773 protein-coding genes, 10 tRNA genes, 3 rRNA genes, 1 other RNA gene, 13 pseudogenes and 1 riboswitch (2 of these 801 running past the window's edge) are annotated in these 922,746 nt (G+C 59.6%); of the genes and pseudogenes, 366 read left to right on the top strand and 434 right to left on the bottom strand.

What is annotated here, in order from left to right:
- From ACA049_RS04745 to ACA049_RS04735, 3 genes are all read right to left on the bottom strand, one after another.
- Window positions 1–455 carry the 5' end (the start) of a LuxR C-terminal-related transcriptional regulator gene (locus tag ACA049_RS04745; protein WP_497333516.1) on the bottom strand. Its footprint begins 2,101 nt before the window's first position, so only the first 455 of its 2,556 coding nucleotides appear in the window; it begins with the start codon at window positions 453–455; its stop codon lies beyond the left edge, outside the window.
- Between the two features lie 140 nt (window positions 456–595).
- Window positions 596–1,963: a DUF1329 domain-containing protein gene (locus ACA049_RS04740; RefSeq protein WP_497333514.1), complete on the bottom strand. Its 1,368-nt coding sequence runs from the start codon at window positions 1,961–1,963 to the stop codon at window positions 596–598.
- Window positions 1,964–1,986: 23 nt separating this feature from the next.
- Window positions 1,987–3,780, bottom strand: a complete 1,794-nt coding sequence (locus ACA049_RS04735) for a DUF1302 domain-containing protein (protein WP_497333512.1) — start codon at window positions 3,778–3,780, stop codon at window positions 1,987–1,989.
- 739 nt (window positions 3,781–4,519) lie between these two features.
- Here ACA049_RS04735 and ACA049_RS04730 point away from each other — a divergent pair.
- Together ACA049_RS04730 and ACA049_RS04725 are read left to right on the top strand one after the other, a co-directional pair.
- Entirely contained in the window at window positions 4,520–6,766 is a 2,247-nt protein-coding gene (locus tag ACA049_RS04730; protein ID WP_497333510.1) for a pyocin-S2/colicin E7-DNase domain-containing protein, read from the top strand.
- A gap of 1 nt (window position 6,767) precedes the next feature.
- Window positions 6,768–7,031 (top strand): bacteriocin immunity protein, encoded by a 264-nt coding sequence (locus ACA049_RS04725; RefSeq protein ID WP_497333508.1) that lies wholly within the window; start codon window positions 6,768–6,770, stop codon window positions 7,029–7,031.
- Between the two features lie 41 nt (window positions 7,032–7,072).
- Here the strand turns inward: ACA049_RS04725 and ACA049_RS04720 are convergent, their stop codons facing one another.
- From ACA049_RS04720 to ACA049_RS04700, 5 genes are all read right to left on the bottom strand, one after another.
- Window positions 7,073–7,984, bottom strand: a complete 912-nt coding sequence (locus ACA049_RS04720) for an SDR family oxidoreductase (protein WP_219095750.1) — start codon at window positions 7,982–7,984, stop codon at window positions 7,073–7,075.
- 109 nt (window positions 7,985–8,093) lie between these two features.
- Entirely contained in the window at window positions 8,094–8,996 is a 903-nt protein-coding gene (locus ACA049_RS04715; protein ID WP_497333506.1) for an alpha/beta fold hydrolase, read from the bottom strand.
- Window positions 8,996–9,778, bottom strand: a complete 783-nt coding sequence (locus tag ACA049_RS04710) for a class II aldolase/adducin family protein (RefSeq protein WP_497333504.1) — start codon at window positions 9,776–9,778, stop codon at window positions 8,996–8,998. Before ACA049_RS04710 ends, ACA049_RS04715 begins: the two co-directional genes overlap by 1 nt.
- A gap of 132 nt (window positions 9,779–9,910) precedes the next feature.
- The gene (locus tag ACA049_RS04705) at window positions 9,911–10,597 is read right to left on the bottom strand and encodes an LrgB family protein (RefSeq protein WP_497333502.1); all 687 of its coding nucleotides are present in this window, start codon (window positions 10,595–10,597) and stop codon (window positions 9,911–9,913) included.
- Window positions 10,587–10,973, bottom strand: a complete 387-nt coding sequence (locus tag ACA049_RS04700) for a CidA/LrgA family protein (RefSeq protein ID WP_497333500.1) — start codon at window positions 10,971–10,973, stop codon at window positions 10,587–10,589. The genes ACA049_RS04705 and ACA049_RS04700 overlap by 11 nt, the downstream gene beginning before the upstream one ends.
- A 96-nt stretch (window positions 10,974–11,069) precedes the next feature.
- Between ACA049_RS04700 and ACA049_RS04695 the strand changes: the two genes are divergently transcribed.
- Window positions 11,070–11,966 (top strand): LysR family transcriptional regulator, encoded by an 897-nt coding sequence (locus tag ACA049_RS04695; protein WP_497333498.1) that lies wholly within the window; start codon window positions 11,070–11,072, stop codon window positions 11,964–11,966.
- Here ACA049_RS04695 and ACA049_RS04690 read toward each other — a convergent pair.
- Window positions 11,947–12,402: a flavodoxin gene (locus tag ACA049_RS04690; protein WP_497333496.1), complete on the bottom strand. Its 456-nt coding sequence runs from the start codon at window positions 12,400–12,402 to the stop codon at window positions 11,947–11,949. The genes ACA049_RS04695 and ACA049_RS04690 overlap by 20 nt on opposite strands.
- A gap of 102 nt (window positions 12,403–12,504) precedes the next feature.
- Here ACA049_RS04690 and ACA049_RS04685 point away from each other — a divergent pair, with 102 nt between their 5' ends.
- The gene (locus ACA049_RS04685) at window positions 12,505–12,981 is read left to right on the top strand and encodes a PAS domain-containing protein (protein WP_497333494.1); all 477 of its coding nucleotides are present in this window, start codon (window positions 12,505–12,507) and stop codon (window positions 12,979–12,981) included.
- 54 nt (window positions 12,982–13,035) lie between these two features.
- Window positions 13,036–13,641 carry a hypothetical protein gene (locus ACA049_RS04680; protein WP_497333492.1) on the top strand — a complete coding sequence of 202 codons (606 nt, stop codon included), beginning with the start codon at window positions 13,036–13,038 and terminating at the stop codon, window positions 13,639–13,641.
- A 1-nt stretch (window position 13,642) separates the two neighbouring features.
- Here the strand turns inward: ACA049_RS04680 and ACA049_RS04675 are convergent, their stop codons facing one another.
- Window positions 13,643–14,602 carry a MerR family transcriptional regulator gene (locus ACA049_RS04675; RefSeq protein ID WP_497333490.1) on the bottom strand — a complete coding sequence of 320 codons (960 nt, stop codon included), beginning with the start codon at window positions 14,600–14,602 and terminating at the stop codon, window positions 13,643–13,645.
- A 210-nt stretch (window positions 14,603–14,812) separates the two neighbouring features.
- Here ACA049_RS04675 and ACA049_RS04670 point away from each other — a divergent pair, with 210 nt between their 5' ends.
- From ACA049_RS04670 to ACA049_RS04640, 7 genes are all read left to right on the top strand, one after another.
- Window positions 14,813–15,382 carry an antibiotic biosynthesis monooxygenase gene (locus tag ACA049_RS04670; protein ID WP_497333488.1) on the top strand — a complete coding sequence of 190 codons (570 nt, stop codon included), beginning with the start codon at window positions 14,813–14,815 and terminating at the stop codon, window positions 15,380–15,382.
- Window positions 15,383–15,536: 154 nt separating this feature from the next.
- Window positions 15,537–16,247, top strand: coding sequence for a dihydromonapterin reductase (gene folM / locus ACA049_RS04665; RefSeq protein WP_497333486.1), 711 nt, complete (start codon window positions 15,537–15,539; stop codon window positions 16,245–16,247).
- A 22-nt stretch (window positions 16,248–16,269) separates the two neighbouring features.
- Window positions 16,270–16,845: a GTP cyclohydrolase I FolE gene (folE, locus tag ACA049_RS04660; RefSeq protein ID WP_497333484.1), complete on the top strand. Its 576-nt coding sequence runs from the start codon at window positions 16,270–16,272 to the stop codon at window positions 16,843–16,845.
- A 2-nt stretch (window positions 16,846–16,847) separates the two neighbouring features.
- Window positions 16,848–17,219, top strand: coding sequence for a dihydroneopterin triphosphate 2'-epimerase (folX, locus tag ACA049_RS04655; RefSeq protein ID WP_008026970.1), 372 nt, complete (start codon window positions 16,848–16,850; stop codon window positions 17,217–17,219).
- A gap of 68 nt (window positions 17,220–17,287) precedes the next feature.
- Window positions 17,288–17,584 carry a DUF1244 domain-containing protein gene (locus tag ACA049_RS04650; protein WP_017336573.1) on the top strand — a complete coding sequence of 99 codons (297 nt, stop codon included), beginning with the start codon at window positions 17,288–17,290 and terminating at the stop codon, window positions 17,582–17,584.
- Entirely contained in the window at window positions 17,577–17,915 is a 339-nt protein-coding gene (locus ACA049_RS04645; RefSeq protein ID WP_497333482.1) for a HopJ type III effector protein, read from the top strand. The genes ACA049_RS04650 and ACA049_RS04645 overlap by 8 nt, the downstream gene beginning before the upstream one ends.
- Before the next feature lie 219 nt (window positions 17,916–18,134).
- The gene (locus ACA049_RS04640; RefSeq protein ID WP_497333480.1) at window positions 18,135–19,385 is read left to right on the top strand and encodes a 2-aminoadipate transaminase; all 1,251 of its coding nucleotides are present in this window, start codon (window positions 18,135–18,137) and stop codon (window positions 19,383–19,385) included.
- A 122-nt stretch (window positions 19,386–19,507) separates the two neighbouring features.
- On the opposite strand, the gene trxB is transcribed toward ACA049_RS04640, so the two are convergent.
- Complete coding sequence (gene trxB / locus ACA049_RS04635; RefSeq protein ID WP_497333478.1) at window positions 19,508–20,470, bottom strand: thioredoxin-disulfide reductase; 963 nt, start codon at window positions 20,468–20,470, stop codon at window positions 19,508–19,510.
- Window positions 20,471–20,785: 315 nt separating this feature from the next.
- Here trxB and cysZ point away from each other — a divergent pair, with 315 nt between their 5' ends.
- Both cysZ and ACA049_RS04625 read left to right on the top strand, forming a co-directional pair.
- Window positions 20,786–21,538 carry a sulfate transporter CysZ gene (gene cysZ / locus ACA049_RS04630; RefSeq protein ID WP_497333476.1) on the top strand — a complete coding sequence of 251 codons (753 nt, stop codon included), beginning with the start codon at window positions 20,786–20,788 and terminating at the stop codon, window positions 21,536–21,538.
- Window positions 21,539–21,578: 40 nt separating this feature from the next.
- The gene (locus ACA049_RS04625) at window positions 21,579–22,778 is read left to right on the top strand and encodes a glycosyltransferase family 4 protein (RefSeq protein WP_497333474.1); all 1,200 of its coding nucleotides are present in this window, start codon (window positions 21,579–21,581) and stop codon (window positions 22,776–22,778) included.
- 114 nt (window positions 22,779–22,892) lie between these two features.
- Here ACA049_RS04625 and ACA049_RS04620 read toward each other — a convergent pair whose 3' ends face one another.
- From ACA049_RS04620 to ACA049_RS04610, 3 genes are all read right to left on the bottom strand, one after another.
- Window positions 22,893–23,996, bottom strand: coding sequence for an NADH:flavin oxidoreductase (locus ACA049_RS04620; protein ID WP_497333472.1), 1,104 nt, complete (start codon window positions 23,994–23,996; stop codon window positions 22,893–22,895).
- 202 nt (window positions 23,997–24,198) lie between these two features.
- Window positions 24,199–24,681 carry a glutathione peroxidase gene (locus tag ACA049_RS04615; RefSeq protein WP_497333470.1) on the bottom strand — a complete coding sequence of 161 codons (483 nt, stop codon included), beginning with the start codon at window positions 24,679–24,681 and terminating at the stop codon, window positions 24,199–24,201.
- A 122-nt stretch (window positions 24,682–24,803) separates the two neighbouring features.
- Window positions 24,804–25,289, bottom strand: a complete 486-nt coding sequence (locus ACA049_RS04610; protein ID WP_007901600.1) for an FKBP-type peptidyl-prolyl cis-trans isomerase — start codon at window positions 25,287–25,289, stop codon at window positions 24,804–24,806.
- Here ACA049_RS04610 and ACA049_RS04605 point away from each other — a divergent pair.
- The 3 genes from ACA049_RS04605 to yihG are packed head-to-tail and all read left to right on the top strand — an operon-like array spanning window position 25,258 to window position 28,659.
- On the top strand, window positions 25,258–25,596 hold the full coding sequence (locus ACA049_RS04605) for a DUF3565 domain-containing protein (protein ID WP_497333468.1): 339 nt from the start codon (window positions 25,258–25,260) through the stop codon (window positions 25,594–25,596). The two genes, ACA049_RS04610 and ACA049_RS04605, sit on opposite strands and share 32 nt — an antisense overlap.
- 60 nt (window positions 25,597–25,656) lie before the next feature.
- Window positions 25,657–27,756, top strand: coding sequence for a phosphate acetyltransferase (gene pta, locus ACA049_RS04600; RefSeq protein ID WP_497333466.1), 2,100 nt, complete (start codon window positions 25,657–25,659; stop codon window positions 27,754–27,756).
- The gene (gene yihG / locus ACA049_RS04595) at window positions 27,757–28,659 is read left to right on the top strand and encodes a 1-acylglycerol-3-phosphate O-acyltransferase, YihG family (protein ID WP_497333464.1); all 903 of its coding nucleotides are present in this window, start codon (window positions 27,757–27,759) and stop codon (window positions 28,657–28,659) included.
- 156 nt (window positions 28,660–28,815) lie between these two features.
- Here yihG and cysN read toward each other — a convergent pair whose 3' ends face one another.
- From cysN to ACA049_RS04580, 3 genes are all read right to left on the bottom strand, one after another.
- Window positions 28,816–30,714 carry a sulfate adenylyltransferase subunit CysN gene (gene cysN / locus ACA049_RS04590; protein WP_497333462.1) on the bottom strand — a complete coding sequence of 633 codons (1,899 nt, stop codon included), beginning with the start codon at window positions 30,712–30,714 and terminating at the stop codon, window positions 28,816–28,818.
- Between the two features lie 9 nt (window positions 30,715–30,723).
- Window positions 30,724–31,641 carry a sulfate adenylyltransferase subunit CysD gene (gene cysD / locus ACA049_RS04585; protein WP_090175435.1) on the bottom strand — a complete coding sequence of 306 codons (918 nt, stop codon included), beginning with the start codon at window positions 31,639–31,641 and terminating at the stop codon, window positions 30,724–30,726.
- Between the two features lie 249 nt (window positions 31,642–31,890).
- Entirely contained in the window at window positions 31,891–32,649 is a 759-nt protein-coding gene (locus tag ACA049_RS04580; protein WP_109628001.1) for a Nif3-like dinuclear metal center hexameric protein, read from the bottom strand.
- Between the two features lie 102 nt (window positions 32,650–32,751).
- On the opposite strand from ACA049_RS04580, the gene algW reads away from it, so the two are divergent.
- The 3 genes from algW to ACA049_RS04565 all read left to right on the top strand — a co-directional run bounded on the left by algW (window position 32,752) and on the right by ACA049_RS04565 (window position 36,836).
- Window positions 32,752–33,912, top strand: a complete 1,161-nt coding sequence (gene algW / locus ACA049_RS04575) for a Do family serine endopeptidase AlgW (RefSeq protein ID WP_497333460.1) — start codon at window positions 32,752–32,754, stop codon at window positions 33,910–33,912.
- A gap of 86 nt (window positions 33,913–33,998) precedes the next feature.
- Entirely contained in the window at window positions 33,999–36,104 is a 2,106-nt protein-coding gene (locus ACA049_RS04570; protein WP_497333458.1) for a TonB-dependent siderophore receptor, read from the top strand.
- A 12-nt stretch (window positions 36,105–36,116) separates the two neighbouring features.
- Window positions 36,117–36,836 (top strand): DUF4198 domain-containing protein, encoded by a 720-nt coding sequence (locus ACA049_RS04565; protein WP_497333456.1) that lies wholly within the window; start codon window positions 36,117–36,119, stop codon window positions 36,834–36,836.
- Between the two features lie 117 nt (window positions 36,837–36,953).
- Here the strand turns inward: ACA049_RS04565 and hisC are convergent, their stop codons facing one another.
- From hisC to ACA049_RS04515, 10 genes are all read right to left on the bottom strand, one after another.
- Window positions 36,954–38,006 (bottom strand): histidinol-phosphate transaminase, encoded by a 1,053-nt coding sequence (gene hisC, locus ACA049_RS04560; protein WP_497333454.1) that lies wholly within the window; start codon window positions 38,004–38,006, stop codon window positions 36,954–36,956.
- Between the two features lie 2 nt (window positions 38,007–38,008).
- Entirely contained in the window at window positions 38,009–39,334 is a 1,326-nt protein-coding gene (gene hisD / locus ACA049_RS04555) for a histidinol dehydrogenase (protein ID WP_497333452.1), read from the bottom strand.
- Between the two features lie 125 nt (window positions 39,335–39,459).
- Window positions 39,460–40,095 (bottom strand): ATP phosphoribosyltransferase, encoded by a 636-nt coding sequence (hisG, locus tag ACA049_RS04550; RefSeq protein ID WP_003188599.1) that lies wholly within the window; start codon window positions 40,093–40,095, stop codon window positions 39,460–39,462.
- A 129-nt stretch (window positions 40,096–40,224) separates the two neighbouring features.
- Entirely contained in the window at window positions 40,225–41,490 is a 1,266-nt protein-coding gene (gene murA, locus ACA049_RS04545; protein WP_109627995.1) for a UDP-N-acetylglucosamine 1-carboxyvinyltransferase, read from the bottom strand.
- 22 nt (window positions 41,491–41,512) lie between these two features.
- Window positions 41,513–41,752, bottom strand: coding sequence for a BolA family protein (locus ACA049_RS04540; protein WP_007912386.1), 240 nt, complete (start codon window positions 41,750–41,752; stop codon window positions 41,513–41,515).
- A 114-nt stretch (window positions 41,753–41,866) separates the two neighbouring features.
- Complete coding sequence (locus ACA049_RS04535; RefSeq protein WP_109627994.1) at window positions 41,867–42,172, bottom strand: STAS domain-containing protein; 306 nt, start codon at window positions 42,170–42,172, stop codon at window positions 41,867–41,869.
- Window positions 42,169–42,822, bottom strand: a complete 654-nt coding sequence (locus ACA049_RS04530) for an MlaC/ttg2D family ABC transporter substrate-binding protein (protein ID WP_497333449.1) — start codon at window positions 42,820–42,822, stop codon at window positions 42,169–42,171. Before ACA049_RS04530 ends, ACA049_RS04535 begins: the two co-directional genes overlap by 4 nt.
- An 11-nt stretch (window positions 42,823–42,833) precedes the next feature.
- Complete coding sequence (gene mlaD / locus ACA049_RS04525) at window positions 42,834–43,301, bottom strand: outer membrane lipid asymmetry maintenance protein MlaD (RefSeq protein ID WP_109627992.1); 468 nt, start codon at window positions 43,299–43,301, stop codon at window positions 42,834–42,836.
- The gene (gene mlaE / locus ACA049_RS04520; RefSeq protein ID WP_109627991.1) at window positions 43,301–44,098 is read right to left on the bottom strand and encodes a lipid asymmetry maintenance ABC transporter permease subunit MlaE; all 798 of its coding nucleotides are present in this window, start codon (window positions 44,096–44,098) and stop codon (window positions 43,301–43,303) included. Before mlaE ends, mlaD begins: the two co-directional genes overlap by 1 nt.
- Window positions 44,098–44,907 carry an ATP-binding cassette domain-containing protein gene (locus ACA049_RS04515; protein WP_497333447.1) on the bottom strand — a complete coding sequence of 270 codons (810 nt, stop codon included), beginning with the start codon at window positions 44,905–44,907 and terminating at the stop codon, window positions 44,098–44,100. The genes mlaE and ACA049_RS04515 overlap by 1 nt, the downstream gene beginning before the upstream one ends.
- 277 nt (window positions 44,908–45,184) lie before the next feature.
- Here ACA049_RS04515 and ACA049_RS04510 point away from each other — a divergent pair, with 277 nt between their 5' ends.
- The 10 genes from ACA049_RS04510 (at window position 45,185) to ACA049_RS04465 (ending at window position 52,212) form a co-directional block, all read left to right on the top strand.
- A complete protein-coding gene (locus tag ACA049_RS04510; protein ID WP_497333445.1) occupies window positions 45,185–46,159 on the top strand; it encodes a KpsF/GutQ family sugar-phosphate isomerase in 975 nt (324 codons plus the stop codon).
- Window positions 46,159–46,683, top strand: a complete 525-nt coding sequence (locus ACA049_RS04505; RefSeq protein WP_109627988.1) for a KdsC family phosphatase — start codon at window positions 46,159–46,161, stop codon at window positions 46,681–46,683. Before ACA049_RS04510 ends, ACA049_RS04505 begins: the two co-directional genes overlap by 1 nt.
- Window positions 46,684–46,690: 7 nt before the next feature.
- Window positions 46,691–47,263, top strand: a complete 573-nt coding sequence (lptC, locus tag ACA049_RS04500) for an LPS export ABC transporter periplasmic protein LptC (protein WP_497333443.1) — start codon at window positions 46,691–46,693, stop codon at window positions 47,261–47,263.
- Entirely contained in the window at window positions 47,250–47,798 is a 549-nt protein-coding gene (gene lptA, locus ACA049_RS04495; protein ID WP_497333441.1) for a lipopolysaccharide transport periplasmic protein LptA, read from the top strand. The genes lptC and lptA overlap by 14 nt, the downstream gene beginning before the upstream one ends.
- Window positions 47,798–48,523 carry an LPS export ABC transporter ATP-binding protein gene (gene lptB, locus ACA049_RS04490; RefSeq protein ID WP_109627985.1) on the top strand — a complete coding sequence of 242 codons (726 nt, stop codon included), beginning with the start codon at window positions 47,798–47,800 and terminating at the stop codon, window positions 48,521–48,523. The genes lptA and lptB overlap by 1 nt, the downstream gene beginning before the upstream one ends.
- 184 nt (window positions 48,524–48,707) lie before the next feature.
- Window positions 48,708–50,201: an RNA polymerase factor sigma-54 gene (locus ACA049_RS04485; RefSeq protein ID WP_131061208.1), complete on the top strand. Its 1,494-nt coding sequence runs from the start codon at window positions 48,708–48,710 to the stop codon at window positions 50,199–50,201.
- A 74-nt stretch (window positions 50,202–50,275) separates the two neighbouring features.
- Complete coding sequence (gene hpf / locus ACA049_RS04480) at window positions 50,276–50,584, top strand: ribosome hibernation-promoting factor, HPF/YfiA family (protein ID WP_047537716.1); 309 nt, start codon at window positions 50,276–50,278, stop codon at window positions 50,582–50,584.
- 12 nt (window positions 50,585–50,596) lie between these two features.
- Window positions 50,597–51,061, top strand: a complete 465-nt coding sequence (gene ptsN, locus ACA049_RS04475) for a PTS IIA-like nitrogen regulatory protein PtsN (RefSeq protein WP_497333439.1) — start codon at window positions 50,597–50,599, stop codon at window positions 51,059–51,061.
- 2 nt (window positions 51,062–51,063) lie between these two features.
- Window positions 51,064–51,921 (top strand): RNase adapter RapZ, encoded by an 858-nt coding sequence (gene rapZ / locus ACA049_RS04470; protein WP_497333438.1) that lies wholly within the window; start codon window positions 51,064–51,066, stop codon window positions 51,919–51,921.
- A gap of 15 nt (window positions 51,922–51,936) precedes the next feature.
- Complete coding sequence (locus tag ACA049_RS04465; RefSeq protein ID WP_497333437.1) at window positions 51,937–52,212, top strand: HPr family phosphocarrier protein; 276 nt, start codon at window positions 51,937–51,939, stop codon at window positions 52,210–52,212.
- A 106-nt stretch (window positions 52,213–52,318) separates the two neighbouring features.
- Here ACA049_RS04465 and ACA049_RS04460 read toward each other — a convergent pair whose 3' ends face one another.
- The 6 genes from ACA049_RS04460 to pmbA all read right to left on the bottom strand — a co-directional run bounded on the left by ACA049_RS04460 (window position 52,319) and on the right by pmbA (window position 57,673).
- Window positions 52,319–53,212: a ZIP family metal transporter gene (locus tag ACA049_RS04460; protein ID WP_497333436.1), complete on the bottom strand. Its 894-nt coding sequence runs from the start codon at window positions 53,210–53,212 to the stop codon at window positions 52,319–52,321.
- A 30-nt stretch (window positions 53,213–53,242) separates the two neighbouring features.
- A complete protein-coding gene (locus tag ACA049_RS04455; protein ID WP_497333434.1) occupies window positions 53,243–53,854 on the bottom strand; it encodes a superoxide dismutase in 612 nt (203 codons plus the stop codon).
- A gap of 1 nt (window position 53,855) precedes the next feature.
- Entirely contained in the window at window positions 53,856–54,284 is a 429-nt protein-coding gene (locus ACA049_RS04450; protein ID WP_497333432.1) for a DUF2753 family protein, read from the bottom strand.
- A 27-nt stretch (window positions 54,285–54,311) separates the two neighbouring features.
- Window positions 54,312–55,688 (bottom strand): class II fumarate hydratase, encoded by a 1,377-nt coding sequence (locus ACA049_RS04445; protein WP_497333430.1) that lies wholly within the window; start codon window positions 55,686–55,688, stop codon window positions 54,312–54,314.
- Entirely contained in the window at window positions 55,669–56,076 is a 408-nt protein-coding gene (locus ACA049_RS04440; protein ID WP_497333428.1) for a FagA protein, read from the bottom strand. The genes ACA049_RS04445 and ACA049_RS04440 overlap by 20 nt, the downstream gene beginning before the upstream one ends.
- 250 nt (window positions 56,077–56,326) lie before the next feature.
- Window positions 56,327–57,673: a metalloprotease PmbA gene (pmbA, locus tag ACA049_RS04435; RefSeq protein ID WP_010463346.1), complete on the bottom strand. Its 1,347-nt coding sequence runs from the start codon at window positions 57,671–57,673 to the stop codon at window positions 56,327–56,329.
- A gap of 108 nt (window positions 57,674–57,781) precedes the next feature.
- Between pmbA and yjgA the strand changes: the two genes are divergently transcribed.
- Complete coding sequence (yjgA, locus tag ACA049_RS04430) at window positions 57,782–58,306, top strand: ribosome biogenesis factor YjgA (RefSeq protein WP_497333426.1); 525 nt, start codon at window positions 57,782–57,784, stop codon at window positions 58,304–58,306.
- Window positions 58,307–58,354: 48 nt separating this feature from the next.
- Here yjgA and tldD read toward each other — a convergent pair whose 3' ends face one another.
- The 8 genes from tldD to mreB all read right to left on the bottom strand — a co-directional run bounded on the left by tldD (window position 58,355) and on the right by mreB (window position 69,710).
- Window positions 58,355–59,797 carry a metalloprotease TldD gene (tldD, locus tag ACA049_RS04425; protein WP_497333424.1) on the bottom strand — a complete coding sequence of 481 codons (1,443 nt, stop codon included), beginning with the start codon at window positions 59,795–59,797 and terminating at the stop codon, window positions 58,355–58,357.
- Window positions 59,798–59,801: 4 nt separating this feature from the next.
- Window positions 59,802–60,662 carry a carbon-nitrogen hydrolase family protein gene (locus ACA049_RS04420; RefSeq protein ID WP_497333422.1) on the bottom strand — a complete coding sequence of 287 codons (861 nt, stop codon included), beginning with the start codon at window positions 60,660–60,662 and terminating at the stop codon, window positions 59,802–59,804.
- Window positions 60,663–60,862: 200 nt separating this feature from the next.
- Window positions 60,863–64,666: a YhdP family protein gene (locus ACA049_RS04415; protein ID WP_497333420.1), complete on the bottom strand. Its 3,804-nt coding sequence runs from the start codon at window positions 64,664–64,666 to the stop codon at window positions 60,863–60,865.
- A gap of 75 nt (window positions 64,667–64,741) precedes the next feature.
- Entirely contained in the window at window positions 64,742–66,199 is a 1,458-nt protein-coding gene (gene rng, locus ACA049_RS04410) for a ribonuclease G (protein ID WP_008008603.1), read from the bottom strand.
- A gap of 57 nt (window positions 66,200–66,256) precedes the next feature.
- On the bottom strand, window positions 66,257–66,853 hold the full coding sequence (locus ACA049_RS04405) for a Maf family protein (protein ID WP_497333418.1): 597 nt from the start codon (window positions 66,851–66,853) through the stop codon (window positions 66,257–66,259).
- A 43-nt stretch (window positions 66,854–66,896) separates the two neighbouring features.
- Window positions 66,897–67,388, bottom strand: coding sequence for a rod shape-determining protein MreD (mreD, locus tag ACA049_RS04400; RefSeq protein ID WP_497333416.1), 492 nt, complete (start codon window positions 67,386–67,388; stop codon window positions 66,897–66,899).
- On the bottom strand, window positions 67,388–68,530 hold the full coding sequence (mreC, locus tag ACA049_RS04395) for a rod shape-determining protein MreC (RefSeq protein WP_497336774.1): 1,143 nt from the start codon (window positions 68,528–68,530) through the stop codon (window positions 67,388–67,390). Before mreC ends, mreD begins: the two co-directional genes overlap by 1 nt.
- Before the next feature lie 142 nt (window positions 68,531–68,672).
- Window positions 68,673–69,710 (bottom strand): rod shape-determining protein MreB, encoded by a 1,038-nt coding sequence (gene mreB, locus ACA049_RS04390; protein WP_002555108.1) that lies wholly within the window; start codon window positions 69,708–69,710, stop codon window positions 68,673–68,675.
- A 210-nt stretch (window positions 69,711–69,920) separates the two neighbouring features.
- On the opposite strand from mreB, the gene gatC reads away from it, so the two are divergent.
- The 6 genes from gatC (at window position 69,921) to ACA049_RS04360 (ending at window position 75,142) form a co-directional block, all read left to right on the top strand.
- Window positions 69,921–70,208, top strand: a complete 288-nt coding sequence (gatC, locus tag ACA049_RS04385) for an Asp-tRNA(Asn)/Glu-tRNA(Gln) amidotransferase subunit GatC (RefSeq protein WP_007901429.1) — start codon at window positions 69,921–69,923, stop codon at window positions 70,206–70,208.
- Window positions 70,209–70,224: 16 nt separating this feature from the next.
- Complete coding sequence (gene gatA / locus ACA049_RS04380; RefSeq protein ID WP_462025504.1) at window positions 70,225–71,676, top strand: Asp-tRNA(Asn)/Glu-tRNA(Gln) amidotransferase subunit GatA; 1,452 nt, start codon at window positions 70,225–70,227, stop codon at window positions 71,674–71,676.
- A gap of 10 nt (window positions 71,677–71,686) precedes the next feature.
- Window positions 71,687–73,132, top strand: a complete 1,446-nt coding sequence (gene gatB, locus ACA049_RS04375) for an Asp-tRNA(Asn)/Glu-tRNA(Gln) amidotransferase subunit GatB (RefSeq protein ID WP_497333414.1) — start codon at window positions 71,687–71,689, stop codon at window positions 73,130–73,132.
- Window positions 73,133–73,281: 149 nt separating this feature from the next.
- Window positions 73,282–73,656: a septal ring lytic transglycosylase RlpA family protein gene (locus ACA049_RS04370; RefSeq protein WP_497333412.1), complete on the top strand. Its 375-nt coding sequence runs from the start codon at window positions 73,282–73,284 to the stop codon at window positions 73,654–73,656.
- 50 nt (window positions 73,657–73,706) lie between these two features.
- Window positions 73,707–74,765, top strand: a complete 1,059-nt coding sequence (locus ACA049_RS04365; protein ID WP_497333410.1) for a calcium/sodium antiporter — start codon at window positions 73,707–73,709, stop codon at window positions 74,763–74,765.
- A 41-nt stretch (window positions 74,766–74,806) separates the two neighbouring features.
- The gene (locus tag ACA049_RS04360) at window positions 74,807–75,142 is read left to right on the top strand and encodes a carboxymuconolactone decarboxylase family protein (protein WP_371922076.1); all 336 of its coding nucleotides are present in this window, start codon (window positions 74,807–74,809) and stop codon (window positions 75,140–75,142) included.
- Between the two features lie 131 nt (window positions 75,143–75,273).
- Here ACA049_RS04360 and ACA049_RS04355 read toward each other — a convergent pair whose 3' ends face one another.
- The 5 genes from ACA049_RS04355 to kdgD all read right to left on the bottom strand — a co-directional run bounded on the left by ACA049_RS04355 (window position 75,274) and on the right by kdgD (window position 81,953).
- Complete coding sequence (locus tag ACA049_RS04355) at window positions 75,274–76,215, bottom strand: AEC family transporter (RefSeq protein WP_497333408.1); 942 nt, start codon at window positions 76,213–76,215, stop codon at window positions 75,274–75,276.
- A 184-nt stretch (window positions 76,216–76,399) separates the two neighbouring features.
- Entirely contained in the window at window positions 76,400–77,953 is a 1,554-nt protein-coding gene (gene garD, locus ACA049_RS04350; RefSeq protein WP_497333406.1) for a galactarate dehydratase, read from the bottom strand.
- Between the two features lie 11 nt (window positions 77,954–77,964).
- Window positions 77,965–79,383 (bottom strand): MFS transporter, encoded by a 1,419-nt coding sequence (locus ACA049_RS04345; protein ID WP_497336772.1) that lies wholly within the window; start codon window positions 79,381–79,383, stop codon window positions 77,965–77,967.
- A gap of 152 nt (window positions 79,384–79,535) precedes the next feature.
- A complete protein-coding gene (locus tag ACA049_RS04340) occupies window positions 79,536–80,981 on the bottom strand; it encodes an aldehyde dehydrogenase family protein (RefSeq protein WP_497333404.1) in 1,446 nt (481 codons plus the stop codon).
- Between the two features lie 60 nt (window positions 80,982–81,041).
- Complete coding sequence (gene kdgD, locus ACA049_RS04335) at window positions 81,042–81,953, bottom strand: 5-dehydro-4-deoxyglucarate dehydratase (RefSeq protein ID WP_109627960.1); 912 nt, start codon at window positions 81,951–81,953, stop codon at window positions 81,042–81,044.
- Between the two features lie 235 nt (window positions 81,954–82,188).
- On the opposite strand from kdgD, the gene ACA049_RS04330 reads away from it, so the two are divergent.
- From ACA049_RS04330 to ACA049_RS04320, 3 genes are all read left to right on the top strand, one after another.
- Window positions 82,189–83,490, top strand: a complete 1,302-nt coding sequence (locus ACA049_RS04330; RefSeq protein ID WP_497333402.1) for a phospholipase — start codon at window positions 82,189–82,191, stop codon at window positions 83,488–83,490.
- Between the two features lie 14 nt (window positions 83,491–83,504).
- A complete protein-coding gene (locus ACA049_RS04325; protein ID WP_497333400.1) occupies window positions 83,505–83,696 on the top strand; it encodes a hypothetical protein in 192 nt (63 codons plus the stop codon).
- Between the two features lie 221 nt (window positions 83,697–83,917).
- Window positions 83,918–84,271 (top strand): hypothetical protein, encoded by a 354-nt coding sequence (locus tag ACA049_RS04320; RefSeq protein WP_497333398.1) that lies wholly within the window; start codon window positions 83,918–83,920, stop codon window positions 84,269–84,271.
- A gap of 7 nt (window positions 84,272–84,278) precedes the next feature.
- Here ACA049_RS04320 and ACA049_RS04315 read toward each other — a convergent pair whose 3' ends face one another.
- The 4 genes from ACA049_RS04315 to ACA049_RS04300 all read right to left on the bottom strand — a co-directional run bounded on the left by ACA049_RS04315 (window position 84,279) and on the right by ACA049_RS04300 (window position 88,847).
- Entirely contained in the window at window positions 84,279–85,025 is a 747-nt protein-coding gene (locus ACA049_RS04315) for a FadR/GntR family transcriptional regulator (RefSeq protein WP_497333396.1), read from the bottom strand.
- Window positions 85,026–85,207: 182 nt separating this feature from the next.
- Window positions 85,208–86,935 (bottom strand): ABC transporter ATP-binding protein/permease, encoded by a 1,728-nt coding sequence (locus tag ACA049_RS04310; protein WP_497333394.1) that lies wholly within the window; start codon window positions 86,933–86,935, stop codon window positions 85,208–85,210.
- A 96-nt stretch (window positions 86,936–87,031) separates the two neighbouring features.
- Entirely contained in the window at window positions 87,032–87,592 is a 561-nt protein-coding gene (locus ACA049_RS04305) for a response regulator transcription factor (RefSeq protein WP_109627955.1), read from the bottom strand.
- Window positions 87,585–88,847, bottom strand: coding sequence for an ATP-binding protein (locus ACA049_RS04300; RefSeq protein WP_497333392.1), 1,263 nt, complete (start codon window positions 88,845–88,847; stop codon window positions 87,585–87,587). Before ACA049_RS04300 ends, ACA049_RS04305 begins: the two co-directional genes overlap by 8 nt.
- A 344-nt stretch (window positions 88,848–89,191) precedes the next feature.
- Here ACA049_RS04300 and ACA049_RS04295 point away from each other — a divergent pair, with 344 nt between their 5' ends.
- Window positions 89,192–89,908, top strand: a complete 717-nt coding sequence (locus tag ACA049_RS04295; protein ID WP_497333390.1) for an SIMPL domain-containing protein — start codon at window positions 89,192–89,194, stop codon at window positions 89,906–89,908.
- A gap of 232 nt (window positions 89,909–90,140) precedes the next feature.
- Here the strand turns inward: ACA049_RS04295 and ACA049_RS04290 are convergent.
- A pseudogene (locus ACA049_RS04290) lies at window positions 90,141–90,511 on the bottom strand (DUF6124 family protein).
- A gap of 1,420 nt (window positions 90,512–91,931) precedes the next feature.
- Between ACA049_RS04290 and ACA049_RS04285 the strand changes: the two are divergent.
- The 8 genes from ACA049_RS04285 to ACA049_RS04250 all read left to right on the top strand — a co-directional run bounded on the left by ACA049_RS04285 (window position 91,932) and on the right by ACA049_RS04250 (window position 102,713).
- Complete coding sequence (locus tag ACA049_RS04285) at window positions 91,932–93,557, top strand: ABC transporter substrate-binding protein (RefSeq protein WP_497333388.1); 1,626 nt, start codon at window positions 91,932–91,934, stop codon at window positions 93,555–93,557.
- Between the two features lie 307 nt (window positions 93,558–93,864).
- Complete coding sequence (locus ACA049_RS04280; protein ID WP_497333386.1) at window positions 93,865–95,466, top strand: ABC transporter substrate-binding protein; 1,602 nt, start codon at window positions 93,865–93,867, stop codon at window positions 95,464–95,466.
- 173 nt (window positions 95,467–95,639) lie between these two features.
- On the top strand, window positions 95,640–97,058 hold the full coding sequence (locus tag ACA049_RS04275; RefSeq protein WP_497333384.1) for an OprD family porin: 1,419 nt from the start codon (window positions 95,640–95,642) through the stop codon (window positions 97,056–97,058).
- Between the two features lie 78 nt (window positions 97,059–97,136).
- Window positions 97,137–98,732, top strand: coding sequence for an ABC transporter substrate-binding protein (locus ACA049_RS04270; RefSeq protein ID WP_497333382.1), 1,596 nt, complete (start codon window positions 97,137–97,139; stop codon window positions 98,730–98,732).
- A 74-nt stretch (window positions 98,733–98,806) separates the two neighbouring features.
- Entirely contained in the window at window positions 98,807–99,817 is a 1,011-nt protein-coding gene (locus ACA049_RS04265) for an ABC transporter permease subunit (RefSeq protein WP_017336505.1), read from the top strand.
- Between the two features lie 13 nt (window positions 99,818–99,830).
- Window positions 99,831–100,754, top strand: coding sequence for an ABC transporter permease subunit (locus ACA049_RS04260; RefSeq protein WP_497336770.1), 924 nt, complete (start codon window positions 99,831–99,833; stop codon window positions 100,752–100,754).
- Window positions 100,755–100,764: 10 nt separating this feature from the next.
- Window positions 100,765–101,733 (top strand): ABC transporter ATP-binding protein, encoded by a 969-nt coding sequence (locus ACA049_RS04255; protein WP_497333380.1) that lies wholly within the window; start codon window positions 100,765–100,767, stop codon window positions 101,731–101,733.
- Window positions 101,733–102,713 carry a peptide ABC transporter ATP-binding protein gene (locus tag ACA049_RS04250; protein WP_219096535.1) on the top strand — a complete coding sequence of 327 codons (981 nt, stop codon included), beginning with the start codon at window positions 101,733–101,735 and terminating at the stop codon, window positions 102,711–102,713. The genes ACA049_RS04255 and ACA049_RS04250 overlap by 1 nt, the downstream gene beginning before the upstream one ends.
- Window positions 102,714–102,890: 177 nt before the next feature.
- Here the strand turns inward: ACA049_RS04250 and ACA049_RS04245 are convergent, their stop codons facing one another.
- Window positions 102,891–103,139, bottom strand: a complete 249-nt coding sequence (locus ACA049_RS04245) for a hypothetical protein (protein WP_497333378.1) — start codon at window positions 103,137–103,139, stop codon at window positions 102,891–102,893.
- A 314-nt stretch (window positions 103,140–103,453) separates the two neighbouring features.
- Complete coding sequence (locus tag ACA049_RS04240; protein WP_007942808.1) at window positions 103,454–105,037, bottom strand: peptide chain release factor 3; 1,584 nt, start codon at window positions 105,035–105,037, stop codon at window positions 103,454–103,456.
- 365 nt (window positions 105,038–105,402) lie between these two features.
- Here ACA049_RS04240 and ACA049_RS04235 point away from each other — a divergent pair, with 365 nt between their 5' ends.
- The 5 genes from ACA049_RS04235 to ACA049_RS04215 all read left to right on the top strand — a co-directional run bounded on the left by ACA049_RS04235 (window position 105,403) and on the right by ACA049_RS04215 (window position 110,494).
- On the top strand, window positions 105,403–106,119 hold the full coding sequence (locus ACA049_RS04235) for an ABC transporter permease (RefSeq protein WP_008148956.1): 717 nt from the start codon (window positions 105,403–105,405) through the stop codon (window positions 106,117–106,119).
- A 20-nt stretch (window positions 106,120–106,139) separates the two neighbouring features.
- On the top strand, window positions 106,140–107,033 hold the full coding sequence (locus ACA049_RS04230; RefSeq protein WP_497333376.1) for a glycine betaine ABC transporter substrate-binding protein: 894 nt from the start codon (window positions 106,140–106,142) through the stop codon (window positions 107,031–107,033).
- 12 nt (window positions 107,034–107,045) lie between these two features.
- Window positions 107,046–107,699 (top strand): ABC transporter permease, encoded by a 654-nt coding sequence (locus ACA049_RS04225; RefSeq protein ID WP_010463438.1) that lies wholly within the window; start codon window positions 107,046–107,048, stop codon window positions 107,697–107,699.
- Window positions 107,696–108,853 (top strand): osmoprotectant ABC transporter ATP-binding protein OsmV, encoded by a 1,158-nt coding sequence (locus tag ACA049_RS04220; RefSeq protein ID WP_010463440.1) that lies wholly within the window; start codon window positions 107,696–107,698, stop codon window positions 108,851–108,853. The genes ACA049_RS04225 and ACA049_RS04220 overlap by 4 nt, the downstream gene beginning before the upstream one ends.
- A 477-nt stretch (window positions 108,854–109,330) precedes the next feature.
- Window positions 109,331–110,494: a type III PLP-dependent enzyme gene (locus ACA049_RS04215; RefSeq protein WP_497333374.1), complete on the top strand. Its 1,164-nt coding sequence runs from the start codon at window positions 109,331–109,333 to the stop codon at window positions 110,492–110,494.
- 214 nt (window positions 110,495–110,708) lie between these two features.
- Here ACA049_RS04215 and ACA049_RS04210 read toward each other — a convergent pair whose 3' ends face one another.
- Window positions 110,709–111,476: a tetratricopeptide repeat protein gene (locus ACA049_RS04210; protein ID WP_497333372.1), complete on the bottom strand. Its 768-nt coding sequence runs from the start codon at window positions 111,474–111,476 to the stop codon at window positions 110,709–110,711.
- Window positions 111,473–112,153: a Fe2+-dependent dioxygenase gene (locus tag ACA049_RS04205; RefSeq protein ID WP_497333370.1), complete on the bottom strand. Its 681-nt coding sequence runs from the start codon at window positions 112,151–112,153 to the stop codon at window positions 111,473–111,475. The genes ACA049_RS04210 and ACA049_RS04205 overlap by 4 nt, the downstream gene beginning before the upstream one ends.
- Window positions 112,154–112,359: 206 nt before the next feature.
- Between ACA049_RS04205 and ACA049_RS04200 the strand changes: the two genes are divergently transcribed.
- Window positions 112,360–114,684, top strand: a complete 2,325-nt coding sequence (locus tag ACA049_RS04200) for a TonB-dependent receptor (protein WP_497333368.1) — start codon at window positions 112,360–112,362, stop codon at window positions 114,682–114,684.
- 167 nt (window positions 114,685–114,851) lie between these two features.
- The gene (locus ACA049_RS04195) at window positions 114,852–117,380 is read left to right on the top strand and encodes a PepSY domain-containing protein (protein WP_497333366.1); all 2,529 of its coding nucleotides are present in this window, start codon (window positions 114,852–114,854) and stop codon (window positions 117,378–117,380) included.
- 134 nt (window positions 117,381–117,514) lie between these two features.
- On the opposite strand, the gene ACA049_RS04190 is transcribed toward ACA049_RS04195, so the two are convergent.
- The 4 genes from ACA049_RS04190 to ptsP all read right to left on the bottom strand — a co-directional run bounded on the left by ACA049_RS04190 (window position 117,515) and on the right by ptsP (window position 124,794).
- Window positions 117,515–119,056 carry an alkaline phosphatase D family protein gene (locus tag ACA049_RS04190; protein WP_497333364.1) on the bottom strand — a complete coding sequence of 514 codons (1,542 nt, stop codon included), beginning with the start codon at window positions 119,054–119,056 and terminating at the stop codon, window positions 117,515–117,517.
- 184 nt (window positions 119,057–119,240) lie between these two features.
- Window positions 119,241–120,980, bottom strand: coding sequence for a PTS fructose-like transporter subunit IIB (locus ACA049_RS04185; RefSeq protein ID WP_497333362.1), 1,740 nt, complete (start codon window positions 120,978–120,980; stop codon window positions 119,241–119,243).
- Between the two features lie 11 nt (window positions 120,981–120,991).
- Window positions 120,992–121,933, bottom strand: coding sequence for a 1-phosphofructokinase (pfkB, locus tag ACA049_RS04180; RefSeq protein WP_497333360.1), 942 nt, complete (start codon window positions 121,931–121,933; stop codon window positions 120,992–120,994).
- On the bottom strand, window positions 121,933–124,794 hold the full coding sequence (gene ptsP, locus ACA049_RS04175; RefSeq protein WP_497333358.1) for a phosphoenolpyruvate--protein phosphotransferase: 2,862 nt from the start codon (window positions 124,792–124,794) through the stop codon (window positions 121,933–121,935). The genes pfkB and ptsP overlap by 1 nt, the downstream gene beginning before the upstream one ends.
- 283 nt (window positions 124,795–125,077) lie before the next feature.
- On the opposite strand from ptsP, the gene cra reads away from it, so the two are divergent.
- Complete coding sequence (gene cra, locus ACA049_RS04170) at window positions 125,078–126,073, top strand: catabolite repressor/activator (RefSeq protein WP_497336768.1); 996 nt, start codon at window positions 125,078–125,080, stop codon at window positions 126,071–126,073.
- A 3-nt stretch (window positions 126,074–126,076) separates the two neighbouring features.
- Entirely contained in the window at window positions 126,077–126,853 is a 777-nt protein-coding gene (locus tag ACA049_RS04165; RefSeq protein ID WP_497333356.1) for a TatD family hydrolase, read from the top strand.
- On the opposite strand, the gene ACA049_RS04160 is transcribed toward ACA049_RS04165, so the two are convergent.
- The 5 genes from ACA049_RS04160 to ACA049_RS04140 all read right to left on the bottom strand — a co-directional run bounded on the left by ACA049_RS04160 (window position 126,854) and on the right by ACA049_RS04140 (window position 133,377).
- Complete coding sequence (locus tag ACA049_RS04160; RefSeq protein WP_497333354.1) at window positions 126,854–127,243, bottom strand: hypothetical protein; 390 nt, start codon at window positions 127,241–127,243, stop codon at window positions 126,854–126,856. It abuts the gene before it with no gap.
- Window positions 127,244–127,481: 238 nt separating this feature from the next.
- On the bottom strand, window positions 127,482–128,186 hold the full coding sequence (locus ACA049_RS04155) for a methyl-accepting chemotaxis protein (RefSeq protein ID WP_462029896.1): 705 nt from the start codon (window positions 128,184–128,186) through the stop codon (window positions 127,482–127,484).
- A gap of 1,510 nt (window positions 128,187–129,696) precedes the next feature.
- Complete coding sequence (gene ampE, locus ACA049_RS04150) at window positions 129,697–130,533, bottom strand: regulatory signaling modulator protein AmpE (protein WP_497333352.1); 837 nt, start codon at window positions 130,531–130,533, stop codon at window positions 129,697–129,699.
- Window positions 130,530–131,105, bottom strand: coding sequence for a 1,6-anhydro-N-acetylmuramyl-L-alanine amidase AmpD (ampD, locus tag ACA049_RS04145; protein WP_497333350.1), 576 nt, complete (start codon window positions 131,103–131,105; stop codon window positions 130,530–130,532). The genes ampE and ampD overlap by 4 nt, the downstream gene beginning before the upstream one ends.
- A gap of 64 nt (window positions 131,106–131,169) precedes the next feature.
- Window positions 131,170–133,377: a DUF1631 domain-containing protein gene (locus ACA049_RS04140; RefSeq protein ID WP_497333348.1), complete on the bottom strand. Its 2,208-nt coding sequence runs from the start codon at window positions 133,375–133,377 to the stop codon at window positions 131,170–131,172.
- A 285-nt stretch (window positions 133,378–133,662) separates the two neighbouring features.
- Between ACA049_RS04140 and nadC the strand changes: the two genes are divergently transcribed.
- Window positions 133,663–134,511 (top strand): carboxylating nicotinate-nucleotide diphosphorylase, encoded by an 849-nt coding sequence (gene nadC / locus ACA049_RS04135; protein WP_497333346.1) that lies wholly within the window; start codon window positions 133,663–133,665, stop codon window positions 134,509–134,511.
- Window positions 134,512–134,637: 126 nt separating this feature from the next.
- Here the strand turns inward: nadC and ACA049_RS04130 are convergent, their stop codons facing one another.
- Complete coding sequence (locus ACA049_RS04130; RefSeq protein ID WP_140664060.1) at window positions 134,638–134,943, bottom strand: DUF6388 family protein; 306 nt, start codon at window positions 134,941–134,943, stop codon at window positions 134,638–134,640.
- Window positions 134,944–135,257: 314 nt separating this feature from the next.
- On the opposite strand from ACA049_RS04130, the gene ACA049_RS04125 reads away from it, so the two are divergent.
- A complete protein-coding gene (locus ACA049_RS04125; protein WP_497333344.1) occupies window positions 135,258–136,166 on the top strand; it encodes a hypothetical protein in 909 nt (302 codons plus the stop codon).
- Between the two features lie 8 nt (window positions 136,167–136,174).
- Here ACA049_RS04125 and ACA049_RS04120 read toward each other — a convergent pair.
- From ACA049_RS04120 to rlmE, 16 genes are all read right to left on the bottom strand, one after another.
- Window positions 136,175–136,250 (bottom strand) — tRNA-Thr (locus ACA049_RS04120).
- Window positions 136,251–136,377: 127 nt separating this feature from the next.
- Window positions 136,378–138,483, bottom strand: a complete 2,106-nt coding sequence (gene pnp / locus ACA049_RS04115; protein ID WP_007942868.1) for a polyribonucleotide nucleotidyltransferase — start codon at window positions 138,481–138,483, stop codon at window positions 136,378–136,380.
- Window positions 138,484–138,678: 195 nt separating this feature from the next.
- Window positions 138,679–138,948, bottom strand: coding sequence for a 30S ribosomal protein S15 (gene rpsO / locus ACA049_RS04110; protein WP_003176135.1), 270 nt, complete (start codon window positions 138,946–138,948; stop codon window positions 138,679–138,681).
- Between the two features lie 115 nt (window positions 138,949–139,063).
- Window positions 139,064–139,981 carry a tRNA pseudouridine(55) synthase TruB gene (truB, locus tag ACA049_RS04105; RefSeq protein WP_497333342.1) on the bottom strand — a complete coding sequence of 306 codons (918 nt, stop codon included), beginning with the start codon at window positions 139,979–139,981 and terminating at the stop codon, window positions 139,064–139,066.
- 3 nt (window positions 139,982–139,984) lie between these two features.
- Entirely contained in the window at window positions 139,985–140,386 is a 402-nt protein-coding gene (rbfA, locus tag ACA049_RS04100; protein ID WP_007942872.1) for a 30S ribosome-binding factor RbfA, read from the bottom strand.
- A 159-nt stretch (window positions 140,387–140,545) separates the two neighbouring features.
- Window positions 140,546–143,077, bottom strand: coding sequence for a translation initiation factor IF-2 (gene infB / locus ACA049_RS04095; RefSeq protein WP_497333340.1), 2,532 nt, complete (start codon window positions 143,075–143,077; stop codon window positions 140,546–140,548).
- Between the two features lie 27 nt (window positions 143,078–143,104).
- Complete coding sequence (nusA, locus tag ACA049_RS04090; protein WP_008024459.1) at window positions 143,105–144,586, bottom strand: transcription termination factor NusA; 1,482 nt, start codon at window positions 144,584–144,586, stop codon at window positions 143,105–143,107.
- A gap of 47 nt (window positions 144,587–144,633) precedes the next feature.
- On the bottom strand, window positions 144,634–145,092 hold the full coding sequence (gene rimP / locus ACA049_RS04085) for a ribosome maturation factor RimP (protein ID WP_010463487.1): 459 nt from the start codon (window positions 145,090–145,092) through the stop codon (window positions 144,634–144,636).
- A 138-nt stretch (window positions 145,093–145,230) separates the two neighbouring features.
- Window positions 145,231–145,307 (bottom strand) — tRNA-Met (locus ACA049_RS04080).
- Window positions 145,308–145,403: 96 nt separating this feature from the next.
- A tRNA-Leu gene (locus ACA049_RS04075) sits at window positions 145,404–145,489 on the bottom strand.
- Window positions 145,490–145,511: 22 nt separating this feature from the next.
- Complete coding sequence (gene secG, locus ACA049_RS04070) at window positions 145,512–145,895, bottom strand: preprotein translocase subunit SecG (RefSeq protein WP_017336473.1); 384 nt, start codon at window positions 145,893–145,895, stop codon at window positions 145,512–145,514.
- Window positions 145,896–145,899: 4 nt separating this feature from the next.
- Window positions 145,900–146,655 carry a triose-phosphate isomerase gene (gene tpiA / locus ACA049_RS04065; protein WP_497333338.1) on the bottom strand — a complete coding sequence of 252 codons (756 nt, stop codon included), beginning with the start codon at window positions 146,653–146,655 and terminating at the stop codon, window positions 145,900–145,902.
- Between the two features lie 66 nt (window positions 146,656–146,721).
- Window positions 146,722–148,059, bottom strand: coding sequence for a phosphoglucosamine mutase (glmM, locus tag ACA049_RS04060; protein WP_497333336.1), 1,338 nt, complete (start codon window positions 148,057–148,059; stop codon window positions 146,722–146,724).
- A gap of 16 nt (window positions 148,060–148,075) precedes the next feature.
- Window positions 148,076–148,927, bottom strand: coding sequence for a dihydropteroate synthase (gene folP / locus ACA049_RS04055; RefSeq protein WP_497333334.1), 852 nt, complete (start codon window positions 148,925–148,927; stop codon window positions 148,076–148,078).
- An 8-nt stretch (window positions 148,928–148,935) separates the two neighbouring features.
- The gene (ftsH, locus tag ACA049_RS04050) at window positions 148,936–150,849 is read right to left on the bottom strand and encodes an ATP-dependent zinc metalloprotease FtsH (RefSeq protein ID WP_219096604.1); all 1,914 of its coding nucleotides are present in this window, start codon (window positions 150,847–150,849) and stop codon (window positions 148,936–148,938) included.
- A 202-nt stretch (window positions 150,850–151,051) separates the two neighbouring features.
- Window positions 151,052–151,681 carry a 23S rRNA (uridine(2552)-2'-O)-methyltransferase RlmE gene (gene rlmE, locus ACA049_RS04045; RefSeq protein WP_008005470.1) on the bottom strand — a complete coding sequence of 210 codons (630 nt, stop codon included), beginning with the start codon at window positions 151,679–151,681 and terminating at the stop codon, window positions 151,052–151,054.
- Between the two features lie 105 nt (window positions 151,682–151,786).
- On the opposite strand from rlmE, the gene ACA049_RS04040 reads away from it, so the two are divergent.
- Window positions 151,787–152,095 carry a YhbY family RNA-binding protein gene (locus tag ACA049_RS04040; RefSeq protein WP_008057408.1) on the top strand — a complete coding sequence of 103 codons (309 nt, stop codon included), beginning with the start codon at window positions 151,787–151,789 and terminating at the stop codon, window positions 152,093–152,095.
- A gap of 9 nt (window positions 152,096–152,104) precedes the next feature.
- Here the strand turns inward: ACA049_RS04040 and ACA049_RS04035 are convergent, their stop codons facing one another.
- The 8 genes from ACA049_RS04035 to grpE all read right to left on the bottom strand — a co-directional run bounded on the left by ACA049_RS04035 (window position 152,105) and on the right by grpE (window position 162,572).
- Window positions 152,105–152,509, bottom strand: coding sequence for an MFS transporter (locus tag ACA049_RS04035; RefSeq protein WP_497333332.1), 405 nt, complete (start codon window positions 152,507–152,509; stop codon window positions 152,105–152,107).
- Window positions 152,510–152,537: 28 nt separating this feature from the next.
- A complete protein-coding gene (greA, locus tag ACA049_RS04030) occupies window positions 152,538–153,014 on the bottom strand; it encodes a transcription elongation factor GreA (RefSeq protein WP_497333330.1) in 477 nt (158 codons plus the stop codon).
- Complete coding sequence (carB, locus tag ACA049_RS04025) at window positions 153,011–156,232, bottom strand: carbamoyl-phosphate synthase large subunit (RefSeq protein ID WP_497333328.1); 3,222 nt, start codon at window positions 156,230–156,232, stop codon at window positions 153,011–153,013. The genes greA and carB overlap by 4 nt, the downstream gene beginning before the upstream one ends.
- A gap of 121 nt (window positions 156,233–156,353) precedes the next feature.
- Complete coding sequence (gene carA / locus ACA049_RS04020; RefSeq protein ID WP_497333326.1) at window positions 156,354–157,490, bottom strand: glutamine-hydrolyzing carbamoyl-phosphate synthase small subunit; 1,137 nt, start codon at window positions 157,488–157,490, stop codon at window positions 156,354–156,356.
- 258 nt (window positions 157,491–157,748) lie between these two features.
- Window positions 157,749–158,552, bottom strand: coding sequence for a 4-hydroxy-tetrahydrodipicolinate reductase (dapB, locus tag ACA049_RS04015; RefSeq protein ID WP_497333324.1), 804 nt, complete (start codon window positions 158,550–158,552; stop codon window positions 157,749–157,751).
- Window positions 158,553–158,562: 10 nt separating this feature from the next.
- Window positions 158,563–159,687, bottom strand: coding sequence for a molecular chaperone DnaJ (dnaJ, locus tag ACA049_RS04010; RefSeq protein WP_109627906.1), 1,125 nt, complete (start codon window positions 159,685–159,687; stop codon window positions 158,563–158,565).
- A 296-nt stretch (window positions 159,688–159,983) separates the two neighbouring features.
- Window positions 159,984–161,900, bottom strand: coding sequence for a molecular chaperone DnaK (gene dnaK / locus ACA049_RS04005; RefSeq protein WP_109627905.1), 1,917 nt, complete (start codon window positions 161,898–161,900; stop codon window positions 159,984–159,986).
- A gap of 105 nt (window positions 161,901–162,005) precedes the next feature.
- Window positions 162,006–162,572 carry a nucleotide exchange factor GrpE gene (gene grpE, locus ACA049_RS04000; protein WP_109627904.1) on the bottom strand — a complete coding sequence of 189 codons (567 nt, stop codon included), beginning with the start codon at window positions 162,570–162,572 and terminating at the stop codon, window positions 162,006–162,008.
- A gap of 240 nt (window positions 162,573–162,812) precedes the next feature.
- Between grpE and recN the strand changes: the two genes are divergently transcribed.
- The gene (recN, locus tag ACA049_RS03995) at window positions 162,813–164,486 is read left to right on the top strand and encodes a DNA repair protein RecN (protein ID WP_497333322.1); all 1,674 of its coding nucleotides are present in this window, start codon (window positions 162,813–162,815) and stop codon (window positions 164,484–164,486) included.
- Window positions 164,487–164,561: 75 nt separating this feature from the next.
- Here recN and fur read toward each other — a convergent pair whose 3' ends face one another.
- On the bottom strand, window positions 164,562–164,966 hold the full coding sequence (gene fur / locus ACA049_RS03990) for a ferric iron uptake transcriptional regulator (protein ID WP_003197684.1): 405 nt from the start codon (window positions 164,964–164,966) through the stop codon (window positions 164,562–164,564).
- 97 nt (window positions 164,967–165,063) lie between these two features.
- Between fur and ACA049_RS03985 the strand changes: the two genes are divergently transcribed.
- Window positions 165,064–165,591: an outer membrane protein assembly factor BamE gene (locus ACA049_RS03985; RefSeq protein ID WP_497333320.1), complete on the top strand. Its 528-nt coding sequence runs from the start codon at window positions 165,064–165,066 to the stop codon at window positions 165,589–165,591.
- Between the two features lie 61 nt (window positions 165,592–165,652).
- Here ACA049_RS03985 and ACA049_RS03980 read toward each other — a convergent pair whose 3' ends face one another.
- Genes ACA049_RS03980 through ACA049_RS03970 form a run of 3 tightly spaced genes read right to left on the bottom strand, consistent with a single transcriptional unit; the run spans window position 165,653 to window position 167,805 of the window.
- A complete protein-coding gene (locus tag ACA049_RS03980; RefSeq protein ID WP_497333318.1) occupies window positions 165,653–165,967 on the bottom strand; it encodes an RnfH family protein in 315 nt (104 codons plus the stop codon).
- On the bottom strand, window positions 165,960–166,394 hold the full coding sequence (locus ACA049_RS03975; protein ID WP_010463538.1) for a type II toxin-antitoxin system RatA family toxin: 435 nt from the start codon (window positions 166,392–166,394) through the stop codon (window positions 165,960–165,962). Before ACA049_RS03975 ends, ACA049_RS03980 begins: the two co-directional genes overlap by 8 nt.
- A 7-nt stretch (window positions 166,395–166,401) precedes the next feature.
- A complete protein-coding gene (locus ACA049_RS03970; RefSeq protein ID WP_497333316.1) occupies window positions 166,402–167,805 on the bottom strand; it encodes a sodium-dependent transporter in 1,404 nt (467 codons plus the stop codon).
- A gap of 118 nt (window positions 167,806–167,923) precedes the next feature.
- Between ACA049_RS03970 and smpB the strand changes: the two genes are divergently transcribed.
- A complete protein-coding gene (gene smpB / locus ACA049_RS03965; protein WP_109627898.1) occupies window positions 167,924–168,406 on the top strand; it encodes an SsrA-binding protein SmpB in 483 nt (160 codons plus the stop codon).
- A 143-nt stretch (window positions 168,407–168,549) separates the two neighbouring features.
- On the opposite strand, the gene ACA049_RS03960 is transcribed toward smpB, so the two are convergent.
- On the bottom strand, window positions 168,550–169,317 hold the full coding sequence (locus ACA049_RS03960) for a GntR family transcriptional regulator (protein WP_497333314.1): 768 nt from the start codon (window positions 169,315–169,317) through the stop codon (window positions 168,550–168,552).
- 262 nt (window positions 169,318–169,579) lie between these two features.
- Between ACA049_RS03960 and ACA049_RS03955 the strand changes: the two genes are divergently transcribed.
- From ACA049_RS03955 to ACA049_RS03915, 9 genes are all read left to right on the top strand, one after another.
- Window positions 169,580–171,274, top strand: a complete 1,695-nt coding sequence (locus ACA049_RS03955) for a lactate permease LctP family transporter (protein WP_497333312.1) — start codon at window positions 169,580–169,582, stop codon at window positions 171,272–171,274.
- A gap of 151 nt (window positions 171,275–171,425) precedes the next feature.
- A complete protein-coding gene (locus ACA049_RS03950) occupies window positions 171,426–172,250 on the top strand; it encodes a (Fe-S)-binding protein (RefSeq protein WP_497333310.1) in 825 nt (274 codons plus the stop codon).
- The gene (locus ACA049_RS03945) at window positions 172,247–173,701 is read left to right on the top strand and encodes a LutB/LldF family L-lactate oxidation iron-sulfur protein (protein ID WP_497333308.1); all 1,455 of its coding nucleotides are present in this window, start codon (window positions 172,247–172,249) and stop codon (window positions 173,699–173,701) included. The genes ACA049_RS03950 and ACA049_RS03945 overlap by 4 nt, the downstream gene beginning before the upstream one ends.
- Window positions 173,701–174,372: a LutC/YkgG family protein gene (locus ACA049_RS03940; RefSeq protein ID WP_497333306.1), complete on the top strand. Its 672-nt coding sequence runs from the start codon at window positions 173,701–173,703 to the stop codon at window positions 174,370–174,372. The genes ACA049_RS03945 and ACA049_RS03940 overlap by 1 nt, the downstream gene beginning before the upstream one ends.
- Window positions 174,369–177,179, top strand: a complete 2,811-nt coding sequence (locus ACA049_RS03935; protein WP_497333304.1) for an FAD-binding and (Fe-S)-binding domain-containing protein — start codon at window positions 174,369–174,371, stop codon at window positions 177,177–177,179. Before ACA049_RS03940 ends, ACA049_RS03935 begins: the two co-directional genes overlap by 4 nt.
- Before the next feature lie 206 nt (window positions 177,180–177,385).
- Complete coding sequence (locus ACA049_RS03930) at window positions 177,386–177,661, top strand: PA2433 domain-containing protein (protein WP_221108250.1); 276 nt, start codon at window positions 177,386–177,388, stop codon at window positions 177,659–177,661.
- 360 nt (window positions 177,662–178,021) lie between these two features.
- Window positions 178,022–178,300, top strand: a complete 279-nt coding sequence (locus tag ACA049_RS03925; protein ID WP_497333302.1) for a PA2433 domain-containing protein — start codon at window positions 178,022–178,024, stop codon at window positions 178,298–178,300.
- A 95-nt stretch (window positions 178,301–178,395) separates the two neighbouring features.
- Window positions 178,396–178,789, top strand: a transfer-messenger RNA (tmRNA) gene (gene ssrA, locus ACA049_RS03920).
- Window positions 178,790–178,976: 187 nt separating this feature from the next.
- Window positions 178,977–180,233, top strand: a complete 1,257-nt coding sequence (locus tag ACA049_RS03915; protein ID WP_497333300.1) for an integrase domain-containing protein — start codon at window positions 178,977–178,979, stop codon at window positions 180,231–180,233.
- A 155-nt stretch (window positions 180,234–180,388) separates the two neighbouring features.
- Here ACA049_RS03915 and ACA049_RS03910 read toward each other — a convergent pair whose 3' ends face one another.
- From ACA049_RS03910 to ACA049_RS03895, 4 genes are all read right to left on the bottom strand, one after another.
- Window positions 180,389–183,865, bottom strand: a complete 3,477-nt coding sequence (locus ACA049_RS03910; RefSeq protein ID WP_497333298.1) for a DEAD/DEAH box helicase family protein — start codon at window positions 183,863–183,865, stop codon at window positions 180,389–180,391.
- A gap of 1 nt (window position 183,866) precedes the next feature.
- Window positions 183,867–184,352 carry a nuclease-related domain-containing protein gene (locus tag ACA049_RS03905; RefSeq protein WP_497333296.1) on the bottom strand — a complete coding sequence of 162 codons (486 nt, stop codon included), beginning with the start codon at window positions 184,350–184,352 and terminating at the stop codon, window positions 183,867–183,869.
- Between the two features lie 43 nt (window positions 184,353–184,395).
- Window positions 184,396–185,439 (bottom strand): restriction endonuclease subunit S, encoded by a 1,044-nt coding sequence (locus ACA049_RS03900; RefSeq protein ID WP_497333294.1) that lies wholly within the window; start codon window positions 185,437–185,439, stop codon window positions 184,396–184,398.
- Window positions 185,440–185,597: 158 nt separating this feature from the next.
- Window positions 185,598–187,004: a type I restriction-modification system subunit M gene (locus ACA049_RS03895; protein WP_458729926.1), complete on the bottom strand. Its 1,407-nt coding sequence runs from the start codon at window positions 187,002–187,004 to the stop codon at window positions 185,598–185,600.
- A gap of 209 nt (window positions 187,005–187,213) precedes the next feature.
- Between ACA049_RS03895 and ACA049_RS03890 the strand changes: the two are divergent.
- From ACA049_RS03890 to ACA049_RS03825, 14 genes and pseudogenes are all read left to right on the top strand, one after another.
- Window positions 187,214–187,354, top strand: a pseudogene (locus ACA049_RS03890) (integrase); the annotation flags it as partial.
- Window positions 187,355–188,375: 1,021 nt separating this feature from the next.
- A complete protein-coding gene (locus ACA049_RS03885) occupies window positions 188,376–189,776 on the top strand; it encodes a YfjI family protein (RefSeq protein ID WP_497333292.1) in 1,401 nt (466 codons plus the stop codon).
- Window positions 189,760–190,119 carry a hypothetical protein gene (locus ACA049_RS03880; RefSeq protein ID WP_497333290.1) on the top strand — a complete coding sequence of 120 codons (360 nt, stop codon included), beginning with the start codon at window positions 189,760–189,762 and terminating at the stop codon, window positions 190,117–190,119. Before ACA049_RS03885 ends, ACA049_RS03880 begins: the two co-directional genes overlap by 17 nt.
- Entirely contained in the window at window positions 190,097–191,077 is a 981-nt protein-coding gene (locus ACA049_RS03875) for an integrase domain-containing protein (RefSeq protein WP_497336766.1), read from the top strand. The genes ACA049_RS03880 and ACA049_RS03875 overlap by 23 nt, the downstream gene beginning before the upstream one ends.
- Window positions 191,074–191,349 (top strand): hypothetical protein, encoded by a 276-nt coding sequence (locus tag ACA049_RS03870; protein ID WP_497333288.1) that lies wholly within the window; start codon window positions 191,074–191,076, stop codon window positions 191,347–191,349. Before ACA049_RS03875 ends, ACA049_RS03870 begins: the two co-directional genes overlap by 4 nt.
- A 559-nt stretch (window positions 191,350–191,908) precedes the next feature.
- A complete protein-coding gene (locus tag ACA049_RS03865; protein WP_497333286.1) occupies window positions 191,909–192,466 on the top strand; it encodes a hypothetical protein in 558 nt (185 codons plus the stop codon).
- A 6-nt stretch (window positions 192,467–192,472) separates the two neighbouring features.
- Window positions 192,473–192,913 carry a type II toxin-antitoxin system YafO family toxin gene (locus ACA049_RS03860; protein ID WP_458379269.1) on the top strand — a complete coding sequence of 147 codons (441 nt, stop codon included), beginning with the start codon at window positions 192,473–192,475 and terminating at the stop codon, window positions 192,911–192,913.
- A 59-nt stretch (window positions 192,914–192,972) separates the two neighbouring features.
- A pseudogene (locus tag ACA049_RS03855) lies at window positions 192,973–193,157 on the top strand (hypothetical protein); the annotation flags it as partial.
- An 889-nt stretch (window positions 193,158–194,046) separates the two neighbouring features.
- A complete protein-coding gene (locus ACA049_RS03850; RefSeq protein ID WP_497333284.1) occupies window positions 194,047–195,519 on the top strand; it encodes a YecA family protein in 1,473 nt (490 codons plus the stop codon).
- A 219-nt stretch (window positions 195,520–195,738) separates the two neighbouring features.
- Complete coding sequence (locus ACA049_RS03845) at window positions 195,739–196,353, top strand: hypothetical protein (RefSeq protein ID WP_497333282.1); 615 nt, start codon at window positions 195,739–195,741, stop codon at window positions 196,351–196,353.
- A gap of 385 nt (window positions 196,354–196,738) precedes the next feature.
- Window positions 196,739–197,062: a Pepco domain-containing protein gene (locus ACA049_RS03840; protein ID WP_497333280.1), complete on the top strand. Its 324-nt coding sequence runs from the start codon at window positions 196,739–196,741 to the stop codon at window positions 197,060–197,062.
- Window positions 197,062–198,354, top strand: a complete 1,293-nt coding sequence (locus tag ACA049_RS03835; protein WP_497333278.1) for a phage exclusion protein Lit family protein — start codon at window positions 197,062–197,064, stop codon at window positions 198,352–198,354. The genes ACA049_RS03840 and ACA049_RS03835 overlap by 1 nt, the downstream gene beginning before the upstream one ends.
- 399 nt (window positions 198,355–198,753) lie before the next feature.
- On the top strand, window positions 198,754–199,962 hold the full coding sequence (locus ACA049_RS03830; protein WP_497333276.1) for an AAA family ATPase: 1,209 nt from the start codon (window positions 198,754–198,756) through the stop codon (window positions 199,960–199,962).
- Complete coding sequence (locus tag ACA049_RS03825; protein ID WP_497333274.1) at window positions 199,959–200,660, top strand: HNH endonuclease; 702 nt, start codon at window positions 199,959–199,961, stop codon at window positions 200,658–200,660. The genes ACA049_RS03830 and ACA049_RS03825 overlap by 4 nt, the downstream gene beginning before the upstream one ends.
- Before the next feature lie 447 nt (window positions 200,661–201,107).
- Here the strand turns inward: ACA049_RS03825 and ACA049_RS03820 are convergent, their stop codons facing one another.
- Window positions 201,108–202,136: a DUF4238 domain-containing protein gene (locus ACA049_RS03820; RefSeq protein ID WP_497333272.1), complete on the bottom strand. Its 1,029-nt coding sequence runs from the start codon at window positions 202,134–202,136 to the stop codon at window positions 201,108–201,110.
- 601 nt (window positions 202,137–202,737) lie between these two features.
- Window positions 202,738–203,814 carry a ParA family protein gene (locus ACA049_RS03815; RefSeq protein WP_497333270.1) on the bottom strand — a complete coding sequence of 359 codons (1,077 nt, stop codon included), beginning with the start codon at window positions 203,812–203,814 and terminating at the stop codon, window positions 202,738–202,740.
- A gap of 252 nt (window positions 203,815–204,066) precedes the next feature.
- Between ACA049_RS03815 and ACA049_RS03810 the strand changes: the two genes are divergently transcribed.
- Entirely contained in the window at window positions 204,067–204,270 is a 204-nt protein-coding gene (locus tag ACA049_RS03810) for a hypothetical protein (RefSeq protein WP_497333268.1), read from the top strand.
- Window positions 204,271–204,657: 387 nt separating this feature from the next.
- On the top strand, window positions 204,658–205,035 hold the full coding sequence (locus ACA049_RS03805) for a DUF6124 family protein (RefSeq protein WP_497333266.1): 378 nt from the start codon (window positions 204,658–204,660) through the stop codon (window positions 205,033–205,035).
- Between the two features lie 113 nt (window positions 205,036–205,148).
- Here the strand turns inward: ACA049_RS03805 and ACA049_RS03800 are convergent, their stop codons facing one another.
- The 10 genes from ACA049_RS03800 to ACA049_RS03755 form a co-directional block, all read right to left on the bottom strand.
- Window positions 205,149–205,571: an organic hydroperoxide resistance protein gene (locus tag ACA049_RS03800; RefSeq protein WP_497315495.1), complete on the bottom strand. Its 423-nt coding sequence runs from the start codon at window positions 205,569–205,571 to the stop codon at window positions 205,149–205,151.
- A gap of 37 nt (window positions 205,572–205,608) precedes the next feature.
- Window positions 205,609–206,568, bottom strand: a complete 960-nt coding sequence (locus tag ACA049_RS03795) for an enoyl-CoA hydratase/isomerase family protein (RefSeq protein ID WP_497333264.1) — start codon at window positions 206,566–206,568, stop codon at window positions 205,609–205,611.
- A gap of 191 nt (window positions 206,569–206,759) precedes the next feature.
- The gene (gene pelG, locus ACA049_RS03790) at window positions 206,760–208,130 is read right to left on the bottom strand and encodes an exopolysaccharide Pel transporter PelG (RefSeq protein ID WP_497333262.1); all 1,371 of its coding nucleotides are present in this window, start codon (window positions 208,128–208,130) and stop codon (window positions 206,760–206,762) included.
- On the bottom strand, window positions 208,131–209,645 hold the full coding sequence (pelF, locus tag ACA049_RS03785; protein ID WP_497333260.1) for a GT4 family glycosyltransferase PelF: 1,515 nt from the start codon (window positions 209,643–209,645) through the stop codon (window positions 208,131–208,133). It abuts the gene before it with no gap.
- Complete coding sequence (locus ACA049_RS03780) at window positions 209,642–210,631, bottom strand: HEAT repeat domain-containing protein (RefSeq protein WP_497333258.1); 990 nt, start codon at window positions 210,629–210,631, stop codon at window positions 209,642–209,644. The genes pelF and ACA049_RS03780 overlap by 4 nt, the downstream gene beginning before the upstream one ends.
- Complete coding sequence (locus ACA049_RS03775; protein WP_497333256.1) at window positions 210,609–211,976, bottom strand: PelD GGDEF domain-containing protein; 1,368 nt, start codon at window positions 211,974–211,976, stop codon at window positions 210,609–210,611. The genes ACA049_RS03780 and ACA049_RS03775 overlap by 23 nt, the downstream gene beginning before the upstream one ends.
- Window positions 211,977–211,981: 5 nt before the next feature.
- Entirely contained in the window at window positions 211,982–212,500 is a 519-nt protein-coding gene (locus tag ACA049_RS03770; RefSeq protein ID WP_497333254.1) for a penicillin-binding protein activator LpoB, read from the bottom strand.
- 28 nt (window positions 212,501–212,528) lie between these two features.
- Window positions 212,529–216,122 carry a tetratricopeptide repeat protein gene (locus tag ACA049_RS03765; protein ID WP_497333252.1) on the bottom strand — a complete coding sequence of 1,198 codons (3,594 nt, stop codon included), beginning with the start codon at window positions 216,120–216,122 and terminating at the stop codon, window positions 212,529–212,531.
- Entirely contained in the window at window positions 216,100–218,913 is a 2,814-nt protein-coding gene (locus ACA049_RS03760; RefSeq protein WP_497333250.1) for a bifunctional glycoside hydrolase/polysaccharide deacetylase family protein, read from the bottom strand. The genes ACA049_RS03765 and ACA049_RS03760 overlap by 23 nt, the downstream gene beginning before the upstream one ends.
- A 63-nt stretch (window positions 218,914–218,976) precedes the next feature.
- On the bottom strand, window positions 218,977–219,909 hold the full coding sequence (locus ACA049_RS03755) for an NAD-dependent epimerase/dehydratase family protein (RefSeq protein WP_497333248.1): 933 nt from the start codon (window positions 219,907–219,909) through the stop codon (window positions 218,977–218,979).
- A gap of 246 nt (window positions 219,910–220,155) precedes the next feature.
- On the opposite strand from ACA049_RS03755, the pseudogene ACA049_RS03750 reads away from it, so the two are divergent.
- The 12 genes and pseudogenes from ACA049_RS03750 to ACA049_RS03695 all read left to right on the top strand — a co-directional run.
- Window positions 220,156–220,374, top strand: a pseudogene (locus tag ACA049_RS03750) (hydrolase); the annotation flags it as partial.
- A gap of 257 nt (window positions 220,375–220,631) precedes the next feature.
- Window positions 220,632–221,075: a Panacea domain-containing protein gene (locus tag ACA049_RS03745; RefSeq protein WP_497333246.1), complete on the top strand. Its 444-nt coding sequence runs from the start codon at window positions 220,632–220,634 to the stop codon at window positions 221,073–221,075.
- 12 nt (window positions 221,076–221,087) lie between these two features.
- Window positions 221,088–221,498, top strand: a complete 411-nt coding sequence (locus ACA049_RS03740; RefSeq protein ID WP_497333244.1) for a hypothetical protein — start codon at window positions 221,088–221,090, stop codon at window positions 221,496–221,498.
- A 62-nt stretch (window positions 221,499–221,560) separates the two neighbouring features.
- Window positions 221,561–222,484 carry a hypothetical protein gene (locus tag ACA049_RS03735; protein ID WP_497333242.1) on the top strand — a complete coding sequence of 308 codons (924 nt, stop codon included), beginning with the start codon at window positions 221,561–221,563 and terminating at the stop codon, window positions 222,482–222,484.
- Window positions 222,485–222,830: 346 nt separating this feature from the next.
- Complete coding sequence (locus ACA049_RS03730; RefSeq protein WP_497333240.1) at window positions 222,831–223,202, top strand: DUF6124 family protein; 372 nt, start codon at window positions 222,831–222,833, stop codon at window positions 223,200–223,202.
- Between the two features lie 35 nt (window positions 223,203–223,237).
- Entirely contained in the window at window positions 223,238–223,495 is a 258-nt protein-coding gene (locus ACA049_RS03725; protein WP_208670081.1) for a hypothetical protein, read from the top strand.
- Window positions 223,496–224,026: 531 nt separating this feature from the next.
- Entirely contained in the window at window positions 224,027–225,433 is a 1,407-nt protein-coding gene (locus tag ACA049_RS03720) for a DUF2252 domain-containing protein (protein WP_497333238.1), read from the top strand.
- 241 nt (window positions 225,434–225,674) lie between these two features.
- Entirely contained in the window at window positions 225,675–226,109 is a 435-nt protein-coding gene (locus tag ACA049_RS03715) for a hypothetical protein (protein WP_497333236.1), read from the top strand.
- Window positions 226,106–227,563 carry an ATPase domain-containing protein gene (locus tag ACA049_RS03710; protein ID WP_497333234.1) on the top strand — a complete coding sequence of 486 codons (1,458 nt, stop codon included), beginning with the start codon at window positions 226,106–226,108 and terminating at the stop codon, window positions 227,561–227,563. Before ACA049_RS03715 ends, ACA049_RS03710 begins: the two co-directional genes overlap by 4 nt.
- Before the next feature lie 9 nt (window positions 227,564–227,572).
- On the top strand, window positions 227,573–228,595 hold the full coding sequence (locus ACA049_RS03705) for a sensor histidine kinase (RefSeq protein WP_497333232.1): 1,023 nt from the start codon (window positions 227,573–227,575) through the stop codon (window positions 228,593–228,595).
- A gap of 57 nt (window positions 228,596–228,652) precedes the next feature.
- The gene (gene rimJ / locus ACA049_RS03700) at window positions 228,653–229,240 is read left to right on the top strand and encodes a ribosomal protein S5-alanine N-acetyltransferase (RefSeq protein ID WP_497333230.1); all 588 of its coding nucleotides are present in this window, start codon (window positions 228,653–228,655) and stop codon (window positions 229,238–229,240) included.
- Between the two features lie 84 nt (window positions 229,241–229,324).
- A complete protein-coding gene (locus ACA049_RS03695; RefSeq protein ID WP_497333228.1) occupies window positions 229,325–230,764 on the top strand; it encodes an ArnT family glycosyltransferase in 1,440 nt (479 codons plus the stop codon).
- Here the strand turns inward: ACA049_RS03695 and ACA049_RS03690 are convergent.
- Window positions 230,715–231,578, bottom strand: coding sequence for a phosphatase PAP2 family protein (locus ACA049_RS03690; RefSeq protein ID WP_497333226.1), 864 nt, complete (start codon window positions 231,576–231,578; stop codon window positions 230,715–230,717). The two genes, ACA049_RS03695 and ACA049_RS03690, sit on opposite strands and share 50 nt — an antisense overlap.
- A gap of 26 nt (window positions 231,579–231,604) precedes the next feature.
- The gene (gene pmrG, locus ACA049_RS03685; RefSeq protein WP_497333224.1) at window positions 231,605–232,276 is read right to left on the bottom strand and encodes a lipopolysaccharide core heptose(II)-phosphate phosphatase PmrG; all 672 of its coding nucleotides are present in this window, start codon (window positions 232,274–232,276) and stop codon (window positions 231,605–231,607) included.
- A 262-nt stretch (window positions 232,277–232,538) separates the two neighbouring features.
- Between pmrG and ACA049_RS03680 the strand changes: the two are divergent.
- Window positions 232,539–233,600 (top strand): annotated as a pseudogene (locus ACA049_RS03680) (methyl-accepting chemotaxis protein); the annotation flags it as partial.
- Window positions 233,595–234,458, top strand: a complete 864-nt coding sequence (locus tag ACA049_RS03675) for a methyl-accepting chemotaxis protein (RefSeq protein WP_497336764.1) — start codon at window positions 233,595–233,597, stop codon at window positions 234,456–234,458. The pseudogene ACA049_RS03680 and the gene ACA049_RS03675, both read left to right, overlap by 6 nt.
- Window positions 234,459–234,591: 133 nt before the next feature.
- On the opposite strand, the gene ACA049_RS03670 is transcribed toward ACA049_RS03675, so the two are convergent.
- The 6 genes from ACA049_RS03670 to ACA049_RS03645 form a co-directional block, all read right to left on the bottom strand.
- Window positions 234,592–235,965, bottom strand: a complete 1,374-nt coding sequence (locus ACA049_RS03670) for a DUF1329 domain-containing protein (protein WP_497333222.1) — start codon at window positions 235,963–235,965, stop codon at window positions 234,592–234,594.
- 162 nt (window positions 235,966–236,127) lie between these two features.
- Window positions 236,128–238,083 (bottom strand): DUF1302 domain-containing protein, encoded by a 1,956-nt coding sequence (locus ACA049_RS03665; RefSeq protein WP_497333220.1) that lies wholly within the window; start codon window positions 238,081–238,083, stop codon window positions 236,128–236,130.
- A gap of 70 nt (window positions 238,084–238,153) precedes the next feature.
- On the bottom strand, window positions 238,154–239,443 hold the full coding sequence (locus ACA049_RS03660; RefSeq protein WP_497333218.1) for a phospholipase: 1,290 nt from the start codon (window positions 239,441–239,443) through the stop codon (window positions 238,154–238,156).
- A 240-nt stretch (window positions 239,444–239,683) separates the two neighbouring features.
- On the bottom strand, window positions 239,684–241,252 hold the full coding sequence (locus ACA049_RS03655) for an FGGY-family carbohydrate kinase (protein WP_497333216.1): 1,569 nt from the start codon (window positions 241,250–241,252) through the stop codon (window positions 239,684–239,686).
- A gap of 20 nt (window positions 241,253–241,272) precedes the next feature.
- Window positions 241,273–242,868: a glycerol-3-phosphate dehydrogenase/oxidase gene (locus ACA049_RS03650; protein ID WP_497333214.1), complete on the bottom strand. Its 1,596-nt coding sequence runs from the start codon at window positions 242,866–242,868 to the stop codon at window positions 241,273–241,275.
- 5 nt (window positions 242,869–242,873) lie between these two features.
- A complete protein-coding gene (locus ACA049_RS03645; protein ID WP_497333212.1) occupies window positions 242,874–244,469 on the bottom strand; it encodes an FAD-binding oxidoreductase in 1,596 nt (531 codons plus the stop codon).
- Between the two features lie 210 nt (window positions 244,470–244,679).
- On the opposite strand from ACA049_RS03645, the gene gliR reads away from it, so the two are divergent.
- Complete coding sequence (gene gliR / locus ACA049_RS03640) at window positions 244,680–245,696, top strand: AraC family transcriptional regulator GliR (protein ID WP_497333210.1); 1,017 nt, start codon at window positions 244,680–244,682, stop codon at window positions 245,694–245,696.
- 484 nt (window positions 245,697–246,180) lie between these two features.
- Window positions 246,181–246,546 carry a DUF6124 family protein gene (locus ACA049_RS03635; RefSeq protein WP_497333208.1) on the top strand — a complete coding sequence of 122 codons (366 nt, stop codon included), beginning with the start codon at window positions 246,181–246,183 and terminating at the stop codon, window positions 246,544–246,546.
- 87 nt (window positions 246,547–246,633) lie between these two features.
- On the opposite strand, the gene ACA049_RS03630 is transcribed toward ACA049_RS03635, so the two are convergent.
- The 8 genes from ACA049_RS03630 to mdaB all read right to left on the bottom strand — a co-directional run bounded on the left by ACA049_RS03630 (window position 246,634) and on the right by mdaB (window position 255,392).
- On the bottom strand, window positions 246,634–247,002 hold the full coding sequence (locus ACA049_RS03630) for a glyoxalase superfamily protein (protein WP_497333206.1): 369 nt from the start codon (window positions 247,000–247,002) through the stop codon (window positions 246,634–246,636).
- A 121-nt stretch (window positions 247,003–247,123) separates the two neighbouring features.
- The gene (locus ACA049_RS03625) at window positions 247,124–248,581 is read right to left on the bottom strand and encodes an N-acyl-D-amino-acid deacylase family protein (protein WP_497333204.1); all 1,458 of its coding nucleotides are present in this window, start codon (window positions 248,579–248,581) and stop codon (window positions 247,124–247,126) included.
- Between the two features lies 1 nt (window position 248,582).
- Window positions 248,583–249,443, bottom strand: a complete 861-nt coding sequence (locus tag ACA049_RS03620; protein WP_497333202.1) for a MurR/RpiR family transcriptional regulator — start codon at window positions 249,441–249,443, stop codon at window positions 248,583–248,585.
- 15 nt (window positions 249,444–249,458) lie between these two features.
- Complete coding sequence (locus ACA049_RS03615) at window positions 249,459–250,808, bottom strand: GntT/GntP/DsdX family permease (RefSeq protein WP_497333200.1); 1,350 nt, start codon at window positions 250,806–250,808, stop codon at window positions 249,459–249,461.
- Between the two features lie 297 nt (window positions 250,809–251,105).
- Complete coding sequence (locus ACA049_RS03610; protein ID WP_497333198.1) at window positions 251,106–252,551, bottom strand: SulP family inorganic anion transporter; 1,446 nt, start codon at window positions 252,549–252,551, stop codon at window positions 251,106–251,108.
- Window positions 252,552–252,756: 205 nt separating this feature from the next.
- Complete coding sequence (locus ACA049_RS03605; protein WP_497333196.1) at window positions 252,757–253,650, bottom strand: NAD-dependent epimerase/dehydratase family protein; 894 nt, start codon at window positions 253,648–253,650, stop codon at window positions 252,757–252,759.
- 103 nt (window positions 253,651–253,753) lie between these two features.
- Complete coding sequence (locus tag ACA049_RS03600) at window positions 253,754–254,665, bottom strand: LysR substrate-binding domain-containing protein (protein WP_497333194.1); 912 nt, start codon at window positions 254,663–254,665, stop codon at window positions 253,754–253,756.
- A 136-nt stretch (window positions 254,666–254,801) separates the two neighbouring features.
- Window positions 254,802–255,392, bottom strand: coding sequence for an NADPH:quinone oxidoreductase MdaB (gene mdaB / locus ACA049_RS03595; protein ID WP_131060844.1), 591 nt, complete (start codon window positions 255,390–255,392; stop codon window positions 254,802–254,804).
- Window positions 255,393–255,553: 161 nt separating this feature from the next.
- Between mdaB and ACA049_RS03590 the strand changes: the two genes are divergently transcribed.
- Complete coding sequence (locus ACA049_RS03590; protein WP_497333192.1) at window positions 255,554–255,868, top strand: putative quinol monooxygenase; 315 nt, start codon at window positions 255,554–255,556, stop codon at window positions 255,866–255,868.
- Here the strand turns inward: ACA049_RS03590 and ACA049_RS03585 are convergent.
- Entirely contained in the window at window positions 255,858–256,622 is a 765-nt protein-coding gene (locus ACA049_RS03585) for a sulfite exporter TauE/SafE family protein (protein ID WP_497333190.1), read from the bottom strand. The genes ACA049_RS03590 and ACA049_RS03585 overlap by 11 nt on opposite strands.
- Window positions 256,623–256,848: 226 nt before the next feature.
- Between ACA049_RS03585 and ACA049_RS03580 the strand changes: the two genes are divergently transcribed.
- The 4 genes from ACA049_RS03580 to ACA049_RS03565 all read left to right on the top strand — a co-directional run bounded on the left by ACA049_RS03580 (window position 256,849) and on the right by ACA049_RS03565 (window position 259,229).
- Window positions 256,849–257,733: a LysR substrate-binding domain-containing protein gene (locus ACA049_RS03580; protein ID WP_497333188.1), complete on the top strand. Its 885-nt coding sequence runs from the start codon at window positions 256,849–256,851 to the stop codon at window positions 257,731–257,733.
- Window positions 257,734–257,778: 45 nt separating this feature from the next.
- Complete coding sequence (locus tag ACA049_RS03575) at window positions 257,779–258,354, top strand: NAD(P)H-dependent oxidoreductase (RefSeq protein ID WP_497333186.1); 576 nt, start codon at window positions 257,779–257,781, stop codon at window positions 258,352–258,354.
- A gap of 49 nt (window positions 258,355–258,403) precedes the next feature.
- Window positions 258,404–258,775, top strand: coding sequence for a MerR family transcriptional regulator (locus ACA049_RS03570; RefSeq protein WP_497333184.1), 372 nt, complete (start codon window positions 258,404–258,406; stop codon window positions 258,773–258,775).
- 109 nt (window positions 258,776–258,884) lie between these two features.
- Complete coding sequence (locus tag ACA049_RS03565; RefSeq protein WP_007946320.1) at window positions 258,885–259,229, top strand: cupin domain-containing protein; 345 nt, start codon at window positions 258,885–258,887, stop codon at window positions 259,227–259,229.
- 147 nt (window positions 259,230–259,376) lie between these two features.
- Here ACA049_RS03565 and mmsB read toward each other — a convergent pair whose 3' ends face one another.
- Window positions 259,377–260,264: a 3-hydroxyisobutyrate dehydrogenase gene (gene mmsB, locus ACA049_RS03560; protein ID WP_497333182.1), complete on the bottom strand. Its 888-nt coding sequence runs from the start codon at window positions 260,262–260,264 to the stop codon at window positions 259,377–259,379.
- A 10-nt stretch (window positions 260,265–260,274) separates the two neighbouring features.
- Window positions 260,275–261,801 carry a CoA-acylating methylmalonate-semialdehyde dehydrogenase gene (locus ACA049_RS03555; RefSeq protein WP_497333180.1) on the bottom strand — a complete coding sequence of 509 codons (1,527 nt, stop codon included), beginning with the start codon at window positions 261,799–261,801 and terminating at the stop codon, window positions 260,275–260,277.
- Window positions 261,802–261,964: 163 nt separating this feature from the next.
- Between ACA049_RS03555 and ACA049_RS03550 the strand changes: the two genes are divergently transcribed.
- A complete protein-coding gene (locus tag ACA049_RS03550) occupies window positions 261,965–262,912 on the top strand; it encodes a LysR family transcriptional regulator (protein WP_497333178.1) in 948 nt (315 codons plus the stop codon).
- Here the strand turns inward: ACA049_RS03550 and yfiB are convergent.
- The 13 genes from yfiB to aptA form a co-directional block, all read right to left on the bottom strand.
- Window positions 262,909–263,412 (bottom strand): outer membrane lipoprotein YfiB, encoded by a 504-nt coding sequence (yfiB, locus tag ACA049_RS03545; protein ID WP_497333176.1) that lies wholly within the window; start codon window positions 263,410–263,412, stop codon window positions 262,909–262,911. The genes ACA049_RS03550 and yfiB overlap by 4 nt on opposite strands.
- Before the next feature lie 5 nt (window positions 263,413–263,417).
- Window positions 263,418–264,686, bottom strand: coding sequence for a diguanylate cyclase DgcN/YfiN (gene dgcN / locus ACA049_RS03540; RefSeq protein WP_497333174.1), 1,269 nt, complete (start codon window positions 264,684–264,686; stop codon window positions 263,418–263,420).
- Window positions 264,683–265,258, bottom strand: coding sequence for a regulatory sequestration protein YfiR (yfiR, locus tag ACA049_RS03535; RefSeq protein ID WP_497333172.1), 576 nt, complete (start codon window positions 265,256–265,258; stop codon window positions 264,683–264,685). Before yfiR ends, dgcN begins: the two co-directional genes overlap by 4 nt.
- A gap of 117 nt (window positions 265,259–265,375) precedes the next feature.
- The gene (recD, locus tag ACA049_RS03530) at window positions 265,376–267,484 is read right to left on the bottom strand and encodes an exodeoxyribonuclease V subunit alpha (protein WP_497333170.1); all 2,109 of its coding nucleotides are present in this window, start codon (window positions 267,482–267,484) and stop codon (window positions 265,376–265,378) included.
- Window positions 267,481–271,170, bottom strand: a complete 3,690-nt coding sequence (gene recB / locus ACA049_RS03525; RefSeq protein ID WP_497333168.1) for an exodeoxyribonuclease V subunit beta — start codon at window positions 271,168–271,170, stop codon at window positions 267,481–267,483. The genes recD and recB overlap by 4 nt, the downstream gene beginning before the upstream one ends.
- On the bottom strand, window positions 271,167–274,619 hold the full coding sequence (gene recC, locus ACA049_RS03520; RefSeq protein ID WP_497333166.1) for an exodeoxyribonuclease V subunit gamma: 3,453 nt from the start codon (window positions 274,617–274,619) through the stop codon (window positions 271,167–271,169). Before recC ends, recB begins: the two co-directional genes overlap by 4 nt.
- A 154-nt stretch (window positions 274,620–274,773) precedes the next feature.
- Window positions 274,774–274,889 (bottom strand): 5S ribosomal RNA (gene rrf, locus ACA049_RS03515).
- Window positions 274,890–275,062: 173 nt separating this feature from the next.
- A 23S ribosomal RNA gene (locus ACA049_RS03510) occupies window positions 275,063–277,954 on the bottom strand.
- Between the two features lie 249 nt (window positions 277,955–278,203).
- Window positions 278,204–278,279: transfer RNA gene (locus tag ACA049_RS03505), tRNA-Ala, on the bottom strand.
- Window positions 278,280–278,307: 28 nt separating this feature from the next.
- Window positions 278,308–278,384 (bottom strand) — tRNA-Ile (locus tag ACA049_RS03500).
- Window positions 278,385–278,466: 82 nt separating this feature from the next.
- Window positions 278,467–280,005 (bottom strand): 16S ribosomal RNA (locus tag ACA049_RS03495).
- The 16S, 23S and 5S rRNA genes sit together here with 2 tRNA genes alongside, the layout of an rRNA operon.
- A gap of 627 nt (window positions 280,006–280,632) precedes the next feature.
- Window positions 280,633–282,126, bottom strand: a complete 1,494-nt coding sequence (locus ACA049_RS03490) for a CoA-acylating methylmalonate-semialdehyde dehydrogenase (protein ID WP_010463762.1) — start codon at window positions 282,124–282,126, stop codon at window positions 280,633–280,635.
- A 63-nt stretch (window positions 282,127–282,189) separates the two neighbouring features.
- Window positions 282,190–283,539 (bottom strand): omega-aminotransferase AptA, encoded by a 1,350-nt coding sequence (gene aptA / locus ACA049_RS03485; RefSeq protein ID WP_497333164.1) that lies wholly within the window; start codon window positions 283,537–283,539, stop codon window positions 282,190–282,192.
- A 139-nt stretch (window positions 283,540–283,678) separates the two neighbouring features.
- Between aptA and ACA049_RS03480 the strand changes: the two genes are divergently transcribed.
- The 6 genes from ACA049_RS03480 to ACA049_RS03455 all read left to right on the top strand — a co-directional run bounded on the left by ACA049_RS03480 (window position 283,679) and on the right by ACA049_RS03455 (window position 290,179).
- Complete coding sequence (locus tag ACA049_RS03480; protein WP_497333162.1) at window positions 283,679–284,599, top strand: LysR family transcriptional regulator; 921 nt, start codon at window positions 283,679–283,681, stop codon at window positions 284,597–284,599.
- Between the two features lie 198 nt (window positions 284,600–284,797).
- Window positions 284,798–285,448 (top strand): TetR/AcrR family transcriptional regulator, encoded by a 651-nt coding sequence (locus tag ACA049_RS03475; RefSeq protein ID WP_497333160.1) that lies wholly within the window; start codon window positions 284,798–284,800, stop codon window positions 285,446–285,448.
- A 7-nt stretch (window positions 285,449–285,455) separates the two neighbouring features.
- On the top strand, window positions 285,456–286,037 hold the full coding sequence (locus ACA049_RS03470; RefSeq protein WP_497333158.1) for an IMPACT family protein: 582 nt from the start codon (window positions 285,456–285,458) through the stop codon (window positions 286,035–286,037).
- Window positions 286,038–286,569: 532 nt separating this feature from the next.
- The gene (locus ACA049_RS03465; protein ID WP_497333156.1) at window positions 286,570–288,135 is read left to right on the top strand and encodes an ABC transporter ATP-binding protein; all 1,566 of its coding nucleotides are present in this window, start codon (window positions 286,570–286,572) and stop codon (window positions 288,133–288,135) included.
- A gap of 11 nt (window positions 288,136–288,146) precedes the next feature.
- The gene (locus tag ACA049_RS03460) at window positions 288,147–289,253 is read left to right on the top strand and encodes an ABC transporter permease (RefSeq protein WP_497333154.1); all 1,107 of its coding nucleotides are present in this window, start codon (window positions 288,147–288,149) and stop codon (window positions 289,251–289,253) included.
- Window positions 289,253–290,179: an ABC transporter permease gene (locus ACA049_RS03455; RefSeq protein ID WP_497333152.1), complete on the top strand. Its 927-nt coding sequence runs from the start codon at window positions 289,253–289,255 to the stop codon at window positions 290,177–290,179. The genes ACA049_RS03460 and ACA049_RS03455 overlap by 1 nt, the downstream gene beginning before the upstream one ends.
- Window positions 290,180–290,219: 40 nt before the next feature.
- Here ACA049_RS03455 and ACA049_RS03450 read toward each other — a convergent pair whose 3' ends face one another.
- Window positions 290,220–290,678, bottom strand: coding sequence for a hypothetical protein (locus tag ACA049_RS03450; protein ID WP_497333150.1), 459 nt, complete (start codon window positions 290,676–290,678; stop codon window positions 290,220–290,222).
- An 83-nt stretch (window positions 290,679–290,761) separates the two neighbouring features.
- On the opposite strand from ACA049_RS03450, the gene ACA049_RS03445 reads away from it, so the two are divergent.
- From ACA049_RS03445 to ACA049_RS03435, 3 genes are all read left to right on the top strand, one after another.
- A complete protein-coding gene (locus tag ACA049_RS03445; RefSeq protein WP_077750226.1) occupies window positions 290,762–291,112 on the top strand; it encodes a MerR family transcriptional regulator in 351 nt (116 codons plus the stop codon).
- 25 nt (window positions 291,113–291,137) lie between these two features.
- Window positions 291,138–291,824: an SDR family oxidoreductase gene (locus ACA049_RS03440; protein ID WP_497333148.1), complete on the top strand. Its 687-nt coding sequence runs from the start codon at window positions 291,138–291,140 to the stop codon at window positions 291,822–291,824.
- 271 nt (window positions 291,825–292,095) lie between these two features.
- Complete coding sequence (locus ACA049_RS03435; protein ID WP_497333146.1) at window positions 292,096–293,454, top strand: 8-oxoguanine deaminase; 1,359 nt, start codon at window positions 292,096–292,098, stop codon at window positions 293,452–293,454.
- A 97-nt stretch (window positions 293,455–293,551) separates the two neighbouring features.
- Here ACA049_RS03435 and ACA049_RS03430 read toward each other — a convergent pair whose 3' ends face one another.
- Window positions 293,552–294,640, bottom strand: a complete 1,089-nt coding sequence (locus ACA049_RS03430; protein ID WP_497333144.1) for a calcium:cation antiporter — start codon at window positions 294,638–294,640, stop codon at window positions 293,552–293,554.
- Between the two features lie 296 nt (window positions 294,641–294,936).
- On the opposite strand from ACA049_RS03430, the gene ACA049_RS03425 reads away from it, so the two are divergent.
- From ACA049_RS03425 to ACA049_RS03415, 3 genes are all read left to right on the top strand, one after another.
- Window positions 294,937–296,019 carry a BMP family ABC transporter substrate-binding protein gene (locus tag ACA049_RS03425; protein ID WP_497333142.1) on the top strand — a complete coding sequence of 361 codons (1,083 nt, stop codon included), beginning with the start codon at window positions 294,937–294,939 and terminating at the stop codon, window positions 296,017–296,019.
- Between the two features lie 142 nt (window positions 296,020–296,161).
- Window positions 296,162–297,127 carry a 2-oxoglutarate and iron-dependent oxygenase domain-containing protein gene (locus ACA049_RS03420; protein ID WP_497333140.1) on the top strand — a complete coding sequence of 322 codons (966 nt, stop codon included), beginning with the start codon at window positions 296,162–296,164 and terminating at the stop codon, window positions 297,125–297,127.
- A gap of 82 nt (window positions 297,128–297,209) precedes the next feature.
- The gene (locus tag ACA049_RS03415; RefSeq protein WP_497333138.1) at window positions 297,210–298,163 is read left to right on the top strand and encodes an adenosine deaminase; all 954 of its coding nucleotides are present in this window, start codon (window positions 297,210–297,212) and stop codon (window positions 298,161–298,163) included.
- A gap of 144 nt (window positions 298,164–298,307) precedes the next feature.
- Here ACA049_RS03415 and ACA049_RS03410 read toward each other — a convergent pair whose 3' ends face one another.
- On the bottom strand, window positions 298,308–299,042 hold the full coding sequence (locus tag ACA049_RS03410) for an ArsR/SmtB family transcription factor (RefSeq protein ID WP_497333136.1): 735 nt from the start codon (window positions 299,040–299,042) through the stop codon (window positions 298,308–298,310).
- Window positions 299,043–299,338: 296 nt separating this feature from the next.
- Complete coding sequence (vimR, locus tag ACA049_RS03405; RefSeq protein WP_497333134.1) at window positions 299,339–300,268, bottom strand: transcription regulator VimR; 930 nt, start codon at window positions 300,266–300,268, stop codon at window positions 299,339–299,341.
- Window positions 300,269–300,386: 118 nt separating this feature from the next.
- On the opposite strand from vimR, the gene ACA049_RS03400 reads away from it, so the two are divergent.
- The 3 genes from ACA049_RS03400 (at window position 300,387) to ACA049_RS03390 (ending at window position 302,115) form a co-directional block, all read left to right on the top strand.
- Entirely contained in the window at window positions 300,387–300,680 is a 294-nt protein-coding gene (locus ACA049_RS03400; RefSeq protein WP_497333132.1) for a putative quinol monooxygenase, read from the top strand.
- 32 nt (window positions 300,681–300,712) lie between these two features.
- Window positions 300,713–301,726 (top strand): zinc-binding alcohol dehydrogenase family protein, encoded by a 1,014-nt coding sequence (locus ACA049_RS03395; RefSeq protein ID WP_497333130.1) that lies wholly within the window; start codon window positions 300,713–300,715, stop codon window positions 301,724–301,726.
- A gap of 218 nt (window positions 301,727–301,944) precedes the next feature.
- Window positions 301,945–302,115 carry a hypothetical protein gene (locus ACA049_RS03390; RefSeq protein ID WP_178082282.1) on the top strand — a complete coding sequence of 57 codons (171 nt, stop codon included), beginning with the start codon at window positions 301,945–301,947 and terminating at the stop codon, window positions 302,113–302,115.
- An 8-nt stretch (window positions 302,116–302,123) separates the two neighbouring features.
- Here ACA049_RS03390 and ACA049_RS03385 read toward each other — a convergent pair whose 3' ends face one another.
- Both ACA049_RS03385 and ACA049_RS03380 read right to left on the bottom strand, forming a co-directional pair.
- The gene (locus ACA049_RS03385) at window positions 302,124–303,320 is read right to left on the bottom strand and encodes a multidrug effflux MFS transporter (protein WP_497333128.1); all 1,197 of its coding nucleotides are present in this window, start codon (window positions 303,318–303,320) and stop codon (window positions 302,124–302,126) included.
- Window positions 303,321–303,537: 217 nt separating this feature from the next.
- Complete coding sequence (locus ACA049_RS03380; RefSeq protein WP_497333126.1) at window positions 303,538–303,735, bottom strand: heavy-metal-associated domain-containing protein; 198 nt, start codon at window positions 303,733–303,735, stop codon at window positions 303,538–303,540.
- Between the two features lie 147 nt (window positions 303,736–303,882).
- On the opposite strand from ACA049_RS03380, the gene ACA049_RS03375 reads away from it, so the two are divergent.
- The 3 genes from ACA049_RS03375 (at window position 303,883) to cueR (ending at window position 307,283) form a co-directional block, all read left to right on the top strand.
- Window positions 303,883–304,266, top strand: a complete 384-nt coding sequence (locus ACA049_RS03375) for a hypothetical protein (RefSeq protein ID WP_074873510.1) — start codon at window positions 303,883–303,885, stop codon at window positions 304,264–304,266.
- A 213-nt stretch (window positions 304,267–304,479) separates the two neighbouring features.
- Entirely contained in the window at window positions 304,480–306,873 is a 2,394-nt protein-coding gene (locus ACA049_RS03370; RefSeq protein WP_497333123.1) for a heavy metal translocating P-type ATPase, read from the top strand.
- A complete protein-coding gene (gene cueR, locus ACA049_RS03365) occupies window positions 306,870–307,283 on the top strand; it encodes a Cu(I)-responsive transcriptional regulator (protein WP_497333121.1) in 414 nt (137 codons plus the stop codon). The genes ACA049_RS03370 and cueR overlap by 4 nt, the downstream gene beginning before the upstream one ends.
- On the opposite strand, the gene ACA049_RS03360 is transcribed toward cueR, so the two are convergent.
- Window positions 307,237–308,454, bottom strand: a complete 1,218-nt coding sequence (locus ACA049_RS03360; protein WP_497333119.1) for an MFS transporter — start codon at window positions 308,452–308,454, stop codon at window positions 307,237–307,239. The two genes, cueR and ACA049_RS03360, sit on opposite strands and share 47 nt — an antisense overlap.
- Window positions 308,455–308,682: 228 nt before the next feature.
- Window positions 308,683–309,576, bottom strand: a complete 894-nt coding sequence (locus ACA049_RS03355) for a PA4780 family RIO1-like protein kinase (protein WP_123369234.1) — start codon at window positions 309,574–309,576, stop codon at window positions 308,683–308,685.
- 447 nt (window positions 309,577–310,023) lie between these two features.
- Here ACA049_RS03355 and ACA049_RS03350 point away from each other — a divergent pair.
- Together ACA049_RS03350 and ACA049_RS03345 are read left to right on the top strand one after the other, a co-directional pair.
- Window positions 310,024–311,112, top strand: a pseudogene (locus ACA049_RS03350) (HAMP domain-containing protein); the annotation flags it as partial.
- 90 nt (window positions 311,113–311,202) lie between these two features.
- Window positions 311,203–311,970: a methyl-accepting chemotaxis protein gene (locus ACA049_RS03345; protein WP_370655161.1), complete on the top strand. Its 768-nt coding sequence runs from the start codon at window positions 311,203–311,205 to the stop codon at window positions 311,968–311,970.
- A gap of 125 nt (window positions 311,971–312,095) precedes the next feature.
- Here ACA049_RS03345 and ACA049_RS03340 read toward each other — a convergent pair whose 3' ends face one another.
- The gene (locus tag ACA049_RS03340; RefSeq protein WP_497333117.1) at window positions 312,096–312,887 is read right to left on the bottom strand and encodes an AraC family transcriptional regulator; all 792 of its coding nucleotides are present in this window, start codon (window positions 312,885–312,887) and stop codon (window positions 312,096–312,098) included.
- An 84-nt stretch (window positions 312,888–312,971) separates the two neighbouring features.
- Here ACA049_RS03340 and ACA049_RS03335 point away from each other — a divergent pair, with 84 nt between their 5' ends.
- Window positions 312,972–314,000, top strand: coding sequence for a bile acid:sodium symporter family protein (locus ACA049_RS03335; protein WP_497333115.1), 1,029 nt, complete (start codon window positions 312,972–312,974; stop codon window positions 313,998–314,000).
- Here ACA049_RS03335 and ACA049_RS03330 read toward each other — a convergent pair.
- Complete coding sequence (locus ACA049_RS03330; protein ID WP_497333113.1) at window positions 313,987–315,264, bottom strand: acetyl-CoA C-acetyltransferase; 1,278 nt, start codon at window positions 315,262–315,264, stop codon at window positions 313,987–313,989. The genes ACA049_RS03335 and ACA049_RS03330 overlap by 14 nt on opposite strands.
- Window positions 315,265–315,486: 222 nt before the next feature.
- Here ACA049_RS03330 and ACA049_RS03325 point away from each other — a divergent pair, with 222 nt between their 5' ends.
- The gene (locus ACA049_RS03325; RefSeq protein WP_497333111.1) at window positions 315,487–316,839 is read left to right on the top strand and encodes a 3-oxoacyl-ACP reductase; all 1,353 of its coding nucleotides are present in this window, start codon (window positions 315,487–315,489) and stop codon (window positions 316,837–316,839) included.
- Between the two features lie 2 nt (window positions 316,840–316,841).
- A complete protein-coding gene (locus ACA049_RS03320) occupies window positions 316,842–317,696 on the top strand; it encodes a MaoC family dehydratase (RefSeq protein WP_497333109.1) in 855 nt (284 codons plus the stop codon).
- A 148-nt stretch (window positions 317,697–317,844) separates the two neighbouring features.
- On the opposite strand, the gene ACA049_RS03315 is transcribed toward ACA049_RS03320, so the two are convergent.
- From ACA049_RS03315 to ACA049_RS03295, 5 genes are all read right to left on the bottom strand, one after another.
- Window positions 317,845–320,232, bottom strand: coding sequence for an autotransporter family protein (locus ACA049_RS03315; protein ID WP_497333107.1), 2,388 nt, complete (start codon window positions 320,230–320,232; stop codon window positions 317,845–317,847).
- A gap of 216 nt (window positions 320,233–320,448) precedes the next feature.
- Window positions 320,449–321,006, bottom strand: a complete 558-nt coding sequence (locus tag ACA049_RS03310; RefSeq protein WP_497297255.1) for a DUF4136 domain-containing protein — start codon at window positions 321,004–321,006, stop codon at window positions 320,449–320,451.
- Between the two features lie 54 nt (window positions 321,007–321,060).
- On the bottom strand, window positions 321,061–321,684 hold the full coding sequence (locus ACA049_RS03305) for a DUF4136 domain-containing protein (RefSeq protein WP_497333105.1): 624 nt from the start codon (window positions 321,682–321,684) through the stop codon (window positions 321,061–321,063).
- A 12-nt stretch (window positions 321,685–321,696) separates the two neighbouring features.
- A complete protein-coding gene (locus ACA049_RS03300) occupies window positions 321,697–322,446 on the bottom strand; it encodes a methyltransferase domain-containing protein (RefSeq protein WP_497333103.1) in 750 nt (249 codons plus the stop codon).
- The gene (locus ACA049_RS03295) at window positions 322,446–322,748 is read right to left on the bottom strand and encodes a MazG-like family protein (RefSeq protein ID WP_462028729.1); all 303 of its coding nucleotides are present in this window, start codon (window positions 322,746–322,748) and stop codon (window positions 322,446–322,448) included. The genes ACA049_RS03300 and ACA049_RS03295 overlap by 1 nt, the downstream gene beginning before the upstream one ends.
- Window positions 322,749–323,024: 276 nt before the next feature.
- Here ACA049_RS03295 and ACA049_RS03290 point away from each other — a divergent pair, with 276 nt between their 5' ends.
- Complete coding sequence (locus ACA049_RS03290; protein WP_109627794.1) at window positions 323,025–323,318, top strand: hypothetical protein; 294 nt, start codon at window positions 323,025–323,027, stop codon at window positions 323,316–323,318.
- A gap of 178 nt (window positions 323,319–323,496) precedes the next feature.
- The gene (locus tag ACA049_RS03285) at window positions 323,497–324,846 is read left to right on the top strand and encodes an MATE family efflux transporter (protein WP_497333101.1); all 1,350 of its coding nucleotides are present in this window, start codon (window positions 323,497–323,499) and stop codon (window positions 324,844–324,846) included.
- Here ACA049_RS03285 and ACA049_RS03280 read toward each other — a convergent pair.
- The 7 genes from ACA049_RS03280 to ACA049_RS03250 all read right to left on the bottom strand — a co-directional run bounded on the left by ACA049_RS03280 (window position 324,840) and on the right by ACA049_RS03250 (window position 332,495).
- Window positions 324,840–325,715, bottom strand: a complete 876-nt coding sequence (locus ACA049_RS03280; RefSeq protein ID WP_497333099.1) for an alpha/beta hydrolase — start codon at window positions 325,713–325,715, stop codon at window positions 324,840–324,842. The genes ACA049_RS03285 and ACA049_RS03280 overlap by 7 nt on opposite strands.
- An 18-nt stretch (window positions 325,716–325,733) precedes the next feature.
- Window positions 325,734–326,531: a DUF4123 domain-containing protein gene (locus tag ACA049_RS03275; RefSeq protein WP_497333097.1), complete on the bottom strand. Its 798-nt coding sequence runs from the start codon at window positions 326,529–326,531 to the stop codon at window positions 325,734–325,736.
- Window positions 326,528–327,850: a contractile injection system protein, VgrG/Pvc8 family gene (locus ACA049_RS03270; RefSeq protein ID WP_497333095.1), complete on the bottom strand. Its 1,323-nt coding sequence runs from the start codon at window positions 327,848–327,850 to the stop codon at window positions 326,528–326,530. Before ACA049_RS03270 ends, ACA049_RS03275 begins: the two co-directional genes overlap by 4 nt.
- 234 nt (window positions 327,851–328,084) lie before the next feature.
- Window positions 328,085–329,998 (bottom strand): arginine decarboxylase, encoded by a 1,914-nt coding sequence (gene speA / locus ACA049_RS03265; protein WP_109627790.1) that lies wholly within the window; start codon window positions 329,996–329,998, stop codon window positions 328,085–328,087.
- Window positions 329,999–330,222: 224 nt separating this feature from the next.
- Window positions 330,223–330,594, bottom strand: coding sequence for a translation initiation factor Sui1 (locus ACA049_RS03260; protein WP_497333093.1), 372 nt, complete (start codon window positions 330,592–330,594; stop codon window positions 330,223–330,225).
- A gap of 272 nt (window positions 330,595–330,866) precedes the next feature.
- The gene (locus ACA049_RS03255; RefSeq protein WP_497333091.1) at window positions 330,867–331,424 is read right to left on the bottom strand and encodes an NUDIX hydrolase; all 558 of its coding nucleotides are present in this window, start codon (window positions 331,422–331,424) and stop codon (window positions 330,867–330,869) included.
- A gap of 3 nt (window positions 331,425–331,427) precedes the next feature.
- Window positions 331,428–332,495 (bottom strand): DUF2333 family protein, encoded by a 1,068-nt coding sequence (locus ACA049_RS03250; protein ID WP_497333089.1) that lies wholly within the window; start codon window positions 332,493–332,495, stop codon window positions 331,428–331,430.
- A 288-nt stretch (window positions 332,496–332,783) separates the two neighbouring features.
- On the opposite strand from ACA049_RS03250, the gene gcbA reads away from it, so the two are divergent.
- The 13 genes from gcbA (at window position 332,784) to ACA049_RS03185 (ending at window position 350,780) form a co-directional block, all read left to right on the top strand.
- Entirely contained in the window at window positions 332,784–334,454 is a 1,671-nt protein-coding gene (gcbA, locus tag ACA049_RS03245) for a diguanylate cyclase GcbA (protein WP_497333087.1), read from the top strand.
- A 52-nt stretch (window positions 334,455–334,506) separates the two neighbouring features.
- Entirely contained in the window at window positions 334,507–336,453 is a 1,947-nt protein-coding gene (locus tag ACA049_RS03240) for a methyl-accepting chemotaxis protein (RefSeq protein ID WP_497333085.1), read from the top strand.
- A gap of 169 nt (window positions 336,454–336,622) precedes the next feature.
- Window positions 336,623–338,374, top strand: a complete 1,752-nt coding sequence (locus ACA049_RS03235; protein WP_497333083.1) for a protein-disulfide reductase DsbD — start codon at window positions 336,623–336,625, stop codon at window positions 338,372–338,374.
- Window positions 338,375–338,505: 131 nt separating this feature from the next.
- The gene (aroQ, locus tag ACA049_RS03230; protein ID WP_497333081.1) at window positions 338,506–338,958 is read left to right on the top strand and encodes a type II 3-dehydroquinate dehydratase; all 453 of its coding nucleotides are present in this window, start codon (window positions 338,506–338,508) and stop codon (window positions 338,956–338,958) included.
- 48 nt (window positions 338,959–339,006) lie between these two features.
- Window positions 339,007–339,468, top strand: coding sequence for an acetyl-CoA carboxylase biotin carboxyl carrier protein (gene accB / locus ACA049_RS03225; RefSeq protein ID WP_054044024.1), 462 nt, complete (start codon window positions 339,007–339,009; stop codon window positions 339,466–339,468).
- A 17-nt stretch (window positions 339,469–339,485) separates the two neighbouring features.
- Window positions 339,486–340,844 carry an acetyl-CoA carboxylase biotin carboxylase subunit gene (gene accC, locus ACA049_RS03220; RefSeq protein ID WP_008153754.1) on the top strand — a complete coding sequence of 453 codons (1,359 nt, stop codon included), beginning with the start codon at window positions 339,486–339,488 and terminating at the stop codon, window positions 340,842–340,844.
- Window positions 340,845–341,111: 267 nt separating this feature from the next.
- Window positions 341,112–341,990: a 50S ribosomal protein L11 methyltransferase gene (gene prmA, locus ACA049_RS03215; protein ID WP_497333079.1), complete on the top strand. Its 879-nt coding sequence runs from the start codon at window positions 341,112–341,114 to the stop codon at window positions 341,988–341,990.
- 30 nt (window positions 341,991–342,020) lie between these two features.
- Window positions 342,021–343,238 (top strand): DUF3426 domain-containing protein, encoded by a 1,218-nt coding sequence (locus ACA049_RS03210; protein WP_497333077.1) that lies wholly within the window; start codon window positions 342,021–342,023, stop codon window positions 343,236–343,238.
- 185 nt (window positions 343,239–343,423) lie between these two features.
- Window positions 343,424–344,434 carry a tRNA dihydrouridine synthase DusB gene (gene dusB, locus ACA049_RS03205; RefSeq protein ID WP_056746229.1) on the top strand — a complete coding sequence of 337 codons (1,011 nt, stop codon included), beginning with the start codon at window positions 343,424–343,426 and terminating at the stop codon, window positions 344,432–344,434.
- The gene (gene fis, locus ACA049_RS03200) at window positions 344,431–344,751 is read left to right on the top strand and encodes a DNA-binding transcriptional regulator Fis (RefSeq protein ID WP_007907419.1); all 321 of its coding nucleotides are present in this window, start codon (window positions 344,431–344,433) and stop codon (window positions 344,749–344,751) included. Before dusB ends, fis begins: the two co-directional genes overlap by 4 nt.
- A gap of 81 nt (window positions 344,752–344,832) precedes the next feature.
- Entirely contained in the window at window positions 344,833–346,440 is a 1,608-nt protein-coding gene (gene purH, locus ACA049_RS03195) for a bifunctional phosphoribosylaminoimidazolecarboxamide formyltransferase/IMP cyclohydrolase (RefSeq protein ID WP_497333075.1), read from the top strand.
- Between the two features lie 167 nt (window positions 346,441–346,607).
- On the top strand, window positions 346,608–347,903 hold the full coding sequence (gene purD, locus ACA049_RS03190) for a phosphoribosylamine--glycine ligase (RefSeq protein WP_497333073.1): 1,296 nt from the start codon (window positions 346,608–346,610) through the stop codon (window positions 347,901–347,903).
- 99 nt (window positions 347,904–348,002) lie between these two features.
- Entirely contained in the window at window positions 348,003–350,780 is a 2,778-nt protein-coding gene (locus tag ACA049_RS03185) for a hybrid sensor histidine kinase/response regulator (protein WP_497333071.1), read from the top strand.
- Here ACA049_RS03185 and ACA049_RS03180 read toward each other — a convergent pair.
- Together ACA049_RS03180 and ACA049_RS03175 are read right to left on the bottom strand one after the other, a co-directional pair.
- Entirely contained in the window at window positions 350,768–351,502 is a 735-nt protein-coding gene (locus ACA049_RS03180) for a hypothetical protein (protein ID WP_497333069.1), read from the bottom strand. The genes ACA049_RS03185 and ACA049_RS03180 overlap by 13 nt on opposite strands.
- A 58-nt stretch (window positions 351,503–351,560) precedes the next feature.
- Window positions 351,561–352,349: a hypothetical protein gene (locus ACA049_RS03175; RefSeq protein WP_497333067.1), complete on the bottom strand. Its 789-nt coding sequence runs from the start codon at window positions 352,347–352,349 to the stop codon at window positions 351,561–351,563.
- Between the two features lie 253 nt (window positions 352,350–352,602).
- Here ACA049_RS03175 and ACA049_RS03170 point away from each other — a divergent pair, with 253 nt between their 5' ends.
- A complete protein-coding gene (locus tag ACA049_RS03170) occupies window positions 352,603–353,199 on the top strand; it encodes a MarC family protein (RefSeq protein WP_007937197.1) in 597 nt (198 codons plus the stop codon).
- 20 nt (window positions 353,200–353,219) lie between these two features.
- Here the strand turns inward: ACA049_RS03170 and ACA049_RS03165 are convergent, their stop codons facing one another.
- From ACA049_RS03165 to ACA049_RS03135, 7 genes are all read right to left on the bottom strand, one after another.
- A complete protein-coding gene (locus ACA049_RS03165) occupies window positions 353,220–360,314 on the bottom strand; it encodes a TcdA/TcdB pore-forming domain-containing protein (RefSeq protein ID WP_497333065.1) in 7,095 nt (2,364 codons plus the stop codon).
- Between the two features lie 136 nt (window positions 360,315–360,450).
- Window positions 360,451–367,491: a TcdA/TcdB pore-forming domain-containing protein gene (locus ACA049_RS03160; RefSeq protein ID WP_497333063.1), complete on the bottom strand. Its 7,041-nt coding sequence runs from the start codon at window positions 367,489–367,491 to the stop codon at window positions 360,451–360,453.
- Between the two features lie 538 nt (window positions 367,492–368,029).
- A complete protein-coding gene (cobJ, locus tag ACA049_RS03155) occupies window positions 368,030–369,733 on the bottom strand; it encodes a precorrin-3B C(17)-methyltransferase (RefSeq protein WP_497333061.1) in 1,704 nt (567 codons plus the stop codon).
- Complete coding sequence (locus ACA049_RS03150) at window positions 369,733–370,467, bottom strand: precorrin-2 C(20)-methyltransferase (RefSeq protein WP_497333059.1); 735 nt, start codon at window positions 370,465–370,467, stop codon at window positions 369,733–369,735. Before ACA049_RS03150 ends, cobJ begins: the two co-directional genes overlap by 1 nt.
- The gene (locus tag ACA049_RS03145; protein ID WP_407014677.1) at window positions 370,464–371,090 is read right to left on the bottom strand and encodes a precorrin-8X methylmutase; all 627 of its coding nucleotides are present in this window, start codon (window positions 371,088–371,090) and stop codon (window positions 370,464–370,466) included. Before ACA049_RS03145 ends, ACA049_RS03150 begins: the two co-directional genes overlap by 4 nt.
- Entirely contained in the window at window positions 371,083–372,390 is a 1,308-nt protein-coding gene (gene cobG / locus ACA049_RS03140) for a precorrin-3B synthase (RefSeq protein WP_497333057.1), read from the bottom strand. Before cobG ends, ACA049_RS03145 begins: the two co-directional genes overlap by 8 nt.
- A gap of 156 nt (window positions 372,391–372,546) precedes the next feature.
- Window positions 372,547–373,200 (bottom strand): hypothetical protein, encoded by a 654-nt coding sequence (locus tag ACA049_RS03135; protein ID WP_497333055.1) that lies wholly within the window; start codon window positions 373,198–373,200, stop codon window positions 372,547–372,549.
- A 242-nt stretch (window positions 373,201–373,442) separates the two neighbouring features.
- On the opposite strand from ACA049_RS03135, the gene cbiE reads away from it, so the two are divergent.
- The 24 genes from cbiE to ureC all read left to right on the top strand — a co-directional run bounded on the left by cbiE (window position 373,443) and on the right by ureC (window position 398,094).
- The gene (cbiE, locus tag ACA049_RS03130) at window positions 373,443–374,654 is read left to right on the top strand and encodes a precorrin-6y C5,15-methyltransferase (decarboxylating) subunit CbiE (RefSeq protein WP_497333053.1); all 1,212 of its coding nucleotides are present in this window, start codon (window positions 373,443–373,445) and stop codon (window positions 374,652–374,654) included.
- The gene (locus ACA049_RS03125) at window positions 374,647–375,744 is read left to right on the top strand and encodes a cobalt-precorrin-5B (C(1))-methyltransferase (protein ID WP_497333051.1); all 1,098 of its coding nucleotides are present in this window, start codon (window positions 374,647–374,649) and stop codon (window positions 375,742–375,744) included. The genes cbiE and ACA049_RS03125 overlap by 8 nt, the downstream gene beginning before the upstream one ends.
- On the top strand, window positions 375,741–376,475 hold the full coding sequence (locus tag ACA049_RS03120) for a cobalt-precorrin-6A reductase (protein WP_497333049.1): 735 nt from the start codon (window positions 375,741–375,743) through the stop codon (window positions 376,473–376,475). The genes ACA049_RS03125 and ACA049_RS03120 overlap by 4 nt, the downstream gene beginning before the upstream one ends.
- Before the next feature lie 254 nt (window positions 376,476–376,729).
- Window positions 376,730–377,020, top strand: a complete 291-nt coding sequence (locus ACA049_RS03115; RefSeq protein ID WP_109627766.1) for an addiction module antidote protein — start codon at window positions 376,730–376,732, stop codon at window positions 377,018–377,020.
- A 98-nt stretch (window positions 377,021–377,118) separates the two neighbouring features.
- A complete protein-coding gene (locus ACA049_RS03110; protein WP_497333047.1) occupies window positions 377,119–377,517 on the top strand; it encodes a DUF2946 domain-containing protein in 399 nt (132 codons plus the stop codon).
- Between the two features lie 48 nt (window positions 377,518–377,565).
- Window positions 377,566–378,045, top strand: a complete 480-nt coding sequence (locus tag ACA049_RS03105) for a copper chaperone PCu(A)C (RefSeq protein ID WP_497333045.1) — start codon at window positions 377,566–377,568, stop codon at window positions 378,043–378,045.
- A gap of 20 nt (window positions 378,046–378,065) precedes the next feature.
- Window positions 378,066–378,515: a DUF2946 domain-containing protein gene (locus ACA049_RS03100; protein ID WP_497333043.1), complete on the top strand. Its 450-nt coding sequence runs from the start codon at window positions 378,066–378,068 to the stop codon at window positions 378,513–378,515.
- Window positions 378,516–378,703: 188 nt separating this feature from the next.
- The gene (locus ACA049_RS03095) at window positions 378,704–380,821 is read left to right on the top strand and encodes a TonB-dependent copper receptor (RefSeq protein ID WP_497333041.1); all 2,118 of its coding nucleotides are present in this window, start codon (window positions 378,704–378,706) and stop codon (window positions 380,819–380,821) included.
- A 154-nt stretch (window positions 380,822–380,975) separates the two neighbouring features.
- Window positions 380,976–382,355 (top strand): PepSY-associated TM helix domain-containing protein, encoded by a 1,380-nt coding sequence (locus tag ACA049_RS03090; RefSeq protein WP_497333039.1) that lies wholly within the window; start codon window positions 380,976–380,978, stop codon window positions 382,353–382,355.
- Between the two features lie 150 nt (window positions 382,356–382,505).
- A complete protein-coding gene (locus ACA049_RS03085; protein WP_497333037.1) occupies window positions 382,506–384,626 on the top strand; it encodes a TonB-dependent receptor in 2,121 nt (706 codons plus the stop codon).
- 141 nt (window positions 384,627–384,767) lie between these two features.
- Entirely contained in the window at window positions 384,768–385,553 is a 786-nt protein-coding gene (locus tag ACA049_RS03080) for an ABC transporter ATP-binding protein (protein ID WP_497333035.1), read from the top strand.
- Entirely contained in the window at window positions 385,553–386,500 is a 948-nt protein-coding gene (locus tag ACA049_RS03075; protein ID WP_497333033.1) for an ABC transporter substrate-binding protein, read from the top strand. Before ACA049_RS03080 ends, ACA049_RS03075 begins: the two co-directional genes overlap by 1 nt.
- Window positions 386,497–387,507, top strand: a complete 1,011-nt coding sequence (locus tag ACA049_RS03070) for a FecCD family ABC transporter permease (protein WP_497333031.1) — start codon at window positions 386,497–386,499, stop codon at window positions 387,505–387,507. The genes ACA049_RS03075 and ACA049_RS03070 overlap by 4 nt, the downstream gene beginning before the upstream one ends.
- Before the next feature lie 340 nt (window positions 387,508–387,847).
- Window positions 387,848–389,113 carry an urea ABC transporter substrate-binding protein gene (urtA, locus tag ACA049_RS03065; RefSeq protein WP_150712331.1) on the top strand — a complete coding sequence of 422 codons (1,266 nt, stop codon included), beginning with the start codon at window positions 387,848–387,850 and terminating at the stop codon, window positions 389,111–389,113.
- A gap of 166 nt (window positions 389,114–389,279) precedes the next feature.
- Entirely contained in the window at window positions 389,280–390,782 is a 1,503-nt protein-coding gene (gene urtB / locus ACA049_RS03060; protein WP_497333028.1) for an urea ABC transporter permease subunit UrtB, read from the top strand.
- Window positions 390,782–391,861, top strand: a complete 1,080-nt coding sequence (gene urtC, locus ACA049_RS03055) for an urea ABC transporter permease subunit UrtC (protein WP_497333026.1) — start codon at window positions 390,782–390,784, stop codon at window positions 391,859–391,861. The genes urtB and urtC overlap by 1 nt, the downstream gene beginning before the upstream one ends.
- On the top strand, window positions 391,858–392,727 hold the full coding sequence (urtD, locus tag ACA049_RS03050; RefSeq protein WP_497333024.1) for an urea ABC transporter ATP-binding protein UrtD: 870 nt from the start codon (window positions 391,858–391,860) through the stop codon (window positions 392,725–392,727). Before urtC ends, urtD begins: the two co-directional genes overlap by 4 nt.
- Window positions 392,728–392,832: 105 nt before the next feature.
- Window positions 392,833–393,531 carry an urea ABC transporter ATP-binding subunit UrtE gene (gene urtE / locus ACA049_RS03045; RefSeq protein ID WP_497333022.1) on the top strand — a complete coding sequence of 233 codons (699 nt, stop codon included), beginning with the start codon at window positions 392,833–392,835 and terminating at the stop codon, window positions 393,529–393,531.
- A gap of 30 nt (window positions 393,532–393,561) precedes the next feature.
- Window positions 393,562–394,401 (top strand): urease accessory protein UreD, encoded by an 840-nt coding sequence (locus ACA049_RS03040; protein WP_497333020.1) that lies wholly within the window; start codon window positions 393,562–393,564, stop codon window positions 394,399–394,401.
- Between the two features lie 138 nt (window positions 394,402–394,539).
- The gene (ureA, locus tag ACA049_RS03035; protein ID WP_007907366.1) at window positions 394,540–394,842 is read left to right on the top strand and encodes an urease subunit gamma; all 303 of its coding nucleotides are present in this window, start codon (window positions 394,540–394,542) and stop codon (window positions 394,840–394,842) included.
- A 9-nt stretch (window positions 394,843–394,851) separates the two neighbouring features.
- Complete coding sequence (locus ACA049_RS03030; RefSeq protein ID WP_497333018.1) at window positions 394,852–395,385, top strand: GNAT family N-acetyltransferase; 534 nt, start codon at window positions 394,852–394,854, stop codon at window positions 395,383–395,385.
- Window positions 395,386–395,391: 6 nt separating this feature from the next.
- The gene (locus ACA049_RS03025) at window positions 395,392–395,925 is read left to right on the top strand and encodes a GNAT family N-acetyltransferase (protein WP_497333016.1); all 534 of its coding nucleotides are present in this window, start codon (window positions 395,392–395,394) and stop codon (window positions 395,923–395,925) included.
- Window positions 395,925–396,233 carry an urease subunit beta gene (locus tag ACA049_RS03020; RefSeq protein ID WP_109627750.1) on the top strand — a complete coding sequence of 103 codons (309 nt, stop codon included), beginning with the start codon at window positions 395,925–395,927 and terminating at the stop codon, window positions 396,231–396,233. Before ACA049_RS03025 ends, ACA049_RS03020 begins: the two co-directional genes overlap by 1 nt.
- 160 nt (window positions 396,234–396,393) lie before the next feature.
- Window positions 396,394–398,094 carry an urease subunit alpha gene (ureC, locus tag ACA049_RS03015; protein ID WP_497333014.1) on the top strand — a complete coding sequence of 567 codons (1,701 nt, stop codon included), beginning with the start codon at window positions 396,394–396,396 and terminating at the stop codon, window positions 398,092–398,094.
- Window positions 398,095–398,169: 75 nt separating this feature from the next.
- On the opposite strand, the gene ACA049_RS03010 is transcribed toward ureC, so the two are convergent.
- Window positions 398,170–403,086 (bottom strand): dermonecrotic toxin domain-containing protein, encoded by a 4,917-nt coding sequence (locus tag ACA049_RS03010; protein ID WP_497333012.1) that lies wholly within the window; start codon window positions 403,084–403,086, stop codon window positions 398,170–398,172.
- A gap of 238 nt (window positions 403,087–403,324) precedes the next feature.
- Between ACA049_RS03010 and ACA049_RS03005 the strand changes: the two genes are divergently transcribed.
- Complete coding sequence (locus ACA049_RS03005; protein ID WP_497333010.1) at window positions 403,325–404,452, top strand: sensor histidine kinase; 1,128 nt, start codon at window positions 403,325–403,327, stop codon at window positions 404,450–404,452.
- 30 nt (window positions 404,453–404,482) lie between these two features.
- Here ACA049_RS03005 and ACA049_RS03000 read toward each other — a convergent pair whose 3' ends face one another.
- On the bottom strand, window positions 404,483–404,788 hold the full coding sequence (locus ACA049_RS03000) for a chaperone modulator CbpM (protein ID WP_497333008.1): 306 nt from the start codon (window positions 404,786–404,788) through the stop codon (window positions 404,483–404,485).
- 23 nt (window positions 404,789–404,811) lie between these two features.
- Window positions 404,812–405,759, bottom strand: coding sequence for a DnaJ C-terminal domain-containing protein (locus ACA049_RS02995; RefSeq protein WP_497333006.1), 948 nt, complete (start codon window positions 405,757–405,759; stop codon window positions 404,812–404,814).
- Between the two features lie 297 nt (window positions 405,760–406,056).
- Here ACA049_RS02995 and ACA049_RS02990 point away from each other — a divergent pair, with 297 nt between their 5' ends.
- Complete coding sequence (locus ACA049_RS02990) at window positions 406,057–407,331, top strand: Hsp70 family protein (RefSeq protein WP_497333004.1); 1,275 nt, start codon at window positions 406,057–406,059, stop codon at window positions 407,329–407,331.
- Between the two features lie 116 nt (window positions 407,332–407,447).
- Here ACA049_RS02990 and ACA049_RS02985 read toward each other — a convergent pair whose 3' ends face one another.
- The 3 genes from ACA049_RS02985 to ACA049_RS02975 all read right to left on the bottom strand — a co-directional run bounded on the left by ACA049_RS02985 (window position 407,448) and on the right by ACA049_RS02975 (window position 409,887).
- A complete protein-coding gene (locus ACA049_RS02985; protein ID WP_109627744.1) occupies window positions 407,448–408,461 on the bottom strand; it encodes an AI-2E family transporter in 1,014 nt (337 codons plus the stop codon).
- 261 nt (window positions 408,462–408,722) lie between these two features.
- Window positions 408,723–409,028, bottom strand: a complete 306-nt coding sequence (locus ACA049_RS02980) for a PsiF family protein (protein WP_497333002.1) — start codon at window positions 409,026–409,028, stop codon at window positions 408,723–408,725.
- A gap of 64 nt (window positions 409,029–409,092) precedes the next feature.
- Entirely contained in the window at window positions 409,093–409,887 is a 795-nt protein-coding gene (locus tag ACA049_RS02975) for an AraC family transcriptional regulator (protein ID WP_497333000.1), read from the bottom strand.
- 96 nt (window positions 409,888–409,983) lie between these two features.
- Here ACA049_RS02975 and ACA049_RS02970 point away from each other — a divergent pair, with 96 nt between their 5' ends.
- Window positions 409,984–410,871, top strand: a complete 888-nt coding sequence (locus ACA049_RS02970; RefSeq protein WP_497332998.1) for a DMT family transporter — start codon at window positions 409,984–409,986, stop codon at window positions 410,869–410,871.
- Between the two features lie 126 nt (window positions 410,872–410,997).
- Here the strand turns inward: ACA049_RS02970 and ACA049_RS02965 are convergent, their stop codons facing one another.
- From ACA049_RS02965 to ACA049_RS02955, 3 genes are all read right to left on the bottom strand, one after another.
- On the bottom strand, window positions 410,998–411,888 hold the full coding sequence (locus ACA049_RS02965) for an alpha/beta fold hydrolase (RefSeq protein WP_497332996.1): 891 nt from the start codon (window positions 411,886–411,888) through the stop codon (window positions 410,998–411,000).
- 108 nt (window positions 411,889–411,996) lie between these two features.
- Window positions 411,997–412,302, bottom strand: coding sequence for a DMT family transporter (locus ACA049_RS02960; RefSeq protein WP_109627739.1), 306 nt, complete (start codon window positions 412,300–412,302; stop codon window positions 411,997–411,999).
- Window positions 412,303–412,941 carry an FMN-dependent NADH-azoreductase gene (locus tag ACA049_RS02955; protein WP_497332994.1) on the bottom strand — a complete coding sequence of 213 codons (639 nt, stop codon included), beginning with the start codon at window positions 412,939–412,941 and terminating at the stop codon, window positions 412,303–412,305.
- Window positions 412,942–413,064: 123 nt separating this feature from the next.
- Here ACA049_RS02955 and ACA049_RS02950 point away from each other — a divergent pair, with 123 nt between their 5' ends.
- Both ACA049_RS02950 and ACA049_RS02945 read left to right on the top strand, forming a co-directional pair.
- On the top strand, window positions 413,065–413,967 hold the full coding sequence (locus tag ACA049_RS02950) for a LysR substrate-binding domain-containing protein (protein WP_497332992.1): 903 nt from the start codon (window positions 413,065–413,067) through the stop codon (window positions 413,965–413,967).
- Window positions 413,968–414,082: 115 nt separating this feature from the next.
- Complete coding sequence (locus ACA049_RS02945) at window positions 414,083–414,613, top strand: ferritin-like domain-containing protein (protein WP_497332990.1); 531 nt, start codon at window positions 414,083–414,085, stop codon at window positions 414,611–414,613.
- A gap of 105 nt (window positions 414,614–414,718) precedes the next feature.
- Here the strand turns inward: ACA049_RS02945 and ACA049_RS02940 are convergent, their stop codons facing one another.
- Complete coding sequence (locus ACA049_RS02940) at window positions 414,719–416,794, bottom strand: AsmA family protein (RefSeq protein ID WP_497332988.1); 2,076 nt, start codon at window positions 416,792–416,794, stop codon at window positions 414,719–414,721.
- A 386-nt stretch (window positions 416,795–417,180) separates the two neighbouring features.
- Here ACA049_RS02940 and ACA049_RS02935 point away from each other — a divergent pair, with 386 nt between their 5' ends.
- The 7 genes from ACA049_RS02935 (at window position 417,181) to ACA049_RS02905 (ending at window position 422,517) form a co-directional block, all read left to right on the top strand.
- On the top strand, window positions 417,181–417,735 hold the full coding sequence (locus tag ACA049_RS02935) for a hypothetical protein (RefSeq protein WP_497332986.1): 555 nt from the start codon (window positions 417,181–417,183) through the stop codon (window positions 417,733–417,735).
- Window positions 417,736–417,908: 173 nt separating this feature from the next.
- Window positions 417,909–418,541 (top strand): TetR family transcriptional regulator, encoded by a 633-nt coding sequence (locus ACA049_RS02930; protein ID WP_497332984.1) that lies wholly within the window; start codon window positions 417,909–417,911, stop codon window positions 418,539–418,541.
- Between the two features lie 270 nt (window positions 418,542–418,811).
- Window positions 418,812–419,312: an urease accessory protein UreE gene (ureE, locus tag ACA049_RS02925; RefSeq protein ID WP_497332982.1), complete on the top strand. Its 501-nt coding sequence runs from the start codon at window positions 418,812–418,814 to the stop codon at window positions 419,310–419,312.
- Window positions 419,309–419,983, top strand: coding sequence for an urease accessory protein UreF (locus ACA049_RS02920; protein WP_497332980.1), 675 nt, complete (start codon window positions 419,309–419,311; stop codon window positions 419,981–419,983). The genes ureE and ACA049_RS02920 overlap by 4 nt, the downstream gene beginning before the upstream one ends.
- A 23-nt stretch (window positions 419,984–420,006) precedes the next feature.
- Window positions 420,007–420,621, top strand: coding sequence for an urease accessory protein UreG (ureG, locus tag ACA049_RS02915; protein WP_059405780.1), 615 nt, complete (start codon window positions 420,007–420,009; stop codon window positions 420,619–420,621).
- Between the two features lie 29 nt (window positions 420,622–420,650).
- A complete protein-coding gene (locus tag ACA049_RS02910) occupies window positions 420,651–421,223 on the top strand; it encodes a HupE/UreJ family protein (protein WP_497332978.1) in 573 nt (190 codons plus the stop codon).
- Between the two features lie 166 nt (window positions 421,224–421,389).
- Window positions 421,390–422,517, top strand: coding sequence for an AGE family epimerase/isomerase (locus ACA049_RS02905; protein WP_497332976.1), 1,128 nt, complete (start codon window positions 421,390–421,392; stop codon window positions 422,515–422,517).
- 94 nt (window positions 422,518–422,611) lie between these two features.
- Here the strand turns inward: ACA049_RS02905 and ACA049_RS02900 are convergent, their stop codons facing one another.
- From ACA049_RS02900 to amaB, 8 genes are all read right to left on the bottom strand, one after another.
- Complete coding sequence (locus ACA049_RS02900) at window positions 422,612–423,379, bottom strand: SDR family oxidoreductase (protein WP_109627729.1); 768 nt, start codon at window positions 423,377–423,379, stop codon at window positions 422,612–422,614.
- A 996-nt stretch (window positions 423,380–424,375) separates the two neighbouring features.
- Window positions 424,376–425,092 (bottom strand): ABC transporter ATP-binding protein, encoded by a 717-nt coding sequence (locus ACA049_RS02895; RefSeq protein WP_497332974.1) that lies wholly within the window; start codon window positions 425,090–425,092, stop codon window positions 424,376–424,378.
- A complete protein-coding gene (locus ACA049_RS02890; protein ID WP_109627727.1) occupies window positions 425,089–425,964 on the bottom strand; it encodes an ABC transporter ATP-binding protein in 876 nt (291 codons plus the stop codon). Before ACA049_RS02890 ends, ACA049_RS02895 begins: the two co-directional genes overlap by 4 nt.
- Window positions 425,961–427,244 (bottom strand): high-affinity branched-chain amino acid ABC transporter permease LivM, encoded by a 1,284-nt coding sequence (gene livM, locus ACA049_RS02885; protein ID WP_497332972.1) that lies wholly within the window; start codon window positions 427,242–427,244, stop codon window positions 425,961–425,963. Before livM ends, ACA049_RS02890 begins: the two co-directional genes overlap by 4 nt.
- A gap of 3 nt (window positions 427,245–427,247) precedes the next feature.
- Window positions 427,248–428,162 carry an ABC transporter permease subunit gene (locus ACA049_RS02880; RefSeq protein WP_253435635.1) on the bottom strand — a complete coding sequence of 305 codons (915 nt, stop codon included), beginning with the start codon at window positions 428,160–428,162 and terminating at the stop codon, window positions 427,248–427,250.
- Window positions 428,163–428,334: 172 nt separating this feature from the next.
- Window positions 428,335–429,468, bottom strand: coding sequence for an ABC transporter substrate-binding protein (locus ACA049_RS02875; RefSeq protein ID WP_010464151.1), 1,134 nt, complete (start codon window positions 429,466–429,468; stop codon window positions 428,335–428,337).
- A gap of 365 nt (window positions 429,469–429,833) precedes the next feature.
- Window positions 429,834–431,117, bottom strand: a complete 1,284-nt coding sequence (amaA, locus tag ACA049_RS02870; protein WP_497332969.1) for an L-pipecolate oxidase — start codon at window positions 431,115–431,117, stop codon at window positions 429,834–429,836.
- A 130-nt stretch (window positions 431,118–431,247) separates the two neighbouring features.
- Window positions 431,248–432,738: an L-piperidine-6-carboxylate dehydrogenase gene (gene amaB, locus ACA049_RS02865; RefSeq protein WP_497332967.1), complete on the bottom strand. Its 1,491-nt coding sequence runs from the start codon at window positions 432,736–432,738 to the stop codon at window positions 431,248–431,250.
- A 175-nt stretch (window positions 432,739–432,913) separates the two neighbouring features.
- On the opposite strand from amaB, the gene ACA049_RS02860 reads away from it, so the two are divergent.
- The 3 genes from ACA049_RS02860 (at window position 432,914) to nadE (ending at window position 436,102) form a co-directional block, all read left to right on the top strand.
- Window positions 432,914–433,822, top strand: coding sequence for a LysR family transcriptional regulator (locus tag ACA049_RS02860; protein ID WP_497332965.1), 909 nt, complete (start codon window positions 432,914–432,916; stop codon window positions 433,820–433,822).
- Between the two features lie 212 nt (window positions 433,823–434,034).
- The gene (gene pncB / locus ACA049_RS02855) at window positions 434,035–435,270 is read left to right on the top strand and encodes a nicotinate phosphoribosyltransferase (RefSeq protein ID WP_497332963.1); all 1,236 of its coding nucleotides are present in this window, start codon (window positions 434,035–434,037) and stop codon (window positions 435,268–435,270) included.
- Window positions 435,271–435,274: 4 nt separating this feature from the next.
- Entirely contained in the window at window positions 435,275–436,102 is an 828-nt protein-coding gene (gene nadE, locus ACA049_RS02850; protein ID WP_497332961.1) for an NAD(+) synthase, read from the top strand.
- Between the two features lie 221 nt (window positions 436,103–436,323).
- On the opposite strand, the gene azu is transcribed toward nadE, so the two are convergent.
- The gene (gene azu / locus ACA049_RS02845; protein WP_010464166.1) at window positions 436,324–436,770 is read right to left on the bottom strand and encodes an azurin; all 447 of its coding nucleotides are present in this window, start codon (window positions 436,768–436,770) and stop codon (window positions 436,324–436,326) included.
- Window positions 436,771–437,113: 343 nt separating this feature from the next.
- On the opposite strand from azu, the gene ACA049_RS02840 reads away from it, so the two are divergent.
- Both ACA049_RS02840 and ACA049_RS02835 read left to right on the top strand, forming a co-directional pair.
- Window positions 437,114–437,701, top strand: a complete 588-nt coding sequence (locus ACA049_RS02840; protein ID WP_253435602.1) for a cytokinin riboside 5'-monophosphate phosphoribohydrolase — start codon at window positions 437,114–437,116, stop codon at window positions 437,699–437,701.
- 68 nt (window positions 437,702–437,769) lie between these two features.
- Complete coding sequence (locus tag ACA049_RS02835; protein WP_007947526.1) at window positions 437,770–437,958, top strand: hypothetical protein; 189 nt, start codon at window positions 437,770–437,772, stop codon at window positions 437,956–437,958.
- A gap of 219 nt (window positions 437,959–438,177) precedes the next feature.
- On the opposite strand, the gene ACA049_RS02830 is transcribed toward ACA049_RS02835, so the two are convergent.
- The 11 genes from ACA049_RS02830 to rnr all read right to left on the bottom strand — a co-directional run bounded on the left by ACA049_RS02830 (window position 438,178) and on the right by rnr (window position 455,139).
- Window positions 438,178–439,068 (bottom strand): transglutaminase family protein, encoded by an 891-nt coding sequence (locus ACA049_RS02830; protein ID WP_497332959.1) that lies wholly within the window; start codon window positions 439,066–439,068, stop codon window positions 438,178–438,180.
- Window positions 439,068–441,554, bottom strand: a complete 2,487-nt coding sequence (locus ACA049_RS02825; protein ID WP_497332957.1) for a circularly permuted type 2 ATP-grasp protein — start codon at window positions 441,552–441,554, stop codon at window positions 439,068–439,070. The genes ACA049_RS02830 and ACA049_RS02825 overlap by 1 nt, the downstream gene beginning before the upstream one ends.
- A gap of 88 nt (window positions 441,555–441,642) precedes the next feature.
- Window positions 441,643–444,918, bottom strand: a complete 3,276-nt coding sequence (locus tag ACA049_RS02820; protein WP_497332955.1) for a transglutaminase family protein — start codon at window positions 444,916–444,918, stop codon at window positions 441,643–441,645.
- A 397-nt stretch (window positions 444,919–445,315) separates the two neighbouring features.
- Window positions 445,316–447,619, bottom strand: a complete 2,304-nt coding sequence (locus ACA049_RS02815; RefSeq protein WP_497332953.1) for a YgiQ family radical SAM protein — start codon at window positions 447,617–447,619, stop codon at window positions 445,316–445,318.
- A 191-nt stretch (window positions 447,620–447,810) separates the two neighbouring features.
- Window positions 447,811–449,205: a replicative DNA helicase gene (gene dnaB / locus ACA049_RS02810; RefSeq protein WP_109627711.1), complete on the bottom strand. Its 1,395-nt coding sequence runs from the start codon at window positions 449,203–449,205 to the stop codon at window positions 447,811–447,813.
- 121 nt (window positions 449,206–449,326) lie between these two features.
- The gene (gene rplI, locus ACA049_RS02805) at window positions 449,327–449,773 is read right to left on the bottom strand and encodes a 50S ribosomal protein L9 (protein ID WP_497332951.1); all 447 of its coding nucleotides are present in this window, start codon (window positions 449,771–449,773) and stop codon (window positions 449,327–449,329) included.
- Window positions 449,774–449,792: 19 nt separating this feature from the next.
- The gene (locus tag ACA049_RS02800; RefSeq protein WP_497332949.1) at window positions 449,793–450,686 is read right to left on the bottom strand and encodes a hypothetical protein; all 894 of its coding nucleotides are present in this window, start codon (window positions 450,684–450,686) and stop codon (window positions 449,793–449,795) included.
- A 36-nt stretch (window positions 450,687–450,722) separates the two neighbouring features.
- Window positions 450,723–450,953 (bottom strand): 30S ribosomal protein S18, encoded by a 231-nt coding sequence (gene rpsR, locus ACA049_RS02795; protein WP_002551829.1) that lies wholly within the window; start codon window positions 450,951–450,953, stop codon window positions 450,723–450,725.
- 28 nt (window positions 450,954–450,981) lie between these two features.
- Complete coding sequence (gene rpsF / locus ACA049_RS02790) at window positions 450,982–451,404, bottom strand: 30S ribosomal protein S6 (protein ID WP_003217491.1); 423 nt, start codon at window positions 451,402–451,404, stop codon at window positions 450,982–450,984.
- Window positions 451,405–451,750: 346 nt separating this feature from the next.
- Window positions 451,751–452,512 (bottom strand): 23S rRNA (guanosine(2251)-2'-O)-methyltransferase RlmB, encoded by a 762-nt coding sequence (gene rlmB, locus ACA049_RS02785; protein WP_497332947.1) that lies wholly within the window; start codon window positions 452,510–452,512, stop codon window positions 451,751–451,753.
- The gene (gene rnr, locus ACA049_RS02780; RefSeq protein WP_497332943.1) at window positions 452,509–455,139 is read right to left on the bottom strand and encodes a ribonuclease R; all 2,631 of its coding nucleotides are present in this window, start codon (window positions 455,137–455,139) and stop codon (window positions 452,509–452,511) included. The genes rlmB and rnr overlap by 4 nt, the downstream gene beginning before the upstream one ends.
- Before the next feature lie 226 nt (window positions 455,140–455,365).
- Here rnr and ACA049_RS02775 point away from each other — a divergent pair.
- The 4 genes from ACA049_RS02775 (at window position 455,366) to ACA049_RS02760 (ending at window position 458,612) form a co-directional block, all read left to right on the top strand.
- Window positions 455,366–455,452 (top strand) — tRNA-Leu (locus ACA049_RS02775).
- 165 nt (window positions 455,453–455,617) lie between these two features.
- A tRNA-Leu gene (locus tag ACA049_RS02770) sits at window positions 455,618–455,704 on the top strand.
- A 332-nt stretch (window positions 455,705–456,036) separates the two neighbouring features.
- The gene (locus tag ACA049_RS02765) at window positions 456,037–457,047 is read left to right on the top strand and encodes an iron ABC transporter substrate-binding protein (protein ID WP_497332941.1); all 1,011 of its coding nucleotides are present in this window, start codon (window positions 456,037–456,039) and stop codon (window positions 457,045–457,047) included.
- A complete protein-coding gene (locus ACA049_RS02760; protein WP_497332939.1) occupies window positions 457,047–458,612 on the top strand; it encodes an ABC transporter permease in 1,566 nt (521 codons plus the stop codon). Before ACA049_RS02765 ends, ACA049_RS02760 begins: the two co-directional genes overlap by 1 nt.
- A 97-nt stretch (window positions 458,613–458,709) precedes the next feature.
- Here the strand turns inward: ACA049_RS02760 and ACA049_RS02755 are convergent, their stop codons facing one another.
- The 12 genes from ACA049_RS02755 to ACA049_RS02700 form a co-directional block, all read right to left on the bottom strand.
- A complete protein-coding gene (locus ACA049_RS02755) occupies window positions 458,710–460,644 on the bottom strand; it encodes a methyl-accepting chemotaxis protein (protein ID WP_497332937.1) in 1,935 nt (644 codons plus the stop codon).
- A 139-nt stretch (window positions 460,645–460,783) separates the two neighbouring features.
- Window positions 460,784–462,073 (bottom strand): adenylosuccinate synthase, encoded by a 1,290-nt coding sequence (locus ACA049_RS02750; protein ID WP_497332935.1) that lies wholly within the window; start codon window positions 462,071–462,073, stop codon window positions 460,784–460,786.
- 54 nt (window positions 462,074–462,127) lie between these two features.
- Window positions 462,128–463,315, bottom strand: a complete 1,188-nt coding sequence (locus ACA049_RS02745) for an ATP phosphoribosyltransferase regulatory subunit (RefSeq protein WP_109627704.1) — start codon at window positions 463,313–463,315, stop codon at window positions 462,128–462,130.
- 315 nt (window positions 463,316–463,630) lie between these two features.
- Window positions 463,631–464,500 (bottom strand): protease modulator HflC, encoded by an 870-nt coding sequence (hflC, locus tag ACA049_RS02740; protein ID WP_438659530.1) that lies wholly within the window; start codon window positions 464,498–464,500, stop codon window positions 463,631–463,633.
- The gene (hflK, locus tag ACA049_RS02735) at window positions 464,500–465,672 is read right to left on the bottom strand and encodes an FtsH protease activity modulator HflK (protein ID WP_497332933.1); all 1,173 of its coding nucleotides are present in this window, start codon (window positions 465,670–465,672) and stop codon (window positions 464,500–464,502) included. The genes hflC and hflK overlap by 1 nt, the downstream gene beginning before the upstream one ends.
- Window positions 465,673–465,768: 96 nt before the next feature.
- Window positions 465,769–467,070, bottom strand: coding sequence for a ribosome rescue GTPase HflX (gene hflX, locus ACA049_RS02730; protein ID WP_497332931.1), 1,302 nt, complete (start codon window positions 467,068–467,070; stop codon window positions 465,769–465,771).
- A 12-nt stretch (window positions 467,071–467,082) separates the two neighbouring features.
- Window positions 467,083–467,343 carry an RNA chaperone Hfq gene (gene hfq / locus ACA049_RS02725; protein WP_007902656.1) on the bottom strand — a complete coding sequence of 87 codons (261 nt, stop codon included), beginning with the start codon at window positions 467,341–467,343 and terminating at the stop codon, window positions 467,083–467,085.
- A 94-nt stretch (window positions 467,344–467,437) separates the two neighbouring features.
- Window positions 467,438–468,409, bottom strand: coding sequence for a tRNA (adenosine(37)-N6)-dimethylallyltransferase MiaA (miaA, locus tag ACA049_RS02720; protein ID WP_497336762.1), 972 nt, complete (start codon window positions 468,407–468,409; stop codon window positions 467,438–467,440).
- Window positions 468,409–470,319 carry a DNA mismatch repair endonuclease MutL gene (gene mutL / locus ACA049_RS02715; RefSeq protein WP_497332929.1) on the bottom strand — a complete coding sequence of 637 codons (1,911 nt, stop codon included), beginning with the start codon at window positions 470,317–470,319 and terminating at the stop codon, window positions 468,409–468,411. Before mutL ends, miaA begins: the two co-directional genes overlap by 1 nt.
- A complete protein-coding gene (locus ACA049_RS02710; protein ID WP_497336760.1) occupies window positions 470,316–471,695 on the bottom strand; it encodes an N-acetylmuramoyl-L-alanine amidase in 1,380 nt (459 codons plus the stop codon). Before ACA049_RS02710 ends, mutL begins: the two co-directional genes overlap by 4 nt.
- A gap of 48 nt (window positions 471,696–471,743) precedes the next feature.
- Window positions 471,744–472,214 carry a tRNA (adenosine(37)-N6)-threonylcarbamoyltransferase complex ATPase subunit type 1 TsaE gene (gene tsaE / locus ACA049_RS02705; RefSeq protein ID WP_403106167.1) on the bottom strand — a complete coding sequence of 157 codons (471 nt, stop codon included), beginning with the start codon at window positions 472,212–472,214 and terminating at the stop codon, window positions 471,744–471,746.
- Window positions 472,202–473,701, bottom strand: a complete 1,500-nt coding sequence (locus ACA049_RS02700) for an NAD(P)H-hydrate dehydratase (protein ID WP_497332927.1) — start codon at window positions 473,699–473,701, stop codon at window positions 472,202–472,204. Before ACA049_RS02700 ends, tsaE begins: the two co-directional genes overlap by 13 nt.
- Window positions 473,702–473,764: 63 nt before the next feature.
- On the opposite strand from ACA049_RS02700, the gene queG reads away from it, so the two are divergent.
- Entirely contained in the window at window positions 473,765–474,829 is a 1,065-nt protein-coding gene (gene queG / locus ACA049_RS02695; protein ID WP_497332925.1) for a tRNA epoxyqueuosine(34) reductase QueG, read from the top strand.
- Window positions 474,830–474,975: 146 nt separating this feature from the next.
- Here queG and ACA049_RS02690 read toward each other — a convergent pair whose 3' ends face one another.
- Complete coding sequence (locus tag ACA049_RS02690) at window positions 474,976–475,587, bottom strand: trimeric intracellular cation channel family protein (protein ID WP_497332923.1); 612 nt, start codon at window positions 475,585–475,587, stop codon at window positions 474,976–474,978.
- A gap of 198 nt (window positions 475,588–475,785) precedes the next feature.
- The gene (gene orn / locus ACA049_RS02685; protein ID WP_056746367.1) at window positions 475,786–476,328 is read right to left on the bottom strand and encodes an oligoribonuclease; all 543 of its coding nucleotides are present in this window, start codon (window positions 476,326–476,328) and stop codon (window positions 475,786–475,788) included.
- A gap of 107 nt (window positions 476,329–476,435) precedes the next feature.
- Between orn and rsgA the strand changes: the two genes are divergently transcribed.
- Window positions 476,436–477,467: a small ribosomal subunit biogenesis GTPase RsgA gene (gene rsgA, locus ACA049_RS02680; RefSeq protein ID WP_010464204.1), complete on the top strand. Its 1,032-nt coding sequence runs from the start codon at window positions 476,436–476,438 to the stop codon at window positions 477,465–477,467.
- Between the two features lie 52 nt (window positions 477,468–477,519).
- On the opposite strand, the gene ACA049_RS02675 is transcribed toward rsgA, so the two are convergent.
- From ACA049_RS02675 to motA, 3 genes are all read right to left on the bottom strand, one after another.
- Complete coding sequence (locus tag ACA049_RS02675; RefSeq protein ID WP_497332921.1) at window positions 477,520–477,789, bottom strand: hypothetical protein; 270 nt, start codon at window positions 477,787–477,789, stop codon at window positions 477,520–477,522.
- Window positions 477,790–478,589: 800 nt separating this feature from the next.
- On the bottom strand, window positions 478,590–479,618 hold the full coding sequence (gene motB / locus ACA049_RS02670) for a flagellar motor protein MotB (RefSeq protein ID WP_497332919.1): 1,029 nt from the start codon (window positions 479,616–479,618) through the stop codon (window positions 478,590–478,592).
- A gap of 3 nt (window positions 479,619–479,621) precedes the next feature.
- Window positions 479,622–480,473 (bottom strand): flagellar motor stator protein MotA, encoded by an 852-nt coding sequence (gene motA, locus ACA049_RS02665; protein ID WP_438659542.1) that lies wholly within the window; start codon window positions 480,471–480,473, stop codon window positions 479,622–479,624.
- Between the two features lie 166 nt (window positions 480,474–480,639).
- On the opposite strand from motA, the gene ACA049_RS02660 reads away from it, so the two are divergent.
- Genes ACA049_RS02660 through asd form a run of 3 tightly spaced genes read left to right on the top strand, consistent with a single transcriptional unit; the run spans window position 480,640 to window position 483,915 of the window.
- The gene (locus tag ACA049_RS02660; RefSeq protein ID WP_497332917.1) at window positions 480,640–482,178 is read left to right on the top strand and encodes an HDOD domain-containing protein; all 1,539 of its coding nucleotides are present in this window, start codon (window positions 480,640–480,642) and stop codon (window positions 482,176–482,178) included.
- A 42-nt stretch (window positions 482,179–482,220) separates the two neighbouring features.
- Window positions 482,221–483,036 (top strand): rhodanese-like domain-containing protein, encoded by an 816-nt coding sequence (locus ACA049_RS02655; protein WP_497332915.1) that lies wholly within the window; start codon window positions 482,221–482,223, stop codon window positions 483,034–483,036.
- Window positions 483,037–483,054: 18 nt separating this feature from the next.
- Window positions 483,055–483,915 carry an archaetidylserine decarboxylase gene (asd, locus tag ACA049_RS02650; RefSeq protein WP_285431772.1) on the top strand — a complete coding sequence of 287 codons (861 nt, stop codon included), beginning with the start codon at window positions 483,055–483,057 and terminating at the stop codon, window positions 483,913–483,915.
- Between the two features lie 57 nt (window positions 483,916–483,972).
- Here asd and ACA049_RS02645 read toward each other — a convergent pair whose 3' ends face one another.
- Window positions 483,973–484,374 (bottom strand): lectin OAA family protein, encoded by a 402-nt coding sequence (locus ACA049_RS02645; RefSeq protein WP_094469425.1) that lies wholly within the window; start codon window positions 484,372–484,374, stop codon window positions 483,973–483,975.
- A gap of 197 nt (window positions 484,375–484,571) precedes the next feature.
- Between ACA049_RS02645 and ACA049_RS02640 the strand changes: the two genes are divergently transcribed.
- Window positions 484,572–486,350, top strand: a complete 1,779-nt coding sequence (locus ACA049_RS02640) for a cyclic-di-GMP receptor FimW-related protein (protein WP_497332913.1) — start codon at window positions 484,572–484,574, stop codon at window positions 486,348–486,350.
- A gap of 91 nt (window positions 486,351–486,441) precedes the next feature.
- Here the strand turns inward: ACA049_RS02640 and serB are convergent, their stop codons facing one another.
- Window positions 486,442–487,656 (bottom strand): phosphoserine phosphatase SerB, encoded by a 1,215-nt coding sequence (gene serB / locus ACA049_RS02635; RefSeq protein ID WP_497332911.1) that lies wholly within the window; start codon window positions 487,654–487,656, stop codon window positions 486,442–486,444.
- A 135-nt stretch (window positions 487,657–487,791) separates the two neighbouring features.
- Here serB and ACA049_RS02630 point away from each other — a divergent pair, with 135 nt between their 5' ends.
- Window positions 487,792–489,324, top strand: coding sequence for an AhpA/YtjB family protein (locus ACA049_RS02630; protein ID WP_497332909.1), 1,533 nt, complete (start codon window positions 487,792–487,794; stop codon window positions 489,322–489,324).
- 252 nt (window positions 489,325–489,576) lie between these two features.
- On the opposite strand, the gene ACA049_RS02625 is transcribed toward ACA049_RS02630, so the two are convergent.
- The 11 genes and pseudogenes from ACA049_RS02625 to ACA049_RS02575 form a co-directional block, all read right to left on the bottom strand.
- On the bottom strand, window positions 489,577–490,290 hold the full coding sequence (locus ACA049_RS02625) for a PqiC family protein (RefSeq protein WP_219093583.1): 714 nt from the start codon (window positions 490,288–490,290) through the stop codon (window positions 489,577–489,579).
- 176 nt (window positions 490,291–490,466) lie between these two features.
- Window positions 490,467–492,734 (bottom strand): DNA topoisomerase IV subunit A, encoded by a 2,268-nt coding sequence (gene parC, locus ACA049_RS02620; protein WP_497332907.1) that lies wholly within the window; start codon window positions 492,732–492,734, stop codon window positions 490,467–490,469.
- 7 nt (window positions 492,735–492,741) lie between these two features.
- On the bottom strand, window positions 492,742–493,266 hold the full coding sequence (locus ACA049_RS02615) for a retropepsin-like aspartic protease family protein (protein WP_497332905.1): 525 nt from the start codon (window positions 493,264–493,266) through the stop codon (window positions 492,742–492,744).
- Complete coding sequence (locus ACA049_RS02610) at window positions 493,263–494,252, bottom strand: esterase-like activity of phytase family protein (RefSeq protein WP_497332904.1); 990 nt, start codon at window positions 494,250–494,252, stop codon at window positions 493,263–493,265. The genes ACA049_RS02615 and ACA049_RS02610 overlap by 4 nt, the downstream gene beginning before the upstream one ends.
- A complete protein-coding gene (parE, locus tag ACA049_RS02605; protein WP_497332903.1) occupies window positions 494,252–496,156 on the bottom strand; it encodes a DNA topoisomerase IV subunit B in 1,905 nt (634 codons plus the stop codon). Before parE ends, ACA049_RS02610 begins: the two co-directional genes overlap by 1 nt.
- A 54-nt stretch (window positions 496,157–496,210) precedes the next feature.
- The gene (locus tag ACA049_RS02600; protein ID WP_497315185.1) at window positions 496,211–496,819 is read right to left on the bottom strand and encodes a YqiA/YcfP family alpha/beta fold hydrolase; all 609 of its coding nucleotides are present in this window, start codon (window positions 496,817–496,819) and stop codon (window positions 496,211–496,213) included.
- A gap of 157 nt (window positions 496,820–496,976) precedes the next feature.
- A complete protein-coding gene (locus ACA049_RS02595; RefSeq protein ID WP_497332902.1) occupies window positions 496,977–497,939 on the bottom strand; it encodes an IS110 family transposase in 963 nt (320 codons plus the stop codon).
- 241 nt (window positions 497,940–498,180) lie between these two features.
- Window positions 498,181–498,399 (bottom strand): annotated as a pseudogene (locus ACA049_RS02590) (DUF6124 family protein); the annotation flags it as partial.
- A 1,543-nt stretch (window positions 498,400–499,942) separates the two neighbouring features.
- Window positions 499,943–500,758, bottom strand: a complete 816-nt coding sequence (cpdA, locus tag ACA049_RS02585; protein WP_497332900.1) for a 3',5'-cyclic-AMP phosphodiesterase — start codon at window positions 500,756–500,758, stop codon at window positions 499,943–499,945.
- 99 nt (window positions 500,759–500,857) lie between these two features.
- Window positions 500,858–501,310: a DUF1249 domain-containing protein gene (locus ACA049_RS02580; RefSeq protein WP_008153350.1), complete on the bottom strand. Its 453-nt coding sequence runs from the start codon at window positions 501,308–501,310 to the stop codon at window positions 500,858–500,860.
- Entirely contained in the window at window positions 501,301–501,918 is a 618-nt protein-coding gene (locus ACA049_RS02575) for an NUDIX domain-containing protein (protein WP_131058782.1), read from the bottom strand. Before ACA049_RS02575 ends, ACA049_RS02580 begins: the two co-directional genes overlap by 10 nt.
- 229 nt (window positions 501,919–502,147) lie before the next feature.
- Here ACA049_RS02575 and ACA049_RS02570 point away from each other — a divergent pair, with 229 nt between their 5' ends.
- Window positions 502,148–502,894, top strand: coding sequence for an RsiV family protein (locus tag ACA049_RS02570; protein ID WP_497332898.1), 747 nt, complete (start codon window positions 502,148–502,150; stop codon window positions 502,892–502,894).
- On the opposite strand, the gene cytX is transcribed toward ACA049_RS02570, so the two are convergent.
- Both cytX and thiC read right to left on the bottom strand, forming a co-directional pair.
- Window positions 502,863–504,155, bottom strand: coding sequence for a putative hydroxymethylpyrimidine transporter CytX (gene cytX / locus ACA049_RS02565; protein ID WP_497332896.1), 1,293 nt, complete (start codon window positions 504,153–504,155; stop codon window positions 502,863–502,865). The genes ACA049_RS02570 and cytX overlap by 32 nt on opposite strands.
- 174 nt (window positions 504,156–504,329) lie before the next feature.
- Window positions 504,330–506,219 (bottom strand): phosphomethylpyrimidine synthase ThiC, encoded by a 1,890-nt coding sequence (gene thiC, locus ACA049_RS02560; protein ID WP_497332894.1) that lies wholly within the window; start codon window positions 506,217–506,219, stop codon window positions 504,330–504,332.
- 164 nt (window positions 506,220–506,383) lie between these two features.
- Window positions 506,384–506,489: riboswitch (TPP riboswitch) on the bottom strand.
- Between the two features lie 193 nt (window positions 506,490–506,682).
- Here thiC and ACA049_RS02555 point away from each other — a divergent pair.
- Window positions 506,683–508,122, top strand: coding sequence for a TolC family outer membrane protein (locus ACA049_RS02555; RefSeq protein ID WP_497332892.1), 1,440 nt, complete (start codon window positions 506,683–506,685; stop codon window positions 508,120–508,122).
- Between the two features lie 118 nt (window positions 508,123–508,240).
- Here the strand turns inward: ACA049_RS02555 and waaA are convergent, their stop codons facing one another.
- Both waaA and ACA049_RS02545 read right to left on the bottom strand, forming a co-directional pair.
- A complete protein-coding gene (gene waaA / locus ACA049_RS02550) occupies window positions 508,241–509,518 on the bottom strand; it encodes a lipid IV(A) 3-deoxy-D-manno-octulosonic acid transferase (protein WP_497332890.1) in 1,278 nt (425 codons plus the stop codon).
- Window positions 509,511–510,431, bottom strand: a complete 921-nt coding sequence (locus ACA049_RS02545; RefSeq protein ID WP_497332888.1) for a LysR family transcriptional regulator — start codon at window positions 510,429–510,431, stop codon at window positions 509,511–509,513. The genes waaA and ACA049_RS02545 overlap by 8 nt, the downstream gene beginning before the upstream one ends.
- A 103-nt stretch (window positions 510,432–510,534) precedes the next feature.
- Between ACA049_RS02545 and ACA049_RS02540 the strand changes: the two genes are divergently transcribed.
- The 4 genes from ACA049_RS02540 (at window position 510,535) to ACA049_RS02525 (ending at window position 514,063) form a co-directional block, all read left to right on the top strand.
- The gene (locus ACA049_RS02540) at window positions 510,535–510,867 is read left to right on the top strand and encodes a DMT family transporter (protein WP_092274228.1); all 333 of its coding nucleotides are present in this window, start codon (window positions 510,535–510,537) and stop codon (window positions 510,865–510,867) included.
- Between the two features lie 210 nt (window positions 510,868–511,077).
- Window positions 511,078–512,253 carry an NAD(P)/FAD-dependent oxidoreductase gene (locus ACA049_RS02535; protein WP_497332886.1) on the top strand — a complete coding sequence of 392 codons (1,176 nt, stop codon included), beginning with the start codon at window positions 511,078–511,080 and terminating at the stop codon, window positions 512,251–512,253.
- Window positions 512,250–513,062 carry an aldo/keto reductase gene (locus ACA049_RS02530; RefSeq protein WP_497332884.1) on the top strand — a complete coding sequence of 271 codons (813 nt, stop codon included), beginning with the start codon at window positions 512,250–512,252 and terminating at the stop codon, window positions 513,060–513,062. Before ACA049_RS02535 ends, ACA049_RS02530 begins: the two co-directional genes overlap by 4 nt.
- A gap of 32 nt (window positions 513,063–513,094) precedes the next feature.
- Complete coding sequence (locus ACA049_RS02525; RefSeq protein WP_497332882.1) at window positions 513,095–514,063, top strand: metal ABC transporter ATPase; 969 nt, start codon at window positions 513,095–513,097, stop codon at window positions 514,061–514,063.
- A gap of 109 nt (window positions 514,064–514,172) precedes the next feature.
- On the opposite strand, the gene hldE is transcribed toward ACA049_RS02525, so the two are convergent.
- The gene (gene hldE, locus ACA049_RS02520; protein ID WP_497332880.1) at window positions 514,173–515,597 is read right to left on the bottom strand and encodes a bifunctional D-glycero-beta-D-manno-heptose-7-phosphate kinase/D-glycero-beta-D-manno-heptose 1-phosphate adenylyltransferase HldE; all 1,425 of its coding nucleotides are present in this window, start codon (window positions 515,595–515,597) and stop codon (window positions 514,173–514,175) included.
- A gap of 171 nt (window positions 515,598–515,768) precedes the next feature.
- Entirely contained in the window at window positions 515,769–517,571 is a 1,803-nt protein-coding gene (msbA, locus tag ACA049_RS02515; RefSeq protein ID WP_497332878.1) for a lipid A export permease/ATP-binding protein MsbA, read from the bottom strand.
- Window positions 517,572–517,727: 156 nt separating this feature from the next.
- On the opposite strand from msbA, the gene ACA049_RS02510 reads away from it, so the two are divergent.
- A complete protein-coding gene (locus tag ACA049_RS02510; protein WP_497332876.1) occupies window positions 517,728–519,590 on the top strand; it encodes an O-antigen ligase family protein in 1,863 nt (620 codons plus the stop codon).
- The gene (locus tag ACA049_RS02505) at window positions 519,590–520,807 is read left to right on the top strand and encodes an acyltransferase family protein (RefSeq protein WP_497332874.1); all 1,218 of its coding nucleotides are present in this window, start codon (window positions 519,590–519,592) and stop codon (window positions 520,805–520,807) included. The genes ACA049_RS02510 and ACA049_RS02505 overlap by 1 nt, the downstream gene beginning before the upstream one ends.
- 82 nt (window positions 520,808–520,889) lie before the next feature.
- Here ACA049_RS02505 and ACA049_RS02500 read toward each other — a convergent pair whose 3' ends face one another.
- From ACA049_RS02500 to glnE, 16 genes are all read right to left on the bottom strand, one after another.
- Complete coding sequence (locus tag ACA049_RS02500) at window positions 520,890–521,774, bottom strand: glycosyltransferase (RefSeq protein ID WP_497332872.1); 885 nt, start codon at window positions 521,772–521,774, stop codon at window positions 520,890–520,892.
- Entirely contained in the window at window positions 521,771–522,925 is a 1,155-nt protein-coding gene (locus ACA049_RS02495) for a glycosyltransferase family 4 protein (RefSeq protein WP_497332870.1), read from the bottom strand. Before ACA049_RS02495 ends, ACA049_RS02500 begins: the two co-directional genes overlap by 4 nt.
- Window positions 522,922–523,806, bottom strand: coding sequence for a DUF6625 family protein (locus ACA049_RS02490; protein WP_497332868.1), 885 nt, complete (start codon window positions 523,804–523,806; stop codon window positions 522,922–522,924). Before ACA049_RS02490 ends, ACA049_RS02495 begins: the two co-directional genes overlap by 4 nt.
- A gap of 53 nt (window positions 523,807–523,859) precedes the next feature.
- Complete coding sequence (locus tag ACA049_RS02485) at window positions 523,860–525,293, bottom strand: PIG-L family deacetylase (RefSeq protein ID WP_497332866.1); 1,434 nt, start codon at window positions 525,291–525,293, stop codon at window positions 523,860–523,862.
- Window positions 525,294–525,301: 8 nt separating this feature from the next.
- Complete coding sequence (locus tag ACA049_RS02480; protein ID WP_497332864.1) at window positions 525,302–526,198, bottom strand: antimicrobial resistance protein Mig-14; 897 nt, start codon at window positions 526,196–526,198, stop codon at window positions 525,302–525,304.
- Complete coding sequence (locus ACA049_RS02475) at window positions 526,198–527,328, bottom strand: glycosyltransferase (protein WP_497332862.1); 1,131 nt, start codon at window positions 527,326–527,328, stop codon at window positions 526,198–526,200. Before ACA049_RS02475 ends, ACA049_RS02480 begins: the two co-directional genes overlap by 1 nt.
- Window positions 527,312–529,069, bottom strand: a complete 1,758-nt coding sequence (locus ACA049_RS02470) for a carbamoyltransferase family protein (RefSeq protein WP_497332860.1) — start codon at window positions 529,067–529,069, stop codon at window positions 527,312–527,314. The genes ACA049_RS02475 and ACA049_RS02470 overlap by 17 nt, the downstream gene beginning before the upstream one ends.
- 164 nt (window positions 529,070–529,233) lie before the next feature.
- On the bottom strand, window positions 529,234–529,569 hold the full coding sequence (locus ACA049_RS02465) for a YceK/YidQ family lipoprotein (protein ID WP_497332858.1): 336 nt from the start codon (window positions 529,567–529,569) through the stop codon (window positions 529,234–529,236).
- 240 nt (window positions 529,570–529,809) lie between these two features.
- Window positions 529,810–531,261, bottom strand: coding sequence for a lipopolysaccharide kinase InaA family protein (locus ACA049_RS02460; protein WP_497332856.1), 1,452 nt, complete (start codon window positions 531,259–531,261; stop codon window positions 529,810–529,812).
- The gene (locus ACA049_RS02455; protein ID WP_497332854.1) at window positions 531,261–532,013 is read right to left on the bottom strand and encodes a lipopolysaccharide kinase InaA family protein; all 753 of its coding nucleotides are present in this window, start codon (window positions 532,011–532,013) and stop codon (window positions 531,261–531,263) included. The genes ACA049_RS02460 and ACA049_RS02455 overlap by 1 nt, the downstream gene beginning before the upstream one ends.
- On the bottom strand, window positions 532,010–532,744 hold the full coding sequence (locus tag ACA049_RS02450; protein WP_497332852.1) for a lipopolysaccharide kinase InaA family protein: 735 nt from the start codon (window positions 532,742–532,744) through the stop codon (window positions 532,010–532,012). The genes ACA049_RS02455 and ACA049_RS02450 overlap by 4 nt, the downstream gene beginning before the upstream one ends.
- Complete coding sequence (rfaP, locus tag ACA049_RS02445) at window positions 532,744–533,550, bottom strand: lipopolysaccharide core heptose(I) kinase RfaP (RefSeq protein ID WP_497332850.1); 807 nt, start codon at window positions 533,548–533,550, stop codon at window positions 532,744–532,746. The genes ACA049_RS02450 and rfaP overlap by 1 nt, the downstream gene beginning before the upstream one ends.
- Window positions 533,550–534,671, bottom strand: a complete 1,122-nt coding sequence (locus tag ACA049_RS02440) for a glycosyltransferase family 4 protein (RefSeq protein ID WP_497332848.1) — start codon at window positions 534,669–534,671, stop codon at window positions 533,550–533,552. Before ACA049_RS02440 ends, rfaP begins: the two co-directional genes overlap by 1 nt.
- The gene (gene waaC, locus ACA049_RS02435; RefSeq protein WP_497332846.1) at window positions 534,671–535,732 is read right to left on the bottom strand and encodes a lipopolysaccharide heptosyltransferase I; all 1,062 of its coding nucleotides are present in this window, start codon (window positions 535,730–535,732) and stop codon (window positions 534,671–534,673) included. Before waaC ends, ACA049_RS02440 begins: the two co-directional genes overlap by 1 nt.
- A 1-nt stretch (window position 535,733) precedes the next feature.
- Window positions 535,734–536,768 carry a lipopolysaccharide heptosyltransferase II gene (gene waaF / locus ACA049_RS02430; protein ID WP_497332844.1) on the bottom strand — a complete coding sequence of 345 codons (1,035 nt, stop codon included), beginning with the start codon at window positions 536,766–536,768 and terminating at the stop codon, window positions 535,734–535,736.
- 296 nt (window positions 536,769–537,064) lie between these two features.
- Window positions 537,065–540,004, bottom strand: a complete 2,940-nt coding sequence (gene glnE / locus ACA049_RS02425; protein WP_497332842.1) for a bifunctional [glutamate--ammonia ligase]-adenylyl-L-tyrosine phosphorylase/[glutamate--ammonia-ligase] adenylyltransferase — start codon at window positions 540,002–540,004, stop codon at window positions 537,065–537,067.
- Window positions 540,005–540,388: 384 nt separating this feature from the next.
- Between glnE and aceE the strand changes: the two genes are divergently transcribed.
- From aceE to msrA, 5 genes are all read left to right on the top strand, one after another.
- A complete protein-coding gene (gene aceE, locus ACA049_RS02420; protein WP_497332840.1) occupies window positions 540,389–543,034 on the top strand; it encodes a pyruvate dehydrogenase (acetyl-transferring), homodimeric type in 2,646 nt (881 codons plus the stop codon).
- A gap of 11 nt (window positions 543,035–543,045) precedes the next feature.
- Entirely contained in the window at window positions 543,046–545,013 is a 1,968-nt protein-coding gene (aceF, locus tag ACA049_RS02415; protein WP_497332838.1) for a dihydrolipoyllysine-residue acetyltransferase, read from the top strand.
- A 271-nt stretch (window positions 545,014–545,284) separates the two neighbouring features.
- Entirely contained in the window at window positions 545,285–546,679 is a 1,395-nt protein-coding gene (locus ACA049_RS02410; RefSeq protein WP_497332836.1) for an alkaline phosphatase D family protein, read from the top strand.
- A gap of 192 nt (window positions 546,680–546,871) precedes the next feature.
- On the top strand, window positions 546,872–549,565 hold the full coding sequence (locus ACA049_RS02405; protein WP_497332834.1) for a sensor domain-containing phosphodiesterase: 2,694 nt from the start codon (window positions 546,872–546,874) through the stop codon (window positions 549,563–549,565).
- A 202-nt stretch (window positions 549,566–549,767) separates the two neighbouring features.
- Window positions 549,768–550,415 carry a peptide-methionine (S)-S-oxide reductase MsrA gene (msrA, locus tag ACA049_RS02400; protein ID WP_497336758.1) on the top strand — a complete coding sequence of 216 codons (648 nt, stop codon included), beginning with the start codon at window positions 549,768–549,770 and terminating at the stop codon, window positions 550,413–550,415.
- A 532-nt stretch (window positions 550,416–550,947) separates the two neighbouring features.
- Here the strand turns inward: msrA and ACA049_RS02395 are convergent.
- From ACA049_RS02395 to putP, 9 genes are all read right to left on the bottom strand, one after another.
- On the bottom strand, window positions 550,948–551,784 hold the full coding sequence (locus ACA049_RS02395) for a 23S rRNA (adenine(2030)-N(6))-methyltransferase RlmJ (protein ID WP_045061897.1): 837 nt from the start codon (window positions 551,782–551,784) through the stop codon (window positions 550,948–550,950).
- Window positions 551,785–552,028: 244 nt separating this feature from the next.
- Window positions 552,029–552,352, bottom strand: a complete 324-nt coding sequence (locus ACA049_RS02390; protein ID WP_123435593.1) for a hypothetical protein — start codon at window positions 552,350–552,352, stop codon at window positions 552,029–552,031.
- Between the two features lie 567 nt (window positions 552,353–552,919).
- Window positions 552,920–553,405: a hypothetical protein gene (locus ACA049_RS02385; protein ID WP_497332832.1), complete on the bottom strand. Its 486-nt coding sequence runs from the start codon at window positions 553,403–553,405 to the stop codon at window positions 552,920–552,922.
- A gap of 6 nt (window positions 553,406–553,411) precedes the next feature.
- A complete protein-coding gene (locus ACA049_RS02380) occupies window positions 553,412–553,828 on the bottom strand; it encodes a hypothetical protein (protein ID WP_497332830.1) in 417 nt (138 codons plus the stop codon).
- A 9-nt stretch (window positions 553,829–553,837) separates the two neighbouring features.
- Entirely contained in the window at window positions 553,838–558,628 is a 4,791-nt protein-coding gene (locus ACA049_RS02375; RefSeq protein ID WP_497332828.1) for an RHS repeat-associated core domain-containing protein, read from the bottom strand.
- On the bottom strand, window positions 558,628–559,365 hold the full coding sequence (locus ACA049_RS02370) for a DUF4123 domain-containing protein (protein WP_497332826.1): 738 nt from the start codon (window positions 559,363–559,365) through the stop codon (window positions 558,628–558,630). The genes ACA049_RS02375 and ACA049_RS02370 overlap by 1 nt, the downstream gene beginning before the upstream one ends.
- A complete protein-coding gene (locus tag ACA049_RS02365; protein ID WP_497332824.1) occupies window positions 559,355–561,373 on the bottom strand; it encodes a type VI secretion system Vgr family protein in 2,019 nt (672 codons plus the stop codon). The genes ACA049_RS02370 and ACA049_RS02365 overlap by 11 nt, the downstream gene beginning before the upstream one ends.
- Window positions 561,374–561,467: 94 nt before the next feature.
- On the bottom strand, window positions 561,468–561,689 hold the full coding sequence (locus ACA049_RS02360; protein ID WP_497332822.1) for a hypothetical protein: 222 nt from the start codon (window positions 561,687–561,689) through the stop codon (window positions 561,468–561,470).
- A 35-nt stretch (window positions 561,690–561,724) separates the two neighbouring features.
- Window positions 561,725–563,209, bottom strand: coding sequence for a sodium/proline symporter PutP (gene putP / locus ACA049_RS02355; protein ID WP_497332820.1), 1,485 nt, complete (start codon window positions 563,207–563,209; stop codon window positions 561,725–561,727).
- Between the two features lie 463 nt (window positions 563,210–563,672).
- On the opposite strand from putP, the gene putA reads away from it, so the two are divergent.
- Window positions 563,673–567,623 carry a trifunctional transcriptional regulator/proline dehydrogenase/L-glutamate gamma-semialdehyde dehydrogenase gene (putA, locus tag ACA049_RS02350; protein ID WP_497332818.1) on the top strand — a complete coding sequence of 1,317 codons (3,951 nt, stop codon included), beginning with the start codon at window positions 563,673–563,675 and terminating at the stop codon, window positions 567,621–567,623.
- Window positions 567,624–567,869: 246 nt separating this feature from the next.
- Window positions 567,870–569,672 carry an acyl-CoA dehydrogenase gene (locus ACA049_RS02345; protein WP_497332816.1) on the top strand — a complete coding sequence of 601 codons (1,803 nt, stop codon included), beginning with the start codon at window positions 567,870–567,872 and terminating at the stop codon, window positions 569,670–569,672.
- Between the two features lie 135 nt (window positions 569,673–569,807).
- Here ACA049_RS02345 and ACA049_RS02340 read toward each other — a convergent pair whose 3' ends face one another.
- From ACA049_RS02340 to ACA049_RS02325, 4 genes and pseudogenes are all read right to left on the bottom strand, one after another.
- Entirely contained in the window at window positions 569,808–570,539 is a 732-nt protein-coding gene (locus ACA049_RS02340) for a methyl-accepting chemotaxis protein (protein ID WP_497336756.1), read from the bottom strand.
- Window positions 570,540–570,671: 132 nt separating this feature from the next.
- A pseudogene (locus tag ACA049_RS02335) lies at window positions 570,672–571,700 on the bottom strand (HAMP domain-containing protein); the annotation flags it as partial.
- Window positions 571,701–571,845: 145 nt separating this feature from the next.
- On the bottom strand, window positions 571,846–572,148 hold the full coding sequence (locus ACA049_RS02330; protein ID WP_010464343.1) for a cell division protein ZapA: 303 nt from the start codon (window positions 572,146–572,148) through the stop codon (window positions 571,846–571,848).
- Window positions 572,145–572,375, bottom strand: coding sequence for a hypothetical protein (locus ACA049_RS02325; RefSeq protein WP_090176480.1), 231 nt, complete (start codon window positions 572,373–572,375; stop codon window positions 572,145–572,147). Before ACA049_RS02325 ends, ACA049_RS02330 begins: the two co-directional genes overlap by 4 nt.
- Before the next feature lie 398 nt (window positions 572,376–572,773).
- Here ACA049_RS02325 and ACA049_RS02320 point away from each other — a divergent pair, with 398 nt between their 5' ends.
- The 4 genes from ACA049_RS02320 (at window position 572,774) to selO (ending at window position 581,235) form a co-directional block, all read left to right on the top strand.
- On the top strand, window positions 572,774–574,399 hold the full coding sequence (locus tag ACA049_RS02320; RefSeq protein ID WP_497332814.1) for a methyl-accepting chemotaxis protein: 1,626 nt from the start codon (window positions 572,774–572,776) through the stop codon (window positions 574,397–574,399).
- Window positions 574,400–574,595: 196 nt separating this feature from the next.
- Window positions 574,596–576,338 carry a potassium/proton antiporter gene (locus ACA049_RS02315; protein WP_497332812.1) on the top strand — a complete coding sequence of 581 codons (1,743 nt, stop codon included), beginning with the start codon at window positions 574,596–574,598 and terminating at the stop codon, window positions 576,336–576,338.
- 34 nt (window positions 576,339–576,372) lie between these two features.
- Window positions 576,373–579,723, top strand: coding sequence for a mechanosensitive channel MscK (mscK, locus tag ACA049_RS02310; protein ID WP_497332810.1), 3,351 nt, complete (start codon window positions 576,373–576,375; stop codon window positions 579,721–579,723).
- Window positions 579,724–579,771: 48 nt separating this feature from the next.
- Window positions 579,772–581,235 carry a protein adenylyltransferase SelO gene (gene selO, locus ACA049_RS02305; protein WP_497332808.1) on the top strand — a complete coding sequence of 488 codons (1,464 nt, stop codon included), beginning with the start codon at window positions 579,772–579,774 and terminating at the stop codon, window positions 581,233–581,235.
- Window positions 581,236–581,241: 6 nt separating this feature from the next.
- Here the strand turns inward: selO and ACA049_RS02300 are convergent, their stop codons facing one another.
- Window positions 581,242–581,643, bottom strand: a complete 402-nt coding sequence (locus tag ACA049_RS02300; protein ID WP_497332806.1) for a helix-turn-helix domain-containing protein — start codon at window positions 581,641–581,643, stop codon at window positions 581,242–581,244.
- Window positions 581,644–581,918: 275 nt separating this feature from the next.
- On the opposite strand from ACA049_RS02300, the gene trxC reads away from it, so the two are divergent.
- On the top strand, window positions 581,919–582,353 hold the full coding sequence (gene trxC, locus ACA049_RS02295; protein ID WP_497332804.1) for a thioredoxin TrxC: 435 nt from the start codon (window positions 581,919–581,921) through the stop codon (window positions 582,351–582,353).
- A gap of 130 nt (window positions 582,354–582,483) precedes the next feature.
- Here the strand turns inward: trxC and ACA049_RS02290 are convergent, their stop codons facing one another.
- Window positions 582,484–583,254: a ParA family protein gene (locus ACA049_RS02290; RefSeq protein ID WP_219093459.1), complete on the bottom strand. Its 771-nt coding sequence runs from the start codon at window positions 583,252–583,254 to the stop codon at window positions 582,484–582,486.
- A gap of 357 nt (window positions 583,255–583,611) precedes the next feature.
- Here ACA049_RS02290 and ACA049_RS02285 point away from each other — a divergent pair, with 357 nt between their 5' ends.
- From ACA049_RS02285 to ACA049_RS02190, 20 genes are read left to right on the top strand one after another with little or no spacing between them, the layout of a single operon-like run.
- Window positions 583,612–584,337, top strand: coding sequence for a beta-ketoacyl synthase chain length factor (locus ACA049_RS02285; RefSeq protein ID WP_497332802.1), 726 nt, complete (start codon window positions 583,612–583,614; stop codon window positions 584,335–584,337).
- Window positions 584,313–585,122 (top strand): lysophospholipid acyltransferase family protein, encoded by an 810-nt coding sequence (locus ACA049_RS02280; RefSeq protein ID WP_497332800.1) that lies wholly within the window; start codon window positions 584,313–584,315, stop codon window positions 585,120–585,122. The genes ACA049_RS02285 and ACA049_RS02280 overlap by 25 nt, the downstream gene beginning before the upstream one ends.
- Complete coding sequence (locus ACA049_RS02275; protein ID WP_497332798.1) at window positions 585,103–585,363, top strand: phosphopantetheine-binding protein; 261 nt, start codon at window positions 585,103–585,105, stop codon at window positions 585,361–585,363. Before ACA049_RS02280 ends, ACA049_RS02275 begins: the two co-directional genes overlap by 20 nt.
- A 9-nt stretch (window positions 585,364–585,372) precedes the next feature.
- Complete coding sequence (locus tag ACA049_RS02270; protein ID WP_007992314.1) at window positions 585,373–585,627, top strand: acyl carrier protein; 255 nt, start codon at window positions 585,373–585,375, stop codon at window positions 585,625–585,627.
- Window positions 585,624–586,169 carry a COG4648 family protein gene (locus tag ACA049_RS02265; RefSeq protein ID WP_497332796.1) on the top strand — a complete coding sequence of 182 codons (546 nt, stop codon included), beginning with the start codon at window positions 585,624–585,626 and terminating at the stop codon, window positions 586,167–586,169. The genes ACA049_RS02270 and ACA049_RS02265 overlap by 4 nt, the downstream gene beginning before the upstream one ends.
- Window positions 586,166–587,848: an ApeI family dehydratase gene (locus ACA049_RS02260; RefSeq protein WP_497332794.1), complete on the top strand. Its 1,683-nt coding sequence runs from the start codon at window positions 586,166–586,168 to the stop codon at window positions 587,846–587,848. Before ACA049_RS02265 ends, ACA049_RS02260 begins: the two co-directional genes overlap by 4 nt.
- A 53-nt stretch (window positions 587,849–587,901) precedes the next feature.
- On the top strand, window positions 587,902–588,636 hold the full coding sequence (locus ACA049_RS02255) for a glycosyltransferase family 2 protein (RefSeq protein WP_497332792.1): 735 nt from the start codon (window positions 587,902–587,904) through the stop codon (window positions 588,634–588,636).
- Window positions 588,633–589,580 (top strand): lysophospholipid acyltransferase family protein, encoded by a 948-nt coding sequence (locus ACA049_RS02250; protein WP_497332790.1) that lies wholly within the window; start codon window positions 588,633–588,635, stop codon window positions 589,578–589,580. The genes ACA049_RS02255 and ACA049_RS02250 overlap by 4 nt, the downstream gene beginning before the upstream one ends.
- Window positions 589,561–591,105, top strand: a complete 1,545-nt coding sequence (locus ACA049_RS02245; RefSeq protein ID WP_077747625.1) for an HAL/PAL/TAL family ammonia-lyase — start codon at window positions 589,561–589,563, stop codon at window positions 591,103–591,105. Before ACA049_RS02250 ends, ACA049_RS02245 begins: the two co-directional genes overlap by 20 nt.
- The gene (locus ACA049_RS02240; protein WP_403103193.1) at window positions 591,098–591,523 is read left to right on the top strand and encodes an acyl-CoA thioesterase; all 426 of its coding nucleotides are present in this window, start codon (window positions 591,098–591,100) and stop codon (window positions 591,521–591,523) included. The genes ACA049_RS02245 and ACA049_RS02240 overlap by 8 nt, the downstream gene beginning before the upstream one ends.
- Window positions 591,520–592,122, top strand: coding sequence for an outer membrane lipoprotein carrier protein LolA (locus tag ACA049_RS02235; RefSeq protein WP_497332788.1), 603 nt, complete (start codon window positions 591,520–591,522; stop codon window positions 592,120–592,122). The genes ACA049_RS02240 and ACA049_RS02235 overlap by 4 nt, the downstream gene beginning before the upstream one ends.
- Entirely contained in the window at window positions 592,106–594,445 is a 2,340-nt protein-coding gene (locus tag ACA049_RS02230; RefSeq protein WP_497332786.1) for an MMPL family transporter, read from the top strand. The genes ACA049_RS02235 and ACA049_RS02230 overlap by 17 nt, the downstream gene beginning before the upstream one ends.
- Window positions 594,442–595,602: a sodium:proton antiporter gene (locus ACA049_RS02225; protein ID WP_497332784.1), complete on the top strand. Its 1,161-nt coding sequence runs from the start codon at window positions 594,442–594,444 to the stop codon at window positions 595,600–595,602. Before ACA049_RS02230 ends, ACA049_RS02225 begins: the two co-directional genes overlap by 4 nt.
- Complete coding sequence (locus ACA049_RS02220) at window positions 595,589–596,836, top strand: NAD(P)/FAD-dependent oxidoreductase (RefSeq protein WP_497332782.1); 1,248 nt, start codon at window positions 595,589–595,591, stop codon at window positions 596,834–596,836. Before ACA049_RS02225 ends, ACA049_RS02220 begins: the two co-directional genes overlap by 14 nt.
- Complete coding sequence (locus ACA049_RS02215; protein ID WP_497332780.1) at window positions 596,833–597,315, top strand: hypothetical protein; 483 nt, start codon at window positions 596,833–596,835, stop codon at window positions 597,313–597,315. Before ACA049_RS02220 ends, ACA049_RS02215 begins: the two co-directional genes overlap by 4 nt.
- On the top strand, window positions 597,312–598,508 hold the full coding sequence (locus ACA049_RS02210) for a beta-ketoacyl-[acyl-carrier-protein] synthase family protein (RefSeq protein WP_497332778.1): 1,197 nt from the start codon (window positions 597,312–597,314) through the stop codon (window positions 598,506–598,508). Before ACA049_RS02215 ends, ACA049_RS02210 begins: the two co-directional genes overlap by 4 nt.
- The gene (locus tag ACA049_RS02205) at window positions 598,505–598,963 is read left to right on the top strand and encodes a hotdog family protein (RefSeq protein WP_497332776.1); all 459 of its coding nucleotides are present in this window, start codon (window positions 598,505–598,507) and stop codon (window positions 598,961–598,963) included. Before ACA049_RS02210 ends, ACA049_RS02205 begins: the two co-directional genes overlap by 4 nt.
- On the top strand, window positions 598,963–599,691 hold the full coding sequence (gene fabG / locus ACA049_RS02200) for a 3-oxoacyl-ACP reductase FabG (protein WP_497332774.1): 729 nt from the start codon (window positions 598,963–598,965) through the stop codon (window positions 599,689–599,691). Before ACA049_RS02205 ends, fabG begins: the two co-directional genes overlap by 1 nt.
- The gene (locus tag ACA049_RS02195; RefSeq protein ID WP_497332772.1) at window positions 599,691–600,917 is read left to right on the top strand and encodes a beta-ketoacyl-ACP synthase; all 1,227 of its coding nucleotides are present in this window, start codon (window positions 599,691–599,693) and stop codon (window positions 600,915–600,917) included. The genes fabG and ACA049_RS02195 overlap by 1 nt, the downstream gene beginning before the upstream one ends.
- A gap of 29 nt (window positions 600,918–600,946) precedes the next feature.
- Entirely contained in the window at window positions 600,947–601,393 is a 447-nt protein-coding gene (locus ACA049_RS02190; protein WP_497332770.1) for an excinuclease, read from the top strand.
- Between the two features lie 250 nt (window positions 601,394–601,643).
- Here ACA049_RS02190 and ACA049_RS02185 read toward each other — a convergent pair whose 3' ends face one another.
- Entirely contained in the window at window positions 601,644–602,540 is an 897-nt protein-coding gene (locus tag ACA049_RS02185) for a LysR family transcriptional regulator (protein ID WP_497332768.1), read from the bottom strand.
- Window positions 602,541–602,706: 166 nt separating this feature from the next.
- Between ACA049_RS02185 and ACA049_RS02180 the strand changes: the two genes are divergently transcribed.
- Window positions 602,707–603,933, top strand: coding sequence for an MFS transporter (locus ACA049_RS02180; RefSeq protein WP_497336754.1), 1,227 nt, complete (start codon window positions 602,707–602,709; stop codon window positions 603,931–603,933).
- 164 nt (window positions 603,934–604,097) lie between these two features.
- On the opposite strand, the gene hemE is transcribed toward ACA049_RS02180, so the two are convergent.
- From hemE to ACA049_RS02125, 11 genes are all read right to left on the bottom strand, one after another.
- Entirely contained in the window at window positions 604,098–605,165 is a 1,068-nt protein-coding gene (gene hemE, locus ACA049_RS02175; RefSeq protein WP_497332766.1) for a uroporphyrinogen decarboxylase, read from the bottom strand.
- Window positions 605,166–605,420: 255 nt separating this feature from the next.
- Window positions 605,421–606,839, bottom strand: coding sequence for an FAD-dependent oxidoreductase (locus ACA049_RS02170; protein WP_497332764.1), 1,419 nt, complete (start codon window positions 606,837–606,839; stop codon window positions 605,421–605,423).
- A gap of 33 nt (window positions 606,840–606,872) precedes the next feature.
- Window positions 606,873–611,318 carry a glutamate synthase large subunit gene (gene gltB, locus ACA049_RS02165; protein ID WP_497332762.1) on the bottom strand — a complete coding sequence of 1,482 codons (4,446 nt, stop codon included), beginning with the start codon at window positions 611,316–611,318 and terminating at the stop codon, window positions 606,873–606,875.
- A gap of 351 nt (window positions 611,319–611,669) precedes the next feature.
- Window positions 611,670–613,268: an AAA family ATPase gene (locus tag ACA049_RS02160; protein WP_497332760.1), complete on the bottom strand. Its 1,599-nt coding sequence runs from the start codon at window positions 613,266–613,268 to the stop codon at window positions 611,670–611,672.
- Between the two features lie 10 nt (window positions 613,269–613,278).
- On the bottom strand, window positions 613,279–614,379 hold the full coding sequence (gene aroB, locus ACA049_RS02155) for a 3-dehydroquinate synthase (RefSeq protein ID WP_102593630.1): 1,101 nt from the start codon (window positions 614,377–614,379) through the stop codon (window positions 613,279–613,281).
- 151 nt (window positions 614,380–614,530) lie between these two features.
- Window positions 614,531–615,049, bottom strand: a complete 519-nt coding sequence (gene aroK / locus ACA049_RS02150) for a shikimate kinase AroK (protein WP_010464421.1) — start codon at window positions 615,047–615,049, stop codon at window positions 614,531–614,533.
- 4 nt (window positions 615,050–615,053) lie between these two features.
- Entirely contained in the window at window positions 615,054–617,135 is a 2,082-nt protein-coding gene (locus ACA049_RS02145; protein WP_497332758.1) for a type IV pilus secretin PilQ, read from the bottom strand.
- Window positions 617,136–617,148: 13 nt separating this feature from the next.
- The gene (locus ACA049_RS02140) at window positions 617,149–617,676 is read right to left on the bottom strand and encodes a pilus assembly protein PilP (RefSeq protein WP_497332756.1); all 528 of its coding nucleotides are present in this window, start codon (window positions 617,674–617,676) and stop codon (window positions 617,149–617,151) included.
- The gene (gene pilO / locus ACA049_RS02135) at window positions 617,673–618,296 is read right to left on the bottom strand and encodes a type 4a pilus biogenesis protein PilO (protein WP_497332754.1); all 624 of its coding nucleotides are present in this window, start codon (window positions 618,294–618,296) and stop codon (window positions 617,673–617,675) included. The genes ACA049_RS02140 and pilO overlap by 4 nt, the downstream gene beginning before the upstream one ends.
- On the bottom strand, window positions 618,293–618,859 hold the full coding sequence (locus ACA049_RS02130) for a PilN domain-containing protein (RefSeq protein ID WP_497332752.1): 567 nt from the start codon (window positions 618,857–618,859) through the stop codon (window positions 618,293–618,295). The genes pilO and ACA049_RS02130 overlap by 4 nt, the downstream gene beginning before the upstream one ends.
- Window positions 618,859–619,923, bottom strand: coding sequence for a pilus assembly protein PilM (locus tag ACA049_RS02125; protein ID WP_497332750.1), 1,065 nt, complete (start codon window positions 619,921–619,923; stop codon window positions 618,859–618,861). The genes ACA049_RS02130 and ACA049_RS02125 overlap by 1 nt, the downstream gene beginning before the upstream one ends.
- Before the next feature lie 217 nt (window positions 619,924–620,140).
- Between ACA049_RS02125 and ACA049_RS02120 the strand changes: the two genes are divergently transcribed.
- A complete protein-coding gene (locus ACA049_RS02120; RefSeq protein WP_497336752.1) occupies window positions 620,141–622,585 on the top strand; it encodes a penicillin-binding protein 1A in 2,445 nt (814 codons plus the stop codon).
- 265 nt (window positions 622,586–622,850) lie between these two features.
- Here ACA049_RS02120 and ACA049_RS02115 read toward each other — a convergent pair whose 3' ends face one another.
- The 3 genes from ACA049_RS02115 to rpmE form a co-directional block, all read right to left on the bottom strand.
- Window positions 622,851–624,119: a malic enzyme-like NAD(P)-binding protein gene (locus ACA049_RS02115; protein WP_497332748.1), complete on the bottom strand. Its 1,269-nt coding sequence runs from the start codon at window positions 624,117–624,119 to the stop codon at window positions 622,851–622,853.
- A 182-nt stretch (window positions 624,120–624,301) separates the two neighbouring features.
- Window positions 624,302–625,102: a thermonuclease family protein gene (locus tag ACA049_RS02110; protein ID WP_497332746.1), complete on the bottom strand. Its 801-nt coding sequence runs from the start codon at window positions 625,100–625,102 to the stop codon at window positions 624,302–624,304.
- Window positions 625,103–625,116: 14 nt separating this feature from the next.
- Window positions 625,117–625,347, bottom strand: coding sequence for a 50S ribosomal protein L31 (gene rpmE, locus ACA049_RS02105; RefSeq protein ID WP_214380297.1), 231 nt, complete (start codon window positions 625,345–625,347; stop codon window positions 625,117–625,119).
- Window positions 625,348–625,637: 290 nt separating this feature from the next.
- Between rpmE and ACA049_RS02100 the strand changes: the two genes are divergently transcribed.
- From ACA049_RS02100 to ACA049_RS02055, 10 genes are all read left to right on the top strand, one after another.
- Window positions 625,638–627,857 (top strand): primosomal protein N', encoded by a 2,220-nt coding sequence (locus ACA049_RS02100; protein WP_497332743.1) that lies wholly within the window; start codon window positions 625,638–625,640, stop codon window positions 627,855–627,857.
- A gap of 222 nt (window positions 627,858–628,079) precedes the next feature.
- Window positions 628,080–629,819 carry an arginine--tRNA ligase gene (gene argS / locus ACA049_RS02095; RefSeq protein ID WP_497332741.1) on the top strand — a complete coding sequence of 580 codons (1,740 nt, stop codon included), beginning with the start codon at window positions 628,080–628,082 and terminating at the stop codon, window positions 629,817–629,819.
- Between the two features lies 1 nt (window position 629,820).
- Window positions 629,821–630,528, top strand: coding sequence for an SPOR domain-containing protein (locus ACA049_RS02090; protein WP_010464446.1), 708 nt, complete (start codon window positions 629,821–629,823; stop codon window positions 630,526–630,528).
- A gap of 231 nt (window positions 630,529–630,759) precedes the next feature.
- Complete coding sequence (hslV, locus tag ACA049_RS02085; protein WP_007899242.1) at window positions 630,760–631,290, top strand: ATP-dependent protease subunit HslV; 531 nt, start codon at window positions 630,760–630,762, stop codon at window positions 631,288–631,290.
- 54 nt (window positions 631,291–631,344) lie between these two features.
- Entirely contained in the window at window positions 631,345–632,682 is a 1,338-nt protein-coding gene (hslU, locus tag ACA049_RS02080; RefSeq protein ID WP_497332739.1) for an ATP-dependent protease ATPase subunit HslU, read from the top strand.
- Between the two features lie 128 nt (window positions 632,683–632,810).
- Window positions 632,811–633,188: a gamma-butyrobetaine hydroxylase family protein gene (locus ACA049_RS02075; protein WP_497332737.1), complete on the top strand. Its 378-nt coding sequence runs from the start codon at window positions 632,811–632,813 to the stop codon at window positions 633,186–633,188.
- A gap of 258 nt (window positions 633,189–633,446) precedes the next feature.
- A complete protein-coding gene (gene phaC, locus ACA049_RS02070; protein ID WP_497332735.1) occupies window positions 633,447–635,126 on the top strand; it encodes a class II poly(R)-hydroxyalkanoic acid synthase in 1,680 nt (559 codons plus the stop codon).
- A 147-nt stretch (window positions 635,127–635,273) separates the two neighbouring features.
- Window positions 635,274–636,128, top strand: coding sequence for a poly(3-hydroxyalkanoate) depolymerase (gene phaZ, locus ACA049_RS02065; RefSeq protein WP_438659104.1), 855 nt, complete (start codon window positions 635,274–635,276; stop codon window positions 636,126–636,128).
- Between the two features lie 114 nt (window positions 636,129–636,242).
- The gene (gene phaC, locus ACA049_RS02060; protein WP_497332733.1) at window positions 636,243–637,925 is read left to right on the top strand and encodes a class II poly(R)-hydroxyalkanoic acid synthase; all 1,683 of its coding nucleotides are present in this window, start codon (window positions 636,243–636,245) and stop codon (window positions 637,923–637,925) included.
- Between the two features lie 59 nt (window positions 637,926–637,984).
- The gene (locus ACA049_RS02055) at window positions 637,985–638,605 is read left to right on the top strand and encodes a TetR/AcrR family transcriptional regulator (RefSeq protein WP_033055348.1); all 621 of its coding nucleotides are present in this window, start codon (window positions 637,985–637,987) and stop codon (window positions 638,603–638,605) included.
- A gap of 176 nt (window positions 638,606–638,781) precedes the next feature.
- Here the strand turns inward: ACA049_RS02055 and ACA049_RS02050 are convergent, their stop codons facing one another.
- The 3 genes from ACA049_RS02050 to ACA049_RS02040 form a co-directional block, all read right to left on the bottom strand.
- On the bottom strand, window positions 638,782–639,687 hold the full coding sequence (locus ACA049_RS02050) for a phasin family protein (RefSeq protein WP_497332731.1): 906 nt from the start codon (window positions 639,685–639,687) through the stop codon (window positions 638,782–638,784).
- Between the two features lie 10 nt (window positions 639,688–639,697).
- Window positions 639,698–640,120, bottom strand: coding sequence for a phasin family protein (locus ACA049_RS02045; RefSeq protein WP_219093384.1), 423 nt, complete (start codon window positions 640,118–640,120; stop codon window positions 639,698–639,700).
- Between the two features lie 225 nt (window positions 640,121–640,345).
- Window positions 640,346–640,621 (bottom strand): polyhydroxyalkanoic acid system family protein, encoded by a 276-nt coding sequence (locus ACA049_RS02040; RefSeq protein ID WP_497332729.1) that lies wholly within the window; start codon window positions 640,619–640,621, stop codon window positions 640,346–640,348.
- 154 nt (window positions 640,622–640,775) lie between these two features.
- On the opposite strand from ACA049_RS02040, the gene ubiE reads away from it, so the two are divergent.
- The 10 genes from ubiE to ACA049_RS01990 all read left to right on the top strand — a co-directional run bounded on the left by ubiE (window position 640,776) and on the right by ACA049_RS01990 (window position 648,987).
- A complete protein-coding gene (gene ubiE / locus ACA049_RS02035) occupies window positions 640,776–641,546 on the top strand; it encodes a bifunctional demethylmenaquinone methyltransferase/2-methoxy-6-polyprenyl-1,4-benzoquinol methylase UbiE (RefSeq protein ID WP_007948968.1) in 771 nt (256 codons plus the stop codon).
- Window positions 641,546–642,169, top strand: a complete 624-nt coding sequence (locus ACA049_RS02030; protein ID WP_497332727.1) for a ubiquinone biosynthesis accessory factor UbiJ — start codon at window positions 641,546–641,548, stop codon at window positions 642,167–642,169. Before ubiE ends, ACA049_RS02030 begins: the two co-directional genes overlap by 1 nt.
- Window positions 642,166–643,770 carry a ubiquinone biosynthesis regulatory protein kinase UbiB gene (gene ubiB / locus ACA049_RS02025; RefSeq protein ID WP_497332725.1) on the top strand — a complete coding sequence of 535 codons (1,605 nt, stop codon included), beginning with the start codon at window positions 642,166–642,168 and terminating at the stop codon, window positions 643,768–643,770. The genes ACA049_RS02030 and ubiB overlap by 4 nt, the downstream gene beginning before the upstream one ends.
- 81 nt (window positions 643,771–643,851) lie before the next feature.
- Window positions 643,852–644,253, top strand: a complete 402-nt coding sequence (gene hisI / locus ACA049_RS02020) for a phosphoribosyl-AMP cyclohydrolase (protein WP_497332723.1) — start codon at window positions 643,852–643,854, stop codon at window positions 644,251–644,253.
- Entirely contained in the window at window positions 644,246–644,578 is a 333-nt protein-coding gene (locus tag ACA049_RS02015; protein WP_008047820.1) for a phosphoribosyl-ATP diphosphatase, read from the top strand. The genes hisI and ACA049_RS02015 overlap by 8 nt, the downstream gene beginning before the upstream one ends.
- A 25-nt stretch (window positions 644,579–644,603) precedes the next feature.
- The gene (locus ACA049_RS02010; protein ID WP_497332721.1) at window positions 644,604–644,882 is read left to right on the top strand and encodes a twin-arginine translocase TatA/TatE family subunit; all 279 of its coding nucleotides are present in this window, start codon (window positions 644,604–644,606) and stop codon (window positions 644,880–644,882) included.
- A 10-nt stretch (window positions 644,883–644,892) separates the two neighbouring features.
- The gene (tatB, locus tag ACA049_RS02005; protein WP_497332719.1) at window positions 644,893–645,342 is read left to right on the top strand and encodes a Sec-independent protein translocase protein TatB; all 450 of its coding nucleotides are present in this window, start codon (window positions 644,893–644,895) and stop codon (window positions 645,340–645,342) included.
- The gene (gene tatC, locus ACA049_RS02000; protein WP_084322536.1) at window positions 645,339–646,133 is read left to right on the top strand and encodes a twin-arginine translocase subunit TatC; all 795 of its coding nucleotides are present in this window, start codon (window positions 645,339–645,341) and stop codon (window positions 646,131–646,133) included. Before tatB ends, tatC begins: the two co-directional genes overlap by 4 nt.
- The gene (locus tag ACA049_RS01995; RefSeq protein WP_497332717.1) at window positions 646,130–646,837 is read left to right on the top strand and encodes a 16S rRNA (uracil(1498)-N(3))-methyltransferase; all 708 of its coding nucleotides are present in this window, start codon (window positions 646,130–646,132) and stop codon (window positions 646,835–646,837) included. The genes tatC and ACA049_RS01995 overlap by 4 nt, the downstream gene beginning before the upstream one ends.
- A gap of 233 nt (window positions 646,838–647,070) precedes the next feature.
- Window positions 647,071–648,987, top strand: a complete 1,917-nt coding sequence (locus ACA049_RS01990; RefSeq protein WP_497332715.1) for a methyl-accepting chemotaxis protein — start codon at window positions 647,071–647,073, stop codon at window positions 648,985–648,987.
- Window positions 648,988–649,143: 156 nt separating this feature from the next.
- Here the strand turns inward: ACA049_RS01990 and ACA049_RS01985 are convergent, their stop codons facing one another.
- From ACA049_RS01985 to hutC, 20 genes are all read right to left on the bottom strand, one after another.
- Window positions 649,144–649,878 carry an amino acid ABC transporter ATP-binding protein gene (locus tag ACA049_RS01985; RefSeq protein WP_059406451.1) on the bottom strand — a complete coding sequence of 245 codons (735 nt, stop codon included), beginning with the start codon at window positions 649,876–649,878 and terminating at the stop codon, window positions 649,144–649,146.
- Window positions 649,871–650,830 carry an amino acid ABC transporter permease gene (locus tag ACA049_RS01980; protein WP_497332712.1) on the bottom strand — a complete coding sequence of 320 codons (960 nt, stop codon included), beginning with the start codon at window positions 650,828–650,830 and terminating at the stop codon, window positions 649,871–649,873. The genes ACA049_RS01985 and ACA049_RS01980 overlap by 8 nt, the downstream gene beginning before the upstream one ends.
- 154 nt (window positions 650,831–650,984) lie before the next feature.
- Complete coding sequence (locus ACA049_RS01975) at window positions 650,985–651,782, bottom strand: transporter substrate-binding domain-containing protein (RefSeq protein WP_109635926.1); 798 nt, start codon at window positions 651,780–651,782, stop codon at window positions 650,985–650,987.
- Between the two features lie 192 nt (window positions 651,783–651,974).
- Window positions 651,975–654,545: a glucans biosynthesis glucosyltransferase MdoH gene (gene mdoH / locus ACA049_RS01970; protein WP_497332710.1), complete on the bottom strand. Its 2,571-nt coding sequence runs from the start codon at window positions 654,543–654,545 to the stop codon at window positions 651,975–651,977.
- Complete coding sequence (locus ACA049_RS01965) at window positions 654,538–656,367, bottom strand: glucan biosynthesis protein G (RefSeq protein WP_497332708.1); 1,830 nt, start codon at window positions 656,365–656,367, stop codon at window positions 654,538–654,540. Before ACA049_RS01965 ends, mdoH begins: the two co-directional genes overlap by 8 nt.
- A 276-nt stretch (window positions 656,368–656,643) precedes the next feature.
- Window positions 656,644–657,081 carry a D-aminoacyl-tRNA deacylase gene (dtd, locus tag ACA049_RS01960; RefSeq protein WP_497332706.1) on the bottom strand — a complete coding sequence of 146 codons (438 nt, stop codon included), beginning with the start codon at window positions 657,079–657,081 and terminating at the stop codon, window positions 656,644–656,646.
- On the bottom strand, window positions 657,078–658,049 hold the full coding sequence (pip, locus tag ACA049_RS01955; RefSeq protein ID WP_109627529.1) for a prolyl aminopeptidase: 972 nt from the start codon (window positions 658,047–658,049) through the stop codon (window positions 657,078–657,080). The genes dtd and pip overlap by 4 nt, the downstream gene beginning before the upstream one ends.
- A 105-nt stretch (window positions 658,050–658,154) precedes the next feature.
- Window positions 658,155–659,072 carry an alpha/beta hydrolase gene (locus ACA049_RS01950; RefSeq protein ID WP_497332704.1) on the bottom strand — a complete coding sequence of 306 codons (918 nt, stop codon included), beginning with the start codon at window positions 659,070–659,072 and terminating at the stop codon, window positions 658,155–658,157.
- Window positions 659,073–659,226: 154 nt separating this feature from the next.
- Window positions 659,227–660,174: a choline ABC transporter substrate-binding protein gene (locus ACA049_RS01945; protein ID WP_497332702.1), complete on the bottom strand. Its 948-nt coding sequence runs from the start codon at window positions 660,172–660,174 to the stop codon at window positions 659,227–659,229.
- A 265-nt stretch (window positions 660,175–660,439) separates the two neighbouring features.
- A complete protein-coding gene (hutG, locus tag ACA049_RS01940; protein ID WP_497332700.1) occupies window positions 660,440–661,243 on the bottom strand; it encodes an N-formylglutamate deformylase in 804 nt (267 codons plus the stop codon).
- A gap of 10 nt (window positions 661,244–661,253) precedes the next feature.
- Window positions 661,254–662,459, bottom strand: coding sequence for an imidazolonepropionase (hutI, locus tag ACA049_RS01935; protein WP_497332698.1), 1,206 nt, complete (start codon window positions 662,457–662,459; stop codon window positions 661,254–661,256).
- Window positions 662,460–662,561: 102 nt separating this feature from the next.
- Entirely contained in the window at window positions 662,562–664,094 is a 1,533-nt protein-coding gene (gene hutH, locus ACA049_RS01930; protein ID WP_497332696.1) for a histidine ammonia-lyase, read from the bottom strand.
- Window positions 664,095–664,213: 119 nt separating this feature from the next.
- Window positions 664,214–665,737 carry a histidine ammonia-lyase gene (hutH, locus tag ACA049_RS01925; protein WP_497332694.1) on the bottom strand — a complete coding sequence of 508 codons (1,524 nt, stop codon included), beginning with the start codon at window positions 665,735–665,737 and terminating at the stop codon, window positions 664,214–664,216.
- 161 nt (window positions 665,738–665,898) lie between these two features.
- Window positions 665,899–666,729, bottom strand: coding sequence for a quaternary amine ABC transporter ATP-binding protein (locus tag ACA049_RS01920; RefSeq protein WP_054616477.1), 831 nt, complete (start codon window positions 666,727–666,729; stop codon window positions 665,899–665,901).
- Complete coding sequence (locus ACA049_RS01915) at window positions 666,726–667,577, bottom strand: ABC transporter permease (RefSeq protein WP_497332692.1); 852 nt, start codon at window positions 667,575–667,577, stop codon at window positions 666,726–666,728. Before ACA049_RS01915 ends, ACA049_RS01920 begins: the two co-directional genes overlap by 4 nt.
- Before the next feature lie 70 nt (window positions 667,578–667,647).
- Entirely contained in the window at window positions 667,648–668,616 is a 969-nt protein-coding gene (locus tag ACA049_RS01910; protein WP_497332690.1) for an ABC transporter substrate-binding protein, read from the bottom strand.
- Window positions 668,617–668,685: 69 nt separating this feature from the next.
- Window positions 668,686–670,158, bottom strand: a complete 1,473-nt coding sequence (locus tag ACA049_RS01905; protein WP_497332688.1) for a purine-cytosine permease family protein — start codon at window positions 670,156–670,158, stop codon at window positions 668,686–668,688.
- 141 nt (window positions 670,159–670,299) lie between these two features.
- Window positions 670,300–672,003, bottom strand: coding sequence for a urocanate hydratase (gene hutU / locus ACA049_RS01900; protein ID WP_497332686.1), 1,704 nt, complete (start codon window positions 672,001–672,003; stop codon window positions 670,300–670,302).
- Between the two features lie 461 nt (window positions 672,004–672,464).
- The gene (locus ACA049_RS01895) at window positions 672,465–673,034 is read right to left on the bottom strand and encodes a HutD/Ves family protein (RefSeq protein WP_497332684.1); all 570 of its coding nucleotides are present in this window, start codon (window positions 673,032–673,034) and stop codon (window positions 672,465–672,467) included.
- Entirely contained in the window at window positions 673,031–673,741 is a 711-nt protein-coding gene (gene hutC, locus ACA049_RS01890; protein ID WP_154505298.1) for a histidine utilization transcriptional repressor HutC, read from the bottom strand. The genes ACA049_RS01895 and hutC overlap by 4 nt, the downstream gene beginning before the upstream one ends.
- Window positions 673,742–673,887: 146 nt before the next feature.
- Between hutC and ACA049_RS01885 the strand changes: the two genes are divergently transcribed.
- Entirely contained in the window at window positions 673,888–675,252 is a 1,365-nt protein-coding gene (locus tag ACA049_RS01885; RefSeq protein WP_497332682.1) for a formimidoylglutamate deiminase, read from the top strand.
- Between the two features lie 121 nt (window positions 675,253–675,373).
- Here the strand turns inward: ACA049_RS01885 and ACA049_RS01880 are convergent, their stop codons facing one another.
- Together ACA049_RS01880 and ACA049_RS01875 are read right to left on the bottom strand one after the other, a co-directional pair.
- Window positions 675,374–675,943, bottom strand: a complete 570-nt coding sequence (locus ACA049_RS01880; protein ID WP_497297025.1) for a lipocalin family protein — start codon at window positions 675,941–675,943, stop codon at window positions 675,374–675,376.
- A gap of 31 nt (window positions 675,944–675,974) precedes the next feature.
- Window positions 675,975–676,229: a hypothetical protein gene (locus tag ACA049_RS01875; RefSeq protein WP_497307168.1), complete on the bottom strand. Its 255-nt coding sequence runs from the start codon at window positions 676,227–676,229 to the stop codon at window positions 675,975–675,977.
- Between the two features lie 285 nt (window positions 676,230–676,514).
- On the opposite strand from ACA049_RS01875, the pseudogene ACA049_RS01870 reads away from it, so the two are divergent.
- A pseudogene (locus ACA049_RS01870) lies at window positions 676,515–677,549 on the top strand (HAMP domain-containing protein); the annotation flags it as partial.
- Window positions 677,550–677,642: 93 nt separating this feature from the next.
- Window positions 677,643–678,407 (top strand): methyl-accepting chemotaxis protein, encoded by a 765-nt coding sequence (locus ACA049_RS01865; RefSeq protein ID WP_370694726.1) that lies wholly within the window; start codon window positions 677,643–677,645, stop codon window positions 678,405–678,407.
- Between the two features lie 125 nt (window positions 678,408–678,532).
- Here the strand turns inward: ACA049_RS01865 and ACA049_RS01860 are convergent, their stop codons facing one another.
- From ACA049_RS01860 to ACA049_RS01840, 5 genes are all read right to left on the bottom strand, one after another.
- Window positions 678,533–679,135 (bottom strand): DUF924 family protein, encoded by a 603-nt coding sequence (locus ACA049_RS01860; protein WP_497332680.1) that lies wholly within the window; start codon window positions 679,133–679,135, stop codon window positions 678,533–678,535.
- A gap of 2 nt (window positions 679,136–679,137) precedes the next feature.
- Window positions 679,138–680,148, bottom strand: coding sequence for a class 1 fructose-bisphosphatase (locus tag ACA049_RS01855; RefSeq protein WP_497332678.1), 1,011 nt, complete (start codon window positions 680,146–680,148; stop codon window positions 679,138–679,140).
- A 292-nt stretch (window positions 680,149–680,440) separates the two neighbouring features.
- Window positions 680,441–681,814 carry a DUF3999 domain-containing protein gene (locus ACA049_RS01850; protein WP_497332676.1) on the bottom strand — a complete coding sequence of 458 codons (1,374 nt, stop codon included), beginning with the start codon at window positions 681,812–681,814 and terminating at the stop codon, window positions 680,441–680,443.
- A complete protein-coding gene (locus ACA049_RS01845; RefSeq protein ID WP_497332674.1) occupies window positions 681,811–685,398 on the bottom strand; it encodes a DUF2339 domain-containing protein in 3,588 nt (1,195 codons plus the stop codon). Before ACA049_RS01845 ends, ACA049_RS01850 begins: the two co-directional genes overlap by 4 nt.
- 253 nt (window positions 685,399–685,651) lie before the next feature.
- The gene (locus ACA049_RS01840; RefSeq protein WP_497332672.1) at window positions 685,652–688,102 is read right to left on the bottom strand and encodes a glycogen/starch/alpha-glucan phosphorylase; all 2,451 of its coding nucleotides are present in this window, start codon (window positions 688,100–688,102) and stop codon (window positions 685,652–685,654) included.
- Between the two features lie 259 nt (window positions 688,103–688,361).
- Between ACA049_RS01840 and ACA049_RS01835 the strand changes: the two genes are divergently transcribed.
- The gene (locus tag ACA049_RS01835) at window positions 688,362–688,802 is read left to right on the top strand and encodes a YkgJ family cysteine cluster protein (protein ID WP_152974909.1); all 441 of its coding nucleotides are present in this window, start codon (window positions 688,362–688,364) and stop codon (window positions 688,800–688,802) included.
- A gap of 216 nt (window positions 688,803–689,018) precedes the next feature.
- On the opposite strand, the gene typA is transcribed toward ACA049_RS01835, so the two are convergent.
- Window positions 689,019–690,839 carry a translational GTPase TypA gene (typA, locus tag ACA049_RS01830; RefSeq protein WP_008149445.1) on the bottom strand — a complete coding sequence of 607 codons (1,821 nt, stop codon included), beginning with the start codon at window positions 690,837–690,839 and terminating at the stop codon, window positions 689,019–689,021.
- 139 nt (window positions 690,840–690,978) lie between these two features.
- Window positions 690,979–692,433 (bottom strand): tRNA uracil 4-sulfurtransferase ThiI, encoded by a 1,455-nt coding sequence (thiI, locus tag ACA049_RS01825; protein WP_438658869.1) that lies wholly within the window; start codon window positions 692,431–692,433, stop codon window positions 690,979–690,981.
- A 330-nt stretch (window positions 692,434–692,763) separates the two neighbouring features.
- On the opposite strand from thiI, the gene glnA reads away from it, so the two are divergent.
- The 5 genes from glnA to ntrC all read left to right on the top strand — a co-directional run bounded on the left by glnA (window position 692,764) and on the right by ntrC (window position 698,346).
- Entirely contained in the window at window positions 692,764–694,170 is a 1,407-nt protein-coding gene (gene glnA / locus ACA049_RS01820) for a glutamate--ammonia ligase (RefSeq protein ID WP_010464555.1), read from the top strand.
- A 300-nt stretch (window positions 694,171–694,470) separates the two neighbouring features.
- Window positions 694,471–694,980 (top strand): DUF4124 domain-containing protein, encoded by a 510-nt coding sequence (locus ACA049_RS01815; protein WP_497332669.1) that lies wholly within the window; start codon window positions 694,471–694,473, stop codon window positions 694,978–694,980.
- Window positions 694,977–695,597, top strand: a complete 621-nt coding sequence (locus tag ACA049_RS01810) for a DUF4124 domain-containing protein (protein ID WP_497332667.1) — start codon at window positions 694,977–694,979, stop codon at window positions 695,595–695,597. Before ACA049_RS01815 ends, ACA049_RS01810 begins: the two co-directional genes overlap by 4 nt.
- 230 nt (window positions 695,598–695,827) lie before the next feature.
- The gene (gene glnL, locus ACA049_RS01805; RefSeq protein ID WP_010464561.1) at window positions 695,828–696,913 is read left to right on the top strand and encodes a nitrogen regulation protein NR(II); all 1,086 of its coding nucleotides are present in this window, start codon (window positions 695,828–695,830) and stop codon (window positions 696,911–696,913) included.
- Complete coding sequence (gene ntrC, locus ACA049_RS01800) at window positions 696,910–698,346, top strand: nitrogen regulation protein NR(I) (protein WP_064675450.1); 1,437 nt, start codon at window positions 696,910–696,912, stop codon at window positions 698,344–698,346. The genes glnL and ntrC overlap by 4 nt, the downstream gene beginning before the upstream one ends.
- Before the next feature lie 539 nt (window positions 698,347–698,885).
- Here ntrC and ACA049_RS01795 read toward each other — a convergent pair.
- A complete protein-coding gene (locus ACA049_RS01795) occupies window positions 698,886–699,326 on the bottom strand; it encodes a hypothetical protein (RefSeq protein ID WP_497332665.1) in 441 nt (146 codons plus the stop codon).
- Between ACA049_RS01795 and ACA049_RS01790 the strand changes: the two genes are divergently transcribed.
- On the top strand, window positions 699,325–699,780 hold the full coding sequence (locus tag ACA049_RS01790) for a tRNA (cytidine(34)-2'-O)-methyltransferase (protein ID WP_007949025.1): 456 nt from the start codon (window positions 699,325–699,327) through the stop codon (window positions 699,778–699,780). The genes ACA049_RS01795 and ACA049_RS01790 overlap by 2 nt on opposite strands.
- A gap of 129 nt (window positions 699,781–699,909) precedes the next feature.
- Here ACA049_RS01790 and secB read toward each other — a convergent pair whose 3' ends face one another.
- From secB to ACA049_RS01775, 3 genes are read right to left on the bottom strand one after another with little or no spacing between them, the layout of a single operon-like run.
- Window positions 699,910–700,395, bottom strand: a complete 486-nt coding sequence (gene secB / locus ACA049_RS01785; RefSeq protein ID WP_131061261.1) for a protein-export chaperone SecB — start codon at window positions 700,393–700,395, stop codon at window positions 699,910–699,912.
- A gap of 41 nt (window positions 700,396–700,436) precedes the next feature.
- Window positions 700,437–700,691: a glutaredoxin 3 gene (grxC, locus tag ACA049_RS01780; RefSeq protein ID WP_010464569.1), complete on the bottom strand. Its 255-nt coding sequence runs from the start codon at window positions 700,689–700,691 to the stop codon at window positions 700,437–700,439.
- Between the two features lies 1 nt (window position 700,692).
- Window positions 700,693–701,106, bottom strand: coding sequence for a rhodanese-like domain-containing protein (locus ACA049_RS01775; RefSeq protein ID WP_462020144.1), 414 nt, complete (start codon window positions 701,104–701,106; stop codon window positions 700,693–700,695).
- Between the two features lie 153 nt (window positions 701,107–701,259).
- Between ACA049_RS01775 and gpmI the strand changes: the two genes are divergently transcribed.
- The 4 genes from gpmI to ACA049_RS01755 all read left to right on the top strand — a co-directional run bounded on the left by gpmI (window position 701,260) and on the right by ACA049_RS01755 (window position 706,441).
- The gene (gene gpmI / locus ACA049_RS01770) at window positions 701,260–702,789 is read left to right on the top strand and encodes a 2,3-bisphosphoglycerate-independent phosphoglycerate mutase (protein ID WP_497332663.1); all 1,530 of its coding nucleotides are present in this window, start codon (window positions 701,260–701,262) and stop codon (window positions 702,787–702,789) included.
- 230 nt (window positions 702,790–703,019) lie between these two features.
- On the top strand, window positions 703,020–704,312 hold the full coding sequence (locus ACA049_RS01765) for a murein hydrolase activator EnvC family protein (protein WP_497332661.1): 1,293 nt from the start codon (window positions 703,020–703,022) through the stop codon (window positions 704,310–704,312).
- A gap of 31 nt (window positions 704,313–704,343) precedes the next feature.
- Window positions 704,344–705,663, top strand: coding sequence for a S41 family peptidase (locus tag ACA049_RS01760; protein ID WP_497332659.1), 1,320 nt, complete (start codon window positions 704,344–704,346; stop codon window positions 705,661–705,663).
- Window position 705,664: 1 nt separating this feature from the next.
- A complete protein-coding gene (locus ACA049_RS01755; protein ID WP_497332657.1) occupies window positions 705,665–706,441 on the top strand; it encodes a divergent polysaccharide deacetylase family protein in 777 nt (258 codons plus the stop codon).
- A gap of 145 nt (window positions 706,442–706,586) precedes the next feature.
- Here the strand turns inward: ACA049_RS01755 and ACA049_RS01750 are convergent, their stop codons facing one another.
- A complete protein-coding gene (locus ACA049_RS01750) occupies window positions 706,587–707,342 on the bottom strand; it encodes a substrate-binding periplasmic protein (RefSeq protein ID WP_497332655.1) in 756 nt (251 codons plus the stop codon).
- Between the two features lie 215 nt (window positions 707,343–707,557).
- Here ACA049_RS01750 and ACA049_RS01745 point away from each other — a divergent pair, with 215 nt between their 5' ends.
- Window positions 707,558–709,072, top strand: a complete 1,515-nt coding sequence (locus ACA049_RS01745; RefSeq protein ID WP_497332653.1) for a trypsin-like serine peptidase — start codon at window positions 707,558–707,560, stop codon at window positions 709,070–709,072.
- A gap of 29 nt (window positions 709,073–709,101) precedes the next feature.
- Here ACA049_RS01745 and hisF read toward each other — a convergent pair whose 3' ends face one another.
- From hisF to ACA049_RS01715, 6 genes are all read right to left on the bottom strand, one after another.
- A complete protein-coding gene (gene hisF, locus ACA049_RS01740; RefSeq protein ID WP_007972752.1) occupies window positions 709,102–709,872 on the bottom strand; it encodes an imidazole glycerol phosphate synthase subunit HisF in 771 nt (256 codons plus the stop codon).
- Between the two features lie 9 nt (window positions 709,873–709,881).
- On the bottom strand, window positions 709,882–710,619 hold the full coding sequence (hisA, locus tag ACA049_RS01735; protein WP_497332651.1) for a 1-(5-phosphoribosyl)-5-[(5-phosphoribosylamino)methylideneamino]imidazole-4-carboxamide isomerase: 738 nt from the start codon (window positions 710,617–710,619) through the stop codon (window positions 709,882–709,884).
- Between the two features lie 42 nt (window positions 710,620–710,661).
- On the bottom strand, window positions 710,662–710,919 hold the full coding sequence (locus ACA049_RS01730) for a DUF2164 domain-containing protein (protein ID WP_008024930.1): 258 nt from the start codon (window positions 710,917–710,919) through the stop codon (window positions 710,662–710,664).
- Window positions 710,920–711,558 (bottom strand): imidazole glycerol phosphate synthase subunit HisH, encoded by a 639-nt coding sequence (gene hisH / locus ACA049_RS01725; protein WP_090176778.1) that lies wholly within the window; start codon window positions 711,556–711,558, stop codon window positions 710,920–710,922. It lies immediately after the preceding gene.
- Complete coding sequence (hisB, locus tag ACA049_RS01720; protein WP_003218037.1) at window positions 711,558–712,151, bottom strand: imidazoleglycerol-phosphate dehydratase HisB; 594 nt, start codon at window positions 712,149–712,151, stop codon at window positions 711,558–711,560. Before hisB ends, hisH begins: the two co-directional genes overlap by 1 nt.
- Window positions 712,152–712,398: 247 nt before the next feature.
- Entirely contained in the window at window positions 712,399–714,063 is a 1,665-nt protein-coding gene (locus ACA049_RS01715) for an OFA family MFS transporter (RefSeq protein ID WP_497332649.1), read from the bottom strand.
- 224 nt (window positions 714,064–714,287) lie between these two features.
- Here ACA049_RS01715 and ACA049_RS01710 point away from each other — a divergent pair, with 224 nt between their 5' ends.
- The 6 genes from ACA049_RS01710 (at window position 714,288) to ACA049_RS01685 (ending at window position 719,308) form a co-directional block, all read left to right on the top strand.
- A complete protein-coding gene (locus tag ACA049_RS01710) occupies window positions 714,288–714,692 on the top strand; it encodes an acetyl-CoA sensor PanZ family protein (protein WP_497332647.1) in 405 nt (134 codons plus the stop codon).
- A gap of 78 nt (window positions 714,693–714,770) precedes the next feature.
- A complete protein-coding gene (locus ACA049_RS01705) occupies window positions 714,771–717,002 on the top strand; it encodes an AsmA family protein (protein WP_497332645.1) in 2,232 nt (743 codons plus the stop codon).
- Complete coding sequence (gene mutY / locus ACA049_RS01700) at window positions 716,999–718,066, top strand: A/G-specific adenine glycosylase (RefSeq protein WP_497332643.1); 1,068 nt, start codon at window positions 716,999–717,001, stop codon at window positions 718,064–718,066. Before ACA049_RS01705 ends, mutY begins: the two co-directional genes overlap by 4 nt.
- Entirely contained in the window at window positions 718,063–718,335 is a 273-nt protein-coding gene (locus ACA049_RS01695; RefSeq protein ID WP_497332641.1) for an oxidative damage protection protein, read from the top strand. Before mutY ends, ACA049_RS01695 begins: the two co-directional genes overlap by 4 nt.
- Before the next feature lie 103 nt (window positions 718,336–718,438).
- Window positions 718,439–718,514, top strand: a tRNA-Phe gene (locus ACA049_RS01690).
- A 332-nt stretch (window positions 718,515–718,846) separates the two neighbouring features.
- Complete coding sequence (locus ACA049_RS01685; RefSeq protein WP_438661569.1) at window positions 718,847–719,308, top strand: DUF4234 domain-containing protein; 462 nt, start codon at window positions 718,847–718,849, stop codon at window positions 719,306–719,308.
- Window positions 719,309–719,346: 38 nt separating this feature from the next.
- Here ACA049_RS01685 and ACA049_RS01680 read toward each other — a convergent pair whose 3' ends face one another.
- The gene (locus ACA049_RS01680; RefSeq protein ID WP_497332639.1) at window positions 719,347–719,796 is read right to left on the bottom strand and encodes a carboxypeptidase regulatory-like domain-containing protein; all 450 of its coding nucleotides are present in this window, start codon (window positions 719,794–719,796) and stop codon (window positions 719,347–719,349) included.
- A 262-nt stretch (window positions 719,797–720,058) separates the two neighbouring features.
- Between ACA049_RS01680 and ACA049_RS01675 the strand changes: the two genes are divergently transcribed.
- The 4 genes from ACA049_RS01675 (at window position 720,059) to ACA049_RS01660 (ending at window position 723,074) form a co-directional block, all read left to right on the top strand.
- A complete protein-coding gene (locus tag ACA049_RS01675) occupies window positions 720,059–721,114 on the top strand; it encodes a PDDEXK nuclease domain-containing protein (RefSeq protein ID WP_497332637.1) in 1,056 nt (351 codons plus the stop codon).
- Between the two features lie 72 nt (window positions 721,115–721,186).
- On the top strand, window positions 721,187–722,161 hold the full coding sequence (locus tag ACA049_RS01670) for an alpha/beta hydrolase family protein (protein ID WP_497332635.1): 975 nt from the start codon (window positions 721,187–721,189) through the stop codon (window positions 722,159–722,161).
- 37 nt (window positions 722,162–722,198) lie between these two features.
- Window positions 722,199–722,615 carry a hypothetical protein gene (locus ACA049_RS01665; protein ID WP_497332633.1) on the top strand — a complete coding sequence of 139 codons (417 nt, stop codon included), beginning with the start codon at window positions 722,199–722,201 and terminating at the stop codon, window positions 722,613–722,615.
- Window positions 722,616–722,621: 6 nt separating this feature from the next.
- Entirely contained in the window at window positions 722,622–723,074 is a 453-nt protein-coding gene (locus ACA049_RS01660; protein ID WP_219093285.1) for a hypothetical protein, read from the top strand.
- 80 nt (window positions 723,075–723,154) lie between these two features.
- Here the strand turns inward: ACA049_RS01660 and ACA049_RS01655 are convergent, their stop codons facing one another.
- Both ACA049_RS01655 and gabP read right to left on the bottom strand, forming a co-directional pair.
- Window positions 723,155–723,481 carry a hypothetical protein gene (locus tag ACA049_RS01655; protein WP_497314988.1) on the bottom strand — a complete coding sequence of 109 codons (327 nt, stop codon included), beginning with the start codon at window positions 723,479–723,481 and terminating at the stop codon, window positions 723,155–723,157.
- Window positions 723,482–723,840: 359 nt separating this feature from the next.
- On the bottom strand, window positions 723,841–725,232 hold the full coding sequence (gabP, locus tag ACA049_RS01650) for a GABA permease (protein WP_497332631.1): 1,392 nt from the start codon (window positions 725,230–725,232) through the stop codon (window positions 723,841–723,843).
- A 553-nt stretch (window positions 725,233–725,785) separates the two neighbouring features.
- Here gabP and ACA049_RS01645 point away from each other — a divergent pair.
- From ACA049_RS01645 to ACA049_RS01610, 8 genes are all read left to right on the top strand, one after another.
- Complete coding sequence (locus tag ACA049_RS01645) at window positions 725,786–726,559, top strand: ABC transporter ATP-binding protein (protein ID WP_150735486.1); 774 nt, start codon at window positions 725,786–725,788, stop codon at window positions 726,557–726,559.
- Window positions 726,560–726,572: 13 nt separating this feature from the next.
- Window positions 726,573–727,319, top strand: coding sequence for an ABC transporter substrate-binding protein (locus tag ACA049_RS01640; protein ID WP_497332628.1), 747 nt, complete (start codon window positions 726,573–726,575; stop codon window positions 727,317–727,319).
- Between the two features lie 78 nt (window positions 727,320–727,397).
- Window positions 727,398–728,093, top strand: a complete 696-nt coding sequence (locus ACA049_RS01635; RefSeq protein WP_059406395.1) for an ABC transporter permease — start codon at window positions 727,398–727,400, stop codon at window positions 728,091–728,093.
- Entirely contained in the window at window positions 728,090–728,779 is a 690-nt protein-coding gene (locus tag ACA049_RS01630; RefSeq protein WP_497332626.1) for an ABC transporter permease, read from the top strand. The genes ACA049_RS01635 and ACA049_RS01630 overlap by 4 nt, the downstream gene beginning before the upstream one ends.
- Window positions 728,760–729,989 (top strand): methyltransferase, encoded by a 1,230-nt coding sequence (locus tag ACA049_RS01625; protein ID WP_497332624.1) that lies wholly within the window; start codon window positions 728,760–728,762, stop codon window positions 729,987–729,989. Before ACA049_RS01630 ends, ACA049_RS01625 begins: the two co-directional genes overlap by 20 nt.
- Before the next feature lie 343 nt (window positions 729,990–730,332).
- Window positions 730,333–731,157 (top strand): FkbM family methyltransferase, encoded by an 825-nt coding sequence (locus tag ACA049_RS01620; protein WP_497332622.1) that lies wholly within the window; start codon window positions 730,333–730,335, stop codon window positions 731,155–731,157.
- 78 nt (window positions 731,158–731,235) lie between these two features.
- Window positions 731,236–731,311: transfer RNA gene (locus ACA049_RS01615), tRNA-Thr, on the top strand.
- Window positions 731,312–731,780: 469 nt separating this feature from the next.
- A complete protein-coding gene (locus ACA049_RS01610; protein ID WP_010457953.1) occupies window positions 731,781–732,569 on the top strand; it encodes a nucleotidyltransferase domain-containing protein in 789 nt (262 codons plus the stop codon).
- A gap of 630 nt (window positions 732,570–733,199) precedes the next feature.
- Here ACA049_RS01610 and ACA049_RS01605 read toward each other — a convergent pair.
- Complete coding sequence (locus ACA049_RS01605; protein WP_497332620.1) at window positions 733,200–737,207, bottom strand: LexA family protein; 4,008 nt, start codon at window positions 737,205–737,207, stop codon at window positions 733,200–733,202.
- A 235-nt stretch (window positions 737,208–737,442) separates the two neighbouring features.
- Here ACA049_RS01605 and ACA049_RS01600 point away from each other — a divergent pair, with 235 nt between their 5' ends.
- Window positions 737,443–737,610 carry a hypothetical protein gene (locus ACA049_RS01600; protein WP_497332618.1) on the top strand — a complete coding sequence of 56 codons (168 nt, stop codon included), beginning with the start codon at window positions 737,443–737,445 and terminating at the stop codon, window positions 737,608–737,610.
- 147 nt (window positions 737,611–737,757) lie between these two features.
- Here the strand turns inward: ACA049_RS01600 and ACA049_RS01595 are convergent, their stop codons facing one another.
- A complete protein-coding gene (locus ACA049_RS01595; protein ID WP_497332616.1) occupies window positions 737,758–738,375 on the bottom strand; it encodes a recombinase family protein in 618 nt (205 codons plus the stop codon).
- A 115-nt stretch (window positions 738,376–738,490) separates the two neighbouring features.
- Window positions 738,491–738,709, bottom strand: a complete 219-nt coding sequence (locus tag ACA049_RS01590) for a hypothetical protein (protein ID WP_497332614.1) — start codon at window positions 738,707–738,709, stop codon at window positions 738,491–738,493.
- A 257-nt stretch (window positions 738,710–738,966) separates the two neighbouring features.
- Here ACA049_RS01590 and ACA049_RS01585 point away from each other — a divergent pair, with 257 nt between their 5' ends.
- Window positions 738,967–739,221: a DUF1652 domain-containing protein gene (locus ACA049_RS01585; protein WP_497332612.1), complete on the top strand. Its 255-nt coding sequence runs from the start codon at window positions 738,967–738,969 to the stop codon at window positions 739,219–739,221.
- Between the two features lie 90 nt (window positions 739,222–739,311).
- Here the strand turns inward: ACA049_RS01585 and ACA049_RS01580 are convergent, their stop codons facing one another.
- Window positions 739,312–739,728 (bottom strand): response regulator, encoded by a 417-nt coding sequence (locus ACA049_RS01580; protein WP_497332610.1) that lies wholly within the window; start codon window positions 739,726–739,728, stop codon window positions 739,312–739,314.
- Between the two features lie 555 nt (window positions 739,729–740,283).
- Here ACA049_RS01580 and ACA049_RS01575 point away from each other — a divergent pair.
- Window positions 740,284–740,487, top strand: coding sequence for a hypothetical protein (locus tag ACA049_RS01575; RefSeq protein WP_497336750.1), 204 nt, complete (start codon window positions 740,284–740,286; stop codon window positions 740,485–740,487).
- A gap of 815 nt (window positions 740,488–741,302) precedes the next feature.
- Here the strand turns inward: ACA049_RS01575 and ACA049_RS01570 are convergent.
- From ACA049_RS01570 to ACA049_RS01545, 6 genes and pseudogenes are all read right to left on the bottom strand, one after another.
- A complete protein-coding gene (locus ACA049_RS01570; RefSeq protein ID WP_497332608.1) occupies window positions 741,303–742,334 on the bottom strand; it encodes a sensor histidine kinase in 1,032 nt (343 codons plus the stop codon).
- A gap of 9 nt (window positions 742,335–742,343) precedes the next feature.
- Entirely contained in the window at window positions 742,344–743,819 is a 1,476-nt protein-coding gene (locus tag ACA049_RS01565; RefSeq protein WP_497332606.1) for an ATPase domain-containing protein, read from the bottom strand.
- Complete coding sequence (locus ACA049_RS01560; protein WP_497332604.1) at window positions 743,816–744,250, bottom strand: hypothetical protein; 435 nt, start codon at window positions 744,248–744,250, stop codon at window positions 743,816–743,818. The genes ACA049_RS01565 and ACA049_RS01560 overlap by 4 nt, the downstream gene beginning before the upstream one ends.
- A 100-nt stretch (window positions 744,251–744,350) precedes the next feature.
- Window positions 744,351–744,887 carry a hypothetical protein gene (locus tag ACA049_RS01555; RefSeq protein ID WP_497336749.1) on the bottom strand — a complete coding sequence of 179 codons (537 nt, stop codon included), beginning with the start codon at window positions 744,885–744,887 and terminating at the stop codon, window positions 744,351–744,353.
- Between the two features lie 185 nt (window positions 744,888–745,072).
- Window positions 745,073–745,201 (bottom strand): annotated as a pseudogene (locus ACA049_RS01550) (transcriptional regulator); the annotation flags it as partial.
- A gap of 1,006 nt (window positions 745,202–746,207) precedes the next feature.
- A complete protein-coding gene (locus ACA049_RS01545; RefSeq protein WP_497332602.1) occupies window positions 746,208–747,140 on the bottom strand; it encodes a GGDEF domain-containing protein in 933 nt (310 codons plus the stop codon).
- Window positions 747,141–747,744: 604 nt separating this feature from the next.
- On the opposite strand from ACA049_RS01545, the gene ACA049_RS01540 reads away from it, so the two are divergent.
- Window positions 747,745–748,431 carry an N-acetyltransferase gene (locus ACA049_RS01540; RefSeq protein WP_497332600.1) on the top strand — a complete coding sequence of 229 codons (687 nt, stop codon included), beginning with the start codon at window positions 747,745–747,747 and terminating at the stop codon, window positions 748,429–748,431.
- Between the two features lie 404 nt (window positions 748,432–748,835).
- Window positions 748,836–750,737, top strand: coding sequence for a potassium transporter Kup (locus ACA049_RS01535; protein ID WP_497332598.1), 1,902 nt, complete (start codon window positions 748,836–748,838; stop codon window positions 750,735–750,737).
- Between the two features lie 49 nt (window positions 750,738–750,786).
- On the opposite strand, the pseudogene ACA049_RS01530 reads toward ACA049_RS01535, so the two are convergent.
- The 6 genes and pseudogenes from ACA049_RS01530 to ACA049_RS01505 all read right to left on the bottom strand — a co-directional run bounded on the left by ACA049_RS01530 (window position 750,787) and on the right by ACA049_RS01505 (window position 758,303).
- Window positions 750,787–751,509: pseudogene (locus ACA049_RS01530) on the bottom strand (anti-sigma factor).
- A gap of 666 nt (window positions 751,510–752,175) precedes the next feature.
- The gene (locus ACA049_RS01525) at window positions 752,176–752,781 is read right to left on the bottom strand and encodes a hypothetical protein (RefSeq protein WP_497332596.1); all 606 of its coding nucleotides are present in this window, start codon (window positions 752,779–752,781) and stop codon (window positions 752,176–752,178) included.
- Complete coding sequence (locus ACA049_RS01520) at window positions 752,778–753,350, bottom strand: hypothetical protein (RefSeq protein WP_497332594.1); 573 nt, start codon at window positions 753,348–753,350, stop codon at window positions 752,778–752,780. The genes ACA049_RS01525 and ACA049_RS01520 overlap by 4 nt, the downstream gene beginning before the upstream one ends.
- Window positions 753,347–755,035, bottom strand: coding sequence for a DUF3987 domain-containing protein (locus ACA049_RS01515; protein ID WP_497332592.1), 1,689 nt, complete (start codon window positions 755,033–755,035; stop codon window positions 753,347–753,349). The genes ACA049_RS01520 and ACA049_RS01515 overlap by 4 nt, the downstream gene beginning before the upstream one ends.
- Complete coding sequence (locus tag ACA049_RS01510; RefSeq protein WP_497332590.1) at window positions 755,032–756,102, bottom strand: toprim domain-containing protein; 1,071 nt, start codon at window positions 756,100–756,102, stop codon at window positions 755,032–755,034. The genes ACA049_RS01515 and ACA049_RS01510 overlap by 4 nt, the downstream gene beginning before the upstream one ends.
- Before the next feature lie 752 nt (window positions 756,103–756,854).
- Window positions 756,855–758,303, bottom strand: coding sequence for a tyrosine-type recombinase/integrase (locus tag ACA049_RS01505; RefSeq protein WP_497332588.1), 1,449 nt, complete (start codon window positions 758,301–758,303; stop codon window positions 756,855–756,857).
- A 525-nt stretch (window positions 758,304–758,828) separates the two neighbouring features.
- Here ACA049_RS01505 and ACA049_RS01500 point away from each other — a divergent pair.
- The gene (locus ACA049_RS01500; RefSeq protein WP_497332586.1) at window positions 758,829–759,041 is read left to right on the top strand and encodes a hypothetical protein; all 213 of its coding nucleotides are present in this window, start codon (window positions 758,829–758,831) and stop codon (window positions 759,039–759,041) included.
- Window positions 759,042–759,200: 159 nt separating this feature from the next.
- Here the strand turns inward: ACA049_RS01500 and ACA049_RS01495 are convergent, their stop codons facing one another.
- The 4 genes from ACA049_RS01495 to ACA049_RS01480 all read right to left on the bottom strand — a co-directional run bounded on the left by ACA049_RS01495 (window position 759,201) and on the right by ACA049_RS01480 (window position 761,739).
- Entirely contained in the window at window positions 759,201–760,043 is an 843-nt protein-coding gene (locus ACA049_RS01495; RefSeq protein WP_497332584.1) for an oxidoreductase, read from the bottom strand.
- 67 nt (window positions 760,044–760,110) lie between these two features.
- Window positions 760,111–760,821: an SDR family NAD(P)-dependent oxidoreductase gene (locus tag ACA049_RS01490; RefSeq protein WP_497332582.1), complete on the bottom strand. Its 711-nt coding sequence runs from the start codon at window positions 760,819–760,821 to the stop codon at window positions 760,111–760,113.
- A gap of 43 nt (window positions 760,822–760,864) precedes the next feature.
- Window positions 760,865–761,521, bottom strand: coding sequence for a DsbA family oxidoreductase (locus ACA049_RS01485; protein ID WP_497332580.1), 657 nt, complete (start codon window positions 761,519–761,521; stop codon window positions 760,865–760,867).
- Window positions 761,518–761,739, bottom strand: a complete 222-nt coding sequence (locus ACA049_RS01480) for a tautomerase family protein (protein WP_094469609.1) — start codon at window positions 761,737–761,739, stop codon at window positions 761,518–761,520. Before ACA049_RS01480 ends, ACA049_RS01485 begins: the two co-directional genes overlap by 4 nt.
- Window positions 761,740–761,961: 222 nt before the next feature.
- Here ACA049_RS01480 and ACA049_RS01475 point away from each other — a divergent pair, with 222 nt between their 5' ends.
- A complete protein-coding gene (locus ACA049_RS01475) occupies window positions 761,962–762,285 on the top strand; it encodes a helix-turn-helix domain-containing protein (protein WP_497332578.1) in 324 nt (107 codons plus the stop codon).
- Between the two features lie 362 nt (window positions 762,286–762,647).
- Here ACA049_RS01475 and ACA049_RS01470 read toward each other — a convergent pair whose 3' ends face one another.
- From ACA049_RS01470 to ACA049_RS01455, 4 genes are read right to left on the bottom strand one after another with little or no spacing between them, the layout of a single operon-like run.
- Window positions 762,648–763,427 (bottom strand): DeoR/GlpR family DNA-binding transcription regulator, encoded by a 780-nt coding sequence (locus ACA049_RS01470; RefSeq protein ID WP_497332576.1) that lies wholly within the window; start codon window positions 763,425–763,427, stop codon window positions 762,648–762,650.
- A 55-nt stretch (window positions 763,428–763,482) separates the two neighbouring features.
- Window positions 763,483–764,484, bottom strand: coding sequence for a 4-hydroxythreonine-4-phosphate dehydrogenase PdxA (pdxA, locus tag ACA049_RS01465; protein WP_497336747.1), 1,002 nt, complete (start codon window positions 764,482–764,484; stop codon window positions 763,483–763,485).
- A gap of 5 nt (window positions 764,485–764,489) precedes the next feature.
- A complete protein-coding gene (locus ACA049_RS01460) occupies window positions 764,490–765,770 on the bottom strand; it encodes a four-carbon acid sugar kinase family protein (RefSeq protein WP_497332574.1) in 1,281 nt (426 codons plus the stop codon).
- Window positions 765,767–766,780, bottom strand: a complete 1,014-nt coding sequence (locus ACA049_RS01455; protein WP_497332572.1) for a 2-keto-3-deoxygluconate permease — start codon at window positions 766,778–766,780, stop codon at window positions 765,767–765,769. The genes ACA049_RS01460 and ACA049_RS01455 overlap by 4 nt, the downstream gene beginning before the upstream one ends.
- Before the next feature lie 604 nt (window positions 766,781–767,384).
- Here ACA049_RS01455 and ACA049_RS01450 point away from each other — a divergent pair.
- Window positions 767,385–768,311 carry a LysR family transcriptional regulator gene (locus ACA049_RS01450; RefSeq protein ID WP_109627420.1) on the top strand — a complete coding sequence of 309 codons (927 nt, stop codon included), beginning with the start codon at window positions 767,385–767,387 and terminating at the stop codon, window positions 768,309–768,311.
- Here ACA049_RS01450 and ACA049_RS01445 read toward each other — a convergent pair.
- From ACA049_RS01445 to ACA049_RS01420, 6 genes are all read right to left on the bottom strand, one after another.
- Complete coding sequence (locus ACA049_RS01445) at window positions 768,228–768,545, bottom strand: AzlD domain-containing protein (protein WP_094469616.1); 318 nt, start codon at window positions 768,543–768,545, stop codon at window positions 768,228–768,230. The two genes, ACA049_RS01450 and ACA049_RS01445, sit on opposite strands and share 84 nt — an antisense overlap.
- Window positions 768,524–769,240, bottom strand: coding sequence for an AzlC family ABC transporter permease (locus ACA049_RS01440; RefSeq protein ID WP_497332570.1), 717 nt, complete (start codon window positions 769,238–769,240; stop codon window positions 768,524–768,526). Before ACA049_RS01440 ends, ACA049_RS01445 begins: the two co-directional genes overlap by 22 nt.
- On the bottom strand, window positions 769,237–769,650 hold the full coding sequence (locus ACA049_RS01435; protein ID WP_178082335.1) for a GNAT family N-acetyltransferase: 414 nt from the start codon (window positions 769,648–769,650) through the stop codon (window positions 769,237–769,239). The genes ACA049_RS01440 and ACA049_RS01435 overlap by 4 nt, the downstream gene beginning before the upstream one ends.
- Window positions 769,651–769,696: 46 nt before the next feature.
- Window positions 769,697–770,446, bottom strand: coding sequence for a 2OG-Fe dioxygenase family protein (locus tag ACA049_RS01430; protein ID WP_497332568.1), 750 nt, complete (start codon window positions 770,444–770,446; stop codon window positions 769,697–769,699).
- A gap of 232 nt (window positions 770,447–770,678) precedes the next feature.
- On the bottom strand, window positions 770,679–771,965 hold the full coding sequence (locus ACA049_RS01425; RefSeq protein ID WP_497332566.1) for an OprD family porin: 1,287 nt from the start codon (window positions 771,963–771,965) through the stop codon (window positions 770,679–770,681).
- 232 nt (window positions 771,966–772,197) lie between these two features.
- On the bottom strand, window positions 772,198–772,812 hold the full coding sequence (locus tag ACA049_RS01420) for a DsbA family protein (protein WP_497332564.1): 615 nt from the start codon (window positions 772,810–772,812) through the stop codon (window positions 772,198–772,200).
- A gap of 255 nt (window positions 772,813–773,067) precedes the next feature.
- Here ACA049_RS01420 and ACA049_RS01415 point away from each other — a divergent pair, with 255 nt between their 5' ends.
- Complete coding sequence (locus tag ACA049_RS01415; RefSeq protein WP_497332562.1) at window positions 773,068–775,161, top strand: TonB-dependent receptor; 2,094 nt, start codon at window positions 773,068–773,070, stop codon at window positions 775,159–775,161.
- A gap of 224 nt (window positions 775,162–775,385) precedes the next feature.
- Here the strand turns inward: ACA049_RS01415 and ACA049_RS01410 are convergent, their stop codons facing one another.
- The 4 genes from ACA049_RS01410 to ACA049_RS01395 all read right to left on the bottom strand — a co-directional run bounded on the left by ACA049_RS01410 (window position 775,386) and on the right by ACA049_RS01395 (window position 781,003).
- Window positions 775,386–775,598, bottom strand: a complete 213-nt coding sequence (locus ACA049_RS01410; protein ID WP_497332560.1) for a hypothetical protein — start codon at window positions 775,596–775,598, stop codon at window positions 775,386–775,388.
- Window positions 775,599–775,843: 245 nt separating this feature from the next.
- Window positions 775,844–776,950, bottom strand: coding sequence for an agmatine deiminase (aguA, locus tag ACA049_RS01405; protein ID WP_497332558.1), 1,107 nt, complete (start codon window positions 776,948–776,950; stop codon window positions 775,844–775,846).
- Window positions 776,951–776,954: 4 nt separating this feature from the next.
- On the bottom strand, window positions 776,955–777,833 hold the full coding sequence (gene aguB, locus ACA049_RS01400; protein ID WP_497332556.1) for an N-carbamoylputrescine amidase: 879 nt from the start codon (window positions 777,831–777,833) through the stop codon (window positions 776,955–776,957).
- A gap of 260 nt (window positions 777,834–778,093) precedes the next feature.
- Complete coding sequence (locus tag ACA049_RS01395; protein WP_497332554.1) at window positions 778,094–781,003, bottom strand: aminotransferase; 2,910 nt, start codon at window positions 781,001–781,003, stop codon at window positions 778,094–778,096.
- 281 nt (window positions 781,004–781,284) lie between these two features.
- Here ACA049_RS01395 and rfbC point away from each other — a divergent pair, with 281 nt between their 5' ends.
- The 4 genes from rfbC (at window position 781,285) to ACA049_RS01375 (ending at window position 785,632) form a co-directional block, all read left to right on the top strand.
- On the top strand, window positions 781,285–781,830 hold the full coding sequence (rfbC, locus tag ACA049_RS01390; protein WP_497332552.1) for a dTDP-4-dehydrorhamnose 3,5-epimerase: 546 nt from the start codon (window positions 781,285–781,287) through the stop codon (window positions 781,828–781,830).
- Window positions 781,831–781,936: 106 nt separating this feature from the next.
- The gene (locus ACA049_RS01385; RefSeq protein WP_497332550.1) at window positions 781,937–783,745 is read left to right on the top strand and encodes a sensor histidine kinase; all 1,809 of its coding nucleotides are present in this window, start codon (window positions 781,937–781,939) and stop codon (window positions 783,743–783,745) included.
- A complete protein-coding gene (locus ACA049_RS01380; protein ID WP_497332548.1) occupies window positions 783,742–785,136 on the top strand; it encodes a sigma-54-dependent transcriptional regulator in 1,395 nt (464 codons plus the stop codon). The genes ACA049_RS01385 and ACA049_RS01380 overlap by 4 nt, the downstream gene beginning before the upstream one ends.
- 40 nt (window positions 785,137–785,176) lie before the next feature.
- A complete protein-coding gene (locus ACA049_RS01375; RefSeq protein ID WP_497332546.1) occupies window positions 785,177–785,632 on the top strand; it encodes a YiiD C-terminal domain-containing protein in 456 nt (151 codons plus the stop codon).
- Window positions 785,633–785,761: 129 nt separating this feature from the next.
- Here ACA049_RS01375 and cysQ read toward each other — a convergent pair whose 3' ends face one another.
- Complete coding sequence (gene cysQ, locus ACA049_RS01370; RefSeq protein ID WP_497332544.1) at window positions 785,762–786,589, bottom strand: 3'(2'),5'-bisphosphate nucleotidase CysQ; 828 nt, start codon at window positions 786,587–786,589, stop codon at window positions 785,762–785,764.
- A complete protein-coding gene (nudE, locus tag ACA049_RS01365; RefSeq protein ID WP_109627374.1) occupies window positions 786,586–787,152 on the bottom strand; it encodes an ADP compounds hydrolase NudE in 567 nt (188 codons plus the stop codon). The genes cysQ and nudE overlap by 4 nt, the downstream gene beginning before the upstream one ends.
- A 90-nt stretch (window positions 787,153–787,242) precedes the next feature.
- On the opposite strand from nudE, the gene yrfG reads away from it, so the two are divergent.
- Window positions 787,243–787,905, top strand: coding sequence for a GMP/IMP nucleotidase (gene yrfG / locus ACA049_RS01360; protein ID WP_403104387.1), 663 nt, complete (start codon window positions 787,243–787,245; stop codon window positions 787,903–787,905).
- 127 nt (window positions 787,906–788,032) lie between these two features.
- On the opposite strand, the gene lysM is transcribed toward yrfG, so the two are convergent.
- Complete coding sequence (gene lysM / locus ACA049_RS01355) at window positions 788,033–788,473, bottom strand: peptidoglycan-binding protein LysM (protein ID WP_090176912.1); 441 nt, start codon at window positions 788,471–788,473, stop codon at window positions 788,033–788,035.
- Window positions 788,474–788,610: 137 nt separating this feature from the next.
- Between lysM and ACA049_RS01350 the strand changes: the two genes are divergently transcribed.
- From ACA049_RS01350 to ACA049_RS01335, 4 genes are all read left to right on the top strand, one after another.
- A complete protein-coding gene (locus ACA049_RS01350; protein ID WP_497332542.1) occupies window positions 788,611–789,498 on the top strand; it encodes a LysR family transcriptional regulator in 888 nt (295 codons plus the stop codon).
- 94 nt (window positions 789,499–789,592) lie between these two features.
- Complete coding sequence (gene fdhD, locus ACA049_RS01345; protein WP_497332540.1) at window positions 789,593–790,432, top strand: formate dehydrogenase accessory sulfurtransferase FdhD; 840 nt, start codon at window positions 789,593–789,595, stop codon at window positions 790,430–790,432.
- Window positions 790,429–792,777 carry an FdhF/YdeP family oxidoreductase gene (locus ACA049_RS01340; RefSeq protein ID WP_497332538.1) on the top strand — a complete coding sequence of 783 codons (2,349 nt, stop codon included), beginning with the start codon at window positions 790,429–790,431 and terminating at the stop codon, window positions 792,775–792,777. The genes fdhD and ACA049_RS01340 overlap by 4 nt, the downstream gene beginning before the upstream one ends.
- A gap of 353 nt (window positions 792,778–793,130) precedes the next feature.
- Window positions 793,131–793,619 (top strand): glycine zipper domain-containing protein, encoded by a 489-nt coding sequence (locus ACA049_RS01335; RefSeq protein WP_109627361.1) that lies wholly within the window; start codon window positions 793,131–793,133, stop codon window positions 793,617–793,619.
- Between the two features lie 69 nt (window positions 793,620–793,688).
- Here the strand turns inward: ACA049_RS01335 and ACA049_RS01330 are convergent, their stop codons facing one another.
- The 3 genes from ACA049_RS01330 to ACA049_RS01320 all read right to left on the bottom strand — a co-directional run bounded on the left by ACA049_RS01330 (window position 793,689) and on the right by ACA049_RS01320 (window position 797,686).
- Window positions 793,689–794,120, bottom strand: a complete 432-nt coding sequence (locus tag ACA049_RS01330) for an acyl-CoA thioesterase (RefSeq protein ID WP_497332536.1) — start codon at window positions 794,118–794,120, stop codon at window positions 793,689–793,691.
- 175 nt (window positions 794,121–794,295) lie between these two features.
- Window positions 794,296–795,522, bottom strand: coding sequence for a 3-hydroxyacyl-CoA dehydrogenase (locus ACA049_RS01325; RefSeq protein ID WP_497332534.1), 1,227 nt, complete (start codon window positions 795,520–795,522; stop codon window positions 794,296–794,298).
- Window positions 795,523–795,751: 229 nt separating this feature from the next.
- Complete coding sequence (locus ACA049_RS01320) at window positions 795,752–797,686, bottom strand: RecQ family ATP-dependent DNA helicase (protein ID WP_497332532.1); 1,935 nt, start codon at window positions 797,684–797,686, stop codon at window positions 795,752–795,754.
- A gap of 234 nt (window positions 797,687–797,920) precedes the next feature.
- Between ACA049_RS01320 and ACA049_RS01315 the strand changes: the two genes are divergently transcribed.
- Complete coding sequence (locus tag ACA049_RS01315) at window positions 797,921–798,097, top strand: hypothetical protein (RefSeq protein ID WP_497332530.1); 177 nt, start codon at window positions 797,921–797,923, stop codon at window positions 798,095–798,097.
- Between the two features lie 18 nt (window positions 798,098–798,115).
- Here ACA049_RS01315 and ACA049_RS01310 read toward each other — a convergent pair.
- Window positions 798,116–798,619 (bottom strand): annotated as a pseudogene (locus ACA049_RS01310) (polysaccharide deacetylase).
- 270 nt (window positions 798,620–798,889) lie between these two features.
- On the opposite strand from ACA049_RS01310, the gene ACA049_RS01305 reads away from it, so the two are divergent.
- The 7 genes from ACA049_RS01305 to ACA049_RS01275 all read left to right on the top strand — a co-directional run bounded on the left by ACA049_RS01305 (window position 798,890) and on the right by ACA049_RS01275 (window position 803,415).
- A complete protein-coding gene (locus ACA049_RS01305) occupies window positions 798,890–799,153 on the top strand; it encodes a hypothetical protein (RefSeq protein ID WP_497332528.1) in 264 nt (87 codons plus the stop codon).
- 88 nt (window positions 799,154–799,241) lie between these two features.
- Entirely contained in the window at window positions 799,242–800,369 is a 1,128-nt protein-coding gene (locus ACA049_RS01300) for a hypothetical protein (protein WP_497332526.1), read from the top strand.
- Between the two features lie 53 nt (window positions 800,370–800,422).
- On the top strand, window positions 800,423–800,605 hold the full coding sequence (locus ACA049_RS01295) for an antitoxin PaaA2 family protein (protein WP_497332524.1): 183 nt from the start codon (window positions 800,423–800,425) through the stop codon (window positions 800,603–800,605).
- 325 nt (window positions 800,606–800,930) lie between these two features.
- Complete coding sequence (locus tag ACA049_RS01290; RefSeq protein ID WP_497332522.1) at window positions 800,931–801,218, top strand: hypothetical protein; 288 nt, start codon at window positions 800,931–800,933, stop codon at window positions 801,216–801,218.
- Window positions 801,219–801,492: 274 nt separating this feature from the next.
- Window positions 801,493–801,846 carry a DUF1493 family protein gene (locus ACA049_RS01285; protein ID WP_497336745.1) on the top strand — a complete coding sequence of 118 codons (354 nt, stop codon included), beginning with the start codon at window positions 801,493–801,495 and terminating at the stop codon, window positions 801,844–801,846.
- Between the two features lie 82 nt (window positions 801,847–801,928).
- A complete protein-coding gene (locus ACA049_RS01280) occupies window positions 801,929–802,417 on the top strand; it encodes a helix-turn-helix domain-containing protein (RefSeq protein WP_497332520.1) in 489 nt (162 codons plus the stop codon).
- Window positions 802,418–802,560: 143 nt separating this feature from the next.
- A complete protein-coding gene (locus tag ACA049_RS01275) occupies window positions 802,561–803,415 on the top strand; it encodes an EamA family transporter (RefSeq protein WP_497336743.1) in 855 nt (284 codons plus the stop codon).
- Window positions 803,416–803,477: 62 nt separating this feature from the next.
- Here ACA049_RS01275 and ACA049_RS01270 read toward each other — a convergent pair whose 3' ends face one another.
- Both ACA049_RS01270 and hslO read right to left on the bottom strand, forming a co-directional pair.
- The gene (locus ACA049_RS01270; protein WP_438661623.1) at window positions 803,478–805,019 is read right to left on the bottom strand and encodes a phosphoenolpyruvate carboxykinase; all 1,542 of its coding nucleotides are present in this window, start codon (window positions 805,017–805,019) and stop codon (window positions 803,478–803,480) included.
- 182 nt (window positions 805,020–805,201) lie between these two features.
- Window positions 805,202–806,104 carry an Hsp33 family molecular chaperone HslO gene (hslO, locus tag ACA049_RS01265; protein ID WP_497332518.1) on the bottom strand — a complete coding sequence of 301 codons (903 nt, stop codon included), beginning with the start codon at window positions 806,102–806,104 and terminating at the stop codon, window positions 805,202–805,204.
- 104 nt (window positions 806,105–806,208) lie between these two features.
- Between hslO and ACA049_RS01260 the strand changes: the two are divergent.
- A pseudogene (locus ACA049_RS01260) lies at window positions 806,209–806,511 on the top strand (phosphatase PAP2 family protein); the annotation flags it as partial.
- A 172-nt stretch (window positions 806,512–806,683) separates the two neighbouring features.
- On the opposite strand, the gene ACA049_RS01255 reads toward ACA049_RS01260, so the two are convergent.
- Window positions 806,684–807,091: an RNA-binding S4 domain-containing protein gene (locus tag ACA049_RS01255; protein ID WP_497332516.1), complete on the bottom strand. Its 408-nt coding sequence runs from the start codon at window positions 807,089–807,091 to the stop codon at window positions 806,684–806,686.
- Window positions 807,092–807,207: 116 nt separating this feature from the next.
- On the opposite strand from ACA049_RS01255, the gene rimA reads away from it, so the two are divergent.
- From rimA to rimK, 3 genes are read left to right on the top strand one after another with little or no spacing between them, the layout of a single operon-like run.
- A complete protein-coding gene (gene rimA, locus ACA049_RS01250) occupies window positions 807,208–807,987 on the top strand; it encodes a S6 modification regulatory phosphodiesterase RimA (RefSeq protein WP_497332514.1) in 780 nt (259 codons plus the stop codon).
- A 17-nt stretch (window positions 807,988–808,004) separates the two neighbouring features.
- Window positions 808,005–808,484: a retropepsin-like aspartic endopeptidase RimB gene (rimB, locus tag ACA049_RS01245; protein WP_010464766.1), complete on the top strand. Its 480-nt coding sequence runs from the start codon at window positions 808,005–808,007 to the stop codon at window positions 808,482–808,484.
- Window positions 808,481–809,386: a 30S ribosomal protein S6--L-glutamate ligase gene (gene rimK, locus ACA049_RS01240; protein WP_007949201.1), complete on the top strand. Its 906-nt coding sequence runs from the start codon at window positions 808,481–808,483 to the stop codon at window positions 809,384–809,386. The genes rimB and rimK overlap by 4 nt, the downstream gene beginning before the upstream one ends.
- Before the next feature lie 155 nt (window positions 809,387–809,541).
- Here rimK and ACA049_RS01235 read toward each other — a convergent pair whose 3' ends face one another.
- Together ACA049_RS01235 and ompR are read right to left on the bottom strand one after the other, a co-directional pair.
- Window positions 809,542–810,855, bottom strand: a complete 1,314-nt coding sequence (locus ACA049_RS01235) for an ATP-binding protein (protein ID WP_497332512.1) — start codon at window positions 810,853–810,855, stop codon at window positions 809,542–809,544.
- Window positions 810,856–810,956: 101 nt separating this feature from the next.
- Window positions 810,957–811,697 (bottom strand): osmolarity response regulator transcription factor OmpR, encoded by a 741-nt coding sequence (gene ompR / locus ACA049_RS01230; protein ID WP_010464774.1) that lies wholly within the window; start codon window positions 811,695–811,697, stop codon window positions 810,957–810,959.
- A gap of 360 nt (window positions 811,698–812,057) precedes the next feature.
- Here ompR and ACA049_RS01225 point away from each other — a divergent pair, with 360 nt between their 5' ends.
- From ACA049_RS01225 to tauD, 7 genes are all read left to right on the top strand, one after another.
- Window positions 812,058–814,382, top strand: a complete 2,325-nt coding sequence (locus ACA049_RS01225; RefSeq protein ID WP_497332510.1) for a Tex family protein — start codon at window positions 812,058–812,060, stop codon at window positions 814,380–814,382.
- Window positions 814,382–814,765 (top strand): PaaI family thioesterase, encoded by a 384-nt coding sequence (locus ACA049_RS01220; protein ID WP_123498192.1) that lies wholly within the window; start codon window positions 814,382–814,384, stop codon window positions 814,763–814,765. Before ACA049_RS01225 ends, ACA049_RS01220 begins: the two co-directional genes overlap by 1 nt.
- A gap of 292 nt (window positions 814,766–815,057) precedes the next feature.
- On the top strand, window positions 815,058–816,641 hold the full coding sequence (gshA, locus tag ACA049_RS01215) for a glutamate--cysteine ligase (protein ID WP_497332507.1): 1,584 nt from the start codon (window positions 815,058–815,060) through the stop codon (window positions 816,639–816,641).
- 221 nt (window positions 816,642–816,862) lie between these two features.
- The gene (gene tauA, locus ACA049_RS01210; RefSeq protein WP_497332505.1) at window positions 816,863–817,840 is read left to right on the top strand and encodes a taurine ABC transporter substrate-binding protein; all 978 of its coding nucleotides are present in this window, start codon (window positions 816,863–816,865) and stop codon (window positions 817,838–817,840) included.
- A gap of 16 nt (window positions 817,841–817,856) precedes the next feature.
- Complete coding sequence (tauB, locus tag ACA049_RS01205) at window positions 817,857–818,651, top strand: taurine ABC transporter ATP-binding subunit (protein ID WP_497332503.1); 795 nt, start codon at window positions 817,857–817,859, stop codon at window positions 818,649–818,651.
- Window positions 818,648–819,481 (top strand): taurine ABC transporter permease TauC, encoded by an 834-nt coding sequence (gene tauC / locus ACA049_RS01200; RefSeq protein WP_497332501.1) that lies wholly within the window; start codon window positions 818,648–818,650, stop codon window positions 819,479–819,481. The genes tauB and tauC overlap by 4 nt, the downstream gene beginning before the upstream one ends.
- Before the next feature lie 207 nt (window positions 819,482–819,688).
- Entirely contained in the window at window positions 819,689–820,531 is an 843-nt protein-coding gene (gene tauD, locus ACA049_RS01195) for a taurine dioxygenase (protein ID WP_497332499.1), read from the top strand.
- 153 nt (window positions 820,532–820,684) lie between these two features.
- Here the strand turns inward: tauD and mgrA are convergent, their stop codons facing one another.
- Window positions 820,685–821,722, bottom strand: a complete 1,038-nt coding sequence (gene mgrA, locus ACA049_RS01190; RefSeq protein WP_497332497.1) for an L-glyceraldehyde 3-phosphate reductase — start codon at window positions 821,720–821,722, stop codon at window positions 820,685–820,687.
- 179 nt (window positions 821,723–821,901) lie between these two features.
- Window positions 821,902–822,792 carry a LysR family transcriptional regulator gene (locus ACA049_RS01185; protein ID WP_497332495.1) on the bottom strand — a complete coding sequence of 297 codons (891 nt, stop codon included), beginning with the start codon at window positions 822,790–822,792 and terminating at the stop codon, window positions 821,902–821,904.
- Between the two features lie 121 nt (window positions 822,793–822,913).
- Here ACA049_RS01185 and ACA049_RS01180 point away from each other — a divergent pair, with 121 nt between their 5' ends.
- A complete protein-coding gene (locus tag ACA049_RS01180; protein ID WP_497332493.1) occupies window positions 822,914–823,648 on the top strand; it encodes an SDR family oxidoreductase in 735 nt (244 codons plus the stop codon).
- A gap of 133 nt (window positions 823,649–823,781) precedes the next feature.
- Window positions 823,782–824,042, top strand: coding sequence for a hypothetical protein (locus tag ACA049_RS01175; RefSeq protein WP_497332491.1), 261 nt, complete (start codon window positions 823,782–823,784; stop codon window positions 824,040–824,042).
- Between the two features lie 18 nt (window positions 824,043–824,060).
- Here ACA049_RS01175 and betT read toward each other — a convergent pair whose 3' ends face one another.
- Window positions 824,061–826,016, bottom strand: coding sequence for a choline transporter BetT (gene betT, locus ACA049_RS01170; protein ID WP_461959415.1), 1,956 nt, complete (start codon window positions 826,014–826,016; stop codon window positions 824,061–824,063).
- 397 nt (window positions 826,017–826,413) lie between these two features.
- Window positions 826,414–827,340 (bottom strand): serine O-acetyltransferase EpsC, encoded by a 927-nt coding sequence (gene epsC / locus ACA049_RS01165; RefSeq protein WP_219093212.1) that lies wholly within the window; start codon window positions 827,338–827,340, stop codon window positions 826,414–826,416.
- A 190-nt stretch (window positions 827,341–827,530) separates the two neighbouring features.
- On the opposite strand from epsC, the gene ACA049_RS01160 reads away from it, so the two are divergent.
- The 12 genes from ACA049_RS01160 to ACA049_RS01105 all read left to right on the top strand — a co-directional run bounded on the left by ACA049_RS01160 (window position 827,531) and on the right by ACA049_RS01105 (window position 840,175).
- Window positions 827,531–828,523 carry a D-cysteine desulfhydrase gene (locus ACA049_RS01160; protein ID WP_497332489.1) on the top strand — a complete coding sequence of 331 codons (993 nt, stop codon included), beginning with the start codon at window positions 827,531–827,533 and terminating at the stop codon, window positions 828,521–828,523.
- A 290-nt stretch (window positions 828,524–828,813) separates the two neighbouring features.
- A complete protein-coding gene (tcyJ, locus tag ACA049_RS01155) occupies window positions 828,814–829,614 on the top strand; it encodes a cystine ABC transporter substrate-binding protein (protein WP_497332487.1) in 801 nt (266 codons plus the stop codon).
- A complete protein-coding gene (gene tcyL, locus ACA049_RS01150) occupies window positions 829,614–830,279 on the top strand; it encodes a cystine ABC transporter permease (RefSeq protein WP_497332485.1) in 666 nt (221 codons plus the stop codon). The genes tcyJ and tcyL overlap by 1 nt, the downstream gene beginning before the upstream one ends.
- Window positions 830,280–830,283: 4 nt before the next feature.
- Window positions 830,284–831,039 carry an L-cystine ABC transporter ATP-binding protein TcyN gene (tcyN, locus tag ACA049_RS01145; RefSeq protein ID WP_497332483.1) on the top strand — a complete coding sequence of 252 codons (756 nt, stop codon included), beginning with the start codon at window positions 830,284–830,286 and terminating at the stop codon, window positions 831,037–831,039.
- 488 nt (window positions 831,040–831,527) lie between these two features.
- Window positions 831,528–832,292, top strand: coding sequence for a hypothetical protein (locus ACA049_RS01140; protein WP_497332481.1), 765 nt, complete (start codon window positions 831,528–831,530; stop codon window positions 832,290–832,292).
- Window positions 832,293–832,669: 377 nt separating this feature from the next.
- Window positions 832,670–833,911 carry an SfnB family sulfur acquisition oxidoreductase gene (locus ACA049_RS01135; RefSeq protein WP_497332479.1) on the top strand — a complete coding sequence of 414 codons (1,242 nt, stop codon included), beginning with the start codon at window positions 832,670–832,672 and terminating at the stop codon, window positions 833,909–833,911.
- Window positions 833,912–833,949: 38 nt separating this feature from the next.
- Window positions 833,950–835,143: an SfnB family sulfur acquisition oxidoreductase gene (locus ACA049_RS01130; protein WP_497332477.1), complete on the top strand. Its 1,194-nt coding sequence runs from the start codon at window positions 833,950–833,952 to the stop codon at window positions 835,141–835,143.
- A complete protein-coding gene (locus tag ACA049_RS01125; protein ID WP_497332475.1) occupies window positions 835,144–836,496 on the top strand; it encodes an LLM class flavin-dependent oxidoreductase in 1,353 nt (450 codons plus the stop codon).
- 144 nt (window positions 836,497–836,640) lie between these two features.
- Entirely contained in the window at window positions 836,641–837,450 is an 810-nt protein-coding gene (locus ACA049_RS01120) for a MetQ/NlpA family ABC transporter substrate-binding protein (protein ID WP_497332473.1), read from the top strand.
- A gap of 2 nt (window positions 837,451–837,452) precedes the next feature.
- Window positions 837,453–838,574, top strand: a complete 1,122-nt coding sequence (locus ACA049_RS01115; RefSeq protein ID WP_497332471.1) for a methionine ABC transporter ATP-binding protein — start codon at window positions 837,453–837,455, stop codon at window positions 838,572–838,574.
- On the top strand, window positions 838,564–839,208 hold the full coding sequence (locus ACA049_RS01110) for a methionine ABC transporter permease (protein WP_497332469.1): 645 nt from the start codon (window positions 838,564–838,566) through the stop codon (window positions 839,206–839,208). Before ACA049_RS01115 ends, ACA049_RS01110 begins: the two co-directional genes overlap by 11 nt.
- A gap of 340 nt (window positions 839,209–839,548) precedes the next feature.
- On the top strand, window positions 839,549–840,175 hold the full coding sequence (locus ACA049_RS01105) for a class I SAM-dependent methyltransferase (protein ID WP_497332467.1): 627 nt from the start codon (window positions 839,549–839,551) through the stop codon (window positions 840,173–840,175).
- 191 nt (window positions 840,176–840,366) lie between these two features.
- On the opposite strand, the gene ACA049_RS01100 is transcribed toward ACA049_RS01105, so the two are convergent.
- From ACA049_RS01100 to ACA049_RS01090, 3 genes are read right to left on the bottom strand one after another with little or no spacing between them, the layout of a single operon-like run.
- Entirely contained in the window at window positions 840,367–843,420 is a 3,054-nt protein-coding gene (locus ACA049_RS01100; protein WP_497332465.1) for an efflux RND transporter permease subunit, read from the bottom strand.
- On the bottom strand, window positions 843,417–844,484 hold the full coding sequence (locus tag ACA049_RS01095; protein WP_497332463.1) for an efflux RND transporter periplasmic adaptor subunit: 1,068 nt from the start codon (window positions 844,482–844,484) through the stop codon (window positions 843,417–843,419). Before ACA049_RS01095 ends, ACA049_RS01100 begins: the two co-directional genes overlap by 4 nt.
- Window positions 844,481–845,584: an efflux RND transporter periplasmic adaptor subunit gene (locus ACA049_RS01090; RefSeq protein ID WP_497332461.1), complete on the bottom strand. Its 1,104-nt coding sequence runs from the start codon at window positions 845,582–845,584 to the stop codon at window positions 844,481–844,483. Before ACA049_RS01090 ends, ACA049_RS01095 begins: the two co-directional genes overlap by 4 nt.
- 304 nt (window positions 845,585–845,888) lie before the next feature.
- Here ACA049_RS01090 and ACA049_RS01085 point away from each other — a divergent pair, with 304 nt between their 5' ends.
- A complete protein-coding gene (locus tag ACA049_RS01085; protein WP_497332459.1) occupies window positions 845,889–847,049 on the top strand; it encodes an AAA family ATPase in 1,161 nt (386 codons plus the stop codon).
- A 145-nt stretch (window positions 847,050–847,194) separates the two neighbouring features.
- Here the strand turns inward: ACA049_RS01085 and ACA049_RS01080 are convergent, their stop codons facing one another.
- The 11 genes from ACA049_RS01080 to ACA049_RS01030 all read right to left on the bottom strand — a co-directional run bounded on the left by ACA049_RS01080 (window position 847,195) and on the right by ACA049_RS01030 (window position 858,223).
- Entirely contained in the window at window positions 847,195–848,058 is an 864-nt protein-coding gene (locus tag ACA049_RS01080) for a transporter substrate-binding domain-containing protein (RefSeq protein WP_497296921.1), read from the bottom strand.
- Window positions 848,055–848,837 carry an amino acid ABC transporter ATP-binding protein gene (locus ACA049_RS01075; protein ID WP_497332457.1) on the bottom strand — a complete coding sequence of 261 codons (783 nt, stop codon included), beginning with the start codon at window positions 848,835–848,837 and terminating at the stop codon, window positions 848,055–848,057. Before ACA049_RS01075 ends, ACA049_RS01080 begins: the two co-directional genes overlap by 4 nt.
- Entirely contained in the window at window positions 848,834–849,493 is a 660-nt protein-coding gene (locus tag ACA049_RS01070; protein ID WP_497332455.1) for an amino acid ABC transporter permease, read from the bottom strand. The genes ACA049_RS01075 and ACA049_RS01070 overlap by 4 nt, the downstream gene beginning before the upstream one ends.
- A complete protein-coding gene (locus tag ACA049_RS01065; protein WP_497332453.1) occupies window positions 849,474–850,139 on the bottom strand; it encodes an amino acid ABC transporter permease in 666 nt (221 codons plus the stop codon). The genes ACA049_RS01070 and ACA049_RS01065 overlap by 20 nt, the downstream gene beginning before the upstream one ends.
- A 559-nt stretch (window positions 850,140–850,698) precedes the next feature.
- The gene (locus ACA049_RS01060; protein ID WP_403107651.1) at window positions 850,699–851,481 is read right to left on the bottom strand and encodes a MetQ/NlpA family ABC transporter substrate-binding protein; all 783 of its coding nucleotides are present in this window, start codon (window positions 851,479–851,481) and stop codon (window positions 850,699–850,701) included.
- A 301-nt stretch (window positions 851,482–851,782) separates the two neighbouring features.
- Window positions 851,783–852,712, bottom strand: a complete 930-nt coding sequence (locus ACA049_RS01055; RefSeq protein WP_497332451.1) for a sigma 54-interacting transcriptional regulator — start codon at window positions 852,710–852,712, stop codon at window positions 851,783–851,785.
- A 58-nt stretch (window positions 852,713–852,770) separates the two neighbouring features.
- The gene (locus ACA049_RS01050) at window positions 852,771–853,352 is read right to left on the bottom strand and encodes an alpha/beta hydrolase (RefSeq protein ID WP_497332449.1); all 582 of its coding nucleotides are present in this window, start codon (window positions 853,350–853,352) and stop codon (window positions 852,771–852,773) included.
- 280 nt (window positions 853,353–853,632) lie between these two features.
- Window positions 853,633–854,034 carry an ExbD/TolR family protein gene (locus tag ACA049_RS01045; RefSeq protein ID WP_124360761.1) on the bottom strand — a complete coding sequence of 134 codons (402 nt, stop codon included), beginning with the start codon at window positions 854,032–854,034 and terminating at the stop codon, window positions 853,633–853,635.
- Between the two features lies 1 nt (window position 854,035).
- The gene (locus ACA049_RS01040; protein ID WP_497332447.1) at window positions 854,036–854,761 is read right to left on the bottom strand and encodes a MotA/TolQ/ExbB proton channel family protein; all 726 of its coding nucleotides are present in this window, start codon (window positions 854,759–854,761) and stop codon (window positions 854,036–854,038) included.
- A 44-nt stretch (window positions 854,762–854,805) separates the two neighbouring features.
- Window positions 854,806–855,606 (bottom strand): energy transducer TonB, encoded by an 801-nt coding sequence (locus tag ACA049_RS01035; RefSeq protein WP_497332445.1) that lies wholly within the window; start codon window positions 855,604–855,606, stop codon window positions 854,806–854,808.
- Between the two features lie 265 nt (window positions 855,607–855,871).
- The gene (locus ACA049_RS01030; protein WP_497332443.1) at window positions 855,872–858,223 is read right to left on the bottom strand and encodes a TonB-dependent receptor; all 2,352 of its coding nucleotides are present in this window, start codon (window positions 858,221–858,223) and stop codon (window positions 855,872–855,874) included.
- 166 nt (window positions 858,224–858,389) lie between these two features.
- Between ACA049_RS01030 and ACA049_RS01025 the strand changes: the two genes are divergently transcribed.
- Complete coding sequence (locus ACA049_RS01025) at window positions 858,390–859,334, top strand: LysR family transcriptional regulator (RefSeq protein WP_497336741.1); 945 nt, start codon at window positions 858,390–858,392, stop codon at window positions 859,332–859,334.
- A 208-nt stretch (window positions 859,335–859,542) separates the two neighbouring features.
- A complete protein-coding gene (locus ACA049_RS01020; protein ID WP_497332441.1) occupies window positions 859,543–861,159 on the top strand; it encodes an alkaline phosphatase family protein in 1,617 nt (538 codons plus the stop codon).
- A gap of 111 nt (window positions 861,160–861,270) precedes the next feature.
- Here the strand turns inward: ACA049_RS01020 and ACA049_RS01015 are convergent, their stop codons facing one another.
- On the bottom strand, window positions 861,271–862,176 hold the full coding sequence (locus tag ACA049_RS01015) for a TauD/TfdA dioxygenase family protein (protein WP_497332439.1): 906 nt from the start codon (window positions 862,174–862,176) through the stop codon (window positions 861,271–861,273).
- Between the two features lie 183 nt (window positions 862,177–862,359).
- Here ACA049_RS01015 and ACA049_RS01010 point away from each other — a divergent pair, with 183 nt between their 5' ends.
- The gene (locus tag ACA049_RS01010; RefSeq protein ID WP_497332437.1) at window positions 862,360–863,280 is read left to right on the top strand and encodes a LysR family transcriptional regulator; all 921 of its coding nucleotides are present in this window, start codon (window positions 862,360–862,362) and stop codon (window positions 863,278–863,280) included.
- Window positions 863,281–863,377: 97 nt separating this feature from the next.
- Here the strand turns inward: ACA049_RS01010 and ACA049_RS01005 are convergent, their stop codons facing one another.
- Window positions 863,378–864,391, bottom strand: a complete 1,014-nt coding sequence (locus tag ACA049_RS01005; protein ID WP_497332435.1) for an ABC transporter substrate-binding protein — start codon at window positions 864,389–864,391, stop codon at window positions 863,378–863,380.
- A 385-nt stretch (window positions 864,392–864,776) separates the two neighbouring features.
- On the opposite strand from ACA049_RS01005, the gene ACA049_RS01000 reads away from it, so the two are divergent.
- From ACA049_RS01000 to ACA049_RS00990, 3 genes are read left to right on the top strand one after another with little or no spacing between them, the layout of a single operon-like run.
- The gene (locus tag ACA049_RS01000; protein ID WP_497332433.1) at window positions 864,777–866,375 is read left to right on the top strand and encodes an ABC transporter permease; all 1,599 of its coding nucleotides are present in this window, start codon (window positions 864,777–864,779) and stop codon (window positions 866,373–866,375) included.
- Window positions 866,372–867,187, top strand: coding sequence for an ABC transporter ATP-binding protein (locus ACA049_RS00995; RefSeq protein WP_497332431.1), 816 nt, complete (start codon window positions 866,372–866,374; stop codon window positions 867,185–867,187). The genes ACA049_RS01000 and ACA049_RS00995 overlap by 4 nt, the downstream gene beginning before the upstream one ends.
- A 14-nt stretch (window positions 867,188–867,201) precedes the next feature.
- Window positions 867,202–868,812 carry an arylsulfatase gene (locus ACA049_RS00990; RefSeq protein ID WP_497332429.1) on the top strand — a complete coding sequence of 537 codons (1,611 nt, stop codon included), beginning with the start codon at window positions 867,202–867,204 and terminating at the stop codon, window positions 868,810–868,812.
- Between the two features lie 132 nt (window positions 868,813–868,944).
- Here the strand turns inward: ACA049_RS00990 and ACA049_RS00985 are convergent, their stop codons facing one another.
- Window positions 868,945–870,018, bottom strand: coding sequence for a fatty acid desaturase (locus ACA049_RS00985; RefSeq protein ID WP_497332427.1), 1,074 nt, complete (start codon window positions 870,016–870,018; stop codon window positions 868,945–868,947).
- Window positions 870,019–870,118: 100 nt separating this feature from the next.
- On the opposite strand from ACA049_RS00985, the gene ACA049_RS00980 reads away from it, so the two are divergent.
- On the top strand, window positions 870,119–871,123 hold the full coding sequence (locus ACA049_RS00980; protein WP_497332425.1) for an AraC family transcriptional regulator: 1,005 nt from the start codon (window positions 870,119–870,121) through the stop codon (window positions 871,121–871,123).
- A gap of 145 nt (window positions 871,124–871,268) precedes the next feature.
- Here the strand turns inward: ACA049_RS00980 and ACA049_RS00975 are convergent, their stop codons facing one another.
- Together ACA049_RS00975 and ACA049_RS00970 are read right to left on the bottom strand one after the other, a co-directional pair.
- Window positions 871,269–871,634 (bottom strand): response regulator, encoded by a 366-nt coding sequence (locus ACA049_RS00975; RefSeq protein WP_497332423.1) that lies wholly within the window; start codon window positions 871,632–871,634, stop codon window positions 871,269–871,271.
- 189 nt (window positions 871,635–871,823) lie between these two features.
- The gene (locus ACA049_RS00970) at window positions 871,824–872,510 is read right to left on the bottom strand and encodes a Crp/Fnr family transcriptional regulator (RefSeq protein ID WP_497332421.1); all 687 of its coding nucleotides are present in this window, start codon (window positions 872,508–872,510) and stop codon (window positions 871,824–871,826) included.
- A gap of 84 nt (window positions 872,511–872,594) precedes the next feature.
- Here ACA049_RS00970 and ACA049_RS00965 point away from each other — a divergent pair, with 84 nt between their 5' ends.
- Window positions 872,595–873,113 carry an Mpo1 family 2-hydroxy fatty acid dioxygenase gene (locus ACA049_RS00965; RefSeq protein WP_497332419.1) on the top strand — a complete coding sequence of 173 codons (519 nt, stop codon included), beginning with the start codon at window positions 872,595–872,597 and terminating at the stop codon, window positions 873,111–873,113.
- A 93-nt stretch (window positions 873,114–873,206) separates the two neighbouring features.
- Here ACA049_RS00965 and ACA049_RS00960 read toward each other — a convergent pair whose 3' ends face one another.
- The 6 genes from ACA049_RS00960 to dibA form a co-directional block, all read right to left on the bottom strand.
- Window positions 873,207–874,196, bottom strand: a complete 990-nt coding sequence (locus ACA049_RS00960) for a sulfate/molybdate ABC transporter ATP-binding protein (protein ID WP_497332417.1) — start codon at window positions 874,194–874,196, stop codon at window positions 873,207–873,209.
- A 3-nt stretch (window positions 874,197–874,199) separates the two neighbouring features.
- Window positions 874,200–875,069, bottom strand: a complete 870-nt coding sequence (gene cysW / locus ACA049_RS00955) for a sulfate ABC transporter permease subunit CysW (protein WP_497332415.1) — start codon at window positions 875,067–875,069, stop codon at window positions 874,200–874,202.
- A 14-nt stretch (window positions 875,070–875,083) separates the two neighbouring features.
- Window positions 875,084–875,902, bottom strand: coding sequence for a sulfate ABC transporter permease subunit CysT (gene cysT, locus ACA049_RS00950; protein WP_497332413.1), 819 nt, complete (start codon window positions 875,900–875,902; stop codon window positions 875,084–875,086).
- 175 nt (window positions 875,903–876,077) lie between these two features.
- Entirely contained in the window at window positions 876,078–877,091 is a 1,014-nt protein-coding gene (locus ACA049_RS00945; RefSeq protein ID WP_131060523.1) for a sulfate ABC transporter substrate-binding protein, read from the bottom strand.
- A gap of 69 nt (window positions 877,092–877,160) precedes the next feature.
- Window positions 877,161–877,343 carry a sulfur starvation response protein OscA gene (oscA, locus tag ACA049_RS00940; RefSeq protein ID WP_007945260.1) on the bottom strand — a complete coding sequence of 61 codons (183 nt, stop codon included), beginning with the start codon at window positions 877,341–877,343 and terminating at the stop codon, window positions 877,161–877,163.
- Window positions 877,344–877,613: 270 nt separating this feature from the next.
- On the bottom strand, window positions 877,614–879,533 hold the full coding sequence (gene dibA, locus ACA049_RS00935; RefSeq protein WP_497332411.1) for a phosphodiesterase DibA: 1,920 nt from the start codon (window positions 879,531–879,533) through the stop codon (window positions 877,614–877,616).
- Window positions 879,534–879,679: 146 nt separating this feature from the next.
- On the opposite strand from dibA, the gene desA reads away from it, so the two are divergent.
- Together desA and ACA049_RS00925 are read left to right on the top strand one after the other, a co-directional pair.
- Window positions 879,680–880,864, top strand: coding sequence for a delta-9 fatty acid desaturase DesA (gene desA, locus ACA049_RS00930; RefSeq protein ID WP_497332409.1), 1,185 nt, complete (start codon window positions 879,680–879,682; stop codon window positions 880,862–880,864).
- A gap of 271 nt (window positions 880,865–881,135) precedes the next feature.
- Entirely contained in the window at window positions 881,136–882,125 is a 990-nt protein-coding gene (locus tag ACA049_RS00925; RefSeq protein WP_497332407.1) for a GGDEF domain-containing protein, read from the top strand.
- 137 nt (window positions 882,126–882,262) lie between these two features.
- On the opposite strand, the gene ACA049_RS00920 is transcribed toward ACA049_RS00925, so the two are convergent.
- The 3 genes from ACA049_RS00920 to gabD form a co-directional block, all read right to left on the bottom strand.
- Complete coding sequence (locus ACA049_RS00920; RefSeq protein ID WP_497332405.1) at window positions 882,263–883,477, bottom strand: HDOD domain-containing protein; 1,215 nt, start codon at window positions 883,475–883,477, stop codon at window positions 882,263–882,265.
- Window positions 883,478–883,616: 139 nt separating this feature from the next.
- Window positions 883,617–884,894: a 4-aminobutyrate--2-oxoglutarate transaminase gene (gene gabT, locus ACA049_RS00915; RefSeq protein ID WP_253434668.1), complete on the bottom strand. Its 1,278-nt coding sequence runs from the start codon at window positions 884,892–884,894 to the stop codon at window positions 883,617–883,619.
- Between the two features lie 185 nt (window positions 884,895–885,079).
- Window positions 885,080–886,522 (bottom strand): NADP-dependent succinate-semialdehyde dehydrogenase, encoded by a 1,443-nt coding sequence (gene gabD, locus ACA049_RS00910; RefSeq protein WP_010464868.1) that lies wholly within the window; start codon window positions 886,520–886,522, stop codon window positions 885,080–885,082.
- Window positions 886,523–886,870: 348 nt separating this feature from the next.
- On the opposite strand from gabD, the gene ACA049_RS00905 reads away from it, so the two are divergent.
- Together ACA049_RS00905 and ACA049_RS00900 are read left to right on the top strand one after the other, a co-directional pair.
- A tRNA-Arg gene (locus tag ACA049_RS00905) sits at window positions 886,871–886,947 on the top strand.
- 95 nt (window positions 886,948–887,042) lie between these two features.
- On the top strand, window positions 887,043–888,038 hold the full coding sequence (locus ACA049_RS00900; protein WP_497332403.1) for a restriction endonuclease: 996 nt from the start codon (window positions 887,043–887,045) through the stop codon (window positions 888,036–888,038).
- Window positions 888,039–888,497: 459 nt separating this feature from the next.
- Here the strand turns inward: ACA049_RS00900 and ACA049_RS00895 are convergent, their stop codons facing one another.
- From ACA049_RS00895 to ACA049_RS00870, 6 genes are all read right to left on the bottom strand, one after another.
- Entirely contained in the window at window positions 888,498–888,710 is a 213-nt protein-coding gene (locus tag ACA049_RS00895) for a hypothetical protein (RefSeq protein ID WP_497332401.1), read from the bottom strand.
- Window positions 888,707–888,973: a hypothetical protein gene (locus tag ACA049_RS00890; protein ID WP_403107686.1), complete on the bottom strand. Its 267-nt coding sequence runs from the start codon at window positions 888,971–888,973 to the stop codon at window positions 888,707–888,709. The genes ACA049_RS00895 and ACA049_RS00890 overlap by 4 nt, the downstream gene beginning before the upstream one ends.
- Before the next feature lie 20 nt (window positions 888,974–888,993).
- Window positions 888,994–889,626 carry a hypothetical protein gene (locus ACA049_RS00885; protein ID WP_497332399.1) on the bottom strand — a complete coding sequence of 211 codons (633 nt, stop codon included), beginning with the start codon at window positions 889,624–889,626 and terminating at the stop codon, window positions 888,994–888,996.
- Window positions 889,623–890,189: an RNA polymerase sigma factor gene (locus ACA049_RS00880; RefSeq protein WP_497332397.1), complete on the bottom strand. Its 567-nt coding sequence runs from the start codon at window positions 890,187–890,189 to the stop codon at window positions 889,623–889,625. Before ACA049_RS00880 ends, ACA049_RS00885 begins: the two co-directional genes overlap by 4 nt.
- A gap of 1 nt (window position 890,190) precedes the next feature.
- A complete protein-coding gene (locus ACA049_RS00875; protein ID WP_497332395.1) occupies window positions 890,191–891,903 on the bottom strand; it encodes a vWA domain-containing protein in 1,713 nt (570 codons plus the stop codon).
- Window positions 891,904–891,991: 88 nt separating this feature from the next.
- Window positions 891,992–892,552 carry a YbhB/YbcL family Raf kinase inhibitor-like protein gene (locus ACA049_RS00870; protein WP_497332393.1) on the bottom strand — a complete coding sequence of 187 codons (561 nt, stop codon included), beginning with the start codon at window positions 892,550–892,552 and terminating at the stop codon, window positions 891,992–891,994.
- Between the two features lie 139 nt (window positions 892,553–892,691).
- On the opposite strand from ACA049_RS00870, the gene ACA049_RS00865 reads away from it, so the two are divergent.
- On the top strand, window positions 892,692–894,221 hold the full coding sequence (locus ACA049_RS00865) for an FAD-dependent oxidoreductase (protein ID WP_497332391.1): 1,530 nt from the start codon (window positions 892,692–892,694) through the stop codon (window positions 894,219–894,221).
- Window positions 894,222–894,284: 63 nt separating this feature from the next.
- Here the strand turns inward: ACA049_RS00865 and ACA049_RS00860 are convergent, their stop codons facing one another.
- The 10 genes from ACA049_RS00860 to ACA049_RS00815 form a co-directional block, all read right to left on the bottom strand.
- Window positions 894,285–895,790 (bottom strand): YdgA family protein, encoded by a 1,506-nt coding sequence (locus ACA049_RS00860; RefSeq protein WP_497332389.1) that lies wholly within the window; start codon window positions 895,788–895,790, stop codon window positions 894,285–894,287.
- Between the two features lie 278 nt (window positions 895,791–896,068).
- On the bottom strand, window positions 896,069–896,704 hold the full coding sequence (locus ACA049_RS00855) for an NADH:ubiquinone oxidoreductase subunit N (protein ID WP_497332387.1): 636 nt from the start codon (window positions 896,702–896,704) through the stop codon (window positions 896,069–896,071).
- An 81-nt stretch (window positions 896,705–896,785) separates the two neighbouring features.
- The gene (locus ACA049_RS00850; RefSeq protein WP_497332385.1) at window positions 896,786–898,234 is read right to left on the bottom strand and encodes an efflux transporter outer membrane subunit; all 1,449 of its coding nucleotides are present in this window, start codon (window positions 898,232–898,234) and stop codon (window positions 896,786–896,788) included.
- On the bottom strand, window positions 898,231–899,118 hold the full coding sequence (locus tag ACA049_RS00845; RefSeq protein WP_077747465.1) for an efflux RND transporter periplasmic adaptor subunit: 888 nt from the start codon (window positions 899,116–899,118) through the stop codon (window positions 898,231–898,233). The genes ACA049_RS00850 and ACA049_RS00845 overlap by 4 nt, the downstream gene beginning before the upstream one ends.
- Complete coding sequence (locus ACA049_RS00840; RefSeq protein WP_008148151.1) at window positions 899,115–899,324, bottom strand: DUF1656 domain-containing protein; 210 nt, start codon at window positions 899,322–899,324, stop codon at window positions 899,115–899,117. Before ACA049_RS00840 ends, ACA049_RS00845 begins: the two co-directional genes overlap by 4 nt.
- Complete coding sequence (locus ACA049_RS00835) at window positions 899,321–901,393, bottom strand: FUSC family protein (RefSeq protein ID WP_497332383.1); 2,073 nt, start codon at window positions 901,391–901,393, stop codon at window positions 899,321–899,323. Before ACA049_RS00835 ends, ACA049_RS00840 begins: the two co-directional genes overlap by 4 nt.
- A complete protein-coding gene (locus ACA049_RS00830; RefSeq protein WP_497332381.1) occupies window positions 901,390–901,818 on the bottom strand; it encodes a MarR family winged helix-turn-helix transcriptional regulator in 429 nt (142 codons plus the stop codon). Before ACA049_RS00830 ends, ACA049_RS00835 begins: the two co-directional genes overlap by 4 nt.
- 131 nt (window positions 901,819–901,949) lie before the next feature.
- A complete protein-coding gene (locus ACA049_RS00825) occupies window positions 901,950–903,425 on the bottom strand; it encodes a Fic family protein (RefSeq protein WP_497332379.1) in 1,476 nt (491 codons plus the stop codon).
- Window positions 903,426–903,605: 180 nt separating this feature from the next.
- The gene (locus ACA049_RS00820; protein ID WP_109627202.1) at window positions 903,606–903,851 is read right to left on the bottom strand and encodes a DUF2789 domain-containing protein; all 246 of its coding nucleotides are present in this window, start codon (window positions 903,849–903,851) and stop codon (window positions 903,606–903,608) included.
- A gap of 140 nt (window positions 903,852–903,991) precedes the next feature.
- Complete coding sequence (locus ACA049_RS00815; RefSeq protein WP_497332377.1) at window positions 903,992–904,453, bottom strand: aminoacyl-tRNA deacylase; 462 nt, start codon at window positions 904,451–904,453, stop codon at window positions 903,992–903,994.
- Window positions 904,454–904,650: 197 nt separating this feature from the next.
- Here ACA049_RS00815 and ACA049_RS00810 point away from each other — a divergent pair, with 197 nt between their 5' ends.
- Window positions 904,651–905,181: an NfeD family protein gene (locus ACA049_RS00810; RefSeq protein ID WP_497332375.1), complete on the top strand. Its 531-nt coding sequence runs from the start codon at window positions 904,651–904,653 to the stop codon at window positions 905,179–905,181.
- A 2-nt stretch (window positions 905,182–905,183) separates the two neighbouring features.
- Window positions 905,184–905,942: a slipin family protein gene (locus ACA049_RS00805; protein ID WP_497332373.1), complete on the top strand. Its 759-nt coding sequence runs from the start codon at window positions 905,184–905,186 to the stop codon at window positions 905,940–905,942.
- Window positions 905,943–906,098: 156 nt separating this feature from the next.
- Here ACA049_RS00805 and ACA049_RS00800 read toward each other — a convergent pair whose 3' ends face one another.
- The 7 genes from ACA049_RS00800 to ACA049_RS00770 all read right to left on the bottom strand — a co-directional run bounded on the left by ACA049_RS00800 (window position 906,099) and on the right by ACA049_RS00770 (window position 919,869).
- Window positions 906,099–907,076: a sulfotransferase family protein gene (locus tag ACA049_RS00800; RefSeq protein ID WP_497332371.1), complete on the bottom strand. Its 978-nt coding sequence runs from the start codon at window positions 907,074–907,076 to the stop codon at window positions 906,099–906,101.
- Window positions 907,064–907,849, bottom strand: a complete 786-nt coding sequence (locus ACA049_RS00795) for an aspartyl/asparaginyl beta-hydroxylase domain-containing protein (RefSeq protein WP_497332369.1) — start codon at window positions 907,847–907,849, stop codon at window positions 907,064–907,066. The genes ACA049_RS00800 and ACA049_RS00795 overlap by 13 nt, the downstream gene beginning before the upstream one ends.
- Window positions 907,846–908,451 (bottom strand): adenylyl-sulfate kinase, encoded by a 606-nt coding sequence (gene cysC, locus ACA049_RS00790; protein WP_497332367.1) that lies wholly within the window; start codon window positions 908,449–908,451, stop codon window positions 907,846–907,848. The genes ACA049_RS00795 and cysC overlap by 4 nt, the downstream gene beginning before the upstream one ends.
- Entirely contained in the window at window positions 908,435–909,949 is a 1,515-nt protein-coding gene (locus tag ACA049_RS00785) for a TolC family protein (protein ID WP_497332365.1), read from the bottom strand. Before ACA049_RS00785 ends, cysC begins: the two co-directional genes overlap by 17 nt.
- 41 nt (window positions 909,950–909,990) lie before the next feature.
- Complete coding sequence (locus ACA049_RS00780) at window positions 909,991–917,283, bottom strand: Ig-like domain-containing protein (RefSeq protein ID WP_497332363.1); 7,293 nt, start codon at window positions 917,281–917,283, stop codon at window positions 909,991–909,993.
- Between the two features lie 51 nt (window positions 917,284–917,334).
- Window positions 917,335–918,171, bottom strand: a complete 837-nt coding sequence (locus ACA049_RS00775; protein WP_497332361.1) for a sulfotransferase family protein — start codon at window positions 918,169–918,171, stop codon at window positions 917,335–917,337.
- 126 nt (window positions 918,172–918,297) lie between these two features.
- Window positions 918,298–919,869 (bottom strand): glycosyltransferase family 39 protein, encoded by a 1,572-nt coding sequence (locus ACA049_RS00770; protein ID WP_497332359.1) that lies wholly within the window; start codon window positions 919,867–919,869, stop codon window positions 918,298–918,300.
- 242 nt (window positions 919,870–920,111) lie between these two features.
- Here ACA049_RS00770 and ACA049_RS00765 point away from each other — a divergent pair, with 242 nt between their 5' ends.
- Window positions 920,112–920,699: a phage tail protein gene (locus tag ACA049_RS00765; protein ID WP_497332357.1), complete on the top strand. Its 588-nt coding sequence runs from the start codon at window positions 920,112–920,114 to the stop codon at window positions 920,697–920,699.
- Window positions 920,700–920,749: 50 nt separating this feature from the next.
- Window positions 920,750–921,061 carry a DUF6916 family protein gene (locus tag ACA049_RS00760; protein ID WP_497332355.1) on the top strand — a complete coding sequence of 104 codons (312 nt, stop codon included), beginning with the start codon at window positions 920,750–920,752 and terminating at the stop codon, window positions 921,059–921,061.
- Between the two features lie 122 nt (window positions 921,062–921,183).
- Here the strand turns inward: ACA049_RS00760 and ACA049_RS00755 are convergent, their stop codons facing one another.
- Together ACA049_RS00755 and ACA049_RS00750 are read right to left on the bottom strand one after the other, a co-directional pair.
- The gene (locus ACA049_RS00755) at window positions 921,184–921,681 is read right to left on the bottom strand and encodes a GNAT family N-acetyltransferase (protein WP_497332353.1); all 498 of its coding nucleotides are present in this window, start codon (window positions 921,679–921,681) and stop codon (window positions 921,184–921,186) included.
- 12 nt (window positions 921,682–921,693) lie between these two features.
- A protein-coding gene (locus ACA049_RS00750) for a site-2 protease family protein (RefSeq protein WP_497332351.1) crosses the window boundary here: on the bottom strand, window positions 921,694–922,746 show its 3' portion. It continues 1,044 nt past the right edge of the window; 1,053 of the gene's 2,097 nt are visible here — the last part of the coding sequence; its start codon lies beyond the right edge, outside the window; it ends in the stop codon at window positions 921,694–921,696.

Below are 922,746 nucleotides of genomic sequence, written 5' to 3'. Positions count from 1 at the left end.
CATTGCGGGCGACGACGGGCGCCCAGCCACCAGGTCAGCATCGGGCTGCTGACGGCCAGCATGCGATCCAGCAGGTGATCGAGTTCCGGGTTCGGAACGCGACAGTAGTCATCAAGAAACAACCAGGTCGGCGCCTGCAATCGAGCCAGCGCGCCGAGCATCGCCGACTCTTCCGACGAAGCCAACCCCAGTGCATCTGCCACACGCTGACGAAAATCCGCCGCGCTCATCGCCACCCCAGACAACGGCAACCAGCCCACCCGGCAATGTGGCGGCGCTTGCAACAGGCAGTCGGCGAGCAGCGCGGTCTTGCCGCTGCCGGCCGGTGCGCAGAGTAATTTCACCCGCGACGTGGAAGCCAGCAAGGGCTCGGTCAATCGATCACGCGACAGGTGATGAGAGGACAGACGGGGCAGGAATCCAGAACGGTCAAGACACGGGGTCATGGCGGTCATTGCGGCGTGCCTATTTATAATTGTCCGGCAACCCTAGCCCTCTCCAACCCGCTTGTTTAGAAGTATTCAGGACGCTGATTGACACCCATAAAAAAGGCGACCAAGCGGTCGCCTTTTGTACTGTCGATGTATCAAAACCCTTACCGAACACCCTCGGCACGCAGCGCCGATGGCGTGTAGTCCGCCGCCTTGGCTTCGAAGCCGAATTCAAAACTGTGCTTCTCCTCGTTCTTCATCCCCAGCGCAATGTAGCGACCGGCAATGATGTCGTAGAGCGCTTCCAGGGTGTATGCCTGGGTCTGGTGATCGTAGTAGTACTGGGCGTGCCCCTCGGCCACTCGCCACAGCTGACCGCGACCGTCGTAGTGATCCGCCAGCGCTACCTGCCAGCTGTCTTCGTCGATGTACATGTGGCGCTTGGCGTAGATGTGCCGCTCGCTCGGCTTGACCGTGCCGATCACTTCCCAGACGCGGTGCAGTTCATAGCGGGTCAGGTCCTGGTTGATGTGGCCGGCCTTGACGATGTCGTCGTATTTGAGGCTCGGCGAGTCGAGTTTGTAGCTGTTGTAGGGGATGTACATTTCCTTCTTGCCGACCAGTTTCCAGTCGTAGCGATCCGGCGCGCCGGAAAACATGTCGAAGTTATCGGACGTGCGCAAGCCATCGGCGGCGGTGCCCGGCCCGTCGTAGGCCACTTGCGGCGCGCGACGCACACGGCGTTGGCCGGCGTTGTAGATCCACGCCAGGCGCGGTTCTTTCACCTGATCGAGGGTTTCGTGCACCAGCAGCACGTTACCCGCCAGACGCGCTGGCGCCGTGACCGACTGCTTGAAAAAGGTCAGCACGTTGGCGGCTTTTTCCGGGTCCAGGTCCTTCATCAATTGCGGGACGGCGATCTCTTCTTCGAAGCGGATCGGCGTGTAGCTGCCGTTGGTCTGCGGCGTCACCTGGGTGATGATGCGGCGCAGGTTGCCACCGTGATAACGGGTGATGTGGTTCCACAACACCTCCACGCCGTTCTTCGGAATCGGGAACGCGTAGTAGCGGTTGCCGGTGAAATTCGCCAGGCCGTTACCCTCGTTGATGCTGTTCACGTTGAGCGCGCTGCGTTTGGCCGATTCGTAGATTTCCGGTGGCACAGCCACGGTGCGGTGAGTCGGGTAGACCGGGATCTTGTAGGTTTCCGGGTAGCGCTTGAACATCGCCACCTGGCCTTCCGAGAGCTTGTCCTTGTACTTGTCGACGTTGGCCGGGGTGATCACGAACAGCGGTTTTTCGCTGGCGAACGGGTCAGCCAGGAAGCCTTTGCTGTCCACCGCGCCGGCGTTTTTCGGGATGCCACCGGTCCACGCAGGAATCGAACCATCCGCGTTACCGGCCTTCTCGGCGCCGAGCGGCGTGAGGCTGGTGCCGAGTTTGTTCGCTTCGTCAGGCGACACCGCCGCCATCACGTTGGCCGCCAGCAGGCTCAGGGCCAGGACGCCGCATTGCAGAATCATATTGCGCATCAAATTCATCCTTCTCAGCCAGATCAGAAGTTCACGCCGAAGCTCAGTGCCAGGAAGTCGCGGTCTTCCAGGGTGTTGTAGTCACCGCCAAAAAAGTCGGTGTAACTGAGGCTCGCGGTATAGGTGTTGCGGTAGTCGGCATCGACGCCGACGCTGACCGCCTTGGCGCCTTCGTTGAACAGCCCGTTGGGACCGTAACCAGCGACGTCATGGGACCAGGACAGGTTGGGTTTGAGGTTGATCCCGCCGATCACGTTGGCGTAATCGAGGATCGCCCGGGCGCGGTAGCCCCAGGAGGTCGAAGTGACGAAACCGTCGGTGTCGCCGCCGAAACCGTACTGGCCGTAGACCGAGTCGCGGCCGTAACGCAGATCGCTGCGCGACTCCAAGCCACCGACATGAACCACCGCCGCCTCGCCGACCAGGGTCAAACGCTGGGCGCCCCACACTTGATCGAAGAACTGCGTGAGGGTGCTCTGGATCTGGGTGATTTCCTTGCGGCGGTAGCCTTTGTTGTCAGCGCCAGGCGTGGTGGCAATCGGCGATGCGGCGCCACCGGCAATCGGGTTGACCATGGCCAGGGTCAGGTCGTTGGTGCTGACCTGTACCGGAGCATTTGGGCGATAGCTGATCTCGCCGCTCCACGCGGTGCCGGTAGGCAAGGTGGTGGAGAAACTCGCGCCGTAGAGACGAATGTCTTCCGGGTATTCGAGGTAATACTGACCGCGTCCGAGCATCACGCTTTGGGCCAGGCCTGCACCGCTGCCCGGCGCCAGTCGGTTGGCCACACTTACCATGCCCGGCAGGCTGGCCAGCGTCGACAGGCCGGCGGTGGTGGTGCCGACCGTCGGTGTGCGGCTGTGGTAATTCATGAAATACAGGCCGTACTCGGTGTCGTCACCGAGCCAGCGCAACGCCGTACCCCACTGCCCGGAATCCCGCGCATCGCGATCGCCGCCACGGGGAACGACCACGCCCTCGCGGGTCACCTGGATCGGTTGACCGAAGGCAGCCGCCAAAGGCGCCAACGGGGCAATCGCGGGACTGCCGACGGTGTAGTTGTTGTTGCAACCATCCGCCACCACGTCGTTGCCGAAGAAGGTGCCGCAGTTGTCGACGACCGTCTGGTCCCACTCCAGTTGATAGAACCCTTCCACCGAGAGCTGATCGGTCAGGCCCTGGGAGGCGAACAGCATGTTCACCGGAATCAGCCCTTCCTTGATCTCGGCGCCCGGACGACGGAACGCCGACACGTCGATCGGGTTGATGCTGTTGATCGAGTTGCCAATGAAAGTACTTTCACCCCAGCTGACCACCTGCTTGCCGGCGCGCACGGTGCCTGGCAAGTCGGCGATGGAATAGTTGTGATAAACGAAGGCATCGAGAATCTGCGCACCGGACGACTTGGCGCCTTCCTTGCGACCACTGTCGCTGATCGGCTTGAACTCGCGATCTTCGTCCTTGAGCTCGAAGTCGTACCAGTACTTGCCACGGACGAACACGCCGGTGTCGCCGTATTTCAATTCGAGGTCGTGCAGGCCCTTGAAGATCTTGGAGAACGTTTCGCCCTTCTTGAAGTTCAGCCGGCCGTCATCACCGGTCGAAGACTGACCGGTCCCGCCGTTGACCGTACCCACCAACGCTCTATCGGCATCGCGCATGCCCCAACTCGCGCCGACGGACAGCGAGGAGTCGAAGGTCCCCTCGATTTCGCCGATGTTGAATGCAACCGCTTGCGCCTGGGCACAGCAGCCCAAGGCAACCGCAGCGGCCAGCGCTTGCGGCGTGAAGATGGCGCGCATTGTTGTTTTTGTCATGCGTCTTCCCCGGTGAGTGACAGAAGGCCCCACCCTACTGCCGCAGGTTGGGAGCGATAAGCGCACCAAGGAGGTATTCGTGGTGTACCTCTAAAGGATGAATGGCCTGACGGGACGGGGGTTTGCGCCGGGCATGGATGGGCTGGATGGGGGGTTATCAGCCAGATGCATGGTGAACGGATGCCACAGAGCGGCTACAGGGGACCTGGCGGGGCGGACTGTTACTCATGCTGCAACAGAGCATGTCGCGAATCGCTGTTTTTCCTTTCGGCTCAACGGCTTATTCTTGCCGGGCTTTCACGGTAAACCGCCAGAAAGCGCGAAGCGATGGCATGTGATCAGCCCACGCCATTGGCGACAGAATCCAGATGAATCGACGCTTTATCGATTGATCGCCCCGTGTTCACTGACGTTGATTTGTAGCTCCTTGATCCAACGTCTTACTTTGGCCGCTGCGTTTGCAGCGGCCTTTTTTATGGGCGACGTTCCTACAGAGTGTTTCCTGTAGCAGCCTAAGAAATATCGTTTTACGCGAAAGAATATCCTGCCTTTATCCCCGTTCCATCGAAATTTCTCACTGCTTTATATGTAAAGACTGACGCCTATCTCGGACCCACACATTCAATTTGCGTTGTAACTTTTAATGGCAGGAAGAAGTAGCGGAAATGTAATTATTTAAAAGATCACCGCCAACACGCTATTTCTCTCAATCCCTATGCACATTCAAAAGGATATGAATATGCAAAAGCCACCGAGACCAGGCTCTCTTGATATTCGCACGCCCATTCATACGATAGGCGTTGCTCCAGATCACATGACGCCAGCGCCTCTCACATCAAATGACAATAGAGCCGGGCCGATCGGCCACGGCCTGAGTGCTTTTAATCAAAATCTGCTCACAGTCCAACGCGAAACCAAAGCGCTGGAACAGGAATATCAGAACAAGTCCGGGCAATTGCCACAGGCCATCGAAGCCGAACTGGCATCGGTCAGAACTGAAGGCCCCACCGATCCACTTCCACCTTCGCAGTCGATCATTCGGGAACTCGGCGTACTCAACACACTGACACAACGAAAAGCCGTGGAGCTGCAAAGTAAAACAGCGACTGCCAATACGTTTTTTGGGGGTGATCCATTTAACCGGCATATCAACGAATTCATGATAAAAGCCACGAAGATGGAACCGCGACCGGGGCCAAATGGCATTGCCATGCAAGCCTGGGCTCAATCCTTGAGGGCGGGACACGACGCCAGACTGTTGTCTCAAACAATCCAGTCGCTCAACCAACGAACCGCAGATGTGCAGAACTTCCTGAGGGTAGTTCAGGCCAATGAAGAAGCACAAAGGGCAGCAGCTGAGTTGGTCCGCAGAAACGAGGAAGCTGCGGCCCGTGCGCGAGAACAAGCGCGACTTGCAGCATTGGAAAACGCGCGGCGAGTGGCGGAGGAACAAGCTCGGGTTGCGGCGCAAGCGGCCGCGCAGCAGGTCGCTGCAGAACGGGCGCTTCTCGAAGCACAAGCAGAGAGTAAACGGCAAGCCGAGCAACTACGCGCTGAAAAGCATGCAGCAGAGATTAAGGCGCAAGATTTTGCCCGCCAGCAAACCCTTCTCGCAGAAAGGGCCGAGGCCGAGAGGCTACGCCTCGAACACCAGAAGAAAGCACAGTCGGAGGAACAAGAACATAAACGGCAACAAGCTCGATTGGAAGCACAGGCAGAAGCGCTGCGGCTAGCAGAGCAAGTTCGCCAGAAGAAGCTGTTACTGGCGCAGAAAAAAACACAAAAACACAGACGGAAACAGGCTCGTCTGGCGGCGCAGGCTGAGGCCCAGCGCCACGCTGATCAATCCCGCCTCCAAGCGCAATGGCGAGAGGAAACAGAGGCTCGGTGGCAAAACCCGACGTTTGCCAATGCCGGTTCGACGGCAGCTTACGGACCAGCGTTTGCCGGCACGACCGGAGCCATCGGCAATAGTCCTGCGATGTCACTGGCGCTAAGGACTGCGCTTCGCACTGCGGTAACTGCTGCCATCGAATCTCTCGCGACATTGGCTGCGCCAGCTCTTGTCGGGTTCGCCGCCCTGGTGGTGCCATCCAGGCTGGGTAACGGTGATCTTTATTCTGTCAGTGTTCCGCTGTCAGAACTCGCTCCGGTCCCAACCGCCAATCTGTACGAACAGGCAGCCGTCGGGGGAGCGGTCGATCTGCCGGTGACACTTGGCTCAAAGACGATAGGTAACAAGGTAGAGATCATCGTCGTTACCACTGACGGCGTAACAATACCCACCCGTGTGCCGGTGAATCTTGCCCACTTCGATACTCGCAAGAATGTTTATGTTTCCGGCGGCACAGTCGCCAACGGTCCTGTCATCACTTGGACGCCATTAGTAGACCCATTAAATCCTTCGACTGATTTTCCGCTGACCGAAACAGATCTGCCGATCTATGAAGGTGCCACTGTCACTCCCAACACCGGACGAGTCGATCCATATCCGGAGTTTGATCGTTATGGATTTGGCGGCTTCATCACCGTCTTTCCAATCGACTCCGGCCTTCCTCCAATCTTCACGCTGCTTAGGGATCGCCGGCAGGATCCCGGTATCGCCAGCGGTGCCGGTCAGTCGGTTTCAGGAAATTGGTTGGGTGCGTCCGCGACACTGGAAGGCGCGCCGATACCCAAGCAGATTGCGGATAAACTCCGTGGGAGGGAGTTTTCGAGTTTCGATGCTTTTCGGAGAGAGTTTTGGAGGAAGGTGGCGAATGACGAGTTTCTGATGGACCAATTCTCCTTATTCAATAAGGTTGATATCAGAAGAGGGCTTTCTCCAAGCGCTCTGCCATCAGAGCAAGTGGGTGGACGGCAAAAGTTTGAAATTCATCACATCATACCAATCAGCGAAGGTGGCTCGGTCTACGATCTAGATAATCTTCGAGTATTAACACCAAAACAACACATCAAAACCCACTCCAAAAAAGGAGATAAATAAGATGACCTTTCAAAAAAAATTCGAAGAATACACAGAATCCGAATATATAAGCCTGATAAACCGATTGATTGAAGGCGACTACTCATCGGAGAAAGAGCACGATGCAATTGTCGACCACATCGTAAGTACTTCAGAACACCCAAACGGAACAGGTATTTTGTATTATCCCGAACCGGGCGTTGAAGACAGCCCTGCCGGTGTACTAAAAGCAATCAAGCAATGGCGAGCCGCCAACGGAAAACCAGGCTTCAAACCCGAAGAATAAACATAAGGGAGCCAGCATTCATGCTTGCTCCCCTTACACTTTTAAATCGAATACTTCTGCAAATTCCCCATCATTTCCTTCAGCGCCTCAATATTGTCCTTCGGATGCGCCGCCCCTTCGAAATCACAAATCTGCTGCCAATGCGCCGCCACATCCTCCGGCGAGAACCCCACACGCGGATCAAACCCGGCGCCCAGGCTGCGTTCCCAGCGCACCTTGCCCATCCAGCCGCCGCCGACTTCAAACAATCCGGAAGTTTCCTGACAATTCTCGCTGGCCAGGTACACCACCAACGGGCTGACCAGTTCCGGTTTGAGTTGCTCGAACACTTGCGGCGGGATCAGGCCTTCGGTCATGCGAGTGCCGCCGGTGGGCGCGATGGCGTTGACCAGGATGTTGTTCTTGCGGCCTTCGATGGCGAGTGTGCGGGTCAGGCCGTAAAGGCCGAGTTTGGCCATGCCGTAGTTGGACTGGCCGAAGTTGCCGTAGATGCCCGAGGTCGAAGCGGTGAAGATCACGCGGCCATAGTTTTGCTCGCGCATGTGCGGCCAGGCGGCGCGGGTGACTTTGTAGGCGCCTTCGACGTGGACGCGATAAACCAGGTCCCAGTCGGCGTCGTCCATTTTGTGGAAGGTCTTGTCGCGCAGGATCCCGGCGTTGTTGACCACAACGTCGATGCGACCGAAAGCGTCGAGGGCGTGCTGGACGATTTTGTCGCCGTCGGTGACGGAGTCGTGGTTGGCTTCGGCAATGCCGCCGGCCTCGCGAATTTCCGCCACCACGCGGTCTGCCGCCGACGCGTTGGCGCCTTCGCCTTGAGCCGAGCCGCCGAGGTCGTTGACCAATACTTTGGCGCCTTGTTTGGCGAACAGCAGCGCGTGCGCCCGGCCCAGGCCGCCGCCTGCACCCGTGACGATCACGACTTTATCTTCGAAGCGCACAGACTCATTCATGGGGAACTCCAGCAGACCAGGGACAATAAGTCCGAGTGTCAGGCACCAGGCTGCTGGTCACAATGAACACGGGTAGGGCTGAATGGTGCCCGATAAGGCTGGGGGATAGTCAGGAACAGGCTACCCTGCGCGACGGTGAAACCAGCCGATCACGAAACTCCTGGTAATGTTTGAGCACCTGCGCCGGCGCTTCGGTCTGGGGGTAATGGCCAATATCAGGCAGCAAGACCGTGTCCGGATCAGGGATCAGTTCCCGATAGCGCTTGACCATGTGCGCGCCGGAAATCGGATCGACTTCTCCATCGATGACCCGCAACGGGACTTCACCGCGCTGCATGGCGTTGACCCAACGGTCGCGCTGGACACGCCGCTCAGGAATATAAGCGATGAGCTTATGCATGATCCGCGGGCCATGGTTGCTATCGATCAGGCCCCAGAAATCATCCATCTCGCTTTCGCTGGGCCGAGTCTGAGGCCCGAATATCTGCCGGAAACTTTTCACCAGACCGTCGCGGGAAAAGGCTCGCCCGATCATCCAGCCCAAGGGGCTGAGCAGCAGCTTTTGCATCAACACCGGGCGATGGGTTTCAGGAAACAGGCCGCCGTTGAGGAACACACAACTGGCGATATTGATGCGGGTTTCGTAATGCCGGGCCAACAATTCCTGAGCCACGCTGTCGCCATAATCGTGGGCCAACACATGCACCGGCTGCTCGACGCTCAGGTGCGCGAGCAAGGCCTGTTGCAGATCGGCCTGCTCCAACAGGCTGTATTCGTGATCGACCGGTTTGGCTGAATCGCCGAAGCCGAGCATGTCGCAGGCGATCACCCGATAGCGCTGCGTCAGCGGTTGCCACAGGTAATGCCAGTCCCAACTGGCGGTCGGGAAGCCATGGATGAGCAGCAGAGGCTCACCCTGCCCCGCCGTCCAGTAACGGATGGTCTGGCCACGAAATACAAACGTCTGGCTGCGTTTGCGCCAGACACACAGGGGGATCTCCGCGAGCGCCATTAGAGTTTATAACCCGGGTCTTGTTGATCGAGTTTGCGCAGCAACGCCGGCCAGGCCAACGCGCCGCCCATCCCTTGAGCACTTTTGGTCACGCCGGCGATCATCGCCTTGGCGCCCGCCAGAATCTGCGGTTCGATGGCAATCAACTCGGCACCACCGTTCTGCGCCAGCACCTGGATATCGCACGCGCGCTGGAAGGTGAACATCATCAGGAACGTGTCGGCGATGGTGTTGCCGCAGGTCAGCAAGCCGTGGTTGTGCAGCATCAGGAAATTGTTGTCACCCAGGTCGGCTTGCAGGCGCGCCTTCTCTTCGTGGTTCAGGGCAACGCCTTCGTAAGCGTGGTAAGCCAGGCTGGACAGAACAAACAATGACTGCTGACTGATTGGCAGAATGCCCTGTTTTTGCGCCGACACCGCCACACCCGCAGCCGTGTGGGTGTGCAGCACGCAGACCACATCGTGACGCACTTCATGCACGGCGCTGTGAATGGTGTAACCCGCCGGGTTGATCTCGTAAGGGCTGCTCATCAGCTTGTTGCCGGCCTGATCGACCTTGACCAGGCTCGACGCGGTGATCTCGTGAAACATCAACCCGAACGGATTGATCAAGAAGTCTTCGGTGCCCGGCACCTTGGCGGAAATGTGCGTGAAGATCAGATCATCCCAGCCATGCGAGGCAACCAGACGATAACAGGCAGCCAGGTCGACGCGGGTCTGCCACTCGGCGGCACTGACCTGGTCTTTGACACTGTGGGGGGATTGGACGGGAGCAACTTTCACGGCAAGGACCTCCTGTTCTTATTGTTTTACTGTCGTTACAGCAGTCTAGTCAGCCCCCGGATTTCGTGTAGTTGCATTGGCAGCCAGCTTGATGGCCTAACGAGTCAGTTCAGTGGAAAGCGTGGATCCATGTCAAAGGACCGCCGCCAACAAGGGAGCGGCAAACAGGTTCAAAAGCCCTGTCAGCACCATGACAAGCCCTGCGACCGAGCCTTCTTCACCGCCCACTTCATGGGCTCGACTGACGCCGGCACCGTGCGCGCCAACGCCAAATAATGCACCGCGCGCGAGGGCACTGCGCAACGGCAGCCACTTCAACAGAATGCCGCCGAGCATTGCCCCAAACACTCCGGTGAACATCACGAACACCGCCGTCAGTTCCGGCACGCCACCCAGGTCATGAGCCAGTGGCATGGCAAACGGCGTGGTGATGGAACGGGGCACCAGCGACATCGTCACCGAACTGTCCAGCGCCAGTGCCTTGGCCAGACCGAACGAGGTGCCGATGGACGCCGCGCTGCCCGCCAGCATTCCGAGCAACAACGCCGACCAATGCCGTATCAGCATTTGCCGCTGTTGCCAGATCGGCACCGCGAACGCCACGGTCACGGGCCCCAGCACCAACATCAGCCAATGGGTGTTGCTTGAATATTCCGAATAGGCGGTGTGCAGTGGCACAGCGAGGGCCAGCAGCAAAACCGGAACCAGAATCAGCGGCGACAGCAGATAACGCCCGGTGCGCCGGTAGATCCAGCGACTGAATAAATAGGCCGAGAGCGTGAAGGCCAGCCAGAACATCGGCATCAGCTCAAGCTTCATGGGGCCTCCTCAACCGCACCACACATTCCACGGTAAACGCGGTGACCAGCATCACCATCAGCGTGCTGACGCCAATCACCAGCAGAATCCGCCAGCCGTCGTCGCGCATCAGGCCGCCGTAATCGAGCAGGCTCATCAGCGCCGGAATAAAAAACAGCAGCATCTCAGCCATCAACAGGCCGGCCCCCATTTGCAACGCCGCCGGCTTGATCGCGCCAACGGCGAACGCCAGCAGCAACAGCGCCATACCGATGACACCGCCCGGGATCGGCCAGGCAAACCATGCAGCGATCTCACAGCCGAGCAGGTAGATGCCGAGCAACACGGCCAGTTCAGCAGTTAATCGAGCCAGGCGTTTCAAGGTGGATGCATTCATGGTTTCGGTCCTCACAGGCGCTCATTTTACGGAGCGAGCTGTTATCCCCGAAACGAATTGTTAGACTCGGCACTATTCCAATCTGGAATCCGGCACATGGAATTCAAACAGCTACGCAGCTTCGTCGAAGTGATGCATCAAGGTGGTTTCACTCAAGCGGCCAAAACGCTGCACATCAGCCAATCAGCGGTGAGCAAACAAGTCGCTCAATTGGAACAGAGCCTGGGCACCCCGCTGCTCGAACGCCTGGGTTCGCAACTGCGCCTGACCGCCGCCGGCAGCGTGGTGCTGCAGCGGGCCGAAGGCATGCTGCGGCTGCGCAACGAATTACTCAGCGAACTGGACGACTTGAGCCAACTGGCTCGCGGGGAATTGCGCCTGGGCCTGCCACTGCTGGGCAGTGATGCGCTGTTCGCCGGGCTGTTTGCCGAGTACCGGCGGCGCTACCCGAATATCAGCATTCAGTTGCTGGAGGGCGGCAGCCTGAACATCGAGCAGGCGGTATTGAGCGGTGAACTCGAACTCGGTGGCAGCCTGTTGCCGAAGGATCCGCAGTTCGCCTTTCAGCCGTTCTGCGATGAGCCGCTGGATGCGCTGCTGCCGGCCGATCATCCGCTGGCAGCCAAGACGGTGATCGGACTGGAGGAACTGGCCGACACACCGTTTCTGCTGTATCAACGCAGCTTCGTGCTCAACGACCGCTTGCTGCAAGCCTGTCATCAGCTGGGCTTTACGCCCAAGGAAGGCGGGCGCAGTGGCCAGGCGGATTTTCTCGCGGCACTGGTGGCCGCCGGCCAGGGCGTGGTGTTGTTGCCCAGCGTGGTGGCGCGCGGGCTGGTGCGCCCAGGGGTGGTACGCCTGACCTTGAATGCCCCGAGCTATTTGCGCTGGGACATTGCCTTTATCTGGCGCCAAGGCGCGTACCTGTCAAAAGCCGCACAAGCCTGGCTCGCCCTGCTGCGCGAGCGCCCGGTCAGCTCCGAAGCGCGCTAATCAACTCGGCCAGCCAAGGTTCGGCGTCGGTTTCCGGGGTCACACTTTCGCTGGCGTCCAGGCGCAGCATCGGCAGCACTTCGCGCAAGCCCAGTTCGCCGAACAATTCACGCATCTGCTCACCGCCACCGCAGAACGTGTCGCCATAACTTGCATCGCCCAAGCCAATGACGGCACCCGGCAGGCCACGCCACGCGGCGGGCAATTGATCGCGGAGGGTCGAATACAACGGTTGCAGGTTGTCCGGCAACTCACCCATGCCGGTGGTCGACGTCACTGCCAGGAATGCTTGCGGGCCAAAGGCCTGGATATCGGCCAGTGTTGCGCGCGGGTTGTGCAAGGTGTCAAAACCCGCATCTTTTAAAAGAGTGGCGGCGTGGCGGGCAACTTCTTCAGCCGTGCCGTACACCGAGCCGGAAATGATGGCAACTTTCATCAAACTGATCCTGAAGCTGAGTAAAAAACACAGATATTAACAGCACAGGCTAATTTGATCTTTTAGAATGCTGCCCTCAACCCACTCGGAAAGGACTCTCCGATGATCAACGCTCAACTGCTGCAAATGGTGATCAACGCTTCCAACGACGGCATCGTGATTGCCGAAAAGGAAGGCGAACAGGACAACATTCTGATTTACGTAAACCCGGCGTTCGAGCGTCTGACGGGTTACACCAGCGAAGAAATCCTCTACCAGGACTGCCGTTTCCTGCAGTCTGGCGACCGCGATCAAGAGGCCCTCGCAACGATTCGCGAGTCGTTGAGCAGTGGCGGCTCCTGCCGGGAAATCCTGAGGAACTACCGCAAGGACGGCACGCCGTTCTGGAATGAACTGTCCCTTTCCACAGTGAAAAACGAGAGTGACGGACAGACTTATTTTGTTGGCGTGCAGAAAGATGTCTCGGTTCAGGTCAAGGCACAGCAGCGAGTTGCGCAGTTGGAAGCCCAATTGGCTGAGGTGCAAGCGGAACTGGCTGCGCTGAAAGCGACGAACGGCAAAAACAAAACTGCGAATTAATTGTCATTAACTACAATCACCGATGACTTTGTAACTTTTTCTTTCGAGTTAGCCATGCAACGCGACGCACTCCTGACACAGGATGAGCTGGATTTTATCCAGACCATGCAACACAACCCGCAACTCAATGTGCGGGATGCGACGTCGAGTCTGCTCGTCAACGGTGGATCGCAGATCCGTGACTTGCTCACGCGCCTGGCGGCACATGAGCAAGTCACCATCCAGGCCAATTTCGAAAACCAGCAAATGACCTTTCCGCTGCACCTGGTGGAAGACGAGTTTCATGCGCTGCATTTGCGCTTGGGCGTGCCGAGTATTTTTGAAGACGGGCCGATGGTACGACCATGGCGCCTGACACTTGAAGAGCCGGTGGCGCTGGAAAATGCCAAGGGCCAACCTGGCACGATGTGGGTGCATGAAATATCGTTCAAAGGGGTATTGCTGGAAGTGCGCAACAAGACCAAACCACCCAAGCACTTCGCGCTGTGGTTCAGCCCGTCAGGCTATGAGCGGATTGCGTTACGCGGCACTTTCGAGCGTGAAACCGAGCATGGTTTCTACGCTTACGAATTGAGCCAGAGCGACAAGGACGAGACCGAGCGTCTGCGTCAGTACATCCTTCAGCAACATCGTCTGACGCATCCCGCCCTGCACATCTGATTCAAGTATCCAGGTTGCCTGCCAGGAACTGTTTCAGACGCTGGCGCATTACCATCCCCTCATTCCCCAGACACCCGATCGACGTACCGACGAGGCTGTCCTGTGCCAGGTCCGAGGCATCGCCGGCCAGCAACAACTGACAGTCCAGGCTCAGGGCCAGTCGATTCAACCGTCGAGGCAATTCGGGAGCCGGCGCGTGATTGGACACCAGCACCAGCGCCGTGGGTTTGATCCGCTCGCAAACCAGCGTCAGCTCGTCAAAGGGCTGACCGATGCTCAGCAATTGAATGGCCGAATCGACACTGCTCAGATACAGCGCCGTGACCAGCACTTCAAGTTCATGGGCCTGATCGGCCAAGGCGCAGACAATTACGCGTCGCGGTTGCATGACGCGCACCAGCAGCATGCGTTGCAACACGCGAGATCGCAGAAAACCATCCAGAAATAGCCATTCGCTGGTCTGACCGAACGCTTCATGGCGCTGCAACATCAGCTTCCAGATCGGCATCAGGATGTCCTGGAACACCACGGCCAGGGGATAACTGGAAAAAATCTGTCCATAGACTTGCTCCAGTTGCACCTCGTCAAAACCCGTCACCGCCAACTGAACCTGCCGCTGCCACTGGGCATAGTCGGCCTGAACGAGTTCCTCGGGAATGATCTTCGCCAGGGCTTTGAGGGGTTCGGTCTTGGCCAGTATCTTGCCGACCTTGCTGACTGCGACGCCGCGATCGATCCAGCCGAGAATGCTGCGAACCTTTTCGATATCGGCCATCGAGTACAACCGATGCCCGCTTTCGGTGCGTGTGGGTTGAATCAGGCCATAACGTCGTTCCCATGCCCGCAAGGTGACGGGGTTGATACCCGTCAAACGCGCCACTTCACGAATGGGAAAAAGCTCCTCTCGTTCCAGCGCAGTCACTTGCTGCAACGCTGGAGCACCTTCAGTCAGGACAGGCATTAGGCAATTGACGTCCGTGTGCGAAATTGGATCCCATTCTAACTCCTCTACCCCATATCTGTTCAAGGCTGAAAAACGACGAATGTCGCTGGTGTATACGTCAGAATCAGGAATAATCCTTGCTTGTCTCAAGACGCAGCCCATCACCCCGGCGCTGCGCCTGGCGAAACTCCTACCCGGAGCGACGCGTTTGTTATACGGAGATTCACCATGTCTACCTCCCCCGTCACGCTGATGGTTGCGCGCCGTGTTGCCGATGGGCGTTATCAGGACCTGATGGTCTGGTTGCGCGAAGGCGAACAACTGGCCACCGACTTTCCCGGTTATCTCGGCTCAGGCGTGCTCGCTCCGCCGCCCGGCGATAACGAATTCCAGATTATTTTCCGCTTTGCCAACGAGCAAACCATGCACGCCTGGGAGCATTCCGCTTCGCGTACCGCCTGGCTGGCACGTGGCAGCGATCTGTTTGCGCATAAAACGGAACACCGTGTGAGCGGCATCGAAGGCTGGTTCGGCGCGGTCGGACAGCGTCCACCCCGCTGGAAACAGGCCGTGGCGATCTGGCTGGCGTTCTTTCCGGTGTCCCTGCTGTTCAACTTTGTATTGGGCCCGTTGCTCGGCGACATGAGTCTGCTGCCGCGCGTACTCATCAGCACCCTGTGCCTGACGCCGTTGATGGTCTACTTCTTCATTCCATTGTCGACCCGTCTGCTGGCCGGCTGGCTGAACAGCACACCGGCGCGTCCGTTGCCCGCCGAGCCCTCCACCCAGAACCACTGATCCTTGTAGGAGCGAGGCTTGCCCGCGAAGAAGACAACTCGGTTCAACAGACAGATCGAGTTATCGTTCTTCGCAGGCAAGCCTCGCTCCTACAATAGCCATCTCACGGCTCGGCGCTGGTATAGTTTTGCTCTCACCGCGACGCGAGCCGTTCATGACCTTCTCCATAGCTCCGATCCTCATCACCGGTGCCGGCCAGCGTGTCGGCCTGCACTGTGCGCAGCGTTTGCTCGAGGACGGCCATCCGGTGATCTTCAGCTACCGCAGCGAACGACCCGGCGTGCAGACTTTGCGCGACCTGGGCGCCATCGCGGTGTGTGCGGACTTCTCCACTGAAGCGGGCATCCTCGCGTTCATCACCGAACTGAAAAACCACACCGACAGCCTGCGAGCCATTGTCCATAACGCTTCCGAATGGCTGGCCGAAACACCGGACACCGACGCCGAGGCCTTCACCCGCATGTTCAGCGTGCACATGCTGGCGCCCTACCTGATCAACCTGCACTGTGCCGACTTGCTCGAACGCTCAAGCCCCGCCGACATCGTGCACATCAGCGATGACGTGACCCGCAAGGGCAGCAGCAAACACATCGGCTACTGCGCCAGCAAAGCCGGGCTCGACAGCCTCACCCTGTCCTTCGCCGCGAAATACGCGCCGACAATCAAGGTCAACGGCATCGCGCCAGCCCTGCTAATGTTCAATCCCGACGACGACGCCGCGTACCGCGCCAAGGCCCTGGCCAAATCCGCGCTGGGCATCGAACCCGGCAGCGAAGTGATCTACCAGAGCCTGCGTTATTTGCTCGACAACCCCTATGTCACCGGCACGACCCTGACCGTCAACGGCGGACGGCACATCAAATAAGCGGCCCCCGCGAGGATGTTCCATGACGTTATCCCTGCCCCAGAATTCACTGTCCCAGAGCTATCGCGAAATCCTCATCGGCCTCGGTGAAAACCCCGACCGCGAAGGACTGCAAGACACCCCGGTCCGCGCGGCCAAGGCCATGCAGTACCTGTGTCACGGTTACGAACAAAGTGTCGAAGAGATCGTCAACGGTGCACTGTTCGCTTCCGACAACGATGAAATGATCATCGTCGACAACATCGAGCTGTACTCGCTCTGCGAACATCACATGCTGCCCTTCATCGGCAAGGCGCATGTGGCTTATATTCCGACGGGCAAGGTGCTGGGCCTGTCGAAGATTGCACGACTGGTGGACATGTTCGCCCGTCGCCTGCAGATCCAGGAAAACCTCACCCGGCAAATCGCCGACGCCGTGCAGCAAGTGACCGGCGCGGCGGGCGTCGCGGTGGTCATCGAAGCCAAGCACATGTGCATGATGATGCGCGGCGTCGAGAAACAGAATTCGACCATGAACACCTCGGTGATGCTCGGCGCCTTCCGCGAGTCGAGCAACACCCGCCAGGAGTTCCTGCAATTGATTGGACGGAGCAAGTAGCAATGCCACAACTTCAACCAGGAATGGCACGCATCCGGGTCAAGGACCTGTGCCTGCGGACCTTCATCGGGATCAACGAGGATGAAATCCTCAACAAGCAGGATGTGCTGATCAACCTGACCATCCTGTATGCCGCTCAGGAAGCGGTGCGTGACAACGACATCGATCACGCGCTCAATTACCGGACCATCACCAAGGCGATCATCGCCCACGTGGAGGGCAATCGCTTTGCCCTGCTCGAACGCCTGACCCAGGAAATCCTCGATCTGGTCATGGCCAACGAATCGGTGCTGTATGCCGAGGTCGAAGTCGACAAGCCACACGCCTTGCGGTTCGCCGAGTCAGTGTCGATTACGCTGGCCGCGAGCCGCTGACCGCGTCTGGCGCATTGTCCGTCAGACTTTTATCATCCGCGCCACGATTGGATAGCACAGAGCCCGCCATGAACGATCAACAACGCCTGGAACTTGAAGCCGCCGCCTTTCGCCGGCTGGTCGCCCACCTGGACAGCCGCAAGGATGTGCAGAACATCGACCTGATGAACCTCTCGGGTTTCTGCCGCAACTGCCTGTCCAAGTGGTACAAGGCCGCCGCCGATGAACGCCAGATCGAGGTCAGCCTCGATGACGCCCGCGAAGTGGTCTACGGCATGCCGTACGCCGAGTGGAAAGCCCAATACCAGCAAGAAGCCAGCGCCGAACAACAAGCGGCGTTCGCCAAAGGAAAACCCAATGAGTGATTTGAATACCCTGCGCGCCAGCCTCAAGAGTGGCGAACACGCTTTCGCCGACACCCTGGCGTTCATCGCCGCGGGTTACGACTACCAGCCTCAGGCGTTCAACAACGGTGGCGTGGAAAACGCCGCCGGGCAGAACGAAGGTTCGTGCAAGACCCTGGGTCTGGCGCTGCTGGAAGGCCTGAGCGATGAAGAAGCGCTGTTGGCGTTTGGCGAGCATTACCGCTCGGTGGTGGCGACGCCTGAGGGCAGCGATCACGGCAATATTCGTGCGTTGATTGCGCATGGCCTTGCGGGCGTGAAATTCACCCGGCAGCCGCTGACTCGCCGCTGATTTAAAATCAAAAGATCGCAGCCTCGTTTCACTCGACAGCTCCTACAGGGATCGTGTTTCTCTGTAGGAGCTGTCGAGTGAAACGAGGCTGCGATCTTTTGATCTTCCACCGCACATCCCGACTTTTAAGATTGACCCGGCCACTTTATTTCGTTTGCCCCACACCACTGCTCACGGCTTAGATAAAAAGAAGCATCCCTTCTTCAGAGTCGGTCATCCATGAGCAGCGAAACCATCAGCCAGTCGATCAACGTCGTTCATCCCGTCACGCTCAGCCACGGCAAAAACGCCGAGGTCTGGGACACAGCCGGCAAACGCTATATCGACTTTGTCGGCGGCATCGGCGTGCTGAACCTCGGCCATTGCCATCCCCGCATCGTCGAGGCCATTCGCGAACAAGCCACCCGGCTGACTCATTACGCGTTCAATGCCGCTCCGCATGTGCCCTACATCGAACTGATGGATCGTCTGACCGCGTTCATGCCAGTGGACTACCCGGTCAGCGGCATGCTCACCAACAGCGGCGCGGAAGCAGCGGAAAACGCCTTGAAGATCGTGCGTGGCGCCACCGGTCGCACAGCGGTCATCGCTTTCGACGGCGCCTTCCACGGCCGCACGCTGGCCACGCTCAATCTCAATGGCAAAGTCGCGCCCTACAAACAGAAAGTCGGCGTGCTGCCGGGGCCGGTGTTTCATTTGCCATACCCGAGCAAGGACAACGGCGTGACCTGCGCCGACGCCTTGAAGGCCATGGATCGACTGTTCAGTGTCGAGATCGACGTTGAAGATGTGGCCTGCTTTATCGTCGAACCGGTGCAAGGTGAAGCGGGATTCCTGGCGATGGACGTCGAGTTCGCTCAAACGCTGCGACGGTTCTGTGATGAAAAAAACATTCTGCTGATTGCCGATGAAATCCAGTCCGGCTTCGGCCGCACCGGCCAGCGTTTTGCGTTTTCGCGGCTGGGCATTGAGCCGGACCTGATCCTGCTGGGCAAAAGTATCGCCGGCGGCGTGCCTTTGGGCGCGGTGGTCGGGCGCAAATCGCTGCTCGACACGTTGCCGAAGGGTGGACTCGGCGGCACCTATTCTGGCAACCCCATCGCCTGCGCCGCCGGGTTGGCGACCCTGGACGAAATGACGGATGCCAACCTGCACACCTGGGGTGCGCAACAGGAAGAAGCGATTGTCAGCCGCTACGAATCCTGGCGCGCCAGCAAACTGTCGCCGTACCTGGGCCGCTTGACCGGCGTCGGCGCGATGCGCGGCATCGAGCTGATCAACGCCGACGGCTCGCCGGCCTCGGCGCAGTTGACGCAACTCCTGAGCCTGGCGCGAGACGCGGGCTTGCTGCTGATGCCCAGCGGCAAATCACGCCACATCATTCGGCTGCTGGCGCCGTTGACCACCGAGGCTGCCGTGCTGGAGGAAGGCCTGGATATTCTCGAGGCGTGCCTGAAGAAACTGATCTGAATATAAAGTCCCTGCAGCCCCTGTGGGAGCTAGCCTGCTAGCTCCCACAGGGGTTTGTGTTGACCACATTTTCTGTGGGCACAAAAAAACCGGCCGAAGCCGGTTTTTTCATTTCAACGATGTCAGAACTTGGCGTTCTGCAGGTCGTCGAGGTAACGCTCGGCATCCAGTGCCGCCATGCAACCGGCGCCGGCCGAGGTGATGGCCTGACGGTAAACGTGGTCAGCCACGTCACCGGCGGCGAAGATGCCTTCGAGGTTGGTCGCGGTGGCGTTGCCTTCACGGCCGCCGTGGACAACCAGGTAACCGTCTTTCAACGTCAGCTGGCCTTCGAACAACGAAGTGTTCGGGGTGTGGCCGATGGCGATGAACACGCCGTCGACTTTCAGCTCGTCAAAGCTGCCGTCATTGTTCTTCAGGCGGGCACCGGTCACACCCATGTTGTCGCCCAGGACTTCGTCCAGGTTCGCGTTCAGCTTCAGGATGATCTTGCCTTCGGCAACGCGGGCATTGAGTTTGTCGATCAGGATCTTCTCGGCGCGGAAGGTTTCGCGACGGTGGACCAGGGTCACGGTGCTGGCGATGTTGGCCAGGTACAGCGCTTCTTCAACAGCGGTGTTACCGCCACCGACCACGGCCACTGGCTTGTTGCGATAGAAGAAACCGTCGCAGGTTGCGCAGGCGGAAACGCCTTTGCCCATGAACGCTTCTTCCGACGGCAGGCCGAGGTAACGAGCGCTGGCACCGGTGGCGATGATCAGGGCGTCGCAGGTGTACGTCGCGCTGTCGCCGATCAGGGTGTACGGCTTGGAAGCGAAGTCCACGGCATTGATGTGATCGAAAACGATCTCGGTTTCAAAGCGCTCGGCGTGCTCTTTCATGCGTTCCATCAGCGCCGGGCCGGTCAGGCCATGGACGTCGCCCGGCCAGTTGTCGACTTCGGTGGTGGTGGTCAGTTGACCGCCGGCCTGCATGCCGGTGATCAGCAATGGCTTGAGGTTGGCACGGGCGGCATAGACCGCGGCGCTGTAACCGGCAGGGCCGGAACCGAGAATAATCACTCGCGAATGACGGACTTCAGACATGACCTGCTCCTATTGACCGGCCCGGAACACCTGGCGCGGAACGCCGGGTTGCCGGCGGGAATAAAAAAGGACCGTTGAAAGCGCTTGGGGAAGGCTTGGGCTCGACAGTCCTGAAAAAAGATTGGGTGCAGCGTATCGAGGGGGCGAAGATTAAGGAAATACGGTTTAACAATCCAGCTCATAGGCGGTCTCTATCCGGTCACGATGGATTTATAGGCGCCTTTGTTACAGTTAATGTCGATGCCGCTGCCGCGCTTTCGCCTATCAGGCAAAGCCGGTAAGGTCGGCGCGTTTACCCTTTGCTCGGAGCACGTTATGCCCGCCCCCGTTCTGTCCGGCCCGCAATACCTGCGCGAAGGCCTCAAATTGGTCTTGAGCCCCAGCCTGCGTTTGTTCGTATTGTTGCCCTTGGTGATCAACCTCGTGCTGTTCGTCGGATTGATCTACCTGGCCAGCCATCAATTCAGTCTGTGGGTCGATACGCTGATGCCATCCCTGCCCGACTGGCTGAGCTTTCTCAGCTACATCCTCTGGCCGATTTTTGTCGTGCTGGTGGTTCTGATGGTGTTTTTCACCTTCACCATGCTCGCCAACGTTATCGCCGCGCCATTCAACGGCTTCCTCGCGGAGAAAGTCGAAGTGGTGGTGCGCGGCACCGATGACTTTCCGTCGTTCAGCTGGGGCGAGCTGATCGCCATGGTGCCCCGCACCCTGTCCCGGGAAATGCGCAAACTCGGCTACTTCCTGCCGCGTGCGATCGGGTTGTTCATTCTCTCGTTCATCCCCGTGGTGAACATCATTGCCGCACCGCTGTGGCTGCTGTTCGGGGTGTGGATGATGGCGATCCAGTACATCGACTACCCGGCGGACAACCACAAACTGGGCTGGAACGAGATGCTCGCCTGGCTGCGGCAGAAGCGCTGGCAGAGCATGAGCTTTGGCGGGATCGTGTATCTGGTGCTGCTGATTCCAGTGGTCAACATCCTGATGATGCCGGCGGCGGTGGCGGGTGCGACGCTGTTCTGGGTGCGTGAGCGCGGTGCAGAGAATCTGGTGACCCAGCGCTGACACCGTCACAAATCCATCATCGAAACGCCACAATGACGACATGGCCTCAGCCGACACTGGGGTCATGACGACAGCTCTGCATATCACCCTGATCACCGAAACCTTCCCACCGGAAATCAACGGCGTGGCCAATACCCTCGGCCGCTTGTGCGATGGCTTGCGCGCGCGCGGGCATCAGGTCGAACTGGTGCGGCCGCGTCAGGGCTGCGATCAGCTGGCGGCCAGCAGCGATGAGTTGCTGCTGTGTCGCGGTTGGCCGTTGCCGGGGTATCCAGGTTTGCAATGGGGTCAGTCGTCGATGCGCAAGCTGCTGCGGCGCTGGAAGCGGCATCGTCCGGACGTGCTCTACATCGCCACCGAAGGGCCGCTGGGATTGTCGGCATTGCGTGCGGCGCGGCGTTTGGGCATTTCCGTGGTCAGCGGCTTTCACACCAATTTCCAGCAGTATTCCAATCAGTACGGGCTCGGATTGCTGTCGCGCTTGCTGACCCATTATCTGCGCTGGTTTCACAATCGTTCGACGTTGACGCTGGTGCCCAGCCTCAGCCAGCGAATGGAACTGGAGCGGCGTCATTTCGAACGTCTGGCGTTGTTGTCCCGAGGGGTCGACAGCCAATTGTTTCATCCAGTCAAACGCCAGCAGTCGCTCCGCGAACAGTGGGGACTGGCCGAGAGGGACATCGCGGTTATCCACGTAGGACGTCTGGCGCAGGAGAAAAATCTTGGCTTGCTCAAGCGCTGTTTCGACGTGCTGAAGACGACTTATCCACAGCGCAATCTGAAACTGATCGTGGTCGGCGACGGGCCGCAGCGTGGTTTTTTGGAGAAGGAGCTGCCTGAAGCGATTTTCTGCGGCTCACAACGCGGCGAAGCCTTGGCCAGCCACTATGCGTCAGCGGATGTATTTCTGTTTCCGAGCCTGACCGAAACCTTCGGCAATGTGGTGCTTGAAGCGCTGGCCTCGGGATTGGGCGTGGTGGCCTACGACCAGGCGGCAGCGGCCCAGCATATTCGCCATGGCTACAACGGCGTGCTGGCGATGCCGGGGGATGAAGAGGCGTTCTGCGATGCGGCAGCGTGGTTACTGGAGCAGCGCGAAACCCTGCGTTGCGTGCGGCTCAATGCGCGCCAGCATGCGAGTCGCCAAGGCTGGGCGGCGATTATCGAGCAGTTTGAGGGGCAATTGCGGGGGGCTTGTTCGCAGGAACAGGTTTTGCCTGATGTGGCGTTGTTGCCTTAAGAGCTTCGCGGGCAAGCCTCGCTCCTACAGGATTTGTGTCGCTCGCGATATTGCGAACGACTCAAATTCTGTAGGAGCGAGGCTTGCCCGCGAAGAGACCCTTCCGAGCGCCGCTTAAACCAGCGTCATCAACGCCTCACGGCTGAACGGCAGGATGTCTTCCTCACGGCCTTCACGCACTTTCTGCGCCCAGTCCGGATCGACCAGCAACGCACGCCCTACCGCCACCAGGTCGAACTCGTCGTTATTCAAACGCTCCAGGAGTTTTTCCAGACTGGCCGGCTGTGCGATCTTGTCAGTGTTGACCATGAACTGCAGGAACTCGCCATCCAGGCCGACGCTGCCCACGGTAATGGTCGGCTTGCCGGTGAGCTTGCGGGTCCAGCCGGCCAGGTTCAGCTCGGAGCCATCGAACTCCGGCTCCCAGAAACGGCGCGTCGAGCAGTGGAAAATATCCACGCCAGCGTCGGACAGCGGCTTGAGGAACTCACCCAGTGCCTCCGGAGTTTGCACCAGGCGCGCGGTGTAATCCTGCTGCTTCCACTGCGAGAAACGGAAGATGATCGGGAAGCCTTCGCCGACCGCTGCACGCACCGCCTGAATCAATTCGATGGCGAAACGCGAACGGTTGGCCAGGCTGCCACCGTATTCGTCGGCGCGCTGGTTGCTGCCTTCCCAGAAAAACTGGTCAACGAGGTAGCCGTGGGCACCGTGAATTTCCACGCCGTCCATGCCGATGCTTTGGGCATCTTTGGCGGCTTGGGCGAATGCGGCGATCACGTCCTGGATATCTTGTTGAGTCATGCCGTGAACCACGACCTGACCGTCCTTCAATTTTTCCGACGGACCGTAACCCGGCACGCTGGCATCCGGCTCGGTGCCGATGCGGCGCACGCTGCCGACATGCCACAACTGAGGAACGATTTTGCCGCCTTCAGCGTGAACCGCATCGACGACTTTCTTCCAGCCGGCCAGCGCGGCTTCACCGTAGAAATGCGGCACGTTCGGGTAGCCGTTGGAGGCCTTGTGCCCGACGGTGGTGCCTTCGGTGATGATCAGGCCGACGCCCGCGGCAGCGCGACGACGGTAGTACTCGATCACTTTGGAATTGGGAACGCCGCCCGGCGAAAACGAGCGGGTCATCGGCGCCATGACGACGCGGGTCGGCAACTCAAGGGTGCCGAGGTGGAACGGTTTGAACAGGGCTTTGACGGGCATGGGACGCTCCACGGGACATAGACTTTATGACGGCGATAATATGGAGAGTCGCAAGCGTTGAACAGCACTATTGATTTGGGTGATTAAGGATAAGAAGACAGAAGCAAAAAGATCGCAGCCTCGTTTCACTCGACAGCTCCTACATTGGAATGCGTCCCTCTGTAGGAGCTGTCGAGTGAAACGAGGCTGCGATCTTTTGATTTCAGCTCAGCGCTTTCTCAATCGCATGAACGACTGAAGGATCATCCGGCGGCGTACGCGGCGAGAACCGCGCCAGCACACGCCCGTCTTTGCCCAGCAGGAATTTCTCGAAATTCCAGGTGATGTCGCCTGGAAACTCCGCGCCCTCGCCCGCCAGCAGACGGTACAGCTGATGACGATCGTGACCGTTGACTTCCAGCTTGCTGGACAACGGAAAGGTCACGCCATAGTTGAGGCTGCAGAACTCCTGGATCTCTTGCTCGGTGCCCGGCTCCTGCCCGGCAAACTGGTTGCACGGCAGACCCAGCACGCTGAAGCCTTTGGCCTTGTATTGCTGATAGAGGTTTTCCAGCGCCGCGTATTGTGGGGTCAAGCCACATTTGGAAGCCACGTTGACCACCAGCACGACTTGCCCCTTAAAGGGCGCCAGCGGAAGCTCCTGACCATCCAGGGCTGTCAAATTAAGGTCGTGAAAAGCACTCATGACGAACTCCAGATTCCCGTGTTCTACTCGAAACAGCCACTTGGCGATGTCGTCAGGGACAGCCGCGGACTAAAAAGGCGCCCTCGGGCGCCTCTCCAGTTCTCTGAGCTTAGCGCAGAAAATCAGTGGTGATGGCCACCTTCGCCATGGACGTGACCATGAGCGATTTCTTCCTGGCTGGCGTCACGGATGTCGATGATCTTGACCTGGAAATTCAGGCGCTGACCGGCCAACGGGTGGTTGCCGTCGACAGTCACGTCGTCGCCGTCCAGATCACGGATGGTGACGATCTGCATCTGGCCGTCCGGAGCGGATGCGTGGAACTGCATGCCCACTTCCAGTTCGTCGACGCCTTCGAACATGCTGCGGCTCAAAGTGCTGACCAGTTCGGCAGCGTATTCGCCGTAAGCATCTTCAGGTTCAACGGCTACGGTCAGCTCGTCGCCGACTGCTTTGCCTTCCAGTGCCTTTTCCAGGCCCGGGATGATGTTACCTGCGCCTTGCAGGTAGACCAGCGGCGCGCCGCCGGCGGAGCTGTCGATGACCTCACCAGCGTCGTTGGTCAGGGTATAGTCGATGGAGACAGCCTTATTGGCGGCGATCAGCATGGGGCGAGACCTTTTGCATAAGAATGAAGAATGGCCAAGTTTAGCGAAGCAATCGCCCGAAAGCGAACACAACCCGGACAGACGGGTGGCGGCGAAAGGCTCAACGGTCACTGGCTTCCATCAGGATGAGGACGGGCATTGGGTGGCCGAGCTTTCCTGCGGTCACACCCAGCACCTGCGTCACCAGCCGCCGTGGCAATTGCGCGCCTGGGTCCTGGACCCCGCGCAACGCATTGAAAAAATAGGCCAGCCCTTTGATTGCGGTTGGTGCGCACAGGGCTCGGTTAGCGATAACCTTGGCGACTGAATTTCGGCAGATCGTCAGATATAGATGATCGCCTTTGCCTGCACCCTTTAGAGAATCCGCATGCAAACTTTTTTTATCGCGCCCACCGATTTTGGTGTGGGTCTGACCTCCATCAGCCTCGGGCTGGTGCGTACCCTTGAGCGGGCCGGCCTCAAAGTCGGCTTTTTCAAACCGATTGCCCAGCCGCATCCGGGTGACACCGGCCCGGAACGCTCCACCGAACTGGTGGCGCGCACCCACGGCTTGAAACCGCCGCAGCCACTCGGCCTGGCCCATGTCGAGCGCATGCTCGGGGACGGTCAGCTGGATGAGTTGCTCGAAGAAATCATCACCCTCTATCAGCAAGCGGCCGTCGGCAAGGACGTGCTGATCGTCGAAGGCATGGTCCCGACCCGCAGCGCCAGTTACGCCGCGCGGGTCAATCTGCATTTGGCCAAGAGCCTGGATGCCGAGGTGATCCTGGTCTCGGCGCCGGAAAACGAAGTGCTGACCGAACTGTCTGGCCGGGTGGAATTGCAGGCGCAGCTGTTTGGCGGTCCGAAAGACCCGAAAGTCCTCGGCGTGATCCTCAACAAGGTCAAGACCGATGAAAGCATGGAAGCCTTCGCCTCGCGCCTGAAGGAACACTCGCCGTTGCTGCGCAGCGGTGATTTCCGCTTGCTCGGCTGCATTCCGTTCCAGCCGGAATTGAACGCCCCGCGCACCCGCGACGTCGCTGACCTGATGGGCGCACAGATTCTCAATGCCGGCGATTACGAAACCCGGCGCATGACCAAAATCATCATCTGTGCCCGCACCATGCGCAACACCGTGGAGCTGCTCAAGCCCGGCGTGCTGGTGGTGACCCCCGGTGATCGCGACGACATCATCCTCGCCGTCAGCCTCGCCGCCATGAACGGCGTGCCGCTGGCCGGCCTGTTGCTGACCAGCGACACCCTGCCCGACCCGCGCATCATGGACCTGTGCCGTGGCGCGTTGCAGGCAGGCTTGCCGGTGTTGTCGGTGAGCACCGGCTCCTACGACACCGCCAACCAGTTGAACGGTTTGAACAAGGAAATCCCGATCGACGACCGCGAGCGCGCGGAGATCATTACCGACTTCGTCGCCAGCCACCTCGACGCCAACTGGCTGCACCAGCGTTGCGGCACCCCGCGTGAGATGCGCCTGTCGCCCGCAGTGTTCCGTTATCAATTGATCCAGCGCGCCCAGGCCGCCAACAAGCGCATCGTCCTGCCCGAGGGCAGCGAGCCGCTGACCGTGCAGGCGGCGGCAATCTGTCAGGCCCGAGGCATCGCCCGTTGCGTGCTGCTGGCGAAACCGGAAGACGTCGAAGCCGTGGCCCGCGCTCAAGGTATCGAGCTGCCGCCGGGGCTGGAGATTCTCGACCCTGACCTGATTCGTGAACGCTACGTCGAACCGATGGTGGCGCTGCGTAAAAGCAAAAGCCTCAACGCGCCGATGGCCGAGCAGCAACTGGAAGACACCGTGGTGATCGGCACCATGATGCTGGCGCTGGATGAGGTCGATGGCCTGGTGTCCGGAGTCATCCACTCCACCGCCAACACCATCCGCCCTGCCCTGCAGCTGATTAAAACCGCACCGGGCTGCACGTTGGTGTCGTCGGTGTTCTTCATGCTGTTTCCGGAGGAAGTGCTGGTCTACGGCGACTGCGTGATGAACCCGCACCCGAGCGCCAGCGAACTGGCCGAGATCGCTCTGCAAAGCGCCGACTCGGCAGCGGCATTCGGCATCATCCCGCGCGTGGCGATGATCAGCTACTCCAGCGGTGAATCGGCCAGCGGCGAAGAAGTCGAAAAGGTTCGCGAAGCCACGTTGCTCGCCCACGAACAGCAGAACTCGCTGCTGATCGACGGCCCGCTGCAGTACGATGCCGCCGCCAACGAAACCGTGGCCAGGCAACTGGCCCCGAACAGCCAGGTCGCCGGTCGCGCCACGGTGTTCGTGTTCCCCGACCTGAACACCGGCAACACCACGCACAAAGCCGTGCAGCGCAGTGCCGATTGCGTCAGCCTCGGGCCGATGCTGCAAGGCCTGCGCAAACCGGTGAACGACCTGCCGCGCGGCGCGCAAGTCGATGACATCGTGTACACCATCGCATTGACCGCGATTCAAGCTGCCAACCGACCTATGGATCTTTAAATGCTGGCTTTTCTACCTGCCGCCGTGCGCGGCGTGATTGCATCGTTGTTGCTGGCGTTGAATACCATACTGCTCTGCTCGTTTCTGTTCTGCGTAGCGATCTTCAAGGTATTGCCCTTTGCCCTCACCCAGCGTTTCACGCTCTGGTTGATGAGCCATACCCATGAAGCCTGGATCAGCAACAACAAGGCCTGGATGAACCTGGTCTGCCGCACCCGCTGGCACCTCAGCGGCCTGCAAGGGCTGGATTATCAGCACTCGTACCTGATCACCAGCAACCACCAGAGCTGGGTCGACATCATGGTGTTGCAGTACGTGCTCAACCGCCGTATCCAGCCGTTGAAGTTCTTCCTCAAGCAGGAATTGATCTGGGTGCCGGTGATTGGCCTGGCCTGGTGGACGCTCGGCTTTCCGTTCATGAAGCGCTACTCCAAGGCCTACCTGGAAAAGTACCCGGAGAAGAAAGGCAAGGACCTGGAAACCACCCGCAAGACCTGCGACAAGTTCCGCAACAACCCGGTGGGGATTTTCAACTTTGTCGAAGGCACGCGCTTCACCGAAGGCAAGCATGCGCAGCAGAAGTCACCGTTCAAGTACCTGCTCAAACCCAAGGCCGGCGGCATTGCGTTTGTGCTGGATGCGATGGGAGAGCAGCTTGAGTCCATTGTGAACGTGACCATTCACTACCCGGCTGGACGTCCTGGGTATTGGGATTTGCTCTGTGGGAACGTTGCGGAGGTGGTGGTGCATTTTCAGGAGTTGAAGATTCCGCCGCAGTTCATTGGCAAGAATTACGACCAGGATGGGGAGTATCGATTGCAGTTTCAGGGCTGGATCAATCAGTTGTGGGAAGACAAGGATGCGTTGCTTGCGCAGATGCATCGGGAGTATCCCGCCCAGTAATCAGGTGAGTGTACCGGCCTATTCGCGGGCAAGCCTCGCTCCTACAGGAGTTGCGCAATCCGTAGGAGCGAGGCTTGCCCGCGAAGGCGTCCGACCAGATACAAAAAAACCCGCCGATGATCACTCATCGGCGGGTTTTTTATGGGCGGCTAACGCTTAGATCGCGCCACGCTGACGCAGCAGATCCAGCACTTGCTTAACGCTTTCTTCTAGCGACAGCGACTGGGTGTCGACCACGAGGTCGGCGTCCAGCGGCACGTCGTACGGGAAGGAATCGCCCGGGATGTTATCCCCGGCCGCCGCGTACAGACCTTGCGGGTCACGCTCGGCACAGACCGTCGGCGAGGCCTGGACGTAAACCGTCAGCAGACGCTCCTTGCCGATCAGTTCCCGGGCTTGCTCACGACCTTCGGCACTCGGCGCAACAAACGCAGCCAGTGTCAGCAGACCCGCTTCGTTGAACTGACGCGCAACGTGCGCCGCACGACGCCAGTTCTCGGTGCGCCCGGCGCGATCCTGTGGCAGACCTTTGTTCAGGTCGTGACGCAGGTTCTGGCCATCGAGTACAAACACCGCGCGGCCCATGTCGAACAACTTGCGTTCAACGGCATAAGCCAAGGTGCTTTTGCCTGCGCCCGACAAGCCGCTGAACAACACGGTGGCCGGTTGCTGACCGAAACGCTGGGCGCGCTCTTCGGTAGCCACGTGCGCCAGTTTGCCGTGGTGCGTGCTGCTGCCATGCGCCAACGGCTGAGCGATGATCATGCCGGCAGCAACGGTGCCGTTGGTCAAACGATCGATGACAATGAACGAACCGGTGGTGCGGTTGCTGGCGTAACCGTCCAGCGCGATCGCCGCGTCGAGGCTGACCTTGACCCGACCAATCTCGTTCAGTTGCAACGCGCTGGCAGGACCTTCTTCCAGCGTGTTCACATCAACGCGGTTGACGATGCTGGTGATCGAACCCGGCACGTAACTGGTGGCGCGCTTGATGTCGTATTTCTTGCCCGGCAGCATCGGCTCTTCGGCCATCCACACCAGCATGGCGTCGAAGGCGTCGGTCACTTGCGGCAGGTTGTCGGCGTGCACCAGCAAGTCGCCGCGAGAGATGTCGATCTCGTCTTCCATGGTCAGCGTCACAGCCTGACCGGGACCTGCGTGTTCCAGCTCACCTTCGAAGGTGACGATGGATTTCACACGGCTGCTCTTGCCCGACGGCAGCACGACGACTTCGTCGCCCTTGTGCACAACGCCGCTGGCGAGGGTGCCGGCGAAACCACGGAAGTTCAGGTTCGGACGGTTGACGTACTGAACCGGGAAACGCAGGTCGGTGTAGTTGCGGTCATTGGCAATCTCGACGGTCTCGAGAATTTCCATCAGCGACTGGCCGGTGTACCACGGCGAGCGCTCGGACTTGTTCACCACGTTGTCGCCTTTCAGAGCGGACATCGGCACGAAGGCCATGGTGGTCGGCTTGAACGCGATGCCTTCGGCGAACTTCAGGTAATCGGCCTTGATCGACTCGAACACGGTTTCGTCGAAGCCGTTGAGGTCCATCTTGTTGATCGCGACCACGATGTGCTTGATGCCCAGCAACGAGGCGATGAAGCTGTGGCGACGGGTCTGGGTCTGCACGCCGTAGCGGGCGTCGACCAGGATGATCGCCAGGTCACAGGTAGACGCACCTGTGGCCATGTTGCGGGTGTACTGCTCATGGCCGGGGGTGTCGGCGATGATGAATTTGCGCTTGGCGGTGGAGAAATAGCGATAAGCGACATCGATGGTGATGCCCTGCTCACGCTCGGCCTGCAGGCCGTCGACCAGCAACGCCAGGTCGATGTCTTCGCCAGTGGTGCCGACTTTTTTCGAGTCGCGGGTTATGGCTTCCAGGTGATCTTCGTAGATCATCTTGGAGTCGTGCAGCAGACGCCCGATCAGGGTGCTCTTGCCGTCGTCGACGTTGCCACAGGTCAGAAAGCGCAGCATTTCCTTGCGTTCGTGCTGGCCCAGGTAGGCGAGGATGTCCTCGCTGATCAAATCAGATACGTGCGACATGACAACCCCTTAGAAATAACCCTGACGTTTCTTTTCTTCCATCGAGCCTGCGCCATCGTGGTCGATGACCCGGCCCTGGCGTTCGGAAGTTCGCGTCAGGAGCATTTCCTGAATGATGTCGGTCAGGCTGGTGGCCTCGGACTCGACCGCACCGGTCAGCGGGTAGTCGCCGAGCGTACGGAAACGGACCTTCTTCTTGACGATGCGCGCCTTGTCTTCATCGCTCAGGTGATTGAGCAGGCGTTCGTCGTCAATCATGATCCAGGTGCCATTCATCTCGATGACGTCGCGCTCGGCGGCGAAATACAGCGGCACGATCGGGATGCCTTCGAGGTAGATGTACTGCCAGATGTCCAGCTCGGTCCAGTTCGACAATGGGAACACACGAATGGATTCGCCCTTGTTGACGTTGCCGTTGTAGACGTTCCACAGTTCCGGGCGCTGGTTTTTCGGGTCCCAGCGGTGCTTGGTGTCGCGGAAGGAATACACGCGCTCTTTGGCACGAGACTTCTCTTCGTCGCGACGGGCACCACCGAAAGCGGCATCGAAACCATACTTGTCGAGGGCTTGTTTCAGGCCTTCGGTTTTCATGATGTCGGTGTGCTTGGCACTGCCGTGGGTCAGCGGGTTGATGCCCTGCGCGACGCCATCGGGGTTGACGTGCACGATCAGGTCCAGGCCGAGTTCTTCGACCATGCGGTCGCGGAACGCGTACATTTCCTTGAACTTCCACCGGGTGTCGACGTGCATCACCGGGAACGGCAGTTTGCCCGGGAAGAATGCCTTGCGCGCAAGGTGCAGCATCACGGCGGAGTCTTTACCGACGGAGTACAGCATCACCGGGTTATCGAACTCGGCGGCGACCTCGCGGATGATGTGGATGCTTTCGGCCTCCAGCTGTTTCAGATGCGTCAGTTTGTCGACCATGGCTACTCACGAAAACGATCTTATGGACGGCCAGCGGGCCGTGTTCGAGCGGGGAATCCTAGCACAGCGACCTCTTCTAATCAGGACGCCGACTAGATCGAAAGGGTATATGAATATACCCCCTCGTTTGGGCCCCGCCCCCTTGTAGGAGCAAGGCTTGCCCGCGAAGAACGATACTCGGTATGCCCGATGCACCGCGTTATCGTGCTTCGCGGGCAAGCCTCGCTCCTACAGGGAATGGTGTGGAAATCAGATCGGGTTCGGGCAATCGATGAAGATGTGCTCCAGCGCAAAGCGCCGGGCCAGGTAATCGCCCAGTGCCTGCACGCCATAACGCTCGGTAGCGTGGTGACCGGCGGCGATGAAGCTGATGTCGTTTTCCCGGGCGCTGTGGAAGGTCTGCTCGGAAGCCTCGCCACTGAGGTACAGATCGACCCCGGCCAGCACCGCCTGATCGATGTAACCCTGGCCGCCACCGGTGCACCAGCCAACGCGGCGAATCATCTCGCTGCCTTCAATCAGCAGCGGTTCGCGGCCCATGACTTCCTGCACGCGGCGAGCGAAATCACGCGGCGTCATCGGTTCGCTCAACGAGCCGACCAGGCCAACCACTTTAAGGTTGTCCGGATCCAGCGGGCCTTCGACCGTGATGTCGAGCTGACGCGCCAGCTGCACGTTGTTGCCGACGTCCGGGTGCAGGTCCAGGGGCAAGTGATAGGACAGCAGGCTGATGTCGTGCTTGAGCAGGGTTTTCAACCGACGCTGCTTCATGCCGGTGATGCACGGGTTCTCGCCCTTCCAGAAATAGCCGTGATGCACCAGCACCAGATCGGCCTGCGCTTCGACGGCGGCGTCCAGCAATGCCTGGCTGGCGGTGACGCCACTGACGATGCGCATCACCTGCGGCCGGCCTTCGACCTGCAAGCCGTTGGGGCAGTAATCGGCAATCCTGGCACTGTTAAGGTAACGGTCGGCTTCTTCGACCAGGGTGCTCAAGGCGACGGCCATAAAAGACTCCTAAATATCCCGTTCAGAGGCGAGCTGCGCCTCGTATAATGCGCGACATTATGGGCGGTCTCATACCGCCTGCAACCTCTCAGGACGTGCTTAATGCTCAAGGCGCTGCGTTTTTCCGGCTGGCCGTTGTTGGCCGGCGTGCTTATCGCTCTGTTGATCATCCAGCGTTACCCGCAGTGGGTCGGGCTTCCGAGCCTCGACGTCAACCTGCAGCAAGCCCCGCAAACCACCACCATGCAACAGGGTCCGGTGTCCTATGCCGACGCGGTGACCACGGCTGCGCCTTCCGTGGTCAACCTGTACACCACCAAAGTCATCAACAAACCGAACCATCCCTTGTTTGAAGATCCGCAGTTCCGCCGCTTCTTCGGCGACAACTCGCCCAAGCAGAAGCGCATGGAATCGAGCCTGGGTTCGGGCGTGATCATGAGCCCGGAAGGTTACTTGCTGACCAACAACCACGTGACCAGCGGCGCCGACCAGATTGTGGTCGCGCTCAAGGATGGTCGCGAAACCCTGGCCCGGGTAATCGGCAGCGACCCGGAAACCGACCTCGCGGTCCTGAAGATCGACCTGAAAAACCTGCCGTCGATCACCGTCGGCCGCTCCGACAACATCCGCATCGGTGACGTCGCGCTGGCCATCGGCAACCCGTTCGGCGTCGGCCAGACGGTGACCATGGGCATCATCAGCGCCACCGGCCGTAACCAGTTGGGCCTGAACAACTACGAAGACTTCATCCAGACCGACGCCGCGATCAACCCCGGCAACTCCGGCGGCGCGCTGGTGGATGCCAACGGCAACCTGACCGGCATCAACACCGCGATTTTCTCCAAGTCCGGCGGCTCGCAAGGCATCGGTTTTGCGATCCCGGTGAAACTGGCGATGGAAGTGATGAAGTCGATCATCGAACACGGCCAGGTGATTCGCGGCTGGCTCGGCATCGAAGTGCAACCGTTGAGTCAGGAACTGGCGGAATCGTTTGGTCTGTCGGGGCGCCCGGGGATTGTGGTCGCGGGGATTTTCCGCGACGGTCCGGCGCAGAAGGCCGGCCTGCAACTGGGTGACGTGATTCTCAGCATCGACGGCGAACCGGCCGGCGACGGTCGTCGTTCGATGAACCAGGTCGCGCGGATCAAACCGACCGACAAGGTCACGATTCAGGTGATGCGCAACGGCAAAGAGCTGAAGCTCACCGCTGAAATCGGCCTGCGTCCGCCACCGGCACCGGTTAAAGAAAAAGAAGAAGACTGACGCTAGCCCGAGGATCTCGGGCTAATAGAAGACATTCTCATTAGACATGTTATATTGTTTCAATATCTCAATTGGAACAACATAACATGTCGTCTCGAACAATGGCTTCAGTGGCAAGTCTTGCCCTTGGCCTGCTGGCGGACCCGGTCTTCGCCGAAGAGCCCGGCACCCTCGAACTGGACGCCATCAGCGTCACCTCCGACTACGAATCACCTACCGGCCCGGTCAAGGGCTACCGCGCCACGCGCTCTTCCAGCGCGACCAAAACCGACACCGCGATCCGCGACATCCCGCAATCCATCAGCGTAATCCCCGTCAGCGTACTCAATGACCTGGGCAGCACCAGTGTCGAACGCGCCCTGGATTTTGCCGGCGGCGTGTCGAAGCAGAACAACTTCGGCGGCCTGACGCTTTACGAATACAGCGTGCGCGGCTTCACCACCTCTGAGTTCTACAAGGACGGCTTCAGCGCCAACCGGGGTTATCCGAGTACGCCGGACGCGGCCAATATCGAGCGCATCGAAGTGCTCAAAGGCCCCGCCGCCAGCCTCTATGGACGCGGCGATCCCGGCGGCACGGTGAACATTGTTACCAAGAAACCACAGCCCGCAGCGTTCACCACCCTGCAAACCAGCGCCGGCAGTTGGGATCGCTATCGCACCGCTCTCGACGTCAACACGCCGCTGGATGACGACGCCAACGTGCTGTCGCGAATCAACCTGGCCGTCGAGGACAACCACAGCTTCCGCGATCACGTCGACAGCCAGCGAGTGTTCGTTGCGCCCTCCTTCAGTTGGCAATTGAACTCTGACACCAGCCTGTTGGTAGAGAGCGAATTCGTCCGTCATAACTCCACGTTCGATCGCGGCATCGTTGCGCCGAACAATAAATGGAGTGGCGTTTCCCGCTCGACATTCCTCGGCGAACCCAATGACGGCAACATCGACAACCACAACAACCTGCTGCAAGCGGCGCTCGAACATCATCTCAATGACAGTTGGAAACTGCGCCTGGCCAGTCATTACAAGGAAGGCAAACTCTGGGGCTACGCCTCCGAAAACCGCCCGCTGAATGCCGACAGCCACACCGTCAACCGACGCTATCGCGAGCGCGATACCAACTGGCACGACAGCATCACCCAACTCGAATTGCGCGGTCTGTTCGACCTCGGTAGCTGGCAGCACGAACTGCTGATTGGCAGCGAGTACGAAAACTTCCGCAAGAACGAACGGGTCACGACCATTGCCGGTGGCCCCTACGCCATCGACATTTACAAGCCCATCTACGGCCAGCCGAAACCCAACGGCACGCGCTCTGGTACGGACTTATTCGAACACGTCGAAAGCCGGGCGCTGAACCTGCAGGATCAGATCGTCTTCACCGACAAGCTGCGCGGCATGCTCGGTGCGCGCGTCGAGCATTTCGAACAAAGCATCGACGATCACAGTCGCGGTGCCACCAGCCGTCAGAGCCACGATGCGCTGACCCAACGGGCCGGCCTGCTCTATCAACTGACGCCTGAAGTCGGGGTGTTCGCCAACGCCTCTACCTCGTTCAAACCGAACAACGGTCTGGACGCTGCGGGGAAATCCTTCGCCCCGGAAGAAGGCGTCGGATACGAAGTCGGGATCAAGAGCGAGCTGTTCGACGACCGCTTGAGCACCACCCTCGCCGCCTTCCATATCGAAAAGGAAAACGTCCTCGCACTCGACCCGGCCACGGACGCCAGCCGCGCCATGGGCAAGGCCCGCAGCCAGGGTTTCGACCTGCAAGTCACCGGGCAAGTGACGGACGCCGTGCGGGTGATCGGCGCCTTCGCCTACATCGACGCCGAAGTCACTCAAGGCGACAAGGTGATTCCCACCGGCAGCCGCATCCTCGGCGTGGCCAAGCGCAGCGGCAGTCTGCTGGGGGTTTATGAATTTCAGGATGGCCATTTGCGTGGCTCAGACGTCGGCGCGGCATTCACGTACGTCGGTGATCGCTCGGGTGAATCCGGCAGCGATTTCGAACTGCCGCCCTACCACACCGTCGACCTGCTCGCCCATTACAAGGCCAGTGAAAACGTCACGGTCGGCCTGAACCTGAACAACGTTTTCGACGAGAAATACTTCGAGCGCTCGTACAGCAATTACTGGGTCAACCCCGGCGAGCCGCGCAATTTCACCGTCAGCCTGACACTCAATCTGTAAAAGGAAGTTCACATGCATCACCTCAAACCTCTGGCGCTGCTCGGCCTGCTGTTCGCGAGCCAGGTCTCGGCCCACGGCCTCTGGACCGAACAACGTCGCGGCAACATCGAAGTGATTTACGGCCACGGCGCCGAAGACAACGCCTTCAAGGCGCAGAAAATCAGCGGCGCCTGGGCCTATGACATCAATGGAAAAATGATCCCGGTGACCGTGCAGCGACTGGCCGATCACGCCCGTTTACAACCATTGAAACCGCCCGCCGTGTTGGCGGTGGCGCTGGACAACGGCATGTGGTCGCAGACGGCGGATAAAAAGTGGATCAACGAAGGACGCAGCAAAGTGCCGGGGGCTATCGAGTCAACGCAGACGTTCAAATACAGCCTGGCGATTTATCAACCGGGAGCGAAGTTGCCGAAGCTTGATCAGATGAAATTGCTGATCCTGCCGGAGGTTGATCCGCTGACGGTCGGGCCGGGCAAGTTGCTGCCCGTGCGAGTGCTACTGGATGGGAAACCGGCGGCGGGGGTGAAGTTGACGGGCGACTATCGCAGTGCGCCGAATACGTTGAGCACCGAGACGGACAAGGACGGCCGCGCGCAGGTGGTGGTGCGTAACGAAGGATTGAATGTGATTTCGGCGCAGATGGAAATTGTGTTGAAGGACAATCGGGATGTGGCAACGCGCGGAGTGTTCAGCTCACTGACGTTCCTCGGCGAACCGCACCACGAATAACCCACAAAACCCTGTAGGAGCGAGGCTTGCCCGCGAAGAACGATAACTCGGTGTAACAGGTAAACCGTGTCATCGTTCTTCGCGGGCAAGCCTCGCTCCTACGGGATCAACGGTGGATCAGAGGTCGCCGAGGCCGTCGATCAACGCATGATTCTGTTCAGGTGTGCCGATGGAGATCCGCAAGAATTGCGCAATCCGCTCCTGCTTGAAGTGCCGGACGATCACGCCCTGCTCACGCAACTTCGCCGCGAGTCCAGCCGCGTCATGCTGCGGATGGCGCGTGAAGATGAAGTTCGCCGCCGACGGCAACACTTCAAAGCCCTTCCCTTCCAGTTGCGCAACCACCCACTCACGATGCTCGATGACCAACCGGCAGGTCTTATCGAAGTACTCACGGTCTTCAAATGCAGCGGCAGCCCCGACATTCGCCAGACGATCCAGCGGATAGGAGTTGAAGCTGTTCTTGATCCGCTCCAGCGCCTCGATCAAATCCGGATGCCCCACCGCCAAGCCAACACGCAAGCCAGCCAGCGAACGGGATTTGGACAAGGTCTGAGTCACCAGCAGGTTCGGATAACGGTCGACCAACGTGATCGCGGTCTCGCCGCCAAAGTCGATGTAAGCCTCATCCACCACAACCACCGAATCCGGGCTGGCCTTGAGGATTTGCTCCACCGCGTCCAGCGCCAACAGGCAACCGGTCGGCGCGTTCGGATTCGGGAAGATGATCCCGCCGTTCGGCCTGGCGTAGTCCGCCGGGTTGATCTGGAACTGTTCGTCCAGCGGCACCGCGTCGAACTGGATGCCGTACAACCCGCAGTAGACCGGATAAAAGCTGTAGCTGATGTCCGGGAACAGCACCGCTTTGTCGTGTTGCAGCAAGCCGTGAAAAATGTGCGCCAGGACTTCGTCCGAGCCGTTGCCGAGGAACACCTGATTGGCCTGCACGCCGTAATACGTGGCCACGGCGTTTTTCAGCAGATCGCTGTTCGGGTCCGGGTACAGACGCAGGTTGTCATTGAGTTCGGTCTGCATCGCCGCCAAGGCTTTGGGCGATGGGCCGTACGGATTCTCGTTGGTGTTGAGCTTCACCAGTTTCGCCAGTTTCGGCTGCTCGCCCGGCACGTAAGGCACCAGATCCTTGACGAACGGGCTCCAGAATTTACTCATCTTCAGTTGTCCTTTTGTTCGTCAACGATGCGGTATTCGGCGCTGCGGGCGTGGGCGGTCAGCGACTCGCCACGGGCCAGCACGGAAGCGGTCTTGCCCAGTTCGGACGCCCCCTGCTCGGAGCAGAAGATGATCGACGAGCGTTTCTGGAAGTCGTACACACCCAGCGGCGAAGAGAACCGCGCGGTGCCGGAGGTCGGCAATACGTGGTTGGGACCTGCGCAGTAATCGCCCAGGGCTTCGGAGGTGTGGCGGCCCATGAAGATCGCACCCGCGTGGCGAATCAGCGGCAACCATGCCTGCGGATCGGCCACCGACAACTCCAGGTGCTCCGGCGCAATGCGGTTGGCCACTTCGATGGCTTGCTCCATGTCGCGAACCTGAATCAGCGCACCACGGCCATTGATCGAGGTTTCGATGATCTCGGCGCGCTCCATGGTCGGCAGCAGTTTGGCGATGCTGGCGGCGACCTTGTCGAGGAACTCGGCGTCCGGGCTGACCAGAATCGCCTGGGCGTCTTCGTCATGTTCGGCCTGGGAAAACAGATCCATGGCGATCCAGTCCGGATCGGTGTGGCCGTCGCACACCACGAGGATTTCCGACGGGCCGGCGATCATGTCGATGCCGACCTGGCCGAACACGTGGCGCTTGGCGGTGGCGACATAGATGTTGCCCGGGCCAACCACCTTGTCGACCTTCGGCACGCTTTCGGTGCCGTAAGCCAATGCGGCCACCGCTTGCGCGCCGCCAATGGTGAAGACGCGGTCGACACCGGCGATGCAGGCCGCGGCCAGCACCAGTTCGTTGATTTCACCGCGAGGAGTCGGCACCACCATGACCACTTCGGTCACGCCGGCGACCTTGGCCGGAATCGCGTTCATCAGCACCGAGGACGGGTACGACGCCTTGCCGCCCGGCACGTAAAGGCCGGCGCGATCCAGCGGCGTGACTTTCTGGCCCAGCACCGTGCCGTCGGCTTCGGTGTAGCTCCAGGAATCCTGCTTCTGTTTTTCGTGGTAGCTGCGCACGCGGGACGCGGCTTTTTCCAGCGCTTCACGCTGAGGCACGGTGATCCGGGTCAGGGCCAGTTCCAGGCGTTCGCGCGGCAGGATCAGGTCCGCCATGGACGCAACGTCCAGGCCGTCAAACTGCCGGGTGAAGTCCACCAGCGCCGCGTCGCCACGCTCGCGCACGGCTTTGATGATGTCCAGCACGCGCTGATTGACCGAGTCGTCAGACACACTTTCCCAGCTCAGCAGATGATCCAGATGATGCGCGAAATCCGGGTCAGCAGCGTTGAGTCGGCGAATTGCAGTCGGTGCGGTCATAGCGAGAGCCTCATAGGATTGGCAAAAAACTCAGGCGCCCGAAGCTAACATTCGATCCGCTTGGGCACCTGAGAATTCTGGCTATGAGGCGGATAGACGGCGCGACTTGACGTCGCGCAGGTGAATCAGCCGCGGTGTCGAGACTCCACTGCCTTGCGCAGGGTGTCGATCAACGCCTGGATACGGGCGTGTTGCATCTTCATCGAAGCTTTGTTGACGATCAGCCGAGAGCTGATGTCGGCAATGAAATCCTGGGGTTCCAGGCCATTGGCACGCAAGGTGTTGCCGGTGTCGACCACGTCGATGATCTTGTCCGCCAGACCGATCAGCGGCGCCAGTTCCATCGAGCCGTAGAGCTTGATGATGTCAACCTGACGACCCTGCTCGGCGTAGTAACGCTTGGCAACGTTGACGAACTTGGTCGCCACACGCAGACGGCCCTTGGGCTCGACGTCGCCGACACGGCCGGCGGTCATCAGCTTGCAGAGGGCAATGCGCAGGTCCAAAGGCTCGTACAGACCCTGGCCGCCGTATTCCATCAGCACATCTTTACCGGCGACGCCCAGGTCCGCGGCACCATGCTCGACGTAGGTCGGCACATCGGTGGCGCGCACGATCAGCAGACGCACGTCGTCCTGGGTCGTGGGGATGATCAGCTTGCGGCTCTTGTCCGGATTCTCGGTCGGCACGATGCCCGCTTCAGCCAGAAGCGGCAGGGTGTCGTCAAGGATGCGGCCCTTGGACAGTGCGATGGTCAACATGGGAAACGTCAGTCCTTATCAAGGTACTCATGCCCGGTCGCAAACGGCGCCGGACACACATCGAGGCCGTCACCAGCCTCGATTCAAAACGAATTCAACGGGCGCGTCCCTGCGCCCATGCAGCAGAAACTAGCCCGGTACGCGGCGGATCTTGGCGCCGAGCATCTGCAGTTTCTCTTCGATGCACTCGTAACCACGGTCGATGTGGTAGATGCGGTCGATCAGGGTGTCGCCTTCGGCGATCAGTGCCGAGATCACCAGGCTGGCCGAAGCACGCAGGTCGGTGGCCATGACTGGCGCGCCCTTGAGCTTTTCGATGCCGGTGACGATGGCGGTGTTGCCTTCGACCTGGATGTGAGCGCCCATGCGGTGCAGTTCGTAAACGTGCATGAAGCGGTTTTCGAAGATCGTCTCGATCACAGCGCCCGTGCCTTCGGCAATGGCGTTGAGGGAGATGAACTGCGCCTGCATGTCAGTCGGGAACGCCGGGTATGGAGCGGTCCGCACGTTAACGGCTTTCGGCCGCTTGCCGTGCATGTTCAGCTCGATCCAGTCTTCGCCGCAGGTGATTTCAGCACCCGACTCGCGGAGTTTTTCCAGAACGGCTTCGAGGATCGTCGGATCAGTGTCCTTGACCTTCACGCGACCGCCGGTCACCGCTGCCGCCACCAGGTAGGTGCCGGTTTCGATACGGTCAGGCATCACTTTGTAGGTGGTCGGGTGCAGACGCTCAACGCCATCAATGGTGATGGTGTCGGTGCCGGCGCCGGTGATCTTCGCACCCATGGCGATCAGGAAGTTCGCCAGGTCGATGACTTCAGGTTCGCGAGCGGCGTTCTGCAACACGCTGCGGCCCTTGGCCAGAGCGGCGGCCATCATGATGTTTTCGGTACCGGTCACGCTGACGGTGTCGAAGAAGAAGTGCGCACCGCGCAAGCCGCCTTCTGGCGCCTTGGCCTTGATGTAGCCGCCTTCGACGTCGATGACTGCGCCCATGGCTTCGAGACCACGGATGTGCAGGTCAACCGGACGCGAACCGATGGCGCAACCGCCAGGCAGGGCGACTTCGGCTTCACCGAAACGGGCAACCATCGGGCCCAGCACGAGGATCGACGCACGCATGGTTTTCACCAGTTCGTACGGGGCGATCAGGGTCTTGATGGTGCGCGGGTCGATTTCGACGCTGAGCTTCTCGTCGATCACCGGCTCGATGCCCATGCGACCGAACAGCTCGATCATGGTGGTGATGTCGTGCAGGTGCGGCAGGTTGGCAACAGTCACCGGGCCATCGCACAGCAGAGTTGCAGCCAGGATCGGCAGGGCAGAGTTCTTCGCCCCGGAGATGCGGATTTCGCCATCAAGACGAACGCCGCCAGTAATAATCAATTTATCCATAAGAATCTCGACGCCCTTGGGCTCAGGTGCGCTCGGCCCAGGCCGCGCTGCTGAAAAATTTCATAGTGACCGCATGGATGCTGCCATCGGTGATCCATGGGTTCAAATGGGCATAGATCTGCTGCTGACGCTTCACCGGGCTTAACGCCGCCAGTTCATCGCTAATCACGTTCAGCTGGAAATTGCAGCCTTCGCCCTCAACTTCTACCAACGTTCCGGGCAGCTTTCCTTCAAGGAAGCTCTTCACTTCTACGGCCTGCATGCTCAACCTCAATCGGCGCCCTGTGCGCGCGGGTCGGACATCATACAAAAAAGCCCCGCGCCTGCGAACCCCGCGAAGCAGGACTCTGACGGGGGGCTTCTTTATAGATGCTGGTTAGGGATGCGCCAACAGCTCGGTCAATTCGCTGACCTGAGCGATTTCACGCATGTCTTCTGGCATCCCGCGAATGCTCAGCGCCTTGCCGGCCGCCTCAGCATCGCGCATGAAACACAGCAGCAGGGACAAGCCCACGCTGCTGGACTTCAACACCGCCGAACAATCGACCACCACTTCGGCAGCCGTGCTGGATTTGATCAACGCCTGCCCCTGCTTGCGCAGACCGGGGCCGGTACGGTAATCCAGCATGCCACTGAGGCGCAGCTCGCCGGTTTCGCTCATGCGAATGGCCGACACACTCATTGGGCAGACTTCTCGGTGGCGTCTGCGGATTTTTCCTTGGCTTTGGCGACTTCCCCGGCCCAACCGTTGATGGTCTTGTCCAGGTCATTGCCATTGCGCTGCATCGCATCAGCGAACTGATCGCGGAACAGCTTGCCGATGTTGATGCCGTTGATGATCACGTTGCGCAGTTTCCACTCGCCGTTGATCTTCTCGAGTGTGTACGACACAGGATAGATCGAGCCGTTGGTGCCCTTGACCGTCATGGCAACGCTGGTGCGGTCCCCGGATTCATCCTTGGCAGGATCGACGGTGATGCCCTGATTGTTGTACTCGAGCAAGGCATTGCCATAGAACTGGAACAGGCCCTTCTTGAAGTTTTCTTCAAAGGTTTTCATCTGCGCCGGCGTGGCTTTGCGCGAGTATTTGACCGTCATGATGCTTTTGGAAATGCCCTCGGCATCCACAACCGGCCCGACGATGGTGTTCAGCGCCGTGTAAAAGTCTTGCGGGTCCTGCTTGTACTTCTCTTTGTTGGCCGACAGATCGGCGAGCAACCGATCAGTGGTGTCTTTCACGATATCGTGCGCTGAAGGCGCTGCCACGGCGTGAGCCATCAACGGCAAGGCCGCGAGTAATACCAACAGGCTACGTCGCAAGGTAGAGATCATTCAAAAGCTCCTCATTTGGCGTCTTTGCTAACGGTATTGAGCAGAAATTTACCGATCAGGTCCTCGAGCACCAGCGACGACTGCGTGTCGTGGATGGTTCCACCATCCTTGAGCAGGGCTTCTTCCCCGCCCACGCTGATACCGATGTACTTCTCGCCCAACAGGCCAGCCGTCAGGATAGATGCAGTGGAGTCAGCCGGCAGGTTATCTACGCGCTTTTCCAGTTGCATGGTCACCCGACCGGTGAAGCTGTCGCGGTCCAGATCGATCGCCGTGACCTTGCCGATGGTCACACCGGCCATGGTCACTTTAGCTCTGACCGTCAAACCGGCGATATTGTCGAAATAGGCATAAAGTTTATAAGTATCGGTGGTGGCGCTCGGCGACAGGCCACTGACCCGCAACGCTAGCAACAGCAAAGCCAGGATGCCAGCCAGCAAGAAAAGGCCGACACCGATTTCCAGGGTGCGGTTTTGCATCAGAAATCTCCAAACATCAAGGCGGTCAAAATAAAGTCCAGGCCGAGTACAGCCAAAGAGGCATACACCACGGTCTTGGTAGTGGCACGACTGATCCCCTCGGAAGTGGGCTCGCAGTCATAGCCTTGGAATACGGCGATCCAGGTCACGACAAAGGCGAAGACGATGCTCTTGATGATGCCGTTGAGCACATCATCGGTGAACGTCACGCTGTTCTGCATGTTGGACCAGTAGGAACCTTCATAGACACCCAGCCAGTCGACGGCCACCCACGAACCGCCCCAGATGCCCACCACGCTGAAGATCATCGCCAGCACCGGCAGGGAAATGAAGCCGGCCCACAGGCGCGGGGCAATGATGTACTTGAGCGGGTCGACGCCAATCATTTCCAGACTGGACAACTGTTCGGTGGACTTCATGTTGCCGATTTCGGCAGTGAGCGCCGAACCTGCGCGCCCGGCGAACAGCAAGGCCGTGACCACGGGACCGAGTTCACGCAACAGCGTCAGCGCAACCATCTGCCCGACCGCCTGCTCCGAACCGTAGCTGGACAGAATGTTGAAGCCCTGCAGCGCCAGCACCATGCCGATGAACACCCCGGAGACCACAATGATCACCAGGGACATCACGCCCACCGAATGCAGCTGCTTGATCAGCAGGCCAAAACCGCCGCCGATACCACCGCGGCCGAGCAAGGCATGAAACAGGAAAATCGCCGAACGGCCGAACACCGACAGCACATCGATGCCGCCGTGGCCGAATCGACGCACGCGTTCTAATAGTGAAATCTTGCGCATCAACGCTTCCCCAGAAGATCTGCGCGGTAATCCGTCGCTGGAAAGTGGTATGCGACCGGACCGTCGGGATCGCCGGACATGAATTGACGAATACGCGGTTCCTGAGAGTTCATCAGCTCCTCGGGTGTGCCTTGCCCCAGGACTTGCCCGTCGCCCACCACATAGATGTAGTCGGCGATGCTGGCGGTCTCGGCCAGATCGTGGGAAACCACGATGCTGGTGATGCCCAACGCATCGTTGAGCAAGCGGATCAGGCGCACCAACACGCCCATGGCGATAGGGTCCTGGCCGACAAAAGGTTCGTCATACATGAGAATCTGCGGATCGAGCGCAATCGCCCGCGCCAGCGCGACACGGCGCTTCATGCCACCGGACAGCTCGTCGGGCATCAGGTCGATGGCGCCACGCAACCCTACGGCCTGCAATTTGAGCAGGACGATGTCACGGATCATTTCTTCAGGCAGCTCGGTATGAACGCGCAGCGGAAAGGCGACGTTCTCGAACACATCGAGGTCGGTAAACAGCGCGCCGCTCTGGAACAGCACGCCCATGTGCTTGCGCGCATCGAACAGATCGCTGCGCGACAGCTTTGGCAGATTCTGGCCATTGACCCAGACTTCGCCCTTGGTAGGACGCAACTGTGCGCCCATCAGACGCAACAGCGTGGTCTTGCCACACCCGGAAGGCCCCATGATGCCGGTGACCTTGCCGCGCGGGATACGGATATCGACGTTATTGAAAATGCTGCGCGCACCGCGCTTGAAGGACAGTCCCTTCAGCTCGACCGCGTAGGCGTTATCGGCACTCATCTAAACTCCTTGCGATGCAGCCTCACACTCGGACGCCTGGCTTCCTGACGAAAGCACATACCTCCCCGGGCAGGCCGAACTGGCGGCGAACTATATCACTGCAAAGGCCAAGCGCCCAAGGCCCACGCCGGCCCATGTTCAGCAAGATGACAGGCAAAAAGCCTCGTCCAGAGCGGATTCGGTAACAGGGAATGACAAAGCGTGACGAACTTGCGTGAGGGTTTTGATCATTACCGCTATAATCGCCGCCTTTTCATCAGGCTATACGATTTCTGACATGAGCCAATCCAGCGACCTGATTCAATCTGCACAACGCACCATCCGCCTCGAACTGGAAGCCGTACAAGGCTTGCTACCCCATATCGACGCAGATTTCGTACGCGCTTGCGAGATGATTCTGGAGAGCAAAGGCCGCGTGGTCGTGGTCGGCATGGGCAAATCGGGGCACATCGGCAACAAGATCGCCGCCACCCTGGCCAGCACCGGCACCACGGCGTTTTTCGTGCACCCGGCCGAAGCCAGCCACGGCGACATGGGCATGATCACGCGGGACGACATCATCCTGGCCCTGTCGAACTCCGGCTCCACCAATGAAATCGTCACCCTGCTGCCCCTGATCAAGCGTCTGGGCATCAAATTGATCAGCGTGACCGGCAACCCGGACTCGGCGCTGGCCAAGGCTGCCGAGGTCAATCTCAATGTTCACGTCGAGCACGAAGCCTGCCCGTTGAACCTGGCGCCGACCTCGTCGACCACCGCCGCACTGGTCATGGGCGATGCCCTGGCCGTTGCGCTGCTGGAAGCCCGGGGCTTTACCGCTGAAGACTTCGCCTTTTCCCACCCGGGTGGCGCGCTGGGCCGACGCCTGTTGCTGAAAGTCGAAAACGTCATGCACGCCGGCCAGGAGCTGCCGCAGGTTCAGCGCGGCACGCTGCTCAAGGACGCGCTGATGGAAATGACCCGCAAGGGCCTGGGCATGACCGTGATCCTGGAAGCCGACGGCAAACTGGCCGGCATCTTCACTGACGGTGACTTGCGCCGTACGCTGGACCGCAGCATTGATATCCACAGCGCCACCATCGATCAGGTCATGACCGCGCACGGCAAGACCGCTCGTGCCGAGATGCTGGCTGCCGAAGCCCTGAAAATCATGGAAGACCACAAGATCAACGCACTGGTCGTGGTCGATAGCGATGACCGCCCGGTCGGCGCCTTGAACATGCACGACTTGCTGCGTGCGGGAGTAATGTAATGAGCACGGACCTGCTGCAACGCGGCAAACAGATCAAACTCGCGGTTTTCGACGTCGACGGCGTACTGACCGACGGACGCCTGTACTTCCTCGAAGACGGCAGTGAATTCAAGACGTTCAACACCCTCGACGGTCAAGGCATCAAGATGTTGATGGCAGCCGGCGTGCAGACCGCTATCATCAGCGGCCGCAAGACCCCGGTGGTCGAACGTCGAGCGAAAAACCTCGGCATTCCTCACGTTTACCAGGGGCGCGAAGACAAACTGGTGGTACTCGACGAGCTTCTGGCTCAACTCAACCTAAGCTATGAGCAGGTCGCCTACCTGGGTGACGACTTGCCGGACCTGCCGGTGATTCGCCGCGTGGGCCTGGGCATGGCGGTAGCAAACGCCGCCAGCTTCGTGCGTGAACACGCCCATGGCATCACCCTGGCCCGTGGTGGCGAAGGTGCCGCTCGCGAATTTTGTGAATTGATCCTGCGCGCCCAGGGCCGCCTCGATGCGGCCAACGCCGCGTACCTGTGAGCCCACTATGCTGAGCAAAAAGATTCGTAACATCCTGCTGTTCGGCTGCATCGCGGCGCTGTTCGCTGCGGTCGGCTACTGGAACATCAGCCCCGAACGCTTCCTCGACAAACCTGTGGTCAAGGTCGATGAAACCGCGATCGACTATTACGCCCTCAACGCTCACAGCGTGCAGTACCTGCCGGACGGCAAATTGCAGTACGAAATGACGTCCGACAAGGTCGAACACCTGAAAGTGAGCGAGGTGACGTTGCTGACCAACCCCGACCTGAACATGTTTCGTGGCACCGAGTTTCCCTGGCACGTCCAGAGCGAGCACGGCGAAGTCAACCCGGACGGTACTCAGGTCGAGCTGATCGACTCGGTCCGCATCACGCGCTTCGACGAGAAAAACCGCAAAACCCTGATTACCACCACCCGTATGACTGTGTTCCCCAAGGAGCAATATGCGCAGACCGATCAACCCGTTAGAATCGACGGCGCTGGCGGTGTATCGACAGGCAACGGAATGAAAGCGTACTTGAAAGAAAGCAGGATACACCTGCTATCGAACGTAAGAGGACAGTATGAGGCTCGTTAAAACTCTCCCTATTTTGCTCAGTCTGGGCGCAGCACTGGGAAGCGTGAGCGCCTGGGCTCTGCCGAACGATCAAGAGCAGCCTATCCGCATTCAGGCCGACGACGCCCAACTGGACGACAAGAATGGCGTTGCCACCTATAAAGGTGACGTGATCATTACTCAGGGTTCGATGAAGGTCACCGGCAATACCGTGACCATCACCCGCACCTCGACCGGCGACATCGACGTGGTGACGTCGGTGGGCAACCTGGCCTACTTCGAGCAACTGCAGACTGCGGGCGACACCAAGCCTGTTCAGGGCTGGGGCGTAACTATCCAGTACCACGCCTCGCAAAACCGCGTTGTGCTGATCGACAAGGCAAAAGTTGTCGACAAGGACAACAACGTTACCCAAGGCGAAAAAATCGTCTACGACACCCAGAAAAAGCTTGCGAGCGCCGGGCGTGCTACGGGCAGCAAGGTCACCGAGGCGCGTCCGCGTATCGACATGGTGATCCAGCCGAAGCCGAAAAACGACGCGAAAAAGGCTCAGTAATGGCAACTCTTAAAGCTCAGCATCTGGCCAAGAGCTACAAGAGCCGCCAGGTCGTGCGTGACGTCAGCCTGTCCATCGACAGCGGTCAAATCGTCGGCCTGCTGGGCCCTAACGGCGCCGGCAAGACCACCTGCTTCTACATGATTGTCGGCCTGGTGCAGGCCGATCAGGGTCGCGTACTGATCGACGATCTGGACGTCAGCCACCAGCCGATGCACGGTCGTGCAAAGGCGGGTATCGGCTATCTTCCGCAAGAAGCGTCGATCTTCCGCAAACTCTCGGTGGCCGATAACATCATGGCCATTCTCGAGACCCGCAAGGAACTCGACAAGGCCGATCGTCGCAAAGAGCTGGAAAGCCTGCTGCAGGAATTCCACATCAGCCACATCCGCGACAACCTCGGCATGAGCCTGTCCGGTGGTGAACGCCGCCGTGTGGAAATCGCCCGGGCACTGGCCACCAACCCGAAATTCATCCTGCTCGACGAACCTTTCGCCGGTGTGGACCCGATTTCGGTGGGCGACATCAAACAGATCATCTACCACCTCAAGGCCAAAGGCATTGGCGTGCTGATCACTGACCACAACGTCCGTGAAACCCTGGATATCTGCGAAACCGCCTACATCGTCAACGATGGACAGCTGATTGCCGAAGGTGACTCCGCCACCATCCTGGCCAACGAACTGGTCAAGGAAGTGTATCTGGGCCACGAGTTCCGCCTGTAAGCGCTGACGTGTCTGGCTGGTTGTCCGAGCGCTTGTCTCGATAAAAAATCAATACTTTTTTATTGTTACAGCGCTCTAGGCAAACGCTGCAGTTTCGGGCATATAATTTGCTTATGTTTGGCGCTCCGGCGCCCTGTAGTGGATGGCGCATGTGCGCCGGCGAATAAGGTGTTAAGCCCCTGCCATGAAACCATCGCTAGTCTTGAGAATGGGCCAGCAGCTGACGATGACACCGCAGCTGCAACAGGCCATCCGCCTGCTCCAATTGTCGACCCTGGACCTGCAACAGGAAATCCAGGAGGCCCTGGAGTCCAATCCGATGCTCGAACGCCAGGAAGAAGGCGACGACTTCGATAACGCCGACCCCTTGGCCGACAAAGCCGAACAGCTCCCCAACGCCGATGTTTCGGAACCCTCCTACCAGGAAACCGCCCCAACGGTGGATAACCTTGAGGAAGGTGACTGGAACGAGCGCATTCCCAACGAATTGCCTGTCGATACCGCCTGGGAAGACGTCTACCAGACCAGCGCCAGCAGCCTGCCGAGCAATGATGACGACGAGTGGGATTTCACCACGCGCACATCGGCCGGCGAGAGCCTGCAAAGCCACCTGTTATGGCAACTGAACCTGGCACCGATGTCCGACACCGATCGCCTGATCGCCGTGACCCTGATCGACTGCATCAACAATCAGGGTTACCTGGACGAAACCCTCGAGGAAATCCTCGAGGCCTTCGATCCGGAGCTGGACATCGAACTGGACGAGATCGAAGCCGTCCTGCACCGCATCCAGCAATTCGAACCGGCCGGCATCGGCGCCCGCAATCTGGGCGAATGCCTGCTGCTGCAACTGCGCCAGCTGCCCGCCAAGACGCCTTGGCTGGCCGAGGCCAAGCGCTTGGTCACCGACTACATCGATTTGCTCGGCAGCCGCGACTACAGCCAGTTGATGCGCCGCATGAAGCTCAAGGAAGATGAACTGCGCCAGGTGATCGAACTGGTCCAGAGCCTCAACCCGCGTCCGGGCTCGCAGATCGAGTCCAGTGAAGCCGAATACGTCGTCCCTGACGTGATCGTGCGCAAGGACAACGAGCGCTGGCTGGTCGAGCTGAACCAGGAATCAGTGCCACGCCTGCGGGTCAACGCCCAATACGCCGGTTTCGTGCGCCGCGCCGACACCAGCGCCGACAACACCTTCATGCGCAATCAGTTGCAAGAGGCCCGCTGGTTCATCAAGAGCCTGCAAAGCCGCAACGAAACACTGATGAAAGTGGCCACCCAGATCGTCGAGCATCAGCGCGGCTTCCTGGAATACGGCGACGAAGCGATGAAGCCCCTGGTGCTGCATGACATCGCCGAAGCGGTGGGCATGCACGAGTCGACGATTTCCCGGGTGACCACGCAGAAATTCATGCATACCCCTCGGGGCATATATGAACTGAAATACTTTTTCTCGAGCCATGTCAGCACCTCCGAAGGCGGTGAATGCTCGTCCACAGCGATCCGCGCGATCATCAAAAAACTGGTTGCCGCGGAAAATCAGAAAAAGCCGTTGAGTGACAGCAAGATCGCTGGTTTACTGGAGGCACAAGGCATTCAGGTGGCTCGCCGCACCGTCGCCAAGTACCGCGAATCCCTCGGGATCGCGCCTTCGAGCGAACGCAAGCGGTTGATGTAGAGCCACGCCACAGCGTTCCAGTGGTAGATCATCTGATCTACCGCTTTATGCACTGGCAACGAAGGAGAAGCTGTATGCAAGTCAACATCAGTGGACACCAACTGGAAGTGACCGAACCTCTTCGCACCTACATCGGCGAAAAACTCCAACGATTAGAGAGGCATTTCGACAAGATCACCAACGTGCAGGTCACGATGACGGTCGAAAAGCTCAAGCAGAAAATCGAAGCCACGCTGCATATTCCCGGCAATGAAGTGGTCGCCAACGCGGAGCATACCGATATGTATGCGGCGATCGACGCGCTGACCGACAAGCTCGATAAACAACTCAAAAAGCATAAGGAAAAGACCCAAAGCCTCCTCCAGGGCGCGACCGGTCGTTAACACTCCCAACCCATGATCCGACTTGAAAGCATCCTGACCCCCGGCCGTTCCCTCGTGAACGTGCCGGGCGGCAGCAAAAAGAAAGCCCTCGAGCAAATTGCCAACCTTATCCATAAAGAAGTCCCGGATCTGGAGATGCAAGATGTCTTCGAGGCTCTGATTGCCCGTGAAAAACTCGGTTCGACCGGTTTTGGTAACGGCATCGCCATTCCCCACTGTCGCCTGAAAGGTTGTACGTCGCCTGTCAGCGCGCTGATGCACCTCGACGCCCCCATCGATTTCGACGCCATCGACGGCGCCCCGGTTGACCTGCTGTTCGTTCTGCTGGTCCCGCAAGCCGCTACCGATGCCCACCTGGAACTGTTGCGCCAGATCGCCAGCATGCTCGATCGCAAGGAAGTGCGCGAAAAACTGCGCAGTGCCCCGAGCAATGAAGCCTTGTATCAGGTTGTCCTGGACGAGCAAAACGGTCAGTAATCATGCGCTTGATCATCGTCAGTGGCCGCTCCGGCTCAGGTAAAAGTACCGCCCTCGATGTTCTCGAGGACAACGGCTACTACTGCATCGACAACCTGCCCGCCGGATTGCTGCCGGAACTGGCCGAGCGCGCGCTGATTCATACCGAACTGGCACAGCCGCTGGTTGCCGTCTCCATCGATGCGCGCAACCTGCCGAGTCACCTGTCACGGTTTCCCGAACTGCTGGAAGAAGTCCGCAGTCGGCATATCAAATGCGATGTGCTGTATCTGGATGCCGACGAAGAAACGCTGCTCAAACGCTTTTCGGAAACCCGTCGACGCCACCCTCTGAGTACTCCCCACCGTTCGTTGGCCGAGGCGATTCAAGACGAGACCCAGTTGCTGGGCCCAATCGCCGACCTGGCCGACCTCAAGGTCAACACCACCAACCTGAACCTGTATCAGCTGCGCGATACCATCAAATTGCGTCTGCTGAACCAGCCGGAAGCCGGCACTGCGTTCCTGGTGGAGTCTTTCGGCTTCAAGCGTGGCATGCCGGTGGACGCCGACCTGGTGTTCGACGTGCGCTGCCTGCCCAACCCTTACTGGAAGCCGGAACTGCGCGACCAATCCGGGCTTGATCAACCGGTGGCGGAATACCTGGCGGCACAACCGGATGTCGAAGAGATGTTCCAGGACATTTCCACATACCTGCTCAAATGGTTGCCGCGCTTTGCCGCCAGCAACCGGGCTTATGTCACCATTGCCATTGGCTGCACCGGCGGGCACCACCGCTCCGTCTACCTGACCGAACGTCTGGGCCAGGTTCTGCAACAATCCCTGAAGAACGTCCAGGTTCGCCACCGCGACCTCAGCTAAAGGATTCACATCGCGATGCCTGCTCGGGAAATAGAAATCATCAACAAGCTGGGCCTGCATGCCCGCGCTTCTGCCAAGTTCGTCGGCGTTGCCGGTGAGTACAAGGATTGCACGATCAGAGTAGGTCGGACGCCGGAATCCACGGTCGACGGCAAAAGCATCATGGCAATGATGATGTTGGCGGCGGGCAAAGGCACAAAAATCCACCTGAGCACCGAAGGTGAAAAGGCTGATGAGGCGCTGCAGGCATTGGTGGATTTGATCAACGACTACTTTGGCGAAGGCGAATAAACGGCAAAAGATCGCAGCCTCGTTTCACTCGACAGCTCCTACAGGGATCCGCGTAGGTTTGTAGGAGCTGTCGAGTGAAACGAGGCTGCGATCTTTTGATCTTGCTTCAAGCCAACGCCGTATCCATCACCATCATCAAACAAAACCCGATCAACAACCCAAGGCTCGCCAGCTTGTCGTGACCGTTGCGCCGCGACTCGGGGATGACTTCATGGGTGACCACCAGCAACATCGCCCCCGCCGCCAGCGCCAATCCCAAAGGCAACAGCAATTCGGCCAGGCTCACCAGCCAGGCGCACAACAGCGCGAAAACCGGCTCGACCAGACCTGATGCCGCACCGATCAGGAACGCCTTGACCCGCGACATCCCCGCCCCGGCCAACACCAACGCAATCACCAGCCCTTCCGGCACATCCTGCAATGCAATGCCCATGGCCAGGCTGTCGGCATCCGGCATTCCACCACCGGCCGAGACACCGACCGCCATGCCTTCAGGAATGTTGTGGGCAATGATGGCAAACACAAACAACCAGATCCGTGGCGGGATGACCGGCCGCTCCAGCGTTCCTACGAGCATTTCCGGCGAGGCGCCCGACACTTTTCGGTCCACCAGAAATAGACCGAACGCGCCGAGCATGATGCCGAAGCTGATCAGTCCGCTGGCTGCCCAAGGTGTCAGCCCCAGGCTTTCAGCGGCGGAGATGCCTGGGACAATCAGCGAAAACGCCGTCGCCGCCAGCATCACCCCGGCTCCGAAACCGAGCAGCGTATCGCTGACCGCTTGCGGCATCCGCCGAATCACCAGCACCGGCACCGCGCCCAACGCCGTACCCAAGGCACAAATCGCCCCGCCCTGCAGCGCGCGCAGCAGTTTGGGTTCGAGATCCAGCCACGCCAGTCCATGGGCGACCAACAACGTCATGCCCGCCAGCAGCAACAGCGATCCGAACGCGTAACGAAACATTCGTCCGCTGCCGATCGCCAGTGTTTCAGTGCCCATAGTCAGCCTTGGAACGTTTTTATAGAGGACTTAAACCAGCGCAGCCTGATAACGCGCAGCGACTTCAGGCCAATTGATGACGTTGTAGAACGCGTTGATGTATTCCGGACGGCGGTTCTGATACTGCAGGTAATACGCGTGTTCCCAGACATCCAGGCCGAGGATCGGCGTGTTGCCATTCATCAACGGGCTGTCCTGGTTACCGCTGCTTTCCACGATCAGGGTCTTTTGCGGCGTGACACTCAGCCAGGCCCAGCCACTGCCAAAGCGGGTCAGCGCGGCTTTGGTGAAGGTTTCCTTGAAACTGTCCAGGCCGCCCAGTTGCTCATCAATCGCTTTGGCCAGCGCACCTTCGGGTTGGCCGCCGCCATGAGGCGCCATCACTTCCCAGAACAGCGAATGGTTGGCATGGCCGCCGCCCTGATTGATCACCGCCGCGCGAAGTTTTTCCGGCAATTGCTGGACGCTGGCCACCAGTTTTTCCACCGACCACTCGGCAAATTCGGTGCCTTCGACTGCGGCGTTGAGATTATTGATGTAGGTCTGGTGGTGCTTGGTGTAGTGGATCTCCATGGTTTGCGCATCGATATGCGGTTCCAGGGCATCGTAGGCGTAAGGCAAGGCAGGCAAGGTAAAAGCCATTTCAATGAACTCCATGATGTAGAGGCGCAGGCGATGCGATATCGGTGCGCAGCAAACGGTGAGTGCGCGGGTATTCGCCGTGTTCGCTGATGAAATTCAGCAGCTCGACATAGGTTTTGCTGCTTTGGCGCAACGCGGCTTCACGCAGGGCAGGCGCCAGACGCGGGTCCTGCATGGTTTGCAGTAACCGCTGATGAATCGCGCACAAATATTCGGCGCTCTCCTCCGGCTGGTTCAGACGCAAATGCAGGTCCGCCAGGTTGTGATGGGAAATCACGCAGGCCGCCACCGCTTCGTCGGCATCCGCCCAACGCTCGAACAACACCTGGGCCAGGGCCAAGGCCTGCAAGTAAGCCTCGCGGGCATCAACAAGTTCGCCCAGCATGAAATGGCGATTAGCCCTTTCGATCGTGCGTTTCCAGTGCTCCATGGTGAGCCTCCAAAGCGGTAGCGGTGATTACACGCCGCCTGCGGTGAGCTTCTCTGGGTTGAGTACCTCTTCCAGTTGGCTGCGCGTCAGGTCGGTGTGTTCCAGGGCGACATCAATCACCGGACGGCCCTGCTGATAGGCCTTCTTGGCGATCTCAGCGGCTTTTTGGTAACCAATGATCGGGTTGAGTGCGGTCACCAGAATCGGATTGCGAGAAAGCGCCTCTTTGATCCGCGCCTCGTTGACCTTGAAGCTGGCGATGGCCTTCTCACCCAGCAGATGGCTGGAGTTGGCCAGCAATTCGATGCTGCTCAGCAGGTTCTGGGCGATGATCGGCAGCATCACATTCAGCTCGAAATTGCCCGACTGACCGGCGATGGTGATGACCGTGTCATTGCCGATCACCTGGGCGGCGACCATGGCGGTGGCTTCCGGGATCACCGGATTGACCTTGCCCGGCATGATCGAAGAACCCGGCTGCAAGGCTTCGAGTTCGATTTCACCGAGACCGGCCAGTGGACCGGAGTTCATCCAGCGCAGGTCGTTGGCGATTTTCATCAGGGAAACCGCTGTCGCCTTGAGCTGGCCCGAGACCGCCACCGCGGTGTCCTGGGAGCCGATCAACACAAACAGATCCTTGCCCGGCGTGAATTGAACGTGAGTCAGCTCACTCAGCTGTTGGCTGAAACGCGCAGCGAATTGCGGATGCGCATTGATCCCGGTGCCTACCGCCGTGCCGCCCTGCGCCAGGGATTGCAGGCTCGGCAGCAGGTCTTGCAAATGGCCGATGTTGGCCTTGAGCTGTTGCGCCCAGCCATTCAGAACCTGGCTCATGCGCACCGGCATCGCGTCCATCAAGTGCGTACGACCGGTTTTGACGTGGTGATGGACCTCTTCAGCCTTGCGCTCGATCACCTGCACCAGACGCACCAGCGCTGGCAGCAGTTGCTCATGCAACGCGAGTGCAGCACTGACGTGGATGGTGGTCGGGATGATGTCGTTGCTGCTTTGGCCGCAATTCACGTGGTCGTTAGGGTTCACCGGCTCACCGAGCAGACGGCTGGCCAGGGTGGCGATCACTTCGTTGGCGTTCATGTTGGAACTGGTGCCGGAACCGGTCTGGAAGATATCCACCGGGAAATGCTGCATGAAGTCGCCCTGAAGCAGACCCAGTGACGCATCGACGATGGCTTTGCCCTGGGATTCGCTGATTTGCTTGAGCTCGACGTTGGCACGGGCAGCGGCGGCTTTGGCCAGAATCAGCGACCGGATGAACTGCACAGGCATCGGTTTGCCGCTGATCGGGAAGTTATCCACCGCGCGTTGAGTCTGCGCGCCATAGAGCGCATCCACCGGGACCTGAAGCTCGCCCATGCTGTCGCGCTCAATACGAGTCTTGTTCATCAGAAAATCCTTGCACCAGTTCTATAAGAGGAATCGAGGGCTGCAACTCGCAGATCGCCAGTTGCCAGGTGTAGCTTTGCCAGCGCTTGAGGCGGCATTTGCACAGAGAGAGGCGTTCGAGTTCGCGCAGCGGGCGCCAGGCCTGGTCCAGGCAGTAAGTCCGCCAATGCCACGGCAGTGCGACATCGGCGGCGGTGTCGAGCAGCAAACGGAAAGAGGTTTCGGCGATGGTCCAGGGAGAAGTGGCCGTGCAACACGCCAGATACCGACCTTCAGCCAGGTAATGTTCGATCAGGCGTGGCTCGTCGGGGGCCATCGCGCAACGGATCTGGCGACTCATCCAGCGCCAGCTTTCGAGGTAAGGCTGCTCGTGCAAGGCAGAACTCATGATCCGGGCTCATTCGGTAATGAGATTTATTATTAGATGATAATGAGAACCAAAACAACCCCGGGCACGCACGACAAATTCCTTGTGGGAGCGGGCTTGCTCGCGAAGGGGCCATCACATTCAGCATCTTTGTTGACTGATACACCGTCTTCGCGAGCAAGCCCGCTCCCACAGGGGGTCGATGTATGGCGCATAAAAAAGGCGCGCCACCCAATCGGTGGCGCGCCTTTTTGTGTAACGGTCGGTGGGTTTAGCTGCCCGCGACGGTCATCCGCTCGATCAACACCGAACCGGTGCGAATGTTGCTGCGCAGTTCCAGGTCATTACCGACGGCAACGATCTGCTTGAACATGTCGCGCATGTTGCCGGCGATTGTCACTTCCTGCACCGCGAACTGGATTTCGCCGTTCTCGACCCAGTAACCCGCCGCACCACGAGAGTAATCGCCGGTGACCATGTTCAGGCCCTGGCCCATCAGCTCGGTGACCAGCAAACCGCGCCCCATGCGGCGCAGCAAGGCGGCCTGGTCTTCATCACCATGGGTGACGAACAGGTTATGCACGCCACCCGCGTTGGCGGTGCTCGGCATGCCCAGTTTGCGGCCCGAATAGGTGCCGAGGATGTAGGACACCAATTCGCCCTTTTCGACGAACGGTTTGGCGTAGGTCGCCAAGCCATCACCGTCGAACGCCGAACTGCCCATGGCGCGCATCAAGTGCGGACGTTCGTCGATGGTCAGCCATTCCGGGAACAGCTTCTGACCCAGCGTGCCTTCAAGGAACGACGACTTGCGATACAGACTGCCGCCGGAAATCGCCGACAGGAAACTGCCGAACAAACCACCCGCCAGCTCAGCGGAAAACAGCACTGGCACTTCGCAGGTTGGCACCGGACGCGCGCCCAGTCGGCTCGCGGCCCGTTGCGCGGCACGCTGGCCGATGCTCACCGGGTCGGCCAGCAAGTTGCCCTGACGGTTCACGTCGTACCAATAATCGCGCTGCATCTGGCCATCGGCCTCGGCGATCATCACGCAGCTCAGGCTGTGACGGGTCGACGCGTAACCGCCGATGAAACCGTGACTGTTGCCGTAGACGCGGCAGCCTTGATGGGTGCTGAGGGTGGTGCCGTCGGCGTTCTTGATCCGGCTGTCGGCAGCAAATGCCGCGGCTTCGCATGTCAGCGCCTGCTCGATGGCTTGTTCCGGGGTGATGTCCCACTCATGGAACAGGTCGAAATCCTGCAGGTCCCTGGCCATCAGTGCGGCATCTGCCAGGCCCGAAGCTTCGTCTTCGGAAGTGTGCTTGGCAATGGCCAATGCGGCGGCAACGGTTTCGCGAATCGCCTCTGGACCACTGGCGGAGGTGCTGGCGGAGCCTTTGCGCTGACCGACGTACAACGTGATGCCAAAGCCCTGGTCGCGGTTGAATTCGACGGTTTCGACTTCACGCTGGCGCACCGAGGTGGACAGGCCCTGCTCCAGGGACACGGCCACTTCACAGGCACTGGCACCCTGACGCTTGGCTTCAGCAATGATCTGCTCGACTTGTTCTTGCAGTGCCGGCAACGCTTGTGGGCCGACGCTTTCAACTGCACTCATGCTGTTCTCCACTCAAATTCTGCTTTCGGCTAGGGCCTTCGAGCGACCGGGCCGGACAAGCGGCCCCCGACTGGTTATCATGGCGGCGTTTCTTTGCGGACGGCCACCATGGTTGATTCTTACGACGACTCCCTCGATACGGGAGAAAAAAGCAAATCCCAGGTTAAACGCGAGCTTCATGCTCTGGTTGACCTCGGCGAGCGCCTTACAACGCTCAAGCCTGACTTGCTGGCAAAACTGCCGTTGACCGACGCTATGCGCCGGGCCTTGGCCGATGCGCCCAAGCACACCGCGAATATCGCGCGTAAACGGCACCTTATGTTCATCGGCAAACTGATGCGCGATCAGGACACTGACGCCATCCTTACTTTGCTCGATCAACTCGATGCCTCCACCCGGCAGTACAACGAACGTTTCCATGGCCTGGAACGCTGGCGCGATCGCTTGATCGCGGGCGACGATGCGATCCTGGAGAAGTTCGTGCTCGACTACCCGGAGGCTGATCGTCAGCAGTTGCGCTCCCTGATCCGTCAGGCCCAGCACGAACTGGCGACCAACAAGCCACCGGCATCGAGCCGTAAAATCTTCAAGTACATCCGTGAGCTGGACGAGACTCAACGCGGTCTGCGTTAAATCTCGAATCGGGTGAGTCGCCACGCGGCCCACCCGAAGCTCCATCCTTTACGATCCTGTGCCACCCACAGTGATCGCATCGATTTTCAGCGTTGGCTGGCCGACACCCACCGGCACCGACTGCCCATCCTTGCCACACGTCCCTACTCCGCTGTCCAGCGCCAGATCGTTACCGACCATCGACACCTTGCTCATGGCTTCCGGGCCGTTGCCGATCAACGTCGCGCCTTTGACCGGGGCGGTGATTTTGCCGTCTTCGATCAGGTACGCCTCGCTGGTGGAGAACACGAACTTGCCGCTGGTGATGTCCACCTGCCCGCCGCCGAGGTTGGCGCAATAGATGCCGCGTTTCACCGAGGCAATGATTTCCGCCGGGTCACTTTCGCCCGCCAGCATGTAGGTATTGGTCATCCGGGGCATCGGCAGGTGCGCGTAGGATTCACGACGACCGTTGCCGGTGCGGGCCACGCCCATCAGGCGCGCGTTGAGCTTGTCCTGCATGTAGCCTTTGAGTACGCCGTTTTCGATCAGCGTGGTGCACTCGGTCGGGGTGCCTTCGTCGTCGACGCTCAGGGAACCGCGACGACCGGCCAGCGTACCGTCATCGACGATGGTGCACAGCTTGGACGCAACCATCTCGCCCATGCGCCCGCTGTAGGCCGAACTGCCCTTGCGGTTGAAATCGCCTTCCAGACCGTGGCCGACCGCTTCGTGCAGCAGCACGCCGGACCAGCCCGAACCCAGCACCACCGGCAACGTACCGGCCGGCGCAGGAATGGCTTCCAGGTTCACCAGCGCCTGACGCAGCGCTTCACGGGCGTAGCTCATGGCGCGATCTTCGGCGAGGAAGTAACGGTAATCGGTACGACCGCCACCGCCATGACCACCGCGCTCGCGGCGACCGTTTTGCTCAACGATCACGCTGACGTTGAAGCGCACCAGCGGCCGCACATCGGCGGCCAGGCTGCCGTCGGTCGAAGCGACAAGAATGCGCTCCCAGACCCCGGCCATGCTCACGGTGACTTGCTGGATTCGCGGGTCGAGGGCGCGAGTCGCGACGTCGATGCGCTTGAGCAATTCGACTTTCTCAGCGCGGCTCATCACTTCAAGCGGGTTGTCCGGCCCGTACAACTGGGCGACGTCCGCAGTAGTGAAGGCCTGCACCGAGCCGTTCTGCCCGGCGCGGGAGATCGAACGTGCTGCGCGGGCGGCTGCGCCGAGGGCTTCAAGGGTGATGGCATTGCTGTAGGCAAAACCGGTTTTTTCACCCGATTGCGCACGCACGCCCACACCCTGGTCGAGGTTGAAGCTGCCTTCCTTGACGATCCCGTCTTCCAGTGCCCAGGACTCGGAAATCTGCCCCTGGAAATACAGGTCCGCGGCATCGATACCCGGGCCGGCCAGATCGCCGAGAACCCCTTGCAGGCTCTCGATCGTTACGCCACCGGGCGCCAGGAGGTGTTCACTGACGGAGGACAACAACTCGCTCATATGTTTACGCCTTAAATTCGTCGTTCTGTGCAGGTCGCTGGGCGCCCTGCGAGAAAAAGCGCCGGTGACTGGACACCGGCATCCGCGCCCTGATGGACGCCTGTTCGCTGCTATCGCGTTCGGCCAACAGCACGGCCTCGCCTTGATCCTGTTGGGCCAGCACACGTCCCCAAGGGTCGACGATTGCGGCGTGCCCCCAGGTTTCTCGCGGCCCCGGATGCGTCCCACCCTGGGCGGCCGCGAGCACATAACATTGAGTCTCGATGGCCCGCGCGCGAATCAGCACATCCCAATGCGCCGCGCCGGTCACCGCGGTAAATGCCGACGGTGCGGTAATCAATTGCGCGCCCGCAGCGCGCAGTTCGCTATACAACTCAGGGAAACGCAGGTCGTAACACACCGTCAGGCCGACTCGACCGACGGGAGTATCCGCCACCACAACCCCACTGCCATAAGCATAGTCATCGGATTCTCGATAACGCCCGCGGTTGTCCGCTACGTCCACGTCGAACAGGTGCAGCTTGTCGTAACGCGCCACCGTTTCGCCCTGATCATTGACCAGCAACGAGCAGGCATGGGCTTTGGACGTCGGATGGCCCAACGGCGGCAACGGCAACGTGCCGGCCACTATCCATAACTTGAGGTCGCGGGCGGTCTGTTTCAACCACGGCAGGATCGGACCTTCACCCAACGCCTCGGCGCGGCCGATGTCGGCAATGTCGCGACGGCCCATCGCAGCGAAATTTTCCGGCAGCACCGCCAGTTGCGCGCCACCGGCCGCGGCCTGTTCAAGCAGACGCCGGGCCTCGGTCAGGTTGGCCAGAACATCGCTCTGGCTGACCATTTGAATCACCGCAAAAGTCATGGCCATTTCCTTATCGGGAATCAACAAACACCTGTAGGAGCTGTCGAGTGAAACGAGGCTGCGATCTTTTGATCTTGCTTCTAAAAAATCAACGTCAAAAGATCGCAGCCTCGTTTCACTCGACAGCTCCTACACAGCTCCTACAGTCCTACACAGCTCCTACAGGCCATGCTACTCCATCGGCCCGAGGCGTGGCGTTGTCAAAAAGGTTTGTCGAAGGTGATTTTCGGCTCTTTCCAAGGGCCCTTGACCGTGTATTTGACGCTGGCGAAACGTGCCACGCGGTCACCGATCAGCTTGTCGATCAGGAACAGCGCGCCGCCAATGGCCGGTGCGCCGACGATCAGCGCGGCAATTGGCAGGTTGTTGGTCACCGGCAAAGTCACCAGCAGTTTCGCGTCAACCTGATCGGCCACCAGGTTCAGGGTCCCGTTCAGTTCAATGTTGCTCGAAGGGCCGGTCAGCAAGATCGGTTCCTTCGTCACATAAACCCCGTTGGTCGCGACCAGCAGACCCTTGACGCGGTCATAACTCAAGCCTTTGCCGAACAGGTCGGAGAAGTCCAGGCGCAGACGGCGACCGATGGAGTTGAAGTTGAGCAGGCCGAAAACTCGCAGGGCCTGGGCGCTGCCCTCGACCTCAACGAACTGGCCTTTATTCAACGAAGCATCGAGGGTGCCGGAGAAACGTTTGGTGGCCAGCCACGCCGGTGAACCCGGCCAGCGACCGTCGACATCCATATGAAATTCTTCACTGGTGACGCTCGGCGCAAAGCCCCAGCCTTTCAGCACGTCAGCGAGATTTTTGCCGCTGATCCGCCCTTTGTACCAACTGCTGGAGCTTCCGGGGATGCCTTCCCAGCCGCCAGTGCCCTGCAACAAAATGCCTTTGAGGCCCAGGTCCAGCGTATTGAGCGCAATGCCCTTGGCGGTCGGACGGACTTTCAGATACCAGGCGCCTACGAGGTCCTGGCCCTGGAACAGCTGATTGATGGTGATGTCCAGCGCCGGGATCTTGGTCGGGTCCACCGAGGCCAGCGGGTCCGGCGAGTTTTCGTCGGCCAGCACGGTCGGGTCTGGTGCCGGCAACCGCACGGTTTGCAGATTGATCGCAATCGGCGCGCCTTTCGCATCAGGGATGCTCGCGCTGCCCTTGACCTGCTGACTGTCGAGTTGCAAGGCCCACGCCGCGGCTTTGCGGTTCAACTGCACCGATGCCTGATCGAGCGTCGTACCGATACCGCTGAGCTTGCCAACCTTGAAGTCCGCACTGCTGAGCAACTGCTTGGCATTGCCTCCCGGATCTTGGCCGGCGTACTTGTCCACCAGCTCTTTCCACGGACCAACGTCCAGCTCCGACAGCACCCCGCGCACTCGCAGGCCTTTGGCGCCGGGCAGGACAGCACTGCCGCCACCCAGGAACAACTCGCCACGACCGTCGGCAAAATTGCCGCTCGGCGCCGCAAACGTGAAGTCTGCCAACTCGCCATAGTTGACCCAGTAGCGCCGTTCCGCCCCTTGCAGGGTCATGCGGAACGTGGTGTTGCGGCCGGCATCGGCGGTCATGCCAAACGGCGCTGGCAAGTCGATTGCCACGCCTTTGAGGCTGGAATTGACCATCAGCTGGCTGTCGGCGCCGTCCAGGCTCAGTTGCAGCTGATACGGGATCAAGCCGGACACCGGCAATGGCTGGGTGACGCTCAGCCAGTCCGTGAGTTTCTTGACCTCGACCTGGCCGGAAGCGGTGACGCGTGTCTTGAGGTTGCCTGCGCTGCCATCGGCAAAGATCTGCGCGGTGACCGGTTGATCAAAGGCGCGCGCGGTGATGTTCTGCCCGCTCAGGCCCTTGGCACTGTCGAAACGGAAATCGCCCTTGAGCTGCGTCAGCTCCAGTGAGGGCTCGGCCAGTTTCAAACGCGCCTTGGCGGTCTTGAAGTCGACGAGAATCTTCGGCTGCTCGCCTTTGACCAGCGGAATATCCAGCTTCAGCTTGCCTTGCAGATCGCCCTCGCCTTCCCATCCGGCAAAGGTTTCTGCGGTACCGATCGGCGCTTGCTGAAGAATCTTCAAGCCATCGCCCAACCCGCCGGAGAACCCGCCGTCGAGGAACAGGTGAACGCTTTGCCCTTCCGGCGCATGGGGAATATTGACGTAAATGTCGCGAACCTGCGTGTCGAGCAATTGGCCCTTGCTGGCCAGGATCCGCACGCCACTGTCTTCAACGAACACATCACCGCTGACCTTGCTGACATGCGGCCAACCCGGCTGGAACGCCAGTTCGGCATCGTGAACCTTGAAGAACAGGCTGATGCTGCGCGCCGTCTCGGCCGCGCCGTGGTTCAGCGAGCCCTGATACTGGAAGAAACCCTGGTCCACGGCGCCTTTGAGAATCGCCGTGCGCAGCCATTCGTCCAGCGCCGGGCTGAGCATGGTCGGCAGGTACTTGGCAGTGTAGCGACCGTCGCCGTCCACCAGACCGACCCGCAGGTCCATGTAATCTTCCTGGGTGTGGTCGAAATGCAGGCGGATCAGGAAGTCACCGGCAATCTTGCCCTCCTCGCCCAGCACCTTCAGGTACGGCGCGATCAGGGTGAAACCTTCTTTGTCGAGCTTCCAGGTCAGACGGGCGTTGGCCTGGATGTATTGCCATGGCTTGGCGAAAATCGGGTCCAGGTGCAAGACGAAATCCTTGCTGTCCATGCGCAGCTCGCCCTGACCGAGGTCACCGCTGATGCTGCCGCTGACATTCCGTGCGGCCGGCGCGCCGTGATAGGCGTCGAAGCCGACCTGATCGAGGTTGGCGGCAAAGCTGAACTTGCTGTCATCGGTGGCATTGGGCCGCAGATCAATCAAGACGTTGCGCAGCCCACCGGTGACCTTGAGGCGCTCGACCGCCGTGGCCACGCCTTCGGGCAGCGGCCCCAAGGCGTTTATCAGCGGGGTCAGCGGGGTGAGGTCGAGGCGGTCGGCTTGCAGGTGCCAGAGCTCTTCCGACTTATCAGTAGCGGCGGTCTGTCGAAGTTGCAGGTGCGATTCCCAACGGGTCTCGCCGAAGTTCATGGCCAGGGAATCCAGGGTCACCAGCATGCCTTCGCTGCTGCGCTGGAAATAACCGTTGAGCGCCAGATTATTGATCTGGATCGGCTTGCGCTCGGCGTAGGCGCCCTTGAGTTGCGGCGCGTTCAAGCGAATGGCGCCGCTTTGCAGCGCGCCCTTGCCCCAATTCACCCAGAGCTCGCCTCCGGCCTTGAGCTCGGAGAAATTCCACTGCCGGGTCACGCGCTCGGGCAGCCATTTCGACCAGTCGCTTTGCGGCAGGCTCAGGTAGGCCTCGGCTTCGCCGTCCTTCCACTGGCTGGCGCGCAGACGGGTGCGCACAGTCATGGCCACAGGCTGGCCGTCGGGCAGGGTCAAACGGGCATCGAGGCGCTGGCGGGAGACGCCGGTTTTCAGATTCAGGCCAACGTAGGTCAGGGTCAGTGGCGGGTGGTCCAGTGGCTGCAAGGTCACCTGGCTGTCGATCACCGACAGCTGCTGGACCATTTGCATGCGATTGAGCAACTGTTCCGGATCCAGCGGCTGCTCTTGTTGCACCGGCAACCCTTCCAGCGCCCAATGACCGTCCGCGCCTTCCTTGAGGCTGATCTTCAGGCCATTGAGTTCGAGGTGGGCGATGCGAACATCGCGTGCCAGCAGGCTTTCCCAAAGATCCGGCACCGCTCGCACCTGATCCAGGTGCAGGGCGTTGGCGCCCTCGCCGACCGTCACGTCATGCGCCAGTAAGATCGGCGCGAAACCGCTCCAGTTACCTTCGAGTTTGCCGATTTGCAGCGGCATGCCCAAGGCGGCGCTGGCTTTGGTTTCGACGTCGGCACGGTATTCGGCCACCAGGGGCGTCAGCTCCCGGCCGAGGCTGACGTACAACGCCATCAACACCAGGACCAACGCGCACAGGCCAAGACCCCAGCGGGTCAGTGCGGCCAAAATGCGTGTCAGACGTTCCATGTCAGTTGGCTCCCATAGCGAAAATACTGCAAAAAGCTGAGGCCAGCCGTTCTAGTAAGGGTGAAACACAGCGATTCAGAGCAGCACCACGTCGTATTGTTCCTGGGAATACATGGTTTCCACCTGGAACCGAATGGTGCGTCCGATAAATCCTTCAAGCTCGGCGACATTACCCGACTCCTCATCGAGCAAACGGTCGACGACTTTCTGGTTCGCCAATACACGATAGCCTTCCGCTTGATAGGCGCGTGCCTCACGGAGGATTTCGCGGAAAATTTCGTAGCAGACCGTTTCCGGCGTCTTCAGCTTGCCGCGGCCCTGACAGCTGCTGCACGGTTCGCACAGCACTTGTTCGAGGCTTTCACGGGTGCGCTTGCGGGTCATCTGCACCAGGCCCAACTCGGTGATGCCGATGATGTTGGTCTTGGCGTGATCGCGTTCCAGCTGCTTCTCGAGGGTACGCAGCACCTGGCGCTGGTGCTCTTCGTCTTCCATGTCGATGAAGTCGATGATGATGATCCCGCCCAGGTTGCGCAGGCGCAGCTGGCGGGCGATGGCGGTCGCAGCTTCGAGGTTGGTCTTGAAGATGGTTTCTTCGAGGTTGCGATGGCCGACGAATGCCCCGGTGTTGACGTCGATGGTGCTCATGGCTTCAGCCGGATCGACCACCAGATAACCACCGGATTTGAGCGGCACTTTGCGCTCGAGGGCTTTCTGGATTTCGTCTTCGACGCCGTACAGGTCGAAAATCGGCCGCTCGCCGGGGTAATGCTCAAGACGATCGGCGATTTCCGGCATCAGTTCGGCGACGAACTGCGTGGTTTTCTGGAAGGTTTCCCGGGAATCGATGCGGATCTTCTCGATCTTCGGGCTCACCAGGTCGCGCAGGGTGCGCAACGCCAGACCGAGGTCTTCGTAGATCACACTGGGTGCGCTGATCGTTTTGATCTGTTCGTTGATCTGGTCCCAGAGGCGGCGCAGGTAGCGGATGTCCATGAGGATTTCATCGGCGCCAGCCCCTTCGGCCGCGGTACGCAGAATGAAACCGCCCGCCTCCTTGATGCCTTCTTTGGCCACGCAATCGGTGACGACTTGCTTGAGACGTTCGCGCTCGGCTTCGTCTTCGATCTTCAGCGAAATGCCAACGTGGGCCGTGCGCGGCATGTAAACCAGATAGCGCGACGGAATCGACAGCTGGGTCGTCAGTCGCGCACCTTTGGAGCCGATCGGGTCCTTTGTGACTTGGACGACCAGGCTCTGGCCTTCGTGAACCAGCGCGCTGATGCTCTCTACCGCAGGGCCTTCGCGCAGGGAAATCTCCGAGGCGTGAATGAACGCGGCGCGGTCCAGGCCGATGTCGACGAAGGCGGCTTGCATGCCCGGCAATACCCGCACGACCTTGCCTTTATAGATGTTGCCGACGATCCCGCGCTTTTGCGTGCGCTCGACGTGGACCTCTTGCAGGACACCGTTTTCGACCACCGCCACGCGCGATTCCATCGGCGTGATGTTGATCAGGATCTCTTCACTCATGGCAGGGTCTCGTTCAGGCATGTTCACGATAATGGCCGCATCTTGTCAGTACGACGCTCAGCGCGCGTTAAGGGTTTGCCAACAGGGTATGCCGAAATGGCCGAGCAGCTCAGCGGTTTCGCACAGCGGCAGTCCGACCACCGCCGAGTAACTGCCATTGAGACCGGCGACAAACACCGCGCCCAGTCCTTGAATGCCATAGCCACCGGCCTTGTCCCGGGGTTCGCCACTGGCCCAGTAGGCCGCCGCTTCATCGCGAGCGATGTTGCGAAAACGCACCAGACTGCGCACCACCCGCGACTCACAACGCTCACCGTCGAGCACCGCGATGGCGGTCAAGACTTCGTGTTCCTGACCGGCCAACATCATAAGCATGGCGCACGCGTCAGCTTCGTCCACCGGTTTGCCGAGAATTTTCCCGTTGAGCACGACAGCGGTGTCAGCGCCCAGCACGCAGAAATCTTCGTCAGACACGACCGTGTCGCGCCCGGCCTCGGCTTTGCCGCGCGCCAAGCGCTCGACATAGGCCGAAGGGGATTCATCTTTTAAAGGGGTTTCATCGATGTCCGCGCTGATGGCGGAGAACGGCACGCCGATCTGCGTGAGCAGTTCACGCCGACGCGGCGAGCCTGAGGCGAGATACAACAGCTTCATCAAGACATCTCCCTGTCGAGGTATGGGCGAATGCCTGACCGAATTAATTGATTTTGTAGCGTCGACGCAACCCGCGCAAACCGTAGCTGATCCATGGCCAGAGCAATGCGCTGACCAGTGCCGGCAGCACCAGCGCCAGGGTTGGCTGACGGTTGCCGGTCAGGGCGCTGAGCCATAGTTGAACAAGCTGCGCGAGGCCGAAGATCACCAGGATCACCAGGCTCTGTTGCCACATCGGGAACATGCGCAGGCGCTGTTGCAGCGACAGCACCAGGAAAGTGATCAACGTGAGGATCAACGCGTTCTGACCCAGCAGCGTGCCATACAGCACGTCTTCGGCCAGGCCCAGGCACCACGCGGTCACCATGCCGACTTTCTGCGGCAAGTACAGCGCCCAGAACGCCAGCAGCAAGGCCAGCCAGAGCGGACGGAGGATTTCCATGAATTGCGGCAGCGGCGAAACGCTGAGCAGCAGGCCAATGGCAAACGTCAGCCAGATCATCCAGCCATTTCGGGATGCGGTAACACCGACCATTATTCTCGTCCCCCAGTGGAAGCCGGCGCGGAGACAGGCGGTTTGGCCGCAGGCTTCACCGCTGCCGGTTGAGTGGCTGGCGGTTTGGTTGCGGCAGGTTGCGATGCAGGCGGCTTGGCGGCTGCGGCAGGCTTGGCCGGGGTTGCCGCCGGTGCCGGAGCCGGTGTCGCAGGAGCGGCAACAGGCGCAGCAGCTGCGGCGGGCACTACCACGGTCGCCGGCACTGGTTTTGGCACGGTCGCCGGAATGATCGGCCCACCACCGTGCTGGTCCAGCGCTTCTTGCGCCTGGGCAGCCTCGTTGGCGCGCTCTTCGGCGGTGCGCCCGTCGGTGAACACCAGCAGCAGGTAACGGCTGCGGTTCAACGCGGCGGTCGGCACGGCACGGACGATGGCAAACGGCTGGCCGGAATCGTGGATCACTTCCTTGACCGTCGCCACCGGGTAACCGGCCGGGAAGCGCTGACCGAGACCGGAACTGACCAATAGATCGCCTTCTTTAATGTCAGCGGTGTCGGCGACGTGACGCAGTTCCAGGCGTTCCGGGTTGCCGGTGCCGCTGGCAATCGCCCGCAGACCGTTGCGGTTCACCTGCACCGGAATGCTGTGAGTGGTGTCGGTCAGCAGCAGCACGCGGGAGGTGTACGGCATCAACTCGACCACCTGGCCCATCAGACCGCGAGCATCGAGCACCGGCTGACCGAGGACCACACCGTCGCGCTCACCTTTATTGATGATGATGCGATGGGTGAAGGGGTTGGGGTCCATGCCGATCAGCTCGGCCACTTCGACCTTCTCATTGACCAGCGCAGAGGAATTGAGCAACTCGCGCAGCCGAACGTTCTGCTCGGTGAGGGCGGCAAGCTTTTGCATGCGGCCTTGCAACAGCAGATTTTCGGTCTTGAGTTTTTCGTTTTCGGCGACGAGCTCGGTACGGCTGCCGAATTGACTGGCCACACCCTGCCATAACCGCTGCGGCAGGTCGGTGATCCAGTAAGACTGCATCAGCACCAGCGACATCTGGCTACGCACTGGCTTGAGCAGTGTGAAGCGGGCATCGACCACCATCAGCGCGACCGATAGCACGACCAGCACCAACAAGCGCACGCCCAGTGAAGGCCCTTTGGTGAAAAGCGGTTTAATAAGCCGCTCCTCCCAGGCAAATGTTTTCTTTATTCATACGGCATCAAACCGGCCTGGATGCAGACTGACAGAAGATAAACGCCAACAGGCAGCACTGCAAAGTGCTGCCTGCGCGCCAACAGCATAGATGCAACCGGCGAGATCACTCGCTCGACAGCAGGTCCATGGTGTGTTTATCCATCATTTCCAGTGCACGGCCACCGCCGCGAGCAACGCAGGTCAGCGGGTCTTCGGCAACAATCACCGGCAGACCTGTTTCCTGGGCCAGCAACTTGTCGAGGTCACGCAGCAAGGCGCCACCACCGGTCAGTACCAGGCCACGCTCGGCGATATCGGAAGCCAGTTCCGGAGGCGATTGCTCCAGCGCACTTTTCACGGCCTGAACGATGGTGGCCAGGGACTCTTGCAGAGCTTCCAGCACTTCATTGGAGTTCAGGGTGAAGGCACGTGGAACGCCTTCGGCCAGGTTACGACCACGAACGTCGACTTCACGCACTTCGCCGCCCGGGTAGGCCGTACCGATTTCCTGCTTGATGCGCTCGGCGGTGGATTCGCCGATCAGGCTGCCGTAGTTGCGACGCACGTAGGTGATGATCGCTTCGTCGAAGCGGTCGCCGCCAACCCGTACGGATTCGGCGTAGACCACACCGTTCAGGGAGATCAGCGCGATTTCAGTGGTACCACCACCGATATCGACGACCATCGAACCGCGTGCTTCTTCAACCGGCAGGCCGGCACCGATCGCAGCAGCCATTGGCTCTTCGATCAGGAACACTTCGCGAGCACCGGCACCAAGGGCCGATTCACGGATGGCGCGACGCTCAACCTGGGTGGATTTGCACGGAACGCAGATCAGCACCCGCGGGCTTGGCTGCAGGAAGCTGTTTTCGTGAACCTTGTTGATAAAGTATTGCAGCATCTTTTCGCAGACGCTGAAGTCGGCGATTACGCCGTCCTTCATCGGACGAATGGCAGCAATGTTGCCCGGCGTACGGCCGAGCATGCGCTTCGCCTCGGTGCCGACAGCTACGACACTTTTCTGGTTACCGTGTGTCCGAATAGCCACAACCGATGGCTCATTCAGGACGATACCGCGCTCGCGCACGTAAATAAGGGTGTTGGCAGTGCCCAGGTCAATGGAAAGATCGCTGGAAAACATGCCACGCAGTTTCTTGAACATGGGAAAGGGACCCTAGGCAACGCGTGGGTAAAAAAGTGCGGCAAACTCTAACAACGACAGGGATTTTGGGCAAGGCGCCAATATGTTAAATTGGCCGCTTTTCTGTGCACCAACCCCCACAATCGCGGCCTTATGACCGTAGAAATGCGGTAGTGTTCCGACAATCTAACACACGGACGCCGTCCGTTCTGTTTTCCACTGGAGATTCCCATGGCGCTTGAACGCTCCGACGTGGAAAAAATCGCTCATCTGGCCTGCCTTGGCCTCAATGATGCCGATCTTCCACACATTACTTCAGCCCTGAACAGCATTCTCGGGCTGGTCGACGAAATGCAGGCGGTCAATACCGACGGTATCGAGCCGCTCGCCCACCCACTGGAAGCCAGCCAGCGCCTGCGTGCAGACGTCGTGACCGAGACCAATCATCGCGAGGCCTACCAGTCCATCGCACCAGCGGTCGAAAACGGCCTGTACCTGGTTCCGAAAGTCATCGACTAAAGGGAAAGAGCCTGCAATGCATCAATTGACTCTGGCCGAGATCGCCCGCGGACTCGCCGATAAAAAGTTTTCTTCCGAAGAGCTGACCAAAACCCTGCTGGCGCGTATCGCCCAGCTCGATCCTCAGCTCAACAGCTTCATCAGCCTCACCGAAGACCTGGCGCTCCAGCAGGCGAAAGCCGCTGACGCACGCCGTGCCAATGGTGAGAGCGGCGCCCTGCTGGGTGCGCCGATCGCCCACAAAGACCTGTTCTGCACCCAAGGCATCCGCACCAGCTGCGGCTCGAAGATGCTCGACAACTTTAAAGCACCGTACGACGCCACCGTGGTCGCCAAGCTTGCCGCTGCCGGCGCCGTGACCCTGGGCAAGACCAACATGGACGAATTCGCCATGGGTTCGGCCAACGAGTCGAGCTACTACGGCCCGGTGAAAAACCCGTGGAACCTGGAACATGTTCCGGGTGGTTCGTCCGGCGGTTCGGCCGCGGCCGTTGCCGCTCGTCTGTTGCCGGCAGCCACCGGCACCGACACCGGCGGCTCGATTCGCCAGCCCGCCGCACTGACCAACCTCACCGGCCTGAAACCGACGTACGGTCGTGTTTCGCGCTGGGGCATGATCGCTTACGCGTCCAGCCTCGATCAGGGCGGCCCTCTGGCTCGCACGGCCGAAGACTGCGCGATCCTGCTGCAAGGCATGGCCGGTTTCGACCCGCAAGACTCCACCAGCATCGACGAGCCTGTGCCTGATTACAGCGCCAGCCTCAACGGTTCGCTGCAAGGCCTGCGCATCGGCGTGCCGAAGGAATATTTCAGCGCCGGTCTCGACCCGCGCATCGCCGAGCTGATCCACAACAGCGTCAAGGAGCTGGAAAAGCTCGGCGCCGTGATCAAGGAAATCAGCCTGCCGAACATGCAGCACGCGATCCCGGCGTACTACGTGATCGCCCCGGCAGAAGCGTCTTCCAACCTGTCGCGTTTCGACGGCGTGCGTTTTGGCCATCGCTGCGAAAACCCGGTCAACCTGATCGACCTGTACAAGCGTTCCCGTGGCGAAGGTTTCGGCCCGGAAGTGCAGCGCCGGATCATGGTCGGCGCCTACGCGCTGTCGGCCGGTTACTACGACGCCTACTACCTGAAGGCGCAGAAGATCCGTCGCTTGATCAAGAACGACTTCATGGCAGCCTTTAATGAGGTCGACATCATCCTCGGCCCAACCACGCCGAACCCGGCCTGGAAGCTTGGCGCCAAGAACAGCGACCCGGTCGCTGCCTATCTGGAAGACGTCTACACCATCACCGCCAACCTCGCGGGCCTGCCGGGCTTGTCCATGCCAGCCGGTTTTGTCGATGGTCTGCCGGTCGGCGTGCAACTGCTCGCCCCGTATTTCCAGGAAGGTCGCCTGTTGAACGTTGCCCATCAGTATCAATTGAACACTGACTGGCACACCCGCACCCCAACCGGCTTCTGAGGAGAAACACATGCAATGGGAAGTCGTGATCGGGCTGGAGATTCATACCCAGCTCACCACCCGGTCGAAAATCTTTTCCGGTAGTTCCACCACATTCGGTTCCGAGCCGAACACCCAGGCCAGCCTGGTTGACCTCGGCATGCCTGGCGTATTGCCGGTGCTGAACCAGGAAGCGGTGCGCATGGCGGTGATGTTCGGCCTGGCCATCGATGCCGAAATCGGCCAGCACAACGTTTTCGCCCGTAAAAACTATTTCTACCCGGACCTGCCGAAGGGCTACCAGATCAGCCAGATGGAATTGCCGATCGTCGGCAAGGGCCACCTGGACATCGCCATGGAAGACGGCACGATCAAACGTGTCGGCGTCACCCGTGCGCACCTGGAAGAAGACGCCGGCAAAAGCCTGCACGAAGAGTTCAACGGCGCCACCGGCATCGACCTGAACCGTGCCGGTACGCCGCTGCTGGAAATCGTCTCCGAGCCGGACATGCGCAGCGCCAAGGAAGCCGTGGCCTACGTCAAGACCATCCACGCGCTGGTGCGTTACCTCGGCATCTGCGACGGCAACATGGCCGAAGGCTCGCTGCGTTGCGACTGCAACGTGTCGATCCGTCCGAAAGGCCAGGTTGAATTCGGTACGCGCTGCGAGATCAAGAACGTCAACTCGTTCCGCTTCATCGAGAAGGCGATCAACAGCGAAGTGCAACGTCAGATCGAGCTGATCGAAGACGGCAGCAAAGTGATCCAGCAGACTCGCCTGTACGATCCGAACAAGGACGAAACCCGTCCGATGCGCAGCAAAGAGGAAGCCAACGATTACCGTTACTTCCCCGATCCGGACCTGCTGCCGGTGGTCATCGAGAACTCGTTCCTCGACGACGTGCGCGCCACGCTGCCGGAATTGCCACCGCAGAAACGCGAGCGTTTCCAGGCGCAATTCGGCCTGTCGGTGTATGACGCCAGCGTCCTCGCTACCAGCCGTGAGCAAGCCGATTACTTCGAAAAAGTCGTGAGCATCAGCGGCGACGCCAAGCTGGCGGCCAACTGGGTGATGGTGGAACTGGGCAGCCTGCTGAACAAGCAAGGCGTGGAAATCGATCAGTCGCCGGTCTCGGCCGAGCAACTGGGCGGCATGCTGCTGCGCATCAAGGACAACACCATCTCCGGCAAGATCGCCAAGGTGGTGTTTGAAGCGATGGCCAACGGCGAAGGCAGTGCGGACGAGATCATCGACAAGCGCGGCCTCAAGCAAGTGACCGACAGCGGCGCGATCTCGGCGGTGCTGGACGAAATGCTCGCGGCCAACGCCGAGCAGGTCGAGCAATACCGCGCGGCAGACGAAGCCAAACGCGGCAAAATGTTCGGCTTCTTCGTCGGCCAGGCCATGAAAGCCTCCAAAGGCAAGGCCAACCCGCAACAGGTCAACGAATTGCTGAAAAGCAAACTCGAAGGCTGATGCGAATGGGGCCAGATTTAACGCCTGGCTCCAATCCCCTGTGGGAGCGGGCTTGCTCGCGAATGCGGTTCGGCACTCAATACAAGGTTGACTGTCAGAATGCATTCGCGAGCAAGCCCGCTCCCACATTTGTTTCAGGGAAACTTTGAATGAAGCGTCTAGTCAGCGCCTGCGCCCTGCTCTCCCTGCTGGCCGGATGCGCCAGCAACGACATCATCGATCCACACGGCTACGACAAGACCGGCATGGCTTCGTATTACGGCGCCAAGCACCAAGGCAAACGCACCGCCAGTGGCGAACGTTTCAACAAGAACTCCCTGACCGCCGCCCATCGCCAGTTGCCGTTCGGCACGCGGGTGAAGGTCACCAATCTGAATAACGACAAGTCCTGCGTGGTCCGTATCAACGACCGCGGGCCGCATACCCGTGGGCGCCTGATTGATCTTTCACACGAGGCGGCCGAACAACTGGGTATGCTCCGAAGCGGCACCGCGAAGGTTCGCGTGCAAGCCCTCGACGATTAACAGACGGAGCCCCGACCATTTTCGGACTTGCCGATTTACCCCTGATCAGCGTGATTGAATTGCTCGGCGGCCTGCTGTTGCTGATCGCCGGCGCTGAACTGATGGTCCGTGCCGCCGTCCGGCTTGCCGCGCGCTTGCAGGTGCGGCCGCTGATCATCGGCCTGACCATCGTCGCCTTGGGCAGCAGCGCGCCGCAAATGGCGGTGAGCCTGCAAGCCACTCTGGCGCAAAACGCCGACATCGCTGTCGGCAGCGTGATCGGCAGCAGCATCTTCAACATCCTCGTCACCCTCGGGCTGTCGGCGCTGATTATTCCGCTGAGGGTGTCGCGGCAATTGGTGCGCCTGGACATCCCGCTGATGATCGGCGCCAGCCTGCTGGTGTTTTTATTGGCGTGGAATGAAGAGCTGAACCGCGTCGACGGCATGATTCTACTCGCTGCCCTGGCGCTGTATCTGGGCTTGTTGCTGCGCCAGTCGCGGCACTCCGTCCGTCCGCCCTCCCATGACGGAACACCCCAGGCACCGTGGTTCAGCAGCGTGTTGATGATCGTCGCCGGACTGGCGATGCTGATCTACGCCGGCCACTTGTTGCTGGGCGCCGCCGTTGCGGTCGCGACCGACCTGGGGCTGTCGGAGCGGGTCATCGGCCTGACCATCGTCGCCATCAGCACGTCCCTGCCGGAACTGGCCACCTCGTTGATCGCTGCGTTGCGCGGTCAGCGGGACATTGCCGTGGGCAACGTGATCGGCAGCAACCTGTTCAACCTCCTGGGCGTGCTCGGCCTGACCGCGCTGGTCGCGCCCTCGCCGCTGTCGGTCTCGCCCAATGCCCTGGATTTCGACTTGCCGGTGATGCTTGGTGTCGCGGTGCTGTGCCTGCCGCTGTTCTACACCGGTTATCGGGTGACCCGCGCCGAAGGTCTGCTGTTTTTGGGCTTGTATCTCGCTTACGGTCTGCACGTGGTGTCGTTCACCACCGGCATGCCGCTGGCCGGCAAGCTTGAACACCTGATGCTGTTTTACGTCCTGCCGGCGCTGGTCGCGTTTCTGCTGTTCACGTCGCTGCGCGCCTGGCGTCGCCAACACCACAAGAGGGAAATGCCGTGACCGATAACAAAAAGCCTGGCGTTGAAGTCCGCCGCCAAGTGATGGGCGATGCGTTCGTCGACCGCGCACTGGGCAATGCCACCGAGTTCACCCAGCCGCTGCAGGATTTCGTCAATGAACACGCGTGGGGCAGCGTGTGGAATCGCGAAGGTCTGCCGCTGAAAACCCGCAGCCTGATTACCCTTGCCGCCCTGACGGCGTTGAAGTGCCCGCAAGAATTGAAAGGCCACGTGCGTGGGGCGCTGAACAACGGTTGCACAGTAGAAGAGATTCGTGAGGCGCTGCTGCATTGCGCGGTGTATGCCGGTGTGCCGGCGGCGATTGATGCGTTTCGCGCGGCGCAGGAAGTGATCGATACCTATCAGAAGCCGGAGTAAGTCTTCAAAGGTTGTGTGGTTACAGGACTGGCGCCTTCGCGGGCAAGCCTCGCTCCTACAGGCTCGGTGAGCTCCTGTAGGAGCGAGGCTTGCCCGCGAAGAGGCCCTGGAAATCAGCGAAAATCCGGAAGCTAGATCCACCCACCCCACTGCAACAAAAAGATCCCGATATTGGTGGTCACCGCCGCCATCAACGTAGTAATGACGATGATCGCCGCCGCCAGTTCATGATTGCCATCGGCCTGACGGGCCATGACAAAACTGGCCGCCGCCGTCGGGCTGCCGAAGTACAGAAACAGAATCCCCAACTCCGCCCCGCGAAATCCCCAAAGCCACGCCCCCAGCGTCGCCAGCACCGGCAGGCCGATCATCTTCACCAGGCTCGAACTGAGCGCCATGTTGCCGCTTTTGCGCAAGGCCGCCAGCGACAACGTGCCGCCGATGCAAATCAGCGCCAACGGCAACGTGGTTTGCGCCAGGTACTGGCCAGACGTTTCCAGCCAGCCCGGCAAACCGATCTTGAAATACGCAAACGGCGCGGCCGCAAACACGCTGATGATCAGCGGGTTGACCATCACGCTTTTGCAGATGCTCCACGGATCGGATTTGATCACCGGGCTGTACACCGCCAGCACGATGGTCGACAGCGTGTTGTAAAACAGGATCACCAACGCCGCGAGAATCGCCCCGAGGGAAATTCCGTAATCGCCGTACATGCTCGCCGCCAGGGCGAGGCCGATGACCCCGTTGTTGCCGCGAAACGCGCCTTGGGTGTAAATCCCCCGGTCTTCACGCGGGCACTTCAAGATCGCCCAGCCCCAGGCGATGGCGAAAGACGCCAGGGTCGCGAGTGAGAAATAGATCAGCAGCGCCGGTTGCAGCGCGGCGTGCAGGTCGGCATGCAGGATGCCCAGGAACAGCAACGCCGGCATGGTGACGTTGAACACCAGGGCCGACGCGGTGTGGATGAAGTTGTCGTTGATCCAGCCGATGCGCTTGAGCACCACCCCCAGAAACAGCATGGCAAACACCGGCGCGGTGATGTTCAGGGTTTCGAGGAAGATAGCCAGCATGCCGGGGGGAACCTTGGATGAGCGTCGTTAGGGGGCTAATGATAAGCCACCAAGTCCTTCGGCGTCTGGTAGACCGCTTTCGCGAGCAAGCCCGCTCCCACACTTGATCGAGTTGCACACAAATTTTGTGTTCACTGTAGATCACTGTGGGAGCGGGCTTGCTCGCGAAGCAGGCGACTCGATCTCAGGTAATCGGCGCCGGGTTAAACAAGGTGATGTCGTTATGCAGCTTGTGCTGCTCGGCCCACGTCTGCTTCTTGCCGCTGGCCACGTCCAGGTAGTAGTGGAACAACTCCCAGCCAAGGTCTTCAATCGAAGCCCGCCCAGTCGCAATCCGCCCGGCATCGATGTCGATCAGGTCCGGCCAGCGCTGCGCCAGTTCGGTCCGGGTCGACACCTTCACCACCGGCGCCATCGCCAAGCCATACGGCGTGCCACGCCCGGTGGTGAACACGTGCAAGTTCATCCCCGCCGCCAACTGCAACGTCCCGCAGACAAAATCACTGGCCGGGGTCGCGCAGAAAATCAGCCCTTTGCGCTTGAACCGCTCGCCAGGGCCAAGCACCCCGTTGATCGCGCTGCTACCGGATTTGACGATTGAGCCCAGGGACTTCTCGACAATGTTCGACAACCCGCCCTTCTTGTTGCCCGGCGTGGTGTTGGCGCTGCGATCCGCTTCGCCCTTGGCCAGGTAACGGTCGTACCAGTCCATTTCCCGCACCAGTTCCTGAGCAACCTCCTCAGTCTCCGCGCGGGAAGTCAGCAGGTAAATCGCATCGCGCACTTCGGTGACTTCGGAAAACATCACCGTCGCGCCAGCACGCAGCAACAGGTCCGAGGCATACCCCAGCGCCGGGTTGGCGGTGATGCCGGAAAACGCATCGCTGCCGCCGCACTGCATGCCCAGAATCAGCTCGGACGCCGGCACGGTTTCCCGGCGACGCTGATCGAGCCTCTTCAAACGGGTCTCGGCCAGCGCCATGATCTGCTCGATCATCTCGGTGAAACCGTGACTCGAATCCTGCAAGCGGTACAGCCACGGATCGCTCAAATCCACCGAGCTGTCGTTCTCGTGCATCACCTGCCCGGCCTGCAATTTCTCGCAGCCCAGGCTGATGACCAAGGCTTCGCCCCCCAGGTTCGGGTTGCGCGCCAGGTTGCGCACGGTGCGGATCGGAATGTAGGCGTCGGTGGCCGTAATGGCCACGCCGCAGCCGTAGCTGTGGGTCAGCGCCACCACGTCATCGACGTTCGGATAAAGCGGCAGCAACTCGTCCTTGATGCGCTTGACCGCATGGTCCAGCACACCGGTCACACACTGAACGGTCGTGGTAATCCCCAGAATGTTGCGCGTGCCGACGGTGCCGTCGGCGTTGCGGTAACCCTCAAACGTATAGCCTTCCAGCGGAGCCTGCGCCGCCGGCACTTCGGTGGACAGCGGCAGGCTGTCCAGCGGTGGCGCGGTGGGCATGCGCAGTTGATCTTCCTTGACCCAGCTGCCGCGCGGAATCGGCTGCAACGCGTAGCCGATGGTCTGGCCGTAACGAATCACCTGGCCGCCCTCGGGAATGTCTTCCAGAGTGACTTTATGACTCTGCGGCACGAAGTCCACCGTCACCAGGCCATCGGGAAACTCGGTGCCGGCCGGTACGCCCTGATCATTGACCACGATCACGACGTTGTCCCGCTCGTGCAGGCGGATGTAGCGCGGCGAGTCGGAATGTTCAATCAACTGCATGACGCCGCTCCTCAGGAATGCGCTTGAGACAATTTGTTGTTGGTTTCAGGACCGCTGACAGGCGGCTCTTTAAGCACCACACGCTTGATCGGACCAACGATCACCAGGTAGCTGAACACTGCGACCAGTGCGTTGCAACCGACAAACACCAGCGCCCATTTGAACGAACCGGTGGAACTGATGATGTAGCCGATGACGATCGGGGTGGTGATCGAAGCGATGTTGCCGAAGGTGTTGAACAAGCCACCGCTCAAACCGGCGATCTGTTTCGGCGAGGTGTCGGACACCACGGCCCAACCCAGCGCACCCACGCCTTTGCCGAAGAATGCGAGGGCCATGAAGCCAACGACCATCCATTCAACATCGACATAGTTGCACGCCACGATGCTGCTGGAGACCAGCAAGCCAGCGATGATCGGCGCCTTGCGGGCGAAGGTCAGGGAATGCCCTTTGCGCAGCAGATAGTCGGAAATCACCCCGCCAAGCACACCGCCAATGAAGCCGCAGATCGCCGGCAACGAGGCGATGAAACCGGCCTTGAGGATGGTCATGCCGCGTTCTTGAACGAGGTACACCGGGAACCAGGTCAGGAAGAAGTAGGTGATGCCGTTGATGCAGTACTGACCCAGATACACGCCGAGCATCATGCGGTTGGTCAGCAACTGGCGGATGTAGTCCCACTTCGGACCGTCGACCTTCTTGCCTTTGCCTTTGTCCTGGTCCATGTCGACCATGCCGCCGTTGTCGGCGATGTGCTTGAACTCGGCGTCGTTGATCATCGGGTGTTGGCGCGGGCTGTGGATAACCTTCAGCCAGATCCCCGAGAAGATAATGCCGATCACGCCCATGACGATGAACACGTGCTGCCAGCCGAAGCTGTAGACGATCCAACCCATCAGCGGTGCAAACAACACGGTGGCAAAGTATTGCGCCGAGTTGAAGATCGCCGAAGCGGTGCCGCGTTCAGCCGTCGGGAACCAGGCCGCCACGATGCGTGCGTTACCTGGGAAGGATGGCGCTTCGGCCAGGCCCACGAGGAAGCGCAGCATGAACAGCGCAACCACTGCCGTGGACATGCCGAACTCACCGACATAACCCTGCAGCACGGTGAACAGCGACCAGGTGAAGATGCTCAATGCGTAGATTTTTTTCGAGCCAAAACGGTCCAGCAGCCAGCCACCGGGAATTTGCCCGGCCACGTAGGCCCAACCGAATGCAGAGAAGATGTAACCGAGGGTGACCGCGTCGATACCAAGGTCTTTTTGCAGGCTGGAGCCCGCGATGGCGATAGTGGCCCGGTCGGCGTAGTTGATTGTGGTCACCAGGAAAAGCATGAGCAGAATCAAATAGCGGACGTGAGTCGGCTTGGTCGCTTGCATGTAGATGTACTCCCACTGATTATTTTTATGCGCGGGTGAAACTGGGTGTATTCCCTTCCGGGCTGTAGGAGCTGTCGAGTGAAACGAGGCTGCGATCTTTTGATCCTGATCTTTAAAAGCAAGATCAAAAGATCGCAGCCTCGTTTCACTCGACAGCTCCTACAGGGGTTGCGGTGTCGATGCCGACACCGCGGTGTTTCCTGTCAGGAGCCGATGTAGCTGGTCTTCACGACCGTGTAGAACTCTTGCGCGTAGCGACCTTGCTCGCGGGAACCATAGGATGAACCTTTACGCCCACCGAATGGAACGTGGTAATCCACGCCCGCCGTCGGCAGGTTGACCATCACCATCCCGGCCTGGGAGTGGCGTTTGAAGTGGTTGGCGTACTTCAGCGACGTGGTGGCGATGCCCGCCGACAGACCGAATTCGGTGTCGTTGGCCATGGCCAGCGCGGCGTCGTAATCGGCGACGCGGACGATGTTCGCGACCGGGCCAAAGATTTCTTCGCGGCTGATACGCATCGCGGCTTCGCTGTCGGCAAACAGGGTTGGCGCGAGGTAGTAGCCTTCGGTGTCGCAGGTCACCAGACCGCCGCCGCTGACCAGACGTGCACCTTCGGACTGGCCGATGTCGATGTACTTCAAGTCTTGTTCAAGCTGGGCTTGCGAGACGACCGGACCGATGTCAGTGCCGGTTTTCAACGCGTGGCCGACCTTGATCGACTTCATGCGCTCGGCCATGGCTTCAACGAACTTGTCGTGAATCCCGGCGGTGACGATGAAGCGGCTCGACGCCGTGCAACGCTGACCGGTGGAGTAGAACGCGCTCTGTACCGACAACTCGACCGCTTGTTTCAGGTCGGCGTCGTCGAGAATGATCTGCGGGTTCTTGCCGCCCATTTCCAGCTGAACCTTGGCCTGACGCGACACGCAGCTGACTGCGATCTGACGACCGACACCGACTGAACCGGTGAAGCTGATGCCGTCGACTTTCGGGCTCTGCACCAACGCATCGCCAACCACACGACCGCTGCCCATCACCAGGTTAAACACGCCGGCCGGGAAGCCTGCGCGGGAGATGATTTCGGCCAACGCCCAGGCGCAACCCGGCACCAGATCGGCCGGTTTCAGCACGACGCAGTTGCCGTAAGCCAGGGCCGGGGCGATTTTCCACGAAGGGATCGCGATCGGGAAGTTCCACGGGGTGATCAGGCCGATCACGCCCAATGCTTCGCGAGTGACTTCGACGTTCACACCCGGGCGAACCGACGGCACGTAGTCGCCGGACAGACGCAGGCATTCACCGGCGAAGAACTTGAAGATGTTGCCGGCGCGGGTCACTTCGCCGATGGCTTCGGGCAGGGTCTTGCCCTCTTCCCGAGCGAGCAAGGTGCCGAGCTCTTCGCGACGGGCGAGGATTTCGGTACCGACTTTATCCAGCGAATCGTGACGAGCCTGAATGCCCGAAGTCGACCAGGCCGGGAACGCGGCGCGCGCGGCGTCGATGGCGGCGTGGACTTGAGCGAGGTCAGCCTTGGCGTAGTCGCCGATGGTATCGGTCAGTTCGGACGGGTTGATGTTGGCGCAGTAATCACTGCCCGCGACCCATTCACCGTTGATGTAGTTATCGAAACGCTTTGTATCTGCCACTGGAAGATCTCCTCACGCAAAAAGCCGCTGATTGCTCAGCGGCCTTGGTTATGTCGGGTGTTACTGCGCACCTTGCTTGTCGATCAGCGCGGCGAGCATCTCGTACTCTTCGCCGGTCAGATCGGTCAGCGGCGCACGCACAGGACCTGCGTCATAGCCGGCAATTTTTGCCCCGGCCTTGACGATGCTCACCGCGTAACCGGCTTTGCGGTTACGGATGTCCAGGTACGGCAGGAAGAAGTCGTCGATGATCTTGCCGACGGTGGCGTGATCTTCGCGGGCAATGGCGTGGTAGAAATCCATCGCGGTTTTCGGGATGAAGTTGAACACCGCCGAGGAGTAAACCGGTACGCCCAGCGCCTTATAAGCAGCCGCGTAGACTTCGGCGGTCGGCAAACCACCCAGGTAGCTGAAACGATCACCGAGGCGGCGACGGATCGACACCATCAACTCGATATCGCCCAGGCCATCCTTGTAGCCGATCAGGTTCGGGCAGCGCTCGGCCAGACGTTCCAGCAGAGGAGCGGTCAGGCGGCAGACGTTGCGGTTGTAAACCACCACGCCGATTTTCACCGATTTGCACACGGCTTCAACGTGGGCGGCAACGCCGTCCTGGCTGGCTTCGGTCAGGTAGTGCGGCAGTAGCAACAAGCCTTTAGCGCCCAGACGCTCAGCTTCCTGTGCGTATTCGATGGCTTGACGGGTCGAACCGCCCACGCCGGCCAGAATCGGCACGCTGGTTTCGCAGGTGTCGACGGCAGTCTTGATGATTTCCGAATATTCGCTGGCCGCCAGAGAGAAGAACTCACCGGTGCCGCCCGCGGCGAACAACGCCGTGGCGCCGTATGGGGCCAGCCATTCGAGACGCTTGATGTAGCCAGCGCGATGGAAATCGCCCTGGGCATTGAAATCGGTGACCGGGAAAGACAGCAGGCCGGAAGAGAGGATGGACTTCAGTTCTTGTGGATTCATTATTCGAACACCCTGGGTAGCGACGTTTGTGTGAGAAAAGCGTTCAGCCTGTGGCCGAGTTGTAGGTCATCGTACAACTTAAATAATAACCGTCAACTGCATTTCATCGCCGCGCCTGGAATTTGTGTCGGAAAGGGATTTTCTTGACGTAGGAAATTTCTCTTCTATGCTTCGAACAACTGTATATGCATACAGTTAAATTGAATCATACCGACGACATATCAAGGAGCCAGAAATGTCAGGTCTACACACTCTTCCGCAGGAAAAACCCGAACCGATCATCGCGAACCTGGAGGATCTTTTTACTGAAGACGGTATTGCCGTCACCGCCAACAGTTCGCTGATGCTGCAGCTCGGCGAACATCACGACGCACCTCAAACAACTAACGCTACGCCTGGCAAAGCCTTGAGGGGCAAGCCACAACTGAGGTTCGAGGGCGGCGAGCACACCGCCATCGGGGACAGCACCCTCCTGCGTTTCATTAAAGACTCGCCCGCGGTCCCGGCCTCACAGGTGGAGCTGCATCTGCCCAATGGACTGGCGCTGACTTACGGTCAGATCGTCGCCCTGGGAGGTGATTTTTATGGCATCCCCGATCAACCGGTCAGCGAAGGCGCCAACGCTGCCGATCGCATTCAGCGATTCATCAATGCCTTCAACTCGCTGGCTGTTCTGCCGGCGTCAAATGCCGAAGCCAAGCTGATCCTCGGCGTCATGCAGAAAGAAATCGCCGCCGTTAAGCAGGCGATCAAGGACGGCAAACAGCCGCACGAGGCGTACGACGCCCTCGGAGATACGTTGTCCGAAGAGTGGAACAAAATCACCGGCGGCGGCAGTTTCGTCTCCGCGCTGTTTCCCCTGGGGCGCTACCTGAAACTGGCCGCCAACAATGCCGATCATTTTGCCGAGTGGGCGCTGCTGGCCTATATCGCCGGGCATACCGCGGCGCTGCAACAAGCCGTTAAAGCTCACGCAAGCGGTGATGAAAAGCAGCTGGAATTAGCCTACGCGATGAACGCGTTCGCCGATCACTATCTGACCGACCTGTTTTCCGCCGGCCATTTGCGCGTGCCGCGTAAACAGCTCGCGGCGGTGGTGACCCCAAGTGATCTGGGCTCGCTGATTACCCGCTTCATGCACGACGAAGACAGCAAGTTCAGCCTCAATGTACGCAATGGCAACGGCGATCAATGGCGCGCGTATGGCGACAAACGCTACTTTGACGCTATCGACAGCGCCAATCGCGTTCAGGTGAATCAGGCGGTCCAGATGTCAGCGGACGAAGTGTTTGCGGCGTATCTCAGCGGCATCGCCCCGTCGCCCGGCAACTTCGGCGCCTTGAAAAAGACGCCGGATCTGCAAGCCGTGCTGAACCTGGCGAACAACTTTTCACCGCTGTTCAGGATGGATGGCAACAAGGTATTGCGACGCAAGGACGTCAATAACTTGAACGACACCGCCACGGTCGATGACTGGTGGGGCTGGAGCACTTACTTGCTGCTCAAGGACTACAAACCAACGGGCAATTTGGCCTGATAAGGAGATCAACGATGACGATTAAATTGAAACTGGAATTGGCTTCGGGGCAATCACTGGAGGGGGCGCCGTTGGAGTTGTTGTCCAAGGGTGTGCCAATTGCTCGGGGGGTTGTGGATAAGCGTGGAAGTGTGACGTTCGATATTAAATCTGCGGTGGCTCAGTTGGCCTTGCGGGTGGATCGTTCGATTCTGAAAACTGGCTGAGGGCACTGCGCCACCGTTCCGGCCTCTTCACGAGCACGCCCGCTCCTACATTGGATCTCCGGTGAACACTGCCACTTGTCGGAACTGTAATTTCTGACAGTAGCCGAGCGATTGCCAACGCAGCCTAAATGGTGCCGGAGTTAACAAACTGGCTCCATCAGCGAAGTATTCCAGTTCGCTGCCTTTAAACGGTTTGATTGATTGCTAAAAGGAATTTGACCATGACTGCACAACTGAAAACTTTGGATAAACCATCGCTTCCAAACGCCGTTGGTGATGTTCTTTACGTTCACAACTTGCCAGACCCGACTCCTGGTGTGGTTCCCTCCTATGGGAATGCAACTCAAGGAGATGTAGTTAAATTTAGGGTAGTCACCTCTACGGGAAATACCTGGCAGGAAAGCTACGTGCTGACAGCTGGGGATGTTGGAAAGCCCATTACTTTCCAGATCAAGAAAGAGACCTTTGAAAAAAATCTGACGTCAGGCGCCACTGCGGATGTGCATTACACATTGACCAGGGGAACCGGTAGCCCGGTCCAGTCCCCGGTACTACAGGTTCGCCTGGAGCGCTAAACCGAAATCAGCGCTGCGCCTCAGCCTCTTCATGAGCATGGCGCAGCCTTTCCCGACTGTTCGTCAGATGCAAACGCATCGCCGCCCGCGCCGCATCCGAATCCTGGCGCGCGATCGCGTCGTAGATCTCTTCGTGCTCACGGCTCAGGCGACTCATGTAGTGCTGCTGGTCGTCATGGGCCAGGCGCGCGGAGTTGAGGCGGGTGCGCGGAATGATGCTGGTGCCCAAGTGGGTCATGATGTCAGTGAAATACCGGTTGCCGGTCGACAGGGCAATTTGCAGGTGGAACTGGAAGTCGGACGCCACCGCATCACTGGCGTGGGAGACACTTTCGTTCAACGCGTCCAGCGCCGCCCTCATCAGACCAAGCTGCTCGGGGCTGCGGCGTTGCGCGGCGAGACCGGCGGATTCCACTTCGAGGCTGATGCGCAGCTCCAGGATCGCCAGTACATCACGCAACGTGACTACGGTCGCCGGGTCGATACGGAAGCCGCTCGGGCTCGGGGTGTCGAGCACGAATGTGCCGATGCCGTGGCGGGTTTCCACCTGGCCAGCCGCCTGCAAACGGGAAATCGCCTCGCGCACCACGGTGCGGCTGACGCCATGGGCATCCATGATCGCCGACTCGGTGGGCAATTTGTCGCCGCGCTTGAGGTGACCGTCGCGGATCTGCTCGGACAGCACCGTCACCAATTCCTGTGCGAGGCTGCGGCGCTTGCGAGGGAGGCGTGGTGCGTCGATCGGGTTTTCCATGGTGAACGTCTGTCTCGAAAATTGCGGCTGAAACCGCATCATAGCTCAACGCGGTTGTACGATCACCATCACCACTCTTGTAGGAGCGAGGCTTGCCCGCGAAGGCCGTCACGCGGTTCCACATGAGGACCGTGTCATCGTTCTTCGCGGGCAAGCCTCGCTCCTACAGGGGGCGGTGGTGCTCAGGCGGTCACGGTTTGGTCCACCAGATGGCCGTTGTCGATGCGGATGTGCCGTGGGTGGAAGCGTTTCAGGCTGCTGCGATGGCCGACGCTGACAATGCTCAAGCCCGGTATTTCATCAATCAACGCCTGATACAGCGATGCTTCATCCTCTTCATCCATCGCCGACGTCGCTTCGTCCATGTACAGCCATTGCGGTGCATAGAGCAGCGCACGGGCGAAGGCCAGGCGTTGTTGTTCACCCGGCGACAGCATGCGTTGCCAGTGATTGGCTTCGTCGAGGCGCGCAACAAGGTGCGGCAAGCGGCAGGTTTCCAGCACGCGAACATAACGCTCGTGCGGATACGTCTCGCCGGCCTGTGGATAACTCAAGGCCTCGCGCAACGTGCCAATGGGCAGATACGGTTTTTGCGGCAGGAACAGATAGCGCGCCGTCGGCAGACGAATGCTGCCGTGGCCCGCCGGCCACAGATGCCCCATCGCCCGAAACAACGTGGACTTGCCACTGCCGGAGCGGCCGCTGATCATTACGCGCTCGCCCTCCTCCACGGTCATGTCGGCGTTGGTCAGCAGGTGACGATCATCTGCGAGGTCGAGGCCCAGGTTCTGCACTTTCAACGCCGAGCCTGAATTCTGCACGTCGATCGCGGGTTCGCGCTCTTCGTTGTCGGTCATGGCCTGACGGAAACTCAGCAGACGATCACAGGTGGCGCGCCACGACGCGAGGTTCTGGTAAGCACTGATAAACCAGCTGAAACTCTCCTGCACATTGCCGAACGCCGAACTGATTTGCATCAGCTCGCCGAGTTCGATCTTGCCGGACAAGTAACGCGGCGAGGCGACGATGAACGGAAAGATGATGGCGGCCTGTTGGTAACCTGCGGTAAAGAACGTCAGACGCTTGGACACCTTCATGATGTCCCAGAAGTTGTGCCAGACCATCCCGAAGCGGTTGCTCAAGCGACGGTTTTCATTGGGCTCGCCGTTGTACAGCGCAATGCTCTCGGCATTTTCGCGAATCCGCACCATGGAGAAACGCAGGTCGGCTTCGAAGCGTTGTTGTTGGTTGTTGAGGCCGATCAAGCGGCGACCGATCAAATGGGTCAGCCAGCTGCCGACTACGGCATACACCAGCACACACCAGAACATGTAGCCGGGAATGGTAAAACCAAACACTTCGATACTGCCCGACACGCCCCACAGAATGATCGAGAACGACACCAGGCTGACAATATTGCGAAGCAAACCGATACCCAACTCCAGGGTATTGGAGGTGAAATTGTTGAGGTCTTCGGAAATCCGCTGGTCCGGGTTATCGGTGTAACCGCCCTGCTCCAGCTGGTAGTAATTCTTGTTGCCGAGCCAACGGGCGAAATGCTTTTCCGTGAGCCAGGCACGCCAGCGAATGGTCAGCATCTGGGTCAGGTAGAGCCGGTACACGGCACCGACAATCGCCACCGCCGCAATCCCGCAGAAATACAGAATCAGCCGCCAGAACGCCGCTTCGTCTTTTTGCTGCAGCGCGTTGTAAAAATCCTTGTACCAGGTGTTGAACCACACCGAGATCCCCACGCTGACCAGCGACAACACAATCACCGCAATCAGCAATGTCCAGGCCTTGCCCTTCTCTTCGCTGCGCCAGTAAGGCGTGATCATCGCCCAGACTTTTCGAAAAAACTGCCCGCGCACAGCATCGTTGACCGCGGAATACTCAGCGTTCTGATTCATGGAAAAGGCTCGATAAAGAAAAGAACACACACGAACCGATCATAGATGATCGGTTCGGGATATCGCGAGGGCTGGCGATAATCGTTCAGCAACCGTTCAGCGGCGGACCGGGCGCTTCTGCAGTTTGCGCTGCAGCGTGCGGCGGTGCATGCCCAACGCGCGGGCAGTGGCGGAGATGTTGCCTTCGTGTTCGGTCAGCACGCGCTGGATGTGTTCCCACTGCAGGCGGTCCACCGACATCGGGTTTTCCGGCACCAGCGTGTCGAGGTCGGCGTGCTCGGAGAGCAGCGCGGCCAGCACGTCGTCGGCGTCCGCCGGTTTGCACAGGTAGTTGCAGGCGCCGCGTTTGATCGCCTCGACGGCGGTGGCGATGCTCGAATAACCGGTGAGGATTACCACGCGCATTTCCGGGTCGAGTTCGAGCAGTTTAGGCAGCAACACCAGGCCCGAGTCGCCGTCCATTTTCAGGTCCAGGGCGGCGTAGTCCGGGATATCCGCCTGGGCGATGACCAGCCCTTCTTCGGCGGAACCTGCGGTGCTGACGCGAAATCCACGACGGGCCATGGCGCGAGCCATCACGCGGGTAAAGGTGGCATCGTCGTCTACCAGCAGCAAATGCGGCAGTTCTTCGCCTTCAACTTGGATCTCGTCACTCATGTTCGTCTCCTCGGGCGACACGGGGCAGGCGCAGCTCGGTGAGCGTGCCGCCTTCCTCATGACTGTAGAGTTTCACTGAGCCGCCGGCGCGTGTCACGCTGGCCTTGCTCAAAAACAGGCCCAGGCCGAAACCTTTGCCCTTGGTGGTAAAAAACGGTTTGCCAATCTGTTCGGCAATGGCCAGCGGCACACCCGCGCCATGGTCGCGAATGCTGATGGTCAGGTCTTCGGCGTTCCAGTCCAGCGTCACCTGCAACCCTTCGGGGCAGGCATCGGCGGCGTTGTTCAGCAAATTCAACAGCGCCTGCGTCAGGTCCGGCGGCGGCGCCATGCGCGGCACAGTGCCTTGGCCCAGGCGCTGGAAGCGATAACTGGCTTCCGGGCGCATCAAGTGCCAGCGGTTCAGCGCTTCGTCGAGCCAGTCGGTGACGTCCTGCATCTCCACCGCCAAACGGCGATTGGCCTCGGCGGCGCGCACCAGTTGCTGCAAGGTCTCTTTGCAGAGTTTGACCTGATCCTGCAGCACGCTCAAATCGTCCTGCAACAACGGGTCCGGATGGTCCTGGCGCATTTCCTTGAGCAGCACGCTCATGGTCGCCAACGGCGTGCCCAGTTCATGGGCGGCGCCGGCAGCCTGGGTTGCAACGGCCAGCAATTGCTGGTCGCGCAGGCCTTCTTCACGGCGGATGGCGCGCAGTTCTTCCTGACGACGCAGCTCTTCGGCCATGCGTGCGGCGAAGAAAGTGATGACCGCGGCGGCAAGGGCAAAACTCAGCCACATGCCGTAGATCTGCAGGTTTTCCCGGGCGATGGGGAAGGTTTCCAACGGATAGAACTGCGCCAGCAACGCCGTATAAAGCGCCAATGCGATCCCGGACAGAATCACCGAATAGCGCCATGGCAGCGTCACAGCCGCAATGGTCAGCGGCACCAGGTAATACGAGACAAACGGGTTGGTCGAGCCGCCCGAGAAATACAGCAAAGCGCTGTGGATAAACAGATCGCAGGCCAGTTGCAGGGCATATTCCAGCTCGGTCACCGGCCACGACGTGCGCAAGCGAACAGCCGTGAACGCGCACAACAGCGTTGAGCAGCCGAGGGTCATTGCCAGTTGCACCCACGGCAACGGCAGCAGATCGAACCAGTAGGCCAGGCCCACGGAGCCGGCCTGAGCGGCGAGCACCAAAGTACGGATGAACGTGAGCCGCCAGAGGTTCTGGCGAGTGGCGGAAGTGATTTGAACGGGGGCGAGCATGAGCTCTCCTGATGAGCGCTCCAGGCGGATCGCACGGAGTATAACCAAGCACGGGGGCTGACAGGCAAAAGTGCGGCAAACAGCCACATGGCAGGAAGTTCTGTTGCGTCTATAAGGACGCCATCGCGGGCAAGCCTCGCTCCTACAGGAATGTGTTGTTCAAAGGATTGGCGTACGACACATTCCTGTAGGAGCGAGGCTTGCCCGCGAATGGCCTCGACACGGTCTCCCCCATTCCATCTGTATGGAAGTTGTAACTGTGCGAACCGGATCATTAAAGCTAGAGTCTGATGGTTTCACGCAGGCTCGAACCTTAACCCCTGCGCACCGTCCAAGGAGTTTTCATGCACAGTTTCCGCCGCAGCGCCGCCCTTCTTGCCTTAAGCGTTGGCACCGTCGCCAGCCTCCCGTCCCTGGCCGCCGATGAGCTTCATTACAACCAGATCGCCCTGCGTGCCGAAGTCAGCCAGGAAGTGGCCCGCGACCTGATGATCGTGACGCTCTACACCGAAGAACAAAACGCCGACCCGGCCAAACTCGCCGCCGACGTCAGCACCACCATGAACAAGGCGCTGGCCCAGGCCAAACAGGTCAAGGAAGTCACCCTGCGCCAGGGCAGCCGCAACAGCTACCCGATCTACGACACCAAGGGCCAGAAAATCACCGGCTGGCGTGAACGCGCCGAACTGCGCCTGGAAAGCTCCGACTTCGCCGCACTGTCGAAGCTGACCGGCGAACTGTTGACCGACCTGAAAATGGGCGGCATGGACTTCGCCATCGCCACACCAACCCGCAAGGCCAGCGAAGACGCGCTGCTTAAAGAAGCCGTCACCGCGTTCAAGGCTCGCGCCCAACTGGCGACCGACGCCTTGGGCGGCAAGGGTTACAAAATCGTCAGCCTGAACCTGAACAGCAACGGCTATCCGCAACCGTACCTGCGCGGGCCGATGATGATGAAAGCGGCGGGCATGGACAGCGCACCAGTGACGCCTGAGGTTGAGGCCGGCACCAGCCAGGTCAGCATGACCGCGGATGGCGCGATTGAAGTGTTGATGCCTTGATTTGATAACCCGTACACAGGAACGGCGGTCACTGAAGTGATCGCCGTTTTTTATTGCCTGCTCTAAACATCACCACGAAGGTTGAGCCTGCAGTTTTTGTGGTGACTGGACCACCGCCTTCGCGAGCAAGCCCGCTCCCACACTGGTTCAAAGTCGTTCACAAATTTCGTGCCTGCCACAAATCAAGTGTGGGAGCGGGCTTGCTCGCGAAGAACGATAACGCGGTCTTGGGTCAGACCTGCGGATCAACGTTATCCAACGCCCGATTCACCGCCAACTCCGCCAGCATGATGATCTGCTGAATCGCCAACACCGTATTGCGCTGCGGGCCGATCAGGTTCGCGGCGAAATCACTGGCCATGACACTCGCCGACGCCAATGACTCGCAAGCTTGCGCCAGGAGACTTTCGCTATCCATGTCCGGGGCGATCATGAACATGGTGCTGGGACGGCGGGGTTTGGGGGCGTATTGGTCGGGGGGATCGAGGTAATAATCGAGGGCGCGTTTTATGGCTTCGCGGTCTTTGAGAAGTGCTTCTACTTCGGGGGGGCGGCGTTGGGGGTTGTGGTGTTGAAGGGTGGATCGGGGACAATTTTGCTCATTTGATTTCCCTGTTCATTTTTGGAGCCATCACTTTTCGTTCTCACACGAAAAGTGGTGGCAGCTATGTGCAGGGTGAGAAAACCGGGAACAGAGAACCGGCCGGACCGAAGTCCGCCCGCACACAGCCGCCATAGAGCACTGCAGGCAGCGTATAGCTGGCGGCAATTATGGTGATGCTGGCGCTAGATTCATACCTATCTGTTTACCGGGTTCTCACACCCGATCGCTGAGTTTTTCAGCGACAGCCAGAGGTTAGAGACACTGCTTCCTACCCGGCAACCTGAAAAATGCGTGGGAAAACGCTGTGTTTTTTACACATCGTTCAACACAAACAGTCGGGGGACAGCAGGAAGTGATTGGTCGACTGGCAGGCCGTCTAGATCAAGATCAAAAGATCGCAGCCTCGTTGCACTCGACAGCTCCTACAGGGGGAAGGTGTACACCCGAGGCTCCTCACCACTCAACAGGCCGAGCGTTAGCTCGCCTGCAGCTCTTGATCTTGATCTGCCCGCCCCTTCGGGAGGCTGAGTGGAGGTGTTCATCCGGGGAGTGGCGCGCAGCGCCGTTCGACGCAGTCGAACACGCTGCATGTAGGTGCAGCGAAGCCAACCGTAGGGCAGTGTCCCCGGATGGATACCGGAGCGAAGGAACGCCGAGCCTTAGCGAGGGGCCGGACGCTTGGGGCGAGCCTTTTTTTGCTTACTTTTTTTTGGCGTTTGAAAAAAAAGTGAGTCGCCGTAAGGGCGAAACCATAAGCAGCCGTTACCGCAGAAATGGATATGCACACAACCAACGAGAACATGTCGGCCCAAAGGCCGCCATCGCGAACAGGCTCGCTCCCACAATTGGATTAAGTAAACCCGAAAAAAAAATGGCCAACTATCAGACCCTCAAAATCCTGAAAAAGGTAAAAAGTGCTACCGCACACAGCAAAAGGTTGCACCCGCGGTACTACCAACACACCAACGCAATACCCAGCCGAATCCCAAAATCCAAAGCCCCCCCCCAGATGTCCCCTGACAAACAGTAACGCAACAATCTGCCCCCACAGCCACAACAACCCTTTAAACAACAATCACCTACCCACCAAACCGGAACTCAATCTCATTCACACCCGCACTCCCCCTTCACCCCCCTCAATGGTAGGTATAAATAAGTAACACCGCGCTCCAATCGAGTGCGCAAGTCGTCCAAATCGCCCCGTGCAGGTGCGCCCCATGCACCGAAAAAACCCCGCGCAAACGGTCAAATGCACATGAATTTATACATATGCGACATTAAGGTACGTTCGTGCCACTGTTTAAGGCCTGTGGTCACTCAGGATCTTGCAATGGGTATGGCCCCTGCATAAGTATCCGCAGGCACGACTCACGAGGTCGTCCTCTAATTCCAAAAATGACAACAAATCATGAGGCCAACATGCTTAAACACGCGGTCATTCCGTTTTTAGTCGGCGCAGGCTTGTTAGCCTCCGCACCTTTCGCATCCGCTGCGACTAACCTGGTGTTCTGCTCCGAAGGCAGCCCGGCCGGTTTCGACCCAGGCCAGTACACCACCGGAACCGACTTCGACGCCTCTGCAGAAACCATGTTCAACCGCCTGACCCAGTTCGAGCGCGGCGGCACCGCCGTGATTCCTGGTCTGGCGACCAAGTGGGACATCTCCGATGATGGCCTGACTTACACCTTCCACCTGCGTGAAGGCGTCAAGTTCCACACCACTCCGTACTTCAAGCCGACTCGTGAGTTCAACGCGGACGACGTGCTGTTCACCTTCAATCGCATGATTAACAAGGATGATCCGTTCCGTAAGGCGTACCCGACCGAATTCCCGTACTTCACCGACATGGCGATGGACACCAACATCACCAAGATCGATAAAGTCGACGACCACACCGTCAAGTTCACCCTCAAGGAAGTTGATGCCGCGTTCATCCAGAACATGGCCATGAGCTTCGCCTCGGTCCAGTCCGCCGAGTACGCCGCCCAGCTGTTGAAAGAAGGCAAAGCCGCCGACATCAACCAGAAGCCGATCGGCACTGGCCCGTTTGTGTTCAAGAGCTACCAGAAAGACTCCAACATCCGCTACACCGGGAACAAGGACTACTGGAAGCCTGAAGACGTCAAGATCGATAACCTGATCTTCGCCATCACTACCGACCCGTCCGTGCGTATCCAGAAGCTGAAGAAGAACGAGTGCCAAGTCACTCTGTTCCCTCGCCCAGCCGACCTGGCCGCACTCAAGGCCGACAAGACCCTGAAGATGCCTGATCAGGCTGGTTTCAACCTGGGCTACATCGCCTACAACGTGATGGACAAGGTCAAGGGCAGCAACGAGCCGAACCCGCTGGCCAACCTTAAAGTCCGTCAAGCACTGGACATGGCCGTCAACAAGCCTGAGATCATCAAGTCGGTGTATCAGGGCGCTGGCCAACTGGCCGTCAACGCCATGCCGCCAACCCAGTGGTCTTACGACACCACCATCAAGGATGCGCCGTACAACCCTGAGAAAGCCAAGGAGCTGCTCAAGGAAGCTGGCGTCAAGGAAGGTACCGAGATCGTTCTGTGGGCAATGCCGGTACAGCGTCCGTACAACCCGAACGCCAAACTGATGGCTGAAATGCTGCAGTCCGACTGGAAGAAGATCGGCCTGAACGTCAAGATCACCAGCTACGAATGGGGCGAGTACATCAAGCGTTCCAAGGGTGGCGAGAACCAGGCGATGATCATTGGCTGGAGCGGTGACAATGGTGATCCGGACAACTGGCTCAACGTACTGTTCGGCTGCGACTCGCTGAGCGGCAACAACTTCTCCAAATGGTGCGACAAGAAGTTCGACGGTCTCGTCAAAGAAGCCAAGCGCACAACCGATCAGGGCAAGCGCACCGAACTGTACAAACAGGCGCAACACGTCCTCAAAGACGCTGTTCCGATGACACCTATCGCTCACTCGACGGTGTTCCAACCCATGCGCGACAACGTGCAGGACTTCAAGATCAGCCCGTTTGGCTTGAACTCCTTCTACGGCGTCAGCGTCAGCAAGTAAGGTTTTGCAACGGCGACGTTTTTAACGTCGCCGTTGCTTTATCTGCCGAGAAAGTAGGAAACCGCCTACATCCAATTCCGTCGCGGATGACCGCCGTGGCGTCGGATGCGTTGCCTTTTCCCACAAGTCTTTCGGACTCTACGCATTTACTGCCAGACCCACGGCTCATACCGTCGGGATCTGACCAGTGCATGCGTGGGTTCTCGGTTTTGCTGCACGTCATGGTTTGAACTCAGTGATGCCTCCACGCCCGCGGACGGGACGGCGGCTCATTGAAAACACTTAGCGAACGAGAAAAGGGAGCGTCATGCGCCATACCTTGGTTTTATCCGCATTGCTGGGCACCGGCCTGCTGGCCGCCACTTCCATCAGCCAGGCCGCCAATAACAGCCTGGTGTTCTGCTCCGAAGGCAGCCCGGCTGGCTTCGACACTGCGCAGTACACGACCTCGACGGATAACGACGCCGCCGAACCGCTGTACAACCGATTGGCAGAGTTCGAAAAAGGCGCCACCAACGTCGTACCAGGCCTGGCAACGAGCTGGGATATTTCCGAGGACGGCCTCAAGTACACCTTTCACTTGCGCGAAGGGGTGAAATTTCACACGACCAAGTACTTCACACCGACCCGTGATTTCAACGCCGATGACGTGCTGTTCACGTTCAATCGCATGCTCGATCCGCAACAACCTTTTCGTAAGGCTTATCCGACCGAGTTCCCGTATTTCAACGGGATGAGCCTGAACAAGAACATCGCCAAGGTCGAGAAGACCGGGCCGCTGACCGTGGTCATGACGCTCAACAGCGTCGACGCCGCGTTCATCCAGAACATCGCCATGAGCTTCGCCGCCATCCTGTCCGCCGAATACGCTGACAAACTGCTGGCCGAAGGCAAGCCGAGCGACATCAACCAGAAGCCGATCGGCACTGGCCCGTTCGCGTTCAAGAGCTACCAGAAAGATTCCAACATCCGCTACACCGGCAACAAGCAGTACTGGGACCCGAGCCGGGTCAAGCTCGACAACCTGATTTTCTCGATCAACACCGACGCGTCGGTGCGTGTACAGAAGCTCAAGGCCAATGAGTGCCAGATCACCCTGAGCCCGCGCCCCGCCGACGTACCCGCGCTGAAGAACGACCCGGCACTCAAGCTCATCGAGAAGCCCGGTTTCAACCTGGGCTACATCGCCTACAACGTCCGGCACAAACCGTTCGACCAGCTCGAAGTGCGTCAAGCGCTGGACATGGCGGTGAACAAGCAAGGCATTCTCAACGCGGTGTACCAAGGCGCCGGGCAACTCGCGCAAAACGCTATGCCGCCGACCCAATGGTCCTACGACGACACCATCAAGGATGTCGCCTACAACCCGGAAAAAGCCAAGGAATTGCTCAAGGCTGCCGGCGTGAAAGAAGGCACCGAAATCACCTTGTGGGCGATGCCCGTGCAGCGCCCATACAACCCGAACGCCAAGTTGATGGCCGAAATGCTCCAGGCTGACTGGGCAAAAATCGGTCTCAAAGTGAAGATCGTCAGCTATGAATGGGGCGAGTACATCAAGCGCACCAAGAATGGCGAGCATGACGTCAGCCTGATTGGCTGGACCGGGGACAATGGGGACCCGGACAACTGGCTCGGCACGCTTTACAGCTGCGACGCCATTGGTGGCAACAACTACTCCATGTGGTGCGATCCGGCTTATGACAAGTTCATCAAGCAGGCCAAGGTCGTCACCGACCGCGACCAGCGCACCGTGCTCTACAAACAGGCGCAGCACTACCTCAAGCAACAAGTGCCGATCACGCCTATCGCCCATTCGACGGTTAACCAGCCGTTGAGCGCCAAAATCGAAGGATTCAAGGTGAGTCCATTCGGTCGTAACGTGTTCTCGGGCGTCAGTATCGACCAATAACCGATTAGCCAGAACGCTGGGGGCGGATTTTCGCCCTCACGCAAGCGTATTGCCTTAATTCGCCAATCCGGCCTACAGCAAACGTTTGCGAAGCCTTGTATGAGTTCTAAACCAAATAGCCGGATCACCAAAAAAGACCGGCATTAAAAAAAAGAAAGTAAGGAGCTTCACCCATGAAACTGAGCAGCACCGCGTTATTGGCCCTGGCCATCAGCAGCGTAACCGCCACGGCTTACGCAGAAACCCAAAGCCAGGCGTTCACCCCGGTTACCGTGAAAGAGAAAAGCGCCCAAAGCGAAGCCACCGGCTTCGTTGAAGGCCAATCGGTCACCGGCTCCACGCGTAACTGGTATGCGAACGAGTCGTTCAAGCGGGGCGCTACGCTCAACTATCGTAAAAACGGTGAGACGCGCACGACTGACCGTCGCATCAACTGGGTGCAAGGCACGATCATCAAGTACAACTCGGGCTTCACCGAGGGTACTGTAGGTTTCAGCACTGAAGTGGCTGCCTACAACGCAATTGCTCTGGACCGCGATCGCAAGGACCTTGCATCCGGTAACGGTGGTGCTCCTGAGCCAGGCCGTAGCGGCCGTGGCAACAACCGTACGTTGACTGAAAATGGCGGTGACGCGGTTGATCAGTGGAGCAAACTGGGCCTGGCCAACGTCAAGGCTCGTTTCTCCAACACCACGCTGACTGCCGGTCGCCAGAACTTCAGCAGCCCGCAAGTGGATGTCATCGGTAACCGTCCACTGCCTTCGAGCTTCGAGGGCGTGACCCTGCACAGCGAAGAGCTGGAAAACCTGTCCTTCGACCTCGGCACCTTCGACCGTAACTCGCCGCGTACCGAACAGAGCCAGCGCAAATTCCGTTCCGAATACGGCGACGGCACGGCCGAAGCGGATCACGTCAACACCGCCGGTATCACCTACACGCCGTTCGCCAGCCTGACCACCAGCCTGTGGGGCACCCAGGCCGAAGACCTGTGGAATCAGTACTACTTCGGCGCCACCCACGTGCTGGGTGACAGCTCGGTACTGAGCCTGACCACCGGCCTGAACTACTACAAGACCGTCGACGAAGGCAAAAAGCTGCTGGGCGAAATCGACAACGACACCTACTCCCTGTCGTTCGGCCTGACCCACCAGGCTCACAGCCTGACCTTCTCGTACCAGGAAGTGAACGGTAACGAGTACTTCGACTACCTGCACGAAACCAACGGCATCTACCTGGCCAACTCCCTGCTGTCGGACTTCAACGGCCCGAACGAGAAATCGTTCCAGATCGCCTACGGTCTGAACATGGCTGAATACGGTATTCCAGGCCTGAAGTTCAACATCTACCAGGCTCGCGGTTGGGGCATCGACGGTACTCACTATGCCGGCGGTGGTTACGACGGCGTACAGACTCAAGATGGCGAACACCATTACGAATACGGCATCGGTACTTCGTACGCTGTGCAGAGCGGCCCGCTCAAGGCCACCACTGTTCGCGCGACCTACACTGCTCACCGCGCCAGCGAAAACCAGGCGGATGGCAGCCTGAACGAGTTCCGTCTCGTGACCACCATCCCGTTCAATATTCTGTAATACACCTGCCGAACGGCTGATTCAGTGATGAATCGGCCGTTCGGCTTTTGTCCTTTAACCGATTGCAGAGGGTTCTTGATGAAAATGCTTCCCCTACGTGCGGCCATTGCAGCCGCGTTGCTGAGTGTCGCTGTTGGCGTCTCGGCCAAACCCCTGGTGGTCTGCACCGAAGCCAGTCCGGAAGGCTTCGACATGGTCCAGTACACGACTGCAGTCACAGCCGATGCGGTGGCCGAAACCATCTTCAATCGCCTGGCGGACTTCAAGCCCGGCACCACTGAAGTGATTCCGGCACTGGCCGACTCCTGGGACATCAGCGAGGACGGTCTGAGCTACACGTTCCACCTGCGTAAAGGCGTCAAGTTTCACACCACCGAATACTTCAAGCCGACCCGCGACATGAACGCCGACGACGTGGTCTGGAGCTTCCAGCGCCAGCTGGACCCGAACCACCCGTGGCACAAACTGTCGAGCGTGGGCTTCCCGTACTTTGAAAGCATGGGCTTCAAGGAGCTGCTGAAAAGCGTCGAGAAAGTTGACGACAACACCGTCAAATTCACCCTGACCCGTCGCGAAGCGCCGTTCCTGGCTGACATCGCCATGGCTTTCTCCTCGATCTACTCCGCCGAGTACGCCGATCAGCTGCTCAAGGCCAACAAGACCGGCGACCTGAACAACAAGCCAGTCGGTACCGGCCCGTTCGTGTTCCAGCGCTACAACAAAGACGCCCAGGTTCGCTTCAAGGCCAACCCGGACTACTTCCGTGGCAAGCCGCCGGCTGAAGCGTTGATCCTGGCGATTGCCACCGATAACAACGTGCGCCTGCAAAAGCTCAAGGCCAACGAGTGCCAGGTTGCGCTGTATCCGAAGCCGGACGACATCCCGAGCATCAAGAAAGACGAGAAACTGAAGGTCGATGAACTGAACGCGATGACCGTTTCGTACATCGCCATGAACACCACGCACAAATACATGAGTGATGTGCGTGTGCGTAAAGCCATCGACATCGCCTTCGACAAGGCCGCTTATGTCAATGCGCTGTTCGGCAAAGGCAATGCGACGGTGGCGGTCAACCCGTTCCCGGACACGCTGCTGGGCTACAACCACGACCTGAAGAACCCGCCTCGTGACCTGGACAAGGCTCGCGCCCTGCTCAAGGAAGCCGGCGTACCGGAAGGCACCACGTTCACCCTGTTCACTCGCAACGGTGGCGGTCCGACCAACCCGAACCCGATGCTCGGCGCACAGATGATGCAGGCGGATCTGGCCAAGGTCGGGATCAAGATCGACATCCGCGTCATGGAATGGGGCGAAATGCTCAAACGCGCGAAAAACGGCGAGCACGATATGGTTTCCGCCGGATGGGCGGGCGATAACGGCGACCCGGATAACTTCCTGACGCCTATGCTCAGTTGCGAAGCCGCGAAGAACGGCGAAAACTATGCGCGCTGGTGCAATGACAAGTTCCAGACGCTGATCGACCAGGCCCGGGAAAAAACCGATCCGGCCGAGCGGGCAGCGCTGTACGAACAGGCTCAGGTTATTTTTAACCAGGACCAGCCATGGATCAGCATGGCGCACACTAGAATGTTCACCGCAATGCGCAACAACGTAGAGGGCTATCACATTAGCCCCCTCACCACTAATAACTTCGCCACCACCCAGGTGAAGTAGATAAGAAAACTCCCGGTGTCCCTGACTCCAGGGACACCAGGCACGCCTAACCGGCTGATGAGGTACACCAGAAGATGTTTAGTTTTATTGCCCGCCGATTGGGGTTATTGATCCCCACGTTCTTCGGCATCACCTTGCTGACTTTCGCGTTGATTCGCATGATTCCAGGCGACCCCGTGGAAGTAATGATGGGCGAACGTCGAGTCGACCCCGAAATGCATGCTCAGGCAATGGAACGCCTAGGTCTGAACAAACCGCTGTATGCCCAATACCTGGATTACATCGGCAAGTTGGCCCACGGCGACCTTGGTGAATCCCTGCGTACCCGTGAAAGTGTCTGGAGCGAATTCACCTCTCTATTCCCTGCGACCCTGGAACTGTCCATGGCCGCCCTGTTGTTCGCCGGCATCCTGGGCCTCCTGGCCGGGGTGATTGCGGCACTCAAGCGAGGATCCCTGTTCGACCATGGGGTGATGGGCATCTCCCTGGCGGGATATTCGATGCCGATCTTCTGGTGGGGCCTGATCCTGATCATGTTCTTCTCGGTGTCCCTGGGCTGGACCCCGGTGTCCGGGCGGATCGACCTGCTCTACGACATCGAGCCGCGCACCGGTTTCATGCTCATCGACACGCTGCTGGCCGATGACGTCGGTGCGTTCTTCGATGCCCTGCATCACCTGATCCTGCCGGCCATCGTGCTCGGCACCATCCCGCTGGCGGTGATTGCGCGGATGACCCGTTCTTCGATGCTCGAAGTGCTGCGCGAAGACTACATCCGTACCGCCCGCGCCAAAGGCCTGTCGCCGTCGCGCGTGGTATTCGTGCACGGCCTGCGCAACGCACTGATTCCGGTCCTGACCGTGGTCGGCCTGCAAGTCGGCACATTGCTGGCCGGTGCGGTTCTGACCGAAACCATCTTCTCCTGGCCCGGCATCGGCAAATGGCTGATCGAAGCCATTGGCGCACGGGACTATCCCGTGGTGCAGAACGGCATCCTGTTAATCGCCTGCCTGGTGATTCTGGTCAACTTCGTAGTGGACATCCTCTACGGCTTTGCCAACCCACGCATTCGTCACCAGCGCTGAGATCATCATGACCATGACCACTCCAGCTTCAACTCAAAATCAAGCGGTAACAGTCGATCAAAGCCTGCTGTACCCGTCTCCGTACAAAGAATTCTGGCAAGCGTTTTCCAAGAACAAAGGCGCCGTTGCCGGCCTGATGTTCATGCTGCTGGTGATTTTTTGCGCAATCTTCGCGCCGTGGGTTGCACCGCATGACCCGAGCGAGCAATACCGTGAGTTCCTGCTGACCCCGCCAGCCTGGCTGGAAGGTGGGCAACTCCAGTTCCTGCTCGGCACCGATGAACTGGGTCGCGACTTGCTGTCGCGCCTGATCAACGGTTCGCGCCTGTCCCTGCTGATCGGCTTGTCGTCGGTGGTGATGTCGCTGATCCCGGGCATCCTGCTGGGTCTGTTCGCCGGGTTCTTCCCGCGCATGCTTGGCCCGACCATCATGCGTCTGATGGACATCATGCTGGCCCTGCCTTCCCTGCTGCTGGCCGTGGCGATTGTCGCCATCCTCGGCCCTGGCCTGATCAACACCATTATTGCCATCGCCGTGGTTTCGTTGCCGTCCTATGTTCGTCTGACCCGCGCCGCGGTGATGGGCGAATTGAACCGCGACTACGTGACCGCCGCGCGCCTGGCCGGTGCCGGTCTGCCACGCCTGATGTTCGTCACCGTGCTGCCTAACTGCATGGCGCCGCTGATCGTTCAGGCCACCCTGAGCTTCTCCTCGGCGATTCTCGATGCCGCGGCACTGGGCTTCCTCGGCCTTGGCGTACAACCGCCAACCCCTGAGTGGGGCACCATGCTGGCTTCGGCTCGCGACTACATCGAACGCGCCTGGTGGGTGGTAAGTCTACCTGGTTTGACCATTTTGCTCAGCGTGCTGGCAATCAACTTGATGGGCGACGGCCTGCGCGATGCGCTGGACCCGAAACTCAAGAACGCCGCCTGAGGAGATTCAAATGTCACTGTTAGAAATCAAGAATCTCAACGTTCGCTTCGGCGACAAAAACGCCGTTCCGGTGGTCGACGGCCTCGACATTTCCGTGGACAAGGGCGAAGTCCTGGCCATCGTCGGCGAATCGGGTTCCGGCAAGTCCGTGACCATGATGGCGCTGATGGGCCTGATCGAGCATCCGGGGATCGTCACCGCCGACGCCCTGAATTTCGATGGCAAGAACATGCTCAAGCTGAGCAACCGTCAGCGTCGGCAAATCGTCGGCAAAGACCTGGCCATGGTCTTCCAGGACCCGATGACCGCACTGAACCCGAGCTACACCGTCGGCTTCCAGATCGAAGAAGTGCTGCGCCTGCACCTGAAGATGTCCGGCAAGCAAGCCCGCGCACGCGCCATCGAACTGCTGGAAAAAGTTGAAATCCCGGGCGCCGCCAGCCGTATGGATGCTTACCCGCATCAACTGTCCGGTGGTATGAGCCAGCGTGTTGCGATCGCCATGGCGATTGCCGGCGAACCGAAACTGCTGATCGCCGACGAACCGACCACCGCACTGGACGTGACGATTCAGGCGCAGATCATGGACCTGCTGCTGGCGTTGCAGAAAGAGCAGAACATGGGCCTGGTGCTGATCACTCACGACCTCGCGGTCGTGGCCGAAACCGCTCAGCGCGTGTGCGTGATGTATGCCGGCCAGGCGGTTGAAGTCGGTCAGGTGCCACAACTGTTCGACATCCCGGCGCACCCGTACAGCGAAGCGCTGCTCAAGGCGATTCCGGAACACAGCCTGGGCGCCACGCGTCTGGCCACCCTGCCGGGTATCGTTCCCGGTCGTTATGACCGTCCGCAGGGTTGCCTGCTGTCGCCGCGTTGCCCGTATGTGCAAGAAAGCTGCCGCGCACAACGTCCGTCCCTTGACCCGAAAAGCAACAGCCTCGCCCGCTGCTTCTACCCGCTGAATCAGGAGGTGGCGTAATGGCCGTCGTACTTACCGCCCGCGACCTGACCCGTCACTACGAAGTGTCCCGAGGCCTGTTCAAGGGCCATGCGACCGTGCGCGCCCTGAACGGTGTGTCGTTCGAACTGGAAGCCGGCAAGACCCTCGCCGTCGTCGGCGAATCGGGCTGTGGCAAATCCACCCTGGCCCGTGCCCTGACGCTGATCGAAGAACCGTCCTCCGGTTCCTTGAAAATCGCCGGCCAGGAAGTCGCCGGTGCCGACAAGGCTCAGCGCAAGCAATTGCGCAAAGACGTGCAGATGGTGTTCCAGAGCCCGTACGCGTCGTTGAACCCACGGCAGAAAGTCGGTGATCAACTGGCCGAGCCATTGCTGATCAACACCAGCCTGAGCGCGGCCGAACGTCGCGAGAAAGTCCAGGCAATGATGAAGCAGGTGGGCTTGCGTCCTGAGCACTACCAGCGTTATCCGCACATGTTCTCCGGCGGTCAGCGCCAGCGGATCGCCCTGGCCCGGGCGATGATGCTGCAACCGAAAGTGCTGGTCGCGGACGAACCGACCTCGGCGCTGGACGTGTCGATTCAGGCGCAGGTATTGAACCTGTTCATGGATTTGCAGCAAGAGTTCAACACCGCTTACGTGTTCATCTCCCACAACCTGGCGGTCGTCCAGCATGTGGCTGATGACGTGATGGTGATGTACCTCGGCCGCCCGGTGGAAATGGGCCCGAAGAACGACATCTACGAGCGTCCTCTGCACCCGTACACCCAGGCGCTGCTGTCGGCCACCCCGACCATTCACCCGGACCCGAACAAGCCGAAAATCAAGATCGTCGGCGAACTGCCCAACCCGCTGAACCCGCCGTCCGGCTGCGCTTTCCACAAGCGTTGCCCGTACGCGACCGAGCGCTGCAGCACTGAAGAGCCGGCCCTGCGCCTGCTCGACAGCCGCCAGGTGGCTTGCCACTACGCCGAGCAGTTCCTCGACGGCGCGGCGTAACAAAATGTGGGAGCTAGCCTGCTAGCGATAGCGCTTTCTCAGTCGACATAGATGTTGACTGGAATATCGCCTTCGCGAGCAAGCTCGCTCCCACAGGGATTTGCGACACGTTCAATAACCTCTTCTGCCCTGGCTGCGCATCAGTCGGGGGAGAAGGGGTTTTCTTTTGCCTGCGGTTTACGTCTGGGTGTCGGCATCATCAGTGTCTGGCTCTTCAGTGGTCGAATCGTCATCGCCTTTGCTTCCACCCTGATCCTGGTCACCGGGCTCGGATTCGGATTTGGCAATCATCAACTCGCCCTGCCCACCCTGCCCGCTCGACGCTTGCGTATCGTGATCCTCGCACTCGGCCCAGACCGCCGAACTGCCGAGGGACAACATCACCACCACCTTCAACAGCAGTAAAACCCGTAGAAATCTGTTCATAGCCGATTCCATCCTTTCGCAGGTGAACACAAGTGCCTGGCTGGCGCTGAGTGAAATCTAGTTCCGATCAGCCGGGATCTCCAGATAGGACGCTAACGAATGGGCAGAAATGCCATTGGCAGGAAGATTGGTTTTGCATAAGGGTTATGCCGAAAAGATCAAAAGATCGCAGCCTCGTTTCACTCGACAGCTCCTACCTTGAAATGCGGTTCCTGTAGGAGCTGTCGAGTGAAACGAGGCTGCGATCTTTTGATCTTCCATAAAAAAGGCGAAGCCCGAGAGCTTCGCCTTTGCAGTGACCGAACATCTAACGCTTAGTGATGCTCACGCGTCGCACGGAATTTAACATCCGGCCAACGCTCTTCCATCAACGCCAGGTTGACCCGTGTCGGGGCCAGGTAGGTCAGGTGACCGCCGCCGTCGACTGCAAGGTTTTCCACGGCCTTGACCCGGAATTCCTCGAGCTTCTTCTTATCGTCGCAATCGATCCAGCGCGCGGAGTACACGGTGATCGGCTCGTAAGAACACTCGACCTTGTATTCCTCTTTCAAGCGGCTGGCGACCACATCGAACTGCAGCACACCGACGGCGCCGAGGATGATGTCGTTGCTGCGCTCGGGGAAGAACACCTGGGTGGCGCCCTCTTCCGCCAGTTGCTGCAAGCCTTGACGCAATTGCTTGGATTTCAGCGGATCACGCAGGCGTACACGACGGAACAGCTCCGGGGCGAAGTGCGGGATGCCGGTGAAGCCCAGGACTTCGCCTTCGGTGAAGGTGTCGCCAATCTGGATGGTGCCGTGGTTGTGCAGGCCGATGATGTCGCCGGCAAACGCTTCTTCCAGTTGCTCACGCTCGGAGGAGAAGAACGTCAGCGCATCGCCGATCCGCACGTCTTTGCCGGTGCGCACGTGGCGCATCTTCATGCCTTTTTCGTATTTGCCGGAGCAGATACGCATGAAGGCGATACGGTCACGGTGTTTCGGGTCCATGTTCGCCTGGATCTTGAACACGAAACCGGCGAATTTTTCTTCGACCGGTTCAACGGTGCGCTCGTTGGCAACACGGGCCAGCGGTTTCGGCGCCCAGTTGACCACGGCGTCGAGCACGTGATCGACACCGAAGTTGCCCAGTGCGGTACCGAAGAACACCGGGGTCAGTTGGCCGTCGAGGAATTCCTGTTGATTGAATTCGTGGCAGGCGCCCTGGACCAGTTCCAGCTGATCGACGAAACGGTCGTACTCGTCGCCCAAATGCGCGCGAGCTTCATCGGAATCGAGTTTCTCGATGATTTTCACATCGGTGCGCTCGTGGCCGTGGCCGGCGGTGTACACGATGATGTAGTCGTCGGCGAGGTGATATACGCCCTTGAAGTCGCGGTAGCAACCGATCGGCCAGGTGATCGGCGCTGCCTTGATCTTCAGGACCGCTTCGATTTCGTCGAGCAGTTCGATCGGGTCGCGGATGTCACGGTCGAGTTTGTTGATGAAGCTGACGATCGGCGTATCTCGCAGACGGCAGACGTCCATCAGCGCGATGGTCCGTGGTTCTACACCCTTACCGCCGTCGAGGACCATCAAGGCCGAGTCAACCGCGGTCAGGGTGCGGTAGGTGTCTTCGGAGAAGTCTTCGTGGCCCGGGGTGTCGAGCAGGTTGATCATGTGATCGCGATACGGGAACTGCATGACCGACGTGGTAATCGAGATACCACGCTGCTTTTCCATTTCCATCCAGTCGGAGGTGGCATGGCGGTCGGACTTGCGTGACTTCACCGTGCCCGCAATCGCAATCGCCTTGCCCATCAGCAAGAGCTTCTCGGTGATGGTGGTTTTACCGGCATCGGGGTGGGAAATAATGGCGAAAGTGCGGCGTTTCGCGACTTCGGCGGCCTGTTTGGTCATGGGAAATCGCCTGGCAGGTGATTCAAAAAAGGGCGGCGAGTATAGCGCAAACCGAGTCTTACGGACCACCGTTCGCCCTGTCGCCCATGGCGATTGACGGGCTCAACGGGAGATCAAGGGTGGCTAATTGCTGCTAAATATGGAACCTTTTAAAAGGTGGAGGCGTCCACTCCCCTGTTACAGCTCTCGTAGCAGGGTTTGCAAAACCTGCAAGTTAGCCTGACGAGGCTGCGCTTATGGCTCGATCTCATGCGGTTGCATCAGCATGAAGAGCTGCTTCTCGCGAACGTTGATAATCCCGGCAACCAGGAATGGCGTTGCCACTCGGGACTGCGTTCGCCGACAAAGAAAAAAGGAGTCCGCCTGTGGCTATTCGCTATGGCAAGGGGCTGATAGGAGGTGCGGTTGTCGTCGCACTCCTGGCCCTGCTGGTCCACTGGATTGGCATCAACACGATCGAACATTACCGCGACGATTTGTTGTTTTACCTGCAAGCTCACCTGATTCTCGTCCTCGCTTCCATGCTGGCCGCCCTCGTTGTGGGCATCCCCGCCGGTATTTTCCTCAGCCGCCCGACCATGGTGGGCCGCGCTGAGCGCTTCATGCAGATCTTCAACATCGGCAACACCGTGCCGCCTCTTGCCGTACTGGCCATCGCCCTGGGGATCCTCGGCATCGGCAGCGGCCCCGCGATCTTCGCCCTGTTCCTCGCCTCGCTGTTGCCGATCGTGCGCAACACCTATGAAGGCCTGAAAAACGTTCAGGGTTCACTCAAGGAAGCAGCCGTCGGCATCGGCATGACACCGACCCAGGTGCTGTGGCGGGTCGAACTGCCGAACGCCGTGCCGATCATCATCGGCGGTGTGCGCGTGGCGCTGGCGATCAACGTCGGGACGGCACCGCTGGCGTTCCTGATCGGCGCCAACAGCCTGGGCAGCCTGATTTTCCCTGGCATCGCCCTGAACAATCAGCCGCAACTGCTGCTCGGCGCGGCCTGCACCGCCCTGCTGGCCTTGCTGCTCGACGGTCTGGTGACACTCGCCAGCCGCCTCTGGCTCGAACGCGGCTTGCGCCCGTCTTAAGCCTCGGCAAAGGAATAAACATGAAGAAATTAAGCTTTCTAATAGGCTGCGTCCTGCTGTTCTCGGGAATCGCCCAAGCCGCTGAAAAACCGGTGATCCGCATCGGCGCCCGGGTGTTCACTGAACAAACCCTGCTCGCGGAAATCACTTCCCAATACCTGCGCACCAAGGGTTACGACACCCAGGTGACCGGCGGTCTGGGCAGCAACCTGGCCCGCAGCGCCCACGAAAGTGGCCAGCTGGATTTGATGTGGGAATACACCGGCGTATCGCTGGTGGCTTACAACCACATCACCGAGAAACTCGACAGCGCCCAGTCCTACGCCAAGGTGAAAGAACTCGACGCGAAAAAAGGCCTGATCTGGCTGACCCCGTCGAAGTTCAGCAACACCTACGCCCTGGCGCTGCCGGAAAGCACCGCGAAGGCTTATCCGCAGATCAACACCATCAGCGAGCTGAACACGGTGATGCAGGCTGAGGCGAAGACCAATCACCTCGTCGCCCTGGACACCGAGTTCGCCAACCGTTCCGACGGTCTGGACGGCATGGTCGACCTCTACGGCATGAACCTGACCCGCAAAAACATCCGGCAGATGGATGCCGGGCTGGTCTACACCGCCCTGCGCAATGGCCAGGTGTTTGCCGGCCTGGTCTATACCACCGACGGTCGTTTGAATGCCTTCAAGCTCAAACTGCTGGAAGACGACAAGCACTACTTCCCGGACTACACCGCCGCGCCTGTGGTGCGTCAGGACTACCTCGACGCCCATCCAAAACTGGCGGAAGAAATAAAGCCGCTGGCCGAACTGTTCGACGACGCCACCATGCGCCAGCTCAACGCGCGGGTCGATGTCGATCACGAAAGCCCTTCATCCGTTGCCGCCGATTTCCTGCGCCAGCACCCATTGAACTAAGGAGGAAAAGACATGGAATTTCTGAACGCCTTTTCCCATCTCGACTGGCCGCTGGTGCTGCACCTGACCTGGCAGCACATCACCCTGGTCGGCATCGCCGTGACATTGGCGATCCTCGTTGGCGTGCCGTTGGGCGTGCTGATGACCCGCTTCCCGACGCTCGCCGGCCCGTTGCAAGCCAGCGCGACGGTGCTGCTGACCGTGCCGTCGATTGCGCTGTTCGGCCTGCTGCTGCCGTTCTACTCGAAATTTGGCCAGGGCCTGGGGCCGATGCCGGCGATCACCGCCGTGTTTCTGTACTCGCTGCTGCCAATCATGCGTAACACCTACCTCGCCCTGACCGGCGTCGAACCCGGCATTCGCGAAGCCGCCCGCGGCATCGGCATGACCTTCGGCCAGCGCCTGCGCATGGTCGAACTGCCGATCGCCGTGCCGGTGATCCTCGCCGGTGTGCGCACCGCCGTGGTCATGAACATCGGTGTCATGACCATCGCCGCGACCATCGGCGCCGGTGGCCTCGGTGTACTTATTCTCGCTTCAATCAGCCGCAGCGATATGTCGATGCTGATCGTCGGCGCCGTGCTGGTCAGTCTCCTGGCCATCTTCGCCGACCTGCTTCTGCAATGGCTGCAACGCACGCTGACTCCAAAAGGACTGCTCAAATGATCGAACTTCAAAACCTCAGCAAGACCTTCCAAAGCAACGGCAAAGATGTGAAAGCCGTGGACTCCGTCAGCCTGACCGTCAATGAAGGCGAAATCTGTGTGTTCCTCGGGCCATCGGGCTGCGGCAAAAGCACCACGCTGAAAATGATCAACCGCCTGATCAAGCCGACCTCCGGCAAGATCCTGATCAACGGCGAAGACACCACCGACCTCGACGCCGTGACCTTGCGCCGCAACATCGGTTATGTGATCCAGCAGATCGGCCTGTTCCCGAACATGACCATCGAGGAAAACATCACCATCGTTCCGCGTCTGCTGGGCTGGGACAAACAGAAATGCCACGACCGCGCCCGCGAGTTGATGAGCATGATCAAGCTCGAACCCAAGCAGTACCTGAATCGCTACCCGCGTGAATTGTCCGGTGGGCAGCAGCAGCGGATCGGCGTGATTCGTGCGCTGGCGGCGGATGCACCGCTGTTGCTGATGGATGAGCCGTTCGGCGCGGTCGACCCGATCAACCGCGAGATGATCCAGAACGAGTTCTTCGAGATGCAACGCGCGCTGAACAAGACCGTGATCATGGTCAGCCACGACATCGACGAAGCCATCAAGCTGGGCGACAAGATTGCGATCTTCCGCGCCGGCAAGCTGCTGCAGATCGATCACCCGGACACCTTGCTCGCGCACCCGGCGGATGACTTCGTCAGCAACTTCGTCGGCCAGGACAGCACCCTCAAGCGTCTGTTGCTGGTGAAAGCCGAAGACGCAGCGGACAACGCGCCGTCGGTCAGCCCGGAAACCCCGGTGGCGGAAGCCTTGGAGTTGATGGACGAACTGGACCGTCGTTATGTGGTGGTCACGGACGGTGAGAACAAGGCGCTGGGTTATGTACGACGTCGTGACTTGCATCGTCAGACCGGGACTTGCGCGCAATACCTGCGTGAATTCAACGCCACGGCGGCGTTTGACGAGCATTTGCGCATCCTGTTGTCGCGGATGTACGAGTTCAACCGTTCGTGGCTGCCAGTGATGGATGCCGAGCGGGTGTTCCTGGGGGAAGTGACACAGGAATCGATTGCCGAGTACCTGAGCTCCGGTAAGTCTCGTGGGGGCAAGACCAGCATTGTTTCGCCAGCCGAGACTGCGTTGGCCTGACCGACGTTTTCGCGGGCAAGCCTCGCTCCTACAGGTGCAGTGTCGTACGCAACATCACGGCACGCCGCAACCCTGTAGGAGCGAGGCTTGCCCGCGAATGGGCCACCGCTAATCCCTTGCCGATCGTTCCCACGCTCTGCGTGGGAACGATCATTTGAGGGAACATCACACTGTCATGCAGGTCGGTTACACCAGTACCCGTCGGGGACCGCACGACGGAAGCGTGCAAAAACGCGACATTTTTTGTTGATCTCGAGCCCCTCACGCCCTAAAGTTCGCGCCGAACGTCCATGCTGGAAACGATCCATCCGGCTCAAGTACTGACGACGAGACAGCAAGGCCAAGGGAAGCACCGCCTCCCGTGGCCTTTTTGCTTTCGGCGACATGCCTTGGGAAGTAGGCGAACCAAAGTGGGGATACGGAGGACGTTCATTTGCACCCATTGATTAATCTAGTTTGCCAGTAGGAGATCCCAGCATGTCGATCAACGTCGAAGACTATTACGCGCGCGAAACCTTCCAGAGATTGAAGACCTTCGCCGACACCCAAGAAACCCCGTTCGTGGTGATCGACACCGCGATGATCAGCCAGGCCTATGACGACCTGCGCGCCGGTTTCGAATTCGCCAAAGTCTATTACGCAGTCAAGGCCAACCCGGCCGTTGAAATCATCGACCTGCTCAAAGAGAAAGGCTCGAGCTTCGACATCGCGTCGATCTATGAGCTGGACAAAGTGATGGACCGCGGCGTCAGCCCGGACCGCATCAGCTACGGCAACACCATCAAGAAATCCAAGGACATCCGCTACTTCTACGACAAGGGCGTGCGCCTGTTCTCCACCGACTCCGAAGCCGACCTGCGCAACATCGCCAAGGCTGCACCGGGTTCGAAAGTCTACGTGCGCATCCTCACCGAAGGCTCGACCACTGCCGATTGGCCTTTGTCGCGCAAATTCGGCTGCCAGACCGACATGGCCATGGACCTGCTGATCCTCGCCCGTGACCTGGGCCTGGTGCCTTACGGCATCTCGTTCCACGTTGGCTCGCAACAGCGCGACATCAGCGTCTGGGACGCGGCGATCGCCAAGGTCAAAGTGATCTTCGAACGCCTGAAAGAAGAAGACGGCATCCACCTCAAGCTGATCAACATGGGCGGTGGCTTCCCGGCCAACTACATCACCCGCACCAACAGCCTGGAAACCTACGCTGAAGAAATCATCCGTTTCCTCAAGGAAGACTTCGGTGACGAACTGCCGGAAATCATCCTGGAACCGGGCCGTTCGTTGATCGCCAACGCCGGCATCCTGGTCAGCGAAGTGGTGCTGGTTGCGCGTAAATCCCGTACCGCTGTAGAGCGATGGGTATACACGGATGTGGGCAAATTCTCCGGCCTGATCGAAACCATGGACGAAGCGATCAAGTTCCCGATCTGGACCGAGAAGAAAGGCGAGATGGAAGAAGTGGTCATCGCCGGCCCGACCTGCGACAGCGCCGACATCATGTATGAAAACTACAAGTACGGTTTGCCGCTGAACCTGGCGATTGGTGATCGTTTGTACTGGTTGTCGACCGGTGCCTACACCACCAGTTACAGCGCGGTAGAGTTCAATGGCTTTCCGCCGCTGAAATCCTTCTACGTGTAAGCGCTACCCGCTGAAAACAAAAAGCCCATGACACGTCATGGGCTTTTTTGTACCTGAAATCCGCCCCGAAACACTCCCCTCACCTGTAGGAGCTGTCGAGTGAAACGAGGCTGCGATCTTTTGATCTTGCTTCTTAAAAAACAAAGTCAAAAGATCGCAGCCTCGTTTCACTCGACAGCTCCTACACAGCTCCTACACAGCTCCTACACAGCTCCTACAGGGGTTTGAGGTCGTGTTCCAGTTCGGCGCAGCGGTGGGCATAATCCGCCGCCAACGCTCGAATGTTCGGATCCGTTGCGCTCGCCAATGCCTTACTCGCCACCCGCAGGAAATTCAGATTCCCGCCGACCAATGCCTTGCGTAACCAATCCAGCGCCACTTCGATACTTCCCTCATCAGCCAGCACAGCGGCATAACTGAACTGCCCGCGAAAATCCCCGCCCGCCGCCGAACGTCGATACCAGTCGCGCGCAGCTTGCGAATCGGCCGGACAAACCCGTCCTTCTTCCAGATAACGGCCGAACAGATTCATCGACTTTGCATGGCCCAGTTCCGCGGCGCGGCGATAAAGATTCAGCGCTTGCGCCTGATCCTCCAGTACACCCCGCCCGGTCGCCAGCAGATTGGCATAGTTGTACATCGCCCAATCCAGCCCGGATTCTGCCGCGATTCGATAATGCTGCGCGGCAACCGAAGCGTCCGCCACACACCCCCAGCCATGTTCATGACAACGACCGAGCATGTTGCGCGCCATCAGATGTCCGCGCTGGGCGGCGATCTCGAACCAGCGCAGCGCCAGCGGTTGATCCTGCGCGATGCCCTGCCCGTCCAGCAGAATCTGCCCGAGCAAGGCCTGGGCATCGAGAATGTTTTCACGAGCGGCGAGCAGAATCGCCTGGGCCGCGCGGGCCGGGCTTTCGTCGAGCATGGCCTTGAGCGCATCACCGTCGAGGACTTCCTCGCGGCGTAATTGAAAACTCATACCTCGACCCAGCGGCGCAACAGGTTGTGATAAGTGCCCGTGAGGCGGATCAGCGACGGGTGATCCGGCATGTCCTGGGACAGTTGCTGGATCGCCCCGTCCATCTCGAACAGCAGCGCACGCTGGCTGTCTTCACGCACCAGACTTTGTGTCCAGAAGAACGAGGCGTAACGGGTGCCGCGGGTGACGGCGTTGACCTTGTGCAGACTGGTGCCGGGGTACAGGACCATGTCACCGGCCGGTAGCTTCACACGCTGAGTACCGAAGGTGTCCTGGATTTCCAGTTCGCCGCCGTCGTAGTCGTCCGGTTCGCTGAAAAACAACGTCGCTGACAGATCGGTGCGAACCCGCTCGATACCGCCCTTGGGCTGGCGCACGGCGTTGTCGATGTGGAAGTCGAAACTGCCGCCCGCCGTGTAACAGTTCAGCAACGGAGGAAAGACTTTGTGCGGCAGCGCCGCAGACATGAACAGCGGATTTTTCCACAGCCGCTCCAGCATCGCCGCGCCGACTTCCTTGGCCAGCGGATGACCTTCGGGCAGCTGCAGATTGTGCTTGGCTTTGGCCGACTGGTAGCCGGCGGTGATTTTGCCATCGGCCCAATCGGCTTGTTCCAGAGCCTCGCGGATGCGCTGCACTTCTTCTTTCGCGAACACGCCGGGAATGTGCAGCAGCATGGGAGGACACCTGAGGGTAAAGAGGCGGCAATGGTATTGATTCTTATTGACTGTGTAAAACCCCCACGACGAACGAATCAGCAAAAACCGTAAGGTTAAATTGTAAAGAATGTAAATTCCTCGCGAATAGTAACGTTTCGCAATTGATACAAATACGCGTCTACCCTATATTCCGCGGCCTCAAATCCTTGGGGAGGGGAATTCACATGTCACGCCAACACTCACAATTACCGGTCAGTTCACCGCGCTTGCTCGCGTCTGCAATTGGCGTGGCGATCACTGCAGGCTCTGCCGGCCACATGGTTTTCGCGGCTGAAAAGACCGACGTAAAAGCGCCGGGCAATGCGATTTCCCTGGGTGCTACTGCCATCACCGGCGAGGCTCAGGACGAGACTTCCTACAACGTCGAAAAAGCCTCCTCTCCCAAGTACACCGCGCCGCTGGTGGACACGCCGCGTTCGGTCACCGTGATCCCGCAGCAAGTGCTCAAGGACACCGGCGCCCTCAACATGCAGGACGCGCTGCGCACCGTTCCGGGCATCACCTTCGGTGCCGGTGAAGGTGGCAACCCACAAGGCGATCGTCCGTTCATTCGGGGTTTTGATGCTCAGGGCGATACGTACCTGGACGGCGTGCGCGACACCGGTTCGCAGAGCCGCGAGATCTTCGCCGTCGAGTCGATCGAAGTCAGCAAAGGCCCGAACTCGGCCATTGGCGGCCGTGGCGCTGCGGGCGGCAGCATTAACCTGGTGAGCAAAAAGGCGCACTTGGGCGACTCGTTTGACGGTGGTTTCACCTGGGGTTCGGACCAGACCCAGCGTTACACCCTGGACGGCAACTACCAGTTCACCGACACCGCCGCTGGCCGTCTGAACCTGATGAGCCACGAAAGCAACGTCGCCGGCCGTGACAGCGTCGATTACGATCGCTGGGGCATCGCGCCGTCGCTGGCGTTCGGCCTGGGCACCGACACCCGGGTCAACCTCGACTACTACCATCTCGAAAGCAACGACACCCCGGATTCGGGCATTCCTTACTCCATCCCGACCGGTCTCGCAGCGGCTCGCACCAAAGCCAATCCGGACAAACCGAACGACGGCGGCGACAGCAGCAACTTCTACGGTTTGAACGATCGCGACTTCCGCAAGGGCCGCACCGACACGGCCACCTTCGCCATCGAGCACGACCTGACCGACGCGCTGACCGTCAAGAACACCTTGCGCCACGGCAGCAGCATGCAGGATTACATCCTGACCCAGCCGGACGACAGCAAGGGCAACGTCAATAACGGCAGCGTCTGGCGCCGGGCCAACACCCGCGTCAGCAACACTGAGACCACCACTAACCAGACCGATCTGTTTGGTGACGTCTACATCGCCGGCTTCAAGAACAGCTTCGCCACCGGCATCGAGTTGAGCCGCGAGGAGAGCCAGAAATCCTCGTACAACGTCAACGTCGACACCACTCCGAGAACGGCGGCTTCGACCACCAACTGCTCCCCGGCATTGATCGGCGCGCCAAGCGGTTACAACTGCACCTCGCTGGCCAACCCGAACCCGAACGATCCGTGGAATGGCGCGATCTCGCGTAACTACGCCGGCACCGACACCCAGGCCAACACCTACGCGCTGTACGTGTTTGACACCCTGGAGTTGTCCGAGCAATGGCTGGTGAACATGGGCCTGCGTTACGACCATTTCGACACCAAGTACAAAACCTACAACGCGTCCAGCGTGACCACGTCCAAGGGCGATGACGTCAGCGAGTTCGTGACCGGCCAGTTCGGCGTGGTCTACAAACCGGCGGAAAACGGCAGCATCTATGCGTCGTTCGCCACCTCCGCCACTCCGCCAGGCAACACCTTGGGCGAAGGCCAGGAAGGCAACCCGTTGGGCGGCACTCCAGATCGCAGCGGCAATCTGTTGAGCAGCGACATGGAGCCGGAAACCACCAAGAACTACGAAATCGGCACCAAGTGGGACTTGCTGAACGATCGTCTGTCCCTGACCGCCGATATCTTCCGCACCGAGAAAGACAACGCCCGCGTTCAGGTCGACACCACGTCCTATGAAAACGCCGGCAAAACCCGCGTTCAAGGTATCGAGTTGTCGGCCAGCGGCAAGATCACCGAGAAATGGCAGGTCTTCGCCGGTTACGCCTACATGGACAGCGAGCAAGTCGATGGCGGTGATCTGCCGGCCAACAAAGCCAACAACGGCAACGAACTGCCGAACACGCCGAAAAACAGTGCCAGCCTGTGGACGACCTATCAGGTCACGCCGAAGCTGACCATCGGTGGCGGTGCGTTCTATGTCGACGACGTATTCGGCAGCGTGGCCAACACCACCATGGTCGATTCTTACGTTCGCTACGACGCAATGGCCGCGTACAAGTTGAGCAAGAACGTGGACCTGCAACTGAACGTGCAGAACCTGACCGACGAAACCTACTACGACAAAGCCTTCTCGACCCACTTCGCCAACCAGGCGGCGGGCCGTACGGCATTGCTGAGCACCAACTTCCACTTCTGATTGCCAGCCACACCGCTCCCACAGAGGGGTGGGTGAAGGCTGAAATCAGAGTCAGGCCCCGTTCATCCACATGAACGGGGCTTTTGTGCGTAAAAAAGAATGTTTCTCAGCAGCCCACGGCATAATGCGCGCCGTGATGATTATTTCGAACGAACAAGGCGAGCGACGTGTTGAAGAAAACCCTGTTCCAGTTGCACTGGTTTTTCGGCATCAGTGCCGGGCTGGTCCTGGCCCTGATGGGCATCACCGGGGCGATGGTCTCGTTTGAGGACGAAATCCTCAGCGTGCTCAATCCTTCCGTGCTGCAGGTCGAGAAGCAGGTTGCCGGCGTTTTGCCGCCCGCCGAACTGGTGGAAAAAATCGAGGGCGCTTCCGGCAAGAAAGTCGCGATGCTCTGGGTCGATACCGACAGCGGCAACGCCGCACGGGTGAGTTTCACGCCGCCACCGGGCGAACGCCGTGGCGAGATGCGCTACTTCGACCCGTACACCGCCGAGTTCATGGGTGAGGCCACCGGTGAGGATTTCTTCGGCCTGATGCTGCAACTGCACCGCTTCCTCGCCATGGGCGATACCGGTCGGCAGATCACCGGGGCCTGCACGTTGATCCTGGTGTTTTTCTGCCTGTCCGGCCTATACCTGCGCTGGCCGCGCCAATGGAAAAACTGGCGCGCCTGGCTGACCCTCGACTGGAAGAAAAAGGGCCGCAGCTTCAACTGGGATCTGCACTCGGTGGCCGGCACCTGGTGCATGGTGTTTTACCTCCTGTCAGCGCTGACCGGGTTGTCCTGGTCCTATGAGTGGTACAACAAGGGCCTGACCCAACTGCTTTCCGACTCACCGCAAAACGAGCGCGTTCGTGGCGGTCGTGGTCCTGCGCCGAGCGGTCCGGCGCCCACCGCCGATTACGCCGCCATGTGGAGCAGCATCTACAGCGCCGCAGGTCCGGCACTCAGCGCTTACAACATCCGTATGCCGCCAGTGGCCGGGCAACCGGCGACTGTTTTCTACCTGTTGAATACCTCGCCCCATGACCGGGCGCTGAACCAGATCACGCTCGACCCGGCCACCGGTCTCGTCAAACGGCATGACCGTTACAGCGACAAGAGCCTCAAGGCGCAGCTGCTGACCAGCATCTATGCGCTGCACGTCGGCAGTTACTTCGGCATCGTCGGTCGGATCATTCTGACCCTTACCGCGCTGACCATGCCGCTGTTCTTCATCACAGGCTGGTTGTTGTACCTGGATCGTCGCCGCAAGAAAAAGCAGATCAGGGACGCCCGCAAAGACTTCGCGCAAACGGGCAACAATGCCCCCGCGTGGTTGATCGGTTTCGCCAGCCAGAGCGGGTTTGCCGAGCAACTGGCGTGGCAGACCGCCGGGCAATTGCAGGCGGCCGGCCTGCCGGTGAAGGTTCAGCCGCTGGCGAATGTCAGCGAACAGGATTTGCGGGAATCCAGCAACGCGTTGTTCGTGGTCAGCACCTTTGGCGACGGCGAAGCGCCGGACAGCGCCCGGGGTTTCGAACGCAAGGTGCTGGGCCAGGCGTCGAACCTGCAAAGCCTGAACTACGCGGTTCTGGGTCTCGGTGATCGCCAGTATCAACACTTCTGCGGCTTCGCCCGACGCTTGCACACCTGGCTCGGCCAGCATGGCGGCACGACCTTGTTCGCCCCGGTGGAAGTGGACAGTGGCGACCCTTACGCCTTGCGTCACTGGCAGCAGCAACTAGGTCTGTTGACCGGGCAAGCGCCGGTCGACACCTGGCAAGCGCCAAGCTACGACAACTGGACCCTGTCCCGTCGCGAGCTGATGAACCCGGACAGCAGCGGCTCGCCGGTGTACTTGCTGGGCCTCACCGCCCCGACCACCAGCAGCTGGCTGGCCGGGGATCTGGTGGAAGTGTTGCCACGCAATTGCCCGTGGGCGATTGAGCATTTCCTTGATGGCCTGGGTATTGAAGGCCGGGCGATGGTGACCTTCGATGGCCTGTCGCAACCGTTGGAGCAAGCCCTCGCCAGTCGCCAACTGCCCGAGAACAGAGCGCATCTGGTTGGGCTGCACGCGCAAGCGCTGGTCGACGCCTTGGTGCCCTTGGCCATGCGTGAATACTCCATCGCCTCGATTGCCGCCGACGGCATGCTGGAACTGATCGTGCGTCAGGAACTGCACCCCGACGGCAGCCTCGGCATCGGCTCCGGCTGGTTGACCGAACACGCGCCGGTAGGCGGCACCATCAGCCTGCGGGTGCGGCGCAACAGTGGTTTCCACCTGCCGACCGAGCCGGTGCCGATGATCCTGCTGGGCAACGGCACCGGGCTCGCCGGGCTACGCAGTTTGCTCAAGGCGCGCATTGCCGATGGGCAGCAACGGCAATGGCTGCTGTTCGGCGAGCGCAATCGCGAATTCGACTACCTGTGTCGCGATGAGCTTGAAGAGTGGCTGACATCAGGCGATCTGGAGCGACTGGACCTGGCGTTCTCGCGGGACCAGGCCGAGAAGATTTATGTGCAGGATCGACTGCGCGAGTCGGCCGATCTCCTGAAGCAATGGTTGGCCGACGGTGCCGTGATTTACATCTGCGGCAGCTTGCAGGGAATGGCTTCAGGCGTGGATCACGCGCTCAACGAAGTACTCGGGATTGAAGAAGTCGACCGCCTGATCGAACAGGGCCGCTACCGCCGCGACGTTTACTGACCCTACCACTTGTTAAATGTGGGAGCGGGCTTGCTCGCGAATGCGTTGTGTCATTCAACGACGATGTTGACTGATCCACCGCTTTCGCGAGCAAGCCCGCTCCCACATTGGTTTTGTGTCGTTCGTCAAAACGGTCAGGCAGGCTGCAACTTCTGCTCAAACACTGCCACCCCATCCAGATCCCGCAACACCACCCCCATCTCCCCCGTCTGCCCATCAATATTCACCTCGCCAAAAAACTGAAACCCGGCAAACGGCGAGGTGTTTTGCGCCGGGGGTGCCTTCTCGAAAACCACCTCAAGCCCGAACGTCTTGTCCAGCGGATTCGGCCCGAAGCTCCCCGCATTCAACGGTCCGGCCACAAACTCCCAGAACGGTTCGAAATCCTGAAACGCCGCGCGATCCGGGTGGTAATGATGCGCGGCGCAGTAATGCACATCCGCAGTCAGGAACACGTAGTTGCGCACTTGCTGGGCACGCAGAAAACCCAACAATTCAGCGATTTCCAGTTCACGTCCCTGGGCCGGACCGGGATCACCATTGGCCACGGCTTCCCAACGCGCCACACCCGGGCTGACCTCTCCGTCGGGGACGCCGAGACCGATCGGCATGTCGGCGGCGATGACTTTCCATTGGGCAGTGGACGCTTTCAGCGAAGCCTTGAGCCAGTCGAGTTGCTCGCGACCGAGAAACGGTTTGGCGGCGCCGAGGTTGTCGTCATTGGCTTCGCGATAGCTGCGCATGTCCAGCACGAACACATCGAGCATCGGCCCATAACCGAGCTGGCGATAAATCCGCCCGCCGCCGTCCGCACTCTGCAAACGCATGGGCGCATATTCGAGCCACGCCTGCCGGGCACGCCCGACCAGGCTGTGGATATCTTTGTTCTTGTAGCGCTCATCGAGTTGCTTGCCTGGCGACCAGTTGTTCACCACTTCGTGGTCGTCCCACTGCCAGATCTGCGGGACTTCGGCGTTGAAGCGGCGGACGTTCTCGTCCATCAGGTTGTAGCGGTAGTTGCCGCGATAATCGTCCAGTGTCTCGGCGACTTTGCTCTTGGCTTCGCTGGTGATATTGCGCCACACCCGGCCGCTTTCGGTGGTCAGTTGCGCGGGCACCGGGCCGTCGGCGTAGATGGTGTCGCCGCTGTGGATAAAGAAGTCCGGCAGGCGCAAACGCATGGCTTCGTAGATGCGCATGCCGCCGATGTCCGGGTTGATGCCGAAGCCCTGACCGACGGTGTCGCCGCTCCAGACGAAACGAATGTCGCGCCGGGTTTGCGGCACGCTGCGCAAGTGGCCGAACCAAGGCTCGCTGGCGACACCGCTCTGGGCGTCTTCGAAATACACGCGATAGAAAATCGCCTGATTGGCCGGCAGACCGGTGAGTTCGACTCGCGCAGTGAAATCGGTGCGCGCATCGGCCAATGGCGAGACGAATCGACGAGGGTTGCCGAACAGGCTGCGGGTGTCCCACTCCACCACCATCCGCGCCGGTCGGTCGCTGCGACTCCAGATCATCGCCCGGTCGCCCAGCAGATCGCCGGACTGCACACCGTCGGTGAGTTGCGGGCGGTCCTTGACCGAGGCGATGACGGCCGGCGCCAGGCCTGGAAGCAAAAGCCCGGCGCCGACGGCTTGCATGACACGGCGGCGGCCGAGGTCAAATTCGCTCATGGTGTTCTCCCTGAAAAGGAAAACTAAAGCACGTGCGCATGAAACCGGTGTGACACCAAAATCTGCCAACACCACTGATCCCTTGTGGGAGCGGGCTTGCTCGCGAAGGCGGTGTGTCATTCAACGATGATGTTGACTGATCCACCGCCTTCGCGGGCAAGCCTCGCTCCTACAGGGGTTGGTGTCAGGCCTTGGCGGGTTCGAGTGCCATCTCAACGACTTCAGGTCGTTTGAGCAGCGCGTACGCCACCGCCGTCAACAAACTCCCCGCCACAATCGCCAGCAGGTACAACAGCGCATGGTTGATCGCATTCGGGATCGCCAGCACAAACAACCCACCGTGCGGCGCCATCAGTTTGCAGCCGAAATACATCGACAGCGCACCGGTCAGCGCGCCCCCGGCAATACTCGCCGGAATCACCCGCAGCGGGTCTTTGGCGGCAAACGGAATCGCGCCTTCGGAGATGAAACACAACCCCAACACCAGCGCCGCTTTACCCGCCTCGCGCTCGGTCTGGGCAAACTTGCGCCGTGCGATAAACGTGGCGATACCCAAGCCAATCGGCGGCACCATACCGGCGGCCATCGTCGCGGCCATCGGCGCATAACTTTGCGACGCCAGCAGCCCGACCGAGAACGCGTACGCAGCCTTGTTGATCGGCCCGCCAAGGTCGACGCACATCATCCCGCCGAGCAGCACACCGAGCAGAATCGCGTTGGTGGTGCCCATGCTGTCGAGGAAGTGCGTAAGCCCTTCGAGCATCCCGGCCACCGGTTTGCCGACGATGTAAATCATCACCAGGCCCGTGAACAGGCTCGCCAGCAACGGGATGATCAGGATCGGTTTCAGCGCCTCAAGACTTTGCGGCAAACGCGCATAACGATTGATCGCCTGCGCCGCATAACCGGCGATGAAACCGGCAATGATCCCGCCGATAAAACCGGCGCCCAGGGTGCTCGCCAGCAGGCCACCGATCATCCCCGGTGCCAGACCCGGACGGTCGGCGATCGAGTAGGCGATGTACCCCGCCAGCAACGGCACCATCAACTTGAACGCGGTCTCGCCGCCGATCTGCATCAGGGCGGCGGCGAGTGTGCCTTCCTCCTTGAACGCGGTGATGCCGAACACGAACGACAAGGCAATCATCAGACCGCCCGCCACCACCATCGGCAGCATGAACGACACGCCCGTCAGCAAGTGTTTATAGACGCCGGTTTTCTCTTGTTTGGCCGGGCCTTTGGCACCGGTCGCAGCGGTTTCCTGTTTGCCTTCGGCTAGCGCCTTGTTCAGCGTCGCTTCGGCTTGCTTCAACGCAATACCCGTACCGCAACGGTAGATTTTCTTGCCGGCGAAACGCTCGGTGGCGACTTCGATATCGCAGGCCAGCAGCACCACATCGGCATCGGCAATCGCTGCGGCGCTGAGTGGATTGCGCGCACCGACGGAGCCCTGGGTTTCCACTTGCAGGTCGTAGCCCAACCGTTTGGCCGCTTGCTGCAAGGCTTCGGCAGCCATGAACGTGTGAGCTACGCCGGTCGGGCACGCCGTGATCGCCACCAGACGTGGCGCGTTTTGAACGGCAGCAGCAGGTTGCGCGACGACTTCGGGCGCGACATACACCTGAGCTTCTTCAGCACCTCGGCGCAGCACCGCTTCGACATCCTGCAACGCCTGGGCCGGCGTACTCTGGAACACGCGTTTGCCGATGAACCGCGACATATCCACCGGCGTGCTGGTGACCAGCAACACCCACTCGGCGGTTTCAATCGTGGCCGCCGACAGCTGACGTTCCGGATGCGCGGCATCCACCACTTCGACGCTGGTGCTCCAACCCTGACGCTGAGCCGCTGCGTCAAGCAAACGGGCGCACAGCACACTGGTGACCATGCCGTTCGGGCAGGCCGTAACAATGGCTAACTTCATGACAAACCCTCTTATTGTTCTGTCAGGGTGCGGATGCGCACGCCCTGTTCGAGCCGCGCCAATTGCGCGACATCGCCAATACCGAAACCGATCTGCGTGACCGCCATCGCGGCAATCGCCGTGGCGGTGCGCAAAGTCTGTTCAGGCGTGTCGGCACTGAGCAAACCGTGAAGCATGCCGGCCAGCAACGAATCGCCCGCGCCCACGGTGCTGACGACGCTGACCTTGGGTGGCGTGGCGTGCATCGCCGCGCCGACACTGAACCAGTTCACGCCGTCGGCACCGTGGGAGATCACCACATGCTCGATGCCTTGAGCGTGCAAACGGCTCGCCGCTTCGGCTTGTGCGGCCACCGATATCACCTCGCAACCCAGCGCGTCGGCCAGCTCTTCGGTGTTCGGTTTGATCAGCCACGGGCCGGCCTTGAGTGCAGCGCGCAACGCTTCGCCGCTGCTGTCGAGGGCGACATTCAGACCGAGGCTTTTCAAACGCTCAATCAACGCCTGCAGCCACTGCGGGCTGATTCCTTGCGGCAGGCTGCCGGCCACGACGACCGCGTCATGACCCGGGGCAATCTGATCGAGTCGATCCAGCAACGCCTGCTGCGCCGCCTCATTGACCATCGGCCCCGGCCCGTTGATGTCGCTGATGCGCCCATCGGTTTCCGCCAGTTTGATGTTGCTGCGCGTCTCGCCGGGCACCCGGATGAACGCATCGACAAAACCGCGTTTGGCGAACAGGGTTTCGAACGCTTGAAGGTTGTCCTCACCGAGGAAACCGCTGACCGTCAGCTGATGCCCAAGGTCAGCCAGTACCTGCGCGACGTTCACGCCTTTACCGGCGGCGTGGGTGTGCATCTCGTCGCTGCGATTGACTTGGCCGGGCTCAAGACGCGGCAACTGCACCGTCAGGTCCAGCGCCGGGTTGAGCGTCAGGGTCAGAATCCTGGCCATTACAGGGCCTCCACTAGTGCGCGCACTTCATTAGCGCTGCCCACGGCCAAGGCCTGTTGGGCGAGAATTTTGGTTTGGCTGAGGCTGAGTTCGCGGATGCGCGCCTTGACCTCGGCAATGCTGCGTCCCGACACGCTGAGTTCGTCTACACCCAGCCCGACCAGCACCGGCACTGCCAGCGGATCGGCCGCCAGCTCACCGCACACGCCGACCCACTTGCCGTTGGCATGGGCCGCGCGCACGGTAATGTCGATCAGTTGCAGCACCGCCGGGTGCAAGCCGTCAGCCTGGGCCGACAAGGTCGGGTGACCGCGGTCGATGGCCAGGGTGTATTGGGTCAGGTCGTTGGTGCCGACACTGAAGAAGTCGACTTCCTTGGCCAGCACTGGCGCCAGCAGGGCTGCCGATGGCACCTCGATCATGATCCCCAGTTGCAGGTCCGCAACCGGGATTTCCAGGCGCAGGCGTTCAGTCATGTCCCGCGCCTGACGCCATTCATCAACGCTGCCGACCATGGGGAACATGATCCGCAGCGGACGGTTGTCGGCAGCACGGAGCAAGGCGCGCAATTGCGCTTCCATGATCTGCGGACGCTGCAAGGTCAGGCGAATGCCACGCACGCCGAGGAACGGGTTTTCTTCTTTCGCGATCGGCCAGTACGGCAGCGGTTTGTCGCCACCGACGTCGAGGGTGCGAACCACCAAAGGACGACCGGCGAGGCCATCGAGGACGCGTCGGTATTCGACTTCCTGGGTGGCCTCGTCCGGTGCCTGGGAATGGGCCATGAAAATCAGTTCGGTGCGCAGCAAGCCGATGCCTTCGGCGCCCTGCTCCACCGCGCTGGTCACGCCTGCACTTTCGCCGATGTTGGCGAACACTTCGACCGCATGACCGTCGGTGGTCAGCGCGGGTTGATGGCGTTGCTCGGCGGCGGCTTTGAGGCGTTGCTCGCGGGTGTCGCGTTCTTCGGTGGCGCGTTGCAGGGTCGCCGCGTCGGCGTCCACGTGCAGGCGACCGCGCTGGCCATCAATCAGCAACGGCGTGCCCGGCGCCAGCAGCAACACCGCCGCCCCGGCGCCGACCAAGGCCGGAATGCCCAGCGCACGGGCGACAATCGCGCTGTGCGCGGTTGCGCCGCCGCGGGCCGTGAGAATGCCGGCCACGCGGGTCGGGTCGAGACGGGCGACGTCGGACGGACCGACTTCGTCCATCACCAGAATGTATGGCTGATCGGGTTCACTCGGGGTTTCGACGCCACAGAGTTGCGCCAGCACCCGACGGCCGATGTCGCGCAAGTCAGCGGCACGTTCGGCGAGCAAGGCGTCCTGCAACGATTCCTGCTGTTTGGCCGCCGCTTCGATCACCGCCATCCACGCCGCTTCGGCGCTTTCGCCTTGCTTGAGGCGGGTGTCGACTTCATCGGTCAGTTCCGGGTCGTCGAGCATTTCCTGGTGGGTGATGAAAATCTCGCGAATGGCCTTGGACTTGCTGCGCTCGATCAGGCCTTCGATGTCGCTACGCACATGCGCCAACGCTTGCTTGAGACGCTCGCGCTCGATCGCCGCAGATTCGCCTCGCAGCGGGTAATCGATGGTTTGCAGTACTTGAATATGCGCCGGGCCAACGGCGATGCCCGGTGCGGCGGCGATTGCCTGGACCAGGCTGCCGGACGCCGGGGCGAGAAGCACTTCGGCGACATCGGCAAACACTTCGCGCTGCTGGCTCACGGCGGGCAACGGTTCGACTTCTTCACCGAGGCCTTCTTCGATGGCCGCCAGCAAGGCCGGCAACGCGTCGGCGGCGATGCTTGGTTCGGCGACGAACTCCAGCACCTGACCGCGACGGGCGCCGAGGCTGAGCAGTTTGCTCAAGCTCTTCACCGACACGGCGCTGTCCTGGCCATCAACGATGCGCACGCGGATTTCGCCTTCAAAACTTTTCGCCAACTGCGCGAGGATCTTCGCCGGACGAGCGTGCAAACCGTGGGCATTGGCCAATGCAATGCGTGCGCTCGGCCAGTCTGCCGGCAGCTCACCGCCCAGCACTTCGAGGACTTTACGGCTGCTGGTGGCGCGGCCCAATTCGTGGCCACGGCCTTCGATCAGTAACGCACACAGGCGTTCGAGCAGAGCCTGATGCGCCTCGCCGAGGCTGGCCAGACAGAACAGGCCACTGAGGGGCTGGCCGAGGTAACGCATGGGTTTGTCTGGCGTGACGAAGGCCAGGCCCGGACGTTTCACGGTTTGCTCGCTGTGCAGCCACCACAAACCGTCGCCCAACGGCAGCGCTTCGACCTGCTGCAAAACGGCGGAGAACCCGTTGCTCACGCAATCGGCCTGACGCAGCAAACGTGCACCACGCCAGACCAGTTCTTCGAAGTCGTCGGCGGAAACACCGAGCCCGATCATCTGTGCATCCAGCGCCAGTTCCTGCGGTGCGCCTTGCAGCAGTTTCAACAAGGCTTCGGCGGAACCGGCGCGACGCAGGGCCTGGCCCAGGTCGGTTTCACCGAGGGCACGGGTCAGCAGTTGCAGCAGTCGCAAGTGTTCATCGGATTTGGCGGCGATACCGATCGCCAGGTAGACGATCTGGCCGTCGCCCCAGTCCACGCCTTCGGGGAATTGCATCAGCCGCACGCCTGTGGAAAACACCTGATCGCGGGTTTCCGGCGTACCGTGGGGGATGGCAATACCTTGACCGAGAAAGGTCGAGCCCTGAGCTTCACGCGCCTGCAAACCGGCGAGATAACCCTCTGCGACCAGGCCATCGGTGACCAGATGCCGGGCCAGCAGTTGCAACGCTTCGGACTTATCCACAGCCGACTGGCCCATGGATATCTGCTCTATGGTGAGCTCGAGCATGCTTTCTCCTTTTTGGCGTCTGTTGGCGCCAGGTATTGTTTTGAATGATTCCAGCTTAGGCGCTTAGTCATGACTTTTGGCGGTTTCGCGGCAGAACCGGCCAAATGCGCTTATAACGTAGAAAATACGCTTGCTGAAACGTTTAATCTAGAATGATTGGCACGTTACTCGATTATGTCCCATCCTTGAAGTCCAACTTGTCGGAAGCGTTGCAACAATGGTCGTCTACCGGAATCGGGTAGGATTGGTGAAAATGTCGGCCGAAAAACAAGGAAAGCCCGCGTTGAAACTCAGTGATATCGCACAATTGGCCGGTGTGTCCGTTACCACCGCCAGTTATGTCATTAATGGCAAGGCCGAGCAGCAACGTATCAGCAGTGCCACCGTCGAGCGTGTTCGCGCGGTCGTCGAACAACATGGCTTCACACCCAACCCCCAGGCGGCCGGGCTGCGCAGTCGGCACACCCGCACGTTGGGCTTCATTCTGCCGGACCTGGAAAACCCCAGTTACGCGCGCATTGCCAAACTGCTGGAGCAAGGTGCCCGGGCGCGCGGTTATCAATTGCTGATCGCCAGCTCCGACGATGCGCCGGACAGCGAACGGCAATTGCTGCAACTGTTCCGCGCGCGGCGCTGTGATGCGTTGATCGTCGCCAGTTGCCTGCCGGCCGGTGACGACAGCTACCGTCAGTTGCAAGCCAAGGGCATTCCTATCATCGCCATCGACCGGGTGATGGAACCTGAGCATTTCTGTTCGGTGATCAGCGATGATCGTGAGGCCAGCCTGCAACTGACCCGCAGCCTGCTCGATCCGCTGCCCAAACAAATCGCGCTGATTGGCGCCCGTCCCGAACTGAGCATCAGCCAGGAACGTGCCGCCGGGTTCAAGGAAGCGTTGGCCGGGTTCAAAGGCGAAGTGCTGATCGAGCATGGCGAATCGTTCAGCCGCGAGTGCGGCAAGCAACTGATGGAAGAGCTGCTTCAGCGTCTGGGGCATTTGCCGGATGCGCTGGTGACCACGTCCTATGTGCTGCTTCAGGGCGTGTTCGATGCCTTGCACGACTTCCCGCTGAAAAACCGCCCGCTGCGCCTCGGCACCTTCGGCGACACGCAGTTGCTGGACTTCCTGCCGCTGCCGGTCAACGCCATGGCCCAGCAGCATCAGTTGATTGCCGACAAGGCCCTGGCACTGGCCCTGGCCGCCATCGAACAGTCCGATTACCAACCCGGCGTGCAGGCCATCGCGCGGACTTTCAAGCAGCGTATTCGCCAGGACTGAACCGTGGAGCTGATCGACAGCCACACTCATCTGGATTTTCCGGACTTCGACGAGGACCGTACGGCGCTGCTCGCCGAAAGCCGCGCCCTCGGGGTGCGGCGGATGGTGGTGCTGGGGGTGTATCAGGGGAATTGGCAGCGGGTCTGGGACCTGGTGCAAAGCGATCCCGACCTGCATGCGGCATTCGGGTTACACCCGGTGTATCTGGATCAGCATCGTCCTGAAGACTTATCCGGACTCGGTGACTGGCTGACCCGCCTGGCGGGTCATCGGCAATTGTGTGCCGTGGGCGAGATCGGCCTGGATTACTTCATCGAAACCCTCGACCGCGAACGCCAGCAGGCCTTGTTCGACGCGCAACTGCAACTGGCGGTGGACTTCAATCTTCCGGCGTTGATTCATGTGCGGCGCAGCCATGCGGCGGTGATTGCCACGCTCAAGCGGTTTCGATTGAAACGCGCGGGCATCATTCATGCCTTTGCCGGCAGCAAGGAAGAGGCCCGCGAGTACATCAAGCTCGGTTTCAAACTGGGCCTGGGCGGTGCCGCGACCTGGCCGCAGGCGTTGCGCATGCACCGCGTACTCGCCGAGCTGCCCCTTGAGTCGGTGGTGTTGGAAACCGATTCACCGGACATGGCGCCCGCCATGTTTCCCGGTCAACGCAACAGCCCGGCGCACCTGCCGGCGATCTGCTCGGCACTGGCCGCAATCATGGCAATCAGCCCTGAGCAATTGGCTGCCGCGAGCACGACCAATGCCTGTGAGCTGTTCAACTGGTAGTCAGTCGCCGTGGGCCTTGGCAGCCTCCAGAATCAGCGTCATGTGTTGCCAGTGTCGAGCGATCTGCACAACGACGAAGTAGACCAGAATCGCCAACAGCGAAAAATTCAGCTGTTCAACCATGCTTAGCATCCCGACCCACTCCATCACCAACGCCACCAATAACGCGGTGCACACCATCACCAGCGTACTCGCCTGCAGCATTGCCAGGGAGTCGACGGACTTCAAGCGCCTGATCTGTTTCGGGTCGCTCAATTGCAAGGCTTTGTGGCAGTGGGAACAGGCGAAGGATTCGTTGATGGCAATGGCATTGAGTTGCCAGGGTTCGAGCCGGAGCGTTCTCCCGCAATGCGCGCAATGCCCTTGGATTCCGGTTGTTGCGACAGACATATCCGCACCTCCTCAGGGCTGGTCGGGTGATTGATCTTCCTTCATTGAAGACCAAAAACCAGAGCGCCAAGGAAAACAGGAAAATGCTGACCCCATGAGGGAACAAGTACTACAGATTGTGCGCAAAAACCTGTGGGAGTGAGCCTGCTCGCGATAGCGTTTTTTCAGTCGATATCAACGTCGACTGAAAGAATGCTATCGCGAGCAGGCTCACTCCCACATGTACTGCGGTGCGTTTTTAGACCCGGAACGCGCTGATCAGCTGTTTGAGTTCCACTACCTGGGCCGACAATGCACGGCTGGCATCCTCGGTCTGGTGTGCACCTTCGGCGGTGCGTTCACCCGCGCGGTTGATCTCGACGATGTTCTGGTCGATGTCGTGGGCCACTGCAGTTTGCTGCTCCACCGCCGCGGCGATCTGCTGGTTCTGGTCGACGATCATGCCGACGGCGCCGAGGATGTTTTCCAGCGCCTGCTGGACCTTTTCCGACTGCCCGACGGTGCCATCGGCCACTTGATGGCTGACGCCCATGGCTTTCACCGCCGCACCGACACCAGTTTGGAGCTTGGTGATCATCTGCTCGATTTCTTCGGTCGATTGCTGGGTGCGCTTGGCCAGGGTCCGGACCTCATCGGCCACCACCGCAAAACCACGCCCCTGCTCACCGGCCCGAGCGGCTTCGATCGCGGCGTTGAGCGCCAGCAGGTTGGTCTGCTCGGCGATGCTCTTGATCACTTCCAGCACGCGGCTGATGGATTGGCTGTCACTGGCCAGTTGGTTGATCACCCGTACCGACTGATCGATCTCACTGGCCAGTTGCGCGATGCTGCCCTGCTGTGACGCCACCAGGCCGCGACCGCTGATGGTCTCGTCGTTGACGCTGTGAGCGCTGCTGACCGCCGCGGCGGCACTGCGCGCCACCTCAAGCGAGGTGGCCGACATCTGGTTCATGGCCGTGGCGACTTGCTCGATCTGCGAGCGTTGTCCTGCCACCGCCTGGTTGCTTTGCGCAGACACACTTTCGACCTGACCCGCCTGGCGCTCGACCTCATTTACGGTTTGGCCCACGCGCTCGATAAGGTCGTGGATTTTCTTCACGGTGCCGTTGAACACCTCGCCCAGCTCGCCCAATTCGTCGCGGCTTTCAGCACGGAACGTGACGGTCATGTCACCCGCCGCGACTTTATCCAGCGTCGCGCCCAGGCGCTTGAGGGTGGTGCGGGTCGAGGCGTAGAAGCCGCCGTAGAGGTAGAAAATCAACACAAACACCACGGACAGCGCCACAGCCTGCAGGACCATGTGGGTGCGGTTCTGCTCCAGTCGCTGCTGCAACTGGGTGCCGAGGAATGTCAGGGTGGCTTCGTTGAGTTGGTAGGTCTGGTCCATCAAGCCGGTGACCTGGTCGTAAAAGGCCTGCCACGGCGCATCGAGGGTGTCGGCCATCACCACCTGTTCTTCGAACAGTTCACTGGCTTTTTTCAGGGACGCCTTGCTGCTATCGGCCTGCGCCGCCAGGGTTTCACGCGCCGCTTTGCTGGAGCCCAATGCGTCATTGAGTTTGAGACCGTATTCACCCTGGAGCTTTTCGATCTGCGCCAGCAGCTCATCGAAACGGGTGCTCGACGCCGAATTCAGAAACCCTTGCCCCAGCGAATAAGAACCCATCGCCCGGCCGTCGCCCAGGATCTGCGTCACTGGTGGCGTGACGTTGGTAATGAGTTCGCTGAGCTGACGCATGTCGCTTTGACTGTCGCGACTCAGGCCGGCTTGAGTGGCGATGATCTGGCTGAAAATCTGCGCATTGCCGAGCAGTTTGCCGATCAGCGCACTTTTACTTTGCAGGGAGGTTTCAGCTTGCTGGGCCTTGAAGCCGGCGATCATTTCATCGCGCTTGCCATCGAATACCGCGATCTGCTCCGGGTCCGTGGTCATCGCCGTCATGCCCTGCAAACGGGTCAATACACTTTGCCCCAAGGTGCTGATCTGCGACTCGACGTTGCCGGCCTTGCCGGACTGGCCGAGGGTGACGTTGATCTGCACCAGGTTGTTCAGGGTTTCCAGATCACGCCGCAGGGTCAGGCTGCTGCCGAGCAGGTCGAGGCTTTGCAGCTCGACTTGGGTGCCCTGGAATTCACGATAGGAGTCGCGGACCAGATAGAAGTTGGTCACCAGCATCGGCACGAGGAACAGCACGCTGATCAGGCTGAACTTCATGCCGAAGCTCAGGCGATTCATCAACGCGACGGCGGGATAGAGCAAGCTCTTCACTGGAAGTCTCCCTTTTGATTCTTATTTTTATTGGCAGGCGCGGGTCGACGGCAGATAGCCACTATTTAGCGCTGACTCTGTATAGCTTAAATCGGCAGGGGGTTTTGTAACTTAAGGTTAACGAGGTACGCGCGTACCTGTAGCCGCTGGCGCATGCTGCGCCAGCGGCTAGTGGGGAAGGTGTTTAAGGGAGGACCGTCCACAACGCAAAACCGGCGTACCAGAGCACCGCCGCACGTAGCAGCAATTCCCAGATCCGGTCCAGGCTGTTGATGCCATCCGGTCCGACGACCGGTGCAGGAATTTCGCCGGCCACCAGCCCGACTTTCTCGATCAGTTGGGCGGCGCTGATGTTCCAGTTCAGCAGTTCATGCAACATCACCCGGCTGACCGCGACAAAGTTTCCGACCAGCGCGAAACTGGCCGCCAACAGACGCACCGGCACCCAATCAAAGGCGTGACGCAACTGTGCAGCGCGTTCGACCACGGCCGGGTTCTGCCCGTGTTCTTCGGCCAACGCCAGCAGCCGGTAGCTCAGGGCGGCGACCGGGCCCAGCACGAAGTACCAGAAAATCACCGCAAAAAAGCTCTGGTAAGCCTCCCACAGCAAATGGCCTTCGACCCGCTCAAGCAGTTGCTCGCCGCTATCGGCGCAAATGTCCAGGTCGCGCTTGGCCACATGGGCAGCCGCTTGCAGGTCTTCCCGACGCCAGGCATCGCGAAAGGGCCCCAGGCCAGCGAGCAAATCGCCACGACCCAGACTGTAAATCACTACCAGCAAGTGCACCGGCAACGCCAGCAACCCGTAGGCCACCGGTTCCAGCACCACCAACAACAAACCCAGCAGCGCCACCGGCAGCAACACCAGCACCACCAATATCAGCCATGGCCGACCGATCAGGCGCGGGCTGACTTCAAGCTTGTTCAGCTCACGCACCCAACCGCCATCACGTTGAATCCGATGGCGCAGGGCCGAGAACTTCTCGATCCAGACGGCCAACAGCAACACCAGAAAACTCATTGTTGTTCCTCTTGTTCCAAAGCGGCTTTTGCCAGGGCAGCGCGATAGCGTGCCCAGTCGAACGCGGGTCCCGGATCCGTCTTGCGCCCCGGGGCGATGTCGCTGTGCCCGCAAATGCGCTGCGCGGTGATCGCCGTAAACGTGCTTTGCAGCTGTCGGGTCAGTGTCGTTAGCGTTTGATACTGGGCGTCGGTGAACGGCAGATCATCCGTGCCTTCAAGCTCGATGCCCACGGAAAAATCGTTACAGGTGTCACGCCCCTCGAAACTCGAGACGCCGGCGTGCCAGGCGCGCTCAAGACAAGAGACAAACTGAGTGACGGTGCCGTCACGCTCAATCAGAAAGTGTGCAGACACCCGCAGGTCAGCAATCCCTGCAAAGTAGGGATGCTCCGTGACATCCAGACGATTCTGGAAAAATTCCTGCACCTTGCCGGTGGCGAACTGCGCTGGCGGCAGGCTGATGTTGTGGATCACCAGCAAGGAAATTTCGCCCGAGGGGCGCGCATTGAAGTTGGGTGAGGGGCATACACGCACACCCTGACACCAACCGCTCGCGGGGTCCAACTGCATACAGGTTCCTTCAACGACGACTGTGTTGGCGCCCAGTATGCCGCGATAGACCCTCGGGGCGCGATCACTTGCCGCGATTGAGACGCCGCAGATTGCCCAGCACCGACTCCAGGGCCCGATCGAACAGCAAGGTGTCGTCCAGCGCCCGTACCGCGCCACGGCGAAATTCCAGGGCCAGGCCAGTGCGGCTGCGCTCCAGCACTTTCATTCCGGTGCGGTCGACGAAGATGTATTTCCCGGTACTTTCGATGATCGCCGCCAGCTTGCAGCGCAGGGTGTTTTCATCGTCTTCCTGAAACTCGACCCAGCTGCCGGGACGCAGTTGATCGACCTGAAGCAAACCGGCATCGTCCGCCGGCAACCGTACCGACACCGTATCGTCCGGGCCCTCGTCGGTGGTTCGCAGCACGATGTGCTGCAGCACTTCGACCATCACCGGCGGCTCGACGGGCTGTTCAGCCGCCTGGCCCGGACGCTCGAACAGTTGCACGTGCAAGGTTTCCAGCTCACTGAAAAACTCACTGGTGGCGAACGGATCAAATGCCGAGCTGCTCAACCCGTCGCGCAAGGACTTCAGCAGCCCCGGCACCAACGCCAAAAGACGCAGGCCGGCATCGGGCTCGTCATGGCGCTGCACGCTCCAGATCAATTGCTCCATGGTCTGCACATCGGCATGCCATTGCGCCGACGCATCACCGTGTTTGAGGCAGGTCAACAACAGCACTTTGCTCCAGGCTTGCTGGACGAAGACCACCACACCTTGCGGCAGCACTTTGCCCAGTAACGCCTGATTCAGCGCCTGCTCGACTCGCTGGCGCGCCAGTTCGGTCCTGGCGCGGCCCTCTTCGGCGTCACGGGTGCGTTGCTCCAGCAACTCACTGCGGCGGCGCTCATCACTGGTGAAAGCGAGAAAATCCGCCAGCAGCTCGGAGAAGATCGCCGGATCGTCAACAAAGTCGTTCAACAGGCGCTGCACCACTTGCTCGATGCGCAAGTACAGGCTGTCGCGCTCGTGGTCATCGCACTCGCCCCAGCCCATGGCGGCAGCGGCGATTTCGTTGAGCAGGCGCCGGGCGGGGTGGCTGGAGCGGCTGAAGAAGCTCTTGTCGAGTACCGCGACCTTGAGCATCGGGATCTGCAAACGACCAATCAGCGCCTTGAGCGAGTCCGGCAGGTTGCGGTCATCAAGGATGCATTCGAAGAGCATGGCAATCAGGTTGATCACGTCTTCGTCAGCCACACCGACCACGCGCGACTTGCCGCTTTTGACGCTGACCCGGGTCAGCAGTTGTTCGAGCTGGTTGCGCAGATCGAAGTCGTCCTGGGTTGCCAGGGCCGGCACGTATTGCTGCAAGTGCGAGAGCAGGCGCAACAGGTCGCGGGTGGAAATGGGCTGGGTCTGGGCACTGGCTTCGAGGGTCGGCGCGACACTGCCGCGCACATGCAGCAGTAACTCCTGGAGCGCGGCAAAGACTTCCTGCACGCCGTCGTCGATCGGCGTCTCGCCTGAATGGACGCCGACCTCGATCGGTTCGGCATGGGCGCTGGCGGCTGCATGATCGCTGGCTCGCCGCATGGGAGCGGGCTTGAGGTCAGGCAACACGCCGGTAGCGATGAGCAGTTGATTGGCTTCGGCGTACAGCTGATCAGCGCTGCTGAGTACATAGCGGTCGAACAGCTTGAGGATGATCAGCTTGACCTTGATCTCCACCCCCAGGTTGCGCCAGGCCTGCAAGAAATACTCGCAGAGCTTTGCCGGCCCCATCGGGTTGTGCTGATCGTCCAGCGCCTTGCCCAGCAGAGCGCTGAGTCGGGCCGTCAGCTGGTCGAGGGCGAAGCCGTCACGGTTCAGCACCTTACTGACCATGGCCTCCACTGCCACGCTGCGCTCCAGGTCGTCATTGGGCAATACAGCGGCGTCGAACGCCAATGCCTGGGGCAACGCAACCTGGGTAGTGTCGTACTGCGAGAGGCTGACGAACGCCTCAAAGAATTGTTCGAGAAAACCGCGCTCGATGCTTTTTCGCTTGAGTCGCAAGTCGCGCATGGCTTCGAAAAAGAGGTTCTGCTCGACATCGTTGCGGGCCCGGTCGGCCATTTCGAACAGCGTGTCGTCGGCGTTATCAAACAGTTCCTGCAAGCCATGCCTGAGCTGTTGAGTGGCCTTGTCGCGAACCTGAAGCAGAATCACCGGCAGGCGGGCGAGCGGCGATTGCGTCGCCTGATCGGTAGCCGCCTTGTGCAAAGGCACTACATTCCCGTCGTTGTGCATCCAAGCCTCCTGAAACGGTGATTCTGCGAATAGTCGTTAACCCAAGAACACGTCAAAGCCATGACGTCAAAAGCAAGGCGGATTATCTGGCATAAGAGCCCCCGTGTGCCAGCAGACTCTGTGTTCCACACTGAAATAGACGCATAGGGAAGACGTCGACTTAGGGCCGATGACTCAAGGGAATCGACCAAATGCAGGTTTGCGGGTAACAGGAACAACGCTGATACCTTGGGTTGCCTCGCACCATGGCCCTATAATCGGGCCACTTTGTTTGTGGAGCCCGTTATGCCGAATCTACGTCTCGCCGATTTGACCGCCGAAATCGAAGCCAACGTGCGCCGTGCGTTGCTCGAAGACATCGGCAGCGGCGACATCACCGCGCAGTTGATCCCGGCTGAACGCCTGGCCAAAGCCACCATCATCACCCGCGACGCCGCGGTCATTGCCGGCACCGCATGGGTCGATGCCGTTTTCCGGCAGCTTGATCCACGGGTCGCGGTGCATTGGCAGGTGAGCGACGGCGAACGGGTGAAACCCAATCAAGCGCTGTTCCACCTCGAAGGCCCGGCCCGTTCGTTGCTGACGGGCGAACGCTGCGCACTGAATTTCCTGCAATTGCTCTCGGGCGTGGCCACGCGTGCGCAATACCTGGCGGATTTTGTCGCCGAGACTCAGGTGAAGCTGCTCGACACCCGCAAAACCCTGCCGGGGCTGCGTCTGGCGCAGAAATACGCCGTGACCTGCGGCGGTTGCCACAACCACCGCATCGGCCTGTACGACGCCTTCCTGATCAAGGAAAACCACATCGCCGCCAGCGGTGGCATTCCTGAGGCCATTAACGCTGCGCACAAGATCGCCCCGGGCAAGCCGGTCGAGATTGAAGTGGAAAGCCTGGATGAGCTCAAGGAAGCCTTGGCGGCGGGTGCAGACATCATCATGCTGGATGAGCTGAGCCTGGAGGACATGCGTGAAGCCGTGCGCCTGAACGCAGGCAAGGCGAAACTGGAAGCCAGCGGCGGTATCAACGAAAGCACGCTGCTGCCGATCGCCGAAACCGGGGTGGATTACATTTCGATTGGTGCGATGACCAAGGATGTGAAGGCTGTCGACCTGTCGATGCGGCTCAGCCTCTGATCGAAAAACACATCGCAAATGTGGGAGCGGGCTTGCTCGCGAATGCGGTGTGTCAGTCAATAGAAATGTCGACTGACACACCGCATTCGCGAGCAAGCCCGCTCCCACATTACGCTGGCGTTTTTGTCAGACCACCAGATTGTTCATCTCGCAGTACTCTTCCCACTCGACGCCCAACACCTCGGCCGCCTCCTTGTGCAGCACCAGGCGCGCAGCCTCGAACTCTTCAGGAGTCGAGGTGTACTTGAGCGTCAGCTCCCACGGCTGCAAGCCCTGGGATTCCGCCTCATCCTCGAACGCCCACTGGATCTGGTCTTTCTGATCGTCGGCTGGCAGGTCCTTGATCTCGTCGGCTAGCTGGGGCGAATCCAGCAAGTACTTTTTCAGTGCTTCTTCGTGTCTGGCTTCTTGAGTCAATTCTTTAACGGTCATGGCGTTCTCGCTGATCTGGGGAATGGAAGATGGATCTGGATCATCAAGGATCTCTCTGACGCAAAAAACCGTTTGAAGCCCGGTTTGTCTGGCCTTCAGAACCATTCGGGGATCATCTGAAAACTGCAAAGTGGTACGTGTTCAACGTCCGAATATAGGATGTTTGGACGACGATTTATATGGACTTTTACATCAAATCTACAAAAAACCCGTTGATCGGGCTTTCTGCAAATTTTCCTTCGCTACCCAGGAACAACGTTCAAAAGGTAAAGTCATAGCGATGTGCCACCTAGGCACGTCACAAGGAACCCGTGATGCGCAATTTTTCCAAGCTTTCGTCCATCCTGTCCGCAACTGGCATGACCGCCCTTCTTCTCGGCACCCTGGCATTACCCGATTCGGCTCAAGCAGGTCTGGAGTACAAATCCGACAGCGCAAACTCTTCCGATAAATTCCTCGTTTTCCACAACTATTACGGCACAGACGTGATGGTCAGATCCGGTATCAGTATCGAGGACGTGGAAAAATTACAAAGACTGGTTAAAACCGATACGGCAGATCTGGAAGAGCTAAAGAAAACCGTCAGTGCACAGGCGCGGCTCATCGAAGAGTTGAAAAAGAACACGGTGTCCGGTTCCGGCTCGACTGCCAGCGAAGTGGACAAACTCAAGCGCACCGTCAGTGACCAGGAAACGGCGCTGAAAAACCTCGCCAAGGCCATGGACGAACTCAAACGCAATAACGGCTCAAGTTCCAGCTCGAACGCCGGCGAAGTTAACGACCTCAAACGTACGGTCAGTGATCAGAACACCGGTTTGGTAAACCTCGCCAAGGCCGTGGACGAGCTCAAACGCAATAGCACCTCGAGTTCCAGCTCCAGTTCCAGCGAAGTCAGCGACCTCAAGCGTACGGTCAGCGAACAGGATAACGGGCTGAAAAAACTCGCCAGTCAGATGGACGATCTCAAGCGCAGCAGCAGCTCGAGTTCCAGCTCAAGCTCTAACTCCAGCGAAGTGAGCGATCTCAAGCGTACGGTTAGCGAGCAGGACAACAACCTGAAAAAGCTCGCCAGTCAGATGGACGATCTCAAGCGCAGTGCGGGATCGAGTTCCAGTTCGAGCTCCAGCGACCTGTCCAGCCTTAAGCGGGAAGTCAGCGATCAGGACAATCAACTGGATCAGCTAAAACGCACCGTGGAAGATCTGAGCAGAAAGGTGAAATAACAGGGGGATGGTGCCCGAGACAGGAATCGAACCTGCGACCTTCGCGTTACGAGTGCGCTGCTCTACCGGCTGAGCTACACGGGCGGTCGGCTAAACCTAGCACCGGGTTCGAAAGCCAGCAACTTCACACCCTGTTTCACAGACAAAAAAATGCCCCGCAGCTTTCACTGCGGGGCATTTTTTATAACGTTGAAACGGTCAGGCGGGGTGATTAAACGCCCGAAGCCTTGGCCGCTGCTACGTCTTTGATGGACAGCTTGATACGGCCGCGGTTGTCCACGTCCAGTACCAGTACTTCCACTTCCTGGCCTTCTTTCAGAATGTCGGTCACTTTCTCAACGCGAGCGTCGCTCAACATGGAGATGTGAACCAGACCGTCCTTGCCAGGCAGGATGTTGACGAATGCGCCGAAGTCGACGATGCGCTCAACCTTACCAACGTAGATCTTGCCGATTTCAGCTTCTGCGGTGATGCCCAGAACGCGTTGACGTGCTGCTTCAGCCGCTTCCTTGGTTTCGCCGAAGATCTTGATCGAGCCGTCGTCTTCGATGTCGATCGAAGCCTTGGTCTCTTCACAGATCGCACGAATGGTCGCGCCGCCTTTACCGATGACATCACGGATTTTGTCGGTGTCGATTTTCATCGCGATCATGGTCGGAGCGTTTTCCGACAGTTCGGTACGCGACTGGCCAATGATCTGGTTCATCTGACCGAGGATGTTCAGGCGCGCTTCCAGGGCTTGGCCCAGAGCGATCTCCATGATCTCTTCGGTGATGCCTTTGATCTTGATGTCCATCTGCAGCGCGGTCACACCTTTGGCGGTACCGGCTACTTTGAAGTCCATGTCGCCCAAGTGGTCTTCGTCACCCAGGATGTCGGTCAGGATGGCGAATTTCTCGCCTTCTTTAACCAGACCCATGGCGATACCGGCAACCGGTGCCTTCATCGGAACACCAGCGTCCATCAGGGCCAGGGAAGCGCCGCAGACCGAAGCCATGGAGCTCGAACCGTTGGACTCGGTGATTTCCGACACAACACGAATGGTGTACGGGAACACGTCGGCAGCAGGCAGCATGGCTGCAATCGAACGACGGGCCAGACGGCCGTGACCGATTTCGCGACGACCAGCGCCACCCATGCGACCACACTCACCTACCGAGAACGGAGGGAAGTTGTAGTGCAGCATGAACGGGTCTTTTTTCTCGCCTTCCAGGGTGTCCAGCAGCTGTGCGTCACGGGCGGTGCCCAGTGTTGCAACGACCAGCGCCTGGGTTTCGCCACGGGTGAACAGTGCCGAACCGTGAGTCTTAGGCAGAACACCGACTTCGATGTTCAGCGGACGTACGGTCTTGGTGTCGCGGCCGTCGATACGTGGCTTGCCGTTTACGATGTTTTCGCGAACGGTGCGGTATTCGATTTCGCCGAAAGCCGCTTTGACTTCGCTGGAAGAAGGCTGGCCTTCTTCACCGGACAGCTTGGCAACGACCTGGTCCTTCAACTCACCCAGGCGAGCGTAACGGTCGGCCTTGATGGTGATGGTGTAAGCCTGGGAGATCGCGTCGCCGAACTCGGCACGGATAGCGCCCAGCAGAGCAGTGGCTTCTGGCTGTGGAGCCCAGGTCCAGGTCGGCTTGGCTGCTTCTGCGGCCAGTTCTTTGACGGCGTTGATCACCACCTGGAACTCGTCGTGAGCAAACAGTACCGCGCCCAGCATCTGGTCTTCGGTCAGCTCTTTGGCTTCCGATTCAACCATCAGAACGGCTTCCGACGTACCGGCAACGACCATGTCCAGGCTCGATGCTTTCTGTTGTTCGTAAGTCGGGTTCAGCAGGTAGCCGGTGCTTTCGTGGAACGCAACGCGGGCAGCGCCGATCGGGCCATCGAAAGGAATGCCGGAGATAGCCAGGGCAGCCGAGGTACCGATCATCGCAGCGATGTCCGGATCGGTCTTCTTGCTGGTGGAAACGACGGTGCAGACAACCTGCACTTCGTTCATGAAGCCTTCTGGGAACAGCGGACGGATCGGACGGTCGATCAGTCGGGAAGTCAGGGTTTCTTTCTCGGAAGGACGGCCTTCACGCTTGAAGAAACCGCCAGGGATCTTACCGGCAGCGTAAGTCTTTTCCTGGTAGTGAACGGACAGAGGGAAGAAGCCCTTGCCTGGATCGGCTTGCTTGGCGCCGACCACAGTCACCAATACGCTGACGTCGTCGTCAACGGTGACCAATACTGCGCCGGAGGCCTGACGGGCGATACGGCCAGTCTCGAGGGTAACGGTCGACTGACCGAACTGGAATTTTTTGATTACCGGGTTCACGGTGTCCTACCTTCTTTTGTGGCTCTTGGGGAACTTGTCTTCTTGCGAAATTCTTGGGCAATGTCGGGAATCGGCCCAACGCCTGTCCAGGGTAAAACGACTATCCAGATAAAACTTGAGGCTGGGAGCCTGCCATGTGCCTGCGGGAAACCCGCTGACACACAGCAAACAACCAACCTCTAGCGCAATCGCTTATTAGCGACGCAGACCCAGGCGACCGATCAGAGCCTGGTAACGGCCCAGATCCTTGCCTTTCAGGTAGTCCAGCAGCTTACGGCGCTGGTTTACCATGCGGATCAGACCACGACGGGAGTGGTGATCTTTACCGTTGGCCTTGAAGTGACCTTGCAGCTTGTTGATGTTGTGGGTCAGCAGTGCAACTTGCACTTCTGGCGAACCAGTGTCACCAACAGCTTGCTGGTAGTCAGCTACGATTTGAGCTTTTTCTTGAACGTCGAGAGCCATGAGGCAATCCTTTTATCAGGAAACCATCCAGAGGACGGTTTCAACAGGCCAGGGACAAATCCCTGTATCTAAAAATGAGTAGTGACCGTGCCTGTTGACAGCCACCCTCGTCCGGTCATTCTGACCGAATCAGTCGACGCGGCGCGATGCGCCCGTCTTCGCTCACTTCACCGATACCGATGAAGCGACCGTTGTGATCCTGTACCCGTACCATGCCGAACTTCGGTGCATCCGGGGCTCGTACCGGTTGGCCGTTAAGCCAGTAGAACGAGCTGTGCTCCGAGAACTGCAACAGTGGCCAATCCAGCAGGCCGCTGTCCGATGGCATCAGGAAGCGGTCGACCGCTTCGTTGCCGCCTTCGGCATGTACTGCTTCCAACTCTTCAAGCGTGACCGTCTGCGCCAGCGTGAAAGGCCCGGCCTGGGTACGTCGCAATTCAGCCACGTAAGCGCCACAACCGAGTTGCTCACCGATATCCTCCACCAGGGTGCGAATATAGGTGCCTTTGCTGCAATCCACCGCAAGCCGCGCAGTATCACCCTCAAAGGCCAGCAATTCCAAGCGCGCAATAGTAACAGAACGCGGTTCGCGCTCCACTACTTCGCCTGCACGCGCCAGCTTGTACAGCGGCTGGCCATCACGCTTGAGCGCCGAGTACATCGGCGGTATCTGACTGATTTGCCCGCGAAAACCCGGCAACACAGCTTCGACATCGGCGCGACCAACGGTCACCGGGCGCTCCTGCAAAACCTCACCTTCGGCATCGGCCGTGGTGGTGGTCTTGCCCAGTTGCGCCAGGGTTTCGTAACCCTTGTCGGAATCGAGCAGGTATTGCGAAAACTTGGTGGCCTCACCGAAGCACAACGGCAACACGCCGGTGGCCAGCGGATCGAGACTGCCGGTGTGACCGGCTTTCTCGGCGTTCAGCAACCAGCGAACCTTCTGCAACGCGGCGTTGGAGGTGAACCCCAACGGCTTGTCGAGCAGGATGATACCGCTGACGTTACGACGGATACGTTTGACCTGAGCCACCGATTACTCCTTGGCGTCTTCGGGTTCAGCCGCTACCGGGTGCTGATTGTCTTCAGCCACCGCACGCTCGATCAGGGCCGACAGGTGCGCGCCACGCACGACGCTTTCGTCGTAGTGGAAGTGCAACTGCGGAACGCTGCGCAACTTCATTTCACGAGCCAACTGCATGCGCAGGAAACCGGCGGCTGAGTTGAGCACCTTGATGCTTTGCGCGATGTCTTCGGCGTTGTCCTGGCCCATCACGGTGATGAAGATCTTGGCGTGACCGACGTCACGGCTGACTTCAACAGCGGTAATGGTGACCAGGCCGACGCGCGGGTCTTTGACTTCACGACGGATCAGCTGTGCCAGCTCACGCTGCATCTGATCGCCGATACGTTGGGTACGGCTGTATTCTTTTGCCATGTCTTGTTACCTGTTACTGCCCCACGGTGAAACCCGAGGGGTCTGAAAGCGGCAAACGCCCGGCCTGACAAAAGCCAGACCGGGCGTTGCGTTTAGAGTCCTGACGCTGTGCCGCGCATCTGCATGCGGCGGCTTGGCGTGGCCCTTGAAGTGCGCGAGTTAGAGGCTGCGAGCAACCTGAACCTTCTCGAAGACTTCGATCTTGTCGCCGACTTTGACGTCGTTGTAGCTCTTCACGCCGATACCGCATTCCATGCCGGCACGTACTTCGGAAGCGTCATCCTTGAAGCGGCGCAGGGATTCCAGCTCGCCTTCGAAGATAACGATGTCTTCACGCAGTACACGGATTGGACGGTTACGGTGAACAACACCTTCGATAACCATGCAACCGGCGATCGCGCCAAACTTCGGCGAACGGAACACGTCACGCACTTCAGCGGTACCCAGGATGTTCTCGCGAACATCGCTGCCCAGCATACCGGTGAGGGCTTTCTTGACGTCTTCGATGATGTCGTAGATCACGTTGTAGTAACGCATATCCAGACCTTCCTGCTCGACGATCTTGCGAGCGCCAGCATCGGCACGCACGTTGAAGCCGAACAGTACAGCGTTGGAGGCCAGTGCCAGGTTAGCGTCGGACTCGGTGATACCACCGACACCGCCACCAACAACACGCACTTGCACTTCGTCGTTACCCAGGCCGTTCAAGGCGCCGTTCAACGCTTCCAGCGAACCACGGACGTCAGATTTGAGGACGATGTTAAGCGTCTTCTTCTCTGCCTGGCCCATGTTCTCGAAGATGTTTTCAAGCTTGCCGGCGTGAGCACGGGCCAGTTTGACTTCGCGGAACTTGCCTTGACGGAACAGAGCCACTTCACGGGCTTTCTTCTCGTCCGACAGCACGCTCATCTCGTCGCCAGCGTCCGGAGTACCGTCCAGGCCGAGGATCTCGACAGGGATGGAAGGACCGGCTTCTTTGATTGGCTTGCCGTTCTCGTCGAGCATGGCACGTACACGGCCGTAGTTCGAACCGACCAGGACCATGTCGCCTTGGCGCAGGGTACCGTCTTGAACCAGAACGGTAGCAACCGGGCCACGACCTTTGTCGAGACGCGATTCAACCACGACACCACGACCTGGGGCCGAAGGGGTTGCCTTCAGTTCCAGAACTTCGGCTTGCAGCAGAACAGCTTCGAGCAACTCGTCCACGCCAGTACCGACTTTCGCCGAAACCGATACGAACGGAGTGTCGCCGCCCCACTCTTCCGAAGTCACGCCGTGAACCGACAGCTCGCTACGGATGCGATCGAGATCAGCGCCCGGCTTGTCGATTTTGTTCACTGCAACAACCAGTGGAACACCGGCAGCCTTGGCGTGCTGGACCGCTTCAATGGTCTGCGGCATAACGCCGTCGTCCGCTGCAACGACCAGGATCACGATGTCAGTCGCCTTGGCACCACGAGCACGCATTGCGGTAAACGCGGCGTGACCCGGGGTATCGAGGAAGGTGACCATGCCGCGTTCGGTTTCAACGTGGTACGCACCGATGTGCTGGGTGATACCGCCGGCTTCGCCAGCAGCTACCTTGGCACGACGGATATAGTCGAGCAGCGAGGTCTTACCGTGGTCAACGTGGCCCATTACGGTCACAACCGGTGCACGGGAGAACGTCTCACCTTCAAACTTCAGGGACTCGGCCAGGGAATCTTCCAGGGCGGTGTCGCTGACCAGGGTCACTTTGTGGCCCAGTTCTTCGGCTACCAGTTGAGCAGTTTCCTGATCAAGCACCTGGTTGATGGTCGCTGGAGTACCCAGTTTGAACATGAACTTGATGATTTCAGCAGCCTTGACCGACATCTGCTGGGCGAGATCGCCAACAGTGATGGTCTCGCCGATCTGCACATCACGCACGACAGGGCCGGTTGGGCTCTGGAAACCGTGGGCGTTGCGTTTTTTCAGCTTGGCCTTGCCGCGACCACCACGACGGAAGCCATCGCTTTCTTCGTCGGTAGTACGTGGGGCAACGCGTGGAGCAGGCGCTTTCTCTTTGACCGAGGCACGATGCGGAGCGTTTTTACGCTCGCCATCGCCACCACCGCTGCGACGATTGTTATCGTCGGCACGTGGTTTGTCCGGACGGCGCTGTTCGTTCTGCTTGTTGCGAACGTCGGCAGACGGTGCTGGTGCAGCAGCCACTACCGGTGCGCTTTCGCGTACTGGCTCGGCAACTGCAGCAGGTGCTGCAACGGCGTCGTTAGTAGCGGATTGCGCAGCAGCAGGCTGGCGACGCGCTTCTTCTTCGGCGCGACGCTTGGCTTCTTCTTCAGCCTTCTGACGTGCAGCATTTTCTACTGCGCGACGTTCGTCCAGTTCGCGTTTGCGCTCGGCTTCGATTTCTTCCGGGCTGCGCTGTACGAAAACTTTCTTTTTACGGACTTCAACACTGATGCTTTTGCTGCCAGCAACACGCAGGGTGCTGGTGGTTTTACGCTGCAGTGTGATCTGGCGTGGTTCTTCCACTTTCGCCTTGTGGCTGCTTTTCAAGTGAGTCAGCAAAGATTGCTTCTCACTGTCAGTCACATGTTCTTCGGCGGCGGTGTGCGGCAGACCTGCCTCACGCATCTGCTGCAACAGGCGCTCTACCGGTGTTTTGACCTCATCGGCCAGTTGTTTCACCGTGACTTGCGTCATGCACTTCTCTCCTCAGGCCGCGCCTAATTACTCGAACCAGTGGGCTCGGGCGGCCATGATCAACTTGCCGGCACGATCATCGTCAATGCCGTCGATGTCGAGCAGATCGTCAATAGACTGCTCGGCCAGGTCTTCGCGGGTAATTACGCCGCGCACCGCCAGTTCCATCGCCAGATCCTTGTCCATACCCTCAAGCGAGAGCAGGTCTTCGGCCGGATGGGCGTCTGCCAGCTTTTCCTCAGTAGCGATGGCTTTGGTCAACAAACGATCCTTGGCGCGAGCGCGAAGCTCGTTGACGGTTTCTTCGTCAAAGCCGTCGATGTTGAGCATTTCTTCCAACGGTACGTAGGCAATCTCTTCCAGGCTGGTGAAGCCTTCATCTACCAGCACCTGTGCAAGGTCTTCGTCGACTTCCAGCTCGTCGATGAAGTTGCGCAGGATGTCGCCGGTTTCTGCTTGCTGCTTAGCCTGGATGTCCGATTCGGTCATCACGTTCAGGGTCCAGCCAGTCAATTGGCTCGCCAGACGCACGTTCTGACCACCGCGACCGATGGCCTGAGCCAGATTGTCTGCGCCAACGGCGATGTCCATTGCATGGGCATCTTCGTCAACGATAATTGCCGCAACCTCAGCCGGGGACATGGCGTTGATTACGAACTGAGCCGGGTTGTCGTCCCACAGGACGATGTCCACACGCTCACCGCCCAACTCACCCGACACTGCCTGGACGCGCGAACCGCGCATACCGATGCAAGCGCCTTGCGGGTCAATACGTTTGTCTTTCGAGCGGACCGCGATCTTGGCGCGCGAACCCGGATCACGGGACGCAGCCATTACTTCGATCAGGCCTTCAGCGATTTCCGGCACTTCGATGCGGAACAACTCGATCAGCATTTCCGGCGCGGTACGCGACAGGATCAGCTGCGGGCCGCGGTTCTCGGTGCGGATTTCCTTGAGCAGCGCACGCAGACGCACGCCAACCCGGAAGGTTTCGCGAGAGATGATGTCTTCACGAGCCAGCAACGCTTCAGCGTTGTTGCCCAGGTCGACGATCACGTTGTCGCGGGTGACTTTCTTCACGGTGCCGGAGATGATTTCCCCCAGGCGTTCGCGATAGGCGTCAACAACTTGAGCGCGCTCGGCTTCGCGAACTTTCTGCACGATGACTTGCTTGGCAGTCTGTGCAGCAATGCGGCCGAACTCGATGGATTCGATTTTCTCTTCGACTACGTCACCGACCTGAGCGCCAGGATGCGTTTCGGCAACCTTGCTCGGCCAGGTTTCGATGGCCGGATCGTCCAGGTCTGCTTCTTCGACGACCGTCCAGCGACGGAATGTCTCGTAAGCACCGGTGTGGCGATTGATTTCCACACGCAGATCGACTTCGTCCTCGAAACGCTTTTTGGTAGCAGTGGCCAGAGCCAGCTCCAGCGCTTCAAAAATTACGTTTGCCGGTACGCCCTTTTCATTGGATACCGACTCAACAACCAGCAGTACTTCTTTGCTCATCGTACGCCTCGCCTTTCGCAAGCCATTGGATCCGCGGGATCCGCGTCTCAGTCAAAACTGGGAATAATGTTGGCCTTGTCGATCATATCGATCGGCAACAGGAACTCATGGTCTTCTACCTGCACCACGACGTCCTGCTCTTCTACACCGCGCAGAAGGCCCTGAAAGTTGCGTCGTCCTTCAAAAGGCGAGCGCAGCTTGATCTTCACTTGTTCACCGGCAAATTTTGCAAACTGCTCAATAGTGAACAGTGGGCGTTCCATGCCAGGCGAGGAAACTTCAAGGGTGTATTCAACGGCGATTGGATCTTCAACATCCAGGACACCGCTGATCTGACGGCTGACGATGGCACAATCGTCCACCAGCACACCGCCCTCTTTATCAATATAAACGCGCAACATTGAGTGGCGACCTTGAGCCGAAAACTCAATACCCCAGCATTCATAGCCCAGGGCCACGACCACCGGGGCCAACAAGGCCTGCAACTCTTCTAGCTTGCTCGACACCTGAACCCCCTCGTGCATGTATGTGCATGCTATGCAAAATAAAAAAATGGGCGAAACGCCCATCCTTGAAACGCCGTCGAACAGCGGCGTAGAAAGTGTCCAGCTAACAAAAAGCCCCTTAAAAGGGGCTCCTTAAACTGGTTGCGGGGGCCGGATTTGAACCGACGACCTTCGGGTTATGAGCCCGACGAGCTACCAGACTGCTCCACCCCGCGACAAAGCTGGGGCGGAAGTATACGACCGATCCCTGACAGGGTCAATGTAACCTTCCACCTACAAGAAAGCCCGCAACAGCGGGCTCTCCTGATAATTGGTACCGAGAAGGGGACTCGAACCCCTACACCCTATGGGCACAACCACCTCAAGGTTGCGTGTCTACCAATTCCACCACCTCGGCAATACTACGTTTGAAACCCTTCTTACTTTTGCTCTTGAGCTGGAGGCACGTCAGTCGCTGGAGTAGCCGACTTTTGCTCTTGAAGCACCGGTACATCATCAGAAGCCGGTTGTTGCTTTGGAACTTCCAACACTGCCGGGTTTGGCAAACCTACTTGAGTCAGCTGGTGAGCTTTCTCTTTAGCAAAGTAACCTAACCCTAAGCTGGTTATGAAGAAACCGGCGGCAAGTATAGCAGTAAACTTACTAAGAAAGGTAGAGGAACCTTGGCTTCCGAACACAGTATTTGAAGCACCTGCTCCGAAAGACGCGCCAGCATCCGCACCTTTACCCTGCTGCAGCAATACCAGAGCAACTACGCCCAATGCACCCAGCAGATGAAAAACGACTACGACTGTTTCCAGCATTTTTTCAGTTTCCCGCGGCGCGACAAATCGCACCGAACTCATCTGCATTCAGGGAAGCTCCACCAATGAGCCCCCCATCGATATCCGGCATGCCGAACAGTTCGACCGCATTGGCCGCCTTCACGCTGCCGCCGTATAGAAGCCGCACACCTTGTGCGACTTCAGAATTCTCTGCCGCCAACTGAGCGCGGATGGCTGCATGCACATCCTGCGCTTGTTGCGGTGAAGCAGTCAGCCCGGTACCAATGGCCCAGACCGGCTCGTAAGCAATTACTGCATTTGCAAAGGCACCGACACCCAGCTTCTCTATGATACTGCCAAGCTGACGCCCGACAACCTCAAGAGTTTTCCCGGCTTCGCGCTGCTCAAGGGTTTCCCCTATGCACAACACCGGAATCAAGCCACATGCCTGTGCCGCTGCGAACTTGCGAATGAGTGTTTCATCATTCTCGCCGATGATCTGGCGCCGCTCGGAATGCCCGACGAGCAGCAGCGAACAACCTTCATCGGCCAACTGACTCGACGCAATCTCACCGGTCAATGCACCTTGCTTGGATTCCACCGCAGCGTTCTGCGCGCCGACCTTGATCGACTTGCCTTCCAGACCATCAATCACTTGATTGATATGCAAGAAAGACGGGAATACCGCTACATCAACACCGCTCGGCAAGGCCATATCACGCAGGCCATTGATCAGCTCAGCGACGCTGGCGCGGGTACCGTGCATCTTCCAGTTACCAGCTACCATAGGGCGACGCATGCTGTACCTCGTCGGTCAAAGTGGGCGCAGATGTTACCCAACACAATCATGGCTGGCAAGCCGAATTCAGGCAGAAACTTCAGTAACCAGTTTTGCCAGCTCTTCGGCGTAACCGCGAACCTGTGTTTCGTCCTCGCCTTCAACCATCACCCGCACCAAAGGCTCCGTCCCGGACTTGCGCAACAGCACGCGACCACGACCCGCCATAGCCTCGGTGACACGGGCGCTGGCTTCCTTGACCGCTGGATGATCGAGCGGACTGGCACCCCCGCCGAACCGGACATTGATCAACACCTGAGGGCACTTGCGCAGGGCCTGTCGGGCTTGAGCCAGACCTTCGGAACGAGTCTTCAGCGCCATCAGCACCTGCAATGCAGCGATGATCGCATCACCCGTGGTGGTGTGATTGAAGCAGACGATATGACCCGAGTTCTCACCGCCTACCAACCAGTTGCGCTCCAGCAGTTCTGCGATCACATATCGATCGCCAACGTTGGCACGCACAAAAGGAATCGACAGATCCGCCAGGGCCAGTTCCAGCCCGAGGTTACTCATCAACGTACCGACCACACCGCCTTGCAGCTTGTCGCGCTCATGCAGATCGCGGGCAATGATGTACAGCAGCTCGTCACCATCAACGATGGCGCCAGTATGGTCGACCATCAAGACGCGATCGCCGTCACCGTCGAAGGCAATACCCAGATCCGCGTGCTCGGCCAATACGGCAGCCTGCAATTGGCCCATATGGGTCGAACCACAATTGTCATTGATATTCAGGCCGTTAGGCTGAGCGGAAAGCACAACGACCTCGGCACCCAGCTCGCGGAATACGCTGGGCGCAACCTTGTAGGTCGCGCCGTGAGCGCAGTCGATCACAATCTTCAGACCAGCGAAGTTGGTACCGGTCGGCACGCTGCTTTTGCAGAATTCAATATAGCGGCCAGAAGCGTCATTGATTCGCGACACTTTGCCGATCTTGCTCGACTCAACCACGGTCATCGGGGTGTCGAGCAACTCTTCGATCATCAGCTCGACTTCATCCGGCAGCTTGGTGCCCTTTCCGGAGAAGAACTTGATGCCGTTGTCATCGTGAGGATTGTGAGAGGCACTGATCACGATACCGGCTTCAGCATGGAAGGTACGTGTCAGGTAGGCAATCGCCGGGGTCGGCATCGGGCCCAACAGCATCACGTCAGCACCTGCCGACGTCAGACCGGCCTCGAGCGCAGACTCGAACATGTAACCGGAAATCCGGGTGTCCTTGCCGACCAGCACCTTGCAGGCGCCCATTTTGCGGAACGCCATGCCTGCCGCCCAACCAAGCTTGAGCATGAAATCAGGAGTAATCGGGTATTCGCCGACCCGACCACGAATACCGTCGGTGCCAAAGTATTTTTTGCTCATAAGTGCTCCATCATTCTTATTCGGCTGATTCCACTGCGGCGATCATCCGCACCACGTCTACTGTTTCGGCGACATCATGGACGCGCAATATACGCGCCCCGTTGGCCGAAGCCAGCGCCGCGAGTGCCAGACCGCCAAACAGGCGTTCTCCAACCGGGCGATTCAAGGCCTGACCTATCATGCTCTTTCGCGAAACCCCGACTAACAGGGGCCGCCCCAAGGCATGCAGGGCTTCCATATGTTTGAATAAGCTTAGATTGTGCTGCAAGGTTTTCGCGAATCCAAAGCCCGGATCAAGAATAATCCGCTCGGCCGGAATGCCCACCAACGCACATTGGGCCATGCGCTCAGCGAGAAACTCGCCGACCTCTTTGGTCACGTTTTCATAGTGAGGATTATCCTGCATGTCACCCGGCTCGCCGAGCATATGCATCAGACACACCGGCAATCCAGTGGCCGCCGCCGCATCCAGGGCTCCATCTCGACGTAGCGAGCGCACATCATTGATCAATCCCGCCCCGAGCCGCGCGGTTTCGCGCATGACTGCCGGAGTGGACGTATCGACCGAAATAATCACATCCAGCTCGCGATTGATGCGCTCAACGATTGGCGCTACGCGCTCCAGCTCTTCAAGAGGCGACACCGCCCTTGCGCCAGGCCGCGTCGATTCGCCACCGACATCGATCAGCGTCGCGCCCGCCGCAACCATCGACTCGGCGTGACACAGGGCCGCGTCGAGCTGGCTGTATCGGCCGCCGTCAGAAAAGGAATCGGGAGTGACATTGAGAATGCCCATGACATGCGTCTGGGCCAAATCAAGAACCCGGTTGCCGCAAGGCAACCGGGTCGAGGACTGAACAGAAGTCATTTCAAACCTTATACGTCAGCAGCCGGACCGCCGATCGGTGTTTCCGGACGCTCATCCTGGACCACCGGAGGTGTTCCGGAAGTACCGGTGCCGCCGCCTGACCAGTCGCGTGGTTCGCGAGGGGTACGACCGGCCATGATGTCATCGATCTGATCGGCATCGATCGTCTCGTACTTCATCAAGGCATCAGCCATGGCGTCGAGCTTGTCGCGGTTGTCCGTAAGGATCTGCTTGGCCGTGCCGTAGCACTGGTCAATGATGCTGCGCACTTCGGAGTCGATCAGCTTGGCTGTCTCACCGGAGAAGCTTGCACTCTGACCACCGCCGCCGCGACCGAGGAACACTTCGCCCTCTTCTTCGGCATACATCAACGGACCGAGTTTTTCCGAAAGGCCCCACTTGGTCACCATGTTCCGCGCAATCTGGCTGGCACGCATGATGTCGTTGGACGCGCCGGTTGTAACACCGTCGAAGCCCAGGGTCATTTCTTCAGCGATACGGCCGCCGTACAGCGAGCAGATCTGGCTGATCAGTGCACGCTTGGACAGGCTGTAGCGATCTTCTTCCGGCAGGAACATGGTCACACCCAGCGCACGACCGCGCGGGATGATCGAAACTTTGTAGACCGGATCGTGCTCTGGCACGACACGACCGACGATGGCGTGACCTGCTTCGTGATAAGCGGTGTTCTGCTTCTCTTTCTCGGACATGACCATGGACTTGCGCTCAGCGCCCATCATGATCTTGTCTTTCGCCAGCTCGAACTCTTTCATTTCGACGATGCGCTTGCCGGTACGGGCAGCGAACAACGACGCTTCGTTCACCAGGTTAGCCAGGTCGGCACCGGAGAAACCAGGGGTACCACGTGCGATCACTGCAGGAGCGACGTCGTCACCCATTGGCACTTTGCGCATGTGAACCTTGAGAATCTGTTCACGACCACGAATATCCGGCAGACCGACCACAACCTGACGGTCGAAACGGCCCGGACGCAGCAACGCAGGGTCCAGTACGTCCGGACGGTTGGTGGCGGCGATGACGATGATGCCGTCATTCATTTCGAAGCCATCCATCTCAACCAGCAATTGGTTGAGTGTCTGCTCGCGCTCGTCGTGACCGCCACCCATGCCGGCGCCACGGTGGCGACCGACGGCGTCGATTTCATCGATGAAGATGATGCAGGGTGCGTGTTTCTTGGCCTGTTCGAACATGTCGCGAACACGGCTGGCACCAACACCGACGAACATCTCGACGAAATCGGAACCGGAAATGGTGAAGAACGGGACTTTTGCTTCGCCGGCAATCGCCTTGGCCAGCAAGGTTTTACCGGTACCCGGAGGACCTACCATCAGCACGCCGCGTGGAATGCGACCGCCCAGGCGCTGGAACTTGCCCGGATCGCGCAGGAACTCGACCAGCTCACCCACTTCTTCCTTGGCTTCGTCGCAACCGGCAACGTCACCCAAGGTGGTTTTCACCTGATCTTCGGAGAGCAGGCGCGCCTTGCTCTTGCCGAAGCTCATCGGCCCGCCCTTGCCGCCTGCACCACCCTGCATCTGCCGCATGAAGAACATGAACACGGCGATGATCACGAGGATCGGGAAGCTTGCGACCAGGAGTTGAGTCCAGATGCTTTGCTGCTCAGGCTGCTTGCCTTCGACCACAACGTGGTTGTCCACGAGGTCGCCGATCAGACCGTTGTCCTGGATGGCAGGACGAATGGTCTTGAAGCTGTCGCCATCGTTGCGTTTGCCGGTAATCACGTAGCCGTCAACCGCTACGCGCTCGACCTTGCCATCCTTGACCTGCTGGATGAAGTCGGAATAGTTGAGGGTCTGCGGCTCATTAGGGCTGGAGAAGTTGTTCATCACTGTCACCAGGACAGCCGCGATGATCAACCACAGGATCAGATTCTTTGCCATATCGTTCAATTAACTACCCTCTGAAGCAAGCTCCGCTAATGGCGCGCGCTTCGCATGATATTCACCGGCCTAACTTACTACATTACCTACGACTCTGGCAGGCGCCGTCTGTAACCCTTTGTGAAACACTTTCTACACAATATTCGTTTATGCACGCGGGGCGAAATACGAAAAACCTATCACCCCGCCAAAAAACCCCGATTTACTCACTACGGCCGCGATAGCCCCAAGCCAGCATGTATTGCTCGCGAGAACTGCCACGGGAAGAGTCCGGCTTGATCATCTGGACCTTGTCGAATTTCTGACGAGCGTCCTTCACGTAAGCATCAAACCCTTCGCCCTGAAACACCTTGATCACGAAATTACCACCCGGCTTGAGTATCCGAGCCGCCAGATCAAGAGCCAGCTCACATAGAAACATGGCTTTTGGCATATCCACCTCAGGCGTACCACTCATATTGGGGGCCATATCGGAAATCACAAGGTCCACCTGCGAATTACCCACGGCTTCAAGGATCTGAGCGAGCACTTCGTCCTGCGTGAAGTCACCCTGAATGAAGGTCACGTCCGGAATGCTGTCCATTTCCAGGATGTCCGAGGCGATCAGACGCCCCTGACCACCGATCAGCCGACTAGTGACCTGCGACCAGCCGCCGGGCGCCGCACCCAGGTCGACAACGCTCATACCCGGACGGATCAGCTTGTATTTCTCCTGGACCTCCAGAAGCTTGTAACTCGCACGCGAGCGGTAACCATCCTTCTGCGCCTGCTTCACATAGGGATCATTGACATGTCTTTGCAGCCATTTAAGGCTTGTCTTGGAACGGGCCACGGGCCACCTCGAAAATAAAACGGGTCGTGATTAACTGGGCGGTCCCGGACTCGCTCGGGTAAACTGGCCGCCGCTTTTTACAAGATCAGACGCAGGGGTCAGATTATGCCGCTCACTCAAGAGCAGAAGAAACAGTACAAATCCATTGGCCACCATCTGAAACCAGTTTTGATTGTGGCTGACAACGGTTTGACTGAAGGTGTGTTAGCCGAACTTGAACGCGCTTTGGCGGATCACGAGCTGATTAAAATCAAGCTCAACATCCTCGATCGCGAGTCACGCCTGGCGAACATTGCAGAACTGTGCAAGGTCGGCAAAGCGGACCTGGTTCAGGTCATCGGCAAGATGGCACTGATTTACCGCAAGAACTTCAGCGTCAACAAGCAGCTGTCGAACGTTCATCGCTTCAAGTGATGGCAAGGGTCAAGGGTGTGCTTCGCGCACCCTGCCGCTCCATCCCGGCACCGACTGCAACACCAGTACCAGCCCGGAAAAGCCCAGAACAAGATAGCTGAACACCTGCCAACGCACGGCATCCGGCCAACCGACGCGCACCGCGAAGAACATCCCGCACGCATACAACGCCATCAGCAGCATTTGCCCGCGAATATCGCGCCATAGACTGGCAAGGCCCTCGGCCTGAATCAGCACCAAAGCCTGAAAAATCACACACGCTGTGGCGAATCCCACCATCAGCGCATTCAGCACGCCTGCAATTTCGTCGATCAGCAGCGGCGCCAGGCCAATCTGGCCCAGCACCGGCAGCAGGCCGATATGTAACAGCCACAGGCCGCCAACCCACAACATCTGAGCCAGTTGCCAAAGCATGGCGCCCGCACGGAGCGGGCGCCTTCTTTCAGATGTGGCGGACTTCGACAATCTCGTACTCGATAACGCCACTCGGCGTTTTCACAGCAACCACGTCACCCTCTTCCTTGGCGATCAAGGCGCGGGCCAGTGGTGAGCCGACCGAAATCTTGCCGAGTTTGAAGTCAGCCTCATCCTCACCCACGATGTGGTACGTGACGCGATCGTCCGTCTCGACGTTGGCGATTTCAACGGTGGTGCCGAAAATCACTTTGCCGGTGTGAGGAATGGTCGTGACGTCGATGATGACCTGATTCTGAATCCGGCCCTCGATGTCACGAATCCGCGCCTCGACCATCCCCTGCTGCTCACGAGCAGCGTGGTATTCGGCGTTTTCCTTCAGGTCGCCCAACTCGCGGGCCGTGCCGATGTCCTGGCTGAGCTTCGGACGGACGACCTTGGTCAGGTGAGCGTGTTCTTCTTCCAGGGCTTTAGCGCCCTGGACGGTCATCGGGTACTTGATCATGCCTTCAATCCTGCGTGTAGATCCTGCAAGCGGCGTACGGTCTTCTCGGGACCGAACTTCAGCGCTTCGCAGATGGCTTCGCCAGCAGCAATGGTAGTGGTGCAGTAGATCTTGTGCTGCAAGGCATTACGACGAATGGAGTACGAGTCGGCGATCGACTGACGACCTTCGGTGGTGTTGATGATCAGAGTGACTTCGTCATTCTTGATCATGTCGACCACGTGCGGACGACCTTCAGTCACCTTGTTCACACGGCGCACTTTCAGGCCTGCGGCTTCGATCAGCTTGGCAGTCCCGGCAGTGGCAACCACTTCAAAGCCCAAGTTGATCAGATCACGGGCCACGCCTGCAACCAGTGGCTTGTCGTCGTCACGCACGCTGATGAACGCGGTGCCGCCAGTCGGCAGCACTTCGCTAGCGCCCATCTGCGCCTTGGCGAACGCTTCGCCGAAGGTGTCGCCCACGCCCATCACTTCACCGGTGGACTTCATCTCTGGGCCCAGGATCGGGTCCACGCCAGGGAATTTGGCGAATGGGAACACCGCCTCTTTCACGCTGTAGAAGTTCGGAATGATTTCTTTGGTGAAGCCGATTTCTTTCAGGGTTTTACCGGCCATGACGCGAGCCGCGATCATTGCCAGGGAAACACCGATGCACTTGGACACGAACGGTACGGTACGGGAAGCGCGCGGGTTGACTTCAATGACGTAGATGTCTTCGCCTTGCAGCGCCAACTGAACGTTCATCAGGCCGATAACGCCCAGTTCCAGGGCCATTTTCTTGACCTGTTCGCGCATCTCGTCCTGGATGTGCGCTGGCAGCGAGTACGGCGGCAGGGAGCATGCGGAGTCACCGGAGTGAACGCCGGCCTGCTCGATGTGCTGCATGATTGCGCCGATCACCACGTCAGTGCCATCGCAAACTGCATCCACGTCCATTTCGATGGCGCAGTTGAGGAAGTGGTCGAGCAGCACCGGGCTGTCGTTGGACACTTTCACCGCGTCACGCAGGTAGCGCTTGAGTTCTTCTTCTTCGTAGACGATTTCCATCGCGCGGCCGCCCAGTACGTAGGACGGACGAACCACAAGCGGGTAACCGATCTTGGCGGCGGCACGAATCGCTTCGTCTTCGCTGCGCACGGTGGCGTTTGGCGGCTGACGCAGGTTCAGGCGCTCAACCATCTGCTGGAAGCGCTCACGGTCTTCGGCACGGTCGATGGCGTCAGGGCTGGTGCCGATGATCGGCACGCCGGCTTCTTCCAGGGCACGCGCCAGTTTCAGCGGGGTCTGGCCGCCGTACTGGACGATCACGCCTTTTGGCTTCTCGACTCGGCAGATCTCCAGCACGTCTTCCAGGGTCACTGGTTCGAAGTACAGGCGATCAGAGGTGTCGTAATCGGTGGACACGGTTTCCGGGTTGCAGTTGACCATGATGGTCTCGTAACCGTCTTCGCGCAGGGCCAGCGCGGCGTGTACGCAGCAGTAGTCGAACTCGATGCCCTGGCCGATACGGTTAGGACCGCCGCCGAGGATCATGATCTTGTCGCGGCCCGACGGCGCTGCTTCGCACTCTTCCTCGTAAGTCGAGTACATGTAGGCGGTGTCGGTGGCGAACTCGGCCGCGCAGGTGTCAACGCGCTTGTAGACCGGGAAGATCTCGAGCTTGTGACGGTGGCGACGCAGAGCCTTCTCAGTCACGCCCAGCAGCTTGGCCAGACGCATGTCGGAGAAGCCTTTGCGCTTGAGCTTGAACATCAGGTCGCGGTCGATGCTGGCCAGACCCAGGGTCTTGACCTTCTCTTCGTCCTTGATCAGGTCTTCGATCTGCACAAGGAACCACGGGTCGATCATGTTCATGCCGAAGATGTCTTCGACCGACAGACCGGCGCGGAAGGCATCAGCCACGTACCAGATACGCTCGGCACCCGGCACGGTCAGTTCGCGCTTGAGGATGCTCATGCTTTCCGGGTTGCTCAGATCGAGCTTCTCGTCCAGGCCGCAAACGCCCACTTCCAGGCCGCGCAGGGCTTTCTGCAGGGATTCCTGGAAGGTCCGGCCGATGGCCATGACTTCACCGACCGACTTCATTTGAGTGGTCAGGCGTGCGTCGGCTTTCGGGAATTTCTCGAAGGCGAAACGTGGCAGCTTGGTCACGACGTAGTCGATGGACGGCTCGAAGGACGCAGGCGTAGCGCCGCCGGTGATTTCGTTCGAGAGTTCGTCGAGGGTGTAGCCGATCGCCAGCTTGGCGGCGATGCGCGCAATCGGGAAACCAGTGGCTTTCGAGGCCAGTGCCGAAGACCGGGATACCCGCGGGTTCATCTCGATGACTACCATGCGGCCAGTGTCCGGGCAGATGCCGAACTGGACGTTGGAGCCGCCGGTTTCCACGCCGATCTCGCGCAGTACCGCCAGGGAGGCGTTACGCATGATCTGGTATTCCTTGTCCGTCAGGGTCTGTGCCGGAGCAACGGTGATCGAGTCACCGGTGTGCACGCCCATCGGGTCAAAGTTTTCAATGGAGCAGACGATGATGCAGTTGTCTTTCTTATCGCGGACAACCTCCATCTCGTATTCTTTCCAGCCGATCAGGGATTCGTCGATCAGCAGCTCTTTGGTCGGAGACAGATCCAGACCACGGGCGCAGATTTCTTCGAACTCTTCACGGTTGTAAGCGATACCGCCACCGGTGCCGCCCATGGTGAAGGACGGGCGGATGATGCACGGGAAGCCAAGCTTCTCGAGGACCACGTTGGCCTCTTCCATGCTGTGGGCGATACCCGAACGCGGGCAGTCCAGGCCGATGGATTTCATCGCCTTGTCGAAGCGCGAACGGTCTTCGGCCTTGTCGATGGTGTCAGCGTTGGCGCCGATCATCTCTACGCCGAACTTCTCCAGAACGCCTTCGCGCTCCAGATCCAGTGCGCAGTTCAGAGCGGTCTGGCCACCCATGGTTGGCAGCAGCGCGTCCGGACGCTCTTTCTCGATGATCTTGGCAACGGTCTGCCACTTGATCGGCTCGATGTAGGTGGCGTCGGCCATGTCCGGGTCGGTCATGATGGTCGCCGGGTTGGAGTTCACCAGGATGACGCGGTAACCCTCCTCGCGCAGGGCTTTGCAGGCCTGGGCGCCGGAGTAGTCGAATTCGCAGGCCTGGCCGATCACGATCGGGCCAGCGCCGAGAATCAGGATGCTTTTTATGTCTGTACGTTTTGGCATGGGTTTGTCACTCAAATCCGCAGGTCAGTCGGCAAGCCGTCTTGTTCAATCTGTGAAGCCTTGAGGGGGGCCACCGGTTTTCGGGACCGCCCCTCAAGCTTTGCAACATCAAGGCGAGCGATTAGCGTCGCTTGGCCATTTCGTTGATGAAGCGATCGAACAATGGCGCTACGTCGTTCGGGCCAGGGCTGGCTTCAGGGTGACCCTGGAAGCTGAAGGCGCTCTTGTCGGTACGCTCGATGCCTTGCAGGGTGCCGTCGAACAGCGATTTGTGGATCGCACGAACGTTGGCTGGCAGGGTCGCTTCGTCTACCGCAAAACCGTGGTTCTGGCTGGTGATCATCACCACACCGCTGTCCAGATCCTGGACCGGGTGGTTGGCACCGTGGTGGCCGTGGCCCATTTTCAGGGTCTTGGCGCCGGAGGCGAGGGCCAGCAGCTGGTGACCGAGGCAGATGCCGAACACCGGAATCTCGGTTTCCAGCACGTCCTTGATTGCCTGGATCGCGTAGTCGCAAGGCTCCGGGTCACCAGGGCCGTTGGACAGGAACACGCCGTCCGGCTTCATCGCCAAAACGTCGGCAGCCGGGGTTTGCGCCGGCACCACGGTCACGCGGCAACCGCGCTCGACCAGCATGCGCAGGATGTTCAGCTTGACGCCGTAGTCGTAGGCAACCACGTGATACGGCAGCTCGGACGCGTCGATGGTCGCATGGCTGTCGGTTTTCAAATCCCAGACCGTCGAGCGCCACTCGTATTTCTCTTTGGTGCTGACGACTTTCGCCAGGTCCATGCCTTTGAGGCCAGGGAAACCCTGGGCTGCGGCGATAGCGGCTTCTTCGGAGATGTTGTCACCGGCCATGATGCAGCCGTTCTGCGCGCCTTTCTCACGCAGAATGCGCGTCAGGCGGCGGGTGTCGATACCGGCGATGGCCACAACGTTGTTGGCTTTCAGGTAATCGGACAGGGACATCGTGTTACGCCAGTTGCTCGCAACCAGTGGCAGGTCACGGATGACCAGGCCAGCGGACCATACGCGGTCGGACTCGGCGTCTTCCGGCGTGGTGCCGGTGTTGCCGATGTGCGGGTAAGTCAGGGTAACGATCTGTTGGGCGTAGGAAGGATCGGTAAGGATTTCCTGATAGCCGGTCATGGCGGTATTGAACACCACCTCACCAACGGTTTGACCGTCGGCTCCAATTGCTTCGCCGCGAAAAATGCTGCCATCAGCAAGGGCGAGTATGGCTGGCTTAGTCAAGAAGACCTCCCGTAAATAAAGCCTGAAAGGGCGATCGCAGGTGTAAAAAAGCGGAGTGACGTATGGACACGTCACCCCGCTCATTCACTGAATTATTCTGCGCGCTTTTAGTGAACACACTAAAGCTGTAGCTTACAGAAAAAGGCATTTTTGGTCTACCGCCAATGAGCCTTAAAGGCCGGGGAATGCGACAGGACGTCGCTTGGCGGAGTAAAACCGGGCTCAAACGCTGGGTTTGAACCCGATTTCAGGCACTTCTTAACGCAGATCGAGCACGTCTTGCATGTCATAAAGGCCAGGCTCGCGACCGTCCAGCCACAAAGCGGCCCTTACGGCACCCTTGGCGAAGGTCATGCGACTGGACGCCTTATGGGTGATCTCGACACGCTCACCATCAGCGGCGAACAACACGGTGTGGTCACCGACGATGTCACCGGCACGCACAGTGGCGAAGCCAATGGTTTCGCGAGCACGAGCACCGGTCTGGCCTTCACGACCGTAGACCGCCACCTTCTTCAGATCACGCCCCAGCGCATCGGCAATCACTTCACCCATGCGCACGGCAGTACCGGACGGCGCATCGACTTTATGCCGATGGTGGGCTTCAGTGATTTCGATATCGACATCATCACCCAACACGCGCGCAGCGGTGTCGAGCAGCTTCAGGCACAGATTGACGCCGACACTGAAGTTAGCCGCAAAGACAATCGGAATGTCCTTGCCCGCTTCCGCCAGCAACTGCTTCTCTTCAACGCTGAAACCAGTGGTGCCGATGATCATCGCCTTGTGATGCTTGCGACAGAACGCGAGGTTCTTGAGGGTCACCGTCGGGTGCGTGAAGTCGATCAGCACGTCGAACTCGTCGACCACGCGATCCAGATCACCCGACAACGGCACACCGATACGACCCAACGCAGCCAGTTCGCCAGCATCCGCACCGACCAGCGAGCTGTCCGGACGATCAATGGCCGCCGTCAGACCCGCGCCCGCCTGCTGCTGCACGGCTTCGATCAGGGTTTTGCCCATGCGCCCGGCGGCGCCCATCACTGCAATACGTCGCATGCCTGTCTCCTTACAAATCGCCGAAGAAGCGCTTCACGCCTTCAAACCAACCAGTGGTTTTCGGCGAATGGCTGTTGTCGTCCGCCAGCGAACTGCGGAACTCTTCCAGCAATTCACGCTGACGACGACCCAGGTTGACCGGGGTTTCGACCGCCACACGGCACATCAAGTCACCGGCACCGCCGCCACGCACAGGCGCAACGCCTTTGCCGCGAACACGGAACTGCTTGCCGGTCTGAGTCCCTTCAGGGATTTTCAGTTTGACTCGACCATCGAGGGTCGGAATCTCCAGCTCGCCGCCCAGCGCAGCATCAACAAAACTGATCGGCACTTCGCAGAACAGGTGTTTGCCGTCACGCTGGAAGATCGCGTGCTCGCGCACATTGATCACCACGTACAGATCGCCCGTCGGACCACCCTGCGCACCCGCCTCGCCTTCACCGGACAGACGAATGCGATCACCGGTATCAACACCGGCCGGCACTTTCACCGAAAGGGTTTTGTATTCTTCGACACGGCCTTCGCCGTTGCAGGAGTTGCACGGGTCGGAAATGATCTTGCCCTGGCCGTGGCAACGCGGGCAGGTTTGCTGCACCGAGAAGAAGCCCTGCTGCATCCGCACCTGACCAATACCGCCGCACGTCGGGCAGGTCACTGGCGAGGAGCCTTTCTTGGCACCCGAGCCATCACATGGCTTGCAGTTGACCAGCGTCGGAACGCGGATATTCACGGTGGTGCCGCGCACCGCCTCTTCCAGGTTCAGCTCCAGGGTGTAGCGCAGGTCGCTACCGCGCTGGGCGCCGCCACGGGAACCGCCGCGACCGCCACCGAAGAAGTCACTGAAGACATCGCCAAAGATGTCGGAGAAATTCTGACCGCCAAACCCGGCACCGCCGCCACCCATGCTCGGGTCGACGCCGGCATGACCGTACTGGTCGTACGCCGCGCGCTTGCTGGAATCGGACAGCACTTCGTAGGCCTCGTTGGCCTCTTTGAACATCTCTTCCGACGCTTTGTCGTCAGGATTACGGTCCGGGTGGTGCTTCATCGCCAGGCGACGGTAGGCCTTTTTCAGGTCTGCTTCGCTTGAGCCACGCTCAACACCCAATACTTCGTAATAGTCACGCTTTGCCATAAGTCTTTGCACTCTTAAGGACGTTCGGCAAACCTCTCCTGAGCCTCGCCAAACTCGTTGAGCCCCAATACAGGCCCGGACCCAACTCACGTCAATTCAACGATCCTGGTCTTTGTTCATTGCGGTACTTTCGGCTCGAAAAGCAGGAGCATTCCCGGCCATACCCTCAACATCCGAGCGTTGTCGCATGCTGTAAAAATTCGCTGACTCCAGACACGCCAACGCGGGAGCAAGCTCCCGCGCGGCGACATCCTACCAGTCACCGCCTGAAGGCAGTCAACCGGGCGACCAACAACTTACTTGTGGTCTTTTACTTCTTCGAACTCGGCATCGACAACGTCATCAGCCTTTTCAGCCTTGTCGTCCTGCGGTGCCGCGCCTTCAGCAGGCTGGGCCTGTTCGGCGTACATCTTCTGCGCTACTGGAGCGGAGACTTTCGACAGCTCTTCAACCTTGGCTTCGATTGCAGCTTTGTCGTCGCCTTTGACAGCGGCTTCCAGAGCAACAACAGCGGCTTCGATTGCAGTCTTCTCTTCAGCAGTCACTTTATCGCCAGCATCAGCGACCATTTTGCGCGTCGAGTGAACCAGTGCATCACCCTGGTTACGGGCAGCTGCCAGCTCTGCGAACTTGCTGTCTTCCTCGGCGTTGGCTTCAGCATCACGAATCATCTGCTGAATTTCTTCCTCGGACAGACCGGAGTTGGCCTTGATCACGATCGACTGAGTCTTGCCGGTGGCCTTGTCTTTGGCGCCTACGTGCAGGATGCCGTTGGCGTCGATGTCGAAGGTCACTTCAATTTGTGGCACACCACGTGGTGCTGGTGGAATCTCGGCCAGGTCGAACTTGCCCAGGGACTTGTTCTGAGCGGCTTGCTTACGCTCGCCCTGCAGTACGTGAATGGTCACGGCGCCCTGGTTGTCGTCGGCAGTCGAGAACACTTGCGATTTCTTGGTAGGAATCGTGGTGTTTTTCTCGATCAGCGCGGTCATCACGCCACCCATGGTTTCGATACCCAGGGTCAGCGGGCTGACGTCGAGCAGCAGAACGTCTTTGACGTCACCGGCCAATACAGCGCCCTGGATAGCAGCACCCATGGCAACGGCTTCGTCCGGGTTCACGTCTTTACGAGCTTCTTTACCGAAGAACTCGGTCACCAGCTTCTGAACCAGTGGCATACGGGTCTGACCGCCTACCAGAATCACGTCGTTGATCGCGCCAACGTCGATGCCGGAGTCTTTCAGAGCGATGCGGCAAGGTTCGATGGTGCGTTGAACAAGGTCTTCTACCAGCGCTTCAAGCTTGGCGCGGGAGATTTTCACGTTCAAGTGCTTGGGACCGGTGGCGTCTGCAGTGATGTACGGCAGGTTCACGTCGGTCGACATGCTCGAGGACAGTTCGATCTTGGCTTTTTCAGCGGCTTCTTTCAGGCGCTGCATGGCCAGCGGGTCACCCTTGAGGTTCATGCCGCTTTCTTTCTTGAATTCGTCGACGAGGTAGTCGATCAGACGAATGTCAAAGTCTTCACCGCCCAGGAAGGTGTCACCGTTGGTGGCCAACACTTCGAACTGGTGCTCGCCATCGACTTCAGCGATTTCGATCACGGAAACGTCGAAAGTACCGCCGCCCAAGTCGTAAACGATCACGGTGTGATCGCCCTTCGCCTTGTCCATACCGTAAGCCAAAGCGGCTGCGGTTGGTTCGTTGATGATACGTTTTACGTCCAGACCCGCGATACGGCCGGCGTCTTTGGTGGCTTGACGCTGGCTGTCGTTGAAGTAGGCCGGAACGGTGATCACCGCTTCAGTCACAGGCTCGCCGAGGTAGTCTTCGGCGGTCTTCTTCATTTTCTTCAGAATTTCAGCCGAGATCTGTGGCGGCGACATTTTCTGGCCGTTCACTTCTACCCACGCGTCGCCGTTGTCAGCCTTGGCGATTTTGTAAGGCACCATCTTGATGTCTTTCTGAACGACTTCTTCGTCGAACTTACGACCGATCAGACGCTTCACCGCGTACAGGGTGTTATGCGGATTGGTCACAGCCTGACGCTTGGCCGATTGGCCAACCAGGATTTCGCCATCGTTGGCGTAAGCGATGATCGACGGCGTGGTACGCGCGCCTTCAGCGTTTTCAATAACTTTGGCTTTGCCGTTTTCCATCACGGAGACGCAGGAGTTGGTAGTCCCCAGGTCGATACCGATAATTTTGCCCATGTTCACTCTCCCGAAACTTTGGATTTGGTTGCCGCAGCAGTGGTGGTGGCTAACTGCGGTAGCACTTAAACGCTTGACTTCTAAATGGGGGCCTTGCGGCTAATTTCAAGCCTGCTCATCAATAGAAGGCGAAACTGGCGCAGGGGCCTTGCTGACCACGACCATGGCCGGGCGCAGCAGACGACCGTTGAGCTGATAGCCTTTCTGGAACACTTTGAGAACGCTGTTCGGCTCTACGTCGGCGCTTTCCTGCATGGCCATCGCCTGATGAAGAACGGCGTTGAACGGTTCGCCATGCGGATCGATCGCTTCCAGCTGATAACGCTTCAGGGTGTCCTGGAACATTTTCAAGGTCAGCTCGATGCCTTCGCGCATTGGACGGATGCTTTCGTCATCCGGGTTGGACAACTCCAGACCACGCTCCAGGCTGTCGATGATCGGCAACAAATCGCCTGCAAATTTTTCCAGGGCGAATTTGTGCGCTTTTTCTACATCCTGCTCGGCGCGACGGCGGACGTTCTGCAGATCAGCCGCTACACGCAAAGCTTGATCATGAGCGCCAGCCAATTGCTCTTCGAGCACTTGTACACGAGCCGCCAGTTCATCACCCGAATCCTGGGCAGCCTGATCGGCGTCTAGATTTTGCGTATCCACTGTCTGTTCGTCAGCCATAGAATTCTCCTTTCAATAACGTCCGCGAGCTCAACTCGCGCTTCTGTCCCGGTATATGGGGCCGCAAAAATCAGCTTCAAGGGGTGGGTTGTGATTAACCCTACAAAAAACGCTGCATTGGGATTGCTGGACGGACCAGGCATTTCGTCAGACCGAGCAAATCGACCCATGCAGGGGCATTGTCAGCCACAAATAAAACACTGTATAAATAACCAGACCTAAAGCCTGGGAGCGGCCTTTATGCTGGTGCACCTGTCCGTACACAACTACGCCATCGTTGAACATCTCGATCTCGAACTCGATCGCGGGATGAGCGTGATCACCGGGGAAACCGGCGCCGGCAAGTCGATCATGCTCGACGCCCTCGGCCTGACCCTGGGCGATCGCGCCGACAGCGGTGTGGTCCGCCCCGGCGCCGACAAGGCTGACATCCTGGCCACCTTCGACCTGATCGACATCCCGGAAGCCAGCGCCTGGCTGGCCGAGCGCGACCTGGAGAGCGATGGCCCGTGCATCCTGCGCCGGGTGATTACCGCCGAAGGACGTTCACGCGGCTATATCAACGGTACGCCCTGCCCGCTCGGCGATCTCAAAGCCCTGGGCGAACTGCTGATCGACATCCACAGCCAGCACGAACACCAATCCCTGCTGAAAACCGACACTCACCGCCGCCTGCTCGACGAATACGCCGGGGCCACGGACCTTGCCCGCCAGGTGCAACTGGCCGCCCAACGCTGGCGTCAGACACGCCAGGAACTGGAGCGCCTCTCCAATTCCGGCGACGAGCAGCGCGCTCGTCATCAATTACTCAGCTATCAACTTGAAGAACTGGAAAACCTTGGCCTCGGCGAAAATGAGCTGGAGCAACTGGAACAGGAACACAAGAACCTCACCAACGCCGAAACCCTGCTGGGCATCTGCCGGCAAGTGGTCGAACAATGCAGTGAAAGTGATTCCGGGAATGTCCTGAACGCGCTGACTGCCAGCCTCAACCGCCTCTCAAGCGTTAACAACTCGATCGGCGCATTGGGCGAAGCCAGCAGTCTGCTGACCAGCGCACAGATCCAGGTTGAAGAGGCCGTAGGCGAACTGAACCGCTTCCTGGACAACTTCGACGCCGACCCGGCCCGCCTCCAGTACCTGGAAGAACGCCTGGACGCGATCTACACCATGGCGCGCAAGCACCGCATCCAGCCGACCGAGGTTGCGGAGATGCAGCAGCGCTTGCTGGATGAAATCGAAACCCTGAACGCCAACGACGAATCCATTGAGCGACTGAGCGATGAGCTGGCTTCTTATGCCCGTCATTATCAGGAGAAGGCTCGGGAGCTGAGCGATTTGCGTCATCAGGCATCGAACAGCCTGGCCAGCGCCGTGGAGCAGGAAATTCAGCGACTGGGCATGCCCGGCGGGCGCTTTACCATCGAATTACGCCCCAACAGCAGCGATGAACTGCTGCCTAATGGGCTGGAGCAGGTAGAGCTGCTGGTGAGCGCCAACCCCGGTCAGCCATTAAAAGCCCTGGCCAAAGTCGCTTCGGGCGGTGAGTTGTCACGGATCAGCCTGGCTATTCAGGTGATCACCGCGCAAACCTCGCGCGTACCCACGCTGGTATTCGACGAAGTGGACGTCGGCATCGGCGGCCCAACCGCCGAGATCGTTGGCCAGTTACTGCGTCGTCTCGGTGAACGCGGACAAGTGCTGACGGTGACCCACTTGCCGCAAGTCGCCGCTCAGGGCCATCAACATCTATTCGTGCACAAGGTGCGCGGCGAAGAAGCCACCCACACGGCTGTTTCCAAGCTGAGCAAGAATGATCGCGTCGAAGAAGTGGCGCGGATGCTGGGTGGCATCGACCTGACCAAGGAATCCCTGGCTCACGCGAAAAAAATGGTCGTCACCGCAAAAATTTAAGGACGGCAGAAAGCACGAAGGCGACCTTGGGGTCGCCTTCGCTCGTTTCGCGAATGTGAAATTCGCGCGACATGCTTACTTTTTCTTGCGTACGTACAGCACCAGATTGTGATCAACCATCTCGAAGCCGTACTTATCGACGATGGCTTTCTGCAGGCGCTCGATTTCTTCGTCGAAGAATTCGATCACTTCGCTGGTTTCGACGTTGACCATATGGTCGTGATGCTTGCCGTCATCCAGCTCGAAGACCGCATGGCCTCCGTCGAAGTTGTGCCGCACCACAAGGCCAGCTGCCTCGAACTGGGTCAGTACACGGTAAACCGTGGCCAGACCGACGTCCTCACCAGCCTCCATCAGCGCCTTGTAAACATCCTCGGCACTCATGTGGCGTTGCTCAGCGGAATCGAGCATTTGCAGAATTTTGACCCGTGGAAGGGTCACTTTGAGGCCGGCTTTGCGTAGTTCGCTATTTTCAACCATGGTCAGCTTTCTCGCGATGCTGCTTCGCAGCTTCTCTTAATGCGGGTATGATCGGCGTTTACGTTGTCCCAGCCAAGATAGTGGAAGTCGCCCACCGATGCAAAACACCAAGCTCTTGCTAACCAGTTTCACCTTTGTGGGACTGCTCGCACTCGCCGGTTGTTCATTCCCCGGGGTTTACAAAATCGACATCCAGCAGGGCAATGTCGTCACGCAGGACATGATAAACCAGTTACGCCCGGGAATGACCCGCAAGCAAGTACGGTTTATCATGGGCAATCCCCTGCTGACCGACACGTTCCATGCCGATCGCTGGGATTATCTGTACAGCCTGCAACCGGGTGGCGGTGAACGCCAACAGGAACGCATTAGCGTTATCTTCAACCCAAATGACCAACTTGTCAGCCTCTCTGGTGATTTCATGCCAGGCGTGAGCCGCGACGAAGCCATTCTCGGCAAGGACAGTGGCACGACAGTCACTGCTCCTACAGAAAACGCCGAGAAGCCGAAACCGGAAAAACCGGTCAAGCCAGGTTCGTTGCTGGACCAGATCCAGAAGGACGTAGACGGTGTAGAAACCGTTCCGGTCCCGACGCCAGAACCGCTGGATACCTCGCCGCAATAATTTGCGACGCAATAAAAAACCCGGAATTTCCGGGTTTTTTATTGTCTGGCGTTTGGGGGATTCACTGATTCCGGGCTTTGGCCTCGGCAGCCTTGGCGGCACGCAACCGACGAACTTCTTTCGGATCGGCCAGCAATGGGCGGTATACCTCGATGCGATCACCCGCCAGGACAGGACGATCGTTCGCATCAGTGATCACTTTACCGAAGATCCCCACCGGGCAATCGTCCAGATCCAGCTCCGCAAAAGCTTCGCCAATGCCTGACTTCAGCAAAGCCGCCCGCACCGTCGTTCCTGCTGGCACCGTCACCGAGAGCAGCACCTGACGATCAACCGCGGCGTAGACCACCTCGACGTCAACCATCGACTCAACCATGCATTTGTTTTGCGCGCTGGCAGAAGGCGTCCACCAGCGTGTTCGCCGCCTGATTGAACAGCGGCCCCAAGGTCGCGCGGACAATCGGCCCGGCGTAATCGAACGACAAGTCCAGGCTGATCTTGCAGGCCTTCTCGCCCAACGGCTTGAACACCCAAATGCCGTGCAACTGGGTGAAAGGACCTTCCTCGAGGTTCATCTCGATCGAATGGCCGGGCACTAAAGTATTTCTGGTGACGAAGTGCTGACTCAATCCACCCTTGGCCACGCCGACACTGGCACGCATGTGCTCGGGCGTGCTTTCCAGCACTTCGGCGGTCGAACACCACGGCAGAAACTCCGGGTAACGCGCCACGTCGTTGACCAGGTCATAAAGCGCTTGCGCCGGGTATGGCAGCAGAGCCGAACGTTGAATGTGTGTCGTCATGTCAGCGTCACTTCCACAGCTGTGCGGCAAACACTACGAGAATGCCGATGGGCGCCACATAGCGCATCAAGAACAAGGACAGGGCGAACCACGCAGGGTTGCGGATCGACAACTCGTCGCGTACCGCTTCACGTCCCATCACCCAGCCTGCAAACACCACGAAACACAAACCACCAAGTGGCAACATGATCCGCGACGTGAAGAAATCGATCACGCCAAAGAAGTCCAGACCACCGGCCGCACCCCATTGATAGAGATGGAACATCCCGCCTTCGTTCACGAAAAATTTGGCTTCCTTCCAGATATTGAAGGAAAACACCGTGCCCAGCCCCACGAACCAGCAGATAAACGCCAGCCAGAAAGTCACCCAGGCGCGGCTGATTTTCGTGCGCTCGACCAGGTAAGCCACCATCGGTTCAAGCAGGGAAATCGCCGAACTCCAGGCAGCCACCGCGACCAGTACGAAGAACACTACGCCCATCAACTGGCCGAACGCTACGTTACCGAAGGCAAACGGCAGGCTGACAAACATCAGGCCCGGGCCTTCGCTCGGATTCAGGCCCGCAGCGAACACAATCGGAAACAATGCCAGGCCGGCCACCAGCGAAACGAAGGTATCGAGCAGCGCCACGCCGACCACGGTGCCGGAGATCGACGAATGCTTCGGCATGTAAGCGCCGTAAATCATGATCGAACCAACGCCCACGCTCAGGGAGAAGAAAGCGTGGCCCATGGCCGGCAGCAAGCCGTCGAGGACTTTTTCCGGGTGGAAGTCGAACATGAAATGCACGCCCTCCATGAAATGCCCGGTGGTCATGCTGTAACCCAGCAGCACCAGAATCATCACAAAGAGCAGTGGCATCATGATCCGCAGGCTGCGTTCAAGCCCGGCGACCACACCTTTAGCGATAACGACGGCAGACAGCAGCATGAAAATCGTGTGCCAAAGTGTCAGGCGCCACGGATCGGCGATCACATTGCCAAAGTACGCGCCAACCTGATCGGGCGTTGCACCCTGGAAGTCGCCACGGCCCATGTCGATGATGTAATCCAGTGACCAGCCGCCGACCACACTATAGAAAGACAGGATCAGTAGCGCCGTGATCATCCCGGCGAATGCACCCCACGACCACTTGCCCGAATGCCCTGCTTCCACCGCCAGCACCTTCAAGGCATTGGCCGGACTCTGCCGCGCACGACGACCGATCAGGGTTTCGGCCAGCATCACCGGCACACCGATCAGCGCGATACAGGCCAGGAACATCAGCACAAAGGCGCCGCCGCCGTAGACGCCGACCATGTACGGGAATTTCCAGATACTACCCAGGCCCACGGCCGAACCGGTCGCGGCGAGTATGAAGACCCAGCGGCTAGCCCAACTGCCGTGGACAGAAACCTTGTCTGTCGACATCGTTATCACGCCCAAGCGTTCAAAAAAGAGGCCGCATTGTCCGGGATTCAATCAACCTGCTCAAGCACGTAGCGATACCGTAGCCGACTCGCTTGCAACTCCCTATAATGCCGCCCCTATGGCTAAACAGAAGAAACACCCTACAGGGACCATCGCGCAGAACAAAAAGGCGCGACACGATTACTTCATCGAGCATAAGTTCGAGGCTGGTCTGGTCCTGGCCGGCTGGGAAGTAAAAAGTCTGCGGGCAAGCAAGCTGCAACTGGTCGACAGTTACGTGCTGCTCAAGGATGGCGAAGCCTGGCTGCTCGGCAGCCACATTACGCCGTTGATGACGGCCAGCACCCACGTCATCGCTGATCCGACCCGCACCCGCAAATTGCTGCTCAACCGCCGCGAGCTGGAAAAGCTGGCCGCCGCCGTGCAGCAAAAAGGCTATGCGTGCGTGTGCCTGTCCTGGTACTGGAGCAAGCACATGGTCAAGTGCGAGATCGCTCTGGGCAAGGGCAAGAAGGAATACGACAAACGTGATACCGAACGCGAACGCGATGCCGGTCGCGAGTTGCAGCGTGCGGTGCGCAACAAGGGCAAGGAAGAATAATTCCTTAGCCTTAAGATCGCTTTCGCGGGCAAGCCTCGCTCCTACAGAATTTGTGAATGCCAACATTTTTGTGGCAATCCCGGAATCTGTAGGAGCGAGGCTTGCCCGCGAATGCAATCGCAAAAACGATACAAACCGACTGGCTACATCCCCTTGCGCCGCTCCGCTCGGGCCACGCGCTGCACTTCCTGACGCACCTCTTCGAGCACTTCCTGCACATACAGGATGTGTCGGCTGGACACTTCCCGTGCTTGCTCCGCCCTTCCCTCGATAATCGCCATGTACAACTCCCGGTGCTGCGTGATCAGCATGTCGCGGGTTTCCGTGCGCTGTTTGTACATGCCACCGATGTTGGTCACCACATTGCGCTTGAGCAGATCGAACAGCCCACGAATGGTGTGCAGCAACACGGCGTTGTGGCTGGCTTCGGCAATCGCCAGGTGAAATTTCGCGTCCGCCGCGCCCTCTTCCGTCCGGCTCACTTCGTCATGACGCGTATAACAGTCCTGTAATTCATTGAAGGCCGCCGTCAGTCGCTCGCGATCGACATCCGTGGCGCGCAGTGCCGCGTAATAGGCACAGGACGCTTCCAGCGTATGGCGAAACTCCAGCAGATCGCGCTGGGCTTCGGGGTTACTTTCCAGCAGATGCAGCAGCGGATCACTGAAGGTCGAACCCAGCGACTCCACCACATAATTGCCGCCGCCCTGGCGACTGACCAGCAAGCCCTTGGCCGCCAGTTTCTGGATCGCTTCACGCAACGAAGGGCGAGACACACCGAACTGCTCGGCCAACGCCCGCTCGGCCGGCAAGCGCTCGCCAGACTTCAAAGTGCCTTCGAGGATCATGCCCTCGAGCTGCTCGACAATATCGTCAGACAAACGGCGCTGACGAATCTGATCAAACCCCATAACTCAATTCTCCACGGTCCCGACGGCTCGCCGGGCCCTCTATTCTGGCCTATCGGCGCTGTGCCAGCACCTACCAGACGGCATTTGTTAAAGCGGATCAAGCCCACGTTTCGGCGCTTATTCGACAAAAGTTTTAGGGCGACAAATTGACACACCGCACACAACGCTTTTACCCTAGCCAACAGCGATTGTAAATTGGTATTACCAATTATCCAAGAACGCTGACCAGTGCCTGACCAACAACAATTAGGGGCCACCCCATATGCAAACCTGGCAACAGCTCTATACCCCGCTCGGCAGCCTTGGCTTCTCCGCGCTCGCCGCCGTTATCCCCATCGTGTTTTTCTTCCTGGCGTTGGCGGTGTTCCGCCTCAAAGGGCACGTGGCCGGCAGCATCACGCTGGCGCTGTCCATCGCTGTCGCCATCTTCGCTTTCCAGATGCCGGTAGACATGGCCTTCGCTGCTGCAGGTTATGGCTTCGCCTACGGCCTGTGGCCTATTGCGTGGATCATCGTCGCCGCCGTATTCCTCTACAAACTGACGGTCAAGAGTGGTCAGTTCGAGGTCATCCGTAGCTCGGTGCTGTCGATCACCGACGATCAGCGTTTGCAGGTTTTGCTGATCGGTTTCTGCTTCGGTGCTTTCCTGGAAGGTGCCGCCGGTTTCGGTGCGCCGGTAGCGATTACCGCCGCATTGCTGGTAGGCCTCGGCTTCAACCCACTCTACGCTGCAGGCCTGTGCCTGATCGCCAACACCGCGCCAGTGGCCTTCGGTGCCTTGGGTATTCCGATCATCGTGGCCGGGCAAGTGACCGGCATCGACGCGTTCAAGATCGGCGCCATGACCGGCCGCCAACTGCCGCTGCTGTCGCTGTTCGTGCCGTTCTGGCTGGTGTTCATGATGGACGGCCTGCGCGGCGTTCGGGAGACCTGGCCTGCTGCGCTGGTGGCCGGATTGAGCTTTGCCATCACCCAATACTTCACGTCGAACTTCATCGGCCCTGAACTGCCGGACATCACCTCGGCCCTGGCCAGCTTGATTTCCCTGACGCTGTTCCTGAAAGTCTGGCAGCCAAAACGCGCCGCCGGCCAACACATCGCCGGTGCCGTCTCGGCCTCGGTGGTGACCGCCAGCGCCGGTGGTTTCGGCCAGCCGCGCACCAGCGTGGCATCGCCTTACAGCCTGTTCGAAATCATCAAAGCCTGGTCGCCGTTCCTGATTCTCACCGTGCTGGTCACCATCTGGACCCTGAAGCCGTTCAAGGCAATGTTCGCTGCCGGTGGTTCGATGTACAGCTGGGTGTTCAACTTCGCGATTCCGCACCTGGATCAGATGGTCATCAAGGTCGCACCGATCGTGACTGCTCCGACCGCCATTCCAGCGGTGTTCAAGCTCGACCCGATTTCCGCGACCGGCACGGCGATTTTCTTCTCCGCACTGATTTCGATGCTGGTACTGAAGATCAATTTCAAAACTGGTCTGACCACTTTGAAAGAGACCTTCTACGAACTGCGCTGGCCGATTCTGTCCATCGGCATGGTCTTGGCATTTGCCTTCGTCACCAACTACTCGGGCATGTCTTCGACCATGGCGCTGGTATTGGCAGGCACGGGCGCAGCGTTCCCGTTCTTCTCGCCATTCCTCGGCTGGCTGGGCGTGTTCCTGACCGGTTCCGATACCTCGTCCAACGCGCTGTTCAGTTCGTTGCAAGCGACCACCGCGCACCAGATCGGCGTGAGCGATGTGCTGCTGGTAGCGGCAAACACCAGCGGCGGCGTGACCGGCAAGATGATCTCGCCACAATCGATCGCCGTGGCCTGCGCCGCGACCGGCCTGGTGGGCAAAGAATCGGATCTGTTCCGCTTCACCCTCAAGCACAGCCTGTTCTTTGCAACGATCGTCGGCCTGATCACCTACGTCCAGGCCTACTGGCTCACCGGCATGCTGGTGCACTAAGTCCTACACGAAAAAACGCAAAAACCGACGCCGGACCACGATTCCGGCGTCAGCTATTCACAACCCGGTCTGTAAGGCTGCTGAAAGCTTCCCTCTCTATATTCAGCAGCCTCAGCGGACGGATAACCGGGACCACCCGGAGACACGCCTGATGAGCGAGCTTTTTTACAACGCCGTGCCGAACGCAACCCGCGTGGCCCCGCCACTGCCCGAGCCTCGACAATACCCCAGCGAAAAACCGTCACGGGTCTACCTGTTCGGAACCTGCGTGGTGGATTTGTTCTACCCCGAAGCCGGGATGGATGCGATCCACTTGCTGGAACGTGAAGGCATTCGTGTCGAGTATCCGCAAGGGCAGAGCTGCTGCGGACAACCGGCCTACACCTCGGGTTACACCGAGCAGGCAAGGACCGTGGCGCGCTCGCAACTGGCGCTGTTCGCCGGGGATTATCCGGTGGTGGTGCCGTCGGGATCCTGTGCCGGAATGTTGCGCGAACACTACGCCGACCTGTTCAAGGACGAGCCGCACACGCTGAAACAGGTTCAGGCACTGGCGGCCCGGACGTATGAACTGGCCGAGTTCCTGCTGTTTGTCTGCAAGGTGCAGCTCAAGGACAGCGGTGAGCCGGTGAAAGTGGCGCTGCACACCTCGTGTTCGGCGCGTCGTGAGATGAACACCCACCTGCACGGTCGCGAGTTGTTGTCGCAACTGAGCAACGTGGAGCGCGTGGACCACAGCCACGAAAGTGAATGCTGTGGCTTCGGTGGGACTTTCAGCGTCCGTATGCCAGACATTTCCGGCGCGATGGTGGCTGACAAGACCCGGTCGTTGAAGGAATCCGGCGCGCACAAGGTACTCAGTGCCGATTGCGGTTGCCTGATGAACATCAACGGCTCGCTGGAGAAACAAAAGGAAGCGTTGCGCGGCCAACACCTGGCCAGTTTCCTTTGGCAGCGAACCGGAGGTGTTCTATGAACGCTTCCGCGATTATTCCTACGGTTGCCGTGGAAGAAGACTTTCGCACCCGGGCCCACAAGGCATTGGGTGACAAGCAACTGCGAAATAACTTTCGCACTGCGATGGATTCTCTGATGACCAAACGGGCAGCGTCCTTCAGCGATGCCCACGAAAGAGAACATTTGCGCGCGCTGGGCAATGCTGTCCGCGCCCGTGCGTTATCCAAGTTGCCCGACCTGCTCGAACAGCTTGAACAGAACCTGACCCGCAACGGTGTGACAGTGCACTGGGCGGAAACGGTGGACGAAGCCAATGGCATCGTCCTCTCGATCATCCGCGCTCACGAGGGGCGGCAAGTGATCAAGGGCAAATCGATGGTCAGCGAAGAGATGGAGATGAATCACTTCCTCGCTGATCGGGGCATTGAATGCCTGGAATCGGACATGGGCGAGTACATCGTCCAGCTCGACCACGAGAAGCCTTCACACATTATTATGCCGGCGATCCACAAGAACGCCGGTCAGGTCGCGTCCTTGTTCCACGACAAACTTGGCGTGGAGTACACCAAGGACGTTGACCAACTCATTCAGATCGGTCGCAAAGTCTTGCGACAGAAATTCTTCGAAGCGGACATCGGCGTCTCCGGCGTCAACTTCGCCGTGGCCGAAACCGGCACCCTGCTGCTGGTGGAAAACGAAGGCAACGGCCGCATGACCACCACCGTGCCGCCGGTTCACATCGCCGTCACCGGTATCGAAAAAGTCGTGGAAAACCTGCGCGACGTGGTGCCGCTGTTGTCGCTGCTGACTCGCTCGGCCCTCGGCCAGCCGATCACCACCTACGTCAACATGATCTCCGGCCCGCGCAAGGAACATGAACTCGACGGGCCGCAGGAAGTGCATCTGGTATTGCTCGACAACGGTCGCAGCCAAGCCTTCGCCGACAGTGAATTGCGCCAGACCCTGAATTGCATTCGCTGTGGCGCCTGTATGAATCATTGCCCGGTCTACACTCGAATCGGCGGTCACGCCTATGGGGAGGTTTACCCTGGGCCTATCGGAAAAATCATCACCCCGCACATGGTTGGCCTGGCGAACGTCCCGGACCATCCGAGCGCGTCGTCGCTGTGCGGAGCTTGCGGTGAAGTGTGCCCGGTAAAAATTCCTATCCCGGCGCTGCTGCGTCGCCTGCGGGAAGAAAACGTCAAAGCCCCGGACAGTCCGCATCAAGTGATGCGCGGCCAGGGCAGCAAGTATTCGCGCAAGGAACGCTTTATCTGGAACGCGTGGGCCAGGCTCAACAGCTCGCCGACGCTGTATCGGCTGTTCGGTTTTTTCGCCACACGGCTGCGCGCCCTGGCACCGAATAATATTGGCCCGTGGACACAAAACCACAGCGCACCGAAACCCGCTGCCCGCTCACTGCACGACATGGCCCGCGAGCATCTGGCCAAACAGGGAGATCGTTGATGAGCGCCAAGCAAAATATAATGGCCAAATTGCGGAAAAGTCTGACCGGCACCACGCCCGTGTCCGACGAATTCGACGTCGAATTGGTGACTGCGCCTTACACCTACACCGCTGAACAACGCATCCCGCAACTGCGCAAACTGATGGAAGCAGTGCATACCGAAATCCACCTGACGTCCGGCGAGGGTTGGCCTTCATTGCTTGCTCAGTTATTGCGGGACCGCCAGTTGCCGAGCCTGTTGATCGCGCCAACTACGCCTCACGGTCAACGTGTCACTCAACACTGGGCGAACAATCCGGGTCTGCCGACACTCAAGTCCTACGACCGCCCGGTTGAAGAATGGAAAGCCGAGTTGTTCAACGACACCCCGGCCAGCCTGACCACCACCCTCGGCGCAATCGCCGCCACCGGTAGCCTGATTCTCTGGCCGACGCGGGAAGAACCGCGCCTGATGAGCCTGGTGCCGCCGGTGCATTTCGCCCTGCTCAGGGCCAGTGAGATCCGCGACAACTTCTATCAGGTGCAACAGGAATTCAACTGGGCCCAGGGCATGCCCACCAACGCTTTGCTGGTGTCCGGCCCGTCGAAAACCGCTGATATCGAACAAGTCCTGGCCTACGGCGCGCACGGTCCGAAAGACCTGGTGGTTTTGATTCTGGAGGACCAATGAGTCTACCGGCGGCTTTTCTGCGAGATGCGCAGCAACTGATTCCCCAAGAGCGACGTTTCGACGACCCGCTGTCGACATTGGCCTTCGGCACCGACGCCAGTTTCTACCGGCTGATTCCGAAACTGGTGATCCGTGTCGAGTCCGAAGACGAAGTGGTCGCGCTGCTCAAACTGGCGCAACGGGATCACGTCCCGGTGACCTTCCGCGCCGCCGGCACCAGCCTGTCCGGCCAGGCCATCAGCGACTCGGTGCTGATCGTGCTTGGGGATAACTGGAACGGGCGCGAGATCCGCGGCCAAGGCACGCAAATCCGCCTGCAACCCGGCGTAATCGGTGCGCAGGCCAACGCTTGGCTGGCGCCGTTCGGGCGCAAGATCGGCCCCGACCCGGCTTCGATCAACGCCTGCAAAATCGGCGGCATCGTTGCCAACAACGCCAGCGGCATGTGCTGCGGCACCGCGCAGAACACCTATCACACGCTGGCGGGTATTCGCCTGGTGCTGGCCGACGGCAGCCGTCTCGATACAGAAGATGCGGCGAGCGTCGCGTCGTTTCGCCAGAGTCATGCTTCGCTGCTCGAGCGTCTGGCGACCTTGGGCCGCGAGACACGCGCCAATGCCGAACTGGCCGCAAGAATCCGCCATAAATACCGTCTGAAAAATACCACCGGCCTGTCACTCAACGCGTTGGTGGATTTCGACGAGCCTGTGGATATCTTGAGCCACTTGCTGGTGGGCTCCGAAGGCACGCTCGGCTTCATCAGCGCGGTAACCTACGACACCGTCATCGACCACCCAAACAAGGCCTCGGCGCTGATCGTGTTCCCGGACGTGGAAACCTGCTGCAACGCCGTCACCGTGCTGAAAAACCAACCAGTGTCAGCCGTCGAACTGCTCGACCGTCGCAGCCTGCGTTCGGTGCAGGACAAACCCGGCATGCCGGCTTTCGTACAGCAACTGTCGAACAATGCCTGCGCGCTGCTGATCGAATCCCGCGCGGCATCGTCCACTTTGCTGCGGGAACAACTGGCGCAAATCATGGCGTCACTGACTTCGTTCCCGGTGGAAAAACAAGTCGACTTCACCGAAGACCCGGTCGAGAACGCTCGCCTCTGGGCGATCCGCAAAGACACCTTCCCCGCCGTCGGCGCGGTGCGCAAAACCGGCACCACGGTGATCATCGAAGACGTGACTTTCCCGGTGGAACAACTGGCCATCGGCGTGAACCGACTGATCGAGCTGTTCGACAAACACCACTACGACGAAGCGATCCTTTTCGGACACGCGCTGGAAGGCAATCTGCACTTCGTCTTCACCCAAGGCTTCAACAACCCGGAAGAAGTCGCACGCTACCAGGCGTTCATGGACGACGTGGCGCAATTGGTGGCAGTGGAATTCGGCGGGTCGCTTAAAGCCGAACACGGCACCGGTCGCAACATGGCGCCCTTCGTCGAACTGGAATGGGGCAGCGATGCTTACCAGTTGATGTGGCAGCTCAAACGCCTGCTGGACCCAAACGGCATTCTCAACCCGGACGTGGTGCTCAGCGAGGATCCGCAGATCCACCTCAAGCACCTGAAACCATTGCCGGCCGCCGATGAGATTGTGGATAAGTGCATCGAGTGTGGCTTCTGCGAACCGGTCTGCCCGTCAAAAGGCCTGACCCTGAGCCCGCGCCAGCGCATCGTGATCTGGCGCGATATCCAGGCGAAGAAACGCGCAGGCGTCGACACCTCCGAACTGGAAGCAGCCTACGAATACCAGGGCATCGACACCTGCGCAGCCACAGGGTTATGTGCGCAACGTTGCCCTGTAGGCATCAACACCGGCGAGCTGGTGAAAAAGCTTCGCGCCCGTAACGCGACGCATACGAAAACCGCCAACTGGCTTGAAGGAAATTTCGCCACCGCCCTGCAAGGTGCACGCTTTACTCTGCATGTGGCCAACGGTGCGCGAATGCTGCTGGGGGCGCCGCGTCTGGCAAAGCTGTCGGCGACGCTGACGAAGTTGTCCAAAGGCCAGGTTCCGCAATGGACCAACGCCATGCCGCAGCCGGAAAAAGCCATTCGCTTCAGCCCGGTCGTATCGGATGAGCGTCCCCGCGTGGTTTATCTCGCGGCGTGCGTTTCGCGGGTCATGGGCCCGGCGGCGGGTGATAAAGAGCAGATGTCGTTGTACGACAAAACCCGGGGCCTGCTGGAAAAGGCCGGTTACCAGGTCGTCTTTCCGGATAACCAGGACAGCCTCTGCTGTGGCCAGCCGTTCGCGTCAAAAGGTTACGCCGAACAGGCCGAACACAAACGTCAGGAACTGATCGGCGCGTTGCTGCACGCCAGTCGCGGTGGGCTCGATCCGATCTATTGCGACACCAGCCCATGTACGCTGCGGCTGGTTCAGGACCTGGGCGAAGCTCGACTGGACCTGTACGACCCGGTGCGTTTTATTCGTACGCATTTGATGGATCGTCTGGATTTCACACCGCAGGATGCGCCGATCGCGGTGCACGTCACTTGCAGTACTCAGCATCTTGGCGAGAGCCAGGCGCTGATTGATCTGGCGCGTAAGTGCAGCAACAACGTGGTCATTCCCGAGGGCATTCACTGCTGTGGTTTTGCCGGAGACAAGGGCTTCACCACGCCGGAGCTGAACGCTCATTCTTTAAGGACGTTGAAGGATGCGGTGCAGCAGTGCAGCGAGGGAATTTCCACCAGCCGCACCTGCGAAATCGGCCTGAGCCAACATGGCGGGATCGACTATCACGGTCTGGTTTACTTGGTGGATCGTGTGACGCAAGTGCGGCCGGCTTGAGGGTGCTTTGGTGAAAACGGGGCGATTTCGCCCCTGCTCCATGCACTGCTGTTGCGCCAATCTTCTCGACACTCCTTCAAAAAAAAACCGAATTCCAGCATGCGGCTATAGTCATTTAGCTAGGCCCTGTGAACGGGCTTATAACCACCTCGGCCAGCAGCCTACTTCACCGGCAGCACCGAGCCCTCATGCGCAAGGAGATACCCATGAAGCACTCTGCTATTGCTGGATTGTTCATCACCGCCGCACTGTTGGCCTCGCCGGTGTTTGCGGCAGATAAAGACCTTTGCAAACAAAACATAAATCTTATTCAGCAGGCTCTGGATTCTGATCCCGCCGTATCAGAGAACGCCGAGGACAACGTACAAGCCGGCTTGGACAAAGCAAAAGCAGCCCAAGCCGCAGGGGACGACAAGGGGTGCATTGGAATAACAAGTGGTTTGATGGAGAAAATTCAACTGCGCAACCCAACCAACAAGTAATCCCGTGTGACTAGGCCAACCTTCGGGTTGGCCTTATCCACCGCGGTGGCGCACACGGCGCGGGCGTGTTGCTCACGTTGAATCACAGAGCAACAGGCTCGGGGCTGTTTAGGATTTGACGCCGGTTCAAGCAGCTAAAACTTACACAACCCCACCCGCGATACAGAGGCAATTGCCCCCCATTTTTAGTGCCACTGCACCTATCGCCAGTTTTTTCATAGCCTTTCTGAAAAAACCGAATTTCTGCGCGGTGACGTGGTCTTTTAGGTAGGCCCCAATCAATCGTGGCTTATTTTTCGGACTCGCCCGAGCCGCCCGCTCATACGGCAACACCGAAACCATCAGTTCAAGGAGATACCCATGAAACGTACCGCTCTTGCTGGTTTATTTATTTCTGTTGCAATGCTGGCCTCTCCCGTTTTCGCTGCCGACACCAACCTGTGCACGGTGAAACTTCAGGAGCTGAAAAACAAAGTCACCACGATCCCGGCAACGTCTGAAAACACCACGATGGATATCAAGCGCATGCAGGCGGATGCCGAAGCAGCGCAAAAGGCCGGCGATGACGACAAATGCGTCGCCTCAGCCACTCAAGCGTTGTCCCGTGTGGACAAACTGGCCAGCGAGCCAGCCAAGTAAACCTGGAAGGCCAACCTTCGGGTTGGCCTTCCGTGACCGTTTGACGTACACTGCGCAGGCTTGTTGCTCATCATGATTCACAGAGCAACAGGCTCGGGGCCGTTTAGGATTCGACGCCGGTTGCGAAACTTTAGGTGCATGCCGAGTTGGTAACAGAACTCGTAAATCCACTGTTGCAACTTTCTATAGTTGCCAATGACGAAACCTACGGGGAATACGCTCTCGCTGCGTAAGCAGCCTTAGCCCTTCCCTCCTGGTACCTTCGGGTCCAGCAATCATCAGGGGATGTCTGTAAACCCAAAGTGATTGTCATATAGAACAGAATCGCCGTGCAGTACGTTGTGGACGAAGCGGCTAAAACTTACACAACTCGCCCAAAGCACCCTGCCCTTCGGGTCGCTGAGGGTTAACTTAATAGAAACGGCTACGCATGTAGTACCGACAGCGGAGTACTGGCGGACGGGGGTTCAAATCCCCCCGGCTCCACCACTTCATCATCTAAAGACGTCCACGGACGTCTTTTTTTGTACCTGAAATCCAGTAAATACGGGGGTTTCAGGGCTATTGGTGGCTTTCGAGGCTTTTTAAGTTCCAGACGATTTGGTATTCCCAATGGTATTCCCGGCTACCCGAGGCTAATCTTGGGAATACCAAAAAGTGTCATGGAGTACATCTCATGTGCGCTCAAACCACCCGCCTCTCCGACCGCCAGCTCAAGGCGATCAAACCGAAAGACAAGGATTTCGTCCTCACCGATGGCGACGGGCTCCAGCTGCGAGTTAGGGTCAATCGCTCGATGCAGTGGAATTTCAACTACCGGCATCCCGTCACCAAAAATCGAATCAACATGGCACTCGGCTCTTATCCCGAGGTTTCTCTTGCGCAAGCTAGGAAGAAAACCGTTGAGGCCAGAGAGCTGCTTGCACAGGGTATCGACCCCAAAGCTCAACGCAATGAGCTACAGGAAGCTAAACGAGCGGAAACGGAACATACGTTCGAGAACGTGGCCACCGCCTGGTTCGAATTGAAGAAGGATTCCGTCACACCAGCGTATGCCGAAGACATCTGGCGCTCGCTCACACTGCATGTTTTTCCAAGTATGAAATCAACGCCGTTATCGGAAGTGAACGCCCCGATGGTCATCAAGCTGCTTCGTCCGATTGAGGCCAAAGGCAGCCTCGAGACGGTTAAGCGAGTGAGCCAGCGCCTTAACGAGATCATGACCTACGGGGTCAACTCCGGAATGATCTTTGCTAACCCTCTCAGCGGCATTCGAGCGGTGTTCAAGAAACCCAAGAAAGAGAATATGGCCGCGCTACCACCTGATGAGCTTCCGGAGCTCATGATGGAAATCGCGAACGCCAGCATCAAGCGGACGACCCGCTGCCTGATCGAATGGCAACTTCATACCATGACTCGCCCTGCCGAGGCGGCCACCACTCGATGGGCAGACATCGACTTCGACAAACGCATCTGGACCATCCCTCCGGAGCGGATGAAAAAGCGTCGTCCGCACACAATTCCGCTGACCGAACATGCACTCTCGTTATTGGAGACGCTTAAGCCCCATAGCAGCCACAGGGAATATGTGTTCCCGTCAGATAGAAACCCGCGCACCCACGCGAATAGCCAGACAGCCAACATGGCGTTGAAACGCATGGGCTTCCAGGACCGCTTGGTCAGCCACGGCATGCGCTCCATGGCCAGCACCATCCTGAACGAACATGGGTGGGATCCGGAGCTCATCGAAGTCGCACTGGCGCATGTCGACAAGGATGAGGTGCGGAGCGCCTACAACCGAGCCGACTACATCGAACGCCGGCGTCCGATGATGGCTTGGTGGAGTGAGCATATTCAGAAGGCAGCCACCGGTAGCCTGTCGGCATCTGCGATCAATCAAACCAGGGACCGCAACGTCGTGCCGATACGCTGAGGACTCACCGTTGGCGACAACGGCGACAACCCGCGTAATCCGTGGCGTGCAGCGTGGCGACAGAAGTGGCGAATATCGCCAAGCGCTTAGCCAACAACGCTACAACCCCGACGCCAGCGCAAACCGGGCAGCGCCCATGATTGAGTCAGTCGCCATCAGGCTGCCGCACTGCGTTTGATTGAGGCGATCACCGAAATGATCGCGTTGGCATCCGCGTCGCCAAACGCACCGTCTAATCCCTCGTGGTGCAACGCGGTAAAAGGCGGTTCATATAGTTGACCCGCCTCCATCACGCCCTGCCGGGTTAGACGCTCGATGATCATTTCAACAAAACGAATCTGTTGACTGCTGTAGCGGTTCTCGTCGAGGAATTGACCGAAAGCCTCTTTTGCAGCATTGCGATCCAAACCTACCAATGATCGGATCAACAGTGTCAGCGGTTGGTCAGTGCCGTAGCACTGTTCGAACTGCTCGCGACTCTGAACCGGTTCCGACTCGTAGACAAAATGCTCCAGCTCGCTCATATCGCTCGGCGTCAGGGGCCGGTTAAACTTGAGCTTGGCGATGGCCACATGGTTCTCATTGCCACGGATATAGGCTTCGACCTTTTTCTTGTATTGCTCCAGGTTGATGCCGGTATTGAAATCTTTCAGGTTGACTACAGTCGCCTCGCCAATCTCGTCGCTCAGCACGCTATAAACGGGGTTGCTCGGGCGGCGTTCGATAAACTTGATCAGCTCACGCATCTTGCGCCGCAGTTGCTCAAGCATCGGCAAGCGGATGTCCTGCCAGTACTCGTCGGTTTGCACGTCCTGAAGCAACGCAAGTTCAGCATGCACTGCCGGAATGCTGTCCATCACTTCTAACTGGCTGGCCAGCTCGACCACCTTGTCTCGATACGTCACGAAGTCGCTGGTCGAGCGAAGTAACGCCAGCTGCAAATTCAGGCACAGGAGATCGAACAACTTGGCGGTGATGTGCTCAGGAGCGCGCTCACTCGGCAAGCCGGCGACGTGACTGCGCAGATCACCCAGCGCTGCATCATCCAGCGCATTCCAAACTTCACGCTCGGCAAAGCGGGTTACGTGCTCAAGTTCGGTACGCACGATGAAGTTGTCCTTATTCATCGCCGCGACTTCGTCGTGCAGCTCGTCGGTCAACTCCCTGCGCAGCTCGACAAAGGCATCGTACCGGCCTCTGGTTTCCGCCAGATCAACAGGCTCGCGAACGTCCTTCGGCGCTAACAACGACAGCAGATCCAGCCGCGCTTTGAACAACCGCTTGCCTAGCGGTTCGGCCGTACCGCCCAAAGCGCCTTTGGGGTTTTCGTTGAAGTATTCGAAGTTGGCGCAGAAATCGAAGATGGCGAACTCGCGCTTGTGCACACCCGGCGCAAACAGGTCCGGGCATAGGCGCGTGCCGCGGCCGATCATCTGCAAGAACTTCACCTTTGAGCGGACGGCCTTGAAGAACACTAAATTCAACACCTGTGGCACGTCGATGCCGGTATCGAGCATATCCACGGAAATGGCAATCTGCGGCTGCTTGTTCAGCTTGCTGCTGAAGTCATCGATCAGGGTCTGCGCATAACTCACTGCATGGGTGATAACCCGGGCAAACTCACCCTTAAAGTGCGGGTAATGATGATTGAAGCGCCGGGCGATAAAATCGGCGTGCTTTTGGTTCACTGCAAAAATAATGGTCTTGCCGAGCTTGTCGCCACCCTCCACTGTCAGGCCATTTTGCATCAAGTGTTTTAGCATCAGGTCAACGGTTGGCTCGTTGAATAGCTGCTTGTTGACCTCAGACGCTAGCACTTCGGTAGGTGCATCACCTTCGGCACAGTAATCGCCCCAATCCAGCGACTCCCAGTGCTCTTTCTCATCATCGCTGAGCTGGTCGTAACGGATGCCTTCGCGAACAAACTTGATCGGCACCGAATAAGCCTTGGGCGGCACCAGATAACCATCATCCACCGCTTCATTCAGGCCGTAGGCATCGGTCGGTACACCGGTTTCCAGACCGAACAGGTGATAGGTATCGCGATCCACTTCGTCACGCGGGGTAGCGGTCAGGCCTACTAGATAACTGTCGAAGTAACGGAAAATCGCACCGTACTTCTGGTAAACACTGCGGTGCGCCTCGTCGATCACGATCAGGTCGAAATGGCCAACGCCGTACTTGCGACGGTCGCCCTCCATCTGGTCGATCAAACCCATCATGGTCGGATAGGTGCACAGATACACCCGACCTTGGCCATTTTTGTCGGTAACAAGATTGACAGGACTGGAGTCCGGCAGGAACTCCTTGAAGGCATTTGCGGCTTGTTTTACCAGGGCTACCCGGTCAGCCAGAAACAGCACGCGCTTAACCCAGTTGCCCCGCATCAACAGCTCGATCAGGGCAATCGACATCCGCGTCTTGCCTGTGCCGGTGGCCATGGTTAGCAAACCGGCGCGGCGGCCCTGACTCAGTGATTCGGTCATCGCTCGAATCGCCCGGTGTTGATACGCCCGCTCAACAATCTCGCTATTGATCGGCAGTTCGCACAAGTCGGTTTGCAGGCTGCGCCGCTGAATCGCCAATTCCAGTTCATCGCGGGTATAAAAACCCTGTACTTCGCGTGGCGGCGCACGGCGGTCGTCCCACAGCCAGGTGTGGTTGCCGTTGCTGTAGAAAACCAGCGGCCGCTGGCCTTTCTCGGCCTCCAGGCAATCGGCGTACAACTTGGCTTGCTGCTGCCCCACGTCCGGGTCTTTCAGGCTGCGCTTGGCTTCCACCACCGCCAATGGTCTGCCGTTGGCACCCCACAGCACGTAATCGACAAAACCCTCACCTTGCCCGTTGGGCATGCCGCTGACTGGCACTTCGGCGTCAGCGTTTTTGCCCAATTCCCAACCGGCCTCGCGCAGCAGCACATCGATAAACAAACGGCGGGTGTCGGCCTCGTCGTAATCATGGTTATCCGGCACTGAGATATTGGTCGCCTTGGCCTGGGCCAGTGCCGCACGGGTGGCAACCAGTTCAGCATCCAGTCGCGCCAGCAGCGACTCGCGCTCACTTAGGCCTGCGGCTTGCTCGGCAATCGCCGCCTCTCGGGCTTCAAGGGTGCAGTGCTGAGCTGCAATCTCTTGCTGGAATTTGGCTTCCTGCTTTTTCAGTTCCGTACGAGTAAAGGCTGCCGCCTCGTTAAGGCTGACCAACTGCGGCACACGTTTTTCGTCAAACGCGGCGTCGATGCTCTTTGGGTCGCTGGCGCGGGTATAGGTGCGCGCCAGCCAGAACAGCAGATGAAACAGCTCGCGCACCAGCTTCATCGCATCGCTGTAGCCAATCGGCTGATTGGCATGCACCGCCTGATTACCGAACTTCTGAATCAAGCGCGCCTTCTGATGGATTTGCGGCGGCAGCAGGCGCACAAACTCCACCTGAGTCAGCAGCAGATTAAGGCCGTTGTCGTAGGGCATGCGCAGGTCGCGGTCATGCTCGTACAGCCAATGCACCGCCTGCTCCAGCGCATGGCGGGTACGCATGCAACAGGCACGCGGGTCGGAATACACCAGTTGCTCCGCGCCTTTCGCCGGCTCAAACAGTGTTTTAAATTCGGGGATGAGAAATCCAAAGTTGCTCATATCAACCGGCTGCCTTCTGTGAGTCCATCTCGTCCAGGTGCTGGCGCACGCTGCCGATTGAGTCCTGAATTTTGCGGGTAGAGCTGGAAGGTTCACGGTAGGTCATTACCAGCCGATCGATCACGCGAGTCATGGCCACATACAGCACGCGCGCCGCGTCGGCCTCGTCTTCGCCCTTTTTCGGCATGTCACCCAGACTGGGAATCGGCACAAGGCCGAATTCCAGGCCCTTGCTCGAATGCATACTGACGATCTTGACTGCATCCTCACTGCCATACAACGTGCCACGGCCCTTGACCTCCAGCAATAGCACGGCGCGCAACGGATGCATCAGCACAAAATCCGGCTGCAAGGCTTTTGGCCCCATAGGGATATCGAGGCAGCACAGATAGTCGCCTTCGAGCTGCTTCTCCAAGCGCTCTGCTAACCGGCGTCCACCCGGCGCGTCGAAGCGGCAGGTGGTGCGGGAAGGAAAGAGTTGAGCCATTTGGATTGCCTATTCCGTGGCGTATTGGGTTACTTTTGAAAGACTAAAGTTTTCCTTCGAATGCCTGTTGCTGCAGTGAAGTAAACAGCTTCTCTAGTCCCGCCAAACTTGATTGAGAGGCTAGCGCACTTGTACTGACGTGCTGGCATATCAAATCGAATTTATCTTGTAGGATTCTTGGCGGAATCATCATCGGAAGCTCCCTCAATCGACCAAGAGTGATCTCTCGAAATGTCGCTCCTTTAACCTGTCTTTCAATCCAGCGCTGAGTTCCCGCAGAGCGAAGGTGGTGTAGAGCAAAATTCCGGGCGATCTTTTCGCCTACGGCAATACGCGCGGTCCCCTGCGTTAAATTCGCTCCATCCAAGGATTTGGGTACAAGCGCAGTGGTCCCAACGGTCGCTCGGATACTCATGACGATATCGCCTGCTTCGACCCGGGACCGACTGAATTTCTTTGCAATTACCGGATCGGTTCGTCTTAGTCCTACTTCAACTATTTCTCCGGCAGCGATATCACCGGTACGGATATATGGAGTACCGCCAGGAAACTCCTTACCGGCCTGAACGATCCCATAAGTGACAATTGTCCCTTGATTGACTACTTCAGATAGGAGCTTTTCCGGCCATTCCTTCGGGTTGGTCACCGGGTCGCCAAACATTTCAAGAAACACGGATTGCAGCATTTGGTTGAGCTTGGCGATGACATCGCGGCGCTTGGCGCGCAGCGTGTCGGCCTTGTCCAGAATCGCCGCGATACGGCGTTGTTCGGGCAGAGACGGCAATCTCAGAGGAGTTGCTCGAATGTCACCTTGAGTGATGTTAGTCATCGATCCACTGGTGCCACCCGCGCACTGTGAAAAATGTGATGCGGCTATTGACGATCGCAATGCACGTAGCAAATAACGAGGCACAACAATGTTGCAGTCTGGAACGAGTCTTAAAATCTTGTCTGATAGAAGCAGATTTGGGTGGTCTGCCTCTACCATGACTGGAGCACCAACGAGCTCGCGGGTATTCGCCCGCGAAATAAGAATGTCTCCTTTCATCGGGCGCGGAACATTTCCAGGATCGTAGTCCAATGGCATTGCCTTATTCTCGCCAGGACGAAACTCCCCCCATGTAACAGCGCTAACACGAAGAATTCCGAGTTCGCCGTCTTTAGCTGGTCGTTCCAGAGTTTTGGTGCTACGACCCGCCTCAATGCGCTGTAGAACTGCGCCAACAGTGGTCATCGTCGCCCCGGTCACAACATCCCCTCCAACTCTTCCATGCCCTGCATAATTTCCGCCTCCAGAACCTTCAACTCGGCCAGAATCTTCTGCGGCGCTTCGTGCTGCACCTGTTCGTATACCACTTCCTTGTAGCGGTTGATCGACAGGTCATAGTCGTTGGCGACGATCTCGGCCTTGGGCACCAGAAAGCATTGCGCGGTGCGGTCGAGGCCGGCGCTGGTATTACGCTTATGCCAGCGGGCGATGATGTCGGGCAGATTATTGCTTTCGTGCTCGCTCGCATCTAGCTGGTTGCGCTTGTCGTCCAGCGAGAAGCCGTCGGCCTGCATGTTGTAGAACCAGACGTTATCGGTGCCGCCGGAATTGGTTTTGGTAAACAGCAATATCGCGGTGGACACCCCAGCGTAGGGGCGGAATACGCCGGAGGGCATGGAAACAATGCCGTCCAGCTTCTGCTCTTCCACCAGCATCTGACGCAGCGCCTTGTGCGCATTGCTAGAGCCAAACAATACCCCGTCCGGGACGATCACCGCCGCACGGCCGCCGGCCTTCATCAGGCGCAGAAACAGGGCGAGAAACAACAGCTCCGTCTTTTTGGTTTTAACGATTTGCTGCAAGTCTTTGGCGCAGGCCTCGTAATCCAGGCTGCCGGCAAACGGCGGGTTGGCCAAAATCAGACTGAACTGCCCTTCGACGCCGGCGTGGCCCTCGCTAAGCGAGTCACGGTTTTCAATCGCCGGGTTTTCCACGCCGTGCAGTAGCATGTTCATGGAGCCGACGCGGAGCATAGTGTTGTCGAAGTCGAAGCCGTGAAAGGTGTCGTGGTTAAAACGCTTCGCGCTGGCTGCGTCTTGGTACAACTCCTGGCTATGGTGGGTGTTGAGGTATTCGGCAGCCGTCACCAGAAAACCGGCGGTGCCGCAGGCCGGATCACAAATGGTGTCCGACGGTTTGGGTGCCATCATCTCGACCATCAGTTTTATGATGTGCCGAGGTGTGCGGAACTGACCATTCTGCCCAGCGCTGGCGATTTTACCGAGCATGTATTCGTAGAGGTCGCCCTTGGTGTCGCGGTCTTCCATGGGGATGGCGTCGAGCATGTCCACCACCTTGGCCAGCAGCGCCGGGTTGGGAATGGTAAAGCGCGCATCCTTCATATGTGCGGCATAAGTGGACTCGCCATCTTCTCCGCCCAGCGACTTGATAAAAGGGAACACTTTGTCGGCAATCAGCGTGTACAAGCTGGCCGGATCACCTAGAGCCTTGAACGCCGCCCAACGCAAATGCGCCTGGTAGGGGCTGAAAATCGGCTTATCAATCGGCTGTCCAGTGCGCGAAGCCTTGCGCTCTTTAACCGTCTGCAACTCGTCCAGACGTTTGATAAACAGCAGATAGGTCATCTGCTCGATGACTTCCATGGGATTGGAAATACCGCCGCTCCAGAACGCATTCCAGATCTGGTCAACTTGGGATTTGATGGCGCCTGTGATCACTGCTGATGACTACCTGAATTGAATAATGGGTTTAATACCCAGCGAAGCAACACGGCGGGCAATAGGCGAAGCCGGGAAAACGCCAGCCTGACAAGGTGCGCGTAGTGTAACGATTAGCGGGTGAGGCTGTCAGATACAACCGCGCGGATGACATCCAACGCCGCCGCCCGATGATGGATTGGTAAAGTGAGCATATCCAGAAGGCCTCCACTGGCAGCCTGCTGGCATCTGCGATCAATCAAACGCAGGACCGCAACGCCGTGCCGATACGCTAAGCACTCAGCGGATGGCGCCGACAGTCGTAACGCCTCAGACGCAGTGACGGTTCTGCTGGCGACAGCGGCGACACCGGCGACAACCCACGTAATCCGTGGCGCGCAGCATGGCGACAGAAGTAGCGACTGTCGCCAAACCTCCTGCATGTCTGCGCTCCTCCGGCCAAGCCCCAGCGCATAGGAAGGCTCCGCATTCCCATGCGCTGGGGCTCACATTTAAAAGACGACGAACGGCTCATCGTCCATCCAACGCCCCTCACGACCAAGGCATTCCAGCACCGCTGGTTGGCCCAATCGGCTGCGCGCAATCCGGTTGACCCAACCATATGCGGACGATAGAAAGAAGACTCAAAACGCTGCCGTTGGCAGCTCCCAGGTAGCCAGAACCTTTGAGGCTACGCCACATCGTGGTGGTTCTTCCGAAGTGCGATTAGCGTCCGGCGGCTCGCACGGTCACAGCGATGTGATGGATGCCCAATCTTCCAGAATGCCCACTGCGGCAACTCATGCCCCTTCCTGACTGCTCTGCAGCAACTTATCCGCTTGGCCATTTCTTGCGCCAACCTTTTGCCCGTCTCTTTGCCTCCTAAAGAGACGGGCGCTCCTACCACTGCTGCAGCCCTGCTCGCACGGGCCTTTGCGGCTTTCCCCCTCGTGACAATCGGCGTGACAAACACCGAATGCTCACTCACCACAGCGATGCCGATGACGGTGGCGCAGCCCATGAAATGGACTGCACCTGACTGACAGTCAGGCATGCCCCTGTCATCGCATCCCTGCCTTCACCCGACTCAGGATCTCGCGGCACCGGTCTCGTCAGCCAGTGCAGCCTCCACCCGCCCACCGCTATCGGTGTTCAGGAGGCCAGATCATGAGATGCCCAAGCTCCCGGCCGTAAGGAGCCGTCAGTCCCGCGTGAGTGGACAAACCTCACAGGTCGCAGGGGCCTTGATCCCTGATAACACTCAACAACCGTGGCGGGATGAGTGAGGACGAAGTCGATAATCTCAGGAGAAGTGCGATGCAACTGTGCGAAGCGTTCGAGCCACCACAACCATTGCTGGAATACCAGCAGGCGCCACTGCCCTACCCGGTCGAAGCACTCGGGGATCTGTTGGGCCCTGCGGTCGAACGACTGGCCGAGGTGATCGGCGTGCCCTGCGCCATGGCTGCACAGTCGGTGCTGGCCAGCGCTGCCCTGGTGAGCCAGGGCCATGCCAATGTCCAACTCGACGGTCGAACCTATCCGCTATCCCTCTACCTACTGACGGTGGCGTCCTCGGGTGATCGCAAAAGCGCGGTGGATCAGCTGGCACTGAAGGCCGCGCGCGACTGGGAACGACAGCAGTGGACCCTGTATGCGGAAAAGCTCAAAGCCTATCGCGCCGCTACCAGCATCATGGCCAAACTCAAAACCTCAGCGGAGCGTGCTGAGGCGAAAGGCGGCGAACTGTCCGAGCCAGTACCGCCGAGACTGATCATTGCCGAGCCCACCATTGAGGCCCTGGTCAAAAGTCTGTGCCAGGGCTTGCCCAGCATGGGCTTGTTCAATGATGAAGGCGGCCAGTTCTTGGGCAGCAGCACCATGAGCAAAGAGAACCTGCTCAAGGCGATCACCACCTTATCGACCCTATGGGATGGCAGCCCGATCGACCGGGCGCGCTCCATGGCCGGAGAAAGCCTGCGTGCCTATGACCGCCGCCTCAGCCTGCATCTGATGCTACAGCCCTACCTGGCCAACCAGCTGTTCAAAGACCCGGTGATCAAGGGCCAAGGCATCCTGGGCCGTTGCCTGATCAGTTGGCCCGAGCGCCTGGCCGGCCAGCGGCTCTACAAGGCTATCGACCTGAGCCGGGATACTAAAATCCAGCGCTACCAACAACGGATCACCGCCCTGCTGCAAAAGCCCTGGTCGCTTCACAAGGATGGATCACTCAATCCGACCACGCTGGAGCTGACTCCCCGCGCCCGTCGTACCTGGATTGATATTCACGACACCATCGAGTTCCAGTCTGGCGAGTTCGGCGAGCTGGCCGGCGTCCAGCCCGTCGCGGGTAAGGCCGCGGCGAATGTACTGCGTATCGCGGGCGTGCTCGCTCTGGTTGAAGAGGCCAGTGCGTTGGAGGAAGCACACATCCAGCGCGCCTCCACGTTGATGGATTACTACTTGGCCGAGATCCAGCGCTTGACCGAACAAGAGCCGATCAATAGCCGATGTGAAGAGGCGGATCGGCTGCTGCGCTGGCTGGTGCAGAAAGGCTGGGCCCACTTCACCATCCGCGACGTCAATCGCAACGGTCCTCGTTTTGCCCGCAAGAGCGCTGACCATACCGCCTCGTTATTGGTCCTGCTGATCACTCATCGCTGGCTGAGCAGCCGCGACGGAAAAACTTTCGAGGTCCGCCATGTTTCGCCTCAATGACGCGGTGCGCCGCTACCAGGCGCAACATCAAGCGCCGCCCGAGTCGAAGCGTGTCGCCGCCTCTGTCGCCACCCTGTCGCCACGCGCCAGGCCAGAAACGATGCGGGTTGTCGCCACTGTCGCCGCTGTCGCCACACCACCTCTGGCCCCTGCCAACATCGCCCTGCTGATCGAGCAACTGCGTGAGGAAGGGGCGCTGCTGCAACACTGGGAGAACGTCCTCCTGATCCGCCCGACACACTGGCAGCAGATGGACAGGCTCAGCCCCCACTGGAAAGCCTTGCTGCTCTTTCTGCAAACAAACGAAAACGGTGATGATGATGGCCTTGGTCGGTCTGCGTGAGGGTCGCAACTTTGGCTATGGCCGCCAGCTGAGCTACGCCGGCCCACAAGCACTCAAGGATCTGTTTGCCGGCGGCCACTTCGCCACGGTCAAAGCGCATATCGATCGATGGCAAGCGTTCGTGCGTTGGTGTCGGTCAGAGGAGGGTCCCGGTTACAACGATGCGCGCCAGATCGATCGACGGACGCTGCAGGACTACGCCGCATACCTGCGCCAGCAGATCCAGCAAGGTGAACTCTGCATCGCTACCGCGCAGAACCGCCTGAGCAGCGTCAACCGCACCCTCGCTGCGCTGCGCGGTGATCAGGACGTGAGGATCGCCAGTCCGAGCCAGGCGTTAGGACTGCAGCGCTCGAGCGTACGCACCCGCGCGCCGGATGGCCAAGACCACCAACAGGTGCGGCGAGTGATTGAGGCGCTTGGCGAACAGCAACACGAGCGGGTGGCAGCGATTGTCCTGTTGGCCCGAGAAACCGGCATGCGCCTGCGCGAAGCGATCCTGGCTGACCTGCCACGACTGCAACGCGAAGCCGAACACTTAGGCCGCATCAACATTCAGGACGGCACCAAAGGCGGCCGTTCAGGGGCATCAGCGCCGCGATGGGTTGTGGCTAATGAAGAGGTGAAGGCGGCGCTGCAGTTGGCTCGTCATGCGTCGCCGCCCCATAGTCGCAACCTGCTGGCCCGAGACGAAAGCTACGCCGCGTTCCTGCAACAGACCGTGCTCCCCGCCCGCGACACGCTACATGAACACGGGCTGAAGGGCTTTCATGAACTGCGAGCAGCCTACGCCTGCGAGCGTTACGAACAGCTCACGGGCCACGTCGCACCGGTCAATGGTGGCCACTGTTACCGCATTGACCGCGACCTTGATCAACAGGCGCGCCAACAGATCAGCCTTGAACTCGGGCATAACCGGATCGATGTGATGTCGGCCTACATTGGAGGTCGAGCGTGACCACGCCCTTCGATATGGCGCAGTTCCTAAGCGGCGTACTGACCGGCTCGAAGGCCACCCAGCAACGCCACCTACGGCAAGCCCGAGTCATGCAAGCAGCCATTCAACAGCGATGGCTGCGAGACAATCCCTGGACCTGGCAGCTCAAGCATTTGCGCTGGTTTCTCACTCAGCACCTGAAAGACCATTCCGACGCCAGCCGGTATTACTATCGACTCACCGTACTATTGGTCTGGAAGCGATTAGGGAATGACCGAGAAATGCTGATCTAACGCTCGAATCGTGGATAGGCAACCCTCCAGGCTCACTTGCCCGCCTTCATCTATCTCAGCGTGGATATTCTCCTGCGGATAAACCTGCTCGAAAAACACCCCCGCAATGGCAAAAAACGACCCCGGCTGTGTAAAAACGCTTTAGAGCAGGTTTTGAAGGTCAGAATCGGAACGAAAACCGCGCTCCTACACAAATTTCAGGACCCACTGCCTGCAACCTAGTGTCAGATTTTACATAGCGACGCAGACTTCAAAACAGGGCCTGTACTTTCACACAGCCTGGGGCGATCAAAACCATCCCCCGTGAACCCAAGAGCATCACCGCTGCCGACATTCACGCATCGCTCGAGGACTTGTTACGCGACGGCGCCATAGCTTGAAATTGGGTGCTGGCCCTTTTTTTGCATAGCAATAGCCGCCTGTCTGATATGCCTGGTCGTTACAAAAATGTGGTCACATAACGGTGGCACATTTGGTCAGACGATATAGAGTCACTTTTAAACACCGACCTGAAACGCAAGCAACAACAGACCAGAGCACGCCCAAGAGGGCAAAGACCATGAAGCGCGACCAACAGCATCACCGTCATGACCCTTATTCTAAAGAGGTCATGCTTTCCCTTACTTTGCGTGTGTCGCTGTATTGCGCACAGGTTGCGGCTGCCCCCAGTACTGAGTCGAGCGTTCGCCTGGAAGCCGCACGTGAGAGAAATGTTGTTGAAGACGCAAAAATTCGTACCGCGATCAAAGAAGCTATTGTCAGCTTGAATGAGCTCAATGACTTTGTGTTTGACGCAGGGCGCTCCATGCTCTCGAACATGCCCCCACGGCACGTGATAGAAGATGAACGGTTTTCCGAGGTAGCGAGCACATTGCGCGCGTTGGAATCAGTGTTAGCCACTAAGGCTGAGCTGTATTCGAACTTGCCTACTATGAGCGACGAATACAATGCGCTTCGGCGCAATCTGGCTACTACGCGTTCGCGGACAGCACAGAACGCCATGATTCTCAAACAGATGTTTCACGTACCCGAAAGCTACGAGAGTTCAATAGATATGAAAGGGCTGGAAGCCTTGGCTTCCATTTCGACAGAGCGCCTCCATCAGCTTGTGAGCTGATGCCGTATGACGATAATTGTCGAGTATAGCCCCGACACATACGATGACTTTTTCAAGGATGTTTTGTCCAATCACCCTACAATCTTGAACTCTTTGCGTGACGATTTTTATACCTACATCGCGTCCAACAGAATGACGCTCCCGGCATATTTCGGGTGCGACGTGCCATACACTCATCCACATGAAGCCTATGTCGTTGGCTTGATGCACATTCACATCGCCATCCCGCCGTCAGTGTTCCCCACGAGTAAACCGCAGTTTGACCGAAAGTGTCCTCTAGGTGATCCCACCAAAGATGCTGCATTGGTATATGCACAAGGGCTCTACGATGAAGATAGATACGTTCTCATCGCCATGCTTCACCCCGGCGCCCACGACAAAGCCCGCACCGAAAAAATAATCAAGCGACTAGCGGGAGTGGCAAAGCGCTTTCGCGATATCTATTAGTCTGACTCCCCCAGCTCTTCGCTGCTACGCTTTCGGTTTTCTCGAACGGAGTCGAAGTCATGCCCACCGAATACTCTTTGCCTGACACCCTAGAACGCATGTACTGAAATCAGCTCGCACTCGAAGCGGCGTGCAGTGGGTCGAGCAGCGCGGATCAAATGACGTCGGCGAGAACATGCGCAGTGTGCTGGACCTAATCGGCGAGAACGCTGGGCACATAAAACAGGGCCTGGCGAAGCTGGCTCTTCAGCACCGTGGTGATGCCTGGAAGGCCGATGGACAGACTGTTGGCAAATCGGTAGTTTCCGCTACTGCGCTGAAGCTATACCCGCCGAACTTGCACATCAGAGGCTGTACAGAAATGAAAGGATTCATCGAAACGTTGTTCGCCATCATTGCTCTGGTCGGGGCAGAAGCTTGGTTTCTTGCAGGTTACTATTCGGGAAGCCCTGACTATGAACCGGCGTTGGCATTCTTAGCTGCTTTGGGTTTTATACTTGCAAGGGACTCTATACGCGCTAAGTTTGCCAAGCCAGGAAACGGGCAGGCTCACGACAAAGAATTGTTCAACTCGTTGCTCGCTGCGCTACCTCCCAACCAAACATCTAGGTTCTTCAGAGAACATGACTTCGGCGGCTCCTTTCAGAGCGCCGACGTCAAGCCGCTTTATCGGTTTGCAGACACTTGGGAAAGTGTAGAAAACGAGTTCCTCGACCAAGAGCTTGAGCGAAAAAATAAGGACTTCTACAAAGTAGCCCTTGACCTCGCTTCCGAAATATCGGGCAGAACCGTACCGCTTAAAGGCAATACGCTCTCATCTGTTTACTCAGATAGTCAAAGAAACACAGGAGGGCCAAGACCGCCCTCGGTCATTGAGGATGCAAAGGTTCTTAACCTGAAATCAGCTGAGTTCGTGAAAAAGTACGAAGAGTTTGTGCGCGTTTGCCGTGCGAAACTTAAGCACGAAGCATAGCTAATTCGTATTGAGCTTACTGTGGACACCGTGCAAATGACTCCGTAGTGTGTCCTGTACGGGGGCTAAAAAATTCCGGATCGCTTTGAGACCTATCGCGAAGCGGCAACGCATCGTTTTTTGGCTATAGCAGATTTACTTTCTCGCTAATGGAATTGTCATGACGTCAAAAAAATCAATGGGCGTGACGGAAAGCGAGCGTATCCTTTCTGAGTACTGTGAGCGCTCCTTCCTAAAACTTTGGACCTATCCAAACCCTTATAAAGATGACAAACATGAGCTATGTGATTTGTTAGCCGTGTTCGGAAATTATGTTTTTATCTTCTTCGATCGCGACAATCAAATCCCCTTAACTTCAGAGAAAGACCCTAAAGTTCTTTGGGATCGGTGGAAGAAAAACGTTATAGACAAACAGATCAACACAGCGCATGGGGCAGAGCGATATATCAAAAGCGGGAGGCAGATTTATGTAGATGGAAAATGTACCATTCCATTCCCACTAAACATTGATCGAAGCTCAATGATCGTACATAAAATAATTGTCGCTCACGGTGCTAAAGAAGCATGCTTACAACAGTCAGAGGACAATATTTACGGCAGCCTGGGAATCTCGTACTCATCTACGTCAGCTGCCTCATCGGCCCCTAGCCTGCCATTTATGATTAATTTGGACAGGGACAAGCCAGTACACGTGTTCGACAGTCACAATCTTCCAATATTGTTAAACGAGCTTGACACTGTTACTGATTTTTCTTTATATCTTGATGCAAAGGTCGAAGCCATTAACTCCTTGAGCCTATTGTCTTATTGCGGCGAGGAAGACCTGCTAGCACACTACTTACTAAATATTAATGATCAAAACAAACACTTTATAGGCGTGGCCGAAAAAAATTTCACGGGTTTAATGATTCACGAGGGTGACTGGAAGGATTTCTCAGAAAGCGATGTCTATCTAGAGACCAAGAATGCGTCAAAAGTATCATATGCCTGGGATGAAATGATCCAGCGCACGTGCCAGAACTCGCTAGATGGAACGCTCAGAGGCAATGCTGACTTACTGCGCGGTAAAAGTGCAATATTCGAAATGGTCAAGGAGCCTCGTTTTATCCGTCGAACCCTAGCGGACACAATGTTCAAATCGGTAGAAGACTTTCCTGAATCTTTGGGGAGTTTAGCTAGAAAGGTCACCGTAATGCCGTCTTTTCATGACGGCACTGCGTATGTATTTCTTCAACTGAAAGTTAGTCAGACAGTATTAGGGCAAAAAGACTACAGAAGCAAAAAGCAAAGAATTCTAGAGATTGCTTGTGGCGCTGCTAAAAATGCTTTCCCTGAGTTAAAAACAATAGTAGGAATTGCGATCAACGCACCTAAATACCATGAGGACTGCTCAGAAGATTTTATTCTCATGCCTTGCGAGATTTGGACGCAAGAAATAAAAAACCACTACGAACAAGAAAATTTAAACTGGAATTTCTTCCAGACATCGGCACTTATAAAGCGCAAAATGAATGTAACTGAGTTTATAGCACCTGAACAAAAGTCAATTATTTCAGAGAAACAAAAGGTCGGACGAAATGTTCCCTGCCCGTGTGGTTCCGGAAAAAAATTCAAAAAGTGTTGTGGCACGTAATTACTCACACTTAACTCTGTATGCGTATTTAAAACTGAAACCTGCATTCCTGAATGCCTCACACCGGCTTCGTTGATGACCCGCTATTGGCCGAAAGCTTCCGGTAATGGCAGCTCATAATATGAGCACTTGGTAGAGGAGCCATTCCAGGTCGAGAGCCTTGGCTTGGCTTGCCCCTTCAAATAATAATGCCCCGCCTATTTCAACAGGGAGCCAAGAATGCCAGAGAGTACGCTCAGCAAAATCGAAAAAGTCCATCTCGGAGCTCAAATCCTCGCCCAGGCCACGACGATCATCGCTGCGATCGTCGTCGCGGTGTGGGGTTATTACTCCACCGTATATGTGAAAAAGGAAAAGGAAGTCACAGAGTACACACTCAAGGAACTGGATCAGAAGACCACACAGAAATCGCATATCCAGGCAAAGGTCGAATCTACGGTTCAGCCACTTATGGATGGGCAGAACCTTCTTCAGGTTAAGGTGACTCTTTCCAACCTTGGCAACAAGGAAAGCAAAGTTACTCTGGACGATGATGCCTTGACGCTGGTGCCCGTTGCCTTCGTTGAGGGAAAACCGATCTACCAGAAACCGATCAATCTCCTTTCGGGTCGTTATGCGGGAACCCTCAACCGCGCACCGCTGAGTTTCGTGAATGTTGGTGCAGGTGAGAGCTACGAGATCACGTTCGTACAGAACCTCGAAAATCCAGGTATTTACCTCATCCACTTTCTTGCCCTCAACGGTATAGTTCCCCCTGCGGAGGAGTTTCTTATCACAGGTGGCGTGCCATACAAGTATTCCGTTGGCGTAGACCAATACGTGGTTGTGAAGTAGGTAACCTCACCCCTTAGCAAGCGCCTGCTGTTGGCCGATTCTGTTGAAAACAGTCGGCCCTGGTTTGCGCAGCAAAAAAACACGCGTCCAAGATTGAAATTTTTACTTTTGGCAGAGGCTTCCGGACCCGGATTTCACGTAGCAGCGTGCAAAAAAGGCGTTTTCACCAGTCAATGATCAGGCAGCTTGGGCAAACTGATTTTTTCAACAGAATCGGCTGAGAGCAGACATAATCGCGTGATCATATCTGCCGGGAAAGTGCGTCTGAAGAGCCAAAATCCGTCCGCAGCGGCAAAGCGGCAAAGCGGCAAAGTGCTATCATGAGCATCCTGCCTTGCGCGTTCATTGAAGCGTGAGCCACCGTGATCAATATCAGGAGTGTGTTATGTCTAGTGGATTGCGCACCATCGAAGTCTGGGATATCGAAACCACCGAAACAGTAACCCGCAACGCGTTGCCTTCACTGGGGCGACCCAGAACTAGTACTACCGAAGTGGATCTGGAAACCCTGAGTGAAAACCTCAAGGCGGTGCTATCCCGGTTCCAGGCGATGCTGGACGAACAGCCGGTAGCAAAGTCGGGTTGTTATTGCGTCGATGAGATCGAGGTATCGCTCGGGGTCAATGGTAAAGGTAGCATTGCGCTGATCGGCAAGCTCGAGGTTGGTATGCAAGCCGGTATCAAGGTGAAGTTCAAGCGAGCCAAGTAATGACGCCAAAGGAATACGTCGCATCCAGGAAGGCAAGCGCGAGCCGCCGCGTCTACACAGAGAAGGATATCGCTTCTACCGTTGCCACGACTTGGCAGGCTGCCGGACTGAAATTTTCCGATCTGCTAGAAGAGCTTAATGAGAAGGATTGGGCAGAGTTTCTGGTCAGCTACTTGAAACCCCGGTTTCATCCTGCGCTTATTTCTCTGTTGGAATCCGACACTGTTGCGATAGGCACAATCGACAATCCTTTCCCTGATGCCAGCATCACCAGGCTGGAAAACGGCTATGCCATCCTTTTCAGTACGGGCATAAGAGAGTTCGTGTACCGGTTGGCACGGATCATCGCGACTCGCTTCTCGATCGCCGACCAAAGTGTTGGAGTGGAGTTGCACGAAACTGCCAGGCTGGTAGCAGAAGTGTTCTGGTGGTTCCAGGAAACGAACGTTGCCCATGGTCCCGACTATGCGATCAACGATGCCCAGATGCGGGTAGCAAACAATCTGGCTATGGAGGCTGAGGCGTTTTTGCTCTGTCACGAGATCGGGCATATCGCCTCGGACACGCCTGGCATGCTGGAAGAGCTGTCGGATGATATGCAGGGGGTGGATCTCGCAGCTCACCTCGACGAGTTTGTCGCCGATTTTTTTGGATCGATGTTTGTGTTGGGGGCGAGAGAAGATGACCACTCTTCAGCCAACGCCATCGATCTGCAATTCAGATACGCCGGCATCGAGTTCGTGTTGCAGATCTACCAATGCCTTGAAAAAATCGGGATGGACTTTAGCGACAGCCATCCCCCGGCGGCCGAACGTTTGGCTTATATCCGCAACGCTATTCGCCGCCGTTGTGCCGATAACGAGTCTTGGCTTGGTTTATCGACAATTGCCTGTGGTATCGAAGGCATCTTCGACAATATCCTGGCAATCCTCGATTCACCGCAAGAACATGCGCAGTATTATGAGCGCAAGGCTGCAGAGTTACTTGATGACCTGAATCGTGCGCTGGATGAGTGTTCGGGAGGAATGGTACCCGATTACGCGAACTTTCGCCCTTGTGCCGGGGAGATCTTTGCCAGAGGCTATCCGGAGAGTGTCATCAAGCGTGTAGCGCAAGTGGCTGCAGACTTTTTTGCCGACGTGTATGCCGAGGACCAAGAAGGTACAGGGTATGGTTCGGAGCAATGGGTCCATTTCCAGCAGTTCAAGCTGCTTCTGTCATTTGTCCGGGATATGCATGAAGGCGCCGTGAGGGCACGTTTTATGGCGGCGCTTGGCTGGTCAGAGGAGTGAGTTCATCCCCGTGCCAGCGCTCAGACGCTTGCATGAATCACCCATAGCCCTTTAGGCACCTAAATACTGCCATTTTCGGCATATGGTTTGAGTCCGCAATCGATAGCAGACTGTTGCGTCAGGTCGCTATCGACCCGATGTAGATAGTCCGTCCCGCCTTCATATGAAAACATGAACCCAACGTACAAACATAAGAAGGGAAATTCTTGGTGCACACCCCAAAGGACATGAGCACACTTCACTGCATGGTTTGCTCTCAAGGGTAAGCATCTAGCTGACGCCAACGTTTGAGCATCCCTTACCCCAAAAGCTTGACCGCGCAAGATGACTCTCGCATGACCGTACTCAATCCATTACTCTCGGAAAAATTAAATTATGCCCGGCGGAGCCCACCTCACAATGGAAAGTGTGATCGACAAACTCACAAAAAATATCAACGAATCAGTCGAACAAAACGCTGCCCCATTCATAACGTACATAATAGGCAATAACGGAACAGGGAAAAGTCGATTACTTGCCAAAATATGCGAACTATATGAAAACCTTAAAACGAGTAACGTTCGCTCGATCCTATGTATCAGCAACTCCATAACAGACCGTTTTGTATTTGGCGACGGACATAGAAGAAAATACCTAGGCGCACGCAATGTAGGTAACGCCATATTTAAAAGCTCGATCGATCGCGAAATTGCGAAATACTTAATTAGAGGCCTAAAGCCTGGAAAAACTGTTTACCTTGAGCAACTTTGGAAATTGTTTGAACTTGAGTTCTCTATTAATTTCCCTGACGAGGTCAAGCGTCGCTATAAAAGAAACAACCTTTCTGCAACTGTGGACAACAGAAAACTTAAAAACACCGTGATCGAGAACATAATAGACGAAGAAGGCAGAGCCTGGATTGGACAAATCATTGAAAATGGTGTTGAAATAAACAAAATCACACTAAAGCAAGCAAAATACTTAAATGCGTACCTTGGCTTAAACCCAGAAGTTCAGCTTTTTACTGAAAGAAACAATAAAAGGCTCAGCTATTCGGAACTAAGCTCCGGGGAGCAAAACAGAATTGCCACCGCACTAAAAATCATTGCAAATGCCGAAAACAATACATTAGTGCTGATTGATGAGCCCGAAATCAGTCTGCACTTAAGATGGCAAATGGACTTTCATAGTTTCATAACTGAAATTATGTCAGAACATGAAAACTACCACGTACTGATAGCGACTCACTCACCTGTCATCGTATCTGAGGCAGCAAAAGACTCAGAGACAGACGCGATAATCGTACTCCAATCCCCAACTATGGCAACGGCAATAAGCAGCAATCAACTTGAGTACATCGAATACAAATCTAAAAACTCAGAGTCATTTGGAAGCTGCGAAGAGCTTACTCTTGACCTTTTTGATACAGCAACCTATAACACCACCGCCATTGATCAAAAAATCACGGAGGTAATACTTGAGGCCACCGAGTCTGACGAGTCAATTCAGAATGGCATAAGGGAGCTCAACAACTTAATATATAAAGCAGGAATATCCGACGATAAAATTCTAACCATAAAGGAAGCCATTGGTTTAATTGAAAGATATGCTAAGGGAATGTCAATTTGAAAAACATAACTGACGAGACAGGACGTAAAACCCTAAAGAAGCTACAAGACTTAATCAACAGTAACTCAATAAAGCCAACTGAAGCCTGGGGTTGCTTCTCGAATCCAAAACCTATACACGAGCTCAAAAAATACACCGTAAACTTTACCGAGGACGAGATAAAAAGCCTTAATGAAGCGCGCGAAAAAGTCAAAAAAATCCTTAAACAAAAAATCAACAAAAGATGCGCTTATTGCAAAAGGGCCATGGGTCAGCACGGAATGTCATGGAATATTGAGCACATACGGTGCAAATCAAAGCACCCAAAAATGACTTTTGCATTAAGCAACCTTACGTACGCTTGCCTAGATTGCAATCTGGTTAAAAACAACGCTGTAGACAATAAGGCAAACTATATATTTGATATTATAGACCCGAACTCCAAAGGATTCAGGTACGGGGAAAATATTAGCTTCCTTCAGTTATCTACCGACAGCATTCATGTTCTAAAATATAAGCCCATTAGCAAAGCAGGCAATAAAACTTACGAAAAGCTTAAATTCAGAGAACTTGAGCATGTCGAGTTGCTCAGCAGTCTGAACGATACGATAGGGTCGCTTTGTGACAGAATAGATGAAAGACTCTCATATTTGGCATCTTCAGATGATACATTAGAGCTAGCAGAGTTTTTACAAAACATGAAATTTAAGCTTGGCTAGGATTTTCTACCACATTAACGATGTAGCCATTGGCGCCTGTGGCAAGAACTGACTTGCGTTTTCTATGTACGCGCTTTGTTTTTCCGTACTCATTCGTTTCACACCATTAGGTGAGTGACAGGTTGCCTCTCCTTGGAAACGCTCGCAAGTGCGCACACTACGTGCAGGCTTTTCTATTTGTCTGGCTGTTTTTGGCCGACGCCCCCTGTCGAGATGGGCAGCTCATGACCTACATCTGATAATTAGATCTGCCCCCGGTAAAAACAGGCGATTACTCCGATCCACTGCCAGCTAAGCGGAACCTTTCTCGGGGAAAATTTCAGGCAATAACATCAGAGGTAATGGTTCATGAATACGAGAGAATCCTTGGCTAATCTTGCGTTTTCAAGCTAGTAATCGACAATAAATGTCGACCGAGTCGGACTTTATTCACAGTCCCTGCTCGATCTATAGATTGTTCTGGAGTTCAACCTCGGCGAGGCATTGCTCGTCGTGCCAGCGTTGCCATGCTTCCTGCTCTTGCCTGTGGGCTTCGGCGCACACTATTCTGGGTCTAACCAAGTGGATATCATCAGGATCATTTGAGAAGATGTAGCGGTCTGCGTGCTCAATTATAATCCTCCGTATTAGCTTGGACATGTCAACATCCAACACTGTTCCGCGCCCCCATGAACGCCGCCCTATGCAGCTATGGAGAATGTGCTTAGGACTGAGCGGCAAGAGAATGTCTACATTTTTCATTCCCCAGCCGCCACCAAAATCGTAGTTGGACGCGTCCTGATAGTTCAGGCGGATGAGCGGATTGTCTGATGTCGGCCAGCTAATACCCTCTGGGGCGCGCAGAATAGTCCAACGCTGCCGTGGAAGACGTCCGATGGTATTTGTGAGGAGATGCTTAATGTTCCAGAGCCATAGTTCTCTGCCAACAACCGCTCTCGCTTGTACCCGACCTCCACCGTCTAGCAGCTTTTCAACGTTGATTTTCACGGGGAAAGCTTCTGAGGTGTTCGGCTGATTTTTTGAGGGTAATGAGCCTGATTCTACTGCTCTCTCCAATTTACCAATTGAACTTTCTAACGTTTCATTGAGAAATTTCTCCAGCGTTCCGCGTTGCCGGGCGAGAAACTCTTTCAGCCGTGCGGGTGTACGTAGATCTTGCGCTACTGCGAAGCGCGTTAAGCGATTCCAATGCTCAGGAGACATGCGCTGGTCATTGATGGCGAGATAAATCGCCTCCTGTGCCGGGCTTTCAAATTCGCTACCCAGCCATTTTTCGATGTCATCGGATGCACCTTGTCCTGTTACCGACGTGTATAGGTGGCTTTGATAGGCGATGCCTTTCAGACGTTGATCAATCCACAGCGGGTAGCTTGCACTTGGTACAAGAAGACGATAGGTGGAAATTTTTCCGTCCTTCGCCCACTGCTTCAGGTAGAGCTTCGGAACGTAGTGGTTTTCTTTACGAAACTGCGTCATTGTCCCCCCCCAACAGGTGTGTAGGTGCTATGTACCTGAATGCAAGGTAACAAATGTTCTTCCGGATATGCGAGCCCACTAGTTGAATCGCCCACGTTTCGTATACCCTCCGAACGGCTGCTTTTAGTTGATAGCAGTTCTGAACCGAACATCCGCTTGTGGCCGCTTTCTGCCTGTCGCCACCGGAAGCTATGGGCAGTTTACTGCCAATCATTATTACGAAGCGTGCTGGTAAACTCCGATGCAATCGATGGTCAGATCGAATGCAAACGGGTGGTCAAGTGGAGTGGAATTTCGCACGGTATTCCAATTGGTATTCCAAATAAAAATAAAAATCGATATTAATTTTATAAATCAATATCTTACTAAAGGGATTCAAATTACCCCGGCCCACCAAATACGAAGCAAGACAAAACCCGCCAATTGCGGGTTTTGTTGCATCTGGGGGTTGGTGGTTTGTGGGGCCGCCTATGTCCCTGTGAAACTCTCAGCGCTGTGCATACGTCCACGGTCAGGGTAGCGAGGCATGCCCAATGAAGTGCTAGCGGCCCTCTTTCTCCGAGTACGCCGCTAAATACTGTGAGCTAGGCTATAGGAGAAATTACAACCCCATCCTCTTCCTAATTGTCGCTGCCAACCCTCCAAACTCAGCCCTTGCCTCATCAATCTGATCGTTATATCCAGAATTGACGTGCCCTCTCAGCTTCCCAATTGCCAGCCCAGAGTCCTGCGCTTGGGGCGCCAAGCTATGGAAATTTTTGATTGAGGAAAGTTTGTTGTGTGGGGCAAATGGGACTAAAGCGGCATCTATCGCGCCCAAAACATCAATAACCCGATGCTTGACACGAGGTGCAATCTTTCCTTCCCAATATTCGTGCGGACGTGTGGAGTTTCTGCCTGAGGAAACCTTATAAGCTGAAGTGACATACCCCAGATACGTAGGGGAACCACGCAGCAAGGTCTCACGCATATCCAGTGTCGCTAGGCCGCAAACGGTTTTCCAGTCATCAATCCAGCGCCCCAAAGCCCTACCGACTGTCGTGAGTGCGCGAAGAGAGAACAAATCTGCAGCGACGGGAGTTATGAAGTAGTCACAATCCAAAATTACTGCTCTGTTCAGCGGACCGACGTTTGGCCCGATGTCATACATGACAACATCAACTTCGTACCTCTCTCCCATCTCTCTGGCAGCCCTGGAAAGCGCGCACATCACATCATAATCACGCTCTTTTCGGGCGAACGACCCAGTCCATGCGGCTGGTAGCTCTTCCTCGTAATCGGCAAGTAGCACATCCCCCGGGCAAAGGAATAGCCCTTGCTTGATTTCGTATGCATCTACCAGTTTGATGGGCCCTTTCCCATCCACAACTGGCTTGATCGCCGACCAGATTGTGCCGCCGTTCACATCATCTGACTCACCGAGAAGCTCATCTAGCACCTTCTCTTCCAAATAAAATGAGGTCAAGTTGCATTGCGGGTCCGCATCAATCATCAGTACGCGAAGCCCCCCATCTACTAAAGCGTCAGCGACGTTGACTGTAAGCGTGGTCTTACCGACACCGCCCTTGTGATTGAAAAAACTAAGCGTTTGCATAATCCCCATCCGTTGTTGGACCTGTACGTAGGCTAGCACCAAGATCGCCGAAAATGCACTGAGTGAACGCAGCACATGGCGCATTCAGTGTCAGTCAGCAACCAAAATTCTCTATTCCAACCTGCACATCAACTAAGGCAACCAATACTAAAATCAATAAAAATCAATAAAAATCAATAAAAATCAGCAAATTACCACTCACGCCAAAACGACTCCTGACCACCAAATACGAAGCGAAACAAAACCTGCCAATTGCGGGTTTTGTTGACTCTTGGGCGGGGGTTTGGTTCTACACAACCAGACATATGCTGGCGATCTACCCGCAAGGAAGCAACCATGAAACTCAAAGCACTGATTGTCGCGTCAATCCTTTTCCTGACGTCCGGTTGTGCGCACTACAACGACCGAACCACTGACACCAACAAGAACGGGCGGATTGCCTGTGATGCCGAGCCCAAGAATCAGGCTGGCTGCTATACGAAGCAGTCGAAGGGTTGGAATTGGGGTGGGTTGAAGTTTGGGGTTGGGGCTTCGAACTAGGTTCTGGTCTTGTAGGAAAACACCAGGATTGGAGGCGTTTTTTAAACAAAACATCTCGCTCTGATCCTACAGACGCTGTGATTTTCAGGGAGCTTTCCGACAGGTCACGGCGGTTGTCGGGTAGGAAGGTGAGTAGATAGGCTTTGTCGGTCGCTGCACATCAGCGATCGGGTGTGGAAACCCGAAGATAAACAAACATGCCCCCATGGCATACTGTGGCGCTTTTTTTCGGCCGCAGGTTCAAGTTATGGCGGCTGTGCGTGGGAGACCTTCGGGTCTGCCGGGTTTTGTCCGTTTATCTCGGTTTTTCCACCCCGCGCACAGTTGCCACCTATTCGAGTGGAATCGGAAGAGTGGCAGCTCCAATGACTTAAAAGGACGATTGCCATGATCAAAGAAACCCCAAACCCGCCCGCCCCGGACGACGTTTCCCCGTACGATTCCCTCGATTCAAAAAAACTCCACGAAGCCGCCGACCGTGCGCTCGATCACTACCTCAATCCCTCCGCCCTCAAATCCCCCGTTTCCCGGAAGCCAAGTACGATGTTTCTCGTGGCCCCTGATATCAAAGACGAAGACCTGCTCGCCCATACCTGTGAATCATTGGCTCAGGCCAGTGTGATGGCGGGTGATTTTGCGGGGTATCTGGAAGGTCCGCATCGACACACAGCGATGGCGATTCAGCAGATTGTGATGCTGGCGGAATTGGCGGTGAATCGGATGCTGGATAACGTTGAATTGCCCAAATCTGCGCCACGCAGTTGATCCCCCTGTAGGAGCGAGGCTTGCCCGCGAAGGCGGCGTGTCAGTCGACATCATCTCTGAATGACACGCCGCCTTCGCGGGCAAGCCTCGCTCCTACAGGATGGATGATGTTTTTAGACTACTTTCAAATCCACCGACACATGCCCCCGCGTCATCCGCGAATACGGGCAGAGCTGATGTGCCGCGTCAGCCAGCTCCCGTTTCACGCCCTCCTCCAATCCAGGAAAGTTGACGTTCAACCTGACCGCCAGCTGAAAGTCCCCGCTGGCGGTTTTACCCAGGTCCACTTCGGCATCCACCGACGTGTCTTCCGGCAATTTGATCTTCATCTTGCCTGCCGCGACCTGTATCGCGCCGATGAAACACGCTGAATAGCCCAGCGCAAACAGCTGCTCCGGATTGGTGCCGGGTTTGCCCGAGCCGGGTGAGCTGAATTTGACGTCCAGCTCGCCATCGCTGGATTTGCCGGTGCCGGTTCGGCCGCCGACGGTGTGGGTTTTTGCGGTGTAGAGAACGGTTTCCAGTGCAGCACTCATGTCAGTGACTCCTGATCGGAATGGAACAACTGCGAGGTCATTTCGAGGCCTCGCCCAAGGTGCCGGTGTAGTGCGCCAGGCGTTTTTCGACGTCGGCTTTTTTCTGTAGGCCAAGCTCCATTAGTTGGGTGATTCGCGCCTGCGCCGCCGGGCGTTTAACTGAGCCTATGAAACCCTCCCATTCGGCGGCGATGGCTTCGTTGGGTGGCAGGCTGGCGGCGTCGACCAGGCGTTTGATGTCGGTGATCGATTGTTTGTCGAACCGGGCGATGCGCCGGGCCATGGTGTCGACGAATTTATCGAGTTCGGCGTCGGGCAGCGCGCGATTGACGTAGCCGTAGCGTTCGGCGAGTTCGCCATTGATGTCGTTGCCGGTGAGCAGCACTTCCAGCGCGCGCCCACGGCCCATCAGCCGTGGCAGGCGCGCCATCGGGCCGCCGCCGGGCACCAGGGCGGCACCGATTTCCCATTGCGAGAGGATGGCTTTTTCGCGGCTGGCGAAGCGCATGTCGCTGGCCAGTGCCAGTTCGCTGCCGACGCCGGTGGCGCGGCCGCGGATCGACACAATCGAGACCACCGGCGCCTTGCTCAACCGAACCAGCATGTCGGGCAGCGGCGGCAGGCCGGTCGGGCCGTTGGGCAGGCTGGTGGTGTCGGTCAGCGGCGGAACGAAGTCGTAGTGGGTGAGGAAGAAGTCCGGAACGTCACTGTCGAAGACCACGACCACTACTTTCGGATCGGTCTCGATGGCCGTGACAACCTCATTTAGCTGCGGCATGGTCTCGGGGCCGTAGATGTTGTACGGCGGGTTGTGGAAGGTGACGCGCCAATACTCGGGGGTGATGCGGGTGAGCTTGATCTCCTGTTTTACCGCGCTGGCGGCTTGTGTCTTGTCGGGTTGTGAAGCGGATGTGGGCGATGCTTCACCGGCGAGAGACGAGCCGGTGGCCGCCATGCTGGCGACAATGATCGCTGCCTTGAATAGCTGCAGTCTCATGGGAAAACCTCCCGTAGAAAACATGGGTTCCCGCGTACAACTTTCTACAGTCTGAAGCAGATGTTGGGCATGCCGGAATGGACCGACTGAACAAGCCTAGCAGCGTAAATTCGACTCACAAGTGACGTCAGTCGGACAAAAAAAAGGCACTGGCGATGATCGCCAGTGCCTTTTTTTGCCTGACCGTAACGTCAGCGAGACAACATGAACGTGTCGTACTCCAGATCTTCCAGCGCCGTTGAAAGCCTGTGTAAACCCAGCAATACACAAATCAGCAACGACAGCGTAAACCCGTATCCGAAGAAGCTTGGCCCAAGGTACATGCTGAACAGCGTCAGCATGGCGTTCAACACCGCGAACAGCACGCACAGCTCCAGCACCACGGTGCGTTTGTCGAGGTAGAAGAACACGTTGAGCAACGCCATGAACACCACTTGAATGCTCACACCGATCAGGTCGATGTAGAACAGCGGCAGGTAATAACTGGAGATGCCCAGCCAGTCCAGCAGGCGCGGTGCGAACAGGAATAACAGCACCGCCGTCAGCCCCTGCACCTTACAGATTTCCAGCAGACCCTGGCGGATCGACAAGGTCATTTCGGTTTTCAACTGACCGATGTGTTGCAGGGTTTCGCCTTCGCGGATCGCCCGGAACAGACGGTCGTACCACTCGGCAAAGTCGGTTTCGATGCGCACCAGGAACACCGCCATGCCGGGGATGATCGCCAGGTACGCGAGGAAGATCGGCAAGTCGTAGAGGATCGATGCGCGCAGCGGGCCGACGATTTCGTTGGAGGTGCCGGGGTTGAACCAGAACATGAACTTGTCGATCCAGATCCCCAGGTTGTAGAAGAAACCGGTGGCCAGCAGGCTGAGGAAAACGTTGCGCCGATCGAGGAAATCGAAGGCGATCAGTTTCTCGGCACGGTACTCGCGCAGGATGTCGTAGAGGAACAGGAACAGCAGCGTGCTGTGCCCGATCAACAGCGCCAGCAGCAAGCCTGGCATCTGCAAAAAGCTCAGCACGTAGGCACTCGCGACCATCAGCGTGTAACCCACCAGCATCACCAGCAGAATGCGGTTATAGGCCTTCATCCCCGAGAGGAAGATGATCACCAGCCACAAATTGCACAGCACCACAAAGTTCGCCAACACCAGCACGCGGTAAATCAGCGGCTCGTCGAACAGCAAGCCCAGCACCACAATCCCCAAGAACCCGGCGCCGAGGGTGACCAGCAGCAACACGCCCAACAGGTTGGGCAGGATCTGGTCGTACTTGTGCTCGAACAAACGGTCGGACACGAAGCGCGTGAAGAACAACTGCAAGCCACCCGTCAGGATCAACGAGGTGGCCATCAGGTACGTCACCGTCACCAGGAACTGCCCGACCAGCATGTTCGGCAGCAGCAGGCCGATGCTGATGATGCCCACCAGCATCACGCTGATGATCGACAACACCCACGGCCCGGAGCTGATCAGCCCGGCGTAGACGTAGGCGTGCAAAGTCGCCGTGTAGGAATCACGCGAAAGGATTTTTCGCAGTTCAAAGCCAATACCGGCCATTTAGCTGTTCTCCATGGCGGCTTGATACAGGTCGCGGTAACGCTGCAGCATCAAGGCTTCGGTGTAATAACGATTGACCCGCAACAAGCCGCTGGCCTGAGCGGCCTGCCAGCGTCGCGGGCTGCGCAACAGTTCAAGGATCGCGGCGCACGTGGCTTGTGGATCGGCAATCGCCACCACTTTGCCGGCGTGCCCGAGGTCACGGTCTTCGGCGCTGCCGCCTTCGATCAATTCGCGGCACGAACCCACGTCGCTGCTGACCACCGGCGTACCGGCGGCCCAGGATTCGAGGATCACCAGCGGCTGCGCTTCACTGATCGAGGTCAGCACCATCAGGCCGAGTTTCGGCAGGATGTCCTGGATGCGCTGGAAGCCGAGGAAATGCACCTTGCCCTCCAGGCCCAGGCTGGCCATCAGGCTGCGGCACTCGCTGACGTATTCCGGGTCTTCCTCTTCCGGGCCGACGATCCAGCCTTCGGCTTGCGGCATGGCGCTGATCACGCCGCGCATCGCCCGCAGAAAGGTTTTCACGTCCTTGATCGGCACTACGCGGCCGATCAAACCGACCACGGGCGCAATGCCGTGGGCACGGGATTCCAGCGCTGCGGTCCACACCGGCAAGTCGATGCCGTTCGGAATGACCTGGGTGCGGGCCGCGAGGGCGCCGTCCTTGATCTGTCGCTGACGGTTGCCGTCGTAGAGCGCGATGATGTTGTCGGCGCTGTTGTACGTCAGCTGGCCGATGCGCTCGAAGAAACGCACCCACAAGGTACGGATGTAACCCGAGCCGGCATCGAGGCTGCGGTTCAGTGCCTGGCCGGAACTCTCGGCGATCCAGCTGGCCTGGGCCAGGTCGATCTTGCGTTCCTTGGTGTAGATCCCGTGCTCGCTGAGCAGATAAGTGCAGTTCCAGCGTTGCTTGAGGATGCAGCCGAGGAAGCCCGCATACCCGGTGGAAATCGAATGCAGCACCCGCGCTTTCGGCATCCGTTGCGCGGCTTCGGCGAGCATCAGCAACGGCGACTGCATCGCGCGCAGGGTCCAGAAATAATTGACGAAAGACGGGTCAGCGCAATGCTGACGATAGCCTTCACTCAACGACTCCCAACTGGCGCGGCTGCGCAGCACGTCGTCGAGGGTCATGCGGCCCTGGGCGATGCAGTCGAGCAAGCGTTCGCCCAGTGCCGGGTCCGGCGCATCCGGGTGATGCAGGAAGCGATACAAATCCTGCAACTGCTGTTCATCAGCTTCGCGGGGCTCAATCAACCTGTCGGTCGGATGGGTCGCATCTTCGAGGAACACTTCTTCGATGTGCAGCACGTTCGCCGGCACTTCGTAGCGCCGGGACGGATAGGCCTGGCGCTGGCCGCCGATGAACATCACCGAAAAGGTCAGTTCCGGCAGGCCGAGGATCATCTGGTGAATCCAGCTGGAAACGCCGCCGCGCACGTAAGGCCAGGTGCCTTCGAGCAGCAGACAGATGTCGGCAACCGGTGCCTGTTCCTTGTGACTCATGTCCAGCTCCTGACCAATGCGGCGAACGGCGGCCGCTGACGGGTTTCCTCGGGAAGGCGTGCGAGCAAACCGGGAATTTCGTGGTAACGACCGGCCTCGAAGGCCAGCTCGGCGCGAAACGGCAGCACTTGTGCCGCGCCCATGCCGTTTTCTTGAGCCTGACTGAGCAGCACTTCGGCACGCTCGACGTCACCACGCTCCAGCGCGATGCGCCCAGCCAGCAGGAACAGCTCACCGCCCTCGCCCGCTTTCAAGCCTTGCTCGGCATGTTCGCTGGCCTGGGTGAGTACGTGATCGAGCACACTGCCCTGCGCCAGGCCCAGATACGCCAGCTCCCAATACCAGCGCGCCAGCCTGCCGTGCAGCGCACCCGCCGCTTTCGCGTTGGCATCGGCCAGTTCGCCGAGTGCGATCTGGATGTGCAGGTTGATGTCGCTTTCCTGCTTGTCGAGCATCGAATACGCCAGCAGCCGCACGTCGTCACTCGGGTCACCGAGGGCCAGCTTGAGGATCGGCACCGCTTCTTTGCCGGGCATGCGCCGAGTGGCCAGCAGAGCGGCCAGACGTTGATCCGGATCGGGTGCATGGCGCAACACGTCCTGCAAACCACCATCGGCGAAGATCGGCGAGTGCAGTTGCAACTGCGCGCGGAACGGCAGTTTCGGAATGCCCACCGCTTGCCACGCTTGCTTGTCGCGTTTGCGCGGCAGGTACAGCGCCGGGAAGATCGCCGCCACCACGCCGACCGCGCCGAGCACCGGCACGAAGAACGCCAGGCTGAAGATAAACAGCGGGCTCCACGGCAACGGCGAACGGTAGCGCGCCGGCAGCAACAGCCACACGGCCGCGCACAACATCACGCACGCCAAACCGTGGCTGAGGGTGAACACCAGCAATTGTTGCAACTCGGGCGCCGCGAGCCACAAGCTGGCCCAACTGCCCGCCTCTAACAACAAGGCTCCGCTAAACAGCCACTTGCTGATCATTCAGGCCACACTCGTTGAACAGGAAATTACGCAGCCCGTTGCGTTCACAGCCAGGCTCCAGGTTGAACGGCAACACGCGCACGCCGAGGCTGTCGAGGCTGCTTTCAATGCCAAAGTGTTCGTGCAGCATCAGGTTCATCCGCGCCAGATAACCTTCGGTGCCTTGCGGACTGGTCAACGGCAGCAGCACCAGCAACAGCTGATGATCGCGGTTGTTGCGCAGCGGCAATTGCAGGTCGAGGCCACGCTGACTGCGTTCAAACAGACGCGACAGCTCATCGTTGGGACGGGTCATTTCAAAAGCGAAAAGGCCGGCCGCCAGTTTGTGCTGTTCAACATCCACCAGCGAACGCTTGAGTTGCAGGGTGAACTGCTGCGCATCGGCGTCGGCCAGTTGCAGCACTTGCGGATCGCGGCGCAGCAGGTCGGCGATGTGCCCGGCGAGCAACGCCAGCAGGCTCAGCGTACGATCCTGGAACGCGAAGAACGGCATCTGGCGAACGGCCAGGATCGCCAGCAAACGACCTTCAGCATCGATCAACGGAATGCAGGCCTGCAACGACGAGAACTGCGCCGAGCTGCCGGCATCGATCAGTTCCTGACGCACGCTGACCAGTTCACCGCGCTCCAGGCACAGCTTGACCAAGCCATCTTCGGTGCCCAAAGGCCCCATGACGCCGATGGTCGCCAAGGCTTCGGGCAACACGTTCTCTTCGCGCTCATCGACGCGATACAACCCGGCCACACGCAACGCGCCGTACTGACCCAGCATGGCCACGATCGGATCCGCCAGCGCGGCCAGTGCATCGCCTTCGTCCGGCATCACCCGCAGTTTTTCGCGCAAGCCCAGCAACGAACTGCGCAGGCTCTGATCGCTGCCCGCCACGCGCTGCTCCAGCAGGTCGTGGGAGACCCGCAAAATCTGGTGCGCGCGAGTGAATTCGTCGAGTCGATACTGGCGGTAATCGTTGGCCATCTGCAGACGCTGCAAGCGCCGCTCCCACAGATCGCGAACCTCGCCCACCAGCATGCCGCTGACCAGCACGCCGACAATGAACGACGGATCAAGCTGGGCGTAGGCTTCATGCCCGACATAGCGCAGCGCAAACAGTGCCGCCACCAACAGGCTGGCGCTGAGCAGGCCACGCACAAAACCATAACGCACACCGAGCAGCAGCGGCGCCAGCACCGGCCAGGGAAAACCGGCGTGCATTTGCAACGGGTCTTGCGGGGTCAGCCACAAGCCCAGGCCGATCGCCGCGCCGGTGACCAACAGTGTTTCCAGCCAAGACACCGGGCCGCTGGCACGCGGCGCGAGGCTGTAATCCATGTGAGGAGAATTCATTGCATTCACTCGAACCGAAGGGCGCCAACAAGTGTGTCGAGCACCGTTTGCGCGGTGCCGGCCAGGCTTTCACGGGACCAGCCCGCACGTGCGCCGCTTTTGCTCCAGAGCACACGACCGCTGCTGGCTTCTAGCACGCGCAGGCTGATGCCCACGGCCGGTTCGCCGTCCAGACCGTTCTTGTACTGCCACTCTTCAACGCTGCCGGCGACCACATAATCAAGCTTCTGATCCCGTGCCCAATCGAGGGCGCCGGCCAGGCGTTCGTTGTCGTCCATCAGCGCTTGTTCGCCCTGAGTGCTGACCGGGTAAACCCGGGGTTGCAGGCCATGGCTGCTGAGCACGCTGAGCAAAATCTGCTCGGCGCGTTCACCGGCTTGCGGGGTTTGCGAATAGTTGATCATCGGCACGGTGCCCCACTTCGCAGTACGCGGAAGGTTCGGGCTGGTGTCGCCGGTGAAGCTGGCGCAACCGGCGACGAACAGGACTGCCAGAGCCAGGCTCAGATTACGAATTGCTTGCATCAGTTTTTCTCCTGTAAACATTTCATGATCAGCGTCCGAATCGCACGCCGTAGCTCACACCCAGTGTTCCGCCCGCTTGACCATCCCCGCCTTGTGGCGCGGATTGGTAGCCGACGGTGAGGGCCAATTCGTCTCCGCCCAGCACCTCGACGCCGATCCCGGTGTTGATGCCGTAGTTGAAGGTTTGATCCAGCCATTGCCAGCCCGCCGTCACGTCCACCAGCCAGGTGTATTGCGGGCGAGTGCGCACCAGCGCGCCCGGCAAGCCGCGACGCCATGAGCTGCCGACGTACAGTTGGCCGTAACGGCTTTGCAGCAGATCGTCGGCCGTCACGACCGCGGGGTCGTCCGAGTCATCAACGCTTTTCACCGGGCCGCCGTTGGCGCTGGACAGGTAGTCCAGGGTGCGGTCCTTGACGTTGTTGTGCTGATAATCGACACCGCTGCGCACGGTCCAGTTCGGCCCGGCGAATTCCAGCGTGTGGTTGTATTCCATCTTCAGCGCCTGGCCGTTGCCCAGGGAATCGCCCGCACGCGTCGAGAACGATTTCTGTGCCACTTCCCAACTGATCTGATCCCGCGCCGAGAGCCCGTGACGACCGCCGACCCACACGCTGTCGTGCTGGCCGAAAGCGCGCATCAGGCCGCTGTCTTCACTCTTGCGATGCCAGTCCAGACCGGTTTCGATCTGGTCGCTGGAGGTCAACTGCCAGGTCCGGGACAGGCCCAAACCGGTACGGTCATCGTCCTTGCGCTGGCTGGTGTCGGCGAACAGTTTGTAGCCACCGTCCTCCACCGAACGTTGCAGGGTCAGCGCGGCGTTGCGCTCATCGCCCATACGCGATTCGATCAGTTGATCGCTGTTGTAGGTGCCGTTTTCCAGTTCAAGGTTGGCGTACCACTGAGCGCCAAGGTTGTGCGCGATTTGCAGACGCGGGGCGTTGAATTCCAGGCCTCCGAAATCCTGTTGATGCCAGGAGATCTGCGCGCCTTGCGGCGTCAATTCCTGGAGCTCAACAGCCTGACGGCGCAGTTGCTCGCGCACGGCGGCCGGCTGGTCGTCACCCAGTGCGGACTGGCTGAGGTCGAGGGCTTCGTCGAAGCGGCCGAGACGACTCAGCGCCTGAGCGCGTTGCGCCGGGTTGAGGTCGCTACTGGCCAACAGCGTTTCGACTTGCGCCTTGTTACGGCTGCGCAAGGCTTGCTGAATTTCTTCATAACGCTGGACCTTCAAGCCCTGGCTACGCGCCCAATCAAGCCACTGGTCTTTCTGCGATTCCTGATTCGTCGCGTCGAGACGCGCCAGCAACCGCTCGAACCACAATTGCAGCATCGCCGGCGAGCCATCCTTCCACTTCGCCACTTCCTGCTGCGCCTTGGCCGGCGAATAACTGCTGGCCATCAAGCGCAACCAGATCGCATAACGCTGGGACGACGGCTGAATGTTTTCGCCTTCGGGGCTGCGCAGAAGCTTCAAGCGCAAGCGTTGCGCCGCGTCCTGATAACCGGCGCTTTCGAGGGCATCGGCGTAGGCCGCGCGCACCAGCCAATCCTGCGGACTGGTCTTGAGGTACATCCGATACCAGGCCAATGCTTCGGTATCGCGACCGAGCATCTGACTGGCACTGGCGAACGGCAGCCAGAGGATTCGGTCCTGACGCGCCTGGGGTTTCCATTCCGTCAGCAACGGCTTGAGCGCGGCGGTGTTGCCTTGATCGACGTACAGCCACATCAGGCGTTCGCGGAACAGGTTGTCATCCGGGAAACGCGACAGGCCCAACAGGTACAAACGCTGCGCCTCGTCGATGTTGCCCTGCTGCACCGCCAAGGCACCACGTATCGCCAGCACTTGTGCTTGCTCGTTGGCCTCCGGGTATTGCTCGGCGTCTTTGAGCAGCGCGATCACTTGCGGCCAGTCCTGCAATTCCTGGGCTTGCTGCAAGGATTCAACCAGACGCTGCGGATCACGGGTGCGTTTCCAGCTGCCAACCATCATGGTCAAGGCGCGCTTCGGATCGCTGGTGCGATACATAGTGATCAACTGACTCTCGTCGCCACTGTTGAGCGAACCCTTGAGCGCGAGGAGTCGCTCCAGCGAAAACTGCAGCTCGTCGTCGAGTTCCAGATCCCACGCCAGGGCGGCGCGCAGGCGCCAGTAACCCTCATCGGTGATCTTGCGGTTATCGACCTGCAACACCTCCCACGCCGCCTGATTATCAAACAGCTTGAGGTCGGTATTGGCCCAGTCGATGCGCTCGGTCGTGGTCAGCGTGAAGCGTTTCGAGTAGCGCTGGTAGACCTCGGTTTTCTGCGCGAACTGACCGGTGTTTTCGAGGTTTTGCAGCAGGCGTGTCCAGGCCAGACGATGCGCCGGGTACTTGCGCAAGTAAGCGTGCAACCAGGTTTCGGCTTGCGCCGGTGTGCCGCGGGATTCGTGACCGTAGATCAACGCATCAAGCTCGACGTCGGTCAGCGCACGCTGTTCCATGATGTCGGCGAGCAAGGGAATTGCCCGGTCGAAATCGTACTGCTGGCTGGCCAGACGCCAGGCGTGTTCGCGGGTTTGCGGGTCTTCGCGCAGTTTCAGCAGACGAATCCAGTAGTCCAGAGCGGCCTGACTGTCGCCACGCCATTCGCCCAGATGCCCCATTTGTTCGAGCAACGCCACGTCATCCGGATGCTCTGCTACAAGCTGCTCGCCACTGTCCCACGCACCGGCCAGGTCGCCGAGGGCCAGGCGCATGCTGAATTCCTTGCGCAGGATTTGCGGGTTGTCCGGCTGCAACACGCGCCACTGATCCAGAAAGCGCTGGGCCAGGTCGAAGCGCTTGCTGCCGACGGCAACGTCGACGCCCTGCTCCAGCCAAGCCGAATCGGTTTGCGGATCCTTGAGCTGATCCAGTTCATCGGCCAGCACACGCGCAGCCTGCTCACCGCGACCGGCGGCCAACAGACTGTTGAACGCCAGTTGCGCGTATTCACGACGCTCGGACGCTTGTTGGCTGTCCTGTTTGAGCAGCAGATAAATGTCGGCGGCGCGGCCCGGTTGCTCACCGGCCAGGTACCACTGCGCGGCGGACTTGAGCGAGGCTATGCGCTGAGCCGGATCGCGATCAGCGATTTCTTCGTAGACGCTGGCAGCGAAGGCCGGCGCCTGTAGCGTCAGCGCCAGCTTGGCCAGGTTCTGCAATTGCGGCAGCGGCAGCAAGCGGTGATCGAAGCTCTTCAGGCGTTCGATCAAGGCTTTCTGCGCCACCGGATCATCGGCTTTCGCCGCTTCCAGCGCATCGAGTTCGAGCCGGTAATAGGCCTGCAACTCGACGACCGGTTTCGGCCAGTTCTCAAGGTGCTGGCGCGCCTTCGGGTAGTCGCCGAGACGGATCAGCAGATCGACCAGTTGCAAGCGCAGGTGATCGTCATCCGGGTGCGCCGCCAGCAGCAATTCGGCGTAATTGGCCGAGACCGCATCTGGCTCGCGGCCGTCCGGCTGGAACACTTCTTCGCGCTGGAACGTCAGCCACAACAGGCCGCCCACGGCGACCGCCACCACCGCCAATGCCCAAGGATTGAGCAGGCGGCGGCTTTTAGTGGCCGAGGAGTTAGATGCAGTAGAGCTGACCATGACTCACCTGCTTCATTGGTAATTGAAAAGTCCACAAGCCGGCGGATGCCTTGCCTGCAAAATGTTGCCCGTCCACTTCCACCCGGCAGCTGCTCGCGGAGCGCACGGAGAAGGTCAGGTCGACCTGCCCGGCAAACGAAAAACTCACCTGTTTTTCATCCACATATTTCCAGTCCACTAAAGGCAGATTGGCCTCCTCCAGCGCCGGTCGTTGATCCCGATCGGGACGCAACACCAGCAACGCCTGGTCGCTGCTCAACGCCACATAGCGGCCTTGCGGCAAGTCGCGAACACCGGCAACGCCTTGCGAACGCAACAGATCCGGCCAGCCCATTTGCGGGTCGAGTCGCAGGGTGCGCAGCGCATCCATTCCACGAACCTGCCAGTCACCCTCGGCGGTACGCGCCAGGCTGGCCTGATACAAACCGTGGACGCGATCGAGGTAGTCGCTCATCCACAGCGACATCGGTTGCTGGTCCTTCATGTAGCCGTAGATCTCGTTCATCGCCTTGATCGAGGCCTGCTTGGTGCTCGAATAGAAGTGGTAATACAGGTGCAGGCCGCGCAAGCGTCGTGGGCTGTCGGTGAGTTCGAAAGTGTCGATCACATCGCGGAAGCCGTAATACGGCCCCTTCCACAGGTTGGTGTAGAGGTTCTCGTTGATGATCGGCGCGTAGTACTGCAAGCCGCCTTCGGTGGGGCGCAGTAATGGATTGAGGCCGGTCAGCGACGGGTTGGCCTTGGTCAGCATGGTCTCGGCGCCGTTGACGTTTTTCAGGCCCGCGTCATAGGCCAGCTTCAAGGTGGCTGCCGAAGGCAAGGCGTCGCCCGGCCAGAAGACCAGCTTCACCGGTTTTTCCGGGGTGGTGAGCTGCTGGTTGATGTAGTCGCGCGAGCCAAAAATCTCGCGACGGAAATCAATTTTGTCGTAGCCCGGGATGGCCATTTTCAAGCCGTATTCCGCGTTGAAATTCTCACGTTTCTGCGCCACTTCCGGCTGCATGAAAAACGGATGACTGAAGGTGTGGGTGGCGACTTCGACTTTCGGGTTGGCAAACAACTCACGAGCAATCGGTTCCAGCTCGCGCGCCAGAAACGGGAACATGCCGCGCGGTGAAATCTCGCCTTCGACAATCGATACCGAAGTCAGGAACGGGTTGGGCCGAATGAAATCGTCGAGCACCTGCTTGCCGGCATATGGCGTGCCGCGCACTTCGGCGCGAGACGGGAAACCATCGCCATCGATGTGCACGGTGGCGATGCGGCGGCCGTTTTCGGTGGTGGTGTCCGGACGCGGCTGCACCGGCAGGCGCAAGCTCGCTTGAAGGAACGCAAACGGATCGAGAATCCAGCGGCTGCGCTCGTTGTTCGTTTCAAGAATGTACGGAGCAAGGGCAACACCGCCCCACTCGGCGGTCGCCACCGGAGCGAATGTCTGGCCGTCGGCAGTGGTCAGCAGCAACGCGGCTTTTGGACCTTTGGGCAGCAAGGAAATCGCGGTCAGGTCACGGGATCGGGGCTGCACCGGGGCTTCGAAGGCGCCGATCAGCGCCTTGTCCTGATAGCTGACGGTCAACGCTTGAGTGCCGATCGGCGCCGAGCGATTCAGGCCCAGGCGCTTGAGCAGCAGCGGGTCCTGAATCGGCAGGCCGGAAAAGAACACCACCGGGACTTGTTCGTCGAGGCGCTTGCCGATCCAGCTATTGAACGCCGCGGCATCCTGCGGCGGGCCGCTGGTCATCCAGGTCACGATCCCGGCGTACAAACCGCTGAAACGGTGCTCCGGCAAGGTGCCGTCGACGGGCAGATAATCCACCCGGTAGCCGAGGTATTCGAGCAAACCGCCGAGCAAGGTGTGCCCGGCATTACGCACCAGGTCACCTTCGCGCGGATCGTAAAGCAGCGCGATTCGGCGCGGCTGGATTTCGATGCTGCTGATGCCCATCGAGTCCAGTTCAGGCGTGCCGATATAGGGAATGAAGCCCTCTTCGCGCAGACGCTTGGCCAGTTTGCGCGCTTCATCGCGACGCTCCGGCGGCAGGTAGTCGATGGCTACCAGCGGGATGCCTTTGGCGCGCAACGGTTGGATCTGGGTTTCCAGCCATTCGCGGTCGGCTTCAGGCACCGGGCGATAGCGCTTGGCGGAAGCGTCCCAACCGGCGTGAATCGATTCGATTGCCACGGCGGCAGCGACGCCATTGAGGTCAGGCAACACCTCAAAGCCACGGTTGAAAAACAGCTTCAGATTCGGCTGACGCTGATGCAATTCCCGCAGGAAACCGGCGAGGGCCACACGCTGTGTTTCTCGCGCCGACTCCGGCAGCAACTGGAAGCTGTCGAGGGTGTCGAGGAACAACCCGGCGTAGCCTTCGGCCTGCAGCGCCTTGGCTCGGCCGAACAAATGTTCACGCCAGGCCGGTGCCGCGAGGTCCATGACCTGGCTGTCCCACGCGCCATTGCGCACCGGGCTGACCGCACCCGTAAGGGATGCCTTGTCCAGTTCGGCTTTGCCACCATGGAACTCACCCACCGACAGGTAGGCGAACGGCTGGCTGCCCAACTTGCGCAGGGTTTTGACGTCGCCCGCGGTCATATGCCCCGGCTCGACCACTGACCAGTCGAACTGAGCCAACTCGGAAATGGGCGGTTGATCGGCGTACCAGAAAACCACGCTGGCGGGTTGCGGTAATGCTGCGGCCTGGACGGCGGGCCCGCTCACGAACAACGCTAAAGCGGCGAGCAGCCGTTGAGCGGCCGCGCGGACACGCGTCCTGCGAAAAACGATTTCCATAACTCACTCTTGAATGGACTGAACCGATACTGCTTGGATGTCGGACAGTGGAACCGGCCGGGTTTACAGGCTGCGAATAAGCTGCGACAGCCCCTTGCCGATGGCAGTCGGTTCCGGGAGCTTGAAACGCTCCAGCAGGCGACTGTTGTTGGCGCGCGAATGGCGGATGTCGCCTTGACGTGGCGCGTGATGAATCACCTTCAACGGGCTACCGGTGACGGCACCCAATTCGGCGATCAGATCGTTGAGGCTGGTGGAGCGACTCAGGCCAACGTTCACCGCGCCGGGGCTCGGTTCACTGACTTCCAGGGATTGCACGAGAATGCTCACCAGGTCCTGGACATAGACGAAGTCGCGAGTCTGCGAACCGTCACCGAAAATCGCCACGGACTGCTCGGCCAAGGCCAGCTTGGTAAAGATGCTGATCACGCCGGAGTACGGCGATGACGGATCCTGGCGCGGGCCGAAGATGTTGAAGAACCGAAAGATCATCGGCTCCAGACCATGTTCGCGACGATAGAAATCCAGGTATTGCTCGCTGGCCAGTTTGTCGCTGGCATACGGCGTGAGCGGGGATTTTGGCGTGTCTTCGTGAATCGCCGTGCCTTCGCCGTTGTTGCCGTAGATCGCGGCGCTGGACGCGAATACCACGCGCTTGATGCCGGCCTTCACCATGCTTTCGCACACGTTGAGGGTGCCGACGAAGTTGCTTTGATGAGTGCTGACAGGATCATCCACCGACGCTTGCACCGAGGCCACTGCGGCCAGGTGAACGACAGCACCGCAATCGCGCATGGCTTGTGCCACTACGTCGCCGTCTGCGACATCACCGATGACCAGGTTCAGATTGGCGTTATCCATCGGCAGATTGCTGACCTTGCCGGTGGACAAATTATCCAGCACACGAACCTTGTAGCCCTTGCCAAGCAACGCTTCTACGAGGTGCGACCCAATAAATCCGGCACCGCCAGTCACCAGTATTCGCTCAACAAACATGAAATCTCTCCCTGAACAGTAGAGCGGATACGAGTGGTTAAAGTCCGCTGATCTATGGCGCAAGGCCATCAAAACGCGGCCGATAATGGGAGATCAGAAAGACAGTGTCAATAGTTTGTCTGCTTTGTCGCCGAACGGTAATCCCCTCAGAAAAACAGTCATTTATTTGGCGGCATTTATTAGCTACAAGCTGTCATACCATTGCCACGCCCGACCCGCAGACTCGTCTGGCACGGAGCATTCGCCATGCATCAAGCCCTGCTCATCATCGACGTCCAACCCAGCTTCGATCCACCGCAATGGCTCATTGACGGCATCCGGAAACTCATCGGAAGCCTGCCCAGCGTCGCTACTGTTGAACGTCACGACGAATTCATGACGCCGTTTGAGAAACAACTCGGCTGGCACCCTGCGCTAGACGATGACAGCTTGATCGAGGCTGATCGCGTGTTTATCAAACATGGCATTGGGGGTGAAGCTTTGGGAGCATCATTTCAAGCACACGATGAGGTCGGATGAGGTGTTCCGTTTTTAGATTGGGTGGCGCCTGCGACTCCTCTGCGCAGAAACAAATACTGTATTTACATACAGCATATCGATAGCTAAGGTGACTCAGGTGATCGCTCAATTGACTTCAATCAGGTCGGGCGGATAATCAGCGACCGCTTAGCAGATCGCTATGCTAGACACGATCATTCTCAGGACTTTGACCAGGAGGTCATATGGCCAGCTCTATCGACGCAGCGAAATTTTTCCTCGCCCAAGCGAATGAAGATGCAGGCGATCTTGTGTCGAACCTGAAGCTTCAAAAACTTGTGTATTACGCACAAGGGTTTCATCTCGCAGTCTTCGACAGACCGCTTTTCGACGAACAAATCGAGGCATGGACTCATGGACCCGTAGTGCCGTCTGTTTATCATCACTTTAAACAGCATGGCAGCGGCAGCATCCCCTTCCCGGCCGATTTCGATGCAAGCGTTTTTTCTGCGGAACAAATGGATCTGCTAAATGAGGTTCAACAAATTTATGGTCAGTACTCTGCGTGGCGCTTGCGAGAGTTGACTCATGAAGAAGCGCCATGGAAAAACAACTTCAAGCCTGGTGCTGTGAGCCTTGAGATTCCAGTGGAAGAGATGCGTACATTCTTCAAGGGACTAGTCAAATAAGGAAGTGGGTTGATGGGGCATCTCAAGGATAGAGCAGTAAAGCAAAGCAAGGTTTTGAAGGGGCGCTCCGAGCCTGCCGACAATCCGGACTTGAAGCCACCGGTTTTCTCGTTTGAGTATTTACAACAAGGCTATTGCGTCAGTGACTGCTCATCTGATGAGCGCGGCGGTGTGCTTGGCAAAATTCGCGTTCTAAGCCAGCTCACTTGGCAGCAGCTCAGACAAGCGCCAAGACATGGCTTGGGCTATGAAATAATCGATCGATCCTCCCTCAAGCCTGCAATTCCACTCGTCGTTACACAGGATGTGCATCTCATTGCCTTTCGTGCAATCGGAAAGGCGCCGATGGTGGGGTTTCGGTTCGGTAGAATTTTCCATGTTCTCTGGGTAGATCGGGCATTTACGCTATACGATCACGGCTGATCAGTTTTTCATCAGGGTCTGGCTTTACACCAAAGTAACTCGCTCCTTTTTCGGAGGATGAAATGAACGTCGGGATTCTAGCCGTCTTGGCGGCCATGTTTTCTATGTGCATACGGGCCGCCACCGAGGTCGCGCCCCGTGTCGAGCAGGTCCCTTTCGACAAGGGTAACAATGCTGTCGAGATCAAACAGTCCATCCAGGGCCAGCTCACCGCGCAATACCGTGTGAGTGCGAAGGCCGGCCAGATACTGACCGTCGACCTCAAGCCTTCCAACGCCTCTGCCTATTTCAACATCACCGCCAAAGGCGCGGACTACGCGCTGTTTAATGGCTCAATCATGGGCAACCACTTCATGGGGCCTTTGCCCACCGATGGCGAATACACGGTTCAGGTGTACCTCATGCGCAACGCCGCACGGCGCAATGAAGTGGCGAACTACAACCTTTCCTTGAACCTCAGCCCCTCCGACACCTCGAACAGCACTCAGCCGTTTGACCAGACGCTTGAATTGCAGGGCATTCGCTTTCATGTGACGGGGAAATGGGTCGACGGCAACCCTGCCGTGAGCATCTCGCCTCAAGGGCTGGAGATCGATAACGCAGAGGTCACCCGGACGCTGACCGGCAACATCGTCCGGGCGGAGGTGGCAGACCTTGATCGGGATGGCTCGCCGGAAATTTACGTCTTTGCCAGATCGCCCGGACGTGGAATGCCCGGGGAGTTGATTGCGTTCGCAGCCAATCGCAAAAAATCGCTGAGCGAGATTTACCTTCCGGTTGTTAGTGAGAACGCGAAAGCGGCCGAGGGGTATCAGGGCGAGGATGAGTTTGCGGTGGTGGAGGGTGTGTTGGTGCGGCGGTTTCCGGTGTATGAAAGTGCGGATGAGGGGGCAGGACGGACGGGGAAGATGCGGGAGATTCGGTATCGGTTGGTGGCTGGGGAGGCTGGGTGGGTTTTGCGGGGGGATGGGGTTGCGGAGTATTGAGATAGGCAGTTACTTGGCTTGTAGGAACGTAGTACTCGTCCTAGGAAACTTCCCGCAACTCGTGTCGGCTTTCATGAACTGGCGGAAGGTGTTTTGCATCGATAGCCTTCAGGTGTCGCTGCAAAAACAGCGAACGGCTTTGACAGGCTGACAACCAGAAACTTTCACTCTTCCTGATAAAACGGCATCCTTGCGCGTGTGCAGTTTTTTCATGGCGGCTGTGCGTGGGGCATCTTAGGATGCACCGGTTTCTGGTTTGCCGGTCTGTCAACCCGCGTACGGCTGCCACCCTTCCCTGTTTGACAGCAGGGGCATGGCAGCTCCTGAAACAAACCGGAGATGCACCATGAAAAAACACAGCCCTAACCCGCCGGACTCGGCAAGAGAATCCCCCGAATTATCGGATCTATCCGAAACAACCGAACGCATCATCAGCGCCCGCCTGCGCAACCCGAACCACCCCGACCCCATCAGCCACGTTTTCACCCTCCTCCCCGACGTCGACACACCCACCCTGCTCGCTCACGCCTGCGAAACCCTCGCCTCGCTCAACGTAATGACCACCGACCTGGCCTGCGAACTCGAAGGCTCGCGCCGCAACGTGGCATTGGCGATTCAGCAGTTGGCGTTGCTCGGCGAACTGCTGGTAAACCGAGCGCTGGACAACCTCGACCCGCCCGCTGGCGTGTCCGAAATTCCGTCCGCCAGCCACCCCTAAGTGGTCGCGCTCTTTTACCGAATGGAGGTTTTGTCATGGATCGATACATGCCTGTCACCGGCATCGACTGCACCATCGCGTCGCTGCTGATCGACACTGAAGCACCGCTGGACGTATTGCACGAAACCGCGGCTTACCGCATCCGCACGGCGACTCAATTGCTGGAGAGCTTTGCTGTGAGCGAAGGTGTTCACAGTGAATTGGCGCGGGTGTTAGTGACTTCACTGCGCGATGGCTGCGATTTGATGGATGTCGTTGGGCGACGATTGCAGGCGCAGGTTTCGTCGATGTAACAAAAAGGCACCTGACGAAACTATTGCAGGTGCCCTTTTAAGAGCTGAACAAGTAGTGATGTTCCGTATACGTGACATTGGGAGCTGAATGTTACGTAAACGGAACACCGCTCAGGCTGATGACCCAACAGTAAAAGCGAGGCGTGCCGGCCGGCCTTAGCTCAAGCACACATATTCCCCTGTAGGAGCTGTCGAGTGAAACGAGGCTGCGATCTTTTGATCTTGCCGTCGCTCTGCCCCGACCGACGTAATGCATGAGTTCTGCCTATGGGAAATGGGCAGCGGATAAAGATCAAAAGATCGCAGCCTCGTTTCACTCGACAGCTCCTACAGGGGCACGTACTCCTGAGCCAGGCAGGCTCAAGTTACTGTTACCGCTGAAATGGATATGTACCCAGCTCCAAAACTTTCTTAAGTGAACAGCATTACGGTCATCCACCGGCTTTTTTTATTATCGAGCGATATCGTGCTTTGGTCCTGCTTCTACACTCAATCCGCACCCGCCCCAAAACACCCACAGCCAGAGCCCCCATGACCACCCTCAAAGACCGCTTGAAGCAAGGCAAAAATGCCCGCAAGAATTGCCCCCGCAATACTCAAGCGTCCACGGGAAAAACAACCCGCGACCCACTCCCGCTGATCAAAGCCTCCAGCGAAGGCCGAATCAAATCCCTGGTCGAACTCCGCTACGGCCGCATGCTCGTGTCCCCGTTCAGCTTCTATCGCGGCACTGCGCTTTTGCAGGCCCACGACCTGGCAACCACGCCGAACATGGGCCTGATCTCGCCTATCTGCGGCGATTGCCACCTGATGAATTTCGGCGGGTTTGCCACGCCCGAACGCAATCTGTTGTTCGGCGTCCACGACTTCGACGAGGTCCATCCCGGCCCTTGGGAGTGGGATGTCAAACGGCTGGTGACGAGCATCGTTGTGGCCGCCCGCGATCTGCGTCATGGGGAAACGGTCGAAGAAACGGTCAGCCGCGAAGTGGTCCGCGCTTATCAGGAGACCCTGCTCGAGTGCGCCGAACAAAGCTCGCTGGAGACGTGGTACGAGTCCATCCGTTACGACGACCTGCGCAAACAGGCGAACAAAAAAACGCTGGAGCATATCGAGCGCGCCATCGAAAAGGCCGAGGGCCGCTCCCACGCCGAACTGCTGCCGAAAATCAGCGAGCGTGACGCACAGGGTCGACTGATCATTCGCGATGACCTGCCGGAAATTTTCCACCTGCACAAAAACACCACGCTGCTGAGTGCCGACGATGACTGGCTGCGCCTCTCGGATTGGCGGCCGATCTATGACGCCTTCATGCGCGAGTATCCAGGCACGCTGCAGGCTGACCGTCGAGCGTTGTTTTCACGTTTTCACGTCCAGGACATGGCATTCAAAGTGGTGGGCGTCGGCAGTGTGGGTACCCGTTGTCTGGTGGCCTTGCTGGCTGACGATCAGGCGTTCCCGCTGTTCCTGCAATTCAAGGAAGCACGGCGCTCGGTGCTGGCCGATTACGTGAAAACAAAATCAAAGGTGCGGCATAACGGTCAGCGGGTGGTCGAGGGTCAGCGGTTGATGCAGTCGGCCAGCGACCTGTTCCTCGGCTGGGCCACCGGCCCCAGCGGTCGACACTTCTACGTGCGGCAATTGCGCGACATGAAAATCTCGGCCGAACTCGAGACGTTCGATGCGGGCACCTTCGCCGCGTATGGGCGCGTCTGTGGTCGCGCCCTCGCCCGTGCACATGCCAAATCGTCCGGGCAGGCCGCGCAGATCAGCGGTTACATCGGCAGGAGCGATGCCTTGGCCGGCGCGTTGTTCAAGTATGCGAAAAGCTATGCAACACAGAATGAGCAAGACTTTGAGCGATTCCAGCAGGCCTGCCGCAAGGGTCGGTTACAAGCTCGCTCCGAGGCAGACTTTGCGGCAGATCATTTGCCCTGAGCGGGTAACGCGGTCCATCCACATGAATTTTTCTTCACCCCACCCGCCCTCTCCAACCGGTACATTGCCCTCGCTCATTCAAGAAACTACGGTTTGCCCGCCCTCCCGCGGGCTTTTTTTTGCCTTTTGATTGATGAGCGGCGCCCCATAACCCAATACCTGCCCCGCAATTGTCGCAAATCACGTCCAACCACCTTATTGGGTGTACCATCAATGTCTGTTCATCAGATATCAGTTAGCCATGCCCACGCAAAGCGAAGAGAGCCGTCAGATCGTTGCTTCTCTGGCGCACCGTGTTGGCCCCGACGCTGACATCGCAAGGATCGCCCAAGCGATCATTTCAACCTTGCGGGATATGGAAGTAGCCCTCACGCCCATCATCGGCCAGCAAGGGGTTGCCGCGCTTTATCGTCGCAGCCTCCACCTGTGCGCCTCTACTCATCCGCGTTTAGCCAGCACCCGCGACAATGTGCCGGCCGGCATGGACCTGACGGCCCTCAAGTCCGTAATTGTTGAGCAAAGCGACGCCGATGCGCTGTTTTTCGGTGAAGTGTTGCTGACCACCTTTTACGAGCTGCTGTCCACGCTCATCGGGCCCTCGCTCACCGAACGCTTGCTTCGTGGCATGTGGGAACCTTATTTGAGCGACACCCCTTCGCAGGAAAATTCGCCATGAGCACCAAAGTGACTATCAACCGCCTGGCCACCGGCGTGCCAGGACTGGACGAGGTGCTGGGCGGAGGTTTGCCGGAGTTTTCGTTCAACCTGATCGCCGGCCCTCCCGGCTGCGGCAAAACAACCCTGGCGCATCAGATGATGTTCGCCTTGGCGACGCCTGAACGCCCGGCGCTGTTCTTTACCGTACTGGGCGAGCCGCCGCTGAAGATGCTGCGCTATCAGCAGCAATTCGATTTTTTCGACAGCGAAGTGATCAACCAGTCGATTCGCTATATCAACCTGGCGGCCGACACCCTGGCGGGGAATCTAGACGAGGTGCTGCGGCGCATCGTCAGCGAGGTGGAGGCTCACTCACCGGGGCTGGTGTTTGTCGATTCGTTCCGCTCCGTGGTACTGGCCAGCCAGACCCAGGACAACCCCAACAACAACCTGCCGCAGTTCGTTCAGCAACTGGGCATGTTGATGACCACCTGGCAGGCGACGACCTTCCTGATTGGCGAATACTTCACCGAAACCGACACCAACCCGATCTTCACGGTGGCCGACGGCCTGATCTGGCTGCGCCAGAGCGTCCAGCGCAATTCCATGGTGCGCAAGATGGAAATCATGAAGATGCGCGGCCAGCCAACGTTGCCGGGGCTGCATACCTTCCGTATCGCTACGTCGGGGATCAAGGTTTTCGCACCTGCCAGCGCCAACCCGGTTGAAGCACCGCTGGAGTTCCCGAGCAAACGCCTGAAAATGGGCGTGCCGCAGCTCGATGAAATGCTGGGCGGCGGCCTGCCCCGGGGTTATTCCTTGCTGGTGGCCGGGCCATCGGGCTCGGGCAAAAGCATCCTGGCGTCAACCTTCCTCGCCGAAGGCGCGCGCAATGGCGAGACCGGCGTGATTGCGGTGTTCGAGCAACGGCCTAATCACACCCAGAACGCCGCCCTTGCGGGACTGATCGAGAGTGGGCAAGTCGGCCTGGTGGACAGCCGCGCGCCGGACCTGTCCATAGACGAAATCGTACAGTTGCTGCTCGGCGAGATCCGCCGACTGAAAGCCACCCGGGTGGTGATCGATTCATTGTCGGGCTTCGAGCTGGCGTTGGCGCCGACCTTCCGCGAAGACTTCCGTGAATCGCTGTCGCGCATGGTCACGGCACTGACCAGCATCGGCGTCAGTGTCTTGATGACCTCGGAACTGGAAGACCGCTACACCGACCTGCGCTTCAGCCCATACGGCACGGCATTTCTCACCGACGCCATCATCGTCCAACGCTATATTGAAGTAGAGAGTCGCTTGTTGCGCATCATGGCCGTGGTCAAGGTGCGGGCCAGTGCCCATTCCGATGAATTGCGCCTGTACCGCATCGACGATAACGGCCTGCAGATCGGTGAGATGTTGCCGGATCAGGAAGGGTTACTTGGAGGCCGGCCAACCCGGCAGCTCAGCAAGGACGAGGTGTAAACCAGGACCATGACCGAGGCCAATGGCACGAACGCACAAACGATGGCCACCACCGCTCGTGAGTTGTTCCTGCTCGGCCAGAAAACCGTGGAAGCGCGTGCGGTGCTGGCGGCGTTGAAAAAGGAATTGAGCGATACCAATAACCGGTTGGAGGACGCCCAGCAAATCGAACAATTGGTCGAAGCCAATCAGCAATTGGTGCTGGCCATACTGCTGGCGCAATCGGACGCGGAAAAACCCCATCGCTCGGAGGAAGAACAACAGTTGTTCCTGGAGATGCGCGAGGCCAACGCGCAATTGGTGATCGCCGCCCTTAGCGCTCAAGACCTGCAAGCGTCGGCAGAACACACGCTGGCGCAGCAACGCAACCTTCTCACGTTGGTCGCCCATGAACTGCGCAACCCGCTGACACCCATCAGCATGATCGCCGGCCGCCTGGTGCGGGTGCCCAGTGAAGAGTTGCCGCGCATGCAGGCATTGATCGAGGGCCAGGTGCGGCACATGACGCGGTTGGTGGATGACTTGCTCGACGTGTCCCGCGCCAGCACTGGCAAGCTGCGCCTCGATCGCCGGATCGTCGACATGGTGCAGATCATCCAGGAGGCCATCGAGGTGTGCCACCCGGTGATGAACACCCGACAGCTGCTCTTCACCACCGAATTGCCCACCTGCGCGTTGTCGGTGGATGGCGACCCGGTGCGGCTCACACAGATTCTCGGCAACCTGCTGGGCAATGCGGCCAAGTACACACCCGTCGGGGGCCATGTCACGTTGTCGGTCACCGCCAAGGACAACGTGCTGGAAATGAGCATTTGCGATGACGGCATCGGTATTTCCGCCCAAGCCCTGCCGTTTATCTTCGAGCCGTTTGTGCAAGACGTACACGCCGTCGGCTTCAACGGTGCAGGCCTGGGCATTGGTCTGACGGTGGTTCGCGAACTGGTGGAAGCCCATGGCGGCACGGTGATCGGCAGCAGCGACGGCGACGGCAAAGGCAGCACCTTTATCGTGACATTGCCGCTGGCGGTTTGAGTTTTTCCGTTGGCCACGTAATGCTTGCGCGACGATCCCCACGAACCGGAGCGCCCTATGCCGTTGTTGTCCCTGCCCTGTAAACGCTTGACGCTGGCGGTGCTCGACCCTGAACAGGCAGCACTGGAAAGCGACTTCTACCGACGCAATCAAAGGCACCTCGCCCGGTGGTCGCCGATTCGCCCCGCCGATTACCACAGCCCCGACAACATCCGTCCGCGCCTTGAAGTGCAAGCCAGCGCTTTCCGGGCCGGCCTCGCGGTGCATTTCGCGCTGCTGGACCCGGACAACGGCCAGATGATCGGCGCCGCCAACTTCAGCGGCATCACTCGCGGGGCGTTTCAGGCGTGTTATCTCGGTTACCACATCGACGAATCCCGTCAGGGCCAGGGCTTGATGCAGGAAGCACTGGAAGCGGCCATCGGCTACATGTTCGATGAGCAGAAGCTGCACCGGATCATGGCCAATTACATCCCCGGCAATGAGCGCAGCGCGCGGTTGCTGGAGCGTCTGGGCTTTGAACGTGAAGGCTATGCCAAGGCTTACCTGAGTATCGCCGGGCGCTGGCAGGATCATGTGTTGACGGCGCTGATCAATGATCGCTTTGAAGCCCCGGAACAGCACTGGTCCAGACGTCTCTCGTAATACTTCGCCGCCGTTCACAATTCATTAAGCATTCGCCCCGTATGCTCGGGCTTCAAGGTCCACCTGCTCGGTAACCAGAAGCCTATGTCGCGTCCTGCCACCTCCCTGTTTCTGCTTGCCGCTGTGCTGTTTTTCTTTGCCTTGGGCAATCATCAACTGCAAGGTTCCACGGAGGCCCGTGTGGCCGGGATCGCCATGCAAATGCACCTGGACAACGACTGGGTGACGCCCCGTTTGTTCGGCGAACCGTTTCTGGAAAAACCGCCCTTGAGCTTGTGGCTGGATGCTGGCGCCATCCGCGCATTCGGTGGCACGCCGTGGGCGGTGCGGCTGGCTTCGGCGTTCGCCGGGTTGTTCAGTGTGATGCTGTTGTACGCGATGCTGCGGCGGTTCGGCCGGTCCAAGGCGATTGCATGGACGGCCGGCATCCTGCTCGCGACCATGGCCAGCTACTGGAGCAACGTGCGCGGGGTTGGCGAAGACGCATTGCTCGCGCTCGGCGTGACCATGGCGCTGCTGGCGTTCTTTCAGGGACAACGACAGTCGACACTCGGCAACGCGTTGCTGTTTGCCTCGGGAATTGCCATCGCCACATTGAGCAAAGGCGTGCTGGGTCTGGCGATGCCCGGCGTGGTGATTTTCGCGTATCTGCTGGCCGAGACACTGATGGACAAGCGCCTGAAACTCTCCGACTGGCTACGCCCCGGACTGCTAACACTGTTTGGGTTGATTCCGCTGATGATCTGGCTTGCCGTGTTGTATCAGCGTGGTGGCGCGCAAGCCGTGGGGGAAGTGCTGCTGACCAACAGCGTCGGACGCTTCAGCGGGTCCTTCGTCGAGGCCGGGCACTACGAACCGTTCTACTACTACCTGGCCAAGCTGCCCCAGGCGTTTCTGCCGTGGAATATCCTGGTGTACCTGGGGTTGTGGCACTTCCGAAAAAGCCTGATGGCCAATCGTTACTTGCTGTTTTTCACCCTGTGGATCGTGGCGCAGTTTGTGATGCTGACGTTGGCGTCGAGCAAACGCACGGTGTATCTCATGTCGATGACGCCCGCGGCGGCGGTGATTGCTGCGGAGTATGCGAGCGTTCTGTTCGAACGGCTGAAAGTACGCGAAGGGGCTTCGAACCTGTTGGGGCGCATCGCACGGCATCGACGCGGCGTGGCGATTGGCGCCCTCGCGTTGGTGATCGGCAGTTATCTGGCTGCGGCTCAATGGGCGCTGCCTCACGCGGACCGCAAACTGTCCTTTATGCCGTTGGCCAAGCAGATTCAAACGATGCAGGCCGACGGCCAACACGTCGCCCTGTTCCAGGCCAACGAACGGGTCGGCGGCGCCAGCGTGTTCTACACCCGGCAAGTGCTCAAGGGCCTGGACACCGAGGCGCAGCTGCATGAGTTTCTGGCGGCCTCCCCCTCCAACGTGGCGGTCATGTCCGGTGAAACCGAACCGGCCGCGCCCTTGAAAGTGCTCAAGACCATGAAGGTGGGGCGTCAGGCTTACTACTTTGTAAACCAGTAAGCGGCTCAGCGGTCGGCGCATCAGCCTTTTGCAGCACCGGCACCTCCAGCCGCGCTCGGCCGTAAAACGCCAACGCCGTCAGCAAACACGCCAGCCACACGAAGATCCCGGCCCAGAAGGTGTGGGACATGTAGTGCCAGCCTTGCAGGACTCGCGTCGTGCCGTAGACGAAACCGAGCAGCAATGCGCCGTACATCAGCGCTTTGGAATAGCGCCAGCGGTGGCGGCGAGCCACGAAGTACAGCGCAAGCAGGGTGAAACCGCCGGAAGCATGCCCACCCGGCCAGCAACGGCCATCACCGGCTTCCTTGAACAGCTGGAAGTTTTCGTACCACTCCACATGGGCCATTTTCCCGCCGTAGAGCGTCGTTTCGATCGGGCAGTAAACGCTGGTGTGCGCCTTGAGGAAATGGATCACGCCGGTGCAAATGGCGAACGCGACAACCACAAACAGGAAATCGCGACGATGCTCGTAGGCAAACCGGAGCACCGGGGCGGCTTTGCTGCGTTCCAGGAAACTGCCGAGACGCGGATGCCTTTGAACGTTGAGCAACGGCCAGACGAACGACAACATGGCACCGATCACGGCGATTTCCCCGGTCCAGTTCGGAATGATGCGCGCCCACTTATGGGTGAGCTTTTCAAAGAAGTGAACCTTGTCGAGCGGGAAGATCTGGGCGACCGGATCAAACAGCAGGTTGCTGAAAGCGATGTCGATGTTGGTCATGTCGAACATCAGGAAAACCACGGCCGCGCAGACCAGCGGAATTCCAAAGTTCACCCAGTAAAAGCGCTGGCGGGAAGAAGTCAGCATGGTGCATCCAGATCCAGAGGAAAAATTCATTGGGTGGTCACCGAACGCCAGTCGGAGGCTTCAATGAAGCCGAGCATGCGCGGCGTCAGAGGCTTCTTGGCGGAAATAAACAACGAAGCGCCATAACCGAGCGTGGAGGTCGACACCTTGAGGTCTTTTTCAAGTTGCGCCATGCATTCGCTGTGGGTCACCAGGATCAGATTGCGGCCCGCCACTTTGTGCGCCAGGGCATCACGCAGCATCGTGCCCTTGCAGCTCACCAGCCAGTCCTCGCCCACACCGACCTTGTTGAACATGTAGCCGGCCGTCTGTGACGTGCGAATCATCGGGCTGTTGTAGATATCGGTCTTGTCCAGCCCCAACTGTTCGAACTGCGCACCAACATTCACCGCAACACTGCGCGAGCGATCGGTAATGCCATCGTCGCCACTCAGGCACGCGGCTTTCGAGTGATCACAGCGCTCGACATGGCGGACCAGCACGATGACGTCGCCTTTGGCCCATTCGGCGGCCAACGTTCGGGCGCCCGCCACATTGCCATGGGCCAGGTCCGGCACAGCGGCTGGCCGCAACAGCCATACCGTCAACGGAATCACCAGGAGTGCCGAGGCCAGTACCACGACGGTATTTCGATACCGGGCCAAAACGCTCAGATTGATCGAGCGTTTGATCCCGAACAGACTCAGTCTCAATTCCACATCAAACGGCCTCACCCGCATGCACCCTTGTCATTCGATGCCGCGAGGGTAGAGAGGCGCGCGTCGGTGGCCGGTGAAACCCATGTGAAAAAAAGCTTAAGCCGCCCACAAAAAACCTTGTTACAGATTCTGTCCGACAAAATCCTTTCAGCTCTCGCGATTGCTGCCGATACACACCTGCTACACACCCTTGCTGGCACCTAAAAACAACAATCTTCCAGCCAACCGACGATCGAAAGCGCAACGTTCCTGGAGGAATTTGATGAATAGCTGGTTCGGCAACATCAGCGTGAACATGAAACTGGGTCTGGGGTTCGGCCTGGTCCTGGCACTGACCTGCGTACTGGCCCTGACCGGCTGGACAAGCCTGGGCGGTTTGATTGACCGCAGTAACTGGATGAGCGACATCACCCAGCTCAACGCCGGCCTGACCAAGCTTCGTGTGGTGCGCCTGCAATACATGCTGACCAACGGCGATGAAACCGCCGCTCAGAACGTACAGACCACCCTTGACGCCTTTTCCGCTCAGCAACAATCGTTGTTGTCGAAGTTCAAGAGCCCGGAAAACCTCAAGCTGCTCAAAGAACAAGGCACTTACATCGACGCCTACAAGACGTCGCTGAGCAAGATGCGCAGCGCCTACCGCACTGGTAACAGCGCCCGCGACACCATGGGCGCCAATGCCGAAACGGCCAGCACGCTGATCGATGCCATCAGCACCCGCGTGCAACAAATGCCCTTGAGCGATCAGCGCTTCGAACAATTCCAGGCCGTCACCGCCGCCAAGGAAGCGTTCATCCTGGCCCGCTACGAAGTGCGCGGCTACACCGCCACCACCAATGCCGAGACCGAGCAAAAAGCCGTCGTCCAACTGGATTCAGCGATTGCCAGCCTGAAGCCGCTCAACGTGCAGTTTGCCGACACCCAGCAAGACGCCCTGCGTCAGCTGGAAACCGCGCTCGGCAACTACCGCAGCGCCTTGCAGGCTTATAAAGCGGCCAACACCGATGCCGTGCAGGCACGCAAGGAAATGACCGACCAAGGCGCAGCGATCGTGACCCTGAGCGATCAGCTGTATCAGATCCAGCTCGATCGTCGTGACGCCGAAAGCGCCCAGGCGCGCACGCTGCAACTGATCAGCACCTTGCTGGCATTGTTGGTGGGCATCATTGCTGCCGTGATCATCACCCGTCAGATCACCGGCCCGTTGCGCGACACCCTGGCCGTGGTCGAACGCATCGCCAGCGGCGACCTGTCCCAGGACGTCAAAGTGACCCGCCGCGACGAGCTCGGCGTGTTGCAGCAAGGCATTGCGCGCATGGGCGTGACCCTGCGTGACTTGATCAGCGGCATCCGCGACGGCGTCACCCAGATCGCCAGCGCCGCTGAAGAGTTGTCCGCCGTCACCGAACAAACCAGCGCCGGCGTCAACAGCCAGAAGATCGAAACCGATCAGGTGGCCACCGCCATGCACGAGATGACTGCCACCGTGCAGGAAGTCGCGCGCAACGCCGAAGAAGCCTCCCAGGCGGCAGCCGCCGCCGATGGCGAAGCTCGCGAAGGCGACAAAGTGGTCAACGAAGCCATCGCCCAGATCGAACGTCTGGCCAACGAAGTGGCGCGTTCCACCGAAGCCATGAGCGTGCTGCAACAGGAAAGCGACAAGATCGGCAGCGTCATGGACGTGATCAAGGCCGTCGCCGAGCAGACCAACCTGCTAGCCCTCAACGCTGCGATTGAAGCTGCGCGTGCCGGTGAAGCCGGTCGTGGTTTTGCCGTGGTGGCCGACGAAGTCCGTGGCCTGGCCCAGCGCACACAGAAATCCACCGAAGAAATCGAAGGCCTGGTAGCCGGTCTGCAAAATGGCACTCAACAAGTGTCGACCGTGATGAACAACAGCCGCGCCCTGACCGACAGCAGCGTCGCCCTGACTCGCAAGGCTGGCGTGTCACTGGAGAACATCACCCGCACGGTGTCCAACATCCAGTCGATGAACCAGCAGATCGCTGCCGCTGCCGAGCAGCAAAGCGCTGTGGCCGAAGAAATCAGCCGCAGCATCATCAACGTGCGCGACGTGTCGGAACAGACCGCCGCGGCCAGCGATGAAACCGCTAAATCCAGTGTTGAACTGGCGCGGTTGGGTGGTCAGTTGCAGCAGATGGTGAGCCACTTCCGCGTTTGACGATCAGTCAGCGCTGAGTCAACGATCCAATCGCGAGCAGGCTCGCTCCCACAGGTAAGGCGTCGAACACAAATTCTGTGTTCAACCCCATGACCCTGTGGGAGCGAGCCTGCTCGCGAATGCGTCAGGTGAGTCACCGCGTCCCGCGCTGACGCAAGGCCGACGGCATGAAATACGCGTCTTCCGGCACCGGTTGGGCGAAGTCCACGGTGGCGGGTTCTTCGTTGTCCAGGTTCTGCACGTAGTAACGACGCGCCTGCAAGTCATGGAAGACATCGAGCGCGCTCCAGGTGGTGGGCAGGTCGTAGAAGTTTTTCAGGTAGGCCATCGACACCCGCCACAACTCCCCTCGCCCGTCATATTGATCCACCAGCGCGGCGCCCCAACTGTCCTCGTCCAGAAACAACACGCGTTTGGAATAAATATGCCGCGAGCCTGGCTTGAGCGTGCCTTCGACCACCCAGACCCGGTGCAGCTCGTAGCGGGTGAATTGCGGGTTGAGGTGGCCCGGCGTGAGCAACTGTGCGTACTTCACCTCAGGGCTGCCGACTTTGTAGTTGTTGTACGGAATGTAGACCTCTTGCTTGCCCTTGAGCTTCCAGTCGTAGCGATCCGGCGAGCCGTTGAACAGGTCGGTATCGTCCGCCGTGCGCAGGCCGTCGGATGAAGCGATCGGCGTGTCATACGCCAGGTTCGGCGCGCGGCGCACACGGCGTTGGCCGGCGTCGTAGACCCAGGCCTGACGCGGGTCCTTGAGCTGGTCCAGGGTCTCGTGAATCAACGCCGCGCCACCGGCCAGCCGGGCCGGGCTCTTCACGAACGCCAGGTAGTAGAACAGGATGTTTTTCAGGTCGGCGAACTGCCCGCCCGGCCGGTAATAGTTGAAGAGCCCTTCCTGCTGCGAGGTCACGAGCGCGAAGCTGCCGTTGCGCTGGACCGGCGCTTCGGAGGCACGACGCACCACATAGATGCCGCGATAACGGGTGATGTGGTTCCACAGCACTTCGATGCCGTCCTTGGGCACCGGGAACGGCACACCGCCATAGGCATCGGCAAACCCGCTACCGCCCTCGAGCAACTTGGCCGAGGTCGCATTCTTGAAGGTGTTGTCATACAGCCACTGTGGCGCCGAGCCCGATCGGCGAGTGGAATAGACCGGCATCTGGAAGGTGTCGGGGTAACTGTTGAACAGTGCAATCTGACCCGGGCTGAGGTGGGCCTTGTATTGATCAAGGTTGGCCTTGGTGATGGTGAACAGCGGTTTGTCCGCCGCGAACGGGTCCGGGTGGTGCTGCCCCGGTTTGTAGCCGGCCGGCGCCTGGGTGATGCCGCCGGCCCAGGCCGGAATGGTCCCGGCGGCGTTGCCGGCACGCTCGGCGCCCAGCGGCGTCAGGGTGGTTTTCAGTTGTTCGGCTTGCTGGGGCGAGATGGCGGCCAGCGTGCTGCCGGCTGCGAGGCTCAGGACCAGCGCCAGCGTGGTTTTGGTCAGTCGTGACGTGTGAAACATGATCGTTCTCCGAAATAAATCCTGCTGCGGTCTGCAAGACACAGAAGATCCAATGTGGGAGCGGGCTTGCTCGCGAAGGCGATGTATCAGGCGACATCTGTGTTGGATGTGCCGCCCTCTTCGCGAGCAAGCCCGCTCCCACATTTGGTTTGCGTGTAGCAATCAAAGGAAGTACTTGAGGTTGAAGCCGACGTTGTCGCGGTCACGCAGGCCGTTGTCCTGCCCGCCGCCGTAGAACTCGGTGTATTGCAGCTCGGCTTCCAGCTTGTTCTGGTAGTTGGCCTTGATCCCCAAGGTGTAGGCCTTGCGGCCCTCGATAGTGTTGCCCGCCTGATAACTGTTGCCCTCGAAGTCATCCTTGTAGACGACATAAGGCGAGACGTTGACCCCGGCATATACGTCGTTCCAGGTGCCGTTCAACATTGCGGTGTAGCTGTAGGAGTTGCGGTTGACCTGGTCGGTGCGGTCGCCGCCGGACACATAGGAAAAGTTACCGGTGCCAGCGTAGTAACGGGTACTGCCGTCGTACGCGGTGTACTGCAAACTGCTGCCACGCAGGTGCTCGGACGCCAGTTCGAACACGCCGAACATCGAGTCGAACGACATACTCGGGCCAAAGTTGTAAATGGTACCGACTGAGGTGTTGAACGCTTCGACCCGCACAGCGTTATTGATCTGGCTGTCGAGCGTGACCTGTTGCCCGCCAATGTTGATGGTCTGGCCGGCGGCCGCTGCGGCAGCGCCGTTGGCCAGGTCGCCGATCAGGTCGTTGGTGGCCGCAACGCCGATGGGCAGGTTCGGACGATAGGCCACTTCACCGAACACCGACGCCTGGCCCAGGGTGGTGTTGAAACTGAAGCCGTACATGCGGATGTCTTCGGCGTAGCGCCGATGCGCCTGAATATTGCCCAGCACATCCACGGTCGCCAGGCCGTTGGCCAGTTGCCCCGCCTGACTGCCGGCAACACCGGTCAACAGGCTGGTCAGGGCATTCATGTCGATGCCCTTGTACCCGCCCAGATCAGCGGAAATGGTCGGTTCCTTGGCGTGGTAATTGACCATGTACAACCCGAACTCGGTGCTGTTGAGTGCTTCGGCGATGTAGCGAAAGGCAAAACCGAACTGGCCGTCGTTGCGCGCGTTGTAATCCTTGCCGACCGAGGCCACCTTGACGGTATTGCCAAAGGTGGGGGTCACTCCGTTGGCGTAAAGGCCGGTGGTACTCAATGCCTGGCTGAGCAACGGGTTGTTGCCCAGCGCACTGTACAAACCGATCACATTGCCAAAACCAGGCACCGGAGTGTCCAGCGCAGTATCGGTAAAGTTGTTGTAGCCGGTGTTGCCGCCGTCGGCGAACAGGTCCGTCTGCGAGTAGAACGTACCGACCGGGTCGATGCGGGTTTCTTTCCAGTTGGTCTGGTAAAAGCTTTCCATGGTCAGGGTGTCGGTCAGGCCGATGTTGAAGCTGAGCGCTTCCACCGGCACCAGCACTTCCTTGACTTCGGCACCGGGCAAACGGTATTTGGCCGCGTCCACCGGGTTGGTGGTGTTGATTCCGCCACGGTAGAAAATCCCCTCGCCCCAGTTGAACACCTGGCGTCCGATACGGGCCGTGACCGGCATCTGCGCGACGTCCCAGTTGCCATAGAGGTACGCGTCGAGCATCTCAACCCGGCTGCCGGCGATATCACGGGTCTGACTGGTGAAGTGGTCGTCCTGCGGGTAACTCTGGCTCGGTTGCGAGGGGTTGTTGTTGCGGTAGTAATCGTTGCGCTTGTCCATCAGTTGGGTGTCATAAAACGCGGTGCCGCGCATGAACATCCCGTAGTTCTGATAGTTGGCCTCCAGCTCCGAGGTGATCTTGTACACCTCCGAAACCAGCCCGGTGTCGAAGTTGCGATTGCCGTCGTTGGTGTTGACGTCATCGTTGCTCTTGTCCCGGCCCTGGACCCGCCACAAGCGGCCATAGGACAAGGTGCTGTCGAACGAGCCGGTGACCGAATTGTCCAGCACACTGAATTCCTCGGCCTGCACGCCGTCGACCGCGCACAGTTGCAGCAGCCCCGCCAGGCCGACGCCGTGGAGCGCCGCGCCAGACAGGCGAAATCGGGTTCTCATGATCTTTTCCTCTTCCCTGGTTTTATTGTTTTTAGGGTGTCTGTGTGAGTGGGCAACTTGGCCGCGAAGGCTATGGCGCCAAGCCCGCACTGACATAAATCCGGCTGTGTGCGCCGAACTGCCCCAGCAGTTTGAACAGCTGTTGGTTAAGTGCCGGATGATCGAAATCTTCGCGCTGCACCTGGTTTGCGGTGCTGAAATCGCTGGTGATCGGAGCCTTGTCCAGCCACTGCCCGATGGCGTCATCAAAGGCTGCGGATTCGTCGGCGGATTCGGCGCTCACCACTTCGCGCAGGTAGTCGACCGAGTACGGTGGGTAACTGGCGTCGTGTGCAGCGTCGGCATAAGCATCGAGCATCGGATGTGCCTGGCCAGCGCGCAGCAAGCGACGCAGCCAGGTCGACTGATATTTCTCCACTTCCATGTGCCGGGTGGCGACCCGTTCGATGGCTGCATGCTTGTCGGCATCGAAGCCGGCCAGTGCCTTGCTTTCCAGTAGCAGCAGGCTCGCCAGTTCGACCCCGGGCAGTGGCTTGGCGTGATAAGGCTGGGTCAGGTCCTGAACGTGGTGCAGGCCCCAACCGAGAAACCGATAACCCCAGTAAGGATGGCCAGTGGAAAACGCCAGCCGCGCCAACCCCATGTATTGATAGGCGCGCCAGTCCGGCCAGCTGCGCTGAAGAAATCCGGCCGCGGCGTACACCACCGCACTTTCATGGAAGAACCCCATGTGGAACGGCGCCTGGGAGCTGTACTGAAACCGGGCATCACCAAAAGGCTGCGGGCCGAAGCCGTACAACGCGCCCACCTCACCTGGGTTGTCGCTGAACAGGTTGATGTCGTGGCCGTAATCCGGCTCGTCGGCGGCGCTGGCCAACACGGCCAGGGGCGCTACTTTTTCACCATCAACCACACGGATGAAACGCTGGCGATTCCACGGCGACAGGGTCTGCTCAACCATGACCTGTTCGGCTTTCAGGTGTTCACGCTCGGGCAGATCCTTGCCCGGCATCGGCTGGATAACCATTGCCAGATGAATCTGCGGGTTGATCCGCAACGCGGTGAGGAAATCGTGGCGCAGATTGTCCCCAGGTACCGTTGGCAATTTCAGGTTGTCGGGGCGCGGCGGGTATTGAGCAAAGTGCTCGCGGGCGAAGCGTTCCTGTTCCTCCAGCAGCGCGGATACGGCGGGGTATTGTTGCGCGAGAAACTGCTCCAGCGGCTCGACCTCGACCTGCGGGGCATCGTGCAAAACCGGCAGATCCTGCAACGCCAGGTAGCTGCCGACCGTATGGTTGGACCAGCCCCACGCCATCGGTGCCGTTCCACAAAGCAGCAGCAGGAGGAATGTCAGCTTCATTGCTTTTGGTTCTTATTGGATGAGCAGTGGGGTTGAGCCTAACAACCGACCCTGCCCCTGACACTGTCCAATCTCACCAGAAAAGTTCTCCGATAGCGCCACGCTCCCGGCGCAAAAAACACCTCGGTCCAATGTGGGAGCGGGCTTGCTCGCGAATGCGGTGTGTCAGTGAAATCAGTAGTGACTGACACACCGCATTCGCGAGCAAACCCGCTCCCACAGGGGATCTCCGGTGTTATTTCAGGCGGGGTAACCGGTGATTTTGCGGATGCTTTGGTACAACGGTTTGAGCTGACGGTACATGCGCAGGTAGACCTCTTTGTACAGTCGCTCATAGATCTGCTGCGCCTCAGGTTGCGGCATGAACACCGCACCGACCCGAGTCATGGCCGCGATCGCCGTGGGAAAATCCGCGTACAGACCCAGCCCCACCGCGCAGCAAATCGCCGCGCCCAGGCCGGACGCTTCGTACACATGCGGACGCTCGGCCGGCAGGCCAAAAATGTTCGCCGTGAGCTGCATCGCCGCATCACTCTGGGAGCCGCCACCGGCGACACGCAACCGCTTGACGGAGATGTTCGAACGCTTCTCGATCTTCTCCATGCCCTGGCGCAAGGCATACGCCAGCCCTTCGAGGATCGCCCGGTAAATGTGCGCGCGGGTATGCACGTCGCCGAAGCCGATCATCGCGCCCTTGGCTTCCACTCCAGGCTCGCGGATACCCGGCGACCAGTAGGGTTGCAGCATCAGCCCCATGGACCCCGGCGGTACGGCGTCGACCAGTGCATCAAAGAGTTCCTCAGGTTCTATGCCCAACGCTTTGGCCTGCTGCATTTCTCGCAGGCCGAACTCGTTCTTGAACCAGCTGACCATCCAGTAGCCGCGATAAATCATCACCTCGCAGTTGTATTGATCCGGCACCGCCGACGGGTAAGGCGGGATCAACGGGACGATTTCCAGGTAGCGTGACCGGGTGCTGGTGATCGTCGCCGTGGTGCCGTAGGACAGGCACACCGTGTCTGCGTCGACGACGCCGGAACCCACGACTTCGCAAGCCTTGTCGGCGCCAGCAGCGATCAACGGCAGGCCTTCGGGAATGCCGGTGTGACGGCTGGCCTCGGCGCTGATGTAGCCCAGGGTTTCACCGGGTTTGAGCAGGCTCGGCAATTGCTCGGGACGCACCGTTAGCGCCTGCCATTTCCAGTCGCTGGGCGCAGCCCATTTCAGACGTTTGAAATCGAACGGCAGGTAGCCGACGCAACAGCCCACGGAATCAACAAAGCGCCCGCACAGGCGATGAGTGAGAAACCCCGAGAGCAGCAAAAACTTGTCGGTCGCCGCCCAGACTTCAGGCTGGTGGCGGGCGATCCAGTTGGCCTCGGCCTGGGCGCGAAAATAATCCACGGTGGCTTGCGCGCCGACCAGTTTGAACAGCCAGCCCCACGGCCCCTTGATCCCGCCTTCGACTTCGCTCTGGCGTTGATCGAGCCACAGGATCGCCGGGCGCAACGGCTTGCCTTGGGCATCGACGTTGATCACGGTGCCGCGCTGGGTAGTCAGGGAGACGCCGGCAATCTGTGAGCGATCGATACCGGTTTGCTGCCACACCTGCTGGCAGGCCTCGCCCAGTTTCGCCCAGTAATATTCCGGGTCCTGCTCGGCCCAGCCGGGTTGAGTCGAGTAATAGGCCTGCAACTCGACCTTGCCTTTGCCCAGCAAATTGCCCTGCAGGTCGAAGAGCAGCGCGCGCACGCTCTGGGTGCCATTGTCGATGGCCAGCAGGTAACGCTTGTTCGGGTGGTTATCCATGGAGCTCTCTTCAATGGGCATCAATGCGCGGCATCCGGCAGACTGTGATGGCGTTGCCATAACGCCCGGTAACGCTGCAACTCCTGCTGCCAATGCTCGTCGTCCCAGCCGAGACGTGGCTGGCAGAGTTGGCGGATGGCTGCAAAGTATTCCTCGCCACCGTGCGGCAACAACAAGCCCAGCCGGGTTCGGCGCAACAGCAAGTCATCCAGGTGCAAAACCATCTCCGAATCACAGGCAAACGCCAGCTCCGCCCACAAGGTGTCCGTGGCGCCAACGTTGGCATGGCCCAGTTCCGCGATCAGTGTCGCCAGCCTCGGCAGGTCGCGGCCATGTCGCCCGGCCAGGCGCCGCCACTGGTTGCCACTGAGCCCCGCAATTGCCAGCGGCGGAACCACGGCAAACACCGGTGCGGCGTCGTCATTGAAGGGGCGCTCGAGCATGGTCGCGCAGGCCTTGAGCACTTCGATGGCCTGCGGGCGAAAGGTGGTCAGCTTGCCGCCGGCCAGGGTCACGCAGCCCGGCTCCTGCCACAGCACATGCTCTCGGGTTTCATTCGACGGTTTGCCTTGATGTTCACCCGGCGCGCTGCCCACCACCGGACGCACCCCGGACCAGGTCGACAGCACGTCGCCAGCGACTACTTCGGCTTGGGGAAACTGTTGAGTACAGGCTGCCAGCAGATAGTCGAGTTCATCAGCGCTGATGCTGGCGCTCTGGTCCAGATCGCCTTGATGATCGAGGTCCGTGGTGCCGACGACCGTGGCGCCCTCCCACGGAAAAACGAACACCGGTCGACGGTCGCGCTCGTGCAGGAAAGTGAAGGCCTGCGCCACCGGCAGGCGCCAGCCCGGCAGCAACAAGTGACTGCCACGTAACGGGCGTAACTGACGCGGGGCATCGGGCATGCGCAAGCGCTCGGCCCAGGCGCCGGTGGCCACGGCCAGCACGCCACAACGCAATTGCAGTGGCGCGCCACCTTCGCAGTCCTCGACCTGAACCCCGCACACCCGTCCCTCTTCACGCAGCAATTGCTGCACGCGCACGCCGTTGAGCACCACGGCGCCATCGGCCCGGGCTTCGCTCAATACGCGCATCACCAGACGGGCATCATCGGTCAGCGCATCGACAAAACAGGTGCCGCCCAGCAGGTCATGTTCCTTCACCCCCGGCGCCAGATAACGCAGTTGTTGCGCGTCATGAAAGCGATGGCTGCGCCGTCCGGCCAACGCGTCATAGACCGATAACAAACCACCCAGCACGCGAGGTCCGGGAAAGCCGCCACGGTAATGCGGCATCATGAAACTCATCGGCTCCACCAGCCCCGGCGCTTCGTCGAGCAGGCGCTGGCGTTCGCGAACCGAATCGCGGGTCAGGCGCCACTGGCCCTTGGCGATGTAACGCAAGCCGCCATGGACCATTTTCGAGGATCGACTGGACGTGCCCCAGGCAAAATCCCGTTGCTCCAGCAGCAGGCAACGCCAGCCACGGCGCGCGGCTTCGCGCAGGATGCCGGCGCCGCTGATGCCGCCGCCGATGACGATCAGGTCCCAGGTTTCATCCGCCAGCGTCGGCAGCACTTGCTGTCGCCACGCGGCGTTCCAGTTCGGGCTCACGGCCGTCACTCCTGCAACAGCGTGCCGGGGTTCAGTCGCCCGGCTGGATCGAAGTGCCGGCTCAGCGCCTGCAGGGTGTCCATCGCCAGCGCGCCCTTCTCGCGCAGCAGGTACGGCGCGTGGTCCTTGCCCACGCCGTGCTGATGGCTGATGGTGCCGTGGTTGTCGACGATGGTCTGGCTGGCCGCGTGCTTGAGCGCCTGCCAGCGGGCCAGCGTGGCGGGATAGTCCGCCGCAGGGCGAAACACATAGGTGGTGTAGATGCTCGAGCCTTCGCCGTAGACGTGGGACAGGTGAGTGAAGACATGCACCCGCTCGCCTTCAGCCGCCAAGGCGTCGCGCAGGCTGTTTTCGATCAGCGTGAGCAGGTTATCGACGTTGCTCCAGTCGGTGGCCGTTTCCAGGGTGTCGACCACATAACCGGCGTTCCACAAGTTCTCGCGCAGGTAGGGAAAACGGAAGCGGTTCTGCGCCCATTTCTTGCCGAGCAAGGTGCCGGTAAACACCCCACCGAACGCCTTCAGATGCTGGCGCGCCTGGCTCAGGGACAGCGCATTTTGTCGGCGATTACCGGTCACGCCAAACGTCAGCAGGCATTTGCCTTCACCCGCTCCGCGCAAGCTCAGATACTTTTCCAGCCAGGCGATCTGCTGCGGGTGACCGGCCAACGCCAGCTGGGTCTCGGTTTCCACCGCGTTGGACAAGCGCAGCATGGACAGTGGCACCCGCGCCTGGGCCAACTGGCGGATGGCTTGCAGCGCCTGGGTCCAACTGGGCAGAAACACGCCATAAAAACGCTCATCGGCGGGCAATGCGCTGACCCGAACCTTGACCTGGGAAATAATCCCGAAACGGCCCTCGCAGCCCAACACCACTTCGCGCAGATCGGGCCCGGCGGCCGAGGCCGGGAACGTGGCGATTTCCAAAGGTCCTGCAAAGGTTTCCAGGGTCCCGCCGGCAAACAGTTGCTCGATGCGCCCGTAGCGCAACGATTGCTGGCCACTGGAGCGACTGGCGACCCATCCGCCCAGGGTCGACAGCTCCCACGACTGCGGAAAATGCCCCAGCGTGTAGCCCCGGGCGCGCAGCTGACTTTCCACCTGCGGCCCCGTCGCGCCAGGGCCGAAGGTCGCCAGCAGGCTTTGTTCGTCGAGGTCCAGCAGGCGACTCATACGTGCCAGAGACACCGTCACCACTGGCCGCGCAGAACGTGGTGGGTTGATGTGCCCGGCCACCGAAGTGCCGCCGCCATAAGGAATCAGGCACAGGTCCTGTTCATGAGCGAGCGCCAGCAATTGGCGAATCTGTTCGGCACTCTCGGGAAAGGCCACGGCGTCGGGATAATTCCCCAGCGCGCCTTCACGCAGCGCCAACCAGTCCGGCAGGCTCTGACCCCGCGCATGCAGCAGACGATCCTGCGCAGCCACGCTGTACAAGGCGTGTTCCTGCAACCGCGAGGCCGGCACGCGGGCCAATGCCGTTTCCAGCGTGGCATCGGGCAACGCTCGACCGTCACCCAGCCGCTCGGCGAGAAAACTCGCGCCCTGGGCCGGCAGTTCGACCACCGTGGTTGCATCTCCCCAGCCGTTCCAGCGTCGCATGCGTGTGTCCTTTTGCGGTTCTTATTGGTGATATTTCAGGCCCCCATACTAGTCAGCCGGCCGAAAGTGTCACGGTCGCATCCGGCCAGTTCGAGTAGCCAATTGAGTCAAATGTCGCGCATACGTCAGCCATTTACTTTAGCCGTGGTTTCAAATTACCTTTCAGCGCATTCATCCGCGCACGCGGGCCTTGATCAAAGGAATACGATCATGCAATCCCTGGGCTTCACTTCCGTTCCGCCGCTGCTCAAATACCTGCGTCACGCCGAACAGCTGGGCATGGCCATCGAGCCTGCGTTGGCGGCGGCCGGGTTGCAGGCGCAGCAGTTGAGCGACAACAGCCTGCGGTTGCCGGGTGAAGCCCATGAACGCTTGCTCGATTATTTCTGCGAACACTCGGGTGATCCGTTGTTCGGTCTCAACGCCGCGCGTTTTGTGTTGCCCAACTCCTGGAGCGTGCTGGGTTACATCACCATGAACTGCGCGACACTGGGCGATGCCATGAGCCGCATCATGCCGTTCGAGAAACTGGTGGGCGACATGGGCGTCAGCCGCGCCGAGGTTCAGGACAGCCACGTGCACCTGATCTGGACCTGCCGCTATCAACGCCCGCGCATTCGCCGACACCTGGTGGAAAACGTACTCGGCTCCTGGCTGCAATACGCCCGCTGGATCGCTGATACACAGATGTCGCCGGCCGCCGTCTGGCTGGAACATGCACGTCCGGCCGACACGACGCTGGCGCAGTACGAGCAATTCTTCGACTGCCCGGTGCTGTTCGACCAGCCGTATTCGGCGCTGATTGTGCCGTTGCCGTATTTACAGTTGCCATTACGCCAGGCCGATGCGCAATTGCTGCGCACTCTGGAAGAACATGCCCAAGGTTTGATGGCGACGCTGGAGGACGCGTCGCTGGAACAGCGGGTCAAAAGCATCCTGCGCCAGTTGCTCAAGGAAGGCCTGCCACGCAAGGAGCAAGTGGCCGAGCATCTCGCCGTATCAGTGCGCACGCTGCAACGCCAGTTGCATCAGGCCGGCACGTCGTACCAGCAAATCCTCGACGACCTGCGCCAGGAACTGGCCGAGCATTACCTGCTCAACAGCACCTTGCCGATTCAGGACATCGCCCAGTACCTGGGTTTCACCGAACCGCGCTCGTTTCACCGTACGTTCAAGAGCCGGCGCGGGATGCCGCCCGGCGAGTTTCGCCAGACTTACCGGGTGTGACTGCACCGGCCTCTTCGCGAGCAAGCCCGCTCCCACACTCGATATAAGTCATACACAAAATAGGTGCTCACTGAGGTTCAGTGTGGGAGCGGGCTTGCTCGCGAAGGCGTCCGTCACAACAACGCAATAAACATCTTTCATTGCAGATGTTTAAAGACACTCAACGTTACGCGACAACGCCCACAGATCCTTGCGCCGCTGCCTACGACTACGCCAGAATCCGCCGGCTTGTGCGCTTGGGGGCTGCTCGGTAACTTGGATCGCGTCACTGATTCACAGTGATCGGGTTTAGCAGCCCGGATAGTTGCCCGGCCGTACGAGTCTCATCCAGTCAGGCATTTGCCTGCGCTTGATGGTGGCTGTGCGCATGGCACCTTCGGGTGCGCCGGGTTTGGGTGACTACCGGTCTGCTAACTTGCGCACAGCTGCCACCCAATTCGTTTAGCAGCGAGATGGACGCAGCCTTACTTGAGGTTAGTCCCCCATGTTAAAAGTTACGCCAAACCCACCGGACACCGATCCGGCCTCCCCCTACGAAACACCGGAATCAAAGAAATTCCACGAAGCCGCCGAGCGCGCGCTCAACCACTATCTGGGCCCTCCGGCCGCCCACATCATGGCCAAACCCTACCAACCCAACCGCCTCTACATGGCCAACCCGGAATCCGGTACTGAACCCTTGCTGACCGACGCCAGTGAAACCCTGGGCTCAGCCACCGTCATGCTCAACGACTTCGCCGCCTTGCTCGAAGGCTCGCACCGCAAAACCGTGCAAGGTATTGCCCAGGTGGTCATGGTGGCGGAAATGGCGGTCAATCAAGTGCTGGATAAATTAGTGCCCACTGACTGATCAATGCGTCCATGAACGAAAAAAGCCCGCAGCCAAACCAGAAGGGTTTGGCTGCGGGCTTTTTTGTGCCGCTTACAATTTTTCCGCTCAGAGGCTGATCGCGTTGGTGAACACCAACCGATTGCCGAACGGGTCGGCAATGGTCATGTCCTGGCTGCCCCACGGCATCGCCTGAATCTGTGGATGCGAAAACGCGTATTCCTTGGCGATCAGTTGCTGCTGAAACACCTCAAGCTCATCGGTCTCGATCCGCAAGGCCGACCCCGGTGTCGCATCGCCGTGGTGCTCGGACAGGTGCAACACGCATTCGCCACGAGACACCTGCAAGTACAACGGGAAGTTCGCTTCGAAACGGTGCTGCCAGTCGATCTTGAAGCCGAGGAAGTCGACGTAGAATTCCAACGCCTTGGCTTCATCAAAAATCCGCAGGATCGGGGTGGTTTTACCGAAGCTCATGCAGTTACTCCCTGACTGAAAAGACACCCGATTGTAGCTGGGTCGAATGTCAGCGCTTCGGCTTCGTGCCGGCTTTCTTTAATTGCAATGTGCCACCAGTGTGACAGACCACAAAGAATGCTCACTGAAACCCGTCACGCAAATCCCCTTCCCGCGCCAAAAACCGCCCTTCCCTTTTCCCGTTCGCCTGCCCTTCGCTGTAACTCAACACGCCGTTGACCCACACGCCGTCGATCCCTTCAGCCGCCTGTTGCGGGTCGTTGAAGTCCGCCACGTCGCGAATGGTCACTGGATTGAACAACACCAGATCAGCCCAATGCCCTTCGCGGATTTCGCCGCGCTCCTTCAAGCCAAACCGCGCCGCCGACAGCCCGGTCATTTTGTGTACCGCGGTGTGCAGCGGAAACAGCCCGACGTCGCGACTGAAATGTCCGAGAACGCGTGGGAATGCGCCCCACAGGCGTGGATGCGGGAACGGGTCTTCCGGCAATCCGTCAGAGCCGACCATCGAGAGCGGGTGCGCGAGGATTCTTCGTACGTCCGATTCATCCATTCCGTAGTACACCGCGCCGGCCGGTTGCAAGCGGCGGGCAGCTTCGAGCAAGGGCACGTTCCATTCGGCAGCGATGTCCATCAGGTCGCGACCGCCAAGCTCCGGGTGCGGCGTCGACCAGGTGATGGTGATGCGATGGGCGTCGGTGACTTGCTTGAGGTCCAGCGTCGAAGAACTCGCCGCGTAGGGATAACAATCGCAGCCTACCGGGTGAGTTTTCGCCGCTTCCTCAAGGGATGCCAGCACTTGCGGACTGCGCCCCCAGTTGCCGGCCCCGGCGCATTTGAGGTGGGAAATGATCACCGGGGATTTCGCATGGCGACCGATCTGGAAGGCTTCGTCCATGGCCTCCAGCACCGGTTCGAATTCGCTGCGCAAATGGGTGGTGTACACCGCGCCGAAAGCCGTCAGTTCTTCGGTTAGCTGCATCACTTCATCGGTGGAAGCCGAGAACGCGCTGGCGTACGCCAGGCCTGTGGATAAGCCCAATGCACCGGCCTCCAGGCTTTCGCGCAGTTGCTCGCGCATCGCGCTGATTTCATCCGCCGTGGCGGTGCGGAACAGGTCGTCGAGGTGGTTGCTGCGCAACGCGGTGTGGCCGACCAGCGCCGCCACGTTCAACGTGGTGTTCGCCGCTTCGACCGCTGCGCGGTAATCGCTGAACGTCGGATAAACAAAGGCTGCCGAGGTGCCGAGCAGGTTCATCGGGTCCGGCGGATCGCCGCGCAGGCTCACCGGTGACGCGCTGATCCCGCAGTTGCCGACAATCACCGTGGTCACGCCCTGGCTGAGCTTGGGCAGCATCTGCGGCTGGCGGATCACCACGGTGTCGTCGTGGGTGTGCACGTCGATAAAACCGGGCGCCAGCACGCGGCCGGCGGCGTCGATTTCTTCGGTGGCGGTGGCCTCGTGCAAGTCGCCGATACGTTCGATGCGGCCATTCAGAATCGCCACATCGGCGGGGTAACCGGGGCTGTTGCTGCCGTCGATGATCAGGGCGTTGCGGATCAGCGTGTCGTACATCATGTCAGTCTCCCAGCGGCAAGTGATCGTCGCCGCCGCGGTAATCGTCGAGGGCGAGTTTGATCCGCCGCAGACGTTCTTGATTGTTTTCAGGATTGGCCAGCGCCAGCTCGGTGGCAAGCACGTCGATGGCCAGCAGCATGCCGTAGCGCGCCGCCGTGGGTTTGTAGATGAACGAGGTCTCGACGCCTTGCAGCGGCAGCAGCACATCAGCCAATTGCGCCAGCGGCGAATCGGCGCGGGTGATGGCGATAATCCGTGCGCCATAGTTTCGCGCCAGTTCCACGGCTTCGATCAGTTCGGGGGTGATGCCGGTCAGCGAGCAGGCAATGACGGCGCGTTCGGCATCGAGGCTGGCGGCGGTGACGCGCATCATCACCGGGTCGTGGCACGCCGCAATCGGGTAGCCGAAGCGCACCAGGCGCACTTGCAGTTCATCGCTGCACAAGGTCGAGCAACCGCCCATGCCGAACGCATGAATCATCCGCGCCCTGCCCAGCAGTTTCACCGCATCGGCGAAACGCGACTCGTCGAACGCCGACAGGTGCTGACGCAGGGTCGACTCGATATCGCCGACGATCTGCCCGTAAAACGCCGACTGGTCGGGCGTGCCCGCCGGGTCGAGGAAACGGCTGCCGACGCCGCTGGCCTGAGCCAGTTGCAGGCGCAGATCGCGCAAGTCGCGACAGCCCACCGTGCGGGCAAACCGCGACAACGTGGCGGTGCTGACTTCCGCCCGCTGCGCCAGCTCATCGAGGCTGGCGGCGGAGGCAAAGCCGACGTCATCGAGCATCAGCCGAGCGATGCGTCCTTCACCGGCGCTGAAGGAATCCTGGCGGGCGCGGATCTGATAGAGGATGTCCATGGCAGGCGGCTCCGGTTAAATCAGGTAAGAAAGACCCACGGTCAGCGCAAAAGCCACCACCGAAATAATGGTCTCGAGCACGGTCCAGGTCTTGAAGGTCTGGGCAACGGTCATGTTGAAGTATTCCTTGATCAACCAGAAGCCGCCGTCATTGACGTGGGAAAAAATCACCGACCCGGCGCCGGTCGCCAGCACCAGCAACTCCGGATGCGGATACCCCAGACCGATGGCCACCGGCGCGACGATGCCCGAGGCCGTGGTCATCGCCACCGTGGCAGAACCCGTGGCGATCCTCATCAACGCCGCAAACAGCCAGCCCATAATCAACGGCGACAGGTGAAATTCGTGGGCCAGGCTGACGATCTGATCGGTGACCCCGGCGTCCACCAGGATCCGGTTCAAGCCACCGCCGGCACCGACCAGCAAGGTGATGCTGGCGGTCGGTGCCAGGCATTCGTTGGTGAATTTGAGGATCGATTCGCGGTTGAAACCCTGGGCGATGCCGAGGGTCCAGAAACTCAGTAGCGTCGCCAGCAACAAGGCGATCACCGAGTTGCCGATGAACAGCAGAAACTGGTTAAAACCGCTGCCCGGCGTGGAGATCAGGTTGGCCCAGCCACCGATCAGCATCAGCACCACCGGCAACAGAATGGTCGCCATGGTGATGCCGAAACCCGGCAGGCTGTCGCGCGGTTCGCGGTCGAGGAACTGCCGCTCCAGCGGGTTCTCCGCCGGCAGTTGAATGCGCGGCACGATGAATTTGGCGTACAGCGGACCGGCGATAATCGCGGTCGGGATGCCGATCAGGATCGCGTACATCAACGTCTGCCCCACCGACGCCCCATACACCTGCACCGCCAGCATCGCCGCCGGGTGCGGCGGCACCAGCGCATGCACCACCGACAGCCCGGCGACCATCGGCAAGCCGACCATCAAAATCGACACGCCCACGCGGCGCGCCACGGTAAAGGCGATCGGCACCAGCAACACAAAACCGACCTCGAAGAACAGCGGCAGCCCGACCAGAAACGCGATGCAGACCATCGCCCAATGCGCGTTCTTTTCGCCAAAGCGGTCGATCAAGGTCCGCGCCACCTGCTCGGCGCCGCCGGACTCGGCCATCATCTTGCCGAGCATCGTGCCCAGCGCCACCACCAGCGCAATGTGCCCCAGGGTCTTGCCGACCCCGGCCTCGTAGGCGCCGACAACGCCGGACGGCGGCATGCCCGCCAGCAGCGCCAGGCCGATGGACACCAGGGTGATGACGATGAACGGATTGAGTCGGTAACGGGCGATCAGAACGATCAGGGCAATGATGGCGATGGCGGCATACACCAGCAGCCAATAGCCGAAGGACAGGGTCATGCGGTACTCCTCGAAAGGGTCACGTCGAATGGATTGTGAAACTCTTAAATCATTTCGAGGCGTGATTTTCAAACGAGGTGAAAGTTATTTTCGTGTAGAGGTAAGGGATGTCGCGCAGAGGTATGCGACGTCGGTGGATATGAAAATCAGGCAAGCGGATTTACATCGCCCTCACGCTGATCGTTCCCACGCTCTGCGTGGGAATGTAGCCGGGGACGCTCTGCGTCCCGAAGCGGACGCGGAGCATCCGGTGAGGCATTCCCACGCAGAGCGTGGGAACGATCTGCGGGAGGGTATTCAGTCGTGATTCACGCGGGCACGCTTGAGCAGTTTCTTGCAGCGCTCGGACAAATGCAGCACGCGCAGATGCTTGCCGGCCTTGGCATAACGCTCACGCAGCGTTTTGAGCGCGGCGATGGCCGAGTAGTCGACAAAGCTCAGGTGGCGGCAGTCGATGGTCACCACAGGCGGATCGTTGGCAGGATCGAACTGATTGAGAAACGGCGTAGTCGAGGCAAAAAACAGCGTGCCATGCAGGTGATAAAGCTTGCTGCCATCGGCCTCGACATGAGCGTCGGCATACAGCTCACGAGCCTGCTGCCAGGCGAAGTTGAGCGCCGCGATGATGATCCCGCACAGCACAGCGGTGGCCAGGTCGGTGAACACCGTGATGACCGTCACCGCGACGATCACCAAGACATCGTTCAGCGGCACCTTGTTCACCACCCGCAACGAAGCCCAGGCGAACGTCTGCTGCGATACCACGAACATCACGCCGACCAGTGCGGCCAACGGGATGCGCTCGATCAGCGGCGACAGAAACAGAATGAACAGCAGAATCAGCACCCCAGCCACCACGCCGGACAGGCGACCACGACCACCGGAGCTGAGGTTGATGACGGTCTGACCGATCATTGCGCAGCCACCCATGCCGCCAAACACGCCGGAGACCATGTTGGCCGCGCCCAACGCCACGCACTCACGATCCGGGAAACCACGGCTCTCGGTGATCTCGTCGGTGAGGTTTAGCGTCAGCAGGGTTTCCAGCAGGCCGACCAGCGCCATCAAGATCGCGTAGGGCGCAATGATGCGCAGGGTCTCCAGGCTCCACGGAATGTCCGGCAGCGCAAAGGTCGGCAAGCCGCCGGCGATGTGCGCCATGTCACCCAGGGTGCGCGTCGGCAGGCCAAGCAAGTAAACCGCCAGCCCGACACTCAGGATCGCCACCAGTGCCGGCGGCACGGCACGCGTCAGGCGCGGCAGCAGGTAAACGATCGCCATCGTCACCGCCACCAACCCGGTCATCATGTACAACGGCGTGCCGCTGAGCCAGGTTTCGCCCTCCTTGAAATGTTCAAGTTGCGCCAGCGCAATGATGATCGCCAGGCCGTTGACGAAGCCGAGCATCACCGGGTGCGGCACCATGCGCACCAGCTTGCCCAGCCTCAGCAGCCCGAACGCCAGCATGATCAGGCCCCCGAGTAACACCGTCGCGAGCAGATACTGCGCGCCGTGCTGCACCACCAGCGCGACGATCACCACCGCCATCGAACCAGCCGCACCGGACACCATGCCCGGACGTCCGCCGAAGAGCGCGGTCAGGGTGCAAATGATGAACGCCCCGTAAAGCCCCATCAGCGGATTGAGGTGAGCCACCAGCGCGAAGGCAATGCATTCGGGGAGCAGGGCGAAAGAGGTGGTGAGTCCGGCCAGGACATCGGCGCGCAGACGTTTTGGTTTCATGGAGGGTCGGACACAACAGGGAAAGAGGGGGCGGATGTTACGGAATTGAGCACGGCCCGGCCAGTTGTCGGGCTGCCGAAGACGCCTTCGCGAGCAAGCCCGCTCCCACAGTGGATCTCCGTTGCACACAAAATCTGTGTCCTATGAAGATCAAAATGTGGGAGCGGGCTTGCTCGCGAAGGCAGCGACGCGGTCTAAAGCGAACTCACACCATCTCATCCCGAATCCATTCAACCACCGACGTCCGCTTCGGCGCCCAACCCAGCAGTTCACGCGCATGCTTTCCGCGCACCCGGCTGTTGGAGCCCAAACCATAGTTGGCCATTTCATAACCCCACTCGGCTTCGGCATCTTTCAACGGCCAGTCTTGCGCCTTGCCGAGCTTCAGGGCTTCAGCCATGGCAGTGGTCATGTCGATGAACGACGCTTCACCGCTTTCGACGAAGTAGAACGTGCCTGGAACATTCTTGGTCAGCGCCAGCAGGTACAGGGCCACCACGTCTTCGATGTGGACGTTGGACCAGATGTTCTGACCCGTGCCGACATGGCGCACCACGCCGCTTTTACGCGCCTGTTTCAACAAGCGCGGCAACTGCACGCTGTCGCGGTTGACGCCCAGGCTGTGGCCGTAAATCAGGGTGTTGCAGATCACGGCCGAGTTCACGCCGTCTTTCGCCGCCGCGAGAATCAGGTTGTCGATGGCCACGCGGGCAGCCTTGTCGACGGTCGGTTCCGGCAGGTGGTCTTCGAAGTAGATGACGTCGCTGGATTTGCCGCCCGAGGCATCGCCGACGATGCTCGAACCGCTGGTGTGCAGGAACACTTTGTGGGAGCCGCGCAAGGCATCGAGCAAGGCTTCCACCGCGCCGCGATGGTCGCTGCTGGCGGCGTTGATCACGGCATCGGCGGCGCGGGCCTGTTCGGCCAATAGTGCGCTGTCGTCAAGAGTGCCGATCACCGGGGTGATGCCGATTGCGCTCAGTTCAGTGGCTTGGTCGGCGTTGCGAACCAGGCCGGTGACCTTATGGCCCGCCCGGACAAGACCGGTGGCGATGGAGCCGCCGATGAAACCAGCGGCGCCGGTAACGAATACGTTCATGGAGAAACTCCCTGCGTGAATAAGTGATGCATTGAGTATCGAGGACCGCTCCGTGGCGAAACAGACCCGCTGACCCAAATCACTCTTGCGCAGGAGTCACGAATCAGCCTTTGAAGTCCGCATTCGCATAGGCCGCTAATTTGCCCTGGATGAAGTCCAGGAAGCACTGGATACGCAGGGCAAGTTGCGAGTTACGGTAGTACACCGCGTTGATCGGCTGGCGATAGCCGCTGTTGAAATCCGCGAGCAGCACCTGCAATCGACCCGCGCGGATATCGTCGATCGTCATGAAGTGCGACAGACAGGCAATGCCCTGGCCTTCCAGCGCCAGGTGCCGGATCGTCTCGCCGCTGGAGGCGCTGATCGACGCCTGAATCGGCCAGCGATCGCCGTGAACGTAGCGCAGCGGCCACTGGTTGAGGCCTTCGTTCTGGGTAAAGCCCAGCAACGCGTGCCCGGTCAGGTCGGCAACCGCCGTCGGCGTGCCGTGTTGCTCAAGGTAGGCCGGGCTGGCGACGATGTGCAGCGGGCTGCAACCCAGCGAGCGCGCGTGCAACGTCGAGTCTGCCAGTGTGCCGATGCGGATGGCGATGTCGGTGCTTTGTTCGAGCAAGTCGATGATCAGGTCGTTGCTGTTAAGTTCGAGCTGAATGTCGGGGTAGAGGCGGCGGAACTCGTCGATGTACGGCACGATGGCGTGCAGCATGAATGGCGAGGCGGCGTTGATCCGCAGACGCCCGGACGGGGTTTGTTGGCGTGAGGTCAGGCGCTCTTCAAGTTCGTCCATCTGATCGAGAATCAGCTTGGCATGCTCGAAGAAATACTTGCCCTCTTCCGTCAGGTCCATGCGCCGGGTGGTGCGATTGATTAGCGTGGTATCGAGCTTCGCCTCCAGCCTCGACAACGTGCGGCTGACTGCCGAAGGCGTTTGCCCGACCTGCTCGGCCGCCGCGGAAATCGACCCGCATTCAATCACGCAGACGAATATCTGCAATTCATCGGATCTGGCTTTCACGTGTGTCCCTTATCGATAATTCAGCGCCGGCCTCTGTAGGAGCCAGGCTTGCCGGCGAAGGCGTCCGTTAAAACGCCTTCGCCGGCAAGCCTGGCTCCTACAGGTTCTGGCTTCAGGTATCGATAGTAGCCGAGCCTCAAGCCTTGAGGCCGAACACTTCGGTCAAATGCTGCTCATAGCGCGCCACATCACCCTCGATATTCGGACGTTTCATCACATCGACCGCCAGGAAGGTCGGCAAACCGGTCATGCCGAGGAATTCGTTGGCCTTGTGGAACGGGAAGTACACCGCGTCCACACCCTTGCCTTCGAAGAAGTCGGTCGGGTCGTCAAAAGCTTGCTGCGGCGCGTTCCAGGTCAGCGACAACATGTATTGCTTGCCGTGCACCAATCCACCGCTGCCGTACTTTTGCGAGGCGTCGGAACGGGTGCGTCCGTCGCTGGCGTAGAGGCTGCCGTGGCCTTCGGTGAAGACTTCGTCGATGTACTTTTTCACGGTCCACGGCGCGCCCATCCACCAGCCGGGCATCTGATAAATGATCACGTCGGCCCAGAGAAATTTGGCGACTTCTTCGGCGACGTCGTACCCCTCGTCGATGAAGGTGGCTTTGACGTCAACACCGCCGCGATCCAGCACGCTCAGCGCAGCTTCATGCAGGGTGGTGTTGTAGCGGCCATCGGAATGGGCGAACTTTTTGCCGCCATTGAGCAACAGGACTTTTTTCATAAGAAATCTCGGAAGGTCTGGAATTCGATGGCGGCAGAGTAACGAGCTGCCTCGCGTGGAATAAGCGTTGAATTCGCAAAATTCATTTGACCAATACGCACGAATCGACAGGCGATTGTTGCCATAGACTTGCGCCGATTCTGAACTTGAGGAGATTTCTAATGAGTGAAATTCAAGGCTTCATCCTGCACGCCAAGACCCGCCCGGAAAAATCCGACGCGTTCGAAGCGTTTTTCATCGGCCATGTAGAAGCGAGTCGCGCCGAGCCCGGCTGCATCGAATACCACATGCTGCGCGACAAACAGGACCCGACGCTGTTTATCTTCTACGAGATCTGGCAGTCCCAGGATCACCTCGACGTGCACTCGAACCTGCCCCACATGCAGCAATTCCGCGACATGCGCATGGAATATCTGGAGCGGGATTTCGATATCCGCGCCATCGAGATGCTCAGCCCGTCTTCCGCTACCCGCTGATCAACAAGTGAGCGCCGAGCAAGCCCAGGCCGATGAAGAACACGCGCTTGAACAGCACAGCGCTGATCCGCTGGCGAAGCCATTGGCCCAGCAGCATGCCGAGTACAGCGGGGATCAACGCCAGCAGCGATGCGCTCAACTCACCCCCGCCAAGGGCGCCGCGCCATAACAGGCCGGCGGCCAGGGCGAGGGTCGAGACGGTGAACGACAGGCCCAGCGCCTGCACCAGTTCATCCTTGCTCAAACCCAGTGCTTGCAGATATGGCACCGCCGGAATCACGAAGACGCCGGTGGCGGAGGTGATAACGCCAGTCAGTACGCCGCACAGCGGACCGAGCCAGCGTTCGGTTTGATCGCCGACGCGCAAGGTCGGCAAGAATAAACCGCTCAAGGCGTAGACCAATAACGCCCCGCCCAGCCCCCGCACCACCCAATGCCCTCCTGCCATGCCGATCCACACCGTGCCCGCCCCGGTGCCGATGAAGATCGCCAGGAGCATCGGCCACAACCGTTTGATCAAGCCGAGCAAATGCCCGCCGAATGCCAGCTGCCAGACATTGGTGAGGGTTGCGGGAATGATCAACAGCGCCGCAGCCTGCGATGGCGCCATAGCCAGACCGAGCAGGCCCATGGCGATGGTGGGCAAGCCGAGGCCGATGACGCCTTTGATCATGCCAGCCAGCAGGAAGGTGCCGATCACCAGCAACGAAAGGGCCAGACCGAGGTTTTGATAGAACGTGGCGAGCGTATTCATGGCGCTATGGTGAGCCTGGATTGGCGGCTTGAAAATCTGCCATATACTGAGGCTGCCTCTTGTTTTGGCAGAGGCTGAAGAATGTATCGATGCCACTGACGCCTTCGCGGGCAAGCCTCGCTCCTACAGGGGTTGATGATGTCCGGAACAGCCCCACAAACCTGTAGGAGCGAGGCTTGCCCGCGAAAGCGTCCGCCCAGACAACACACATCCAGAGGCAGTACCCATGCACTTCGACCTGACCGACCTGCGCCTCTACCTGAACATCCTCGACACCGGCAACATCACCGCCGGCGCCGCCCGCAGCCATTTATCCCTGGCAGCCGCGAGCGCCCGAATCCGCGCCATGGAAGCGTCGATGGGGATCGACTTTCTGGACCGAGGCCGTCGCGGCGTCACACCGACACCGGCCGGCAAAGCCCTGGCAAAACACGCACGAGCCCTGCTGCAACAAGCCGAACGCCTGCAGCAAGACCTGGCCGAATACGCCAAGGGCGTCAAAGGTCAGGTGCGGTTGCTGTGCAACACCACCGCGATCACCGAATACCTGCCGGAGTTGCTTGCCGACTTTTTGCGCGAGCATCCAAACCTCGACATCGACCTGCAAGAGTTGCCCAGCGCCCGCATCACCCATGCGTTGCGTCAGGGGGCGGCAGACCTCGGAATCGTGTCCGACGCTGTGGACACCGATGACCTGCACACCCGGGCGTTTCGCGATGACCCGCTGGTGCTGATCCTGCCCCGTAATCACCCGCTGGCCGACACCGGTTTACTGAGTTTCAGCGATACCCTGCATCACGATTACGTAGGACTGAACGCCAACAGCGCCTTGGCCGTGTACCTCGAAGAACAGGCCCTGCACATCGGTTCGCGCCTGAAAATCCGCATCCGCGCCGATGGTTTCGAGGGTGTGATGCGCATGGTCGCTCGCGGCGCCGGACTGGCGATTGTGCCCTTGGCCGCCGTCGACCGCTGGCCAGGTGAGCTGCCTTTCAAGCGCCTCGCACTGCAAGAACCCTGGGCCCGACGCAAACTCTTGATCTGCGCCCGGGACTTCGCGGCGTTACCCGGTTATGCCAAGGCTCTGCTGGACGCCTTGACTCTCCCCTGAGGGGCAGACTTTATCCTTGAGGTTTCATCTTCAAGGACTGAAACGATGGGCAAACGAATTCTGGTCATTCTCGGTCATCCTTCAAGCAACAGTTTCTGCGCCGCACTCGCGGAGCGTTACGCACAATCGGCGTTGCGCGCCGGGCATGAGGTACGCCAGCTATTTCTCGGCCAGATGAATTTTGATCCAGTGCTGCGCGAAGGTTATCAGCAGGTCCAGCCGCTGGAAGCCGACTTGCGTCAGGCGCAGGCGGATATCCTGTGGGCCGAGCACCTGACACTGGTGTATCCGATCTGGTGGGGTGGAATTCCGGCGTTGCTCAAGGGTTTTTTTGATCGGGTGTTCCTGCCGGGTTTCGCCTTCAAGTACCGTGAAGGCAAAGCCTTTCCCGACAAACTGTTGCGCGGTCGTCGGGCACATTTACTGGTGACCATGGACACGCCACCCTGGTATTACCGCTGGATCTATCGCATGCCCGGACTGCATCAGGTGCGCAAAACCACCCTGGCTTTTTGCGGAATAGAACCTCATCGAACGCTCACGTTTGGCCCGATTCTCGGTGCCAGCGCCGGCCAGCGTGAAGCCTGGTTGCTGCAAGCCCAGGCTATCGCCAGCCGTTGAGTCTGCCGATAATGTGCCGGGGTTCACCACGGCAAAAAAAGGACTTTTCATGTACATCGGCCAAGCCGCGCAGCGCTCCGGCACCACGATCAAGAGCATCCGCCATTACGAGTCGATCGGCCTGTTGCCTGCCGCTCAGCGCCAAGGTAACTACCGAGTCTATGACCAGCAAAGCGTCGAGCTGCTGATCTTCATCAAGTGCGCTCAGCAACTGGGTTTCAGACTCAAGGAATTGCAGTCGATCTTCACCGGACATCAAGGGCCGCAAATGCCGTGGGAACTGGCCCGTCAGGTCATCGCGGCCAAGAAACAGGAAATCGGCGAGCGGATCGCGGCTTTATCCCTGCAGCACTCGCAATTGGTCGATTTCGAAGCCAGCCTCGAACAAGCCAAGGTCGATTGCCCGCTAAACAGTCTTTGAGGGCAATGCGCGTTTCTGGACAGCTCAATGTCGAGCACAGACAACTGGCCGACTGCGGGGCGCTATAGGGTGCGGCTTCAGTTCTCTAATCCACTGCCCCGGAGTCCACATGACCGCACCCATTACCGTTCTTCGCGACACCCACCCGCTGCCGGTGCTTGATGCCTGCAAATGGGAAAAACTCGAAGGCGACCCGCACACCGTCAACCTCAACGCCTACACCAGCGAAGACGGCAGCAAGATCATGGGCACCTGGATCTGCACGCCGGGCAAGTGGTACGTGGAATACGTGAAGTGGGAATACTGCGATTTCCGCGAGGGGTACTGCATCATCACCCCGGAAGGCAAAGAGCCGATCCACCTGCGTGCCGGTGATATTTTTGTCATTGAGCCGGGGATGAAAGGCACGTGGGAAGTGGTTGAAACCGTGCGCAAGTATTTCGTGTTTGCCTGATGCAAAAAACCGGGAGACCACCCGACGTGGTCTCCCGGTAAATGTCGATGCACATGCAGTACCTGTACGAGCCGGCTTGCTGGCGATGGCGGTGGATCAGTCACCATCAATGTTGATGGTGCCGGCCCATCGCCAGCAAGCCAGGTCTTACTGCGGTTTGCGATAGCTGTTGATGATCGCCGAGAAGTCTTTACCCCCTTCCCCACGCTGGCTCATTGCCTGATACAACTGCTGGGCCACCGCGCCAAGCACCACCGGTTGGTGCGCCTGACGTGCTGCCTCAGTGGCCAACCCCAGATCCTTGAGCATCAGTTCGGCACCGAAACCGCCGGTATAACCGCGCGAGGCCGGTGCCGTTTCGACGATACCCGGCCACGGGTTATACATCTCCGAACTCCAGCAACGCCCGGTAGAACTGTTGATGATCCCGGCCAGCACGGTGGTGTCGATCCCGAGGGCATCACCCAACGCCATGGCTTCACTGACGCCGACCATGGAAATCGCCAGCAGCAGGTTGTTGCAGATCTTGGCGATCTGCCCGGTGCCGACTTCGCCGCAATGGACGATGTTGCGGCCCATCTGCGCCAGCACAGGTTGCAGAGTGGCGAACAGTTCAGGGGTGGCGCCGACCATGAAGGTCAACGTCCCGGCCGCCGCGCCGCCAGTCCCGCCAGACACCGGAGCATCCGCCATGGTCACGCCTTGCTTGGCTGCTGCGGCAGCAACATCACGCGCAGACTGCGGATCGATGGTGCTGCAATCCACGGCCGGCACGCCTTTGCCGATACCGGCGAGCACGCCATCTTCACCCAGCCAGACGCTGCGTACATGCACAGCGGCGGGCAGCATGGTGATGACCAATTCCGCACCTTGCGCCGCTTCACGGGCCGAAGCGCTGATGCTGCCGCCCAATTGTTCCAGTTCGGCCAGAACGGTTTTGTTCAGGTCGACCAGGCTCAGCGCGTGGCCGGCCTTGATCAGGTTGCGCGCCATCGGCGCGCCCATGTTGCCGAGACCGATAAAAGCGATTTTCATGCCTGGCTCCTTAACGCAAGTTGATGGTGGTGTTCACACCGTCGTTGACGCTGTCGTCATCGAACCAGCGACTGGTGACCGTCTTGGTCTGAGTGTAGAACTGCACCACTTGCTTGCCATACGGGCCGAGGTCGCCAAGTTTGGAGCCGCGCGAGCCGGTGAAGCTGAAGAACGGGACCGGCACCGGAATCGGGATGTTGATGCCGACCTGGCCGACGTCGATTTCAGTCTGGAATTTACGCGCCGCTGCACCGCTCTGAGTGAACAGGCCTGTGCCGTTGCCGAACGGGTTGGCGTTGACCAGCGCGATGGCCTCGTCAAGGGTGTCGACTTCCAGGACCACCAGCACCGGGCCGAAGATTTCCTGGGTGTAGATCTGCATCTCTGGGGTTACGCCGGAGAACAGGGTCGGGCCGACGAAGTTGCCCTTCTCGAAGCCTGGAACGGTGACGTCGCGACCATCGAGCTCCAGCTTGGCGCCTTCCTTGATGCCGCTTTCGATCAGATCGAGAATCCGTGCCTTGGCTTTTTTGGAAATCACCGGGCCCACATCCGTGCCCGCTTCGCTGCCGGCATTCACCTTGAGTTTCTGCGCCAGTGCTTTCAGGTCAGGCAGCCATTGTTTAGCCGCGCCCACCAGCACCACGACGGACGTGGCCATGCAGCGTTGACCCGCCGCGCCGAAACCGGCGCCGACCAGTGCGTTCAGTGCTTGTACGCGATTGGCATCCGGCAGCACCACGGCATGGTTCTTCGCGCCCATCATCGATTGCACGCGCTTGCCGTGTTTGCCGGCCAGGTCGTAGACGTGAGTGCCGACCGCGGTCGAACCGACGAAGGAAACAGCTTTGATGTCTTTGTGGGTGCAGAGCGCATCCACGACATCTTTACCGCCATGAACCACGTTGAGCACGCCCGCCGGAACGCCGGCCTCGATCGCCAGTTCCACCAGCAGCATGGTCGACATCGGGTCCTGTTCGGACGGCTTGAGCACGAAGGTGTTGCCGCAGGCGATGGCCATCGGGAACATCCACAGTGGAATCATCGCCGGGAAGTTGAACGGGGTGATGCCGGCGCAAACGCCGATTGGCTGACGCAGGGTGTAAGTATCGACGCCGCCCGCGACGTTCTCGGCAAACTCGCCCATTTGCAGGCTGCCGATGGAGCAGGCGTGTTCGACCACTTCCAGACCACGGAAAATATCGCCTTCAGCGTCGGCGATGGTTTTGCCTTGCTCGTTGCTGAGCACCACGGCGATGCGCTTGGAGTGTTCGCGAATCAACGCCTGGAGCTTGAGCATGATGCGCATCCGCGCGCCGATCGGCGTCAGCTTCCAGGTCTGGAAGGCGCGATGGGCCGCGCTGATCGCGGCGTCCACTTCCTGCGCGGTGGCAAACGGAACCTTGGCCAGCACTTGCTGGGTGGCCGGGTTGACGATGTCGTGCCACTCGGTCGTCTGCGACTCGACCCACTCGCCGTCGATCAACAGCTTGACCGTTTGGACAGTGGTTTCGTTTGGCGTGAGCGATGCGTTCATGTTGGGTCTCCGGGACGTTGTTGTTATCTAGAGAACTATCTTGGGAGCCAAGGCGAGAAGGCCGCCTTGAGATGAGACGTGTGTCGCGAATTGGTTGTCGGACTGTTTTTGGAGTATAGATGTGCAAACTTCTAATAAGAACGCACATAAAAGCCGGTCCATCATGCAAAAAAACATCACGTCCTTAGGCTCGTTGAACTGGGATGACCTCAAGTTTTTCCTCGAAGTCGCCCGCACCCGCAAGGCCAGCACTGCGGCCAAGCGACTGGCGGTGGACTACACCACCGTGTCGCGGCGCATCAGTTCGCTGGAAGCGGCATTGGGTACGCTGCTGTTCGAGAAATCCCGGACCAGCGGTTTTGTCCTGACCGCCGAAGGCCAGCGTTTACTCGGTTACGCGGAGTCGATTGAAAGCACCCTGCACATGGCCTGCGAACAGGTTTCAGGTTCCGGCGTGGCCTTGTCCGGGCATGTGCGCATGGGTTGCACCGAAGGCTTCGGCAGTTTTTTCATCACCCCGCAGCTGAGCCATTTCGTCGACGCCTACCCGGCGATCTCGGTGGACATCCTGCCGCTGCCGCACTTCATCAGCCTGTCCAAGCGCGAGGCGGACATTGTCATCGCTCTGGAACGCCCGGAGCATGGCCCGTACGTTTGCTGCAAACTCTGCGACTACAAATTGCAGCTGTACGCGACTCAGGATTATCTGAACAAACACCCACCGATCCGCCGCCCGGCAGACTTGGGCAAGCATTCATTCATCAGTTATGTGGATGACCTGGCGTTCAGTTCGGAGCTGTTGTACCTGGCGAACGTGTTGCCCGGCGCCAGCGCCAACTTGCGCAGCACCAGTGTGATCGCGCAATTCGTGGCGGCGCAGCAAGGACGCTCGCTGGCGATTCTGCCGTGCTTCCTCGCGGCTCAGGATCCGCGTTTGCTGCCGGTGTTGCCGGAAGAGATCAACATCACCCGGCAATTCTGGATGTACTGCCGCGAAGACCTGCGCAAGCTCAAGCGGATCACCCTGTTGTGGGATTACATCCGCACCGTCACGGAGCAGAATCAGAGCCTGTTGATGGGCGAGAGCCGGGAAATGCTGTTCGCCGACTAGTCGGCACTCACCACGATCGATACCCGGCGATTTTCGGTGCGGCCAGCGGCGGTGTCGTTAGACGTCACCGGCTGACTGCTGCCGAGACCACGCATCTGGATGTTTTCTTCTTTCATGCCGACGGTGGTCAGCACCTTGCCAACGCTTTTCGCGCGACGCAGGGAGAGTTGTTCGTTGTAGGACTCTTTGCCCGAAGCATCGGTGTGACCGTCGACCCGCACTCGCTCGATGCCTACACCGAGCAATGCCTTGCCGATCTTTTGGACGATCTCGGTACTGGCGGCGTTCAGGCTGTCGTCGTCACTGCCAAACAGCACTTTGCCGGATAAACCAAACGCCCAGCCCTCATCGGTCAACTCGAAACCTTGCTGTTTGAGGACCGCGATTTGCGCCGGGGTCAGGCCCTTTTGCGGTGCGGTCTGGCACCCGGTCAATGCCAGCACGGCCATGAACAGGGTGATCGCGAAAAATCGCAGGGAACGCGGGGTGATCGAGAACACAACTATTAGCTCCTGGTTTGAACGTGGGCGACCGGGTGCTCCGACCCGGACGTGTGTTGTGCACCTCGGGAAAGGCGCTTGGCCTGGTACATGGCCGCGTCGGCGGCATTGAGCAACGCGCCCGGTGTGGCGCCATGATCCGGATACACGGCAATACCGATACTGAGCGAGGTCAAGACCTGGGTATGACCCGGTAACGGAATGGGCACTTCCATGCTGGCGAGGATCTTGTCGGCAATCCGCTCGGCGTCTTCGGTTTTGTGCAGCGGCGTCAGCAGCACCGCAAACTCGTCGCCGCCCAGACGCGCCACCAGATCCTCTTCGCGCAACTGCGCCCGAACCCTGTTCGCCACTGCGACCAACACGGCATCGCCAGCCGCATGACCGAAACCATCGTTGATTTCCTTGAACCGGTCGCTGTCGAGAAACAGCACGGCCACGCGCTCGTTGAGTTTGTGGGCATTGCGCAGCGCGCGAATCAGACGGCCTTCGAAAAACGCCCGGTTCGGCAACCCGGTGAGGCTGTCGTGACTGGCCTGGTGCGCCAGGGTTTCGTTTTCGCTTTGAAGGTGGGTCTGCCAGGACTCGAGCTCATCGAGCAAGGCATTGAAGTCGTTGCCCAGGTTGTCGAGTTCGGCGATTTCAGCGGGCGGGACGCGGCGGTCGAAGGCTCGATCGCTACGGGCGGCGTGGGCAACGGTGGCGAGGCTGCGCAGTGGACCGGTTATGCCGCGAAGCTGTCGGCGCGCCAGATAGAGGGCAACCCAGGCGCTGATGGCCGTACACAGGACGATGCCCACCAAACCGCTGAGCAAGAAGCGCAGCAGGCTGCCGCCATGACCGGTGAGCTGGATGCTGCCGATCTCCCGGCCTTGATGAACGATTGGCATGTCGATGGGTTTTTCGAGGAAGGCCCTGGCAATCTGCATTTCGAGATCGGAGAACAGACCGGTTTCCGGTCGTTGCCAACGCGCAAGCAGCGTGCCTTTTTGGTCCAGTACCCGGGCGTCGGCGACTTCTTCAGTGGAGGCGATCAATGCCAGCGCTTCCTTGGCCGCGGCTTTGTCGTTGAACACCACCGCGGCTTCCACCGTGTAGTTGATCGAGCGCGCGATCAGGTGCAGGTTATGGTCGGCATACACCCGCAACGCCAACACACCCAGCAGTGTCAGCGAGATGCTGGCCATGGCCACACCCACCAGGGCGACGATCAAGTGTCCGCGGCCGATGACCGAGCGCAAGGTGGGGCGACTACCCGGTTTGAATAGCCTCATGGCGCCGCCGACTTGCGGCGGGACAGTTGCAGCACGCTGGGGTGAATACGCACACCGCTGCGGGCGACGGAGTCGAGGTTGACCTCGAAAGACACCTGATCATCCGTGACCCTGAGGCAAAACAGACTGCCGACGGTGCATTGATCATCGCTTTCGCTGATGCTCAGCACCGGACGTCCTGTCAGCGAAGCAAAGAGTTGGCTGCGCTCGTCGCCGGTCAACTTGCCGATGTACACCGCATCGCAGTCACTGACAATCGAAGGGTTGTCGGCTAACAGCCGGCGCACGGTGACGGGCCGGCCAGTGGCCTGGGTCGTGCCCTTGACCAGGTCGTCGGTGTATTCGGTGGGGCCGACCACGCACAGGCGCAGTTGCGCAGGCTCAACAGGCCAGCGCGCGTAACTGAGAATCCCGAGGACGACCTGAGTGACCGATTTGGCTCGTTGGTCGGCCATGCTCACCGGGGTTTCCGATTGAGCGAACACAACACCGGTCAGCAAGCAGAGAAAACCCGCGAGCAGCACTTGCTTGCGGCCAACGACACGCCCTGTCGTCCAGACAGCCACTTTCATGCAGGGATTCTCTTCGATGTTTCGAAATGATGCCGCAACGATAGCATAGCGTTGAAACCCCAGCGAGGCGGTGCACTACGGCACTTCGGACAGTTTTCGTCATCCAGCGCTCCCCTTTCAATGGCTCGCATCGATCCCCTCTTCCAACTCCAGCATCAACCCGCTCAAGCGCTTGACCTTGCGTCGTACGGCCTCCTCAAACACTCCGGCACGAGGTTCGATCAGGGTGAACCAGCTCTTGGCCCGGGTGATCCCCGTATAGATCAGTTCCTTGGTAAGTACGGGGTTCAATGCATCCGGCAGAATCAACGCCGTATGGGCAAACTCCGAGCCTTGGGATTTGTGTACGGTCATGGCGTAAACCGTTTCGACATCGTTGAGCCGACTCGGAAGAACGAATCGCACGCCCCCCTGGCCATCATTACGCGGAAACGCGACACGCAGGACGTGCTTACCTGTCTCGGGTCCATCACGTTCCGGCAGTTTGAGCGCAATGCCGATGTCGCCGTTCATCAACCCCAGGCCATAGTCGTTACGCGTCATCAATACGGGTCGACCTTCGTACCACTGCTGGTCGCTGTCGATCAGTCGAGCCTTGAGCAGCGCGGCGGTCACACGTTGATTCAAACCCTCCACGCCCCACGGCCCTTTGCGTACGGCGCATAACAACTGGAAGGCGTCGAAGGCTTGCAACACCTGACGCGCCCAATCGGTCCAGCATGGATCATCGAGTGGGCTGTCAATCGGTGGCCGTTGGCTGCGAAGCAGACTCAAGTAGTGGCGATACCCTCGCGGTCCGTCGCCATGACCTTCGAGCAGCAAGCGTTCCAGCGCCCTGTCTTGCTCACCTTTAAGGGGCAAGGAAAACACGTCGTCATGACTTCGAGCCGCCAGCAACGTGCGCGCTTCTTCCGGTTGTTGCTGGTTGACCCAACGCGCCAACTGGCCGATGCCGCTGCCCTCACCGAACCGGCGCGAGTGGCGCAGCATCACCACTTGCTGGGCCAAGGGGTGAGTTCCGTCAGCGTCTTCCTGCAAACCGCTGGCGTCCAGATGTTCACCACTGACCGTCTCCAGCCACTGGCGCGTCTGCGGGCTGTACCAACCGGCCTCGGCGTCGCGGCACAAATCACCCAGCACGGCGCCGGCCTCTACCGAGGCCAACTGGTCCTTGTCACCGAGTAGCACCAGTCGGGCATGGGCCGGCATCGCGTCAAGCAGGTTGGCCATCATTTCCAGGTCGATCATCGAGGCTTCGTCCACCACCAGTACATCCAGCGGCAAGCGATTGCCGGCATGGTGACGGAAGTGCCGGGTACCGGGCCGACTGCCCAGCAAGCGGTGCACGGTGGTCACGTCCGAGGGGATCTTGCTTCTTACGTTTTCTTCGACTTCCAGCGTCCGGACTTGCTGGCTGATGGATTCCGTCAGCCGTGCCGCCGCTTTGCCGGTGGGTGCGGCAAGACGGATGCGCAGTGGTTGGCCTGCCTCCACGGCGGGTGCCTGGAGCAATGCCAGCAAGCGCACGACCGTGGTGGTCTTGCCGGTGCCCGGGCCGCCGGTGACGATACTGAACGCACTACGGGTCGCCAGGGCACAGGCGAGTTTCTGCCAGTCGATCACTTCACCGGATTTGGCTGGACCGAACAAACCGGTCAGACGTTGAGGTAAATCATTCGGCGTTGTTTCGTGTTCAGCCAGGCGTTGGCGCAGGGCGTTGTCGATGCGTCTTTCGTAAACCCAGTAACGGCGCAAGTACAGGCGCTTGCCCGACAACACCAGGGGCCGGGATTGCGCCGCCTCACGACCATCGACGGCCAGCGCCACCAGACGACTTGACGCCAGGACCTTGCACCAATGAGCGCCGTCCAGTGCTTCAAGCAGTTGCGACGGCAACAACATCGCACCACTTTGCAGATCGCCTTCCGGTGGCAGCGACAGGGCGAAATCCGGTTCTTTCAGCGTCTCGAACAGGTCCAGGCAGACATGGCCGTGACCCAATTGGTGACTGGTCAATGCGGCAGCGAGCAGCACCAACGGATCATCGTCGGGGGCAAGCTCGTGGAGGAAGGCCACAAAAGCCTTGTCCAGCGCCCGCAACCAGCCGCGCTCAACCCAACGAGCCAGCAACAGCAACAAGTCATCGGCGCGACTCAGGGGTGCCAGATCCGCCAGGCTTTCGGCCGCCAATGGCGTAGGCAGCAAATCGGCGAAGGTGCGACTCATAGCAGTACTCCCTGTTCCCAGGCGGGTTCGGCCTTGGGTTCTGCTTTGCCCTGGAATAGACGATCCAGACGCTCGATAAGCTCTCTGGGCGGACGGGCGAAATACACGCCCTGGGTGGATGCACGCGTGCCGCGCAGGAACAGGTACAGCGCGCCACCGACATGCCGGTCGTAATCGTAGTCGGCAAGCCGCGCCTTGAGCTGGCGATGCAGGGCCAGCAGGTACAACACATATTGCAGGTCGTAACGGTTGTCGAGAATCGACTGTTCCATGGCCTGTTCGGTGTAAGCCGCGTCATCGGGCCCCAGCCAGTTGGATTTGTAATCGGCAACGTAATATCGGCCGTCGTGTTCGAACGTCAGGTCGATAAAACCCTTGAACATGCCGTTGAGCAATACCGGCTCAGCGGCCACCCGGGCAACGCCGTTGTGCGTATGTTGACGCACCAGCTCATCAAGCTTGAGCACATCGACTTTATGACTGGCGAACCAGAACTCCATCTCGACGCGGTATTGGGTCAGCTGCTCGAACACGACCGGAGCCTGTCCCCCGCCGAGGTGCAACGGAGACTTGAGCAAGTGTTGCAGCCAATCGCTCAGGGTGGTGATCCAGCCTTCCCAGCCACGGCGATTGCAGCGACGGGCAATGGCGTCCTCCACGATCTGTGGTGCAGCAGAAAACCCTTCATCACCCGCCCACTCCAGCAAACCATGGAGGAAGGTGCCGGGATTTGGGCCGCGGGGGAATCGATGGATATCGGCACCGCCGGCGACCACTTCTCGCGGGGCGTCCGGATCGAGGCGTTCATCATCAAAGAGCTTTTGCGCTTGCGGGTTCTCCGGCGCTTCGTCACTGCCCACGCTCAGACTGTCGCCGATGCGCAAGGCACTGTACGAGGCAATCCACCAGTTTTCACTGGCCTTGCGCTTGGGTATCAGCGGCGCGAGCAACCTCGCGTCATTGCTAGGTGGATGGTAATGCTCGGCCGTCGCTGACGGCATATCACCGTAAAGCAGTGCCGGGCATTCCTGTTGGAGGTCTTCGAGCCAGCGCTTCAAACCTTCGGACTCGGCCAGCGGGGCTCCACCGCCCAGCAAGTAACCCAATGCAGAAAGGTGCAGCACCGAGCTGTTGTTATTGCCGCGCTTGAGATCGGTCACGCCAAGCCAACAGGCATGTTGCGCTCGGGTCAGGGCGACATAGAGCAAACGCAGATCCTCGGCCAGACGCTCATCATCGGCCAGGGCGATCAACTCGGCAGTCGGCTTCAAGGTCACCTGCGCCTTGCCGTTTGCATCGTGATAATGCAGCGGCAATCGGCTGCCATCCACGGGTTTTGCCGAGCAGATAAACGGCAGAAACACCAAGGGATACTCAAGGCCCTTGGATTTGTGAATGGTCACGACCTTGACCAGTTGCTCGTCGCTTTCCAGACGCAGGATCTGTTCTTCGCCAGCCTGACCGGACAACGCCAGATGCTCGGACAGATGACGAATCAGCGCTTGCTCGCCATCAAGTTCGGCAGCGGCCTGTTGCAACAACTCCGACAGGTGCAACAGGTTAGTCAGTACCCGTTCGCCGTCGCTGCGCGCGATCAACGACCGAGGTAACTGGAAGTCATGCAGCAAGCGCCGCAACATGGGCAACACGCCCTGTTTGCGCCACAGCTCGCGATAACCGCGGAACTGCATGACCCGCGCTTCCCAAGCCAGTTCGTCCTGGTTCAGCCGCTCCAGTTCCGCCAGGGAAAGGTTCAGCGTGATGCAGGCCAATGCGGCTCGCAGCGGCCGCTCGACGTCCGGCTCGGCACAGGCTTTGAGCCAGGTCAGCAGATCGTGTGCTTCTTGAGCCGCGAACACCGAATCCTTGTCCGACAGATAAACGCTGCGCACACCGCGTGCAGACAATTCGCCGCGCACAGCCTGGGCCTCTTTGCCGTCGCGGACCAGGATCGCGATGTCGGCAGGCAGCAGGCCCCTGAAGTCCTTGTCCTTCTCTATGAAACCTGCCCGGCCTTGTTGGCCGCCATTGAGTAGTGCGGTGATTTCACTGGCGCAGGCGGAGGCGAGTTTTTGTCGGTACTCCGCGCCGGACATTGGCTGATCGGCGGACAGGTGCCAGATGTTCAGGGCCGGCACGAGCTGGCCGTCGATGTGTAGAACTTCTTTGCGCCCTTGGGATTCGACGGGCAGGAACGGCACCGGGTTATCGCCGTTCTTTTCACGAAACAGAAACGCGCCGCGCCCCAGCTCACGAGACTCCGCGCGCTCGAACACATGGTTCACCGCATTGACCATGCCATGGCTGGAGCGGAAGTTTGTACCGAGGGTATGCAGACGGCCGGCGGTGGCCTGGCGGGCGCGCAGGTAGGTGTAGATGTCGGCACCGCGAAAAGCGTAGATCGCTTGCTTGGGGTCGCCGATCAGAAACAGGCCGCATTCGGGGTTGTTGTCTTCGATGCGATAGATGCTTTCGAAAATCCGGTATTGCACCGGGTCGGTGTCCTGGAACTCATCGATGAGCGCCACCGGAAACTGCTCGCGAATCAGGGTCGCCAGGCGCTCACCACCATCGGATTGCAACGCCGCATCAAGGCGCAGCAGCATGTCGTCGAAACCCATCTCCGCGCGGCGTCGTTTTTCCTCCTCGAACCGTGCACCGACCCACTGCGCGGCATGTTGCAGAACGGCAGCGTCGGGGGTCGGCAAGCCGTCGAGACTGGTCTTGAGCCCGGGCATGGCGTCCAGCCCTGGATGACGGGGAGCGTCGCCCTTCCAGGCTTCGGCCATGCCGTCAGGCGTCAGGCGAGTGAAGCCTGTGCCGATATCCAGCTGCTCAAGAGACTCATCTTCGGCCCAGGCTTTGAGTTTTTCGAACCAGGGTTCGAAATAACGGGCCTGCATCTTTCGACCGTCGACGCTCTTGCTCGCAACGCCCTGGTGGCAGATGGAAAGCAACTCGTCTGCCCATTGGCGCCAAGGCATCTTGAGTTCGAGCAGGGCTATTCGTCGCTCCTGCAAGCACTCGGTGATCAGTTCTGCGGGCGCCTTGCCTTCAACGCTGTCACGCTCGCTGGCGAACAAACTGCGTACGCGCGGCAACAGCGCCGCCGGGCCACCCCAATTACCCCGCACCCAGTTCAGGGCATCGCCTTGCATCGGGTAGCAGAACAGCCGCCAGTAATCACGCAGGACTTCGCCCAGCAAATCGCTGTGATCGGTTTCCAGGGTCTGGGTAAACAGGCTGCCACTGTCGAACGCGTGCTCGCGCAACATGCGCTGGCACCAACTGTGGATGGTCGAGACGGCGGCTTCATCCATCCACTGCGCGGCAATGTCCAGACGGTTTGCGCAGCCGGACCACTGTTCGGGCAGGTACTCGTCACGCAGTTCAGCGATGAGGCTATCGGGGGCCTCGGTCTCATCGCGAAAGTACCGCGCCGCTTCAGCCAGACGGGTACGAATACGTTCGCGCAGCTCTTTGGTGGCGGCATCGGTGAACGTTACGACGAGGATTTGCGGCGGTAACAGTTCACGCCCAAAACCATTCGATTCGCCGCCGTGGCCGAGGACCAGACGCAGGTACAACGCAGAAATGGTGAAGGTCTTGCCGGTACCGGCGCTCGCTTCGATCAGTTGGCTGCCACTCAGGGGGAATGCCAGGGCCAACGGTGTTTTCGTGGTCATGAGCGCGCCTCCTCGCTGGTCAATGAACGCCAAGGGGCTTCGAGCATCGGTTTGTACAAGGCGTTACACCAATCGGGGAAGGTCTCGTCAGCGGTCAGAGTGTCGTAATCGGCGAACTGCCGGGCGAGTGCCGGGCTTTCGCGGCGCTCGCCGTCAGTGGTTTGACCGTCGCCTTCATAGGCCTTGCGAGCGGCCGCGTCGGCTTTGACCGGGTCAGTTTGAGACAGCCACGCGAAGGCGGTTTTGACGGCGATCGGAAGGGGTTGGCGCATGCCCGTTTGCCATGCTTGCAACAGGTTGCCCAGAGTCTGACGTGCAGAGCCCTCCGCCAAAGGAGCGAGTAGAAGAGTGTCATCACTGGCCACTAATGCGGTGGTCATCGATATGCCGCTGGCGCAAGCGACCAAGTGATTGACCCAAGGTCGCGTCAGACGATGCCACTTGCGGGTCTTGATCGAACCGATGCTGTTGGGAATGGTGGTGACTGACAGCAGGCCGCCATCAGCACGTTGGTGCAGGCCACTGAGCCAGCCTTCAAGGCGCAGACCTTCCAGCTCCAGATTGACTGGCAACGCACTGGCGAGCGGTGTCGGCCACAACGCCAGGAGCTGTTGGTAACGCTGCAACAGATCCGGCAGTGGTTCGATCAATTCTCGCTGCAGACATTCGCCGAAACCGGCCATGGGCAAAAGCCCACTGTTTTGCAGGCGTTTGGCCTGGGCCTCAAGCGCGTGATCGGCGTGATCGAGTTGCCCGAGCGCCGCTTCGAGCAGACTGTCACTGAGGCTATAGCGTTGGAGCGCATCGAGCACGAACGGTTCTTCATCCGCCAGGGGAGCGTCAGCCGCTTCGAAGAAGACCTTGAGTCGCTGACTGAAAAAATGTCGCACGGGATTGCGCAGGAAATCCTGCAATTGACCGAGGCTTAGCGGCTCTTCCTGAACGTAGGCATCAAGGGCCCTGAAGTCCGTTGCCTGCTCACCGGTTTGATGAAGCACCTGCCACTCGCTTGCGAAACTGAACAGGTCGTCACCTTCATGAAAATAGCGGGCGCTGAAGGGTTGCAGCGGGTGTTCCTGAGTCATGGCTTCAAGCAGCGTTTCACTGTCGGCCTGTAGTCGCCAGCCACTTGCGAGGTGATCGCGAAGTTGGCCAATCAATACCGAGGCTGGGCGCTCGCTATTGTCCCGAATGCTGCGACCGACCCAACTTATATAGAGTTGGTCACGTGCCGACAGCAGCGCTTCCAGCAAAAGATAACGGTCATCCTCGCGCCGGGAACGATCACCCGGGCGGTAGTCGCTGCCCATGAGATCGAAGTCCAGTGGTGGTTGCGCTCGCGGGTAATCCCCGTCATTCATCCCGAGCAGACAGACCAGTTTGAACGGGATCGCTCGCATCGGCATCAAGGTACAAAAGTTAACGGCTCCGGCCAGAAAACGCTGGGACAGACGGCCCTGGTCGAGGCCTGCCAGCCAGGCTTCACGGACGACGGTCAACGGCAGTTCATCATGCAGGCCCACTGATTCGCAGGTCTCGAGCCAGCTTTCCCGCAGCTCTTCGAGTTGGGCCAGCAAGTAGTCGTCATGCTCATTGCTGGCCTGGAAGAACAGTTGCACCAATGTTTGCAAACGAACGCCCCATTGCTTGGGCGGTGCCGGTTGCGTCAATTCCTGGTGGGCAATCTCCAGCGCATCCAGCAGCGCGACCAAAGGACCGATCAGCGCAGCATCCAGCCCGCCAATCTCGTCGTAAGGCTCAATGCCTTCGCAGGCAGTGGCGCTGCCGACGGCATAACCGAGCAGCATCCGACGCAGACCGAAGCGCCAACTGTTTTGCTCTAGTTCTTGCGGCAAGCCCAAGCCCGCGCGCTGTTCAGCATTCATTCCCCAACGAATACCGGCGCCTTCGATCCAGCGGTGCAGGGTCGGCAGGTCACGCTCCTCTACCCCGAAGCGAGCGCGCAGTGCCGGAACGTCCAGCAGATCGAGGATCTCGCTGACGGGGAAGCGGCTGTCGGGCAGTTTGAGTAGATGCTCGACAGCAATCAGCAGTGGATCGCGACCACGCTGGCCTTGGTCCGCGAGTGTGAAGGGAATGAAGCGCGGATCGAAGCGATCAAGCTGACCAAATACTGCACGGATATGCGGTGCGTAGCTGTCGATGTCCGGGACCATCACGATCACATCGCGAGGCTTCAAGTCTGGATCTGCACTGAAACGTGCGAGCAACTGATCGTGGAGGATCTCCACTTCGCGCTGGGCGCTATGGGCGATGTGGAAACGAATGGATTCGTCCTGATGCAGATCGATAGCCGGCCAGCGCTCACGAGTTTCGTTCAGGGGACGCAGTTCAAGGATGTCGTCCTGCAACTGGTTGAGCATATTCTGTGGCTGACTATCACTGAACAGGTCGATGCGCCCATCACGGAATGCCGAGCGGTAGCTGTTGGGATCGTCATAGCTGTCGAGCAGATTGATGTAGTCCCGCCCCTGCTTGCCCCAAGCCGCCAATAATGGATGAGCATGTTGGTGGAGGGTTTGCGGATCAAGCACAACTGGCATGCCGCTCTTGCGAGCCTGACGCTTGTATTGATGCCGTAACAGGTCTTTATCGGCGACGATGTCGGCCCAATGGTGGCGACAGGGGTTGTGCACGCAAAGCAGAACCTGGCTGAATCGGGCCAGTCCGGCGAGCGCTTCCAGCGCCTGTGCCGGGAGAGAGGAGATACCGAAAACGATCACTCGAGAAGGTAATCCAACGGGCGCCACGTCGAGGTTATTGATCCGTTCCATGAACCGTTGATGAACACCGGCGCGACTTTGCGCCATGCCTTGCTCACCCACATCCAGCAACAGAGCCCGCCACAACTCTGCCTGCCAACAGTTGGCTGCGGTGAGGGGCTTGGCTTCGCCTCTGCCGTTTCGCAATTGATGACGCCCTTCTGCCCAGTCTTCGAGCCAATCGGCCCGGTACACCTGGTATTGGTCGAACAGATCCGCCAGCCGTTCGGACAATTGGTAGCGCTTGCGCAGATCGGTGTCATTGGTCAGGAAGCGTTGCAGCGGTTCGAAATGCGCTTGATGGATCAACTGCGGAAGCAGGCGCATCAGGCGCCAGGTCAGAGGGGCTTTATCGAGCAGGGATTTGACTGGAATTTCATCACGCCCCAGAACCATGCGATAGAGCTGCCACATGAAGCTGCCCGGGAGTTGAACGTCGATGGCGGCAGCAATTCCGCAGCCGCCCATATCGTCTTCTTCAGGGTCTTCAGCCAGAGCCAGCTTCAGCCACTGGGCGATGCCGTTGCTCTGTACCAGGGCGATTTCATTTTCCAAGGGAGCCAGCGAGTAACGTCGCATCCAGCTGACTACCAGGCTGCGCAGCTCGTCCAGGCGGTTACCGTGAACCACCATAAAACCAGCACTGAGGGACGTCGCGTCCGGCATAAAGGCTTCCTTGGGAAAATACAAAAGCTAGGGCCGAACCTTAGCATTGTCGGGAGACTGTGACAGCCGGGAGCCGTCCGATGTTGCTGTACGAACTTTCCTGCGGGCAAAACAAAACCCCAACTGCTTTCGCAATTGGGGTTTCGGAATTTAATCTTGACGATGACCTACTCTCACATGGGGAAACCCCACACTACCATCGGCGATGCATCGTTTCACTGCTGAGTTCGGGATGGGATCAGGTGGTTCCAATGCTCTATGGTCGTCAAGAAATTCGGTAGCCAGGTCGTGGGCCCTTACGGGTTCACGCTCCAGCGAATGGGTATGTGATAGATCGGGTGTTTTGTGAGTTCTCGAACTTTCGGTTCGTTTCGTCTTCACACACCGCAATCTGGTGCTCTTTCGCTTTTGGGCTCGAAGCAAGCAAATTGCTTGGGTGTTATATGGTCAAGCCTCACGGGCAATTAGTATTGGTTAGCTCAACGCCTCACAGCGCTTACACACCCAACCTATCAACGTCGTAGTCTTCGACGGCCCTTCAGGGGACTCAAGGTCCCAGTGAGATCTCATCTTGAGGCTAGTTTCCCGCTTAGATGCTTTCAGCGGTTATCTATTCCGAACATAGCTACCCGGCAATGCCACTGGCGTGACAACCGGAACACCAGAGGTTCGTCCACTCCGGTCCTCTCGTACTAGGAGCAGCCCCTCTCAAATCTCAAACGTCCACGGCAGATAGGGACCGAACTGTCTCACGACGTTCTAAACCCAGCTCGCGTACCACTTTAAATGGCGAACAGCCATACCCTTGGGACCGGCTTCAGCCCCAGGATGTGATGAGCCGACATCGAGGTGCCAAACACCGCCGTCGATATGAACTCTTGGGCGGTATCAGCCTGTTATCCCCGGAGTACCTTTTATCCGTTGAGCGATGGCCCTTCCATACAGAACCACCGGATCACTAAGACCTACTTTCGTACCTGCTCGACGTGTCTGTCTCGCAGTCAAGCGCGCTTTTGCCTTTATACTCTACGACCGATTTCCGACCGGTCTGAGCGCACCTTCGTACTCCTCCGTTACTCTTTAGGAGGAGACCGCCCCAGTCAAACTACCCACCATACACTGTCCTCGATCCGGATAACGGACCTGAGTTAGAACCTCAAAGTTGCCAGGGTGGTATTTCAAGGTTGGCTCCACGCGAACTGGCGTCCACGCTTCAAAGCCTCCCACCTATCCTACACAAGCAAATTCAAAGTCCAGTGCAAAGCTATAGTAAAGGTTCACGGGGTCTTTCCGTCTAGCCGCGGATACACTGCATCTTCACAGCGATTTCAATTTCACTGAGTCTCGGGTGGAGACAGCGCCGCCATCGTTACGCCATTCGTGCAGGTCGGAACTTACCCGACAAGGAATTTCGCTACCTTAGGACCGTTATAGTTACGGCCGCCGTTTACCGGGGCTTCGATCAAGAGCTTCGCGTTAGCTAACCCCATCAATTAACCTTCCGGCACCGGGCAGGCGTCACACCCTATACGTCCACTTTCGTGTTTGCAGAGTGCTGTGTTTTTAATAAACAGTCGCAGCGGCCTGGTATCTTCGACCGGCATGGGCTTACGCAGTAAATGCTTCACCCTCACCGGCGCACCTTCTCCCGAAGTTACGGTGCCATTTTGCCTAGTTCCTTCACCCGAGTTCTCTCAAGCGCCTTGGTATTCTCTACCCAACCACCTGTGTCGGTTTGGGGTACGGTTCCTGGTTACCTGAAGCTTAGAAGCTTTTCTTGGAAGCATGGCATCAACCACTTCGTGTTCTAAAAGAACACTCGTCATCAGCTCTCGGCCTTAGAATCCCGGATTTACCTAAGATTCCAGCCTACCACCTTAAACTTGGACAACCAACGCCAAGCTGGCCTAGCCTTCTCCGTCCCTCCATCGCAATAACCAGAAGTACAGGAATATTAACCTGTTTTCCATCGACTACGCTTTTCAGCCTCGCCTTAGGGACCGACTAACCCTGCGTCGATTAACGTTGCGCAGGAAACCTTGGTCTTTCGGCGTGGGTGTTTTTCACACCCATTGTCGTTACTCATGTCAGCATTCGCACTTCTGATACCTCCAGCAAGCTTCTCAACTCACCTTCACAGGCTTACAGAACGCTCCTCTACCGCATCACCTAAGTGATACCCGTAGCTTCGGTGTATGGTTTGAGCCCCGTTACATCTTCCGCGCAGGCCGACTCGACTAGTGAGCTATTACGCTTTCTTTAAAGGGTGGCTGCTTCTAAGCCAACCTCCTAGCTGTCTAAGCCTTCCCACATCGTTTCCCACTTAACCATAACTTTGGGACCTTAGCTGACGGTCTGGGTTGTTTCCCTTTTCACGACGGACGTTAGCACCCGCCGTGTGTCTCCCATGCTCGGCACTTGTAGGTATTCGGAGTTTGCATCGGTTTGGTAAGTCGGGATGACCCCCTAGCCGAAACAGTGCTCTACCCCCTACAGTGATACATGAGGCGCTACCTAAATAGCTTTCGAGGAGAACCAGCTATCTCCGAGCTTGATTAGCCTTTCACTCCGATCCACAGGTCATCCGCTAACTTTTCAACGGTAGTCGGTTCGGTCCTCCAGTTAGTGTTACCCAACCTTCAACCTGCCCATGGATAGATCGCCCGGTTTCGGGTCTATTCCCAGCGACTAGACGCCCTATTAAGACTCGCTTTCGCTACGCCTCCCCTATTCGGTTAAGCTCGCCACTGAAAATAAGTCGCTGACCCATTATACAAAAGGTACGCAGTCACCCAACAAAGTGGGCTCCCACTGCTTGTACGCATACGGTTTCAGGATCTATTTCACTCCCCTCTCCGGGGTTCTTTTCGCCTTTCCCTCACGGTACTAGTTCACTATCGGTCAGTCAGTAGTATTTAGCCTTGGAGGATGGTCCCCCCATATTCAGACAAAGTTTCTCGTGCTCCGTCCTACTCGATTTCATGACTAAGAGATTTTCGCGTACAGGGCTATCACCCACTATGGCCGCACTTTCCAGAGCGTTCCGCTAATCTCAAAGCCACTTAAGGGCTAGTCCCCGTTCGCTCGCCACTACTAAGGGAATCTCGGTTGATTTCTTTTCCTCAGGGTACTTAGATGTTTCAGTTCCCCTGGTTCGCCTCTTAAGCCTATGTATTCAGCTTAAGATAACCATCTTGTGATGGCTGGGTTCCCCCATTCAGACATCTCCGGATCAAAGTCTGTTTGCCGACTCCCCGAAGCTTTTCGCAGGCTACCACGTCTTTCATCGCCTCTGACTGCCAAGGCATCCACCGTATGCGCTTCTTCACTTGACCATATAACCCCAAGCAATCTGGTTATACTGTGAAGACGACATTCGCCGAAAATTCGATCACGCTCAATTAAGAGCCACTCACAAATTTTACCTTAGCCTGATCCGTTACCAGTGAAAGTAACGTTCAGTCTATCTTTCTATCACATACCCAAATTTTTAAAGAACGATCTAGCCAAAGACTAGAAATCAACATTCACCATCATCACGATGGAATGCTCATTTCTAAGCTTTCAACAAACAGAAGCAGTAGTGGTGGAGCCAAACGGGATCGAACCGTTGACCTCCTGCGTGCAAGGCAGGCGCTCTCCCAGCTGAGCTATGGCCCCGTATTGCTACAGGTTCCCACACAAAAATTGGTGGGTCTGGGCAGATTCGAACTGCCGACCTCACCCTTATCAGGGGTGCGCTCTAACCAACTGAGCTACAGACCCAATTTCGGGCTGCTTCTTATCGTCTTCTTCAATGAATCAAGCAATTCGTGTGGGAACTTATGGAGCAGCTGATGTCGTCGATTAAGGAGGTGATCCAGCCGCAGGTTCCCCTACGGCTACCTTGTTACGACTTCACCCCAGTCATGAATCACACCGTGGTAACCGTCCTCCCGAAGGTTAGACTAGCTACTTCTGGTGCAACCCACTCCCATGGTGTGACGGGCGGTGTGTACAAGGCCCGGGAACGTATTCACCGCGACATTCTGATTCGCGATTACTAGCGATTCCGACTTCACGCAGTCGAGTTGCAGACTGCGATCCGGACTACGATCGGTTTTCTGGGATTAGCTCCACCTCGCGGCTTGGCAACCCTCTGTACCGACCATTGTAGCACGTGTGTAGCCCAGGCCGTAAGGGCCATGATGACTTGACGTCATCCCCACCTTCCTCCGGTTTGTCACCGGCAGTCTCCTTAGAGTGCCCACCATAACGTGCTGGTAACTAAGGACAAGGGTTGCGCTCGTTACGGGACTTAACCCAACATCTCACGACACGAGCTGACGACAGCCATGCAGCACCTGTCTCAATGTTCCCGAAGGCACCAATCCATCTCTGGAAAGTTCATTGGATGTCAAGGCCTGGTAAGGTTCTTCGCGTTGCTTCGAATTAAACCACATGCTCCACCGCTTGTGCGGGCCCCCGTCAATTCATTTGAGTTTTAACCTTGCGGCCGTACTCCCCAGGCGGTCAACTTAATGCGTTAGCTGCGCCACTAAGAGCTCAAGGCTCCCAACGGCTAGTTGACATCGTTTACGGCGTGGACTACCAGGGTATCTAATCCTGTTTGCTCCCCACGCTTTCGCACCTCAGTGTCAGTATCAGTCCAGGTGGTCGCCTTCGCCACTGGTGTTCCTTCCTATATCTACGCATTTCACCGCTACACAGGAAATTCCACCACCCTCTACCATACTCTAGCTTGTCAGTTTTGAATGCAGTTCCCAGGTTGAGCCCGGGGATTTCACATCCAACTTAACAAACCACCTACGCGCGCTTTACGCCCAGTAATTCCGATTAACGCTTGCACCCTCTGTATTACCGCGGCTGCTGGCACAGAGTTAGCCGGTGCTTATTCTGTCGGTAACGTCAAAACACTTACGTATTAGGTAAATGCCCTTCCTCCCAACTTAAAGTGCTTTACAATCCGAAGACCTTCTTCACACACGCGGCATGGCTGGATCAGGCTTTCGCCCATTGTCCAATATTCCCCACTGCTGCCTCCCGTAGGAGTCTGGACCGTGTCTCAGTTCCAGTGTGACTGATCATCCTCTCAGACCAGTTACGGATCGTCGCCTTGGTGAGCCATTACCTCACCAACTAGCTAATCCGACCTAGGCTCATCTGATAGCGCAAGGCCCGAAGGTCCCCTGCTTTCTCCCGTAGGACGTATGCGGTATTAGCGTCCGTTTCCGAGCGTTATCCCCCACTACCAGGCAGATTCCTAGGCATTACTCACCCGTCCGCCGCTCGCCACCAGGTACAAGTACCCGTGCTGCCGCTCGACTTGCATGTGTTAGGCCTGCCGCCAGCGTTCAATCTGAGCCATGATCAAACTCTTCAGTTCAAACATCTTTGGGTTTTTAAGAAACCCTAAACTTGGCTCAGCAATCGTTGGTTACATCTTTGATTTCTCGCGGAGTAACTTGTGATGCTGATAATCTTGTTGACTATCAGTCTGACTCCACAAGCACCCACACGAATTGCTTGATTCAGTTGTTAAAGAGCGGTTGGTTAAGATCTTTCATCTCAACCGAGGCGCGCATTCTACAGCAGCCTCTGTTGCTGTCAAGTGGTTATTTTCAGAAGTTTTCAAAGTTTCCTTTGCAACTTCAACCACTTGCGCTTCCGATCTCTCGTTAGCGGGAGGCGAATTCTACAGCGTTACTCGCTGCTGTCAACACCTCTTTTTCTCCGCTTTCGACCGAGAAAATCGAAACGTCTATAAGGCCAAACCCACCTGCCTTACCGACTCCTTCTGGGCTTCGATGACCTGAAGCAACTCGCTGTCGAAAACTGCGTAACTCTTTGTTTACCAAGGAGTTTTCCGTTTCGACTGCGCCGGAAGTGGGGCGAATTATAGACTTCCAGAATCTGCCGTCAACACCTATTTTCACATTTCTGTCATATAGGTCAAAAAAGCCCGAAAACACGAAGGCCGAGCCCCAAGGGGCTCGGCCTTCTTCCCTTCTACTTACAAGCTAGGGAACGCGAATTGCGATGCTTCATGGCTTGCACGCTGTGGCCAGCGCTGGGTAATGGCCTTGCGACGGGTGTAGAAACGCACGCCATCCGGGCCATAAGCGTGCAGATCGCCAAACAGCGAACGCTTCCAGCCACCAAAGCTGTGATAAGCCACCGGCACCGGCAACGGCACGTTGACGCCGACCATGCCGACTTCGATCTCGTCACAGAACAACCGCGCCGCTTCCCCGTCACGGGTGAAGATGCAGGTGCCGTTGCCATACTCGTGATCGTTGATCAGTTGCATCGCCTCTTCCAGGCTGTTGACCCGAACCACACACAGCACCGGCCCGAAGATCTCTTCTTTATAGATGCGCATCTCTGGCGTGACGTTATCGAACAGGCAGCCACCCAGGAAGAAGCCTTCCTCATGACCGGCAACGCTCAAACCACGACCATCAACCACCAACGACGCACCCGAAGAAACGCCGTCTTCTATATAGCCACTGACTTTGTCGCGAGCCTGACCGGAAACCAAAGGCCCCATGTCCAACCCACAAGAAGTCCCCGCACCGATTTTCAGCGCCTTGATTTGCGGCACCAACTTGGCCACCAACGCATCCGCCACCTGGTCGCCCACACAAACAGCTACCGAGATCGCCATGCAACGCTCACCGCAAGAACCGTACGCCGCGCCCATCAGTGCGCTGACCGCGTTATCCAGATCCGCATCCGGCATCAACACCGCATGGTTCTTCGCGCCGCCCAATGCCTGGACGCGTTTGCCGCGCTTGGTGCCTTCGGCATAGATATATTCGGCAATCGGCGTCGAGCCCACGAAGCTCAGCGCTTTGACTTCCGGCGCTTCGATCAGCGCGTCCACTGCCGCCTTGTCGCCGTGCACCACACTCAGCACACCTTTAGGCAGGCCGGCTTCGATCAATAGTTGAGCGATCAACAGCGTCGAGCTTGGATCACGCTCGGACGGCTTGAGGATGAAGCAGTTGCCGCAAACGATCGCCAGCGGATACATCCACAGCGGCACCATCGCCGGAAAGTTGAACGGAGTGATACCGGCCACCACACCCAACGGCTGGAAGTCCGACCAGGCATCAATGTTCGGGCCGACGTTACGGCTGTACTCGCCCTTGAGGATTTCCGGTGCGGCGCAAGCGAACTCGACGTTCTCGATACCGCGCTTCAGTTCACCGGCGGCGTCTTCCAGGGTCTTGCCATGTTCTTCACTGATCAGCTGAGCGATACGCGCTTCGTTCTGTTCCAGCAGTTGCTTGAAGCGGAACATCACCTGCGCGCGTTTGGCCGGCGGCGTGTTACGCCAGGCCGGGAACGCAGCCTTGGCCGAGTCGATGGCTTTCTGAATGGTTTCGCGGCTGGCCAACGGCAGCTTGTGGATGGCCTGGCCGGTGGACGGGTTGAACACGTCGGCCGTGCGACCGTCTTCGGTCACCAGTTCACCATTGATCAAATGCGGGATAAGGCTCATGCGGGGCTCCAGAAAAGTTGTCCACGGGCGCCTTCAAAAGGCGCCTCTATATAGAAGAGAAAATCAGTCGATCTTGTTCAGCACTTCGCCGACCGCGTCGAACAGGCGATCAAGGTCTTGCGGCTTGCTGTTGAAGGTTGGGCCGAACTGCAGGGTGTCGCCGCCAAAGCGCACGTAGAACCCGGCTTTCCACAACGCCATGCCCGCTTCGAACGGGCGCACGATGGCGTCGCCGTCACGTGGCGCGATCTGGATCGCACCGGCCAGACCGTAGTTACGAATGTCGATAATGTTTTTCGAGCCCTTCAGGCCGTGCAGCGCATTTTCGAAATGCGGCGCGACTTCGGCCACGCTCTGCACCAGATTTTCCTTTTGCAGCAGATCGAGCGCAGCCAAGCCAGCAGCACAAGCAACAGGGTGCGCGGAGTAGGTGTAGCCGTGCGGGAATTCCACCGCGTACTCCGGCGTCGCCTGGTTCATGAAGGTCTGGTAGATCTCGGAGCTGGCAATCACCGCGCCCATCGGAATCGCGCCGTTGGTGACTTGCTTGGCGATGCACATCAGGTCCGGGGTCACGCCGAAGCTGTCAGCACCGAACATCGAGCCGGTACGGCCGAAACCGGTGATCACTTCGTCGAACACCAACAGGATGTTGTGCTGATCGCAGATTTCGCGCAGACGCTTCAGGTATCCCTGCGGCGGAACGAGCACGCCGGCGGAACCGGCCATTGGCTCGACGAATACGGCGGCGATGTTCGAAGCGTCGTGCAATTCGATCAGCTTGAGCAGTTCATCGGCCAAGGCGATACCGCCCTCTGTCGGCATGCCACGGGAGTAGGCATTGCTCGCCAGCAAGGTGTGCGGCAGGTGATCCACGTCCATCATCGCCTGACCGAACATTTTGCGGTTGCCGTTCACACCGCCAAGGCTGGTGCCGGCGATGTTCACACCGTGGTAGCCACGGGCGCGGCCGATCATTTTGGTCTTGGTCGCCTGGCCTTTCAGGCGCCAGTAGGCACGCACCATCTTCACTGCCGTGTCGGCGCACTCGGAACCCGAGTCGGTGAAGAACACGTGGTTCAGATTGCCCGGTGTCAGGTCGGTGATTTTCTCGGCCAGTTGGAACGACAGCGGATGGCCGTACTGGAAGCCCGGCGAGTAATCGAGGGTGCCCAGTTGCTTGGCGACCGCTTCCTGGATTTCCTTGCGAGTGTGCCCGGCGCCGCACGTCCACAGACCCGACAGCGAATCGTAGACCTTGCGTCCCTTGTCGTCCGTCAGCCAGCTGCCTTCCGCCGCCACGATCAGTCGCGGATCGCGCTGGAAATTGCGGTTGGCGGTGTAGGGCATCCAGTGGGCATCGAGCTTGAGCTGGCTGGCCAAGGGAGACAGGGCGTTTTCGGGCAAATTCATGGGCAAAACCTCGCAGGGCAATAAGCGGCATAGAGATCAAAAGCGTTCTTGCAGCTAAATTGCCACGGGGATAAAGTCGGTGAAATCCAACTTTTCTAACGTTCAGTCTGCCAAACACTAAACTTTGAGTATTTTGCGCATGAGCACTCGTCGCCCCGATCCGCTGGCCCAAGTCAGCGACTTTGATATCCGCCTGCTGCGTATTTTCCGCAGCGTGGTGGAATGCGGCGGCTTCTCCGCGGCGGAATCGGTACTGAGCATCGGTCGATCGGCCATCAGCCAACAGATGAGCGATCTGGAACAGCGCCTTGGCCTGCGGTTATGCCAACGCGGTCGCGCCGGTTTTTCCCTGACCGAAGAAGGTCGTGAGGTTTACCAATCGGCGTTGCAGCTATTAAGTGCGCTGGAAAGTTTCCGCACCGAAGTCAACGGTCTGCACCAGCACCTGCGTGGCGAATTGACCATCGGCCTGACCGACAACCTCGTCACCCTGCCCCACATGCGCATCACCCATGCCTTGGCGCAATTGAAGGAACGCGGGCCGGACGTGCAGATTCAGATCCGCATGATCGCGCCCAATGAAGTCGAACAAGGCGTGCTCGATGGTCGCTTGCACGTCGGCGTGGTGCCGCAGGCCAGCGCACTGTCGGGGCTGGAATATCAGCCGCTCTACAGCGAACGTTCGCTGTTGTATTGCGCGGTCGGTCATCCCTTGTTTTACGTCGACGACAAGCAACTGGACGACGAGCGCCTCAACACTCAGGACGCCATCGCGCCGACCTTCCGTTTGCCCGCGGAAATCCAGGCGCATTACCAGGCACTCAATTGCACCGCCAGTGCCTCGGACCGCGAAGGCATGGCGTTCCTGATTCTCACTGGCCGCTACATTGGATATCTGCCGGATCACTACGCCAGCCTTTGGGTGCAGCAAGGTCGATTGCGCGCGCTGAAACCGACGGCGCGCTTTTATGACTTGAGCCTCGCATCGGTTACTCGCAAGGGCCGTCGCCCGCATTTGGTGCTGGAAAGTTTTCTGGAGAGTCTGGCAGCGACACGCTAGAAACCTGTGGGAGCGGGCTTGCTCGCGAATGCGGTGTGTCAGCTGCATTAATGTCGACTGACACTCCCTCTTCGCGAGCAAGCCCGCTCCCACAGGGGAATGTGGTGAGGAGGTTTTATCGCTCCGGGACTTGTCGGATGCCTGTGGGTACGCTATCAACGCATTGGTTGCACCCACCCACCCTGTTCGGAAGTGCCTATGACCTTTGAAGTCCCCGCTCACGGCGGCAAACCTGCCAGCCGCATTCGTCAGAAGAACGAAGAGACCATCATCAAAGCCGCCGAAGACGAGTTCGCCCGTCACGGATTCAAAGGCACCAGCATGAACACCATCGCCCTGAATGCGGGGTTGCCCAAAGCGAACCTGCATTACTACTTCACCAACAAACTCGGTTTGTACGTGGCGGTGTTGAGCAACATCCTTCAGTTGTGGGACAGCACCTTCAACACCTTGACCGCTGAGGATGATCCGGCCGAAGCACTGACGCGATACATCCGCGCCAAAATGGAATTCTCCCGACGCCAACCGCAAGCCTCGCGGATCTTCGCCATGGAAGTGATCAGTGGCGGTGAATGCCTGACCGAGTATTTCAATCAGGACTATCGCGCCTGGTTTCAGGGCCGCGCGGCTGTGTTCCAGGCCTGGATCGACGCCGGCAAAATGGACCCGGTCGACCCGGTGAACCTGATCTTCCTGCTGTGGGGCAGCACCCAGCATTACGCCGATTTCGCCACGCAGATCTGCCGTGTCAGCGGCCGCTCCAAGCTGACCAAACAAGACATGGAAGACGCCGGCGACAACCTGATCCGCATCATCCTCAAAGGCTGCGGCCTCACGCCAACTATCTAAGACACTTATGCCTTTTACCCTCAGCGGTTTTTGCGAGTACCGCGAAGAGATTCGCAAAAGCCGCTTCATCACCTTCGCCGCGCCGATCTCCAGCCCCGCTGAAGCCCAGGCGTTCATCGATCAGCACAGCGACTTGAACGCCACGCACAATTGCTGGGCATGGAAGCTCGGCGATCAATACCGCAGCAATGACGACGGCGAACCCGGCGGCACCGCAGGGCGGCCGATTCTGGCGGCCATCGAAGCGCAGGATTGCGATCAGGTCGCGGTCCTGGTGATTCGCTGGTACGGCGGCATTCAACTGGGCACCGGCGGTCTCGCCCGGGCTTATGGCGGCGGCGCCAACAAGTGCCTGCAAGGTGCGGCGAAAGTCGAGCTGATCAGCCGGGTGCCGGTGAGCTGTGCCTGTACCTTTGGCGAGTTGCCGCTGGTGAAACTTCGGGTGGCGGAGCTGGGTGGTCTGGTGATGGAAGAAACCTTCACGGCCAACGGTGTGGAACTGCAATTGGCCGTTGGCAAAGAGCAGATCGATACCTTGCAAACGATGCTCGCGGATTTGAGTCGCGGGCGCATTGTGTTGCAGCACTGATCGCACCAACAACGCTCACCGGCCTTGCGCCGAGCGTGTTCACTTGCCCACATCTGCTGTGCACCCGGCTGTGGATAACCTGCGCATATCCTGCTGTAACCCTTCTGTCATGCGGCTTTGCGGGCTTTGCTCATTTTTCGTCCAATTTTCCACCAGAAAGACTAAATCCACGAAAAAACAAACAGTTAGCGGCGGTTATCACCTTTAGAAGATAGCCGCACAGTGCTTATGCCCATGCTTTCGGCTTGCGCACAAATACTGTGGAACAACCTGTGGATAACCCGTTCATGGCTGGCGCAGCCCTATATCCGGCATAGGCTGCCGCGTGTTGCTCGTTTTTTGACCAATCGACGGCGAGCAAAATCAGAGCCTGATCAAGGACTTTGCCCTCAAGTAGTGCCTGATCGGGAATCGTAAGATGGCGAGGCCTCGTCCTCAATGCCTTTGCCTACAGGGATTTACGGTTTTCCTGACTCAATGGCCAGGAAATTGCTTTATCCACAGGCATAACTCCAGTCGACCCGAGTCAGTCATGCCCAACCCCGTGCCGATCCCCGATCAAACACCCCGCCTGCAACTGCGCAGAATCAGCAAACGTTACCCCGGTTGCCTGGCCAACGACGCCATCGACCTGAGCATTGCTCCCGGTGAAATCCACGCCCTGCTCGGCGAGAACGGCGCGGGCAAAAGCACACTGATGAAGATCATCTACGGCGTCACCCACGCCGATTCTGGCGAAATGATCTGGCAAGGCCAGCGCGTGAACATGCGCAATCCGGCGCAGGCTCGCGAACTCGGGATCGGCATGGTGTTCCAGCATTTCTCGCTGTTCGAAACCCTCAGCGTGGCGCAGAACATTGCCTTGGCGATGGGCGCGGCGGCTGGCACACCGAAACAGCTTGAGCCAAAGATTCGTGAAGTCTCCCGGCGCTACGGCATGGCGCTGGAACCGGAGCGACTTGTCCACAGCCTGTCGATCGGCGAGCGGCAACGGGTGGAAATCATTCGCTGCCTGATGCAGGACATTCGCCTGCTGATTCTCGATGAGCCGACGTCGGTGCTCACACCGCAGGAGGCTGACGACCTCTTCATCACCCTGCGCCGACTCGCGGCCGAAGGCTGCTGCATTCTGTTTATCAGCCACAAGCTCGGTGAAGTGCGCGCGCTGTGCCACAGCGCCACGGTACTGCGCGGCGGCCGGGTGGCCGGGCATTGCGTGCCGGCCGAGTGTTCGGATCAGCAATTGGCGAAGTTGATGGTTGGGGAGGCTGCGGAGCTGATTATTGACTATCCGAAGGTGATCGGCGGGGACGCGTTTTTGAATGTAAGTGGATTGTCCTGGCTCAACCCTGACCCGTTCGGCTGCTCCCTGACGGACATTGACCTCGATGTGCGCAGTGGCGAAATCGTTGGTATCGCCGGCGTTGCGGGCAATGGTCAGGATGAGCTGTTGGCTCTGCTCAGCGGAGAAGAAAGGCTAAGCCGAAGCGACAACGCGACGATCAGTTTCGGCGGACAACCGGTCGCCGATTTACGGCCCGATGCACGCCGCAAACTCGGCCTCGCGTTCGTTCCCGCCGAGCGCCTTGGCCACGGTGCGGTGCCTGAGTTGAGCCTTGCCGACAACGCCCTGCTCAGCGCATTTCAACAAGGACTGGTCAGCAGAGGGCTGATTCAGCGCGCCAAGGTCGAGGCGCTGGCTAAAGAAATCATCCACCGCTTTGGCGTGAAGACACCCGACACCCAAGCGCCGGCCCGCAGCCTGTCCGGTGGCAATTTGCAGAAATTCATCCTCGGCCGCGAGATCCTCCAACAGCCGAAATTGCTGGTGGCCGCGCACCCGACCTGGGGCGTGGACGTCGGCGCCGCCGCCACCATTCACCGTGCATTGATTGCCTTGCGCGATGCCGGCGCGGCGATCCTGGTGATCAGCGAAGACCTCGACGAATTGTTCCAGATCAGCGACCGGCTCGGCGCCTTGTGCAGCGGACGCCTGTCGCCGCTCAGGGCCACGGTCGACACGCGCCTGATCGATGTCGGCGGCTGGATGGCCGGCCAGTTCGAGGCCCCACAACCACTCGCATCCGCAACGGTTTAACGGAGTTTCACATGCTGCTTTCTCTCGAACCCCGTGGCCAGCAATCGCGCCTGATGCTGTGGTGCTCGCCGTTGCTGGCAGCGGTCCTGACATTGGGCTGCGGCTCGCTGCTGTTTATCGCGTTGGGCCACGATCCGCTGCTCACCCTGCACACTTTGCTGATCGCACCGGTCAGCGATTTGTATGGCGTCTCCGAACTGTTGGTCAAAGCGCTGCCGATTCTACTTTGCGCGCTGGGTCTGGCCGTGGCGTATCAGGCACGGATCTGGAACATCGGCGCCGAAGGCCAACTGCTGCTCGGCGCCCTGGCCGGCAGTGCACTGGCGGTGAACATCATCGATATGCAAAGTCGCTGGGCGCTGGTGCTGATTCTGCTGGTCGGCAGCCTGGCCGGTGCCGCGTGGGCCGGGCTGACGGCGTGGTTACGCACGCGCTTCAATGCCAACGAAATCCTCACCAGCATCATGCTCAATTACATCGCGCTGAACCTGCTGCTGTTCTGCGTGCATGGGCCGCTGAAGGACCCGGCCGGGTTCAACTTTCCGGAGTCGGCGATGTTCGGCGATGCCAGCCGCTTGCCGCTTCTGATGGAGGATGGCCGGGTTCACGCCGGGGTGTATTTCGCCCTGCTCGCGTTGGTAGCGGTCTGGGTTCTGTTGCAGAAAAGCTTTGTCGGTTTCCAGATCAAGGTGCTTGGGCTGGACAAGCGCGCAGCGGGTTTCGTCGGGTTTCGCGAGAAGCGGCTGATCTGGCTGGCGCTGCTGATCAGCGGCGGATTGGCAGGATTGGCCGGGATTTGTGAAGTCACCGGGCCGATCGGCCAACTGGTGCCGCAGGTTTCGCCTGGGTATGGCTATGCCGCGATCACCGTGGCGTTTCTCGGGCGACTCAACCCCATCGGCATTCTGTTTTCCAGCCTGCTGATGGCGTTGCTGTACATCGGCGGCGAGAGCGCGCAGATGAGCATGAATCTGCCGCAAGCGATCACGCAATTGTTCCAGGGAATGATGCTGTTTTTCCTGTTGGCCAGTGACGTGCTGATTCTCTATCGGCCGCGTTTGCACCTGCGCTGGACTCGTCGCGCGCAAGCCACCGCCGTACACGCAGGAGCGCTGTGATGGATATCGATCTGCTGAGCAATATTTTCTACGCCATGGTCCGTTGCGGCACGCCGCTGCTGTTGGTGGCTCTGGGGGAACTGATCTGCGAGAAAAGCGGCGTCCTGAATCTGGGCCAGGAAGGCATGATGCTGTTTGGCGCGGTGATCGGTTTTATCGTCGCCCTGAACAGCGGCAACCTGTGGCTCGGCGTATTGCTGGCGATGCTCGCCGGGATGCTGCTGTCGTCGTTGTTCGCCTTGGTGGCGCTGGTGTTCAACGCCAATCAGGTGGCCACTGGATTGGCGCTGACGATCTTCGGCGTGGGCCTGTCGACGTTTGTCGGCGCGGCATGGGTCGGTAAACCGCTGGCAGGTTTCGAGCCGGTGGCGATTCCTTATTTGAGTGAAATTCCGCTGATCGGGCGGATGCTGTTTGCGCAGGATTTGCTGGTGTATCTGTCGTTCGCGCTGTTTGCGCTGGTGGCGTGGGTGATTCTGAAAAGTCGTGTCGGGCTGATCATTCAAGCGGTCGGGGAAAGCCCCAATGCAGCCAGCGCCATGGGTTTGCCGGTGTTGGGCGTGCGCACGTTGGCGGTGCTGTTTGGCGGTGCAATGGCGGGTTTGGCCGGCGCGTATCTGTCGCTGGCCTACACGCCGATGTGGGCGGAAAACATGAGCGCCGGTCGTGGCTGGATTGCCTTGGCGCTGGTGGTGTTTGCCAGTTGGCGGGTGTGGCGATTGTTGCTCGGGGCGTACCTGTTCGGACTCGCCAGCATCCTGCACCTGGTGGCGCAGGGCTTGGGGCTGGCGATTCCGTCGAGTCTGCTGGCGATGTTGCCGTATGTCGCGACGATTGTGGTGTTGGTGCTGTTGTCGCGAGATGCGGTGCGTACGCGGTTGTATGCGCCGGTGTCGTTGGGGCAGCCGTGGCGGGCTGGGCATTAGTGGTTGCCTGGACTGGCCCCTTCGCGGGCAAGCCTCGCTCCTACAGGTTTTGCGTAATTCGTGAAATCGGCACTGGACCTGTAGGAGCGAGGCTTGCCCGCGAAGACTGCCGAACAGGCAACACCTGAACCACGCCCCACGCCAGTTCAAAGACCAGAAAAATCACCAACAGCGAACTGGCGCCGTGGAGCAAGGCATACAACTGCCAGGCCGAAAATAAAAACCGTCCCGGCGCGTCATACCGCCCAAACACTTGCTGCGGATCACGAATCCGCAGCACCGCCCACACGCACACAATCGACCCCAGCAAATTCGCCATCAGCATGTGCATCGGCTCGAACGGCGGCAACTCTCCAGACAAATCGAACGCCTGGCTCACACTCGACAACACCCCCTGCAACGCGGCAAAACTCCACGGCGTGATAAACGCTGCCGTCACGATCAAGTCATACCAGGCGCTACCGCGCACCAACCGGCGATATTGCGTTGAAGTCCACATCGGCCTTGCTCCATAAATTCAGGGAGCAACAAGGCTAAAGCCTGGAGTATGCTCCAGGGTCAAGCCCCTCTCGAGACGTCATGATGCGCATCGGTGAATTAGCCCAGGCCAGCGCCGTCAGCCGCGACACGCTGCGCTTCTACGAGCAGCGTGGATTGATCGCGGCGCAACGCAGTGCCAACGGCTATCGCGACTATCCGCCAGACATGGTGCAACTGGTGCTGTACATCAAGACGGCTCAGCGATTGGGCTTTACCCTCGGTGAGATCGGCAACAGCGTCGCCACAATCTGGCAATCGCCGGATCCGGACAGCGCCGTCACGCAGTTGCTGCAAGACAAGCTCAAGCTGATTGAAACCCGTATGGACGAACTCGGTGCATTGCGACACGAGTTGCAACAACGGCTCGGGCAACGCTGTCCACTGAGTCCATGATCCTCATTTATCAAGGAAGCCACTCATGTCCAAGGCAAAAACCGCACTTATCATCGGCGCCTCCCGGGGCTTGGGCCTCGGCCTGGTGAAAACCCTGCTGGCCGACGGCTGGCAAGTCACCGCCACCGTGCGCAACCCGCAGAATGCCGAGGCGCTGCAAGCGTTGGGCAAGGTGCGGATCGAAAAACTCGACATGGACGATCAGCAGGCCGTCATCGCCTTGAGCCAACAACTCAAGGGCGACGTGTTTGATTTGCTGTTCGTGAATGCCGGGGTCAAGGGACCGGAGGTGCAGACGCCGGGTGGCGCAACGCTGGCCGAGGTCGGTCAATTGTTCTTCACCAACGCCGTGGCGCCGATCAACCTGGCGCAGCGTTTTGTCGGGCAGATTCGCCCGGACACCGGCGTGCTGGCGTTCATGAGTTCGGTACTGGGTAGCGTGACCATGCCGGACGCGCCGGAGCTGGCGTTGTACAAGGCGAGCAAGGCTGCGCTGAACTCGATGACCAACAGTTTCGTCACTCAGTTGGGCGAGCAGAAACTGACCGTGTTGTCGCTGCATCCGGGTTGGGTAAAGACCGACATGGGCGGTGACGGCGCGGATATCGATGTGGAAACCAGTACGCGAGGGTTGGTGGATCAGGTGAATGCTTATGTCGGCAAGGGTGGGCATCACTTCGTGAATTACAGAGGTGAAACCATTCCCTGGTAATCACCGCAATACCCTGTGGGAGCGGGCTTGCTCGCGAAGGCTGTGTGTCAGTCGCCATCAATGGTTTAGACATACCGCATTCGCGAGCAAGCCCGCTCCCACAAAGGCTCATTCCATATTAGGATTTGTACCGTCTGGTCGGGCCGGGCTTGCCCGCCAGGCGGTTTTGTTTGAAACTCCCCACCTCGCCCCCGCGGCGACCCTGGATCAGCAGACAGGGTAATCACTGAGCTGGCTAACCTGAACCCCACTTTCAGAGGAGCCGGCCAACATGCCTGCGACCCGTACCTGGTTAAAAAATCCCCTCGCCATTTTCACTGCCAACAGCCTCGATGCCCGTGGCGGTCTGGTCGTGCAAGACGGCGTAATCGTCGAAGTACTCGCTGCCGGTCAGCAGCCGTCCGCGCCTTGTGGACAGGTCTTCGATGCCCGCGAGCATGTGATCCTGCCGGGACTGATCAATACCCATCACCACTTCTATCAAACCCTCACCCGCGCCTGGGCGCCGGTGGTCAATCAGCCGTTGTTCCCGTGGCTGAAAACCCTCTACCCGGTCTGGGCACGCCTCACCCCTGAAAAACTCGCCCTCGCCACCAAAGTTGCGCTGGCCGAATTGCTGCTGTCCGGCTGCACCACCGCGGCCGATCACCATTACCTGTTTCCGGAAGGCCTGGAAAACGCGATCGACGTGCAAGTCGAGAGCGTCCGCGAACTGGGCATGCGCGCCATGCTGACCCGCGGCTCCATGAGCCTTGGCGAGAAAGACGGCGGCCTGCCACCGCAGCAAACCGTCCAGGAAGGCGAAGTGATCCTCGCCGACAGTCAGCGCTTGATCGCCGAATACCACGAGCGTGGCGAGGGGGCGCAAATCCAGATCGCCCTGGCGCCGTGCTCGCCGTTTTCGGTGACGCCGGAAATCATGTCCGCCAGCGCTGAACTGGCGAACAAACTCGACGTGCGCCTGCACACGCACCTGGCCGAAACCCTCGACGAAGAAGATTTCTGCCTGCAACGCTTCGGCCTGCGCACTGTGGACTATCTGGACAGCGTCGGCTGGCTCGGCCCGCGTACCTGGCTGGCCCACGGCATCCACTTCAACCCGGATGAAATCGCCCGCCTCGGTGCTGCGGGCACCGGGATTTGCCATTGCCCGAGTTCAAACATGCGCCTGGCCTCCGGCATTTGCCCGACGCTGGACCTGACCGCAGCAGGTGCGTTGCTGGGCCTGGGCGTGGATGGGTCGGCGTCCAACGATGCGTCGAACATGATGCTGGAAACACGTCAGGCGCTTTACATTCAACGGCTGCGTTATGGCGCAGAAAAGATCACGCCGGAACTGGTGCTGGGTTGGGCGACCAAGGGCTCGGCCAGTTTGCTCGGGCGTACCGATATCGGTGAGCTGGCGGTGGGCAAGCAGGCGGACCTGGCGTTGTTCAAACTCGATGAGCTGCGCTTCTCCGGCAGCCATGATCCGGTATCGGCGTTGCTGCTGTGTGGGGCGGACCGGGCGGATCGGGTGATGATTGGTGGCAAGTGGCGAGTGATTGATGGGCAGGTAGAGGGGCTGGACCTCAAAGGACTGATTGCTGATCACAGCCAGGCCGCACGACAACTCATCGCCGGCGTTTGATAGGACGCCTTCGCGGGCAAGCCTCGCTCCTACAGGTACGGTGTCATTCTCATGACTGATGAAAAACCTGTAGGAGCGAGGCTTGCCCGCGAAGCTTTTAAAGGCCCAACAGCGACAACATGATGAACGTCGCAAACAGCACAAAATGCGTCATGCCTTCGATGGCATTGGTTTCGCCGTCGTTGAGGTTGATCGCGCTGACGATCAGCGTCAGGAAGATCATCACCGTCTGCACCGGGGTCATCGCCATCTGGAACGGCTGGCCGGTGTAGAGCGCCATCGCTTCCATCACCGGCACCGTCAGGATCACCGTCGACAGTGACGCGCCCATGGCGATGTTGACCACCGATTGCATGCGATTGGCCAGGGCCGCGCGCAATGCCGTCAGAATCTCCGGCGCGGCGGAAATGGCTGCCACCAGGATCGCCGTAATCACCGGCGGCGCCCCCGTGCCTTCCAGGCCCAGGTCGAGGGTCTTGGACATCACTTCGGCCAAGGCGCCGATCACCACAACGCCGAACACCAACGTGCCGATACTCAGCGTCAGATTGACCGGTTCAGGTGCCTCATCCGGGACTTTTTTGCGGCGTTTTTCCGGGTAGCTGTAGCTGAAGAAATAACTGTGTGGCCCGACCTGCATACGCAGGAACAAGGTGTAGAGCACGACCATCGCGCCAATCGTGAACGCCGAATACAGCTTCCAGTTAGCCTCGGGAATGAACTCCGGCACCACCATGGAAACGCCCATGGCGGTGAGGATCATCACGCTGTAACTGCGGGCCGAGTCGTCGTTGTAAGACTGTTCGCCATGCTTGATGCCGCCCATCAACGCGGCCAGGCCGAGAATGCCGTTGATGTCGAGCATCACTGCGGAATAAATCGTGTCGCGCACCAGTGTGGGCGAGGCTTCGTTGCTCATCATGATCGCCAGGATCACCACTTCCACCAGCACCGCGGCCAGGGTCAGGATCATCGTGCCGTACGGGTCACCGACTTTTTCGGCGAGCAGTTCGGCGTGATGGGCGACGCGCATGGAGGCGGCGACGATGAAGGCGATCAGCACCAGGCCAGCGGTCAGCGCGACGGGCTGGCCGCTGTGCAGCATCCAGTGTTCCAGTGGATAGGCGACGACGGCGGCGATCAGGGCCAGCAGCAGAAACTTTTCTTGCTTGAGGAGTGTGAGCATTGCGGGCCTTTTTACCGAATGAAGCGAACAGAGTGATGAGCTACTGACTGCGGGGCGGCGCTAACGTTTCGTTACACCTTAGCGCACCAGTGGATGGCAGCAGGTTGGGGGCATGCACTTTTATTGGCCTTGCGGGCCCCTTCGCGAGCAAGCCCGCTCCCACATTGGATCGCGTTCTCCTGTGGGAGCGGGCTTGCTCGCGAAGGCCGTTACACGGTCTCGATCTGTTTGTTGTCCTGTTGGTCAGCAATTTGCATTGCCCCTGCCAACCTCACAACAACATGGAGTTCGAATTCATGCATAAACGTCCGTTGAAGAAGCTGCTTTGCGCCGTTGCCGCGGCCATCGGTCTGAGCGCGAGCCTGACCGCCACTGCCGCCGACCCGCTGAAAGTCGGTTTCGTCTACATCGGCCCGATCGGTGACCACGGCTGGACGTATCAGCATGAACAGGGGCGCAAGGCGCTGGCCGAGAAGTTCGGCACCCAGATCACCACCAATTACGTGGAAAACGTCGCCGAAGGGGCGGATGCCGAGCGGGTGATCCGCAACATGGCCAAGGACAACTACGACCTGATCTTCACCACGTCCTTCGGCTACATGAACCCGACCCTGAAAGTCGCCAAGCAGTTTCCCAAGGTGACCTTCGAACACGCCACCGGCTACAAGCAGGACAAGAACCTCGGTACCTACCTGGCGCGTACCTATGAAGGTCGCTACGTCGGCGGTTTCCTCGCGGCGAAGATGACCAAGACCAAAAAGATCGGTTACGTCGCGTCCTTCCCGATTCCGGAAGTGATCCGCGACATCAACGCGATTCAGCTGGCCCTGAACAAATACAATCCCGGCACCGAGATCAAGGTGGTGTGGGTCAACTCGTGGTTCGATCCGGGCAAGGAAGCCGACGCCGCCAACGCGCTGATCGATCAGGGCGTCGACGTGGTGTTCCAGCACACCGACAGCCCGGCGCCGATTCAGGCAGCTGAACGACGCGGCGTGTATGCCGTGGGCTACGCTTCGGACATGGCGCACTTCGGGCCGAAAGCGGTGCTGACGTCGATCGTCAACGACTGGGCCCCGCATTACATACAGGCGACTCAAAGCGTGCTCGACCACGCGTGGAAATCGCAGGATTACTGGGGCGGCTTGAAGGAAGGCACGGTTGAACTGCCGATCAGCGATCTGGTGCCAGCGGCAGTGAAAACCGAAGCCGAGCAAATCATCGCAGACATCAAGAGCGGCGCCTTCCACCCGTTCACCGGGCCGATCAAGGATCAGGCCGGCACCGAGAAAATTGCGGCGGGGGCGACGGCGAGCAATGCGGAACTGGCGTCGATGAACTACTACGTTGAAGGCATGAAGGCCGACATTCCGAAGTAACTCCGCGCCGAACACAAAACCCTGTGGGAGCGGGCTTGCTCGCGAAAGCGGTGTGTCAGTCAATAGAAATGTTGAATGTGGTAGCCCCTTCGCGAGCAAGCCCGCTCCCACAATAAATTTTCAGCGTTCTTGAGAATTGCGCATGAACCAACTCCCGATTATCGACATCACTGCGCTCTACAGCGAAGACCAGCACGCCTGGAAATCCGTTGCCGTAGAGATCGACCAGGCCTGCCGCGAATGGGGCTTTTTCTACATCAAGGGTCACCCGATCAGTCCGTCGCGCATTGAAGCCGTGCTCAACCACGCCCAACGTTTCTTCGCCCAGCCCACCGCCGAAAAACTCAAGATCGACATCACCCAGACCCGCCACCATCGCGGCTACGGCGCCATCGCCACCGAGCAACTCGACCCGAGCAAACCCAGCGACCTGAAAGAAACCTTCGACATGGGCCTGCACCTGCCGGCCGACCATCCTGAGGTGCTGGCGGAAAAACCGTTGCGCGGTCCCAACCGCCATCCGTCGATGCCCGGTTGGGAAGCGCTGATGGAGCAACACTACATCGACATGCAGGCGCTCGCCCAAACCCTGCTGCGTGCCATGACCATGGCGCTGAACATCGAGCGCGACTTCTTCGACACGCGTTTCCATGAGCCGGTCAGCGTCCTGCGGATGATTCACTACCCACCACGCCACACCGCCAGTTCCGAAGAGCAGCAAGGCGCCGGCGCCCACACCGATTACGGTTGCATCACCCTGCTGTACCAGGATGCTGCTGGTGGCCTGCAAGTGCGCAACGTCAAAGGCGAATGGATCGACGCGCCGCCGATCGAAGGCACGTTCGTGGTCAACCTCGGCGACATGATGGCGCGCTGGAGCAACGACCGTTACCTGTCGACGCCGCATCGGGTAATCAGCCCGCTGGGCGTCGATCGCTATTCGATGCCGTTCTTCGCCGAACCGCACCCCGATACGCCGATTGAATGCTTGCCCGGTTGCCAGGACGCATCGCATCCGGCGAAGTACCCGGCCACCACCTGCGCCGAATTCCTGCTCTCGCGCTTCGCCGATACCTACGCCTATCGACGGGAACAGACTGCCGTGTGATGAACCGCCTGGTCAGGTTTTGCTAATTGTTTCTACGGGCATCTGTAGAATGCTCGCCATCTGCACCTGATGAGAAAAGACTATGTACGACTGGCTGAACGCCCTGCCCAAGGCAGAACTGCACTTGCACCTCGAGGGCTCGCTGGAGCCCGAGTTGCTGTTCGCCCTGGCCGAACGCAACAAGATCGCCCTGCCGTGGAGCGATGTCGACACCCTGCGCAAGGCGTACGCCTTCAACAACCTGCAAGAGTTCCTCGACCTGTATTACCAGGGCGCGGACGTGTTGCGCACCTCGCAGGATTTCTACGACCTGACCTGGGCCTACCTGTTGCGTTGCAAGGCGCAGAACGTGATTCACACCGAACCGTTCTTCGACCCGCAAACCCACACCGACCGTGGCATCCCGTTCGAAGTGGTGCTCAACGGCATCGCGGCGGCGCTCAAGGATGGCGAGCAGCAACTGGGCATCACTAGCGGCCTGATCCTGAGTTTCCTGCGTCACTTGAGCGAAGAAGAAGCCCAGAAAACCCTCGACCAGGCGCTGCCGTTCCGCGAGGCGTTTGTGGCCGTGGGCCTGGACAGTTCGGAAATGGGTCACCCGCCGAGCAAGTTCCAGCGCGTGTTCGACCGTGCCCGTCATGAAGGTTTCCTCACCGTCGCCCACGCGGGTGAAGAAGGCCCGCCCGAGTACATTTGGGAAGCCCTCGACCTGCTGAAAATCCAGCGCATCGACCACGGCGTGCGCGCCATCGAAGACGAGCGCCTGATGCAGCGGATCATCGACGAGCAGATCCCGCTGACGGTGTGCCCGTTGTCGAACACCAAGCTCTGCGTGTTCGACCACATGTCGCAGCACAACATTCTGGACATGCTTGAGCGTGGCGTGAAAGTGACCGTGAACTCGGATGACCCGGCGTACTTTGGCGGGTATGTGACCGAGAACTTCCACGCGTTGTACACCGATCTGGGCATGACCCAGGATCAGGCCAAGCGTTTGGCGCAGAACAGCCTGGATGCACGGTTGGTAAAACCATAAGCAACACCGCATAACCCTTGTGGGAGCGGGCTTGCTAGCGAAGGCGTAGTGTCAGTCGACATTAATGTTGTATGACACACCGCTTTCGCGAGCAAGCCCGCTCCCACAGTTAGATTGGGGTTGCTTCGGTCAGCTCGGTAGGCGCTAAAGCGCCATTTCCAGCTCGGTTTCCTTGGCGAAACGATGGATCTCCCGCTGCCCCGCGGCCGTGATCTGCAAGGCTCGCGAATCGTTGGGCAGGCTCAGCCAGCCGGACTGCATGAACAATTGCAACAACGCTGCGCCCAATGAGCCGCCCATGTGCGGGCGTCTTTCGCTCCAGTCCGGACAGGCGCAGGCCACTCGACTGTTGCGATGGGCCAGGGCCTGGATGAACACCCCGCGTGAGGCCAGTTGCGTGGAACCCTTGTGGGTGATCATGACCCGCTGTTCGAACTGCTCGATCCAGCCGGCATCCAGCAACCGCTGGTAAAGATCTGCGGCCAGGGTGCCTCCCAAGTGGTCATCGCACAGTCGGGCCCGCAACAACGATGAAGGCGCCGTCTGAGGTTTGGCGATGGGACGGGTGCGTTTGAAAATGTCCGGGACTGGCTGCGGGGTACTGGCCAGCGTCGCGCTGGCCAGTGCTTCGATTGCCGCGCCGACTTCAGGCGCGGCCAGGCGGAAAAAGCGTTTGCGCCCACGGATTTCGACTTTCAACAGACCTCCGGCGGACAAACGCCCCAGGTGTGCACTGGCCGAAGACGGTGACAGGCCGGCCAATAGCGCCAGCTCTTCGGTCTGCCGCGCCGAGCCGTCCATCAAGGCCCACATCATTGCGCTGCGCTTGGGGTCAGCCAGCAACGTGGCGATCTGGCTGATGCAAGGTGCATGTTCCATGTATTCACTCCCTGTTGAATCGTTTCGTCTGCTGCTCAGAGACATCTTGACCAGTAATGTGTCGTCGGCCAAGACGCGGAAACCGCCATAAGTCGGGCAAAGCCCCACTCACCCATGCCATTGCTTCGCAGGTGTGGCGAAGGTCTGGTGATTGACCCTGAGGCCATCGCCATCGCGAGATCGACGGAGCGTACATGAGGCGGGCGCTAGTATAAGCGGGTTAACCGTCGGTTCCTGCCCTTGGGAAAGCGTGGGTGGTGATAGTTCCTGACAGAAATTTCGCTATTTGCCTGCGACTAATGATCGATGCCCGATATCGTCGGAAATTGACTGCCTAAATGAGCGCATCGGCTGGCAAGCATTTCCCGCAAAAGGTTCACCGGCTTACTCAATTGTGCGCGATGGGCGCACAGCAAATTCAGCGGTGCGCGCTCACACAGCAGCTCCGGCATCAGCACTTTCAATCGGCCAGCGAGCACATCGGCAGCGACATCGAGCCAGGACTTATAAGCAATCCCCGCCCCCGCCACTGCCCACAGCCGCACGACATCGGCATCGTCACTGAAGCGATCGCCGCTGACGGTCAGGCCGACTTCGCGTTTGCCGTCGTGGAAGCTCCAGTGGTCATGGACCCGGCTGCCGAGCATGAACAATAAACAGTTGTGCTGCGCCAATTGCTCCAGATGCCGCGGCTCGCCATGCCTGGCCAGGTAACTCGGTGCGGCGCAGAGTACACGGCGGTTTTGCGGAGCGATGGGCAGCGCCACCAGGCTTGAGTCTTCCGGCTCGCCGTAACGCAGGGCAATGTCCACCGGTTGGCGGAACAGGTCGGCGATGCGATCACCCAGCAACAGGCGCACCGTCAGCTTGGGGTGTTCACGCTGGAACTCATCGAGCCACGGTAATAACAAGTTGCGGCCAAAGTCCGACGGCGCCGACAACTGCAAGATCCCGCTGACCTGATCCTGACCGCTGGCCAGCAAACGACGGCCTTCATCGAGGTTGCTCAGGGCGGCCCGGGCATATTCCAGGAAGCCTTCTCCTTCGGCGGTCAGACGCAAACTGCGGGTGGAGCGCGCCAGCAAACGCGCGCCGAGTTGCTGTTCGATGCGCTTCAACGCCGCACTGGCCACCGCCGCCGACATGTCCATCACCCGCGCCGCGGCCGACAGACTTCCCAGGTCTGCGGCTCGGACAAACAACTGCAAGTCATCGAAACGCAGCATTTCCAGCCCCGATTATCAAAAAAATATTGAAAGAGACTGCTCTTTTAGCGGGTTTTATCTTGCAGAGAAATAGCCAATCATCTGTCCCATCGAAATCATCCCGCTTCCGGAGTCGAGCATGTCCCAACCTTTCACCGCCATTGCCACCCTGATCGCCAAAGCCGGCCAGCAAGACGCCCTCGAACAGCACCTGAGTGCGCTGGTGGAACCGACCCGCGCCGAGGCCGGTTGCGGCCAATACGACCTGCACCAGGACCTGGCCAATCCGCTGGCCTTCTACATGATCGAACACTGGAGCAGCGACGAAGCCCTGCAAGCCCATGACGCCAGCGCTCATGTCCAGAACTTCCGCGCCAAGGCCGGCGATTTTCTCGAGCACTTCGAACTCAAGCGCCTGCGCACCGTGGCTTGATCCTTTCTTCCATTACTGTTCAGGAGCCCTACATGAAAGCCATCGCCTACTACGCCTCGTTGCCGATCAGCGACGCCAATGCCCTGCAAGACATCGAACTGCCAGAACCGGTAGCCGGTCCGCGTGATCTGCTGGTGGAAGTCAAAGCCATCTCGGTGAACCCGGTCGACACCAAGGTCCGCCAGAACGTCCAGCCGGAAGGCGGCGCGGCGAAAGTGCTGGGTTGGGACGTGGCCGGTGTGGTCAAGGCTGTCGGCAGCGAAGTCACGCTGTTCAAGGCGGGCGACAAGGTGTTTTACGCGGGCTCCATCGCCCGTGCGGGGGGCAATAGCGAATTGCACGTAGTGGACGAACGCATCGTCGGCCATATGCCGAAGACCCTCGGTTTCGCCGAAGCCGCCGCGCTGCCGCTGACCGCCATCACCGCCTGGGAATTGCTCTTCGAACGCCTGCAAGTGCGCGAAGGTAAAACCGATGAAGGCCAGAGCCTGCTGATCGTCGGCGCGGCGGGCGGTGTGGGGTCGATCCTCACGCAACTGGCCAGCCAGCTCACGGGGCTGAAGGTCATCGGCACCGCTTCCCGCCCGCAAACCCAGAGCTGGGTCCGCGAATTGGGCGCCGATCTGGTGATCGATCACAGCCAGCCGCTAAGCGAAGAGCTCAAACGTGCCGGTGTGGACCAAGTGACCCACGTCGCCAGCCTGACTCAGACCGATCAGCATCTGGATCAACTGGTCGAGGCGTTGGCACCACAGGGCAAACTGGCGTTGATCGATGATCCGAAAGCGCTGGACGTGACCAAGCTCAAGCGCAAGAGCCTGTCGCTGCACTGGGAATTCATGTACACCCGCTCGCTGTTCGAAACCGCGGACATGATCGAGCAACACAAACTGCTCAACCGCGTGGCCGGGCTGATTGACGCCGGGACGCTGAAAACCACGGTCGGCGAGCACTTCGGGACCATTAACGCGGCCAACCTGCGTCGTGCCCATGAGCTGCTGGAAAGCGGCAAGTCCAAGGGCAAGATTGTGCTCGAAGGGTTTTAAAGAAAGATCAAGAGATCGCAGCCTCGTTTCACTCGACAGCTCCTACAGGGGAATGCAAAACCCAATGTAGTAGCTGTCGAGTGCAACGAGGCTGCGATCTTTTGCCGTCAGTCCGAAGGTTGACCGTTGTCACAATTGCGATCGTATTCAGGTCTACAATCGACACCTCTGCGATGCAATCTTTTACGCAACATCTTTTAAGAGAGGAGAGTTCAGCAATGAAGATCCTGATTAAAGAAGTGGCTAAATCCCAGTGGCAGGTCCGTCTGGACCAGCATGCGGTAACGTTCCGCAGCGAAGCAGAAGCACTCGCCTTCACCAGAACCCTTGAAGCGCGATTGCTCGCGCCCCATCAATTTCCCGACCGCCAGCAGCGCGCCGCTGGCTGAGTCCGTCCTCAGACCTGGGCTTGCGCCAATGCCCGGGCATTTTGCAATCGCCGGGTGAGCATCGCCGCGCTCACCACCAGAATTCCGCACAGGCTGATGACTATTGCCATCGGCACGGCGCTGCCATCGTGTAAAACGCCGACCAACGCTGCCGCTCCAGCGGCAACACTGAATTGCAGGCAACCGAGCATCGCCGACGCACTGCCGGCGCGGGCGCCCTGCCCGTTCATGGCGCAGGCCGAGGCGTTGGGGAGGATGCAGCCAAGGCTGGCGATGCAGATAAACAGCGGAATCAGCAGCGGCCACAACTGTTCGGTGTGCAACGCACTGACGGCGAGCAGCGTCAGGCCGGCACCCAGGTAGATCCACACGGTACGTACCAGCAGGAACGCCGGGCCACGCTTGGCCAGCAGTCGCGCGTTAACCTGCGCCACCAGAATGAACCCCGCCGCGTTGGTCCCGAACAGCCAGCCGAAATGCTCGGCCGGTACGCCGTAGAGTTTGATGAAGACGAAGGGTGAACCGGCGATGTAGGCAAACATCCCGGCAATGGCGATACCGCCGGTCAAGGCGTGGCCGAGGTAGATCGGGTCCGCCAACAGCCGTCCGTACTGACGCAACGCGCCCGACAACGGCTGGCGCGGCACATGGGCCGGCAGACTTTCCGGCAAGCCGATCGCCACGGCCAACCCCGCCAGGGCACTGAACCCAGTCAGCACCAGGAAGATCGACTGCCAGCCCGTGGTGTTGACCAGCAGTCCACCCAGCATTGGCGCGAGAATCGGCGCCAGGCCCATCACCAGCATCAGCTGCGAAAAGACTTTCGCCGACCCCACCGCATCGCATTTATCGCTGACCACCGCACGGGCAATCACCATCCCTGCGCAACCACCGAGGGCCTGAATGAACCGCGCACCGATCAGCCATTCCAGATTCGGCGCAAACGCGCAGGCCAGAGAAGCCGCGGTGAACAAACCGACGCCTGTCAGCAAGGGAATTCGTCGCCCGAAGCGATCCGCCACCGGGCCGTACGCCAGTTGACCGAGGGACAGGCCCAGGAAATACGCGGCCAGCGTCAGCTGAACGTGTTTCTCATCGGTGCCGAACGCGAGCGCCATCGCCGGAAATGCCGGCAAGTAGAAATCGATCGCCAAAGGACCGAAAGCGCTCAGGGCGCCAAGAATCAAAATGGTACGGAAGTTCATCAGGCATCCAGTTAGGGTCGGCAGCCCGACAGTCTAGCCGCGCATTGAAGCCTTGAACATTCCGATAGCTCGCTAACTATTAAAAACCCCTGGACCAACACAAATCCCCTGTCGGAGCGGGCTTGCTCGCGAATGCGGAGTGTCAGTCGCCGTCAATGGTATCTGACACACCACATTCGCGAGCAAGCCCGCTCCCACAGGGGATTTGTGTATGGCCTCAGGCGAGTTTCGCTTCGTAGCCTTCTTCGGTGATCGCTGCAATCACCTGATCGACCGTCAGCGCGCTTTCAACCCCGACTTCTTTGGCCGCCAGATCGATTCGCACGCTGGCCGCAGGATCCTTGGCTTGCAGCGCCTGGGTGATGGCTTTGACGCAGTGACCGCAGGACATGCCTTGAACGTTGAACACTTGCATGGTGTGGCTCCTTTTATGAGGTTGCGAGCAGTCTCGAGCTTGCCACCATGGCAAGGTCAAGTTCTGCAGAAATCTGCCGGGCTGGCAATCGGCGTCGCGCTCGGCCAAGCTGCGAGCATCAATGACTCGATTTCAGGAGATTCAGCCATGCGCTGGTCAGCTCTCAGCCTGTTTGGCTTCCTCAGCCTATTTGCCGCGACACCTTCGGTTCAAGCCGCCGGGGAGGACTATGGCGTACTGATCATTTCCCGCGAGCGCCTGGAAGTCGCGACCTCCTGCGAGATCGGCGTGTACATCCAGGACCAACTGTCGGCGCGGCTGTTCCAGGAACAAAGCACCTCGTTCAACCTGCCGCCGGGCAATGTGTCCCTGCGCCTCAAACTGTTGCCGGGCCAGGCGCCGGGTTGCAACCCGGGCATGCTCGCACCGGGCTCCCAGAACATCACGCTCAAGGCCGGGGATGTGCTGAAGTTCCGGATTGCGATGACGCAGGAAGGGATGTACCTGAAACCCACTGCCCTCGACTATTGAGTCGCCGGTAAAAAGATCAAAAGATCGCAGCCTCGTTGCACTCGACAGCTCCTACAGGGGAGTTGTATGCGGTTCGGATTCCGCGTTTGCCCGATCCATGTAGGAGCTGTCGAGTGCAACGAGGCTGCGATCTTTTGATCTGAGACATGGCGCTTGACCTTGCCAGCATGGCAAGGTTGATCCTGTAGGCATCTTCTACAGGGAGCGTGACCAATGTCCGAATCCATTACGTTCGATCTGCCGATTGCCGGCATGACCTGCGCCAGTTGCGCGGGGCGTGTCGAGCGTGCCTTGAGCAAAGTCATCGGCGCCTCAGCCGTCAGCGTCAACCTCGCCACCGAGCAGGCCCGGGTCCAGGCGCCCAGCGACAGCCTGCCGGCGTTGATGGACGCGGTGCAGCAGGCCGGTTACAGCGTGCCGCAGCAGAGTCTGGAATTGAGCATCGACGGCATGACCTGCGCTTCCTGCGTCGGCCGCGTCGAACGGGCGCTGGCCAAAGTGCCCGGGGTGAAAAGCGCCAGCGTCAACCTCGCCAACGAACGGGCGCATCTGGAACTGCTCGGACACATCGATCCGCAAACCCTGATCGCCGCGGTGACCAAGGCCGGTTACAACGCCAGCGTTTGGGAAGTCGAACACCCACAAACCGATCAGCAACAGCAGCGCCTGCATCGCGAGCGTTGGGCGTTGATAATGGCGATCGCCCTCGCCTTGCCGTTGGTGTTGCCGATGCTGCTGCAACCGTTCGGCGTGCACTGGATGCTTCCGGCCTGGGCGCAATTCGCGCTGGCCACGCCGGTGCAATTCATTTTCGGTGCGCGCTTTTACGTCGCGGCCTGGAAAGCCGTGCGCGCCGGGGCCGGCAACATGGACTTGCTGGTCGCTCTGGGCACCAGCGCCGGCTATGGCTTGAGTCTTTATGAATGGGCTACAGCGGCCGGGCGCATGCCGCACTTGTATTTCGAAGCCTCGGCGGTGGTGATCGCCTTGGTGTTGCTGGGCAAATACCTGGAAAGCCGCGCCAAACGCCAGACCGCCAGCGCCATCCGCGCCCTCGAAGCCTTGCGCCCGGAACGCGCCATTCAGGTGATCGACGGCCGCGAGCAAGACGTCGCCATCAGCGCCTTGCGTCTCAACGACCTGGTCATGGTCAAGCCCGGCGAACGCTTCCCGGTGGACGGTGAAGTGGTCGAAGGCCAGAGCCACGCCGACGAGGCGCTGATCAGCGGCGAAAGCCTGCCAGTGCCCAAGCAACCCGGTGACAAAGTGACCGGCGGCGCGATCAATGGCGAAGGTCGGCTGCTGGTTCGCACCCAGGCCCTGGGCGCAGAAACCGTGCTGGCGCGGATCATCCGTCTGGTCGAAGACGCCCAGGCCGCGAAAGCGCCGATCCAGAAGCTGGTGGATAAAGTCAGTCAGGTGTTTGTGCCCACTGTTCTGTTGATCGCGTTGGCGACGTTGATCGGCTGGTGGTTGTACGGCGCGCCGATGGAAACTGCGTTGATCAACGCCGTTGCGGTGCTGGTCATCGCTTGCCCTTGTGCACTCGGGCTGGCCACGCCGACCGCGATCATGGCCGGCACCGGCGTCGCGGCGCGCTACGGGATTTTGATCAAGGACGCCGAAGCCCTGGAACGTGCGCATGAAGTCAGCGCCGTGGTGTTCGACAAGACCGGTACGCTGACCTCAGGCGCGCCTCGTATTGCGCATTTAAGTGCCATCAACGGCGACGAAGCCGCCCTGCTGCAAATGGCCGGCGCGCTGCAACGGGGCAGTGAACACCCGCTGGCGAAGGCGGTTCTGGACGCTTGCACCGAACGCGGCTTGCCCGTGGCCGATGTCAGCGACAGCCAGTCGCTGACCGGTCGTGGCATCGCCGGCAACCTCGACGGTCGTCGCTTGGCCTTGGGCAATCGCAGGCTGCTGGAAGAAAGCGGTTTGAGCGCAGGGCCACTGGCCGATTCCGCAACCGCGTGGGAAACCGAAGGCCGCACCCTCTCCTGGCTGATCGAACAAAGCCCCGAGCCAAACGTACTGGGCTTGTTCGCGTTCGGTGACACGCTCAAACCCGGCGCGCTGCAGGCGGTGCAACAGCTCAGCGCACGCAACATCAGCAGCCACCTGCTGACCGGCGATAACCGTGGCAGCGCCAAAGTGGTTGCCGAAGCGTTGGGCATCACCGATGTCCACGCCGAAGTCTTGCCGGCGGACAAAGCCGCCACCGTCGCCGAACTGAAGAAAACCGGCGTGGTGGCAATGGTCGGCGACGGCATCAACGACGCCCCGGCCCTGGCGGCCGCCGACATCGGCATCGCCATGGGCGGTGGCACCGACGTGGCCATGCACGCGTCCGGGATCACCCTGATGCGTGGCGATCCACGGCTGGTGCCTGCCGCGCTGGAAATCAGCCGCAAGACCTACGCGAAGATCCGGCAAAACCTGTTCTGGGCCTTCGTCTACAACCTGATCGGCATTCCGCTGGCCGCGTTCGGTTTCCTCAACCCGGTGCTGGCCGGCGCGGCGATGGCATTGTCGAGCGTCAGCGTGGTGAGCAATGCGCTACTGTTGAAAACCTGGAAACCCAAGGACCTGGAGGACAATCGATGAACATCGGCCAAGCAGCGCGGCACAGTGGCCTGAGCGCGAAGATGATCCGTTATTACGAGTCCATCGGCTTGCTCAAGGCCGCCCATCGCACCGACAGCGGCTACCGCGTTTATGGCGACGACGACCTGCACACGCTGGCGTTCATCAAACGCTCCCGGGACCTGGGGTTTTCACTGGAAGAGGTCGGCAAGCTGTTGACCCTCTGGCAGGATCGCCAACGCGCCAGCGCCGACGTAAAGGCCCTGGCCCGCCAGCACATCGACGAACTGAACCAGAAGATCCTCGAACTCGGTCAGTTGCGCGACACCCTGCAGGACCTGGTCGAGCACTGCCAGGGCGACCATCGCCCCGACTGCCCGATCCTCAAGAACCTGGAGTCGGGCTGCTGCGCGCAACCCGTTCGCCCCTGATCGCGAGCACCTTCACCACCAGCAACGTGGTCAGGGGAATGCCGTGGAACAGCAGCACCACGGCCCCCGGCGTCCACCACGAATAGAACGGCGCGGCGATCAACATGCCGACGCCGAACCCGGTCATCTGCAGCAACGTCAACAAGCTGAAGATCGGCAGGCGCAGGCTGTCCGGTTCACGTTGCAGACGCGACATCAGGCCGACCTCGGAGAAGCCGTCGCCCAATCCCGCCGGTAACGAGAACAGCAGCAAACCGTAGAGGGTCTGCTGCTGGAACATCAGGATGAAGCCGCAAGACATCAGCAGCACCCCGAAGAAAAATCGTCGCTCCAGATGTGCATTGTCCGAACCTTTCAGGCGACTGGCGATTCGCGCACCCATGAGCTTTCCGCAAGCCCAGACGGCCAGCATCAGGCCCAGCGTGGTGCTGGCGGATTCGGGGGTCAGCAGTCTGGAAATGATCGGGAAGCCAACGTTGTGCGCGGCGCTGCCCAAGGTGTCGGCCATGGTGACGGCGAGCATCGCAGCCACCACGGGTGTCCCGCGCAGGCCTTGGCGCAGGGCGTACCACTCACCTCGCGGCTGGGTTGGCTCGGTACTGGGCGCTGGTCGGGAAAACCGCAACGGCAGGATGAACAACGCGGCCAGCAGGTAAGTGACCACGTTCAACGCAAACACGGTTTCAAAGCCGAACGCCGCCACCAGCAGTCCTGCCACCAGACTTCCGCCGACCATCGCCGCCGACGAGGCCGAAGTGATCCAGGCGTTGGTCTTGAGCAGGTGCTCGCCTTCGATCAGTTGCGGTAACTGGCTGTTGAGCCCGATGGCGAACATTGAGTTGCCGAACCCCAGGCCGAAGGCGATCACGGGTAAAAGCAGTGCTTGTTGAGTGACCGGCAGCACCAGCAGCAGGCCCAGCAACCCGGCGCGCAGCAGATCAAAGGCAATCAACGGGACACGCCCGGCCCAGCGACGATAGAACGACGTGCCGATCAGGCTGGCGAAAACCCCGCCGCCCACGCGACTGGCGAGGAAGATGCCGACGCTCATGGCGCTGTTGCTGAGCAGGTAGACGTAAGTGGCCAGGGCGACCATGTTGAGGAAGGCGCCGAAGTCCGAAACCAGACGGGCGGCGATGATCAGCTGGGCGTTGCGGGTGGAGGGGTTCACATTCAGTCCTTGAGTGTGGTGATGTTCACTGCAGGAACTGTGTAGGAGCTGTAGGAGCTGTCGAGTGAAACGAGGCTGCGATCTTTTGATCTTGATCTTAAAAAAGCAAGATCAAAAGATCGCAGCCTCGTTTCACTCGACAGCTCCTACACATCTCCCACACTGCTCCTACAGGGGATCAGCGTTTTGACAAAAAACCCGGCCGAAGCCGGGTTTTTCGTTAACCGATCACTGCATCCATGGCGGAGGCGGCTCTTCGGTTTTGCCCGGTGGCGCGTCATCAGCCGCACGCACCGCTTGTTTGCGCTCTTCATCCAGGCGTGCCGCCTCGATCTCGCGCATGATGCCGCCAACATCCGCCAACTCTTCCGGCTCGTCGAACTCGCCGGTCAAGACGCTGGCCGGGTGCAAGGTGCCGGCTTCGAACAGCGCCCACATTTCCTTGGCGTACTTGGTCTTTTTCAACTCTGGCGCAAACCGGCCGAAGTAGGACGCCATGTTGCCCACATCCCGCTCCAGCATGCTGAACGCGTGGTTGTTGCCCGCCGCGTCAACCGCTTGCGGCAAGTCGATGATCACAGGGCCGGTCGGGGTCAACAGTACGTTGAACTCGGACAGGTCACCGTGCACCAGACCGGTACACAGCATCAGCACGATCTGCGAAATCAGGAACGCGTGATATTCGCGCGCCTGGTCCGGCTCCAGCACCACGTCGTTCAGACGCGGCGCGGCATCGCCGTACTCGTCGGCCACCAGTTCCATCAGCAGCACGCCTTCAAGGAAGTCGTACGGCTGAGGCACCCGGACGCCCGCACCGGCCAGGCGGAACAAAGCCGCCACTTCGGCGTTCTGCCAGGCGTCTTCGGTTTCTTTCTTGCCGAATTTCGAGCCTTTGGCCATCGCCCGAGCCTGCCGGCTGTTGCGCACCTTGCGGCCTTCCTGATACTCGGCCGCCTGGCGGAAACTGCGTTTATTCGCCTCCTTGTAGACCTTCGCGCAACGTAGCTCGTTACCGCAGCGCACCACATAAACAGCTGCTTCTTTACCACTCATGAGTGGGCGCAGCACCTCGTCGACCAGACCGTCCTCGATCAGGGGTTCAATGCGTTTTGGAGTCTTCATCAGCTTTTATTGTGGGTCCTTTATTACCAAACACGCGAAAGTCATTCGTTATACGGCAATCCACTCGTTCGGGGGAGGGGTTGCCGACCTATGAACGTCGAGATGCACACAATGTGCCGGATAAATCAGTCAATCACCGCCGATCGTCATCGGCCGCCCGAGATCATAGCTGAGCCGGCGCCATAGGGTGGCGAAAGGGTGTGAGGGCATTTACGACAGACGCTGACACCTGAATTCATACCCTTCGTAGGATTTTTCTCAACAGGCCTCAATTTCCCCTTCATTCAGCCGAAGTCATCAGTGACAGAGTGATTTGTCCGACAATCGTTCCGATAACAATAACGATGGCGCGCTCAGGGATCCGGGTTGAACAAATACGTTTACGGCTGCCAATAATCCGCGAGTCATCTGCACTGCGTGGGCCTACAAGAAAAATCTGGAGCGCGGATGAACATCAAACAGAAGTTGACCTGGGCGTTTGCAATCATCGCCTGCCTGCCCGTGGTGCTGGTCGCCACCCTCGTTGTGCTGAACTTGCGCAGTGACGCCAAGGAGAATTTCGTCGACGGCAGTGGCCGCGAAATTCGTCAGGTCAGCAACGCCATGCAACTGTTCTTCGACGGTATCAGCCAGAACGTCGATTACCTGGCCAAACAACCGCTCATCAAGGACTCCGACGACAGCCTCAAGACCTACATGAGCGCCAACGCCGAGAGCATTCCCCAGGGCGAGATGGACAAAAAAGTCTTCAGCCTCCTGCAGGACCTGGGTAACAGCCATCCGTCCTACGCCTATGCCATCCTCGGCACTGCGGCCGGCGGTTATGTGTCCTGGCCGGACGATGCCAAGCTGAGCAATTACGACCCGCGCCAGCGTCCCTGGTACAAGGCGGCCCAGGCCAAACCGGGCAAACCATTTCGCACCGAGGCCTATTACTGGGCCCAGGACGACGCGACCTACGTCAGCACCGTGCGCACCATCGACAACAAATTGGGCACCAACGGCGGCGTGGTCAGTATCGACGTGACGCTCAAGCAGCTCACCGAAATCGTCAAACAGATCAAGCTCGGTGAAACCGGCTACCTGATGTTGCTGGAGAACACCGGCACCATTTTGGTCGATCCGAAGCAACCGGAACACAACTTCAAGGCTTTGAGCAGCCTCGGCGAGGGTTACGCGCAACTGGCCAAGGCCGGCAAAGGCCTGGTGGAAGTTGAGTTGAACGGCGAACGCTACATGGCCAACGTCTGGCCGTCGGAGCAACTGGGCTGGACCTTTGTCGGCCTGATCAAGCAAAACGACGTGATGAGTTCCGCGACCCAACTGACCTGGCTGATCGCAATTATCGCCGCCGTGCTGGCGGTGGTCTTCGCCGTTCTCGGCGCCAGTTTCGCCAGTGTCATCGTGCGGCCGATCCGCAGCGTGGCCAGCGGTCTGGAAGGCATCGCCCAGGGTGAAGGCGACTTGACCAAGAACCTGGAAATCCGTGGCAGCGACGAAACCGCGCAGTTGGCCAATTGGTTCAACCAGTTCCTGACGGCGATTCGCAACCTGATCCAAAGCATCGGCGGCGCCGCGACCAAGATTCTCGCCACCTCCAAGAGCTCGACCCAAGTCTCCAGCGACATGGCAGAAGCCGCCGGGCGCCAGCGTGAAGCGGTGGACATGGTGTCCACGGCGTTCCACGAAATGGTCGCCACCGCCAACGAAGTCGCGCGCTCTTGCAGCCAGGCGGCGGAATCCGCCGACAGTGGCCAGCGCCAGGCGCGTCAAGGCCAGCAACAAATTGATGCAGCCGTGACCAGCGTTGATCGCCTGAGCCAGGAAATCGAACAGTCGGCCCAGTCGATGCAACAGCTTGAACGCGACAGCAACGACATTCAGTCGATCCTCGGGACGATCCGCTCGATTGCCGAGCAGACCAACCTGCTGGCACTGAACGCCGCCATTGAAGCGGCCCGGGCCGGTGAGCAAGGTCGTGGCTTTGCAGTGGTGGCGGATGAAGTCCGGGCGCTGGCCAAACGCACCGCCGATTCCACCGCGGAAATCGATGGGTTGCTGGGCAACCTGGCCAAGCGCACCAGCCAAGTGACTCAGCAGATGCATGCGAGCCTGGAAGTGTCGCAACAGTCGGTGACCCGTATCGGCGAAGCGCGCAGCAGTTTCGGGCTGATTCGCGAGTCGGTGGATGTGATTCGCGACATGAACACGCAGATCGCCACGGCAGCGGAAGAACAGCATCAGGTGGCCGAAGACATCAATCGGCACATCAGCCAGATCCATGGCGATGCGCAACTGGTGGCAGAACTGGCGAACTCGGCGCGACTGGATTCGCAGAGCCTGGCCGGGTTGTCGAATGAACTGGATGGGCTGGTCCGCCGCTTCAGGACCTGATCCAGAATCGGTGGCCGCTTCGCGGCCATTCGCGGGCAAGCCTCGCTTCTACAGGTTTCGAGTCATACCTGATCTTGGTACTGACGCGATCCTTGTAGGAGCGAGGCTTGCCCGCGAAGGGGCCTTCACTGCCGAAACAACTCTCCAGGCGTAAACCCGAATAACCCCTTGAACGCCGCAATAAACGCCGACGTCGAGTCATACCCGCAAGACAGCGCCGCATTCGTCACGCTGTCGCCCTCCTCCAGCAAACTCAACGACGACAGCAAGCGCATTCGCTGTCGCCAGCCGCGAAAACTCAATCCGGTCTCGCGCTGAAACAAGCGCATCAGCGTTTTCTCCGATGTCCCCAGGCGTTGCGCCCATTCCTGCAACGTCACGTTGTGCTCCGGGCTTTCGATCAGCTCATTGCACAACCCGAGCAACCGTTCATGGCGCGGCAATGGCAGGGAAAACCCCACCTCCGGCAGATTCGCCAACTGATCCAGCAGCACATTCACCAGCCGCGCGGCCTGAGTGTCGCCCTGTGGATATTCCACCGGCAGCAGGCAAAAACTCTTGATCAGCTCTCGGGCCAGCGGCGTGACTTCCAGCACCCGGCAACGCCCGTCGGCCCATTCGCAATCCTCACGACGCACGTAGAGGCTACGCATCTCGGCGCGCATCGAGGTCACCACCTGATGCTCAAGATCCGCCGGAATCCAGATTCCCCACTGCGGCGGCGCAAAGAAGCTGCCCTCCGCAGTGTGCACACCGAGAACGCCGCTGATGGCGTAGGAAAACTGCACCCAGTCGTGGCGATGAGGCGGCGTCCACGACCCGGCATTCAGACTTTCCGCCCGCGCGAACAGCGGACGCGGCAGCGCTTTGAGTGAAGGAATCGCTCGCTCGAGGGAAAGTTGTCCGTTATTCGGCATTGATTGGCCTTATGTCGCAAGACGGCAGATAAGGCCGACGTTAGGCTAAGTCATCAATTCTTACAAATGTATTCGGTGCCGGTTATGCATGCCTTCAAACACCTCAAACGCGTGGTCACCGACTGGTTCTTGTGCGGCATGCTGATCGCCACGCTGCTGTCGTATTTCTTTCCGGTGTTCGGCGCCACGGGCGGCGGGATGCACGCCGAATACGTGATCAACATCGGCGTGTTCCTCGTGTTCTTCCTCCACGGCGTCAACCTGTCCAGCGAGCAAATCAGCCATGGCCTGAAAAACTGGAAACTGCACGTGATGGTTCAGGGTTTTACCTTCGCGGTGTTCCCGCTGATCTGGTGGCTGAGCGACAGACTGCTGGGCTCGCACGTTCCGTCGCTGCTGATGCTCGGCTTCTTCTACCTCTGCGCCCTGCCCTCGACCATTTCGTCTTCCGTGGCCCTGACCGGCAGCGCGGGCGGCAACGTGCCGGCGGCGATTCTCAACGCGAGTCTGTCCAGCGTGCTGGGGATTTTCCTGACGCCGTTGCTGGTAAGCCTGGTGGTGGGCAGCGGTGCCGGCGGCATCGATCTGGGCTCAACCCTGCTCGACCTCTGCGCCATGTTGCTGTTGCCGCTGGTGCTCGGCCAATTGCTGCGACCTCTGTTCGGCAAATTCTTCGCCCGCCACAAGCGCTACACCAACGTCGTCGACAAACTGGTGATTCTGCTGTTGGTGTACTCGGCGTTCTGTAATTCGATGGTCTCGGGGATGTGGCAAAAACAGGGCAACAGCGTGATTCTCAGCGCGCTGATCGGCAGCGCGATCCTGCTGGCGGTCATCCTGTGGATGACCACCCGCACCGCCCGCGCCTTGAAATTCAGCCCGGCCGATGAGATCGCGGCGGTGTTCTGCGCCAGCAAAAAATCCCTGGCCGCCGGTGCGCCGATGGCCGCGTTGATCTTCGGCGCCAACCCGGGCCTTGGCTTGATTCTGTTGCCGATCATGATTTATCACCCGTTGCAGCTGATCGTCTGCTCGGTGATGGCCGAGAGTTACGCCAACCGCCACCGCGAACGCATCGCGCAGCAGAACGCCGAACTAATCAGCGCTCGATAATCGCCGTCACGCCCTGGCCGCCAGCGGCGCAGATCGAGATCAAGCCTCGGCCCTTGCCCGCCGCATCGAGCAACTTCGCCAGGTTGGCAACGATGCGCCCGCCGGTCGCGGCAAACGGATGTCCCGCCGCCAGTGAGCTCCCTTTGACGTTGAGGCGGCTGCGGTCGATGGAACCCAGCGGCGCGTCGAGACCGAGGCGGGTTTTGCAATACTCCGGGTCTTCCCAGGCCTTCAATGTGCAGAGCACCTGCGCGGCAAACGCTTCGTGAATTTCGTAGTAGTCGAAGTCCTGCAAGGTCAGGCCGTTACGCGCCAGCAAACGTGGCACCGCGTAGACCGGCGCCATCAACAGCCCTTCGGCACCGTTGACGAAATCCACCGCCGCGGCCTCGCCGTCACGCAAATACGCGAGGATCGGCAAGCCACGTTCCTTCGCCCATTCTTCACTGCCCAGCAGCACCAGCGACGCGCCATCGGTGAGCGGCGTGGAGTTGCCCGCCGTCAGCGTGCCCTTGGCGCTTTTCTCGAAGGCAGGTTTCAGCGAAGCGAGTTTTTCCAGAGTCAGGTCCGGGCGCAGGTTGTTGTCGCGGGTCAGGCCGAGGAACGGCGTCATCAGATCGTTGTGCCAACCTTCGGTGTACGAGGCCGCGAGTTTTTGATGACTCTCCAGCGCCAATTGATCCTGTTCTTCGCGGGGGATGTTCCAGGTCTGGGCCATCAATTCGCAGTGTTGGCCCATGGACAACCCAGTGCGCGGCTCACCGTTGCGCGGGAACTCCGGGATCAAGTCCCGGGGACGCAGCTGCAGAAACGTTTTCAGTTTGTCGCCGGTGGTCTTGGCTCGATTGGCTTGAAGCAGCACCCGGCGCAAACCTTCACTGACGCTGATCGGCGCATCCGAGGTGGTATCGACGCCACCGGCAATGCCGCAATCGATCTGTCCCAGGGCAATCTTGTTCGCGACCAGCAACGCCGCTTCAAGCCCCGTGCCGCACGCCTGCTGGATGTCATAGGCCGGCGTGTAAGGGGACAACCGTGAACCGAGCACACACTCGCGCGTCAGGTTCATGTCTCGGGACAGCTTGAGCACCGCCCCCGCGACCACTTCGCCGATGCGCAGGCCATGCAGGTTGTAGCGTTCGATCAAGCCTTCGAGCGCTGCGGTGAGCATCGCCTGGTTACTGGCGGTGGCGTACGGCCCGTTGGAGCGGGCGAAGGGAATACGGTTACCGCCGATAATCGCGACGCGGCGCAGCTGAGTCATGAAAAGCTCCTGTCAAAAAATCCAATGTAAACACCAGCCCTGTAGGAGCGAAGCTTGCTCGCGAACGCGCTGGGACATTCAATATCTCCTCTGAATGAAACATCGCCTTCGCGAGCAAGCTTCGCTCCTACACTGTTCAAGCGTAGGCCTAATCTCGTGGATCGAACGACTGATTGCCATTCGTGGTCCACACTTTGAACCCCAGCTGCCGGAGTGCGTTCCATGTCTGACCGTTATATCGACTTCGCCAATTCCTCCATCGGCCATCGTCTGGTCGGGGCCATGGGGCTGCCGTCGCCGGTACGCCTGGAGCGTTGGCAAGCAGGCCGGCTGCGGCCTGTCGAAGGGGCGCTGTTGATTGGCGGCGGCCCGCTGGCGGAGAAAGTCAGCGCCTTCGCCAACCGCCTGACCGACGCGATCTACAGCTACGGCGCCGACCCGACCCTGGCCACCGCGTGGATTCCCGGCCACGGCCCCAAGCTCAAAGCCGTGGTGTTTGACGCCAGCGACCTGGTGCAGACCGATCAGCTCAAACAGCTGCGCGAGTTCTTCCAGCCGCTGATAAAAAACCTCGATCACAGCGCGCACCTGGTGATTCTGGGGCGTGCGCCAGAGACGTTGACCGACCCGTTCGCCGCCAGCGCCCAACGTGCGGTGGAAGGTTTCAGCCGCTCCCTGGCCAAGGAATTGCGCAGCGGCGGCACCTTGCAACTGATCTATGTCGGTGAAGGCGCCGAGGATCAACTCGAAGGGCCGCTGCGGTTTTTCCTCTCGCCCAAAAGTGCGTTCGTGTCCGGGCAGGTGGTTCGCTTGAAGGCCTGCGCTACGCAGGTGTCGGACTGGACTCGCCCACTGGCCGGGCGCAAGGCGCTGGTCACGGGTGCCGCGCGCGGCATCGGCGCCTCCATCGCCGAAACCCTGGCCCGTGACGGCGCCGAGGTGATTCTGCTCGACGTTCCGCCAGCGAAAACCGATCTCGATGCACTCGCCGCACGCCTCGGCGGGCGCAGCATCACCCTGGACATTTGTGCCGAAGACGCCGCCGCGCAGTTGATCGAACTGCTGCCCGACGGCGTCGACATCGTGGTTCACAACGCCGGCATCACCCGCGACAAAACCCTGGCCAACATGACCCCGGAATTCTGGGACGCGGTACTCGCGGTCAACCTCAACGCGCCGCAAGTACTGACCAAGGCCCTGCTCGACAGCGGCACCTTGCATGACAACGGCCGGGTGATTCTGTTGGCGTCCATCAGCGGCATCGCCGGCAATCGCGGGCAGACCAATTACGCCGCGAGCAAGGCCGGGCTGATCGGCCTGGCCCAGGCCTGGGCGCCGCTGCTCGATCAACGCGGCATCAGCATCAACGCCGTGGCCCCGGGATTCATCGAAACCCAGATGACCGCGCACCTGCCATTCGGCATCCGCGAGGCCGGGCGACGCATGAGTTCATTGGGCCAGGGCGGCCTGCCACAAGACGTTGCCGAAGCGGTCGCGTGGCTCGCTCAACCGGGGACCGGCGCGTTCACCGGGCAAGCATTGCGAGTCTGCGGACAAAGCGTCTTGGGGGCATAACGATGATGACCGACTGGCACACCCTCAACCGCGAACCGAGCCTGACGGGGCTGTACGTGAAGGCGGCAACGCGGCGCAAAATCACCGGCACCACGCTGCCCGATACGGGGTTGCGCTGCTGGGTCGAGGTCGATCCGCAACGCCTGGCGGCGTATCGCAAGGTCTGCGGTTTTGCCGACAACGGTTTGCTGCCGCCGACGTATCCACACATCCTGGCGTTTGCCTTGCAGATGCAATTGCTCACGGCCAAGGACTTTCCGTTCCCGCTGCTGGGGCTGATTCACCTGAGCAATCGTATCCGCGTCTTGCGCCCCATGGGCGGCGTGAACCGCGTGCGGGTCAGTGTGCAGGTGCAGAACCTGCAACCCCACGCAAAGGGTGCGACGTTCGATCTGGTGACGTCACTCGACGACCAGTTGGGGCCGCTGTGGGAGGCTGAAAGCCAGATGCTGTGCCGCGGGGTCAAGCTGGAAGGCGAGCCTGTCGAGGAAGTGTTGGCATCGACAACGGCACTGACCGAAGTGGCTCGCTGGGAAGCGCCGAACGACATTGGCCGGCAGTACGCGAAAGTGTCCGGGGACTACAACCCGATTCACCTGAGTGCGGCGAGCGCCAAGCTGTTTGGTTTTCCCACGGCTATTGCTCATGGATTGTGGAACAAAGCCCGGACATTGGCGGCATTGAGTGAGCATCTGCCCACGGCGAATGTCGAGATTGCGGTGCAGTTCAGGAAACCGGTGCGGTTGCCGAGTGAGGTGACGTTGCTGGCGAGTGCGGCAGGGTCAAGCGGGGATTTTCAGTTGGTGGGTGCGGGGGATCTGGAGCATATGGTCGGGCATTGGCGGCCGATTGCCTGATTGCTCATTGGTGTCTGTCAGATCGCCATCGCGAGCAGGCTCTCCCACATGTTGATATTTGGCGATCACATATTTTGTGTTCGCTGGAGATCCAATGTGGGAGCGAGCTTGCTCGCGATGGCGGCGCTTCAGGCACCACCGATCGAGATCAGAACGCGTACCGCACCTTCGCCGTAAACGTATCGGCATTGAAGTCACTGCCGGTCACGTAGTTATAAGAACCACCCACACTCCAGGCGCCAACGCGGTAGTTGGCACCGAGGCCCACTTCATAGCTGTCACGCACTGGTGTCGTGCCACGCGTGGTGAACGAATCGCCACCCAGCACGAACGCCGAGGTGGCGGCGGTCTTGTCGCCGATGAAGTCGTGCCAGGCCATGACCTTCGCTTCAGGCTCAAGACTGCCAGCGCCGACACCAAACGCCGCGGCCAGCCGCGCACCGACGCCCATCTCGCCTACTTCATATCGTTGACTGCCGACATTCAACGACGCCGAACTGCCCTTCTCACGATAAGCATCCATGCCTACGTTGGCGTAGCGCGCGCCGATCTGCGGCTCCAGCAGAAGACTGTGATTGAGGCGAAAGCTGTAACCGGCCAGCGCACTCACGCCAAAAATGTCGCTGTCGTAGTCGCCCTTGGCGCGTGTGCCAGCGATGTAGCGCTTGGACTCGTTGTCGTTCCAGCCGTACATCAACGATGAGTCCACGAACCAATTGTCGTGGGTCCAGTTGCCGTACAACGTCAGCGCGTGACCGGTTACGTCGGTTTTGCTGCCGGCGTCGGATTTGACGTCGGTCGCGAGGTAGCTGTATGCCAGGCCGACGGCGGTGTCGGCATTCAACTGGCCGTCGGCACCTACGGCAATACCGTGGCTGTCTGCGTCATAACCATCGACTCCACGGCGGGCGTCCTGGTCAGCGTTGCTGGTGAGCGCTTGCAGCCACACACCTTTTTCAGTGGTTGAGTTCAGCGTGCGCGCCCGACTCGAACGATCGTTGATCGCGCCCAACACCAGCGTCTGACTGTTGGTGGCGGCGTGCAGCACACCACGGCTCTCGTCGGGGCTGAGTTTTTCGGCAAGTTTTGCCAGTTCAGCATCGGTGCTGGCATTGGCGAACGCCTGGAACACCGGGTCCTTTTCGTCGAGCCCGGGCATGACCGCCGAAGAAAAGCGCCCGACTGCCGTGGCAGCGTTGCGGGTGCCGCCGGCAACCAGGGTGTTTTGCGCAAGCACCTCTTCCGACTTGGCGCTGACCAGCGCCTTCACATCGTTTCCTTCGACCCCGAAGCTTTTGACGTCCAGCAAGGCTGAGGTAGAAGAAATGCTCAGGTTCTCGCCACCAATCAGTTCCCCCGAGCTGATCAGGGTGTAGCGATTACCGCCCGCGGTCGTGCGGAAATCGCTGGAACGTGCCTGTAGTTCAAGACGTGCGCCAGCGCCGATTTCCGTCGTACCCGTAACCTTCAGCACCGGTTGATTGAGGTCGGTATCGTTACCCAGGAACAACCCCAGCACTGAGTTGGAATCCTGCATGTCCAGATCACCGATAATCGTAGTGTGCGGGCGCAACAGCGTCAGTTTCCCGTACTGCACATCCACATAACCGGACTGGATCGTCGTACCGTCAAAGGTCACGTCATTATCGATGAACACCCCGGAAAGCCCCATCAGGTTCCCTTTGACATCACCGCCATTCCAGTAGAAATAGCTGAAGCCATCGTCGACCTGAATGGCCGCCGTACCGCCTTCTATCAGCCCCTGGCTTTGATAAATATTGAACGAGCCCTGACCCGCAGGTTGATGGCTGACATGAATACCAATGGATTGGCCGGAGATCGTGCCCGAGTTCCACACGTCGTAGCGGTTGGTCCCCGGAGAGATAACCCCGTAGAAACTCAACGCTTCGGCATTGTTCCCGGTGGCGCGAATACTGCCGCTGTTATTGACGGTGCCGCGCAGGTTCGCGCGGTCTATCAGCACAGCCACTGCGTCATCACCGCTGACTCCGATGGTCCCTTGGTTGTCGACACCCGCCAGCGCCGTGTGCGAAAGCAAGATGCCGGAAGCCTCCGTACCGCTGACTGAAATCTCGCCGCGGTTGATCAGGCTGCCGGTGATCTGGCTACCAATGTCGTACAAGCCCCTGAAGAGATTGCCACCCGCTGCGCCGTTGATTTTGATTGAACCGTCATTGACCAGATTGCCGCCAATGACCGATGCACTACCAATATCTGGCCCCACCACAATCCCGATACCCGACGTGGCGCCATCAATGCTGATCGAGCTTTTATTGATCAGGTCATTTTGCGTGGTCAGACCGTTCAGGCGCACAGCAAAAGTCAGACCCGGGGAAGCAACGGTCACGACATTGGTACTGCCGGAAAACGTCAGGGTTTGCCAGTTATCCTGAAGTGTTGAATACGGTCCATTGCCCACGTTGTAGTCGAGACTCGCGGCAGCAACAGCAGAGACATGAGAAGCGGCAGCAACAGTCAGCGCCAGCAGCGAGCGGCGCAGGCAAGAAGTGTTCAATCGAGAATCCCTTCCGAAACGTAAATGTCCCGGCAGGGTTCACAGTTTCAATGAGGCATCCCTACCGGCCCGTCAGCAGGCTGCTTGTTCGGGCGCGGCAAATGTACACGAGCCATCATTTCGACACTACACAAATGTAAAAGTGATGGCATCCATTTATAAAGCGGCGCAAGTGGGGGAGAAAAAGCAACGCTCCCACAGGGGTTTTGGGGGTGTTTAGTGCGGTGGATAGTTGGCGAGGATTCGCCCTACGGTTTCACGTATCGCCGTGCTGCGATCCGACGGGTTCGTCGTGCGGCTGAGCATTTGCTCATCGCTGCCACGCCACACCAGTTTGCCGTCCTTGCCATCGAGCAGGTCGATCTGGATGGTCGCCACCTTGTAGGTCACGTTGCGGGTTTCGTTGTACATCGGCCCGCCCCAGTAACCGTTCCATGGATTACCCCAACCGCCGCCATAGTTGGTGGTTACCTGTTGCTGGCGTTCTTCAACGATCAGGTAAGTCTGGACGTTCAAATTACCCTTGCTGCCGGCAGCAGCCGGGCGCAGGCCACGCTGATCCAGTTGATCGGCCACCGATTGGCGGATGCGCTGCTCGGTCAGGTCGCTCTTGATCCGTGGGTCATCGGGGCGATATTGCAGGGCGGGTTCTTTCCAGGTCCAGCTGCGATAAGCGGCGAAGTCGCGGCTGGCATCGAAGTCATTATTGACCTGGTTGGCGGCGCAGGCACTGAGTAGCGCGGCCACAGCCAGTAAAGCGAAACGGCGGATCATGAGGGTTCTCCGGTTGAAGACATGAACCTGTGAAAGGCCTCCAAACAACAGAAGCTAACTGGGAGGATACGCCGACATGGCCTTTTCTACAGCCTCCCTTATCGCGTCGGCACGCTCACTCTGGCTGCCCCGATTGCCGGTTTCGGCGCTGGCGCTCCACACTGCTTGGCCGCTCTGAGCGTCGAACAAATCCACCCGCACCACCACGACCTGTTCCTGATACGTGCGCACGATCGGCACCGTGTTATACATGCCATAGCCGTTGCCGTAGCGGTTGTAACCACCGCCGTAATAACCACCGCCGTAATAGCCATAGTCGTCCTGAACCTGACGCAAACGGGTTTCCAGATGCAGATCGGCGCTGACAAACAGGTCAGCCGGGCGGTTGTTATCGTGCAGCGGGCGCAGACCGCGCTGATCGAGGGCGTTGCTGACCGCTTCGGCGACCTGGGCCGAGTCCGCCCAGGCGCTGCCCGGTGGCAGTTCACCGTTGAGCCAGGCCCAGCTGCGGTAACGCCCGTAGTCACGCGGCGGTGCGGGGTAGGCGCTGCGGTCGAAGGTGTTGGCCGCCTGAGGCGGTGCCGGCGGCAAGGGGTTGGAGGTCGCCACATAAGGGTTGCTGCCCTGGCAGGCCGCCAACCCGAGACAGATCACCAGTAACCCTGAACGACTTTTCATGTTGCGCTCCGATCAAACCGGCCGACAGATCCAGTGCAAATAACGCCCAAGCCCGGCAAAGCTTGGGTGACGGCGGTGGGCCAGCTCCATTTCGAGCAAGTCCACGAGTTCGGCGCGGGCCTGGAATTCCACTGGCATGTAGTCGTGAAAAACCCGCACCCCGCTCTGGGTTTCGACCTGCCACAGGCCCTCAAGTTGCGCCGCCAGTTCACGCGGATCCAGTGGCTGCTGCGGGGTCAGGCTCTGCTTCTCGCCGGCCATGTCGTTCTTGCGCATCTTGCGAAAGTGGCCCTTGAGCAGGTTGCGATAAATCAGCGCATCGCGGTTGTAGAAGGCCAGCGACAGCCAGCCGTCCTGCTTGGTCAACTGATGCAGCACCGGCAGAATCGCGTGAGGTTCGGCGAGCCATTCCAGCACGGCGTGGCACAGCACCAGGTCGTAGGGCTCGGTGAGCTGACCGAGCAAATCCTGCCATGGTGCCTGGATAAACGTAGCGCTCTGCCCGGCGTCGGCGAAGCGCTGGCGGGCGCCTTCGAGCATCGGTTCGGCGGGTTCGGCCAGCGTGACGTCATGACCGCGCTGGGCCAGCCACAACGACATGTGGCCCAGGCCCGCGCCGATATCCAATACGCGCAGCGGCCGGTCCGGCAGGGTTTCGGCCAGGTCGGCCTGAAGCACCGCGAGACGTATCGCACCTTTGGCACCGCCGTAGATTTTTTCGGCAAACCGGGTCGCCAGTTGATCGAAATGACGATCGCTCATCAGCTGAACCTCTTTTCACTGTCGGCGAGCTTGCTGCGCACCACTTCATTCATGTCCAGGCCCAACTCGCCGCAGAGCAGTAACAGGTAGAGGACGATGTCGCCGATTTCCTGCCCGGCGTGGGCGAGCTTGTCCGCCGGCAACTGGCGCGACTGGTCTTCGGTCAGCCACTGGAAAATCTCCACCAGCTCGGACATTTCCACGCTCGCGGCCATGGCCAAGTTTTTCGGGCTGTGAAATTGCTGCCAGTCGTTGCGGTCACGGATGGCGTGCAGGCGTTCGGTCAGTTCAACAAGGTTCATCGGGCTCTCCTGAAGGCGTATAGCTTCGGGGGGATGGCCGGGGATGGCAAGTGGCAGCGTTAGCGTGAAGGTACTGTTCTTTGTGGGAGTGGGCTTGCTCGCGAATGCGGACTGAAATCGACATCAGTGTTGGCTGATACACCGCCTTCGCGAGCAAGCCCGCTCCCACAGGGTCTATGCAACCCACTATGCTTGTGGGGAACTCGGCAGCGCAATCCATGGCCCAAGGCTCAAGTCCGGCAAGCACGCCACCACTGACATCAGGACGTTCACGACATGCAGGTAGAAAGTTTTTTCGAATGGCTCGGCCAGGCACTCGGCTCGGTTATCCGCTTTATCGTTGACGGCCTCAGCGGCTTGTTCAACCTGTTGAGCCATGCCGGCAGCAATTTTGTCGAAGGCTTGTCCCGTGCATTGGGGATGGATACGTCGATCATCAGCATCATCGCGCTGATTTTGGGGTTGATGCTGTTGTGGTCGGCGATCCGGGCGTTCATGAATGCATCGATCATCATGGGGATTATCTGGTTGCTGCTGGGGCTGTGGTTGCTGAGCTGGATCATCCACTGACACCACCAACCACCTGTGGGAGCGGCGGTGCGACGATTCGACTTGCTCGCGAAAGCGGAGTGTCAGGCGAAATCAGTTTCGACTGAAAGGCCGCCTTCGCGAGCAAGTCCGCTCCCACAATGGATCGCTGCAGATTCCGAATGTATCGCTACAATGCCCGCTCCCCCAAGGAGCCTGCATGTCCAACCTGATTGCCGACTGGCGCGACCGCCCTACCCATCGCCGGGTCTGGGCGCTGGCGGCGCCGATGATTCTTTCGAACATTTCCGTTCCGCTGGTGGCACTGGTCGACAGTACCGTCATCGGCCACCTGCCCCACGCCCATCAGTTGGGCGCCGTCGCGGTCGGGGCCAGCCTGTACACCTTTCTGGCCTGGGGCATGGGCTTTCTGCGCATGGGCACGACCGGTTTCGCGGCTCAGGCTGCCGGGCGCGGGGATGGCGCGGCGTTGCGGCAGATTTTGTTGCAGGGCTTGTTGCTGGCGATGGGGCTGGCGATTGTTCTGGGAGCACTAGGCGTTCCGTTGAGCGGCGTCGCGTTGCACTTCATGCAACCCTCGGCCGAGCTCGACCAACTCACCCGCGAATTTTTCCACACCCGGCTATTCGGCTTGCCAGCGGCGCTGGCCAGTTATGCGCTGGTCGGCTGGTTCCTTGGCACCCAGAACGCCCGGGCACCGCTGGCGATCCTGCTGAGCACCAACCTGGTGAACATCGCGCTGAACCTGTGGTTCGTCCTCGGTCTGGATTGGGGCGTGGTCGGTGCAGCCCGAGCGTCGGTGATCGCCGAATGGACCGGCGCCCTGATCGGCCTGTTCATGACCCGCAAAGCCCTGCGCGCCTATCCCGGCCACATCGCCTGGGCAGCGCTGGCGCTATGGCAGAGCTGGCGACCATTGCTGGCCGTCAACCGCGACATTTTCATCCGCAGCCTGGCGCTGCAATCGGTGTTTTTCCTGATCACCGTTCAAGGCGCGCGGCTCGGTGATGCCACCGTCGCCGCGAACGCCCTGCTGCTCAACGGCTTGCTGCTGACCGCTCACGCGCTGGATGGCCTGGCCCACGCCGTGGAAGCCCTGTGCGGGCATGCCATCGGCGCGCGTGATCGAGAGGCGCTGCGTCGCTCATTGGTGGTCGCCTGCGGCTGGTCGTTGCTGGCGAGCCTGGGCTTTGCCGTGCTGTTCGTCTTCGCCGGGCATTTGTTCATCGAGATGCAGACCGACATCCAGAGCGTGCGCGACACCGCGTTCATCTACCTGCCCTACCTCGCCGCGCTGCCGCTGATTGCCGTCTGGAGTTACCTGCTCGACGGGCTGTTCATCGGCGCCACCCGTGCCCGGGAAATGCGTAACGGCATGCTGCTGACGGTCATTCTGCTGCTGCCGTTCGCCTGGGCACTGCAAGGTTTGGGCAACCATGGGCTGTGGATAACTTTCTTGTTGTTCATGTTGTTGCGCAGCCTCACCCTCGGCGCTTTCGCCTGGTACTTGCGCCAGAACGACGGCTGGTTCGCGGGCAAGGTTCACTGAGTCGGCGTGGCTCTGATGAAGGCGGTAACCTCATCCAGCACCGGCGCCAGACCACGCATGGGCCGAGACAGCGTCGCCACCAGCGTGGCGTGTCCGGTGCGAGCAAAATAGAAGTCCTGAACCGGCACTCCGGCCTGGCGTAACTTGCGCGCCAGGCCACCGGTGTTACGCGTCGGGTTGACCAGATCGTCGTCGCGCGAAGCCATCAACAAGGCCGGCGGCGCGCCTCGACTGACGTGATTGATCGGTTGCGACTGGGGCGGAGAATCCGGCCAGAAAAATACTGGCCGAATGTCCGGATTCTGGATGGGCAGAAAATCATAAGGCCCGGCCAGACCGATCCAGCCACGCAGATCGTGCGGCGACATCCCCACGGCACCCAGCAAACCAGGGTCCAACGCCAGCATGGCAACGTTATAAGCCCCGGAGCTATGGCCCATCAGGTAGAGCCGCTGCGGGTCACCGGAAAACCGGCGGATGTGTTCGTGAGTCCAGGCCACGGCCTTGGCGCCATCCTCCAGGAACAAGGGGTAGCGCACCTGCGGATAGAGCCGATAATCCGCCAGCACCGCCACCACTCCTCGCGACGCCAACGCCTCGCCGACAAAAGCGTAATCACTGCGTGAACCGCTGTTCCAGCTGCCGCCGTAGAAAAACACCACCACCGGAGCGTTCTCCAGAGGATGACGCGGCACATAGACATCGAGTTTCTGTCGCGGATCATCGCCATAGGCAATCCCCTCGGTCTTGTCGAACGTGCTGTCGGGGGTCAGGGCATTGAGCATTTTCAGTGGTGAGCACGCCGTCATCACGGCCAGCAAACAAATGCCCAGGCCCAGGCTGAACAGCCCGCGGATTTTACGCGCCATCAATGTCGAACCTCGTGTTCAGGGTTGATCGTTCTGCCATAGATTGCGCAGGCTATCGAGACGTTCCTGCTGAGTGATGCCCGGTAATGGCTGCAGGGGCAAAGCGTGGGGATACTGCAAGCGTAGCCATAACCAGCCATCGAGCACCGGGCGCTCGCTGAAACCCAACGTCAGCCCTTCCTGCACATGTGCCCACAGACGGGTGTAGTCGGTCCCGGTGGATCGGCTCCAATGCCAGGCGTGCTGTTCAAGGAGGCAGGTTTGCAAGGTGTCCCGCTGACGAGGCGTGAGGTTTTCTTCGATGGCCAACGGGCTGACGGCAAGCCCCGGATTGAACAACTGCTGCCAGCCCTGGCTGCCGATTGCCCGGTCGGCCCAGGTGCCGCCGAACCAGCGCAACTGACTGATCGGCCCCAGCCAGCGGCTCAGTTCCTGGGCATCGCAGGCATCGAAAAAGTAACTGGCGGTGTGGGGGTTGTAGTAACTCAACAACGCGCGATGATGCAGGCCAAAGGTGACCGTGAGCATGCGTCGCAAATGCTCAAGCAACTGCGACGGCGACGCTGCACTGACCAGTAACAAACCGCTCCAGAGGTGTGGTTCGCGCTGGCACAAATCGGCCAGCACCGGGCAGCCCTTAAGCTCGACCAACACAGGTCCGTGTTCGCGTAACGGCTGCAATTCTGTGCCGTCAAACAGCCAGAACCGTCGGGCCAGCGCAAACTGCTCACGCAGCATCGCACCGGCCCGGGGCGCTCCCGGTACGTCGAGCAACAGCCATTGCGCGGTCGCGTCCGGCGCCTGGGCGACGATCATGCCGCACCGCTCTGGCCAAGCTGCGTCGCTGCCCGGCAGGTGCAGAAGGCTTGTGCGCAATGGCTGAAACTGCCCCCACCGGGCATCAGACACAGCAACACGACCGGTTCACTGGATTGCAATAAGCGAATCAATCCGTCGACGTTAGCGTTGTCATCTGTGGCCACGGTGGGTGGAGGTTCGGGCGAGACCGACGTTTGGATGCCGGGTTGTCCGGGAAGAAACCCGGTGATTAACGGTTGATCCGGATCCCCTTCGATAAAGCTCACCAGCACCTGCGCGCCTTCACTCAACGGCATGACGTGCGCATCGCCCAACTCCGGCGCCATCGGCAGCCAGCAGTGGCTGGGCGCAGCGCCTTCGCCCTGATAGACCCAGTCAAATTGCACCGCAACGGGCCTGGATGAATCGGGTTGCGCCTCATCGACGTCAACCACCCAGGCCCGCTGCACGCTGTGCATCCGGGGGGGCGTGACCGAATGCGGCGCCGCGAGCGGTAACGCCCCGGCAACAGCGCGGATCTGGTTGCCATAAGCAATCCCCTGCGTCTGCCCTCCCTGATGCTCGACATGGGTCAGCAACCAGAGACGATTCCACTCGGCGCACGGATGGCCGGACAGTAAAACGCGCTGGCCGCTGCGCAGGGTCATCAGGTTCGTCCGACCTTCGCCTGCCTGCGTGTTGCCTTGAACCTTGAACTGCTGCACGCCGGGCTGTTCGGTGTCGGGATCAAAAACCATCTCGGCTTCCCGCTGAAATTGCCCCGGCCCATCACCAAAGACCAGACAGTGCCCGCGCCTGCGATGCTCGAAGTGGTAATGAAGCCGTTCCTGAGCGCACAGACGCTGGAGAAACTGCAGATCCGATTCCCGGTACTGCGTGCAGAACTCACGCGGTGAATAATCGCCGCTCAAGTCAAAGCGCCGATCCTTGCCGGCAATACCATGCTCCTTGAGTACCTGGGCGAGGATCTCGGGCACAGAACGATTGCTGAAAATACGCTGGCTGAAACGCTGGGCCAGGCAGGCCAGCTTCGGTCTCAGACGCACACGACAAAGCCTGGGCGCACCACCATGGCCAGTCTGGACGAGTTCATGCAACTGCCCGTGAAAACCGGTCCCCGGTGGCCCGAGATGCAAAAAAGCCGGACGGTACAGCAGGCTTGCCAGGTCCAGTGTCGGGTCATCAATCAGCAGATCCACATCGAATACGAAGGGTTCACTGATCGCTTCATTGCCGGTAAAGGCCAAGACCTCAACGGGGTCGGGCAGACCCTCTACATCCAGACGAAATGACGGCTCGTTGACTGGATCGAACATCGGCGATTCTCTACAGGAGGGGCGGCCGGGGATTCTCTCCGAGAGAGTTGGCCGAGTAGAGTGCCGAAGTACAACTTAGGAAATGACCTACGCGAAAAGAGGACCACATCGCTTGGATAGCTGGGGATGTGAGTCATTTCGCTTTAAATCAGAGGAGCGTCCCACCAGGTCATCTGAAATTTCCCGCAGCGTGCGGAATATTTTCAGACAACCTGCTGAGAGCGGTGCCTTACCTCAAGAAGACAGGTAAGACGAACGGGTCAGGCCCAGGCGCAGCGCGTCGAGGAACTGGGTGCGTTCGGCGGCGGTGATGCGCGCACTGGCGCACTTGTCGCGGTAGTGGGTCATCAGCTCTTCCGGCGACAAGTGCACGTAACGCAGCATGTCTTCGATGGTGTCGTGGGTTTCGATACCGGCGTGGTACACGCTGCCGTCAGCATTCTGGTAGATGTTCACCGAGTCGGTGTCACCAAACAGGTTGTGCATGTCACCGAGGATTTCCTGATAGGCGCCGACCAGGAAGATACCCAGCAGGTAGTCCTCGCCTTCGTTCAAACCGTGAACCGGCAGACTGGTTTCGATGCTCTGCTCGTCGACGTATTGCTTGATCTTGCCGTCGGAGTCGCAGGTCAGATCCTGCAGCACGGCGCGGCGCAGCGGCTCTTCGTCGAGACGGTGCAGCGGCAGGATCGGCAGGACCTGGCCGATGGCCCAGGTGTCCGGCAGGCTCTGGAACACCGAGAAGTTGCAGATGTACTTGTCGGCCAGCTTGTCGTTGAGTTCGTCGAGCACCTGACGGTGCGAACGCTGACGCGCCTTCAACGAGTTATGCAGGCGACGGCACACCGCGAAGTAGCATTGCTCGGCCAGGGCTTTTTCCGCCAGGGTCAGCTTGCCATCGGCGTACTGGGTGGCCACGTCGCTCATGTAGTGCGTGGCGCGCCAGTAGGTTTCGGTGACCATCTCAATGTCGGTCGGGCCCAGCAGGTCAACCAGCCACTGCACGGTTTCCGGCAGCTCTTCCTTGTTCTCGATCTTCGGCACGTCGTCGTTGTGTTTCTCGACGTCGGTCACTTGCACCACCAGCATGGCGTGGTGAGCGGTCAGCGAGCGGCCGCTTTCGGAGAAGATGTTCGGGTGCGGCAGGCTCTGCGCGTCGCAGAATTCCTTGAGCATCCCGACCACGACACCGGCGTAATCGTCCATGTCGTAGTTGATCGAACTGGCGTTGCGCGAGTGCGTACCGTCGTAGTCGACACCCAGACCGCCACCCACGTCGATGTGGTCAACCGGCAGGCCGAGGTTACGCAGTTCGCCGTAGTAACGAATCGCTTCCTTGAAGCCGTGCTGGTAGTCCGCCAGGTTGGCGATCTGCGAGCCCATGTGGAAGTGCAGCAGGCGAATGCCCTGATCCAGGCCCGCCGCGCGGAAACGCTCGACCACCGACAGCAGCTGCGCCGCCGACAGACCGAATTTGGATTTCTCGCCGCCGGTGTCCGCCCACTTGGACGAAGCCAGGGACGACAGACGCACGCGCAGGCCGACTTGAGGCTTGACCTTCAGCGAGGCGGCTTCTTCGATCACCAGTTCAACTTCGGATTCTTTCTCGATCACGATGAACACGTTGTGGCCAAGCTTCTGACCCATCAGCGCCAGACGGATGAACTCGCGATCCTTGTAACCGTTGCAGACGATGGTGCCGCCCTTTGGCGCCAGCGCCAATACGGCAAGCAACTCGGGCTTGGAACCGGCTTCCAGGCCGATGGAAACGTCCTGGGTGGCGATGATGTTTTCGATCACCGCTTCTTGCTGGTTCACCTTGATCGGGTACAGCGCGGTGTACTTGCTCTGGTATTCCAGGCGCTCGATATTGGAATCGAAGGCGCCGGTCAGCTGACGGACACGGTCTTGCAGAATGTCAGGGAAACGCACCAGCAACGGCAAGGACAGGCCGCTTTTGCGCAACTGGTCGACTTGCTCGAAGAGGTCGATAGGCGAACTGGTCGGACCGTTCGGACGAACTTCGACGCGACCGGCGTCATTGATCGCGAAATACCCGGCCCCCCAATGGCGAATCCCGTAAACACTGCGGCTGTCCGCAACTGTCCATTGGCTGCCATCGTCTTTGCGTGTGCGTCGTACGGACATTGAAGTCCCCTATAAAGAAGTCATAGAGCGTCGCCTGGGTTCAGGCCGGCGCAGTCTAAAGAATGAAAATGACGATTAGCCTGCATGCAAGGGCCATAGACCTCACATTCAGCGCTGAGTTTAGAAACCGGTCAGAACAGGCTCTGTGAAAACCATGTAGACGACGCCAGGCCAGAGTTTAATCAGGACCGGATCAAGCCGAGGGGTGGTTTTCACAGAGGCTGCTAGCCGCCGGACTTCTTCGCTTTGAAACCCAGCTTGATCAGTTCGGCCAAGAGTAGCTCGACATGATCGCCCTGGATTTCGATGATTCCGTCTTTCAACGCTCCCCCGGTCCCACAGCGTTTCTTCAACGTAGTGGCCAGGTCCTTGAGCGCTTCTTCCGCCAACGGTACGCCGGTGATGGTGGTCACCGTCTTGCCGCCACGCCCCTTGCTTTCACGACGCACGCGAGCGATGCCGTCACCGGCCGGGATCAGGGTTTGTTTGCAGATACAGGCGTCCACCGGCTTACTGCATTCCGGGCAATGACGACCTGCGTCGGTGGAAAATACCAGGCCACCAAGGGCGGCGAAGGATGCGGCTTTTTTGGCCACCGGCAATCCTCTTGGGAGGACAAAGACTGGCCGCGGCACTTGGGCAAGTGCCATCGACCGCGAAGCCCCACTCAGGCAGGGGCAGCGCTACTGAAAACGTACAACACTGTGTATGCGTGTAGGAGCTGTCGAGTGCAACGAGGCTGCGATCTTTTGATTTTGATTCAACGGTAAAATCAAAAGATCGCAGCCTCGTTGCACTCGACAGCTCCTACAAGGTCGCGCAGTGTAACGGCAAAAAGCCGACTTGCTAAGAGCCAATCGGCGCCAATTTATGCCTCTTTTGCGACGTCATCCCCGCGAGCCCGAAGATAGCGCTTCAACGCGGCCAGAGAGTCCGGGCAATAAGGCTTTTGCTGGATTTCCAGCAGGACTTGATCAACGGGGATGAAGCGCGCTTCAAGGACTTCTTCCGGCTGCAGGATCAAGGGGCCGTCCCACACCGCCGAGAACGCCGAACACCAGAGACGATTGCCGGTGTCCTCGAAGAAGAAATGATCATGGGCGATCAGTTCCACGCCGCTCACACCCAGCTCTTCTTCCAGTTCACGCGCAGCCGATTCGGCGTACGTCTCGGTGGCGAGCACCATGCCGCCTGCCGCCACGTCCCAGTAACCGGGGTAAATGGCTTTGCTCAAGGTTCGACGGTGAACGCACAGTTCACCGGCCGAATTGAACAGCATGATGTAGGTGCCGCGCCCGATCAGCCCGCGCTCGCGCAGGTCGGAACGGACCAGGGCGCCGAGCAGGTTGTCCTGCTCGTCGACCCAGGCAATCTGTTCGGCATCCGAGGCCGCGCGATGCGCAGCCTCTTTGGCGGTATCGACCATGACTCAGCCCTGATTGAGCAATTGACGCAGATCGATCACTGCGGCGTTGGCCCGGGAGATGTAGTTGGCCATGACCAGCGAGTGGTTGGCCAGCACGCCGAAGCCGCTGCCGTTGAGGATCATCGGGCTCCACACCGGCTCTTGCGACGCTTCCAGTTCACGAATGATCTGACGCACGCTGACCGTGGCGTTCTTCTTGGCCAACACATCGGCGAAGTCGACTTCGATGGCGCGCAACAGGTGGGACAAGGCCCAGGCCTGGCCGCGGGCTTCGTAGAACACGTTGTCGATCTGCATCCACGGGGTCTCGACGATTTCTTCATCGACCTGTGGCACCTGCCCCGGAGCCAGGACTTCGGTTTTCAGCGCGGTGTTGAGTTTGACCCGGCCAACGCTGGCCGACAGCCGTTGCGACAGCGAACCCAGACGGGTGCCGACATCGCCCAGCCAGTTGTTCAAGTTGTCGGCGCGGGCATAGAACAGCGCGCTTTTCTGACTCGGATCGGACAGGCGTGCCTGATAACGGCTCAGGGAATTGATGCCTTCCTGGTATTCGGACTCACTGGAAGGCAGCACCCAGCTTTTGTTGTCGAAGTTGAAACGCGGCTCGGCCTTGGCCAGGTCAGCGTCTTCGGTGGACTGCGACTGGGAGCGGGCGAAGTCTTTGCGCATGGCACGACTCAGGTCGCGAACCTGAACCAGCACGCCATATTCCCAGCTCGGCGTGTTGTCCATCCACAGGCCCGGCGGGAAACGGTCGTTGGAAATATAACCACCGGGCTTGCTCAGCAACGTACCGGCCACGGTCTTGAGGGTTTCCACCGTGGTGTAGCCGACGACCATCTGCTTGCCTTCTTTCTCGGCCGCCGCCTGGGCATTTTGTTGAACCGGGAACAGCGCAGGCTCCTGGCTCCAATACCAACCCAGCCCAATCGCGACCAGCAGGTACAGGCCAATCAGCGTGGCCAGCGCCCGGCTGAACAACAGGCCGCCGACGTAACTGCGGGTGGCCGATTTCGGTTCAGCGGCACGTTCAGGCGCGCTGCCCGCGCGATTCTTCCAGTCCAGCATGGCGATATCCTTTCAATCACTTGAGTTCATCGGTTCGACCACAACCCTACGCCATCGTGCCTCGTTTGCCGCGCATTAAATCCTGCGCGAAACAGAGGGACTTACAATGGCCGCGATCAGGGGCCACTATAAATGAAGCACAGCGGCGAGCCTATGCGACCAACCAGTCAGAAACTGAATGAGGCCGCTTTGCAGATTATTGACACACGACGCTCATGGGATTGAAAAGAGGTGCTAGCATAGAGCCACCAGTCGATCTCAGCATGCACCCTAACTAGTAGTCAGGATATGACCGAGCCAGAAGACCCCAGCCGTGAGCGCCTCAAGCACCACTTTGCCCAGCGGGTAATTCATCAGGCACGTCAGATTCTTGAGATATGGCAGCGCCTGCAACGCAGCGAGTGGTCCACCACCGATTTATCGGACCTGAGCGAGGCCAACCTGCGCCTGCTGCGCTTTGCCGAACGTTTCGAACAGCCGGAACACACTCAACTGGCGCGCCACATCGGCCTGTCGCTGGAGGCTGTCGACGCCAATCGCGGACGCCTGAGCAGCGGCCTGATCACCGACCTCAATCGCTTGATGCAGCGCCTGTCGCGCACCGGCCTGCGCCACGGCGATCAGCTCGAACAAACCTTCCTGCCACCTTTGCGCAAGCCGATCTACGTGATGCTGCAGGATCACGACCGCGCCGAACGCCTGGCCAAGCAGCTGGAATTTTTCGGGCTCAGCGCCCAATCCCTGGACAGCGTTGCCGCGTTTCGTTCCTCGATGGTCGAGCGCCTGCCCGCGGCGATCGTCATGGACGTTGACTTCAGTGGCACCGGCATCGGCTTGAAACTGGCTGCCGAGGCCCAGGTCGGACTGGACGAGCCGTTACCGCTGCTGTTCTTCAGCTTGCTTGAAACCGACACCCCGACCCGCCTCGCCGCCGTGCGCGCCGGTGGCCAGGAATTCCTCACCGGCACCCTCGAAGCCTCGAGCCTGCTGGAGAAGATCGAAGTCCTGACCTGCGTCGCCCAGTACGAACCTTATAAAGTGCTGATCATCGACGACTCACGCGCCCAGGCCTTGCACACCGAGCGTCTGCTGAACAGCGCCGGGATCGTCACGCGCACCTTGATCGACCCGATCCAGGCCATGGCCGAACTGGCGGACTTTCAGCCGGACCTGATCATCCTCGACATGTACATGCCGACCTGCACCGGCACGGAACTGGCCAAGGTGATCCGGCACAACGACCGTTACGTCAGCGTGCCGATCATTTACCTGTCGGCCGAAGATGACCTCGACAAGCAACTCGACGCCATGAGCGAAGGCGGCGACGATTTCCTGACCAAGCCGATCAAGCCGCGACACCTGATTACCACCGTGCGCAACCGCGCGGCGCGGGCGCGCAATCTGAAAGCGCGGATGGTCCGCGACAGCCTGACCGGGCTGTACAACCACACCCATATCCTGCAATTGCTCGAAGACTGCAGCTTCCGCGCCCGCCGTGAGAGCAAGCCGCTGAGTTTTGCGATGCTCGACATCGACCACTTCAAACGGGTCAACGACAGCCACGGCCACCCGATGGGCGACCGCGTCATCAAGAGCCTGGCGCTGTTCCTCAAGCAGCGGTTGCGCAAGACCGATTTCATCGGCCGCTACGGCGGTGAAGAATTCGCCATCGTCATGCCGGACACCGATCTCGAAGCGGCCCACAAAGTGCTCGATGAAATCCGTCAGCGGTTTGCCGAAATCCACTATCCCGCCCAGCCACAAGATTTGTGGTGCACCTTCAGCGCCGGGGTGGTGGAGCTGTGCGAACACTCCGACAGCCTGATGATGGCCAGCCAGGCCGACGAAGCGCTGTACCGCGCCAAGGACGGCGGACGCAACCGCGTGCAGGCCGCACGGACGTCAAAGCAAAGTGCCACTTTTTCATCGGAATGGACCCATTCGGTCATAACCCTGTAACAGAAACGCAATAACTTCAGGCGCTTACCATTCTGCCGTTGGTAGACCCGCGATGCGCCTGAAGCTGCTGACCAATCTCAATACCCTCCTTTTAGTCGCCGTGTGCGTGGCCCTTGGCGCGACGCTCTGGTGGTCGCAAAAAGCCCTCGAACGCCCTTATCTGCTGATGGAGCGTTACCTGGGACTGTCCCAGCAATTTCAGAATGAAGTGGCGCGCAACGTCGAGGATTACCTCGCCAGCGGCGATGCCCTGCGCTTGAGCAGCGCCAGCCAGGCCATCGACGGCCTGCAAAAGGAACTCGGTGAGTTGCCGCCGGCCCTGGCTGACACCTTGCGCCCGAGCCTGTCGAACCTCGATGAATTCAGCAAAACCGACCTGCTGGCCGCTGGCAAACTCGCCGGGGATCCTCAAGCGTTGCTGCTGCAAGCCGAACGCGAACTCGGCGCCAGCCTCGACCAACTCAGCCAATACGCCAGCGGCAACGCGGCGTACCTTGCGCCCTTGCTCGCCGCGTCCCAGCACCTGGGCAAACTGTCGTTGGCCCGGGACAAACTGGTCAGCAGCGGCCGCAGTGAGCTGGCTGCCGATGTCGAGCGCGAAGTCGCCAGCATCCGCACGCAGGCTGAGCTGATCGGCGCCTTGCCACTGCTCGGCGTGGCCGCCAGCAGCGAATCCGGGACCGATGACTTCGCGGCGATGATGGGGCTCGAAAACACCGAAAAAGCCGTCGCCGAAGATGCCGGCGTCGGCCTCAAGCGGGAACTCAACAGCCTGCTGACACGCTACCCCGCCGAGCTGGCGCGCACTCGCGATCAGATCCAGAAACGCACCGACCTCAGCACCGCGACACACCTGAAAATCGCTGACGTGCAGCAGGCCATTGCCGGACTGGAGCCGGTGGTCCGCGCCCAGCACGGACAGATCCAGGGCGAAGTGCGCTTGATGCAAGGCGTGATGATCGGCCTGATCCTTCTGATCGCGCTGCTGATCGACACCTTGCAACGCAAACTCGCCCGGACGCTGACCAACCTCGCCCCGGCCCTGTCGACCTGGGCCGAAGGCGACTTCAGCCAGGACATTCAATTGGGCAAAACAAACCGCGAACTGCACGACATTGAAGCGTCGCTCAATCGCTTGCGCGCGTATCTGGTGGACCTGGTGGGGACGATTCGCCTCAATGCCGAGCAGGTCGCCGGCAGCAGCCGCACCCTGGCCGAACTGAGCAACGACTTGCACAGCGGCGCCGAACACCAGGCCGGCGATACGGCGCTGATCCGTGATTCGCTCGGCGAACTGGAGGCGACGATTCAACAGGTTGCCGGTGATGCCAGCCAGGCCGCCGATGCCAGTCGGCATGCCGGACTGGCGGTCGAGCATGGCCAGAAAGTCATCGGCCTGAGCCTCACCGGCCTCCACGCGCTGGTCGGTGAAGTGCAAGGCAATGCGCAGATGATCGAGCACCTGGCTGAAGAATCCGCGACCATCGGCGGCGTGCTGACGGTGATCCGCTCGATTGCCGACCAGACCAACCTGCTGGCCCTGAACGCCGCCATCGAGGCCGCCCGCGCCGGAGAGATGGGCCGCGGTTTTGCGGTGGTCGCGGAAGAGGTTCGCTCACTGGCACAACGCACGGCCGGGGCTACGGCGGAGATCCAGACCTTGATTGCCGGCCTGCAAACCGCCGCGCGGCAATCGGTGGAAGGCATGCGCGCCCAGGTCGAACACGCCGAAGCCACGGCCAATCAGGCTCAGGCTGCCGACGGTGCTTTGGATAAAATCGTCGGGGCAATCCAGACCATTTCCGACACTGCCGTGCGCATTGCCGATGTCACGGCGCAGCAGAGTGGTGCCGTCAGTGAGATCCGCGATCACAGCGAGCGGATTCACCAATTGGGTGGGGATAACTTGCTGCGCATCGGCGAGGGACGCGTGCAGGGAGAAAACTTGTTGGTGTTGGGCGGACGCTTGCATACCGCCGTCCAAGCGTTCCGCGTCTGACCCACCGCCATGCCCCCGTAGGAGCGAGGCTTGCCCGCGAACCATACGATGCGGTCATTCAGGCAAACCGCGTAATCGTTCTTCGCGGGCAAGCCTCGCTCCTACAGGGGCGGGGCAATCCGTGCGACTGTCCGCTATCATGCCCCCAATTCCGATACGCGAGATTGTCATGCGCCGTTTGCTTTGCCTGCTGCTTTTAGTGCTCGCCCTGCCGGCCTCCGCCGCCGGGTTGCTGGAGAGTCGGCCCAGTTCCACTCTGGGCTCGATCAACAACAGCGCCGACTTCCTGCCGGTGCGCGAGGCCTTTCAGCTGAGCCTGGTCGACAGCACGCCACAATCGATCAAGCTGCGTTTTGTCGCGACCGAGGGTTACTACCTCTATCGGCATCGCTTTCAGTTTCGCGCCGAGCCGGCCGAGGTTGTCCTGGGCGCGGCGCAATTGCCCAAGGGCGAGCAAAAGCACGATGAGTACTTTGGCGATGTCGAGGTCTATCACGGCATCCTCGACGTCGAAGTGCCGCGCACCGATCCGCGCGCGTTCACGCTGGCTGTGACCTATCAGGGCTGCGCCGACAAAGGCCTGTGTTATCCGCCCGAAACCGAACGCCTGAGCATTGATGGCATCGGCGCACCGACACCCGCCACGGCGCAGAACTGGAGTTGGCGCGAGCTTGCCTTGTTCTTTCTCGCCGGGCTGGGCTTGACCTTCACCCCGTGCGTGCTGCCGATGCTGCCGATCCTGTCCGGCGTGGTCTTGCGCGGTCAGGTCGGCGGGTTGCGCGGCTTCAATCTGTCGCTCGCTTATGTGCTGCCAATGGCCGCCTGCTTCGCCCTGTTGGGGGCGTTGATGGGGATGTTCGGCGCTCAGCTCAACCTTCAGGCGCGCCTGCAATCGGCGTGGGTGCTGGTGCCGTTCGCGATGTTTTTTGCGGTGTTCGCCCTGGCGATGTTCGGCGTGTTCGAACTCAAGTTGCCACAGGCAATCAGCAGTCGCCTGGACCGGATCGCCGGGCGCACCGAAGGCGGATCGCTGTGGGGCGCCGCCGTGCTGGGTGTGGTGTCGAGTTTGCTGGTGTCGCCCTGCGTGTCGGCACCGCTGGCCGGTGCGCTGCTGTACATCAGCGCCAGCGGTGATGCGCTGGGGGGTGGATTGAAACTGTTCATGCTCGGCCTCGGCATGGGCGCACCGCTGCTGCTCGTGGCCACCGGCGGCGCAGCCTGGCTGCCGAAAAGCGGGCCGTGGCTGGTCTATGTGAAAAATGCGATTGGCGTGTTGTTGCTGGGATTGGCCATAGGGCTGGTCAGTCGCGTGTTGCCGGGGCAGATCACCTTGTTGCTGATCGGTTTGCTGGCCGGCGGCGTCGGTTTGTTCATGGGCGCACTGGAGTTCGTCTACAAACCTCCTCGAAAACGCCTCGGCCAACTGCTCGGGATGTTCCTGCTGTTTTACGCACTGGCTTGCTGGTTCGGGGCGTTCAGCGGTCAGACCGACCCGTTCAACCCGATTGGCCAACCGCGCGTCATTGCCGGCAACGAACAGCCGCAGAACACCAGCGCCTGGCAAACCGTCAGCACCCCGGCCGACCTCGACCGGGTTCTCGCCGAAGCCCGATCCACCGGCACCCCGCTGCTACTCGACTGGTACGCCGACTGGTGCATCAGCTGCAAAGTGATCGAACGCGAAGTATTGAACGACGCCACGGTCGTCGAACGCCTGAAGGCCTATCGCCTGATCCGCTTCGACATCACCGCCAGCAACGCCGAGCAACGTGCGCTGCTCGATCGCTACAAACTGTTCGGCCCTCCGGCCCTGATGTTTTTCGGCAAGGACGGCGTCGAACGTGCCGATGTGCGAGTCATCGGCGAGATCAATGCGACAGACTTCGCCGAACGTGTTGCGAAAGCAAATGACCGGATTTAATCACCCGGTCACATATTTCGCGCAAACATCGGCCATCGTGCTGGCTATTGCATAGAACTGGACAGTCACAAAGGCTTTGCGTCATAGTCGCCGGGTTCTGACAATTGCACACAGATAACAAGGAACAGCAGATGGCGACGCTATTGGTTCTGCACGGCCCCAACCTGAACTTGCTCGGCACCCGTGAACCGGGCACCTATGGCGCTACGACACTGGCGCAGATCAACCAGGACCTGGAACGCCGTGCCCGTGAAGCCGGCCATCATTTGCTGTACCTGCAAAGCAACGCCGAGTACGAATTGATTGACCGCATCCACGCCGCGAAAGGCGAAGGTGTGGACTTCATTCTGATCAACCCAGCAGCTTTTACGCACACAAGTGTCGCATTACGTGACGCGCTGCTGGCGGTGAGCATCCCATTCATCGAAGTGCATTTGTCTAACGTGCACAAACGCGAACCTTTCCGCCATCACTCTTACTTCTCCGACGTAGCGGTGGGAGTGATCTGCGGCCTTGGCGCCAGCGGTTATCGACTGGCCCTGGAGGCCGCACTAGAGCAGCTTGAAAGACAGGCAACGGCTTGAACAACAAGCGTTAAACGCCCCTGACCGACCCTTGGGAGTTGATGATTCATGGATATCCGTAAAGTTAAGAAACTGATCGAACTGCTGGAAGAGTCCGGCATCGACGAGCTGGAGATCAAGGAAGGCGAAGAGTCCGTACGCATCAGCCGTCATAGCAAGACCCCGGCTCAGCAGTACTACGCACCGGCTCCAATGCACGCTCCGGCCCCGGCACCTGTTGCCGCTGCTCCGGTTGCTGCCGCCGCCCCCGCTGCCCCGGCCGCGCCAGTGCTGAACGGCACCGTTGCCCGTTCGCCGATGGTCGGCACCTTCTACCGCAAATCTTCGCCAAGCTCGCCGTCCTTCGTTGAAGTCGGCCAGACCGTGAAGAAAGGCGACACTCTGTGCATCGTCGAAGCCATGAAGATGATGAACCACATCGAAGCTGAAACCAGCGGTGTGATCGAATCCATCCTCGTCGAAGACGGCCAGCCGGTTGAGTACGACCAACCGCTGTTCACCATCGTTTGAACCGCGGAGAAACTTTGATGACTGCGAAGTTGGAAAAAGTTCTGATCGCCAACCGCGGTGAGATTGCCCTGCGGATCCTGCGTGCCTGCAAAGAGATGGGCATCAAGACTGTCGCCGTTTACTCCAAGGCCGACAAAGAGCTGATGCACCTGGGCCTGGCAGACGAATCCGTCTGCATCGGTCCGGCCTCGGCCGCCCACTCTTACCTGCACATTCCGGCAATCATCGCCGCGGCTGAAGTGACCGGCGCTACCGCCATTCACCCAGGCTACGGTTTCCTTGCGGAAAACGCTGATTTCGCTGAACAGGTCGAGAACTCCGGCTTCGCGTTCATTGGCCCGAAAGCCGACACCATTCGCCTGATGGGCGACAAGGTATCGGCCAAGCACGCCATGATCGCTGCGGGCGTTCCAACCGTTCCGGGTTCCGACGGCCCGTTGCCTGAAGACGAAGAAACCGCTCTGCGCATCGGTCGCGAAGTCGGTTATCCGGTGATCATCAAAGCCGCTGGCGGCGGCGGTGGTCGCGGCATGCGCGTTGTGCATAAAGAAGAAGACCTGATCTCCTTCGCAAAACTGACCCGCACCGAAGCTGGCGCGGCGTTCGGCAACCCGATGGTCTATCTGGAAAAATTCCTGACCAACCCACGTCACGTGGAAGTCCAGGTGCTTTCCGATGGCCAGGGCCACGCCATCCATCTGGGCGACCGCGATTGCTCGCTGCAACGTCGTCACCAGAAGGTTCTCGAAGAAGCGCCGGCACCGGGCATCGACGAGAAAGCTCGCGCTGAAGTCCTCGCTCGCTGCGTCAAGGCGTGCATCGACATCAACTACCGTGGCGCAGGCACTTTCGAGTTCCTGTACGAGAACGGCGCGTTCTATTTCATCGAAATGAACACCCGCGTTCAGGTTGAGCACCCGGTTTCGGAAATGGTCACCGGCATCGACATCGTCAAGGAGATGCTCAGCATCGCCGCTGGCAACAAGTTGTCGTACACCCAGGAAGACGTGGTTATCCGCGGTCATGCACTGGAATGCCGAATCAACGCCGAAGACCCGAAAACCTTCATGCCAAGCCCAGGCACGGTCAAGCATTTCCACGCTCCAGGCGGCAACGGCGTTCGCGTCGATTCGCACCTGTACAGCGGTTATGCCGTTCCGCCGAACTACGATTCGTTGATCGGCAAGCTGATCACCTACGGCGCAACCCGTGACGAAGCATTGGCACGCATGCGCAATGCGCTGGACGAAATCGTTGTCGACGGGATCAAGACCAACATCCCGCTGCACCGCGACCTGGTCCGCGATGAAGGCTTCTGCAAAGGTGGGATCAACATCCACTACCTGGAACACAAGCTGGCGGGCGAAAAGCACTAAGCTTTAGCCCGATCAACAAAGCCGCCCTCGGGCGGCTTTGTTGTATCTGAAGGTTTCATATCTCCGACTGTAGGAGCGAGGCTTGCCCGCGAACCAAACGCCGCGGTGTTTCAGACTTACCATGTCATCGTTCTTCGCGGGCAAGCCTCACTCCTACGAAGAGCACGCTCGTGTCGGCCTTGTCGTCTTCTGTCTCGCGCTCGCGTAAACTTGCGCGCTTCTCGCAGCCCGCTAGGCTGCAATCAATATTTTTCAAAGGTGCCCGCCATGCCTTGGCTGCAAGTCCGTCTCGCCATCAGCCCAGAACAAGCCGAAACCTACGAAGACGCTTTCCTTGAAGTGGGCGCCGTGTCGGTGACCTTCATGGACGCCGAAGACCAGCCGATCTTCGAACCCGAACTCAACACCACGCCGCTGTGGTCGCACACGCACCTGTTGGCCCTGTTCGAAGGTGGCACCGAAGCGGCCAGCGTGCTGGCCCACCTTGAGTTGCTGACCGGCAGCCCGCTGCCCGAGCATCACAGCGAAGTGATCGAAGACCAGGACTGGGAACGCAGCTGGATGGACGATTTCCAGCCAATGCGCTTCGGTCAACGCCTGTGGATCGTTCCAAGCTGGCACGCGGCGCCTGAACCCGACGCCGTGAACATTCTGCTGGACCCGGGCCTGGCGTTCGGCACCGGCACGCACCCGACCACCGCTCTGTGCCTGGAATGGCTCGACGGTCAGGACCTCAAAGACTGCAACGTGCTGGACTTCGGTTGCGGCTCGGGGATTCTGGCGATTGCCGCCCTGCTGCTGGGGGCCAAGGAAGCGGTCGGCACCGACATCGACGTGCAGGCGCTGGAAGCCTCCCGCGACAACGCCGGGCGCAACAACATCGCCGACGCACTCTTCCCACTGTATCTGCCGGAAGATCTGCCGCAGGTTAAAGCCGACGTGCTGGTGGCCAACATTCTTGCCGGCCCACTGGTTTCCCTGGCGCCGCAATTGTCCAGCCTGGTCAAGCCGGGCGGCCGTCTCGCACTGTCCGGCATCCTCGCCGAGCAAGGTGAAGAAGTCGCCAAAGCGTACGCTCAGGACTTCGATCTGGACCCGATCGCCAATCGCGATGGCTGGGTGCGTATCACTGGCCGTCGGCGCTAGAATGAGCGCCTGCATAAACCGGATCGCCGCATGACCGACAGCTTCGTCACTCAGTGCCCGCATTGCCAAACCAGCTTCCGTGTCAGCCATGCTCAATTGAGCGTGGCCCGCGGAGTGGTTCGTTGTGGTTCCTGCTTGCAGGTGTTCAACGCCGCCAAGCAGTTGCTCGAGCAACGGACCGGCAAGGAAGCCGTCACACCGGTCGCTCCGGCCATTGTCGAACCGCCGGCCCCGCGCGCCATCAGCCAGAAGCAGTGGTCCGCCACCGAACTGGATCTGGACAGCCTGGACCTGGACGAAGAACTCGCCCGGCTCGAACAACGGGAAATCCAGCCGACCACGGAATTCGGCCGGCATCGCGAAGACAGCCTCAGCGCTCGACGCGACCCTATCGAGCATGACGAAGAACCCTGGTCCGACAGCCTATTCAGCGAATCGGCGGCCGATCGCGCCCAGGCGGTCGAAGACGACCAACGGGAAACGCAGGCAGACGCGGGCAAGCAATCGCGCACTGAGCCCTCGTTCTCGCTGGAACCGGTTGATCTGGACGACGAGCCTCAGGTGCCGCAACTGCGCCTGAATGATCCGCTCGACATGCCCCTGCACCATGATCGTCTGTCGGCAACCGATGCACCTGACGACGACCTGCCCCCGATTGCCCCCTTGCGCAAGCGACACGTACGCAGCGAGTCGACCGAACGCGCCGAAGCCTTGCAGGACCTGTCAGACGACCCGCTGCAACTGGGTTGGCAAAAACGTCGCTCCCCTTGGGGTCGCCGGCTTTTCTGGCTGCTATTGGTGCTACTCGGTGCTGCCGCTCTGGGCGGTCAATACATCGCTTACCACTTCGACGAACTGGCGCGCCAGGACCAATACCGTCCGTGGTTCCAGCAACTGTGCCCGCAAATCGGCTGCACGGTGCCCTCGAAAGTTGATATCGCGAAAATCAAAAGCAGCAACTTGGTGGTTCGCAGTCACCCAGAGTTCAACGGCGCGCTGGTGGTCGATGCGATCATCTACAACCGTGCGCCGTTCTCCCAGCCCTTCCCGCTGCTGGAACTGCGCTTCGCCGACCTTAACGGCCACCTGATCGCCAGTCGTCGCTTCAAACCCGGCGAGTACCTCAACGGCGACCTCGAAGGCCTGGCGGAGATGCCGCCGCAGACGCCGATCCACATCGCACTGGATATCCTCGATCCAGGTTCCAAAGCGGTGAATTACAGCCTGAGCTTCCATTCGCCCGAGTGAAACGGTTCAGTGTTACGGCGTTGACGGCATATTTCTGACTTCGACCGCTCATACCAAACCGCTGGCGATAACAGAATTACTGTTCAGATTTTGTTCAATTCAGCCTTTATCCAGTCATCGAGAGCGGGTATCATGCCAACCCTTTTTCGAACTCTCATGATCCGGCCCCACAACAGGGAAGTCCTATGTCGGCGGTACGCATCGGTCCATATACATTGCACAACGGCTTGATTCTCGCCCCCATGGCGGGCGTCACCGACCAGCCCTTTCGTCAGCTGTGCAAGCGACTGGGCGCAGGGCTTGTAGTCTCGGAAATGGTCACCAGCGACATGAGTTTGTGGAACACCCGCAAGTCGCGGATGCGCATGATCCACGAAGGTGATCCCGAGCCACGCTCGGTCCAGATCGCCGGGGGTGATGCACAGATGCTGGCGGATGCGGCCCGGGCCAACGTCGAACTGGGCGCACAGATTATTGACATCAACATGGGCTGTCCGGCGAAGAAGGTCTGCAACAAGGCCGCCGGTTCCGCACTGTTGAAGGATGAAGCATTGGTGACCGAGATCCTGCAGGCCGTTGTGGCTGCGGTTGATGTGCCGGTGACCTTGAAGATCCGCACCGGTTGGGACCGGGACAACAAGAATGGTTTGACGGTGGCAAAGATCGCCGAACAGGCGGGCATCACGGCGTTGGCGGTCCATGGCCGCACCCGTGCCGACCTGTACACCGGTGAAGCCGAGTACGACACCATTGCCGCGATCAAGCAGGCGGTGTCGATTCCGGTCTTCGCCAACGGCGATATCGATTCGCCCGAGAAGGCCCGGTACGTGCTCGACGCGACCGGTGCCGATGGCCTGCTGGTAGGCCGGGCCGCCCAGGGGCGGCCATGGATTTTTCGCGAGATCGATCACTTCCTGCGTACCGGCGAGAAACTCCCGGCGCTGGAACTGATCGAGGTGGAACGCATTCTGCTAGAGCATCTGGCTGCGCTGCACGTCTTCTATGGAGACGTCATGGGCGTGCGGATCGCTCGAAAGCATGTGGGCTGGTATCTCGCAACCTTGCCGGGCGCCAGGGAGTTTCGCGCCCACTTCAATCGTTTGGAAGATACGGAAGCACAATGCGCCAACGTTCAGGGCTTCTTCGCCGAACGTTACAAGAGCCTGACAGGGGACGGAGAAGGGGTGGCCGCATGACGATGATGACCGAGACTTTAGTGAGTGGAACAACACCCGTGAGCGACAACGTGAATTTGAAACAGCACCTCAACACGCCGAGCGAAGAAGGTCAGACCCTTCGCGGGAGTGTCGAGAAGGCGCTGCACAATTATTTCGCCCACCTTGAGGGCGCTGCCGTCACGGATGTGTACAACCTGGTGCTCTCCGAAGTCGAGGCGCCCCTGCTCGAGTGCGTGATGAACTACGTCAAGGGCAACCAGACCAAGGCCAGCGAGCTGCTCGGACTGAACCGAGGCACGCTGCGCAAGAAACTCAAGCAGTACGATTTGCTGTAAGCATTCAATCAAACCAGAAAGGCGCCCGCGTAAAAACGGTCGCCTTTTTTGCTGACTCCTTTGCTTTTGATGGAAATTGAAATGACCGACCAGACTACCCGCCTGCCGATCCGCCGCGCCTTGATCAGCGTTTCCGACAAGACCGGGATCCTCGAATTCGCCAAGGAGCTTGAAGCCCTGGGCGTCGAGATCCTCTCCACCGGCGGAACGTTCAAGCTGCTGCGCGACAACGGTGTTGCCGCAGTGGAAGTCGCGGATTACACCGGTTTCGCAGAAATGATGGACGGTCGGGTGAAAACCCTGCACCCGAAAATCCATGGCGGGATCCTCGGTCGTCGCGGTATCGATGACGCCATCATGAACGAGCACGGCATCAAGCCGATCGATCTGGTCGCGGTCAACCTGTACCCGTTCGAAGCCACCATCAACAAGCCAGGCTGCGACCTGCCGACCGCTATCGAAAACATCGACATCGGCGGACCGACCATGGTCCGTTCGGCAGCAAAAAACCATAAAGACGTGGCCATCGTGGTCAACGCCAGCGATTACGCCAGCGTCCTCGAAGGCCTCAAGGCCGGTGGCCTGACCTACGCTCAGCGTTTCGACCTGATGCTCAAGGCCTTCGAACACACTGCTGCCTACGACGGCATGATCGCCAACTACATGGGCACCGTGAACCAGGCCGCCGAGACCCTCAGCACCGAAGGTCGCAGCGAGTTCCCGCGCACGTTCAACAGCCAGTTCGTCAAGGCTCAGGAAATGCGCTACGGCGAGAACCCGCACCAGAGCGCGGCGTTCTACGTGGAAGCCAAGCCTGCCGAAGTCGGCATCGCCACCGCGACCCAACTGCAAGGCAAAGAGCTCTCGTACAACAACGTGGCCGACACCGATGCCGCGCTGGAATGCGTGAAGAGCTTCGTCAAGCCGGCATGCGTAATCGTCAAGCACGCCAACCCGTGCGGCGTCGCCGTCAGCCCGGACGCCGAAGGCGGTATCCGTCAGGCCTACGAACTGGCCTACGCCACCGACACCGAGTCGGCGTTCGGCGGCATCATCGCGTTCAACCGCGAGCTGGATGCTGAAACCGCCAAGGCCATCGTCGAGCGTCAGTTCGTCGAAGTGATCATCGCCCCAAGCGTCAGCGAAGAAGCCCGCGCCATCGTCGCGGCCAAAGCCAACGTGCGCCTGCTGGCCTGCGGCGAGTGGTCGGCTGATCGCGCCGCTGCCTGGGACTACAAACGCGTCAACGGCGGTTTGCTGGTACAGAGCCGCGACATCGGCATGATCGGCAGCGAAGACCTGAAAGTCGTGACCAAGCGTGCACCGACCGAACAGGAAATCAACGACCTGATCTTCGCCTGGAAAGTGGCCAAGTACGTTAAATCCAACGCCATCGTCTACGCCAAGAACCGTCAGACCATCGGTGTTGGCGCTGGCCAGATGAGCCGCGTGAACTCCGCACGTATCGCCGCAATCAAGGCTGAACACGCCGGTTTGCAGGTGGCAGGCTCGGTGATGGCCTCCGACGCGTTCTTCCCGTTCCGCGACGGCCTGGACAACGCAGCCAAGGTCGGCATCACTGCGGTGATCCAGCCAGGCGGCTCGATGCGTGATGCGGAAGTGATTGCCGCCGCTGATGAAGCCGGCATCGCCATGGTCTTCACCGGCATGCGCCACTTCCGTCACTGATACACCGCGCCCCTACGTAGGAGCCTGTAGGAGCTGTCGAGTGCAACGAGGCTGCGATCTTTTGACTTTGATTTTTTAAAAACAAGATCAAAAGATCGCAGCCTCGCTGCACTCGACAGCTCCTACAAGGATTTGCAGGGCCTTCACAGATTCTTGAGGTTTTTGAAATGAATGTTTTGATCATTGGCAGCGGTGGCCGTGAACACGCCCTGGCCTGGAAAGTGGCTCAGGATCCGCGCGTGCAGAAAGTATTCGTTGCCCCGGGCAACGCCGGCACCGCCATTGAAGCCAAGTGCGAGAACGTCGCTATCGACGTGCTGGCCCTTGAGCAGTTGGCCGATTTTGCCGAGAAAAACGTTTCCCTGACCATCGTCGGCCCGGAAGTGCCGCTGGTGGCCGGTGTTGTCGATCTGTTCCGCTCCCGTGGCCTGGATTGCTTCGGTCCGACCGCTGGCGCTGCTCAGCTGGAAGGTTCGAAAGCCTTCACCAAGGATTTCCTGGCGCGCCACAAGATCCCGACGGCCGACTACCAGAACTTCACCGAGATCGAGCCAGCCTTGGCTTATCTGCGTGAAAAAGGCGCACCGATCGTGATCAAGGCCGATGGCCTGGCCGCCGGTAAAGGCGTGATCGTAGCCATGACCCTGGCCGAAGCTGAAGACGCTGTGCGTGACATGCTCGCGGGCAATGCGTTCGGCGATGCCGGTTCGCGTGTCGTGATCGAAGAATTCCTCGACGGCGAAGAAGCCAGCTTCATCGTCATGGTCGACGGCAAGAACGTACTGCCAATGGCCACCAGCCAGGACCACAAACGCGTCGGCGACGGCGACACCGGTCCGAACACCGGCGGCATGGGCGCTTACTCCCCTGCCCCGGTGGTCACGGCGGAAGTACACAAACGTGTCATGGACCTGGTGATCTGGCCGACCGTGCGCGGCATGGCCGATGAAGGCAACGTCTACACCGGTTTCCTGTATGCCGGCCTGATGATCGACAAGGCTGGTAACCCAAAAGTTATCGAGTTCAACTGCCGTTTCGGTGATCCTGAGACCCAACCGGTGATGCTGCGTTTGCAGTCGAGCCTGGTGTTGCTGGTTGAAGCAGCCCTGGCGCAAGCGCTGGACAAGGTCGAAGCGCAATGGGATCCACGTCCGAGCGTCGGTATCGTATTGGCCGCAGGCGGTTACCCTGGCGACTACGCTAAAGGCGTTGCCATCAACGGTCTGGATGCAGCTGCGGCGCTGGAAGGCAAAGTCTTCCACGCCGGTACGGCGCTCAAGGACGGTCAAGTGGTGACGGCCGGTGGACGCGTGCTTTGCGCGACTGCCATGGGCGCCAGCGTTGATGCTGCCCAGCAACAGGCTTACAAACTGGCGGCAAAGATTGAGTGGGAAGGCTGTTTCTATCGCAAGGACATTGGCTACCGTGCCATTGCCCGCGAGCGTGGCGAAAATCAGGAATAAGCGATCCGTTCGGCAGGGCCTGGGCTTCAGGCCCTTGCCGGACTGTTCCAGCGCCGCGCATAGTTATAATCTGGCATCAACCTACGAAGGGATTTCGCCGTGCGCTGGCTCAGGATTGCCATAGGTTTCACTGTCACGCTGCTGACCTTGCTCTGCATGCTTCCGGCCCAGGCCGCGCAAGGCAGTGGCTGGGCGGTATTGCTTGACGAACAGGGCGACCTGCAGCTGAGCGACATCCGCTCCGCTCGCTACACCAATCAATTCAGCCCCATCGAACTCGACCGCCTCACCGCGGCCGAGCCCGAAGGTGCGTTGTGGCTGCGTTTCAGGCTGGCGCCCGGCAAGCACGAGCAATTGCTGCGAGTGTTCGCCCCCGACCTGTCGCGTCTCAACCTGTATGTGCTCGACGGCGACACGCTGATCGATCAATTGAACACCGGCACCGGGCAGCCCCAGAATGACCGTCCCCTGCCTAGCAGCGATTTCATGTTACCGCTGCCGCAAAGCGACAAACCCCTCGACGTCTACCTGCGGCTGGTGTCCGAACACCAGTTGCGGCCGTATATCACCCTGCAATCGGCGATCATGACCGCGGCCAATCAGAACCAGATGCTGATTTACGGCCTGCTGTTTGGTTGCCTCGGCATGCTGATCCTGCACAACCTCGTCCGCTATGCCTACACCCGCTCGCGCAGCAGCGTCTGGCTGGCTGGATGCGAAGCCTTGCTGATGCTCAGCTTGTTGCTGTTGCTGAATCTGGCAGGACCATGGCTACCCAACTGGCACGCGGTGCAGACGCCCGGCGCTTATCTCGCCTTGTTGCTGACGGCGCCCTGCGGCCTGATGTTCGCCTATCGTTTCTTCGCCCCGCTCGGGTCGCACCCACTGAACAAGCTGTTGCTGGGGGACATCCTGTTCATCGTGGTCTGTGGCTTGCTGCTGTTGTTCGTCAACACGCTGCCGCTGAACATCATCACCTACGCCCTGGTCGCACTGGCGGGCCTGAGCATGTTGTTTGTCGGTGCCTATCACTGGCAAAAGGGTTATCGCCCGGCACGGCTGTTTGTGGCGGCGATGGTGGTGTTCAACATCGGTACCCTCATCATGTTGCCGGCGCTGTTGGGGCTGACCCTGGTCGCGCCTCAAGGCTTGATCATGACGCTGCTGGCGTTCATCTGCATCAGCGGCCTGTTGATGAGCATTGCGCTGGGCGAACGTCAGCGCAGCATCACCGAAGACCGTTTCAGCGTCAGCCGCGACCTGGCAGCCAGCAACGCCGAGATCAACGCCAAGGCCGAGTTCCTGGCGAAGATCAGCCACGAAATCCGCACCCCGATGAACGGCGTGCTGGGCATGACCGAACTGCTGCTGGGCACACCGTTGTCGGTCAAGCAGCGTGACTATGTACAAACCATCCACAGCGCCGGCAACGAGCTGCTGACCCTGATCAACGAGATTCTCGACATCTCCAAGCTCGAATCCGGGCAGATCGAACTGGACGATGTGCAGTTTGATCTCAACGCCTTGATCGAAGACTGCCTGAGCATCTTCCGCGCCAAGGCCGAACAGCAGAACGTCGAGCTGATCAGCTTCATCCAGCCGCAAGTGCCGCGCGTCATCAGCGGTGACCCGACGCGTCTGCGCCAGACCTTGCTGAGCCTGCTGGAAAACGCCCTGAAGAAAACCGACGAGGGCGAGATCCTGATCGTCGTCGCCCTCGACGAACGCAGCGCCAAACCGCGTCTGCGCATCGCCGTGCAGGACAGCGGCGTGCCGATGGAGGCCGAAGAACGCGAAGCACTGATGCACGCCGAGCTGCACAGCAAACACTTTCTCTCGGCGACCAGCCTGGGCGGCAACCTGGGGCTGGTGATTGCTCGTCAGCTGATCCGTTTGATGCAAGGGGAATTCGGCATCAAGAGCGGCGCCAATCAGGGCAGCACCTTGTGGCTGACCCTGCCGCTGGATCCTGATCGGCTTGAGCACCCGACTTCCGACCTCGACGGGCCGCTTCAAGGTGCACGGGTGCTGGTGGTGGACGATAACGACACCTGCCGCAAAGTGCTGGTGCAGCAGTGCAGCGCCTGGGGCCTGAACGTCAGCGCCGTGCCGTCCGGCAAGGAGGCACTGGCGTTGCTGCGCACCAAGGCTCACCTGCGCGACTATTTCGACGTGGTCCTGCTCGACCAGAACATGCCCGGCATGACCGGTATGCAACTGGCGGCCAAGATCAAGGAAGACCCGAGCCTGAACCACGACATTCTGTTGATCATGCTGACCGGCATCAGCAACGCGCCGAGCAAGATCATCGCGCGCAATTCCGGGATCAAGCGCATCCTCGCCAAACCGGTGGCCGGCTACACCCTCAAGACCACCCTGGCGGACGAACTGAACCAGCGCAACAAAGGCCCGGCCGTCTCGCCACACCTGCCCACCGGTCCGACGCTTCCGGTCAAGGTCCCGAGTGATTTCCGCATCCTGGTGGCCGAAGACAACAACATCTCGACCAAGGTGATTCGCGGCATGCTCGGTAAGCTTAACCTGCAACCGGACACCGCCAGCAATGGCGAAGAAGCCTTGCAGGCAATGAAAGCCCAGCGTTATGACCTGGTGTTGATGGACTGTGAAATGCCGATCCTTGATGGTTTCTCTGCCACCCAGCAGTTACGTGCCTGGGAAGTCGGCAACCAGCGGATTCGCACCCCGGTGGTGGCATTGACCGCACACATCCTTGCCGAGCACAAAGAACGCGCGCGCCAGGCCGGCATGGACGGGCACATGGCCAAACCGGTCGAGCTGTCGCAGTTGCGAGATTTGATCGAGCATTGGGTTGCACAACGCGACCAGCAGAATCGGGCGACGGCTCAGACCTCCTGAGCAGTCTTGTGTGATTCGATCAGGCCCGGAGCGTCGTCAGTCAGGCGCAACATCACCACCTGGCCTTCACGCTTTTCCCTGATCTTGAGGGCAACAGCCTCACGCGCAGGACCGTAGAGGACTTCGGACAGATTGGCCCGGGCGTAACGCATGCTGACAACGTCGGGCACATCCTCGGACCGATACAACTGCGCCAAAGGATTGGGGCTGATCTCCAGAGGCGTCTTGAACTCCAGGTACACGCTAGTGATGGAGGTCGGCGTTCTCGCCAGAATCACCAACAGATGCACAACTTTGGATGGCGCTGTCATTTCGGTCGATTGATCGGCGGACGCTTTTTGCATGTGACTGCGCAGCACGCTCATCGCAGGTTCAGTGCCTGACACGTTTGCCACCCGTGCCAATGTTGCGGCAACCAGTCGCCCTTCGTCTGAAGCGCCCTTTGCCATCGCGGCGGTAACCCATTCGATCGCAGATTCGCCGCTGTGTCGGGTGATAAGCCTTTCCTCTCGGGCCTTTGTATTGCGCAGCCAGAAATCATCCAAAACGCTTACATAGGTGTTGTACCAGTCAGCCGCCGGGTCTTTTTCAACCTGTTTATTGGCAACCAGTTGCGCCAGGAACACCGAGTCGACCAAGTCATCATGAGCTGCCAACCCATCAGGTTCAGGAACAATCACGATGGCAGCCCCCACAACCGACACTGAATAATTGTCACTCATATCGTTCCCTCGTTAATAAAAAAGGGCAGCCGATATTCGACTGCCCTGACTCATTCAATTAGATGTCGTAGTCAACAATCTTGCCGGCATGAGCGATAAGTTTATTCGCAATAAGTTCACGGGTAGCTTTGGCGACCAGATCATTTTTTTCAAACACCGCCTCACCGCGATACAGTTTCACATCACGAGTATCCACATCCACAAACAGCACTTTGGTCGAGGTGTTCCTGCGTAAAAACCGCACCGCACCCAGGGCCATCGTGGCGACGCCATTGTTTTCGGTGCACGCACCGGCCGCGATCCCGCCAACACCATGCGTCAACAGGTTTCGCTCATAAACGGTCAGTGCCGTATCGCGCTTTTGCAGGGCGGAAATCGCATCCCCCGCCACTTTCAGCATCAGTGCAGTCGTCGGACCAGGCAGCGCGATGCCCGCGACCACCGAACCCAGAATCTCCAGCACCAGTTTGTCCATGCGAACACTGGTCCCGCTGACATTCAAGTCGTTGTAGTAAAGGCTGGTAGTCGACCAGCCCGCATCGCTCATGACTTTCTTAAATAGCGCATACCACTCTTTGCCCTGGTAGTCCTGAGGAAATGCCTTGTTCGCTACAAGGGTCGCATACAGATAGGCATTCTGCGCATCCGACCGGTTTTCACCACTGAGGCCACTGCTGAAGGACAACACGCCTTCGCCCACAATAGAGCCTTTCGACGGCTCTTCAATGGCTTCACCCACCAAAGACATACTACGAGTACGAATAGTCAACACATCATCAATTTCATACGCCTGCAAACTTTTAAGGCAGGCAGAAATATAACGCTCACTAACAACTTGATTATTCACAATTGATTCCCTTCTAAAATATAAGCAAGCCCCTCATGAACTTGCGATGAAAACAATAACCAAAAAATCCAACACGAACAAATACAAACATGTAACACCATGTCAAACTAACAAACCAACTAAACACCGCGCTATTAGTTCAGGACAACAGCAACAATGACAAAAACAATAAAGTCTTTGAATCCGGATACCCACACGCAATTGATCGACTGATAGACTCCGCCTCACTCCTCTCTTGCTGCGAGCCGACGCCATGCTCCACGTGTTATTCAGCGTTTACCTGAAGATGCTAGTGCTCTACAGCCCGTTCTTCGTGTTGTCTTGCTTCATCAGCCTGACCCGCGGCTATTCGCGCAAGGAGCAACGGCGCCTGGCCTGGAAAGTGGCCACCGCCACGCTGGTGTCCAGTGTTTTGCTGTACCTGTTCGGGCGAGTGATTTTCAGTGTCTTCGGCATCACCGTGGACGCGTTCCGCATCGGTGCAGGCAGCGTGTTGTTTATCTCGGCGCTGGGCATGGCACAAGGCAAGTCGGCGGTGCAGACCGATAATGTGCAGCAGGACGTGACCATCGTTCCGCTGACCATTCCATTGACGGTCGGCCCCGGCACCATCGGTGCCTTGCTGGTGATGGGCGTGAGCCAACCGCATTGGGACGACAAACTCACGGCCATTCTCAGTATTGCCCTGGCCAGTTTTACGGTTGGCGTCGTCCTTTATCTGTCCAACCGCATCGAACGGATTCTGGGTGACCAGGGCCTGCAGATTGTCAGCCGATTGATGGGATTATTTGTGTGCGCGCTGGCGGCACAGATTATCTTCACGGGCGTGAAAGGTTATCTGGTGCCGTAGTCGGCCTGGGCACACGTGCTCTAGATAGCCGGCTCTGCGATCGCCCCGACCTGATAATTCGACATCAGCTCCGTTAACGTTGCACTGCCGGCAACGCCCTTTTGTCTCAGCAACTCGGTCACTATTTGCGAAACCGCACACGATCGATAGCCATTGAGCGTAAGGAACACATCACCACGCAGCGCGACATCCGCTGAGTAAACGCCACGAAAGATCAGGCTGTGCCCGCTGTCCAGGCCGTTCATCACCAAATGTTCGTCGACCAGGCTGACCCATAACTGATCCATGACTGAGGCGTCCAGAATCAGTTTCCCCGGAATCAAGGGCGGGCGCTCAAGCGGATAACGACAATCGACGATGACCGATTCGAGTTTCATCCAGGCCGCTCGGGTCAACCAGCTGGTCGTTGCCCCTTGACCCATTTTGAGCACCAGGATGCTGACATCATCGGCAATCAACGGCAGAAGGTCGTTGGCAGTCGTCGGTCCCTCGACCACCAGCACTTCGGCATTTCGCTGGACATAGTCGAGCGGCCCGACCGAGCTTTGCTGCGGATAGGTGTGCAACAGACCATCCTCGCTTTCGTGCAGCATCACATTGGTCTGATTCCGGGTGCCCACCAGCGTGTATTGCGCCGTAATGGCGTCTTTCGGAATCCGGATCAATCGCCCGGTCCGGACCACATACCATTGAAGGTTGTCAGGGTCTTTGACGGACAGGAAATCGGCGCATCGATGTTCGTTCGCCAGCGCCGCCAGCCCCTCACTCAAGGGGCCTTCCAGTGTCGTGACCCAGCGGCTGTCCACACCCGTAATCCGCACCGGTTCGTTGTACTGTAAATCCACTTCGATACCATCGAGCGTCGTCGCCCTCAGGCCCGCGCCCTCCGCCTTCATGTCGGCAAAGACCCAGGGCGCCCATTCCTGCACCAGGGCGGGCAATGCCTCTGCTTGCAAAAGCCTGGTGCCCTGGCCGAATGCAGCGTTCAAGTGTTTCGTCTCGATAAAGCGCTGACTGAAAATCTTCCCCGTAGAAAGATCGAATAACCAGGCGGCCTGATGGTCTGGAACGTTACTCAGCAGCCGCACTTCTTTGCCATGGCCAAGATCGGCGAGCAACAGCCGATCCTCCAGGTACCAGGCGCACAAACCTGCGTCACCCTTGAAGTTGGTCAACCCAAGGAGGGCAAGACTCGACACCGGATATTGCGTCGACACCGCCGGCAGGTCGGACCACCACCGGGTTCGATCCTTGAACCAGGTTTCGGTCAGTCCGCCCAGGCGCAGAGACCCGTCCGGCGTCATATTGAAGAACAGGCCGGAACCGGTCAGGGCGAGATGCCCTTGCTCAACGGCGACAATATTTTTCAGTCCTGCGGGAGCAATGTCTCTGGAAGACCATTGCACGCGCCCCTCGACCATCGACCTTTGCTGTCGCACAAGGCTGTTAATGTCCTTGTCATAAGTCACGAACACCTCGCCCTCGGCACCGGAGGGCGCGATCAGTAACAGGGTCTTCAAGGCCTTGATCGAATCCTTCCATCCCCGCGCATGGTGACGCCGGGCAGCCGCACGGATGATCAACCCGTCAACATCGCGGACCCAGACCAGATCGCGGGACTGGTCTTCGAACTGCCAACAGATCGAAACCAGCGCACCGGGGCGCCAGTCCACGGTATCGATGGACGCTGCCGGCAACACATAGTTGCCCAGCACCTGCTTCCAGTCCGTGAGCGTGTCGACCTGTAAAACGGCCTGCAATGCCGGATCGTGACCGCGGGTGATTGAGCCAAGCAACGCTGCCCCGTCATGGATCAAATAGGTCAGCTCATCGTGTGGGCCTTCCTTTGCCGTGGACTGCTGCACGATCTGAATACCGCCATTGTCCACGGCCTCGCAGCGGGCAATGGACAAGCCCTCTTTGACCAGCAAACGATAGCGCTGAACCAGCGTGCCGGTGATCGCGTCGACCTGCCAGACATCGAAACCGTCGGGGTGATAGAGATAGGCCGATCCGTCGAGTACGGCGCCCAGCACGGCCTCATCGGCCAACAAGACATCGGGGTCGCGGATATACAGAAAACAATCCTGAGCCGAGTCGTAATACGCGGCCACTGTCCTTGGTTCGTCCGGCTTTTCAAACGGCACCACAAAGTTGTGAACGGGGGTGTAAGGCATCGCCAGTCGATGTTCGCGGGCCAATGACTTGAAGTGATCCAGCAACGCTTGCTCCCCGAGCGCCGGATCGGCCACTGCTTCGGCCACCTCCAACTTCAGCGCAACAAGATCCACGCGCATGACTGTGTTCCCCGCAAGCTTGAGCAACACCTCGTGAACGCCGCTGCCGCTGAACTTCACACCCAACTTATCCGAAACGAGGTGCCCCTCAGGGGCTACCAGAATGTCTGACTCCACCAGCCAGGGAGCCTGCAGCACCCAGCGCATGGCTATGTGACCGGGCGCATGGAGTTCAACGTTCACCCCGGGATTGAGCAGCACGGAACAGTGGGCACCGGCCCCTTCTATCCGGTAGGAAATCAGGCCGTGCCATGACTTCGGCAGAGCCGGTACGACCAGCGAGCGTAAGATGTTGTCGAGACGCACGTTGAACACCGTGGGTTTGTAGACAGGGTTCAGCCGGTTGACCACGTACTCGCCGGGAAACGAGTAGAACGAAAACAGAAACTGCCATTGTCCCTGTTCATTCTTTTTCTCCAGCCGACGTGCCGTATCGAAGCCGTCGGCATGACGGAACGTGACAAACGGCAGCAGCTTGTATTCATAGCCGTACCAGGTTTTGGGTGTGCCGGGCAAAACGATCGCTTGCCCAAGCTGGGGCGAGAAAGAGGCCGAATCGGACAACCCAAGGCCCACACGGATATCGATGGCGCGGTTGTAATCCACATCGAAATCCGGAACCCCTAAATGGTCGCGAAGCGGGAACAGTTTCGGGCTGTCAAAACGGACCGTCGAGGCGCGCAGATCAAGGTCGGCGAAGACCATCAGGGGATGCGCAATCCAGGCATTCGACGCCTTGTCCAGATGATAGCCACCCTGTCGATAAGCCTTTTCCAGCCCCTCAAAAAACAGCGCAACCTCTTTGGCTTCCTCGGCAATGGTGGCAAACCCTTCGGCCAGCGCAGCAACGCCCACCGCCAGCCCACCCAAAATCACCCCGACTCCGCCCAACACCGCCGCCACAGTCCCCGCGCCCGCCAATGCCGCACCCAGCCCGGCGGCACCCAACACGACGCTTGCGGAGTCGAACGCCAGCTGCGTCCCGAACTGCGCCTTCTCAATGTCATTGGAGGCACGGCTCAACTGGTAAATATCAAACCCGACATTCACCATCCCCAACACCGTACCGACGCCTTCATTGGCCACGTGCCCCAACGCCTTTTGCACAAGCGGAGCACTGGTGCGGGCGATCAGCTTTTCATCGTCCAGAGCCTGACGCACCAATGTCACCACGCCAATCACATCCACTGCATTGCCGTGGACCAGCTGGGCGTAGTTGACGTAGGCATGCAAGCGAATGGCCGTGGTCAGGGCCTTGTCACCACCGCTGGCCGCACTTTCGTGATGTCGCAGCGCATTCATCAAGGCTTGCACGGTGAAACCGGCATTGAGCGTATGGACGCTGCCGGCGTCCGTGGGATCAAGCGAGCCGAGCGTTTCATGCGGTTGCGCTGCCAACGCATGGAAGGTGTCCGAGAGGTAGTTCTTGATCCTCAGGAATCGAGGATCATCGGTGGTGACGCGCACAAGGGTCTGCGCGGGATCGGTATCGACCAGACTGATTTTGTACTCGCCTGCCGGGGTGATCTCCAGTGTCTCGAACAACGCAACCGCGCCCGACGACAGCCCGTGCTGTTTCTGCAACTGCCGTGTCGCCTGCGCGATCTGCCCACCCCACCAATGGGCGTCCAGTTCCAGCAATGAACTGCCCAGGGCTGCATTGTTGACCAACGATTGCCCTCGCGCGCTGGCGAGCCGCTGTCTTGTCCGAGGCGCCTGATCAGGCAGGCTGCCCGAATCGGACAGACTCGACACCCGGACACCCGATGACAGTACCTTTGCATTGAGTCGAGCGGCGTCGAGTTCAATCAAATCAAAGGTCGGACGAGTGGGCTCGCCGTAAGCGGCGTAAGGCGCTGCCATTTCTTGACTAACGAAAAAGTGGGTCAACGCTGCGCTGAGCGCTTGAGCAGTATCGAACTCGAAAACGCCAAAATTCGGATCATAAAAATGATAGGTACTGCGCTCGCCGGCGAAACTTTTAGCCAGCAGCATCGAGTGGTTATCCGAGTTGAGCATCAACGTGCCGCTGCCGGCTTTCCTTTCAAGCGCCGTGATTACCTGTGCCAGATCGGAGCGCACCACCGGCCCGCCGAGTTCACGCACATCGACATCACGAAGCTCTTCAAGCGTACTGACGAATGCATTCGAATCGCGGGTCTCGGGTTCAATGACCGCCAGGTAAAACCGCTCACGAAGAATGTTGCCCGCCTCGTGCCCCTTGCTGATCGCCGCCGCCATGGCCAATGCCAACGGGTAGCAACGCCCGGCGATCCGGTCACCGGCGCCCATCAGCAACAAGTCCTGTGGAACCAGTTTGAAGCTGCCTTGATCGAAGCTTTCCAACACTTCGGTCATGCGCTCGCTGATGCGGTCGCGGAATTCGAGTTTTGCCACCTGCTGAATCCGGGCGACCTGGCGCCCCCATTGCAGCATGGTCAGTGATTGCTCCAGTGCCTGCTTCTTCAGCTCGATGCTGGTCTCGGACAACGCGACGGCGGGAGTCGAGGCACTGGCCAGACCGGTAACGAAGTTTGGGTGATTTTCTTTGAACAGCTCCCGTTCAATGGCCCCGTAACGGTGTGACACGCCCAGTTCAGATACGCTGTTGGCAAGGTTCTCCAGGCGTGCGCGGACCTGATCAAAGCTGCGTTGATCCATGGCTCGCGTCCCCAGTATCGAGCCGATCAGCAAGCGTTGCCGGGGGTCAAGCTGCTCAACCTGCAAAGTCCCGCGACCCATGCGATGAAGCAACTCATCCAGAGGTAAATTCCCGGTGGCCGGCTCACCGACCAACGACGGCGGTAGCGCGATCTCCTGCGCAAGGATGGATTGACGTTCGTCAAAACCCAGCGGCAATGGCTTGTCGAACTTCACTTCACCCGCGGTCCGCCGACTCATCGCTCGCCAAAAGGGCTCGCCAAGGTGTTGCGCCAGGAATTGCAGCAACTCGGTCGATAACACATGTCGACCTTCGATGACTGGCCAGCCTTGGTCGAATTGGATCGTCTGGCTCTTTAACAACTGATCCACTTTACCCACGTAACGCGCCTTGAATTGCCCGGCCTCCCAACGTTTTTTTTCGTTCTTGAGCCATTCGACGGTGTCGCTTTCGTTTTCTTTCCAGGAGTGATCCTGCTCCTCCTCGGTGTCCCGGTTCACCGTAACGGTGGCGTCAATAGCCACCTCCGCTCGCCAGGCAACCGCGGCACGAGGAGTGAGGTGCAGTTTTGCGTAATCCGCGAGCGCATCACGCATCGCGGCGGGCCCGGTCAGATAGATGGTGACTTCGCTTTGGGGGCTGATGCCGTCACTGTAGTAAGTCGCTGCGGCTTCAATCAAAAAAGTGAGGGCGAGTTCTTCCTCCGGCGAAAGTACATCCAGCGGGCCAAACTTTCTCTCAACCACCTCCCGCGCAAAACCACTCATGGTCTCGGTATCGATCAAGGCGATCTGGTTCTCGATGGCCAAGCGGGCTGTGGCATCGACAATCTCATAGTTGAGTTTGAAGCGATCAATCACGGCGCTCAACATTGCCGATCCGGGATGAGCCATGAGAAACGCATTACTCAGGCTGCTCCGCTCGGCAACCGCTCGCAGTCCATCCGGACGAACAAGGCGTTCTGCGGGCACGCGAAAGACACTGTTCAACGGCGGGCGAGTTTTAGCGAAACGCTCCAGCGCCGGGCGATGTTCTTCAGGGATGCGCTCAAAATAGTCTGTGTACTTGCTTCTTGATGCCTCACGGCCCGGCATCCATTCCGGGTTTTTATGCAGCAACAACTGCACGATGCCAAGGCGCGCATCGGCGCCCAATTGACTGATATCCACATCACCCAGCTTCTCCAGAAGCGGTGGCAGGTTATCGACATCCGCATAGCTTCCGCCTTCGGCCATCAAGGCCTCAATGCGCACCACATCGGAGGCCGCGGCAAAGTTGCCGCGCAGACTGATTTCCCGTTGGTAAATGGCCTGCATGTGCAACGGTGTTTCATTCGCTGCAAGATCACGCAGTTCCACGCCGGCCTCACCCATGGCCGAGAGACTCTGGCGATTCTTTTCCCGCAACGCTTTCAGGGTCGCTTCATGCTGGCCATACCCGCGAACCAGAAGATCAATTCGTGCGTCATCCGCTTTGATACCGCGCTCTACCGCGTTGCTGATATGGGCGAACATTTGCTGTTTGAGAACAATGGCCCGCTCCTCATATTTGCCAACAAGATCAAGATACGATTTGCTGCCACGCCCGCCATTAACCATCGCATCGGCCTTGGCGGCCTCGACAATGATCCGGTTGGTCTCATAGGCCAGCAAAGCGTCGCTGTCGTACCAGAGTTTGACGGCATAGCCCGGCCCGGCCAGCACCTTGTTCCAGACATTGATGTAGTCGCGCTGGATAGTGCCGAGGCCACCGCCAAGCCAGACGAAGTGTAGATTTTTCGGCACCTCGATGGCCGCGGCACTCAGCTGTTCAACGCTGCTGGACAGGCGTTCCTGAAAGCCTTCGACCCTGTTGCGGATCTCGGCCAGCCCTGGAACAACGTCGCCTGGCTGTGCAGGTGGCCGCTCCATTCCCGCGGCACGTCGACGCCGGCGCCCGGGTTCAGAAAAAGACCCGAGGGCTTCGCGCAGCAAACCCAACGGAGCAAGCATTCTCGGAAAATCGAGTACCGCGATACACGCGAAGTAATAGCGAAATACCGCGTCGTATTCGTCCGTTCCTTTATGTTCCTGTAACGCCTGTTCAAGATCGGACAATTTAAACAGATCAATAAAATCGACGTAGCCGTGCACATGACGAGCGGCTTGCTCACCCATAAAGATACTTCCCTGTAAAAATAAAAAACGACAGGCCGTTATAAAAGCGGCCCCAAGAGGAGGCCGCAAAACACTCACGAAAATGGCGTGTCGCGTATTAACAAGTGTATTTACCCGATGGCCGCACTCGGTTTGTTCAGACCGAGTTCAACTTCTCGAGGAGCACCTTGAGTTCAAGGCTGCTTTCGCCCTGATCGAACAGGGTTTTCCACAGCTCATGGACGCCGACTTCAAGCGTGCCGCCAAGGACTTGCACACTCAGTTTCAGCGACTGGGTCAATGCCTGGTCCTCAGATTGGGCCGAACGGAATACCAGACTGCTGCCGTTGTCCGGATCGGTGAACAGCAGGTGCGTATCCGCCCTGTCGACACGCCAGTCATCCTGCGCTCCGGTTGCCAGAATCAGGCGCGTGGGCTTTGCGTCAACGTCAGGCCAGTCAGTGCAATCAACCACAATGCAATCGAAGTGCTGCCAGGCAGAGTCCGATACGTGATAAATCGACCCCGTGGCGGCGCCTCCCAGAATCACTGTGCTGACACCGTCGGGCACCAGGGCCAGAAGGTCTTTCACCTCTCCCGCCACCTCCAGTGTCATGACGTCCCCCTCACGGCTGGCCTTGTTGGCCGCAACCCACAGCACCTCTTTGGTATTGCGGCTGAAGATCAAGCCGTCCACAGGATCAAACAACAGTGGAACACTCCCTTGCTGGGTGCCGAGGAAATTCGCCCATTGCCCGTCAGCCCTGCCGGAAACATCAAATACGCGATTGAGTTCAGGCACGTAATAAGCGTAACGGTTGGTCCAGACCCCGATTGGCAGGTAAGGCGCGTGAGCCTGACCGGACACCAGATTTTTCAGGCGTTCTGTCAGCGCTTCCGTCGACTCCATGGGACGAGAGGACCAGACGTTCTCGACACTGACGATCCGGGCCGGTTCGCCTTCAATCAATTCAAGATTGACCCCGTCACGAGTACGGCCACGCAAACCCGTGCCATAGGGCAGGACCTCCGAAAATGCCCAGGGGCCCCACACTTTTTCCGGTCGTGGGAGCGCATCGGCATTGATCAACCGCCTGCCGCTGCCAAACGCGCGCCTCAACTGATCCGGTTCGATGAACGCCTGACGGTAGAGGTGGCCGGTGCTCAGGCCGAGTAACCAGGCGTGCTTGCCATCACGCGTGACGGACAGCAGACGGCAACCCTTTTCAACCGCAATATTCGCTATCAACAGTTTGTTGCTCAGGTAACGCGCGAAGACAGGCAACTGGCCGGTGATGTCCGACAGCCCGGAGAGCGAAATCAGCGAAACCGCATACGCCTTGCCAAGGGTTTCCAGATCGCTCATCCACATCGGATGAGCATCCAGCCACTCTCCCGTTACGCCGTTAAGGAAAAAGCTCGCGTCCTGGCGAACGTCAAACATCAATCCGGACTCGTTGACGACCAGATACCCGCCGTCGCTGATCCTGAGCACGACGCTGCCAGGTATCGGAACCCGTTGCGCCTCATTGCCGGTAAAGGGCTGGTGATAGAGGTGTTGACTGAGCGCATCGTGAAAAAGAAACGCTGTAGCGTCCGGATCGTTCGGTGGTAGCAGGCTCAATTGATGTTGCGCCGCAGCGGTTTCGCTGACGGGCAGGTGCGGCGTCAACACCTGGTGGCTCTGACCGTTGATCCATCTTGGCAGCGACGGCTTCTCGAGGTCGCCTGACGTGACCGTAACAAAGGACGCAGGTTTCCAGGACGCTTGCCCTTCGGAGCCGTCGACATCAGCAATGGCCGGCCTATCGAACTGCTGTAAGAGGGCAACGACATCTTTCAACGTATCAAAATAGTCAGGAGGTTCGCTCGACACCGATACCAATGTGATTTCCAGGCCGTGAATCAGATAAACCACCAGGTAACGCTGGGTCTTGCTCAGGCGCACCCGTTGGGTCACTTGAACGACGCCGGCCCCCCGATCCTGGCAGCCGATGATCTGTGCCTCTTCACTTCCCCGATTGACAACGTTGTAGCGCCAGGTGGTCAAACCCGTGATGGCGTTGACTCGCCAGATCAGGGATTGGTCCGGGTGATAGAAATAAGCGTGATCTTCCTGCACCGCGGCCAGTTGCAGTTTGTCGCTGACGGAGCCCAGGAATTGACGGCCATAGACGAACCGTTCTTTTGCCACTTCATACCAACCCACGGTGTATTGCGGCTTTTGCGGATTACCAAAAGGCAGCAAAAACTTGCCCGCAGGTATCAGAGCATTGCCTATGCGCTGTTGCTGGTGAAGCACTTTCAAACGGTCAAGCTCAGCCTGCGAGTAACGTCCGTCGACCGCCTGAAGTGATGCCAGATTCAGTTGCCGGTGTTCACGGTCAACGCGGTAGGTTTCGAGATTTTTCGTTCGAACGTACACCTCGGTGCCGGCATCGATGCTCAGCTCGATACCGTCGATGTTCAATCCCGCGTCGCCGACACTGACTTGTTGTGGGGTGATCCAGTCGGCGATCAACACCCAGCTCACCGCCTCGTCACCAGGGCGTGCACTGAGGTGGACCGCCACGAGTCCTGGCTTGAGTGCGAGAGAGTAAGCCCCCCTCATCGTGTCGATGCGGTAGGAAACCTTGCCCCTCATCTCTCGCGGTAATTCAGGAACGTACAGCGCCCGCGTTTCGTTTCCCACGCGCACGCTGATGATCGTGGGCTCATAAACAGGATTGAGTTTGTAGAGGATGTGCGGGAAAGGTCTGGCGTGGGTGAAGTAGAACCCTTCTTCCCTGGCCTCGAGATCCCGTAAAACGTCATAGTGTGGATACGTCTTGCGGGGCAGCAGGGCTAAGCTACCGACCCCACTCAAGAGCAGGTCGCTCCATTCAAAGACCGCCGGATCGGAACCCAGCTGGTACTCATAGCCGTAATAGCACGTTGGTGTACCCGGAAGCAGCAGGGCCGAATCTATCGGGACAGCCTTGAATCGACCATGAACGCGCGGGCCGGGAATCGCGACCTCTTTTGGTAGCCCCATGCTTTCGCGAACAATAATGGCGTTCTGTTTGTTGCCATCGGGCCGCGGGAGCCCTGAGCCGCCCAATGAGCGGAAGAGCCCCTGGCTACCGAACTCAATGACCCCTTCGCGAAGATCAAGCATCTGCACTACCGACTCGGGCATGATCGATACAACCCCTTCCTTGACCGAAAACGCCTGCGGGCTATACGCCGTTTTGAACCGGGTGAACAGTTCGGCCACTTTCTCGGCCTTGTCCATGATTTGTCCGAGATTGCCGGCAATCGCCGTGACGCCGATGCCGATACCCAGCAACGGCACCGACAAGAACCCTGCGACCGCACCCGCTGTCCCGCCGACCACCAGCGCCACGCCATCGAGCACAACCGCACTGACATCGAACAACAGCTGAGTGCCGAAGCGCGCTTTTTGTTCGTGGTTTTCTGCGTTGTAAAGTTCGTAAATGTCGAAACCGATATTGACCACGCCCAATGCCTGCCCCAACCCCGGGCCGGCGACACGCGTCAGCAGCCGCCCGCCCGCCGAAGCAGTCCTGACGGCGATCGCTCGCTCTGCGCTCACCAGCTGGCGAACCAGGTTAACCATTTGCAGTGTGTCGAGCGCGATACCGTGGGTTAACTGCGCGTAACCCAGGTAGCCATGAAGACGAACGGCGACGGCCAGATTCGACTCTGTTCCCGGCTGAGCATTGTGGTCGCGATTGCGAAGTTCGGTGATCAACGCCTGGAAACCAAACGCAAAACTCAGCCGGCTACCCTCGGAAACATCCGTCGGATCAACAGGTTTATGCCCATCGCCGGGGCCCGCCAGGTACTCGATACTCTTGTCCAGAAACGACTTGATCTGCTTGAGAAACGGCTCTTTGGTTGTCACCTTGCGGATTCGTTGCGTTTTGACGTCCATGAATGACAGTGCGTAGCCGTCATCCGCTTGAGCCTGCAGGGTGGCGAAGACGGGAACGTACTCACTCCCCAGCTCATTCGCCGCCCTCACCCGCTTTGTGACCTGATCCATCTTCGTCGCCCAGACGCTGGCATCCCTTTCGGACAGTCCTCTTCCCAACCGAGCGTTTTCGGAAAGCGCGCGCGTGCGCAATCGGGCGTGATGAGACCATGGAGCGATGCTTTTTCCTGAGCTCAAGGACTCATTGCCCAACAGCGCCGACACTGGCAGTTTCGACGTTAACTGCTTGCTGGCGAGGCGCTTGCCATCAAGCTCAATCACATTGAAGGGTGAGCGGTTCGTCGGCTCGATCGCATACTGTGTGGCCAGGTCGGTCGCGCTGAACAGCGTCTTCATGCCAAGCTTGAGGTCGTCGATCCGGTCAAAACCAAAGACACCAAAATTGGGGTCGTAGAAAGACCAGCTACTGTGTTCGGCTGTCCCCGTCCTGGCCACCATCATTGAATGGTTTTCGGTGTTGAGCATCAACGTGCACGGTGCGGTTTTAGCCGCCAACGTCTCGAAGATTCCGTCGAAACTCAACGCGCCGAGCTTGTCGCCGAAATCAGCCTGGGGGATGGCGCGCAAATCGTCGAGCGCCTGAAGAAATGCATGGGTATCACTTTCACTGGGCGAGAAATGCGCATTGGCCAATCGGCCGCTCAGTGCCTGTACGGCTTCGCGGTCCTGATGAGTCGCCGCCGCCATCAGCAGCGCCAGTGGGTAACATCGCCTGCCGGGGTCGCCATCGCCCCTGACCAGCAAACCCTGCGGCATCAACCTGGCCATTGACGCGCCCGCCTCCAGGAGTGTTTGTCGCACCGAGGCACTGCGCTGAAGAATGTAGGTGCGCAGCTCGTATTCCGTCTGGTGTCTGATGCGAGCCACGCTCTCGCCCCATTGGCGAAGCGTCAGCGGTTTATCGAATGACAGAATCTTGAGTACCTGAGCGCTGTCCCGGGAAGGTTCAAACGGCGCTTTGACAGCGGCAAACGCCGCTGCGAACTCGGGGCTTTTGTGCGCGAGCAACACCTGTTCGATAGCCATGTAACGCTCGGACAGACCGCGCTCAGACGTACTTTGCGCGAGCGCGCCAAGCTGCTGCCAGGCGGTGGCGAAACCGGCATTGTCCAGCGTTGGAGCGCCGAACAGGCCGCCGAGCACCACCCGATGTACAGGGCTCAACTGATCGAGCGGCAGAGACCCATGGCCGACGCGAACGATCATTTCATTCAGATTGCCAATCGGATCGAAACCAAGGGAAACCGGAAGTTCTGTAAGGGGCTGGTTCAGAATCCGTTGACGTTCATCGAAGTCCAGGGAAAAAGGTTTATCAAACTTCAACTCACCACTGAGCTTTTCGTTCATCGCACGGATGAAGGGTTCTCCCAACTCATCCATCAACCGCTGCAGGGTTCCAGTCAGCAAAACCGGTCGCCCCTCGATGATCGGCCAGCCCTTTTCGAAGCTCAGGGTTTGCCCTTTCAACAGCTCGGAAAAATTGCCCAGGTAGCGTGTTTTCAGTTTCCCTTCAGCCCAGTTTGCATGCTCCTTTTGCAACCATTCTTGCGGTGTTGCGTTGATCGTCCAGCCAGAAACCTTCTCTTCTTCGGTGTTCACGTTGTAGCCATCGGCCAATTTCAACCGCTCTCGAATCTCCTTAACGCCATCAGACAGCAGATGCTTCTCTACGTACTCCTCAAGCCCTGCAACAGCGGCACCAGGCCCGGTAAATTCAATGGTCCCTCGGGATTCATAGCGAATACCGTCACTGTAGTAAGCACGTATGGCATTCGCCAGTTTGGGTAGATACTCGCGGCGTGTGTGTGACAGCGCAGGCACCTCGGCAGTTTTTTCATTCACCATTGCCACGAGAACCTCTTGTACGACAGTGTTGTTGCTCCAATCCGTACCCGCCGTATTCAATCGAGATTCAAACGTTGCCAGAAAATCGTAGTTGAACCTGATCAACTCGATAATGGCCTGAATCGAGCCAGCGCCGGCATGCGCCACGATATGTGAATTCATTTCAGTATTGTTCTGAATCGCCATGCGAATACCGTCCATGGGCGTTTCACTATTTACCGGTACCGAGAATATGTCGTTAACACCCGGACGCTGCAGCGCAAACTCGGTTAGTGCTTTCCTGTGTTGTTCAGGAATAATCATCGTGCGGTCAGGGTATCGACCGGGGTCGCGGCCAGGCATCAACGACTCGTTGTGATTGAGCAGGAGTTGCAATACCCCAATCCGCGCACTTTCACTGAAGTACGTGATATCGACGCCGCCCAGTTGGTTCTTCAATTGCGGCAAGTAATCCACATCACTGTAGCGGCCGCCCTCCAGCGCTTCGACCTGCAGACGAACCACATCGCTGGCCGCCGCAAAGTTCCCTCGTCCTGCGACCTCGCGCTGATAGGCGTCCCATAAAAGATGCTCTTTGAACACCTCACGAACATCACGTAACCGCAGATGCTCATCCACCATGGCCAAGTGACTGTCCAGGCACTTTTGTCTGAACGCGATGAGGGTGCCCTCGTCCTTGCCGTAGGCGCGGACCATCAGGTCAATACGCGCCTCGTCCGCCTTGCCGGCCCAGCGTTCCTGGCGGAGATGGGCCGACATCTGCACCTTCAGCACCCGGGCCCGATGCTCGATCATTCGGGCCAGATCCACCGGTGTGGCGATTGTCGCTCCTCCCGACTCCATGGCATGCACCCTGGCACTTTCCAGAATCACTCGATTCATCTCGAACGCCAGCACTGCGTCACTGTCGTACCACAGGTTGAACGTATGGCCTTCCTTGACCATGACCTGCTTCCAGATGTTGATGTAGTCCCGCTGAATAGCGCCTACTGCGCTCCCGCCCACCCAAACGAAGTGCATTATTTTCGGCACTGGCGGTGCAACCGGATTCAGCATCCGAACCGTCTGGACGAGTCGGTTTGAATAGTTCTCGAGCCGCGCAGAGAGATCGGCCAACGCTGGCGATATCGGCGCGGTGCGCTTGGCAATCAGAGCGTCCAGCGTGTCTTTGAACAATAACAATGGCGCCATCAGTTCAGTCCATCGCTGATCCTTTACGCACGCTGCGTAATAGCCAATCAACGCGTCATATTCAGGCGCGGTGTGAAACGCTCTCGCGAGTACTTGAACATCATCAGACTGGAAATACTGAAGAAACGACTTACCCGCCAAGTTTGATACCTGAGATTGATTCATGACATCCATACCCTTATAACAATTATGAAATACACGCAGCCAGCAGCGTCGAGCACGATCCATCCGTCGACGTTTGCGCAGCTGAACTAACATTGAAAACCAGCGCTAAAGGCTCTGGCATTGATGGCATTACAAACAACCTGGACAGTTGCTCTAATATGACCTTTATCGAACACAAGACAAAACAAACACTACTTGAGCTACAACAGCAAAAAATACTAAGCGATAAAACTAACAACCTCAATCGAGCCGCCAACCAATTAAATAATTACACTTAAGCTGGACGAGCAAGTGTAACTATTATCTTTGACAGAAACGCTTGTTAACAAACTGCGCGCGGCCGCCAACCCAACGGCCTGCGTCGGTTGTTTCAGAACATGAGGAGCCGGATCTTGAATTGTCTGATGCGCCGGCAAGCACTTTCGACGCGGGTTCGGTCAATGTACAGCGGGTATCCGGACGTTTTTCTGCGGATGCGCGGTGAAAAATCTTACGCACCGGAAGGGGAATTGCGGCCAGCAGATCTGGCCGCGATGGCTTAACCGGCAGGCTTGTCGCCGTACCAGCGTGGCGTGTACACCCACTGGCCACCCTCGGCACGCGGGAACACGCAGGTGGTGGAAGAGCCGACCAGCACCATGGTGCGCATGTCGACCTGATCGGGTGTCAGTTCACCGAGCGTGGTGACACGCAACGTCTGGCCCGGACGACCAATGTCGCGCCCCAACACCACCGGTGTTTCAGCGGTGCGATGTTGAGCGACAATCTCCAGCGCCCGACCCAGTTGCCAGGGACGCGACCGCGAAATCGGGTTGTAGAACGCCAACGCCAGATCGGCCTGAGACGCCAGGTCCAGGCGCTTCTCGATGATCGCCCACGGCTTGAGATTGTCCGACAGCGACATCACGCAGAAGTCGTGGCCCAACGGCGCCCCGGCTTGGGCCGCCGTTGCCAGGGACGCCGAGACGCCTGGAAGAATCTCCAGATCAACGCTGTGCCAGCTCGGCTCACTCGACTCGTGCAATGCCTCAAGCACCGCCGCCGCCATGGCGAACACACCCGGATCACCCGACGACACCACCACCACCGAGCGCCCTTGGGCTGCCAGCTCAAAGGCGTGCCGAGCGCGCTGCATTTCCTCGCGATTGTCAGTGCAATGCAGCACTTGATCCTCGCGGAACGGACCGGCCATGCGCACGTAAGTCTCATAACCCAGCACGTCATTGGCGCGTGCCAGTTCGGCCTTGACCGCCGGCACCATCAGTTCTGCGGCGCCAGGGCCCAGGCCGATCACGGCCAAACGACCGCGCGCACGACCGATCTGTGCAACCTCCAGTGGCTGGCTTGCCACCGCGATAGCGATGCCGGTATCCGCCGACACGACGGCAGCATTCGGCAGGGTGTGGCGGGCCAGCTCGCTGACGCCGCCGCTGACCGAGGCAAACCGCAGCGGCACGCCCAGCTCCAGTGCCGCCTCACGCAACGCCGGATTGGCCATGTGCAGTTCGCTGGCCAGCAGGCACGCCAGCGACTGCGCGGCGATGTTCGCCTGATGCAGCGCCGTGCGAATCGCAGTCGGCAGATCCGCCACCTCGGTGTTCACCGCCACCAGCACGCTGCGCGGGTAGATCAGCAATTCATTCGCCGTCGGCGTGCGCTCAGCACTGCCAACATGGATCGACAAAGGCGCCTGAGCGTCTTCCGGCAACTGCGCTTGCGCCAGCCACGGCGCGGCGCCTTCGATGCGCACGCTTTGGCCGGACAGCAAGTCCGAGACGAAGCGTTTACCCAGCTCCAGATCACCAAGGGCGTAACCGCTGGGTGGATTGAGCAGGCAGGTGCCGAAGCGCAACTCACCGCTCGTGGTAATCGCGGCGGCTACTTCGAGACTGGCTGCAATCTCCCGCGCCATGACGTTCACGCCACCGAGGCCGCCCAACAACGGCACCACGGCGCTGCCGTCTTCGGCCACGGCCAGCACCGGCGGTTCGGCACCCTTTTCCAACAACAACGACGCGAGGGTGCGGATGACGATCCCGGCGGCGCACAAGGCAATGATCGGCGTGTCCTGCTGATACAACTCACGCAAGGTCGCGCCGAACTCGTGATAGACCCGGTCCGCGCCCTCAACCCTTTCGGCCAGGCCATGGATCAAGGCGCCGGGATAAACCTGCTGGATCTTGCGCGCGGTGGCGAGGCTGCCGTTGCCCAGAATGACAATCGCCGGAACTGGACGGGCCATCAGCCTTGCCACCTTTTGCCGGGAACGATGATCAGCGAGAAGTACGGCGAGGACATCGGTTCGACCTGATCCAGCGGGACGATTTTCTGATTGGCCATGGTTGCGCGCTCGACGTACAACGCACGCTCCGCCAGACCGAGTTCTTCAAGCACCTGACGAACCTTGGGGAAGTTGCGCCCCAGCTTCATGATCACCGCCGCATCGGCATCGGCCAGACGACGCTTGAGGTCCTCGTGCGGCAACACGCCGGACAGCACCGACAAACTCTGATTGCGATACACCAACGGCGCGCCCAGTACCGAAGCGCCACCGAGCATCGAGCAAACGCCCGGCACCACTTCGGCTTCATAACGGTCGGCCAGGCGATCGTGCAGGTACATGTAGGAGCCGTAGAAGAACGGATCGCCTTCGCAGATCACCGCCACGTCACGGCCAGCGTCCAGATGCGCAGCGAGTTCTTCGCCCGCCGCATCGTAGAAATCGCTGATCACTTGCTCGTACGACAGCGGCGCCGGCAGCGCTTCGGTGGTCACCGGATACACCAGCGGCAGCAGCGTTTGCGCGTCTTGCAAATGCGCTTCGATGATGCCGAAAGCGTTGCCCTTTTTGCCCTTGGCGACGAAGTACGCCACCACGGGCGATTCGCGCAGCAGGCGCAGGGCTTTGACGGTAATCAGCTCCGGATCACCAGGGCCCACGCCCAGGCCGATCAAGCGTCCAGGGGTCTGCATCATTCGATCTCCGTGGCGAGGGCGTTGACGGCGGCGGCGGCCATGGCGCTACCGCCCAGCCGGCCTTGCATGATCACAAACGGCACGCCACGGCTGTCTGCGGCGAGCGCGGCCTTGGATTCGGCAGCGCCGACGAAGCCGACCGGAAAGCCGAGGATCAGTGCCGGTTTCGGTGCGCCGGCGTCGAGCATTTCCAACAGATAGAACAACGCGGTCGGCGCGTTGCCGATCACCACGACGCTGCCTTCCAGATGCGGGCGCCACAACTCCAGCGCGGCGGCGGAGCGGGTGTTGCCCAGCTCACGGGCCAGCTCCGGAACGCTTTCATCGCGCAGGGTGCAGATCACCTGGTTGTTGGCCGGCAACCGCGTGCGGGTCACGCCCTCGCTGACCATCCGCGCGTCGCACAGGATCGGCGCACCGGCAGCCAGCGCCTCGCGCCCGGCCTTGCCCGCGCCTTCCGAGAATTGCAGACCGTCGATGGCATCGACCATGCCGCAGGCGTGGATCACCCGCACCGCGAGTTTTTCCAGATCGGCCGGGATGCGCTCGAGGTTCGCCTCGGCACGAATGATCGCGAAGGAGTTGCGATAGATCTCCTGACCGTCGCGGATGTAATCAAGCATCTAAGGGGCTCCGTGAGCGGGCGTCGAGCAAAGTCGCGACCGCTTCAATAGTAAGGTTGCGTGCGTACAGCGTGCCGAAACCCGGCTGCGCTGCATCGCGAAAATAGAGGTCGTAGTGACCGGGAGAAACCGCCAGCAAAGTCACTGGCGCAACGTGCGCAGCCGCGCAGGAACGCGGGCAGCCGGACAGGTGCACATTCAGCATCTGGCCGTGACGTTGCAGCAGCGCCGCCAGTTGCCGGGCATCGCCCTTGGTGTCGGCCAGGCCTTTGCCGCAACCGGTCGAACCGGTGCAGGCGATGAGATGCGCCAGGGCATCGTCGGGTGAACAGCGCAGGCCGAGGCGTTCGAGGCTGTGGATAACGTGAGGCGCGTCGTCGCCATGGACGCCGGGGATCAACAGGCTTTGCCAAGGCGTGAAACGCAAGGAGCCGTCGCCCTGTTCGCGGGCCAGTTGTGCGGCGCCCCGGAGCATCGCCGGATTCAGGCGGCCCAGCGGCGGCACTGCGCCGATATACACACGCCCGGCGTCACGCTGTGGATGAGCGCCGATGTGCAGCACATCTGGATTGGCCTGACGTTGCCAACCCTCGATAGACATCAACGGCACACGCTCGCCAAGACGCGCGAGAAACGTGTCGAGCGAACATTCGGCGAGCAGGTGCCGCATGCGGGTCTGCTCGGGGCGCGCCAGTTCAAGGAACAACTCCAGCACCGCGACCACCAGTGCATGCCCCCGCGCCAGCGATACCGCGCCGACGGGCGGGTCGACAAGGCAACCCGCCAGGCCGAACACAAACACTCGCTCACCGTCTCGTTCGGCAGCGGACAGCCATACATCATGAGGGTGTTCGAGCATCGCCAGCCCTTCGCCGCCATCCAGTTGCACGGCGAACTTGGCGCTGAGGTCGTGGAAGCGCTCATCGTTTTGCAGCGTGGCGAGGATCTGTTCAGCGAGCGGGCGCGTATCGATCAGCATCTGTCGATCAATGCCGGCGCCGGGGCTGAGCATCAGATTGCGCACGTCATCGCCCGCCGCGCTGGTCGGACCGAGCCCGGCCGCCATCAAGCTGTCGATCAAGGCGCCGTGCTCACTGCCGATCCCGCGAATCTGCAGATTGGCGCGGTTGGTGGCCTCAATCACTGCGCCAGCAAAACGCTCGGCCGCATCGGCCACCGCTTCGGCTTGCGCGACACTGATTGAACCGCCATTCAATTTGATCCGGCAGATGCCGCCGTCCAATGCCTGGACGATACGCAACAACCCCGGACAGGCCGAGGGACGTAAAGCGGTGGACATCGGGCGTTCGTTCAATGAGTGACCGGCTGACTGGATGCACATGAAGGGCGAAGGGCTGCCATTATGCCTGCTTTGCCCGAGCGCATGAAAAGTCTGCCGGTCGGAAACGCTGCCGAAGTATCAATCAAGCAAAAGAAGGCTTCGGCCTGAGCGGAATCAGAGCTCGTACTCGCTGAACTTGAGCGCCAGGGCTACAACCTCTTCTTCGACGGTTTGTCGAATGGCGTCCATGTCTCGACGCTTGATCTCCAACCGCCGAATCCGGATATCCAATTGAGACAGGCTCTGGTCGATTGTCCAGAACAGGTAGGGAGTAGTGATGCCCAACTTGATCATCCGGACATGACTGACCACCATTTCCAAATCCCCGTTGGACTTGTAATTGACCGGCACTATGTTGAAGCCGAATATTTTCCCACTGGCACCCGCAATCTTCGTCAACAACCGGGTATCACTCTCAAGCCTTTCAAGTGCTGCCTGAACATGTGCAATTTGTCCGCTCGCGAGGTAAGGACGTGCTGCTTTAAACCAGGCTTCTTTCAAACTGCCCGAGAACTGCGGCTTGATAAACTCGACCGGATCGGCAAGCTGCCAACCCATTGACCAAAACTTACCGGAGTAATAATCGAACCAAGGCCCGGGCTGCGTATCGTTCTTTGCGAATTTATCCGCACCATGCTGGGCCAGAAAAATGCAATTCTTGACAAAGTCATTGTCGGCGACGGCCTGACCAGCAATGCCGGTCAGCAGAACATTATTGGTCATCAGTGCATCATGTTCGACGACACCTTTAACTAACTCGTTATCCATATACGTTTTTTCATCCTTGATAGTGTCGCAGCCTATGGCTGCCAAATATTTAAATACGTGTAAGGTTGCGCAACCAGAACAAAAACAAAACTACCAAAACGCCCCTTCCAACAAACGATTTTTCCTCAACATTAAGTGTCTGAAACTCTGCGTATTCCTGCCCCCGCCATAGACTCGCGTCAGATGGCAGAAGCCGCGCTATCATGCCGCCTTTGAACTTGAACATTGGGTTGAGGAACAACATGGCTTCCTGGCTGACAGTAGTAGGCATCGGCGAAGACGGCTTCAAGGGCCTGGGCAAAAATGCCCGACACGCCCTGTTGCGCGCTTCGCGGATCGTTGGCGGTCAGCGACAACTGGATTTGCTGCCGGCCTGCATCCGTGGCGAGCGGCAGTTGTGGCCCAGCCCTTTTTCCCTTGAACCGGTCCTGGCGCTACGTGGCGAACCGGTCTGCGTGCTGGCCAGCGGCGACCCGATGTTCTTTGGCGTCGGTGCCAGCCTTGCCCGGCAAGTGCCCAACGCCGAAATGCTGATCCTGCCGGCACCCTCCTCTTGCTCGCTCGCGGCGGCGCGAATGGGTTGGCCGTTGCAGGAGGTGGTGACGCTTTCGGTGGTCGCCCGGCCCCTCGCCGCCCTCAACGCACAGTTGTTCAGCGGCGTACGTTTGCTGGTGCTGAGCAACGATGGCCAAAGCCCGGCCGCCATTGCGGCACTGCTGCGTGAGCGCGGTTTTGGTGCGAGCCGTCTCAGCGTGCTGGAACATCTGGGCGGCGCCGCCGAACGGCGCATTGATGGGGTGGCCAATGACTGGAACGATCCAGCGGTTGCCGACCTGAACCTGATCGCCATCGAGTGCATCGCCGAGCCGAACACACCGCGTCTCTCGCGACTGGCCGGCCTGCCAGACTCGGCCTTCAAGCATGACGGTCAACTGACCAAACGCGACGTCCGCGCGATCACCCTTGCGCGCCTCGCCCCGGTCCCCGGCGAACTGCTGTGGGATGTCGGCGCCGGCAGCGGCTCGATCGGCATCGAATGGATGCGCGCTCACCCCGCTTGCCGCGCATTGGCGATCGAAGCCGATGAAGGCCGGCAGCTGTTGATCGAACACAACCGCGATGCCCTTGGCGTGCCCGGCCTGCAACTGATTCGTGGCAGTGCGCCGCACGCCTTGGTCGGGCTTGAACGTCCGGATGCAATCTTCATCGGTGGCGGCGTGACCCGCGAGGGCGTACTCGACGCCTGTTGGGCGCAACTCAAACCCGGTGGTCGGCTGATCGCCAACGCGGTCACGCTGCAAAGCGAAGTGACCCTGATGGCCTGGCGCGAGCGCCACGGCGGCGAGCTGACCCGCATTCACGTCGCCCAAGCCCAGCCGCTGGGGGAATTCGACACCTGGCGCCAGGCGTTGCCCATCACCTTGCTGGACGTGACGAAGCCTTTCGATGCGTGACGAAACCGCCGAACAACCCGCCCCGCTACGCAGCGGCCTGACCACCGGGAGTTGCGCGACCGCGACCAGTCTCGCGGCGGCGCGATTATTGTTGAGCGGAATGAGCGCGGACGCCGTGGAAATCGTGTTGCCCAAGGGCAAACAAGTACAGATGCGCCTGGAGTTCTGCCGACTGATCGACGACGGCGCCGAAGCCGGGACGATCAAGGATGCCGGGGACGACCCGGACGTGACCCATGGCGCGCTGTTGTATTCACAGGTGCGACTCAGTGGCGAGCCGGGCATCCGCTTCAAGGCAGGTCGCGGCGTCGGCACGGTCACCCGGCCAGGGCTGGTGCTGGGCGTCGGCGAGCCGGCGATCAATCCGGTGCCGCGCAAAATGATCACCGAACACCTGACGTTGCTGGCTACAGAGCTCGGCTATGGCGGCGGCTTTGAGGTCACGGTCAACGTCGAGGACGGCGAGGCGCTGGCGTTGAAAACCATGAACCCGCGACTGGGCATTCTCGGCGGGCTGTCGATCCTTGGCACCAGCGGCATCGTTCGGCCGTTTTCCTGCGCGGCCTACATCGCCTCGATCCACCAGGGCATCGACGTCGCCAAAACCAACGGTTACCTGCACATCGCCGCGTGTACCGGCAACGCCAGCGAGGACACCATGCGCCGCGTCTACGACCTGCCGGAAATCGCCCTGATCGAAATGGGCGACTTCGTCGGTGCCGTCCTCAAACACGTGCGCAAAGTACCGGTGGAGAAACTCAGCCTGTGCGGCGGCTTTGGCAAGATCAGCAAACTGGCGGCCGGGCACATGGACTTGCACAGTCGGCATTCCAGCATCGACCTGCCGCAACTGGCCGAATGGGCCGCCGCGATTGGCGCCGACGAGGCGTTGCAGCAAGGCATTCGCGAAGCCAATACCAGTCAGCAAGCGCTGGCGATGGCCAGCGCGGCGGGCATCGCCCTCGGTGATGCGGTGTGTCAGCACGCGTTGGACTTTGCCCGTAGCGTGGTGCCGACGCAGGTTCAGGTTGAAGTGTTTGCCATCGATCGCCAGGGCGGGATTGTCGGCCATGCGGGAGCTTTTCAATGAAGCGTATTTTGCTGCTGGGCGGCGTAACCGAAGCCTTGGCCATCGCCCGTACGCTGGGGCCGGAACATATCTACAGCCTGGCCGGCGTCGGTCGCGTGCCGACGGATCTGACTTGCCAGGTGCGCGTCGGCGGCTACGGCGGTGCCGAAGGCCTGGCGCAGTTCATTCGCGATGAAGGGATCGACCTGCTGCTGGACGCGACCCATCCCTACGCTGCACAAATCAGCCTGAACACCGCCACCGCCGCGAAGCTGACCGGTACAGCTTGCTGGGCGCTAAGGCGTCCGGCGTGGCAACCACAGACCGGCGATGACTGGCGCGAGGTCAGCGATTGGGCCGAACTCATCAAGGCCCTGAACCCCTTCCGCCGACCGCTGTTCACCCTCGGCCGCGAACCCTTGCAGCACCTGCACGAAATCCCGCCGGAGCAATTCTGGACCCTGCGCGCACTGGACGTTTACCCCGGCAACGAACGCTGCGAAGTGATCGGCGCACGTGGGCCGTTTGTGATCGAGGATGAACGGGCGCTGTTTGAACGTCGGCAAATTGATGTGCTGATCAGCAAGAACAGCGGCAGCACCGCCACCGAGCCGAAACTGGAAGTGGCCCGGGAGCGTGGGGTGCCGGTGATTGTGTTGCGGCGGCCGGTGCTGCCGGGGGTGGATCGGGAGTTTGGGTCGGTGGCAGATGTGCTGGCAGCCCTGACAGCAGAAACCACCCCATACCTGTAGCAGCTGGCGAAGCCTGCGTTCGGCTGCGCAGCAGACGTAAAATCTTGCAGCGCGATCCTGCTGGTAAACGGTGGTGTCAGGATTTACGACTGCTGCGCAGCCGAACGCAGGCTTCGCCAGCTGCTACAGGAATGCGCAACGCCCTACATCTCTATCGGACCTCACACACAACATCATCCAAAACGACCGACTAGTCGGATCGTAATTCCGTCCGTATGTTTCTGAGCCCTTGAACAAGCGACTCGGAGACTACGATGACCGAACAATTCACCCGTTTCGACGCTGCCGAATTTCTTAAAACACCTGAGGAAATGGCCGCTTATCTGGATGCATGCTTTGACGAAGATGCAGGCGATGGAGTGCTCATACGTGCCGCACTCAACGACATTGCCCGTGCACAGGGTATGACCCAGGTTGCCCGTGACGCAGGCCTGGGTCGTGAAAGTTTGTACAAAGCATTGGGAAGCACTGGCAATCCAGAATTCGCGACTATCATGAAGGTTATGAAAGCCTTGGGCCTGCGCTTGCATGCCACGGCTCTTTGATTGCGCTGCGACACCACACCGCACGCCGCTTTTTTACTTATCGGCCCTGATCAGGCTAAATAGCCGCGCCTGATCGCCCACCCAACGGATTTTCTCCCATGTCCCGACAACGGCTTGCAATTGCCTGGATCGCCTGCTTCGCAGTGCTGTTCAACATGCTCGCCATGCCGATGACCGGAGCCATGGCGCAGTCGGCGAAATCACCCGCCGAGCAATTGTTGTGGGGCAGTTTCTGTACGTCCAGCGGCACGAAGATGGTGGCGATTTCCCTGGGCGACCTCGAGCAGAAAGCTCCGCAGAACGACGATCATTCCAACATGCAGCATTGCTGGTGCTGCTCCGGTTCCGCACCGTTGGTGGCGTTGCCCGGGCATGTGCCGCAGCTGTATTTCGCCCGTTTCGAGGCCAATCGAAGCGTGCCTGCCGCCTCTCTCGAAACACCGACCCCGCGCCAGCAATGGCCGAGCCTCAACCCCCGCGCGTCCCCTCTGGTGTGATTCTTTCTCGCAATTGACCTGCGTCTTGAATCGCTCTGGAGAACTGCCATGTTGAACAAACTCATCGTTCTGGCTGCGTTGCTGCTGCCTGCCTGCTTTGCCAATGCCCACGAATACAAGGCTGGCGAACTGGAGATCGCTCACCCGTGGTCGCAGGAGTTGCCGCCCAACGCGCCAACCGTAGCGGCTTATTTCGTCATTCAGAACCCAGGCAAAACGGCCGACCGCCTGCTCAGCGTCGACTCGCCGATTGCCGCTGAAGCGCAATTGCATGAGCACGTCATGCAAAACGACCTGATGAAAATGCAGCAAGTGCCGAGCGTCGAGATTCCTGCCGGTGGCAACGTCACGTTTGCGCCGATGGCCTATCACGTGATGCTGCTGAACCTGAAAGACCGCAGCCTGCTGAGCGACGGCAAGCGTTTCCCGCTGACGATGCACTTCGAAAAGGCCGGTGATGTGACCGTCGAAGTCTCGGTGCAGAAGAAGCCGCCTGAAGACTCGCAAATGCACGCCCACGCCCAGTAATCGACTGAGCAGAACACGCCATGCGCCCGCTTAGCGCCAGGTCATCCGCCCACCGTCGTCAGCCTTCAAGCCTGACGCGCGGTAGCTGGATTAGCTTGTTCGCCATGCTGATGATCTTTATCGGCCCGCTGATTTCCCAGTCGATGCCGATGGATCAACGCGCCTCATCGATGTCGATGAGCATGTCGATGGACATGAGCATGGACATGTCGGCCATGGAGCACGCCGACCACGGCGCGCAACCTGCTGCCGAACACTGCCCGCCCAAAGCATCGCACCACGCGCTCTGGGAGAAATGCGGCTATTGCAGCCTGCTGTTCAATTGCCCGGCGCTGACCGGCGGCCAGACCTTCGCCGCGTTCGACACACCCACCGCCACCACCTTCACCACGCCCTCCCCTCGCCTGGGTCATGCCCGGCAAACGTTCTTCCCCGGCGCCCGAACCCGCGCCCCGCCCAGCGTCGTGTAAACACCACCCCGATCTCACACGGTCCGTAAGACTGCCAAAGCAACCTGTGGGAGCGAGCCTGCTCGCGATAGCGGAGTGTCAGCCAGCTTTATGTCATCTGACACACCGCATTCGCGAGCAGGCTCGCTCCCACAAGGACTGCGTTGGCTGCCGGCCGTGTCGTTTACGACTGTTCGATGGAAATTGTCATGTCCAGGTTTGCTGCTGACACACGCTTGAGCCCTGCCCAAGCCTCTTTTGCCCAAAACGAATCCGCTATTCGTTTCAGGCACGCCACTGCCGTCCTTTGCGGCGCACTGCTGACACCCTCGGTGCTGGCCAACGAACACGCGGGCCACAGTGAAGAACTGAGCCCGACGGTCATTACCGCGATCGCGCCGAGTTCGCCGCTGACCATCGTCACCAACCCCAAGGACCCGCGCCAACCGGTGCCGGCCAGCGACGGTGGCGATTACCTGAAAACCATCCCCGGCTTCGCCCTGGTACGCAACGGCGGCACCAACGGCGATCCGGTGCTGCGCGGCATGTTCGGTTCGCGGCTGAACATCCTCACCAACGGCGGCCAATTGCTCGGCGCCTGCCCCGGCCGGATGGACGCGCCCACCTCCTACATCTCGCCGGAAACCTACGACAAACTCACCGTCATCAAAGGCCCGCAAACGGTGCTATGGGGACCGGGCGCCTCAGCCGGTACGATCCTCTTCGACCGTGAACCGGAAAGCTTCGGCGAACTCGGCACGCGCGTGAACGCCAGCGTATTGGCCGGTTCCAACGGGCGTTTTGACAAAGTGGTGGACGCCGCTGCTGGCGGGCCGCTGGGTTACGTGCGCGTGATCGGCAACACCGCGCATTCCGATGACTATCGGGACGGCAACAACGACACCGTGCCGTCGCGCTACGACAAATGGAACGGCGACGTGGCACTCGGCTGGACGCCGGACGCCGACACCCTGCTGGAACTGACCGCCGGCAAGGGCGATGGTGAAGCGCGTTACGCCGGGCGCGGCATGGACGGCTCGCAGTTCAAGCGTGAAAGCCTGGGACTGCGCTTCGAGAAGTCCAACATCGGCGAGGTGCTGGATAAGATCGAAGCGCAGATCTACTACAACTACGCCGACCATGTGATGGACAACTACACCCTGCGCACGCCGTCCGGCACCGGGATGATGGCCGGTCCGATGGCCTCCAACGTCGACCGCCGGACCCTCGGCGGGCGGATCAAAGCCACCTGGCGCTGGGCCGATGTGCAATTGATCAGCGGCATCGACGCGCAGACCAACGAGCATCGCCAACGCGGCAGCATGGGCATCGATACCTACAAGGACCTGCCGTATACCAAGGATGCCGATTTCCATAACTACGGTGTGTTCAGCGAACTGACCTGGTACGCCGCCGACCGTGACCGGCTGATTACCGGCGCGCGCCTGGACCGCGCCTCGGCCAAGGATTATCGGCAGACCACGGGCTCGGGGATGATGACCCGCCCCAACCCGACCGCCGACGACACCCGCGCCGACACGTTGCCAAGCGGTTTCGTGCGCTACGAGCATGACCTCGCCGACAGCCCGACCACGCTGTACGCCGGCCTCGGTCATACCCAACGCTTCCCGGATTACTGGGAACTGTTTTCACCCAAGTCCGGCCCCGCCGGATCGGTGAATGCCTTCGATTCGATCAAGCCTGAGAAAACCACCCAGCTCGATTTCGGCCTGCAATACAAGACCGAAGACCTCGAAGCCTGGGCCTCGGGTTACGTCGGGCAAGTGCGCGATTACATCCTGTTCAACTACATCCCGACCCCGATGGGCACCACTTCCCAGGCCCAGAACATCGACGCGCGAATCATGGGCGGCGAACTCGGCGCGGCCTACCAGTTGACCTCGAACTGGAAAGCCGACGCGACCCTGGCCTACGCCTGGGGCAAGAACAGCAGCGATGGCAACGCATTGCCGCAAATGCCACCGCTGGACGCACGTTTCGGCCTGACCTACAGCGAAGACAACTGGAGCGCCGGAGCCTTGTGGCGCGTGGTCGCGGCGCAAAACCGCATCGATCGGAACAAGGGCAACGTGGTCGGCAAGGACTTCGACAAGACCCCGGGTTTTGGCGTGTTCTCGCTCAATGGCGCCTACCGCATCAACAAAAACTGGAAGGTCAGCAGTGGCGTCGACAACCTGTTCGGCAAGGCGTACGCCGAGCATTTGAACCTGGCCGGCAACGCCGGTTTTGGCTACCCGGCCAATGACCCGCAGGCCATTAAAGAACCGGGGCGAACGCTCTGGACCAAGGTGGATATGAGCTTTTAAGAGCTTCGCGGGCAAGCCTCGCTCCTACATTGTTCGCGTCGATCACAAACGATGCGAACGAAACCACTCCTGTAGGAGCGAGGCTTGCCCGCGAATGACTGCACAGCAGTCACCAGACAACAACAAAAGAACCAAGCCAAGCGGAGCACAACCGATGAAACAGCCCAAAGTGAATTTCTACAACCTGGCCTGGCGCTGGCATTTCTATGCCGGTCTGTTCGTCGCGCCTTTCATGGTGATGCTGGCCCTGACCGGCGTCATTTACCTGTTCAAGCCGCAACTCGATCCGTTGATGTACGGCAGCCTGATGAACGTCCCGGCCGGGCATCACACTGTCCCGGCCGACGACCTGCTCAAGCGGGTGAAACAGGCGTATCCAGAAGCAACGATCAAACAGTACCTGCCGCCGGTCAACGCCGAGCGCAGCGCGCAGTTTGTCGTGATCAATGGCGGCACCGAGCTCAACGTCTTTGTCGATCCCTACCAGGGCGACATCCTCGGCGAGCAAGACGCCAAGAAGAATCTGCAAGCGGTGGCGCGAGCGATTCATGGTGAATTGATGATCGGTACCGTCGGTGATCGATTGGTCGAACTGGCCGCCGGCTGGGGCGTGGTGCTGGTGGTTTCCGGCGTGTTCCTGTGGTGGCCGCGTGGCCAGGCCGCCGGCATTTTGTGGCCGCGCCTGACCAGTCGCGGTCGAGTACTGTGGCGTGATTTGCATGCCGTCACCGGCTTCTGGGGCGCATCGTTGCTGCTGGTGATGCTGCTCAGCGGCATGACCTGGACCGGGTTCTGGGGTCAGCAATATGCGCAGGTGTGGAACGTGTTCCCGGCCGCGATGTGGGACAACGTGCCCAAGTCCGACGTCGAGGCCCGCAGCCTCAACACCGCCACTCGCCAGACCGTGCCATGGGCCATGGAAAACACGCCGATGCCGATGTCCGGCGATCACGCCGAACACATGGCCCACGACGGCGCGAAAGCCGGCCCAGCGGCGCCGACCATCAGCCTGCAAGACGTGCAGAACATCGCCGTGCAACGCAAGGTCGAGCCGGGTTACAGCATCACCTTCCCGACCACGGCGACTGGAGTATTCACCATCGCCGTGTTTGCCGATGACCCGCGCAACGACGCCACGCTGCATGTCGATCAGTACACCGGCGATGTGCTCGCCGACGTGCGCTTCGAGCAATACGGCACCGTCGCCCGCGCCACGGAAATCGGCGTGATGCTGCATGAAGGCAAGATGTTCGGCCTGTTCAACCAGATCATCGTGCTGTTGATCTGCCTGATGATTTTGCTCAGTGCGGTCAGCGGCGTGGTGATCTGGTGGAAACGTCGTCCGCAAGGCAAGCTCGGTGTTCCACCGCTGCGCCACGACCTGCCGAAATGGAAAACCGCGATGGTCATCATGTTCGCATTGGCCGTGGCGTTTCCGTTGGTCGGTGCTTCGCTGGTCGTGGTGTGGCTGCTGGATCGCGTGCTGTTTTCGCGCTTCACCCGGCAAACTGAATCGGCCTCATCTTCATCATGAAACAGGCGAGATGCGCGGTTTAGAAGGACCTGTAGACTTTCCGCGCTTATCTCCGAGTGACTTTTAGTGTTACTGTATAACTCTAAATGCACCGCCTGACCCGCAGCCCTGGCTGCGGGTTTTCTTTTGAAGAAGTGATTCACCGTCCCGATGAACCAGTACCTCTTGTCCGGCCTCTGCCTGCTCGCCATGAACCACAGTGCCCGCGCGCAACCGTTGACGCTGTCCACCGGCACCATCACCGCCGACATGGTTGATGACGTAACCGTCAGCCTGAACACCCCGACCACTGCCGGTTCGCGCCTGAACCTCACGGCACTGGAAACTCCCGCCAGCGTCGAAAGCCTGACCGGTGAACAGATCCGTGCGCGCGGTGACCGCAGCGTGCAGGACGCGGTGTCGCGCAGCACCGGCATCAGCCGCACCGGCACGCCGGGCGATGGCGGCACGTCGTTGTCGGCGCGGGGGTTTACCGGGCAGGGTTCGGTGATGCAGTTGTATGACGGCAACCGGATGTACACCGGCATGGGCACTGTCACCTTTCCGGTCGACACCTGGTCGGTGGAACGCGTCGATGTGCTGCGCGGCCCGGCCTCGGTGCTGTACGGCGAAGGCGCGACCGGTGCGGTGGTCAACGTGATTCCGAAGAAGCCGTTTGCAGGCGAGATCGAAAACCACCTGCGTCTCGGCTACGGCTCGTACGACAGCCAGCAACAGGCATTTGATAGCGGCGGTTCCCTGAGCGACACCTTGAGCTACCGCTTGAACCTCAATCGCCTGCGCAGCAGCGGCTGGGTCGATCGCGGCGACTCGTCCAGCGACTTCATCAGCGCCGCTTTGCGCTGGCAGGCCACGGACGATCTGGCATTCACCCTCGCACACGATTACGGCGACCAGAAGCCGATGAATTACTTCGGTACGCCGTTGATTAATGGCCGCTTCAAAGAAAGCCTGCGCGACAAGAACTACAACGTCAGCAACGACAAGCAGCACTACAACGATCAATGGACCCGGCTGACCAGCGACTGGCAGATTTCCGATAACGTCAGCTCCAGCAACGAGCTGTATTACCTCAAGGCCCAACGTCGCTGGCAGAACGCCGAGAACTACAACTTCGATCGCGACAGCCAGCAACTCAGCCGCAGTGGTTATTTCGGCATCGGCCACAAACAGGAACAGGTCGGCGACCGCCAGACGTTCACCTTCAAGCACACGCTGTTCGGTCTCGACAGCCAGACCGTGACCGGCGTCGATTACAACCGCATCCGCTTCCAGCTCGACAGCAACTCGCCGTTCAACGATGTGCTGCCAAACGGTCAGCCTGTGGATCTGTATCACCCGCAACCGGGTCGAATTGAAAGCGCCGATCCGTACCGAGATCAATTTCAGTCCACCACTAAGCAGATGTCGGCCTTCGCTGAAAACCGCACGCAACTGAGCGAGCGCTGGTCGCTGGTGACCGGCGTGCGCCGCGACTACGTGCACGTGGATCGCGACAACCTGGTCGATGGCAGCCAAAGCGACAAGACCCTGACCGGCAATAACTGGAAGGCCGGGCTGGTGTTTGCGCTGACGCCGGACACTTCGTTCTACGGCCAGTACGCCACCAGCACCAACGGTGTCGGCGGTCTGATTTCCCTGAGCCCGAGCCAGCAGCAATATGACCTGGCGACGGCGAAGCAGACCGAGATCGGCGTGAAGCAGATGTTCTGGGATCAGCGCGGCGAGTGGACGCTGGCGGCCTATCGCATCGTCAAAAAGAAACTGCTGACCGACGACCCGGGCAACCCGACGCTCAAGCAGCAGGTCGGCCAGCAATCGTCCAATGGCCTGGAAGCCAGCCTCGATCTGCAACTGCCACACGCCTGGCAACTGCAGGCCAACGCCGCCATCGTCAAGGCCAAGTACGACGATTTTGAGGAAGTGGTCGGCGGTGTGCCGGTGTCGCGCAACGGTAATCATCCGGTCGACGTGCCACGGCGCACGGCGAATCTGTGGCTGAGCAAGGCGATCAACGATGACCTGAAGGCCGGCGCCGGTGTGCGTTATGTCGATGCCCGATATGCGGACATGGCCAACCGCAACGAGCTGCCGAGTTACACCGTGGTGGATGCCACGCTGTCGTGGAAAGCGTTGCGGGATACGACGCTGGGGTTGCAGGTTAACAATCTGTTTGACCGGCAGTATGCGCAAAGCCAATACAATGAGGGGCAGCAGTGGATCCTGGGTGAGCCACGGTCGTTTTTCGTCACTGCTGATTACACCTTTTGACTCAAGGGCCTCTTCGCGGGCAAGCCTCGCTCCTACAGGACTTATGTCGATCACAAAAATTGTGTACGACACAAATCCTGTAGGAGCGAGGCTTGCCCGCGAAGGCGTCTTCAGCAACACCAAAAATTTTAGAGTAGATGCATGACCTCGCTGAACCTCACCAATCTCGCCTGGACACCCCTGGGCCACGGCCACTGCCATCACCAGTTCCAGCTGCGTGACGCGTCCCTGCACGTGGCCGCCGGTGAGTTCGTCGGGTTGATCGGCCCCAACGGCAGCGGCAAGACCAGCCTGCTGCGCTGTGCCTATCGCTTCAGCAAACCAGAGAGCGGCGAGGTCCGGCTCGACCACCACAACGTCTGGAAACAATCCTCGCGCTGGTGCGCGCAACGCATCGCCGTGGTGTTGCAGGAGTTCCCCGACGCCTTCGGCCTGACTGTCGACGAGGTGGTCGCCATGGGCCGTACGCCGCACAAAGGCCTGTTCGACGGTGACACGCTTGAAGACCGACATCTGGCGACTCAAGCATTGGAATCCGTCGGCCTCAAAGGCTTCGAAGACCACGCCTTCGCCACCCTCTCCGGCGGTGAAAAACAGCGTGTGATCCTCGCCCGCGCCCTGGCTCAACAACCGCAAATGCTGATTCTCGACGAGCCGACCAACCACCTCGACCCGCGCTTTCAGCTTGAGCTTTTACAGCTGGTCAAACGCCTGCAGATCGGCACCCTGGCCAGTATCCACGACCTCAATCTGGCCGCCGCTTTCTGCGATCGTCTGTACGTGATCAATCACGGCCGCATCGTCGGCAGTGGCACGCCGAAAGAAGTCCTGACTGCCGAGCTGCTGCGCGAGGTGTTCGGCGTCGAAGCGCTGATCGATCAACACCCCTTGCACGGCTACCCACGAATCACCTGGATAACCCAATGATGAATTTGCGTTCCCTGCTCTGCGTCACGCTGTTGTTGGGCAGTGCCCAAGCGTTGGCCGAAACCACGAAATACCCGCTGACGATCCAGAGCTGCAACCGCGAAGTGACCTTCAAGCAAGCGCCGAAACACGCGGTCAGCCACGACATCAACATGACCCAGATGATGCTCGCCCTCGGCCTCAAGCCGAGCATGGCCGGCTACAGCGGCGTCACGGGATGGAAGTCGGTCACACCCGAGATGCAGACCATCCTCAACGGCTTGCCCGAGCTGGCAGCGAAATACCCGTCGGTGGAAACCCTGCTCAACGCCAACGTCGATTTCTTCTTCGCCGGTTGGGATTACGGCATGCGCGTGGGCGGCGACCTCACGCCACAAACGTTGCAACCACTGGGCATCAATGTCTATGAGCTGACCGAGTCCTGCGCCTTCGTCATGAAGCGTCCGCCGGCCAGCCTGAAAGACACCTACAACGACCTGCGCAACCTCGGCAAAATCTTCGACGTGCAGGATCGCGCCAATGCACTGATCGCCAACATGCAGGCGCAAGTCGCCGAGGTGCGCAAGGGTCTGCCCGCCGACAAACCGCGCGTGTTCCTCTACGACAGCGGCGAAGACCGCGCCATGACCTCCGGCCGCCTCGGCATGCCGCAGGCGCTGATCGACGCTGCGGGCGGGCGCAACATTCTCGCTGACGTCGAGGCGAGCTGGACCCGCGTGAATTGGGAAAACGTGGTCGAGCGCAACCCGCAGGTGATCGTGATCGTCGACTACGGCGAAGTCACCGCCGAACAGAAGGAACAATTCCTGCTCGACAACAAGGCGCTGCAATCGGTGGACGCCATCAAGAACCAGCGCTTCATCGTGATTCCCTACGTGCAGGCTACGCCGGGCATCGACAACGTGCTGGCGGTTGAAACCCTGGCCAAAGGTTTCCACGGCGAATGATGGATCGTCGCTATGCCTTGCTGCTGGTGATGCTCGGCGCGCTGTTGCTGGTGTCGTGCGTGGTGTCGCTCGGCTTCGGCCCGGCGCGGGTGCCGGTGGACGTGGTGTGGCGGATCTTGCTGCACAAGATGTTGGGTGTCGGCGTACCGGACTGGACCGCCGGGCAGGAACACATCGTCTGGCTGATCCGCGTGCCGCGCATGTTGCTCGGTGCGTTGGTGGGGGCGGGCTTGGCGCTGATCGGCGCCGTGTTGCAAGCGGTGACGCGCAATCCATTGGCCGACCCGCATCTGCTCGGGGTGACTTCCGGCGCCACCCTTGGCGCGGTGATCGTGGTGCTGCATGTCGGTGAAATTGTCGGCCTGCTGACCCTGCCGATCGCGGCGTTTATCGGCGCGCTGCTGAGCATGGTGATCGTGCTGATGATCGCCAATCGCAATGGGCGGCTGGACAGTGATCGCTTGCTGCTTTGCGGCGTGGCGGTGTCGTTCGTGATGATGGCGATTGCCAATTTGCTGCTGTTTCTCGGCGATCATCGGGCGAGTTCTGCAGTGATGTTCTGGATGCTCGGCGGGCTCGGATTGGCGCGCTGGGAGTTGCTGGCGGTGCCGGCCGCCAGTGTTCTGTTGGGGTTGGTGTTGCTGCTGGGAATGGCTCGGCCGTTGAATGCGTTGATGGCGGGTGAACAGACGGCGGTGACCCTCGGCTTGAATGCTCGCACCGTGCGCCTGCGGGTATTTTTGATTGCGTCGCTGATGACCGGGGTGCTGGTGTCGATCAGTGGCTCCATCGGTTTTGTCGGGCTGATGGTGCCGCACATTGCGCGACGATTAGTGGGTGCCGAACACCGTCGGTTGCTCCCGGTGTGCGTGTTGCTGGGCAGCATTTTCCTCGTCTGGGTCGACGTCGCCGCCCGCACCCTGATCGCCCCGGAAGACCTGCCGATTGGCGTCGCCACGGCAGCCATTGGCGGGCTGTTCTTCATCGGCCTCATGCGCCGCCGCTGATCCACTACATTCCCCGTATCCCCCTGTAGGAGCTGTCGAGTGAAACGAGGCTGCGATCTTTTGATCTTGATCTTTTTAAAAGCAAGATCAAAAGATCGCAGCCTCGTTTCACTCGACAGCTCCTACAGATTCCATCGCGGCGTCTGCGCCCCAATGTGGCGCACCTCGGCGCACCAGTGCATGTTCCGCGGTCCTTGATGGTGCGTCGCCCAAGCGGCGCAACCGCTCTAATACGACGTTTCCTTGTCTGCATCCGACTAGGCACAGCCTTTGCAAAACAGCCTTCAGTAGTCCGCATCTGCCAACCAGAAAAACTTCTAATGTTCATGGAGATCGCACAATGAAGCGTCGCAGCTTGATCAAGGCTTTCACACTCACGGCAAGTATTGCCGCGATGGGCATGACCTGGACTGTCCAGGCCGCCGAGACCATCAAGGTCGGGATTCTGCATTCGTTGTCCGGCACCATGGCGATCTCCGAAACGTCGCTCAAAGACATGGCCTTGATGACCATCGACGAGATCAACGCCAAGGGCGGCGTGAACGGCAAGATGCTGGAGCCGGTGGTTGTGGACCCGGCGTCGAACTGGCCGCTGTTCGCGGAAAAGGGTCGTCAGTTGCTGACCCAGGACAAGGTCGCGGTGGTGTTCGGTTGCTGGACCTCGGTGTCGCGTAAATCGGTGTTACCGGTGTTCGAAGAACTCAACGGCCTGCTGTTCTACCCGGTGCAATACGAAGGCGAAGAGATGTCGCCGAACGTGTTCTACACCGGTGCTGCGCCGAACCAGCAAGCGATCCCCGCCGTTGAATACCTGATGAGCGAAGAAGGCGGCAGCGCCAAGCGTTACTTCCTGCTCGGCACCGACTACGTCTACCCGCGCACCACCAACAAGATCCTGCGCTCGTTCCTGCATTCCAAAGGTGTGGCGGACAAGGACATCGAAGAGGTCTACACCCCGTTCGGCCACAGCGACTATCAAACCATCGTGGCCAACATCAAGAAATTCTCGGCGGGCGGCAAGACGGCTGTCATCTCCACCGTCAACGGCGACTCCAACGTGCCGTTCTATAAAGAACTGGCCAACCAGGGCCTGAAAGCCACCGACGTTCCGGTCGTGGCGTTCTCGGTCGGTGAAGAAGAACTGCGTGGCATCGACACCAAACCGCTGGTGGGCAACCTCGCGGCATGGAACTACTTCGAGTCGGTCGAGAACCCGGCGAACAAGAAATTCGTCGCTGACTGGAAAGCCTACGCCAAGAAACACAACCTGCCGGGCGCCGACAAAGCGGTGACCAACGACCCGATGGAAGCCACTTATGTCGGCATTCACATGTGGGCGCAAGCGGCTGAAAAAGCCAAGTCCACCGACGTCGACAAAGTCCGCGAAGCCCTCGCCGGCCAGACCTTTGCCGCGCCATCGGGCTACACGCTGACCATGGACAAGACCAACCACCACCTGCACAAGCCCGTGATGATCGGAGAGATCCAGGCCGATGGTCAGTTCAACGTGGTGTGGCAGACCGAAGGGCCGATCCGTGCCGAGCCGTGGAGCCCGTTCATTTCGGGTAACGACAAGAAGCCGGATTATGCGGTGAAGAGCAACTAAGCCACTGGATGTCAGAGCCTGAACAATGCGTTCAGGACTGACATACATCCCTGTGGGAGCGGGCTTGCTCGCGAATGCGGATTCACATTCAACCTTTGAGTCGCCTGACCCACCGCATTCGCGAGCAAGCCCGCTCCCACATTTAGTCCGTGCAAGGCGACTTTCTATGCCCACTGCCCTTTACCGCTTCATCCTCGCCATCGCATTTTTACTGCCGATGGCCGCGCATGCAGGCGACGCCGAAGACTTCGTCGCCGCCAACCCCGTGCAGCAAGCCAAGCTTCTGGAGTCCTGGGCCGCGCAGCCCGACCCGGCCCGTATCGAATTGATCAACGCCCTGCAACAAGGCGCGTTGACCGTCGATGGCCAACCGAAAACCCTGCGCCTGAACAATCGCCTGCGGGGTCTGATCGACACCGCACTGGCCAGCCACCAATTGCTCGCCGCCGACGCCAAAATCCGTCTGGCTGCCGCGCAGCAATTGCAGAAAAGCGCCAAACCCGCGCAGCTGAAATTCCTCGACCAGCAACTGGCTGGCGAAAAAGATGAAAGTGTCCATGGCGCATTGAGCCTGGCCCTGGCCAACCTGCAACTGGTCGACACCGATCCCGCCGTGCGCCTGGCAGCGGTGCGTCTGCTCGGTGAAACCGGCGATCCGCTGGCGCGCACCCGACTCGAAAGTCTGCTGCAACCCGGTGTTGAAGCCGACGCCACTGTGCGCACCGCCGCCGAAACCAGCCTCGCGCAAGTCAAACGCAAACTGCTGATCGGCGAGATGCTCGGTCAGGCTTTCAGCGGTATGTCATTGGGCTCGATTCTGCTGCTCGCGGCATTGGGGCTGGCGATCACCTTCGGCCTGCTCGGCGTGATCAACATGGCCCACGGCGAAATGCTGATGCTCGGCGCGTACTCGACCTACGTGGTGCAGCTGATGTTCCAGCGCTACGCACCGCAAGCCATCGAGTTCTACCCGTTGATCGCCTTGCCGGTGGCGTTTTTTGTCACCGCCGCGATCGGCATGGCTCTGGAACGCACGGTGATTCGACACCTCTACGGCCGCCCGCTGGAAACCCTGCTCGCGACCTGGGGCATCAGCCTCATGCTGATTCAACTGGTACGACTGATGTTCGGCGCGCAGAACGTTGAAGTGGCCAACCCGGCGTGGTTGTCGGGCGGGATTCAGGTGCTGCCGAATCTGGTGCTGCCGTACAACCGCATCGTGATTATCGCCTTCGCCCTGTTTGTGGTGGTGCTGACCTGGCTGCTGCTGAACAAGACGCGCCTGGGTTTGAACGTGCGTGCCGTCACCCAGAACCGCAACATGGCCGCCTGCTGCGGCGTGCCGACCGGGCGTGTGGACATGCTCGCGTTTGGCCTCGGCTCAGGCATCGCCGGGCTCGGTGGCGTGGCGCTCAGCCAGATCGGTAACGTCGGCCCGGACCTCGGTCAGAGCTACATCATCGACTCGTTCCTGGTGGTGGTGCTCGGCGGCGTCGGGCAGTTGGCCGGTAGCGTCCTGGCCGCGTTCGGCCTGGGCATCGCCAACAAGATTCTCGAACCGCAGATCGGCGCCGTGCTCGGCAAGATCCTGATCCTCGCGCTGATCATTCTGTTCATCCAGAAGCGTCCGCAAGGCCTCTTCGCACTGAAAGGACGGGTGATCGACTGATGAACCAGCCCCTGCTCGTTACCGCCACACAAAAAGCCGGACCCAAAGTCACGATCGCGGTTGGCGCGGTGATCCTCGTTCTGTTGCTGGCGTTGCCGCTACTCTCGCTGCTACCGCCCGTCAGCGTTTTTCACGTCTCGGCCTACACATTGACGCTGGTGGGCAAGATTCTTTGCTACGCCATCGTCGCCCTGGCGCTGGATCTTGTCTGGGGTTACGCCGGCCTGCTGTCCCTCGGCCACGGTCTGTTCTTTGCCCTCGGCGGTTATGCGATGGGCATGTACCTGATGCGCCAGGCGTCGGGCGATGGCTTGCCGGCGTTCATGACCTTCCTGTCGTGGACCGAATTGCCGTGGTACTGGACCGGCACCAGCAGCTTCCTGTGGTCGATGTGCCTGGTGGTATTAGCCCCGGGTTTGCTGGCGCTGGTCTTCGGATTTTTCGCCTTCCGCTCGCGGATCAAGGGCGTGTATTTCTCGATCATGACCCAGGCCCTGACCTTCGCCGGAATGCTGCTGTTTTTCCGCAACGAAACCGGGTTTGGCGGCAACAACGGCTTCACCAACTTCCGCACGATTCTTGGCTTTGGCATCACCGAACCGGGCACCCGCGCGGTGTTGTTCTTTGCCACAGTGGTGTTGCTGGTGGCGAGTCTGTTCATCGGCTGGCGCCTGGCGCAGAGCAAGTTCGGCCGGGTGCTGACGGCGCTAAGGGATGCGGAAAACCGTCTGATGTTCTGCGGTTACGATCCGCGTGGTTTCAAGCTGTTCGTGTGGGTGTTGAGCGCGGTGTTGTGCGGTCTGGCCGGTGCGCTGTACGTGCCGCAAGTCGGGATCATCAACCCGAGTGAGATGTCGCCGACCAACTCCATTGAAGCCGCCGTTTGGGTCGCCCTCGGTGGTCGCGGCACGCTGATCGGTCCGCTGCTCGGAGCGGGGGTGGTCAACGGGATGAAGAGCTGGTTCACCGTGGCCTTTCCCGAGTATTGGCTGTTCTTCCTCGGCGCGCTGTTCATTGTCGTGACCTTGTATTTGCCCAAAGGCGTGATCGGCCTGCTGAAAAAAAGAGGTGAGCAATGAGAGTCACTGCGACGGCTGAATTCATGCTCGAACCGGCGTTTTTCCCCGTAGAGCCCAACAAGGATGCCGGCAGCAGCCGCGACGCCATCGGCCTCGGGCAACGTGTCGGCCCCGGCCTGGACACACGCCACGGCACGATCCTGACCCTGGAAGACATCAGCGTCAGCTTCGATGGCTTCAAGGCGCTCAACGATCTGAACCTGTACATCGGCGTCGGCGAACTGCGCTGCATCATCGGCCCCAACGGCGCGGGCAAGACCACGCTGATGGACGTGATCACCGGCAAGACCCGCCCCAGTCACGGCAAAGCCTGGTTCGGGGAAACCCTGGACCTGACGTCGATGAGCGAAGTACAGATTGCCCAGGCCGGCATCGGTCGCAAGTTCCAGAAGCCGACGGTGTTCGAAGCCTTGAGCGTGTTCGAGAACCTGGAGCTGGCGCAAAAAACCGACAAGTCGGTGTGGGCCAGCCTGCGGGCTCGCCTCAGTGGCGAACAGAAAGACCGCATCAGCGAGGTGCTGGAAACCATTCGCCTGACGGCCTCGGTCAATCGCCCGGCGGGGTTGTTGTCCCACGGTCAGAAGCAGTTTCTGGAAATTGGCATGTTGCTGATGCAGGACCCGCAACTCTTGTTGCTCGACGAGCCGGTGGCGGGCATGACCGACGCCGAAACCGAATTCACCGCCGAGCTGTTCAAGAGCCTGGCCGGCAAGCATTCGCTGATGGTGGTGGAACACGACATGGGCTTCGTCGGCTCCATCGCCGACCACGTCACCGTGCTGCACCAGGGCAGCGTGCTGGCGGAAGGGTCGCTGGAACAGGTGCAGGAAAACGAGCGGGTGATCGAGGTTTATCTCGGTCGATGATTTTGCTCCCGTAGGAGCGAGGCTTGCCCGCGAAGCTTTTGGCGTCCTTGAGGTCCCCTTCGCGGGCAAGCCTCGCTCCTACACGGGATTTGAGGGGAATTTGAGATGCTGCAAGTCGACAAGCTGCACCAGTATTACGGCGGTAGCCACATCCTGCGGGGCCTGACGTTTGACGTGAAGGTCGGGGAAGTCACGTGTCTGCTGGGGCGCAACGGTGTGGGCAAGACCACCCTGCTCAAGTGCCTGATGGGTTTGCTGCCCGCCAAAGAGGGCGCGGTGAATTGGGAAGGCAAGCCGATCACCACGTTCAAGCCGCACCAACGGGTGCATGCCGGGATCGCTTATGTGCCACAGGGACGCGAGATTTTCGGCCGGCTGACTGTCGAAGAAAACCTGCTGATGGGCCTGTCACGATTTCCTGGTGCTGAAGCCAAGGAAGTCCCGGCGTTCATCTACGAACTATTCCCGGTGCTGCTGCAAATGAAGCAACGACGCGGCGGTGACTTGTCCGGCGGCCAGCAACAGCAATTGGCGATCGGTCGCGCACTGGCCAGTCGTCCACGGCTGTTGATTCTCGACGAGCCCACCGAAGGCATCCAGCCGTCGGTGATCAAGGAGATCGGCATGGTCATCAAGAAGCTCGCAGCCCGGGGCGACATGGCGATTCTGCTGGTCGAGCAGTTCTACGATTTCGCCGCCGAACTGGCCGACCAGTACCTGGTGATGTCCCGGGGCGAGATCGTGCAGCAAGGTCGCGGTGAAAATATGGAAGCCGAAGGTGTGCGTGGTCTGGTAACGATCTAATCTGCAGCGTCCTGACGATAATTAGAAACCATGAATTTACCTCTCCCCACTGCCCTGTTTACCCCGAGCTGGCACGCCGAGCTGGAACTGGGCTACGCCCGCTTCGGCGACAGCACGCGCCCGGTCCAGCGTCGACACAAAGGCCCGCTGCGGGTGCAGAAGCACCTGTATGCCGAAGGGCCCGAGGTGTGCCAACACATCATCGTTCACCCGCCGGGCGGCATTGCCGGCGGTGATCGGCTGGATATCAGCGCCAGCGTCGGCAGCCAGGCCTGGGCACAAATCACCAGCCCGGGTGCCGCCAAATGGTATCGCGCGGCGGGGCCCGCCTATCAGCAGCTGAAGTTGAAAGTGGCGACCGGTGCGACACTGGAATGGCTGCCGCAAGAGACGATCATCTTCAGCGACGCTCAGGCCGAACTCAGCACCGCCATTGATCTGGAGGGCGACGCCCGGTTGTTTTACTGGGACGTTGTGGCCCTGGGCCGGCCGGCCAGTGGCGAGCGCTTCGACCTCGGTCACTTTCAGGCGCAACTGGATATCCGCCGCGACGGCCAGTTGCTCTGGCACGAACGCCAGCGCATTGTCGGGGATGATGGCTTGCTCGACTCGCCGATTGGCCTGGATGGACAACCGGTGTTTGCGACGTTGCTGGTGACGGGGGACATCGACAGTGATTTGCTGGAGCGCTGCCGTTCGCTGCCCCATGACGTGCGCGGAGATCTGACCCAATTGCCGGGGCTTTTAGTCGCCCGCTGCCTGGCCAGTGAAGCGCTTTTGGCGCGGGGCTGGTTAATCGATTTGTGGCGTTTGCTGCGGCCTGCGTTACTCGGCCGAGAAGCCCTCCCACCCAGAATATGGAGCACTTGAACACCAATACCCTGTAGGAGCGAGGCTTGCCCGCGAAGAACGATTACGCGGTCTCCCCGTTAAACCGAGGCGCACCCTTCGCGGGCAAGCCTCGCTCCTACGGAAAGCCTTTTTTATCTGCCCAGATGGATTCCAACGATGGACCTGACCCCACGCGAAAAAGACAAGCTGTTGATCTTCACCGCCGGCCTCGTGGCCGAGCGGCGTTTGGCGCGCGGCGTGAAACTCAATTACCCGGAAGCCATGGCCTACATCTCTGCGGCGCTGCTCGAAGGCGCTCGCGACGGTCAGACCGTGGCGGAGCTGATGCACTTCGGCACCACCCTGCTCAGCCGCGAACAAGTGATGGAAGGCATCCCGGAAATGATCCCGGAAATCCAGGTAGAGGCGACGTTCCCCGACGGCACCAAACTGGTCACCGTTCACCAACCCATCGCCTGAGGACGCGTCATGAGCTATCAAATTCGCGATGCGCTGCACGCCGACCTGCCGGCGATCCGCGACATCTACAACGACGCCGTACTCAACACCACGGCGATCTGGAACGAACAGGCCGTGGACCTGGGCAATCGTCAGGCCTGGTTCAGTGCCCGGCAAGCCCAGGCCTATCCGATCCTGGTGATTGTCGACGGTGATAACACGGTGCTGGGCTACGCTTCATTTGGTGACTGGCGGCCGTTCGACGGTTTCCGCCACACCGTCGAGCATTCTGTTTACGTACGTAGCGACCAGCGTGGCAATGGTCTTGGTCCGCAATTGATGACGGCGCTGATTGAACGCGCCAAAGGCTGCGACAAACATGTGATGGTCGCCGCCATCGAAAGCGGCAATGCCGCCTCTATTCGCCTGCATGGACGAGCCGGTTTTGTGACCACCGGGCAGATGCCACAGGTGGGCACCAAATTCGGCCGCTGGCTGGACCTGACCTTCATGCAACTGACCCTCAATCCTGGCGCGGAGCCGCCGCCCGCCCACAAGGAGTAATTGCCGATGAACGCTGCTCAACTGCGCCGCGTCAATGTTGAAAGCTTTGCGCACTATCGTCAGGGTTTGATTGATTTGCTGCTCGACGCCGTCGGCTATGGCGCCAGTGTCGGGTTCATGGCCAATCTGGATGCAACCCAGGCCCGCGCCTATTTCGATGACGTTCAGGACAACCTGAACAAGGGCAACGTGCTGCTGTGGGTGGTGGTCAAGGACGAGCAAGTGCAGGCCAGCGTGCAGCTGACGCTGTGCCAGAAAGCCAATGGCCTGAACCGGGCTGAAGTGCAGAAGTTGCTGGTGCGTGAACATGCGCGCCGCCGGGGGCTGGGCCAACAGTTGATGAGCGCGCTGGAACAGGCCGCGCTCCAGCACAAACGCGGCATGCTCTTCCTCGACACCGAAGCCGGCTCCCCCGCCGAGGACTTTTACAAAGCCCTGGGTTACACCAAAGCCGGTGAAATCCCCGACTACGCCTGCGACCCGAGCGGCCAGTACAAACCGACCGCCCTCTACTACAAGATTCTTCAGGGAGCCCATTGATGATTCCCGGTGAATACCAGATCCAGCCCGGCGACATCGAACTCAATGTGGGCCGCCGCACTGTCAGCCTGAAAGTGGCCAACAGCGGCGACCGGCCGATCCAGGTCGGCTCGCATTACCACTTCTTCGAAACCAACGACGCCCTGACTTTCGACCGCGCGGCCAGCCGCGGCATGCGCCTGAACATCCCCGCCGGCACCGCCGTGCGCTTCGAGCCGGGGCAGAGTCGCGAGGTTGAATTGGTCGACCTCGCCGGACATCGCCGGGTGTTCGGGTTTGCCGGCAGGATCATGGGCGACCTCGATTAAAGATCAAAAGATCGCAGCCTCGTTTCACTCGACAGCTCCTACAGGACCGCGTGCAACCACGCACTTGCGTGAACACCTGTAGGAGCTGTCGAGCGGAGCGAGGCTGCGATAGCGAGCTATGCGAGCGGTCTCAAACACAATTGAATCTCAAGGCATGCGCATGAAAATCTCAAGACAAGCCTACGCCGACATGTTCGGCCCCACCGTCGGTGACAAGGTCCGTCTGGCCGATACCGAGCTGTGGATCGAAGTGGAAAAAGACTTCACCACCTACGGCGAAGAAGTGAAATTCGGCGGCGGCAAAGTCATCCGCGACGGCCAGGGTCAAAGCCAGCTTTTAGCCGCCGAAGTCGTCGACACGGTGATCACCAACGCACTGATCATCGACCACTGGGGCATCGTCAAAGCCGATGTCGGCCTCAAGGACGGACGCGTCGCTGGCATCGGCAAGGCAGGCAATCCAGACGTGCAGCCGAACGTGACTATCGCCATTGGCGCCAGCACCGAAGTGATCGCCGGGGAAGGCATGATCCTCACCGCCGGCGGCATCGACACCCACATCCACTTCATCTGCCCGCAGCAGATCGAAGAGGCACTGATGAGCGGCGTCACCACCATGATCGGTGGCGGCACCGGTCCGGCCACCGGCACCAATGCCACCACCTGCACGTCCGGGCCGTGGCACCTGGCGCGCATGCTCCAGGCTGCCGATGCGTTCCCGATGAACATCGGTCTCACCGGCAAGGGCAACGCCAGCCTGCCGGAACCGTTGATCGAGCAGGTCAAGGCCGGCGCCATCGGCCTCAAGCTGCACGAAGACTGGGGCACCACGCCAGCGAGCATCGACAACTGCCTGAGCGTCGCCGACCAATACGACGTGCAGGTCGCAATCCACACTGACACGCTGAACGAGTCGGGCTTCGTCGAAACCACCCTCGCCGCCTTCAAGGGCCGCACCATCCACACCTATCACACCGAAGGCGCGGGTGGCGGACACGCACCGGACATCATCAAGGCGTGCGGTTTTGCCAACGTGCTGCCGAGCTCGACCAACCCGACTCGGCCGTTCACTCGCAACACCATCGACGAACACCTCGACATGCTGATGGTCTGCCACCACCTGGACCCGAGCATTGCCGAAGACGTGGCCTTCGCTGAAAGCCGCATCCGCCGCGAAACCATCGCCGCCGAAGACATCCTGCACGACCTCGGCGCGTTCTCGATGATCAGCTCCGACAGCCAGGCCATGGGCCGTGTCGGCGAAGTCATCACGCGCACCTGGCAGACCGCCGACAAGATGAAAAAACAGCGCGGCCCACTGCCGGGCGATGGCGAGGGCAATGACAACTTCCGCGCCAAACGCTACATCGCCAAATACACCATCAACCCGGCGATCACCCATGGCATCAGCCATGAAGTGGGTTCGGTCGAAGTGGGTAAATGGGCGGATCTGGTGCTCTGGCGCCCGGCGTTTTTCGGCGTCAAACCGACACTGATCCTCAAGGGCGGTGCCATTGCGGCGAGCCTGATGGGCGACGCCAACGCCTCGATCCCGACGCCGCAACCGGTGCACTACCGTCCGATGTTCGCCAGCTACGGCGGCTCGCTGCATGCCACCAGCCTGACGTTTATCAGCCAGGCCGCGCAGGAGGCCGGTCTGCCTGAAGCCCTGGGTTTGAAGAAGAAAATCGCAGTGGTCAAAGGGTGCCGCGAGGTGCAGAAAACCGATCTGATTCACAACGACTATTTACCGGACATTGATGTCGATCCGCAGACCTACCAGGTCAAGGCTGACGGCGTCCTGCTGTGGTGCGAACCCGCGGATGTGCTGCCGATGGCCCAGCGCTACTTCCTGTTTTGATGTCCGGTCAGGCATAAAAAACCCGGCACGAAGGGCGTCAATCTTCGTGCCGGGGTGGCTGTATCGTCAGGTCAATCAGTTACCCGGTTCGACCGTAAAGGGAATCTCCACCCTTTGCAGCTTCGCCCGATCCATCGCCTGTTGAGTCAGGGTTTTGAGCAGTGTCTTGATCTCGGTGTTGATCGAGTCCAGCTCGACGCAATAGGCGTCGTCAGTCATGACCTGCCCCGGGGCAATCTCGCTTTCCGGTTTATCCAGCTCTGCGGCGAGCACCCTCAGTTCCTCTTTCAGGCCGGCCTTTGCCTCAGGCGAAAGATCCGGTTCGGTCGCGCGCTTATCAAGCGCCATGTAAAACTCCGTCGTTGCATCGATTCGGCGTCGGAAGACCTTGAACGCGCTGCGATTCGAGCCCTGGACATAAGACGCCCAGAAGGGCTGCCCAACGATGGAATCACGCAGCAAATCCCCGGATTCCAGGTCCAGCACACGCCGATAGGCACTCTCAATCATCGCAGGCGTGACGCCGGAGTGCGTACGAAACTGCAAGTCACGGGATTGCCAAGGCAAGTCCAGTCGCTCCGCCAAGTCCGTCATGTAGCCCAGATGCACCTCGACCTCATCGATGGTCCCCGAAACCTGGCCATTGGCATCGACTGCCCTGAATTGCTCACCGCTCTCCAGTCGTTCGGCGACCACTTTGTGGGCAATCCGGCTCAACTCATCCAGACGGGATTTGCCTCTGGCAAGCTGAACCAGGTCGGCCTCCACCAGGCTTGGACTCGCCAGCGCATAAGCTTCGTGGATCAGCACCTCCACACCCATGGCATTGAACAACTGCGCCCCGGCATCCACACACTGGGTGACCTCGTCCTTGCCCATGACAAACAGATTGCGCCGCAAGCCACTGTCCTTGGACATCGCTTCCAGCATTCGCCAGAGCTTGCTCGTCATGTCCACTCTGAATGCGCGGTCGCTTTTGAAATGGCTGGACTCAGTGAGCTTCCTGATCTGATTGAAAAAAGACACCGAACCGGATTCGTCCTCGACACTGTTCCATATCGCCTGTTTGGCGACCCAATCTGATCGAGTCAGGCCTTCCTCCCAATCAAGGCTGTCGCGCACACCACGGGGCGGATACGGACGATCGGGGTCCAGGCCGACGGACCTGATGTAGTTTCTGAGTGTGTTCAGAGTATCGGCCGACATCCACTGCGGGTCCCGACTCACTACCGTCCGTGCCAACAATTCTGCCCCGACAGAGCCGGGCGTAGCGCGAGGGATTACCGTCAGTTCATTGCGTTGCAGATTCAAGTAAAAATGCCGGAAGCGGGGTTGAGAAAACAATCCGTCCGGCCAGGTATCAATACCCGTCTCACCCAGCATCACCGTATGCAGCATGCGCATACCGCCGATATCCGGCACTCGACCCAGCGTGTTTCCCTGAAGATCCAGACTTTGGAGCCGGGTAAGCCATCTCAAATACGTAGCTCCCTGCGCATCCAGCACAATGCGGTTATCGCCGAGGTACAACTCGGTCAGCCCACGCATTCGCCCCACGGCACGGGGAAATTGCGTGAGCCGGTTGCCGGTAAGGTTGATCGAACGGAGTTGGGGGAAATGATCAAGAAAGGAGACGTGTGCGTCGGTCATTTCAGTGCCCAGCAAGTTCAGGCAGGTCACGTGTTGAAAATTGGCTTCCAGAGGCGGCATGGTCCCCAAGTGCCGCCCCATGGGCATATCTCTGAGGTCAAGCACTGTCCCCTGCAGATTTCCGAATGAATCCACATCCCTGGGTCCGGTTTGCTGCCAGCACTGCCGAATGGCCTTGTAGAGTTTGTTTCTGGACTGCCATTCGGCAACGCCGGAAGGGCTGAACCTGTACGCTTCCATCGGCGAATTCAGCCAGCGCTGAAAGTTGGCGTTGAGGCGGTTGAATTCCGCTTCCAGTGCGCTTGCACGCTGCTCCGGATTCGCTTCGCTGCCACCGCCGTCCAGATAAGCCTGGGCCTCAACCTCCGTCCACCCGGGCCGCACGCTCCTGACTCGCTCCTGTAGCGTCAGTCGTCCGGTGAGCCGCCGAATGCCATGAGTTAACGGCATACCGCCGCGCAACTTCATGGTCTCGGGATCATAGGCAGGCTTGCGCAAAGGATTTTGAGCAAGCATCGGCCTGAACGTGTCTCGCGCCAACGGTGCATTTTGAACGGTACGTTTGAGTGTCGCGCCTTGATTGATCTCATACCCCAGTGCTTTACGTTCGGCGTCAGGCAGGGCATGCAGTACCGAGGAAAACAGGTCATCGGCACCGTGCAGGTGATCGTCTTCAGCACTGCGTGTTTCATAACCCTCATCCGTGCTGACCAGGATTTTGCGCACGGACGCGTCTTCGGCACCCATGCTGTCACGCAAGTGGCCAGTGAACGAATGTTCGCGAATTTCGATGCGCACATCGCTGGGCCAGCCTGGCAAGGTTTCAAGGGTACGCAGCGCCAGCCTTTCCGTATCCGCAGCATGCAGGGAATCAAGGAACAGCCCTTCATAGGCGCGCGCCAGGCGCACCTCCAGCAAGGCGGTGCGTACCTGTTGCCTGAGGTGCAGGCCAATACGCTTGTGTTCGGCAAGTACTCGCAAGTCGGCCGGATCAGCGGCGGCCAGCAGCTCCTCGGCCACGCGAGTGGGCAATTGCGCAAAAGCATCCTGAAGCACCAGCACGCCAGCGTTGTTTGAACGCGGCAAACCGTGCTCGGGCAGCTTCCCCGTATCCGCCCATGCCTTGAACCGATCGATAGTGTCGACCAGCAACGCCGGTGGCGCTTCGTTTTCGACGTGCAGGCGTCGCAATACGTCGGCTTCGACCCCACTGGCGATGCGGTTGCGTTCAAGCGTCGCCTCATCGAACGTTTCGCCCTTCGCCCCCAATCGACACATGAGTTCGGCGGTGGTCCATTCGATGGGATGGTCGAGTTCGGTGTGCCAGGCACCGGCATTGTTGTGCTCGAGTTTTGGCTGGTAAGCCGTCGGACGCTGCGGATGACGGATTCGCGGTTCGCCCGTGAGTGGATCGTCTTGCACCGCGAAGGCCTTGCCGTCGCGCGACAGGAACTCCTGGTCGTTGTGCAGGTGAAGGCCGCGTTCATTTGGCTTCGAATCAGGGCTCAAACTGACGGGATGCTCGTACGCGCTCAAGTCCGGGTTCCACAAACGGGTCTTGCCGTCAGCGAGTACGACTGGCTTCAACTGGTCGACAAAAGGCGAAGGCTTGACCGCTGCCGCTGCGCCCGCCGGCAAGACATGCCCTGCCGCCATGATTGCCAGCTGGGCAGCATTGATCAGGACACCGGTCAGGAGTGCCGCCGCCTCTTCCTTGTCGCCCTTGCTCCAGTCTTCGATGCCCTCCATGGTTTCAAGCAGCATTTGCCCGACCATGATGCCCAGCATGGCTTCTCCCAGGCCCGGCACCAGCATCGCGCCAAAGTTGAACACGTTCCAGCCGATGTTCAGATAACTGTTCAGTCGCCTCCAGCGAACATTGGCATCTTCATCACCCGTGGGAACGGCAATGTGTCGCGAATCCGCGATGGCCTTGTCACAGCGCCATCGACCGAGCTGAGGCCAGAGTGCGCCCTCAATCACATTGGTGATCGGCTCCGCATTGGGGTTTTCAACTGCAGTTTCGCGCCACCAGGGCCCCATGCTCAACGGTTCGCGCTGATGCCAGGTAAAGGTATTGAAGCGCTCCCTTACGCGAGCGAAAAACCCGCCCTTGTCTTTTTGCGGTACGAATCGGCTGAAAAATTGTTGATAGTCCGACGAGCGAAGCTGGCTCGTCAGCTCCTTCATGAAATCGGTGAAGGAGGCATATTCTTTCAAGGGATGATCAGGGTCGTCGGGCACGTAGGCGATCAGGGTCCCGTCCAGTCGACTTTGTTTGTCGATATCGTCCCTGCGCAGCATCTCTTCAACAACACCGGAAGGACCATTGGAAAAAAACGCCTTGAGCAGTTTGAACTGGTCAAACTCCTGCCCGGGCAAGATATCCAGTTTGCGCGACCACTCCAGCATTGTTCGTTGATGTGTTGGAACCAGTTCGTCATAGATTTGTTTGATTTGCTTTGGATCAGCCACCGCACTGAACAACACGATGCCCGACAGTTTCACACCCAACAGGGACAATCGATGAGCGTGTAACTGGCGATTATTCAGCGTGATGTTCGCCTGACTATCCCGCAGTTGCTGTAACTTGCCATACGCATAAGAAGTAATAGTCCCTTTCAAATACGCAATCATCGCTGATTCATTGAACGCAGCCTTTTCGGTGCCGATAAAGTGCTGCTCGATGGACGCCTTCGCATCAACCCCGGCGGGGTTCAGCAAACCGTTAATGTGCCGCTGATACTGCGCACCGAGATCCAGATTCCGGCAGAGGCTGGCAAAGCTCTCGAGGGTCAGCGAATGGCGTTTCGGGGCCCCTTCGGCATCGGTGGTGAAAATACCGGAGCCATCGCGAAAAGCGCCTGCACGGGTTTCAGCGTCCTCGAAGTTGTGCAGCGCAGCCTCCAGCAGGGTGGACTGCCTGAGCCGGCTGGTATGGGTGTCGATGCCAAAACCCAGGAGCGCGGGAATATAAAGCCGCACCGTCGTTGCGTGGACATCCAGTGTCAGGTTCAGCTTTTCTTTCAGCGCTTTAACGAGCAAGGGTTTAGCGAATGCATGGATGTCCTTTTGTAAATCACCCAGGGTGTTATCCAGACTGTCTTGCAATCGCCAACGCTCATCGATGAGTTCCTTGAGATAGAGACGATCGATGGCGCTGGCCTTTACGTACCACTCGGGGAAGTCCGGCTTCAGATCTGCAGTCGATACCCGTCTCGCCAGGGACGCTTTTTTAATGACGCCGGGAACTTTAGTTGCAAGATAATTCGCATAAATGTTCTCGCCGGCGTTTACTTCTGGATAAACATCAACAAGTGGATCGTCTGAAAATTCATTCATTGCGCATATCCTTATGCGGTCAATAGAGCACCCAGCTTATTCAATGCCGGCAAAAACAAAAGTCCAAATAATTGCTGCAAAACAGCGACAAAACACACAACAACATCCAACTTCAGAATCTAAACAATAACTAAATACCACCCGCACAAAGCACAGGCATGATCCGGTTTGTCAGCGGTAGTTCTTACCCATCGGTAAAGAGGCTAAGATGCCCAGAATTTCCAGTCAGGTAACGGCCATGCGCTTATCCGAATTCATCAGGCAACACGTGGACCGTATCGTCGATGAATGGGAACAGTTCGCCAGAACGATCACCCCGGCCGCCGAAAACATGGACCGGGTCGCCCTGCGCGATCACGCCAAGGCGATTTTGTTGGCCGCGGCGCGAGACATGACCACCGCGCAAACCACCCGCGAACAGATGGCCAAGGCCAAGGGTGAAGGCCCGGAAAAAACCCCGAGCCTGGACGAGGCCGGCGCCAGTCATGGGGAATTGCGGCACACCGTGGGCTTCGACCTGGTGCAGATGACCAGCGAGTTCCGCCACTTGCGGGCCTGTGTGATTCGGTTGTGGGTCGGCAGCCTGGAGTCGCCGGACCTGGCCTACTTCCAGGACATGATCCGTTTCAACGAAGCGATCGACGAAGCCCTTGCCGAATCGACCGCTGCTTATGCCGAACAGGTCAATCGTTCGCGGGACATCTTTCTGGCGATACTCGGGCATGACCTGCGCGCACCGTTGCAAGCGGTGAGCATGTCCACCGAACTGCTTCTGCGCAAAGCCACGCTGGAAGGCGATGCGCTGGCCTGCGCGGTCAACATCAAGCACGGCGCGCGGCACATGGCGGCGATGGTCAGTGATTTGCTCGAACTGGTACGCAGTCGTCTGGGTAAAAGCCTGCCGATCGAACCGGCGCCCATGGACCTGGCCAATGCCGTACAGGCGGCGATAGCCGAAGCCTGCGCTGGTAATCCGGAGTGCGATCCGACGGTCAACGTGGTGGGCGACCTGCGAGGTGTCTGGGATGCCGGACGGGTGAGACAACTGTTGCAGAACCTGATCGGTAACGCTTTACAGCATGGTTTGAACAAACGTGATGTGACGCTGACCCTGACAGGCGAGCCAGACACGGTGCGCCTGACGGTGCATAACTACGGCGCTCCGATTTCCGAAGACGCGATCGGCACGATTTTCGATCCGCTGGTGCGCAGCGCAGACGAGGAACTCGGTCAGCCCTCCACCAGCCTTGGCCTGGGGTTGTTTATCGTCAAGGAAGTGGTCGATGCGCACGGCGGGACGATTGAGGTAACGTCCAGTGAAGCGGATGGCACGCTGTTTACCGTGGTGTTGCCCCGCAAGGCCTGAAACCGTTATAGGAGCCGGGGTGTGGTGGGGTTACTCGACCACCAACCGCCCCAACCGCTGCTTGAGCATCCGGTTCTCGGCCCGTAGCTGCTGAACTTCTTCCAGCAGGTCCAGCGCCAGGGCGACGCCTTCCCACTCCAGTTCCAGATCGCGCCGCAGCTTGGCGGCGCGCTTGGCCAGGGCCAGTTCATAATCGTTGAAACGCCAATCCTTGGGCTGCTCGCCCTGAGGTTCGAGGATGCCGTGCTCGACGATTTCGATCACGTAGACGTCCGACAGGTCGGTCGCCTCACAGAATTCTGCCATGTCCAGTTGAACGATCAGGGGGTTGCTCATGATGGGCTACTCCGTCTCTTGGATCAGAAATTTTCTCTCGGGTTGAACGCCGCTTTTTCTGCCAGTTGCTGCCACAACGCCTTGACCTCATCGCTCGAGGTCTTGGGCATGACCGCCTTCAATTGCACGAACAGATAGCCGCGCTCGCCCGCCTTGTTCAGCAGACCGTGTCCCTTGGCGCGCATGCGCTGGCCATTCTGGCTGCCGGCCGGCACCTTGAGGTTGATCTTGCCTGTCAGTGTAGGCACTGCCACTTCGGTGCCCAGCGCCAGTTCCCACGGTGCCAGCGGCAAGGTGATGATCAGGTTCTCGCCTTCGACGTCGAACTTGGGGTGCGGCGCAAAGCGAATGATCAGGAACAGGTCGCCATTGGCGCCGCCACCGACACCCGGCGCACCCTGGCCCTTGAGGCGGATGCGCTCACCATCGGTCACGCCGGCCGGAATTTTCACGTTAAGGCTTTTGCTGGTGTTGCTGACGTGCTGGCCGGCAGCGTTGTACTGCGGCACCTGGAAGGTGACCTTCTTCGACTCGTTCGAAAGAGTTTCTTCCAGGAAAATCCCAAGTTCCATTTCCACGTCTTGCCCTCGACGCCCGGCGCTGCGGCCTGACTGCCCACCACCAAAACCAGGACCACGGTTGCCGAAGATCGAACTGAAGAAGTCCGAGAAATCGCCCGTGTCCTGACCGCCACCGAAACCACCGCCGCCACGACCCTGCCAACCCGGCGGCCCCTGGAACGGTTGGCCATGCTGGCCATATTTGCGCAAGTCGTCGTATTCGGCGCGTTTGTCGGCGCTTTTCAGCGCTTCATAGGCTTCCGAGGCGTCCTTGAACTTGGCCTCGGCGTCTTTTTCCTTGCTGACATCGGGGTGGTATTTGCGCGCCAGCTTGCGATAAGCCGCCTTGATCGTCTTATCGTCCGCGGTCGGTTCCACACCGAGAATCTTGTAATAGTCTTTGAAGTCCATCTAAGGATCACCATCCGTTATCGATATCGCGCCGCCACCGGCAGTCTGCGCTCTTTGGCAGACGGCGGGTTGACCGATCTCAAGGTTGTGACCGGGCAGCGCATCAGAAGTTTATCGGCAGCGGTGGACGGTTCTTGCGACCGTCCAGGGGCTGCCAGCTGCAATGCAGACAAGTTTGGGGCATCTCGCCATCTTTACAAGGCGCCAATCACCGAGATTTAGCGGATAGTCGGCCTTCGAATATTCGCCGCACTGACATACACTGCGCGGCCGTTTTTTAACCGGAACTCGAAAGACATGAAAAACGCATCTCCAGCCCGTGCCTGCGGTATCGACTTCGGCACGTCCAACTCCACCGTCGGCTGGCTGCGCCCCGGCATGGAAACGCTGATCGCGCTGGAGGACGACAAGATCACCCTGCCCTCGGTGGTCTTCTTCAATATGGAAGAACGCCGCCCGGTGTACGGCCGTCTGGCGCTGCACGAGTACCTGGAAGGCTACGAAGGCCGGTTGATGCGCTCGCTCAAGAGCCTGCTGGGCTCCAAGCTGATCAAGCACGACACCAGCGTCCTCGGCACGGCGATGCCGTTCAAGGACCTGCTCGGGCTGTTTATCGGTCAACTGAAGAAGCGCGCCGAGACTGCCGCCGGTCGGGAGTTTGATGAAGTGGTGCTGGGTCGCCCGGTGTTCTTCGTCGACGACGATGAGATGGCCGACCAGGAAGCCGAGAACACCCTGGTAGACGTGGCCCGCGCCATCGGCTTCAAGGATGTGTCGTTCCAGTACGAACCGATTGCGGCGGCGTTCGACTACGAGTCGACCATCGAAAAGGAAGAGCTGGTGCTGATCGTCGACATCGGCGGTGGTACGTCCGACTTCTCGCTGGTGCGCCTGTCCCCGGAGCGCCGCACCCACGACAACCGTCACGATGACATCCTCGCCACCGGCGGCGTACACATTGGCGGGACCGATTTCGACAAGCAGCTGAGCCTGCAAGGCCTGATGCCGCTGTTCGGCTACGGCAGCCGCATGAAGAGCGGCGCTTACATGCCGACCAGCCACCACATGAACCTGGCGACCTGGCACACCATCAACTCGGTGTACTCGCAAAAATCGACCCTGGCCCTGGGCAGCATGCGTTACGACATCGAAGACACCGGCGGCATCGATCGCTTGTTCAAGCTGATCGACCAACGCGCCGGCCACTGGCTGGCCATGGAAGTGGAAGAAACCAAGATCCAGCTGACCCATACCGAAAGCCGCCATGTGCCGCTGGACCGTATCGAGCCGGGCTTGAGCGTGGAGCTGAGCCGGGCGCTGTTCGAATCGGCCATCGACAATTTGCTGGAGCGCGTGCGTAACAGCGTGACCCAACTGCTGAACGACGCCAATGTGCGCGTCGATCAGGTCGACACGGTGTTCTTCACCGGCGGTTCGAGCGGGATTCCGGCGCTGCGCAACAGCGTGTCGGCGATGTTGCCGAATGCTCGGCATGTTGAGGGGAATATCTTCGGCAGCATTGGTAGCGGGTTGGCGATTGAAGCGATGAAGCGTTACGGCACGATGGATTGATCTAATACCGAGCCGAGCCCTTCGCGGGCAAGCCTCGCTCCTACAGGATTGACGCGATCTCTGTAGGAGCGAGGCTCGCCCGCGAAGGGTGCTTGTCAGGCACTACAAATGCCGGATCAAACCATCCCCACCTGCTTCAACTCACTCTTCAGGTACGCGTAATAAATCGGCCCCGCCACCACCCCCGGCAGGCCGAACGCGGCCTCGAACACCAGCATTGCCAGCAGCAACTCCCACGACTTGGCACTGATCTGCCCGCCGACAATGCGCGCGTTGAGGAAGTACTCGAGCTTGTGGATAAAAATCAGATAACCCAGCGCCGCCATGGCGACCCAGATCGACAGCGACAAGCCGACGATGGTGATCAGCGTGTTCGACATCAGGTTGCCGATCACCGGCAGCAGGCCGAGCAGGAAGGTCAGCACGATCAGGGTTTTGGTCAGCGGCAGCTTGATGCCGAACATCGGCAGGATCACCGCCAGGAAGATCCCGGTGAAGAAAGTGTTGAGCAGGGAAATCTTGATCTGCGCGAACACGATGTTGCGAAACGCCTGAACCAGCAGGTGCAAGCGGTCGAACAACGCGGCGGCAAGGGGCTTGCGCTTGGTCAGGTCCGGTATGCGCTGCAAGGCGATGATCGCCCCGAGCACCATGCCGATCAGCAGCGTCACGAACATGTGCGCCGCGTCCTTGCCGACCAGTTGCAAGTCGCTCAGGTGTTTGCTCATCCACTCGCCGATGGCCACGCGGAACTCGGCGGCACTGGCGGGCAGGTAGGCGTCGATGAACGGCGGCAGTTGCCCGCGCGCACGGTCAACCACGTGCATGAATTTGTCGAGGGAAGCCCCGGGGTTTTCCGCCTCGTGCAGCAAAAAGCTGATGGCGCCGGCAAAGATCAGCGTCAACACACTGACCACTAACGTCCCCAACAACGCCACCGCCAGCCAGCGCGCGCGCCGACCTTCGATCAGCCGCTGCAATTGCGGGGTGAGCATGTTGACCAGTTCGAACACCAGCAACCCGGCCAGCAGGCTGGGCAGCAGTCGCAGCGGGATCACCAGCAGCAAACCACCAAAGATGATGACCCAACTGATCAGCAGCAAAACTTGGCGTTGAGAAAACGTTGGCATACAGCCTCAAAACGAACGGCGTAAAAGGATTGGCAGTCTGCCAGCGTTCGGATGCCAGCACTAGAGATTGTGTAGGTCGACCTTGGTCGGGGGCTCAGCGGTTTCTTGCAGCGTTCATGCCGGCCCCTTCGCGAGCAAGCCCGCTCCCACATTCGAACGCATTCCATCTGGAAGAACTCGATCGAATGTGGGAGCGGGCTTGCTCGCGAAGGGGCCGGCACAGCCGCTACAAGCCTCCAACCTTACCCATGACCGAGCTGTTTATTTTTTCTTCAGGCAATCACTCATGAAGGCTTTGCGCGCATCGCCCTTCAGCGCCTGAGTGGCGGCGGTGGCGTTGCAGGTCTTCATCTTCTCTTGCTGAGGGGTCAGGGCTTTTGCGTCGTTGGCCGCCGGTGCGGCTTTGAGGCAGGTACTCATGAAGGCTTTGCGCTCGTCGCCCTTGAGGCTTTTGGCAGTGGCGTCGGCATTGCAGGTGGTCATCTTGTTCTGTTGCTCAGTGGCGGCGAAGCCCTGGGAGCAGAGCAGCAAACCGATCATCAACAACGGGGCACGCAACATCTTCATGGAGTTTTCTCCTTGTTGCCGCGCCGAGGGGCGCGACCTCAATCAGGAGTGTAGACAACGCCTGTTACACCTTCCTGCTCTCAAGGTGGCTGCGTCGATGCTGCTCCGGCGTACACCCGGCCTGACGTTGAAACATCGCAATAAAGGCTGAGCCGGTGCTGTAGCCCATGTCGAAGGCAATCTCCTGAACGCTGCGGTGACTGTCCAGCGCTTCGATGGCCGCCAGAAACCGCAAGCGTTGCCGCCACTCGCCGAAGCTCATGCCCAACTCGCGGACAAACTGCCGCGCCAGGGTGCGTTCGCTGACATGGATTTGCGCAGCCCAGTCTGCCAAAGGTCGGTTATCGCCGGGCTCGGCCTGCAAGGCTTCCAGTATCCCGAGCAATCCCGGGCTACTGGCATAGGGCAAGTAACACTCATGAATGGGTGCCTGTTGCAGCTGATCCACCAGCACCTGGGCCAGACGCTTGTCCGCCTCTTGCTCGGGAATCTTCACATCGCGGGCGGCGAAATCCTTGAGGATGGCCTTGAGGATGTCGCTGATCGCCAGCGTGCAGGCCTGTTGCGGCAGATCGCGACACAACAGCGGATCCAGACAGACTGCGCGATAGTTGATCGGCTGGTTACTGTAGAAACTGTGCTCCGTCTGCGGCGGCACCCACACCGCGTATTGCGGCGGCGACATAAAGCGGCTGCCCCCGATGTCCATGTGCAGCACGCCGTGGGCTGAATACTCCAGCGTGCCCCACGGATGACGATGAGCCGAGGCAAAACGGTGCGCGTCAAAGTCGGCGTAGCGAAAGTAGACCGGGGCCGGCAACTCGCTGAAATCCAGCAGGTCGATGTGTTTACTGTTCATGCTGTCCGTCATCGGGGGCAGGTTGTCTGGATCGAAGTATAGGCTCGCATCCAGACAAGAGATAATCGCCCTTCATTAACGTTCTGGTTTTCCCTGATGCAATACACTTATCCCCTGCTGGCCATTTTCATTTGGGCCGGCAATACCGTGATCACCAAGATGTCAGCCGGGGCGATCTTCCCCGCCGAGATTGGTTTCTACCGCTGGCTGCTGGCCGGGATTCTGTTCACGCCGTTCATGCTCAAACCGGTGATCGCGCACTGGCCGCAGATCCGCCCGAACCTGGGCAGGATTTTCATCCTTGGCGTGCTGGGCATGGCGGTCTATCAGAGCCTGGCGTACTTCGCCGCGACGCTGACGTCGGCCACCAACATGGGGATCATTCTGTCGCTGATGCCCTTGATGTCGCTGGCCATGGCGATTGTCAGCCTCGGTCAACGCCTGACAGCGGGCGCATTGGCCGGCGCGGTGTTGTCGTTTGCCGGGGTGTTGGTGGTGGTGTCGTCCGGCAGCCTCGGCGCATTGCTCGAGCACGGGATAAACCTGGGCGATGCGATGATGCTCATCGCCACCCTGGCCTACGCGATCTACAGCACCCTGCTGAAGAAATGGCAGCTGCGCCTGCCGCCGCTGGTGTTGTTGTATTTGCAGGTACTGGTGGCGGTGGTGGTGCTGTTTCCGCTGTTTGTCGCTTCACCAAAGGTCGGGCCGACCTTGCAGAATATTCCGCTGGTGCTTTACGCCTGTCTGCTGGCTTCGATGGTCGCGCCGCTGGCGTGGATGCAGGCCGTGGTGCGTTTGGGACCGAGCCGGACCACGCTGTTTTTCAATTTGCTGCCGTTGATAACGGCGTTGATTGCGGCGGTGGTGCTGCATGAGCAACTGGCGCTGTATCACCTGGTGGGTGGGGTGTTGACGTTGGGTGGGGTGGTGCTTTCGGAGCGCTGGACTACCGTGCTCGGCCGTAAGGTTAGTGTTGCCTGAGCCGACGCTTTCGCGGGCAAGCCTCGCTCCTACAGGTTTTGTGTCGGTCGCCGATTCCGGGCACGACTCAAAACCTGTAGGAGCGAGGCTTGCCCGCGAAGAACGATAACGCGGTCTAACTGACGCCTACACGCCGGCCGCTTTCAACCGCGCCGCATGCTCGACAAACAACCGCACCGGATCAGCTCCCTTCCCCACCAACCCCAGCGACTGATTGACGATGTCGAAGTGATCCATCGGATATTCATCACCAATCACTGTCCCCAGGTGCGAGCTGTAACGCCCGACCATCCCGTCGCAATGCCCGGTTTCGCGCACAAACGTCCTGGCAAACAACCGGCAGCTGCGATTCGTCCCGTCGAACAGGTTACCGCCGCGATCCGTCTTGCCCGGCTGCAAGGTCCCGGACCACGAGTAATAGCGCACGCCGTTGACCTCTTCCGGACCGTGCCCGCCCCAGGTTTCCGGCAGTCCCTGTGGATAACGCTGATTGAACGCCGCCACGCCTGCACTCGTCAGGGACTCGTGGGACGCGTGGATATCCACCGGTAATTTCGGGCCGCGATAACCGGTTTCCAACAGGCTCATCAACGCGCCGATAAGCCGCAGCAGTACCGCCAGCAGCCGACCTTTCGCGGTGTCTGCCGGGTAGTGTTTTTCCAAATAATCCGCCAGTTCCGAGCCATGGTTCGGCCCTGCAACTGAAGTCACCGACGCCACGCGATCCGGGCGTTTGGCGGCTGCGTAACGGGCCGTGAGCGAGCCTTGGCTATGACCGATCAGGTTGACCTTCTCGGCCCCGGTTTCCCGCAGGATCTCTTCGATCCGCGCCAGCAACTGCTCGCCGCGCACCTCGCTGGAATTGAGCGGCGAGACCTGCACCGCAAACACCGTTGCCCCACCCCGGCGCAACGCTGAAATGATCCCGTACCAATATGGATAGAGCACCAGACGGATAAACCCGAGCATTCCCGGGACCAGCACCAACGGGTAACGCGTAGCGGAACCTTGCGACATGGGCGAACATCCTTGTGATCGGTGAGATGAAGCAAGGCGCGATGCAAGACGTCAGCCAAGCATCGCCACCCAAGATGACAACTCGACGACCAGTCTATGACATCCGCCCTACTTCAGCCCCACCACGCCCGCCACGATCAGCCCCACCGACACCAGTTTGAGCGCCGTCAGGCTTTCGCCCAGCAGCGCAAAGCCGAGAAACACCGTGCCCAGTGAACCGATGGCGGTCCAGATCGGGTAGGCGATGCTCACCGGCAACTCGCGCATGGCCAGGGTCAGGAAGTAAATTCCACCTACTGCGGCGACCACCGTAATCAGCGAAGGCCACAGTCGGGTAAAGCCTTCGGCGTACTTCATGCCCATGGCGAAGGTGACTTCGAACCCGGCGGCGATCAGCAGAAACAGCCAGGCCATCTAGAACTCCCGGGCCAGCGTCAGCAGTTGCTGTTCAGCCTCGGCCGCCGAAATCTCGAAGGTGCGTGCGGCAGATTCTTCGCCCTCGGCGGCCACCACGGTGATGTCAGTGATGCCGATGAACCCCAGCGCGGTGCGCAACAACGGATCGGCATGGTTCATCGCCTCCAGCTCACCGCCCGGCCCAAAACCGAAACCGCCGCGACTGGTGACGATCAGGGCTTTTTTGCCTCGCACCAGCGGTTCGTACTGGGCCACGCCGTTGTCCAGGGTGTGATTGAACGTCAGCCCGAGCCGCACAATCTGGTCGATCCAGGCCTTGAGGCCGCTGGGTACGCTGAAGTTGTGCATCGGCGTGGAAATCACCAGCAGATCGTGGCCGAGCAACTCGCCGACCAATTCGTCGCTGAACGCCAGGTCGGCCTGCATCGACAACGGTCGCGCCTCCGGATCGGGGTAAAAAGCAGCGGCCACGAAGGCCTCGTTGACTGGCGGAATCAGCGCCCGGCCAATTTCCCGGCGGGTCAGCTGCGACTGAGGGTTACGCGCCTGCCAGGCTGAAAGAAACACCTCAGCCAGGCGCCGGGAATGAGACCGCTCGCCGCGAGGGCTGGCGTGGACAGCAAGAATCTTACTCATCTGAATCTCCTTAAGGGCTAAACTCGAACTGCTTGTGGCTTGCAGCTTGAAGCGCATGGCCGCCCTTCTTCAAATGAGCAGAAATCAGTCTGGATGAATCCATTTCATCCATGGAGTTGTTGAATGTTTGCCTCGTTGCCGCTGACCGCCCTGCGGGCCTTCGAATCCGCCTCGCGCCTGTTGAGTTTCAAGGCTGCCGCCGAAGAACTCTCGGTGACGCCGACGGCGGTGTCCCATCAGATCCGCTCGCTGGAGAGCTGGCTTGGCGTCCCGCTGTTCGAGCGGCTGCCACGGCAAGTACGCCTGACCGACTGCGGCGAACGGCTGTTTCGCAGCCTGCACGGCGCCTTGCTGGAAGTGGCGCAAAGCGTCGACACCCTGCGCCCGCAACGCAGTGGCGCGAGCCTGACGATTTCCACCACGGCCGCCTTCGCGGCGCTGTGGCTGGTTCCGCGCCTGGGTCGGTTCTACGCCCGTCATCCGAACATCAGCCTGCGCCTGGATACCCATTGCGAGGTCATCGATTTGCATCAGGACGCCAGCGTCGATCTGGTGGTGCGCTACAGCCTGGATGACTACCCGAACCTTTATGGGCTGTGCCTGTTCGACGAATCGTTCGGCGTCTATGGCTCGCCCGAGCAGGTGGCCCTGGCGGCTGACCGAGTGCCCGCGCTGATCAGCGTGCGCTGGCACAACTCCAAACTGTACGCCCACGGCTGGGAGGCCTGGTGCGCGCAATCCGGCGAGACTTGGCTGGCGGGGCAACCGGCGGTCCGTGAATACGACGAAGAGCATTACGCCCTGCAAGCGGCGATCGCCGGGCAAGGCCTGGTGCTGGCGAGCAACATTCTGGTGTCGGAAAGCGTGGCCAGCGGTTTGCTGGTGGCTTACCGGGGCGACGTTCAGGTGGATGGCGCCGGCTACAGCGCGCTTTGTGTGCCGGGACGTGAGCGACACCCGCCGGTGCGCGCGTTTTTTGCGTGGTTGCGCGAGGAGGCGCTGCTGTCCGGGCATGCTTTGGCGTGATCGCTTCGACTGCCAAATTACATAAAACTTTTCGCAACGCCCGTCACTCACACCTTAAGTAGCGATCACTTCCCCAGAAGGTGACGCAAACCGGATTAGCCTCCAGGAGAACGAGATGAGTGACATGCATTTGTCCGATGTAACCACCCTTCGCGAACGGGCCCGCAAGAACGTCGAGAACGGCGCGGTGACCGAAAGCTACAGCGCCGACCGTGAAGAAGTGCTGCGCCTGCTCAACGAATCGCTGGCCACTGAACTGGTCTGTGTGTTGCGCTACAAGCGCCACTACTTCATGGCCAGCGGCTTGAAAGCCAACGTCGCCGCCGGTGAATTCCTCGAGCACGCGACCCAGGAAGCCGAGCACGCCGACCGTCTGGCTGAGCGCATCGTGCAATTGGGCGGTGAGCCGGAGTTCAACCCTGACCTGCTGTCGAAAAACTCCCACGCGCAGTACGTGGCGGGCAATTCTCTTAAAGAGATGGTCTACGAAGACCTGGTCGCCGAGCGGATCGCCATCGACAGCTACCGCGAGATCATCCAGTACATTGGCGAAAAAGACCCGACCACACGACGCATCTTCGAAGACATCCTGGCGCAGGAAGAAGAGCATGCGGATGACATGGCCGACATCCTGAAAGATCTTTAGCGCCTGTCAGATTGCTTTCGCGGCCAGCCTCGCTCCCACATTGGATCAATATTCCCCTGTAGGAGCGAGGCTTGCCCGCGAAGGCGCCCTCACTAACACCCCCGATTATTTTGTGGGCTTGACGGTCACCGGCGCCTTGCCCGCCTTCATCTGCTCCAGCAACGGCGCACACTGATTCGGTTCACCCCCACTCGGCGCCACCAATGCCAGCAACCCTGCTGCCGGCGCGGCAATCACGCCCAGCGCCACCATCCCCGCGCCACGCAGAATCAGCGGCACTGCCTTCACACCCGCATCCGGCTTGATGAACTTGCCCCGCACATATAATGGCGAACGCAACGAAATCAACCGCCAGCCTTTGGATTCCGGAGTGATGGTCAGGTCCAGTTGCTCCGTCGCCATGTTTGCCGTGCCATCGATATAAATGATCGCGTTCTCGGTATCGAAGACAAACAATCGCGTAGTGGCCAACCCGGTCTTGATGTCGAAATCGGCCGCTGCGCAATTGATCTTCACTTCCTTGTCACCAAAGATCTTGCCCACCACATAGTTGCCGACGTTGAGCCCGGCCAGTTCCATCAGCTCGCGGCTGATGGCGCCATCGTTTATCAGCATTTTCAGATTGCCATTGGCGCCGCCCAACAACTTGGCCACCGAGTTGCCGCGGCCGGTGATGTCGGCATCGCCATTGAGCTCGCCGAAACTGGTTTTCATCGGTTCAAAGGTCGGGAACAACTGTTTGAGCTTGAACTTGCGCGCTGTCAGTTTGGCCCGGCCTTCCAACGGTTCGGTACGACCATTGAGGCGAATCTGTGCATCCAGGGTGCCGCCTGCCACGCCGAAACGCAGAGGTTCGAGACTTAGAACACCGTCGGTCAGCACCAGGTGCGTGTAGAGGTCCTTGAACGGCAGTTTTTCGCTGTGGACGATGCGCTTGCCGGTGAATTCGACATCGGCGTCCATGTCGCGCCAGCGCTCGGTCTTGAACTCCTCGACCGGCAACACCTTGTCCGTCGGCTGCTTGCTTTCGCCACCACGGGCCTTTTGCTTGGCGTTGGAATCGGCGCCGATCAACGGCGCCAGGTCGGCAAACAACAATTGATTGGAAACCAGCGCCCCACTGAGTTTCGGCCGTGGCTGGCTGGCGACATAAGCCAGGCTGCCATGGATGTCGCTCTCACCGATCTTGCCGTTGAACTCTTCATAGCGGAACACCGCGCCACCGGGCTCATGCAGTTTGGCGATCAGGTGCCCGTCGGTCGCGTACGGCGGCGTATCCGGAAGCGTCACACCGGTCAGCGGGTAGAGATTGCCCAGGCTGGCGCCCGCGAGTTTCAAGCGTAAGTCCAGGGCGCCGAGGTTCAGCGGGTCGGTCAGCGTGCCGGCCAGTTCGACGCTGGTGTCGGCGATCTTCACTTGTGCCTGGAGCGGGAACGGCCTGGCCGCGTCCTGCAACGCCAGCAACCCGCCGATCTTGCCTTCGCCCGCGAGTTTCTGATCGTGGTATTGGCCTTTGACCTTCAGCGCGAACGCGTAATCCTGCGGGGCTGCGCCTTTCTCCTGAGCGGTTTTCGCGGCTTTGTCGCCAACGATATCGCTGAACGGAATGGGTTTGCCCAGCGGATCGATCAATACATCGAGCTGCGTCTTGAGGTTCTGGTCGTCGAGGGTGACGTGACCCTTGTCGAAGCCGATGGCACCGATGTCCACCACCCAGTTTGAAGGTTCGGCGTTCGGGTCTTTGGGGTCGAATTTGAACGTCCAGTTGGCGCGGCCATCGGCCAGGCGCTGCAGGTCGGCATTCGGTTCGGTCAGGTCAATGCGCGGAATCACCACCCGCTGCGCCAGCAGAGCCAAAGGCGAAATGCGCAGTTCGACGCGTTTGAGGGTGACCATCTGCGGCTTCTTCGACCAGTCCGGGTTGCCCAGGGTCAGGTCTTCGGCCACCACGTGCGGCCACGGCACCCAGGCCCGCCAACCACCTTCGTCGAGCTCGCGCTGCCAGACCACCGCGAGGTTGCCATTGATGGCGAACGGGCGGTGCAGCTCTTCGGAGACTTTGGCATTAAGGGGCGGTTTGATCCGGTTCCAATCGAAGAACACGATGATCAGAACCAATACCGCCAGCAGGACAATCAGGCTGGCGAAGGTCCAGGTAACAATTTTACGAGTGCGCGTCATTGCACAGAGCTCCTGATACGACTGAGCGCCCTGACTGCGACGCACGTGTGAAACGTTAGGCCAGAACCGGCCTGCCATGGAATCTACGACTGAAAAACCGCCCGCAGGTTTAACCGAAACGCCGATTAATCCTCAAATAATCGGCCGGGGACAGACTCGCCCCGAATCCGGCGTTACCGGCCCCGCACTTTTGTGCGGCACGAGTGGGTCGAAAATACCCACCGCAGGGCAAAAACGTTCGCCGGAGACGCCCGTTCTAGAGCGCTTCGGCCGAACAATCAATTCCGTTGATTATTACCATTGCGTTTATGAACTTTTATATCGACTTATCGAGAGTAGCATTGCCCTCGTACCCACTTTATCGCCCTCCCAAGGAGCAACCCATCATGAAACGCCAATTACTGCTTAGCCTTTCCCTTTCACTGCTGGCCAGCACCGCTTTTGCCCTGCCAGCTGCAGACCAAGCCACTCCACAAGTCAAAACAAGCTACTCGGTGTTCAGCCAAACCGTCGCTGCCGATGGTTCCGACCGCACTCCACAAGGCCAGACCCTGGCTGAAGGCGGTAACGATCGCCTGAAAGAAAAAGGCCTGATCACTCAGGATGGCTCGGACCGTACTCCACAAGGCCAAACCCTTGCCGCTGATGGTTCCGATCGCACCCCACAAGGCCAAACCCTGGCTGCTGATGGTTCCGATCGCACTCCACAAGGTCAAACCCTGGCTGCTGACGGTTCCGATCGCACCCCACAAGGTCAAACCCTGGCCGCTGACGGTTCCGATCGCACCCCACAAGGCCAAACCCTCGCTGCTGACGGTTCCGACCGCACTCCACAAGGTCAAACCCTGGCTGCTGACGGTTCCGACCGCACTCCACAAGGTCAAACCCTGGCCGAAGGTGGTGGTGACCGTGTAATCGAACGCAACAGCGCTTTGAGCTGAGCCCATGGCGGCCCTGAAAAAAAGCCCAATCAACCGATTGGGCTTTTGACTTTATAGGGTTCCACCCTTTAAAACCCGCACATCCCCCGCATGATCCCCCGATAGTCGTTCGACGCCAGCGAAGCCGATTTGCTAGAGTGCGCCGCTGTCCCTGTCCAGAAAACACTCTTGCGATGCTGCCCCGCGCCGAACAGAAACAACAAACCCGCAACGCCCTGATGGACGCTGCCCGTCACCTGATGGAATGCGGCCGAGGATTCGGCAGCCTGAGCCTGCGCGAAGTCGCGAAAACCGCCGGCATCGTGCCCACCGGTTTCTACCGGCATTTTGCCGATATGGATGAACTGGGCCTGGTGCTGGTGAGTGAAGTCGGCCAGACCTTTCGTGAAACCATTCGCCTGGTGCGCCATAACGAGTTCGTCATGGGCGGCATCATCGACGCTTCGGTACGGATCTTTCTCGACGTAGTCTCGGCCAATCGCTCTCAGTTTCTGTTTCTGGCTCGCGAGCAATACGGCGGATCGCTACCGGTGCGGCAGGCCATTGGGCGTTTACGCGAAGACATCAGCTCGGACCTCGCCGCCGACCTGTCCCTGATGCCGAAGCTGCAGCATCTGGACATCGCCGGTTTGAGCGTCATGGCTGACCTGATCGTCAAAAGCGTGTTTGCGACCTTGCCGGACATTATCGATCCGCCGGCCGCGGCTCTGCCCGAGCACCTGACGCCACAGGCAAAAATCACTCAACAACTGCGCTTTATCTTCATCGGTCTCAAGCACTGGCAAGGCCTCGGCAGCACCGAATAACCCCCTGTGGGAGCGGGCTTGCTCGCGAAAGCGGTGTGTCAGTCAATACATGTGCTTTCTGACACACCGCCTTCGCGAGCAAGCCCGCTCCCACAAAAAGCATGCAAAGCATCAATTTGGTGCTACCGAAAAATCCCCGCACCATTCCAGTTCAAAATCCTGCAACATCCTGAAACACCCACTACGCTCCGACAGGTATTTCCTACGTATCGCCCGATTGGCAAGCCCCTTGCTCTAGCCTGAGCATTGTCCATTGCTGGAAGCCTCCCGATGCTGGTGATTCATCGCAGAATCGACCCTCAACCCGTCTGGGCCGCCGAGTTGCACCTGAACTTCGAAGCCCGGAGCAAAAGCCGTTTGCGCTGTTTCAGTGCCGATGGCGAGGACGTCGGTTTGTTTTTGGAGCGCGGTCAGCCGCCGCTGTATGACGGCGAATGCCTGCAAGCCGAAGACGGGCGCATCGTCCGTGTCTGCGCCCGCCCCGAACAACTGCTGCACGTCACCTGCGCCAATGCATTCGAACTGACCCGCGCCGCCTATCACCTGGGTAATCGCCATGTCGCCCTGCAAGTCGGCGACGGCTGGCTGCGGTTGCTCGACGATTACGTGCTTAAGGCCATGCTCGAACAGCTGGAAGCCGAGGTCGAAAACATCGAGGCGCCGTTCCAGCCGGAACACGGCGCCTATGGCGGCGGCCATCACCATTCCCGCCACGGCGACGAGGACTTCAACTACCCGCCGAAACTGCACCAGTTCGGCGTCCGGTTATGAACACGGCCTGGGCGCTGCTGCGCCTGGCCAGCCCACAACTGCCGATTGGCGGCTACAGCTATTCGCAAGGCCTGGAAATGGCTGTGGATAACGGCCGGGTGAACGATGCAGACAGCGCGCGACGCTGGATCAGCGACCAGCTAATCCTGAATCTCGCACGTTTCGAAGCGCCGCTGCTGCTCGCCCATTGCGTGGCTGCTGCAGAGGAAAACTGGGCCGAGTTGCTGCAACGCTGCGAAGAACACCGCGCCAGCCGGGAAACCCGCGAGCTGCATCAGGAGAGCCGGCAGATGGGCTATTCGTTGCAACAACTGCTCAACGGCTTGCCGGAACTCGATGCGCCAGCCCGCGCTTTTCTAGAGCAGCGCCCGGAACCGCACCTGGCCCTTGGCTGGGCGCTGGCGGCTCGCGCCTGGCAGATCAGCCCGCAAGACGCGCTGGCGGCCTGGCTCTGGAGCTGGCTGGAAAACCAGTTGGCGGTGCTGATGAAAACCCTGCCGCTCGGCCAGCAAGCTGCGCAACGCCTGACCAGCGAACTGCTGCCGCTGCTGCAACAAGCCCAGCAAGACGCCACCCGAATCAACCCCGAACACTACGGCAGCGCCGCGTTCGGCCTGTCCCTGGCGTGCATGGCCCATGAGCGCCAGTACAGCCGTCTGTTCCGTTCCTAGGGCCTTTCAATTTGGAGAACCACATGAACACACAACCCCTGCGCGTCGGCATCGGCGGCCCGGTCGGCTCCGGCAAAACCGCCCTGACGCTGGCGCTTTGCCTGGCGCTGCGCGACCGCTACAACCTGGCCGTCGTCACCAACGACATCTACACCCGCGAAGACGCCGATTTCCTGGTGCGCAACGAAGCCTTGGCGCCGGAGCGCATCATCGGCGTGGAAACCGGCGGCTGCCCGCACACGGCGATCCGTGAAGACGCCTCGATCAACCTCGAAGCGGTGGATCAACTGAACCGCCGCTTCCCGGGCCTGGATCTGATTCTGGTGGAGTCCGGCGGCGATAACCTCTCGGCGACCTTCAGCCCGGAACTGTCCGACCTGACCATTTATGTGATCGACGTCTCGGCCGGCGACAAACTGCCGCGCAAGGGCGGCCCCGGCATCTGCAAATCCGACTTGCTGGTGATCAACAAGGTCGACCTCGCGCCGCTGGTGGGCGCGTCGCTGGAGATGATGGACAGCGACACCCAACGCATGCGCAACGGCAAACCGTTTGTCTTCAGCAACCAGAAAACCGGTCTGGGCCTGGAAGAAATCATCGCCTTCATCGAACGCCAAGGCCTGCTGACCGCAGCCTGATCAAGACTTATCAACAAGGAAGCTTATCCATGACACTGAAACGCATCCTGGGCGCTGTGGCCCTGCTGCTGACCCCAGCCATCGCCTTCGCCCACCCGGGTCATGGCGACAACGGATTGCTCGCCGGCATCAGCCATCCAATTGGCGGCCTGGACCATTTGCTGGCGATGCTGGCGGTGGGTTTGTGGGCAGCGCAGCAAAAAGGCGCCGCGCGCGGGGCGCTGCCATGCACATTCGTTGGCACCATGCTGATTGGCGGCCTGTTGGGGTTTGAAGGGCTTAACCTGCCGGCGCTGGAAAGCGGGATTGCGGCGTCGGTGCTGGCGCTGGGCCTGGCGGTTGCGCTGGCGGTGCGTCCGCCGTTGAGCGTGGCGGTCGGTGCGACGGCGTTGTTTGCGCTGTTCCATGGGGTGGCGCATGGGCTGGAGTTGCCGGACATGTCGAGCCCTTGGGCGTATGCCGCAGGTTTTGTGGCGGCGACGGCGGCGTTGCATGCCGCGGGTTATGGCGTGGTGCGCGTGTTGCCGCAAGCGGCGGCGCCGTTGGTTCGATTGGCTGGGGCGGCGTCGGCGGCGACCGGGGTCTGGTTGTTGGCGGGCTGATTCTTTTTTGTCTGTGATGGCCTCTTCGCGGGCAAGCCTCGCTCCTACAGGGTCACCTGTCCCTCTGTGGGAGCGGGCTTGCTCGCGATGGCGGCCTGACAGACACCGCATCTCTCAGGCCTGCTAACATGTCGCGCAATCAACCCTGCCGTGACGACGCCAGCCAATGCCGCCTGTTTCCCGCTCCGCCTCCCAGCCTGAATTGACCGCCCTGTTCGCCTCGGTGCAACAGCATTTCCAGGACGTGATCGTGCCACTCTGGCAAGGCCCCGGCTGGAATGCCGACATGGCGTTGCCGTACGAAGCGCTGGACGCCGGGCATCAGCCACTGCCACCCCAGCGCTATCGGGCGATGGCCTGCGCGCGCCAGCTGTATCTTTTTTCCAGCCTGATCGGCCAGGTGCCGGCCGCCGAGGAGCGCGCTGCAGCGCTGTTCCGTTCCTTGCAACAGCATTTCCACGACGCCGAACACGGTGGCTGGTTCTACAGCATCGACCCGCAAGGTGCGCCGTTGGACCAGCGCAAAGACCTCTACACCCACGCCTTCATCCTGTTCGCGTGCGCCCATTACTGGGGCAAGGTTCGCGAGCCGCTGGTGGAGTCGGTGCTCAACGCGACGCTGGAAGTGCTGGCGCAGCGGTTCGCCACGGGCGACGGCCTGTACGAAGCCAGCCTCGACCGTGACTGGTCCTCGCTCAGCTCCGGCCCCCTGCAAAACCCCCTGATGCACCTGGCCGAAGCGTTCCTTGCCACCTTGTCGGTGCGCGAAGACATCGCCGTGCAACGGGCGCTGGTCGAGTTATGCACAGCCATGCAGAAGCGCTTCATCGACCCGCAACACAGCGTGTTGATGGAAAAACCGTTGGGTGCTGTGGATAACTGGTTTGAACCGGGGCACCAGTTTGAGTGGTATTTCCTGCTGGAGTCTTCGTCCTTGCTGCGCGGATCAACACTGCATGCTTCGCTGGAGCGCGCGTTTGTGCTGACCGAGCAACTGGGCATCGATCCGCAAACCGGTGCAGTGGCGGCGATGCTCGATCTGAACGGCTCGGCGAAGGACGCCACCCAACGCATTTGGGCCCAGGCTGAATATTTGCGTGCCCTGACCTTGCGTCCGGACAGCGAGGCCTCGGTGCAACGCCAGTTGCAGGCGTTGCAGCAGCGCTTTCTGCATGTGGGCGGCTGGTATGAGTGTCGTGATGAGCAGGGCGAGGTCAGCCGCAAGGACATGCCTTCGACGACGCCTTATCACTTGGCGACTTGCTACAGCGGGTTGGTCGATTATCTTCGCTGACTGATCGACCGCCTTCGCGGGCAAGCCTCGCTCCTACAGGGATTGCGCTGAACCCGTAGGAGCGAGGCCGGCCCGCGATGGCCGTTACGCGGTCTTAAGCCTTGTTATTACGCTCAATCGCAAACCCGGCCCACGTCTGGCTCACTGGCATCAGTTCCAGGCTGTTGATGTTGATGTGCGCCGGCGCATTGAGCACCCAGAAAATGGTCTCGGCGATATCCTGCGGCTGGATCGGCTCCGCACCGGCGTAAGTCGCGTTGTAACGCTCCTGGTCACCGGCGAAACGCACCAGCGAAAACTCGCTCTCGCATAGGCCCGGCTCAATATTGCTGACGCGCACACCAGTGCCTTGCAAGTCGCAACGCAGGTTCAGCGAGAACTGTCCAACGAATGCCTTGGTCCCACCATAAACATGGCTGCCCGGGTACGGATAATTGCCGGCGACAGAGCCGAGGTTGACGATACCGGCACCGCGACCGTGGGCGATCAGGCGTGGCAACAGCAGGCGAGTGGCGTACATCAGGCCTTTGATGTTGGTGTCGACCATGGTGTCCCAATCGTCAAGATCGCACTTCGGCGCCGGGTCAGCGCCCAGTGCCAGGCCGGCGTTGTTGATCAGTCCGCGCAGCTTGGCAAAGGACGGCGGCAGGTTGGCGATCGCCTCCTCCATGGCCTTGCGATCACGCACGTCGAGCACCAGGCCATGGACCTCGGTCTGCTTCGACAACTCGGCGCACAGGGCGTTGAGGCGCTCTTCACGACGGCCAGTCAGCACCAGTTTCCAGCCGGCATCGGCAAAACGACGGGCACAGGCTTCACCAAAACCGGAGGTCGCGCCGGTAATAAACAGGGTGTTGGACATCGTGTTCTCCTTGCTTCGGCTGACGGTCAGCCATTGGAATAGAAAATCAGCTGGCAGCATGCCCGGCCTCGCCCCCACGGGCAACCATTCCACCGTGCAGAAGCTGTGTAGGAGCTGCGTAGGAGCTGTCGAGTGAAACGAGGCTGCGATCTTTTGACTTTGATTTTTTAAAGAACAAGATCAAAAGATCGCAGCCTCGTTTCACTCGACAGCTCCTACAAGTATTGTTTTTTTGTATGAAAAGTAATCAACCCTGCCTACGCCTTGTTCTACGTGGCTTGTAGCCATGTACGCGCACGTTATCCACAGGCAGGTCCACAATTTCCGGGGGCAAGTGCAAAAGCTGGGAGCCGCTATCCACAAGGCTTTGCGGGCAGATTACAAAGTTTTTCGCTTGACCCTCGGGTGTCAGCGGTGTAGCCCATGGCATTTTGCACGATGCACCGATCAAACCGACGATGGCGCCAAGCCAGTAACTACGGCCCTCAGCCGAGTCTTTCCAGAGTTTAACCACAGACTTATCCACAGGCTGACCCTTCACATTTCCGGTCACGTTGGTCACCAATAAAAAGGTTGACAAAGCCTGCTCCGGGTCGAGCAAAAACGACTGATCAAAAAACAACCACCTCGCTGAAAGCCACGGATTCAAAGGCTCTCAGACAGCTACTCCCACGTTATTCACAGCCAGCTCCACAGCAAACGGGGACAAGTCAAAACCGTGACAAAACAACTATTTGCAGCGGCTTTATGTCGCGCTTTGAGAGCTTGTGAATATTGTTTTCCACAATTTCCATTCCGCCCATTTGACACCGATCTGATAACCCTTGTAGGAGCTGTCGAGTGAAACGAGGCTGCGATCTTTTGACTTTGATTTTTTAAGATCAAGATCAAAAGATCGCAGCCTCGTTTCACTCGACAGCTCCTACACAGCCCCCTTCAAGCAGGCAAAAAAAACGCCCTGAGTTTCCTCAGGGCGTTTTTTGTGGGTGTTACGGTTTAGTGCCCGCCGAGATAAGCGTTACGCACCTCCTCGTTCACCAGCAGCTCCTTGCCAGTGCCGGTGATGCGGATCTCGCCGTTGACCATCACGTACGCCCGGTCCGACAGTTTCAACGCGTGGTTGGCGTTCTGCTCGACCAGGAAGATAGTCATGCCGGTACTCGCCAGTTCCCGCAGGGTCGCGAAGATCTGTTTCACCACGATCGGCGCCAGGCCAAGGCTCGGTTCATCGAGCAACAACAGCTTGGGCCGGCTCATCAACGCACGGGCGATGGCGAGCATCTGTTGCTCACCGCCGGACATGGTCATGGCCCGCTGGTTACGGCGTTCCTTGAGCCGCGGAAACAGCTCGAACATGCGCTGCATGTCCTCGGAGGCGTACTTGTCGCCGATCGGGATGGTGCCCATCAGCAGGTTTTCCTCGACGGTCATGTCGGGGAACACCCGCCGGCCTTCAGGCGATTGAGCGATGCCGTTGGACGCGATGTAGTGCGACGACTTGTGGGTAATGTCCACGCCCTGATAGATGATCTGCCCGTCAGCCGCTCGCGGTTGGCCGAAGATCGACATCAGCAGGGTCGATTTACCGGCGCCGTTGGAACCGATCAGGCTGACGGTTTCACCTTCGTTGATGTGCAGCGAGACTTTCTTCAGGGCCTGGATCGGCCCGTAAAACACATCCAGATCCTTGAGTTCGAGGATGGGTTGGCTCATAGCACCACTTCCTCTTCATCAGCGCCCAGGTAGGCCGCAATCACTTTCGGGTCGTTGCGAATCGCTTCAGGTCCGCCCTCGGCGATGACGATGCCGTGGTCCAGCACCACGATGTGGTCGGAAATGCTCATTACCATGCCCATGTCGTGTTCGATCAGCACCACGGTCAGATCGTGCTCGTCGCGCAGCAGACGGATCATCGCGCTCAGCGCTTCGGTTTCCTGAGGGTTGAGGCCGGCAGCCGGTTCGTCGAGGCAGATGATCTGCGGCCGGGTGCACATGGCCCGGGCGATTTCCAGACGGCGCTGTTGGCCGTAGGACAGTTCACCGGCCAGACGGTTGGCGCAGTCGACCAGGTCGACGACTTCCAGCCAGTAGAAGGCGTGGTCCAGCGCATCGCTTTCGGCCTTGCGGTAGCCCTTGGTGTTGAGGATGCCGGCCAACATGTTGCGGTTGACCCACATGTGCTGGGCCACCAGCAGGTTTTCCAGCACCGACATTTCCTTGAACAGGCGAATGTTCTGGAACGTGCGCGCCAGCCCGGCACGGTTCACCAGGTGGGTGCCGCCGAACATCTTGTAGCGCATCCGGGTGATGAAGCTTTTCGGCGAAACGAAATCCGTGGCTTTGAACGATTCACCCAGCAACTGAATGACATCGGTACGCTCGCCGCGGGTATTGAGTTCGATCTTGCCGCCGGAGGCCTTGTAGAAACCGGTCAGGCAGTTGAACACGGTGGTCTTGCCGGCGCCGTTGGGACCGATCAGGGCGAAGATCGAGTTGCGATGCACCTTGAGGCTGACATCGCTCAACGCCTTGATGCCGCCGAAGTGCATCATCAGCTTCTCGACCGAGAGTACGACTTCGCTCATGGCGCTACTCCTTTACGCGGGGTCACACCGGTACGGCTGATCCGAATCAGGCCGCGCGGTCGCCAGATCATCATCAACACCATCAACACGCCGAACAGCAGCACGCGATATTCCGCAAAGCCACGCAGCAGTTCCGGGGCAACGGTCAGCACGAAGGCTGCAATCACCACGCCGATGGTCGAACCCATGCCGCCGAGTACCACGATGGCGAGGATCAGGGCCGATTCGAAGAAGGTAAACGAGGTCGGGTTGACGAAACCTTGATAGGTGGCAAAGAACACCCCGGCCAGGCCTGCCGTCGAGGCACCGATGGTGAACGCCGAGAGCTTGACCAGTACGTGGTTCAGGCCCATCGAGCGGCAGGCGATTTCGTCTTCGCGCAAGGCTTCCCAGGCGCGACCGACCGGCATGCGAGTCAAGCGGTGCTTGATGTACAGCACGGCCAGCACCACCAGGAACAACACCGCGTAGATGAAGTAATACTTCACGTCCGGGTTATAGGCGATGCCGAAGAACTCATGGAACGGGACACCGCCCTCCTTCGCACGCTTGCCGAACTCGAGGCCGAAGAACGTCGGCAACGGAGCCGCCATGCCATTCGGGCCGCCGGTCAGGGACAGCCAGTTGTTGAGGATCAAACGAATGATTTCGCCGAAACCCAACGTCACGATCGCCAAGTAGTCACCGTGCAGCCGCAACACCGGGAACCCGAGGATGCAACCTGCCAGGCCCGCGGTGATGGCCGCCAGCGGCAGCACCGTCCAGAAACCCAGCCCGAGGTATTGATAACCCAGCGCCAGGCCGTAGGCACCGATGGCGTAGAACGCCACGTAACCCAGGTCGAGCAGACCGGCGAGGCCGACCACGATGTTCAGGCCCAGCCCGAGCAATACGTAGATCAGCCCGAGGATGACCACGCCCAGCAGGTAGGAGTTGGAGAAAAACGGGAACACCACGGCAACGAGGATCAACAGCGGGATGATCCAGCGCAAGCGTGATTTGTAATCAGGCGGCAGTACATGAACCCCGGAGCCGGTGCTTTCAAAGCCTTCAAGAATCTTCAGGCCCTTGGGCGTTTGCAGGAACAGGCTCAGGGCAAACCGGCCAGCCATGACGATAGCGACAATCCACGCCACCCGGGTCGTTTCCAGATTGAAGCCGTAGCCGTCGAGGACCACGCCGACAATCGGGCCGAACACAATCAGGGCGACAAGGCCGGCAAGAATCGCGTCAACCAGGCTTCTTTTGAGATCAATGGTTTTTTTAGTGGTTGAGGACATCGCTTACACCTTCGACACAAGAGGACGGCCGAGCAGGCCTTGGGGCCGAAAGACCAGAACGAGAACGAGCAGCGAGAAGCTGAAAACGTCTTTGTAGTCCGAGTTCACCAGACCCGAGAACAGCGACTCGGAGATCCCGAGGATGATCCCGCCGAGCATCGCGCCAGGCAGCGAACCGATGCCGCCGAGTACCGCGGCGGTGAACGCCTTGATACCGATGATGAAGCCGGCATAGAAGTCGAATGTGCCGTAGTTCATGGTGATCAGCACGCCGGCCAGGGCCGCCATGGCTGCACCGATGATGAATACGTAGGAAATCACGCGGTCGGTGTTGATCCCCAGGATCGAGGCCATCTTGCGATCTTGCTGGGTAGCGCGGCACATGCGGCCGAGCTTGGTGTACTTGATGACGTAGGTCAGCAAGGCCATGCCGGCGAATGCGGCAATCAGGATAAACACCTTGGTGTAGGTCAACTGCACGAAACCGGTGCCGATTTCGACGCGCCAGGCTCCCGTCAGCAAGGTCGGAACACCTTGTTGCTTCGCGCCTTGGGCGATCTGGGCATAGTTCTGCAGGATCAGCGAAATCCCGATGGCGCTGATCAGCGGTGCCAGTCGGGTGGAGTTGCGCAGTGGCTTGTAGGCGACGCGCTCGATGACCCAGCCATACACCGCCGTAACCACGATGGTGAAGATCAGGGTGCCAAGCATCAGTAGCGGGAAGGATTCAATACCGAAGTATGCCAGCAGAGCCAGACTGATTGCCGCGAGGTAAGCGGAAATCATGTAAACCTCGCCGTGGGCGAAGTTGATCATGCCGATGATGCCATAGACCATTGTGTAGCCGATGGCGATCAGGCCATAGACCGACCCGAGGGTCAGGCCGTTGACCAGTTGCTGCAGGAAAATACCATCCATAACGCAATCTCACGCATTTGAGAGACTGCACAGAAGCCGGGGTGCAACGGACCGGGGTTCAGCCGCCGAAGCCACTCGGTTGTGTGCAGCTCTACGAGAAAAGACAGGTACTGCACGGACATGTTGTTTGATTGCCCGGCGCACAAGGCACCGGGCAAATCAGCAGTTCATATCACTTCTGCTTTTCCAGTTGGTGGTATTTGCCATCCTTGTCCCACTCGTAAACCACGTAGTCGGAGACTTTCAGGTCGCCCTTGGCGTCCCAGGTCTTCTCGCCCATCACGGTTTTGACCGGGTTTTTCTTCAGCCACTCGGCGGCTTTCTCGCCACTGTTGGACTTGGCGCCGTTGAAAGCAGCAGCCAGGGTCTGAACCGAAGCGTAGGCGTACAGGGTGTAGCCTTCAGGCTCGGTGCCTTTTTTGCGGAACTCGTCCACCACGGTTTTGCTGTCTGGCAGCAGGCGTGGGTCGGCGCCGAAGGTCATCAGCACGCCGTCAACGAATTGCGGGCCGCCAGCGGTGGTCACCAGTTCGTCGGTCACGATGCCGTCATCGGACATGAACTTGACGTCTTTCAGACCTTGCTCACGCAGTTGACGAACCAGAGGACCGGCTTCCGGGTGCAGGCCGCCGAAGTAGACGACGTCGGCGCCAGCGCCGCGAATTTTGGTGACGATGGTGCTGAAGTCTTTCTCGCCACGGGTCAGGCCTTCATACAGCACTGGTTTCACGCCGCGTTTTTCCAGCTGGGCCTTGGTAGCGTCCGCCAGACCCTGACCGTAGGTGTCCTTGTCGTGCAGGACGACGACTTTCTTGCCCTTGAGCACGTCGACGATGTAGTCACCGGCCACGATGCCTTGCTGGTCGTCACGCCCGCACATACGGAACATGGCGCTCAGGCCGCGTTCGGTCACTGCCGGGTTGGTGGAACCTGGGGTGATTGCAATGATGCCCGCTTCGTCGTAGATCTCGGAGGCCGGGATGGTCGACGAGGAGCAGAAGTGACCGACCACGCCGGCGACTTTCTGGTTGGTCAGGTCCTTGGCGACCGTCACAGCCTGTTTCGGTTCGCAGGCGTCATCGCCCTTCACCAGTACGATTTTTTCCCCGTTGACGCCGCCCGCCGCGTTGACCGCGTCGGCTGCAGCCTGTGCACCCTTCATGTACTGCTCGCCAAATGCCGCGTTGGCACCTGTCATCGGACCCGCCACACCGATTTTCACATCAGCCTGTGCAAACGCAGAAACACCCAACGCAGTTGCCACTGCGAGGGCCAGAAAGCCTTTCTTGTAAAACGTCTGGGACATGAGGTGGTGCTCCAAGGTTTTTTTTTAGTTGGCACTGCGACTTCTCTGAATGCTCAGAGCAAGGGCCGTGCCATCGGTTTTTTATTCTGAGAAAAGTCGCTGCTTTATTGTTATTTCGACTGTTTCGATCCCATTTTCATTGGGCGTGCAACCGTCTAAACCGCGGAAGGTGAAACCATTTATTTTTAAAGGCGCAACCCGCACGCGCCATCATTGCAACCGCGGCGCCAAACGACGTGCAACCAGCCTGTAACAACGTGCGTCACCGAAGTGCACACTGCTGGTGCGGTACTGCTACAACCCGCACCTTTTACAGGCTAGTCGCTGCGCGAAAAAGCGCCGCTTCCAGCAACAAATTTCAACAATCAAATAACGATCCGCAAGCACTGGCCTGCGTGATACAGCGAGAAACCAGCTTCGTACAGACAGCTGCGCAAGCCCACCCCCGCCAATGGCTGCATGGGCGCGAAGGGAATCGGTAGCGCCTGAGGATTTCCGTTACACAGATAATCGGCAAAGGCTTTGCCGACCACCGTTCCCGTCGTCACACCCCGCCCGTTATACCCGGTGACTGCCACTAAACCGGGCGCCGGTTCGAATAAACGCATCAAGTGATCGGGGGTAAACGCGATGCAACCGGTCCAGGTGCATTCCCACTCCACAGGTTTGAGGTAGGGGAAATAGTGCTGCTGCACCCGATCAGCCCAGGCCTTGAGGAACCAGGTCGGTTTCTGATTGCCGTTGCCGAGGCTGCCGAGCAACAGACGACCGTCCTTGTCGCGACGAATACTGCTCAATACCTGGCGAGTGTCCCAGGAACCCTGGCCGCCGGGCAGGATTTGCTGCGCCGCGTCTTCGGTCAGCGGGACCGAAGCGACTTGATAGTAATAGCCGGGGAAGAAATTGCGCCGCAGCTCCGTCCAGTCGCCTTCGGTGTAAGCGTTGGAGGCGATGACCACTTGCTCGGCGAGCACCGAACCCTGTGCGGTTTGTACCGACCAGCGTTGGCCCTGACGTTCGAGCCGGGTGACCGGGGAATGATCGAACAGCTGACCGCCGAGGCTGATGGCCGCTTTGGCCAGCCCCGTGGTGTAAGCCATCGGGTTGATCGTGCCAGCACGCTTGTCGAGCAACGCGGCGGCGATCTTTTTGGTGCCCGTCGCTTGCTCGCAGGCTTGTCCGGTCAGCAGCTCGACCGGCGCGCCGCGACGTTTCCATTGTTCTTCACGACTGCGCAGATCAGCTTCGCCACGAGCGTTGTGCGCCATGTGCAGCGTGCCTTCGCGGCGTAACTGGCAATCGATGTTGTATTTGTCGACCAGGCTGAACACCAGGGACGGCGCCGCACCCAGCATACGATTGAGCTGACTGCCGACCACTTCGCCGAACCCGGCTTCGATCTCGTCCGGTGGAATCCACATCCCGGCGTTGACCAGCCCGACGTTACGCCCCGAACCGCCGTGACCGGCGCGATGGGCTTCGAGTACGCACACCGTTTTACCTTGTTCCAGCAGATGCACCGCCGCCGACAAACCAGTGAAACCGGCGCCGATGACACAGACATCAACCTTCACTTCGCCCTTGAGCGCCGCGTTGTCAGGCCTTTGCGGCGTCAGTTTTTCCCACAGACACTCTTCGCGTAACGGCATTGCCAGACTCCAACAGAAACCTAACAAACAACAAAGCAAAAGCTTCGCGGGCAAGCCTCGCTCCTACAGGTGTTGAGTGATCCTGTAGGAGCGAGCGGGCGGCGATCCGACTTGCCCGCGAAGGGGCCTATCAGTCGAACGTGATGCCCTGAGCCAACGGCAACTCCAGCGAATAGTTCACGGTGTTGGTCTGGCGGCGCATGTACCCGCGCCATGCATCGGAGCCCGATTCACGACCACCGCCGGTTTCTTTCTCGCCACCAAACGCGCCGCCGATTTCCGCGCCGCTCGGGCCGATGTTGACGTTGGCGATGCCGCAGTCGCTGCCGACCGCCGACATGAACTGCTCGGCTTCACGCACGTCGGTGGTGAAGATGCACGAGGACAGGCCTTGTGGCACCGAGTTGTTCAGGCGCAGCGCTTCGTCGAAGTCCTTGTAACCAACCACGTACAGGATCGGCGCGAAGGTTTCGTTGCAGACCACATCGCTCTGCTCCGGCATTTCAACGATGGCCGGCGAGACGTAGTAAGCGTTAGGGAATTTATCTTCCAGCTGGCGTTTGCCGCCGAACACCCGGCCGCCTTCGCTCAAGGCCTGTTCCAGCGCGTCCTGCATGTTGTCGAAACTGTGTTTGTCGATCAGCGGACCGATCAGGTTGCCCTCAAGCGGATTGCCGATGCGAACCTTGGAGTAGGCAGCCTTGAGGCGGGTGACGATTTCTTCCTTCACCGACTCATGGGCAATCAGGCGACGCAGGGTGGTGCAACGCTGACCAGCGGTGCCGACGGCGCTGAAGAGGATGGCGCGAACGGCCATGTCCAGGTCGGCGCTTGGCGCGAGGATCATGGCGTTGTTGCCGCCCAGTTCGAGAATGCTGCGGGCGAAACGTGCGGCGATTTTCGGCGCCACTTCACGGCCCATGCGGGTGCTGCCGGTGGCGCTGATCAGCGCGACACGCGGATCATCAACCAGCGCTTCGCCGGCATCGCGGCCGCCGATGATTACTTGGCTCAGGTGTGGAGGGGCGTCGCTGAAGTTTTTCAGTACACGGTCGAACAGCGCCTGGCAGGCCAGTGCGGTCAGCGGGGTTTTCTCGGACGGTTTCCAGATCACCGGGTTACCGCAGACCAGCGCCAGCGTGGTGTTCCAGGCCCAGACCGCGACCGGGAAGTTGAAGGCGCTGATCACGCCGACGACGCCCAGCGGGTGCCAGGTTTCGCGCATGTGGTGGCCAGGACGCTCGGAGGCGATGGTCAAACCATACAACTGACGGGACAGGCCGACGGCGAAGTCGCAGATGTCGATCATTTCCTGAACTTCACCCAGGCCTTCCTGAGTGATCTTGCCGGCTTCCCAGGACACCAGCTCGCCGAGATCAGCCTTGTATTCACGCAGGATGTCGCCCAGTTGACGCACCAGTTCGCCACGGCGCGGGGCCGGGACCTTGCGCCACAATTCGAACGCATGATCTGCACGACTGATGTGCTGCTCGACTTCAGCGGCGCCTTCCCAGTTCACGGCAGCAATCTGGCTGCCATCGATCGGCGAATGCACCGGCACTTTGCCGTTCTGGTACAGGGCCGGGTTCACACCAAGACGATCAAGCAATGCGGCAACCATGGGTCACTCCTCAAGCAAAAAACAGAAAACGTGCAGCCGGATATTCACGGCTGATCAGACCTGTAGTTTTAGCTCCCTGGAGGTTACCCAACAAACGACCTTTAAGAGAGATATCATTCCGTTTATTCATGCTTTGAATTGCTGGCAGTAAAAGAAACAAGAAAAAGGACCGTCCATGCTGAATAAACGCTACTTGCCGTCGATCACCGCGCTGCAGTGTTTCGAGGCCGTGACCCGGCATTTGAGCTTCACCCGGGCCGCCGAAGAGCTGAACCTGACCCAGAGCGCCGTCAGCAAACAGGTCGCGCAACTCGAAGAGTTGCTGCAGCACCTGCTGTTCCGCCGGGTGCGCCGACGCCTGCAAATGACGCCCGCCGGTGATTTGTACCTGGTGGAAGTCCGAAAAATCCTCACGCAGGTCGAGATGTCGACCCATTACCTGCGCTCCTACGGCGGCGAGACCGAAGTCTTGCGGGTTTCAACACCTCCGACCTTCGGCGCGCGCTGGCTGGTGCCACGCTTGAAAGGCTGGCGCCTGCGCCATCCTTCGATCCATCTGGACCTGTGCAGCGAGCAGGAAGCCGACGATTTGCTGCAAGGTCGCAGCGACCTGGCGTTCTACTTCGGCCAAGGCTCCCGTCCGGGCACCGAATGCCTGAAATTGTTTGGCGAGGAGCTTGTTCCTGTGTGTGCGCCGGGCAGCCTGCCGGACACGCCGTTCACCGACCCTACGCAGCTCACCGACCTCGTCCTGCTGCAAAACGCCTCGCGCCCCCAGGCCTGGCACGACTGGTTCGACAGTCAGGGCTACCACACTGAACACAGCTACCACGGCCCGCGCTTCGAAACCTTTTACATGTGCATCCGCGCCGCCCAGGTCGGTTGCGGTGTGGCCCTGTTGCCGAGGTTTCTGGTGGAAGAGGAATTGGCCGACGGCAAACTGGTCATACCCTGGCAGCACGCAATGCCCAGCACAGATGCCTATTACCTGGCGTATCCCGAGCACTCGGCGGAAGTTCCCAAGGTGCGGGACTTTGTGAAGTGGATGCTGGAGCAGATCGACAGCCCTACGCCCGCCGAATAACCCCTGTAGGAGCTGTGTAGGAGCTGTCGAGTGAAACGAGGCTGCGATCTTTTGACTTTGATTTTTGTAAAAACAAGATCAAAAGATCGCAGCCTCGTTTCACTCGACAGCTCCTACACAGCTCCTACACAGTCACGGTCAACGCAGAAATTGCTGGCAATACCCATCACCGATATGCGCCACTATCGCTATTCAATGTGGAGAACCCCGTTATGAGCGAGAGCGTGTTTGGCGATCGCATCGTGCAGAATCTGCTCGACACCGACTTCTACAAACTGACGATGATGCAGGCGGTGCTGCACAACTACCCAAACGTGGAAGTCGAATGGGAGTTTCGTTGCCGTAACAGTGAGGACTTGCGCCCCTATCTGGCAGAGATACGCTTCCAGATCGAACGCCTGGCCGAGTTGAGCCTGAGCGCCGATCAGTTGAGCTTCATGGAACGCATCAGCTTCATGAAGCCGGACTTCCTGCGTTTTCTCGGGTTGTTCCGCTTCAACCTGCGCTACGTCCATACCGGGATTGAAAACGGCGAACTGTTCATCCGCCTGCGCGGGCCGTGGCTGCATGTGATCCTGTTTGAAGTGCCGCTGCTGTCCATCGTCAGCGAAGTGCGCAACCGCTATCGCTACCGCGAAATCGTTCTGGAACAGGCCCGCGAGCAGCTCTACCGCAAATTCGACTGGCTGACCGCCAACGCCAGCGCAGACGAACTGTCCGAATTGCAGGTAGCCGATTTCGGCACACGCCGTCGTTTCTCGTATCGGGTGCAGGAAGAAGTGGTGAACGTGCTCAAGCACGATTTCCCCGGGCGTTTCGTCGGCACCAGCAACGTGCACCTGTCACGGGAACTGGACATGAAGCCTTTGGGCACCATGGCACACGAATGGATCATGGCTCACCAACAACTCGGTCCACGACTGATCGACAGCCAGATTGCCGCTCTCGATTGCTGGGTTCGCGAGTATCGGGGCCTGCTGGGGATCGCCCTGACCGACTGCATCACCATGGATGCCTTCCTCAACGACTTCGACCTGTTCTTTGCCAAGCTCTTCGACGGCCTGCGCCATGACTCAGGGGATCCGGTGATCTGGGCAGAAAAGGCGATCGCCCACTATCAAAAGCTGGGTATCGACCCGATGAGCAAGACCCTGACGTTCTCCGACAGTCTGACGCTGCCCAAGGCACTGGAAATATTCCGAGCGTTGCGCGGTCGGATTAATGTCAGCTTCGGTATCGGCACCAACCTGACGTGCGATATTCCAGGTGTCGAACCGATGAGCATCGTGCTTAAAATGGCGGCCTGCAACGGCCAGCCCGTGGCAAAGATTTCCGATGAGCCTGGCAAGACTCACTGCAAAGACCCGAATTTCGTCGCCTATTTGCGACATGTGTTCAAAGTACCTGCCGCCCCTTCCAGCACATCTGGCACCACTAGCAAGGAGTGAATTCATGCAAGCCGTACAGCGTGAGATTGCTGAGCAGCTCAACGTTCAACCGCCGTTCGCCGACCATGCCGCCCTCGAGGCCGAAGTCGCCCGGCGGGTCAGCTTCATTCAGGATTGCCTGCTCAATTCCGGGCTCAAGACCCTGGTGCTCGGCATCAGCGGCGGCGTCGATTCCCTGACCGCCGGCCTGCTGGCCCAACGCGCCATGCGTGAACTGCGCGATCAAACCAGTGACAAGGCCTACAAGTTCATCGCCGTGCGCCTGCCGTACGAAACCCAGTTCGATGAACACGACGCCCAGGCCTCGGTGGATTTCATCGCCCCGGACGAACGCCACACCGTGAACATCGGCCCTGCTGTGAAATCCCTGGCCAATGAAGTGGCGGCCTTTGAAGGCAAGCACGCGGTCTCGGTGGATTTCGTGCTCGGCAACACCAAGGCGCGGATGCGCATGGTGGCCCAGTACACCATCGCGGGCGCGGCACAGGGGCTGGTGATCGGTACCGACCACGCGGCGGAAGCAGTGATGGGTTTCTTCACCAAGTTCGGTGATGGCGCTTGCGACCTGGCCCCGTTGAGCGGTCTGGTGAAAAACCAGGTTCGGGACATCGCCCGCAGTTTCGGCGCGCCGGAATCGCTGGTGGAAAAAATCCCGACGGCCGACCTCGAAGACCTGTCACCGGGCAAACCGGATGAAGCGTCCCATGGCGTGACCTATGCCGAGATCGACGCGTTCCTGCACGGCCAGTCGGTGCGTGAGGAAGCGTTCAAGATCATTTGCGATACGTATAAAAAGACCCATCACAAGCGCGTGATGCCGTTCGCCCCCTAAGCGCCACGCCGTTATAGGCGCTATGTAGGAGCCTTGTAGGAGCCATGTAGGAGCTGTCGAGTGAAACGAGGCTGCGATCTTTTGACTTTTATTTTTTAAAGAACAAGATCAAAAGATCGCAGCCTCGTTTCACTCGACAGCTCCTACACAGCTCCTACAGGAGTAAGCCACTCATAAAAAAAGCGTCCGACTTGGACGCTTTTTTTATGAGCTTGCTTCGATTACTTAAGCGTAACCGTACCTTTCATCATCGAGATGTGGCCCGGGAACGAGCAGAAGAAGCCGTACTTCTCGTTGGCATCAAGCTTCGACACATCGAAGGTCACCGAGTCGGTTTCCTTGGCACCAATGATTTTGGTGTGGGCGATGACGCGTGCATCACCTTCCGGCAGGTAGTTCTTGTCGATGCCAGCGGCGAGGCCAGCAGTGGCGATCGGCTGCATGTCAGCTTCTTTACTCAGCACCCAGTTATGGCCCATGACGTTTTTCGGCAAGCTGCCGGAGTGCGTCAATTCAACGGTGAACGTCTTGCAGCTTTTGTCGATTTCGATGGCCTTGGTGTTGAAGGACATCTGATCGGTGGAGTCGACAGTGACCTTGCATTCGGCAGCCATCAGTTGGCTGCTGGCCAGTGTCAGCAGGGATACCGCAACAAGTTTGGCAAACATGGTGAATCTCCAAGGCAGGGTTAACAAAAGTGCGAATGGACAGAAGACTGCCTGAAAACTTCGCAAGTTCCTATGACCTGAATCAAAAATTGTATACAACTTTCGGGCTATGACACCTATCGAAACAATCTACCAGCCAGACGTCTGGCCCGGCCCTATCATCAGGGCGTCATCCCTCATCTGGAGCGCCTGTCATGTCCATCAACAGCTTTTTGTGCAGTTTGCTCGCCGCTTATGCCTGTGGCGCCAGCGGCAGCTACGAAACACCTGAACGCGAAGTTTAGACCTTGGAGCGGCGCACGCCTGCCTTTACTCTGTGGCCATCCTGACCATGGAGTAAGGCATGTCTTTAGCGTCCGTTTGTGTATTTTGCGGTGCCAGCACCGGCACCAACCCGGCTTATCGTGAAGCGGCTGTCGCCCTCGGGCGAGCATTGGCCGAGCGCAAGCTGACCCTGGTTTACGGCGGCGGCGCCGTCGGGCTGATGGGCATCGTCGCCGATGCGGCGCTGGCGGCCGGTGGTGAAGTGATCGGGATCATCCCGCAAAGCCTGAAAGACAAGGAAATCGGCCATAGTGGCCTGACTCGCCTGGAAGTGGTCGACGGCATGCATGCGCGCAAGGCGCGGATGGCCGAGCTCAGCGACGCCTTCATCGCGCTGCCCGGAGGCCTGGGCACTTTGGAAGAACTGTTCGAAGTCTGGACCTGGGGCCAACTCGGCTACCACGGCAAACCGCTCGGATTGCTGGAAGTGAACGGTTTCTACAGCAAATTGACCGGTTTTCTTGATCATATCGTCGGCGAAGGCTTCGTTCGCGAAGCGCACCGTGACATGCTGCAAGTGAGCGAATCGCCGCAAACCCTGATCGATGCCCTGGACGCTTGGCAGCCAACAGTAGTGCCGAAGTGGACAGAGCAAAAACCCAGCTAACGGCTCGGCACCGATACAGGGCAGAATATGCGCCGCTCAACCTCACCTTCGACCCCAGAGGATCGCCCATGGCTAAACCTAATTATTCCTTCGCCAAACGTCAGAGAGACTTGGCCAAGGAGCAGAAGAAAGAGGAAAAGCTTCAGCGCAAGAAAGCTACAGCTGAAGAAGAAGCAGCAGCACTGAACCCGGATGCCGAAGGTGAAGTGGCTACAGACGAAACTGAAGCACCGAAAGATCAGGCGCCCGACGCCTGAGACCCTCAGGGCCCGATGATCTGATCAGGCCCACCGGATCTGTGTCCAGGGTCAGCAGTTCCTTGCTGACCCTCACAGGCCAATCTGAAACACCCCTTCTCAAGAATTGCACATTCCCTTGTGGGAGCGGGCTTGCTCGCGAAAGCGGCGGCACATCCAACATCTATGTGACTGTGTGATCGCTTTCGCGAGCAAGCCCGCTCCCACATTTGATTTCTGTTACTCCAGTGGCATAACCGTCACCCGCACCTCGGGATCATGACTGCCGCCCCCCAGAATCACCCCACGCAACGGCGAAACATCGGAGAAATCCCGGCCCCAGGCCAGGGTGATGTGTTCGAGCGCGGGTTGCACATTGTTGGTCGGATCAAAGTCCACCCAGCCCAGCACCGGGCAAAACACTGAAACCCAGGCATGGGACGCATCGGCGCCGATCAGTCGCGGCTGGCCAGGCGGCGGCTGGGTCAGCAGGTAGCCGCTGATGTAACGGGCCGCCAACCCACGGGAACGCACGCAAGCGAGCATCAGGTGAGCGAAATCCTGGCAAACCCCACGCCGGCGTTCCAGCACCTCCACCAGTGGCGTCGCCACTTGGGTCGCTTCGGCGTCGAAGGTGAATTCGCTGAAAATCTTCTCCATCAATGCCTGGACGCCCAGCAACAACGGCCGCCCCGGTGGAAAACAGCTTTCCGAAAAATCGACAAAGTTGCGTTTCAAATGCACATAGGGTGATTCGAACCGGTAACGACACGCTTCCAGCAATTCAGGGGAAAGCGGCTGACTGCTGTAGGTCAGCGCGTTGCGGGTTTCTTCCCATGCGGGAGATTGAGTGAAGTCCAGTGCTGGCCGGGCAAGCACTTCGACGGTGAGTCGGGCGTTAACCAGCAACTCATCGTGCGGCCGCTCGAAGGCCAACCGGGTCAGCGGATTGCCGAACACATCCAGCTCTTCGCGACGCGAGGTCGGGTCGGGACTGATTTGCAAGTGCTGCTCGGTGCAGCGCTGCCAGGCACACGCCCGTGGCCACAGGTGCGCGAGTTGCTGGGCCAGGGATACCGGGCTGTCGTAGTGATAATGGGTGTCGTGGAAAATCTGGTAATGGGCGCTCATCAGACGGACACCGTGCGCTGACTCACATCATCGACATGGGCGAAATGGCGCAAAGCCAGACGATCCGACACCTGCCCGCTGGCATCGGCGATCTCTTGCAGCAAATCGGCCAGCCCCTCGATGGCCGCGCGGACGCTGGCGTCACCGAACAGCGAATTCTCCAGGCAGCCCAGATCGAAACGCGCCAGGCGCTCCACCAGTTGCGGCAGTCCCGCTTCGCGAGGCGCAGCAAAATCGTCGTTCAAGCGTTTCAGTGTGCGGGTCACCAGTTTCAACTGGAACAGCACCGCATGCGGGTTCTGCTCATCGAGCAGCAACAGATCGAGCACCGGAATCAACTGCGCCACTGCCAGATACCGCGAACGATAGGTGATGCTGCTGTTGCCCAATTCCAGCAGCCATTCCAGCCCGGCCTGATCGAAGGCACCGGCACCGCGCAGAAACGCCGCCAGGCTCGCACTTAGAAATTGCAGGCGTTCGATCCGCCGACCGATCATCAGGAAACGCCAGCCTTCATCCCGTGTCATGTCATCCAAGGCAAAACCGGACAGCGCCGCCAGGGACATCACCAGACGGTTGAGAAAATCCAGCAACTCACCGAAATCCGGCTCTTCGGTTTCCAGTTCCATGGCTTCGCGCTGCAATTCCACCAGCGCCTGCCAGTTTTCCCGCGAGAGCTTGCCGCGCACTTGCGAGGCGGCCCACTGCAAGCGCTGCAGGTTGGAACGCAGGCTGAAGGGCCAATCATCGCCGAGTAGCGCGGCCAACAGACGCTCGGGTAACTCGCCTTCATCCGGCAACAGATTCAGCCGCTCCCCGAGATCCACCGCCGCTTCCAGGGCTTGCGGATCATCGCCATCAACGTAGCGCGCCAGCATGATCCGCAGCAGTCGCGCGCTGTCATCACACCGCTCGCAATAGCGGCCAAACCAGAACAGATTCTCGACCACCCGCGACGGCAGATACGGATCGCGTCGAACCAGGTCATGCACACCGATTGTGCGCTGGGTTTTCCATTGCTCGCCGCTCGGCGGACGATCCCCCAGTACCCAGGTGTCCTTGCTCGCACCGCCGCGCTGCATCGACACCACCTCGGCGTCTGCTTCGGCGGCCACCCGGGTCAAACCGCCGGGCAACACCCGATAGCCGTCGCGACTGGCCACCGCATACACACGCATTCCGATGGCTCGCGGCTGCAGCTGACCGTCCTCGGCCTGCCAGATCGGCGCCTGGGACAACTGCGCCAATTCTTGCGCGACATAGGCATAAGGCCGTGCCTGCATGCGCTCAGCCAGAGCCTGACGCTGTTTTTCACTCAGATCGCGACTAAATACAGGTGCGAAGCTCTGTGATGGAAACGCGGGTTTGATCAGCAATTCCGGCAGTTTCTCCAACGCCTGGGCCAGCACCGGCGCTTCGCCGCACCACCAGGTCGCAATGGACGGCAGGATCAGTTCTTCGCCGAACAGGAATTGATTGATCTTCGGCAGAAAGCCCAGCAACCCCGGCGACTCCAGCACGCCACTGCCGAGGGCGTTGGCCACCAACACCCGCCCCTGCCGCACGGCTTCGAGCAAGCCCGGCACGCCGAGGGCGGAATCGGTACGCAGCTCCAGCGGGTCGCAAAAGTCATCGTCGAGCCGCCGCATGATCGCGTGAACCCGGCGCAAGCCGCTAAGGGTTTTCAGGTAGACCGTGGCATCGCGCACGGTGAGGTCGCCGCCTTCCACCAATGGATAACCGAGCTGGCGCGCCAGGTACAAATGTTCGAAATAGCTTTCGTTGAAACGCCCCGGCGTCAGCAGCACGATCAGCGGCGCGTCGTCATCACTTGGCGCCTGGCGGGCGAGGGTTTCTTGCAGCGTGCGGAAGAATCCGGCCAGGTGCTGCACTTTCAGGTCGCGGTACAACTCGGGAAAGGCCCGGGACACGATGGTGCGGTTTTCCAGCGCATAACCGGCGCCTGAAGGCGCTTGAGTCCGATCCGCCGTCACCCACCAGCGGCCGTCCGGCGTACGCGCCAGATCGACGGCATACAAATGCAGAAAGGCCCCGTCCGGCGGCGCAATGCCCTGACAGGGCCAGAGGAAATTGTTGTGACCGAATACCAGTTCTGCCGGTAGCAGCCCTTCGGCAATCAAGCGCTGCGGGCCGTACAAGTCAGCCAGCACGGCGTTCAACAGACGCGCCCGTTGAGCTATTCCGGCTGATAACTGCTGCCATTCATCCGCAGCGATCACATGCGGCAGCAAGTCCAGTTCCCAAGGCCGATCAGCGCCCTTGGGGTCGGCGTAGACGTTGTAGGTCACACCGTTTTCCTGGATCTGCCGGGCCAACAGTGCCTGACGCTGCACCAATTGCGTTGGCGTGCTGCGTTGCAATTGGTCGAACAACCGGCGCCAGTGCGGGCGCACCGCGCCGCTGTCGTCGAGCAGTTCGTGATAAGTGCCCGCCGTCAGCGGGTAGCGGTCAAGCAGGTCAGGCATGGAAAGCTCGGCAGACAGCAAAGAACGGTCAGACTAACGCAGGCTCATGACGCCCGGATATACGAAAAATCCGAGCGTCGCGTACGATCTAGAAACGTCGTAAATCGAGTGTCATCGGCAGCTCGTCGTTAATGTCCAGAATCGGTACAGGAAGTTTCCCCGGGCTGTGTCCGATGCGGAAGAAACGCGCCATCCGCCGGCTTTCGGCTTCATTGGCGTTCACCGGCAGGCTGTCGTAATTGCGTCCGCCCGGATGGGCGACGTGGTACTGACAGCCACCCAGCGAGCGCTGCATCCAGGTGTCGAGCAGGTCGAACACCAACGGTGCGTGGACCGGGATGGTCGGTTGCAGGCAGTTGGCCGGTTGCCAGGCACGAAAGCGCACACCCGCGACGAACTCGCCGACTCGCCCGGTCGGCTGCAAGGGCACCGGAACGCCGTTACACGTCAGCAAGTAACGCTGCGGCGCCAGGCCGGTGAGCTTGACCTGCAAGCGCTCCAGCGATGAATCCACGTAGCGCACCGTACCGCCGACCGCGCCCTCCTCGCCCAGCACATGCCAAGGCTCCAGCGCCTGTCGCACTTCCAGCTCGATGCCGCTGACGGCGTAATCGCCGACCTTGGGGAAGCGAAATTCCAGGTGCGCGGCAAACCACTCCGCTCGCACGGGGTATCCGGCGGCATTGAGATCGACGATCACATCCGCGAAATCCTGCTCGATAAAGTGCGGCAACAGGAATCGGTCATGCAGCTCAGTGCCCCAGCGCGCCAGTTTCGGCGGTGCATAAGGCTCGCGCCAGAATCGCGCCACCAGCGCTCGCAGCAACAACTGCTGCGCCAGGCTCATGCGCGCATGCGGTGGCATTTCAAAGGCGCGCAACTCCAGCAATCCAAGACGCCCCGTGGCGCCATCCGGCGAATAGAGCTTGTCGATGCAGAACTCAGAGCGATGCGTGTTGCCGGTCACGTCGATCAGCAAGTTGCGCAGCAGCCGGTCGACCAACCATGGCGCGCACTCCTCGCCGGGTTCGGGCATCTGGGCGAAGGCGATTTCCAGTTCGTACAGCGCATCGTTGCGCGCTTCATCGACACGCGGCGCCTGGGACGTTGGGCCAATGAACAATCCGGAGAACAGGTAGGACAAGGACGGGTGGTTATGCCAGTAACTGATCAGGCTGCGCAGCAGATCGGGACGGCGCAGGAACGGTGAATCAGCCGGCGTCGCGCCCCCCAGGACGAAATGGTTGCCGCCGCCCGTGCCGGTGTGCCGGCCATCGATCATGAATTTCTCGGTGGTCAATCGGGTCTGGCGTGCTTCTTCGTAGAGAAACTCAGTGCGCTCGACCAGTTCATCCCACGTAGCGGATGGCTGCACGTTGACCTCGATCACGCCTGGATCGGGAGTAATGCGGAAGTTGCTCAGGCGTGGATCACTCGGTGGCTCGTAGCCTTCGAGTAACACCGGGCAATGCATTTCCTGGGCCGTGGCCTCGATTGCGGTGACCAGTTCCAGATAGTCCTCGACCCGTTCCAGCGGCGGCATGAACAGGTACAACCGGCCTTCCCGAGCCTCGGCGCAGAACGCGGTGCGAGTCAGCCAATCCGCGGATTCATCGACCTCCAGATCGCGCTCGAGCGCTTCGGCCGGTGTGCCCGGGCTGTTCAACTGCTGAGTGTCCGGAAGCGCGGGGAATTCCTGGTTGGGGTCGTTCGGGTAAATGAACGGATATTCGGCCGCTTTCACCCAAGGCTGTGAAGCCAGCGGCAAGCGATAACCCAGAGGCGAATCCCCCGGCACCAGCCGACAATGCTCGTCACGCAGGTACCAGCGACCGCTTTGCCATTGATCGCCCTTGGCGGTGCGTGCCAGCGGCAGGACCTGGCCGATCACCTTGTCCAGGCCCTGACTGAAGACTTTACGCAGGCGCGCCCGCTCCAGCGGTTCTTCAAGACGTGAGTCTTCGGCGCTGACGTTCAACGGCAACGTGCCTTCGCGCCAGAGGTAATAGAAATTGTCTTCGTAGGCCGGGAACACAAAGCGTGTCGGAATTTTCAGGCGTTCGGCGACGCTCGACAGAAAACGCCCGGCCAACTCCCCATCGGCGCCGTAATCTTCCTGCTCATCGGCGATCAGCGCGCTGTTGTGCCAGATTGGCACACCATCGCGGCGCCAGTAGCAGTTCAGCGACCAGCGTGGCAATTGCTCGCCGGGATACCACTTGCCCTGACCGAAATGCACCAGGCCTTTGGGTGCGTAGTGTTTGCGCATGCGCTGGAACAGTTCGGCGGACAGGCGACGCTTGTCCGGCCCGAGCGCGGCGGTGTTCCACTCGGCGCCGTCCGGGTCGTCGATGGAAACAAACGTCGGTTCGCCGCCCATGGTCAGGCGTACATCACCCTCCAGCAGGTCGGCATCGATCTGCCGACCCAACGCCTGGATCGCCAGCCACTGGTCTTCGGTGTAGGGCTTGGTGACCCGCGGCGCTTCCCAAATTCGCTCCACGAACATTTCGTGGGTGAATTCGCACTCGCACGGTTCCACCAGGCCACTAATCGGTGCCGCTGAGCCCGGATCGGGACTGCACGCCAACGGAATGTGTCCTTCACCGGCAAACAGCCCTGACGTCGCGTCCAGGCCGATCCAGCCGGCACCGGGCAAATAGACCTCGCACCAGGCGTGCAGGTCGGTGAAGTCCACTTCCGTACCCGAGGGGCCGTCGAGGCTTTTGACGTCGGCGGTGAGTTGAATCAGGTAGCCGGAGACGAAACGCGCCGCCAGCCCAAGGTTGCGCAGCAGTTGCACCAGCAACCACGCCGAATCGCGGCAGGAACCGGAGGCATGTTCAAGGGTGTGTTCGGGGGTTTGGACGCCGGGCTCCATGCGGATCAGGTAGCCGATGTCTTCGCTCAGACGCTGGTTCAGTGCAACAAGGAAATCCACGCTGGGCAGCGGCGTGCGGTCGATGCCGTCCAGGTAGGCCTTGAACTTGGGCGTCAGGGGCAGGGTTTCCAGGTACGGCGCCAGCTCCTTGCGCTCGTCTGCGGCGTAGTTGAACGGGATCTTTTCCGCGTAGGGCTCAAGGAAGAAGTCGAACGGATTGAAAACTGCCATCTCTGCCAGAAGATCGACCTCGATCCGCAGCTCATTGGTTTTCTCCGGGAACACCAACCGCGCCAGGTAATTGCCCTGGGGGTCCTGCTGCCAGTTGATGAAATGCTGCTCAGGGGAGACTTTCAGCGCATAGGACAGTATCCGCGTGCGGCTGTGGGCGGCCGGGCGCAGGCGAACGATCTGCGGACCGAGCTCGACGGCGCGGTCGTAGCGGTAATGCGTGACGTGGTGCAATGCGACATGAATCGACACGGCGTGCCTCCTGCGAGCCTTAAGCGTATTGGGAAAGCGCGCAAGACTTATGCCATCCAGCGGCGTTGGCGCTTTCTTCGGTTGCTTGAGGCAGTACAGCACCAAAATCGGGCAATGCGGGAAATTGGTTTGGGGGAGTTGCACGCAAATGTTGCGAGCGGGAGCCGTCAGTCGGGTTTTGCTGCGACTGGACTGGCCTCTTCGCGGGCAAGCATCGCTCCTACAGGTTTTGTGTCGAATCACGATTCCGCGAGCGACACATGACCTGTAGGAGCGAGGCTTGCCCGCGAAGAGGCCAGATGCACAACACAGGTTTGACCTCGTGTCCCGGTTTTCAGTGGCCCAGAAACGCAAAACGCCAACCCGAAGGTTGGCGTTCTGTTACAGCCGTCAGCGTTTAGCGCGGCACAACCGGCTTGCGCGCAGGCTTGGGCCCTTTGCCTTTGGCCGCGTCCTTGCGCTCCTTGGCCGCCTGCTGGTTGCGGGCGAATGCCGCTGCCTTGGCCTGTTCACGCTTGTCCCACGGATTGCCGCCATCGGAGGCACGCGGTGGCAGGCCGGTGTGCTGGGTCAGGATCTTGGTGGTCTTTTCCCCTGCAACTTTGTGGCTGCCGGCCGGCGTCGAGTTCTTGCGACGGGCGCTCTGGTAGCTGTCGGTCGCCGGCTGGTGCAGCGGAATCAACTGGTTCTTGCCCGGCCCGATCAGGTCGGCGCGGCCCATGCGGGTCAGCGCTTCGCGCAGCATCGGCCAGCCTTTCGGGTCGTGATAACGCAAGAACGCCTTGTGCAGACGACGCTGCTCTTCGCTCTTGACGATGGTCACGGCGTCGCTCTTGTAAGTCACCTTACGCAGCGGGTTCTTGCCCGAGTGGTACATTGCGGTGGCGGTGGCCATCGGCGACGGATAGAACGCTTGCACCTGGTCGGCACGGAAGCCGTTGCCCTTGAGCCACAGGGCCAGGTTCATCATGTCTTCATCAGTGGTGCCCGGGTGGGCGGCGATGAAGTAAGGAATCAGGTACTGCTCTTTCCCGGCTTCCTTGGAGTACTTCTCGAACATGCGCTTGAACTTGTCATAGCTGCCGATGCCCGGTTTCATCATCTGGTTGAGCGGACCTTCCTCGGTGTGTTCCGGGGCGATCTTCAGGTAACCACCAACGTGGTGAGTCACCAGCTCCTTGACGTATTCCGGCGACTCGACCGCGAGGTCGTAACGCAGGCCGGAAGCGATCAGGATCTTCTTCACACCCGGCAAGGCACGGGCGCTGCGATAGAGCTGGATCAGCGACGAGTGGTCGGTGTTCAAATTTGGGCAAATGCCGGGGAACACGCACGAAGGCTTGCGGCACGCGGATTCGATTTCCGGGCTCTTGCAAGCGATGCGGTACATGTTTGCGGTCGGGCCGCCGAGGTCGGAAATGACGCCGGTGAAGCCTGGGACCTTGTCGCGGATCTCTTCGATTTCGCGAATGATCGACTCTTCGGAACGGTTCTGGATGATCCGGCCTTCGTGCTCGGTGATCGAGCAGAAGGTGCAGCCACCGAAGCAGCCACGCATGATGTTCACCGAGAAGCGGATCATGTCGTAGGCCGGGATTTTTTCCTTGCCGTACGCCGGGTGCGGAATGCGCGCATAGGGCATGCCGAACACGTAGTCCATTTCTTCGGTGGTCATCGGAATCGGCGGCGGATTGAACCAGACGTCGACTTCGCCGTGCTTCTGCACCAGCGCGCGGGCGTTGCCCGGGTTGGTTTCCAGGTGAAGCACGCGGTTGGCGTGGGCATAAAGCACCGCGTCGCCACGGACTTTCTCAACCGACGGCAGACGAATCACCGTCTTGTCGCGGGTCATCTTCGGGCTGGCCAGGATCTGCACGACCTTCGCTTCGCTCGGGTCTTCAACCGGGCCTTTTTCCTGCTCGATAGCGCAGGCCTGGGTGTCCTGGGTGTTGACGTACGGGTTGATGATCTTGTCGACCTTGCCCGGACGGTCGATGCGCGTGGAATCGACTTCGTACCAGTCTTTCGGCGTATCACGACGGATGAACGCGGTGCCGCGCACGTCGGTGATGTCTTCGATCTTGTGGCCGTAAGACAGACGCTGGGCGACTTCGACGATCGCACGCTCGGCGTTGCCGTAGAGCAGGATGTCGGCACAGGCGTCGATCAGGATCGAGTTGCGCACCCGGTCCTGCCAGTAATCGTAGTGGGCGATGCGGCGCAGGGAAGCTTCGATGCCACCGAGCACGATCGGCACGTGATTGTAGGCTTCCTTGCAGCGCTGGCTATACACCAGGCTCGCGCGGTCCGGACGTTTGCCCGCCAGGCCACCAGGGGTGTAGGCGTCATCGGAACGGATTTTCTTGTCGGCGGTGTAGCGGTTGATCATCGAATCCATGTTGCCGGCCGCGACGCCGAAGAACAGGTTCGGCTCGCCGAGCTTCATGAAATCGTCTTTGGACTGCCAGTTTGGCTGGGCAATGATCCCGACGCGGAAGCCTTGGGACTCCAGCAGCCGGCCGATGATTGCCATGCCGAAAGACGGATGGTCAACGTACGCATCACCGGTGACGATGATGATGTCGCATGAATCCCAGCCAAGCTGATCCATCTCCTCCCTGCTCATCGGCAGGAATGGCGCCGGACCGAAACATTCGGCCCAGTACTTGGGATAGTCAAATAACGGCTTGGCTGTTTGCATGACGATGACCGGTGTTGAGATGAAAAATCGCGGGCGCGGAATATAGCACAAAAAATAACCAATTCCGACGGCTATGGTCGGAAATAACGTGTAACCCATGTGGGAGCGGGCTTGCTCGCGAAAGCGATGTGTCAGTTCACAGTGATGTTGTCTGACACGGCGCCTTCGCGAGCAAGCCCGCTCCCACAGGGTTATTCGTCGTCGAAGTTGTAGCTGCCCGGCGCAAGGTTTTCGAAGCGGGTGTACTTGCCGATAAACGCCAGTCGCGACGTACCGATCGGGCCGTTCCGCTGCTTACCGATGATGATCTCGGCGATGCCTTTGTGCTCGGTTTCCGGGTGGTACACCTCGTCCCGGTACACGAACATGATTACGTCAGCATCCTGCTCGATCGCTCCGGATTCCCGGAGGTCGGAGTTGATCGGGCGCTTGTTCGGTCGTTGCTCCAGGGAGCGGTTGAGCTGGGACAACGCCACCACCGGGCAGTTGAATTCCTTGGCCAGGGCCTTCAAGGAACGGGAGATCTCGGAGATCTCGTTGGTCCGGTTATCGCCGCCCGAACCCGGGATCTGCATCAATTGCAGGTAGTCGATCATGATCAGGGCGACATCGCCGTGTTCGCGCACCAGGCGCCGGGTCCGCGCACGCATTTCCGATGGGCTGATACCCGCCGTATCGTCGATGAACAGCTTGCGATCGTTGAGCAGGTTGACCGCCGAGGTCAGGCGCGGCCAATCGTCGTCGTCCAGGCGACCGGCACGGACCTTGGTCTGGTCGATGCGGCCGAGCGACGACAACATACGCATGATCAGCGATTCGCCTGGCATCTCCAGCGAGTAGACCAGGACGCACTTGTCGCTGCGCAGCACGGCGTTTTCCACCAGGTTCATCGCAAAGGTAGTTTTACCCATGGACGGACGACCGGCGACGATGATCAGGTCGGACGGCTGCAGGCCGCTGGTCTTCTCGTCGAGGTCGGTATAGCCAGTGGACAGGCCGGTGATGGCGTTGTCGGTGTTGAACAAGGTGTCGATGCGATCGATGGCCTTGGTCAGCAGGTCGTTCACGCTCACCGGGCCGCCAGTCTTTGGCCGGGCCTCGGCGATCTGGAAGATCTGCCGTTCGGCTTCGTCGAGAATCTCTTCAGCCGTGCGGCCTTCCGGGTTGAAGGCGCTGTCGGCGATTTCGGTGGCGATGCCGATCAACTGCCGCAACGTCGCCCGTGCACGGACGATCTGCGCATACGCCTTGATGTTAGCGACGGACGGCGTATTTTTCGCCAATTCACCGAGGTAACCGAGGCCGCCCACTTGCGAGGTCTGACCTTCCTTGTCCAATTGCTCGGCAAGGGTCACGACGTCGATCGGGGAGTTCTGGTCGGCGAGCTTGGCGATCGCACGGAAGATCAAACGGTGGTCATGTCGATAGAAATCGCCGTCCGAAACTTGATCCAGCACGCGTTCCCAGGCGTTGTTGTCCAGCATCAGACCACCGAGCACGGCCTGTTCGGCCTCGATGGAATGCGGCGGCACCTTCAGGGCAGCGGTTTGCAGATCGTATTGCTCGGGAGCGGAGATATCGTTCATGGCCACTTGGGTAATTTATGAAAAGCAGGGAATTCAGAAAGACAAAGGGCACGACCTGTAAACAGGATCGTGCCCGATGTTAACCGTCTGACGGACAAGCCGCCAGCCGATCAAGTGTTGCTTAAGCTGCTACCACGACAACGCGTACGGTGGCTTCAACTTCAGCGTGCAGGTGCACGGCTACGTCGAATTCGCCTACGTTGCGGATGGTGCCGTTCGGCAGACGAACTTCGCTTTTTGCAACTTCAACGCCAGAGGCGGTCAGTGCATCAGCGATGTCGTGGGTGCCGATCGAACCGAACAGCTTGCCTTCGTCACCAGCGGTGGCAGTGATAGTCACTTCCAGCTCAGCCAGTTGGGCGGCACGGCTTTCAGCCGAAGTCTTACGGTCTACTGCGGCTTTTTCCAGCTCAGCGCGACGCTCTTCGAACGCAGCCAGGTTGGCAGCGGTCGCAGCGGTAGCTTTGCCGTAAGGCAGCAGGTAGTTACGACCGTAACCAGCCTTGACGTTTACTTTGTCACCCAGGTTGCCCAGGTTGGTGACTTTTTCCAGAAGGATCAGTTGCATGTGAAAATCCTCTTAACTTTTAACCTTCACCGTTCGCGCTATCGGCGTCTTTCGGCGCCGAACGACCGCGAAAATCAATCAGGCTGTCGACGATGGCCAAGACCACCAGCAACGGATAGATCAGCTGCATGAACAGCAACAGCGTGACGTACAACCCCACCAGCCAGAACCTGGCCAGTCGCTTTTGCGCCACCAGCCCGTGAATCAGGGCCAGCCCGGCGAACACCAGCGGTACGCTGCACAACGGCGTCAACATCGCCATCTGAGGACCGAGATTCGGCCCCAGAAGCATGAACGCCAGCAGCAACATCGCTGGTAAAAGCGGGAATCGGATGGCGCGAAACTCGCGACCAAAACCACCCGGGTTGTACAACATCGCCTGCCAGTAGCGCCCGACAATCAGGCTCAGCACACTGACGATTTGCAACAAGGCCGCAATCAGGCCGGTCAGGACCGGTGCAATCAGGGACGCAAAATGCGCTTGCTCGTCTACCGACAACTTCTGGTAGACATCACCGAGTAGCGACGGCATGACTTTTATCAAAGCCTGCGCCAGCATCTCGATTTGGGGAGCAAAAACTGTCCCCAGCACCACTGCAAACACCACTCCCATCGCTATGCTGACCAGCAGCACGCGGTTCCAGGACTCGCTTGCGCGCAAAACCAACGCAAGGCTCGAAGACCCCAGCAGCACCAGAAGTGCCCGTGGGTCATCGGAGTAAAGCCACCAGATCAACGCCGGCAGCAGTCCCAGAGCAAGTACGCCAATGGCGTCCTTCAATCCGCGCCGCAGGAGCACGAGGCATCCAGCGGCAGCACCCAACCAATACAACAACGGCAATATTGCGCATCCAGCCACTACCAGAGTGGCCTGCATACGGCCGCGCATGATGAACTCAGCTATGGCGCGCATGCATTCAATCCTTTGCTACGTGTCGACTGCCCGGTCTCAGCGGCCGTGGCTGTCGGTGTAGGCCAGCAGGGCCAGGAAGCGGGCGCGCTTGATAGCGGTGGCCAGCTGACGCTGATAACGAGCTTTGGTACCGGTGATACGGCTTGGAACGATTTTGCCGGTCTCGGATACGTAGGCTTTCAGAGTGTTGAGATCTTTGTAATCGATCTCTTTCACGTCTTCAGCGGTGAAGCGGCAGAATTTACGACGACGGAAGAAACGTGCCATTTGATAGGCTCCTTAAAAGGTCCGTGGATTACTCGTCAGCGTTATCGCTGTTGTCGCTGTCATCACTATCAGCGCTTTCAGCGCCTTCGTGCTCAGGACGGTCGCGACGCTCACGGCGCTCACTGCGGTTTTCTTCAGCCTTGAGCATCTCGGATTGGCCGGTAACGGCTTCTTCGCGACGGATGACCAGGTTACGGATCACTGCATCGTTGTAGCGGAAGTTGTCTTCCAGCTCGGCCAGGGCCTTGCCAGTGCACTCAACGTTCAGCATCACGTAGTGAGCCTTGTGAACATTGTTGATTGCGTAGGCCAGTTGACGACGGCCCCAATCTTCCAGACGGTGGATTTTGCCGCCGTCTTCTTCGATCAGCTTGGTGTAACGCTCAACCATGCCGCCGACTTGCTCGCTTTGATCCGGGTGGACCAAAAAGATGATTTCGTAATGACGCATGAATGCTCCTTACGGGTTGTAGCCTGCCGCTAAAAAGCGGTCAGACAAGGAGTGAATGACACTTATGGACTTGCTTGCGATAGACACATGCGTGCCTGCCGTCACAGCAAGGGGCGCAATTGTAGAGAAGGGACAGGAGAGGTGCAAGGCAATTGGTGATTATTTGAACAATCACCCGACCTTAGATCCGAACACCTGCGGGACTGGCGGATTGTGGGACCTGTAGGAGCTGTCGAGTGAAACGAGGCTGCGATCTTTTGATCTTGATCTTTAAAAAAGCAAGATCAAAAGATCGCAGCCTCGTTTCACTCGACAGCTCCTACAGGCTCCTACAGGTTCAGCGGTGTCAGGACTTTTTGGTGGCCGCTTTGACGCCGCGCTGACGCAGGGCCTCGAACAGACAAACGCCAGTCGCCACGGACACGTTGAGACTGCTGACGCTACCGGCCATCGGCAAGTGCACCAGGTAGTCGCACAGATCACGCGTCAGGCGACGCATGCCACTGCCTTCCGCGCCCATGATCAGGATGGTCGGGCCGGTCATGTCATGCTGATACAGACTCTGCTCAGCCTCGCCCGCCGTACCGACGACCCACAAGCCACGCTGCTTGAGCTTTTCCAGGGTGCGCGCCAGGTTGGTCACGGCAACCAACGGAATCACTTCCGCCGCGCCGCAGGCCACTTTACGTACCGTCGGGGTCAGTGTGGCCGACTTGTCCTTTGGAACGATCACTGCCAGCGCACCTGCCGCATCGGCAGAACGCAGGCAAGCACCGAGGTTGTGCGGATCGGTCACGCCGTCGAGCACCAGCAACAGCGGTGCGCCTTCGGTGCGATCGAGCAGCTCGTCGAGCATTGCCTCGCCCCAGACCTGACTCGGGCTCACGTCAGCCACCACGCCTTGGTGCACGCCCTCAACCCAGGCATCCAGCTCACGGCGCTCGGCGTTGCCGACGGCTACGCGATTTTCCGCCGCGAGTTCGATCAGCGTCTGAACCCGCGGATCGCTGCGGCCTTCAGCCAGCCAGATCTGCTTGACGCGTTTCGGGTGGTGACGCAGCAACGCTTCTACAGCATGCACGCCGTAGATCTTTTCCAACTGACTCATGGCTTGGCCTTAGGTTTACGCGCCCCGCCGCTTTTGGCTGGGGCCGAACCCGCTTTCGGCGGGCCTTTACGGTGTTTGCTTGGTTTGCTGCCGGGGGCCTTGTCAGGCGCCGACCGTCCGGTCTTTCCCCCAGACGCCGCTTTACCGCCGCTTTTCGCTTCAGACAGCAACGCCTGTTTCATTTCACGGCTTTTACGCAGCTCGGCATTTTTTGCCGCGGCATCGCTTGGGCGATAGGCTTCGACAGCCTTTTCCTTGGCAGGACGACGACCGGTTTTCGCCGGGGCCGGTTCTGCAGCAGGCTTAGCAGCCGTCTTGGCGGCTGGCTCGGTCTTTTCAGTCCCGCGCTTCTTGCGACCGATCGGTGCGCTGATGGTTTTTTCAGCCATCTCGAAGTCGATCTTGCGTTCGTCGAGGTCAACGCGCATCACGCGCACTTCAACGGTATCGCCAAGGCGGAAGCTGCGACCGGTACGCTCACCGGCAAGGCGGTGGTGCACAGGATCGAAGTGGTAGTAATCGCCCGGCAGCGCGGTGACGTGCACCAGGCCTTCGACGTAGATATCGGTCAGCTCGACGAACAGGCCAAAACCGGTCACGGCAGTGATCACACCCGGGAACGATTCGCCCACGCGGTCTTTCATGAACTCGCACTTGAGCCAGTTCACGACGTCGCGGGTCGCTTCGTCGGCACGGCGTTCGCTCATCGAGCATTGCTCGCCGAGCTGTTCCAGCGCCGCTTCGTCGTACGGATAGATGCGCGCTTTCGGAATGGTCATTGCGCCGGCACGGCGAACGTGCGGGGTGTCCTGTTTCGAATGGATCACGCTGCGGATCGCCCGGTGCGTGAGCAAGTCCGGGTAACGGCGGATCGGCGAGGTGAAGTGGGTATAGGCTTCGTAATTCAGGCCGAAGTGACCCTGGTTATCAGCGCTGTACACCGCCTGGCTCAACGAGCGCAGCATGACGGTCTGGATCAGATGGAAATCCGGACGGTCCTTGATGCTGGCCAGCAACGCCTGGTAATCCTTCGGCGACGGGCCGTCCTTGCCTTTGTGCAGGGACAGGCCGAGCTCGCCGAGGAAGGCGCGCAGTTTTTCCAGACGCTCCGGTGGCGGGCCGTTGTGAACGCGATACAGCGCAGGAATTTCGTGCTTCTTGAGGAATTCAGCCGTGGCCACGTTGGCCGCCAGCATGCATTCTTCGATGAGCTTGTGCGCATCGTTGCGAACGGTCGGACGGATTTCGGCAATCTTGCGCTCGGTACCGAAGATGATCCGGGTTTCCTGAGTTTCGAAATCGATCGCGCCACGCACGTGACGAGCGCCAAGCAGCACTTTGTACAGTGCGTAAAGCTGCTTGAGGTGCGGCAGAACATCGTTGTACTCGCCGCGAAGCTGACGCGCCTCGGTGAGTTTCGGTGTCTCCAGCATCGCGCTGACTTTGTTGTAGGTCAGGCGGGCGTGGGAATGAATCACCGCTTCGTAGAAGCAGTAATCAGTCATCTCGCCGGTTTTCGAGATGGTCATCTCGCAGACCATGGCCAAACGATCGACGTGCGGGTTCAGCGAACACAGTCCGTTGGACAGCTGCTCCGGCAGCATCGGTACCACGCGCTCCGGGAAGTAAACGGAGTTGCCGCGAACCTGGGACTCGTTATCCAGCGCCGAACCGATTTTCACGTAGCTGGAAACGTCGGCGATCGCCACGTACAACTTCCAGCCGCCGGAGAACAGTCGCAGCTTGCCCGGTTTGGCTTCACAGTAAACGGCGTCATCGAAATCGCGCGCGTCTTCGCCGTCAATGGTCACGAACGGCAGATGACGCAGGTCGATGCGCTTCTCTTTGTCTTTCTCTTCGACTTCAGGCTTGAGCTTGGCGGCTTCTTTCAAGACCGCTTCAGGCCAGACGTGCGGGATATCGTATGCGCGCAGGGCGACATCGATTTCCATGCCCGGCGCCATGTAGTTGCCCACGACTTCGACCACGTCGCCTTGCGGCTGGAAGCGTGGCGTCGGCCAGTGAGTGATCTTCACTTCGACGAACTGACCGATTTGCGCGTTGGCGTTGCGACCCGGGGTGACCAGCACTTCCTGCTGGATCTTCGGATTGTCGGCAACGACGAAGCCGATACCGCCTTCTTCGAAGTAACGACCGACGATGGTCTCGTGGGCACGGGACACCACTTCGACGATCATGCCTTCGCGACGACCGCGACGGTCGAGGCCGGACACACGGGCCAGCGCACGGTCGCCATCGAACACCAGGCGCATTTGCGCCGGACTCATGAACAGGTCGTCGCTGCCGTCATCCGGGACCAGGAAGCCGAAGCCGTCACGGTGACCGCTGATGCGACCGAGGATCAGGTCGAGCTTGTCCACCGGCGCATACGTGCCCCGACGCGTGTAAATAAGCTGGGCATCGCGCTCCATGGCGCGCAGGCGGCGACGCAGGGCTTCGATCTGGTCTTCTGTGGTCAGACCAAACTCTTCCACCAGCTGCTCGCGGTTAGCAGGCGAACCCCGATCAGCAAGATGCTGAAGGATCAGTTCGCGGCTAGGAATAGGGTTTTCATATTTTTCCGCTTCACGAGCGGCCTCGGGATCGAGGGACTGCCAATCGGCCATTAGAGAGTTTTCACCTTGTCTATATGCGGGTTAGTTTGGCATAGGCGTAATGAAACGGGAAATTTCAGGCTGCGACAGCCCATCTAAAGCCTTATATCGACAGCGCAAAGCTGATTTAAATGCCGCTGGTAAAATTTTCCAGGTTTTTTTGATGCCAGGGGTTTACAGTTAAAAAGACGCTCCGTATAGTGCGCGCCATCGACGACGCACTAGCGTTGCCGATACTGCCCAGATGGTGAAATTGGTAGACACGCCAGCTTCAGGTGCTGGTGACCGCAAGGTCGTGGAAGTTCGAGTCTTCTTCTGGGCACCAATTTCGAGCTTGAGATTAGTTCAATTTCAAGGCTCACACAAAAACCCGCGAAAGCGGGTTTTTGCATTCTAAACATCCGATTTATTAAATCTAAATCAGGGGTTTACAGATCAAAACGCTCTCCGTATAGTGCGCCACATCAACAGCGGAGACGCTGAAGATTATGCCCAGATGGTGAAATTGGTAGACACGCCAGCTTCAGGTGCTGGTGACCGCAAGGTCGTGGAAGTTCGAGTCTTCTTCTGGGCACCAATTCAAATTCAAGGTCACGATCTTGAATTTCACAAAAACCCGCGAAAGCGGGTTTTTGCGTTTCTGGCTTCCCAAAAATTTCCAATCAATATCGCATACCTGTGGGAGCGGGCTTGCTCGCGAAAGCGGTGGCTCAGCCACATCAATGTCGACTGACACCCCCTCTTCGCGAGCAAGCCCGCTCCCACATGGATCGCGCCGGATCAACAAATATCAACATCTATAGCCACCGCTCTAGCAAAGCCTTGTACGGCGCGCAAGGCGCACTTGAGAAACAATATCGTTTATCATTGTTTCAAGTTTTTGCAATGCGACAGTGAGGAACCCTGCGAATGATGTTTCGAAATACCCTGCGCCGAGGCCTGACCTTCACCCTCCTCGGCCTGGCACTCGCCACTCCCCTCACCCAGGCTGCTGATCCAGTTTCCCTGACCCTCTACAACGGCCAACACAAGGAAGTCGGCGATGCCATCGCCAAAGCCTTCGAAGCCAAGACCGGCATTCACGTCAACGTGCGCAAAGGCAGCAGCAACCAGCTCGCCAGCCAGGTCGTCGAAGAAGGTGATCGTTCCCCGGCCGATGTGATCTACACCGAAGAATCGCCTCCGCTGAACAAACTCGGCGAACAAGGCCTGCTGGCCCAGACCGATGCCGCCACCCTCGCCGTCCTGCCGAAAGACTACGTTGCCGGCAATGGCACCTGGATCGGCATCACCGCACGGGTTCGCGTAGTCGCGTTCAACCCGAAACTGATCGATGAAAAAGACCTGCCGAAATCGGTGATGGAATTCTCCGATCCGAAATGGCAAGGCAAGGTCGGCTTCGTGCCTACCAGCGGCGCGTTCCAGGAACAGGCCGTGGCAATCATCAAAGTCCATGGCATGGACGCGGCGGAAGAATGGCTGACCGGCCTGCGCGCGTTCGGCAAGACTTACAGCAATAACATGGTTGCGCTGAAAGCCGTGGAAAATGGCGAAGTCGCCACCGTCCTGGTGAACAACTACTACTGGTTCGCCTTACAGCGCGAAAAAGGCCAGCTCGACTCGAAACTGCATTACTTCAACGGCGGCGACGTCGGCGGGTTGATCACGGTTTCCAGCGCCGCGGTGCTGAAATCCAGCAAGCATCCAAAAGAAGCCCAGCAATTCCTCGCCTACATGGCCAGCGAAGAAGGTCAGCGCGTGATCACTCAGACCACCGCCGAGTATCCGCTGCACAAAGGCATGGCATCGGATCGCGGCCTCAAGCCGTTCAGCGAACTGGAGGCACCGAAAGTCACCCCAGCCGACCTCGGCAACGCCGAAGAAGCCCTGGACCTGGAACGTGACGTTGGCTTGAACTGATGGGCGCCTCGTTATCCGCCCCCGCCTCGCGCGGGGGTTACGTGCCACGGCGCAAGCGCCCGTCGATCTGGCTGCTGCTGCCGGTTTTGCTGCTGGTGGTGCTCAGCCTTTTGCCGCTGGCGTATGTCGGGCTCAAGACCTGGCAGGCAGGCTGGGCCGAGGCGCTGCATCTGCTGTGGCGGCCTTATGTGTTCGGGCTGCTGCGCAATACGCTGGCGTTGATGATCGGCGTGACGGTCGCGTGCGGCGTGATCGGCTTGTCCCTTGCCTGGCTGCTGGAACGCAGCAATCTGCCAGGGCGGCGCTTGTGGGGCGTGATCCTGTGTTTGCCGTTCGCGGTGCCGGCGTTTGTCAGCAGTTTTACCTGGGTGTCACTGAGCGCACATTTCGAGGGCTTGGGCGGGGCGATCCTGGTGATGACCCTGTCGAAGTATCCGCTGATTTTTCTGCCGGTCGCAGCGACCCTGCGCAATCTTGATCCTTCCCAGGAAGAGTCTGCCCGCACACTGGGACAGAATCGCTGGGGCGTGTTTTTCAGAATTACCCTGCCGCTGCTCTGGCCGTCATTGCTGGCCGGCTCGCTGCTCATCGCCCTGCACATGCTGGTGGAATTCGGCGCCTTGTCGATCATCGGCCTGCAAACCTTCACCACCGCGATCTATCAGCAGTTCGAACTGGAATTCAGCAACGCCAACGCCGCGATGCTGTCGGCGGTGCTGCTGGCGCTGTGCCTGGTGTTGTTGTGGCTTGAGCTGCGAGTACGCGGCAAAGGTCGGCACGTGCGCACCGGCCAAGGCGCGGCGCGGCGTGCGGAGCAGGTTCGTCTGGGACCGTGGTCGGCAGTTGGGCAGTTTTACTGCCTGGCGCTGGCGATCATCGGCAGCGGCATTCCGCTGGGGATGCTGGCGTACTGGCTGGCAGTAGGTTCGTCGGCGGCATTTCCGGTGGCGGCGATCAGCGAAGCGCTGTTGTCCTCCCTGGCGCTATCGCTGGGTGGCGCTGCGCTGTGCCTGGTGCTGGCGGTGCCGCTGGGATTGCTGGTGGTGCGCCATAAAGGCCGACTGGCGATCTGGGCTGAGCGCCTGCCGTATCTGCTGCACGCGCTGCCAGGCCTGGTGATTGCGCTGACGCTGGTGTATTTCGCCCTGCACTACGTGCCGGCGCTGTACCAGACTTCGGCATTGCTGCTGATTGCTTATGCGTTGTTGTTTTTGCCACTGGCTCAGGCGCCGATTCGCACGGCGCTGAACAAGGCCGCGCCGCAACTGGAAGAGGCGGCACGCACACTGGGGGCGTCGTCGTTTAGTGCGTTTTGTCGGGTGACGCTGCCGATCATCTTCCCGGCGCTGGGTGCGGCGTTTGCGTTGGTGTTTCTGGATGCGATGAAGGAACTGACGGCGACGCTGCTGTTGAGTCCGACAGGGCTTAATACGCTGGCTACTGAAGTGTGGGCGCATACCGCGAACGTGGAGTTTGCGGCGGCGGCGCCTTATGCGGCGCTGTTGATTCTGGTGTCGGGGTTGCCGGTTTATCTGCTAACAACACGGATGTATTTGAGCCGCTGAAAAGCTTCGCGGGCAAGCCTCGCTCCTACAGGGAATGCGTGATCCCTTGTAGGAGCGAGGCTTGCCCGCGAAGGCGTCAGATCCGCCAATACAAATCCTAAGCCCTGAACTGCCCCAGGCTCGCTTTCAACTGCGCTGCCAACCCATCCAGCACCTTGCCGCTGGCCGTGGTCTCCACCACCGCCTGAGCCGCTTTCTCGGCCTGTGCATGAATGGTCTCGACCCGACCGCGCACCGCTTGCGCGCCTTGCGCCTGATGCGCCGCGGCCTGCGTGGCCAGACCAATCGCCGCATGCACCTGCTCGACCGACGCCTGCACCGACTGCTGCAACCGCGCGCTATCACGCAACACCAGCAAACCTTCATTGGCCTGGCGCCCGGCCTGACCAATCGCGGCGACCGCCTCACGCGCACCTTGCTGCAAGGCTACGATGTGCGCCTGGATATCGCCCGTTGAACTCTGAGTCTTGCTCGCCAGCGCCCGGACTTCGTCCGCCACCACAGCAAAGCCGCGACCGGTTTCGCCGGCACGTGCCGCTTCGATGGCGGCGTTCAGTGCCAGCAGGTTGGTTTGTTCGGCGATCCCGTGGATCACCGTCAGCACCACTTCAATTTGTTCACTCTGCTGCGCCAGCCGCTCGATGACTTTCGACCCGGTGTCGACCTGCCCGGCCAATGCCTCGATCAGGCTGCCGACCTTCGCCGAGGTCCGAGTGTTCTCATCGGTCGCCGAACGAATGTCCACCACTTGCTGCAAGGCGGCCTGCATGGCATGGCTTTCTGACTGCGCTTCATCCGCCATCTGCGACAACGCGCGCAGGCTCTCGGCCACTTCATCGCGCTGCATGCCCGCCGCCGCATCGGCTCCGGCATTGCGCAGGGTCATGGCGCCGATTTCCACACCGGTGCGCTGGGCCACATCGCCCGCTTCGCGCACGATCGGCTGCAACTTATCCACAAAGCGATTGACCGCCGAGGCCATGTCGCCGATTTCGTCCTTGCTGTTGATCTGCACACGCTTGGTCAGGTCTCCCTCGCCTGCGGCCAGGTCATCCATGGCGGCAATGAGCATCTTCAAGCGATTGACCACTCGACGACCCAGCACAACAGCGAGCAACAGCAGCACACCGCAACCGACCAGCGCCAGGAACATCCCGATGCGCCAGCGCAACGTCGACGCCGCTTCCTGCACGGTGCTGGTGGTGTTGGCTTTCATTTCAGAGGCCGTGGCCTGCGCGGACGTCAGACGCGCACGCATCGCCGTGGCACTGTCGGCAGCCGCGCCTTTGAGGCTGTCGCCGACCAGTTGATCACCGCTGGCGATCAGCGCCGCAAACCGTTTATCCAGGGCCGCCAGATCGGTTTCCACCGACGCGGTCGAGACGCCCATCAAGACCTTGCCGATTTCCACGCCGTTGGGGTTGATCGAGGCTTCGAGGTAGTAGACCGACGGATCGTTCTTCGCCGCGTCCAGGACCTTGTCCAGCGCACGCTCGCCTTGGCCTTTCTCGAGAAGCGCCTTGTTGATCGGGTTTTCGCGGTTGAGATAGCGCGTCAGGTGCTGACCCGTCGCGTCGTCATACACCACGAACAACACGTTGGGATTGCGCTGGGCCCGGCGGGCGAATTCGGACAGGGTTGGAACGTCGCTGTCCCACATGGCACGCGGGGCGACCGAGGCCAGCAGTTGCGCCATGTCGTTGGCCGAATCTTTCAGATCCTTTTCCAACGTCGCACGCAACTGAACCTGCTCGTCTTTCAATCGCGTAGACAGGCCGGCGGTGAGTCGCTGACGGGTACTGGTGGAGAGATTGTCCAGGCTCGAGGTAACTTCACGCCCCGCCTGCTCAAGTTCGCCAGACAGTTTTTGACTGTCGGCACCCAGGCGAGCAGCCAAATCGGCTTCAAGCGCAGTCACCGTGCTCCGAGTCAGGGCAACAGCCACCAGCACCTGCACCAAAAGGGCGATACCAAGGGTAACGAAGACAGGCCGCAGTAAACGGCTTTGTAACAGTGAGAGAACGGCCGACACTTGATATCCCTCTGCATTGACGCCATTAAATTGATGGCTCGCCAAGAAGTGATAATCACAGCAAAGGTCATGCCGTCCAACAGGCATAAACGACAAAGGGTCCCATCAGGGACCCTTTGTGTTTTACATCAACGACTTATTAAGCGAACGGGTGACGCAAAACGATGGTTTCGTTGCGGTCAGGACCCGTCGAAATAATGTCAATCGGCGCACCGATCAGCGATTCGACGCGTTTGATGTAAGCGCGCGCGTTGGCTGGCAGCTCTTCCAGGGTTTTGGCACCCACGGTCGACTCGGTCCAGCCCGGAACTTCTTCGTACACAGGCTGCAGACCCACGTAGCTGTCAGCGTCAGTCGGGGCAACATCGTTACCTTCGGCATCTTTGTAGCCGACGCAGATGTTGATGGTTTCCAGACCGTCGAGTACGTCCAGCTTGGTCAGGCAGATGCCCGAGATGCTGTTCACATCGATAGCGCGACGCAGGATAACGGCGTCGAACCAGCCACAACGACGGGCACGGCCGGTAGTCGCACCGAACTCGTGACCTTGTTTGGCCAGGTGCGCACCGACTTCGTCGAAGAGTTCAGTCGGGAAAGGACCCGAACCTACCCGAGTGGTGTAAGCCTTGGTGATGCCCAGAATGTAGTCCAGGAACATCGGGCCAACACCCGAACCGGTAGCGACGCCACCAGCGGTGGTGTTAGAGCTGGTCACGTACGGGTAGGTCCCGTGGTCGATGTCCAGCAGGGAGCCTTGGGCGCCTTCAAACATGATGTCTTTGCCGGCGCGACGCAGGTCGTGCAGCTCGGCCGTCACGTCCAGCATCAGCGGCTTGAGCAGCTCAGCGTATTCTTTGCATTCAGCCAGGGTCTTTTCGAACTCGATGGCCGGCTCTTTGTAGTAACCCACCAGCATGAAGTTGTGGTAATCCACCAGTTCACGCAGCTTTTCTTCAAAGCGCGGCATGTTTAGCAGGTCGCCAACACGCAGGCCACGACGCGCAACCTTGTCTTCGTAGGCCGGGCCGATGCCGCGACCGGTCGTACCGATCTTCAGCTCGCCACGGGCCTTTTCACGAGCCTGGTCCAACGCAACGTGGAAGGACAGGATCAGCGGGCAGGACGGGCTGATACGCAGGCGCTCACGCACCGGTACGCCTTTCTCTTCCAGCTTGACGATTTCCCGCAGCAGGGCGTCGGGTGCAACCACCACGCCGTTGCCGATCAGGCACTGCACGCCTTCGCGCAGTACGCCCGACGGAATCAGGTGCAAGACGGTTTTTTCGCCATCGATCACCAGGGTGTGACCCGCGTTGTGGCCACCCTGGTAGCGCACTACGGCGGCAGCATGTTCGGTCAGCAGATCAACGATCTTGCCTTTGCCCTCATCACCCCATTGGGTGCCCAGGACTACGACATTCTTACCCATAACACTTGTCCTCATTCGCGCAAACTTGGTGCCGGCCGCAGCCGACAGGAAAACTCAAGAAGCCAGTGGCGATACTTGCCAAAGCCCGTTCTGCTGAATCAATTGCCGGTCGCAGTCCGCTTCACGGGCGGCGGCCAAAGGTTGTCCAGGCAACGCCTGAACGACACGCTGACCCTCACTGCGCAACTGACAAACCTGCTGCCAGAGTGCCGCATCCGTACTGTCAGGCATCCAGATACCGCCAGACGGTAGCTCGATCTCAGCACGCCCCAGGGTCACCAGGGTTTTCAAATCGGTAGAGAAGCCGGTTGCCGGACGAGCGCGACCGAAGTCGGCGCCGATGTCGTCGTAACGACCGCCCTGGGCAATGGACTGGCCAACGCCCGGTACGAACACCGCGAACACTACACCGGTGTGGTAGTGGTAGCCGCGCAGCTCGCCCAGGTCGAAGTAAAGCGGTAATTCCGGGAAACGCGTGGACAGACGCTCGGCAATTGCCAGCAAATCGTCCAGCGCCGCCAGAACCGGCGCCGGCGCATTCGCCAGACGCTCGCGGGCAGCGCTCAATACCTCGCGACCGCCACACAAATCGACCAGCGCGCGCAGCATGCCTGACAGATCGGCTGGCAAGCCTTCGGTCAAGGTAATGACCTCGTCGATCGCCTTGCGTTGCAACGCATCGAACAACTGCTGTTCAACTTCACCGGACAAACCGGCCGCACGGGCCAGGCCACGGTAGATGCCGACATGACCGAGGTCCATGTGCACATCCGGCACATCGGCCAGTTGCAGCATGGCCAGCATCAGGCTGATGACTTCCACGTCGCTGCTCGGGCTGGCATCGCCGTACAACTCGGCGCCCAACTGGATCGGGCTGCGCGAGGATGACAAGGCGCGCGGCTGGGCATGCAGCACGCTGCCGGCATAGCACAGACGGCTCGGGCCTTCGCGACGCAGGGTGTGCGCATCGATACGCGCCACTTGCGGCGTGATGTCGGCACGGAAACCCATCTGCCGGCCCGATTGCGGGTCGATGACCTTGAAGGTACGCAGATCGAGGTCCGAGCCCGCGCCGGTCAGCAGGGATTCCAGGTACTCGATATGGGGAGTCACGACAAACTCGTAACCCCAGCTCTGGAACAGATCCAACACCTGACGACGCGCGACTTCAATGCGCGCCGCCTCTGGTGGCAGTACTTCTTCGATGCCATCTGGCAGCAGCCAGCGGTCTACCGTTGCCATTACGCCATTCCCCTATGATCCGGGCGGCCAGCCGTTGGGCGAGCCTTGAGTGAAGCAGAAAATGATCGGCCCATGTGCAAACCACGCGCATAAACAACGTGGCGAAAAGCCTGAAATCGGCTTCGCCAACCACTTTCCTCGAAAAACCTGTCGAGTCATTCAACTCGGGCGCCCGCTTAAAAACAGCAATCAAACGTGCAGACGCAAAAAAGCCGGGAATTTCCCGGCTGCCGCATCATACACACGTTTTCCCAAAGGATCACCCCGCCCGAGGCTTTAGCCGCCAGGCGGGGGATGATTCAGGTCAACGTCGTATCAAGGCTTGGCTTTTTCCAGGTAACGGAAGAAGTCGCTGCTTGGGTCCAGGACCATGACGTCGGATTTGTTCGCGAAGCTTTCACGGTAGGCACGCAGGCTACGGTAGAAACCGTAGAACTCCTGATCCTGACCGTAGGCCTTGGAGTAGATCGCAGCGGCCTGGGCATCACCGTCACCGCGAACCTCTTCAGATTCACGATAGGCTTCAGCCAGCAGCACGCGGCGTTGACGATCGGCGTCGGCACGGATGCCTTCTGCCAGCTCGTTACCCTTGGCGCGGTGCTCGCGAGCTTCACGCTCACGCTCGGAGCTCATACGCTCGAACACACTGCGGTTCACTTCCTTCGGCAGATCGATGGCCTTGACCCGGACATCGACAACTTCGATACCCAGCTCTTTTTCCGCCATCTTGTTCAGCGAAGCCGTGATATCGGTCATCAGCGCATCGCGCTCACCGGACACCACTTCGTGCAGCGTGCGCTTACCGAACTGGTCACGCAGGCCCGATTCCAGACGACGGGACAGACGCTCGTCGGCAATCTGCTTGAGGCCGGAGGTCGCGGTGTAGTAACGCTCAGCGTCCTTCACGCGCCACTTGGCGTAGGCATCAACCATCACGGCTTTCTTTTCCAGCGTCAGGAAGCGTTGTGTCGGTGCATCCAGCGTCATCAGGCGTGCGTCGAATTTGCGCACTTGGTTAACGTAAGGCACTTTCACATGCAGGCCCGGCTGAACATCGGTCTGGACCACACGACCGAACTGCAGCAGCACCGCACGCTCGGTCTGAGCCACGATGTAGAAGCAGTTCCAGGCAGCGATGGCCACGACGACGCCGACAATAAGGGCGATCAGCGATTTATTGCTCATCAGCGACTCTCCCTGGTACGTGCTTGCTGTTGCTGCAGATCAGCTGCTGCACGCGCATTCGCTTCATTGCTGGTAGCTGCCGCACCGGTCACCGGAGTGCTGGTGTTGCGACCACTTTCGACCATTTTGTCCAGCGGCAAGTACAGCAGATTGCTCTGGCCATTCTTGTTGCCGGTCACGAGCACCTTGCTGGTGTTGGTGAAGACTTCCTGCATGGTGTCCAGGTACAGACGCTCACGGGTGACTTCAGGTGCCTTGCGGTACTCGCTCACCAGTTTGGTGAAACGATCGGCCTCACCCTTGGCGCGCGAGACGGTTTCGTCACGGTAGCCGTTGGCATCTTCGATGATGCGCTGGGCCTGACCACGGGCTTCTGGCACGACGCCGTTGGCGTAGGTTTCAGCCTGGTTGCGCGAACGCTGCTCGTCTTCACGGGCGCGGATCACGTCATCGAAGGCTTCCTGCACTTCACGCGGTGCCGCTGCGCTCTGTACGTTGACCTGAGTGACGGTGATACCGGTGCGATAGGTATCCATGAAGCGTTGCAGACGCTCCTTGATTTCGCTGGCCATCAATTCACGACCTTCAGTCAGCACCTGGTCCATCGCGGTGGAACCCACCACATGGCGCAAGGCACTTTCGGTCGCGTGCTGCAGGCTGATTTCCGGCTGATCGACGCTCAGCACGAAGTCCTGCAGGTTGCTGATCTTGTACTGCACGGTCAGCGGCACTTCGACGATGTTCTCGTCTTCAGTGAGCATTTGACCCTGCTTGGTATAGGCACGCTCACGCGTGACGTTTTCCAGGTACTTGCGATCGATCGGCGGGAAATAGATGTTCAGGCCCGGGCCGACGGTTTCGTAGTACTTGCCGAAGCGCAGCACTACCGCTTGCTCCTGCTCGTCGACTACGTAGACCGCGCTGTACAGCCACACGGCCGCCAACACGACCAGGCCGATGCCGAGCAGGCCGCCGAAGCCGCCACTCTTGCCCGAACCACCGCCGTCATCACCGCGTTTCTTACCACCACCGAACAACCCGTTCAGGCTTTCCTGCAGCTTTCGGAAGGCCTCGTCGAGATCCGGTGGTCCCTTGCGGTCGCCGTTATTGCGGCGCTTGCCACCCCAAGGATCCTGATTATTCGAGTTGCCACCCGGCTCATTCCAAGCCATAGCGCTCTCCATCTGATAAAGCAAAGACGCACCCACGGCGCGCCGACCAATGCTACAGAATGCCTGTCACCGCGGCACAACCGCTTTCTCAGGCTTTTATTGCAAAGTGTGTTGCTCGATAAACTCAGTCGGCACAACGCCTTCACGGCTGACCAGTCGATTGAGCTCCGAGCGCGGCAATCTAACGGCCAGCAAGCTGACACCTTCTTCGTCGTGTTCTTCTTTCTGTACTGCGCCCAGCTCAAAAAACTGTGCACGCAGTCGCGCAAAACGCTGAGGCAAGCGCAAGGTACCGACAAACAAATCACCACCGAGCAACTCGGCAATGGCTTGTTCAAGCAATTCCAGACCGCTGCCATCACGCGCCGACAACCAGACCCGCTGAGGCTTGCCGTTTTCATCGCGCTGGATTTGTGGCTCAACGCCTTCAAGCAAATCGAGTTTGTTATAGACCTCGAGGATCGGCAAGTCCTGGGCACCGATCTCGCCCAGCACCACCATCACCTGCTCGATCTGCAACATGCGATCCGGTTCGGCCGCATCAATCACATGCAACAGCAGGTCGGAGTTGCTCGATTCTTCGAGCGTAGACCGAAATGCCTCAACCAGTTTGTGGGGCAAGTGGCGTATGAAACCCACAGTGTCGGCCAGGACAATCGGCCCCAGGTCGTCCAGTTCCAGACGGCGCAAGGTCGGGTCCAGCGTGGCAAACAACTGGTCAGCCGCGTATACGTCGGATTTCGTCACGTTATTGAAGAGCGTGGATTTACCGGCGTTGGTATACCCCACCAAAGACACGGTAGGGATATCCGCGCGCGTCCGGCCACGTCGCGACTGTTCGCGCTGACTGCGCACTTTTTCCAGCCGGCCCTTGATCTGTCGCAGGCGAACCCGCAGCAAACGGCGGTCGGTTTCCAGCTGGGTTTCACCCGGGCCACGCATGCCGATACCGCCACCTTGACGCTCAAGGTGAGTCCAGCCACGAACCAGCCGGGTGCTCATGTGGTCAAGCTGGGCCAGTTCGACCTGGAGCTTGCCTTCATGGGTACGGGCACGTTGGGCGAAAATATCGAGAATCAGACCGGTGCGGTCGATCACGCGACACTCGAAAACACGTTCGAGGTTACGTTCCTGACTGGGCGTGAGGATGTGATTGAAAATCACCAGATCGGCCTTTTCGGCATGGACCAGGTCGCGCAGTTCCTCGACCTTGCCGCTGCCGATCAGGAATTTGGCGGTTGGCCGATGACGCGGCACGTTAAAAAACGCAACGGTCTCGGCGCCGGCCGAATTAGCCAACTCCTGAAACTCCTGCGGATCTTCGCGCGCCTCAGGGTCCTGTCCATCCAAGTGAACGAGGATTACTCGCTCACCACCACCGTGGCGCTCAAAGAACAAAGGAGACTCCTATCAGGCGTTACCTGGCTCAGCGTCACCTGCTTCGGATTCGGTTGCGCTAGGCAGACGAATTGGACGAACCGGCACCACTGTAGAGATAGCGTGTTTGTAAACCATCTGGCTGACGGTGTTCTTCAGCAGGATAACGAACTGGTCGAAAGACTCGATCGTGCCTTGCAGTTTGATCCCGTTGACCAGGTAGATGGACACCCCAACTTTCTCTTTACGTAAAGTATTCAAGTAAGGGTCTTGTAGCGAATGCCCTTTTGACATGTGCCGCACTCCTTTAAGGATTCAATATAAAAAATAGGTAAACAGATGGCTTGTGGCCGTCACACCCCCAAGGATAGACGGCAATTGCAAGGACTCAGCTCAATATGGAGATGGTCCCCAGGTATTTCAAGGCGCGCGGCAGATTGTCGCAATCCAGGCTGTCCAGCCAGTGTAAATCAGCCCAACTGCGCAGCCAGGTGAACTGACGTTTTGCCAATTGTCGCGTGGCAATGATTCCACGCTCCTGCATCTCGGCTTGTGTCAGCTTGCCATCCAGGTAGTCCCAGACTTGTCGGTAGCCTACGGCACGTATAGACGGCAACCCGGAATGCAGGTCACTTCGCTTACGCAGGGCTACGACCTCGTCAATGAATCCCTGTTCCAACATAACTGTGAATCTTTGTTTAATTCGCTCGTGCAGTACCTGGCGATTTGCCGGAGCAATGGCCAAGTTCGCGACAGTATAGGGCAATTGTTGCAGTCCCGAAGCGGCTGCTTCAGTACTTTGCGCACTTTGTCTCAGTCGCAGCTCGGTCATGCTCTGACCGCTGACGCGATAAACTTCCAGCGCTCGACTGAGTCGCTGTGGATCGTTCGGATGAATCCGCGCCGCCGATACCGGATCGATAAGCGCCAATTGTTCGTGCAGGGCTTGCCAGCCAAGGCGTGCAGCCTCTTCTTCAATCTGCGCGCGAACGTCGGGATCGGCCGCCGGCATTTCCGCCAGTCCTTCGACCAAAGCCTTGTAGTAGAGCATCGTGCCGCCTACAAGCAGCGGAATTTTGCCCCGCGAAGTGATCTCGGCCATCGCCTCAAGTGCATCACGCCGAAAATCCGCCGCCGAATAGCTCTCGGCCGGGTCGAGAATATCGATCAACCGGTGCGGAAACTCGGCCAGGATCTCTTTCGAAGGCTTGGCGGTGCCGATGTCCATGCCGCGATAGACCAGCGCCGAATCGACACTGATCAGCTCGCAAGGCAGCACTTTGGTGAGTTCGATGGCCAGATCAGTCTTGCCCGCTGCGGTCGGGCCCATCAGGAAAATCGCAGGAGGGAGCTGGCTCATCAGCGACCGCGCAGGAACAGTTTGTCCAGATCGTCCAGGCCCAATTGGGTCCAGGTCGGTCGGCCATGGTTGCATTGACCGCTGCGCTCGGTGTTTTCCATGTCCCGCAGCAGACCGTTCATTTCCGGCAGCGCCAGACGCCGGTTCGCCCGAATCGCGCCGTGGCAGGCCATTGTCCCAAGCAGTTCGTTCAGGTGCGCCTGGATGCGGTCGCTGGTGCCGTACTCCATCAGATCCGCCAGCACATCACTCACCAGTCGATTGGCTTCGGCTTGCTTGAGCAAGGCCGGAATCTGCCGGATCGCCAGGGTTTCCGGGCCGAGTCGCTGCAACTCAAAGCCCAGACGCTGGAACCACGCGACGTTTTCTTCGGCGCAATCGCCTTCGCGCTCGCTCACCGCCAACGATTCCGGCACCAACAACGGCTGGCCGCTCAGGCCTTCGCTGGCCATGGCGATTTTCAGGCGCTCGTACATGATCCGCTCGTGGGCGGCGTGCATGTCCACCAGCACCAGCCCTTGGGCGTTTTCCGAAAGAATGTAGATGCCTTTGAGTTGCGCCAAAGCGTAACCCAGCGGTGGAATATCGTCCTGCCCCGCCGGAAGTGAAGCGGCGTTGGCTTCTGGCAGCGGTGCAAAAAACTCCTTGTACGCAGCCTGAGCCTCAGCAGCCGGGACGCCAGACTGAGGACGCGGCGTGTACTGATACTGATAACCGGCGCCAGCGCCCGAGCCTGCCGGCGTATTGAACGAAGGCTGCGCCTGCGGCTGTTCCAGCAAGGCATTGGCCGCCAGGCGCATTTCGCCTTGCGGTCCGAACTCGCCCGCGTCGATACCGCTCGGTCGAACGATCGCCGTCGCCACCGGTGCAGCCAGGTGATCATCCGGACGCACATCGCCCAAGGCGCGGTGCAAGGTGCCGTAGAGGAAATCGTGAACCATGCGCCCGTCACGGAAGCGCACTTCATGCTTGGTCGGGTGCACGTTGACGTCGACACCGGCCGGATCGACTTCGAAAAACAGCACGAACGTCGGGTGCCGACCGTTGAACAGCACGTCGCGATACGCCTGGCGCACCGCGTGGGCCACCAGTTTGTCGCGCACGGCACGGCCATTCACAAAGAAATACTGCAAGTCCGCCTGGCTGCGATTGAACGTCGGCAAGCCAACCCAACCCCACAAATGCAGGCCATTGCGCTCGATTTCGATCGGCAGCGCCTGCTCGAGGAAACCCGAGCCGCAGATCGCCGCCACTCGCCGGGCGCGGGCCGCGTCGTCATGGGCTTCATGAAGGCTGAGGATGGTTTTGCCGTTATGGCGCAAATGAAACGCCACGTCGAAACGCGCCAACGCCAGGCGCTTGATCACTTCTTGCAGGTGATCGAATTCGGTTTTTTCGGTCTTGAGGAATTTGCGCCGCGCCGGAGTATTGAAGAACAGGTCGCGCACTTCCACCGAAGTACCCACCGGGTGGGCCGCGGGCTGGACGCGAGGCGCCATGTCCCGGCCTTCGGTCTCGACCTGCCAGGCCTGATCGGCATCCTTGGTGCGGGACGTCAGGGTCAGACGCGCCACGGAGCTGATCGACGCGAGTGCTTCACCACGAAACCCGAGGCTCATCACCTGCTCGAGGTCTTCCAGGTTGCGGATCTTGCTGGTGGCGTGTCGCGCCAGGGCCAGCGGCAGGTCATCGGCAGATATGCCGCTGCCGTCATCGCGCACCCGCAGCAGCTTGACGCCGCCCTGCTCCACATCGACATCAATACGCCTGGCGCCGGAATCGAGGCTGTTCTCCAGCAACTCCTTGATCACCGAAGCCGGACGCTCAACCACCTCACCAGCGGCAATCTGGTTCGCCAGCCGCGGGCTGAGCAGCTCGATGCGAGCTGTATTGGTCAACACCTGGTTCATTCTTTGGACGCCAGTTCTGTGCCGGGAATGGTCAGGGTCTGACCAATCTTCAGCTCGTCACTTTTCAGGTTATTGGCGCTGCGCAAGGTGGCCGGAGAGACTTGATAACGCACGGCAATCATCGCCAGCGTCTCGCCTGGATTCACTCGATGATCGCGTGGACCTTGAGCGATCTTGCCGGAATCACGCAGCCACGCAATGTAGGTGCCCGGCGGCGGGTTCTGCTGGAAGAATTGACGCACGCCGCTGCTGATCGAACGCGCCAGCGCCTGCTGGTGGTTCGCCGCAGCCAGCTTGGAGGCTTCGTTGGCGTTGGAGATGAACCCGGTTTCCACCAGGATCGACGGGATGTCCGGCGACTTCAGCACCATGAACCCGGCCTGTTCCACGCGCTGTTTGTGCAGTGGCGTGACGCGACCGATGTTGCTCAAGACTTTCTGGCCAACGTTCAGGCTGGAGGTCAGGGACGCGGTCATCGACAAATCGAGGAGCACGCCCGCGAGCATGCGGTCCTTGTCGTCGAGGCTGACGTTGCCGGCACCGCCGATCAAGTCGGAACGGTTTTCGCTATCGGCCAGCCAGCGGGCCGTCTCCGATGTGGCGCCGCGATCAGACAGGGCGAACACCGACGCCCCGAATGCAGCCGCCGAAGGCGCGGCATCGGCGTGGATCGACACGAACAGGTCAGCACCTTTCTTGCGGGCGATTTCAGTACGGCCGCGCAACGGAATGAAGTAGTCACCGGTGCGGGTCAGTTCGGCGCGGAAGCCTTTCATGCCGTTGACCTGGCGTTGCAGTTCGCGGGCGATGGCCAGCACCACGTCTTTTTCACGCTGACCGCGAGAGCCCGAGGCACCCGGGTCTTCGCCGCCGTGGCCGGCGTCGATCACCACGATGATGTCGCGCTTGCCGGCAGGCGCAGGCGGCAGCTTGACCGGTGGATCTACCGGCGTGACCGGGACTGGCGCGACAGTCGCGACGTTGGTCGGCACAGGAATCGGCGCGGCATCGGCGGCGTTATCGAACAAGTCGACCACCAGGCGATTGCCGTACTGGGCGTTTGGCGCCAGGGTAAAACTTTTTGGCGTGACGGCTTTTTTCAGGTCGATGACCACCCGCAGGTCGGTCGGCGTGCGTTGGGCCGAGCGCATGGCGGTGATCGGGCTATTGGCGCTGTTGACGTTCAGCGGCGCGCCAAGGGTGGCGCCATTGATGTCGATCACCAGCCGATCCGGGGAGGTCAGGGTGAAAACACTGTGTTGCACCGGCCCGGTCAGGTCGAACACCAGCCGTGTGTTGTCCGGCGCCCGCCACAGGCGAACGCTGTTGACCTTAGTCTCGGCCACAGCGTCGACGGTCACCGCCAAAAACAACATCCCTACGGCAGCTACCATCGCGCGAAAGCGCATACCTGACCCCATCATTTAATTGGTTTCCAATGCCAAAGCGGCACACCAGGACTCGCCGCGCGAGCCTTGGGACAAAATTTTCAGCGAACGCCCGCTGTCTTGCGGGCTAATGGTAATGGTCAGGTCGGGCTTTGGCAAAAAGCCTGCACCCTTCTGGGGCCATTCGATCAGGCACATCGCATCGTCTTCGAAGTAATCGCGGATGCCCAGGTACTCCAGTTCTTCCGGATCGACCAGTCGATAGAGGTCGAAATGGAAGGCCCGGATGTCGCCGATCTCGTAGGGCTCGACCAGGGTGAACGTAGGGCTCTTTACTGCCCCGACATGCCCCAGGCCACGGATGATGCCCCGCGACAGCGTGGTTTTCCCCGCCCCCAGATCGCCCTCCAGAAATATCAGACCGTGCCCTTGGGTGGTTTGTGCGATGCGTGCGCCAAATGCGGTCATCGCCTCTTCATCGGCCAGGTACAGGGTTACTTCAGACACGGTGCTTGCTCCTCCAACAACTGACGAATGGCCGGGATCAGATCACTGGCCGCCAGTCCACGGCCCGATTTACCTTCTTGCGCGCCAGCATTGGCGTGCAACCAGACTGCGAGACAAGCGGCGTCGAACGCTTCCATGCCTTGCGCCAGCAACGCGCCGACCAGACCGGCCAGCACATCGCCCAAACCGGCGGTGGCCATGGCCGGATGACCCTGATGACATAACGACAGGCGCCCATCGGGGCTGGCGATCAGACTGCCGGCGCCTTTGAGAATCACCACAGCTGTATATTTTTTGCTCAACGCATGAGCGGCAGCCGGGCGATCCGCCTGAACTTCGGCAGTGCTTATCCCCAGCAACCGCGCCGCTTCACCCGGATGCGGCGTGATCACGCAGTCCTTGGGCAAGCTCACGTGGTTTGCAGCCAGCAAATTCAGTGCATCGGCGTCCCAGACTTGCGGCAACGGCGCGTTGGCCGCCGCCGACAAAAGACTGCGCCCCCAGGCAGCCTGCCCGAGGCCCGGGCCGACCACCAGTACGGAAACCTTTTGCAGCAGTTCCATCAGCTGATTGGCCGAGGAAGTGCCCAGCACCATCGCTTCGGGGATTCTCGCCAGCGCCGCAGGCACATGTTCACTGCGGGTGGCCACGGACACCATGCCCGCCCCAGTGCGCAGGGCACTTTGTGCACTCAGCAGAATGGCGCCGCCGAAGCCACGGTCGCCGCCGATCAGTAATACATGGCCAAATTTTCCTTTATGCGCGGTTGGCGCGCGACCCGCCAGCCGCGGCAAGTTACCGACCGTCAGGCGACGTGCATCAATGTCGACCCCGTTAAACGACTCGGCGGCAGCCTGCAGATCGTTGAAAACCAGCTCGCCGACTAAATCGCCAGCGTCACCTGTGAACAGTCCCAGCTTCAGACCAATGAAGGTCACGGTCAGATCAGCCCGAATTGACGAACCGAGCACGCGCCCTGTATCGGCGCACAGGCCCGAAGGGATATCCACCGCCGCCACCGGCAGGCCACTGGCATTGATCGCGGCAATCGCGCTGGCGTAGGGCTCTCGCACTTCGCCCGTCAGGCCGGTGCCGAGCAGAGCGTCCAGTACGATACCGCGCAACTCTGATTGCACCGTGAAGGCTTGGACCGCGACGCCCTCGGACACGGCCTCGGCATGGGCTCGTGCCGCATCGCCCTGCAAACGCTGGGGATCACCGGCCGCCAACACGCGGACATGCCAACCGGCACGCCGGGCCAGAACCGCGACCAGGTAGCCGTCACCTGCGTTGTTGCCGTGACCGGCGATCACCGTCAATTCGTTCGCCGATGGCCACTGACGGACCAGCGCACGCCACGTCGCCCGCGCTGCGCGCTGCATCAATTCAAACCCGGGCGTGCCGGCCGCGATCAGGTTCGCATCGAGGGCTCGCACTCGCGCGGCGCTGTACAGCGCGTCGGGTAAATCATCTTTAGTGTGCGGCATGCGTCTTCGGGCTCCGATGTCTGGCAGAATTATACGCACCTCAGCTCCGGTTTCTCTCGCCTCATGCCCGCTATTACCACAGACCTGCCCGCCCTCGCCCAATCCATCAAGGACTGGGGCCGCGAGCTGGGCTTTCAGCAAGTCGGCATCAGCGGCCTCGACCTGGCCGAGCATGAGCAGCACCTGGAGCGCTGGCTGGCGGCCGGCTACCACGGCGAAATGGAGTACATGGGCGCCCACGGCAGCAAACGCTCGCACCCGGAAGAACTGGTGCCGGGCACGTTGAGGGTAGTTTCCCTGCGCATGGACTACCTGCCGGGCGACACCGAAATGGCCAAACGCCTGGCCCAACCGGAAAAAGCCTACGTATCGCGTTATGCCTTGGGCCGCGATTACCACAAATTGATCCGTAAACGCGTGCAACAACTGGCAGAAAAAATTCAGGCGGTCATCGGGCCGTTCGGCTATCGCGCCTTTGTCGACAGCGCGCCCGTGCTGGAAAAGGCCATTGCGGAAAAGGCCGGCCTGGGCTGGATCGGCAAAAACACCCTGGTCTTGAATCGCAAGGCCGGCAGCTACTTCTTTCTCAGCGAACTCTTCGTTGATCTGCCGCTGCCCGTGGACCCACCTCACAGCACCGAACATTGCGGCCGCTGCACCGCATGTCTGGACATCTGCCCGACCAACGCCTTCGTCGGCCCGTATGTGCTGGACGCCCGGCGCTGCATCTCTTACCTGACCATCGAACTGAAAAGCGCGATCCCCGAAGACCTGCGCCCGCTGATCGGCAATCGGGTGTTCGGCTGCGATGACTGCCAGATCGTCTGCCCCTGGAACCGCTTCGCCCGCCCGTCCGGCGAAAGCGACTTCAAGCCACGGCATAACCTGGACAATGCCGAGCTGGCCGAACTGTTCATGTGGGATGAGGACAAGTTCCTCAGCAGCACCGAAGGTTCACCACTGCGCCGCGCCGGTTACGAGCGTTGGTTGCGCAATCTGGCGGTAGGGCTGGGGAACGCGCCGTCGAGCATTCCGGTGCTGGAAGCGTTGAAGGCGCGCCGCGAGTATCCATCAGAGTTAGTCCGCGAACACGTCGAATGGGCCCTGAAACAACACGGAATCGTGTAGGAGCCCTGTAGGAGCTGTCGAGTGAAACGAGGCTGCGATCTTTTGATCTTCGCTTTTTAAAGATCAAGATCAAAAGATCGCAGCCTCGTTTCACTCGACAGCTCCTACACAGCTCCTACACAGCTCCTACAGGGATCGTGTGGAGGTCAGGTTTCGTCGTTGTAGACGAACTTCGGCATTTCCCAGTGGAAACGGATCGCCAGCAACCGCAGCAGGAAACCGCCAAACAGCGTGATCAGAATCGCCTGTTCGCCGGGTAATTGCAGGTAGATGCAGAGCATGTAGCACCACGCCGCAGCGAACGAGACGCTGGCGTAGAGTTCGCGACGGAAGATCAGCGGGATGTCGTTGCAGAAGATGTCGCGCAGGATGCCGCCGAACACCCCGGTGATCACGCCGCTGACCGACGCCACCAACATGCCGTGGCCCATCTCCAGGGCTGTCATGCAGCCGATCAAGGTGAATGCCACCAGACCCACCGCGTCGAGCACCAGAAACAATGAACGTAGATGGCGCATCCAGCGTGCAGCGAAGACGGTGAACATCGCCGCGATCGAGGTCAGCACCAGGTATTCCGGGTGTTTGACCCAGGTCAGCGGGTAGTGACCGAGCAGCACGTCACGCACCGAACCGCCGCCGAGTGCCGTGATGCACGCGATCAGCACCACGCCAAACCAGTCCATGCCGCGACGTCCGGCGGACAGGGCACCGGTCATGGCCTCGGCGGTGATGGCGATCAGGTAAAGCATCAGCAACATGGTGGCGGTCCTTGCAGAAAGGCGCGCAGTCTACTCACTTCGCTGCAGCCCCAAAAGAGGGCAGCCGTATCACGCCCCCTGTAGGAGCTGTCGAGTGAAACGAGGCTGCGATCTTTTGATTTTGCTTTTTTAAAAAACAAGATCAAAAGATCGCAGCCTCGTTTCACTCGACAGCTCCTACAAGGGACCGGGGCAAGGTCAGAACTTGATGAAGTGCTTGCGGTAGTGCTGCAACTCGGCGATGGATTCGCGGATGTCGTCCAGGGCCAGGTGAGTGCTGCCCTTTTTGAAGCTGTCGCGCACGTCCGGCGCCCAGCGTGCGGCCAGCTCTTTGAGCGTCGACACGTCGAGGTTGCGGTAGTGGAAGAAGCTTTCCAGGGATTTCATGTGGGTATAAAGGAAGCGACGGTCCTGGCAGATGCTGTTGCCACAGATCGGCGACTTGCCCTTCGGCACCCATTGTTCCAGGAACGCGATGGTTTCAGCTTCGGCCTCGGCCATGCTGATGCGGCTGTCGCGCACTCGCTGGGTCAGGCCCGAGCCGCCGTGTTGACGGGTGTTCCACTCGTCCATGCCGGCGAGGATCTCGTCGCTGTGGTGGATAGCGATCACCGGGCCTTCGGCCAAGGTGTTCAGATCGCTGTCGGTGACGATGGTGGCCATCTCGATGATGACGTCGGTATCAGGGTTCAGACCGGTCATTTCCAGGTCGATCCAGATCAGATTCTGCGGGTTTTGCATGTGTCGGCTCCTAGGCAATGCTGCGCAGTTTAGCCTAGGGCGGCGTCCGGGCGTGCTAAACTCGCGGCCGTTTTACCTAATCGCTGCATTCTTGATACGGAACACCCATGGCCAAACGCCAACTCAATCGTCGTCAAAACTGGCGCATCGAAAAGATCCAAGGCGAACGCGCTGCCCGCGCCGCCAAACGCGAGTCCTCGGCTGTCGAGGCACTTGAGGGCGGCGACCTGGGTCCGGAACAGACCGGCCTGGTGATCGCGCACTTCGGTGTGCAGGTCGAAGTCGAAGCCCTTGAAGGCGAATTGGCCGGCGAAGTGTTCCGTTGTCACTTGCGCGCCAACCTGCCTGCGCTGGTGACCGGCGATCAGGTGGTCTGGCGTGCCGGCAACCAGGGCATCGGTGTGATCGTGGCGCAACTGCCGCGTAAAACCGAACTCTGCCGTCCGGACAGCCGTGGCCAGCTCAAGCCTGTCGCGGCCAACGTCGACATGATCGTCATCGTCTTCGCCCCGCTGCCCGAGCCGCACGCGAACCTGATCGACCGTTATCTGGTCGCCGCCGAGCACGCCGGGATTCGTCCGCTGCTGCTGCTCAACAAGTTCGACCTGATCGACGAGCAGAACGCCCCGGCCCTGAATGCCTTGCTGGCGGTTTACCGCACGCTGGGTTACCCGGTGCTGGAAGTCTCGGCGCACCACGGCAACGGCATGGAGCAACTGCAGAAGCAGCTCGACGGACGCATCAGCGTGTTCGTCGGCCAGTCCGGCGTCGGCAAGTCCTCGCTGGTCAACAGCCTGCTGCCGGAAGTCGAAGCCCGAGTCGGCCCGCTGTCCGAACTGTCCGGCCAAGGCACTCACACCACCACCACCGCGCGGTTGTTCCACTTCCCCGGTGGCGGCGAGTTGATCGACTCCCCGGGTATCCGCGAATTCGGCCTGGGCCACGTCAGCCGGGCCGACGTCGAAGCCGGTTTCATCGAGTTCAACGACCTGATCGGCACCTGCCGCTTCCGCGACTGCAAACACGACCGCGAACCGGGTTGTGCATTGCTCAAGGCCCTGGAAGAAGGCCGCGTGCAGCAGCAACGGATGAACAGCTACCGCTCGATCATCGCTAGCCTGCCGGAAACCAGCTATTAAGTAGCAGCCCGCAGATACAAAAAAGCCGCGATCATCTCGCGGCTTTCTGGTTTCAGGGAGCTGCTTTTTCCAGCCTCCAGCCCAATGCATCCAAGGCGTCACACCCATCCTGCAACAACATATGCGCAGCATTGGCGAAATGCTCCAGGTCGTGCCCTTCGGCGTCTTTAACGCACAGGCACGTGACACTGTTGAGCAGATTACGGGCGGCTTTGATTCGGTGAGTAGCGGTTTCCAGAAGGTCGGAAACTTTGGCTTCGGTGTCGATGAACAGCGTCGGGCCGACGCTGAAATTGCCTTGGAGCGGGTGATATTTGGGCATGACTTGAATCTCATCTGATAGGTGAAACTCCCACCTTTTCGCGGCTAAACGAATTGGGGTGGTAGCTGTGCGCGGGTTAGCCGACCGGACAGATGAACCCGGCACACCCTGAGGTGTCCCACGCACAGCCACCATAGACATAGATGCCAGGCAGCAAAAACGCCGCGATTATACGGGCGCTTGTGCATCATCTGATACGACCGGCTAAAGTCGATCACCGATTTGTCGGCGACAGCGAAACTATAGGCAGATGCATGCAAGTCTGAGAACCCCGCTACAAAATTTCAGACCGTTCCTACAACTTCTAATCTCACCAGCAAACAGGTTCCGACAGGAAAACACCCCCTGACAATCAGGTCGGCTATCAGGCCGCCTCGCGATGCTGTTGCGGTGCACGCCCCATCGAGAGGCCGAGTGGAGGTTCTGCGTAGTGGGCAACCCGGCATGGATGCCGGGTTAGCCGCCCCCGGCCATGGATGGCCGATGGCGGCGGGCCCACGGAGCAGGACCGGAGCGAGGGCATGCCGAGCCTTGGCGAGGCACCGAACGTCAGGGGCAAGAGCCCTTTGGTTACTTTGGGGCTTTTCCAAAGTGACTCGCTGTAAGAGCGAAACGATAGGCGGCCGTTACCGCAGAAACGGATATGTGCACCGCCCTCACCCCCCCGCCGCCTGACACAAAGCCTTCGCGAGCAGGCACGCTCCCACCGGGACCGTGCCCACGCTGAAAATGCAGTGGCTTCCAAACCAGTGAAAGGCGCACAAAAAAGCCGACATCTCTGTCGGCTTGATTGTTGTGGGTCACTGCTTCGGCGGTTCCGCCGGTTTCGGTGCCGGGTCTTCGAAGATATTCAGTCGCTCGCGAAGCTCATGGGCCGGCAGCGGTTGTTTATCCGCCGGCAAGGCGTTCGGATCGACCGGCGTGGCCGGCACTTCGCCCGGACCGCCCTGCCCTTGCGTTGGTGCAGGTGCCGGTTCAGCGCCTTGCGAACCTTCGATGGCACGCTGGGCTTTTTTGGTCAGGACCACGATGTCGATCCGGCGGTTGACCGGGTTGAACGGGTTATCGCGGTCGAACAGCGCCGACGAGGCGTAACCGACCACCCGCGCCACTTGCTGATCCGGATAGCTGCCCGCGACCAGCGCACGGCGAGCGGCGTTGGCACGGTTGGCCGAGAGTTCCCAGTTGCCGAAATCGCCGGTGCCCGAGTACGGCTTGGCATCGGTGTGGCCGCTGATGCTGATCTTGTTCGGCACCGCTTTGATGGTGTCGGCCATGGCCAGCAGGATGTCTTCGAAATACGGTTTCAGACGCGCACTGCCGGAATCGAACATCGGCCGGTTTTCTGCGTCCATGATCTGGATGCGCAAGCCGTCCTGAGTGATCTCGAACAGGATCTGGTCCTTGAATTTCTGCAGCTGCGGGTTTTCATCGACCTTGTTCTGCAACTCTTGCAGCAACAGTTCCAGGCGTTCCTTCTCGACCTGCTCGGCCATGCCTTCGACCTGTTCGGTGTCAACGGTGACGCGGTCCGGCTGCGGCTGAGACTTCACCTCGGGGTTGAGGGTGCTCTCCGGCGCCAGGGTCGGGGAACCGCCAAGATCAATGATGTACGGCGTGCCGCTTTCGGTGAAGCCGACCGGGTCCTTGAAGTAACCGGCGATGGCGATCTTCTGCTCCGGCGTTGCGGTGGACAACAGCCACAGCACCAGGAAGAACGCCATCATCGCCGTCGCGAAGTCAGCGAAGGCGATTTTCCAGGAGCCCCCGTGATGCCCGCCCGCGTATTTTTTTACGCGCTTGATGATTATCGGCTGGTTATTTTCCATGACTTAGCGACCGCGAACCGCTTGTTCCAGCTCAGCGAAGCTAGGACGGTGCGCCGGGTACAGAACCTTGCGGCCGAATTCCACCGCCAGCGATGGCGGCATGCCGGAAGCCGAAGCCACCAGCGAGGCCTTGATGGCTTCGTAGACGTTCAGTTCTTCCTTGGCTTCGTGGGCCAGGGCATGGGCCAGCGGGCCAAAGAAACCGTAGGCGGCGAGAATACCGAAGAAGGTCCCCACCAGTGCCGCACCCACGTGTACGCCGATCATTTTCTGATCGCTTTCACCCAGGGAGGCCATGGTCACCACGATACCCAATACGGCCGCGACGATACCGAAACCGGGCATGGCGTCGGCGATGCCGTTCACCGCGTGGGACGGGTGATCGAGGTCTTCCTTGAGGCTGGTCAGCTCCATGTCGAACAGGCCTTCGAGCTCGTGGGGAGCCATGTTGCCGGAGGACATGATGCGCAGGTAATCGCAGATGTACGCGGTCATGCGGTCATCTTTCAGGACCGCCGGGTACTTGGCGAAGATCGGGCTCGCGGCAGCATCTTCGATGTCACCTTCGATCGCCATCATGCCTTCGCGGCGGCTCTTGTTGAGGATCTCGTAGATCAGGCCCAGCACTTCCAGATAGAACGTGTGGTTGAAGCGCGAGCTGAACATTCCCAAGGCTTTCTTGAGAACGTGTTTGAACATGTGACCAGGGTTGGCCTGCAGGAATGCACCGAGGGCCGCACCCCCGATAATCATCACCTCGAAAGGTTGAATCAGGGCGGCAATCTTGCCGTGGGAGAGCACGTATCCGCCGAGCACGCTCGCGAATACGACGATGATGCCGATTAATTTAGCCATAGGTAGGAGAGCACTTACTGAGTCGGGTTCAAGGTCATATTCGGAAGTTAAAAAATCTCTTCTTCTACTTATCGGCAAAACTGCGCCAGACTATAGCCCGTTCAAGCGAAAAGCTAATTTAGCCCTCTGGGGGCATAGGTAATGCAGACGATGATCACGTCCAACCATGGCTAACGAAACGAACATCCCGACCCCGAAACCGACCACGCTCGAAGGCTGGGTAAAGCTTCTCGATGGCGTGCGCCTGCCGGTTCCGCAAGACAGTCACGACCGCGTCTGCAAGGCCCTCGCCGACAGCCGCAGCTCACTGCGCGACATCGCCGAATTGTTGCAGGACAGCCCGGCCCTGGCCTTGAGCGTGATTCGCGAAGCCAACCGCCACACCCACGGCAGCATGACCGAGCCTGCTGAAAACCTTGAGGTGGCGATCAATCGTCTCGGGTTGAAACGCACTGAAGAATTGCTCGCCCGACTGCCTGCCGAACCTCTATCACAGATACCGGTGGCGCTGCGTCAGTTGCAGCTGATCAGCCAGCATGCGACCCAACAGGCCAACGGCTTTTTTGCCGGTCGCCTGGCGCGGCTCTGGCAGGACATCCATTGGGGCAGCCTGCTGTTTCTCTCGCCGCTCTGGCCGATGGCGCTGACTCATCCACAGTTGCTCGAAGAGTGGGAACTGCGGGTCATTCATAAAGGCGAGTCAGCACGCAAAGTCGAAAAGGAACTGTTCGGCGTTCGCCTGCTGGACATCTGCCAGGCGCTGGTGGATGTCTGGCGCCTGCCGATCTGGGTGCAGCAAGGTTATCGACTGCTGCTCAACGAGCAGCGCGAACTGGTCAAGGTCCTGCGTATTGCCCGCGACAGCGAACACCCCTTGCGTCAGCAAAACCGACTCGATGACGATCCGACCCTGCGTCGCTGGCTCAATCAGCCCGCCAATACCGTGTTGCTGGCCAACGGGCTGGCACTGTCGGCGCAACAGGCCTGGGACAGTCCGCACAGCGAGCGCTGGCAGTACCTGACCAGCCTTTACCTGCAAATGCCAATGAGCGAGGTGCAGCAGCAATTGCATCAACAGGCCGTCAACAGCGCGCATCAGCACGCCATGTCGGACATCTGGCACCCCGCCGTAGCGTTGATCTGGCCGTCGGGCATTCACCGTATTCACGCCGGTTTATTGCCGGCACCGGCGCCAACCACCGAAGACCTGACGGCGTGGCGTAAACAATGTGCCGAACTGTTGGTCGAGCCGAGCCGCTTCACCAATGCCATGCACTTGACCACGTCGGCCAGGGACGCGCTGGTCGCCTGTGGCATGCGCCGAGTAATGATTTTGATGGCTGACCGCACCCACGCCAATTTGCGTGCGCATCAAACGGCCGGCCTGCCGAAGGAAGCGGCGGGGCTGAACCTGGTGGTCAGCCAAAGCACCGTGCTGCAACGATTGCTCTCGCAACAGGCCCAGGTGCGGTTGACGCCAGCCAACAACGCCCAGTTCTCGGCCTTGTTACCCGCCAGCCTGCGCGCGCAGTTTCGTGGTGAACACGTGCTACTGCGTTCGCTGGTCAATAATGGTCGGGTGATCATGGTGGTTGTAGCGGATCAGGGCGGCGGGCCTTTTTCGGAAATCACCGTGCAAGCCTTTGGCAAAACCGCGCAATGCATTGAGAAAGCGCTCAATAGCTTTAGCCACCGCGGCCAGTGACGCTGCGCTACAATCCACCCCTTTGTGCTCTGGAGACCTCACATGTCTGACTTCTCTGGCTTGGCGCTGGTCATCGAGCCGAGCGACTTGCTCCCTCGCCTTGAGTCCCGCGAACTGATTCTGGTGGACCTGACCAGCAGCGCCCGTTATGCCGAAGGGCATATTCCCGGTGCGCGCTTTGTCGATCCCAAGCGTACGCAACTCGGTCAGGCGCCTGCGCCAGGGCTGATGCCGCCGCAAGCGGCACTCGAAACGTTGTTCGGCGAGCTGGGACACAACCCCGATGCGGTCTACGTGGTGTATGACGACGAAGGCGGCGGCTGGGCCGGGCGTTTTATCTGGCTGCTCGATGTCATCGGCCATAAAAAATACCACTACATCGACGGCGGCCTGACGGCCTGGCTGGCAGACGGCATGCCCATGTCGATCCAGATACCGCCCTCCGTTGGCGGCCCGGTTGCGTTGACCCTGCACGACGAACCGACCGCCACCCGCGAATACCTGCAAAGCCGTCTCGGTGCCGCCGACCTGGCGATCTGGGACGCGCGCGGGCCGCTGGAATACTCCGGCGAGAAAGTGCTGGCAGCCAAGGCCGGGCACATTCCCGGCGCGGTGAATTTCGAATGGACGGCCGGCATGGATCAGGCGCGCAACCTGCGCATCCGCACGGACATGCCGCAGATCCTGGAACAACTTGGCATCACCCACGACAAAGAAATAATTACCCACTGCCAGACTCACCATCGCTCTGGCTTCACTTATCTGGTGGCCAAATCCCTCGGTTATCCGCGGGTCAAAGGCTACGCCGGTTCCTGGGGCGAATGGGGCAACCACCCCGACACGCCCGTAGAGATTTAAGGTTTTTAAGGACAGTTAATGAATAAGCGTCTGTTTATCCTCAGCCAATACCTGCTGCCTCACCACTTGCTCTCGCGACTGGCCGGCTGCATTGCCGAATGCCGCGTGCGCTGGTTCAAGAACGCCTTTACCGCCTGGTTCGCCAAGCGTTATCAGGTGGACATGTCCCAGGCGCTGGTCGAAGACCTGACGGCTTACGAGCACTTCAACGCGTTCTTCACCCGCGCCTTGAAAGACGGCGCTCGTCCACTGGACGAAACCCCGGGCGCGATCCTCAGCCCGGCCGACGGCGCGGTCAGCCAGCTCGGCCCGATCGAACACGGCCGCGTGTTCCAGGCCAAGGGCCACAGCTTCAGCGTCCTGGAATTGCTGGGCGGTGATGCCGCGAATGCGGCGCCGTTCATGGGCGGCGACTTCGCGACTATTTACCTGTCGCCGAAAGACTACCACCGCGTGCACATGCCACTGGCCGGCACCCTGCGCGAGATGGTCTACATCCCGGGGCGGATCTTCTCGGTCAACCAGACCACCGCCGAAAACGTGCCGGAGCTGTTCGCCCGTAACGAACGTGTGGCGTGCATTTTCGACACCGAGCGCGGGCCGATGGCCGTGGTACTGGTGGGCGCGATGATCGTTGCATCGATCGAAACCGTGTGGGCCGGGCTGGTCACACCGCCGAAACGCGAGCTGAAAACCTTCCGTTATGACGAAGCCGCCCGCGCGCCGATCCATCTGGAAAAAGGTGCGGAACTGGGTCGTTTCAAACTGGGTTCGACCGCTGTGGTGCTGTTCGGGCCTGATCAGGTGAAATGGGCTGAAGGGCTCGGCGCCCTGTCGCCTGTGCAGATGGGCCAGGCGCTGGGCCTGCCAAACGCCTGATCTGGCTAATCCGCCCCGTCGAACGTCTTCGAAGGGGCGGATATTTCGGTAGCGCCGTTACTCTATCTGCCCACGAAAGCCGATCGGCCCTTCGTTGGCGTAGGTATTGGTGCCACTGAGGTTTTTCCCTCCATCATTGGAGGTGACGCTCAACGCGACAACGTTCTGATTATCACGGCCGCCGATGACCCACTTGCCACCCGGATGCCATGGAGCGTCGTTGCCGCCCCACTGATTTTCCACGTTGTACTGGTTCTGGCCCGTGCGCTGAGCCTTGAAGCCAATGGGACCTTCACCCGCGTAAGTCATGGTGCCGGTGAAGCTCTTCCCGCCATCGCCCGATTTGATCTCGATCGCGACCACGTTCTGGTTGTCCCGCGCACCTAACGTCCAGTCTCCGCCCGGATGCCAGGGTGCAGAACTACCGCCCCATTGATTTGCCACTACGTATCTAGACATAAACTTCATCTCCTTGAAGTTACAAGAGACCTGCCCTGCACAGGCAGCAGGCCGTACGACCGTGCGTATCCAGTCGCACGTGTGTCAGATTAGTAGTACGCCCGAGCGGCACTCGGCTGACAGACAAACGGTCGACATCCGTAGGTGCTACAGTCAGGTCATTCACTGCCCATTTCCCGGTTGGAGTTTTCCACGGCATGAATGAGACCAGTCCTCACCTGCTGCTACGTGCGCCGATCCCGACGCAGCTGCGCCTGACATTCTGTGAGCCAACGCCACGCGACCTCAGGCGCTGGATCGCCAACCTGCCCAAAGCCAACATCGGCGAAACCGCCCGCCTGCTCTATCAAGGCTTGAGCGAACTCAACCAACTGCTCACTCCCAGCGACAATCGCCTGCAACTGCTCGAGCTGTTGCGACCCGAGGTGTATTACGTCTGCAAACACTTGGAACGGCATTTCCTGCACCAGGCGATTGTGCTCGACGAGCGTTCGCGCAAGATCGCCAACCTCTGCCAGGCCCTGCAAAGTCACTTGGCGATTGGCTACAAACAGATCGTCGTGCGCATCACCCCGCGCTTCAGCAAGGATCGAGCATCGTTGCTTGCCCAAGCGCTGCAGCGGGCGAGCCACTGCCTCAACGGCCCGCTGATTCGCTCGACTCAACTGTATTGCCCGGTCCCGGAAGGCCTGTGGCTGGAGTTGCATCAGCTTTATCGGATCGCCTGCGCGCACAAACTCCAGCACCTGAGCCTGCGTGATGAACTGGCCAGCCAGACGCAAACCCTGAGTATCGAACAGACTTACGTAACCGCCCTTCTGCTGGGCGCCTCCCGCTGCAATCAACTGCGCCAGAACCAGATCGCCCGGCTCGCCGAGGTATTGGAGCCCTGGAGCCGATGGATCAAGTTGCAACCCGGTCAGCCCGCCGACGGATTGTTTGCCGTCGCGCCGGACCTCGATACCGGGCCGCGTTATCGCTCGAAGTTCCGGGCCGAGCAGCAGGACAGTTTGCTGGGGATTGATCCGCAGCCACTCGTCGCCGCCATCGAAGCGCATTTGCAAGGCACTGTCGGCACACCGCCGCTGCCCGTGCCGAGCGGGCTCAGCCTGGATACGCTGCAACACCTGCACGCCGCTTGGGGCCAGGCGGCAGAGCGCAGCTTTCAACGCACCGTCGGCCACGGCACCTTGACCCTGTGCGTGGGCATGAGCGCGCTGCACTTCTATCTGGGCGGGGAACGTTCGTTCAGCGACATTCTGAAAAACCCCGGCACCCGGCTCGCGCAATTCTCGGCAACGTCTCCGACGGGGCGGGAGAGCGATCAATGGAGCAAGGCGTTCGACGCCGCCCCCCACCCCACTGCCGATGGTTTGCTGCCCTACGAAGAAATCGAGTACCCGCAGCTTCAGAACGATGACGGCAATGATGCGGCTGATAGCAATCGGCATTTTCCGACGTACGCGTTGCCGATCATCAATCACAGCCCCGGCGGTTATTGCCTGGCGTGGCCCAACGCGGTGCCCGCCGAGTTGCAGGCGGGCGAGATGGTTGGCATCCAGGATTCTGCCAATCAGGGCTGGAGTATTGCGGTGGTGCGCTGGATTCGTCAGGTGCGGGGCGGTGGTACGCAAATGGGGATCGAACAAGTCGCGCCGTACGCCGAACCTTGCGGGCTGCAACTGGTACGAACGCGGGACGACCACAGTCAGTATTTGCGTGGTCTGTTGCTGCCGGAAATCAGCGCCATCGACCTGCCCGCTACGCTACTCGCCCCGCGCCTGCCCTTTCAGGAAGGCAGCAAAGTGCTGATCAACACCAACGGCCAGGAACGCCGCGCCGGGCTGGATCGGCGGGTGGCGAGTACCAACAGTTTCAATCAGTTTGCTTATCGATCGCTGGAGGCGAACAGAAACGACAACGCCGCAGGGAGCGGCGCTGAAGAGGATTTTGATTCGTTGTGGAAGTCGCTTTAAAAGATCGCAGCCTCGTTTCACTCGACAGCTCCTACAGAGATTTGTGTAGGAGCTGTCGAGTGAAACGAGGCTGCGATCTTTTGATCTTTAATCAGAGCTGCCCGTCACGATCCCGAAAGCCCAGCAGATACAGCACGCCATCCAGCCCAAGGGTGGAGATCGCCTGCTTCGCCGACTGCTTCACCAACGGCTTGGCCCGGAACGCAACGCCCAGACCGGCAATCGCCAGCATCGGCAAATCGTTGGCGCCGTCGCCGACCGCAATGGTCTGCTCCAGGCGCAAACCTTCCTTGTGCGCCAGTTCACGCAGCAAGTCGGCCTTGCGCTGCGCATCGACAATCGGCTCGACCGCCACGCCGGTGACTTTGCCGTCGACCACTTCCAGTTCGTTGGCAAACACGTAATCGATACCCAACTTGGCCTGCAATTGCTTGGCGAAGTAGGTAAAGCCGCCGGACAGGATCGCGGTCTTGTAGCCCAGGCGCTTGAGCTCGGCGAACAGGGTTTCAGCGCCCTCGGTCAGACGCAACGAAGCGCCGATGGAGTCCAGCACGCTGACGTCCAGCCCCTTGAGCAAGGCCAGGCGTTCCTTGAAGCTCGCGCGGAAATCCAGCTCGCCGGCCATCGCCCGCTCGGTGATTTCAGATACCTGATTGCCCACACCCGCCGCCTTGGCCAGCTCATCGATCACTTCGGCTTCGATCAGGGTCGAGTCCATGTCGAACACCGCCAGGCGACGGTTACGACGGAACAGCGAATCTTCCTGGAAGGCGATGTCGACGTTCAGCTCCTGGGCAACGCTGAGGAATTCGGCCCGCAGTGCCTGCGGATCAGCCGCTTCGCCGCGCACGGAAAACTCGATGCAGCCCTTGCCCTTGTCGGCCGGGGTGTCCAGCGGCATGCGCCCGGACAAACGATCGATGTGGTCGATGTTCAGGCCATATTTGGCGGTGATCGAACTCACGGCCTGCAATTGCCCGGCGGTCACTTTGCGGGTCAATAGCGTCACGATGTGGCGCTTTTTGCCCTGGTTGCCGACCCACTGCTGGTAATCCTCTTCGGACACCGGGGTGAACCGCACCTGCTGATCGAGCTCGTAACCCTTGAACAGGATGTCCTTGAGCACCGACTTGCCTTGCTCGGTATCAGGAATTTCAACCAGGATGCCGAACGACAGGGTGTCGTGGATCACCGCCTGACCGATGTCGAGAATGTTCACACCACCCTGGGCCAGAACGCCGGTAATGGCCGCAGTCAGACCCGGTCGGTCGACTCCCGTGATGTTTATCAGGACGATTTCGCGCAAGGCGCACCCCCGCAAGTGGAAAAAAACCGCATTCTACCCACTTTCAGTGACCATCGGGCACCGTGAGCGCTTTGCCGGTCTAGGGCCTGTCGCTATACTGCGCGTCAACTTCACGGACAAAAGAGCCGAGCTCAAGTGAACCGGCCCACGCCAGTAAAAACCGATAACTTCTTTCTGCTGATCTTCCGTGCACTGCGCCACCGCCGTGTACCGATTGCATTGCGCATCGCCAGCCATAACGTGATCCTGGTCGCTCTGGCCCTGGTGATCTACGCCTGCGTGATGGGTTTGCAGTTCAAGCAGGCCATGCACGAGCAGGCCGATGCGCTGGGCGAAAGCCTGACCACGCAGACCGCCACCTCCGCCACGGAGCTGTTGGTGTCCAACGACATCCTCAGCCTCAACGTGCTGCTCAACAACCTGACCAAAAACAAGCTGGTGGCCCACGCCGCCATCTATAGCGTGGATAACCGCATCCTCGCCGAAGCCGGTCAGCGCCCCAAGCACAGCCTGCTGGGCGAAGCCGAGGGCATGTACCAGAGCAAGATCACCTTCCAGGACGTGACCGCCGGGCAACTGCGCATAAGCCTGGACATGGATCAGTTCCAGCAGCCGATGACCATCAGCCTGCAAAGCATGGGCATCTTGAGTGCGATTCTGCTGGCCCTGTCCCTGGCCTTGAGCCTGCGCCTGGGTCGGCACATCTCCACGCCGCTGCTGCAACTGCGCGTCTGGCTGCGCAATATCGACGAATACACCCCGGCCACCGAGCGCCAGGATGAGATCGGCGACCTGGCCCGTCAGCTGCACGCCAACTTCGCGCCGGAGCCGGCTGAACCGGAACCTGCGCCTGAGCCGGAATACGACGAAAGCGACTACGAAGACGCCGACGATAACGAGCCGACCTTCGAAGTGCGCAACCTGCGGGATCCGAGTTTCGATGAAAGCAAGCCTGTCGCCGGCCTCAAGCCTGCGCCACGGCGTAGCGTCAGCACCGTTGAAGACGACGATGACGATGATGCGTTTGCTGACTTGCGTGATGAATCGGCCGACGTTGCGCCTAAACCGGTAGTCAAACCGGTGATCTCGAACGTGCCACAGCACAGTGCCGTCCTGGCCGTGCAACTGGGCGCTCAGGATCAACTGCGTCGTCTGCCTCGCACCCGCTTGGAAGAATTGCTGAAGCGCTATCGCGATTGCCTCGATCAGGCGGCTTCTCTCTATCAGAGCGAACTGCACACCCTGAACGATGGCAGCACGCTGATGCTGTTCCACACCGAAGACAGTGGCGACGATTACCTGACCAACGCGATCTGCTGCGGTGAATTGTTACGAGCGCTGGGCCATCAGTTGCAGATCGAAGTCGCGGACAGCGGCATCACCCTGCAATTGCAACTGGGCCTGACACTGGGCGACGAGTTGTTCGGTCTGAGCCAGATCGACCTGTTGCTGACCGAAGCCGCCCAGGATGCCCTGGCCTTGTCGCAACATAGCCGCAACCTGCTGCTGGTGGAACGCAAGATCAGTGACGACGCGCTGATCCGTCAGCGTGCGCGGATCCGGCCGATTGCCAGCCCTGAGGGCGCGTGCTGTGTGGAGCGGTTGATGGAGCCTTATCCGTCGATGCTGGAGCGGCAACTGGCGCGAATGCATGAGCGTCGGGCGTAAGCCTTAAAGCCCAGAAGTGAAGAAGCCCGCAGATGAGTGATTGTCTGCGGGCTTTTTTGTTGTCTGTTCTGGCCTCTTCGCGGGCAAGCCTCGCTCCTACAGGACCTGCGTCGTTCGCGCGTAGGTGTACGCCACAAACCCTGTAGGAGCGAGGCTTGCCCGCGAAGAGGCCGGGACAGGCACCAGAGATCTCCAACCTGCAGAAACAACAAAGCCCGCACACGGCGGGCTTTGTCTCGGATCAATCCAGGCTTAGAACCTGAACACTTCCATATCTGTCCGGATCGGCGAAGCCATCGGGATCTTCGGCTGTTTCTCTTGCTCAGCCGCCGGTGCAACAGGCTTCGGAGCAGGCTTCTTCGGCGCTTCTGCAATCGGAGGCTGATTAGCCAGCGGCTTGAGTGCCACCGACAATTGCTCGGCCAGACGCTGCAACAACACGCCCTGAGCCTGAACCTGAGCCGCCGTACCGCCTGCGTGCTGTTCTTGCAGGTGAATGATGCGGTTATCGCGAACCTGGCCACGACGGTCGATCAGACGCCATTGCGCATCCAGGATCGCCGGTTGCGATTCGCCCGAGTCCAGGCGAGTAATCGTCAGCAGCACCTGAACATCCGGCGTGAAGCCCAATGTCGCCGGTGCCAGCACCACGCGCTGGCTGTCGAGATGGCCCGCTACCTGACGCAGCAGCAGCTGATCGATGTCGGAAGACAGGCTGCCCGCCCAACGACCGTCAGGCGACGCTTGCAGGCTGCCATCGGGCTGTCGCTGCAACAGGGTTTCGCGCTGCAGGTAATCCGCAACCGTTACCGGGCCCAGCAAAACCGCCATGCCCGCGCTTTGCGCAGGCTGAGCCGGACTGCCACTGTCCAGCTGATACAGCGACACCGGTTGGTGAACGCTGCAACCCGCCAGGCCAAGAACGCCGGCGAGCATCAAAATAAAAGGAAGGCGCAGAGCAGTCATCGTCCCATCCAGGTGGTTGCCACAAGGCTAACCACAGTGAAAATACTCAATAAATATGAAGAACGCTCGGCCACGCCGGCGCTTGAAAGGCCATATCATCCGTGAATATGCGTTCCGACTCCAGCGCCAAAGCGTCGATCTACGCGTTAAATCGTAGATCGAGCGCTCTAGGACGCTTAATTGAGGTTTTCGACGAGCAGCGCATCGACCCGCTGGAAGCCACGAGGTAGTTTGTTACCACGACGACCACGCTCACCTTTGTAGTGTTCGAGGTCGTCCGCTTTCAGCGACAACGTACGTTTTCCGGCCTGCAGCACCAACGTGGCGCCATCCGGCAGTACGGCGATGTCCGTGACGTATTCTTCGCGACTGGCCACACGCTCACCGTTGATCCCGATGATCTTGTTGCCTTTGCCCTTACCTAATTGTGGCAGATCACTGATCTTGAAGATCAGCAGGCGACCTTCGGTGGTCACCGACGCCAGCCAGTTGTTCTCGCGATCTGCTACCGGGCGCGGAAGAATGACCTTCGAGTTGTTCGGCAAGCTCAACAGCGCCTTGCCGGCCTTGTTCTTGGCTTGCAGGTCTTCACCTTTGACCACGAAGCCGTAACCGGCGTCGGAGGCGATCACGTACAGCGAATCGTCTTCCGGCATCAGCACGCATTCGAAAGTCGCCCCTGGCGGCGGCGTCAGACGGCCGGTCAAAGGCTCGCCCTGGCCACGGGCCGACGGCAGCGTGTGCGACGGCACCGAGTAGCTGCGACCGGTGGAGTCGATAAACACCGCAAACTGGTTGGAGCGACCCGGCGCCAAGGCCTTGAATCCGTCCCCGGCCTTGTAGGAAAGCCCGGTGGCGTCGATCTCGTGGCCTTTGGCAGAACGCACCCAGCCTTTTTCCGACAGCACAACGGTGACTTTCTCGTTCGGCAGCAGATCGTGCTCGGTCAGGGCCTTGGCTTCGGTGCGCTCGACGATAGGCGAACGACGGTCGTCGCCGTAGGTTTCGGCATCCTTGATCAGCTCGGTACGCACCAGTTTTTTCAGCTTGGCTTCGCTGCTCAACAGGGCTTGCAGCTTGGCTTGTTCCCTGAGCAGTTCGTCCTGCTCGGCACGCAGCTTCATCTCTTCCAGTCGCGCCAACTGACGCAAACGGGTGTCGAGGATGTAATCGGCCTGGATTTCGCTCAGGGCGAAACGCTCGATCAGCGCGGCTTTCGGATGTTCCTCGGTGCGGATGATGTGGATCACTTCATCCAGGTTGAGGTAGGCAATCAACAAACCGTCCAACAGGTGCAAGCGACGCTCGACCTTGTCGAGGCGGAATTGCAGGCGACGACGTACCGTCTGAACCCGGAACTCCAGCCACTCGACCAGCAGCGCACGCAGGTTTTTCAGCTGCGGCTTGCCGTCCAGGCCGATGATGTTGATGTTGACCCGGTAGCTCGACTCCAGCTCGGTGCTGGCGAACAGGTGTTGCATCAGCGCGTCGTGGTCGAAGTTTTTCCGTGCGCCCGGAATGATCACGATCCGGCACGGGTTCTCGTGGTCGGATTCGTCGCGCAGGTCAGCGATCTGCGGGGCCTTGGACGGTTTGGCCTGCATCATCGCCGCGATCTGTTCCAGCACCTTGGCACCGGACACCTGATGCGGCAGCGCGGTGACGATAATGTCGCCGTCTTCGATGTGATAAACGGCGCGCATGCGCACCGAACCCTTGCCGGTTTCGTACATCTTCAGCAGGTCGGCGCGGGGGGTGATGATTTCCGCTTCGGTCGGGTAATCCGGGCCCTGGATGTGCTCGCAGAGCTGTTCGACCGTGGCTTTCGGTTCATCGAGCAAACGCACGCAAGCGGTCGCGACTTCGCGCAGGTTGTGCGGCGGTACGTCGGTGGCCATACCCACGGCGATGCCGGTGGTGCCGTTGAGCAGGATGTTCGGCAAACGTGCAGGCAACACCAGCGGCTCGTCGAGTGTGCCGTCGAAGTTCGGCCCCCAGTCCGCCGTGCCCTGGCCCAGCTCGCTGAGCAGCACTTCGGAATAACGCGACAGCCGCGCCTCGGTGTAACGCATGGCGGCGAAGGACTTGGGATCATCCGGCGCACCCCAGTTACCCTGGCCGTCGACCAGCGTGTAGCGGTAGCTGAACGGCTGGGCCATCAGGACCATGGCTTCGTAGCAGGCCGAGTCGCCGTGCGGGTGGAATTTACCGAGCACGTCACCGACGGTACGCGCCGATTTCTTGTGCTTGGAATCGGCATCCAGCCCCAACTCGCTCATCGCGTAGATGATGCGCCGCTGTACCGGTTTCAGGCCGTCGCCGATATGCGGCAAGGCACGGTCCATGATCACGTACATGGAGTAGTTGAGGTAGGCATTTTCGGTGAAGTCAGCCAGTGACCGGCGTTCTACACCGTCCAGGCTGAGATCAAGGGAGTCGCTCATGCGGGCCTCATCGGTTCGTTGTCTGGCGCAGCAGCATGGTGCCACCGCGCTGGGTAAATTCAAGTTTGTTCAGCGCGCTCATACCGAGCAGCACTTGCTTGCCATCCAGGCCTGGCACGACGATGGCGCGCACATCACGCAGCACAATGTCGCCCAGTTGCAGCCGGTCGACGCGGGTTCGATAACCCTCGGTGCGACCGTTGGCGGTACTCAGGGTTACCCCGAAGCCTTTTTCCAGTTTCAACCGTTCGGCCATTTCCGCCGGGATCGCCACATCGGTCGCCCCGGTGTCGAGCATGAAATCCACCGGCTGGCCGTTGATCTGGCCGCTGGCGACGAAGTGCCCCTGGGTGTTGCTGGCCAGTTTCACTTCGATAAAACCTTCGCCCTGCTCCGAGCTGACGACCACATTGGGATTTTGCTGCCGATCCTCCCACTGCCCGAAAAACCGTGTCGCCAGGAACAGCGCCGCGCACCAGGCCAGCACCATGAACACCCGACCGGCGCGTTTTCCCGGCGTCTGCTGGCTCACGGTTTGGCACTCCAGCCACCTTCAGGCGCGGCGAAGCGCCAGACGACCGGGCGAACCTCGCCATCGGCGCGGGCATCATTGTTGTTGTCGGTACCGACCCAGGCACCCTCGGCATCGACAACCAACGCCTCGGTCAGACCAAAAGGATTCTGATAGCGACGGTGTTCCTGCAAGGCTTCATCGGCGAACGACCAGCAGCGCTCGACTTTGGCTGTCACCGCGTCGCGGCGGCAGATCTGGTAAGCGTTGCGATCCAGAGTAAACAGCTTGCCGTTGAACAGCGATACATCGGCGAAGTCCCGAGTAACGGCTTTGGCCCGTGGAAATTGTGCCGGCTGCATTTCTTTCCCCGCTTCACTCAGCAACACGCAACCACCGTCGCAATCCCACACCGTCTGTTTGCGCTTGATCAGCAGCAAGCCACGGCTTTGACGCTCGGCGGCGAGCCACATTTGATCGCCCGCCGGATTGATCGCCAGGCCCTCGAACAGCGCATTGAATTGCAACAGCATGCCGCTGGCCCGCGCTTCGCGAACCAGCATTGGCGAAATCTTCAGCCAGGACGATGGCCCAACAGGCGGCACTTGCAGGATCGCGGCATGGGACTCGCTGACGATGTAGCGGTTACCGACGCTGTCGCAAGTGATGCCTTCAAAATCCAGGTCTCCGCCCCGTACAAACGCCGCGACCCAGGCCCGCGAACGCAAACCCCAGGGCAAACCGCTGTCAGGCACCGGAGGTACGCCGATGCCCACGGTTTCGGCCTGCCAGACGGTGTCGCGGGTATCGAGACGGTAGATCTGATCGTCGTCGCGATCGGAGATCGTCCACAGGTCCTTGCCGCACTGGGCCAGCCCCGACAGGTTGCCGCCGCGCATGCCGTCGACGGGATGCTCGGACAACAGGCGCAATTCCGGTGCCGGTTCGGCAAATGCCGAAACGGAGGTCAGAAGTAACGCACACGCCAGGGCAAAGCCAACCCGCATCAGCCAAGAACCTCGGCGAGGTTGCCTTTGGATTCCAGCCAGGATTTGCGATCACCGGCGCGTTTCTTCGCCAGCAACATGTCCATCATTTCCGAAGTCGCTTCGAAATCGTCCAGCGTCAACTGCACCAGACGCCGAGTGTTCGGGTCCATGGTGGTTTCGCGCAGCTGCGGCGGGTTCATTTCACCCAGGCCTTTGAATCGGGTGACCTGTGGCTTGCCGCGTTTCTTCTCGGCCACCAGACGATCGAGAATGCCATCTCGCTCGGCTTCGTCCAGGGCGTAGTAAATCTCTTTGCCCAGGTCGATGCGGTACAGCGGCGGCATCGCGACGTAGACGTGACCGGCATCCACCAACGGGCGGAAATGCTGAACGAACAACGCGCACAGCAACGTGGCGATGTGCAGACCGTCGGAGTCGGCGTCGGCGAGGATGCAGATCTTGCCGTAACGCAGCTGGCTCATGTCCGCCGCGCCCGGATCGACACCAATGGCCACGGCGATGTTGTGCACTTCCTGGCTGGCCAGCACTTCGCTGCCGTCGACTTCCCAGGTGTTCAGGATCTTGCCGCGCAACGGCAGGATCGCCTGGAATTCCTTGTCCCGCGCTTGTTTGGCGGAACCGCCGGCGGAATCACCTTCCACCAGGAACAGTTCGGAACGCATCGGGTCTTGCCCGGCGCAGTCCGCGAGTTTGCCCGGCAGCGCCGGCCCCGCAGTGATGCGCTTGCGTTCGACTTTCTTGCTGGCCTTGAGACGACGACCGGCGTTGTTGATCGCCAGCTCTGCCAACAGCATGCCGGTTTCCGGGTGGGCGTTGAGCCACAGGCTGAACGCATCCTTGACCACACCGGAAACGAACGCCGCCGCTTCACGGGACGACAGACGCTCCTTGGTCTGGCCGGAGAATTGCGGTTCCTGCATCTTCATCGACAGCACGAACGCGATGCGTTCCCAGACGTCTTCCGGCGCCAGCTTCACACCGCGCGGCAGCAGGCTGCGGAATTCGCAGAACTCGCGCATCGCATCGAGCAAGCCCTGACGCAGGCCGTTGACGTGGGTACCGCCCTGCGCCGTCGGGATCAGGTTGACGTAGCTTTCCTGCACGCTATCGCCACCTTCCGGCAACCACAGCAGCGCCCAGTCGACCGCTTCTTTATTACCCGCCAGGCTGCCGCAGAACGGCTCGTCCGGCAGGCGTTCGAATTCGCTGACCGCGTCGACCAGGTAGGAGCGCAGACCGTCTTCGTAATGCCATTCGACTTTCTCGCCGGTGGCCTTGTCTTCAAAACTGACCAGCAACCCCGGGCACAGAACGGCCTTGGCCTTGAGTACGTGCTTGAGGCGGCTGATGGAGAATTTCGGTGAATCGAAGTATTTCGGATCTGGCGCGAAGAACACGCTGGTGCCGGTGTTGCGCTTGCCGACGGTGCCAATGACTTCCAGCTCGGTTTTCTTGTAACCGTCACCGAAGGTCATCTGGTATTCGTTGCCGTCACGCTTTACGCGCACCCGGACTTCGGTCGACAAGGCGTTGACCACCGAAATACCCACCCCGTGCAGACCGCCGGAGAACTGGTAGTTCTTGTTGGAAAACTTGCCACCAGCATGAAGCTTGGTGAGGATCAGCTCGACCCCGGAAACACCCTCTTCCGGGTGAATGTCCACCGGCATGCCACGGCCGTCATCGCTGACTTCCAGGGAGTGATCGGCGTGCAGAATGACCTGCACCGACGTCGCGTGCCCGGCCAAGGCTTCGTCGACGCTGTTGTCGATGACTTCCTGGGCGAGGTGGTTCGGCCGACTGGTGTCGGTGTACATGCCGGGGCGTTTACGCACCGGGTCGAGGCCCGAGAGGACTTCGATGGCGTCTGCGTTATAAGAGCTAGCGCTGGGAGTGGCCATGGGGTCTCGTCGTCCGCCTGTAAAAAGAGTGTTCTGTGAAAAAGAGGCGATGACTCACAGTGCTGTGAAATCGATCGCCTGATACAAATCTGCGCCGATACCGGCAAAACTCAGCATTGCCGGCAGTTGCGCGGCAAAACCCTGGAAACTATGGTCGCCGCCGGCCTGGATGCGCAAGGCACAGGCCCGGTAATACTGCTGGGCGAGGCGATAGTCCAGCGTTTCGTCGCCGGTCTGCAACCACACCTGATACCGCTGCGGATCCTGGGGCGCCGGCACTTCCAGCTCGGCCAGGGCCGTCACATGGTCGTGGGTCAATTCCCAGGCCTCATCGGTATACAGGTTTTTCTGCGTCCCCAGATACCCGTCGAACATCCGGTGCGGACTGACGGCAGGGTTGATCAACAGGGCCTTGAGGCCATGGCGCTCGGCCAAGTGAGTCGCATAGTAGCCGCCGAGTGAGCTGCCGACCAGCAGTGGCCGCCCCAGCTCTTCAATCGCCTTGTCCAGCTGACCGATGGCCTCGCGCGGATGGTGATGCAGGGCCGGGACACGCAATTGATCGCTCAAGCCCAGCCGCTCCATCACTTGCATCAACTGCGTGGCCTTTTTCGACGCAGGCGCGCTGTTGAAACCGTGGATATAAAGGATCGAACCAGACATTTGAACTCCCTGTGCGTCGGGTAAAGAGGCGCAGTTTACAGGGAGTCGGGGGGATCGGGATATGCATGGGGGGCATGGGTGTCTGGACGGACGCCTTCGCGAGCAAGCCCGCTCCCACAGTGGATCTGCGTCGCTCACAAATTCCCTGTGGGAGATTCTATGTTGCAGGGGAACCCTGAAGCCTCAAATTCGGCTGGTATTCGCTCTGGTTTTTCATGAGCGCGAATGCCACCCGGCACAGCTTGCGAGCGAGGATGACCAGGGCTTGGGTTTTGGCCAGGCCTCTGGCCAGATAGGATTCATAGAACGGTTTCCAGGTGAGAGACCTGCAAGCCGCCATTGCCGCGTTGTGAGCCAGACGCCGTAACTCTGTATCGCCTTTTTTGCTCAGGCGACGGGGGCTGTTCTTTTTCCCGGAGTCTTTGGGCCTCAAGTCCATTCCCAAAAAGGCAATGAACGCATCGCCGCTGGCGAAGTGGCCGCGCATGAAAGCGGTCGCCAAGCCGATAGCCGTCAGATCACCAATCCCCTCAATGGCTTTGCAGCGCTTGATGTTTTCGGTAATGCCGGCCCTTTTACTGACTTTGAACAGTAACTTCTGAATGGCCTGTTCAGATTGTTTGAGGGACTTCAACAGCCGGGCCAGCTCATCGTTCAAGAGCAGTTCGCTCGACCAGCTCAGCGTGAGACTCACACGCAAGTTGACCAGTTCTGCGCGTCGATGCAGCAGACTTTTCAACACCTTGTAGTCCTGCGGAGGTGGACTCCAGACGCGCAGCCGCTGCTGTTCACTGCTCAGGTAACGCGCCAGAAGGCGCGCGTCACAAGGGTCGGTTTTCGCCCGCTGGCCAATGCTTTCGCGGTAATGGCTCAGCCGATAAGCATCCACCACGTAAACCCGGTGCCCCATTTCATGGGCCAGTTCAACCGTGTCCAAGTGGTAAATGCTGGTGGCTTCCAGGGCAATTGAGCTTTGCGCAGGCAGCATTTTGAGCCAACGGCCAAGAGCCTCATGGTCGTTGTTGATGTGTTGAGTGGTTTTCAGGTCTTCGCGGTAAGCCACGATTTCGGCCTTGGCCACATCGATACCAATCACCGTTGGTGAAGTAAGGATTGTCATGACGAATCCTCGGAGCTAGGGTTTAGGTGCTTGTCGGGGTTTACCCTTGCGCTGGCTTGCCTCTATCGTCGGTTTTACCGATGAATTCCTTATCGGCGCTTTGGGTAGAAAGGGCGGGACGAGAAGTCTCCCACGGTCCGTACTGGCAAGAGTCGGAATCGAGCTTTTAGTCCCGCCCACCCCTTCAAGTCTAAACATACAAGCGAGCTTACTCGCGATGAACGATGACTCGGTCCAACAGTTACGTCGGATCGACGTTATCCAGCGCCCGATTCACCGCCAGCTCGGCCAGCATGACCAACTGCTGAATCGCCATCGCCGTATGCCGATCAGGCCCATGCAGGCGCGCCGCAAAATCGCTGGCCATGACACTCGCCGAAGCCAGTGACTCACAGGAATGGGCCAAAAGGCTTTCCGTGTCCATTTCGGGGACGATCATGTACATCGTGCTGGGTTTGCGGGCCGGGGGATTGGGGGTTGGTTTGAACATGGTGGTACCTCAGTTCATTGATATGGAGCCACCCCCAATTGCCGCGATGCAATGTAAGGGTGGCAGCTGTACGCAGGTTCGCGGACCGAGAACTGAGCATCGGCATACCCGAAGGTATCCCACGCACAGCCGCCATGACACAAAACGACAGACACCCGAAAGTGCTGCTGAAAAGCGCGGAGATTATGCCTCAGTTCATAGGACCGCGAAGCCCGATCGCTGAATGTGTCAGCGACAGGCGAAAGGCTAGAGATGCCACGTCTGACGAGCAACCTGAAAACTTCGTGGGAAGGTTCTGAAATTTTTACTGACCATTAAACAGCGTCGTCAGTGAGGCCGCTTTCGCGAGCAAGCCCGCTCCCACTGTGGGATGGGGTACATCTGCAAGAGATTGGTCGGCTTTCGGGCCGTCTTCGCTGGCAGGCCAGCTCCCAAAGGGGGTTGGGGTACATCTGCAAGAGATTGATCGGTTGGCGGGCCGCCAAGGCCAAGATCAAAAGATCGCAGCCTCGTTCCACTCGACAGCTCCTACAGGGGGAGGTGTACATCTGAGAGAGATTGGTCGGCTGTCAGGCCGCCAAGGTCAAGATCAAAAGATCGCAGCCTCGTTCCACTCGACAGCTCCTACAGGGGGAGGTGTACATCTGAGAGGGATTGATCGGTTGGCGGGCCGTCAAGGGCAAGATCAAAAGATCGCAGCCTCGTTGCACTCGACAGCTCCTACGGGGGGAGGTGTACATCTGAGAGGGATTGATCGGCTGGCGGGCCGCCAAGGTCAAGATCAAAAGATCGCAGCCTCGTTGCACTCGACAGCTCCTACAGGGGGATGAGTACATCTGAGGGAGATTGATCGGCTGGCGGGCCGCCAAGGGCAAGATCAAAAGATCGCAGCCTCGTTGCACTCGACAGCTCCTACAGGGGGAGGTGTACATCTGAGGGAGATTGATCGGCTGGCGGGCCGCCAAGGGCAAGATCAAAAGATCGCAGCCTCGTTGCACTCGACAGCTCCTACAGGGGGAGGTGTCATCTGAGGGAGATTGATCTGCTGGCGGGCCGCCAAGGTCAAGATCAAAAGATCGCAGCCTCGTTGCACTCGACAGCTCCTACAGGGGACGGTGCACACCGTAAGCTTTTCACCACTCAACAGGCCGAGCGTTAGCTCGCCTGCAGCTCTTGATCTTGATCCACCCGCCCCGTCGGGAGGCTGAGTGCAGGTGTTCATCCGGGGAGTGGCGCGCAGCGCCGTTCGACGCAGTCGAACACACTGCATGTAGGTCGTCGCGAAGCAGACCGTAGGGCAGTGTCCCCGGATGGATACCGGAGCGAAGGAACGCCGAGCCTAAGCGAGGGGCCGGACGTTTGGGGCGAGCCTTTTTTTGCTTACTTTTTTTTGGCGTTTGAAAAAAAGTGAGTCGCCGTAAGGGCGAAACCCTAAGTGGCCGTAACCGCAGAAATGGATATGTACCCAATCAACCACAACATGGTCGGCCCGAAGGCCGCCAAGACCACACCATCAATACCCGTTCGAGCCGTAGTCGACCTGGAAGGAGAACCCGGTGACACGTTCCACACCGGTTTCCAGCTGTCCATCAGGTAAAAGCCGCAACCACCGATACCCCGGCGCCTGCTCCCCAACCTTGAAATCATCACTCCCAGGCTCAAACTGAATGCACGTCGAAGGCGAAGCAATCAACCGCACCCCATTGCGCTCCTGATCAACCTCCTGATGCACATGCCCCCACAAAACAGCACGCACCTGCGGAAAACGATCCAGCACCGCAAACAAAGCCTCAGGATTACGCAAGCCAATAGGCTCCATCCACAAGCAGCCGATCGACACCGGATGATGATGAAAACACACCAGATGATGCCGCTCCGGCGCCTCACTCAAGGAGCGAGCCAACAACTGCAACTGCTCATCCTGCAAATACCCCGGCACCGACCCCGGCACCGCCGAATCCAGCAAAGTGACCCGCCAGTTACCGACATCCACCACCGGCTCCAGCAACGCACTCTGCACCGCCGCCTCGGCCATAATCCGCGGCTCATCATGATTCCCGGGAATCCAGCGCGCCGGCGCATCGAGCTGCCGGGTCAGGTCGCGAAACAACTGATAAGACTCCAGCGTCCCGTCCTGAGACAAATCACCGCTGGCCACGATCAAATCAATCTGCGGCTGCTGAACGCGCACCAGCTCAATGACCTTTTGCAGACTGTCCCGGGTATTCATGCCCAGCAACGTCCCGTCCGTCTCGGCAAACAAATGACTGTCGGACAGTTGCACCAGCAACGCCGAATCGGCGGTGGTCAAAGTGGATACGCTCGGCAAGGCGTTCTCCCAAGGCTGAATCACGGGATCGGATAAGTGCCGCAATTATGCTGGGGGACGAACGAAAGGGGAAACCTGTGAACCTGACGCAGTTCACATCTATCGAACGACGGCGTACTCATGCCCACACGCCAGACAATGGCTCAACCATTCCCCCAGGAACATGTTCAGCTGGGCCTTTTCGTCCGGCTGATGCATCGAGGCATTCGGGTAAGGATAGATGCCGCGAAAGCGTCGTGCATGCTCGGCGCTGACCACTTCGGCCATGCACGCGTCGTGATAGACCTGCACTTCCAGCTGCGGCACCGGCAGCCACGGCAGGCTGTGTTCCTGGCGAACTTGCAGGGTCGTGGTGTACGGGCAGACCTGCAGCACTTCCAGGGCCAGCACGCCGAGCATCTGGTCGCCGTGGGTCACGGCAATGCGCCGTGCCTCCGGCTCGTTGCGCATGTCCGGCAGCAGTCGCATCAGGCGCGCGTAGTTGGCCTCGCAAGAGGCCTGCAGCCCCACGAGATCCACCCTATAGCGATCGCGCAACTTGTTTACGACCATAGCCCCCTCACTTCAGCGCGGTTCAAAGCTAACCATTGCAAGGCAATGATGCTGGCCGCGTTGGCAATTCGTCCGTCGCGTACGGCCTGCAGGGCATCTTCGAACGCCCAGACCGTGACGCGGATATCTTCAGCTTCTTCCTCCAGCCCATGCAGGCCGCCGACTCCGGTGCTGTCGCAACGCCCCAGGTACAAGTGAACAAATTCGTTGCTGCCGCCCGGCGATGGAAAATATTTGGTCATCGGCCAGAGCGCCCCGAACACAAGCCCAGCTTCCTCCTGCGCCTCGCGGTGAGCAACTTCTTCCGGTACTTCATCCTTGTCGATCAGACCGGCGACCAGCTCGATCAGCCACGGGTTGTCAGTCTTGCCCATGGCGCCGACGCGAAACTGCTCGATCAACACCACTTCATCGCGCTGCGGATCGTACGGCAGCACGCACACCGCATCATGGCGAACAAACACTTCACGATTGATCTCGCGACTCATGCCACCGGCAAACAACTCGTGACGCAAGTGCACGCGATCGAGCTTGTAGAAGCCCTCGTAGCACTTTTCGCGCCGAACGATATCAACGGCGGTCGGAATGGCGTTGGCAAAATCAGTCATGACAATCCTCGTTTACTGCAAATCCGATCCGAGGCTCCTTGTTGAGACTTGCAACCTCGACTTCGCGCCATCCTAACGCGCTCGCGCCGTTTGATGCAGCCCCTTTCCCGTCAGCGAGATAGACGGTGAGGGCGAAACCAACTCTAATTAGCTTAGTGGCGAACTGACTGCTTCGTTGAGAGTCGAAGCGGATAACTTTTTGCCTTTCCCTGTTTTATGAAGGACGCCCATGTCGCTTTTTAAAATCGCCTCCGTGGCCGCAATCGCCCTGACCCTGGGCGCCTGCCAGAGCTTGTTCCAACCCAACTACCGGACGCCGCTGGAAACCACCCGCGACGCCACCGAAACACTGAAACCGGGTTGCACGACACCTGACTGCCCGCTGGTGAACATCGATACGCTGCGCTTTCCCGCCGAGCCTCAGCTGGACGGTATTGTCGAAAAGCGCCTGCTGCAAATGACCCGCACCTCGCCCGATGCCCCTGCGGCACCGACGCTGACGGCCTATCGCGATGAGTTTTTGCGCACCGCCGGCCCACGCAGCAGCAGCTACCTGCAAGCCAAGGTACGTGAACAGCATGACGGCTTGGTGATCGTCGAATTTTCCAGCTACCTGGACACCGGCGGTGCGCATGGCACCCCGGGCCGCAGCTTCATCAACTATTCGCGCCAGCAGCATAAAGTGCTGACCTTGTCCGACATGTTGCTGCCGGGGCAGGAAGAGGCGTTCTGGAAAGCCGCGCAAGTGGCGCACAACAGCTGGCTGATCAGCACCAAGCTCGATCAGGAACCGGAGTTCCTGAAGGAGTGGCATTTCCAGAAAACCCAGAACGTGGCGCTGACCTACGGCGGCGTGATCCTCAAGTACGAAACCAGCACCATCGCGCCTTACGCGCTGGGCCACGTCGAACTGAAGATCCCCTACCCGCGCCTGAACGGCATTCTCAAGCCCGAGCTGTTTCCCGGCCGTAACTGAAGGCCCGGCCCAGCACCAGCTGGAGCAACCCTGCCAGAATCAACGACGGCAGGGTTGCGCCGATGTCCGGATACAGATTCGCCAACAAGTGATAAGTGCTCACCCCGCCCAACCAGGCGAGCAGCGCCGGCCAGCGCAACGCGGCTGACGCCACTTGAGCACTGCGTTTGCGCAGGATGAAGTGATCCACCAGCACCACGCCGAACAGCGGCGCAAACACCGAACCGATCAACAGCAGAAAGTTCTGGTACTGGGCCAACGGCGCCAGGCACGCGATCAATGTGCAGATCACGCCAATCGCCAAGGCCAGATGCTCGACTTTCAAGCGCAACAGAATCCCGCTGGAAACCGCCGCCGAGTGAATGTCGGCAAAAGCGTTTTCCGACTCGTCCAGCAGAATCAGCAGCAGCGGAATCCCCAGGCCGGCACCGGCCAATGCCAACAGCAAGGCATTCACTTCACCGCTCGGCGCGAACGCCAGGGTATAAGCCACGCCGAGGCTCATCAGCCAGAAGTTACCGATAAAGAAACCAATCGCCGTACCGCCGAAGACGTTTTTCGCACGTTTGCCGAAACGCGAGTAGTCGGCAATCAGCGGCAACCACGACAGCGGCATCGCAATGGCAATATCGAAGCCCACGGCGAACGGCATCGAACCGTCACCGGCCTGCGCCCACAACGCAGCCAGATCGGCTTTGGCGAACAGGTTCCAGGTCAACCAGATGCACGCAGCCAGCAGCAGCCAGATGCCCCACTTGCGCAGAATCTGACGGACGAATGTCAGCGGACCGCTGACGGCCAGCAAGGTCGCCAGACCACCGAAGAACAAGGTCCAGAGCAGCGGATTCGACAGCAGGCTGCCTTCGCTGAACGCCCGCGCGCCGAGCAGGCTGGCCGCGTCGCGCATCACGATGATTTCGAACGAGCCCCAACCGATCAGTTGCAGCAGGTTCAGCACCGCCGGCAGGCTCGCGCCATGTTTGCCGAGGCTGAGTTTGAGCGCGGCCATCGACGACAGGCCGGTGTCACTGCCGATCACGCCGACAGCGGCCAGCAGCAGAACGCCGACCAAGGTGCCGAGGAAGATCGCCAGCAACGAGCCGGACAGGCCCAGGCCTGGCGCGAGCAAGGCGCCGGTCTGCAGCACCATCAGGCCGATGCCGAGGGAGAACCACAGGGAGAACAGATCGCGACCGCCGAAGACACGTTTGTCTGTGGGCACCGCGATGTCGGGGGAATACGTGCTGGATTGAATGCTCAAGGGTGTTATCTCAGAGGGACATTATTTTTGTAATCGATCCTCTGTAGGAGCGAGGCTTGCCCGCGAAGGCGGTGTGTCAGTCAACGTCGATGTTGAATGTGATGAAGCCTTCGCGAGCAAGCCTCTCTCCTACAAGAGCTGCGCCAGTCTCGAGGACTGGCGCTGCGGATCAGATCAAACCTTCTTGTAAAGCTGACTGCCTTCCTGCTTGAACCGCTCGGCCTGGTCCGCCAATCCCTGGGCGACTTCGGCATCGACGGTTTCGATGCGCTGGTTGGCCGCATACTCGCGGACTTCCTGAGTGATTTTCATCGAGCAGAATTTCGGCCCGCACATGGAACAGAAGTGCGCGACCTTGGCCGAATCCTTCGGCAGGGTTTCATCGTGATACGAACGCGCGGTGTCCGGATCAAGGCCCAGGTTGAACTGGTCTTCCCAGCGGAATTCGAAACGCGCCTTGCTCAAGGCATTGTCGCGGATCTGTGCCCCCGGATGCCCTTTCGCCAGGTCGGCGGCATGCGCGGCGATCTTGTACGTGATGATCCCGGTCTTCACGTCATCCTTGTTCGGCAGGCCCAAGTGTTCCTTCGGCGTCACGTAGCAGAGCATCGCGCAACCGAACCAGCCGATCATCGCCGCACCGATACCCGAAGTGATGTGGTCGTAGCCCGGCGCGATGTCGGTGGTCAGCGGACCGAGGGTGTAGAACGGCGCCTCGTCGCAGCACTCGAGCTGCTTGTCCATGTTCTCTTTGATCAACTGCATCGGCACGTGCCCCGGGCCTTCGATCATGCATTGCACGTCGTGCTTCCAGGCGATTTTGGTCAGCTCGCCGAGGGTTTCCAGCTCACCGAATTGTGCGGCGTCGTTGGCGTCGGCAATCGAGCCCGGACGCAGGCCATCGCCCAGCGAGAAGCTGACGTCGTAGGCCTTCATGATTTCGCAGATGTCTTCGAAATGGGTGTAGAGGAAGTTCTCTTTGTGATGCGCCAGGCACCACTTGGCCATGATCGAACCACCACGGGAAACGATACCGGTGACGCGCTTGGCAGTCAGCGGCACGTAGCGCAGCAGCACGCCGGCGTGGATGGTGAAGTAGTCGACGCCTTGCTCGGCCTGCTCGATCAGCGTGTCGCGGAACAGCTCCCAGGTCAGGTCTTCAGCGGCGCCGCCGACTTTTTCCAGGGCCTGATAAATCGGCACCGTACCGATCGGCACTGGCGAGTTACGGATGATCCACTCACGGGTTTCGTGAATGTGCTTGCCGGTGGACAAGTCCATGACCGTGTCCGACCCCCAGCGAATGCCCCAGGTCAGTTTCGCCACTTCTTCTTCGATGGACGAACCCAACGCGCTGTTGCCGATGTTGCCGTTGATCTTCACCAGGAAGTTACGGCCGATGATCATCGGTTCCAGTTCGGTGTGGTTGATGTTGGCCGGAATGATCGCGCGACCGCGGGCGATCTCGTCACGGACAAATTCGGGGGTGATGATTTTCGGCACGCTGGCACCGAAGCTGTGACCGGCGTGTTGCTGGTCCAGCAGCCCGGCGGCGCGCGCCACTTCGAGCTTCATGTTTTCGCGGATGGCGACGTATTCCATCTCGGCGGTGATGATGCCTTTGCGGGCATAGTGCATCTGGCTGACGTTGGCCCCGGCCTTGGCGCGGCGCGGGTTGTTGACGTGGGCGAAACGCAGCTTGGTCAGCTCGGCATCGGCGAGGCGTTCCTGGCCGAAGTTGGAGCTCAGGCCGGGCAAGCGTTCGGTGTCGCCACGGGATTCGATCCACGGCGAACGTACATCGCCCAGGCCTTTGCGCACATCGATAATGACGTTGGGGTCGGTGTACGGGCCCGAGGTGTCGTACACAACCACAGGCGCGTTGATCTCGCCGCCGAAGTCGGTCGGGGTCACGTCGAGGCTGATTTCGCGCATCGGCACGAGGATGTCCGGACGGGAGCCCTGAACATAGATTTTTTGCGAGCGGGTAAACGGTTGAACCGACTGTTGATCGACTTGGGCCGAGTCACTCAGGTTCGTATGATCTTTTAGTTTTATCGTCATCACGGGCTCTCCAGACAGCATCCAGGCAGTGGATTTTTGTCGGAGCGAACCTGTAAACGAATGGACGCACGTGCGCTGGGAAATCCAGCTGTGCTGTGCTCAGTGCTCGAGGGGTGTTCGATTGTCGAACAACATCCCGGACGAAGCACAAGAGGACTCGCCGGGTGACGAGAAATCTTGTTCCCTACGCAGGCGCTAACCTGATCAGGTTCAACGGGATCCGAAATTATTCGATCTCAGCCTCATAGCAAGGCACCCCGACAAGAACCCGGCCAGTCTAGACACAACTGGCAAAGAACGCCAACACCGCGGTAAACACCATGATGAATGGCGCAATTACAGGATTGTTGCCGAACGTGTGCGCAACTACACTCGCAACGGCCTCGCTGCGCATTGACGCTGCAAGTGCCGCGCCGTACCTTTGGCGCTCAAATTATCAGCGTAATTTTTTAGGGATGGCCTCATGCTGCGCAAACTCTCACTGGCCCTTGCCGTGTCTTGTGCGTCCAATGGAATGGCATGGGCAGCAGAAGCGCCCTTATCGACCAAAAACGATCTGGTCAGCGTGTATCAGGAAGCGAAAGACAACAACGCCGACCTCGCCGCTGCCGTTGCTCAATATGGTGCGCAGAAAGAAGTCGTGCCTCAGGCTCGCGCCGGACTGCTGCCTAACCTTTCGGGCGGTGCCGAACTGGCCAACGTGCGGACTGCGATAGATCAGCCTTCGGCCACGGCCAACCGTAACGCTCATTCGTACCAGGCGACCTTGGCGCAGCCCCTGTTCCGCGCTGATCGCTGGTTCCAGTTCCAGGCCGCCAAAGACGTCAACGAGCAGGCTGCACTGCAACTCTCGGCGACCGAGCAAAACCTGATCCTGCAAACCGCCGACAGTTACTTCAACGTCTTGCGCACCCAAGACAACCTGGCCTCGACCAAGGCCGAGGAAGCCGCGTTCAAACGCCAACTCGATCAGTCCAACGAACGCTTTGACGTCGGCCTGTCGGACAAGACTGACGTATTGCAGTCGCAAGCGAGCTACGACACCGCGCGCGCCAACCGGATCGTCGCACAGCGCCAGGTGGATGATGCCTTCGAAGCGTTGATCACCTTGACCAACCGTCAGTACAACTCGATCTGGGGCATCTCCCATAACTTGCCGATCCTGCCGCCAGCACCGAATGATGCCAAGGCCTGGGTCGATACGGCCGCGAAGCAGAACCTCAATCTACTGGCCAGCAACTACGCCGTCAGCGCGGCCGAAGAAACCCTCAAGCAGCGCAAGGCCGGGCATGCGCCGACCCTCGATGCCGTGGCGAAGTATGAGAAAGGCGATAACGATGCGCTGGGTTTCAGCAACCCGAACGCCTTTGGCCAACCTTACAAGGGCAACGTCGAGCAAACGACGGTGGGCCTGCAATTGAACATTCCGATCTACAGCGGCGGCCTGATCAACTCCCAGGTGCGCCAGTCGTATGCGCAACTGGACCAGTCCGAGCAGCAACGTGAATCCCTGCGCCGGCAAATCGTGGAAAGCACCCGCAACCTGCACCGGGCGGTGAACACCGACGTCGAGCAGGTGCAGGCGCGCAAACAGTCGATCATCTCCAACCAGAGCGCGGTGGAAGCGACCGAAATCGGCTATCAGGTGGGCACGCGAAACATCGTCGACGTGCTGGATGCCCAGCGTCAGCTGTACACCTCGGTGCGCGACTACAACAACACCCGCTACGATTACATCCTCGACAACCTGCGTTTGAAGCAGGCAGCCGGCACGTTGAACCCGGGGGATTTGCAGGACCTGGCGCGTTATCTCAAGGCCGACTACAACCCGGATAAAGACTTCCTGCCACCGGACCTGGCCAAGGCTGCGGCGGAGCAGTTGCGGGCTAAACCGACGCAGTAAAAAGCAAAAGCTTCGCGAGCAAGCCCGCTCCCACATTTGATCTCTGTGGTGCACAAGTTTTGTGTTCACAGAGATCAAATGTGGGAGCGGGCTTGCTCGCGAATGCAGACGACGCGATCTAACGATCGACCAACCGCCCCAACCCCTCCAGCAACCGCTGCAACGCGCCCTGATTGGTGCGCATCACTTTCAACCCTGCCTCAGCCATTCGCTGCGCATCGCGCGGCAATTCGAACAGCCGCTGCACTGCCAGCGCCAGGCCTTCGGCGTCCTCCACTTCCTGCAACGCCCCGGCGCTGCGCAATTGCGCGGCGATTTCGAGGAAGTTGAACAGGTGCGGGCCGCTCAGTACCGGTTTGGCCAGTGCCGCCGGTTCCAGCAGGTTATGCCCGCCGTTCGGCACCAGGCTGCCGCCGACAAACGCGCTGTCCGCCAGGGCGTAAAGAAACAGCAGCTCGCCCATGGTGTCGCCCAGCAACACCGAGGTATTCGCCGTGACCGGCTCGCCGGAGGAACGACGCACCGTGGCGAACCCCTGCTGCCGGCACAACTCGAACACCGGGTTGAAACGCTCTGGATGCCGCGGCACCAGAATCAGCAATGCATCGGGATGATTAGCCAGCAACTGACGATGGGCCGCCAGCACCACTTCGTCTTCACCTTCGTGCGTACTCGCGGCGATCCACACCGGGCGTTCCTGCGCCTGCCATTGCGCACGCAATTCGATGGCGCGCTGAAGCAATGCGGGGTCGATGGTCAGGTCAAACTTGATCGAGCCGGTCACTTCGACGGTGTCCGCACGCGCGCCCAAATCACGGAAGCGCTGGGCCTCGGCTTCGGTCTGCACCGCGAACAGGCTCATCTCGGCGAGCATTGGCTGGGTGAGTTTGCGGAAGCGGCCATAACCCTTGGCCGAACGCTCGGACAATCGCGCATTGGCCAACGCCACCGGAATCCCGCGTTTGGCGCACTGATGGATGTGGTTCGGCCAGAGTTCGGTTTCCATGATGACCGCCAGTTTCGGCTGGACCCGATCAAGAAACCGCGCCGCCGCGCACGGCAAGTCGTAAGGCAAATAGCAGTGCTGGATGCGCGGCTCGTTGGCAAACAATGCGTGGATGCGCTCCGAACCGGTCGGGGTCATGCAGGTCACGGTAATCGGCAGCTGTGGATAACGTTGCAGCAAGGCGCGAATCATCGGCGCCGCGGCAATGCTCTCGCCCACGGACACCGCGTGCACCCAAATGCCGCCCGGCTTCATCGCCGGCAGACCGAGGGAAAAGCGCTCGCCGATGCGCTTGGCATATGCCGGCGCCTTGCGCGAACGCAGCCACAGCCGAATCGCTACCAATGGCAGCCCCAGGTAAAACAGCGCGGTGTAGAGAGTTCTATTCATGGCGGCGGAGTTTATCGGTTTTTTCACCGATCGCCTGCAAGTGCACGGCAAAACGTTCAGCCAGCCAGCGAGCCGCCGGGCCGAGAGGCTCATCGCGACGCCATACCAGTTCCACGACCAGCGCCGGCGGGGTCCATTCGCTGTCCAGTTCGATCATCAGGCCCTGATACGCCGGGTATTGCACCACGTGTCTCGGCAGCCAGGCCCAACCGAGGCCGCGCACCAGCCATTCCGCCATCACGTAGAAACTGTCGGCCCGCCAGACTTGCGGGCTGGCAGGTTCGCTGCCGGGGTAGACGCTGGACTGCGTGGACATCAGCAACTGACGATGCTGCGCCAGTTCCTGACAATCAACCTGCGCCTGTTTCGCCAGCGGATGACCGACGCCGCACACGGTGACCATTTCAACGCTGCCGAGTACCCGGCGCTCAAGCGCTTCGGGAATCTGGTCGTGATAAAACAGCAGGCCCAGATCGGCCCGACGCTCGACCAGTTTGCGCGCCACATCACCTTGGGCGGCGCTGGTCAGTTGCACCTCAAGGCTGGGAAATTTCTCCGCCAGGGCCTCGAAGCTTTCGATGATTGGCTGATAGGGCATCGCCTCATCCTGAGCCACGCGCAAACGCGCTTCCTGTCCGCGCATCATCGCCAGTGCCCGACCGTTCAGGCGCTCGCACTGACGCAAGACTTCCCGCGCCTCGTCCAGCAAGGCATTGCCGGCCTCGGTGAGTTTCGGCTGACGACCGCTGCTGCGATCGAACAGGCTGACGCCGAGGTCTTCTTCCAGCAGCGCAATCGAACTGCTGACCGCCGACTGCGCCTTGCGCTGATCCCGCGCCACGGCGGAAAACGAACGCTGCTCCGCTACGCTGACAAACAAGCGCAGCTGCTCCAGATTCCATTGCATGCTCATGTGGCAACCCATCTCCAGAACAGATAGGTAATGACTTTACCGCATCTGGAGAATCTCTAAAATGCCGAACTCAGACAGCAACACTTCACACGAGGATGCACCTATGACCGCTTACTACTACCTGGCCATTGCCATCTGCGCTGAAGTGATCGCGACCGTTTCGATGAAAGCCGTCAAAGGTTTCAGCACCCCGCTGCCGCTGACTCTGGTGATTGTCGGTTACGGCATCGCCTTCTGGATGCTGACCCTGGTGGTGCGCAGCGTTCCGGTGGGCGTGGCTTACGCGGTATGGGCCGGCATGGGGATTGTGATGGTCAGCGTTGCGGCGCTGTTCATCTACGGGCAGAAACTGGATGTGCCAGCGATGCTGGGGATGGCGCTTATCGTGCTGGGCGTGGTCGTCATCCAGCTCTTCTCCAAAACCGCCGGGCACTGACTGACAACCCGATCTCCTGTGGGAGCGGGCTTGCTCGCGAAAGCGGTGTGTCAGCAACATTGATATCAACTGACACGCCCTCTTCGCGAGCAAGTCGAATCGTCGCACCGCCGCTCCCACAGGTTTTGCGCCGCCCTGTTGATCGCCAGCAAAACCTCCAATCTTTGAGTCTGTATACTGCGCCCTCGTCTTGAACACTGAGGTCGCTGCATGCCATCCGTTATTTCCACCGACGTTCTGATTGTCGGCGCTGGTGTCGCTGGCCTCTGGCTGAATGCGCGCCTGCGCCGCCAGGGTTTTTCGACCGTGCTGGTGGAAAGCGCCAGCCTCGGCGGCGGACAGAGCGTGAAGTCCCAGGGCATCATCCACGGCGGCGCCAAGTACGCATTGCATGGCGCCCTGACCGGTGCCTCGGAAGCCATCGCCGACATGCCGCGCCGCTGGCGTGAAGCGTTGGCCGGCGACGGCGAACTGGATCTGTCCGGCGTGCGCCTGCTATCCGAAGCGCATTACCTCTGGTCCCCGGGCACGATCGCCGGCAACCTCACCAGTTTCTTCGCCAGCAAAGCAGTGCGCGGCCGTGTCGATCAGGTCAAGGGCGACCAACTGCCGCCGGCCCTGCAAGACAAACGTTTCAAGGGCAAAGTGTACCGATTGGCAGAACTGGTGATCGACGTGCCGAGCCTGATCCAGCGCCTGGCCGATCTGGCGGGTGATGGCCTGCTCGCAGGCCAGAAGATCGAACCGTTGCTGGAAGGTGGCGTGCTGGTGGGCCTGAAGGTCGACGAGCGCGAGATCCGCGCCCAGCGCATCGTACTCAGCGCCGGTGCCGGCACGGCGGCGTTGCTCGAAGCACTGGGGCTGAGCCAGCCCGCCATGCAACGCCGGCCGTTGCACATGATCATCGCCAAAGGCCCAAGCCTCAAACCTCTGTACGCCCACTGCCTGGGCGGCGGCACCAAGCCGCGCCTGACCGTGACGACGCATCCGGCCGCCGATGGCCAATGGGTCTGGTACATGGGCGGCGATATCGCCGAAGCCGAAGGGGTTGCCCGCGAACCGGCCGAGCAAATCGCCACCGCGCAGAAAGAACTCGGCCAGTTGCTGCCATGGATCGACCTGAGTACCGCGCAATGGGCGACTTTACGCGTGGATCGCGCCGAACCGCTGCAATCGGGACTGACTCGCCCTGACAATGCATTCCTTGCCGAAGAAGGCCGGCTGCTGGTGGGCTGGCCAACCAAACTGGCGCTGGCGCCGGACTTCGCCGACCGGGTCATCGCGTCTTTGCAGCGCGACGGCATCCAGCCAAGCCATCCGGCGCCGCTGCCCGAGCTGCCAAAACCACCTATTTGCGTTCCAGCCTGGGAGCAACTGCTGCCATGAGCGTAAAAACCCTGCACGACCTGCACCGCCCCTTGGGCAGCACTGGCCTGCTGGTGTCGCCGCTGGGCCTGGGCACGGTAAAACTGGGACGCGACCAAGGGGTGAAATACCCCAACGGCTTCCAGATTCCCGGCGATGACGAAGCGCGCATGCTGCTCAAACTCGCGCGAGACATGGGCATTAACCTGATCGACACCGCCCCGGCTTACGGTCGTAGCGAAGAACGCCTCGGCCCGCTGTTGCGTGGTCAGCGTGAGGAGTGGGTGATCGTCAGCAAGGTCGGCGAAGAATTTGCCGACGGCCAGTCGAGCCACGACTTCAGCGCCGCCCACACTCGACGTTCCGTGGAGCGCAGCCTGCAACGCCTGGAAACGGATGTTATCGACCTGGTGCTGGTGCACTCTGACGGCAACGACCTGGCGATCCTCAATGACAGCGAGGTCTACGCGACCCTCGCCGCGCTGAAGGCCGAAGGCAAGATTCGCGGCTTCGGTTTTTCCGGCAAAACTGTAGAAGGGGGTTTGAAGGCTCTGGAACAAGGTGATTGCGCCATGGTCACCTACAATCTGAACGAACAGAACGAGAAGCCTGTCATTGACTATGCTGCTGCTCACGGTAAAGCCATTCTGGTCAAGAAAGCCCTCGCCAGCGGTCACGTCTGCCTGAGTCCGGGCGTGGACCCGGTGCGCGCCAGCTTTGAGTTGTTGTTTGAACATCCGGGTGTTGCCAGTGCTATTGTCGGGACCATCAATCCGCTGCACCTCGCCCACAACGTCGCGACCGTTGCCCAGGTCCTACGTAGAAACTGATGCCGCCCACGCGGCCTTAAGCAGGAGCCGACATGCCGCGTACGCTCATAAGAAAGAACCCGAGCAACTTCAAGACCCTGCCGTTGTACGTCGAAGCGACTCCCGAAGGCTTGAGCTACCAGAGCGTCGGGATGCCGCTCAATTTCTCCCAGACCCTGCAACGTCGCCGCCCGGTGACGGTGCCCGACACTGAGCGGTTCGCTCTGGAGCTGGCTAACCTCGGGGTTTCGGTGCGCCTGACCCTGCATTGGCAGAATCGCGATTACTGGGTGCTGGTGCGTCAGCGCCGGCAAGACCGTGGCGATGTGGTGCTCAAGTTGATCTCCGGTTACGTACCGGCCCACGAGCTGAACCTGCCGCTGCACACGGCGATCCAGGAGATTGCCGAAGAGTGCCTGCTGGAAACCCCGGAAGGCTGGCTCGGCGGACGCTTCAATGACACCTGGCTGCCGGCACCCTACTCGTCCGCGCTGCATTATCGCGAGGCGCTGCCCTTTCGCCTGACGCCGCTGTCCGGCGCCGCGCGGCCGGTGCGTTGCGCCAAGATGCAGTTGATCGAACGGCCTCGGGCTTACGTGCATTTGCCGACGGCCTCGTTGCAATTGATCTATGACTTGCGCCTGGACGTGCCCAAGGAAGCCAAGTCCTTGAGCCTGTTTCATGTCGATGAGCGGCTGGAAGGCGATCAACTGGTGGCCCGGCTTGATCGCAAACGCCCCGATTTGTATTTGATGCCATTGCAGGACGGCCAGCCGATGGCCGAGCTGTACACCTTGAAGAAGGATCAGTTGTACCCGGCGAGTACGCGCGGATTGTATCTGGCGGAGAGTTTTGCCCAGCAGGAAGGATGGCTGGTGCGGGACGAGCGGATTCGCTGGAAGGATTGGGTGCGGCAGCAGGGGTTGAGTCCGCCGGGGAAAGACTCGGGTTTGGCGCGGTTGCGTGGGAAGGCGAAGCTGCTGCTGAAGAAAATTGTGCCGCGTAAGAAAGTCAGCTCTTAAAAGCAAAGATCAAAAGATCGCAGCCTCGTTTTACTCGACAGCTCCTACATTGGAATGCGATTCCCTGTAGGAGCTGTCGAGTGAAACGAGGCTGCGATCTTTTACGGCATCACTCGGATTTGCGGATCTTCTCGACAATTGCGGTCGTCGAGCTGTTTTCCACCAGCCCCAGCACTTTCACGGTCCCGCCGTAAGCGGTGACGATGTCCGCTCCGACCACTTGGTCGATCCCGTAATCCCCGCCCTTGACCAACACATCCGGCTTGACCTCGCGCAGCAGGTTTTCCGGAGTGCCTTCAGGGAAGCTGATAACCCAATCCACCGCGCCCAGACCCGCCAGTACGGCCATGCGACGGTCGACGCTGTTGATCGGACGTCCCGGCCCTTTCAGGCGGCTCACCGAAGCATCGTCGTTGACCGCGACAATCAGACGATCGCCTTGGGCGCGTGCCTGCTCGAGGTAGGTCACGTGGCCGGCGTGCAAGATGTCGAAGCAGCCGTTGGTGAAAACGATCTTCTCTTTATGCGCACGCGCATCGTCGACCGCCAGCAACAACTGCTCAAGCCCCAGCACACCGCGCTCGGAGCCTTCTTCGCGCTGGATGGCGCGACGCAGCTCCGGGGCGCTGATCGCCGCCGTACCGAGTTTGCCGACCACGATGCCCGCCGCCAGGTTGGCCAGGGCCACCGCGTGAGGCAGTTCTTCACCCGCGGCAATCGCCGCCGCCAGCGTGGAAATCACCGTGTCGCCGGCACCGGTCACGTCGAACACTTCACGGGCTCGGGCCGGCAGGTGCAGCGCCGGATGATCCGGGCGCAACAAGGTCATGCCGTGCTCGCCACGGGTCACCAGCAACGCGCCGAGGTCGAGGTCGTGCATCAACTGCGCGCCCTTGCTCACCAGCTCGTGTTCATCGGCGCAACCGCCAACGATGGTTTCAAACTCGCTGAGGTTCGGCGTGATCAGGCTCGCACCCCGGTAGATCGAGAAATCCTTGCCCTTGGGATCGGCCAGCACCGGAATGCCACGGGCACGAGCGGCCTGGATCAGCACCTGATGGTTTTTCAACGCGCCTTTGCCGTAGTCGGACAGCACCAGCACTTTGATGCCTTCGAGCAACTCGTCGACTTGCTCCCCAAGTGCGAGGGCGTCGGTGGCGAAGGGTTCTTCGAAGTCGATACGCAGCAATTGCTGGTGACGGCTCATGACCCGCAGCTTGACGATGGTCGGCTGGTGCGCGATGCGCTGGAACAATGCGCGTACGCCAGCGCCTTTAAGGCTGTTGGCCAGGCTGTCGGCAGCTTCGTCATCGCCGGTCACGCCGACCAGCGAGGCCGGTGCGCCGAGGGCGGCAATGTTCAACGCAACGTTGGCGGCACCGCCCGGGCGGTCCTCGATTTGCTCGACCTTGACGACCGGTACTGGCGCCTCAGGGGAAATCCGTGAGGTACCACCATGCCAGTAACGGTCGAGCATGACATCGCCGACCACCAAGACAGGGGCTTGATCGAATCGCGGCATGGACAACTTCATGGAGCAACCCACATACAAAATGAACAGGGGCGCGATATTACCACAGGGTTGGCGCTGGCTTGTGCGACGGCTGCAACGGGATGATTCGGCAATCAAAACTGGTCGTTTTTTGATCAGAAATGCCGATAACCTATAAATCACCGGGCGCATTGCACGCCCGGTGAACAAGGGTCAGGCGATGTCTTCCGCCGGGGCGTCGAGGCCCATGGCATTCAGTCGGGCGTAGTAGCCGTTGTGCGCCAGCAGTTCGGCATGGGTGCCGCGCTCTACGATCCGGCCCTGGTCCATGACCAGAATCAGGTCTGCCTTCTCGATGGTCGACAAGCGGTGAGCGATCACCAGGGTGGTCCGGCCTTTCATGACCTGGTCCAGCGCTGCCTGAATATGCCGCTCGGACTCGGTATCGAGGGCCGACGTGGCTTCGTCGAGAATCAGCAGCGGAGCGTTCTTCAACAGCGCACGGGCGATCGCCAGGCGCTGGCGCTGACCGCCGGACAACAACACGCCGTTCTCGCCGACCTGGGTGTCCAGGCCTTCGGGCAACTGCGCGATGAAGTCCATCGCATAGGCGTCTCTTGCGGCTTTTTCGATGTCTTCACGCGGCGCGCCAGCCAGATCGCCGTAAGCAATGTTATTGGCCACGGTGTCGCTGAACAGGGTCACGTGCTGGGTCACCTGGGCGATGTGCTTGCGCAGGTTCAGCAGTTTGTACTGCTCCACTTCAACGCCATCGATCAGGATCTCGCCCTTGTCGTGGTGATAGAAGCGCGGAATCAGGTTGGCCAGCGTCGACTTGCCGCTGCCCGAACGCCCGACCAGCGCCACCATTTGCCCCGGTTCGACCGAGAAACTGATGTCGTCGAGGACCTGGCGATCGGTATCGGGGTAGGTGAAGCTCAGGTTGCGCACGTCCAGACGACCGCTGACGGCATCGCGCTCAACGGTGCCCGTATCGATTTCAGGCGCGACGTCCAGTTGCTCGAAGATGCTCTCGGCACCGGCCACGCCTTTCTGGATGGTCGAGCTGACTTCGGACAATTGACGGATCGGCTTGGGCAGCAGGCCGGCCAGGGTGATGTAGGCGACCATGTCACCGGCCGACGCATCGCCGCGCAGGTACAGCACCAGGAACATCAGCACCGCCATGGCGCTGTAGATCACCAGTTGCAGCAACGGCGTGTAGATGGCGCCGGTACGGGTCATGCGCAGTTGCTTGTCGGTGTTGCCCTGACTGGCATCGTAGAAGCGTTTTTCTTCGTAGACTTCACCGCCGAAGCTGCGCACCACGCGATAGCCCTGGATGGTTTCCGACGCCACGTGCGTCACATCGCCCATGGCCAGCTGGATTTTCTTGCTCTGCTTGCGGAATTTCTTGCTGGCGGTACGCACCATCACGGCGATCAACGGCAGGATCGCAACCATCACCAGGGTCAGCTTCCAGTTCATGAACAGCAGCGAGGCGAACAGGAAGATCACCGTCATGCCTTCACGGATTACGACCTTGATCGCATCTGTGGCCGCCCCGGTGACCATCGTCACGTTGAAGGTGATACGCGAAATCAGATGACCCGAGTTATGCTTGTCGAAATATCGATTAGGCAGAACCAGCAGGTTGTTGAACAACTGCACACGCAAATCATGCACCAGCCCGAGGGAAACCTTGGCCAGGAAGTAGTTGCCCAGATAAGATCCCAGCCCCTGCCATGCGGCGATCAGGATGATCAGCAACGGCACCGCCTGCAGCAGTTGCAGGTCACGCAGGTAAGGCACGGTTGGAAACAGCACCGCCTCGGGGTTGGACAAGCCGTCGACGAAATACTTGAGGATGTAGCCGAGCATTGGCTGCGTCGAAGCGAAAATCAGAAATCCGACGATGCTGATCAGAAACAGACTGATATAAGGCCGGACATAGCCGAGCAGGCGGAAGTAGATTTTCAAGCTCGAAGGGCTTGCGGAGAGACTGGAGTCGGTCATATCACGCGAATGTCGATAAAAAGGACGCTGACTTTAGCACAGCTTCCTCAGGGTTCTGGCAATCGCATAAAGGCTGTTATTGTTACGCGTCAGATTAAGTATCAAATAGCCATCGCCTCAAAATGGCCGATCAACTTCAGGATTGAATCTCTCAGCATGCAACTCAGCGGTTTCAATAGCGTGTCCAATCGAGTCTTCGATTTCATTTGCCTCTGGATTCTTCCACTCGGCTATCTTCTGCTCCTGTGCGCACTTTTTTTCCTGCCGGGGCGAAGTCTGCATCACAAGCTTTTTTATGGGCTGTTCAGCATTCCTGCCCTGATTGCCCTTTGTTTGCGGCCTCGTGAACTCAAGGAATTGCTGCGCGAACCGATCTTCGTCGCCGTGCTGCTGTTCGCAGCCTGGGCGCTGCTGAGTCTATGCTGGGGCCCTGAAAGCAAAAGCATTGCCGGTCAGTTCAAGCCGCCGCTGCATACCTTGCTGCTGTTTGCGGGTTGCTACCTGCTGGTGCGCTACCGAAGCGAAATCCTCCAGCCGCTGCTGTTTAGCGCCGCAATGGTGGGTCTGATCGGCACGGTTTACGATTTGTTCATGTTCACCCGAGTCTACGAGCCCGGATTGCGCCTTGTCGGCGGCGGTGCCTTCGACAATCCATTGCTCAGCTCTCACATATTCGGCTTTTTCTGCGCGTATTGGCTGAGCTATAGCATGACCTGCAAACGTCGGCAGATGCTCTGGCTGAGCATCCCGGCGATGGCCGTGATGTTCGCCGCAGTCATTGCGACCGGCTCCAGAACACCGCTTGTTGCACTGACCATGGCCTCGCTGTGGTTGAGTGCCATTTGTTGGGGCCGTCGCTCGCTAGTACTGCTGGGCGCCCTTGCCGTCGCCGGAGCGCTAGTAATACTCATGTTTTCGCAGATGATCATTCTGCGAGGCGATTCCTATCGTTTCGAAATCTGGCAGATGGTGTTCAGTAAAATCGCCGATCATCCGTGGATTGGTCATGGTTATAACGCCAGCCTGACCGTCGATCCCGGTGTCGGTTATAACCTGCAGGAACCTCACAGCTTCGCCTTGGGCGTGCTCTATTACGTCGGTATTCTCGGTTTGTTGCCGTGGTTGTTTTTCCAGGCCTGGGGATTATTGAGCAGCTGGCGCCATCGCGTACAACCGCTGTTCATCATTGCGTCCGCCTGGCTGGTGTTCGGCATTGGCGCTGGTTTGACCGAAGGTGGCGGGATCATTTCCCGACCGAAGGAACACTGGTTCCTGCTGTGGATTCCACTGGCGCTGATCGCCGCGCTGAGCATCAACCAACGCGCCAGACGCCTGCTGGCAATACCTGTCAAGACGCTCGCGCCGACCGGTCAACAGCAGTTGACCGCCGACGCGAAGATCATTGAAGAAGATGGCCTGGGCCCCAAAGTCCTGCGCCTGGTCGATGGTAGCTTCCTCAAGCTGTTCCGCCGCCGTCGCTGGTACACCTCGGGCAGCTTCAACCCCTATTCCGAACGCTTTGCGGTCAACAGCGAGCAATTGCGCAACCTGGGTATTCCAACGCCGCAGATCCTGAACCTGTACCGGCTAGACGATGGCAGCAGCGCCGTGCACTACTCGCCACTGCCGGGCAACACGCTGCGTCAGGTGCTGCAAGGCATTACCGCGCCAGCAGTGCGTCAGGCGCTGGTGGAACGTTTTGGCAAGTTCATGGCTCAACTGCATGAGCAAGGTGTCTATTTCCGCTCGCTGCATCTGGGTAACGTGCTGGTGCTGGAAGATGGCGAGTTCGGCCTGATCGATGTGGCTGACATGCGCATCTATCCTTCGTCGCTGAGCCTGTCCCTGCGTCAGCGTAATCTGCGCCATATGCAGCGCTACACAGTGGATAAGCGCTGGTTGTTCGAAGACCATTTCGAAGCGTTGCTCCAGGGGTACGCCATGACGGCGTCAAAATCCGCTGTCGATAACCTGCACAGGCAAGTGCTGACCGGGAGTTCCCCGGCCCGGGCTCACTGATGACCGAAACCAACCCGTTCATTGCGCTGGCAGCCTATCTGCTGGCCATCGTGACCGCCGCCCTGTTGTTGCGCGCCGTTCCGAAAATTGCCCGCCACCTGGAGCATTCCGGCGAGAGCCGCTATGCCAGCATTGATGGACTGCGTGGCTATCTGGCGTTTGGTGTGTTCGTGCACCATTCGGTCATTACCTGGATCTTCCTGCGCACGGGTGTTATCGAGTTTCCGCCGAGCAACTTCTACTCCCAGCTTGGCCAAGGCAGCGTCGCACTGTTTTTCATGATCACCGGCTTCCTTTTCTGGAATCGATTGCTCACTCAGGGACGTCAACACGACTGGCTGGCCTTCGCTATCTCTCGTGTGTTTCGCCTTTACCCGTTGTACTTGCCGTTGATGCTGATTGTCTTTGTCACGGTGTTCTATCTGCAGAACTGGGAACTCAAGGAGCCCGGCATCCGCCTGGCCGGGCAGATCCTGGCATGGCTGACCTTCGACCGGCCGGACGTCAACCAGTACCACCAGACCGGCATGCTGATCTCCAACGTCACCTGGACGCTGGGCTACGAGGTGTTTTTCTATCTGGCGTTGCCATTGGCAGGCATGGTCTTCATCTATCGCGGCAGCTGGGTGCAAGTGGTGCTGTGCCTGATCGGCATTTACGCGCTGTACCAGTTGGTCGGCTGGGAGCACTCGCTGAAGAAGCACTTTCTGGCGAGCTTCCTTGGCGGCATCGGTGCGGCGTACTGGATTCGCCGGCCCCGCTTGATGGCCTGGGGTCAGACACGACTGGCGGGGACTATCGCGTTGCTGGCGCTGGCGATTGCATTTACGGCATTCAGCCGCGCGTTCAACCTGCTGCCACTTTTGCTGCTTTCCTTGTTTTTTGTCATCGTGGCCTCAGGAAACACCCTGTTCGGCGCTCTCAAGCCACGCAGCATCCGCTGGCTCGGGGAAATCAGCTACAGCACCTACTTGCTGCATGGCTTCGTGCTTTGGGTGATGGTGCAACGCCTGCCGTTGGTGCTGCACCTGGACGCTCGTGACACCTGGACCTATCTGTCGCTGATTGCCGTGTGCACGTGCCTGCTGATTGTCATCAGCAGCCTGACGTTCTTGTACATAGAGAAGCCAGGCATGGCGGCCGGCAAGAAGGTCTTGCAGTGGCTGCGCCAGGGCAAAAAGGCCGACAAGGGCCTGGCGGAAAAGATCGCTCGTTGAACTGAAGCTGATAGCACCCTATGTAGCAGATGGCGCAGCCGGACGCAGGCTGCGCTAGCTGCTACACCGATCGCGTTCGACCTTAGTCTTTTTCCAGCGGCGAGAAGTAAAGTCGCCCCAGACCGCGCCAGGTCTTCTTGTTCCAGGCTCTGAACGGGATCTGCGCCAGCAGCTCGCGGGCGAGCTTGCGGTCACGGTTGGCGGTCTTGAGGAACATCGAACTGAGGAACTTGTAACGCACCTCGTCGTACAGCGGGTGATCGTTGAACAGCGCGTAGGAGCGCAGGATGTTGTCGACCATGAAGCGGTGGTTCTTGTAGGAGTTGGTGGCGTGCTTGCGATAGCGCGCCATCAGCACATTCAGGCCATCGATAAAGTAACCGGCACGGGTCACCTTCAGCTCGATCAGCAAGTCTTCCAGGCGAATGTTCGGATCGAACCCACCCACCTTTTCCAGCGCTTCCCGGCGGATCATCAGGGTCGGCGCGGGTGGATAGGGTTTGCGCTCCAGGAACATGTCATCGAAATCCAGACGACGGAACGGCACATCACGGCGCTGACGCTTCTCCGGATACAGATTGCCGTCGGCGTCGATCAGCTCGATGTTGCCTGCGCAGATGCCGACTTCGGGCTTGCCATCCATGTACGCCACCTGCGTCGCGATTCGCTCCGGCAGCATGATATCGTCGGAACCGAATGGCACGATCAGGCTGCCCTTTGAACGGGCAATGGCGGCATTGAGAGTGTTGGTCAGCCCCTGGTTCTGTTGAACCCGGAAATCAAAACCGTGTTTCTCCTGCAATGCCTTGATGCGCTCGACGCTGTCGTCCTTTGAGCCATCGTCGACCACGAGCAACTCGATGTTCGAATAGGTCTGGTTGAGGGCACTGAGGATGCTTTCCTCGATATAGGGAGCGTGGTTATACGACGCAATGATGACGGATACGAGAGGTTGCGCGTCGCTCATGGTTGTTCCTTGCGGGCCTGTGCCAGGCCGGAGTCGATCAGGTTCAGGTATTCCTGACGAAACACCTCGATGTCGTGTTGTTCCTGGAGATAACGGAAGGACTGTTCGCCCTTGGCCTTGAGCTCGTCATCCGACAGCGCGAGGTAGTTATCCAGCGCCGCGACCAGACTCGGCACGTCCTTCGGTGTAATCGCCAGCCCGCCTGCGCCTTCGATCAGCGGCAACATGGCCGGCACGTTGGAGGCGATCACCGGCAGGTGACCGCTCATGCCTTCGAGCAGCGCCAGCCCCAGGCCTTCAGCCAGGGACGGCATGGTCCAGACGTCGAACGCACGGATGTACTGCAAGGCGATTTCCTTGAAACCCAGCAGGTGTGCGCGACCGGTCAGCCCCAGGCTTTCGATTTCGGCCTTCAGGCGCGACTCTTCGCGGCCGGCACCGATGATCGCCAACTGAGTGTTCGGGTACTTGTCCTTGAGGGCGGCAAACGCCTGCAACAGATAAGTGTGCCCCTTGACCGGCACCAGGCGACCCAGCGCCCCGATCAGGCGCACCGACGGATCGATGCCCAACAACTCGCGGGCACGCTCGCGGCTGTGCTGCAAGCCTTCCGCCTGCTCGATGTCGATGGCGTTGGTGATGGCGTAGGTGTTCTGGTCGGTGAAACCGCAGTCGCAGTCCAGCAGGTACTGTTTGACCGCCGGCGACACACCGACGAAGCGCCAGTGCCGATCGATCAGCCGCTGGGTCTGGCGGCGCCGGTAAAACCGGTCGTACTCGCCAAAACCGTGGGAAATGCCGATGCACAACGGGACTTTCAACCAGCGGTTGAGCGTCAGCATCATGTTCACCGGTTTGAAGCGGTTACAAATCACCACGTCGAATTTTTCCGCGCGGCAAAACTTGTACAGCGTCCACATCGCGCGCAGGCGCATGCCCTTGAGGGACTTGTCGGAAAACTCGAAATACACCGAACGGTCGGCCCGGCTCACAGCCTCGCCCGGCCCAGGCTTGCCACGCAGGAACGCCGCCGTGACCTCATAGCGATCACTTGGCAGCGCCTTGACGATCTGCTCCGCGAGGTCGGCAAAATCATGGGCTTTGACGTTGTAGTCAGGCTGCAATTGCAGAACCTTTGACCGTTGACTCATAAATCTCCCCGGTGAAAACCTGTCGCATCGATGACCCAGGCCGGTTCGGCGGCGATGCGCCTGACCTCGGCTGGATCGGGTGGAGGCAACCGTGACCACTCGTTGCGTTTCCAGCAAACAAAGTGGAAGTACGGAAACCGGCGATCGCCATCGCGATCATTACTCAAACTGCCATTACGCCAATACCAGTGATGCGGAAAATCATCCGTGCCGTCGTGCCACTTGATGCAGCCACCCGGCGTGCTGAACGCCTCGGTGAACTCGCTGCGCCGACGCCACGGATTGAGCTTGCCCACCAAGGTGAACAAAGGCTCGGGGAAATTCTTGCGCCAGAGGAAGATCCGACTGAATGCGCCCTCATCCAGCGCGTGGTGCGCCTGATCGGTAAAGCGCTTTCGCCAGTCCTTCATCTGCATGAACAACTCACGCTTGCGGGCGTTGTTGCGCATCAGGCAGAGATGCCCTGCGACCCGTCGCTCGTGAGTCGAAAACAGGTCATAACCGGCCAGCCGATCAGGGGTGAAGTAACTTCGCAGGTCACCATACACCAGATCAATATCGCCGAACCCCCAGAAGTCATAGCCTTGCAAGCGGTCGACATGAATATGCCCCAGCGCCGGCTTGATGTCGCAGAGCTTGTAAGCCGCATCCGGCGCAAAGTCGATATCCAGCCGTTGTGACACCAGCCCGCAGTAATCACGGAACGTCATGCACTCGACCGTGACGTTGGGTGGCAGATTCTCGGGCGTGCCACAGTCGCTGAACAGCAACCAGTCGATATCGGCGTTGCGACGACAACTCTCCAGGAAAAACGGCATCCAGAACGGCCATTGGCCGAAATACGGGATCAGAAAAACAATGCGCGGGCGTGGGTTGATCACAGAAGAATCACTGCAGTGGATTAAGACGCGGCCATGCTAGGCCGCGAAGTGCTTCATTTCTGCTGTCGAGATGTTTCACCATGCTTCAACAGCCATAACAACTCATGGCGTCTGACCGCTTTGCGAAAAAATTCGTTCTCGCCATAAAGGGGCGGCACCCTACGGGCCAGCAGCCGTTGTATCGACCGACGCAAACGTCGCTTGAACGGCATGGGCGGTTGCAGGTCGTGCATCATGCCCAGCGCCATGGCTTTGTCACGCTGAAGATCCAGCGACAGCGGCAGGCAACAAGGCTGCATCGGCGTGGTCGAGTCGAAGGCCGGCGGCAGCGCAATGCCGTGCCCCGCATCGCCCATCGGCCAGCGATCGTTATCGTGCAGGTGATTGGCGTAGCCAAGCAAGGTGGTCGGCTGCCACTCCAGGCCTCTCAAGGCTTCGAGGACCGCTTGCTGGGCGCAGAGGTGATCAGGATGTGGATCGAGCGTCGGGTGCGGCAGCACGATCACTTCAGGGCGCGCGCGCAACAACAGCTCACGCAGATCGGCCAGCAGGTTGTTCCAGGTCGGTGCACCGTCGACGTCGCCCGGCAAGGCAAATGGATTCAACTGGCGATACACGCGGGTGTCGCTCAACTCGGCTTCACGCGAGCCCATCGGCTGCGCCGGTGCGGCTTGCATCGCCGCCAGTTGCAGGCAGAAATAACCCAGCTGCACGCAATGCGCTTCAGGCACGCCCGCCCAACGCGGCACGGCGATGCTGTCCCAGGCGCGCAAGCGGCCCTTGAGGCGCGCCGCTTCGGCCTTGTTCAGGCCCAGTTGTTGATAGTGTTCGGCTTCGATTTCACCGGCGGTGAGGGTCACGATCCAGGCTTCATCGGCCTGGCTGTACAAACCATAGGCGGCCAGTTCGGCGTCGTCGGCGTGGGGCGCGATCACCATCACTCGCTGACGGCGATAATCCGGTTGCTCCAGCGCCCACAGCACCGGCTCGCCGAGCAAGCGGCAGAAGCGTCCGTGGAGGCGCAACTCGCCCCGCGACAACACTTGCGCCTGACCGCTGAGGTTCAAATAACGCAGGCCATTCACACCGCGCTCAAACGTCTGTCGATCCGGATTTTCGCCACCCAGCAATTCAACCACCGGGTCGATAAAGCGCCCCAGCCACGTACTTTTTACCCGCAACGCCAACACCAGCGTTGCGTCGTCGACCAGCATCACGCCTTCGTCCAGACGCAAACGCTCACCGTCCAGATGCACCTTGGGCTGCGGAGCGTAAGGCGGAAAGCTGTAGTGGTAATCGTCTTTGGGCGAGTAGAACAGGTGATCGGCGAACCAGGCCTCGTGGGCAATCCAGCCCAGCACCGCCAGCACCAGCGGCAACCACCAGGCCACCAGCACGCCAATGACAATCAACAGCACCAGCGCGATCAACAGGCCGATGCGTTTGTTGCGCCGATGGCGCTTGAGCAGTTGCTGTTTGCGGCTCATGGGCTCACTCACACAGTGAAGACCGGCACAGGATTGCACCAGCGGTCCTTGTATTCCCGGTCGGCGCGGCCGAAGGAAAACCGCAAGGGTTTACCCAAGGCGCGGGCGTGTTCCCAGGCACTTTGGGTGTTGAGGAAACTTAGCACGCTGCCGGGGCTGAACTCGCGCGTTTCAGGATCGACGCCGCCGTTGATGTACTCGACGCTGATCCACTCCGGCGCCTCGACGCGATACACCAGTTGAATCGCAATCGGCGCATCGTTGAGGAAAATCACCGAGCCGATCAGCAGGTCCCGCAGCAACTCAATCACCTGCGCCATGCGTTCGGCACCGGTGGCCGGGAAGCCCCAGCGACGCTGGAACAGGTCGCAATAGATCGCGCCCAGCTCAGCGCTGGAAAACTCGGCGACCGGCCGAACCACGCCGCCCGCCTCTTCCAGCAGACGCAATTCACGGCGCTGGTTGTAGCGAAACTTCTTCGACAACTCTTCCGGCGTGCGGGCCATGGCCAATTGTTCGGTCTGCAACTTGATGTCGGTGAAACGGCCTTCGCTGAGCGCCGACAAATAACGTCCGCGATGGCGCAGAGGCGCTTGGGCATCAGCAGCGGCGGGCAGGATCAACTCGGCATTGCCGAGGTCGAACAAGCCTTTTTTACCGCGGCGCTTGAGTACGTCTTTGGACAGTGCCAGGTCGCGCCCCCAGGTCGGGATGGCGGCTTTGACTTCACCGTTTTGCTCCCAGGCCAGGTAACGCACCGGGATGTCGGCCAACTGTGCCAGGCGTTCAACCACCAGGGGATGGGTCGCGACGCTGCCGCCAAAACGTTGCCAGGCCTGTGCATAAGTCGAGGCGTCGACCACCGCCCAGCCCCGTTCGCGCCAGCCTTGAAATCGGTTGAGCATCAGCCCCTCGGTGCCAGTTCGGTGACGTGCGGCAAATGCCAGAAAGCATCGCGTACCGCGCGGTCGGAGAAACGCTCACGCAAGCGGTCGAGCATCAGCTCGGCGCACTGATGACGTTGCTGGTCGTCCATCGCGGCCAGGTGTTGCAGCCCTTGGGCCAGGTGTTCGGCATCGCCCAGCGGAAACAGAATACCCACACCTTCAACGACTTCCTTCGCCCCGCCACACGCGGTAGCGAGCAAGGGTACGCCGGCAGCCATGGCTTCCAGCAGCACCATGCCGAAGGGTTCGTGATCCGAACTCAGGGCAAACACATCGAAAGCGCGGAAGTAGCGACGGGCATCCGGTACCTGGCCGAGGAACAGCACGCGATCGCCGATACCGAGTTCCCGGGCCAGGGCCTTGAGGTCCTCTTCAAGGCGACCGCTACCGAGAATCACCAGTTGGCTGTTGGCCGGCAGGCCCGGCAATGCCTCGGCAAAACCGTGCAGAAGCGTGGTCTGGTCTTTGTCCGGATGCAGCCGCCCGACATTGCCGACAATCCACGCATCCGCCGACAGGCCGAGGGTTTCCCGGGCTTCACGCACCGACACCTGACTGGTCTGCAACGCCGGCACATCGACACGGTTGTAAAGCGTCTGAATCCGCCCGGCCGGCCATTTCGGCAGGCAACGGCGCATGTCGTCACGCACCGCGTCGGAGACACCGAGCAGGCTCAGGCGCTTGCGGAAAATATGCGCGAACAGTTTGCGGGTGCCGCGCTTGTAATCGCCAAAGGCGTGATGCACACCGATCACCGGCAGCGAGGTGCCGAGCAAGGCGATGTAGATCGGCTTGAAACGGTGAGCAATGCAGAAACTGAAGTTGCGCGAGGCGGCGATCTTGCGCAGATCGCCGATGGCGCCCAGCTTCAGGCCACGAATGGCCTTGGAGCTGTACTCCATGAACAGCACTTCATCGGAAGCGCAGTTCGCGGCCACTTCGCTATCGGCGGCCCCGGTCAAAAAGACCGTGGTCACCCGATAGCCAGTCCCCGCGAACAGGCTGGCGTACTGCCGGGCGCAGTCCAGGAACGGCCCGTCATAGCCGTGGCAGAACTGCAACACATGGCGTTCAGCCGAGCGTGTCATAAGCGTTGGCGCCCTCTTTGACCACCAGGATGTCTTCCATGATCAGATACTGTAGATCCGAACCGAAGAACATGTTCAGCGCGTCGGTCGGCGAGCAGATCATCGGCTCACCACGACGGTTGAGCGAGGTGTTCAGCGACACGCCGTTGCCGGTCAGTCCTTCCAGCGCCTTCATCATGTCGTAGTAGCGCGGGTTGTATTCGCGCTTGAGCACCTGGGCCCGGGAAGTACCGTCTTCATGGACGACTTCCGGCACGCGGGTCTTCCATTCTTCAGCCACTTCGAAGGTGAAGGTCATGAACGGCGCAGGGTGATCGATCTTGATCATCTGCGGCGCGACGGTGTCGAGCATCGACGGACAGAAAGGCCTCCAGCGCTCGCGGAACTTGATCTGGTGGTTGATACGGTCAGCCACGCCGACAGCACTCGGGCAACCGATGATCGAACGACCACCCAAGGCACGCGGACCGAACTCCATGCGACCCTGGAACCAGGCCACCGGGTTGCCATCGACCATGATCTTGGCAATGTTTTCCGGCATGTTCTCGAGCTTGCGCCAGACCGGCTTGCTCGGGTGACGGGCGCACGCGGCGACAACGTCTTCGTTGCTGTACGACGGGCCGAGGTAGACGTGTTCCATCTTCTCGACCGGCACGCCACGGGCATTGGACACGTAGGCTGCTGCGCCGACTGCGGTGCCGGCATCGCCGGAAGCAGGCTGTACGAACAGCTCCTTGACGTCGTCACGGGCGATGATTTTCTGGTTGAGCTTGACGTTCAACGCACAGCCACCGGCGTAGGCCAGTTTGCCGGTTTCCTTGAGCACGTCGCCCAGGTAGTAGTCGATCATCTGCAGCGCAATTTTTTCGAACAGCGCTTGAATGCTCGCCGCGTAGTGGATGTACGGCTCGTCAGCGATATCACCTTCGCGCTTCGGCCCCAGCCACTCAATCAGCTTCGGCGAGAAGTAATAACCTTTGCCCTTCTCTTTGTAGCGACGCAGGCCGATGACGTTGGCGTAGTCAGTGTTGATCACCAGCTCGCCGTTCTCGAACGAAGCCAGGCGCGAAAAATCGTATTTGCTGGCGTCGCCGTACGGCGCCATGCCCATGACTTTGAACTCGCCATCGAGCATGTCGAAACCGAGGAACTCGGTGATCGCGCCGTACAGGCCGCCGAGTGAGTCCGGATCGAAGAATTCCTTGATCTTGTGGATCTTGCCGTTTTCGCCATAACCGAAGAAGGTCGTGGCGTACTCACCCTTGCCGTCGATCCCCAGGATCGCGGTTTTCTCTTTGAAACCGGAGCAGTGGTAAGCACTGGAGGCGTGGGCCAGATGATGCTCGACCGGCTCGATCTTGATTTTCTTAGGATCGAAGCCCAATTGCTCGAGGCACCAGACAATCTTGTTGCGATAACGTTTGTAGCGACGGTTGCCCATCAGGATCGCGTCGAGTGCGCGGTCCGGGGCGTACCAGTAACGCTTGGCGTACTGCCAGCGAGCCTTGCCGAAAATGCTGATCGGGGCGAATGGAATCGCGACCACGTCAACGTCGGATGGCTTGATGCCGGCCTGCTCGAGGCAGAACTTCGCCGACTCGTAAGGCATGCGGTTCTTTGCATGTTTATCGCGCACAAAGCGCTCTTCTTCAGCCGCCGCGACCAGCTTGCCGTCGATGTACAAGGCTGCGGAAGGATCATGGCTAAGGGCGCCGGACAGGCCAAGAATCGTCAATGCCACAGGGGTCTAGCCTCTTTAGTCTGCATGCAGGCGACAAGCGCCTCAAAAATTAATGTGCCCCTCGCAAGGGGCGAGAGACAGCTAAAGGGCGGGATTATAGCGTAAACATGGCGGGAATGACCCAGCGCTTATTACCCCTCTTGGACGAAAGCGTGGCGTCCCGCTTATCTGCGGCCTGCCCGCCAGTAAATACCGAGATTGCCGTCGGTGGCCTGGCGGTAAATCGTGTAGGGCAGGAAAGCGGTGTCCATGACCCCCGACAGGGTCAGGTCCAGCAATACGAAGGGAACGAGGACGCCGGTGGGATCGGGCGGGGCATTCAAGATGCAGAAGTCGTAGGCCAGGCCGCTGTAGATGCGAGGAATGGACTGGCAGTAGGTTTTTTGTTTTCGCAGGCCGCGAGTGGCGTCTTCGTCATCCTGCAGCACCGTCAGAGCGGTCCCGCACCCCGATAGAACCAGTGAAAAAGTACTGATCGCAACAGCCGTTTTTATGGTCAAGATTTGCCCTCCGTGAACGTCAGGCAAACTAGCATCGTGGCTATTCAGGGCACAGTTCATGGGGTCTGTGGATCATGTAGGACAGTTCACAAGAACGTGTCCTCTTAATCTCCGTGGTCTGTTCTGGCCCCTTCGCGAGCAAGCCCGCTCCCACAGTGGATTTGTGTTGTACACAAATGATGTGTTCAACACAGGTTCCTTGTGGGAGCGGGCTTGCTCGCGAAGGACCGAAGGTCCGATTCAGGCCACGCCAGAGATATCTTTGGGCAGACGCTGATCAATGACCTGATACAGCGCGCTGCTCTCAGGCCAGTTACGCATGAACCGCGCCCGATCCCGCGCATACGCCGGGGCAAAGCTGCTCGTCGAGCCGTGCTGACACATCGAATCCAGGTCAATCAACGCCCAGCGATCCTGCTGCCAGAACAGGTTGTGGCCCTTGAAATCCCCATGACTGATGCGCTCGCGGATCAGCTCGGCAAACAGATGATCCAGCGCCACCAATTCAGCCTCGGGCGCATCGCCCTTTTCAACGTACGGCGCAAAACGCTCGATGATGTCCGGCCCCGGCAGATACTCGGTGATCAAGTACGCCCGGCTGCGCAACCAGAGAAAACGCTTCTCCAGCAACGCCAACGGTTTGGGTGTGGCGATGCCAAGGAACGCGAGGCGATTGCCTTCGCGCCACGAGTGCCAGGCACGGCTCGGGCGCCAGAAGCGTTTGAGCCAGTGCGCAAAGCCTTTGATGTTGTAGCGCTTGATGACCAGCGTCCGACCATCAACTTCGACTTTTCCTACGCTTGCCGCACCGCCGGTCTTATACAGATGGCCCTGGTCAAGCAAGACATCGGCCTGTTCCAGCACCGGCAGCATCGCCGCTTCCTCTTCACGACGAATCGCCCGCAGGCCAAACGCCCCACGCTGCACGCTGAACAACGTGCATTCGCGGCCGACCTTGATCAGATAGTCCTTCAAGCGCCAGCTGCGAACCTTGTCGATCTGCTTCTGCAACGCTTCCATCGGCAACGCGTGTTCGCCGTTGCTCAGCAGGTAATACACCAGCAACTCTTCGGTGAACGGCTCCAGCGACTTGGGCAACTGGGCGAAAAACACGCCGAGGTTTTCCAGGACTTTCTGCCGTGACAGCGGCTGGCCCGGCGTTTCAGCACAGACGCCGCCGCCATCGATCAGGTACAACCGACCGCGCTGACGCAAAAGGTTGTCCAGGTGCAGGTCTTCCTGCCAGAGCCCCTTGCGATGCATTTGGCCAATGGCGCCCAACGCTTCGGCCAGCACGGCGCCTTGCATATCCGCCAGCACCGGTAAGTGCTCGACCTGTTTCCAGGTATCTCCCAGGCTTTCGGCGCCTTCGATGAAGTCGAACAGCAGCCAGCCGCCCTCGCCCTCGTTCAAACCGTCCGCCAGCAGCTGCGGCGTGGTCAGGCCTTGATCGGCGAGCAAACGCACACCGTCCCGTTCACGCTGGAAATGCCGCGGCGCTTTGCTGCCGACCAACAACTTGGCCAGCACTGGCCGGCCGCGCCACACGCCGGCACCGACGTAACGCTGCCCGGGCAATACGCGCAACAGACTCAAGAGTTGTAACTCGGCAGGACCAGCAGCATCGGCCAGTGAAATGCTCATGGGCAGGCTCGGGCTGCGACCGGCGTTTTTCAGTTCGGACAACCGCATCAGCGCGTCTCCTTGCGACTGCGCCGCGCGGTCAGGCGCGAAACCCAACTGTCCACCAGCGAACTGTCCCGCGGCTGATCCACGTAGACCGCCAGCAACTCGCGCAACTGCGCTTCAGTCCACTCCGGCGCACGACGCAGCAACGGTTCCAGATCCTTGATCCGGTCACGCTGACCGAACAGCAACGGCCGGGTTTTTTCCAGGTCGATCAACTGCGCCTGATAACCCTCGCCCGTGGCCTGCAGAAAAATATGTTTAGGGTAGAAACACCCGTGAAGCTGGCGCACGCCGTGCAGGCGCCGCGCCAGTTCGCCACAGGCTTTCATAATGGCCGAGTGTTGCGCTTCGCTCAGGTCCGACCAGCGCTGCAACAGCGAATCCAGGTCATCCCAGCCGTCCAGTGCACGGGTCAGCAGAATCGCCCGCACTTCCCCGTCGACTTTGCGCTCGCCGAAAAACGCCGCCTGCAGCGCCGGAATACCCAGTTTCTGATAACGGCTGATGTTGCGAAACTCGCGGGCAAAACTCGGCTCGCCCAACGGTGCATGAAAGGTGCGCGTCATGTAGTTGCTCTGGCGCTTGAGGTAGTAGCCATGACCTTCCAGATCCAGCCGAAACACGCTGCTCCAGCCGCCACCGACGGTGTTGGGTTCATCCACCGCGTCGAGCTGCTTGGCCCACAGTGCGTCAAAAGTGCCGAGGCCATGACGCTCAAGGAGCGCACGGTCTTCAGCGGCCAGAAAATCAGTCATTCGCGTCCCTCGAAAAATCTAACCACGTGCCGGATGCGTTTTTTGTCGTCGGCATTCAGCCGGTCACGCTGGCGATATTGCAGGTAAAAGCGCAGGCGCTGCGTGGCCGACAGGTGATATTTGGCCACTTTGTCGAGGCAGGCCAGGTCCTTGGTGATCCGGTACTTGAGCCAGAAGCCGCGCCAGAAATCGCCGTTGGGGCAATCGATCAGGAACAGCTTGGCGTTATCGTCGATCAGCAGGTTGCGCCACTTCAAATCGTTATGGGTGAAACGGTTGTCGTGCATGGTCCGGGTGTAACCGGCCAACTGACGGCTGACGGTATCGACCCAGGCGCGGTCCGCCAACTTCGGATCGTGCCGGTCCGCGAGGGCCGACAAGTCTTCGGTGTTGGGCAGTTCGCGGGTAATCATCGCGCCACGGGCATACGCTGCACCGCGTCGCTCCAGGCCCCAGGCAACCACTTCGGCGGTGGGAATGCCCCACTTGGCGAAGCGCTTGAGGTTCTGCCATTCGGCCTTGACTCGAGGCTTGCCCAAATAACGGCGCAGGCCTTTGCCGGCGCCGCTGTAGCGCTTGACGTAATAATTGACGCCGTTGCGATTGACGCGAATGACCTCCGACAGCGGGTCGCGCGTCAGGCGCTCGCCCTGAAGCGCGAACACCGCTTCCAGGCTGCCAAAATCTTCCGCCAGATTGCTGTAAGCAGGTTCCAGTTTCCAACCGGGCATCAGAGCGCATCCCCGTATCGCTGTTTACGGTCGTAAAGCTTGTTGGCCTTGCCTTCGAGCCAGGCGAGCAGCGACGCTTCTTCGGCCAGGATCTGGCGCAGCGGCTGCTGGAAGTAGCCTTTGAGGAAGCGCAGTTTGTCGCGTTTGGTCAGGCCGATGTCGAGGGCCGAAAAGTACAGCGCCGCCAGGTCCTTGTTGCGCCAGCGCTGGGTGATCGCCGGGCGGGTCTGGGCGCGATGCAGGTCGATCACCGAGAGTTTGAAGTCGTCAGCCGTCACCGGTTTGTCGGTGTGCAGCAGGAAGTGGCAGATGTAGCAGTCGCGGTGGTTGACCCCGGCGCGGTGCATCATGCCGGTCATGCGCGCGACTTCGGCGATCAGCGCGCGCTTGAGCGTGGGCTCGGGCGGGTTCTTGATCCAGTCGATGCTGAAGTCTTCGAGGCTGACGGTGGGCGCCAGTTCTTCGGTGACGATAAACGAGTGCTGATCCGCCGGGTTGCTGCCCTTCTCGCCGTAAGCAACCGCGGTCATGGTCGGCACGCCAACTTCTTTCAGGCGCTGAATGGCCTTCCACTCCTGACCCGCGCCGAGTACCGGCAACTTGGCCGTCAGCAGGTTCTTGAAGATCTCGCCCCAGCCGATGCCACGGTGGATCTTCACGAAAAAACCATTGCCGTTCACTTCAGTGCGCAAGGTCCGGCGCGCTTCCAGCTCACGGTAAACCTCGCCCTGCAAGCCTTCGACTTCGGTGAACGCATCGCGTCCTGCCCAAAGGCTCTTGAACGGTTCAGCCAGCATCAACTTCATTAAGCGTGCTCCGCCAGAATCACATCGGCCGCGTGCTGCGGCATGCTGTAGAGGTCGGCCGTCTCAGCGAAGGCCAGACCGTTGCGGCTCCAGGCCGCCCGTGCTTGAGCGTCGTTCAACATGCCGGTCAGGTACTGGGTCAGTTGTGCCTGATCGAACGGCTCGTCCAACACCAGGCCCGCGTCGGCCTCGGCGATGTAATGGGCGTAACCGCACACCGCGCTCACCAGCACCGGCAACCCGGCCACCAGGGCTTCGAGCAGCACGGTCCCGGTGTTTTCGTTATATGCCGGATGAATCAACACGTCGGCGCCGAGCAGGAAACGCGGGATATCGCTGCGGCCCTTGAGGAACGTCACGTTGTCGCCGAGCCCCAATGTGGCGCTCTGCATCTGGAATAATTTGGGGTCGTCCTGGCCAATTACAAACAGCCGGGTGCGTTTCTTCAGATCAGCGGGCAACGCGGCCAACGCCTTGAGACTGCGATCCACGCCCTTGGTCTTGAACCCGGAGCCGATCTGCACCAGCAGCAGCTCATCGTCCTTGAGGTTGAATTCGCGACGGAAATCGGCACGGATTTCGGCGGCATTGGCCGGCGCGCGACGGTCCTGGGAAATGCCCGGCGGCAGCAAATGGAAGCGTTCCAGCGGCGTGTCGTAATGCTTGATGAACAGCGGCTGCTGGACTTCGGAAATCATCAGCACTTCAGTTTTGGCGTCCTTGGCGAACACCGCGCGCTCGTACTCGGCGAAGTGCCGGTAGCGGCCCCAGCGACGGTACAGCGAGTTGCGCAGGTTCTGTGCCTTGTCTTCGAAACAGCCGTCGGCGGCGTAGTAAACGTCCAGGCCGGGCATCTTGTTGAAACCGATCAGACGGTCCACGGGACGCTTGGCCAGGTCCGCTTCCATCCACTCGCTGAGCTTCTCGTTGCGCCGATGGTTGAAGAACGCCTTGACCGGCGCCACCAGCACTTCGAAACCCGGCGGGACATCGCCTTCCCAGATCAGCGTGTAGACGCGAATCTGATGGCCGCGCTGCTGGCACTCCAGGGCGATGCGCATGAAGTCGCGCTGCAAGCCCCCGAATGGAAAGTACTTGTACAAGACGAATGCCAATTGCATCAGCGCAGCTCCTCAGCCAGTAACAACGTGCTCAGTCGGGTCGCGACACGCTCGGGATTCAGACGCGTGAAGCACAGCGGCCACTCGCGTTTCAGGTCGAACTGACGGGCATCTTCGGCCGTCGGTTGATAGGTGCATTTCTTTTGCAGGCACGGCGCGCAGGGGAAGTCGCTGGCGATGTGAATCTGCGCCTTGCCGTAGGCGCCGGTCAGGCCCGGGTTGGTCGGGCCGAACAGCGACAGGGTTGGCACGTCGAGTGCGGCGGCCAAGTGGCCGAGACCGGTGTCCACCGCCACGCAGGCTTGAGCGCCGGCCAGTACTTTGCCAACTCCCGCCAGGTTCAGCTTGGGCAGCACTTCGACATGCCGGAACCCTGCGGCAATGCGCTCAGCCCGGGCCTTCTCGACCGGATTGCCCCACGGCAGCTTCACGGCGACGCCGAGGTAGCCGACGCGCTCGGCCAGTTCGCGCCAATACGCTTCCGGCCAGTGTTTGGTGTCCCATGTGGTGCCGTGCAGGAACAGCACGTAAGGGTTCTTGCGCGGCAGTTCCACCAGACGCTCGACGTTCAGGCCGTAATCGCCCAGGCCTTTTGGCAGGTCGTAGCCCAGTGCCAGGGCGAACAGTTGGCGCACCCGCTCAACCGCGTGTTGCCCACGAGCCACGGCCAGGCGACGGGAATAGAAACGTGCGGCGATGGGCTCGCGCGCCGAGTCCTTGTCCAGCCCGGCGACCGGCGCCTTGACATAGCGCGTCAGCCAGGCGCTTTTCAGCAAACCCTGGGCATCAATCACCAGATCGTATTTCGTGGCGCGAACGCTTTGCTTGAAGCGCTTCCACTCGCCACTTTTAAGGGTCTGCCAGAGGTTCTTGCGCCAGCGACGGATCGCCACCGGAATCACCTTGCCCACGGCCGGGTGCCAGGTCGGGATCTCGGCGAAGCCTTCTTCCACCACCCAGTCGAACGTGATGCCGGGGATCGCCCGCGCCGCGTCGGTCAACGCCGGCAACGCGTGAATCACGTCGCCCAGCGAAGAAGTCTTGATCAGCAGAACGCGCAAACTATTTGACCTCGACCACAGTGCCGTGCAACCGCTGCAAGGCTTCGTTCACCGCTTGCGGCATGAGCTGGCGCAGGCAGTTGTAATGACCGAAACGGCAGGTGCGATCGAAGCACGGGCTGCAGTCGAGGCCCAGGCGCACGATTTCGACGTGTTCGGCCAGTGGTGGCGTGAAACCCGGCGACGTCGAGCCGTAGACCGCCACCAACGGGCGGTTCAGCGCGGCGGCGACGTGCATCAGGCCGGAGTCGTTGGAAACCACCGAATCGGCGCACGACATCAAGTCGATGGCTTCGGCCAGGGAGGTGCCGCCGCTGAGGTTGACCGACTCTTCACGCAAGCCTGGAATCAGCCGCGCGCGGATCTCTTCGCCCACCGCGTGATCGTTTTTCGAGCCGAACAACCAGACCTGCCAGCCTTCGCGGATCTTCGCTTCGGCGACCTTGGCGTAATGCTCGGACGGCCAGCGCTTGGATTCGCCAAACTCGGCGCCGGGGCACAGGGCCAACACCGGCCGGTCGAGGGTCAGGCCGAACTTGGCCAGTGCCGCCTCGCGGGTGACCGGGTCGATCTGCAGGCTCGGCCGTGGGTAAGGCGTCGGCAGTTCGGCACCGCGCTCATAAGCCAGGGCCATGAAGCGCTCGATCATCAGCGGATAACGTTCTTTATCCAGCGTGCGCACGTCATTGAGCAGGCCGTAGCGAAACTCGCCACGCCAGCCTGTGCGTTTCGGGATACCGGCGAAGAACGGCACCAGCGCCGATTTCAAGGAGTTTGGCAGCAGGATCGCCTGGTCGTACTGGCCAGCCAGGGATTTGCCGATGCGCCGACGCGTCGCCAGCTCGAGGGCGCCGTGGCCGAGCGGAAAGCTCAAGGCCTGACGGACTTCGGGCATGCGCTCCAGGATCGGCCGGCTCCATTCGGGAGCCAGGACGTCGATTTCGCACTGCGGGTGGCGTTGCTTGAGACACTGAAACAGTGTCTGCGCCATCACCATGTCACCGACCCAACTGGGCCCAACGATCAGAATTTTCATGTGGTTTCCAAAAACGAACCGGGGAGGCATACGCCTCCCCGCCTCGAGAATCCAGCACCTGCAGCCTTGGCTGTCAGGTCATTTGGACGAGCCGGTTGGGGCTCGCCGGATCAATTTTGTGCACATCCAGTGCGGTGCAGCTTAGCTGCTTCAGTTTACAAAACACCGCAGATTAACTGTGGGAGCGGGCTTGCTCGCGAAGGCGGAGTGTCAGTCGCCATTAATGTTGAATTTAACGGCCCCTTCGCGAGCAAGCCCGCTCCCACATGGGTATTGGGTGTTGCAACTGTCCGTTTTCAGCTTAGCCCCAGCTCGCGCCAGATCCGCAATACCTGGCGGCGTTCATCCACAAACTGGTCGCCCGGTATCACCCCGGCGTCCTTCTGCAAGGCCTGCCGGTGCGCGGCGGAGCGGTAGGCTTTGTAGGCCTCGCGCAACAAGCTGGCGTCTTCGGCGGGCATCAGCCCTTCGTGTTCCAGCTCCTCCAGAATGCGGATGTTGTCCGTCCAGCGCAGCAATGGCGGGTGTGTTTCGGACCACGCCAAGGCCGCGTATTGCACCATAAATTCAATATCGACGATACCTCCGGCGTCCTGCTTGAGATCGAACGGCGCCGTGGCCTCGAAGGCATTTGCCGCGGTGCCGGCCGCGGTGCTCTTGCTGCCAAGGTTATCGCGCATCTTGGCGCGCATCTCACTCACCTCCTGGCGCAAGGTCGCCAGGTCCCGCGGCTTGCCCAATATCGCCGCGCGGACCTTCTCGAACGCCTGGCCGACATCCTGACTGCCGACCAGCACCCGCGCCCGCACCAGCGCCTGATGTTCCCAGGTCCAGGCTTCGTTTTCCTGATACCGGGCAAACGCCCCCACCGAACTCACCAGCAACCCCGAGGCGCCGGACGGTCGCAGGCGCATGTCGACTTCATACAGCTGGCCGGAGTTGGTCTGGGTGGTAATCAAATGAATGATCCGCTGCCCCAAACGGGTGAAAAATTGCGCGCCGTCGATGGGTTTCGGTCCATCGGTTTCCGCCTGCGGATCGCCATCGTGGATGAACACCAGGTCCAGGTCCGAACCATGCCCCAGTTCCAGCCCGCCGACTTTCCCATAACCGACAATGATGAAGCCCGGATCGCACAAGGTGCCGTCGGTGCGCAGTGGCGTGCCGTATTTGGCCACGGTCTGGCGCCAGGCCAGGGCCAACACTTGCGCGAGGATCGCCTCGGCGAGCCAGGTCAGGTAATCGCTGACTTTCATCAACGGCAGGCTGCCGGCGATTTCCGAAGCGGCGACGCGCAAGCGGTGCGCCAGTTTGAAATGGCGCAGGGCTTCCATTTGCTGCTCGAGGTCGTCCTCGGGAATTCGCGTCAGGCGCTCGCGCAATTCGGCGGCCAGTTCCGGCGCCATCGGCGGTTTGAACAGCCGGCCTTCGTTGAGCAATTCGTCAAGCAGCAGCGGGAAACGGGTGATCTGCTCAGCGATCCACGGGCTCGCGGCGCACAAGGTCAGCAACCGTCGCAGCGCGCCGGGGTTCTCGGTCAGCAGCACCAGATACGCCGAGCGACGGGCCACCGCTTCAACCAGCGGCAGCACGCGCTCCAGCACCAGATCCGGATTGGCATGCTCGACGGCCTGAGCCAACAACCGCGGAATAAATGCATCGAGGCGCTCGCGCCCCAAGCGTTGCATCGCGCGCAATTGCGGGCTGCTGCGCAAACCGGCCAACGCTTTCAGCGCCTTGGTGGCATCGGCGAAACCGCCCTCTTCCAACTGGCGGCATGCGGCCTCTTCATCCTGGGCCTCTTCCCACAGCGGCAGCCATTCGCCGCCGACCACCACTTCGCTTTCGGTGCCTTCCTCTTCATCGGGATCGGCAATCACCTGACCAAAGTGCCAGGCCACGCGGCCGCGCCAATACATCAGCTGCTCATGGAAAGCCTCCCAGTCAGCGAAGCCCAACATATAGGCAATACGCGCCTGATCCTGCGCGCCGTCCGGCAGCATTTGGGTCTGGCGATCGGCAATCGCCTGGATCGCGTGTTCGGTGTAACGCAGGAATTCGTAGCCTTCGCGCAGTTCGCTGATCACGGCTGGCGGCAGGTAACCCTGACCTTCGAGGGTGCTCAGTACTTTTAATAGTGGACGTTGCTGCAGGCTCAGGTCGCGACCGCCGTGGATCAGCTGGAACGCCTGGGCGATAAATTCCACCTCGCGAATGCCGCCGGAGCCGAGCTTGATGTTGTCGGCCATGCCCTTGCGCCGCACTTCCTGCTGGATCAGCTGCTTCATGGTGCGCAGCGCTTCGATCGCAGAGAAGTCGAGGTAACGCCGGTACACGAACGGCCGCAGCATTTCTTGCAATTGCGCACCGGCCACTTGATCGCCCGCCACCACCCGCGACTTGATCATCGCGTAGCGTTCCCAGTCGCGGCCCTGATCCTGGTAATACTGCTCCAGCGCGTTGAAGCTCAGCACCAAGGCACCGGCCGAACCGTATGGCCGCAGGCGCATGTCGACGCGGAAGACAAAACCGTCGACGGTCATCGGGTCCAGCGCCTTGATCAGACGCTGACCGAGTCGAATAAAGAATTCCTGATTATCCAGCGAGCGTTTCACGCCGACGGTTTCGCCGCCCTCGGGGTAGGCGAAAATCAGGTCGATGTCCGACGACAGATTCAATTCCACGGCGCCGAGCTTGCCCATGCCGAGGATGACCATCTGCTGCGGCTCGCCGCTGCGCCGACCGGTCGGCACACCGAACTGCTGGCAGTGGCGCGAGTACAACCACTGATAGGCCTGATCGATGCTGGCATCGGCCATGTCCGAGAGGTCGCGGCAGGTCTGGATCAGATCAGCCTGGCGAGTCAGGTCACGCCAGATGATCCGCACTTGATGACGGGTGCGCTGGCGGCGCAGGACGCGACCGAGTTCGTCTTCGGTTTCGGCCGCATTCACTGCCGCCGCGATCTGCCCGCACAGTTCGCCGGGGGCGAAGCTGCGGTCCAGCTCGCCGGACTGCACCAGCGCCAGCAACATCAAAGGGTCACGCACACTTTGCTCAGTCACGAAGTCGCTGGCGGCGGTGACGCGGGCGAATTGCGCCCAGCGTTCAGGCGTCCAGGCAGACAGGCCATGGTCATCTTCCAACTCGGCCACGGCGGTGCGGAACGACTGCTCGGCGCGGGTGACAAACGGCAGGAGAATGCCGGGCAGTTCGGCAAGCACGGGGAGGCTCATGGTCTATCCTTGATCGGCGTGTAGAGGGCGGCATGTAGTGAATTTTCAAATCGCACTACGTGATCGACTGTCGAACAAAGGTTAGAAATAGCTGAAATTTCTTTATTTTTGGCAGACAGCATCAAGCTTTCACCTTTTTCGGTTGGCAAAAGACCAACCTTAACGATTATTCTCACAACGCAGCCGGAGGCCACAAGCCGCTCATCTGTAGTTTTACTACTCGTATATACATTCGGATAGCTGAAATGCCCGATGATTTGTAGTAAAACTACACGCCGCCGGAACCTACCACTCGGCAATCCAAGAATTTATATCGTCTGCCCACAAGGCCAGTCGCAAACTCAGGCAACCGATTCTGGAAGCCTTTCCGCCCTGGAGCAAGCCATGCAAGACCTCGATCCCGTCGAAACCCAGGAATGGCTGGACGCCCTGGAATCGGTTCTCGACAAAGAAGGCGAAGACCGCGCTCACTATCTGATGACCCGTATGGGTGAACTCGCAACTCGCAGCGGTTCGCAGTTGCCTTACGCCATCACCACGCCATACCGCAACACCATTCCCGTTACCCACGAAGCACGCATGCCTGGCGACCTGTTCATGGAACGCCGCATTCGCTCGTTGGTGCGCTGGAACGCGATGGCCATGGTGATGCGTACGAACCTGAAAGATTCGGACCTGGGCGGTCACATCTCCAGCTTCGCCTCCAGCGCCACGCTGTATGACATCGGCTTCAACTATTTCTTCCAGGCCCCGACCGACGAACACGGCGGCGACCTGATCTACTTCCAGGGTCACACCTCGCCAGGCGTTTACGCCCGTGCGTTCATGGAAGGCCGCATCACCGAAGACCAGATGAACAACTTCCGCCAGGAAGTCGACGGCCAGGGCCTCTCGTCCTATCCGCACCCTTGGCTGATGCCTGATTTCTGGCAGTTCCCGACCGTATCCATGGGTCTGGGCCCGATCCAGGCGATCTACCAGGCACGCTTCATGAAGTACCTGGAAGCCCGTGGCTTCATCCCTGAAGGCAAGCAGAAAGTCTGGTGCTTCCTGGGCGACGGCGAGTGCGACGAGCCGGAATCCCTGGGCGCGATCTCGCTGGCTGGCCGCGAGAAGCTCGACAACCTGATCTTCGTCATCAACTGCAACCTGCAGCGCCTCGACGGCCCGGTTCGCGGCAACGGCAAGATCATCCAGGAACTCGAAGGCGTGTTCCGCGGTGCTCAGTGGAACGTGACAAAAGTCATCTGGGGCCGTTTCTGGGACCCACTGCTGGCCAAAGACGTCGACGGTATCCTGCAACGCCGCATGGACGAAGTCATCGACGGCGAGTACCAGAACTACAAAGCCAAAGACGGCGCGTTCGTGCGTGAACACTTCTTCAACTCGCCAGAACTCAAGGCGATGGTTGCTGATCTGTCCGACGACGAGATCTGGAAACTCAACCGTGGCGGCCACGACCCGTACAAGGTCTACGCGGCGTACCACGAAGCGGTCAACCACAAAGAACAACCGACCGTCATCCTGGCCAAGACCATCAAGGGTTATGGCACCGGTGCCGGCGAAGCGAAGAACACTGCGCACAACACCAAGAAGGTTGATGTTGAAAGCCTGAAGCTGTTCCGCGACCGTTTCGACATCCCTGTGCGCGACGAAGAGCTGGAAAACCTGCCGTTCTTCAAGCCGGAGCCAAACAGCGCCGAAGCCCGCTACCTGAGCGAGCGCCGCACTGCACTGGGCGGTTTCGTGCCACAGCGCCGCGCACAAAGCTTCAGCGTGCCGACGCCATCGCTGGATACCCTCAAGGCAATCCTTGATGGTTCGGGCGACCGTGAAATCTCCACCACCATGGCCTTCGTGCGGATCCTCGCGCAACTGGTCAAGGACAAGGAAATCGGCCCGCGCATCGTTCCGATCATTCCGGACGAAGCCCGTACCTTCGGTATGGAAGGCATGTTCCGTCAGTTGGGCATCTACTCGTCCGTCGGCCAGCTCTACGAGCCAGTCGATAAAGACCAGGTGATGTTCTACAAGGAAGACAAGAAGGGCCAGATCCTCGAAGAAGGCATCAACGAAGCGGGCGCCATGAGCTCCTTCATCGCTGCCGGTACTTCGTACTCCAGCCACAACCAGCCAATGCTGCCGTTCTACATCTTCTACTCGATGTTCGGCTTCCAGCGTATCGGCGACCTGGCCTGGGCTGCCGGCGACAGCCGTACCCGTGGCTTCCTGATCGGCGGCACCGCCGGCCGGACCACGCTGAACGGCGAAGGCCTGCAACACGAAGACGGTCACAGCCACATCCTGGCTGCCACCATCCCGAACTGCCGCACCTTTGATCCAACCTACGGCTACGAGCTGGCGGTGATCATCCAGGACGGCATGAAGAAGATGACCGAAGAGCAGCAGGACGTTTTCTACTACATCACCGTGATGAACGAGTCCTACCAGCAGCCAGCCATGCCGGCCGGTGTCGAGGAAGGCATCATCAAGGGCATGTACCTGCTCGAGGAAGACACCCGCGAAGCGGCGCACCACGTTCAGCTGATGGGCTCCGGCACCATCCTGCGTGAAGTCCGTGAAGCGGCGAAGATTCTGCGTGAAGAGTTCAACGTTGCCGCCGACGTCTGGAGCGTTACCAGCTTCAACGAACTGCGTCGCGATGGCCTGGCCGTCGAGCGCACCAACCGTCTGCACCCGGGCCAGAAGCCTAAACTGAGCTATGTCGAAGAGTGCCTGAACGGCCGTAAAGGTCCGGTCATCGCGTCTACCGACTACATGAAGCTGTTCGCTGAGCAAATTCGTCAGTGGGTCCCGTCCAAGGAATTCAAAGTCCTGGGCACCGACGGTTTCGGCCGCAGTGACAGCCGCAAGAAGCTGCGTCACTTCTTCGAAGTCGACCGTCATTTCGTGGTGTTGGCAGCCCTGGAAGCCTTGGCTGACCGTGGTGATATCGAACCTAAGGTGGTGTCTGAAGCCATCGCCAAGTTCGGGATCAACCCGGAAAAACGCAACCCACTGGACTGCTGAGGAGACACTCTGTGAGCGAACTCATTCGCGTACCTGACATCGGCAGCGGTGAAGGTGAAGTAATTGAACTGTTTGTGAAGGTCGGCGACCGTATCGAAGCCGAACAGAGCATCCTGACGCTGGAATCGGACAAGGCGAGCATGGAAGTCCCTGCTCCCAAGGCCGGCATCGTCAAAAGCCTGAAAGTGAAGCTGGGCGATCGCCTGAAAGAAGGCGACGAACTGCTGGAACTGGAAGTCGAAGGTGCCGCTGATGCGGCCCCTGCGGCTGCCGCTGCGCCGGCTGCCAAAGCTGAAGAGAAGCCGGCTGCTGCGCCTGCCGCCGCTGCTGCTCCAGCACCCGCTGCCGCGCCTGCTGCCGCTTCGGTTCAGCAAGTGCACGTGCCGGATATCGGTTCGGCAGGCAAGGCCCAGATCATCGAGATCCAGGTCAAGGTCGGCGACACCGTCGAGGCTGATCAGTCGCTGATCACTCTGGAATCCGACAAGGCGAGCATGGAAATTCCATCGCCTGCCGCTGGCGTGGTCAAGAGCATCAGCGTCAAGCTCAACGACGAAGTCGGCACCGGCGACCTGATCCTGGATCTGGAAGTGGCGGGTGCTGCGGCCGCGCCTGCTCAGGCGGCTGCGCCTGCTGCCGTTGCTCCGGCACCTGCCGCTGCGGCCCCGGCTGCACCGGTTGCGGACAGCGTTCAGGACATTCACGTCCCGGACATCGGTTCGTCGGGCAAGGCCAAGATCATCGAAGTGCTGGTCAAGGCGGGCGACACCGTCACCGCCGACCAGTCGCTGATCACCCTGGAATCCGACAAGGCGAGCATGGAAATTCCATCGCCTGCCGCTGGTGTGGTGGAAAGCGTTTCCATCAAGCTGGATGACGAAGTCGGTACTGGCGACCTGATCCTGAAGCTGAAAGTCAAAGGCGCTGCTCCGGCCGCTGCTCCAGCTCCAGCCGCTGCGCCTGCTGCTGCGGCGGCCAAGGCTGAAGCGGCCAAGGCTGAAGCGGCTCCTGCTGCCGCAGCACCTGCCGCACCTGCCGCTGCACCGGCCAAGCCGGGCGCCAAGGTTCACGCCGGCCCGGCTGTACGCCAACTGGCTCGCGAGTTCGGCGTCGAGCTGAGCGCCGTCGGCGCCAGTGGCCCGCACGGTCGCATCCTGAAAGAAGACGTGCAGGTTTACGTCAAAGCCATGATGCAGAAGGCCAAGGAAGCACCGGCCGCTGCTGCTGGCGCAACCGGTGGCGCGGGCATCCCGCCGATTCCGGTTGTGGACTTCAGCCGCTTCGGTGAAACCGAAGAAGTGCCGATGACCCGCCTGATGCAAATCGGCGCGTCGAGCCTGCACCGCAGCTGGCTGAACATCCCGCACGTGACTCAGTTCGATTCGGCTGATATCACCGACCTGGAAGCGTTCCGCATCGCTCAGAAAGCCGTTGCAGAGAAGGCCGGCGTCAAGCTGACCATCCTGCCGCTGCTGCTCAAATCCTGCGCGCACCTGCTCAAGGAACTGCCGGACTTCAACAGTTCGCTGGCACCAAGCGGCAAGGCGATCATCCGCAAGAAGTACGTGAACATCGGCTTCGCGGTCGACACCCCTGAAGGCCTGCTGGTACCGGTCATCAAGAACGTCGACCAGAAGAGCCTGCTGCAACTGGCAGCCGAAGCCGCTGCTCTGGCCGCCAAAGCCCGCGACAAGAAGCTCACCGCTGACGACATGCAAGGCGCCTGCTTCACCATTTCCAGCCTCGGCCACATTGGCGGCACCGGCTTCACGCCGATCGTCAACGCGCCGGAAGTGGCGATCCTCGGTGTTTCCAAGGCAACCATCCAGCCAGTCTGGGACGGCAAAGCCTTCCAGCCGAAACTGATGCTGCCGCTGTCGCTGTCCTACGATCACCGTGTGATCAACGGCGCCGCTGCTGCACGCTTCACCCAGCGTCTGAGCAGCCTGCTGGCGGACATCCGCACCATCTTGCTGTAACACCGGCCGGCCCTCCTTCACTGGAGGGCCTGTCGCGTTCCACGTTTTCCGAGCGCCACGCTCGTACCTCAACCCCGCCAATTTGGCGGGGCTTTTTTTTGCCTTGAATAAAGCATCTTCCTACAACCGTGGCTTACATCGCCCACAACCCAAGTCCACTTCCGCTCGATATTTTTTGCCGTTCAATAACTAGGCTTAGTTAGACAGAATTTGCTTATGAATACTGAAAACCTTTTTTGCTTAGTTAGCGTTATTTCGAATGGATTCGAACATGTTAAAACCGACTATCGGCCCTATTGTTGGCCACACCACAACTAACCACGTGCGCATTTTTTTGCGCGGCGAACTTCAGGACAACGCATTGGTATTTGCCGGTATTCGCTGTCGGCGCGCTGGAGAAGAGCGTTGGTCCCAAGGCGTATTTACCAAATTGTCGATCGTGCGCGATATGTCCGATGTGATTGTGCTCAATGACCTCGCCACCGACACCGAATACGAGTATCAGGCCGGATGGTTCAGCCCCATGAGCCCGGTACATACCGTGGAGACGATTGAGGAGCTGCCGCTGCAATGGCCACGGGAGATTTATCGCTTTCGCACCCTGTCCAGCAAAACCGGCACGCCGCGGGCGTACATTGTGGGCTCATGCCGCTACTTGCGCCTGACCGCAGGTGTGGCAATCGCTCCCCAGACCGGCGACCGGATCTTTGCCGCGATCACCGAACTCGCACAGCAGGCCGAACCGCCCATCAGCACGATGTTGATGACCGGCGACCAAATTTACGTGGATGATCTGAACATTATTGCTCCCGACCGGGAGTACAAGGAAATCCTCACCAAATACCGTGCGGCGTTCTCTCAGCCGAACATCGCCAGGTTAATGTCCAGCATGTCGACTTACATGATCCTCGACGACCATGAAATTGAAGACAACTGGCCTGCCAATGAGAGCAAGGCCGATGCTTATTTATATAAGAACGCCATGGCAGCCTATGAGATATACCAAGCCAGCCATAGTCCAGCGCATGAGTTACTGGCCAATGGGCAAATAAGCCAAACACTGGAGCGGTATTGGTATCAATTCGCAGAAGGCGATATTGAATGGTTTGTCACCGACAGCCGAACCCGTCGCAACTTGTCGGCCGATGATCGACGCATCCTCGACGAAGCGCAGGAACAGGCACTGTGTAAATGGCTGATCCACAGCCCGGCCCGGGTCAAATTCGTGGTCACCAGCGTGATGTTCTACCCCGACCGCAAACTTAATGGAGATGACGCCTGGCAAGCCTTCCCGGAACAACGCCTACGGTTGCTGGAGACGATTCGTACGCACCGCATCAAGAACGTCATCTTCGTTTCCGGCGACGTCCACGGCTCCCTGACCAGTCGCCTGACCCACAGCGAGGACCCGGACTTCGAAGTGCACACAATCGTGTCGTCCCCCCTGTGCAACAGCAAATTGCTGCCGTACGCCTCCGCATCCACCTTCATTTTCGATCAGGCGCTGGCGCAAACCGCTGCGGGAGATTATCGGCATGAATTGACCAGCGAGGTGGTCAGCGAAGACAACTTCGCCCATCTGGTGGTGGATCGGGAGCAGGTTAAGGTCAATTATCACGACCGCAATGGCCAACGTCTGCAATCGATCAGCATCCCGTTGCGCTGAGGTAATGAAGGTCAAATGCATTAGTTTTCGACGCTGGCTGGAGAAATCTTCGCCCCTGCCGACATATTCTTATAGCACTTGGCCTTCATGTCTCTTGTCAGTCAGTGTCGCAATGATGCAACCTTGCCGCAGGCAACAGTTAAGAGGGCGAGAGCCCGGCGCGATCAGCACATTCGAAGCGAGTTTCCCTCAATGAAAAGCCAACCCGATGCCGCCAGCCGTATGGTGGCCGAGGTAGTGACGCAATTGCCTGTGCCCTCGCGGCTCGGCATGCTGCGTTTCGAACGGCTGAATGAAGCTAGCTGGGCGCTGCTGTTTCTCGATCCCAATTGCGAACGACAGTTTGGTCTGCCGGCCGTGGAGCTTTGTGCCCTGGTCGACTCACCGTACGCCAGCCTGATGGAGCCCGAAGCGCGCTATCAGCTGCACGACGCGATTCAGCAACAACTCAGCGACAGCCCGCATTACCTGATCCGCTACAACCTGCACACCGCCAAAGGCTCCCTGAGCCTGCTCGAACTCGGCGAAGCCTACCGACAACACAATCGACACCTGCTGCGCGGCTACCTGATGGTCGTGGACGGCGTGTTCGAGGGCGACCCCCTGCTGCCGTCGCTGGACCTGGAAACCCAGAACTCGCGCCTGCAAATCGCCCTGGAACTCAACCAACGCGCCCAGCTGGAACAGCTGCAGCACCTGGACCGGGTGCGCGCCCAGCAAGACTTGATCCTGCTGCTGACTCGCCAGCGCTACAGCACCAACAATTCCCTGCAAGAAGCCGCCGAACTGATCACCCGCAGCGCCTGCGATATCTACGAAATCGACTGCGCCAGCCTGTGGAACCTCGAAGGCTCGCTGCTGGTGCCGATCTCGGCCTATCACCGCGCCTCCGGGGATTACCAGCTGCCGGACCCGATCGACGTCAGCGGCTTCCCGGATTACCTCGACGCCTTGCACAGCAGCCGCGCCATCGACGCGCACAACGCCATGCGCGACCCACGCACCCGGGAAATGGCCGAGAGCCTGCGCCCGCGTGATGTGAACGCGATGCTTGACGCCAGCATCCGTGTCGACGGCCAGGTGGTGGGCGTGCTGTGCCTGGAACAGACCGGCGCGACCCGCGCCTGGCAGTCGGACGAAATAGCCTTCGCCGGCGAGCTGGCCGACCAGTTCGCCCAAGTCATCAACAACCACAACCGTCGCACCGCCACCAGCGCCTTGCACCTGTTCCAGCGTGCGGTCGAGCAAAGCGCCAACGCCTTTTTGCTGGTCAATTGCGACGGCGTGGTGGAATACGTCAACCCGAGCTTCACGGCGATCACCCAGTACAGCACCGAAGAAGTCCACGGCCAGCGCCTGTCGGAACTGCCGGCGCTGGAAAACCTCAGCGAGCTGCTGTTCGACGCGCCCTCGGCGCTGGCCAAGAGCAACAGCTGGCAGGGCGAGTTCAAGAGCCGCCGGAAAAACCTCGAACCCTACTGGGGCCAGTTGTCGATTTCCAAGGTCTACGGCGACAACCGTGAGCTGACGCACTACATCGGCATCTACGAAGACATCACCCAGACCAAACTCGCCCAGCAGCGCATCGAGCGCCTGGCCTACACCGACAACCTGACCAACCTTGGCAACCGCCCGGCGTTCATCCGCAACCTCGACGAACGCTTCGCCCGAGACAGCGACACGCCGATCAGCCTGTTGCTGGTGGACATCGACAACTTCAAGCGCATCAACGACAGCCTCGGCCACCAGACCGGCGACAAACTGCTGATCAGCCTGGCCCGACGCCTGCGCAACAGCCTGAGCCCGAGCGGCAGCCTGGCGCGGTTTGCCAGTAACGAATTCGCCGTGTTGCTGGACAACACCGACCTCGCGATGGGCCAGCATGTCGCCAACCAATTGCTGGCGACCCTCGACAAGCCGATGTTCGTCGACAACCAATTGATCAGCGTCACTGGCTCCGTGGGCCTGGCCTGCGCGCCGTTGCATGGTCGCGATCCACAGACCCTGATGCGCAACGCCGGCCTGGCGCTGCACAAGGCCAAGGCCAACGGCAAACACCAGGTCCAGGTGTTCACCGAAGCGCTGAACGCCGAGGCCAGCTACAAGCTGTTCGTCGAGAACAACCTGCGCCGCGCCCTGACCCAGAACGAGCTGGACGTGTTCTACCAGCCCAAGCTGTGCCTGCGCAGCGGTCGCCTGCTGGGGATGGAAGCGCTGCTGCGCTGGAACCACCCGGAAAAAGGCATGATCCGCCCGGACCAGTTCATCAGCGTCGCCGAAGAAACCGGTTTGATCATCCCGATCGGCAAATGGATCGCCCGCCAGGCCTGCCGCATGAGCAAAGACCTGACCGCCGCCGGCCTGGGCAATCTTCAGGTGGCGATCAACTTGTCGCCCAAGCAGTTCTCCGACCCGGACTTGGTGGCGTCCATCGCCAACATCCTCAAGGAAGAAGCGCTGCCGGGGAACCTGCTGGAGCTGGAGCTGACCGAAGGCCTGTTGCTGGAAGCCACCGAAGACACCCACTTGCAGCTCGACCAGCTCAAGCGCCTGGGCCTGACCCTGGCCATGGACGACTTCGGCACCGGTTATTCGTCGCTGAGTTACCTGAAAAAATTCCCGATCGACATCATCAAGATCGATCGCAGCTTCATCCACGAAATCCCGGACAACCAGGACGACATGGAAATCACTTCAGCGGTGATCGCCATGGCTCACAACTTGAAACTCAAGGTCGTGGCGGAAGGCATCGAGACCGCCGAGCAATTGGCCTTCCTGCGTCGCCACCGCTGCGACGTCGGCCAGGGCTACCTGTTCGACCGGCCAATCCCGGGCGCCGAGCTGATCGAAAAGCTCAAGCGCTACCCACGCGGCCCGCTCGTCTGACATAACACCGCAAATCCCTGTGCCCCCCACCCCCTGTGGGAGCGGGCTTGCTCGCGAAAGCGGTGTGTCAGTCACCAACAATGTCATCTGACACACCGCTTTCGCGAGCAAGCCCGCTCCCACAAGGTAGTGCGTAACCGGCCGGCATTGGGCAAACTGCGTGTCTGACAATTCACATTCAACCTGACTGAGGGGACTGATGATGGTCTTGCGCTCGGAAATCCTGGTGAACAAAAACGTGCTCCCTACCAAAGAACAAGCTCTGCCTGGCCGCGAAACGCCAATGACCGTGCCGGAAAAACACTTCGTCCACGACGCCCCGCTGCTGGGCCCGTTTGCGATGGACGTGGATTTCGCGATCTTCGGCCTGGGCTGCTTCTGGGGCGCGGAACGCAAGTTCTGGCAACGTGAAGGGGTGGTCAGTACGGCGGTGGGTTATGCCGGCGGTTTCACGCCGAACCCGACGTACGAAGAAGTCTGCTCCGGCCTGACCGGCCACAGCGAAGTGGTGCTGGTGGTCTACGAACCGGCAAAAGTCAGCTACGAAGAACTGCTGAAAATGTTCTGGGAATTGCATAACCCGACGCAAGGCATGCGTCAGGGCAACGACATCGGCACGCAGTATCGCTCTGTGATCTATGCGACCAACCCGACTCAACTGGACGCGGCCAAGGCCAGCGAGAAAGTGTTCCAGGCTGAATTGACCAAGGCTGGCAAAGGCGAAATCACCACTGAAATCGACGAAGCGCCGACGTTCTACTTCGCCGAGGCGTATCACCAGCAATACCTGGCGAAGAATCCGGAAGGGTATTGCGGGATTGGCGGTACAGGCGTGACCTGCCCGATCTAAACCCCAAAAAGCAAAAGATCGCAGCCTCGTTTCACTCGACAGCTCCTACAAGGGTTTTGCATTTCCCTGTAGGAGCTGTCGAGTAAAACGAGGCTGCGATCTTTTGATCTTGCTTATCGACTAACCCTATTCGGCAATCAACCAATCCATCTGCCACCCACCCTGGGTCTGCCCAAGCTCCTACAGGAAATACGCATTCCAAATGTAGGAGCTGTCGAGTGAAACGAGGCTGCGATCTTTTGATCTTGCTTATCGATTAACCCTATTCGGCAATCAACCAATCCATCTGCCACCCACCCTGGGTCTGCCCAAGCTCCTACAGGAAATACTCATTCCGTTGTAGGAGCTGTCGAGTGAAACGAGGCTGCGATCTTTTGATCTTGCTTATCGATTAACCCTATTCAGCTATCAACCAATCCATCTGCCACCCACCCTGGGTCTGCCCAAGCTCCTACAGGAAATACTCATTCCGTTGTAGGAGCTGTCGAGTGAAACGAGGCTGCGATCTTTTGATCTTGCTTATCGATTAACCCTATTCAGCTATCAACCAATCCATCTGCCACCCACCCTGGGTCTGCCCAAGCTTCTGGGACAACCACGGCAGCAACTCACGCAATTCCTCTTCCAGCCCCCACGGCGGATTCGCAATCGCCAACCCGGACCCATTAAGACTGTTCGGCGTATCCAGCGGATGCACCAGCAACTCCACGCGCAACAACTTCGGCGCGCCCGTACCGGCCAGATCCTGATAAAAGCGACGCAGCATGCGCTGGTCCTTCACCGGGTACCAGATCGCCGCCACGGTTTGGCGCATCCGGCCAATCGCTTCTTTCAGCGACGCCGCACAGCGCTGCATCTCATCGAGCTGCTCGAACGGCGGATCAATCAACATCACCGCCCGCTTCTCCTGCACCGGCAACATCGCACGCGGCACATGCCAGCCTTCGCCCAGATGCACCTTCACCCGACGGTCACCGGCCATGTTGTCCTTGAGCAGCAAACCGTCTTCGGGGTGCTTCTCGTTGAGCATCACCCGATCCTGCGGCCGCGTCAGACGCCGCGCCAGCTCCGGCGACCCCGGGTAATAGCGCAACTGGCCATCCGGGTTCATGTCGTGCAGCACCTTCATGTAATCGGCGGTCAGCGCCGGCAGATCCGGCTGATCCCACAGACGCGCAATACCTTCCAGGTACTCACCGGTACGGCTCGCCTGATCACCCTGCAGGTCATACAGACCAATGCCGGCGTGAGTGTCGAGATAGGCAAACGGCTGCTCCTTGCGCGACATCAGGGCGATGAGGCGGGTCAAAGTCAGGTGTTTGAACACATCGGCGTGATTGCCGGCATGGAAGGCGTGACGATAATTCATGATTGCTCCTGCGAAGGCCGGGAAGTTTACCTTGTACCGAGGCGAACGTCAGGGCCTCGCAGCCGAGCGGGCACTTGCAGCCCCACGAACCTGACGCTGATCGTTCCCACGCTCCCGCGTGGGAATGCCTCAAGGGACGCTCCGCGTTCCAGCCGCACAACCGAACTCGCGCCTGGTACCAATGTGACGCGGAGCGTCGTGGGCTGCATTCCCACGCAGAGCGTGGGAACGATCATTCGCGCCGTTACTCCGGTGACCGAGCCCGCAACCGCCGCCCGATCACATCCAGCACATCACACCCATCCCGCAACGGAATGGCACACAGCAGCGCAAAATCACTAAGAATGAACGACTCACACTCAACCGATCCGCGCATCGACATGTTCTCCAGCACCTGCGTAACGGCGCGAATTCGATAGTTGGCGGCGTCGTATAAAACATCGAGCGGCGCGTGGGTATCGACGAAGAGTGTGGGCATGTCGGTGCAGTTGCTGGTGAGGGCCATGAAGCGGCTTTTGGGGTGGGGGATTGGTTTTTCGTAGGGAGGGTCGGGGTGAAGTGTTTTCATTTTCAAATTCCAAAGACAGTAGACAGGAACTGCCATCAGCCCTCCTACAGGCTGGGGTGGCAGTCATGCGCGGGGTAGGAGTATCGAGGCCTTTGGAAAACTCGACCACGCCGAAGCGTGCCCGCGCACAACCGCCGCAACTGATCTTACGGACGCACGTTCACGGCCGCAAACCAAGCTTCGACGCTAATACATTTCCATCGACTTTGAAGGGCTCCTACACCCCGCCACTGAATTTTCAGTGACCACCAGAGACTATCGATGGAATGCATTTCAAACCAGTTCATGGAAACCGATACGAGTTGAAGGAAACTTCCGATGGGCTTGCCCGGAAATTTCGCTATATCGGCCTATCGGAATGCTTCGTCACTCACCACGTGGCTCTATCTTCCTGACTCGCTTTGAGCAAATCGTCTTCCCCTCTAGCGCCAGCGTGTAGACATGCTGAAAAAATCCCCTAGGGTTCTCCAATTTGTACCACTCCTCATGAGGCCAGCTTGATGCTTCTTCCTCATCTATTTCGAACAAACTACCTATCTAAACGCTACAAGCGGCACAAAAAACTTACTACTCAAACTGCTTCAACGTCAACTTGGCATAGCACTCATAATAAAATTTCGATCCACTGTCACTTTGATCATTCCTAAAATCTAGAACCTGCTTATACAGCGACTGGACCGCAGGATCATTAATCGTTCGCATACTGTCTAAAACCAAGCAAAGCTCGTAAAACTTATCTTCTCGTTTCAAATTTTCCTGTCGATACTCATCTCTCGACATAATTCCGCGAAATCGAGAGCTATGAAACGGCAGTTTTGCACTTTGGCGAAACATCCACAAAAAACATTTAGAAAGCAAACCTGCAAAATACAATCTACTCGGGCAAGCTGGATCGGCCGCCAACTCCATCAAGCCGATTGCACCAAAAATATCCATTACTGAGCTTTGGAAAATTGCAGCATCACCATCATCGCCACTTTCATACATGTCAATAACGATGTCGTCGTTATACGCCCATTCCAGTATCAACTCTCGCGTTATATTCTCAGTCATTACAAATCACCAACCAGATTGATCTTCGAGACTAGCTTTTTGAAGATCGCTCCTCCACTCTTCGCTGGCCAGTCTATATATATCCTCAAAAAAACCGCGAGCATCATCTATTTGCGTTTCGTCCCATGCAACGCAAGTATTCTCATCGTAATTACTTTCGAATTGTTCAGAAAAATCAAATTCCGGAAGCTTTAAATACGCCTCAAGCAGCTTAAACATTAAAAATCTATGCTTATAAGTAAGATCATCAAAACGAGCTAATATAAAATCTCTTATAACGACTTCTCTATCGGCGTCATCGTTCGGGTCGTACGCCGACAAAGCTACGCCCAGAGTTTCTTCAATATCATATGTAGAAATACCTCCCAACCAATATGAAAGCACGGGCTCAAACGGTAGATCGAACATCGGCCACTTCAACATCTCAACTTCCTAATCTGGGAACGCCGTATAAGGCTTTTTCACATCCTGCCGTCGAAATCTAACCTCAGAATAATTTAGCTCATCTATATATCTTGGATTATTTCGGTCCCTATTATTTGGTTTATACCCTCTACCAGCATTTGGCATCTCTTTTCTAACAATTGGATCTCCTCTAGTAGTGAATCCTGTAGGCGCGGGAGGGTTTCGATTCATCCTAGAGACCGCATCATTAATCGCGTTAAGCTGCAGTAACCAGCTATTGAATTGAGAGCTAGAATTAACCCCCTCCATTACTCCTGGTTTAGTTGGGTGACTCCCATCAATAGACCGTTGTTTTAAAGCTGCATCTGGTATTTCGGGATTATGCTTCGCAACGGTATGCATGCCATACAACTCCTCAAACTCCTCGACCCGCCGCTTAGCGTTCGCCTCAGCCAACACATCAATCCGCGCCCTCCGCTGATCACCCGACAGCTTCGGTAGCGCCGGCTCACCCTCATCAACCTTAACGCCAGTCGTATCATCCGGCGCCCCGCACCCAGGCTTATTCGGTGGCGGACAGTTCCCGCTCAACCCCAACGGATCAACCCACCCCGTCGGATTCGGCGTGTACTGGTACTGGTTCAGCCCACCCGCCAACTTGATCGGGTCCGGCGTCAGGTATCGGCCAACCTGCGGATCATAGTACCGATGCCGGTTGTAGTGCAGACCGCTCTCAACATCAAAATACTGCCCCTGAAACCGCAACGGCTGCTCAAGTTGCTCGCCCCCGCCGAACGTCTGGCGCGTGACTTTGCCGTAGGCGTTGTACTTCGCCGACCACACGATCTCGCCACCAAAATCGGTCAGCTCCTGTGGCGTGCCGAGGTGGTCGAGTTGGTAGTAAAACGGGCAAGCTTTGCGCGGGCCTTTGCCGTCGAGCAGGGCGAGGGGGCGGAAGCTGCCGGGTTCGTAGAGGTAGCTGCGGTAGTGTTCGCGGCTGCTTTCGGCGATGAGGTTGTCGCCTTGCCAGAAGAACTCGGTGGTTTTGCCGTCGACGGTTTTGGCGATGCGGCGGCCGAAGGCGTCGTAGCGATAATTTGTGCAACGGCCATCTGGGGTTGTGACGCCGACTAATCGGTGCTGGCAGTCATAGCGGTATTCGGTGACGAGTTTTTGCGCAGTGCCGCGGCGTTCACGAATCAAATTGCCGAAGGCGTCGTAGTCGTAATGCCGATCGCCTTGCATCAGCAGGCGATTACCTTTAACGGTCGCCAAACCGGGCCGATCTTGCATCAACAGGTTGCCGGCGGGGTCGTGGGCGAAGGTTTCCGGTGGGTCGTCGCGGGTGTGACGGACGCGGGTCAGGCGGTTGAGCGGGTCGTATTGGTAGTTGCGTTGGCCGTGACGGGTGTCGGCGATGCTGTCGAGATTGCCGTTGGCGCTGTAGGCATAATCCCGGCGATAGAGCGGTTGCTGCTGTTGGCTGACAGCGTGGGCTTTCAGGCGCCCCTGATCGTCGTAAGAAAAGTCGCTGAGCAGTTGACCTTGCTGGCGCTGCTGCTCGCGGCCGAAGGCAAATTGGTGGCTGGTGAGTCGCGCACCGTTGAGGTCGATGGCCGTTAGCGCGCCGCCCTTGGCGTGGTGGTAATCGAGTTTGCTGCCGTCCGGCAGGCGCAGGCGATTGAGCTGGCCGCAGGCGTCGTAGCCATAACGCAGCGTGCCCCAGCCCTGATGCTCGGTGATCAGGCGATCCTGTTGGTCGTACTCGAATTCCAGCGGATGGTCGTGGCCGTCGTCGACGCCGATCAGGCGGCCGAGGCTGTCGTAGCGGTATTCAACCTTGATGCCGTCGGGCAGTGTTTTGACCAGCAACCGCCCGGCGGTATCGCGCTCGTATTGCGTGACGAGCTGCGAACCGTCATCGCCGAACTCGGTTTTCTCCAGCAGATGCCCGTTGAGGTCATAGGCGTACGCGGTGCGTTGCCCGTCGAAGCCGGTTTCCTGTCGGATCAATCCGCTGGGCGTGTAGTCCAGCTGATACTTTTCACCGGATTCGTTTTCGATCTCGGTAAGAAGCAGTTGCGCGTTGTCGTAGCGATACTTGAGCTGGGTGCAATCGGCATTAAAACGACGGCTGACCAGATGCAGATCGTCGACGTATTCGTAGCGCGTGACGTGGCCCAGTTCATCACGTTCGGCGGTGATTTTTCCGTAGGCGTTGTAGCTGAACGCGCGACTGGCGCCTGTAGGAAGCGTCGTCTGAATCAGTCGGCCGATGGCATCCCACCGGGACTTGGTGATCGCGCCGTGTTCGTCCTGCCGGGTAATCTGCCGCCCCAGCGCATCGTAGGAAAACCGCCGAACGCCACCGTCCGGCAGTGTCTCTTCGACCAGTTGCCCCAAGCCATTCCAGACGAAGACATGCCGACTGGTGTCCGGGTAGCGGATCGACAGCAGCTGACCTTTTTCGTCGTAGTGATAGTGGGTGACGTGGCCGTCGGGGTCGGTCGCTTCGGTGATGTCACCCTGGGCATTGCGCTGATACTTCCACACGGCTTTGCCGCGATAGCGCGCGTGCAGGAAACCGTTGCGGTACTCGTAGGACGTTGGTTCGTCTTGCGGTGGAATCAGCGCGACCAGCCGTCCGACTTCGTCGTAGCGGTATTCGGTGACGGCGCCGAGCGGGTCTTGTTCGGCAATCAACCGACCTTGATCGTCGTAAGCCTTGAGCTGTTCACCGCCGTCCAGCTCGACCTTGCGCACCAGCCGCGCTCGCTCGTCGTGGACGTAAACCTCTTCGCTGCCGTCGATGTTGTGGACAGTGACGCTGCCCTCTTCATCCCAGATATACCGCGCGTCCATCTGCGCAAACGACGCCCAGTGGCGGATGCATCTGGCGGACTTGCCGGACCTTTCCCACTCCCAGAAGAAACTCGCCCCACCGGCCAGTTGCCGCTGCAGGATGACGTGCTGATCGTCGTAGTCGTAGCGCTCGCTTTCATCGGCGGCGTTGGTGGCTTCGATCAGTCGCGCGCGTTCGTCGTAGCGGTAACAGACCAGTGTTTGCTCGGTCTGCCAGGCTTCTTCGAGGGTCTGGGCGGGGACAAAAACCTGATAGTCGACGGCGACCAGATGGCTGCGCTCATAACGTAGTAGCAAGGCGCGGCCGGCGCCGTTGTCGAGGCGCAGAATGCGGTCCTGACGGTCGCGGGTGATGCGCAGGCGGTTGTTGTAAGCGTCGCTGATGGTTGTGAGAAAACCATTATGAAAATGGTAGAAACGTGCTTCTTCGCCGGCCTGGGCGAGGATCAGTTCTTCGGGTTCGTTACCCAGATAAATCGCGGCGCGCGAGAGACTGTTGTGGATTGCCGGGCGTTCGCTGTTGGGCAGCGGGAAAGTGGTGCGACGGTTTTCGTGGTCGATCCAGATGACCGTTTCACCGTCGATTTCCAGTCGATGGGATAACGAATGGCTCCAGCCGAATCCGAGGCCGGTATCGATTTCGGCAGCGCTGGTGCGGTAGAGCCGGGTGAAGTCGAACGGCAGGATGCCGTCCAGCGAACCGTCGGTGAGGGTCAGCAGTTCTTCGCCGGTGACCATCGAGACCGGGCATTTGTTGGTGGCGGTTTTATCGACGGAATCGGCGCTGTCGCCGTTGGGGTTTGTGGCCTGCTTTGAGGCGTCGTCGTGGTGTTCGTTTTGCTTGAGGGTGGTGTTGCGTTTGGCATCCCAGCGCAGTTGCAGGCGACCTTGTTTGAGGCCCGCGGCCACACCGCGCGCAGCAACTGTTTTGTAGCGGTCGACATACTCCATGAAGTTATTGATGATCGTGACCATCGACTTCACAAAGCCCATGGCGGCCTGAAAAATCTGCGCGCTGTACTTGGTCAGTCTTACTGTCAGCCAGGCAATGCCCACCCCAACCACGCTCAGCACCAAGCCAATCAACAAGTCGATGACCAAACCAACGACGACCTTGGAGATGGCTTCGGCCGAGGACCCGGCCAGTTGCGAGGGTGGCAATGCTTCTAGCCACAACATCGCGGTGCGCATAAGTAAACACAGCGCCGCCTCGTCGCTGGCCAGCAACATGGCTTTTTCCATCAATTCGGGGGCAGATTCGGCCAGTTCGGCAAATTGGCCAGCGCTTTCACCCAACTTCTCGGCAAAGGCGCCGGGGTCTTTCAGGATGTCGGAAATTTCACCAATGCCATCCCAAACCTCCTGAATCGCCGCCCAACCTCCCGCAAGCATTCCATTGCCCACTGCGGCCAACGATGCCGACGCCGATTGCTGCGACCACTGCGGTTTAAATCCCTCCCACTCTTTGCGCAGCCAACTCTCCAGCTCTGTGGTCAGGCCGTCGTAAGAGGAAAAAAGATCATCAATTTGCCCTGGAGTGACTTCACTCTGGACATGAACGCGATAGAACTTTCCGGGTTCGCCTTCGAACTGTCCCTTACCGTTTTCATCGAGCGTGACCGATGTGCGCTTGCCCCCATCCATGGCAATCACATCAACCGAAATGTTCCCCAACGGAATGTCGTAGACCGACTCAAACTTGCTTTCGATTTCAAGAATTCGATTTGCTGGGCACTGCGCAACACTGGAGAAAAAATCATCGTCACTTTGGCTTACGGACTTACTGGTATTTCCCAGTTTGATCTTCCGCTCCATGTCCATCAGCGAAGGCATGTCAGTCGCCCGGCTGACCCTGTCCGCATTCCGACTCAAGAACTCGCCAAGCTGCTCGCGATACAAAACCAACGTGTCTTTAAATCCGTCGAGCTCTTGCTCGATCCGCACAATCTGATCCATCAGTTCAACTCCACCATCAGGTAATCCACCAAGGCTTGTTTCGGTGCTTGAGGCAGGTCCGGCGTCTGTAGAAAGATCGAGACTTTGTGCCGCAACACCCGCTCCGAAAACGCCTCAAAAAGATCAGGACGGTCTTCGCTCAACCACTTGATCAAGTTGTTGATGCGGGTAGTCGCTGACTCGGCGGCGAGGTGTTCGAGCAGCGGCTCGGAAACTTCCCACCACGGAAAAACCCGGGAGGTTTTCAATGCACTGCCGCGGATATCGAGCGGCTGCCCATTGATCAAACAGCGGTCAATCACCGGCATTAATTGCGCAGGGTTAACGTCGGCAGACTGAAAAATCGGCAACAGATAACGCCCATCCCAGAACCGAAAAAACACCGCATTGCCGTTAGGCAAAAGCACTTGAGTGAGGCTGCGCAGATGCTCGACCAGCGCGTCTTGAGAGGCAGAAGAAACCGCCAGCCAACCCCAGTCACAAGACTCCGTCGTGACCACCCACTCCAGAAACTCACTGCCCGCGGCGACGATTCCGACATAGGGCATTACCGGTTCCCACTCTGCGTAGGCGGTGTCGGCCCAGATCGGGCTCGGCGCTTGTGCGGTGGCCGTGCGTTGCCAAGCGTCGAACGGCTGTGCAGCACTGGCGTTGCCGAAAATCGCAAACAACTGCTCGGAAGGTTTGAGCGGTTGGCGTTCCAGCCAGGCGTGGGGTGACAAGCGATCAGGCGGCACAGACACCGTCCTTGCAGCGCTCGCATTCCTCACAGAACGGCGCATCACTTTGCAGGCTCATGATCTGTGCGGCGCTTAGCACAGCAGCCGGGGCGGCGACGAGTTTCAACGGCGTATTCGGCGACACAGGCGTGGCCGCCATCGACGGCATCAGCGCACCGCCCACCTGAATCGGCACGCTGCTGAAAATCCCGCCGGGCCCAATGTTGATCCACTGCCCGCCCGCCTGAATCGTCGCGCTGGCACCGCCATCGATGACCACTTGCTGGCCGGCGCTGACGTGGAATTGCTGGCTGGCATTCAGCGCCTGGCTGGTCACACGAATGTGCCGGTCACCGACCACCACCAAGTGATCGTCAAGCTTCACTTCGGCCTGACGCTGGCCGTGGGTGATGCGCTGCTCGTCAGCCTTCAACTCATGGCGCGCGGTACCCGTGACGACAATGCTGCGCTGGTTATCAACCTGCACCTGCTGATCATTCAATACGTGCTGCGTCCAGTTTCGCTGGGCGCGCAGGTAGATTTCTTCGGCGCCTTTGCGATCCTCGATGCGCAATTCGTTGTAACCGCCGCCGCCCGGACTACTTTGGCTGCGGAAAATACTGCGGGTCTTGTCAGCAGGCAGGTCCAGCGGCACTGGCGTCGCGGCGTTGGGCAGGCACCCCATCACCAGCGGTTTGTCGGCATCGGCGTCGATGAAACCCACCAGCACTTCCATGCCGACTCGGGGGATCAGCACGCTGCCGTAATGGTCGTGGGCCCAGCCCGTGGCGACCCGCAACCAGCAACTGGAATGTTCGTTGAGCTGACCGTCGCGATCCCAGGCGAGCTGAACCTTGACCCGCCCAAACTCGTCGCAATGGATTTCGCTGTCGACCGGACCGGTGACCACAGCCGGTTGATAGCCGAGCATCCGGGGCTTTTCCGGCCCCAACGGTGGACGAAACGAAACGTCCCACGGCGTCGCCAGAAAGGTATTGCGATAGCCCTGGAAATCTTCCGGATCATCGCTGGTGGCCGACTCTTCCAGCACTTGCGGCTGTCGGCCACGGTGTTCGATTGCAGTGATCAGCCACAGATCGTTCCACGCCTGACGCGGGTGCTCGGCAAGGTGCAGGAAATGTCCGCTGACCAAGGCAGAATCGTCGCCACGACCTTCGGCCTGACGGAAGTCTGCGTTGTGGCGCTCTAAAGCTCGTTGCGTCAGCTGTTTGCCGTATTCGCGATCGGTGAATTGGCCGGGAAAGTGGTAGTCCTCCAGCACCGGGCGCTGTTCGCTGTCGACACGGTTTTCAAGTTGCAGGCGCGGTTTCTGGAAGTCGTAATCGCGCCGGGTGACCGCCGTGGTCCGGGTCTCCAGGCGTACGTTGAAGCGCTTGATGGCCGGCGCATCCGCCGCCATACCGCTGCCCGGAAGGTACAGCGTCGACTCGGGCAGGCGCGGAAAAACAGTCTGGTCATCGCCGAACACCAACAGATGCCCGTCGGGGGTGTGCTGGAAGTGGTAGTGAATGCCGATCTCGGCACACAGCCGCTGGATGAACGCCAGATCGCTTTCGGCGTATTGCACGCAGTACTCACGAGGCGCGTAGTCGCTGCCGAGTTGAAATTCGAATGCATCGCGCTGGATGCCGTGGTCCTTGAGGACCTGCGCGATGATCGCCGGCACGCTTTTGTGCTGGAAGATCCGCTGATTGATGCGCTGACCGAGGTAGGTCAGTCGCGGTACAAGGCTGATCTGATAGCCCGTCAGACGTTTCCCGGAATCGCTTTGGCCGACGCGAAAAATCTGACCGTGTATGCCGGAACCGTGTGCATCGAAACTCAGAAAGGCCTGACGATGCAGCAAGCTTTCGAGCTCGATGTCCGGCCGTTCACTGACCAGTTCCAGGTCAAAGCGGTAGGGTTGGCTGATGGCTTCCGTGCCCGTGAACTCAAGCACCTTGAGCTCATTCTGGACGCCGTCGATCGTCAACGTGAAACGCGGTTGATTGGCAGGAGCGAACATCCGATGTGTCTCTACAGAATGAAGGCGGGCGATTCTGCATGAGCGACAAGGGGTGTTGAGGGAGGGACAGGAAAATCAGATTTGCCCTACTTTTTTAGGGATTTTTCCTTCGAAAGTTGGGATGGTTGGCTACAGACATTCCCTGCAAAAGTAGTGTGTTGCTGCTGATGGCCTCTTCGCGGGCAAGCCTCGCTCCTACAGAACACACAAATCCGTAGGAGCGAGGCTTGCCCGCGAAGAGGCCATCAAAAACACCAAACCATTCCCCGAAAACAAAAAAACGGCCCGCCTCCAAATGGAAGCGGGCCGTTTTCATGTTCGGCGAACGTTCAGAGCATCAGCTCATCCCGATCACTTGTTCAGGCGGAAATCAGCCTCGGCAGCGGCGAAGCGCTGAAGCATGCCGTGAGTCGGCGAGCCCAGTTTGCTGACGATGTAGATCGCCAGGCTGGCGAAGATGAAACCAGGGATGATTTCGTACAGGCCCAGCAGCTCAAAGTGTTTCCACACGATCACGGTGATCGCGCCGACCAGGATACCGGCCAGTGCGCCGTTGCGGGTCATGTCTTTCCAGATCACGGAGATCAGGACCACCGGACCGAATGCAGCACCGAAACCTGCCCAGGCGTAGCTGACCAGACCCAGTACACGGTTTTCCGGGTTAGCGGCCAACGCGATGGCGATCAGGGCAACCAGCAGCACCATGGCGCGACCGACCCAGACCAGTTCAACCTGGGAAGCGGTTTTACGCAGGAAGGTTTTGTAGAAGTCTTCGGTCAGGGCGCTCGAGCACACCAACAGTTGGCAGCTCAGGGTGCTCATGACGGCAGCCAGAATGGCCGACAGCAGTACACCGGCAATCCATGGGTTGAACAGGATTTTCGCCAGCTCGATGAACACACGCTCGTGGTTTTCGGTCACAGGACCGGCCAGTTCAGGGTGCGCCGAGAAGTACGCGATACCAAAGAAACCTACAGCGACGGTGCCGCCCAGGCACAGGATCATCCAGGCCATGGAGATGCGACGTGCTTTAGCGATCGACTTGACCGAATCCGCCGCCATGAAACGCGCGAGGATGTGCGGCTGGCCGAAGTAGCCCAGGCCCCAGCCCATCAGCGAAATCACGCCGATGAAGGTGGTGTTTTTCAGCATGTCGAAGTTGCTTGGATCTTGCGCTTCGATGGCCAGGAACGTGGTGTCGACGCCGCCGGTGGCCAGCAGCACGATGATCGGCGTCAGCAACAGGGCAAATATCATCAGCGTGGCTTGTACGGTGTCAGTCCAGCTCACTGCCAGGAAACCGCCGACGAAGGTGTAGGCAATCGTCGCCGCAGCACCGGCCCACAGCGCTGTCTCGTAGGACATGCCGAAGGTGCTCTCGAACAGACGGGCACCGGCCACGATGCCGGAGGCGCAGTAGATGGTGAAGAACACCAGGATCACGACCGCGGAGATGATCCGCAGCAGGCCACTTTTGTCTTCAAAACGGCTGGAGAAGTAATCCGGCAGGGTCAGCGCATCGCCGTTGTGCTCGGTCTGCACGCGCAGACGGCCGGCGACGAACAGCCAGTTCAGGTAAGCACCGATGATCAGGCCGATGGCGATCCAGCTTTCGGACAGACCGGACATGTAGATGGCGCCCGGCAGGCCCATCAACAACCAGCCGCTCATGTCGGAGGCGCCGGCGGACAATGCAGTCACGACGCTGCCCAGGCTGCGGCCGCCCAGAATGTAGTCAGAAAGGTTGTTGGTGGAGCGATAGGCCATGAAGCCGATCAGCACCATTGCTGCGATGTAGATCACGAACGTGATCAGTGTTGGATTGCTAACGCTCATTAAGTTACGCCCTGGCTTTGTTTTTATGTAGCGGCGGTTTTTTTAACCGCTCGCAAACGACGACGTTTGACAGACGATTGTGGATCCCGCGCATTTATGACTGATGTTTCCCCAGGAAAGCCATCAGCCGGCACACCGGTCTTTTTTGACCGGTTGCACCTTGGGCGCGAATCCTATTCAACAATCTAAATAAGGTGCAACCCATTTCTTGAGAATAAGTTGCACCTAGTCGGATTTACCTGAAAAAGCCCTGTTTTTGCTCCCTTTTAGCGCAGTCCTGGCGCTTTACTAGAATTAAAAGCACCAAGCAGAAGCGGTACGTTCGTACCGGAATTTATTTCCTGACGAGCTGCCTATTATTCCGACAAAAAAAAGGTTGCACCCGGTTGCACCTCAAGGGTTGCCCAGCTAATCTTGCGGCCAGCTGATGCCACGCGGTCGTGGCAAACATGAGGATAAAAATATGGCTACCACCACCCTTGGGGTCAAACTTGACGACCCGACCCGCGAGCGCCTCAAGGCGGCCGCGACCTCGATTGATCGCACGCCGCACTGGCTGATCAAGCAGGCAATTTTCAATTACCTGGAAAAACTCGAGGGTGGTGCAACCCTGACCGAGCTGAGCGGTTTGACCAAGGATTCCGACGAAGCCGTCGATGCGCCTCTGGATCACGCTCACCAGTGCTTCCTCGAATTCGCCGAAAGCATCCTGCCGCAATCGGTGCTGCGCGCTTCGATCACCGCCGCCTACCGTCGCCCGGAACCTGAAGTGGTGCCGATGCTGATCGAGCAGGCGCGTCTGCCGGCGGCGATGGCCGAAGCCACCAACAAGCTTGCCTCCTCGATTGCAGAAAAACTGCGCAATCAGAAAAGCGCCGGCGGCCGTGCCGGGATTGTTCAGGGTCTGTTGCAGGAATTTTCCCTGTCGTCCCAGGAAGGCGTAGCGCTGATGTGCCTGGCCGAAGCGCTGCTGCGCATACCGGACAAGGGCACCCGTGACGCGCTGATCCGCGACAAGATCAGCACCGGCAACTGGCACCCGCACTTGGGCAATAGCCCATCGCTATTCGTTAACGCCGCCACTTGGGGCTTGTTGCTGACCGGCAAACTGGTCGCCACCCATAACGAAGCGGGCCTGACATCGTCCCTGAGCCGCATCATCGGCAAGAGCGGCGAGCCGATGATCCGCAAGGGCGTCGACATGGCCATGCGCCTGATGGGCGAGCAGTTCGTCACCGGCGAAACCATCGCCGAAGCGTTGGCCAACGCCAGCAAGTTCGAAGCCAAGGGCTTCCGCTATTCCTACGACATGCTGGGTGAAGCCGCACTCACCGAGCACGACGCCCAGAAATACCTGGCCTCGTACGAACAAGCCATCCACTCGATCGGCAAAGCGTCCCACGGTCGTGGGATTTATGAAGGCCCGGGCATTTCGATCAAGCTCTCGGCACTGCACCCGCGTTACAGCCGCGCGCAGTACGAGCGTGTGATGGACGAGTTGTACCCGCGCCTGTTGTCGCTGACCTTGTTGGCCAAGCAGTACGACATCGGCCTGAACATCGACGCCGAAGAAGCCGACCGCCTCGAGCTGTCGCTGGATCTGCTGGAGCGCCTGTGCTTCGAGCCGCAACTGACCGGCTGGAACGGCATCGGTTTCGTGATCCAGGCTTACCAGAAGCGTTGCCCGTATGTAATCGACTACGTGATCGACCTGGCTCGCCGCAGCCGTCATCGCCTGATGATCCGTCTGGTAAAAGGCGCGTACTGGGACAGCGAAATCAAGCGCGCCCAGGTCGAAGGCCTGGAAGGCTATCCGGTCTACACCCGCAAGGTGTACACCGACGTTTCCTACATTGCGTGTGCACGCAAACTGCTGTCGGTGCCGGAAGTTATTTATCCGCAGTTCGCCACGCACAACGCCCACACCCTGTCGGCTATTTACCACATCGCCGGTCAGAACTATTACCCCGGCCAGTACGAGTTCCAGTGCCTGCACGGCATGGGTGAACCGCTGTACGAACAGGTTGTAGGCAAAGTCTCCGAAGGCAAGCTGAACCGTCCGTGCCGCGTGTACGCACCGGTCGGTACGCACGAAACACTGCTGGCGTACCTGGTACGTCGTCTGCTGGAAAACGGTGCGAACACCTCGTTCGTCAACCGTATCGCCGACCAGTCTATTTCGATTCAGGAGCTGGTGGCCGATCCAGTGGCCAGCATCGAGCAGATGGCGACGCTGGAAGGCGGCTTCGGCCTGCCGCACCCGCGTATCCCGCTGCCGCGTGATCTTTATGGTGCCGAGCGCGCCAACTCCAGCGGCATCGACATGGCCAACGAACATCGTCTGGCTTCCCTGTCTTGCGCCCTGCTGGCCACCGCTCACAATCACTGGAAAGCCGCGCCGATGCTCGGTTGCGCGTCCAGCTCCGAAACACCTGCGCCTGTGCTCAACCCGTCGGATCTGCGTGACGTGGTTGGCCACGTACAGGAAGCGACCGTCGAAGATGTCGACAACGCGATCCAGTGCGCCCTGAACGCTGCACCGATCTGGCAGGCTACCCCGCCGGCCGAACGCGCCGCGATTCTGGAACGTGCCGCCGATTTGATGGAAGGCGAGATCCAGCCGCTGATGGGCCTGTTGGCTCGCGAAGCCGGCAAGACCTTCGCCAACGCCATCGCCGAAGTGCGTGAAGCCGTGGACTTCCTGCGTTATTACGCAGTGCAGGCGCGCAACGATTTCACTAACGACGCCCACCGCCCACTGGGTCCGGTGGTGTGCATCAGCCCTTGGAACTTCCCGCTGGCGATTTTCAGTGGTCAAGTCGCTGCTGCATTGGCTGCCGGTAACCCGGTATTGGCTAAACCTGCGGAACAAACCCCGCTGGTGGCGGCTCAAGCCGTGCGTTTGTTGCTCGAAGCCGGGATTCCGGAAGGCGTGCTGCAACTGCTGCCGGGCCGTGGCGAAACCGTCGGCGCCCGTCTGGTCGGCGATGATCGGGTCAAAGGCGTGATGTTTACCGGTTCGACCGAAGTTGCTCGTTTGCTGCAACGCAACGTCGCCGGTCGCCTCGATGCTCAAGGTCGTCCGATTCCGCTGATCGCCGAAACCGGCGGCCAGAACGCGATGATCGTCGACTCCTCGGCACTGACCGAACAGGTTGTGATCGACGTGGTGTCGTCGGCCTTCGACAGCGCCGGTCAACGTTGCTCGGCACTGCGTGTGCTGTGCTTGCAGGAAGATTCCGCTGACCGTGTCATCGAAATGCTCAAGGGCGCCATGGCTGAATGCCGTCTCGGCAACCCTGAGCGCCTGTCCGTGGACATTGGCCCGGTGATCGACGCCGAAGCCAAGGCTGGCATCGAGAAGCACATCCAGGCCATGCGCGACAAAGGTCGCAACGTGTACCAGGTGGCCATCGCCAACAGCGAAGAAGTCAAACGCGGCACCTTCGTGATGCCGACCCTGATCGAACTCGAAAGCTTCGACGAGCTGCAACGTGAGATCTTCGGTCCGGTGCTGCACGTGGTTCGCTACAAGCGCAAAGACATCGACCAACTGATCGGTCAGATCAACGCTTCCGGCTACGGCCTGACGCTGGGTGTTCACACCCGGATCGACGAGACCATCGCCAAGGTGATCGACAACGTCAACGCCGGTAACGTCTACGTGAACCGCAACATCGTGGGTGCTGTGGTTGGCGTGCAGCCGTTCGGCGGCGAAGGCCTGTCGGGCACGGGTCCGAAGGCCGGTGGTCCGCTGTACCTGTACCGCCTGCTGTCGACACGTCCTACCGATGCGATCGAACAATCTTTCGCTCGCGGTGACGCCATCGTTGCACCGGACGTTCGTCTGCGCGATGCCATGAGCAAACCGCTGACAGCCCTGAAGGCCTGGGCCGACAGCAACAAGTTCAGCGACCTGAGCACTCTGTGCGTGCAGTTCGCGGCGCAGTCGCAAAGCGGGATCACCCGTGTTCTGGCGGGCCCGACCGGCGAGCGCAACAGTTACGCCATCCTGCCGCGTGAACACGTGTTGTGCCTGGCGGAAGTCGAAAGCGATCTGCTGACTCAACTGGCAGCGGTCTTGGCTATCGGCGGTTCGGCAGTGTGGCCGGAAGCTGAATTGACCAAGGCACTGTTCGCACGGCTGCCGAAGGAAATTCAGGCGAAGATCAAGCTTGTTTCCGACTGGGGCAAGGACGAAGTGGTGTTTGATGCGGTTCTGCATCATGGCCATTCCGACCAGCTGCGCGCGGTGTGCCAGCAAGTGGCCAAGCGTGCTGGTGCGATTGTCGGGGTTCATGGTTTGTCGCAGGGCGAGACCAGCATTGCGCTGGAGCGTCTGGTGATTGAGCGGGCATTGAGCGTTAACACCGCTGCGGCGGGTGGTAATGCGAGCTTGATGACGATCGGCTAAACCGCAACAAGATCGGGCAGCTGCAATGGCTGCCCGGTATGCAAAATCCCCTGTGGGAGCGGGCTTGCTCGCGAAGGCGGAGTGTCAGTCGACATCAATATTGACTGTTACACCGCCTTCGCGAGCAAGCCCGCTCCCACATTTGATTAGCGGTGTCTGCAACACACCATCACGCTCATCAATCATCCTGTTCAGCCTCTATTCCCACGCCTAGACTCGGTCCATTCCAAAAAAAGGTAGGCCGCCATGTCCGAGACGTTGCTCAGTTCCCGCAATCTGGCTTTCGAGCTGTACGAAGTCCTCGATGCCGAAGGCCTGACCCAGCGTGAGCGTTTCGCCGAGCACAACCGCGAAACCTTCGATGCCGCTATCGGCACTGCCCGTAGCATCGCCGAAAAGTTCTTCGCCCCGCACAACCGCAAGAATGACGAGAACGAGCCGCGCTACGAGAACGGTCAGGCGATTCTGATTCCGGAAGTGAAACCGGCGGTGGATGCGTTCCTCGAAGCCGGTTTCCTCAACGCGGCGCGAAGTTTCGACGCTGGCGGCATGCAACTGCCTACGCTGTTGTCTCAGGCCTGCTTCGCGCACTTCCAGTCGGCCAACGCGGCATCGACCTCGTACCCGTTCCTGACCATGGGCGCGGCGAACCTGATTGAAAGCTTCGGCACCGATGAGCAGAAGCAGCGCTTTCTGCAGCCGATGATCGACGGACGCTTCTTCGGCACCATGGCGCTCACCGAACCCCACGCCGGTTCTTCGCTGTCGGATATTCGTACACGCGCCGAGCCTGCGCCTGACGGCACTTATCGACTCAAGGGCAACAAGATTTTCATCTCCGGCGGCGATCACCCGCTGTCGGAAAACATCGTGCACATGGTGCTGGCCAAGTTGCCGGACGCACCGGCCGGGGTGAAAGGCATTTCGCTGTTTATCGTGCCCAAGTTCCTGGTCAACGATGACGGCAGCCTTGGCAAGCGCAACGACGTCTTGCTGGCAGGCCTGTTCCACAAGATGGGCTGGCGCGGCACCACGTCCACCGCGCTGAACTTCGGCGATAACGGTGAGTGTGTCGGCTACTTGGTGGGCAAGCCCCATCACGGTTTGAGCTACATGTTCCAGATGATGAACGAGGCACGGATCGGTGTCGGCATGGGCGCGGTGATGCTCGGTTACGCCGGGTATCTGTATTCCCTGGAGTACGCCCGTGAACGTCCGCAAGGTCGCGTGCCGGACAGCAAAGACCCGAACACCGCGCCAGTGGCGATCATTCAACACGCCGACGTCAAGCGCATGCTGCTGACGCAGAAAGCCTACGTCGAAGGCTCGTTCGACCTTGGGTTGTACGCGGCGCGCCTGTTCGATGACACCACGACGCTGGAGACTGAAGACCAGCGTAAACAGGCTCATGAGCTATTGGATTTGCTGACGCCGATCGTCAAATCCTGGCCATCGGAGTTCTGCCTGAAGGCCAACGAACTGGCGATCCAGATTCTCGGCGGCCACGGTTACACCCGCGAATACCCGGTGGAGCAGTATTACCGCGACAACCGTTTGAACCCGATCCATGAAGGCACCCACGGCATTCAATCGCTGGATTTGCTGGGCCGCAAGCTGGCGCAGAACGGTGGTGCGGGGCTCAAGCAATTGATCCGCCTGATCGCCAACACCGCCGAGCGTGCTCAAGCGTACGAAACGTTAACGCCACTGCGTGAGCCGCTGGAGAAACTGGTGGCGCGCCTGCAAACGGTGACCATCGGGTTACTGACGGATCTGGGCCAAGGCAAGGTCAACAGCAGCCTGGCGAACTCGGCGCTGTACCTGAAAGTGTTCGGGCACACGGTAATTGGCTGGCGCTGGCTCGAACAGGCGATTCGGGCGGAGGAAGGGTTGGCGAAAGGGGACGCGGCGGATGTGAGCTTCTATAAAGGCAAGCTGCAGGCGGCACGGTATTTCCTGACGTGGGAAGTGCCGGGTTGCCACCAAGAGCTGGCGATTCTTGAGGCTCGGGATGATGTGTGTCTTGGGATGCAGGATGAGTGGTTTTGATCCGGCATAGACTTGTGTAAGGGCCACAAAAAAGATCGCAGCCTCGTTTCACTCGACAGCTCCTACAGGATGAATGCAAATCCCGTGTAGGAGCTGTCGAGTAAAACGAGGCTGCGATCTTTTGACCTTGACCTCTTAACTCAACCTGAAACCACCCATCTGCCGCGCCAAATCATCCGCCAACCGCTGCAACGTCTGACAGTCTTCACGGCAAGCTCTGACCTCTCCGGCCGTCGCCCGAGCCAGATCGGAAATCCCCTGCACGTTCCGGTTGATCTCTTCCGTCACCGCCGACTGCTCTTCCGTCGCCGTCGCCACTTGATGGTTCATGTCGCTGATGCGCTCGACCTGACCGGTAATCGCCGTCAACGACGCGCCAGTGCGCTGACTCGATTCGACGCCGGTACCCGTCGCTGCTTGCCCGGAATGCATGGATGAAACCGCATTCTCTGCGCCCTGCTTGAGGCTGCCGATCATCTGCTGGATCTCGTCGGTCGACGATTGCGTGCGCCGCGCCAAGGTCCGCACTTCATCCGCCACCACCGCGAACCCGCGCCCCATGTCCCCGGCCCGCGCGGCTTCGATGGCCGCGTTCAGTGCCAGCAAGTTGGTTTGCTCGGAAATTCCGCGAATCACTGCCAGCACCTGATCGATGGACGCGACCTGATTAGCCAATTCGCCCACCGCATTGGCGGCGAGGCCGATTTCATCGGACATGCTTTCTATATGGCGGATCGATCCACCGACGACTTCCCGAGCCTGCATCGCTTCATCGCGAGCGTTCTGCGAAGCAACGGCGGCGTTACCCGCGTTCTGGGCAATTTCCTGCACGGTCAAGCCCATCTCATGAACAGCCGTGGCGACCATGTCGGTCATTTCCTGCTGACGACCCGAACGTTCGGCGGTGTTGTCCACCACCCGCGCCACCTGCCCAACGGCCGTGCGCAAACGATCGCTGGTGGTCAGTACTTCGCCGATCATTTCGCGCTGACTGTCGAGGAATCGATTGAAGCCGCGAGCCAGGTCACCCAGCTCATCGGCACGGCTGGAATCTAACCGGTGGGTCAAATCTCCCCCACCGCTACCGATGGCAACCAGCGCGGCTGTTACCTGACGGATCGGCCGCACCAACCCGCGAGCCAGCAACACCACCAGCAACAGACACACCAGCGCCACCGCCAGACCAATGCCGCTGCTCATCCACATGGCCCGACGGGCTTCCGCGTAGATCTGCGACTGCGGCACTTCGGCCACCAGAGTCCAGCCCAGGTCCCGTAACGGCAGGCTCAACGCCAGATAATCTTCGCCGTCGCGAACGAAGCTGCTGTTAGTGGCAACTTTTTGACCCATGACCGCTTGTGCGGCGGGGGCGCCGATTTGCTCGGCCAGGGTGCGCTTACCGCTGAATTGCGCCTCGGGGTGAACCTGGATCAAACCGTCGGAACGCACGAGATAGACCTTGCCGCGCTCACCGAAGTTGAAGTTGTGGATCAGCTCCGACAGCTCTTTCATGCTCAACCCGAGCCCGGCAACTCCCACGACTTTACCGGCCTGCTCGACCTTGAGGTCGATGAACAGCGCCAATTCTCCGGTCGCGGTGTCATTGTCGATATTGAGGGTGCGCGGCTGGTTGCTGTCGAGGAAAGCGTAGAACCAGGCGTCTTTGGGGTTGGAACGGCTGAGGGTCCGGTCCAGGCCTTTTTCCGTGAAATAGTGGTTTGAAGCGGTGCCGACAATCAGCGCGGTAAAGGCTTTGTGTTCGGCGCGGATGCCTTCCAGGTACTGGACGAATGCATCGGTTTGGGCACTGTTTTCACCTCCGGCCAGCCAGTCGCGCACCATGCTGTTGCTGGCGATGTCCTTGGCGGCGGTGAGGGGTTGGACGAGGATTCGTTCGATGTCGTTGCGCATCGCCTCGATGCTCGACGGCAGTGCCTGCTCGACCAGATAGCTCTGGGCGAGACGGTTGACCACGAGGGTATAAATGCCAACCACGATCAGGATGCTGACCAGCAGGGCGGTGCCCATGCTGAGGATCAACTGCCATTGAATACTGCGTCGCCAGAACTGCATGGAGCACCCCCAAAGAATAAGAGGCTGAAACACTGCAACAGCCGTGCCGATTGTATACAACTCAAACGACAATCTATTCTTTGGTTGTGCGCAAAGCCGATCAGGCCTGATTGATCGTCTTGGAGATCACTTCAACCGTGGCGCTGACTTGCTCTTGGTAACGGTCGAGTTCCTGCTTGTGCTGCTTCTGCATTTCAATCTGCTGGGAACACAGATTCATCGCGGCCAGCACCAGCAGGCGGTCACCGATCAGCGTCGGGTACTTTCTTTTGGTGTCGGCCAGGGCAGCTTTCAACATCATTGCGGCGTCCAGCAGGGTTTGCTCTTCCCCGGCCGGCGCCTTGATCGAATAGTCCTCCCCCAGGATCGAGACGACTTTTACCCCTGCGGCGCCGTGATTCATGCGCTGACCGGGCCGGCGCTGACGCGCTCAACCAGGGCCTGGATGCGGGCCGCGGTGGCGCCTTGTTTCTCTTCCTGTTCCATCAGGTTCAGTTGCAGGCTTTCGTTTTCATCCTTGGCCTGGGCCAGTTCTGCACTCAAGGTCTGGTTGGTGGCGAGCAGGCTCTGGTTCTGTTGCACCAGGTCGCTGACCAGCTGTTCCAATTGGCTTAGGGATGCTTCCAACATTTTGATTTTCCAAGCATTTTCAAGGGGCGCGTACGATAAAGAAAAGTCACCACGGATGCCAGGGTTATTCGGGCGCAAGGCCTTGATTTTCCTGGCGGGCGACCTTCCTCGCGAGTTTTAAAGACTGTGATTGGCGGATCTGGTTCCTGCACTTCGTCGCCCGATCAAAAGCAGCGTACGAACACCTGTAGGTGCGAAGCTTGCTCGCGAAGGTGGTTAACGCGTGCTGTCTGGGTAAACCCGTCGCCTGGGTATTTTTGCGAGCAAGCTTCGCTCCTACAGGTAACGGCTGTCTGCGACAAAACCGCGCAGGCCCTCAAGACTTTAGTCGTATGACCGATAAGTCACTCATACGTCAGCTTCAGCGCCGCACGGGTGCGCTCACTTTGGTAAACAGCATGTCCCTTCGTAATATGAATATCGCACCGCGGGCGTTCCTCGGTTTCACCCTGATTGGCGGTTTGATGCTGGTTCTGGGGGTGTTTGCCTTGAACCAGATGAGCAAGATTCGCGGCGCCGGTGAGAACATCGTCGAGAGCAGCGTGCCGAGCATCAAGGCGCTGGATGAGTTCACCCAGCTGACGCTGCGCCTTCGGGTCCTGTCCTATCGCTTGTTGACCAACCGCGAACCCGACATACAGCAAAAGACCATCGAGCTGTTCGACCAGCGCAATCAACAGATCCGTGCCGCTCAGTCCGAGTATGAAAAATTCATCAGCAACCCTGAAGAGCGTGCAGCCTACGACCAGTACGTGCAGTTGCTTGGCCAGTATCGCCAGCTTGAAGACCGGATGAAGAGCCTGTCGCGCAACAACCAGGTGGAAGAACTGCGCACCTTGCTCAACACCGATCTGTTGAACAACTCTGAAGCCGTCAACGCGGTGCTCAACCGCCTGATGCTGATCAACAACCAACAGGCGGTCGATCTTAATCAGCAAGCATCCGATCAGTATTCCTCGGCATTCAACCTGGTCGTCACCCTGCTGGTGATCGCCACCGGCCTGACCCTGCTGTTCGCCTGGCTGCTGACCAACAGCATCACCAAACCCATCGCCAACGCCCTGAGCGCCGCTGAAGAAATTGCCGAAGGCAACCTGACTCGCCCGATCCATGTCGATGGCGACGACGAAGCCGGCCGCCTGTTGCTGGCCATGTCGAAGATGCAGGACAAGCTGCGCGACACCCTGCAGCGGATTTCCGGCTCGGCTACGCAACTGGCGTCCGCCGCTGAAGAACTCAACAGCGTCACCGACGAAAGCGCCCGTGGCCTGACCCAGCAGAACAACGAAATCGAGCAAGCCGCCACTGCGGTCAATGAAATGACCAGCGCCGTGGAAGAAGTCGCGCGCAACGCGGTGAGTACTTCCGAAGCCTCGAAGAACGCCACCACCTCGGCCGGCGACGGTCGTGACCTGGTGCAGGAAACCGTCAGCGCCATCGAACGCATGAGCGCCGATGTGCAGAGCACCGCGACCCTGATTGGCGATCTGGCCAATGAGTCCCGAGACATCGGCAAGGTGCTGGACGTGATTCGCGGCCTGGCTGACCAGACCAACCTGCTGGCCTTGAACGCCGCGATCGAAGCCGCGCGTGCCGGTGAAGCCGGGCGTGGTTTCGCGGTGGTGGCGGATGAGGTTCGTGCCCTGGCGCATCGCACTCAGCAGTCGACCAGCGAAATTGAACGCATGATCGGCAGCATCCAGAGCGGTACCGAACACGCGGTGGATTCGATGCGTAACAGCACCGAACGTGCCGAATCGACCTTGAACATCGCGCGAGGCGCCGGTCTGTCGCTGGACACGATCAACAGCGCCATTGTCGAGATCAACGAGCGCAACCTGGTGATCGCCAGCGCGGCTGAAGAGCAGGCGCAGGTTGCCCGCGAAGTGGATCGCAACCTGGTGAACATCCGCGATTTGTCGGTGCAATCGGCGACCGGCGCGAACCAGACGAGCGCGGCGAGTAATGAATTGTCGCGATTGGCGCTGGACCTGAACAACATGGTTGGGCGATTCAGCCTTTAAACGCAGATCGCGTTACGGCCGAAAAGATCGCAGCCTCGTTTCACTCGACAGCTCCTGCAAAGGATTCGCGTGAGGCTGCGATTTTTTGATCTGCAAAACCTTTTTGACAGCATCACATTTCAACAGGTTAGAATCGCTGGCACGCAGACTGCATGGTCAGTTTGTGCCCGCCTTTCAGCTTTCTGGAGTACTGCCTTTGAATGCGACGACCATCAACAGCCTGTTCTTGATCGGCGCGTTGCTGGTAGGTGCGAGCATTCTGGTGAGCTCACTTTCCTCGCGCCTCGGCATCCCGATTCTGGTGATTATCCTGGCGGTGGGCATGGCCGCTGGCGTCGACGGCGGCGGCATTATCTTTGATAACTACCCCACGGCTTATCTGGTCGGCAACCTCGCGCTGGCGGTGATCCTGCTCGATGGCGGCTTGCGCACCCGGGTCTCGAGTTTCCGCGTGGCGCTTTGGCCCGCGCTGTCGCTGGCCACCGTCGGGGTGCTGATCACGACTGCACTGACCGGTCTGGTCGCCGCCTGGCTGTTCAACCTGAACCTCATCCAGGGTTTGCTGATCGGCGCCATCGTCGGCTCCACCGATGCCGCGGCAGTATTCTCGCTGCTGGGCGGCAAAGGCCTGAACGAACGGGTAACCGCCAGCCTCGAAATCGAATCCGGCAGCAACGATCCGATGGCGGTGTTTCTCACCGTGACCCTGATCGACATGCTCGCCAGCGGCCAGACCGGCCTGCATTGGAGCCTGCTCGCGCACTTCGTGCGTGAGTTCGGCATCGGTGCCGTCATCGGCCTCGGCGGTGGCTGGGTCATGCTGCAACTGGTCAACCGGATCAACCTGGCCAACGGCCTCTATCCGATTCTGGTGATTGCCGGCGGCCTGGTCGTGTTCGCCCTGACCAACGCCCTGCATGGCAGCGGCTTCCTGGCGGTTTATCTGTGTGGCCTGGTGATCGGCAACCGCCCGGTGCGCAGCCGTCACGGCATTCTGCACATGCTCGACGGCATGGCCTGGCTGGCACAGATCGGCATGTTCCTGGTGCTGGGGCTGCTGGTGACGCCGCACGACCTGTTGCCGATCGCCCTGCCCGCTCTGGGCCTGGCCTTGTGGATGATTCTATTTGCACGACCGCTGTCAGTGCTGGTCGGCCTGCTGCCGTTCAAGGCGTTCCATGGCCGCGAAAAGGCGTTTATCTCCTGGGTCGGATTACGCGGCGCGGTCCCGATCATTCTGGCGGTGTTCCCGCTGATGGCCGGCCTGCCAAATGCCCAGCTCTATTTCAACCTCGCCTTCTTTATTGTGCTGGTGTCGCTGCTGGTGCAGGGCACGAGCCTGCCGTGGGTGGCGAAGCTTTTGAAAGTGACCGTTCCGCCGGAGCCGGCGCCGATCTCGCGCGCAGCGCTGGAAGTGCATGTCACCAGCGAGTGGGAGCTGTTCGTTTATCGCCTCGGTGCCGAGAAGTGGTGCATCGGTTCGCCCCTACGCGAGCTGAAAATGCCCGAAGGCACGCGGATCGCCGCCCTGTTTCGTGGCCAGCAACTGCTCCATCCGTCGGGTAGTACAGTGCTCGAAGTCGATGATCTGCTGTGTGTTATCGGCCATGAACACAACCTTCCAGCCCTCGGAAAACTCTTCAGCCAGGCACCGCAACGCGGCCTCGATTTGCGCTTCTTCGGCGACTTCGTACTCGAAGGAGACGCCCAGCTGGCTGCGGTTGCGGCGCTGTACGGGTTGAAAGTCGAAGGCATCGATCCGGACATGTCCCTGGGCCGTTTCATTGCCCAGAAAGTCGGCGGCGCTCCCGTTGTCGGCGACCAGGTGGAGTGGAACAACACCATCTGGACCGTTGCGGTCATGGAGGGGAACAAGATCGGCAAAGTGGGCGTCAGATTCCCCGAAGGAAGTCGCCCGGGTCCGGGCTTGTTCCTCTAAACTCCACACTTCGTCTCGTTTTCGATCGGTCTCTATGTCAACCCTGCGCACTTTTTTCATCATGGCCCTGCTGGGCTTGAGTCTTTCTGTCGGTACGTTGCAAGCGGCCGAACCGCCAACTGCCGAAGCCGTGCAGGCGAATCTGGACAAGATCGCCGATCGCAAACTGCCGGAAGCAGATCAGAAAGCCTTGCAGGGCATCCTGCAAAGCACGCTGACCCAGCTGAATAACAAGCGCGATTACGATCAAAAACTGATCGATCTGAAGCAGCAGCTGGCCACCGCGCCCCGGCAGGTCATCGAGAACCAGCGGGAACTGGCTCGACTCAAGGCCAGCAAGGCGCAGCCGGTTGCGCAGCGCTACGCCAACCAGTCGGTCCAGCAGCTCGAGCAAGTGCTCACCGAGCGCTCGACCCAGCAAAGCGATCTGCAGAAAGCCCTGGCCGACGCCAACAGCCTGGTGATTACCGCCCAGACCCGTCCCGAGCGCGCCCAAGCCGAAATCTCGGCCAGCCAGACGCGCATCCAGCAGATCAACAACATCCTCAAAACCGGCAAGGATGCCGGCAAGACTTTAAGCGGCGAGCAGCGTGACCAGCTTAATGCCGAGCTCGTGGCCCTGAACGCGCTGATCCCGCTGCGTCGTCAGGAACTGGCCGGCAACAGCCAGTTGCAGGACCTGGGCAACAGCCAGCATGACTTGCTCGAGGAAAAAACCGATCGCCTGGATCAGGAGATCCAGGAGCTGCAAACCCTGATCAACGAGAAGCGCCTGGCCCACTCCCAAGAGGCGGTGACCCAGCAATCCATCGAAGCGCAAAAGTCTGGCAGCAGCAGCTTGCTGGCCACCGAAAGCTCGGCGAACCTGAAACTCTCTGACTACCTGCTGAAAAACACCGACCGCCTCAACGCCATCACCCAGCAGAACCTGCAAATCAAGCAGCAACTGGACAGCGTGACCCAAAGCGATTCGGCCCTCGACGAGCAGATCAACGTATTGAAGGGCAGCCTGCTGCTCTCCAAGATTCTCTACAAACAGAAGGCTGCCCTGCCGCGCCTCAAGCTCGACCGCGACCTGGCCGACCAGATCGCTGACATTCGCCTGTTTCAATTCGAAGTCAGCCAGCAGCGCGAACTGCTCAACAACCCGGCGACCTATGTCGACAATCTGTTGGCGACCCAGCCGCCGGAACAAGTCACCCCGCAGCTGCGCAAGAGCTTGCTGGAGCTGGCCACCACCCGCGCCGACCTGCTGGAACGCCTCAACCGCGAACTGAGCGCGGTGCTCAACCAATCCATCACCCTGCAGCTCAACCAGAAACAACTGCTCAGCACCACGCAAAGCCTGCGGGCGACGCTTGACGAGCAGATGTTCTGGATCCCCAGCAACAAGCCGCTGGATCTGGAATGGATGCACGGCGTGCCGGAGCGTCTGCAACGGCAGGTCACCACGCTGCCGTGGGCTTCCAGCCTGAGCGAACTGAGCGATGGCCTGATCCAGCGGCCGTTGCTGTTCCTGCCCCTGGTGTTGCTGATCGGTGCCCTGCTGTGGCGACGTAAAAGCCTGTATGCCCGACTAAGCAAAGTTCACCAGGACATCGGCCACTTCAAGCGCGACAGCCAGTGGCACACGCCCCAGGCCATCCTGATCAACATCCTGCTGGCAATGCCGGTCTCGCTGGGCCTGGCCTTGTGCGGTCTGGCCTTGCAGATCGACGCCCGCGGGCAGAACGCCAACATGGGCGCGGCGCTGTTGCAAATGGCCCAGGCCTGGCTGGTGTTCTACACCGCTTACCGGATCCTCGCGCCGGGCGGCGTGGCTGAACTGCATTTCCGCTGGGAAAAACCCCAGGTCGAATTCCTTCAGGGCTGGGTCCGTCGACTCGGGCTGGTGGTGATGGCATTGGTTGCCGTGGTGGCGGTGGCCGAACTGCAACCCGCGACGCTGGCTGATGACGTACTCGGCATGCCTGTCGTGCTGATCTGCTACGCGTTGATGGCCTGGCTGCTCAGCCGCCTGCTGATCGCCAGCCCGACGCATCAGAACGCTTCGCTGTTCCGCAAAGCGGTCGGGGTCATGTTCACCGTCCTGCCCGTCGCGCTGTTCGTGGCGGTGTGCTTCGGCTACTACTACACCGCGCTGAAGCTCAGTGACCGGTTGATCAACACCCTTTACCTGCTGATGTTCTGGCTGGTGATCGAAGCCACCTTCGTCCGCGGCCTCAGCGTTGCCGCACGACGCCTGGCCTACCAGCGCGCCCTGGCCAAACGCCAGGCTGCGAAAGAGGCCGGCGACGGCGAAGCGGTGATCGAAGAGCCGACGCTGGACATCGAGAAGGTCAACGAACAGTCCCTGCGCCTGATCCGTCTGGCACTGCTGGGCGGTTTTATCGCGGCGCTGTACTGGGTCTGGTCCGATTTGATTTCGGTGTTTTCGTACCTCGACAACATCACCCTTTACGAATACACCAGCGGCACCGGTGCCAACATGAGCATGGTGCCGATCAGCATCGGCGACATGCTCGGCGCGTTGATCATCATCGGTATCACCTTTGCGCTGGCGCGTAACTTGCCCGGCCTGCTGGAAGTGTTGGTGTTGTCCAAGCTGAACCTGGCGCAGGGCAGTGCTTACGCCACGACCACGTTGCTGTCCTACGTGATTGCCGGTGTCGGTTTCGTCTCGACCCTGTCGACACTCGGCGTGAGCTGGGACAAGTTGCAATGGCTGGTGGCGGCGCTGTCGGTCGGTCTCGGTTTCGGGATGCAGGAGATTTTCGCGAACTTCATCTCCGGCATCATGATCCTGTTCGAGCGTCCGGTGCGGATCGGCGACACGATCACCATCGGCAACCTGTCGGGCACGGTCAGCAAGATCCGCATCCGCGCCACGACCATCACCGACTTCGACCGCAAGGACATCATTGTCCCGAACAAGACGTTCATCACCGGGCAACTGATCAACTGGTCCCTGACCGACACCATCACCCGGGTGACCCTCAAGCTCGGCGTCGACTACGGGTCGGACCTGGACCTGGTGAAAGAGCTGCTGCTCAAAGCCGCGCGCGATAACCCGCGCGTCCTGAAAGACCCGGAACCCCACGTGTACTTCCTGAACTTCGGTGAAAGCACCCTCGACCACGAGCTGCGCATGCACGTGCGTGACCTCGGTGACCGTAACCCGGTACTCGACGAGGTCAACCGCTTCATCAATCGTGAATTCAAGAAACAGCACATCAACATTTCGTTCCGGCAAGTGGAGGTTTACCTCAAGAATCTTCAAGGCCAGGAATACAAAATGGTGCCGATCGATCCGGAATCCAAAACCATCGTACCGCTCGTGGAAGGCAAGTCACCCCTTCAGCCGCCGCCCGCCAAGCTCGACTAACCGCCTTATCCCTAGCAGAATGCTCGGACATTCTGCTGGAGATGGCCGTTGAAAGCCCTCGACGAACTGACCTTCGATAACCGCTTCGCCCGCCTGGGCGATACGTTTTCCGCCCATGTGCTGCCCGAGCCCATCGACAACCCGCGCCTGGTGGTGGCCAGCCCCGCCGCCATGGCGCTGCTGGATCTCGACCCGGCCGTGGCTGAAACCCCGGAATTCGCCGAGTTGTTCAGTGGCCACAAGCTCTGGGCTGACGCGGTGCCTCGGGCGATGGTCTATTCGGGCCATCAGTTCGGTTCCTACAACCCGCAGCTGGGCGACGGTCGCGGTTTGTTACTGGGCGAGGTCTACAACGAGGCCGGTGAACACTGGGACTTGCACCTCAAAGGCGCCGGTCAGACACCTTTTTCGCGCATGGGCGATGGACGCGCGGTATTGCGTTCGTCGATCCGCGAGTTTCTCGCTTCCGAAGCGCTGAATGCCCTGAACATCCCGACCACCCGCGCCCTGTGCGTGATCGGCTCCGACACCCCGGTGTGGCGCGAGAAACAGGAACGCGCGGCCATGATCCTGCGCATGGCGCCGAGCCATGTGCGTTTCGGGCATTTTGAATATTTCTACTACACCAAGCGTCCCGAAAAGCAGAAAGAACTCGGTGATCACGTGCTGGCCATGCATTTCCCCGAGTGCCTGGAACAACCGGAACCGTATCTGGCGATGTTCCGCGAAATCGTCGAGCGCAATGCCGAACTGATCGCCAAATGGCAGGCTTACGGCTTTTGCCACGGCGTGATGAACACCGACAACATGTCGATCCTCGGTATCACCTTCGATTTCGGCCCGTTCGCGTTCCTTGATGATTTCGACGCCCATTTCATCTGCAACCACTCCGATGATCAGGGCCGGTATTCCTTCAGCAACCAGGTGCCGATCGGCCAGTGGAACCTCAGCGCCCTCGCCCAGGCCCTGACGCCATTCATCAGCGTCGAAGCCCTGCGCGAAACCCTCGGCCTGTACCTGCCGCTGTACCAGGCCCAATACCTGGACCTGATGCGCCGCCGCCTCGGTTTCACCACGGCCGAAGACGATGACCAAAGGCTGCTGGAGCAGTTGCTGCAACTGATGCAGAACAGCGGCGTCGATTACACGCTGTTCTTCCGCCGTTTGGGGGATGAATCACCCGAGCTGGCCGTCGCCCGCTTGCGCGATGACTTCGTCGACATCAAGGGCTTCGATGCCTGGGCCGAGCTGTATATCGCCCGGGTTGCCCGTGAAGGCGAGGTTGATCAGGAGCAGCGGCGCAAACGGATGCACGCGGTCAATCCGCTGTACATCCTGCGCAACTACCTGGCGCAGAAGGCCATCGATGCCGCGGAAAGTGGCGATTATTCAGAGGTTCGGCGACTGCACGCGGTGCTGAGCAATCCATTCGACGAGCAAGCGGGCATGGAAAGCTACGCCGAGCGCCCGCCGGAGTGGGGGAAGCATTTGGAGATCAGTTGTTCGTCGTGAGGCGGGTCAGATAAAGACGCCTACCGGCACATTGAATCGCTCGGCCAACCAGCGGATCTGCCGCAGGTTGAGCTGGCGCTTTCCACTCAGGATCTCGGAAACGACCGACTGTGGGCCGACACCCGGCAAGTCGCTTTGAGTCAATCCATGTTCACGCATCATGTAACCAAGCACTTCGGCACCTGTGGCTTCGGGCATTGGGTGATGCTTGTGATCCCATTCCTCAATCCAGTCACCGATGATGTCCACCAGACTCATTAGAGGATGCGACTCATCAACTCCAGTCATCTCGAGTAACTCGTCGAGTGCCTGAACCAGCGTGTCATAGTCGTCTTCGTTTTTGGGTTTGCGTAGCAATGGCGATACGAACTCCCAGTGCTCGGCCGCATTTTTGATCAGAACGCTCATGTTCTTCCCTCCTTCCAATTACCGCGCTCATATTCGCGGTGATCCAGCACATGCTTGATTTCGGAAAACACTCGCATGCAATTCCTTATCGCATTTTGCTATGGAAGAGTTAATCACAGGGATTTTTTATCGCAAGTTGCGATACCCCTAAGCAGACCAACGGTCTCACTCGTATCCTTCTCTCAGCCTAGTTTCACCACCAGACGCTGCACGATTGAAAATGTGAGCAGACGTCTCCACATAGAGATGATCGGCTTCTTTACAGGACCACCCTCATGACCGACCCACTCCTCATCCCCTGCCCCCACTGCAACGGCCTCAACCGCATCCCCGCCGAACGCCTCAGCGACCATCCAAAGTGCGGCCGCTGCAAGGCCGAGGTTCTGCTGAACAAGCCGTTCGAATTGAAGCAAGGCGATTACGCCAGTCAGATCAAGGGCGATCTGCCGCTGCTGGTGGACGTGTGGGCGGAGTGGTGTGGGCCGTGCAAGTCGTTTGCGCCGGTGTTCGAGCAGGCGGCGGGGCAATTGGCGGGTAAATGTCGGCTGGCGAAACTGGACAGTGAGGCGAACCAGCAATTGTCGGCGCAGCTGGGGATTCGCTCGATTCCGAGTTTGATTCTGTTCAGGAACGGCCGGGAAGTGGCACGCCAGAGCGGGGCGTTTCCGTTACCGCAGTTGATGAGCTGGTTGCGTAGCCAGGGGATTTAAGAACACCGCGAACCCAATGTGGGAGCGGGCTTGCTCGCGAATGCGGAGTGTCAGTCAACATTGATATCGACTGATACTCCGCATTCGCGAGCAAGCCCGCTCCCACATTGGTTCGGTGTCGTGGCGATAATCAGGCGTTTTCGAGCAGGTTGTGCAGCTCGACAAACTGCTGCGTCAGCTTGTGTCGCGGGTCGAGGTGGATCAACGGTGTATTGGCCTGGTGGGATTCACGCATCCGCACCGAACTGGTCAGGTACACCGGCAGCACCGGCAAACCTTCGGCGATCAGCTCGTCGAGAATTTGCTGCGGCAGGCTGGCACGGGCCTGGAACTGATTGACCACGATGCCTTCGACTTCCAGGCCTTCGTTGTGGTCTTCCTTTAATTCTTCGATCTCCGCCAACAGGCCGTACAGCGCCTGGCGCGAGAAGCTGTCGCAATCGAACGGGATCAGTACCCGGTCAGCGGCAATCAGTGCCGATACCGCATAAAAATTCAGCGCTGGCGGGGTATCGAGGTAGATGCGGTCGTAATCCTCCCCAAGCTCCTCAAGCAATTTACGCAGCTTGTTGATCTTGTGTTTAGCCTCAAGCTTGGGCTGCAAGTCGGCCAACTCGGCGGTCGCGGTGATGACATGGAGGTTTTCGAACGGCGTTTCGTAGATATCGACCTGGTTTTTCTTCGAGAACGGTCCCGATGACAGGGTTTGCTTGAAGAAGTCGGCGATACCCATAGGGATGTCATCCCCGGTAAGGCCCGTCAGGTACTGGGTGGAGTTGGCCTGGGCATCGAGATCCACCAACAGGGTGCGATAACCCTCGCTGGCGCTCACCGCCGCCAGATTGCAGGCAATGCTCGATTTGCCCACGCCACCTTTCTGATTGAACACCACGCGCCGCATGTGAAAAACCTCCGTGTATCAAAGAATGACCGAGTGTAGTAGTCCACGGCGCTGCTTAGCTACCTCGTCGGCATGTGGACTACACAGTCAGCGACAATCTCTCAGTACCCAAACCGCCAAACCTGCCATTGATCACAGACAGAGCCGACAGACGGGCCCACCCTGATTGTGAATAATGGCCAATCGACAGCTTTTAACGGACAAACCAGTACATTTGATTGCGTAAAACGTAACCATCATTTGCTAGACGCCCGTCGCAACGGGATAATGCGCGCCACTCGGCGCCAAGCGCCACGTAAGGTAGTCCGCGTTTTTTTGCGACTCACCGCGTCAAGGAAGCCCGCAGGGGCGGGATGAATGTCTGTGATCAATTTCAACATCGCCCAATGGCGCGCATGGGCCCCTGGGCTCGAAAGCGTGGACGATTGGCAGGCGTGGAGCCGACAACCGGTCGTGCTTGAGCGCAGCGATGCCGCCCCCGACGTGTCTTTTCTGCCGGCCATGCAGCGTCGCCGGCTCAGCCGTCTGGCGCGAATGGCGTTCAGCGTCGGCTGGCCCCTGGCCGATGGTCGCCAGGACCTACCGTTGGTCTTTATTTCCCGTCATGGCGAAACACCCCGCACCTTCGAAATCCTGAGTGATCTGGCGGCAGAACAACCCTTGTCGCCGACACAATTCAGCTTGTCGGTGCACAACGCGATCATCGGCCTGTGGTCGATCATGCGCGATGAAACCAGCGAAATGACCGCACTTGCCGCTGCCGGTGACGGCCTTGAACACGGCATGCTAGAGGCTGCGGCGCTGCTTGCCGAAGGGGCGCCGGCCGTCTTGCTGATCGTCACCGAAGAACAACCGCCCGAGGCCTACTCGGCCTGGATCGACGACGTGCCGTTCCCTTATGCCGTCGGTCTGTTACTGACACCGGGTGCCGACTGGCAGCTGTCCCTGAACAGCACTTCGGATGCGTTGTCCAACGCCCACTGGCCCCATGCCCTGAATCTCTTGCGTACCCTGCTCGGCCAGCAGACCACCTGCCAACATGCCTGGAAAAATCGTGTATGGACCTGGCAACGCAGCCTGTAAGCGAAAAAAACCGCGACGCCTATTACTGGCGTCTGCTGGCGACCGCCGCGAGCTTCACCCTGTTCGGGTTGGGCGGGCTGTGCCTGCGCCTGGTGGTTTTCCCGTTGCTGAGCTGCCTGCCCGGCGATGCCCAGACTCATCGGCTGCGGGCGCGTAAAACCGTCAGTCGCTGCTTCTGGTTTTTTGTCCGGTTCATGGCCCGTACCGGCGTACTGACCTACGACATCCAGGGCGCAGAGAAGCTCGGTCGCCCGGGCCAGATGATCATGGCCAATCACCCGTCGCTGATCGATGTGGTGTTCCTGATCGGGTTGGTGCGCCACTCCAACTGCGTGGTCAAGCAAAGCCTCTGGGAGAACCCGTTCACCCGCGGTCCGCTACGCCGCACCGAATACATCAGCAACGACGGCAGCATGGACATGCTCGACGCCGCGGCCGACGCACTGAAAAGCGGCCAGACACTGATCATCTTTCCCGAAGGCACTCGCACCCAGCCCGGCGAACCGCCGGCCTTTCATCGGGGCGGCGCGGCAATCGCCCTGCGCGGTGCGAAAATCCTGACCCCGGTGATCATCAAGGTCAGCCCGACCACATTGACCAAGGCCGAACCCTGGTATCGCATCCCGAAACGTCGCGTGCACTTCAGTTTTCGGGTCGGGGCCGATATAGACCCACAGGCCTTTGCCGCGTATGGCCCCGCGCCTCAGGCTTCGCGCAAGCTTAACGATTATTTGCATTCTTACTTTATTAAGGAGCTCGCCGAAGATGAGCGATCTGCACCGTGACATCAAAGAACTGATCATCGACGCCCTGGGCCTTGAAGACATTAGCGCCGACGACATCGGCGATGACCAGACGCTGTTCGGCGAAGGCCTGGGCCTGGACTCGGTAGACGCCCTGGAACTCGGCCTGGCGATCCAGAAAAAGTACGGCATCAAAATCGACGCTGACGCCAAGGACACCCGTAATCATTTCAGTAACGTGGCGAGCCTTGCGGCGTTCGTCACCGCAAAACAGGCAGCTTGAGACCGGACCATGCAAACTCGTGATGACATTTTCAACACCCTGCGCGATGCCTTGGTCGAACTCTTCGAGCTGGACCCTGAGCGCGTGAGCCTCGAATCCAACCTGTATCAGGATCTGGAAATCGACAGCATCGACGCCGTCGACCTGATCGATCACATCAAGCGTCAGACCGGCAAGAAAATCGCCGCCGAAGAATTCAAGTCGGTGCGTACCGTCAGTGACGTGGTCGAGGCGGTCTACCGTCTGGTTCAACCGGCCGCATGAGTCGACTGATCGGCCTTGGCCTGCTGCTGGCGGGCCTGTTGTACCCCTTTGCGGTGTATTTCGGCATGGAACACTTTGCTCCGTGGCAGTTCGGTCTGCTGCTGGGCAGCCTGTGGCTGGCGCGGGCGCTGCTGGCTGCGCGTCGTCCGGGCAGCCTGTGGATGGCGATCACCGCGATTGGCTTCTGCCTGTTGCTGGCGTTGTTCGACAGCCCGCTGTTACTGCGTTGGTACCCGGTGCTGATCAGCGCTTTCATGCTCGGCCTGTTTGGCCTGAGCCTGAAAGCCGGACCGCCGATGGTGGAGCGCCTGGCACGCCTGCGTGAACCGCACCTGCCGGCCAGGGCGATTGTCTACACCCGCCAGGTGACCATCGTCTGGTGCGTGTTTTTCCTCTGTAACGGTTTGCTCGCCGCCGCCCTGACCCTGTGGGCGCCGCTGAGTTGGTGGATGTTGTACACCGGCCTGATTTCCTATGGATTGATGGGCCTGCTGTTTGCCATTGAATGGCTCATACGACAACGGGTACGAGGCCACCCATGAATTGGATAACACTTGAGCAGTTGGTGCTCAAGGCTCAGCCGGAGCGTGCCGTGACGGCCGATCCGGCGTTGAATCACGCACAGCTGTGCGAACAGGCACTCAGCCTCGCGGCCGGCCTGCAAGCCCAGGGCGTGCAGCGCATCGCCGTGCACCTTGAAGACGCGGCTGACCTGGCGATTGCCCTGCTCGGCGCCTGGCGTGCCGGGGTCAGCGTGCTGCTGCCTGCCGACCTGCAATCGCAGACTCGCCAACGCTGGTCGAGCGAAGTCGATCTGTGGCTGACCGATCAGGCCGATGATGCGCACCTTATCGATTATCGGCATGCGCCCCTGTCCCCCGCCGCACTGGATCTGGACACCTGCCAGCTGAGCCTGTGCACGTCCGGTTCCAGCGGCGAACCCAAGCGCATCGACAAGACCCTGCGTCAGATCGCCAATGAAGTCCGGGCGCTGGAACAGCTCTGGGGTGCCGACCTGGGCCAGGCATGCATCATCGGCAGCGTCGCCACCCAACACATCTACGGTTTGCTGTTTCGGGTGCTGTGGCCGCTGTGCGCCGGGCGCCCGTTCGTGCGCAAGCAACTGGCCTTCCCGGAGGACTTGCAACGCGCCAGCCGCGAATACCCGGCGTTTGCCTGGGTCGCCAGCCCGGCGCTGCTCAAGCGCATGGGCGACAACCTCGACTGGCCGGCCTTGAGCGCAGTTCGCCGAGTGTTTTCCTCAGGCGGAGCCTTACCGGCCGAAGCCGCGCAAAGCCTTTACCAACGCTTGCAACAATGGCCGACGGAAATCCTCGGCAGCTCGGAAACCGGTGGTATCGCCTGGCGTCAGGGTCACGATCTCTGGCAGCCGTTTGCTGACGTCGAGCTGAGTCAGGACAGCGAGGGCGCCCTGCTGATCGCCTCTCCCTACTTGCCCGCCGGCCATATCGAACACACCGCCGACGCCGCCCGAATCGCCGCCGATGGCCGATTCGAACTGCTCGGACGGCTGGACCGGATCGTCAAACTGGAAGAAAAACGTATCTCGCTGCCGATGCTGGAAAAGGCGTTGATGGCGCATGACTGGGTCGCCGACGCGCGCCTCGGTGTGGTCCAGGAAAACCGCGCCTCGCTGGGGGCGCTGCTGGTGCTGACGGATGCGGGCCTGCATGCCTTGCGCAATCAGGGCCGACGCACGCTTACCCAGGAATTGCGTCAGCACCTGAGCCAGCATTGCGAAGCCCTGGCCCTGCCACGACGCTGGCGAATGCTGCGGCAATTGCCCTTGAACGCTCAAGGCAAACTGCCCCAGGCCGATGTCGAAGCCCTGCTGCTGGCCCCCCGCCCGAACGCGCCGGAGGTGTTGAAGCAGGTCGAGATCGATGGCGAATGGAGCCTGCAACTGGCCGTTCCGCCAGACCTGGCTTACTTCAGCGGACACTTCCCGCAAACGCCGGTATTGCCCGGCGTGGTGCAGGTGGATTGGGCGCTGAGCCTCGGCCAGCAATTGATGAACCTGCCGGCCAGATTCGCCGGCATGGAAGTGCTGAAGTTCCAGCAACTGGTGCGCCCGGGCGATGAAGTCCAGCTGCACCTGCGCTTCGATCCGGAACGCAGCAAGTTGTATTTCGCCTATCGCAATGAAACCGCGACCTGTTCCAGTGGGCGGATTTTGCTGGAGGCAGCGCGCGATGCTTAAGTTTGGTGAGTGCTCGCGATGCAGACACCTCGGTTTTTCAGGGGTGCACATACATGCATAACCCCTGCGCAATCATCCCGGTCTACAACCACGAAACCGCGATCACCACCGTCGTCGACGCGCTGATCGCCAGTGGCCTGCCGTGCATTCTGGTGGACGATGCCAGCGATCAATCCTGCGCCAGGGTGCTTGACCAACTGGCCCAGCGTGAGATGGTCAACCTGATCCGCCTCGCCGCCAACCAGGGCAAGGGCGGAGCCGTCATGACAGGCCTGCGCGAAGCCTCGCGCCTGGGGTTCAGCCACGCCTTGCAGGTGGACGCCGATGGCCAGCACGACCTGCACGATGTCGCGATCTTCATCAAACAATCACGCGCTCATCCCGACGCGGTGATCTGCGGGTATCCGCAATACGACGCCAGCGTGCCAAAAGGTCGGTTGTACGCCCGCTACCTGACCCACGTCATGGTCTGGATCAACACGCTGTCATTGCAGATCCGCGATTCCATGTGCGGTTTCCGCGTTTACCCATTGCCACCGACCCTGGCGCTGATCGACTCGGCGAAGATCGGCAAGCGCATGGACTTCGACTCGGACATTCTTGTGCGCCTGGCCTGGCGCAATCTGCCGATGCAGTGGCTGCCGACCAAGGTTCATTACCCGCTGGACGGTGTCTCGCATTTCCGGATGTTCCACGACAATGTGCTGATTTCGAGCATGCACACCCGGCTGTTCTTCGGCATGTTGCTGCGGGCACCGGTGATCCTCTGGCGACGGTGGCGAGCATGAGCGGCAACGCAGACAAAGAACATTGGGCCGACCGCCAGGAGCGCGGCAGTTTCTGGTTGATGAAGCTCACCGCGTTCGGCGCCAAAGTGCTGGGCCGGAGGCTGCTGAGTCCGCTGCTGTACGGCATCGTTTTGTACTTTTTCCTGTTCGGGCGCAGCGCCCGTCGCAGCGCCTGGCAATACCAGCAACGCCTCGCGGACTGGAGCGCCCGGCCTGAATTGCGCCCGACCCACTGGCGAGTGTTCAGCCAGTTCATGGCCTTCGCCGATTCGATGCTCGACAAGCTCGACGTGTGGAACGGCAAGCTGAGCATCGAGCACATCGAAATCGTCGACCCGGCGCTGCTGCGCACTCAGCTGCGCGGCACGCGCGGGCAGATGCTGGTGGGCGCGCATTTGGGCAATCTCGAAGTCTGTCGCGCACTGGCGGAAATCGGCGAGAAAGTCACCATGAACGTGCTGGTGCACACCAAACACGCCGAGCAGTTCAACCGTTTGCTCGGCGAAGCCGGCGCGACCAATTTGCGGCTGATTCAGGTCAGCGAACTGGACCCGGTGATCATGCTGCAACTGCATGAACGCCTGGAGCGCGGCGAGTGGCTGGCGATTGCCGGTGACCGCGTTCCTCTGCATGGCGGGCGCAGCGTGACGGTTGATTTCCTCGGTCATCAAGCCGCGTTTCCGCAAGGGCCGTGGCTGCTGGCTGGCTTGCTGAAATGCCCGATCCATCTGCTGATGTGCCTGAAGAAACCGACGGGCCAATATCGAGTGACCCTTGAACCGTTTACCGAGGCCGTGGTGTGGAAACGCAGCGACCGCGAACAGGTCATTCATCAGTGGGCTTCCCGCTACGCCGAACGCCTGGGCCACTATTGCCTTGAAGCGCCCCAACAATGGTTCAACTTTTACCCTTTCTGGAAGACCGATGACGACGCCAACGCTTGAGCCGGTAACCTTCGGCGAACTCCCTTTGCGCATCGAAGACGTGCTGGCTGCGGCCAACCGTCAGGTGCCGACGCAGTTGCAAAGCGACCCTGCGTACCGCGAGCGCATTGCCAAGGGCGCGCGATTCCTCGATTCCCTGCTGGACAAGGAAGGCGTGATCTATGGCGTGACCACCGGCTACGGCGACTCCTGCGTGGTCGCGGTGCCGCTGCATCATGTCGAGGCGTTACCCCGTCATCTGTACACGTTCCACGGCTGCGGCCTGGGCAAACTGCTCGACGCCCAGGCCACTCGCGCCGTGCTGGCGGCGCGATTGCAGTCGCTGTGCCACGGCGTGTCCGGGGTGCGCGTGGAACTGCTGGAGCGCCTTCAGGCGTTCCTCGAACACGACATCCTGCCGCTGATCCCGGAAGAAGGCTCGGTGGGCGCCAGCGGTGATCTGACGCCGCTGTCCTACGTCGCCGCGACCTTGTCCGGCGAGCGCGAAGTGATGTTCCGTGGCGAAAGACGCCAAGCCGCCGACGTGCATCGCGAACTCGGCTGGACACCGCTGGTGCTGCGCCCGAAAGAAGCGCTGGCACTGATGAACGGCACCGCTGTGATGACCGGCCTCGCCTGCCTGGCCTACGCCCGCGCCGATTACCTGCTGCAACTGGCCACGCGCATCACCGCGCTGAACGTCGTCGCGCTACAAGGCAACCCGGAACACTTCGATGAGCGCCTGTTCGCCGCCAAACCGCATCCGGGGCAGATGCAAGTCGCCGCGTGGCTGCGCAAGGATTTGGCGATCGATGCGCCGACCGCACCGCTGCATCGCCTGCAAGACCGCTACTCGCTGCGTTGCGCACCGCATGTCCTCGGCGTTCTGGCCGACAGCCTGAACTGGCTGCGCTCGTTCATCGAGATCGAACTCAACAGCGCCAACGACAACCCGATCATCGACGCCGAAGCCGAACGCGTTTTGCACGGCGGTCATTTCTACGGCGGCCACATTGCGTTCGCCATGGACAGCCTGAAAAACCTGGTGGCCAACGTGGCCGACCTGTTGGACCGACAACTCGCCCTGCTGGTGGATGAACGTTACAACCATGGCTTGCCGAGCAACCTGTCCGGCGCCACCGCTGACCGCGCGATGCTCAATCATGGCTTCAAGGCCGTGCAGATCGGCACCAGTGCCTGGACCGCCGAAGCGCTGAAAAACACCATGCCGGCCAGCGTGTTCTCGCGCTCTACCGAGTGTCACAACCAAGACAAAGTCAGCATGGGCACCATCGCTGCTCGCGATGCGATCCGTGTGCTGGAGCTGACCGAACAGGTCGCCGCCGCCACGCTGCTGGCCGCCAACCAGGGCGTGTGGCTGCGCAGCAAGGCCGAGGACGCGCGTCCACTGCCGCCAGCGCTGGCGGCCATGCACGAAGAATTGGCCAAGGACTTCCCGCCGGTCATCGAAGACCGTGCGCTGGAAGGCGAATTGCGCCTGTGCCTGAAACGTATCGCCGAGCAACACTGGAGGTTGCATGCGTAGCAAGGGAGTGCTTCACACCGATACGGAAATCCTCGTGCCGTTCTTTGATGTCGACACCATGAACGTTGTCTGGCACGGCCATTACGTCAAATACCTGGAAGTCGCCCGTTGTGCGCTGCTGGACAAGATCGGCCACAACTACACGGCCATGGTCGAGTCGGGTTACGCCTGGCCAGTGATCGACCTGCAATTGCGCTATGTGCGCGGCGCCGTGTTCGGTCAGAAGCTGAATGTGCGGGCCAATCTGGTGGAGTGGGAGAACCGTCTGAAGATCAATTACCTGATCAGCGATCTACAAACCGGTGAACGCCTGACCCGCGCCAGCTCGGTGCAGGTCGCCGTCGACATGAGCAGCCGCGAAATGCAGTTGGCCTCGCCGAAGATCTTCACCGATGCCGTTGAAAGGATGCTGGCATGAACCCGTTTTTCAAATACCTCGGCGCATTGGCGCTGCTCGGATTGTCATCGATTGCTCACGCCTTCGATTTGCAACAACTGAGCGATCAACTGGCCAAACCCGATGTAATCCACGGCAACTTCATCCAGGAAAAACACCTGCGCGCCTTGCCCAAGCCGCTGACCAGCAAGGGCACCTTCGTCCTCGCGAAAAACCACGGTTTGCTGTGGCTGCTGAAAACGCCGCTGCAACAGGATTACCGCATCACCGGCAAAGGCATTGCCCGACGTGACGCCAGCGGCTGGCAAATGCTGCCGAGCAAAAGCGCCGGCGCCGAGCAGAACCGTTTGTTCCTCGCTGTACTGCAAGGCGACAGCAGCGGATTGCAACGGGACTTCGAACTGTCTCTGAGCGGCGACGCGCAGAACTGGAAACTGACGCTGATCCCGCGCTCATTGCTGCTCAAACAAGTGTTCAACCAGATCAACATCACCGGCAGCGAATTGGTGCACAGCATCGAACTGCTGGAAACCCAGGGCGACAGCACGCTGTTGCGCATGCAGGACAGCACCAGCACACAACCATTGAGCGACGCGGAGCAGCATGACTTTGCCGAGTGAACGCAGGCTTCCGTGGCTGTTTCTGATCCTGCTGCTGGCGGTGCTCGCGCTCGCCGGTTGGCAATGGCGCGACGGCGCACCGCTGTCGGCCAACCTGATGGAACTGGTGCCGGGCACCGCGCCGGACGCACTGGAATTGCGCGCTGAACAACGCATGCAAGAACCGCTGAACCGCGAAATGCTGGTGTTGGTTGGCCATAAAGATCGCCCGCAGGCCATCGCCATGGCGCAGAAACTCGGCGAGCAGTGGCAGGCCAGCGGTTTGTTCGAGAAGGTCCAGTGGAACCTGCAAGCCGACTTGCCCGCCCTGCGCACGCAACTGCTGCAAGGCCGACTGGCGATGCTCTCGACGATGGATCGCCAGCAGCTGATCGAACATCCCGACGCCTTTATCCAGCAGCGCGTGCAAGCGCTGTTCGACCCGTTCACCGGTTTCAGCCTGGTACCGAGCCAGGATGACTGGCTGGGCCTGACCGGGCGCATCCAGAACAGCCAGCCGCAACACGGCGCCGTGCAACTGGACATCGGCAGCGGTGCGCTGGTCGCCGATGCCGACGGCAAGAGTTGGGTGTTGCTGCGGGCAAAAACCACGGGCAACGCCTTCGACATGAGCCTGCCGCTGCAAGTGGCCGGCCTGCTTGAACACAGCCGCGAAGAAGCCGCCCAGGCCGACGTGCAACTGCTCGCCGCCAGCGGTTTGCTCTACGCGGCCAACGGTCAGCAACAAGCCACCCGAGAAATGACGTGGGTCGGTGGCGGCGCCACTGTCGGCATTCTGTTGCTGCTGTTGCTGGCCTTCCGGCGCTGGCGGGTGTTGCTCGCTTTCGTTCCGGTTTTAGTGGGCATGCTGTTCGGTGCGGTGGCCTGCGTGGCGCTGTTCGGTCACATGCATGTGATGACATTGGTGCTGGGTTCGAGCCTGATCGGCGTGGCCGTCGATTACCCGCTGCATTACCTGTCGAAAAGCTGGAGCCTGAAACCCTGGAACAGCTGGCCGGCGTTACGCCTGACCCTGCCGGGCCTGACGCTGAGCCTGATCACCAGTTGCATCGGCTACTTGGCCCTGGCCTGGACGCCGTTCCCGGCCCTGACCCAGATTGCCGTGTTCTCCGCCGCCGGGCTGCTCGGTGCCTACCTGTCAGCGGTGTGCCTGCTGCCCGCGCTGCTCAAGGGTGTGAACCTGCGACCGGCGCGATGGCCGCTACGCGTCAGCGAGTGTTTGCTGAACCTGCGCGAGGCGCTGCTCAAACACGTGAGCACGCCGGTGTTGCTGGCGCTGCTGATTGCTTTCTGCGTCGGTGGGCTGTTGCAGCTTGAGAGCAAAAACGACATCCGCCAGTGGATCGGCGCACCGCAGCAGCTGACTGACGAAGCCCGGACCATTGCGCGCATCACCGGTTATCAACCGACCAGCCAGTTCTTCCTGGTGCGTGCGGCCAATCAGCAGGAACTGCTCGAACGCCAGACCGCGCTGAGCGAGCGGCTGGATCAGTTGGTCAACCTGGAAAAACTCCAGGGTTACCTGTCTTTGAATCAATTGGTCAGCCAACCGAGCGAGCAGCGCAAAGTGCGCGAAGCGTTGAGCAAGTTGCCGCAGTTCTGGCAGCCCTTGCTCGACCTCGGCGTGCCGGCAGAAGCGCTGCAGGCGGAGCTTGCAACGTTGCAGGCGCTGCCCGTCGAAGACATCGACGCCGCGCTGGTCGGGCCGCTGGCGGAACCTTATCGCGCCCTGTGGCTGGGGCAGACCGATGACGGTGTGGCGGCGATGGTCAGCCTGCAAGGCCTGAACAACCCTTCGCTGCTGCGCGTTCAGGCGCTGGATTTGCCGGGGGTCGAACTGGTTGACCGTCTCAGTGAACTGAACAACGTTTTCGCCGCGACACAGATCAGCGCGGCAGAGCTGAAACTCGCCTCCTGCGTGTTGATCGTGCTGGTGCTGATCCTGCCCTTCGGCTTCGGTGGTGCGTTGCGCATTGTCTCGCTGCCGTTGCTGGCCGCGTTGTGCAGCCTGGCCAGCCTCGGCTGGATGGGGCAACCGCTGACCCTGTTCAGCCTGTTTGGCCTGTTGCTGGTGACGGCCATCAGCGTCGATTACGCGATCCTCATGCGCGAACAGGTCGGCGGCGCCGCCGTGAGCCTGCTGGGCACCTTGCTGGCGGCGGTGACCACGTGGCTGTCGTTCGGTTTGCTGGCGGTGTCCAGCACGCCGGCGGTGAGCAACTTTGGTCTGTCGGTGAGCCTCGGCCTGGCCTTCAGCTTCATCCTGGCGCCGTGGGCCGGGCGCCAAGTGCATGCCGCCGCCGTCGTGGAGCCCGCAGCATGATGATCGCCCTGTTTTGGCTGATGGCCCTGGCGATGTTCGCCATGGCCACCCGTGCAGGTCAGCGCTTCGGCCTGATCCCGATCGTCAGCCAGTTGCTGCTGGCGACCTTCGGTTTGCCGCTGCTGATGTATTTCTGGATCGAGCCGGGCTGGCAACTCAGCGGCGCGGAACTGATCTCGCCGGTGTGGCTGAAAAACCTCTACAGCCTCGGTTTTGCCTTGTTGCTGGGCAACATCCTCAGCGATGTGATCGACCTGCAGCTGGATCGCCAGAGCCTGAAAATCGCCCTGCCGAGCTTTTGCATTCCGTTCGCCTGTGGACTCGTTACTTCGGTCTGGCTGTTGCCGCCACAACCGTGGATCAGTTCGCTGGCGGTCGGCCTGGTGTTCGCCATCACCGCCATTCCGGTGCTGTTTTTGTACCTGCGCCACATCAACTACCCGCCCGCCGCAACACGGCGCCTGGTGCAAACCGCGATCCTCATCGACCTGACGTGCTGGACGCTGTTCGGCTTCGCCCAAGGCAGCCTGCACCTGAGCAGTCTGCTGTTGCCGCTGGCCGGCGCCTGTCTGCCGCTGCTCCTGCGTTTGCTGGGTTTGCGCCAACCGTTGCTGCACAGCGGCTGCTTCTTCGCGCTGCTGGTGGTCGCCGAACACTTCAAGCTCAACGCGCTGATTTTCGGCATCGGTTATCTGCTGTGCATGGCCGCGCTGAAAGTGCCACTGGGGTTGCCGTTGCCGGCGATCTGGATGAACCGTTTGCAAACCTGGATCGCCATCCCGCTGATCCTCACCTTCGGCATCGTGCAGATCAATGTCCACGCCGCGATGGCCAGCCTCGGCTGGGTGCAATTGGCGGCGCTGCTGCTGTTGCCGATTGCCAGCAAGCTGCTGGGCAACTGGCTCGGCCTCGGCTGGGCCGGCGCGTCGTTCGAAGGCGCCAGTCGCTGGCGCGAAAGCCTGCTACTGAATATTCGCGGGTTGAGCGAGATCGTCTTTCTCAACCTGCTGCTGCAACAACAGCTCATCAGCCCCGCGCTGTACTTCGCGCTGATGGTGATGGGCCTGATCGCCACACTGCTGCCGGCACTCGCCGGCATGCATCAAACCCCTTTGAATCTCGCCGCCCCGGCAAGGAGCCCCCGTGCCAACAGTTGAAATGGAAAGTCGCCAGGTCGTCGTGATTGGCGCGGGTCCTTCGGGCGCCATCGCCGCCGCGCTGCTCAAGCGCAAAGGCCACGACGTGCTGATGATCGAACGCCAGCACTTTCCACGGTTTTCCATCGGTGAAAGCCTGTTGTCGCACTGCCTGGATTTCGTCGAAGAAGCCGGCATGCTCGATGCCGTGAATGCCGCCGGGTTCCAGATGAAAAACGGCGCCGCATTCGCCTGGGGCGAGTACTACAGCGCCTTTGATTTCGGCGACACCTTCAGCAACGGCAAGCCGACGACTTTCCAGGTGCAACGCGCCGACTTCGACAAACTGCTGGCCGATCAGGCTGCGCTGCAAGGTGTCGAGGTTCGTTATGGTGAAGCCATCGTCAGCGCCGATTTCGACTTGCCGAAGCCGCAGCTCGATGTGCTGCGCGAAGACGGCAGTCAGTACCGCGTCGAAGCTGATTTTGTGCTCGATGCCAGCGGCTACGGTCGCGTGCTGCCGCGCCTGCTGGACCTTGAAGCACCGTCGAATTTCCCGGTGCGCCAAGCGGTGTTCACCCACGTCGAAGACCATATCGACAGCCCGACCTTCGAGCGCGAAAAGATCCTCATCACCACCCACCCGATCCATCGCGACATCTGGTTCTGGACCATTCCGTTCAGCAACGGCCGGTGCTCGGTGGGCGTGGTCGCGGCCGCCGAACATTTCGAAGGGCGCATGGAGAATCTGGACGATTGCCTGCGCGGTTTCATCGCTGAAACCCCAAGCCTGGAAGGCGTGCTGAAAAACGCCGTGTGGGACACGCCGGCGCGCACCATCGGCGGCTACTCGGCCAACGTCAAAACCTTGCACGGCCCGGGGTTTGCGCTGCTGGGCAACGCCGCAGAATTCCTCGACCCGGTGTTCTCCTCCGGCGTGACCATCGCCATGCGCTCGGCGAGCATGGCCGCCGGCGTCTTGCATCGGCAACTGCAAGGTGAAAGCGTTGACTGGCAAACCGAGTTCGCCGCACCACTCAAACGTGGCGTCGACACCTTCCGCTGCTACGTCGAAGGCTGGTACGCCGGGACCTTCCAGGATGTAATTTTTCATCCGGGCAGCTCAGCGGACATCCGCCGCATGATCAGCGCAATCCTCGCCGGTTATGCCTGGGATGAGCGTAATCCGTTCGTCAGCGAACCCAAGCGTCGGCTCCGCGTGTTGTCGGAACTTTGCGCAAGAGATGTCACATGATTCGTTACCTGCTTCTGGGCTGCCTCCTGCTGCTGAGCGCTTGCGCCAGCCAGGCGCCGCTGCCCGGGCAAACCGACAACCTGCCGTTGCCGCAGCAGTTGCACATTCAGCGCTTGCTGGCTGATCAGCGTCAGGACTGGGTGCTGGTGATTGCGCGCGAAGGCCCTGGCATTCGCTGGTCGATGATGGACTTGCTGGGCATTCCGCAGGCACGCCAGAAACTGATCGATGGCCAGTGGCAGGCCGACGGCCTGTTGCCGCCGAATCCGGAAGCCCGGGAGTTGTTCGCCGCCTTACTGTTCGCGCTGACCCCGCAAGGCGAGTTGCAGGGCAACTACCCCGACGCCTGGCAACATGGCTCGCAACGTTCCCTGCCCGCTCGCTGGGACGTACAGTACTCGCAACCACTGAGATTCGAGTTGAACCTGCCTAAAGGTCCGAAGTACCTGGTCACGCCTCTGAGCGGTGAAACGCCATGACTGCCTACCTGAATGCCCTCGGGGTGATCTGCGCCCTGGGTCGCGACAAACAGGAAGTCGCCCGCAACCTGTTTGCCGGCGATTGCTCCGGCATGCGCAGCGAGTCTGGCTGGGTGCCGGAGCGGTCGTTGCCGGTGGCGGCGGTGCGTGGCGAACTGGCGCCGATCCCACCGGAACTGGCCGAGCAAAGCAGCCGCAACAACCAACTGCTGCTGGAAGCCGCGCTGCAAATTCGCGACGAGATTGATCAAGCGATCCAGACTTACGGCCGCGATCGAATCGGCGTGATCCTGGGCACCAGCACCTCGGGCATCGATGAGGCCAGCCGTGGCCTGGCCCATTACATCCGTGAACATGAATTCCCCGCCGACTACGACTATCAGCAGCAGGAGCTCGGCGCACCGGCCAACTTCCTCGCCGACTGGCTGCAATTGAGCGGCCCGGCGTATGTGATCTCGACCGCCTGCACCTCAAGTGCCCGGGCGTTGATGAGTGCCCAGCGCCTGCTGGACCTGGGCATGTGCGATGCCGTGCTGTGCGGTGGCGTCGACAGTTTGTGCAAGCTGACCCTCAACGGCTTTTCGGCGCTGGAAGCGGTGTCCGAGCAGCGCTGCAACCCGTTTTCGGTCAACCGCAACGGCATCAATATCGGCGAAGCCGCCGTGCTGTTTCTGATGAGCAAAAAGGCCGGCGACAGCCAACCGATTGCCTTGCTCGGCAGCGGCGCGAGTTCCGATGCGCACCATATCTCGGCGCCGGAACCAACCGGCCGGGGTGCCCTGCAAGCGATGAGCAAAGCCCTGAGCCGCGCAAATTTGCAGACCGAACACATCGGCTACCTGAACCTGCACGGCACCGCGACCCAACACAACGACGCAATGGAAAGCCTGGCGGTCTCGGCCCTGTTCCCGCATGGCGTGCCCTGCTCTTCCACCAAACCGATGACCGGCCATACGCTCGGCGCTGCCGGCGCCCTGGAAGCGGCGTTCTGCTGGTTGAGCCTGAGCGCGGGCAACCGGGAAAGCCTCTTGCCGCCCCACGTCTGGGACGGTCAGCCCGACCCCGACTTGCCGGCGTTGCAGTGGGTGACCCCGGCCGATCGCCTGACGTCCATTGCACCTCGCTACCTGATGAGCAATTCGTTTGCCTTCGGTGGCAACAACGTCAGCCTGATTATCGGAGACGCCCCATGATTGACTGGCCGCTCGCCGAGCTGCTGCCGCACGCTGGCGACATGATCCTCATCGATCAGATCCTGGCGTTCGATGACGAGCAGATTCACACCCGCCTCACCGTCAAGCCCGGCGGCCTGTTCAACCGTCCCGACGGCAGCCTGCCGGCCTGGGTCGGCATCGAACTGATGGCCCAGAGCGTCGCCGCCTACGCCGGTTGCCATGCGCGCCAGCGCGGTGATGCGGTGGCGCTGGGCTTCCTGCTCGGCACCCGTAAATTCGAATGCAACGTGGAACACTTCCCCGCGGGCACCGAGCTGACCATCCACGGCATACGCTCGCTGGAAGACGACAACGGCATGGGCGTGTTCGAATGCCACATCAACGCCCCCGGCATTCACGCCACCGCCCGTCTGAACGTGTTCCGCCCGCCTCAGGCCGCCCAATACCTTCATGAATCCCAAGGAGCCCAGTGATGACTGAGTCCGTACTGGTCACCGGTTCCAGCCGTGGCATCGGCCGCGCTATCGCGTTGCGTCTGGCCCAGGCCGGACACGACATCGTGCTGCATTGCCGCAGCGGCCTGGCCGACGCCATCGCCGTTCAGGGCGAAATCCAGGCGCTGGGACGCACAGCACGCGTCCTGCAATTCGACGTCTCCGACCGTGCCAGCTGCAAAGCCATCCTCGAAGCCGACGTGGAAGCGCATGGCGCCTATTACGGCGTAGTGCTGAACGCTGGCCTGACGCGTGACGGTGCTTTCCCGGCGCTGAGCGAGGATGATTGGGATGTGGTGATGCGCACCAACCTCGACGGCTTCTACAACGTACTGCACCCGGTGATGATGCCGATGATCCGGCGTCGTGCGGCCGGGCGGATTGTTTGCATCACCTCGGTTTCCGGGTTGATCGGCAATCGCGGGCAGGTCAACTACAGCGCCTCCAAGGCCGGTTTGATCGGCGCAGCGAAAGCGTTGGCGATCGAACTGGGCAAGCGCAAAATCACCGTCAACTGTGTCGCACCCGGCCTGATCGACACAGCCATGCTCGACGACAACGTGCCGGTGGAAGAACTGATGAAAATGATTCCCGCACAGCGCATGGGCACCCCGGAAGAGGTGGCCAGCGCGGTGAATTTCCTGATGTCGGCGGAAGCGTCGTACATCACCCGGCAGGTTCTGGCCGTCAACGGAGGCCTGTGCTGATGAAGCGCGTCGTCGTCACCGGCATGGCCGGCATCACCTCACTGGGCAGCGACTGGGACACCATCGCCGGCAACTTCGCGGCCAACCGCAGCGGCATTCGGCGGATGGACGAGTGGGATCGGTTCACCGAACTCAACACGCGCCTGGCCGGGCCCATCGACGACTTCAAAGTCCCGAGCCACTGGACCCGCAAGCAGCTGCGCAGCATGGGCCGGGTTTCGCGCCTGGCCGTTGGCGCATCAGAACAGGCGCTGGCCGATGCCGGACTGTTGGGTAACCCGATCATCAAGGACGGGCGCATGGGCGTCGCCTGCGGCTCGTCCACCGGCAGCACCGACGAGATCAAAGCGTTCGGCAACATGCTGCTCAACTCGGTGGCCGAGGGCCTGAACGCCAACTCCTACGTGCGGATGATGCCGCACACAACCGCGGCGAATATCAGCATCTTCTTCGGCCTCACCGGCCGGCTGATCCCGACCTCCAGCGCCTGCACCAGCGGCAGCCAGGGCATCGGCTACGCTTACGAATCGATCAAGTTCGGCCGCCTGCCGCTGATGCTCGCCGGCGGCGCCGAAGAGCTGTGCCCGACCGAAGCCATGGTCTTCGACGCGCTCTACGCCACCAGCCTGAAAAACGATGCCCCGCAAACCAGCCCGCGCCCGTACGACAAAGACCGCGATGGCCTGGTGATCGGTGAAGGCGGCGGCATGCTGGTGCTTGAAGAACTCGAACATGCGTTGGCGCGCGGCGCGCACATCCATGCCGAACTCGTCGGTTTCGGCAGCAACGCCGACGGCCAGCACACCACCCGTCCAGAACAGGTCACCATGCGCCGGGCCATGGAACTGGCGCTGGAAGACGCCGGGCTGCAGCCGTCAGACATCGGTTACGTAAACGGTCACGGCACGGCTACAGAACAGGGCGACATTGCCGAAACACTGGCAACCAGCGCGTTGTTCGGCGAACACATGCCGATCAGTTCGCAAAAGAGCTTCCTCGGTCACACCCTGGGTGCCTGCGGTGCACTGGAGTCCTGGTTCAGCATCGAAATGATGAACCGCGACCTGTACGTCCACACGTTCAACCTCGACGAGGTCGATCCGCACTGCGGCAAGCTCGACTACCTGCGCGGCGAATTCCGCCAGATGAGCAACGAATACGTGATGAACAACAATTTCGCCTTTGGCGGCGTCAACACCTCGTTGATTTTCCGTCGCTGGTCGTAACCGAACTAATCCGGGTCAAGGAGACCTCCATGCACTTCAAGAAACTCGCCGCTGCCGCCACCCTGCTGATCTGCGCCGTTCCGGCCGTCAGCCAGGCACGTGATACGCCGGTGTACCTGCCATTCGACAAAGCTGTGGCCGAAGCCACCCGCACCGGGAAAATCGACGGCAGCGTGAAGTTCTACCTGGCCGGCAACACCCCGGCCGGCAACGTCACCGTCATCAGCGCCGGTTCCGTGACCAACAAAAAAACCAACGCCTTCAACAAGTCCGACGAAGTCGCCTGCGAATGGGTCGCGCAATCGGCAATCATCAGCCTGCACCAGGCGGCGAAAAGCGCCGGGGCTAATGCGGTGACCAACATTGTCAGCTTCTACAAGAGCAATGAGCGCAAAGACGCCAAGACCTATGAATGCCACGCCGGGGCGATCATGGCCGGTGTTGCGTTGAAAGGGGATTTGGCGAAGGTTCAGTAACACTGGAAACGACAAAGGGCGCCTTTCGGCGCCCTTTCACAAACAGGTCGGCTTGTCATCGCCCTGTACCTGTCTGGCTCTGCGATGGCCGGTTGCCCAGGATCCTCAGAGTCTCACAAGCCCCTTTCGGGAACGGGAGGAGTATTGCGTGAAACGGAAACAGGGGCAACCACTGGCCATTCGCCTGACCGCGCCACTTCCAATGCCATCACACGCCAAGAGCATTGCGTTACGTTAAGTGTCCCTTCGCTCAAGCCCCTTCAACCTTCCTCGTCAACAAATCCACAAACGCCTTGGCCATCGGTGATTTCTGATCCTTGCGCTGCACCAGCCACACCGCCGACACCGCTGCCGGATCGAGCAACGGTCGGTACACCACGCCGTCAATGCGCATCCGCTGATAGGACGCCGGCAGCACCGACACACCCAGCCCCGCCGCCACCAATCCGATTATCGTCATCGCCTCGCCCGCCTCTTGCGCGAAGTGTGGGCTGAAGCCGGCATCACGGGCCAGGCTGAGCAACTGTGCGTACAGACCGCTGCCATAACTGCGTGGGAAAAATACGAACGGTTCGAGGGCCAATGCCGCAAGGAACAACCCTTCTTCACTGCCGTTGACCAGCGGATGTTTGGAGCTGAGCACCGCCACCAGCGGCTCACGCATCAGTTCCACGACGCTGAGTGAATCCGGCAGCCCAAGCGGTCGCATGATGCCGACTTCGATCGACTCATCCACCAGCGCGTCGGCCACTTGGGTGCTGCTCATTTCCCGTAGATTCAAATGCACCGCCGGGAAACGCTGGCGAAACGAGAAAATCGCCTGGGGAATGGTCGAGTTGAACGGCGCCGACGAGGTAAAGCCGATCTTCAGCTCGCCCAACTCACCGAGCTGCGCACGACGCGCCACATCAGCTGCTTTGTCGACCTGTGCCAACACCAATCGCGCTTCCTCCAGAAATAGCCGACCGGCCTCGCTGAGCTCGACCCGACGATTGGTTCGCTCGAACAACCGTGCGCCCACCTCTTGCTCCAGCGCCTGGATCTGCTGGCTCAGCGGCGGTTGCGAGATGCCCAACACTTGAGCGGCGCGACCGAAGTGCAGTTCTTCGGCGACGGCGATGAAGTAGCGCAGGTGACGCAATTCCATGAAAACTCCATTAGGTCGTAAAACCTATCAAACAGGTCGAACAATATATTGGATTGAATCATTAGGCAGCTATATGCTTTTTTCATTGCCTGACCGGCTGCGCCCTCCGAGGTCCGAAGTGAAAACTGCTGTCGCCCCCCTTGCCCATGAAGTTCCGCCCGCTGCGGTGGACGATGTTGTCGCCGAATTGAAAGAGATCTACATCGAGAAAGGCACGCCGATGTTCATGCGCACGGTGCTGGCGCTGTTCTCCGGCGGCTTCGCGACCTTCGCTTTGCTCTACTGCGTGCAGCCGATGATGCCGCTGCTATCCCACGAGTATTCGATCAACGCGGCGCAAAGCAGCCTGATCCTGTCGGTGGCCACTGGCATGCTCGCCATCGGCCTGCTGATCACCGGCCCGATCTCCGACCGTGTCGGACGCAAACCGGTGATGGTCGCGGCGCTGTTCGCCGCCGCGCTGTGCACCATGGCCAGTGCGATGATGCCGAGCTGGCAAGGCGTGCTGGTGATGCGTGCGTTGATCGGCTTGTCGTTGAGCGGCCTGGCGGCGGTCGCCATGACCTACCTGAGCGAAGAGATCCACCCGCAGCACATCGGCTTGGCGATGGGGCTGTACATCGGTGGCAATGCGATTGGCGGGATGAGCGGACGCTTGATCACCGGCGTGTTGATCGACTTCGTCAGCTGGCACACGGCGATGCTGGTGATCGGCGGTCTGGCGCTGATCGCGGCGACGGTGTTCTGGAAAATCCTCCCCGAATCACGCAACTTCCGCGCTCGCTCGCTGCATCCGCGCAGCTTGCTCGACGGCTTCACCATGCACTTTCGCGACGCCGGGTTGCCGCTGTTGTTTCTTGAGGCCTTTGTGCTGATGGGCGCGTTCGTCACGTTGTTCAACTACATCGGCTACCGATTGCTGGCCGAGCCGTACGACATGGATCAGGTGTTCGTCGGGCTGCTGTCGGTGGTGTACCTGTCGGGTATCTACAGCTCGGCGAAAATCGGTTCTTTGGCCGACAAACTGGGCCGGCGCAAAGTGCTGTGGGCGACGATTGTGCTGATGCTCGCCGGCCTTGCCCTGACCATGTTCACGCCGCTGCCGGTGGTGATTATCGGCATGCTGATCTTCACGTTCGGCTTCTTTGGCGCGCACTCGGTGGCGAGCAGCTGGATTGGGCGTCGGGCGGTCAAGGCCAAGGGGCAGGCGTCGTCGCTGTACCTGTTCAGCTATTACGCCGGGTCGAGTATTGCGGGGACGGCGGGCGGGGTGTTCTGGCACTTGGGCGGATGGAACGGGATTGGGCTGTTTATTGGTGCGTTGCTGGTGATTGCGCTGTTGGTGGCGTTGAAGCTGGCGAAGTTGCCGCCGTTGGGCGGAGTGAAGGCCTGACCCAACCCCCCTGTGGGAGCGGGCTTGCTCGCGAAGGCGTCGTGTCAGTTGATATCAATGTTGCCTGACACACCGCCTTCGCGAGCAAGCCCGCTCCCACATTTGACCGAGTACACCAAACAAAAACGCCCGGCATAAGCCGGGCGTTTTTTATTGGGCGACGATCACTCGTGATACTGCGCCGACAACTCATGCACCGCACGCAGGAAGGCGCCAGCGTGTTCCGGGTCGACTTCCGGGGTGATGCCATGGCCGAGGTTGAACACGTGGCCGCTGCCTTTGCCATAGCTGGCGAGGATCCGGCCGACTTCGGCGCGAATGGCTTCTGGCTTGGCGTAGAGTACGGTCGGGTCCATGTTGCCTTGCAGGGCGACTTTGTTGCCGACGCGGTCACGGGCGTTGCCGATGTCGCAGGTCCAGTCCAGGCCCAGCGCGTCAGCGCCGGCGTCGGCGATGCTTTCCAGCCACAGGCCGCCGTTCTTGGTGAACAGGATGACCGGCACTTTGCGGCCTTCGTGTTCGCGGATCAGGCCGCTGACGATTTTGCGCATGTAGGCCAGGGAGAACTCCTGATACGCCGCCGCCGAGAGGTTGCCGCCCCAGGTGTCAAAGATCTGCACCGCTTGCGCGCCGGCCATGATCTGGCCGTTGAGGTAGCTGGTGACCGACTGTGCGAGCTTGTCCAGCAGCAGGTGCATGGCTTGCGGGTTGTCGTAGAGCATCGCCTTGGTCTTGCGGAAGTCTTTCGACGAGCCGCCTTCGACCATGTAGGTGGCCAGGGTCCATGGGCTGCCGGAGAAGCCGATCAGCGGCACTCGGCCGTTCAGTTCGCGGCGGATGGTGCTGACCGCGTCCATGACGTAACCGAGGTCTTTGTGCGGATCAGGAATCGGCAGGGCTTCGATGTCGGCCATCGTGCTGACGACTTTCTTGAAGCGCGGACCTTCACCGGTTTCGAAGTACAGGCCCTGGCCCATAGCGTCCGGGATGGTCAGGATGTCGGAGAACAGAATCGCCGCGTCCAGTTGCGGATAGCGGTCGAGCGGTTGCATCGTGACTTCGCAAGCGAACTCCGGGTTCATGCACAGGCTCATGAAGTCACCGGCCTTGGCACGGCTGGCGCGGTATTCCGGCAGGTAGCGACCGGCCTGACGCATCATCCACACAGGGGTGACGTCTACGGGTTGCTTGAGCAGGGCGCGAAGGAAACGGTCGTTCTTCAGGGCAGTCATGTCGGCATCCGGAAAAAAAGTGCGGGCATTTTCTCAGAGCGCGACGCAAAAGGCACGGTTGCAGGTCAGCCTTTTGTCTATCGGGTCAATTTGTCGCGGTGGAATGCGATGTTTGGCAACACCCTGAAACCAATGTGGGAGCGGGCTTGCTCGCGAAGACGGAGTGTCAGGCAACATCACTGCTGACTGACACTCCGTCTTCGCGAGCAAGCCCGCTCCCACATTTTGATCCCATTTCAGGTCAGGATCGGGGGATCAGACGCCCAGGTAATCCAGGATCCCTTCGGCGGCATTGCGGCCCTCGAAGATCGCCGTCACCACCAGGTCAGAACCGCGAACCATATCGCCACCGGCGAAGATTTTCGGGTTGCTGGTCTGGTGCTTGAATTTACCTTGTTCCGGGGCCACAACGCGGCCCTGGCTGTCGGTCTGGATACTGTGCTGTTCGAACCACGACGCCGGGCTCGGACGGAAACCGAAGGCGATGACCACGGCGTCGGCCGGGATGATCTCTTCGGAACCCGGGATCGGCTCGGGGCTGCGACGGCCACGGGCGTCCGGTTCGCCGAGACGGGTCTCGACCACCTTCACGCCTTCGACCTTGTCTTCACCAACGATGGCGATCGGCTGGCGGTTGTAGAGGAATTTCACGCCTTCTTCCTTGGCGTTCTTCACCTCTTTGCGCGAGCCCGGCATGTTCGCTTCGTCGCGACGATAAGCGCAGGTCACCGACTTGGCGCCCTGGCGAATCGACGTACGGTTGCAGTCCATCGCTGTGTCGCCGCCGCCCAGCACCACGACCTTCTTGCCTTTCATGTCGACGAAATCTTCCGGCGACTTTTCAAAGCCCAGGTTGCGATTGACGTTGGCGATCAGGAAGTCGAGCGCGTCATGCACGCCCGGCAGATCTTCACCGGCAAAGCCGCCCTTCATGTAGGTGTAGGTGCCCATGCCCATGAACACGGCATCGTATTCTTCGAGCAGCTGCTCGACGGTCACGTCCTTGCCCACTTCGGTGTTCAGGCGGAACTCGATGCCCATGCCGGTGAAGACTTCGCGACGATTGCTCAGCACGGTCTTTTCCAGCTTGAACTCCGGGATGCCGAAGGTCAGCAAACCGCCGATTTCCGGGTTCTTGTCGAACACCACCGGGGTCACGCCGCCGCGTACCAGCACGTCGGCACAACCCAGGCCTGCCGGGCCTGCGCCGATGATCGCAACACGCTTGCCGGTCGGGATGACCTTGGACATGTCCGGGCGCCAGCCCATGGCGAACGCGGTGTCGGTGATGTACTTCTCGACCGAACCGATGGTCACCGCGCCGAAACCGTCGTTGAGGGTGCAGGCACCCTCGCACAGACGATCCTGCGGGCACACCCGGCCGCACACTTCCGGCAGGGTGTTGGTCTGGTGCGACAGCTCGGCGGCCTGAAGGATGTTGCCCTCGGCCACCAGCTTCAGCCAGTTCGGAATGAAGTTGTGCACCGGGCACTTCCATTCGCAATACGGGTTACCGCAGCCCAGGCAGCGGTGGGCCTGATCGGCCGAATGCTGGGGTTTGAAGGGTTCGTAGATCTCCACGAACTCTTTCTTGCGTTGACGCAACAGTTTCTTCTTCGGATCTTTGCGCCCGACATCGATGAACTGGAAGTCGTTATTCAGACGTTCAGCCATTGTTAAAACCTCATCAAACTCTTCAGGCGCATATCACTGCGGGTTGGCACGGGTGCTGGAAAGCAACGATTTCAGGTTGGCAGCCTTAGGCTTGACCAGCCAGAAACGACGCAGGTAGTCGTCGAGGTTTTCAGCGAGGTTACGACCCCATTCGCTGTCGGTTTCCTCGACGTATTCGTTCAGCACGCGTTGCAAGTGGCTGCGATAGGCTTCCATCGCCTCACCGCTGATCCGCTGGATTTCCACCAGTTCGTGGTTGACCCGGTCAACGAAGGTGTTGTCCTGGTCGAGCACGTAGGCGAAACCGCCGGTCATGCCTGAGCCGAAGTTGTAACCGGTCTTGCCCAATACGCAGACGAAACCACCGGTCATGTACTCGCAGCAGTGATCGCCCGTGCCTTCCACAACCGTGTGGGCACCGGAGTTACGCACGGCAAAACGCTCGCCGGCGGTGCCGGCGGCGAACAGCTTGCCGCCCGTGGCGCCGTACAGGCAGGTGTTGCCGATGATGGCACTGTCCTGAGTCTTGTAGACGCTGCCCTTCGGCGGAACGATGACCAGTTTGCCGCCGGTCATGCCTTTGCCGACGTAGTCGTTGGCGTCGCCTTCCAGGTACATGTTCAGGCCGCCGGCGTTCCACACACCGAAGCTCTGACCGGCCGTCCCTTTGAAGCGGAAGGTGATCGGCGCGTTCGCCATGCCTTGGTTGCCGTGTTTGCGAGCGATTTCACCGGAGATCCGTGCGCCGATCGAACGGTCGCAGTTGCAGATATCCAGGGCGAAATCGGCGCCGCTCTTGTCGTTGATGGCCGAGGTGGCCATGTCGACCATTTTTTCGGCCAGCAGGCCTTTGTCGAACGGCGGGTTGCGGTCGACCTGGCAGAACTGAGGTTTGTCCGCCGGGATGTGATCGCTGCCGAGCAACGGGGTCAGGTCCAGGTGTTGCTGCTTGGCGGTCTGGCCTTCGAGGATGTCCAGCAGATCGGTACGGCCGATCAACTCCTCGAGGGAGCGCACGCCCAGCTTGGCCAGCCACTCACGGGTTTCTTCGGCGACGTAGGTGAAGAAATTCACCACCATGTCGACGGTGCCGATGTAGTGATCCTTGCGTAGCTTCTCGTTCTGAGTCGCGACGCCAGTGGCGCAGTTGTTCAGGTGGCAGATGCGCAGGTATTTGCAGCCCAGCGCGATCATTGGCGCGGTGCCGAAGCCGAAGCTTTCAGCGCCGAGGATCGCTGCCTTGATCACGTCGAGGCCGGTTTTCAGGCCGCCGTCGGTTTGTACCCGGACTTTGCCGCGCAGGTCGTTGCCGCGCAGGGTCTGGTGAGTTTCGGCCAGGCCGAGTTCCCACGGAGCGCCCGCGTATTTGATCGAGGTCAGCGGCGAAGCGCCGGTGCCGCCGTCGTAGCCGGAGATGGTGATCAAGTCCGCATAGGCCTTGGCCACACCGGCAGCGATGGTACCGACGCCCGCTTCTGCAACTAGTTTCACCGAGACCAGGGCCTTCGGGTTGACTTGTTTCAGGTCGAAAATCAGCTGCGACAAGTCTTCAATCGAATAGATGTCGTGGTGCGGCGGCGGCGAGATCAGAGTCACGCCCGGCACTGCATAACGCAGCTTGGCGATCAGACCGTTGACCTTGCCACCTGGCAGCTGACCACCTTCGCCGGGCTTGGCGCCCTGGGCGACCTTGATCTGCAGCACTTCAGCGTTGACCAGGTATTCCGGGGTCACACCAAAACGGCCAGTCGCGACTTGCTTGATTTTCGAGCTCTTGATGGTGCCGTAGCGCGCCGGGTCTTCGCCGCCTTCGCCGGAGTTGGAACGCGCACCGAGGCGGTTCATGGCTTCGGCCAGGGCTTCGTGAGCTTCCGGCGACAAGGCGCCCAACGAGATGCCCGCGGAGTCAAAGCGCTTGAGCACCGATTCCAGCGGTTCGATCTCGCTGATGTCCAGCGGCGTGTCCAGGGTTTTGACCTTGAACATGTCACGGATCATCGACACCGGACGGTTGTCCACCAGCGCCGTGTATTCCTTGAACTTGCTGTAGTCGCCCTGCTGCACAGCGGCTTGCAGGGTGTTGACCACGTCCGGGTTGTACGCGTGATATTCGCCACCGTGGACGAATTTCAGCAAACCACCCTGCTGGATCGGCTTGCGCGGGCTCCAGGCTTCGGCGGCGAGTGCTTTCTGCTCGGCTTCGATGTCGACGAAGCGCGCACCCTTGATGCGGCTCGGCACGCCACGGAAGCTCAGCTCGCAAACTTCTTCGGACAGGCCGATGGCTTCGAACAGTTGCGCACCGCGGTACGAGGTGATGGTCGAGATGCCCATCTTCGACAGGATCTTCAGCAGACCTTTGGTGATGCCTTTGCGGTAGTTCTTGAACACCTCGTAGAGGTCGCCCAGCACTTCACCGGTACGGATCAGGTCGCCCAGCACTTCGTAAGCCAGGAACGGATAGACCGCCGAGGCGCCGAAACCGATCAACACCGCAAAGTGATGCGGGTCGCGAGCGGTGGCGGTTTCCACGAGGATGTTGGAGTCGCAACGCAGGCCTTTTTCGGTCAGGCGGTGGTGCACCGCGCCGGTGGCGAGCGAAGCGTGGATCGGCAGCTTGCCCGGAGCAATGTGACGATCGCTCAACACGACCTGGGTGCGACCGGAGCGCACGGCTTCTTCAGCCTGATCGGCGACGTTGCGGATGGCCGCTTCGAGGCCGACGCTTTCGTCGTAGTTGAGGTCGATGATCGCGCGCTCGAAGCCCGGGCGATCGAGGTTCATCAGCGAGCGCCACTTGGCCGGGGAAATGACCGGCGAGCTGAGGATCACGCGCGAGGCGTGTTCCGGCGACTCCTGGAAGATGTTGCGCTCGGCACCGAGGCAGATCTCCAGCGACATGACGATGGCTTCACGCAGCGGGTCGATCGGCGGGTTGGTGACCTGCGCGAACTGCTGGCGGAAATAGTCGTACGGCGTGCGCACGCGCTGGGACAGCACGGCCATCGGCGTATCGTCGCCCATCGAACCCACGGCTTCGTAGCCTTGTTCACCGAGCGGACGCAGCACCTGGTCGCGCTCTTCGAACGTGACCTGATACATCTTCATGTATTGCTTGAGCTGGTCGACGTCATAGAAAGCCGAACCGTGGTCGTTGTCTTCCATGGTCGCCTGGATGCGCAGGGCATTCTTGCGCAGCCATTGCTTGTACGGATGACGGGACTTCAAGCGATTGTCGATGGCATCAGTGTCGAGGATCTGACCGGTTTCGGTGTCCACGGCAAAGATCTGGCCCGGACCGACACGGCCCTTGGCGATCACGTCTTCGGGCTGGTAGTTCCAGACACCGATTTCCGAAGCCAGGGTGATGAAACCGTTCTTGGTGGTGACCCAACGCGCCGGACGCAGACCGTTACGGTCGAGCAGGCACACCGCGTAGCGACCGTCGGTCATTACCACGCCGGCCGGGCCGTCCCACGGTTCCATGTGCATCGAGTTGTATTCGTAGAACGCACGCAGGTCCGGGTCCATGGTTTCGACGTTCTGCCACGCAGGCGGAATGATCATCCGCACGCCACGGAACAGGTCGATGCCGCCTGTGACCATCAGTTCGAGCATGTTGTCCATGCTGGAGGAGTCGGAGCCGACGCGGTTCACCAATGGGCCGAGTTCTTCCAGGTCCATCAAATCGTTGGTGAACTTGGTGCGACGGGCCACGGCCCAGTTGCGGTTACCGGTGATGGTGTTGATTTCGCCGTTGTGCGCCAGGAAGCGGAACGGTTGAGCCAGCGGCCATTTCGGCAGGGTGTTGGTGGAGAAGCGCTGGTGGAACACGCAAATCGAGGTTTGCAGGCGCTGGTCGCTGAGGTCTGGATAGAAGGCGGACAGATCCGCCGGCATCATCAGGCCTTTATAAATAATGGTCTTGTGCGAAAAGCTGCAGATGTAGTGATCGGTGTCGGCGGCGTTGGCCACGGACGAGCGACGACGGGAGGTGAACAGCTTGATCGCCATGTCCTGGTCGCTCAGGCCTTCACCACCGATGTACACCTGTTCGATCTGCGGCAGGCGCTCAAGGGCCAGACGGCCGAGGACGCTGGTGTCGATCGGCACTTTGCGCCAGCCGACGAGTTGCAGGCCGGCGGCCAGAATCTCGCGGTTCATGTTCTCGCGAGCGGCTTCGGCTTTGACCGGGTCCTGGTTGAAGAAGACCATGCCCACCGCATATTGCTTGGGCAGGTCGACACCGAAGGTTTCCTGGGCAATGGCTCGCAGGAACACATCCGGCTTTTGAATCAGCAAGCCACAACCGTCACCGGTCTTGCCGTCGGCGTTGATCCCACCGCGGTGGGTCATGCAGGTCAGGGCCTCGATGGCCGTTTGCAAAAGGGTATGACTGGGCTCGCCCTGCATATGGGCTATCAGGCCGAAACCGCAGTTATCCTTGAATTCATCTGGTTGGTACAGACCTGCTTTCATAGACACTTTCTCACCAGGCTGCCTCTTTTCGAGGCAAATTTCTTTTCAATTCAACCACTTGCGATCCGCGCCGAACGTACGCCGGCTTAGCGGGGGCAAAAGGGTGGTCATTGTACACAGCGACACAGACGCTCACAAATTTGACGACGAACTGTCGCAAATCTATGTCGCATTTGTGAAAGGTTTAAAGCGATCTGCTGTGCTAGTCAAAACTTTTTTAAATTTTGACTGCAACGACTCAAAGACTACTGTGACGCAGACACCACAAGGCACGCGGTCTGGAGAGACGGCATGCGCTTGCGGAAATTTTGAGGTGCTTGGAGAGGCGGCCTGGGTAAGGCCGCCGAATCTTCAGCGAGTTGTTGCCAGTTCCTGTTGGACGCTGGCGACAGTGCGAGGCCAAGGTTTACCAGCCTGAACCTTCGCTGGCAAGGCCTTGATGGCGGTAAGGGCTGCATCACGGTTGGCGAAGTTACCGTAAGTGATGACGTAAAGCGGCTTGCCGTTGAGGACTTTCTTGAAATAACGGTACTCGCCGCCCTGCTCTTTCACGAAGTTTTGCGCAGTCGCTTCGGAGCTGGTGCCGAGGATCTGCACCACATAGTTACTTGTCGGTTGCCCGGCGTACCAGGTGCCACCGGCGCCTTTCGCAGCTGCGGCGGCTGGCTTCTCGGCAGGCTTGGCGGTGGCCACGACGGCAGGTTTGGCTGGCGCTGGAGCCGGCTTCACGGCAGGCGCTACCGGGGCTGGCTTGGCGGTCGCGACCTGAGTCGGCGCTGGCACCGGTTTGGCGGCAGGCGTTGGCGCAGGGCCAGGCTGGATGCCCGCTGGTGGCGCAGTGGTGGTCACGGTGGGCGGTGTAGCGCTGGAACCTTCGACCGGCACGCCGTCGTCGCCTTCGGTGATACCACCGGCCGCTTCGGCCAGTGGCCCGCGCATGACCGGTTGCGAGTTGCCGACCAGTGGCAATGGCATCGGTTGCGAATTACCGGCGAATTCGACGGAAGGCGCACCGCCACTGTTAGGTTGTGGCGTGCCCTGGCCGAGCGGCAGTTGCGCCTGTTCGTTGGCTGGCGCGCCGGTGGTCGGTGCTTTGCTGCGACCTGGCATCAACCAGGCGGCGGCTACCGCGACCACGACGACGGCGGAAATCGCCAATACGTGTTTCTTCGGCATGTTGAACCCCATACTTGGACGCTTGACCGCTGAGCGGCTGGCAATCATGGCTTCGATCATTGCATCGCGGGCGACCTGGTTGATGTTGCCAGGCCAACCGTCGGAGCTTTCGTGAATATCAGAGATCTGATCCGCGGTGAAAAGTTCGATACCCCGACCGGCGCCTTCGAGACGCTGGTCCAGGTATTCGCGGGTTTCTTCTTCGGTGTACGGCTGCAATTCGATGACGTGGAAGCGCTCTTCCTCAAGGCTCAGGGCCTCCAGTTGCGCAATCAGCGACGACTCGCCGAACAGGAATACGTGCGGGCGACCTTCCGGCGCTCCGGCCGCCAGGGCCATCAAGGCTTCGAGCGCGGATTCGTCGAGTTGCTCGGCGTCATCCACCAGCAAATAGACTTCCTGTCCGGTCAGCGCCAGTTGCACGACCTGCGACAGAATCGCGTTGACCTCAGCCTGGGCAACGTTCAGCGCCTGAGCCACCTGACGCAGCACGCCGGCCGCATCGCCGGCGCCACGGGCGGAAACCACCACGCTCTGCACCGATTGCTTATTGGTGCTGGCCACCAGGGCCTGGCGCAGCAGGGTCTTGCCACTGCCTTGAGGGCCGGTGACCACCAGCAGCAACTGGCTGTAGCGGGCCAGGTGATGCAGTTGCCCCAGCACCGGTTTGCGCTGGGCCGGGAAGAATTTGAAGCCAGGCACCCGTGGAGCAAAAGGGTCATGACTTAACTGGTAATGGCCGAGGAAAGCCTCGTCGGCATGCAAACTAGTCATCGGGATCTTATTAACCTTTAAGCTGAGCCAGGGCGCGGTAATCCGCTCCCAGCGTGGCCTGTAAAACTTCTTTCGGATAATCGTCGGTCACCACCGCTTCGCCCATGTGGCGCAGCAGCACCAGGCGTAAACGACCGTCGATCACTTTCTTGTCAATTGCCATGTGTTCGAGAAAATCGGCTTCCGTCATCTCTTCAGGCGGGATGACCGGCAGGCCGGCACGCTGAAACAGGCGAATGCCGCGATCGCGCTCTTGCTCGCTGATCCAGCCCAGTCGCGCGGACATTTCCAAAGCCATTACGGTGCCAGCAGCGACGGCCTCACCATGAAGCCAGACACCATAGCCCATATGGGTTTCGATAGCGTGTCCGAAGGTGTGACCCAGGTTCAACGTGGCACGAACACCGGTTTCCTTCTCGTCGGCACCGACCACCTCAGCCTTGGCGGCGCAGGAACGCTCGATGGCGTACGTCAGGGCGACCTGGTCCAGGGCGCGCAGGCGATCAACGTTTTCTTCGAGCCAGGTCAGGAACGGCTCGTCGCAGATCAGCCCGTACTTGATGACTTCCGCCAGCCCCGCAGAGAGTTCGCGGGCCGGCAGGGTATTGAGGGTGGCGGTATCGATCAGCACCACGTTCGGCTGATAGAAGGCGCCGACCATGTTCTTGCCCAACGGGTGGTTGATCCCGGTCTTGCCGCCCACCGAGGAGTCGACTTGCGACAGCAGCGTGGTCGGGACCTGAATGAAATCGACGCCGCGCTGGTAGCAGGCCGCCGCGAAACCGGCCATGTCACCAATCACACCGCCACCAAGGGCGATCACTGTGGTGCGGCGGTCGTGGCGTGCGGTCAGCAGGCCGTCGAAAATCAGTTGCAGGGTTTCCCAGGTCTTGAAGGCTTCGCCGTCGGGCAGCACCACGGAAATCACCGAGAACTGCGCGAGGCTGCGGGTCAGACGTTCGAGATAGAGCGGCGCAACAGTCTCGTTGGAGATGATCGCCACTTGCCGTCCGCGGATGTGCGGGGCCAGCAGCTCAGGCTGATCCAACAAACCTTCGCCAATATGAATCGGGTAGCTGCGCTCGCCTAGATCGACCTTGAGTGTCTGCATGTGTCCCCACAGTGAAGATGGAATCAGGCGTCCTGCCTTGAGTTAACGAATGTCCACGGCGTCTGCTGGTGTGACGCCGTTCGGTAGCAATCCGCCACAACCTTGAGCGGTCGTGACAGGACGCCGAGGATAGCGCATTTCGCGCCTCGCTTTAACGGGGAGGTAGTTGCTGCAAGCGTTCGAGAATATCGAGCACCACCATTCGCGGCGGCCGCTCATCGGTTTCGACCACCAGGTCGGCGATTTCCCGATACAGCGGATCGCGGATCGCCAGCAGATCCCGCAGGGTCTTGGCCGGATCGGCGGTGCGCAACAAAGGACGATTGCGATCGCGGGACGTGCGACCGACCTGCTGCTCGACTGAGGCATGCAGATAGACCACCCGACCACCGGCATGCAACGCCCGACGATTGGCTTCGCGCATCACCGCGCCGCCACCGGTCGCCAGCACCACGCCATCGCAGCCGCACAGCTCGGCGATCATCGCCTGCTCGCGGTCACGAAAGCCCGGTTCGCCTTCTTTATCGAAAATCCACGGGATATTGGCGCCCGTGCGCAATTCAATTTCCTTATCGGAATCTTTGAACGGCAGGCGCAGCTCTTTGGCCAGCAACCGGCCGATGGTGCTTTTTCCAGCCCCCATCGGTCCAACAAGAATCAAATTTCGCACAGAATCAATGACTCACAGCAATCGCCTGGTTATTCATGATACGCGGAGTGAGAAATACCAGCAGCTCGGATTTTTTCTCCGAAACCACATCACGCCGGAAAAGGCGGCCAAGATACGGCACATCACCGAGAAATGGCACCTTATCTACAACCTTGCTCTGAGTATTTGAGAAAACGCCGCCAATGACGATGGTCTCGCCATCATTGACCAGGACCTTGGCATTGACCTCGTTTTTCTTGATCGGCGGCACATCCTGGACCTTGTTCAGGTAGTCCGGTTCGTCCTTGGTAACCTTGACCTCCATGATGATGCGGTTGTCCGGGGTGATCTGCGGCGTGACCTCAAGGGACAGCGACGCTTCCTTGAAAGACACCGACGTGGCACCGCTGGAGCTGGCTTCCTGATACGGAATCTCGGTGCCCTTGAGGATTTTCGCGGTTTCCTTGTCGGAGGTGACCACCTTCGGTTGCGAGACAATTTCGCCGTTGCCGGTCTTCTCCATTGCGGTCAGTTCCAGGTCCAGCAGCACGTTATCGGTGATGAAGGCGATGCCGATCCCCGAGGTATTGCCCGCAGCGCCCAAGTCGACAAACGGCGAGTTGGTGCTGGTGCTGCCCGGCGTACCAATGGTGGTCGACGAACCATTGCTGACCCCGGAAGTGTTCCAGTTACCCTTGTTCTGCACCGAACCACCCCAACGCACGCCGAGGCTTTTGTCGTAGTCGACGTTGGCTTCGACGATTCGTGCCTCGATCATCACCTGACGCACCGGGATATCCAGTTGCGCAACGATGCGACGCAGTTCGTCGAGCCGGTCCTGGGTCTGGTAGGCAATGATGTTGTTGGTCCGCTCATCAACCGTGATCGAACCCCGCTCGTCGATTTTCGCTTCGGCACTGGTCACCGAGGTGAACAGCTTGGCAATGTCGGCAGCCTTGGCGTAGTTGACCTGCAGCAGTTCACGACGCAGGGGCGCGAGTTCGGAGATCTGCTTCTGCGACTCCAGCTCCTGACGCTCGCGAGCGGCAATTTCGTCGGCCGGCGCCACCAGCAGGACGTTACCGATCTTGCGCTTGTCCAGGCCTTTGGTTTTCAGCACCAGGTCCAGCGCCTGGTCCCACGGCACGTTCTGCAAACGCAACGTGATGCCGCCCTGCACCGTGTCACTGGCCACCAGATTGAGGTTGGTGAAATCGGCGATCAGTTGCAGAACCGAACGTACATCGATGTCCTGGAAGTTCAGCGAGAGCTTTTCACCGGTATAGGCAAAACGCTCTGCATTGCGCTTTTGCAGGTCATCGACGGTCATTGGCCGAATGCTGACCGTCAGCTTGTTGTCAGTCTGGTAGGTCGAATAATCGAAGGCGCCGCTGGGCTCAATGCTGATCGTCGCCCGGTCACCCGTGGCGCTGGCATTGACGAACTGAACTGGCGTGGCGAAATCCTTGACGTCCAGGCGAACGCGCAGCGGCTCTGGCAATTGGGTTCTGGCGAAGCCGAGGATGATCTTGCCGTCGCGCTCCTGAATGTCCGGGGCAATGGACGGATCCGACAGATCAATCACCACATTGCCTTCACCCTGAGTGCCGCGCTGGAAATCCACACCGCGGATGGTCTTGCCCACGGGGGCGTAGGCTTTCGTCGGGGCGGGCGTTGCAGTCGCGGCGCGGGGAGCGCTGGTCGCCGGCCGGGACGCCTTGCTATTGGCGCCTTGCCCAACCACCACGATCAGACTGTTGCCTTCGACCCGCGCGTTGTACGGGGTCAACTGGGTCAGATTGATGATAAGCCGCGTACGGTCTTTGGCCTCCACCACTGTGGCGCTGCGGGCATTTCCGCCGCCCAGCTCACGATTTTTGCTTTTGAGCTGACTGACAACGCCGGGCAGATCCAGCGCAATGCGTGCCGGCGACTCGGTTGTGTAACCGTGAGGCTGCGGTGGCGGGCCATCGAAAGACAACTTCAACTCGACACGATCACCCGGCAGCGCGGCGACATCCAGCGCTTTGAGGTTGGCCGCTTGTACCATCGGCGACAGCAACGCTATCCATAGCGAGATACCGAGGGTTGAGAAAATCCTGTTCATTATTCGAGTTCCACTATGAGTGCTCTTTCAAAGGGATGGTCCGTGGTCGTTCCAGCCAGGCGCCTTCGCCGTCGGGAACGATTTCGACCACATCGACTTGCGAGCCGCTGATGGCGACGATCCGTCCATCGTTACGCCCCAGGTAATCGCCGACTTTCAGCCGATGCACCCCGCCTGCCCCGCGCAACAGCGCAAAGGAGCCGGTGGCATTGGAGATCGTGCCGACCATTTCAAACTGCTCGATGTTGAAACCTTCGAGGTATTGCTTGGCCCGATTGGGGTCGGGCTTGACGTTGCGCGAGCCGCGCTTCTGCCCCGCCAGGTCGACCCTGACCTGCCGGGAAAACGGACTGCGCAGGTTGGCAGCGTTGTAGGTGAACGTTGGGTAAGACCGGAATGTCGGCGTTGGTTCAATCTTGCCGGGTGGTCGCAGGCGCACCTCGTTCATGTAAGCGTCGAGGTCACCGACGTCATTGCCATTGCCACAACCGGCCAGGCCGGCGAACAACACAACCATCAAAAAGCAACGAATCGGGGTCATTTCTGCAGCCCCTTGTCGTTGTAGCGGTACGTCTTGGCCAGGATGCTCATGCGCAGTTTCGGACCGCCTTCGGGGTCGGCCGGCGCGAGGTCGAAATCATGCAGCGTGACGATCCGCGGCAACCCGGCCACGCCACTGACGAACGTCGCCAGGTCGTGATAGGCGCCGGTCACGGTGATCTGGATCGGCAGTTCGATGTAGAACTGCTGGGTAACCTCCGGCAGCAGCTTGATCTCCTCGAACTCCAGCCCACTTCCGAGGCCGGTGCGGGTGATGTCTTCCAGCAGGCCAGGCACTTCGGTGTCACTGGGCAATTGCCGCAACAGCACGCCGAAAGAGTTCTCCATCTCTTTCATCTGCTGGGTGTACAGCTCCAGGTTCGCCGCCATATGCGCCTTGGTCGCGAACTGCTCCTTGAGGGTCGACTCTTCTTCACGCTTGAGCGTGAGGTGATCTTCCTGATCACTGATGTAAAAGGTGTATCCCAGGGTCAGCACCAGAACCATGAGCAAGATACCCGCCAGGGCCTTGATCGCCGGCGGCCAGGAACCCATGTTGTTGGTGTCCAGATCGTTGATGTCGATCTTGCGCAGACCGTCCAACCATTCCGAGGGGCTCATTTGCCAGCCTCCACAACGGCGGGCTGAGTCTGACGGACGGTCAACTGAAAGACGTTGGCCTGATCCAGCTGCCCGGCGGTGGTGGCTTTGACCTCGGTGAGACTCGGCGCATCGAACCAGTCGGACGCATCCAGATTGCGCATCAGGTCCGAAACACGATTGTTCGATTCTGCCGCGCCGGTAATGGACAGGGTTTTACCGGCCATTTTAACTTCGGTGAAATACACCCCGTCCGGCAGGGTACGCGCCAACTGGTCGAAAATCCGCCCGCTGATCGGACGGTTGCCTTGCAGGTCCTGAATGATGCGCATGCGCTCGACGAGCTGCTGGCGACGGGATTTCAGATCGCTGATCTGCTTGATGCGCTCGTCGACCACGGCAATCTGTTTGCCGATGTAATCGTTACGGGCCACTTGCCGGTCGATGGCACTGCTGATGACCTGATCCGCAATAAAAATCGCGCCCACCGAGCACACCAATACGCCGACCAGCGCCAGCAAAAAGCGTTTGCGACGCTCTTCCCGCAGCTCTTCGCGCCAAGGTAAAAGATTGATCCGCGCCATCAGTCGAAACTCCTGAGGGCGAGCCCGCAGGCGATCATCAGTGCCGGCGCGTCACCTGCCAGGGCACCGGCGTTGACCTTGCTGCTCAACGCCATGTCGGAGAACGGGTTGGCCACCTGGGTCGGCGTGCCCAGCCGCTGTTCGATCAGGCGATCAAGCCCCGGGACCGACGCGGTACCGCCAGCAAGCAGGATGTGATCGACCGCGTTGTACTGACCGGAGGCGAAGAAGAACTGCAACGACCGGGAAACCTGCTGCACCAGCGCATCGCGAAACGGCTGCAAGACTTCACTGACGTAATCATCCGGCAACCCGCCCTGCTTCTTCGCCAGCCCCGCCTGCTCGAGGGTCAGGCCATATCGCCGCTGGATTTCCTCCGTCAGCTGACGACCGCCGAACAATTGTTCGCGGGTGTAGATGATCCGCCCGTTGTACAGCACGCTCAGGGTGGTCATGGTCGCGCCGATATCGACCACCGCAACCGTCAGCCCTTCCTGCGAGACCGCCAGCTGACCGGCCAGCAACGCGAATGATCGTTCCAGCGCATAAGCCTCGACGTCCACCACACGTGCCGTCAGGCCGGCCAGCGCCAGGGCGGCTTCACGCACTTCGACGTTTTCCTTGCGACAGGCTGCCAGCAACACATTCACCCGCTCGGGGTTACGCGCCGACGCGCCCTGGACTTCGAAGTCGATGGCGACTTCATCCAATGGATAAGGGATGTACTGATCGGCCTCGATCTTCAGCTGGTTTTCCATCTCGTCGTCGGAAAGACCTGCATCCATCTCGATGGTTTTGGTGATGACGGCCGAGCCGGCGACGGCCACGGCGACATTCCTGAGGTTGGTTCTGGCCTTGAGCAGCACGCGAGAGAGTGCCTGGCCCACGCCTTCGAGCTCGGCGATATTTTTTTCGACCACCGCGTTGGCGGGCAAGGGCTCGACCGCATAGGCCTCGACCCGATAACGCTCGCCCTGGCGACTTAGCTCAAGCAGCTTCACCGACGTGGAGCTGATGTCGATCCCCAGAAGCGTGTTGGCTTTTTTATTGAAGAGTCCTAGCACTACCAATTCCCTATGACTATCCGTGTCTTACGGACTCTGTAATACCGGTTGCGTTCAAACCACCCGTCTTGACAGCAGCGCAAATGACGCCCTCGACGGAAAAATGCTTATAATGCCCAGCGTTTTTTTCCGGTTTTTACTGCAAGCGCGGGTCGTTCCCTGTTATCTGAACCCTGTTGCCCAATTCATTCTTTGCCCTGGATATCCCAAAGCCTTGATTCGTCTGCTGAAATTTTTCGGTTGGTCCATCGTCGCCGTTTTCTGCGGACTGCTCCTTGGTCTGAGCGGCGCGTTTCTTTACCTTAGTCCGGGATTGCCATCTGTGGAGGCTCTGAGAAGCATCCAGTTGCAGATTCCATTGCGGGTGTACAGCAGCGACAACAAGTTGATCGCAGAATTTGGCGAAATGCGCCGCACACCGATCCGGTTCGCCGACATTCCCCCCAATTTCATCAATGCGTTACTAAGTGCTGAAGACGACAATTTCGCCAACCACTACGGCGTCGACCCCAGCAGCCTGATGCGAGCTGCGACCCAGTTGGTAAAAAGCGGACACATCCAGTCCGGCGGCAGCACTATCACCATGCAGGTAGCGAAGAACTTCTTCCTGACCAGCGAACGCAGTTTCTCGCGCAAAACCACCGAAATCCTCCTGGCCCTGCAGATTGAACGGCAGCTGACCAAAGACGAAATCCTCGAGCTGTACGTCAACAAGATCTACCTGGGTAACCGCGCCTACGGCATCGAAGCCGCCGCGCAGGTTTATTACGGCAAATCGATTCGTGACGTCAGCCTGGCGCAGATGGCGATGATCGCCGGCCTGCCCAAAGCCCCTTCGCGCTTCAACCCGCTGGCCAACCCGGCCCGCAGCAAGGAACGTCGCGACTGGATCCTGGGGCGCATGTACAAGCTCGGCAAGATCACCGAAGCCGACTACACCACCGCCATCAACGAGCCGCTGAACGCCAGCTACCACGTGCCGACGCCGGAAGTGAACGCGCCGTACATCGCTGAAATGGCCCGTGCCGAAATGGTCGGCCGTTATGGCAGCGATGCGTACACCGAAGGTTTCCGCGTCACCACGACGGTGCCGAGCAATCTTCAGGAAATGGCCAACACCGCGGTCCACGAAGGCTTGATGACCTACGATCAGCGTCACGGCTATCGCGGTCCCGAGTCGCGCCTGCCGGGCAAGACTCGCGAGGCATGGGCCACCGAACTGACCAAACAGCGGACCATCAGCAGCCTTGAGCCGGCCATCGTCACTCAGGTCGACAAGAACGGCCTGCAAGTGATCACCCGCACCGGCGAGGAACACGTCGCGTGGGACAGCATGAAATGGGCACGTCCATTCCTGAACACCAACAGCATGGGCGCCAATCCGAAGCAACCGTCGGACGTGGCTGCGGTCGGTGACCTGATCCGCGTGCAGCGCCAACCGGACAATTCGCTGAAATTCAGCCAGATTCCACAAGCGCAAGGTGCGCTGGTGTCTCTTGATCCGCAGAACGGCGCCATTCGCTCGCTGGTCGGTGGTTTTGCCTTCGAGCAGAGCAACTACAACCGCGCCATGCAGGCCAAGCGTCAGCCGGGTTCGAGCTTCAAGCCCTTCGTGTACAGCGCCGCGCTGGACAACGGCTACACCGCCGCCAGCCTGGTCAACGATGCGCCGATCGTGTTCGTCGATGAATACCTCGATAAGGTCTGGCGCCCGAAGAACGACACCAATACCTTCCTCGGCCCGATCCGCCTGCGTGAAGGGTTGTACAAGTCGCGCAACCTGGTGTCGATCCGTCTGGTGCAAGCCATGGGCGTTGGCAGGACCATCGATTACATCAGCAAGTTCGGCTTCAACAAGCAGGACCTGCCGCCCAACCTGTCACTGGCGCTGGGCACCGCAACGCTGACACCAATGGAAATCGCCACCGGCTGGAGCACTTTCGCCAACGGCGGCTACAAAATCACCCCGTACATCATCGACAAGATCGAAAGCCGCAATGGCGACACGTTGTTCGTCGCCAACCCGCCAAGCGTGCCTCAGGGCGACGTAGCGACCAACGGCATCGCCGCGCCGACCGACGCCCAGGCGTTCACGGTCAATGCGACGCCAGGCGAGGCTCCGGCCGCACCCGGCGCTGCGCCGCAAACGCCAGCCGTGGCCGAGCGCATCGTTGACGGCCGCACCACCTACATCCTCAACAGCATGCTCGAGGACGTGATCAAGCTCGGCACCGGCCGCCGCGCTCTGGCCTTGGGCCGCAGTGACATTGCGGGCAAGACCGGTACCACCAACGAATCCAAGGACGCCTGGTTCTCCGGCTACAACGCCGATTACGTGACCACCGTCTGGACCGGGTTCGATCAGCCTGAAAGCCTGGGCAAACGCGAGTTCGGTGGCACTGTCGCGCTGCCGATCTGGATGAACTACATGGCGGCCGCCCTCAAGGACAAGCCGCCTCACACCCAGGCAGAGCCGGAAGGCATCCTCAGCCTGCGGGTAGACCCGGTCAGCGGGCGTGCGGCGAGCCCAGGCACGCCAGGCGCGTATTTCGAGCTGTTCAAGGCCGAGGACACGCCACCGTCGGTGAATGAGCTGGGCAACGGCAATGTGCCGGGTAGTCCGCTGCCAGCGGACGAGGCGGCGCCGATCGATCTGTTCTGATCGCGTAGCGCAACGAAAAGCCCCGCCTTCGAGAGAAGTGCGGGGCTTTTTATTGCCTGCAAGATTTGCGTTGTCTTTGATGGCCTCTTCGCGGGCAAGCCTCGCTCCTACAGGGTTCCTGCCATACGCAACATCACGAACGACACCTATCCGTAGGAGCGAGGCTTGCCCGCGAAAAGGCCCTCACAAGCACCACAAAAACCACAGACAAAAAAAAGCCCCGACTCATACGAATCGGGGCCTCTGGTTGAAGCGCTACAACGACTTAGCCGTTGAACACGTCATCCACGCTTTTCAGCGGGTAGTTCTTCGGATACGGCAGGGTCGCTACGCCGGTCTCGATGGCGGCCTTGGCCACGGCATCGGAGATCACGGTGATCAGGCGGGCATCCATTGGTTTCGGAATGATGTACTCACGACCGAATTCCAGCTTGATGCCACCGTAGGCGTCGCACACTTCCTGAGGCACCGGCAGTTTGGCCAGTTCACGCAGGGCGTTGGCCGCAGCCACTTTCATTTCTTCGTTGATGCGCTTGGCGCGAACGTCCAGGGCACCGCGGAAGATGAACGGGAAGCCCAGTACGTTGTTGACCTGGTTCGGGTAGTCCGAACGGCCGGTCGCCATGATCACGTCGTCACGGGTGGCGTGCGCCAGTTCCGGGGAGATTTCCGGATCAGGGTTGGAGCAGGCGAACACGATCGGGTTGGCGGCCATGGATTTCAGGCCTTCAGCGCTCAGCAGGTTCGGGCCGGACAGGCCAACGAACACGTCGGCACCGGTCAGGGCGTCAGCCAGGGTGCGCTTGTCGGTCGCGTGAGCGAAGACAGCCTTGTACTGGTTCAGGTCGTCACGGCCGGAGTGGATCACGCCGGTACGGTCAACCATGTAGATGTTTTCGATGTTGGCGCCCATGCTCACCAGCAATTTCATGCAGGAGATGGCAGCCGCACCGGCACCCAGGCAGACGATCTTGGCGTCGGCGAGGGTTTTGCCAGCGATTTCCAGGGCGTTGATCATGCCGGCGGCGGTAACGATCGCGGTGCCGTGCTGGTCATCGTGGAATACCGGAATGTCGCACTGCTCGATCAGCGCGCGTTCGATCTCAAAGCACTCAGGTGCCTTGATGTCTTCCAGGTTGATGCCACCGAAGGTGATGGAGATACGCTTGACGGTGTCGATGAAGGCTTGCGGGCTTTCGGAGTCGACTTCGATGTCGAAAACGTCGATGCCGGCGAAGCGCTTGAACAACACGCCTTTACCTTCCATGACTGGCTTGGAAGCCAATGGGCCGAGGTTACCCAGGCCAAGAATCGCGGTGCCATCGGAAATGACTGCAACCAGGTTGCCTTTGCCGGTGTATTTGTAGGCCAGTTCAGGATCGCGGGCGATTTCGCGTACTGGTTCGGCTACGCCGGGGCTGTAGGCCAGCGACAGGTCGCGGGCGGTAGCGGTGGCCTTGGTGAGCTCGACACTCAGCTTACCTGGACGAGGATGGGCGTGATATTCGAGAGCGGCAGTTTTCAAATCAGACATGGGGGCATTCCGCTTTTACTGTTGGACAGACTGGTCAGCGAGGATACGCGCCTCGCAAAATACCCACAAGACTGACCAGTCACCCCTGTCAAGCGCCCTGCCCTAAGACTTTGGGCCAAGAGCCACGGAACACAAGGGATAGACTGTTCACAATCGACTGAAAAAATGTCTACAATTTTTTCTCAGGGCGCCGCTTGCAACATGCTCGGATCGGTCAGGGGTAGAAGCCAGCGCGCCTGCCCGGATTTCAGACCACCGCGCCGTGAACGATCCACGACCCAGCCACGCGCCTCGATCTGCTTGCCCTTCAGTCGATCAAGGGACGCCACATCGAACTGCCCGAGCACATTGGGTGCAACGCGCAATACAACCGAATCCTGCAACTCGATCCAAACGCCACCACGATTGCGCTGAACCTTGCTCACACGACCACTGAGCACGGCGAAACCGGACGCGTTGATCTGCTCCGCTTTTAGTACAGGTGATTGCCGCCACAGGCCAAGACCGGCCTGACGGGCACTGCGTTCGGCAGCTTGCTGGCAACTGACCAAATCGACATTCGGCGCGACCGCCACCTGGAAACCGAGGCCCTCGGCGAGCATCTGCGCCTCGAGGTTGGCGCCATTGGCACCGAAGACATGGGCCAACGTGCGGCCGTAATGATCTTTGCTTTCTTTACCGGGCCGCAAACCTACGCGCCCGTCGCTGGCCGCGATCAGCGCTTCCAGGCGTTTGCGCGCAGCCACGGCAAACGGCTCGTCGGAACGGCCCTGTTTGCCCAGCTCAGGCGTGTTCAAGCCGATCATGCGCACACTGCGGCCATCGCTCAGGCGCAAGGTGTCGCCATCCACCACCCGTTGCACTGCGACGGGTGTCAGGCCGCTCGGCGCAGGGCAAAAGGCCTGGGCGCCGGACAGCCAAATCGCGGACACAAAAAAGGCGCCCGCGAGGGACGCCTTTTTCATTAGCAAGGTAAAGCCCATGGGGCTTGCGAACCTTACTCTGCTGCAGCAGCAGGTTTCTTGCCGAAAGCACCGAAACGGTCTGCGAAGCGCTGTACACGGCCGCCGGTATCCAGAGTCTTCTGCTTACCGGTGTAGAACGGGTGGCATTCGTTGCAAACGTCGATCGGCAGAGCTTTGCCGAAGGTCGAACGGGTTTCGAACTTGTTGCCACAGCTGCAAGTAACAGCAATGACTGGATAATCTGGATGGATTTCAGCTTTCATGGTGTCTTCCTCGGGCTAGCGTGCCGCCACCCAACACTATTGTTGAATACCGCACGTAATTAGGCCGCGGATTCTATCAGACATTGACAATCGCGCAAGCTGTCGCTTCTACCGACCGTCTGCTAGGCTCCCGGCCTGATATGCGTCCCTTGTGGGAGCGGGCTTGCTCGCGAATACGGTGTGTCAGGCAGCGATGAGGTGTCTGATCCTCCGCATTCGCGAGCAAGCCCGCTCCCACAATTGATAGGCGTCCGACTTCTTTTACTGCCCGTTTATCGAGATCCCCCCGCGTGCCCGACGCCATTTTGCGCCTCGCCCTGCCTTCGCCGCTGCGCCGCCTGTTCGATTACCGTGCCCCGGCCGGCGTCCTGCGCGCCCAGTTGCAACCGGGCATGCGCCTGCGGGTGCCGTTCGGCCGGCGGGAGATGATCGGGATTCTGGTGGAGGTCACCGACACCAGCGAAGTCCCGGCAGAAAAGCTCAAGCCGGCCCTGGCCCTGCTCGACGCCACGCCACCGCTGCCGCCGGCACTGTTCAAGTTGTGCCTGTGGACCTCGCAGTATTACCAGCACAGCCTCGGCGACACCTTGAGCTGGGCGCTGCCGGTGTTGTTGCGCCAAGGCGAACTGGCCGAGGCTCGCCAGGAACGTTTCTGGTCCGCCGCGCCCGGCGCCAGCCTGGATGATCCGCGCATCGCCCGCGCCCCACGCCAGCGTGAAGCCTTGGCTACCTTGGCCCAGCACCCCCACGGCGTCGCCCATCAGCTGTTGAGCAAACTGATGTTGAGCAAAGACAGCCTCGACTTGTTGCTGGCCAAGGATCTGGTGCAGGTGAAAATCCGCAAGCACGCCCCCGGCGCCCGCCACGAACACTGGCTGGCGCAACCGGAATTGCCGCTCAACCCCGAGCAGCGCGCCGCTTATGAAGCGATTCGCGCCGGGTTCGACAGTTATCACGCGTTCCTGCTGGCCGGCGTCACCGGCAGCGGCAAGACCGAAGTCTATTTACAGCTGATCCGCGAAACCCTCGAAGCCGGCAAGCAGGCGCTGGTGCTGATCCCGGAAATCAACCTCGGCCCGCAAACCCTGGCCCGCTTCGAGCAGCGTTTTAATGCGCGCATCGCCCTGATTCACTCGGCGGTCAACGACCGCGAGCGCCTCGAAGCCTGGCTCGCCGCCCGGGACGGTGACGCCGACATCATTATCGGCACCCGTTCGGCGCTGTTCACGCCGATGAAAAATCCCGGCCTGATCATCATCGACGAAGAACACGACGGCTCCTATAAACAGCAGGAAGGCCTGCGTTACCACGCCCGCGATCTGGCGCTGGTGCGTGCACGGCAGGAAAACATTCCGATCGTGCTCGGCTCCGCCACGCCTTCGCTGGAAAGCCTGCACAACGCCTACACCGGTCGGTACGGCCTCCTACGCCTTAACGAGCGTGCGGGCGGCGCCAAGCAGCCACGTTTCCTGCGTCTCGATGTGAAAAGTCGTCCGCTGGACAGCGGTATTTCCGGGCCGATGCAACAAGCCATCGGCCAGACCCTGGCGGCCGGTCAGCAAGTGCTGGTTTTTCTCAATCGCCGCGGTTTTGCGCCGACGCTGCTGTGTCACGACTGCGGCTGGATGTCCGAGTGTCAGCGCTGCGATGCGCGGATGACCGTGCATCAGCGCTCCGGCGAACTGCGCTGCCACCATTGCGGCTATGTCGAACGCGTGCCCCGGCATTGCCCGAAATGCGGCAAGGTCGATTTGCGGCCGGTAGGCGCCGGCACCGAGCGCGCGGAGGAACGCTTGGCGATCCTGTTCCCGGATGTTCCGGTGCTACGGGTCGACCGCGACAGCACGTCGCGCAAAGACGCAATGAATCAGCTGTTCGCCACCATCCAGAAAGGCCATCCGTGCATTCTGGTCGGCACGCAAATGCTCGCCAAAGGGCACCACTTCCCACGGGTGACGCTGGTGTCGATCCTCGATGCCGATGGCGGGCTGTTCTCCGGCGACTTCCGCGCCAGCGAGCGCATGGCACAGCTGATCGTTCAGGTTGCGGGTCGGGCCGGCCGTGCTGAAGAGCCGGGCAAGGTGATTATCCAGACGCACCTGGCCGATCATCCGCTGCTGGTGCAACTGACCGAACAGGGCTATTTCGCCTTTGCCGAACAGGCCTTGAGCGAACGTCGCTCTGCGGGATTGCCGCCGTTTGCGCATTTGGCGTTGTTGCGGGCCGAAGCGCATAAACCGGGGCAGGCTGAAGGATTTCTCGATGAGGCCTGCAGCGAAGCTGAACGTTTGTTGGCGGAACAGCATCTGACCGGGATTGAGCTGCTGGGGCCGGTGCCGGCGCCGATGGAGCGCCGTGCGGGGCGGTATCGTGCGCAGTTGTTATTGCAGGCCACGGCCCGGGCGCCGTTGCATCGGTTGCTCGCCAGTTGGTTGCTGGCGCTGGAGCAGATGCCGAGTGGGCGGGCGGTACGGTGGTCGCTGGATGTCGATCCCGTCGATTTGTATTGATTTAGAGATCGCCTTCGCGGGCAAGCCTCGCTCCTACAGGGTTTTGGGGTGGGCCACGGTCCACTGTAGGAGCGTGGCTTGCCCGCGAAGGCTGACTATTTGTCACCACATATCCATAACCTGCCCGCTATAGTTGGCAAGCACGTCTGGGCCACGGATAATGCCCAGTTTTTCCACTAGCGCATCGAAGCGCCGCCGCGCTTGCGGTCGAAAGAGAACACCATGAAAGACACCATTCGCCAGCTGATCCAACAAGCCATCACCCAACTCGTCAACGAAGGTGTGTTGCCTGAAGGCCTGTCGCCGGCGATCCAGGTGGAAAACTCCCGCGACAAGAAGAACGGCGACTTCGCCAGCAACATCGCGATGATGCTGGCCAAGCCTGCGGGCATGAAGCCGCGCGACCTGGCGGAAAAAATCATCGCCGCGCTGCCGGCTGATGAAAATGTCTCCAAGACCGAGATCGCCGGCCCGGGCTTCCTGAATTTCTTCCAGAACACTGATGCCCTGGCCTCCCGCCTGGACGCCGCCCTGGCCGATGAGCACGTCGGCGTGCGCAAGGCCGGTCCGGTGCAGCGCACTGTTGTCGACCTGTCGGCCCCGAACCTGGCCAAAGAGATGCACGTCGGCCACTTGCGCTCGACCATCATCGGCGACGGCGTGGCACGCGTGCTGGAGTTCCTCGGCGACAACGTGATCCGTCAGAACCACGTCGGCGACTGGGGCACCCAGTTCGGCATGCTGATGGCGATGCTTGAGGATCATCCCAACATGCTGGACAGCGCATTGTCAGATTTGGAGGACTTTTACCGGGCTGCGAAAAAACGTTTCGACGAAGACTCGGTGTTTGCAGACCGCGCCCGAAAATTAGTGGTGGACCTCCAGGCAGGCGACGAGTCGTGCATCAAGGCTTGGAAAGGCTTTACTGATATATCTCTGTCCCACTGCCAGGGCATTTACGAACTGCTGAACGTCAAACTGACCATGGCCGACGTGAGGGGCGAAAGCGCCTACAACGACGACCTGATCAACGTGGTCAACGACCTCAAGGCCGCCGGTATGCTGGTCGAGAGTAATGGCGCGCAGTGCGTGTTCCTCGACGAATTCAAGAACGCCGACGGCGACCCGCTGCCGGTGATCATCGTCAAGGCCGACGGCGGCTACCTCTACGCCACCACTGACCTGGCGGCCGTGCGCTATCGCAGCGGCAAGCTCAAGGCTGATCGCGCGCTGTACTTCGTCGACCAGCGTCAGGCGCTGCACTTCCAGCAAGTGTTCGCGGTCGCCCGCAAGGCCGGCTTCGTGACCCACCCGATGGAAATGGAACACATGGGCTTCGGCACCATGAACGGTGCTGACGGCCGTCCGTTCAAGACCCGTGATGGCGGCACCGTGAAGCTGATCGACCTGCTGACCGAGGCAATGGATCGCGCTTATGTGTTGGTAAAAAGTAAAAATCCGGAGCTGGACGAAGACGATTTGCGCAACATCGCCAAGGTCGTGGGCATTGGCGCGGTGAAATACGCCGACCTGTCCAAGCACCGCACCAGCGATTACAGCTTCAACTTCGACCAGATGCTGAACTTCGAAGGCAACACCGCGCCGTACCTGCTGTACGCCTACACCCGCGTGGCCGGTGTGTTCCGCAAACTCGGCAAGGATTTCAGCGAAGTCGAAGGCCAGATCGTCCTCGAAGCTGCCCACGAACATGAATTGGCAGCCAAGCTGGCGCAGTTCGGCGAAGTGCTGAACAACGTGGGCGAAAAAGGCACACCGCACATCCTGTGCACCTACCTTTACGATGTCGCCGGCCTGTTCTCCAGTTTCTACGAGAACTGCCCGATCCTCAGCGCCGACACCCCGGCGCAAATGCAAAGCCGCCTGCGCCTCGCCGCGCTGACCGGCCGCACTCTCAAGCAAGGCCTGGAACTCTTGGGTCTGGAAACTCTGGAGCGTATGTAAGTTGGCTGCCAAGAAAAAACCTGCACCCAAGCGTGGCGCCAGCCGTTACCAAGCTCCTGCAAAGCAACCGATCCCGGGTTGGCTGTGGATGGCCATCGGCCTGACGGTCGGTGCGTTCATTGTGTTCCTGATGAAACTGGAACCGGGCAAGGGCAGCGAGAGCGTCAAGCGCGAGAAGATCGAGCAGCAGAAAGCCACCAAGATCGCCGAGGCCAACAAGACCCCGCCGAGCCCGACGCAACCGGTGAAGCCGAAGTACGACTTCTACACGTTGCTGCCGGAATCGGAAGTCATCGTGCCGCCGGATGCCGTGCCGGAGAAAACCCTGCCGACGCCACAAGTGCCGGCGATTCCGACCACGCCGGTCACGCCTGAGCAAGCGGCGAAGATCGATACTGCGCGCGCTCAAGCGGCACTGGCAGGGATCACTCCACCGCCAGCACCACCGGTGTCCAAAGCGGCGCCAGTGACCAAGTTTTTCCTCCAGGCCGGTTCGTTCCGCAAGGAGGCTGACGCGGACAAGGTTCGGGCGCAGATCATTTTGCTGGGTCAGGCGGTGGCGGTTGAGTCCGGAACCGTTAAGGACGAAACCTGGTATCGGGTGTTGGTCGGTCCGTTCAGCAACCGCGAACAGCTGACCACGGCGCAGAAACAACTGTCCGGCGCCGGCTTCAGCAACCTGTTGTTACAACAACGCCAGAACCGCTGATTTCATCTGACGTACCGCGTTATCGTTCTTCGCGGGCAAGCCTCGCTCCTACAGGGATCACGCAGAACCTGTAGGAGCGAGGCTTGCCCGCGAAGGCGTCAGAACAGCCAACACACCTTTCCCCGCGCAACACCACTCGTCCCCTCTCCCGCCCTGCAGTTGAAAAACCCATCACCACCCCCATATGAGTTGGCATAAGGCATTTTCGCCTCGCTGCGTGGAGACTCTCCCTTGACCACCATCGTTTCAGTTCGCCGCCACGGCAAAGTCGTCATGGGCGGCGACGGCCAGGTTTCTCTCGGCAATACCGTGATGAAAGGCAACGCGAAGAAAGTTCGTCGCCTGTACCACGGCCAGGTGATCGCCGGTTTTGCCGGGGCCACCGCTGACGCCTTCACCCTCTTCGAGCGTTTCGAAGGCCAGCTTGAGAAACATCAGGGCCACCTGGTTCGCGCCGCTGTCGAACTCGCCAAAGAATGGCGCACTGACCGCTCCCTCAGCCGCCTCGAAGCCATGCTCGCGGTCGCGAACAAAGACGCCTCTCTGATCATCACCGGCAACGGCGACGTGGTTGAGCCTGAAGAAGGCCTGATCGCCATGGGTTCCGGCGGCGGTTACGCCCAGGCCGCCGCCAGCGCGCTGCTGAAGAAAACCGATCTGTCGGCCCGGGAAATCGTCGAAACCGCGCTCGGCATCGCCGGCGACATCTGCGTATTCACCAACCACACCTTCACCATTGAGGAGCAGGACCTCGCCGAGTAAGCCTGTTTCGGCCTAGCGCCACGGCTCACTTTTGCTAGAGGACCGCCAAATACTATGTCCATGACTCCCCGTGAAATCGTCCACGAACTCAATCGCCACATCATCGGCCAGGACGATGCCAAGCGCGCCGTCGCCATCGCGCTGCGTAACCGCTGGCGCCGGATGCAGCTGCCCGAAGAGCTGCGCGTTGAAGTAACGCCCAAGAACATCCTGATGATCGGCCCGACCGGTGTCGGTAAAACCGAGATCGCCCGTCGCCTGGCCAAACTCGCCAACGCGCCGTTCATCAAAGTCGAAGCGACCAAGTTCACCGAAGTCGGCTATGTCGGTCGCGACGTCGAATCGATCATCCGTGACCTGGCTGACGCGGCAATCAAGCTGCTGCGCGAACAGGAAATGACCAAGGTTCGTCACCGCGCCGAAGACGCCGCCGAAGAGCGCATCCTCGACGCGCTGCTGCCACCGGCACGCATGGGCTTCAACAGTGATGACGCCCCATCGGCCGACTCCAACACCCGCCAGCTATTCCGCAAGCGTCTGCGCGAAGGTCAGCTGGACGACAAAGAGATCGAAATCGAAATCGCCGAAATGGCCGGTGTCGATATCTCCGCGCCACCGGGCATGGAGGAGATGACCAACCAGTTGCAGAGCCTGTTCGCCAACATGGGCAAGGGCAAAAAGAAAAGCCGCAAGATCAAGGTCAAGGAAGCGCTGAAACTGGTGCGTGACGAAGAAGCCGGGCGCCTGGTCAACGATGAAGAGTTGAAGGCCAAGGCCCTGGAGGCCGTCGAGCAGCATGGCATCGTGTTCATCGATGAAATCGACAAGGTCGCCAAGCGCGGCAACTCCGGCGGCGTCGACGTATCCCGTGAAGGCGTACAGCGCGACTTGCTGCCACTGATCGAAGGCTGCACCGTCAACACCAAGCTGGGCATGGTCAAGACTGACCACATCCTGTTCATCGCCTCCGGCGCGTTCCACCTGAGCAAGCCGAGCGACCTGGTGCCGGAGCTGCAAGGTCGTCTGCCGATTCGTGTCGAGCTGAAGGCGCTGACGCCGGAAGACTTCGAACGCATCCTCAGCGAACCGCACGCGTCGCTCACCGAGCAATATTGCGCCTTGCTGAAAACCGAAGGCCTGGTCATCGAGTTCCAGCCGGACGGCATCAAGCGCATCGCCGAGATTGCCTGGCAGGTCAACGAGAAGACCGAGAACATCGGTGCCCGTCGCCTGCACACCTTGCTCGAGCGCCTGCTCGAAGAGGTGTCGTTCAGTGCCGGCGACCTGGCCAGCGCCCACGACGACAAGGTGATCCTGATCGACGCCGAGTACGTCAACAGCCACCTGGGTGAATTGGCGCAGAACGAAGACCTGTCCCGTTATATCCTGTAAGCCAAACTTGTAGGAGCGAAGCTTGCTCGCGAAATCGGTCACTCATTCAACATACATGTCGACTGACCTGACGCTTTCGCGAGCAAGCTTCGCTCCTACAGGGTTCCATCCTTAACGGAACTCAGGTCATGACCCAACTCCCCACCGACATCAAACTGCACAAAGCCTCGAAAACCCTGTCGCTGAAATACGCGTCCGGCGAGGAACATCACCTGCCCGCCGAGTTCCTGCGCGTGCACTCTCCTTCCGCCGAGGTCCAGGGCCACGGCAATCCCATCCTGCAATTTGGCAAGATCGGCGTAGGCCTGACCAAGGTAGAACCGGCCGGTCAGTACGCACTGAAATTGACCTTCGACGACGGCCACGACAGCGGCCTGTTCACCTGGGAATATCTGTACCAGCTGGGCGTGCGTCAGGAGGCGCTTTGGAACGATTATCTTGCTGAACTGAAAGCCGCCGGAAAAACCCGCGATCCGAACGAATCCATCGTCAAGCTGATGCTCTAGGTCAGCCCTCTTGCTCTTTAGAGGGCATTTTCTAATTCCATCTGTTTGAATGCTCCGCTCCTGGGTCAATGATTGGCCCGCTTGCGAAAAAAATTAAACTCGGGTAACCAATGGAGCTGGCAAGTTCCCTGCAGTGCTCTCTGCCGTAAAAAGCAGCGATGCAGAATTAACGGTCACCCGAGCAGAAGTACCTGGCATTGGCTGTGTGATGACACGGCTGGACCCAGGTACTCGTCTCAGGACAATGGAGCGTCGTAGATGAGTAACAAGAATAACGATGACTTGAAGTATCAAGCCTCGGAAAACACCTTGGGGCTGAATCCTGTCGTTGGGCTGCGTGGAAAGGATCTACTGGCGTCTGCTCGAATGGTGCTCAGGCAGGCCATCAAACAACCGATTCACAGTGCCAAGCATGTCGCCCATTTCGGCCTTGAACTGAAGAACGTGTTGTTCGGTAAATCGGAGCTTCAACCCACCAGCGATGACCGTCGCTTCGCCGATCCGGCCTGGAGCCAGAACCCGCTCTACAAACGTTATCTGCAAACTTACCTGGCATGGCGCAAGGAACTCCACGACTGGATCGACGACAGCAACCTGCCGCCCAAAGACGTTAGTCGCGGGCATTTCGTGATCAACCTCATGACCGAAGCCATGGCCCCGACCAACAGTGCGGCCAACCCGGCGGCGGTCAAACGTTTCTTCGAGACCGGCGGCAAAAGCCTGCTCGACGGCCTCTCGCATCTGGCCAAGGACATGGTGCACAACGGCGGCATGCCGAGCCAGGTCAACATGGGCGCGTTCGAAGTCGGCAAGAGCCTGGGCGTGACCGAAGGTGCGGTGGTGTTCCGCAACGACGTGCTGGAATTGATCCAGTACCGGCCGACCACCGAGCAGGTGCACGAGCGCCCGCTGCTGGTGGTGCCGCCGCAGATCAACAAGTTCTATGTATTCGACCTGAGCCCGGACAAGAGTCTGGCGCGCTTCTGCCTGCGTAGTCACGTCCAGACCTTCATCGTCAGCTGGCGCAACCCGACCAAGGAGCAGCGCGAGTGGGGCCTGTCGACCTACATCGAAGCGCTCAAGGAAGCGGTCGACGTGGTCACCGCGATCACCGGAAGCAAAGACATCAATATGCTCGGTGCCTGCTCCGGCGGCATCACCTGCACTGCGCTGCTGGGCCACTACGCCGCGATCGGCGAGAAGAAGGTCAACGCCCTGACATTGCTGGTCAGCGTGCTGGACACTACCCTGGACAGCGACGTAGCGCTATTCGTGGATGAACAGACCCTCGAAGCCGCCAAGCGTCATTCCTATCAGGCCGGCGTGCTGGAAGGCCGCGACATGGCGAAAGTCTTCGCCTGGATGCGCCCCAACGATCTGATCTGGAACTACTGGGTCAACAACTACTTGCTGGGCAACGAGCCGCCGGTGTTCGACATCCTGTTCTGGAACAACGACACCACACGATTGCCCGCCGCGTTTCACGGCGACCTGATCGAGATGTTCAAAAACAATCCACTGATCCGTCCTGACGCACTGGAAGTGTGCGGAACACCGATCGACCTGAAACAGGTGACTGCCGACATCTACTCCCTGGCCGGCACCAACGACCACATCACCCCGTGGAAGTCCTGCTACAAGTCGGCGCAATTGTTTGGCGGCAAGGTTGAATTCGTGCTGTCCAGCAGCGGGCATATCCAGAGCATCCTGAACCCGCCGGGCAACCCGAAATCACGCTACATGACCAGCACCGAAATGCCGGTCAAGGCCGAAGAATGGCAAGAGAATTCCACCAAGCACACTGACTCCTGGTGGCTGCATTGGCAGGCCTGGCAGGCCGAGCGTTCGGGCAAGCTGAAGAAATCTCCGGCGAGCCTGGGCAACAAAGCCTATCCGGCCGGCGAAGCAGCACCAGGCACCTATGTGCATGAGCGGTAACTGACACACCCCACCCACTGTGGGAGCGGGCTTGCTCGCGAATGCGGTTGAACATTCAACATCGTGGTCGACTGACCCGACGCTTTCGCGAGCAAGCCCGCTCCCACAAGGGGGATCGGGGATGAATTAACCCACAGGGCCTGAAGCATGCCGCAACCGTTCATATTCCGTACCGTCGACCTGGATGGCCAGACCCTCCGCACGGCGGTACGCCCCGGCAAGCCTCACTTGACGCCCTTGCTGATTTTCAACGGCATCGGCGCCAACCTGGAGCTGGTGTTCCCGTTTGTCGCGGCGCTGGACCCGGACCTGGAAGTCATTGCTTTCGACGTACCCGGTGTCGGCGGCTCCTCGACGCCCAATCGGCCGTACCGTTTTCCGGGGCTGGCGAAACTCACGGCACGGATGCTCGACTATCTCGACTACGGGCAAGTCAACGTCATCGGCGTTTCCTGGGGTGGCGCCCTCGCCCAGCAGTTCGCGTACGACTATCCCGAGCGCTGCAAGAAACTCGTGCTGGCGGCCACGGCGGCCGGTGCGGTGATGGTGCCGGGCAAACCGAAAGTGCTGTGGATGATGGCCAGCCCACGGCGCTACATCCAGCCGTCCCACGTGATCCGCATTGCGCCGATGATCTATGGCGGCTCGTTCCGTCGCGACCCGACGCTTGCCGCCAGCCACGCGGCGAAAGTGCGTTCGGCGGGCAAACTCGGTTACTACTGGCAGCTGTTCGCCGGGCTTGGCTGGACCAGCATTCACTGGCTGCACAAGATCCATCAGCCGACCCTGGTGCTGGCCGGCGACGACGATCCACTGATCCCGCTGATCAACATGCGCGTGCTGGCCTGGCGAATCCCCAATGCCCAGTTGCACATCATCGATGACGGGCACCTGTTCCTGATTACCCGCGCCGAAGCCGTGGCACCGATCATCATGAAATTCCTCGAAGAGGAGCGTCAGCGCGCCGTGATGCACCCGCATCCGGCGCCATTGGGCGGTTAACCGGCCCATTGTCGGTCGGCAGGACGCCGCACCGCGCAACAACCCGTAACAGCGTCTATGGTGTTCTGGTTCGGTGTATTTGTATTTGGCCTGAAGACGAAGGAGTGTTGATTCATGCGCGAAAAACCAGCGAGGGACTTTTTGCCCACTCCCGCCGTGTTCATCAACGCACAGAGTGCGATCACCGGCCTGCGTGGCCGGGATCTGTTGTCGACCTTGCGCAGCGTTGCCGCCCATGGCCTGCGCAACCCGGTGCACAGCGCCCGGCATGCCTTGAAACTCGGCGGCCAACTGGGCCGCGTGCTGCTGGGTGAAACCCTGCACCCGACCAACCCGCAGGACAATCGCTTCGCTGACCCGGCATGGAGCCTCAACCCGTTTTATCGCCGCAGCTTGCAGGCCTACCTGAGCTGGCAGAAGCAGGTCAAAAGCTGGATCGACGAGAGCAACATGACCCCGGACGATCGCGCTCGCGCGCACTTCGCGTTCGCCTTGCTCAACGACGCCGTGGCACCGTCCAACACCCTGCTCAACCCGCTGGCGATCAAGGAGATCTTCAACTCCGGCGGCAACAGTCTGGTGCGCGGCATCAGCCACTTGTTCGACGATTTCCTGCACAACGACGGCCTGCCCAGACAAGTCACCAAGCACTCTTTCGAGGTGGGCAAAACGGTCGCCACCACCACCGGCTCCGTGGTGTTTCGCAACGAACTGCTGGAACTGATCCAGTACAAGCCGATGAGCGAAAAGCAGTATTCCAAACCGCTGCTGGTGGTGCCGCCGCAGATCAACAAGTACTACATTTTTGACCTGAGCCCGCACAACAGCTTCGTCCAGTTCGCCCTGAAAAACGGCCTGCAGACGTTCATGATCAGCTGGCGCAATCCGGACGTGCGGCACCGCGAATGGGGTCTGTCGACTTACGTCGAAGCGGTGGAAGAAGCGATGAACGTCTGCCGGTCGATCACCGGTGCTCGCGAAGTCAACCTGATGGGCGCTTGCGCCGGCGGGCTGACCATTGCCGCGCTGCAAGGCCACTTGCAGGCCAAGCGACAACTGCGGCGGGTGTCCAGCGCGACGTACCTGGTGAGCCTGCTCGACAGCCAGATGGACAGCCCGGCCACGCTCTTTGCCGACGAACAGACCCTGGAAGCGGCCAAGCGCCGTTCCTATCAGAAAGGTGTGCTGGACGGCCGCGACATGGCGAAAGTTTTCGCCTGGATGCGTCCCAACGATTTGATCTGGAGCTATTTCGTCAACAATTACCTGCTGGGCAAAGAGCCGCCGGCGTTCGACATCCTCTACTGGAACAACGACAACACGCGCCTGCCGGCGGCCTTGCATGGCGACCTGCTGGACTTCTTCAAGCACAACCCGCTGAGTCATCCGGGCGGTCTGGAAGTGTGCGGCACGCCGATCGACTTGCAGAAAGTCACCGTCGACAGCTTCAGCGTCGCCGGCATCAACGACCACATCACGCCGTGGGATGCGGTGTATCGCTCGACGTTGCTGCTGGGGGGCGAGCGACGCTTCGTGCTGTCCAACAGCGGTCATGTGCAGAGCATCCTCAACCCACCGTCGAACCCGAAAGCCAACTTCGTCGAGAGCGCAAAACTGAGCAGTGATCCACGGGCCTGGTATTACGACGCCAAGCAAGTCGACGGTAGCTGGTGGACGCAATGGCTGGGCTGGATTCAGGAACGCTCGGGCGCGCAAAAAGAAACCCACATGACCCTCGGCAACCAGAACTATCCACCGCTGGAGGCGGCACCCGGCACCTACGTTCGTGTGCGCTGACTGATAACGAACCACGGCACACGTCTGCCGTGGCATGACTCGACCATTAAGAAGACTGGATGAAAACCCGCGACCGGATCCTCGAATGTGCCCTGCAATTGTTCAATCAGAAGGGCGAACCGAACGTTTCCACCATGGAAGTTGCCAACGAAATGGGGATCAGCCCGGGCAACCTCTACTACCACTTCCACGGCAAGGAGCCGTTGATTCTCGGATTGTTCGAGCGTTTCCAGGCCGAGCTTGCGCCACTGCTTGATCCGCCGGCCGATGTGGAACTGGCGCCGGAGGATTACTGGCTGTTCCTGCACTTGATCGTCGAACGGCTCGCCCATTACCGGTTTCTGTTCCAGGACCTGTCGAACCTCGCCGGGCGCTTGCCGAAACTGGCCAAGGGAATCCGCAACCTGCTCAATGCGCTGAAGCGCACGCTGGCTTCATTGCTGGCGCGATTGAAAGCCCAGGGGCAGTTAGTCAGTGATACGCAGGCGCTGGGGCAATTGGTGGAGCAGATCACCATGACGCTGCTGTTCTCGCTGGACTATCAGCGGATTCTCGATCGCGAGGGTGAAGTGAGGTTGGTGGTGTATCAGATCATGATGCTGGTGGCGCCGCATTTGCTGCCACCGATCAAAGTGGCGACGGAGCAGTTGGCGCTGCAATACCTCGAAGAACACGAATAATTCCTGTGGGAGCGGGCTTGCTCGCGAATGCGGTGTGTCAGCCGACATTAACGTTACTGACTCACCGCATTCGCGAGCAAGCCCGCTCCCACAATGGTTCTGCGGTGTTCATGGAACCGTGCACAAACAAAAACGCCCGACCTTTGCAGGCCGGGCGTTTTCTTGAGCCCTGAAAATCAGGACTGACTGGTTGGCGTCGATGGAGCTGGCGCGGCAGTCGGGGTTACAGCAGGGGTCGGCGCGGTAGCAGAGTTCGAGGTGCTGGCCGGAGTCGACGGGGTTGCCGGTTTGGCGGCAGCCACTGCTGGTTTGGGTGCGGCAGCTTTAGGAGCGGCCGGTTTTTTCACTGCTGGCTTCTTCGCTGCGGCAGGTTTTGCCGCTGGCTTGGCTGCCGGCTTGGCTGCTGCAGTTTTAGCAGCCGGTTTAGCGGCAGCTGTTTTAGCCGCTGGTTTGGCGGCGGCTTTGGCAGCAACCGATTTGACCGCGGCCTTGGCTGCAGCAGGTTTGGCGGCGGCAGTTTTGGTAGCGGACTTGGCGGCGGACGCGACTTTCGACGCGGCTTTGGCGACCGGTTTAGCAGCTGCTTTTGCCAGAGGCTTGGCAGCGCTTTTGGCTGCTGGTTTAGCAGCAGGTTTGGCCGCTGCGGTTTTCGCCGCAACAGGTGCCACCTTGGCACCGGTGAGTTTTTCGATTTGCTTGGTCAGGGTATCGACCTTGCTGTGCAGCGCTTTCACTTCATTGCGGCTTGGTACACCCAGGCGCGAAATGGCGCTGTTCAGGCGCTTGTCGAAAGCCCCTTCCAGCTCATCCCACTTGCCCAGCGCACGATCTTTCACGCCGCTGATGCGCGACTTGGCCGACGAAGCGGAATCCTTGACGTCATCGACTTTTTTGCCGACAGCGCTCTTGGTGAGCTTCTCGGCTTTCTCGCCGTCTTTAACCAATGTATCGAAGAGCTTGCTGCCGTCAGTGTCGATCTTCGAGTACACGCCTAAACCAGCCAGCCAGATTTTGCGGGAGTAATCTTCAACTTTCCCGATCCACGAGCTGCCTTCTTTTTCGGTGTTCTTTTTACCAGCCATCCCGTTCTCCTTAAGATTTACGCGCGACGCGTTCGAGCAATGCCGTCAGCTCATCGAGCTTAGCAGAGAGTGTCTCAACGTCATGTTTAGACGGAATGCCGATACGATTCAAGGCACTTGCGACACGCGAGTCAAAAGCCTTCTCGACCTTGTCGAGTTGAACTTCGACCTTGGCTTTGAAAGTACTCACTTCACTCTTGGCTTCATCAATCTCTGAGTTAGCCGCTTCAAGTTTCTCGGCAACTACTTTTTTGCCTTTGGTTTCAACAGTTTGACCAGCCTTGATCAGCTCTTGAAAGTATTCGCTGCCCTCTTGGCCGACCTTGGTGTAGGCCCCCAGGCCTGCCAGCCAGATCTTGCGGGCATAGGATTTGACGTCGCCCAGAGCAGTGGTCGATGCGTCGATTTTTTTCTTCAAAATAACTTTGGCCATGGTGCACCTCACGCGCAGAAGGTTTGAGGAACTGCCCGCGAAAGTGTCGGGCTCAGGCACAAAGTAGGGAGAAAAATTAGAAACGGCACCCTAACAACCGCAACATTTGCGTGCCGTGAAAACTGTAGGAGCGAGGCTTGCCCGCGAAGGCGGAATTCCTGCCATAGAACAAGCAGCGAATGTACCGGCCTCTTCGCGAGCAAGCTTCGCTCCTACAGGTATTAGTCAGGCCAACGCTTTATCGAGGGCCTTTTCGATTTCCGATTTGATCATGCCGCTCATGGCCGACATCATCAGGCCCAACTCCACATCGACGCGGATCGAATCCTCACCCACATGCACCGCGCCTTTAACGCCGGAACGCTTGAGGTTCAGGACATCGCCAGACCACTGCGGCTCCAGGCCATATTGATCGGACAGTTTCTGCGCCAACTGGTCGGCCTTCTCGCGGGCCGCTTCCTTGCCCAGGCCATGGGCACGTTCAACACTAATACGGGCCATCGAATGACTCCTGCTTTATGAATGCTTTCCTGAAGATCTTGACCGCGGCTGCGGCAAAACGTCCCGGTGGTTGCCTATCTTACCTTCAGCCTTGCCAAGACAAAGCAGGCCACCGGGATTAGAATGTCCCGCATTCTCTTTTGGTGACAGCGATATGACTGATCAGCGCAAAGGCAGCGATGCCGAACCCACCACTCACTTCGGCTTCAAAAACGTTCCGGAAAGCCAGAAAGCGGAAAAAGTCGCTGAGGTTTTCCACTCGGTAGCCGCCAAGTACGACTTGATGAACGACCTCCTGTCGGGCGGCATGCACCGTCTGTGGAAGCGTTTCGCAATCGAGCTGTCGGGCGTTCGCACCGGTAACCGCGTGCTGGACATCGCCGGTGGCACGGGCGACCTGACCAAGAAATTCTCGCACCTCGTTGGCCCGACCGGCCAGGTGGTGTTGGCCGACATCAACGAATCCATGCTCAAGGTCGGTCGTGACCGCCTGCTGGATCTGGGTGTGGCCGGCAACGTCGAGTTCGTCCAGGCCGACGCTGAAAAGCTGCCGTTCCCGGACAATCACTTCGACTGCGTGACCATCGCCTTCGGCCTGCGCAACGTCACTCATAAAGAAGACGCCCTGCGCTCGATGTTGCGCGTGCTGAAACCGGGCGGCCGTTTGCTGGTGCTGGAATTCTCCAAGCCGACCAACGCGCTGATGTCCAAAGCCTACGACGCCTACTCGTTCGCCTTCATGCCGCTGATGGGCAAGCTGATCACCAACGACTCGGAAAGCTATCGCTACCTGGCCGAATCGATCCGCATGCACCCGAATCAGGAAACCCTGAAGTCGATGATGGTCGAGGCCGGTTTCGACCGAGTGACCTACCACAACATGACCGCAGGCATCGTCGCCCTGCACCGCGGTATCAAACCCTGATGTTGCTGGCCGGCCTGCTCGCCAGCGTTGAACTCGGTCTGAACCGGGTGCTGCGTCTCGACAGCACGGCGTTGCCGCGGCTGGCGCATTTGAGCGGCAGAGTGATTGCCGTCGATTGCCGCAGCCCGGCGCTGCAACTGTTCATCCTGCCCAGCGACGAAGGCTTGATGCTCGCTTCCCACTGGGAAACCGGCGCCGATTGCACGTTGCGCGCACCGGCTTCAAGCCTGTTGAAACTGGCGATAAGCAAGGACAAGACCTCGGTCCTGCATGGCCCTGAAGTCGAGCTCGACGGTGACAGCGGCGTGCTGCTGGAACTGGCGGCGATCCTTCAGGACCTTGAGCTGGACTGGGAGTACGAACTCTCGCGCTGGCTCGGACCTGTGGCCACGCAACTGGTCAGCGGTCACCTGCGCAGCCGCGCACGCTGGTATCAGCAAGGGTTCGCCAGCCTGAATCAGAATATGGGCGAATACCTGGCCGAAGAATCGCGCACCCTCGTCGGTCAGCGCGAAGCCGAAGCCCGTTTCAGTGAACTGGACCAGATCAAGCTCGATCTGGAACGTCTCGAGGCGCGTTTCGAGCGCCTTTCCCGATCCCTCGACCCAAGCGATAACGCATGAAGCTGCTTGCCGTCCGCCGTTTGTTGCGCATCCAGCGCGTTGTGATTCGCTACCGCCTCGATGACCTGTTGTTCGCCCTGCCGCTGCCCTGGTTTCTGCTGGCGCTGCGCTATGCGTTGCCGTGGCGCTGGTTCCCGCGCAAGACGCTGGACCTGAGCCGTGGTGCACGCTTGCGCCTGGCGTTGCAGGACCTTGGGCCGATTTTCATCAAGTTCGGGCAGATCCTTTCAACGCGCCGCGACCTGCTGCCCGAAGACATCGCCGATGAGCTGATGAAGCTGCAGGATCGCGTGCCGCCGTTCGATTCACAGGTGTCGGTCAACCTGATCGAAGAGCAGCTCGGCAAAAAGATCAGCGAAGTGTTCAGCCGTTTCGACGTTGAACCGCTGGCCTCGGCCTCGGTGGCGCAGGTGCATGCCGCGCAACTGAAAACCGGTGAAGAAGTCGTCGTTAAAGTGATCCGTCCGGGCCTGAAACCGATCATCGCCCAGGACCTGGCGTGGCTGTTCATCCTCGCCCGCGCCGCTGAAAAACTCTCGGCCGATGCCCGTCTGCTGCACCCGGTGGACGTGGTCAGCGACTACGAAAAAACCATCTACGACGAACTCGACCTGCTACGCGAAGCGGCCAACGCCAGCCAGTTGAAGCGCAACTTCGAAGGCTCGCCGTTGTTGTATGTGCCGCAAGTCTATTGGGACTGGTGCCGGCCAAAAGTGCTGGTGATGGAGCGCATCTACGGTATCCAGGTCACCGACCTCACGACTCTGGCCGACCAGCGCACCGACATGAAAATGCTCGCTGAACGCGGTGTGGAAATCTTCTTCACCCAGGTGTTCCGCGACAGTTTCTTCCACGCCGACATGCATCCGGGCAACATCTTCGTCAGCACCGTGAACCCGTGGAGCCCGCAATACATTGCGATCGACTGCGGCATCGTCGGCAGCCTGACCCCGGAAGACCAGGATTACCTGGCGCGTAACCTGTTCGCGTTCTTCAAGCGTGACTACCGTCGTGTGGCGCAATTGCACATCGATTCGGGCTGGGTACCGGCGGAAACCAAACTCAACGAATTCGAAGCGGCGATCCGTACCGTGTGCGAGCCGATCTTCGAAAAACCATTAAAAGATATTTCATTCGGTCAGGTGCTGATGCGCCTGTTCCAGACCGCTCGACGCTTCAACATGGAAGTGCAGCCGCAGCTCGTGCTGCTGCAAAAAACCCTGTTGAACATCGAAGGTCTGGGCCGTCAGCTGTACCCGGATCTGGATTTGTGGAACACCGCGCAGCCGTTCCTCGAACGCTGGATGCGTGAGCGCGTCAGCCCCAAAGCCTTGCTCGGCAACGTGCAGAGCCAGTTCGAACAGATTCCGCACCTGGCCAACATGGCCCGTGACCTGCTCGAGCGCATGTCCCAGCCCCATGCCAACGATCCACCGCCACCGTGGCACAAGCGCAAGGACGACTGGTTCCTGCGACTGCTTGGCTGTGCGCACCTGGCCGGCGGCACGATACTCGCTGCAGGTGGGCCGTTGAACGAACTGGGTCACTGGCCGGCCGGCATCATGGTGGCCGTCGGTTTGTATCTGGTCGTTCGCCGATAGCCAGAGCCCCCGCACGCTGGCACACTGTTTCAACGCTTGGGTTCTGCTCATGAAGTGTGGAACCCGCTGTCGGAGTCGAAGATGAAAAACTGGCTGGACGAGATCAAGTGGGACGCAGACGGCCTGGTGCCGGCGATTGCCCAGGATCACAAGACCGGGCGCGTCCTGATGATGGCCTGGATGAACCGCGAAGCACTGGAACTGAGCGCGGCTGAAAACCGTGCCATTTACTGGTCACGTTCCCGTGGCAAGCTGTGGCGCAAGGGCGAAGAGTCCGGCCACGTGCAAACGCTGCATGAGATGCGCCTGGACTGTGACGCCGACGTGATCATCCTGATGGTCGAGCAGATCGGCGACATCGCCTGCCATACCGGCCGCCAGAGCTGTTTCTACCGAGTCTTCGAGAACGGCGACTGGAAAACCGTCGACCCGGTACTCAAAGACCCGCACGCCATCTATTGCGCAGGACACACCCATGAGTGACACCCTGACCCGTCTGGCCGAGGTGCTGGAAGAGCGCAAAGGCGCCGCCGCCGACAGCTCGTATGTCGCCAGCCTGTACCACAAGGGCTTGAACAAGATTCTGGAAAAAGTCGGCGAAGAGTCGGTCGAAACCATCATTGCCGCCAAGGACGCCGCCATCAGCGGTGACTGCAGCGATGTGATCTACGAGACCGCCGATTTGTGGTTCCACAGCATGGTCATGCTCGCCCAACTGGGGCAGCATCCACAGGCTGTGCTCGATGAACTGGACCGTCGTTTCGGTCTGTCCGGACACGCCGAGAAAGCCTCGCGCCCGTCCGCCTGAACAACTATTAGAGAGGAGCAGCAACATGGGTATTTTTGACTGGAAACACTGGATCGTCATCCTGGTTGTTGTCGTGCTGGTGTTCGGCACCAAGAAACTGAAAAACCTCGGCACTGACGTGGGCGAGTCGATCAAGGGTTTCAAGAAAGCCATGAACGATGACGAAAAACCGGCCGATCCGACCGTAACTCCGGCACAACCGGTGCCACCGGTTCAGCCACAGACCACGCAGTCCGTGAACCAGCCGCACACCATCGACGTGCAGGCGCAAAAAGTCGAAGAGACGATCCGCAAAGACGTGTGAGCACTGACTAATGTTTGGTATCAGCTTCTCTGAACTGCTGCTCGTCGGCCTCGTCGCCCTGCTGGTGCTGGGTCCCGAGCGTCTGCCGGGTGCTGCGCGCACCGCCGGCCTGTGGGTCGGTCGTCTGAAGCGCAGCTTCAACGCGATCAAACAGGAAGTTGAACGTGAAATCGGTGCCGACGAGATTCGTCGGCAACTGCACAACGAGCACATTCTGTCGCTGGAGCAAGAGGCGCGGAAGATCTTCACGCCAACCCAGCAGGAGGCCACACCGGTCCAGCCGGTTGAGCCTGTGGCGGAGCAGACGATTCATGCTCCAGCCGCCGTGCCTGCGCCTGTTGCGGCGACGGTAGAACCAACACCCGTCGTTGCAGCACCTGCGGTTGAACCTGTTGTGCCTGCCGCCGCGCCGACAACGCCGGCCCCTCATGACCCAACACTGCCGCCGCGAGCCCCATGAGCGATCTTCCTGAAAACGACCAGCACATGCCGCTGGTTTCGCACCTCACCGAGTTGCGTACCCGCCTGCTGCGTTGCGTAGCGGCGATCTTCATCATCTTCGCCGGGCTGTTTGCGTTCACCCAGCAGATCTACACCTTCGTCTCGACGCCGCTGCGCCAGTATCTGCCGGTCGGCGCGACGATGATCGCTACCGACGTGTCGTCACCGTTCCTGACGCCACTGAAGCTGACGATGATGGTGTCGCTGTTCCTGGCGATCCCGGTGATCCTGCATCAGATCTGGGGCTTCATCGCGCCGGGCCTGTACAAGCATGAGAAGCGCATCGCCGTGCCGTTGCTGGTCTCCAGCATCATGTTGTTCTACGCCGGCATGGCATTCGCCTATTACCTGGTGTTCCCGCTGATCTTCAAATTCTTCGCCGCCGCCACCCCGGCCGGCGTGGAAATGATGACCGACATCAGCAGCTACCTCGACTTCGTCATGACACTGTTCTTCGCCTTCGGCGTGGCGTTCGAGATCCCGGTGGCCGTGGTGCTGCTGGTGTGGATCGGCGTGGTCGACGTCAAATACCTGAAGAAAATCCGCCCGTACGTGATCATCGGCTGCTTCGTGGTCGGCATGATCCTGACGCCGCCGGACATCTTTTCGCAGACGCTGTTGGCCGTACCGATGTGGCTGCTGTTCGAGATCGGCATCCTGTTCGGCGGCCTGATCAGCAAGCGTGGCGAGCATCCGGACGACCAGCCGGTGGACGATCACAACGACCAGCCGCCAGCGACTCAACCATGAATCTGCTGCTCCTCATCGATGCCGATTTCATTGCGGCCGACCGGGTGATCCTGCGTGATCGCCGGTTGACGCACATGCAGGAAGTTCATCGCTGCGAAGTGGGTGACAGCATGCGCGTCGGGCGCATTGGCGGCCTGATGGGCTCGGCCGAAGTGCTGCGCCTGGACGCCGATGAAGCCGAACTGCGCGTCACCCTCGACCAGCCACCACCGACCAAGCTGCCACTGACGCTGGTATTGGCCCTGCCACGGCCGAAAATGCTGCGCAGGGTGTTTCAGACCGTGGCGGCCATGGGTGTGCCACGAATCATCCTGGTGAACAGCTATCGCGTCGAGAAGAGCTTCTGGCAAACGCCGTTTCTGGAGCCAGAGGCGATTCGTGAGCAGTTGATTCTCGGCCTGGAACAGGCCCGGGACAGCGTGCTGCCGGAAATCGTCATCGAGAAACGCTTCAAGCCCTTTGTCGAAGATCGTTTGCCAGCCATTACCGAAGGCACCCTCGGCCTGGTTGGCCATCCCGGCAACTACCCGCCCTGCCCCCGTGGCCTGGACGAGCCGGTGACCCTGGCCATCGGCCCCGAAGGCGGCTGGATCCCTTACGAAATCGACCTGCTGGCCAAGTCCGGCCTGCAACCGGTGCAACTCGGGGAGCGCATCCTGCGCGTCGAAACCGCCGTCACTGCGCTGCTCGCACGCCTGTTCTAACCCCAGATTCCACTCAAGATACAGAACCTGTGGGAGCGGGCTTGCTCGCGAATGCGGTGTGTCAGATGACATTAACGTTACTGAGCCACCGCATTCGCGAGCAAGTCGAATCGTCGCACCGCCGCTCCCACAGGGGAATTTGTCGTTCCAACCAATGTGTACGCCTACAGATTCCCCGCCGCCTGCCGATATAGCCCCCATAAAACCAATGTGTGGTCCGAGGGAGTAGCAGCATGTACCGTTGGCTAGCCGAGAATCTGGGAAATGTAAGCGTCAATCGCAAACTGGGGATCGGCTTCGGTCTGGTGCTGCTGCTCACGCTGCTGATCACTTTCACAGGCTGGACCGGCCTGACGGGCGTGATGAGCCGTGGCGACAAGCTCGGTTTCATTGCCAGCCTCAGTGACCTGACCAAAGACCTGCGTCTGGCCCGCATGGACTACGACATGCGCCGCGGCGAACAAGGCCCGGCCGCCGTCAACGAACTGCTGAGCCAACTCGACGCCGGTTTGCAAACCGCTCGAAAATTGATCGAACAGCCTGCCGACGTGGCGATGATCGACCAACAACTGGCCGCCGTCAGCCAGTACAAGCAAGCCTTCATCGCGTTGACCCAGGCCGGCGCCACCCGCGAAGACGCCCGTAGCAAACTGGGCGCGACCGCCGACAACGCGGTGGCACGCGTCGCCGAGGTCGAAAAATCCATGCTGCAAGGCGACAGCGTCGCCGACTTCAACAGCGTGATCGACCTGAGCAAGCTGATTCAGCAAGCCCGCTTCCAGGTTCGCGGCTACACCTACAGCGGCAAGACCGAGGCCGAACAGCCTGCGCTTGACGCCATCGACAACGCCCTGAAGAACCTCGAAAGCTTGCCATCGAAACTGCCGGAACAGCACATCGCCAACCTGCAACAAGCCACCGATTCGCTTAAAGCCTACCGTGCCGCCGTCAGCCAGTTCCGCGACTCGCAGGTTGCCAGCGCCGCAGCCCTCAAGCGCATGACCGAGCAAGGCGAGATCCTGCTCAATGCCAGCAAAAAACTCACCGTGTCACAAACCATCGTCCGCGACACCGACGCCGCGCACGCCAAGAACCTGCTGCTGATGGCCACCGTCCTGGCTCTGGCGTTCGGCTTGCTGGCGGCATGGGCGATCACTCGCCAGATCGTGATTCCGCTGAACCAGACCCTCAAAGTGGCCGAGCGCGTAGCGGCCGGCGACCTGACCCAGAACCTTGTTTCCGAGCGTCGCGACGAATTGGGCCAGCTCCAGCGCGCCATGCAGAGCATGACCCTGGGCCTGCGCGAACTGATCGGCGGTATCAGCGATGGTGTTACGCAAATCGCCAGCGCCGCCGAAGAACTGTCCGCCGTCACCGAGCAGACCAGCGCCGGGGTCAACAGCCAGAAGGTCGAGACCGACCAGGTGGCCACCGCGATGAACGAGATGACCGCCACTGTGCAGGAAGTCGCGCGTAACGCCGAAGAAGCCTCCGAAGCCGCCGTCGCCGCCGATCAACAGGCCCGCGAAGGCGACAAAGTGGTCGGTGAAGCCATCGCCCAGATCGAGCGTCTGGCCCTCGAAGTGGGCAATTCCACTGCGGCCATGGGTGATCTCAAACGCGAGAGCGACAAGATCGGCAGCGTGCTCGACGTGATCAAATCCGTCGCCCAGCAAACCAACTTGCTGGCGCTCAACGCCGCGATCGAAGCCGCCCGCGCCGGTGAAGCCGGACGCGGTTTTGCGGTGGTCGCCGATGAAGTCCGCAGCCTGGCCCAGCGCACCCAGAAGTCCACCGAGGAAATCGAAGAGCTGATCGTCGGCCTGCAAACCGGCACCCAGCAAGTGGCAACCATCATGGACAACAGCCGCAGCCTGACCGACAGCAGCGTCGAATTGACTCGCCGCGCCGGCAGCTCGCTGGAAAGCATCACCCGCACCGTGTCGGCGATTCAGTCGATGAACCAGCAGATCGCCGCCGCAGCCGAGCAGCAAACCGCCGTGGCCGAGGAGATCAACCGTAGCGTGCTGAACGTGCGCGACGTGTCCGAGCAGACCTCGGCAGCCAGTGAAGAGACCGCGGCCTCCAGCATTGAGCTGGCGCGGTTGGGGACGCATCTGCAGATGCTGGTTGGGCGGTTCAAGGTATAAGGCGATGCAAACGCCTCGGTTCACCAAGGACCGAGGTAATGCATTCGCGAGCAAGCCCGCTCCCACATTGATCGGCGTCGTACACAAAATTTGTGTCTGACACCTTACCCTGTGGGAGCGGGCTTGCTCGCGAAAGCGGTCTGACAGTCGCTGAAGCTAGAGAACCTGACGAAGGAAGGCCTGCGCCCGCGGATCCTTCGGCGCATCAAAGAATTCCGCCGGCGAGGCATCTTCCAGCAATTTGCCGTGATCGAAGAACAGCACCCGATCCGCCACTTCCCGCGCAAAGCCCATTTCGTGAGTGACGCAAACCATGGTCATGCCTTCCACGGCCAGGGTTTTCATCACGTCCAGCACTTCACCGACCATTTCCGGGTCAAGTGCCGAAGTCGGCTCATCGAACAGCATGACCTTGGGCTCCATCGCCAATGCCCGGGCGATGGCGACGCGCTGTTGCTGACCGCCGGACAGGCGCGATGGAAACTCATTGGCCTTCTGCGCAATGCCGACTTTCTCCAGCAACGCCAACGCCTTGGCCTCGCGCTCTTTCTTGCCGCGCTTGCGCACGACTTTCTGGGCCAGGCAGAGGTTTTCCAGCACGGTCATGTGCGGGAACAGGTTGAAATGCTGGAACACCATGCCGACTTCGCGGCGGTAGGCGTTCACGTCGGTTTTCGGGTCGGCCAGTTGCAAGCCGTCGATGCTCACTGAGCCCGAGTCAAATTCTTCCAGGCCGTTGAGGCAGCGCAGGAAGGTCGACTTGCCGGAGCCGGACGGGCCGATCACCACCAGCACTTCGCCTTTCGCCACTTGCGTGGTGACGTTATCCACCGCGCGCACGACATGGCCACGGGTGTCGAAGACTTTAACCAGATCGCGGACTTCAATCACTTTGCGCGAGCCTCCGCTCAAGCCGACTGGCGATTTTCGACAGCGGCAGGTTGATCAACAGGTACAACCCGGCCACGCAGAACAGGATTTCGAACGGCGAGAACGAGGTAGTGATGACTTCGCGGCCGCTTTTCAGCAGTTCGGTAATCGCGATCACCGACACCAGCGACGTATCCTTGACCAGGCTGATGAACTGCCCGGCCAGCGGCGGCAGTACGCGTTTCAGGGCTTGCGGCAGCACGACGTGGCGCATCGACTGGCCAGCGCTCAAGCCAAGGGAGCGCGCGGCTTCGTTCTGGCCACGGGCGATCGACTGCACACCGGAGCGAATAATCTCGGCCACGTAGGCGCCGGTGAACAGCGACAGCGCGGCGATCCCGGCGAACTCCCGGGACAGGTTCATCACAGTGCCGATGAAGAAGTAGAAAATGAAGATCTGCACCAGCAGCGGCGTGCCGCGTACCAGTTCGACGTAAATCGTCGAGAGATCGCGCAGCGTAGGGTTGTTCGATAGACGACACAAGCCCGTGGCGAGGCCGATCAGCAGCCCAAGCACGCCGGACACCACGGACAACCACAAGGTGGTCCACAAGCCCCACATCAACGGTCCGGCAGCCCAATGGCGGGTGACGCCGATCACATCGCCTTCCGCCACGTCATCGCCTTGGGCGACTTGCAGGCTGTTGTCGTCGACGGTCACACGCTGCTCGTCGCCCGCGTCGTTGCGCAGGGTGACTTCGGCTTTATCACCCTTGCGCACCAGTTCGCTGACGGTGGAGATGTCGGCGGCGCGCTGGGACTCTTCGGCGTGGTAGGCGAAGTATTGCGGCACGCGGTTCCAGCGCCATTCGTAGGACATCAGCGAGGTGGCGTAATACAACGCGCCGGCCAGGCCGATCAGCACGAGCACGGTCAAGACGTGCCAGGGCCATTGGGCTTTTTTCTGTTTCATTTGCTCTGAAAATTCCGAATTCTGTGTCGCCAGGGAGGCCGCCTTCGCGAGCAAGCCCGCTCCCACATTTAACCGCGTACTTATCCAGCAACTCGGTCAACTGTGGGAGCGGGCTTGCTCGCGAATGGGGCGACTCGGTCTATCTGACCGAGTGTTATTCCATGTCCTTCTGCCAGGCGGTGTCCTTGAACCACTTGTCATGGATGCGATCGTAGGTGCCGTCTTCGTGGATCTGGTGCAGGAAGTTGTTGATGAAGTTGATGCTGTCGTAATCACCCTTCTTCAGGCCGAAGGCCAGCGGCTCATAGGTGAACGGCTTGTCGAGGAACACCAGCTTGCCGGCGCCGACCTTGTTCACGGCCACGACGTTGTACGGCGCGTCGTAGATGAAGGCATCGGCCTTGCCGTTGACCACGTCGAGCACGGCTTCCTGCTCGTTGTCGTAGCCGTGGTACTTGGCTTTGGAGATCAGCTTCTTGGCGACCATCTCGCCGGTGGTGCCGAGTTTGGAAGTGATGCGGTAGTCGGCGGTGTTCAGGTCTTTGTAGGACTTGATGGTGCCTTCCAGCTCTTTGCGGATCAGCAGGGTCTGGCCGACCACGATGAACGGTTCGCTGAAGTTCAGGCGCAGGTTGCGTTCCTGGGTCAGGGTCATGCCGCTGCCGATCATGTCGAACTTGTCGGTCAACAGGGCCGGGATGATGCCGTCGTAGCCGGTGGACACCAGCTCCAGCTTGACGCCCATCGCCTTGGTCATGGCTTTGAGGATGTCGACTTCGAAACCGATGATTTCGCCGCGCTTGTTGGTCATTTCGAACGGCATGTAGGTCGGGTCCATGCCGACTTTCAGCGTGCCGCGCTTGACCGCGTCATCGATGGCACCGGCCTGCGCCGCGCTGACTGCAACCAATGCCGTGACGCCGACCAGCAGCATCGACAGATACTTCTTCATCATCAAGTCCCCAAAACCATTGCGTTGTGAGGCGCGCAAACGGCGGATTTCCCTCAGGAAACCGGCCGATACGAACAGAAAATTGTCCGGGCGCACCAATTCGGGGACGGATGCTAACGCACTCGTCCGTTTGCACAAGGGTTTGGCAACGTTCAGGCAAAAAAAAGCCCCGCGGGTTAGCGGGGCTGTTTGTTACGCCAACTGAGGCTGCGCACTCAGAGGTTTGAGCGGCAGAAGCGGCGCATGGGGATCGGCTTTCACCGATTTGCGCCAGGCTGCCAGCCACTCGGGATGGCCTTCATCCCAGATCTGCTCATGCAAGCGACCCAACGCCACCGGATCGCTCAGCAGTTGCACACGCTCATTGTTGTTCAGGCCGTCAGGCCCGACTTTCAAGGCGTGACGCACCCGCTCGATCCGCAGCCATTCGATCGGCTCGGCCTGACCGTGACGCGAGGTCGCCAGCGCGCACGCCAAGGCGTTCTGCTGTGGATCGACCACCGCGCGGATGAAGCCGTCGTTCAGCGCGTGCCAACGGTTTTCGTGGGTGTACTGATCGGTTGCCAGCAGCGCCTGTGGCGGATTGTATTCCTCAGGGATCAGGAACAGGCTCTCGTCACGGGACTTGAGGCCCAGGCCGACACGGCTGGAAATCACCGACACCGGGATCGACAGCATCAACGAACCGACGATCGGCACCAGCCACCACAGGAAGCTCGGGTTCAACCAGACCACCAGCAAGGCCCAGAAGAAGCCCAGCAAGGTTTGCGGACCGTGGCGCTTGACCGCTTCGCTCCATGGCGTCGAGTCGTCGTCACGTTGTGGCGAGTTCCAGGTCGCGGCCCAGCCAAGGAACGCGGCGAGGACGAAACGGGTGTGGAAAATCATCCGCACCGGCGCCAGCAGCATGGAGAACAGCATTTCCAGCAGCATCGACAAGGTCACCTTGAACTTGCCACCGAACTCTTTTGCGCCCTTGGCCCAGATCAGGATGATGCTCAACAGCTTCGGCAGGAACAGCAGCACGATCGTCGTCGAGAACAGCGCAATCGCCTTGTCCGGGTGCCATTGCGGCCACAGCGGATAGAGCTGACGCGGCTCAAGGAAGTATTGCGGTTCCATCAAGGTGTTAACCGCCAGCAACGCTGTCGACAACACAAGGAAGAAGAACCACAACGGCGCCGACAGGTAAGACATCACGCCGGTCAGGAACACCGCGCGGTGAACCGGATGCATGCCCTTGACCAGGAACAGGCGGAAGTTCATCAGGTTACCGTGGCACCAGCGACGGTCACGCTTGAGTTCGTCCAGCAGGTTCGGCGGCAGTTCTTCATAGCTGCCCGGCAAATCGTAGGCAATCCACACGCCCCAGCCGGCACGGCGCATCAGCGCCGCTTCGACGAAGTCGTGGGACAGAATCGCACCGGCAAACGCGCCTTTACCGGGCAACGGCGCCAAGGCGCAGTGCTCGATGAACGGCTTCATGCGGATGATCGCGTTGTGGCCCCAGTAGTGGGATTCGCCCAACTGCCAGAAGTGCAGGCCGGCGGTGAACAGCGGACCGTACACACGGGTCGCAAACTGCTGCATACGCGCATAAAGGGTGTCCATGCCCGACGCACGCGGCGCGGTCTGGATGATCCCGGCGTCCGGCGTCGCTTCCATCAAGCGCACCAGACTGGTCAGGCATTCGCCGCTCATCACGGAGTCCGCGTCGAGTACGACCATGTACTTGTAGTCACCGCCCCAGCGACGGCAGAAGTCGTCGAGGTTGCCGCTTTTACGTTTAACGCGACGGCGACGACGGCGATAGAAAATCTTGCCGAAGCCCTTGGCTTCACGGCAGACGTCTAGCCAGGCCTGTTGCTCGGCTACGCAAATGTCTGCGTCATTACTGTCGCTGAGAACGAAGAAGTCGAAGCGATCCAGGTCACCCGTGGCCGCCACCGATTCGAAGGTTGCGCGCAAACCGGCAAACACCCGCGGCACGTCTTCGTTGCAGATCGGCATCACCAGTGCGGTGCGCGCGTCCTTGGCGATCGGCTCGTTGCCGGCACTTTTACCGGAGATGCGGTATTTGTCGTGGCCGGTGAGCAGTTCGAGGAAGCCCATCAGCGCGGTCCAGAAACCGGCCGAGACCCAGCAGAACAGAATCCCGAACAGAATCAGGATGCTGGTCTGCAGTGCATACGGCAGCACTTGCGTGACGGTTTGCAGGATCGGTTGATGCAGGACTTCGTTCAGGTCGACGAACGACCAGCCCTGGTACGGCATGATGCCTTTCATGTACCAGCCGGCGACGATGGTTTGACCCAGCATCAGGACCAGCAAAATGTAACGCCGGATCGAACCGACGGTGCGCCAGCGGGCTGCCGGCAGCACGTTCTCGTCCTTCGGCGGAGCCGGCGGATTGGTGCGACCGGTCAGGCGACGCCAGCCACGCACCAGGATGTTGGTGCGCCACGGCTCTGGCACGACTTTGGTCCGACGGATCGGCGGGGTAGCCTTGAGGCAAACCCGACCACTGGCGTCGACCGCCAGCATTTCCGCTTCTTCCAACTCTTCAGCGGTGTTCAGGGTCAGGCGACGGCCCACCGAGGCTTGAGCAGCCTCGGCCGGCGCGTCAAACGTCGAAGACGACAGACGCTGGTGCAGTTCGCTGAAGGACTGGCAGCCCGCGAGTTCCGCGCGCTGCTGGTCGGTCATCGGTAGATGCGCCAGATACTCGGCAAGAGTCTCTGGCTGTACTTGAGAATTACTCATCGGCAGGCAACTGGTAGCTCCAGGTCTCGGTCAGGACTTCTTCAGTCGAGGCCGATTCCGGTGTGGCTGGGGCCGCGTCCGCAGCAGCAGGCTGCTTGGCGTCTTTGTTGTCCTTGTCCTTTTCCTTGGTATCGGCAACTGGCTTCGCGTCGGCCTGCTTGGCTTCGGCTTGCTTGGCGTCCTTGGCTTCCTTGTCCATCTTCTCTTGTTGCTTGGCTGCAACCTTGTCGGCCTTGGCAACAGACGAGTTGGAGACTGGCAGCGAGTTCTTGGAGAGGTCGCCCGGCACGATGTTCTCGACCAGTGCAGCACGCATCTCGGTTGGCTTGCCCGGATCCTTGATCTTCATCCGCAGCGTCAGGCGCCAGCCCTTGGTTTCAGGGTTGTAACGCACGCTGTTCTCGACCAGCTCGGCATTGTCGCCAACGCTGACCTGGCTGCGAACGTCCGCCGTTTCCGGCAGTGCCGCCAGGGACGGACCTTCGAAGTCCACCAGGTAGGCAACGCTGCCATCCGGCTGACGGATCAGGTTCGACTGCTTCACGTCACCTGTGGAGCGCAGGGTCTGTTGGACCCAGGCGCTGTCCGGTGCGTGAAGAGCGGCTTCGTCGATGGTCCAGTGCATGCGATAAGCGACGTCCAGCGGCTGGCCAGGCTCAGGCAGTTTTTCCGGGCTCCAGAAAGCAACGATATTGTCGTTGGTTTCGTCGGCAGTCGGAATCTCTACCAGATCGACGGAACCCTTGCCCCAATCGCCTTTTGGTTCGATCCAGGCACTTGGGCGCTTGTCGTAGCGGTCGTCGAGGTCTTCGTAGTGGCTGAAGTCGCGGCCACGTTGCAGCAAGCCGAAACCACGCGGGTTCTCGATCGAGAAGTTGCTCACGGCCAGGTGTTTTGGATTGTTCAGTGGACGCCAGATCCACTCGCCGTTGCCGGCATGGATCGACAGACCGCTGGAGTCGTGCAGTTCGCGACGGTAGTTCAGCACTTTCGACGGCTGGTTGGCGCCGAACAGGAACATGCTGGTCAGCGGCGCAACGCCAAGCTTGGTGACCTTGTCACGCAGGAACATGCGGGCCTTGACGTCGACGATGGTGTCGCTGCCAGGACGCAGGGTCAGACGGTAAGCGCCGGTCGCACGTGGCGAATCCAGCAGCGCGAAGATCACCAGGTGCTTGTCACCCGGTTTTGGCTGTTGAATCCAGAATTCGGTGAAACGCGGGAATTCTTCGCCGGACGGCAAGGCGGTATCGATGGCCATGCCGCGAGCGGACAAGCCATAGGTGTGACCCTTGCCGACAACGCGGAAGTAGCTCGCGCCGAGCATGGTCATGATTTCGTCTTGCTTGTCGGCCTTGTTGATCGGGTAAAGCACGCGGAAACCGGCATAACCCAGTTGTTCGGTGGCTTTAGGATCGAACTTCACATCGCCGAAATCGAAACGACTCGGGTCGTATTTGATCTCTTCGACGGTGTTGGCCGTGATTTCGTTGATTTTCACCGGGGTATCGAAGTGCATGCCCTGGTGATAGAACGACAGCTTGAACGGGGTTTTCTGATCGGCCCACTCGGCTTTTTCAGTGCGGAAACGAATTTTTTGATAGTCCGCGAATTTCATTTCGCGGAATTCGTTCGGCAGGTTACTGCGCGGGGCTTCGTATTTTTGACCGGCCATCTCTTTGGCTTTGACCGATACATCATCCAGATTGAATGCCCAAAGCTGGCCGGCGCTGAGCAGGCAGAGCAGTGCAGAGCCCGCTACCAGAGCGCTTCGGAACCGTTTGGCAGTCAAATTTGGTGCATTACAGGGACTAACAATCACGAGCAACCCTCGCCGAAAACAGATCAAAAAACCAACGGCCAGCTATCTATATGCCAGGTTGGCGAGCATTGTTCCGACTCCCATGGGGCTAAATGATTCCCCAACAGGTCCCGGACAAGTCTCTACCTAAGTCAAAATGGACCAACGAACGCTGATCCCCGTAGCGCGCGATTATCTAGTAGGCCGCGTTACAACGCATCAGGGGTAACAAAGTATTTATCGCGAAAACCCCCTGTTTTCAGTCGAAAAGCCCTGAAAAACATGTTTCAAGGGCTTTCACGTCTGCAACAGGAAGGTGACCGGGCCATCATTGACCAGATGCACCTGCATATCCGCGCCGAATCTACCTGATGCCACAGTGCCATGCACCTGTTTCGCTTTGTTTAATAGATAGTCGAAAAGCTCCTCGCCCAGGGCCGGAGGGGCAGCGGTCGAAAAACTCGGGCGCAACCCGCTCTTGGTGTCAGCGGCCAGGGTGAACTGCGAGACCAGCAGCAACCCACCGCTTACATCCGCCAACGACAGATTCATCTTGCCCTCGGCGTCACTGAATACTCGATAGTTAAGCAGCTTATGCAGAAGTTTGTCGGCGCTGGCACGAGTATCCTCGGGTTCAACCGCCACCAGCACCAGCAACCCCTGATCTACCGCCCCCACCACCTCTCCCGCTACCTCGACTCGCGCGCCACGCACGCGTTGCAGCAGGCCCTTCATGCTTCTTCTGGCGGCAGGTCAAGCAAGCGGCGCGCCATCTGCCCGGCGGCGCGTACCAGCGCATCGGTGATACCCGGCTCGGACGCGGCGTGGCCCGCGTCGCGGATCACCTGGAGCTCGCTGTTCGGCCAGGCTTGATGCAGTTCCCAGGCATTGTCCAGCGGACAGATCACGTCATACCGGCCGTGGACGATCACACCTGGCAAATGGGCGATCTTGCCCATGTCGCGAATCAGCTGGTTCGGCTCAAGGAACGCATTGTTGGTGAAATAGTGGCATTCGATGCGTGCGATGGACAACGCGCGCTGAGGCTCGGAGAAGCGATCGACCACCAGCGGGTTCGGACGCAAGGTCGCGGTCCGGCCTTCCCAGGTGGACCAGGCCTTGGCCGCATGCATCTGGGCGATCTGATCGTTGCCGGTCAGGCGCTTGTGGAAAGCGCTGAGCAGGTCGTCGCGTTCGTCCAGCGGGATGGGCGCGACGTAGTCCTGCCAGTAATCGGGGAACAGACGGCTGGCGCCACACTGGTAGAACCATTCGATTTCCTGCGGACGGCAGAGAAATATCCCGCGCAGAATCAGACCGTGCACACGCTCCGGATGGGTTTGCGCGTAGGCCAGCGCCAGCGTCGAACCCCAGGAACCGCCAAACAGTACCCATTTGTCGATGCCCAGGTGTTTGCGAATTCGCTCAAGGTCGGCGACCAGATCCCAGGTAGTGTTGTTTTCGAGGCTGGCGTGGGGCGTGGAGCGACCGCAACCGCGCTGGTCGAAGGTCACGATGCGGTACAGGTTCGGATCGAAGTACCGACGGCTCTGAGCATCACAACCGGCGCCGGGACCGCCGTGGATGAACACCACCGGCAAACCTTCCGGTGAACCGCTTTCGTCGACATACAGGGTGTGTGTTTCATCGACGGCCAGATCGTGCCGGGCGTGGGGTTTGATCTGCGGGTACAAAGTCTGCATTGCGCGCTCCGTAAGGGGTCGAGGTCATCCCTGGGGGGACTTCTATTATTCTGCCGTCCGGCATCATAAACCCGAATTACGCCAATGAGCATGCCCCTTGCAGCGTCATAAGTTGTCAGCCAAAAACCCGAGCAGTGTTTCGTAGAGCAAGTCGACCTCGGCGACCTGGCCCCGGGCCCGCAAACAGCCGTGAACCAGACCTTCGCCGTAATAAAGCATGGTGGGTACGCCGGCGGTCTGCAGTTGCTCGGCGTAGAGCATGCCGTCATCGCGCAGCGGGTCAAATTGCGCCACGGCGATCAATGTCGGCGGCAGTCCGCCAAAGTGTTCGGCGAGCAACGGCATGGCATAGGCGCCCGGCTGTCGGGTGCCGCGCAGGTACAGGGCGTGATAACAATCCACATCGCTGCTGGCGAGCAACGGCGCGTCGACGCATTCGCTGCGTGACGGCAACTGGTGATCACCGCCCAACCCCGGATAAATCAGGACCTGTGCCGCCGGCAAGGGCTCGCCCGCATCGCGCAGCGCCAGGCACAACGCAGCGGCGAGATTGCCGCCGGCGCTGTCCCCCGCTACCAGCGTGCGCTTGGGGTCAAGCTGAAAGGGTCCGGTTCGCAGCGCGCGCCAGACACCGAGACAATCATCGAACGCCGCCGGGAACGGATGTTCTGGCGCCAATCGGTAATCGACCGCGATCACCAGCACGCCGAGTGCCGACGCCAGTTCGGCGCAGATGAAGTCGTGGGAATCCAGATCCCCCACCACCCAGCCGCCGCCATGCAGATACAGGATGCACGGGACACCGCCGGTCGCAGGTGCAACCGACGGCTGATAGGACCGCACTGGCACGCCGGCCAACTCGAAATCGACCACGTAGAGCCCGGCGGGACGGGTTGGGGTGAACGCCCGGCACATCTCGCTGTAGGCCTGACGCAAACCGTTGAGGCTGCTGTCGGTGCTGTTGAAGCTGACGGTTTTCTCGACGAATGCCGTCATTTGTTCAGAAATCGGGTAAGGAGCCATGGGTCTGCAGTCAGCCAGTTCAGAAGATTGTGAAGGCAATGGAGATCCCTGTGGGAGCGGGCTTGCTCGCGAAGGCGGTGGGTCAGGCAGTATTGATGTGACTGACACTCCCCCTTCGCGAGCAAGCCCGCTCCCACAGGGTGCGCGTCTGACCTCAGTTTTTCAGACTGGCCAGAACCGTCGCCGCGCCATCCTTGCCATCAAAACTGCTGACACCGGCCAACCAGCGCTGAAGGTCTTCCGGGTGATCGCGCAGCCACTGCTTGGCAACGTCCTGCGGCGTTTTGCGCTCCATGATCGGCACCATCAGCTGGCTTTCCTGGGCGGCGGTGAAGGTCAGGTTTTGCAGCAGGCGATTCACGTTCGGGCAACGTTCGGCGTAGTCAGGGGACGTTACGGTCGAGACCGTCGCCGCACCTTCGTTCGGGCCATAGACGTCTTCGCTGCCGGTCAGGTAGGCGATCTTCATGTTGATGTTCATCGGGTGCGGGGTCCAGCCGACGAACACCACGAACTCCTTGCGGTTCACCGCCCGCTGAACGGCGGCGAGCATGCCGGCCTCGCCGGACTCGATCAGTTTGAAATCCTTCAAGCCAAAGTGATTGGTCTCGATCATGGTCTTGATGGTGGTGTTGGCGCCGCTGCCCGGCTCGATGCCATAGATCTTGCCGCCGAGCTGATCTTTGAATTTTGCGATGTCGGCGAAGGTTTTCAGCCCAGCTTCGGCGACGTATTCGGGCACGGCGAGCGTTGCCTGTGCGTCGGCCAGGCTCGGTTTGTCCATGACCTTCACCTGATTGGCGGCCACGAACGGCGCGATGTTCTTGTCCATCGCCGGTTTCCAGTAGCCGAGGAAGATATCGAGGCGTTTGTCGCGGATGCCGGCGAAGATGATTTGCTGTACGGCGCTGGTTTGCTTGCTTTCGTAGCCGAGGCCGTTGAGCAATACGTCAGCCATGCCGCTGGTGGCGATCACGTCGGTCCAGTTGACTACACCCATGCGCACAGCCTTGCAGGAGGCGTCGTCACTGGCCAGGACGCTGGTGCTCAGGAGAGCGGTGCCGCAGAGGATTGAGAGACAGCGGGTGAACAGTCTTTTCATTGGGAGAGTCTCGTGCGGCAGCGGATTATTGTCGGGCTGGTGTCTTTGTGCACCGTGGGCCAAACATTACGCAGCAGACGAGCGGTAAAAGCGAACTGTGGCGACCGTGTCTTGCACGGTGGCGACTCGTGACCCGCTATCAAGTCAAACACATACCCTGTGGGAGCGGGCTTGCTCGCGAAGAGGGCGTGTCAGTCGACATCAATGTTGGCTGATCCACCGCTTTCGCGAGCAAGCCCGCTCCCACAGGATTATGCGTCAGGGTTTAGCGCTTGTAGTGTTTCTCGCCCCAGGCCAGCAGGCCTTGCAGCAATTCCTTGAGCACCACTTGCGTCGGTTCAGCCAGATCAGGTCGATAGCGGAACGGCTCGAACTCTTCCATGTACGTGCACTGGCCCAGCTCCAGCTGCACCGCGTGGATGTTTTCAGCCGGATTGCCGTAATGCCGGGTGATGTGGCCGCCCTTGAAGCGACCGTTCAGCACATGGCTGTAATCGCCGTGGCGCGCGCAGATTGCTTCCAGCTCAGTGGCCAACTGCGGATCGCAACTGGCGCCGTTGAAGGTGCCGAGGTTGAAGTCCGGCAGCTTGCCGTCGAACAGGTGCGGGATGATCGAACGGATCGAATGCGCATCGAACAGCAACGCGTAGCCGAACTCGGCTTTGAGTCGCGCCAGTTCGTTCTGCAGCGTGGTGTGATACGGCGTCCACACTTGCTCCAGATACGTCGCCCGTTCCGCCGCCGACGGTTCCATGCCTTCACGAAACAATGGAATGCCGTCAAACAGCGTCGCCGGATACAGACCGGTGGTGGCGCCGACGTAAAGAGGCTTGTCGTCAGACGGGCGGTTCAGGTCGATGACAAACCGCGAGTATTCGGCAGCCAAAGTACTGGCGCCCAGCTCGGCGGCAAATTCGTAAAGCTTCGGGATATGCCAGTCAGTGTCCGGCAGGCTGCGTGCATCGGGGATCAATCCGGCCTCGACCGCCGGGGTCAGGCGCAGGCCGGCGTGGGGCATGCTGATCAGCAGCGGCACGCGGCCTTGTTTGAAGTTCAGAACCTTATCCACAACTGTTCTCCTAAACGCTCGTTTCGACGCCGTGACGTACGACGCGTTTTTCCAGGTCACCGCCCAGCCAGTACGACAGGTCGGCGGGACGATCGATTTGCCAGGCGACGAAGTCCGCGACCTTGCCGGCTTCCAGCGAACCATGAGTGTCGGCCATGCCCAACGCGGTGGCGGCGTGAATGGTTGCACCGGCCAAGGCTTCTTCCGGGGTCATGCGGAAACAGGTGCAGGCCATGTTCAGCATCAAGCGCAACGACAGCGCCGGCGAAGTGCCGGGGTTGAGGTCGCTGGCGATGGCGATTTTCACGCCGTGTTTGCGCAAGGCCTCCATCGGCGGCAATTGGGTTTCACGCAGGAAGTAGAACGCGCCGGGCAACAACACCGCGACGGTGCCGGATTTGGCCATGGCGATGGCGTCGTCTTCGTCCATGAACTCCAGGTGATCGGCCGACAGCGCGTGGTAACGCGCGGCCAGGCTCGAACCGTGCAGCGACGACAGTTGCTCGGCGTGCAGCTTCACCGGCAGACCCAGTTCTTGCGCGGTCATGAATACGCGCTCGACCTGCGCCGGCGAGAACGCCAGGTATTCGCAGAACGCGTCCACCGCATCCACCAGCCCTTCGGCGGCCAGGGCCGGGAGCATTTCAGCGCAGATGTGATCAATGTAGTCGTCAGCGCGATCGGCGTATTCCGGTGGCAAAGCGTGGGCGGCCAGGCAGGTGCTGCGCACGCTGACCGGCAATTCGGCACCGAGGCGACGGATCACGCGCAGGATCTTGCGTTCACTGGCTAGGTCGAGACCGTAGCCGGATTTCATTTCGACCGTGGTCACGCCGTCGCGCATCAGGCTTTTCAGGCGCTTGGCGGCGCTGGCGAACAGCTCATCTTCGGTCGCTGCGCGGGTGGCGCGTACGGTGCTGGCGATGCCGCCACCGGCGGCGGCGATTTCCGCGTAGCTGACGCCTTGCAGGCGCTGCTCGAATTCACCGCTGCGGTTACCGCCGAACACCGTGTGGGTGTGGCAGTCGATCAGGCCCGGCGTAACCCAGGCCCCTTTCAAATCGTTGACGGCCGGGTATTCCCCAGCCGGCAGTTCACTGCGCGGGCCGACCCACTCAATGTGCGCACCGGACGTCACGATGGCCGCGTCCTCGATGATCGAGTAGACGCCTTGCGCCATGGTTGCGACGTGGCAGTGTTGCCAGAGAGTTTTCATCCCGTAATCTCCACAATGTTCAAAATCGAATCGCGGGCAAGCCTCGCTCCTACAGGGGCTGCGCTGAACCTGTAGGAGCGAGGCTTGCCCGCGAAGAGGCCATCACAGGCTAGGCAGCAACTTCGCCGAAACCAGCTCATTCAGGCAACGCGTCGCCAACAACTCGGTCGCCGCATTGATGTCCGGCGCGAAGAAGCGGTCCTTCTCATAGAACGGCACTTCGTTACGCAGAATCCCGCGAGCCTTTTCCAGCTTCGTCGAGGTCTTCAGACCTTCACGCAAATCCAGCCCTTGAACAGCTGCCAACCACTCCACCGCCAGAACGCCGCGAGTGTTTTCGGCCATTTCCCACAAGCGCTTGCCGGCAGCCGGGGCCATCGACACATGGTCTTCCTGGTTCGCGGAAGTCGGCAGGCTGTCCACCGAATGCGGATGGGACAACGCCTTGTTTTCGCTGGCCAAAGCCGCGGCGGTCACCTGGGCGATCATGAAGCCGGAGTTCACGCCACCATTGGCCACCAGGAACGGCGGCAGTTGCGACATGTGCTTGTCCATCATCAGCGAGATGCGACGCTCGCTCAGGGAACCAATTTCAGCAATGGCCAGGGCCATGTTGTCAGCGGCCATGGCCACCGGTTCAGCGTGGAAGTTACCGCCGGAGATCACATCGCCTTCAGCCGCGAAGACCAGCGGGTTGTCGGAAACGGCGTTGGCTTCGACGGCCAACACTTCGGCAGCCTGACGGAACTGGGTCAGGCAGGCGCCCATGACTTGCGGCTGGCAGCGCAGAGAATACGGGTCCTGGACCTTTTCGCAGTTCTGGTGCGAGTTGGACACTTCACTGCGCTCGCCCAGCAAATCGCGGTAAGCGGCAGCGGCGTCGATCTGGCCTTTCTGGCCACGGGCAGCGTGGATGCGCGCATCGAACGGCGAGCGCGAGCCCAGTACCGCTTCGACCGTCAGGGCACCAATGGCCACGGCGCCGGCGAACAGATCTTCGCCTTCGAACAGGCCACGCAGCGCGTAGGCGGTGGAAACCTGAGTGCCGTTGAGCAGCGCCAGACCTTCTTTTGCTGCCAGGGTCAGCGGCGTCAGGCCGGCGACTTTCAGCGCTTCGGTCGCTTCCATCCATTCGCCTTTGTAGCGAGCCTTGCCTTCGCCCAGCAGCACCAGCGACATGTGGGCCAGAGGCGCCAGGTCGCCGGACGCACCGACCGAACCTTTCAACGGAATGTGCGGGTAAACCTCGGCGTTGATCAGCGCGATCAGTGCGTCGATCACGACGCGGCGAATGCCGGAGAAACCACGGCTCAGGCTGTTGACCTTGAGCACCATGACCAGGCGTACCAGCGCGTCGCTGATCGGCTCGCCGACACCGGCGGCGTGAGACAGCACCAGCGAGCGCTGGAGGTTTTCCAGGTCTTCGCTGGCGATACGGGTCGAAGCCAGCAGGCCGAACCCGGTGTTGATGCCGTACGCGGTGCGGTTCTCGGCGAGGATCTGTTCCACGCAGGCAACGCTGGCTTCGATCTCAGCCGAGGCGCTGTTGTCGAGGGTGATTTTGACCGGCTGCTGATAGATATCACGCAGTTGGGCAAGGCTCAGTTGGCCTGGGATCAAATTTAGCGCAGTCACTTTTATTCTCCTTTTGAGAGTCTTTTTGTTAACTAACCAGACGCTCCGGAAATGTCCGTTGTCCGTCGCTTCCCGCCTTGTGGGGGGCTGGCGCCTTGGCACGCTGGTTTGATGTGGAATCAGTTGAGGTTCGGTAACGCCTTGTGCAGCAAAATCGGGTCTTTCAACACGCCGGCAGCGGCCGCAATGTCCGGCGCCAGCCAACGGTCCTGATCGTAAGCCGGGACGCGTTCACGCAGCAGACGCCACGCGGCATCGGTGCCTGCGCCGAAACGCTGTTCCTTGAGGAACTCGAACGCCTGAGCCGCCAGCAGGAACTCGATGGCGAGGATCTGCGTGCAGTTTTCCAGTGCGCGGTGCAGCTTCAGCGCGGCGTTGGTGCCCATGCTCAGGTGGTCTTCCTGCAGGCCCGAGGTGACGTAGTTGTCGAGCACCGCCGGTTGCGCCAACTGGCGGTTTTCTGCGCACAGCGAAGCGGCGACGTACTGGACGATCATCATCCCGGAATTCACCCCTGGATTGGCCACCAGGAATGCCGGCAACCCGCTGACGTGCGGGTTAATCAAGCGGTCCAGACGGCGCTCGGCGATGGAACCCATTTCGGCCATGGCGATGGCCAGCAAATCTGCCGCCAATGCCACTGACTGACCGTGCGGATTGGCCTGGGACATGATGCGGAAATTATCCGGCGTGCCCAGCAGCATCGGGTTGTCGGTGACAGAGTTGAGTTCGGTTTCGATCTGTTTGATCGCATGCTCAAGCTGATCGCGAGCGGCGCCATGAACCTGCGGGATCGAACGGATGCTCAGCGCATCCTGCGTACGGATGCCTTTGCTCGACGCAATCACTTCACTGCCATCCAGCAACGCCCGCAGATTGATGCCGACCTGCTGCATGCCGGGGTGCGGTTTGAGCGCGATGATCTCGGCATCGAACGCTGCAATCTGGCCACGCTGGGCTTCAAAGCTCATCGCACCGATCACATCGGCCCATTGCACCAGACGCGTCGCATCAGCAATCGCCAGGCAGCTGAGGCCGGTCATGCACGGCGTGCCGTTGACCAGGCACAGGCCATCTTTGGCGCCGAGCTGAACCGGTTGCAGGCCTTCTTCGGCCAAGGCTTGCTGCGCAGAAACGATCTGCCCGCGATAGCTGACATTGCCGACACCCAACAGCGCGATGCCGATGTGGGCCATGTGGGTCAGGTAACCGACCGAACCCTGGGACGGCACTTGCGGGGTGATGCCGCGATTGAGCAGCGCCAGCAGGGCTTCGACCACTCGACGATGAATGCCGGACTTGCCGTGGCTGTAATTGCGGATCGCCGCGCACATGATCGCGCGGGTCTGCTCGTCAGCCAACGGCGCGCCAACGCCACAGGCGTGGCTGAGCAGCGTGTTGCGCGACAGTTGGCTGAGTTGTTCGTCTTTGAGCGAGACGTTGCACAACGCGCCCAGACCGGTGTTGACGCCATAGGCGCGCTCGCCGCTGGCGACGATGCGCTGGACGATGGCCTGGGCATTTTCGATCCGTGCCCAGGTCTGTGGCGACAGCTCAAGCTGGGCGCCATGGCGGGCTACCGCGACCACATCCTGCCAACGCAACGGGGCGTCGGCGATAACGATTTTTTCAGCCTGGGACATCTTTGACCTCTTACCTGAATATTGATGCAGCTTTGCCGGCCTCTTCGCGGGCAAGCCTCGCTCCTACAGGATTCAGGTTTACCGTCCAATGTGGGAACGACACAAAACCTGTAGGAGCGAGGCTTGCCCGCGAAGGCGTCCGAACAGCCGCCGCAAATCTCTTAAACCACCGCCGCGCGCCGCTGCACGAACCGGTCGACATACTCGTCTGCCGGCGAGTGCAGGATCTCTCGCGGCGTGCCGACCTGAATCAGGCGGCCGTCCTTGAGGATCGCAATGCGGTTACCAATCCGCACCGCCTCGTCGAGGTCGTGGGTGATGAAGACGATGGTCTTGTGCAGGGTCTTTTGCAGTTCCAGCAACTGGTCCTGCATCTCCGCGCGGATCAGCGGGTCGAGGGCACTGAACGCTTCATCCATCAGGATGATGTCGGTGTCCGCCGCCAGTGCGCGTGCCAGGCCCACACGCTGACGCATGCCGCCCGAAAGCTGATGCGGGTATTTGTTTTCGTAGCCCTTGAGGCCCACGGTGTTGATCCAGTGCAGCGCGCGTTCAGAGCACATTTGCTTGCTCTCGCCACGCACTTTCAGGCCGTAGGCGACGTTGTCCACCACGGTCTTGTGCGGCAGCAGGCCGAAGCTCTGGAACACCATGCTGATCTTGTGCCGGCGAAATTCGCGCAGGGCTTCCATGTCGTATTGCAGGATGTCCACGCCGTCGACCAGGATCGCGCCGCTGGTCGGGTCGATCAGGCGATTGAAGTGGCGCACCAACGTCGATTTACCGGAACCCGACAGGCCCATGATCACGAAGATCTCGCCGGTGCCGATGCTCAACGACAAGTCGTTCACGCCGACCACGCAGCCGGTTTCGGCCAGCACCTGATCCTTGGTCTTGCCCTGGCCAATCATGCCCAGCGCTTCCTTGGAACGGTTGCCGAAAATCTTGAAGACGTTTTTGACTTCGATTTTGCTCACGGTTGCGTCGTTCATTTGCTCACCTCATGCCGTGGCCGACCATATGCTTGAGTAATGCGGTCGATAACCACTGCCAGAATCACGATCGCCAGACCGGCCTCAAGACCACGTCCGACGTTGAGGGTCTGAATCCCCACCAACACGTCTTCGCCCAAGCCACGGGCACCGATCATCGAGGCGATGACCACCATCGACAGGGCCATCATGGTGGTCTGGTTGATCCCGGCCATGATGCTCGGCAGGGCCAGCGGCAGTTGCACGCCGAACAGTTGCTGCCAGCGGTTGGCACCGAAGGCGTTGATGGCTTCCATCACTTCCCCGTCGACTTGGCGAATGCCCAGATCGGTCAGGCGGATCAGCGGTGGCGCAGCGTAGATCACGGTGGCGAAAATCGCCGGAACCTTGCCCAGACCGAACAGCATCAGCACCGGGATGAGGTACACGAAACTCGGCATGGTCTGCATGATGTCCAGCAGCGGCATCAGCACCGAACGCAGGCGATTGCTGCGTGCCGAGAGAATGCCCAGCGGAATGCCGATCAGCACCGAAATGACCGTCGCGACCATCATCAGCGCGAGGGTCTGCATCAACTTGTCCCAGAGACCGACCGCGCCCACCAGGAACAACAGGCCGACGATCACGGAAGTGGTCACGATTTTGCGGGTCGCGTGCCAGGCAACGCCCGCCACGATCGCCAGCATCAGCCACCACGGCGCCGCACGCAGCAGCCCTTCAAGATTGACGATGGCCCACAACAGGGTGTCGGAGATGTGCCGGAACACGTCGCCGTAGTTGGTGACCAGCGAATCGACCCAACCGTTGACCCAGTCGGCGATGGAAAAGGTAAAGCTTTCGGGAAACATAAGAGACTCTCAATCAAGGGGTTGCGATCAAGCACCCGACTGCCGCTGACGGCAGTCGGTGAGGCTCAACCTACAAGGCCGCGTCGATCTTTTTGGCTGCGTCTTCGCTCACCCACGCGTGCCAGACTTCAGGATGTTCCTTCAAGAAGATCTTGGCCAGTTTTGGCGACTCGATCCGCTCTTTGGCCATGCGCCCGAGGTTCTGGTTGAGCAGGTCGATCGGCAGGTTGACCTTTTCCAGCACGGCCACCAGTTCCGGGGCTTGCTCGTGGAAGGTCTTGGAGAGGCCGACCTTGATGGTCACTTCCTTGTTCACGCCTGGTTTCTCTTCGAGTTTGACCAGGTCGACCTGGCCCATCAGCGGGGTTGGCGACCAGTAGTAGAACAGGATCGGCTCGCCACGCTTGTAGCTCGACAGCACCGCGGCATCCAGCGCCGGGCCGGTGCCTGGACGGAAGTTGGTGTAGCTGCTTTCCAGACCGTAGCTTTTCAGCATTTCGCTGTTGTCGAGTTCACAGGTCCAGCCGGCCGGGCAGTTGTAGAAACGGCCCTTGGAGGGCTCTTCGGCGTCCTTGAACACAGCGGAGTATTTGGCCAGGTCAGCAATGTTTTTCAGGTCCGGGGCCTTAGGCTCCAGCTTGCGCTTGGCATCGCCTTCGATCACGTAGCGCGGCACGTACCAGCCTTCGACGGCACCCACCACCGGCGCGCCGACACCGACGACTTTGCCGGCCTTCTCAGCCTTGTTCCACACTTCGCTGCGGCCGACCCACTCTTCGGCAAACACTTGAATGTCGTTGCTGCTCAGGGCGTTTTCCATGGTGATGGAGTTACCCGGCAGGCTGTCGGTCTTGCAGTCGTAACCTTTCTCCAACACGACTTGCAGCACGTCGGTCAGCAACATGGCGCTTTCCCAGTTCAGGCCGGCGAATTTCACCGGTTTGCCCGACTCGCACCAACCGGCGGCCTGGGTGGCGCCGGCACTGGCCAGCAGGCCCATGGAAAGCAATGTGGTCAGCAGGGTCTTGTTCGATTTCATTGTAGTGACGCTCCTAATCATGAATTGGCTTACGGCAGTCAAGAGGCATCCAGCCCTGTCCACGTCCAATCAGGCCTGCGCCGCAGCGCGACCAGCCCCACTTGTTTTATGTTCTGCAACACTGTCCTGCTCGACCGGCAGAATCAGGTGATCGGGTACCGAGCCGTGCCATTTTTTTGCGCACACGTAATACAGGGCTGCGGGAAGCACCAGGCCGATGATCCAGGAAATATCCACATCACCCAGGGCCGCCACCAGCGGGCCGGTATAGAACTTGGTGGAGATGAACGGCAATTGCACCAGCACACCGAAAACATAGACGCTGATACCGAGGGCGTTCCAGCGGCCGTAGCGACCGTTTGGATCGGCCAGTGCCGGCACGTCATAGCGTTCGCGGGTGATGCAGTAGTAGTCCACCAGGTTGATCGCGCTCCATGGCGTAAAGAACGCCAGCAGGAACAGGATGAAGGACTTGAACGCACCGAGGAACGAGTGCTGGCCGAGCAATGCCATCAGGGTCGCAGCACCGACGATGACCAGCACGAAGACCAGACGCTGCAAGCGCGTTACTTTAAGGTCACCACGAAAACCGCTGATGACGGTCGCAATGCACATGAAGCTGCCGTAGGAGTTCAGCGTGGAAATGGTCACCTTGCCGAACGCGATGCTGAAGTACAGCAGCGCAGCGGTGGCACCGGTACCGCCCAGACCGACGATGTAGGCGACTTCGTGGCCGGCGAATTGGCCGTTGGCCGAAGCGGCAGCGAACACGCCAAGGACCATCGCCACCTGGGCGCCAATGACCGAACCTGCGCCTGCAGCGAAGAAGGTTTTCACCGATGAAACCTTGCTCGGCAGGTAGCGTGAATAATCAGCCACATAAGGGCCGAAGGCGATCTGCCAGGACGCTGCTAGCGACACCGCGAGCAAGAAACTGCTCCAGCTGAAGTGGCGGATTTGCAACAGCGCGCCAACGTCAACCTGGCTCATCAGACGGCTGAACAGATAAACAAAGGCAATCACACCAATGACGCTGGCAACACGGCCGATCCAATGGATCACCCGATAACCGAGCACCGTGACCAGCACGATGACACTGGCGAAGATCAGGATGCCGACACTGTCGCTGACGCCAAACAACTGGCCCAGCGCCTGACCGGAAAGCACGGTTCCCGTTGCGGTGAAACCGAGGTACATCAAGCAGACCAGCACGATCGGGATGGCCGCGCCATAAACACCGAACTGCACGCGGCTGGAGATCATCTGTGGCAGGCCAAGCTTGGGCCCTTGTGCGGCATGCAGCGCCATCACGCCACCGCCGATCAATTGCCCGATCAGCAAACCGATCAACGACCAGAACACATCACCGCCCAGTACGACGGCCAGAGCACCGGTCACAATCGCGGTGATTTGCAGGTTGGCACCCATCCACAGGGTGAACTGGCTAAACAGACGACCGTGTCTTTCCGCTTCCGGGATGTAGTCGATCGAGCGTGTCTCGATCAACGGTTTACTGCCTGCACGATCGCTGTTAACAGCCATGATTCAACCTCTGTGGATTGTTATTCGGTGTTGGTGATCCCTGTAGGAGCGAGGCTTGCCCGCGAACCGCGGTGTGTCAGAAAAGACGCCTTCGCGGGCAAGCCTCGCTCCTACAGGTTTTGCATCAAGCCAGAACCCGATTTATTTACCGGTAATCATCGGCAGGTTCAGGCCCTGCTCCTTGGCGCAATCGATCGCGATCTGGTAACCCGCATCGGCGTGACGCATGACACCGGTCGCCGGGTCGTTGTGCAGGACGCGAGCGATACGCTCGGCCGCTTCGTCAGTACCGTCGCAGACAATCACCATGCCCGAGTGCTGGGAGAAGCCCATGCCGACGCCGCCGCCGTGGTGCAGGGAAACCCAGGTCGCGCCGCTCGCGGTGTTCAGCAGAGCGTTGAGCAGTGGCCAGTCGGACACGGCGTCGGAACCGTCCTGCATCGATTCGGTTTCGCGGTTCGGGCTGGCTACCGAACCGGAGTCCAGGTGGTCGCGACCGATCACGATTGGCGCGGACAATTCACCGCTGCGCACCATTTCGTTGAACGCCAGACCAAGCTTGGCGCGCAGGCCCAGGCCAACCCAGCAGATACGTGCCGGCAGACCCTGGAAGCTGATGCGCTCGCGCGCCATGTCCAGCCAGTTGTGCAGGTGGGCGTCGTCCGGGATCAGTTCTTTTACTTTGGCGTCGGTTTTGTAGATGTCTTCGGCGTTGCCCGACAGCGCAGCCCAACGGAATGGACCGATGCCGCGGCAGAACAGCGGACGGATGTAAGCCGGTACGAAGCCTGGGAAGTCGAATGCGTTCTCGACGCCTTCTTCCTGGGCCATCTGACGGATGTTGTTGCCGTAGTCGAAGGTCGGAATGCCCATCTTCTGGAATTCGAGCATCGCTTTAACGTGCACTGCCATCGATTGCTTGGCAGCTTTGACGACAGCGGCTGGCTCGGTCTTGGCGCGAGCGCGGTACTCTTCCCAGGTCCAGCCGGCCGGCAGGTAACCGTTGAGCGGGTCGTGGGCGCTGGTCTGGTCGGTGACCATGTCCGGGCGCACGCCGCGCTTGACCAGTTCCGGGAGGATTTCTGCCGCGTTACCCAGCAGCGCGATGGAAATTGCCTTGCCTTCTTTGGTGTATTTGTCGATGCGGGCCAGCGCGTCGTCGAGGTCGGTGGCTTGCTCATCGACATAACGGCTGTTCAGGCGGAAATCGATGCTGACCTGCTGGCATTCGATGTTCAGCGAGCAAGCGCCGGCCAGGGTCGCGGCCAAAGGTTGAGCGCCGCCCATGCCGCCGAGGCCAGCGGTCAGGACCCAACGACCTTTCAGGTCATCGTTGTAGTGCTGGCGACCGGCTTCGACGAAGGTTTCGTAGGTGCCTTGGACGATGCCTTGGCTGCCGATGTAGATCCAGCTGCCGGCGGTCATCTGGCCGTACATGGCCAGGCCTTTGGCGTCGAGTTCGTTGAAGTGTTCCCAACTCGCCCAGTGCGGAACCAGGTTGGAGTTGGCGATCAGCACGCGTGGCGCGTTGGTGTGGGTCTTGAACACGCCGACCGGCTTGCCGGATTGCACCAGCAGGGTCTCGTCGTCGTTCAGGTTGGTCAGGCTTTCGACGATCTTGTCGTAGCATTCCCAGTTACGTGCCGCACGACCGATACCACCGTAAACCACCAGTTCTTTAGGGTTCTCGGCGACTTCGGGGTCGAGGTTGTTCATCAGCATGCGCAGCGGCGCTTCAGTCAGCCAGCTCTTGGCGGTCAGCTTGTTACCGCGGGCAGCGCGGATTTCAACGTCACGGTATTTTGTAATAGAGGCGGTAGTAGGTTTCTGGGTATTGTCAGTCACGAAAAAGACTCCTCAGCGATCAATCCAAACCAACCCTGGCGGTGGGTAAGCCAGCCTGTGCGCGTCAAAGCGCCACAAGCGAATCAGTGGACGTTGCGAGGAGTCTCGATCGACTCATACGCATACGTCTTTACTTGTACATACAAGCATATGCAATCAAGCGGCCAACTTGTTGGATAGGTGTTCAAGAAAAGTTTTTGCAACGCTGGAAGGCCTTTGGATCAAGGGTTCTGACGAAGATGAAATTTTTAGCGGGGGATTTTTCGGAGGGGAGGCAGCTGTTACTTGAGCGGGGTTTTGCGCCACGCTGGGGCGTTCGGTAACAAAGTGGTGCGCGTTGGGGAACGCTGGAAAGCAAAAGATCGCAGCCTCGTTTCACTCGACAGCTCCTACAGGATGAACGCCATCCCATGTAGGAGCTGTCGAGTGAAACGAGGCTGCGATCTTTTAAGAATATTGAATCAGCGTGCAGTCAGCTCGATCACACAGCATTGGCCGTTACAGGAAACTTCCAGCAAACCAACGTTACCGACGAGTTGCAGGCAATCATGCCGCCCCAGCTGTGCCTCACTGTTACCCACTTTCACTTCCAGCGATTCGGTGACACTGAACACCAGCACAGTCCCGGCGGAGCTGAAAAACCGCTGCTCCCCCTCCAGCCACTGCAACCGTGCGTCGTAACGCTGCGGCGCATATATCAGGTTGAAATCGCGAATCGGCCCACCAAGCAACGTGCAAGACACTTGGCTCTCGCCACTGAAGGCAAATGGTTCCAGCGGTAACAACGGATGCGTGTCCTGGCCATCAACGCGCAAGGTCATGCCGTCGCCCTGCAACACGGTGATCACGCGCTCGTAACCGGCGAACATTGAAAAACCACCGGACTCACCAATATCGGCAATCGACAGGCGCCAGCCGAAACCATCAAGACCAATACCCGCATCACGGGTGATTTCTTCAGTGCTGCCGCCGCCGTTTTTCCACGGCATGCGCGGATAATCTTTTGCGCGTAAGACTTTCATTTCATTCATTTATGGAACCGACCTTCCAGGCGATGACGGGAACCGGGGTGGATCAAACGGGCGGCGGTCACCGGCTGGCGGCCAGACCAGGTGCGGCGACGAATCAGCAGGCACGGCTCGCCCTTTTCAATCTGCAGCAACTTGCACTCGGAGGCCTCGGCCAGAATCGCTTCGACCACGTGCTCGCCTTCGGTCAGCGGCGCGACCTGGTTCAGGTAGGCGTAAGGCGTTTGCAGGGTGAAGTCCTGCTTGAGGTAGTCCGGCGCCACCAGCGCGTTGACGAAACGATCTTCGATTTGCACCGGAATGTCGTTTTCGAAATGCACGATCAACGAATGGAAAACCCGCTGGCCTTCGCGCATATCGAGCGCCAACGCACGCTCGGAACCGGCGGCCTCTTCTTCAAGGGTGATCACCTTGCAGGTATGGCGATGGCCACGGGAGGCGATTTCGTCGGCGATGTTGTGCACTTCAAACAGCGCGGACTGGCTTTTCGGCTCGGCGACGAACGTGCCGACACCTTGCATGCGCACCAGCAAACCGTCGGCGGTCATCTCGCGCAGGGCGCGGTTGATGGTCATGCGGCTGAAACCGAGTTGGCTGACCAGCTCGCTTTCCGACGGAACGCGGTAGTGCGGCGGCCAGTTTCCACTGTCGATTTGCTGGGTGATCATCTGTTTGACGCGGGCGTACAAGGGCGCCGGACTGTCGCCCATGTTCGCGGCCAACGGTGACACTGCAGGCGGAGTCGGCACGGTTAATCCTTGTTCATTTGGTAGAGGTTGCTAGCTTGCCGGAGTTTACCGAGCAGGCAAACGTCTGTATATGTATATACAAATAACACACGATGGGGTGCTGAACCATGTCCGCCTTCTTTGCCGAACGCGCGCTGCTGCCTAGTGGATGGGCCAACAATGTACGTCTTGAGGTCAGCGCCGATGGCGTGTTGACCCATATCCAGGCCGATTCCCACGCAGATGGCGCCGAACGGCTAAGCGGTCCGCTGCTGCCGGGGATGCCGAATCTGCACTCCCACGCCTTCCAGCGCGCCATGGCCGGGCTGGCGGAAGTGGCGGGTAATCCGAACGACAGTTTCTGGACCTGGCGCGATTTGATGTATCGCCTCGTCGGAAAAATCAGCCCGGACCAACTCGGCGTCATCGCCCGTCAGCTGTACATCGAAATGCTCAAGGCCGGTTACACCTCGGTGGCGGAATTTCATTACGTACACCATGACACCAACGGCCAGCCCTACGCGGACCCGGCCGAACTGGCGCTGCGGATCAGCCAGGCCGCCAGCTCCGCCGGTATCGGCCTGACCCTGTTGCCGGTGCTTTATAGCCATTCCGGTTTCGGCGGCCAGACCCCGAACGACGGTCAGCGCCGCTTTATCAACAGCACCGAAAACTACCTCACGCTTCAGTCGCGTTTGCAGCCGATCCTGGCGCAGCAACCGGCACAGTCGCTGGGTTTGTGTTTCCACTCGTTGCGCGCGGTAACACCGCAGCAGATCAGTGAAGTGCTGGCCGCCAGCGACAAGCAATGCCCGGTGCACATTCACATTGCCGAACAGCAGAAAGAAGTCGATGACTGCATCGCCTGGAGCGGCCGTCGCCCTCTGCAATGGCTGTACGAAAACACCGAAGTCGATCAGCGCTGGTGCCTGGTCCACGCGACCCACGCCAATCCGGAAGAAGTCACGCTGATGGCCAAGAGTCGCGCCATTGCCGGTCTGTGCCTGACCACTGAAGCCAACCTTGGCGACGGGATCTTCCCGGCGGTGGATTTCCTCGCGCAAGGCGGGCGCATGGGTATCGGCTCCGACAGCCATGTGTCATTGAGCGTGGTGGAAGAATTACGTTGGCTGGAATATGGCCAGCGCCTGCGCGATCAGCGGCGAAATCGTTTGTATGGCGCGGATCAGCCGATGGTCGGCCGAACGCTGTATGACGCGGCGCTGGATGGCGGCGCTCAGGCGCTGGGTCAACCGATTGGTGCATTGGAAGTTGGCAAGCGTGCGGATTGGCTGGTGCTGGACGGCAACGATCCGTACCTGGCGACGGCCAGTGGTGACGGGATTCTCAATCGCTGGTTGTTTGCCGGTGGTGATCGCCAGGTGCGCGATGTGCTGGTCAATGGCCAGTGGGTGGTGCGTGACGGGCGTCATGCCGCAGAAGAAGAAAGCAATCGGGCGTTTACCCAGGTCCTGCGCGATCTTTTAGGCTGACACCGGAAACAACTGTGGGAGCGGGCTTGCTCGCGAAGGCGTCGTGTCAGTCAACATCAATGTTGAATGCACAACCGCCTTCGCGAGCAAGCCCGCTCCCACATTGGCTCTTTACTAGCCGTCAGTTCGAGGTCTTGGCCATCTGCGTATCCGACGCGCGCCAGATCAACCGCGTGGTGTCGTAGCCCTGTTGACGCGCCTTGCTCAGCAGTTCTTCACGCACTACACCGTTGACCGTCGGCGTCCGCGACAACAGCCACAGGTACTTGCGGCTCGGATCACCGACGATGGCGGTCTTGTAATCGTCGCTGACGTACAGGACCCAGTATTCCCCTTTCGCCACACCCGGCAGCAATCGCGAGAACCAGGTATCGAATTCGACCCACAATTTGTCGGTCTTGCCCGGCACCTGCGGATAAGCCGTGCCCTTGGCCTCTTCCCATTGCCAGTCCGCCGTCAGGCAGCGATTCAGCACCAGCACGTTGCCGTCAGGCTTGAGCGTGTAATGGGCTTCGGATTGCGCGCAGTTGCGCTGGAAATACATCGGCAGGCGGGCCAACTCGTACCAGGTCCCTTGGTATTTTTTGAGATTGACGCTGTTGACGGTCTTCGGTGCCAACGGATCTGTGCCAGAAGTGGCGCAGCCGGCCAATACCAGGCCGGCAAAAAGGAGTATCAATAACCGCTTCATTGTTTTTCTCCCGTGGGCGTGTTGCCCCGGATTACTTCAGGCCTTGGCCGGAAAACATCAGTACTTTGTCACCGGCGTACTGCACGCTGATAAAGCTGTTCTTGTCACCCCAGGTGCAACTGGACATGCCGAGCGCGCCCGAGCAATCAGTGGCTTTGCCCAGCAAGGCTTCAACCTCGGCCTTGGGCATGCCGGCTGACAGCTTCGAGTAGTTTTCCTGATTGACCTTGCTGCATGCGACCAACAACACGCAGAACGAGAGCAAGGCGATAGATCGCAGCGACATGGTGTAGCTCCTGGGGCGAAGGGGGAATGGCATGGCTGCCAAGCAGAAGCTTAGAAGAGAAAACCCCTATCTGGTTCCCCGACTGCCCGGCTATTTATCGGGCCGCTCGTCTGCCTTTTTTCGAAAAATCAGCGACTTTCTTGCGCCGTTGAGTATTTCGTCGGTTTTCGCAAAAAGACGCCTAATCTTTGGCGCTGGCCAGTCGACATAGAAGCAGCGCAAAGCCCTCGACTGTGGCAAATTGACGCCCCCTCGCTGACCAGCCCCTCCGCGGTAGTGCACTTAATGACCAGAAACATGAAATTCAGCCACAAGATCCTGCTGGCAGCCGCCCTCGTGGTCGCCGTTGCGTTCGCCTGCTTTATCCTGTTCAACGACTACCGCCAGCGCCAGACCTTGCGCAGCAGTACCGAGTCCTCGATGCAGGAACTCGGCAGCCTGACCACCAGCAACATCCAGACCTGGCTGGAAAGCCGCATGCAGTTGCTGCAATCGTTGTCCCAGCAGATCGCCGTGGACGGAAGCGCACCCGCCAGCCTCAAGCGTGCCATCGACTTGCCGGCCTACACCGGCAACTTCCAGCTGAGCTACTTCGGTGGCACTGACGGCGTGATGTTCTCGATCCCTGCGGGCAATCGCGCGGCGGATTACGACCCCCGCGCCCGCGGCTGGTACAAGGCAGCCAACAGCGCGCAACAGACCATCGTCACCGAACCGTACATCGCCGCGTCTTCCGGCAAACTGGTGATCACCGTCGCCACGCCCGTGAAGAATCAGGGCCAGATGATCGGTGTCGCCGGTGCGGACATCGACTTGTCCAGCGTCAGCGCGATCATCAACTCGCTGAACTTCGGCGGTCACGGCCACGCGTTCATCGTCAGCGCCGACGGCAAGATCCTGATCCATCCGGACAGCAAACTGGTGCTCAAAAGCCTCGCCGAGGCCTACCCGAACGGCGCGCCGAAAGTCAGCCCGGGCATGAAAGAAGTCGAGCTCGACGGCAAGACCCAGTTCATCTCCTTCACCCACGTTAACGGCGTGCCCTCGGCCGATTGGTACGTGGCGCTGGTACTGGACCAGGAGACCGCGTTCGCGATGCTCAGCGAATTCCGCACCTCGGCGATCATCGCCATGGTCATCGCCGTGGTGATCATCATCGCGCTGCTGGGCATGCTGATCAGCTTCCTGATGCAGCCGCTGCTGACCATGGGCCGCGCCATGCATGACATCGCCGAAGGTGAAGGTGACCTGACCAAACGCCTGACCATTCACGGCCAGGACGAATTCGGCGCACTGGGCACCTCGTTCAACCGCTTCGTGGAGCGTATTCACACGTCGATTCGCGAAGTGTCCTCGGCCACCGGCCAGGTCAACGAAGTCGCGCTGCGTGTGGTGGCGGCGTCGAACTCGTCGATGTTCAACTCCGACCAGCAAGCCTCGCGCACCAGCAGCGTGGCCGCCGCAATCAACGAACTGGGCGCCGCCGCCCAGGAAATCGCCCAGAACGCCGCCCTCGCCTCCCAGCATTCGAGCGACGCCCGCGCGCTGGCCGAAGACGGTCAGCAAGTGGTGGATAAAACCATCGCGGCGATGCAGCAGCTGTCGGCGAAGATCAGCGATTCGTGCGGCAACATCGAAACGCTCAACAGCAACACCGTGAACATCGGGCAGATTCTGGAAGTGATCACCAGCATCTCGCAGCAAACCAATTTGCTGGCATTGAACGCCGCCATCGAAGCGGCCCGTGCCGGTGAAGCCGGCCGTGGTTTTGCCGTGGTCGCGGACGAGGTGCGCAACCTCGCCCACCGCACTCAGGATTCGGCGCAGCAAGTGCAGAAGATGATCGAGGAACTGCAGGTCGGCGCCCGTGAAGCCGTGAGCACCATGACCGACAGCCAGCGCCAGAGCGAAAGCAGCGTCGGTATCGCCAACCAGGCCGGTGAGCGTCTGGGCAGCGTGACCCAGCGTATTGGCGAGATCGACGGGATGAACCAATCGGTGGCGACCGCGACTGAAGAGCAGACCGCTGTGGTGGAGTCGATCAACGTCGACATCACCGAGATCAACACGCTGAACCAGGAAGGCGTGGAGAACTTGCAGTCGACCTTGCGTGCGTGTGCAGATCTTGAGCAGCAGGCGGCGCGGCTTAAACAGTTGGTGGGTAGCTTCAGAATTTAAGCCGTTCATGCGGGCCCCTTCGCGGGCAAGCCTCGCTCCTACAGGTTATGCGCAGCCTTGAATGTTGCACTCATCCTGTAGGAGCGAGGCTTGCCCGCGAAGGCGGAATCAAACGCGATAAATATTCAGAACCTTGACCCAGGCCCTGCTAGAAACACCAGTTCCTGAGCCGTAGACTCCCTTCCCAACACCGCATTCCTGTGGGGAAACCGCCCAAACCGCGCAATCACCTGCTGATGCTTCTCGGCATAGCCCAGATAATCGGTGAACAGCTTCCGATCCGCCTCCGGCTGTTGCGCGACCAGATCGATATAGCGCGAAACCGCCTCGTTCTGCACCGCCAGATGCTCGCAATGCTCGAACACCAGGTAGATGAACACCCGCTGGATCGGTCGCAGCTGCCGATCGAAATCCGCAGCAATGCCTTGCGCCACCAGTGCCTGAGCCCTCAGATCGCCTGAAAAGGATTTGGGAGTGTCGCGAAAGATCATTCGCGGGAGTTGATCGAGCAGCAGCACCAGGGCCAGCCAACCTTCGGGGCGTTGCGCCCAGTCAGTCAATCCGCCGGCCAGTGCCTGCTCGACCCAGTCCCCGAAACGCGTCTGCGCTTCGAGGTCCTGGCTGTCGCGCTTGCCGAACCATAACTTGCCCTTGTCAGCCGCTATGTCGTGAGGGGATTCGAGGGTTCCGAACCACCAATCGAGCAACGGCTGCCAGGGCGCGGTCATGTTTATTCCTTGTGATAAGCCGTGACGCGTGCAACTTCTTCTTTCGAGCCGAGGAACACCGCAACGCGCTGGTGCAAGCCATCAGGCTTGATGTCGAGGATGCGCTGATGGCCGTCGGTGGAGGCGCCGCCAGCCTGTTCAACCAGGAACGACATCGGGTTGGCTTCGTACATCAGACGCAGTTTGCCCGGCTTCGACGGCTCGCGGCTGTCGCGTGGGTACATGAACAGACCGCCACGGGTCAGGATACGGTGCACGTCGGCAACCATCGCGGCGACCCAGCGCATGTTGTAGTTCTTTTTCAGTGGACCTTCATCGCCCGCCAGCAATTCGCCGACGTAGCGTTGTACCGGGGCTTCCCAGTGACGCTGGTTGGACGAGTTGATCGCGAATTCCTGCGTGGACTCCGGGATCGTGATGTCTTCATGGGTCAGTACGAAGCTGCCCATTTCACGGTCCAGGGTAAAGCCTTTCACGCCATTGCCCAGGGTCAGCACCAGCATGGTCTGTGGACCGTAAATCGCGTAACCGGCGGCAACCTGCTGAGTGCCTGGCTGCAGGAAGGCCTTTTCGTTCAAAGGCTCGTTCTGGGTCAGGTATTCGTTCGGGCAACGCAGCACCGAGAAGATCGTTCCGACCGGTGCGTTGATGTCGATGTTCGACGAGCCGTCCAGCGGGTCAAAAACCAGCAGGTACGCGCCTTTCGGGTATTTGCCCGGGATCTGGTAGGCATTGTCCATTTCTTCGGACGCCATGCCGGCCAGGTGACCGCCCCATTCGTTGGCTTCGAGCAGGATGTCGTTGGACATCACATCAAGCTTCTTCTGCACTTCACCTTGGACGTTTTCAGTGCCCATGCTGCCCAGAACGCCGCCGAGGGCGCCCTTGGACACGGCGTGGCTGATTTCCTTGCAAGCACGCGCCACCACTTCGATCAGGAAACGCAGATCGGCAGGGGTGTTGTTGCTACGGGTCTGCTCAATCAAATAGCGACTCAGGGTAACGCGGGACATGGAAGGCTCCGGTGGAATTGGGGGCTAAAAACCCGCGCAGTTTAACGCGAGTCGAGGCGCATTTCCTCCTATCAGACGTGATACGCCCAATAGAGTTCATGCGCCGGGTTGAGCGTAGTTCTAAACGGGCCGGATGTGGGCCGGGTACAGATGGCAGTTTTTAGAGTTTATTTGCCTGAAAGTCAGTCTTCGCGAGCAAGCCCGCTCCCACAGGTGACCGAGTTGCATCAGAAATACTCGGTCGAATGTGGGAGCGGGCTTGCTCGCGAATGGCGCACAGCGCCAGCCATTCTCAGGGTTTTATGGGAGGCTTGCGCAGCAAACTGAACGCCATCGCCGCCAGAAACAGCACACTCAGCAACAACACCCCCCACAACCCGAACTTCTTCCAGTTCGTGTCCGTTGTCGCGGCTGCGGTCACAGTGGAGGTGTTGCTCACCACCACCGCACCTTCCACCGAAGCCTTGCCCAACGCCGCCCACTTCGCCGCGCTGTAATCCGGGATCAGCGTCGACAACGACAGGTTCGCCGCCTTCACCGTCGCATTCCCCAGCGCCAGCGTATAAGGCCCCGCCCCGCGCGCCAGGAATACCAATTGCGTCGAGCGCACCGCAAATTTCACCGTCGGCGCTTCCGCACCCAGGCCACCGCCGCGCTCATCCACGACAAGCTTCAATTGCTGCACAGTCTGCCCCGACAGCTGCAATTCGTTCTGCACCACGTCCTGGCCACTCTGGGTCAGGCGATAGAGCAGACCGCTGCTGAGCGGCTGCCAGGGCAGGCTGCTTTCGCGACGACCGGACAACGTCACCGGCGCCAGGCTATTGGGCTGACTCAGCTCAACCTGCACCCGCTCGACATTCAGCCCCATCGGCAATTGCCACGTGTATTCACCCGCTTTCACGCTGCTGCCCGCCAGCGGTTGCGACCAGACCAACGGCAGCGGCAAGCTGCGGGTACTCGCGCTTTGAAGCTGCGCAGAGGTCAGCGCCGGCGCCGATTGCGGTGAGTTCCACAGCAAGCGCAGATAACGCGCCGACTGCCCCGGCAAGCCGACTTCATGCTGTTCGACCCGCTCGTCGGCAAACGTCAGCCGCGCCACTTGGCCCTCGCCCCACGACTGCCAATGCTGCAAGTCGTCGCTGGCCTCGATGGTGAAACGCTGGAAGCCATCGCGCTCGCTGGTCCAATCGAGGACCAACTGCTGCAACGGCGCCTTGATACCGCTGGCATCGAGCAACCAGCCGCGCAGCACTTCTTCCCCCGCCTCTAGCTGAGTGGACGGCTGCACCTCGACCAAGGTGCCGTTGGCGCTGGATTGCACGCGGATGCCCGGCGCCCGCTCCGTGGCGTCCGCCGAGGTGTACAGCGGGAACCATTTCACGTCGGTCAGCGTGCGATTTTCCCGGGTTGACGCCGCCTCGCGAGCCAGGGCGTAGGCCTGGGCCTCGCCGGCAGCGTTGAACACGCGGACATCGCTGAGGTCCGTTTGCCGGGCATTCAGTTGCACACTCAAGGGTAAATCGAGGCGATACCAAGGTCCCTCGCCGCTCACCGACAACGGCACCTGCGTGGCGAAGTCCGCCGGTTTTTCCTGAGCGCTGGCGGACAGCGCCACGCCCAGCGCAACCGCGCCCAACCAGCCCAGATTCAACTTCTGACTCAAGACGACACTCCTTCGGTTTCAGGGGCCGGCCTTTCAGCATCCGGCGCAGCCTCGGCACGTTTTGGTGGCAGCGGCGCGAAATAGCCCACCACCAGCAGCAACACGCCGACGCCGATAAACGACACGATCCGCGCAAGGCCGCCGCGGTTGCTCAATTCGACAAAGAACAGTTTGGCCACCACCACGCCGATCAGCGCAGCGCCGATCAGCCACACCTCGCGACGGTGACGCAGATGGCCGCCGATCATCAGACTCAGCGCCATCAAGGTCCAGACGATGGACAGGCCAGCCTGCACGAGCATGGATTCAAGCAACGCATCCAGCTCGAACGGCACGCCGCCCCAATGGTGCGCGGTGCGCATCACCAACGCGGTGAAGAAGACGAACAGCGAGACTCCGGCGATCAATTGCGTGGCGTGGGCGACGTAGTCCTTGCGAATTGCCAGTTGCGTCACGGTGCTGCGGGACCAGACGTAGACACCGAACAGCGCAAACAGCAGCCCCAGCTCCAGCGGATTGACCAGCGGCACATAGGGCAAAGGCTCAGCCGTGCCGTCGCTGACGCTATTCGCCAGCCAGAACCAGCCGAGCATCAGCAACGCCAACGGTGCCGCCGCGTAGAAACGGTATTCGCGTGGATAAGCCGAAACAGGCCACGGCCAGTTGCGCGGCGCCGCCATCAGCACCAGGTACAGACTCGGCAGGATCGCCCAACCCAGCCAGCGCCAGGCGTTGTATTGCTCGGACAACAACAGCAAACCGTAACGCAGCTCCAGCGCCAGCACACCGATCAACAGCCAGCAGCCGAGTACATGGGCGGTACTCAGGGCACGCGCCGGCAACATCGGCGCCAGGCGTCGCAGGGAGATGAAATGCACGACGAACACCGCTGCCCAGACCAGCCAACCGAAATCGGCGGCCGGGTGATAACGCGAGTGCCATGCGGCGAGCAGGACCAGACCGGCAGCGGGAATCAGCAAGGTGCAAAGCAGGCCGAGCGACGGCCATTTCAGGCGCAACGCCAACACTGTCCACAGCGCCACGCTCACGGCGGCAACCGCCAGCAGCAAGGTCGCTTGCAGATTCAACGGTGCAAAACGCAGCACTTCACTGATCCACGCCAGCGCCCACCATCCCGCGCCCCACACCAGCAGCACTTCGGACAAACGCTGCAAGCTCAGCACATCAAACGCCGAGGCATGGTTGCCGAGTTGCAAGCGCCAGGCGCCGACCATCGCGGCCAGACCCAACACCAATGGCGTCCAGAACCCGCTGTGCGCAAGCGGCTTCAAACCTTCACTGGCCAGCGGCCCTAGCAGGTCCGGACCGGCGAACAGGAACGCCGCTCCACCAATCACCTGCAACAGCAGGCCGAAGACAAAACTCACGCGCTGCTTCAGATACAGACTCAACCAAATGATGAACAAGCCACTGGCCGCCCACACCGCACTCGCGGTCTGCCACGGCAGCACAAACAGCACCGCCAGATTGATCAGCACCAGCCCCGCCAGCAACACCACCGACAAGCCGCGCAACAGCCGAACATCACTGCGCACCATCTCATCGCGAGCGGCGAGCAACATGCCGGCGATCAACGCCAGGCCGATCAGCGATGCACTGAGCAAACCGCTCCAGCCCGCGCTGAACACCGCGGCCGATTCACCACTCGAACCTTGCAAGCGCAGCAGGAACAGCGCACCGCCGAGCAACTGCACGGCGAACGCGGTGAACAGGAACGTGCGCGATTGCAGGCGCAAGCCGACAAACAACGTCGCCAACCCCGCCAGCGCCCAACTGATCGCGGTGCCGTGGGTCAGGAAGAACAACGGCGCCAGCAGATAGAGAAAGGTCAGACCGAGGCAGGCCAATATCGGCAGCCCTTTGCGCTCCCACTCCGACGTTTGTTCGGGCAAGGCTTTGCGCAATTGATAGAAGCTGAACAACAACGCCGCGCCGAGCATCAACGCGCCCAGTGGAGCGCCGTCGAGCAAGCTGCCGTCGCCGATCCGCAGTTCGCTGACAAACGCCAGGGCCGAGCCCAGTTGCAGCAGCAAGGCAAACGCGCGAGCCAGTGGTCGTTGCTGACGCAAGCCGAGCCAGAAGATACCGGCGCCTTCGACCGCCCAAGCGGCGGCCGTCCAGCGCGCGTCGAGCCCCAGCGGAATCGCCAGGCTGGCGAAGATCACGCCCAGCGCCAGGCAGGTTTCCGCGAGTAACAATGCACGGCCGCCCATCAGGAAACGGGCCAGCCCCATGTAGATCATGCCCAAGGCCAAGGCACTGAACGCCGCGGCGAACTCCAGATGCTGAACCAATGCGAACTGCAATCCGAAGCCCACCAGCGGCGGACCGAACAGCATCGTGCCGTCGACGTAATCACCCTTGCGCGCCGACCAGCGCAGCAACGCCTCGCGGCTGTCGTCCTCGGGGGCGCCGCTCATTTCCAGGAGCTTGCGCCGGGCAAACAGCAGGCCGATGGCCAGGTACATCAGGAAGAACAGGATCAGGAACGGCTCGGTGCTCCACAGCAGTTCCGGTGTGTAGGAGCGCAGGCCCCAGGCGAAACCGATGCCGAAGGTGCCGACGAATCCGATCAGATTCAGCAGGCGCCAGGCCTTGAACCAGGCGATGGCGAAGATGCCGGCGTTAAGCAAGGCGAAGTAGCTGAACAGCGCGACGTGGTTGCCGGCGCCAGTGGAGGTCAGGATCGGCGCCGCAAAACCACCGAGTGCAGCGGCAGCGGCCAGGCCCAACGCATCCTGAGTGATGGCGAGAATTGCCGAGAACACCGTCACCGCGACCAGCAGGCCCAGCGCGGCGGTGGGATCGAGCAGCGGATGCAGGCGCATCGCGGCAAACACCGTCAGGTACAACACGGCGATCCCGGTGCCTTGCAGCATCAACGCGTAATTGCTGTTGCGTGTTCTGAGCCACCACCCCAGACCGAGCAAACCCAACGCGGCCGCCGCAACGCCGGCGTAACGCAGTTCGATCGGCACCACCATGCCTTCGGTGGCATACCGCAACAAAAACGCCAGACCGAGGAACAACAGCACCACGCCGACGCGCAGCACGGTGTTGCCCCCGAACAGCCAATTGCGTGCGCCGCTGATGGCGCGGTCGATGAAATTCGGGCCGCGAGGGACGGCGGGTTGTTGTGGTTCGCGGGTGACCGGCGCGGGTTTCCAGACATCGTCGGGCAGCGGACGGCTGGTTTGCGCTGCCGTTGCGGCCATCGGTTCGAGTTCGGGCGGGAGGTCCCAGATCAGCTCGGGGGTCTCGACAGGAATTTCATCGAGGGTGAATTCAGGAGGCGCGACGGCTTCGCTGGCAACCGGTTCGCTGGTTTCAGGCGCTGTGACGCCAGACACCTCCAGCAATGCCAGGCGTTGCTGCACCCCATTCAGCGCGATCTGAGCCTGATCCAGAAGTACGCGTTGCTCGGCAGCTTGTGAATCCAAGCGGCCGATGCGAATGGCCTGACCAATACCCAACCCGAGCAACCCGCCCAGCAGCGCATCGCTGAACGACTCGTCGAGTACCCAGCCCAGCACCAGCCCAATCAGCATGAACATCCATTGCATGGTCGATATCCCTAAGCGGCCCATTGCCGGGCGAATCCCGAAGCTTCGTGGCATTTTCAGTGCCGCTTTCGCGGGCAAGCCTCGCTCCTACAGGATTTGCACAGTCCGCAAGAACGGCACATGACCTGTAGGAGCGAGGCTTGCCCGCGAAGACGTCAGCGCAGTGTTCACTGAAACATCCGGGAAAACTGGGGCTTAGTATATCGGCCAGGCCCAACAACCGTCGGGCCTTGCTCGCAATTATTGCGAAAAGTTACTCCAATGCCTTCCAGATATCCGTGGCGTACTCGCGAATGGTCCGGTCGGACGAGAACCAGCCCATCCGGGAAGTGTTCAACACCGCCGACCGCCACCAGGCTTGCGAATCGTGCCAATGGGCTTCCACGCGCATCTGCGCGTCCCAGTAGGAATCGAAATCGGCGCAGACCAGGAAGCGGTCGTAGTCGATCAGCGAATCGATCAAGCCTGCGTAACGGGACGGATCATCCGGCGAGAACACCCCGCCGCGAATCGCTTGCAGCACGTCATTAAGACGGTGTGATGCGGCAATGTCCGGCGTCGCATTGAACTCGTGGTTCTGCTTGCGCGCTTCAACCTGCTGGGCGCTGAGGCCGAAGATGAACATGTGCTCGGCGCCGATGAACTCGCACATTTCGACGTTGGCGCCATCGAGGGTGCCGATGGTCAGCGCGCCGTTGAGGCCGAACTTCATGTTGCTGGTGCCCGAGGCTTCAAAGCCCGCGGTAGAAATCTGCTCGGACAAATCCGCCGCCGGAATGATGCTCTCCGCCAGGCTGACGTTGTAGTTGGGCAGGAACACCACTTTGAGCAGACCGCGCACCGTCGGGTCGTTGTTCACCACCCGGGCGATGTCGTTGGTCAACTTGATGATCAGCTTGGCCTGGTGATAACTGGCCGCTGCCTTGCCGGCGAAGATCTTCACCCGCGGCACCCAATCGATTTCCGGCTCGGCGCGAATCGCCTGGTACAACGCCACGGTGTGCATCAGGTTGAGCAACTGACGTTTGTATTCGTGGATCCGTTTGACCTGGACGTCGAACATCGCCGCCGGGTTGACCGCGATCCCCAGTCGTTCATGAATCAGGTACGCCAGGGCTTTTTTGCTGTGCAGGCGCTGCTCGGCGAAGGCTTTGCGGAACGCAGCTTTCTCGGCGAACGGCTCCAGCTCTTTCAGGCGTACTTCAGCGTTGTCCAACAGGTCCGGGCCGAGGGCGTCGACCATCATCGACGTCAGCTCGGGGTTGGCCTGGTAGAGCCAGCGGCGGAAGGTGATGCCGTTGGTCTTGTTGTTGATCCGCTCCGGATAGAGCTTGTGCAGTTCGGAGAACACGGTTTTGCGCATCAGTTGCGTGTGCAAGGCGGACACGCCGTTGACGCTGTGGGAACCGAGGAACGCCAGGTTGCCCATGCGCACGCGGCGGCCGTTGTCTTCTTCGATCAGCGACACTGCGCGCAGCACGTCGAAATCGTGAATTCCTTTGGCGCGCAGCGAATCGATGTGCTGGGCGTTGATCTGGTAAATGATCTGCATGTGCCGCGGCAGCATCCGTTCCATCAAACCGACCGGCCAGGTTTCCAGCGCTTCCGGCAACAGCGTGTGGTTGGTGTACGAGAGCGTGTCGACGGTGACTTGCCACGCGGCATCCCACGCTACGTCGTAGACGTCGACGAGCTGACGCATCAGTTCGGCCACGGCAATCGACGGGTGCGTGTCGTTGAGCTGGATCGCCGCGTGGTCGCCCAGGGTCAGGACCGAGGTGTGCATGTTGCGATGGCGGCGCAGCAAATCCTGCAAGGACGCGGCGACGAAGAAGTATTCCTGGCGCAGGCGCAGTTCCTGGCCGGCTTCGGTGCTGTCCGCCGGGTAGAGCACGCGGGAGATACTTTCCGCCCGGGCCACTTCGGCCACAGCGCCCAAGTGGTCGCCGGCGTTGAAGCGTTCCAGGTGCAAATCTTCCATGGCGCGGGCACGCCAAAGGCGCAGCGTGTTGACGCTCGCCCCGCGCCAGCCGACCACCGGCGTGTCGTAAGCAATGGCCCGCACGGTTTCCGCCGGGGACCAGACTTGCTTGGACTTGCCGTTTTCGTCGGTCACGGTTTCGACGCTGCCGCCAAAGCCGATCGGGTAAACGACTTCTGGCCGTTCAAATTCCCACGGGTTGCCGAAATCCAGCCAGTGTTCGGTCTGTTCCTGCTGCCAGCCATCGACGATGGCCTGGCGGAACAAGCCGTGTTCATAACGAATGCCGTAGCCGTGGCCAGCGATGCCGAGGGTCGACATGCTTTCCATGAAGCACGCCGCCAGACGACCGAGGCCGCCGTTGCCCAGGGCCGCGTCGGGCTCCAGCAGGCGGATGCGTTCCAGGTCGACGCCCAGTTCGGTCAGCGCCTCGCGGGCGACGTCGAGCAAGCCGAGGTTGCTCAGGCTGTCGTAGAGCAGCCGGCCGATGAGAAACTCCAGGGAGAGGTAGTAAACCCGCTTCTGACCTTTGCGGTAGATCTGCCGGGTGTGATCCATCCAGTGTTCGACCATGTGATCGCGCGCTGCCAGGGCAATGGCTTCGAACCAGTCGTGGTCGAAGGCGTGATCCGGGTCTTTACCCACCGCGTAGGTGAGTTTGGTCAAGACGGCATCGCGAAATGCGGCCACCTCTGCTTCGCGAACAAGTGGTTCTTGAGTCATCGATAGGACCTCGAGCGAGCGTGGAGTTGTTGAGCCTAGACGGTCTGACAGGCCGTGGGGTCTCTGGTTCGGCAGTTTTTCCTGATAGTGCGAGATAGGCCGGCATTACATTGTCATGTACCTGAATGAATGCAGGGGCCGTGCCGGATTAACGGTGTTATTTGGGCGACACAGAAAAAATCTGGCGAAAGGTTGTTCAAAAATCCACCAGTCCCGGTATGATCGCGCGCCCTGATGCACACGCTGGTAACAACCGATGATGAAGTCCAACCTGATCGCTGCCGCAGAGATCGATCGCCTCGATACCTGGGCCAAATATTCTGCGCCGATGTGCGGCTCGTGTGTATCCAGCTGCTGCACGCTGCCGGTCGAGGTCAAGATCAAGGACCTGATTCGCATCGGCATCGTCGACGAGTTCGAGCGCGGCGAACCGGCGAAGAACATCGCCAAGCGTTTGCAGAAGGAAGGGATCGTCGAGCGCTACAACCAGAAGTCCGAGATCTTCACCCTCCAGCGCATGAGCAACAACGATTGCCTTTACCTGGATCGTAAGAGCCGTCTGTGCACTATTTATGAAAAGCGCCCGGACACCTGCCGCAATCACCCGAAAATCGGGCCACGGCCGGGGTATTGCGCTTACAAGCCGAAGGAAGTGGCGCGTGAGACCAGTGCCGGCCGCCGCACCCTCGAGAAATTCTGATCCAGAATCTCGCCGCCTGACAGATCGCTTTCGCGGGCAAGCCTCGCTCCTACAGGGTTTGTGTCATTCGCCAATATCGCGAACGACTCGAAACCTGTAGGAGCGAGGCTTGCCCGCGAAAGGGCCGGCACAAACACCGCACAAACCCCAGACAAACAAAAACGCCCCCGACCTTCCGGTCGGGGGCGTTTTTTTTGCAGCTAACTAAGTCGAGACTCAGTTACCGGCTTTCTTGGCAGCGCGGGTACGCTCGCTTTCGCCCAGGATCTTCTTACGAAGACGGATGGACTTAGGAGTGACTTCGCACAATTCGTCTTCTTGAACGAATTCCAGAGCTTGTTCCAGGGTGAAACGGATAGGCGGAACCAGAGCGATGGTTTCGTCTTTACCCGAGGCACGCATGTTGTCGAGCTTCTTGCCTTTGGTTGGGTTGACGCCCAGGTCGTTGTCGCGGCTGTTGATGCCGACGATTTGACCTTCGTACACGTCTTCACCGTGACCCAGGAACAGTTTGCCGCGAGCTTGCAGGGTTTCCAGCGAGTAAGTCAGAGCCTTACCGGTAGCAACCGAAACCAGCACGCCGTTCTGACGGCCGGACATGTCGCCGGACTTCATCACGTCGTAACGGTCGAAGATCGAGGTCAGGATGCCTGCACCGGAGGTCAGGGTCAGGAACTCGTTACGGAAACCGATCAAGCCACGAGCCGGGATGTTGTACTCAAGGCGCACACGGCCCTTGCCATCCGGAACCATGTTGGTCAGGTCGCCTTTACGGATACCGATCTGTTCCATGATCGAACCTTGCGATTCTTCTGGCAGGTCGATGGTCACGTTTTCGTACGGTTCGTGCTTCACGCCGTCAACCATACGGATGATCACTTCCGGACGACCAACACCCATTTCGAAGCCTTCGCGACGCATGGTTTCGATCAGTACCGAGAGGTGCAGCTCACCACGGCCGGAGACTTTGAACTTGTCGGCGGTGTCGCCTTCTTCAACGCGCAGGGCAACGTTGTAGAGCAGTTCCTTGTCCAGACGTTCCTTGATGTTACGGGACGTCACGAACTTGCCTTCTTTACCGCAGAAAGGCGAGTCGTTTACCTGGAAGGTCATGGAAACGGTTGGTTCGTCAACGGTCAGCGGCTTCATCGCTTCGACGTTCAGTGGGTCGCACAGAGTGTCGGAGATGAACAGCTGGTCGAAGCCGCTGATGCAGACGATGTCGCCGGCAGCTGCTTCTTCAACGTCGATACGGTGCAGACCGTGGTGACCCATCAGTTTCAGGATACGACCGGTACGCTTCTTGCCGTCGGCGTCGATAGCGACAACCGGAGTGTTCGGCTTGATGCGGCCACGAGCGATACGGCCAACGCCGATAACACCCAGGAAGCTGTTGTAGTCCAGAGCGGAGATCTGCATCTGGAACGGACCTTCACGGTCGACTTTCGGCGCTGGTACGTTGTCGACGATCGACTGGTACAGCGGGGTCATGTCTTCAGCCATGTCGGTGTGTTCCAGACCGGCAATGCCGTTCAGGGCCGAGGCGTAGACGACTTTGAAGTCCAACTGTTCTTCGGTAGCACCGAGGTTGTCGAACAGGTCGAAGATCTGGTCCAGAACCCAGTCCGGACGCGCGCCTGGACGGTCAACCTTGTTGATGACCACGATTGGACGCAGGCCGGCTTCGAAAGCCTTCTTGGTCACGAAACGGGTTTGCGGCATAGGGCCGTCTTGAGCGTCAACCAGCAGCAGAACGGAGTCAACCATCGACATTACGCGTTCAACTTCGCCGCCGAAGTCGGCGTGGCCCGGGGTGTCCACGATGTTGATGTGGTAGCCGTTCCAGTTGATGGCGGTGTTTTTCGCCAGAATGGTAATACCGCGTTCTTTCTCCTGGTCGTTGGAGTCCATCACGCGCTCGTCGTTGAGCTCGTTGCGCTCCAGGGTGCCGGATTGACGCAAGAGTTTGTCTACCAGGGTGGTTTTACCATGGTCAACGTGAGCAATGATGGCGATGTTGCGTAGATTTTCGATCACTTGTGTATCTCGATCAGAGGATTCGGTGTGCTGACAAGTCTTGGCAGCGATTTACAGTAGAGTCAGGCCTTGCCGTTACAGCTTGACGGCAGAGTCGGGGGGCCGGTGACGCAGGCCACAGGCATACAGCCCCGGGCTCTTAGCTCGGTCGATAAACGCGCACATTGGCATGCCCCTCACTGAGCAAATGGTGGGCATGCAGGCGACTCATCACGCCTTTGTCGCAATACAGCAGGTACTGGCGAGTAGGGTCCAGTTCCTTGAAACGAGCGTTCAATGCATAAAACGGCATCGTTTGTACCTCAATGCCATCGAGGCCCAGCGGGTCGTCTTCAGCGGCATCCGGATGACGGATGTCGATGACGATCTGACCAGCCAGCGCTTCGCTGACTTCTTCGATTTGCAAATCCTGGCCCAATTCGTCGATCACGCGATCGATCGGCACCAGCTTGGCGTTCTCGAGCGCACGCTCAAGGACCGCCATGTCGAACTGTTGTTCTTCGTACTCCACGCGCGGACGCTTGGCGTGGGTCTTGGGGTTCACCGAGATGACCCCGCAGTATTCCGGCATGTGCTTGGCGAAGTCGGCAGTGCCGATTTCGTTGGCCAGGTCGATGATGTCCTGCTTGTGACTGGCGATCAGCGGACGCAAGACCAGCTTGTCGGTCACGCAGTCGATCACGGACAGGTTCGGCAGTGTCTGGCTCGACACCTGGGAAATCGCCTCGCCGGTAACCAGCGCTTCGATGTCCAGCCGATCGGCAATACGGGAAGCAGCGCGCAACATCATACGCTTCAAAACTACACCCATATGACTGTTATCGACTTTCCCGAGAATTTCTCCCAGTACTTCCTCGAATGGCACACTCACAAATAACACGCGTTGGGAGCTGCCGTACTTCTTCCAGATGAAGTGCGCGACTTCCATGACGCCCAGTTCATGGGCCCGTCCGCCCAGATTGAAGAAGCAGAAATGGCTCATCAGGCCGCGGCGCATGATCTGGTACGAGGCAACGGTCGAATCGAAGCCGCCGGACATCAGCACAAGCGTCTGTTCCAGGGCACCCAGCGGATATCCGCCGATGCTGTTGTGCTGGCTGTGGATCACGAACAACCGTTTGTCGCGAATTTCGATGCGAACTTCGATTTCCGGCTCTTTCAGCGAGATTCCGGCGGCGCCGCACTGACGACGCAGTTGGCTGCCGACGTATTTCTCGACGTCCATCGAACTGAATTCATGCTTGCCGGCACGCTTGCAGCGCACCGAAAAGATCTTCCCGGCCAGTGCATCACCGAAGTGCTGCTTGCACTTGGCGACGATGTCGTCGAAGTCGCCCAGCGGGTATTCGTCGACTTGCAGGAAATGCGCGATGCCCGGCATGCAGCTCAGGCGCTCGGTCATCTCCTTCAGGGCTTTGGGCTCACTGACGCGGGTTTCCAACTCGAGATTGTCCCACACACCGTTCACCACCACAGCCGGGTCCAGGTCGCGGAGCACGGTACGGATATTTTTGGCCAACTGGCGGATGAAACGCATCCGTACCGGGCGGCTCTTGATGGTGATCTCGGGGAAGACTTTTACGATTAGTTTCATGAAAACAGCGCGCGCTGGGCCAGCCGAAAAAGGGGGGCGCGGATTATAGCGGAAATTGCTCAAGGTTTAACCAGTTAATGTGCAGAAGGTTTTGCGCGCACCAAAACGGGTCATTTAGTGATTTTAACGCTACATTGTAGGGCGAGATTTTCCGCTTACAGACGCTTTGTGCCTTTATAAGCGTGATATTGGGGCAAAAAACCCATGCTGGGGCACTGGCATGCAATTTGCTCCCTTGTGAGGCAGGTTGCCTTGGCAGAGTATTCGCGCCGGCATCACCCACATTCTAAGGGCATCCACTACTAAGCCCGAAGCCACCCGGAGGACACTATGTCGAAGTCGGTTCAACTCATCAAAGATCATGACGTCAAGTGGATTGATCTGCGCTTCACGGACACCAAAGGCACTCAGCACCACGTGACCATGCCGGCTCGCGACGCGCTGGATGAAGCTTTCTTCGAAGAAGGCAAAATGTTCGACGGTTCCTCCATCGCTGGCTGGAAAGGCATCGAAGCTTCCGACATGATCCTGATGCCGGACGACAGCACCGCTGTCCTCGACCCGTTCACTGAAGAGCCGACCCTGATCCTGGTTTGCGACGTGATCGAGCCTTCGACCATGCAAGGCTACGACCGTGACCCACGTGCGATCGCCAAGCGTGCCGAGGAATACCTGAAGTCGACCGGTATCGGTGACACCGTATTCGTGGGTCCAGAGCCTGAATTCTTCATCTTCGACGAAGTGAAGTTCAAGTCCGACATCTCCGGTTCGATGTTCAAGATCTACTCCGAACAAGGTTCGTGGATGTCCGACCAGGACGTGGAAGGCGGCAACAAAGGCCACCGTCCAGGCGTCAAAGGCGGCTACTTCCCGGTTCCGCCGTTCGACCACGACCACGAAATCCGTACCTCCATGTGCAACGCCATGGAAGAGATGGGCCTGGTCATCGAAGTTCACCACCACGAAGTGGCCACTGCCGGCCAGAACGAAATCGGTGTGAAGTTCAACACCCTGGTGGCCAAGGCTGACGAAGTTCAGACCCTGAAGTACTGCGTACACAACGTTGCTGATGCATACGGCCGCACCGCGACCTTCATGCCTAAGCCTCTGTACGGCGACAACGGTTCGGGTATGCACGTTCACCTGTCCATCGCCAAAGATGGCAAGAACACCTTCGCTGGCGAAGGCTATGCCGGCCTGTCCGATACCGCCCTGTACTTCATCGGCGGCATCATCAAGCACGGTAAGGCGCTGAACGGCTTCACCAACCCGTCGACCAACTCCTACAAGCGTCTGGTCCCAGGTTTCGAAGCTCCAGTAATGCTGGCCTACTCGGCTCGCAACCGTTCCGCTTCGATCCGTATTCCTTACGTGTCCAGCCCTCGCGCTCGCCGTATCGAAGCCCGCTTCCCGGATCCAGCAGCCAACCCGTACCTGGGCTTCGCTGCACTGTTGATGGCTGGCCTGGACGGTATCCAGAACAAGATCCACCCAGGCGATGCTGCTGACAAAAACCTGTACGACCTGCCGCCTGAAGAGGCGAAAGAGATCCCACAAGTTTGCGGCAGCCTGAAAGAAGCCCTGGAAGAGCTGGACAAAGGTCGTGCGTTCCTGACCAAAGGCGGCGTGTTCTCCGACGACTTCATCGACGCTTACATCGCTCTGAAAAGCGAAGAAGAAATCAAGGTTCGCACCTTCGTACACCCACTGGAATATGAGCTGTACTACAGCTGCTGATCCGGTAGCGCTGCGGTTCGCGGCGTGACAAAAAGAGGCCTCCTTCGGGAGGCCTTTTTTTGTGCCCGCGATTTAGAAACCAACGCAGAACCAATGTGGGAGCGGGCTTGCTCGCGAATGCAGTGTGTCAGCTTGCATTGATGGTGGCTGACACTCCGCTTTCGCGAGCAAGCCCGCTCCCACAAGGGTTTTGTGGTGTGTGGGGGATCTCTGTAAATCATGCCCAAATGTTAACGACTTGGGACAACCGCCACCCCTGACCTATGCTGCACCCCAACGCGTTCGTTTCTGGTCGATTTTATGGGTCGTGGTTTTCTACTGATGTTGCTGCTGATCGCCCTGCCTGCCGCAGCGCAGATCTATAAGTACACCGACGCCTCCGGCAACACCGCCTACAGCAGTCAACCGCCCGACGGCGTCAAGGCGCAGCCGGTCGAGCTGCCACCGCTCAACAGCGTTGAGCGTCAGGCGCCCCCTGCTCCGGCTGCCGAAGCCAGCAATCGCGAGCCGCCGCGCAGTGCCTACGAGGTGCTGGAGTTGAGCGGTTTGCCCACTGACGAAGCCCTGCGCGCCAACAACGGCACGTTCACGGTCAGCGTCATGATCAAACCGCGCCTGCAAGCGCCGCACCTGTTCAGGTTGCTACTCGACGATCAACCCTACGGACAGTCGAGCAACGTGCCGATCCTGCAGCTGGTGAACATCGATCGTGGCGAACACAGCCTCGCGGTGCAGGTGATCGATGGCGAAAACATCGTCCAGCAGAGCCCGACAGTGACGTTTACCGTGCAGCGAGTGCACAAGCCATGAGGGTGTGGCTGCTGATGGCCTGCCTGATCGCGCTGCCGGTCACAGCCGAGGTCTTCACCTACGTCGATGCCCAAGGCAATCGGGTCTACACCGACCAGCCAAACAAAGGCAACGCCAAGCGCGTGCCGCTGGCGACGAGCAATCGCATGTCCGCCAACCCAACTGGCGCAAGCCCGGTGGTTGCCGCTAAAAAGAATGAAGAATTACCCCTGTTTCACTACGACATGCTCCGCGTGCTGGTCCCGGAGCCGGACGCTACGGTCCGTAGCAACGCTGGCGAATTGATCGTCAGTGTCACCAATGAACCCGGCCTGCAGCGGGGCCATCGCTACCGATTGCTGCTCGATGGCCAACCCACCGCCGAGCCTGGCCTCAGCCCGGTGTTTGCCCTGAGCAACATTGACCGCGGCAGCCACAATCTGTCCGTGGAAATCCTCGACGAACAAGGCCGCACCGTCGAACGCACGGCCAATCAACCCTTCCAGATGCTGCGCATCTCCCTCGCGCAGAAACGCAAGGTCAAGCCCTGCACCCTCACCGACTACGGCCAACGGCCGGAATGTCCGCTCAAAGACAAACCAGAAGAAGAAAAAAATCCCTTCCTGCGTTTCTTCTAACCTCGTTCAGCTTTGCGCACTATATTGGTGCGATAGGCTGCACCGTTCCCACATCACAACCCATTTTGGTTCGAAAGTACCCGTAAAAGCTGGCAGAACGCCACGCAAACGAGCGTCAAACGCCCGTTTCAGGCTTTAAACGCTTCTTTTCGGAGCCTTGGTTTGGTTTTTGCATTTTCCCTGCATCAGCGCTGTATTCATGCGCGCGCCCTGCTCCAAAAGAGGTCCTGATGACCATTAGCGACGCACTGCATCGATTGCTACTCGACAACCTGACCACCGCCACCATCCTGCTCGACGCCGAACTGCGCCTCGAGTACATGAACCCGGCGGCGGAGATGCTCCTGGCTATCAGCGGCCAGCGCAGCCATGGGCAGTTCATCAGCGAGTTGTTCACCGAATCCACCGAGGCGCTGAATTCCTTGCGTCAGGCAGTCGAGCAGGCGCACCCGTTCACCAAGCGCGAAGCGATGCTCACCGCTCTGACCGGCCAGACCCTGACCGTCGACTACGCGGTAACACCGATCCTGGCCAACGGCGCCACGATGCTGTTGCTGGAAGTCCACCCCCGTGACCGCTTGTTGCGGATCACCAAGGAAGAGGCGCAGCTGTCGAAACAGGAGACCAGCAAGATGCTGGTGCGCGGCCTCGCTCACGAAATCAAGAACCCACTGGGCGGGATTCGCGGTGCCGCACAATTGCTCGCCCGTGAACTGCCGGAAGAAAGCCTGCGCGATTACACCAACGTCATCATTGAAGAAGCCGACCGCCTGCGAAACCTCGTGGACCGCATGCTCGGCTCCAACAAACTGCCGTCGCTGGCCATGTGCAACGTCCACGAAGTGCTCGAACGTGTCTGTCATCTGGTGGAGGCCGAAAGTCAGGGCTGCATCACTTTGGTGCGCGACTACGACCCGAGCATTCCCGACGTGTTGATCGACCGCGAACAAATGATCCAGGCGGTGCTGAACATCGTGCGCAACGCGATGCAGGCCATCAGCAGCCAGAACGAACTGCGCCTGGGCCGTATCAGCCTGCGCACCCGCGCCATGCGCCAGTTCACCATCGGCCACGTGCGCCATCGCCTGGTGACCAAGATCGAAATCATCGACAACGGTCCCGGCATTCCCGCGGATCTGCAAGAAACCATCTTCTTTCCCATGGTCAGCGGCCGCCCGGACGGTACCGGGCTGGGCCTGGCCATTACCCAGAACATCATCAGCCAGCACCAGGGCCTGATCGAATGTGACAGCCACCCAGGCCACACCACTTTCTCGATCTTCCTGCCCCTGGAACAAGGAGCCACATCGACATGAGCCGTAGTGAAACCGTGTGGATCGTCGATGACGACCGTTCTATCCGTTGGGTCCTGGAAAAAGCCTTGCAGCAAGAAGGCATGACCACACAAAGCTTCGACAGCGCCGATGGCGTGATGAGCCGCCTGGCGCGCCAGCAGCCGGACGTGATCATCTCCGACATCCGCATGCCGGGTGCCAGTGGCCTGGACCTTCTGGCGCGGATTCGCGAGCAACACCCACGGTTGCCAGTGATCATCATGACCGCGCACTCCGATCTGGACAGCGCTGTCGCGTCCTATCAGGGCGGCGCGTTTGAGTACCTGCCAAAACCGTTCGACGTCGACGAAGCGGTGTCGCTGGTCAAACGTGCGAACCAGCATGCTCAGGAACAACAAGGCCTGGAAGTCCCGGTCGCCCTGACCCGCACCCCGGAAATCATCGGCGAAGCACCGGCGATGCAGGAAGTGTTTCGCGCCATCGGGCGCTTGAGCCACTCCAACATCACCGTGCTGATCAACGGCGAATCCGGTACCGGTAAAGAATTGGTGGCCCACGCCCTGCACCGTCACAGCCCACGGGCGGCGTCGCCATTTATCGCGCTGAACATGGCAGCGATTCCGAAGGACCTGATGGAATCCGAGCTGTTCGGCCATGAGAAAGGCGCGTTTACCGGCGCGGCCAACCTGCGTCGCGGGCGCTTTGAGCAGGCGGACGGCGGCACGCTGTTCCTCGATGAAATCGGCGACATGCCAGCCGACACCCAGACACGCTTGCTGCGCGTACTGGCCGACGGCGAGTTCTACCGCGTCGGCGGCCATGTGCCAGTCAAGGTCGATGTGCGCATCATCGCTGCGACTCACCAGAATCTGGAAACCCTGGTGCACGCCGGGAAATTCCGTGAGGACTTGTTCCATCGCCTCAACGTGATCCGCATCCACATCCCACGGCTGTCAGACCGTCGCGAAGACATCCCGACCCTCGCCAAGCACTTTCTCAGCCGCGCTGCGCAAGAATTGGCGGTGGAGCCGAAGTTGCTGAAAAGTGAAACCGAGGAATACCTGAAGAACCTGCCGTGGGGCGGCAACGTGCGTCAGCTGGAGAACACCTGCCGCTGGATCACCGTGATGGCTTCGGGTCGCGAAGTGCACATCAGCGACCTGCCGCCGGAGCTGCTGAGCCTGCCGCAGGATTCGGCGCCAGTGACCAATTGGGAGCAGGCGTTGCGCCAGTGGGCTGACCAGGCGTTGGCTCGCGGTCAATCGAGCCTGCTCGACAGCGCCGTGCCGGCGTTCGAGCGGATCATGATCGAGACCGCCCTCAAACACACCGCCGGACGGCGTCGCGATGCTGCGGTGTTGCTGGGTTGGGGGCGTAATACCCTGACGCGCAAGATCAAGGAATTGGGGATGAAGGTTGATGGCGGGGATGATGATGAAGGGGAAGAAGGCTAAGCAGCCTTTAGTTCTTCGCTGACAGTTACATCTATTCGCGGGCAAGCCTCGCTCCTACAGGTCACGCGCCGATCTTGAAATGGCACAAACCCTGTAGGAGCGAGGCTTGCCCGCGAAGCTTTTGGCCCCGCCGTGCACCGACTGAATGCACCGTGAACCGCAATCGCGCACAAAAACTACTTCGAAACCCCGCCGACTTTCGCAATCGAACCCCTACCGAAAAAACACGAAAGCCCCGGAATTCGGGGCTTTCGACGTTTCAGCGCGACATTCTGTTTCAACTTGTTAAAACCTGGCACGCCCCCTGCAATAGTCCATTCAGTGATTCAGTTCACTACCCGGTTTCGGGGACCTTGGTACAGGCAGGCCGGGGATTCCCCTCTTTACATCGGGCTCACACCGCATAGGCGACGAGCCCACAGTTTTGGGGCCCTTGATACAGGCAGGTCAGGGGTTCCTTCTTTACACCGGGCTCGGCGCCATGCGCGAGCCCTGCCGTTTTGGGAACCTTGGTACAGGCAGGCCGGGGATTCCCTCTTTTATTGCTCCCGGAGATGGATCTCCAGCCGCCAGCGGTCATCGACCTCGCTACCGGACCACTCGCCCTGCAGTGGCCGGGCCGCCACCACCGTCAGCAACAACCCTCCATCACTCAAGCGCGTCCGCCAGTTCACGACCTTGTCGTTGAGTTTGAGCTGGCCTTTCTGCGCCTTGCCTTGTGCCTCGAACAGCAACGCGAGACTGCCGTCGACGAATTCGCCATGGGACTTGGGTTCGTTGTTGAACCACACCACCAGCCCATCGTCCGTTACCTCGACCTGTTGCAATTCGCTGGGGTCTGGCGTGGTCAGGCGACCGATCATCAGCCCCACCATCAGTCCGACAATCGCCAGCGACCCCATCACTCGAGGTAATAGTTTCGAACGTGGATCGACGGGCGGCGTAGAATGCCGCTCATCTTTACCTTCGGAGCCGTGCATGTTTCACGTCATCCTTTTTCAACCAGAAATTCCGCCGAATACCGGCAACGTTATCAGGCTGTGCGCCAACAGTGGCTGCCACCTGCATTTAATCGAACCGCTGGGCTTCGAGATGGACGACAAGCGCCTGCGCCGGGCCGGCCTCGACTATCACGAGTATGCCACCCTGCAACGCCACGCGGACCTCGCCAGCTGCCTGGAAAGCCTCGGTCATCCACGGCTGTTCGCCTTTACCACCAAAGGCTCGCGACCGTTCCACGATGCCAGTTTTGCCGAGGGCGACGCGTTCCTGTTCGGCCCGGAAAGCCGTGGCTTGCCGGCCGAGGTACTCGATGCCCTGCCCGGCGAACAACGCCTGCGCTTGCCGATGCGTGAAGGCTGCCGCAGCCTGAACCTGTCGAACACCGTGGCCGTCGCCGTCTACGAAGGCTGGCGCCAGCTCGGGTTCAAATAACACCGCATAACAAATGTGGGAGCGGGCTTGCTCGCGAAGGGGCCATAACATTCAACATCATCGTTGACTGTTACACCGCTTTCGCGAGCAAGCCCGCTCCCACATTGGACTTGCTTTGACTCAGGACCGTTACTGAACGGTCGGAGTTTCGCCAGCCGCTTGCATGCGTTGCAGCTCTTGCGCGTACAGCGCGTCGAAGTTCACCGGAGCCAGCATCAGGGCCGGGAACGAACCGCGGGTCACCAGGCTGTCCAGGGTTTCGCGAGCGTACGGGAATAGGATGTTCGGGCAGAACGCGCCAAGGGTGTGGCTCATCGAAGCGTCGTCCAGGTTCTTGATCAGGAAGATCCCGGCCTGTTGCACTTCAGCGATGAACGCCACTTCGTCACCGTTTTTCACGGTGACGGACAAGGTCAGCACGACTTCGTGGAAGTCGCCTTCCAGGGCCTTTTGACGGGTATTCAGATCCAGACCGACGCTCGGTTCCCACTGCTGGCGGAAGATCGCCGGGCTTTTCGGGGCTTCGAATGACAAGTCACGTACGTAGATGCGCTGCAAGGAGAATTGCGGTGCGGTGTCTTCTTCGCTAGCTGCAGTGTTCTGTTGGTCAGTCATCTCAGATCCTTTCTGATCTTGGGGTCTTATAGGGAAGGCGTTCAGGCCTTGAGCATGGCGTCGAGCTTGCCGGCGCGTTCAAGGGCAAACAAATCATCACAGCCACCAATGTGGCGCTCGCCGATCCAGATCTGCGGCACGGACGTACGTCCCGCCTTCTGGGCCATCGCAGCGCGCACCTGCGGCTTGCCATCGACCTTGATCTCTTCGAAGGCCACGCCTTTGTTCTCGAGCAGGTATTTGGCTCGGGAACAATAAGGGCAGTAATCGCTGGAATAGACGACGACGTTGCTCATATCACTTCACCAGCGGCAGGTTGTCGCCTTTCCAGCTGGAAATACCGCCGGACAGCTTGGCGGCGGTGAAGCCGGATTTCATCAGTTCGCGGGCATGGGTGCCGGCGGTCTGGCCCATGGCGTCGACCAGGATGATGGTCTTGGCCTTGTGCTTTTCCAGTTCGGCAATGCGAGCGGTCAGCTTGTCGTGGGGAATATTCAACGCGCCAACAATGTGACCGGCGGCGAAATCCTTGACCGAACGAATGTCGATCACAACGCCCGCGTCCTTGTTGACCAGCCCGGTCAGTTCACCGGTGCTCAGGCTGCGGCCGCCGCCTTGCATCTGATAAGCGATCAGCAACGCCAGCAGTACGACGAAGATACCGACGAGCAGATAGTGGTTAGTGGCAAATTCAATCAGGTGAGCAACCATCGAAGGAGGTTCCAGGGCGTTAAAATGTCGGCCAGTATACACAGCCACTATGGTGGGCCAAACCCCGTCCGGCGGTGACGCGGTCGGAACTTCGCTTTAAACTGCCACTCCCTTTTCCATCGCCCTCTTTTAACTCAGCCACGAGTGGAATCCATGACTACCACGCCTAAACCTTTGGTCCTGATTATTCTCGACGGCTTCGGTCACAGTGAGAGCCCTGAATCCAACGCCGTGTTTGCGGCGAAGAAGCCCGTCCTGGACCGCTTGTGGGCCACCGTGCCGAACGGCCTGATCTCGGGCAGCGGCATGGACGTCGGCCTGCCGGACGGCCAAATGGGTAACTCCGAAGTCGGCCACATGAACCTGGGCGCCGGTCGCGTGGTGTATCAAGACTTCACTCGCGTGACCAAATCGATCCGCGACGGCGAGTTTTTCGAGAACCCGACCATCTGCGCCGCGGTGGATAAAGCCGTTGCTGCCGGCAAAGCCGTGCACTTCATGGGCCTGCTGTCCGATGGCGGCGTTCACAGCCACCAGGATCACCTGGTCGCCATGGCCGAACTGGCCTTCAAGCGCGGCGCCGAAAAAATCTACCTGCACGCCTTCCTCGACGGCCGCGACACACCGCCGAAAAGCGCCCAGTCGTCCATCGAACTGCTCGACGCAACCTTCCAGGCGCTGGGCAAAGGCCGGATCGCCAGCATCGTCGGTCGTTACTTCGCCATGGACCGTGACAACCGTTGGGACCGCGTGTCCCAGGCTTACAACCTGATTGTCGACGGTAACGGCGAATTCAACGCCGCCACCGCCCAGGAAGGCCTGCAAGCTGCTTACGAGCGTGGCGAGAGCGACGAATTCGTCAAAGCCACTTCCATCGGCGAGCCGGTGAAAGTCGAAGACGGCGACGCTGTGGTCTTCATGAACTTCCGCGCCGACCGCGCCCGGGAACTGACCCGCGTGTTCGTCGAAGACGGTTTCAAGGAATTCGAACGTGCGCGCCAGCCGAAACTGGCCGGTTTCGTGATGCTGACCCAATACGCTGCCAGCATTCCTGCGCCATCGGCCTTCGCCGCCGGCAGCCTGGACAACGTGCTGGGCGACTACCTGGCGAAAAACGGCAAGACGCAACTGCGCATCGCCGAAACCGAAAAATACGCCCACGTGACCTTCTTCTTCTCCGGCGGTCGTGAAGAACCGTTCCCGGGCGAAGAGCGCATCCTGATCCCGTCGCCAAAAGTCGCCACCTATGACTTGCAGCCTGAGATGAGCGCCCCGGAAGTCACCGACCGTATCGTCGACGCCATCGAAAACCAGCGTTATGACGTGATCGTGGTCAACTACGCCAACGGCGACATGGTCGGCCACAGCGGTGTGTTTGATGCGGCGGTGAAAGCCGTTGAATGCTTGGACCTGTGCGTTGGCCGTATCGTCGAAGCGCTGGACAAGGTTGGCGGTGAAGCGTTGATCACGGCCGACCACGGTAACGTCGAGCAAATGTCCGATGAATCCACTGGCCAGGCACACACGGCTCACACCACTGAGCCGGTGCCGTTCATTTATGTCGGCAAGCGTGATTTCAAGGTGCGTGATGGCGGCGTGCTGGCGGATGTAGCGCCGACGATGCTGATGCTGCTGGGGATGGAAAAACCGGCCGAGATGACCGGTACGTCGATTCTGGTGTAACTCAATCTTCCAAAACACCACTAAACCCTGTGGGAGCGGGCTTGCTCGCGAATGCGGTGTGTCAGTCAACGTTGATATCGACTGACACACCGCATTCGCGAGCAAGCCCGCTCCCACATTGGTTATCGGTGTTTTTCAGGCCGGTTATCACACAACCCCAATTGGGCATTTTTTTTGCGGCGCTTGGCGGGCATACTAGGCCGTCCCTTTCCCTGGTGTCGCCCGCCTCTATGCTTCGCGTCCTGATAGCCCTTGCTCTGACTTGCCTGCTCCAACCGGCCTTTGCTGACGAGCGCGCGCAAACCCAACAACAGTTGGACGCCACGCGTCAGGACATTGCCGAGCTGAAAAAACTGCTGGGCAAGCTGCAGGAAGAGAAATCCGGTGTGCAGAAGGACCTCAAAGGCACCGAGACCGAGATGGGCAAGCTCGAGAAGCAGGTCGAAGCCCTGCAAAAAGAGCTGAAGAAAAGCGAATCCGAGCTGCAGCGACTCGATGGTGAGAAAAAAAAACTCCAGAGCGCGCGCACTGAACAGCAACGACTGATCGCGATTCAGGCCCGCGCGGCCTATCAGAACGGCCGTCAGGAGTACTTGAAGCTGTTGCTGAACCAGCAGAATCCGGAAAAATTCGCCCGCACCCTCACCTATTACGACTACCTGAGCCAGGCCCGCCTGGAGCAGCTGAAGAATTTCAACGAAACCCTGCGCCAACTGGCCAATGTCGAAAAAGACATCGCCTTGCAGCAGGCGCAACTGCTGGTGCAGAAGAGCAGCCTCGACAGCCAGCGCGACGAACTCGACAAGGTTCGCAAGGAGCGCCAACAAGTCCTGGCCAAGCTGAGTGACGACGTGAAGGCGCGCGATCAGAAGCTGGCCGCCCGCGAGCAGGATCAGGCAGACCTGTCTAAAGTCCTTAAAACCATCGAAGAAACCCTGGCCCGCCAGGCACGAGAGGCAGAAGAGGCGCGACAAAAAGCGCTCATCGCCCAGCAGGAAGCCGAAAAAAAGCGTTTACGTGAGGCTCAGGAGCAGGCAGATGCCACTGACGCCCCACGCAAACCGGTCAAATCGACACCTGGCGCACTGGTTTCAAGTTCAGGCGAAACCTTCGGCGGCCCTTTTGCTTCATCCCGGGGAAAACTTCCTTGGCCCGTTGATGGTCGACTGCTTGCGCGCTTCGGTGAGTCCCGTGGCGACGATGCCCGCACCAAGTGGGACGGCGTAATGATCAGCGCTTCCGCCGGCAGCCAGGTGCATGCCGTGCATGGCGGTCGCGTGGTATTCGCCGACTGGCTGCGAGGCGCCGGGCTGCTGGTGATTCTCGACCACGGCAACGGTTTTTTGAGTCTTTATGGTCACAACCAGACGCTGCTCAAGTCTGCGGGTGACGTAGTAAAAGCCGGTGAGTCCATCTCCACTGTCGGTAACAGTGGCGGGCAGGACACACCAGCGCTGTATTTCGCTATTCGTCAGCAGGGTCACCCGAGTGATCCGGCGCAATGGTGTCGTGCGCAAGGATAAGTACGCCATCTACTTCAGGAGTTCGTTCGACATGCTGCATTTGTCCCGCCTTACCTCGCTGGCCCTGACGATCGCCCTGGTGATCGGCGCGCCTCTGGCGTTCGCCGCTCAACCGGCCCCGGCGGTCGCGCCTGCGGGCACTGCTGCGACCACCAAGGCGCCGTTGCCTTTGGAAGAGTTGCGCACCTTTGCCGAGGTCATGGATCGGATCAAGGCAGCCTATGTCGAGCCGGTGGACGACAAGACCCTGCTGGAAAACGCCATCAAAGGCATGCTCAGCAACCTCGACCCGCACTCCGCTTACCTGGGCCCGGAAGATTTCGCTGAGTTGCAGGAAAGCACCAGCGGCGAATTCGGCGGCCTGGGCATCGAAGTCGGCGCCGAAGACGGTTTCATCAAAGTGGTTTCGCCGATCGATGACACCCCGGCCTCCAAGGCTGGTATTCAGGCCGGCGACTTCATCGTCAAGATCAACGGCCAGCCGACTCGCGGCCAGAGCATGACCGAAGCCGTGGACAAGATGCGCGGCAAGATCGGCCAGAAAATCACCCTGACCCTGGTGCGCGATGGCGGCACGCCGTTCGACGTGGTCCTGACCCGCGCCATCATCCAGGTGAAGAGCGTCAAGGCGCAGCTGCTGGAGTCGGGCTACGGCTACATCCGCATCACCCAGTTCCAGGTCAAGACCGGCGATGAAGTCTCCAAGGCCCTGGCCAAGCTGCGCAAGGACAACGGCAAGAAGCTCAACGGCGTCATTCTCGACCTGCGCAACAACCCGGGCGGCGTGCTGCAATCGGCGGTGGAAGTGGTCGACCACTTCATCACCAAGGGCCTGATCGTCTACACCAAGGGTCGCATCGCCAACTCCGAGCTGCGCTTCTCTGCCACCGGCAAAGACGAAAGCGAAGCCGTGCCAATGGTCGTGCTGATCAACGGCGGCAGCGCCTCGGCTTCGGAAATTGTCGCCGGCGCCTTGCAGGATCAGAAACGCGCGGTAGTCATGGGCACCACCAGTTTCGGCAAGGGCTCGGTGCAAACCGTGCTGCCGCTGAACAACGATCGCGCACTGAAGATCACCACGGCGCTGTACTACACGCCGAACGGGCGCTCGATCCAGGCCCAGGGCATCGTCCCGGACATCGAAGTGCGCAAGGCCAAGATCACCAACGAGCAGGACGGCGAGTACTTCAAGGAAGCCGATCTGCAAGGTCACCTGGGCAATGGCAACGGCGGCGCCGACAAACCGACCAGCTCCAGCGGCAAAGCCAAGGCAATGCCGCAGGATGATGACTACCAATTGGCCCAGGCCCTGAGCCTGCTCAAAGGGCTGAGCATCACCTCCGGTCGCTGAGGTGCGCCTGCGGTTTTTCATCGGTCTGCTGTGCTGTCTGGCGGGGGTTGTCAACGCAACGCCCGCCACACCAGCGCCGCAAAAGGCCTATCTCACGCTGATCATCGATGACCTGGGGCAGAACCTGCCCCGGGATCGTCGCGTGCTGGCCCTGCCCGGCCCGGTCACCACGGCGATCATGCCCGACACACCCCACGCCACCGAGTTCGCCCGCGAAGCCCATCGCGCCGGCAAGATCGTCATCCTGCACATGCCCATGGACCCGGCCACCGGCCCGTTCGCCTGGCATCCCGATTTGCCGATCGACGAACTTGAGAAACGCCTGAACGCAGCGTTCAAGGTCGTGCCTTATACCGCTGGCATTAACAACCACATGGGCAGCCGCATGACGGCTCAACAACCGGCCATGGCCTGGTTGATGGCGGACTTGCAGCGTCGGCACAAGCTTTTCGTCGACAGCCGCACCAGCGCGCAAACCGTTGCAGCGGCCGAGGCGCAGAAGATTGGATTGGCAAGCGTTTCGCGGGATGTGTTTCTGGATGACGAGCGAACCGAGACGGCGATTTTCACGCAGCTACAGACGGCGATCAGCCTGGCACGCAAGCAGGGTTCAGCCGTGATGATCGGGCATCCGTATCCGCAGACATTGGCGGTGCTGGAACGGGAGTTGCCGAAGCTCAAGGCGCAGGGAATTGAGTGGATCGACATCAAACAGATGATCAGCGTGCGCAGCAATCGCGCTACGGCTGCTCATGGCAAGGATGGCGTGTACCGTTAATCCGCCACACCACAAAACCACTGTGGGAGCGGGCTTGCTCGCGAAGAGGGTGTGTCAGTCGACATGAATGCTGACTGATACACCGCATTCGCGAGCAAGCCCGCTCCCACAGTGTTTTGTGCTGGGTCAGGTTCGGCGCTTGGATTCAGAGATACCGCGCCATGATGTCGTCCACCACGCCTTCCTTGCGCAGCTGATCCAGCGCGGCTTGCAGCTTGGCTACCACGTCATCCGGCACATCCTTGTTCAACGCCAGATAGAGCTCGGCGCTATTGAATCGCAATACCGTCTTGAGCCCGTTCACGCCTTCCTGCCGCGCCAGATAACGCCCTGCCGGATCGCCCGTGGCCCACAGATCAATCTGGCCATTGACCAGCTTCTTCGCATTGTCCTGATCCCGCAGCACCACAATGGGTTTCAACCCTTGCTTGGCCAGCGTCTCGGCAATCGCATCGCCCTTATACGCACCGATCTTGTATTTGCGGGCCTGCTCCAGCGACTCAAGGCTGATCTTGCTGTCAGCCTTGGCCAGCATGATCCAGTCATCCGGGCCGATCGGGCCGACCCACTTGAAAAGCTTCTCGCGGTCCGGCAAGCGCGCCATCACGAATACGCCATAACCGGGTTTCTCGAGGGCGAGCTTGTAGATTCGCTCCCAAGGGAAGCGCAGCGTCAGGCTGTAGGTGACGTCGGCACGTTTGAACATCTCGCGCACGATGTCCACGGCAATGCCGTTGATGTTCTCGTCCTGAGCGAAGTTCTTGCCGTTCTTCGCCATGTTGTACGGCGGGAAGTTTTCCGTCAGCAGCACCAGATCGGTGGCGGGACTTTCTTCAGCGTGGACTCCATTGATGAGTAACAGAGAAGCGCTGGCGAGGACAAGAAGAAGGCGTTTGATCATGTCGGGCTACCGAAATCCATGGCGTGCCCAAGAGTGCCTTGAGCCCGACATACTGTCTACTGGCCTTTTGATAACAGCCTCATGTAGATCGTTAAAATAACGGGTGTAAACGTCACTGCGGTAGATAGATACCGCACTCCACCCCGCCGAATCTGATTAATTGCCAACACCCGGCGACAGGCCGGTTTTTTCACATTAATCAGAGACAACGCTCAATGAATTCGATCCCCTTCTTTCTTGCCGGCGCGGCGTGTTCACTGTGCGCTCCGTGCTTTGCAAACGGCAGCGATTATGGCGAAGGCCTGCAGAACCTGACGTCGTCCATCGTCCTTGAAAACACCGACGGCTCCCGCGACCACTGGCAAGGTATCGGGCGCCTGACGACCGGCTCAGGCAACTGTACCGCGACCCTTCTGGATACACGCGATGAACTCGAGCGGCCTGAAACTCCCGCTTACGTACTCACTGCGGGCCACTGCATTGAATGGACCAATGGCAACATCGTCACAGACAGACCGATTACCGGCAGCCTCACATTCAACTATTTCACTGACAGCACCGCATTCAAGACCTATCCGCTGAAGACGACGACATGGCGCAGCATTCAAGGCGTTGATATGGCCATCGTCGAGCTGGATGTCAGCCTTCAGACGCTCATCGAGAATGGCGTACAGCCATTGAAGCTCGCGCGTGAAACACCAGTGGACGGGACCGACGTATTGATCGTCGGGGCGCCAAAAGGCTTTGATCAAACCACGTTGCGGGTGTCGGCCTGCGCTCTGCAACCGGCGCAGGAGATTGTTGAGGGCGCCTGGGTATGGCGCAACACGTTCATGACTCGCTGTCAGGATGTCCGGGGAGGCGGCTCAGGAAGCCCATTACTGGATCGCTCCACCAATGAGATCGTCGGCGTGATCGGGACAGGAAATTTTGATGAAAGCCTTGTTCCATGCCGCAAGCATGCTCCTTGCACACCCGTTGGAGAGGCTTATCAGGCAATACCGGGAAATATATACGGCAACCCGACGGCATTTCTCAACGGGTGCTTCGAGCAAGGTCGGATCGCAAAAAACCCGCCGTCGTCCTGCCAACTCTTCCCGGCGTTCACCATCGACACTGACGCCACCACGCTCAAAAGTTACCAACGGGTCAAACAGCAGGATGACGGTTCAATGGCCATTCCGACCTGGAACTATCGATTCTCGATCAGCACCGACTTCTATCGCCATAAAACCGTGCGCAAGGCAATTGAGTGCGAAAGCCCTCATCACTACAGCGATGCGGAGAGATCAGCGAATGCCTTCATCAACTCCGACATAGGGCGTGACCCCGGCCTCTATTTTCTGTGCATTCTCGGCGTTGATTCTGCGACGCAAAAACCCGAATCGGGGCTTCTGAAAAATGCACTGTCCCTGCCCGTCGAGATATTGGATAACAAGCCAACCACCCCGCCTGCTCTGTCGATCGTCACCGAAGTCTATGTAGCCCTGGCGAAAACGGAGGCGCCGCACAGGACCTACGCCATAAAATACGGTCCCGCCGCAACGACGGACTGCAATCAACCTGACAACTACACGAACGACATGGAGATGGATTTCTTCGTTCCAGGCGGCAAGCTTCCGGGCAAGCTCTGTTCTATTGCCTACGACAAGTCGGGGCAGGCATCAGAGCCGAGGGTCGACTTGCTGGGCCTCGCGACAGACACTCACGAGGCTGACGTTGCCAACTGACCTCGGCCCGGAAGTTTTGTCCGGACGCGTTATCGCATCACGATCCCGCGATGGGCCATGTAGGCCTTGGCTTCCTGCACGGTGTATTCGCCGAAGTGGAAAATACTCGCCGCCAATACCGCGCTGGCGTGGCCTTCGATAATGCCGTCGGCCAAATGCTGCAGGTTGCCGACGCCACCGGAGGCGATCACCGGAATGCCCAGGGCATCGCTGATGGCGCGGGTAACGCCCAGATCGAAGCCGTTTTTCATGCCGTCCTGGTCCATGCTGGTCAGGAGGATTTCACCGGCACCGAGGCCTTCCATTTTCTTCGCCCATTCAACGGCGTCGAGCCCGGTAGGTTTGCGACCGCCGTGAGTGAAGATCTCCCAGCGCGGGGTTTCGCCAGGGCCGGAGACTTTCTTGGCGTCGATGGCGACGACGATGCACTGCGAACCGAAGTGCTGCGCCGCTTCGCCAACGAATTCCGGGTTGAACACCGCTGCGGTGTTGATCGAGACCTTGTCCGCGCCGGCATTCAGCAAGTTGCGAATGTCCTGCACGGTGCGCACGCCACCGCCTACGGTCAGCGGGATGAAAACCTGGCTGGCCATGCGTTCAACGGTATGCAGTGTGGTGTCGCGACCATCGACGCTGGCGGTGATGTCGAGAAAGGTAATCTCGTCGGCGCCCTGCTCGTCGTAGCGACGGGCGATTTCCACCGGGTCACCGGCATCACGAATGTTCTCGAACTTCACACCTTTGACGACCCGGCCGTTGTCCACGTCCAGGCAAGGGATGATGCGTTTGGCCAGCGCCATGGTCAGTCCTCAGCCTTTGTACGAATCGCAGAAAGCTTGCGCTTCAGCAACGTCGAGAGTGCCTTCGTAGATCGCCCGGCCAGTGATGGCGCCGATGATGCCTGGCGACTTGGCGTCGAGCAGCGACTTGATGTCACCGAGGTTGTGAATACCGCCGGAAGCGATGACCGGAATGCGCGTGGCAGCGGCCAGCGCAGCGGTGAACGGAACGTTGCAGCCCTGCATCATGCCGTCTTTGGCGATGTCGGTATAAACGATCGCGGACACGCCGTCGGCTTCGAATTGCTTGGCCAGGTCGATCACCTGAATGGTGCTGATTTCAGCCCAGCCGTCGGTGGCGACGAAACCGTCTTTGGCATCCAGGCCGACGATCACTTTGCCCGGGAAGGCGCGGCAGGCTTCAGCGACGAAGGCCGGGTCTTTCACGGCTTTGGTGCCGATGATGACGTAACTCACGCCCGCTTTGACGTAGTGTTCGATGGTTTCCAGGGAACGGATACCGCCACCGATCTGGATCGGCAGGTTCGGGTAGCGCTTGGCAATGGCGGTGACCACTTCGCCGTTGACCGGCTGGCCTTCGAAGGCGCCGTTCAGGTCGACCAGATGCAGACGGCGGCAACCGCCCTCCACCCACTTGGCAGCCATGCTCACCGGGTCATCGGAGAACACCGTGGAATCTTCCATGCGGCCCTGGCGCAGACGAACACAGGCACCGTCTTTAAGATCGATAGCGGGAATAATCAGCATCTGGCAAACCTTCAAATTCGAGTGTTCAGCTTCGCTCGGAAATCAGTTTTTCTCGAGCGCCCACAAGTCGCTTTCGATGCTTTCGAACCTCTCTTTGAGGTGCGTCTGCACATCGAAAATCGCCCTGTTGTAATAGTGCGGCGCAATTTCACGGGTAAACAGCTCAAGGATTTCAGCCGCTTCGAACGAACCCAGGTCCAGTTCGAAGCGATCTTCCATAAAGCGTTTGATCTTGTGATTGGCCTCGTTCTCCTGCTCGGGAGTGAGGGTCAGGATCGGTGGCTTCTTCTTGACGGCCATTTACCAGCGACCGTCCCACGCGGCGAAGTTCTGCAGCAATTGCAGGCCATGGGTATGGCTTTTCTCCGGGTGGAACTGCACGGCGAAACGCGAGCCATCGGCCAGCGCCGCGGCGAAATCGACACCGTAGTGACCGCCACCCACCACTTGCCGGGCATTGCCGGCAGCGATGTAGTAGCTGTGCACGAAGTAGAAACGCGCCAGGTCCGGAATGTTGTGCCACAGCGGGTGACTCACCGTCTGCTTCACTTCGTTCCAGCCCATGTGCGGGACTTTCAGGTGTTCGCCGTCTTCATGCAGGTCTTTGCCGAAGAACTTCACCGCGCCCGGGAACAGGCCGATGCAGTCGACGCCGTCGTTCTCTTCACTGCTGTCGAGCAAGGCTTGCATGCCGACGCAGATGCCGAGGAACGGACGATCCTGGCTGACTTCGCGCACCAGCGAGTCGAAGCCCAGGCGACGGATCTCCGCCATGCAATCGCGAATCGCGCCGACGCCGGGGAAAACCACCCGGTCGGCTTCGCGAATCACATCGGCATCGCTGGTGATCAGGACCTTGCCGGCACCGACGTGCTCGAGGGCCTTGGCCACCGAGTGCAGGTTGCCCATGCCGTAATCGATAACCGCGACCGTCTGCATTACAGAACGCCTTTGGTCGACGGCATCTGACCGGCCATGCGGTCATCGAGCTCTACGGCCATGCGCAGGGCGCGGCCGAAAGCCTTGAACACGGTTTCGATCTGGTGGTGGGTGTTGGTGCCACGCAGGTTGTCGATGTGCAGGCTGACCAGCGCATGGTTGACGAAGCCCTGGAAGAATTCCTGGAACAGGTCAACGTCGAAGCCGCCAACGGTGGCGCGGGTATAGGGAACATGCATCTGCAGGCCAGGACGGCCGGAGAAGTCGATCACTACGCGCGACAGCGCTTCATCGAGCGGCACGTAGGCGTGGCCGTAGCGACGGATGCCTTTTTTGTCGCCGATGGCTTTGGCGAAGGCCTGACCCAGGGTGATACCGACGTCTTCCACGGTGTGGTGGTCGTCGATATGCAGGTCGCCCTTGCTGACAATATCCAGGTCGATCAGCCCGTGACGGGCGATCTGGTCCAGCATGTGCTCAAGAAAAGGAACACCGATATCAAATCGGGCCTTTCCGGTGCCATCCAGGTTGATCGAGGCTTTGATCTGGGTTTCCAGAGTGTCGCGCTCGACTGACGCCTTACGTTCGGCCATCACCAGCTCCGCAAAATCATTGGGCGAAAAAGGCAGCCATTATAGGGGCGCGGGCGCGAAACAGAAACACGGGAGGTGATATGACTGACGGAGTGAGCCCGACAGTGCCGGGGTTGTACCTGTAATGACATGTAGGAGCGAGGCTTGCCCGCGAAGACGGTGTACCTGATACACCGCGTCACGTTCTTCGCGAGCAAGCTTCGCTCCTACAGGAAACGGTGCGCCCGACGGGTCGGGCGCGAGATCATCAGTGGAACAGGACTGCCGTCTTCTGCAAGGTCACCCAAACACCCCACGCCAACGGAATACCCACCACCAGCCACGCTGCAACCGCCAACGGCTTGGTGCCCGCAGCCGCTTTCCACTCCAGCACGGTGCTGGCATCAGCACCCTTGTCGTGGCCCAGCGCCTGTTCGGCGGCCAGTTCAGCGTCGGTCATGAAGTATTTGTCGGCCACCGGGCGAACCATCAGGTTGCACAGGAAACCCAGCACCAGCAGGCCTGCGAGGATGTACAGAGTGATGTCGTAAGCCGCGGCGCGTTCAACGCCGATGCTCAGCTGATACTCACGCAGGTAGTTCACCAACACCGGACCCAACACCCCCGCCGCCGCCCAAGCCGTCAGCAGACGACCGTGGATCGCGCCGACCATTTGCGTACCGAACAGGTCCGCCAGGTAAGCCGGCACGGTTGCAAAACCACCGCCGTACATCGACAGGATGATGCAGAACGCCGCCACGAACAGCGCAACGTTGCCCAAGTGACCGAGGTTCGGGATCAGCGCGTACAGCGCGAAACCGAGGGCGAAGAACACGAAATAGGTGTTTTTACGGCCCAGGTAATCCGAGAACGAAGCCCAGAAGAACCGTCCACCGATATTGAACAGGCTCAGCAAACCGGTGAAACCGGCAGCGATGGCAGCAATCGACGCCAATTGCGCGGCGTCGAGCTGACCAAACGTCTGATCAGTGCCAAGCAATTTGCCCGCGAAGACTTCCTGCAACAGCGGCGAAGCCATGCCCAGGATGCCAATACCCGCCGACACATTCAGGCACAGCACCAGCCATACCAGACGGAATTGCGGAGTTTTCCACGCCACATTCACGTGGACGTGACGATGAGTGATCATCGCGTTCGAGGCTTTCTTCGCCGGAGCAGTCCAGCCTTCAGGCTTCCAGCCGGTTGGCGGCACGCGGTAGGACAGTGCGCCACCGATCATGAACACGAAGTAGATCGCGGCCATCACCAGGAAGCTCTGCCATACGCCGACGCTCTCTGCCGAAGCGAAGTGCCCCATCAAGGCTGCGGCCAGCGGAGCACCGACCATCGCACCACCACCGAAGCCCATGATTGCCATGCCGGTCGCCATGCCGCGCTTGTCCGGGAACCACTTGATCAGGGTCGACACCGGCGAGATGTAACCCAGGCCCAAGCCAATACCGCCAATGACCCCGGAGCCGATCCACATCAACCAGATCTGGTGGGTATAGACCCCCAGCGCTGAAATCAGCAGGCCACCACACCAGCACAAAGCCGATACGACGCCGGCCTTGCGCGGCCCGGCGTGTTCCAGCCAGCCACCCCAGATCGCTGCCGAGCAGCCGAGGAAGATGAAGAACAGGGTGTAGATCCAGCCGAGCATCGAGATCGGCCAGTCACATTGCGACGAGAAAACTTGCGAGATGAAGCTCATGTCCGGCGCGCAGGCCACTGCCTTGGTCACGCCCAGGGCTTTGGACAGCGGCAGCCAGAACACCGAGAAGCCATAGGCCATGCCGATGCAGAGGTGGATGGCCAAAGCGGCCGGTGGTACCAGCCAACGGTTGAAACCGGGCTTGGCGATGATGCGTTCCTTGGACAGGAACCCGGGCTGATCGGCTTTGAGGCCGTCCGCCGTGATGCTCGTGGTCATTGTGTATCCCCCAATTATTAGTATGGTTCGCCAGCCACTCTTCACCCCCAGCCTTATGCGCACGCACGACTGTCTTTTGCAGGGTGAAGCTCCATTTTGGTGCGACATCACGTCGCAGAAGGACGGACGAACTGGCAGAGGTTACCATCTGTACGTGACAGAAAAACCAAAGTGACATCACCTTTATGTAAGTCGTCCGTTCTCGTACCACTGAAGGAACCGCCATGCCGATCATTGTCGAGCCGCTGAACGAAGCCACTTATCAGGATCAGCAAGACCTGCAAAAGATTTACCGCGACGCCCCGGACTGGCTGTTCGCCCCGTTTTCCGGGGATGTGCAGTTGATCGAAGGCTGCCTGGGCGACGGTTCGCTGATCGCCGGACGCTTCAATGATCGACTGCTCGGCGCCGCTCGTTTGCAACGGCACCCCGACGTTTGGCACTTGTCCCAACTTTGCGTACGAAAAATTACCCGTCGCCGTGGCGTGGCAGAACGCCTGGTGAACGAAGCGCAGAAAATGGCGTCGCAATCGGGCGCGACATTGCGCCTGCTGGCGCCTGCCGGGCATCTGGAAGCACAGGCCCTGGCCGCCAAGCTGAAAGTGCCGCTGGATGTGTTGCCGGCGTGATCGCTGACCGGTCGTCCGCTTCGGAGCGCTATACTCCCCGGCTAAATTTCGAATTCGACTAACTACAAGGACTCGCCCATGAAAGCGTTCGGCAAAATCCTGGGTCTGGTGCTTCTCGGGCTGTTGCTGATCATTGTGGCGCTGGGCTTTGCCCTGACCCACCTCTTCGATCCCAACGACTATAAAGACGAGATCCGCCAGATTGCCCGCGACAAGGCCCACATCGAGCTGACGCTCAATGGCGATATCGGCTGGAGCCTGTTCCCGTGGCTTGGCCTGGAATTGCACGAAGCCAGTGTCGCGACCCTGGCCAAGCCCACCGAGCCGTTCGCCGACTTGCAGATGCTGGGCCTGTCCGTGCGCGTGCTGCCGCTGCTGCGCCGCGAAGTGCAGATGAGTGACGTGCGTGTCGAAGGCCTGAACTTGCGCCTGAACCGTGACAAAGACGGTCACGGTAATTGGGAAGATATCGGCAAGGTCCCGACGCCAGCCAACCCGGCCACGCCACCCGCCACGCCTGGCGAACCGGCTCCTGCGCCAGACACCACCGTCCAGGCGGAAAAACCGGCCCAGCCGATTCGCCTGGACATCGACAGCCTGACCGTCAACAACGCCCGCGTTGAATACAACGACGAGAAGACCGGCAAGCAGTTCAGCGCCGAAAGCATTCAATTGAGTACCGGCCCGGTCCACGACTCGACCAACATTCCGGTCAAACTCACCGCGTTCCTCGGCACCAATCAGCCGGTTTTGCGTGTACGCACAGAGATCAATGGCGAGCTGCGTTTCGAACGCGCCTTGCAGCGTTACAAATTCGAAGACATGAAACTCTCCGGTGAAGTCGCCGGCGATCCGCTGCAAGGCAAGACCATGACCTTCGCCGCCCAAGGCCAGTTGTTGCTGGATAAAGCCGCGAATGTCGCCGAATGGACCGGCATCAAGATCTCCGCCAACCAATTGCGCGCACTGGGCGAACTGAAGGTCAACGACCTCGACAAGACGCCGCAAATCAGCGGCGGCATTTCCATCGCCCAGTTCGACCTGGCGAAATTCGTCGACAGCATCGGCCAGAAACTTCCGGCCATGGCCGAAGGCAGCCTGAGCAAGGTCGAGCTGGTCAGCCGTCTGGCGGGTACACCTGCGAGCCTTTCACTCGACAACATCAACCTGAAAGTCGACGACAGCAGCTTCAGCGGCCGCATCGCCATCGAGGATTTCGCCAAGCAATCGTTGCGCGCAATCCTCAAGGCCGACACGTTCAACGTCGACCGTTACCTGCCGCCGAAATCCGCCGAAGCCAACAGCGCGACGCAAGTGCGTCAGGCCGAAGTCGCCAGCACCGAGGCCGATGCCATGGCGGGCGCCGGCAGCACGCCGTTGCCCGCCGCACCGACCAAAACCGCGTGGAGCACTGAACGCCTGTTGCCGGTAGAACGCTTGAGAAAACTCGACGTGGACGCCGACCTGACCTTCGGCCAGTTGACCCTCGATAAACTGCCGATCCAGAACGCAGCACTCAAGGCCACCGGCCAGGGCGGCTTGCTGACTCTTGAGAACCTGCGCGGTGACCTGTACGGCGGCAACTTCGAAGCCAAGGGCACTCTGGACGTGCGCCAGGAAGCGCCGGCGCTGAACATGCAGACCCGCATCACCAAAGTGCCTGTGGAAAAAATCCTCGAAAGCCAAGGGAAGAATCCTCCGGTCAAAGGTCTGGTGACGCTCAACAGTGCGCTGACCGGCAGCGGCAATAGCCAGCAAGCGCTGATCGAAACGTTGAATGGCAATGCCAGCTTCGTCATCAACAACGGCGTGCTGCTCAATGCCAACCTCGAACAGCAATTGTGCAAAGGCATCGCCACCCTCAACCGCAAATCCCTCAGCGGCGAGCCACGGGGCAAGGACACACCGTTCCAGGAACTCAACGGCAACCTGACCTTCCGTAACGGCGTGGCCAGCAACCCGGACCTGAAAGTGCGCATCCCGGGCATGACCGTGAAGGGTGACGGCGACGTCGACCTGCGGGTGCTGGGCATGGATTACCGCGTCGGCGTGATCGTCGAAGGCGACAAGAGCGACATGCCGGACCCGGCCTGCCAGGTCGGCGAGAAGTTCGTCGGCATCGAGTGGCCGCTGCGCTGCCGTGGCCCGCTGGAACTGGGTGCCAAGGCCTGCCGCCTCGATAATGAACGCATGGGTCAGGTCGCGAGCAAGCTGGCGGGCGAACGGATCAGCGAGAAAATCGACGAAAAGCTTGGCGACAAGGTCAGTCCTGAACTGAAAAACGCGCTGAAGGGGCTGTTCAAGCGATGAGAGCCGAGCAGTTTTCATCAGCGGTGCTGGACTGGTACGACCGCCACGGCCGCCACGATTTGCCTTGGCAACAAGGCATCACGCCGTATCGTGTGTGGGTCTCGGAAATCATGCTGCAGCAAACCCAGGTCAGCACCGTGCTGAATTACTTCGACCGGTTCATGGCCTCGCTGCCGACGGTCGAGGCCCTGGCCGCCGCGCCGGAAGACGAAGTGCTGCACCTGTGGACCGGCCTCGGCTACTACACCCGTGCGCGCAATTTGCAGAAGACCGCGAAGATTGTCGTGGCCGAGTACGGCGGCGAGTTTCCGCGGGATGTTGAAAAGCTTGTCGAGTTGCCGGGCATCGGCCTGTCTACCGCTGGCGCCATCGCCAGCCTGAGCATGGGCCTACGTGCGCCAATCCTCGATGGCAACGTCAAACGGGTCCTGGCGCGCTTTACTGCGCAAGAGGGTTATCCGGGCGAGCCAAAGGTCGCCAAACAGCTGTGGGCGAACGCTGAGCGCTTCACGCCGCATGATCGGGTCAACGCCTACACCCAGGCGATGATGGATCTGGGCGCCACACTTTGCACTCGTAGCAAACCGAGCTGCCTGCTGTGTCCGCTGGAAAAAGGCTGCGAAGCGCACATGCTCGGCCTGGAAACCCGCTACCCGATTCCCAAGCCGCGCAAAACCGTGCCACAGAAGCGCACGCTGATGCCGATGCTCGCCAACGGCGAAGGCGCGATTCTGCTTTACCGCCGGCCCTCCACGGGCTTGTGGGGCGGTCTCTGGAGCCTGCCGGAACTCGATGACCTCGACGACCTGCAACATCTGGCCACGCAGCACTCGCTGGAACTGGGCAGCCAACAAGCGCTGCCGAGCCTGGTCCACACCTTCAGCCACTTCCAGTTGTCCATCGAACCCTGGCTGGTTCAGGTCCAGGAGGCCGGCCATCACGTGGCCGAGGCCGACTGGCTCTGGTATAACCTCGCCACCCCGCCGCGCCTGGGCCTTGCCGCCCCGGTCAAAACCTTGCTCGAACGCGCGGCCGCCGTATTGAACGCAGGAGAGTCGTCATGACCCGCACCATCATGTGCCGCAAGTACAAAGAAGAATTACCCGCCCTGGAGAAAGCCCCATTCCCGGGCGCCAAAGGTCAGGACATTTTTGACCACGTCTCGGCCAAGGCCTGGGCCGACTGGCAGAAACACCAGACCCTGCTGATCAACGAAAAACGCCTGAACATGATGAACGCCGAAGACCGCAAATACCTTCAGGGCGAGATGGACAAGTACTTCTCCGGCGAGGAATACGCGCAGGCTGAAGGCTACGTTCCGCCCGCTGAATAATCCCGTTTTATCGGGGGTCGGAACGTAAGCGACGGTAATAGTTAAATTTTTTTTGAAAACTTGCTTGACGACCCCCTGAAAAACCCGTTTAATGCGCCCCGTTGCCCAGATAGCTCAGTCGGTAGAGCAGGGGATTGAAAATCCCCGTGTCGGCGGTTCGATTCCGTCTCTGGGCACCAAATACCGAAAACCCTGAATCGCAAGATTCAGGGTTTTTTTATGCCTGCGATTTGATAACAACAGTTCAGCGCAGCACAGATACCGGAAAAACAATCACTCTTTAGTACGCTGGCTCGGTGATGGCACCATGCTATGATTTTGCCCGTGCATGGAATAAAGCCAACTGATCCCGATGCCCCCGCATCCGAATCAGTCGATACAGGATAGAGACAGCGCAAGGAGTGCGTGCTTTTCACCCCTCCCCGCAAAACACTGCCCTTCCCTGTTCGACGACACGAAGCCAGCCTTCCAGGCACGCTCCCTTCTCGATAGCCCTGAACATGGAACAGTTATGTCCGACATCAATGAACTGAAAGACAAGATCAACACCAAAACCTTGAACATGGTCCTGCTGTCGATTGCGACCGCCGGGATCTACTTGCTGTTGTGGTTGTACAAGAGCAACCAGAAGATCAACGAAACCACGAAAATCAAAGTGGTCGACGACACTTACATTATCTGGGTCGCCGTCTGCCTTGGCTGGAGCGGCGCGTTGTCGAACCTGGGCGACGTGTTGTTCGACTCGCTTTCCGGCATTCTGCTGATCGCATTGAACGCGCTGTACATCGTGTGGGCCTTCAAGGCAAAGAACGCGCTGTCGGAATACGCCCTCAACGAGCACAAAATCGACCTGCGCATGAACGGGTTCTATACCTTCTTCCTGAACATTTTTTACGTGAATTACTGCATCAACGACTTGCCTGAAGAGCAGCGTAAACAACTGATTCTGCGCGGCCAGACGACGCAAGCCTGATCAACTGGGCGAGGGGCAGTCTCGACGGACTGCCACCGTCACTCGTCACCCTTCCAGTTGAACACCAGATTACGCACGCCAGCGCTGCCGACATCTGTCGTGTCGCGCTTTGCCTCACCATTACGGGTGGCGACCACGGTGTACTTGCCAGCCGGTAACTGGACATAAACCAAAGGCCCTGCCTGACTGAGTGTCAGCACTGACTGACCTTGAGCACTCTGGATAACCAGTTCCACATCCGGTACATATTTGCCCTCCGCTCCAATGGAGAAGGTCATGTGCAGGTTGTAGCCGGTCGTTTGCTGGATGGCCTTCGCTTCATCCTCGCCAATACCGCCGGACAAATAGGTAATCCCGTTCTGTTCCTGCCGCTGGATCTGCACGCCTGAGCTGTCGATAGGCTCGAGGCTGGCGGCCCCTGTCATGGCGGAAAACATCAGCACACCGACGGTGGCGATGGGCAACATGAGGGAATGGATGGACTTCATGATGGTGACTCCCGGGCTCCACAGAACCCAATCTTTACTCCTTTTAGATTTCTCGCTGATTGCTCAAGTTTTAGATTGATTGGGACTTGAGCTCACTGCGAATCGGACTACACGCTGTATTCCTCAAGCACGCATTCCAGTCGGATTGCTCCTGCAAAACGAATCCGGTATTTCCTGCGGATTTCCCGGCTTCGCCCGGCATCGCTGCCCTGCCCTCTCTTGCCATCCTCTTTCGCCTGATCCTCCAGCCGCGGAAGACTTCATGCGCATCGTCAAAACCGAAAACACTCAAGACCCACAACTCGCCTCTCTGGTGGGAAACCTTGGGGAATTGATACGTCAGGCACGCCAGAAGGTGTTGCGAGCGGTCGATACCGTTCAGGTGCAAACCTGCTGGCAGATTGGTAGGCATATTGTCGAGTTTGAGCAGGAAGGGGCTCGGCGGGCGGCATACGGCAAGCGCTTGCTTCCAACACTGGCCAAAACTCTTACTACGCAATTTGGAAAAGGTTTTGATGAACGCAACCTGCGCTATATGCGGGACTTTTATCAGACCTTTCCAATTTGGGACGCAGTGCGTTCCGAATTGAGCTGGACCCACTACCGCAGGCTACTGCGTGTCGATAATGAACACGCCCGTCACTGGTACATGAACGAATCTGCCATACAAAACTGGTCATCCCGCGCCCTGGAACGCCAGATCAACACCCTGTACTACGAACGTTTGTTAGCAAGTCGCGACCGCCCCGCCGTCAAACAGGAAGCCGCAACCAACATCCAGAAAATGAACGCACACCCTAGAGATTTCATCAGGGATCCGGTAATGCTGGAATTTCTGGGCCTGCCCGACGCTGGCCTGACCCAGGAAACCGATCTCGAACAAGCACTGATCCAGCAGCTTCAAGCCTTCCTGCTTGAACTGGGCAAAGGCTTTGCCTTCATCGCCCGCCAACAACGCATCAGCACCGACAGCAAAGACTTCTACATCGACCTGGTGTTCTACAACTATCTGCTCAAATGCTTCGTTATCTTCGATCTAAAGCGCGGCGAACTGACCCACCAGGATGTCGGCCAGATGGACATGTACGTGCGGATGTACGACGACCTCAAACGCGGACCGGAAGACGGCCCTACCGTCGGCATCATTCTCTGCGCGCAAAAAGATGAGTCGGTGGTGCGCTATTCAGTACTGGAAGGAAATGAGCAACTGTTCGCCAGCAAGTACAAGCTAGTGCTGCCGAGCGAAGAGGAACTGCGTGCAGAACTGGATCGAGAACGGGCGGCAATCGAGGAGCGACTGCTTGATCTGACCCCCTGATAAATACGGGCTGATTGTTCACAGGCGGTGTGAGGACTATCGTTGGCAACTACCCGCAAAGGTCCAAAGCCGATGAATTTGCAGGACATGCCTTCACTGGCGCCGACTCAAATCGAATTGCCGCTGACCGCCGACACCGCTGGCGAACCGTTCAAGGAGCCCGCCGCAGACGGCTTCATCCTCGGCGGCTTCACTTGGCGGCACGCCTCTCAAGACGTCGCGCGCCCAGTCGTCATCATCAACGCGGCCACCTCGGTTCGTTGCCGGCATTATTCGCGCTTCGCCGACTACCTGTTTGCCAACGATTTCGATGTCATCACCTATGACTACCGTGGCATCGGCGAGTCGCGCCCAACGTCGTTGAAAGGGTTGGAGGCGTCATGGTCCGATTGGGGCGTGCTGGATTTCGAGGCGATGCTCAAGCGCGCTCAGCGCGAATTCCCCGACCAGCCCATCGACGTGGTCGGCCACAGCTTTGGAGGCTGTGCAGCGGGCCTGGGAGCGTCCGGGCAATTGATTCGGCACTTGGTGACGGTCGGTGCGCAATTTGCGTACTGGCGCGACTATGCGCCCGCCCATCGCTGGCGGATGTTCGGCAAGTGGCATGTGGTGATGCCGTTGATGACCCTGCTTTACGGCTACTTCCCCGGCAAACGCCTCGGCTGGCTGGAGGACACGCCTGCCGGCGTGGTTCGCGACTGGAGTACGCCCACTGCGTGCTACGAAACGCGGCCCAGTGGTCGTGTCATGCACGCAAAAACCGGCCAGCTTCCATTTGCATCAGTCACCGCAAAAACCCTGGCCATCAGCATCAGCGATGATCCTTACGGTACGATCGCCGCCATTGAACGCCTGCTCGGCTACTTCACCAACAGCACAAACACCCACCTGCGAATCGCCCCGCAAGACATCGGCGAAGAAGAAGTCGGACATTTCGCCTTTTTTCGCAGCGCATACCAAGCCACACTATGGCCCATTGCATTGTCCTGGTTGCAGACCGGCGAACTGGCCCCCGACACCCCCGGGCGGCGAGTGCCACGCAACTGATCGACTCGCCCTCTCATCGAATGACGGAAATTCACCCATGGCATCCGCCAACAAGCAGAACAAACGCGCCTCCCGCGCCAAAGCCAAGGCCAAGCAGAACCGCACCCAGCGGGCCGCCGCGCCGGTCGAGCTGGACCCGAACGACGATCGCATCGATTTTGAATCGGTTGACCTCACCGAACTGTTCAAAGAAATGATCGATGCCGAAAAAATCAGCCAACAAGCCATGTGTGCAGCCTTCCTCGAACACCCGCTGCTCGCACTGGTGCTGGAGCAGGAAGGCGAAGAAACAGCTACAGACTTCATCATTGGCGCGCTGATCGAGTATCGCCAATGGTCCACCGAAGTCGACGAAGCCGGCGCCTTGGCCTGGATCGAGTCCCCAGCCTTCCAGGTTGATTACGTGGCGGCTTCCGAAGCCATCGCAGCCCAAAACCAACAGAAACCGAACTGAGTTCCCATGGCATCCCTGAACAAGCAGCAAAAACGCGCCAAGCGCGCCAAGATCAAAGCCAAGCAAATCAACATCCACGGCCGCAAACCCGCCGCACTGGACGATGACCTGGGTGAAATCGGCGAGCCGATCCCGGAATACACCCTGGCGATGTTCAGCAAAATGCGCGACGCGGAAGCCATCAGCCGTGGCGACATGCTGAAGATCCTGCTGTCGGATCTCGCAGGGATCATCAGCGACCATCCAGAACTGCTGGACATGGAAAACGCCGACAACGAAGCCATGGCCGCCACTCACCTGGCCGCCGACATGCTGATCGACTACCGCATGTGGACCGATGGCATGGACCGCGATGCCGCACAGGCCTGGCTGACCGATCCGCAGTTCATCACTGATTTTGGCGACGCGCTGGACAGCTATCGTCAGTCGTTGGATGCGCAGGAAGAAAAGAGCGAATAAACACTCGCCCTTGAAAGCAAAAACGGCCGCTTGTCATCACTGACAGCGGCCGTTTTTTTTTCAAACCTGACAAACAGCAATCAGGCAGCAACACCTTCCAGACGCGGAATTTCAATACCGATCTTGGCGCTGGCATAGCTCAGATCGCCTTTGGCGATGGACTGAGCCTTGTAACCGGCACCGATCAGGTCCTGCACGTACAGCTTGTTGTAGATGAACATGAACACAAGGTTGCTGAGGCTGAACGTGAAGCAAGCCACCACGAACATAATCGCAGCCCACTTGAAATCACCACGGAACAAGGCCGGGAAAAAGCCAAAGAAAAACACGGTCCACGAGAAGCCGATTGGCGCTTCTTTCATGGCACCGGTGTTAGGGTTTTTGAACACAACCGATGTAAACGCCATGCCTGACTCCTTGATGCCCCAATGGGTTGGCTGAATGGCCGGGCTAGCTCCATGCAGCTCGTTTAAACGCAAGCACACGCAAATGCATCTGTGACTCGCGTCAGATGAGGGAGCAGGCAAGAAAGGGTCGGGGGCTTTTAGCCAGGAAGGCTGGGGGCGTCGAACAATCCGTGTCCTGAATCTCCATCGCATCCCGCAACAGCGAGATACACATTCGGCGAGAAGGCTACTATCTGGCCATCATCCTGTCCATCAGATAGCCGCTCGTAATTCACTTGAATGAAAGCAAAAACGACCGCGATCATTTCTGATGGCGGTCGTTTCTGTGCTTCAACAGCGCTTGTCTTGAATCAGGACACTCAGCGCGCTACTGCTGCGATCAGCTTTTCGTTGCGACGACGGCGCGCCACAAACAAGCCAGCAGCAACAACCAACAAGCTCAGCAGACCGGTCGCGAGGATCTCCACGCGATGGGCGTCCTGGAACAGCATGATGGTCAGGGCCGCGACGATGAAGATGATCACCGCATAGGTCAGGACCGGGAACAGCCACATGCTGAAGGCGATTTTTTCACCGCGAGCCATACGCTGTTTGCGCATACGCAGTTGCGAAATCGCGATCACCAGGTACACCAGCAGCGCGATGGCGCCGGAACTGGCCAACAGGAATTCGAACACCGCAGCCGGGGCCACATAGTTGGCGAACACAGCAAGGAAGGCTGCACCGGTGGACAACATGACAGCCCAGTACGGCGTGCCGCTTTTGTTGGTGCGCTGGGAAACGGCTGGTGCATCGCCGCGTTTGCCCAGGGAGAACATCATGCGCGATGCGGTGTAGAGCGCCGAGTTCAGGCAGCTGGTCACAGCAACCAACACCACGATATCGACGATCAACTTGGCATTCGGGATGCCCATACGCTCAAGCACGGTCTGGTACGAACCGACTGCGGCCAGTACCGGGTCATTCCATGGAACCAGGGCCACGACGATGAAGATCGACACAAGGTAGAACAAGCCGATCCGCCAGATCACCGAGTTGGTGGCCTTGGAGATTTGCTGGCCTGGGTTCTTCGATTCCGCGGCCGCGATGGTCACGATCTCGGTGCCCATGAAGGAAAACATGGTAGTCAGAATGGCGCCCAGTACCGCGCCCATGCCGTTTGGCAGGAAACCCTGGGTGTCGAACAGATGGGAAACGCCGCTGACCTGGCTGTTCGGCAGGAAGCCGAAGATCGCCATGATGCCGAGGCCGATGAAGCCGATGATCGCGATGACTTTGACCAGGGCGAACCAGAATTCGAACTCACCGTAGTTCTTCACGCTGAACAGGTTGGTCACTGTCAGCAGCAAAGTGATGACCAAAGTGAAGGCCCAGATCGCCACATTCGGGAACCAGGCATGCAGGATGGTCGCGGCGGCGTTGGCCTCCAGCGGAATCACCAACACCCAGAACCACCAGTACAACCAGCCGATGGTGAACCCGGCCCAATGACCGATCGCGCGATCGGCGTACGTCGAAAAGGAGCCGGTATCGGGCGACGCGACGGCCATCTCGCCGAGCATGCGCATGACCAGCACCACCAGGGCACCGGCGGCGGCGTAGGCCAACAGCACGGCTGGGCCTGCGGCGGCAATGGCGTGGCCGGAGCCGACGAACAGGCCGGCGCCGATAACCCCGGCGATCGACAACATGGTCACATGACGCGGTTTGAGCCCCTGTTCGAGGCCATTGGAGCTTGGGGTACTGCTCATTGAAACTACCTTTGTAAGGGAAAGCGATGTGCATCCATCCCGTCTGGCGTTCCTTCTCGTAAAAAGAAACCAACAGGGCGTTCCGGATTCTGCACGCAATAATTGCGCCAAAATGTTTCAAACTCCTCAAGCACGGGGCCTGTGGCGTGACCGGACAGTCATCGCAAGTCCTTGAGATTAATGGCAATTCGCCAGAGCGTTACCCTGCGACCCACTTTAGGAACGAGCCAGCGCACCGGAAACACACCCGAAAATGTGTCGACGCACAATAAAAGTGCAGATCAGGAACGTTTGGCCGGATAGCGCTTCCAACACCCCGTCAAAGCTGGCAACATCGCGCCCTTTTTTACGCGACACCCGCGGGGCAGCTGGTTCAAACGGCTGTTCGGTTGATAGCAGCGCGACAGTCTGCTGTACCGATGCGACAACCTGCCACACACCACCCGTTTACCGCCCGTAGCGCTGTTGGCTGCCATTCAGACGCTATGCTAGCTTGGCCGCCTCGCCAGGAAGGCCAACCAACAGCAGGAGCGAAACACTATGAGGAACGCACATGGCTGAGGCCACGCCCGCGCTTGAAATCCGCAACTTGCACAAACGCTACGGTTCGCTTGAGGTGCTCAAAGGCATCTCGCTGACCGCCCGCGACGGCGACGTGATCTCGATCCTGGGTTCTTCCGGTTCCGGCAAGTCCACGTTCCTGCGTTGCATCAACCTGCTGGAAAACCCGCACCAGGGCCAGATCCTGGTGGCCGGCGAAGAACTCAAGCTCAAAGCGGCGAAGAACGGCGAACTGGTCGCTGCCGACAGCAAGCAGATCAACCGCCTGCGCAGCGAGATTGGTTTTGTGTTTCAAAACTTTAATCTGTGGCCGCACATGAGCGTGCTCGACAACATCATCGAAGCCCCGCGCCGCGTGCTCGGCCAGAGCAAAGCCGAAGCCATCGAAGTCGCCGAAGCCTTGCTGGCCAAGGTCGGCATCGCTGACAAGCGCCACGCCTATCCGGCGCAACTGTCCGGCGGCCAGCAACAACGCGCGGCCATCGCCCGCACGCTGGCGATGCAGCCCAAGGTGATTCTGTTCGATGAACCCACCTCCGCCCTTGACCCGGAAATGGTCCAGGAAGTACTTAATGTCATCCGCGCATTGGCCGAGGAAGGCCGCACCATGCTGTTGGTCACCCATGAAATGGGCTTTGCCCGTCAGGTGTCCAGCGAGGTGGTGTTCCTCCACCAGGGCCTGGTAGAAGAGCAAGGATCGCCACAGCAGGTGTTCGAAAACCCGCTTTCGGCGCGCTGCAAACAATTCATGTCCAGCAACCGCTAACGGAGCTACCCGCATGCAGAACTACAAAAAAATCTTCCTGGCTGCCGCCGTCACCCTGGCCTTCAGCGCCGGTGCCGTCGCCGAAACCTTGAAGATGGGCATCGAAGCGGCCTACCCGCCGTTCAACAACAAAGATGCCAGTGGCAATGTCGTCGGCTTCGACAAAGAAATCGGCGACGCCCTGTGCGCCAAGATGAAAGTCGACTGCACCGTGGTCACGTCCGACTGGGACGGCATCATCCCGGCCCTGAACGCCAAGAAGTTCGACTTCCTGATCTCCTCGATGTCGATCACCGACGAGCGCAAGCAAGCGGTGGACTTCACCGACCCGTACTACTCGAACAAACTGCAGTTCATCGCGCCAAAAGACAAAGAGTTCAAAACCGACAAGGATTCCCTGCAGGGCAAAGTGATCGGCGCACAACGTGCGACCCTCGCCGGCACCTGGATGGAAGACAACATGCCCGGCGTTGAAGTCAAACTCTACGACACCCAGGAAAACGCCTACCTGGACCTGACTTCCGGCCGTCTGGACGGCATCCTGGCGGACAAGTACGTCAACTACGAGTGGCTGAAAAGCGACGCCGGTCGTTCGTATGAGTTCAAGGGCGACCCGGTGGAAGAAAGCGACAAGATCGGTATCGCTGTGCGTAAAGGCGACACCCTGCGCGCGAAGCTGAACCTTGCCTTGAAAGAAATCGTCGAGGACGGCACTTACAAGAAGATCAACGACAAGTACTTCCCGTTCAGCATCTATTGATTCTGACTTGCCTGGCCGGCGCCGTTCTCTGACGGCGCCAGTCCCTGGCATTGCCTGCTGCACATTGAAAAGAAATCCATGACTATCGATCTCTACGGATTCGGCCCGGCGCTCGCCGCTGGCGCGCTGATGACTGTGAAACTGGCACTCTCGGCCTTGTGCCTGGGGCTGGTGCTCGGTCTGCTCGGCGCCTTGGCCAAGACTTCCCCGTACAAGCCGCTGCAATGGCTTGGCGGCACGTATTCGACCCTGGTGCGCGGCATCCCGGAATTGCTCTGGGTGCTGTTGATCTACTTCGGCACCGTCAACCTGATGCGTGCACTGGGTGAGTTTTTCGGCAATCCCGACCTCGAACTCAATGCCTTCGCCGCCGGCGTGATTGCGCTGGGGCTGTGCTTTGGCGCCTACGCCACGGAAGTGTTTCGTGGTGCGATCCTGGCGATTCCCAAAGGTCACCGTGAAGCGGGCGTGGCGCTGGGCTTGTCGAAGTTTCGCATCTTCACCCGGTTGATCATGCCGCAGATGTGGCGCATTGCCCTGCCCGGCCTGGGCAACCTGTTCATGATCCTGATGAAGGACACCGCGCTGGTGTCGGTGATCGGCCTGGAAGAAATCATGCGTCACGCGCAAATCGGCGTGACCGTGTCGAAACAGCCGTTCACCTTCTATATGGTGGCCGCGTTCATGTACCTGGGCCTGACCATTCTGGCCATGACCGGCATGCACTTTATGGAAAAACGCGCCGCTCGCGGCTTCGCGAGGAGCACCCAATGAACTGGGAAGTCATCATCAAGTGGCTGCCGAAACTGGCCCAAGGCGCAACACTGACCCTGGAACTGGTGGCCATCGCCGTCATCGCCGGGTTGCTGCTGGCTATTCCACTGGGCATCGCTCGCTCATCGCGCCTGTGGTGGGTGCGGGCATTTCCCTACGGCTACATCTTCTTTTTCCGTGGCACGCCGTTGCTGGTTCAGCTGTTCCTGGTCTACTACGGACTGGCGCAGTTCGACGCGATTCGTAACAGCGCGATGTGGCCGTACCTGCGCGATCCGTTCTGGTGTGCGACGGCAACCATGACACTGCACACGGCGGCCTACATCGCCGAGATCCTGCGCGGCGCGATTCAAGCGATTCCGCCGGGCGAGATCGAAGCGGCACGCGCCTTGGGCATGTCCAAGGCCAAAGCGCTGTTCTACATCATCCTGCCCCGTGCCGCGCGCATCGGCCTGCCCGCCTACAGCAACGAAGTGATCCTGATGCTCAAGGCCAGCGCACTGGCCAGCACCGTGACCCTGCTCGAACTGACCGGCATGGCCCGCACCATCATTGCCCGGACCTACCTGCCGGTGGAGATCTTCTTCGCTGCGGGCATGTTCTACCTGCTGATGGCTTACGTGCTGGTGCGCGGCTTCAAGCTGCTGGAGCGCTGGCTGCGCGTCGATGCCTGCCAAGGGCGTTGATTCCCCCGTGCTGACGGGCGAGGCCTTGCTCGCCCGTTTCACGGCGCTGGATGCTTTTCTGATAGAGCATCAGGCGCTGTGGAAGCCTCGTCCGTTTACTCATCTGCAGCTTCCTTGGGAAGCGTCCTACCCGGAACTGGCGAATTGGCTACGCGGACGGTCGCTGGAGGATGCAGAAATCAGTCATAACCAACCTGGTTTGCTGGATGCGCCGGAGCCGTTTGCTTCGTTGGCGGTGCGGTCCCTTGAGTTGGGTTCGGTGGGTGAGATGCCGGCGCATGTGTTGGAGGCGGCCGGGCATCGATTGAATGTCGATGTGCCCGGGCGCAAGTGGCAGCAGATTGAAGCGTTCGCCAGTCGCTTGTCGTTTGATTCGTCGCCGAAGCATTGGCTTGACTGGTGTTCGGGCAAAGGCCACTTGGGTCGGCGTTTGCTGCAACCCGGGCAACAACTGACGTGTCTGGAATACGACCCGGCGCTGGTGACCAGTGGTCAGGCACTCAGCCAGCGTCATCACATGCATGCGTTGCATGTCGAACAGGATGTGCTCGCGCTGGATGCTGTGGCTATGTTGAATGCCGATCACACGCCAGTAGCGCTGCACGCCTGCGGTGACCTGCATGTTCGATTGATGCAGCTCGCCACTGCGGCAGGCTGCAAACAACTGGCCATCGCGCCCTGCTGCTATAACCGGATCAGTCTTACGGCTTACCAGCCACTTTCCCCGGCCGGTTTGCGATCCGACCTGCAACTTTCCCTCGACGATCTCTCGCTGCCGATAAGCGAAACCGTCACCGCCGGTGCTCGCGTCCGACGCCAGCGCGACACCTCCATGGCCCGGCGCCTGGGTTTCGACTTGCTGCAACGGCAACTGCGCGGCGTTGACGACTACCTGCCAACCCCTTCCCTGCCCAGCGCCTGGCTGGAAAAATCCTTCGCCGACTACTGCCATCATTTGGCCGCGTTGAAAGAGTTATCCACAATCGGTCCGCAAGATTGGTCAGCACTCGAAGCCGCCGGCTGGCAACGACTCGCCGAAGTACGCAATCTGGAGTTGCTGCGCGGCCTTTTCCGACGCCCGCTGGAGCTTTGGCTGGTACTTGATCGGGCACTTTTCCTCGCCGATCAGGGTTACACCGTTCGCCTCGGCACCTTCTGCGAAACCGCGCTTACGCCGCGCAATTTCCTGCTCTTGGCGGAACGTCCTTAAAAAGCCACAGCCTGTGGATAACTCTGTTGATGAAATTATCGTGGATCCAATATAAGCGCCTGTTTCAGGGGTGAAACGCTACTGTTCAATTTTCGTACACCTGATAAAAAACCGAGAAAAACAGGCATTTGCGCTCAAATGAGAACGGGTCCGCAAAAATGTCATGAGCGTCACTTCCGAGTGCGCCCGTTGTGCATAAGCATCCGACGAAAAGGACATAACCGCCGAAACCCGGTCGCACTCGGCGGAAAATTGCACGTCACCGCCACCCTTGTTATACAGGCACACAAGAGCGCCAAAGTGCGCCCACGAACAAGAAATCTCTGACAGACAGGAAGCCACAGTGACGTTCATTTCTTACGCACAGAATTTCGAAGACATACGCCTGTGGCGCGCCCTCAAAACCGTTGAAGATGGCTTCTACATCGACGTCGGCGCCAATCACCCCACCCACGACTCCGTGACCAAAGCTTTCTATGACCGTGGCTGGACCGGCATCAACGTCGAACCGATGCCCAATTACTACGACGCCCTGTGCCAGGAGCGCCCAAACGACACCAACCTGCAATGCGTGGCCGGCGAAAGCGCCGCCGACCTGACCTTCTACGGCATCGCCGGCACCGGCCTCTCCACTCTCGACCCAGCCATGGCGCAAATGCACAAAGACGCCGGCATGGACGTGCGTACCCAGACCGTCAAATCCCGCACCCTGACCTCCATCTGCGAAGAACACGCCCAGGGCCGCGCGATCCACTTTCTGAAAATCGACGTAGAAGGCCACGAAGAAACCGTCCTGCGCGGCATGGACTTCACCCAGTGGCGGCCGTGGGTCATCCTCATCGAAACCCCATGGGAACGCGACCAGGCCTGGGAAACCCTCGTCACCGACGCCGGCTACCACTCCATCCTGTTCGACGGCATCAACACCTACTACCTCGCCGAAGAACACCTGAACCTCAAACCCGCCTTCGACATCCCGCCGTGCAACCTGGACGAGTTCCAGTTCTGCAAAGGCCACAACTTCAGCCACCCCGTCAGCGACGCCGAACACCAGCTCGCCGCCGCCCTGCAACGCGCCGAACAGGCCGAAGCGCAGCTGCGCGCAATGCAAAACAGCCGCACCTGGAAAGCCCTTCAGAAACTCAAGAAAACCCTGCTTCGCGCCTGACTTGAAGGCTGAGTAAAAATAGTCTGAATTCAGGGGTTTACAGAACCAACCCAATCGCTATAATCGTCGCCCTAACACGCCGGTATAGCTCAGTTGGTAGAGCAACTGACTTGTAATCAGTAGGTCCCGGGTTCGACTCCTGGTGCCGGCACCATATAGATCAACAACTTAGGCTCACCGAAAGGTGGGCCTTTTTTGTTTCTGGGGTTTGATACCCAATTTGGTCACAGCTTTGGTCACAGCTTCTCTGTTTATTGGAGCTGGCGGCATATACTTTTTGGCCGGCACCTGGCTTCACTGCTGGTTTGGCTCCCGCGCTTGTTTTATGCCAAAAGGACTCCTCACGTTCGGCAGAGTGTCGACGACAATGCGCGGCGCCCTGGAAGCCATCGACAAGAATGAGGAATTCATCAGGATGACGCTCGCGGTGATGATGGCGCCGGATTGAATGCAATCGGCCATTTGCATTTGACTTGACTAGCGCTCTTCATGGTCCTAACCGGCAAAGAACGACCCAAAGCTGCCTGTCGCGACCGGCGGAAATCGGCCAGAAGCGGACGCTGGACAGTCCACCGCGGGATGAGTAGCGTGCACTCGAAACATCGTCTAATTAGAGTTGGCTCATGGTTTCTATCGTTGTTCAAGAAGAGGTTCGAGACCGGCTACGTCGTGCTGAGAACGAGCATGACGTGAAAGTTCTTTTAGCTATTGAGTCTGGCAGTCGTGCCTGGGGATTTGCCTCTCCCAACAGCGACTACGACGCACGCTTCATCTACGTAAATAAACCCGAGTGGTATCTCTCTGTCGGCCTCGAGGAGCAACGCGACGTCATCGAGTATCCGATCATTGACGACATGGATATCAATGGCTGGGATCTACGTAAGGCACTCAGGCTATTTTGGAAGTCCAATCCAGGCTTTGTGGAGTGGATACAGTCGACCATCATTTACGAGCATGCTGGCTGTTTCCACGAGCGGGCAAAGGAGTTATTGCCGCAGGTGTATTCGGTGGAGAGTGGCATCTACCACTATCGCAGCATGGCCAAAACCAACTATAGGGGATATTTGCAGGCCCCTCAGGTACCGCTGAAAAAATACTTCTACGTTCTGCGCCCGCTGTTATCGGTGCGGTGGCTTGAGCAGTTTGGTACACCTGCCCCCATAGAGTTTGAGAAGCTGCGCGGTGTCATCGAGCGAGAGTCCGGGCTCCAGCAGGCCATTGATGAATTGCTTGCGATCAAGCGCGCGTCTCCGGAGATGGGGTTATCACCTCAGATCACTCCCATTCAACAATTCATTGAGCGTGAACTGAATCGACTTGAGTCCATTAAGCCGATACGCACCGAGCGCAAAGACGTTGAGCCATTACTTTCGGAACTGTTCCGAACTGTACTCAAAGAAACTTGGGGATGAGGTGCCCAATGGAATAAAGCGTTTGAAAGGCCGATGACGGATCGTCAAAGCAATGCGCACGCGTTCACTTTGACCGTCCGCTTTGGGTCGATAACTGCCCTTCACAAGGGGCAGCTATGTGGCGCTTGTTTCTATCAGAAAGAAATCATTCCGGTGTCATGAGCACCGCAAGCGTCATCGAGATGAACTCCTCATTTTTGCTGATCGTTTCCAGCGCTCCACGCACGTTGCTTCCAACCTCGCCCGATTCACACTGCTCAATCCAAAGCGTAATGACAGCACCCGTCCTCCTAAGGGGAAGGTTGGCAGTTCGAACCTGCCCTGGGACACCATATAATTCGGGCCTCTCAAAGCTTTTCCCTGACAGATCAGTTTGGCTGTGACAGCAGGGTGGCAGCGACAGGAACAAAGGAGCCCCGCCGGGCTATGCTCAGGCGGGGCTTTTTTTTAACAAGCCTTGGGACCTTGGTGCGGATCAACTCGGCTCCTCCAATCCCAGTTTGGGTCGGTTGATAGGCGCGTTTGCATGAGAGGTTTCGCAAAGAGATTGGTAGGTATCTAAGAAACCCGGGGCTATTCAATGTGGCGATCCAGTACTTATAACGGGCACTTGAGTGATAGCTCGATCTATTACTCGAACCGTTCGTCTCGGGTCCTATGTTCTTCTAGCTCACGCCGAGCCTCACGATCTATGTTTTTGGTGATCTGACTCCGCCAGAGCGTAATCTGAGCAGCATGCTCTGGCCCGAGCGCGAGCGCCAAGTCATCCAGCAAGGGCAAACGTTGCTTGATCGCCTCGGCCCGTGATCCGGTCCAGCTCATCGGTTCTATCAACGCCACGAGGGATTCGGCCACGCAGATTGGTTTCGGTGCCCGGGTGAGGAGGGTGAGGGTATTTTCCGACCACTTCAGTCGTGCTCCGTCCTCACTGGATGCAAATGCCGGAAGAAGTGTTGCGACAGAGGTCCAGCGCTCTGGACCGCCTTCTATGCACCATGAGATCAATGTCTCGATTGGCACACTTGAAAGCGCACTTGAGCGAACTCCCCCGGCAAGTGCACGACGCCGTAAATACGCGCTCCCTTCATCAGCATCGTCAGTCACCAATATATCCAGCGCTACTTTGGGATGAGCACTGAAGAGTGCCGCGAGCGTTTCCGTCAGGTCGAACTTGTGCAGACTGTAGTTATCGAGCCCATTGCGCACCGTCGTTAATAAGTCGCGTGCCACCGCTTCGCCGTCGCTTCCCTTCAGGAAATACATAATCAGACTGCCGAGCGCATGGTCCATGCGTTGGTTGTGCCGGGTGAGGGGGACGCTTGCTAACAGCGAACGTGCCAATTGCCTGACTCGTGTACCTACAGGGTTAGGGTTGTTGTATATGTGCATGAATAGCACATCGAGCGCGATCTCAAGCCCGTCCGGCTTAATGCTCAGTCGCTGAAGTAACTGGGCTAGCGTGTCGTCGGAAAGCTTCTCCGTGGCCCGGCCTAAGCTCAGATGCTGGAAAACCCATGCGGGTACATTTGGGTTGTTCATTGAGATAAGCAGGCGTGCGCAACCGCGGTCGTCCAGAGGTGCGCTTAACTGAAGTACTGGCACCCACTTAATAAGCGAGACGCGTTCCATGGAAGTGTCGAGGAGGCGTTCGAAGGCAGCTTGCTCGCGGTGGAAAGCACCACTCAGGAAACCACGTAGGACCTGAACACTTCTTTGCTCCTCGGGTATGGACTCGAAGGCCAAGATCAGTGCGGACCAACACACATCAATGGAGTCCGCTCCAGTCGCGAGACCTTCGCCAAACATCCACAGCCGTCCCTGCACGTTGCTTACAACCAATGGTAATACTTCAGCAAGCACACGTGCATCGCCGGCCACTTGCTTGCCGAGATCACACGCGAGCTGATCAGCGCGCTCGTAGCCGGTTGACGCCGACTCACCATCTGCGTAGTCCACGCCGCTGCTATAGCCACTAAGTACGATCGCCTTGACGCGCCCCACGAGAGTTTTTGGTTTTGCACGTTCTTCTAGGCTGCGGAGCCTAGTCATATTTGCCGATGGCAATTCTTTTCCTTCGAACCGAATTGTCTGCCGAATGGCTAGCCAGCCCTTCTCCCATCCAGCGTTGAGCAGCGAGATAGCGGCCGCCTCAAGCGCATCGGCTACCCCGGCGATTGTCCAAAGGGAACGGAAATGCTCAGCCAGCAAGTCGCGCACTGAACTCGCTACCTGAGTGGTGCCTTGTCCGGCGTCAGCAGCCAGGGTGACGAAGCTGGCGAACCAGGCCTGAGCTTCCGGTCCCCGGGGGGACCAGCCGTAATCGCGGGGGCGTGCGCCAAACTCGAAGCCGTAGTGCGAGGAGAAGTGGCCGCACTCCAATGCAGCGTTTAGGCACTTCCTGCCAATGGATTCGATTTCGTGATTTGGCGACTTGAGCGCCCCCTTCACCCAGCTCACGCGTTGCTCGGTTGTGGCGTGTGTGCCTGAAAGGTACAGGTGAAAAAGCGATGCAGTGACATCGCGTGTTGTGTCCGCCCGGTTGTCTGGAGCTTCTGCTAGCGCGAATGCTATGAGCACCTCAATGCATCGCTCAAAAAACCTGGGCTCGTATGCGATCAAGCGAATGAGTCGGGCCAAGCCCGCACGAGCTGTGTTATCGGTACTGAGCACCTTCGCACGATCCGGACCTTGCACCGCACGTTCGATAGCCTCCAGTGTCGCTTCGGGTGCAACTGGTGCCACGTTGACCAGCACGTCTACTAGGAGTGGCGTGAGCCCACTAACGTCACCGAGCAATTCGCCTGCTGACAGCCACTTGCACACGATGGTGACGGCCCTAGGAGAGTCGTGCAAGTATCCCAAACGCCGAGAAAAAGAGCGCAGTAGCCGGTCATGCCCTTGGACCAAGTGATGTTCAATGAGCGAATAGGGGATCGAGTCCAAAGCCCGTGCCGCCAACGTGTTGGCAACGGCGTGGGGCAGCACAGCACGCCATACACCCCGGCGTTGAGCCAAGCCGCGGTTCTCAAGATTTGCCACATGGCGGTAGAGCACTGTAACCGATTCGTCAGCCAGTTTAGCCAGCCGTGCTAACTCGCCATCTAGCTCCTCTCCGTCAAACGAATACACCAGTGCGCATACCTGCGCCGCAACCATGAGCTCGTGCTGTACCTCTTTGCCCAACCAGAACAGGCGGTCAAATAACTCTCTGTCGTTGAGCCCGGCCAATGATTCGTTCCGGTCCATGGTGTTGGCCAGCGCGATGGCTACACGGGAGTTACCGTCGGCGAACTTCGTAATCGTTGCGACGTTAACCTGCGAGATGTGGGGGAACTGCTGCCCGATGACGCTCTCGATGAGGTCAGGGGACCCAGTTTCCAAATGAAACACGTTCGTTTCATTCGGAAGATCTTCCCGAATGTCGTATTCAATCGTGAGCAGACTCACCAAGCTGGAGCTCTTGCAGCGGGACGTGAGCTGGTTATGAAGCTGTGATGCGCAGTTGTCGACGATCAGTATGGCCCGGCGCCCCGAAGCGAGTAGCTCATCTAACACCGCAGGAGGTGGTGGGTTCGGGCTGTGAGATGTATCAGTGTAGACGGCAAGGTCGGCGGAGAGAGGCTCTGGTGCGGCATCTGCTTCAAACAACGCTTGGGCAAACCGAGTCTTACCCACACCAGACAGACCTGTAAGGCGGACCGATCTGCCACCGGTGCGTAGGACGTTCCGCACGTGGCTCAGTCCTTCCGCGAGTGGAAATTTGCGCTCCAGTTCGTGCGGGTCCGCAAGCCGGTGCTTTTCGTCAGGAAGGAAGGGCTGAGGCTTGCCGCCGCGAGTATCGGCCCATTGCCCATATGGCTGCCAACCTTGCAAGGGGCGGCCCAAGCGGCTTCTCGCCCACGCGACCACACCTGGATGCTGGTTCGTCCAGTCGGCTAGTCGGCGGGCATCGTAGTAGTCAAAATCTGCTTGCTCGTGGCCGGTTTCCATCGTGACGGCAGCCTTCATGGCGGCAGTTCGCTTTCTATATTCCTCGTCTGCTGCGGAATCGGATGTGGCGATAATGTATGAGCCCTTGGCTCGGATTAGGTCCTGGATCGACGGTCTTAAAAGTCCGTTCGGGCACATCTCGCGCTGAATATCCCCAAGCCCCATTCTGGTTGCCTTAACTTGGAAGCCGGTCGCCGCGCGTGGGAACCGGGGAGTGGGTGGGGTTCCCGTCGGCAGTTGTACCCTTACGTCGATACCTCCATCCGGAGCTCGTTGATCGCCACCCCACGTGATCGGGGTGGGCGGTAAGCCCACTTCGGCCAGCCCAGCAATGCATAGGCGTGCTACCAGCTCTCGCAGATCGCCGTCGTTCAGGTCCACGATATCGTGGATCGAGACCTCGAAAAGAAGAGTGGCCCCAGGTGAGGCTGCCTTTCGCTGCTTAGGGCGGGCGCTTCGGGCTTTGCCCGGGGTGACTTCAAGTTCGCCGCTGGCCTCAAGTGCCTTTACATGCTTCTGCGCGGCGCTGCGGGATTTCAGGCCGCAAGCAGCTGCAATTTCATCCAAACTTGGGGACTGCCCATCAGCCGCTGCGTGCGAACGGATGAAGTTGAGAATCTGGCGGCGTCGGAGAGATGTTGTGCTCATAGAGAACAAATGTAGCCTAGTAAGAGAACGGATGGTCTCCATCTGTCGGATAAGTGCCCGCCCTGTGTTTACAGCTTCCCAGCGGGCCTAGTTGCTCCTTTGGTGTCAGTTCCACGTCTACGTCTACGTCAAGGCCAAGTCTGAAAACCTCGGGGAGGCGGTCAAGCCGTACGTTTTGACTGCATGAGCAGCGCCACCGAAGTCGAAAACATCAACGTTTATGAGGTTGCCCCTGATGACCCACAACCTACTGAAACGGCAGATCTTGCAAATGTTGACTGACGCCAACCCGGCGCAAGTCAAACGTATGACGCGGGCTCATACGCTGGAGCCTTTGCTGACCAGCCTGATGGCGGACTACGTTCAGGGCGAGGACAGCGCAAGGCACGCAGCGATCAAATAGCACGTCCTAAAACCGGACCTGCAGGAACTGAACTACCAATTCCTGACGATCCCGCGCGAAGCCCTGCAACAGGTGCAAGAAAGGATCAACGCAACTACCGGGTTCAGCCCGAAGAGCTGAAGTGTGCCGGCTCCTGGGAAAGTGCTTTCAGGCGTTGGCCAAGTCCCTGATCCTGAGAACTGTGGTGGTCGAGCAGTTGGCGTGCCTGGCTGTTGCGCGGATGCCAAGGCCTGCACCGAGCAGTTCCGTAACGCGTTTGTGCAAGTCTTCATCAATCGGTCGGCCCTGATACTTACCGGCAGCTTTGGCCTTCTCGATACCCTGGGCCTGACGCTCACGGCGTTGCTCGTAATCTTTGCGTGCAATGGCGGCCATCATTTCCACTAGCATCGAGTTGATCGCGCCAAGCATTCGCCCCGTGAACTCGTCGCCCTTCGTGTCTTGCATTCCTTGGTGACTGGTCGGCAGATCGAGCGCGACGATGCGCAGGCCCTTGGAATCAATCGTGGCCTTGAGCTTCTGCCAGTCCTCCACCGGCAAGCGGGAGAGCCGGTCTATCGACTCCACCAGCAGCACGTCACCCTTGCGCGCATCTTTGAGCAGACGCAGCAACTCGGGCCGGTCTGCGGAGGCGCCGCTGGCATTCTCCAGATACACGCTCGCGATGGCCTTTTTATGGTCGCTGGCGAACTGTTCAAGTGAGGCTTGGGCTCGGCTGGCGTCTTGCTCTTCGGTTGATGCTCGGAGATATGCGCGGATGAACATGATGTGCCTCACGTATCAGTTAGGGTGTTCTACTAATACTGTTACACTATGGGTGTCACTTATCAAGCGGAAAGGGTAAATAAATTTGAATATGCCCGTATCAGCTAAGGCATACCTATAACTGCCGTAGTCGCATAATGGCGTCCGTGATGACTAGAGCATTCGCGTCTAGCGTTTCCATAGCCGCAATTGCGTTTGCAGCGACACTCCCTACTCCATTCTCGGAGAGCCACTTGGTCACCTCTTCAATGGCCGCACATATGGCGTGCTGGTTATGCAGGAGCAGTGTGAGAGCGTCCGCTGTGGCTATCTTGGCTTCAGAGTTATCTGACATGGGTATCGTCCTTGAGCATCTGGTGCGGGAAGACTAGCTGAACTCACCTCTGGCTGGAGCGACTTATCCAAATCCGCTGACACCTGGGTAACTGCACTGACTTGCCCGTACCCTTAGCTAACATGACCGGCAGTGAACGACCCGTAGCGGTCATCCGGGAGAGATGCAACGAAATGTAATGCAGCCTCCCGCATTGAAGATCAGTAGCTAAAATTAATACGCTAGATCCCATTCACCTGACCCTATGGACGCAAGTCATGATCTCTACACTTGAGCTTCGCCACATTATTGAATGTGGATTCCAGCCTCTCTCTTGCACCTGCTCAGTCAATCCAGATGGATCATTGATGATCAAGGTGTTCGATTCGACTTCTGGACGGGTCGATCTCCTGGTCACTGCGGTCACGACCAGCGAATTGACGTCAAGCCGAGACATTGCAAATTTGATTGGTGAGCTTCGCTCTGAAATGGCAGCGCACCAAGTTATGGGCACGGTGGTGTTAGCGAGATAGCGATCCGGATCATAAAAATGGCGCTGCCGAAGAGATCGATAATTAGCGCTGACGCGGTGTAAGAGAATTCAGGAAGGGGCAGCGCCAGGCCTATTTTTGCGTTTTCTGGATAGGGAAACCCGGCTGGAGCAGGGATGCTATCGCAACGATCAGATCATCCAGAGACCAGGGCTTGTGTAAGTAGATGGTAGAAGGCGGGACTGATGCAGGATCTATCAGATATCCTGAGGTCAGAATCGCCGCAATGGAAGGCCATTTTCCTCTGACCATTTCAATGAATTCTGTACCTTGAATTTGTCCAGGGACGCCATGATCGGCAATCACTAGCCTGCATCCGCCATGCGACTGCAAAAGATAGGTCAACGCATCATCAGCGGTTTCAAATGCTGATGCCTTAGCGCCTACCTCCTCGACGATATCCACCATCAGTTCACGGAGCGTCGGATCGTCTTCGACAACGATGATGTCGCCCCGAATCGGTAACAGGCCTTCCCAGTTAACGTACACTTTTTCACCTTTTAAGAAGCAAAAGACGTCCACACGTCCCAAACCAGCTTCAGTGTAACCAAAGTTTCAGGATTATCCGCCTGCCGAAGGACGGTTGCGAGCTGTCCTGCCGAGAAGGTTATTGCAGCCGGCTCTCCCGCGCTCGATGAGGACTCAATCGACTTCATTTCTGCCTTTCGCCGGCGACTGCAATTGGCCGCTTTCTGCCCGTCACCAAGGGCTGAAACCAGCCAGTCGCAGCCCTTCATTTCATACATTCAAGAGACTTCAAGCCAAACCCTGTAGCTGCTCCCATAACGAGCACTGTTATTATTTTCTCCTAGATGGTGATATTTAAAAGGAGTCCGAACGAGGGGCGCGTTTCGTCAGCACATGACTTATTTGTCTTTAATAAAGGAACACACGCTCAATAATCTAATCATTCCCGGACGAGTGGTTACGGGGTACGTCTCACGAGAAACTCTGAATCATTCGTCAATATCACCCTCTATCTTTGATTCTCGGAGAAATTAGGGAGTAATTTTGAGCTACCTGGATTGGGTTCAATGGCCTGCGATGCTGGTAACCGTGGTTGCAGCGTGGCTTATCGGGTCCCAACGACCCGCAAGACGGATGACAGGGTTCGTATGCTTCAGTTTGAGCAATATGCTGTGGGTGATTTGGGGGGTGTACGTAGAGGCCTATGCCCTCATCGTTTTGCAGATTTGCCTTTTCCTAATGAACCTTCGCGGGTTCAAGAAGAACCTCGATGTAAACTAGGTTTATCCTTCAAAATCAGGCGCCAAGAAGCTCGATAGCCGTTAAGATTCTTCTTGGCCACGGGCGTTTATGCCCAGAAGTACGCACTCGAGCAGAATCAATCTATAGGCGTTCGCATGACGTCCACAGGTTACCCTCAAAGCATTGCTCACGGTGGATCCCCAGAAAGCGATCATCCGCCTACGTAGCTGTTGAGAACCAATGATCCAGGCTGAAATCACTATCACGATCTTCGCGTGCCATTGCTAAGATCAATGTATTCCAAGCCCAATTCTCCCGGTGCCACCGTTCATTCAAGGAGGAACGTCAGCACTAGCTCGGCAGTAAAGTGGTTGATCACAATGCCGCACCTACAGACGTCAGATAGCATAAGGCTTGATCCGGCGGGTCGCATGACCGCATTAATTTCGCTTAATAACGCAGACGCGAACTCTCCGAATTAAAGGCTATGGGAGTTCGGTAGCGATGACTCATTGAGATGTGAACTCCAAGCTGAATACGCGTCCGAATGTCGCGTTACAGCCGCACTCCACCTTTCACCGGAAAGCTCACGAGCTGAGACCAACATCATCATTTTGTTAACAGCTGCATCCAGGTCTAAAAGCAGCTCATGAGATTTAAATCTAAAGTCGTCCGCTGCGTTCATGTCGGATCCTGTACTCAGCGGGCCTGACTCGAAGTTGAGTTGCAGTGCCCACCAAGCATCTTGATTGCGGTTTTTAATGGATAAGCCATAGCGATGGACGGCCGTCGTATTGTCTGGCGGGATCTGGCCCGTGCCCCTGGACTCAGATAGATCAGTGTCCAGGCCTTGTTTATCTGCTTGAATGGATCACCAACGGAAACGTGACAACGAACTCGCTACCCTTGCCATCTCCCTCGCTCATGCCGGCAACCTCGCCACCGTGCGCCTCAACCAGCTCGCGGACTACCGTCAATCCGATGCCCAAGCCTGAACCATTGAAGCCGACGGCATGCACGTCTTGCACATAGGGGTCGAAAATAAACGGGAGCGCTTTAGCGGAAATACCGATTCCATTGTCGGAAATCTTTATCTTCAAAACGTCGGACGCTACTGTTAAAGACAGTTCGATTCTACCGTGAGTCGGTGTGTATTTAGCCGCATTCGCTAGAAGGTTTTGGAGAATCTGCGCGAGGCGCCCCGGGTCACCATTGACCATCAAGATGCCATCGGGAAGGTGGGCGTCGAATCGCTGCTCTTGTGCACTCATTAAGGGGCGACACGTATCAATGGCCTCGCGTAGAACTTGAATCATGTCGACATCGCGGCGATTAAGTCGCAACTTACCAGTGCTCGCACGGGAGACGTCCAGCAGATCGTCGACCAGCTGTGACATATGTTGCACTTGGCCTTCGATCATCTCCCGCATCCGAGGCAGTTCGTCACTAGGCATCCGCACCATACGCTCTGCAATCATGCTGATGGGTGTTAATGGGTTACGTAGCTCATGGGCCACCGTCGCCAGTATGCTTTTTTGCTGACTCAGGGCGCGCTCGGCTATAGCCTGAAGGTCTTGTGCGCTGAGCGCGGCTATGACCAGTTGGGCATTAGCCTCACGCAGTTCCTGGTACAAACGTTGCTCTTCCAAGCGAGGGGCGACTATAGCGTCTGACTGCACCAGCAGTTTCGCCGGTACTAGCTGCTGATTAGCCTCAATCACCTGCTCGACCCGCTGACTATCCACCAGTCGGCTGCTGGTGTCGCTCAACTCTTTCTGCAGTGCTGCCAGCACGGCGCGGGCTTCAACGGTTTTCTGGCCAAGCAGGAAGAGTTCGTGAGCAGCATTAGCGATCTCACGTTCATTCGTGCCATCGACATTACTCATGAGTCGGGCTCAAGCATTTTTATCTCCTGGATGTGATACACCTGAAATCCGTCTTGTGGGTCGGCCTCCGAGCAGACCTTCTTGGTCATGAAGCATTTCGCCAATCTGCAGGCCGTTTTCATCGATGTGGTAAAGCCGTAACTCATCAGAGTGGGCGCTAGCCCGAAGCTTGACCACGGCCATGATGCGCAGCAAACGACTCTGCACTTCAATGTAGCGTTGAACGATGATGGCGTCGGTAAGGAACGCTGTGCCGTAAGGGCTAAAACGCAAGTCGGTGTAGCGGTCTTCCAGTTCCGAAGTCATCAGCACAGTTACCCCGGCCCGGGTCAGCGCGGTGACCATACGCGATAGCGATTCACGGAAGTCTTCGCGGAAGGTCGGCGCCAGCGCCAGTTCGAAGCCCGACAACGAATCGATCACCACCCGGGTGGCTTTCAGTCGGCTGATCTCGCTGAGCAGCAACTGCACGATTTCGTCGATGGACAAGTCTGGTGCACGACTGTCCACCAAGCCGACCTGACCGCTTTGGATCAACTGAATGAGGGCGGCATTTTGAAAATGATTGGGCCGTTGTTCGAACACCGCGATCACACCGGTTTCGCCGTTGCGTGCGCCTTCTGCGAGGAACGTCGCTGCCAGGATGCTTTTGCCCGACCCCGACGGCCCGGCCACTAGCAATGAATAACCACGGGGCAGGCCGCCACCCAGCATCTCGTCGAGCTGTGGCACGCCCATTTTCAGGCGCTTGATGGGGATCTCCAGCGGCGCTTCAACCGGGTTGAGTGGCGCGGGTGCAAACACCTTGATACCCGACGTCGCAATGCGGAAGGTGTGCAGTCCCGGTAATGTTGGCTGTCCGCGCATTTTCATGATTTCTATCTTGCGCACCATCGAGTTGCGCTGCACGCTCTGACGCAGCCAGATCAAGCCATCGGCCACAGTGAAAATCGGGTTGGTGTCTGTTTCGGTAAAGTATTCGCCAATCAGGAAGGTCGTCGCCTGCCAGGTGGTCATCAACATGCCCAGTTGCTGAACGAATTGCGGCAGGTTGTTGTTGGGGTTGTCCTGGGTCTGGCTGGCCAGCACCACCGAACGGAACGAGTCGACGAACACCAGCGCCGGGGAGTACGCCTCCACCTCGCTGACGATGCGCCGCAGCACTTCGTCCAGATTCCCGGCCAGGGTGTCGTCGGTCAGGTTGATATAGCGGATCGACTGGTTGATCGCTTCGCTGTCGAAAAAGTCGAATTGCTGCTGATAACGCAACATCTTCAGCGGCGGCTCGCCCAGTACGGTAAAGAACAGCGCCGGGCGCTCGGGCGTCGCCAGGGCAAACATCATCTGGTGCGCTAGGGTAGTTTTGCCGCAACCCGGCGGGCCGGCGATCAGGTTGAACGAAAACTCCGGCAGTCCTCCGCCCAGCACCTCGTCCAGTCCTGGCACACCGGTGGCCAGGCGGTTGATAGTCACTTTGCTGCTCATGGCGAATTTTCCTGCGAAGGGGTGTCGCTCAATAAAGGTTCCCACATACCACGAAGCAAACGTGCGGTGAGCGAGGGCCCAATCAGCGTGGTCAGCAGTGCGTAAAAGGTAGTCAGCAACACTTCACCGAAAAACAGCGCATCGGCGTCGCTTTGCTCAACGATTACGGATTTGAGGGCAATCAGATCCATGCCTGCCTGCGCTCTGTCACAGGTGCCGGCCAGTCGCGGATGAGTGGAAACGCACAGATTGAGGCTGCGGCGATAAAGCGCGACAACCCCTTGCTGGCCAATGATGGGCCGGAGGGCTGCATCCATATCCTGCAAGGTTGAAATAATTGCGTGGGCGGTCTTTGCAAGATCAGCAATGTCACCGACCCGGCGCGCCAGAGAAGCTACGATCTGGCGGCCCTCTTCGCTTTCCCTGGACATGGCTCACTAATTTTTGATGGGCACCTATCGATGGTACACCCTATAACCTGTGATCGAGTTTTCATTTGGGCGCAGAGCTGATGATGTCCGAATATCTCTCTCAAGCACCTAGTTTGGTGATTTGAATACAAACCGACCAAATGCCAAGCAATACCCAGAACGTCGCAAAGATCCAAGGTGTGCGCACCGAAAATAGCAACGCCTTTCGATACCCCTTTTGCGTGGACTCTCTCTCACAAAATAAAGGCGATTCGTCATACGCCAACCCCATTAAAGGCTCGCTATGCAATAGCTCACTCTGCTTGAAATGCCAATGGCCGATAATGTCGTATGCCGCACGAATACCAGGCCAAGCATTCAACGAACTTAGCACTCCAAGCAACGTAAGAAACGGTGGTACTACCAGCGTGAACAACTTGCCCCATTCGGGGTTGAGATTGCCCATAGAAGAGGCAAATGCGATGACCAAAAAAGACTGAGATGCCAAAAAGGCGTCAGTTCGATTAGCCAAGATTCTGGTTTCGTACTGAATCTCTCTTCGGTAAAAATCCAAGCGCTCCTTTGGCGATCCGAACATCCTGGCATTGTGCTCGTTTAGTGCAGTCTCACTTATCTGGGAAGTCAAAATTCTCGGCACGGTGGGTTCATCCTTATCAAACATATGAAGCCGGCTTACCACCCATCCCAACCTGCGAATTGAACTGGACTTCTCCCACGTTAGCATTGGTACTCACTAACATCTGTGTTAGCCGGACGTTTATCTGCATTCCTCCGCAACGCCAAAAAAAATGGCATCTCGGCCGTTTTGTACTCAAACTAATTTCACTTGGAAAGCCAGGACACTACGGTGTCGGAGCCATATTTCGCTTTCCACTCTTTCAATGTATTTTGGTTACCGCCTTTGGTTTCGATAACCTCGCCGGTAAGCGGATTTTTGTAGACTTTTACCCGCAAGGATTGCTCAACATGTCGCAGATAAAAACTGTCGCCACTTCGTACTCATGATGTATTTCTAACTCTTTTGCTAAAAACTTCTTGCAGGCTCATACGACTCTCCTGCATCAGACAAAAAAGCATTGATCGAGATTGTCTATCTCAGCTAGTGAGCCCGTACTTTTCAGAGTCTGCAATTTAAATACTAGTGTTAGGCGTATTCATAAAGGCATCCCAGCTTTCATAGGCGTCGTGCTGCCTCTTGCTGGCAAAATCCCAGTCGGGGCCTGTAACGCATTTGGATGTCACCAGAGTCATCATTTCCATCGTAGCGGCGTCGAGCTCTATCAGGAGCTCTTGTGATTTCATCCTAAAATCTTCGATCGATGCCATTAGCTTTGCCTCGGCGCGGAGGTCACCGCCATTGAGAAACAATTGTTCCTCAAGCGGTGGAGTACGAACACGCCAAATAATTCATACCGTCTGATCGCTGGTTCGTTTAGCCCCGAATCTTCTCCGTCAAAGTCAGCCTCTATAGCGGGACGGAAGAGTCGTGCATGAAAGAAGGGAGCGGCCCGATCTTTGTCCTCGCGTTTGAAAGCGACGCGGATCAGTCGATGTCGCCGACAATGTGCAGAGCGCGCTGGACGCCATCACAGAAACGAAAAGTTCATCAAGCTAACGCTCGCGGTATTGATGTGCCCCGGCGTTACGGCTTTCGGCCGAGGCTGTGAAAAAAGTTTTTGAGCGCGACAGGTATTCAAAATCGGACTGAAAATCGCGCTTCTACGCGAAATCCACATCTGCTGACGTGCCGATAAATTTCAGATTTAACGTAGACGCGCACAATTCAATTTTGGCGAAGCGTTTTTACACACTCTGGGCCATAAGCGGTCGGTCGTGACCGTCCGCTTATGGCCGATTGCTGCCGGCCACGACCAGCCCTGGGCGACCAAAAGTGCCCTTCAAGGGGGGCGACATGATGGTGATACAAACGCCATTTTTCCAAGTTTACGTACAGGAACTAAAGACTAAAATATTGATCTCTTCCACGTTCCTTAGCTATATAGAGAGCTTTATCAGCTTGTGCCAGTAGTACTTTAGACTGGTGCAGTGGACCAAATGTATGAACTGAAAAACCGATGCTTATAGTCAAGTAGCCTGTACTGGAAGCGGAGTGCGGTATTTTCAAATTTCGCACTCGTTGACATAGCGACTTGACATACAGAGCGGCCTGGTCTTTCTCCATGCCGTTGGACAGAATTACAAATTCTTCGCCGCCATACCTGGCTGCAAAGTCAGAGCCTCGCTGGAAGGACTTATTCAAACTATCTGCAACACGTATTAGCGCTTCATCGCCAGCTTGATGTCCATAAATATCATTGAATGATTTGAAGTGATCAACATCAATCATCGCAAGAGTCAATGAGTCGCCATTGCGGCATGCAATTTTACATTGAATTTCGAACTGCGTATCAAAAAAACGACGATTGTAAATGCCTGTGAGCCCATCTTTTATGGATAATTGCTCGAAGTGCACTTTCATTTCCTCGAGAGACTGATGCTCGTCGCGAAGTTGCTGCTGTATTATAACTCTAGGTGTTACATCTTTTTGGATTCCAATAAAGTTGGTTACTGCCCCGCCCTCATCATAAATTGGCGATATGCTTAATTCGTTCCAGAACATAGTTCCATCCTTGCGGTAGTTCCGCAAGGTTACGAGGCAGTACTCACCTTTTTTAACGGCATTGTGAACAACTTCCAGCTCAGGCTGTTTTCGATCGCTTCCTTGTAGGTATCGACAGTTAATGTTAGTAATTTCTTCGAAGGAGTAGCCAGTCATGCGCTCAAAAGCAGGATTTACAAAAATCAACGGATTGTCGTCGATGCAATTGTCGGAGATGGTAATGCCGTCTCGTGAGTCCATAACCGCTTGCTTAAGAATTTCAATTTTCATGTAGAGTCCGCTAGCCGGATCAAAGGGAGGGCGCTGTTTTCAAGGAAAATAACATCTAGATATCAAAATTCATTTAATTAATTTATTTACAAGTGTAGCCGCTGGAAAAATATAACGACTGTTTTTCTATACTATTCGATAATGGTCGGGATTGATTTCGGTCAAAAGCTCCGCTGAAACGGCCTTAGCTGCGCTGAATCGCATCAGAAATGACATTACATTGGGGCACATTGACGCTAGCCGTATTACGGGCTAAACCGGTCACTTCTTGCGCGACCGCCTGATGATAGGCAGCTTCTGGCCGATTGTTGCCTGTCGCGAAGGGCTGAGTGGCTAAGAATCGTCTGCAACAATGACTTAGACTCATTCAGCGCCAGCAGAATATTTTGTTACAAAGCTGTTGATGTCTTTTTGATATGCGCCTGTTGCGCTGATCTATACCCACTTCAGCGCATGGCTCTTGTTGGCTCTTCATCGCAAGAGTCGCATTGGTTGCAGCCCGTTAGCTGTTCGAACACCCTAAATGGCCGATTCAGCTTGTCCATCGCGCATACACTCACCAAACACTTTTGTAACAACGCCCCTAACTCCACCGGGAGGCATCATGAGTGCATTGCAGAAGCTACAAGACCGAATCAAACAAAAAGGCCTGCGTCGCACCGTCAATACTCTGTGGGAGCGCTATGTGTTTTTCCACTGGGAGTTACTGTGGATGGAGCGTGACTTGGTCACGTCGGTTCCGCCTCACAAGCTCAGGCCCTATTCGGGATTACGCTTGGTCGACATCGATACCCATAACGCGGATGCGTTCGCCAAGCACTTTGGCGACCGAGTGGAAACCATGCGCGAACTGGCCGCCGAAGGGCATACCGGACATATGTACCTGGACGACAAGGGCGATGCCGTGGCCTTTATTTGGGGTAGCAAACGCAATTACCATGATCGCCACTATTACGGTTGCTGGTTCCCGGTCAAAGAAGGTGAGTTCTTCGAGTTCGGGGGCGAGATGACGCGGCCTTACTTCGGGACGGCCCTTTCAGTCGATGCCCAAATCAGTCTGTGGCAGGCCATGCAGGCGCAAGGCTGTGACAAAGTGGTGGACGTCTGCGAGACGCACAACATTCCTGCGCTCAAATTGCACCTCCGCATGGGGTACCACGAGCAGGGTCGGGTCATGCATGTCTACGGTTTATTCGGGCGCTGGCGTTTATTCCGCGAATCCCGCTACAGCGGCTCGCGACTCGATATCCTTTGCAAACCTGGGCGTCCCACGGTGGCCGCGCCAGCGTGAGATGCAAAAACTGAGACCGATTGCTTCCGCATGAGCACCGCGTTGTCGATCCCGCCACCAGTTGTTGTTCTTTAGGAATAATCAACAGGTGGTTGAATCCGGCCCTCCCTCGTCAACTCCGAAGTTTTCGCACCGTGAATTCCTCTTGTTCGATGCTGGCAGGGTGTCATGCACCAGCACATAGAAAACTCAGCCCAGACCGATGTGGCGCTTAAGTGTCCGGAAAAATTAAGGTCGGATCTGCCGTAAAATTTTTACGCTTTCTTTACGGTAGGTGATTTTGCCCGCAACGATACTGGCCGCGATTTTTTGATCGTCCATGCGCCTTGCTTTCCGATGGCCTTGGAAATGTATTGCCCAAGGATGGCGTGCAGTAACTCCCCGTGAATTGAGAGAAGCGCCCTTTGAGTCAGACAGCTACCGTTGCAAACGAAGAGTCCCAATCCAAAACCTCAGGAGTGGGCTTACTCGTCGCTGCTGTCGGAGTGGTTTACGGGGACATTGGCACCAGCCCCCTCTACACGCTGAAAGAAGTGTTTTCCGGCCACTACGGCGTGCAGGTGAATCAGGACGGCGTGCTGGGTATTCTGTCGTTGATCTTTTGGTCGCTGATCTGGGTCGTCTCGATCAAGTATGTGCTGTTCATCCTGCGTGCCAATAACCAGGGTGAGGGCGGCATCATGGCGTTGACGGCTTTGGCCCGCCGCGCAGCCACCCCTTATCCGCACATGAGCAAGGTACTGGTCCTGCTCGGCCTGTTTGGGGCGGCGCTTTTTTACGGGGACAGCATGATTACCCCGGCGATTTCAGTGCTCTCTGCGGTTGAGGGGTTACAGCTGGCGTTTGATGGGATCGAGCACTGGGTTGTGCCCCTGTCCGTGATCGTGCTGGTGGCGCTGTTCCTGATACAGAAACACGGCACTGCTCGCATTGGGATTTTGTTTGGCCCGGTCATGGTGCTGTGGTTTGTGGTGTTGGGTGCGCTCGGGGTCTACGGCATTTTGCAGCGCCCCGAAGTGCTGCAAGCGCTCAACCCTGCTTGGGCGGTGCAGTTCTTCGTCGTTCATCCGGGAATGGGTGTGGCGATTTTGGGCGCCGTCGTGTTGGCATTGACCGGTGCTGAAGCGCTCTATGCCGACATGGGCCACTTTGGTCGCAAACCGATTTCCCGTGCCTGGTTCATTTTGGTGTTGCCAGGGCTGGTGCTCAATTATTTTGGCCAGGGGGCCCTGATCCTGGAGAACCCGGAGGCTGTGCGCAATCCGTTCTATCTGCTCGCGCCGAGTTGGGCACTGCTGCCGATGGTCGCGCTTTCCACACTTGCGACCATCATCGCTTCTCAAGCCGTGATCTCCGGTGCTTTCTCCCTGACGCGCCAGGCTATCCAGCTAGGGTACGTCCCTCGGATGTTTATCCAGCACACCTCCAGCCAGGAGCAGGGGCAGATTTACATCGGTACGGTTAACTGGGCATTGATGGTCGGTGTCGTGCTGCTGGTGATCGGTTTCGAGTCGTCCAGTGCCTTGGCTGCTGCCTATGGGGTCGCGGTGACGGGCACTATGTTGATCACCACCATATTATCTTCGGCTGTCGTCCTACTGCTTTGGAAAACCCCGCGCTGGCTGGCGATTCCGATGCTGCTTGGTTTTCTGCTGGTTGACAGTCTGTATTTCGCCGCCAATGCGCCGAAGATTTTCCAAGGTGGTGCGTTCCCTGTGATCGCTGGCATTGGCCTGTTCATCTTGATGACCACCTGGAAGCGGGGCAGGAAAATCATTGTTGAGCGGCTGGATGAAACCGCGCTACCACTTCCACTATTCATCGGCAGCATCCGTACGCAGCCCCCCCATCGCGTACAAGGTACGGCGGTATTTCTGACGGCCAGGGCCGATGCGGTTCCTCATGCGCTGCTGCACAACTTGCTGCATAACCAAGTCTTGCATGAGCAAGTCGTGCTGCTCACCGTGGTGTCTGAAGACAGTCCTCGCGTTGATGCTGACAAGCGGTTTGAGGTTGAAGCTTATGGCGAAGGGTTTTTCCGGGTCAGTCTCCACTTCGGTTTCATGGAGGAGCCCGACGTACCCATGGCGTTAAGTCTGTGTCACTTGAATGAGCTGGATTTCAGTCCGATGCGCACGACCTATTTCCTCAGCCGGGAGACAGTGATTCCCACCAAGCGCATTGGGATGGCGCGCTGGCGGGAAAGTCTTTTCGCGTTTTTGCTGAAGAACGCCAACAGCAACCTGAAGTATTTCAAACTGCCTCTGAATAGAGTGATTGAGCTGGGAACTCAGGTAGAGATGTGACGGACAAACAAGTCCGCGTTTGCGGACTTTTCCTCTAAGACGCCCGAGGTCAGATCACTTTAACCGCCCGGCCAATGAACTGAATCGGTCCTGTGGGTTTGCCCGTCGGCGATCCATTGGGGTTCTCCAGAGTCAATTCAAAGAGCTGGCTGGATTCCAGCGGAGGTAATTTATCCAGAGGGACTGAAAAGCGTCTGCCCAGGTTTGACCAATCCAAGGGACACCGGTCCTTGCCAGCCGTCCGCTTTGGTCCAGAACTCAAGTGCTTTATCGGAGGGGACTTGCGTTACCCCCAAAGGTATCAGTTGGATTTCCTTTGGGTTGCTCGCTTGAATAACCCAGCCGGGTTCCTGGTTCTGCGGAGCCACTAGAACGACCAGGTAGGTGGTCGGATTCACCGGCGCGGTTCTTGTCAGTAGTACTGTTCCGAGCGAAAGCGTTGCGACGAGACCTGCTCCCGCGAGCCCACGCCATAGCGGAGGGAGGTTCCACCACGAGATTGGCTGCGCGGCGCCGTCACTCGTGATGCTCGCTGTTCATTGCTATTCAAGCTGCGCTCGATTCGCCCCCAGAGCAGCGGAGTAGGGGGTTGCGGTTCAGCCAGTTCGGTCAACGCAAACAATCGCTGTTCCCACGCATCTACAGCAGCTCGCAAATCGGCCTCCTGAGCGAGGCGCTTTTGTATCTCGATGCGTTGCTCGTCCGGCAACGTGCCTAACACATACTCACTCGCCAGTTCGTCAATATTGTCGGAGTTGTCCCCCTCGCACAAACTGCCCCGTATTGGTCAAGGCAGTTGTAAACGATGGTCAGTACCAAGCCAGTTTTTGCTAATAGACTGGCCCGTTCACTTGGCCGCTTGGCGAAGGCCCGCGCTCGTACTGGTTAAGAAAGTATGAGTTCTCACGTCCCTCAGGGGGCGATAATCACCAATCGCTTTGTGACGATTGCTCAAACAGCTCAATGGTTCTGATTGGGACCACGTTTGCTCCGGTTTCTTTTTGAAAGCGATCAGCACGGGAGTAGTCGGCTCTTAGGGAGGAGTTTTACGCGGGCTCCCGATTGCGATGTTTTTTGATTGTCTCGCTGGGAAATTTTGGGTGATTCACTCATCGGGTCGACCCTATCAGGGGGGATATCCCTATTCAGTGTTTTTTAGGTGCACCTCAGGTGCAACACATAACCGGACAAAACGGAACGGACGAGTCTTGATTTCAAGACTTAGGAGAGGTGTTTTTCGTTGCACTTTGTAGGGATAACTCAAAGTGATACGTGCCAATAAATTCGGAGCGGGTAAGCACTTGGTAATCGCCATCCGTGGCGCTCCGCTCAGTCCAAAATCTCGCGACGAATCTTGTCCTGCTCTCGCAGCTCTTCTGCCAGCTCCCGCAGCAGCGGTCTGATCCCTCCTTTCCAGGCATTGCTCGATGAAGCGGCCTTACCCTCGGCGCTTCGCGGCCCGGTGCTTCGTTCCCAAGGTCGCCATTGCCGGATCAGCTCCGCCTGCCGCGCCCGTCGCTCGGGCGTCCAGCCGTTCGCCATGCTCAACCTCCAATAGTTCGTTCTGCGCTTTTTTGGTTTTCCGCGTGCGCGCGGGCTTCTCTTGAATACCGTTATTGACCTGGATCTGATTGCCGATGTTCGCCTGCTTCACGAAAGCGACCTGCTTGGGGGTTTTAAGTTCGCCCAAGGTCTGCAAGGTGGCCCGGGCCTGGTTCTGAGCCTTAAGTGCGAGACGCATGTAGGACTCCAGCCCGCTCATTTGTTTAGCCGACAGTGCACGAGTCGTGAGCTGCGTGAACAGAACGTTCAGAGTATGAGCCTGCGCCACTAGCATGTTTTCTGCTTGAGTCATGTCACCGTTGTTGATTGCAGCCGTCTGCCGGCTCAATTCGAGGATGACCTCGGTAAACGGCGTCCCGCCGATTAGGTTACTGCTGACAAGCAATGCGGCGCTCAGGCACTCCGGAGTCAGATAATTAATGGCGAGGGCCTGCTCCTCCGTCTCCGCCATGGCGAACTTCTTTGCCGGGATATTACTCATTCGCTCGCCTCCATCGGGGTGTTGTTATAACGCTGGCGCAGATCAACACCAGCCGGACAGTAACGGCCGGTTGCCGCATGGCAGACGCGGCAGCTCATCAGATGGTTGGTGTGTGCCGCATCGGCCTCTCGCCATGCCTGTGACGCCGTAGCGGCGGTGTGGATGATGTGCTGCGGCTTAACCTCCTCCACGGCGTGCATCTCGACCGATTGCTCGACCCGCCGCGGCCGGTCGATCCACGCCGGGCTAGTGCGGATGATGTTGGCCACCAGCACGACATCCGCATCGGCCAGTTCGACAAGGTCGTGCGACTCCAAATGCCGCTCTTCCAGCACTACGGCTGGACGGGTCTCGAGCAGGTGTGCGACGCGCGAAAGCCAGTGACTCCACGGCATCGAGTCGTTGGCCGCATTCAGAGCGATGATGATCTCGATCTTATGCGCGGCCAACTCGACCAGCAAATCGTCAGACGGCGGATGAACCGCACGCAGTTGCAGGCAGCCATCCTGGCTGACCACCATCTCGACGCCGACCTCACTCGCGCGGTGCATCAGCTCGGCGGCGCTCAAAGCTTCATCTCCCACATCTGTGCGCTTTTCGCATTTGCGGATGCAGGGAACTGCGGATTCTGCGGATTCTGCGGAAGGCCGTGCAAATGCTTGGCTTCAGCGTGCGGAAGCTCTGCGGAAGTTTGCGGAAGCGCTGTGGATGCTGGATGGACAGCGCGGGTAAACGGTGCAACTTCCGCAACGTTCCGCAGAGCTTCCGCAATCGCAAAGCCACGAAATTGCTGGGTTTCCGCAGAATCCGCAACTTCCGCAAGGGGGTTGATCTTGAATTGCTTGCCGTCGCTGCTCAGTAGGTGGTGGTGCTTCAGCAAAACGGCCAAAACCTTGTCACGCACCTTGGCCGAACGAACCGCAGGCGGCCCCGACTTGCCCAGATCATTAACGTGAAACTCTTGCCAGTCTGCCTTGTGCTTGTGACCGCGCAACCAGCTCATCAGCTCGGAGGCGAGATTCATCTCGGGACAATTCGCACCTGCGTCGATGTAGCGCAGCCACTCATCGAGGGAATAGCGCGCCAGCATGCAGGCGCGACGCATGCAGTCGGCATCGATCTGCTTGACACCCTCATAGCAGCCGAGCACCGCAGCCAGGCGCAACGCCTGTTCGGCGCTTCGGGCGGCGAACGGCTTCAGGCCAGCGAACATCCCGAGCGGCCCGCGCTCGCTTTCGATCTCGTTTCGGAAGTCCACCCATACCTGTTCAGCCTCTGCATCAGGCTCCAAAACGGGTGGGGCGACCTCACCGGTTTCCGGGTCAATATGTTCCGGGCTGGCGGCGATCTCTTTGCAGCGTGACCAGTACGCTTGCAGGCGCGGGTCTGCGTAGGCCTTGCGCTGCAGTGACTCAATAGTGATGAAGCAGGTGCCGGCCAGACTATCCGGCGCCGCAAGCAGGAAGCGTGCAAGGAAGCCCTGCCCGACCAACAACGGATTGCTCAATGCCTCCGCCACGGTTACAGCTTGCGCCATCAAGTGAATGCTCAGACGGCGGTTGTAGGCTACGCCGGAGCCTTCCAAGTTGCCGCGCGAGCGGGTGCGCTCGAACTTCCCCGAACTGAAGGCTGTCGTCAGGCCGCCAAGGGTGGCGGCCACAGTGTCAGCCTTGAGCGAATGACCGCCGAGCATTTGCCCGCCTTCGTCCGTGTCCCAGCTTGCAGCCGCCTTGCCTCGGATGAAATCACCAACCAGCGGCTCGAAAGTCGCATCGCTGTATTGGGTTTTCGGATCGGGCGGCAGCGGGTGTGCAGCCAAGAACTCTTCGCGTGCCTTGCCCTTCAGGCCAGCAGCCATTGTCTCAATCTCGGCGCATGCTTGGCGGTGGCGAGCGCGCGCATCCTTCTCCGCTTCGTCAATCGTCTTGAAGGCCAAATCACGCGCGCTCGACTTGCCCTCCCCCGAATCGAACAGCGACAGCATGAACTGCGAGCAGAGCGCGCCTTCAGGTTTGCCCTTGGGGTGCCAAGCGTTGACCCTGGTCTGCGCCAGATGGGTGACGGCACCAATAACGCATTGCCCGGCGATAGCGGCAGGCACCATTGCATGCTCGACAATGGCTTCGACCGCGCCGCGCATCACTCGGGGCAGAGCGTCCAAGGGATAAGGCGTCGGCGGCGCGGTATCCGGTAGCAGCGGCTTAGGTGCCAGCCCTGTCGGGGTCCGAACCTCGGTCATCAGGGGCGCGTTCATTCCCGATCCTCCAGCAATACAGCCAAATCGTTAAAGTCGGACAGATGCAGCGGCGCATCCTCCGGCCAGGCCGGCAGCACGTACTTCTGGTCGAGCATCGCCGCCGCATGGATGGCAGCCAACTTGCCGGAGTTGGGCTTACCCTCAGCTTCCTTGGCACGGTCATCATCGCCGCCGACGACCAGCACGAGATTGGGATGGAGGCGCTTCAACTCCAAACCAGCCGGCAGCAAGTTACCGGCGCTCATTGCAGCTGCGACACACTTGCCCGTCTGCTCGTGAAGGGTGGCAGCCGTTGCAATGCCCTCGACGATGAAGAGCTCGATGCCGGGCACGATACGCCCGAACAGGCAGTAGCAACCGCTGATACGGCCACCCGAAAGGAAAAGCTTGCTGCCATCGGACTTGATGCGTTGGAGGCTCACCAATTCGCCGCGCCAGTAGATGGGAATCAGCAGCTCGGCGCCGAGCTGACGCAGATGATGGGGTTTGATGCGCTTGCGGACCATGTATGGATGGTTGGGGTCAGCCGGGACAGCGAGCGCCCAGTCGCGACGCGCACTGGCGGCGGACTCCTCCCACTTGGCCCGCGTTTTTTCATCGTCTTGCTGCTGACGCTGTTCACGCTGGCGGGCCATACGCTGGCGCGCGACCTCCTCGTCAACAAGGTCACGCTTGTGGTTACCACCGGACTGCAGCCCGAGTTGTCCAGCAAGGATGCGGGCAGCCTCGATCTGCGAGCAGCCGCGCAGGTAGGCCAGCAGCGACACAAGGTCGCCCCCTTTGTCGCCGCTGGCGAAGTCGTTCCATTTGCCGGTGTGCATGTTGATGCTGAACGACCCGGGCTTACGGTCACCGCGTACCGGGTTGGTCGGCCAGTACTCTTTGCCCTTGCGAGCGCCATCCGGCAGCCAGTCGGCCAGCAGATTTTCCGCCACGCGCAGGGCCGCATCGGCGATGCGTTGAATCTCAAAATGGATCGATGTCTGTGCAAACTCACCGGTGCAGACTTTCTCCAGGCCGAACGCTGCCGGCCCGCGTTGATTCGCGAGTTGTTGGGTAGGCATGGGTTAAGCCTCCTGAGGAGTCAGGAAAGCTTCAACGGACTCAACCGGCCAGCGAACCGAGCGACCGAACCGTACTGCACGTGGGAAGCCAGGCATCTGCGACCAGCGCCACCAAGTCGTGCGGCTGACTTGGTAGCGAGTGCAAAGCTGTGCGGTGGTGCCGAAAGTGCCGGGAATCGGCAGATTGGGTGCTGCAGTGGAAGGACTGACGCTAATGTTTTGTTGACTCATTTTGGGCATCCATTTCGAACTGAATGAGATTCCCCTCAGCGCAGGATAGAAAGTCACGAATGCCGCACGACAAGTCGTAGGATCTACGTCGGTCAGACGGTACGAATTTGCATTGACGCCAAATTCAGGTGACTTACACTCCCAGTGTCTACAAGCTTTGCCTGTAGATATTGAAGCCCGAGTAAAAGCTTCTACCTTGGGGTATGTACTGGCCTTGCTGGTATGCAGAAGGACGTTGTCTCGTCCCCCCAGATCAGCCCTCGGCATTCGCAGTGTCGAGGGCTTTTCTTTGCCTGCATTCCAGCAGCAACTACGTTACCAGCAACCCCCGGCCACAGCGTGCAGGGCGTTTCATCTGGGTGTTGTACGTCTAGCCAGTTGTCGCATAGTAGCGAGGCGTACAGACCATTCAAGTGCACATTAGCGAACTATTCTCGTTTGTAAAATTGTGTCTACGCGCCATACCTGACCATTCAGTTCCATATAGCACCACACGCACTAGAAATTATTTTTTGTTATTTTCAGTTTCCTTTCCTCTTCCTGGCCAGCGGTACCACTTTTGCGGCCTGTTGCTCCCTCAGCACCTTTGCAAGCGCATGCTCGAACAGTTCGATGGCGCGTTGCTTCTCCGGTAACGCCGCCTCGGGGTTATTTCGGTAGTGCGTGTTCGCCACGCCGGTCTGGCCGTGCGCTTGCAGCAGATCGGACAGCTGATCACTGATGCCGTGACGCTGCATCAGTTGAGTGCAGGTGCGGCGCAAGTCGCGGGGCGAGAAGCTGGGGGTCTGCTTCCCATCGATAACCGCATGCTCTGACTTCAGCCAGTCGGCAATGGCATGGCCCGGGCTGCTGACGACGATGTGCTGCTTTCCGGTGGTGGTCCACGGCCAGGGGTGACAGCCGTTGATCTCCTTCACACGCTTCAGAATGGCGACCGCTCGCTCAGTCAACGGGACTAGATGCGGCCTGCCCATCGTTTGACCTCCGCGCCCCTTTCGATGGATCAAGCGTACTGTGCCGACTTCTAGATCGTATTCATCCCAAGTCGTCTGGCAGATGTTGAGAATGCGCTGCCCGCCTGTGGCAATAACGAACTTGAACAGCAGCGCCATGACCTGCCCGACGCCCTCGGTGGTTTCGATTGTCGCCAAGAACTTGCTCAACTCCGCATCCGAAAGCGCCCGGATAGCAGGAGCCGATACTTTTTCGACAGCTACCAGCACGGCCGGGTTGTTCTCTAGGTTGTAGCTCTTGACGCGCGACCTGCCAACCGCGTTCTCGGCACGCAGACCATGGTTGAATGCCGCCGACAAGTACGAACGCATCCGATCAGCCTGTACCTTTGCACCGCGATCCCAGATCGGATTAAGTATGGCGAGAATGTGCTCAGGGCGAATGTCGCGCGCCTTCATCGCCATGATGCTGGCGTGAGGGGCCAGCATATTGGTCTGGTAAAACCGCTCCAGTTCCTTGACGACGCCGGCTGTGGCCTTCACCCGAAGCGATTCGATGTAATCGAGGAATAGCTCTCCGAAGGTGCCGCGTGAAGCTTCGACGTCGGCCAGGTGCTGGCGCTCTCGGGCTTCCTCGTCCGCTTTTAGGCGAGCAGCCTCAACAGCGCGCTCATTTTCGATACGTGCAGCTTCAACGCCTGCTTCCCGCTGCGCCAAGTACGCCTTTACGTCGCCGTGAGCTTTAGCTATCTGGGCCATTGCCGCGGCTTGGTCGCGCAGTTCCGGCAAGGTAAAGCCGACCTCCCGATCTGTGCGCCGATACACTCCTAGCTTGATCAGCACTTGCTTGCCAGCCAGGTGATAGCGGTAGTAGCAAGCAGGCGAGCTTTCGTTCGCACGCTTGAATACCATTGCCCCGGTGCCACGTCCCGGCAAGCTTTCAACCAGAGGTGAGCAGCCAGGAGTCATCCCCCGCACTTTCTGGTCGTTCACAGTCTTCGATGCGTTGCCCGCCATTGATCGCCCCTCGGTCTTGGTCACAGCTTTGGTCACAGCTTCTTGGATGACTTCAGACTACAACGTGCAACGAAGCGAAACAACGAATCGGGCTATTATCCTTTTAAAACGGTGAGTTGCTGGTATTTCGTTACATTCTGAAACTTGAAAAAACCCCGGGACAAGCCGCTTGTAATCAGTAGTTCCCGGGTTCGACTCCTGGTGCCGGCACCATACAAAACGAAGCCCCTGCAGAAATGCAGGGGCTTTGTTGTTTCTGGAGCGTCCACTTTTCGTCCACACAGTGGAACCTGTGGGAGCGGGCTTGCTCGCGATGAGGCCGTCAAACCCAACGACGATCTACTGACCAAGACAAAGGCTGCTTTTCCAAGACACTTGCGTGCGCAATCGATCCATCCAATTCTGCTACCGCGCATCTACATACCTCCCCGAAACGATGAGCGGTTACGGTCGAAAAGCTGTGAGACGGCATAATGACAGCAGTGCTTATGCACAACCCTCTCCGCCGTTGCGAGCCTCTTTGTAATGAACACCGAACGACGTTACTCGATCATCTTGGAGCGCAGCGCCGAGGTGCTGCTTGAACATGCACTCATGGCGCAGATAGAAGCATTTTGGGACGCCAACGATACCCGCTACTTCGGGTTGCGTATGGAGGACGAGCACAGCGCGCACGCACGAGTGATTGTTACGGACGAAGTCCCCGACGACGAAGATGTGGAGCTTTTCTGTCTGTAGCGAATGGGATCCCTCGACATCTACGAGAGCTGGGGGGCGCCCAGATGATTCTCAGATCTATTTTTCAGATCTGGTGCCAACACCAAACATCAAAGCCCTCGTAGAAATACGAGGGCTTTGTTGTTTCTGGGTTCTGGATTTTTATACACCGGCCATCAATCACTCAAACTCCGTCGAAACCGAAAGCTGCTCCCAAGCATCAATTTCCGCCTGAAGCCGAGCCATCTTTTCACGCACCAACCTCACCGCATCCTTACCCAGCAACAGGTGAACCGGCGGCTTTTCAGCTGCGACCAAAGCCAATAACGCTTGCGCTGCTTTGTGCGGATCACCGGCCTGTTTGCCACTCTTCTCTTCCCGCGCCTTGCGCACTGGATCGAACACCGCGTCGTAGTCACTCACGGTGCGACCGGAACGGATCATCGAGCGCCCTGCCCATTCGGTACGAAATGAGCCAGGTGCCACGGCGGTCACGTGGATGCCCAGACATTCGACTTCTTTGGCCAGCGCTTCGCTGACTCCTTCGAGGGCGAATTTACTGCCGCTGTAGTAAGCGATGCCCGGCAAGGTGATGAAGCCGGCCATGGAGGTGATGTTGACGATATGCCCGCTGCGCCGTTCACGCATGCCGGGCAGTACCGCTTTGATCATCGCCACCGCGCCAAACACATTGACGTCGAACTGGCGCTGCATTTCAGTCAGCGGCGACTCCTCGAGAATGCCTTCGTGACCATAGCCGGCGTTGTTCACCAGCACGTCGATCTGCCCCACCTCGCGCAGGACTTCGGCCACCAACGGCTCGATGGCCGGAAAATCGGTGACGTCGAGCACGAACGCTTTAGCTCGATGGGCGTCCAGCGCTTCGAACGCGGCACGCTCGGATTCGCGGCGCACCGTGCCAACCACCGTGTGCCCCGCTAACAGCGCTGCTTGGGAAAAGGCCAGGCCGAAACCTGAACTGACTCCGGTGATCAGGAAAACCTTGTGAACGTGGTTGTTCATGCTGCGTTCTCCAATAAAAACGCCGTCGATATTGATCGACGGCGCTGTGGACAAATCAACGCAGGTCTTAGTGACCGGCGCTCTGACCACCATCGACGTGCAGGATTTCGCCGGTGACGAAGTTGGCATTGTCCAGATACACAACTGCCTGAGCGATGTCGCTGATTTCGCCCATGTGGCCGACCGGGTGCAGACTGCCGAGCGCTGCATGGGTTTCTTCGCCGTGCATCGGCGTCTTGATGATGCCAGGGGAAACTGCGTTCACTCGAATCCCGCGCTTGGCGTACTCAATCGCCAGGGACTTGGTCGCCGCGTTCAAACCACCTTTGGTCAGCGAAGCCAGTACCGACGGCACACCGTCAATCGCGTGGTCGACCAGGCTGGTGGTTATGTTGACGACGTGGCCTTTGCCTTGTTTTTCCATCTCGGTGATTGCGAGTTGGGTGATGTAGAAGAAGCCATTCAGGTTCACCGACAGCACGTTGGCGTAGTCTTCGGCGGTGTAAGCGGTGAACGGCTTGGCAATGAAGATCCCTGCGTTGTTGACCAGAGTATCGATGCGGCCAAAACGTGCGATGGCTTCACGAATCACTTGCTGCGCGACCGCTGGGTCGCCGATGTCGCCCGCCACGGTGAGGATGTCTGGATCGGTGGACGGTTTGATCGAACGCGAAGTAGCGACAACTTTGTAATCCAGTTCACGGAAGGCTTTAACCATGCCTGCGCCGAGGCCTTGGGATGCGCCAGTGATAACGATGACTTTTTTCGAATTGCTCATGATGAACCTCTACTAATTAAGAATGGTTTGAAAAAACAAGTAATCAGGCTTCGGCGGGGGCCTTGGCCATTTGTCTCAACATCTGTTCGTAGTACTCGACCGACTGCGAACCGGACACCAGATGACGACCGTTCAGCACCATGGCTGGAACAGAGTTGATGCCGTGCTGGCGATAAAACGCTTCAAGCTCACGCACTTCTTTGGCAAACGCGCCGGACGCCAACACCTCTTGCGCAGCCGCCGCATCCAGTCCCGCTTCAGCCGCCAGACGAACCAGCGTCTCGCGATCACTCGGGTTCTGGCCGTCGGTGAAGTAAGCGCGCAGCAGGATTTTCTTGAGAGCGACCTGCCGCCCTTCCTGCAACGCCCACAACAGCAGCCGATGCGCATCAAACGTGTTGTAGAAGTGGGTGCGCTTCTCCAGATCGAACTTGAAACCGATGGCCGCGCCACGTTCGATCTGCATCGCTTTGCCGGCGGCGACGTCTGCGGCGGTGCGTCCATATTTGCGCATCAAATGCTCGACCGCTTTTTCGCCGACCGCCGGCATGTCCGGGTTCAACTCGAAAGGCTTGTAGGTCAGCTCCACCGAAATCTCACCGGCCACGTTCTCGATCGCTTGCTCCAGCGCCGTCGCACCCAATGCGCACCACGGGCACACCACGTCGGAGATGAAATCGATGGAGACGGACGCGGTCATGACTTGCCCTCCGCCTCTGCCAGTTCCTTGCGGTACTTAGTGGTGGTGATGCCGGCGTAGCCCCAGTTATCGGTGTCGACTTCTTCGATCACGATGTGGGTCAGGTGCGGATCCTTCTTCAGGACGCGTTCCAGGGTTTCAGTGATTTCGGCGATCACCTGAGCTTTCTGCTCAGAGGTAACGCCATCGCGGGTGATGCGGACACTTACGAAAGGCATGAGGAATCTCCAAGTGACCTTCCCTTCGGAATGAATGGGTCGGCGTTGGAGCTCAATGTATGGAGTTAGCTGGAGGGGATAAAGGTGGGGGCGGGAACATCATTAGTTACTTGGTGTAATGAGTGTCGTCGCACAGGCATCACACGTTTGCGTCCGAAAGGCTCAATCGGCTAGCCTGCGTTTATCGAAAATTTTAGATAACTCAAAGGACGGGAGACGTACATGGCAGTTCAATTCTTCGACAGCCCATTCCATGTCACGCATGAAAAAGAAGTCGCCAGCAAAATCGCGCTGAAGATGGAGCTTTCGATATTCATCACTGACTGCATCAAAAAACTGGGCCTCAAACAGAGTGAGGCCGCAGCGAGATTGAACGTGACCCAATCCCGCGTTTCAGAGCTCACCACTGGCAAGATCGAGAAATTCACGATCGATGCAATGATGGACATGCTGGATAAACTCGGCTTTCGCACCACTTTTACGTTGCCGTCCAACGATGTCGGGGCGACGCCTCAGATCGTTATTTCACATGCTCGCGACCACTAAATGTTGTGCGATTTTTCGGTAGGACTCAGCCCCTTCTGGTGTAGTCCGTTTTGCAACATGTCTCACTTTTTCAATTTCTGCGACACGTCACGAAAACGTGTCGCCGACGGAGACATGTGCAAGTCAAAAACGCTCCATGCATTAACGGCCTAACCTCAGCAAAAGCGAGGCGGGCGACCGACCTGAGCTCAAGCACTCACGTTTCCTTGTAGGAGCTGTCGAGTGAAACGAGGCTGCGATCTTTCGATCTTGATCTTCAGCGATGCCAAAAAGATCAAGATCAAAAGATCGCAGCCTCGTTTCACTCGACAGCTCCTACAGAGGAATACGTCCTCCGGAGCCGTGATCGCAGCCTTCAGCAGCTACATTGACTGCGTAGCGACTGTTTCCACGGTGATCTGCTTGTTCGCCCGAAACGGCGCAAGCGCTGCTTCATCCGCAGTGGCGCCAGTAATCAACCGCCACTCCCGCTCAATCGGCGTCCAATGCTGTTGCCGCGCACGCCCTAGCTTGTCAGTGTCCGCAAGGACAACAATTTGCGCCGCCCGTTTGATAATGCATTCCTTGAGGTACGCCTGCTGCGCACTCGCCTCACACAACCCAAACTCCGCCACCACGCCATCCGCCCCCAGGAAGGCCTTGTCGACACTCAACCGACTCAACGTCAGTTCCGCCAACGGCCCCAACGTGCTCATGCTCGAACCGCGCAAATCACCGCCGATCAACGTCAACCGCACGCCCGGCGCATTGGCCAAGGTCATCACGGCGAGCAAGTTGTTGGTCACCACATGCACGTCTTGTCGCGAGCAAAGATGATGGGCCAGCGCAGCACACGTGGTGCCGCCATCAAGCAACACGGTATCGCCATCCTGAACATGCGCCGCCGCGGCCTGGGCGATGGCGTCTTTTTGCTCCCACTGCGATGTCTTGCGTTCTTCCAGCGAAGCTTCCGGTTCGTGAACGCCGACAACTGAAGTCGCGCCGCCATAGGTCCGCACCAGATGTCGCTGTTTGGCGAGCATGGTCAGGTCGCGTCGCACCGTGGCTTCCGAGACCCCGAGCGCCGCGCTCAATTGCTCGACGTTGGCATCGCCAATGCGTACGAGATCGAGGATGGCGCGGTGGCGTTCGGAGGCTTTCATGGCGGGTCTCGTTGTGTGGACGGTGGTCGATCTTACACGACAGCACCCACGCGACTCATCCCCGTCGCGTGGCAAGCTCCGCGCCCTGGCGCAGCGCTTCGAGCAGGCTGCGTTCATCGGCGATGCCTTTGCCGGCGATATCGAAAGCCGTGCCGTGGTCGACCGAGGTGCGGATCACGTCCAGACCCACGGTGACGTTTACGCCTGCTTCGAGGCCGAGCACTTTGACCGGGCCGTGGCCCTGGTCGTGATACATCGCCACCACGAGGTCGAAGTCGCCGCGTCCGGCGCGGAAGAACAGGGTGTCGGCGGGCAGCGGGCCGGTGACGTCGAGGCCGCGCTCTTGCAGCAGCTTCACTGCAGGGATGATTTTTTCTTCCTCTTCGCCGTAGCCGAACAAACCGTTTTCACCGGCATGGGGGTTGATCCCGCACACGCCGATTCGCGGTCTGGCGATGCCGGCCTTAATCAGTGTCGCGTTGCCGCGTTCGATGGTGCGCTGGACCAGGCCCGGCTCGATCTTGCGGATCGCGTCGATGATGCCGATGTGGGTCGTGACGTGAATCACGCGCAGTTGCGGCGCCACCAGCATCATCGACACTTCGTCGACGTTGGTCAGATGCGCGAGCATTTCGGTGTGGCCGGGGTATTTGTGGCCGCCGGCGTGCAGCGCTTCCTTGTTCAGCGGCGCGGTGCAGATCGCATCAATCTGGCTGGCCTCGGCGAGTTGCACGGCGCGGGCGATGTATTGATAAGCGGCGTCACCGGCGATGGGCGACAGTTCACCGAACGGCAGGTCGTCGGGGATCAGGTCGAGGTCGATGCAGTCAATGGTGCCGGCTTCGTACAAAGCCTGGGAGGCGTCTTCGATGCGGCGCACTTTGGCGCTGCCGCCGACGATGACGTTGGCTTGCTCGAGGCGGCGGGCATCGCCGATCACCAGCGGCCGGCATTGTTGGTAGACGACGTCATGAGTCAGGCTCTTGACGATGATTTCCGGGCCGACACCGGTGGCGTCGCCCATGGTGATGCCGATGATGGGCAGGTAGTTGGTCATAGTGTTCATTGGAGTCCTTGGATTCGTGTGCGTTGGGGCGGGGAGCGATCGGCGCTAGCGCTCAAGTGCTGCCATGCCGCATACAAGGCGTTGTCGGTGCCGAACGCGCCGGCCTTGGTAACGATGCCGGGACGATGGCCCTGACGGGAAACGGTTGGCCGGGCGAAGGCGACGCCGGCTTCGATTTCGGTCAGCAGTTGCAGGCTGTCGATGCCGACGGTGGTCAAGATGGCCCGGGCCGTTTCGCCGCCCGTGGCGATCAGACCGCCGACCTTGGCGAAGTGCGGTTCGACCAGCACCGCGAGCATGGTTGAGAGTTGTGCGCCCTCCTGGGGATCGAACGCTTCATCGCGGCCGATGCGCAGCAGCAGGTCGCTCCAGCCGTCCAATTGTTCGCCGATGCGCGATTGCCACATCGACCAATCGCCATGTGTTGTGCCCTGGCGAAGGACTTCGGGCGGGACGACCAATTCGCCGACGCCACCACGCTCCTTGAGCAAAGCACACTGCCGCTCGCAGACGCCGGAGAGGCTGCCGACGAGTATCAGAATAGGCGCCTGACTTTTTTCGAGAGCATCGGGTTCGATGGCCGTGAAACGTGCGTCAGAGAAATCCGGAAGACTGGCGATTTCCCGCGCAAGGCCACCCGAACCGATCCAGAACAGCGGCTGCTCCATCGAGGCGGTCAGGCGAGCGAGGGTCAGCAGGTCGTCTTCGGTTTGTGCATCGACGATCAATGCCTGGGTGCCGCTGCGGGCGACTTCGGCAATGTGCCGCTCGAGCGCTTTTTCGTTGCCGCGCAAGGTATCGAGGTCGAGCTTCGCAGTGCTCAGGCCTGCGGCAACGAGCATCGCTTCGACATCGGCCGGACGATCAGCGTTTTCCAGTTTCCAGGTATCGGTGGTTTCCAGCGGTTGGCCGTTCACAAATACCCGACCGCCGTGCAACGTACGCCCGGTGGCGGGAAACGCCGGGGCGACGATGGCCAGGCCCGCCAACGGTTGCAGGGCGGCGACTTCGGCCGCCCAGTTGCCGCGCAGCGTCGAATCGATTTTCTTGTACAGCCGCTGCCCGGGTTGATGCAAGGCCTTGAACGCGGCGACGGTGCGCTCGGCGGCCCGCGCCGGGGAGAGACGTCGAGTGTCGGTGTCGGCGGCAATCACCTGAGCGTCGGCCTTGTCATTCAAGGGGTCGAGCGTGACGACCGTTTGCATCCCCACGCTCGCGAAGCCGATGGCGCAGTCCGCTGCGCCGGACAGGTCGTCAGCGATGATCAGAATCCTCATCGCAAGGCCTCCTGCTTTTGAGGTTCGATCCCCGGTTCGGGTATGACGACCGGGTTGCGCTGCTGCACACGTTTGGCGACGGCAGCGGTGAGCAGCGGTGCGAGGATTGCGGTGACCACGACGCAGGCGGCTACCAGAATGGTCGCGCTCTTGGCCGCTTCGGCGTACACCGGGTTGGCCGCTGCGATCAGCGCAGGGACGGCGGCGGCATTCCCGGCGGTGGTGGCTGCGGCAACACCCGCGACGCCAGTGCCACCGGTCAAACGGTCAGCGAAGAACAGCGGGATGCCAGTCAGTACGACCACTGCAACGCCCATGCCGAGACCCAACAAGCCGGCTTGCCAGACGTTATGCAAATCCAGGCTGGCGCCGAGTGCCAGGGCGAAGAATGGGATCATCACCGGAACAGCTTTTGCCAGAAAGTCGCGCATGTCACGGTCGAGGTTGCCCAACAGCATGCCGAGGGCCAGTGGCAGGATGCTGCCCACCAGCGTTGGCCAAGGGAAGGCCGACAGACCGGCGATGCCCAAGGTGACCATCGTCAGAAAAGGCCCGGACTCAAGCGACATGACCGAATAGGCACCGACGTCTTCGGAGCGACCGTATTGCCCCATCAGCGCCATATACAAGCCGCCGTTGGTGTCGTTCATCGCCGCGACCACTGCAAGCGTCGATATACCGGCGAAAAGGCCAGACGAAACCGGCTGCTCGCCCAGGAAGTGCCCGAGCACAATGCCGATAAGCACGGCAATGCCGACTTTCGTGATGAGCAGCGTGCCGCCCTTCTTCAGCAGATAAGGCGTGGCCTTGATATTGATGCTCGCGCCCATGCAGACGTAGAACACCGCGAGGATGGGTAACGCCCCGGTGAACAGTGCATTGGTGAAAGAGCCGAAAAACTTCGGAGTGTCGGGAAGGAACGTAGCCACCAGCGAACCGATCAGCAGCGGGACAATCATCATGCCGCCAGGGATGCGTTCAATGGTGCGCTTGATAGGAATTTGGGCCACGAGGGTCTCCTTTTATAATTGTTTGGTAAGACGTACTTCACCTCGAAACTGACTGAATCAATCATTTTGTGATTGAGTCAGTCAAAATTATCTTAGGCGCTCGGTACGAATTGCGCAAATCAATCATTCAAATGATCGTATTGATCATTTGTGAGCGCTCGATGTGACAGGCGACCCGCTTCCTCCTTATACGTCCCCCCTTGTAGGAGCTGTCGAGTGAAACGAGGCTGCGATCTTTTGATCTTGATTTTCGGCGGATCTGAAATTGCTGAAGATCAAAAGATCGCAGCCTCGTTTCACTCGACAGCTCCTACAGGGAACACGTGTTCTCAAAGACAACGCAGGAAATAATCCCCAGCGCTGTGGGTTTCGAACCCAAAAAAAATGCCCAAACCTCTCGGTCCGAGCATTTTTTTGACCCTGATCACCCGCCCCTCCCCAAAAACCTCGACTCTATGTAAGCCTCCAGCCATCGGACGCAGCATCATTTCGCTACTAAACTCGGGACAAGCGTGTTCATGTGCAGGATTATAGCCAGCACGTATCGCCCAACCGACGGCCAGGTACTCAACAATAGCCAGCCCACTTTAGAGGGCATTACCCAATGGATAGCAGAACCCTACGCAACCTGATGCGCATTGTGCAGACCGGCTCTTTGTCGGCGGCGGCAGAGCATTCCTGTCTAACCGTGCAGGCGTTGGCCGCGCAGTTGAACAAGGTCGAAGAGCAATTCGGTTTTCGGTTGTTTCGTCGCTCCAACAAGGGGTTGACCCTGACTCCGCAAGGCACGGAACTCACGCCTTACATGGACAAGGTGTTGGTTGCCACGCGGCAACTGGAAGAAAAAGTCGCGGCATTGAAGGTGCCCGGGCAGCGCACGCTCAAGGTGGCGCTGAACACGACGCTGTCGGCTGACTTCAATCGGCGAATGATCGGACGCCTGATCGAGGTGTTTCCCGACTATCAGCTGGAATTCAGCTACGCCGAGTCGATGGAAAACCTCAGCAAGCTGAAGAACGAAGATTTCGACCTGGCCGTGTTGATCGGCCCGCAGAAACCGGGTTTGCCCAGCATCATCCTTCCCGAGGTCCAGGTGCAGGTGGTCGGTGCGCATTGCGGTCAGGAACATGATCCGCTGGTGTTGCTCGGCAACAAGTTTCAGGTGCGTCCGGCGGACGATTGCCCGTATTCCCACAGCTTTTTGCGCTTTCTCGACGCGGGTCTGGGCAATTATGAGTCGGGCAAGCGGATGGTCTATTCGTGCAGCGAAACCCTGACGTTGTCGTTGATCACGCAAATGGACGGCCTCGGCATGGTCTCGCGGGATGCGGCCCAGCGTAACGGCCTGACCATTTTCCCCGGTTTCGAGGATGCCCTCGAAGTGCGGCTGGCGATCAATAATCCGGAGTTGTCGGGTCAGGCCTTGCACGATGTGGTTGACCTCCCGCTACATGAACGAGCCGAGCGCAATGTACGCAGCCGTTCCCACCGCAACGGAGAGAAAGAGGTTTTTGCTGAAATACGCACATAACAACGTCGGAATCGCGGCATAAAATTCCGGGCGATCGAGCTGCACGTGCTGATCCTTGATCAACAACGGCGTAAGGCTGATGGCAGCGACGATCGCCACCGGCAGGTATTCCAGCGCCCGGGCGACGAAGGGCGGCCAATGGTCGGTGTTCACTTGCAGCGGCAACGCGCGCGGCAGGAAGGTCACGGCCATCATCAGCGCGACCACCAGAATCAGGAACGTTTGGTCAGGCATACGCCCACCCCGCAGCCGACGAATGTGGCAATGAAGACGTTGAAGGGCGAGCTGCCGACCAGGCTCAGCGCGCCCATGCAGGCGACAGCAGCCAGTGCGGCGATGAGTTTGTTACGCGTGTTGCACAGCGACACCAGCACGTAGAGCATCATCGCGGTCAGCGCGTAGTCGAGCTGATACTGAATCAAGTGCGCCGCGTACTGCGCGCAAATCGCCCCCAGCAAACCACCGAGCACCCACGAGGTGTGGCAATACAGATTGAAGCCGATCAGGTAACGCACGTTGACCGGCGAACCCTTGCCCAGCTTGACGCTGTGGAAGGCGAACGACTCATCGGTCAGCCCACCCGCGTAACACCAGCGTTCCATTCGACTGAGCCCCATCGCCTGCAACGCCTTGGCCATATAGACCGACATCAGCATGTGCCGCGCGTTGATCAAAAACGTGGTGAGAATGATGGTGGTGAGCGAAGCACCGCTGGAAATCAGCGCCAGGGCGGCAAACTGCGAAGCGCCGGCATACACGAACAGGCACATGGCGACCGGCAGCCACACAGGCAACCCGGCATTCACCGCCATCAAACCGAACACAAACGACACCGTGAAGTAACCCGCAATCACCGGGCTGGCTTCGGCGAAGGTGCGCGAAGCATGCGGCTCGACCATCAGCGGCTGGCTGCTGGACGTCTCATTCATAGGTCCCTCTCAAATGTTCTTTCGCCGCGCGGTTCGCAAAAACCCTGGGCGCTCCAGAAGCGTTGGCCGGCAAGGTTAGCATCGTCGACGAACAGGAACATGCGCAGCACGCCCACGCGCTTCATGTCTGAGGACGCCGCTTCAACCAGGCGTTGGCCGACGCCCTGGCTTCGGTAATCCGGGCTCACGGCGAGGTGGTTGATCGTGCCGCGACTGCCGAGCATTCCGCCCAACACCGCGCCGACGATTTCGCCGCTGACATCCAGTGCGATAAACGCGGTGGTGGTCTTTTGCACCAGCACACCGCGCAGGCATTTGGCGTCCTGCCATTCACAGAAAGACACTTCTTCAAATTGCCGAAAGAAGCGTTCCAGGCGCTGTGCATCCTTGGCTGTCGTACGCCGCAGCATCACCGGTGCGGGGCACTCGGCGAGGCTGCTTACGGCGTTGTACTGTTCAGCGAACAATGTCAAAAGCGGTCCCGGGCCGCGAGAAAGAGATCGCCAGAATCTGCCGGTACGCCATGTCGTGAGAATGGGTATTGCGTGCCGGTGTCACGTAGTGACGCATGTCGCGATCGAGAAAGTAGGTGGTGTCGAGGATTTCCTGATACGTCGTCGAGGCCAGGTGTTCCTGGTTTTCCGTGTCGTACAAACGGCTCTCCGCCCCTTCAACGTTATTGCGTCCCCAGAAGTGCACGCCGCTGAACGGATAACCGTCGCAGTGAATCCCTTCCGGAGTGATTTCCAGCTGTTTGCCAGGCTTGATCTCGATGCGGATCTGATGAATCTGGCATTGCCAGATTTCATCGTGCAACTCGGGTGGCAAAACGTTTTTGTACACTTCGAAATCGGTGTCGATCAGGCTGCGCATCACCGGCGAACTAATGATTTCATCGGAGAAGTCCTGGAAGTGCCGAACCATCCCGCCCACGTAACTGTTGTTGGCCTTGGACTGAACATAGGCGCGGTGTTCCAGCTGCTTGAGGTCGCGGGTCACCGGGTTGTATTCGAAATCGCTGTAACGACGGTAGCGCATGCCCGCCTCGGCCTGACCGTAGTAACTGTCCGGCTCCATGTTTTCCCAACTTCTGGTCAATCTGACGAAATCGTTGAAATGACCGAAGAGATTGAAGTCAGCACCCCGGACGTTGGCATATTTGTCACGCCGTAGCGATTCGCCCACTTCTCTGTTCAAAACGATCATTTTTAAAATCTCCGTGCAATTAGCAGCCTAATCTAGAGAGCGCAGGATTTACGTCCATGAGAAAGAATTTGAGGCATATCAAGCGCTGCTTGAAACGGAGGATGACGTTGCTTTAATTCGACTTTTCACGATCGAAAATGGCCTTTTTATGCGTATTTCGACGGATCTCAGGCGAAAAAAAACCCCGAGCCAGTCGGGGTTTTTTATCGAGTGTTGAACACTCAATCGATCATCAGAAGATGTTGATCGGGTAATCCACGAACACACGCACTTCGTTACCGCTGACGTTGTACTCGCTGGATTTCTGCGAGACACGCAGGATCGAGCTGCGCAGTTTCACGCTCAGGTCTTTGGCCGGGCCACTTTGCACGACGTACTTGAACTGGTTGAAGATTTCGCGCTCGGTGCCGCCTTCGCTGGTGGACGTGGTGATGTTGTCACCGCGCACGTAGGCGAAGTTGTAGCTCAGGCCAGGAACGCCGAATGCGGTGAAGTCCAGGCCGTAGCCCAACTGCCAGCTGCGTTCGTCTTCAGCGTTGAAGTCGGACCAGTAGGAGTTCGCCAGGTAGATGGTGTTGCCACCGTCACCGACACGACCTTGATCCTTCTGATAGCCGCCGTAGGCATAACCCAGGTTGCTGTCGCCGGTGCTGCGCTGGTGAGCGAGGGTGAACGAGTGCGGGCCGGTGGCGAAGGTCGCTGCCAGGCTCCAGATCTTGTTGTCGTCGCCGGTAGCGCCGCTTTCGCGGACATAGGAATCGTCCAGCTTGGTGCGATAGCCGTTGAAGTCCAGGGTCAGGGACTGATCCTTGTCGATCGGGAACACGTAGTTGGCGTTCACGTATTGCTTCTTCAGCACGTCTTCGACGTCGGATGCGTACAGCGCAGCCTTGAATTGCTCGGTGAACTGGTAGCTACCGCCCAACACGTTGATCGACTTCAGGCCACCACTGTCACGGCCTTCAGCGCTTTTGCGCGACTCGGCGGTGAAGCGACCGGCGTTCAGCTCCAGGCCTTTGATCTCCTTGGAGGTGATCAGGGTGCCGGTGTAGCTTTCTGGCAGCAGGCGCACGTTGTCGTAGCTCAGCACCGGCAGGGCCGGCATCTGGTCGCCGTAGGTCAGCGTGGTGCTGGAGAGACGGAATTTGACCGCTGCGCCGCCCTTCGACAGGTCGTCAGCCGCGTTGCCGCTGTCGCCCTTTTTAAAGAAGTCGATGCCTTGGGCGCCAGTGCGACCCTTGCCGCCATCCAGACGCAATGCGTACAGACCGAACGCGTCCACACCGACACCGACGGTGCCTTGGGTGAAGCCGGACGAGAACGTGCCGATGGCCGCTTGGCCCCATTCGGCTTTATCGGGACGGCCGTCTTTGTAATCACGATTGATGTAGGCGTTGCGCAGCAGCACTTTGAGGCTGCTGTCTTCAACAAATCCCTTGGATTCGGCCTGGTCGTTAGCCATGGCCTGTGTAGCGCTCAACATCCCCAGAGCGATCAGGCTGATTCGCTTATTCAACATTTTGTTTTTTTCCTTATTACCGGTTGATACGCGCTGTGTCGAACGGCTGAAATGGCGCTATCGCACTCTTTTTTCACCCCAAAACAAAAAGGCCCGCCCACGAGAAAATCGTGGCGGGCCTTTTTATTATTTTGTTGAGTCATGGCGGTTAGCCACAGGCGTTGGTGAATGCTAGCCGCGCCCAGAACGCCGTGTCAATTTGATGAATCGTCTATCGATAGGCTGAAAACGTCTAAGCGGACTGAGCAAGCCAGGTCGCAAAGGCCTGCGGCTTGCCGAGCCATGGGCTGACATCGACCAGGGTGAATTGGCCATTTTGCTCAAGGGCCAGCGTTGGAAAACCCTGGCCGCCGACGCGGGCCAACAAGGCCCGACTGTCCTTGATATGCCGATCGGTATCGGCCTTGTGGAATGCGGCCTCGAAAGCCTGGGGTTTCAGGCCGATGTCCTTTGCCAGTTCAAACAACACCGCTTCATCGGCGATGCGTCGACCTTCCACGTAGTGAGCCGTCTGCAAACGCCCCAGCAATTCAAGTGCGCGCCCCGCTACCTCTTCGGCGGCCAACACTGCCGCAATCGGTGGCGTGGAATCGAACACAGCCGTGTCATCGCGCAACAAGCCTTCGAAATACGCTTCGCCAAAGGGTTGGCCGGTGTACTCGGCGATGCGCCGGTCGTGGGGCATCACGTAGTTGCGCAGTTGAGGCGAAACGCTTTTACGGTCGGCGCCGCTCATCATGCCGCCTCCGTGGGCGATCACCGGCAACACGCCCTGCGCAGCTTGCACCAGCGGTTTGGCGCCGTAGCACCAGCCGCATAAAGGGTCGTAAACGTAGTGAAGGATCATGGCGAGACTCCGGCAACCAATCAGGGAAAATTCAGTGCCGGCAGACTAATCCTCGGACCGTTGCGGAAAAACGCTGGAATGGCTTTCAGTCTGTTTCATGAATCGGTCGAATGGCCTCGCCGAGGCTTTGTAGGAATCTCGACACAACTCGAAACAATCGAACAAAGGAACTTTTCAAGAATAATTAACGAAAGTAAATAACAAGCATTACCATTCGCGCCCTCGAATTCTTCCACCCTTTCGGATGCGCTTCAGATGCCTGCCCCCTTCCGCCTTACGCCCGTCACCCTTGGGCTTTCTGCTTTTCTGTCTGCCGGTTTCACCTGCGCCGCGACCACCGTTTTGCCCGAAACCTCGATCAGTGCCGAAGCCGAAGCCGATGACCCGCGAGTGAAGGAAACCAGCACCGCAACCCGCACCGCGACACCGGTACGCTATGTGCCTCAAGCCATCGACTCGATTAAAACCTCGAACGTCGTGGATTACGGCACCAATGATCTGGGCACTGCGTTGAGCGGCATCCCGAACGTCAGCAGCGGAGCCGACACCCGTTTCGACAGCCTGCGCATCCGCGGTTTCGACGCCAGTAACGACTTCTACCTCGATGGCATCCGTGACGACAGCCAATACGTGCGCGACTTGCACAACATCGAGCGTATCGAAGTCCTCAAGGGCCCGGCGGCCGTGTTATACGGCCGTGGCAGCCAGGGCGGGATCGTCAACCGCGTCAGCAAACTGCCCGAGTTCGGCCGCCGTTCGTCCATCGAAGCCCAAGGCGGCAGCGATGATTTGCGTAGCCTTTATGCCGACCTCAGCACCGATCCGTCCGAGAACATCAGCCTGCGCCTGAACATGGGCAACATGGATCAGAACAGCTTCCGCGATGGCGTCAGCGGCAATCGCCAACTGTTCGCACCATCCATGAGCTGGCAACTGACGCCGGACCTGAACTGGTTGGTGCAGTACGAATACAGCCGCTACAACCGTACGCCGGATCGCGGCATCCCTGGTGTAAACGGGCGCCCGGCTGACGTAGGACGCGATACGACCTACGGCAGCGAGCACGATTTCATCGACGACAAGTCGCAATCCCTGCGTTCCAAACTCAGCTATGAACTCAGCGACAACTGGCAGCTGCGCCACACCCTGGGCGTGTTCAAGCTCGACAGCGATTTCGACAACACATATTTGACCGGTTACACCCCGGCCACCAACAAGGTCACGCGCCAGCACTGGCAGCAGGACCTGACCACTCGCAACGTCTACAACAACGTCGAACTGGAAGGGGGTTTTGATACGTTCGGCCTGGAGCATCGCCTGCTGACCGGCATCGAGATCGGCAGCCAGCGCCGCGATCCGACCTTGTACACCGCAGCCACTTCCGGGCGGGGCAGCTCGCCGGTGCCGGCGCTTGACCTGTACAACCCGAACCGTGATTTGCGCCATACCGGGCGCATGCAGGTGTCCAGCGACAACCACACCGAAGTCGAAAGCCGTGCGGTGTACATGCAGGATCAATTGCGCCTGAACGATCAATGGCAACTGCTGGCTGGTTTGCGCTACGACACGTTCGACATCGAATCGACCAACAAGCTGCGCAACATTTCCGAAGACCGTGACAGCCACAGCACCAGCCCGCGTGTCGGCCTGGTCTGGACGCCGCTGCAGAACCATTCCTTCTATGCGTCCTGGACCAAGACGTTCTCGCCAGTGGGCGGCGGCTTGATCGGCATCACGCCGGGCGTTGCCGGCAACAGCAACGACTTGAGCCCGGAGCTGACCAAGCAGAAGGAGATCGGCGTGAAGAGCGACTGGCTCGACGACCGCCTGAGCACCACGCTCGCGATCTACGAACTGGAACTCTACAACCGCCGCACCAGCGATCCGCTCAACCCGACCATCACGTTGCTCTCGGGCCTGCAACGTTCCCGCGGGATCGAGCTGACCGCCGCCGGCAAAATCGCCGGCAACTGGTACGTGCGCGGTGGCGTCGGCGTGCAGGACGCAACTGTCGAGAAGGACAACAACGGCTTTGAAGGCAAACGCATCAGCAACGTGGCCAAGCACAATGGCAGCCTGTTCCTGACCTGGAAACCGGAAATGGGCTGGTATGCGGAAACCGGTTTGACCCTGGTGGGCCAGCGTTACGCCGATAACCTCAACACCGTCGTGCTGCCGGGTTACGGCCGTTGGGATGCACTGGCCGGGTTCCGGCAGAAGGATTGGGACTTGCGCGCGGCGCTGAACAACATCAGCGACAAGACCTATTACTCCTCGGCCACCAGCGCCGCGCAGATTCAACCGGGTGAACCGCGCAGCCTGGTGGTGACCGGGACCTACAGCTTCTAAACACTGCGGATGCGTTCACACCAATCAACTGTAGGAGCGGGCTTGCTCGCGAAAGCGGTGTGTCAGACAACATTTATCGCGACTGACACGACGCCTTCGCGAGCAAGCCCGCTCCCACAGGGTTCGGTGGTGATGATTAGTCCGTATTCCACATAAAAAACCATCGCCCATAAAAAAGCGCCGCCTTCCCGGCAGCGCTTTTATCAATCCTTTGTTTATTCTTCTTATCCTTCCATCACATCCCACAATGCTTCCAGTTCCGCCTCGCTGAACAAACCAGCGGGGTAACGCTCGATCATCATCCGGCGCGGATCAGGTTCTCTGATCTGACGCGTTCCATTGGATTTCAACCAGTGCGCAAGTAACTGGAGCGATTCGCTATTGACTGCCAGGGGATGCAATGCCCGCTCGCTCACTACGTTCACTTCGGCGTTCATTTCGGCGCTCTCTCCCGGTTTGTGAGCGGCTAACTTATCCAAGGTTTATGACAGAACATCGAAGTCCTCCCCCTCCCTGTTTCACCTCATGACAGATACAAGAGCTGTGCCAATATTTCTCAAGTGTCGACAAGCGGATACAAAGAAGCCCGCGGTCCTTTCGGGCTGCGGGCTTCTTGATGAACGGCGGGGCCAAACCTTTGCCTTGGTGGTTTTTTGACCGGTTCAGGCTGTTACAACCCCACTCACTCCTTGTGCGGCGCAGGCTGTTGTTGAGTAAGGCAGTGGATGTTACCGCCTCCCAGTAACAGTTCGCGGCCCGGCACCATCACCACTTCGTGCTGCGGGAACAGCGCCTGCAAAATCTCTTTCGCCGGGCCGTCCAGCGGGTCGTCAAAACTCGGCGCAATAATGCCGCCGTTGACGATCAGGAAGTTCACGTAGGAACCGGCCAGACGCACGCTCGGATTACGCTCCTGAGTCCCGTCCACCGGATCCACGCCCGCGCACTCTTCCTCGGTCGCATACAGCGGCCCCGGGATCGGCATCTTGTGCACCGTGAATGGGCGACCTTTGGCATCGGTGCTGCTTTCCAGCACCTTCATTGCCGCCTGGCAGCGCGGATAGTTCGGATCCTGCGGATCATCGGTCCAGGCCAGCAATACTTCACCCGGGCGCACGTAGCAGCAGAAGTTATCCACATGGCCGTCGGTTTCGTCGTTGAACAGACCGTCCGGCAGCCAGATGATCTTATCCACAGCCAGGTTGGCGCTGAGTACCGCTTCGATGTCTGCACGATTAAGGTGCGGATTGCGATTGCGGTTGAGCAGGCATTCTTCGGTGGTGATCAGGGTGCCTTCGCCATCGACGTGAATCGAGCCGCCCTCAAGCACGAAGCCTTCGGTGCGGTAGCGCTGGCTGCGTTCGATCTCGAGGATCTTGCCGCCCACTTGCGAATCGCGATTCCACGGCGAGTACAAACCGCCATCGAAACCGCCCCACGAGTTGAAGTCCCAGTTCACGCCACGGACTTCGCCACTGTTATTGATGACGAATGTCGGCCCGGTGTCGCGAACCCAGGCGTCATCGCTGGACATCTCGACCACACGAATATTCGGCACGTCGAGACGGGCACGGGCGTTTTCGTATTGGCCGGCGGAGACCGCCACGGTTACCGGTTCAAAACGGGCGATGGCCTTGGCCACCGCCACGTGCGCGGCTTGTGCGGGTTTGCCGCCCAGACGCCAGTTGTCCGGGCGCTCGGGCCAGATCATCCAGGTCTGGGTTTGCGGCGCCCACTCGGCGGGCATGTAGAAGCCGTCGGCGCGCGGGGTGCTGTTTAAAGTGGTCATGCGATCAGGACTCCAGGGAACCGTCGAGGGTTTTGATCGCATTGTATAGGTTCGGGCGACGATCGCGGAACGAGCCCCATGCGCTGCGAGTGTGCTCCAGCTCATCGAGGTCGAAGCTGTGAACCAGCACGCCTTCCTCGGTCTTGTCGAGTTCCTGGACCTTCTCGCCAAACTGGTTGGCGATGAACGACGAGCCGTAGAACGTAATGTCGTAGCCGTCCTGCTCTTCGTTGCCGATGCGGTTGCTGGCGATCAGCGGCATCAGGTTGGCGCCGGCATGGCCTTGTTGCACGCGTTGCCAGTGGTCACGAGAGGAAATGGTTTTGTCGTGCGGCTCGCTGCCGATGGCAGTCGGGTAGAACAGGATTTCCGCGCCGAGTAGCGCCATGCTACGGGCGCATTCCGGGAACCACTGGTCCCAGCAGATGCCCACGCCGATTTTCGCGTAACGGGTGTTCCAGACTTTGAAGCCGGTATCGCCCGGGTTGAAGTAGTACTTTTCGTGGTAGCCGGGGCCGTCCGGGATGTGGCTTTTCCGATAAATCCCGAGGTTGCTGCCGTCGGCATCGATGATCGCGATGCTGTTGAAACGCGCGCGGCCCGCCAGTTCGTAGAAGCTGATCGGCAGCACCACTTGCAGTTCCTTGGCGACTTTCTGGAAATGCTTGATGGCGACGTTGTCTTCAACCGTCGTGGCCAGTTGCAGGTAATCCGGGTTCGGCTTCTGGCAGAAGTACGGCGCCTCGAACAGTTCCTGGATCAGGATGATCTGCGCGCCTTTGGCCGCAGCCTCACGGACCAGCCTTTCAGCGTTCTCGAGGTTGGCTTCAAGGTCCCAGGAACAGGCCATCTGGGTGGCGGCGACGGTAACGATACGACTCATGAATCATCTCCGGGCAAATGCTTAACGTTGGCAGTGACGACTTTATAGCCGATAAATATCGGCTTTAAAAGCAATCAGTCTTCCATCCGTCTATTTTTACGCACTTAAACCCGATAACAATCGAACTTACACATTTCCCCTGTGGGAGCGGGCTTGCTCGCGAAGGGGCCGTCATATTCAACATCTATGTTGACTGACACACCGCTTTCGCGAGCAAGCCCGCTCCCACATTCGACCGCGTACACCAAGGGGAGAGGTGTTTACAGGCCCTCGGCGAGCACTTTTGAGAGCATGTCGACAAAGAAATCCACACTCCGGCGCGAAGTCACCATCGGCGGTTTGATCTTGAGCACGTTCAGATAGTCCCCCGTCGGCTGCATGAAAATCCCCAACTCGCGCAAGCGATCACACAGTGCCGTGGTTTCTTCGGTCGCCGGCTCCAGCGTCTCGCGATTGCGGATCAGCTCAACCCCGAGATAGAAGCCGGAACCATGCACCGCGCCCACCAACGGATGAACATCGATCAACGCTTCAAGCCGCTCCTTGAAATATCCACCCACCACCTGAGCGTTTTCCCAGAGCTTCTCTTCTTCCATCACATCCAGCACCGCCATGCCGATCTGGCAACTGACCGGACTGCCGCCGGCCGACGAGAAGAAATACCCCTCGGCCTCCAGTGCCTCGGCGATTTCCCGGCGAGTGATCACCGCGCCCAACGGCTGACCGTTGCCCATGCCCTTGGCCATGGTGATGATGTCCGGCACCACGCCCTGCTCTTCAAAGCCCCAGAAGAAATGGCCCATGCGCCCGTAACCGACCTGCACTTCATCGGCGATGCACACACCGCCCTGCGCGCGAACCAGTGCATAGACCTGTTTCAGATAACCCGGTGGCAGCGAGATTCCGCCGGCGTTGCCATACACCGGCTCACAGATAAAACCGGCCAACTGGCGTTTCTGCTCGGCAATTTTCGCCAGGTTGTGTTCGACGCTGCGCACATAGTCCGGCGCGCTGTCGAGGCCACGGAATTCGCCGCGATAGATGTTCGGCGCGGTCACCGGGTGCACCCAATCGGGACGGCTGCTCAAGGCTTTCGGGTTGTCGGCAATCGAGGTCGAGACCGCGTCCGCGCCGACTGTCCAGCCGTGGTAGGCCTCCAGCACGCTGAGCATGTCGCGACCGCCGCTGTAGGCCCACGCCAGGCGAATCGCCAAGTCGTTGGCCTCGCTGCCGCTGTTGACCAGGAACACCCGGTCCATGCCCTCCGGCGACAACTTCAGCAAGCGCTCGGAAAACTCGGCCACCGCGGCGTAGTTGAAGCGCGAGTTGGTGTTGAGCAACGACCACTGACGACTGGCCACCGCCGCCATGCGCGGATGACCGTGGCCCAGCACCGCAACGTTGTTGAGCATGTCGAGGTAGGAGCGGCCCTGCATGTCGATCAGGTGATTGCGCCAGCCGCGTTCGATGCGCGGCGGGTCGACGTAATAATGCTTCTGCGTGCGCGCGAAACTGGCGTCGCGACGCGCCAGCAATGTCTGTGAATCGAGTTCCTCTTCGGCATCACAGGCCAGCCCCAGCAACGCTGCCGGTGAAGGACACAACGCTTGCCAGGCCGCAGCGCGAGACGGTGTGCAAAACAACGGCGCATCGAACGAAGCACCTCGGCTCAACTGCACAACCAACGGCCCGCTGACCGCGCCCAGCACCTGACCTTTGACCAGCGCCGCCCCGGCATGCAGCGACGGCGTCACGCCCCACAGCCGCACGCTCAGTTGCGGACCGTCCAGTTGCAGCACACCCGCCGCCGGCTGATGAACCACGCCGGCAAACGGCGATTCGACCGCCGTGCCGTTTGGCACTCGCAATTCCACGTGCAGGGGGCAAGTGTCCGGCTCGGCGGCGCTGTCCGGTTGGGTGCGGGACAAACGATATTGACCATACCGACTGGCCGACAGACCGTGCGCCGCCGCTTCAGTCAGCAGCCACTGATCGATCCCCTCCCGCTCCCAGTTACCGGCCTCGAAATGCGGGCTCAGCACGCCCAGATCGATCAGCGCAAATTCACGTCCCACCAGGCTCGGCAACAACGGAGCGAATCCTTCGCTGCCAATGCTCGGCAGCGTCTGGCCGACCGACGTCAGGATCGCCGCTTCCATCAATTCCAGCGGCAGCGACGTGGCCACGCGGAAAATCTCCCACTCGTGGGTCAGGTTGTCGCGGCTGTAATCATTGCCCGGATCGATGCTGACCTGCTGTTCGCCACTGAGCACCAGCACCGCCGCGCGCGCGACGATCAGCGGCCACAGCGCCCGCAGTTCTTCATGGGTGAGCGGATTGACCGCGTGATACGCCTGGACCGCCGGCAAGATATAGAACGGATCGCCATCGGCGTGGTGCAGCAACGCCGCGCAGGTGACCGACAGATCGGTAATGCGCCAGGTGCGGATCAAGTCGCCGAAATCGATCACGCCCTGCAACTGCCACTGGCGTTGCGAGTCGCGCTGCCAGACCACGTTGTCGTCGGTGATGTCCATGTGAATTGCTTGCACCGGCAGCTTGGCCACCAGCGGCAGCAAATGACGCTCGGCCCGCTCCGCCGCCTCGGCGATCAACTGGCGTTGCGCATCATCCTTGATCACCGGCAGCAAATGGCCGATCAACGCATTGGCGTGGCGGGCATCCCACTGCAGCGTGCGCTCAAGGCCCGGATGCTCGAAAGCGGCCAGCGCCAGGTCCATCTCGCCGCACAGCCGACCGAAACCGGCCACCACCGAACCGGGCAGATGATCGAGGTGCGTCAGCGACTGGCCCTCGATGTAATCGAGCAGGCGCACATGCACGGCCTGACCACCGACTTCCAGGGTAAGCAGGTCAGCGCCGTTTTTTGCAGGGATCACTCGCGGCACATGCACACTGGATTTTTCACCCAGATGCTTGAGCCCGGCATGCTGCGCTTGCAGCTCCAGCGCCGAATAATCGCCACGGCAGATTTTCAGGACGAAACGCCCCCGGTCGCTGTCGACCCGGAAGTTCAGGTCCTGCTGGCTGCCCAGGGCGTGCAACCTTCCACTCAGACCGTAATGTCCCTCCAGCAGCTCTAGCGCTTGCTCCGCAGACACTTGCGGGCTGGGCAGACTGGCGCGGTGAATCAACGTGGCGAGCGGCATACAACGACCCCTGAAATTTTATTAGGCGCTTATATCGCCACTGCTTGAGGCGATACGCAACCCCCCTTCAATCCAGCCGATCAATACCTCGCTGTCGCATGAGGCTTCCCCACCGAATGGATTGGAAGTGGTGGATCACATCGGCTAAAGATGAAGATGGCCCGCGCCTTTCAGTCCGAGCGCCGATAATTCGGCGAATTGTCAGTTAAACGTCACCCCTCGCGCCGGCCGGCACTTTGCGCAAGAATGTCGGCCATCAACGCCCATCTGGAGAAAAAGACATGAATGTAGTCACCACCGACCTGCCCGGTGTTCTGATCATCGAACCCAAGGTATTTGGTGACGAGCGCGGCTTTTTCTATGAAAGCTTCAACGCCAGGGCTTTCGAAGACGCGACTGGCCTGGCTACACAGTTTGTTCAGGACAACCATTCCCGCTCGCGAAAAGGTGTACTGCGCGGCCTGCATTACCAACTGGAAAACGCTCAGGGCAAATTGGTGCGCGTCACCACCGGTGAAGTGCTTGATGTGGCAGTGGACATTCGTCGCAGCTCGCCGCATTTCGGCAAATGGGTCGCCGTGCGCCTGTCCGCCGACAACCATCGCCAATTGTGGATTCCGGAAGGCTTCGCTCACGGATTTGTGGTGCTGAGTGATGTGGCCGAGTTTCTGTACAAAACCACCGACTATTACACCCCGTCGGCGGAGCGCAGCATTCGTTGGGACGACCCGGACCTGGCCATTGACTGGCAGCTGGAGGAAGCTCCGCAACTGTCCGGCAAGGATCAGGCCGCTGCGTTCTTCAAGGACGCTGACGTCTTTTCCTGAATGCCTGTCTGAAACTTCGTTTGCAGGAACGACTTGACCCAAGGTGCGCAGACTGCGCCTTCAAGCCTAGGCATAATGCGCCTGTACCCACAGGCGCCCGATGCTCATGACTCCGACCCTCCCTCCCAGACCCCGCTGGCGCAGCCTCGCACTGCTTGCACTGTGCCTGGCGCCGTTGCTGTGGCCGCTGGAGCATCTGGCCGAGCGTTATTACCGCAGCGAACTGGCCGGGCAAAATCGTCAGACCCTCGACCTGTACGTCGCCAACCTGCTGGGCACGCTGCACCGTTATGAAGTGCTGCCGCAGATCCTCGGCGATCTCCCGGCCCTGCGCGCGGTGCTCGGGGCGCCGGACGACAGCGTCACCCAAGGCAATGCCAATCGCCTGCTGAAGAACATCAGCGCCCAGACCGGCGCCGAAGTCATGTACCTGATGGACACCACGGGCAAGACCCTCGCCGCGTCGAACTGGGACAAGCACGACAGTTTCGTCGGGCGCAATTTCTCCTTCCGGCCGTATTTCAGCGAAGCCATGGCCGGGCGGCTCGGGCGCTTTTTCGGCTTGGGGACGACCTCGGCCAAACGCGGCTATTTCTTCGCCGCCGCCGTGCGCAACGGCGAGAAAATCATCGGCGTGCTGGTGGTCAAGGTCGACCTCGACCACACCGAAAGCCTGTGGGGCAAAACCCCGGAACAACTGCTGCTGACCGACCATAACGGCGTGGTCATCCTCACGTCGCGGCCTGAGTGGCGATTCCGCTCGACGCGGCCCTTGAGCGAAGCAGAAAGCAAAGCGATCACTGCGATTCAACCGTACCCGACCCGCGACCCAAAACCGTTGAGGCTCAACCCCAACGCCTGGCTGACGCAAACCCAGCAGATCGCCGAAACCGGCTGGGATGTCAGCATCCTCGCCCCGCGCACCCTGATCGATCGCCCGGTGCGCACCGTTGTCGCCATCGGCGGCGCGACGTTGCTGGTGTTGATGCTGCTGCTCGGCCTGATGATGCAGCGCCGCCGCCATTACCTCGAACGCATCGCCTTCGAAGCCAAGGCCCGGCGCGAACTGGAAGGCCGGGTCGCCGAGCGGACCAGCGACCTCGAAGGCCTCAACCGTCGATTGAAACAGGAAGTGCTGGAGCGCGAACATGCCCAGCAGGAACTGGTGCGCGCCCAGGACGATCTGGTGCAGGCCGGCAAGTTGTCTGCGCTGGGGACCATGTCCGCGAGCATCAGCCACGAATTGAATCAACCGCTCGCGGCCATTCGCAGCTACGCGGAAAACGCCGAAGTGCTGCTCGATCATCAGCGCACCGACGACGCCCGTGGCAACCTCAAGTTGATCAGCGAACTGACCGGGCGCATGGCGTCGATCATCGCTCATCTGCGCGCCTTCGCCCGGCGCGATCGCCATGCGCCGGAAAGTGTCGCCTTGCAACCGGCGCTGGATGACGCGCTGGCGTTGCTGGCCAAGCGTCGGCGCAGCATGGAGGTCGAACTGATTCGCGATTTACCGGCGGCGACGTTGTGGGTCGAGGCCGGGGAAACCCGTCTGCGCCAGGTGCTCGGCAACTTGCTGGCCAACGCCCTTGATGCGCTGACCGAAAAAGGCCCGCCGCGTAAACTCTGGTTGAGTGCCCAATCCACTGCTGACGGCGTCACTCTGTACATTCGCGACAACGGCCCCGGCTTTTGCATGGAAGCCCTTGGCCGCGCCAGCGAGCCCTTCTACACCACCAAGACCCGCACCCAGGGGCTTGGCCTGGGGCTGGCGATTTGCGAAACCCTGATGCGCGCCTTCGGCGGTGAACTGTCGTTCGCCAACCACAAGGAAGGTGGCGCCCTGATTACCCTGAAGCTGCGCGCCGGCGCACCGGGTGTGAGCCTGCAACCGTCCGAGGACCGAAGTGCATGACCATCGATAACCGTGTCCAGGTCGTGCTGATCGACGACGATCCCCACTTGCGTCAAGCCTTGAGCCAGACGCTGGACCTGGCTGGCCTGAAAATCCTCCCGCTCGCCGAAGCCAAAGGCCTGGCTGCGCAACTGGAGCGCGACTGGCCGGGCGTGGTGGTCAGCGACATCCGCATGCCAGGCATGGACGGCCTCGAACTGCTGACCGAACTGCATGCCCAGGACCCGGAGCTGCCGGTGCTGCTGATCACCGGCCACGGCGATGTACCGCTGGCCGTCCAGGCCATGCGCGCCGGCGCTTATGACTTCCTCGAAAAACCCTTTGCCAGCGACGCGCTGCTCGACAGTGTGCGCCGCGCCTTGGCCCTGCGCCGACTGGTGCTGGATAACCGCAGCCTGCGTCTGGCCCTGAGTGACCGTAATGAACTGAGCACCCGACTGGTCGGGCAATCGGCACCGATGCTGCGCTTGCGCGAGCAAATCGGCGCGCTGGCCGCAACCAAGGCCGACGTGCTGATCCTCGGTGAAACCGGAGCCGGAAAAGAAGTCGTGGCCCGGGCGCTGCACGATTTATCCAGCCGTCGCAGCGGCCCGTTCGTGGCGATCAACGCCGGGGCATTGGCTGAATCGGTGGTGGAAAGCGAGCTGTTCGGTCACGAGCCGGGCGCGTTCACCGGCGCGCAGAAGCGCCGCATCGGCAAGTTCGAATTCGCCAATGGCGGCACGCTGTTCCTCGATGAAATCGAAAGCATGAGTCTGGATGTGCAGGTGAAATTGCTGCGCTTGTTACAAGAGCGTGTGGTCGAGCGTTTGGGCGGCAATCAATTGATCCCGCTGGACATCCGCATCATCGCCGCGACCAAGGAAGACCTGCGTCAGTCCGCCGATCAAGGGCGCTTCCGCGCCGACTTGTATTACCGCCTGAACGTCGCGCCGCTGCGCATTCCACCGTTGCGTGAACGCGGCGAAGACGCGCTGATGCTGTTCCAGCATTTCGCCGACGAAGCCAGCGCCCGCCATGGCTTGCCGCCCCATGAACTGCAACCGGGTCAACGCGCCCTGCTGCTGCGCCACACCTGGCCGGGCAACGTGCGAGAACTGCAAAATGCGGCCGAACGCTTTGCCTTGGGCTTGGAACTGGCGTTGGATAACAACACGCCGGAGGGGGCTGCCGGCATGACGGTCGAAGTGGTCAGCGGCGGTCTGAGCGAACAGGTGGAAAACTTCGAAAAATCGTTGATTGCAGCCGAACTGGCCCGCCCTCACAGCTCGGTGCGCAGCCTCGCCGAAGCCCTCGGCATTCCGCGCAAGACCTTGCACGACAAACTGCGCAAACACGGCCTGAACTTCGCCGACGGTGGCGCCAGCAGCCACACCGACGAACTCGATTGAGCTACCGTCAAACCATCATCTTCAAACAAGAGGCCCGTGCATGAGCCGCGACAGTCGTCACCTGGAATCAGTCCTTCATCACGATATTCCGTTGACCCGGGACATGGGCCTCAAAGTGCTCGACTGGCACGACCAGCAACTGCGCCTGCACATGCCGCTGGAGGCCAACGTCAATCACAAAAGCACCATGTTCGGCGGCAGCCTGTATTGCGGCGCGGTGCTGGCCGGTTGGGGCTGGCTGCATTTGCGTTTGCATGAAGAAGGGGTTGAAGGCGGGCACATCGTGATTCACGAAGGGCACATCACTTATCCACTGCCGGTGACCATGGATGCGATCGCGAGCTGTCAGGCACCGAGCGCGGCGGTGTGGAAGAAGTTTCTGGCGACGTATCAGCGATACGGACGGGCGCGGTTGGCGTTGCATTCACGGATCGTCAATGCCGATAGCGATGACGATGCGGTGAGGTTTACCGGGCAGTACGTCTTGCACCGCTAGAACCGGAACGCCACAAAACCTGTGGGAGCGGGCTTGCTCGCGAAGGGGTCATCAGCTTCAACATCAATGTTGCCTGATACACCGCTTTCGCGAGCAAGCCCGCTCCCACATGGGTTTTGCGTAACGATCTTATTCGCGGGCGAGCGCCAGCAGTTTTTCGCGCCACGCAGCCTTCGCCGGCAGCGCCAAAAAGAACTCATTCAGCAGCGATTCCCGCGCCGGATAACAAAACGGTTTCCCGCTCAAATCCAGCACTTCACCCCCCGCCCCTTCCAGCACCCCCTGTGCCGCCGCCGTGTCCCACTGCGAAGTCGGCGCCAACCGCGGATAACAATCCGCCGCGCCTTCAGCCAGCAAACAGAACTTCAACGAACTGCCAATATTCGCCAGTTGCAGCTCACCCAGACTGGCACTCAACCCGGCCAGCAAGCGCTCCTGCTCGGGGCTTGAATGCCGGCGGCTGGCGACCACGGTAAACGCCTCGCCCGCCGCAGGAACCTCGCGAACCTGAATCGGCAACGCCTCGGCATCTTGATCACCCCGCCAAGCGCCCAGGCCGGCACCACCGACATAAAAGCGTCCATTGGTCGGCATCGACACCACGCCAAACACCACCCGGCCCTGCTCGATCAACGCGATGTTGACGGTGAACTCTTCGCTCCCGGAGATGAACTCCTTGGTCCCGTCCAACGGATCGACCAGCCACCAGCGCTGCCAGCCGGCGCGCACGCTCTGGGGGATGTTGGCGTCTTCTTCGGACAGCACCGGAATGCTCGGGTCCAGCGCCGTCAGCCCGTCCAGAATCAGATGATGAGCGGCCAGGTCCGCTGCCGTTACCGGTGAATCGTCAGCCTTGGCGGTCACCGCCGTGCCGATGCGCCAGAAAGGCAAAATCGCTTCGCCAGCCTTCAACGCCAGTTCCACCACCGGTGCCATCAACGGATGCGGGAAATTCATGGCAGAAACACCCCACGCTGAGTCAACAGATCACGGGCCAGATACAGCGCCGCCAAGGCACGGCCCTCTGTGAATCGCGGATTCTGCGCCAGGGCCGACAGTTCGCGCAGGTTGATCTTGTCCACGCCCATCGGCTCGGGCTCGTCGCCTTCCAGGCTTTCTTCGTACAGGTCGGTGGCCAGCACCACCTGGATTTTCTGGCTCATGTAACCGGGCGACAACGACAACTCGGTCAGGTGCTCCAGCTGCCGCGCGCCATACCCGGCCTCTTCCTTGAGCTCGCGCTCGGCCGCCGCCAGCACGTCCTCGCCCGGCTCGATCAAGCCCTTGGGCAACGACAGCTCATAGGCATCGGTGCCGCCGCAATACTCTTCGACCAACACGGCGTGATCCGCATCGAGCATCGCCACGATCATCACCGCGCCATACCCGGCGCCCTTGCCGACCAGACGCTCGTAGGTGCGCTCCACGCCATTGGAAAAGCGCAGTTTCAGCTCTTCGACGCAGAACAAACGGCTGGTGGCGACGATCTCGCGGGCGAGTACGGTGGGTTTCTGGCGCATGAAAGGCTCCTTGGCGTAAGCGGGTTACTATACCCGGCCTATCCTGATTGTTGACCTCGGATATCTTTTTTACCGTTGGAGAAGTTTTTTATGTCCCTGCTGCCCTGGCGCGACATCGACACCGTTCTGCTGGATATGGACGGCACGCTGCTGGACCTGCACTACGACAACCATTTCTGGATGGAACACCTGCCTCAACGTTACGCCGAGTTGCACGGGGTCAGTCGGGCCATGGCCGAGATGGAACTGCAGCCGCTGTTCGAACGCAACGCCGGTCAGTTGCAGTGGTATTGCCTGGATTTCTGGAGCGCCGAGCTGAAACTGCCGGTGCGTGAACTGAAACTGGAAACCGCCCACCTGATTGCCCTGCGCCCGGATGCCGATACGTTTCTGGCGGCGATCAAACAGGCGGGCAAGCGCGTGGTGATGATCACCAATGCGCACCGTGATTCGCTGTCATTGAAACTGGAAAGGATTGAACTGGCGCCGTACTTCGAGCGGTTGATTAGCTCGCATGACTACGGTTTCCCCAAGGAGAATCCGCAGTTCTGGGAGGCGTTGCAGGCGGACATCGGTTTTGATCCGGCGCGCAGCCTGTTTATCGACGATACGTTGCCGATCCTGCGCAGCGCGCGCAGTTTTGGAGTGGCGCATTTGCTGGCGGTGAGTGAGCCGGACAGTCGCAAAGGGCCGAAGGACACGGCGGAGTTTGCGGCGGTTGGGGATTATCGGGAGTTGATTGCAGGGCTTTAGACCGAGTCGCCTGCATCGCGGGCAAGCCTCGCTCCTACAGGATTTGTGTCGTTCACGATGCATGCGTACGACACAAATCCTGTAGGAGCGAGGCTTGCCCGCGAAAGCCATCAATCGGTCTTGAGGGTTACTCAGGAATCCGCAACGACTGCCCCGGATAGATCTTGTTCACATCCTTGAGCATCGGCTTGTTCGCCTCAAAGATTTTTTGATACTTATTGGCATCGCCATACACGCGCAGGGAAATCGCGCTGAGGGTGTCGCCCTTCACGACGGTGACAAACTTTGCGGCCACTACCACCGGCCCGGTCACGGTGATCTGGTCATCCACACTACCAACACCGGCAATATTGCCCACCGCCAGCAGAATTTTTTCCTTCTCTTCCTGACTGCCGACTTCGCCGGTCACGGTGACTTTGTCTCCATCCACCGTCGCTTGTACATTCGGGTTACCCAGGCCGACCTTGCTGATGTGTTCCTTCAACTGCTCGCTGGCATTGGCGTTGCCCGGCGTCAGCAGATCGATAAGTTTTTCGCCTGCTTCTTTCACAAAGCTAAAAATACTCATGGTGCACTCTCCTTGGGTTTTAGGTTCCAGACGCAAAAGACTAGACCAAGCTTGAAACCCCCGGTTCCAACCCGACCAATGACGTTGATCCGGCGCAAGCGCTAGAATCCCCTTCCTCACCGCGCCCTGGAGCGAAGATGGACATCAAGCAGCTGAAATTCCTCATCGCCCTCGACGAAACCCGCCACTTCGGCCAGGCCGCTGCGCGCTGTCATATCACCCAGCCGACCCTGTCCATGCGCCTGCGCAGCCTCGAAGAGGAACTGGACCTGCCGCTGGTCAATCGCGGCCAGCGCTTCGAAGGCTTCACTGCGCCGGGCGAGCGCGTGTTGGCGTGGGCGCGCACGGTGCTGGCGGCTTATGACGGCTTGCAGGCCGAGGCCGCCGCCTGCCGTGGCAATCTGGTCGGTACGCTGCGGTTAGGTGTGGTGCCGCTGTCGAGTTTCGATCCGCTGCCTTTGATGCAACGCCTGCACGCCGAACACCCGAACCTGCGTTTTGAACTCTCGGCCCTGAGTTCCGAGCAAATCCTCGAACAACTGGCAAACAATCGTCTGGACCTCGGCGTGTCGTACCTGGAGCGTCTGGACAACGAGCGCTTCGATTCACTGGCCTTCAGTGAAACCCACATGGGCCTGCTCTACGATCAGCGCTTCTTCAGCTTCGGCGAGGCACCGCTCAGTTGGGAGTCTTTGATCGAACTGCCGCTGGGCATGCTCACCAGTGGCATGCACTTTCGCCAGTCCATTGACCACAACTTCCACAGCCGCGGCCTGACACCACAACCGCTTTTGCAAACCGATGCCGTCCACCAATTGTTACAAGCCGTGCATGGTGGCCTCTGCTGCGCGGTGATGCCGTTGAACGGCGGCCTCGAAAACCTCACCGATCACTTGCGCCTGCAACCCATCGAAAACGCCCAGACCCTCGCCCGGCTGGGGCTGATCATGCGCCGCAGCGCCCCACGCTCGGCATTGGCGGAAGCCTGCTTTGCGATCTATCAGAAATCGTTGGCGGACTCTTGATCGACGCCATCTATCGGTAGATCGGTATAAGCGATTAGACGCGACAAACTGACGCGCCTAGGCTTAAAGCTGACCAAACCGTCGGTGATGCCTCATGAACGCCAAGCGCCCTGCCTGCGCGGCGCCAGCCGTAGAAACGCCCGCGCCTGCCGCCAGCCAGACCTACAGTTACAGCGACCTTCAATGCACCGAATCGACCAGCACCGCGCTCGCCGAGGAAGTCGCGTTGGCGATCGCTTATAACGGCATCAGTCAGGCGGTGATGTTGGTCACGCCGACGGACCTTGAAGACTTCATCGTCGGTTTCAGTCTCGGCAGCGGCATCATCGAAGACGCCTCCGACATCTATGACTTGCAACTCAGCGGCTCGGGCTCGGCGCAATACGCCCAAGTGACCATCGCCAACCGCGCTTTCTGGAACCTCAAGCAGCAGCGTCGGCAAATGGCCGGCACCAGCGGCTGCGGGCTCTGTGGCGTCGAGGCGGTGGAACAGGCGCTGCCAGACCTTAAGGTGTTGCCCGGCGCGCCATTGCCGCCCGCCGAGTGGCTTGATGGTTTGCGTCAACGCATCGGTGCGTTCCAGCCGCTTGGCCAGTACTCCGGCGCAGTGCATGCGGCGGTGTTCATGAACGGTCAGGGCGAATTGCTGCTGGGCCGTGAAGACATCGGCCGGCATAACGCACTCGATAAGCTGATTGGCGGGTTGATCCGCCAGAAGATCCCGACTGAAGGCGGCCTGGCGATTGTCACCAGCCGTTGCAGCCTCGAATTGATCCAGAAAGTGTTGCGCGCAGGCATCCAGACCCTCGTCAGCCTGTCGTCACCCACGGGCCTTGCCGTGCAATGGGCCCGCCGCCACAACCTCAATCTCATCCATCTGCCCCAGAAGAATGCGCCGCGGGTCTACAGCCCGGCATTGGAGAATCAAGCGTGAGTCAACACCGTCAAGCCGACCAGAAACCCGTCCCTCGCTACAAGCCCTACAAAGGCCCGGCCGGTGGCTGGGGCGCACTGGCCAGTGTTGCCCGGGCCTGGTTGACCAGTGACAACGCGCTGAAAAACCTGCGCATGATGCTCAAGACCAACAAGAACGGCGGGTTCGACTGCCCCGGTTGCGCCTGGGGCGATTCCAACGAAGCCGGCATGGTGGCGTTCTGCGAGAACGGCGCCAAAGCGGTGAACTGGGAAGCGACCAAACGGCGTGTCGACGGGGCTTTCTTTGCTAAACACAGCGTCAGTTCGTTGCTGGAACAAAGTGACTATTGGCTGGAATATCAGGGTCGTCTGACCGAGCCGTTGAGCTATGACGCCGAAACCGATCGCTACAAGCCGATCAGCTGGGAAGCTGCGTTCGCCTTGATCGCTAAGCATTTGCAGGGCCTGTCGAGCCCGAACCAGGCCGAGTTCTACACCTCGGGCCGCGCCAGCAACGAAGCGGCCTACCTCTATCAATTGTTCGTACGCACCTACGGCACCAACAACTTCCCCGACTGCTCGAACATGTGCCACGAGGCCAGTGGTGTGGCATTGGCGCAAAGTGTCGGCGTCGGTAAAGGCACTGTGACCTTCGACGATTTCGAACACGCCGATGCGATATTTGTCTGGGGCCAGAACCCGGGCACCAACCATCCGCGGATGCTCGAACCTTTGCGCGAAGCCGTAAAACGCGGCGCTCAAGTGGTGTGCATCAACCCGCTGAAAGAGCGCGGCCTGGAGCGCTTCCAGCATCCGCAGCACCCGATCGAAATGCTCACCAACGGCGACAAGCCGACCAACACCGCGTACTTCCGTCCGGCATTGGGCGGCGACATGGCGATCATGCGTGGCATGGCGAAATTCCTGCTGCAATGGGAACGCGATGCGCAGAAAGCAGGCGAGCCTGCGGTGTTCGACCACGACTTCCTCAATGAGCACAGCGTCAACGTGCTGGAATACCTGGGCACCGTCGACGACACCTCATGGGAACAGATCGTCGAGCAGTCCGGCCTGACCCTGGTGGACATCGAGCAAGCGGCGCGCATGTACGTCAAAGGCAAGAACGTGATCATGTGCTGGGCGATGGGTATTACCCAGCACCGCCACTCGGTGGCGACCATTCAGGAAATCGCCAACCTGATGCTGCTGCGCGGCAACATCGGCCGGCCGGGCGCCGGTCTGTGCCCGGTGCGTGGCCACAGTAACGTGCAGGGCGACCGCACGATGGGCATCAACGAACGTCCGCCCGTGGCGTTCCTTGATTCCCTGGAGCGGCGCTTCCAGTTCAAAGTGCCGCGTGAAAACGGACACAACGTGGTCGAGGCGATTCACGCGATGGCCGACGGCCGCGCGAAAGTGTTCATCGGCCTGGGTGGCAACTTCGCCCAAGCCACTCCGGACAGCTCTCGCACCTTCCAGGCCCTGAGCAATTGCGACCTGACCGTGCAGATCAGCACCAAGCTCAACCGCAGCCACTTGGCGCACGGTAAAGACGCGCTGATCCTGCCGTGCCTGGGCCGTACCGACATCGACATCCAGACCGAAGGCCCGCAAGCGGTGACCGTTGAAGACTCGTTCAGCATGGTCCACGCTTCCAACGGCCAGTTGCAGGCACTGTCGAATCAGATGCGCTCGGAGCCGTGGATTATCGCCGGCATCGCTGCCGCGACCCTGGGCAGCAAACCGGTGGACTGGGCCTGGCTGGTGGCCGATTACAGCCGCATCCGCGACCTGATCGCCGATACCATTCCAGGCTTTCGCGACTTCAACGAGAAGATCAAAAATCCGGGCGGTTTCTACCTCGGCAACAGTGCCGGTGCGCGCAAGTGGAACACCCCGTCCGGGCGCGCCAACTTCCGGCCGAACGCCCTGCCCAAAGACCTGGTCCACGAACGCACCCGCGCCACCGGCGTGTTGCCGGACCTGATCATGCAGTCGATGCGTTCTCACGATCAGTACAACACCACGATTTATGGGCTGGATGATCGTTATCGTGGCGTGAAGGGTCAGCGGGATGTGTTGTTCGTCAATGAAGCCGACATCATTCGCCTGGGCTTCAAGCCTGGGCAAAAGGCTGACATCGTCTCGATCTGGGATGACGGGCGTGAGCGTCGGGTGAAGGGCTTTACCCTGCTGGCGTTTGATATTCCTGCGGGGCAGGCGGCTGCGTATTACCCGGAAGTGAATCCGCTGGTGCCGCTGGAAAGCACCGGGGATGGCAGCCATACGCCGACATCGAAGTTTGTGGCGATCCGGCTGGAAGCGGCGAGTGAGACCGGGCTGATTTTGGCCAAGTCGGCGTAACGCGACAGCAGGTCCGGCCTTTTCGCGGGCAAGCCTCGCTCCCACAGGTTCTGTGTCGTATGCATTTTTTGTACATGACACGGATCCTGTAGGAGCGAGGCTTGCCCGCGAAGGCGCCCGCAAGGGCAACACATGATCGCCTCCCGCAACTTTCCAATCGCCCACAAAAAAGGCCGTTTTTTCACAAAAACGGCCTGTCCAAAGTAGCTAAAGACCGGCGAAAAACCCTTAAGTTCCGCTCAAAAAACAGTAACTTATAGAAATGTGCTCAAGTCGTGTTACTTGTCGGATTTCGATTGTCACGACCAGGACACAGCCTCAGGATCGCGCCGTCATCCCCTTGAGGTTCCTCTATGAAGTTCTCCTCGATTCTCTTGTTGTCCCTTGGCCTGGTCAGTGGCTTCGCTTCTGCCGGAGGCACCACCGAAGCAGGTGTGGGCGGCGCATTGGGCGGGGTTCTTGGCTCGGTCGTCGGTCAATCGCTAGGCGGCAATACAGGTTCCACCATTGGCGCGGCCCTGGGCGGCGCGGGTGGTAGCGCAGTCGGCGCAGACAAACGCAGCCGTGGCGAAGCCGCCATTGGCGGTGCGTTGGGCGCAGCAGGCGGCAACGTGGTCGGCCGCAGCATGGGCGGCACCACCGGCAGCCTGATCGGCTCCGCAGCAGGCGGCGGCGCCGGTGGCGCGCTGGGTAACTACATGGGCAACAAGAGCGATGAGGACGATGATCGTCGCTCCTATCGCGGCGGCCGTGATGATCGTCGTTACTACCGTGACGGCCACCCAGGCCGTGGTCATGCCTATGGTCATCGCAAGCATCACAAACACAATCGTCACCATTGAGCCCTGAATGGCTTTGCGGTCAGACAGATCAAAAAATCGCAGCCCAAGGGCTGCGATTTTTTTTGAACGTCAAACCACCAGTCGCTCCAGTGCACCGCGCAACCCGGCAGGAATCGCCACCGGCTGATTCGACGCCCGATCCACAAACACATGCACGAAACGCCCCGCCGCGCAGGCCTCTTCTTCCCCGGCCTTGAACACCGCCAGCTCGTATTGCACCGAGCTGTTGCCCAATTTGCCCACCCTCAGTCCGATCTCGATCCGGTCCGGAAAGGCGATGGAGGCAAAGTAATCGCAAGACGAACTCACCACAAAACCCACTACCTCGCCGTCATGGATATCCAGCCCACCGACTTCGATCAGGTAGGTGTTCACCGCCGTGTCGAAAAAGCTGTAGTAGGTGACGTTATTGACGTGGCCGTAGGCGTCGTTGTCGTGCCAGCGGGTGGTGATGGGCTGGAAGTGCGGGTAGTCGGTGCGTTGGGGCATCGAGTTGGACATCAGTGTCGATTCCTGGAGTTGGTTTGCCAGTCTAAGGCGAATACCGAGTCATCGTTCTTCGCGAGCAAGCCCGCTCCCACATTTGATCTTCTGTGAACACATAGTTTGTGAACGACAGAGTCCCCTTGGGGGAGCGGGCTTGCTCGCGAAGAGGCCTTCAAAAGCGCTGCATCAATCACCTGTCAGAAAAGCCCTTACCAGCCGCCTCCAACTCACCAATCAACCGCGCCGGTTTCCAGTGATCGCCCTGACGGGTCTCAAGCGCCATCAACCGCTGATGAATATCCGCCAGCCCTTGCTGATCCGCCCACGCCATCGGCCCGCCCTTGTCCGCCGGGAAACCATAACCGTTGAGATAGACCAGATCGATGTCGTGCGCCGAACCCGCAATACCTTCCTGAAGGATCTTCGCGCCTTCGTTGACCAACGCCAGCAGGCAGCGCTCGAGAATCTCCTCAGGGCTGATCTCGCGACGCTGGAACCCAAGCCCTTCGCTGACCTTTAACACCAGCGCATCAACTTCCGGATCGTGTTCAGCCTGTCGGCTGCCCGGTTCGTAGTGGTAATAGCCGTTGCCGCTCTTTTGACCAAAACGCCCCAGTTCGCACAAGCGGTTATCCACCTGAACCTCCGGCGCATCCTGCCCTGTGCCGGCCAATTCCCGAGCGCGCCAACCCAAGTCGACGCCCACCACGTCGTACATGCGGAACGGCCCCATGGCAAAACCGAAACCTTGCAGCGCCGCATCCACCTGATAGGGATAAGCGCCCTCCAACAGCATCTTGCGCGCTTCAAGCACGTAGGTATTGAGCATGCGGTTGCCGATGAAACCATCGCAGTTGCCCGCCACTACGCTGACCTTGCCCATGCGTTTGCCCAACTCCAGCGCCGCGTCGAGCACTGCTGGCGAAGTCTGGGCGCCGCGGACGATTTCCAGCAATTTCATGATGTGGGCCGGGCTGAAGAAATGCAGGCCCAGGACCTGAGCCGGACGGCGAGTCGCCGCCGCGATGGCGTCGATATCCAGCGCTGAAGTGTTGCTGGCCAGAATCGCTTCGGGTTTGAGCAGTCCGTCCAATTCGCGGAAAATCTTTTGCTTGAGCTCCAGGTTTTCGTAAACCGCTTCGATCACCAGATCAACATCGCGGATCGCCGCATAATCAGCCGCCGCCGTGACCCGAGCGATGCGCGCGTCTGCCTCGGCCTGATCGATGCGGCCCTGTCGCACATTGTGCGCGTAGGTGTCTGCCACGGTGACCAGCGCCTGTTCCAGCATCTGCGGATTGTTGTCGACCCACTGCACCGGAACGCCGGCATTGGCCAGGCACATGACGATGCCACGGCCCATGGTGCCCGCTCCGATCACGGCGGCGCGCTGAATGTTGAACGGTGTCTGGCTCATAGTTGTTCTCTTGTTGGCGATCCAAAGACAGCCCTCACCATAGTCAGCCGCTGGGCATTTTTGAAATTTATTCCTGTGATGAGCAACATTCAGCGGATGGATCTACCTCCGAGTACACCAAAGATCCTGTGGGAGCGGGCTTGCTCGCGAAAGCGGTATGACGGTCAGCGATGATGTCGACTGACACTCCGCTTTCGCGAGCAAGCCCGCTCCCACATTGGTCCGCGTTTCAACCGGGCAGATGTGCTTCAGCCCATGTCCGCACCTCGGCATACGGATAATTCTCCAGCGCCGCAAATCCCGAAATCGAACGCGCCTTGAGCTTGGTAAACAGCGGCACGCTGATCCCGCACAAAAACCGCGTTACGCGTTCGGCCGACGGTACATTGCCGGTGTGCTGTTCATGCCTGTGGATAAAATCACCACACAGCGCTTCAAAGTTTTTATCCACAAGCGCCGGCAATTCCGGAGGCGCAGGCAGCCGCGCCACATGCCCATGACACACCGAACAATGCCCGCACTGACGAGGCGCGTTTTCGTCGCCGAAGTACTCGGCCAGGCGATAGCCCAGGCAATGATCGGTGGCGAACAGATCCAGCATGGCGTGAATCCGTGCGATTTCGGTGCGTTCATGCTGGGTAAAACAGGCGTGCAGTTCGACGCTCAGTGCCTGACTGTCGACGTTGTTTTGCAGCAGGCTGTAGACCTCGGTCATTTGCTTGCTTTCCAGTTCGACCCAGCCTTTCTCCTGGAAATAATCCAGTGCCTTGACCACCCGGTTGCGCTCGGCTTGATGTTGTTCATGGAGCGCGTCGAAATTCACCGTGGCCCAGGTTCGGGCGCGGCTGGAGGTCTGGATGATGGCCGCGACAAAGTCTTTGCGCTCACCCTCGAAACGGGCCAGCAAGGCTTCCGGCTCTTGCAAATACTTGAAGCGGTATTCCGCGTAATAGGCGTAGCGCGGCGCGATCAAACCGCGCAGCTCAAGTTGCACCAGTAAGGTCTTGAGCGGCAATTGGCGAATATTGCTCTGGTCCGACAAGGGCCCCAGCAGAAACTCCCACTGCCCCTCCGGCGCAGCCGCTTGCATCTCATCGAGTACACAGCGAATGCCATCCAGCTCTGGCGTGTCGCCGTAGACGAAGTTTTCCAGCACATTAAGGCTGTCGCGATTCGCCAGCACCAGGCAATCGGATGGCTGCCCGTCACGCCCGGCGCGGCCAATTTCCTGGCTGTAGTTTTCGATGGATTTGGGCAGGTCGAAATGCACCACGTTGCGGATATCGCTCTTGTCGATCCCCATGCCGAAGGCAATGGTGGCCACGATGCAATTGGACTGCCCACCCATAAAGCGCTTCTGGATGGCTTCGCGCTGTTCGTGGGGCAAACCGGCGTGATAAGCCTCGGCCTGAATGCCATTGCGCCCCAGATGTTCGGCGATGTGCTCAGCGGTTTTTTGCAGGGTGACGTAGACAATGCTTGGCTGGCCGGGACGTTCGCTCATCCACTCGACCAGACGTCGGCGCTTGTCCTGACCGCGTACCGGCTCGACTAACAAGTTGAGGTTCGGCCTGTAAAAACCCGTGGTCACCACATCTTCCGGCGCAATGCCGAATTTGGCCTCCATGTCCGCGATCACTTTGGGCGTTGCGGTGGCCGTCAGCAGCAGCGCCTGCGGAATGTTGAACTGGCGTTGGTAGTCGGGAAGCTTGAGGTAGTCGGGGCGGAAATTGTGGCCCCACTCCGAGATGCAGTGCGCCTCGTCCACCACCAGCAGCGAGATCGGCACCTGCTGCAGGAAATTGCGGAAGCGCTCGTTCTTCAGGCGCTCCACAGAGATCATCAAAATCTTCAGTTCGCCGGACTTGGCCCGGGCCATCACATCGCTTGCGTCATCGCGGCTCTGGGCCGAATCGATGCTGCCTGCCGCAATGCCATGGCGTTGTAGGAAGGCCAACTGATCCTGCATCAACGCCAGCAGCGGCGAGACCACCAGCGTCAGGTGCGGCAGTAACAGGGCCGGCAATTGATAGCAAAGAGACTTGCCTGAGCCGGTGGGGAAAATCGCCGCCGCCGAGCGCCCGGCCAACACCGCGCTGACCGCCGCCTCCTGGCCGGGCCGAAACTGTGGATAACCGAAAACCTGTTCCAGGGTGTTGTGCATAAGCTGTCACTCCGTTGACCGCTGCGAAGCCCAAAGCCTAGCCGGCAAACGCAGCGAGTCGAGAAAAGGTCGGGGACCAAAACGATACGGGATGATACCGCCTCGCTCCAGGGTCCTCTGCCACAGGATGAAACAAACGAAACACTTTGTTCCTCGCGCAGCCCTTGGATCTGACGTTAAGGTCTTTCTCGCACAACCACCGTCCGCGCACTTCACATCACGGCAGGACGCCTGATGAGCGCGGCATTTGAACAAGGAACGACCATGCCTCAAAAGTCGCTTTTCGCGATCGCCCTGATCCTGACATCCCTGCTGCTGAACGGCTGTGACAGGATTCCCGAAGAACCCCCATTGCTCGCTACGTGCGACACCCTGGAATGCGCAGCCCAACAAGCCTGGCGAACATCCTGACGACTACGCCATGAGTGGCTACGGCACCATTACCGCCACCCGCAGCTGCTCGTTCAATATCTGCTCCTGATACACCCGGCTCTTGCTCGCCCAAACCGCATGAGCCGGGCTGATTTCGCCAGTGAACGCGGCCGCCAACTGACGCAAATCGGCGACGCTTCGCACGCGGGGGCAGAAGGGTTCGCCGTCGCAGTTCTGACTGGCGCTGCGGTAGGTGGTCAGTAACCGATCCCACAGACCGTCACGCACTTGCCTGACCGACTTGAGCTTTACATCCTACACGCCCAGTCGCTGTTTCAGACCTTGTTCGTCGAGCATTTCGCTGGCCAGCAGCGCCTTGCCGAACATCAACACCTCGGCGCGGGACGCGGTGTCAACGTTCGCCTGGCTTGTCAGCGCATCCGGCCAACCGGTGCGATCCATGTTGGCAAGATCCATTGTGTGGCTCGCGTCAGCCGCGCCTGTCAAACGACAGACACCCGCCCACAGCAATAAAATCGAGGCCATACGTAGCCATTGCATACTTAATTCCCTTTAAGCGTTAGACAGACGTTTTTTAACGTCCTACAGATTCTGGCGCGCACCATACAGAGGATTGGTGCGCTGCGCCTGACAAACACGTAGGAAATTCGACTTCTAGGGGAATTACTGAAAAAAGCCTCGGGGTACACGTAGGCAAAAGGCCACAACGCAGGTAAATCCCCTACAAACGCCGTCCATTTGCGCTGTATTGCGACGCTTGTATGCACGCCTCTATAGTTTGCCGCGCCGTTTGAATACAGGACTGACCTCATGCAAGACCGCTATCGCCCGCTCAAAACCAGCTACAGCGAAACGCCCGTTTTGGTCATTGATACCGCCGCCAGCACCCGCGCCGTCCTGGACGCCGCTCACCAACGTCTGCGCGCCGCCAGCGACCTGCTCGAAACACTTTACTGCCTGTGCTTCAAGCAGGCTGATGTGAAAGACATTCCCCATATAGTGAATGCACTTTATTTATTAACGCAGGATGGCTGTGAACTTCTCGACATCGGAAGACAAAGAGTAGAACTTTAAAAGCACAAACATAGAAACAACTAACTTCTTCAACTCACAAACAACAAACATTAGTCTGTAAGCTCTTAAACCAATCAAGAGCACTACAATGACTACATTAACTATTTTCTTTTGCGGCACCGGCTCGACCAAATTCGACAGCCAGAACCCAACTTACTGGAATGGAGAGTTGGTCTCGACACTGGCTTCCCATCACGGTGGTCGCGAATTTGCCGAATGGATCGTGATTGACGGCCCTGGCACCAGCAACCTGCAAGCTGACGAACTCTTCACCCAATCCAAGGACTACGGCCTGAGCGGCACGCTGTTCGGCAAGGGCTGGGAGGAGAACGTCAAGCACGCCATCAACATCATCAAAGGCAAATGTGACTGGGAGCGTGAAAAACTGACAGAGGCTGAATACAACCGCCTAAAGGCTGCCGGCATTCCCATTGAAGATGTGAAAGTTGAAGGCTCCTGGATGTGGCGCAAGTACAACTACGGCGACCGCAGCGTGACCCAACAAAAGTTGCAGGAACAAATCATCAAGACATTCCGCAAGGACGGCATTATTCCAACCAACGTCAACTTGGTCGGTTGGAGTCGTGGCGCTATTAGTTGCCATATGCTGGCCAATGCCATGTTCAAGGACAGCGCACTCAAGAACATTCCGGTGAATATCTTCGCTATTGATCCGGTCCCCGGCATCGGCAACTTTCAGGAAGACAAAGTCAAACTGAATGCCAACGTTAAAGAATACGTCGCTTTCTACGCTCGGGACGAACGCTCCAAAGGCTTCAGCTGCGTCATCCCGCAAACGGCCACCGGCACCCGAACCCACATCTACCCGATGCCCGGCCGCCACGGCACGCTGGTCGGCAACGCCGCAGTCGATGGCGTCAGCGGCCCTAAAGCGCTGGCCGAGCCCGGCGTGATCGTCCGTCACTTTGCCGAAGTGTGCCTGAAACGCTGGGGCGTTCCGCTGAACAAAACCTCCAACCTGACCCCGACCGACCTGCAGAACCACCACAACGCCATGGCCAGCGCCGCCGCTAAATACAAGGCGATGGAAAAATTCTCCTACACCTACTTCACCGAACTGGACCAGGGCGAACGCTACGTTTCGCTGGGCAGCAACGGGGTCAAGTTCTCGGCAGTGAAAGGCACGATCTACGCGCCGGCGACCGGGTTGACCACTGGCCTGCAGGATTTGGGGGCTTATAAGCATATTGGGTAAGTGATGGGGGGTGGGGTCGTCAGCTCAATTGCAAATAATCAGAGGTGAAACCGATGAAGGAAAAAGCGACATGCAAATGCTGTGAGGCTCCCATCGACGATGCGGCCTACGAGGCGTGGTTCATCCGGCAGGTTCAGGCCAGCATCGATGATCCAAGACCGAGCATTTCTGATGAGGACGCAAGGAAGCTGATGGCGGAAAAGCGCGAGAAAATACGTCGCAGAATAATCCTATAGAAAGGGCCTAGCCGAGGTTCGGCAAGGTCCTACAAGCGGAGACTCTTTGTCGTCTATCGCTGGTTGGTGGCTCGTATCTATAGTCGTGACTGTCGCTGCCAAATCAGCGGCTCGGGCTTGGTCACCCGAATGGCTCATATCTAAGCGTCCGTTGTATGCTGCTGGCACTTCAAGTGCCTGCACGCTATATGGCGGCTGTGTTTGGGACGCCTTCGGGCGTGCCGGGATGTGAGCCTCATCGGTTGACCAACCCGAACACAGTCCGCCTCCCATCGCTTGGTCACGGTGGCGGCGGTTCTTTCTTATGCATTTGAGGCTACAAATAATGACACTTACAAACGATCGTTACCTCCCACTGCAAACCAACCTCACAAATTCCCAGCCCCTGATCATCGACACAGAGGCCAACCCCCAGGACATCCTCGAAGCCGCCCTCCAGCGCATCCGAGCCTCCAGCGACCTCCTCAAAACCCTGCACTGCGTTTGCTTCAAACACGGCGACGTCGAAGACATTCCGCACATCACCCACGCGCTCTACCTCTTGGCCCAGGACGGCTGCGACCTGCTCCAAGTCGCCCAACAACGCATGATGGGCTGGAAAGCACCCGCCTGACGCCGAGTGAAGATCGTTCCCACGCTCTGCGTGGGAATGCCTCTACGGACGTTCCGCGTTCGGCTCTGGAACCGTCGAGCGTCAAACACCGGAGACAACAATGAGCAAATTTTTCGATGAGTTAATGGTGAGCGTGCAACAGATGAACGAAATCCTACGCGGCGAGCGCCAACCTTCCCGCGCGCACCAGGTACACAGCACTGATCAACATCCAACGCACCGCAAAATCAGGCTTAATCCGTCTCATCGAGATACCCCTAACGGAAGACGCTCCATGAACCTCGCCCCCAACTTCCCCGACGACCACACGATGCACCTGCTCATGCAGCTACTGCACGAAGAACTCGGCCTGCCCGAACGCAAAACCATCAGCCTCACCACCTCGATCAACTTCGACCTGGGCTGCAACGGCGCTGATGCGCGGCATTTGATGGAAGCGCTGGAAGAGCAGTTCGGAATCGACCTCGTGGACTACGACGCCTATCGCTACTTTCAGCCGGAAGGGTTTGATGTGCATCTCAAACGAAGGGCAAAAGGTCGCGGTGAAAAAGTCCCGGTGACCATCGGCATGCTTTACCGAGCGGTCAAGGTGCAACGGTGGGATACACAGGAGTTGGAAAGCCAATAAATCAGCTGAAGCATCTGAACCTGCCTGCATAACTGCAATTATTCTGGCGCTATCACCTCAGAAGTGAAGGAATATTAGCTGCATGGCTAGAAAAACAGCGCCACTGCTTCCTCGTACAAAACGACTGCTTACCGAGTTCGGCGAACGCATGAAATTGGCTCGTTTACGTCGAAGGCTGACCGCCAAAATGGTGGCAGAGCGAGCGGGTATGTCTGTCATGACCTTACGCTCACTGGAGTCGGGTGCTGCTGGGGTGACAATGGGGGCGTATCTGTCAGTGATGCAGGTATTGAGTCTGGAGCAAGACCTGAACAAGCTTGGCGAATCCGATGAGATGGGACGTCGATTACAGGATGCTCAGTTAAGTCGAGCCCCAAGTCCAAAGATCAAAAAAACCAGGCACGAACAAAGCACCACTACCGCCAAGGTAAGCAAACCATTCGGCTCTCAGACAGGCAGTGTTATTCGTGAGTCAGATTACAGCGGGTTTGACCCGGACGACTTCCCACTGAATACCCACGCTTTCTCCGCTTTATTTACGAAAAAAAAGAAGCCTGAATCCAACACATAACGAGGCATGTAGATTGGGGCGCGTGCGAGGGTTTAATACCGAGAAACCGCTCCCCTCGATTTCCGCAGCTATCGCCACTTCCGACCCAAAGGTTACGATGCGCTCCCCAAACACACCTATAAGGACATAGCGTGGACGTATTGATGGGTTTGCTCGCCGCCTTGCTTTGGGGCGGCACGGATTTTCTGGTGGGGTTGAACGCCCGCGCGGTCGGCGTTAAACGCGCTGTCTATTTCGGTCAGGCACTGGGCTTCAGCATCATGAGCCTGTTGCTGATCGCTTTTCCCTCTTTCATTCTCAAATCCCTGTCGGCATCGCTCGATGTCTGGCTGATCGGCATTGTCGCCGCGGTGCTGACCGTGTCTGGAGCGCTGGCCTTGTCCAAGGCGTTCGCCCTAGGCAAAGCCTCTATCGTCGCGCCGTTGGTGACCTCTTACGGCGTGGTTACCACGTTGCTGTCCTGGGCGGGCGGTGAACAGATCAACCTGGTGCAACTGCTGTGTATCGCGCTGTGCGTGATCGGGGTCATCCTCTCCAGCATCCACTCAGACTCGAAACTTCCACACACCACTCAGGCCAGCAGTTCGATTGCCTACGCACTGTTGGCCGCTGTTTTTTATGGCACGAGTTTCTGGTTGCAAGGACGCTTCGTTCTTCCGGTGCTGGGTCCGGTGACGATGCTTTGGCTCGCGTATCTGATCGGGCTGATCGTGCTGGTGGTCATGGTGTTGAGGGTAAAGGACGGTCTGAAAATTCCGCCACTGAAGAACTGCATGACGCTGACCGGTGCCAGTCTCATGAACCTTGGTGGATTCTCGTCATTCGCCTGGGGCGCGGTGGCGGGGTCGGTATCGGTGGTGACAGTGATCAGCACGTTATCCGGAGGGATTGCGGCAATTCTGGGCTACGTTTTCTTCAAGGAGAGGCTGGCGAAAATACAGGTGCTGGGCGTGGTCTTGGTGTTAGTCGGAGCGTTCGTTCTACACCTGAAAACCTGAACCGAACGCCCACAAAAAAGCCGCCCTCAAAGGGCGGCTTTTTCATTCGCCAAATCCAAGCCTTACAGCTTAGGACCCGCAGCCTTGATCGCGTCGCTCACTTCAAACTTCTTGAAGTTCTCAACAAACAAACCGGCCAGAGCCTTGGCCGCTTCATCATAAGCAGCCTTGTCAGCCCAGGTGTTACGTGGGTTCAACAGGCCAGTCTCAACGCCCGGCACTGCCAACGGCACGTCGAGGTTGATGGTGTCGAGGTGCTCGGTTTCAGCACCGATCAACGCGCCGCTCTGGATCGCTGCAATCACGCCACGAGTGGTCGGGATGTTGAAGCGCTTGCCAACGCCGTAGCCGCCGCCGGTCCAGCCGGTGTTGACCAGGTAGACCTTGGAGCCGAAGCCGCGGATGCGCTTGATCAGCAGTTCTGCGTATTCGCCGGCCGGACGCGGGAAGAACGGTGCGCCGAAGCAGGTGGAGAAGGTCGACTTGATGCCGCTGCCGGAACCCATTTCGGTCGAGCCCACCAGAGCGGTGTAGCCGGACAGGAAGTGGTAGGCCGCTTGTTCTTCGCTGAGGATCGACACTGGCGGCAGGACGCCGGTCAGGTCGCAAGTCAGGAAGATCACCGCGTTTGGCTCGCCACCGAGGTTCTTCTCGGAACGCTTGGCAACGTGTTCCAGCGGGTAGGCCGCGCGGCTGTTCTGGGTCAGGCTGACGTCGGCGTAGTCGGCGTGCTTGGCGTCATCGATAACGACGTTTTCCAGGACTGCGCCGTGCTTGATGGCTTTCCAGATGACCGGCTCGTTCTTCTCGGACAAGTCGATGCACTTGGCGTAGCAGCCGCCTTCGATGTTGAAGACAACGCCTTCGCCCCAGCCGTGTTCATCGTCACCGATCAGGTAACGGCTTTCGTCGGCGGACAGGGTGGTTTTGCCGGTGCCGGACAGACCGAAGAACAGGGTCACGTCGCCCGCTTCGCCGATGTTGGCGGCGCAGTGCATTGGCAGCACGTCAGAGGCGGGCAGCAGGTAGTTCTGCACCGAGAACATGGCTTTCTTCATTTCACCGGCGTAGCGCATGCCGGCGATCAGCACTTTCTTCTGTGCGAAGTTGAGGATCACGCAACCATCGGAGTTGGTGCCGTCACGCTCTGGAACGCATTCGAAGTTGGCGACGTTGAGCACTTGCCACTCATCACGGCCAGCCGGGTTGTACTGCGCCGGGTTGATGAACAGGCAACGACCGAACAGGTTCTGCCAGGCAGTCTGGGTGGTCATTTTCACGGCCAGGTAGTGATCGGCAGATGCACCTACATGTACGTGGGAAACGAAATGCTCTTGCGCATTATTGAACGCTTCAACGCGGTCCCACAGGGCATCGAACTTGTCGGCCGGGAACTTGCGATTGATCGGGCCCCAGGCGATGGAAGCCGAAGTGGATGGCTCGTCAACGATGAAACGATCGACTGGCGAGCGGCCGGTGCGGTGACCGGTGCGAACAACCAGCGCGCCGGTATCGGCAAGCTCGCCCTCACCGCGACTCAGAGCTTCTTTTACCAGATCATCAACACTCAGATCGGTGTACACGGCGTTATTGGCTTGCGTCATGAGATTCCCCGTCGGCCAGTGGCCGAGTGTGCTCCAAACGTTTTGTAGTAGAAAGTCGTGCACTACTACCGCGACAAAAAGTGGGCCGGATTATGCCAGAAAAGCCCAAAAAGAGTAGGGCCCTCCCGTCAGAACGGCGTTATTCCGGCGCTAAGCAGTGAATTTACCTGCGCTGAACCGTTTTAGTGACGGGTATCTGACGGCGTATCGACACCCGCACCGGCGAACAATTGGGTGATATCGGCCGCATCAAACAGGTAGCGCTGGTTGCAGAACTGGCAATCGATCTCGACTTTGCCGCCGTGCTCAATGACCAGTGCCTGCGCGTCTTCCATACCCAAACTGACCAGAGCATTGCCCGAACGTTCTCGCGAGCAGCTGCAACGGAAACGCAGTCTCTGCACATCAAACAGGCGCACCTGCTCTTCGTGGTAGAGGCGATGAAGCACGGTTTCGTTGTCCAGGCTCAGCAATTCGTCAGCGGTCAGGGTCCCGCCCAGCGCCGTGATGTGCTGCCAACTGGCGTCGCGCTCTTCCTGGTCTTTCAAGCGGTCGGCAGGCAGTTGCTGCAGCAACAGGCCACGGGCACGACGGCCATCGGCGTACAACCAGAAACGGGTGCCGACCTGTTGCGACATCACGAAGTAATTAGTGAAGCACTCCGACAGGGTTTCGCCATCCAGATCAACAATGCCTTGGTAACGCTGGCCTTGTGTCGGGTCGATGGTCAGTGCCAGCACGCCGTTGGGCATCAGGTCGGCGAGGGTCGCGTCGGGGGCAATCCGGTCGGCTTCATAACGGGCCAGGCCACGGATTTCGCGCTCGCTGGAGCACTCGATCATCAGCAGCGGAATCGGGCCATCGGAACGGGCCTGAAGGATCAGCAAGCCATCGAACTTCAAGGTGCCGACCAGCAACGACGCGGCCGCCATCAGCTCGCCGAGCAGTTGCGCGACCGGCTCCGGATACGGGTGTTTGGCGAGGACTTCGGCGTAACTGCGCTCTAACGAAACCAGCTCGCCGCGGGTGTCGCTGTCATCGAAGATGAAGCGTTGGGTGTAGTCGGTATCCGGTAGATCGGTCATAGGTCTGGGTATCTGAAGTAATGACAAAATGGTTACAAATCGTGAAAAATTGCGCCTTTGCGGCACCGCTTTGGTGCGCGATGTTCAGCCATGGCAGGCATTTTATGAACAATCCGGGTTTGTTCCAAGCAAGGTGGAACCTGCGCCGGTTGGCTCTGTGCAATTTTGTGCCTCTGGCGCTGCTGGCCTTCTGGTTATGGCCTACGGGTCAGATGCTGTGTGTGATTTTCGACGAGTGGCTGTTTCACCTGCTGAATGCGCCGCTGGCCAGCAACACGATATGGCTACGCATCTGGGCGATTGCAAGCCTGCGCCCATTCGATGTGATGGTTGGCGTGATTCTGCTGACGCTGCTGATCAAGGGTGACTTGGTGTTCGAGAAAACTAAGGTACGTCAGGCGTTTTTCGCCGGGGGTGTCGCGGATGAGTGTGGTGTGTAGCGTTTGATTCTTGCGGCGCTGCCGGCGAGTGCTGCGCACTCGTTCGCGAGCAACCCCGCTCCCACAGGTGATCTCGGTCTAATGTGGGAGCGGGCTTGCTCGCGAAAGCGTCAGTCCAAACAACACAGAAACATCCGGCTCACTCGTCGTTGCTACTGCCCCGAAACTTGAACAAATCCCGCCGCTGTTTCTTGCTTGGCTTGCCATCGGTGCTCACGCCCAACGCGCCGGCCTTGCGCATGGCCGCGGCCGCTTCGCGCTTGGCGATGCTGGCATCGGTTTCCGTATACAACGTCTGAGCTTCCGGAGCGCCACGGCGCACGATTGATAGCGCCTGAACCACCACCGTACGTTCCTCGAACCCCACACGAATCTGAAACTCGTCGCCAACCCTCGGTTCCTTGCCTGGCTTGCAACGCTCACCCCGGCAATGCACCTTGCCGCTTTCAATCGCCGCCTTGGCCAAGGCACGTGTTTTATAAAAGCGCGCGGCCCACAACCACTTATCGAGACGGACTTTGTCGTCTTCTTCCTGTTTTTGTGCCATATGAATTCCTCTTTCCGCCTGTAGTCGGAACTGTACTACCGTTTCTGTCGGGCGCAAGAACTTGGCCCTCCAGATAGACTGTGATCTTGGCCGGCTCACCGGCATGGAGTGATCGAGTGACTATATTCCCGTCTTCATTGACCTCGCCGCAGGGCGGTTGCCAGGGCTGTCAGCAAAGCGAGCCGCTGGGCTTCGATTTTTCTTTTGCCTACCAACCGATCGTCGATCTGCGTGACCGGTCGATTTTTGCTCATGAAGCCTTGGTACGCGGCATCGCCGGAGAAGGCGCACTGTCCGTGCTCGACCAGGTCACCGAGGAGAATCGCTACCGCTTCGACCAGCTCTGCCGGACGCGAGCCATTGAGGGTGCGGCCAGGCTAAACATGCAGACACACTTGTCGATCAACTTCATGCCCAACGCCGTGTACCGCCCGGAGCTGTGCATTCGCAGCACCCTGGAAGCCGCGAAAAAACACAACTTCCCGATCAACCGTCTGATTTTTGAAACCCTGGAAAGCCAGCACGTAGATAACTATCGCCATTTGACTAATATTCTGCGTGAATACCGCGAATTCGGCTTCATGACCGCCATCGATGATTTCGGCGCGGGCTACTCGGGGCTCAATCTGCTGGCTGATTTCCAACCGGACCTGATCAAACTCGACATGGCACTGATCCGCGATGTCGACCGCGATCGTGTTCGTCAGGCTATCGTTCGAGGGGTTGTCACAATCTGTGCGGAGTTGAACGTTACAGTCATCGCCGAAGGCATAGAAAGCGCCGGAGAACGGGATTTCCTGGCGGACTGTGGAATATTTCTGATGCAGGGTTACTGGTTCGCCAAGCCTGCATTCAAAGCGTTGGCCCAGGTAACGCCTGAGGCCTGGACGCGTTAATCGCCGGTTTTTTCCTATTGAAGACATTTGACCATTTGACCGTTATCGGTCTGCGCGAGTGGGTGGCGCTCCCGGATCTGGGAGTCGCGGGCCTGCGCGCAAAAATCGACACCGGCGCCAGCACCTCGAGCCTGCATGCCACCGACATCGAGCCGTTCGAGCGCGACGGTGAAAGCTGGGTGCGCTTCACCGCGCACCTGGGCACGGTGGTGCAGTTGCGTCATCGACGCTGCGAGGCGCCACTGGTGACGCGCAAAACCATTAAAAGCTCCAACGGTCACGCGCAGATGCGTTATGTGGTCAGCACCACACTGGCCCTGGGTGATCGGGTATGGCGGGTCGAATTCACCCTCGCCTGCCGCAAATCCATGCGTTATCGCCTGCTACTCGGCTCCAAAGCCCTGATCGACGGCCAGTTGGTGGTCAATCCGGGGATTAAATATGTACAAGACAAGCCGGTGTTCCCGGTATCTACCTCCTCCACAGGTGTTGCATGAAGATCGCTGTGCTGTCGCGGAACCCGCGTCTGTATTCCACTCGTCGTCTGGTCGAAGCCGGTACCGAGCGTGGCCATGAAATGGTGGTGATCGACACCCTGCGCGCCTATATGAACATTGCCAGCCACAAGCCGCAGATCCACTACCGCGGCAAGCCGCTGGAAGGTTTCGATGCGGTGATCCCGAGGATCGGTGCGTCTGTGACGTTTTATGGCTGCGCGGTGTTGCGTCAGTTCGAAATGATGGGGGTTTTCCCGCTCAATGAATCGGTGGCCATCGCCCGTTCGCGGGACAAGCTGCGATCCCTGCAATTGCTCTCGCGTCGCGGCATCGGTTTGCCGGTGACCGGGTTTGCGCACTCCCCCGATGACATTCCCGACCTTATCGACATGGTCAACGGCGCACCGCTGGTGATCAAGGTGCTGGAAGGTACGCAAGGCATCGGTGTGGTGTTGTGTGAAACGGCGACGGCGGCAGAGTCGGTGATTGAAGCCTTCATGGGCCTGAAGCAGAACATCATGGTTCAGGAATACATCAAGGAAGCCGGCGGCGCCGACATTCGCTGCTTCGTGGTCGGTGACAAGGTGATCGCGGCGATGAAGCGCCAGGCCAAGCCTGGGGAATTCCGCTCCAACCTGCATCGCGGCGGCAGCGCCAGCCTGATCAAGATCACCCCGGAAGAACGCATGACGGCGTTGCGTGCAGCGAAGGTCATGGGTCTGGCGGTGGCGGGGGTGGATATCCTGCGCTCCAATCACGGGCCGCTGGTGATGGAAGTGAACTCGTCGCCGGGTCTGGAAGGGATTGAGACCACCACCGGGAAGAACGTGGCGGGGATCATCATTGAGCATCTTGAGAAGAATGGCGGGCCGAATATGACCCGGACCAAAGGCAAGGGTTAATCCCTGAATCTTGTGGCGGCAGGGAGGCCGCCTTCGCGGGCAAGCCTCGCTCCTACAGGTTATGCGTCGTTCACATAATTGGTGTGCGACAAAAATCCTGTAGGAGCGAGGCTTGCCCGAGAAGGGGCCATGAGCCCCACCACAAACTCCGGTTCTTACACCGCATCCCGCGGCAGCATCAAACCAAGCGGCAACCGCACCCGAGCTTCAAGCCCGCCACCCGAGCGATTGCGCAACTCGACATTCCCGCCATGCATCGAAGCAATCCGCTTCACGATGGCCAGTCCAAGTCCTGTCCCCTTCCCCCCTCGTGCGCGATCACCCCGGGTGAACGGGTTGAAGATCGCCTCCAGTTCAGAAGGATCGATACCCGCCCCACGGTCCATGACGCTCAGCACCACATACGGCGCGCTGGTATCGCCAGACACATAAGCCGCCACCTCAACTCCGCTGCCAGCATGGTTCAAAGCGTTGCCGATCAAATTGTTCAGCAACCGCTTCATCGACACCCGACGCAGGGGAAACGGCTGGATCGGTTCCAGGCGCAGCCGCACTTTTTCTTCGTTCTGGTTGTACGGCGCCGCGACTTCACGAACCAGGTCGCTCAGGTCCACTTCTTCGACAGACTCGTCACGACCATCGCGGATAAACGCGAGGAACTGGTCAAGAATCGCGTCCATGTCCTCGATGTCGCGCACCATGTCGTCCGTCAGGTCGTTATGGTCACCCATCAACTCCAGGGACAAGCGCAAACGGGTCAGCGGTGTACGCAGGTCGTGTGAGACCCCAGCCAGCATCAGCTCGCGCTCGCGTCCGGCCTGTTCGACGTCCTCGGCCATCTGGTTGAAGGCGCGATACACCTCGGTCATTTCGCTCGGCGTGTCGCTGATCGGCAGGCGCACGCTGCGACCCTGGCCGAGTTGCCGTGCGGCATAGACCAGACGCTTCAACGGTTGATTGAGCTGGCTGACGAAGATCCACGCCGAGGCGGTGGACAGCAAGCCGATCGCGAGGAACCAGCCAAGCACGTTCCAGATTTTCTGGCCGCGCAACGGATGCGGATAGAGTGGCACTTTCAGCCAGCCATCGCCCAGGCTAGGCGCCCGGACCCACAGGGCCGGCGGCGAGTGCATGCGTAATCGCACCTCGGTGTCGGTACCCAGTTCGGCCTGCATCTGCCGCTGATAGATCTCGCTGTAGGGCCAGTGTTGCTCGCCCTCCGGCACACCCGCACCCACCACACGGATCAGGGTGGCGGCGTCGGCGATTTTCTCACGGTTTTCTTCGTCGGCGGCCCAATAGGCGCGCAGCGTCAGGGCGACGCCGTGGCTGTATTGGCGATCCACCAGCACGTCTTCGTTCATCAACAGATAAACCAGGGTCAGCGCCTTGGAAAACAGGACGACGATCAACACCAGCCACAGGGTGCGCGAGAAGAAACTCTGGGGGAACCAAACGGGGGTTTTCATGGATAACCGCTACACACTTGCAGGAGCGAGCGATGCTCGCATATTGCGGATCGCGAGTCTGCGGACAATCGTCCGCAAGACCCGCTCCTACAAATCGCCGATCACTTGGTGGCGGCGCCATCCGGAACGAACACGTAGCCCACGCCCCAGACCGTCTGGATGTAGCGCGGTTTGGATGGATCGGGCTCGATCATCCGGCGCAGACGGGAAATCTGCACGTCGATGGAACGCTCCAGGGCATCCCATTCGCGACCACGGGCCAGGTTCATCAGTTTGTCGCGAGTCAGCGGCTGACGCGCATTCATGACCAATGCCTTGAGTACCGCGAATTCACCGGTGGTCAGCATGTGCACTTCGTCACCGCGCTTGAGTTCGCGAGTGGCCAGGGACAGCTCGTAATCACCGAAGGTCACGCTTTCGTCTTCGCTGCCCGGTGCGCCCGGCACAGGTGTCGACTGACGACGCAGGACCGCTTTGACACGGGCCATCAGCTCATCCGGGTTGAACGGCTTGGCCAGGTAATCGTCGGCGCCCAGCTCCAGGCCCTTGATGCGGCTCAGCTCATCGCCCTTGGCGGTCAGCATGATGATCGGGATCTGATTGTTCGCCGTGCGCAGGCGGCGGCAGGCGGTCAGACCGTCTTCGCCGGGCAGCATCAGGTCGAGGACGACCAGGTTGAACACTTCACGCGCCAGCAGGCGATCCATTTGTTCAGTGTTCGGTACGGCGCGGGCGCGGTAGCCCTTGCTGACGAAAAAACGTTCCAGCAGGCTGCTCAGCCCTGGATCGTCGTCAACAATAAGAATTTTTTCGCCTTCAGCATTGTTTGCAGTGCTGCTCATTAGATGCTCCTTTGATCTCGGCGCGCATTATGGCGTAGCTGCCGTTATACGCACCGTGTGCATTGTTAGCAGATTTTTCCTTCACTGCCAGAAATCCGGCCCTCGCGCTACCGCCTGCGATGCCCCTGAATGATAGAACGCTGGTTATAATGCGCGGCCTTTTGTGTCAGGCAACGTCTGATCATGGCTGCAGGTGGCTGCTTTTTATTTTCATGGCGCCGGCAGTCATTGTTCGATTTCACGGGTCAACGGAGTACCTGTTGATCCAGGTAGCGGCGCACGCCAGGCCGCTCAACCAGACTCGCCGAGGCCTTATCTCTGCGCCTGCGAGCCTGCTTTCACAATTTGTCAGGTGGTTTTATGGACAGCATCAACAGCCGCATCGCCGAGGAACTCGGTGTACGCCCACAACAGGTCGAAGCGGCCGTCGCGCTACTCGATGAAGGCTCAACCGTTCCCTTCATCGCCCGCTACCGGAAAGAAGTGACCGGCAGCCTCGATGACATCCAGTTGCGTCATCTGGAAGAACGTCTGCGCTACCTGCGAGAACTCGACGAACGGCGCATCAGCATCCTCGCCAGCATCGAAGAGCAAGGCAAGCTGACCCCGCAACTCGAACGCGACATCAAACTCGCCGACACCAAGACCCGTCTTGAAGACTTGTACCTGCCGTACAAACAGAAGCGCCGCACCAAGGGCCAGATCGCCCTGGAAGCCGGCCTCGGCGAGCTGGCCGATGGTCTGTTCAACGACCCGACCCTGACGCCGGACGCCGAAGCCGCCCGCTTCATCAACGCCGAAAAAGGCGTCGCCGATGTGAAGGCTGCCCTCGAAGGCGCCAAGTACATCCTGATGGAACGCTTCGCCGAAGACGCCGGTTTGCTGGACAAACTGCGCAGCTACCTCAAGCAGGAAGCGACCCTCAGCGCCCGCGTCATTGCCGGCAAGGAAGAGGAAGGCGCCAAGTTCCGCGACTATTTCGAACACGATGAACCGCTGAAAAGCATGCCGTCGCACCGCGCGCTGGCGATTTTCCGTGGCCGCAACGAAGGCATCCTCAGTTCGGCGCTGAAGGTTGGCGACGAGCTGCCGGGCACCATGCACCCGTGCGAAGGCATGATCGGTCAGCAATTCGGTATCCAGAACCAGAACCGCGCCGCCGACAAATGGCTGGGCGAAGTGGTGCGCTGGACCTGGAAGGTCAAGCTCTATACCCACCTCGAAACCGATCTGCTCGGCGAACTGCGCGATGGCGCAGAAACCGAAGCGATCAACGTGTTCGCGCACAACCTGCACGACTTGCTGCTGTCGGCCCCGGCCGGCCCGCGCGCCACCCTGGGTCTCGACCCGGGCCTGCGCACCGGCTGCAAGGTTGCCGTGGTCGATTCCACCGGCAAGCTGCTGGACCACGCCACGGTTTACCCGCACGTGCCGCACAACAAGTGGGACCAGACCATCGCGATTCTCGCCGCACTGTGCGCCAAGCACTCGGTGGACTTGATCGCCATCGGCAACGGCACCGCCAGCCGCGAAACCGACAAGCTGGCCGCTGAGCTGATCAAAAAATACCCAGCGATGAAGATGACCAAGGTCATGGTTTCCGAGGCCGGTGCATCGGTTTACTCGGCGTCGGAACTGGCTTCCAAGGAATTCCCGGACCTCGACGTGTCGATCCGTGGCGCGGTGTCGATTGCCCGTCGCCTGCAGGATCCGCTAGCCGAACTGGTGAAGATCGATCCGAAGTCCATCGGCGTCGGCCAGTACCAGCACGACGTGTCGCAGTTGAAACTGGCGCGCGGCCTGGACGCTGTGGTCGAGGACTGCGTGAACGCCGTGGGCGTGGACGTGAACACTGCTTCCGTGGCGCTGCTGGCTCGAATTTCCGGCCTCAACGCGACCCTGGCGCAGAACATCGTCAGTCACCGCGACGAGCACGGCGCGTTCAAAACCCGTGCGGCGCTGAAGAAAGTCGCTCGTCTGGGCGAGAAAACCTTCGAACAGGCCGCCGGTTTCCTTCGCGTCATGAACGGCGACAACCCGCTGGATTCGTCGGCTGTTCACCCGGAAGCCTATCCGCTGGTGCAGCGCATTGCCGCTGAAACCGACCGTGATATCCGCTCGCTGATCGGCGATGCGAGCTTCCTCAAGCGTCTCGATCCGAAGAAGTACACCGACGAAACCTTCGGCCTGCCGACGGTCACCGACATCCTGCAAGAACTGGAAAAACCGGGCCGTGACCCGCGTCCGGAGTTCAAGACTGCCGAGTTCCAGGAAGGCGTCGAAGACCTCAAGGACCTGCAACTGGGGATGATCCTCGAAGGCGTCGTGACCAACGTGACCAACTTCGGCGCGTTCGTTGACATCGGCGTGCATCAGGACGGTTTGGTGCACATCTCTGCGCTTTCGGAGAAGTTCATCAAGGATCCGCGTGAAGCGGTGAAAGCCGGCGACGTGGTGAAAGTGAAGGTCATGGAAGTTGATATCCCGCGTAAACGCGTGGGTCTGTCGATGCGCATGAGCGACACCCCGGGCGAGAAAATCGACGGTGCCCGTGGTGCACGTCCGGGGTCGGCTCCACGCCAGTCCCAAAACAACGCACCGCGTAAAGAAACCACGGCGGCGGCCCCGGCCAACAACGCCATGGCTTCGCTGTTCGCCAACGCCAAGCAGTTGAAGAAACGCTGATGGAGATTCCCGCCGGCCTGACCGAAAGCGCGTTTTTCAAGCTGCTGGGCTGTCGTTTGCACAGCCTGGAAACCGGGGTGGCGCAAGTCGCCCTGGGGCTTGAGCCAGAGTTGCGCAATCGCGGCGGCAAGCTGCACGGCGGGGCCTTGTTCAGCCTGGTGGACATTGCCATGGGGCTGGCCTGTTCCAGCACCCACGGTTTTGACCAGCAGAGTGCGACCATCGAATGCAAGATCAACTACATTCGCGCCGTTTCAGATGGCGAAGTGATGTGCACGGCGCGGGTGATTCACCCGGGCCGTCGCACGCTGGTGGTCGAAGCTGACGTGATGCAAGGCGACAAACTGGTCGCAAAAGCACAGGGCACGTTCGCTGTCCTGTAGCTAGATGTCATCGATTTGAGTTAATTTCAGCGCTATGAAAGCGGCGCCGGGATTTTTTGTGGGAGCGGGCTTGCTCGCGAAAGCGGTGTGTCAGGCAACTTAAATGTTGACTGGCACGCCCTCTTCGCGAGCAAGCCCGCTCCCACAGGGTCTGTGGCGACTGATCCTTGACCGACTGGCATGAGGTCCGTGCTGCTCAAAAACCAGGCGAAAACGCCAGTTTTAACTTCACCCTTGTAGACCGTCTTGCCCACCCCCATATTGGGGCGACTGACGCGTGAAGGAATCCAACTTGAGCGAACTTCTCAACCGCCGCCTGGCTCTGCTCGGCGAGCGCGCTAACCTCTCTCTGCTCGAACAGTGCCTTCACGGCATCGAACGTGAATGCCTGCGCGTGACCGGCGAAGGTCGCCTGGCGCAAACGCCGCACCCGGAAGAATTGGGTTCCGCGCTGACCAATGAACAAATCACCACCGACTATTCCGAGTCGTTGCTGGAATTCATTACCCCGGCCCTGCCAGACCCGGCCGATACGCTGGCGAGCCTGGACAAGATTCACCGCTTTGCCTACAGCAAGCTCGGCAACGAGTTTCTGTGGAGTCCATCGATGCCGTGCCCGTTGCCGGCCGAGGAAGATATCCCGATCGCCTATTACGGCACGTCCAACATCGGTCAGCTCAAGTACGTTTATCGCAAGGGCCTGGCCCTGCGGTACGGCAAGACCATGCAGTGCATCGCCGGGATTCACTACAACTTTTCCCTGCCGGAAAAGCTCTGGCCACTGCTGAGAGAGACTGAAGGCTTTGTCGGCACCGACCGTGATTATCAGTCGTCGGCCTATATCGCGCTGATCCGCAACTTCCGCCGCTACAGCTGGCTGCTGATGTACTTGTTCGGTGCCTCGCCTGCACTGGACGCCGGTTTCCTGCGCGGTCGTTCGCACCAGTTGGAACAACTGGACCCGGACACGTTATACCTGCCGTACGCCACCAGCCTGCGCATGAGCGACCAGGGTTACCAGAGCAACGCCCAGGCCGGTTTGACGCCGTGCTACAACGACTTGGCGAGCTACACCGACAGCCTGCGCAAAGCGGTCGCCACGCCGTATGCGCCGTACGTTGAAATCGGCACGCATCAGGACGGTGAGTGGGTTCAGCTCAACACCAACATCCTGCAAATCGAAAACGAGTACTACTCCAACATCCGCCCAAAACGCGTGACCTATACCGGCGAACGGCCGATCCAGGCGCTGGTGGCCCGTGGCATTCAGTACGTTGAAGTGCGTTGCCTGGACATCAACCCGTTCCTGCCGATGGGCATCGACCTCACCGAGTCGCGTTTCCTCGACGCGTTCCTGCTGTATTGCGCGCTGAACGACAGCCCGCTGCTGACCAATACCTCGTGCGGCAACGCGACCTCGAACTTCCTCAGCGTGGTCAAGGAAGGTCGTCGTCCGGGCCTGCAACTGCAGCGCGACGGTCAACCGGTCGACCTGAAGGAATGGGCCGGCGAGTTGCTGGAGAAGATTGCGCCTTTGGCCGCGCTGCTGGATCAGAGCCATGGCGGCGATGCCCACAGCAAGGCATTGGATGCGCAACTGGCCAAGGTCAAGGACTCGTCCCTGACGCCATCGGCCCAGGTGCTGGCGGCGATGGCTGAGCACAAGGAAAGCTTTGCCCAGTTCTCCTTGCGTCAGAGCCAGGCGCATGCGGAGTTTTTCCGCAGCGAGCCTTTGAGTAGCGAAGACCAGGCGAAGTTTGAAGAACGCGCGCGTTCGTCGCTGGCTGAGCAAGTGGAGCTGGAACAGAACGAAGTCGGCGATTTCGATGTGTTTGTCGGGTCGTATCAGGCGAGCATTCTGGCGATCAGCAACTAAGCGGCGCCTGGTAAAAGATCGCAGCCTCGTTTCACTCGACAGCTCCTACATGGGTCCGCGGTTCCTGTAGGAGCTGTCGAGTGAAACGAGGCTGCGATCTTTTGATCCCTTAGAATTTTCCGCTCATAAGCTCATTCGAAAAAGTTATTTATTTTCGGATTCTTAGATCATTTAGTCTCCTTTTCACGCCGACTCTCGGTCGCCTGACAAGGAGCTTCTCAATGAAACTGAATGTCCCTCTTCGCCTCCTGGCGGCCGCGTCCCTGGCTGCGGCGAGTTTCTTTGCCCAGGCGGCTGACGTCACCGTCGCCTACCAGACCACCGTAGACCCGGCAAAAGTCGCCCAGGCCGACGGTGCTTACGAAAAAGCCACCAACGCCAAGATCGACTGGCGCAAATTCGACAATGGCGCCGACATCATCGCCGCCATCGCGTCCGGTGACGTACAGATCGGCTACCTCGGTTCCAGCCCGCTGACGGCGGCAATCACTCGCAAAGTCCCGGTCGAAACCTTCCTCATCGCAACGCAGATCGGCGCAGCTGAAGCCCTGGTCGCCCGCGACGGTTCCGGGATCAAGACCCCGCAGGACCTGATCGGCAAGAAAATCGCCGTGCCATTCGTTTCCACCGGCCACTACAGCCTGCTGGCCGCGCTCAAACACTGGAACATTGATCCGTCGAAAGTCACTGTGCTCAACCTCGCTCCGCCCGCCATCATCGCTGCGTGGAAACGCGGCGACATCGACGCTACCTACGTGTGGGACCCAGCCCTCGGCGTGGCCAAGGAAAACGGCAAAGTGCTGATCACTTCCGGCGAACTGGCCAAGTTTGGCGCGCCGACCTTCGATGCCTGGATCGTGCGTAAAGACTTCGCCGAGAAGCACCCGGAAATCGTCACTGCGTTCGCCAAAGTGACCCTGGATGCCTACGCCGATTACCGCAAAGACCCGAAAGCCTGGCTCGCCAATCAATCCAACGTCGACAAACTGGTGAAGCTCTCCGGTGCCAAGGCCAGCGACATTCCGTTGCTGCTGCAAGGCAACGTGTTTCCGCTGGCGGCTGATCAAGTGATCACCCTCGGTGCGCCGACCACCAAGGCCATCACCGACACTGCTGTGTTCCTCAAAGAACAAGGCAAGGTCGAGGCCGTGCTGCCGGACTACGCGCCGTACGTCAGCGCCAAGTTCATCACCAACTGATCGGGAGTTAACCGCGATGGCTTTGCTACAGCTGGAGCGCATCAGCGCACAGTACCCCGGCAGCCCGGAACCGGTACTGGCGGATATTTCCCTGAGTCTTGGGCCCCAGCAATTGCTGGTAGCCCTCGGCCCGTCCGGCAGTGGCAAGACTTCGCTGTTGAACCTGATCGCCGGTTTCGTCGAGCCCAGCGCCGGGCGTATCACCCTTGATGGCGTGCCGGTCAAAGGCCCAAGCGCCGAACGCGGCGTGGTGTTCCAGGACGACGCCTTGCTGCCTTGGCAGGACGTGTTGGCCAACGTTGGTTTTGGCCTGGAGCTGGCCGGCGTTTCACGGGAAAAACGCGAAATCCGCGCCCGGGAAATGCTCGCTTTGGTAGACCTTTCCGGTTTTGAAAATCGCCGCATCTGGCAGCTCTCGGGTGGCCAGAAACAACGTGTCGGCCTGGCCCGCGCCCTCGCCGCCGACCCTCGCGTGCTGCTGATGGACGAACCCTTCGGCGCCCTCGATGCCTTCACCCGCGAACAGATGCAGGAGCTGCTGCTGCAAGTCTGGCAGCGCACCGCCAAACCGGTGTTCCTGATTACCCACGACATTGAAGAAGCGGTGTTCCTCGCCACGGATTTGATTCTGCTGGCGCCGACCCCAGGGCAAATCGTCGAACGCCTGAGCCTGGATTTCGGTCAGCGTTACGCCGCCGGTGAGTCGGCTCGCTCGATCAAGTCAGACCCACGCTTCATCGAAACCCGCGAACACGTGCTCGCCAAAGTGTTCTCCCAACGCAGCGCCGCCCAACGGCAGGAGCGCGCATGAGCAGTTATGAAATTCCCGCTGTTGCGGTGAAACCAGGTTCGACGGTCATTCCTGTACGTCGCAGTTTGAACACGCGCTGGATCAGCGTGCTGACGCTGGTGGCGCTCGTTGTGATTTGGTGGGCCGTTACCGCCACCGGAATGATCGAACCGCTGTTCCTGCCGCCACCGTCCGCAGTCCTGCAAAAAGGCTGGCTGCTGGTGACTACCGGCTACATGGATTCGACCTTGTGGCAGCACTTGGGAGCGAGTTTGAGCCGAATCGGTCTGGGCCTCGGTTTCGCGGTGCTGACCGCCGTGCCCGTCGGCATCGCCATCGGCCACAACCGCATCGCACGCGGCATTCTCGATCCGTTGATCGAGTTCTACCGGCCGATTCCACCACTGGCTTATCTGCCGCTGATCGTGATCTGGTGCGGCATCGGCGAGTTGTCGAAAGTCTTGCTGATCTACCTCGCGATCTTCGCCCCGATCGCCATTGCCACTGCAACCGGCGTGCGCACCGTCGACCCGGCCAAGCTGCGTGCCGCGCAGTCGCTGGGCGCGACCCGGGCGCAGTTGATCCGCCATGTGATTCTGCCGAGCGCCTTGCCGGATATTTTGACTGGCGTGCGTATCGGTCTCGGCGTGGGCTGGTCGACACTGGTTGCTGCCGAATTGATTGCTGCCACCAGCGGTTTGGGCTTCATGGTGCAGTCGGCCGCGCAGTTCCTGGTCACCGATGTGGTGGTGCTGGGGATTCTGGTCATCGCGCTGATCGCCTTCGCCATGGAAATGGGCCTGCGCGCCCTGCAACGCAAACTGGTGCCGTGGCATGGCCAGGCTCACTGAAGCTTTAAATGTGGGGGCAACTGTCCTGATGCCCCACTTTTTTGGATCAACCCTGTAGGAGCTGTCGAGTGAAACGAGGCTGCGATCTTTTGATCTTGCTCTCTAAAAAGATCAAAAGATCGCAGCCTCGTTTCACTCGACAGCTCCTACGGGCGCGGTGTCGTTCACAACATTCATGTACGACACCCGAAATTGAAGAGAACCGCCATGAGCAAATTGACCATCGTCCCCCTCAGCTCTGCCCTCGGCGCGCAAATCAGCGGCATCGACGTCAGCCAACCGCTGAATCAGGAACAACGCGACGCCATCGAGCAAGCGCTGCTCAAGCATCAAGTGTTGTTCTTCCGCGACCAGCCGATCACGCCTCAGCAGCAGGCACGATTCGCTGCCAACTTCGGCGACCTGCACATCCATCCGATCTACCCGAATGTGCCGGAACAGCCCGAAGTGCTGATCCTCGACACGGCAGTCACCGACGTGCGCGACAACGCGATCTGGTACACCGACGTGACCTTCCTGCCGACCCCGGCCATGGGCGCGGTGCTGAGTGCCAAGTTGCTGCCGGAATTTGGTGGTGACACGTTGTGGGCCAGTGGCATTGCGGCGTATGAAGCGTTGTCGGCGCCGATGAAAACCTTGCTCGAAGGGCTGACCGCCACCCACGATTTCACCCGCTCGTTTCCGCTGGAGCGTTATGGCAACACACCTGAAGCGTTGGCCCAGTGGGAAGAAGCGCGCCGCAAGAATCCACCACTGTCACACCCGGTGATCCGCACTCATCCGGTGAGCGGACGTCGTTCGTTATTCGTCAATGAAGGCTTCACGTCGAAGCTCAATGAGCTGTCGGAAACCGAGAGTGAAGCGATTCTGAAATTGTTGTTTGCGCATGCGACGCGGCCGGAATTCACTATTCGCTGGCGCTGGCAGAAAGACGATGTGGCGTTCTGGGATAACCGCGTGACACAGCATTACGCCGTGGATGATTACCGGCCGGCGCGACGGGTGATGCAGCGGGCTACGGTGTTGGGGGATGTGCCGTTCTTTCGGTAAACCCGGTTTTTTTGTTGTTTGGTCTGGCCCCTTCGCGAGCAAGCCCGCTCCCACATTCGACCGCGTTCTGAAATCAAGAACGCGGTCGAATGTGGGAGCGGGCTTGCTCGCGAAGGCGGTACAACAGGCGCCGAATAAATCGGCGTCCAACGATTACTCAGCCGTCGAAGGCTTCTCCCAAAGATTAATCCCGCCTTCCTGGGCAAACCGGTCAATCTCCGCCAGCTCCTCAGCGCTAAAGCTCAAATTCTTCAACGCCCCGACGTTCTCGATAATCTGCTCCGGCCGGCTCGCACCGATCAGCGCCGAGGTCACGCGCGGATCGCGCAGCGTCCACGCCAACGCCAGTTGCGCCAGGCTCTGACCGCGACGTTTGGCAATTTCGTTGAGCCCACGCACATGGGCGATGTTGGCTTCGGACAGATGAGATTCCTGCAACGAACCACCGCCCGGACGATTGACCCGCGCATCCTTCGGAATGCCATTGAGGTATTTGTCGGTCAACAAACCTTGCGCCAGCGGCGTGAAAGCAATCACGCCGGTGCCGAGTTCGTCGGTGACATCCAGCAGGTCCTTTTCAACCCAGCGATTGAGCAGGTTGTACGCCGGCTGGTGAATCAGCAACGGCACTTTCCACTCTTTCAACAGCGCCGCCATCTCGCGGGTTTTCACCCCGGAATACGACGAGATACCGATGTACAACGCCTTGCCTTGCTGCACGGCGGTGGCCAGCGCACTGGCGGTTTCTTCCAGCGGCGTGTCCGGGTCGAAGCGATGGGAATAGAAGATGTCCACGTAGTCCAGGCCCAGGCGTTGCAGGCTCTGGTCGAGGCTGGCCAGCACGTACTTGCGCGAACCGCCGCCCTGGCCGTAAGGGCCCGGCCACATATCCCAACCGGCCTTGCTCGAGATAATCAGCTCGTCGCGATACTGCTTGAAGTCTTCACGCAGCAAACGACCGAAATTGATCTCGGCACTGCCGTACGGCGGGCCATAGTTGTTGGCCAGGTCGAAGTGGTTGATGCCCAGGTCGAACGCGGTACGCAACAGCGAGCGCTGAGTGTCGATCGGCGTGCTGTCGCCAAAGTTGTGCCACAGGCCCAGGGATAGCGCCGGCAGCACCAGACCGCTGCGGCCCACGCGGCGGTAAGGGATAGCGTCATAGCGGTTTTCGGCAGCGGTGTAAGTCATCGAATCCTCTCTTGTCTGTCTTGAACTTGGTATCGACTGCTTCGCAAGTTGCCCAGCATACGCCCAGACAAACGCCGATAAACCTCCGACTCGAGAAAATGCTGAAACGTTTCACAAGTTTCATCTTGATGATCGTTCCCACGCGGAGCGTGGGAACGATCAAGAGCAGCGAAGCGAGGTCAAACAGCCCCCGCAAACACTTCCCCCAACCAATCCACAAACACCCGAACCCGTGGCGACATGTGTCGGTTGTGGGGGTACAGCACCGAAACCGGCATTGGCGGGGGCGGCGTGTCGATGAGGACTTCTTGTACCAGGCCTTGGGAGATCTGCGTTTCCATTCGGTAATGCGGACACTGGATCAGGCCGAGGCCGGCAATCGCCGAGGCCGCGTAAATTTCCGCACCGAACACTGAAACCGCACCCTCGATAGCGACTTCTTTCAGCTCGCCATCGAGCATGAATTCGAAGGGGAATAACTTGGCGGTGGTGCGCGAAACGTAGTTCACCGCCCGGTGGTGTTTCAGGTCTTCCAGGCTTTTGGGTTCACCGTATTTGCGCAGGTACGCGGGGCTGGCGCAGGTGATCTGGCGCAGGCTGGCGATACGTTTTCCGATAAGTGCCGAATCACTCAAGGTGCCGGCGCGCAGGACGCAGTCGACGCCCTCGGCGATCAGGTCGACAAAACGGTCGGCCTCGCTGATGGACAGTTCGATGTCCGGGTAACGCGCCATGAATTGTGGCAATGCCGGGATCACAAAATGCCTGGCCAGGGTGCCGTGCAGGTCGACGCGCAAACGGCCCTTGGGTGCGCAGCCGCGAAACGCCAGTTCGGCTTCTTCCAGTTCTGCCAGCAAGTGCACACAACGCTGGTAATAGGCCTCGCCGTCCAGCGTTGGGCGCACCTTGCGCGTGCTGCGTTCCAACAACCGCGTACCGAGCCAGGCTTCGAACTGATTCAACGTATGGGTCAATGTCGCCCGCGGCAGGTTCAGGTCTTCGGCGGCCAGCGTGAAACTGCTGCGCTCGTAGATCCGCACGAAGACCTTCATCGCTTTGACTTGATCCATGTCGGCCTCCGATTGTTGGCGATTATTGAACAGTCAAGGCAACTCTCGTGCATTTATCGGCCTGAGTAAACATGTGAATCTGGCTTCACACCGAACAACCACCTCATCAGGAATCAACGCCATGACTACTCAGAAAGTTGCCATTGTGACCGGCGCCTCCCGCGGCATCGGCGCGGTGATTGCCAGACAACTGGCCAGCGAAGGTTTCGCCGTCGCTATCAACTACGCCAGCAGCGCCACCGAAGCCTCGAAACTCGTTGTTGAATTGCGCCAGGCCGGGCATCAGGCCATAGCGGTGAAGGCTGACGTGGCCAATGCCGACGACGTGCGCCGGATGTTCGACGAGACTGAAACACAGTTAGGCAAGGTCGATGTGCTGATCAACAACGCCGGCATTCTCAAGGTGATGCCGCTGGCGCAACACACGGACGAGTTGTTCGACCAGACCTTCAACATCCATGCACGCGGCACCTTCAACACCTTGCGTGAAGCGGCGACGCGTTTGAACAGCGGCGGGCGGGTCGTCAACTTCTCCAGCAGCACTGTCGGCCTCAACCTGCCGGGCTACGCCGTGTACATCGCCAGCAAGGCGGCGGTGGAGTCGCTGACGCAGGTGTTCGCCAAGGAAATGCGTGGGCGCAACATCACCGTCAACGCTGTGGCACCGGGGCCGGTGGCGACCGAGTTGTTTTTGCACGGCAAGAGTGAGGAGCAGATCCAGAACTTCGCCAAGATGCCTCCGCTGGAGCGTCTGGGTCAGCCGGAGGATATTGCTCGGGTGGTGTCGTTTCTGGTCGGGCCGGATTCGGCTTGGGTCAATGGACAGATTCTGCGGGCTAATGGTGGATTGGTTTAAGCTGGTTTGCAGGCAGGCCAGACGCCTTCGCGGGCAAGCCTCGCTCCTACAGAGGTTACGCGCAATCTGTAGGAGCGAGGCTTGCCCGCGAAGACGGCCTCAAGGCAACACACCTCTGAAGGACGAAAACCACATGCACACCACAATCATCGTCACCTTCGGCCTGATCCTGCTGGCGCTGATGCTGTTCATCGGCGAGAAAATCGGCTTCAGCCGCCAGACCCTTGTCTACAGCTTCGTGGTGCTGTGGCTGGCCCTGACGCTGATCAACGGCGCGGTCGGCATAGTGCATGCCGGTCAGCCGTTGAGCACGGAACTGGTGGTCGGCAGCGCCGTGTTCGGTGTACCGGTGGCGGCGATGGTGCTGTTCATGGTCCTGAGCACTGAAACATGAGCAGCACCGCCCCGCCGATCAACGCACCAAGTGCAAGAACTGCAAATGCCGTTCGTACTGGTCAAGGATGTCGTTGATGATCTGCTCCTTGGTGTAACCCACCAGATCGTAGTCCTGACTGCCCTCGCTCAAATGCACTTCAGCCCGGTAATAACGACGGTTGTTGAGTTCCTTGGAACCCATGCCGCCACGGGCAAACGATGGCGTGAAGTAGCCACGCATCTGCACCTGATAGATAAACGGATGCTCCTCGCCGTGACCGATTTCCAGGCTGACGTTGTCGTTGGCCGGGTCCGGTTGGGTGACCACGTTCAAACCCTTCTCGACGAACACCGCGCTCACCTCTTCAATCGCCGGACGCACCGTCGTATCAAGGAAGCGGTACACCTCATCGCGAGACGGGAAATGCACAGCCTGAGTCAAACGTTGACGCCAGCCACCACGCCTTGACCCGGACACCGGCGCCAGGGAATGCAACTGCGCGATCTGCTTCTGCGACTCCAGATAGAACGCCTTGTGCAGCCCCCACATCATCAGCAGCAAAATCAACGAGAACGGCAACGACGTCAGCACCACCGCAGACTTCAGCGCGTCGATGCTGCCGGAGAACAGCAGCGCACTGGTCACCAGCGCGGTCATCGCGCCCCAGAACACCCGCAGCCATTTCGGCCCGTCTTCGTCCGGATTACCGCCCTTGGCAGACAGCGTCGACAGCACCACGGTGCCGGAGTCGGCAGACGTCACGAAGAACACGAAGCTGATGAACACCGTCACCGCGATGACGGTTTTGCTCCACGGGTAGGTTTCCAGCAGCAGGTAGAGGGTCATCGACGGGTTGTCGATGGCCGACATACCGAGCGCAGTCATGCCGTGGTTGAGGACTTGGTCGATGGCGCTGTTGCCGAAGATCGACATCCACGCCAGGGTGAAACCAAGCGGAATCAGCAACACGCCGAAGACGAATTCGCGGATGGTCCGGCCACGGGAAATCCGCGCGATGAACAGGCCCACGAACGGCGACCACGCAATCCACCAGGCCCAATAGAACACCGTCCAGCCGCCCAGCCAGTCGCTGGGTTTGTCATAGGCATAGAGATCGAAACTCTTCATCGGCAACGCGCCGAGGTAATCGCCGATGTTCTGGATCAGTGTATTAAGCAAGTGCTGAGTAGGGCCGGCAAACAACACGAACAGCAGAAGCGCACAGGCCAGCAGCATGTTGATGTCGGACATTACCCGCACGCCCTTGTCGACCCCGGACACGGCCACGATGATCGCCGCGCCCATCATCAACGTGATCAGGCCGACCTGAATCCACTGGGTGTGAGCGATGCCGAACAGGTAGTCCAGGCCCGAGTTGAGGTGTAACACACCAAAGCCCATGTCGGCGCCGAGGCCGAACACGGTGGCGATGATGCCGAAGCCGTCCACCGCGTAACCGATCGGGCCGTTGATGCGTTTGCCAATCAGCGGATAGAGCGCCGAGCGCAGGGCCAGCGGCAGGTTGTGGCGGTAGGCGAAGTAGGCCAGCGCCATGCCGACAAAGGCAAACACACCCCAGCCGTGCAGACCCCAGTGCAGAAACAGAATCTGCATCGCCTGACGCGCCGCATCCGCCGTACCGGCCTCGCCTTGCGGCGGTTGCGCCAAATGGGTCAGCGGTTCGGACACGCAAAAGAAGAACAGCGTGATGCTGATCCCGGCGGCGAACAGCATGCCGGCCCAGGACAGGTAACTGAATTCGGGCTCGTCGTGGTCGGCACCGAGCTTGATCTTGCCGTAGCCGGACAAGGCGGTGACCACCACGAAGACCAGATACAGCGTCATAGCGAGCATGTAGTACCAGCCGACCGTGTTGGCCGCCCAGTTTTGCGCTTCCAGCAGCCAGGCGCCGGCCTGTTCAGGCATGGCGATGACGACAATGCCGAACAGCAGAATGAACGTCGCCGCGAAGTAAAACACCGGCGGATTCATGCGGACCTGGCCGCTTGGAGGGAGGGACGATGCACTCATGGAAGGTGCACCTCGAAGGGGTGAAACAGGGCAATCAGTAACAGACTCGGCAAGGCAAGCCTCCTGTTGTGAACGGGCAGCAAACCGGCGGTTTAACTTGAATGAGCGTTCAAGTTAAACATGAATAGGCTGCTAAGGACTAATCGCAAGGCTCGGCGGTACGTTCTGTACGCTAGCTCAAGGATGGGTATGACGGGGGATTTGGAGGATTTTGCAGGAGCTGTTGTAGGAGCTGTCGAGTGAAACGAGGCTGCGATCTTTTGATCTTGATCCTTTTAAAAGCAAGATCAAAAGATCGCAGCCTCGTTTCACTCGACAGCTCCTACACAGCTTCTACAGGCAGCAAAAAGTCGAGGATTTACTTCTGCGTCCCATCATCATGCTGCAAATTCGCCTGCGTCAGGTTGCAACCCGGCGGCACGCTGCGGGTCAGCCAGACATTGCCGCCAATGGTCGAACCCTTGCCAATAGTGATCCGCCCCAAAATCGTCGCCCCGGCATAGATCACCACATCATCCTCAACTATCGGGTGCCGCGGATGACCCTTCTGCAACTGCCCGTCCTCATCCGACGGGAAACGCTTGGCGCCCAGGGTCACGGCCTGATAAATCCGCACGCGCTCACCAATGATCGCCGTCTCGCCGATGACTACACCCGTCCCGTGATCGATGAAGAAGCTACGACCGATCTGTGCGCCCGGATGGATGTCGATGCCGGTGGCCGAGTGGGCGATTTCCGCGCTGATCCGCGCCAGCAGCGGCAACCCGGCGCGATACAAATGGTGAGCCAGACGATGGTGAATCACCGCCAGAATCCCCGGATAGCACAGCAGCACTTCATCGACGCTGCGCGCCGCCGGGTCGCCGTGATAGGCCGCCAGCACATCGGTGTCCAGCAGACTGCGCAGCCCCGGCAACGCGAGGGCAAAATCCTGAATGATCGCAATGGTCTTGGCTTCGACTTCGGTGTCGGCCTCGGCACTGTGGCGAGCGGCGTAACGCAGTTCGAGTCGCGCCTGCGCCAGCAGCGCATTCAACGCGACATCCAGCGTGTGGCCGACATAGAAGTCTTCGCTCTCCTCACGCAAATCCACTGGCCCCAGACGCATCGGAAACAGGGCACCGCACAGCGCTTCAAGAATCTCCGCCATGGCGGCCCGGGAAGGCAACTCGCGACCGCCCTGCTCGCCGCTGGCACGGCCGTTTTGCGCACGCCACTGGTCGCGTGCCGTACGCAGTTGGCTGACGATGGTCTGCAATTGCCAATGGCTGGAACGCTCGCTCACGGTAAAAACTCCTCACGGGCGGCCGGACTGTCTGGCCGCGCTATCGGCGATTACTTTACGGCAAGGTCCGGAAGCCGAATTAAGAACCAATAGTGCTGTGTTCAACACTTTTGGATATATACGATTGACGGTTGCCCACGCATATAGGCGTGCCTATAGTCCTGACATCTCCCTTGGCCAGTACGGACCCATGATCAAACAACAGCTTGCCCGCTTTAACCGCCTCGACCTCCTCGGCCACCCTACTGCTCTGGAAAAACTCGAACGCCTGTCGACCTGGCTCGGTCGCGACCTGTACGTCAAACGCGATGACCTGACACCGCTGGCCATGGGCGGCAACAAGCTGCGCAAACTTGAATACCTGGCGGCCGATGCCCTGGCCCAGGGCGCCGACACATTGATTACCGCTGGCGCGCTTCAGTCCAACCACGTACGCCAGACCGCCGCCATTGCCGCCAAACTTGGCTTGAGCTGCGTCGCGCTGCTGGAAAACCCGTTGGGCACTGACGACACCAACTATCTCGGCAACGGCAATCGACTGCTGCTGGACCTGTTCGATGCCAAGGTCGAGCTGGTGGAAAACCTCGACAACGCCGATGAGCAATTGCAGGCCCTGGCCGATCGTCTGCGCAATAACGGCAAGAAGCCGTATCTGGTGCCGATTGGCGGCTCCAACGCGCTGGGCGCTTTGGGTTATGTGCGCGCTGGTCTGGAACTGGCGGAACAGATCAAGGATACCGGCCTGGAATTCGCCGCCGTGGTGCTGGCTTCGGGCAGCGCCGGGACTCACAGCGGCCTGGCACTGGCACTGAGTGAAGCACTCCCGGATTTGCCAGTGATTGGCGTCACAGTTTCCCGTAGCGATGAGGATCAGCGGCCGAAAGTCCAGGGCCTGGCCGAGCGCACTGCCGAGTTGCTGGGCGTGAGCCTGCCGGCGAGTTTCAAGGTTGAGCTGTGGGACGAATATTTCGGCCCGCGTTATGGCGAGCCGAATGCCGGGACGCTGGCGGCGGTGAAGCTGGTGGCAAGTCAGGAAGGGTTGTTGCTGGATCCGGTGTATACCGGCAAGGCCATGGCCGGATTGCTCGATGGCATCGGTCGTCAGCGCTTCAACGACGGCCCGATCATCTTCCTGCACACGGGTGGGGCGCCGGCGTTGTTTGCCTATAAAGACTTCCTGTAGTGATCGTTCCCACGCTCTGCGTGGGATCTGCGTCCCATTGGAACGCGGAGCGTCCCTTGAGGCATTCCCACGCAGAGCGTGGGAACGATCTCGCTGAGATATTCGATTAAAGAATAACAAACTCAATATTTATTATTTTCCTATCTAAAAGCGCCATCATATAGTCACGCCGCAGGCGAATTTGCAGCGAGACGCATACGCTGCTTTAGGGCAGGATATTGCAGTCGTCCAAATCCCGATTTTGCCAACATTCCTAAAAGCGTCTTCATAAGAAAACACAGGGGCTTGTCATGAATTTTTCCGCACTACGTCGAAATCTGCTGGTCGGTTCGCTAGGCCTGGCACTGAGCGCGGGTCTGCTGGGGCAAGCGGTTGCCGGTGAGCAGCTGCAAAAAATCAAGGACGCAGGCGTGATCAACGTCGGTCTGGAAGGCACTTACCCACCGTTCAGCTACGTCGACGCCGACGGCAAACTGGCCGGTTTCGAAGTCGAATTCTCCGAAGCCCTGGCCAAAGAACTGGGCGTGAAGGTCAAACTGCAACCGACCAAATGGGACGGCATCCTCGCAGCGCTGGAATCCAAGCGTCTGGACGCGGTAATCAACCAGGTGACCATCTCCGAAGAGCGCAAGAAGAAGTATGACTTCTCCGAGCCGTACACCGTTTCCGGGATTCAGGCGCTGGTGCTGAAGAGTAAGGAAGCCGCGCTTAACATCAAGACAGCCGCTGACTTGTCCGGCAAAAAAGTCGGCGTAGGCCTGGGTACCAACTACGAACAGTGGGTGAAAGCCAATGTGCCGGGTGCCGACGTACGCACCTACGACGATGATCCGACCAAGTTCGCTGACCTGAACAATGGCCGAACCGATGTCATCCTGATCGACCGTCTGGCTGCGCTTGAATACGCCAAGAAAGCACCGAAAACCGTGGCTGCCGGCGAAGCGTTCTCCCGTCAGGAAGCCGGTATTGCCCTGCGCAAAGGCGAGCCTGAGCTGTTGGCAGCTGTAAACAAGGCCATCGACAAGCTGCGCGCCGATGGCACGCTGAAAAAGCTTTCGGAAAAATACTTCAGCGCTGACGTCACTCAATAATGGAAGAAGCTTTCCAACTCGCACTGGATTCCGCGCCCTTTCTGCTGAAGGGCGCGTACTACACGGTCATCTTGAGCCTGGGCGGGATGTTCTTTGGCCTGGTGATGGGCTTTGGCCTGGCGTTGATGCGCCTGTCGCGCTTCAAAACGGTGAGCTGGATCGCCCGCATCTACGTGTCGTTCTTTCGCGGCACGCCGTTGCTGGTGCAACTGTTCGTGATCTATTACGGCTTGCCGCAATTGGGCATGGAACTCGATCCGCTGCCGGCGGCCCTGATCGGCTTCTCGCTGAACATGGCCGCCTACGCCTGTGAAATCCTGCGTTCCGCAATCAGCTCCATCGAGCGCGGTCAGTGGGAAGCTGCCGCCAGCATCGGCATGACCCGTGCGCAGACCCTGCGCCGGGCCATCATCCCGCAAGCGATGCGCACCGCATTGCCGCCGCTGGGCAACAGTTTCATCTCGCTGGTCAAGGACACCGCGCTGGCTGCCACCATCCAGGTGCCGGAGCTGTTCCGCCAGGCGCAGCTGATCACGGCTCGCACCTTCGAAGTGTTCACCATGTACCTTGCCGCCGCGCTGATCTACTGGATTCTGGCCACGGTGCTCTCGCACCTGCAGAACAAGTTGGAAGAGCGGGTCAATCGGCACGACCAGGAGTCCTGACCCAATGATTGTCGTGGAAAAACTGACAAAGCAGTTCAAGGGTCAAGTCGTGCTCAACGGCATCGATCTGCAAGTGAAGGAAGGTGAGGTCGTCGCGATCATCGGGCCTAGCGGTTCGGGTAAAACCACGTTCTTGCGGTGCCTGAATTTTCTGGAAGAACCCACCAGCGGCCGGATCAAGGTCGGTGACATCGAGATCGATGGCAGCCGTCCGTTGAACCAGCAGCAGAGCCTGGTGCGACGCTTGCGCCAGCACGTCGGTTTCGTGTTCCAGAACTTCAACCTTTTCCCTCATCGCACCGCCCTGGAAAACGTCATCGAAGGCCCGATCATCGTCAAGAAGATCCCGCACGCCGACGCCGTTGCCCTGGGTAAAAAGCTCTTGGCCAGGGTTGGCCTGGCGGGCAAGGAAGACGCTTACCCGCGACGCCTTTCCGGTGGTCAGCAACAGCGTGTGGCGATTGCCCGCGCGCTGGCGATGGAACCGGAAGTGATTCTGTTCGACGAACCCACTTCAGCGCTCGACCCAGAGCTGGTGGGTGAGGTGCTGGCGACCATCCGCAGCCTGGCCGAGGAGAATCGCACCATGGTCATCGTCACTCACGAAATGGGCTTTGCCCGGGACGTGGCCAACCGCGTGGTGTTTTTCGACAAGGGTGTGATCGTCGAGCAAGGCGAAGCCAAGGCGCTGTTTGCCAACCCGAAAGAAGAGCGCACGAAACAGTTCCTCAGCAAGTTCCTGAATAACGCCAACCACTAATACCGCTTCATTATTTGTTAACTTCCACGGATGGAAGTGACAACTATCCCCGCCACTAATTCTCTCAACACCTCGTCACCAACCCTCGAACAATAGATAAGTTTCTCCCCCTGCGTGCGGTACATATATATGTCCTGCAACAGATTTAACTCGCCTACAATTCGCATAATCAAGCGCCCTCACCGAGCACGCGGCAGCCGCCACCCACGCCTTAAAATCAATAAATACGCGGCAAAATTCGACAGAGCGGTGCAGCTTATTAACTTTAAAGCGTAGGATTTTTCTGAATAACACTGGATACCATACTTAACTAGCCAGCTCTATTGACACCTATTCAAGCGCACTCTTATCTAGTCGCCAACAGGCGCCGATCATCGTTCCCAATCATTATTTAAACTTGCAAATAGTGAACAACTTTGTTGCTCGGTAATACACGCCTTTCGATCTTTCAGAAACGGACTTCGCTGCAAGGCTTCAAGGAGAAACCCATGACAAGCACCTCGAATAAATCCGGACTTGCGGCCCCTACCCTGGCGCAATCCCACAAGACCGGCATCAATGTCACGTCGGCGGCCCATCTGCTGATCGACGTGGCGCCCTACCCCGGCATGGACGAAGGCGACCTGATCGAACTGTTCTGGGACAACTGCTACGTCGCCTCCCGCGTTCTCAAGGCCGATGAGGTCGGCGAAGCCGTCAGCCTGCGGGTGCCGCAAAGCTTCATCGCCAATGGCTCCTCAAGCATTCACTACCGCGTCATGCAGGTCGGACAAGGACCGGCGCTGTCGCTCGCCACGCGGGTACAGATCAAGCTCGATTGCCCGGGCGGCCAGCCGCTCACGCTGTGCGGTCACGAGAACGAGCACCTGGCACCGCTGGGCATTCCCGAAACCATTCGCCGTCAGGGGGTCAATCCGAACCAGATCAAGCGCGGCGTGCCGTTGACCATCGAGCCTTACCTCAACATGGCCGTCGACGATGAAATCACCCTGCGCTGGGGGGATGTGCGCATGGACCTGCCGCGCCTCAAGGCAGACGAGGTCGGCCAGCCAATTCAGGTCTGGGTGCCGCCGGCGATCATCCTTGAAGCCGGCGAAGACCTTCGGCTGGAAGTGACTTACTGCATCCTCGACCGAGTGGGCAACAACTCCGGCTGGGCACCGCCGCGCAGGCTCAAGATCGGTTGCGCCAATCCATATCTGAAAGTGCCGTTCAAAGAGGAATTGAAAGCCGCCGAACCCCGCAAGAAGTGAAAACACCACCGTCCCTGTAGGAGCGAGGCTTGCCCGCGAAGGCGGTGTGTCAGTCAACCTCAATGGTGCCTGACACACCGCCTTCGCGGGCAAGCCTCGCTCCTACAGGGGTTCGCCAGCGGGCTACGAGCGCAACTGTTGCTGCATAAACAACTGTTGCGCCACGAACAGACGCCCTTCTATGCATATTCCCAAAAGTTAGTTTATTAATTATTTACACGCGTTTAGGGTATATAGACCGGACCACCGGACATTCTTGTTTTTATTTCGCCGCAACCATCGCGGCGACCCATGAGATGTGAGGTAGGTATGGTCCGGAACACAATCACCCCAGTGCAGATCGCCAGGGCATTGCGTGCAGCCAAGGAGCGGCACTGATGTCCAGTCTGGCAGATGCAATCGTTCAGAGTGATCTGGACATCGCCCCGTTGTTGTTGCCCGCGCAGGTCTTGCGCAACGACGCACAAGCCATCAAGGCCGCCCATGAGCTGGCGCAAGTCGCCCGCCTGCAAGCCGCCAAACGTGACCGGCAGCGCAAGTTGCCGTGGTCGGAAATCGAACAGTTCACCCGCAGCGGATTAGGCAGCATTGCCATCCCGCGCGAGTACGGTGGCCCGCAGGTTTCGTTCGTCACCCTCGCCGAAGTCTTCGCGATCATTTCCGCGGCGGACCCGGCACTCGGACAGATCCCGCAGAACCAGTTCGGCATCCTCAATCTGGTGCTCGGCAGCGCCACGGAATCGCAGAAAAAACAGCTGTTCAAAAGCGTGCTCGAAGGCTGGCGCATCGGCAATGCCGGGCCGGAACGCGGCACCAAAAACACCCTCGAACTCAAGGCACGGATCACCGCTGACGGGGACGGTTTTGTCATCAGTGGCCAGAAGTTTTACTCCACCGGCGCCCTGTTCGCCCACTGGGTGGCGGTCAAGGCGCTGAACGACGAAGGCAGGCAAGTGCTGGCCTTCGTCCGTCGCGGCACACCAGGCCTGCGCATTGTTGATGACTGGTCGGGCTTCGGTCAGCGCACCACCGCCAGCGGCACCATTTTGCTCAACAACGTGCGGGTCGACGCCGAGCTGGTGGTGGACAACTGGAAGATCAACGACAGCCCGAATATCCAGGGCGCCGTGTCGCAGCTGATCCAAGCCGCCATCGACGCCGGCATCGCTCGCGGTGCCATCGATGACGCCATCGAGTTCGTGAAAACCCGCGCCCGGCCATGGATCGACGCCAAAGTCGAACGGGCCAGCGACGATCTCTACGTCATCGCCGACATCGGCAAGTTGAAAATCGAACTGCACGCCGCCGAAGCGCTGCTGCGCAAGGCCGGGCAAGTGCTCGATCAAGTCAACGCCGCGCCACTCACTGCCGAGTCCGCCGCGCGCGCTTCAATCGCCGTGGCCGAAGCCAAAGTGCTGACCACCGAGATCTCCCTGCTCGCCAGCGAAAAGCTCTTCGAACTGGCCGGCAGCCGCGCGACCCTCGCCGAATTCAACCTCGACCGTCACTGGCGCAACGCCCGCGTGCACACGCTGCACGACCCCGTTCGCTGGAAATACCACGCCGTCGGGACTTATCACCTGAACGGCACGCTGCCCGCTCGCCACTCCTGGATCTAACGACCAGAACACTTTTGACCAGATCTCTGGAGAAACACATGACTCTTTCTCACCACGTCGCGGTCATAACCAGCGATGAGCAAGCCCTGATCGTCGCCAGTGACCTGGCCGAAGATTTCAAGCGTGACAGCGCCCTGCGCGACCGCGAACGTCGCCTGCCGCACCCGGAGCTGGAAGTGTTTTCCCGCTCGGGCCTCTGGGGCATCAGCGTGCCAAAAGAATACGGCGGTGCGGGAGTTTCCAACGTTACCCTGGCCAAAGTGATCGCCTTGATTTCCCAGGCGGACGGCTCGCTCGGACAGATCCCGCAGAACCATTTCTACGCCCTCGAAGTGCTGCGCGTGAACGGCAGCGAAGAGCAGAAAAAACGCCTGTACGCCGAAGTGCTCGCTGGCCAGCGCTTCGGCAATGCCTTGGCGGAACTGGGCACCAAAACCGCCCATGACCGCGTTACCAGCCTGACTCGCGACGGTGACGGTTATCGCATCAACGGTCGCAAGTTCTACGCGACCGGCGCGATCTATGCGCAACGCATTCCGACCTCCGTCGTGGATGAAAACGGCGTGCAGCAACTGGCGTTCGTCCCCCACAACAGCAAAGGCCTGACCGTCATCGACGACTGGAGCGGTTTCGGCCAGCGCACCACCGGCAGCGGTTCGGTGGTGTTCGAAGACGTCTACGTCGCCGCCGAAGACGTGATCCCGTTTCAAAGTGCGTTCGAGCGTCCGACCCCTGTTGGCCCGCTGGCGCAGATTCTTCACGCCGCCATCGACACCGGCATTGCCCGCGCCGCTTATGAAGATGCGCTGCACTTCGTGCGCACCAAGACCCGTCCATGGATCGACGCCACCCACGAAAAAGCCACTGACGACCCGCTGACCATCAAGAGCTTCGGCCACTTGAGCATTCGCCTGCACGCTGCCGAAGCGTTGCTGGAACGCTCCGGCGAATTCCTCGACAAGGCCCAGGCCGACACCAACGCCGAGACCGTCGCTGCTGCCTCGATTGCCGTCGCCGAAGCCCGCGCCATCAGCACCGAAATCTCCCTCGCCGCCGGCACGACGCTATTTGAACTGGCCGGCAGCCAGGCAACGCTGATCGAACACGGCCTTGATCGCCACTGGCGCAACGCCCGGGTGCACACGCTGCATGACCCGGTGCGCTGGAAGTATCACGCCGTCGGCAATTACTACCTCAACGATGAAAACCCGCCACTGCGGGGGACCATCTAAATGAGCAAGAAAAAAATTCTGCTCAACGCGTTCAACATGAACTGCATCGGGCACATCAACCACGGGCTGTGGACGCATCCACGGGACACCTCCACCCAATACAAAACCATCGAATACTGGACCGAACTGGCGCAGTTGCTGGAGCGCGGGTTGTTCGACGGTCTGTTCATCGCGGACATCGTCGGGGTCTACGACGTCTATCAGAACTCCATCGACGTGCCGCTGAAAGAGTCGATTCAGCTACCGGTCAACGATCCGCTGCTGCTGGTGTCGGCCATGGCGGCGGTGACCAAAAACCTCGGCTTCGGCCTCACCGCCAACCTGACTTACGAGCCGCCGTACCTGTTCGCCCGGCGCATGTCGACGCTCGATCACCTGAGCCGTGGCCGGGTCGGCTGGAACATTGTCACCGGCTACCTCGACAGCGCCGCCAAAGCCATGGGCTTGAGCGAGCAGGTGGAACACGACCGTCGTTACGACCAGGCCGATGAGTACCTGGAAGTGCTCTACAAACTCTGGGAAGGCAGCTGGGAAAACGGCGCGGTACTGAATGACCCGCAGCAACGGGTCTACGCGCAACCGGAGAAAGTGCACAAGGTCGAGCACAAGGGCGAGTTCTATCAGGTCGAGGGTTATCACCTCTGCGAACCGTCGCCGCAGCGCACGCCAGTGCTGTTCCAGGCCGGCAGTTCCGATCGCGGCTTGCTGTTCGCTGGGCGTCATGCCGAGTGCGTGTTCATCAGCGGGCAGAACAAACCGTCGACCAAGGTTCAGGTGGACAAGGTTCGCACCAGCGCGGTTGAAGCCGGGCGTAAGCCCGAGGACATCAAGGTGTTCATGGGCTTGAACGTGATTGTCGGCGCCACTGAAGAGCTGGCCTGGGCCAAGCACGCCGAGTACCTCAGTTACGCCAGCGCTGAAGCCGGCGTGGCGCATTTCTCGGCGTCGACCGGGATCGATTTCTCCGAATACGAGATCGACGAACCGATCCAGTACGTGAAGAGCAACGCGATCCAGTCGGCCACGAAGAACCTGCAAAACAACGACTGGACCCGACGCAAATTGCTTGAGCAACACGCCCTCGGTGGTCGCTACATCACGGTGGTCGGTTCGCCTGAGCAAGTGGCGGACGAACTGGAATCGTGGATCGCCGAGACCGGGCTGGATGGCTTCAACCTGACGCGGATTGTCACGCCGGAAAGCTATGTGGATTTCATTGAGCTGGTGATTCCGGAGTTGCAGCGGCGTGGGTCGTACAAGACGGCTTATGACACTGGCAGCCTGCGGGAAAAACTGTTTCACGGCGAGGCGCATTTGCCGGAGCAACACACGGGCTCGGCGTTCCGCCGCTAAAAGCTTCGCGGGCAAGCCTCGCTCCTACAGGTATCGAGTCGTTCACAAATGTCCGGCACGACGCTGAACCTGTAGGAGCGAGGCTTGCCCGCGAAGAGGCCCGCCCAAACACCCAAAATTTATGCACTGACTGGAAAACCCATCATGAAAAAGACCTACCTCTCCCACCCAGTCAAAGCACTGGCCCTGGCCCTCGGCCTCTTCAGCTCCATCACCTTCGCCGCCGACGCGCCGTTGAAAGTCGGCACCACCGCCGCCTTCGCCATCCCGCTGGAAGCCGCCGTCGAGGAGGCCAAAAAACAAGGCCTGCAAGTCGACCTGGTGGAGTTCAGCGACTGGATCGCCCCCAACGTCAGCCTCGCGGCCGGCGACATCGACGTGAATTATTTCCAGCACGTCCCGTTCCTGGAAAACGCCAAGGCCGCCGCCGGTTTTGACCTGGTGCCGTTCGCGCCAGGGATCATCAACAACGTCGGCCTCTACTCGAAGAAATACAAAAGCTTTGACGAGTTGCCGCAAGGCGCCAGCGTCGCCATCGCCAACGACCCGATCAACAGCGGTCGCGGCCTGCAACTGTTGGCCAAGGCCGGTTTGATCACCCTCAAGCCGGGTGTCGGCTACAAGGCCACCGAAGAAGACATCATCGCCAACCCGAAAAAAATCAAAATCCTCCAGGTTGAAGCCGTGCAACTGGTGCGCGCCTACGACGACGCCGATCTGGTTCAGGGTTACCCGGCCTACATTCGTCTGTCGAAGACCTTCGATGCCGGTTCTGCGTTGCTGTTTGACGGCCTCGATCACAAGGAATACGTGATCCAGTTCGTGATCCAGCCGAAAAGCAAAACCGACCCGCGGCTGATCAAATTCGTCGACATCTACCAGCATTCTCCGGCTGTTCGCGCCGCGCTGGACAAGGCTCACGGCAAGCTCTATCAAGCCGGCTGGGAAAGCTGAGGATGACGGCCGCGATCCAACGGCGACTGGATATTCCAGAGCCACATAAAGCCGAACAAAAGGAATTGCACCCGGAGCTCAACCGCGCCCACGTGCGCTTCATCGGCTTGGGCAAAACCTACACCGGCCAGCAAGGTCCGGTGGCGGCGCTGCACGGCATCGACCTGGCGATCCAGCGCGGTGAAGTGTTCGGCATCATCGGTCGCAGTGGCGCCGGCAAGTCGTCGCTGATCCGCACCATCAATCGTCTGGAGCAACCAAGCACCGGGCGGGTACTGATCGACCAAGTGGACATCGGCGAGTTCGATGAAGACCGCCTGGTGGCGCTGCGCCGACGGATCGGCATGATCTTCCAGCACTTCAACCTGATGTCGGCCAAGACCGTTTGGCAGAACGTCGAGTTGCCGCTGAAAGTGGCCGGTATGCCGAAGGAAAAACGCGAACAGAAAGTTCGCGAACTGCTGGAACTGGTGGGCCTGCAAGGCAAGCACAAGGCCTATCCGGCGCAGTTGTCGGGTGGGCAGAAACAACGCGTCGGCATCGCCCGCGCGTTGGTGCACGATCCGGAAATTTTGCTGTGCGACGAAGCCACGTCGGCGCTGGACCCTGAGACCACGCAATCGATTCTCGGCCTGCTGCGCGAGATCAATCAGCGCCTGGGGTTGACCATTGTGCTGATCACCCACGAGATGGCGGTGATCCGCGATATCTGTGATCGGGTCGTGGTGCTGGAACACGGGCGCATCGTCGAGCAAGGGCCCGTGTGGGAAGTGTTCGGCAACCCGCAGCATGAGGTCAGCAAGACCTTGCTCGCGCCGCTGCAACACGCTCTGCCGGATGAACTGCAAAGCCGCTTGCGCCCGCAACCACAGTCCTCGGACGCGGCGCTGGTGCTGCGTTTGCAATTCACCGGCAGCGCCACGGACGAACCGGATCTGGCGGCACTGTTCAGCGCCCTCGGTGGCCGCGTGCGTTTGTTGCAAGGTGGCGTGGAAAGGATTCAGGGCCATGCGCTGGGGCAATTGCTGCTGGCGGTGACCGGCTCGTCCCTCGGCGCTGAAGAATTGCGCCAGCGTGCCGGCAACTGGGCGCAACAGGCGGAGGTGCTGGGTTATGTGGTTTGATCGCTTGCTGCAAGGTTTCATCGACACGTTTTTGATGGTCGGCGTGTCGTCGCTGATTGCGCTGTTGGCGGGCATTCCGCTGGCGGTGATTCTGGTCACCAGTTCCAAGGGCGGCATCTACGAAGCACCGGGGCTGAACCGGGCGCTGGGCGCGTTCGTGAACCTGTTCCGCTCGATTCCGTTTCTGATTCTGATGGTCGCGCTGATTCCGTTTACCCGGTTGATCGTCGGCACCACGTACGGTGTCTGGGCCGCCGTGGTGCCGCTGACGATTGCGGCCACGCCGTTCTTTGCGCGCATTGCCGAAGTCAGTTTGCGCGAGGTGGATCACGGCTTGATCGAAGCCGCGCAAGCGATGGGTTGCCGGCGCTGGCACATCGTCTGGCACGTGCTGTTGCCTGAGGCGCTGCCGGGGATCGTCGGCGGTTTCACCATCACGCTGGTGACCATGATCAATTCGTCGGCCATGGCCGGGGCGATTGGTGCGGGCGGGTTGGGCGATATCGCCTATCGATACGGGTATCAGCGCTTTGATAGCCAGATCATGCTGACGGTGATTGTGTTGCTGGTGGTGTTGGTGGCGGCGATTCAACTCGGCGGGGATCGGTTGGCGCGGGGGCTCAACAAACGTTAATCGAAAGGGCAGCCGCTAGTGCAGAAAATGGTGGCTGTGCGTGGAGCACTCTCGGGTGCACCGGTTTTCCTATTGACCGGCCTACTACCTGCACACAGCTGCCACCCACCGCTGAGTAGGCGGAGATTGCCAAAGCCATGGTTGATCGATACTGCCTGGGCTGAGGCTTCGGTCGTCAGTGAAATCGCCTTCGCGGGCAAGCCTCGCTCCTACAGGATTACGCGTCTGTCGAAACAACTCGGTCAACTGTAGGAGCGAGGCTTGCCCGCGAATGGCTGCGAAGCAGCCCCAAGTCTGATGGCGTATATTCGGCAAATCCCCATTGCCTGCGCAGCCAACCATGAAACAAACCCCCACAGACCTCGAGCAGATCACCGCCACCACCCTCGGCCACTACAACTCGGTGGCCGAAGGTTTTCGCGAGGGGACTCGCGATCATGATGTCAGCCAGAACATCGACGCCCTGCTGCGGCATATCCAGGGCGAAGCGCCGTTCGATATTCTCGATTTTGGCTGTGGGCCGGGCCGTGATTTGCAGACGTTCACGCGCATGGGCCACACGGCTGTCGGGCTGGACGGGTCGCAGAAGTTTGCGCAGATGGCGCGCGAGGACAGTGGTTGTGAGGTCTGGCAGCAGGACTTTCTGAAGCTGGATCTGCCGAGTGAACGCTTTGACGGGATTTTTGCCAATGCAGTGCTGTTTCATATCCCGCGCCAGGAATTGCCTCGGGTGTTGAAGGAGTTGCGCGCAGCGTTGAAGCCGGGTGGCGTGTTGTTCAGTTCCAACCCCCGGGGCGAGAATCAGGAAGGGTGGAACGGGCCGCGGTATGGGGCATATCACGATCTTGAGACGTGGCAGCAATTGCTGATTGAGGCGGGGTTTGTGGAGCTGGAGCATTATTACCGGCCGGCGGGGCTGCCTCGGGAGCAGCAGCCTTGGTTGGCGAGTGTTTGGCGTAAGGTATGAAAACTTAAGACCTGCAGTGTCTGTACTGGCGTATTCGCGAGCAAGCCCGCTCCCACATTTGATCGCGTCCGTCTGGACAACTCGGTCAACTGTGGGAGCGGGCTTGCTCGCGAAGGCGTTGGATCAGCCAACATAGAGGTTGAATATTAAGCCGCTTTCGCGAGCAAGCCCGCTCCCACAGGGTTTGTGCCTTACTGCACCTCTTTCTGCGGCTCGCGAATTTTGTACCAGGCGACATAAAGCGCCGGCAAAAACAGCAACGTCAGCAACGTCGCAATAATGATCCCGCCAATCATCGCGTACGCCATCGGCCCCCAGAACACTTCCCGGGCGATCGGAATCATCCCGAGACTGGCCGCCGCAGCGGTCAGCAGAATTGGCCGGCGACGATGCTCCGTGGCCTGCGCCACCGCATCCCACGGTGCAAGGCCCTCTTTCTCCAGGGCATCGATCTGCGTCACCAGAATCACCGAGTTGCGGATGATGATGCCGATCAGCGCCAGAATCCCCAGGATCGCCACAAAGCCCATCGGCGTGCCCGTCGGGATCAGCGCCAGCACCACGCCAATCAAGCCGAGTGGCGCGACACTCGCCACCAGGAACAGCTTCTGCACGCTGTGCAACTGGATCATCAGGAAAGTCGCCATGAGGAACAGCATCAACGGCACCACCTTGGCGATCGGCCCCTGGGCCTTGCCGCTTTCCTCCACCGTGCCGCCCGTGGCGACCGAGTAACCCACCGGCAAACTGGCGGCGAATTTGTCGATGTCAGGTTTGAGCTGCTTCACCAGGTCGGTCGGCTGAATCTCGTCGCGCACCGCTGCCTTGATCGTGATCGTCGGCTTGCGGTCACGGCGCCAGACCAGCGGTTGCTCAAGTTCATAGCGCACCGTGGCGAAGGCCAGCAGCGGAATGGACGTGCCGCCCGGGGTGACGATCTGCAAGTTCTGCAGGGTTTCCGGCGTGCCGCGTTCCGCGTCCACCGCGCGACCCACGACGTTGATCAGGTAGATGTCGTCATCCACCTGCGTGACTTGCGAGCCGACCACGATGCTGTTCATCAGGTTGGCCACGTCTTCCGACGACAACCCCAGTTGCCGCGCCTTGTCCTGAGCGATCTCGATGCGCAGGACTTTGCCCGGTTCGTTCCAGTCGTAAATGATCTCGCCGATGTGCGAGTTCTTGTCCAGCTCGGTGGCCAGGGCGATCGCGTGTTTGCGCACCTGATCGATGTCCTTGCCGCTGACCCGGTACTGTATCGGGCGACCCACCGGCGGGCCCATTTCCAGCGCCTGGACGTAGCTGCCGATACCGACGAAATCTTTGCGCAGCCGCTCGCGCAAGCGCTGGCTGAGGGCGTTACGCGACTCCAGGCCTTTGCTGACGATCACCAGTTGCGCGTAGTAAGGGTTCTGCAATTGCTGATCGAGGGGCAGGTAGAAACGGATCGCACCTTCGCCGATGTAGGTGCTCCAGCGCACGATGTCCGGGTCGTCCTTAAGCGTCGCTTCGAGCTTGTCCACCGCCTTGCGGGTTTCGGCGATCGAGGCGTTTTGCGGCAGGTTCAGGTCGACGAGGATTTCCGGGCGGTCCGAGGACGGGAAGAACTGGTTCTGCACGAACTGCATGGAAAACACCGACGCCACGAACAGCGCAATCGTGATGCCGATGGCCCACCAGCGATTGCGCATCGACCAGAGCATGCCGTAGTTGAATGCACGGCCGATGCGACCCGGCTCGGCGGCATGGGGTTTGACGTTGGCGCTGAGGATGTGCACGCCGATCACCGGGGCAAACAACACGGCAACAACCCACGACACCAGCATGGCCACGGCGATCACCGCAAACAGGGTGAAGGTGTACTCACCGGCCGAGCTGGCGTTCAAACCGATGGGCACGAAACCGGCGACCGTCACCAGCGTACCGGTGAGCATGGGGAATGCCGTGGAGGTGTAGGCAAACGTCGCCGCCTGCTCCTTGGTCTCGCCCATTTCCAGGCGCGTGACCATCATCTCGACCGTGATCATTGCATCGTCCACCAACAGGCCGAGGGCGATGATCAACGCGCCGAGGGAAATCCGCTGCATGGTGATGCCGCTGTATTCCATGAAGATGAAGACCATCGCCAGCACCAGCGGGATCGAGCACGCCACCACCAGCCCGGCGCGCACACCGAGGCTGACGAAGCTGACGATCAGCACGATGACCACGGCTTCGAACAAGGCACTGGTGAAGCCGCCGACGGCTTTTTCCACCACTTCAGCCTGATCGGAAACCGTGTGCACACCGACGCCCACCGGCAAGTCGGCGGTCAGGTCGGTCATGCGCTGGTGCAACGCCTTGCCGAACTCCTGGATGTTGCCGCCCTTCTTCATGGCGATGGCGAGGCCGATGCCCGTGCGGCCGTTGAAACGGAATTCCGGGGTCGCCGGGTCAACGTAGCCACGGCTGATCTCGGCGATGTCGGCCAGTCGGTAGAAGCGATCATTGAGCCGCAGGTTGACGTTGGCCAGGTCTTTCTCGGAGGCGAACTGCCCCGAGGTGCGCACCGAGATGCGCTCCGGACCGGCTTCGATCACACCGGCCGGGGTCACCGCGTTCTGGGTTTGCAGGCTCTGCACCACCTGGCGCTGATCGATGCCCAGCGCCGCCAGTTTACGGGTGGAGAAATTCAGGTAGAGGACTTCGTCCTGCTCCCCGACCATCTCGACCTTGCCCAGCCCCGGCACTTCACGAATTTCCGCGCGGACCTGCTCCACGTAATCGCGCAACTGGCGCATCGACAAGCCGTCGGCGGTAAAGGCGTAGACCGAACCGAACACGTCACCGAATTCGTCGTTGAACCCCGGGCCCTGAAGCCCTTGAGGGAAATCGCCGCGGATGTCGTTGATCTTCTTGCGCACCTGGTACCAGATTTCCGGGATGTCCTTGGCACTGGTGGTGTCGCGCAGGTTGACGAACACCGTCGATTCGCCGGGCCGGGTGTAGCTTTTCACGTAGTCGAGGGAGTCGAGTTCCTCGAGTTTTTTCTCGATGCGGTCAGTGACCTGCTTGAGGGTTTCTTCCTGGGTCGCGCCAGGCCAGCGGGTCTGGATGACCATGGTTTTGATGGTGAACGACGGGTCTTCCTCGCGGCCCAGGTTCATGTACGAGAACACGCCCATCAGCAGCGCGACGAACATCAAATACCAGACAAACGACTGATGCTTGAGGGCCCATTCGGATAAGTTGAAACTCCCTTTCATTGTGGGCTGTCCTCGTCGATTTTCACTTTCTGCCCGGGCTTCAGGCTGTTCACACCGGCGCTGACCACCCGCTCACCGGACTTCACGCCACTGGCCAGGATCATCGTGGAATCCGTGCGGCTGACCAGGCTGACGTCTCGTGGGGCAACGGTCTGGGTCTGCGTGTCGATGACCCAGATGCGGGTTTTGCCATCGACCTCCTGAAGCGCGCTCAACGGCAATTCGATGCGCGGCTTGATGGCGGAACTGAGGGTGACGCTGATCGCGGTGCCCAGGCGAAAACCGGGCGGTGTGTCTGTCAGGGTCAAACGGGCTCGTCGGGTACGGGTCGCACTCTGCGCCTGGGGTTCGATTTCACGAACGACGGCCGTGGTGGTGATGCTCGGGTCCAGTTGCGCAGCGACCTGAAACACGACATCGGTTGGCAGTTGGTCGACCAGGGTGTCCGGCAGGTCGATCACCGCTTCCTTGATGTCCGGTTGCGCCAGGGTCACCACTTGCTGGCCGGCCGTGACGACTTGCCCGGCCTCGGCATTCCACAAGGTGACCACGGCTTTGTGGTCGGAACGCAGTTCGACGTAGTTGAGCTGGTCCTTGGCCTGATCGACCGCCGCCTTCGCTTGATCGAGGGAGGCCTGGGTGGTCTTGAGGTCAGTCTGTGCGGAGTCGAGTTGCGCCTGGGCACCTACGCCACGATCGAACAACGCCTGCTGACGCCGGGCGTTGGCCTGGGCGTTGATGAATTGCGCCTGGATGCTGGCCAGATTGCCTTGAGCGGAGCGCAACTGGTTCTGCTGATCGGTGGGGTCCAGGGTGGCGAGCAGCGCACCCTTTTCCACTTCGGCACCGACATCGACATTGCGGCTGGCGATGCGCCCCGGCACGCGGAACCCGACGTTGCTTTCATAACGTGCCTGGATGCTGCCGGCGAAGCGGCCGAGATTTTCCTCGTCCAGCGACTGGACCTTGACCGACAGCACCGGGCGTACCGGCTCCGGTGGTGCTTCTTTTTCCGAGCAGGCCGCCAGCATCATCGCCGTGCACACCAATAACAGACGCTTCATGGCTGGGCTTCCACAGCGAGATCCTTGTAGGTGTTTTCGGCAATTTCGACTTTCACGCCGGGGTGCAGCAACTGGCCGCCGGCGATGACGACTTTTTCGCCACCCTGCAGACCGGCGCTGATGATCACTTTGCCGGTCAGGTAGCGACCGACCGTAACGGTGTGCAGCTGCGCCTTGCCCTCGCCATCCACCAGCCATACCGCCGGATCGCTGAGGTTTTTGGTCAGCGCCGACCACGGCAATTCCACGGCGGACTTGCCCGGCGTCTTGGCCGTAGCGCTCACCACCGAGCCCAATTGCATGCCTTCGGGCAGGCCGTTGAGGGTGACTTTGACTTGCACGGTGCCGGTCTGCGCGGACACGGCCGGGGTGATTTCCCGCACGGTGCCGGTGGTTTTGATCGCCGGGTTGTCGAGCAGGCTGACCACGATGGTTTTATCTTCCGGCGCCTCGGCCAGCAGCGATTCGTAGACGTTGAACACGGCATCACGCTCACCGTCGCGGGCCAGGCTGAAAATCGGCACCGTCGCCTGCACCACTTGGCCGACCTCGGCCTGACGCGCCGTAATCACCCCCGGCGCATCGGCAATCAGCGCGGTGTAGCTGAGTTGTTCGCGAGCGTTGGCGAATTGCGCCTGGGCAGCGGCTAACGCGCTTTGACTGCTGCGCAAGGAGGCTTGGGCAGAATCGTATTCGCTTTGGCTGGTGTAGCCCTTGGGCAGGAGTTTTTGCTGGCGGACGAACGCGGCGGCGGTCTGTTTGACCCGGGCCTGCTCGGCGACAACCTGGGCCTGCGCCGAGTCGACGTTGGTCTGCAAGTCCTTGGGATCGAGTTTGGCCAGCACTTGCTTGGCCGAGACGCGGTCACCGACATCGACCATGCGCTGAATGATCTTGCCGCCTACGCGGAACGACAATTCGGTCTGGACCCGGGCCTGAACATCGCCAGTGAGCGTCACCGACGCGGCGTAATCCGCGGGTTTGACCTCTTGGACGAAGACCCGGGGACGGTCCTTTTCGACCTGGGGTTTATCGCCACAGGCACTCAGCAGTGCAAGGAGGCTCAGGCCAACCACTGTTTTCAATCCGGGACCAGCCATGCAGACTCCTTTGCGTTGTACGGACGTGCCAATGGCGATACGACTGTGAGCTTAGAACAGGGTTCCGCGGGTGCATCCGGCGTCGACAAATATAGCGATCACACCACAATCCTTGTAGCAGCTGGCGAAGCCTGCGTTCGGCTGCGCAGCAGTCGTAAAATCAGCGCTTGCGGTACATCAGGTGCACCGTGCAACCCGGTTTTACGACTGCTACGCAGCCGAACGCAGGCTTCGCCAGCTGCTACAAGATCACGATGTCCCGACAATAAGGCAAACTGGCCGACTACGCAGCAGGAAGCTTCCCATGCTCAAAACCCTCGCGGTGGCCAATTACCGCTCGATCAATAAATTGGTGATTCCGCTGGGTCGGCTGAACCTGATCACCGGTCCCAATGGCAGCGGCAAATCCAACCTGTACCGCGCGTTGCGGCTGCTGGCGGAGACCGCTCAGGGCGGCGTGGTCAATGCGTTGGCCCGTGAGGGCGGGCTGGATTCGACGTTCTGGGCCGGGCCGGAAACCATCACCCGGCGCATGCGCAATGGCGAAGTCCCGATCGAGGCGACCGTGCGCCACGGCGTCAAACGCCTGCGACTGGGGTTTGCCGGTGAGGATTTCAGCTATTCGATCGCCCTGGGTTTGCCGGAGCCGAGTCTGTCCGAGTTTTCCCTGGACCCGGAAATCAAAAAGGAATGCATCTGGAACGGCCCGTTTTACCGCCCGGCCAGCCTTCTGGTGGAACGTAACGGCCCGATGATCCGCGCCCGTGTCGGTCGCGACTGGGACGTGTTGGCCCAGCACACACCGAATTTCGACAGCCTGTTCGATCAAGTCGGCAGCTTTCGGACCTCGCCGGAAGTCATGCAATTACGTGAGTTCATCCGTCGCTGGCGCTTCTACGATCACTTTCGCAGCGATGCCGATGCGCCGGTGCGTCAACCGCAACTTGGCACCCGCACGCCGGTGTTGCACCACGACGGTCGCGACCTCGCTGCCGCGTTGCAGACGATTCGTGAGATCGGCGACCCCGAGGCGTTGCAGTCTGCGATCAGCGACGCGTTCCCCGGTGCGCGACTGAACATCGCGCCGTTGCAGGGCGGGCGGTTTGCGATCGAGTTTTTCCAGGAAGGCTTGCTGCGGCCTTTGTCCGCAGCCGAGTTGTCGGACGGGACCTTGCGTTATTTGCTGCTGGTGGCGGCGCTGCTGACGCCTCGCCCGCCGACGTTGATGGTGCTGAACGAGCCGGAAACCAGTTTGCACCCGGACCTGTTGCCGGCGTTGGCGCGGTTGATTATCCGGGCGTCCGAACAGTGCCAGGTGTGGGTGGTGTCCCATGCGCGGCGGCTGATCTCGGCGTTGCAGGAAGATCCGGAATGCAATTGCATTGTGCTGGAGAAGACATTGGGCCAGACAGGGATTGTCGGGCAGCGGGTGCTGGATGAGCCGGCGTGGCATTGGCCGGACTGAATCAGCGCCGGATAAACCGCTTTCGCGAGCAAGCCCGCTCCCACAGGATTTGGGTCTGGTCACAGAATTTGTGTCCACTGAAGATCACTGTGGGAGCGGGCTTGCTCGCGAAGGCGGCCGTAAGATCACCGCAAAGTTTGAGAACTCACCCCTGCCACTTCCCACCCTCGACAATCACGCTCTCAGGCTTGGTGTCATCGCTCAGCTCTTTACGCACATATTGGTCATACAGCTTGAGCAGATATTTCTCCTCGCCCAGCTTCGCCAACTCAGCATTCACCCAGTCGCGCAGTTCGATATTGCCCTTCTTCACCGCCGGTGCAATCGGTGCTTCAGCACCCAAGGTCTGGCTCAGCACGCGGTAGCCAGGGTTCTGCTTGGCCCAGCTGAACAGCACCAGATTGTCCTGCGCATACGCATCGCCACGGCCATTGGCCAAGGCTTGCAAGGACTCGGAGTTTTTCTCGAACTTCAGCAGTTTCCAGTCCGGGTGATTCTTGGTCAGCCAGATATCGGCCGTGGTGCCCGTAGTCACGATGGTGGTGCGAGTCGCCAGGTCATCGAGGTTTTTCACCGTGCTGGCTTGCGGCACCAGCGCTTGCACCGCGACCTTGAGGTTCGGGTTGGTGAATTCCACCGCTTCCTTGCGCTCCGGGGTGACGGTCATGTTGGCCAGGATCAGGTCGACCTTGTCGCTTTGCAGGAACGGAATCCGACTGGCAGGTTCCACCGCGACGAACTCGACTTTGTTCTCGTCGCCCAGCAGGTCCTTGGCAAATTGACGGCCGATGTCGGTATCGAAACCCACGTAACGCCCGGCCTCATTGACGAAACCAAACGGCGGTTTGTCGGTGAAGACACCGACGATCAGCTTGTCCCGTGCCTTGATTTTTTCCAGGTAGCTGGCGGTGGCCGCAGGCTTGGCGGGCTCTTCGGTTTTGTTGCAACCGGCCAGCAACGCGAGGCCGAGCAGCGGGAGTAGCAGCAGTGAAGTCTTGGCAGTTTTCATAGCAGTTCCAGTTCCTTTGTTTGAGTCGTTTTGGGTAGTGCGGCGACGTAGGAGAACTTCTCCAGGAACTGCTGCGCTCGTGCGGTTTGCGGGTTCGTAAAGAAAATCTCGGGTGGGTTTTGTTCGAGGATTCGCCCGGCATCCATGAACACAATGCGGTCCGCCACGGCGCGGGCGAAGGCCATTTCGTGGGTGACGATCAGCAAGGTCATGCCCTCGCGGGCCAGGCCTTGAATGACTTCCAGCACTTCCTTGACCATTTCCGGGTCGAGGGCGGCGGTGACTTCGTCGAAGAGCATGACGTTGGGGTTCATGCACAGCGAACGGACGATGGCGATGCGTTGCTGCTGACCGCCGGAGAGCTGACGCGGGAAGGCATCGCGCTTGTCCAGCAAGCCCACACGCGCCAGCAAGGCTTCGGCCTGATCGCGGGCTTCGCGACGGTCGCGTTTTTGCACTTTGACCGGGCCAAGCAGCAGGTTGTCGAGCACGCTCATGTGCGGGAACAGGTGATAACTCTGGAACACCATGCCGATCTGCTGGCGCACTTCGCGCCAGTCGGTGCCCTTGTCCAGCAACTCGCGGTCGTTGAATTTCAAGCTGCCGCTGTGCGCGACTTCCAGGCCATTGAGGCAGCGCAGCAAGGTGCTTTTGCCACAGCCGCTGGGGCCGAGGATGACGATCACTTCACCCGACTTCACGTGCAGGTCGATGCCGTCCAGCACTTGCTGCTCGCCGAAAAACTTGTTGAAACCCTTGAACTCGATCAATGCGCTCATGCTTGCGTCCAGCGCCGCTCCAGCACGCGCGAGGCGGCTGACAGCGGGTAGCAGATGAAAAAGAAAAACAGGAACAGCGCGCCGTAGATCAACACGGATTCGTAGGTGCGCTCGATGATTTGCTGGCCGACCTTGATCACGTCCAACACGCCGATCAGCACCGCCAGGGAGCTGGTCTTGATGATGCGCGTGTAGACGTTGATGGTCGGCGGCGTCATGCGTTTCAGTGCCTGGGGCAGCAGCACGTAACCGTAGAGTTGCGGGCCGTTCAGGCCAATCGACAACCCGGCCTCACGCTGCCCGCGGGGCAACGAATGCAACGCGCCACGCACCACTTCGCCGACTTCGCTGGCGCCCCACAGCGACAGCACCAGCACTGCGCACCAGAAGCTCGGAATGCTCAGACCGAAAAAAATCGGCAGGCCAAAAAACAGCAGGTACAGCCACACCAGCACCGGGATCGCCCGGAACAATTCCAGGTAGACCCGAAGGATCGCGTTCAGCCATTTCGAATTCAGCGTGCGCAACACGCCGTAGAGCACGCCGCCAACGGTGCTGATGGCGATGCTCAGAAAAGAGATCGACAAGGTTTGCGCCGCGCCCTTGCCCAGTTGCGGCAACGACACCCAGAGCAATTCAAGACCCGAACTGGCCATGCTGGAGCCTCCTTTCCAGGCGGCTGAGCAGCAGCGACAGCGGCAAAAACAGCAGCACGCAAATCAGCGTCAGTACGGTGAGCATTTCGTAGGTTTTGTAATAGAGCGCGATATAGCTTTTGGTGGTGTAAAGAATTTCCGGCACTGCCACGGCCAAGACCACGGTGGTCTCCTTGAGCAGGAAGATGAAATTGGCGAACAGCGACGGCAGGCTGAGGATCCCGGCTTGCGGCAGGATCACGTAGCGCAGCAATTGCCCGTGGGACAAGCCGATGGAGCGACCGGATTCGAGTTGCGACTGGGGCACCGCATCGACGCCGGCGCGCAGCACTTCGGTGAGGTAAGCACCGCCGAGAAACGTCATGGTGATGATCGCCGCAGCAAACCCCGAGACCTTGATCCCCAGCGCCGGCAAGGCGAAGTACACGAAGAACAGCTGGATCAGCAGCGGCGTGTTGCGCGCCAACTCGACATAGAGCCCGACCAGTCGTTGTAGATACGGTGTGCGAAACACCAGAATCGTTGCGTTGATCAGCGCCACCAGCAGCGAAGTGCCGATAGCGATAAAGCCGACCTGCAGCGTCACGCCCACGGCCTTGAGAAACGCCGGGAGGGTGCTGAGGATAAAAGCGTAATCGAAGTTCATTGAACGTCCTGGACGTCGCGGGGTAAGCGACGGTGGTGCAGTCCATGGGCAGTGGATAACCGCCCGGCAAGCACCGACTTTAAAGGTATAAAAAGAAGAATTTAAATACCGTTAAAGCATATTGATATCACGCAAAAAACTATCCTGCGGATTTGCCGGGGCGAAGGAAGACGACTATTTTCCTTGCAGCTGTAGGAGGGATCTTTTTTTCAAAAAACCCCTCCAAGGACGCACAGCTTTTGGCCAGACTCCCCCGGCCGAACTATCACAAGGAAGAGAAAAATGGCTGACGTGAAAGTGCCACAGCGGTTGGATCCGCAGGAAATCGTGAAATTGTTGATGGCGTTGCGCAGGGCGTTGAAGGCCAGGGTGGCCTGATACCTTGAAAGCAAAAGATCGCAGCCTCGTTGCACTCGACAGCTCCTACATTGGAATGCGTTCCCCTGTAGGAGCTGTCGAGTGCAACGAGGCTGCGATCTTTTGATCTAGACGCATAAAAAAACGCCGACGCTCTATCAGCCGTCGGCGCTCGAAACCTTGAAGGGGTTTACCTCGCGAATCAGAACGCCGGCAGTACCGCGCCGCTGTACTTCTTCTCGATGAATGCTTTCACTTCCGGGCTGGTCAAGGCTTTGGCCAGTTTCTGGATGGCAACGCTGTCCTTGTTGTCCGGACGAGCCACCAGGAAGTTCACGTAAGGCGAATCCGCACCTTCGATGACCAGCGCGTCTTTAGCCGGGTTCAGACCTGCTTCCAGCGCGTAGTTGGTGTTGATCATGTCCAGGTCAACCTGGTCCAGAACGCGCGGCAGCATGGCCGATTCCAGTTCCTTGAACTTGAAGTTGTGCGGGTTCTTGGCGATGTCTTTCGGGGTGGCCAAGGCGTTTTTCGGGTCTTTCAACTCGATCAGGCCAGCCTTCTGCAGCAGGATCAGGGCACGGCCGCTGTTACTGCCTTCGTTCGGAATGGCAATGGTCGCGCCGTCTTTCAGCTCAGCCAGGGATTTGACTTTCTTCGAGTAGCCGCCGAACGGTTCGACGTGTACGCCGATCACGGTCACCAGGTTAGTGCCTTTGCCTTCGTTGAAGCTTTTCAGGTACGGCAGGGTCTGGAAATAGTTGGCGTCCAGACGCTTCTGGTCGACCTGTACGTTCGGCTGAACGTAGTCGGTGAAGACTTTGATTTCCAGGTCCACGCCTTCTTTGGCGAGGGTTGGCTTGATCAGTTCAAGAATCTCAGCGTGTGGAATCGGGGTCGCCGCAACCACCAGTTTCTCGCCAGCCTGGGCCAGGCCCGCAGTCAGGGCAGCCGCCAGTGCGGTGAACAACAGAACCTTTTTCATGCAGTGTCCTTATCGAATATCACGGTCGTCATCGACGACGGCTAATTAGTACGTGTGCCAGTGAAGTGCTATCGCTGGCGTGATGCGGACAATACCGGGATTTTTTATTCCCGAACAATATCTTTTATTCACTTTCATATTCCATTTTGTTCATACAGCTCTAGCCTGCACATTACCCGTAGGAGCGAGGCTTGCCCGCGAAGGCGTCCTTTCTGACCCACCGCGTCATCCGGGTTCGCGAGCAAGCTTCGCTCCTACAGGTAGGGCGTTTTTTCGACAGACCGCGTCGTCTGCTTCGCACCTACAAAAGCCCGGTCTGCTTGAGCAGTTGTTGCAAGGCTTCCTTCTCGACGGCGGAGCCACTTCCAATAATTTGCTTGAGTTGCTGCTCAATCTGCACCAACGACACGGGCACTTCCGGCAGATTCAAATGCTCCGGCAGTATCTCGTCGCCGGTGCTGACCAGCAGCGCGAAGTGAATGACGTTTTCCAGCTCCCGGGTGTTGCCCGGCCAACTGTGCCGCTCCAGAACAATCTGCGCGGCTTCGCTGATCAGCGGCACCGGCAGGTCGAGGCGCTGGCTGTAGATGCCGAGGAAGTATTCGGACAACGAAAGGATATCGCCGACCCGCTCGCGCAACGCCGGCAGTTCGAGCTGGCCTTCGCTGAGGTAGTGATAAAGCCGTTCATGGAATTTCCCGGCCGCCACCGCTTGGGCCAGGTCGATGCTGGTGGCCGCCACCAGGCGCACGTCCACCGGGCTCGGCTGATGAGCGCCAACCCGGGTGACTTCGTGGTTTTCCAGGGCGGCGAGCAATTTGATCTGGATCGGCAGCGGCAAGTCGCCGATCTCATCCAGATAGAGCGTTCCACCGTTGGCCGAACCGAACCAGCCCGCGCGGCTGCTGGCCGCACCGCTGTAGCTGCCGGCGGCGTAACCGAACAGTTCAGCGTCGGCATAGGTCGGGCTGATGGCGCCGCAATTGACCGAGACGAACAACCCGCCGCGATCACTCGCACGATGGATGTGCCGCGCCAGCAGTTCTTTACCGCTGCCAGTCTCGCCACGGATCAACACCGAGATCGAGCGCGGCGCCAGTTGCTCCAGCTCCTGGCGCAACTGACGGGAGCGTGGATCGACAAACACCAGCGCCTTGGCGCGAATGCTCAGGGGGCTTTTTTCGGCGTCGGGGAAGGTCAGCAGTGGCTGGCCGAAGGCTTCAAAACTCATGGCAGACTCCCGCCCAAAACCGCCGGGAGACGGGTAGGCGTTCTAAAAAAATAAAGGTTCAAGCACGTCGCAGGGCGTGATGTTCCATGCGGTTTTGCAGGCGATAGAGATAGGCAAAACCCTGCTCCCAGCGCTGGTGGCCGGACTTCACGTTGATGTGTCCGGCACCCGACAAAATTCCTGCCTCGGCGCCCCAGTTACGGGCCAGCTCAAGGGCTCGCGGCGCACTCACGGCACTGTCGTTGTCGGAGCTGACCACCTGGCTCGGGAACGGCAGCAGGTGGGTTGGAATGGGGGCGAAGTCACGCAGCGCCGGCGAGCAGGCCGGGCGCTCGACGTCCGCCGGCGCGACCAGCAAGGCACCGCGCACCTGACGCAAAAAATGCAGCGGCGCAGTGGCGGCCCAATGGGCGACGGTAATGCAGCCCAGACTGTGCGCAATCAAGATCACCGGCGTGCTGTCGGCGGCAATCGCTTCGGCGAGCGCCGCCACCCAGTCTTCACGACGGGGCGTCAGCCAATCGGCCTGCTCCACGCGCGCGCTGTTCGGCAGACTGTTCTGCCAGTGGCTTTGCCAATGATCTTCCGGCGATCCTTGCCAGCCCGGCACAATCAGGTAGCGAATTGATTCGTTGCGCATGGGGGAACTCTCCTGCTGCGTGTCTGTTCCTGATCGAGTATAGGGAGGAGAGTTATATTCGTTAAGGAATAAGAAGCTATTTATTAAGACCTTAATTGAATATGCACTCGATCTAATGTGGGAGCGGGCTTGCTCGCGAATGCGGTGTGTCAGTCGACATCCATTTCGATTGACACACCGCATTCGCGAGCAAACCCGCTCCCACAGGGGTTTGGTGTTTGCCTGAATAAAAAAAGGGCCGCACCCTGCCAAGGAGACGGCCCCGGAAATCGTAAGTCTGTTAGCGCGCGGTAATCACCGACAACTTGGTAATCCCCGCCCGCTCGATCGAAGCCATGGCCCGCGCCACTTCGCCGTAATTCACGCCGTCATCGGCCTGCAATTGCACCCGCACATCGGGGTCCTTGGCCTTGGCCGCCTGAAGCTTGAATTCCAGCAAGTCCGGCTGGATTTCGTCCTTGTTGATAAACAGTTTTCCAGCCCCGTCGATGCTCACCACCAGCGGGTCTTTCTGTTCCACCGGGGCCACGGCCTCGGTCTTGGGCAGGTTGATCGGAATCGCGTTGGTCAGCAGCGGCGCGGTGACGATAAACACCACCAGCAGCACCAGCATCACGTCCACCAGCGGTGTCACGTTGATCTCGCTCAGCACCTCGTCACTGTCTTGCGTGGAGAAGGCCATATCAGGACGCCTCCTTCACTTTTTGCGTGCTGCCCTGGGTGGCGACTTTGTGTGCCGTCGGGTGGATCAACACGCGGAACGAACTCTTCTGCGCCAGGCTGTAGAAGTCATGGGCGAAGTCATCCAGGTCCGCCGCGGTCAGTTTCAAGCGACGCAAAAAGTAGTTGTAAACCAGCACCGCCGGCACCGCGACGGCGATCCCCACGCCCGTGGCGACCAGTGCCGCACCAATCGGCCCGGCGACGGTTTCAAGGCTTGCCGAACCCGCTGCGCTGATGCCTTTCAACGCTTCCATGATTCCCCACACCGTGCCGAACAAGCCAATGAACGGCGAGGTGCTGCCAATACTCGCGACCACCGCCAGCCCGGTTTCCAGTGAGCGCCGTTCGCGAACAATCTGTTGGCGCAACGCTCGCTCGAGGCGGTCCTGATGATTGATCGCCTGACTCAAATCGGTGGCCTGTGGCGCTTCCCCCACCTGAATCGCCGCATAACCGGCCTGCGCCACCCGTGCCGCTGCACCGGGTTGGGTCTCGCTCAACTCGGCCGCCGAATCGAGACTCGAAGCGGCCCAGAACTGCTGATGAAATTTGCGATCCTGTGCCTTGAGGCGACCAAACTGCACACCCTTGAGCAATGCCAAACCCCAGGTTGCGACGGAAAAAACCACCAGCAGCCAGATCACCGCGCTTTCGATGGACTCAAGTGGAGATGCCAATAACGTCATGGTGAATTCCTCGTGTAAACGTTTCGCGCAATAAAGGTTTCGGTTTAATGAATCTTGAAATCGATGGGCACGCTGACCCAGCCGTCCTGGGCAACTTCACCCTGCTTGGCGGGCACGAAACTCCAACGTTTCACGGCATTTAATGCCGCCTCGTCCAGCGCTTCGCGACCGCTGCTTTTCTGAATCTGGATCTCACCGGGCTTGCCGTTGGCGAGTACATGTACCCGCAGCAACACCGTGCCTTCCCAACCGCGACGCTGGGCCAGCGACGGGTATTCCGGCGCCGGGTTCTTCAGGTATGCAGCGCTGGCCGACGCCGGAGTCACCGGTGCAGGCGCAGGTGGCGCAGGTGGCGCCGGGGCCGCGACCGGCGCTGCGGGTTGTGGCGGCGCGGGCGGTTGCTCGACAGCTTTCGGGGCCGGTTTCGGTATCGGTTTGGCCACCGGCTTGGGTTTGGGAATCGGTTTCGGTGGCGGCGGTTTCACGGCCAGCTCGTCTTGCACCGGAGGCGGCGGTTCGATCACCGGTTGCACCGGTTGCGGCTCGACCACGGGCGGTGCCGGGCGCGAAAACTCGATGGTCATCGGCGGAATTTCCGGTGGCACGATCGGCAACACTTTGGTCGGCTGCTGATTGACCCAATAGATCACCGCGCCGTGCACCAGCAACGCCAGCACACCCAACAGGATTGCCTCACGCCGGCTCAAGATGCCCTTGGGCGCACGCTGCAAACGCAACTGGCCCAAGGGCACGCGGTGCGGCCGGCCGAGGTCGACCAACTCACCGCTCGGTGCCTGGCGCCACAGCACCTGATGCGCACTGGCGGCGGTCTGGACATTGCCCATTGTTTAACTCCCTGCGGTCTCTTTGCGAAAAACCCGAAACGCCGTGCCTGACATCCCCCACACAACGTGTCGGTGGATGAATCATTGGCGCAGACGCTTATCTCTGAAAGTAATCTTTAAGGTTATGTTTAGATCAAAAACGAATACTTAAAATCGCCAGTCCGCTGCAGGCCTTGTCCCATAAGGGCTCCAGGACAAAGCCAGAAAGTGCATGCTTTCCAGGCATTGAAAATATTCGCCGCAAGCATGCTTTTCGGGATCGCCACTAGAAGTCGTAACGACCGGTCACGCCCAACGTTCTCGGGGTGCCCAGCAAACCTTCGTAGCCGCCATTGCCACCGGTCCACAGCGTCGTGTAATAGGTTTTGTCGAAGGCGTTTTTCAGCCACAGCGACACGTCCCACTGACCCTGATTGAAGTCACCGCGCAGACCTGTGGATAAGTTGACCACCGCATAACTCGGGATCTGGCCGAAGTCGGAATCCTCCACCGTGCCCACCGCTTTGGAACGGAAGGCGTAGCTGGCGGTGACGTATTCTTCGAAGCCGTTGCTCAGGTTCCATTTGTATTCGCCGTTGGCGTTGCCGATCCATTTCGAGGCGCCGACCACCTGGTGGCCGCTGAGGTCGCAAGACGCCGGGGCTCCTGGCGCGAGGCTGACTTCGGGTGGGCATGGCGCATCTTTGTACGAGAGGTAGCTGACGTCGTTGTAGGAGCCGTTGATGTTCAATGTCAGGCCGCGCAACGGGATCACCGTGCTCTCGAACTCCACGCCGCGTGAGCGCACGGAGCCGGCGTTGGTGAGGTATTGCACGCGGTTGACGTCATCGTAGGCGTTGGTCTGGTACGCGTTGACCTGGGTCCAGAAGACGTTGGCGTTGAGTTGCAGGCGACGGTCCCACAGCGTGCTTTTGAAACCGAGTTCGGCGTTGTTGGCGCGTTCGGTGCCGATCAGCAGCGAGTCGGCGCCAGCGACGGGCGCAGAGCCGACGCCGAGGTTTACGCCGCCCGACTTCTCGCCGTGGGACAGGGTCGCGTAACCGAGCAGGTCATCGGTGAAGTGGTAGCTGAGGTTCAACAGGCCGGAAGGGCTTGAGCTGTACTGATTCAGATCGCCGGAATCGTAAGCGCCGGTACGGCCGCGTCGCGCGGTGGCTGCCGCGCCGGTCACCGCCGCACCACCCTGCGGCGCATCACGGGTGACCCAGGCATTTTTCTCTTCGTAGGTGCCGCGCACGCCAGCAGTGAAATCCAGACGCGGGTTGAGGTGCCAGGTGCCTTGGGCGAACAGCGCGAAGCTGTTGGTTTCGATATGGCCATGGCCGACGCTGTCGACGTTGGCCAGCGCGCCGCGCGGGGTGCCATTCCAGATGTCCGCTTGCGGTCCGTAATAAGCGAAGGTTTTGTTGTCCAGGTCGGAGCCGAAGTAGTACGCGCCGAGCACGTAGTCGAAGAATTCACCCTTGGGCGACGCCAGGCGGAATTCCTGCGAGTACTGCTTATCCTCCACCGAAACGCCTGCGTTGAAGGTCGCCGGAACGTTCAAACCATCGTCGTTGCGCGGGGTGAAATTCCACCAGCGATAGGAACTGATGGAGGTCAGGGTGAAGTCGCTCGGCAAGGTCCAGTTCGCTTCGACCGACGTTCCGCCCTGGTGCACGGTGACGTGCTGGTCGTTGTCCAGATTGACCTTGCGATGCGTGCCGTTGACCAGCGTCGCACCGGCCGCGTTGGCCCGTGCCTGATAGAGGTTGACGCCATTGATGGTCGGCCCGGTGTTGTACAACACGCGAGTGCCGGCGCTGGAATCCTCTTCGTTGTAGTCGCCGATCCAGCGCAGGCTGAACGACTCGTTCGGCTTGAACAGCAACTGCCCGCGGAAGCCTTCGCGCGATCCGCCGTTCAGGTCATGGCCGTTGAATTCGTTCTTGATGTCTCCGTCGCTGCGGGTGCGATACGCGGAAAAACGTCCGGCGAGTTCATCGTTCAACGGGCCGGAAATCGTGCCCTTGGTCTGGAAGTAACCGTCCTCGCCCACCGAGGTTTCGATGCTGCGTTCAGGCGTGAAAGTCGGTGCGCGGGTGCTGATGTTAATCACCCCGGCGGTGGTGTTTTTGCCGAACAACGTGCCTTGCGGTCCGCGCAGCACTTCGAGCTGTTCGATGTCCATCAGGTCGAACACCGCCATGCCCGGACGGCCGAGGTAAACGTTGTCGATGTACAACCCGACGCTGCCTTCCAGGCCATCGCTCGCCGGGTTGTTACCGAGGCCACGAATCGACACGCTGGACTGGCGCGCATGCATGTAAGCGACGTTGACGCTGGGCACCAGTTGCTGCAGATCCTGGATGCGATAGACCTTTTGCGTTTCCAGCACCTGGCCGCTGACCACGCTCATCGGCGTTGGCACATCCTGCGAACTTTCTTCGCGGCGGCGGGTGGTGACGGTCACGGTTTCCAACTGCGAACTGTCAGCCGTGGTTTTGCCTGCGGGAGGCGCTGCGGGGGTCGCGGTATCAGCCGCGTAAGCCTGGGCGCTCCCCGCCAGCAACATGGCCAGGGGCAGGTGTTTGAGCCGTCTCGGCGATAGGGGTGACGCAAGGTTCAACGGGCTCATTAAGCGGCTCCTGGTCAAAAAACGCACAGCGACTTCTCAGCCCTGCATATTCTTTAAAGTTATTTATTTATGTTTTTACAAAGATTTACTGCATAAGAGATTGCCTTTATAAGGAGTCGACCTAATGCATATCCAATGCATTTCCCCGATATTTTTTATGTTAAAAATGCATATCGATTTGCGCCAGCTCCGCCACTTCATCGCCCTCGCCGAACAGCGCAGCTTTGTCGCGGGCGCCATGGCGGTGAACCTGTCGCAATCGGCGTTCAGCCGCAGCATTCAGGCGCTGGAACACAGCGTCGGATGCCAGTTGGTGGATCGCGGACGCAAGGACCTGGCGCCGACCAAACAAGGCCAGGTGTTGCTCGAACATGCGCGGCGGCTGGTCAGCGGCGCGCAGCAGATGGCCAACGAGATCAGCCAGTTCAATGGCCTGGAAGCCGGAGAGTTGCGCTTCGGCTGCGGGCCGGCACCGGCGGCGGGATTGATCCCGCGAGCCATCGGCAGCTTCATCGGGCGCTACCCGAAAGCGCGGGTGCAGTTTCAGGTGGATGACTGGCAGAGCCTGAGCAAGCGACTGCTGAGCGAGGAGTTCGAATTCTTCGTCGCAGACACTCGCCAATTCGAAGCGGATCCGGATTACCTGACCCAGCGCTTGCGTCCGCGCAAATGGCATTTCTGCTGCCGTGCGGGCCATCCATTGGCCGGTCGCGACAGCGTCAGTGCGCAGGAATTGATGAGCTACCCGATGGCGGTGACCATCCGCCCGCCGAACCTGCGCAAAGTCATCGTCGACCTGAGCGGCCGGCCGGATTTCACGCCGAATGTGGAGTGTGAAAACAGCTACAGCTTGCTGAGCGTGGTGATGCGTTCGGATGCAATCGGGATTGTTGGCGCCTATTCAGATGCGTTGCATAACGCCAAGGGAGAGTTGGTGTGTTTGAAGATCGACGGGCTGGCGGATGATCTGGAGGAGATGTACACCCGTTATGGGATTGTCAGCCGCGCGGGGTATCGGTTATCGCCGCTGGCTGAGGCGATGATTGCGCAGATCAAGGAGGTGGATGCGCAGGATGAGGAAGTGTGTTCGCTGGAGAATCTGGCTGTCTGACAGGGCCTCTTCGCGGGCAAGCCTCGCTCCTACAGGTTCGTGTCGATACGAATATTGGGAACGACACAGACCTGTAGGAGCGAGGCTTGCCCGCGAAGAGGCCCTGACGCCAATGCACCCCCTGCATAAAAACCATTCCCCAAATGCACTTGCGCCACCCCCACTCCACCAGCGAAAACCCTCACCTGTTTCCTAACCGGTGAACCCCATGCCCAACACCCCAAAACCCGTGCGCAACGTGCTGTACATCATGTGCGATCAGCTGCGCCGCGATTACCTGTCCTGCTACGGCCACCCCCATCTGCACACGCCAAACATTGATCGCCTGGCCGCTGCCGGTGTGCGCTTCAGCCGCGCCTACACCCAAGGCACGATCTGCGGGCCGTCGCGGATGTCGGCCTACACCGGGCGCTATGTCAGCAGTCACCAGGTGGCATGGAACGCCGTGCCATTACCGTTGGAAGAGCTGACCCTCGGCGATTACCTTCGGCCTCACGGCATCCGCACCGCGCTGGTCGGCAAGACCCACGCCACGCCCAACCTGGATGCCTTGCAACGGCTGGCCATCGACCCGCTCAGCGAACAGGCCAAGGCACTCAACGAAGTCGGCTTCGAAGCGTACTTTCGCCATGACGGGATCTTCCCCGATGACCCGCTGTTCGACGACAAAAGCGAGTCCGCGCCCTACACCCATTACCTGCGCGACCTCGGTTTCGAAGGCCGCAATCCATGGCACGACTGGGCCAACGCTGCCGAAGGTGAACAGGGCGAAATCCTCAGCGGCTGGCACATGCGCAACGCTCATTTGCCCGCCCGAATTCCCGAACAGCATTCAGAAACCGCCTGCACCACAGACCGCGCCATCGACTTCATTGCCGGGCAAGGCGAACAACCGTGGAGCCTGCACCTGTCGTACATCAAACCCCACTGGCCCTACATCGCCCCGGCGCCGTATCACGCGCTGTACGGCGCTTCACAGGTGGTTGAGCCCATCCGCCCGGCGCCTGGCGAGGAAAGCGATCACCCGGTGTACAACGCGTTTCGTCAGCATGAGGAGAGCCTGAATTTTTCCCGGGACGAGGTGCGCTTGAACGTGATCCCGACCTACATGGGGCTCATCAAACAAGTCGACGATCAGCTTGGGCGGTTGTTCGATTTTCTTGAAAGCAGTGGGCGCTGGGACGACACGTTGATTGTGTTCACCAGCGATCACGGCGACTTTCTCGGCGACCACTATTTGGGCGAGAAAGAGTTTTTGCTGGAGCCGGCGGTGGGCGTTCCGCTGATCGTTCGCGATCCTCGTGTGGACGCGAATATCACGCGGGGTTCGGTGGATGATCGACTGGTGGAAACCATCGATGCGTTGCCGTCGTTTCTTGAAGCGCTTGGGCTGCCCGGCGCTGAGCATCGGCTTGAAGGACGCTCGCTGATTCCACTGCTGCACGGTGTTGAAACCAACTGGCGCCGCTACGCGATCAGCGAATACGACTACGCATTCCAGGCCCCGGCGCGGGAGCGGCTGGCACAACCGATCGACCGTTGCCGCATGACCATGGTCCGCAGCGAGCGCTGGAAATACCTGGCGTATGACGGTTTTCGACCGCAGCTGTTTGATCTGCTGAATGATCCGCAGGAGTTGCGCGATTTGGGGGCTGATCCGGTGTATGCGCAGGTGCGAGAGGAACATGCGGAGTATTTGTTTGAGTGGGTTCGCGGGTTGAAACGCAGGACGACCATTAGCCATCAAGAGATTGATTTACGTGGCCAGCGGTTTCGGTATGGCGAGCCGGAGACCGAGAAGCCAGTTCAAATCGGGGTTTGGTAACCCAAACAAATGTGGGAGCGGGCTTGCTCGCGAAGAGGGCGTGTCAGTCGATACACATATTGACTGATAGACCGCTTTCGCGAGCAAGCCCGCTCCCACAGGGTCCGTGTTTCACACCCCCTTGATGGTCTGACTCCGCTGCCCTGCCACCCCAACCGGCACTTCGCCCTTCAACGTCACCCGCCGCACAACCCGGTCCTGAACCCCATAATCATCCACCGCATAATGCTGGGTCGAACGGTTGTCCCAGATCGCCACATCCCCAGCCTGCCAGCGCCAGCGCACGGTGTTTTCCAGGCGCGTGACATGGCTTTGCAGCAAGCCGAACAAGTGCGCTGAATCCGCCTGGGAATAGCCCTTGATGCGCTTGACGAAATGCCCCAGCAACAAGCTCTTCTCGCCGCTGATCGGGTGCACACGTACCACCGGATGCTCGGTTTCGTAAACGGTCGAGGTGAAGATCTTGCGGTAGCGCTCAAGCTTCTCCGCCGACACGTCCGGTTTGGCGCCGGCATAGTCATATTCGTTGCTGTGTACCGCCACCAGTTTGTCCGCCAGCTCGCGCAGCTCCGGCGCCAGCTCGTTGTACGCAGTCGCGGTGTTGGCCCAGACCGTATCCCCACCAAAGGCTGGCGCCACAACGGAGCGCAGAATCGAGGCCTTCGGGTAGGCGTCGACGAAGGTCACGTCGGTGTGCCAGGAGTTGGCGCGTTGGCCTTCAGCGCCGTCCAGTTCCAGCAGGTAACGGGTGCCGTCACGCACCGGCACCGTCGGGTGCGCCACCGGTTCGCCGAGCAAGTGAGCGAAGGCCTCCTGGCGCTGATCGTCGAGCTGGGTCTGCTCGCGGAAGAAGATCACTTTGTATTGCACCAGCGCCTGCTGAATGGCTTCGATGGTGCTGGCGTCCAGCTCACCGGAGAGGTGCACGCCACGGATCTCGGCGCCGATCCGACCGGCCACCGGGTGGATTTCAAGCGCGTGAACAGCGGGTTTTACAGCGAAAGCGGCATTGCTCATGGGTAGACCCTCGATCGGACTGCTGACGGTTGAGCGGCAGCGAAACAACGCTCTATCTATATTCACTTTAGATCTAATAGATATTCACATGCTTCGTTGACGGAATAAGAGCTTGCATTTAAAACCTCAAGCAACCCTCGTCGCAAATGCCTTCGAGCTATTTTTAGGATGCCGGAAAAGCATATGGATCTTCGTCAGCTGCGCTACTTCATCGCCCTCAACGAACACCGCAGTTTTGTCCGTGCGGCCGACGCCATGGGCATCACTCAACCGGCGTTCAGCCGCAGTATTCAAGGGCTGGAGCAAGAGTTCGGCTGTGTGCTGGTGGACCGCGGCAACAAGGATTTGCGCCCCACGCCCGAAGGCCAGGTGGTGCTGCAACATGCCCTGACCCTGGTGCAGGGCGCGGCGCTGCTCAACGCTGAAGTGACGCAGATGACCAAGCTCGACGCCGGCGAACTTCGCTTCGGTTGCGGCCCGGCCCCGGCGGTGAAACTGGTGCCGGATGCGGTGGCGCAATTCATCAACGCGCACCCGAAAGTGCGCACCTGTTTCCAGGTGGATAACTGGGAAAAACTCAGCCGCGCACTGAGCCGTGAGGAGATCGAATTCTTCATCGCCGACATTCGCCATTTCGAGGCCGACCCGAACTTCCAGACCCAGGCGCTGACACCCAAGCGCGGGGTGTTTTTCTGCCGGCCAGGGCACCCGTTGCTGGCCAAGGAAAGCCTGTCGACCAACGACATGTTTGACTACCCGCTGGCGACCACGCTGATCCCACCGGGCATCCGTAAATTGCTGGCGAACCTCAGTGGGCGGATGGATTTTGCCTCGACCATCGAGACCGAACATTTCCCGGCGCTGGTGAAGATCGTGCTGCAATCGAATGCGATTGGCGTGGGGACTGAAGAGGCGTTTGTCGAGGACGTGGCCAAAGGTTCGCTGGTGTTGCTGCATTGGCGCAATCTGCCGCAGAACATCGAGAGCATGAATGCGCGGTGCGGGATTGTCAGTCGCACCGGGTTTCGGTTGTCGCCTGCGGCGCGGGCGATGATTGAGACGTTGGTGGCGGTGGATAAACAACAGATTAGCGTCGCGGTTTAGGGCCTCTTCGCGGGCAAGCCTCGCTCCTACAGGTCATACGCGATCTCTGTAGGAGCGAGGCTTGCCCGCGAAGGGGCCCGCATAGACTCCCGAGTTTTCAGAGCTTCGCAGCCGCCAGTTCAGGCGCCACCCAATCACTCACCTTGAACGGCTTGCGAATCAGCTTCTGCTGCGAAGCCAGATCCACCGCATCCTGCAACTTGCCCAGGAACACCGGATCAAGCGTCGAAGGGAAAACCTCGCTCAGTTTCTGGTCCTTCAGATCCTGCGTCAGAATCACCGCCGGGTAATTTGCCAGCCCCGACACCAACTGAATGTACGCGTCCTTGTTGCTGTCCTGAGTCAGCCACTGCACCGCCTGCTGTTGCGCCTTGAGCAGTTTGGCGACCACCTCGGGGTTCTCGTCGACAAACTTCCCGGTCCCCACCAACACCGCCTGAACACTGCCCGCACCACCGAGGTCCTTGGTGTTCAGCGGCAACTCCGCCAATCCTTTTGCTTGCAACGCTGCCAACCCGGAACTGCCCCAGGACGCGTCGATCTGCTTCGCCGCCAGCGCCGCGACGGCACCACTGAAATCGAGGTTGATGACCTTCACGTCCTTCTCGCTCAAACCCTGGCTGGCCAACGCCGCATCGAAGGACAACTGCGTCGCCGTACCGCGGAAGATCGCCACGCGCTTGCCTTTGAGGTCTTGCAGCGTCTTGATCCCCGAGCCTGGCACCACGCCCAGATACTGTTTCACGCCACGCGCACTCGCGCTGAGCAGTCGGGTGTCGAGGCCGTTCGATTTGCCGATGATTGCTGCCAGATCACCGAGGTAGGCCAGGTCGACTTGTCCGTTGGCAAAGGCTTCATTGATCACCGGCCCTGCGCCCTTGAAGAAACTCCACTGGATCTTGATGCCTTGCTCGGCGAAAGCCTTTTCGAAGATCTGCTGGTCGCGCAACACGTCCACTACACCGCCGCCGCTGTGCTGGGTGCCGGCGCTGAGGTCGGGCACGGCGATGCGGATTTCCTTGAGTTCGGCGGCGTTGACGGTAAAGGCCAGCAAGCCCGCCAGAGCCGGTGCAGCAAACAGGCTGATGACACGTTTGAAAGGGATGTTCATGGGTACAGCTCCTTGAGGGCGACGGGCGTTGAGGAGCTGAAAGTAGGCCTAATCCGGACCAGCACTTAAATACTATAAATTCACATTTTTAGATCTTTTGGACCTAAGCCAACCACGACGCGGGGCGCGGCCGGGTATGCATAACCAGCATCGAAAATATTCTTCGAATGCATTGGATGCGTGTGGCGTGGAGGCCTTAAATGGCTTGGCTTATCTCTCAATAGCATTGATTTGAATTTTTATAGATCGATTTTGCATACACCTCACAACCGGTAGGAGCGAGGCTTGCCCGCGAAGAGGCCATCAAAATCCAACGTAGATGTTGGCCATGAAATCGCCTTCGCGGGCAAGCCTCGCTCCTACAGGTCAAGACAGGAGGTCACTCATGGCCCGTGTTTCCCTGCTTTCCCTGCCACTGGCCGCACCGCCGCTTAAAGGCCGGCGCCTGTGGCCGAGCCTGAGCCAGCGACTGTTGCCGTGGTTATTGCCGATCAGTTTGTTCGCATTGTGGTGGCTCGCCAGCCGCAACCACTGGATGAGCCAGCAGATCCTGCCGGCGCCATCGCTGGTCTGGAGCAGCGCCGTGGAACTGTCCCAAGGCGAATTGTGGAGCCACTTGTGGATCAGCCTGCAACGCTTGTTCTGGGGCTTGCTCGCCGGGATCAGCGCCGGGGCTGTTTTCGGTGCGGCACTGGGTTTCAGTCGGCGCCTTGAAAGGCTGGTGTTCCCGACATTCGCCGGGCTGGCACAAGTTCCGACATTGGCTTGGATTCCGCTGTTCATGGTGTTTTTCGGCATCGGCGAAGTGTTGAAACTGGTGGTGCTGATCAAAGCCATCGTGGTGCCGGTGACGCTGCACACGCTGGTCGGCGTGCGTGATGCGCAACCCAAATTGCGAGAAGCCGCCGCGGTGTTGCGCTTGCCACCACGCCTGTTGATCCGGCGTCTGGTGCTGCCCGCCGCGCTGCCGGCGTTCATGGCCGGCGTGCGTCTCGCGTTGGCCGCCGGTTGGACCTCGTTGCTGGCGGTCGAACTGCTCGCCTCCAGTGAAGGCATCGGCTACCTGATGGTCTGGGCCCGACAGTTGTTCATGCTCGATATCGTGTTTGTCTGCATCGTGGTCATCGGCTTGATTGGCGTGGCGATGGATCGCGGCATCGGCCTGCTGGATAAAAAACTGGTGCACTGGCCGCACCCGGCCACGGCGGAAATCCGTCGCGGACCTCGTTACGAAGGCTGGCAACGCCTGCAACCTTGGCTGCTGCCGTTGACGCTGTTGGTGGTGTGGCAATTGGCGTCGGATCAACAGTGGGTCGACGCGAACATTCTGGTCAGCCCGTTGGCGGTCCTCGATACCACCTGGAAGGGTTTGCTCGACGGCACCTTGATCGGCGGCATGGCCCTGAGCCTGGGGCGCACCCTCGGTGGTTTGCTACTGGGCGGCGGCCTCGGGTTTGCCTTGGGCCTGTTGCTCGGGCTGTCGCGCACCAGCGAACGAGTCCTCGGCCCAACCCTCGCCTCGATCCGCCAGATCGCCATTTTTGCCTGGGTGCCGTTGCTCACCGCGTGGTTCGGCCTGGGGGAACTGGCCAAGTGGGTCTTCGTCGCCCTCGCCGCATTCTTCCCGTTGTTCATCGCCACCCAACGCAGCGTCGCCAACCTCTCGCCGCAACTCAATGAAGCCGCGCAGGTGTTGCGCCTGAACCTCGGGCAGCGCCTGCGTCGACTGGTGTTGCCGGGCGCCGCGCCGGGGATTTTCGCCGGGCTGCGGCTGAGCCTGATTTACGCCTGGCTCGGCACCATCGGCGCCGAATATTTCATGCCGTCCAACGGCGGCATCGGCAGCCAGATGATCGGCGCCCAGCAACTGCTGCGCATGGACCTGATCATGGCCGGCATGCTGCTGGTCGGCCTGACCGGCGCCCTGCTCAACCTCATTGGTCAACGCCTGGAAATCCGCGCCACCCGCTGGAGACACGCATGAACGCACCGATTGTCAGCTTCAATCACGTGGGCAAATCCTTCGACGTCGACGGCTTTGAGCTGGAGGCGATTCGCGAATTCAACCTGGAGATCGCCGAGGGCGAATTTGTCGCCATTGTCGGCTCCAGCGGCTGTGGCAAATCCACTTTGCTGCGGCTGTTGGTCGGCCTCGACACGCAGTTTCGCGGGCAGATCAGCGTCGACGGCAAAGCCGTCACCGGCATCGGTGGCGAACGCGGCATTGTCTTTCAGGAACACCGCTTGTTCCCGTGGCTGACGGTCGAAGAAAACATCGGCCTGGGCCTGGTCAACGAGCCCCTGAGCGCCGAGCAAAAACACCAACGCATCGGCGATTTTATCGAGCTGGTCGGCCTGACGGATTTCACCCGCGCCTATCCGCATCAACTCTCCGGCGGCATGGCGCAACGCGTGGCGATTGCCCGAGGCCTGGTGGCCAGTCCACGGATTCTGCTGCTGGACGAGCCCTTCGGTGCCCTCGATGCGCTGACCCGCCAGCAGATGCAGGACGAGCTGCTGGCGATCCGCGCGCGGGCAAAAATCACCACGATTCTGGTCACCCACGACGTCGAAGAGGCGATTTTCCTCGCCGACCGCGTGGTGGTGATGGAGCCGCGTCCCGGACGGATCAAACAAGTGGTCGACATCGCCCTGCCCCATCCGCGCCAGCGCAGCAGTTTCGACTTCCACCAATTGCGTGAAGAACTGCTTCACGAGCTCACCAGTGATGACCATTACCAACCGACCGTGCCGGTGCAGATCAGTGATCTGCCGCTGTCCTTCATTGCCTGCTGAACAGGAGATTCTTGATGCCGCAACGTCCCAACTTTCTGGTGATCCTGGCCGATGACCTGGGCTTTTCCGATATCGGCGCGTTTGGAGGCGAAATCGCCACGCCGAACCTCGATGCCCTGGCCAACAATGGCCTGCGCCTGACCGATTTTCACACCGCGCCCACCTGCTCGCCGACCCGCTCGATGCTGCTCACCGGCACCGACCACCATATCGCCGGCATCGGCACCATGGCCGAAGCGCTGACCCCGGACCTGATCGGCAAACCGGGTTACGAAGGCTATCTGAACGACCGGGTGGTGGCGTTGCCAGAGCTGCTGCGCGAGGCCGGTTACCAGACGTTGATGAGCGGCAAATGGCACTTGGGCCTGACCGCCGAACTGGCGCCTCACGCCCGGGGTTTCGAGCGTTCGTTTTCGCTATTGCCCGGCGCGGCTAACCACTACGGCTTCGAACCGACTTATGACGAACAGACGCCCCGCCTGCTGAAATCGACGCCGGCGCTGTACATCGAGGACGACCAATTCATCGACGAGTTGCCGAAGGATTTCTACTCCTCCGACGCCTTCGGCGACAAGCTGCTGCAGTACCTCAAGGAGCGTGATCAGACCCGGCCATTCTTCGCCTATCTACCGTTTTCTGCGCCGCATTGGCCGTTGCAGGCACCGGCCGATGTGGTCGAGAAATACCGTGGCCGCTATGACGCCGGTCCCGAAGTGCTGCGCCTTGAGCGTCTGGAAAAACTCAAATCTCTCGGACTGATCGATGCCGATGTCGAACCGCATCCGCTGATCCAGCTCAGCGCGCAGTGGGAGGCGTTGAGCGATGAGCAACGGCAGATTTCCGCGCGGGCCATGGAGGTTTACGCGGCGATGGTCGAGCGCATGGACTGGAACATCGGTCGTGTTGTCGACTACCTGCGTAACCAGGGGCAGCTGGACAACACCTTCATCCTGTTCATGTCGGATAACGGGGCCGAAGGCGCGTTGCTGGAGGCGTTTCCGAAATTTGGCCCGGAGTTGCTGACGTACCTGAATCAGCACTACGACAACAGCCTCGACAACATTGGCCGCGCCAACTCTTACGTCTGGTACGGGCCGAACTGGGCCCAGACCGCCACCGCACCGTCGCGACTGTTTAAGGCGTTCACCACCGAAGGCGGGATTCGCGTGCCGGCGCTGGTGCATTACCCTCAGTTGTCGCTGAAGGGAAAGATCAGCCACGGGTTTGGCACGGTGATGGACATCACGCCGACCATCCTCGACCTCGCCGGTGTGCGGCATCCGGGCAAGCAATGGCGTGGCAAGGAAGTGGCCGAGTTGCGTGGGAAATCGTGGCTGGGGTTTCTGTCGGGCGAGACGGCGCAGGTGCATGACGAGCACACGGTGACGGGATGGGAGTTGTTTGGACGCAGGGCGATTCGCCAAGGGCAGTGGAAGGCGGTTTACATTCCCGGGCCGGTGGGGCCGGCGACCTGGCAGCTTTATGATCTGGGGAGTGATCCGGGGGAGATTCATGATTTGGCGTTGAGCCAACCCGAGAAGCTAAGTGCGCTGATCGGGCATTGGCAGACGTATGTGGATGAGACCGGGGTGATATTGAGTGAGTCGCCGTTTCAGCCGGATTGATTTAGCCTGAGCTGCCGCCTTCGCGAGCAAGCCCGCTCCCACAAGGTTTGGGGTTGCCCACATATTTTGTGTTCAACACCAATCCACTGTGGGAGCGGGCTTGCTCGCGAAGAGGCCCTCAATAACCACCCATCAAGCCCTGACGATACGCACCTCTTCCGGCTGCACTTCTTCCCCACGCACAAACCGGTTCGCCCGCCCAAACGTCCCGAAATCATTGAACCGCACGCCCATCTCGCGCATCACTTTATGTGCCACCGGCACGGTCATCTGGCGGATGTAAAACGGTTCCTTGACCACAAAATGATGAATCCCGTGGCTGCTGCCAAAGTTGAAGCAGAACGCCTGCATCGGCCACATCCACCACGGGTTCAGCACCTGGGTTTGCTGGATCACATTGCCCGGTTCCACGTCACCGTAGTAATGCATGTTGGAGCTGACAAAGTGCAGGCAAAACGTACGCAACACGTTCGGGCCGATGATCACCACCGCCGCGATGTCGATCACCTGCATCACTGACAGTGTGGTCGCCGACCATTCGATCGGTGCGCCCAGCAAATAGGCGATGCCATTGGCCGCATGGAAGCCCAGAAACAGGTACCAAGCGCCCCAATGCACCAATGCCAGTGGCGCGTAGACCTTCAGCGCGCGTTTGATGATGCTGAATTTATGTGTCCAGGTCTTGGCCCGCAGCATGCGAATGAACGCCGACATCACGTTGTCGCCGACCATCAGCAACCGCGCAAAACCCCAAGGCTCGCCATTGGTGATCGCGCGTTCTTCCATGTCGGCTTCCGTACCGGACACCTTGTGGTGGTTGAGGTGCAGATGCCGGCGAATCCACGGATTGATCGTACTCGGCCGCGCCAGCCATACCAGGCCCATCATCAGGTTGTGCGGCACGCGTTGTTTGCGGAAATACATGCTGTGAATCAGGTCGTGTTCCAGCTCGTGGGTCAGCGAGGCGAAGAACGCATTGAGCAGCAGGCACACCCACCAGGCCATGTGCCCGGTCAGGTAGAGCGCCGCTGACCCGATCATTCCGGCCAGCGCGAAGGCCAGAATGCCCGCGCCCAAGGCGTCCTGATGGTTGAGAATCGGGTAGCGTTTGCGCAGCTCGACGCCTCTGGCCAGCACCACTTCGCGAATATGGGCTGATCGTTGGGCTGCATTCAGTCGCTGGGGACTTGCAGAAGTACCGTCCATGCTTCCATCCTCTGGTTATTGATGTTTGCATCCTGCCTTGTGAACCCTCACATCGCGGTAGCCGTGAACGCCAACCTGTTGACCGGAAGCGCCAATCAGCATGACTGAACCGACCTCCCTCGCCAGCTGGACCCGCGCCCTGCGCAAGCAACTCGATGCGCTTGGCCTCGACAGCACCGCCCTGTGCCAACAGGCGGGGCTCGACCCGCAATTGATGGACGACCCGAACGCCCGTTACCCGTTGTCCGGCACCACGCGCCTGTGGGAAATCGCCGTGCAGGTCAGCGGCGACCCGGCGATTGGCCTGCGGGTGTCGCGTTTTGTCAGCCCGACTACGTTCCATGCGCTTGGTTACGCGCTGGTGGCCAGTGGCAGTCTGCGCGAAGTGTTCGAGCGCATCGTGCGTTATCACCAGGTGGTCAGCGATGCGCTGGAACTGGAGCTGACCCGCACCGAAGATCGCTACCGCTTTCGCCTGAAAATTCCCGAAGGCAATCCCGCGCCGGCGCTAGAAGCCATCGACGCGTTTGCCGCGATTTACGTGCGCACCTGCCGCAATCGCCTGGGCCGCGAATATGCGCCGATGGCGGTGTACCTGCGCCGCCCGGAACCGGCCGACCCGCATCAATGGCACAAGGTTTTTCGTTCGCCGGTGTACTTTGCTGCCGACGAAGACCGACTGGAGTTCGCCCTCGTGGACTTCGACAGTCACCTGGACGACGCCAACCCGGAACTGGCCGAACACAACGAAGCGGTCCTCAAGCGCACCCTGGCGCAACTCAAACCGCTGACCTGGGAACGCAAGGTCCGCGACGCCATTGAAGAACAATTGCCCGAAGGCGAGCCCAGCGCCGAACACATCGCCAAGGCCCTGCACCTGAGCTTGCGCAGCCTGCAACGGCATCTGGCGGATGAAGGCTGTCGGTTCGATACGTTGCTCAACGAAAGTCGGGAAAACCTGGCGCTGCTGCACTTGCGTGATCCGCAATGCTCGTTGAGTGAGATCAGTTATCTGTTGGGGTTCGCTGATACGAGCAGCTTCAGCCGCGCGTTCAAACGCTGGACCGGGATGACGCCGGGGCAGTTTCGGGATGGGTTGCGGTGATAGATCCGGAAGATGTATTGCCTGTTCCGGCCTCTTCGCGGGCAAGCCTCGCTCCTACAGGAATTTCGTCAATCGTGAGTACTACGCTGAACTGTAGGAGCGAGGCTCGCCCGCGAAAGGGATTGTTCAGACACCACGGAACCCACTACCGCCCCCGATCCCGCCGCAACAACTTGCGCACCCGCGCCACCAGCTCGCTCACGGCAAACGGCTTGAGCAAGTAATCATCCTCATGCAGCTCCAATCCACGCAGGCGATCTTCGATACCATCCTTGGTGGTGAGGAACAATACCGGCGTATCACCGAGCTTGCGGATCTGCTGCTGCAACTGCCAGCCGTTAAGCCCCGGCAGCATCACGTCGAGGATGATCAGCTCGTATTCGCCGGTCTCGATGAAGCGCCGGCCGTCCATGCCGTTGAGCGCCACGTCGACCGCATAACTCGCCTCGTTCAGGCCGTTGGCCAAGTGTTTGGCGATCTCCGGTTCGTCTTCTACTAACAGCACACGCATGGCACACCTCGATTGTCGTCATCACAGGCTAGGCGCGTTCGCAGCGGTTGCCCACCACAATATCTCTTTTCACCCTATTCCATTGTGGGAGCGGGCTTGCTCGCGAAGAGGCCGGGTCAGTCGACATAGATGCCGCCTGATCCACCGCTTTCGCGAGCAAGCCCGCACACAGGGAATGTGTTCAAGGCGTCAGATTGTCGCCAACGCCCGCAACCGCTCGGCATCGACAATCTCGATCTCGCCGTACTTCAAGTTCAAAATTCCCTGTCCCTGCAGATCCTTGAGGATCTGGTTGGTCGTCTGGCGCGACAGCGACAGCATCGACGCCAATTGTTCCTGGGGCAGTTGCAGCACCCGGCGCGGTGGATCGAATTCGCCGTAACCCTCGGCGATCATCAGCAGACGATGCGCCAAGCGTGTCGGCGCGGGCATCAGGCTCAGCTGTTCGAGGCTGATGAAGGTCAGGCGCAGTTTTTGGCTCATCAGCAGCGCCACTTGCCGCCAGTACACCGGTTGTTCGTCGAGCAACGCCAGCAGCGCCGCCTGCGGGATGTGCAACAGCGTGCACTGGCCCACCCCGAAGGCATCATGGGTGCGTGGCTGGCCGTCGAACAGGCAGATTTCGCCGAACCAATGGGGCGACTCCACGAGGCTCAGCAACGCTTCCTTGCCCTGCTCGCTGACCGCGCCGATACGCACCGAGCCTTCGAGCACCGCATACAACCCGCACGGCGGATCACCGCGCTTGAACAGCAGTTGCCCCGAAGACAACCGTCGCACTCGGGCCGCAGCCAGCAGACTATCCTGTAAGGGAACAGGTAAATGACTGAACCACTGCCCCGACTCCAGGCGCGAACGCCAAACCTGCATGTCCATGAAAACTCCTGGAGATTGTCGCCTGCCTGACAGAGCGAAACGTGAACCCGAGGCATGATCAATCACCCTACAGGAGGAATAACAATGAAAAGCCTCGTTGAGCATCTCAGTCAATACGCCGCTTACCACCGTGACCCGCGCAACATTGCCAGCCACTTTATCGGGATTCCGCTGATTGTGGTGGCCGTGGCAGTGTTGCTGTCGCGGCCGCAATGGGTTGGAGGCTGGGTTTCGCCGGCGGCGCTGGTGGCATTGGCCTCGGCGTGGTTTTACCTGCGCCTGGAGGTGCGGCTCGGGGTGTTGATGACGGTGTTGCTGGGGCTGTGCGTCTGGGCGGGTCAGGTGCTTGCGCAGCAAAGTACGCTGGTGTGGCTGGCGAGCGGGATCGGGATGTTCGTGGTGGGCTGGGCGATTCAGTTTGTCGGCCATCACTATGAAGGGCGTAAACCGGCGTTTGTCGATGATGTGACGGGGTTGATTGTCGGGCCGTTGTTTGTGGTGGTTGAGCTGGCGTTTTTGCTGGGGATGCGGCGGGATTTGAAAGAGCAGATCGAGGCGCGGGTGGGGGGTGTGCGGGTCAATCCGAAGCGTGCTGCTGCGTAGATCGCTTTCGCGGGCAAGCCTCGCTCCTACACGGAATCTATGTACGCCATAGATTCCGTGTAGGAGTGAGGCTTGCCCGCGAAGTTTTTGATCTTAGAGGCTAGCGAGTTTCTGCCAGACCTTGGGTTTGAAGAACAACGTCTCACCCTTCGCCAGGCCGATCAGGCTGTCGTGATCCTTCACCACTTCAGCTTCGATCAACTCACTCTGGCCTTCGACCTTCAACGTCACCCGAGTCGTCGCGCCCAACGGACGGATATCCCGCACTTCCGCCGCATGGTGATCTTCCAGCTCATGCCGCGACAGCGACACTTCGTGCGGCCGGAACAGCACGTGGTTGTCTTCACCCAGATGCAGACGGTTCGAATCGCCGAGGAAGTGATAAACGAAATCGCTGGCCGGATTTTCGTAAACGTCACCCGGTGAGCCGATCTGCTCGATCACGCCTTTGTTCATCACCACGATACGGTCGGCGACTTCCATGGCCTCTTCCTGGTCGTGGGTCACGAACACCGAGGTCAGGTTGATGTCTTCGTGCAGCCGCGCCAACCAGCGACGTAATTCTTTACGGACCTTGGCATCGAGGGCACCGAACGGTTCGTCGAGCAGCAGGACTTTCGGCTCAACCGCCAGGGCACGGGCCAACGCGATGCGCTGACGCTGACCACCGGAAAGTTGCTCCGGGTAGCGATCCGACAGCCAATCCAGTTGCACCATGTTCAGCAGTTCATGAACCTTCACCGCAATCTGGCTTTCGCTCGGGCGCTGGTTTTTCGGTTTCATGCGCAGGCCAAACGCGACGTTGTCGAACACCGTCATGTGGCGGAACAGCGCGTAGTGCTGGAACACGAAGCCGACGTTGCGATCACGCACGTCATGGCCGGAAACGTCTTCACCGTGGAACACGATGTTGCCCTGATCCGGGGTTTCCAGGCCGGCGATGATCCGCAACAGCGTGGTTTTACCGCAACCCGACGGGCCGAGCAGGGCCACGAGCTCGCCGCTTTGAATGTCCAGGCTGATGTTGTTCAGCGCCTTGAACGCATTAAAATTCTTGCTGACGTTACGCACTTCGATCGACATGAATTATTCCTCCGCGGCGCTGGCGCGCAGGCGGTTAATACGGTTTTCGCTCCACTGCTTAAGCAGCAGGATGAAGAGCGCCATGATCAGCAACAGGCTCGCCACAGCGAACGCGGCCACGTGGTTGTATTCGTTGTAGAGGATCTCGACGTGCAGCGGCAAGGTGTTGGTCACCCCGCGAATGTGCCCGGAAACCACCGACACCGCACCGAATTCACCCATCGCCCGCGCGGTACACAGCACCACGCCGTAGATCAGGCCCCATTTGATATTGGGGACGGTGACGTGCCAGAACATCTGCCAGCCATTGGCCCCGAGCAAGCGCGCGGCCTCTTCTTCCTGGGTGCCTTGTTCCTGCATCAGCGGGATCAGCTCACGCGCCACGAACGGCACAGTGACGAAGATCGTCGCCAGCACAATGCCCGGCAAGGCAAAGACGATCTGGATGTCGTGATCCTGCAACCACGGTCCGAACAGGCCTTGGGCGCCGAACATCAGCACGTAGACCAGACCGGCGATCACCGGCGAGACCGAGAACGGCAAGTCGATCAGCGTGACCAGCATGCTTTTGCCACGGAACGAGTATTTGCTCACACACCACGCCGCGCTGACGCCGAACACCACGTTCAGCGGCACCGAAATCAGCACGGCGATCACCGTGAGTTTCAACGCGGACAGGGCGTCCGGTTCGAAGATCGCGGTGAAGAATGCGCCCAAGCCGTTTTTCAAGCCTTGGGACACCACGATAAACAGCGGCAATACTAAAAACAGGATGAAGACCAGCCAGCACAGACCGATCAGGATTCGCCGCGACGTGGCACTGCCACGGCGGGAGGCGTTCGAGGAGGCTGCTGCAATAGACGATTGGGACATTATTCGCGCCTCCTTTAAGGGGTTTCGATTCGACGTTGCAGCAAGTTGATCAGCAGCAACAGGACAAAGGAAACCACCAGCATCAGTACACCAATGGAGGTAGCGCCGGTGTAATCGTACTGGTCGAGCTTGACCATGATCAGCAGGGGCAGGATCTCGGTTTTCATCGGCATGTTGCCGGCGATGAAAATCACCGAACCGTACTCGCCGACCCCGCGGGCAAAGGCCAAAGCAAATCCGGTCAGCCACGCTGGCAGCAGCGCGGGCACCAGGATATGGCGGAAAACCTGTAACGGTTTTGCACCCAGGCAAGCCGCTGCCTCCTCCACTTCACGCGGAATATCGGCCAACACGGGCTGTACGGTACGTACCACGAATGGCAGCGTCACAAAAGTGAGGGCAAGCGTGATGCCGAGGGGGGTATACGCAATCTTGAAACCCAGGTCCGCTGCAAACTGACCGACCAGACCGGTAGGGGTGTACAGCGCGGTCAGCGCGATACCCGCCACGGCAGTGGGCAAAGCGAACGGAAGGTCGATCATCGCGTCGATGATCTTTCGCCCCGGGAAGGAATAGCGCACCAGCACCCAGGCCAGCAGCGTGCCGATGATGCCATTGATGATCGCGGCATAGAGCGCGGTGCCGAAGCTCAGCTTCAACGCCGCCAACACCCGTGGCGCCGAGATAATCGCCCAGAACTGATCCCAGGTGAGTTGAGCGGCATGCACAAACATCGCCGCCAGTGGAATGAGCACAATCAGGCTGAGGTACACCAAGGTGTAGCCCAGCGTCAGCCCGAAGCCGGGTATGACGGGGGAGATACGACGCGACATAAAAGTCCTTGGTTAAAAAGCTATCCGCTAAACGCATCAATGTGGGAGCGGGCTTGCTCGCGAATAGGGCGTATCAGTCAACATTTACGTCGTCTGACACTCCGCCTTCGCGAGCAAGCCCGCTCCCACAAAGTACGCGCCCAAGCATAAGGCTCGTGGTGTGGCTTAAGTCAGGTTACTGCGCCTGATAGATCTGGTCGAACACACCGCCGTCATTGAAGAATTTCGGTTGAGCGGATTTCCAGCCACCGAAGTCCTTGTCGATGGTCACCAGGTCCAGGGTCGGGAACTGCTTGCTGTACTTGGCGGCCACATCCTTGTCACGTGGACGATAGAAGTTTTTCGCCGCAATTTCCTGGCCGGCCGGGCTGTACAGGTGCTTGAGGTACGCTTCGGCGATCTGCTCGTTGCCCTTTTTCTCGGCGTTTTTGTCGACCACGGCAACTGGAGGTTCGGCAAGAATCGACAGCGAAGGCACGACGATTTCGAACTTGTCAGCACCGCCGTCTTCTTTCAGCGCCAGGAACGCTTCGTTTTCCCAGGCCAGCAACACGTCGCCCTGACCGTTGTTGACGAAGGTGATAGTCGAACCGCGAGCGCCGGTGTCCAGAACCGGAACGTGTTTGAACAGGGTCTGCACGTATTCCTTGGCCTTGGCTTCGTCACCGCCGTTGGCTTTCAGGCCATAGGCCCAGGCCGCGAGGAAGTTCCAGCGTGCACCGCCGGAGGTTTTCGGATTCGGCGTGATCACCGACACGTCATTCTTGACCAGATCGCCCCAGTCCTTGATGCCTTTAGGGTTGCCCTTGCGCACCAGGAACACGATGGTCGAGGTGTAAGGCGTGCTCGCCTCAGGAAGACGCTTCTGCCAGTCCGCCGGCAGGGTCTTGCCGAGTTTGGCGATTTCGTCGATATCACCGGCCAGGGCCAGGGTCACCACGTCGGCCCGCAGACCGTCGATCACCGCCCGGCCTTGCTTGCCCGAACCACCGTGGGACTGCTGGATTTTCACGTTGTCGCCAGCGTGGTCCTTCTTCCAGAAGTTGACGAACTCAGCGTTGTAGTCCTGATACAGCTCGCGAGTCGGGTCATACGACACGTTGAGCAGCTCGTAATCCTTGGCAACCGCGGAACCAGCAAAAAGGGCACTGGCCAAAGCGGCCAAAGCGAAATGACGAATCGACGACATGGTGAAAGCTCCTGGAATTCTCGGTGTATTGGCTTTTTTTATGGGGTGCTGGAAGCGGTTGCCGGTTTTTTAGCTCGGTTTGTTACTCGGGTTCTGCAAACGGAATTTCTCTTTGCGTTCGATCTGGACCACCTGGGCGTTGTGCACGGTGATTTCCACGGCGCCAAAACGCAGATCGCGCAGTGCGCTCTGGATCTCACGCAAGATGGTGGCTTCGTCTTGACCGTCAACGCTACGTAGGGATGCGCTCATGGTGCTGCTCCTTCAACTGAGAGGTTGCCTGGCAGTGGCGGCACTGCTTGCGGCGTGAGAGCAATAGTAGAGACGTGCTGATATTCTTAAAAAGACTATTTAAGAATGTTTATATAACCAGAAACGATTATCTGGCAGGACAAGGGTTTGCGAGCTTTTGCCGCTTGAAAATCAAAAGATCGCAGCCTCGTTTCACTCGACAGCTCCTACAGGGATACGCATTTCCATGTAGGAGCTGTCGAGTAAAACGAGGCTGCGATCTTTTTGGTTTTAGCGAATTTCAGGCGCGCGCGCCCACTCCAGCTGCTCGGCCGGAACCGGTCGCCCAAACCAGTAGCCCTGCCCCAGATCGCAATCCTGCTCGAGCAGGAAACGCGCCTGCTCGACCTGCTCGATCCCTTCGGCATGCACCTGCATCCCCATGCTTTGCGCCAGCGCGATGATCACGCGTACGATCGCCGCGTCATCCTCATCCCAAGGAAGACCGGCGACAAAACCCTGATCGATCTTGAGCTTCTGCACCGGCAAACGCTTGAGCCGCAGCAGCGACGAATAGCCCGTGCCGAAATCATCGATGGCCAGCCGTACACCCAGCTCTCGCAGTCGATGCATCTGCTCCAACGCCACTTCCGGATCTTCCATCACTGCGCTCTCGGTGACTTCCAATTCCAGATACACCGGATCCAGTCCGGTTTCGTGCAGCACTTTCGCGACTTGCTGAAAGAGCTCACGGCGAGCGAACAATCGAGACGAGACATTCACCGCGACAAACGACAACGCCACGCCTGCCTGCTGCCACAAACACATTTGCTGACATGCCTGGCGCATAACCCAGGCATCGATCTCGGCGATCAGCCCGGTGCGTTCGGCGATGGGGATGAATTCTGCCGGCGACACCAGTCCGCGCTGCGGATGCTGCCAACGCACCAGCGCTTCGACGCCGATCAGGCGACGGGTCTTGAGGTCGTGAACCGGCTGGTAAAAAACGCGCAGCTCCTGCTGCTCCAGCGCCCGGCGTAGTTCAACGGCCGTCTCGACCCGATTCTGGGCATGGGCTGTCAGCTCTTCGGTATACAGGGCGTAGCCATCGCGACCGGCGCTTTTGGCCTTGAACAGCGCAGAGTCAGCGTTGCGCAAGAGCTGTTCGGCGCTCAAGGCGTCGCCGGGGAACAGGCTGATACCGATGCTGGTATTGATGAACAGTTGATGCCCGCCGATCAGGAACGGCTCTTTGAGGCCATCAATGATCCGTTGCGCCAGCGCTGCAGCCTGCATCAACTGCGGACAGATTTCGGCGAGTACCGCGAACTCATCGCCACCCAGCCGCGCCAACGTAAGCTCCGGGCCGAGCATGGCCTGCAAACGCTCGGCCACGGCTTTAAGCAGTTCGTCACCGATCGTGTGCCCGAGGCTGTCGTTGATCATCTTGAAATGATCCAGATCGATCATCAGCAGCGCACAGCCACGCTTGTGGAGTTGTGCCGACGTTAGTGCCTGCTCAGTGCGGTCGGTGAATAACAAGCGGTTAGGCAAATCCGTCAGCGGGTCGTGATGAGCCAGGTGCTTGAGCTCATGTTCGGAGTTCTTTATCGCGCTGATATCGGAAAACACGGCGACGTAGTGGCTGACCTGGCCCTGATCGTCGTGAATGACGCGGATCGTCTGCCATTGCGGATAGATCTCACCACTTTTGCGGCGGTTCCAGATTTCCCCGCTCCACTCGCCGATGCTGTTGAGTGTCGCGAACATCGCCTGGTAAAAATCCGCTGGATGATGGCCCGACTTGAACAGGCTTGGCCGCTGACCCAACACTTCCTCAAGCGAGTAGCCGGTTATTTGGATGAACGCCCGGTTGACGTGGACGATCAACCCGTTGCTATCGGTAACCAGCACGCCTTCACGCGTGCAATCAAATACCGCTGCCGCTTGACGCAAACGCTCGCGGTCGTCATGCCGCTCACGCAACGTGGCGCCGATCCCCAGGCACCGGAGCAATCGCGCTCGGGCGATGAAAATCAGTCCGGCACTAAACGCGACCCAGACGTAACCGTTGATCAGTTGCCATCGCAGTAACTCGGCGGAGTTATCGAAGAAACTGTTCAATAAATAGCCACTGAACTGCAGCCAGACTATGGAGAGCAGCAGATAAAGCAGCGCTGCACGCAACGCGTCGCGATAGGTGGCAGACATCGGCCGTCCTTGTCCCTGCGAAAAGGAGGGGATTATAGGTTAAAGAAACATCCAGCCACTCTTATCTGAAAGGGTGACTGGTTTTATCTGTGGGCTTAGTGATAATGCAACGGCTGTTTTTTTATTTATCGAGGGCCCTATAGCCTATGTGGTACGAAGGTTTTCTCGGCTTGTCGCCCTGGTCACTGGTGGCAGTCACCCTGCTGATGACCCACGTGACGATCGTCGGCGTCACGGTCTATCTGCATCGTTATTCAGCCCATCGCTCGCTTGAGCTCAATGCTGGCCTGAAACATTTCTTCCGCTTCTGGCTGTGGCTGACCACGGCGCAGAACACCCGCGAGTGGACCGCTATCCACCGCAAGCATCACGCCAAATGTGAAACCGTCGATGACCCGCATAGCCCGGTCATCAAGGGCCTGTCCACCGTTCTGCGCAAAGGTGCCGAGCTGTACCGCACCGAAGCGGAAAACCCGGAGACCCTGCGCATCTACGGCAAGAACTGCCCTGAAGACTGGATCGAGCGCAACCTGTACAGCCGCTTCCCGCTGCTGGGCGTGGGGATCATGGCGGTTATCGACCTGCTGCTGTTCGGCACCATCGGCATCACCATCTGGGCCATCCAGATGATGTGGATCCCGGTGTGGGCCGCCGGCGTGGTCAATGGCTTGGGCCATGCCATCGGTTACCGCAACTTCGAATGCCGCGATGCGGCGACCAATCTGGTGCCTTGGGGCATCCTGATCGGCGGCGAAGAACTGCACAACAACCATCACACCTACCCGAACTCGGCAAAATTGTCGGTGAAAAAGTGGGAGTTCGACCTCGGTTGGGCCTGGATCCAGGTTTTCAGTTTCTTCCGTCTGGCCAAGGTCCAGCGAGTTGCGCCGATCGCCCACCGCGTCGAAGGCAAAGGCAACCTGGACATGGACACCGCCATGGCGATCCTCAACAACCGCTTCCAGATCATGGCCCAGTACCGCAAATTGGTGATCGCGCCGCTGGTCAAGCAAGAGCTGGAAAAGGTCGATCACTCGGTCCGTCACCAGTTCCACCGGGCCAAACGTCTGCTCTCGCGGGAAACCAGCCTGCTGGACGACAAGCACCATTTGCGCATCCAGACCATGCTCGAGCACAGCCAGGCCCTGAAGGTAATTTACGAGAAACGCCTGGCCCTGCAGCAGATCTGGGTCAAGACCAGCACAAATGGTCACGACATGCTGGCCGCCATCAAGGATTGGGTTCACGAAGCGGAAGCCAGCGGGATTCAATCCCTGCGCGACTTCGCCGACCAACTGAAAACCTACTCCCTGCGCCCTGCTGCTGTCTGACCTGTCGCCACAAGCCTGCCTCTGGAAAGGGGCTTGCCTGTGGCGAGGGAGCTTGCTCCCGCTCGGCTGCGCAGCAGCAGCCAGACCTGACGACGCGTTTTAACTGAATAAACGCGTCGCTTATACCGCCCGGCGGGAGCCAGCTCCCTCGCCAACAAGGCCGGGAACCAATCCCCAAATCCCTTATCTCAAAGACACTTCGCCGCCCGGCGGGCTTTGCTGTAGCCGCTTTCGAAACTCGAGCGGCGTACGCCCTTTGAGATTTGTCCCGATGGTCTCCAAAAACCCACAAGACTCATCCCTTCCTCAGCTACCCGACGCTGCCCAAACGCTGATGGCACTCATGCATGCCCAAGGCGAAGTGGCGCGCCTGAGCGAGCGCGAACAGTTGTTCAGCTCCCTGCTGGTGAGCGTTAATGCGGTGCTTTGGGCATTCAATTGGGAAACCCGCCAGGTGCTCTACGTCAGCCCGGCCTATGAACGGATTTTTGGCCGTTCGGCAGGCCTGTTGCTGTCCGACTACAACGAATGGCGCGACAGCATTTTCCCCGATGACCTGGATTACGCCGAGCGCAGCCTGGCCGAAGTCCTGGTCAAAGGTGCCGTTGAAGACCGCGAGTACCGCATCATCGCCGCCGACGGCCAGGTGCGCTGGCTCAGCGACAAATGCTTCATCAACCGCCAGGCCGAGCCGGGGCAACCGGTGATCATTGTCGGCATTGCCGAAGACATCACCGAAAAGAAACGGATGGAGGCCGAGCTGCAGCGCCTGGCGACCACCGATGTGCTGACGCAAAGCAGCAATCGCCGACACTTCTTCGAATGCGCCCAGCGCGAGTTTGCCCAGGCGCGCAAGCAAGGCGCACCGATGGCGTTCCTGTTGCTGGACATCGATGACTTCAAAGTGGTCAACGACACTTACGGCCATCAGGCCGGCGACAACGTGCTGCAACGAATCGCCGAGAGCGGTCGTGCCGCGTTACGCCGGGGCGACGTGTTCGGAAGGATCGGTGGCGAGGAATTCGCCGCAGTGTTCCCGGGATGCGCTCCGGACATGGCCATGCAAGTCGCCGAGCGACTGCAACGGCAGATTCAGCAATTGAGCTTCAGCCATGACGACCAGACGTTCGGCATCACCGTCAGCCAGGGCTTGACCAGCCTGACTGCGCAGGACGATTCCCTCGACAGCGTGTTCGCCCGCGCGGATGCCGCGATGTATGAAGCCAAGCGGCAGGGTAAAAACCGAATCATCTCAGGCTGACGCCGGCCTCAGGCGCAACACAACACCAATGTGGGAGCGGGCTTGCTCGCGAAAGCGGTGTATCAGTCAACATTTACGTCGCCTGACACACCGCCTTCGCGAGCAAGCCCGCTCCCACAGGGGGATATGTGTACTGATTACTTTTTGCGCAAGCGCATCAATTCCGGCAACCCGATCTTGAGCAACCGCGCCGTCCGGCTCTTGGCCAATGCCTCAATGCCCTCATGCTCGGTCAGGCGCGCCAGTTGCGCGGCCATGTTCATCACCAGCGCTTCGCGGGAGTAAACCCCGCCACCGAGCTGGTAGGCCGCAGCAATCAGCTCTCGCAGCTCCAGCGGCAGCCGCCAGCGCGTCCGCAACGCAGAACCGTAGGCTGCGCCGAACTCGGCCAAGGCATTGCCCACCTCCTCCCATTCATCCAGCTCGCCACCGGCCTGCTTCCATTCCTGCAAACACAGCAGCAACGCCAGGTCGCCAAGGCAATGCAGCATGCCCGCGCAATAACAGCGCTCCTGATCCAGGTCCAGCAAGCGCGCCAGCGTGCGAGCGTATTCAGCGGTGTGCAGCGACAAGTCCCAGAAACGCTCGGCATAGTCCGCCAGGAACGGATCGCTGAGCCGGGCGCTGCGCTTGAGCGCCAACCCGAGGATCAGGTTCATGCTTTGCGCGGAGCCCAGCCGGTGCAGCGCCTGGGCCAGTGTCTGGACCGAATCGCCAACATGCAGTGCTGCGCTGTTAGACGCCGCGATCAGCACTGCGGTGATGTGCGGGTCGGTGCGGATTTCCTCTTCCAGCCGCACCAGGTCAAGTCCGCGGGTATTCAGGCTGGCGTTGACCGCCACCTGCACATCGGCCATCAGCGGCGCACCCTCCGCCAGTTCACGACGGCGCTCCAGGTACACCGACAAGGTCATGCCGGCCGCCAACGTCGGCATTGCACAGTAAACCTCTTCACCGGCGTTCAGCAGCAGATCCTGCAGACGCTGGGTCAGGCTTTCCATGTTCAGGGGTTTGGTCAGGTATGCCGTGGGCGCCAAGGGCAAGGCTTCGCGCACGCTGGCACTGTCATTGCGGCTGCTCATCAGAATGAAAGGCAGCGGCGGATTGCGTTTGCGCTGACGGACGTGGCGCAAGACGTTCAGGCCATCGATGCCAGGCAATGCCCAGTCAACGATCACCAGGTCGTAAGGGTGTTCCGCCAACAGCTCCAGCGCCTGCTGGCCATCGGCGCACAAATCCAGCCGTGCGTCGCACCGCACACTCAACAACACTTGCTTGAGCAGGTCCCGAGACCAAGGGTCAGCCTCGGCAATCAGCACACGGGGTACAGCGGGTAAAACCACAGCAGTCATCTACACACTCCCTTTGCGATGCTTGTACCTTAGTCAATGCGGGTCATTTGGAATGGTGCGACTTGTTTTCGGGGACAAAAAAACCCGCCGAAGCGGGTTTTTTGTCTATCAGCTCACACATTCATCTGAGCATCTTAGATCAGAGTTCCGAGAAGCACTCTTCGATGATCGCCAGACCTTTGTCCAATTGCTCATCCGGCGAAGTCAGCGGTACCAGGACGCGCAGAACGTTGCCGTAAGTGCCGCAAGACAGCAGGATCAGGCCTTTGTCGCGAGCCTTGGCCACCACCGATGCGACCGCGGCAGCATTCGGCTTGTGGCTGTCGCCGTCGACGAACAGCTCGACCGCAATCATCGCGCCCAGGGCACGGACTTCGCCGATCACCGGGTATTTCGCCTGGATGGCTTTGAGGCCAGTCACCAGACGCTCGCCGACCGCCTTGCAGCGATCCAGCAGGTGCTCTTCTTCGAACACTTCCATCACGGCCAGGGCCGCGGCGCAAGCGATCGGGCTACCGGCGTAGGTGCCGCCCAAGCCGCCTGGAGCAATGGCGTCCATGTATTCGGCCTTGCCGCACACACCGGCCAACGGGAAGCCGCCAGCGATGGATTTGGCGAAGGTGGTCAGGTCGGCAGCAACGCCCATCTGTTCCATGGCGAAGAACGTGCCGGTACGGCCAGCGCCAGTTTGCACTTCGTCAGCGATCAGCAGAATGCCGTGCTGGTCGCACAGAGCGCGCAGGCGCTTCATGAACTCTTTAGGCGCGACGTAGAAACCGCCTTCGCCCTGAACCGGCTCAATGATGATGGCAGCGATGTCACGCGGCTCGGCGTCGTTCTTGAAGATGCGTTCGATGCTGGCGATCGAGTCGTCGATGCTCACACCGTGCAGTTCGTTCGGGTACAGCGCGCGGAAGATGCCGCCTGGCATCAGGCCCATGCCGGCCGAGTAAGGCACGACTTTACCGGTCAGGCCCAGGGTCATCATGGTGCGACCGTGGTAAGCGCCGGTGAACGCGATCACGCCGGCACGGCCAGTGGCGGCACGGGCGATCTTGATCGAGTTTTCCACGGCTTCGGAGCCTGTGGTCACCAACAGGGTTTTCTTGTCGAAATCACCCGGCACCTTGGCGTTGATTTTTTCGCACACTTCTACGTACGGCTCGTAAGCCAGTACCTGGAAGCAAGTGTGGGTCAGCTTGTTCAGCTGCTCGGTTACGGCGGCGATGATTTTCGGGTGCACGTGGCCGGTGTTCAGCACGGCGATACCGCCGGCGAAGTCGATGAACTCGCGACCTTCAACGTCGGTCACGGTGGCGTTCTTCGCGGACTCGGCGAAGATCGGGTGAATCTGGCCAACACCGCGTGGTACAGCGGCTTCGCGGCGTTTCATCAGGGATGCGTTAGTCTTGCTCATAAAGTCCTCATTCACCGCTCATCGGGCGGCGTGGTTCAAGGAAAATGCGGCGGGGAGGCAACTACGGCAGCATGCGATGATCGACTGCCACAGCTTTCCCGGCCACAGAGAAAATTCCGTTTGAAGCGCAGAAAGGGACAGCGCTCTCGTGCCCTTTCCGCTTGTTGCATTCCCGTCTGCCGAGCTTAGATGCCCAGGCAGAGGTATTTGATTTCCAGGTAATCTTCGATGCCGTACTTGGAGCCTTCACGGCCCAGGCCCGACGCCTTGATGCCGCCGAACGGCGCGACTTCGTTGGAGATCAACCCGGTGTTGACGCCGACCATGCCGTATTCCAGGGCTTCCGCCACACGGAACACACGACCCAGGTCGCGGGCATAGAAGTACGAGGCCAGGCCGAACTCGGTGTCGTTGGACATCGCGATCACTTCGGCTTCGTCTTTGAAGCGGAACAGCGGCGCCAATGGACCGAAGGTTTCTTCCTTGGCCACGGCTGCGTTTTTCGGCACGTTGGTCAGAATGGTCGGCTCAAAGAAGTTGCCTTCCATGACCTTGCCACCCGCCAGAACGGTTGCGCCTTTACTGATCGCGTCAGCAATGTGCTCTTGAACCTTGGCCACGGCTTTTTCGTCGATCAGCGGGCCAGTGGTGGTGCCTTCTTCCAGACCGTTGCCGATCTTGAGTTTGGCCACAGCCACTTTCAGCTTCTCGGCGAACGCGTCGTAGACCGAATCCTGAATGTACAGACGGTTGGCGCAGACGCAGGTCTGGCCGTTGTTGCGGTACTTGGAAATGATCGCGCCTTCGACGGCCTTATCCAGGTCCGCGTCGTCGAACACGATGAACGGCGCGTTGCCGCCCAGTTCCAGGGACACTTTCTTGATGTCCTTGGCGCATTCAGCCATCAGCTGGCGACCGATTTCGGTCGAGCCAGTGAAGGACAGTTTGCGCACGATCGGGTTGCTGGTCAGCTCGCTGCCGATGTCGCCGGCGCTGCCGGTCACAACGCTGAACACACCGGCAGGAATGCCGGCACGCTGGGCCAGTTCAGCCAACGCGAATGCGGAGAATGGAGTTTGCGAAGCAGGCTTGAGCACCATGGTGCAACCGGCGGCCAGGGCCGGGCCGGCTTTACGGGTGATCATCGCGGCCGGGAAGTTCCACGGAGTGATGGCAGCGGTCACGCCGATAGGCTGCTTGATCACGATCAGGCGCTTGTCTGGCTGATGGCCCGGAATCACGTCACCGTAGATGCGCTTGGCTTCTTCGGCGAACCACTCGATAAACGAAGCGGCGTAAACGATTTCGCCCTTGGCTTCGGCCAATGGCTTGCCCTGTTCCAGGGTCATCAGGCGAGCGAGGTCGTCCTGGTTTTCGATGATCAGTTCAAACCAGCGACGCAGCTTGTTCGCACGGTCCTTGGCGGTCAGTGCACGCCAGGCCGGCAGCGCTTTGTCAGCGGCTTCGATTGCACGGCGGGTTTCGGCAGCGCCCATTTTCGGCACAGTGCCCAGAATTTCGCCCGTTGCCGGGTTGTTGACCTTGATCGTCAGACCATTGTCCGCATCAACCCAAGCGCCATCGATAAAGGCTTGCTGGCGGAACAACTGGGTGTCTTTAAGCTGCATGTCGGCTTTCCTTAACAGCACCGCGGCCAGCGCGGAGCGAATTATGATTGTAGAAAGGCGCCTTGTAGGCTGCCGTCAGGGAAATCATTCACCGGGCTGAAGCACATAAATAGCGCACGGAGTGGACTCGTGCGGTTCAGCACCCAGACAAGAGCGTTTGAAATCTCAAACGAATCCTAGGATCAAAGGGGGTAAAGGACAATAGCCTGTTCGAAAAAAAGAACGAAAACGCCGCATTTGCCTAAATTTTCAGATCAACGTAGCAAACGGTTGTTACGGTTGCGAAAACCGCAGTCTATTCAGCAGCATGGACGCCCGCAGTGCATATGAGTATCATGGCGCCCGCTTGCACCAGTAGCTCAGCTGGATAGAGTACTGCCCTCCGAAGGCAGGGGTCGTGGGTTCGAATCCCGCCTGGTGCACCATATAGTAGAAACGAGAAAGCCTCAGGCCGTTAGGGACTGGGGCTTTTTTGTGGGTGTTATCTTAAGGGCTACTGATAAAACAGGAAGGGATTCAAATGGCAAAGATGTGGATGATCCGCGGAGAATCTGGCCGACTGTACGATGACTTCCGTGACCGGGGAATAGCCGCTATTGGATGGTCACGCTTGGCCGCTATAGCCAAGCCTGGTATGACCCGCAAAGAAATCACCCGCCTGTACCAAGATATCGAGCCGAATATAAAAGTAGGCACAGCAATATCCGGGGCTTCACAGGTTTGGCGCTTCATCAACGAAATCCAGCCTGGTGACTGGGTTGTGACGTATTCGCCAGCAAACCGGACTTACCTCATAGGTAAAATCACTGGCCCCTACGAATATCGCGCTGAACTTGCTGATGAAGGCATGTCACTTATTCGTCCAGTGCAATGGCAAAGCGAAGAGGTTGATCGGGATAGCCTCAGCGCTGCCAGTAAAAACAGCTTGGGCTCAACCCTTACGGTTTTTGTCGTGCCTGACTTTGCGTTGCAAGAGCTGCAAGCAAAAGCGACTGGAACAAAGCTCCCGGCGCTACCTGCTGTTGAAGAAGACAATCCTGATAGCGACCCGTTAGCCGGCTTAGAAAGCCTGGCGTTTGAACGCATTAAGGATCTGATCAGTGCGCTGACTTGGGATGAGATGCAGCATCTGGTTGCAGGCCTTTTGCGGGCGATGGGCTACAAGACTCAGGTCTCTCCTGCTGGTCCGGATCGCGGGAAAGACATCATCGCCTCGCCAGATGGTTTTGGATTTGAAAATCCTCGCATCATCGTCGAGGTGAAACATCGAAAAGAGAAAATGGGGAGTCAGGAAATCCGCAGTTTTCTTGGTGGGCGGCATAAGGATGATCGGGGGCTTTATGTCAGTACCGGAGGCTTTAGTAAGGACGCTTATTACGAAGCTGAACGGGCCAATGTGCCGCTCACACTGTGGACGTTGGACAATCTCGTACGAGCGTTGATTGAACACTACGGGCAGACGGATTCGGAAACCAAACGATTGATACCGCTGAAACTTACCTACTTGCCGATTTAGTTTTTACATCTGCTACCGCTGCATCCGGGCAAGCTTTCTCAGAGGTTGATTATCCAAAGCACCTAGCTGGGTTAGAGGCCAATCAAGACTAAACGGACGTGATGGGGATCGACCAAGACGGGCAGAAACGCGACTGGTAAGGCGAAAAAATCCAAACAAAAAACCCCTGAGCAGTCTCAGCGCCGGAGCGCATCAACCGACAGGGGCCATGTTGTGGGCGATTATAAGGGTTGAGAACTTCTCGTCCACTACCGATAAGCAGTCGTGCCCCTATGAACACAGAGGCAACTATCAAGGAATACTTGACAGTTCAGTTCGACGGGTTCGTGCCAAGTTCGCCCCATTTCTTGGGTAGTTCTAGAATGGTTCTAGGGTGGTTTCTTGGGTAGTGCGCAAGAATTGCTACTGAAATTCTAAATTCGACCTCCCCCCAGCGCAATTTCGAATCGATGGAGATATCTACGTAACGTTTTGCTCAGTTTCGATGCCATCAATGAGCGCATAAAGCTCCGCAAACACTGTTTCGGCGGCAAAGTCTGGGCGCGGATCACTACGACAAACTGCAATGGCCTCAGCTTGAACCCGATCAAGCACCTGCTGCGAGCCCGTGTATGACGCGCGCTTAGCCGCCAAACCATCATGATCAGGAAGGTGCTTAATGCGGCTTTTCATTCAGTCGTCCAATCAAACTCGTCGTACTCATCATCCTCTTCGTCCTCAACCTCTTCATCATCAAGGACGTCTTCCTCCAGCGCCTCTTCTGCCTGCTTCGCCAGAAGAAACTCCTTACGACTCTCCGTCACTGCTCGCCGCAATTCCTCGCCCTTTTCCGGGCAGTTCAGCATTTGGGCGATGCGGTCGATTTTTTTTGCCACGGCATCCTCCAACGCATCGGCTATAGGCCGATAGTGCGCGCTTTCGGGTGTGGTTGCCAAATGGCCGACCGCTTTGCGCCTCAGTTTTTCTGCAAACTTTTCAGTCGGGCGGCGAGATCTTCCTTGGGAAAGCGTTTGTGCAAGGTCGCCATCAGCTCATCAGCCGCTTTGGTTTGACCGGCATTTTGCAGGCGAATCACTTCACGTAACTGGTCGTCGATAAACTTCGCCGGAGCTGCCGCCGAGCGTTTGCTTACCTTCGCTTCTTCCGCCATGTCAGCGCTGATCGATTCGTTCTGTGCGGGTGCTGCCAGCTCGGCCATTGGCGCCGAAGGTGCGGGCGCAGACATCGCGCTGGCCGGGGCAGCAATAGAGCGGGCAACCGATTCGGGCGCTTCGACGGCTTCTTTCTTGGCGGCAAAAGACGAGGTTTTGGGCGCCGGGGTGGAATCGTAGGTTGGCACTTGCTCGGGCGTACGTTGCACCAGCGCCAACATCAGAGCCACACCAACGAGGCTGGCGAATGCGACCTGCCAACGGGGTTTCTGGCAAGCCTGGACCCAGCGCTGCCACAAGTTCGGTTTGTGTGCAGGCGTTTCACGGTGTGCGGCGGCCAGGATGAATGCATCCAGATGAGCCGGTGGCTCACCCGCCGCGTGTTCACGATAATGCTGAAGCACTTCGTCTTCCGGTGTTTTGCGGGCGTCAGTCATGTCAGTACCTCCTCGGTCAGCAGCCGACGCAGTTTCTGCTGGGCGTAGCGCAAGCGACTCTTGACGGTTTCCAGGGGTGTTTCGGTGAGGGCGGCGATCTGTGGGAAATCGAGATCGCCGTGGGCGCGGAGCAGGAACACTTCGCGCTGGTCGGCGGGCAGGTTTTGCAAGGCGGCTTCGAGACGCTGGGTGTCGCGGCTCAAACTCAGCAGTTGCTCCGGATCGGTCGCCTCATCAATCACGGCGTGGGTTTGTTCGTCATAGCTGTCGTGCAAGGGATTGTGAATGCCATGTTTGCGCCAGTGGTCGATCAATCGGTTGCGGGCAATCTGGAAGAGCCACGTACGAAAATTCGCCCGGCCTTGTGGTTGGCTGGTGCTGCGGATCAGGCTCAGCCAGGTTTCCTGGTAAACCTCTTCGGCCAGTTCGGGCTTGCCGCTCAAACCGAAGAGGAACCGGTAAAGGCCTTGGCGATGACGGGCGTACAAGATCTCGAACGCCGGCCCGTCGCCTGCGCGATACCGGGCCAGCAGCGATTCGTCGCTCGGTTCAGGCGCTGACATGTCAGTTGTACTCTCCTTTATGTGGCTCACTGTTGGAGGCGGTGGTGGTCCGCAGGCTCTGCGCCAACTCCACCAATTGGACAAACTCTGCCCGCAGACCGAATCGGTCGTCGCCCCGTGCACCGCGCGCCAAGGCCTCAGTGTCCTTCAGACTGAAATCACCGGTATAACGCCCGTCCTTGAGTTGCTGGGAAAACGCGGCCACGGCCGCCGCAAATCGCAGGTCATCACTGGCTTTGCCGACTGGATCACCCGCGATTGGCCGCTCGATCAGGCGACTGTTCCCACCTTCTGGCAGTTGATAACGCACACGCAGCATCGCCAACTCTCCGGTGGTAACGGAAGCCACAGACTCAGGCTTGCCGTATCGCAGCGGCTCCAGCCAGCCTTTCTCGCCCTTCGGAACAATTTCATACAACGCTGTCACCGTGTGTCCTGCACCGATTTCTCCGGCATCGACTTTGTCATTGCTGAAATCCTCACGCTTCAGCGCCCGGTTCTCGTACCCCAACAGCCGGTATTCGCTGACCTGCGCCGGGTTGAACTCCACTTGCAGCTTCACGTTCTTCGCCACCACCGCGAGGGTCGAGCCGAGTTGATCCACCAACACCTTGCGCGCCTCGCGCAGGTTGTCGATGTAGGCATAGTTGCCATCGCCAGCGTCGGCCAATTGTTCCATCAGGTGTTCATTGTAGTTATCCACACCAAAACCCAGGGTGGTCAGGGACACGCCGGTCTTGCGTTTATCCACAGCCATTTGCTTGAGGCTGTCGAAGTCGCTGATGCCGACGTTGAAGTCACCGTCCGTGGCCAACAGGATGCGATTGATGCCTTTGGCGATGAAGGCCTGTTGCGCCATCTGATAGGCCAGTTCGATGCCCGAGGCACCCGCCGTCGAGCCACCGGCGGTTAATTGATCGATGGCTGTACGAATCTTCGCTTTATCGCGTCCGGAAGTTGGCTCCAGTACGACACGCGAATCGCCGGCATAGACCACCAGCGACACCCGATCCTGCTCACGCAGTTGATCGACCAGCAATTTCAGCGTGCTTTTGACCAGCGGCAAACCTTCGCGACGGTCCATCGAGCCGGACACGTCCACCAGAAACACCATGTTCGCCGGGGTCAGTTCGGCGACCGCGCGGTCCGAGGCCTTGATGCCGATGCGCAGCAAACGGGTATGCGGATTCCACGGCGACGGTGCCAACTCAGTGGTCACGCCAAACGGCGAGCCATCGGTGGGCAACGCGTAGTCGTAAGGAAAGTAATTGACCATTTCCTCCAGGCGCACCGCGCCTTCAGGCGGCAGGCGTCCCTGATTCAGCAAGCGACGAACATTGGCGTAAGCGCCGGTATCGACATCGGCGCTGAAGGTCGAGACCGGCGTCTCGGCCACGCTGTGAATCGGGTTATCCGCCAGTGCCTGATACTGCTCGCGCTGCTCATCCCGATAACCTTGCGGGTAGGCCTCGCCCGCCGGCACCGGCGCATAGCCTGCGATGGGTGCCGGACGAATGCTGCGCTTGGCCATCGAGGCATCCGCGGCAACGGACTCGTTGCGTACCAGCGCCTCAGTCTTGATTGCACCTTGAGCCGGTGGTGGCACCGAAGCGGAGTCAGGTTTGGAGGAAACGCCGCAACCGGCAACCGCCAGCAGCAACCCGACGGTGAAACCCTGGGCGGCCGGGCGGAGGAAATGCAGAGGGAGGGACATGGGGGCTGACCTCAGGAGGAAATTGATCCATTCATCCTCTGAGACGAGCCCCCGTTCAGGTTCGGGTTAACCCGGCTGAAAATTAATATCAGCGGTGATAACGCCGCACGACGCTGCTGTTTTTCAGCACATGGCCTTTGATTTTCTCCAGCAACTGCGCGCGCGTCAGGCCGGCGGGCAAAGCGTCCGGAGCGAGGTCCAGGGCGTAGAGCTGAATAAGGTAGTGATGCGCACTGTCACCAACCGGCGGGCAAGGGCCGACGTAACCTGTGGTGCCTTTGCTGTTGGTGCCACCGACGCCTTCAAGGGCGGATTTTGCGCCGACACCGGCGGCAATCTGGTGCGTCGTGGCTTTGATGCCGTAATGCACCCAGTGATCGACTCCCTGACCTTTCTGGCCGTCGGGATCGTGCATGACGATGGCATAGCTCAAGGTGCCCGCCGGGCCAGCGTTCCAGTTCAACGCCGGTGATGCGTTGTGTCCGCCGCAACCCGGAGCATCGCTGGCGGCGGCCGAGGTGAACAGGCGGTCATCCGTAACACCTGGGATATTCAGGGTGAAACGCTCCTGGGCCTGCGCCGGAAATTGCACGCAAAAGGCGACTGCAACGGCCGCCAGCCAAGGGTTCAGAGAGGTCAATCGGGTCATTCCGGAGCACCTTGTGCGGATGGGGCCTTCGTCGGCCTGCGAACTATAGCTGTACCGTTCGTGCGGTGGCAGTGGGAATTGGCTGAACCTCGGGTTCCGCGCCAAACTCTTAAGTGAAACGCCCGCCTGGAGAGTGATCATGGCCCTGCACCGCGTCGCCCGCTTCGCCGATGTGCCCGAAAACCGAGGCCTGGAAGTACGGATCGCGGACACCAAAATCGTTTTGCTACGGGTCGGCGATCAATTGCGCGCCTATCAAGGCGAATGCCCCCACGCGGGGGCGCCGCTGGCCGAGGGTGCGCTGTGTCATGGACGCCTGATCTGCCCGTGGCACAAGGCCGCGTATCGGATCGAGGATGGCGGATTGTGTGAACCGCCGTCTCTGGACAGCCTCAAGCGTTACCCCCTGGAAATGCGCGAAGACGATATTTGGGTCGACGATCAGCCGCTGTCGGATCCCCACACCCCGCCGGCCGATGATGAGCGCACGTTTGTGATCATCGGTGCAGGTGCCGCCGGCACGGCGGGGGCGGCGGCTTTACGCGAGAAAGGCTTCGGCGGCCGCGTCGTGTTGATCGACCGTGAAGCCGATGCCGGTTACGACCGGACGGTGCTGAGCAAATTCGTGATTGCCGGAGAGATGCCGCCGGAAGAAGTCCCGCCGCTACGAGAGGAAAGCTTTTACCGCGAACAGCGGATCCAACGAATAACCGGCGAAGTGGCGAGCCTGGATGCCGCCAACAAAACGCTGCACCTGGCCGACGGTCAGTCACTGACCTATCACGCCGCGTTGCTCGCAACCGGCGGCACACCCAACCCCCTCAAGCTGCCCGGCGCCGGTTTACCGCAAGTCTTCCTGCTGCGCTCCAAGGATCAGGCGACGCGGATTCTGAGCGCTGCGAAACCAGGCCAACGCGCAGTGATCATTGGCGACAGTTTCATTGCCCTGGAGTCCGCTTCGGCCCTGCGCCAATACGGTTTGGAGGTCACCGTTCTGGCGCGCCACGCGGTGCCGTTCGCCAAGCAGTTCGGCGAAGCGGTCGGCAAGGCGATTCGTGCCCTGCACGAGGCCAACGGCGTGGTGTTTCATACCGAGGGCGAAGCCGCGCAGATCGAAGGCTCGGACAAGGTTGAAGCGGTGCTGCTGGAAAACGGTCAACGTTTGCCAGCCGACCTGGTGCTGGTCGGCATCGGCGTCAGCCCGGCAACGGAACCGTTTACCGACCTGCCCAAGGAAAAAGATCGTTCACTGCAGGCCGATGGCGGCATGCGCGTGGCCGAAGGCCTGTGGGCGGCCGGCGACATCGCGACCTTCCCGCTCAACGGCCAACCCCAGCGCATCGAGCATTGGCGCCTGGCGCAACAACAGGCGCGGATCGCAGCGGCAAACATGTTGGGCGGGGACGAACACTACCTCGACGTGCCGTATTTCTGGACCTGGCATTTCGGCAAAAACTACGACTACCTCGGCCACGCCGAAGCCTGGGACGAGGTCGAGTTCAAGGGCGACCCTGACCATCCTCCCTTTATCGGTTTGTTCAGCAAGAACGGCGTGGTCGCGGCGGCAGTTGCCTGCGAAAAAGAGCGGGCAATGGCGATGCTCGCTGAACGCATGAAACAGCCATTGCCGGTGGATGAGGCCTGGCGGTTGATTCGGGACGTGGATTAGCTTTTAAACTGCGGACAGCAAAACGCCCGGCAGAGACCGGGCGTTGCCTTGAAACGAGCGGTTTTACTGAATCGGTGCAACGCCGCCGAGCTTGCTCATCACGAAGCCGACAAATTGCTCAACGGTCATTTTCTGGCCATTGAATTCCACCTGATTGTTGGCGTAATGCAATTTGGTGACGATGTCGCTGCCTTCCAGTTTGGCCAATTGCGTACCGACCGCCATGCTGCTGAACATGTCCGCGGTCGCCGTTGCCTGATCGGCAATGAGCTTGGCGTCGGTCTGACCCTCGATCTGCGATTGCACAGTGAGCAGGTCAACGAGCATCGGCTTGGACACTTGCAGATTGAAATCCAGCAGCGCGATCAGCTGCTGGGTCAGCTGGTCTGGCGGCAGGTCCATGGACTGCGGCTTGGTCAGGTCGAGCACCAGGTTGGCGCGGCTTTCACCGTTGGTGGATTTGAACGACAGATTCTCCAAAGCCACCTGCGGGCCCGCCGCGAGCAGTTTTTCCAGGCCGGTTTTGACCTGCGCCTCTTCAGCCGGGGTCAGCACCAGTTCTGGAGCCGGTTCACCGGCGGCAGCAGCCTCAGCGGCAGCCTTTTCGTACGGCTGCAGTTTGGTCTGGTAGACCTGCATCAGCGACATGGTCGCCGGGATGTCGAGGTTCTTCAGGCTCATGGCCATCTGCGCCGAGCCGACAGTCTTGCCGTTCAGCGACACTTCGCCCACCTTGTAATCGGCACGCCCCGAAGCGCTGGTGCCCGATTCTTCGGTCTGGTTCTTCATTTCAAATTTCTTGAAACCCAAGACCGATTGCTTGGCGCCGAAGGTGGTTTTGCTGTCGGTCAGCTCCAGGGTGTTGTCGCCGATGTAATAGCCGTAGGTGCTTTTGGTCAGGTTGCTGGCCACGGTCAAGCCGTTCAGCTCGACCTTCACTGGCGTCTGGTCTTCAGCCACCGTGGTCAACGTCAGGGTGTCCATGTAACCGTTGGCCTTGACCTTTTGGGCCTGGGCGCTGGCGGCGACGTCGAGGTTCAGGCCGGAAAACTTCAGGTTGGACTTGGCATCCAGGGCTACGTCCAGCGGCAGCAATTCAAGGGTGCCGTTGGTGGAGTTGTCGTAACCGATATTGACCAGGCCCTTGAGCGGCGACTGGTCCTTGGCAGCGGCAAACCATTTTTCCGTGGCTGGGGTACGTTCCAGTTCGTAGTGACTGGTGGCCATGACCGGCAGCCATTTCAGCGACACCAGGCGCGAGAACGGCAGCGGACCGTGTTCGAGGCGATCGACGAACAGCAATTCAACCGGCGCTTCGCCAAACATTTCACCTTCGCCCTTGAGGCGATAGTGCGCGGTGCTGCTGAACACGTGACGCTCCAGCGACACCAGTTCCAGCGTCGCTGTGCCGTTGGAACCCACCAGCGCGGCTTTCAGCTCTTTGTTGGCGTCGGCGATCGAGGTGTTCAGCACGCCTTCGATTTTAGTGCCGGTGTACCAGGCACCACCGGCGCTGATTGCACCGATGGCAACGACGATTCCAAGAAGCACGCCTGCTGATTTATTCATGAATTACCCGATCAATGTCCGTTGTTGAAAATGTGGTCGTCTTCCCTGAACCCATGACGGGTTACGGTCACGACTGCGCTGAAAGTGCGATGCAGATTAGCATCAGGCGCACCGGGCGGCCCAATGTTTAAAGGTTAAAGAGTGTCTATGGACCGCGCATGAGGGTTGAGAGTTTCGGCGGGCATGAAATCGCTTTCGCGGGCAAGCCTCGCTCCTACAAGGCAATACCTGTAGGAGCGAGGCTTGCCCGCGAAGGCGTAGGCCGAGGCAACATCAATTCAGGAATACTGAACTTCCATCTCATCCAGCTGATGATCAAAGCTTTTCAGCCGCGCCGTCCACGTATACACCAGCACTTCAAAATCGCGATTGATCACCGCCCCGCCCGTCACCTCCGCGCGCGGATCGCAGAAGTCCAGCTGATAGCGCTCACGGGCCATGGCGGACGCCACATCGGAGAGTTCACGGGCGTTGTTGAGCCAGTGCCTGTCGTCGTCGCAGACTTGCTTGTCCAGCTCCAGGCATTGCTTCTTCAAGGTCTCGAGGCTTTTTTCCAGCGGCGTGCCGGTCAGTTCGCCCATGACTTCCTGGAACGTGCGCCCCGGTTGCCAGTAGCTGCCCCAGAAATACCGGTCAAACACCGTTTCGACCCGACGCAACGCCACCTTGGTGTCCCAGATCAGCACCAGGGTCTTGCCTTGTTCGAGTTGTCTTTTCTTGATGCGCTGGCCCTGGACTGAAGCCCAGGCCACCACGACGATTGCCATCACCGCAATCAGCGCGGCCGCGCTGTCGAGGAACACCAGAGCCTTGTCGATCTGGTGGGCCAGCATGATGCCGTAGAAATAGGTGGCCGACAGCAGAACCAATGCCGTAATAGCGCACCAGAAGCCGGGAGCATAAGGGTTTTTCATTATTAGATCCCCATGACCAACGCGAGCCTTGATCGATGAAATCGACGTGCGACTTCATCAAGTCAAAGCATAGCAACGGCCTCAGGGTTTGCTGGTGTTAGTACCTTGCGTTCGTCCGCTTTCCCAGCCGCCGCCCAAGGCGAGGAACAAATCGATCTGGCTCATGGCAACTTGGGTGTTGGCGGAGGCCAGTTGCGCCCGCACATCGGTGTAAGTGCGGGTGGCTTGCAGGTCCGCCAGGAACGATGCGCGGCCGGCCTGGAAGAAGCGGTGGGTCTGGTCGGCGGCCAGTTGCGCCGACTGTTCGGCGTCGGCCAACGCATCGCGGCGTTGCAGCAGTGCTGAATACTGCGCCAGGCTGGTCTGGGTCTCGCGGATGGCGTTGAGCACCACGCCATCGAAATGCGCCAGCGTGCCCTGGGTCGTCGCTTCGGCCTCGCGGATTCGCGCCCGGGAGCCATTGGACGGCACGGTCCAGGTCAGCAACGGCCCGAAGCCCCAGCGATTGGTCGCCGGTTTGCCGAGGTTTTCGAGGATGCCGACGGTGCCAACGGTCGCGCCGATGCTGATGTCCGGGTACAACTCGCCCGTAGCGATGCCGATGCCGGCGGTCGCGGCCGCCAGTCGGCGCTCGGCCTGGCGCACATCAGGGCGGCGCTTGAGCATGGTTGCACCGTCGCCAACCGGCAACAATTGGGTGATTTTCGGCAGCTCGTTGCAGGTGGCGGTCCCGGCCGGCAATTGCTCGACCGGTTTGGCCAACAGCATCGACAAGCGGAACAACCCGGACTGGCGGGCCGCTTCATAACGCGGCATGTCAGCGCGCAAGGATTTGAATTGGGTTTGTGAACGGGTGACCTGGGTTTCGTCGCCGCGCCCGGCGTCGCGCAGACGCTGGATCAAAGTAGTGCCTTGAGCCTGCAGGTCGAGGGAATGCTGGGCGATTTCCTGCTCTTCATTGGCCGCGCACACTTGGGTGTAAGCCCGAACCACATCGGCCACCAACGTGATGCGTGCGGTATCGGCGGCGGCTTGAGTCGCATCGGCATTGGCCTTGGCCGCTTCGATCCCGCGTTGCAAGGTGCCGAACAGGTCGAACTGATACGAGGTGGTAATGCCGATATCGCCGACGTTGGCCACCGGCACTTTATCCGCCAGCAAGAACGCTTCGCCGGATTCCTGCAAACGCTGGGCGCCGATTTTCACGCCGCCACTCCAGCCGCCCGCCGCTTGCGCTTCGTCGACCTGGGCGCGGGCCCGTGAAAGGCTCGCCGCCGCCACGCGTAAATCGGTGTTGCTGGCCATGGCCTGCTGCACCAGTTGGTCCAGACGCGGATCCTGATACAGGCGCCACCAGTCGGCAGGCACCGGGGCCGACACGACATTTTTACCGTTCACCGCCAAGTCACCCTGCAAGTCTTCACGGTGAATGGCGGCCTCGTCCGGCAAGTGATAATCCGGCCCGACCACCTGACAGGCCGACAGCAGCAAGCCTAAGCCGACGACGGCCAAACCCGAGGCCCTGCTCATTTCGCGGGCTCCTGGGGTTGGTCATCCATGATCGAGACCGTGGCGGTGCGCCCGGCGATCATGCGGAAGTCCGCCGGCACATCGTCGAAGGCAATCCGCACCGGAATCCGCTGGGCCAGCCGTACCCAGCTGAACGCCGGATTGACGTTGGGCAACAGGTTGCTGCCGCTGCTGCGGTCGCGGTCCTCGATGCCGGCGACGATGCTTTCCACATGGCCGCGCAGACGCGCGCGGTCGCCGACCACGCGGATGTCGACGCTCTGGCCGACATGAATGCCGTCGAGTTTGGTTTCTTCGAAATAACCGTCGATGTGGAACGAATTGCTGTCCACCACCGACAACACCGGGCGCCCGGCGGTGACGAATTCCTGCGCACGCGGCGCGCGGTCGTTGACGTAGCCGTCCACCGGGCTGCGGATGGTCGAGCGGTCGAGGTTGAGCTGGGCGCTGTCCACCGCCACCTGAGCTTCCATCAAGGCCACTTCGGCGCGGGCCACGCGGGACTGGCTTTCTTCCAGTTGCTCGCCCGGCACCAGATTGCCGAGGCCGCGGTTACGCTTGGCTTCGCGTTGCGCCTGGGCCAGGGTTTCCTGGCGGTCGGCGACCGCTGCCTTGGCTTGGCGCAGAGCCAGTTTGAAACGGTCCTGATCGATGCTGAACAGCACCTGGCCGCGTTTCACCAACTGGTTGTCGCGCACTTGCACTTGCTGGATCAGCCCGGACACATCCGGCGCGATCTGCACGATGTCGGCACGGATGTGCCCGTCCCGGGTCCAGGGCGCGAACATGTAATACATCACCATGCGCCAGACCACGACGACGGCGAAGGTCACGATCAGCAGGGTCAGGACCACGCGACCGAGGGTCAAAAAAGGCTTTTTCATGTCATCAGGTATCGACTGAGTGAGTCCACGGCGCCGAGCAGCAAGGCGTAGAGAGCCACGTTAAACAATGCCCGGTGCCAGACCAGACGGTAAAAGTGCAGGCGCGTCAGCAATCCGTGCACCAACAGGAACAGCACGTACGTAATGCCCATCAGCACCAGCAGCGTGGGCAGGAACACCCCGCTGATATCCAGATCACCGATCATAAAGGCGCTCCATCGATGCCATGGGGCAGCGGTTCTTCGAGTTCGCCCGAGGCGACGAATTCCACCCCCGGCAGCAGCGACAGGCGCAGACCGCTCAGGGCATGCAGCAAGTGCAGACGCGCGCCGTCATCGCACTCGGTGTTGAGGGCGCGGCGGGTGCGGTCGAGGGTCATCAGCAGCGGGCTCGGTGCCGGCAATCGCTCGCCCGCCTTCAAGCATGCCTTGAAGTATTCGCCGACCTCGGCCACCACTTGATGCAGCAGCACTTGCGGCGTGCCGTGCACTCGCGGCGTATACGCGAGCAGGTCGAGCAAGTTCAGCGCTACGCGCACTTCCCGCAGCGCGATACCCGTGTCTTGCCCGGTCATGGCCAAGCGCGGCAGATGCTGCATCAGGCGATCGAGCATCTGTACGCCCAGGTGTCGGTGTTCGGCCAGCGTGGCCGGCTCGGTCAGGCTGACAATGTCGCGCCAGCTGAAACGGGTCAGACGTTTGGCCGCCAGTTCCGCACCGAACGGCCGGGCGATCAGGGTCCAGACGAAAGCGAACAGCAAGCCAACGGGGCCGGCCAGGTTGGAGTTGGCGAAGCTGAGAAAATCCGCGTCGTAAGCGCCCTGAATGCTGATGAACGACGAGGTGTTGACCAGGGTCAGCAGCATGCCCAGGTAAAACTGTGGCTTGACCGTCAGGGTGCCGATGCAAATGAACGGCACGGCAAACGCCAACACCAGCATCGGAAAGTCATGCAGGTTCGGCAGGACCAGGAACAGATAAAGGCTGGCAAACAACACCGACATCGCCGTCCAGAAGAAGAACCGGAAAATCTGCGGCGCCGGGTCGTCCATCGAGGCAAAGAAACTGCACGCCACCGCTGCCAGAATCACTGCCGCGCCGCCATCGGTCCAGCCGAGCAGAATCCACAGGACCGAGGCAACAATAATCGCGGTCACCGTGGACGCCGCCGAATAGAGCATCAGCCCCCGGTCGAGAAACGGCGACAGGCGACCCAGGCGCCAATGCCGATACACCGCGCGCCAGCTGTCCTGGCTTTCGCACTGAATGGCGTATTGCAGGCTGCGGCAGTCTTGCCACACATCGATCCACTCGCCGAGACGATACAACGCGTTGGAGAACAGCAACTGTTTGCGGTCATCCAGCGCTTCGGCGGACGGTTGCAGCGCTTCGAGCTGGTCTTTCAACGCCTGCCAGCGGCCGAGGTCGGCATCTTTGTGCTCCAGCCATTCGGTGGTCGCGGTCAGCAGCGGCGCGAACTTATCCACAAGCTCGGGCGTGCGTCGTTCGAGGGCGTAGAGCGCGTCGTCGAGGGCATCGATCACCGGCAACAAGTGAATCATTCGCCCACGCAGCTCTTTGGTATTGCGCACCGTCTGCGGCCGCGCGCCCTCGTGGGGCAATTGACCGATCATCAGCTCCAGGCTGTTGAAGGTCGCCACCATCGCCGAGCGCAAGGCGCTGACTTCGTCCGGCTGCACGTTGCGGCTGAGGAAACGCAGGCTGTAGGTCGAAGCATCGGCGAACCATTTGTTCACCGAATCGTTGAACACCGGCGCCAGCCGCCGTGGCCAGAACATCGCGCCGACCACGGCCGCCACCGCGATGCCGAGGAAGATTTCTTCGGTCCGCGCTTCCGCGACATCCCACACCGCCAACGGGTTATCCACCACCGGCAAGGCGATCAGCGGCAAGGTGTAACCGGCGAGCATCAGCGCGTAACTGTTGGCCGTGCGCAGATGCAGCGACAGGAACAGCAGCGTCCCGGTCCACAACGCGATCACCACCACCAGCACATAAGGGCTCTGGACAAACATCGGTACGAAAAAAACCGCTGCCGCCGCACCGAGAAAGGTGCCGACCGCGCGGTACAAGGCTTTGGAACTGGTAGGGCCGACAAACGGACTGGAGACGATATACACCGTGGCCATCGCCCAATACGGACGCGGCATTTGCATAAGCATCGCGATGTACAGCGCAATCATCGACGCCGCGAACGTGCGCACCCCGTAAAACCAGTCCCGCGCCGGAGGAACGCCGGTAAAAAATCCGCTCAAGGGTTGGCCACCGACGGCGGATTGGCCGCTTCAAAGGCTCTCAGCACCCGCAACGTCGCTTCCAGATCACTGCGGTCGATGCCTTCGAGCACTTCGTTGCGCAAGCGCACCAGCTCGATCTCGACAGCCTGCACCAACTCCCGGCCGGTTTCCGTCAGGCTCAGGCATTTGGCGCGGCGATCATGGATGTCTTCGGTGCGACGAACATAGCCGGCATGACACAACTGATCGAGCAGACGCACCAGCGACGGACTCTCCATCCCCGCCGCCTGCGCCACCGTCACCTGCCGCACACCCTCGCCCAGACGCCCGATCATCAACAACGGGACGGCACAGGCTTCGGAAATTCCATAGTTGACCAGCGTGGTCTGGCAGATCTTCCGCCAATGCCTCGCGGCCACCACCATGGAGCTGCTGATGTTCATCTGGAGAGCGTCGAGGGTTTTCGGCACGAGGGGAAATACACACTGTTAGTTTGCTAACTATCAATATGGCATTGGTGGGGAAAGTTGGTCAAGTTTTGAAACAATTCTATGACCAGAGGGAAGCTTGCCCTTTAGCCATCACCCAACAATCTTCCAGCTTCTCCCTCAATAAAATCTAAAACCTCCTCCGACACGCTGTACTGAAACTGCTTGCGACGGTGTTTCGAAACCTTGCCGTCGTTGTCCAGGCACATCATCACCAGCTTCGACAGATCACTGCCCCGTACATCAAAACGCTGATTGACCGCTTTGATCACACGGTCGTATCGGTCCAGGAACTCGGTCTCCTCCCGCAGTTCGATTTCCAGCGCACGGCGTGCCATCTGCAACGTGAATTCGACGCAACGGGTGGCATCCCAGAAGCGATAAATTGACGGGTGGCCGATGAATTCGAAGGCCATTTGATCGGCGTCCAGCCAAGTGACGTTCCAGAAGTCGCGAGCAGGTTTGGAGAAGTCTTTCAGCGCTTCCAGATAGTTTGCCTCCTCGTGTTTCATGGCGACGGAAACGGGCAGCAGTAACCCATTTTCCAAGGCACCGGAATGGCAAAGAGTCTGGTGAATCAAGAAACGCGAAAGTCGACCATTGCCGTCCATGAACGGATGAAGGAAGACAAATCCGAACGCGGTAACGGCAGCCGCTACGAGTGGATCGACTTGCCTTGATGACTGATTGGCAAAGGTCATCAACTCATCCATCAGTTCACGGCACAGTTCCGGTGCGGGTGGGACATAGCTGACCCCGGCAGCGCCCCGCAAGCCGTTGTGCAAGTGATTCTGTTCATGGCGAAACAGGACAGCTTTATCGAAAGGATTGGAAACAGTGCTGTTCTGCAGCTCGACCAGATAGTCTTCATTCAACTCACTCCCTTCATGAGCCTGGCGCAGCAGTTGAACGAAGCGGCGCGACTTTTCTTCGCTGGGCTCTTCTTTCTCGATGGCGAAGGAATCGCGGGTTTCGTACAGGTAAGCCCAGTTGATGGCTCGGTCCATCATTTCAGGGGGCAATGTCGCCATAAAGGCTTTAGCTCGGCCGAGAATGTCGAGACGGAGCAGGGCTTCGAGTTCAGGCGTTCTTTCAACGGTAGCGCAGTAGCGCAGAGAGCCAAGCCCATTGAACTCAATACGCCAACGCGTATTTCTGACAATCGGGCCAGTTACATAACGTGCGGGGTCGAAAAGCGGCGCAAACCTGCTGTTTATCGGGATTGCATAATCGAGTCGTCGATTCGTCAACTCTTCCCAGAGGAAGCAGGCCTTTCGAATAAAGACGCCATTCGGTGCTTTTGCCAGTTCTTGAAGCAATTGCTCGGCAACAACAGCCTCAAGCGCGGCGGCCAGAATTCCGAGGTTGATGCCTTCGTGCTTAAGCGCAAAAAAAATGTGTTCAAGGATCGAATCGGTTGCCGGTGCGACTGATTGAGGAACAGCCAGGCAATTTCCAATCATCGAGATGCGCGTGACTGGTTTGACCATAGCCATACGCGTCGGCGCGATAACTTTGAGTTTTAAAGCATCATGCAGGTGTGCGTATCCAACGAGGGGCATTGTACTCGTCCACAGAAAAAGTTCACAAACGCGATTACAGCCCAGATTTGTGCAGCGCCTGTAAGTTTTTTGCACATTTCGGTCGTTTCGCTAAGATTTTTACACCCCGTAAGCGATTAAACAGAGAGGCGATTTGTGGGACACCGCGCGTCGCATCGATATCCCTAGAACTCCTCGGATTTACACCCCCCGCCCCTTCCTCATCAGCACATCCAGTTGATCCACCACTTCCGCCCAATCCGCATCATCCAGAATCTCCTCCCGCAATAACTGCGCTTGGCCCTCGCTCCAGAAAAATGCATCGGCCAAATGCAATTCGGGTTTGAGCGGTGAATGGGTGGCGATGAATTTATCGATGCTTTCGGCGTCGTCCGGCAGGCCGAGTTGTTTGAACAGGGAAGGGAGGGTGTGGGTTGGGGATTCCATGTCTGGCTCCTGTTTATGGCAAATGATGGGGGTGACTGCTGCGCAGTCATTCGCGGGCAAGCCTCGCTCCTACAGGTGTCAACGTGATCCTGTAGGAGCGAGGCTTGCCCGCGATGACGGTATCACTGACGTCGCAAAACTTATTGGCTCAATTCACGCACCTCCGCATGCGGCACCATTTTCAGAAACTGCGGCATTTCCATGTGCAGCAGATTGGTGTGGTTGCCGGCTTCCAGGTAGATGTCTTTCTGCCGGGTCAGTAGCGGATCGATGACCACGTCGAGCCCATAGGCCTCGCCAAGGGCTGGCACGGCGCCGCGTTCACAGTCATCGAACAGGTGCGGCAGGTTGCTTTCCCGGGAGACTTGCCATTCGCCACTGCTGCGCACTTTGCTCAGGTCCAGATGGCGGCTGGCGGGCAGCACAGCCATCAGGAAATGCCCGTGTTTGTCGTCGAGGATGACCGACTTGGCCACTCGTTCGGCAGAGATGCCCGCAAGCCGCGCGGTTTCAAGGCTGCTGGCCGAGTGTGGATGGGAAATGAGGTCATATTTGCATTGAGCCTGATCCAGGCTTGTCTGCAGGGTTCTTGCCATACGCATGATGCACCTCGGTGTCCGCAACAACGTTTTGGCGGACGATGGTTAAACCTTTTTACACCTCTAAAGTCTAGGCCCGCTGGGGGATTGCGCAGGGAAATCTGCCCATCGGCGGACGTCAACAACTGGTCAAAATTCGTACAATCCACAGCTCAGCTAGACTGTATAAAGAACCATCAATGACTCTCCCGGAGGGTCACGTGAACACTCGTTGCTGTGCTGTTGCGCTGTTGTTGGCCTTGAGCGGATCGGCCTTCGCGGCGGACACCGTCGTCCTGCTGGCCCCCAACCCCATGGGGATCTGGTTGATCACGTTCGGTATCGCATTCCTGATCGCCGAAGCGGCGCTGCCCAATTACGGCGTGATCGGGTTGGGCGGCATTGTGATGTTCGTGATCGGCGCGGTGATCCTGACCAACACCGAGGTGCCTGTGCCGTTGATGATCGGCCTCGGCCTGATCAGCGCCCTGCTGCTGGTTTTCCTGCTGATCCACGCCCTGAAAACCCGACCGCGCGAAAACGTCAGTGGCGATGCCGGACTGGTGGGCAGCGTGACCCCGGTGATGTCGCTGGCCGGCAATGACTACAACGGTTGGGTGCATCTGCAAGGAGAGAAGTGGCAAGTCCTCAGCACCACGCCGCTGCAACCGGGGCAAAAAGTCCGGGTGGTGGCACGCAAGGGATTACTGCTGGAAGTGGCCGCAGCTGATGCGGCGTCAAATGGAGAATAGACATGGGCCTGCAACTGGGTTTTGCCGCGCTGCTGTTACTGCTGATCGCGCTGGCGGGGTCGACTTTCCGCATCCTGCGCGAATACGAGCGCGGAGTGGTCTTCCAGCTCGGGCGCTTCTGGCAGGTCAAGGGCCCGGGCCTGATCCTGTTGATTCCGGTGGTCCAGCAAATGGTCCGCGTCGACCTGCGCACCGTGGTCCTCGACGTACCGCCACAAGACGTGATCACCCGCGACAACGTCTCGGTCAAGGTCAACGCGGTGCTGTATTTCCGCGTGCTCGATCCGCAGAAAGCCATCATTCAGGTCGAAGACTTCCTCATGGCCACCAGCCAACTGGCCCAGACCACATTGCGGGCGGTGCTCGGTAAGCATGAACTCGATGAACTGCTGGCCGAACGGGAACGGCTGAACATCGACATCCAGCAAGTGCTCGACGCCCAGACCGATGCCTGGGGCATCAAAGTGGCGAACGTCGAGATCAAGCACGTAGACCTCAACGAATCGATGGTCCGCGCCATCGCCAAACAGGCTGAAGCGGAGCGTGAACGCCGGGCCAAGGTGATCCACGCCGAAGGTGAATTGCAGGCTTCGGAAAAACTCATGCAAGCGGCAGAAATGCTCGGCCGTCAGCCGGGGGCGATGCAGTTGCGGTATATGCAGACGCTGAGTTCGATTGCCGGGGACAAGAGTTCGACCATTGTCTTTCCTCTGCCGATCGAGTTGCTCAAGGGGATGGCGGATTTGTCGGCCAAACCTTGAGGGCCCCAAAAGATCGCAGCCTCGTTTCACTCGACAGCTCCTACAGGGGATCGAATTCCAATGTAGGAGCTGTCGAGTGAAACGAGGCTGCGATCTTTTGACCTTCCACACAAACCCCAACGTCAGCCGGGTAGATTGGCGGTGAATTGACTACCGCTATCGCGGGCAAGCCGCGATGGCGCCAGCACTGTCAACACATGACCTGGCAACCAGCGCCTCATAAGGCACCCGCGCCCAACACTCCACCCGCTCAAGCAACAACGTCGAAGCCTCACGACGCTTCTCATCGCCGTCCCCGACAAACACCGCTGAAGGCTGTTTGGCATGCAGCCCCACCGCTGCAAACACTTGCTCACGCTGCAACTCATCCAACCCGAAAAACCCGGCCAACCGCCCCGCCATTGCGCCGGGCAATTCACTGTAATTCACCGCCAATCCACCAAACGCCCGACATTGCGCCAACCCCGATTCCAGCAACCGCCCCAACCGCCGCGCAATGAAATCCTCTCGACTGTCGAACGGCAATTCGTCATCCAGCCCACTCGCCCCAATCATGCCCGGCACCATCTGCATGCCCGGTCGGCGTAGATGGGAAACGGCGATTTCCAGCGGATCGCGGTACACAAACAACCAAGGCGTGTCGGGAAAACAGTCGCGCAACAAGGGCAATTCAGCAATGTTCCAGGCATCGAGTTTGATCACCAGCCGCTGCTCGATACCGAGCCGCCGCTGACCATAGGCAGACAACAACCCTTCGATAGCGGCACGTCGTTCGACGGCTGGTAAACCACTGCGCAACAAGGCATCCAGCGGCGGCGGTTCGCTGATCACGATGTGGTTGTCGAGTTGCGCGAGCATCTGACTGATGAGGGTCGAGCCGCAGCGCGAAGCGTGAAAAATGAATGCACTTGGCGCCAGACCGGGACTGCACACTTGCCAATCAGTGAGGACTGACAAGGGCGTTTGCCGACGAAACGCCTGGTTGAACGGCAACCGTAGCGCCTCTTCCACGGCATCACGAAAAAACGGCTGATGCAGCGGCGTATCGCCGAACCAGCACCAATCCACCTGCCACTCGCCGGCCTGCTGCCAGACCCGAATCGGCAGCCAGCCGTCCAGGATCAGGCGTTCCATTGTTCATTCCAACGGCGACGGCCGTTGCGCATCGCGGCACGCAGTTCTTCCCGAGAAAATTCCAGGCCTCGCTCAGCCGCCAGTTCTAGCGTACGAGTGATGAACACCTCAGTGTCCTGTAAGCCCTGTAGGGTCTTCGACAGTTGCGAATCACTGGCCACTAACCGCTGAAATTTCAGCAAAGCTCCGTCCCCGATATCAGGCAAAGGCGTGGTCCGTAACCCCTCGAAAATCGACTGTTCCAGCCAACCCCCCGGCCGGCAATCGAGCACCAGATGAATCCGTGCCGAACGGTCCCGATTGTCCACCCGATGGGGCCGCGACAGATCGAGAAACCAGCACTCTCCCGCAAGCATCGGCATGCGCTGACCGTCCAGCATGAAGTCCACTTGAGGCGGGCTGAGCAAAGGAATGTGCAGGCGCAAATCGGCATCTGGCCCGCCAAGATCGTAGTCACGATGTTCGTGAATCTGCCCGCCCGGGCCGAGCCGCAGCAGGCGTGCGCTGACAATTTCCAACGGCAGTTCGCGCAAGCCCTGCTGCCATCGCAAATCCCGCAACCAAGGCGCGCGCAACAGCGGCGCGCCCTGACCCGGAGACAGCTCCGTCAACGCATCCGCCGCCGAAATCAGCGCCACGCCGCTCCAGTCCCCGGCGTAGTAATCGCTGTTGAAATGCGCGCGCCACGCGTCTTCTCCAATCGCCGCCAACGCCTGCAACAACAGCGGCAAATCTACCGCCACCGGCAAGCGGGAAAAAGCCGGTCGGCTCATCGCTTCGGCAGCACCGCACACTCGCCGAGCCAGGTCAGCAAGCGGTCAAGACAGGCCTCAACCGACTGCTCGCCGGTGTCGAGCACCAAGGACGCGGACGGCGGCGGTTCATAGGGCGCAGACACACCGGTAAACCCCGCCAGATCACCACGACGCGCCCGCGCATAATGGCCTTTGGGATCGCGCTGTTCGCACACCGCCAACGAAGCGCTGCACCAGACTTCGCGGTAATCCTCACCCAAGCGCCGAGCGAACACCTCACGCAACTCCACCAGCGGCGCGATCATCGCGAGGATCACAATCTGCCCGTTCTCCACCAGCAGCGCCGCCACTTCACTGGCGCGACGGATGTTTTCCAGGCGATCACTGTCGGTAAAACCGAGATCGCGATTGAGCCCGACCCGAAGCCCATCACCATCAAGCACCACACTTTGCACACCGAGTTCAAACAGCTCGGCGTGCAGCGCCTGGGCCAGCGTCGATTTACCCGCTGCCGGCAAACCGGTCAGCAGGATCGCGGCGCCGTGATGACCATTGCGGGTCTCCCGTTGTTCGCGATTGATGCTCGCGGTCGGCACCCGAAGGTTATTGGACCGGAGCATGGGCCACCGGCACAGTGATGTTGCCCGAGGCCCACGCCGCTTCGCGGTTGGCCAGTGCGGTAGCGATGGACTGGACTTCGGTGGATTGCACCTCATCCGGCATCGGGTCGAGGCCGGCGCTGGCGAAGATCTGGCCGTAGGCGTTGCGCAGATCGGCGTAGGACAGGTCCCGGCGCAAATCCGCCTGCAACGTGTTCAATTCACCCTGGATCAGGTCCAGCTCACCGAGGCTCGCCGCCTGATGGCGGTTACGCAACTGCCCCAGAATTTGCCCGTCGATGCTCGACAATTCCTGATTGGTCTGGAACTGATGCAACGCTTCCTGGTAGTTGGCGTTGGCCACATAGAGCTGGGCCAGCACCGCGATGGACATGGCCTGACGCCGCGCCTTGGCGACTTCTTCGCCGGCCTTGGCCACGTTGATCGCGGCCGGTGCGGAAATCACGTTGAACAGGTTCCAGGTCAATTTCACCCCGTAGTCGGCCCACTTGTCGTTGACCAGAAACGAGTTGCTGTCGTAATGCCCGCCGGCCGAAAACTCCAGCCCCGGCAACAGCCGCAGCATGGCTTTACGGGTTTCGGCGGTGCTGATGCGGGTCTGGTAATCCTGTTCGCGCAGTTCCGGACGGCTCGCCAGGGCCTCATGTTCGAGGCTGGCCATGCCGACCTTCAGCTGCGGAATCGAGTAGTCATCCGGCGTCGCCAGTTTCAGATCGGTGCCCATCGGCAGGTTAATCAGGGTCGCCAGTTCGGTTTTGGCCAGTGACAGCGCCCGGCGCTGCTCTTGCAACTGGCGGGTCGCCTCGATCAGCGAACGCTGGTAACCCAACGCCTGAATCGGATCGCCGATGCGCTGTGTGCTCATGCTTTGGCTGTTGCTGCGTGCCGTATCGACCCGGGCCATCAGGCTGTCGATCTGCGTGAGCAAACGTTCGGCCGCCACCGCTCGCCAATAGGCCGAGCGTACGTCCTGGACGATGGTGTTGATCACCTTGCGCCGACGTTCCTGAACGATCAGTCGTTGGTCGCCCTGCTGCTTGGCGCTGATGTAACTGACGCCGAAGTCGAGGACGTTCCACACCATGGTCAGGTCGGCGACCCGGCGGTCGCGGTCCTGAGAGGTCGACGGTTCCAGGGACTGGGTGTCGGTCAGCACACTCTGGCTGCTGGAGGCGCTGACGTTGCTGCGTCCGGCATAGCCTGCCGCCAGGGCCATGCGCGGCAGCATGTCGAAACTGGCGAGGTCGAGTTGGCGCTTGGCCAACGCCTCTTCCATGATCTTGAGCCGGCCTTCGAGGTTGTACTTCACCGCGCGAGCCATGGCCTGGTGCAGGGTCAGCGGACCACTGAGGGGCTCCTGACCGGTGTACATATTCTGCAGATCGCTCTTGGCGCGCTGTTCGCTGACGCTGCGTTCGATCGGTTCACTTTTGACGGCACATCCGCTTATCGCAAGCGCCAGCAGGCTGGCGCCGAACAACATGTGACTTCTATTCATCCTTGACTGCCCCTGGGTGCTGCACTGGTTTTATGGTTTTTTCAGGCCTGCATTTCGCTGATACCGACCTGTTTCAACGCTGCGGCCAGGCTGTCGACCTGCCGTTGCTCGGTGTCTTTGAGTTGCTGCAATTGCTGGTTCAGCGTCAACGCGCCAAACACACCGCGCAGTCCTTGGGAAACATCCGAGCCCCTGATCGAATGACTGCCGAAAGAGTTCAGCTCGCCTCGCTCACTGCCGGTGTCCTGATTGAACAGGCTCGACAGCGTGCTGGTGCTGAACACCCCGCCATCGCCGCCACCAAAGCCGAGGAAGCCCTGGCCTGAGCCGTCACCACCGCTGTCGCTGCTGCTGAACACCTGAGCGATGAAGCTTGGCGAGAGCGCGCCACGGTTGATGAAAATGTCCCCCAGTGGGCGGATGCCGTTGCCGATAACCCGTTGTTCGAACAGCGGCGTGAAGGTCAACGGCGAACCAAGATCCCCCGTGGGCGCAGTGAAGATGATCGGCTGCAATGGCACGTTTGGCTGATCGGGCAGCGTCACCGGCTCGGTAACCCGGAACTCCGGATCCGCCGACACCACCACAATCGGCGACGACGGCACCGACACGGTGTTGATCGCATAACTGTTCGACTGGCTGGTGCCGCTGCCGGCATTGCCCGAACCGTCACTGATACCCGCGATGTTCAGGCTGATTGCGTTGTTGCCGTTGCTGATGTTGCTGGTGGGTGTCAGCGTCGCGGTCCAGGTTGTGCCGCCGTCGCTGCTCGACAGGTTGGACAACGTGCCGTTGGCCACGCTGATGTCGGACAGGTCGAAACCGCTCACCGCCTCATTGAAAGTGAAGGTCACCAGCGACGTCTGGCCGACCCCAAGGTTCGGGTTGGCAACGACGATGGTGGCGGTCGGCCGTTCGCCGTCGATGGCGTAATTGTTGGAGACCGCGATGCTGCTGCCTGTGTTGCCGGCCAGGTCCGTGACATTGCTGGTGTCGAGGGCAATGAAGTTGCTCGGGTCGGACAGGTTCGCGGTTGGTGTGAAAGTCGCGGTCCATGTCTTGCCGCCGTCGCTGCTGGCCAGGTTGCTCAACTCGCCGTTGGTCACGCTCAGATCCGACAAGTCGAAATCGCTCACCGCCTCGCTAAAGGTGAAGGTCACCAGCGTCGTCTGGCCAATGCCCAGATGCGGATTGGCGACCACGATAGTCGCCGTCGGGCGCGTGGCATCAAGGGCATAATTGTTGGAGATGGCAATCGCGGCACCGGCGTTGCCTGCCGCGTCGGCGACGTTGCCGGTGTCGAGCAGGATCAGGTTGGTGGTGTCGTTGATGTTCGCCGTCGGCGTCAGGGTCGCGGTCCAGGTCTTGCCGCCGTCACTGCTGGCCAGGTTGGACAGCACACCGTTGGCCACGCTGAGGTCCGACAAGTCGAAACCGGACACCGCTTCGCTGAAAGTGATGGTGACCGTAGTGGTCTCACCGATGCCCAGGCGAGTGTCCGCGACCACAATGGTCGCGGTCGGCCGCGCCGTGTCGATGGCGTAGTTGTTGGAATCGGTCACGCCCACGCCGCTGTTGCCTGAGGCGTTTTGCACACCGCTGTTGTCGAGGCTGATCAGGTTGGTGCTGTCCGTCACGTCGACCGTTGGCGTGAAGGTCGCGGTCCAGGTGACGCCGCCGTCGCTGGACGACACATTGCTCAACGTGCCGTTGGCGATGGTCAGGTCGGCGTTGCTGAAGCCGCTGACCGCTTCCGAGAACGTAATGGTCACACCCGAGGTTTCACCAGCCTTGAGGGCGTTGTCGGCGATCACGATGGTCGCGGTCGGCACCTGGGTTTCCACCACGTAGTTGGCGGAGTTGGTGGTGCCCGTGCCGGCGTTGCCTGCCACATCGGTGATTCCGGTGTTGTTCAGGGTGATGAGGTTAGTCGCATCGGTCACACCGAGGGTCGGGGTGAAGGTCGCGGTCCAGGTGATCCCGCCGTCGCTGCTGCTGACTGCGCTCAACGTGCCGTTGGCGATGCTCAAATCACTGTTGTCGAAACCGCTGACCGCCTCGCTGAAGGTGATGGTCACCAGCGCGGTTTCGCCCGGTTTCAGCGTTGTGTCGCTCAACACGATGGTGGCTGTCGGGCGCTGGCTGTCGATGGCGTAGTTGTTGGAATCGGTGGTACCGCTACCGGCGTTGCCCGCCAGGTCCTGAATGCCAGTGTTGTCCAGGGTTACGATGTTGCTGGTGTCGGTGATGCCGGCCGCCGGCGTCAAGGTGGCGGTCCAGGTGATGCCGCCATCGCTGCTGCTCACGGCCGTCAACGTACCGTTGGCAATGGTCAGGTCGGCGTTGGTGAAACCGCTCACTGCCTCGCTGAAAGTAATGGTTACCAGGCTGGTCTGGCCAACGCCCAGCGCTGCGTCGGCCACGACGATAGTCGCCGTCGGGCGCACGGTGTCGATGGCGTAGTTGTTGGAATCGGTGCTGCCGATACCGGCGTTGCCCGAGGCGTTTTGCACGCCGCTGTTGTCCAGGGTGATCAGGTTGGTCGTGTCGGTGACGCTGGTGGTCGGCGTGAACGTCGCCGTCCAGGTAATGCCGCCGTCGCTGCTGCTCACCGCGCCCAGGGTGCCGTTGGCAATCGTCAGGTCGGCGTTGCTGAATCCGGTTACCGCCTCGGAGAAGGTGATGGTCACCAGCGAGGTTTCGCCGATTTTCAGTGCGTTGTCGGCGACCACGATAGTCGCGGTCGGAATCACGGTATCGATCGTGTAGTTGCTGGAGTTGGTGGTGCCAGTGCCCGCATTGCCGGCGAGGTCAGCCACGCCGGTATTGGCCAGGGTGATGACGTTGCTCGAGTCATTCACACCCACGGTGGGGGTGAAGGTCGCGGTCCAGGTGATACCGCCATCGCTGCTGCTCACCGCCGTCAACGTGCCGTTGGCAATGCTCAGGTCGGCGTTGGTGAAACCGCTGACCGCCTCGGAGAACGTAATGGTCACCAGCGACGTTTCGCCAGCACTCAAGGTTGTGTCTGCCAGGACGATGGTCGCGGTCGGACGTAACGTATCGATCGCATAGTTGATGGAATCGGTGGTGCCGCTGCCGGCGTTGCCGGACAGGTCCACGACCCCGGTGTTGTCCAGGGTGATGAGGTTGGTCGTGTCGGTGATGCTGGCGCTCGGGGTAAAGGTCGCCGTCCAGGTGATGCCGCCGTCGCTGCTGCTTACGGCCGTCAACGTGCCGTTGGCGATGGTCAGATCGGCGTTGGTGAAACCGCTGACCGCCTCAGAGAAGGTGATCGTGACCAGCGAGGTTTCGCCGATTCTCAGTGCCGTGTCCGCCACCACGACCGTAGCCGTCGGACGCACGGTGTCGATCGCGTAGTTGTTGGAATTGCTGGTGCCGCTGCCGACGTTGCCGCTGCTGGCTGCCTGCACGCCGCTGTTGTCGAGGACGATCAGGTTGGTCGCGTCGGTGATGCTGGTGGTCGGCGTGAAGGTCGCGGTCCAAGTGATGCCGCCGTCGCTGCTGCTCACGGCGGTCAACGTGCCGTTGGCAATCGTCAGGTCGGCGTTGGTGAAACCGGTCACCGCCTCGGAGAAGGTGATGGTCACGAGGGACGTTTCGCCGATTCTCAGCGCGTTGTCGGCGACCACAATGGTGGCGGTCGGCAGCACGGTGTCGATCGTGTAGTTGCCGGAGTTGCTGGTGCCGCTACCCGCATTGCCGGACAGGTCGGCCACGCCCGTATTGGCCAGGGTGATGACGTTGGTCAGGTCATTCACGCCAACGGTCGGGGTGAAGGTCGCGGTCCAGGTAATGCCGCCGTCGCTGCTGCTCACGGCGGTCACCGTGCCGTTGGCAATCGTCAGGTCGGCGTTGGTGAAACCGCTCACTGCCTCGGAGAAGGTGATGGTCACCAGCGAGGTTTCGCCCGCGGTCAGGGTGGTATCGGCCAGCACGATCGTAGCGGTTGGACGCAACGTATCGATCGCGTAGTTATTGGAATCGGTGGTGCCGCTACCGGCGTTGCCCGACAGATCCGCAATCCCCGTGTTGTCCAGTGTGATCAGGTTGGTCGTGTCGTTGATGCTGGCGCTCGGGGTAAAGGTTGCGGTCCAGGTGATGCCGCCGTCGCTGCTGCTCACGGCCGTCAAGGTGCCGTTGGCGATCGTCAGGTCGGCATTGGTGAAACCGCTCACCGACTCCGAGAAGGTGATCGTGACCAGCGAGGTCTCGCCGATTTTCAGCGCGTTGTCCGCAACCACGATGGTTGCCGTCGGCCGCACGGTGTCGATGGCGTAGTTGTTCGAATCGGTGGTGCCGCTGCCGGCGTTGCCCGCCAGGTCGCTGACCCCGGTGTTGTTCAGCGTGATGAGGTTGGTCGTGTCGGAAATGCTGGCGGTCGGCGTGAACGTCGCGGTCCAGGTGATGCCACCGTCGCTGCTGCTCACGGCCGTCAACGTGCCGTTGGCGATGCTCAGGTCGGCGTTGGTGAAACCGCTCACCGCCTCGGCGAAAGTGATGGTCACCAGCGAGGTTTCGCCGATTTTCAGCGCGTTGTCTGCCACCACGATGGTTGCCGTCGGACGCAATGTATCGATGGCGTAGTTGTTGGAATCGGTGGTGCTGCTGCCGGCGTTGCCCGCCAGGTCAGCGACCCCGGTGTTGTTCAGGGTGATCAGGTTGGTCGTGTCGTTAATGCTGGCGGTCGGTGTGAAGGTCGCCGTCCAAGTGATGCCGCCGTCGCTGCTGCTCACCGCCGTCAAGGTGCCGTTGGCAATCGTCAGGTCAGCATTGGTGAAACCGCTGACGGCTTCGCTGAAGGTGATGGTGACCAGCGAGGTCTCGCCGATTCTCAGTGCCGTGTCGGCCACCACAATGGTCGCGGTCGGGCGCACGGTATCGATGGCGTAGTTGTTTGAATCGGTGGTGCCACTGCCGGCGTTGCCGGCCAGGTCGGCGATTCCGGTGTTGTCCAGGGTGATCAGGTTGGTCGCATCGGTGATGCTGGCGGTCGGCGTGAACGTCCCCGTCCAGGTGATGCCGCCATCGCTGCTGCTTACGGCCGTCAAGGTGCCGTTGGCGATCGTCAGGTCGGCATTGGTGAAACCGGTCACGGCCTCGCTGAAGGTGAAGGTCACCAACGAGGTTTCGCCGACCCGCAGCGCGGTGTCGGTGAATACGATGCCGACGGTCGGACGCAAGGTATCGACGACGTAGTTATTGGAGTTGGTGGTACCGACGCCGGCAGTGCCCAAACCGTTGATCACCCCGGTGTTGTCCAGGGTGATGAGGTTGGTCGTGTCGGAAATGCTGGCGGTTGGCGTGAAGGTTGCCGTCCAGGTGATGCCGCCGTCGCTGCTGCTCACCGCCGTCAACGTGCCGTTGGCAATCGTCAGGTCGGCGTTGGTGAAACCGGTCACGGCTTCGGAAAAAGTGATCGTTACCAACGACGTTTCGCCGATTCTCAGGGCGGTGTCAGCGACCACAATGGTCGCGGTCGGTGGCGGCGCATACGCGGTGTTGAGTACACCGCCGTCGTTGAAGATGGTCGAAACGGCGGTCGGCGAAGTGCCGGTTGTCCCGCCGCCCAACGCAGCACCACCGGCACCACTGCCCGCGGCATTGCCGGCCAGTGCCGCGAAGTTGGCGGCGGTCATCAACAGCGTGCCTTTGTTCCAGATCGCGCCGACGCCCCGGCCGCCGATGCCGCCATTGGAGGCATTGCTGCCGTAACCACCACCGCCGCCGCCACCACCGCCGGCACCAATGTTGTTGGTAATGCTCGACGTGCCGATGATGGTCAGGGTGCCGGTGGAAGCGTTGTAGATCCCGCCCGCCGCGTTGCCGCCGGCGCCACCGACCTTGTCCCAGCCGGCGCCGCCGCCACCGCCTCCAATGGAAATCGTGCCATTGGTCGCCGTCGCACCGTTGCCGCCGTTGCTGTAATAGGAAACCCCCACGCCGCCCGCGCCGCCGGTGCTGGTGCCGCCGCGACCGCCCATGTGGGTCGCGTCATAACCGCCGCCATAGCCACCGGCATTGGCGCTGCCCGCCTGGCCGCCCAACGTGCCGGTGCCCGGGCCAGCCGAGCCACCATGCCCGCCGCTCTGGCCACCCAGGCCGCCGCCGCCACCGCCACCGCCGCCGTAATTCGCTGGCGTCACACCGCCGCCACCACCGCCACCGGAAGCGGCATTGGAGGTCACGCTGACGTTGTTCAGGGTCAGGATGCCGGCGTTGAAAATCCCCCCGGCCATTGCACCCGTGGCGCCGTAGCCACCGTTGCCACCCGTGCCCGCCACCAGGCCACGGGTAATCACCAGGCCATCAAGGGTCACGGTTCTGCCCGCGACAATTTCAATCACTCGGGTCCGGTACTGACCATCGAGAATCACGTCAGCCGCGCCGTCGTTGTTCAGGTCGCCATCGACGGTGATGTTCTTGTTGATCAGCAGTTCGGACGTCAATTGCACTGTCATGCCGCTGCTGAACGTGACGATATCGCCGTTCTGCGCCGAGGCGATGGCGGCACGCAACGAGCCGACACCCGTGTTGGCGTTGTTGGTGGCGGTCCAGGTCGCCAGGCCCCACTGATACTCACTCATGGCCGTGGTCGACAGCACGTTGGCGCTTTCGATGTTGCCGGTGACAATTTCCAGATCCCAGTCGCCACCGACCCCGGTACGGTTGCTGGACGCTGCCACATCACGGCCGGTCAATTGCGCCAGCGAGTCGACAAAACTCAAGCCGCGCTCACCTTCGGCGGTGTAGCAGCCGTAGATCATGATGTCGCCGCCGGCATTCATGTCCTTGCCGATGTCCGCCAGCACCGCACTGCGGGCCGCGACGTTGTCGGCCGACAGATAGCTGTCGCCCAGCCACAGATCGCCCGCGTTGCCGTGGGCAATAATCTGCACGGAGCTGACGCCCTGATGGGTGTCCAGATAATCGGCAATCTGTTGCAAGCCGTCCCGGCTCGCGTCCAGCTGAACCACTTGGGTGCCGGGCGCCACGCCTTTGAGCAGGCTGTCGGCATCCTTGACCCGGGAATCGACGAACACCACGCTCTGGCCGGGCACGGCAACGGGTGCTGTGGCGGGCGCGGCGTCTGCCTGGCCGTGGGTGTCCTTGCTGGCGACCGGCTGATCGGTCGCGGGCGCTTTCGCGGCGTCGGTCGTGGGATGGCTGTCAGGCTGGGCGGCATCCGCTACCGTGGCCGCGACCGCGCCGTCGAACAGCATTCGCGGCTCCAGCGACATGATCATCGGCGAGGCCAGTGCCCGTGCCCGTGCGCCTTGGGTAACCCGCGACTTGCCTTTGCTCCACCACATGCTGCTCACCCGGACTCGAACTTTCGTGACGCGAAAATGAAAAAGCCGCGATCAACTGATCGCGGCGTCGGCTTTCATGCGAATGACATTGGCGGCGCTGGCTGAACCATCGAGCCAAAAGGACAATTCCGAGTATTGCTTGAACAAGTCTGGCGGCAGGATCGTGCGCCGCGATTGCAGTTCGACCCTCGGCTTGACCTTGTGCAAGCCCGAAACACCAAGGGCCTGGTCGAACTCCGGCGCGTCGTAGGCGAGGTTGTCAAAGTCATGCTCGAACCCGGGTTCGCCGATGAAGTCGTAGACCAGCCGCATCACCCGGTCAGGCGCCTGGGTCAGCAGGTCGTAGTCGACGATCAGCAGCGAGTCGGCGTGTTCGCCGTAATAGGCTTCCTTGAGCGCCGCCCAGGCAAAACCCACCAGGCGATTGCGCTGGGCAAGGGTTTCGCAGCGGCTGTAGACGGTGTTGCGCTCGATCGCATCGCCGAACAGCTTGGTGTTTTCAAAGGGGTTGGCGCGGTACAGACGCTCGATGCTGTCCATGACCCAGGCGACATTGCGCACACAGGCAATGACCTTGGCTTGTGGAAACAGATCGCTGATGGCCGGCAGGCGCGAGCTCCATAGCCGGTTGGTGTCGAACACCACCGGTTTGTCGGCCTTGTCGGCGTAGAAGGAATCGAACAGACCGCGCAGCAAACGCCGGCGCAGATCGGTATCGATCACCGCGCCAAATTCACTGCCGGCGCTGCACTGTTCCAGAACACCGGAAAACAATGCGCCAACGGGGCTCGTCATGCCGGCATGAAAGCGCGGGTTCTGCAAAAGGATTGCAGAAAGCAGGGTCGAGCCTGAGCGCGGCAAGCCGGAGATAAAGTGGTACTGCTGCATCCCTTCACCTGAGCATAAGTCCTTTATGTATGACGGAGCGTAGACTATGAATCGCGGTATCAGTAGTAGTGTTTTGATATCAAATCGAAGCTAAATCGTCTGAAAAACGAGATTTTTGTTACTGACTCAATGCCACACGAACAACCGCGCATTGGCGCCGCCTGCCTGCGTTTCGCCAACGCGCTGCCAGCCGGCGGGCAACGGCGCGAACTCGTCTGGCACACCGACAGTGCCGATCAACCACACGCGTCCCGTGCCTTTGGATAATTCGCCCAGGCTGTCGAGGTAAATGTCCGGGGTCACCAGCGTACCGAACCCGTAGGCATTCGGCCGGCTCGAAGCTCCACCGGCTAACGGTGGCGTGTATAGCAACGGCTTTGCGTCGGTGCGGTTGTAATAGACGTAGCTGAGGTACCAGAGCATGTCGCTGGTGACGATCCGGTCACCGGCAACGAAGTGCTGATTGACGTAATTGACCATGACGCTCAGCTGATCGTTGGTATCGACCGTGGCGTTGTTGTTCAGGCCCACCAGTTCGACACCGACAAACAACACCAGTATCGCCACGGCCAGCACCCGGAAACCCGAGTAAAGGCGATCAATGGCCAGCGCGGCAATCATCGGCAGGCCGAGGGCGTAGGCGGTGAGGTAACGCTCGATGAACACCGGCGAGATCAACGACACCGAAAACACCAGCAACAACGGCAAAACGGTATAGATCACCACCAAGGCACTGCCACGGATGACACTGCGATCACGGACGAGCGCCACCCAGGCCAGGGCCAGCAACGCCAAAGGCAAGGTGATGAACATCAGCGTCGGCAGGTTCTCGCCATCGTCCTGGATCAAAAACGACCAGATCATCGAAGGCATTGAGCCGAGCGTGACCGGTGCCTCCCACCCCACATCACCATTGGCCTTGAGCTGATCCATGTGCTGGAGCAGATCGATCAGGCTCGGCACCCACGGCAAGTACAAGAGCACGATGGCCACGTTCGCCAGCCACCAGCCGGGGCGTTGAATATGCCGCAGGCGATAGCCTGGCTGCAGGCGAATCACCCCCAGATACAGCCAGTGGCAAAGCACGCACAGGGCGGTGAAGTAATGGGTGTAGAACGCAGCGCTCATGAGCAGCACATACGCCACCAGATAATGCGTGCGCCGGGGATATCTGATCCAGTAGACCAAGGCAATCGTCGCGCCGATCAGCCACAGGCCCAGCAGCGCATACATCCGCACTTCCTGGCTGTAACGCACTGCCGTGGGCAGTAGCGCCAGCAGCAAACCGGTTAGCAACGCGGCACGCCGGGTGGCGAGCAAGTCCACCAGCCACACACCGAGCCACACCGTGGCAATCCCGGGCAATGCGCTGAGACAGCGGATCGAAAATATACCGTCGCCAAACAACTCGACCCAACCATGCAGCAGCATGAAATACAGCGGCGGGTGGACATCGTGGGCGGCGTGCAGCCAGATATCGCCAAGAGAATAGTGGCTCAGCAGCAGGCTGGAACCTTCGTCGCCCCAGATAGCCGCTGCCGTCAGGTCGTAGAAACGCACCAGCGCGGCCAAGGCCAGGATCGGCAACAGCCAATGCTCGCGCACCCACCGAAGCAGGCGCTTAACAATCGCCCAGGCACCGGGTGTCGCTTGCGGGCCTTGGGTGCCGTCGAGCGGCAATTCTCTGTACGCCTCCATTGCCTCCCCTCAGGACTGCCGGTGAAAAAGCGTTGAAGCCTGCAATCACTGTAGGGCAGCGACAGCGCCGTCGTCGATGCTGGCTTTGCGACCAACGACATTCGGCAGTTCAAGCGGATCTACTACGCTCTGGCGTGGCGTGACCCAGCCACGGAGATGAATGGAGTCGGCAATTCGCAACGAGGTGCCCGTACGGGCAAATCTGCGTGGCGCGCCACAACCAACCTGAGGGATGAGGAACTATGGAAGTATTCATGGGCACTGTGCAGTCTTTCGCCTTTAACTTTGCGCCTAACGGCTGGGCCTTGTGCAACGGCCAGACGCTAGGGGTCTCGCAATACCAGGCGCTTTTCTCACTGCTGGGAACCTACTATGGAGGCAATGGCTCAACCAACTTCATGCTACCCAACCTGCAAGGCCGAGTGCCAATTGCCCAAGGCAACGGGCTGGGCCTGACCCCGCGCGTCATCGGCGAATTCTCCGGGACCGAGAACGTCACCGCGACCATCACCAACCTGCCGAATCACACCCACGCCTTGTCCGGGCTCACGGCCACCACCACCCTGCAACTGGCCAGCCCGGCGAGCAACCCGGTCACCAATCCAACCGCGACCAACTCGTACATCGGCGCCTCAGGCGGCGGCCCGGGCTCGGCGAGCATCTTCTCCGATGCGCAAGGTGCTGCGGCCGTGCCGCTCAAGGGTGTGGCCACGGCAGTGACGGGAGAAATCTCGTCCGCCGGTAACGGTTTGCCGATGGAGACGATGAACCCGTTCCTGGTGCTCAACTTCAGCATTGCCTTGAACGGGTTATTCCCTTCTCGCAACTGAGGTCTGGCCGGGGGTTCAAATCCCCCGGCCGTTTTTTCGGGAGTGACGCCATGTTGCAACAGGTTCAAAGCCAGCACTTTCAGGCCCTGCTGGGCAAGACGGGAGCGCTGCGGCTGCCGGATGGCAGTGAATTGCCGATCCATATCGACACGCTTGAGGAAACGCCCCGTTCGCGGATGCCAAACAGCGAGCGCGTGCCGTTCAGTGTCGAATTTAAAAGCCTGGAACCCACAGCGTTTGTCGATGGATTGTGTGCGTTGGAGTTGCCGGAGCTGGGTCAGGTGCAGGACATTTTTGTCTCCCGTGTTCCGGCCATGGGGCGTGATCCGTGTATGGGGTATTTCTACATCGCCTTCAACTGAACACACCGAAATCCCAATGTGGGAGCGGGCTTGCTCGCGAATGCGGCTTAACATTCAACATTGAACTGGGCTGATCCACCGCATTCGCGAGCAAGCCCGCTCCCACATGATCGGTGGTGGATTCAACCCTGTGGATACCACACCAACCGCTCCGCCGCCGGGTTGCGCTCTTCAACCTGGAACCCCAGCGCCAGGTAATGCTGGCGCGCATGAGGATTGCTGGCCCAGACCACTGTGGCCACCGGGCAGCGAATCTGTTGCGCAGCTTTCTGCACACCTTGCAGCACCTTGCGGCCATAACCTTGGCCACGCGCCTTTGGAATGAACGCCAGGTACAGCACGCGAATTTCATTGGGACCAAAATCAGTGGTCAGCGCGCCGATGGCCGTGTCGAGTTTTTCAATCACGTAGTGCATGGCGTTGGGGAAGCGTTCGCCCAGACCCTGCTCCTGCACCTGAAATTGCTGGGCGACCACCTGCTCGACCACTTCCCGCTCACCGTCGATCCACTGCAGATCCGGCCGCGCCGCCTGATAAAGACTCTGTAGAAAAGGCCCATCGCTGGTCCGCGAGGGCCGAACCACCAAGCCATCGGCCGACACTGAATCGGTAGTTGCCATCACCTGCTCTCCTTAGAAACCGCTTTCCCTGACACCCAGCGCAGCCATGCGTCGCCAGGCCACGCCCAACAACGACTCGCCGCTGCCCTGCAACACCACCACGCCGCGCAAGGGTTGCATCGGCGTCGGTGCGGCTTCGAGGGTGCTCAACCGCGCCCCGTATTGCCCCTGCACCGGTTCAGCCCGTTGATGCGCATCCCGGCGCACGGCGATCGGCCCGTGGTGATCGGACGTCAGCGCTTCCTGATCGACATAGGCCGCGCCATTGGTGTCGATTTCGGTCAATTGCACGGCGATCGCCGGGTGCATCGGATCATCGGCGATGAACCGTCCGGTGGCCCCCGGCGCCACGCGCCACAGTTCGGCTTCGGCCAGATAGCCACGCAAACGCGCGCCGTCTTCAACGACACGCGCCAGAGGATCCTTGGTCGACAGCCAGCGACCGACCACCAGTTGCGGCAACAGATCGCGCACGGTGCCGGCGTGGGGCGCGCGCAGCAACAGACGTTCGCGCTGCGCCGCCAGCCCGCGATAGTCGGCCACCGCCTCCGCCAAACGTTGCTCGACAATACCTGCGTCGGCGACGGTTTCACTGCGACTGGCCTGACGGCGCATCTGCAACTGCTGGATCTGGATCTCGCGACGAACGATGGCCTGGCGCGAGTCCAGGTCTGGCGACTCCAGCTCGATCAGCACCTCGCCCTGGGCAACCACTTGGCCGTCCTGCACATTCACCGTTTTGACTCGCGCCGCGACTGGCGCATGCAACGCACTGGCGCGTCCTGCTTCAAGCATCGTCGGCAGCTCCACCGCACTGCGCCACGGCAGGACCAACACCAACACCAGTCCGAGCAAGGCCAGACCACTGAGCAACACGCGTGGTGCATACGCCTGCTCCCGTCGACTCCACCATTGCCGCCACTCGCTCAAGATCGGCAGGAAGATGAACCACACCAATTCCACCAGCATCAGGAAAATCCCCAACACTTTGAAGAACAGGTGATAGACCGCCAGCGCGATCCCGAAAAACAACGCCGCGCGCCACAGCCACGCGCCATAACCCCA

The organism is Pseudomonas sp. LBUM1662 (assembly GCF_059695915.1).
Note: the sequence above shows the minus strand (reverse complement) of the source record. Positions and strands in the feature narration are given on the sequence as shown.

Bases quoted from the DNA above. Each gene is read 5' to 3' on its own strand.
- ACA049_RS04740 (WP_497333514.1), bottom strand. From the start codon at position 1,963: ATGCGCAATATGATTCTGCAATGCGGCGTCCTGGCCCTGAGCCTGCTG.
- ACA049_RS04735 (WP_497333512.1), bottom strand. From the start codon at position 3,780: ATGACAAAAACAACAATGCGCGCCATCTTCACGCCGCAAGCGCTGGCC.
- ACA049_RS04730 (WP_497333510.1), top strand. From the start codon at position 4,520: ATGCAAAAGCCACCGAGACCAGGCTCTCTTGATATTCGCACGCCCATT.
- ACA049_RS04725 (WP_497333508.1), top strand. From the start codon at position 6,768: ATGACCTTTCAAAAAAAATTCGAAGAATACACAGAATCCGAATATATA.
- ACA049_RS04720 (WP_219095750.1), bottom strand. From the start codon at position 7,984: ATGAATGAGTCTGTGCGCTTCGAAGATAAAGTCGTGATCGTCACGGGT.
- ACA049_RS04715 (WP_497333506.1), bottom strand. From the start codon at position 8,996: ATGGCGCTCGCGGAGATCCCCCTGTGTGTCTGGCGCAAACGCAGCCAG.
- ACA049_RS04705 (WP_497333502.1), bottom strand. From the start codon at position 10,597: ATGAAGCTTGAGCTGATGCCGATGTTCTGGCTGGCCTTCACGCTCTCG.
- ACA049_RS04700 (WP_497333500.1), bottom strand. From the start codon at position 10,973: ATGAATGCATCCACCTTGAAACGCCTGGCTCGATTAACTGCTGAACTG.
- ACA049_RS04695 (WP_497333498.1), top strand. From the start codon at position 11,070: ATGGAATTCAAACAGCTACGCAGCTTCGTCGAAGTGATGCATCAAGGT.
- ACA049_RS04690 (WP_497333496.1), bottom strand. From the start codon at position 12,402: ATGAAAGTTGCCATCATTTCCGGCTCGGTGTACGGCACGGCTGAAGAA.
- ACA049_RS04685 (WP_497333494.1), top strand. From the start codon at position 12,505: ATGATCAACGCTCAACTGCTGCAAATGGTGATCAACGCTTCCAACGAC.
- ACA049_RS04680 (WP_497333492.1), top strand. From the start codon at position 13,036: ATGCAACGCGACGCACTCCTGACACAGGATGAGCTGGATTTTATCCAG.
- ACA049_RS04675 (WP_497333490.1), bottom strand. From the start codon at position 14,602: ATGCCTGTCCTGACTGAAGGTGCTCCAGCGTTGCAGCAAGTGACTGCG.
- ACA049_RS04670 (WP_497333488.1), top strand. From the start codon at position 14,813: ATGTCTACCTCCCCCGTCACGCTGATGGTTGCGCGCCGTGTTGCCGAT.
- folM (WP_497333486.1), top strand. From the start codon at position 15,537: ATGACCTTCTCCATAGCTCCGATCCTCATCACCGGTGCCGGCCAGCGT.
- folE (WP_497333484.1), top strand. From the start codon at position 16,270: ATGACGTTATCCCTGCCCCAGAATTCACTGTCCCAGAGCTATCGCGAA.
- folX (WP_008026970.1), top strand. From the start codon at position 16,848: ATGCCACAACTTCAACCAGGAATGGCACGCATCCGGGTCAAGGACCTG.
- ACA049_RS04650 (WP_017336573.1), top strand. From the start codon at position 17,288: ATGAACGATCAACAACGCCTGGAACTTGAAGCCGCCGCCTTTCGCCGG.
- ACA049_RS04645 (WP_497333482.1), top strand. From the start codon at position 17,577: ATGAGTGATTTGAATACCCTGCGCGCCAGCCTCAAGAGTGGCGAACAC.
- ACA049_RS04640 (WP_497333480.1), top strand. From the start codon at position 18,135: ATGAGCAGCGAAACCATCAGCCAGTCGATCAACGTCGTTCATCCCGTC.
- trxB (WP_497333478.1), bottom strand. From the start codon at position 20,470: ATGTCTGAAGTCCGTCATTCGCGAGTGATTATTCTCGGTTCCGGCCCT.
- cysZ (WP_497333476.1), top strand. From the start codon at position 20,786: ATGCCCGCCCCCGTTCTGTCCGGCCCGCAATACCTGCGCGAAGGCCTC.
- ACA049_RS04625 (WP_497333474.1), top strand. From the start codon at position 21,579: ATGGCCTCAGCCGACACTGGGGTCATGACGACAGCTCTGCATATCACC.
- ACA049_RS04620 (WP_497333472.1), bottom strand. From the start codon at position 23,996: ATGCCCGTCAAAGCCCTGTTCAAACCGTTCCACCTCGGCACCCTTGAG.
- ACA049_RS04615 (WP_497333470.1), bottom strand. From the start codon at position 24,681: ATGAGTGCTTTTCACGACCTTAATTTGACAGCCCTGGATGGTCAGGAG.
- ACA049_RS04605 (WP_497333468.1), top strand. From the start codon at position 25,258: ATGGAGACAGCCTTATTGGCGGCGATCAGCATGGGGCGAGACCTTTTG.
- ACA049_RS04610 (WP_007901600.1), bottom strand. From the start codon at position 25,289: ATGCTGATCGCCGCCAATAAGGCTGTCTCCATCGACTATACCCTGACC.
- pta (WP_497333466.1), top strand. From the start codon at position 25,657: ATGCAAACTTTTTTTATCGCGCCCACCGATTTTGGTGTGGGTCTGACC.
- yihG (WP_497333464.1), top strand. From the start codon at position 27,757: ATGCTGGCTTTTCTACCTGCCGCCGTGCGCGGCGTGATTGCATCGTTG.
- cysN (WP_497333462.1), bottom strand. From the start codon at position 30,714: ATGTCGCACGTATCTGATTTGATCAGCGAGGACATCCTCGCCTACCTG.
- cysD (WP_090175435.1), bottom strand. From the start codon at position 31,641: ATGGTCGACAAACTGACGCATCTGAAACAGCTGGAGGCCGAAAGCATC.
- ACA049_RS04580 (WP_109628001.1), bottom strand. From the start codon at position 32,649: ATGGCCGTCGCCTTGAGCACCCTGGTCGAAGAAGCCGACCGTTACCTT.
- algW (WP_497333460.1), top strand. From the start codon at position 32,752: ATGCTCAAGGCGCTGCGTTTTTCCGGCTGGCCGTTGTTGGCCGGCGTG.
- ACA049_RS04570 (WP_497333458.1), top strand. From the start codon at position 33,999: ATGTCGTCTCGAACAATGGCTTCAGTGGCAAGTCTTGCCCTTGGCCTG.
- ACA049_RS04565 (WP_497333456.1), top strand. From the start codon at position 36,117: ATGCATCACCTCAAACCTCTGGCGCTGCTCGGCCTGCTGTTCGCGAGC.
- hisC (WP_497333454.1), bottom strand. From the start codon at position 38,006: ATGAGTAAATTCTGGAGCCCGTTCGTCAAGGATCTGGTGCCTTACGTG.
- hisD (WP_497333452.1), bottom strand. From the start codon at position 39,334: ATGACCGCACCGACTGCAATTCGCCGACTCAACGCTGCTGACCCGGAT.
- hisG (WP_003188599.1), bottom strand. From the start codon at position 40,095: ATGTTGACCATCGCACTGTCCAAGGGCCGCATCCTTGACGACACCCTG.
- murA (WP_109627995.1), bottom strand. From the start codon at position 41,490: ATGGATAAATTGATTATTACTGGCGGCGTTCGTCTTGATGGCGAAATC.
- ACA049_RS04540 (WP_007912386.1), bottom strand. From the start codon at position 41,752: ATGCAGGCCGTAGAAGTGAAGAGCTTCCTTGAAGGAAAGCTGCCCGGA.
- ACA049_RS04535 (WP_109627994.1), bottom strand. From the start codon at position 42,172: ATGAGTGTGTCGGCCATTCGCATGAGCGAAACCGGCGAGCTGCGCCTC.
- ACA049_RS04530 (WP_497333449.1), bottom strand. From the start codon at position 42,822: ATGATCTCTACCTTGCGACGTAGCCTGTTGGTATTACTCGCGGCCTTG.
- mlaD (WP_109627992.1), bottom strand. From the start codon at position 43,301: ATGCAAAACCGCACCCTGGAAATCGGTGTCGGCCTTTTCTTGCTGGCT.
- mlaE (WP_109627991.1), bottom strand. From the start codon at position 44,098: ATGCGCAAGATTTCACTATTAGAACGCGTGCGTCGATTCGGCCACGGC.
- ACA049_RS04515 (WP_497333447.1), bottom strand. From the start codon at position 44,907: ATGAGTGCCGATAACGCCTACGCGGTCGAGCTGAAGGGACTGTCCTTC.
- ACA049_RS04510 (WP_497333445.1), top strand. From the start codon at position 45,185: ATGAGCCAATCCAGCGACCTGATTCAATCTGCACAACGCACCATCCGC.
- ACA049_RS04505 (WP_109627988.1), top strand. From the start codon at position 46,159: ATGAGCACGGACCTGCTGCAACGCGGCAAACAGATCAAACTCGCGGTT.
- lptC (WP_497333443.1), top strand. From the start codon at position 46,691: ATGCTGAGCAAAAAGATTCGTAACATCCTGCTGTTCGGCTGCATCGCG.
- lptA (WP_497333441.1), top strand. From the start codon at position 47,250: ATGAGGCTCGTTAAAACTCTCCCTATTTTGCTCAGTCTGGGCGCAGCA.
- lptB (WP_109627985.1), top strand. From the start codon at position 47,798: ATGGCAACTCTTAAAGCTCAGCATCTGGCCAAGAGCTACAAGAGCCGC.
- ACA049_RS04485 (WP_131061208.1), top strand. From the start codon at position 48,708: ATGAAACCATCGCTAGTCTTGAGAATGGGCCAGCAGCTGACGATGACA.
- hpf (WP_047537716.1), top strand. From the start codon at position 50,276: ATGCAAGTCAACATCAGTGGACACCAACTGGAAGTGACCGAACCTCTT.
- ptsN (WP_497333439.1), top strand. From the start codon at position 50,597: ATGATCCGACTTGAAAGCATCCTGACCCCCGGCCGTTCCCTCGTGAAC.
- rapZ (WP_497333438.1), top strand. From the start codon at position 51,064: ATGCGCTTGATCATCGTCAGTGGCCGCTCCGGCTCAGGTAAAAGTACC.
- ACA049_RS04465 (WP_497333437.1), top strand. From the start codon at position 51,937: ATGCCTGCTCGGGAAATAGAAATCATCAACAAGCTGGGCCTGCATGCC.
- ACA049_RS04460 (WP_497333436.1), bottom strand. From the start codon at position 53,212: ATGGGCACTGAAACACTGGCGATCGGCAGCGGACGAATGTTTCGTTAC.
- ACA049_RS04455 (WP_497333434.1), bottom strand. From the start codon at position 53,854: ATGGCTTTTACCTTGCCTGCCTTGCCTTACGCCTACGATGCCCTGGAA.
- ACA049_RS04450 (WP_497333432.1), bottom strand. From the start codon at position 54,284: ATGGAGCACTGGAAACGCACGATCGAAAGGGCTAATCGCCATTTCATG.
- ACA049_RS04445 (WP_497333430.1), bottom strand. From the start codon at position 55,688: ATGAACAAGACTCGTATTGAGCGCGACAGCATGGGCGAGCTTCAGGTC.
- ACA049_RS04440 (WP_497333428.1), bottom strand. From the start codon at position 56,076: ATGAGTTCTGCCTTGCACGAGCAGCCTTACCTCGAAAGCTGGCGCTGG.
- pmbA (WP_010463346.1), bottom strand. From the start codon at position 57,673: ATGAGTGCAGTTGAAAGCGTCGGCCCACAAGCGTTGCCGGCACTGCAA.
- yjgA (WP_497333426.1), top strand. From the start codon at position 57,782: ATGGTTGATTCTTACGACGACTCCCTCGATACGGGAGAAAAAAGCAAA.
- tldD (WP_497333424.1), bottom strand. From the start codon at position 59,797: ATGAGCGAGTTGTTGTCCTCCGTCAGTGAACACCTCCTGGCGCCCGGT.
- ACA049_RS04420 (WP_497333422.1), bottom strand. From the start codon at position 60,662: ATGACTTTTGCGGTGATTCAAATGGTCAGCCAGAGCGATGTTCTGGCC.
- ACA049_RS04415 (WP_497333420.1), bottom strand. From the start codon at position 64,666: ATGGAACGTCTGACACGCATTTTGGCCGCACTGACCCGCTGGGGTCTT.
- rng (WP_008008603.1), bottom strand. From the start codon at position 66,199: ATGAGTGAAGAGATCCTGATCAACATCACGCCGATGGAATCGCGCGTG.
- ACA049_RS04405 (WP_497333418.1), bottom strand. From the start codon at position 66,853: ATGAAGCTGTTGTATCTCGCCTCAGGCTCGCCGCGTCGGCGTGAACTG.
- mreD (WP_497333416.1), bottom strand. From the start codon at position 67,388: ATGGTCGGTGTTACCGCATCCCGAAATGGCTGGATGATCTGGCTGACG.
- mreB (WP_002555108.1), bottom strand. From the start codon at position 69,710: ATGTTCAAGAAACTGCGTGGCATGTTTTCCAGCGATCTTTCCATTGAC.
- gatC (WP_007901429.1), top strand. From the start codon at position 69,921: ATGGCGCTTGAACGCTCCGACGTGGAAAAAATCGCTCATCTGGCCTGC.
- gatA (WP_462025504.1), top strand. From the start codon at position 70,225: ATGCATCAATTGACTCTGGCCGAGATCGCCCGCGGACTCGCCGATAAA.
- gatB (WP_497333414.1), top strand. From the start codon at position 71,687: ATGCAATGGGAAGTCGTGATCGGGCTGGAGATTCATACCCAGCTCACC.
- ACA049_RS04370 (WP_497333412.1), top strand. From the start codon at position 73,282: ATGAAGCGTCTAGTCAGCGCCTGCGCCCTGCTCTCCCTGCTGGCCGGA.
- ACA049_RS04360 (WP_371922076.1), top strand. From the start codon at position 74,807: ATGGGCGATGCGTTCGTCGACCGCGCACTGGGCAATGCCACCGAGTTC.
- ACA049_RS04355 (WP_497333408.1), bottom strand. From the start codon at position 76,215: ATGCTGGCTATCTTCCTCGAAACCCTGAACATCACCGCGCCGGTGTTT.
- garD (WP_497333406.1), bottom strand. From the start codon at position 77,953: ATGCAGTTGATTGAACATTCCGACTCGCCGCGCTACATCCGCCTGCAC.
- kdgD (WP_109627960.1), bottom strand. From the start codon at position 81,953: ATGAATCCACAAGAACTGAAGTCCATCCTCTCTTCCGGCCTGCTGTCT.
- ACA049_RS04330 (WP_497333402.1), top strand. From the start codon at position 82,189: ATGTCAGGTCTACACACTCTTCCGCAGGAAAAACCCGAACCGATCATC.
- ACA049_RS04325 (WP_497333400.1), top strand. From the start codon at position 83,505: ATGACGATTAAATTGAAACTGGAATTGGCTTCGGGGCAATCACTGGAG.
- ACA049_RS04320 (WP_497333398.1), top strand. From the start codon at position 83,918: ATGACTGCACAACTGAAAACTTTGGATAAACCATCGCTTCCAAACGCC.
- ACA049_RS04315 (WP_497333396.1), bottom strand. From the start codon at position 85,025: ATGGAAAACCCGATCGACGCACCACGCCTCCCTCGCAAGCGCCGCAGC.
- ACA049_RS04310 (WP_497333394.1), bottom strand. From the start codon at position 86,935: ATGAATCAGAACGCTGAGTATTCCGCGGTCAACGATGCTGTGCGCGGG.
- ACA049_RS04305 (WP_109627955.1), bottom strand. From the start codon at position 87,592: ATGAGTGACGAGATCCAAGTTGAAGGCGAAGAACTGCCGCATTTGCTG.
- ACA049_RS04300 (WP_497333392.1), bottom strand. From the start codon at position 88,847: ATGCTCGCCCCCGTTCAAATCACTTCCGCCACTCGCCAGAACCTCTGG.
- ACA049_RS04295 (WP_497333390.1), top strand. From the start codon at position 89,192: ATGCACAGTTTCCGCCGCAGCGCCGCCCTTCTTGCCTTAAGCGTTGGC.
- ACA049_RS04285 (WP_497333388.1), top strand. From the start codon at position 91,932: ATGCTTAAACACGCGGTCATTCCGTTTTTAGTCGGCGCAGGCTTGTTA.
- ACA049_RS04280 (WP_497333386.1), top strand. From the start codon at position 93,865: ATGCGCCATACCTTGGTTTTATCCGCATTGCTGGGCACCGGCCTGCTG.
- ACA049_RS04275 (WP_497333384.1), top strand. From the start codon at position 95,640: ATGAAACTGAGCAGCACCGCGTTATTGGCCCTGGCCATCAGCAGCGTA.
- ACA049_RS04270 (WP_497333382.1), top strand. From the start codon at position 97,137: ATGAAAATGCTTCCCCTACGTGCGGCCATTGCAGCCGCGTTGCTGAGT.
- ACA049_RS04265 (WP_017336505.1), top strand. From the start codon at position 98,807: ATGTTTAGTTTTATTGCCCGCCGATTGGGGTTATTGATCCCCACGTTC.
- ACA049_RS04260 (WP_497336770.1), top strand. From the start codon at position 99,831: ATGACCACTCCAGCTTCAACTCAAAATCAAGCGGTAACAGTCGATCAA.
- ACA049_RS04255 (WP_497333380.1), top strand. From the start codon at position 100,765: ATGTCACTGTTAGAAATCAAGAATCTCAACGTTCGCTTCGGCGACAAA.
- ACA049_RS04250 (WP_219096535.1), top strand. From the start codon at position 101,733: ATGGCCGTCGTACTTACCGCCCGCGACCTGACCCGTCACTACGAAGTG.
- ACA049_RS04245 (WP_497333378.1), bottom strand. From the start codon at position 103,139: ATGAACAGATTTCTACGGGTTTTACTGCTGTTGAAGGTGGTGGTGATG.
- ACA049_RS04240 (WP_007942808.1), bottom strand. From the start codon at position 105,037: ATGACCAAACAGGCCGCCGAAGTCGCGAAACGCCGCACTTTCGCCATT.
- ACA049_RS04230 (WP_497333376.1), top strand. From the start codon at position 106,140: ATGAAGAAATTAAGCTTTCTAATAGGCTGCGTCCTGCTGTTCTCGGGA.
- ACA049_RS04225 (WP_010463438.1), top strand. From the start codon at position 107,046: ATGGAATTTCTGAACGCCTTTTCCCATCTCGACTGGCCGCTGGTGCTG.
- ACA049_RS04220 (WP_010463440.1), top strand. From the start codon at position 107,696: ATGATCGAACTTCAAAACCTCAGCAAGACCTTCCAAAGCAACGGCAAA.
- ACA049_RS04215 (WP_497333374.1), top strand. From the start codon at position 109,331: ATGTCGATCAACGTCGAAGACTATTACGCGCGCGAAACCTTCCAGAGA.
- ACA049_RS04210 (WP_497333372.1), bottom strand. From the start codon at position 111,476: ATGAGTTTTCAATTACGCCGCGAGGAAGTCCTCGACGGTGATGCGCTC.
- ACA049_RS04205 (WP_497333370.1), bottom strand. From the start codon at position 112,153: ATGCTGCTGCACATTCCCGGCGTGTTCGCGAAAGAAGAAGTGCAGCGC.
- ACA049_RS04200 (WP_497333368.1), top strand. From the start codon at position 112,360: ATGTCACGCCAACACTCACAATTACCGGTCAGTTCACCGCGCTTGCTC.
- ACA049_RS04190 (WP_497333364.1), bottom strand. From the start codon at position 119,056: ATGAGCGAATTTGACCTCGGCCGCCGCCGTGTCATGCAAGCCGTCGGC.
- ACA049_RS04185 (WP_497333362.1), bottom strand. From the start codon at position 120,980: ATGAAGTTAGCCATTGTTACGGCCTGCCCGAACGGCATGGTCACCAGT.
- pfkB (WP_497333360.1), bottom strand. From the start codon at position 121,933: ATGGCCAGGATTCTGACCCTGACGCTCAACCCGGCGCTGGACCTGACG.
- ptsP (WP_497333358.1), bottom strand. From the start codon at position 124,794: ATGCTCGAGCTCACCATAGAGCAGATATCCATGGGCCAGTCGGCTGTG.
- ACA049_RS04160 (WP_497333354.1), bottom strand. From the start codon at position 127,243: ATGTCTGTCGCAACAACCGGAATCCAAGGGCATTGCGCGCATTGCGGG.
- ACA049_RS04155 (WP_462029896.1), bottom strand. From the start codon at position 128,186: ATGTCGGCCACCTCGCTTGAGGTGGCGCGCAGTGCCGCCGCGGCGGTC.
- ampE (WP_497333352.1), bottom strand. From the start codon at position 130,533: ATGAGTTTTCTGGTGTTGCTGTTGGCCGTCTGGATCGAGAAGTTCTCG.
- ampD (WP_497333350.1), bottom strand. From the start codon at position 131,105: ATGCAGTTGGACCCCGCGAGCGGTTGGTGTCAGGGTGTGCGTGTATGC.
- ACA049_RS04140 (WP_497333348.1), bottom strand. From the start codon at position 133,377: ATGCACAACGACGGGAATGTAGTGCCTTTGCACAAGGCGGCTACCGAT.
- nadC (WP_497333346.1), top strand. From the start codon at position 133,663: ATGCCGAATCTACGTCTCGCCGATTTGACCGCCGAAATCGAAGCCAAC.
- ACA049_RS04130 (WP_140664060.1), bottom strand. From the start codon at position 134,943: ATGACCGTTAAAGAATTGACTCAAGAAGCCAGACACGAAGAAGCACTG.
- ACA049_RS04125 (WP_497333344.1), top strand. From the start codon at position 135,258: ATGCGCAATTTTTCCAAGCTTTCGTCCATCCTGTCCGCAACTGGCATG.
- rpsO (WP_003176135.1), bottom strand. From the start codon at position 138,948: ATGGCTCTCGACGTTCAAGAAAAAGCTCAAATCGTAGCTGACTACCAG.
- rbfA (WP_007942872.1), bottom strand. From the start codon at position 140,386: ATGGCAAAAGAATACAGCCGTACCCAACGTATCGGCGATCAGATGCAG.
- infB (WP_497333340.1), bottom strand. From the start codon at position 143,077: ATGACGCAAGTCACGGTGAAACAACTGGCCGATGAGGTCAAAACACCG.
- nusA (WP_008024459.1), bottom strand. From the start codon at position 144,586: ATGAGCAAAGAAGTACTGCTGGTTGTTGAGTCGGTATCCAATGAAAAG.
- secG (WP_017336473.1), bottom strand. From the start codon at position 145,895: ATGCTGGAAACAGTCGTAGTCGTTTTTCATCTGCTGGGTGCATTGGGC.
- tpiA (WP_497333338.1), bottom strand. From the start codon at position 146,655: ATGCGTCGCCCTATGGTAGCTGGTAACTGGAAGATGCACGGTACCCGC.
- glmM (WP_497333336.1), bottom strand. From the start codon at position 148,059: ATGAGCAAAAAATACTTTGGCACCGACGGTATTCGTGGTCGGGTCGGC.
- folP (WP_497333334.1), bottom strand. From the start codon at position 148,927: ATGACTTCTGTTCAGTCCTCGACCCGGTTGCCTTGCGGCAACCGGGTT.
- ftsH (WP_219096604.1), bottom strand. From the start codon at position 150,849: ATGGCAAAGAATCTGATCCTGTGGTTGATCATCGCGGCTGTCCTGGTG.
- ACA049_RS04040 (WP_008057408.1), top strand. From the start codon at position 151,787: ATGCCGCTCACTCAAGAGCAGAAGAAACAGTACAAATCCATTGGCCAC.
- ACA049_RS04035 (WP_497333332.1), bottom strand. From the start codon at position 152,509: ATGCTTTGGCAACTGGCTCAGATGTTGTGGGTTGGCGGCCTGTGGCTG.
- greA (WP_497333330.1), bottom strand. From the start codon at position 153,014: ATGATCAAGTACCCGATGACCGTCCAGGGCGCTAAAGCCCTGGAAGAA.
- carB (WP_497333328.1), bottom strand. From the start codon at position 156,232: ATGCCAAAACGTACAGACATAAAAAGCATCCTGATTCTCGGCGCTGGC.
- dapB (WP_497333324.1), bottom strand. From the start codon at position 158,552: ATGCGACGTATTGCAGTGATGGGCGCCGCCGGGCGCATGGGCAAAACC.
- dnaJ (WP_109627906.1), bottom strand. From the start codon at position 159,687: ATGGCAAAGCGTGACTATTACGAAGTATTGGGTGTTGAGCGTGGCTCA.
- dnaK (WP_109627905.1), bottom strand. From the start codon at position 161,900: ATGGGCAAAATTATCGGTATCGACCTGGGGACTACCAACTCCTGCGTC.
- grpE (WP_109627904.1), bottom strand. From the start codon at position 162,572: ATGGCTGACGAACAGACAGTGGATACGCAAAATCTAGACGCCGATCAG.
- recN (WP_497333322.1), top strand. From the start codon at position 162,813: ATGCTGGTGCACCTGTCCGTACACAACTACGCCATCGTTGAACATCTC.
- fur (WP_003197684.1), bottom strand. From the start codon at position 164,966: ATGGTTGAAAATAGCGAACTACGCAAAGCCGGCCTCAAAGTGACCCTT.
- ACA049_RS03985 (WP_497333320.1), top strand. From the start codon at position 165,064: ATGCAAAACACCAAGCTCTTGCTAACCAGTTTCACCTTTGTGGGACTG.
- ACA049_RS03980 (WP_497333318.1), bottom strand. From the start codon at position 165,967: ATGGTTGAGTCGATGGTTGACGTCGAGGTGGTCTACGCCGCGGTTGAT.
- ACA049_RS03975 (WP_010463538.1), bottom strand. From the start codon at position 166,394: ATGACGACACACATTCAACGTTCGGCTCTGCTGCCATACCCGGCGCAA.
- ACA049_RS03970 (WP_497333316.1), bottom strand. From the start codon at position 167,805: ATGTCGACAGACAAGGTTTCTGTCCACGGCAGTTGGGCTAGCCGCTGG.
- smpB (WP_109627898.1), top strand. From the start codon at position 167,924: ATGGCTAAACAGAAGAAACACCCTACAGGGACCATCGCGCAGAACAAA.
- ACA049_RS03960 (WP_497333314.1), bottom strand. From the start codon at position 169,317: ATGGGGTTTGATCAGATTCGTCAGCGCCGTTTGTCTGACGATATTGTC.
- ACA049_RS03955 (WP_497333312.1), top strand. From the start codon at position 169,580: ATGCAAACCTGGCAACAGCTCTATACCCCGCTCGGCAGCCTTGGCTTC.
- ACA049_RS03950 (WP_497333310.1), top strand. From the start codon at position 171,426: ATGAGCGAGCTTTTTTACAACGCCGTGCCGAACGCAACCCGCGTGGCC.
- ACA049_RS03945 (WP_497333308.1), top strand. From the start codon at position 172,247: ATGAACGCTTCCGCGATTATTCCTACGGTTGCCGTGGAAGAAGACTTT.
- ACA049_RS03940 (WP_497333306.1), top strand. From the start codon at position 173,701: ATGAGCGCCAAGCAAAATATAATGGCCAAATTGCGGAAAAGTCTGACC.
- ACA049_RS03935 (WP_497333304.1), top strand. From the start codon at position 174,369: ATGAGTCTACCGGCGGCTTTTCTGCGAGATGCGCAGCAACTGATTCCC.
- ACA049_RS03930 (WP_221108250.1), top strand. From the start codon at position 177,386: ATGAAGCACTCTGCTATTGCTGGATTGTTCATCACCGCCGCACTGTTG.
- ACA049_RS03925 (WP_497333302.1), top strand. From the start codon at position 178,022: ATGAAACGTACCGCTCTTGCTGGTTTATTTATTTCTGTTGCAATGCTG.
- ACA049_RS03915 (WP_497333300.1), top strand. From the start codon at position 178,977: ATGTGCGCTCAAACCACCCGCCTCTCCGACCGCCAGCTCAAGGCGATC.
- ACA049_RS03910 (WP_497333298.1), bottom strand. From the start codon at position 183,865: ATGAGCAACTTTGGATTTCTCATCCCCGAATTTAAAACACTGTTTGAG.
- ACA049_RS03905 (WP_497333296.1), bottom strand. From the start codon at position 184,352: ATGGCTCAACTCTTTCCTTCCCGCACCACCTGCCGCTTCGACGCGCCG.
- ACA049_RS03900 (WP_497333294.1), bottom strand. From the start codon at position 185,439: ATGCCATTGGACTACGATCCTGGAAATGTTCCGCGCCCGATGAAAGGA.
- ACA049_RS03895 (WP_458729926.1), bottom strand. From the start codon at position 187,004: ATGGAAGTCATCGAGCAGATGACCTATCTGCTGTTTATCAAACGTCTG.
- ACA049_RS03885 (WP_497333292.1), top strand. From the start codon at position 188,376: ATGCAACTGTGCGAAGCGTTCGAGCCACCACAACCATTGCTGGAATAC.
- ACA049_RS03880 (WP_497333290.1), top strand. From the start codon at position 189,760: ATGTTTCGCCTCAATGACGCGGTGCGCCGCTACCAGGCGCAACATCAA.
- ACA049_RS03875 (WP_497336766.1), top strand. From the start codon at position 190,097: ATGGCCTTGGTCGGTCTGCGTGAGGGTCGCAACTTTGGCTATGGCCGC.
- ACA049_RS03865 (WP_497333286.1), top strand. From the start codon at position 191,909: ATGAAGCGCGACCAACAGCATCACCGTCATGACCCTTATTCTAAAGAG.
- ACA049_RS03860 (WP_458379269.1), top strand. From the start codon at position 192,473: ATGACGATAATTGTCGAGTATAGCCCCGACACATACGATGACTTTTTC.
- ACA049_RS03850 (WP_497333284.1), top strand. From the start codon at position 194,047: ATGACGTCAAAAAAATCAATGGGCGTGACGGAAAGCGAGCGTATCCTT.
- ACA049_RS03845 (WP_497333282.1), top strand. From the start codon at position 195,739: ATGCCAGAGAGTACGCTCAGCAAAATCGAAAAAGTCCATCTCGGAGCT.
- ACA049_RS03840 (WP_497333280.1), top strand. From the start codon at position 196,739: ATGTCTAGTGGATTGCGCACCATCGAAGTCTGGGATATCGAAACCACC.
- ACA049_RS03835 (WP_497333278.1), top strand. From the start codon at position 197,062: ATGACGCCAAAGGAATACGTCGCATCCAGGAAGGCAAGCGCGAGCCGC.
- ACA049_RS03830 (WP_497333276.1), top strand. From the start codon at position 198,754: ATGGAAAGTGTGATCGACAAACTCACAAAAAATATCAACGAATCAGTC.
- ACA049_RS03820 (WP_497333272.1), bottom strand. From the start codon at position 202,136: ATGACGCAGTTTCGTAAAGAAAACCACTACGTTCCGAAGCTCTACCTG.
- ACA049_RS03815 (WP_497333270.1), bottom strand. From the start codon at position 203,814: ATGCGCCATGTGCTGCGTTCACTCAGTGCATTTTCGGCGATCTTGGTG.
- ACA049_RS03810 (WP_497333268.1), top strand. From the start codon at position 204,067: ATGAAACTCAAAGCACTGATTGTCGCGTCAATCCTTTTCCTGACGTCC.
- ACA049_RS03805 (WP_497333266.1), top strand. From the start codon at position 204,658: ATGATCAAAGAAACCCCAAACCCGCCCGCCCCGGACGACGTTTCCCCG.
- ACA049_RS03800 (WP_497315495.1), bottom strand. From the start codon at position 205,571: ATGAGTGCTGCACTGGAAACCGTTCTCTACACCGCAAAAACCCACACC.
- ACA049_RS03795 (WP_497333264.1), bottom strand. From the start codon at position 206,568: ATGAGACTGCAGCTATTCAAGGCAGCGATCATTGTCGCCAGCATGGCG.
- pelG (WP_497333262.1), bottom strand. From the start codon at position 208,130: ATGGCCGGTATTGGCTTTGAACTGCGAAAAATCCTTTCGCGTGATTCC.
- pelF (WP_497333260.1), bottom strand. From the start codon at position 209,645: ATGAGTCACAAGGAACAGGCACCGGTTGCCGACATCTGTCTGCTGCTC.
- ACA049_RS03780 (WP_497333258.1), bottom strand. From the start codon at position 210,631: ATGATCAGCAAGTGGCTGTTTAGCGGAGCCTTGTTGTTAGAGGCGGGC.
- ACA049_RS03775 (WP_497333256.1), bottom strand. From the start codon at position 211,976: ATGAATTCTCCTCACATGGATTACAGCCTCGCGCCGCGTGCCAGCGGC.
- ACA049_RS03770 (WP_497333254.1), bottom strand. From the start codon at position 212,500: ATGCAAGCAATTCGTAATCTGAGCCTGGCTCTGGCAGTCCTGTTCGTC.
- ACA049_RS03765 (WP_497333252.1), bottom strand. From the start codon at position 216,122: ATGGTCAGCTCTACTGCATCTAACTCCTCGGCCACTAAAAGCCGCCGC.
- ACA049_RS03760 (WP_497333250.1), bottom strand. From the start codon at position 218,913: ATGGAAATCGTTTTTCGCAGGACGCGTGTCCGCGCGGCCGCTCAACGG.
- ACA049_RS03755 (WP_497333248.1), bottom strand. From the start codon at position 219,909: ATGTTTGTTGAGCGAATACTGGTGACTGGCGGTGCCGGATTTATTGGG.
- ACA049_RS03745 (WP_497333246.1), top strand. From the start codon at position 220,632: ATGGCCAGCTCTATCGACGCAGCGAAATTTTTCCTCGCCCAAGCGAAT.
- ACA049_RS03740 (WP_497333244.1), top strand. From the start codon at position 221,088: ATGGGGCATCTCAAGGATAGAGCAGTAAAGCAAAGCAAGGTTTTGAAG.
- ACA049_RS03735 (WP_497333242.1), top strand. From the start codon at position 221,561: ATGAACGTCGGGATTCTAGCCGTCTTGGCGGCCATGTTTTCTATGTGC.
- ACA049_RS03730 (WP_497333240.1), top strand. From the start codon at position 222,831: ATGAAAAAACACAGCCCTAACCCGCCGGACTCGGCAAGAGAATCCCCC.
- ACA049_RS03725 (WP_208670081.1), top strand. From the start codon at position 223,238: ATGGATCGATACATGCCTGTCACCGGCATCGACTGCACCATCGCGTCG.
- ACA049_RS03720 (WP_497333238.1), top strand. From the start codon at position 224,027: ATGACCACCCTCAAAGACCGCTTGAAGCAAGGCAAAAATGCCCGCAAG.
- ACA049_RS03715 (WP_497333236.1), top strand. From the start codon at position 225,675: ATGCCCACGCAAAGCGAAGAGAGCCGTCAGATCGTTGCTTCTCTGGCG.
- ACA049_RS03710 (WP_497333234.1), top strand. From the start codon at position 226,106: ATGAGCACCAAAGTGACTATCAACCGCCTGGCCACCGGCGTGCCAGGA.
- ACA049_RS03705 (WP_497333232.1), top strand. From the start codon at position 227,573: ATGACCGAGGCCAATGGCACGAACGCACAAACGATGGCCACCACCGCT.
- rimJ (WP_497333230.1), top strand. From the start codon at position 228,653: ATGCCGTTGTTGTCCCTGCCCTGTAAACGCTTGACGCTGGCGGTGCTC.
- ACA049_RS03695 (WP_497333228.1), top strand. From the start codon at position 229,325: ATGTCGCGTCCTGCCACCTCCCTGTTTCTGCTTGCCGCTGTGCTGTTT.
- ACA049_RS03690 (WP_497333226.1), bottom strand. From the start codon at position 231,578: ATGCTGACTTCTTCCCGCCAGCGCTTTTACTGGGTGAACTTTGGAATT.
- ACA049_RS03675 (WP_497336764.1), top strand. From the start codon at position 233,595: ATGGGCGTGACCCTGCGTGACTTGATCAGCGGCATCCGCGACGGCGTC.
- ACA049_RS03670 (WP_497333222.1), bottom strand. From the start codon at position 235,965: ATGTTTCACACGTCACGACTGACCAAAACCACGCTGGCGCTGGTCCTG.
- ACA049_RS03665 (WP_497333220.1), bottom strand. From the start codon at position 238,083: ATGAGAACCCGATTTCGCCTGTCTGGCGCGGCGCTCCACGGCGTCGGC.
- ACA049_RS03660 (WP_497333218.1), bottom strand. From the start codon at position 239,443: ATGAAGCTGACATTCCTCCTGCTGCTGCTTTGTGGAACGGCACCGATG.
- ACA049_RS03655 (WP_497333216.1), bottom strand. From the start codon at position 241,252: ATGGATAACCACCCGAACAAGCGTTACCTGCTGGCCATCGACAATGGC.
- ACA049_RS03645 (WP_497333212.1), bottom strand. From the start codon at position 244,469: ATGCGACGCTGGAACGGCTGGGGAGATGCAACCACGGTGGTCGAACTG.
- gliR (WP_497333210.1), top strand. From the start codon at position 244,680: ATGCAATCCCTGGGCTTCACTTCCGTTCCGCCGCTGCTCAAATACCTG.
- ACA049_RS03635 (WP_497333208.1), top strand. From the start codon at position 246,181: ATGTTAAAAGTTACGCCAAACCCACCGGACACCGATCCGGCCTCCCCC.
- ACA049_RS03630 (WP_497333206.1), bottom strand. From the start codon at position 247,002: ATGAGCTTCGGTAAAACCACCCCGATCCTGCGGATTTTTGATGAAGCC.
- ACA049_RS03625 (WP_497333204.1), bottom strand. From the start codon at position 248,581: ATGATGTACGACACGCTGATCCGCAACGCCCTGATCATCGACGGCAGC.
- ACA049_RS03620 (WP_497333202.1), bottom strand. From the start codon at position 249,443: ATGGACATCCTCTATCAGATCCGCGCCCGCCAGGATTCCTTCAGCGCC.
- ACA049_RS03615 (WP_497333200.1), bottom strand. From the start codon at position 250,808: ATGACCCTGTCCTTCGGCTATTGGCTGCTGGTGTATGCCGCCATCGCC.
- ACA049_RS03610 (WP_497333198.1), bottom strand. From the start codon at position 252,551: ATGAAACCAAAACGTCTGCGCGCCGATGTCCTGGCCGGACTCACCACC.
- ACA049_RS03605 (WP_497333196.1), bottom strand. From the start codon at position 253,650: ATGAACGTATTCGTTACCGGCGCCGCTGGTTTCATCGGCGGCTCCATC.
- mdaB (WP_131060844.1), bottom strand. From the start codon at position 255,392: ATGAAAAAAGTCCTGTTGCTCAATGGCGGCAAAAAGTTCGCCCATTCC.
- ACA049_RS03590 (WP_497333192.1), top strand. From the start codon at position 255,554: ATGAGTGAAATTCAAGGCTTCATCCTGCACGCCAAGACCCGCCCGGAA.
- ACA049_RS03585 (WP_497333190.1), bottom strand. From the start codon at position 256,622: ATGAATACGCTCGCCACGTTCTATCAAAACCTCGGTCTGGCCCTTTCG.
- ACA049_RS03580 (WP_497333188.1), top strand. From the start codon at position 256,849: ATGCACTTCGACCTGACCGACCTGCGCCTCTACCTGAACATCCTCGAC.
- ACA049_RS03575 (WP_497333186.1), top strand. From the start codon at position 257,779: ATGGGCAAACGAATTCTGGTCATTCTCGGTCATCCTTCAAGCAACAGT.
- ACA049_RS03570 (WP_497333184.1), top strand. From the start codon at position 258,404: ATGTACATCGGCCAAGCCGCGCAGCGCTCCGGCACCACGATCAAGAGC.
- ACA049_RS03565 (WP_007946320.1), top strand. From the start codon at position 258,885: ATGACCGCACCCATTACCGTTCTTCGCGACACCCACCCGCTGCCGGTG.
- mmsB (WP_497333182.1), bottom strand. From the start codon at position 260,264: ATGAAAATCGCTTTTATCGGTCTCGGCAACATGGGCGCGCCGATGGCG.
- ACA049_RS03555 (WP_497333180.1), bottom strand. From the start codon at position 261,801: ATGAACGCATCGCTCACGCCAAACGAAACCACTGTCCAAACGGTCAAG.
- ACA049_RS03550 (WP_497333178.1), top strand. From the start codon at position 261,965: ATGCAAAAAAACATCACGTCCTTAGGCTCGTTGAACTGGGATGACCTC.
- dgcN (WP_497333174.1), bottom strand. From the start codon at position 264,686: ATGAGGCTATTCAAACCGGGTAGTCGCCCCACCTTGCGCTCGGTCATC.
- yfiR (WP_497333172.1), bottom strand. From the start codon at position 265,258: ATGAAAGTGGCTGTCTGGACGACAGGGCGTGTCGTTGGCCGCAAGCAA.
- recD (WP_497333170.1), bottom strand. From the start codon at position 267,484: ATGAGTCGCACCTTCGCCGATTTGCTGCCTACGCCATTGGCGGCCGAA.
- recB (WP_497333168.1), bottom strand. From the start codon at position 271,170: ATGACCACGAAAACACCGTTGGCCCTGGCATTCCCCCTGAGTGGCAGC.
- recC (WP_497333166.1), bottom strand. From the start codon at position 274,619: ATGCCGGACGCGACGTCCCTCAGTGCTGGTTTTATGGTGGTTCACGGT.
- ACA049_RS03490 (WP_010463762.1), bottom strand. From the start codon at position 282,126: ATGAGCCTTATCCCGCATTTGATCAATGGTGAACTGGTGACCGAAGAC.
- aptA (WP_497333164.1), bottom strand. From the start codon at position 283,539: ATGAATTTGCCCGAAAACGCCCTGTCTCCCTTGGCCAGCCAGCTCAAG.
- ACA049_RS03480 (WP_497333162.1), top strand. From the start codon at position 283,679: ATGAGCACTCGTCGCCCCGATCCGCTGGCCCAAGTCAGCGACTTTGAT.
- ACA049_RS03475 (WP_497333160.1), top strand. From the start codon at position 284,798: ATGACCTTTGAAGTCCCCGCTCACGGCGGCAAACCTGCCAGCCGCATT.
- ACA049_RS03470 (WP_497333158.1), top strand. From the start codon at position 285,456: ATGCCTTTTACCCTCAGCGGTTTTTGCGAGTACCGCGAAGAGATTCGC.
- ACA049_RS03465 (WP_497333156.1), top strand. From the start codon at position 286,570: ATGCCCAACCCCGTGCCGATCCCCGATCAAACACCCCGCCTGCAACTG.
- ACA049_RS03460 (WP_497333154.1), top strand. From the start codon at position 288,147: ATGCTGCTTTCTCTCGAACCCCGTGGCCAGCAATCGCGCCTGATGCTG.
- ACA049_RS03455 (WP_497333152.1), top strand. From the start codon at position 289,253: ATGGATATCGATCTGCTGAGCAATATTTTCTACGCCATGGTCCGTTGC.
- ACA049_RS03450 (WP_497333150.1), bottom strand. From the start codon at position 290,678: ATGTGGACTTCAACGCAATATCGCCGGTTGGTGCGCGGTAGCGCCTGG.
- ACA049_RS03445 (WP_077750226.1), top strand. From the start codon at position 290,762: ATGCGCATCGGTGAATTAGCCCAGGCCAGCGCCGTCAGCCGCGACACG.
- ACA049_RS03440 (WP_497333148.1), top strand. From the start codon at position 291,138: ATGTCCAAGGCAAAAACCGCACTTATCATCGGCGCCTCCCGGGGCTTG.
- ACA049_RS03435 (WP_497333146.1), top strand. From the start codon at position 292,096: ATGCCTGCGACCCGTACCTGGTTAAAAAATCCCCTCGCCATTTTCACT.
- ACA049_RS03430 (WP_497333144.1), bottom strand. From the start codon at position 294,640: ATGCTCACACTCCTCAAGCAAGAAAAGTTTCTGCTGCTGGCCCTGATC.
- ACA049_RS03425 (WP_497333142.1), top strand. From the start codon at position 294,937: ATGCATAAACGTCCGTTGAAGAAGCTGCTTTGCGCCGTTGCCGCGGCC.
- ACA049_RS03420 (WP_497333140.1), top strand. From the start codon at position 296,162: ATGAACCAACTCCCGATTATCGACATCACTGCGCTCTACAGCGAAGAC.
- ACA049_RS03415 (WP_497333138.1), top strand. From the start codon at position 297,210: ATGTACGACTGGCTGAACGCCCTGCCCAAGGCAGAACTGCACTTGCAC.
- ACA049_RS03410 (WP_497333136.1), bottom strand. From the start codon at position 299,042: ATGGAACATGCACCTTGCATCAGCCAGATCGCCACGTTGCTGGCTGAC.
- vimR (WP_497333134.1), bottom strand. From the start codon at position 300,268: ATGCTGCGTTTCGATGACTTGCAGTTGTTTGTCCGAGCCGCAGACCTG.
- ACA049_RS03400 (WP_497333132.1), top strand. From the start codon at position 300,387: ATGTCCCAACCTTTCACCGCCATTGCCACCCTGATCGCCAAAGCCGGC.
- ACA049_RS03395 (WP_497333130.1), top strand. From the start codon at position 300,713: ATGAAAGCCATCGCCTACTACGCCTCGTTGCCGATCAGCGACGCCAAT.
- ACA049_RS03390 (WP_178082282.1), top strand. From the start codon at position 301,945: ATGAAGATCCTGATTAAAGAAGTGGCTAAATCCCAGTGGCAGGTCCGT.
- ACA049_RS03385 (WP_497333128.1), bottom strand. From the start codon at position 303,320: ATGAACTTCCGTACCATTTTGATTCTTGGCGCCCTGAGCGCTTTCGGT.
- ACA049_RS03380 (WP_497333126.1), bottom strand. From the start codon at position 303,735: ATGCAAGTGTTCAACGTTCAAGGCATGTCCTGCGGTCACTGCGTCAAA.
- ACA049_RS03375 (WP_074873510.1), top strand. From the start codon at position 303,883: ATGCGCTGGTCAGCTCTCAGCCTGTTTGGCTTCCTCAGCCTATTTGCC.
- ACA049_RS03370 (WP_497333123.1), top strand. From the start codon at position 304,480: ATGTCCGAATCCATTACGTTCGATCTGCCGATTGCCGGCATGACCTGC.
- cueR (WP_497333121.1), top strand. From the start codon at position 306,870: ATGAACATCGGCCAAGCAGCGCGGCACAGTGGCCTGAGCGCGAAGATG.
- ACA049_RS03355 (WP_123369234.1), bottom strand. From the start codon at position 309,576: ATGAAGACTCCAAAACGCATTGAACCCCTGATCGAGGACGGTCTGGTC.
- ACA049_RS03345 (WP_370655161.1), top strand. From the start codon at position 311,203: ATGGCAGAAGCCGCCGGGCGCCAGCGTGAAGCGGTGGACATGGTGTCC.
- ACA049_RS03340 (WP_497333117.1), bottom strand. From the start codon at position 312,887: ATGCCGAATAACGGACAACTTTCCCTCGAGCGAGCGATTCCTTCACTC.
- ACA049_RS03335 (WP_497333115.1), top strand. From the start codon at position 312,972: ATGCATGCCTTCAAACACCTCAAACGCGTGGTCACCGACTGGTTCTTG.
- ACA049_RS03330 (WP_497333113.1), bottom strand. From the start codon at position 315,264: ATGACTCAGCTGCGCCGCGTCGCGATTATCGGCGGTAACCGTATTCCC.
- ACA049_RS03325 (WP_497333111.1), top strand. From the start codon at position 315,487: ATGTCTGACCGTTATATCGACTTCGCCAATTCCTCCATCGGCCATCGT.
- ACA049_RS03320 (WP_497333109.1), top strand. From the start codon at position 316,842: ATGATGACCGACTGGCACACCCTCAACCGCGAACCGAGCCTGACGGGG.
- ACA049_RS03310 (WP_497297255.1), bottom strand. From the start codon at position 321,006: ATGATCCGCCGTTTCGCTTTACTGGCTGTGGCCGCGCTACTCAGTGCC.
- ACA049_RS03305 (WP_497333105.1), bottom strand. From the start codon at position 321,684: ATGAAAAGTCGTTCAGGGTTACTGGTGATCTGTCTCGGGTTGGCGGCC.
- ACA049_RS03300 (WP_497333103.1), bottom strand. From the start codon at position 322,446: ATGAGCGATCGTCATTTCGATCAACTGGCGACCCGGTTTGCCGAAAAA.
- ACA049_RS03295 (WP_462028729.1), bottom strand. From the start codon at position 322,748: ATGAACCTTGTTGAACTGACCGAACGCCTGCACGCCATCCGTGACCGC.
- ACA049_RS03290 (WP_109627794.1), top strand. From the start codon at position 323,025: ATGCAGGTAGAAAGTTTTTTCGAATGGCTCGGCCAGGCACTCGGCTCG.
- ACA049_RS03285 (WP_497333101.1), top strand. From the start codon at position 323,497: ATGTCCAACCTGATTGCCGACTGGCGCGACCGCCCTACCCATCGCCGG.
- ACA049_RS03280 (WP_497333099.1), bottom strand. From the start codon at position 325,715: ATGGCGCGTAAAATCCGCGGGCTGTTCAGCCTGGGCCTGGGCATTTGT.
- ACA049_RS03275 (WP_497333097.1), bottom strand. From the start codon at position 326,531: ATGATCGTCGCCCAGGCGCCGGACGCGACCGCGCAATGGCTGTTGCTC.
- ACA049_RS03270 (WP_497333095.1), bottom strand. From the start codon at position 327,850: ATGTTCGATCCAGTCAACGAGCCGTCATTTCGTCTGGATGTAGAGGGT.
- speA (WP_109627790.1), bottom strand. From the start codon at position 329,998: ATGTCCGTACGACGCACACGCAAAGACGATGGCAGCCAATGGACAGTT.
- ACA049_RS03255 (WP_497333091.1), bottom strand. From the start codon at position 331,424: ATGGTCGATACCGCCAAAGAGGCTGCGCATCGCGCGGCCTCGGATGCC.
- ACA049_RS03250 (WP_497333089.1), bottom strand. From the start codon at position 332,495: ATGCTGGACTGGAAGAATCGCGCGGGCAGCGCGCCTGAACGTGCCGCT.
- gcbA (WP_497333087.1), top strand. From the start codon at position 332,784: ATGACCGAGCCAGAAGACCCCAGCCGTGAGCGCCTCAAGCACCACTTT.
- ACA049_RS03240 (WP_497333085.1), top strand. From the start codon at position 334,507: ATGCGCCTGAAGCTGCTGACCAATCTCAATACCCTCCTTTTAGTCGCC.
- ACA049_RS03235 (WP_497333083.1), top strand. From the start codon at position 336,623: ATGCGCCGTTTGCTTTGCCTGCTGCTTTTAGTGCTCGCCCTGCCGGCC.
- aroQ (WP_497333081.1), top strand. From the start codon at position 338,506: ATGGCGACGCTATTGGTTCTGCACGGCCCCAACCTGAACTTGCTCGGC.
- accB (WP_054044024.1), top strand. From the start codon at position 339,007: ATGGATATCCGTAAAGTTAAGAAACTGATCGAACTGCTGGAAGAGTCC.
- accC (WP_008153754.1), top strand. From the start codon at position 339,486: ATGACTGCGAAGTTGGAAAAAGTTCTGATCGCCAACCGCGGTGAGATT.
- prmA (WP_497333079.1), top strand. From the start codon at position 341,112: ATGCCTTGGCTGCAAGTCCGTCTCGCCATCAGCCCAGAACAAGCCGAA.
- ACA049_RS03210 (WP_497333077.1), top strand. From the start codon at position 342,021: ATGACCGACAGCTTCGTCACTCAGTGCCCGCATTGCCAAACCAGCTTC.
- dusB (WP_056746229.1), top strand. From the start codon at position 343,424: ATGTCGGCGGTACGCATCGGTCCATATACATTGCACAACGGCTTGATT.
- fis (WP_007907419.1), top strand. From the start codon at position 344,431: ATGACGATGATGACCGAGACTTTAGTGAGTGGAACAACACCCGTGAGC.
- purH (WP_497333075.1), top strand. From the start codon at position 344,833: ATGACCGACCAGACTACCCGCCTGCCGATCCGCCGCGCCTTGATCAGC.
- purD (WP_497333073.1), top strand. From the start codon at position 346,608: ATGAATGTTTTGATCATTGGCAGCGGTGGCCGTGAACACGCCCTGGCC.
- ACA049_RS03180 (WP_497333069.1), bottom strand. From the start codon at position 351,502: ATGAGTGACAATTATTCAGTGTCGGTTGTGGGGGCTGCCATCGTGATT.
- ACA049_RS03170 (WP_007937197.1), top strand. From the start codon at position 352,603: ATGCTCCACGTGTTATTCAGCGTTTACCTGAAGATGCTAGTGCTCTAC.
- ACA049_RS03165 (WP_497333065.1), bottom strand. From the start codon at position 360,314: ATGGGTGAGCAAGCCGCTCGTCATGTGCACGGCTACGTCGATTTTATT.
- ACA049_RS03160 (WP_497333063.1), bottom strand. From the start codon at position 367,491: ATGAATCAATCTCAGGTATCAAACTTGGCGGGTAAGTCGTTTCTTCAG.
- cobJ (WP_497333061.1), bottom strand. From the start codon at position 369,733: ATGGCCCGTCCAGTTCCGGCGATTGTCATTCTGGGCAACGGCAGCCTC.
- ACA049_RS03150 (WP_497333059.1), bottom strand. From the start codon at position 370,467: ATGATGCAGACCCCTGGACGCTTGATCGGCCTGGGCGTGGGCCCTGGT.
- ACA049_RS03145 (WP_407014677.1), bottom strand. From the start codon at position 371,090: ATGCTTGATTACATCCGCGACGGTCAGGAGATCTATCGCAACTCCTTC.
- cobG (WP_497333057.1), bottom strand. From the start codon at position 372,390: ATGTCCACCGCTTTACGTCCCTCGGCCTGTCCGGGGTTGTTGCGTATC.
- ACA049_RS03135 (WP_497333055.1), bottom strand. From the start codon at position 373,200: ATGGATAACGAGTTAGTTAAAGGTGTCGTCGAACATGATGCACTGATG.
- cbiE (WP_497333053.1), top strand. From the start codon at position 373,443: ATGGCTTCCTGGCTGACAGTAGTAGGCATCGGCGAAGACGGCTTCAAG.
- ACA049_RS03125 (WP_497333051.1), top strand. From the start codon at position 374,647: ATGCGTGACGAAACCGCCGAACAACCCGCCCCGCTACGCAGCGGCCTG.
- ACA049_RS03120 (WP_497333049.1), top strand. From the start codon at position 375,741: ATGAAGCGTATTTTGCTGCTGGGCGGCGTAACCGAAGCCTTGGCCATC.
- ACA049_RS03115 (WP_109627766.1), top strand. From the start codon at position 376,730: ATGACCGAACAATTCACCCGTTTCGACGCTGCCGAATTTCTTAAAACA.
- ACA049_RS03110 (WP_497333047.1), top strand. From the start codon at position 377,119: ATGTCCCGACAACGGCTTGCAATTGCCTGGATCGCCTGCTTCGCAGTG.
- ACA049_RS03105 (WP_497333045.1), top strand. From the start codon at position 377,566: ATGTTGAACAAACTCATCGTTCTGGCTGCGTTGCTGCTGCCTGCCTGC.
- ACA049_RS03100 (WP_497333043.1), top strand. From the start codon at position 378,066: ATGCGCCCGCTTAGCGCCAGGTCATCCGCCCACCGTCGTCAGCCTTCA.
- ACA049_RS03095 (WP_497333041.1), top strand. From the start codon at position 378,704: ATGTCCAGGTTTGCTGCTGACACACGCTTGAGCCCTGCCCAAGCCTCT.
- ACA049_RS03090 (WP_497333039.1), top strand. From the start codon at position 380,976: ATGAAACAGCCCAAAGTGAATTTCTACAACCTGGCCTGGCGCTGGCAT.
- ACA049_RS03085 (WP_497333037.1), top strand. From the start codon at position 382,506: ATGAACCAGTACCTCTTGTCCGGCCTCTGCCTGCTCGCCATGAACCAC.
- ACA049_RS03080 (WP_497333035.1), top strand. From the start codon at position 384,768: ATGACCTCGCTGAACCTCACCAATCTCGCCTGGACACCCCTGGGCCAC.
- ACA049_RS03075 (WP_497333033.1), top strand. From the start codon at position 385,553: ATGAATTTGCGTTCCCTGCTCTGCGTCACGCTGTTGTTGGGCAGTGCC.
- ACA049_RS03070 (WP_497333031.1), top strand. From the start codon at position 386,497: ATGATGGATCGTCGCTATGCCTTGCTGCTGGTGATGCTCGGCGCGCTG.
- urtA (WP_150712331.1), top strand. From the start codon at position 387,848: ATGAAGCGTCGCAGCTTGATCAAGGCTTTCACACTCACGGCAAGTATT.
- urtB (WP_497333028.1), top strand. From the start codon at position 389,280: ATGCCCACTGCCCTTTACCGCTTCATCCTCGCCATCGCATTTTTACTG.
- urtC (WP_497333026.1), top strand. From the start codon at position 390,782: ATGAACCAGCCCCTGCTCGTTACCGCCACACAAAAAGCCGGACCCAAA.
- urtD (WP_497333024.1), top strand. From the start codon at position 391,858: ATGAGAGTCACTGCGACGGCTGAATTCATGCTCGAACCGGCGTTTTTC.
- urtE (WP_497333022.1), top strand. From the start codon at position 392,833: ATGCTGCAAGTCGACAAGCTGCACCAGTATTACGGCGGTAGCCACATC.
- ACA049_RS03040 (WP_497333020.1), top strand. From the start codon at position 393,562: ATGAATTTACCTCTCCCCACTGCCCTGTTTACCCCGAGCTGGCACGCC.
- ureA (WP_007907366.1), top strand. From the start codon at position 394,540: ATGGACCTGACCCCACGCGAAAAAGACAAGCTGTTGATCTTCACCGCC.
- ACA049_RS03030 (WP_497333018.1), top strand. From the start codon at position 394,852: ATGAGCTATCAAATTCGCGATGCGCTGCACGCCGACCTGCCGGCGATC.
- ACA049_RS03025 (WP_497333016.1), top strand. From the start codon at position 395,392: ATGAACGCTGCTCAACTGCGCCGCGTCAATGTTGAAAGCTTTGCGCAC.
- ACA049_RS03020 (WP_109627750.1), top strand. From the start codon at position 395,925: ATGATTCCCGGTGAATACCAGATCCAGCCCGGCGACATCGAACTCAAT.
- ureC (WP_497333014.1), top strand. From the start codon at position 396,394: ATGAAAATCTCAAGACAAGCCTACGCCGACATGTTCGGCCCCACCGTC.
- ACA049_RS03010 (WP_497333012.1), bottom strand. From the start codon at position 403,086: ATGAATGAATTTTCAGACGATCCACTTGTTGATGTTTATCCAGAAGTA.
- ACA049_RS03005 (WP_497333010.1), top strand. From the start codon at position 403,325: ATGCGCTTATCCGAATTCATCAGGCAACACGTGGACCGTATCGTCGAT.
- ACA049_RS03000 (WP_497333008.1), bottom strand. From the start codon at position 404,788: ATGAGCAACCCCCTGATCGTTCAACTGGACATGGCAGAATTCTGTGAG.
- ACA049_RS02995 (WP_497333006.1), bottom strand. From the start codon at position 405,759: ATGGACTTCAAAGACTATTACAAGATTCTCGGTGTGGAACCGACCGCG.
- ACA049_RS02990 (WP_497333004.1), top strand. From the start codon at position 406,057: ATGAAAAACGCATCTCCAGCCCGTGCCTGCGGTATCGACTTCGGCACG.
- ACA049_RS02985 (WP_109627744.1), bottom strand. From the start codon at position 408,461: ATGCCAACGTTTTCTCAACGCCAAGTTTTGCTGCTGATCAGTTGGGTC.
- ACA049_RS02980 (WP_497333002.1), bottom strand. From the start codon at position 409,028: ATGAAGATGTTGCGTGCCCCGTTGTTGATGATCGGTTTGCTGCTCTGC.
- ACA049_RS02975 (WP_497333000.1), bottom strand. From the start codon at position 409,887: ATGAACAGTAAACACATCGACCTGCTGGATTTCAGCGAGTTGCCGGCC.
- ACA049_RS02970 (WP_497332998.1), top strand. From the start codon at position 409,984: ATGCAATACACTTATCCCCTGCTGGCCATTTTCATTTGGGCCGGCAAT.
- ACA049_RS02965 (WP_497332996.1), bottom strand. From the start codon at position 411,888: ATGTCGCAAGGTTCCGCTACGCGTTACCCGTTGGTGCTGGTCCCGGGA.
- ACA049_RS02960 (WP_109627739.1), bottom strand. From the start codon at position 412,302: ATGGCCTGGCTGTTTCTGCTGATCGCCGCCGGGTTCGAAGTCACCTTC.
- ACA049_RS02955 (WP_497332994.1), bottom strand. From the start codon at position 412,941: ATGAGTAAGATTCTTGCTGTCCACGCCAGCCCTCGCGGCGAGCGGTCT.
- ACA049_RS02950 (WP_497332992.1), top strand. From the start codon at position 413,065: ATGTTTGCCTCGTTGCCGCTGACCGCCCTGCGGGCCTTCGAATCCGCC.
- ACA049_RS02945 (WP_497332990.1), top strand. From the start codon at position 414,083: ATGAGTGACATGCATTTGTCCGATGTAACCACCCTTCGCGAACGGGCC.
- ACA049_RS02940 (WP_497332988.1), bottom strand. From the start codon at position 416,794: ATGACGCGCACTCGTAAAATTGTTACCTGGACCTTCGCCAGCCTGATT.
- ACA049_RS02935 (WP_497332986.1), top strand. From the start codon at position 417,181: ATGAAACGCCAATTACTGCTTAGCCTTTCCCTTTCACTGCTGGCCAGC.
- ACA049_RS02930 (WP_497332984.1), top strand. From the start codon at position 417,909: ATGCTGCCCCGCGCCGAACAGAAACAACAAACCCGCAACGCCCTGATG.
- ureE (WP_497332982.1), top strand. From the start codon at position 418,812: ATGCTGGTGATTCATCGCAGAATCGACCCTCAACCCGTCTGGGCCGCC.
- ACA049_RS02920 (WP_497332980.1), top strand. From the start codon at position 419,309: ATGAACACGGCCTGGGCGCTGCTGCGCCTGGCCAGCCCACAACTGCCG.
- ureG (WP_059405780.1), top strand. From the start codon at position 420,007: ATGAACACACAACCCCTGCGCGTCGGCATCGGCGGCCCGGTCGGCTCC.
- ACA049_RS02910 (WP_497332978.1), top strand. From the start codon at position 420,651: ATGACACTGAAACGCATCCTGGGCGCTGTGGCCCTGCTGCTGACCCCA.
- ACA049_RS02905 (WP_497332976.1), top strand. From the start codon at position 421,390: ATGCCGCCTGTTTCCCGCTCCGCCTCCCAGCCTGAATTGACCGCCCTG.
- ACA049_RS02900 (WP_109627729.1), bottom strand. From the start codon at position 423,379: ATGTCCAACACCCTGTTTATTACCGGCGCGACCTCCGGTTTTGGTGAA.
- ACA049_RS02895 (WP_497332974.1), bottom strand. From the start codon at position 425,092: ATGAGCCAACCCATCCTCGAACTCAAGGATCTGGATGTGTTTTACGGG.
- ACA049_RS02890 (WP_109627727.1), bottom strand. From the start codon at position 425,964: ATGAGCGAAGTCGTACTCTCGGTCGAGAAGCTGATGATGCACTTCGGC.
- livM (WP_497332972.1), bottom strand. From the start codon at position 427,244: ATGTCCTCAACCACTAAAAAAACCATTGATCTCAAAAGAAGCCTGGTT.
- ACA049_RS02880 (WP_253435635.1), bottom strand. From the start codon at position 428,162: ATGGATGGTATTTTCCTGCAGCAACTGGTCAACGGCCTGACCCTCGGG.
- ACA049_RS02875 (WP_010464151.1), bottom strand. From the start codon at position 429,468: ATGTCCCAGACGTTTTACAAGAAAGGCTTTCTGGCCCTCGCAGTGGCA.
- amaA (WP_497332969.1), bottom strand. From the start codon at position 431,117: ATGCCGTTACGCGAAGAGTGTCTGTGGGAAAAACTGACGCCGCAAAGG.
- amaB (WP_497332967.1), bottom strand. From the start codon at position 432,738: ATGGTTGCCGCATTGCTTGATCGTCTTGGTGTGAACCCGGCCCTGTAC.
- ACA049_RS02860 (WP_497332965.1), top strand. From the start codon at position 432,914: ATGCTGAATAAACGCTACTTGCCGTCGATCACCGCGCTGCAGTGTTTC.
- pncB (WP_497332963.1), top strand. From the start codon at position 434,035: ATGAGCGAGAGCGTGTTTGGCGATCGCATCGTGCAGAATCTGCTCGAC.
- nadE (WP_497332961.1), top strand. From the start codon at position 435,275: ATGCAAGCCGTACAGCGTGAGATTGCTGAGCAGCTCAACGTTCAACCG.
- azu (WP_010464166.1), bottom strand. From the start codon at position 436,770: ATGTTTGCCAAACTTGTTGCGGTATCCCTGCTGACACTGGCCAGCAGC.
- ACA049_RS02840 (WP_253435602.1), top strand. From the start codon at position 437,114: ATGTCTTTAGCGTCCGTTTGTGTATTTTGCGGTGCCAGCACCGGCACC.
- ACA049_RS02835 (WP_007947526.1), top strand. From the start codon at position 437,770: ATGGCTAAACCTAATTATTCCTTCGCCAAACGTCAGAGAGACTTGGCC.
- ACA049_RS02830 (WP_497332959.1), bottom strand. From the start codon at position 439,068: ATGAGCGCCCATTACCAGATTTTCCACGACACCCATTATCACTACGAC.
- ACA049_RS02825 (WP_497332957.1), bottom strand. From the start codon at position 441,554: ATGCCTGACCTGCTTGACCGCTACCCGCTGACGGCGGGCACTTATCAC.
- ACA049_RS02815 (WP_497332953.1), bottom strand. From the start codon at position 447,619: ATGCAAACAGCCAAGCCGTTATTTGACTATCCCAAGTACTGGGCCGAA.
- dnaB (WP_109627711.1), bottom strand. From the start codon at position 449,205: ATGAACGATATCTCCGCTCCCGAGCAATACGATCTGCAAACCGCTGCC.
- rplI (WP_497332951.1), bottom strand. From the start codon at position 449,773: ATGCAACTGATCCTTCTGGAAAAAGTCACCAACCTGGGCAACCTGGGT.
- ACA049_RS02800 (WP_497332949.1), bottom strand. From the start codon at position 450,686: ATGCGCGCCATAGCTGAGTTCATCATGCGCGGCCGTATGCAGGCCACT.
- rpsR (WP_002551829.1), bottom strand. From the start codon at position 450,953: ATGGCACGTTTCTTCCGTCGTCGTAAATTCTGCCGCTTCACCGCTGAA.
- rpsF (WP_003217491.1), bottom strand. From the start codon at position 451,404: ATGCGTCATTACGAAATCATCTTTTTGGTCCACCCGGATCAAAGCGAG.
- rlmB (WP_497332947.1), bottom strand. From the start codon at position 452,512: ATGAGTCAGTTGGAAAAGATCTACGGCGTGCATGCTGTAGAAGCGTTG.
- rnr (WP_497332943.1), bottom strand. From the start codon at position 455,139: ATGGCCGATTGGCAGTCCCTCGATCCCGAGGCCGCTCGTGAAGCGGAA.
- ACA049_RS02765 (WP_497332941.1), top strand. From the start codon at position 456,037: ATGATGTTTCGAAATACCCTGCGCCGAGGCCTGACCTTCACCCTCCTC.
- ACA049_RS02760 (WP_497332939.1), top strand. From the start codon at position 457,047: ATGGGCGCCTCGTTATCCGCCCCCGCCTCGCGCGGGGGTTACGTGCCA.
- ACA049_RS02750 (WP_497332935.1), bottom strand. From the start codon at position 462,073: ATGGGTAAGAATGTCGTAGTCCTGGGCACCCAATGGGGTGATGAGGGC.
- ACA049_RS02745 (WP_109627704.1), bottom strand. From the start codon at position 463,315: ATGGCAACGGTAGACCGCTGGCTGCTGCCAGATGGCATCGAAGAAGTA.
- hflC (WP_438659530.1), bottom strand. From the start codon at position 464,500: ATGAGCAATAAATCGCTGATCGCCCTTATTGTCGGCGTCGTCGTGGCC.
- hflK (WP_497332933.1), bottom strand. From the start codon at position 465,672: ATGGCTTGGAATGAGCCGGGTGGCAACTCGAATAATCAGGATCCTTGG.
- hfq (WP_007902656.1), bottom strand. From the start codon at position 467,343: ATGTCAAAAGGGCATTCGCTACAAGACCCTTACTTGAATACTTTACGT.
- miaA (WP_497336762.1), bottom strand. From the start codon at position 468,409: ATGAGCCAGCTCCCTCCTGCGATTTTCCTGATGGGCCCGACCGCAGCG.
- mutL (WP_497332929.1), bottom strand. From the start codon at position 470,319: ATGAACCAGGTGTTGACCAATACAGCTCGCATCGAGCTGCTCAGCCCG.
- ACA049_RS02710 (WP_497336760.1), bottom strand. From the start codon at position 471,695: ATGTTGTTTTTGGCGGTGACCGTCGACGCTGTGGCCGAGACTAAGGTC.
- ACA049_RS02700 (WP_497332927.1), bottom strand. From the start codon at position 473,701: ATGCCGCACACTAAAGATGATTTACCCGACGCGCTGTACAGCGCCGCG.
- queG (WP_497332925.1), top strand. From the start codon at position 473,765: ATGCCCGCTATTACCACAGACCTGCCCGCCCTCGCCCAATCCATCAAG.
- ACA049_RS02690 (WP_497332923.1), bottom strand. From the start codon at position 475,587: ATGTTGCTGATGCTTTACCTGATCGCCATCACCGCCGAGGCCATGACC.
- orn (WP_056746367.1), bottom strand. From the start codon at position 476,328: ATGCAAAACCCGCAGAATCTGATCTGGATCGACCTGGAAATGACCGGT.
- rsgA (WP_010464204.1), top strand. From the start codon at position 476,436: ATGGCCAAACGCCAACTCAATCGTCGTCAAAACTGGCGCATCGAAAAG.
- ACA049_RS02675 (WP_497332921.1), bottom strand. From the start codon at position 477,789: ATGCCCAAATATCACCCGCTCCAAGGCAATTTCAGCGTCGGCCCGACG.
- motB (WP_497332919.1), bottom strand. From the start codon at position 479,618: ATGGAAAATAACCAGCCGATAATCATCAAGCGCGTAAAAAAATACGCG.
- motA (WP_438659542.1), bottom strand. From the start codon at position 480,473: ATGGCTAAATTAATCGGCATCATCGTCGTATTCGCGAGCGTGCTCGGC.
- ACA049_RS02660 (WP_497332917.1), top strand. From the start codon at position 480,640: ATGGCTAACGAAACGAACATCCCGACCCCGAAACCGACCACGCTCGAA.
- ACA049_RS02655 (WP_497332915.1), top strand. From the start codon at position 482,221: ATGTCTGACTTCTCTGGCTTGGCGCTGGTCATCGAGCCGAGCGACTTG.
- asd (WP_285431772.1), top strand. From the start codon at position 483,055: ATGAATAAGCGTCTGTTTATCCTCAGCCAATACCTGCTGCCTCACCAC.
- ACA049_RS02645 (WP_094469425.1), bottom strand. From the start codon at position 484,374: ATGTCTAGATACGTAGTGGCAAATCAATGGGGCGGTAGTTCTGCACCC.
- ACA049_RS02640 (WP_497332913.1), top strand. From the start codon at position 484,572: ATGAATGAGACCAGTCCTCACCTGCTGCTACGTGCGCCGATCCCGACG.
- ACA049_RS02625 (WP_219093583.1), bottom strand. From the start codon at position 490,290: ATGACTGCTCTGCGCCTTCCTTTTATTTTGATGCTCGCCGGCGTTCTT.
- parC (WP_497332907.1), bottom strand. From the start codon at position 492,734: ATGAGCGACTCCCTTGATCTCAGCCTGGACGGTGTAGAACGCCGGTCA.
- ACA049_RS02610 (WP_497332904.1), bottom strand. From the start codon at position 494,252: ATGCGGGTTGGCTTTGCCCTGGCGTGTGCGTTACTTCTGACCTCCGTT.
- parE (WP_497332903.1), bottom strand. From the start codon at position 496,156: ATGGCCACTCCCAGCGCTAGCTCTTATAACGCAGACGCCATCGAAGTC.
- ACA049_RS02600 (WP_497315185.1), bottom strand. From the start codon at position 496,819: ATGTCTGGTTCGATCCTTTATATCCACGGTTTCAACAGCGCGCCTGCG.
- ACA049_RS02595 (WP_497332902.1), bottom strand. From the start codon at position 497,939: ATGACAATCCTTACTTCACCAACGGTGATTGGTATCGATGTGGCCAAG.
- ACA049_RS02580 (WP_008153350.1), bottom strand. From the start codon at position 501,310: ATGGTCGTAAACAAGTTGCGCGATCGCTATAGGGTGGATCTCGTGGGG.
- ACA049_RS02575 (WP_131058782.1), bottom strand. From the start codon at position 501,918: ATGACTGATTTTGCCAACGCCATTCCGACCGCCGTTGATATCGTTCGG.
- ACA049_RS02570 (WP_497332898.1), top strand. From the start codon at position 502,148: ATGTCGCTTTTTAAAATCGCCTCCGTGGCCGCAATCGCCCTGACCCTG.
- thiC (WP_497332894.1), bottom strand. From the start codon at position 506,219: ATGACGATAAAACTAAAAGATCATACGAACCTGAGTGACTCGGCCCAA.
- ACA049_RS02555 (WP_497332892.1), top strand. From the start codon at position 506,683: ATGCTGCGCAAACTCTCACTGGCCCTTGCCGTGTCTTGTGCGTCCAAT.
- waaA (WP_497332890.1), bottom strand. From the start codon at position 509,518: ATGAATAGAACTCTCTACACCGCGCTGTTTTACCTGGGGCTGCCATTG.
- ACA049_RS02545 (WP_497332888.1), bottom strand. From the start codon at position 510,431: ATGAGCATGCAATGGAATCTGGAGCAGCTGCGCTTGTTTGTCAGCGTA.
- ACA049_RS02540 (WP_092274228.1), top strand. From the start codon at position 510,535: ATGACCGCTTACTACTACCTGGCCATTGCCATCTGCGCTGAAGTGATC.
- ACA049_RS02535 (WP_497332886.1), top strand. From the start codon at position 511,078: ATGCCATCCGTTATTTCCACCGACGTTCTGATTGTCGGCGCTGGTGTC.
- ACA049_RS02530 (WP_497332884.1), top strand. From the start codon at position 512,250: ATGAGCGTAAAAACCCTGCACGACCTGCACCGCCCCTTGGGCAGCACT.
- ACA049_RS02525 (WP_497332882.1), top strand. From the start codon at position 513,095: ATGCCGCGTACGCTCATAAGAAAGAACCCGAGCAACTTCAAGACCCTG.
- hldE (WP_497332880.1), bottom strand. From the start codon at position 515,597: ATGAAGTTGTCCATGCCGCGATTCGATCAAGCCCCTGTCTTGGTGGTC.
- msbA (WP_497332878.1), bottom strand. From the start codon at position 517,571: ATGACCGACTCCAGTCTCTCCGCAAGCCCTTCGAGCTTGAAAATCTAC.
- ACA049_RS02510 (WP_497332876.1), top strand. From the start codon at position 517,728: ATGCAACTCAGCGGTTTCAATAGCGTGTCCAATCGAGTCTTCGATTTC.
- ACA049_RS02505 (WP_497332874.1), top strand. From the start codon at position 519,590: ATGACCGAAACCAACCCGTTCATTGCGCTGGCAGCCTATCTGCTGGCC.
- ACA049_RS02500 (WP_497332872.1), bottom strand. From the start codon at position 521,774: ATGAGCGACGCGCAACCTCTCGTATCCGTCATCATTGCGTCGTATAAC.
- ACA049_RS02495 (WP_497332870.1), bottom strand. From the start codon at position 522,925: ATGAGTCAACGGTCAAAGGTTCTGCAATTGCAGCCTGACTACAACGTC.
- ACA049_RS02485 (WP_497332866.1), bottom strand. From the start codon at position 525,293: ATGAGCCGCAAACAGCAACTGCTCAAGCGCCATCGGCGCAACAAACGC.
- ACA049_RS02480 (WP_497332864.1), bottom strand. From the start codon at position 526,198: ATGCTCAACCGATTTCAAGGCTGGCGCGAACGGGGCTGGGCGGTGGTC.
- ACA049_RS02475 (WP_497332862.1), bottom strand. From the start codon at position 527,328: ATGACACGCTCGGCTGAACGCCATGTGTTGCAGTTCTGCCACGGCTAT.
- ACA049_RS02460 (WP_497332856.1), bottom strand. From the start codon at position 531,261: ATGCGGTTGTCCGAACTGAAAAACGCCGGTCGCAGCCCGAGCCTGCCC.
- ACA049_RS02455 (WP_497332854.1), bottom strand. From the start codon at position 532,013: ATGACTGATTTTCTGGCCGCTGAAGACCGTGCGCTCCTTGAGCGTCAT.
- ACA049_RS02450 (WP_497332852.1), bottom strand. From the start codon at position 532,744: ATGCCCGGTTGGAAACTGGAACCTGCTTACAGCAATCTGGCGGAAGAT.
- rfaP (WP_497332850.1), bottom strand. From the start codon at position 533,550: ATGAAGTTGATGCTGGCTGAACCGTTCAAGAGCCTTTGGGCAGGACGC.
- ACA049_RS02440 (WP_497332848.1), bottom strand. From the start codon at position 534,671: ATGCAATTGGCATTCGTCTTGTACAAGTACTTTCCATTCGGGGGCTTG.
- waaF (WP_497332844.1), bottom strand. From the start codon at position 536,768: ATGAAAATTCTGATCGTTGGGCCCAGTTGGGTCGGTGACATGGTGATG.
- glnE (WP_497332842.1), bottom strand. From the start codon at position 540,004: ATGAGCCTCCCCGTGCTTGCCGAACTGCCCGGCATTCTCCTGCCGTTT.
- aceE (WP_497332840.1), top strand. From the start codon at position 540,389: ATGCAAGACCTCGATCCCGTCGAAACCCAGGAATGGCTGGACGCCCTG.
- ACA049_RS02410 (WP_497332836.1), top strand. From the start codon at position 545,285: ATGTTAAAACCGACTATCGGCCCTATTGTTGGCCACACCACAACTAAC.
- ACA049_RS02405 (WP_497332834.1), top strand. From the start codon at position 546,872: ATGAAAAGCCAACCCGATGCCGCCAGCCGTATGGTGGCCGAGGTAGTG.
- msrA (WP_497336758.1), top strand. From the start codon at position 549,768: ATGGTCTTGCGCTCGGAAATCCTGGTGAACAAAAACGTGCTCCCTACC.
- ACA049_RS02395 (WP_045061897.1), bottom strand. From the start codon at position 551,784: ATGAATTATCGTCACGCCTTCCATGCCGGCAATCACGCCGATGTGTTC.
- ACA049_RS02390 (WP_123435593.1), bottom strand. From the start codon at position 552,352: ATGAAAACACTTCACCCCGACCCTCCCTACGAAAAACCAATCCCCCAC.
- ACA049_RS02385 (WP_497332832.1), bottom strand. From the start codon at position 553,405: ATGACTGAGAATATAACGCGAGAGTTGATACTGGAATGGGCGTATAAC.
- ACA049_RS02380 (WP_497332830.1), bottom strand. From the start codon at position 553,828: ATGTTGAAGTGGCCGATGTTCGATCTACCGTTTGAGCCCGTGCTTTCA.
- ACA049_RS02375 (WP_497332828.1), bottom strand. From the start codon at position 558,628: ATGGATCAGATTGTGCGGATCGAGCAAGAGCTCGACGGATTTAAAGAC.
- ACA049_RS02365 (WP_497332824.1), bottom strand. From the start codon at position 561,373: ATGTTCGCTCCTGCCAATCAACCGCGTTTCACGTTGACGATCGACGGC.
- ACA049_RS02360 (WP_497332822.1), bottom strand. From the start codon at position 561,689: ATGAAAACGGCCCGCTTCCATTTGGAGGCGGGCCGTTTTTTTGTTTTC.
- putP (WP_497332820.1), bottom strand. From the start codon at position 563,209: ATGAGCGTTAGCAATCCAACACTGATCACGTTCGTGATCTACATCGCA.
- putA (WP_497332818.1), top strand. From the start codon at position 563,673: ATGGCTACCACCACCCTTGGGGTCAAACTTGACGACCCGACCCGCGAG.
- ACA049_RS02345 (WP_497332816.1), top strand. From the start codon at position 567,870: ATGTCCGAGACGTTGCTCAGTTCCCGCAATCTGGCTTTCGAGCTGTAC.
- ACA049_RS02340 (WP_497336756.1), bottom strand. From the start codon at position 570,539: ATGGTCGCCACGGCTGTTCATGAGATGGGCTTGACCGTGCAGGAAATT.
- ACA049_RS02330 (WP_010464343.1), bottom strand. From the start codon at position 572,148: ATGAATCACGGCGCCGCAGGGGTAAAAGTCGTCTCGATCCTGGGGGAG.
- ACA049_RS02325 (WP_090176480.1), bottom strand. From the start codon at position 572,375: ATGTTGGAAGCATCCCTAAGCCAATTGGAACAGCTGGTCAGCGACCTG.
- ACA049_RS02320 (WP_497332814.1), top strand. From the start codon at position 572,774: ATGTCCCTTCGTAATATGAATATCGCACCGCGGGCGTTCCTCGGTTTC.
- mscK (WP_497332810.1), top strand. From the start codon at position 576,373: ATGTCAACCCTGCGCACTTTTTTCATCATGGCCCTGCTGGGCTTGAGT.
- ACA049_RS02300 (WP_497332806.1), bottom strand. From the start codon at position 581,643: ATGAGCGTTCTGATCAAAAATGCGGCCGAGCACTGGGAGTTCGTATCG.
- trxC (WP_497332804.1), top strand. From the start codon at position 581,919: ATGACCGACCCACTCCTCATCCCCTGCCCCCACTGCAACGGCCTCAAC.
- ACA049_RS02290 (WP_219093459.1), bottom strand. From the start codon at position 583,254: ATGCGGCGCGTGGTGTTCAATCAGAAAGGTGGCGTGGGCAAATCGAGC.
- ACA049_RS02285 (WP_497332802.1), top strand. From the start codon at position 583,612: ATGTCTGTGATCAATTTCAACATCGCCCAATGGCGCGCATGGGCCCCT.
- ACA049_RS02280 (WP_497332800.1), top strand. From the start codon at position 584,313: ATGGACCTGGCAACGCAGCCTGTAAGCGAAAAAAACCGCGACGCCTAT.
- ACA049_RS02275 (WP_497332798.1), top strand. From the start codon at position 585,103: ATGAGCGATCTGCACCGTGACATCAAAGAACTGATCATCGACGCCCTG.
- ACA049_RS02270 (WP_007992314.1), top strand. From the start codon at position 585,373: ATGCAAACTCGTGATGACATTTTCAACACCCTGCGCGATGCCTTGGTC.
- ACA049_RS02265 (WP_497332796.1), top strand. From the start codon at position 585,624: ATGAGTCGACTGATCGGCCTTGGCCTGCTGCTGGCGGGCCTGTTGTAC.
- ACA049_RS02260 (WP_497332794.1), top strand. From the start codon at position 586,166: ATGAATTGGATAACACTTGAGCAGTTGGTGCTCAAGGCTCAGCCGGAG.
- ACA049_RS02255 (WP_497332792.1), top strand. From the start codon at position 587,902: ATGCATAACCCCTGCGCAATCATCCCGGTCTACAACCACGAAACCGCG.
- ACA049_RS02250 (WP_497332790.1), top strand. From the start codon at position 588,633: ATGAGCGGCAACGCAGACAAAGAACATTGGGCCGACCGCCAGGAGCGC.
- ACA049_RS02245 (WP_077747625.1), top strand. From the start codon at position 589,561: ATGACGACGCCAACGCTTGAGCCGGTAACCTTCGGCGAACTCCCTTTG.
- ACA049_RS02240 (WP_403103193.1), top strand. From the start codon at position 591,098: ATGCGTAGCAAGGGAGTGCTTCACACCGATACGGAAATCCTCGTGCCG.
- ACA049_RS02235 (WP_497332788.1), top strand. From the start codon at position 591,520: ATGAACCCGTTTTTCAAATACCTCGGCGCATTGGCGCTGCTCGGATTG.
- ACA049_RS02230 (WP_497332786.1), top strand. From the start codon at position 592,106: ATGACTTTGCCGAGTGAACGCAGGCTTCCGTGGCTGTTTCTGATCCTG.
- ACA049_RS02225 (WP_497332784.1), top strand. From the start codon at position 594,442: ATGATGATCGCCCTGTTTTGGCTGATGGCCCTGGCGATGTTCGCCATG.
- ACA049_RS02215 (WP_497332780.1), top strand. From the start codon at position 596,833: ATGATTCGTTACCTGCTTCTGGGCTGCCTCCTGCTGCTGAGCGCTTGC.
- ACA049_RS02210 (WP_497332778.1), top strand. From the start codon at position 597,312: ATGACTGCCTACCTGAATGCCCTCGGGGTGATCTGCGCCCTGGGTCGC.
- ACA049_RS02205 (WP_497332776.1), top strand. From the start codon at position 598,505: ATGATTGACTGGCCGCTCGCCGAGCTGCTGCCGCACGCTGGCGACATG.
- fabG (WP_497332774.1), top strand. From the start codon at position 598,963: ATGACTGAGTCCGTACTGGTCACCGGTTCCAGCCGTGGCATCGGCCGC.
- ACA049_RS02195 (WP_497332772.1), top strand. From the start codon at position 599,691: ATGAAGCGCGTCGTCGTCACCGGCATGGCCGGCATCACCTCACTGGGC.
- ACA049_RS02190 (WP_497332770.1), top strand. From the start codon at position 600,947: ATGCACTTCAAGAAACTCGCCGCTGCCGCCACCCTGCTGATCTGCGCC.
- ACA049_RS02185 (WP_497332768.1), bottom strand. From the start codon at position 602,540: ATGGAATTGCGTCACCTGCGCTACTTCATCGCCGTCGCCGAAGAACTG.
- hemE (WP_497332766.1), bottom strand. From the start codon at position 605,165: ATGACTGCCCTGAAGAACGACCGTTTCCTTCGCGCCCTGCTCAAGCAA.
- ACA049_RS02170 (WP_497332764.1), bottom strand. From the start codon at position 606,839: ATGGCTGAACGTCTGAATAACGACTTCCAGTTCATCGATGTCGGGCGC.
- gltB (WP_497332762.1), bottom strand. From the start codon at position 611,318: ATGAAAGCAGGTCTGTACCAACCAGATGAATTCAAGGATAACTGCGGT.
- ACA049_RS02160 (WP_497332760.1), bottom strand. From the start codon at position 613,268: ATGACTAGTTTGCATGCCGACGAGGCTTTCCTCGGCCATTACCAGTTA.
- aroB (WP_102593630.1), bottom strand. From the start codon at position 614,379: ATGCAGACACTCAAGGTCGATCTAGGCGAGCGCAGCTACCCGATTCAT.
- ACA049_RS02145 (WP_497332758.1), bottom strand. From the start codon at position 617,135: ATGAACAGGATTTTCTCAACCCTCGGTATCTCGCTATGGATAGCGTTG.
- ACA049_RS02140 (WP_497332756.1), bottom strand. From the start codon at position 617,676: ATGACCCCGATTCGTTGCTTTTTGATGGTTGTGTTGTTCGCCGGCCTG.
- pilO (WP_497332754.1), bottom strand. From the start codon at position 618,296: ATGAGCCCCTCGGAATGGTTGGACGGTCTGCGCAAGATCGACATCAAC.
- ACA049_RS02130 (WP_497332752.1), bottom strand. From the start codon at position 618,859: ATGGCGCGGATCAATCTTTTACCTTGGCGCGAAGAGCTGCGGGAAGAG.
- ACA049_RS02115 (WP_497332748.1), bottom strand. From the start codon at position 624,119: ATGTCTGATTTGAAAACTGCCGCTCTCGAATATCACGCCCATCCTCGT.
- ACA049_RS02110 (WP_497332746.1), bottom strand. From the start codon at position 625,102: ATGGGCTTTACCTTGCTAATGAAAAAGGCGTCCCTCGCGGGCGCCTTT.
- rpmE (WP_214380297.1), bottom strand. From the start codon at position 625,347: ATGAAAGCTGAAATCCATCCAGATTATCCAGTCATTGCTGTTACTTGC.
- argS (WP_497332741.1), top strand. From the start codon at position 628,080: ATGAAAGACACCATTCGCCAGCTGATCCAACAAGCCATCACCCAACTC.
- hslU (WP_497332739.1), top strand. From the start codon at position 631,345: ATGTCCATGACTCCCCGTGAAATCGTCCACGAACTCAATCGCCACATC.
- ACA049_RS02075 (WP_497332737.1), top strand. From the start codon at position 632,811: ATGACCCAACTCCCCACCGACATCAAACTGCACAAAGCCTCGAAAACC.
- phaC (WP_497332735.1), top strand. From the start codon at position 633,447: ATGAGTAACAAGAATAACGATGACTTGAAGTATCAAGCCTCGGAAAAC.
- phaZ (WP_438659104.1), top strand. From the start codon at position 635,274: ATGCCGCAACCGTTCATATTCCGTACCGTCGACCTGGATGGCCAGACC.
- phaC (WP_497332733.1), top strand. From the start codon at position 636,243: ATGCGCGAAAAACCAGCGAGGGACTTTTTGCCCACTCCCGCCGTGTTC.
- ACA049_RS02055 (WP_033055348.1), top strand. From the start codon at position 637,985: ATGAAAACCCGCGACCGGATCCTCGAATGTGCCCTGCAATTGTTCAAT.
- ACA049_RS02050 (WP_497332731.1), bottom strand. From the start codon at position 639,687: ATGGCTGGTAAAAAGAACACCGAAAAAGAAGGCAGCTCGTGGATCGGG.
- ACA049_RS02045 (WP_219093384.1), bottom strand. From the start codon at position 640,120: ATGGCCAAAGTTATTTTGAAGAAAAAAATCGACGCATCGACCACTGCT.
- ACA049_RS02040 (WP_497332729.1), bottom strand. From the start codon at position 640,621: ATGGCCCGTATTAGTGTTGAACGTGCCCATGGCCTGGGCAAGGAAGCG.
- ubiE (WP_007948968.1), top strand. From the start codon at position 640,776: ATGACTGATCAGCGCAAAGGCAGCGATGCCGAACCCACCACTCACTTC.
- ACA049_RS02030 (WP_497332727.1), top strand. From the start codon at position 641,546: ATGTTGCTGGCCGGCCTGCTCGCCAGCGTTGAACTCGGTCTGAACCGG.
- ubiB (WP_497332725.1), top strand. From the start codon at position 642,166: ATGAAGCTGCTTGCCGTCCGCCGTTTGTTGCGCATCCAGCGCGTTGTG.
- hisI (WP_497332723.1), top strand. From the start codon at position 643,852: ATGAAAAACTGGCTGGACGAGATCAAGTGGGACGCAGACGGCCTGGTG.
- ACA049_RS02015 (WP_008047820.1), top strand. From the start codon at position 644,246: ATGAGTGACACCCTGACCCGTCTGGCCGAGGTGCTGGAAGAGCGCAAA.
- ACA049_RS02010 (WP_497332721.1), top strand. From the start codon at position 644,604: ATGGGTATTTTTGACTGGAAACACTGGATCGTCATCCTGGTTGTTGTC.
- tatB (WP_497332719.1), top strand. From the start codon at position 644,893: ATGTTTGGTATCAGCTTCTCTGAACTGCTGCTCGTCGGCCTCGTCGCC.
- tatC (WP_084322536.1), top strand. From the start codon at position 645,339: ATGAGCGATCTTCCTGAAAACGACCAGCACATGCCGCTGGTTTCGCAC.
- ACA049_RS01995 (WP_497332717.1), top strand. From the start codon at position 646,130: ATGAATCTGCTGCTCCTCATCGATGCCGATTTCATTGCGGCCGACCGG.
- ACA049_RS01990 (WP_497332715.1), top strand. From the start codon at position 647,071: ATGTACCGTTGGCTAGCCGAGAATCTGGGAAATGTAAGCGTCAATCGC.
- ACA049_RS01980 (WP_497332712.1), bottom strand. From the start codon at position 650,830: ATGAAACAGAAAAAAGCCCAATGGCCCTGGCACGTCTTGACCGTGCTC.
- ACA049_RS01975 (WP_109635926.1), bottom strand. From the start codon at position 651,782: ATGAAGAAGTATCTGTCGATGCTGCTGGTCGGCGTCACGGCATTGGTT.
- mdoH (WP_497332710.1), bottom strand. From the start codon at position 654,545: ATGAGTAATTCTCAAGTACAGCCAGAGACTCTTGCCGAGTATCTGGCG.
- dtd (WP_497332706.1), bottom strand. From the start codon at position 657,081: ATGAAGGGCCTGCTGCAACGCGTGCGTGGCGCGCGAGTCGAGGTAGCG.
- pip (WP_109627529.1), bottom strand. From the start codon at position 658,049: ATGCAGACTTTGTACCCGCAGATCAAACCCCACGCCCGGCACGATCTG.
- ACA049_RS01950 (WP_497332704.1), bottom strand. From the start codon at position 659,072: ATGGCTCCTTACCCGATTTCTGAACAAATGACGGCATTCGTCGAGAAA.
- ACA049_RS01945 (WP_497332702.1), bottom strand. From the start codon at position 660,174: ATGAAAAGACTGTTCACCCGCTGTCTCTCAATCCTCTGCGGCACCGCT.
- hutI (WP_497332698.1), bottom strand. From the start codon at position 662,459: ATGAAAACTCTCTGGCAACACTGCCACGTCGCAACCATGGCGCAAGGC.
- hutH (WP_497332694.1), bottom strand. From the start codon at position 665,737: ATGTCCCAGGCTGAAAAAATCGTTATCGCCGACGCCCCGTTGCGTTGG.
- ACA049_RS01920 (WP_054616477.1), bottom strand. From the start codon at position 666,729: ATGAACGACGCAACCGTGAGCAAAATCGAAGTCAAAAACGTCTTCAAG.
- ACA049_RS01915 (WP_497332692.1), bottom strand. From the start codon at position 667,577: ATGTTTCCCGAAAGCTTTACCTTTTCCATCGCCGACTGGGTCAACGGT.
- ACA049_RS01910 (WP_497332690.1), bottom strand. From the start codon at position 668,616: ATGAAATCGAACAAGACCCTGCTGACCACATTGCTTTCCATGGGCCTG.
- ACA049_RS01905 (WP_497332688.1), bottom strand. From the start codon at position 670,158: ATGGCTGTTAACAGCGATCGTGCAGGCAGTAAACCGTTGATCGAGACA.
- ACA049_RS01895 (WP_497332684.1), bottom strand. From the start codon at position 673,034: ATGAATGAAATGAAAGTCTTACGCGCAAAAGATTATCCGCGCATGCCG.
- hutC (WP_154505298.1), bottom strand. From the start codon at position 673,741: ATGGGCGACAGTCCGGCGCCCTTGTACGCCCGCGTCAAACAGATGATC.
- ACA049_RS01885 (WP_497332682.1), top strand. From the start codon at position 673,888: ATGTCCGCCTTCTTTGCCGAACGCGCGCTGCTGCCTAGTGGATGGGCC.
- ACA049_RS01880 (WP_497297025.1), bottom strand. From the start codon at position 675,943: ATGAAGCGGTTATTGATACTCCTTTTTGCCGGCCTGGTATTGGCCGGC.
- ACA049_RS01875 (WP_497307168.1), bottom strand. From the start codon at position 676,229: ATGTCGCTGCGATCTATCGCCTTGCTCTCGTTCTGCGTGTTGTTGGTC.
- ACA049_RS01865 (WP_370694726.1), top strand. From the start codon at position 677,643: ATGTTCAACTCCGACCAGCAAGCCTCGCGCACCAGCAGCGTGGCCGCC.
- ACA049_RS01860 (WP_497332680.1), bottom strand. From the start codon at position 679,135: ATGACCGCGCCCTGGCAGCCGTTGCTCGATTGGTGGTTCGGAACCCTC.
- ACA049_RS01855 (WP_497332678.1), bottom strand. From the start codon at position 680,148: ATGTCCCGCGTTACCCTGAGTCGCTATTTGATTGAGCAGACCCGTAGC.
- ACA049_RS01845 (WP_497332674.1), bottom strand. From the start codon at position 685,398: ATGCAATGGATGTTCATGCTGATTGGGCTGGTGCTGGGCTGGGTACTC.
- ACA049_RS01840 (WP_497332672.1), bottom strand. From the start codon at position 688,102: ATGACTCAAGAACCACTTGTTCGCGAAGCAGAGGTGGCCGCATTTCGC.
- ACA049_RS01835 (WP_152974909.1), top strand. From the start codon at position 688,362: ATGAAGTCCAACCTGATCGCTGCCGCAGAGATCGATCGCCTCGATACC.
- thiI (WP_438658869.1), bottom strand. From the start codon at position 692,433: ATGAAACTAATCGTAAAAGTCTTCCCCGAGATCACCATCAAGAGCCGC.
- glnA (WP_010464555.1), top strand. From the start codon at position 692,764: ATGTCGAAGTCGGTTCAACTCATCAAAGATCATGACGTCAAGTGGATT.
- ACA049_RS01815 (WP_497332669.1), top strand. From the start codon at position 694,471: ATGGGTCGTGGTTTTCTACTGATGTTGCTGCTGATCGCCCTGCCTGCC.
- ACA049_RS01810 (WP_497332667.1), top strand. From the start codon at position 694,977: ATGAGGGTGTGGCTGCTGATGGCCTGCCTGATCGCGCTGCCGGTCACA.
- glnL (WP_010464561.1), top strand. From the start codon at position 695,828: ATGACCATTAGCGACGCACTGCATCGATTGCTACTCGACAACCTGACC.
- ntrC (WP_064675450.1), top strand. From the start codon at position 696,910: ATGAGCCGTAGTGAAACCGTGTGGATCGTCGATGACGACCGTTCTATC.
- ACA049_RS01790 (WP_007949025.1), top strand. From the start codon at position 699,325: ATGTTTCACGTCATCCTTTTTCAACCAGAAATTCCGCCGAATACCGGC.
- ACA049_RS01795 (WP_497332665.1), bottom strand. From the start codon at position 699,326: ATGCACGGCTCCGAAGGTAAAGATGAGCGGCATTCTACGCCGCCCGTC.
- secB (WP_131061261.1), bottom strand. From the start codon at position 700,395: ATGACTGACCAACAGAACACTGCAGCTAGCGAAGAAGACACCGCACCG.
- grxC (WP_010464569.1), bottom strand. From the start codon at position 700,691: ATGAGCAACGTCGTCGTCTATTCCAGCGATTACTGCCCTTATTGTTCC.
- ACA049_RS01775 (WP_462020144.1), bottom strand. From the start codon at position 701,106: ATGGTTGCTCACCTGATTGAATTTGCCACTAACCACTATCTGCTCGTC.
- gpmI (WP_497332663.1), top strand. From the start codon at position 701,260: ATGACTACCACGCCTAAACCTTTGGTCCTGATTATTCTCGACGGCTTC.
- ACA049_RS01765 (WP_497332661.1), top strand. From the start codon at position 703,020: ATGCTTCGCGTCCTGATAGCCCTTGCTCTGACTTGCCTGCTCCAACCG.
- ACA049_RS01760 (WP_497332659.1), top strand. From the start codon at position 704,344: ATGCTGCATTTGTCCCGCCTTACCTCGCTGGCCCTGACGATCGCCCTG.
- ACA049_RS01750 (WP_497332655.1), bottom strand. From the start codon at position 707,342: ATGATCAAACGCCTTCTTCTTGTCCTCGCCAGCGCTTCTCTGTTACTC.
- ACA049_RS01745 (WP_497332653.1), top strand. From the start codon at position 707,558: ATGAATTCGATCCCCTTCTTTCTTGCCGGCGCGGCGTGTTCACTGTGC.
- hisF (WP_007972752.1), bottom strand. From the start codon at position 709,872: ATGGCGCTGGCCAAACGCATCATCCCTTGCCTGGACGTGGACAACGGC.
- hisA (WP_497332651.1), bottom strand. From the start codon at position 710,619: ATGCTGATTATTCCCGCTATCGATCTTAAAGACGGTGCCTGTGTTCGT.
- ACA049_RS01730 (WP_008024930.1), bottom strand. From the start codon at position 710,919: ATGGCCGTCAAGAAGAAGCCACCGATCCTGACCCTCACTCCCGAGCAG.
- hisH (WP_090176778.1), bottom strand. From the start codon at position 711,558: ATGCAGACGGTCGCGGTTATCGATTACGGCATGGGCAACCTGCACTCG.
- hisB (WP_003218037.1), bottom strand. From the start codon at position 712,151: ATGGCCGAACGTAAGGCGTCAGTCGAGCGCGACACTCTGGAAACCCAG.
- ACA049_RS01715 (WP_497332649.1), bottom strand. From the start codon at position 714,063: ATGACCACGAGCATCACGGCGGACGGCCTCAAAGCCGATCAGCCCGGG.
- ACA049_RS01710 (WP_497332647.1), top strand. From the start codon at position 714,288: ATGCCGATCATTGTCGAGCCGCTGAACGAAGCCACTTATCAGGATCAG.
- ACA049_RS01705 (WP_497332645.1), top strand. From the start codon at position 714,771: ATGAAAGCGTTCGGCAAAATCCTGGGTCTGGTGCTTCTCGGGCTGTTG.
- mutY (WP_497332643.1), top strand. From the start codon at position 716,999: ATGAGAGCCGAGCAGTTTTCATCAGCGGTGCTGGACTGGTACGACCGC.
- ACA049_RS01695 (WP_497332641.1), top strand. From the start codon at position 718,063: ATGACCCGCACCATCATGTGCCGCAAGTACAAAGAAGAATTACCCGCC.
- ACA049_RS01685 (WP_438661569.1), top strand. From the start codon at position 718,847: ATGTCCGACATCAATGAACTGAAAGACAAGATCAACACCAAAACCTTG.
- ACA049_RS01680 (WP_497332639.1), bottom strand. From the start codon at position 719,796: ATGAAGTCCATCCATTCCCTCATGTTGCCCATCGCCACCGTCGGTGTG.
- ACA049_RS01675 (WP_497332637.1), top strand. From the start codon at position 720,059: ATGCGCATCGTCAAAACCGAAAACACTCAAGACCCACAACTCGCCTCT.
- ACA049_RS01670 (WP_497332635.1), top strand. From the start codon at position 721,187: ATGAATTTGCAGGACATGCCTTCACTGGCGCCGACTCAAATCGAATTG.
- ACA049_RS01665 (WP_497332633.1), top strand. From the start codon at position 722,199: ATGGCATCCGCCAACAAGCAGAACAAACGCGCCTCCCGCGCCAAAGCC.
- ACA049_RS01660 (WP_219093285.1), top strand. From the start codon at position 722,622: ATGGCATCCCTGAACAAGCAGCAAAAACGCGCCAAGCGCGCCAAGATC.
- ACA049_RS01655 (WP_497314988.1), bottom strand. From the start codon at position 723,481: ATGGCGTTTACATCGGTTGTGTTCAAAAACCCTAACACCGGTGCCATG.
- gabP (WP_497332631.1), bottom strand. From the start codon at position 725,232: ATGAGCAGTACCCCAAGCTCCAATGGCCTCGAACAGGGGCTCAAACCG.
- ACA049_RS01645 (WP_150735486.1), top strand. From the start codon at position 725,786: ATGGCTGAGGCCACGCCCGCGCTTGAAATCCGCAACTTGCACAAACGC.
- ACA049_RS01640 (WP_497332628.1), top strand. From the start codon at position 726,573: ATGCAGAACTACAAAAAAATCTTCCTGGCTGCCGCCGTCACCCTGGCC.
- ACA049_RS01635 (WP_059406395.1), top strand. From the start codon at position 727,398: ATGACTATCGATCTCTACGGATTCGGCCCGGCGCTCGCCGCTGGCGCG.
- ACA049_RS01630 (WP_497332626.1), top strand. From the start codon at position 728,090: ATGAACTGGGAAGTCATCATCAAGTGGCTGCCGAAACTGGCCCAAGGC.
- ACA049_RS01625 (WP_497332624.1), top strand. From the start codon at position 728,760: ATGCCTGCCAAGGGCGTTGATTCCCCCGTGCTGACGGGCGAGGCCTTG.
- ACA049_RS01610 (WP_010457953.1), top strand. From the start codon at position 731,781: ATGGTTTCTATCGTTGTTCAAGAAGAGGTTCGAGACCGGCTACGTCGT.
- ACA049_RS01605 (WP_497332620.1), bottom strand. From the start codon at position 737,207: ATGAGCACAACATCTCTCCGACGCCGCCAGATTCTCAACTTCATCCGT.
- ACA049_RS01600 (WP_497332618.1), top strand. From the start codon at position 737,443: ATGACCCACAACCTACTGAAACGGCAGATCTTGCAAATGTTGACTGAC.
- ACA049_RS01595 (WP_497332616.1), bottom strand. From the start codon at position 738,375: ATGTTCATCCGCGCATATCTCCGAGCATCAACCGAAGAGCAAGACGCC.
- ACA049_RS01590 (WP_497332614.1), bottom strand. From the start codon at position 738,709: ATGTCAGATAACTCTGAAGCCAAGATAGCCACAGCGGACGCTCTCACA.
- ACA049_RS01585 (WP_497332612.1), top strand. From the start codon at position 738,967: ATGATCTCTACACTTGAGCTTCGCCACATTATTGAATGTGGATTCCAG.
- ACA049_RS01575 (WP_497336750.1), top strand. From the start codon at position 740,284: ATGCTGGTAACCGTGGTTGCAGCGTGGCTTATCGGGTCCCAACGACCC.
- ACA049_RS01570 (WP_497332608.1), bottom strand. From the start codon at position 742,334: ATGAGTAATGTCGATGGCACGAATGAACGTGAGATCGCTAATGCTGCT.
- ACA049_RS01565 (WP_497332606.1), bottom strand. From the start codon at position 743,819: ATGAGCAGCAAAGTGACTATCAACCGCCTGGCCACCGGTGTGCCAGGA.
- ACA049_RS01560 (WP_497332604.1), bottom strand. From the start codon at position 744,250: ATGTCCAGGGAAAGCGAAGAGGGCCGCCAGATCGTAGCTTCTCTGGCG.
- ACA049_RS01545 (WP_497332602.1), bottom strand. From the start codon at position 747,140: ATGAAAATTGAAATTCTTAAGCAAGCGGTTATGGACTCACGAGACGGC.
- ACA049_RS01540 (WP_497332600.1), top strand. From the start codon at position 747,745: ATGAGTGCATTGCAGAAGCTACAAGACCGAATCAAACAAAAAGGCCTG.
- ACA049_RS01525 (WP_497332596.1), bottom strand. From the start codon at position 752,781: ATGAGTAATATCCCGGCAAAGAAGTTCGCCATGGCGGAGACGGAGGAG.
- ACA049_RS01515 (WP_497332592.1), bottom strand. From the start codon at position 755,035: ATGAACGCGCCCCTGATGACCGAGGTTCGGACCCCGACAGGGCTGGCA.
- ACA049_RS01510 (WP_497332590.1), bottom strand. From the start codon at position 756,102: ATGCCTACCCAACAACTCGCGAATCAACGCGGGCCGGCAGCGTTCGGC.
- ACA049_RS01505 (WP_497332588.1), bottom strand. From the start codon at position 758,303: ATGGCGGGCAACGCATCGAAGACTGTGAACGACCAGAAAGTGCGGGGG.
- ACA049_RS01500 (WP_497332586.1), top strand. From the start codon at position 758,829: ATGAACACCGAACGACGTTACTCGATCATCTTGGAGCGCAGCGCCGAG.
- ACA049_RS01495 (WP_497332584.1), bottom strand. From the start codon at position 760,043: ATGAACAACCACGTTCACAAGGTTTTCCTGATCACCGGAGTCAGTTCA.
- ACA049_RS01490 (WP_497332582.1), bottom strand. From the start codon at position 760,821: ATGAGCAATTCGAAAAAAGTCATCGTTATCACTGGCGCATCCCAAGGC.
- ACA049_RS01485 (WP_497332580.1), bottom strand. From the start codon at position 761,521: ATGACCGCGTCCGTCTCCATCGATTTCATCTCCGACGTGGTGTGCCCG.
- ACA049_RS01480 (WP_094469609.1), bottom strand. From the start codon at position 761,739: ATGCCTTTCGTAAGTGTCCGCATCACCCGCGATGGCGTTACCTCTGAG.
- ACA049_RS01475 (WP_497332578.1), top strand. From the start codon at position 761,962: ATGGCAGTTCAATTCTTCGACAGCCCATTCCATGTCACGCATGAAAAA.
- ACA049_RS01470 (WP_497332576.1), bottom strand. From the start codon at position 763,427: ATGAAAGCCTCCGAACGCCACCGCGCCATCCTCGATCTCGTACGCATT.
- pdxA (WP_497336747.1), bottom strand. From the start codon at position 764,484: ATGACCAACTACCTGCCCATCATCGGCATCACCATGGGCGACGCCACC.
- ACA049_RS01460 (WP_497332574.1), bottom strand. From the start codon at position 765,770: ATGAGGATTCTGATCATCGCTGACGACCTGTCCGGCGCAGCGGACTGC.
- ACA049_RS01450 (WP_109627420.1), top strand. From the start codon at position 767,385: ATGGATAGCAGAACCCTACGCAACCTGATGCGCATTGTGCAGACCGGC.
- ACA049_RS01445 (WP_094469616.1), bottom strand. From the start codon at position 768,545: ATGCCTGACCAAACGTTCCTGATTCTGGTGGTCGCGCTGATGATGGCC.
- ACA049_RS01440 (WP_497332570.1), bottom strand. From the start codon at position 769,240: ATGAATGAGACGTCCAGCAGCCAGCCGCTGATGGTCGAGCCGCATGCT.
- ACA049_RS01435 (WP_178082335.1), bottom strand. From the start codon at position 769,650: ATGCTGCGGCGTACGACAGCCAAGGATGCACAGCGCCTGGAACGCTTC.
- ACA049_RS01430 (WP_497332568.1), bottom strand. From the start codon at position 770,446: ATGATCGTTTTGAACAGAGAAGTGGGCGAATCGCTACGGCGTGACAAA.
- ACA049_RS01425 (WP_497332566.1), bottom strand. From the start codon at position 771,965: ATGTTGAATAAGCGAATCAGCCTGATCGCTCTGGGGATGTTGAGCGCT.
- ACA049_RS01420 (WP_497332564.1), bottom strand. From the start codon at position 772,812: ATGATCCTTCACTACGTTTACGACCCTTTATGCGGCTGGTGCTACGGC.
- ACA049_RS01415 (WP_497332562.1), top strand. From the start codon at position 773,068: ATGCCTGCCCCCTTCCGCCTTACGCCCGTCACCCTTGGGCTTTCTGCT.
- ACA049_RS01410 (WP_497332560.1), bottom strand. From the start codon at position 775,598: ATGAACGCCGAAGTGAACGTAGTGAGCGAGCGGGCATTGCATCCCCTG.
- aguA (WP_497332558.1), bottom strand. From the start codon at position 776,950: ATGACCACTTTAAACAGCACCCCGCGCGCCGACGGCTTCTACATGCCC.
- aguB (WP_497332556.1), bottom strand. From the start codon at position 777,833: ATGAGTCGTATCGTTACCGTCGCCGCCACCCAGATGGCCTGTTCCTGG.
- ACA049_RS01395 (WP_497332554.1), bottom strand. From the start codon at position 781,003: ATGCCGCTCGCCACGTTGATTCACCGCGCCAGTCTGCCCAGCCCGCAA.
- rfbC (WP_497332552.1), top strand. From the start codon at position 781,285: ATGAATGTAGTCACCACCGACCTGCCCGGTGTTCTGATCATCGAACCC.
- ACA049_RS01385 (WP_497332550.1), top strand. From the start codon at position 781,937: ATGACTCCGACCCTCCCTCCCAGACCCCGCTGGCGCAGCCTCGCACTG.
- ACA049_RS01380 (WP_497332548.1), top strand. From the start codon at position 783,742: ATGACCATCGATAACCGTGTCCAGGTCGTGCTGATCGACGACGATCCC.
- ACA049_RS01375 (WP_497332546.1), top strand. From the start codon at position 785,177: ATGAGCCGCGACAGTCGTCACCTGGAATCAGTCCTTCATCACGATATT.
- cysQ (WP_497332544.1), bottom strand. From the start codon at position 786,589: ATGAATTTCCCGCATCCGTTGATGGCACCGGTGGTGGAACTGGCGTTG.
- nudE (WP_109627374.1), bottom strand. From the start codon at position 787,152: ATGCGCCAGAAACCCACCGTACTCGCCCGCGAGATCGTCGCCACCAGC.
- yrfG (WP_403104387.1), top strand. From the start codon at position 787,243: ATGTCCCTGCTGCCCTGGCGCGACATCGACACCGTTCTGCTGGATATG.
- lysM (WP_090176912.1), bottom strand. From the start codon at position 788,473: ATGAGTATTTTTAGCTTTGTGAAAGAAGCAGGCGAAAAACTTATCGAT.
- ACA049_RS01350 (WP_497332542.1), top strand. From the start codon at position 788,611: ATGGACATCAAGCAGCTGAAATTCCTCATCGCCCTCGACGAAACCCGC.
- fdhD (WP_497332540.1), top strand. From the start codon at position 789,593: ATGAACGCCAAGCGCCCTGCCTGCGCGGCGCCAGCCGTAGAAACGCCC.
- ACA049_RS01335 (WP_109627361.1), top strand. From the start codon at position 793,131: ATGAAGTTCTCCTCGATTCTCTTGTTGTCCCTTGGCCTGGTCAGTGGC.
- ACA049_RS01330 (WP_497332536.1), bottom strand. From the start codon at position 794,120: ATGTCCAACTCGATGCCCCAACGCACCGACTACCCGCACTTCCAGCCC.
- ACA049_RS01325 (WP_497332534.1), bottom strand. From the start codon at position 795,522: ATGAGCCAGACACCGTTCAACATTCAGCGCGCCGCCGTGATCGGAGCG.
- ACA049_RS01320 (WP_497332532.1), bottom strand. From the start codon at position 797,686: ATGCACAACACCCTGGAACAGGTTTTCGGTTATCCACAGTTTCGGCCC.
- ACA049_RS01315 (WP_497332530.1), top strand. From the start codon at position 797,921: ATGAGCGCGGCATTTGAACAAGGAACGACCATGCCTCAAAAGTCGCTT.
- ACA049_RS01305 (WP_497332528.1), top strand. From the start codon at position 798,890: ATGCAAGACCGCTATCGCCCGCTCAAAACCAGCTACAGCGAAACGCCC.
- ACA049_RS01300 (WP_497332526.1), top strand. From the start codon at position 799,242: ATGACTACATTAACTATTTTCTTTTGCGGCACCGGCTCGACCAAATTC.
- ACA049_RS01295 (WP_497332524.1), top strand. From the start codon at position 800,423: ATGAAGGAAAAAGCGACATGCAAATGCTGTGAGGCTCCCATCGACGAT.
- ACA049_RS01290 (WP_497332522.1), top strand. From the start codon at position 800,931: ATGACACTTACAAACGATCGTTACCTCCCACTGCAAACCAACCTCACA.
- ACA049_RS01285 (WP_497336745.1), top strand. From the start codon at position 801,493: ATGAACCTCGCCCCCAACTTCCCCGACGACCACACGATGCACCTGCTC.
- ACA049_RS01280 (WP_497332520.1), top strand. From the start codon at position 801,929: ATGGCTAGAAAAACAGCGCCACTGCTTCCTCGTACAAAACGACTGCTT.
- ACA049_RS01275 (WP_497336743.1), top strand. From the start codon at position 802,561: ATGGGTTTGCTCGCCGCCTTGCTTTGGGGCGGCACGGATTTTCTGGTG.
- ACA049_RS01270 (WP_438661623.1), bottom strand. From the start codon at position 805,019: ATGACGCAAGCCAATAACGCCGTGTACACCGATCTGAGTGTTGATGAT.
- hslO (WP_497332518.1), bottom strand. From the start codon at position 806,104: ATGACCGATCTACCGGATACCGACTACACCCAACGCTTCATCTTCGAT.
- ACA049_RS01255 (WP_497332516.1), bottom strand. From the start codon at position 807,091: ATGGCACAAAAACAGGAAGAAGACGACAAAGTCCGTCTCGATAAGTGG.
- rimK (WP_007949201.1), top strand. From the start codon at position 808,481: ATGAAGATCGCTGTGCTGTCGCGGAACCCGCGTCTGTATTCCACTCGT.
- ACA049_RS01235 (WP_497332512.1), bottom strand. From the start codon at position 810,855: ATGAAAACCCCCGTTTGGTTCCCCCAGAGTTTCTTCTCGCGCACCCTG.
- ompR (WP_010464774.1), bottom strand. From the start codon at position 811,697: ATGAGCAGCACTGCAAACAATGCTGAAGGCGAAAAAATTCTTATTGTT.
- ACA049_RS01225 (WP_497332510.1), top strand. From the start codon at position 812,058: ATGGACAGCATCAACAGCCGCATCGCCGAGGAACTCGGTGTACGCCCA.
- ACA049_RS01220 (WP_123498192.1), top strand. From the start codon at position 814,382: ATGGAGATTCCCGCCGGCCTGACCGAAAGCGCGTTTTTCAAGCTGCTG.
- tauA (WP_497332505.1), top strand. From the start codon at position 816,863: ATGAAACTGAATGTCCCTCTTCGCCTCCTGGCGGCCGCGTCCCTGGCT.
- tauB (WP_497332503.1), top strand. From the start codon at position 817,857: ATGGCTTTGCTACAGCTGGAGCGCATCAGCGCACAGTACCCCGGCAGC.
- tauC (WP_497332501.1), top strand. From the start codon at position 818,648: ATGAGCAGTTATGAAATTCCCGCTGTTGCGGTGAAACCAGGTTCGACG.
- tauD (WP_497332499.1), top strand. From the start codon at position 819,689: ATGAGCAAATTGACCATCGTCCCCCTCAGCTCTGCCCTCGGCGCGCAA.
- mgrA (WP_497332497.1), bottom strand. From the start codon at position 821,722: ATGACTTACACCGCTGCCGAAAACCGCTATGACGCTATCCCTTACCGC.
- ACA049_RS01185 (WP_497332495.1), bottom strand. From the start codon at position 822,792: ATGGATCAAGTCAAAGCGATGAAGGTCTTCGTGCGGATCTACGAGCGC.
- ACA049_RS01180 (WP_497332493.1), top strand. From the start codon at position 822,914: ATGACTACTCAGAAAGTTGCCATTGTGACCGGCGCCTCCCGCGGCATC.
- ACA049_RS01175 (WP_497332491.1), top strand. From the start codon at position 823,782: ATGCACACCACAATCATCGTCACCTTCGGCCTGATCCTGCTGGCGCTG.
- betT (WP_461959415.1), bottom strand. From the start codon at position 826,016: ATGAATCCGCCGGTGTTTTACTTCGCGGCGACGTTCATTCTGCTGTTC.
- ACA049_RS01160 (WP_497332489.1), top strand. From the start codon at position 827,531: ATGATCAAACAACAGCTTGCCCGCTTTAACCGCCTCGACCTCCTCGGC.
- tcyJ (WP_497332487.1), top strand. From the start codon at position 828,814: ATGAATTTTTCCGCACTACGTCGAAATCTGCTGGTCGGTTCGCTAGGC.
- tcyL (WP_497332485.1), top strand. From the start codon at position 829,614: ATGGAAGAAGCTTTCCAACTCGCACTGGATTCCGCGCCCTTTCTGCTG.
- tcyN (WP_497332483.1), top strand. From the start codon at position 830,284: ATGATTGTCGTGGAAAAACTGACAAAGCAGTTCAAGGGTCAAGTCGTG.
- ACA049_RS01140 (WP_497332481.1), top strand. From the start codon at position 831,528: ATGACAAGCACCTCGAATAAATCCGGACTTGCGGCCCCTACCCTGGCG.
- ACA049_RS01135 (WP_497332479.1), top strand. From the start codon at position 832,670: ATGTCCAGTCTGGCAGATGCAATCGTTCAGAGTGATCTGGACATCGCC.
- ACA049_RS01130 (WP_497332477.1), top strand. From the start codon at position 833,950: ATGACTCTTTCTCACCACGTCGCGGTCATAACCAGCGATGAGCAAGCC.
- ACA049_RS01125 (WP_497332475.1), top strand. From the start codon at position 835,144: ATGAGCAAGAAAAAAATTCTGCTCAACGCGTTCAACATGAACTGCATC.
- ACA049_RS01120 (WP_497332473.1), top strand. From the start codon at position 836,641: ATGAAAAAGACCTACCTCTCCCACCCAGTCAAAGCACTGGCCCTGGCC.
- ACA049_RS01115 (WP_497332471.1), top strand. From the start codon at position 837,453: ATGACGGCCGCGATCCAACGGCGACTGGATATTCCAGAGCCACATAAA.
- ACA049_RS01110 (WP_497332469.1), top strand. From the start codon at position 838,564: ATGTGGTTTGATCGCTTGCTGCAAGGTTTCATCGACACGTTTTTGATG.
- ACA049_RS01105 (WP_497332467.1), top strand. From the start codon at position 839,549: ATGAAACAAACCCCCACAGACCTCGAGCAGATCACCGCCACCACCCTC.
- ACA049_RS01100 (WP_497332465.1), bottom strand. From the start codon at position 843,420: ATGAAAGGGAGTTTCAACTTATCCGAATGGGCCCTCAAGCATCAGTCG.
- ACA049_RS01095 (WP_497332463.1), bottom strand. From the start codon at position 844,484: ATGAAGCGTCTGTTATTGGTGTGCACGGCGATGATGCTGGCGGCCTGC.
- ACA049_RS01090 (WP_497332461.1), bottom strand. From the start codon at position 845,584: ATGGCTGGTCCCGGATTGAAAACAGTGGTTGGCCTGAGCCTCCTTGCA.
- ACA049_RS01085 (WP_497332459.1), top strand. From the start codon at position 845,889: ATGCTCAAAACCCTCGCGGTGGCCAATTACCGCTCGATCAATAAATTG.
- ACA049_RS01080 (WP_497296921.1), bottom strand. From the start codon at position 848,058: ATGAAAACTGCCAAGACTTCACTGCTGCTACTCCCGCTGCTCGGCCTC.
- ACA049_RS01075 (WP_497332457.1), bottom strand. From the start codon at position 848,837: ATGAGCGCATTGATCGAGTTCAAGGGTTTCAACAAGTTTTTCGGCGAG.
- ACA049_RS01070 (WP_497332455.1), bottom strand. From the start codon at position 849,493: ATGGCCAGTTCGGGTCTTGAATTGCTCTGGGTGTCGTTGCCGCAACTG.
- ACA049_RS01065 (WP_497332453.1), bottom strand. From the start codon at position 850,139: ATGAACTTCGATTACGCTTTTATCCTCAGCACCCTCCCGGCGTTTCTC.
- ACA049_RS01060 (WP_403107651.1), bottom strand. From the start codon at position 851,481: ATGAAAAAGGTTCTGTTGTTCACCGCACTGGCGGCTGCCCTGACTGCG.
- ACA049_RS01055 (WP_497332451.1), bottom strand. From the start codon at position 852,712: ATGAGTTTTGAAGCCTTCGGCCAGCCACTGCTGACCTTCCCCGACGCC.
- ACA049_RS01050 (WP_497332449.1), bottom strand. From the start codon at position 853,352: ATGCGCAACGAATCAATTCGCTACCTGATTGTGCCGGGCTGGCAAGGA.
- ACA049_RS01045 (WP_124360761.1), bottom strand. From the start codon at position 854,034: ATGGCCTTCTCCACGCAAGACAGTGACGAGGTGCTGAGCGAGATCAAC.
- ACA049_RS01040 (WP_497332447.1), bottom strand. From the start codon at position 854,761: ATGACGTTATTGGCATCTCCACTTGAGTCCATCGAAAGCGCGGTGATC.
- ACA049_RS01035 (WP_497332445.1), bottom strand. From the start codon at position 855,606: ATGGGCAATGTCCAGACCGCCGCCAGTGCGCATCAGGTGCTGTGGCGC.
- ACA049_RS01030 (WP_497332443.1), bottom strand. From the start codon at position 858,223: ATGAGCCCGTTGAACCTTGCGTCACCCCTATCGCCGAGACGGCTCAAA.
- ACA049_RS01025 (WP_497336741.1), top strand. From the start codon at position 858,390: ATGCATATCGATTTGCGCCAGCTCCGCCACTTCATCGCCCTCGCCGAA.
- ACA049_RS01020 (WP_497332441.1), top strand. From the start codon at position 859,543: ATGCCCAACACCCCAAAACCCGTGCGCAACGTGCTGTACATCATGTGC.
- ACA049_RS01015 (WP_497332439.1), bottom strand. From the start codon at position 862,176: ATGAGCAATGCCGCTTTCGCTGTAAAACCCGCTGTTCACGCGCTTGAA.
- ACA049_RS01010 (WP_497332437.1), top strand. From the start codon at position 862,360: ATGGATCTTCGTCAGCTGCGCTACTTCATCGCCCTCAACGAACACCGC.
- ACA049_RS01005 (WP_497332435.1), bottom strand. From the start codon at position 864,391: ATGAACATCCCTTTCAAACGTGTCATCAGCCTGTTTGCTGCACCGGCT.
- ACA049_RS01000 (WP_497332433.1), top strand. From the start codon at position 864,777: ATGGCCCGTGTTTCCCTGCTTTCCCTGCCACTGGCCGCACCGCCGCTT.
- ACA049_RS00995 (WP_497332431.1), top strand. From the start codon at position 866,372: ATGAACGCACCGATTGTCAGCTTCAATCACGTGGGCAAATCCTTCGAC.
- ACA049_RS00990 (WP_497332429.1), top strand. From the start codon at position 867,202: ATGCCGCAACGTCCCAACTTTCTGGTGATCCTGGCCGATGACCTGGGC.
- ACA049_RS00985 (WP_497332427.1), bottom strand. From the start codon at position 870,018: ATGGACGGTACTTCTGCAAGTCCCCAGCGACTGAATGCAGCCCAACGA.
- ACA049_RS00980 (WP_497332425.1), top strand. From the start codon at position 870,119: ATGACTGAACCGACCTCCCTCGCCAGCTGGACCCGCGCCCTGCGCAAG.
- ACA049_RS00975 (WP_497332423.1), bottom strand. From the start codon at position 871,634: ATGCGTGTGCTGTTAGTAGAAGACGAACCGGAGATCGCCAAACACTTG.
- ACA049_RS00970 (WP_497332421.1), bottom strand. From the start codon at position 872,510: ATGGACATGCAGGTTTGGCGTTCGCGCCTGGAGTCGGGGCAGTGGTTC.
- ACA049_RS00965 (WP_497332419.1), top strand. From the start codon at position 872,595: ATGAAAAGCCTCGTTGAGCATCTCAGTCAATACGCCGCTTACCACCGT.
- ACA049_RS00960 (WP_497332417.1), bottom strand. From the start codon at position 874,196: ATGTCGATCGAAGTGCGTAACGTCAGCAAGAATTTTAATGCGTTCAAG.
- cysW (WP_497332415.1), bottom strand. From the start codon at position 875,069: ATGTCCCAATCGTCTATTGCAGCAGCCTCCTCGAACGCCTCCCGCCGT.
- cysT (WP_497332413.1), bottom strand. From the start codon at position 875,902: ATGTCGCGTCGTATCTCCCCCGTCATACCCGGCTTCGGGCTGACGCTG.
- ACA049_RS00945 (WP_131060523.1), bottom strand. From the start codon at position 877,091: ATGTCGTCGATTCGTCATTTCGCTTTGGCCGCTTTGGCCAGTGCCCTT.
- oscA (WP_007945260.1), bottom strand. From the start codon at position 877,343: ATGAGCGCATCCCTACGTAGCGTTGACGGTCAAGACGAAGCCACCATC.
- dibA (WP_497332411.1), bottom strand. From the start codon at position 879,533: ATGTCTGCCACCTATCGCGACGCGTTGCGTGCAGCGCTGCTTTATCTG.
- desA (WP_497332409.1), top strand. From the start codon at position 879,680: ATGTGGTACGAAGGTTTTCTCGGCTTGTCGCCCTGGTCACTGGTGGCA.
- ACA049_RS00925 (WP_497332407.1), top strand. From the start codon at position 881,136: ATGGTCTCCAAAAACCCACAAGACTCATCCCTTCCTCAGCTACCCGAC.
- ACA049_RS00920 (WP_497332405.1), bottom strand. From the start codon at position 883,477: ATGACTGCTGTGGTTTTACCCGCTGTACCCCGTGTGCTGATTGCCGAG.
- gabT (WP_253434668.1), bottom strand. From the start codon at position 884,894: ATGAGCAAGACTAACGCATCCCTGATGAAACGCCGCGAAGCCGCTGTA.
- gabD (WP_010464868.1), bottom strand. From the start codon at position 886,522: ATGCAGCTTAAAGACACCCAGTTGTTCCGCCAGCAAGCCTTTATCGAT.
- ACA049_RS00900 (WP_497332403.1), top strand. From the start codon at position 887,043: ATGGCAAAGATGTGGATGATCCGCGGAGAATCTGGCCGACTGTACGAT.
- ACA049_RS00895 (WP_497332401.1), bottom strand. From the start codon at position 888,710: ATGAAAAGCCGCATTAAGCACCTTCCTGATCATGATGGTTTGGCGGCT.
- ACA049_RS00885 (WP_497332399.1), bottom strand. From the start codon at position 889,626: ATGACTGACGCCCGCAAAACACCGGAAGACGAAGTGCTTCAGCATTAT.
- ACA049_RS00880 (WP_497332397.1), bottom strand. From the start codon at position 890,189: ATGTCAGCGCCTGAACCGAGCGACGAATCGCTGCTGGCCCGGTATCGC.
- ACA049_RS00875 (WP_497332395.1), bottom strand. From the start codon at position 891,903: ATGTCCCTCCCTCTGCATTTCCTCCGCCCGGCCGCCCAGGGTTTCACC.
- ACA049_RS00870 (WP_497332393.1), bottom strand. From the start codon at position 892,552: ATGACCCGATTGACCTCTCTGAACCCTTGGCTGGCGGCCGTTGCAGTC.
- ACA049_RS00865 (WP_497332391.1), top strand. From the start codon at position 892,692: ATGGCCCTGCACCGCGTCGCCCGCTTCGCCGATGTGCCCGAAAACCGA.
- ACA049_RS00860 (WP_497332389.1), bottom strand. From the start codon at position 895,790: ATGAATAAATCAGCAGGCGTGCTTCTTGGAATCGTCGTTGCCATCGGT.
- ACA049_RS00855 (WP_497332387.1), bottom strand. From the start codon at position 896,704: ATGAAAAACCCTTATGCTCCCGGCTTCTGGTGCGCTATTACGGCATTG.
- ACA049_RS00850 (WP_497332385.1), bottom strand. From the start codon at position 898,234: ATGAGCAGGGCCTCGGGTTTGGCCGTCGTCGGCTTAGGCTTGCTGCTG.
- ACA049_RS00845 (WP_077747465.1), bottom strand. From the start codon at position 899,118: ATGAAAAAGCCTTTTTTGACCCTCGGTCGCGTGGTCCTGACCCTGCTG.
- ACA049_RS00840 (WP_008148151.1), bottom strand. From the start codon at position 899,324: ATGATCGGTGATCTGGATATCAGCGGGGTGTTCCTGCCCACGCTGCTG.
- ACA049_RS00830 (WP_497332381.1), bottom strand. From the start codon at position 901,818: ATGAACATCAGCAGCTCCATGGTGGTGGCCGCGAGGCATTGGCGGAAG.
- ACA049_RS00825 (WP_497332379.1), bottom strand. From the start codon at position 903,425: ATGCCCCTCGTTGGATACGCACACCTGCATGATGCTTTAAAACTCAAA.
- ACA049_RS00820 (WP_109627202.1), bottom strand. From the start codon at position 903,851: ATGGAATCCCCAACCCACACCCTCCCTTCCCTGTTCAAACAACTCGGC.
- ACA049_RS00815 (WP_497332377.1), bottom strand. From the start codon at position 904,453: ATGCGTATGGCAAGAACCCTGCAGACAAGCCTGGATCAGGCTCAATGC.
- ACA049_RS00805 (WP_497332373.1), top strand. From the start codon at position 905,184: ATGGGCCTGCAACTGGGTTTTGCCGCGCTGCTGTTACTGCTGATCGCG.
- ACA049_RS00800 (WP_497332371.1), bottom strand. From the start codon at position 907,076: ATGGAACGCCTGATCCTGGACGGCTGGCTGCCGATTCGGGTCTGGCAG.
- ACA049_RS00795 (WP_497332369.1), bottom strand. From the start codon at position 907,849: ATGAGCCGACCGGCTTTTTCCCGCTTGCCGGTGGCGGTAGATTTGCCG.
- cysC (WP_497332367.1), bottom strand. From the start codon at position 908,451: ATGCTCCGGTCCAATAACCTTCGGGTGCCGACCGCGAGCATCAATCGC.
- ACA049_RS00785 (WP_497332365.1), bottom strand. From the start codon at position 909,949: ATGAATAGAAGTCACATGTTGTTCGGCGCCAGCCTGCTGGCGCTTGCG.
- ACA049_RS00780 (WP_497332363.1), bottom strand. From the start codon at position 917,283: ATGTGGTGGAGCAAAGGCAAGTCGCGGGTTACCCAAGGCGCACGGGCA.
- ACA049_RS00775 (WP_497332361.1), bottom strand. From the start codon at position 918,171: ATGCAGCAGTACCACTTTATCTCCGGCTTGCCGCGCTCAGGCTCGACC.
- ACA049_RS00770 (WP_497332359.1), bottom strand. From the start codon at position 919,869: ATGGAGGCGTACAGAGAATTGCCGCTCGACGGCACCCAAGGCCCGCAA.
- ACA049_RS00765 (WP_497332357.1), top strand. From the start codon at position 920,112: ATGGAAGTATTCATGGGCACTGTGCAGTCTTTCGCCTTTAACTTTGCG.
- ACA049_RS00760 (WP_497332355.1), top strand. From the start codon at position 920,750: ATGTTGCAACAGGTTCAAAGCCAGCACTTTCAGGCCCTGCTGGGCAAG.
- ACA049_RS00755 (WP_497332353.1), bottom strand. From the start codon at position 921,681: ATGGCAACTACCGATTCAGTGTCGGCCGATGGCTTGGTGGTTCGGCCC.